A 922,746-nucleotide genomic window follows, 5' to 3' on the forward strand; every position below is an offset into this window, starting at 1 on the left:
CGATGCCCTTGGCGGTGCGCTTCTTGGCTTCCCACGAGCGCATCAGGATCGCCGACAGGTCGCGCATGTCGCCGCGCAGCAGGGCCTCGCGCATCACTGCCGCGTCGGCCTTCAGCTGGTGCATGCTGTCGATCGTTTCGGTGTTCAGGGCGCGCAGGCCGTCGATCTGCTCCTGGATAATGCCTTCCGAACGGCGCGACTGGCCGGTGAAACAGATGACCAATGAGGATTCGAACTCGTTGAGATAGGCGCGCGGTACCCGCAGGGGGCTGACCATTACGCGGTCCTCGGCCAGAAACTCGATGAAGTTCACCCCACCGAACGCGGCGGCATAGTGGTCCTGGCGGCCACCGGCCAGACCCAGCTTGCGGCGCTCCAGCTCGAAGGCCAGGCGGGCCACGTCGCCGGGGCCCAGCGGCAGCTCCAGCGCCACCCGGAAGGCCTCGATCAGGGCCACGACCAGGGCCGAGGACGAGCCCAGGCCCGATCCGGCCGGGGCGTCGATGGTCGTAGAGACCGTCAGGGCGGGGCGCTGGCCATCCAGATAGGTCTCGACCATGTGGTCATAGACGGCCTTGTGCAGCACCAGGCCCTGATCCAGCGTTATCGGCGCGCCAGGTTCAAGCCGCTCGTCGGCCCCGATGTCGCGGGCCCGGAATACGGTCTCGCCATCGGGATTGTGCATGATGTGCGCGAAGGCGAAGCGGTCGATCGTGGCGTTCAGCACCGCCCCGCCGAACTGGTCGCAATACGGCGACAGGTCGGTGCCGCCGCCGGCCAGGCCCAGCCGCAGCGGGGCCCGGGCGCGAACGTCGAACGGGCGAAGGACGCGACCTTTGGACATGCTCATACCTGGAAACTGCGGGCGTCGGCGCGGCCTGGCGACCTGGCCGCCTGTGATAGCGACATTGGCGCCGTCGTGGCCACAAGCTTGACCACGATAATCGGACGTAGAGCGCAATGCGACATGGGACCGGCGCTGGACCTGCATCAAAAGGATACGGCGAGACCGCCGCAACCCTTGCCATGCAAGGCCCAAACCAAGGCCGCTGTCTTCAGGCGGCGGCTGCGGTCCTGGCCACAGGCATCGGCGAGGCGAGCTGCTGGGTCTGGACCAGGCAGCCGTACCACCCCAGGCCCTTGTAGGTTTCATAGCCCGGGGTCAGGGCATAGCCCACGGTCGTGTCGCCTTGCGCATAGCTGCCCATGGCACCGCCCGAAGTGTCCAGTGCAAAGGTCTCGGTCAGCACGCCGCAGCCGTCCGAAGCAGCCAGGACGCGGCCCTTGCCGTCAAGCAGCATGACCCGTGAGCGCGTGCGCTCCTCGGTGGTCAGGCGCACGCCGTCCATGACGGCCTGAGCCTGGGGCTGCCAATCAAAATGCACGCCCAGTACGCCCAGGATCCTGCCGTTGCTGAGGCCGCCTTCACGGATCGCCGTGGCGTAGGTGGCTACGGGAGCATCGTTCAGAGCCTGGACCCGTTCGATGTCACAGGCGATGAAGTCGTCGCCGGTACGGGTCTTCATCGCTTCGCGAAACCAGGTGGTGTTGGCCGCCGAGATGTTCCGGGTGCCGGGATAGCGGTCTGGCCGGCCGGTGGCGATCACCTTGCCGCGCGTGTCGCAGATCCACAGGTCCAGATAGACGGTATAGGCGTCGAGAATGACACCCAGGCGCTGGCTGGCATGGCGGGCGATCTGGGGCGAGGTGTCGGCCAGGCAGGCGACCACGGCCGAGTCGGTGGCCCACCAGCGCACGTCGCATGTGCGCTCATAGAGGTTGCGGTCGACGATCTCGATGGCGTTGAGGGCCAGGTCAACGAGGCGCTGGCCGCGCATATGGCCCAGGATTGCGCCGCCGATGCCTGTGAGCTCGTTGAGGTCGGCCCGCACCTGGCTTTCGAGAGCGGCGGCGACAGCGTCGATTTCGATCGAGATGGTCTTGAATTCCTCGGCGACGATGGCGAATCCCTTGCCTGCCTCGCCGGCCCTGGCTGCAACAATCAGGGCGTTGATCGCCAGCATCTTCGCAGCGCGGTTGACCCGAGCGATCTCGCCGATCTTTTCGCCGGCTACGGCGCTAAGTCGCTGCGAAAGCTCGATGATGCGCTCAGGCCGCAAGGACTCGCCCGCTTCACTCATGCACCAATGCTCCACCCCCAGCGACGAATCGTCGCAGGGGGTGAGATAAGCATTTCTGCCCTGATCCCGAGCGGGTGCCGAGACAATAGTCCGCGAAACGCAACTCAATATGGGTAGATGTGACCCAGCTCGTCCTGGAAGCAGGCAGGGCCTGCCTACAATATTATCAGTAGTGGCCGACCCTAGACGTCGACCTCGGCGTCGAGCGCGTTTTCCTGGATGAATTCACGGCGCGGTTCGACCAGATCGCCCATCAGACGGCTGAACATGTCGTCGGCATTGTCGGCATGTTGCACCTTGACCTGCAGCAGGGTGCGGGCCTCGACGTCGAGGGTGGTCTCCCACAGCTGGTCGGGGTTCATCTCGCCCAGACCCTTGTAGCGCTGGATCGACAGGCCCTTGCGACCGGCGTCCATCACCGCGCCCACCAGATCCATCGGTCCACGGACGATGGTCGACTTGTCCTTGCGGCGGAACACCGCGCGGCCCGAGAAGATCTCGGCCAGGGCCCCGGCGCGCTCGGCCAGACGGCGGGCGTCGGCGGCGTGCAGCAGGCCATCGTCGAGCACCACGCTCTCGGTGACGCCGCGTCGTACGCGCTTGAACACATAGGCGGTGTCGCCGCGTTCGCCGGTCCAGGGGCCGTCGCCTTCCTCGGCATAGAGGTCCAGGCGACGGGCGGCGGCGGTGATGTCCGGGGTCTCGCCCAGCAGGCCGGCCAGGGCCGTCTGTTCCACGGCGAAGGCCGGGGCGCGGGCAGCGAGGCGGTCGATATTGCCCTTGGCCTGACGGCACAGCTGGATCAGGGCCAGAAGGTCCTGGCCCGTGCGGCGCTCGCCCGACGGCAGGTCGAGCTCGGCCCCATCGACGCCTTCGTCGATCAGGAAGGCGTCCATCTCGCTATCGTCCTTGAGGTAGCGCGAGGACTTGCCCTTGGCGGCCTTATAGAGCGGCGGCTGGGCGATGTAGATGTAACCGCGCTCGATCAGCTCGGGCATCTGCCGATAGAAGAAGGTCAGCAGCAGGGTGCGGATGTGGGCGCCGTCGACGTCGGCGTCGGTCATCAGCACGATCTTGTGGTAGCGCACCTTGTCGGCGTTGAAGTCGTCGCGGCCGATGCCGGCCCCCAGGGCCGTGATCAGGGTACCGATCTGGTCTGACGACAGCATCTTGTCGAAACGGGCCCGCTCGACGTTCAGGATCTTGCCGCGCAGGGGCAGCACCGCCTGGTTGTCGCGGTTGCGGGCCTGCTTGGCCGAACCACCGGCCGAGTCACCCTCGACGATGAAGATTTCGGACTTGGCCGGATCGCGCTCGGCGCAGTCGGCCAGCTTGCCGGGCAGGGAGGTGATGTCGAGCGCGCTCTTGCGGCGGGTCAGCTCGCGGGCCTTGCGGGCGGCTTCACGGGCGGCGGCGGCTTCGGCGATCTTCGAGACGATGGCCTTGGCTTCGGTCGGATGCTCCTCGAACCAGCTGGCCAGGCCTTCCTGCACCAGGTTTTCGACGGCCGGGCGCACCTCGGACGAGACCAGCTTGTCCTTGGTCTGCGAGCTGAACTTGGGGTCCGGCACCTTGACCGACAGCACGCAGGTCAGGCCTTCGCGGGCGTCCTCGCCCCCGACACTGACCTTTTCCTTTTTCGTGATGCCCGAGCTCTCGGCGTAGTTGGTGATGATCCGGGTCAGGGCCCCGCGGAAGGCCGACAGGTGGGTGCCACCGTCCCGCTGGGGGATGTTGTTGGTGAAGCACAGCATGTGCTCGTGGTAGCTGTCGTTCCACCACAGGGCCAGGTCGATCTCGACCTTGTCCTTGCGGCCGCGAATGACGATCGGCGTCTTCAGCAGCGGGGTCTTGGCCTTGTCCAGGTGGCGCACGAAGGCTTCGATGCCGCCCTCATAGTGCAGCTTTTCTTCCCACGGCGCGGCGTCACGCAGGTCGCGGAAATAGATGGTCACGCCCGAGTTCAGGAAGGCCAGCTCGCGCAGGCGGTGTTCAAGCGTCTTGCGGTCAAATTCGATGAACGCAAAGGTGTCCTTTGACGGGAAGAAGGTGACTTCCGTGCCGGTCAGGGTGGTGCCGGCCTTGGGGCCTTCCGAGCGCACCGGCGAGTCGCCGGTCTGGGCCAGCGAGGTCACGGCGTCGCCGCGCTCGAAGCGCATCTGATAGCTGTGGCCGTTGCGGTGGATCTTCAGCTCCAGCCAGTCGCTGAGCGCGTTGACCACCGAGACGCCAACCCCGTGCAGACCGCCGGACACCTTGTAGCTGTTCTGGTCGAACTTACCGCCGGCGTGCAGCTGGGTCATGATGACCTCGGCCGCCGAGACGCCCTCGCCTTCGTGGATATCGACCGGGATGCCGCGACCGTCATCGGTGACCGTCACCGAGCCGTCGGCATTGAGGATCACCTCGACCTTGGTGGCGTGACCGGCCAGGGCCTCGTCGATGGCGTTGTCGACCACCTCATAGACCATGTGGTGCAGGCCCGAGCCGTCATCGGTGTCGCCGATATACATGCCGGGGCGCTTGCGCACCGCGTCCAGGCCCTTGAGCACCTTGATCGAGTCGGCGTCATATTCGCCGCCCATCACTTCGGGCGCCGCCATCTGCGAGCCGTCTGCGGTGGTCAGTCGATCGCCGGAAGTGTCTTCAGCCGGGCCTTTGGTCTCGTCGGTCATACGTCTTCCAATGCAGTCAGGCCGAGTTCGCTGACGCGAACCCCCAAAGCCCGACCCTTCAGGTGGTCGAACAGCGACTCGTCCGTGCCGGTAAGGAAGGCCTGGAGCTTGAGCGCCGTGATTTCGTCGGCCAGAGCGGCTCGCCTTGTGAGGTCGAGATGCGCGGCGACTTCGTCGAGCAACACTATAGGATTCGGCGCGGATTCCGCACGCGAAAGTCGCGCCGCCTGGGCCAGAACCAGGTTCAGAATCAGCGCTTTCTGCTCTCCCGTCGAACATTCCGCAGCAGGACGGTCCTTCTCGACGTGCAGGATCGCCAGATCGCCGCGATGGGGCCCGGTCAGGGCCCGTCCGGCGGCCCCGTCGCGGCCGCGCGCAGCGGCCAGGGCGGTGGCCAGGCGTAGCTCGATCTCGGCGAAGTCTGCGCCGTCCAGGGCCATCTTCTCCCACTCTCCGGTCAGCGACAGGCGGGCCTGGGGAAAGGGGCGGTCGCCTCGGCCGTCGATCTCGGTCTGCAGGGCCATCAGGGTCCGGGCGCGGGCCTGGGCCATCAGGGCTCCGGCCTGCGCCAACCGCGCCTCCAGCGCTGTCAGCCACACCGCGTCGGCCGGCGCGCCGGCCTCGGCGGCGTCGGTCAACAGGCGCATCCGTTCGCGCTGGGCTTTGTCATAGGCGTTGGCATGGCTGGCATGGGCGGGCTCGCCGGCGAAGACCAGCCGGTCGAAGAAGCGCCGGCGCTCCGAGGCGGCCTCCAGGAACAGGCGGTCTTGGGCGGGGGTCAGCCAGATGGGGCGGATATGATCGGTCAGCCGGCCAGGCGGCACGGTCTCGCCGTCGATCCTCACGAGCCGGCGAGTGGCACCGCCTACCTCGACGCCGGCGCCCAGCTGCACGGGCTCATCCTGTCCCGACTCGACCAGCGCCGCCACGGCCCAGGCCCGCCCGGTCGCCTCGCCCGGCATCCGCCGGCCCACCTCGGCCAGGCTGGAGCCGCGCAGGCCCCGCCCCGGCGAGAGCAAGGAGATGGCCTCCAGCAGGTTGGTCTTGCCCGCCCCATTGGCCCCGAACAGATAGACGCTGGCCCCGCCCGTCTCGAGACGGGCGTGGGCATAGGACCTGAAGTCGGTCAGGGTCAGGGTGTTGATCGCGGCCGACGCCATGGGGCTGTCATAAGGTAGGTCGCCGTTGGCGTCACGGGCTTCGCGCGTCGGGCCCCCTGGCGATCACCGTGCTTGCGCCGCGCAGCTCACGCACTAAACTCGCCGCAATTCAAACAATCGTTGGGGAGAAGCGCGCATGGCCGAAGCCGCCGAACAGACCGCACAGGACCTGAACTCAGGCACCAAGGCGGTCGATCCGCGCCATGCGATCGACGAGGCCAGGCTGGCGTCGTGGCTCCAGGCGAATGTCGAGGGCTATGCCGGTCCGCTGGAGGTGCGCCAGTTCAAGGGCGGCCAGTCCAACCCGACCTATCAACTGGTCACGCCCGGCAAGAAGTACGTCCTGCGTCGCAAGCCGCCGGGCAAGCTGCTGCCCAGCGCCCACGCTGTTGATCGCGAGTTCAGGGTGATCTCGGGCCTGAACAAGGCCAGCTTCCCCGTCGCCAAGGCCTATGCCCTGTGCATGGACGAGGATGTGATCGGCACGATCTTCTACGTGATGGACAATGTCGAAGGCCGCATCCTCTGGGACGGCACGCTGCCCGACTATCAGCCGGCCGAGCGCCGGGCGATCTATGAGGCCGAGATCGACACCCTGGCCGCCCTGCACATGGTGGACTACGCCGCCGTTGGCCTGGCCGACTATGGCAAGCCGGGCAACTACTTCACGCGCCAGATCGACCGCTGGACCAAGCAGTACAAGGCCAGCGAGACCACCGACCTGACTGACATGAACAGGCTGATGGCCTGGCTGCCGACCTCGGCCCCGGAAGATGACCGCACCTCGATCGTCCATGGCGACTATCGCCTCGACAACATGATCCTGCATGCCACCGAGCCGAAGGTGGTGGCGGTGCTGGACTGGGAGTTGTCGACCCTGGGCAATCCCCTGGCCGACTTCAGCTATTTCCTGATGAACTGGGTGATGCCGTCTGACCAGCGCGGTGGCCTGTCGGACATCGAGGATCTGACCGCCTATGGCGTGCCGACCATCGAGGAGGCGGTGGCCCGCTACTGCAAGCAGACCGGCCGCGACGGTCTGCCCAATCTGGACTGGTACTTCAGCTACAACCTCTTCAGACTGGCCGGCATCTGCCAGGGCATTGTCGGCCGCGTCCGGGATGGCACCGCCGCCAGCGCCCATGCGCAGACGATGGAAGCGCGCGTGCCGGTTCTGGCCAGAGGGGCCTGGGCCTTCGCGCAGAAGGCGGGGGCCTGAGACCTGAATGCGTAAGCTGTTCGCGGGCGTCTGCGCCCTGGCCTTCACCGGGGCGCTGTCTGGCGCTGCCTGTGCCCAGACCCTGTTCGTCCAGGCCGGCAAGCTGCTGGCTGACCCGGCCACGGGCAAGGTCGAGACGGCCAGGACTGTGGTCATTGAAGGCGGCAAGGTCGTCCGCATTGTCGATGGCTATGTCTCCGAACCCGGCGGCAAGGTGCTGGACCTGAAGGACAGCTTTGTTCTGCCCGGCCTGATCGACAGCCATGTCCATCTGACGGGCGAGCAGAATCCGAACGGCCGTCTGCAGGCGGTGACGCGTTCCTCGTCTGACAGTGCCATGGTCGGGGCCGGCTTCGCCCGCAAGACCCTGATGGCCGGCTTCACCACCGTGGCCAATCTGGGTGCCGACCGCGAGGCCATCTTCGCCCTGCGTGAAGGGATCAAGCGCGGCGACGTGATCGGCCCGCGCATCATCGCCTCGGGCGCTTCGGTGGCCGTGCATGGCGGCCATGCTGACATCAACGGCTACAGCGAAGAAGTCATGCACGCCCTGCGGCCGGAATCGGTCTGCTCGGGCGCCGACGACTGCCGCCGGGCCGTGCGCGAGCAGATCTGGTTGGGCGCCGACCTGATCAAGATCACCGCCACCGGCGGCGTGCTGTCCAACACCGCTGCGGGCCTGGCCAAGTAGTTCTCTGACGCCGAACTGGCCGCCATCGTCGAGGCCGCCCACAGCATGGGCCGCAAGGTCACCGCCCACGCCCACGGCGTCGACGGCATCAACGCCTTCCTGAGGGCCGGCGGCGACTCGATCGAACACGGCACCTATCTCGACAACGAAAGCATGGCTCTGCTGAAGAAGAACGGCGGTTATCTGATCCCGACCCTGATGGCGGGCGACTATGTCTTTCGGGTCGCCTCGGGGCCGAACAACTATTTCACTCCGGCCCAGACCGCCAAGGCCCTCGACGCCGGCCCCAAGATGCTGGCCATGGCCCGCCGCGCCCACGAAGGCGGGGTCAAGATCGCGTTCGGCACCGATAGCGGCGTCTCGGCCCACGGCGACAATGCCGGCGAGTTTGCCCTGCTGGTCAAGGCCGGCCTGACTCCGCTGGAAGCCATTCAGACCGCCACCGTCAACGCCGCCGCCCATTTTGACCTCTCGGCCGAGATCGGCTCGCTGGCTCCGGGCAAGACCGCCGACCTGATCGCCGTAAAGGGCGATCCGCTGGCGGATGTGACGGTGCTCAAGAGCGTGACGTCGGTGGTGAAGTCTGGCGTGGTGGTGAAGTAGAAGATGCTCCCCCTATGGGGGAGCTGTCGCGGAGCGACTGAGGGGGCCATCTGGACTTAGGCCGCGCTGGCCCCCTCCGGCCCTCCGGGCCACCTCCCCCAGGAGGGGAGGAGCTTTGAGCTACAGCCCCACCGCCGTCAGCAACGTCTCCAGCGCTGCCTCGTCTTCGAACCGCGCCCGCACTGGCCAGGGTGTGACCTTGGCCCGCCATTCGGGCGACAGCCGCACCCAGTCCTTTTCGGTGGTCACCAGGCCAGCGTCGTACAGCTTGGCGCGGTCGGCCAGCATCGTCAGGGTGGCGTTGTCATAGAGCCCGTGGTCGGGGAAGGGCGCAAAGTCGACCAGGCTGCAGCCGGCGGCCAGCAGGGCGCGTTCGACCTTCCAGGGCTTGCCGACCCCGGCGAACCCCATCTGGGGCCCCTTGGGAACCGGCGAGGCGGCCTCGAGGCGAGCGATCAGCACGGGCGTCTGGCCAAACATCGCCAGCAGGGCCGGATCGGCCGAGGGCAGGTCGGCAGGCAGCAGCAGGATCACCGCGTCGGCGCGGGCCAGGCCCGCCTTCAGCGGCTCGCGCATCGGCCCGGCGGGGAACACCTTGCCGTCGCCGAACGGCCATTCATCGCCGCGCGTCTCGCCGTCGACCACCACCAGCGACAGGGTCTTGCGGACAGTCGGGTTCTGGTGGCCGTCGTCCATGACCACCACGCCGGCCCCGGCCCGGGCGGCGGCGAGGGCGCCTTCGGCCCGGTCGCGGGCCACCCAGATCGGGAAATCCTGGGCCAGCATCAGCGGCTCGTCCCCGACATCAGCGGCGGTGTGGCGACCGGGCTCGACGCGGGTGGGGCCCTTGCGACTGCCGCCATAGCCGCGCGCCAGCCCGTGGGCCGCGAGGCCGCGCCGGGTCAGGGTCAGGAGAAGCTCCCGAACGATCGGGGTCTTGCCCGTGCCGCCGACAGTGATGTTGCCCACGCAGATCACCGGCACACCCGGCTCGCGCGGCGTTGTCCGGGCCAGGCGGCGGGCGGTGGAAGCCGCCCAGATCCACGACAGCGGCGTCAGCAGGGCGCGGGTGACGGGCGAGGGCGCGCCGGATTTCACGTACCACCAGCGGGGTGTCGACAGCTTCATGGGACCAGCTCGAGGATTCGGGTCAGGCCGGCGCGGGCCTCGGCGTCGCGGGTCTCGACAAAGGCGGCGGCCCGCGTGGCACGGTCGCGGGCGGCAGCGGGATCGGCCAGGGCCTGGGTCAGTCTCGCCGCCAGCACGACAGCGTCGGACAGGATCAGGCCTTCGACCGCCGACAGCTCCGCATAGGCCGTCAGCCAGTTCTCGACATGGGGGCCTGAGACGATGGGACAGTCCAGTCGCGCGGGCTCCAGCGGATTATGGCCGCCGATACCGGGAACGAGGCTGCCGGCGACGATGCCCAGGTCGGCCAGCCGGAACCACAGGCCAAGCTCGCCCAGGGTGTCGGCGATCAGCACCTCGGCAGGCGCGGCGTCGGGATCGGCGCTGCGCAGCGACACCGCCAGACCCCGCGCTCTGGCCAGGTCGGCGATGGCCCCGCCGCGCTCGATATGGCGGGGGGCGATCACCAGTCGGGGGCGGTCGGTCGTCGGCAGGGCCGCGAAAGCGTCCAGCACGATCTCGTCCTCGCCCGGATGGGTGCTGGCAGCCAGCAGCACTCGGCGACTGGCGAACTTCGCTTTCAGATGCGCCAGGGCGGCGTCATCGGCCGGCAGGGGGGCGGCTCCGAATTTCAGGTCGGCCTCGCCGGCCACCGCTCCGCCCAGCGCGGTGAAGCGCTCGGCGGCCCGGGCGTCTTGCGCCAGGATCAGGTCGAAGTTCGAAAACAGCAGATGGGCCGCGAAGGGCCGCATGCGCCAGCCGTCATAGCTCTTGTCCGACAGCTTGGCCGAGACCAGGGCCAGACGCGTTCCGGCCGCCTTGGCGGCCAGCAGCAGGTTGGGCCAAAGCTCGCTCTCGACGAACACTGCCAGGTCTGGCCGCCAGTGGGCCAGGAAGCGCCGGGCGCCGCCGGGGGTATCCAACGGAACATATTGATGGATCACGCCGCCGGGCAGGCGCTGGGCCAGCAACTGGGCCGAGGTCACCGTGCCCGAGGTAACCAGCACCGCCACCTCGGGATGCTCGGCCCGCAGGCGTTGAACCAACGGCAGGATCGACAGGCTCTCGCCGACGCTGGCACCGTGCAGCCAGACCAGCCGGCCGTCGGGTCTCGGCGTGCGCGGCCGCCCCAGCCGCTCGTTCAGGCGCGCGGCGTCTTCCTTGCCCCGGGCGGCGCGGCGTTTCAGCAGCAGGGGGGCGACAGGGTCCAGCGCCGCCGTGGCGAGCCGGTACAGGGTCAAGGACAGTGGCAGGCTCACACGACATCCGCAGGGGCCAGGCGGCAGGCGTGGCCGTCGCCCTGTTCGACCTGCAGCGTGGCGTGGCCGATCTTGAAGCGGCTGGCCAGCTCGGCGCAGGTCTCGTGCAGAAAGTGGTCATGATCCGTCGCGCCCGGCCGGACCACATGGGCGGTCAGGGCGGTCTCGGTGGTGCTCATCGCCCAGATGTGCAGGTCATGGACCTCGGTAACGCCCGGCTGGTGGCTCAGCCACTCGCGCACCTTGGCCGCGTCAATGCCGCGGGGCACGGCGTCCAGGGCCATGTCCAGCGAGTCGCGCAGCAGGCCCCAGGTGCCCAGCACGATCACCGCGACGATCAGCAGGCTGGTGACTGAGTCGAGCCACAGCCAGCCGGTCAGCATCATGCCAAATGCCGCGACCACCACCCCGGCCGAAACCCCCGCATCGGCGGCCATGTGCAGGAAGGCCCCCCGGGCGTTGAGGTCGTCCTTGGAGCCGCGCATGAACATCAGGGCCGTGGCGGTATTGATGACGATCCCGATGGCCGCGACGATCATCACCGGGCCGCTCTGCACCTGGGCGGGCTCGGCAAAGCGGCGCACGGCTTCCCAGGCGATGGCGCCGGTGGCCACCAGCAGCAGGGCGGCATTGCCCAGCGAGGCCAGGATGGTGCCCTTGCGCAGGCCATAGGTACGCCGACCGCTGGGCGCGCGCTTGGCCAGGGTCGCCGCGCCCCAGGCCAGGATCAGGCCCAGAACGTCCGACAGGTTGTGGCCGGCGTCGGCCAGCAGGGCCAGGGAATGGGTCAGCAGTCCGGCCCCGAACTCGACCAGGACGAAGCCCAGGTTCAGGGCCGTGCCGATGGCGAAGGCGCGGCCGAAGTCCTTGGGCACATGATGGTGATGGCCGTGGTGCCCATGGTCATGCCCGTGCCCATGCCCATGGTCATGATGATCATGGTCGTGGTGATCGTGCGCGTGTCCGGAGTGATCGTGCGGCATGGGGTCTACATCCCACCAAGGGCGGGTCGGATCAATGGCGGACCCTTCCAATCCCGTTCTTCCCGGCGAAAGCCGGGACCCAGATCCATCCGGGGAGTTTGGGGCTGATGCGCCTTCTGCCTGAGCCGAATTGCCGGCGCTCGGGGTTTGATCTGGGCCCCGGCTTTCGCCGGGGAGAGCGGGTCAGAGGGAGTTCTGAGGAGTTCCATCGCCCTCGCCCACCAACGCCTCGGCCCGGCGCGACACGGCCGACAGCCGTGCTTCCCAGTCGGGCGCCAGGGCGTCGGGGTCATCGCTGCGGCCGGCCTGGACCGGACCGTCCCAGACCATGGCTGCCTTGGCGAAGGGCAGGGGGATGATCGTGCGGTCCCAGGTCTTCAGGCGGATACAGGGCTGCATGGCCACCCCGACGAACAGCACCGGCGCGCCGCTGACCCGCGCCAGGGCCACGGCGCCCTTCTGAAGCACCTCGACCGGACCGCGCGGGCCGTCAGGGGTGATGGCCATGGCTCCGCCGTCCTTGACCCACTTGACCATGTCGCGAAAGGCCTGCTCGCCGCCCTTGTTCTTGGCGGTGTCGGTCTTCTTCAGGGACGAGCCGCGAATGGACGGCAGGCCCAGCTTGGCGATGACGCGGGCGATGAACTCGCCGTCGCGCGACTGGCTGACCAGCACCCGGATTTCCGGCTTGTCAGGCCCCTGTGGCCAGGTGACCGGTCCGACCGGCACGCGGCTGTGCCACAGGGCCAGAATCGCCCCGGACTTTGAAGCCTGGCTCTGCGCCCAGACGCCCTGGGCGATCTCCTGCCCCTCGCGCGTCCAGCGAAGGGTGCGATAGGTCAGGGCCAGATAGCCCGACATCAGTCGCACCAGCAGGCTCATGACCAGGGGCGAGCGCAGCGGCTTCATGCGGCGTCTTCCGGCAGGTGATCCAGGTCCTGGGCCTTGGCCAGCCGGGCATAGAGGCCCTGCTGGCGAACCAGTTGCGCATGGGTTCCGGTCTCGACCACCTGGCCGTTGTCGATGACATAGATGCGGTCGGCGCCCTTCACGGTCGACAGGCGGTGGGCGATCAGGATGGTGGTACGGCCGGCCATCAGCCGTTCCAGCGCCGCCTGGACCTGGGCCTCGCTTTCGGTATCCAGGGCGCTGGTCGCCTCGTCCAGCAACAGGATCGGGGCGTCCTTCAGGAAGGCGCGGGCGATGGCGATGCGCTGGCGCTGGCCGCCCGACAGCCGCGCGCCGGCCTCGCCGACGCGGGTGTCATAGCCGTCCGGCAGGGCGCTGATGAAGCCATGGGCGGCAGCCTGCTCGGCAGCGGCCATGATTTCAGCCTCGCTCGCTTCTGGCCGGGCATAGGCGATATTGGCGCGGATGGTGTCGTCGAACAGGAACGGCTCCTGGGTGACCAGGGCGATGCTGTCGCGCAGTGAGGCGATGGTCACTGACCGAACGTCGTGCCCGTCGATCGTCACCGCGCCACCGGTCACGTCATAGAAGCGGGGGATCAGGTTGAGGATCGAGCTTTTGCCGCCGCCCGAGGGGCCGACCAGGGCCACGGTCTCGCCGCGCCGGGCGGTCAGCGACACCTCGGTCAGTGCCGCGACGTCGCCGCCGTAGGAGAAGCTCACGTTTCCCAGGGCGATGGCGCTGTCGCCAGCGGGTAGCGGCTTGGCGTCGGCGGGATCGATGATGGTGGGCTGCACGTCCAGGGCCGAAAACAGCCGCCGGGCGGCGGTCAGCCCCTCGCTGAACACCGTCTGCAGGTTGGCGACCTGGCGCAGGGACTGTCCGGCGCCAAGAAGCGCGGTCAGAAAACCGAAAAACACGCCGGGGGTGATCGCGCCGGATTTGGCGCGCCATCCGGCATAGGCGAAGAGCAGAGCCACCAGCAGGGTCGTGATGGTTTCTGTCGCCGGCGTCGCGCGGGCCTTGGCGTCCGAGCCCTTGATCAGATGCGCTTGGCGGCGATGGATCACGGCCGCGACGCGGGCCTCCTCGTCGGCTTCGCGGTTCTCCAGTTTGACGATCTTGACCCCGTCCAGGCTCTCCATGATCGCAGTGGACAGGGCCGAGGTCTCGCCCATGGCACCCTTGGCCGCCTTGGTCGTGCGCTTTGAGAAGCTGCGCATGACGGCATTGACCACGGGGGCAATGGTCAGAACGCCCAAGGCCAGCCAGGGGTCGTAGGTGAACATCACGTAGAGCAGACTGACCACGGTCAGACCTTCACGCACATAGTTCACCACGCCCGTCGTCGCGGCTTCGCGGATCAGGCCCGCGTCATAGAGCATCGAGGCCACATAGGAGCCGGAGTGAGCGCCTCGCAAGCTCGCCAAGTCGGCGCGCATCAGGCGTCCGAACAGTTGGATCTGAACGTCGCCGACCACGCCGTTGCCGATCCGGTTGATGAAGGTCGATTGCAGCACCTGGAACAGGCCGCGGCCAATGGCCAAGGCGGTGATGGTCAGGGGGATCCACACGATCGCGCCGGGCGTCTGGCGCGTGATCAGTTCATCGATCGCCGGCTGGATCATCTTGAACAGCTTGGCGTTCAGCGCCGCCACGATCACCGCGCTGAGCAGTGACACGGTCAGGCCCTTCCAGCGGGGCTTGAGATAGTCACGCCAGATCCGCGCGGCGAGGGCGCGGTTGGAAGGCTGCAGCATGTCCGTATCGGTCATGGGCGAGGGGTCGGATTTCGAGGGCGGGCTGTCAAGGACGCCAGCGCATCACCTCGTCAGTAAACGACCATCCGTTTTGCATTGCGCGGCGGTCTATCCTACCTAGGCGCGGCAATTCCAGAGGATCGCCCGTTTGGCCCAGTTCGACCTGACCACGCCTTGGGGGCGCCTGAAGACCTATCTCCACTATCTGTGGAACGACCATGCCTATCTGCGCCTGGGCTTTTCCAACGCCCACTGGGTCAGCCCCGAACTGGTGCGGGCCAACCAGCCCTGGCCCTTCCAGCTGGCCTGGTGGAAGGCGCGCGGCATCAAGACCATCGTCAACCTGCGTGGCGGGTTCGACGGCAGCTTCTATGCGCTGGAAAAGGACGCCTGCGAGCGGCTGGGCCTGACCCTGGTCGACTTCACGATCACCTCGCGCGAGGTGCCGATTCGCGAACGGGTGCGCGGGGCCAAGGAACTGTTCGAGACCATCGAATATCCGGCCCTGATCCACTGCAAGTCCGGCGCGGACCGGGCCGGGATCATGAGCGTGCTCTACGCCCACTATCGCCTGGGCCTGCCGATCCGCGAGGCGATGAAGGAGCTGTCCCTGCGCTACCTCCACATCAAGGAGGGCAATACCGGCGTGCTGGACTATGTGTTCGAGCAGTATCTGGAGCGCGGCGAGCCCCAGGGTCTGACCTTCAGCGAGTGGGTCGAGAGCGACGAGTACGATCCGGTCGCCATGAAGAAGACCTTCCGCGCGGGCATGCTGGGCAAGGCGATCACCGACAAGATCCTGCGCCGGGAATAGTCGCCTAAAGCACCGAGCGATGTTCTGATCTCAGGGCCTCGATCTTCAAACAATGTACCGTCACCCCGGGACTTGTTCCCGGGGCCCATGGTTCAGCTTCACGGTTGGATGACGGCCTGCCGCGCACTTGCGGTGGAAAAATGGGCCCCGGGAACAAGTCCCGGGGTGACGATAGGTTGAGGGGCCGGAGGCCTCTGTCGCCTAAAGCACCGAGCAGTTGGTCAGCTGGGCGAAGGCTTCCAGCGCCGCCGCCCCGACCACCGAGGTGCCGAAGCGGTCCAGTTCGGGCGACCAGACCGTGACGACGGCCTTGCCGGGCACGACGGCGACGATGCCGCCGCCGACCCCGCTCTTGGCCGGCAGGCCGACCCGGTAGGCGAAGCTGCCGACGCTGTCATAGATCCCGCAGGTCAGCAGCAGGGCGTTCAGCCGCCGGGTCAGCCGCTCGGGAAAAATCGTTTCCTGGATGATCGGCGAAAAGCCGCCGGCCGCCAGCGGCAGCATGGCGCGGGCCAGCTGACGACAGCTCATGGACAGGGCGCACTGGCGGCAATAGGCGGCGACCACGGCCTCGGCATCGTGGGTGATCGTGCCCTTGCCGCGCATCAGATTGGCGATGGCGCGGTTCTGGTGGGCGGTGGCCAGTTCCGAAGCCGCTACAGCCTCGTCGATCACCACCGCCTCGCCGGCCAGAAAGCCGGCGAAGCCGCGCACCAGGGCGGCGGGGTCCTTCACCGTGTCCAGCAACTGATCGGTGATCGACAGGGCCCCGGCATTGATGAAGGGGTTGCGGGGCACACCGCCTTCGGCTTCCAGCTGCGACAGGTAATTGAAGGGCGTGCCCGAGGGCTCCTTGCCGACCCGGGTCCAGACCTCGTCGCCGAAGCGGTTCAGGGCCAGGCCCAGGGCGAAGACCTTGGTGATGCTCTGGACCGAGAAGCCCTCGTCGGCGTCGCCGATCACGTGCTCTTCGCCGTCAAGCGTGCGCACCGCCATGCCGAACTTGTGGCCCGGCACATCGGCCAGCTGCGGGATGTAGTCGGCGGGACGGCCCTTGCCGAAGTGCGGCCTCACCAGCACGGCCACCTCGGCCAGCACCTGATCGATCGAGAAGTCGTCCATCGCCAGGGCTCCGTACGGCCTAAGCGGCGAAGGCCGCGAAATAGCGCCGGATCAGCGCCTCATAGGCCCGGGTCAGGTCGCGGACCTCCTGCACCGGAACCCGCTCGTCCACCTGGTGCATGGTCGAGCCGACCAGGCCAAACTCCACCACCGGGCACAGGCTGCGGATGAAGCGGGCGTCGCTGGTGCCGCCGGTGGTCGATAGCTCCGGCGCGCGGCCAGTGGCCTCCTCGACGGCGGCGGCGATCACCTCGGTGAAGGGGCCGGGCTCGGTCAGGAACGCCTCGCCGCTGATCTTGCACAGCACATCGGCCTTGCCGTCGAAGCCTTCAGCGGCCGCCGCGCACTCGCCGTCGATCCAGGCGGCCAGGTCCTTGCCCCTGTGGGCCGGGTTGAAGCGGATATTGACCCGCGCCCGCGCCGTCGCCGGGATGACGTTGGTGGCAGTGTTGCCCACATCGATGGTGGTGACTTCCAGGTTGGACGGCTGGAAGCCCGTATAGCCGTCATCCAGCACCCGGCCCTGCAGGCGGCTGAGGATGTCGACCAGCACCGGGATCGGATTGGCGGCGCGGTGCGGATAGGCCACATGACCCTGCCGGCCCTCGACCGTGATCCAGGCATTGATGCTGCCGCGCCGGCCGATCTTGACCATGTCGCCAAACACGCTGGCCGAGGTGGGCTCGCCGACGATGCAGTGGTCGATGATCTCGCCTTCAGCCGCCAGGGCCTCGACCACCTTGACGGTGCCGTCCTCGGCCACGCCCTCCTCGTCGCCGGTGATCAGGAAGCTGATCGAGCCGGGGGGGTGCGGCAGGGCCGAGACGGCGGACACGAAGGCGGCGATGGCGCTCTTCATGTCGACCGCGCCCCGGCCATAGAGCACGCCGTCCTTGATCTCCGCCTCGAACGGCCCCTGCGTCCAGGCCGCATCGTCGCCCACCGGCACCACATCGGTATGGCCGGCGAAGCACAGGTTGGGGCGGGCCGTTCCGCGCCGGGCATAGAGGTTCTCGATCTCGCCGAATTTCATGCGCCGGCAGTCAAAGCCGAGGGACTCCAGCTGGCGCTGCAGGATGTCCATGGCTCCGGCATCGGCGGGCGTCACGGACGGCCTGCGGATCAGGGCCTGGGCGAGGTCGATGGGGTCGATGCTGACGGAAGCGGGCGCGGGGCTGGTCATGATGCTGGCTTTAAGCTTCCCTCCGGCCTGACGCAAACCACGCAAGCCTGTTCCAAGGTTGACCATGCCCAAGATCGACATCGACGCCGCGCCCACCCGTTTCGGCACGGCCTATCCGGCTCCGTTCGATGTGCCGTGTCAGGGGCGGCAGCGCTGGAAGCTGGGGGATGCGGCGGGGCTGACCCAGTTCGGGGTCAATCTGATGCGCCTGCCGCCCGGCCAGTGGACCAGCCAGCGCCATTGGCACACGGCCGAGGACGAGTTCACCTGGGTGCTCGAAGGCGAGGTCGTGCTGGTCGAAGATGAGGGCGAAACGATCCTGCGGGCCGGCGACTGCGCGGGCTTCAAGGCCGGGGTCGCCAACGGCCACCACATCCAGAACCGTTCCGACACGGTGGCCGTGCTGCTGGAGATGGGCTCGCGAAACCCCGCCGAGGACGGCTGCGACTATCCCGACATCGACCTGATCCTGCGCGAAGGCGAAGAGACCTACCGGCATCGCGACGGAACGCCCTACGACGTTGAGGGCGGCCGCAAGCGCTGAGGTGGCCTACTTCGCGGCCGCTGTCTCGATCAGGCGCTGATAGAACCGCACCATGCGCTCCACATTGGCGACGGTGATGTGCTCGTCGGTGCCGTGGATCATCTTGGTGTCGTTGACCGACAGACGCAGGGGCTGAAAGCGGTAGACGTCGGTCGCCACCGGGGCGAGATAGCGGCTGTCGGTGCCGGCGGTGACCAGGCCCGGCACGACCGGCGCCTGGCTTTCGACGGCGGCGAGACCTGCCAGCGTCTTCCAGGCGTCGGAGTCGGTCGAAGACACCCGAGACGGCTCGTCGGGGGTCTTGGTCCAGGACAGCTCCACCGGAAGGTCGCCCACCGCAGCCTTGGCCTGGGCCATCACCTTGGCCGAGCTGTCGCCGGGGGCGATGCGATAATTGATCCAGGCGGTGGCGTCCTGCGGCAGGACGTTTTCCTTGGGCGAGCCCTTCAGCATGGTGGGGGCGATGGTCGTGTGCAGCATGGCCGCCCCGGCCGGGGTCTTGGCGGTGACCTTGATCAGCAACGGCGAGAACAGCCAGGTGTTGGCGGCGGCCACCTTGACCGCCGGCGAGGCGTGCGGAGCCAGGGCCTTCAGCATGTCGGCCCCGGGGCCGCTGAACTTCATCGGGAAGGGCTTGTCTGAAATGGCCAGCACGGCGCGCGACAGGGTGGCCACGCCCGTCTGGGGCGGCGGGGCCGAGCTGTGTCCGCCCACAGCCGGGGCCACGACCTTCAGGGTCGCATAGCCCTTTTCGGCGGTGCCGATGATGGCGGTGGGCTTGCCGGTGACGGGATGGTCCTCGACCACGACCATGCCCTCGTCGAGCACGAACTGGGCCTTCACGCCCCGCGCCTTCAGCAGGTCGGCCGCCGCGCGCGCGCCGATGCCGCGCACCTCCTCGTCATGGCCGCTGACGATGATGACCGTGCGAGTCGGCTTGAAGCCGCCGGCCGCCACGCTTTCCAGCGCCTCGAACAGGGTGACCAACGAGCCCTTGTCGTCGATGGAGCCCCGACCCCAGACGGCCCCGTCGGCGACGACCCCGTCGAACGGCGGATGGGTCCAGTCCGCTTCGCTGCCGGGCGTGACCGGCACCACATCCTGGTGGGCCATCAGCACGATGGGGGCCAGGGCGGGGTTCGAACCGGTCCAGGTGTAGACCAGGGTGTGGCCGGCAATCACCTCGCGGGTCATGGCCGCATGGGCGGCGGGATAGGTCGTCTGCATCCAGGCGTGCAGCCTGTCCCATTCGGCGGGCTGGTCGTCGGCCCGGTCCTGATGGCTGATGGTCTGGAAGCGGACGGCCTGGGCCAGATTGGCCGTGGCCCGGTTCACATCGACCGGACGGGCCGAGGCCAGACTGACGCTGGCCGGATCGACGACAGCGGGGGCCTTGAAGGTGGCGGTCCGCACCGCGACCACGCCGCCCAGCACGACCACCACGCCGCCGGCCGCCAGGGCCGCCTTGCTCAAGAATCCCATGACGCCACTCCCCCAAACAGGTGTTGGGCGCGACTGTGCGGCGGACCGCGAGCCTTGCCAATGGGGTCCTGCGTGTCAGGCCGCGTAGCCGAGGTCTGCGATGGCCCCCTCCCGCGCGCCGCCGACGGGGTGGGGCGGTGGTGTCGCTCTGCGGATCAGGCGTTGCGCCGGAAAAGGTGCAGTGATCCGTCGATGACCGCCCGGCCCTCCTGACGCAGGGCGATCGTCTGGTGGTCCAGCAGCGCAAATCCTGGCTGCGCCACCTGTGTCACATAGCTATGGGCATGGGCGAAGCGACCGGAGCTGCGGAAGATCCAGCCTTCGGCGGCAAGTTCGGTGCTCAGGGCCAGCAAGCCGCCGGGACGTAGGGCGCGATGGGCCGTGCGGAAGAGTTCGGTCAGGTCGCCCAGATAGATGACGACATCGGCCGCGAACACCAGATCGAAGGCGTCAGGATTTTCATCGAGAAAGGCCGTGGCGTCTGCCTGCACCAGCCGGTCATAGCCGCCGCGCGCCCGGGCCTTGTCCAGCATGCCTTGCGAGAGATCCACGCCGGTCAGTCGGCCGCCGAACCGCGCCAGGGGCGGGGCGGCCAGACCGGTGCCGCATCCCAGATCGAGGATTTCGGCAAACCTGTCGGCGTGGGCCGCCACCATCGCGGCCATCGTCTCGGGCGCGTTATAGTTCAGGCTCTCGACCAGTTGCTGGTCGAAGCTGTCGGCATAGCGGTCGAAATGCGCCTGGACATAGCTGGCCGGCGCCCTGTCGACCGCTTCGCCGCTTACGGCCTTTTGAAGATAGGCCTGGACGGGGTCTTCAGGATTGCGCGCCAGCCGCCACGCGCCCACGGCGGCTGCGGCCTGCTCATGGCCAAAGACGCCCAGCACGGCGAAAGCCTCGCGGGCGATGGCGTCCAGGTCTTCGGCCTCGTCGCCGGCCAGGTCCAGATACTGGGCCATGGCCGTCTCGACCGAGCCGTCGATCAGGGTGGCCAGGGCGCGCGCCCGGGCGTGGGTCAGCCGGGCGTTCGTGCTGGGCGCCTCCAGCGCGGCGGCGACCTCGAAGACCCCTGCGGCGGCGGCGAATTCTCCGCTCATATAGAGGGCCTGAGCCAGGCAGCCATGCCAGATCGCCGGTGCCTGCGGCGTCGCGGCCGCCTGGCGCAGGGCCGTCACGGCGGCGGGGAAGTCGCGCAGGGCCATGCAACTCAGGCCCAGGCCAAGCATGGCCTCGGGCTGGTCGGGGTCCAGGGCGAGAGCCTGGGTGAAGGCCTCTCGAGCCTGCTCATGGCGGCCCTCGTTGCTGGCCAGCACCGCCTGCTGAAGCCGTTCGTCGGCGCTGGTCTGGTCGGCCACGGATCCCCCCGGCGGCGCCTGCGCGGCGCGATGACTTGCGGGCGACAGCCTATCGCGCGCTGGTCCTGGGGGGCAATTGTTTCAGCTCGACCCGCGTGGCTCTGCCGACCGTCTTGCGACCGCCACGCAGAATTAGGCTTGATTTATAATATCAATGAGATGATTTTGCCGGCCAGTTCATCGACCCGGAAACGCGGGCACGGCGGGGAAAACGACATGCAAGGCAAGCGTCATTTCACGATCATCGGCCTGGCCTCGACCCTGCTGCTGGCCGGAGCGGCCCAGGCCCAGACGCCGCCGACCTATCTGGGCATCGACATCTCTTACGCCAACGAGATGGACGACTGCGGCGCGGTCTACAAGTCGGGCGGCCAGCAGGTCGACCAGTACGCGTTCTTCAAGTCGGCCGGCTCGAACGTGGCGCGGATCCGTCTGTGGAACAATCCGGACTGGACCAACTATTCCAACCTCGCCGATGTGAAAAAGAGCATCGCCCGGGCCCGCAAGGCCGGCATGCAGGTGCTGCTGGACTTCCACTATTCCGACGACTGGGCCGACGGCGAAAAGCAGCTGGCCCCCAAGGCCTGGGCCAAGCTCTCGACGGATGATCAGGCCAAGGCGCTGTACGCCTTTACCCGCGACACCCTGGCAGAACTGGATCGCGAAGGCCTGATGCCCGAGCTGGTGCAGGTGGGCAACGAGACCAACGGCGAGATCGTCTCGACCCTGGCCAAGGCCAAGGAACCGATCAACTGGACGCGAAACGCCCTGCTGTTCAATGCGGGGATCAAGGCCGTGCGCGACGCCGGCGCGACCTCAAGGATCAAGCCCCGGGTGATGCTGCACATCGCCCAGCCCGAATATGTCGAGCCCTGGTTCGCGGCGGCCGCCAAGGCCGGGGTCACCGATTTCGACATGATCGGGATCAGCTATTACAGCAAGTGGTCCAAGCGCACGATGGCGCAGCTGGGCCAGACCATCAACCGCATGCGTCACCTGTACGGCGCTGACATCGTGGTGGTCGAGACGGCCTATCCGTTCACCAATGAGGGCGCTGACAGCGCGCCCAATCTGTTGGGACAGGATTCGCTGATCGCCGGCTATCCGGCCACGCCCGCCGGCCAGAAGAAGTACCTGACCGACCTGACCCAGCTTGTCTTCGCCAATGGCGGCGTCGGCGTCGTCTATTGGGAGCCGGCGTGGCTGGCGACGAAATGCAAGACCCGCTGGGGCACCGGCTCGAACTGGGAAAACGCCGCACTGTTCGACTTCAAGGGCGAGGCCCTGGAAGGCGTCCAGTGGCTGACCACGCCCTATGTCCACCCCGTCGAGGTGACCTTCAAGGTCGCCGCCGGGGGCGAGCCCGCGCGCTTCATCGACGGTGACTTCCTGGGCGGGGTGGGGCCTTTGCCCATGCTGCGCGAGGGCGACAGCTGGACCCTGCGCACCCGCCTGATGCCCGGCACTCCGGTGACCGTCGCTACAGCTTTCACGGCCGAAACGGTCGCTGATGCGCCGGCCTTGAGCGCTTCCATCGGCAAGGGTCCCAGCGTGATTCCACTGAACTGAGGACAGCTCGCTTGTCATATGTGATTGATATGATAAATAGCAGTCCAGCGCGGGTGCCAGCCCGACGCTGAAGCGCCCGACAGAGGCGCAGCGCACCCTTCGGCGTGGTCTTCCGCGCCTCACTAATCCAGCGGGTGTCGCGCTGGCCCTTCAGCAAAAACCACAAAGCAGCCGCGTCCGAAGAGTCGCCGCGCATCCGTACTTGGGGGAATCCATGACTCGTCATTCCATTCTGCTCGCCGCCGCCAGCGGCCTTACCCTGATCGCCGCAACCGGCGCTCACGCCCAGACCGCGCCGGCTGCCGACTCGGCCCAGGTCGAGGAAGTCGTCGTCGTCGGCGTGCGCAAGAGCCTGCGCGACGCCCTGGCCGTGAAGCAGGGTTCCGACAAGGTGGTCGAGGCCATCTCTGCCAAGGACATCGGCGTTCTGCCCGATGTGACCATCGCCGAGTCCATCGCCCGCCTGCCGGGCGTCAACGCCACCCGCGACAGGGGCAATGACAGCCAGGCCGTCGTGCGCGGCCTGGGCGCGCGCCTGGTGCTGGGCACCATCAACAACCGCGAAGTCGCCTCGACGGAACCGGACCGCAATGTGCGCTGGGAGATCTATCCCTCGGAAGTCGTTTCGGGCGTGCAGGTCTACAAGTCGCAATCGGCCGACCTGATCGCCGGCGGCGTGGCCGCCAGCATCAATATCTCGACCATCGACCCCCTGGACTACAAGGGGCCCAGCTTCGTGGGCCGCGCCGGCCCGGTCTATTATGACGGCGGCGAGGACATCCCCAACTATGACCGCGTCGGCTATCGCGCCAGCGGTTCGTTGGTGCACAAGTTCAATGATGACCTGGCCATCGTCATCGGCCTGACCGGCCAGCAGCAGAAGAACGGCTATCCGTCGTTCACGGGCTGGGGCTACAACGACCATCTGGCCCGCCCGCCGGCCGGTGCCAGCGATTTCACCGGCGATCTGAACGGCGACGGCAAGCTGGACGCTACCCCCTGGGGCGCGCAGCTGTCGGTCAGCCGCATCGACCAGAAGCGCACGGGCCTGTCGACCGGCCTGCAATGGAAGCCCACCGACCGCTTCGAGCTGAAGGGCGACATGCTCTACTCGAAGATCAAGATCGACGAGCGTCAGGACCAGACCGTCTGGGGCCGCAACAACTGGGGCAACTGGAACAACGGCAACTGGGGCGACTACAACGGCACGGGCGCGTCCTACACCATCGTCGATGGTTCGGTCGTTGCCGCGACCATTCCCTGGAGTTCGGTGACGACGGTGCTGTCGCACTATACCGAAGACAAGGAACTGCTGGTCGGCGGCCTGAACGGCAAGTGGACGGCTGACCTCTGGACTGTCACTGGCGACGTCTCCTACTCCAAGGCCGAGCGTAGCAACACCTGGAAGGCCGTGCGCGTCGAGGCCTATCCCAGCTCGACCCGCTTCGACACCCGCGCTGGCAAGACCCCGACCATCACCACCAGCCAGGCCTCTTCGACCCTGGCCCAGTTCGCCAACCAGTGGGGCTCGCACGACGGTCCCGAGCACCTGAATGACGAACTGAAGGCTGCGGCCTTCGATGTGGGTCGCGATCTGGGTGAAGGCGCGCTCAAGAGCCTCAAGTTCGGTGGCCGGATCTCGGACCGCACCAAGGACCACGACCGCTTCAGCTTCTCGACCGCCCCGAGCGGTGCGACGGTGCCGGGCAATCTGTTCACCAGCTACACGGTGTCCAGCGTCAACGCGCCGGCCGTGCTGACGGGTGACTTCGACAAGATCGCCGCCATCGCCTATGGCGCCAACGCCTTCAAGGCGTCTAACGCCACCGAAGAACTGGCCCAGCGCTGGAGCGTCAACGAGAAGGTCGCTGAAGGCTACGCCATGGTGAACTTCGCCTCGGACGGCCTGGCGGGTTCGTGGATGAGCGGCAATTTCGGTGTCCGCGTGGTCCACACCAAGACCAGCAGCGACGGCTATCAGCAGGCCACGGGCTCAAGCCCCCTGGCGGCCGTGACGGTCGAAAACGACTATACCGACGTCCTGCCCAGCGCGAACGTGAAGTTCGACTTCGACGAAGGCCGCATCATTCGTCTGGGCCTGGCCCAGGTGGTGGCACGTCCGCCGCTCGACGAGCTGCGCGCCAGCCGCACCCTGACCAGCTGGGCACCCTTCACGGGCAGCGCCGGTAACCCGAAACTGGACCCCTTCAAGGCCATCCAGTTCGACGCGACCGCTGAGTGGTACTTCCGTCCCGAAGCCCTGATCGCCGCGTCCTACTATTACAAGGACGTCGACTCCTACATCGGCTGGAAGCAGAGCCCGGTGGCGTTTGGCGGCACCACCTATGCCGTTTCCAGCCCGACCAATGGCGGCTCGGGCTATATCCAGGGCGTCGAACTGGCCTTCCAGACGCCGTTCTTCTTCGCGCCGGGCATCCTCAGCAAGTTCGGGATCTATTCGAACTACGCCTATGTCGACTCCGACCTGAAGGAGTTCTCGCCGGCCAACAACCCGCTCGACATGACGGGTCTGGCCAAGCACACGGCGACGCTGGACCTGTGGTACTCCAACGGTCCGGTGGAAGCCCGCCTGGGCTACAAGTACCACAGCCCAATGACCGTGATTTACGGCTGGAGCGGCGCAGACCTGCAGACCCTGGAGACCGAGAAGACCCTCGACTTCAGCTCGTCCTGGCAGATCAACGAGACCATCGGCGTGCGCTTCCAGGTCAACAACCTGACCAATGAGGCCCTGCGCATGTACCGCGACAACAAGCCAGACCGCATCGGCCGCTACGACGTCTATGGCCGTCGCTACCTGATGGACGTGACGGTGAAGTTCTAGTCCTTCATTCCTTCCCGAAGATCCCTGTGCCGGGGAGGGGGCCCGCGTGGTCTCCTCCCCTTTTTTTTGATGTCGTGAGAGGCTTCCCCATGGTCGAGATCAATCGTCGTCAGGCCCTGGCCGCCACGGCCGGCGTCGCCGCCCTGGCCCATGCGCCGTCAGCCCTGGCTCAGCCTGCATCCGTGGCCGTGATCGACCTGGCCCCGCGCGAGCGCCTCTCTCTGGATTTCGACTGGAAGTTCAAGCTGGGCCACGCCCAGGACCCGGCCCGGGACTTCGGCTTCGGTGCCAATCAGCGCACCTTTGCCAAGGCTGGGGCCACTTCCGCCAACTGGCGTGTCGCCGATGCCGCCCAGGCTGATTTCAATGATAGCGCCTGGGCGCCGGTCACCCTGCCGCACGACTGGGCCGTCGAACTGCCGTTCGTGAACAACCCCGACTACAAGCCCAGCGGCAAGCCCGACGACGAGGACCTGCGCGCCGCCCACGGTTACAAGCCGCTGGGCCGCGAGTTCCCCGACACCAGCGTCGGCTGGTATCGCAAGACCTTTGCCTTGCCGGCTGCCGACGCCGGCAAGCGCCTGTCCATCGCGTTCGACGGGGCCTTCCGCGACACGACGGTGATGGTCAACGGCTATATCCTCGAGCGCGAGGACAGCGGCTATAGCCCCTTCCGCGTCGACATCACCGACATCGCCAATGTCGGCGGCGACAACATCCTGGCCGTCCGCGTCGATGCCAGCCTGGGCGAGGGCTGGTTCTATGAGGGGGCGGGCCTCTATCGTCACGTCTGGCTGGTCAAGACCGCGCCGGTCCATGTGCCCCAGTGGGGCGTCTTCGTCCGCGCCCGGACCGACGGCACGGTCGAGATCGACACTGATCTGGTCAATGAGGGCGCCGCGCCGGCTGCGTTTGAACTGAGTCACACAGTGCTGGACGCGGCGGGCAAGCCTGTCCTGGCCGTGGCGCCGGCCACGGGTCGCCTGCCGGCCTGGCAGCGCCAGAGCCTGTCCCAGACCGTGACCCTGGCCGCGCCGGTCCTGTGGTCGCTGGAAAACCCGCACCTTTATAGCCTCGTCACCGAGGTGAAGGTCGGCGGGGCGGTGGTTGACCGGTTCGTCACGCGGTTTGGCGTGCGGGCGGTACGGTTCGATCCGGACCTGGGCTTTTTCCTCAATGACAAGCCGGTCAAGCTGAAGGGCAGCTGCAACCACCAGGACCATGCCGGGGTCGGCGCGGCCATTCCCGACGCCTTGCAGGTCTGGCGGCTGGAGCAGCTGAAGGCCATGGGCTGCAACGCCTATCGCGCCTCGCACAATCCGCCGACGGTCGAGCTGCTTGAGGCCTGCGACCGGTTGGGCATGGTCGTGATCGACGAGACCCGGCGGATGTCCAGCGACCCGACCTCGATGGACGAGCTGGAACGGCTGGTGCGCCGCGACCGCAACCACCCCTCGGTAATCCTCTGGTCGATCGGCAACGAGGAGCCCCAGCAGGGCACGGCGCGCGGTGCCCGCGTCGCCAACACCATGAAGCGGCTGGTCAATCGCCTGGACCCTACGCGCGGGGTCACCGCCGCCCTCGACTCCGGCTTCGGCGAAGGCATCACTGAGGCGCTGGATGTCATCGGCTTCAACTATCGCCACGAGAAGATGGACGACTTCCACGCCCGCTTCCCCAAGCTGCCGATCATCGGCAGCGAGAGCGGCAGCGTGGTGACCACGCGCGGCGAATATGCTCGCGATGAGGCCAGGAGCTATGTCCCGGCCTATGACACCGATCACCCCTGGTGGGCGACCACGGCCGAGAAGTGGTGGAGCCACGCGGCTGACCGCCCCTGGATGGCCGGCGGCTTCATCTGGACGGGCTTTGACTATCGCGGCGAACCCACACCGTTCAACCGCTGGCCCAGCATCAGCTCGCACTTCGGCGCGCTCGACACCTGCGGCTTCCCGAAGGACAACTACTATTACTACCGCGCCTGGTGGCGGTCAGAGCCGCTGCTGCACCTGCTGCCGCACTGGAACTGGGAAGGCCGCGAGGGCCAGCCGATCAGCGTCTGGGCCCACAGCAACTGCGACAAGGTCGAGCTCTTCCTGAACGGCAAGAGCCAGGGCGTTCGGGCGGTGGTGCGCAATCATCACGTCGAGTGGTCGGTGCCCTATGCGCCGGGTGTGATCGAGGCCCATGGCTTCAAAAACGGCAAGGTCATCCTGCGGGCGCGGCGCGAAACCGCCGGTCCCGCCGCCGCCCTGCGCCTGACTGCCGCGCGCCCGGAGCTGAAAGCCGACGGCCAGGACGTGGCGATCCTCAAGGTCGAGGTTCTGGACGCCAAGGGCCGCCCGGTTCCGCGCGCCGACAGCCTCATTTCGTTCGAGGTCGCCGGACCGGGACAGGTGATCGGCGTCGGCAATGGCAACCCCACCAGCCACGAGTCCGACGTCGCCAGCCAGCGCAAGGCCTTCAACGGTCTGGCCCAGGCCATTGTCCGCACCCGTCGCGGCCAGGCCGGCGAGCTGCGGATCACCGCCGCCGCGCCGGGCCTGAAGGCGTCGAGCGTGGTGCTGCGGGCGGAGCCGCAGGGCTAGAGGGGGCAAGGCGCACGAGGCAATGCGCTGGCCCCCAAACGCAAAGCGCCCCGGCTTTCACCGGGGCGCTCTGACGTCGATTCCGGCTATGGCTTAGAGCCCTTTCCGACCTGATGGCTTCATCAGGGTCGGACGAAAAGGGCTCTAAATCAGAAGTTTAGAGCGTTTTTCGATCCGATAACCGTTTCACACTTATCGGGAAACGCCCTAGCGGCGATAGCGGTACTCGTAGTGGCACTTCTTCTTCTTGGCGATCTGGTTGCCGGCCACCGCGCCGACCACGCCGCCCAGGATGGCGCCTTCGGTCTTGGCGCCATTGCCGGCGACGGCGGCGCCCAGCGTGCCGCCGGTCAGACCGCCGATGACCGTGCCCTTCTTGCCCTTGGTCTTTTCACAGACCTTGATGCGATAGCGTTCGCCGCGCGGTTGCGCCTCTGCGGCGCTGACGGCCACGGTCGAGGCGGTGAAACCCAGGGTGAGGGCGATGAGGATGGCTTTGGTGTGGGCGCGCATGGCGTGCTCCTTGTAGATTTTGTGGATGTCCCTGACGCAGTAACGCCCTTGGCGGCCGTTGGTTCGCGTCAGGTTTAACAGTCGGCTTGAGGTGTCTGGTCGGTTCCGCTCGGGGCCCGATCAGCCCTCGATCCGGAACCGGCCTTCGGCATCGGGGCAGACGCGAACGTAACGGGTTTCGGTGCGGCCGTTATATTCGGTCGGGGCCGGGGCCAGGCGGCATCGCTCTTCGCGGGCGCTGTAGGTGCGGCCGTCAGCGCGGCCGTCGCGGTAAGCTTCGGTTTCGTCATAGGTCCAGTAAGCGCCGCGTGTGTCGCATTTGGATTTCGCGGTTGAATTGCCCACCGCCGCGCCGATGCCGGCCCCGACCAGGGCGCCCAGTACGGTGCCTTCGGGCCTGGCGTTACGGGCAGCGGCGTTGGAGCCGACCACCCCGCCGGCCAGGGCCCCGATCACGCCGCCGATCAGGGCGTTTTTCTTGGCGTCCTGGCGGCACGGGTCGCTGGTATGGGCGACATTGCCGCTGTTGACGCCGCCGGCATAGGGCGCGCCAAAGCGCCCGGCATATTGCGGATTGCGCCGGTCATAGGCACCGCCGCCGTAGCGACGGTCATAGTCGGTGCGAGCCCGCTCATAGTCGGCGCGGTCGCGTTCCCACTGTACCCGCTGGGCGGCATAGGTGTTGTCGATCCGGAAGCGTGCGGCGGTCTGCGGGTTGCGGCGGTCATAGGCCCCCTCGCCGCGACGCCGGTCATAGGTGCGGCGATTGCGCTCATAGGTCTGGCGGGCGCGCTGGAAGGCGGCCGACTCGGCGCGATAGGGGCCTTGCGTGAACCGCGTCGCATATTCGGGATAGCGACGGTCATAGGCCCCGGCCCCGTAGCGGCGGTCATAGTCGCGGCGGGCCTGCTCGTACTGAGCGAGGTCGGCCTCATAGGCCCGCTGCTGCGCGCTGTAGTCGGCGACCTGACCGTTATAGGTGGCGCGCTGGTCGCGGTAGGTTTCCAGGCGGTCCTGGTAGGTGGCCTGGGCGGCGGGAGTTTGGGCGAAGGCGGGCGCGGCGGCACCGCAGACGACGCTGGCGGCCATCAGGATGGCGGTGGTCTTGCTGGTCATGGAATCTCTCCGTTCGTGGAACGGATCGACGTCCTTGCCCCGACGGGCCGCCAATCCTGCACAGTGTCCCTGTGGTGAGCATAAGCCCCCGGGACGGCGCAGGTTCCTTGGCGGGGCTCAGTCGCTCAGCCACTCGACCTGGAACTTGGTACCCGTCCACAGGACCGCCGCTCCCGATGACTCTTCAAAGCCGAACAGCAGATCACCTTTCGCCAGATCGACATCGTTGCGCGTGCATTTCCCGCTTTCCGGGCCGTAATAGCCCTTGCCGCAAGCCGTCTTGTAGCGGCCGGGCTTGTCCACGACCGCCAGATAGTCGGGTACCTTGTCCAATCGGAGGGGCAGTAGAACCGGTGTATCCGGCTTCACCCCGCGCTTGATGCTCAGCACCACGCCATTCGGGGACTGCCGAAACGTCGCGATATCCGGTCGTCCATCGTGGTCGAAGTCACCGGCGAACGGCGGCCGGGCCAGCGTGGCCAAGGCCAGGAGCAGGGTGATGAGCATAGGTCGCCTTCGGCCTTCGACAACCCAAGGTAGCTCAGTCCCGCGTTACGGTCATCATGTAGTTGATGTCGCTGTCGGCCGAGCGGCTCCAGCGGCCGGTCAGGGGATTGTAGGTCACGCCGAACGGGCCGTGCATCTGCACCGGCTCACCGGCCAGGAAGGCGCGCAGCTCTTCGGGCTTCAGGAACTGCTTCCAGTCGTGGGTGCCGGCCGGCACCCAACGCAGCACATATTCGGCACCGATCTTGGCCAGGGCCAGGGCCTTGAGCGTGCGATTGAGGGTGGCCACGATCATCAGGCCACCGGGTTTCAGCAACTGCGAACAGGTGCGCAGAAACTGCCCCGGATCGGCGACGTGTTCGATGACCTCCATGGTCAGGACCACGTCGAACGGCCCGGCGCCCTCGGCCAGCAGCTGTTCGGCCGTGGCGGGGCGGTAGGTTATCTCCAGACCCTGCTCGGACGCGTGGGTGGCGGCGGTCTTGATGTTCTTTTCCGAGGCGTCGATGGCGGTCACGTCAAAACCCAGTCGGGCCATCGGTTCGCTGAGCAGGCCGCCGCCGCAGCCGATGTCGAGCAGGGTGAGCCCTTCGAACGGCGCGCGCGCATTGTTGTCGCGGTCGAACCGGTCCAGCGCCTGCTCGCGGATGAAGGCCAGCCGGCAGGGGTTGAACACGTGCAGCGGCGCGAACTTGCCCTTGGGGTCCCACCACTCGGCGGCGATGGCCGAGAACCGCGCCACGTCGGCGGGGTCGATGGACCAGGAGGCGGGCGGGGCGGTGTCGGGTGAGGCGGCTTGGCTCATGTCGCCACTATATCACGCCGGGCGCCTCGCGGCGTCGCATCCGAAAAAAGACAGCAGCGCGACATTGCCGTTGCGCCATTGCGCCGCTAGAAGGCCGGGGCTTGCGCGACGGGGAGTGATCCAGTCGGGTGGGCGCAAGAAAAAACCGCTATCGCTTGAGGGTTTGAAGACGTGTCTCGTCTGGTGATGAAGTTCGGCGGCACCTCCGTGGCCGATCTGGAGCGCATCGCGCGGGTGGGCCGTCTGGTCGCCGCCGAGGTCGCGACCGGCAAGTCGGTGGCTGTCGTGGTCTCGGCCATGTCGGGCAAGACCAATGAGCTGGTCGCCTGGACTGACGGTGCCGGCCGCGCCGCGCCGGGCCTGCCCGAGTCGGACGACGAATACGACGCCATCGTCGCGTCGGGCGAGCAGGTCACCGCCGGCCTGCTGGCCATGACCCTGCGCCACATGGGCCTGAACGCGCGCTCGTTCCTGGGCTGGCAGGTGCCGATCATCACCGATGAGGCCCATGGCCGCGCTCGCATCGAAGATATTCCCGCAGCCAATCTGGAAGCCTGTTTCGCGGCCGGCCAGATCGCCGTGATCGCCGGCTTCCAGGGCGTCACCGCCGGCGGCCGCATCACCACGCTTGGCCGGGGCGGTTCGGACACCAGCGCCGTAGCCATCGCGGCGGCCGTCAAGGGCTCGTGCGACATCTATACCGACGTGGACGGCGTCTACACGACCGACCCCCGGATCGAGCGCAAGGCCCGCCGCCTGGCCAAGATCTCATACGAAGAAATGCTGGAAATGGCCTCGCTGGGGGCCAAGGTGCTGCAGACCCGCTCGGTCGAGATGGCCATGGCCCATCGCGTCCCCGTGCGGGTGCTGTCGAGTTTCGTCGAGCCGGGTGAAGCGCCCGGACAAGGTACGATCGTCTGCGACGAGGAAGAAATCATGGAAAAGCGCATCGTCTCGGGCGTCGCCTATAGCCGCGACGAGGCCAAGATCACCCTGCTGGGCCTGCCCGACCATCCGGGCGTTTCCTCGCAGATCTTCGGCCGCCTCGCCGACGCCAATGTGAATGTCGACATGATCGTGCAGTCGCGCGCCCGCAGCGCCGACACCGCCAACATGGAGTTCACGGTCGGCAAGCGCGACGCCCAGCGCGCCGTCGAGATCGTCACTGCCGCCCAGAAAGAGATCGGCTTCGAGGCCGTGGCCATCGACGAGGATGTCTCGAAGGTCTCGGTGATCGGGGTGGGCATGCGGAGCCACGCCGGCGTCGCCCAGTCGATGTTCCAGGCCCTGGCCGAAAAGAACATCAACATCCAGGTCATCTCGACCTCGGAGATCAAGATCAGCGTCCTGATCGACGCGGCCTATACCGAACTGGCCGTGCGCGCCCTGCACGCGGTGTATGGGCTGGACCAGCTGTAAGCACCGACGCGCGGACGCCCCCTCCGTCACGCTGCGTATTCGCAGCGCGCCACCTCCCCCGCAAGCGGGGCAGGACGGTGAAGCTGTTCTTCTCCTGCCCCGTAGCGAAGCGTGCGGGGGAGGTGGCGCGGCGCGAAGCGGCGTGACGGAGGGGGCGTCCGGCAGTTGACGGCCTTGGCTCGAAACGTCATCGAGTCACGCTAACACTCGGTCAGCCTGACCACGAGACCCCCATGCCTGACGTCTTCAAGTTCGACCCCGCCGCCAAGACCGTCACCTTCGAGGGCGATGAGGGCCTGGAGCTGCTCTACGACCTGCTGCTGCGCGCCAAGTTCGGTGACGGCTATGAAAAGCCGCTGCTGGTTAGTCCGTGGCTGGCGGCCCTGCTCAAGCGGCTCGACCAGGCCCTGCCCGACGACGGCCAGTGGTTCCCGGAAAAGCCCGGCCAGCCGATCTTTGATACCGACGACCTGCTGGCCATGGGCGACGCGGTGATCGAGGAAGGTCACACGGTCGGCTGGTGGACCATGAGCGAACTGGAAAAGCGGGTCTATCTGCGCGAAACCATCGCCGCGCCGCACCCGCTGACCGACCTTGAGGTCGAGTTCATCGAGGCCGACATCGACGCCGCCCTCGAACAGGCCCGACGCCTGGTGCAGGACGCCGACGAACCCCTGGCGATGCCGGGGCACGGCTAGGGGGGCTACTCCCGCCGATACCGCGACACGAAGGCCCAGAGGGCGTCATTGTCGGCCAGCCAGGTGTGGGTGCCGCCGACCGTCATGCGGCCCACCACGTCGGCCTCGCCCCTGCAGCCGGTATAGCGCTCTTCATAGACGCCGGGTGAGACCCAGGCGGTGGTCGGGGCGGTCTGGCAGCCGTTCAGGGCGGCCCAGCGCTGCTCGGCGGCGTGCATCGTATACTGCCAGTAGCCCGCGCCCCCGCCTTGGGTGGGATTGGTCGTGTCGTTGTCGCCGGCAAAGGCGATGACCGGCATGGGCCGTGACGGCGTGCAGGTGGCCGGATCGGGCTCTTGCGGATTGTCTGCTTTCGGATTGCCGGCCCTCAGCCCCACCACCGGGGCGATGGCGGCGTAGCGGCCGGCCTCGACGCAGCCCAGCCACGAGGCCATGCGGCCTCCGCCCGACAACCCCGTGACATAGACCCGGGCGCGGTCGACGCAGCCGTCGGCGGCGAGGCTGTCGACCACTTTTGCCAGATAGGCCACGTCATCGGCGTCCGAGGCGTCAGGGATCTTGCCCGTTACGGTCGGCACGCCGGGAATGTTCCAGGCAAAGCCTGAGCGGGCGGCGATAGCCGCGTCTGGCGCAATGACGATGAAGCCCGCGCGGTCGGCGGTGGCCTCCAGCTTCGACGCCGCCAGCATCTGGGCCCCGGTGCCGCCGCTGCCGTGCAGCAGGATCAGCAGCGGGGCAGGTGAGGCCGGGTCCGCCGAGGCCGGGCGATGCAGCAGCAGGGGGCGACCCGCCTGGCCGATTTCGACCCGCGCGGTGACACCCGGCGCGCCCACCGGGCAGGCGGCGAGGGCCTGGGCGCTCCAGCCCAGCACGGCCAGCGGCGCACACACCCGCAGCAGCCAGCGGCTCAAGGCAAACTTCGGCATCAATATCCCTCGCGTCCTGTCGGGCGAGTTTAGAGCCTGGCCAGTCTGAGTAAACCGGTGGCGGGTGCTGGCGGGGAGGCGGGCAGCCCCCGGCGTGGCGGCCTCTTTACACGCTTTGGCCAAGCCAAGCCTTGTACCGCCTGCTAATTCGCCTGCATGACCAACCCCCGCAACCTTGTCCTCGGCCTGCTGTGTGGCCTGATCGCCGGGGCGTTCTGGGGCGGGGTATTTCTGGCGCCTTTGCTGCTGGAGGCCTTCACCCCGCTGCAGATGACCGCCGGGCGCTATGTCGCCTATGGCCTGGCTTCGCTGGTGCTGCTGGCCCCCACGGCGCGGGCGGTGTTCGGCCGGATGACGGGCAGGGACTGGCGCGACCTGGCCCTGCTGAGCCTGCTGGGCAACCTGATCTATTATGTCGGCCTGGCCGTGGCGGTGCAGAACGCCGGGGTTGCGGCGGCCTCGCTGATTATCGGCCTGCTGCCGGTCACGGTCACCCTGGTCGGGGCCAGACCCGGTGAAGGCGTGCCGCTACGCCGGCTGGCGGCGCCCCTGGCCCTGCTGGCGGCCGGGGTGGTCTGCATCAATGTGGACGTGTTCCGCAGCGGGGAGGGGGCGCCCGCGCCGCGCCTGATCCTGGGCGTGCTGGGGGCGGTGCTGGCCCTGGCGGTGTGGACGCTCTACGCCGTCTGGAATGCCCGACGGCTGGCGGTGACGACGACTTTCAACAGCCATGAGTGGTCACTGCTGACCGGGGTGGTCACCGGCGGCCTGTCGCTGGCCCTGGTGATCCCGGCCTTCCTGCTGCCCGGCGCAGCCCATCTGCCGGCGGCCTGGGGCCTGTTCTGGGGCGTCAGCCTGGCGGTGGCCCTGGGCGCCTCGGTGATCGGCAACGGCCTGTGGAACGCGGCCAGCAAACTCTTGCCGCTCAGCCTGTCGGGCCAGTTGATCGTGTTCGAGACCCTGTTTGCCCTGCTCTACGGCTTCCTGCACGAAGGCCGCTGGCCGCGCCCGTTGGAGGGATTGGCCATCGCCCTGATGCTGGCCGGGGTGCTGTGGTCGGTGTCGCTGCACCGGCCGAGGGCGGTGGCGGTTGTGGGCTGATCAGCCAGTTCTGGCCGCAACCCGCAGCAGGCGCTGCCGGAGCCACCACACGCCAACCGGCGGATAAAAACATAGCAAAGCCGTACCCAGGATCTTGCCCGATGAAGCGGGCGTGGGGCCGGGATCGGCGGCTTCCAGCGCACTGGCTGTTTGGTAGAGGCAAAAAACAACGGTTACGAGCAGTAGGACAGCCAGGAGCATGTTTCCGGACGGATAGACAGAAAGCGCTCCGTATGCCGAAAGCAGGGGAGGAGCGGCGAAAGTCCACTCGATCCATGCCGGGCGGACCTGATCGTTCGTGGCCGCTGCTGAGACCCGATATATCGACCACATCCATCCGACGGTGATCGAGAAGCTCAGCCATCCCAGCCACATCACCTCCTGAACGGATTGCGGCGCGCTGATTGCGACCCGGATGGCGGTCGGGAGAATGCTGGGGCCAACAATAAGGATAGTGAGGATCAATGGCGGCAGCGTCATCACTTTCTTCGCTACAGCCAGTCCGGGTGTCACGCGGCTACTCCATCCCTGCACCAACATCGCCACTTGGGTTGCGGCGAGATTGTCCGTCAAGCCTTGCCATGCCTTCCCACCAACATGACCGGAACCTGAACACCCCCGTTCAGATCGGGTTCAAGCGCTGGTCCCTAAAACGGAGATCAACAGCGCCGCACCGGACATCTCCCGGATCTGGCGACGCTTCTCGCAAGGAGAACCGCCATGAAGACCCTGACCAAGACCCTGATCGCCGGCGCCGTTGCGGCCGCCATGATCGTTCCCGCCTCGGGCGCCCTGGCCGGCGAGAAGACCAACAAGGCCATACTGGGTGCCGTGATCGGCGGCCTGGCCGGCGCGGCCCTGGGTGACGGCGACAGGGGCGCCATCGCGGTCGGTGCGGTGGCCGGCGCGGCCATCGGTGCCTCCAGCGCTCGCGACAACCGCGACCAGCGCCATGGCTACGGCTATCAGAGCCGCCCCGACTACCGCGGCTACAGCAATGGCTACAGCAACGGCTATCAGGTCCGCGACAGCTACGGCGACCAGCGCCGGGACACCTATCGCCGCGACGATTATCGCCGCGACCGGGACCACGACTACAGCCGCGACCGCGACCGCCGCGAGGCTCGCTACGACCGCGACCGGCGTGATGACCGCGACTATCGCCGCTAGGTCCTGATCCCGGGCCGACGCGACGAAGACTGGCGCTGCTTCCTGTTGGGGAGCAGCGTCTTTTTTCGTGTCTGGGGCGAGACAATCTTCGCGTCAGGCGGCACCAGGCGCTGTGCGCTGCGCGAAATCTGCTATAGCGCCCTTGAGGGGCGAAGCGGCTTCTTAACCCCTGCGGGTTTGAGTCGGGCTTTACCGCTTCGGACCATAATGAGAGCGCAAGGACGTCATGGTGACATCCGGCATCGCCGTTCGAGGACCCCGCAGTCTGCTTCGGCAGATTCGCGAGGCCATGGCTGGGGCAGGCCCCGCCCAGGGCAAGCTCGACATGGTGGTGCGCACCATCGCCATCTCGATGGTCGCCGAGGTGTGCTCGATCTATCTGCGCCGCGCCTCCAACGATCTTGAACTGTTCGCCACCGAGGGCCTGGCCCCCGAAGCCGTCCACGTCACCCGGCTCAAGCCCGGCGAGGGCCTGGTCGGCGAGACCATGCGGATCGGCCGGCCGCTGAACCTGTCGGACGCGCCCAACCATCCCGCCTTCGCCTATCGTCCGGAAACCGGTGAAGACCCCTATCACGCCTTCCTGGCCGTGCCGCTGCTGCGCGGCGGGCGCTCGATCGGGGTGCTGGTGGTCCAGAACCGCACCGAGCGGGTCTATGGCGAGGAAGAGGTCGAAGACCTTCAGATCATTGCCATGGTGCTGGCCGAGATGGTCAGTTCCAGCGAACTGCTGGGCCAGGGCGAACTGAAGGACGTCGAGATCGCGCCCCACAAGCCCGAGCGGCTGAAGGGCGCGCGGTTCGCCGAGGGGCTGGCCTATGGCGTGGCGGTGCTGCACGAACAGCCGGTGGCCCCCGAGCAACTGCTGTCCGACGACTCCGCCGCCGAGGAAATTCGCCTGAAGGCGGCCGTCAGCGCCCTGCAGAGCCAGATCGACGAGATGCTGGAAGGGCAGGGCGGGCTGGTGGGCGCGTCCTACGAGGTGCTCGACACCTATCGCCTGTTCGCCCACGACAGGGGTTGGAACCGGGGCCTGGAAGAGGCCGTGCGCTCGGGCCTGACCGCCGAGGCGGCGGTGGAGCGGGTGCGCTCGGAGCATCGCGCCCGTCTGGGCCAGGCTCGCGATCCCTATCTGCGCGAGCGGCTGCACGACCTGGAAGACCTCAATGACCGCCTGCTGCGCCACCTTTCAGGTGACGTCCATGCGGTGCGCAAACTGCCCGACGACGCCATCCTGATCGCCCGCAACCTCGGTCCCGCCGACCTGCTGGAATATGACCGCACCAAGCTGAAGGGCATCCTGCTGGAGGAGGGCTCTGCGGCCAGCCACGCCGGGATCGTGGCCCGGGCGCTGGATATTCCGTGCGTGGGTCGCCTGGCCGGCCTGCGTGACCGGGTCAGCGAGGGTGACCCGGTGGTGGTCGACGCCGAGACCGCCGAGGCCTGGCTTCGTCCACGTCCGGACGTGGTCAAGTCCCTGCGGGCCCGGATGGAAGTGCGCGCCCAGCGCAAGGCCGAGTTCGCCCGCCTGCGCGATACGCCTGCCTTCACCAAGGACGGCGACAAGATCACCCTGCTGATGAACGCCGGCCTGGCCGTCGATCTGGATATCCTGGGCGAGACCGGGGCTGAGGGCATCGGCCTGTTCCGCACCGAGTTCCAGTTCATGGTCGCCGAGGAAATGCCCCGGCTGGAGGCCCAGACCGCGCTCTATGAAAAGGTGCTGGAAGCCGCCAACGGCATGCCGGTCACCTTCCGCACCCTGGATCTGGGGGGCGACAAGCTGCTGCCCTATATGGAGATGGAGCGCGAGGACAATCCGGCCCTGGGCTGGCGCGCCATCCGCATGGGCCTGGACCGGCCCGCCCTGCTGCGCATGCAGATCCGCGCCCTGATCAAGGCCGCCAACGGCCGGGCCCTGAGGATCATGTTCCCGCTGGTGGCCAGCGTCGACGAGTTCCGCGCCGCCCGCGCCTTTGTCGATCAGGAAGTGGCCTGGGCGCTGAAGCGCGGCCGACCGGCCCCTGCGCGCCTCGATGTCGGGGCGATGATCGAGGCACCGTCGTTGCTTTGGCACCTGGATGCCCTGCTGCCGATGACTGATTTCGTCTCGGTCGGCACCAATGACCTGATGCAGTACCTGTTCGCAGCCGATCGGGGCAATCCGCGCATGGCCGACCGCTATGACACCCTGTCGCCGGCCGCGCTGCGGGCGCTCAAGACCATCCAGCAGGCCTGCGCCGACACCGGTACGCCGGTGTCCGTCTGCGGAGAGATGGCGGGGCGGCCGCTGGAAGCCTTCGCCCTGGTGGCCCTGGGCTTTGACCGGCTGTCCATGCCGCCGGCCGGCATCGGCCCGGTCAAGCAGATGGTGCTGTCCTGCGACCGCGAGGCCGCCCGCCGCAATGTCGAGGCCCTGCTCAAGGGGTCGGGCGGTTCGCTCCGTGGTGAGATTGAAACCCTTGCGCGCAAGCTCTACGTCGCTGTCTGATTTGCAGGCAGTTAACCATGCTGGGCAGTTTAGTGCATTGAATACCGTAACTTAGTTTGATATCCACACAGGACTGTTAAGGCCTTCGTGCAGGACGAAGTGGGGGTGGGGCGTTGGGCTCGCGCACCGCATTTATTTTGGGGTGATGTGGCCGCCATGCCGCTGGACACGGGCAGTGTGAGGCATCTGAATCTGGTCTCCGACGCCGATCGCGACGAGGGGTTCGTCGCCATGGGCCAGCCGTCGGTCGACGAGGGTGTCGATATCGGCGCTGCGCTGCGCGCCGCCCGCCTGTTCCGCGGCATGACCACCCGGGACGTGGCCGACGCCACCCGCATCCGCCAAAGCTATATTGAGGGTCTCGAAGACCTGCGGCTCGACGAGCTGCCGTCGCGGCCGTTCATGATCGGCTATGTCCGGGCCTACGCCAATCTGCTGGGACTGGATGGCGAAGCCGCTGTCAGTCGCTTCAAGAACGATGTTCCCGACGACAGCGAACCGCTACGGGCACCCATAGGCGTGCGCAGCCAGAGCGACCCGCGCATGGGCCTGATCCTGGTGGGCGGCCTGCTGGTGGTGGGCGCCATCGGCCTGTGGAACGTGGCCCAGCGGGCCATGTCCAAGGACACGCCTTCCGCTCAGGTGGCCCAGACGGCACCCCGCGCGCCTGCAGGCTCGGGCAGTGGCAATGGCTCGGTGTCGCTGGGCGCGCCCCTGCCGGCCCCGGTCGAAAGCACGACGCCCGAACCCTACAAGACCCCTGGCCTGGACGATGCCGCCGCCAACGGCGGTTCGGCCGACGCCGCCTCGGCTGCCTCCAAGGCCCGCGCTACGGCCCTGGCCGAGTCAGGCGGGGTGATCGACGCCGCCCATGTCGCCGCTCTGGGCAGTCCGTTCAAGTCGCGGGGTGTCATTCACGGCGCGGCCGCTGCCGACAGTTCGGGCCTGATCCTGCTGGCGCGAAAGCCGGCCTCGCTGACGGTGCGCGGCGCTGACGGCTCGATCTATTTCAGCCGCTGGATGGCGGCGGGCGAGGCCTTCCGTGCGCCCCGCTCGGCCGGCCTGACCGCCGATGTGTCCGACCCGACGCTGTTTGACGTCTATACCGGCGGTGTGCTGACCGGCCGCCTCACCGCCTCCCAGACGGCGCTGGGCAAGCTGCTGGTCAAGCCTGTGGGATAGAGCCAATCGCGGCCTTGGGTTCCGCCCGCAAAAGTCCTAGATTGTCGTCATGGCTGCAGATCACACCCACGTCCGTCCCTGGCGCGCGATCGAGCGTCGCAAGTCGCGCAAGATCCGCGTCGGCTCCGTCGAGGTCGGGGGCGACGCGCCCATCACCGTCCAGTCGATGACCAATACGCTGACCAGCGACGCCGCCGCGACGCTGGAGCAGATCCGCCAGCTGGAAGAGGCCGGCGCCGATATCGTGCGGGTCAGCTGCCCTGATACCGACAGCACGGCGGCCTTCAAGACCATCGCCCGCGAGAGCCGTGTGCCGCTGGTGGCCGACATCCACTTTCACTACAAGCGCGGCATCGAGGCGGCGCAAAACGGCGCGGCCTGCCTGCGGATCAATCCGGGCAATATCGGTTCGCCCGACCGCGTGCGTGACGTCATCCAGGCGGCCCGCGATCACGGCTGCTCGATGCGGATCGGCGTCAATGCCGGCTCACTGGAGCGCGAACTGCTCGAAAAATACGGCGAGCCCTGCCCCGACGCCATGGTCGAGAGCGCGCTCAACCACGCCCGCATCCTGCAGGACCACGACTTCCACGAGTTCAAGATCAGCGTTAAGGCGTCCGACCCGTTCATGACGGTGGCGGCCTATTATCAGCTGGCCGAGCGCATCGACTGCCCCTTGCACCTGGGCGTCACCGAGGCCGGGGCCCTGCGCACCGGCACGGTCAAATCGTCGATCGGCATCGGCTCAATGCTGTGGGCCGGCATCGGCGACACCATCCGTGTGTCCCTGGCCGCCGATCCGGTGGAAGAGATCAAGGTCGGCTTCGATATCCTCAAGTCGCTGGGCCTGCGCCACCGTGGCGTCAACATCATCGCCTGCCCCTCCTGCGCCCGTCAGGGCTTCAACGTCATCAAGACGGTAGAGGCCCTGGAAGAACGCCTGGCCCACATCAGCCAGCCGATGTCGCTGTCGATCATCGGCTGCGTGGTCAATGGTCCCGGTGAGGCCCTGATGACCGACCTGGGTTTCACCGGCGGCGGCGCGGGCTCGGGCATGGTCTATATGGCCGGCAAGCCCGACCACAAGCAGTCCAATGACGGCATGATCGACCATATCGTCGAACTGGTGGAACAGCGCGCAGCGGAACTGAAGGCCCGCGAGGCCGAGGCGCTGGCGGCGGAGTAGGGGGGGGGGGAGCCTTCCAGCGTCATGTGAATTCACATGACGTGTGCACTATGGTTCTGAATCATAGGCTTGGCGCTTGATTGCCGGCTGAAGCCGCGCAATCTTTCGGCCTCCGCGCTAGTCTTTTGTTTTTATGCGCGTTTCATTCCGAAAACCGGTTCTCACTTTTCGGAACGCGCTTTAAATCGCGGCGATTCGCTCCAGGGCAGCCAGCATCCGGCCCTGATCCAGATCGCCCAGGGCTTCTACGACCTTACGATCGTGTGCGGCGTGAGCAATTTTGGCCTCCCGCAGCAAAGCCTCGCCTGCAGGGGTCAGCGAAACGGCATAGGATCGGCGGTCACCCGGCACAGGGCCCCGGCGCAAGAGGCCTTTTGCCTGCAACTGGTCGAGAATGATCACCAGATTGGGGCGCTGAATTCGCAGTGCGCGGCCTATCACGTGTTGCTGCAGGCCTGGCGTCGCGTCGACGACCATCAGAACCGAAAGATCGGTGACCCGCAGATCGAACGGTTTGAGCGCGGCGAGCAGATCCTTGAACACCGCCACCTGAGCCAGACGCAGCAGGAAGCCCACCGTTGTCTCCAGTCCGCCCATCGAGAGCGGGGTGGCGTCGGCCTTGTCTTCCACAATGTCGATCATCGCTGCTTCGCCCACACCGTTTTTATTCCGCACCTTATGTGGGATTCGCGCAAGCGCCGGGAATAATAGCGACACCCGCTTATAGTTATGCAACGTATCTATTATCGCACCGGAGAGTGCGGCAGGAAACACCGGGAGGCTCCGTGACCCTTCGTAATGATGCAGAGACTCGCAGTCCCCTTCGATTGGCCGCTGTTGCGGTCTGTTGCCTTCTGGCGATCTTCGAAGGTTTCGATCTGCAGTCGGCGGGCGTGGCGGCGCCGCGTCTTAAGCCCGATCTTGGCCTTTCGGCTGATGATCTGGGCTGGTTTTTCAGCGTCAGCACCTTTGGCCTGATGTTCGGCGCGGCCATCGGCGGACGCCTTTCAGATCTTCTGGGACGCAAGACGACGCTACTGATCTCGGTGGCGTTGTTCGGGCTGCTGTCGATCGCAACGGGCCTGGCGACCGATCTCAACAGCTTGCTTATCGCTCGGTTCCTCACCGGCGTCGGCCTGGGCGGCGCCTTGCCCAACCTGATCGCGATCGTGGCCGAAAGCGTTTCGCCCCGGCAGCGAAGCCTTGCCGTCGGCGTTCTGTATGCGGGCCTGCCCTTCGGCGGCGCCCTCGCCAGCCTGGTGAGCCTGGCCGGTGCGGATCCATCCGACTGGCGGATGATTTTCTACGTCGGTGGGGTCGGGCCCCTGCTGGCCCTGGCGGTCGCCATTCCGCTGCTGCCGAACTCGCCCAAAGCGCCGCGCGAACAGGGTGTCGACCAGAAGGCGGGCTTTGTCGAAGCTGCCGTGGGCGGCGGACGCGCTTTGACAACCCTTCTTCTCTGGCTCGCGTTCTTCGTGGCCCTGCTGGTCATGTATCTGCTGCTCAGCTGGCTGCCCTCCCTGCTGATCGCCAAGGGCCTGAGCCGACCCGACGCCGGGCTGGTGCAAATGGTCTTTAACCTGGCCGGGGCCGTGGGCAGCGTGGCTACGGGCTGGCTGATGGACAGCCCGCGTCGCCGCCCCTTGACCATCCTCATGGTGTTCAGCGCCTCGGCTGCCGCCCTGGCGGTCGCGGCCGGCGCGCCGGCCTCCCTGGCTGTATTCCTGATCGTGGGGGCAGGGCTGGGCGCGACCGTCTCCGGGGTGCAGTCCATCGTCTACGGCTTGGCCCCGAGCTTCTATCCGACCCGCCTGCGCGGCACCGGTGTCGGCGCAGCGGTTGTGATGGGACGTCTGGGTTCCGCAGCGGGCCCGCTCCTTGCGGCCGTCCTCCTCGGTGCCGGTCAGCAATCCAGTCAGGTCCTGCTGGCGCTCCTGCCGATCCTGGCGCTTGGCGGGGCAATCTGCCTCTGGCTTGGCAGCCGGCCCACAGCCTCCGACCACTGAGCGAACCCGTCGAGAGACGGCCGGCGACTTCGAGGCCGCAATCAGGACCCGGCTTCGATGTCGGCGGTCACGGCTGCCGGTCAGGTGCGCTGTAAGTGATTGAAGCTAGGGGATTTTTCGCCGCCTCAGCTGATTCCATGTGGGGCTGGAGGGCGCTGAGGACGCCTGCACGTGGCTGTGGCGCAACATTGTTATCGGAATTCTACCGCCTCCCAAGAGCCCGATTGTGTCCGGCATACAATTATGATCTGAAATAGTTAGTACGCATAACAAACAAAGTTCGAGAGCGCCTTCGCTCATCGGATCTGGACGACTAGGGAGAAAACCGATGCCCAGGATTGGGAAAGTCTCCGGCCGCTTGCGGGCCGGGGGGCTGCTGGCTTGCGCCGCTGCCGCCGGAGTTCAAACCATCTCGACGGCGGCCTACGCCCAGGTCACGTCCCCGGAAAACGCCACGGCCCAGATCGAAGAGGTCGTCGTTACTGCACGTCGCCGCGAGGAGCGGCTGCAGGACGCGCCCGTGGCCGTCACGGCCCTCGGGGGCGAAGCCTTGCAAAACCGGGGGGTCGAAAGCGTCGATCAGATCGCCAAGTTCGCGCCCAGCATCCGTTTCGACGGCGCGGCGGCCCTGAGCGGCGGCAACTACAACGCCACGGTCTTCATCCGCGGCGTCGGTCAGAACGACTTTGCCATCTTCAGCGACCCCGGCGTGGGCGTCTATGTCGACGGCGTCTACTATGCCCGCTCGATCGGCGGCACGATGGATGCCTTCGACGTCAGCCGGATTGAGGTGCTGCGCGGCCCGCAAGGCACGCTGTTTGGCAAGAACACCATCGGCGGCGCGGTCGTGATCTCGACGGCCCAGCCGGGCAAAGACTTCGGCGGCAAGGTCGAGGGCACGATCGGCAGCCTGGATCGCCGCGATATCAAGGGTCATGTCGACATCCCCTTGAGCGACAAGGTCGCTGTGCGTGTGTCAGCGGCCCGACTGACGCGCGACGGCTATGGCAAGCGCCTGCTGACCGGTGAAGACCTGGGTGATCGCAACGCCACTGCCGCCCGCGCCCAGCTGCGCTGGCAAGCCTCGGACAACGTCACCGTCGACCTGTCGGCGGACTACACCCGCGCCCGCGAAAACTCGGCGCCGCAGAAGCTGCTGGTGATCGGCGCTGTTCCCGGTTTCGCGGTCGGGCCGTTCATGGCCAACTTCAATACCTTCGTCGCGCCGGGCCTGGGGATCACTGCGCCCAACGGCGCCAGGACCCTCAACACCTCGTTCCTGACCAATGATCCGTATACGACCTATGGCACGGGTCCCAATGTCAACGACCTGGACCTGTGGGGTGCCTCGGCGACCGTGAACTGGGACCTGGGCACCGTCGGGTTCAAGAGCATCACCGCCGTGCGTGGCCTGAAGGCGACCTTCGCCCGTGACGGCGACAATACGCCGTTCACCTTCCGCGAGACCTTCAACCATGACGTCCAGGCCCAATACAGCCAGGAGTTCCAGTTCAATGGCGAGGCCTTTGATGACAAACTGACCTGGGTGGCCGGGGCCTATGCCTTCCAGGAACGCGGCACCGACTCCGGCTATGCCAAACTGGCCCTGGGACTGGCGGCCGGTGTATCGCCCCCGCCCTTCAGTCCCTCAGCGGCCGTCTATACCAAGGTCACCAGCACCACCTATGCCCTGTTCGCCCAGGGCAGCTACAGCCTCACAGAGCGGCTCAGCGCCACGGTCGGGGTGCGGGCCAACCGCGACGAGAAGGACTATGTTCTCGACCATCGCCGCATCCGCGACGGCGTCATCATCGCCCAGCTAACCCGGGGCGGTTCGTGGGATTCCTTTACGCCCAAGGTGGGCGTCGAGTTCAAGGCCACGCCGGACGTGTTGTTCTACGCTTCGGCCGGCAAGGGCTTCAAAAGCGGCGGCTTCAACGCCCGGCCGCTCAATGACGCCTCCGAGGTCACCGAGTACCAGCCCGAGACCCTGCTGACCTACGAGCTGGGGGCCAAGACCGCCTGGTTCGACCGCCGCCTGATCCTGAACCTGGCCGGCTATTTCAGCGACTATCAGGACATCCAGGTGACGGTGAACCAGACGCCGCGCAACTTCGTGGCCAACGCCGCGGCGGGCGAGGTCCGGGGCGTCGAGCTGGAATTGCAGGCCCGCCCCACGGTCAACTGGGGCTTCAACCTCGGTATCGGCCACATGGACGCCAAATATACCGAGGTTGGTTCAGGCCTGGCTGCCGGCCAGCTGCTGCCGATCACGCTGGCGACCCACTTCGTCAAGGCGCCGGAATGGACCGCCAATGGTGGGATCGAGTATTCCCGCGAACTGTCGGTCGGCGGACGGATCGTCGCCCGCGTCGACTGGACCCACTACAGCACCGTCTATAACGACGTGGCCAATGACCGAGACCTGACCCAACCGGCCTATGACCTCTACGGCGCGCGGCTTGGCTACACCTCGGCTGACCAGCTCTGGCAGGTGGCGGTGTTCGGCTCCAATCTCTCGGACGAGCGCTACATGGTGTCAGGCAACGCTTCCAGCGGCTTTGGCCTGAAGGAAGCCAGCTTTGGCCGACCGCGCGAATGGGGCCTGAGCCTGAGCCGGAAGTTCTAGAGCCAAGGCCGAAGGGTTCGGAATCGAACACCGACTCCGCATTTCCCCGCGTAAGCAGGATCCAAGCCGAGTGTCCGGCAAAGGCTCGGTTAGCTCAGCTTGGGTCCCCGCTTGCGCGGGGAAGTGCGGCTTTGAAGAGGGTTCCGAGAGGAGCCATCACCCCCGCTAGATCACCCCCCGCGACCGCTCGTCTGTCCCGGCCGCTGCAGCTGCGACGATCCGCAGGGCCCGCTCCAACTCGTCCCGATCCCGCGCCGCGCCCAGGCACAGGCGCACGCCGCTTTCGAGGCCTGGTTCGACCACCGGGGCGCCGGGCGGGGTGAGTTCGACGCCGGAGCGTAGCGCGCGGCCGGCCAGCCGTTCGGCGTCCAGTTCGGGCATCGGCAGCCACAGGTGCGGGGCGCTGGGGCCGGCGGGAGTCTCCATCACCGGGTCGAGGATCTGGCGGGCCAGGGTCATGCGGGCGGTGATCTCGTCGCGGATCTCGGCGGCGATCTGGTCGGCGGTGCCGTCCTCGATCCACTGGGTGGCGATCAGGCCGCCAAGGCCCGGCGGCGCATAGGCCAGGGCGCGGACCGCGCGTAGCACCCGCTTCAGAGCCTCACCCGGCGGGACCAGCAGGAAGCCGGCCCGCAGGCCGGGAGCCAGGGATTTCGATACGCCCGAGACGTAAAAGGTGCGCTCGGGAGCCAGCACCGCGAACGGCGGCGGGGCGTCAGGCGCGTAGATCCCATAGACGTGGTCTTCGATCAGCCACAGGTCATGCTTGCGGGCCACGGCGGTGATCTGGTCACGGCGCGTGGTGCCCATGATCCGGCCGGTGGGGTTTTGCAGGGTGGGCAGCAGGAACACTGCCCTGGCACCGGTTTCGCGCACGGCCGCCTCCAGCGCCTCGGGGATCAGGCCCTGGCTGTCCATGGCCACGCCCTTGAGCCGATAGCCCATGTGCTCGGCCAGGGCGCGGGCGCCATGAAAGGTCGAGGCCTCGCACAGCACCGTGTCGCCGGGCCGGGCCACCGCGCCGAAGGCCAGCACCAGGCCCTGCTGGGCACCGGCGCAGCAGACCAGACGGGTCCAATCAGCGCCTGCAAGGCCGCCCGTGCGCTCCAGCCAGGCTGCGCCCGCCTGGCGCTGGCGCTCGAACCCGGCGGCGGGGGCATAGTCCAGCACGTCAGCCAGATCATTGCGCCGACGCAGCTTGCCCAGGGTTTCGGACAGGCGCTGGGCGGCCGGTCCCGACGGGGCGATGTTCTGCGAGAGGTTGATCGGCCCAGCGTCGTCGAGCGCGGAGCGTTCGCCGGCTGCGCCGCGCACAAAGCTGCCGCGTCCGACATGGGCCGCAACCAGGCCCGCCTTCTCGGCCTCGACATAGGCGCGGGTGACGGTGCCCAGCCCCACGCCCAGGCGGTGAGCCAGGTCGCGCTGCGGCGGCAGGCGCTGGCCGGCGGCCAGGGCACCCGAGGCGATGTCGGACCGCAGGGCCTCGACCAGCCGCTCATAGATCGGCGCGTCGCCCTGGGGCAGGGCGGGGGACCAGGAGGTCATGGTGGCTCCGTAATTGTCACCATGACAATACTTGTTTTGACTCATGGAGCAATCGGGAACATCACGGTGACATTCTCCAACCTGGAGCGTCGCCATGACCCCCGACCTGCTGCTCGCCTTTGTCCTGTTCGCCTTCGCCACCGCCGGCACGCCCGGCCCCAACAATATGATGCTGCTGGCCTCGGGCGCGAACTTCGGCTTTCGCGCCACGATCCTGCATATCCTGGGGATCAGCGTCGGCCTGGCGGTGATGGTGGTGGCCATGGGCTGGGGGTTGTCTGGGCTGTTTCGGGCGGTGCCGGTGCTGCACGACATCCTCAAATGGGCGGGGGCGGCCTATATGCTGTGGCTGGCCTGGAAGATCGGCACCGCCAGGGGCGTGACCGACAAGAGCGCCGGCGGCCGGCCCATGACCTTCCTGCAGGCCGCCGGCTTCCAGTGGCTGAACCCCAAGGCCTGGGCCATGGCCCTGGGCGCGGTGACCACCTATACGCCCGAAGGCGGTGGCACACTGGCGGTGCTGGTGGTGGCCGGAACCTTCATGCTGGTGGGTATGCCGTGTAGCGCCGCCTGGGCCGGCTTTGGTCAGGGACTGCGGCCTTTCCTCGACAAGCCCGCCGCCCTGCGCGCTTTCAACGTGACCATGGCCGTGCTGCTGGTGGCGTCGCTCTATCCGCTGCTCCACCAGTTCAAGCCGGGGTGACAGCAGCGTGCGAGGGCGCCACCCTGACGCCATGCGCACCCTCCTTGCCCTGACCCTCGCCGCCGCGACCCTGATCGCCGCTCCCGCCCTGGCCCAGGACCTGAAGGTCACGGTGGCGGGGCGAGACTCGGTGGTCCTGACGCCTGCCGAGATCAAGGCCCTGCCGCGTGCCACGGCGACCATCACCGTCAAGGGTGCCAAGGTCGTCTACGAAGGCGCGCTCCTGCACGAGGCCCTGCTGAAGGCCGGCGTGGTCTCGGGCGAGCGGCTGATGGGTCGCTATCTGAACCAGGTGGTGGTGATCCGCGCCGCTGACGGCTTTTCCAGCATCCTCTCGATCGCCGAAACCGACCCCGTCTATCGCGCCAATCCGGTGATCCTGGCCGACACCGTGAGCGGCAAGCCGCTGGATGCCCGCGAGGGACCCTACCGCGTGGTGGTCGACGGTGATTTGCGCCCCTCGCGCTCGCCACGTGCCGTGGTGTCGGTCGAGGTGAAGGCGGGATTCTAGAGCGCGTTCCGAAAAGTGGGAACCGGTTTTCGGAATGAAACGCGCGTGAAAACAGAAGACTAGAGCGGGTGATCTGATCCCATCAGATCACCCGCTCTAGAAAACTCAGCAGGCCGCCGTCGCCACGCCATAGCGGGCGTGAACCGTGCGCGGCGGGGCCGTGCCGTTCAGGGTCAGCACCGTCATCTGGTCGTATTCGCAATCGCTGGGGGCCTTTGGCGCGGTGTCGCCCAGAGCGGCGGCGATGCCGGCGACCGTGTTGCTGTGGCCCACGATCAGCACGGTGGCGTCGGCCGGGGCCTTGCGGGCAAGGTCTGCGACGCGCTGGGCGTGAGCGGCGTCACCGCCGTCGAAGACGACCTGAATCACGGGCAGTCCGGCGACCTGGGCGGCGGGTGTGGCGGTCTGCTGCGTGCGTTTCAGCGGTGTGGCCAGGATCAGGGCCAGCCTGGTGCCCGCGAGACTCTGGGCCAGGGCCTGGGCGCGGGCCAGGCCGGCCACCGACAGGTCGACATCGCCGCTGGGACCGGTCTTCTCGCCGTGCCGGACGATGACCACCGTCTGGGCCAGGACCGGCGAGGCCATGAGGGCGAGCGACAGGGCGGTGGCGGTGAGGCGACGGATCATGGGCCGACGGTAGCGGTGGGGCCGCGACTGGACAAGCCGGCGCTAGTCTTCCGCCCGGGCCTTGCGGGGGTCGGCCTTGGGGGCCGGCGCCAGGCGCAGCACTTCGGCCTGATAGCGCTCGTCATCGCCGGCGGCGGCGAAGGGCAGGGCGTCGGTGATGGCGTCCAGCATTGGGTCCAGCCACTGGTGCTCGACCTTGTGAAAATCGCCCAGGACGTAGGGCATGACCATCGACTTGTCGCCAGGATGGCCTACGCCGATGCGGCCCCGCCGGAAGGTATCGCCGATCTGGCTGGTTACAGATCGGATGCCGTTATTGCCGGCCGCCCCGCCGCCCGATTTCATGCGGAAACGCCCGGGTGCCAGGTCGATCTCGTCATGGAACGTGATGACGTCGGTCGGTGAGAGCTTGAAGAACTTCATCGCCTCGCCCACGGCGCGGCCGCTCTCGTTGTAATAGGTCTTGGGCTTCAGCAGCAGCAGCTTCACGGCCCCGCCGGGGGTGGTCACCTGACCCTCGCAGGCCAGGCCCTGGAAGCGGGCGCGCCACGGGCCGGTCGACCACTTGCGGGCGATGGCGTCCATGGCCATGAACCCGACATTGTGGCGGTTCTTCTCGTATTTGGGCTCGGGATTGCCGAAGCCGGCGAGGATCAGCATGGCGGCAGTCCTGGTGGTTTTGCGGGGGTGGGCCCCCAAACGAAAACGGGCGGACCCGAAAGTCCGCCCGTCTCGATATCAGATCGGCTGACCGACCAGGACCCTTAGGCCGTGGTGTCGCCTTCGTCCGATTGCGACGCGGCCGAGGCCTTCAGGTTGGCGATCACGAAGTCGCGGTCCTGGGCGGGCTTCACGCCTTCCGGAAGCTTCACTTCCGAGATGCGGATGACGTCGCCGATGTCGTGGCCGGCCAGGTCGATGACCAGTTCTTCGGGGATCTTGTCGGCCGGGCAGGCCAGCTCGACGGTGTGACGGATGACTTCCAGCGTGCCGCCCTTCTTCAGGCCGACCGAGGTTTCCTGGTTCTTGAAGTGAACCGGAACTTCGATCTTGATCAGCTGGTGCTCGTCGACGCGATACAGGTCGAAGTGGACCGGCTCGTCGGTGACGGCGTGGAATTGCACGGCCTTGGCGATGACCGATTGCTTCTCTTCGCCATATTGCAGGGTCACCAGGTGGCCCAGCAGCTTGCCGGTGTAGAGCGCCTTGCGGAATTCGTTGCTCTTGACCGCGATGTTCACGGGAGCCTTGCCGCCGCCGTACAGAACACCGGGGACCTTGCCGGCGCGGCGGGTTTCGCGGGCACCGCCGGTGCCGGCGCGGGCGCGGATTTCGACGTTCAGAATGATGTCAGCCATGGTCGTTCTCTCCGGAGAGCCCTTGCTCTCCAACAGGTGATCGCCGCACAGGACCGGATTGCCCCGCTCGGACGACGTTTTGGAAGGGGCGGTCCATACACGGAAGGGGCAGCCTATGCAATCTTTGCCCCGTCGCAGTCCCGATTACTTCTTGGCGGGAGCCTTGCGGACGGTGGCGGCGGCCTTGGCCTTCTTGGAATTGCGGCCCGCGCCGCCGTTCGAGATCTTGGTCTTTTCTACCACCGGTCGCGGCGGGGGCGGAGGCTCCACCGGCATGGGCGCACCCGAGGCCTTGATCACGCACTGGCCGGTGTCCATCAGCACATGCTGGCCCAGGCAGAAGACGTCCTCATAGTGCGGCTTGGAGACCGCCAGGCACTGATAGAGGTTCAGCTTGGCCATGCTCAGGCACGAGGTCGAGCCGGACTCGGCCATCACGGCCTCGATCGTCGGCAGGTCGGCGTCGCCGGCCGCGCCCAGGGCGGCCAGGGCGGCCACGGCCAGGCCGCGCACGACCAGGGGCTGGTAGGGCGGCGGCGCGGCGCGGTTCGCCTGGGGCTGGGGCGTCGGGAGCGTTGACGTGTCGGTCGGTAGTGCCGGAGCCGGGGGCACCGGGATCGGGGGCGGGGCCGGGCGAGGCAGGTTCAGGGGCTGGGCCCCGATCGAGGCCTGGTGCAACAGGGCGACGTCTGCGGTCTCACCCAGGGCTGGGATGGCCGACTGGGTCTTGGCATAGGCCAGGCGAGCGTCGCGGTCGGCGACCACGGCCTTGGACCAGGGCGAGCGCTGCACGTCATAGGCCGCCTGCTTGACCGCCTTGCCGGCGGTGAGCACCCGCAGGCCCTCGGCCCCCAGGGTGTCGATGATCAGGCCGGCGGCGGTGTCGGAGCCCTTGAACCCGACGGCGTAGGCGGGGTTGGCGATCAGCTGGGCAATCAGCTGCTGGCGCTGGGCCGGATCGGCGGCAAAGCTGCGCACGTCGCTGACGAAGACAGGATCCTGCAGGGCGATCACGGCGGCATAGGCGGTGGCCCCCTGCAGCAGGCCCTTTGGCTCATAGGCGACGGCGACCTTCAGCGAGGTCTGGATCTGGTCGCCATTCTCGAAATTGGGCGTGATCGCGCCGGCCCGGGCCATATAGCCGCGAAAGGCGCTGGCCCGCTCGACCAGGGTGCTGGACAGGTTGATCGGCGGCGCAACCGGCGGGGCGACGACGACGGGCGGCGGCGGAGGGGGCGGCGGCGTGCTGCAGCCGGCCAGGATTGTAGTGGCCACGATCACGGCCAGGAACGACGCCTTCAGGCCATGGCTCATGACCTGTGGCGCGCGGTTTGCGCGCGGAACAATAAGCATCCGTCGACTATCCAGATTGAGGCAATGATGGCGTCGCTATACGCGTCGCCGGACAACAATGTGGCGGTTAGCCCATTAACCGGTCGTTTACGAGCGTGGCCGTGGGTTCGTTCAGTGGGCGGCCGGGGGCGCAGCCAGGGTCGTTGCCGCGGGCGCGGGGGCAGAGCCGCCGAACTCCTTCACCAGGCACTGGCCGGTGTCGATGATCAGGTGCTGGCCCAGGCAGAAGACATCTTCATAGCGCGGCCCGGCCACGGCCAGGCACTGGAACAGGTTCAGCTTGGCCATCCGCAGGCACTGGTCGCTGTCGGGCTCGGCCATGGCGTAGGTCAGAAGGTCGAGGTTCTCGTCCCTGGACGATCCAAGTGCGGTCATGGCGGCCACCGACAGCGCCCTCTGGGTCAGCCGCGAATAGGTGCGGGGACCGCCGGCGGTGGGCGAAGCCGCTGGGGCAGGGGCCTCCAGCAGCAGCCGGAAGGCGGCGATCTCCTCGGGCGTGGCCTTGCGCGCGGTTTCCGACAGGGTGCGGGCGGTCTTCAGCAGTTCGGGGTGATGGGGCGAGACCTCCTTGGACCACGCCTGTTTCTGCATGTCGTAGGCCGACTGCTTGACGGCCGCGCCGTTGCTGGCCAGCCGCGCGGCAGGACCGCCCACGGCCAGGTCGACCCGGGCCGCAGCGGCGGGCGCCCCGGCCAGGCTGACGACGATCCAGGGGTTGCGAGCGATCATGTCGGCCAGGATGGCGCGACGGTCGGCGGGAATGGCCCGCAGGCCTTCCACAAAGCTGGGCTCGCCCAGGGCCGCCACGGCGCCGGCGACGACTGCGCCGCGCATCAGCTGTTCGTGATGATAGCCGCCGGCGACCTCGAGGGCCTTTTCGACCTCGGCCCCGTTCTTGAAGGCCAGAGGGATGGTCTGGGCCTGCGTCATATAGCTCTGGAACGCAGCGGCCTCGGCCAGCAGCGGCTCGGGCAGGGTTGGGCGAAAGGGCTCGTCGGCCCCCGCCGAACCTGCGACCAGCGCCAGCAGCGCCAGCCCGAACGTTCTGAAAACCCTACCCCGCACAGCGCTTCCCCAAGCGTGGTTCCTGGCCGGAACACGCCGAACGCTAGCCCAGCGGGCGTTAAGAAGCCATCATTGATCGGCCGGCGTCATGTCGCAGCACCGATACCGCAGGATCAGTCGAACAGCTTGGAGACCGATTCCTCGTTGGCGATCCGGCGGATGGCCTCGCCGATCAGCGGCGCGCACGAGACATAGCGGATCTTGGCGCAGGCCTTGGTGGTGTCGGACGCCTCGATGGAGTCGGTAACGACCAGCTCGGTCAGCACCGAATTTGCCACGCGCTCGGCGGCCGCGCCCGACAGCACGCCGTGCGTCACATAGGCGCTGACCGAGGTGGCGCCATTGGCGACCAGGGCGGCGGCGGCGTTGCACAGGGTGCCGGCCGAGTCGGCGATGTCGTCGAACAGAATGCAGCGACGGCCCGAGACGTCACCGATGATGTTCATCACCTCAGACTGGCCGGGGCCCGAGCGGCGCTTGTCGACAATGGCCAGATCCGCGTCGCCCAGCCGCTTGGCCAGGGCGCGGGCCCGCACCACGCCGCCGACATCGGGCGAGACGATCATCAGGTCTTCGCCGACCTTGTAGGTGCGGCGGATGTCCTCGGCCAGCAGGCGCGAGGGCAGCAGGTTGTCGGTCGGGATGTCGAAGAAGCCCTGGATCTGGCCAGCGTGCAGATCCATGGTCAGAACCCGGTCAGCGCCCGAGCGGGTGATCAGATTGGCCACCAGCTTGGCCGAGATCGGCGTGCGGCCGCCGGTCTTGCGGTCCTGACGGGCATAGCCGAAATAGGGCAGCACGGCCGTGATCCGCTTGCCCGACGCGCGCTTCAGGGCGTCGATGCAGATCAGCAGCTCCATTAGGTTGTCATTGGCCGGATAGCTGGTCGACTGGATGACGAAGACGTCCTCGCCCCGCACGTTCTCGTCGATGGTGACGAAAACCTCCAGATCGGCGAACCGGCGCACCTGGGCGCGGGTCAGCGGCATGTCGAGATACTCCGCGATCGACTGGGACAGCGGGCGGTTCGAGTTGCCGGACAGCAGCTTCATGGGGGCGCTCGGGCTGAGGGGTGTCGCGTTGCGGGGCTTCTAGCAGCGATCGGCCCCGGGGCAAGACCTTAACGGCCCGTATGACGGAACTGCGACGGTTTGTGGCTTTCGGGTTTGGCGATCAGCGGCTGGTTCTGGCGGTTGCAGGTGAAGGCTGGGTTGCCGGCGGGGTGCTTGGGGTGTGTTTCGAGCCTTGGCGACACTACCAACGCGCTTGTGGCCTATTCTTCGAATAACCCCTGCTGAGGGTCGACCGGCGGCAAAGGCATCGACCAACTGGGCACAACCTGAATCCCGACGTTTTCCGCGAACTTCGCGAGCCCCTCATCGTCGGAATAGATCGTTGTCGCGCCTCGGGTTCGTGCGATTGCGATAATCTGGCGGTCGATCTTGACCTTTTGCCAAGGAGACTCTGAGCCGCCCTTTTTGTCGCCGGCACGCTTGGCTTCACGGGTCATTGCCGCCAACTCGACGGCCGCCATTGTATCGAAATCTGCAATCTTGAACCGCGAGGACCGGCTCAGCCGCTCGATCACGGCAGGACCGGCGTCTTCTAACCCAACGAGGACTTCCGCCAGCGCCGGCGCTGGAATGAGGATTGTTTCGCCGGAGCGCTGTATCTCTTGCTCTAAGAACGCATACCGTTCGCGCACCTGACTCACAGGTGCTCCAGTTTGGGGATCTGTTGAAGGCTTGGCGTCTGGATGCACCAGAAGCATGAAGGCAGTCGCGTCGAGGACGATCAATGAATTTCGCCCTCGTCAACCCGCAAGGCTATTAGCTCGTCATAGGCGTTCTTGCCCGTAGGGCTGCCGCCCGGGATCGACCGGATATCAGCGAGGACATCCCCCAAAGGGGCATCATCAAGTACCTCGTAGCGATCAACATTGAACGCCAAGAGCTTCCAAGCGCCCTCGGGGTGACGCTCCCATCGCCCGCTACCGAAGAGACGGACTTTCGTTCCGTAGAGGTGCTTTGCCAAGTCTCGCGCCACATCGCGGTTCAGGTCGATGTTGGTGTAGGTGAGCCTATCGTCCTGCAGCGTTACATGAGCGGTTTTATCACGCCCTCCGATGCTGACGATCTGCCCGTCTATCGAGCCATCCTGCCGGAACGCGGGGAAGGTCAGCGCCTTTGGACGTGTTCGGCCCGGAAACGGAATGATGACCGCACCCTCCGGTCCGATGACTTCACCCACGGCATTGTCTTCGGCAAGCATGTCGTCGAGGGCTTTGAAAGCCTTCGCCGTGCCTTGAGGCGGGTTGGTGCTCGTCACAGCCTCAAGGCGGCGCTGCACCTTCGGCGCGTCTTGCTCTTCGACCCGACTGATAAGGCGAGCGCTGCCCTCATCTATCCGCGCGAAATGTGTGCCTTCCTTGTGCCCAATCAGATCAGCGAGAGCCGCCATATATTCGGCTAGGCGCGCCATTGGCAGGGTGTCCGGCGTGAACACGTCGATCCGGAAGGTGTACTCGTTGCTCGACATGATGACCCTCCTTTTCTCCAAGTCTAGGCTATTTAGTCGCGCGAAGAGTAAACAGCCTAGGTTGCGCTCCGGCCTATGTCCACGTGGTGTTGCCCCCTGGACCTCCAGATTCGGAATGCCCTACCGCCCTCACCCCTCCAGGCAGATCGCCGATAGCAGCCGGCCATAGTCACCCTCGCCGTTCAGGAAGGCGCGGCGGTTGGAGAAGAACAGGGCTTCCTCGGTGCGGGTGTCGTGGCCCACCCATTCGCGTTGCTCGATCCCCGCCGTGCGCAGACGGTCCAGCACGAAGGCGGGCAGGTCAAACAGGCGCTTGTCGTCGCCGGCGCCGGGGCGGAAAAAGTGGCCCGAGCCGGGGCAATCGGCCTCGAAGCGGTGCAGGAACTCAAGCCCCACCTCATAGGACTCAGGGCCGATGCATGGGCCGACGGCGGCGATCATGCGGGCCGGATCGCCGCCCAGCTCGACCATGGCGTCGACGGCACCCTGCACCACCCCGTCCAGCGCGCCGCGCCAGCCGGCATGGGCCGAGGCGACGATGCGCGCCTGCGGATCGACGATCAGCACCGGCGCGCAGTCGGCCGACAGGGCCCCGCAGATCACGCCCGGGGTCTTGGTCACCACGGCGTCGCCTTGCGGCCGCACGTCGCCCCACGAGCCGTCGGCCGTGATCGCGATGGTCGAATGGATCTGGTAGCAGGTGTTGAGGTCTTGGGGATCGACCCCGAACCAGCGGGCGGCCCGCGCCCGGTTCTCGATCACGTCGGCCGGCTCGTCCTGGCTGCCGCGTCCGACGTTCAGGCTGTCATAGATCCCCGTCGAGACCCCGCCCTTTCGCGTGAAGAAGGCGTGGCGCACGCCCGGTACGGCGGCCAGCAGTGGCGACTGGATGGTGGGCAGGTCGATTTTCGTCATGTCGCGTCCTCGAAGAGGGGGGGCGAAAGGCCGGGCGCGCTGAGGCAGACGGCCTTGAACAAGCCGCCCATCTGCGCCTCTCCGGTCAGGCGATCAAGCTGTCTTGCGATCTGCTCGGCGCGCTCGGGCCTGGCTGTGGCCAGGGCGGCGGCGCGGGCCTGGATGCCCAGTCCGGCCAGGAAGGCCGCTTGCGTCAGGATCGGCCCCGTCTGGGCCCCGGCCGCGCGGGCGGCGTCCAGCACGGCGGGAAAGTCGGCCCAGACGGTCAGGTCGGCCTGGCCGGGAGTCTCCAGAGGATCGACCTTCCTGTGGCCTTGGATCGCCTGCAGCGTGTCGCCGGGGCCGGGCGTGTCGCGGCCATAGTCGATCAGCAGGGCCGCGCCGCCGTCGGTGGCGAGGCGGTGGCCGATCTCGGCGGCCAGGGACTGCTGGGCGGGGGAGGATTCGAGGATCTGGCCGGGTGATAGGTCCTCCCCCTGAAGGGGGAGGTGGCCCCCCCGGGTCGCGCGAAGCGCGCGCCCGAGGACAGGCTCCGGGCCGGAGGGGGAAGTGTCCAGCGCCCGCTGACTTCCCCCTCCGTCCGCTGCGCGGCCACCTCCCCCTATGGGGGGAGGATTTAGACCCCGCAGCCCAAACGCCAGATCCCCCGCCTCATCCAGCCCCACCACCCGCTCGGCCCAGCCCTTGTCGGTGCGCACGAACTGCCGGGCGGGCAGGCAATCCAGCACCTCATTGGCGATCAGGATCATTGGGGCACCGCCGGGCACGGCCTCCAGCCGGTCGGCCCATTGCGGCGTCAGGGGCGCGCCCGTCAGCCGCTCCGCCTGAAGCGCGCGCAGGGGCGGGGACACCTCGACCAGCCACAGGTCGGCGGCGGCCAGGAAATCCGGCGCCAGGCGGGCGGCGCGCAGCAGGTCGCTGATCAGGGTCCCGTCGCCTGGACCCATCTCGACCAGCCGGAACGGCGAGGGCCGGCCCATGCGGGTCCAGGTTTCCACCGCCCACAGGCCGATCAGCTCGCCGAACATCTGGCTGACCAGCGGGGCGGTGATGAAGTCGCCGCCGGCCCCCAGATCAGGCCGCGTGGCGTAATAGCCGTCCTGCGGGTCGTGCAGGCAGCGGGTGAAGTATTCGGGAACGCCGATCGGTCCGTCCTGGGCGATCTGCGCCTTCAGACGCTCAAGCAGGCTCATGGGCCTCGACGACCGGTTCGCGCAGGGCCTTCCAGAGCAGCCACAGGCCCACCAGCAGCATGGGGATCGACAGGATCATCCCCATGGTCAGGCCGAAGGGGAAGTCGGGCATGCCCTGGTCGGGGTTGCGGACGTTTTCCAGCAGGGCCCGGAACAGGCCATAGCCGACCAGGAAGGTTCCGGTCAGGGCTCCGCGTCGTTGCAGCCATTTGAGCTTGTGCGAGGCCAGCCACAGGATGGCGAACAGGGCCGCGCCCTCCAGCGCCGCCTCGTACAGCTGGCTGGGATGGCGGGGATAGGGGCCGGCCGGGCACGAGCCGCGATTGGCTTCCTGGATCGTCTGGTTACAGAAGATCACCCCGAACGGGTGGTCGGTCATCCGGCCCCAAAGCTCACCATTGATGTAGTTGGCGATCCGCCCGAAGAACAGGCCGATCGGCGCGACCGGGGCGATCAGGTCGCCCAGTCGCAGGATGTCGATCTTCTGCTGGCGGGCGAACAGGGCAATCGCCGCGCAGACGCCCAGGAAGCCGCCATGGAACGACATGCCGCCTTCCCAGATCTTGAAGGCCTCAAGCGGGTGGGCCATCAGCCCGGCCCGCTGGTCGGGATTGATCAGCATGTAAAAGAAGATGTAGCCCAGCCGGCCGCCCAGGATGATGCCCAGGGTGATCCACAGCACCAGGTCGTCGATCTGCAGGGGTGTCGCCACCGGGCCGCGCGCGCCCCACAGGGGCGTGTTGCGGACCAGCCGCACGGCATAGCGCCAGCCCAGCAGGATGCCCGCCACATAGGCCAGGGCGTACCAGCGGATCGCTAGAGGACCGATCTGCAGGGGGATGGAGCCCAGGTGAACGACGGGGTCGATATCGGGAAAGATCACGCCGGCAGGCTCCCTCGGGAATGGGTGGTGGCAGGCATAACGCGCTTCCTCTTCGCTTTCATCCCCTGCATCCCATATAAGAGTCTCAGACAAGATCGCCGCGCACCGGACCCGCCATGCACAGCCAGAACCCCTTCCTCGACGAATTCGCCAAGCTGACCCAGGCGGCCATGGGTATCGCCCAGACGGCCGGCGAGGAGGCCAAGACCGCCATGCGCTCGCAGGCCGACCGTCTGGCCGCCGAGTTCGACCTGATCCGCCGCGACGATTTCGAGGCCCTCAAGGCCGAGGTCGCGGCGCTGCGCGAGGAAGTCGCCGCCCTGAAGGCGAAAAAAACGCCCGTCGCCAAAAAGGCTGCCGGAACAGCTGAATAGGCGACTACCCGCTCGCTCTCGACGTGAAGGGGCTGTGACGACGGCCTCGAAGCAGACTAGACTCCCTCAGGCGTGAGCGATTCACGGCGGGTCTCACGCCCGCCCTCGCTTACGGGACGCGCAGGATTCCCATGGACACCCAACCGGAAGACGACGACGTCCTGATGGCTATGGACCCTCTCGAAGTGGTCGAACACGTCCTTTCCGCCGAGAATCTCACCTTTGATCGCACCGAAGACGGCGATCTGGCCTTCGCCCTGACCGGTGACTGGAAGGACTATGAACTGTGGTTCGCCTGGCGTCCCGAGGCCGACTGCTTGCAGCTGTGCCTGTCGCTGGACCTGCGCGCGCCCAAGCCCAAGCGGGCCAATGCCTATGAGCTTCTGGCCATGATCAACCAGCGCGTCTGGCTGGGCCATTTCGAGGTCTGGACCGACGACGGCGAGGTCGTCTTCCGCCACGCCCTGGCCCTGCCCTCGGGCGAGCGCCCGACCATGGCCCAGGCCGCCTCGATGATCGACGCCGCCGTAGAAGCCGCCGACCGCTTCTACCCGGCCTTCGACTTCCTGATCCAGGGTGCCAAGACCCCGGACGAAGCCATGGCCGCCTGCATGTTCGAGACGGTCGGGCAGGCATAGACCTTTAAATCCTTCTCCCCTTGCGGGAGAAGGTGTCGCGAAGCGACGGATGAGGGGTTGCGCTGGCGACTCCGAGAAACCCCTCATCCGACCTGCTGTCGCAGGCCACCTTCTCCCGCAAGGGGAGAAGGCTAGAGAGCGGGAAAACCAGATGACCCCCATCCTCCTCCTCGGCGCGGGCCGCATGGGCGGTGCTCTGATCCAGGGCTGGCACGAAGCCGGCGCTTTTGCCGCCGCCGACCTGATCGTTCGTGATCCCAATGTCGACGCCGCCGCCTTCGCTGGCGCGCTGGTCAATCCGCCGCTGGACGCCCTGTCTGCCGCGAAGACGGTGCTGCTGGCGGTCAAGCCGCAGATCTGGCGCGAGGCGGTTCGGGACGTTGTTCCTCACCTGCACCCCGACGCCGTGATCATCTCCATCGCTGCCGGGGTGCGGGCGGCTGACATCTCCGAGGCCTTCGGTGGCCGCGCCGTCGCCCGGGTGATGCCGACCACGGCCGTGGCCATCGGCCGGGGCACGGCCAGCGTCCACGCCGAAGATCCCGCCGCCCGCGCCGCCGCCCACGCCCTGTTCGCGCCGGTCGCCACGGTGGTCGATCTGGACAGCGAAGACCTGCTGCACGCCGCCACCGCCGTCTCGGGCTCGGCCCCGGCCTATCTCTACGCCTTCGTCGAGGCGCTGGAGGCGGCCGGCGCGGGCCTGGGCCTCGATCCGGCCGCCTCGGCCAGGCTGGCCCGCGCCACCATCATCGGCGCTGCGGCCCTGATGGAGACCGGCGGCGAGGAGCCCTCCGAACTGCGCAAACAGGTCACCTCGCCGGGCGGCACCACGGCGGCGGCCCTGGCCGTGCTGCTGGGTGAGGGCGGCTTTGGCGACCTGCTGCCCAAGGCCCTGGCGGCAGCGGTGGCGCGGTCGGTGGAGCTGGGCGGGTAGGGACGGGGCGAGCCCCCTCAGTCCCTCCGGGACAGCTCCCCCAGAGGGGGAGCATCCTACTTTCTCAGATCCTCCCCTTTTGGGGGAGGTGGCCCAGAGGGCCGGAGGGGGCAGCGCCGGCGTCGGCGGGCTTGCCTTCGACGCCCTACAACGCCATCTCAACAGCATGACCGCTGCTGAAGACACCCTCGACCGCGCCGCCGCCGCCGCCCTGGCCCTGGCGGCTGACCGCCCGTGGCACGACATCACCCTGCGCGACATCGCCCTGAAGGCCGAGCTGTCGTTCGCCGAGCTCTACGCCCTGGCCAGCGGCAAGGGCGGGGTGCTGGCCCATCTGTCGACGCGCTTCGACCGCGCCGCCCTGGGCACCGTCTCGGCCGATGCCGCCTCGACCCATGACCGCCTGTTCGACGCCGCCATGGCCCGGCTGGAGGCGATGGAACCCCACCGCTTCGCCCTGATCGCCATCGGTCGCTCCGAAGGCGTGGTCGTTTCAGCCCTGCGTTTCCCAAAGACTGCCCGCGCCATCCTCGAAGCGGGGGGCGTCGAGGCGACGCCCGTGCGTCTGGCCGCCATGACGGCGGTCTGGGCCCGCACGGTCCAGGTCTGGCGCGACGACGAAGGTGCCCTGAACCGGACGATGGCCGAGCTCGACAAGCGTTTGAAGCAGATGGCTGAACAGCTGTCGAAGATCGGGGCGGGATTTTAGCCGAAAGATCCTCCCCCTGAAGGGGGAGGTGTCGGCGCAGCCGACGGAGGGGGAAGTGCTTTCTGGCCTCGGGGGTCTTCCCCCTCCGGCCTGACGGCCACCTCCCCCTTCAGGGGGAGGATCATTACCCCGGCAACCGCATCACCGCCCGCAGGCCGCCCATTGGCGAGCGCTCGAGCAGGAGGTCGCCGCCCAGCCCGCGCGCCATGTCGCGGGCGATGGCCAGGCCAAGGCCGACGCCTTTCTCATTCTGGTTTCGCGACTCATCCAGCCGGTTGAACGGCTTGAAGGCCTCCTCATAGCGATCTTCGGGAATGCCGGGACCGTCGTCGTCGACCAGGATCTCGACTCCGCCGGTCAGGCGCGCGGCGGCGCTGACCCGTACATGGTCGCCATGGGCGGCGGCGTTGTCGATCAGGTTGGCCAGGGCGCGCTTGAAGGCGTTGGGGCGCAGCTGGGCGGTCAGGGCGTCGGCCACCTGGGTCTCGACCAGGGCACCGGCCCGGGCCGCATCGGCGACGATGGCGGCGATCAGCTCTGACAGGTCGGTCTCGACGGCCGTCTCCCCGCCCTCGCCGCGGGCAAAGGCCAGATACTCGTCGATCATGTGCTCCATTTCGGAGAGATCGCCCTTCATGGCTTCCAACTGCTCGCTGGGCTCGGAAAGGGCCATTTCCAGCTTCAGCCGGGTCAGCGGCGTGCGCAGGTCGTGGCTGACACTGGCCAGCAGGGCCGTGCGCTGCTCGATATGGCGCTGGATACGGGCCTTCATGGCCAGGAAGGCGAGGGCGGCCTGGCGCACCTCGCGCGCGCCGTGCGGCTTGAAGTCCACCTCGCCGCCGCGTCCGAAGGCGTCGGCCGCGTCGGCCAGCCGTTCGATGGCCCGCACCTGGTTGCGGATGAACAGGATCGCCACGCCGGTCAGCAGCAGGGTGGCCACCACCATCCACAGGATGAAGATATGGCCCTGGGTGGCGAAGGCCCGGTCGCGCAGGGCGTAGATCTGCAGGACGCCGCCGTCCACCTGCACGCGGATGTCGATATAGGCGGTGTAGCGGGTGGTATCGAACCAGAAGGGCGCATCCAGCCGGTCGGCCAGGGCCTCTTGCAGCGAGCGGTCCAGCGAGGGCAGCAGCGAGGGGCGCCGGCCCGTGGGCAGCTTCTTGCCCTTCTGGAAGGCGATCGACAGGGCCAGGGACTGCTCGGCCCGGTCGGCCAGCTTTTCAACCGCCGCTGGGCGCGGATCGTCCTGATAGCTGGCCACGGCCCAGGCCACATCGCCGGCCAGGCCCTCGGACAGGCGACTGTTCACCGTCTGCCAGTGAGCGTCGAAAAAGGCCCAGGTCACGGCGATCTGCATCACCGCCACCGGCAGCACGATGATCAGCAGCGATCGCCCGAACAGCGAGGTCGGCAGCAGGCGCTTGATGACGCGCGGGACATAGAGCTTGGCGCGCAGGCGCATCTAGATCCTCCCCCCAGAGGGGGAGGTGGTCCGAAGGACCGGAGGGGGAAGTGATCCCCTTCGCCAGCCGACTTCCCCCTCCGTCCGCTTCGCGGACACCTCCCCCTTCAGGGGGAGGATCTTTGGCGGCAATCCCATCAATCCGGTACCAGCCGATAGCCGATGCCCCGTACGGTCTGCAGGTAGCGCGGGTTCTTGGGGTCGGGTTCGATCTTGCGACGCAGGCGGGTGACCTGGACATCGACCGCGCGGCCGGTGGCATCTGCGGTGTCGCGGGCCAGTTCCAGGCGGTCGACGGGTTCATGCGCCGCGCGAGCCAGGCGGCGCATCAGGGCGACCTCGGCCTCGGTCAGGCGGATCGGCTCGCCATCGCGGGTCAGTTCGCCGCGCTCGGGCTCGAAGGCGCAGCGGCCCAGCACCAGCTCGCGCGGGCCCACCGGCTTGGCCGACGAGCGGCGAAGGATGGCCTCGATGCGCAGCAACAGTTCCTGGGGCTCGAACGGCTTGCCCAGATAGTCGTCGACGCCGTGGGTCAGGCCCTCGATGCGGTCGGCGGCCTGGTCGCGGGCGGTCAGCATCAGGATCGGCGTGCGCCCTGTCTCGCCGCCCTTGGCCCGCAGGCGCCTGGTGAAGGCAAAGCCGTCCTCGCCGGGCATCATCACGTCCAGCACCATCAGATCAAAGTCCAGCGCCTCGCACAGGCGGTCGGCGCTGGCGGCGTCGCGGGCTACGCTGACGCGAAAGCCGGCGCGGACCAGAAACTCCTTGAGCAGCTTGCGGATGCGGTCGTCGTCATCGACCACCAGCAGGTGGCGCTCGCGCCGTTCGTCAGGCGTCATGCCACCACCCGGCGCGTCGGGCCGACGCCCTGTCTGGGACCGGCCAGAGCCGCCAGGATGCGCCGCGCCCCGGCCACGCCGTCCAGGCCGCCGGTGCGATAGGCGCGGGCCAGCAGGGCGCGCAGACGCTCGGCGGTGCGGGCCTCGAAGGCCACGCCCTCGGGCGTCAGCACGGCGGGCTTGCGCCGGCCGTCCAGGTCGCCCGAGCCGCGCTCGACCAGCCCCGCCTTGGTCAGGTCGGACAGGGTGCGGCTGGCGGCCTGTTTCGACAGGCTGGTCAGTTTCGACAGGTCCTGCACCCCGATGCCGGGCCGGCGGCGCAGCAGGAAGGTCGCGCGCCAGTGCGAACGGCCCAGGCCGAGAGGCTCGGCCTCCAGGGTCGCGTCCACCGCCGCCCACAGGGCCGCCTCGGCCAGCAGGATCAGCTCCAGGCCGCTATCCAGTTCCTCGTCGCGCAGGATCAGCCGCGGATCGGCTATGCTTGGCTGGAGCGGGGCTATCATCGCCTTAAGTCCATTTTATTTGACGTCCGAAGTCGCGAGGCGTCTAAGAACCCCGTCTCAAATAAGGAGGTCTGCGACCGATGTCTCTCGTTCCCTTCGACGATCGCGATGGATGGATCTGGATGGATGGCCAGTTCGTAGCCTGGCGGGACGCGAAGGTGCACGTACTGACCCACGGTCTGCACTACGCCTCGTCGGTGTTCGAGGGCGAACGCATGTACGGGGGCGAGATCTTCAAGCTGACCGAGCATACCGAGCGGCTTTTCAAGTCCGCCGAGATCCTCGATTTCGCCATCCCCTACACGGTGGAGCAGATCGACGAGGCCTGCAAGGCAACGGCCGCCAAGAACAACCTCAAAGACTGTTATGTGCGTCCGATCGCCTGGCGCGGCAGCGAAATGATCGGTGTTTCGGCGCAGCAGACCAAGATCCACGTGGCCATCGCCGTGTGGGAGTGGCCCAGCTATTTCGATCCGGCCACCAAGGCCAAGGGCATCCGCCTGACCTGGGCCAAGTATCAGCGCCCCGACCCCAGGACCGCTCCGGTCGCGGCCAAGGCGGCTGGCCTCTACATGATCTGCACCATCTCCAAGCACGCCGCCGAGAAGGACGGTTATGCCGACGCGATGATGCTGGACTATCGCGGCTATGTGGCCGAGGCGACCGGCGCCAATGTGTTCTTCGTCAAGGACGGGGTGATCCACACGCCCGACCCCGACTGCTTCCTGAACGGCATCACCCGCCGCACGGTGATCGATCTGGCCAGGGCGCGCGGCCTGAGCGTGGTCGAGCGCCACATCCAGAAGGATGAACTGGCCGACTTCACCGAGTGCTTCATCGTCGGTACCGCCGCCGAGGTGACGCCGGTCTCGGAAGTGGGCGAGTTCAAGTTCACCCCCGGCCAGATCTCGCTGTCGCTGATGGACGAATATGCCCGCCTGGTGCGCGGCGAGGTTCTTACCCCGGCGTAAGGCGGCGGTTCTGGACCTATGAAATCGAGCCGCCCGGGAGCGATCCCGGGCGGCTTTTTCGTATGCGATCGGTACGGCTTTGCGCGTCGTTGACGATATGTTCTGAAATGCATATGTCTTTTAAGACATGTCGGCCCTTGGCGATCGCTTCGAGGAGTTTCTGCGCCGGATGATGGCGGCGCAAGCCTGCCCGTCTTTCGAGGCGGCGTTCGACCTGCTGGCCGAAACGCTCAATGCGGTCGAGAACGAACAGTCTGGAAAGCCTTATGATCCGGCCTACCCGCGCGACGATGGTCGCATGTACCCGCCCATGGCTGATGCCTATCGCGTCGTGCAAGGCCGGGATGATCTGCGGCGTTATCGCAGCCGCCAGCACAGCACCTATTTCAGCGATGGCGGCGCCATCCTGATCGTCGATTTGCAGATGAACGTCGTTCTGGACAAGCCCGATCTGGTCGGCAGGAGCATCAAGCTATGAACGAGCCCATCAAGGCCTTTGTCGATGCGCTGCGACTGGAGGCCGCCGTCGCTGTCGAGATCGACGCGCCGGCCGATCCTGACCGCGACTGGTGGATTGATCTGGAAATCGACGGCCTGCGAAGCCAGGTGCTCTGGAAAGGCGCGCTGGGCTTTGGCGTCTATACCGGCGAGGTCGGCTATGGCGGCAGGCCGCAGGAAATCTACCGCAACGCCCCCGAGGCTGCGGCGCGGATTCTGCAGTTGGCGGCCCATTGGCGAAGGGATTCGCAATTACAGGTTCTGGGACTTCGGGAACTGAGACATCTGGTCGGTGAGACCCAGTTCGATGTCGCCGAAGCGCTGGGCGCCGATCAGGCTCGGGTTTCCCGAATGGAAAAGGGCGGCGACATGAAGTTGAGCACGCTCATCGGCTATCTCAACGCCTTGGGCGGCACTCTGGAACTCAGGGTGCGCTTTCCCACGTTCGAGGCGCCGATCCAGCCTCTTGGTCCGGCTTCGGCCAAGGGGCGCAAGCATGCAGCTTAATCTGCTCGTGCTCCGGGCACGCGATCCTCGCGCCCTGGCCGATTTCTACGGATTGCTTGGACTGAGCTTCTCACTGGAAAAGCACGGGTCCGGACCTGACCACATGGCCTGCGTCACGGACGGCGGCGTCTTCGAGATCTACCCGCTGGCGGACCGGCAGGCCGGCACAGGCGCGGTGCGACTGGGTTTCCGGGTCGATGACCTCGACAGCTGCTGGGAGGCGGTCGGCGATAGCCTGGGCAAGCGAGTTCGTCAGCCGCACCCAACACCCTGGGGGCGTCGAGCGACGGTTCAGGATCCGGAGGGGCACATGATCGATCTGTCCGAGAGGTAAGGCACGGCTCTAGCCTTCTGTTTTCACGCGCGCTTCAGTCCGCCCCGTCCCGCCATTTCAGCGTCAGGGTCTGCCCCCGGGCCTCGAAGGATTCCAGCCGGCCCAGGAAGCTCATGCCCAGCAGCGAGGTGCTCATCGGGGCCTTGTTGATGGTCATGGGGAAGGCGTCCAGGCGGATGTCGCCGACGTCCAGGCGGTCGGCCGACCAGCCGGCGCCGTAGCCCAGGCCGTTGGCGGTTTCGGACTGGCGGTCGAAGCTCAGATTGTCGACGTCCACGCCCAGGCGACGGGCGTCGTCGGGGCTGAGCACGGTTTCGGTTGCGCCGGTGTCGACAAGGAACCGCACGCGCTGGCCGTTGACGCGGGCGATAACCGTGAAGCTTCCGCTCTCGTCGCGGGGAATGGCCAGCTCATGTTCACGCAGGCTGACCGGATCGCCGCCGCTGAACGCCAGTTGCAGGCGCTGGCCCACGCCGGCCACGTCGCCGCGATAGGCATAGCCCAGGGCCAGCACCGCGATGATCACGGTCCAGATCGCCGCATGGCGCAGGTGTTGCGACAGCGGTCCCTGCAGGGCGCGAAAGCTGCCGGCGCAGACCAGCACCACAATGCCCAGCCGATAGGCCACGTCGGTCCAGTCGTCGGGCGTGCGCATCGCTTCGGGAAAGGCCCGGTGCAGGGCCAGCACCATCACGGCCAGGGCGACGACAAAGACTATGGCCGGCCAGCGTGCGCCCGGGGCCGGCTCAGGTTCCGGGCCCGGATCCGTTGATGGACGCTGGACCTTCCAGGGGTCACCTTCCTGCGACATGCGATCCGTCCCCGAATACGACCAGGGGCGCCTGCGCCGCCCTTCCTGCGATAAGCCCTCAACTTGAAGACTATGGCCGCGCCGTCAACCGGTGACGATCAAACCCCGACCTTGGCTTCGAGTTCGGCGAGCCTTTGCCGGGTCAGGGCCAGGTCGGGGCCAAAGCGGGCGGGGTCGGCGGCGGCCAGGCGCGCGGCCACGTCATAGCTTTCCCGATACAGGTCCAGGGCCCGCATCCGGTGGCCGCGATCCTCGCGCAGGTCAGCCAGACGCTCCAGCGACACTGACAGGGCGCGCTGTGCGGCCGGGTCGTGGGCCTCGCGGCCGCCTTGCGAGCGGCGAAGAGCCAGGGATTCTTCGAAGGCCGCCAGGGCGGCGTCCAGCCGGCCCTCCGATTCGGCCGCATCGCCCACTCCGGCCAGGGCGCCGGCCAGCAGTTCCAGGGTCGCCTCGTCATGCGGTGCGGCGCGGCGCGCGTCGCGGGCGTAGGAGACGGCAGTCTCATAGGCCTCGGCGGCGTCGTCCATCCGGCCCTGGCCGCGCGCGAAGTCGCCCACGTCGCGATAGGCCACGGCCTTTTCGTGATCGCCCCGGGCGGCGGCCTTCATGGCGATCAGCGCCCGCGCGGCCTGGGCCCACTCGCCCGCATGGCTCAGCGCCACCATGCGCTCGCGCATCTGGGCGAAGGTTTCGGGGGGCGGGTTTTCGGGCTGTAGGGCTTCTGGTTCGGGGTGCTGGGGCTCCGCACTGTGCAGCAGACCGGTTTCAGGCTCGGGCGCAGACGCAGCAACCTGGGTGGCGATGGGCGCGACCTCTTGGGCGATCAGGGGCTCAGCGGCGGGAGATTCCAGCGCCGGGGCACCGGCCTCCGGGGCCGCCTGCGGCGCGACGGTCTCTGTCTGATGAAGGACTGGAGCCGCCATCGGCTCGCCCAGGTCTGTGGTCCAGACCACAGTGCGGCTGCGCGGCCGGGGCTTGCGTCGCGGCGTCAGGGCGGCGACGATCAGTACTCCCCCGAGTATCGCCGCCGCCCCGCCCGCAAATGATCGATGCGGCTCGAACGGGCCGAGGTCGAGATGAGCGGCCCAGCCCCCCAGCCGGCCCCATCCCGCAACCACGTACCCCGACGTCGCGAGGATCAGCCCCAGGACGATCCCGACGATTCGAGCCAGCATGCCGTCTCCCCCAAGACGCTCATTCACAAGGAGCGACAGGTCATCCGAGAGGCCATGTCAGGTCGAGGCGTCTCAACTGACAAGGGAAGGCGTTGTGCGGTGAAGCTTCGTTGCGGGCACCAGGCCCGGTCCGGCGCCTCTAAATCAACCATGTCCGGGGGCGGGGATAGGGCAGGCCCTGGGCGAGATAATAGATGCCCATGCCGCAGCGCACGGCGAACCACACGCCGACCGCGCCCATGATGAATATGCCGGCGGCCACCACGGGGATTCCGACCAGCAGCAGCGACAGCGGCAGGCCCAGAATGAACATCAAGAGGCCGATCATGAACCAGCCGATGGTCAGCCAGAAGCTGCGGATGGCGAAGGTATAGTGGCTTTCGTTGATCGGGCCGGCGGTGCCGCGATTGGCATAGGCCACGATCAGGCCGACCACGGTGGTGGCGGCGCAGCTGGCGAAGCCCAGCAGATACAGGCCATAAACGACAGCGGGCAGGACCTTGTCTTCTTCAGCGCGCGCGATGGGGGCGGAAACGTCGGTCACGGTCAGAGCATCCAGTTGTTGGGGGTGGGATAGGCCTGGCCCTTGAGCAGCCACGACAGGCCCATGATGCAGCGCACGGCGATCCAGACACCCAGGGCGGCCAGGATCACGAACCCGATGCCGACGACGGTGAGCAGGCCACCGATCAGGCCAAACAGCAGTGACAGCCAGAAGGTGCGGATCTGGAACAGGTAGTGGCTCTGCAGCCATTCCGGCGCAGCCTTGCGACTGACATAGGCCAGGATCACCGCGATCAGGCTGGTCAGACCGCCGGTCACGATGCCTGCCAGGGTCAGGGCATAGGCCACTGCGGGCAGGGTCTTGTCATCCTGCAGGGCCTGCGGGACGGCGGGGTCGGATGAAGGTTCAGGCGGGCTCACGGGCGGTTGCTTTCAGGTAACGTCGATGTCTGATCGTCGCCCTGATCGACTTTCGATGCAAATGAAGGTCGTGTAATTCGGAGCGGGTCTGATCCTGACCTCAGCGGGTTCGGCTCTGAAATAGCCCGTCACCCCGGGACTTGTTCCCGGGGCCCATGGTTCAGCAGCACGGTTCGATGTCGTTCTGCTGTGCACCTGCGGCGGACAAATGGGTCCCGGGAACAAGTCCCGGGATGACGGCCGCTTTGGCATACCTGGTAGCCACGCACCCAGCCGCCACCCCTCAGGGCAACAAGTCTCTCGGCGGATCGCGCGGGTCAAAGGCGTCGCCGGCCGACAGCCAGGGCAGGGCGGCCGTCAGCAGGATCAGCACGAAGGCCATGCGCGCGGCCAGGTCGATCCCGACGCCGGTCATGCCCGCGCTCAGCGACGAAGCCAGCAGCGCCAGGGTGCCCAGGCCCAGCAGGCCGATGGCGCCGGTCAGGGCGGGGCGGGCCTCGATCCGGGCCAGGGAGAAGCGCGCGGCGGGGGCGCTGTCGACCGCTTGCCGGGCCACGGCGCGGGCGAAGGCCGAGAAGCTGTCCAGCCGGTCTTCCACCCGGCCTGGTCCCAGATAGCTCTGGGCGATGACGATGATCTTCTGGCGGCCAAAGCTCAGTTGCAGGACGCGGCGGCGGCCGCCCCTGGGCGCGGCGGCCAGGCGATAGCCGGTCAGATCGCTCAGGGCAAAGCCGCGCACCTTCAGTCCGCGCGTCTCCACCAGCGTACCGTCCCGCAACATCCAGACCGTCTCGGGCTGAAAAGGTGCGAGGCGGGCGCCGTGGGTGATCATCTCAAGCCCGGACGGCGGTGATTTCCACGCCGGCGGCGGCGGCGTGCGGGGCCAGGGCCAGGGGCTTTTCCACCCGAACCCGGGCGCGGGTGACCCGGCTGTCGGCGAAACAGGCCTGGGCCAGGCGCTCGGCGAAGGTCTCGACCAGGTCGATATGGCCCTCGGCGGCGATGGCGCGGGCCGATTCGCCGACGGTCTCGTAGTTGACGGTGTCGCCCAGGCGCTCGCAGTGGCTGGCCGCGACGTCCAGCTCGACATCGACGATCAGAGGCTGGAAGCGGCCATGCTCGTGGTCATAGACGCCGATCTGGGCGTCCACCTTGAGGCCGCGCACAAAGACCTTGGTCACGATGATGCGGGCGACGGGGGCCGCGTCGGCGGCGCGATTTTCGACGAGGGGGGAGGCGGCCAAGCGGTTCGCCTTTCTTGCGTGGGCAGCGATTGGGGCAGTGATTAGAAGACGGCGATCAGGGGGCGACGATATCGGGCGTGCGCCAGCCCAGATGCTGACCCGCGTCCACCGCGATCATCTGGCCCGTGACCGCTCTGGCGTCAATCAGATAGCGCAGGGCGGCGGCGACGTCGCCTGGGGTGGCGCGGCGCTGCAACAGGGTGCCGGCGGCCTCGGCCTCGAACTCACCGGGGGCCTGATGCACATTGGCCAGGGTGGGGCCGGGGCCGATGGCATTGACCCGAATGCGCGGGGCCAGGGCCTGGGCCAGGGTCTGGGTCGCCCACCACAGCCCCGCCTTGCTGAGGCTGTAGCTGAAGAACTGCGGATTGGGCCGCCAGACGCGCTGGTCAATCAGGTTGACGATCAGGCCCTCGACATCGTCCGGCAGGGCGGCGGCGAAGGCCTGGGCCAGCACGACCGGCGCGCGCAGGTTGGTGTCCAGATGGCTGTCCCACAGGGCGCGGTCCAGCGAGCCCACCCGGTCGTCCTGAAACGTGGAAGCGCTGTTGACCAGCAGGGTCACGGGCCCCAGCGGCGCGGCCTGGGCGATCAGGCCGCTTACCTGCGCCTCGTCGGCCAGATCGGCGCAGACGGCCAGGGCGCGGCGGCCCAGGGCCTGCACGGCGGCGATCGTCTCGCCTGCCTCATCGGCCGATCCACGATGATGGACGGCCACGTCATAGCCGGCGCGGGCGGCCTCGATGGCCAGGGCCTGGCCGATCCGACGCCCCGCGCCGGTGACCAGGGCCGCGCCGCGCGAAGTCATGGTCTTAATCGACGCGGCCGAACTCGATCAGGTTCAGGGCGAAAATGACGCCGAGGAAGATGGCGATGATCAGGATCGCGAGCATGGGCGCGGCTCCGCTGGAGGACGTATGAGACTTCGGGCTTTAACGGCCTGGGGGACTGACCGCAAGGCCAAGCCGGGCTAGACTTTCGCCCATGCCCTGGCGCCGTCGCATTGAACCTTTCGCCCGTCCCTTCGTCTTCGCCTGGTTCCGGCTGAGCCGGGGCCTGACCCTGGGGGTGCGGGGACTGGTGTTCGATGATGAGGGCCGGGTGCTGCTGATCCAGCACACCTATGTGCCCGGCTGGTACATGCCCGGCGGCGGGGTCGAGCGCGGCGAGACGGCTGAAACCGCTCTGGCGCGCGAGATGCAGGAAGAGGCCGGCGTGCGGGTGCTGGGCCGGCCGGTGCTGCTGTCAGTGCACAGCAACGAGGCGCGCCACCCCGGCGACCATGTGCTGGTCTATCGCATCGACGCCTGGGAGCCCTGCGCCGCCAGCGCTCAGGGCGAGATTCACGAGGTCGCCTGGTTCTCGCCGGATGCCCTGCCCGATGACATCACCCCCGCAACCCGCCAGCGGATCGTCGAGGCGCTGGAGGGGGTTGAGGTGGATCCAATGTGGTGAAGGGGCCGCTTCAGGTCCCGTAGCAGACGTCGAGCATCAGAAGGACCGCTGTCCGCCGGTCTTTGGCCGGTGAAGCTTTAGACGGCAGCAAACGGACTGCGGACTCGCCGACCATGTCGTCATGGCAGATTGCGGCGCGCTGCGGTCGGCCATCAATCGTCATCAGGCAGACCCCTCCAAAGATCACACCGGCGTGGTGGCTGGCCATGCTGGTCGGCATGCTGACCACGGCTTCGCATTCGTCTACCCTATCGGGCGACTTGTTGAAGACCTGCCCCGACTGCAGCTTTGCGGCACCCTCCGCCAACTGGTCCGACTGATACCAGGTCAGTGGGAATGTAAAGTGCATGGTCCTGTGGCGCGCCGTTTCCAGGTTCCGGGCCAGCTTGAAATACAGGGCATCGGCCGCCACGGCCGTCGTGGTGCTGGCCAGGGCGAGGAGGCAACCCGCGCCAACGGCTTTCAGAGAGTCGCGCATGCCTTTGCTCCCAAGCGGGCCACAGATTCGACCATGGAATTCCTATCCGGTCGAAGCAGGGGCTTCCACACTGAACGCCGATCACTAGAATGGGCGTTTGAAGAAGGGCCGCCGCGTCCCACATGAGAGCGGACCTCGAATCCACAAAGGGCAGGAGCACGACATGCGCGACTACACCAAGTTCTATATCGACGGGGCCTGGGTCGATCCGGTCGAGGCCAAGCGGCTCGACGTGATCAACCCCGCCACCGAAGAGGTCGCCGGCGTGATCTCGATGGGCGGCGTCGCCGATGTCGACAGGGCGGTCATGGCCGCCCGCAAGGCCTTTGCCAGCTTCAGCCTGACCAGCCGCGAAGAGCGCATCGACATTCTCGAGCGCATCGTCGCCGAATACATGAAGCGCTTCGAAGACATGGCCAAGGCCATCACCGAAGAGATGGGCGCCCCTGCCTGGCTGGCCCAGCGCGCCCAGGCCGCCATGGGCATCGGCCACGTCCAGACGGCCATTGCCGTGCTCAAGGACTATAAATTCGAGGAAGATCGCGGCACCACCCGCATCGTCAAAGAGCCGATCGGCGTCTGCGCCTTCATCACGCCGTGGAACTGGCCGGTCAACCAGATCGCCTGCAAGGTGGCCCCGGCCATCGCCACCGGCTGCACCATGGTGCTGAAGCCTTCGGAAATCGCCCCCTTCTCGGGCTATATCTGGACCGAGGTCCTGCATGCCGCCGGCGTTCCGGCCGGGGTGTTCAACCTGGTCAATGGCGACGGCCCCGTGGTCGGTGCCGCCCTGTCCAGCCATCCTGAAGTCGACATGGTGTCTTTCACCGGCTCGACCCGGGCCGGCATCGAGGTGGCCCGCAACGCCGCCCCCACCGTCAAGCGCGTGCACCAGGAGCTGGGCGGCAAGAGCCCCAACATCATCCTCGAAGACGCCGACTTCCAGCGCGCCGTCACCGGCGGCGTCGCCTCGGTGATGATGAACTCGGGCCAGTCGTGCAACGCCCCCACCCGCATGCTGGTGCCGGGCAAGAAGATGGACGAGGTCATCGCCATCGCCCGCGCCGCCGCCGAGGCCCACACCGTGGGCGACCCCAACGGCAATTCCAAGATGGGCCCCGTCGTCTCCGACGTGCAGTGGAACAAGATCCAGGGCCTGATCCAGAAGGGCATCGACGAGGGCGCCACCCTGGTCAGCGGCGGCGTCGGCCTGCCCGAGGGGCTGGACAAGGGCTACTACGTCAAGCCCACCGTCTTCGCCAATGTCACCAACGACATGACCATCGCCAAGGAAGAGATCTTCGGCCCGGTCGTCGCCATCATCGGCTACGACACGGTCGACGAGGCCGTGAAGGTCGGCAACGACACCGAATACGGCCTGGCGGCCTATATCTCGGGCAACAACCCCGAAGAGGTCCGCAAGGTGGCCTCGCAACTGCGGGCCGGCCAGGTGAACCTGAACGGCGCCGCCCCCGACATGATGGCCCCGTTCGGCGGCTACAAGATGAGCGGCAACGGCCGCGAATGGGGCGACCACGCGTTCGGCGAGTTCCTCGAGACCAAGGCGATCCTCGGGTTCTCGCCGAAGGTGGCGGCGGAGTAGGGGTTACCTGCTGAGGTTTGAGTTTGAGGGGGGGCGGGGCTGAGAGGCTCCGCCCTTTTTCTTTGGCTAGTGTTTTCTGAAATCATATCTCGGGGGCGTACGTGACGGACAACACAAACGATGACGGCCCGAAACACCTGTACAAATACCGGGCTCTGCGAAACGAAACCGACATGCAGCGAGTCGTGCAAATTCTGGATGGCGAGTTGTTCGCTGCCGGTCGTGAGCTTTTCAATGATCCGTTCGACTGTTTCCCTGTCGCTAAATTTAACGGGTCGAAAGCCGATGTTGAAGTATACATAAAGCAGCTTGCAAAAAAGCACGTCCCCGGAAACCGTCTAACAAGACGTCAGCAGGAAGCTAAAGCCAGAAGACGTTTAAAAGATCATGGAAATCAAGGTGTACGCGATGCGGTTGATAGCGTTGTAGATAGCTCGGGAATAATCTCCTTCTCAGCAAAGCCAGACCACCTCCTTATGTGGGGACACTACGGCAGTGAACATACTGGCGTATGTCTACAATTCAGACGTAGCTTGGGTTCGCGCTTTCTAGGCGAGGCATTCGAGGTCATCTACAGTGATCGGCGACCAATTGCGCAAATGCCGATAAAAGATGCCGTAAATAGTTTTAATGACGTCTTTCTCACTAAAGACTCTTGTTGGTCATATGAGGAAGAATGGCGGGTGATCGCGAGGAACGCGAGGGGTAAATGGGTCTTTGATCGCGCAGATCTAGATGCGGTAATATTCGGGGCCAGATGCACCGAGGCCAATATCAGTAGAATTCGGAAGCATGTTGAAGTGCAACCAAATAGGGAGATCCGCTTTTTTCGCGCGCAACTTGCCGCTGAAGAATTCAGAATCGAAGTCGCTCCGGTCTGACGCTTCGCGTCCCACCAAGCCCTTCATCTCTTGGAGGCAGTAGCGTGCCGGTCTGGACAGGTCAGTCCACCGACCTCGGTCTGCGACCGACCGCGTCGCGGCGACGCGGAGCGTCGGCCTTGAGTGACCTGTCCAGACCGGCGATCGTCTCGCCGTGAGATGAAGGCTTGGCTCCCTTCGGCGCGAAGGGGCGGCAGGCCGCGCAACAAAAGCTTGTCATCCCGGCCCCTCGGGTCGCGCGGAGCGCGCGCCCAAGGGTAAACTCAGCGCAGCGGAGAGCCGGGACCCAGGGGCAACCGCAGTGCGCCGGTCCCTGGGTCCCGGGTCGGCTGCGCCGCCCGGGATGACAAGGTGTTTGGGCTTGGAAGGGTCCTACCCCGCCCAGCCCTTCAGCGCCCCAGTCGCCAGGAGGTAGACCACCCCCGCCAGCAGCACGGCCGTGGTCGCCACGCTGGCCTCGGGGCCGAAGGCGCCGCCGGTCAGCCACCAGGGGGCGCCGGCCACGGGGGCCAGGTCGACGACCAGGCTCTGCACCGCCACCCGGCTGCCGCTGACCTCCAGGCCAAAGCCCACGCCCAGCAGGGTGTTCCAGGCGCTGTGCCAGGCGCAGACGCCCCACAGCGAGCCTTCCTTGATCGCATAGAGGCTGATCATCACGGCAAACAGCAGCAGGTTGGCCAGGGCCAGGACCAGTTCCATCGACGGCTTGATATTGCCGCCGTGCAGCAGGGCGAACAGCAGCGCATTGATCACGATGGCCAGGACCAGGCCGTGGCGAGAGGCCACCAGCTGCATCAGCCAGCCGCGCATCAGCAGCTCTTCAGTCCCGCCCTGAATCATGAAGCCCGCAAAGATGGCCAGCAGGGGCAGGAACAGCACGGGCGAGGGCGCCGTCCAGACGCCCAGGCCCTCGACGCGATAGCCGCCCGCGATCCAGATCAGGCCGATCGTGCCGGCCAGGAAGCCCGCCCCGACCAGCAGGCCGCGCCCGTAGCGGACCAGCGCCCTGCCGTTCAGGCCCAGGGTGGCGGGCGAGCGGCGCTCGAACACCCACACCCAGGCCAGCAGCAGCAGGGCCGTAAAGCCAAAGCCCAGCAGCTGGATCGTCAGCGGCGCCCACTGGGTTTCCAGGTCGGCCTGACGAAAGCCCATCGGCTTGAGTACGCCGAAGATGGTCGCCAACTGGCCGACAATGATGAACAGCACGATCAGCACAATGGCCGCCGCCGTCCAGGTGCGGCGATGCGAGGATGCGCGCGGCGCAAAGAGTTCGATCTTGGTCATGCTACAATGCTGGCGATCAACTCGCCTTACCAATCTGTAATGATTATTTCCAGTCTTGGTATTGGCGGCATAATTGCGGCGATGTGTACTTAAACTTTTTTCATGGTGAAGGTTGGGTTGTAGGCAAAGATCCTCCCCCTGAAGGGGGAGGTGTCGCCCCCGCGAAGGCGGGGGAGACGGAGGGGGTAGTGGCTGCTGACTCGGTGCGGTCTTCCCCCTCCGGCCTGACGGCCGCCTCCCCCTTCAGGGGGAGGATTTACGGGGATACAGCGCTCTCCATCCCCGGCGCATCGCCTGCAAACCCCCGCAACTTCAACACCCTGCAAAAATCTCGCACCGCGCCGTCAGACGCGCTCAAAACGTCCCCCATACTGATCTCACCCAGAGGCAAGGGAAGGGACGTCGGCCGGCGACCTGATGGGCCTTTGGGGGTGGTCGAGCGGGTAGCGTCCCGGCGGCCGTCACCTGGGGCCTCAAGCGCCCGGCTTGCGAGACGTGGTCTGTCCCTCCAGGGAAGGCGGGCGTTTCGGATCGGGGTTTGGGATCAGTTCCTCAGGCGACGTTCCGGCGGAAACGCAGCAGGTCCGGGCTGAAATCGCCTGGACGGTCCGGAGGATGCCAATCCTCCGCCCGCCGGGGGCCTCATTGGGAGCGGGTTAAGACCCCGCGCCCCCAAGGCTCACCGGAAAACGGACTACGCGGAGCGCTCGTCTTCGTCGAAACGGTACTCACGACTAACCTACATCCGGGCGAGGCCCGGGCGCTCCGCGACCCTTCCCAACCCTTCAGCGGTCAGACCGCGTGAGGCGGCGAAGCCGTGCGTCCGCTTTAGTCTTTTGTGTTCACGCGCGTTTCATTCCGAAAACCGGTTCCCACTTTTCGGAACGCGCTCTACAGCGCCTCGAACACCACCACCCCGTCCACCACGGTCAGCACGGCCCTGGCCTTGAGGATCTGCGCCGGGGGGATGGTCATCAGGTCCTGCGAGAAGACGGTCAGATCGGCCTTCTTGCCCGCTTCCAGCGTGCCGCGCTGCGTCTCGGCGAAGGCGGCATAGGCGGGGGCCAGGGTCAGCATCTTCAGGGCCTGCCGGCGGCTGACGGCCTCTTCCAGGTGCCAGTCGGCATTGGAGAAGCCGTCCAGGCTGTGGCGATAGACGGCAGCATAGAACTCGATGCGCGGGTCGCCGACCTCGACCGGGGCGTCCGAGCCGGCGGCGACAACCGCGCCGCTGTCGAGCATGCCCTTCCAGGCATAGGCGCCCTTCAGGCGGTCCTTGCCCAGGCGGGCAGGGGCGAAATAGAGGTCGCCGATGGCGTGGCTGGGCTGCATCGAGGCGATGACCCCCATCCGGGCAAAGCGCGGCATGTCGGCAGGCGAGACCACCTGGGCGTGCTCGATGCGCCAGCGGCGGCCGGTGTCCGAGCCGAGCGTCTCGCCAAACCAGTCCAGCACCATGCGGTTGCCGCGATCGCCGATGGCATGCATGGCCACCTGGGCGTTGACGGCCCGGGCCCGCTGCATCAGGGCCAGGCCCTGGGCGTGCTCGGTCAGGATCAGGCCCTTGCCCTCGGCGTCGCTATAGGGCTCCAGCAGGGCCGCGCCGCGCGAGCCCAGGGCCCCGTCCATATAGAGCTTGATCCCCTGCACCCGGATCAGGCCGGTGGCGTCCTCGAACGGGCCCTTGGCCAGCACCTCGTCGGCGCCGCTGGGGTCCATGTAATTGTCGACCCGCAGGTGAAACTTCCGCTCGGCCGCCAGGCCGTTCAGCAGGGCCAGGTCGGGTGCCGCGACACTGACATTGCCCAGCCCCGTCCAGCCGCGCGAGGCATAGAGGGCGCCGGCCTTCTGCAGGGCCTCGCGCTTGGTGGCGTCCGAAGGCGGGGGGATGACGTCGCGCACCAGGGCCTGGGCGTGGTCGATCATCATGCCGTCGGGCGCGCCGTCGGGACCTTTCAGGATCTGGCCGCCGGCCGGATCGGGGGTGGTGGCGCTGACCCCGGCCTTGGCCAGGGCCGCGCTGCTGGCCACCATGGCGTGGCCGTCGGACCGTTGCAGCACCACGATCCGGCCCGGGGCGGCGGCGTCCAGATCGGCGCGGTTGGGAAAGCGCTTTTCGGGCCAGTGGGTCTCGATCCAGCCCCGGCCATAGATCGCCCCGTCGGGATTGGCGAGGGCGTAAGCCTTCACCGCCGCCACCAGCTCGGCGACCGAGGCGGTCTGGTCCAGATTGAGGGTCATCTCGCGCAGGCCGATGCCGGTCAGGTGGGCATGGGCGTCGACAAAGCCGGGAAAGGCCGCCGCGCCCTTCAGGTCGATATCGCGGGCGTCCTTGGCCGCCCTGGCCCTGGCAGTCTTCAGGTCGCCGACATAGAGGATTGCCTTGTCGCGGATCAGCACCGCCTGGGCGCTGGGCGCGGCATCCACGCCGGTATGGATCGGCCCGCCATGGATCAGGAGGTCGCCGGCCTGGGCCGTGGTCAGGCCGGTGGCGGCCAGCAGGGCAGCGAGGAGGATGCGGCGCATGGGGAAACTCCGGAAGCAGGCAGGACATCCGCAGCCTAGGGCACCCTTGCCGAAGATGGGAAGCTATGGCGTGCTTAAGCCTGAAAGTGACGTGACTTTCACCGGGGCCGGGCGTTCGACCCCTAGCCTGGCGCTGAGGAGCTGATCATGGAGCCAGGCAACACCAGGAGCCGGGTCGCGCGATGGACCCTGGTTTTTCTGGGGCTGTATCTTTTGTCAGCCGTCACCCTGAGTCTCGCCTTGGGCCCCTATCGGCCTTTCGCGGTCTGGCTTGCGGGAGGCTTGTGCTGGCTGGGGGCTGTGCTTCTGAACTCCGGTTCGGGCTTCCTGGAGCTCTTTCGAGGGGAGGAGCCGCCTCCGCCGCCTTCGCCTTCGGGGCCGGCCCGCGTCGAGGCTCTGCGTTGGGCGCTGTGTGGCCTGTTGCTCGCAAACGCTGCCTTGCAGGTCTGGCGCAGCTTTTTCCCGGGAGACTCGGCAATCCGGGTCGCAGGCGTGGCGATCAGCCTTTTCCCGCTGGATTTCCGCCTGACCCACTCAGGGTTTGATCCCCTGGCGGCGGCGATCGGCGTCATTCTGGGCTTCATCGGCCTAGCCGAGCTGCGACTACGCCTTGCCGTTCAGCCAACCCCGCCGGTCGAGAACCTGCCGCCGCCTTGAATTGGCTCCCAGCTCCCTCGAAAGCCGCAACAGGGCTGCTATGATGGCGGCATGACCGGCCAGGCTTTCGCGCTTTTCGACACCGTCATCGGGCGTTGCGGCATCGCCTGGGGGCAGGCGGGCCTGATCGGCATGCAGTTGCCGCAGGCGACGCCCGTCGCCGCCTGGGCAAGGCTGCGCCAACGGTTCCCCGAGGCCGTCGAGGTCCCGCCGCCCCCCGAGGTCGAACGCGTGGTCGAGCGGGTGCTGGGTCTGCTGGCCGGCGTCCGCGACGACCTGGCCGATGTGGCGCTGGACGTGTCGGGCGTCTCGCCCTTCAACCTGCGGGTCTACGAGATCGCCCGGTCCATCGCGCCGGGCCAGACCTGCACCTATGGCCAGGTGGCGCGGGCCATGGGTGAGCCTGGCGCGGCGCGGGCGGTGGGCAAGGCTCTGGGCGAAAACCCCTGGCCCATCGTGGTGCCCTGCCACCGGGTGCTGGCCGCTTCGGGTGGAATGGGCGGCTTTACGGCCGATGGCGGGGTCTCGACCAAGGCGCGGCTGTTGACGCTGGAGCGAGCCACGACCAGCGCGGTTCCGACCCTGTTTGACCTGGAATTTTCGGTGGCACCGGCCAGGCGCGGCTGACGCTCGCAACGGGCGTTAACGGCGAACGCCGTTCTGGCGAACAGGGGCGAAACGAATCATGACCGAATCAGCGACGTCCGCGAATTCGACCTTTGTTCCCTACAAGCTATTGTAGCTTAACTCCGATTAACCACAAACGGGTCTCTGGCCCGGCTAGTTTTCAGCAGGCGGGCAGGTGGCGCTGATCCGCCTGGCGCTGAGCGAGGCGGCCATGGGCAGGCCGGTTACGGTCTTGCCGCTGACGTCGAGCTTGAAGCTCTCGGGCGTATAGGAGCCCTTGGCCGTGACGGGCGCGCTGCGGCCCTTCTTGTCGGTCCAGACGCCCTTGAGCGCGATCTTGCCGTCACGGACCACGCGGGTGTCATAGGCGCAGGTGTAGCGCTTGAGGCAGATGCCGCGGTTGAAGTTCTCGACGTCCTTGGCGGTCAGGCAGCGGCGGTCGCTGTCGACGGGAATCGGTCCGATCCGGGTCTTGTATTCCCACTGGCCCGTCAGGATCGTGGTCGCAGCCCGGGCGTCGCCGTTCTGGGGCGCGGCCAGGGCGAGCGCGCCGCCGGCGACCAGCAAACCGCAGGCAGCGACGGCGGACGCAGCGACGGGGACGAGCAAACGCATGGGATTCCTTCTCCTAAGCATGGGCCCTATATAGAGAGCGCAGATGAACCGCGCCTGATAGCGATGTTTGGGCGCGGTAAACGGCGGCGCGGCTTGACTCGGCAAGCCCCCTTCGCCTATATCGCCCGCTCTCGCGCGGCGGTCCGCCGTTCGCGCCGAATTCATATTGCGGAGCCGTTGGCTTCGCCCAGCCAAGGTAACGTCATGTCGCGCCGCTGCGAACTCACCGGTATCGGTCCGATGGTCGGCCACAATGTGAGCCACTCGAACATCAAGACCAAGCGCCGCTTCCTGCCGGCCCTGTCGCCCGCCACCCTGGCGTCCGACTCGCTGGGTCAGACCTTCAAGCTGCGCATCAGCAACGCCGCCCTGCGCACCCTGGACTTCAAGGGTGGCCTGGACGTGTTCCTGCTGAACGCCAAGGACGAGCAGCTGTCGCCGCGCGCCCTGAAGATCAAGTCGCAGGTCAAGGCCAAGGCCAAGGCCGCCGCCGTGGCTGTCGCCGCCTAAGGCTTTCAGCCTTTCGAATCGGGAAAGCCCGTGAGGAGAAATCCTCGCGGGCTTTTTCACGTCTGGTGCCTGAGCTGGCCGGCGGGGTCCAGACAAGCAAAACCCGGCGCGACTGAGCCGCGCCGGGTTTGAAAGCTTGGTACTGAGAAGAGAGACGGGTCGGCTTAGCGCGCCGCGACCATCGCGCCCGACGAGACCGGCTGGGCGGTGTTATAGGCGGTCAGGGCCGGGCTGTTGATCTTGGCGACGGCTTCGTTGACCGAGGCACGAACGCAGGCGGGGTACAGGTAGCCGGCGAGGGCTTCGCCGCGAACGTCCTGCCAGCAGACGGTGCTGGCGGCCTTGACGATGTCGGTACGGATCTGTTCGGCCGACTTGCCGGCGACCTTGACGCGCAGTTCAGAGGCCGAGGCGGGGGCAGCGATGGTCAGGGCGATGGCCGAAACGGCCAGAGCGATGGTACGGATCATGTGATTTAGTCCACGAAAGGGGGTTGGGTTCAACCTCCTCCCGACGCGTTCCTCTGACGGTCCGTCCGGTCTCGCCGCTTGTCCGTCGAAGAAAAGCCATAGCGTTGCTTTTTTGACTGATCAACGGTTATGTTGCGATGCACACAAGATTGTGGCCGGCGCCCACAAACCGGGCGGTGCGTCGCCCACGGCCCTGCATGGCCTGGTGAATGATCCGGAAAGCTGGATTCTCTAAGCGGCGCTAGAGCGCGTTCCGAGAAGTGGGAACCGGTTTTCGGAATGAAACGCGCGTGAAAACAAAAGACTAGAGCGGATGATCTGATTCCATCAGATCGCAACCCGCTCTAGCGCTTGCGAACCGGCTTCTTGGCCTTGGGCGGAGCAGGCGGCGGCGGTGGCGGCGGGGTCCAGTCGAAGGCCATCAGCAGGGTCCGCCCGCCGGGCAGGGCACCGTCATCAGACAGCAGATAGACCCGGGTGGCGCCCGACGGCGCGCTGCTCAGCACGACGCCCTCGAAATTGTCGCGGGTGGTCGAGCCATCGATATGCAGACTGGCGATCTGGACCTGCCGGTTGGCCGGTGCCGTGGGATCGGCAACGAACCGCAGGATCGCCCGCCAGCCCCGGATCGGGTCGAAGCCCCGGTGCAGGGTGGCCACAGCCTTGCCGTTGAAGGCGGTCATGGCGGTCAGGCCCCAGGTGAAGTCGGGGCCCGACTGCGGCGCGATGGGCTGGCAGGTGGCCGCGAGTCGGCAAAGCCAGGCCTCGCCTTCCTCGCCGCCCACCAGATAGGCGTCGGGTCCGGCTACGGGATAGGCGGCCAGCGCCTCCATGCCTTCGTTGTTGGGGAAGACCGTCGCGGGGGCCGGTGCCCGGCGCGGAACGCCCCAGCCGCCGCCGGGCAGGGCGGGATAAAGCCAGATGCGGTGGTCGCGCTCGAAACTGACCAGCCGGTCGCCGTTGGCCAGGATCGCGATCCCCTCGGCGTCGGCCTGCTCCTTGCCTTGCAAGGCCTGGCCGTCCAGGCCGCGCAGAGGCTCCAGCTTGCCGTCGGTCAGGCCGACCAGACGGCCGGCCTCATCCAGCTTGATGCGGGCTTCGACGCGGTCGCCGTTATCAGTGATCGCCACCAGGGTTCCGTCGGGCGCGATGGCCATGTCCGACAGTCCATGCAGGCCCTCCGTATCAGGGCTGGTGATCGCTATCCCGCCGGCGAAGGTGAAGCCCTCCAGTACGGTCTTGCCGGGATTGCCGGCGTCCAGCGGCACGGGAACGGCCTGCAGGGTGATCTGCGGTCCCGCCTTGACCGGTGCGACCGGCAGGGCCGGCGGCGGCGCGGGCTTGGGCGCGCAGGCGGCCAGCGTCGCCAGAGACAGCGCCAGGGCGGTCAGCGACCGGACGTGGATCACGCGGGAACCTTGCGTGCCGCCTTCGGGGCGGAGGGCTGCACGGTGGGCAAAGGCGCCAGCAGGCCGCGCGCCTTCTTCATCGCGCGGGGCTCTTCCTCGAACAGCGCCGCCAGCTGCTCGACCAGAACGCCGCCAAGCTGCTCGACATCGACGATGGTGACCGCGCGGCGATAATAGCGCGTGACGTCGTGGCCGATGCCGATGGCGATCAACTCGACAGGGCTCTTGCCCTCGATCTCGGCGATGACCTGACGCAAGTGGCGCTCCAGATAGTGGCCCGAATTGACGCTGAGGGTGGAGTCATCCACCGGCGCGCCATCAGAGATCACCATCAGAATGCGGCGAGCTTCGGGCCGGCCGATCAGGCGCTGGTGGGCCCACATCAGGGCCTCGCCGTCGATGTTTTCCTTCAGCAGCCCCTCGCGCATCATCAGGCCGAGGTTCTTGCGCGCCCGCCGCCAGGGCGAGTCGGCGGCCTTGTAGATGATGTGGCGCAGGTCGTTCAGGCGACCCGGCGCAGGAGGCTTGCCCGACTTGACCCACTCGTCACGACTGGTCCCGCCCTTCCAGGCCCGCGTGGTAAAGCCCAGCACCTCGGTCTTGACGCCGCAGCGTTCCAGGGTGCGGGCCAGGATGTCGGCGCAGACGGCAGCGACCATGATTGGCCGGCCGCGCATCGAGCCGGAGTTGTCGATCAGCAGGGTCACCACGGTGTCGCGGAACTCCTGGTCCTCTTCCTGCTTGAACGACAGAGGCGCGGTGGGGTCGATGATCACCCGGGTCAGGCGCGCGACGTCCAACATTCCTTCTTCCAGATCGAAGGTCCAGGCGCGGTTCTGCTGGGCCAGCAGGCGGCGCTGCAGCTTGTTGGCCAGTCGCGAGACGACGCTGGAGAGGGCGCTGAGCTGCTGGTCCAGATAGGCCCGCAGCCGGGTCAGTTCCTCGGCGTCGCAGAGCTCCTCGGCCGGCACCACCTCGTCATAGGCGTTGGTGAAGATCTTGTAGGCCGGTTCGCCGGGCTGGGCGGGGCCGGTGTCCGGACGAGCGGGCTTGGCACCGTCGCCCATTTCGGGCGCTTCGTCGGTGTCTTCGGCCTCGCCCTCCTGCTCGGACTGGACCATCTCCTCGTCGCCGGCCTGGGTCTCGCGGTCGGAGGATTCGGTTTCCTGGGGGGCGGAGCCTTCGGACTGCTCGCCTTCGCCCTCACCCTCATCGTCGTCCGAGGATTCAGTCGGCTGGTCCTGCTCGCCGTCGTCCTCGTCGCTGCTCTCGGTGGCCTCGGACATCTCTTCGCCCAGGTCCAGATCGCGCAGGATCTCGCGGGTCACCCGGGCAAAGGCGGCCTGATCGTCGATGGTGGCGGCCAGACGATCCAGGTCCTTGCCGGCCTTCATCTCGATATCGTTGCGCAGGATGTCGACCAGGGCCCTGGCACCCTCAGGCGGGGCATCGCCGGTCAGGCGCTCGCGCACCAGCAGACCCAGGATCTCGGCCATGGGCGCTGACTGGCGGTCCATCGCCACATTGCGGGTCAAGCCCTGCTTTTCGAGGCGCGCTTCGAGGGCGGCGGTGAGGTTGCCGCGCACCCCGCCCATGGCATTGGCGCCGATGGCTTCCAGTCGTGCCTGCTCGATGGACTCGAACGCCGCCTGGCCGTCGGGCGAGGTGGGGCGGGCCCGGGCATGGGCGACGGCGTCGTGGTGGGCCAGGCGCAGGGCCATCTGGTCGGCCAGGCCCCGGATGCGCGCGGCCTCTTTGCTGTTGAGGTCGCGCGGCGGGTGCGGCAGCACGGCGCGCTTGCCCATCAGCACAGGGCCGTCGCCCGAGAACACGACCTCTAGGTCGGGCATTTCGGCAAGCGAACGCGCAGCGTGCGCCAGGGCGCGCTTGAAGGGTTCGGTCGGGCTTTCGGGCTTGGAGGCCATGCTTACGGGTTACCGGCGGAAGGCGGCGAAGACAAGGAACGCAGCGCGTTCTGGCGGGTTGTTTTCTCAGAAGCGCTGCTGGCTTCCCAAACAAGGAAACGCGCCATGCTGAAGTGGGCCATCATTCTCGCCGTCGTCGCCCTGATCGCCGGGGCGCTTGGCTTTTCGGGCATCGCCGGCGCTGCCGCCGGTGTCGCCAAGATCCTGTTCTTCCTGTTCGTGATCGGTTTTTTGATCGTGCTGCTGCTGGGCGCGACCGTGTTCAGGACCGTGGCGAAGTAGCTCAGGATTTGCGACCTCCCCGGCCTTGGCCGGGGAGGGGCCGGTTCAGCGCGCGGCCGCATAGGCCTTTGACTGCTCGCCCACCAGGGTGACCAGATCGCCCATCGTCAGGTTCACGTCGATCAGGTGCAGGCCCCAGTCCTTCAGGGGCTGGCCGAAGACCAGGATGTCGCCGGTGATGTCGTCGACGCGCGGATCGGCCGGGTCAGCGTTCACATCCACCGACAGATAGGTGAAGTCGCCCGCGCTGACGCAGCGGCCCGACACCAGGCCCGGCGCAGAAACAAACGGCGTCGTCACCTTCAGGTTCTTGGCCCACGGCTTGGGCGTGGCGGCCGAGGAGCCCATGCCCTCAGCGCTGAAATAGGCCTGTAGGGGCACGGCGTCTGACTGGGTCTTGCCGGCGACGAGGGCGGCGGGATTGACGCAGGCCGAGCGCAGGCCTTGCGGATCGGTCTTGCCAAAGCGGCTTGTAGCCGGCGGCGGCGAGGCGCTGCGGAACGACACATAGGACACCACGCAGCCGGTCTGGTCAGCGCTGGCGCAGGACGGGATCGAGCCGTACTTGCCTGCCGCATCGACCGGCGTGTTCATCCCCAGGACCAGGGCCGAGACCATCTGCTTCTGGGCGGGCTTGCCGTCGATCTCTTCGGTCAGCAGCTGCAGCAGCATACGCGAACCCTGGCTGTGACCGATCAGGACGACGCCACGGCCCTTGTTTTCCTTGGTCAGATAGTGGTTCCAGGCGTCGCGGACATCGCCATAGGCCAGGGCGGCATCGCCCCCCTGACCACCCATCATCACCTTGCGCAGGGACGCCAGGGTGATCTGGCGATACATCGGTGCATAGAGTTTGCACTGGCTGGCGAACCTCGCCAGCTGCTGATCGACCACCGAGCGCTCGGCTTCGTCGATGGTCATGTCGCTGTTGGCGCCGGGGTCGGTCGACACGGTCGGATAGACATAGAAGCAGTCGATGGCCGGTGCGACGGCGGGCTTGAAGGCCTCGGTCGTGGTCTTGCCGTCGGCCGCCACGATCGTGGTGGTCTGGTCGGCGGCGCAGGCATCGTTGCGGCCGGGCAGGCACAGCCAGTTCTCGCTCCTGGCGTAGTCATTGGCGGGCGCGGCCGGCGTCTGGGCGCAGGCGGCGCTGCCCAGCAGCAGGCCGGCCGTCAGACCCAGGGTGGCCAGAGTGATCTTTGACATCGTTTCCCCACTTCGCACTCAAACGCTTGTTTGGGGTGAGGATGCGGGAAAGCGGGGTGAGCGCCAATCCCCAAAACACCGGGCAGACGCTAAGGCCAGGCGGCCATCGCCGGCCTTGGCCCGAAGCTTGCGGCGCCGGGGGCCTGTCGTCTCACAGCGGCACAGTCCTGCTTTCCAGAACGACCCAAGGCGTGACCATGACCTTCAAGACCCTTCTGTTCGTTGGTGCCATGGCCGCCGTGGCCGGTGTCGCCGCGCCTGTCGCGATCACGCCGGCTCTGGCTGACGGCTATCCCGCCTGCCAGTGCAAGCCCGCCAAGCCGGTCGCCAAGGCCACGGTCAAGCGCAAGGCGGTCAAGCGCCGTCCCGCGCCCGTGAAGATCGTCTATGTCGACCGCCCGGTGGACCGTGTGGTCGAGAAGGTGGTCGAGCACCGCGTCGAGGTGCCCGTAGATCGGGTGGTGGAAAAGATCGTCGAGAAGCCGGTCGAGCGCATTGTCGAGAAGCGTGTCTATGTGGATCGCCCCGTAGATCGTCCGGTGGATCGCATCGTCGAGAAGGTGGTTGAACGCCGGGTCGAGGTTCCCGTCGATCGCGTGGTCGAAAAGATTGTCCGCGTCCCGGTGGACCGGGTCGTTGAAAAGGTCGTTGAGCGCCGTGTCGAGGTGCCGGTGGACCGGATCGTCGAGAAGGTGATCCGGGTTCCGGTCGAACGCATCGTCGAGCGTCCGGTCTATGTGGATCGCGTGATTGATCGCCCCGTCTATATCGAGCGCCCCGCGCCCGAGCCCGAGCCGCGCCGCGTCTATGTCGAGCGCGTCCGGCCGATGCCGGTCCATGACTGCCATTGCGAGGTCCGCGCCCCAGATGAGCGTTTTCATGACGAGCGCTCCTATGACGAGCGGTCTTATGGCGGCAGCCAGACGACCTACGAGAGCAGCGCCGTTTCCGAGAGCGCCTCTTACGAGTCCAGCCACAGCGGTTACGGCTATCAGGGTGGCACCTCGTATGGCGGCGCGTCCTATGGCTATGACAACGGCGTCGGCGGCGGCTTCTACGGCTCCAACGCCCGCTACGGCGTGGGCGGCGGCTGGCGTCCGCAGGGCGGCCCCGTTGTGCCGGTGTCGGGATATGACCTGCCGCAGGGCCATGGCATGGGCGTCAACGGCATGACCAGCGGCGCGTCCTCGTCCAGCTGGTCCGCGTCGGGCGAAAGCTCGGCCCGTCGCGGCGACCGTTACGGTCACTAGCCTCGCAGGGCCTCAGACCGGCAGCCAGCGGCGGGGAAACTTGTCGCCCAGGGCGCGGGTCTCCCCCGGCTTGAGGCCCAGCTCGACCATCCGGTAGGCGACGATTTCGCGCAGGGCCTCGACCGGTTCGACGCCCCGGAACGGGCTGGATGCCACGGCCCCGGCCTCCAGGGCCCGGTCCACGGCCGACCACTCGGCCTGGGCACGGTCGGCCTTGCCGACCCCGAAATAGTGGCGGACTGGATAGGGCTCGCCTGCGACCTCGACCATCACGCCGACGACCCAGCCTTGAACGATCAGATCGGCATCGGGGCGCTGGCGGAACATGGCTGCTGCTTGGCCGGGTGCGGGGGCGGCGTCAACCGGCATGGCAGAAAGCAGGAGCTCACGGGTGTTGTTTCAGGTCTTGTGCGCGCCTAGGCTGCATTTGGTCCTGAGGGGGCGTTATGCGATCTGTCATTCTATCGTTTCTGCTGGCGACCCTGGCGGTGGAACCCGCCTTCGCCCAGCGCTACCAGCCTCCGGCTAGTCCACTCTATCAACCGCTGAAGCCGGCGACGGAGCGCGCTTTGACCCGTGCCCGGCACCTCGACCACGACAAGGCCCATGCGGCCGCCATCGTCGAATATGACAAGGTCCTGGCGCTCCAGCCGCAATTCGCCCGGGCATTGGCTGAACGCGCGTTCGTAAAGGAGAGCCTTGGCGACTACGAAGGCGCGATGCGGGATCATGACGAGGTTCTTCGTCTGGCGCCGGACCGCCCCAACTCCTGGAGCCATGCGGGCTGGATACGCGCCCTGCGGAATGTCGAGCTTGATGAGGCGCTGGCCTATTCGCAAAAGGCGGTGGCGCTGGAACCTGGCGACGATCCCGTCGATACGCGTGGCTTCGTGCGTTTTCGCCGGGGCGAATGGAAAGAGGCTCTCGCCGACTACGACGCCGTTCTGAAGGCCTATCCTAAGTCTGCCACCACGCTGTACATGCGCGGTGTCGTCAAGGCTCGCATGGGCGATGCGGCGGCCAGTGAAGTTGATCTCCAGCGAGCCCGTAAGCTCGACAAGAACATCGAAGCTGTATGGCTGCGGCGCGGCGTGACGCCCTGAACGTGCTGGACGCCACCTCGACCATCACGCCGACGACCCAGCCTTGAACGATCAGATCGGCATCGGGGCGCTGGCGGACAATGGCCGTCGCCTCACGCCACACTGACCAAAGAAAAAGGGCGGAACCTTGCGGTTCCGCCCTTCTCTTGTTGGTTCAGCGAGCGCTGACCGGATTTCTTAGAAATCCATGTCGCCCATGCCGCCCATGCCGCCGCCCGGAGGGCCACCGGCGCCGGCGCCCTTCTTGGGGGCCTCGACGATGGCGGCTTCCGTGGTGATCAGCAGGCCGGCCACCGAAGCGGCGTCTTGCAGAGCGGTGCGGACAACCTTGGCCGGGTCGATGACGCCGTCGGCGACCAGGTCGACATACTGCTCGGTCTGGGCGTTAAAGCCGAACGAGGCGCTGGTGCTTTCCAGGACCTTGCCGACCACGATCGAGCCTTCGACGCCGGCGTTTTCGGCGATCTGACGGATCGGAGCCTGCAGGGCGCGACGGACGATGGCGATGCCGGCGGTCTGGTCGGCGTTGTCGCCGGTCAGGCCCACCAGGGCTTGCGAGGCCTTCAGCAGGGCGGTGCCGCCACCGGGGACGATGCCTTCGTCGGCGGCCGCGCGGGTCGCGTTGAGGGCGTCGTCAACGCGGTCCTTCTTTTCCTTCACTTCGACTTCGGTCGAGCCGCCGACGCGGATCACGGCAACACCGCCGGCCAGCTTGGCCAGACGCTCTTGCAGCTTTTCCTTGTCGTAGTCCGACGTGGTGTCTTCGATCTGGCGCTTGATCTGGGCGATACGGGCTTCGATCGCGTCCTTCTCACCGATACCGTCGACGATGGTGGTGTCGTCCTTGGTGATCGAGACCTTCTTGGCCTTGCCGAGCATTTCGAGCGAAACGTTCTCGAGCTTGATGCCCAGGTCTTCCGACACGACTTGCGCGCCGGTCAGGATGGCGATGTCTTCCAGCATGGCCTTGCGGCGGTCGCCGAAGCCCGGAGCCTTGACGGCGGCGACGCGCAGGCCACCGCGCAGCTTGTTGACCACCAGGGTGGCCAGGGCTTCGCCCTCGACGTCCTCGGCGATGATCACCAGCGGACGGCCCGACTGGACGACGGCTTCCAGCACCGGCAGCAGCGGCTGCAGCGAGGAGAGCTTCTTTTCGAACAGCAGGATGAGCGGCTCTTCGAGCTGCACTTCCATCTTGTCGGGGTTGGTGATGAAGTAGGGCGACAGGTAGCCGCGGTCGAACTGCATGCCTTCGACGACGTCGAGTTCGGTCTCGGCGGTCTTGGCTTCTTCGACGGTGATGACGCCTTCGTTGCCGACCTTGTCCATGGCCTTGGCGATCATGTCGCCAACTTCCTTGTCGCCGTTGGCCGAGATGGTGCCGACCTGGGCGATTTCAGCGTTGGTGGTGACCTTCTTCGACGACGCCTTGATCTCGGCGACGACGATGGCGACGGCCTTGTCGATGCCGCGCTTCAGGTCCATCGGGTTCATGCCGGCGGCGACCGACTTGAGGCCTTCCTGAACGATGGCTTGCGCCAGAACGGTGGCGGTGGTGGTGCCGTCGCCGGCCTTGTCGTTGGTCTTGCTGGCGACTTCGCGGATCATCTGCGCGCCGAGGTTCTCGAAGCGGTCAGCCAGTTCGATTTCCTTGGCGACCGAGACGCCGTCCTTGGTCGAGCGCGGGGCGCCGAAGGACTTTTCGATCACGACGTTACGACCCTTGGGGCCGAGGGTCACCTTCACCGCGTTGGCGAGGATGTTGACGCCGCGCAGCATCTTGTCGCGCGCGTCCGAGGAGAAATAAACGTCTTTAGCGGCCATGTGTATGAGCCCTTCTTAAAGAGAAATTGGAGTTGGAAAGCTTGGTCGGACGGAGGAGGGCTTAGGCCTCGACCACGCCCAGAACGTCGCTTTCCTTCATGATCAGCAGGTCTTGACCATCGACCTTCACTTCGGTGCCCGACCACTTGCCGAACAGGATGCGATCGCCGGCCTTCACGTCCAGAGCGACGACGTCGCCCTTGTCGTTACGGGCGCCGGGGCCGACGGCGACGACTTCGCCTTCTTGCGGCTTTTCCTTGGCGGTGTCGGGGATGATGATCCCGCCCTTGGTCTTGGTTTCTTCTTCGACGCGCTTCACGAGGACGCGGTCGCCCAGGGGACGAAATTTCATGGTTGTTCTCCGTCGGGACGGTTATCGATAAAGGGGGCGTTGGCGGTGGAAACGCTGCTGTTAGCAGTCCGTACCGTCGAGTGCCAACGCGGTGCTTGAGTTAGGTCCGCCCCCCGGGGGAGTCAAGGACGAGCTCGGCGAACTTTTTGCGATGACGGTTAAGAAGGGGCGGGAAATGGCCCCCTGTCCGGGCTCCGATTCGGGGTTGGCGGGGCGGAATGCGGCGGCGCGCCCGGACTTCGCCTATATTGTCTTCCAGCCTAGTATGGCGCGGTCGTGGTCGGCCCTGACGGGTTTTGCCGTCGGGGATGTCCGTCGCATGCCGGGCTGACCGGATCCTGAGGAGCGCCCTGCGCATGTCGAACTACGCCCTGTCACTGCTGATGGCCGTCGTCGCCTGTGTGATCGGCGGGGTCTTCGGCGGCATGGCCCTGGCCCGGCCGCTGCCCGATGGCGGCATGCAGGACGCGGTCGTCCCGAACAACCGGGTCCAGGCGCGGGCGTTCGGCGGGCTGCTGGTGCTGGCGCACGGTGGGGCCGCGCTCTATCTCGGCTACCAGCCGTCGGTCGGGGCGGCGATGGCCTTTGCCCTGGCCCTGGCCTGGTTCGGCTCTGCTCTGGGGCGGGTGGTTGCCATTCGCCGGGACGGCGTGCCGGCGCGGACCGAGGCGGGCAACCTGGCCTTCGAGATCCTGATCGGCCTGACCCTGTCCTTGCCCTTCTTCAATGCCGGCCGGCTGGTGCTGCGCGGCGGGATGATCGCCTAGGGTTTGACCCCCTCATGCCGTAGCAGCCAAGCCTTGCGCTCCAATCCGCCGGCATAGCCGGTCAATGCGCCTGTCGCGCCGATCAACCGATGGCAGGGCACGAGGATGGCTATGGGATTGGCGCCGTTGGCCGCGCCGACAGCCCGCACGCTGGTGGGCCTGCCGATCCGCGCCGCGAGGGCGGCGTAGGTCGAGGTCTGGCCCGGCGCAATGGCGGTGAGAGCCGTCCAGACCTGCCGCTGAAACGCCGTGCCGCCGGTGGCCCAGGGGATGGCGGCGAGGGCCGCAAGCTCGCCCTCGAAATAGGCCGTCAGGTCCAGGCGGATGGTCGCTGGCGCGGGGCGCTCGTCCAGGGGCTGCTCGCCATAGTGCAGGCGCAGCAGCCGCATCATGCGCGGCGCGTAGTCGTGGAAATCCAGCGCGCGCACCGCGCCGGCTCCATCGGTGACGAGCAGGATTTCGCCGAGGGGCGAGGGGAGGCGGTCGAGGGTGAGGCGGGTGGGCATCTGGCGACTATCCGAGATCCAACACCTTCTGTCCGCCCGGACCTTGCGACCTTGCTCCCTTCCCCCATCAAGGGGGAAGGGAGAGGATAACCTATTAGAAACAAATGGCGAACATTTGCCTTAAGGCGGGAAGGGCTTCTTAGGATCTAGCGAATGCCCGGCACGTGCAGGGCCGCTTCTTTCTCGGCCTTTTGCTTGTAAACGAGGTCGCCGTACTTGCCGTATTCCATGCGGGCGATGGTGCGCTGGTGCACTTCGTCGGGGCCGTCGGCCAGGCGCAGGGTGCGGATGCCGGCATAGGCCTTGGCCAGACCGAAATCGGTGGTCACGCCGCCGCCGCCGTGGGCCTGGATGGCGTCGTCGATGATCTTCAGGGCCAGGCGCGGGGCCGCGACCTTGATCATGGCGATCTCCAGACGGGCCGACTTGTTGCCGGCCTTGTCCATCATGTCGGCGGCCTTCAGGCACAGCAGGCGGCACATCTCGATGTCGATGCGGGCATCGGCGACGCGCTCTTCCCAGACCGAGTGGTCCGAGACGTACTTGCCGAACGCCTTGCGGCTCATCAGGCGCTTGCACATCTTTTCCAGCGCGACTTCCGCCGTGCCGATGGTGCGCATGCAGTGGTGGATGCGGCCGGGGCCCAGGCGGCCTTGCGCGATTTCGAAGCCACGGCCTTCGCCCAGCAGCAGGGCGTCCTCGATCGGCACGCGAACGTTGCGCAGGATCACCTCGGCGTGGCCGTGCGGGGCGTCGTCATAGCCGAACACCGGCAGCATGCGGACAATCTCGACGCCCGGGGCGTCCAGCGGCACCAGGACCTGGCTTTGCTGGGCGTGGCGGCTGGCATTGTCGGGGTCGGTCTTGCCCATGACGATGGCGACCTTGCAGCGCGGATCACCCACGCCCGAGGACCACCACTTGCGGCCGTTGATCACATAGTGGTCGCCGTCGCGCTCGATGCGGGTCTCGATATTGGTGGCGTCCGAGGAGGCGACGTCCGGTTCGGTCATCAGGAAGGCGCTGCGGATCTCGCCGTTCATCAGGGGGCGCAGCCAGCGCTCCTTCTGCTCCAGCGTGCCGTAGCGCATCAGCACTTCCATATTGCCGGTATCGGGCGCCGAGCAGTTGAAGACTTCCGAGGCGAAACCGACCTTGCCCAGCTCTTCGGCGATCAGGCTGTATTCCAGGTTGGTGAGCTGCACGCCCTCGAACTGGAAGGTATCGTCGACATGGGTCTGGCCGCTGTGCGGCGGCATGAAGAAGTTCCAGAGACCGGCGGCCTTGGCCTTGGCCTTCAGTTCCTCGACCACCTGAACGACTTTCCAGCGCTCGGCGCCGATGACGCTCATCTCGGCCTCATAGACCGGGATGGCCGGATAGACGTGCTCGTGCATGAACGCCACGACGCGATCGAGGAACTGACGTTGCTTCGGTGAGATGTCGAAATCCATGGCGCTTCCCAATCCCTGTCTTCAAACGCTTGTTTGAAGCGTTTGTAGCATCGAGTTAACGCGGGCGGCAAGCGGGGTTGCGAGGGCACCCTGTGAGACGGCAAACTGCGCCGCATGAACATTCAGAGTCTCCCCCTCGAAGGCCGCTATGTCCGGCTCGAACCCATCACCGCCGACCTGCGGGCCGAACTGAAGGCCGCCATCGACTGCGACCCCGAAAGCTGGGAGATCATGTCGACCAACGGCTGTGGCGAAGGCTTTGAGGACTGGTGGGGCGCACTGAAGGGCGAGACCGAGCGCGGTGAGCGCATCGGCTTTGCCATCCGCCGCCTGTCGGACAACCGGATCGTCGGCACGTCCAGCTTCCTGAACATCCGCAAGCTGCACAAGGGTCTGGAGATTGGCTCGACCTTCCTGCACCCCGACGCCCGTTCGGGGCCGGTCAATGCGGAGTCCAAGCGGCTGATGCTGACCCACGCCTTTGGCGCCGGGGCCATCCGGATCGAGTTCATGATCGATGTGCGCAACGCCCGTAGCCAGGCCGCCGTCGAGAAGTTGGGCGCCGACAAGGATGGCGTGCTGCGCAATCACAAGATCACCTGGACCGGCCATGTGCGCGATACGGCGGTGTTCTCGATCACTGATGCCGACTGGCCGGGCGTCAAGCAGCGCCTCGACTTCCGGCTGACAGAGACCTTCAACTAAGGGCTCGCGCGGAGAGCGGGTGTTTTCCCAGGCAGCACCACCGCAGGTGAGCGGCCCGGCGGGATCGGCAGCTCGCCTGACGCGCACTTCGCGGCGCTTTCCCCTAAGCGCATGGACTTGCGTGGTTTTTCCCCGTCGGCCAAGATTTTGGTAACGACCTCTCTGGCCTTCTACCGCGCATGGGTGGAATGGCATGTCTGAGAATCTGCATCGAGCACGGTGCGCGCGCGACCTCGGTCGAGGGCGTGACGCCCGGTCGTATCGACAGGACCGCCGCCCTTTACATCGAGAGCCGCTGGCCGTCACCGCGCCGCTTCGGCCAGGTGGCCCCGGGGGCTTATGTGCTGATCGATCCCAACGCCGACGCTCTGGACGGTGAGGAGCTGAAGCAGATCGCGGCCGAACTCCAGGTCCGGCTGTTTGGCACCGACGGCCGCGATGATCTTTGCATGCTGACCTATGAGGGCGACGAGGCCGAGGTGCTGCGCTTCTCGTGCCTGGCGGAAGCCGAGCTGCTGGCCATGCGGGGCGGCGAGCCGCCGCCACCGGTGGGACGGACGCGCGTCGTTACCCGCGACGGCGTTCAGGAACTCGCGCCGTGGGGATCGACGCCGCGCCATGCCAGCCGGGCCGAGGTCGGGGCCGGTGACGGACCACGCCTGGCCTGGCGTGGGGTCTATAATCCCGTCAGCGAGCGCTTCGAGACCAGCCAACCCCAGCGCCTGGCCCGGGAACCCGTCAGAACGGTGCTCGAGGACGGCGACTACATGAAGGCTGACCTCGCCATGCTGGACACGGTGGTGGCGACCCTCGACGGACAGCCGGGCGTGCGGCTGCAGACGGATTTTCGCATGTGGAGCCTGGTCAGGAGCGGCCTGCGCGACACCTATCAGGCCCGCCTCTCGACCCTGAGCCGCGCAGTGGCGGGCCGGCTTTGCGCCCAGGTCTATGACGTGCCGCGCGACCTGCCGTTCCTGGCGATCGCGCCGATGCGCGAGCTGCTCCGGCCGGTGTTCTCGCGGATCGAGGTCCGGGTGCAGGACCCGGGCTTCAACATCCGGGCGGTCCCGGCCAACCTGATCGACGGCGTCGTGCTAGAGCTTTCAGGAGCCGACGAGGTGCAGCGGCTTCTGGTCCTGCGCAAGTTCCTGTCCGGGCGGCGGCAATATCTGGATCTGAAGCTGCGACAAGGCGTCGCGGGGCTGCGGACCAGACGCGAACTGGACCTCTGCCGTGAGCTGAGACTGTCGGCCATCAGTGGCCCCGCAGTCAGTGCGCCGCTGGAAGAACCCTTGCCGGACATGGCTTTGCCGCACGCGGAGCTGCCGTTCAGGCCTGAGGCGCTCAAGGGCTGATCGCCTACGGCGCGGGCCGTTCCGCGCCCCGCCTGCACCTGCGTCCTCTAACCAATTGGCGATCTATTGCGGGTATCCCAAATCTCATGACCGCCATTGCCTGTCTTCGATTGCTGAAGGGGGAGGACGCCTTTCCCGCCGTCCAGGCGCAGGCGGAGGCTGAAAGCTATCTGGGCGCGCGCTGGATGGCGCCGCGACGCTACGGTGCCGTCGCCCCCCTGGCCTTCGTCCTGGCCGATCATCGCGCCAGCCAGATCGACCCGGTCGAGGTCCAGACCATGGCCGCCGAGCTTGAGGCCCTGCTGTTTCCCGAGCGTTGCGGCGGCAAGGTCTGTCTGATGACTTTCGAGGGCGACGAGACCGCTGTCCTGAAGTTTGCCACCCTGACCCAGGCCGAACTGGCGGGTCTCTATCGCGGCGAAGGCTCGGCTGGGCCGGCGGGGCGGGTGCAGGCCATCACCGCCGAGGAGATCCGCGCCGTCCCCAGCACCCGCGAGGAAGCGGCCGTGGCGCGGGCTACGGCCCCGCCAGCCCCGCGACCGGTGCCGGCCGCAGCCAAGGCCCAACCGAAGTCAGCGACCGGCTGGTGGGGGCTCTATGACCTGGCGGAGGGGGGCTTCTGCGGCTCGATACTGGGCTTGCGTACCGACCTTGAGGGGCCGCCGCCGGTCGACGATGAGAAGCTGCTGGTTCGTGACCTGGCCGGGCTGAACGACGCCCAGCCGTTGCTGCAGGCGGCGGCCTTCGGCGATCTCTACCTGCCGCTGGGCTTCTGGAACCTGACCACCCCTGCCTCGCAGGAGTCCTACAAGCGCCGCCTGTCGCGGTATCCGGCAGACCTGCAGCCCCGCCTGGGTGCCAGCGTCTATGGCACGCCGCGTGAGGCCTCGCTGGGTCTGCTCAGCCAGATTCGCGCCCTGCTGAAGTCCAGCTTTGCCTTCCTCGATCTGAACGTTCAGGACCCGACCTTCCCGGTGCACAACCTGCCCCAGGAACTGATCAACAGTGTCACCTTCGCCCTTCCGGAGGGCGACGAACGCCAGCGCCTCGCCGCCATTCAGACCTTCCTCGAGCGCCAGTCGACCTATCGCATCAAGGCCGTCCTGCAGGGGGTGGCCGGCGTGCGAACCGCCGGCGAGCTGGAGGCCTGTCGCGAGGGCGGCATCGCCCGGGTCAGCGGCCCGGCCATCACCGTCTTCCACGACCGCCCCGTTGAAGCCGCCGAAGGCACGCCCTGCGGCGAGGCCAGCCAAGCGGCAGCCTGAGCCGTCCCGAGAATTTCCCTTCGCCCGTGGCTTGACCCTCACGTTGCGGCAGACCCCAGTGATCCCGCCATCGGGAGGGAAGGGTCCTTGACGACATATACGGTCAAACAGATGGCGCGCCTGTCAGGTGTTTCGGTGCGAACCCTGCACCACTATGACGCCCTGGGACTGCTGCGACCCAGCTTTGTGGGACGCAACGGCTATCGCCACTACAGCCGGGACGACCTGCTGCGCCTGCAGCAGATCCTGTTCTATCGCGAGCTGGAGACGCCCCTGCGCGACATCCAGACCGCCCTGGACGATCCGGGCTTCGACACGGCCGCCGCCCTGCGCGCGCACCGGGTCCGGCTGGCTGCCCAGGCCCGCCACTATGACCGGCTTGTCCATGTCATCGACCAGACCCTCGAAACCCTGACCGGAGACGAGACGATGGATGAGAAGACGATGTTCCAGGGGTTCTCCCCTGAAAAGCAGGCCGCCCACGAGGCCTGGCTGGTGGAGACCTATGGCCATGACATGGCCGGGCGGATCGCTGAGTCGAAAGAGGGCATGAGAGCCTGGTCGGCGCGCGACGGGGCTGACTTTCAGGATGAGGCGAAGGCGATCGAGCAGGATCTGGCCCGCGCCCTGACCCAGGGCTTGCCGGCCGATTCCGTAGGGGTCCAGGCGATCATGCAGCGCCACTGGGCCTGGGTCGGTCGGGGATGGAACAGGACCCCCGATGCGCAGTGCTTCGCCGGGCTGGGGCGGCTCTATCTGGAGGTGCCCGAGTTCACCGCCCGCTACGAGGCGGTCGCTCCCGACCTGACCGAATATCTGGCCGAGGCGATGCGGGTGTTTGCGATCGGGCGGTCGTAGGGCCGCGCAGCGTCTCGCCCGGTGGCGGAAAGTTATCCACAGGGCGGGGCGGGCGCTTTTGGTGAGGGCGCTGTCGATTCACCGTCCTGTCTTCCTGGGCACAAGGCCCAGGAAGACAGAGGGTTTTGCGGTCCTTGCAACGACCGACGGACCCCCTCTATCCCCGTAGTTTTCCAGACAGACTTCAGTGAATACAAAAGCTTGCGCGAAAACGCACGTTTTCTATCCCCACCTCTGGAAACGGCCGCAGACTTCTGGTCATGACCCAAACCGACATCCCAACCTGGTGCCTGAACCTGCAGATCAAGCTGATGGCCGCCCTCGACGCGGCCTGGGCGATCGTCGAAAGCGCCGAGGACCCCGCCGCCATAGCCCGGGCTCGCGAAAAGGCCCGCGCCGCCGGCGAGATCGCCGCCATGGTCCGCAAGGTGGCCCTGGCCGCACCGGCCGATCGTCCGGCCCTGACCCGGCAGGTCGCCGCAGGTCTTGCCGCCACCAAGGCGATAACCGACCTCAAGATGGCCGTCTCCGCCGCCGCCCCGGTCGCTGCGCCCATCGCTGCACAAGTCGAACCGGCACGCCGGGCGCTTGACAAGCTCAAGGGTGGCCGGCGGGGGCGGCTGTAGCCCTCTTTCCGTCTTTCAAGAGAGGGGGGCGACGGTCTGGATCGTTCCCCGCCCGCTGCGCCGAGGTCGCGCCTCTGGAAACGGCCTGTGGCCTGGAGGCGAAGAAGACCTCCCGGACGCTTGCGTCTGCGCCTCGAAAAGGTTGGCGACCTTAAGGTAGAGCAGCTTTCCTCCCACCCGCTGAGCGAACGGCGGTCGTTCAGCATGGGGGCAAGATCGCGCAAAACCTGAGGCAGATTGCGCACAGTCACGGCGCCCAGCCAGACTCCGTGGCGTCTTGCGCCTGCCTGCCGTCGCAAAGCCCGCCACCCGTGCGCACCATGTGCATGACTGTCCGGGGGGTCTTAGTCAGTGTCAGATCAGCAAAGCCGACGGGAGATCATTGTCTGGGTCGGGGCCCAGGTCCTGCCCCATGAAGCGGACGCCCGCGCCTGGCTTTACCGCCTGGGCACCGCACGCCACGAGGTCGATGACATCGTCCAGGAGGCCTATTGTCGTCTCGCGGCGCTCGGTTCGGTCGCCCACATCGCCAATGGCCGAGCCTACTTTTTCCAGACCTTGCGCAACATCGCGCTGGAAAACCTGCGTCGCGCCCGCATCGTCCGTCTCGACCTGATGACGGAAATCGAGGTGGCGAACATCGTTGATCATGAGCCTAGCCCCGAGCGCATTGTCGCCGGACGCGAGGAGCTCAGACGGATTGAACAGATCATCGAAGCGCTGCCTCACCGATGCAGGGAAATTTTCAGGCTCCGCAGAATTCAGGGCATCTCCCAAAAGGAGATTGCCCGACGGCTGAACGTGACCGAAAACGTCGTCGAAATGCAGATGCGGCGAGCGCTGCAGCTCATCCTCATGGCGCTGGAGGAGCATGGCGTCTCCAAGCCGTCACCAGCGCGGGAAACGCTCGATGACAAGCGGTCAAACCGCAAAGGAGATCGATGAGGACGCCGCTGGATGGGCCCTGCGGCTTGACGACTCTGTCGATCCCGCTGTCCTGGAGAGCGATCTTCAAGCCTGGATCGCCGGCGACGCGCGGCGCAATGGCGCACTGTTGCGAGCCCAGGCGGCCTTAAGCCTCACCGATCGCGCCCGGGCCTTGCCATCCGTCCCGCAGGATTCTCTGAAAGCGGCCAAACCCGATGCCTCGCGCCGGTGGCTTCTGGCGGCGGGCGGCATTGCGACAGCCGCGGGCGTCGCGGCGCTGCTGGGTCCCCTGGGGCCGCGCCCGGACCGGATTCAGACCCGGCGGGGCGAGCAGCGGCGCGTTCCCTTGGCTGACGGATCGGTCGCTGACATCAATACCGACACCGCTTTGACCGTCCTCTATACCCGGCATCGACGCCGTATCGAGATGGAGCGCGGCGAGGCCTGGTTCTCGGTCGCCCGGGATCATCAGCGCCCGTTTCTGGTCGAAACGCCGGGCCTCAACATTCAAGCCGTCGGCACCGCATTTTCCGTCAACCTCGCAGCAGCGCGGCGTCAGGTGCTCGTGACGGAGGGCGTGGTGGAGGCCTGGCTCACCGATCATCCTGACAGGCGGGTGCGGGTCGAGGCGAACTCGCGCCTGACCATGGGGGCTGACGGCCTGTTTGAGGTCGCCTCGTCGGTCGGCGATATCGCGCGCGATCTGGCGTGGCGCTCGGGGCAGATCGATCTTGCCGGACGCACGGTTTCGCAGGCGATTGAAGAGTTCAACCGGTATGCGCCCCGCCCGCTGATCCTGGACGATCCAGCGCTTGGCGATGAGGTGCTGGTGGGTCTGTTCAACACCAACGATGCTGAAAGCTTCGCGCAGGCGGTCTCTGCGGCCCTCGGCGCGTCGGTGCGCGCGACCCCGACGGCAATTCACCTTGGTCAAAAGGTGCCCCAAAATTAGGCCGTGACGGCGTCGCTCTGCCGAGAATTGCAACACAGGGTGACATAGCGAGCAGTCAATATCGCTCTGCAGACGGAAAAAATCCCCCCTCGCATCGCTTCAAGCGGGACCTGCCAATATTGGCTGAGTTGTCCCTCTGGAGGGGATAATGAAATCGGCCGGATTTTCGCTCAGCCGAGCGATGCTTTTGGGCGCAGTCGCAACGGTGGCGCTGAGCAGTGCGGCGAATGCTGCCGGTGGTAGCTTCAACATTAGAGAGCAACCTGCGCAGACGGGGATTTCTGAATTCGCTCGCCAGGCGGGCATCCAGATCCTGGCCACGGCCGATGCGACCGCCGGCAAGCGCACGAATGCCGTGGTGGGTGTCCTGCCTGTCGAACAGGCCCTGCTTCGCCTGATCGAGGGTTCGGATCTTTCGATCGCTTCCAGCGACGGCCGCACCTTCATCCTGACGGCGCGACGTCGGCCGATCCTTCAGAAGGCGGCCTACGCGGCTCCCTCGCCGCCCCTTGGCGCAGACGCCGTCGAGACCGTCGCAGAACCGGCGGTGGCGACCGAGGTTGAAAGCGTGGTGATCACCGGCACCCGCCTCACCGTCGCCGGCTTCACGGCGCCCACCCCCGTAACCGTGATCGGCGGCGCTGAAGTCCAGGCTCGCGGAGCGGCCTCGGTGGCCGAATTCACCAACTCTATCCCGGCCTTCCGCAGCGCGGTCGGCGCGAGCCAGAACTCCAATGGGGCCCAGAGCGCCGGCAAGGCCACCCTGGCCCTCCGGGGTCTGGGAGCCAGCCGCACCCTGACCCTGGTCAATGGTCGCCGCCACGTCCCCGACGGCACCGGCAACGTCTTCGACTCCAACCTTATTCCCACCAGCATGGTCGACCGCGTCGACGTGGTTACGGGTGGCGCATCGGCCGCCTACGGCTCGGATGCGATCGCCGGGGCGGTGAACCTGATCCTCAAGAACCGGTTCGAGGGGGCACAGCTCGATTTGCGCTACGGCGTCAGCCAGCGCGGCGACGGCATCGAGATCAATCCATCCTTCATCGTCGGCAAGTCGTTTTTCAACGACCGACTGCATGTGGTGGTCGGCGGCGACTATGTTGACCAGCGCGGTACGGGCACGATGTACGTGCGCAAATGGGGTCAGAAAGAGCCGGGGATCCTGACCATCTCCGCCTCGGCCATGCCCAACCGGGTGGCGCGCGGCCTGCCGGCCAACATCATCTCCAACTATGTCGAGACCAGCGCCTACAATGATCAGGGGATGATCACCGGCGGGCCGCTGAGGGGCATCGTCTTCAATGACGGTGGCCTGACCTCGACCTTCAACTACGGAACGATCAACGGCGGGACCGAGATGATCAATCCGGCCCAGACCAACTATGGCAGTGTCGAGAACCCCGACGGGTTCCTGCGGCAGCCCTATCAGCGCCAGGCCTATATGGGCCGCGCCGAGTTCGAGTTCACCTCGGACATCGTCGGCTTTGCGCAGTTGCAATATGCCGAATTCCTGCCCGAGGGACGCTCGTTCGGGGCCCGGGTGCCGAACTTCTCGAACTATCCGGTGCAGATCACCAACCCGTTCCTGCCCGCCAGTGTCGTGGCCGCGATGAGGGCGGCCAACATCACCCAGTTCACCTATGGCGCCACGCGCCATACCGATCTGGGCTCCATCAAGTCGCGCAACCGCACCGATACCATGCAGTTCGACACCGGGCTGAACGGCAAGATTTTCGGCGACTGGGACTGGGATATCGGCGCGGGCATCGGCAAGTCCAATTTCGTGCCCAAGCTGATCGATACCCCGCGCACGGCTGACTTCTATCATTCGGCCTATGTCGTGGCGGGTCCAAATGGAACGCCTGTCTGCGGACCGGTCGAGACCGACCCCTATTTCAACGCGCAGAACCCGATCACCAAGGCGTTGCTGATCGCCAACCTGTCGCCCAACTGCGTGCCCTTCAACATCTTCGGCTCCAATGTCGACTATAACCAGGCAGCCAAGCGCTACTGGAATTCGGCCTCCAACGCCGACTTCGAATTCTGGCTTTACGACGTCACGGCCAATCTCTCGGGTTCGCCGTTCAGCCTGCCGGCCGGCCCTGCGGCCCTGGCTGTCGGCATCGAGTGGCGCAAGGACACGCTAAGCAGCCTCAATTCCCTGGATGGTCAGCGCGGCGCGCTGATGAACCAGAACTATTCGCTGTTCGACGGCGCGGTGAACGTTCGCGAGGCCTATGCGGAAATCGGAGCCCCGCTGCTGGCGGACCTTCCGTTCGCCAAGGCGCTGGACCTGAACGCGGCGGTGCGGCGTACCGACTACTCGACCTCGGGCGCGGTGACGACCTGGAAGGCCGGCCTGACCTGGGATTTGAACGACGCCCTGCGCTTCCGGGCCACCCGGTCGCGTGACATCCGCGCGCCGAACATCAATGAGCTTTTCAACCCCGGCTCGGAAGGCAATCCCAACGTCGTCAACCGTCTGAACAACGCCTCGGGATTCATCAAAAGCAACACGGTCGGCAACCCCAACCTGGACCCCGAAAAGGGCGACACCAATACCGTCGGCGTCGTGTTCCAGCCTGACTGGAACTGGGCCAGGGGCTTGCGCCTCTCGGTCGACTGGTATGACATCAAGCTGAAGGGCGCGATCGCCACCCTGAGCGCCCAGGAGATCCTCGACGATCTGCTGGTTCGCAAGAACACGGCCTGGGAAGCGTTCGTGGTGCGCGACAGCACCAACCTGGGCTTCTCGCGCGTGAACGCCACCCAGTTGAACCTCAATGCCCAGCGGACCAACGGCGTTGATATCGAGATTGCCTATGCCGTGCCGCTGGACTCGATGCCGCTCAAGATCCCCGGCACCCTGAACCTGAGGGCGCTCGGTAGCTGGACCGATGACGCGCGCACCATCACCAGTTCCGGCGTTGATACCGACGTCGCCGGAACCATCACCAATCCCGAATGGTCCTGGGTGGGGTCGGCCAACTACACGCTCGACAAGCTGACCGCCGGTTTGCAGGCCCGCTATGTCAACAGGGTCAAATACAGCGCGACCCTCAAGGGGCCAGATGATCCCGACTACAACATCGCCGCCAGCAACAGCATCAACCGCAACCTCTGGCCCGAAGCCCTGCTGTTCTACGCCAACGCCGCCTACACGCTGCGCGACGATGGCAACCGCCAGATCCGTGTCTATGGCAACATCGACAACCTTCTGGACAAGGATCCGCCCATCGTCGCGATCACGAGCCAGGGGGCCTACGACCTGATGGGTCGGGCGTTCAAGCTCGGCGTGCGCATGACCTACTGATCGCCCGGCGGCCGCCCAGCGGTCGCCGAGACCCTTTCCCCCTCTTCAAGTCGCTCCCTCGAAAGGACACGCCCCATGGCGAAGACTTCTCCGCGCGCACTTGCCTGCGCCTTGGCGCTTTGCGCTGGACTATCCGCTGCCCCGAGCCTGGCGCAAACCGTGTCACTGCCGTCACGTCCGGAAACGGTGATCCGGGGCGAAATCAATAACTTCCGCGCCCCGGTGCTCCGCATCAAGTCCGGCCAGACCGTCGTCATCGACACCATCTCCCACGCGGGCGCGGTGGCTGACGCGGTCGGCTACTTCAAGGCCGGCGGTATTCCTGCTGAACAGGTTCTGCAGGACGTCATCGACATCGGTAAGGTGTCGGCCCAAGCGGGCTTTGGCGGACACGTCCTTACGGGTCCGATCTATGTCGAGGGGGCCGAACCGGGCGACCTGCTCGAGGTCAAGATCATCCAGATCAAGCCGCGTGTCCCCTATGGCGTGAACACCCCGGGCCCGAGCGGGGTCGCTCCCACGCTGGTGAAGGAACGCACACCGAAAATCATCAAGTTCGACCTGGCCCGAAAGGTCGCTCTGTTCTCGCCCGAGATCGAGGTGCCCCTGGCGCCCTTCATGGGGATCATGGCAGTGGCTCCGAGCGCCGACCTGGGCGGCAAGGTCGGCTCCCGCGCACCGGGTCCGTTCGGCGGCAATATGGACCTGAGCCGCCTCACGGACGGCTCGACCGTTTACCTGCCGGTCTTCAACACCGGCGCGCTGTTCTATACTGGCGACTCCCACGCGGCGCAGGGCGACGGCGAGGTGGCCGGCAACGCGATTGAAGCTTCGATGACCGCGACCCTGCAGTTCACGGTCCACAAGGGCGCCGGGTCAGTGCTCAAGTGGCCTGTGGCCGAGGACAAGAACAACTTCTACATCATGGGCATGGACACAGATCTGGACGTGGCGCTGCGCGCTGCGGTCGAGGAGACTGTCGGCTTCCTGCAGCGCCGGGCCAATCTGTCCGTCACCGACGCCTACTCGCTGTCCAGCATCGGCGTGGACTTCAGCATCGCTGAAGCGGTGGACCATAACCTTCTCGTCTACGGCATCGTGCGCAAGTCGCTGTTCAAGACCAAGGTCAGCGTCAAGTAGCGCGCAGGGCAGCAGCTCATAGGTCAGACGACGGCGGGTCGGCACTCGGCCCGCCGTCGCTCGGGGCGGCGGATACAGGCGCCAGGAGCGAAATCTGGCGCCCTTCCGCGTTGCGGACCGGCGGTCATTGTCAGGGTCGGGACGATCAGCGGGCCGGTCAGACCGCCTTCTTCGACGACGACAACGGCCTTCGGGCCGCCGGCATCCAAGCGCGGCAACCGGCCGGCTTCGGCGTGCAGCTCTGCGGCTCGCCGTGGTGGCTGAGGGTGACTATCGTGACGTTATAACATAACTTCACGACTTGATCGCCAGCCGGGATCTGGCTATTGATGTTATACTATAACATCATGAGGCCTCTGCGTGTCCCAAGCGTCAAGGATTGATCGCCGCCTGCCGGTGACCGTGCTCTCGGGTTTCCTGGGGGCGGGCAAGACCACCCTGCTCAACCATGTCCTGAACAACCGCGAGGGCAAGAAGGTCGCGGTGATCGTCAACGACATGAGCGAGGTCAATATCGACGCCGCCCTGGTGGCCGAAGGCGGCGCGGACCTGTCGCGCACCGACGAGACCCTGGTGGAGATGTCCAACGGCTGCATCTGCTGCACCCTGCGCGATGACCTGTTGCAGGAGGTGCGCCGCCTGGCCGCCGAGCGCCGCTTCGACTATCTGCTGATCGAGTCGACCGGCATTTCCGAGCCCATGCCGATCGCCGCCACCTTCGACTTTCGCGATGAGGCCGACCAGAGCCTGTCGGACGTGGCGCGGCTGGACACCATGGTCACGGTGGTCGACGCCTTCAACTTTCTGCGTGACTACGCCTCGCGCGACAGCCTGGCCCAGCGCGGCGAGACGGCGGGCGAGGGCGACGTGCGCACCGTGGTCGACCTGCTGGTCGAGCAGATCGAGTTCGCCGACGTCATCGTGCTCAACAAGACCGATCTGGTTTCAGAAGACGATCTGGGCCGGCTGGCCGGGATCATCGCCACCTTCAATCCGGGGGCCCGGATCCTCCGTTCCGAACGCGGCGCGGTGGCCCTGGACGACGTGATGGGCACCCGCCTGTTCGACTATACCAAGGCCGAGGGCGCGGCCGGCTGGCAAAAGGCCCTGATGGGCGAGGTCTTGCCCGAGACCGAGGAATATGGCGTCAGCCACTTCGTCTATCGCGCCTCCAGGCCCTTTCACCCTGGCAAGCTCAAGGCCTGGCTGGAAAGCGAGTGGCCGGGCGTGATCCGCTCCAAGGGCTTCTTCTGGCTGGCCACGCGCTATGACCGGGTCGGCGGCTGGAGTCAGGCCGGGGCGGTCACCCAGCACGGCCCGCATGGCCGCTGGTGGGCGACGGCGCCGCAGGACCAGTGGCCCGACGATCCGGCCTGGCGGGCGACCATCGAAAAGGTCTGGACGCCGCCGCATGGCGACCGTCGCCAGGAGATCGTGCTGATCGGTATCGACATGGATCAGCCCGCGCTCAAAAAGGGCTTTGACGACTGCCTGCTGTCGGATCTGCAATATCGCTTTGGCCCCAGGGCGTGGACCAAGCTGCCCGACCCGTTCCCCAAATGGGGCTAGAGCCGCCGCCCCTGGGCGACGGCGAGCCCACCGTTGCCTGGGTTTCGGCCACCCTCGGCATCGACCACGATGAGGCAGAGTGGTTGCTGGTGCTGTATCGCTTCCTGCCGGCGGAGGGGAAGGAGCGGCCCTACCGGGTCTATGTGTGCGAGGCGCTGTAGGGGGCTATCGCCTCCCAAACAGCCTCTCGATATCCGCCAGCTTCAGTTCCACATAGGTCGGCCGGCCGTGGTTGCACTGGCCTCGCTGGCCGACCGACCGGCTCTGACCCGGCAGGTCGCGGCAGGCCTGGCCACCACCAAGGCGATCACCGATCTCAAGATGACCGCCGCCGCCGCGCCCGCGGCGGCTCAGGTTGAACCCGCGTGCCGGGCGCTGGACAAGCTCAAGGGCGGACGGCGGCGGGAGGTTGTGAGGTGGCGCACGCCGCTCATACAACTCCGTCATTCCCGCCCTTGTGGCGGGAACCTCTCTGTCGGTCGCAGGTGCAGTAGAGTGGCGCGCCGGCGCGCCAACGCGCTTCACCGTCGGCTGAGCCAGGGGTTCCCGCCACAAGGGCGGGAATGACGGTAATAGGGGGAGAGGCCCAGCCCCTCCCACCCCCGCCCGCAGCCGCGAGGCCGCGCCTTGAAACCTTGGCTGCCAGCGTGCTCTGGAGCCTGACCGAGTCAAGGACCGCCTTAGGCGGCCGCGTCGCGGCGGCGCGGCGCGCCGTCCTTGACTCGGTCAGTCCCCAGAGCTTCGATCCACCAAGGGTTTAGGGCGGGGTGCCGCCCGGCGGAGCGGTTGGAGTTTGGTCGAAAGGGGTGGGCAATGGATGACGAGTCGTTTTCATCTTGGCGTAGTTTCTGGCGGTTCCAGCAAGAAGTCGCCAGAGGCTGGCGTTACGTCCGTTCGCCGGAAACTGAGCAGTTCCTACGCCTGCTGCTAAGGCAAAGTCGCGACCGAGTTCACACATTCTCTGTCGGGCGGCATTTCTACCGCGCCCAGGTTGCTCACAACGATGTCTTCGAACCTGACCTTGAGGACTATGTGCCTAGTCCCGCCTTGCCTGACCGGATGACACCGCTTGCAAACCGCGCAAGTGAAGGCAGGGTCAATTCGAAGGGGATTCCATGCTTTTACATGGCCGGCGACAAGCACACCGCCATGGCTGAAGTGCGACCCTGGATCGGCTCGCTGGTTTCAGTAGGAACGTTTGGGCTTCGTCGTGATGTCCGAGTTGTCGATTGCACACGCGATATTGATAAGCTCAACATTTATCTGGACGAAGACGAGCCTTCAGCCGACGAGCGATCAAAGGCGGTCTGGGGGCATTTGGCACGTGCTTTTAGGGCGCCGGTCACGCGCGACGATAATCGCGCGGACTATGCTGCCACCCAAGTGATCGCCGAGATGTTTCGGGCCGAAGGGTTCGATGGAGTAGCCTATCGCACGGCGTTCGGCGCGGACCGTTTCAACATTGCCTTGTTCGATTTGGAAGCTGCTGAACTTCTGACCTGCGGTCTCCATGAAATCCGGGACGTCACGCTAGACGCTCGTGAGACAACTAACCCTTACTATGTCCAGATCGACGAGCGCGGTGTCAAATCGCTAGTCAAAAACGTCATCGTCGAGGTGTCGCCGAAATGGGCCGCCGAGGAGTAGTGAGAGAGCCATGGAACGCTGTCTATTCTGCAAGGCCAATTCTGCGGGGAGCAGAAGCGTCGAGCACATTTTGCCCGAAAGTCTCGGCAACCGAAACCGTGTCCTAGCACCGGGTACTGTATGCGATCCCTGCAACAACTATTTCGCCCGCAAGGTTGAGGCGCCGATCCTAGAGCACGAGTCGTTCCGAAATCTTCGCGCACGGTGGCAGATCCCAAACAAGCGAGGGGATATGCCTTACTGGCGAGGCGAGCTTTTAGGGTCGAGTATTCCGATTGGGCTGCGGCTCTCACCTAATGGCACGCCCGAGATAAAGCTGGAGCGATTCAGCGATCGCGAGCGGGCTGACACCTTCGTCGCCACGGCGTTAAAAGCGGACCCAGGCCCGGTTCTCGTTTTTAGCGAGACCTTCAAACCACCCAAACGCGAGATGTCTCGCTTCCTAGCCAAGATGGCCTTTGAGGCTCTGGCGCAGCGTCAGTTCTGGGGGGGCGATACCGCAATCGACAATCTGGTCGATCACCCCCACTGGGATGCGATCCGCACCTGGGCGCGGCGCGGAACCTGTGTTTCCGGTCAATGGCCTTTTGCCGAGCGCGTGATCGCTCCTGAACTTACCTATATGCACCTCCCCGAGAGCGACACTTGGGTGCAAGCAGGCTTCAGTTACGACATCTTCGGCACTAGGCAGGGTGAGCACTACTTCGCGCTCTCGTTTCGTGGCTACGAATGGGTGATCAATCTGGGCGGGCCAGCGATCAAGGGTTACGAGCGTTGGCTAGTCGACAACGATAACATTAGTCCGCTTGTCGAAAGGGTAGGCATGAAGGTCATTCAACGAGCTGGTCCACACGGTGTCGCCCACTACCTAGACGGCGAGGGCGACTGGCATGCCGGCGTAGCCTTCGACGCTGACCAAATTCGGCGTTGGACCGGCATCGGCTAGTTTCGCATCCCCCTACCGTCTGCCGAACAGCCGCTCAATATCGGCCAGCTTCAGCTCCACATAGGTGGGGCGGCCGTGGTTGCACTGGCCGGAATGTGGCGTGGCCTCCATCTCGCGCAGCAGGGCGTTCATCTCGGCACCGTTCAGGCGGCGGCCGGCGCGGACGCTGCCGTGGCAGGCCATGGTGGAGCACACCTCTTCCAGTCGCTCCTTCAGCGCCAGGGCCTGGCCGTTCTCGGCCAGGTCGTCGGCGATGTCGCGCACCAGACCCGCCGCGTCGGTCTTGCCCAGCAGGGCGGGGGTCTCGCGCACCAGTACCGCGCCGGGGCCGAAGCTCTCGATGACCAGGCCCAGGGCCGCCAGCTCCTCGGCGCGGGCGATGACCCGCTCGGCCTCGGCTGGGTCCAGATCGACCACCTCGGGCAGCAGCAGGGTCTGGCGGGCCACGCCGCCGGCCTCCATCTCGTGCTTCATCCGCTCATAAACCAGGCGCTCGTGGGCGGCGTGCTGGTCGACAATGACCATGCCGTCGCGGGTCTGAGCGACGATATAGGTCTCGTGCACCTGAGCCCGCGCAGCGCCCAGCGGGAAGTCGACCGGGTCGAAGGGCGCCTGAGTGGCATATCCATCCGCAGGCTGATGATATGAACCGTCGCTGCGTTCATAGACGCCGCGCACCGCGTCGGCCAGTCCATCGCCCAACCCCGGCTCGACCCGCGCCGAGACGTCCGAGAGCCCCGGCAGCACCTGCGGACGCGGCGGTGCCCAGCCGCCCTCGCGCCAGGCCGAGAAGCCGCTCGCAGACGGGCCAGGCTGGAAGCTCTGGGGCCGGTAGCCGCCCAGGAGGCTGCCGCCTTGCTCGGCGCGCAGGCTGTCCAGCGCCTGGGTCGCTACCGTGGTCGAGGCCCGGTGGCCGGCCCCGGCCAGGGCGTGACGCAGGGCCCCGACGATCAGGCCGCGCACCAGGGCCGGATCGCGAAACCGCACCTCGGCCTTGGCGGGGTGGACGTTGACGTCGACCTCGGTGGTTTCCAGCGACACATAGAGGGCCGCCGTCGGGTGGCGGTCACGGGCGAGAAAGTCGGCATAGGCGGCGCGCAGGGCGCCCTGCAGCAGCCGGTCGCGCACGGGTCGTCCGTTCACGAACAGATACTGGTGGGCGGCGTTGCCACGGTTATAGGTCGGCAGGCCCGCAAAGCCGGTCAGGCGCACGCCGTCGCGGGTCTGGTCGATCTCGATGGCGTTGTCCTGGAAGTCGCGGCCCAGCACGGCGGCCAGACGCGCCAGGCGCCCTTGCGGTCCCGGATGCTCGGGTGGCAGGCGTAAGGTTCGGCGGCCGTCGATGTCCAGCGAGAAGCCGACCGCCTCATGGGCCATGGCCTGGCGCTTGATCTCCTCGGTGATCGCCAGGGCCTCGGAGCGCTCGGACTTCATGAACTTCAGCCGGGCGGGGGTGGCGTAGAACAGGTCGCGCACCTCGATCCGGGCCCCGTGCGGGCCGGGGAAGGCGGCGGGGGTCACCTCGCCCACCTGCCCGCCCTCGACCAGGATGGCGTGGGCCTCGCTGGCACCCTTGGCGCGCGAGCTGATCGACAGGCGCGCCACCGAGCCGATCGAGGGCAGGGCCTCGCCCCGAAAGCCCATGGTGTGGATGGCCAGCAGGTCCCACAGGCCCTGCGCGTCGGGGGCCAGTTTGGAGGTGGCGTGACGCTCGATGGCCACCGGCAGCTCTTCGGCCGAAAGGCCGCAGCCGTCATCGGCCACCAGGATGCGGGTCAGGCCGCCGCCATGGGCCTCCACCTCGATGCGCGTGGCACCGGCGTCGATGGCGTTGTCGACCAGTTCCTTGATGGCGCTGGCGGGCCGCTCCACCACCTCGCCGGCGGCGATGCGGTTGACGGTCTCGGGCGGCAGGCGGCGGATGGGCATGGTCGGAACTCTCGTCGGACCAGGGCCCGCATTGCGTCATCGTAATTTGACCGACCCCGCTTGGCCCGGTCCAACTGGAAACGACGGGCGATCCTAGATCGATTCCGCCCGCCTTCGAGGACCCTACATAGTGACGACCGGACGTTTCGCCGCCTTCGCCGCCGCCGCCAGCCTGGCGCTTGTGACTGCTCCCCCTGCCTTCGCCCAGCAGGCCGTGGACGCTTCGGGGCCCATCGACCTCAAACGGGTCGATCCCGAGGCCAATCTGGTCGAGGAACTGGTCGTCAACGCCCGTCTGCCCGGCCCGGCCTGGTGGAAGGTCTCCGACGCAGACACCACCGTCTATGTGCTGGGCGTTCCGGCCATGACCCCGTCGAAGCTTGAGGTCGACGAGTCTGTGCTCAAGCGCCGGCTGGACGGGGCCAATGTGCTGATCATGGGCCAGGAGGCCGATATCAGCGTGGTGCGGATCATTGCCCTGGCGGTGGGCGGCCGCAAGCTTTTCATCATGGACCAGCCGATGCGCCAGACCCTGCCGCCCGAGCTGCGGGCGCGGCTGGAGGCGCGGCTGGCGACCATGAAGGAGAAGCCCGAAAGCATGGACGAGATCAAGCCGGCGTTCGCGGGTTTCCTGGTCGCCAACGCCCAGGACGGCGGCAATGTTTCGATCAGCCTGGGCGGCGTCACCGAGCGGATCCGCGACATCGCCAAGGACAGCTCGCTGGCCAAGCGCCCCCGCATCCAGAAATTGCCGGACTATAGCCTGGTCGGCGCCGTGAAGAGCCTGGCCCAGGCGCCCGAGCCGTTGCAGCAGCTGTGCCTGGATGCGGGCCTTCGCCAGGCCGAGAACGGCGATGGCGGGATCAAGCGCCTGGCAGAGGCCTGGGCTCGGGGCGAGGTGCGCACGGTGGTTTCCGCCGATCGAGGCTTTCAGCGCTGCCTGGCCTCGACCCCGTCGATCGCCCGCGAACTGCGCGATGGCCGCGACGACGCGGTCAAGGCCATCGGTGCTGCGCTGAAGACCCCCGGCAAGGCGGTGGCCGTGATCGAACTGCGCTCTCTGCTCGCGCAAGACGGCGTTCTGGAGCAGTTGCGCGTCAGGGGCTTTACGGTCACCACGCCGGGGGATCCGGCGCCATGATCCTTCACAGGGTCATCCCGGCCAAGCTTTCGCCGCAAGGATCACGCCACGGTGCGCGCATGAAACGTCTCTGCCTGATCGCCGCCCTCACGGTGGCTCCGCTCGCCGCCCACGCCCAGGTCGTCGAGGATCCCGAGGCCAATGTGGTCGAGGAACTGGTCGTCAACGCCCGCCTGCCCGGCCCGGCCTGGTGGAAGGTGTCGGACGCCGACACCACGATCTATGTTCTGGGCACGCTGGCCGCGATGCCCAAGGGCATGGCCTGGGACAGTTCGGTGCTGGATCGACGTCTGAACGGCGCCTTTGCGCTGATCATGCCGCCGGTCGGCAAGGCGGGCCTCACCGACATTCCCGCCCTGCTGCGGTTGTTTGGCAAGCTGAAGTCCGACGTGCCGCTTGATCAGATCGCGCCGGAGCTGGCACCCCGCCTGGCCAGGGTCCGCACGCAGCTGGGCAAGGCGCCTGACAGCTATAGCGAATGGAGCCCGCTGGGCGCGGGCATGATGATCGGCATCGACTACCAGAAGAAGTCCGGCCTGGACGGCGGCGAACCGGAGCGCACGATCGAGCGCCTGGCCCGCAAGCGCAAGGTCAAGTCGCGCCCCGCCGGGGTCTACAAGGCCATGCCGATGGTCAAGACCGTGGTGCGCGAGCACTCTGCCGAGGCGGGCAAGCTGTGCCTGGAGGGCATGCTCAGCGAAGTCGAGGCCGGAACTGCCGCCACCCAGGCTGCCGCCCGCGCCTGGGCGCAGGGCGATGTGCGCGGCGCCATCGTCGGGCCGCGCAACTTCCAGCGCTGCATGCGGTCGATGCCGGGCATGGCCGACATGCAACAACGCAGTCTCAATGACGAGGTCAACGCCCTGAGCGAGGCCATGAAGACACCGGGCCATGCGGTGGCGCTGTTCTCGATCCGTGGACTGGTCGCCGAAGACGGCGTTCTGGACCGGCTTCGCGCCCGGGGCTTCAAGGTGACGACGCCCGGCGATCCGTCGAGTTAGGGCGTGTCTTGCAGCGCCCGGTCGACGGCCGCCATCGCATGCAGGGTGGTGGTGTCGAACAGGGGCACAGCGCTGTCGGCCTGCGAGACCAGCAGCATGATCTCTGTGCAGCCCAGGATGATCGCCTGGGCCCCGCGTTCGACCAGCCGGGCGATTACGCCGCGATAGATCTCGCGTGACGTCTCCAGCACCTGGCCGGCCACCAGCTCGTTGTAGATGATGTCGTGGACGGCCTTGCGGTCGTCGGCCTCGGGGACCAGCACCTCCAGCCCGTGGCGCTTTTCCAGCCGGCCGCGATAGAAGTCCTGCTCCATTGTAAACGCCGTGCCCAGCAGGCCCACGCGGGTCAGGCCGGCGGCCTTGATCGCCTCGGCGGTCGGGTCGGCGATGTGCAGCAGGGGAATGTGGACGGCGGCCTCGATGGTGTCGGCCTCGCGGTGCATGGTGTTGGTGCACAGCACCAGAAAGTCGGCCCCGCCGGCCTCCAGGGCCCGCGCCGCGTCGGCCAGGCGTCGCGACAGCTCCGGCCAGCGGCCCTGATGCTGCAGGGCCTCGATCTCGGCGAAGTCGAACGACCACATCAGGGTACGGGCCGAGGCCACGCCGCCCAGCCGCGCGCGCACCGCCTCGTTGATCAGCCGGTAGTACTGGGCCGAGCTTTCCCAGCTCATACCGCCTATGAGGCCGATCAGGGCTTGGTCGGTCATGCTTGCTCCACGTCGCCGACTAACGCTCTAGCAGGCCGGCGCGGCCTTACAAAACCTCGCGCCGCGCCAGATGGACGATGGCCAGGATCAGGACCACCAGGCCCAGACCTCCGCCCAGGGACAGGGCCGTGGTCACGCGCCAGGTCTGGTCCGCCATCATGTTGAACGGCATCTGCCAGGGGAAGTAGACGCCCGCCTTGGCCGCCGTGGCGACCACCGAGAAGAAGGTCCCGCCGATGCCGAGCGCCAGGGCCGGCACGAAGCTGGGGAAGCGCAGGGCCGTCCACAGCTGAAGCGCGATCATCAGGAGCGAGGCGGCCATCATCTTGGCCAGCACCAACGCCCAGCGTGCCACGTCGGGCGTGCCGGTGGCGGCGGCGTCCGGCTTCAGCGCTCCGGCGACAGTGACCGCCCCGGCCGAGAGCAGAAGGTTCAGCACACTCATCGCCGCGACGATGGCGATGACGCAGATCGCCTTGGCCGCGTGGATCTGCCAGCGCGGGACCGGCAGGGCGCGCAGGTGATCCCAGGCGCGCGGGCCATGCTCCATATGGGCGATCAGGGCGGTCAGGGCGGTGACGCTCATGGGCAGCATGAAGAACGCCCAGACCCCGGCCGAGCCCTGCAGCAGGTAGTCCCAGGGCACGCCGCGCTTGGCCCTCAAGACGTTGAAGAACAGAAAGATCGCGATCAGGCTGGGCGCCGCCAGGGCCAGCACCAGGGCCAGAGAGCGGTTCAGCTTGCGGATTTCGACGGACAGGGTCGCGAGCATCAGGCGGCCTCGGCTTGAGCGGCAGGGGAGGTGGCGACGCGGTGGTAGATGTCCTCCAGCGATCGCGGCCGAGGCCCGATCGCGAAGACGGCCGCACCGCTCTCGACGAGGATCCGGGCCAGCTCAGCCACGGCCTGGTCGGGATCCTGACCCGCGCGCACGGCCACCGACAGGCCGCCCTCGGCGGCGACGGGCGCATAGCCTCGCGCCAGCAGCAGTGGGACGACGCGCGTGTCATCGCCGGTGCGCAACAGGATCTCGGGCGCGAGGTCGGCCTTCAGCCGCGCCAATTCGCCCTCCAGGACCAGGCGCCCGGCGTTGACGATGCCCACATGGGTGACGGTCTGCTCGATCTCGCCCAGCAGATGGCTGGACAGCAGCACCGTGGCCCCGGTCCGCTCGGGCAGGCTCTTGAGGAAGCGGCGCATGTCGGCAATGCCGTCGGGATCCAGGCCATTGGTCGGCTCGTCCAGCACCAGCACCGGCGGTGCGCCCAGCATGGCCCGCGCCAGGCCCAGCCGCTGGCGCATACCCAGCGAATAGCCCGCGACCTTGCGCCCGGCGTCGGGACGCATCTCGACCACCTCCAGCACCCGATCAATCTCGCTCGTCGGCAGGCCCAGCAGGGAGACGGTCAAGGCCAGGTTCTCGCGCCCCGTCAGATTGGCGTAGAGGCCGTGCGCCTCCAGCAGCGCCCCGACCTTGCGCGCCGCCGTAAGGCGGTCCCGGGCGACGTCGACGCCACAGATCCGCGCGTGTCCCGCCGTTGGCCGGATCAGGCCCAAAACCATCTTCAAGGTCGTGGTCTTGCCCGCGCCGTTGCGGCCCAGAAAGCCGTATACGGCCCGCTCGGGCACGGTCAGGGTCACGCCATCGACGGCCAGATGGCGGCCGAAGCGGCGAGTCAGGCCTTCGGTTTCAATGGCGGCGGGCATCAGCGTCGGCCTCGTTTCGTTTAACTCTAAGATAAAGTTGCGGAGTGCGCGTCTTTAAGTCAAGATTAAAGACACGTCACAATCCGCGCCCCAGGAGAGGCCTCTTGAGTCAGAGCGACATCGACCATTTCCGCCGCCGCTGCGGGCAGTTCCGCGGCCTGGCGATCTTCATGGTCGTCAGCGTCGGCGCCCTGCTGGCGCTGATGGCCTGGATCTTCCCGCTGTTGATGGTGCTGCTGCACAAGCGCTGGCCGGGGCCCGGCGCCGTCGTGGCCTCGACGATCACGAGCCTGCCTGCCGTCTGCTATCTGTTCGGCGTCTGGTCGATCGGCCGGGCGATGGGCGATCTTTCCAAGGGCCGGCTGATCCAGGCCACCCTGCCCCCGGCCCTGCGCCGCGTCGGCCTGGCCCTGGGGATCGGCGGCCTGGCCAGCGTGTTCGTCGTCAGCAACCTCGTCAGGCTGGTCGGCCAGGCCAAGGGCGGCTATCTGCACTTCGACGTGCCCGGCATGACGCTGGGCATGATCGGTGGCGCGCTGTTCCTGCTGGGCCGGGTCATGGACCAGGCGCTGGCGGCCCAGGCTGAACTCGACGAGATGATTTGATGCCTGTCCGCGTCACCCTGGACGCCCTGATCATCTCCAAGGGCCTGAAGGCCCGGGATCTGGCGACCGAGGTCGGCCTCAGCGAGACCCAGCTGTCGTTGTTCCGCTCCGGCAAGGTCAAGGGTATCCGCTTCCGCACCCTGGCCCGCCTCTGCGCGGCCCTGGACTGCCGGCCGGGCGACCTCCTGGACTACGCCTTCGACGCAGAGGACCTGGCGGGACCGGACGAGGCGGAGTGAGGTCAGGAATCGGGGCAGCTCCGGCCAGCGGCCCTGATGCTGCAGGGCCTCGATCTCGGCGAAGTCGAACGACCACATCAGGGTGGCGCGGAGGCCACCCCGCCCAGCCGGGCGCGCACCGCCTCATTGATCAGCCGGTCGTACTGGGGCGAGCTTTCCCAGCTCATGCCGCCGATCAGGCCGATGATCGCTTGTTGGGACGTGAGGGGCTCCTCAGTATCTTCCTTCTCCCCTTGCGGGAGAAGGTGGCCGCGCAGCGGACGGATGAGGGGTTGAAAGGCCTGTCGGAAAGGCCCGAGCGACCCCTCACCCGGCCCTGCGGGCCATCCTCTCCCGCTGTTTGGACCGGGGACATCCGTGACAGGTGTTCGGAGACATCCGTGACAGGTTGAGGATGCTATTTTGCGGTCCTCAGGTCGATGGTTTTGAGACGTTGGGTCTGGAAGAAGACGTCGAAGACGCCATCGGTCTGGGTGGCTCGCAGGGCGACAGCTTTTCCAGCGAAGGCTTTTGGGACCTTGAGCGGACGGTTGGCAAAACTGAGATGGCCCCCTTGCTGGACCCGGCGAACCTGGTCGTCGGGTCCGTACTCGAAGGGCGGGATGACGGGCTGGTAGGGCCTTGGACTGTGTCGGTAGCGATCGACGGGAACCGCCATGTCCAGGGCCTGGTGAGGCCGGACCAGATTGTAGATGTCGCGCCAGTGATCGAGCGCGCGGGCCGCATGGTCGAGGGTCTCGAAGGGCGCGCTCAGGGCCTCGGCCTTTAGGGTGCGATGGAAGCGCTCGTCCTTGCCCAAGGTCTGGGGATGATAGGGCCGGGAGTGGCTGATGCGCACGCCCAGCTCGATCAGCCACACGCCCAGCGGGGTGTAGGGATCGCCGGGGCCGTTGCCCCAGGGCGAGCCGTTGTCGGTGGCGATGCGCCAGGGCAGACCATAGCGCGTAAAGGCCTGGATCAGTTGATCCTTGACGGTCTGGGTCTTCTGGTTGGCGCAGGCGGCCAAGACCACGGCAAACCTCGAGTGGTCGTCCAGCACCGTCAGGGGATGCAGTCGCCCTGAGCCCAGGGCCACATGGCCCTTGAAGTCCATCTGCCACAGATCGTTGGGCTGGGGATGCTCGAAGCGGATGAAAGGCTGAGCGCCGCCGCCTTCACCGCCCAGCGCCACACCACCCCGGCGCAGGATCTGGGTCACCGTCGAGGGGGCCGGAGCCTCAAGCCCCTCACGCCGCAGCACCGCCGCGATCTTGCGGCCACCCCAGGCCGGATGCTCCGCACGGACCTGAAGCGTCGCATCCTCAACCGCCGTCTCCGTGCGCCGGGGCGAGGTCCGCGGTCGGCGAGATCGCGCCTCAAGACCCGCATCGCCTTGCTCCCGATAGCGCGCCAGGAGCCGGTAGCCCAGTGTCGCGCTGACCCCGAACCGCCGGCAAAGCTCCCGCCTGTTACAGCCTTCAACCAAGGCTAGCCGTACAAACTCCCGTTTGCGATCCATCGCAGACACCCCCGTGAACGGCATCCCGACCTCCCTCTGAGATCGGAAAATGTGTCACGGATGTCTCCGAACACCTGTCACGGATGTCTCCGGTCCAAACACCCGCAAGGGGAGAGGGATTTCTAGTCCTTCAGCCCGCGCAACCTATTCACATGCCCCATCTTGCGACCCGGGCGGGCCTCGCCCTTGCCGTAGAGGTGAACGCGGGTCTCGGGCTCGCCGGCCAGCTTCTTCCAGGCCTCGACGTCAGCACCCAGCAGGTTGGTCATCTCGACATGGGCCAGGGGCTGGGTCGGGCCCAGAGGCCAGCCGGCCACGGCGCGGATATGCTGCTCGAACTGGTCGACTTCGCAGCCGTCCTGGGTCCAGTGGCCTGTATTGTGGACGCGAGGGGCGAACTCGTTGACCAGCAGCTTGCCGCCGGCCAGTTCGAACAGTTCCACGCCAATCACGCCGACATAGTCCAGAGCGGTCAGGATCTTTGCGGCTATGGCCTCGCCCTGGTCGCGGGTCTGGGGCGTCACCCGGGCCGGGGCGACGGTGCGACGCAGGACGCCGCCCTCGTGGTGATTTTCCGACAGCGGATAGCAGGCAATCTCGCCGTCGCGGCCACGGGCGGCGATGACGGACAGCTCGCGCCCAAAGTCGGCCGGTGCCTCCAGGATCGCCGACTGGCGGCCGATCTTGTCGAACGAAGCCTCGGCGTCGCCGGCCCGCTGGATCCAGGCCTGGCCCTTGCCGTCATAGCCCTCGCGGCGGGTTTTCAGCAGGGACGGTGCGCCGATCTTGCCGACGGCGGCGGCAAGCGTCTCGCTGTCCTGGACGGCGGCGAAGGCCACGGTGGGCACGCCGATCTCGGCCAGGAAGCTCTTTTCCACGACCCGGTCCTGAGCGGCGGCCAGGGCCTTGGCCCCCGGTGCCACGACGCAGCCCAGGGCGGTCAGCTCGGCCACGGTGTCGGCCGGCACGTTCTCGAACTCGTAGGTGACCACGTCGCAGGCCTCGGCCAGGCGTTTCAGCGCCCAGCGGTCGTCATAGGCGGCGACGATCTGGCGGGCGGCGACCCGGCCGGCGGGGCTGTTTTCCTCGGGGTCCAGAATCACCACGTCGAAGCCGAGGCGTGCGGCGGCCAGGGCCAGCATGCGGCCCAGCTGTCCGCCGCCCAGGATGCCGATGGTCGAGCCCGGAACGAGGGGGAAGGCCCCCTTGCCTGGATTTGCGTCACTCATGTGCGGATCAGTCCTCGACGCTTTCGGCGACGCTGTCGGTCTGGGCCTGGCGCGAGGCGGCCAGTCGCCCGGCCAGGTCGGGGTCGGACAGGGCCAGGATCTGGGCGGCAAGCAGGCCGGCGTTCTTGGCCCCCGCCTCGCCGATGGCCAGGGTGGCGACCGGCACGCCGCCCGGCATCTGGACGATGGACAGCAGGGAATCCAGGCCGCTGAGGGCCTTGGACTGCACTGGCACGCCCAGCACCGGCAGGTTGGTCATCGAGGCCGCCATGCCGGGCAGGTGCGCCGCGCCGCCGGCCCCCGCGATCACCACCTTGAAGCCGGCAGCCTGCGCGCCCGTGGCGAAGTCGAACAGGCGCTGGGGCGTCCGGTGGGCCGAGATAACCTTGGCCTCATAGGCCACGCCCAGGCTGTCCAGTGCGTCGGCGGCGCCCTTCATGGTGGGCCAGTCGGAGCGGCTGCCCATGATAATGGCGACGGGAGGCGAGAGGGGCGGCGAGGTGGTTGGCATCTGCGTCGAGGTCCCCTTGACGGCGGCGGAGCCTGAAAAGCCGCCCCGTATGCGCGTCCATGACGCCAGTGCAAGTCCAAAACGCGCCTACGCCCGGGAATCGGGCACAGCCCCGGCCATGGGGCCGCGCGCCTGCGGCGAAAACGCAGCCCGATTGCGCCGAACGCCGTTCCCGTTAAGAATTAACCATAACTGCACAATGGACGATTCCCCCTGGTCATGAAAATTTCCGGCGCCCGGACAGAACCCTTCGCCGCCATCCGCAAGCGGGCCCTGGCCCGTGCGGGGGCCCAGGTCGCGGTGCGCGAGACCACTTCCACCGACAGCGCCGCCTTTCTGGGCCTGACGGCCGCCGATCTGACCCCACAGGTCCAGGAAGCCCTGTCGACCCTGATGACCGAGATCGACGATCTGCGGGGCGAGGTCTCGCGCCTCAAGTTGCGCCTCAACGAGGCCCAGGGGCTGGCCGATCAGGACGTGCTGACCCCGGTGCTCAATCGCCGGGCCTTCCTGCGCGAAATGAAGCGGGTGGCGGCTTTCGCCCAGCGCTATGGCTCGCCCGCCAGCGTCGTGTTCTTCGACCTGGACGGCTTCAAGACCGTCAATGACCGCTTCGGCCATGCGGCCGGCGACGCCGCCCTGCAGGCCGTGGCCAGTCGCCTTCTGGCCAATGTGCGCGAGAGCGACATTGTGGGCCGGATGGGGGGCGACGAGTTTGCCGTGCTGCTGGCCCAGGCCGACAGGGACACTGCCCTGTCCAAGGCTGCCAGCCTGGCCGCCGCCGTGCAGGACACGCCTGTGCAGTTTGGTGAGTGGTCTGCGCCGCTGCACATCTCGTGGGGCGTGCGTGAGATCCAGCCTGGCTCTGATCCCGAGGTCGCATTGGCCGAAGCTGATGCGGCGATGTTTCTCAGCAAGCGCCGCCAGGCCTGAGCCCCTGATCCGACAGCAAGGTCAGCGGCGCCACCTCTGGTCTTCTGCGACATTTCGCACGGGGACTCTCGCACCCCTGCAAGCTACGCAATTCATCATCTATTAAGCCAATTAGCTTGGTCTAGAGGCCTGGAGCGCCTGGGGGGGAGGATGCAGCGTATTTTGATCGCCGAAGACGATCCGCTTCTGGCGACGATCTACGAGATCACGCTGACCGAGGCCGGATTCGAGGTTCTGCTGTGCCGGGACGGCGTAGAGGCGCTGGCCCACCTGGACAGCTTCGAGCCGGATCTGGTGATCACCGACTTCTACATGCCCCACATGACCGGCGGCGAGCTGATCCGGGCCGTGCGCGAGCGGCGTGGCGCGCTGACTGCGACCCTGCTGGCCTCGGCCATCGATCCTTCGCGGATGCGCGACGACGAGCGGGCGGACGCCCGTCTCGAAAAGCCGATTACCCCGGCCCGCCTGCTGAACGGCGTGCGGGCGCTTGAGGCCAACCTGGCCGCCTGATCAGGCGATGATGTCAGGCATCAGCAGGTCTTCAAGCCGGCCGATCTTGTCCTTCAGGGCCAGCTTTTTCTTCTTCAACCGGGCGATCTGCAGCATGTCGGGCTGGGTCCGCTCTTCCAGGGCCTGGACGGCGGCGTCCAGATCCTGATGCTCCTCACGCAGCACGGCCAGGCGACGCTCGATGGCGACGTCGGATTCGTCCGACGGTTCGTCGTCGTTCATGGACGTGTCATCGCTCATGGACGCTCCCCACCTGTCTGTCGTCTGTCGTGATAGATAGCAAAGGCTGACCGCTCGTAAAGGTTTTCACGTCAGGGCCTTGGCCAGCCGCTCCAGGGCGCTGGTCCGCGGTGGGTCGCCCGAGGCGGTGGCGGCGCGTTTCAGAGCGTCCAGGCAGTCGACCGGCGCGCCGGGCGGGCCGCACAGGGCCTCCAGACCTTGCATCAGCACGCGTTCGCCCTGCAGTTCGACGCCCTTGATCGCTTCGCGCAGGCCCTCGCGGGCGTCGTCGGCGATCTCGGGGCGAGTCGGCTTCAAGGCCCGGCGCACGCCGCGCAGCGGGGCCCCCACCTCGGCGTCCCAGCGCTTCATCAGCAGGGCTGCGGCCTTGGCGTCGGCCTGCCGGCCCTCGCCGGCCGCCCAGGCCGCCCAAAGCAGGTAGGGCACGTTCTGGCCGTGCGCGTCCTGCAAGCTGAGGCAGGCCTCTGCGACATCCTGACGCGCATAGACGTCCAGGGCCCAGGTCCACAGGTCCATGATCTTAACCCTCACCCTTGTCTGCACCGCCGCCGGTGATGGTGGCGATGTCCTCGCCCCAGCGCTTCACCGGCCGCCAGTTGAGATCGAACAGGTCGAGCACCCGGCCGACCGACTGGTCGACCATTTCGGCGATGCTGGCAGGCTTGGCGTAAAAGGCCGGCAGGGGCGGGGCGATCACCGCGCCCATCTCCGACAGCTTGGTCAGGGTGCGCAGGTGGCCCAGATGCAGGGGTGTTTCGCGCACCATCAGGACCAGGGTCTTGCGTTCCTTCAGCACCACGTCAGCGGCCCGCGTCAGCAGCGAAGACGTTACGCCGCTGGCGATTTCGCTCATGGTCCGCACCGAGCACGGGGCGATCACCATGCCCAGGGTCCGGAACGATCCGGACGCGATGGCCGCGCCCACATCGGCGGCGCGATGCACGACGTCGGCCATGGCGTTGACCTCAGAGACCGCCAGGTCGGTCTCTTGCGACAGGGTGAGGGCGGCCGATTTCGACAGCACCAGATGGCTCTCGACGCCCAGTTCGCGACAGGCGTCCAGGGCGCGCAGGCCATAGACCACCCCCGAGGCGCCGGAGATTCCGACGATCAGTCTGGGGCGGTCGGCGGTCTTGGGAAGGTCCGACATGGTGAATAATCGTCCGGCACGGGATGAAGGGTCGCCACGTCAAGCGGCGCCGCGTGCAACCATATGTGATCTGACAGCGAGGCGCAGCGGGTGTTCACTGCTTTTGCATCAACCAGCAAGGAGCCGACAGCCATGGCCATCGAATCCCGTATCCGCGAGCTTGGAACCCGTCACGAGAGCCTTGATCGCACGATTCAGGAGGAGACCAAGCGTCCCGCCAGTGACGGTACCCGACTTAGGGAACTCAAGCGGCAGAAGCTCAGGTTGAAGGAAGAGATAGAAGGGCTGAGGGCCCGGATACACTAGAGCGGTTGATCTGATGGAATCAGATCAGCCGTTCTAGGCTTTTGTTTTCACGCGCGTTTTATTCCGAAAACCGGTTCCCACTTTTCGGAACGCGCTCTAGACTCGTAATGAAAAGCCCATCCCGTCGGAAACGGGATGGGCTTTTTGCTGACCAGAGGGTCTTTAGTCTTCGTCGTCCTCGTCTTCGTCGTCGGCCACGTAGGTCGACTTGCCGAACACGTCCTCGGCCTTGGGCTCGGCCCGCGACTTGCGGTAAGCGGCCTCTTCGTCCTCCTCGGGAGTCTCGACGACGCCGGTCTCCGAAGCGGGGCGCAGGGTGGGATCTTCCGGCAGGATGCCCTTCTTCAGGTCATCCTTGGCCTTCTTCTCGGCGGCCTTCTTGACCAGGGCGTCCAGCTCCAGCTGGCCGACCAGGCCCAGGGTCACCGGATCGACCGGCTTGATGTTGGCCGCGTTCCAGTGCGAGCGCTGGCGCACCTGGTCGATGGTCGACTTGGTGGTGCCCAGCAGCTTGGAGATCTGGGCGTCGGTCACCTCGGGGTGGTGACGCAGGAACCAGGCGATGGCGTCCGGGCGGTCCTGGCGGCGCGACACGGGCGTGTAGCGCGGAGCCTTTTTCTGCGGCTTCAGCAGTTCGGCATGGCGGCTGACCTGAGCCTTCATGCGGTACAGGTCGTTGGCCTGTGCCTTGTCCAGCTCTTCGCGGGTCAACTGGCCGTTGCCGATCGGATCGGCGCCGCGAATGTCGCGCGCCACTTCGCCGTCGGCGATGCCGCGCACTTCCAGCGGGTGCAGATTACAGAAGTCAGCGATCTGCTCGAAGCTCAACGATGTGTTGTCCACGAGCCAGACGGCCGTCGCCTTGGGCATCAGGATGTCGGACATGCGGTCCTCCAGAAATGACGGCGCCCGACCTTTCGGCCGGGCGGGATGTTCAGCTTGGACCTATAATCCGGTTCGTTCGGAAAGGGAACGGGGGATGGAGAGGGCATCGGCGCCGGCGTCGCAGGGGCCATGCATGGCGCCCGTCGAGCGCCTGTCTTGCCGGCTGTCGTTGATGGCCGTGGTCAGGATCGCGAACAAGGCATGGATGCTGACGGGCTTGGCCAGGTGATAGTCCGCACCGGCGGTCAGGCAGGCCTGCACCTGGTGGGGCATAGCATTGGCGGTCAGGGAAACGATTGGTGTTCTGCGCGCGCTGAGCCGCGCTTCGCGGGCGCGGATCGCGGCGGTGGCGGCCAGGCCGTCCATCACCGGCATCTGGGTGTCCATCAGGACGACGTCGAATTCCTCATCCTCGAAGGCCTCGAGCGCAGCCTGACCATCGGCCGCCACGGTGACTTCGGCGGCATCGGCCAGCATCAGGCGAATAACCTTCTGGTTCGTCGGATGGTCTTCGGCCAACAGGACGCGAAGGCGACGCTCCGGTGCCCAGCTGGCCTCGCTGACGAGCGGTCCTTCGACGTCGGGGCGGCGTCCGACCGACAGCACCGCCTGGAAGGTAAAGGTCGCGCCCTCGCCGGGCACGCCACGGCACACGACATCCCCGCCCATCAGTCGGGCCAGTCGCCGGGCGATCGGCAGGCCAAGGCCCGTGCCGCCCACCTTGCGGGTGACCGAGCCGTCGGCCTGCTGGAAGCGCTCGAACAGCCGGTCTGCGGTGGCCGCGTCGAAGCCGTCGCCACTGTCGCTGACCGTGACGGCCAGCAGAACTCGTCCATCGGCGGTGGGCTGGGTGGTGGCGTGGATTGATACGGCGCCGGCGTCTGTGAACTTGACCGCATTGCTGGTCAGATTGGCGATGATCTGACGGATGCGCAGGGCGTCGCCCTGCGCATGGTCCTGAAAGGCCTCTGCAAAGCTGAGCTGGAAATCCAGCCCCTTGTCCACGGCGACCGCCTGGAAGACGGCCACGGCGGCAGTGACGGCCTCGCGCAAGTCCAGCGGCTCTTCAGTCAACTCCAGAGCGCCTGCCTCGACCTTCGAGAGGTCCAGGATATCGCTCAGCAGAAGGTTCAGCGTGCGGCCTGAATTGAGGATCACCCCCATCATCTCACGCTGGGCGTCGTTGAGCTGGGTTCGGCTGAGCACCTCTGCCATACCCATCACCCCGTTCAGCGGCGTGCGGATCTCGTGGCTCATATTGGCCAGGAACTCGCTCTTGGCGATGCTGGCGGCCTCGGCCTTTTTCAGGGCTTCGGCCAGGGCGGCGGCATTGGCCTTGCGTTCGGTGATCTCCTCGCAGATCACCAGCAGGTGGCGGCGGCCGTCTTCGCCCGGGATGGCGACCTTGCGGGTCTGGAGCCAGCGCCGGCCGCCGTGCGGCGTATCCAGCGGCTCTTCGTCGATGGTGACCACCTCGTCGCTTTCGAGCACCTTGCGGTCGACCTCTGCAAAATAGGCGGCCTGTTCCGGCGGGAAGAAGTGCGCATCGGTCTTTCCCAGAAGCTCGACGCGGGGCGAGCCCAGCAGGTCTTCGGCCGCCCGATTGACCAGCATGAACTGGCCCGTATCACCGTTCTTCACGAACAGCGTCGCCGGGACATTTTCGATCACGGCGTCCAGGAAGCCTTGCGCCGCAAGGGCTTGCGCCTCGCGGCGGCGTAGGTCGGTGATGTCGACGCAGACCGTGACCAGACCACCCGAGGGCGTGCGGCGGGTCTCAAACCGCAGGTTCTCGCCGAATTCTTCGCGGATTTCCTCGATGCGGGCTTCGTCGAGGCGTGCATCGAGGCGGCGCGCCAGTTGCTCGGCGATCCAGGCTTCTGCATCTGCAGCAGCCTCTGGATAGCGTCCCGCCGCCAGTCCCGCCCGCAGCAGGCGTTCAAAGGGCAGATCGCGGGTCAGGGTCACGCCCCAGCGCGCCCAGAGGGAGGCATAGCGAGCGTTCCAGAGTACGCAACGGTCCTGCGCGTCGAAGACGGCAAATCCCTGGGGCACGACATCCAGAGCGGCCTGCAGCCCGGCGTCAAGGTCGCCGCCGTGTTTCAAGCTGTCGCTTGTCATGTTTCCCGCTGATCCTCCGCCTTGGCGACAGGAAACACATCAGGGGTTTAACGACGCTAAAAAGGCGGCGCGGCGCGGACGCGACACTTTGTCTCGCATAACGGCGTTTGAAACAACGCCGCAGCCTGTACCCTGCGCCGTCAAACCACCAGCATCACCTTGCCCACATGCTCGCCCGCCTCCAGGTGGGCGTGGGCCTTGGCCGCGTCTTCCAGCGGGAAGGTGGCGTCCACGACCGGCGTAAGCTTGCCCGCCGCGATCCAGGGCCAGACGAGGCGCTCGATCTCCCCGGCCAGCCGGGCCTTCTCGTCGGCCGAGCGTGGACGCAGGGTCGAGCCGGTGATCGTGGCGCGCTTCTGCATGATGGCCATCACCGGCACGTCCAGCACTGGCCCGGCCAGGGCGGCGATATAGACGATGCGGCCACCCGTCTTGAGCGCGTTGAGGTTCTTGTCGAAATAGGCCGCCCCGACCATGTCGAGCACCACGTCGACGCCGCCGGCCGCCTTGGCGATCTCGGCGAAGTCCTCGGTCTTGGTGTCGACGGCGATGTCGGCACCCAGCGCAAGGGCCGTGGCCTTCTTGTCGGCACCGCGCCCGGTGGCGATGACCGTGGCGCCGGCCGCCTTGGCCATGGCGATGGCCGTTGTTCCGATTCCGGACGTTCCGCCATGCACCAGCAGGGTCTCGCCGGCCTTCAGCGCCCCATGCTCGAACACATTGGCGAAGACGGTGAACACCGTCTCGGGCAGGGCGGCGGCGTGGACCATGTCGAAGCCCTCGGGCACGGGCAGGGCGTGGCGGGCATCGACGACGGCATATTGCGCATAGCCGCCGCCGCCCAGCAGGGCGCAGACCTTGTCGCCGAGGGTCCAGCGCCCGGCACCCTCACCAAGGGCCACCACCTCGCCCGCGACCTCCAGGCCCAAAGTGACCGGCGCGCCGGGGGGCGGGGGGTAGAAACCCATCCGCTGGAGCAGATCGGGACGGTTCACGCCGGCGGCGGCCACCTTGATCAGGATCTGGCCCTGACCCGGAACGGGACGCTCAAGCTCGGTTGCAACCAGGGCGTCGGCCCCGCCCTTGCCGCCTTCGACGGCGATCGCGGTCATCATGTCCGACATGGTCCTGCTCCCTGAAGTCTTGCCTTGGGCCCTTGGTAGGCGTCAGATGATCGGAGGAAAAGGGTCGTTCGTACGCCAGAGGGAGGCCAGCCCATGCTTGAGGAACCTGTCGAGCCCCGTGCTTTCAGCGGTCAGGCGCTGAATGAGACGACGCATGAGGACCTTGATGTCTATGGGGTCGCCGAACTGGAAGTGCGGATTGAGGCCCTGCAGGCCGAGATCAACCGCACCCGGGCCCACCTGGACAAGAAGCGGGCCGGGCGTGACGCGGCCAATGCGCTGTTTGGTCGCCTCGACTAGGAATTCATTTACCTTAGTCAGGATCTAAGGCGTCAGGCTGCCTTGTTTCCGCGTGTTTGGATCGAAGGGGGCGGGTCGCGAAACGGGACGGATTGTCTTGGCATGAGGGTTGCAAGCTCCATCGCCAGGCGAGACGTTCTCGCGGCCTTTCGAAGGGGCATTGAGTACCTATGACCGATCTGAACGCATCCGCGGCGGCCCCTTGGCGCGCGGGGGTCATCCAGGACTTCGCGAAATCCGAGCTGTTCGACCGCACGTTCGAAGAGGGCATGCAGCTGGTCGAGGAGACCGCCGGCTATCTGGACGGCGCGGGCCGCCATGACAGCAAGATCCTCTCGCGCAACGCCGCCCTGGCCTACGCCACCGAAAGCATGCGCCTGACCACCCGCCTGATGCAGGTGGCCTCGTGGCTGCTGGTGCAACGGGCGGTCAAGGAAGGCGAGATGGCCGCCGAGGCCGCCTGCGCCGAAAGCTATCGCCTGTCCGAAGAGGGCGCCGGCGCCGTCGCGGCGGTCGAGGAACTGCCCTACGGCCTGGTCAATCTGCTGCAGCGCTCTGAGCGGCTGTACGAGCGGGTGCGCCACCTGGACAAGCGCATGTATGTCGAGCTCGCCACCGAAGAGGCCCCGCGCCCGGTGCAGGCCCAGTTCGACCGTTTGACGGCGGCGTTCGGGGGGTAACGAACCCCATCGACGCCAACAAAAAGCCCGCCATCTCAAAGCGAGATGGCGGGCTTTTTGTTGTCCAGAATAGCGGACACAGAAAAAGCCGGCCCGCGAGAGCGGAGCCGGCTTTTCGTCGCCCTTGCGGCGAGAAGTGCTTACTTCTTGGTGAAGCCCGCGAACTTGGCGTTGAAGCGCGAGACGCGGCCGCCACGGTCCAGCATGTGGGCGTTGCCGCCGGTCCAGGCGGGGTGAACGCGCGGGTCGATGTCCAGGGCCAGCACAGCGCCTTCTTTCCCGTAGGTCGAACGGGTCGGATAGCTGGTGCCGTCGGTCATGGTGACGGTGATGAAGTGATAGTCGGGGTGAATGTCTTGTTTCATCGGGCGGTCCAACCGACTGGCGGTGTGAAAGTTGGTGAGCGGACGCCCTTGCGGGTGGCCCTCGAAGAGGCGCGGCTATAAAGAACGCACGCGATTTTGGCAAGGGACAGTTGATGACCGACGTGAACGGCGGGGAGATTTCGGTCGAGGGACGCCCCGGCGCCGGGGCGGAACTGGTCCAGGGCATGGCCGAGGCCGCCGCCCGCAGGCCCCGCCGCAAGGACGTGCGGCCCCTGGCCCATCTGCTGCCTTTCGTGCGTGCGCATGTGGGCGACGCCCTGGCCGCCGGCTTCTTCCTGCTGTTCTCCACCGGAGCCACGCTGGGCCTGACGGCGGCGTTCAAGGGCGTGATCGACAAGGGTTTCGCGGCCGGCGCCGCCTCGGCCGTCAACAGCGCCTTCATCGGCCTGGGGGCTGTGGCCCTGGTGCTGGCGGTGGCGACCTCGCTGCGATTCTTCTTCGTCACCCGGCTGGGCGAGCGGGTCGTGGCCGATCTGCGCCGCAAGCTCTATGGCCATACCCTGACCCTTGATCCGGCCTATTTCCTGAAAACCCGCACCGGCGAGGTGCTGTCGCGCCTGACCACCGACGTGACCATTGTCGAGACCCTGGTCGGCTCGTCGGCCTCCATCGCCCTGCGCAACAGCCTCAGCCTGCTGGGCGGCCTGGGCTATATGGCCGTGGTCAGCCCCAAGCTGGCGGGGTTCATCGTGCTGATGGTGCCGGTGGTGCTGGCCCCGATGTTCCTGATCGGCCGCAAGGTGCGCAAGCTGTCGGTGACCGCCCAGGACCGCTTCGCCGACGCCGTGGGCTATGCCGGCGAGAGCCTCGATGCGCTCGATACCGTGCAGGCCTTCGGGCGTGAGGCAAGCTCGACCGGCCGGTTCGGAGCCGCCGTCGAGACGGCCTATCAGGCCTCGATCAAGCGGGTCGGCGCGCGGGCCGGCATGACGGCCGTGGTCATCGTCCTGGCCTTCGGCGGGATCACCCTGCTGCTGTGGACCGGCGCGCATCTGGTGCTGTCGGGCGAGATGACCGCCGGCACCCTGGCCCAGTTCGCCCTGCTGGCGATCATGACGGCCGGCTCGATCGGCGCCCTGGGCGAGGTCTGGGGCGACGTGCAGAAGGCCGCCGGGGCGATGGAGCGCATCTCTGACCTGCTCAACTCGCGACCCGGCATCGCCGCGCCGGAAAAGCCCGCGACCCTACCCGTCCCGGCCTCGGGGGCCATCACCTTCAAGGACGTGGTGTTCGCCTATCCCGGTCGCCCCGACCTGCCGGCCCTCAACGGCTTTGACCTGACCGTCAGGCCCGGCGAGACCGTGGCCCTGGTCGGACCCTCAGGTGCGGGCAAGAGCACCGTCCTGCGGCTGCTGCTACGCTTCTATGACCCGCAGGAGGGCGTCATCCGCCTCGACGGCGTGGATCTGCGCGACGCCGACCCGGCCGAGGTGCGGGCCCGCATGGCCCTGGTGGCCCAGGACTCGCCGCTGTTCTCGGGCACGGCGATGGACAATATCCGCTTCGGCCGCGAGGACGCCACCGAGGACGAGGCCCGCGACGCCGCCGAGGCGGCCCAGGCCACGGGCTTCCTCACCGCCCTGCCGCAGGGCTTCGACACCCCGGTGGGCGAGCGCGCCAAGACCCTGTCGGGCGGCCAGCGCCAGCGCCTGGCCATCGCCCGGGCCCTGGTGCGCCAGGCCCCGATCCTGCTGCTGGACGAGGCCACCAGCGCCCTGGACGCCGAGAACGAGCGCCTGGTCCAGCAGGCCCTGCACGCGGCCATGAGCGGCCGCACCACCCTGGTCATCGCCCACCGCCTGGCCACCGTGCTCAAGGCCGACCGCATCGTGGTCATGGAAAACGGCCGCGTGGTCGAGCAGGGCACCCACACCGAGCTTTCGGCGCGCGGTGGGCTCTATTCACGCCTGGCGCGGCTGCAGTTCGGGGTGGAGGCGGCTTAAATCCTCCCCCTGAAGGGGGAGGCGGCCGAAGGCCGGAGGGGGAAGTCGGCAATGACTCGGCCGAGACTTCCCCCTCCGTCGGCTTCGCCGACACCTCCCCCTTTTGGGGGAGGATCTTACTTCGCCAGATCCGCAGGCGTCGTCGGCTCGCTGATCACCGCCGCCATCGCCTTCCAGCGGGCATCCTGGGTCTTGCCCGCCCGCTCGACATGGGCGCGGACCATGTCCTGGCCGATATTGTAGTTGATCACATAGCTCCGGTTGATCTCGATGAAGCTCAGGCGCTTTTCGGCGCGAGCGACGGAGTTGAGGCCGTATTTGGCCAGGGCCGCGACGGCGGCCTGTTTGTCCATCTTCCCCGACAGATAGGCGTCGGCGATGGTGTTTTCGCTGCTCGCCAGATCGGCCTTGGCGGTCATCAGGGCGTCGTAGGCGTCGGCGGTCGCTGGATCCAGGCCCGCCAGCGGATAGAGATTCTCGCGCTCGAACTTGACCTTCTCCGCCCCGGGGAAGGCCAGGCCGATCCCGTAATTGGCCGAGCCCTCGGCGATCAGCGACTGCGGCGAGAACAGCGGATAGACCGAGAATTCGACCCAGCCCTTGCCCTTGGTCAGCTTCTCTTCCAGCAGGGCGTTGAGCACGTGGTGGCCAGGATAGCCCTCGTGGCAGCCCAGATCGACGGCGCGGCTGATCGGCACAGGCAGGTCGGTATTGATCTCGATCAGGCTGTGGGCCCCGCCCTTGTACCAGTTGTAGCCGCTCCACGGCTTGCCGGTGACGAAGGCCAGGTCGAACTTCTCGCCGGGCGGCAGGGGGATAAAGACCGCCGTGCGCGCCTTGCACGCGGCGATGGCGGCCTTCATCACCGGCTCCAGCCGGTCGGCGGGGATCGTGTATTTCGCCTGGAAGGCGTCGATGCGGGCGGTCAGATCGCCCTGGCCGGGGACCAGCTTGTCGATGCGGGCCAGGATCGGGTCATAGCTCGAAAGCGGCTTGAGCGGCGGGCGCACGCCAAACAGGCCCTCGGCCTCTTCCTGGAAGCTGAACTTCGTGCCTTCCAGCATGGCCAGGCGCGTTTCGGCAGCTTTCAGCTGGCCCAGCAAGAAGGCCTTGCGGCGGCGCTCGTCGGGCGACAGGGCGGTATCGGGGATGGCCTTGGTGGCGGCGGTCAGGCGGATGGCCTCCGCCTTCAGGGCCGGCACGGCGCGGGGCGCGGCCTTGGCGGCCTCAGCCCAGGCCTTGGGGCCATAATAGGCGTCGACATAGCCGGGCTCGCGCTCGCCGGCCTCCAGCGTCAGGGCGACAAACTCTTTGGCGATGGCGTCCAGCTTGCCCGGTTCAGCGGCCAGGGCGGGCGCGGCGGCACCCAGCAGGAGAGCGGCGGTCAGGCCGGCCAGACGGATGATCATGAAGCGCCTCGATACCAGAACGAGGCGGCACTGTTCACATCTGCAAGCCCGGCCGCAAGAGGCCTCAGCGCGCCGCGACTGCCAGGGCGGGGAAGTCGCTGAACACGCCGTCCACCCCGGCGGCATAGAGAGCCTTCAGTACGGTTTCACAGTCGCCGTGGCGGGCCAGGAAATCGGCGGCCGCTGGATCGCCGCGACGCAGGGTCTCGGGCAGGAAGTAGTTTTCGGCCCGCACCGTCCAGGGGTGCACCTGCAGGCCGGCGGCATGGGCGTCGCCGACGAGGCGGGTCGGGGCGCCCAGGGTCTTGCCGTCGGTGGGCACCACCAGCCGCCAGTTGGGCCCCAGGCCGTCGGCATAGGCGGCCACGGCCTTCAAGCCCTCGGCGGTCAGCAGGTCGGCATATTTGACGCCTGGCAGGTCGGGCGGGCCGCCCTCGGCATCGGCCAGCAGCACCAGCCTGGCCCGCGTCTGCGGCCGCAGGGTTTTCAGCGGCGTGACCTCGAAGCATTGCACGAACACCGGAGCGGTGGCCGAGTTGAGGTCATTGCGCTTCAGGGCGTCCAGCACGCGGCCTTCGACGGGCAGGCCGATGGAAGCGAAATAGCTCGGGTGCTTCATCTCCGGATAGACGCCGATGGTCCGGCCGGTGCGCTGGGTGGCAGCCTTGGCGATGGCGACCACCTCGTCGAAGGTCAGGATCTGGGCCTGACCGTCAAAGGCGGCGCTGGCCGGGCGCAGCTGCGGCAGCCGCTCGCGGGCCCGCAGGGTCTTGATCTCGGCCAGGGTGAAGTCTTCGGTGAACCAGCCGGTGACGCTCTCGCCGTCGATGGTCTTGGTCGCCTTGCGGGCGGCGAATTCGGGGCGGGCGGCCACATCGGTGGTGCCGCCGATCTCATTCTCGTGCCGGGCCACCAGGTGGCCGTCCTTGGTCGGCACCAGATCGGGCTCGATATAGTCGCAGCCCTGCTCGATGCCGCGCTCATAGGCCAGGGCCGTATGCTCGGGCCGCTCGCCGCTGCACCCGCGATGGGCGATCACGATGGGCTTTTTGCCCCCGGCACGGGCGAGGCCGGGCAGGAAGGTCCCGGCAAGGGCGGCGGTGGTCAGGGCGCGACGGGTCAGAAGAGTCATGAGCGGAATTTAGCGCCCGGATGTGACGGTTTGGCGAGGGGCTTTTGCCTAACCCCGCACCTTCGCCGCGTCGGCCAGCCAGAGTTCGAGATTGGTCCAGCCCGAGCCGTCCTTGGCCAGGGCCGCGCCGTCGGGCTTGGCGGGGTTGAAGCCCCTGCTGCGTTCCCAGGCGTCGGGCATGCCGTCGCCGTCGGTGTCGGGCGCTGCCTTGCCGGGGGCCAGGACGGGCCAGGCGCCGACCTGCTGCTCGGTGTCGATGATCTTGCCGGTGCGGGTCTTCACGCCCGCAACCACTCGCAGGTCGACGGCGTCGCGGCTGACCGAGGCCCCGGCCTCGGCCAGGATGCGCGCGGCGGCGCTGGCGGCCGGATCGGGGGTGACGGGGGCGATGTCGATCGGCTCGGCCTGCCGCCAGCCTTCGACCTGGACGCCGTTGGTCAGGCTCCAAGGATCGGCCGGGATCTCGCCGTTCAGGCTGTTGCCGGCGAAGAAGGCCTTGGCCAGGCTGTTGCTCTCGTTGAAGGCGATCAGCTTCTTGGTGTCGGGGCCGCTGACATAGGCGTTGTCGACGAAGTTGTAGGCCACCAGGGCGGCCTTGTCGGCGTCATAGCCCGCATGGCTGCCGCCCCAGTTATAGAAGAGGTTGGAGCGAAACTCGATGAAGGCCCCGACAGGGTCCTTGTCCGGCCCCTCATAGTTGCCGGGTCGCGGCATGCGGGCCACGTGGTTGGCCCACAGATTGTGGTGGAAGGTGATTTTCGAGCCGCGCCCGCCGCGCACCAGGCTGCCATAGCCGTGGTCGCCCTTGGCGTGGATCGACTTGGCCAGGCTTTCGCTGATGATCGACCACTGCACGGTCAGGTCATAGAAGCCGTTTTCCGGCGGGTCGAAGCGGGCCGAGGCCGACAGGGTCTCGTCCACCGACCAGCTGGCCGAGACGTGGTCGAGGATGATGCGGCGGCCTTTCGCCACCCAGATCGCGTCGCCCTCGGTCTTGCTCTCAGCGCCCAGGCGCGAGCGGATGAAGCGGATCACGACGTCGTCGGCCGAAACGATCAGGGTCTGGTCGCGCAGGGTGATGCCGCCGCCCGGCGCGGTCTGGCCGGCGAGGGTGATGCGGCCTTCGGAGATCTTCAGCGGCGTCTTCAGCTGGATGGTTCCGGCCACGTCAAACACCACGGTGCGCGGGCCCTTGGCCTCGACGGCGGCGCGCAGGCTGCCGGGGCCGGCGTCGTCGAGGTTGGTCACCCGCAGCACCGCCCCGCCGCGTCCGCCCAGGCTGAAGCGACCGGCACCTTCTGCGCCGGGGAAGGCGACGATTTCCCGGGGCGCGGCGAGGGATGGCGCGGAGGCGCAGGCCGAAAGGCTCAGCGCCAGAACGGCAAGACTGGCGGCGCGGCGCGGGTGGCGCATGGTTTCATCCCCGGGAGCGGCGGCGTCTGGCTGCGCGCCTTCTATAGTGAGGGCTTGAAAATGCCGTTGCCTCGGCGCTTTGTCCACCGGTGTCATTGCGCCCGTACGCCACCGTTGGCGGTCTGCGCCGCGCTGGACTCGCCCCGCCCCACCTGCTACACGCCGCGCCTCGCTCAAGGACTCTGTCCCTGGGCGTGCTCGTCGTTATGGCGGGTTCAAATCCGTGGAAGGGACGCCAAGCCCGCACCACGGCCAACCACTGAAGGCCGTTAGCTCGGTTTTCTTGAGAGGATACAATGGCTAAAAAGATCCTGGGCTATATCAAGCTCCAGGTGAAGGCCGGCTCTGCCACGCCTTCGCCCCCCATCGGCCCCGCACTGGGCCAGCGCGGCGTCAACATCATGGGCTTCTGTAAGGAGTTCAACGCGCGCACCGAGAACGTCGAAAAGGGCACCCCCCTGCCGACCGTGATCACCGTGTACCAAGACAAGTCGTTCACCTTCGTCACCAAGACGCCCCCGGCGACGCACTATCTGAAGCAGATCACCGGCCTGAAGTCCGGCGCCAAGCTGACCGGTCGCGAGACCGTTGGCGAAGTGACCCGCACCCAGCTGCGCGAGATCGCTGAAAAGAAGATGAAGGACCTGAACGCCAACGATCTCGAGGCTGCGGCCAAGATCATCGAAGGCTCCGCCAAGGCCATGGGCCTGAAGATCGTGGAGGCCTAAGACCATGGCCAAGCAACCCAAGCGCATCCAGGCCTGGACCGGCGACCGTGACGCCGTTCACACCGCCGCCGCCGCCATCGCCCTGGTCAAGGCCAACGCCAAGGCCAAGTTCGACGAGTCCATCGAGATCTCGGTGAACCTCGGCGTCGATCCGCGCCACGCCGACCAGCAGGTCCGCGGCGTCGTCAACCTGCCGTCGGGCACCGGCCGCGACGTTCGCGTCGCCGTCTTCGCCAAGGACGCCAAGGCTGCCGAAGCCCTCGCGGCCGGCGCCGAGCACGTCGGTGCCGAAGACCTGTACGAAAAGATCGCCGGCGGCTTCATGGACTTCGACCGCGTCATCGCGTCGCCGGACATGATGGCCCTGGTCGGTCGCCTCGGTAAGGTGCTGGGCCCGCGCGGCCTGATGCCGAACCCGAAGGTCGGCACCGTGACCCCGAACGTCGGTCAGGCCGTGAAGGACGCCAAGGGCGGCGCCGTCGAGTTCCGCGTCGAAAAGGCCGGTATCGTTCACGCCGGCATCGGCAAGGTCTCGTTCACCGACGAAGCCCTGCTGATCAACGTCAAGGCGATGATCGAAGCGCTGAACCGCTCCAAGCCCTCGGGCGCCAAGGGCATCTATGTGAAGCGCATCGGCCTGTCCTCGACGATGGGCCCGGGCTTCAAGGTCGACACCTCGTCGGTCGCCTAAGCCTTTCGAGCTTTTGATTACGCGAACGGGCGCTGGAGTGATCCAGCGCCCGTTTTGCGTTCGGGGACGGGCTTTGGCGAGGGGCCGCCGGATGATAGGGTTTCGCTGTCCATTGCTTGTCGAGGCGCCGCCCATGGCTCTGCATATCGCCAATCCAGAGGTATGCGCCTTGGTGAAGCTCTTCGCTCAAGAGCGTGGCGTTACCCTGAGCCAGGCCGTGAAGATCGCGGTCAAGGAAGCGTTGGCGCGTGAAGCCGCCGGACAGCTGTCGGCGGGCGCGGAAGAATCGCCGGGTGAACAACCCGCGTGATGGCTGATCCCCTGTTAGACGTCGCCGTGATCGGCGGCGGGCCGGCCGGGCTGATGGCCGCCGAGGTGCTCAGCGCCGCCGGGCGGTCGGTGAGCGTGTTCGAGAAGATGCCGACCTTCGGGCGCAAGTTCCTGATGGCCGGGCGCGGGGGGCTGAACCTCACCCACTCGGAAGACTTCGCACGGTTCGCGGGCCGCTATGGCGCGGCGTCCCCGGCCCTGGCCCCGATGCTTGAGGCCTTCACCCCGGCCGACCTGCGGGCCTGGGCCGATGGCCTGGGGGCTGAGACCTTCGTCGGGGCCAGCGGCCGGGTGTTTCCCAAGGTGATGAAGGCCTCGCCCCTGCTGCGGGCCTGGCTGGCGCGGCTGGAGGGGCAGGGCGTCTCCTTGCGTACCCGGACCGAGTGGCGAGGCTGGACGGGGGAGGGCGCGCTGGCGTTCGCGACCCCCGACGGGATGGATACGGCGCGCCCGCGCTTGACCATCCTGGCGCTCGGCGGCGCCAGCTGGGCGCGGCTGGGGTCGGACGGGGCCTGGGCGCCTTTGCTGGCCGCGCGAGGCGCGGGCGTCACGCCGTTCCAGGCCGCCAACTGCGGCTTCGACGTGGACTGGAGCCCGGTGTTTCGCGACCGCTTCGCCGGCGAGCCGCTGAAGAATGTCGCCCTGCGGCTGGGTGAAGCCACCTCACGCGGCGATGCCATGGTCGCGCGCTACGGGCTGGAGGGCGGGGCGGTCTATGCCCTGGGCGCGGCCCCGCGTGAGGCCATCGGGCGTGAGGGGCGGGCGGTGGTGCAGGTCGACTTGCGGCCCGACCTGTCGGTCGAGACCCTGACGGCGCGACTGGCCCGGCCGCGCGCGGGCCAGTCGCTGGCTAATTTTCTGCGCAAGGCCGCGAACCTGTCGCCGGTCGAGGTCAATCTGCTGCGCGAGGCCCATGGTCTGGACCTGCCGGCCGAACCGGCCGCCCTGGCCGCCGCGATCAAGGCCGCGCCGGTCACGCTGACGGGCGTCCAGCCCCTGGACCGGGCCATCTCGTCGGCCGGTGGCCTGACGTTGGAGTCGCTGGACGGGCTGGCGCTGAAAGCAGCGCCGGATATCCTCGTGGCCGGCGAGATGCTGGACTGGGAGGCCCCCACCGGCGGCTACCTGCTGCAGGCCTGTTTCGCCACCGGCGTGGCGGCGGCCCGGCAGGCCCTGGCGAAACTGGAGCAGGAGGAACGACATGGCCGATGACAAGGTGAAGGGGCCGGCGTCCTATTTCCCGTCGATTGAAAAGACCTATGGCCGCCCGATCGCCGACTGGCAGGCCGTGGTCCGCGCAGCCTATCCGGCCCGGCACATGGACCTGGTGGCGATGCTCAAGACCGACCACGGCCTGGGGCATGGTCATGCCAATGCGGTGGTGGCCCATACGCTGGCAGAAGATGGCCTGAAGTAGGTTCAGGTTGGGTGGTCGGCGGTCCAAATAGAGGGCAGTAGGCGAGATGGGTGGGCCGTAACTCCAAACTCGCAGCAACCCTGGAAAGCATATTGCATTTAGCATAATGCTAGAATATTGTTACCCAATAGGTCGGTCTGGAGATCCAAGATGGCAATCTTTTCAACGATGCGTGAAATCAAGGCAGCAATCGAAGGCTCGCCGCGGAACAGCTATATCGCTGAGCTGCACCTACAGGTAATTAAGCACTCAGAGGTGCTCAATAACATAACCGGTCGAGAGTTTTGTGAAGTGCTTGAGATCGGTCCTGCGTTTGGGACTGAGTTCTCGAAAATGAAGAAAATCGCTCCCAGGCTGATCGCTGCGGGACTAGACGTATCAAAGATATGAAGCGAGTATGGGGGGCGCAATATTTATTGTTATAGATCATGTAAGTGGTCAATTGGGTCCATGCTTCACGCTTTTCTTGTCCGCGTGTCTCATGCCTCAACACTGAGATATTGAGCGGGCCGTGTCCGCATTTGTTCGATATTGTTAACATATCAATCCACACCCTTCCTAAAGGTAGCACGTGTAAAGTCGGCACCATGGAAGCCGCACCGCACGTTCAAAGCGACCCCATCGTCGTTTCCCACCTGTTTCCAAACTCCATGCGCCTGATTTTTGGCGGGGTTGGTGTCGTCGGTACGATCATCCTTCTGGTCGAACTGGGCCCGGCCCTCTGGCCGCCGACGTTTCTGACCCTGTTCTTTGGCTTCATCATGCTGGGCGGGCTGTCGGTCACCCTGGCCTTTGCAGCGGGCTCTGCGCTGGCCCCCGACCAGACCTGGGAGATCCGCCCCGGGCATCTGACCATCACCTATCAACTGTTCAGCCAGGCCTCGGTCAAAACCTATGGGCTGGAGGATCTGGACGGGAGCGAGGTGGTCGAGAACGAGGAATACGAGTCCAATAGAAAGACCTATCAGCTGGTATGTTGCCTGCCGCCCGGCGGAACTGTCCAAACGGGCCTCGAAAGCACGCCCTTCCTGATGGGTCTTCTGGCGGTCCTGCGAGACCCGCTCGCCAGCCTGCGCGGGACCAACCCTGTCGACAACCGTCTGAGATCACCCAGCTTCAGTGAGCGCGCCGATGCCGAGAAAGCCCTCGCGCTGCTCCTGACCCGCTAGGGCGGCGGTCCGGCGGAAATAGCCCGTCTGCTGTTTGACGTTAAAGGGTGTGTCCTTGTTTCCGTCTTGTGGCAGCCCGGTTTAAAGTCGTAGCCCAGGATCGACAGGTGCCGCTTGCTCATCAACTTTATCCTCGCTGCGGCTACTTTGCTGCCGGCCGATGGCCCGTTGCAAACGCGGCTCGCCGATCCGCTACCCGCCAGCGCCTATGAGATGAGCGGCGAGCAGGCGCTGAATCGCGCCTATGCCTGGCATAAAATCTCGCTCTGCCCCCTGCAGAGCGTCACCAACCCGAGCGTCGTGCGCGTCCAGGACGTTCTGTGCGTCTCGGGGCCGCTGAACCCCAAGATGGAAGACCTGGTCGGCGCTGACACCCTCACCGGCGTTGAGGCTGTGGTCGTGACTTCGGGAGGGGGCTACTGGATCTCTGCTTTCCACATTGGCGAGCGGTTGCGCGCATCTGGTGTGACACTGATCACCTATCGGACATGCCTATCTGCTTGTACTTCGCTGCTGGTGCCTCTCGCCCAGAAGAAGATCGTCTTTGACTTCACGCAATTGGGCTTTCACGGCGGCATACCGACCCCGGAAGAGTCGGTGGCGTTGCACCCAGAATTTTCCCCTGAACGTAAGGCGACGATGCAGGAGAACCTGCGGCTCATTCGGACAGGCTTGCGGAAATATGGGATCGATCCCGAAATTGGTGCCGATGTTCCAGACGAATACCAGTTGTCGGCGGCGACCGGATCCTACGTGATGTGGATGCCGAAGCGGGAGCTCTATGAGTCCTGGGGGGTAAGCGGGATTCTCTATTACGCACCCACCGGCCGGCCGGAATGACTGCGAGGCCGGCCCGCTCAAGGCGAATCCATCGGGTCAGGTAATACGCCCGGTAAACCAGGAGACGCCCTCTATCGTTAAACAACAAGCTCGAACGATTTAGGCCGCGCCCGCCCAATTCCTCTCCCTCCAAAAGAGGGATAATCGGCCAACGCACACCCCCTGTTGAAATCCCCCCCCAAACCGTCTATACGCCCCGCTTCTCCGTCGGGCTCGCCCGGCGAAGACCTGTTTGTGAACAGCGGGGCGTGGGGTCACCAACGCCGTAAATGAGGAAGAGCCCTTCCTCGCCGTCGGGAGACAGGGATGGACAAGACCACGCAATTCCTCCTGCAAACGGATGGGACGCGCGGCTGACTTTCCTTGGAACAGGCTGATGCAACTCGCGTGCGGGAGCGATCCCTCATGCGCGCGGCATTTGGCTGCCGGAATGGTCCGGCCGCTGTCATTGAGTAGGAGACCGCAATGGACCGCGCTCAAAAGCAGGAGTCGATCGAGGCGCTGAAAAGCGTGTTCGCCGACGCCGGCGCTGTCGTCGTGACCCACTACATGGGCATGACCGTTGCGGAAATGACTGAACTGCGTGCCCGTCTCCGCAAGGAAGACGCCACGTTCCAGGTGGTGAAGAACACCCTGGTCCAGAAGGCCCTCGGTGGCTCGATCGGTGAAGCGGGCGACGCCCTGTTCACCGGCCCGGTCGCCATCGCCTTCGGCAAGGACCCGGTCTCCGCCGCCAAGATCGTCACCCAGTACGCCAAGGAAAACGACAAGCTGAAGCTGGTCGGTGGTATTCTGGGCCAGACGACGGTTCTGGACGAAGCTGCGGTGCGGGCGCTCGCCACGCTGCCGTCGCTCGACCAGGTCCGTGGCAAGCTTATCGGCCTCATCCAGGCTCCCGCGACCAAGATCGCTGGCGTCCTGCAGGCCCCGGCTGGCCAACTTGCTCGCGTCTTCAACGCTTATGCGACCAAAGACGCCGCCTAACGGTCATCTCCGCGTACATCCCTCATTCGTTTTAGGAAACTGAACATGTCCAAGCTCGAAAAGCTGGTTGAAGAACTGTCCACCCTGTCGGTCCTCGAAGCCGCCGATCTGTCGAAGATGCTGGAAGAAAAGTGGGGCGTCTCGGCCGCCGCTCCGGTCGCCGCCGCCGCCGCCGTGGCCGCTGCTCCGGTCGAAGCTGCTGAAGAGCAAACCGAGTTCACCGTTGTTCTGACCGCCGGTGGCGACAAGAAGATCAACGTGATCAAGGAAGTCCGCGGCGTCCGTCCGGACCTCGGCCTGAAGGAAGCCAAGGACCTGGTCGAAGGCGCTCCGCAGAACGTCGTCGAAAACGTCTCCAAGCAAGTCGCCGAAGAAGTCGCCAAGAAGCTGACCGAAGCCGGCGCGACCGTCGTCGTGAAGTAAGACCGCTCGCTTCGGCGAACGGACTTGCCCCGGCCCCGGTCGGGAACCAGACTTCAAGAGCGGGCCCGGAGGGAAACCTCCGGGCCCGTTTTTCATGGCCCGCGAGACGCCGCTGGCGAAACCTTGACCGGACAAAAAAGTCTGCCATGCCTGTTCCGCACGCGTAACTTCCCTCAGCTTCGTCCAGGAGAATCGCTTTGACCCTTGTGGAGAAGCATGCGGTTCAGATCTCAGGCCAGGGCGTGCGCCCGATGGTGTTTTCGCACGGCTTCGGTTGTGACCAGAACATGTGGCGGCTGGTTGCGCCGGCCTTCGCGGCTGACTTCAAGACTGTCGTGTTTGACCATGTCGGCGCGGGGCGTTCGGACCTGTCGGCCTATGATCGCGACAAATACGCGATGCTTGACGGCTATGCGGACGATGTCGTGGCCCTGTGCGACGCGCTGGACCTCAAGGATGTGGTGTTTGTCGGCCATTCGGTCAGCGCGATGATCGGCGTTCTGGCCGCCGCGCGCCGGCCCGGCCTGTTTGGCCACCTGATCATGATCTGTCCGTCGCCCCGCTATATCGACGACGCGGACTATGTCGGCGGCTTCGCCCGCGCCGACATCGACGAACTCCTGGACTTCCTCGACGCCAACCATCTGGGCTGGTCCACGACCATGGCCCCGGTGATCATGGGCAATCCCGACCGGCCGGAGCTGGCGGAAGAGCTGTCGAACAGCTTCTGCACCACCGATCCCGACATCGCCCGGCAGTTTGCTCGCGTCACCTTCCTGTCGGATTCTCGCGAAGACCTGACTGCGGTGGCGACGCCGACCATGATCATTGATTGCCTTGAAGACAGCATCGCCCCGCCCGTTGTGGGGCGCTATGTCCAGGCGGCGATTCCGGGCAGCGTCCTGACCACGCTGGACGCCACCGGCCACTGTCCGCATCTGAGCGCGCCCGAGGCGACGATCGCGGCCATGCGCGCCTATCTGAACGATCTCGGTCCGCGCGCCGGCTAAGGAAACGCGTGCCGCCCCCCCCTACCACTGCCGCTGGCTCAAATCTCGACGCGCTGTTCGACCTGGCCCCCTGCGGGCTGGCCGTGCTGGGGCCGGGCTATGTCCTGACGGCCTGCAATCGCTACTTCAGCGGACTGGTGGGGCGATCAGCCGAGTCGATGATCGGTGCGACGGGGTTTCCTGGCCTGCTGACGGTGGCTGGGCGGATCTACTTCGAGACCCATGTCGCGCCGCTTCTGAGGATGCAGGGGCGGGTGGATGAGGTGGCCTTCGATCTGGTCACGGCCAGCGGCGCTCGGGCGCCGGTCCTCCTCAACGCCGAACTGATCGGCGACCTGGAGCGCGGGCAGGGCGTCATTCGGCTGGCGGTGTTCCCGGCCTCGGATCGCCGGAAGTACGAGGCCGAGATTCTCAAGGCCCGGCGCGAGGCCGAAGCGGCGCGCGAGGCGGCGGAGGCGGCCAGCAAGGCCAAGGACGACTTCCTGGCCAACATGTCGCACGAGATCCGCACGCCGCTCAACGCGGTGGTCGGCGTCGCCGGCGTCCTGGCGACAACGCCTCTGTCCCCCCATCAGCGTGACATGCTGGGGATGATCGAGACCTCCGGCCTGCTCCTGGAGCGGCTGGTTTCCGACGTGCTGGATCTGGCCAAGATCGAATCCGGCCTGATGTCCATCGAGGTCCGGCCTTTCGACCTGGACGCCTGCATCCGGGGCATCGCCAACCTGATGGGGGTTCGCGCCGCCGAGAAGGGCGTGGCCTTCACCCTGCGACTGAGCGAGGCGACACGGGGCCTGTTCCTGGGCGACGGGCTTCGCCTCCAGCAGGTGCTGGCCAACCTTCTGTCCAACGCCATCAAGTTCACGTCCGAGGGCGAGGTGAGCCTGACGGTAGACGTCGAGCCGGACGCGACCTCGTCGGCCTTGAGCCGCCTGCGGGTGGCGGTGCAGGATTCCGGCATCGGCTTTGATGAAAGCCTGGCGGCCAGCCTGTTTGATCGCTTTAGCCAGGCCGACAACAGCATCACCCGGCGGTTCGGCGGCACGGGCATTGGTCTGTCGATCTGCAAGCAGCTGCTGGATCTGATGGGCGGTCAAATCCAGGTGCGATCGCAGCCCGGAGCGGGCAGCACCTTCAGTTTTGATGTTCCGTTGGAGCGGCCCGCCGCTGACGCCAGCACCCCTTCAGGTTCAGCTTCCGCCCCGGTGGAGGCGAAGAGCGAGCCCGAGGCGGCCGGTCTGGCTGCGGGGCCGGCCTTGCGGATCCTGCTGGTGGAGGACAACGACATCAATCAGGAGATCGTCGCCCTGATACTTGCGCCACATCATGTGGAGCTTGAGATCGCGGGCAACGGCCATCTGGGGCTTGAGTGCTTCCAGCGTCAGACCTTTGATCTGGTGCTGATGGACATGCAGATGCCCGTGATGGATGGGCTGACCGCCACCCGCGCCTTCCGCGCGCTGGAAGCCGCCGATCCGGCTCGCGTGCGCACACCGATCGCGCTGCTCAGCGCCAACGCCATGGAGCAGCACCGGGTTCAGGGCGCAGAGGCGGGGGCCGATCTGCACATTTCCAAGCCGATCACCCCCGGAAGCCTGATCGCCGGCGTCCGTCAGGCCCTGCTGGCCGGCGGCGACTGAATCGTTCGTCCCATCGGCTGGTTTCCCTATCCGAAGCGGGCGGCCTCAACCCGATTGTGGCCGCCAGCAGCGCAGGGGCATGAGCCGCCCGGCGGAGGCCGGGAGACGGCCGCGCAACGTCTCGCGCCTCCGGGGGTTACGGTAGCCAGGTTCATGCCCATATCGGCCCCTCCCGTTTCAAAACGCATCGAGTTCCCATGCACATTCTGATGGTTCTGACCTCGCACGATCGTCTCGGCGACACCGGTCACAAGACAGGCTTCTGGCTGGAGGAATTGGCCGCGCCCTACTATGCGCTGAAGGATGCCGGCGCGACCCTGGTCCTGGCCTCGCCCGCCGGCGGACAGCCGCCGCTGGATCCCAAGAGCGACGCCGCCGACGCCCAGACCGACGACACGCGCCGTTTCAAGGCCGATCCGGAGGCCCAGAAGGCCCTGGCCCATACGGTTCCTCTCGCCGGGGTGAAGGCCGCAGACTTTGACGCGGTCTTCTATCCCGGAGGCCACGGCCCGCTGTGGGACCTGGCCACCGACCCGCACTCAATCGCCCTGCTCGAGGCTTTCGCTGCCGCAGGCAAGCCCGTGGCCGCAGTCTGCCATGCCCCCGGCGTTTTGCGCGATGTCCGGCGGCCGGACGGCGAGCCCCTCGTCTCGGGCAAGGCGGTGACCGGCTTTACCAATTCCGAGGAAGAGGCCGTCGGCCTGACCAAGGTCGTGCCCTTCCTGGTCGAGGACATGCTGCAGGCCAAGGGCGGGATCTATGCCAAGGGGCCAGACTGGGGCCCGTTCGTCCAGACCGACGGCCAACTGGTTACCGGCCAGAACCCGGCCTCGTCGCGGCCGGCGGCTGAAGCCCTGCTGGCGTTGCTGAAGGCCTAGATCGCCGCAGGTCCGATTGGGTCTAGGATCATGGCGCACGGGAGCTGAGCCATGATTCTGTCCGACCTGACCCGCCGCGCCGCCCTGACGGGATCGGCGGCGACCCTGATGGCTCCGGGCCTGACCGGGCCGGCGAAGGCCGGCCTGCTGCCTGCCGGCCATATCGAGATGCTCGAGCCGGGCGCGGTCAGCCAGTTGCGCGGTCTCTCGATCGTCCGGCACGGCTACTGGGCCAGCGGGTCGAACGGCGTGCTCTATCAGGGCGGCCGGGGCCGCAGCCTGACCGTGGTCCGGCCGGGTGGTGCCGAGGGGCTGGATTTCCGGGGACTGCACGCCTTTGACCGGAACCATGTGCTGGCGATGAGCGCCGGTCCCGGTCCGGCCTCGCAGCTCTGGCGGACCCGCGACGGCGGGCTGACCTGGGCGGCGGAGATGATCAATGCCAATCCTGCCGGCTTCTGGGATGCCCTGGTCTTCACCCCGGACGGTCGCACCGGCTACATCCTCGGCGATCCGACCGGCGAGGGCTTTACCCTGCTGATCACCCGCGACGGGGGTGCCAGCTGGACCCCGGCACCCCGGGGTCTGATCCCGGCCCCGGCCGCCGGCGAGGCGGCCTTTGCCGCCAGCAACGGCTGCCTGGCTGTCGGCCCCAAGGGGCAGCTGGCCTTCTGTACGGGCGGGGCCGGCCGGGCCCGGGTCTTCCTGTCGCGCGACGGCCATCTGCGGCGGTTCCAGATCTTCGAGACCCCCATCCCCGCCCAGAGCCCCACCCAGGGGGCCTTCGCCCTGACCTTCGGTCCGCATGGCGAGCTCTGGGTGTGCGGCGGGGACTACAAGGCCCCGACGGCCAGGGGCGTCAATCTGGCGTGGCTGGCCCCTGGCGGGGACCAGTTTCAGGCCGTCGATGCGCCGCCCGGCTATCTGTCCTCGATCGCCACGACCGGCGCGACGGTACTGGCCACGGGCCTCTCCGGAACCCTTGCCAGCCGGGACGGAGGCCATTTCGAGCGCCTCACGGCGCAGCCCTATAATGTTGTGCGTCTTATGAACCGGAAGACGGCCGTGCTGGGTGGTCCGGGCGGAACGGTCGGGCTCTGGCGGGCCTGATCAGGCCACGGCGGTGATCGCTATCGCCTGGCCGGGCAGGGTCGGGATAGCCAGGGCGGCCAGGGCCGGCTTGGCCAGCAGGTAGCCCTGCATCAGGTCCACGCCCAGATCGCGCAGAACCTCATATTCGCCCAGGGTCTCTATGCCCTCGCAAAGCGGTGTAACCCCAAGGTCGCGCAGCATGCCCAGGACGCTGCTGACAATGGTCTGCTTGACCGTGCTGGTATCGATGCCGCGGATCAGGTCCATGTCGAGCTTGACGATATCGGGCTGAAACCTTGAGAGCAGGCCCAGTCCCGCATAGCCGGCGCCGAAGTCGTCGATCGCGGTCTTGAAACCCATGGCGCGATAGCTGCGCAGGATGTTGAGGATGTGATCGGTGTCGAGCCGCTCGGCCTCGGTGAACTCAAAGATGATGCGATTGACCGGGAAGCCGGTACGCATCGCCGCCGCGAGGGTCAGCCGGATGCAGGCCCGGGGCTCGTAGACGGCATTGGGCAGGAAGTTGATCGAAAGGTGGGCGCCCTGATCGGCCATCCGTAGTTGGGCGGCCAGTTCGATCGCCGTGACGCGGCAGGTCTGATCGAAGGCGTAGCGGTTGGTTTCCGACACCTGGTCAAGGACGCTCATCGCGCTTTCACCGCCCGCGCCCCGCACCAGGGCTTCGTGGGCGAAAACGGTTCCGGTCTTTACGTCAACGATGGGCTGGAAGGCCATCGTGATCGGGGTGTCAAAGCGGGCACCGTCCTTGCAGCCGTTGCAACCTGTCGCTGACGTCATGCCTGGCTCCTGGCTAGCACTGCCCATTGAAGTCAAAGCGTAAGACGTCACCGGTTAAAATTACGCTTTCTTGCCAGCGACGACTGATCTTGGACTCTGGAACAGGGCTGAAACGACAGGTCTGGCAAATTCCAGGGCGCAGAGACGCTTGGACAGATAACGCGTTATTTGAAAACAACACAAAGCACCGATCATCAGGCCTGGCGCGCCAGGCGGTGAGGGGGACCTTGCAGATTTCCTAACATTTCCTCTTTCCATCCCCCTTGGGCTGGCCTATATCCGCCGGCTCACGAAGATATTCGGCAGAGCGCGCGTGCGCGTGTCTGCAAGTACGCCCCGAGGCGCGGTCAGCCGCCCTCCGACCAGCGCGAAGGGGCGCCCGTCAGGTCTACCGGTCCCGGTCGCCTGGCAGGGGAATTCCAGCGTCCGGCGCTCCCGTTTCAGGCGGGTGCGGCGAGGGTGGACGCAGGATCAAAACGAATTTACGCGCGGATTCCGTATCCGCGCCGCAGGGAAAAAACATGGCGCAATCCTTCACCGGCAAGAAGCGGATCCGGAAGTCTTTCGGCCGCATCCCCGAAGCTGTGCAGATGCCGAACCTCATCGAGGTTCAGCGCTCGTCCTATGAACAGTTCCTTCAGCGCGAGGTCCGTCCGGGCCAGCGCCGCGACGAAGGCATCGAGGCGGTCTTCAAGTCCGTCTTCCCGATCAAGGACTTCAACGAGCGCGCGGTGCTCGAATACGTCTCGTACGAGTTCGAAGAGCCCAAGTACGACGTTGAAGAATGCATCCAGCGCGACATGACCTTCGCGGCGCCGCTGAAGGTCAAGCTGCGCCTGATCGTGTTCGAAACCGAAGAAGAAACCGGCGCCCGGTCCGTCAAGGACATCAAGGAGCAGGACGTCTACATGGGCGATATCCCGCTCATGACCGACAAGGGCACCTTCATCGTCAACGGCACCGAGCGGGTCATCGTCTCGCAGATGCACCGCTCCCCTGGCGTGTTCTTCGACCACGACAAGGGCAAGACCCACGCCTCGGGCAAGCTGCTGTTCGCCGCCCGCGTCATTCCCTATCGCGGATCGTGGCTGGACTTCGAGTTCGACGCCAAGGACGTGGTCTATGTCCGCATCGACCGCCGCCGCAAGCTGCCCGCCACCACCTTCCTCTATGCCCTGGGCATGGACGGCGAAGAGATCCTGACGACGTTCTACGACGTCGTGCCCTTCGAAAAGCGCGAAGGCGGCTGGGCCACCCCCTACAAGCCCGAGCGCTGGCGCGGCGTGAAGCCGGAGTTCGCCCTCGTTGACGGCGACACCGGCGAGGAAGTCGCTCCGGCCGGTACGAAGATCACCGCCCGTCAGGCCAAGAAGCTGGCTGACGCCGGCCTCAAGACCCTGCTGCTGGCGCCCGAGGCCCTGACCGGCCGCTATCTGGCCCGCGACGCCGTCAACTACGAGAACGGCGAGATCTACGCCGAAGCCGGCGACGAGCTGGACGTCACCTCGATCCAGGCCCTGGCCGATCAAGGCTTCAGCACCATCGACGTGCTGGACATCGACCACGTCACGGTCGGTGCCTACATGCGCAACACCCTGCGGGTGGACAAGAACGCCGTCCGCGAGGACGCGCTGTTCGACATTTATCGCGTCATGCGTCCGGGCGAGCCGCCGACCGTCGAAGCTGCCGAAGCGATGTTCAAGTCGCTGTTCTTCGACGCCGAGCGCTACGACCTGTCGGCCGTGGGCCGCGTGAAGATGAACATGCGCCTGGAGCTGGACGCTTCGGACGAGATGCGCGTGCTCCGCAAGGAAGACGTGCTGGCGGTCCTGAAGCTGCTCGTCGGCCTGCGCGACGGTCGCGGCGAAATCGACGACATTGACAACCTGGGCAACCGCCGGGTGCGTTCGGTCGGCGAACTGCTGGAAAACCAGTACCGCGTCGGCCTGCTGCGCATGGAACGCGCCATCAAGGAACGCATGTCGTCGGTCGACATCGACACCGTGATGCCGCACGACCTGATCAACGCCAAGCCGGCTGCGGCCTCGGTGCGGGAATTCTTCGGCTCCTCGCAGCTGTCGCAGTTCATGGACCAGACCAACCCGCTGTCGGAAATCACCCACAAGCGTCGTCTCTCGGCGCTTGGCCCGGGCGGTCTGACCCGCGAGCGCGCCGGCTTCGAAGTCCGCGACGTTCACCCGACCCACTACGGCCGCATCTGCCCGATTGAAACGCCGGAAGGCCCGAACATCGGTCTGATCAACTCGCTGGCCACCCATGCCCGCGTCAACAAGTACGGCTTCATCGAGAGCCCCTACCGTCGCGTCGCCGACGGCAAGCCGCTCGACGAAGTCGTCTACATGTCGGCCATGGAAGAGTCGAAGCACGTCATCGCCCAGTCCAACATCAAGGTGTTGGACGGCGAGATCGTTGACGACCTGGTTCCCGGCCGGATCAACGGCGAACCCACGCTCCTGCAAAAGGAGATGGTCGACCTGATGGACGTGTCGCCGCGTCAGGTGGTTTCGGTGGCCGCGGCCCTGATCCCCTTCCTCGAAAACGATGACGCCAACCGCGCCCTCATGGGCTCGAACATGCAACGTCAGGCCGTGCCCCTGGTGCAATCCGATGCCCCCCTTGTCGGGACAGGCATGGAAGCCGTGGTCGCTCGCGACTCCGGTGCCGTGGTCGTGGCCAAGCGCACGGGTGTGGTCGAGCAGATCGACGGTACGCGTATCGTTGTGCGCGCTACCGAAGAAACCGACGCCGCCCGTTCGGGCGTCGACATCTACCGCCTCAGCAAGTTCCAGCGTTCGAACCAGTCGACCTGCATCAACCAGCGTCCGCTGGTGAAGGTGGGCGACAAGATCAACTCGGGCGACATCATCGCCGACGGTCCCTCGACCGAGCTGGGCGAACTGGCCCTGGGCCGCAACGCGCTCGTCGCGTTCATGCCCTGGAACGGCTACAACTTCGAAGACTCGATCCTGATCTCCGAACGCATCGTCCGTGACGACGTCTTCACCTCGATCCACATCGAGGAATTCGAAGTCATGGCCCGCGACACGAAGCTCGGCCCGGAAGAAATCACCCGCGATATCCCGAACGTCGGCGAGGAAGCCCTGCGCAACCTCGACGAAGCCGGCATCGTGGCCATCGGTGCCGAAGTCCAGCCGGGCGATATCCTGGTCGGCAAGGTCACGCCGAAGGGCGAAAGCCCGATGACGCCGGAAGAAAAGCTCCTGCGCGCCATCTTCGGTGAAAAGGCCTCGGACGTCCGCGACACCAGCCTGCGCCTGCCCCCGGGCGTCGCCGGCACGATCGTCGACGTGCGCGTGTTCAACCGTCACGGCGTCGACAAGGACGAGCGCGCCCTGGCCATCGAACGCTCGGAAATCGACCGTCTGGGCAAGGACCGCGACGACGAATTCGCGATCCTGAACCGCAACATCTCGGGCCGTCTGCGCGAGCTGCTGATCGGCAACGTCGCTCTGTCGGGCCCCAAGGGCCTGTCGCGCGGCGAGATCACCGCTCAAGGCCTGGCTGATGTTCAGCCCGGCCTGTGGTGGCAGATCGCGCTCGAAGACGAGAAGGCGATGGGCGAACTTGAGTCGCTGCGTCGTCTGTTCGACGAGAACCGCAAGCGTCTGGACCGTCGTTTCGAAGACAAGGTCGACAAGCTGCAGCGCGGCGACGAACTGCCCCCCGGCGTGATGAAGATGGTCAAGGTCTTCGTGGCCGTGAAGCGCAAGCTTCAGCCCGGCGACAAGATGGCCGGCCGTCACGGCAACAAGGGCGTCATCTCGCGCATCCTGCCGATCGAGGACATGCCGTTCCTCGCCGATGGTACGCACGTCGACGTCGTTCTGAACCCGCTGGGCGTGCCGTCGCGCATGAACGTCGGCCAGATCTTCGAAACCCACTTGGGTTGGGCCTGCGCCGGTCTCGGCAAGCAGATCACCGCCCTGATGGAAGACTGGCAGGCCGGTGGTCAGAAGGAAGCGCTCATCGAGCGTCTGACCGAGATCTACGGCCCGGACGAAGAACTGCCGGACACCGAAGAAGGCCTGCTGGAACTGGCTCGCAACCTCGGCAAGGGCGTTCCGATCGCGACGCCCGTGTTCGACGGTGCGCGCATCGGCGACATCGAAGACCATCTGCGCATGGCGGGTCTCGACCCTTCGGGCCAGTCGATCCTGTTCGACGGCCAGACGGGCGACCAGTTCAAGCGTCCGGTCACGGTCGGCTACATCTACATGCTGAAGCTGCACCACCTGGTCGACGACAAGATCCACGCCCGTTCGATCGGTCCGTACTCCCTCGTCACGCAACAGCCGCTGGGTGGTAAGGCCCAGTTCGGCGGTCAGCGCTTCGGGGAAATGGAAGTGTGGGCTCTGGAAGCCTACGGCGCGGCCTACACCCTGCAGGAAATGCTGACGGTGAAGTCCGACGACGTGGCCGGCCGCACCAAGGTCTACGAGTCGATCGTCCGTGGCGACGACACGTTCGAAGCCGGTATCCCCGAAAGCTTCAACGTGCTGGTCAAGGAAATGCGCTCGCTCGGCCTGAACGTCGAGCTGGAGAACAGCTGATCCGGATCTCCCTCCTCCACCTAGCGGTGGGGGAGGGGCCTTCGCTCAGCCACGCTCCACTTTGAATTTTCGCGGGACGCTCCCGCAGAAGGAACCAAGATGAACCAGGAAGTCCTGAACATCTTCAATCCGGTCCAGGCCGCTCCGACCTTCGACCAGATCCGTATTTCTCTGGCCTCGCCGGAAAAGATCCGCTCGTGGTCGTTCGGCGAGATCAAGAAGCCCGAGACCATCAACTATCGCACGTTCAAGCCCGAGCGTGACGGCCTGTTCTGCGCCCGTATCTTTGGCCCGACCAAGGATTACGAATGCCTGTGCGGCAAGTACAAGCGCATGAAGTACAAGGGCATCATCTGCGAAAAGTGCGGTGTTGAAGTCACCCTGGCCCGCGTTCGTCGCGAGCGCATGGGCCACATCGAACTGGCCTCGCCGGTCGCCCACATCTGGTTCCTGAAGAGCTTGCCCTCGCGCATCGCCATGATGCTCGACATGCCGCTGAAGGACATCGAACGCGTTCTGTACTTCGAATACTACATCATCACCGAGCCGGGCCTGACCCCGCTGAAGCAGCACCAGCTGCTCAGCGAGGACGACTACATGCGCGCCCAGGAAGAGTACGGCGATGACAGCTTCACTGCCGAGATCGGCGCTGAAGCCATCCAGAACCTGCTGAAGGCGATCGACCTCGACAAGGAAGCCGAACGCCTGCGCGAAGAGCTGGCCGGCACCGTGTCGGACATGAAGCAGAAGAAGTTCAGCAAGCGCCTGAAGATCCTCGAAGCCTTCTCCGAGTCGGGCAACCGCCCCGAGTGGATGGTTCTGACGGTCGTTCCGGTGATCCCGCCGGAACTGCGTCCGCTGGTGCCGCTGGACGGTGGCCGCTTCGCCACCTCCGACCTGAACGACCTCTATCGCCGGGTCATCAACCGTAACAACCGCCTCAAGCGCCTGATCGAGCTGCGCGCGCCCGACATCATCATCCGCAACGAAAAGCGGATGCTGCAGGAGTCGGTCGACGCCCTGTTCGACAACGGCCGTCGCGGTCGCGTCATCACGGGTGCCAACAAGCGCCCGCTGAAGTCGCTGGCCGACATGCTGAAGGGCAAGCAGGGTCGCTTCCGTCAGAACCTGCTGGGCAAGCGCGTCGACTATTCGGGCCGTTCGGTCATCGTGGTCGGTCCCGATCTGAAGCTGCACGAGTGCGGCCTGCCCAAGAAGATGGCTCTGGAGCTGTTCAAGCCGTTCATCTATGCGCGCCTGGACGCCAAGGGCCTGTCGGGCACCGTCAAGCAGTCCAAGCGCATGGTCGAGCGCGAACAGCCCCAGGTGTGGGACATCCTCGAAGAGGTGATCCGCGAACACCCGGTGATGCTGAACCGCGCGCCGACGCTTCACCGTCTGGGCATCCAGGCTTTCGAGCCCAAGCTGATCGAGGGCAAGGCCATCCAGCTGCACCCGCTGGTCTGCGCCGCCTTCAACGCCGACTTCGACGGCGACCAGATGGCTGTCCACGTGCCGCTGTCGCTGGAGGCGCAACTCGAAGCGCGCGTCCTGATGATGTCGACCAACAACATCCTGTCGCCCGCCAACGGTCGCCCGATCATCGTGCCGTCGCAGGACATCGTCCTGGGCCTGTACTATCTGTCGGTCGCTCGCGACGGTGAGCCGGGCGAAGGCAAGATCTTCAGCGACATCGCTGAAATCGAAGCCGCCATGGACGCCGGCGTCGTCAGCCTGCACGCCAAGATCAAGTCGCGCTTCACTGAAGTGGACGCCGATGGCGTGGCCCGTCGCCGCGTGATCGACACCACGCCTGGCCGGATGAAGATCGCCGCCCTGCTGCCGCGTCACCCGCAGGTGGGTCACCGTCTGATCGAGAAGGCTCTGACCAAGAAGGAAATCGGCAATCTGATCGACATCGTCTACCGCCACTGCGGTCAGAAGGCGACGGTGATCTTTGCCGACCAGATCATGGGTCTGGGCTTCAAGGAAGCGGCCAAGGCCGGCATTTCCTTCGGCAAGGACGACATCATCATCCCGAAGCGGAAAGAGGCGATCGTCGCCGAAACCCGCACCCTGGCTGAAGAGTACGAGCAGCAATATGCTGACGGCCTGATCACCAAGGGCGAGAAGTACAACAAGGTCGTTGACGCCTGGGCCAAGGCTACCGACCGCGTCGCCGACGAGATGATGGCCGAGCTCCAGATGAAGCATCTGGACGAGAACGGCCGCGAGAAGGAGATCAACGCCATCTACATGATGGCCCACTCCGGCGCTCGTGGTTCGCAAGCCCAGATGAAGCAGCTGGGCGGCATGCGCGGTCTGATGGCCAAGCCCTCGGGCGAGATCATCGAGACCCCGATCGTCTCGAACTTCAAGGAAGGCCTGACCGTTCAGGAATACTTCAACTCGACCCACGGTGCCCGTAAGGGCCTCGCGGACACCGCGCTGAAGACCGCCAACTCGGGCTATCTGACCCGTCGTCTGGTCGACGTGGCGCAGGACTGCATCATCGTCGAGGAAGACTGCGGCACCACGCGGGGCATCACCCTGCGCGCCGTGGTCGAGGGCGGTGACGTCCTGGTCTCGCTGGGCATGCGCGTCCTGGGCCGCTTCACGGCCGAAGACGTCAAGGATCCGGCAACCGGCGAACTGGTCGTTCCGGCCGACACCTACCTGACCGAGAACATGGCCGACGCGATCGAAGCGGCTGCCGTGCAGTCGGTGAAGGTGCGTTCGGTCCTGACCTGCGAAGCCAAGGTCGGCGTCTGCGGCGCCTGCTACGGCCGCGACCTGGCTCGCGGTACGCCGGTGAACATCGGTGAAGCGGTCGGCGTCATCGCCGCCCAGTCCATCGGCGAGCCCGGCACCCAGCTGACGATGCGGACCTTCCACATCGGCGGTACCGCCCAGGTGGCCGAGCAGTCGTTCTTCGAAAGCAGCAACGACGGTGTGGTCCGCGTGACCGGCGCCACCGTTGTCGGCACCGAAGGCTTCCTGGTCGTCATGAGCCGCAACACGGCCGTCAGCGTCCTGGTCGACGGCAAGGAGCGCGAAAACTACAAGCCGCCGTACGGCGCGCGTCTGAAGATCAAGGACGGCGACAAGGTCAAGCGCGGCCAGCGTCTGGCCGATTGGGACCCCTACACCACCCCGATCATCACCGAAGTGGCCGGCCGCATCCGCGCCGAAGACCTGGTGGACGGCTTCTCCGTCCGCGAGGAAACCGACGAAGCCACCGGTATCGCGCAGCGCGTGATCGCCGACTGGCGGACCTCGGCCCGCGCTTCGGACCTGCGCCCTGCCATGGGCGTTCTGGGCGAAGACGGCTCGTATGTTCGCCTGGCCAACGGCGGTGAGGCCCGCTACCTGATGTCGGTCGGGGCCATTCTGTCCGTCGCTGACGGCGACATGGTCAAGCCGGGCGAGGTCATCGCGCGGATCCCCACCGAAGGCGCCAAGACCCGCGACATCACCGGCGGTCTGCCGCGCGTCGCCGAACTCTTCGAAGCCCGCCGTCCCAAGGACTGCGCGGTCATCGCGGAAATGGACGGTCGTGTCGAATTCGGCAAGGATTACAAGAACAAGCGCCGCATCAAGATCACCCCGGAAGTCGACGCTGACGGCAACCAGGGCGAGCCGGTTGAGTTCCTGATCCCCAAGGGCAAGCACATCGCGGTGCACGATGGCGATTTCATCGCGCGCGGCGAATACATCATCGACGGCAACCCGGATCCGCACGACATCCTGCGCATCCTGGGCGTCGAGGCCCTGGCCAACTTCCTGGTCGACGAAATCCAGGAAGTTTACCGACTGCAAGGCGTGCCGATCAACGACAAGCATATCGAGACGATCGTTCGTCAGATGCTGCAAAAGGTCGAGATCCTCGAGCCGGGCGATACGGGCCTGATCAAGGGCGATCACCTCGACAAGCCCGAGTTCTACATCGAGCAGGACCGCGCGGTTTCGCGTGGCGGCCGTCCGGCCACCACCCAGCCCGTGCTGCTCGGCATCACCAAGGCCTCGCTGCAAACCAAGAGCTTCATCTCGGCCGCGTCGTTCCAGGAAACGACCCGCGTCCTGACCGAAGCCTCGGTGCACGGCAAGACCGACACCCTGGAAGGCCTGAAGGAAAACGTCATCGTGGGTCGCCTGATCCCCGCCGGTACGGGTTCCTATCTGCGCAGCCTGCAGCGCGTCGCCGCCAAGCGCGACGAGCAGCTGGCCCAGCAGCGTGAAGATGCGATGGAGCCTCTGCCCGAGGCCATCGCGCTCGCAGACGCCGAATAGGCGTCTGCGGTCTTCAAGACGGCCGGCGTCGAATAGAGCGTCAGCCTGACAGACGAAACGGAAAGGCCCGGGAGCGATCCCGGGCCTTTTTGTTTGTCGGGGGGCGGCGTTTTCCAGGCGGAGGGCGGCAGCCCGACCGGTGGCCGATAGAGCCTAAACGCATTGATCGATCTCGTGATCGAGAGAAACGCCAGCGGTCTGGGTCATTCTAACTAGGGCCTCGCTGACACAAGATCCAGCCACCGCCTTCACTGCCGCAGCATAGTCCTGTGCCGTCACGCCTTGGCGGCCCCGTTGGTGAGTATGAAGACGGCGCCAAACGGTGAAGAGGCCATCCTGGCCCGCGCCGGATCGACGAATGGACTGATCGATCGCGAGGTTCAGAACCAGGCCGCAAGAATAAGCAGCGCGATAGTTGCCCTTATCGAGCGCGTCGACCAGCGACTGCCGCTCGGTGGCCTCCGCGCAGGTCCGCCGAGCCAGCGCGACTTTTGCATCGATCTGCGGGACCATGGCGGGGTCGAGATCTCGCATGGCGATCGTCGCAAAGGCTTCTGCGGCCCCTTCATGAATCCACGATCCACTCTTATCCGCGCTGGACAGGCCGTGCTGGTAAAGGTGACCGGTCTCGTGGGCGAAGTGCCAGGAGAGATCGAACGCGAAGCCCGGTTTCGACATCTCCGAAGACCAGCGCTCTCCATAGAAATGGGTGAACACCTGGCCCGGCAGGGTGCCGCCCTGGCGACCCCAGCCGTCGGCATGCTTGCTGTCGAACGAGGCAAATAGCACGGGCGGCGACGACAAGGCGCCCAAGCGTGCCGCGTAGAAGGCACCGAAACGGGGGAGGTCGCGATCAAGCTGTGCGGCCACAGTTAGTGGCAAGGACCGGTCGATAATGGCGAGCACGCCGGCGCGTCTGACCGGTCGCATATCGCCTATATAGACATAGGAACCATCATCTTGATCGCGCCATTGCGCCACGCCGCGCGTGATCTGGCCTTTCAGGACAATTGATCGGTCCCGACGTGTGTGCAGAGACATCCGCCATCGAGGATCGTCTGTACATGCGGCGGCGCAGGCAAAGAAGCGTCCCGTGTGGAATAGCATGGACCCATCGCCGAACGGCGCGAACGGCCCATAGTCCTTTGGCAGGTCGCGATAGGCCGGACGCATTCGCATCCGAACGGCCCGGAACGGCCGGCCGTCTTTGCGACGCACTGTTTCGACATCCGCTATGGAAACTATCTCGAAGTCTCGCGGCGCGGTCCAGGTCTGGGTTCGGCTCGCGTCAGGCGACCGGGCGAAGACCAGCGACGAGGCAGGCTTGTGCAGCCTGTAGGTCGCCGTCCATTGCTGATCGTCGGTGGCGCTTATGGAGATCGTCGGCTCGCGCGCAGGCGGCAGCGCCACCGACGCCGGACCAACTGCGCCGGCGACATATAAGAGGGCGGCTAAACCGTGCTGCGCTATCGCCATTTTCCAGATGCCCCCTTACCGCGACCCGACAAGCAAACTCTATTCTAAAGCCCAACGTTCGTCGTCCGCTTGGCCCGGGTCGCCTAGACACGCAATTAGCGCTGCTCGGCTTCTCGCCTGGCCTTGGCGCGCTTGGCCTCGATCTCCTTGGCCTTGCCGAGTAGGTAGCGCTCCTGACCGCGCGCGTCGCGGGGCTTGCCCTCTCCGTCCTGCTCAAGCCCGCCGACGAAGGGGATGTCCTTGGCCCTGCCTGGGCCGTCGCGGCTACGGTGATCCACGCCCACGCCCATGGGACTTTCCCTGTAGGCGCGACGGGATTCCTGGACGAGCGACTGTTGGCGGAAGTCGATCGCCGCCCCGGCGCTGTTCGGGGCGTTGGCATAGACCGGAGCGTTGCGGGCCGCCTCGCCCCAGCGCTCGTCGCAGCGTTCGCGCTCGCGACGGTTCAAGCCGACGGCGGCGGCGTTGGCGCAGCCTACCCCGCTGCCGCGCAAGGCGGTGCGCACATCCCCCCTGGGCCCCTCCGGCAAGGGGGCCGGGTGAGGGGCCGTCCCGGCACCGGCGGCGCGGCTGTAGGGCAGGGCGTTGACCGAAGCCGGCACCGGCAGGCGCGCAGGGCGCGGCTGGACCGCCGAGGGCGCCGCCAGGCGCGGGGTGGCCACTAGGTCCGGCGGCGTCTGCGACCGGTGCGGACGCTCCAGTGTCACGGTCAGGGCGTCCTCGTCATTGGATCGGTCGACAAACAGCGGGCTGGCCGGCAAGGCCAGAAAGCCCAGCACCACCACGTGCGCCGCCAGTGACCCGGCCGCCACGACGCCCCGTTTCAACCGTATGGAGCGCGACGCAGACAGGGCCACCCGGAACTCGACAAGAAGAGAGACGTTGGACCAACCTCTCCACCGGAAGTGGCGAAACCGTGGCCGTTAAGGCCTCATTAACCGGCGCATTCACAGGCGATTGACGCGGATCGACTTCGCGAGTAAATACCGCGCTCTTTTCAGGGTGGGCCTTGCGCCTGTCTCGATAGACGCCCGTCCCTTCACCGACGGATAGCCCGCCGGAACGCTTTCCGCGTCCCGGCGAGTTTCGTGTTTATCGCGTCTCCTCCCGGAACCCTGAAAGCCGGAAGAACAACAACAAGGACCCGAAGCGCTTCGGCCGACAGGCACACGCTTCCATCAGAGCAGAGACTGAATGCCTACCGTCAACCAGCTCATCCGCAAACCGCGCCAGCCCAAGCCGGTCCGGAACAAGGTGCCCGCCCTGAAGGGCTGCCCTCAACGTCGCGGCGTTTGCACCCGCGTCTACACGACGACCCCGAAGAAGCCGAACTCGGCTCTGCGTAAGGTCGCCAAGGTCCGTCTGACCACCGGCATCGAAGCCGTTTGCTACATCCCGGGCGAAGGCCACAACCTGCAGGAGCACTCGGTGGTGCTCATCCGCGGCGGCCGCGTCAAGGACTTGCCCGGCGTCCGCTATCACATCCTGCGCGGCGTCCTCGACACCCAAGGTGTCAAGGATCGTAAGCAGCGTCGTTCGCTCTACGGCGCCAAGCGTCCGAAGTAAGGAAAAAGAAGAATGTCACGCCGCCGTCGCGCCGAGAAACGCCAAGTTCTGCCGGACCCGAAGTTCGGAGACCTGATCGTTACCAAATTCATGAACTACGTGATGTACGAGGGCAAAAAAGCCGTCGCCGAAAACATCATCTATGGTGCTTTCGACATCATCGAGACCAAGCGCAAGGACCAGGGTCCCCTGGAAACCTTCCACTCTGCCCTGGACAACGTCGCCCCGGCGATCGAAGTCCGGTCGCGTCGCGTCGGCGGCGCCACCTATCAGGTGCCGGTGGAAGTGCGTCCGGACCGTCGTCGCGCCCTGGCTATCCGTTGGCTGGTGACCGCAGCGCGCAAGCGCGGCGAGAACACCATGACGGAAAAGCTGGCCGGTGAGCTCCTCGACGCTTCCAACAACCGCGGCACCGCGGTGAAGAAGCGCGAAGACACCCACAAGATGGCTGAAGCCAACCGGGCGTTCTCGCACTACCGCTGGTAACCTTTCTTACCAGCACTCTTTCAGGCGCGGGCGGTTTGAGATAAACCGCCCGCGCCGCACGTTTAAATGTCCCTGCCCAACGGCAGCGCTACTCAGAGCTCGACCATGGCCCGCCAGCATAAAATCGAAGACTACCGCAACTTCGGAATCATGGCGCATATCGACGCCGGGAAGACGACGACGACCGAGCGGATCCTGTATTACACCGGTAAGTCGCACAAGATCGGCGAAGTCCACGACGGCGCCGCGACCATGGACTGGATGGACCAGGAGCAGGAGCGCGGCATCACGATCACGTCGGCCGCGACGACCGCTTTCTGGAAGGAAAAGCGCCTCAACATCATCGACACCCCCGGGCACGTCGACTTCACCATTGAAGTCGAGCGTTCGCTCCGCGTGCTCGACGGCGCCGTCGCCGTTCTGGACGGCAATGCCGGTGTTGAGCCCCAGACCGAAACCGTCTGGCGCCAGGCCGACAAGTACAACGTTCCGCGCATCGTGTTCGTCAACAAGATGGACAAGATCGGTGCCGACTTCGACAAGTCGGTCGAGTCGATCCGCGACCGTCTGGGCGCCAAGGCCGTTCCGATCCAGTTCCCGATCGGTTCGGAAAACACCCTGAGCGGCCTGGTTGACCTGGTCCGCATGAAGGCCGTTGTCTGGGACAACGACGCCCTGGGTGCCAACTTCCGCGACGAAGAAATCCCCGCCGACCTGCTGGCCAAGGCCGTTGAGGCTCACGCCTATCTGGTCGAAGCCGCCGTCGAAATGGACGACGAGGCGATGGAAGCCTATCTGGGCGGCGAAGAGCCCTCGGAAGCCGTGCTGAAGAAGTGCATCCGCAAGGCCGTGCTGACCGGCGCCTTCTATCCGATCCTCTGCGGCTCGGCCTTCAAGAACAAGGGCGTGCAAACGCTCCTGGACGCCGTTGTCGACTACCTGCCCTCGCCGCTGGACATCCCGCCGACCAAGGGCATCGACTTCAAGACCGAAGAAGAGATCGTGCGTCATGCTTCGGACGACGAGCCGCTTTCGGTTCTGGCGTTCAAGATCATGGACGACCCCTTCGTCGGTTCGCTGACCTTCTGCCGCATCTATTCGGGCAAGCTCGAAACCGGCATGGGCCTGCTGAACGCCTCGCGCGACAAGAAGGAACGCGTCGGCCGCATGCTGCTGATGCACTCCAACAACCGCGAAGACATCAAGGAAGCCTATGCCGGCGACATCGTCGCCCTGGCCGGCCTCAAGGACACCCGCACCGGTGACACCCTGTGCGACCCGACCAAGTCGCCGGTGATCCTGGAGCGCATGGTTTTCCCGGCGCCCGTCATCGAAATCGCCGTTGAGCCCAAGTCGAAGGCCGACCAGGAGAAGCTGGGCGTCGCCCTGCAGAAGCTGGCCGCCGAAGATCCGTCCTTCACCGTTTCGACCGACTTCGAAAGCGGTCAGACGATCCTGAAGGGCATGGGCGAACTGCACCTGGACATCAAGATCGACATCCTGAAGCGGACCTACAAGGTCGAAGCCAATATCGGCGCGCCGCAGGTTGCCTATCGCGAAAGCCTGGGTCGTACGGTCGACATCGACTACACCCACAAGAAGCAGACCGGTGGTACGGGCCAGTTCGCCCGCGTCATGATCACGTTTGAACCGGGTGAACCCGGCTCGGGCTTCGTTTTCGAAAGCGCCATCGTCGGCGGCGCGGTGCCCAAGGAATACATCCCGGGCGTCGAAAAGGGCCTGATGTCGGTCAAGGACAACGGCCTGCTGGCCGGCTTCCCGCTGATCGACTTCAAGGCCACCCTGACGGACGGCAAGTATCACGACGTCGACTCCAGCGTGCTGGCGTTCGAAATCGCGTCGCGCGCCGCCTTCAAGGAACTGCGTGAAAAGGGCGCTCCCAAGCTGCTCGAGCCGATCATGGCCGTCGAGGTCGTGACCCCGGAAGAGTATCTGGGTTCGGTCATCGGTGACCTGAACAGCCGTCGCGGCATGATCCAGGGTCAGGACATGCGCGGCAACGCCACGGTCGTGAACGCTTTCGTGCCGCTGGCCAACATGTTCGGCTATGTGAACACGCTGCGTGGCATGAGCCAGGGCCGCGCCCAGTTCACCATGCAGTACGACCACTACGAGCAGGTGCCGCAACACGTCGCCGACGAAGTGATCAAGAAGTACGCGTAGGCTTTTCCCCCGGGAAAAGCGTACAAGAAAGAACAGGGTGGGTTCGGAAGAACCCACCCGTCTACACCCCAGAAATCCCATTAATTGCAGGCCCCCCCACTTTCTGAGGGGTTTCGGGTCCCAAGGTAGAGAAAAATGGCCAAGGAAAAGTTCGAACGTAACAAGCCGCACTGCAACATCGGCACCATCGGTCACGTTGACCATGGCAAGACGACGCTGACGGCTGCGATCACCATCACGCTGGCCAAGGTCGGCGGCGGCAAGGCGATGAACTACGCCGACATCGACGCTGCGCCGGAAGAAAAGGCCCGCGGCATCACGATCAACACCGCCCACGTGGAATATGAGACGGCCAACCGTCACTATGCCCACGTCGACTGCCCCGGCCACGCCGACTATGTGAAGAACATGATCACCGGCGCCGCGCAGATGGACGGCGCTATCCTGGTGGTTTCGGCCGCTGACGGCCCGATGCCCCAGACCCGCGAGCACATCCTGCTGGCCCGTCAGGTCGGCGTGCCCGCCCTGGTCGTCTACATGAACAAGGTCGACCTGGTCGACGACGAAGAGCTGCTCGAGCTGGTCGAGATGGAAGTGCGCGAGCTGCTTTCGTCGTATGACTTCCCCGGCGACGACATTCCGATCACCAAGGGCTCGGCCAAGGTCGCCATCGACGGTGGCAACCCCAAGATCGGCGAAGAGTCGATCCTGGCGCTGATGCAGACGGTTGACGACTACATCCCGCAGCCGGCGCGTCCGCTGGACCTGCCCTTCCTGATGCCGGTCGAAGACGTGTTCTCGATCTCGGGCCGCGGCACCGTGGTCACGGGCCGTATCGAAAAGGGCATCGTCAAGGTCGGCGAAGAAGTCGAAATCGTCGGCATCCGTCCGGTTCAGAAGACGACCTGCACGGGCGTCGAAATGTTCCGCAAGCTGCTCGACCAGGGTCAAGCCGGTGACAACGTCGGCGTTCTGCTGCGCGGCACCAAGCGCGAAGACGTCGAGCGCGGTCAGGTTCTCTGCAAGCCCGGCTCGATCACCCCGCACACCAAGTTCGTGGCCGAGGCCTATATCCTGACCAAGGAAGAAGGCGGCCGTCACACCCCGTTCTTCACCAACTATCGCCCGCAGTTCTACTTCCGCACCACCGACGTGACCGGGATCATCAAGCTGCGCGAAGGCGTGGAAATGATCATGCCGGGCGACAACGCCGAGCTGGACGTCGAGCTGATCACCCCGATCGCCATGGACCAGGGTCTGCGCTTCGCCATTCGCGAAGGCGGCCGTACGGTCGGCGCTGGCGTCGTCGCGAAAATCGTCGAGTAGTCGACCGATCTTCAGCGACAAGCTGATCTGATTGCGAAGGCCCCGGCGGAAACGCCGGGGCCTTTTGCTTTGGGATCAGGCCCCCTGTCGGCTGGCGACTTGACGTGGCCGTTCATTGGGGGGAGTGCCTAGTTAGCGTTTTGGGGGAACGGATGATGGACTGGCGAGGTCTCCGCGAAATGCGGGTATCGCAGTATGGTCTCGCCGCTGGGGCCGCGCTGCTGGCATTTGTGGTGCGCCTGGCGATCAACGACTGGCTCCCCCCCGGGTTTCCCTATGTAACCTTCTTCCCGGCCGTGGTCATCACGGCCTATTTTGCCGGCTCGCGCCCGGCGATCCTGTGCGCTGCCCTATCGATGGTCGGAGCGGGCTATTTCTTCTCGCCGCCCTATAACGGGTTCCAGTTCACCCTGGCGACGGGCGTCGCTCTGCTGTTTTACGGCTTCGTGGTGGCGGTCGACATCTTCTTCATCGACGGCATGCGCACGGCGATGCGGCAGCTTTCGGACGAGCGCGAGCGCTATGAGCGCCTCGCTGAAAGCAAGGAGCTGCTTTATCGCGAATTGCATCATCGGGTGAGCAACAACATCCAGGTCGTCGGCGCCCTGCTGCGGCTACAGGCCGCGGGCGTCAAGGACGGCGACGCGCGTCACGCCCTGACCGAGGCCGGTGGCCGGATTGAAACCATCGCCCGCATCCAGCGCGAACTTCACAATCAGGTCGGCGACCCCATTCCGTTCAGAGATTTCGCAATCAGCCTGCTGGACGACGCCAACCTTGCCGCCGGCGGCCAGGCGCGGATCGAGCTGGAAGGCGGCGCACTTCCCCTGCATCCCGACCAATCGACGCCGGTCACCCTGGTGATGCTGGAATGCTTCAACAACGCCCTTGAGCATGCCTTCGCCGGCGGTCGGCAGGGCTGCGTTGCCGTGCGGCTGGACCAGGCCGGACCCGAACACGTCCTGACCATCCGCGACGACGGCGACGGGCCCCCTCAGGGTTTTGACCCCGCCAAGTCCCAGAGCCTTGGCCTGCGCATCGTCAGGGCCATGGCCGGTCAGCTGGGCGGTCGCTTCGAGATGAAGCGCGAAGGAGCCTGGACGGTTTGCCGCCTGACCTACGTCGCCAAGGTCGATTAAGAAATGACTGGCGGCTTCCCGGGAGCCTCTCGCGGCGTGGTCCAGCGCGCCAGCTTGGGCTTGAGCCAGTTTTCGAAGTCATCGACGATCTCATAGACCACGGGCACCAGGACCAGCGACAGTACGGTCGAGGTGATTAGCCCACCGATCACCGCCACGGCCATGGGCTGGCGAAACTCCGAGCCCTTGCCGATGCCCAGGGCGGTAGGCAGCATGCCGGCCATCATCGCCAGGGTCGTCATGATGATCGGTCGGGCGCGCTCGCGACAGGCTTCAAGGATGGCGTCGCGCTGAGCCTTGCCGGCCCGTTCCTCCTCGATGGCATAGTCGACCAGCAGGATCGAGTTCTTGGCGGCCAGGCCCATCAGCATCAGCAGGCCGATCAATGACGGGACCGACATGCTCATCCCGCACACCAGCAGGCCGGCAAAGGCGCCGCCGATGGCGAGCGGCAGGGCCGACATGATGGTGATCGGTTTGAAGAAACTGCCAAACAACAGGGCCATGACCCCGAACACCAGGAAGATGGCCGACAGCAGGGCGATAGCGAAGCCGCCGAACAGCTCGCCCATCGCCTCCTCGGTGCCGCCCGTGGCCTTTTCGACCCCGGCGGGCAGGTTCTTCATGATCGGCAGGCTGTCGACCTCGGCGGTGGCCGATCCCAGCACGACGCCGGGCTGCAGGTCGGCTTCTGTGGTCAGCTGGCGCTTGCGGCCATAACGCTCGATCTTGGCGGGCCCGGCCTGGAACTCGACATCGGCCACGGCGTCAAGACGCGTATAGCCGCCGGACGCGGTGGGGAGCTGCAGGGCCTTGATCTGGGCCAGGTCGCCGCGAATGCTGTCGGGCAGGCGCACCCGGATCGGCAGGCGGCGCTCGCCGTCGGTCAGCTTGGCGACATTGGCGTCGATGTCTCCCACCGTGGCCACGCGGGCGACGGCGGCGATGTCGGCGGCCGAGACGCCCAGGCGGGCGGCTTCGTCAGCGCGCGGGCGGATGATGATTTCGGGGCCGCTGGGCGGAGAGGCTGGACGCGGATCGGCGATGGTCTTCAAGCCGCGCATCTGGCGTTCCAGCGCCAGGGCGGCCCGTTCCAGCGCCGTGCCGTCTTCGCTGGTCAGGATGGTGGAGACCTCGGCCGAACCATCGTCGCTGAGCAGGTTGACCCGGACATCCGGCAGATCCAGCAGCTTGTCGCGCATCAGGGCCTTGATCTCGGGGACCCGCAGTTCGCGCTCGTCATGCAGCACGATGGTCACCGTGCCGTCGCGCAGGTCGCTGCCGCCCGACCCGCCGCCGGGACCGCTGGCGGCGATGACCGACCCGATCTGGGCGAAGACGTGAGCCGTCTCGGGACGGGCCTTGAACAGCTTGGTGATCGACTGGACGGCCCGGTCCATATCGGCCGCCGTAGCGCCGGGCGGCCCCTGGACCTTGAGGTAGTAATAGTTGTTGTTGGCCGGCGGCTGGAAGCCGGCAGGCAGGTTGCTGGCCATGAAGATCGAGAAGGCGAAGATCACGCCGCCGATGATGCAGGCGACAATCCGGTGATCCAGGGCCCATTCCAGCACGTTGCGGTACAGGCCCTTGAACGGCTTGCGCGGGTGCGGGTTGGAGGCCGGCTTGAGGAAGTAGGCGGCCAGCAGCGGCGTCAGCAGACGCGCGACGACCAGCGAGAACAGCACCGCCACCGCGACGGTGAGGCCAAACTCGCGGAAGAACTGGCCGGGAATGCCGGGCATGAAGGCCACCGGCGCGAACACGGCGACGATGGTGAAGGTGGTTGCCACGACCGCGAGCCCGATCGCATCGGCGCCGACCATGGCCGCCGCATAGGGGCGCTCGCCGGCGGCAATGCGTTTCTCGATATTCTCGATCTCGACGATGGCGTCGTCGACCAGGATGCCGATCACCAGGGTCAGGCCCAGCAGGGTCACGACATTGAGCGAAAAGCCCATGATCGCCATGAAGATGAAGGTTGGGATCAGCGACATCGGCATGGCGATGGCGGTGATCAGGGTGGCGCGCCATTCGCGCAGGAACAGAAACACGACCAGGGCCGCGAGCAGCATGCCCTCGAGAAGGGTGGTCCGTGTGGCCTCGAAGCTGGCGCGCGTGTCGTCCACGATCGAATAGATCTTGGTGAAGGTGACGTCGGGGTGGGCCTCGACCAGCTTTTCGATAGCGATCTTGATGCCGTCCTCGACGCGCACATCGCTGGCGTCCTTGGTCTTGCTGACCTGGAAGGCGACCACCGGGCGGCCATCCAGGCGGGCGAAGGCGCGTGCCTCGCCAGCGCCGTCGCCCACCTCGGCCACGTCGGTCAGGCGCACGAAGCGCCCGCTGCTGGTGGGGATGGTCACGGCCCGCAGTTGTTCCACCGTCCGGGCTGCCGCCAGGACGCGGACGGTCTGCTCGCGCGCGCCGATCGCCAGTCGGCCACCCGGGGCGTCGAGACTGAAACTGGCCAGGGCCGCATTCAGCTGCGGCGCGGTCAGGCCAGCCGCAGCCATCCGGTCCGGATCGATGACGATATTGATCTCGCGATCCACGCCGCCGACCCGGGCGACCTGGGCGACGCCCTTTTCGCCCTGAAGGCTGCGGCTGATCGTGTCGTCGACAAACCAGGACAGCTCGCTGATTGTCATTGAGGGCGATGAGACGGCATAGGTAATGATCGGCAGTGAATCCAGGTCGACACGCTGGACGATAGGCTCGTCGATCTCACGCGGCAGCAGGGCCCGCGACTGGTCGATCTTGGAGCGCACCTCGTCGGTGGCCTTCTGCAGGTCCTCGCCGATCTCGAACTCGATCGAGGTGGTCGAAACGCCCTGCACGACCGATGAGCGGATGCTCTTGACGTTGGAGATCCCGGCCAGGGCGTCTTCGACCTGACGGGTGATCTGGGTTTCCATCTCGCCGGCGGCTGCGCCGCTCTGGGTGATGGTCACCGCCACCAGAGGAAACGAGACGTTGGGATACTGCTTGATGGGCAGCATCATGTAGCTGGCGACGCCTGCCAGGATCAGGGCGATGAACAGAACCGCGACCGGGATCGGGTTCTTGATCGACCAGGCGGATATGCGGACGCCGGCCATCAGCGAGCGGCCTTGCCACTGGCGTCGGTCGGCTTAACCAGATCGCCGTCGAGGGTGAAGGCCGAGCCACCGAGCAGCACGCGCGAGCCGACGGGCGGGCCATCGAGCAGTTCAACCCAGCCTCCGCCCCGCTGGCCGGTGCGGACCGGCGTCTGACGGGCGCGGTTTGACGCGTCAACCGTGACCAGGGACGAGCCTTCGGCGTCATAGCGGATGGCGGTTTCGGGCGCGGCCCTCACCTTGCGGCCCGAGGGGGCGAAGGTGGCGCGGCCAAAGCCGCCGGGCCGCAGATCGGAATCCGCAGGCAGGCGCACCCTGACCTTGCCCAGGCGCGTCGCGGCGTCGATCCGTGGACTGATCAGGCGCACGACCCCGGAGATCGCGCGGCCATTGGGCAGCAACACCTGTGCCGACTGGCCGATGGCCAGGGCCGAAAGCTCGGCGTCGCCGACCTCGGCGTCCAGCTCAACGAGGCCGTCGCGGGCGATGCGGAACCAGGGCGTGGTTGCGCCGCCCGAGATTTCGCCAGGGCGCACCGTGCGTTCCAGGACCCGGCCGCTGACCGGGGCGGTGATGGTCATGCGGCTGGAGCGGGTCCGCAGCTCGCCTAGCGCGGCCTCTTGCGCCTTGGCGGCGTAGCGCCGGCTCTCGATCTGCTCTTGAGACAGCACGCCCTGGCCGTCGAGGCCGGCGACGCGCGCGGCCTCGGCCTGGGCCTGGGCGGTGAGCGCCGCCTGCTGGGCGATCTGGGCGCGCAGCAGGGTGTCGTCCAGCTGGACCAGGGGCTGGCCGGCGCGGACATAGGCCCCTTCCTCGACGAAGACGCGGGCGACGCGATAGCCGGCCAGTTCGGAGCCGACGGCAGCTTCCTCGCGCGGCACCAGCTGGCCCGAGGCCTCGAAACCGGCGCCCAGCGGACGGCTTTCGACCCGGCCGACGGTGACGGCGCGGGCCGGGCTGGCGGCAGACGCCTTGGCGGGTTTGGCCTCGTCCGTCTTGCCGCAGGCGGCCAGGCCCAGGGCCGTGGTCAGGAGCAGTGTGGCGATCAGGGGGCGGGTCATCGGAGCGGATCTCATCGCGAGGAGGCTTTGTCGGGAACAGCTTGGGGCGACCAGCCGCCGCCCAGCGCCTTGTAGGCCTGAACGGCGCGCAGCAGGGCCTGGCCTCGGGCGCCGGTCAGGGCGGTGCGGGCGGTGCGCCAGGACTGTTCGGCCTGCAAAGTGGCGGTCAGGTCGTTCAGGCCGGCGGCATAGCCCTTGCGGCTGGCGGCATAGGCCGAGGCCGCGCGGGCCTCGCCAGCCGTCAGCAGATCAACGCGGCGCTGGTCGGCGGCCAATTGCAGCAAGGCACCCTCGGCTTCGCCGAACGCTGTCTGCACGGTCTTTTCATAGCTGATGGCCGCCTGCTCGGTGCGGGCGTCCTGGGCGTCGATATCAGCCAGCAGCTTGGGGATGTTCAGCACCGGGATCGACAGGTTCAGGCCGACTGACCAGTTGGAGCTGGTGGTCGATGTGGTGGCACCCTCTTGGAGGAAGCTGGGCGAGATCGCCTTGGTCAGGCCTACGCCCGGGGCGAGGCTGAAGGTGGGGAACACTGCCAGCTCGTTGACGCGCAGATTGGCCGAGGCCGAGGCCAGTCGGGCCTGCGCCTCGCGCACGTCGGGCCGGCGGGCCAGCAGCTGGCCAGGGATGGCGGCCGGGGCGGGCGGCGGCGTCGCCAGGCTGGCTGTCACCGGTAGGCTGGCCAAGGGATCGACGCCCTGGCCGGTCAGGATCAGCAGGCTGCGGCGGGCGACCTGAAGCTGGGCTTCAAGTTGGGCGACCTGGGCCTGGGCCTGGGCGCGGTCGGCCGCAATGCGATCGGTGTCGGAGACGGGCGCAAGGCCCAGCCGGCTCTTGGTCGAAGCGGTGTCGAACAGGGACCCGCTGATCCGCGCGGTCTCGCGCGCGTCGTCCAGTTGGACGGCGAGAACGCGGGCCTCGAAATAGGACTGGGCGACATTGGCTGCCAGCGCGGCGCGGGCCCCCTCATAGGCGAACCGGGCGGCGGCCAGATCGTTGTCGACCACGCCCCGGGCGGCCCGGCGGCGGCCGATCAGGTCAAGCTCCCAGCTGACGTCGAAGCTGGCGCTGTAGGTCTCGCTGTCCCCGCCCTGGGTGAAGCCGCGAACTTCGCTCTGCTTGATGATGTCGGTCGAGCTGCGGCTGGCGCTGCCGGTCAGGGGTGTGGAGGGGATGTAGAGCTGGCGGATCTGGCCGCCGCGTACCGCGCGGGCCTCCTCTAGCCGTGCGGCGGCCAGGCGGGCGTCGGGGCTTTTGGCCAGGGCATCCTCGACCAGCCGGGTCAGGTCTGGATCGGCAAAAGTCGTCCACCAGCGATCCAGCGCCTGGTCGGGCAGGGCGCCGCCGGGGGGCACTTCATAGGCGGCAGGCAGGCGGGTGTCGGCTGTCCTCGGCGTGGAGGCGCACGCCGAAAGAACCAGCGTCGCCAGGCCCAGTGCCGCCCAACCCCGTGCGGCCCAACCCCGTGCGGTGAGGGCGCGGGCGTTCGAGAGCGCTGGGCGAGCGTGCCTGGCGGCGTCCGTCGCAACGAAACTCATGAAGTCCAACCTGATTGGCGGCCCGCAGCCCTGAGAGCCGTCCAGACCAACTGCTGTACGCTTAAGGCTGTCTAGTCCCGCGCGAAAGCCCCTGCTGATCATTGATAGGTGAACCATGACGCCGGCGCGACGATCTTGCCGCAGGCTGTTGCCAGAAGGTGTCAGCAGAGATGCCGCGCCTTGGTGCGCCTCGCCCTGGCGCGTGTTGCGGTTGACGTGGGATCAAAACATACCGCATCATCGAAACAGGTGTTCGGATCGAGAATCCCGACCCCGCTTCGCGCAGCGTCGAGAAGCAGTATGCGTGAGTTTCCAAGTGCAGGATCAGGGGAGGTCCACGACTTGTCGGCTATGAGCGGCGCATCATCACGTTTCGAAAATGCTGCAACCGCGCACATGTGCGCGGCCCGTGGCCAGGCGCGCGTGATGCGACGCCCCGACGGTTGAGGCCGGCCTCGGTCCCCCAATAAGCGTCCAAAAAAGCAAACGAGGGAGGGAATTATAATGAAAAGAACCGTGTTCCTGCGCGGCGGCTCATCACTGGTCCTGGCCATGGCCCTGTCCACCGGTATCGCCCAAGCTCAGACAAAGCCCGATACGCCCACTGAAGTCGAAGAAGTCGTCGTCACCGGCTCGTTCATCCGCGGCACGCCGGAAGACGCCGCCCTGCCGGTGGACGTGATCGGGGCCGAAGAGCTGCAAAAACGCGGTTCGCCCTCAACCGTCGAACTGCTCAAGGGCCTTTCGGTCTCCAGCGGCGTGCTGGGCGACACCAACCAGTTCGACAGCCGCGCCCAGGGCTCGGAAGGCTCCGGCTCGGTCAATCTGCGCGGTCTGGGCTCGCAGCGCACCCTGGTGCTGCTGAACGGCCGCCGCCTGGCGATCAACCCCTTCGGCCAGGCCGGCGCGGGCATTGTCGACACCAATATCATCCCCGCGGCCGCCATCGGTCGTCTTGAAGTGCTCAAGGACGGCGCCGCCGCGACCTATGGCTCGGACGCCATCGCCGGGGTCGTCAACTTCATCACCAAGAAGAATTTCAGCGGCCTGGAAGTGGGCGGTGACTATCGGGTCATCGACGGCTCGGACGGCGACTACAGTCTCAACGCCACCTTCGGCAAGATCTGGGACAACGGCAATGTGCTGCTCAGCGCCGGCTGGCAGCATCGCTCCAAGCTCAGCGTCGCCGAGCGCGACTGGGCCAACCAGCCCTATCTGTCCAACCCCGAGGCGGGCTGGTCGGCGGCGGGCAATCCCTCGACCTTCATTCCCCTGGCCAGCAGCACCAATGCCATGCGCGATCCGTCGTGTTCGGGCCTGGGCGGCTATGCCGGCTTCAGCGGCCAGACCCCGGTCTGCTACTGGCACTACACGCCGTTCGACAATCTCGTCGAAAAGTCCGACGCCTTCCAACTGTACGGCGAGGTCAATGCCGACCTTTCCGACACCACCAAATTCCATGTCGAGGTGCTGTATTCCCAGACCGAGGTGCCCGACTGGAACACCTCGCCGTCCTATGCTGCCCTGGCGACGCCTACGGCTGAAGCCTCGGCCATTCCGGGGCGCTATGTGGTGCCGGCCACCAATCCGGGCCTGATCGCCTTCATGGCCGCCAATCCGACGGTCAATCTCTACAGCCTGAACCCCGCGACTCCCTTCGCCATGACCACGGTGCCAAGCTCGGTGTTCGGCTTCGGCGCGCTGAACGTCGCCAACCGGCCGTTCGGCATCGGCGGCAATCCGCTGTTTGACTACGGCCCGTCGGTCGGCAAGCGCGAGTTCGACGCCTTCCGTGTCTCGGGTGACCTGAAGGGCGAGTTCGACAACGGCATCGGCTGGGAAGTGGCCCTGACCTATTCGCAGCAAGTGGCCGTTCGGACAGGCTATGACACCCTGGTCAACCGCTTCGCCCTGGCCCTTCAGGGCCTCGGCGGGCCCAACTGCGACTCCGCCCCGGCCACGCCTGGCATCCAGGGTACGGCCGGCGTCGGCGGCTGCATGTATTACAACCCCTTCTCCAGCGCGATCCCGGGCGACGCCATCGTCGGCACCGCCAATCCCGGCTACAGCTCGAGCCTGGCCAACAGCAAGGAACTGGTCGGCTGGTTCTTCCAGAAGCTGTCGACCAAGCAGTCCTCGCGCCTGTTTGTCGGCGAGGCGGTGCTGAACGGCAGGACCGAGATTTCCCTGCCCGGCGGCGACATCGCCTGGGCTGCGGGCGTCCAGTACCGCCGCAGCTACTTCAAGGCCGACTACAACGACATCAGCAACGCGGCGGTCAATCCGTGCGTCAACACGCCTGACTTCGGCGTCACGACCTGCACGGGCTCGCAACGCAACGGCCCCTTCATGTTCCTGGGCGTGGGCAACGAAGCCGACAACCAGTCCGACGTGATGGCCGCGTTCGGCGAACTGTCGTTGCCGGTCTCTGACTCCTTCCAGGTGCAACTGGCCGCCCGCTTTGAGGACTATGGCGGCGCGGTGGGCGACACCTTCAACCCCAAGGTCTCGGCGCGCTGGCAGGCTCTGCCCTGGCTGGCCGTGCGCGGCTCTGCCGGCTCGACCTTCCGCGGGCCGCCGGACCCTGTGACCACCACCACCTCGGTGACATCGCTCCAGGGCATCCTGGGCGTGTTCCGGGCCGTGGACATCTTCGGCAATCCCAACCTGCAGCCTGAAAAAGCCAACACCTACAATGCGGGCCTGATCTTCAACGCCGGCAACTTCAAGGCCAGCATCGACTACTTCCAGTTTGACTTCAAAAACCCGATCGTCACCGAGCCTGTGGCCGGCATGGTTTCGGCCCTGTATCCGAACGGGGCCGGCGGCGCCAACAACTGCGCCAACGCGGCCTATGCCGGCCTGGTAGCGCGGTTCACCTACAACGGTTCGTGCTCGACCCCGACCACCAGCATCGCTCGCCTGAAGACCAACTATATCAACGGCGCGGCGGTGAAGAACTCTGGCTTCGACTTCTCGGCCGACTACCGGTTCGATGAGGTCATGGGCGGCGAGCTGTCCCTGGGTGCCAACGCCACCTACATCCAGGAATACAAGGTCGGCGCCACGACAGTGGAAGGCGTTGTGGTCGAAAAGGCCTTCGACGCCGTGGGCCTCCTCAACTATCAGACCACCGTCGTGCCGATCCCGCAGTGGAAAGGCAGCGTGTTTGCCGAGTGGAGCACCGGTCCGCACAATGTGCGCCTGGGCGTCAACTATATCGGATCCTATGAGGATCAGCGCACTGCGCCCTTCGCGACCAACGCCTACAAGAACACCACAGGCGCCGGCGTCACGGTGGCCGCGGGCAAGACGATCGACGAGCAGATCCTGACCGACCTGGCCTATCGCGTGTTCCTGCCCTGGGACACCACGGTCACGGCGGCGATCACCAACCTGTTCGACAAGGATCCGTCCTACGCACGCCTCGACCTCGGCTATGACCCCTTCACGGGCGAACCGCTGGGCCGGACCTACAAGGTGGGCATCCGCAAGAAGTTCTAGGATCTGTTCTGGATCCAAAGACGGGGAAAGGGGCGGCTTTGGCCGCCCCTTTTTCGTTGCCGCAGCTATTTGGCGAAAACGCCCATCAGCAGTGGCCGCGCGAACAGCTGTGCAGCTTCGTCGCGCCCGACGTCGGGCAACCAGGTTCCCAGCGATGCGGCGGCATTCAGCATGGAATTGATCATGTGAGCGGCGATGATCGCATCGACCGGGCGGACCGAGCCGTCGGCTATACCGTCCGAGATCATGGCCGCGAACCGGCGTGATCCCAGATCATAGCCCTCGGTCATTTCGTGGCGAATTTCCGTGGGCAGGGCGCCCAGCGACGATGCCCGCAACAGAGGTCCGTGATCCGACAGCTGATAGGCGACCAGGGCGGCGGTCGCCGATGACAGCTGGCCCCAGGAGGTTTGCGCCAGGGCTCGGGCGTCGACCTGCGACTTGCGGGTGACCGCAAAGGTTCGCTGGAAGCACTCGACCACCAGGGCGTCCTTGTCCTCGTGGTGGTGATAGAACGAGCCCTTGGTGACGTTCAGGGCCGCCGAGATGTCTTCTACCGAAGCGCCGCGATAGCCGCGCTGGTTGATCAGTCGGGTGGCGGCGACCAGGAAGGTCTCGCGCGATTCCAGTTCCTCGCCGCCGCCGGGCGTCGGGTCGGGAAGGGGCGCGGGTGCCCAGGCCTGTCCGGGCGCGGCGAGGCCACCCACCAGGATGTCGAAGATCTTGTCGCGGACCCGGTCATAGTCGTCCAGGTCATAGCGACGCAGCCAGGTGCCCGACCAGAACACCTGTTCCAGCAGCAGGTGGGTGCGGGCGTTGCGCTCTCGCTTTTCGAGGCCGTCGAACTCCGGACCTTCGAAGAAGCCGCGAACCCGGCGAAACAGATCGTTGAAGGCTTCGGTCACCGAGCTGCGCATCGGCTCTTTCAGCGCCTTGATCTCGGTGAAGCTGATCAGCGGCGTAGCCTCGCCCAGCCGTACCCTGCGGTTCAGGTCCAGATAGAGCTCGATGAAGCGACGCAGGCGGGCAGGGGGATCGGGCTCGGCGGCGGCCTGGCCGATCATGACGTCAAAGCGCTCAAGCCCGCGCATGAAGCAGGCGGCGGCCAGATCGTCCTTCTTGCGGTAGTAATAGGTGACGCTGGTGGTGATCAGCCCCACCTTGGCGGCGACGTCGGCCAGGGTCATGCCGCGCACGCCCTGACGGTTCAGGATCGCGGTCGCGGCAGCCAGAATGGCTTCCTTCTTGCGGGCATAGCGCGTGGTGGCTGCGCCTCCGATCCGACCGTCATCCATCAAGCAGGTTCCCGAAACAACGGCGCGCCGGAACTGGACTATCGGGTCCAGTTTAGACGCTGTGTATTTAGGCGTCCTGCTGGCCAAGGCAAAGGCCGCGCGCCTGGATCTTCGCACGATCGCGATGATCGCCCATCAAAGCGCGACTGTTTTTCAGTTTTGTTTCAGGACGCTCGCAAGATGGGCGGCTTGGAGATCCAAGTGCTTGCCCATCGGCGTTCCCTCGTTTTCAATCAGTCTGCGCGGGACGGTGAAGGTAGCGTTGCATCACAACGCCTTGCCCAAGCCATACCGGACCCGCGCCAATGACAATGCCGATGGACACCATCGGTCGCAGGGGAGACTTCGATCATGAGCACGCCAGAGGCCGTTGGCCTGTCGTCCGAGCGCCTGAAGCGCATCGAGACCTTCATCCAGAGCCGCTATATCGATACGGGCAAGCTGCCCTGCGCCCTGACCCAGGTGTGGCGACGCGGCCAACTGGCCTATACCGCCGTCCAGGGGCTGGCCGACCGTGAGCGCGGAACGCCCCTCAAGGCCGACAGCCTGTTTCGCATCTATTCGATGACCAAGCCGGTCACCAGCGTCGCCTTCATGATGCTGGTCGAGGAGGGGCTGGTGTCGCTGGATGATCCGGTGCACCGCTTCATCCCGGCGTGGCGCGATGTTGGGGTCTTCAACGGCGGCGTTCTGGGCAGCTTCCTGACCAAGCGCGTCAATGAGCCCATGCGGATGATCGACCTGCTGCGGCATACAGCCGGCCTCACCTATGGCTTCCAGCAGCAGACCAATGTCGATGCGGCCTATCGCAAGCTGAAGCTGGACGGCATCGACAGCGAAGGCGGCCTGCAGGAGTTTGTCGATCGCCTCGGCACGGTGCCTTTGGAGTTCTCGCCCGGCGAGTCGTGGAACTATTCGGTGGCCACCGATGTGCTGGGCTATCTGGTGGAGAAGATCTCCGGCCAGCCGTTCGATGCCTTCCTGAAGACCCGGATCTTCGATCCGCTGAAGATGGTCGATACGGGCTTTTTCGTGCCCGAAAGCCAGCGCGCCCGCTTCACCGCCTGCTACGCCCTGACCCCGACAGGCAAGGTGATGCTGCAGGACGATCCGGAGACGAGCCGCTTTCTCGGCGATCCGTCAGTCAAGTCCGGCGGCGGTGGTCTGGTCTCGACGGCCGACGACTACATGCGTTTTTGCCGGATGTTGCTGAACGGCGGCGAGCTGGACGGCGCGCGCCTGCTCAGCCCCAAGACCATCAAGCTGATGACCATGAACCACCTGCCCGGCGGCAAGGAGCTGACCGAGCTGTCCAAGTCGCTGTTCAGTGAGGCGGTATTCGAGGGGCTGGGCTTTGGCCTGGGCTTTGCGATGACCGTCGACCAGGCCCGCACCAAGAACATCGGCTCGCATGGCGAATATTTCTGGGGCGGCATGGCCTCGACCGCCTTCTGGATCGATCCGGTCGAGGACCTGGCGGTGGTGTTCATGACCCAGCTGATGCCGTCCTCGGCCTATCCGATCCGGCGCGAGCTGCGGACGCTGGTCTATTCGGCCTTCACGGAGTCAGCGGCCTAACGATGAGATCCTCCCCTTTTGGGGGAGGTGGCCCGCAGGGCCGGAGGGGGCTAGCTCGGACGCGTCCGCGAAGACCCCCTCAGTCGCTCTGCGACAGCTCCCCCAAAAGGGGAGCATCTATTTAGCCCAAAGAAAGCGGCGCGGAAGCCGAGGGCTTCCGCGCCGAAGTGGGCTCTATCCTAGTTCGACGCATTGGCCACAACGCGCCGCGCCCGCGCAAATTCCACGACTTCGAAACAGTGGGACGCTTGCAAGTCGCGCCCCAAGCCCCAGCTTCCACGCGTACGCCCTCCCCCAGCACGGATCGTTCTCATTGATCGAAGGGGCAAATTGGTCGCGTTCATCGCGCCATCCGCCCCCGCAGACCATCTCGGCTGAAATCACTGTTTAGAAGTTGGAGTATGTAGAGAGCCGCGTCAACGGCGGGTGCCCGCAAATCGGGCACCGTTGCGGAGGGTCTGGACATCCGCGCGCGACCGTGCAGGTTTTGTCTTCAAACAACCGTTCAAACATAAGAGCAGGGGTGGAAACCGCCATGACCGCAATCAACGCCGTCACCGATTTTTCCGTCGAAGGCGATATCGGGATCGTCACGCTGAATTCACCGCCGGTGAACGCCCTCTCGGCCGCCGTGCGCGAGGGACTGGCCGGCGGCTTTGATGCCGCCATTGCCGATCCGGCCGTCAAGGCGATCGTGCTGATCTGCGACGGCAAGACCTTCATCGCCGGGGCCGACATCACTGAGTTCGGCAAGGCCATGACCGGCCCGTCCCTCCAGGACGTGCAGGCCACGATCGAGAACTCGCCCAAGCCGGTGATCGCCGCGATCCATGGCACGGTTCTGGGCGGTGGCCTGGAAGTGGCCCTCGTGGCCCACTATCGCGTGGCGGTTCCGTCCGCCAAGGGCGGACTGCCCGAGGTCAATATCGGTCTGCTGCCCGGAGCCGGCGGCACCCAGCGCCTGCCCCGTATCGTCGGCGTCGAAAAGGCCCTGGAGATGGTCACCAGCGGCCAGCACGTGCCGGCCAAGGCCGCGCTAGCGATGGGTCTGTTCGACGAGCTGGTCGAGGAGGGCAACCTCCGCGCCGGGGCCATCGCCTTCGCCCAGAAGGTGCTGGCCGAGAAGCGCCCCCTGGCCAAGGTTCGTGAGCTGAACGCCAAGGTCGAGGCCGCTCGCGGCAAGCCCGAGATCTTCGCCGCCTTCCGCGCCGCCAATGCCAAGAAGTTCCGCGGCTTCAAGGCCCCGGAAAGCAACATCCAGTGCATTGAAGCGGCCGTGAACCTGCCCTTCGAAGAGGGCCTGAAGGCCGAACGCAAGCTGTTCATGGAACTGATGACCGGCAGCCAGTCGGCCGCCCAGCGCTATGTGTTCTTCGCCGAACGCCAGGCCGCCAAGATCCCGGATGTTCCGGACGACACCCCGACGATCCCCGTCAAGAAGGTTGGCGTGATCGGTGCCGGCACCATGGGCGGCGGCATTTCGATGAACTTCCTCAATGCCGGCATCCCGGTGACCATCGTCGAGATGAAGCAGGAGAATCTGGATCGCGGCGTGGCCACGATCCGCAAGAACTATGAGAACACCGCCAAGAAGGGCCGCCTGACCCAGGACGACGTCGAAAAGCGCATGGCGCTGCTGACGCCCTCGATGAATCTTGAGGACCTGGCCGACTGCGACCTGATTATCGAGGCCGTGTTCGAGCTGATGGAGATCAAGAAGGATATCTTCGGCAAGCTGGACGCGATCTGCAAGCCGGGCGCGATCCTGGCCACCAATACCTCGTACCTGAACGTCGACGAGATCGCCGCCTGTACCCAGCGTCCGGAAAGCGTGATCGGCCTGCACTTCTTCTCGCCGGCCAATGTCATGCGCCTGCTTGAAATCGTGCGCGGCGAAAAAACCGACAAGTCGGTGATCGCCACCTCGATGAAGCTGTCCAAGGTGATCGGCAAGATCGGCGTGCTGGTCGGGGTCTGTTACGGCTTTGTCGGCAACCGCATGCTGGCCCAGCGCCAGCGCGAGGCCCAGAAGCTGATCCTGGAAGGGGCCATGCCCTGGGATGTGGACCGCGTACTGTACGACTTTGGCCTGCCGATGGGCCCCTTCGCGATGAGCGATCTGGCCGGTCTCGACATCGGATGGGACGCCAGCAAGACCAGCTCGTCCACCGTTCGCGAAGTGCTGTGCGAGATGGACCGTCGCGGCCAGAAGAACGGCAAGGGCTTCTATGACTATGACGAAAACCGCGTCGCCAACCCCTCGGCCATCGTCGAGGAGGTGATCCGCGACTTCGCCGAGAAGCGTCAGATCCAGCGCCGCCAGATCACCGACCAGGAGATCCTGGAGCGCTGCCTCTATCCGATGGTCAATGAGGGCGCGAAGATCCTCGAAGAGGGCAAGGCCATCCGGGCGTCCGACATCGATATCGTGTGGATCAACGGCTACGGCTGGCCGGTCTATAGCGGCGGCCCGATGTTCTGGGGCGAGCTGGTGGGGCTCGACAAGGTCCTGGCCAAGATGAGGGAATTCCACGCGGCCCATGGCGACGACTTCAAGCCGTCGGCCCTGCTGGAACGCCTGGTCGCCGAGGGCAAGGGGTTCAAGGACGCATAGCGTCCGGCAACATCCAAGAAGCTTGTCATCCCGGCCGCAGCGAAGCGGAGAGCCGGGACCCAGGGGCAGCCGCACTGCGCTTGGCCTCTGGGTCCCGGGTCGGCTTCGCCGCCCGGGATGACAAGAGTTTGTGTTTCAGGAACAAGCCCATGACCAGCCTCGCCGACATGATGACCGCCGACTATGGCGTGATGGGCGACATCCTGCGGCTGCGGGCGCAGGAAAACCCCGACCATCCGGCCATCGTCATGGAGACCGGCGAGGCCGTGACCTATGGCCAGTTCGACGTCCTGGTCGACCGGGTGGCGGCTGCCTTGCAGCGGGACGGCATCCAGCCCGGCGAGGCGGTGGCGGTCTGCGCCTTGTCCTCCATCCCCTATACGGCGCTCTTCCTGGGCGGCCTGCGCGCCGGGGTCGCCGTGGCCCCGCTGGCCCCGTCGTCCACGCCGCAGGCGATTGCCGGCATGGTGGCCGACTGCGGCGCAAAGCTGTTCTTCGTGGACGCGGGTGTGGCCGAAGCCCAGGCCTCGGCCCCCGTGCCGGTCAGGACCCTTGCGCTTGACGGCGCGGCCGCCGGCGAGGCGTTCGAGGCCTGGCTGGCGCCGGAAGGGGCCGTGCCGTCGCCCGTCGAGATCGCGTCCGGCCATCCCTTCAACATCATCTATTCCAGCGGCACCACGGGCACGCCCAAGGGCATCGTCCAGTCGCATGGCATGCGCTGGAAGCATGTCTTCCGGGGCGACGCGGTCGGCTATGCGCCGGGCGCGGTGACGGTGCTCTCGACACCCCTCTATTCGAACACCACCCTGGTCTGCTTCTTCCCCACCCTGGCTGGCGGCGGCACGGTGGTGCTGATGAAGAAGTTCGACGCCGGCAAATATCTGGAGCTGGCCCAGCAGCACCGCATGACCCACACCATGCTGGTGCCCGTGCAGTACCGCCGCCTGATGGAGAGGCCAGACTTCGACCGTTACGACCTGTCCACCACCCACCTGAAATTCTGCACCAGCGCCCCGTTCTCGGCCGAGCTGAAGGCCGACGTGCTCAAGCGCTGGCCCGGCGGGCTGGTTGAGTATTTCGGCATGACCGAGGGCGGGGGCACCTGCATCCTGATGTGCCACGAGCACCCCGACAAGCTGCACACGGTGGGCAGGCCGGCTCCTGGCCACGACATTCGCCTGATCGATGAGGACGGCGTACAGGTCGGTCCCGGCGTGGTCGGCGAAATCGTCGGCCGCTCGCAGGGCATGATGAACGGCTATCACGGCCAGCCGGGCAAGACCGCCGAGGCGACCTGGATCTCGCCCGAGGGCTGGAACTTCATTCGAACCGGCGATGTGGGTCGGTTCGATGAGGAAGGCTTCCTCACGCTGATGGACCGCAAGAAGGACATGATCATCAGCGGCGGCTTCAACATCTACCCAAGCGACCTTGAAGCCGAGATCGTGCAGCATCCGGCCGTGGCCGAGGCGGCGGTGGTGGGCGTGCCTTCTGACGCCTGGGGCGAGACTCCGGTGGCCTTCGTGGCTTTGAAGACGGGCGAGACGGCCGAGGCCGAAGCGATCCGCGCCTTCGTCAACGGCAAGGTCGGCAAGACCCAGAGACTGGCCGAACTGCACCTGGTGGACGCCCTGCCGCGCAGCCACATCGGCAAGGTTTTGAAGCGCGAACTGCGCGACTCCTGGACGGCCAAGCTTACGGCCTAGGCATTTGTCCCGCGACCCCGCGCCGCAGAGGGGCTGATGGAATCGCTCGATACGGTTGCTTAACCATACGGTGACGCCAATGGGTCTCACCGGCTCTTCGTGGAAGCGTCCGTACCATGCGTTCTTCGTCCGCCCCCGCACCGACCCTCAAGCCAGACAGCGCCGAACCGCGCGCGTCGTTTATCGCCCCGTCTGGCATCGACCCGTCTGGCGCGGTCGATTTCGATGCGGTGGCCAGGGCGCTCAACGCCGCAGGTCACGGCCCTGGTCAGGAAGCCGGCCTGATGGCGCGGTTCTGCCGTCCTGTGGCGGTGCGCGTGATGGCCGACCATGCCGCCGCTGTCGCCGCCAGCCTGACCGCTCTGGGCGTTCGTTCCGGTGGCTATTGCGTGGTTCCGGCCCTGGCGTCGGCCGAGACCCTGGCCGGCATCGCCCTGGCGGGACTGAAGCCCTGGCTGGTTGATGTCGATCCCTTCAGCTGGATGTTCGATCCCGCCCATCTTCGTGAGCGTCTTGCCGAGGCCCCCGGGCCGCTGGAAGCCATACTGCCCATCGGTGCCCACGGCCGCGCGCCCGACCTGCGCGCCTGGGCCGCCTTTCGCGACGAGGTCGGTCTGCCGATCCTGGTCGAGGCCGTCGAGGCCTTTGACGTGATCCAGAGCGCCCCGGTTCCGGTCATCGTCGGCTTGCCCAGCGGCCAGGGCGTGTTCATCGCCTGCGAGGACGCCATCCCTGTCGCCGCCATCGAGGCCCCGATGTTCGACGGCGAGGCGGGTCTTGAACTGTGGCCCCGCAAGCGCCCGCGACTGGCCACCGCAGCCCAGCGCCTGCGCGTGCTTCTGCTGGACGCCCCGGTCGGCTTCCAACCCGGCTGGGGCATGAGCTGGATCTCGGATGTCTGCGCCCTCAGCGTGCCCGAAGACACTGCTCCGGCCGTACTGGCTCGCCTGGCGCAGGCGGGCGTGGAGGCGGGCGGCGTCTGTGTCGGTGCCCGCATCGCGGCGAGCGATGAAACCCCGGTCGCCGACCGCCTGGCCAAGTCCGTGGTCGTGGTCCGCATCGACCCGGATCTGGACATCACCGGCCTGGACGACCTGGCTGCCGCCCTGCGCAGCGCCGTGGCGGGGTAAGCCGCCTGCGAGCCGCCATCCGGGCTTGACCCCCGCCGCGACGCGCCATGGTCTGGGCGGCACAGCTTCCCGGACTCTTGCGCATGACTGATTCCACGCCCGCCCCACCTGCTCGAAAGTCGCCGCTGGCCTGGTGGTTCGCGATCCCGCTGTACCAGCGCATCCTCGGAGCCCTGGTGCTGGGCGCGCTGGTCGGTCTGGCGTGGGGCGAGGGGGCGGCCAGCCTGAAGATCGTCGGTGAGGTATTTATCCGGCTGATCCGCATGCTGGTGGCCCCGCTGGTCTTCGTGATCATCGCCACGGGCGTGGCCGAACTGGGCGCCCCCAAACGACTGGGCGGCATCGGCCTGAAGACCATCGGCATGTACTTCCTGACCGTCTTCCTGGCGGTGGTGGTCGGCCTGGTCTGCGCCAGCCTGTTCCAGCCGGGGATCGGTGCTGATCTGGCCCATGTGGCACCCCAGGCGGTTGGGACGCCCAAGTCGCCGGCCGAGATCTTCATCGGCATCGTCCCGCTCAATCCCATCAAGGCCCTGGCCGAGGGTGAGACCCTGGCGATCATCTTCTTTGCCGTGATGATCGGGGCCGGCGTGATCGTGGCCGGCGAGGCGGGTGAGCCGGTGGCCCGGCTGCTGAAATCGGGCACGGCGGTGATGTTGAAACTGGTCGGTTTTGTGATGGAGACTGCCCCGATCGGCGTCTTTGCCCTGATCGCCGTAGTCATGGGCACCAACGGGCCAGAGACCTTCGTCAATGTGGCGCGGCTGGCGCTGTGCGTGGTGGTGGGCTCGGCCTTCCAGACCCTGGTTGTCCACGGTGCCATTGTGCGGCTGCTGGCCTGGCTGCCGGTGGTTCCGTTCTTCAGGGGGATCATCGACGCCATGCTGGTAGGGCTGTCGACGGCCTCCAGTTCGGCCAGCCTGCCGGTGGCGATCCGCGTGGCGGAAGACAACCTCGGCATCAAGCCGCCGGTCACCTCTACCGTCCTGCCGCTGGGCGCGACCATCGGCATGGACGGCACGGCGATGTACGTGGCGATGTTGACGCTGTTTGCGGTCCAGGCCTTCGGCGTGCATCTGGAACCGGCGCAGTATGTGATGATCGCCGTGACCACCACCATCGTCGCCATGGGCGTGGCGCCGGTGCCGTCGGGCTCACTGTTCATCCTGGCCGCCGTGCTGGGCTCCATCGGCGTCGGCCCCGAACAGACCGCCCTGATCGTCGGCTTCATCCTGCCGTTTGACCGTGTGCTGGACATGATCCGCACCGTGCCCAATGTCACCGCCGACCTCGCCGTCGCCACCGCCATCGGGCGCTGGGAGAAGGAGATCGATGTGGAGGTCTATCTGGGCCGCAAGGACGTTTAGCCCCTCACGCCATCCGCGTGGTCTTGACGTCCACAGCGCCTTCGCATGCCCCGCAGCGCACCACCGGAACCAGCCTCGCCCCGCAGCTGTGGGTCAGGATTTCAGGCGGACCGGCCTCGCCGGACAGCCATCGGTCGCCCCAGGCCATCAGGGCGGCGATCAACGGGAAGAAGTCCCGGCCTTCCTGGGTCAGCCGATACTCCCAACGCTCGGGACGGGTCTGGTAGAGGTGCCGTTCCAGCATGCCGCGCTCGACCAGCCGCGTCAGGCGGTCAGTGAGGATGTTCGTGGCCACTTTCAGGTGGGACTGCAGGTCCTTGAACCGCGTCAGACCATAGAAGCTGGCGGCCACCAGGTGGGCGGTCCAGCGGTCGCCCAGCACCTCGATGGAGCGCTCGAGCATCGGATGCAGGGGCACGCCGCCAACCCCTTCCGTTCCCGGAGCATCGCTGGCGCGGCGGGAGTGACGGGCGCGAGGCGCAGGCTCAAGTCCCGCTCCGGGTCCGGGCGACAGGACGATGTCGCGCACCTTCACCGGCCCGGCGCAGGCCTGGCAGGCCAGGACGGGTCGTAAAGGTTGCCCACAGGGGCTGTGGATAATCTGGTGTGACGGGCACGCCGGATCCAGCCGCCAGCGCATCTCCCAGCCCAGCAGCATCAGGGCTGAATCGTAGAGGTCCTTGCCCATGGCGGTCAGGTGATATTCGTGGCGGGCGGGCCGGGTCTGGTAGGGGCGACGCTCCAGCACGCTGGCCGCTTCCAGCCGCCCCAGCCGGTCGACGAGCAGCGAGCGGGCCATGCCGGTGAGGGCAATGAAGCCATCGAACCGGTTCACGCCCATGAAGGCCGCATACAGCGCCAGCAGGGTCCAACGGTCGCCGATCAGGTTCAGCGCGCGCGCGGCCGAACTGTTCGGGACAAGGGTTGGAGCCTTTGGCTGGACCATAGGGCTTGGTGGGGCGCCTCGCGCCGGACTGTCAATGCGAGCGATGGACTCTGCGAGGGTCGCTTGTATAGTCGGACTAACGAAAAGGCCGTCGGGGAGGTCGCAGTGGTCTATGTGTTGGGCGGATGGCAGAGCGATTTCGCCGCCAACTGGAGCCGGCAGGGCCGCGACCTGGCCGATGCCTTCGGCGAAGCCCTCGGGGAGGGCCTGGCAGCCGTCGACCTGGATCCCGAGGAGGTCGAAACCGGTCATGTCGGCAATTTTGCCGGTGAGCTCTTCGCGGGGCAGGGTTTGCTGGGCGGGATGTTTGGCCAGGTTCATCCGGCCTTCGATGGCCTTCCGACCACCCGCCACGAGGCGGCTTGTGCTTCCGGCAGCGTCGCCATCCTGGCGGCTACGGCCGAGCTCGAGGCCGGACGCTACGACCTGGCCTGTGTCGTCGGCATCGAGCTGATGCGTAATGTTCCTGGCCAGAAGGCCGCGGAAAATCTCGGCAGTGCCGCCTGGGCCGGGCACGAATTCCAGGACGCCCGTTTCTTGTGGCCCCGGGCCTTCTCCGACCTCGCCGACGAATATGACCGCCGCTATGGCCTGAAGTACGAACATCTGATGGCGATCGCCGAGATCAATTTCGCCAACGGCCGGCGCAATCCCAACGCCCAGACCCGTGACTGGCGGTTCGGACCCGAGGCCTTCACCGAGAACGACGAGACCAATCCCGTGGTCGAGGGCCGCACCCGCAAGCAGGACTGCGGCCAGGTCACGGATGGCGCGGCGGTGGTGTTTCTGGCCACGCCGGCGCGGGCAAAAGCCTATGCCGACAAGCGGGGCATCGCGCTGTCCAGGCTTCCGCAAATCAAGGGCTGGGGCCATCGCTCGGCCCCGATCAGCTATGCCCGCAAGATCGAGACCAGCCGTGACCAGGACTACGTCTTCCCGCAGGTGCGCCGGGCGATCGTGGACGCCCGCGCCCGAGCCGGGATCGGCGACGACGTGTCGGGTATCGATGCGGTCGAGACACATGACTGCTTCACCGCCACCGAATACATGGCCATCGACCATCTGGGCCTGACCGCGCCGGGCGAAAGCTGGAAGGCGGTTGAGGCCGGCGATATCGCCATGGGCGGCAGGCTGCCGATCAACCCGTCTGGCGGCCTGATCGGGACCGGTCATCCCGTGGGTGCCACCGGCGTGCGCATGATGCTGGACGCCTTCAAGCAAACCACCGGAAGCGCCGGCGATTATCAGGTCGAGGGCGCGAAAACGGTGCAGACCCTGAACATCGGCGGTTCGACCACGACGACGGTGAGTTTCGTGGTGGGGGTCTAGACCAGCGGAAGATCCTCCCCCCTTTGGGGGAGGTGGCCCGGAGGGCCGGAGGGGGACATCTGGAAATAGGCCGAGAAGGCCCCCTCAGTCGCTCCGCGACAGCTCCCCCGGAAGGGGAGCATCTCGTTAGTAAATGCCTTCGTACCTGTTCCAAGCCATATCGGACGCTCATGCCGCCTCTTCTCCAACTCCTCGTCGTTAACGCCGCCGTTTCGGCGGTCGCCTTTATCGCCCTGTGGCTGATCAGTCTGCGCCTGAAAGACGTCAGCTTCATCGATGCCTGGTGGGGCGTGGGCATGGCCCTCATCGCCTGGACCGCGCTGCTGCAGGTCGGGCCGACGCCGCACGGGGTGCTGCTGGTCGGGCTCTGCACCGTCTGGGCGCTGCGGCTGGGCGGCTATCTGTTCTGGCGCTGGCGCAAGAACGGCCCGGATCGCCGCTATGTGACCATGATGGCCCATGCCGAGAGCGAGCGGAAATGGAGCTTCGCCAAGGCCTCCCTGCTGCTGGTCTTCGCCCTGCAATACGCCCTGCAGTTCGTGATCGCCCTGCCGGTGCAACTGGGCCACGGCTCGGCCGCGCCGCTGGGCACCCTCGCCTTTGTCGGCGCCGCCATCGCGGTGGTCGGGATCGCCTTCGAGACGATCGGTGATGCGCAACTGGCGGCCTTCAAGGCCAAGGCCGAGAACGCCGGCAAGGTCATGGACCAGGGCCTGTGGCGCTACACCCGCCACCCCAACTATTTCGGCGACGCCTGCGTCTGGTGGGGCCTCTATCTGATCGCCGCCGGCACAGGCCTTGGTGCCTGGACCTTGCCGGCTCCAGTGTTGATGACCTTCCTGCTGACTAAGTGGAGCGGCGTGCCCACCGTCGAGGGCCGCATGCGTCGCAAGCGGCCTGACTATGAGGCCTATGTGCAGCGGACCTCGGGATTCGTGCCGTGGTTTCCGAAGAAGGTCTGAAATAGATCCTCCCCCCTGTTTGGACCGGGGACATCCGTGACAGGTGTTCGGAGACATCCGTGACACATTTTCCGATCTCAGAGGGAGGTCGGGATGCCGTTCACGGGGGTGTCTGCGATGGATCGCAAACGGGAGTTTGTACGGCTGGCCTTGGTTGAAGGCTGTAACAGGCGGGAGCTTTGCCGGCGGTTCGGGGTCAGCGCGACGCTGGGCTACCGGCTCATGGCGCGCTATCGGGAGCAAGGCGATGCGGGCCTTGAGGCGCGATCTCGCCGACCGCGGACCTCGCCCCGGCGCACGGAGACGGCGGTTGAGGATGCGACGCTTCAGGTCCGTGCGGAGCATCCGGCCTGGGGTGGCCGCAAGATCGCGGCGGTGCTGCGGCGTGAGGGGCTTGAGGCTCCAGCCCCCTCGACGGTAACCCAGATCCTGCGCCGGGGTGGTGTGGCGCTGGGCGGTGAAGGCGGCGGCGCTCAGCCTTTCATCCGCTTCGAGCATCCCCAGCCCAACGATCTGTGGCAGATGGACTTCAAGGGCCACGTGGCCCTGGGCTCAGGGCGACTGCATCCCCTGACGGTGCTGGACGACCACTCGAGGTTTGCCGTGGTCTTGGCCGCCTGCGCCAACCAGAAGACCCAGACCGTCAAGGATCAACTGATCCAGGCCTTTACGCGCTATGGTCTGCCCTGGCGCATCGCCACCGACAACGGCTCGCCCTGGGGCAACGGCCCCGGCGATCCCTACACCCCGCTGGGCGTGTGGCTGATCGAGCTGGGCGTGCGCATCAGCCACTCCCGGCCCTATCATCCCCAGACCTTGGGCAAGGACGAGCGCTTCCATCGCACCCTAAAGGCCGAGGCCCTGAGCACCCCCTTCGAGACCCTCGACCATGCGGCCCGCGCGCTCGATCACTGGCGCGACATCTACAATCTGGTCCGGCCTCACCAGGCCCTGGACATGGCGGTTCCCGTCGATCGCTACCGACACAGTCCAAGGCCCTACCAGCCCGTCATCCCGCCCTTCGAGTACGGACCCGACGACCAGGTTCGCCGGGTCCAGCAAGGGGGCCATCTCAGTTTTGCCAACCGTCCGCTCAAGGTCCCAAAAGCCTTCGCTGGAAAAGCTGTCGCCCTGCGAGCCACCCAGACCGATGGCGTCTTCGACGTCTTCTTCCAGACCCAACGTCTCAAAACCATCGACCTGAGGACCGCAAAATAGCATCCTCAACCTGTCACGGATGTCTCCGAACACCTGTCACGGATGTCCCCGGTCCAAACACCCCCAGAGGGGGAGGTGGCGCGAAGCGCCGGAGGGGGAAGTGGTCTCCAAGGCCGGCCAGACTTCCCCCTCCGTCGGCTACGCCGACACCTCCCCCTTCAGGGGGAGGATTTCAATCGCGCAGACGCTCCCGCCCCGCCCACACGCTATGCGTCCCGCTGCTCAGCTTGTGCGGCAGGGCCAGGCGGCAGACGGTCTCGAAGCGTTTGGCGTCGACGATCAGGCACTCTGAGGTGCCCCGGTTCTCGTCGATGATGAAGCTGACCAGATAGCCGTCGTCCTCGTCCACCGCCCCGACGCGCGGCGCGAACGGCGCTTCGCTGGCATAGCGGCCCTCGGGCAGCTGGATCGACCAGCTTTCACCGGTTTCCAGGTCGTGCTTGACGAAGCCGTTGAACAGGAACCAGCCCGGCTTGGCGGTGGTGGAATAGGCATAGCGATAGGGCTTGCCGGCCACCTGCTGGTTGAACATCCCGAACTCGAGGACGCGCTCGTCCAGATGGGCCTCGGTGGTCTCACCGGTGACGAAGTTGAAGCGCCAACGATGCAGCTTGGGACGGAAGCTGTGCTCGTCCAGATAGGCCATCAGATGGCCGTGACCCTCGGGCGCGTCCTCCAGCGGGCGTGGCGTGGGATTTTCCTGGAAATAGCCGTCCAGCACCACCTCGTCGCCGTCCTCATAGGCGTTGAGCCAATGCAGCACATAGGTCGGCGCGGCCTCGAACCACTTCACCTCGCCGCCATGGCGGGGGACCAGGCCAAAGCGAGACGGCACGCCCTTATGCAGGCGCACGGCGTGGATGTCGCGCTCCAGCAGGTTCTGGTCCCAGAACACCGGCAGGTCGTTGAGGATCGACCAGTTCTTGGTGAAGGCCATGTCGTGCGGCAGGCGCGGACCGGGCAGGTCGATGGCCTGATAGACCGTGCGCTTGCCCGAAGCGTCGACCACGCCATAGTGCATGTAGGGCGCGTGCTTGGAGTAGTTGAAGAACAGCAGTTCTTCGGTCTCTTCGTCCACCTTGGGGTGGGCCGACACGCCGTCCAGCGGCGCCCAGGCCGCGACGCCGAGGTTCTCAAGGGTCAGCGGATCCAGCCGATAGGCCTCGCCGCACTGGTAGAAGGTGGCTATCGCCTCGCCGCCATGGACGACGATGTCAGTGCTGGCGGTGTCCTTCAGGCCGCCATGCGCGCCAAATCCCGGGCGCTTGGACGTGCCTGGGCCGTCGGCCAGGCCGCCCCACAGGCTCTCCCCGGCCTCCTGCTCGGCCTCGAAGCCGCGTGTACGGATGAAGCGGTTGCGATAGGTGGCCTGTCCGCCCCTGAACTCGATCTGGTGGACCATGCCGTCGCCGTCGAACGGGTGATAGCGGCCCAGCGGCGCGTGCACCGGGTTTTCGGTGTTGCGCAGATAGACGCCGTCCAGATCGGTCGGTATCGCGCCCTCCAGCACCTCCAGGTCCCAGGCGTTGACCTCCTCGTGCAGCGGCGTCCAGGCCCCGGTCATGTAGGGGTGGTTGGTGCGGCCCAGCGAGGTGCGGACAGGCGGCAGGCGTTCGATCTTCATGGCGGATCTCACAGAGGTCTGCGCGATCTTACGGTCAGTCAGTCTCGCTGTGCAAGTTGCCCATAGGGTCAGCCGGCGGGACTGACCCGCCAGATCACATTGCCCACATCGTCGGCGACCAGCAGTGATCCGGCCTTGTCGACCACCACGCCCACGGGGCGTCCCTGGGCCTCGCCCTTGGCGTTGAGGAAGCCGGTCAGGATGTCTTCCGGCGGGCCGGCGGGCTTGCCGCCCGCGAAGGGTACGAACACCACCTTGTAGCCCGACTGCGGCTTGCGGTTCCAAGAGCCGTGCTGGCCGATGAACACCCCGTCCCTGTAACGAGCGGGGAAGGCGGCGGCCTCATAAAAGGTCAGGCCCAGGGAGGCCGTATGGGCGCCCAGGGCGTAGTCGGGCTTGATGGCTTTGGCGACGAGGTCGGGCCGGGGTGGCTTGACCCGCGTATCGACCGTCTGGCCGTAATAGCTGTAGGGCCAGCCATAGAACCCGCCGTCCTTCACCGAGGTCATGTAGTCGGGCACCAGATCATTGCCGATCTCGTCGCGCTCGTTGACGGCGGTCCAGAGCTGGCCGGTGACGGGGTTCCAGCCGATGCCGACGGGGTTGCGGATGCCCGAGGCGAAGACGCGGCTGGCGCCGGTGGCGATGTCGATCTCCAGGATGCCCGCGCGACGTTCCTCGGCCGCCATGCCGTTCTCGCCGACATTGCTGTTGGAGCCGACGCCCACATAGAGTCTGGTTCCGTCGCGGCTGGCGATCAGGCTCTTGGTCCAGTGGTGGTTCAGGGGGCCGGCGGGAAGCTCGGCCAGCTTGCGGCCCGGCACGGTGATCTGGGTGGCACCCGTCGCATAGGGGAAGGAGACGACCGCGTCGGTATTGGCGACATAGAGCGTGTCGCCGACCAGGGCCATGCCGAACGGCGAGTTCAGGCCGGTCAGGAACGGTGTCTTCAACTCGGCCACGCCGTCGCCGTCAGCGTCGCGCAACAGGCTGATGCGGTTGGCGCTGGGCACGGTGGCGCCGGCCTTGCCCATGATCTGGTTCTCGGCCCAAACCCGGATATCGAAGCCCTTGGTCTTCTTCGGCGGCCGGTTGGCCTCGGCCACCAGCACGTCGCCATTCGGCAGCACCAGTAGCCAGCGGGGATGGTCGAGGCCCGAGGCGAAGGCCTTGACCGCGAAACCGGCGGCGGGCGTCGGCGTCGCGCCATTGGTCCAGCGGCTGACCGGGGCGACCTTGACGGTCGGCAGCAGGGTCTTGGTCGGGGCCGGCAGGGCCGGATCGGGGCCATAGCCTGCCGCAGGCGTCTGGGACTCGCCGGGGCTGCAGGCGGCCAGGGCCGAAAGGGCGATCAGCGTCAGGGCGGCGGGGTGACGAAGGCGCGGCATGAAGATCTCCCAGAGGTCGTCCCGTAACGCGTGGAAGCGTCCCGCCTTCGTTGGCGCGGAGGATCAACGACGCTGGAGGTTAAACCAATGCGCAGCGCCGTCGAGCTTCCCCACCGTCAGTCGGCCCGCAGCACCGGCGCCGGCCTCCGTGACAGGGCCTGGGCCGCCGCCAGCAGGCCGCCGACTGCCGACAGGCCCGCTGCGCCGCCCAGCAGGGCCGCAACGCCGGCCCAGTCGATGCTCCACTGCGCCTTGAACACCAGAACCACGACGGGCCAGGCCGCCGCGACGCCCAGCAGCACGCCGGCCGCCCCGGCGATCAGGCCGACAGCGCCATACTCGACCAGATAGGCCGAGAGAATCTGGGTGCGGGTGCCGCCCAGAACCTTCAGGGTCGCGGCCTCGCGGGCCCGGGCTCGCGCCCCGGCGGCGATGGCTCCGGCCAGGACCAGGAGACCCGCCAGACCGGCGACAGCCGCAGCCCCGCGAATGGCCAGGGCCAGGCGGTCGAACAGGCCGGCGGCCGACTCCAGCTGCTCGCGCACGCTGATGACGTTCACGGCGGGAAAGCTCTGGCCCAGGGCGCGGGTGACGCGGGCCTCGGCAGCGCGGTCCATCTTGGCGATGGCGATGTTGCGCAGCACCGCGCCTTCCAGGCTTTTCGGATCGAGAACCACGGAGAAGTTGGGGCCAAAGGCGCCGAACTCGACCTCGCGCAGCACGGCGACCGTGGCCTCCAGGTCACGACCCAGGACAGAGATGGTGATCTTGTCGCCCGCCTTGAGGCCCGCGCCGCGCGCCAGATCCACTTCCAGCGCCACCTGCGGCGGACCACTATAGCCGGCCGGCCACCAGCGGCCCTCGACCACCTTGTCGCCCTTGGGCCCTGCGGCCAGGATCGACAGGTTGACGTCGTTGTCGAAAGCCCAGCGTTCCGAGGGCTTGATCGCCTCGATGTTCACAGGTTGGCCCTTGAGGGCGATGATGCGGCCAGTGGCGAAGGGCAGGCGCAGCCAGGTCTCTGGCGTCAGGGGTGTCCCGGCTGCGCTGGCAACGGCGGCGTCGAAGGCGGCAGCCTGATCGCCGGGGATCTCAGTGAACACCATGGCCGGGGCGCTTTTGGGCGCCACGTCGCGGACCTGGGCCAGCAGGGACGACTGGATCAGCACCACACAGGCCAGTAGGGCCACGCCCAGACCGATGGCGGGCGTGGCCGTGCGGGCCGCAGAGCGGGGGCCGGCCAGGTTGGCCAGGCCGATGCGGATCGGACCGCGCGCCAGGCCCCTCAGCCTGCCCGCCAGCCAGGCGGCGGCAAGGCCCAGCGCCCAGAGGGCGGCGAAGGATACGACGACGCCGGCGATCATGACTCCGGCCGCGATGGGGGTCGGGGCGGTGACGATCGCCAAGGCCGCCAGACCGATGCCGCTGAGACCGGCGACGATGGTCTCCAGCCCGAACGGCGCACGCACGCCAAGGGCGCGGCGAAACAGGGCCGAGGGCGGGGTGGCGCGGGCGCGGGCCAGGGGGATCAGCGAAAATGCCGCCGCCGCCAGCAGACCAAAGACGCCGGCCTTGATCAGCGGCTCGGGATAGACTGCGAACAGGGCGGGGATGGGCAGGTCGTTGCCCGCGATCTGGCCGATCAGCAGAGGGATAGCCGCGCCGACGCCCAGGCCGATGACGACGCCCAGGCTGGCCAGAAGGCCGATCTGAATCAGGTAGAGGTTGCGGATCAGGGCCCCATCAGCGCCCAGCGCTTTCAGCACCGCGATCGAGGGCTCGCGCGTGGCCAGATAGGCCGAGACCGCGCCGGCCACGCCCAGACCGCCGGCGACCAGCGAGGCCAGGCCGATGAAGCCGAGGAAATATTCCAGCTGGTCGATCAGGCGCTTGGCGCCCGAGGCGGCGTTGGTGCGATCGCGCACCTCCAGGCCGTCCTTGCCGAAGGTCTTTTCCAGCCGCTTGCCGGCGGCCACAGGATCGGAGGCGGCCGGCATGGCGATGCGCGCTGCCTGGCCAGACGGCAGGCCCGGCGCCAGCAGGCCGGTGGGGTCCAGAAGCTCGCGGCGCACCACCACGCGCGGGCCCAGCACGAAGCCGCGCGAGACGCTGTCGGGCTGGCGGATCATGGCGGCCCGGACCACCAGGGTCAGAGGACCGGCCTCGAAGGTGTCGCCGATCTTCAGGCCCAGACGGTCCAGCAGGGCCGGCTCGACCGCCGCCCCGGGCAGGCCGTCGCGCGTCGCCAGGGCTTGCGCCAGACTGGCCGCGCCCTCCAGTTCGACCTTGCCGGCCAGGGGGTAGGCGGCGTCGGCGCCGCGCAGGTCGACCAGCCGCCGGTCGCCCGACGGGGCCTGGGCCATCACCCGCACGCGGGCCGTGTAGGAGACCTTGCCCAAGCTGGCGAAGGCAGCGCGCTCGGCGGCGGTGAAGTCGCGGTTCTCGACCGAGACGGCCAGATCGCCGCCCAGGATCTCACGCGATTGCGAGGCCAGGCCCTGACGAAAGGCCTCGGCCGTGGAACCGGCTGCGGCAATGGCGGCCACCCCAAGCGCCAGGCAGGCCAGGAAGATGCCAAAGCCCCTGACGCCCGAACGCAGCTCGCGGGCGGCGAGGCGGAAGGAGAGCGGGCTCACGCGGTGGCCTCGACCACCTTACCGTCGGCCATGCGCACGATGCGGTCGGCGCGCTCGGCCAGCACCGGATCGTGGGTGACCATCACCAGGGCCGCGCCACATTCGGCGAGCAGCTCGAACATCAGATCCACCACCGAGCCGGCGTTGCGGCTGTCGAGATTGCCGGTCGGCTCGTCGGCGAACAGCAGGACCGGCCGGGCGGCCAGGGCGCGGGCCAGGGCCACGCGCTGCTGCTCGCCGCCCGACAGCTGGTGGGGATAGTGGGTCAGGCGCGAGGACAGCCCCACCTTGCCCAGCCAGTCGCGGGCCGTGGGCAGAGCATTGGGAAGCCGGGCGATCTCCAGCGGGGCGGAGACGTTTTCCTCGGCGGTCATGTTGGGCAGCAGGTGGAAGCTCTGGAACACCAGGGCGGCGCGGCCCCGGCGCAGGCGCGCCCGGCCGTCCTCGTCCAGTTTCGCCAGGTCCTGGCCAAACAGGCTGACGGTCCCCGAGGTGGGACGCTCAAGCCCGGCCGCGACCGAGATCAGCGACGACTTGCCCGATCCCGACGGCCCGATGATCGCTACGCGCTCACCTGCGGCGACGTGCAGGTCCACGCCGCGTAGGATGTTCACCGGCCCGGCGGTCGAGGGCAAGGTCAGGGTCACCGATGACAGGGAAAGCGGAGCAAGCTCAGCGGACATGAAGTTTCCTTGATAGGGGCTTATTCTGACGGGGCTGAACACCAGATAGGAACGCATGAGCCTGATCACACTCCCAACCCCCACCCGGCGCGCACTCATCTTGGGTCTTGGCGCGACGCTCGTCGGTCTTGAGGCTGTGGCTGCACCGCCCAAGCCGGCCGTCGTGACGATGCTGGGCGACTCGATCACGGCGGGCCTTGGCCTGCCGGCGCGTGACGCCTTGCCGGCCCAACTGCAGGCGACCCTGGAACGCCTTGGCGTCAAGGTGGTGGTACGCGGCGCGGGCGTGTCGGGCGACACCAGCGGCGGAGGCCTGGCGCGGGTCGATTTCAGTGTCGGACCCGACACAACCGTCTGCGTGGTCGCCCTGGGCGGCAACGACCTGCTGCAGGGGGCTGACCCGGCGCGCACCAAGGCCAATCTGCGCCGTATCATCGACAGGTTGAAGGCGCGCGGCATCAAGGTGGTGCTGGCCGGGGTTCGGGCACCGCCCCTGATCGGCGCATCCTATGCCCGCGAGTTCACCAACCTGTACCCGGCCCTGGCGCGCGAAACGGGCGTGTCCTACCACCCCGACTTCGTCACCGGGGTGGTGGGCGTGCCCCGCCTGATGCAGCGTGACGGCATTCATCCCAACGCGGCCGGCGCGCGCATTGTCGCCGAGCGACTGGCCCCCACGGTGGCGGCGGCGCTTCGGAGATAGGCCGCCGGCACGCCCGTCTATTTCTCGATCAGCGTCGATGCGTGAGCGGGCGTCACCGCCGTGTGAGCGTGGCCGCCGAACACCCGGCCCATGCGCTTTTCCGCCCGGGCCTTGAGGCCATCCATCAGGATGAACACCACCGGCACATAGAGCAGCGACAGCAGGGTCGAGGTGATCAGGCCGCCGATCACTGCGATCGCCATCGGGGCGCGGAACTCGACATCGGCGCCGAAGCCGACCGCGACGGGCAACATGCCCACGCCCATGGCGACTGTCGTCATCAGGATCGGCCGGGCCCGCTTGTGGGCGGCGTCGACAATGGCCTCGCGCTTGGTCATGCCGTGTTCCTTCATGGCCATGATCGCGTACTCGACCAGCAGGATCGAGTTCTTGGCCGCGATCCCCATCAGCATCAGGATGCCGATCAGGGTTGAGACCGAGAAGCTCGACTTGGCCAGCACCAGCAGGCCAAACGCGCCGCCGATCGCCAGGGGCAGGGCGACCATGATGGTGATCGGGTGGGCGAAGCTGCGGAACAGCAGCACCAGCACGACATACATCAGCAGGATGCCGGTGATCAGTGCGGCTGCGAAGCCGACGATCATCTCCTGAATGAACTCGATGTCGCCCGCTGCGACTTCGCTGACCCCGGCCGGCAGGTTCTTGACCGACGAGAGCTCGTGGACCCGTTTGCTGGCTTCGCCCACGACGATGCCGTCAAGTTCGGCGGTGATGGTGGCGACGCGCGAGCGGTCCTGGCGGCTGATCTGCGAGGGGCCGGCACCAAAGCGCACGTCCGCCACGGCGTTCAGGGGCACCGGGCCGTTCGAGGTCGGCACTTGCAGGGTCTGGAGCACGGCCAGGTTTTCGCGGGCGTTCTGGGTCAGGCGCAGGCGGATCGGCACCTGGCGGTCGCCCAGATTGTACTTGGGCAGGTTCTGGTCGACGTCGCCGATGGTGGCCACTCGGACCGCCTGGGACAGGGCACCCGCCGAGACGCCGGCCCTGGCCGCCTGGTCGGGCTTGGGCGTGACCACGATCTCGGGACGGGCGATGGCGGCGGTATTGACCACATGCGCCAAGCCGGGCACGCCGCGCATCTGGGCTTCCACCTTTCGCGCCGCAGCCTCCAGCGCAGGTCCGTTGTCGCTTACGAGGCTAAGCTGGAAGCTGGTGCCGTCGCTGGGGCCGCCGCCGCTGTTGGAGCCTGCGCCGATCCGCGCGCCGGGGATGGCGGCGAACTGATCGACCATCAGACGGCTGAATTCCTGCTGGCCCATGCGCTCGCCCTTGGGGACCAGATCGGCGTTCAGGGTGGCGGTGTTGACGGCGTTGTTGCCGCCGATCGCCGCATAGACTCCCACCACTTCAGGGCGGGCCCGCAATTCGCGGGTCATGCGCTGCACGATAGCGTCGGTCTCGTCCAGGGTCGCGCCCGGCGGCAGTTGCACCGAGAACGGCGCGCGGCCACGGTCAGCCGCCGGCGAGAACTCGAACGGCAAGGCCTTGGCCAGGAGGACCGATCCGACGATCATCGGAATGCCCATCGCCAGGACTTTCCAGCGATTGTCGAGCGACCAGTTGAGGCTGCGAAGATAGGGACCCATCCACGAGGGGTCCTTGTCCTCGTGCTTGGTGCTGGCCTTGAGCATGTAGGCGCCCATCAGAGGCGTCAGCAGGCGAGCGACGACCAGCGAAAACAGCACCGAAATACAGGCCGCAAGGGCGAAGGCCTTGAAGAACTGGCCGATGATGCCCGGCATGAAGCCCACGGGGGCGAACACCGCCACGATGGTGAAGGTGGTGGCCACGACGGCCAGGCCGATCTCGTCGGCCGCCTCCATCGCCGCCGCATAGGGCGTTTTGCCGCCCCGCATGTGGCGGACCATGTTCTCGATCTCGACGATGGCGTCGTCGACGAGGATGCCGACCGTCAGCGACAGGGCCAGCAGGGTGATGCTGTTGAGCGACTGGTTCAGCGGGGCCATGATGGCGAAGGTCGGCAGCAGCGACATCGGGATGGCCACGGCGGCCAGGAAGGTCGCACGCCAGTCGCGCAGGAATAGCAGCACCACCAGTACGGCCAGCACCGCGCCCAGGATCAGCGCCTCCATCGAGGCCAGATAGCTGTCCTCGATGTATTTCACCTCAGAGGTGATCTCCTCGATCTCGACTTCCGGATGGGCCGCGTCGAGCTTGAGAACAGCCTTGCGGACTTTCTCCGCCGTCTGAACTTCACTGGCCCCGCGCGAGCGGACCATGTTGAAGGTCACCACTTCCTGGCCGTCATAGCGGGCGCGCGAGCGGGGTTCGGCCCAGCGATCCTCGACCGTGCCCAGATCGGCCAGACGCACCGTGCCGCCTGCGCTCAGCGGAATTCGGGTCTCGCGGAGCTGGTCGATGGAGCCGGCCGCGCCGAGGGTGCGGATGGCTCTTTCCGATCCCGAAATGGTCACCCGGCCGCCGGGCAGGTCGGCGTTGGAGGACACCAGGGCCTGGCTGACCTGTGCGGCGGTGACACCGCGCGCGGCCAGGCGGTCCGGATCCAGGGCCACCTCTATCTCGCGATCGACACCGCCCCGGCGGTTGACCTCGCCGACGCCCTTGAGGGCCAGAAGGCTGCGGCTGACCTCGTTGTCGACAAACCAGCTGCGCTGTTCGGGCGTCAGGGTTGGAGCCTTGACCACATAGGTGATCAGAGGATCGCCCGAGATGTCGATCCGGGTGACGTTGGGCTCCTGCATGTCCTGGGGCAGGTCGCCGCGCAGGCCCGACATCGCGTTACGCACGTCGTTGGTGACGCGCTCGTGGTCCACGCCCAGCTCGAACTCGATGAAGGTCGTGGACGCGCCGTCGGTGATGGTGGAGTTGATGTGGCGAACCTGGCCCAGGCCCGCGATCGAGTCTTCGATCAGGCGCGTGACCTGGGTTTCAAGTTCGCTGGGCGCCGCGCCGGGCCGAATGGCCGTGACCACCACGAAGGGCAGATCGACGTCAGGGTTGTTGTTGATCCGCATGCTGCGGAACCCCGCCACACCGGCGATGGTCAGCAGCAGGAACAGCAGGATGACGGGGATCGGGTTCTTGATCGCCCAGGACGAGATGTTGCCCATCGCGCGGCGCTCCTAGCGGGCCGACTTGGCGGCGGCGGATGTGGTGGGCACGGCGCTGGCGATGCGGACCACATCACCCTCGCCCAGGAAGCCTGCGCCCTCGACCACAACCTTCTCGCCGGCGGTCAGGCCGCTGGCGGCGATCTTGTCGGCGGTGGTGGCCAGGATGACGATGCGGCGGAAGCGGACCTGGTTGAGGCCATCGACCACGAACACACCCGGGCGGTTTTCGCGATACAGCACGGCAGCGCTGGGCACGGTCAGGGCGGGCTGGTCTCCGGCCTGGATGGTGGCGCGGGCGAACATCCCGGGTCGGAAGCCGCCCATGGTGGTCAGGGCGACGCGGGCCACGCCCAGGCGGGTGGTGCTGTTGACCTCGGACGTGACGATGCGGACGCGGCCGGAGGTCTCGCCAAGACGCTCGGAGACGATGGTGGCCGGCATGCCGGGCTTGACCAGCAGCAGGTCGGTCTCGGGGATCTCGGCGTCCAGTTCCAGGCGGCTGTCGCGGACGATACGGAAGACTTCCGCGCCGGTGCTGACGATTTGGCCCTTGGTGACGCTGCGGCGGCTGATCAGCCCGCTCACGGGCGCGCGGATGGCGGTCTGGGCCAGGCGGGCGGCGGTCTCGCCGCGCGCGGCCTCTGCGGCGGCGACCTGGGCGCTGGCGGTCTGCTGGCGCGCCAGGCTGGTCTCGAGCGAGGCCTGCGAGAGATAGCCCTTGGCCTGAAGTTCGCGCGAGCGGCGCAGGGCCGCCTCGGCCTCGGCCAGGGTGGCTTTTGCGCTGGCGACGCTGGCGTCCTGCTGCCGCAGCTGGGCGCTGAGCAGGGTGTCGTTGAGCTTGACCAGCACCTGGCCGGCCTGAACCGTCTGGCCCTCGTCGGCATTGACCGAGATGGCCGTCAGGCCGCCGGTTTCGGCCCCGACCGGGACCTCTTCCCAGGGCGAGATGGTGCCGGTGGCGTTGATAATGCGCGGAACGGCCTGGGTGCTGACGATCGCCACGCCCACGGTCTGGGCCGAGGCCGGCCTGGTCTTGGTGTCCTTGGCTTTCTTCTCGCCGCCCTGGCATCCCGTCAGCGCCAGAACGCTCACACCGAGAACCGCCACTAGCGCGCCGGTATGCCTGACGCGCGTCTTGTTCCCGTTGTGCACGATCGTCCCCGATGTCCCAGAAAGCCTCTCTGGCCTTCTAGCCGACAAACCTCAGGTCGCTCAGTTAAATGATCGTAAGACGATATGGCCGGGGCGGATCAGAACGACGGTTTGCCTGCCGATTGGGCCCGTTGCGCGCGCTGGAAGCTGTCTCGCGCCTGCATTCTGGCCCAGTAGGCGGCGACCGCCGGTGAAAACTCGCCGGAAAGCCCCAGCGAACTGGCCAGCAGCAGGGCGTAGGCGATGGAGATGTCGGCGCCCGTGAACTGCTCGCCGGCGGCATGGTCGCGGGTCTGCAGGATCTGGTCCAGGCCCTTCAGGCGCGACAGGAACCAGCGGGCATAGTCCTGCGCCACCTGCGGGTTTCGGCGCTCTTCGGGCTCCAGGCGCGAATAGCGCAGCACAAGGGTCTGGGGGAAGGTGAGGGTGGCCTCACCGAAATGCAGGCCGTTCAGATAGGCGCCATAGGCGGGGGCGTCGGGCTTCACCGACAGCGCCCCGCCGCCGTGGCGCATCGACAGATACTCGATCATCGCCGCCGACTCGGTCATCCGCGTCTCGCCATCGACCAGCAAGAGGATGGTGCCCAGCGGGTTCTCGGCCAGATATTCGCGCGCCAGAAAACGCGGCGGGAACGGCAGGAGTTTCAGCTCATAGGCCAGGCCCAGCTCTTCCAGCGCCCAGAGGGGCCGGAAAGAGCGGGCGTCGCGGCAGTGATAGAGGGTGATCATCGCGCGACTAGAGCCGCTCGATGATCGTCACATTGGCCAGGCCGCCACCCTCGCACATGGTCTGCAGGCCATAGCGGCCGCCAGACGCGCGCAGGGCGTGGACCAGGGTGGTCATCAGCTTGGCACCCGAACCGCCCAGCGGATGGCCCAGCGCGATGGCACCGCCATTGACGTTCAGGCGATCAGGATCGGCGCCCAGCACCTGAAGCCAGGCCGTCGGCACCGAGGCGAAGGCCTCATTGACCTCATAGAGGTCGATGTCGTCGATCTTCAGACCGGCCCGTTGCAGGGCCTTCTGGGTGGCGGGGATCGGCGCCTCCAGCATGATCACCGGGTCGTGGCCGATGACGGTCATGTGGTGGATGCGGGCAAGGGGCTCGACGCCCAGGGCCTTGAGGCCCCGTTCGTTGACCACCATGACCCCGGCGGCGCCGTCGCAGATCTGGCTGGAGGTGGCGGCGGTCAGACGGCCGTCCTCCTGCAGCAGCTTGACCCCGCCGATCGACTCCAGCGTCGCCTCGTAGCGGATGCCTTCATCAGTGGTGTGGCGCTCGGCGCTTCCATCGGCCAGGGTGATGTCCAGGGGCACGATCTCGGCGTCGAACTTGCCGCCCCTGGTCGCGGCGATGGCGCGCTGGTGGCTGGTCAGGGCAAAGGCATCCAGGGCTTCGCGGCTGAGGCCATACTTCTTGGCGATCATCTCGGCGCCGGCGAACTGGCTGAACTGGATGTCGGGATATCGCGCCTGAATCTTCGGGCTCATATAGCTGCCGAAGCCGTTCTTGTAGGGCAAGGTCGAGGGCAGGCCCATCGGCACGCGGCTCATGCTCTCGACGCCCGCAGCGATCACCACATCCATGGCGCCGGACATGACGGTGGCGGCGGCGAAGTGCAGGGCCTGCTGCGACGAGCCGCACTGGCGGTCGACCGAGGTGGCCGGAACGCTTTCGGGCAGGCTGGAGGCCAGAACGGCGTTGCGGGCGATATTGACCGACTGCTCGCCCGCCTGACCGACGCAGCCCATGATGACATCCTCGATCAGGGCGGGGTCTGCGCCGCTGCGCGCGACCAGGGCGTCGAGCACCGCAGCCCCCAGATCGGCTGGATGCCAGCCCGAAAGCCGTCCGCCCCTGCGGCCGCCGGCGGTGCGCGCGGCGGCGACGATATAGGCCTGCCCCATGATGTCTCTCCCTGCTTTTGCAGCAACGGATCAGAAAACGCAAGGCCTGTCTTCTATGACGCGGCGTCAGTTCGCCTGGGTCGCCAGCGCCCCATGGCGCCGATGAACAGCGCGCCCATGACCAGATAGCTGAAAGCGTTGCCGGCGACGAAATAGGCCCGGCCCCAGATCTTGGGGTCGGCCATCACGGCCAGATGCAGCACCACGCTGAGCGCATGGAAGCCGCAGGCCCACAGCGGCCACCATCGATTGGACCGCAGGGCGATGAACAGCAAAACCGCCAGCAGCAGCACGTCGATGATCATCACGCCCCATTGAGGGCCCCACAACTGGGTGCCGTTCAGCGAAAGGGCGGTGGCCAGCCAGGCGGCCAGCATGGCGCTCGCCCCCAGGCGTTCAGGCCAGCGCCCCAGCCAGAGCCCGGCTCCGACCGAAACGACCAGCGCCAGGAAGCTGGCCCATTGATACAGTGAGTGAAAGATCATCGACCGCAGGGTGACCTGATCGGTTGAAAAAGCCAACGCCCCGCCGGTTCGACCCGACGGGGCTTGCTTGGCCGTCAGGCGACGTGGCGCTCTATGGAGGTCAGGTGTCCCGTCAGACCCGGGGTCGGAGGCTTGTCGCCGCCGCCTCCGAACGAGACCGCCGACAGGCCGATATCGTGCTGGGCTATGGTCAGGTGCCTGTGGGTGACCACGATGTTCTCGCGGGCATGGCCCAGGGCCTGCATCGTCTGGATCGCCGACATCAGGGCGTCCTGGCCGACCATGGCCGACAGATTGGCTTCCTGCCGGGTGGTCGGCATCAGGCCGGCCAGATTGGCCGTGCTGGCGATGGCGGCGTCGATCGCCTTCTCGGCGGCGAACAGGGCTTCGGCGACCGTATCGGCGGCCAGGCGGCGTTGCTTGAGCATGAGAAGTCTCCTCGCGCCAGGCGAGCCCGGCGCGTTGTGAAGGGATGACGAGGGTTTGAAAGGTCCGCTGCGGCGCGGACTCAGACGTTCTGGAACATCGCTTCCAGGGCGTGCAGGCCGGCCAGGATCGATCCGAACGCCAGGGCGGTCACGATCATCACGGCGACGATGAAGGCCAGGCGATGCAGGACTGTCAGGCCATTGGGTCCTCCTCCGAATCCGGGGAGGTGGAACTCTCGGGGTCGCGATCCGAGGGAAAGGTCTCGTCCATCACCGCGCAGGCGATGCTCAGGATCTCGCGCAGGACCATCTCGGTCGGCTTGAACGGCGCCTGCTTGCGCGTGGCGCTGATCAGGTCGGGAACCATGGCTGCGTTGGCCGGGTTGGCCGACAGGCTGGAAAGCTGTCTGGTCAACTGGCTCCAGCTGAACTGGGGCGCCATGTCGTGGATCGAATTCAGCGTCGGCCAGTCGCGCTGAAAGCGGCGGATGTCTTCCTGCAGATGGGCCACCCGGCTCACTGCGTCTTTCTGATGCGGGTTCAACTCGGTCACTGAACGCTCCTCCCTCAATGCAGTCAGCTGACTGCAATGAAGGCGCGTCGCCCAGCCGGGCCGTGTGGGGCCCTGATCCGATCGGAGGGGGGGTATCAGAGGAGGGGAGGGGCTCCGAACGGTCGAAGGCCAGACGCGCGGCGGCGTATCGGTCTGCCGCGCCCAGGCGCTTGCGAGCCTTGTCCAGATGCCAGTCGACGGTGTGCTTGGAGAGGCCCAGTTCGCGGGCGATCTCCTTGGAGCTCATGTGGCGATCAACCAGCCGGAGGCATTCGCGCTCACGCTCGGTGAGCCGATCAAGGCCGCTTGACGCCTCGGCCACGTGGCTCGCCCCCTTGTCCATGGTCTGATCTTAAGCTTGGCAGAACGGCAGGCAAGCTTGGGGCTGCAAAGATCTGGCGATCATCGCGGCGCAAAGGTCTGACTTAGAGGGTTGAAGACACCTTCCACAGGTCGATGCCGCCTTCGGAGGCGTGCTGATCGATCCGCGCCAGTTCATCGGCCGTGAAGGCCAGATTGTTCAGGGCCGCCAGCGAATCCTCCAGCTGGGCCACCGTGCGTGCGCCGATCAGGGCAGAGGTCACGCGCGGATCGCGCAGTACCCAGGCCAGGGCCAGCTGGGCCAGGGTCTGGCCGCGCGCCTTGGCGATGGCGTTCAGGGCCTTGATCCGCTCGATGTTGTCGGCAGTCAGCAACTGGCCGCTGAACGAGCCTTCCTTCGAGACGCGCGAGTCGGTGGGCACGCCGTTCAGGTACTTGCTGGTCAGCAGGCCCTGGGCCAGGGGAGAGAAGGCGATACAGCCCACCCCCAGGGCTTCCAGTTCATCCAGCAGGGCGTCCTCGATCCAGCGGTTCAGCATCGAATAGGACGGCTGATGGATCAGCAGGGGCACACCCTCGGCCTTCAGGATCGCGTGGGCCTGGCGGGTCAGTTCGGGCGAGTAGGACGAGATGCCGACATACAGCGCCTTGCCCTGGCGATGCAGGTGGGCCAGCGCGCCCATGGTTTCTTCCAGCGGCGTCGTTGGATCCACGCGGTGCGAATAGAAGATGTCGACATAGTCCAGGCCCATGCGCTTGAGGCTCTGGTCGCAGCTGGCGATCAGATACTTGCGCGAGCCGCCGATGCCGCCATAGGGGCCCGGCCACATGTCCCAGCCGGCCTTGGTGGAGATGACCAGCTCATCGCGATGGGCCTTGAAATCGGCGGCCATCACCCGGCCGAAGTTCTCCTCCGCCGAGCCGTAGGGAGGGCCGTAGTTATTGGCCAGGTCGAAATGGGTTACGCCCAGATCGAAGGCGCGCTGCAGGATCGCCCGGCCGGTCTCGAAGACGTCGGTACCGCCGAAGTTCTGCCACAGGCCCAGAGAGATCGCCGGCAGGTCCAGGCCGCTGCGGCCCGTACGGCGATAGGGCATGGCGTCATAGCGATTCGTGGCGGCGACATAGGCCATGGCGAGCCTCCCTGGTGCGAGCCGGATCAGGCCGGCGCGTCAATTTATGACAACGTTGTCAATCTATCGTCAGAATGACGGCTGGCAAGGGGGAGGCGTCAGGCCTCGCGGCGGGCGGCTTCGGACTCGGTCGAGGGCGACGCGGCGCGGATCAGTTCCAGAACGTCGACGATGATCAGCCGCATCGCGGTGGCGGCCTTGTCGGCGTCGCGAGCGATGATCGCTTCAGCCACGTCCTCATGCGAGGGGATCGAGGCGGTTCGGCCCTTGATGCGGTTGGTGAACCGGATCGAGATGCGCAGGGCGGTGTTCACCAGCTCATCCAGTTCGCGATAGAACGGGTTCTTGGTCGCGTTCAGGATCGAGATGTGGAAGGCGATGTCGGCCGAGAGGGGGTCATCCTCGCCGTCAGCGGCGGCCTTCATGCGGCGCAACCCCTTGCGGATCTCTTCCAGGCCGGCTTCGTCGGCGTTGCGGGCGGCAAGAGCGGCGGCGGCGGGTTCGATGCCAAGCCGCATCTCGGTGAACTCGGCCAGCAGGCGAAGGCTGAACTTGCGCTCCAGCAGCCAGCGCAGCACGTCAGGGTCCAGCAGATTCCATTCGCCCTCGGGCTCAACCACCGTGCCGTGGCGAGGCCGGGCGCTGAGCAGGCCCTTGGCAGTCAGCATCTTGACCGCTTCGCGGGTTACGGTGCGACTGGCACCAAACTGCTTGGACAGTTCCCCCTCGGTCGGAAAGCCGACGGCGACATAGTCGCCTGTGACGATGGCCTGACCGAGCGCCTCGACAAGACCATAGGTCAGACTGACGCCGGGCTGGGTTCGCATCGACTGTTCTTCTTTCCTACGCAACCGGCGCGCCGTGAATCACCTACGTGTAGCCTTGTTCGGTGAAGCTCGGAATATCGACCTTGCACAGGTCTACATCGCCGGAACATGGTTGTCTGACCTTTCCGCATCGCGCCAGAAGCACGGAAGGCCGGAACGCCACAAGGTATGGGCCGGACGCAGGACTGCGCCCGGCCTGCTCAAATCACCACCAGGTGGCGTAGAGGGCGATCAGGATCAGGATCACGCCCAGACCCGCGATGTTGAAGCCGTTGGTGGTCTTGTAGCTGACCCCTTCCAGGCTCACGATATTGACCTCTTTCTTCTGCGGCGCGACCAGCGACACGAGGACGGCCGCCCCAAGGGCCAGCAGGAAGACCAGACCCACGCGGTTCATGAACGGCATGGCGGGCAGGGCGAACTTCAGGGCCAGGGACAGGATCACCGAGCCAGCCGTTGCCACCAGGGCGCTGGCGGTGGTGGCCTTTTTCCAGAACAGGCCCAGCATGAAGATCACCACGATGCCCGGCGTGAAGAAGCCGGTATATTCCTGGATCAGCTGGAACACCTGATCGGCACCGCCCAGCAGGGGCTTGGCGGCCAGGATTCCGACGATCACGGCGACAACGGCGGTGACCCGGCCTACCAGAACCAGATGCTGCTCGGAGGCGTCCTTCTTGGCCTTGGCATAGAGGTCCAGGGTGAAGATGGTGGCGATCGAGTTGATCTTGGCGGCCAGCGAGGCGACGATGGCGGCCACCAGGGCGGCGAACACCAGGCCTAGCAGGCCGGGCGGCAGCAGTTTCATCATCTCGGGATAGGCCTGGTCCGGCTTGGCCAGATCAGGCGCCAGGATCAGGGCGGCCAGGCCCGGCACCACCACGATCACCGGCATCAAAAGCTTGAGATAGGCGGCGAAGGCGATGCCTTTCTGGGCCTCGGCCAGGTCCTTGGCACCAAGGGCGCGCTGGATGATGTACTGGTTGAAGCCCCAGTACGACACGTTCATCACCCACAGGCCGCCGAACAGCACGGCCAAGCCCGGCAGTTCCTTGTAGTGCGGATTGTCCTTGCTGAGGATCATGTCGAACTTTTCGGGGAACTGGTTCATCAGGGTGCTGAAGCCCGCTAGCACACCCTGGCCATCGCCGATCTTGTTCAGCGACAGGAAGACGATGATCAGGCCGCCGGTGATCAGCAGGGCCACCTGAACGATGTCGGTCAGGGCCACGGCCTTCAAGCCGCCCCAAAGCTGATAGGCCAGGGCGAAGACGCCGATGGCGATCAGGGCGGTCATCTGATCCACCCCGGCCACGGTGTGGACGGCGATTGAGCCCAGCCACAGGATCGAGGTCAGGTTCACGAACACATAGAGTCCCAGCCAGAACACGGCCATCAGGGTGCGAACGCTGGGTCCGTACCGCTGCTCCAGGAACTGGGGCATGGTGCTGATGTTGTTCTTCAGGAAGATCGGCAGGAAGTACTTGCCGACGATCAGCAGGGTCAGGGCCGCCATCCATTCGTAGGACGCGATGGCAAGGCCCAGGGCGTAGCCCGAGCCACTCATGCCGATGATCTGCTCGGCCGAGATGTTGGCGGCGATCAGCGAGGCACCGATCGCCCACCAGGGCAGGGCCTTGCTGGCCAGGAAATAGTCGTTCGAGGTCTTCTTGTGGCCGCCCTTGTCGCGGGAAACCCACTGGGCCAGGCCGAAGATGGCGACGGCGTAAATCGCCAGAATGACGAAATCGATGGTTTGCACGTGGTTCCCCCCAGGGACGGTAGGCTGTGACTTGTTGTTCTTGGCTGCGATCTAGGCGGTCTGGGTAGTCCAGGCGGCAACCAGGGCGGCGGCGCGCTGGCCAACCTCCTCGGCGGTGTAGCCTGGCCGATAGAGTTCGCCGCCCACGCCGATGCCGGCGACTCCGGCCGTCAGCCAGGGCTCGAGATTGGCCGCGCCCACGCCGCCGACGGCATAGACCAGGATGTCCTTGGGCAGCACGTCCTTGACCGCCTTGATGTGGCTGGGGCCAAAGCTGCTGGCCGGGTAAAGCTTCAAGGCCCGGGCCCCGGCCTTAACGCCGGCGAAGGCTTCGGAGGGCGTGGCAAAGCCCGGCATGGCGGTCAGGCCAAGGGCGACGGCGCGGGCGATGACTTCAGGATCGGTGTTGGGCGTGACAATCAGCTTGCCGCCGACCGCCGCGACGTCATCGACGGCCTGGGGCGTCAGCACCGTGCCCGCGCCGCACAGGGCCACGTCGCCATAGGCCTCGCAGAGGCGCCGGATGCTTTCTAGCGGCTCGGGAGAGTTCAGCGGCACCTCCATGGCGCGCACGCCGGCCTCGACCAGGGCCTTGGCTATGGCCACGACCTCGTCGGGCTTCACGCCCCGCAGAATGGCCACGATGGGTGGGGGACGAGGGGTGCTGGCTTCAGGCGAGGACATGGAAATCACTGTTCTTTCGAGGCGACAACGTTGTCAATCCGGCCAGAACCGCGCTGTCGCCGTCGATAGCGGTAACAGCGCCGCCCTGGCTGGCTATGGCTTGGCCGTAAAAATGGTTCAGCGCCGGAGCGCCGATCAGGGCCACCTGGCCCAGGTCGCCGAACCACTGCCGGGCGGCGGCCGCGTCGGCCCCGATCAGCAGGCCCGACAGGAAGCCCATGGCGTCGGCGGCGGGCAAAGCGTCCAGAAGCTGACGGGCGCGGGTCTCGAACAACAGGTGCGGCAGCAGGGCAGGGCCGTGCTCGACAAGGCGCGATAGGCCCATCGCAAAGCCTGTGTCCGAGCCCTGGACGTCAGCGGCGACGCCGGCCGCCAGGGTTGAATGCTGGCGCAGCAGGGCGAAGGTCTCGCCGATCGGCGCGGTGATGAAACCGGTAATCGCGCCGTCCTCGACCACGGTCCACTTGCTGTGTGTGCCGGGCAAAACCAGCAGGTGGCGACCCTGCTTGAGGGCGGGATCCAGTTCGAGGGCGCCCAGGATCTGGGTCTCCTCGCCACGCATCACGTCGGGGCCGCCCAGGGGATTGATGCAGGACAGGCCCGGAACGATCGCCACGGGCAGGCCGTCGGCGTCGAAGCGCAGCATCCGCTCGCGCAGGTCGGCGGGGCCGGCCGGGCAGGGGGCGTAGGCCGCCTCTTTCCAGCCGATGCGTGAACCGACCATGCCGCACAGGATGGCACCGGACGGGCCAGCCTCGCGCCAGTCGCCGACCAGGTCCAGGAAGGTCTGCTCCGGCGACGTGACCAGCGCGCTGACGCCGGGACCGTCGCGCCGGTCCAGCACGCTTTTGCCCTGGCGCAGATACAGCCGCAGTCGCGATGTGCCCCAGTCGCCGAAGATCGTGATCGACGGGTCCATCAGTGGCTTTCGCGTGTGACGACCGAGCCGGACGAGCCGACCAGGAAGTCGAGGTCAGCGCCCTTGTCGGCGCCCAGCACGTGGTCGACATAGAGCTTGGCATAGCCGCGTGTCGCCTTGGGCGGTGGCGGATCGGCGCGCCAGGCGGCCAGGCGGGCTTCCATCTCCTCATCCGAGATGGCGAGGCTCAGGGCGCGGGTCGGGCCGTCCAGGGTGATCAGGTCGCCGTTGCGCACGATGGCCAGGGGGCCGCCGGCGTCCGACTCGGGCGAGACGTGCAGGATGACGGTGCCAAAGGCTGTGCCGCTCATGCGCGCATCGCTGATGCGGACCATGTCCTTGACGCCCTTTTCCAGGATCTTGCGCGGAAGCGGCATGTTGCCGACTTCGGGCATGCCCGGATAGCCCTTGGGGCCGCAGCCCTTGAGAACCAGGATCGAGGTCTCATCGACGTCCAGGTCGGGGTCGTCGATGCGGGCGCGGAAGTCTTCGATGGTCTCGAACACCACGGCCTTGCCGGTGTGGCTGCACAGCTCGGGGCTGGCCGCGCTGGGCTTCATCACCGCGCCGCCGGGCGCCAGGTTGCCGCGCAGCACCCAGATGCCGCTGTCGGGCTTTACCGGGTTGTCGAGGGGGCGGATGACTTCGGTATTGTAGACCTCGGCCTTCTCATACTGGGCCCCGATGGGCGCGCCGGTCACGGTCAGGGCCGTGGGGTCCAGGAACGGGGCCAGCGCCTTCATCACGGCGGGCACGCCGCCCGCATAGTGCAGGTCTTCCATCAGGAAGCGGCCCGAGGGTTGCAGATCCACCAGCAGCGGCACGTCGCGCGACAGCACGTCGAAATCTTCCAGGGTCAACTCGACCCCCAGCCGGCCCGCCAGGGCCAGCAGGTGGACCACGGCATTGGTCGAGCCGCCGATGGCGGCATGGACGCGCAGGGCGTTCTCGAACGACGCGCGGGTCACGACCTGAGACATGGTCCGGCCCTCATTGACCATCCGCACGATGGCGCGACCGGTCTCGTGCGACATGGCCTTGCGACGGGCGTCCACGGCCGGGATGGTGGCGTTGAAAGGCAGGCTCATGCCCATGGCTTCGACGATGCTGGCCATGGTCGAGGCGGTGCCCATGGTCATGCAGGTGCCGGGCGAGCGGCTCATGCCACTCTCGGCCGACATGAATTCGGGCAGGGTCATCTCGCCGGCCCGGACCGCTTCCGAGAACTTCCACACGTCAGTGCCCGAGCCGATGTCCTTGCCGCGGAACTTGCCGTTCAGCATGGGTCCCGAGCTGATGACGATGGTCGGCAGGTCGACGCTGGCCGCGCCCATCATCTGGCCCGGCGTGGTCTTGTCGCAGCCGCCCAGCAGCACGACGCCGTCGATCGGATTGCCCCGGATCGACTCCTCGACGTCCATCGCAAGCAGGTTACGAAACAGCATGGCGGTGGGCCGCATCTGGGTCTCGCCCAGGCTGATGGCGGGGAACTCCAGTGGCAGGCCGCCGGCTTCCCAGACGCCGCGCTTGACGTGTTCGGCGATGTCGCGAAGGCCGGCGTTGCAGGGGGTAATCTCGGACCAGGTGTTGCAGATGCCGATCACGGGGCGGCCGTCGAACACGTCGTCGGGCAGGCCCTGGCTCTTCATCCAGCTGCGGTGGATAAAGCCGTCCCGGTCGAGCTTGCCGTAAGATCCACTGCTGCGCAGGCCCTTGCCTGCGGTCTTGTCACTCATATCCGCCCCTATCGCCGGCCTGTTCCGGCCGCCCAAGCTCTTCGATCGCATTTATAGTATTATTTGGGCACCTGCAATCGAAGCCGCTTCCAGCGCAATCGCTGGATCGTTCAGGGGCCGCAAGAGGTGTGGCAAGAAAACCCCGTTCACCTGTGAAATGATAGCGCTATCATAAATGTCTTGATGATACCAATTATACGACTATAGAGATCCCCCTAGATCGTGCGGCGTTCGCACGTCACCGGCGCCAAGAAGGCCGGGGCGGATCAACTAAAACGGGGGAAGGAACCGGGCATGAAGAGCCTCAATCACTCGCATCGCAATCTCATGATGATGGGCGCCTCGGCGCTGGTCCTGAGCCTCGCCGCGCCATCGCTGGCCCAGGCCCAGGCGCCGGCTCAAGACGTTGCCGTCGTTGACGAGATCGTCGTCACCGGCCAGCGCGCGGCCATCCAGTCGGCGCAGAAGCTGAAGCAGAACGCCGAACAACTCGTCGACTCGATCACCTCGACCGATATCGGCGCGCTTCCTGACCGTAGTGTCACCGAGGCCCTGCAGCGGGTCGCCGGCGTGACCATTGGCCGGACCTCGGACGGTCGCGATGCCGACCGGATCTCGGTCGAAGGTTCGGGCGTCCAGGTGCGCGGCCTTTCGTGGGTCCGCGGCGAACTGAACGGTCGCGACAGCTTCGCGGCCAAGAGCGGCCGTTCGCTGAGCTTCGAAGACATCCCGCCCGAGCTGATGGCCGGTGTGGACGTTTACAAGAACCCCTCGGCTGACATCGTCGAAGGCGGCGTCGGCGGCACCGTAAACCTGCGCACGCGCCTGCCCTTCGACAGCAAAAAGCGCATCCTGGCCTTCTCCGCCGACATGAGCATCGGCGACATGGCCAAGACGTGGCAGCCCACGGGCTCGGTGCTCTACAGCGACCGCTGGGACACCAATGTCGGCGAATTGGGCTTCCTGCTCAGCCTTTCGGACTCGCAACTGAACAGCCGTACCGACACGATCTCGGTTGATCCCTACAACGCCCGCACCGACCTGGTGCCCGGCAAGACGGTCTATGTCCCGGGCGGCTTCGGCTATCGCAGCCTGGACTTTGAACGCGAGCGCAAGGGCATTGCTTCGGCACTGCAATGGCGCCCGAACGATCAGTGGGACGCCAGCCTGCAGTTCATTCGCTCGTCGGCCAATCAGGCTTCGACCGAACGCGCCATCGGCTTCAACCCCGGTTCGGGCGCAGGTCCGGCCAAGGGCACGACCTTCACCTACGACGCGAACGGCCATTTCGTGAAGGGCACGCTGGCCAACGCGAAGGACGGCGAGAGCCTGGGCACTTCGCTGATCGACACGCGTTTTGCTGAGCGCAGCTCGGTCACCTCCGACTATGCGCTGAAGGTCAACTACAACCCGAACGACAAGTGGGCCTTGTCGGCGGACGTTCAGTACATCTACGCCAAGACCAAGACCGTCGACTTCACGGCCTTCCACTCGCTTGGCGCGGACAGCGCTCCCGCCAGCCTGGACCTGACCGGCGACCTGCCTTCCGTCACCGTGAACAACAACACGGCCTACACTTCGAACCCGTCCAGCTACTACCTCAACGCGGCGATGGATCACCATGATCGCAACGACGCCAGCGAGTGGGCGCAGCGGCTCGACGGTGCCTACACCTTCGACGACGGCGGCTGGCTGAAGTCGTTCCGCTTCGGGGTCCGCAACACCTATCGCGAATCCACGACCCGCGAGACGAACTACAACTGGGGTGCCGTGGCGCCCAGCTGGTCGGTGCCGAACCCGACGATCAACACGCTGGCGGCCTACCAGGGCAATTATGCGCTCTTCCCGTTCACCAACTACTTCCGCGGTGACGTCAACCTGCCCGCGACGTTCATCATGCCGAACGCGTCGCTGGTCCAGAACTACGCCCAGGGCGGCGCTCTGCTCGCCAAGCTGGCCTCGACCAATGGCGGCTGGTGGAGCACCTTCAACGGCAACTACGACAACCTGACGGCCGGCGGCAGCCAGGGCGGTGTCAACCGTCAGAAGGAAAAGACCCTGGCCGCCTACGGCCTGCTGCGCTTTGGTCACGATGTGTCGCTGTGGGGCGGCGAGCGTGAGCTCGACGGCAATATCGGCCTGCGGGTGGTGAAGACCGAGAGCGAAGGCAAGGGTATCGAGCTGTTCTCGCAGAACAATACCCGGACCGTTCCGGCTGCTGACCTTGCGTTCGGTAACGGCGCAAAGACCGACATCACCGGTGCTCGCGACTATGTCAGCGTGCTGCCCAGCCTGAACGCGCGCCTGAAGCTCACGCCCGAGATGTTCGTTCGCTTCGCGGCGGGCAAGTCGATCGTGCGCCCGGACTTCGGTCAGCTGCAACCGTTCTTCTCGATCAGCGCGACGAACGGCTTCCTGTCGGGTTCGGTCTGCGGCAGCTCCATCCCGGGCGGCGAGCAGGGCAACTGCGTCTACCAGTACACGGCCAACGGCGGTAACCCGGAGCTGAAGCCCATCCGCTCCAACCAGTACGACCTGGCCTATGAGTGGTACTTCGCGCCGACGGGCAGCGTGACGGCGACCCTGTTCTACAAGGACGTCTATAACTTCGTCACCAACGGCGTCACCAAGACCCCGTTCACCAACAACGGCGTGACCCGCGACGTCCTGGTTTCGCAGCCCTACAATGCCGGCCACGGCACCATTAAGGGCTTTGAAGTCGCCTACCAGCAGTACTACGACTTCCTGCCCGGCGCTCTGAAGGGTCTCGGCGTTCAGGCCAACTTCACCTATGTTGACAGCCAGGGCTCGCGCAACGCCGCGTCCAACCCTTACGACTCGACGCAGGTGTCTGGCATCCTGGCCGGCAAGGCCGACGACCTGCCGCTCGAGGGGCTGTCCAAGAAGAGCTACAACGTCGCCGCCCTGTATGACCTGGGCAAGGTGTCGGCGCGCCTGGCCTACAACTGGCGTGAGCGCTACCTGCTCTCGACGGCGGCCGCCAACATCAACATCCCGGCCTGGTATGGCGACTACGGTCAGCTGGACGGCTCGATCTTCTACTCGATCGATGACAACCTGAAGGTGGGCTTCCAGGCCGTGAACCTGACCAACACCAAGACCAAGATCCTGGTGAGCTACCCGGGCAGCCCGCAAGTCGGTCTGACCGAGCACAACTGGGTTGTGGCCGACCGCCGTTACTCGGTCGTTCTGCGCGGCACCTTCTAAGGTTTCCGCCATCGGTTGACCTGAAGGCCCCTGTCCGCCCGATCCTGGATCGATCGCGGGCAGGGGTCTTTCTGTTTGTGCTCCGGACCTCTAGCTTTCAGTTCCAAGTTTCGAGACCCCCGCCCATGACCGAGCATCCTCCCCGCAAATTCGTCGTCGTCGGCGGTGGAACGGCCGGCTGGATGGCCGCAGCGGCTCTGGTCCACGCGCTCAAGGGGCAGGTGGGAACTGTCGAACTCATAGAATCCGAGGAGATCGGAACGGTTGGGGTCGGCGAAGCGACCATCCCGCCGATTCAGTTCCTCAACAGCCTCCTGGGCATCGACGAATTCGACTTCATCCGGAAGACCCAAGCGACCTTCAAGCTCGGCATCGAGTTTCGGGACTGGACCCGCAAGGGACACAGCTATTTCCACCCGTTCGGTCCGCACGGCACCTCGATCGAGGGCGTATCATTCCATCACTACTGGCTACGTTTGCGCGCCCAGGGCGATACCAGCCTGCTGGACGACTATGCGATGGCGACGGTCGCCGCCCGCATGGGCAAGTTCGCGGTGCCGCCCAAGGAGCTGCCGCCGGGCGTTCCTGGCCTGGGCTATGCCTATCATTTCGACGCCGGACTCTATGCCCGCTACCTGCGGGCTTACGCCGAAGCGCGGGGTGCCCGGCGCACCGAGGGCAAGATCCAGTCTGTCAGGTTGCGGGCGGAAGACGGCTTCGTCGAGGCGCTGGAACTTGAGGACGGGCGCCGGGTCGAGGGCGACTTCTTCATCGACTGTTCCGGCTTTCGTGGCCTGCTCATCGAGGGCGCGCTGCAAACGGGCTACGAAGACTGGTCAGCCTGGCTGCCCTGCGATCGTGCCTTGGCCGTCCCGTGCGAAAGTGTATCGCCGCTGACCCCGTTCACGCGCTCGACGGCGCGAGCGGCCGGATGGCAGTGGCGCATCCCGCTGCAGCATCGGATCGGCAACGGCTATGTCTATTCCAGCGGGTTCATCAGCGACGACGACGCTGCGGCCACCTTGCTGGACAATCTGGACGGAGCCGCTCTGGGTGACCCGCGTCCCCTGCGCTTCACCACCGGTCGGCGCAAGAAGTCCTGGAACAAGAACGTCGTGGCCCTGGGGCTGGCCAGCGGGTTCATGGAGCCTCTTGAGTCGACCAGTATCCATCTGGTCCAGACAGGCGTCATGCGCTTGCTTTCGCTGCTGCCGGTCAAAGACCATGACGAGGCGACCGCGACCGAGTTCAATCGCTTGACCCAGATTGAATACGAGCAGATCCGCGATTTCCTGATCCTGCACTATCACGCCACAGAACGTGATGACTCTCCGCTCTGGAATTACTGCCGGACCATGGCGATCCCCGACAGCCTTCAGCACAAGATTGATCTCTTCCGCAGCCGGGCCCGTGTGGCCCGGTTTGATGACCAGCTCTTTGCCGAGCCCAGCTGGCTTGCCGTTTTTCTGGGGCAGGGCATCGTCCCCAACGGCTATGACCCGCTGGCCGATGCGCCGGCCCTGTCGGATGTCTCGGCCAAGCTCGCGGCCATTCGCGGCGGAATCCACAATCTGGCGTCCCGCTTGCCGTCTCACGAGCAGTTCATAGCGGCGACCTGCCGGGCCGGGAACTAGGCCGAGGTTCGAGATGATAGCGCTATCAATTTTCTTGCTGGTCTGAATTATATGACTATAGTTCAGATCTCTGACGCTGATGGTTCCTGCGAGCCTATCAGCTCCGCTGCGAGGCCTGAGAGGGTCTTGGAGCGCCTCGCGTGGGATCAATCTCCCCGAAACCGCGCGACTTTCTCACCGCGCATCGTCTCCTGCGGCGATGCGCGGATTTTTTTGCCTAAAAGGATGATAAGTCGCTGCGCAATCGCGATTGCCTTTCGCGAGCGACCCAGTAATTATCCGACAAATATTACTGTTAGCGGTAACAAGATCGAGGCCCTCCCCCTGACGGACGGCACCCTGATCGACCGTCAAGGGATGAGGCGATGACCCGGTTGAAGACCCTTCGATCCGTCCTGTTTGGCGCAGCCCTCCTGGCTTCGACAGCCCTGGGCGGGATGGCCGGCGCAGCCGAGCGCGATATTCCCAGACTCGTCGAGAAAGAGGGCCGTCACGCCCTGATGGTGGACGGCGCGCCTTTCCTGATGCTGGCCGCCCAGGTCAACAATTCCAGCGCCTGGCCCTCGCAGATGGACAAGGTCTGGCCGGCCGTCCAGCAAATGCACGCCAACACCGTCCAGGTCCCCATCGCCTGGGAGCAGATCGAACCGGTCGAGGGCAGGTTCGACTTCAGCTATCTCGACCTGCTGCTGAAACAGGCCCGCGAGAACAAGGTGCGCCTTGTTCTGCTGTGGTTCGGCACCTGGAAGAACTCCTCGCCCTCCTATGCGCCCGAGTGGGTCAAGCTGGATGACAAGCGGTTCCCCCGCCTGGTCAAGAAGGATGGTCAGCGAAGCTATTCGATGTCGCCGCTGGCCCAGTCGACGCTGGACGCCGACCGCAAGGCCTTCGTGGCGCTGATGACCCACCTGAAGGCGGCGGATCCCGACAACACCGTCATCATGGTGCAGGTCGAGAACGAGACCGGCACCTATGGCAGCGTGCGTGACTATTCGCCGGCCGCCCAGAAGGTGTTCAACGGCCCCGCGCCTTCCGATCTGGTCAAGGCCATGAAGGCCAAGCCGGGCACGTGGGCCCAGGCCTTCGGCAAGGACGCCGACGAGTATTTCCACGCCTGGTATATCGCCCGCTTCGTCGAGCAGGTCACGGTCGCCGGCAAGGCGGTCAAGCCCTTGCCTATGTACGTGAATGCCGCCTTGCGTGATCCGATTAACGACCAGGATCCGATCACCTATTCGGCCGGCGGTCCTACCCACAATGTGCTGGATGTCTGGGAGGCCGGCGCGCCGTCGATCGACCTGATCGCGCCCGACATCTACATGCCTGAGTCGGTGAAGTATTCTGCGGTGCTGGGCCACTATGATCGCCCCGGCAACGCCCTGTTCGTGGCCGAGACCGGCAATGCGCCGCCCTATGCCCGCTATGTGTTCGACACCCTGGGCCGTCAGGGTATCGGCTTTTCGCCCTTCGGCATGGATTTCACGGGCTACGCCAACTATCCGCTCGGCGCAGCCAAGCTGGACCCCGCCACGGTCGAGGCCTTCGCCGCCAACTACCGCATCTTTGCCCCCATGGCCCGCGAGTGGGCCAAGCTCTCGTTTGAGAAGCCCGTCTGGGGAGGTTCAGAGCCTGACGATCGCGCCCCCCAGTCGACCACCCTGGGCGACTGGACGGTACATCTGCGCTACGGCAAGTGGCAGTTTGGGGCCTCGGACTGGGCCTGGTTGAAGGACCGCCCGGCCGATCCCGCCGGCCCGAGCGGCGGCGGCGTGGTCGCCCAGCTGTCGCCCAACGAGTTCCTGGTCACCGGCCGCAATGTCCGGATCGAGTTCGGCCGCGCCGCCAAGGACGGCAAGCCGTTCATGATGGCGCGGGTCGAGGAAGGCCATTTCGAGAACGGCCAGTGGGTGTTCGACCGCCTCTGGAACGGCGACCAGACCGACTACGGCCTCAACTTCGCCGCCGGCCCGCAGGTGCTGCGGGTCAAGCTCGCCACCTACTGAAACCCAGATCAAGAACAAGCCCAATCCTACGGGGAGCCCCAGTGATGCGCGCCTTTCGACTGACACCCACCGCCTTGGCCCTGGCCCTGGCCCTAACCGCCTCGACCTCGGTGCTAGCCCTCGAGGCCGGCTTTGAGAAGACTCCTGACGGCGTGATCGTCAGCCCCTCGGCCGGCCCTGCCAAAAAGGTCCGGCTGCAGGTGATGAGTGACCGGATCATCCACGTCACGGCCACGCCGACCGACAGCCTGCAGACGCCCGCCAGCCTGATGGTTGTGGCCAAGCCGGCGACGGCGGGCTTCACGGTCACCCAGTCGGGTGACACCGTGGTGCTGAAGGCGGCCAAGGCCTCGGCCACAGTCTCGCTGAAGGACGGCACCGTCGATTTCCGCGATGCGACGGGCAAGCTGGTGCTGAGCGAGCGCGACCGCGGTGCCTTTACCCCGGTCAAGGTCGAAGGCAAGGACTTCTACGAGGTTCGCCAGCAGTTCAATCCGGGCACGGACGAGGCCTTCTATGGTCTGGGCCAGCACCAGAACGGCCAGATGAACTACAATGGCCAGGATGTGGAACTGCTGCAGTACAATCGCGCCGCCGCGGTGCCGATGCTGCTGTCCAGCCGCAACTACGGCCTGCTGTGGGACAACAACTCGATCACCCGGTTCGGCAATCCGGTGCCCTATGGCGTGACGTCCCGTGATCTGAAGATCTTCGACGCCAGCGGCAAGGCCGGCGGCTTCACGGCCAGCTACTATGTCGGCGGCAAGCTGGTGGCCAGCCGGGTCGAGAAGGACATCGACTATCGCTTCCTGAAGGACCTGCCCAACTGGCCGACTGAAGCCGTCGATCCGGCCACTAAGGCCCCGATGCGCGACCAGAAGGTGGTCTGGGAAGGCCAGATCCAGACCGACAAGGCCGGCATCCACACGTTCCAGCTCTATTCCAGCGACTACGCCAAGGTGTTTGTCGACGGCAAGCTGGTGATCGACCGCTGGCGCCAGAACTGGAACCCCTGGTATCACAACTTCACCGCCGCCCTGACGCCGGGCAAGAAGCACAAGGTCCGCGTCGAGTGGAACCCGGACGGCGGCTATATCGGCCTGCTGCACAATAATCCGATGGCCAAGGCCGACCGCCATTCGTTGCAGCTGACCTCCGAGGTCGGCCAGTCGATCGACTATTACTTCATCGGCGGCGAGAACCTCGACCAGGTGGTGTCGGGCTATCGCGACCTGACCGGTGCCTCGGTGATGATGCCGCGCTGGGCCTATGGCTTCTGGCAGAGCCGCCAGCGCTACGAGACCGCCGAACAGATCGTCGGCGTGGTCAAGGAATACCGCAAGCGCAAGCTGCCGCTCGACAACATCGTCATGGACTGGCGCTACTGGAAAGATCCCGAGTGGGGCACCCACAGGTTCGACGAGACGCGCTTCCCCGATCCCAAGGCCATGGTCGACGAGATCCACAGCCTCAACGCGCACTTCATGATCTCGATCTGGCCCAAGTTCTATCCGACGACGGATAACTACAAGGAGCTGGATGCCAAGGGCTTCATGTATCACCGCAACATTGAGCAGAACGCGGTGGACTGGGTGGGACCTGGTTTCAAGAATTCGTTCTACGATCCCTATCCGGCCGAGGCCCGCGCCATCTACTGGCGTCAGGTAAAGGACAATCTGAAGGGCGTGGGCGTCGATGCCTGGTGGATGGACGCGTCCGAGCCGGACCTCCACTCCAATGTCGATGTGCCCGAGCGCACCCTGCGCATGAGCCCGACTGCGCTCGGCCCGGGCGCGGAGTATTTCAACAGCTACGCGCTGGTTCACACCCAGGGCGTCTATGAGGGCGAGCGCGAGCTGAACCCCGACGTGCGTCCGTTCATCCTGACGCGCTCGGGCTTTGCCGGCCTGCAACGCCATGCCTCGGCGGTGTGGAGCGGCGACGTGGTGGCGCGCTGGGACGACTTCCGTGACCAGATCTCGGCGGGCGTGAACCTGTCGATGTCGGGTATCCCCAACTGGACCACCGACATCGGCGGCTTCTCGGTCGAGAAGCGCTACGAGCGCAAGGATCCGGACCACTGGGCCGAGTGGCAGGAGCTGAACCTGCGCTGGTTCCAGTTCGGCGCCTTCAGCCCGCTGTTCCGCAGCCACGGCGAACTGCCCTATCGCGAGATCTACAACCTCGCCGACGAGGGCACTGAGGTCTATCAGTCGCTGGCCTGGTACAACGAGCTGCGCTACCGGCTGATGCCCTATGTCTACACCCTGGCGGCCGATACCTATCACCGCGACGGCAGCCTGATGCGCGGCCTGGTCATGGATTTCCCCAATGACCTGAAGGCCCGCAATATCGACGATCAGTACCTGTTTGGTCGCGAGTTCCTGGTTGCCCCGGTGACCAGCTTCAAGGCCCGTTCGCGCAGCGTCTATCTGCCGGCCGGCGCCACCTGGTACGACTTCGAGACCGGCACCCGCCATGCCGGCGGCCAGACCATCAAGGCCGCTGCACCGCTGTCGCGCATGCCGCTGTTCGTGAAGGCCGGCTCGATCATCCCGACCACGGTCGTTCAGCAATATGTCGGCGAAAAGCCCGACGCGCCGATCACCCTGGTCGTCTATACGGGCAAGGACGGCAAGTTCGAGCTGTATGAGGACGACGGCCTCAGCAACGGCTATGAGCGCGGGGCCTGGAGCCGCATTCCGATCTCGTATGACGACGCCAGTGGCCGCCTGACCATCGGCGCCCGGTCCGGCTCGTTCAAGGGCATGCTCGACAAGCGCGTCGTCAAGGTGCGCTTCATCGGCGGCGGGGCCAAGCCGGTCGACTTCGATACGGTCGACGCCACGGTCGACTATGCCGGCCAGCCGATCGTTGTGATGCGCAAGAAGTAGGGTGCGGCCCTTCAAGGGCTGAAGTTCTGGCCCCGGCGTCGAAAGGCGCCGGGGCCTTTGCGTTTCTAGAGCGCGTTCCGAAAAGTCGGATCCGATTTCGGAATGAAACGCGCGTGAAAACAAAAGACTAGAGCGGGTTGCCGCCTTGCGCCTTCGGGCCATGCTGGCGCCATCGCGCCGCAACACCTGACTTGGGTTAAGCGATCCCTAACGCGCAGTGGCGGCCGGTTTTCAGGTGCTGTCGAGATCGAAGTATTCGCTAGTATTCAATCTCAAGTGGTGGATTTATATTCATCCGTTATCGTTAATAGAATGCTCGGGTGTATTAACCCTGCGGCACTATGTCCTAAACCAAATTGAAAGGTCGCTACTGCATGGTCTTTGCCGGGTAAAATGCCCGCCGGCAGTTAAAACGACGCCGGAGACCTCGAAATGGAGTCATGCTCGTGGCGCTTAACAGTATCAACACGAACAGCGGCGCATTGATTGCGCTACAAAACCTGAACTCGACCAACATGGAGACGGCCAACGTCCAGCAGCGCATCAGCACCGGTAAAAAGGTGGGCAGCGCCAAGGACAATGGGGCCATCTGGGCCACGGCCAAGAACCAGTCGGCTCAAGCCAATTCTCTGAACTCGGTGAAGGACTCGCTGCAACGCGGTCAGTCGACCATCGACGTGGCCCTGGCCGCCGGCGACACCATCACCGACCTGCTGGGCAAGATGAAGGAAAAGGCCCTGGCCGCTTCCGACACCTCGCTGAACACCGCCTCGTTCAGCGCCCTGAAGGCCGACTTTGAGTCCCTGCGCGATCAGGTGACCAAGGCCGCCAGCAACGCCAAGTTCAATGGCGTCAGCATCGCCGACGGCAGCACCACCAAGCTGACCTTCCTGGCCAACAACGACGGTTCGGGCTTCACGGTCAATTCCCAGACCCTGACCCTGGCCGGCATCGGCCTGGCCGCGAACTCGACCTTCGCCACGGCGGCCGCCGCCAAGACCATGATCACCACGGTCAGCACGGCCCTGCAGACGGCGACCAACAAGCTGGCCTCGCTGGGCACCAACTCGACCGGTCTCGACACCCACCTGACCTTCGTCGGCAAGCTGCAAGACAGCCTGGAAGCCGGCGTGGGTAACCTGGTGGATGCCGACCTGGCCAAGGAAAGCGCCAAGCTGCAGTCGCTTCAAACCAAGCAGCAACTGGGTGTCCAGGCCCTGTCGATCGCCAACTCTTCAAGCTCGTCGATCCTGAGCCTGTTCCGCTAAAGACGACAGCCGCGCGGCCGGGTGACTTCGACCCCTGGCCGCAACAACGGCTGCGACCTGAAAGGGGCGGACCTCGTGTCCGCCCCTTTTTTCTTGGGCGGTACGAAGTGAGAGATCCTCCCCCTGAAGGGGGAGGAGCTTCGCACATGGCTTCGCCGCCTTACGCGGATCGCCGCTGAAGGGTTGGGAAGGGTCGCGGAGCGCCCGGGCCTCGCCCGGAATTGAGTGGGTAGTAAGTACCGTTTCGACGAAGACGAGCGCTCCGCGTGGTCTTCGGACGGAAGCCCTGGAGGCGCGGGGTCTTAACCCGCTCCCAATGAGGCCCCCGGCGGGTGGGAGCTTGGCTGCTCCCAGACCGTCCAGGCGATTTCAGCCCGGACCTGTTGCGTTTCCACCGGAACGCCGCCTGGGGGACTGATCCCAAACCCCGATCCGAAACGCCCGCCTTCCCTGGAGGGACAGACCACGTCTCGAAAACCGGGCGCTTGAGGCCCCAGATGACGGCCGCCGGGACGCTACCCGCTCGACCACCCCTGACAGCCGCAACGGTCGCCGTACGTGCGCCCTTCCCGTGCTGTCAGGTGGGATGATTATGCGGGGCGTTTTGAGCGCGTCTGATGGGCCCGCTCGTACTTTTTTAGGGCGTTGATTGGGCTGAGTTTTGTGGGCGATGGGCCGGGGATGGAGGAGGCTGGATCCCCGTACTTGCCCCCTACGGCCTGCTGCGCAGCCGTCTTCCCCCAGAGGGGGAAGATGAAGACATCCGCCCCCATGCTCCCCTTCGGGGGAGCTGTCGGCGAAGCCGACTGAGGGGGGCGGGGGGCGGACGACCGGCGACAGCCGGTCAGGTGGGGGCCTGCGGCGCTGGCCATCTTGCCCATTTCCCAGCCTGCCCCACCGGCGACAGCCCTCCCTGAATCCCACGGCGAGACCCCTCATCCGACTCCGGCCTCCGCAGACTATTCTTCACATCACCTTGAAATGTCCGGGTTCGGACGCCGGCCCGATTTCTGCACCCGAATTCAGGCCGCGAGGAGAACGGTGGCCACGATTTAACTTTTGGTTTTCAGAGATCGCTGCAAGGAGGCTTCACACAGCAGGGGTGAGCGATATGGATATGAAACCGTTTGTGGTCGGCTTGGCGCTGGCAAGCCTGTGCGCGGCTTCCGCCCACGCCGAGACCGCCAAGCCGCCCACGTTCGTTGAGCGCCTGGCGCAAGCGGGGGTGCCGCTGGCCGTCCGGCCGCAGGGCATTTCAGGTCCGGGAGCCGCGATCCTATCAGAGGCGATCGGCGCCAGCCGGTACGTCCTCATCGGCGAGAGCCATCATTCGCGCGAGATCCCCGCCTTCACCACGAACATCTGTCGATTGATGGCACCCGGCGGCCTGACGGCCATGGTCGTCGAGATCGGACCGGAGGCGGCCGGCGTGGTCAACGCACGGCTGAGAGCGCCGGACCGGGAACAGCAGATTTCCGACTTCATGCGCGCTCATCCCGACGCCATGGCCTTCCTCAACGGCCGTGACGAAGGTCAGACGGCCGCCGATTGTGCGGGGGCCGCCGGGCCGGACTTCAAGCTGTGGGGGTTGGACCAGGAATTCTTCGGCGCGAGCGGCTATCTGTTCGAACAGATGCTGGCGGCCGGTCCAGGACCGCTCGCCCGCGCCCAGATCAAGGCCCTGGCCGAACAGGAGCGGGCGGCGACGCAGGCCGCTCTGGCCTCCGGCTCACCCTTCGACCTGTTCCTGCTCAAGGTTACGGATGCGACGCTGGATCAGGCGGGCACAGCCATCGACCAGGACGGCGGCGAACGGGCCAAGGCGTTGTTTGCCGCCTTGCGCGAAACGCGCGCCATCTATCAGGGCTCGCGAACCCGCACCGGCGACTCGAACGGGCGCAGGGCGCGCCTGATGAAGCGGACGCTGACGACGCATTTTGCCGAGGCGCCGCAGGCGCGCCTTCTGATGAAGTTCGGCGCCTACCATCTCTACAAGGGCTATAACCCGCTCGGTCAGCGCGACCTGGGCAATTTCGTCGCTGAACATGCCGATGGAGAGGGCGTGAAGTCCCTTCATATCGTCGTCGCCGGCGCGAAAGGCGCGCTGGGTGGATATGCCGGGGTCGGCCGCCCGGTGACCGTGCAAAACTTCGATACGACCACGGGCAAGGGCAGCGACTGGCCCAAGGATGTGATGCTGGCTCGCCCAGCGGACACGCCGCCGGGCGACTGGTTCCTGGTGGATCTGCGCCAGTTGCGCGGCACCGATCTGGAAGCCCTGACGCCTGAATGGCGCGCGCTGATCCGCGGCTACGACCTGGCCGTTGTGGCCCCGGAACTGTCGGCCTCCACCGTGCTGGGGGCGCATGACGCCCCTAAACCAGCCCCCGCCCGCTGATCTTCAGCACCGGCGTAAACGTCGGCCGGGGTCCCGGCAGGCGCACGGTCAGGCCAGAAGCGTCGCGGGTGAAGGCCAGCGGCTCGCTGGACCCCAGCAGTTCGACCCGCGCCACCTCGCCGGCGCTGGTCGGGCCTGAGGTGGCCAGGCTGGTGATGGTCACGTCGCCCTCAGGCCAGGCCATGGGCAGGGCATAGAGGTCGCCGGCCCTTGTCGTAAAGCGGATGTCGGCGGCCTCGAAGGGCTTGGCGGCGCCTTCGTTCTGCATGCCTTCGACGAAGCGGGTCGGGCCCTCGCCATAGATACGCCAGGGGCGGCTGGCGAAGATCGCGGGGCTGTTGACGGCCATCCAGCCTGCCATGTCGGCCAGCACCTTTTCTTCCTTGTCGTCGATGGAGCCGTCGCCGCGCTGGGGGATCGAGAGCAGCAGGGATCCGTTCTTGCTGACCACGTCGATCAGGCGCTGGATCATGTCGCGGCCGCTCTTGTAGCCGTCCCGGTCATACAGCGGCCGGTCATAGTGCCAGTTGCCGATGCAGGTACAGGTCTGCCACGGCTCGTCGCGCAGCCGGTCGGAGAAGCCGCGTTCCACGTCCTCGACAATCGCCTTGCGCTGGAAGGCCGACAGCTTCTTGCCGGTCACCACCACGTCGGCGACGCCATGGCGGGCGACGGCGCTGTTGTAATAGTGGGCGGTGGCGTCCAGGCCGGCCTGGCCCAGCGGCAGGGTGTAGTTGTCGAAATAGACCATGTCGGGCCGGTAGCGGTCGACCAGGTCGTTCTGGCGCAGCAGCCAGTTTTTGGTAAAGCCCGGATTGTTGGGCGGCGGGGTCTCGATCCACTCGCCGTCGTTCTTGTCGTGCCAGGCATTGGCCGCAGCGATGCTGTCGATCCCGTCGGGGATGACCATGTTGCGGCCGGTATAGAGAGCCTGCGGGTCCAGCCCCTGCCACCACTTGCCCCGGCCGTCGGCCTTGGTCAGGCGGAAGGCATCATAGCGCTGGCCCTTGCGCGGACCTTCGGCGTCATAGCCATAGGCCGTCTGCCACCAGTGCCAGGCGTGGGCGCCATGGTTGGAGACCCCGAACTTCAGGCCATGCTGGCGGGCGACCTTTTCCCAGATGCCGACGATGTCGCGCCGGGGCCCGACCCGGGTGGTGTTCCAGGGTTGGTGGCGGCTGTCGAACATGTCGAGGTTGTCGTGATGGTTGGCCATCGACATGAAGTATTTGGCGCCCGCCGCCACATACTGCTTCATCAGGGCCTGCGGGTCCCAGGCTTGCGCCTTCCAGCGCGGGATGAACTCCATGAAGCCGAAATCGGCCGGATGGCCATAGGTCTTCAGGTGGTGCTCGTAGACATAGTTGCCTTGCTGATACATCTGGCGGCCGTACCAGTCGCCAAACTCGGGCACGCATTGCGGACCCCAGTGCGACCAGATGCCCAGCTTGGCGTCGCGGAACCACTCAGGGGTCTGATAGCCGCCGGCCAGCGAGTCCCAGCTGCCCTGGAAAGGGCCCTTGCTCCTGCCCAGGACCGGCGTGGCCATCGCGGGGGTGGCGGCCAGGCCGGCGACGGCGGTGATGGCAGTGCGGCGGGTCAGGGTCATTGTGCAGGGCTCTGCTGGGCGGGGCTAAGGCGCACGACGCCGCCGCCGCTGGGGGACAGTTTCAGGGTCAGGGCGTCCTTGGCCGAGACCTTGCGCGCGCTCTGGACCAGATCGGTGGGCGTCGCGCCGTCCTGACGGATGTCGGCGTCGAAGCCGCCGGCGCCCAGGAAGCTCAGGGGCACCTTCACGGTGCGGCCGGCCTCGTTGCTCATCGCGCCCACATACCAGTCGGCGCCCTTGCGGCGGGCCATGACGATGAACTGACCGATCTCGCCCGACAGAACGCGGGTCTCGTCCCAGGTGGTGGGCGTGGCGCTGATGAAGTCCAGACCGGCGGGCGAGGCGGCATAGGTCACCGGGCTGTCGGAGACCATGGTCAGGGGGCTGTCATAGACCACATACATGGCCAGGGCCTGGCCGCGCGTGGTCTGCACCACCGGCAGGGTGTTCTGCGACTTGAAGGCTGCGGGCGTCACATTGCGAAAGCCGCCGGGGGTGTAGTCCATCGGCCCCACCAGCATGCGGGTGAAGGGCAGGGTGACATTGTGGGTGGCCGTAATCCGGCTGCTCCACTTGTTGTACTCGGCCCCCAGCACACCTTCCTGGGTCATGTAGTGGGGATAGGTGCGGATCAGGCCCGTGGGGCGATAGGCGCCGTGCAGGTCGACCATCAGCCTGTGCTGGCCGGCCTTGGTCAGCAGGCGGTGATAGTAGTCGACGATCTGCTGGTCGTTGCGGTCCATGAAGTCGACCTTGATGCCCTTGATGCCCAGCGCCTCATAGGCGGCCAGGCCCTCGTCCATCTGGTCGTCCAGCGCCTTCCAGTGCACCCAGACCATGATGCCCACGCCCTTCTGCGCGCCATAGGCGATCAGGCCGGGCAGGTCGATCTCGGGGATCGGGCGGGTGATGTCGGTGCCCGGCAGCACGGCGGGTGCCTGGCCCGAGCCGACATACCAGCCGTCGTCGATCAGCATGTATTCCAGCTTGTTGGCGGCCGCGAAGTCGATGAAGGCCTTCATGGTGGCGGTGTTCATGCCGGGCTTGTCGACCCCGGCCACGACCGATCCGTTCCACCAGTCCCAGGCCGCCTTGCCCGGCTTGATCCAGCGGGTGTCGGTCAGGGCGGTGGGCGGATTGAGGCTGGTCATCAGGTTGGACGAGACCAGATCGCCGGGCGTGTCGCCGACCATCACCACCCGCCAGGACGAGACCGTGTCTGTGCCGATCCGGGTGCGCACGGCGGTCCTGGGATCGTCGAGCCGGGGCGAGAGCTTGCCCTGCAGGCCCAGCCCGCCGTCGCCGCGTCCGGTCAGATAGAGGCCGGCATAGTTTTTCAGGTCGGCCTCGGCGATGGCGAAGCTGGTCCCGCCGTCGGTCTGGCACACCACCGGCAGTTCCAGCAGGTTGTGCTCGCGGAAGCTGGAGGCCTTGACCGGGTCATACTCGCCCTCGTGCGAGGTGCCGAACTTGCCCAGATTCAGCGCCCAGCAGCGATTGTCGGCCGCGAAGTCGAAGCGGGTCTCCTCGTTGCGGATCGCCACGCCGGCCAGGGCCGGCTGGTCGGGCAGCACATAGCGGAAGGCGACGCCGTCATCATAGGCGCGGAACACCACCTTCAGCTTGCGGCCCGCAGCGCCCGGCTCGGCGAAATCGACAGCCAGCTCGTTATAGTGGTCGCGCGCCGTGCGGGTCTTGCCGACCACCAGGTCATAGGTCTGATCGACGCTGGCCGGGGTCGCGCCGGTCAGGGTCACGCCGTAGGAGAGGCGGCCGCCCTGGTCGAGCACCAGGCCAAGGCCCGAAGGTGCCAGGATTGTCTCGCCCTTGCGCGAGACTGCGTAGCGAGCCTGGCCGCCGGTGTCCGAAACCGTGACGACCAGAGACTTGTCGGGCGACATCAGCGTCTGTTCGGCCGCCAGAGACGATCCGCCGCCGATAATTGCTAGCGTTACGCCGGCCATCATGGTTCGTTTGCAAACCGGCATGAATCCTCCCAGATCAGCAATTTATGCGTATTTATCACATAAATAGACTGTGCAGACAGCCCAGTCCAGCGATAGGATACCGGTACCATCAAGTGACCGACCTGCCGGGTCGGAAGAAGAGAAGAATGGGGAGCATGAATACCAGGACTTTCTCGGTCGCCCTTCTGGCGACGACCCTCCTGACGGGCGCCGCCGTCTCGGCCTCTGCCCAGCCCGTGATGGCTCCGACCGGCAAGGCCACGGCCCACCCGTCGATGTGGCCCGCCGCCAAGAGCCAGGGCCTGATCGATCCCCAGACCGAAGCCTTTGTCGATGCGCTGCTGGCCAAGCTGACGCTCGAGGAAAAGGTCGGTCAGATGATTCAGGCCGACACCGGCGCGATCAAGCCTGAAGACCTCAAGACCTATCCGCTGGGCTCGATCCTGGCCGGGGGCAGCTCGCCGCCGCTGGGCGCGCCAGACCGCTCGCCGATCGGTCCGTGGGTCGACACCGTGCGGGCCTTCCGCGCCGGCGCCGAGACGCGCGAAGGCGGCACGAAGATCCCGCTGATGTTCGGCATCGATTCCGTGCACGGCAACGGCAACATGGTCGGCGCGGTGCTGTTCCCGCACAACAGCGCCCTGGGCGCCACGCGGGATCCTGAGCTGATCCGCCGCATCGGTGTTGCTACGGCCAGAGAGACAGCGGTGTCAGGATTTGATTGGGCCTTCGGGCCCACCCTGACCGTGCCCCGCGACGACCGCTGGGGCCGGGCCTATGAGGGCTATTCGGAAGATCCCGAGATCGTCCGCCAGTATGCCGGCGAGATGATCCTGGGCCTGCAGGGCGCGGTCAGCCAGGGCCAGGTTCTGCAGCACGGCCACGTCGCGGCCAGCGCCAAGCACTTCCTGGGCGACGGCGGCACCAAGGACGGCGACGATCAGGGCGACACCCAGATCAGCGAGGCCGAGCTGATCCGTCTGCACGCCCAGGGCTATGTGCCCGCCATCAATGCCGGCGCCATGACCATCATGGCCTCATTCAACAGCTGGAACGGCATCAAGATGCACGGCAATGCCAGCCTGCTGACCGATGTGCTCAAGGGCCGCATGGGCTTTGACGGCTTCGTGGTCGGCGATTGGAACGGCCACGGCCAGGTCGAGGGCTGTACGCCCAAGTCCTGCCCCCAGTCCGCCAATGCGGGTGTAGACATGTATATGGCACCCGACAGCTGGAAGGACCTGTTCCACAACACCGTCGCCCAGGTGAAGTCGGGCCAGATCTCGCAGGCGCGGGTCGACGATGCGGTCCGCCGCATCCTGCGGGTCAAGGTCAAGCTGGGCCTGTTCAAGACTGCTCGCCCCTGGGAAGGTCGCACCGATGTGGCCGGCAATGCCGAGCACCGCGCCCTGGCCCGCGAGGCCGTGCGCAAGTCGCTCGTGCTGCTCAAGAACAACGGCGTGCTGCCGATCAAGAGCTCGGCCAATGTGCTGGTGGCCGGCTCGGGCGCCGACGACATCGGCCGCCAGTCGGGCGGCTGGACCCTGTCGTGGCAGGGCACCGACAACAAGAACAGCGACTTCCCCAATGGCCAGTCGATCTGGTCGGGCCTGAAGGAGGCGGTCGAGGCCGGCGGCGGCAAGGCGACGCTGGACGTGAACGGCAAGTTCGACGCCAAGCCCGACGTGGCCGTGGTGGTGTTCGGCGAATATCCCTATGCCGAGGGCGTGGGCGATCTGGCCACCCTGGAATACCAGCCTGGCGACAAGACCGACCTGGCCCTGCTCAAGCGCCTGAAGGCCGCCGGCGTGCCGGTGGTGGCGGTGTTCCTGACCGGCCGTCCGCTGTGGGTGAACCCCGAGCTCAACGCCTCTGACGCCTTCGTCAACGCCTGGCTGCCGGGCTCGGAAGGTGGCGGGATCGCTGACGTGATCATCGGCGATGGTGCCGGCAAGCCGCGTAACGACTTCCACGGCAAGCTGTCGTTCAGCTGGCCCAAGTCGGCCGCCCAGACGTCGCTCAATCGCGGCGACAAGCGCTATGACCCGCTGTTCGCCTATGGCTACGGCCTGACCTATCGCGACAAGGTGCGGCTGCCCAAGCTCTCGGAAGTCCCGGGCGTGACGGTGGTGGCTGACAACACCAGCAACTACTTCGTGGGCGGCAAGACCGTGGCGCCGTTCAGCTTCCAGCTGCTGCCGACCACGGCGGTACAGATCCGTCCCGTCGATGCCGGCGGCGTGCAGGAGGCCGGTCGCCAGATCGTGTTCTCGGGTGCCGCACCGTCGACGGCGGCCCTGGCCGGCGAAAAGCCGATGGACCTGACCTTCCAGACCAATGCCGAAATGGGTCTGCTGGTCGACTATCGCGTCGATACCAAGCCGACCGCGCCGGTCACCCTGTCGATCGGCTCCGGCAAGGTGGATGTCTCGCCGGTGCTGAACGCCGCGCCGGTGGGCGAGTGGAAAAGCCTGAAGGTTCCGCTCAAGTGCTTCGCGGCTGCTGGAGCCGACGTCACCAAGGTCGTCGAGCCCTTCCTGCTGGGCACGGCAGGGTCGTTGACGATCTCGCTGCAGGGCGTCAAGTTGACCACCGATCCGGCCGGTGCGGTCTGCCCTGCCAAGGCGCAGTAGGCCCTAGCACCCACCGGTCATCCCGGCCGAACCCGGCAAAGCCGAGGGAGAGCCGGGATCGCAACAATTGCTGAGTTTCCTGTCATCCCGGATCGCCACTGCGAGGCGTCCGGGATGATTTGAATCATAGGACACCTTCTCCATGAAACGTCTGCTCCTGATAACGGCTGCCTTCACCGCCCTGGCCGGAGCCGCCTCGGCACAGGCCTTGCTGGCCCCGGTGTTCAGCGACCACGCCGTGCTGCAGCGCGGCCAGCCGATCCGGGTCTGGGGTCAGGCACCGGCCGGGGCCGCTGTCGCGGTCGATCTTTCGGGTCAGAGCGCATCTGCAACGGCCGATGCCGAAGGCCGGTGGTCGGCGTCCCTGCCGGCCCGCGAGCCGGGCGCGCCCCTGACCCTGACCGTCACAGCGGGGCAGCAGACCCAGACCCTGACCGACCTGCTGGTCGGCGATGTCTGGCTGTGCTCTGGCCAGTCGAACATGGAGATGCCGCTGCGGCGTGTCCTGAACGGTGACTATGAGGTGGGCGCAGCCGGCGATCCGAACATCCGCCTGCTGCAAATCGGCCGTATCACCCTGCCGACCCCGACCTCGGCTCTGCCCAAGGAGTCGATCTGGCGGGTTTCGACGCCGCAGAGCGCCCGCGATTTTGCCTCCGCCTGCTTCTTCATGGGCCGCGATATCAAGGAAACGACAGGCGTTCCCGTAGGCCTGATCGACGCCACCTGGGGCGGCTCGGCTATCCAGTTCTGGATCAGCCGCGAGGGGCTGGCAGCGCTGAAGACCTATGACGAGGGGCTCTCGGTTTTGGCCGACTATGCCAAGTCCAAAGAGCTGGGCATGGCGCGCTGGGGCGGCATGCTGGACCGCTGGGCGGCGCGCAGCGAACCGCATGCCAAGGCCTGGAGTCGACCCGACTTCGACGATCACAGCTGGGCGACCCTTCCGGCCGAGAACTTCTGGGAAAAGGCACCGGGCCTGGCCACGTTCGACGGTACGATCTGGCTGCGCGCCGAGGTCACGCTCACGGCCGCCCAGGCCGCGCAGGGGGCTGTGCTGACGCTGGGCCCCATCGACGATATCGACACCACCTTCGTCAACGGCAAGGCGGTCGGCTCGCAGGAGGGCTGGAACACCCCGCGCGACTATCGCCTGGAAAAGGGCGTGCTGAAGGCCGGCCGCAACGTCATCGCCATCCGTGCCATCGATCTGGGCGGCGGCGGCGGCGCCTGGGGGCCGGCGGCGCAGAAGGGCTTCAAGCTGGACGACGGCGGCTTCGTTCCGCTGGGCGCGTCTTGGCGATACAAGGTTTCGACCCAGCTTTCGGCCACCGGCCTGCCGCCCCAGGCGCCGTGGCAGGGCTCCAGCGGTCTGACCACCATGCACAACGGCATGATCGCCCCGCTGCTCCCCTATGGCCTGAAGGGGATCGCCTGGTATCAGGGCGAGGCCAATGCGGCCGAGGCCTCCGAATATGCCCGCTTGATGCCGGCCCTGGTCGCTGACTGGCGGCGGGAGTTCCAGGCGCCGGATCTGCCGTTCCTGATGGTGCAACTGGCCAGTTTCGGGCCCTTTCAGTCCGAGCCGGTTGAATCCGGGTGGGCGTCTCTGCGCGATGTGCAGCGGCGCACCGCTGCGGCCGATCCGAAGGTCGGCATGGCCTCGGCCGTGGATCTGGGCGACATCTACGACATTCACCCCACCAACAAGCAGCAGGTCGGCGCACGCCTGGCCCTGCTGGCCCGCAAGCTGGCCTATGGCGAGACGACCCTGAACGCCGCCGGCCCTGCGCCCTTGGCTGCCAAGCGCGACGGGGACGCTGTGGTGATCAGCTTCGACCAGCCGCTTGTGGTCTTCGGCGGGGCCCGCCCGACGGGTTTTGAACTGTGCGACGCCTCCGCCTGTCGCTTTGTGGATGCGAGCGTTGATGGGGCTACCGTCCGCATCGCGGCCCCTGTGGCTTCGTTGAAGGTGCGCTTCGCCTGGGCCGACAGCCCGCTCCTCAACCTCTACGGCGCCAATCGCCTGCCGGCCTCGCCGTTCGAGCTACAGGTGGAATAGGGGGTCAGCTCCCGCTGAGCTCCGCCGAAATTTCCCGCGCCGCCGCCTTCAGGGCTGCGATGGTTTCCAGGATCGGGATGGCGGTCGGGGTTTCGGCATAGGGGACCGTCAGGGCTGCGGCGACGGCTTCGTGGTCCATGATCGGGGCCGAGAGGTCGACGATCTGCTTGGCCACGGCGCTGTTCGCGCGGACGTGGCCCGCCGTGCGGGCAAGGGTGGCCTGGGCCTCGAACCTATCCCAGGCGTCGGTCTGGACCAGGGATTCCAGTCGGGCGCGCCACACGGTGCGGATGGTGTCGGGCTGAAAGGCGTAGAGCGCCAGGCCCGAGTTCGCCTCGATAATCGGGCAGCGATAGCCGATGCGCACCGAGAAGCCCAGATCGCCCGGCGCTTCGACCCGGGCCACCACCACCACCTGTTCGGCGCTGGCTACGGCCATGTGAACCGACTGGCCGATGCTCATCGACAGCTGGCGCATGCGGGGCAGGGCGGCCTCCAGCAAGTCCTTGGCCGGAGCGCGGGTCATCCCCAGGGCGAACAGCTTGTTGGTCAGCACCAGCCCCTCGCCGGTGGGGGCAGGGCCGACATAGCCGCGAAACTCCAGCACCTGGACCATGCGGAACAGCTCGCTGACCGAGCGATCCAGGGCGGCCGAGATCTGTGACAGGGTCAGCGGCATACCATGGGCCGCCAGCAGTTCCAGAACGTCCAGGCCCTTTTCCAGGGCGGGGGCGCGGTACTTCCGATCGGAGTCTTCGGTCTCGGTCATGAGCTATCTATAGCCGATAGAATCGCTGCGTCGTCTCGCCCAACACTGCAGCCGAGGTGGCCAGGCAGCCCTAAACCGCGACGGTCTTCAGCTTGTCGCGCAGGGCACCAAGCTCGTCCAGCGGCAGGCCCACCTGGCAGAAGATCTGTTCCGGGATCGACAGGGCCTGGTCGCGCAGGGCTAAGCCCCTGTCGGTCAGGGCCACGATTACGCGGCGTTCGTCCTGGGGATCGCGCGTGCGGTCCAGCAGGCCGCCGGCTTCCAGCCGCTTGAGCAGCGGTGTGAGGGTGCTGGAGTCGAGGTCCAGCGCATCGCCCAGCGACCCCACCGTGCGGGGGCTCTGCTCCCACAGGGCCAGCATGGCCAGATACTGCGGATAGGTCAGGCCCAAGGCGTCCAGCAGCGGCCGGTACAGCCGCTGCATGCGATTGGCCGCGCCATACAGGGCAAAGCAGAGCTGCCGGTCGAGGCGCAGGACCTCGACCGGGGCGGTGACGGACGGCGTCGTCTTGGACTGGCTCATTTGGCCTTTACGGTAATGGCGACATCAATGTTGCCGCGCGTGGCGTTGGAATAGGGACAGACCTTGTGCGCCGTCGCAACCAGGGCTTCGGCGTCGGCCTGCGACAGGCCCTCGGTCTCGACGTCCAGGGTCACTTCCAGCTTGAAGCCGACCTCGATGGGCAGAAGGCCGACCACGCCGGTCACCTGCGAGCCGGTCAGGGCGATCTTCTGCTGGCGGGCCACGAAGCCCATCGCGCTCTGGAAACAGGCGGCATAGCCGGCGGCGAACAGCTGCTCGGGATTGGTGCCGTCTTCCTTGCCGCCGAGGGCCTTGGGCATCGACAGCTGAACGTCCAGCAGGCCGTCATCGCTGCGGACATGGCCTTCACGGCCGCCGACGACAGTGGCGCGGGCTTCATACAGGGTGGTCATGGGTCGCTCCTTGCGAAAGAATGATGATAGCGATTTAATCGTGCGCGATATAAATGCAAGGGCTGGGGGTGAAATTAAATCGCGTGCGATGGGATTTCGGATGCTCCCCTTCTGGGGGAGCTGTCGCGGAGCGACTGAGGGGGCAAGCTGGGGGGGCGGCCGTGCAGGCCCCCTCCGGCCCTTTGGGCCACCTCCCCCAAGAGGGGAGGATCTCGTTCCCCCTAGGCCGCCCAGGCCGCCGCAAAGCGCTTGAGCAGCGAGCGGGCGGCGCTTTCGACGCCAGAGCTGACGGCCTCCAGCCGCAGGAAGAGGTCGCCGGCCGCGTGGTGGCCGCGCGCGGGCAGGCCCTGGCCGGGCAGGCGCACCAGGCCGCGCGAGGCCGCCTTGGTCGAGATCCAGGCCAGGCGCGGGCCGAGCGCCGTGTCGACCTTGATCCGGCCGCCTTCGGCCAGGACACGCTTGTCGACCTTGCCGGTCAGCCACAGATCGTCGCCCCGGATCAGGGCGTCCTTGGCGCTGTTGTGGCGCACGACGAAGGTGATGCCGTCGACCCGCACCCTGTCGTCGACCCGCAGGCCCGGCGGCAGGGTCAGGCGCAGGCGACGCCCGTCGATGGCCAGGTCCATGACCCCGCCCGCGACGGCGGTGGCCACGTCGATGTCGAGGCTGGCTTGCTTGAGGGGCGCAGCCGGGGGCGTGCAGGCCGGCGGGAAATGGATCGGTGGGGCCGGCGGCTGGTCCTGCAACAGGCGATAGGCGGCCAGGACGTCGCGGAACAGGGCCGCGTCGCCGCCCGGCCGGTCGGGGTGAGCGCGCTTGGCGGCCTCGCGATAGGCGGCGCGAAGTTCGCGCTCGTCCGCACCGGGCGCGACGCCCAGCAAGGCGCGAGCGGCCGAAAGGGTCAGGGACGAGGGCGTACGAACGGACATCGCCGCGACCCTGCCGCGACTTGGTCAACGGGGCGTTAAGTTAAGACTTTGGCGTGGTGGTGCTGTGCGCCTGGCGGGCCTATATCCTCTGCATGACCGACGCCCCCCTGATCCCCGCCTCGCCCAGCGAGGACGACTATGTCCGCCAGGTGACGGCGGCTCCGCCCTTGCCCCTGCTGCCGGAAAACGATCCCTTCGCCCTGTTCGGCGAATGGCTGGCCGAGGCCGGCAAAAAGGAGCCCAATGACCCCAATGCGGTCGCGGTCTCGACGGTGGACGCTGATGGCCTGCCAGACTCGCGCATGGTGCTGCTGAAGGATTTCGATCAGCGGGGCTTTGTCTTCTATACCAACACCCAGAGCGCCAAGGGCGTGGAGCTCAACGCCCACCCCAAGGCCGCGATGCTGTTTCACTGGAAGTCGCTGCGTCGCCAGGTGCGGATCCGCGGCGAAGTCGAACCGGTGAGCGAGGCCGAGGCCGATGCCTATTTCGCCAGCCGCGCTCGCCACAGCCAGCTGGGCGCGTGGGCCAGCGACCAGTCGCGCCCCTTGCCCGACCGTCTGGCGCTGGAAAAGCGGGTTGCCGAGATGGGCCTGAAATTTGGTCTGGGCAAGGTGCCGCGCCCGCCTCACTGGTCGGGCTATCGCGTCATCCCGCAGGTCATCGAGTTCTGGCGCGATCGCCCGTTCCGCCTGCACGAACGGCTGGTCTACCAGCGCGACGGCGAAAGCTGGGGCACGCTGCGGCTGTTTCCATAGGGAATCAGCCCGCCTTCACCCCGTACCGCGCCAGGAAGGTCTCGACGGCGTCGTCGGCGATGTCATTGAGGGGACGGCGCGGTTGGGCGTCGTCGCCAGCCGAGAGGCCCAGCACCAGGGTGACATGGTCGATCATGCCCATCAGCTGGCCGGCAGCCCAGGAGGGCTTTTCGACGGCGATCTCTCCCGTGGCGATCAGGTCGTTAATCACCGAGATGGCCACGCCGCCCAGTTCGTCGCGGGCGCTTTGCTGGAAGTGTTCGGCCACCTCTTCGAAGCGGCGACGCTCGGCCGTGACCAGCCTGAAGATCGAGCGGGTTATCGGCGTGGCAAAGAAGGCCGTATAGGCGCGGGTGAACGAGACCAGGCGCGTGCGGGCATCACCCTTCACCCGGATGCTCTCACGCACCGGGGCGGCGATATCGCGGACGGTTTCCAGGATCACCACCTGGAACAGGTCGGCCTTGCTGGGGAAATAGGCGTAGAGCGTTGCGGTGGAGACGCTGGCCGCGCGGGCGACCACCTCCATCCCGGCGTCACGATAGCCTTCGCGCAGAAACAGGGCGCGCGCCGCGACCAGGATCTCACTTCGCTTGTGTTCGGCTCTCTTGAGGCCGGCGCCCATCAACATTTGAAAACTCTGTGCTCCACTTGAGTGCAAGTTAATCGAGTGTCGGGTGCTGGCGCAAGCAAGGCGCGAGGACGGCGGCTTCAGATTCGGCTATGGGACGCCAATGCCAGCTTTTAAGCGCGAACCGACAGGATTTTGGGCGTGAACAAGGACATCGAAGCCGCGCGCGAACAGGAAGTGGCGACCTGGTTCCAGGGCCAGGCTGAAAACACCATCGAGACGTCATGCGCCCGCGTCTTTCTGATCGGCGACGCGGCGTTCAAGGTCAAGCGTCCGGTCGATTTCGGCTTTCTGGATTACTCCACGCTGGAGCTGCGGCGCTGGGCGCTGGAGCGCGAACTGGCCTTCAACCGCGCCGCCGCCGCCGATATCTATCGCGCGGTGCGCCGCCTGACCCGCGCCGCCGACGGCGGCCTGGAGATGGACGGGGCCGGGGAGGTTTTCGAATACGCCCTGGAAATGCGTCGCTTCGACGAGCAGGGCGTGCTGGCCACCCAGCCCTGGGCCATCGACGACGCGCTGGAAGACGCCCTGGGCCGCACCGTGGCGCTGTTTCACGCCGGCGCTGCGCCGCGTCCGCAGGGCGGCGGCGTGCACGCCCTGGGCTACACCATCCGCTCAAACGCCAATCTGCTGAGGGGCTTGGCCCCGCGTCTGGGCTCGCTGGCCGTGGAGCGGCTGGTGGCCGAAACCGACCTGGCCCTGGAGCGGCTGGGGCCGCTGCTGGACGGCCGGGCCGGCGAAGGCTTCGCCCGCCACTGTCACGGCGACCTGCACCTGGGCAACATCCTGATCGAGGACGGCAAGCCGATCCTGTTCGACTGCATCGAGTTCAACGACACCCTGTCGGACATTGATATCCAGTACGACCTGGCCTTCCTGCTGATGGATCTGGATTTCCGCCGTCGCCGCGACGCGGCCGGGCGGGTTCTGAACGCCTATCTCGACGAGGCCTCCCGCCATTTCGGCGAGGGTCTGTGGACGGGTCTGGCCGCCCTGCCGCTGATGCTGTCGGTCCGGGCGGCGGTGCGTACCCACGTCTGGGCCTATACCGGCGATGACGAGGCGGCGCGGGCCTATCTGGCCACGGCGCTGGAGCACCTGGCGCCCAAGCCGGTCAGCCTGGTGGCCACTGGTGGCCTGTCGGGATCGGGCAAGTCGACCTTTGCCCGCGTCTGCGCGCCGGGCCTGGGCTCGGCCCCCGGGGCGGTGGTGCTGCGCACCGACGAGATCCGCAAGCGCCTGTCGGGCGTGCCCTCGCTGCAGCGCCTGCCGCGCGAGGCCTATACGCCGGAGATGAGCGCGCGGGTCTATGACCAGCTGTTCGGCGATGCGGCCCTGGCCCTGAAGGCCGGTCGCTCGGTGGTGCTGGACGCTGTGTTCCTGAAGCCCGAAGAACGGGCACGGGCCCTGGCCCTGGCGCTGAGCGCCGACGTCGCCTTCCAGGGCGTCTGGCTGGAGGCCCCGCCGGAGGTCCTGCGCGCCCGCGTCGCTGCCCGCGTCAACGACGCCTCCGACGCCGACGTGGCGGTGCTGGAAACCCAGCTGTCGCGCGACACCGGTCCCATCGACTGGCGCCGCGTCGACACGGTCAGTGCTTTCGAAGACGAGGCCCGCGCCCTGGCCGAGACCATGGGCTAGGCGCGTTCCGAAAAGTGGGAACCGGTTTTCGGAATGAAACGCGCGCGAAAACAAGGCTCTAGAGCCTTGTTTCAGGCAGGTGTGAGACGGCCAATACCAGGCGCCGCTCAGCTCGACGCCTTGCGCTCAAACGACGTCGTCACCCCGGGACTTGTTCCCGGGGCCCATCGTTCCACCGCAGGTGCGGCGCAGAATAGAACGCTCACGATGAAGCTGAACCATGGGCCCCGGGAACAAGTCCCGGGGTGACGGGGTACTTTAAGGTTTTGACCTTCTGAGGTCAGGATCAACGGCCGTTGGTATAGGGGGTCTGAAAGGGCCCAGGCCGCGCGCCGGAAGCTATGTCGAGCTTCGGTGACGCACGACGCGTGAGCGGGTGTGGTGGCCAGATCGGCGCAGGCGAATATCGGCCGCCCCGCTCGCCAGATCGACGCTCTCGATATCGAGGCGATCAACGCCGATCGGCAGTCGGGGATCGGTCAGCCTCACCTGGCTTTTCCAGCCATCGATCGTGACGCCCAGGCAGGCCTGCAGCATCATGAACACCGAGCCGGCGGCCCAGGCCTGGGGCAGGCAGGCGACCGGATAGGCCACCGGCGGCTCGCCGGCCGCCCGGGAGAAGCCGCACAACAGTTCGGGCAGGCGCATCTCGAAATGGACGGCGGTCTCGAACAGCCCCGCCAGCATCCGCACCACGCCCTGACGCTCGCCATAGCGGGCCATGCCCATCACGCACAGGGCGGTGTCGTGAGGCCAGATCGAGCCGTTGTGGTAGGACATCGGATTATAGCGCGGCTCGCCCGACGCGAGGGTACGCAGGCCCCATCCGGCATTGAAGCTTGAGCCCAGCAGGGTGTCGATGACCCGCCTGGCGCGGTCGGGGGTCGGCAGACCGCAAAACAGCAGATGGCCCGGGTTCGAGCCCTTCACTCGGCATGGCTTGCCGGCCCCGTCGATGGCCATGGCGTAGAAGCCCTGATCCTCCATCCAGAAGCGGTCTTCGACCGTCTGGCGCAAGGTCTCGGCCCTCTGCGACCAGCGCTCGGCGTTTGCGGCGTCGCCGCGCCGCGTGGCCAGGGCTGCCATGCCCTTGAACGCTGCAAAGGCATAGCCTTGCACCTCGACGACCGCGATCGGGCCGACGGGAAAACTGCCGTCGGCGTGAAAGACGCTGTCTTCGCTGTCCTTCCAGTTCTGGTTGGACAGGCCGCTGGCTGCGCCGCGCGCATAGTCGATCAGGCCGTCGCCGTCGCTGTCGCCGAACTCTTCGATCCAGCTGACGGCCTTGAGCAGGGTTGGCCAGAGGCCGTCGATAAACGCCATGTCGCCCGTGCGTTCGGCATAGGCGCAGGCCAGGCCCACGAACAGGGGTGTGGTGTCGACCCCGCCGTAGTAGCGACCAAACGGCAGCTCACCCAGGGCCGTCATCTCGCCGCGCCGGGTCTCGTGCATGATCTTGCCTGGAGCGCTGTCCTGGAACGCCGAGATCTCGATCGCCTGATGCTTGGCCAGATAGGACAGCACGCCCCTGGCCAGATCAGGCTGAATCCAGAGCACCTGCCAGGCGGTGATGACAGCGTCGCGGCCGAACGGGGTCGAGAACCAGGGAATGCCGGCATAGGGGTAGGGGCCGGTGTCCAGCTCGGTGGTCAGCAGGGCCAGGTCGGCGCGCGACTTGTCGAGCCACTCGTTGAACAGCCGGCCAGAACTGTGCAGACGTGCGCCACGGCGGATGCGACGGCGCATGCTCAGCTTGGCGCGCGCGGCGGCGTTGCGCCAACGGATCCGCGTCGGCGGGGGACCGGGCGTCGGGCCGATCTCGATATAGAGCTCGAAGCGGTCAGCCGCCGAGAGCATGAACAGGAAGTCGGCGCGCGATGGCGTCAGCCTTCCCGGGGGCTCTGAAAAGCTGACCACGCTCTCGCGCCGCACCCTGTCCAGGCCGACATAGGCGAAGCTGAGCGAGCGGCCTTCAGCTACCGGCAGGCTTCTTTGGCCCTGGGCGCCCCGCTTGGAGCCCCGGACCTCGAACATGTCGTTGAAGTCGGCTTCCATCTCGAGGCTGACCGGCAGCATCACCAGGTCGCGGCTGTAATTGACGAAGGTTATGCGCTCATAGCAGCGCTGGTCCCACAGGAAGCGCTTGCGCTCCAGATGGATCGCGCCGTGCTGCGCGGCGCCCGCGCCCAGCAGGGGAAGGGTCTGGTTGGTGGCGTGGCAGTTGAAAAAGACGTTGTCCTGCGACACCGACGAACTGAGATGTGACGGTGCCTGGCCGCCCAGGGTCAGTCTGTATTTCGAGAGCACGCGGGTGTCGTTGTGGAACATCCCGTCGCCGACCCCGCCGATGTCGCCAAACGCGTCGGCCACGACAAAGGTGTCATCGTCCTTGAGGGCGTAGAGCGGCGAGGGCGGGCGGGGCTCCCCGGTTCTTTCCTCGCTGGCCGGTGTGGGCGCAACGTAAGCGATGTCATCCATGTCGGGGCTCTATCCCCTCAGGCGCTGCGCACGAGGCCAAGGTCTGGGCCGCGCATCTCGACCCGTTGTGCGTAGAGCGCCTGGTAGCGGCGCGCCATGGCCGTGGCCGAGAAGCGCAGGTCGAAGCGGTCGCGGATGGCGCGGCGGCTCAGGCTGCCAAGGCGCGACACGGCATCTGCCGCCTCTTGCTCGCTGTTGACGATGAAACCCGTCAGCCCGTCCTCGATCACCTCGCGCACCGAACCGCGATCATAGGCGATCACGGGGGCACCGGCGGCCATGGCCTCGATCATCACCAGGCCGAAAGGCTCGGGCCAGTCGATGGGGAAGATCAGGGCGTCAGCGCCGCCCAGGAACCGGCCCTTGTCGCGATCACCGATCTCGCCAATGAACTCGACCATGGGATCGGCCAGCAGGGGTTCGACCACCTCGTGGAAATAGGCCCGGTCGGCCTGGTCGATCTTGGCGGCGATCTTCAGGCGGCGACCCGCAGCCCTGGCGATGGCGATGGCGCGATCTGGACCCTTCTCGGGCGAGATGCGACCCAGAAAGGCCAGATAGCCTTCAGCATTGTCTGGGCGCGGCCTGTAGCTGTCGGTGTGAACCCCGTGCAGCACCGTGCCCACCCAGTTGGCGTCCGGTATGGGCTTGCGCTGGGAGTCGGAAATCGAGACCAGACCGAACTGCGGATAGCGGCGATAGAGGTTGGGCAGGTCCTTCATGTCCAGCCGGCCGTGCAGGGTGGTCAAGGTCTTTCCGGCGATGTCGGCGAACAGCCCAAACTGCAGCATGTCGGTGTGGAAGTGGATGATGTCGAACTGGTCGGCGCGATCGCGCACCTCCAGAAGCATGGCCAGATGCGCCGCCAGGTCGGACTTCAGCGGCGCAGGATCCAGGCGGATGGCCTGATCGCGCACGACCACCAGCCTGGCCTTGGTCTGGGCCTCGGCGCTGGCGAACAGGGTGACGTCGTGACCCAGTTCGACCAGGGCGTCGGTCAGATGCGCCACGACACGCTCGGTGCCGCCATAGAGCCGGGGCGGGACGGCCTCATAGAGCGGCGGGACCTGGGCGATGCGCATGGTGGAACCTTCCGCGATCTGGTCAAGACTGTGACCGCTTCATGAAACCACCAGAGGACCGGCTGGTTCCGTCTGAGGTCGGCCCTGCCGTTCGCAGCCCTGCCTGAAACACAAGTGTCGCATTTCGCCGTTAGGGCCTGCCGCATGCACAAGTCCTTCTCCAGCCTTCGATCCACGGTGATCGCGCCCTTCGTCCTGGCCCTGATTGCCGTGCCGGCGCCTTCGGCGACCGCCCATCCCGGCCATGCGGTTGTGCCCGTGGCACCCGAGGGGCGGTCCAGCCGTCCGGTAGACCCCGGGGCGCGACGCTGGCTGGCGGGGGACCACCATGTGCACAGCTGGTTCAGTGTCGGGGTAAAGCCCGCAGCCGATCCCTCTCAGCCGCCCGAATTGATCAAGGCCGGCGACGCCAGCAATCCGATCACGACCAATGCCGCCATGGCCGCCAGGCATGGCCTGTCCTGGATGGTCGCGACCGACCATGGGGGTCCCAACCACGCCAAGCTGAACCGCGACGAGGCCTATCCCGAACTTCTTCGCGCCCGTCGGGCCACGCCTGGCGTGCTGCAGTTCTGGGGCATGGAACTGGACACACCGGCCGCCGAGCATTCCAGCCTGATCCTTCCAAGGAACGCCTCGGAACGCGACGTGCTGTTTGGGATCGAGCGCCAGTACAACCGGCGCGAACCCTGGCCGGCCGATCCCGCGCGCGATCAGGAGGCCTTCATGCTGGAGGCCTTGCGCCACATGCGGGCCCTGCCACAGCCGCCCGTGGTCATTGCCAACCACCCCTCCCGCTCATCGCCCGCAGCTGGGCGCTATGGCCTTGTTTCGCCGTCCGAACTGCGGGCCTGGAACGATACGGCTCCCGAAGTCGCCGTGGGGATGGAGGGCGCGCCCGGACATCAGGCCTCGAGCCTGAAACCGGATGGCTCGATCGATCCCAAGGGCGACCGGGGCGGCTATTCGCGTACGCCGACCATGGGCGGCTTTGATCCGATGACGGCGCGGCTGGGCGGGTTCTGGGACTCGATGCTGGGCGAGGGACGCCGCTGGTGGATCACCTCGACCTCGGACTCGCACCGCCACTATACCGACGGCGGCAGCGATTTCTGGCCCGGCGAATACTCCAAGACCTATGTGAAGGCCGTGCACACCTATGACGACGTGCTGGATGGCCTGCGCAATGGCCGGGTGTTCGTGACCCTGGGCGATCTGGTCTCCGAGGTGGAGGTGACCGCCATCAGCGCTGACGGTGCCCGGCGGGCGGACATCGGCGGGCGGCTTGAGGTGGCGGCCGGCAGCGACGTCACCATCGTCATCCGCGTGCGCGACCCGGCGGGCAAGAATTTCGGCGGATACGCGCCTGATGTGTCCCGGATCGACTTGATCCAGGGCGACGTGACGGGACCGTCGGCGGATCGCCAACTGGACGCGAACCCGACAACCCGCGTTGTCCGCAGCTTCAAGCCCGGGGCCTGGGCGCGGGACGGCGAGCGTCTGTCCATGACCTATGTTCTCAAGGACGTGCGCCGATCCAGCTATGTTCGCATCAGGGGGACAAACGGCACCGAGCTTGAGCCGCAACCCGATCCCTTGGGCGAAGACCCCTGGTCGGACCTGTGGTTCTACGCCAACCCCGTCTTCATCGCCGTGCGGTAGGCCGCCACTACGGAACTGTCACAGACCGATGCTACCCGGCGTCCATGCTGGCCGCGCTGCACGAGATCTCCGTCGCTCGACGACATGACGATGAGACGCGTCGATGAGCGACCTGGCGAGCGTCCGGGCCCAGCGCGCAGACCTGTATCAGTTCATCGTCCAGCGGACGCGCGATCCCGCCGCCGCCGATGATCTGGTGCAGGAGACCTTTGCCCGCCTTCTGGCCTATGAGCGCGCGCGGACCGTGGTTGATCGCGCCGCCCTGGGCTATCGCATCGCGCTCAATCTGGTGCGCGATCATTTCCGAAGCCGAAAGCGGCGGCCGGTCGAGATCCTGAACGACGACATTGCCTGCGAAGCCCCCGCGCCGGAGCAGATCCTGATGCATCGCCAGAAGGTTGAAGTGTTCAGCAAGGTCCTGGACGCCATGCCGCCGCTGCGCCGCGACGTGTTCATTCGCCGCCGCCTGCATGGCCAGACCTGCCGCCAGATTGCGGCTGACCTCGACATGAACGAAGCCGCCGTCGAGAAGCATGTCGTCCGTGCTCTGGAGCAGCTCCAGCGCGAGGTCGCCAAGGCCGAACGTCGCCGTCCGGGAGGCCGGCCATGAGCCGCGTGAGCCAGGACGCCGCGCGCTGGGTAGCGCGCCGCATGGACGCCCCAGGCGCGGACGATGTGGATTTCGAGGCCTGGAAATCGGCCGACCCAGCCCATGCAGCCGCCTATCAGCAACTGTGGAGCACCACCCAGGACCCGGCCCTGGCCGAGGCGCTGACCCGAAGCGTCAGGGCGTGCGCAAGGCCATCGCCACGCCGCTTCGGTAGGGCCGTCGTCGGGGGGCTCAGCCTGGCCGCCTGCGCGGTGGCCGCCGTGCTGATCTGGCCTGACCTGCAACTCTCGATGGTTCGCCCGATCCCGCTGGAGACCGTCGCCGGGCAACAGCGCAATCTTGTCCTGGCCGACGGCACCCGCGTCACCCTGGAAGGCGCAACCCGGCTGGAGGTGCAGTTTGGCGCGCACCGGCGGCGCGTGAAGCTGGTGCGCGGCGAGGCGTTCTTCGATGTCGCTCATGACACCGCCCGGCCGTTCATCGTCAGTGCGCCGGAAGGCTCGGCGCGCGTGCTGGGCACGGCCTTTGATCTGGAGCGTGGCGGCGACCGTCTGGAACTGTCCGTGCACCGGGGCCGGGTGCGGCTGGCGCCGACGGGCCTGATCCATCGCTCGGCCGAACTGACCGCCGGCCAGCGGGCGTTCGCGATCAACGGCCAGCTGTCTGCCATCCGCCCCTTTGATCCCGCCGCCGAGGATTGGCGGACGGGCTGGCTGGAAACCGACGGCGTCACCCTGGAAAGACTGGTCGAGCGGCTCAATCGCGTTGCGGCCACCCCCATCGTCATCGCCGACAAGACTCTGGCCAAGCAGCGTGTGGCCGGGCGCTTCCGGCTCGACGAACCCGAGGTCCTGGTGCGTAACCTGGCCCTGATGCATGGCTTCACGGCGCGCGAGCAGGGCGGCCGGCTGGTCCTGGAGCGGTGAACCGGTTCACGGGCGTCGCTGAAACTTCACAAATATCCCTGTCCGGAAAAGCCGCCGGCCGACGTCTTCCCCGCCGAAGCCGGCGACAGCGCCGTGCGATCTCGGGGATGCATCAATGACCTTCAAGACCTGGACCTGGCGCAGTTCGGCCTCCGCCGTCGCCCTGCTGCTGGCAAGCGCCTGCGTTGTCGCGCCCAGCCTGGCGGTCGCCGCTGCGCCTGCCGTCAAGATCGACGTCACCATCCCCGCCGGCGATCTGGCCTCGGCCCTCCCGGCCTTCTCGCGCGCGACGGGGCTGCAGGTCCTGGCCGATCCGGCGCTGCTGCGGGGCAAGCGCACCGCCGGGATCAAGGGCGCGCTCGACCCCGACCGGGGCCTGAGCCAGCTGCTGCGGGGCACCGGCCTGACCTTTGTGCGCAATGGCGGCAGCGCCATCCTGCGACCCGCCGCCCAGCCGATCTCTACCGCGCCGACCGAGGCGCGCGCCGCCCGCGCCGCGCCGGAGGCCGCCGCTCCGGATGCTCAGGCCTCCGACAACACCACCATCGAAGAGGTCGTGGTCACCGGCGGCTTCGCCAACTCGCTGTCGCGCTCCCTCGCCGAAAAGCGCAAGGCGGCCAATGTCGTCGACGGCATCTCGGCCGAGGATATCGGCAAGTTTCCCTCCAACAACATCGCCGAAGCGCTGCAACGCGTTCCCGGCGTCGCCATCACGCGCGATCGGGGCGAGGGCCTGTTTGTCCGGGTGCGGGGCCTGGGTCCGAACTTTCAGATCGTGACGCTGAACGGCCGCAGCGCCGCCGTGAACGAGAACATGCGCGACAGCGGCCAGAGCGGTCGCCAGTTCCGTTTCGACACCCTGCCGTCCGAACTGGTCGCCGGGGTCGAGGTGGGCAAGACGCCTCTGGCCTCGCTGGATGAAGGCGCGATCGGCGGTATCGTCGATATCAAGACCTTCCGCCCGCTGGACCTTGGGCGCAGCACGGTGGCCCTGTCGGCCACGGCCAGCCGGCCTGAGCTGGCCGGCGAAACAGATCCGCGCGTCTCGGGCCTGGTCAGCTGGAGCAATGAGGCCCAGACCTTCGGCGTCCTCGCCGCTGCGGTCTTCGATCAGCGGACCCTGCGCCAGGACCGTATCACCGGCGTGAGCTGGAGCTATTCGGACCCGACGACCACCCTGGGCAAGAGCCTGATCGCCCAGGGGATCAATCTCTATCCGTCCGCGATCCGCCCGACGCTCGAGCGCGAGGATCGCGAGCGCAAGGGCCTGGTGCTGTCGGCCCAGTATCGCCCGAGCGAAGAGACGGAAGTGAGCTTCGACGCCAGCTACACCAAGCTGGACGATCACTATGACGAACTGACCTATTCGGTGGACCAGACCGTCACGACCCTGGTTCCGGGCTCGGCGGTGATCAAGGACAATGTCCTGGTCGGCGGCACGGTGTCCTCGACCACCCAGATCGGTCGCGAGGTCAGTGACCTGGCGCACGACAATTTCATGCTGGCCGGCAAGATCCGCCAGAAGCTGGAAGACTGGACCCTGACGGCCGACCTGGCCTATGCCCGGGCCTTCTCGGAAACCTCAAACCCGATCACCCGCACGCGTCTGCTGGGACCGATCGGTCAGACGACCTTCGCGATGACGAGGGCCGATGACGAGGCTGTGCCCAGCGTCAAGCTGCTGACCGCTGATCTCAACACCCCGTCCCTGCTGCCGTTCCGGCGGATCGAATGGCGGGTCAATGACTCGACCGACGAAGAAATCGCCCTTCAGTTCGACGCGGAACGTCCGGTGTCCTGGGGGCCGCTGACCCGCATCCAGTTCGGCGTGAAGTATCGCGAGCGCCAGCGTGACTATAATCGCGCCGATATCAACTACACCACCAACCTGGCCAACAAGACCTTCGGTGCCGACTATTTCGACGCCTTCCCCGTCAGCGATTTCCTCGGCGACGTCTCGGGGACCCTGCCGACCACCTGGGCCATGCCTGATCCCGCCGCCTTCTGGACCCTTGCCGACAAGGCCCAGACGGGCACGGCCCGCGCCGACCAGCGCAACTCCTATAACGTCTCCGAAGACATCGCCGCCGCCTATGCCCTGACCGAGATCGACACCACCCTCTTCAGCCTGCCCCTGCGCGGCGAGGTCGGCGTGCGAGCCGCCCAAACCAAGCAGGTCTCGGCCGGTCATGCCGACAACGGTCGCGCGGCGATCCCGGTGCGCTACGAAAAGACCTATAGCGACGTGCTGCCGACCGCGAACTTCGTGCTGGAACTGTCAGACAGCCTGCAAGCCCGCGTGGCCGCCGCCAAGGTGATCACCCGTCCGTCGCTGGCGGATCTGGCACCGCGCCTGACCCTGAACTCGTCGGGCACGGTTTTGACCGCCGTCGGGGGCAATCCCGAACTGCAACCCTTCGAGGCCTGGCAGTATGACGCCACCCTGGAATGGTACTTCGCCCCGGGCAGCGCCCTGATTGCCGGCGCCTTCTACAAGGACATCACCACCTTCGTTTACAGCCAGAAGACCAACATCGTCGTCGACGGCCAGACCTATCTGCTGACCTCGCCGACCAATGGCGGTCAGGCAACGATCAAGGGCGTGGAGCTGGCCTATCAGCATCTGTTCAAGAGCCTGCCGGCTCCGTTCGACGGCCTGGGGTTCCTGGCCAACTATACCTACACCGACACCGAGGCGACCTATTCGCCCACGCTGAAGGACCAGATGGTCAATGTCGCCAAGAACAGCTTCAACCTGACCGGCTTCTACGAGAAGGACCGTTTCGCCGCCCGGGCCAGCTACAGCTGGGTCGATGACGTCCTGCAGGATGTGGGCGGGGCGGGCCTTTCGGCCCTCAACGACAGCGCCTTCGGCTCGCTGGACGCCAGTGTCAGCTACAAGATCACGCCCCGGATTACGGCGGCGATCGAAGCCCAGAACCTGACCGACGCGGCCCAGTGGCAATTCGTCAAGGGCGGCTGGTTTGGCGGCTACACCCACTATGGCCGCACCGTGAGCCTTGGTCTGCGCGCCAAGTTCTAGATCACGGGGCGGCTTTCTTTTCCCCTCGACTGGCCCGCCCGATGATCCGGGCGGGCCTTTTTTATCAAGCGTCGGCGATCCCTGGAGATCTGGCCCCAAACCGGGACGTCGCCAAGCCGTCACCAAGCCTGGCTAACTGGCACACTGGCGATCTCGCGGTTCGACTCTGGTCTGGCCGTCGCAAGGTCGTGAAGGTTCAATTCGGGCCCGCTGTCGGCGCGCCTGGCCTGGGCCTCGACTTTCCCTCACCTTGTGGAGCGCAGATCATGAAACCCTTGCAGGCCGCCCTGATCGCCACGCTGCTCCTGACAGTGGGCACCCTTCCGGCCAAGGCCCAGGAGGCCGGCCTCAACACCCTGCGCTGGCTGGGATCGCACAACAGCTATCGGCCTGATCTTGATCCCGCCGCCCTGGCCCATCAGCGGCAGGTCATGGGCGAGCACTCCGCCGGCGTCGAATATGGCCATCCGGCGATCAGCGATCAGCTCGACCTGGGCGTCCGCCAGTTTGAGTTCGATCCCTATGCGGACACGGCCGGCGGCCGGTTCGCCGCGCCCTATGCCCAGGACGCCGCGCAACTGGCGATCATGCGCCGCCCGGGGGCCAAGGTGCTGCATGTGCCGCTGGTCGATGCGCGGAGCCTTTGCCTGACCCTGGCCGACTGCTTTGGCCAGGTGGCGCGCTGGTCCGACGCCCATCCTGGTCATCAGCTGCTGATCATCTTCGTCAATACCAAGGAAGAGGGGTTCAACACCCCCCTCATTCCCGATCCCGAGCCGTTCACCGAGGCCAGTCTGGCGGCCATCGACGCCGACGCCGTGGCGGCTTTCGGTCGCCAGAGGCTGCTGACGCCCGATGACGTGCGCGGCGACGCGGCGACGCTTCGCGACGCGGTTCGCACGCGCGGCTGGCCTTCGGCCCGGGCCGCCACGGGCAAGGTCCTGCTGGTGCTGGATTCAAACCCTCGCGTCGCCGAGCTCTATCGCAAAGACCATCCGGCGCTGAAGGGCAGGGTGATGTTCGGGCTCTATGGCGAAGCCGAGGCCGAGGCGGCCGTGTTCAATGTTCAGGATCCGGTGGCGGATGAGGCGCGGATCACGGCCCTGGTCGCCCAGGGCTATCTTGTTCGCACGCGCGCGGATGCAGACACGCAGGAGGCTCGCACGGGCAATCTTGACCGGCTGGCCGCCGCCGAGCGCTCCGGCGCCCAGGTGATCAGCACCGACTACTACCCCGGCGCGCCGGATCCGCTGAAGCTGAGGTTTGTCGTTCGGCCGGCGTTCTTTCGCTGAAGGCGCGGCCCCGAAGTCCGTCAGGCGTTCGAAGGGGCCATGGACCTACGGAATGGCCGGGCCGGGCTACGAAAGATTGCCATTTCGGAAGCGGCTGTCAGGGCAGCGATCAGATCTTGCACGCCGATAGTTATGTCGCATCACCAAAGTTCAATGTGTAGTTGCAGCAGTGGGCCAGATAGAGTCGCGTCAAGTTCAATTGATGATTTAAGAGCTGAGGCGGATTGTCGCGCACGGTCTGTGATTACCCGTTTCGGGGGCGCTCTTCTGCGGCATGCTGTCGTTTGAAATTCCGATTAAATTATATTTAGCATTTTGCAGGAAGTCTCGCAGAACGTCGTTCAAGGCGCCGGGAAGATCGCGCTATGCCGTTTTTTAACAAGACCAAAACCAGGCAAGCCGCCGTTGCAGCCGAAATGCGTGAGCTGAAGGCGCAGGTTGCCGCCATGGATCGATCGCAGGCGGTGATCGAGTTCAAGCTCGACGGAACGATCCTGCGGGCGAACACCAATTTCCTGGATGCCCTGGGCTATCGGGCAGAGGAAGTCGTCGGGAAACATCATCGCATCTTCGTCCCGCCGGGCGAAGCGGAAAGCGCCGAGTACCGTGCCTTCTGGGCCGAACTCAACAGCGGAAACTTCATCGCGCGCAAGTTCCTGCGGATTACCAAGGAAGGCTCCGAATGCTGGATCCAGGCCTCCTACAACCCCGTGCTCGATGAAAACGGCAAGCCCTACAAGGTCATCAAGTTTGCCATGGACGTCACGGCTATCGAGCATGAACGCATGCGGTCCGAGGCCGAGCGACAGCGCTCGGCCGAGGAGCAGGCAGACGTCATCGCCAACCTCGCCGAAAGCCTCAAGCGCATGGCGCAAGGTGACCTGACTGCGCGGATCAGCGCGCAGTTTCTCGGTCGCTATGCGCAGATCAAGGACGACTTCAACGCCGCGATCGACAGCCTGCGCGAGGCGATGAGCGGCATTACGGCGACAACGGGCGGTTTGCGCGCCGGTGCCGACGAGATCTCGATGGCTTCGGATGACCTGTCGCGTCGCACTGAGCAGCAGGCCGCCAGCCTGGAGCAGACGGCGGCGGCTCTGGACGAAATCACGGCTACGGTCAGGCGGAGCGCAGAGGGCGCCAAGCAAGCGTCAACCGCCGCCTCCGGCGCCCGAACCGACGCGACCCGTTCGGGCGAAGTCATGCGCGATGCGGTCGCCGCCATGGGCGAGATCGAACAAAGCTCGGGCCAGATCACGCAGATCATCGGCGTCATCGACGAGATCGCCTTCCAGACCAACCTGCTGGCCCTGAACGCCGGCGTTGAAGCCGCGCGCGCCGGGGAGGCCGGTCGGGGCTTTGCGGTTGTGGCTCAAGAAGTCCGGGCCCTGGCCCAGCGTTCGGCCGACGCGGCCAAGGAGATCAAGACCCTGATCGCCAGCAGCACGGCCCAGGTCGAGCGGGGGGTCAGGCTGGTTGGGAATACCGGTCAGGCCCTGACGGGCATCGTCAGCAAGATCGCCGAGATCGACGTACTGATCTCCGAGATCGCGACCTCGTCCCAGGAGCAGGCCACAGGCCTCAATGAGGTCAACACTGCGGTCAATCAGATGGACCAGGTCACGCAGCAGAACGCCGCCATGGTTGAGGAGGCCACCGCTGCGGCCGCGAACCTGAAGATGGAAGCCGCGCAACTGGCGTCGCTGGTCGCTCGCTTTCAGACGGGCTCGGCCACCGCGCAGGGTGAACGTATCCCGGCTGGCCGTCATGCGCCGGCGGCGAAACCCGTGGCGCGAGCCTCGGCTACGATTGCGCCCTTCGCGCGTCCCGGCGGGGCCGCTCAGGCTGCAGCGCAGTCCTGGGAGGAATTCTGATCCCTGCTGGCTGCGACCTTCCGACTCGGGAGGGTGCGCCTTCGGGGTATCCCTATGATCGGCTCGACGGCCGTATCGACTCCAGGATCGTGCTCGCGGCCAGGTCCAGCGTGGCGGGGTCGAGGCGATCCAGGGTGATGCTGGCCAGCAGTGGCTGATCGGACTTTCGCCGCTCCCGCGCATAGGCCAGATCATAGTGGGCGGCCATCAGGGCCTGGGCCAGCTCGATAAAGGCGCCCTGGTCGACCATTTCGTGCCAGGCTGTCAGTCGCCTCAGGCTGGGATGGATCGGCAGCCGCTCCAGGATCGCCAGCAGGGCCTCGCGCCGGGCGGTGATGTCGCCATAGGTCTCGACCAGATAGCGGGCGCGTTCCGCCAGGGGCGCGGTGACCTCGATGCGCGGTGCCTTGCGCATGGCCGCCCACAGCATCGGCGGCAGAACCCGGTTGCCGATCTTGCACGACTCCGCCTCCACCACCACCGGGCGGGTCGGGTCCAGCGCATCGAGGGCCGCGAGGAGCTGGCTCTCGAAGCCCTTCTGATCGGGCTGGGCCTGCCCCGACAGGGCACCGAACAGCGAGCCGCGGTGGCAGGCCAAGCCCTCCAGGTCGACCACCTGAACGCCGCGTTCCGCGAGGCAGGCAAGGATCGCCGTCTTGGCCGAGCCGGTATCGCCATCCAGCAGGATCAGGTCCAGATCGCACGGCGTGTCATACAGCCGGGTCTGAACCCAGCGGCGGTAGGTCCGGTATCCGCCGTCCAGCACGGCGGTCTGCCAGCCCACCCGCTGCAGGATGGTGGCCATGGCGTTGGACCTCTGGCCGCCGCGCCAGCAATAGACCAGCGGCCTGAAGCCCTCTGGCTGGTCAGCGAGTGCGGTTTCCAGGTGATGGGCGATGTTACGGGCCACATGGGCCGCGCCGATGCGGTTGGCGCGCAGGCGCGACTCCTGGACATAGATCGTCCCCACCTCGGCGCGCTGGGCGTCATCCAGCACTGGCAGGTTGACGGCGCCGGGCAGGTGGTCCTGGGCGAACTCGCCGGGGCTGCGCACGTCAATGATCTGGTCGAAGGCCGCCAGGGCGGCGGGGTCGGCGGATGTCAGGACCTGAAGCGGCTTCATGTCCGCTCGGGGGTTCGCCGCAGGTCGCTCGTCATACTGCCGGATCTCGCCTTCGCCGCTTTTCGTCGCCGCGACTATGCGCGAGGCGTCGGGGAATCGTAAGGTCCCCGTGAAGTTCCAGGAGCGCTCTGTGTCAGATTCCCCGCCAGCCCCCGTTCGACTGACCTCCCTGGCCCACGGCGGGGGTTGCGGTTGCAAGCTGTCTCCGGCGGTGTTGCGCGAGATCCTGGCCCAGTCTCCGGCCGCCGGGATGTTTCCCAACCTGATGGTCGGAACCGAGACCTCGGACGACGCTGCCGTCTGGCGGCTGAACGACCAGCAGGCCCTGGTCGCCACCACCGACTTCTTCATGCCCGTGGTCGACGATCCCCATGATTTTGGCCGGATAGCCGCGACCAACGCCCTGTCGGACGTCTACGCCATGGGGGCCACGCCGATCTTTGCCCTGGCCATCGTCGGCATGCCGATCGACAAGCTGCCCGTCGAGACCATCGGCGCGATCCTGGCGGGCGGGGCGTCGGTCTGCGCCGCGGCGGGCGTGCCGATCGCCGGGGGGCACTCGATCGACAGCGTCGAGCCGATCTATGGCCTGGTCGCCCTGGGCCTGGTTCATCCCGATCGCGTGCTGTCCAACCGGAGCGCGCGGGCCGGCGACGTGCTGATCCTGACCAAGGCCCTGGGCGTGGGTGTGCTGAGCGCAGCGTTCAAGCAACAACGCCTTTCCGACGAGGGCTACCGCGCCCTGATCGCCACCACGACCCAGCTCAACACGGTCGGGGCAGGGCTGGGCGAGGTGGCGGGCGTCCACGCCGTCACCGATGTCACCGGCTTTGGCCTGCTGGGTCACCTGCTGGAAATGTGCCGGGGCGCCGGGCTGGCGGCGGAACTGGACGCCGACGCGCCCGTCCTGCTGCCGGAAGTCGCGGCGCTCGCCCAGGCCGGGGTGCGCACCGGAGCGGCGGTGCGCAACTGGGCCAGCTATGGCGCGGCGGTTGAGATGCCCGCAGGGGCGCCAGACTGGCGGCGCGACCTGCTGGCCGACCCGCAGACCAGCGGCGGCCTGCTGATCGCTGTCGCGCCGGAGGCCGCCGACGCGGTTCTGCGCAAGGTGCTGGACGCGGGGTTCGCCGCCGCCCGGGTGGTGGGAACGATGGTCGCCGGAGCGCCCGTTGTGACGGTTCGCAACCTGCACCCTGACTAAGGCCACAAGGGCTGGCTCAGGTCAGGGGGCACGTCACGACGGAGGCCAACACAGTTGCGTTTTGGGACCCGGCCGCGCATGTCAGTCTGGACAGGAAGATGATCTCAGACAGGCCAATGACCGAAGACAACGCAGTTCCCACCCAAGGGCAAACCCTGACGCTTCGGCGCCCTGATGACTGGCACGTCCACCTCCGTGACGGCGACATGCTGGCCTCCGTGGTCAACTACACGGCCCGGCAGTTCGCCCGGGCCATCGTGATGCCCAATCTTGGCCCGCCGGTCACGACGGTCGCGGCCGCCAGGGCCTATCGCGACCGCATCCTCGCCGCTGTCGAGCCCGGCCTGGCCTTCGAGCCGCTGATGACCTGCTACCTCACCGACACCATCGACGCCGGCGAGGTCGAGCGCGGCTTTGTCGAGGGCGTCTTTACGGCCTGCAAGCTGTACCCCGCCCACGCCACGACCAATTCAGCGCACGGCGTTACGGATATCCGCAACATCCATGCCGTGCTCGAGGCCATGCAGCGGATCGGCATGCCGCTGCTGATCCATGGCGAGGTGACAGATCGCCATGTCGACATCTTTGACCGGGAAGCCGTCTTCATCGACCGCATTCTGGGCCAGCTGATCGCTGATTTTCCGGCGCTCAAGGTGGTGTTCGAGCACATCACAACGGCCGATGCCGTGGCTTTCGTCGAGGCGAGCGGCCCCAATCTGGCGGCCACGATCACGCCGCACCATCTGGCGATCAATCGCAACGCCATGTTCGAGGGCGGGATGCGCCCGCACTTCTATTGCCTGCCGATCGTCAAGCGCGAGACCCACCGGCTGGCCCTGCGCCGGGCGGCGACTTCGGGGTCCGCCAAGTTCTTCCTGGGCACGGACTCTGCCCCGCACACGGTCGGCGCCAAGGAATCCGCCTGTGGCTGCGCCGGCGTCTTCAACGCGCCGTTCGCCATCGAAAGCTATGCCAAGACGTTTGAGGAAGAGGGCGCGCTTGACCGCCTGGAAGCCTTTGCGTCGGAAAACGGCCCGCGCTTCTACGGCCTTCCGCTCAATGACGGCGTCATGGTCCTGGAGCGGACCGCCAGCCCTGTTCCTGACCGGATGACCCTGGGATCGGCGGAACTGGTGCCGTTCCATGCCGGTGAGACGCTGGATTGGCGTATTGCGGGTCTATAGCTCATCCAGGCTGCCCAAGCGCACGTAGCTCTCCAAGCGCCGCTGAGGCGGGCCAACATGAGGAGACCGACAGTGGCGCGCACCGGAACTCAAGGCACAAGCCTGACGTTGAGGCGGATAGCTTTGGCCGTGATGCTGGGCGCCACTCTTGTCGGATCGGATGCCATGGCCGTCGAAGAACCAGCCTTCAAAGCCGTTTTCCGTGCGGGCGCTTTCGAGGTTCGTGACTATCCAGCCCTGTTGGTCGCCGAGGTAACTGTCACAGGTGATCAAAAGGAGGCGGCCGGCAAGGGCTTCCGACTGCTCGCCGGCTACATCTTCGGCGGCAACACGCGCCGCCAGAGCATCGCCATGACCGCGCCTGTCGCCCAGGCACCGACGAGTGAAAAGATCGCCATGACCGCGCCGGTCACCCAGATCCAGAGCGCCGGCGAATGGGTGGTGCGCTTCACGATGCCCAGCGCCTATTCGATGAATACGCTGCCTGAACCCAATGATCCCAGGGTAAGGCTGCGGGCGCTTGCCCCGACCCGCTTTGCGGTGCTGCAGTTCTCCGGTCTGGCCGGCAGCGACAACGTCGCCGCCAAGACGGTTGAGCTCGAAAAACTCGCCAGAAAACACAATCTGCGCGCCATCGGCCCGGCCTCACTGGCCCAGTACGATCCCCCGTGGACCCTGTGGTTCATGCGGCGCAATGAAGTGATGCTGCCTGTCGCGCCCTGACTGCGCCAAAGCCGCTCCGGCAAGAGCCACGGCGCGAGTGGCGTGCCCCCTGTTTCTCATCCCGCCCCAACGGCGGTCCCGAGTTGAATTGAAATGGCTGTAAGGCTGGCGTTCTGCTTCCGCCCGCGTTAGCAGACCGCCCATGATCCGCCTCGACAATATCTCCAAGCAGAACGGCCACCAGATCCTGTTCATCGAAGCGTCGATGGGGATCCAGAAGGGTGAAAAGGTCGGGCTTGTCGGCCCCAACGGCGCGGGCAAGACGACGCTGTTCCGCATGATCACCGGTCAGGAGCAACCCGACGACGGGCTGGTTGCGATCGATGCCGGAATGACGATCGGCTATTTCAGCCAGGATGTCGGCGAAATGTCGGGTCAGAGCGCGGTCGCTGCGGTGATGGACGGCGTCGGCCCCGTCAGCGCTCTGGCCGCCGAAATGGCCAGGCTCGAGGCGGCCATGGTCGATCCGGACCAGGCCGACGAGATGGACACCATCCTCGCACGCTATGGCGAGGTGCTGGAACGCTTCCAGGAACTGGACGGCTATGCCCTGGATGCGCGGGCCCGAGAGGTCCTGGCCGGGCTGAGCTTCAGCCAGGAACGCATGGACGGCGATGTCGGTCTGCTGTCTGGCGGCTGGAAGATGCGCGTGGCGCTGGCCCGCATCCTGCTGATGCGGCCTGACGGCATGCTGCTGGACGAACCCAGCAACCACCTGGACCTGGAAAGCCTGATCTGGCTGGAGGCCTTCCTCAAGAACTACGAGGGCGCCCTGCTGATGACCTCGCACGACCGCGCCTTCATGAACCGCATCATCGGCAAGGTGGTGGAGATCGACGCTGGAACCTTGATCAGCTATTCGGGCGATCTGGACTTCTATGACCAGCAACGCGCGCTCGGCGAGGCGCAACGCCAGGCGCAGTACGAGCGCCAGCAGGCCATGCTGGCCAAGGAAATCAACTTCATCGAGAAGTTCAAGGCGCGCGCCTCGCACGCCGCCCAGGTCCAGAGCCGGGTCAAGAAGCTCGACAAGATCGAACGCGTCGAGCCGCCGCGCCGTCGCCAGGCGGTCCAGTTCGAGTTCCAGAGCCCGCCCCGGTCGGGCGACGACGTGATCAACCTGCGCAATATCCACAAAGGCTATGGCGCGCAGCCGATCTATGAGGGGCTCGATTTCCTGGTGCGCCGCAAGGAGCGGTGGTGCGTTCTGGGTGCCAACGGGGCCGGCAAGTCGACCCTGCTGAAGCTGGTGGTGGGCGACACCAAGCCCGACCAGGGTACGGTCAATATCGGTGCCAGCGTCAGGCTGGGCTATTTCGCCCAGCACTCCATGGACCTGCTGGACGGCGAAGAGACGATCTTCGAGTCTCTGGAAAGCTCGTTCCCGCAGGCCGGCCAGGGCGCGCTGCGGACCCTGGCGGGGTGCTTCGGCTTTTCCGGCGACGATGTCGAAAAGCCCTGCCGCGTCCTGTCGGGCGGCGAGAAGGCGCGCCTGGTCATGGCCAAGATGCTGTTCGATCCGCCCAACCTGCTGGTGCTCGACGAGCCGACCAACCACCTGGACATGGCCACCAAGGAGATGCTGGTCGCGGCCCTGGCGGACTTTGAGGGCACCATGCTCTTCGTTTCGCACGATCGCCATTTCCTGGCGGCCCTGAGCAACCGCGTGCTGGAACTCACCCCCGAGGGCGTCCACCAGTACGGCGGCGGCTATACCGAATATGTCACCCGAACAGGCCAGGAAGCGCCGGGCCTGCACCCGGGCGGGTAGCGGCAGGCCTCTGACCAAACCTGTTGCCCCACGCAAGGCCGTGCAGGCATTGATCCCGGGCTGCTCGGTCGAGCAAGAGAGCGGTCGCCGCTACCGACAGCTTGCGCTGAAAACACCCCTGGATTCGCCTGTCAGGGGAAACGCGCTGATTGTTTCTGATCGCCACAAGATTGTGGTTGCAGATGTAACATCCGGTTGCGAGGTTGGCGGCGAGTTCAGAAAAAGAGTGGTTCGTGTCGGTAAGTTTCGCTCGAAATGGTCCTGCGTCACTCAAGCTATCAGGCGACTAGACCATGTTGATTTCGGGTACGGCGGGCAATGACAGCCTGGTGGGTAGCGCTGACGCTGATCTTCTGCAGGGGCTGGACGGCAACGACACCCTGAGCGGCAGCGCGGGTAGCGACACGCTGGAGGGCGGCACCGGGATCGACGTCCTCTTCGGCGATGACTTCGACTACAATGGTGTGGGCCTGTCTGACAGCCTGTCAGGCGGCGATGGTGCCGATTTCCTGGCGGGGGGAGGCGGCGTCGACACCCTGATCGGCGGCGCCGGCGACGACTACCTGATCAGCGGGCTTGCGGGCAACGTCACCGTCTATGACTACGGTACCAGCGTAGGTTTCAGCTTTGGCTGGTACTCGGGGCTCGATGGTGGCGACGACGTTCTCGACGGCGGCGAGGGCAATGATCGTGCTCAGCTCTTCTACGCCCAGCGCACTGCGCCGATCGTTTTCTCCAATGCTGATAGCCAGGCCCTGAACGGAGTTTTCGTGGGTGGCGTCCTGTCAGGCTCCGTGACCCGTGTGGAGAGCGTCGGCGGCTATTTCGGGCTGGGTTCTGACTCGCTCACGGGCGGCGCGGGCGCGGACAGCCTCGAGGGCGGCGGCGGCTCGGACACCGTCCACGGCGGCGCGGGAAACGACTTTCTGTACGATTACGCGGCTTCCGCTACCGACCTTCAGTATGGCGGGGCCGACGATCGTCTTTATGGCGATGACGGTGACGACAGCATCAACGTCTTTCGCTCCGGAACGATCGCAGCGACTCAGGTGCTGCTGGATGGCGGTGCGGGCGATGACTATCTGAGATTCGTCGGCGGTGGCCGCTATCTCGACAGCATCACCCTGGACGGCGGGGATGGTACGGACAACCTGAACGCCGAGGGTGCGGGCACCGTGACGGTTCTGGCGGGCGCAGGTGACGACCGGATCTCGGTCGATGCGCGCGGCGGTGCCTACGACATCACCCTGGGCACCGGCGTTGATACGTTGATCCTGAACTATGGTGCGACGCCGACTACTGTGACCCGTGCGATCGTTGTCGCGGACTACGCCACCGGCGTGTCTGGCGACAAGCTGGATCTGACCGACTATCTGGCCAGCGCCTTGGTCGGCAGTACAGCCGGAACCAACCTGTTCGCGGCCGGCTATCTGCAACTGGCGCAGGTCGGGGCCGACAGCGTTCTTCGGGTTGATCTTGACGGGATCGGGACAAGCTTTGGCCTGACCGATCTGGTGACGTTCAAAAACACCGTCGCATCGACGTTCGTGAACGCGAACCTGGGGAATCTTCAGACGGTCGGCACAGCGGGCAATGACAGCCTGGTGGGTAGCATCAACGCTGACCTTCTGCAGGGGCTGGACGGCAACGACACCCTGGTCGGTGACGCGGGCAGCGATACGCTGGAGGGTGGCGCCGGGATCGACATCCTCCTGGGCGATACCCGTGATTTCTATGCCTCAGGCGGATCAGACAGTCTGACCGGCGGCGACGGGGCCGACTTTCTGGCAGGAGGGCGCGGCGCCGATACCCTGATCGGCGGCGCGGGCGATGACTACCTGCTGGGCGGCGTTGCCGGCAACATCAGCGTCTATGAGTTCGGTACCCTGGTCGGTTTCAATTTTAGCTCGTCCTCGGTCATCGATGGTGGCGACGACATACTCGACGGCGGTGACGGCTTTGATCAGGCCAACCTCGTCTACGCGGATCGCACGGGTGCCATCAGCCTCTCGATCGCTGACCCGGACGCGCTCAATGTCATCACGGTTGGCGGGGTCCTTGCGGGTTCCGTAACCCATGTAGAAGTCCTGTCCTTCTATGGCGGCAGGGGCAATGACACCATCGTCGGTGGGGCGAGCTATGACTTTCTGAACGGCAATGGCGGTGATGACAGTCTGGTCGGCGGTGCGGGCTATGACAATCTCTACGGCAATGACGGCGCGGATATCCTGATCGGCGGCAACGACGGGGATTTCCTCCTTGGCGGGGCCGGAAATGACCTCCTGCTTGGCGAAGCCGGCAATGACTACCTGTACGTTGCTGTCGGTCTCGATACTGCCAATGGCGGCGAGGGGGACGATGTTATCCAGTACGGCTATGGCTTTGCGGGGGACCTGCCGACGATCACCGATACGGTGGCCGATGGCGGAGCCGGCATCGACACGCTGGAACTGGGCCTGATCACGACGGCGCTGACGGTCAATCTGGGCGTGAAGGGTGGCTTCCAGTCGATCGGCTTTGGTCGACTGAACCAGGTCGGGATAGAGAACATCTCCGGCGGCACGGCGTCTGACGTCTTCACCGGTGATGCCCTGGCCAATGTGCTGGCCGGCCGCGAGGGGGCCGACACCCTGGCCGGGAGTGCGGGCGATGACACCCTGCTGGGCGGTCTCGGTGATGACAGCCTGGACGGCGGCGGCGGCATCGATACGGCTTCATATGCCGGTGCAGCGGCCGGCGTGACCGTGTCGCTGGCGCTGACCACGGCCCAGAATACCGGCGGTGACGGGGTCGATACCCTGCGCTCCATCGAGGCGCTGTTTGGATCGACCTTTGCCGACAGCCTGACGGGGGCGGCGACTAACGACAGCCTCAATGGCGGCGGAGGGGCTGACACCCTGGACGGCGGTATCGGTCGAGACACCCTGGTCGGCGGGGCCGGCAACGACCTCTACCGGCTCGACAACAGTCAGGACCTGATCGTCGAGAGCTTCGGCTCCGGGACAGATACGGCCATCACCACGGTGAGCTACGTCCTGGGGGCGGGCGTCTCGGTCGATCGGCTTGAGGCCGACGGTGCCCTGAACCTGAACCTGACGGGCAATGAGTATGCCCAGGTTCTGGTCGGCAATGCCGGGATCAATACCCTGGACGGCAAGGCCGGGGCCGACACCATGATCGGCGGGGCCGGCAACGACACCTATCTGGCGGACTCTACCGCTGACGTCATCACGGAACTGGCTGGAGAGGGCTTCGATACCGTCAAGACCACAGCCCCGGTCTATGGTCTTGGGGTCAACCTGGAGATCCTGACCTACACGGGTACGGCTGCGTTCAAGGGGACCGGCAATGACCTGGCCAACGTGATCACCGGTGGTATCGGTGTCGACCAGCTTGACGGCGGGGCGGGGGCAGACCGTCTGATCGGCCTTGCGGGCAATGACACCTACATCGTCGACAATCTGGCCGACGTGATCGTCGAAGCGGCGGGCGAGGGATTGGACACGGTCAAGACGGCGATCGCAGCCTACGTGCTGGGAGCCAATGTCGAGAACCTGACCTATACGGGCGCGACCGCCTTCCAGGGCTTCGGCAACGGCCTGGCCAATGTCGTGACCGGCGGGGCGGGCAATGACACCCTGGACGGCAAGGCCGGAGCGGACCGACTGGTCGGCGGCCTGGGTGATGACACCTACTTCACCGACAACGTCTCCGACACAGTGGTGGAACTGGCCGGCCAGGGCCTGGACCGGATGCTCACCACCCTGGCCAGCGCCAGGGCGGCCGACAGCATCGAGATCCTGCAGTTTATCGGCGTCGGTGCCTTCCAGGGCTATGCCAACGACACCGGCGCTTCGGTGTTCGGCGGAATCGATAATGACACCCTTGTGGGCGGGGCTGGGGCGGACCTGCTGGCCGGGCAGGGGGGCAGTGACGTCCTGACCGGTGGCGGCGGAGCGGACCTGTTCTACTTCGACAGCCCGCTGGCCAGCCAGGGCGTGGACCGGATCACCGACTTCGTCTCGGGAGTGGATCATATCCAGCTCAGGGCCAATATGTTCGGGGTGACGACGATCGCCGATCTGGGCTTTGTGGCCGGCGCTGCGCCGGTCGCGGCCGACACCCGGCCGACCCTGCTCTACGACACCGCCACCGGTGCCCTGTGGTTCGACGCCACCGGCGGCGACAATAGCGACCAGGTCCAGATCGCCGTCCTGACCGGTAAGCCCGCTCTCACACTGGGGGATGTGTTCCTGGTCTGAGGCGGGGCGGCTCGAACGTCCGCGCCTGGCGCGGGCCGCTCCGATTTTTGCGGGCGGCGACTTGGTCGAAATCGCCGCTGTCGGTGGCGTGGCGGCTGACTGGCGGGGTTGCGGCGCAAGCCTGGCGTGGCGACGCCGTCGCCTTTGGGGTTCTTGAGACATCTGATACCCAAGGCGCGGGAGCCAAACATGTTCTTCAAGACCGACGCAGCCAAGATCAAGCGCTGGCGCGAAGAGCGCCATTGGTCCCAGGAGCACCTCGCCCAACTGGCCGGAGTGGGCCTGCGGACGCTCCAGCGGATCGAGAACGGACAGCAGGCCTCGAGCGAAACCCTCAAGGCGCTGGCCAACGCCTTCAATGTCGATGTGGTGGCCCTTTCCGTCGATCCGGAGATCGAGGCGGCGCAGATTGTCCGGAGCCGGCAGGCGGAGGCTGTGCGGGCGCTGCGTCTATCGTTCCTGATTCATCTGGCCTGCTATGTCGTCGTGGCCGCCGTCTTTCTGACAATCTGCATCGGGCTCGGGGCCTTCGTCATGAAGTGGCCCTTGCTCTGGGTGACCGTGGCGCTGCTTGGCCACGGGGCCGTCCTCGTGGTCGCCGAACTGGTCACGCGCTACGATCAACAGCTCGGCTACAGATCGTGAGCTGATCCGCCGGGGCTGCCGCAGGCTACTCGCCGCAAGCCCGCGCTGCCGTGCAGCAGCTCAACGTGCATAGCTACAGCACCTCGGGCCTGACCGGCGCGCGTGACGCTGCCACGGTGGCAAAGCTGCCGGCTCATCCGGAACGATGATCCCGATACCATGACGGCCCTGGCGCCGAACGGCCGCTATGCCGTGGTCATTCACGTCAATCACGGGGTCTATGCCCGCAAGCTCGATATCTCCACCGAGGGACTTGAGGGCGGGCCGTGGAAGGTGAAGGGTCGTCTGGCCGCGAGAACCCGACGCAACCCTCAGCGTGCCGACGCTGCCGCGCCCGGTCGCCTGGGGTCTGCGCCCCCCAGGAACAGGCCCTTGTCGATCATGATCGACTGGGCGCTGCCCATGGTCTCGTCAGACGTAACCGGATGTCCCATCGCCTTGAGGAGGGCCACGGTGTCGGGATTGAAGTTCGGCTCGACTTCCAGAGTGTCGCTGGCGTTCTGGAAGATGCGCGGCTGATGGGTGGCCTCGGCGATGTTGAGGTCGAAATCCACCACATTGACGATGACCTGCAGCACCGTGTCGATGATCGTGCTGCCGCCCGGGGTGCCGGTGATCAGCCAGGGCTTGCCGTCCTTGAACACCATGGTCGGCATCATGGTCGACAGCACCCGCTTGCCGGGCTCCAGGGCGTTGGGCGGCAAGGGGGCACCCGTCTGCCGGGCCTTCCACGCCGCCTCATGGGCGTAGTTGTTCATCTGGTTGTTGAGCACAAAGCCCGCGCCCGCCACCATCACTCCGGATCCGAAATCAGCGCCCAGGGTATAGGTGTTGCTGACCGCATTGCCCTCGGCGTCGGCGACCGAGAAGTGCGTGGTGTTGGGGCTCTCGAACGCCCACGGATCGCCGGCGCCCAGCGCCTTGGCCGGCTTGGCGCGGGCCGGATCGATCAGCTTGGCGCGCTCGATCCCGTAGGCCTTGGAGGTGAAGCCCTTCAGGGGCACCTTGGCGAAATCGGTGTCGCCCAGATATTTGTAACGGTCGGCATAGCCCAGCTTCATGGCCTCGGCCATCACGTGCAGCGATCTGGCCGAGCCCGCGCCGGTGGCTTTCAGGTCAAACTGCTCAAGAATGTTGAGCATCTCCAGCAGGGTCGCGCCGCCGGCGCTGGCGGGCGGCGAGGTCATCACGGTCAGGCCACGATAGGTCCCCTCCAGTGGCTCGCGCACGACCGGCTTGTAGGCGGCGAGGTCTTCCAGGGTGATCAGGCCGCCATGCGCCTTCATGTCGGCCGCGAAGCGCTTGGCGATCTCGCCGCGATAGAAGGCGTCGGCGCCGTGGTCGGCGATCTGGCGCAGGGACCAGGCCAGGTCTGGCTGTTTCAGGATCTCGCCGGCACCATACAGTGACCCGTCGGGCTTGTAGAACGCGGCCTTGCCGGCGGCGCTGGTCGACAGGCGCTCCTGCCCCCAGTTGAAGACGAAGGCTTCGTCCGGCGTCAGGGCCACACCGTCGGCGGCCAGGCGATAGGCGGGCTCGACCACGGCCTTCCAGGGCAGCTTGCCATAGGTCTTGTGGGCCAGATAGAGCCCCGCGACAGTGCCGGGCACGCTGGGAGCCTTGTAGCCGATCGATGCGACCGCGTTGTTTTCCTTGCCCTTGTCATCAACGAAGGTCTCGAGCCGCGCAGCCTTGGGCGCGATGCCGCGATAGTCGATGAAGACCGTTTTCCCCGTGCCCGCCATGTGAACCAGCATGAAGCCGTCGCCGCCGATATTGCCGGCGCGCGGCAGGGTCACGGCCAGGGCGAAGGCTGTGGCGACGGCCGCGTCCACGGCGTTGCCGCCCTGACGCAGGATCCCGACGCCGACCTCGGTGGCGATGGCGTTCTGGCTGACCACCATGCCGCGTTCGCCCACCACCGGATGGTGGATGCTGGGATATTCCAGCAACTGCTTGCGCTGGGCCCAGCCTGTAGCCGGCAGCAGGGCGGCGGTGGAAAGGGCAAGGGCCGAAAGACCCAGGGCGACCAGTCGGAAGGGTTTCACGCGCGCCTCGTCGGGGAGAGTTGGAAAAGGGGTGCGGGACGACGGGCACGGGGGGCTGAGTCGTCGTCCCGCGAGAACCCGGCCTGGGGGTACGGAAAAGGCCGGGCTCTTGAGCGTGGACTAGAAGCGCTTGCTGGCGTTCAGGTACCAGTAGCGTCCAGTGGCGTTGTGGAGCGCGCCGAGGTAGCCGAAGTTCGAGGACACGATCGGTGGTTCCTTGTCGCCGACGTTGCGAACGCCCAGGCGGATCGTTGAACCGTCAAAGCGGCCGTCCTTGAAGGCGTATTGGCCGTAGAGGCTGACCGTGGTCCAGGCCTTCACGGGGAAGTACTGGCCGGCGACCTGGGCCGGGCCCGTGTCATAGACCTCGCCCACGTGGCTGACGAACATGCCTGCGCCCCAGCCCTTCAGGCGCCAGGTCAGGTTGGCTGTGCCGCGGAATTCCGGGAAGCCATCCATCTTGATCTGGTTGCCGGCCGAAACGATCGTAAATCCGGTCAACCGGCCATTGGCGACGGCCTCAATCAGGGTCGCTTCGACCGTGCTGGGGGACTGGTCGTACTTGGATAGCTTGGCGACGTTCAGCGACAGGCCAAAATCGCCCAGCGGGGTGTCATTCAGGTCGTAGTCCAGGCTGAAGTCGAAGCCCTGAACCATGCGCGGCTGCAGGTTCGAATAGGTGTCGTTGACAGAGTTGATGGCCCCAACGGTGTTGGTCCCCACCGGAGCATCGCGCACGACATTGGGGTTGGAGCTGCCCGACAGGCGCAGCAGCAGGTCATAGTTGATCTGGTTCTGGGCCCCGAGGATGCCGATGACGTTCTTCTCGCGGATCGACCAGAAGTCGGCCGTCAAAACCAGCTTGCCATAGTCGCGCGGGATGAAGGCCGGCTGATAGACGAAGCCGACCGAGGCGTTGTCGGCCTCTTCAGGCTTCAGCTGGTCGTTGCCGCTGCGCACTTCCAGGGTGCTGGAGGCGGCGCAGGTCGTCGCGGCCGGGGTATTGATCCGGCAGGCGGCGAAATCGGAGCGATTGTTCGAGACGGTCGAGCCGGGGCTGTAGAACTGCGGCAGGTTCGGGGCGCGGAAGCTTTGCGAGACCGACCCGCGCAGCGCAAAGCCCTTACCGACAGTCCACAGGACCGCACCCTTGGGCTTCAGCACATTGCCGAAGTCCGAATAGTACTCGTCGCGAACGGCCAGCTGCAGCTGGATCTCCTCGACGAACGGAATGCCCATTTCGGGCGAGATGATCGGCACGGCCAGCTCGGCGAAGGCCGATGAGATCGAGCGGTCAGCCTTGACGTCGACTGAGCCCGAAGCCCCCATGACGTCCGTGCCATAGCTCAGGCCTGTGACGGTGTTGGTATAGGTGATCGTACCGTCCAGGCGGTCGTCGCGGTCGTCGAGAAAGGTCTCGCGACGCCATTCGACGCCCGCCGCGAAGCCGACCGGACCCGCCGGCAGCGAAAACAGGTCGCTGTTGGAGACCTTGAAGTCGCCCATGGCCAGGCTGGTCTTGCTGATGCGGTACACGTCGATGAGGAAGGAGTTCATCGTCGCGGCGCTGTTGGGCGTTTCGTCCTCGCCCGAATAGTTGGTCTGCGAGCCGCCGTTAAACGGGTTGTAGGCGTCGCTGGTCGTCCGGTTCAGCGCCGCCTGGAAGAGCGTATTGCTGATGGCGTTGTGGGTCTTGTCCTTGGTCCGGGCCTCGGAATAGACCAGTGCAGATTCCCACTTCCAGCCGTTCCAGTCACCTTTCACGCCGCCCAGCAGGCGGTAGCTGTCATCGGTGACGGTGTAGCTGCGCGGCCCGGTGTCGACCGGGCGATAGGTGGTGATGTTCATCGCCAGGCCCGTGGTCGGTACGCCGGTCAGGCCCGCCAGTCGGTTGACGCTGCCGACCGGACCAAAGGGGTTCCAGTAGGCGTTGGCCGCGATGCTGATCGGCGCCGACGAAATCGGAGCCGACTGCTCGCGGCTGCCGTTGAACAGGGCGTGATAGTAGCCAAGCTCGCCAAAGACGGTCAGGCCGTTGTCCAGGTCGCGTTCGACGGTGCTGAACAGGTTGGTGCGTTCAAGCCCGCCCTTCAGCGTGCGCTGCGGGTTCTGATTGTAGCGCAGCTCACGGTCGGCCGCGCCGGTGATCGTGCCTGAGCGCAGGCAAAGATTGCCGTTGATCACGGTGCTGCTGCAGCCCGCCGCCGTATTGCTGGTCGGCTCGACGTGGAAAACGCCGCTGGTGGTCAGGGCCACGCCGCTCTGGCGCACAGCCGTCGACGACGGGATCACCGTGAACGACCCCCAGGGGCTGGAGGTCGAACGGTTGTCGAAAGTGGTGTTGCCGACCCAGGGGGTGTCGGCGACCGCAGCGCGGTGATCCTCGCTGGCCGAGTAGTCGCGGTCGGTCGCCATCATGCGCGAGCGGCCGGTATAGCCACCGAAGAAGGTCAGGCGCGTGCCGTCTTCCAGCCGCGTGCCGGCCTTCACGTTGAAGCTGCCTTCGCGATAGCCCGTACCTTCCGAGCCGCCCAGCTGGCTTTCCAGGCGCAGGCCGCGGAAGCGGGTGTCGAGCACGGTGTTGACCACGCCGGCCACGGCGTCGGTGCCGTAGATGGCGGCGGCGCCGTCACGCAGCACCTCGACGCGCTTCACACCGGCCACGGGAAAGGCGTTGGTATTGGGGGTCTGCACCGGAACCAGGTTCTCGGTCTGGGTGCCGGGGTGCATGACCGCGCGGCGGCCGTTCAGCAGCGACAGGGTGTTGCCCGTGCCCAGGTTGCGCAGGTTCAGCGACGAGACGTCGCCTCGTGCGTCGTTCAGGTTGCCGGTGGTGCGGGCTTCCTGGAACTGGACATCCCCAGCCTGCGGGATCGAGCGAAACAGCTCATCACCCGAGACGGCGCCGGTGGCGACGATATCGCTCTCGTCGACCACGGTTACCGGCAAGGCACCGGTGGTCTTGGCACCCTGGATCTGCGAGCCGACGACCACGACGGTCTCGACGACGGCGGCCTCATCATCAGCTTGGCCGCCCATCGCGGCCTGGGGCTGGGGGCGGGCGGCAGACGCCGGACGCAGGGTGATGGTCTGGCCGTTGTCCGAGGCGATCTCGAGGCCGGCGGCCGAGATCAGGCGGGTCAGGGCCTCGCTGTCGGCTATCTCGCCGACCACAGCCGGCGTCTTTCGACCGGATGCCGCTTCAAAGGGAAACAGGACCTGCTTGCCCGACTGTTTGGCGAAGGCCTGCAGGGCCGGGACGGCGTCCTGGGCCGGGATATCGAAGCGGTGGCGGGCCTCTTGCGCCAAAGCCGGTCCGGCCAGAACCAGAACGGCCGCTGAGGTGAGCAGAAGCCCCCGGATGTTCCGGAGACGATTGGAATTGCGCATGGTCTAGCCCTGCCCCTAGCCGCGCCTTGCCCCCTCGACATGGCGTTCTTGTCTAACCCGACGGGCGATCTCGAATGATCCGCCATAGGCGCAATGAAATTTTTGTTTCTCGGCGCCTGGAGGCGGCCTGAGGCGCGAGGTTCAGTCGCGGGCGGTGAGGCGGATCACGCCCTCGGCGTCACGCGTTGCGCGCACCGGGAAGGTGTTGGTCACGGCCGCGACGAAGCTGCCGGGCTCGGTGCTCTGGAAGTAGCCGGCCAGTCTCAGCCCCGAAACGGCCGGATCATCGACCGAAATGCGCTGGCGGTTATAGCGGTTGAACTCGGCGACGGCCTGTTCCAGCGTCTGACCGTTGAGGGCGATGGCACCCTGACGCCAGGCCAGGGCCCGGTCGATTTCCGCCGTTGAAATGCGCTGCACGCGCCCTCCCGCCGGGCCATAGACCGCCGCGATACCGGCAGACTGACGCGAGTCGGCTTCGGTCACCTTCTGGTCGACGGTCACCGAGCCGCTCTTGACCGTGACCGCTGCGGCGTGACCCGCGACCCGCACGGCGAGCTGGACGGCGTCCGACGCTTCCAGGCGCGTGTCGCCCGCGCGAACGATGAAGGGGCGGTCATCGCGCGCCGCCATGAACAGGGCCTCGCCCTTGACCAGCCTGACCTCGCGCGCGCCGTTGCGGTAGCGCACCAGGACCTTGCTGTTGGTGTTGAGCTCGATCCGGCTGTCGTCGCTGAGCACGATCACCCGCCGCTCGCCGATGGCTGTAGCATAGGCGGTCGTGGCGGTGGCCGAGACGACGCCGGCGGCGGCGATTCCAATCGCCCCGACGATGGCTGCGGCACGCGCCCAGACGGTGGGCGTGCTCCAGATCGCCGACCGTGAAGGCGGCGGCGCCAGCAGGTCGGCATTGGCGGCGCCTGTCCCGGGCGCAATGGCGCGCAGCCGCTCCAGGCGTTCCCAGGCGACGGCCTCACGCTCGAAAGCGGCTTCGTACTGCGGCCCCTGATTGCGCCAGGCTTCGAAGGCGAGGCGATCGGACGGGGCGCAGGCGGGGTCGTCCAGCCGGACCACCCACTGGGCGGCGGCCTGCCTTACGGCTTCCCGCTGAGATCCCGCTTCACGCGCCATGAACGCTCTTCCTCGACCTTTCTTGCCCGACCGTCTCCACGGCCCAGTTTATCCGAACAGTACCGCAGCCCCTTTACGAGGTGCTTCTCTACAGTGGAGACGGACAGGCCCAGCCTTTCCGCTATCTCCCTTGGCGAAAGATCATAGACCTTTCGCAGCGTGAAGACCCGGCGGCACTGGGCGGGCAACTCCGCCATGGCCGCGCGCAGTTGCCGCAGTTCGTCGCGGTCGACAAGGGTCTGCTCCTGCGTCGGCGCCTCGTCGGTCAGGGCCATACGCTCGAAATCGGCGACCGCTGTGATGGTCAGAACCTTGCGGCGGCGCAGGGCGTCCAGGGCGATATTGCGCAGGATGCGCGAGGCGAACGCACCGGGATTGAGCACCTCACGCCAGCTCTGGTAGGCGATGGCGCGGGCAAAGGTGTCGTGGACCAGGTCTTCGGGATCGGTCTCGCCGTCCCGGCAGAACCGTCGCGCATAGGCCAGGAGGTCCGCCTCGAGGGGCAGGATCTGTTGCCGAAACCAGGCGCGCCGGTCGTCGTCTTGGTCGTTCATGCCTACCCCCTCGGGCAGCAAAGACCGATCCGCAACCGACAGCAATGGGAACGGGCCCCATTTAGGGGCCGCGCCGCCGAAACAGGCAGCCAGCGCCTCTGACGGGTCGCCCCCGGTGGGTAATCGGCCCTTTCCAGCTTCGCCCGACACGCTGTGGAGTCGATCGGGTGTGGGGTGAATAAGATATTGAATTTATTCAATTGGTTCTTTTTCTGACTTGGTGCTCCCGCTTTCAGGAGCGGGTCATCAGCCGCCCCAGTCATGTGGCCGAGGCCTCACAATTCGGCGCGACCTCCCGCCCATGACGGGGGGAGAGCGCGTCGGCGCCAGACCGATCGCGTCCTCGGAGCGGCTTGCACGCCATGAACCAATAGTATTATATATACCATATAACATGACTTCAGGCTCGATGACGCGGGTTCTGGCGGCGGAGGTGGAAATGAGAAATCCTGTTCGGAAAGGCGTTCTGGCGAGCCTGCTCGTCGTGTGCCTGGGATCGGTTCAATCGACCTCATGGGCAAAACCGGCCGACGCCCGGCCCATCACAAAGGCTTCTGCGGCCACCCAAAGCAGGGTGCTCGATCCGCAGGCCATCCTCGACAAGATGAGCTTTCTCGATAACCGGGACTGGGATTGGTACAGGGCCAATGTGCCGTTTCTCGAGACGCCCGACGCGGAGATAGACGACACCTACTATTATCGCTTCGACATGATGACGAAGCACTTCGTCTACGGGTCGCCCGAGCACGGCTATGCCGTCACAGAGTTCATCGACCGCCCATGGTGGTCGGGCACCTATGGCGCGATTGTTGCCCCGGCGGGTTTGCAGTTCTCAGACATGCGCTGGCTGAAGGATCAGCGCGTCACCCGTGATTATGCCCGCTACTGGTTTCATACGCCGGGCGCTCAACCACGAAATTATAGCAACTGGTTTGGTGCAAGCATGTGGGGTCTCTATGAGACCTGGGGTGACAAGTCGTTCGTCTTGAGCTTGCTTCCTGATATGGTGGAGCAATATAGCGGTTGGGAGCGGGACCGTTACAATGCCGATTTCAAGATGTTCTATCAAACTGGACATCAAGATGGCATGGAAACCAATATTAACTCGCGACAAGTCAAAGACTGGTTTTCAGGGGCACCTGGTTTCCGCCCCACACTGAACAGCTATCTGTATGCGGACGCTGTGGCGATCTCAAATACGGCCGCTTTGGCGGGTGATGCTGACACGGCCAAGCTCTATTCGGCCAAAGCCGCCGATCTGCGGGCTCAAGTCCAAAATCGTTTGTGGGATCCCAAGCGTCAGCATTTCTTCCATATGTTCTCTCAAGACGAGCAGGACGGAATAAAGGCTGGAACGCTTACTTACGAGACGGGTAAGTATGCGGGTAACACGCACGGTCGTGAACTCCTCGGCTTTGTGCCTTGGCAATTCAATCTGCCCGACCCGAAGGCGAAGGTCGACTATGCGGCGGCATGGAAGACGATTATGGACCCAAACGGGTTTTTCGCGCCGTATGGACCGACCACGGTCGAGCGGAACGACCCGCAGTTCAAGATAACGCCTCGTTGCTGCGTCTGGAGCGGCGATTCATGGCCTTACGCCACAGCGCAAACTCTTGAAGCGATGGCCAACCTGCTTAACAACTATGAGCAGGGCTATGTCACTAAGGCCGACTATGTGAAGCTTTTAAAGGTCTATACTCTCACACAGCGCCACGAGGGTAAGCCTTACATCGCGGAAGCGGCTAATCCGGACACCGGTGCATGGCAAATTGTGGATGGCCATAGCGAGCATTATTTCCACTCGTCCTACATCGACCTTGTCATTACCGGACTGGCGGGCTTGCGCCCCCGTGCCGACGACGTGCTGGAGGTCAATCCGCTGTTTCCGGCAGAGTGGGCCTATTTTGCCTTGGAGGACATTTCCTATCACGGTCATAATGTCTCGATCCTGTGGGATCAGGACGGCACCCGCTACAACAAGGGCAAGGGCCTGACCCTTCTGGTGAACGGCCAGGTCGTGGGTCAGTCCGCCACACTCGGCAAGATCGAGGTCAAGCTGCCTCCATCCTCGCCACAGTTCACTCCGCCACGGGCCGTCAATTTCGCGGTCAATAACCAGGGGGCCTATTACCCCAATTTCGTCGCCTCGTTCAGTGATCCGAAAACCGCCGTTCAAAATCTGAACGACGGCGTGGCCTGGTACCTAAATGCGCCACCCAACCGGTGGACTTCCGAAGGCTCGCCTAATGCCAAGGACACGCTGACGATGAACCTGGGTGCGCCCAGGCCGGTCAAGACGCTCAAGCTCTATTTCCTTGATGATGGGAATAGGCTGAAGGCGCCGCAAGACTACGCGATTGAGTACTGGACCGGAACCGGTTGGAACCCCGTGCAGGGGGCTAGGCGTGACCTCCCTACGCCCGAAGGGCACCGCCCCAACACGGTGACCTTTGACACTCCCGTGCTTGCCGAGAAATTCCGCCTGACCTTCACCCATGCGAAGGGTGCCTTCACGGGTCTAAGCGAGGTCGAAGCCTGGGGGGAAGCGGATCTGCCGCTCTCGCCTCCGACTGTGCCCATCGACGATTTGGCCTACAATCCAGGCGACAGGCCGTTCCCAAAGGCGACCGCGTCCTTCACCTCGCCCTTCGACAAGATTGAGGAAGTTAACGACGGCAAGGTGTTCTTCCCTGCGAACTCGCGCAATCGGTGGACCGCATTTGAGTCACCCAACAAGACCGACTGGGTGCAGGTCGACTTTGGTAAAGCCAAGACGGTCGGCCGGATCGAGCTCTACGTGTTCGGCGACAATGCAGGAGTGCGTGCGCCTGCCGCCTACACCCTGTCCTACTGGGACGGAGCCGCGTGGAAGCCGCTCAAAACCCTTTCGGACCCGGTCAGGCCGTTGCAGGCCTCAACGGTAAACAGCATCGCTGTCAAACCGGTCAGGACACAGAAAGTTCGAGTGACCTTCACCCATGCGGCCCCCGCACGGACTGGCCTGACCGAGCTCATGATCTTCGAAAACTAAAGCCAAAGACGCTGATCGAATTTTTTGCGAGGAGTTTGTAGTGAGCACGATCAAGAGGATCGCCTTTTTCTCAGCTCTGACAGAGATGCTGCTCCTGGGCGGCGGCGCCCTTGCACAGGACGCCGCGACGGGGCCGAAGGCCACTGTCGAGTTACGGCCTGAATACAACACCTTGATTGTCGACGGCAGCCGATACTCTGCCGACCCGGCTCCCCTGGTCGTAGGCGACAAGTTCTACATCCTGGCCGGCCGCGATGAAGCGCCTGTGGATGGCGGCGGCTTCAGCATGTTCAACTGGCAGATCTTCGAAACCGGCGACCCTGCCTCAAAGCGCTGGACGCTTCATCCCGACATCCTTCGCCCTGAAAAAATATTCCAGTGGGCCCAGGAGGATGGCGCGTGGGCGTCACAGATCGTCGTGGGGCCGGACAAGCGCTTTTACCTCTACGCGCCAGTGCGGGCCAAGACCTGCGACACCGATGACTGCTTTGGCATAGGCGTCGCCGTCGCCGACAACCCGCTCGGGCCCTTTGTGGACATCCATCCTCAAGGGCCGATCATTTCCCAAGCGGCACCGGTCAGGAACACCATTCACAACATAGATCCGACCGTGCTCCTGGATGATGACGGTCGCGTCTATATTTACTGGGGAACCTTCGGAAGTCTCAAGGGCGTTGAGCTTGAAAGAGACATGAAGACGCCCAAAGGGACCCCGATCGACGTTACCACGCTGAAGGGCTTCTTTGAGGCACCCTGGATTATGAAGCGGAAGGGCGTCTATTACATGGCGTACGCCGCAAACAATGCGGGCCCGACGTCCACCTGTACCGAAGCGGTCTATCATGCCTGTCAGGCCTATGGCACTTCGCCCTCACCGCTAGGCCCCTGGACCTATCGCGGCGTCTATCTTGATCCGGTGACGTCAGCGACTTCCCACGCCGGCATCGTGCCCTTCAAGGATCGTTGGTACCTCGCCTATCACAATGGCGATGCCAAAGACGGCGGCCATTTCCGTCGCAGTGTGGCCGTCGACGAGTTGTTCTGGGACGATACCGTGTCCCCGCCCGCCATCCGCAAAGTGGTTCAGACACGAGCGCCGGTTGATCCCACGCCCACAAGCAATGTGGCCCTGAGCGCCAGCATCACGGCCTCAAACGCGCCAATACCGGTGCAGTATCGTCTGCGAGCGCTCAATGACTTGAAGACCCCGCCCGCGCCGTTGCCGCCGGACATGTGGGCAAACTGGACCGGGCGCAATGATGTCCCGTCAGGTTGGGTGCAGTACCAATGGGACAAGGCCGTGACGGTTGATGGCTCCAGGATCCATTTCTGGGGCGACCAGCCGACGGGAGCCGGCGTGGGTGTGGCCCCTCCGGCCGCTTGGCATATCGAGTACTGGGACGAAAAGGGCTGGAAGCCGGTCGTCCTGAACAAGCCGAATACGACGGACGCTGCGGGCTACGCTCAGACGAGCTTCAAACCCGTCACCACGCGCTGCGTCCGGGCGGTGCTTCAGGCCTCTACCGACGGAAAAACCTACGCAGCCTTTGGTGTTGTTGAGTGGCAGGTCCTGTCTCCGAACAAGATCGTGCCGCCATCGACGCGCTCACCAATTGACGCATCGAGCGACTGCGCCGGCAGATAGTCTGGAGCATCGCGCGGAAAAGTCGCTGCCGGTTTTCCGCAAAAGCGATGCGCAAACAAAAAGCTGGAGCAAGGGGTGCGATCCCCGCATCGCGCGCCTTGCTCCAGGAAACCGGCGGTGCGTCTCGACCTTTGTGGAGATGCTGACGCCGTACGGGCCTGCCCGTCATGTTCACAGCACGGCCCTAAGGCCTGGGGGAAGACGATGAGAATTCAAGTCCTGACCGCGACACTCGCCTTCATGGGCCTTCTTGTCGAAGGCGCCCAGGCGGCCACGCCGACCGGCCTTGATCCGAATCTGCATATGGCTGTCGTTCAGGCGCCTACCCAGGCGTTCTCGTACACCGGGATCGACAACGGCGTGCAGGTGCGTGTCGGCGGCGTGGTCAAGAACATCATCTTCTATGGCCCGAGGACCGTCCGGGTGAACGCGACGCTGGGTGCCAACTACTGGCGTCATCCAAGTCTCGTGGTGATCGACAAGCCGGGTCCGGTCGCCTTCAAGACGCGTGAGGCCTCCGCGACCCTGACGATTGAAAGTCCCTTGCTCCACGTCGTTGTCGACAAGCGGACCGGAGCCCTGACGTTCAGCGAGCCCAACGGGCGGGTCTATACGCAGGAAAGCCAGGCCGCGCCCCAAAGCCTGAAGACGGTCGAGATCTCCGGCGCGCCGACCTACGAGGCGCAAAACACCTTCACCCTCAAGCCGGATGAAGCGATCTATGGGTTCGGCTTTGTCGGGGAAGGGGAGGTCAACCGGCGCGGCAAGGAGTTGCTGCTGGTCCAGACCAATATCGGCATCATCATCCCGGTGATGATGTCGTCCGAGCGCTACGGCATTCTGTGGGACACCTATTCGAAGATGCGCTTCAAGGACTCGGCCGAAGGCGCAAGCCTGTGGGCGGAGAGCGCGCCCGGCGGCGTCGACTACTACTTCATGGCCGGCGAGACCATGGATGCGGTGGTCAGCGGCTATCGCGACCTGACCGGCGATGCGCCCATGTATCCCAAACAGGCCTTCGGTCTTTTCATGAGCAAGGAGCGCTACCGGACGCAGGCGCGATTGCTCGAGGTGGCGCGGACCTTCCGCAAGGAGGCGTTCCCGCTCGATTACATCGTCCAGGATTGGCAGTACTGGGGCAGCGACAGGGACGGCTCCTGGAGCGGCATGATCTGGAACAAGGAGCGGTTCCCCGATCCTAAAGGTGCGATCCAGTCCCTGCACGACATGAACCTCAAGCTTATGGTCTCGATCTGGCCGTCGATAGGCAACGACACGGCGCTGGCCAGGGAGCTGGACGCCAAGACCCTCCGCTTCGAGCCGCTGCACTGGTTTTCGAAAAAGGCCCGCATCTATGACGCCTTCAGCCCCGAGGGGCGGGCGATCTATTTCAAGCACATCAAGTTGGGCCTGCTCGATGTGGGCGTAGACGCCCTTTGGATGGACGGCACCGAGGTCGAGGTCGGAACCGCCGTGCATGACGCCGGCGAGACCGAGCGCGACATCAAGGGGCTGGGGACCAACGCGCTCGGCGACTTCACCCGCTATCTCAATCCCTATTCGCTGATGACGACGATGGGGACCTATGAGGGGCAGCGGGCGGTCAGCAACAACCGCGTCTTTACCCTGACGCGATCGGCCTGGGCCGGGGCACAGCGGACAGCGGCGGCGTCATGGTCAGGCGACACCCAGGCCAGCTGGAAGACGCTTGGCGAACAGATCAACGGCGGTGTCAACGTCACCATTACCGGCACGCCTTACTGGACGCAGGATACCGCCGGCTTCTTCATGAGCAGTGACTTTCCGGGTGGCGATAAGAATGCGTCCTACCGCGAGCTCTACGCCCGGTGGATGCAGTATGCGGCTTTCAATCCGATCATGCGCATCCACGGCACCGACATCGAGCGCGAGCCCTATATCTTCAAGGATGTGGACCCTGAGATGTACAAGTCGCTGCGCGACTCGGTCCATCTGCGCTACCGCCTGCTGCCCTACATCTACAGCCTCAGCTGGCAGGTCACCAACGCCGGCTACACCCTGATGCGCGCTCTGCCGATGGACTTCCCGCAAGACCGGGGCGTGCACAATATCAATGACGCCTTCATGTTCGGGCCGTCGTTCCTGGTTCATCCCGTCACGCGCCAGATGTTCCGGGTGAAGGAGCCGCCGCCGCAAGTTATCCCGGCATCCGCCCTACGCACGCCCGATGGCAGGCCAGGCCTGGCCGGACAGTATTTCGAAGGCTCGAACTTCGAGACGCCGAAAGGCAAGACGATCGACGCCGGGATCGACCTGCAGTGGCCCGGTCCGCCGCTAGTTGACTTCCCGGCGGGGCTGACCAGCCTCGACAACTTCTCCGTCCGCTGGACCGGCAGCATCGTTGCGCCCGAAGATGGCCAGTACGAGCTCGGCGTCGAAGGCGACGACGGCTATCGCCTGACGGTCGATGGCAAGCTTCTGGTCGACGACTGGAAGGATGGTGCCACCCGCTACAAGGGCACCAAGGTGACCCTGGCCAAGGGGCAGAGCGTCCCGATCGTGCTGGAGTACTATCAGGCGATCTATGGCCGTGAGCTTCGCCTGACCTGGCGCACGCCCAGCCAGATCGCCGAGCGCGCAAGGAGCAAGCCCCGGATCGACTCGTCCATGACGACCTACCTGCCGGCGGGCACGGACTGGTACGACTTCTGGACCCACCAACGCTTCGCGGGCGGAAGGAACGTCACCCGAGATGTGGCGCTTGACGTCTTCCCGCTCTATGTCCGTGCCGGTGCCATCGTGCCCATGGGCCCCGTGGTCCAGTACGCGACCGAGCAGCCGGACGCCCCCCATGAGGTGCGCGTCTATCCCGGCGCCGACGGCAGGTTCACCGTCTATGAGGACGACAACGAAACCTTCGATTATGAGAAGGGGGCCTACGCGACCTATGAACTTGTCTGGAACGACGCAGCCAGAACCCTGTCGATCAGCGCGCGCAAGGGCGGATATCCAGGCCTCGTCGCACAACGCAGGCTCGATATCGTCCTGGTGACGCCGGCCAACGCCGCCGCCATTGAGCCGGCCGTCGTGACGAAGTCGGTCAACTATACGGGCCAGGCGGTGGTGCTGAAGTTCTGAGCCTTAGGTCACCGCTCGCGCCAGCATCCAGCGAAGGCCACCCCTTTACTCGCAAACGGTATACCGTATACCTATAGCGCGGATATTTAGTGCAGGACTGGCGCATGGCGAAGATTGCGATCCTTGGGATCTTGGGAACTGCGGCGCTTCTGACGGCGGGCGGGGCTCAGGCAGAAACCTGGACCGCTGCCTCGCCTGACGGTCAGGTGGTGGTGACGGTCGACAAGGCCGACAGGGGCTTGCCGACATACGAGGTTCGCTATCGCGGCGAGCTGGTGATCGCGCCGTCGTACCTTGGCCTGCGCACCGACATTGTCGGTTTCGGCGCCAAGGGGTTCGAAGCGCCTGCCGCCTCCACCCGCCAGGTCCGGGAGACCTACAAAATTGTCGCCGGCAAGGCCGCCAGCGCGCCGGACCACTATAACGAACTGACCCTGAAGTTCGCTGAGACCGAGGGCACGCACGGCGTCAACCTGATCTTCCGGGCCTATGACAACGGTGTGGCGCTGCGCTACGGCCTGAACGAGACGCAGCCGTTCGGCCTCTATGCCGAGAATACCGAGTTCGCCTTTCCTGCCGACTATGATTGCTGGGGCCTCAATCTCGGCAAGCCTCACAACGCGCATGAAGGCGAGTTCGACCCGATAAAAGCCTCGCGCATCCGGGATCACAACCTCTTTGACTCGCCGCTGGTCTGCACCACGGGCAAGGCGGCCTTCGCCCTGGCCGAGTCTGACGTGGCCCACTATCCGTCGGCCTTCTACAACCGCGCGGGCGACAACAAGCTGGGCGTCGGGGTCCAGTTGCCGCAACGTCTCGACTCCAATTCCCTCAAGCCCTACGTGGCCAAACTGCCGGCCGGCGAGGTTTTGACGCCGTGGCGCGTCGTGATGCTGGGTGACAGTCCGCGCAAGCTGGTGGAATCCAACCTGATCGCCACGCTCGGCGCGCCGTCCAAAATCGCTGACACATCCTGGATCAAGCCGGGCAAAAGCGCCTGGGACTGGTGGAATGGCTTCAACGCGCCGGTCGCCAACCCGGGCATCAATACCGCCACCTACAAGGCCTATGTGGATTTCGCCGCCGACCTTGGTCTCGACTACATCCTGATCGACGAGGGCTGGTATCAGGGCTCGTCGACCCGGCCGAGGCCAGGTTCAGACGTCACCAAGCCCATTGCCGCCGTCGATATGCCGGCGATCATTGCTTACGCCAAGGCGCGCAAGGTGCGGGTGATGATCTGGCTGCAGTGGGAGCAGCTCGACTGGCAGATGGACCAGGCCCTGGCGGCCTATGAGCAGTGGGGTGTCGCCGGGATCAAGGTCGATTTCATGGACCGCTCGGACCAGGACATGGTCGACTACTTCCACAAGATCTTGTCGAAGGCCGCGAGCCATCACCTGCTCGTGGACCTTCACGGTGCCTATGCGCCCAACGGTCTGGTGCGCACCTGGCCTAACTACATCACCCAGGAAGGCGTCCTCGGCGCAGAGTACAACAAGTGGACGACGCGGATCACCGCCACCCACAACGTCACCCTGCCGTATACGCGGATGATCCTCGGCCCCATCGATTATACGCCCGGCGGTTTTCGCAATCGCACGCCGCAGACGTTCCAGATCCAGGACAACCAGCCCCAGACCCAGACCACGCGCGGTCAGGCGCTGGCGATGTACGTCGTCTATGACAGCCCTCTGGTCATGGTCTCCGATGCGCCCCAAGCCTACAAGAAGGCGGACGGAACGTGGGAGGACGGTGTCGACTTCCTGCGCGCCGTGCCGACCACCTGGGACGAGACGCGTGTTCTGGCCGGCGACATCGGCCAGTATATCGTCACGGCGCGGCGCAAGGGCGATGCCTGGTATATCGGCGCCATGACCAATGAGGCGGGCAGGGCGGTCGATGTGCCGCTCGACTTCCTCGGCAAGGGCGGGTTTAGCGCCAGGGTGTGGCAGGACGGCGCGACACCGACGACGCTGGGGGCTTCGTCACGCAATGTCGCAGCCTCGGATTCGCTGGCTTTGACCCTGTCTGGGTCAGGCGGCGCCGTGGCAATAATCACCCCGCGCCGCTAGGCTGTAATCGTATAACTTATATTTGACAGTCCAGAACAGAGGTGTTTACCTCGACGTCGGGCAAGGCCGCTTGTGGCGGGTTTGCCGGTTGTGCCTGTTCTGGTCGCGCCAGCATTTCCCCTGCTTTGGCGATCAGTGCGGGTGATGGTTGCGAACCGCCGATCCAGTTTCTGGATCCCTATTGTGCCGATGCGACGCGCCTCCCTCCCAGTGGCGCATGCTAGGCTGGACCGACTAAGGCGTCCGCTGCGGTTTAACCGTGACCCAGCGGACGCTCTTTTTGCTTTTTGAGGCGTTGACTATGCCGACCCGCACCGCTTGCGTCTTTCTGATGGGACTGGCCACTGCGCTGACGGTCGCCGTCTCGCCCGTCCTGGCCCAGACCGCCGAGCGGGCTCCCGCTCCCTGGCATAGTCCTGACGCTCAGGTATCGATCCATGAGACGCCAGACTTCCTGATCTCGCTGCAGAAGACTTCGCAGACCCTCGTCTCGCTGGCCCCCAAGGCGGCGACGGATGGCTTCGACTTTGCGCCGTCGAACCGGTTCGGCGCGCGACTGAAAGACGGCGCCTACCGCCTGGGCGATCTGGACTTGCGTGTCCGTCCCGTCGGCGCACCGGCCTGGCAGGACTACTCCACCGCCTATCGCAGAGCCAAGGTCACGCCGATCGCGGCGCGGGGCGCCTTGGCCAGTGCTGATATCACCGCTTCGCTCGGCAAGGGCTTTCCGCTCAAGGTGACGCGAACCTGGACGATCGACGGCGGCAAGCTCGCCCTGCGTTACGTGATTTCCAACCCGGGCAAGACGGCCATCGAAATCGGCGGCCTGGGCATCCCCATGGTGTTCGACAACATCATCACCGGGCGCGACCTCGATCACGCGCATGAGACGGCGTCGTTCTACGATCCCTATGTGGGCCGCGACGCGGGATATCTCCAGGTTACGCGGCTCAACGGCGCGGGGCCGGCCCTGCTGGTTCTTCCGGAGAAGAACACGCCGTTCGAGCTCTACAAGCCGATCCTCAATGAGCGGAATGAGGACAAGTCGCTGAAGATCTACAGCGATCCCGAACCGCGCAACATGACATTCGAAGGCTTCTACGACTGGATGGTCGTATCGAAGGGCTTCGCCGACACCGAGTGGAAGGGCGTCCAGCAGTGGAACGAACCCACCTCCCTGACCCTCAAGCCGGGCGAGAGCCGCGCTATCGGCCTGCGGTTCGTTCTCGCGCCATCAATTCGCGCCATCGAGCCGACGCTGAAGGCGCAGGGCCGCCCCGTTGCGGTCGGCCTGCCGGGCTATGTGGTCCCCACCGACATCAAGGCCTCGCTGTTCGTCCATGCCGCCTCGGCCATCACCTCGACCGCCGTCTATCCGCTGGGCGCGCTGGATGTCGCCCCCGCTGGCAAGGCCAAGGGCGGGTGGGACCGCTATGCCATCACCGGCAAGACGCCGGGCCGCGCGCGGCTGACGCTGACCTATGCGGACGGTGCCCAGCAGACCGTGCATTACCTCGTCACCAAGCCGGAGGCTGAGGTCGTCGCCGACATGGGCCGGTTCCTGACGACGAAGCAGTGGTACGAGAACCCCGCCGACCCGTTCGGCCGCAGCCCCTCGATCATGGGCTATGATCGTGACAAGAACGCTATCATCACCCAGGACAACCGGGTGTGGATTTCGGGGCTGAGCGACGAGGGCGGTGCGGGCTCCTGGCTCGCGACGATCATGAAGCAGCTCGACAATCCTGTGCCGGCTGAAGTCGCCAAGTTCGAGGCCTTCGCGAGCCAGACCCTGTGGGGCAAGATCCAGACGCCGGACGGCCCGGATCAGTACGGCGTGCGCAAAAGCGTGATGTTCTACGACCCGGAGACCATGCCCGAGGGAACCTATGATCCAGCCCTGAACTGGAAGGTCTGGTCGGCCTGGAATCGCGAGGGAGCCGGCGATCTGGGCCGCTCGTACAACTATCCGCACGTGGCCGCCGCCTGGTGGACCCTCTACCGACTTGGCCGCTACCATGAAGGCCTGGTGACCAAAGAGACCTGGCAGACCTACCTGGCCCGCGCCGCCGGCACGACCAAGGCGATGATGACCAAGGCACCTTACTACACGCAGTTTGGCCAGATGGAGGGCGATGTCTTCGTCTACATCCTGCAGGACCTGAAGCGCGAAGGGCTGACCGAGCAGGCGGCCGAGATCGAAGCCCTGATGAAGGGCCGTGTCGATCACTGGAAGACCCGGAAATACCCGTTCGGCTCGGAGATGCCCTGGGACTCCACCGGTCAGGCCGAGGTCTATATGTGGGCCCGCTATTTCGGCGACGCCAAGATGGCCGACGTCACCCGCGAGGTGATCCTTGCCTATGATCCTGCAATCCCGCACTGGGGTTATAACGGCTCGGCCCGCCGCTTCTGGGACTTCCTCTATGCCGGCAAGCAATCGCGTATCGAGCGGCAACTGCATCACTACGGCTCGTCGCTCAACGCCGTGCCGCTGTTCGACGCCTATCGCGCCGATCCCAAGGATTTCCAACTGCTGCGCGTCGCCTATGGTGGACTGATGGGCTCGCTCACCAATATCGACAGTGAAGGTTTCGGCTCGGCCGCCTTCCACTCCTTCCCTGACGCCATGCGCTGGGACGGGATGAACGGCGACTATGGCATGAGCTTTTTCGGCCACGCGGTGGCGGCGGCATCATACCTCGTCGACCATCCGACCTTTGGCTGGACCGGCTTTGGCGGCAATGTCAGCCAAGCGGGCGATGTCGTCACCTTGACGCCCAAGGACAGCGCCCGCACACGCACCTTCATCGCGCCCGCCGGCCTGTGGTTGACGCTTGATGCCGGCAAGATCGAGGCGGTGAGCTATGAGCCGAAGACTGGCGAGGTCAGCCTGACGCTCGGCACCGCGACCAGCCACACCTCGCAGGCCTGGCTCAAGGTCGAAAGCACGACCCCCGGCGCCAAGACCTACGCTGTAAGCGCACCGACTGAGCGCGGCGGTTACGTCGTCAAGCTGGGCGCCGGACCGACCATCATCAAGCTGGCGCCGAGCGCCGGAAACGAGTAGCGGCTGCGGTCCTTTTGGATCGCAGCCCTTTATTGGGGGATAGATATGGGACTGTTCGGACCGCTGAAGCCTCTTCGCAGGGCGGAAGAAGACGGCAAGACGCTGGCGAAAACGCTGAGCTGGCCGCACCTGATGGCGCTGGGCATCGGCGGCATCATCGGTACGGGGATCTATACCCTGACCGGTGTCGGCGCAGGGTTGGCCGGTCCGGGCGTCATCGTCGCCTTTGCCCTGTGCGGCCTTGTCTGCGCCTGTGCGGCCCTTTGTTACACCGAGATGGCCACCCTGATCCCCACGGCGGGGTCGGCCTACACCTATACCTATTCCTCCATGGGCGAGATTGCCGCCTGGATCATCGGCTGGGCCCTGGTCCTCGAATACTCACTGGCCTGCTCCACCGTCGCCGTCGGCTGGTCGGCGCACCTTGTCGGCTGGCTGGAGCAGGGGATCGGTCTGCAATTGCCGGCCTTCCTGTTGAACGGTCCGTCGGCGGGCGGTCTCGTCAACCTGCCGGCCGTGCTCGTGTCGCTGTCGGTCATGGCGCTTTTGCTGGTCGGGGCCCGTGAAAGCGCCACCATCAACATCGTCCTCGTCATCATCAAGATCGTGGCTCTCGGGGCGTTCGTCATCCTTGGTCTGCCCGCCATCCAGGCCGGCAACTATCAGCCGTTCGCGCCGTTCGGCTTCCTTGCCCACGAGGTGGGCGGCGAGAAGTTCGGCATCATGGCTGCGGCTGCCATCGTCTTCTTCGCGTTCTTTGGTTTCGACGCCGTCTCCACCTCGGCGGAGGAGGCCAAGAACCCGGGCCGCGACCTGACCGTCGGCATCATCGGCTCCATGGCCGTCTCGACCGTGATCTACATGCTGGTGGCCGCCGTCGCGATCGGCGTCGTCCCGTTCGGCGAGATCGCCGCCAGCGGTGAGCCCTTGCCCCATGTCCTGCGCGTCATTGGTCATCCGCTGGTCGCCTCCCTGGTCGGGGGCGCGGCCATCATCGCCTTGCCGTCGGTCATCCTGGTGATGATGTACGGCCAAAGCCGCATCTTCTTCGTCATGGCGCGCGACGGCCTGCTGCCGCCCATTGTCTCGAAGGTCAATGCCAAGGGCTCGCCCGCCCTGATAACCTGGGTCACCGGCATCTTCGTCGCCATCGCCGCCGGCTTCTTCCCGTTGAAGAAGATCGCCGAACTGTCCAACGCCGGCACCCTGATCGCTTTCATCGCGGTGGCGGTGTCGATGCTGATCCTGCGCAAGCGCCTGCCGGATGCGCCCCGCACCTTCCGCACGCCGCTGCACTGGATCGTCGCCCTGATCACCATTGGCGGCTGCGTGTTCATCTTTTCGAGCCTGCCGGTGGTCAGCCAGGGCTTCACCTTCATCTGGATGGCGGTCGGCCTGGTCGTCTACTTCTCCTACGGTTTCTGGAACAGCCGCTTGCGGCGTGAGGCCAAGGTGCTGGCCGGCGCGTCCACATCGCCGCAATAGCGGCAAGCGGTAGGGCAGGGCGCGCCTAGAGCGGGCGATCTGATGGAATTAGATCGCCCGCTCTAGTCTTTTGTTTTCACGCGCGTTTCATTCCGAAAGCCGGTTCCCACTTTTCGGAACGCGCTCCAGGCCATTCCGGGACTCTTGACCCCGGTGGTGACAGGCGCGCCCGTGCTGATCTCTCTGCGGCCCAAGGGAACGGAGAGCCGCCGTCGCCCAGGCCTCTTCGTCGACCGCAGGGCCCATTGCCTCACGGCCGAGCCTGAGGGAGCGCCCGCCGAGTTCCAGTGACGGCAGAAGGCGTTTAGGCGTTCTGTTTTTCGGTGGCGAACTGCGCGCGGAGATCTTCCAGCGTCGTGGCGATGTGCTGGCTCATCAGGGCATAAACTTCGTCTGCATGGCCTGCCGACCACAGCTTGAGCAGGCCCACATGCTCGTTGTGCGCCCGGTCGCCACGGCCCGCAGGTTCGAGATGCTTGCCGACATAGCGCTCGGAGATGATGTTCAGGCGCTCGATGATCTGGGTGGTGACCTGACGGTGCAGCGGGTTGACCAGCGACATGTGGAACGCGCGGTTCAGGCGGCCGACCTGCGTCTTGTCGGTGCGAACGGCGGTGTCGAGGGTATCGAGCGCGGCCTTTGCAGCCTGCTTGTCGGCGGCGGTGGCGATGCTGGACGCCTCGGCCACAGCGTCGGGTTCGATCTTGAGGCGCAGAGCGTAGACTTCTTCGACCTCGTCGGCGTTGAGCGGGCGGACGAAGAAGCCGCGGTTAGCCTGTGACAGCAGCAACCCATCCTGTTCGAGGCGGGCAAAGGCTTCACGCAGTGGGATCTTGCTGACACCCAACTCGGCAGCCAGGACGTCCTGGCGAATTGCGGAGTCGACAGGGATCTTGCCAGAGATGATGCGGTCGCGCACCAGGGTGAAGATCTGCTCGGAAAGGGTCTGCACCATCAGCGTCATAAGGAGCGTCCGCTCTGAGTCAGGACTCTGGCCGAATCCCGGCAGTCAGTCGTTAAAGTAAACTGCACTAAGCGCCGGTTCAGCCCGCCACAAGGGGCAGGTTGGTGCGCGAGCCATGCTCGCGCCGAATCATGGCAACGCGTCAAGGCCACTTTTGGACCTTATGCCGCTAGAGCATCTTCCGATAGGTTAGAAACGGCTATCGGAAAATGCTCTAAACTTTTGTTTTAGCCACCTTTTCTTCCGGCCCAGACTAAGCCATCAGGTCGCAAAGGGCAGTAGCTCGCGAACTCAAATCCGGGCCATCCCGCAAGCTGCGCAGCCGCTGTCCGGGACCTGGGGGCTGGGTGCCGCTTTGGGCTACAGCCTTTGGGTCCCGGCTCTGCGCTTGGCTCCTGGCGGGGTGACTGGTGTGGGTTGCCAGGTCAGGTCTTGATCCAGACCTGCGACTGCAGCCCGGTGGACTGCCGTCTTGGTCCCACCGCTGCGTTCTGCGCTTGGATAGAGCCGGGCGCATAGTTCACATCCCCCGCTCCGATCTCCGCCGCGGCACCGTTGCGGTTCATGCGGGCGTAGTTGGGGATGGCGGTCATGGTCGAGCCGTCGGCCCACTTGCCGGTCAGGGTCATGACGCCGCCCAGCAGGTCGGGTCGCCATTCGGCCTTCAGAGGCGCCTTGCTGAGCGCCAGCTCGATGTTCTTCTGATCGGCCAGTTCGACATTGTAGACCAGCGGGCCATAGCCGAGGGCGACCTTGCCGCGATCGGCCACGATCTTGTCATCGGCGATGATGCGCTGCGCCTCCATCGGCAGCTCAAGTTCGATGTGGTCGCCGGCTTTCCACTCGCGGGTGACAACGGCGTAGCCCTTGACGATCTCTGGCGTGATGGCCTGGCCATTGACCTTGAAGCTCTTGACCCCGCTGACCTTCGGCGTGCTCGTATAGAGCTCGCTGGTCGTGCGGTCCGGTATGCGGACGTGCAGGGCGAAGGTCGCGGCCTTCTTCGGATTGACCGTGATCGAGACCGCGCCACTCCATGGATAATCCGTCTTCTGCACCATCTCCACGTCGGTTCCGGCCACCTTCTCGACGGTGATCGTACTGCCGACGAACATGTTCACATAGAGCCCGGCCTTGTCCTTCACATAGGTCCAGGTCGGGATCATCAGCAGGGTGCGCGGGATATTGGCCACGCAGCAGGGGCAGATGTGCCACAGGGTGCGTTCGGTATTCACCAGGGGATTGGTGTAGCAGAAGCTCTTGCCGTCGAGATCGATGCTGCCCAGCAGGGCGTTGTACATCGTCTGCTCGTAGAGGTCGGCATACTTGGCGTCGTGATAGGCCAGGTTCAGCTTGTACTGGAAGAAGATCAGACCGCAGCTGGAGCAGCTCTCGCAATAGGCGTTGTTGGGCAGCGAATAGTCAGGGCCAAAGCCTTCTGACGTCTCGCCGCTGCCGATGCCGCCGGTGACGTAGTATTTGCGGTTGACCATGTTGTCCCACAGGGACGCCACGGCGCTCTGGTAGTCGACATCGTTGGTCTCGGCGGCGATGTCAGCCATGGCCGAGTAGAAGTAGACGGCGCGCACGGCGTGGCCGACGGCCTCGTACTGCCGGGTCGGCGGCAGGTGGCTCTGGTCATATTCCTGACCGCCACGGCGTGATTCCAGAAGGAAGCGGGCGAGATCGATATAGGCGTCGCCCTTTCCGTCGCCTTCCTCGTCATTGATGAAGCGGCCAAAGCGGACAAGGGCCTGCTCCATCTCCTGGTGGCCGTCGAACCATTCCTTTTTTCCCGGGCCGATATTGGCGACCCAGCAGTCGGCCAGCTTCTTGGCGGCGTTGTAGAGGCGCAGGTCCTGGCCGTTCGTCAGGGTGTAGTGGTTGATGGCCGACTCGATGAAGTAGCCGGCGATGTAGCCTTCGTGGTCGGAGCGGTGGTCGGGCGACCACTTCTCCGGCCAGTCGGCGCGGTCGGCCAGGGTATAGGCCGTTTGCAGATAGCCGTCGGGCTCCTGCGCCGCGAGGATGATGGGGATCCAGCGCTCGAGTGTCGCGCGCATCTTGTCCTGGGCAGCGATGATCTCGGCGTCGCCGCGCGGATCGACCATCAGGGCGATGGCCATGGCCTCCACCGTCTCGACCACCCACGCATTGGAAAAGACATAGCCGATGTGCTTGCCATGCGGTTCGCCGCGATTGGCCTTGCCCGCCTCGATGAAGTTGTCGATGCCGCCGTTGCCGATCGTCAGGTCGGTGCGCTCGCAATAGTCGATGACGTGGGGCAGCCAGTTGACGATCAGCGCCTTGGCGCGGGCGTTCCACAGCGGGCTGTCGATGGTGTAGCGCTTTGTGTAGACCACATCGAGCCGCTCGGGCGGCGGCGCGGCCTGGGCGTGGACGCGCAGTTTCGAGGTCGAGACCTTGCCGCCGGACCTGGCCGCCAGTTCCAGCTCATAGATGCCGGGCGCCGTGAAGGTGGCGGTGGTGTCGGCTGCGGCCGCATTGGCAAAGGCGACGGCACCAGGACCCGAGGCCTTGCGCCACAGGACGCCCGCGTCGGCGGTCGAGGTCAGCCATTCGGCCTTGCCCATCAGGTAGGTCTTGCCGCCGAGGACCACCGAGCGGTCGATGCCCGCCGCCACGGCGGGCGCGAAGGCCGGGACGGGACCCTTGGACCAGACACGCCATTCGAGGACGCCGGTGGAGAGCTTTCCATCGGAGACGATCTCAAGGCGGAACTTGTCGGTGGTGACGGTATCGAAGCTGACGGTGTTGAAGGTGTCCTTGGCCAGGCCATAGGACTTGGCGTTCTTCACCGGCTTGAAGGCCGAGCCGTCCCAGTACAGCAGGCGCCAGCTTTTGGGCAGGCCAATGCCCTGGCCGTCCACCCACCAGTAGACCTCGACCTTGGCTGCAGTGACCGGCTGGCTCCAGTCGTACTGCACCCACTCCGTGCCGGTCTTCGGCCAGTTGCCGTACATGCCCTTTTCCGTCTCGGCCGAGTTGGCGGGGACGGCACCATCGTTGAGGGCCGAGACCTTGCTATCGCCGGAATGAAACGAGGTCGAGGGAACCGCCACCTTGGCAAGGTTGACGGATGTTTCCTGCGCGAGGGTCGCGCCCGGCCAGGCGCTGGCGGCAAAGGCTGCGCCGCCGACTCCGCCGATGAACCAGCGGCGGTCCAGGCCGCAATTGCAGGCGGCGTCGGTGTCGGTGTGGGTCGTGCATTGCAGTCGGGGCATTCTTGGTCCTCTCGACGATTACTGCCGCTCTGGCGGCGTGAGGGAAAGCAAGGCCTGCTGGTGGGCCTGTAAGAGATGGGAGATCGGGGCGCAACACGCCGTGTCGCCGCCGGCCGGTTCTGGAAGGCGTCTTCGCAGGCTTGTGGTTCGGGCTCGGCTCACGGCCGCCAGCTATAGGGCGCGGCGGTGGTGACCTCCGGCGGAGGCGCGGTGAAGTCCGAACCGAGTTTGGGATTGCTCTGAGACGCCTCGTCGACAAAGCCGGAATAGACACCCTTCGCAAGTTTCGGCCCGCCCCGCACTTCGGCGTCGCCGATGATCTGGGCCTTGCCGGACAGGACAGTTCCCTTCTCGAAGGCACCGATGCCCATGAAGGTGGTGCGCACCACTGCGTCGTCCGTCACCGTGACACCGTCGTCGATGATGCTCATGGCCCCGATCACGGCGCGGCCAGAGACCACACCGCCCCGCACCAGCGCGTGGTCTTCGATGCGCGCCTGATCCTTGACCACGCCGCCCAGCACGCGGGCATAGGGGCCGACATAGGCGGTGGCATCGACCTTCGCCGCGTCGGCGACCCAGCCGCCGCCGTTGCGGTGGGCCTTGCCGCCGGTTGCCGGCTTGGTGCCAGGCTGAAGGCCTTCCGGCACCGCGCCCTGAAGCTCGACCATCCAGGGGTAGCGGTAGATCGAGTAATAGGGTTGATCCCACTGGATCTTGTGCTGGACCGACGGCGTGCCGGCGACCACCAGATAGACAGCCCGGTCGGTCGTCTTCAGAGGCACGATCATCTGGCCATCAGCGCCGCCCGCCAGTGGGCTGTAGCGCGGCTCTCCGTCGCTGTCGATGACCACGACCCCCCAGCGCCAGTCGGACGCCGGCGGCGGAATCGACGGCGGGTCTTCGGCCATTCCGACGAGGCTGCCGGCGGCTTGGGTCTGAACGACGCCGCGGAAGTCGACCTTGATGGTCTTGGCCCCGGCATCAGGGATCAGGCGGACAAGATTGTAGCCGAAACGCTGCGGCGCCCAGGCTGAGGGCACGGCGTAGCGTCCCTTGGCACCGTCGAGGGGATCGAGCGCCGTAACCCGCAAGGCCCGAATGCCGCCACGGTCGTCGTAGGAGCCGTACTGGGTGCGATAGACCGCGCCCTGATCATTGCCGGCTTCATCCACATAGTCCCAGGCGACGTTACGCATGGCCCACTCGCCGATCTCGTCGTTGAGTTGGTCGATGGTCCAGTTCTGGTTGCGCATCAGGACGCTGAACGGGTCGTCGTCCATACTGCCAGGCTCGCCCTGTTTCAGCGCCTTGTCCCAGATGTCGTTGACCGCCTGGTAGCCGTACTTGTTCTTCAGGTGTTCAAGGAACTGCCAGTTGCAGTATCGGTCGCGCGTCGAGCCGTAATAGAGATGCGGGAAATTAACGAGCATCTCCGAGCAATGCACATTGCCGCGAAACTCCGGCAACTGATGGGGCATCCAGTTGGCGTGGCTTTCCCACAGCCAGCCGACATATTTGCCGTCGCGGAAACTGCGGGTGGAGCCCTGCAGCGCGTGGGTGAATTCATGCGCCAGACCCCAGCGATCCTTCAGCGCCGAGGGGCCCATCCACATGCCCATGTCCCGCTCGCCAGTCGGACCGCCGGACAGGCCGAAGGTCGGGTCGAGGTTGATGTTGGCCTTGTGCTTGGCAGCGGTGTCGCAATAGGGCTCGGGAAACCTCACCGTGTCGATGAAATAGGCCCAGACACCTTCAAGGTACTTGCCCGCCGCGACCGCGTTTTCCAGGCTGGCGTCTTCGCCTTTCCAGCGGAAGGCGAAGTGGTCGGTCTCGTATCGCACGCCCTGGTCTTCCGGCCCGCCAGAAACCACTGTCCAGGTTCCCGGTTTGCAGTCGGCGAGGGCAGGGGTGGCGGTGAGGCCCAGCAGGAACGCTGTGAGAGTCAGGAGTTTCATGCGGTGGCTCCTGCAGGGGCGGCGGTGAAGAGCAACAAGCCAAAGATCATGCCGGTGGAGCGTCCGCCCACGGGGACCAGCTTGACCGTCACCGAGGTTTTTCCGGCCGTGAAGTCGGCGGGCACAGGGTATTGTTCGTCAAAGAACTCGCCAGGTTTGGGCGCGACCGGGTGCGATACGGTGGTCAGCTTGCGATCGTCGATAAGGATGTCGAACTCGCGCCTGTCGTCGCCCCAATAGCTGGCCTGCAGCACCAGCGGGCCCGGCTTGACCGCCATCTTGAACGACATGAATCCGCCGGACCGGGCGTCGCGGCCGTTGCGACCGCGATAGGTACCGGGCCAGGAGACATCGGAGTCGAGGCCGTGGTCGCGCTCGGCCTGCATTTCGCCCAGGTGCATGACGTCCACGGATCGTGCGGCCAGATCACGCTGACGCGCCTGCTCCGCCGTGAAGGCGGCTTCTTCCACCTTCCAGTCGGCCTCGCTGAAGGCCTTCAGATACAGCGCGCTGCGGCGCTCCCACTGGGAATAGAACGGGACAAAGGTGAGTTCGCCCGGCCGTCCGATGCCGACAGTCTTGTAGTGCGCCTTGTCCGCCGCCACAGGCGCAAAGCCGGACAGCAGATCACCGACCAGCGCCGGATCTGTCGCCTGGTAGTCGTCCTTTACCGGACCCAGGTCGGCGGCGAGCACCATGGGGCCGCGCAGGATGGCGACGACGCCGGGATTGTCGCGGGTTGGCTCGACCCGCAGGTCGAGCGGCAGCGACAGGGCGACAACATCGCCGGCCTGCCACACGCGGTCCAAGATCAGATAGCCATCGCGGCGGCTGGCTTCCACGACGCGGCCGTTGAGCTTGACGGAGGCGGTCGTGGCCCAGGCGGGGGCTCGCAGGGCGAGCTTGAAGCGGGCCGGTCGGCGCAGACTGGTGACGGCGACCCTGATCTCGCCATCATAAGGGTAGCCGGTGTCGAGACGCAGGGCTGCGCCTTTCGCCTTCCATTTGGCGGTAGAGGGGATGAACAGGTTGACGAACAGGGTGTCGGCGCTTTGCCAGTAGATGGAGTCCGCATGCTTGGCGTGGCTCTCCATCCCTGAGCCGTGGCAGCAGGTCCAGTTGTCCACCGGATCGGAGAAGCCGCGCGCCGCGCCCGTGAACAGCGGCGTCATGTAGCTGAACATCCCGGTCTCGGGGTTCTGCTGGGCCAGGATGTGGTTGAGGTGGGCGCGCTCGTAGTAATCGAAATAGCGCGCGTCCGGCGACCAGCGGTACAGGTCGCGGGTCAGTTTCATCATATTGTAGGTGGCGCAGTGCTCGCACGTCGCCTCGGTGATGTGTTTGGAGATGGTGTCGGGGGCGAAGAAGTACTCCCGGTCGCCGTTGCCGCCGATGACGTAGCTGTGGTGACCGGTCACCCGTTCCCAGAAGAAGTCCGAGGCGGTGCGATAGTCCGCCTTGGCGGTGATATCGTAGAGGCGGGCCAGGCCCAGCACCTTGGGGATGTTGGTGTTGGAGTGCAGGTTGGCGAGCTTGTCCTCGCGCACTTTCAGCGGATCAAGCGCGCGATGGTGATAGAGACGCTCGGCCAGCCGCAACCAGCGCTGGTCGCCGGTCCGCTGATAGAGCTCGGCGAAGCTGTCGTTGAGGCCGCCGAACTCGCAGTCCAGCACCTTTTGCACCTGCTCGTCGGTCAGGCGGGCAAACAGGGTGTCGATATACTGGCCCAGCCCGGTGGCCACCAGAATCGCCGCGTCATAGCCGCACAGCGACTGGACGTCGAACAGGCCGCTATAAAGCTTGTGCCAGTTATAGAAGGGCACCCAGCAGCCGTTGAGGTCAAAGCCGGCGGAGCGGATGTCGCCCGAGGCGATCTCCGGGAAGATCTCCTTGCCGTCGACAACCGTGCCATCCTTGCGTTTGCGCAGGAAGCCGGCGACGTAGCCATCGCCGTGCGCGCCCTGGATCAGCGCCAGTTCCCGCACCACATAGATGGCCTGTTCCTTGAGCCGCACATCGCCGGTCTGGGCATACATAAGAGAGATGGCCGACAGATAGTGGCCGAGGCTGTGGCCGGCGATGGTGTCCTTTTCCCAGCCGCCATAGGATTCGCCCTTCGGCGCGAGGCCGGCGCCCTTGCGGAAGTTGTGCAGGAAACGATCCGGCTCCAGCGTCAGCAGATAGGCATGGTTGGCGGCGAGCGCGGTAAGATAGGGCGAGGGCGACAGCCGCACGTCAGCCAGGTCAAGCGCGGTGACAGGCTGGCCTGAAGTCTGCGCCAGCGCCGCAGACGCGGGCAGGGCGCTGAGGCCGGTGAGCACGGCGCTGGATAAGAGGAAGCGGCGGCGGTCGTTATCAAGCAAGGCCATGTGGCTCTCCGTCCAGGCCTTATTTGGTATATAATATACCCTGATGGTCAAGCTGCGAACTGAGCGCCCGGGCCACAGGGGCTAGCGCTGCCCACCGTCATCTCGAATCGGCAGCAAGTCGCCCTAAACGCGAAACTGCGCCTGCTTTGGGCCGATGAACCCGATTTCTAATTGAAATCGTTAGGGAATGTTTTGGCTCAAGCCGGCTTGGGAGCGTTTGCGCACCGATCCGCGACGCTAGCGCGTGTGGCGAAAACGCAACACAAATATGGCATTTCCCGTAAAAAAACGTTGCAATTAGTATATCGTATAAAACATATTTTGACGCGTTCCGAGTTTCATGACCTCCTGAGGTCGCAGATTTTTCATAATGGGGGACTACAAATGCTGAGCGCCACAAGAAGAAAGACGATCCTCCTCACGGCTTCGGGCCTGGCCGTTGCCATGGCCTACTCGCCCGCGATCGCGCAGCAGGCCACTGTCAGTCAGCCGGCCGCCGCCAATCAAACCACCGTTGCGGAAGACAACATAGTCGACGTCGTAGTGGTGAAGGGCCTGAGGAAGAGCCTTGAGTCGGCGGCCAACAAGAAACGCAAATCAGCCCAGATCAGCGACTCGATCATCGCCGAAGACGTCGGCAAGCTGCCGGACAACAACGTCGCCGAAGCGCTTGCTCACGTCCCCGGGATTCAGATCAGCCGCGAACGCGGCGAAGGCGGCAGCGTCCTGATCCGCGGCCAGGCCGACATTCAGACGACGATCAACGGCAATGCGTCCAACAGCGGCGTCGGCCGTTCGCAAAGCCTGAACGACATTCCCGCCGAACTCCTCAAGGCGGTCACCGTCTACAAGACCCGCACCGCCGACCAGGTCGAAGGCGGCATCGCCGGTTCGGTCAACGTCGATCTGCGCCGCCCGCTGGATCTGCCCAAGGGGCCGACCTTCGCCGGCAGCCTGCGCCAAGTTTACGGCAGCGTCGGCGACACCAAGAGCCCCTATGGCAGCGCCCTGATCGCCAACCGTTTTGACACGGCCTGGGGCGAGATGGGCGTGCTGCTGAACGCATCGTACCAGAAAAACAACTACAACGAACAGTTCGTCGAGAGCGAGACTCCGGCCCTGTTCTGGGGTGCGCAGCAAGCCAGCCTGCCGGCGAACCGCCGCGGCGACACCTACAGCGTATACAGGGCGCGGTATGGTCTGGAGAGTGGCACGGTGAAGCGGCCGGCCCTCAACGCCTCCTATCAGTGGCGCGTAAACGACAATCTGGACATCGTGCTCGAAGGCTCAATGTTCAATTCCAAAGAAACGCGCCGCGGCGATGCGCTGGAAGTGCGGGTCAAGGACAGCCCCGCCAACCCGAGCAACATCGTCTATCAGCCCGACGGCAAGATGGTGAAGTCGATGACGCTTATCGACCCGAATCTGACCGACGCTGATCTGCTGCCGGCCGGCCCGCGTGCCCGCGACGACGTCATCGATTCGAAAAACAAACGCATCAACTTCGAAACTCACTGGAACAGCGAAAAGCATACGGCCAATTTCGGTATCTATCGCGACACCAACAAGCTGGACCTGCAATGGTACAATCAGCTGTTGCGCCTCCAGGGCTTGACCGGCGTCAATGTCGATCTCAATTCGCCCAAGGTTCCGACCGGTGGCCCTTACTTCGAGTTTATCGGCGCGGATGTGGGCAACGCCGACCTCTACAACATGTTCGAAATTGAGAACGGCAAGAGCTTCGAAAACAGCGAGGAAATTGTCGCGAGCGCCGACTATAGCTATCGCTTCAGCGAGAAGTCGCTCCTGCGCCGCGCTCAGGTGGGCGTGCGCTTCAGTGATCGCGACGCCGCCCGAGCCTATGGCTACCGCTTCGCCCGGTTTACCGGGGCAAAGACGGTGGCGCTTAAGGCATTCCCCGGCGGGGCCAACCCCGAAGCGGTGCGGGTCGATGTTCCCGGCTTTGACTCGCCGACCTGGTATCGCCTGTCCAACCAGGACTTCGTCAATAGCTTCGACGCCATCCGGGCCTATACGGTGGCCAACGCATCCCTGACGGACGGGTCGGGTGGCTGGGCCGATCCGGTGGTTAGATCTGAGCGCCTGACCAGCACCTTTGAGTCGAATGAGAAGACGGCGGCGATCTTTGGCCAGCTGTTCCTGGGCGGCAATCTGGGTCCGTTCCCGGTCGACGGCATTATCGGCGTTCGCGTGGTGGAGACGTCGGGCGACAGCACGACCGGCAACTTCAACGCCAGAACCGGTACGACCACGACTGTGAAGCGGTCGGGCAAGGGCACCGACACCATGCCGAGCGTCAGCGGCGTGATCCACTGGACCGACAAGCTGCAGATGCGTCTGGCCTATACGGTCAACATCCAGCGCCCGAACTTCCAGGACGCCAGCTCGTTCGTCTTCTACGACACCACCGCCAAGAACGGCTGGGGCGGCAATCCGGAGCTTCGGCCCAACGAAGAGACTGCCTACGATGCGTCGCTGGAATACTATTTTGGCCGCGGTGGCATCGTCTCTCTGGCGACCTATCTGAAAAAGCCCGATGGCTTCGTCGCCTGGGGTAATGAGTGGGTCCCGTACGACGAGGACAACAACCCGGCGACCCCGGACGTCCAATACAACATCAACCGTCCGCAGAACCAGGGTCCTGGCGAATACCAGGGCTATGAGTTCAACGTTCAGGGCTTCTTCGACTTCCTCCCCGCCCCCTGGAACAATGTGGGTGCTCAGTTCAATGCGACCTACAACAGAAAGGGCACGATCAAGTATCGCTACCTTGTTGAGGACGAGAACCTAGGCGAATTCCCCGGCAAGTACGACGCGCCGTTCAATTCGAAGCTGACCTACAATATGGCGCTCTACTACGAGACGCCGCAATACAGCGCGCGGGTGGCCTATAACTTCCGCGACGCATATCGTTACGACCGCGACTATGCCAGCCCGGAGTACTCGCGCTGGAACGAGCCGACCTCGCGTCTTGACGCTGCCTTCAACTACACGCCTATCCGTCAGCTGACCCTCAGCTTGGAAGGCACCAACCTGCTTGAGGACGAGAGCAAGGTCAATTACGGCAAGGAAAACCTGCTTCCCCAGGGTGTCCGTGTCCCGGCCCGTACTGTCCAGCTCAGCGCCCGCTTCCGTTACTAGGGGCGACTGACGGCAAGACGATTTCGGCCCGCTGCGAGAGCAGCGGGCCGAATTTGTTTCAAGCCCCTCTCATCCTCCAGAGGCCTGGCGCCAAGCGCGCGAGGGCACCCTTTCGCGGGATAGTCGGAAGGGTGTGGCTGATATCAACGGCCGTTGGTCCTGACCTCAGAGGGGCCAAATCTGAAAATACCCCGTCACCACGGGACTTGTTCCCGGGGGCCATGGGTCAGCTTCATCGTGAGAGTTTTATTCGGCACCGCACCTGCGGTGGAACAATGGGCCCCGGGAACAAGTCCCGGGGTGACGACACATAACGAGCGCAAGGCGTAGAGCTCAGCGGCGGTTGGTTTAAGCCTGCAAAAACAGGTTGGTCGTCAGGCGCCCGGCGCGCGGATCGGCGCTGTAGGCGAAATCCTCCGGCACATGGGCGGAGTGGAGCAGGGCCCCGGAGTAGATCAGCACACGGTTGAAGCGGCCTTCAAAGAAGCCGATCTGTTCAAAGGTCCGCGTTGATCCGTTCATGAACACTGGCGCAGGCTCGCCCTCCGAGGCGATGTCGGCGAGAATGGCCTGTTCGAAGGCGGTCTTATTGGTCTCGCTGAGCTGCTCGATGCCGGTTTGCGACTGGCGATAAAAGCCCGTGCCGCCCTGCGGCGTGGGGGCCAGGAAGTGGAGCAGGGCGAACCGCGTGGCATTGAGGCTGTCATAGTGCGGCAGTCGGACCAGCGGGTGCATCTCCTGCGGCCGCTTGGTCATCAGCGAAAACGCGGCCTGAACGATGCGAAAGCCTTCGGCGCCGAACACCGAATTCACGATGGGCGAAGCGAGCGCCCTCAAGCTTTCGACATAGGCGCTCTCGGCCGGGTCTCTGGCGCTGAGGTGGCGGCGCAGGCCGGGATAGCTGTTGGTGACCACCTCGGGAAAAGGTTGCCGCGCTGCAAGTTCGATCAGCGCCTCGGGCCCGGCGGCCACATCGTCGATGACCACGACCTTGTGCCGCTCTTGACCAATCTCGTGAACCTCGACCTTGCCCAAGAAAAATCAGACCGTGACGAGAGCGGGTGAGGCGCAGGTGCGAGCGATGAAGGCCTCGTGCGACGGCATGATGTCGGAGCGGCCGCGTGTACCCTGCTGGATCTTGGCCATGCGCCACTGAAACTCGTCGGACGGCATCAGGTCAGCGGAGGGGTGATGCGATCTGGGCAGCAAGCCCTGGCCGGCCAGAACGGCGAACCAGCTCGCTTCGCGGAACATCTCCTCATCACGCACGAGGCTGAGGTTGTGCTGCTCGAAGCTGTCTAGCCGGAACTGCAGACTGTCGGGGATGCTCATGTTCTTGCAGTAGGCCCAGAACGGCGTGTCTTCGCGCTCGGTGACCTTGTAGTGGGCGATCAGGAAGTCCTTCACATTGTCATACTCGGCCAGCAGTTCGCGGTTGAAGCTGGCGCGCAGCAGCTCGCTGATCCCGTCGTTGGGGAAGTATTTCAGCAGTCGGAAGATCGCCACGTGAACGAGATAGATTGAGGTTGATTCCAGCGGCTCCAGGAACCCGCCGGCCAGGCCCATGGCGACGACGTTCTTGTTCCACATCCTGCGGCGGTGGCCGGTGGTGAACTTCAAAATGCGCGGCGAGGCCTGCGCCTTGCCGTCCAGCCGCTGTACCAGCAGGTCGCAAGCTTCCTGCTCGGAGATATAGCTGTCGCAGAACACATAGCCGTTCCCCGTGCGGTGCTGCAGCGGGATGCGCCACTGCCAGCCGGCCTCGCGGGCGGTCGACTGGGTATAGGGCGCTGCCGGCCCGACCTTGTCGCAAGGCACGGCGGCGGCGCGGTTGCAGGGCAGCCAGCGGCTCCAGTCCTCGTAGCCGCTCTTCAGCGTGTCCTCGATCAGCAGGCCACGGAAGCCGGAGCAGTCGATGAACAGGTCGCCCGCCACGGTCGTTCCATTGGCCAGGGTGACAGAGGTGACATCGCCGCTTTCGGGATGCTGGGCGACGCTGATCACCTTGCCTTCCAGACGCACCACGCCCTGCCGCTCGCTGACCTTGCGCAGGAACTTGGCATAGAGGCTGGCGTCAAAGTGGAAGGCGTAGTTGACCACCGGGATACTGGGATTGATGTCCTTGGTGCGCCCGAACCGGCCCTCGCGCGCAGCAAGGGTCTGGGCGTTGAAGAGGCCGAAATCGGGAGAGCCGCCTTCGCGCAGATAGCGCAGCCAGAAGTGCGAGAAGTTGATCCCGCCCATATCGACGCCGAAACTGCCGAAGGGGTGAAAATAGTCGCTACCCGGTGCCTTCCAGTCGACGAAGCGGATGCCGAGTTTGAAGGTGGCGTTGGTCTCGCGGACGAACTCGTTCTCGTCGAGGCCGAGGGCTTCGTTGAAGCCCTGGATGGACGGAACCGTCGCTTCGCCCACGCCGACCGTGCCGATCTCGTCGGATTCGACGAGTGTGATGCTGTATTTCTTCGTACCGAGGATCTTGGATAGGGCCGCCGCGGCCATCCATCCAGCTGTTCCGCCGCCGACCACCACCAGCCTGGTGATTTTCCCGGTGCTCATCAGTTCATCTCTCCGAATAGGCGGGAAGTATGCGTGCGGCGAAGTCCCTGTCAATCAGCGGTATATCGTATAAATTCCGCGCCGCCCTTTGCCAGCGCGTCTGGGCTGATAGGGCGCCGGAGCCGACCTGGCCGATTTTCCGGCACATCGGCCACCGGGGCGCCGGCGACTTCGAACACAAACTGTCCTGTCGTTGGCGCAGGCGGATACGGCGATGAGAAAAACAACGCCTGCGCGTGAGTATATCGTATAAAATATTTGACTTGGGAGTGGTTTCTCCGGACTGTCCGCCATCTCACGGGGGTGACACGGCGGTTACGCCGACGGGAAGGTCATTCCGCCACTATCCAATAGCGAATGATCCATGCGTATCGCAAAATTGTCCTTGCCGTTGAAGCCTTTGGCGATGGCGTTCGTCCTGTTGACGATGTCACCCGCGGTGGCTTTGGCCGCCGAAAGGCCTGACATCGCCGCGCGGTACGCCGCCTCGGATGAGTATCTGCCGGCCAAGATCGACCCCTTGGTCATCGACCTCGACATGTCGGCCAGGTTCGTGAAGGGCGGCGTGCTTTTCCATCGCGGTCCACGCAAGGCGGGCAAGGTCTGGCTCGCCGATCCCGCCACCGGTGCGCAGCGAGAGCTGCCGGATGATCAGGTCCTTGCCGCCAAGGTGATTGCGGCCGGCGCTGCCGCGCCTGACGGGGTCGTCATCGTCCCGCTCGACTTCGACGCGGACAAGGGCGTGCTGACCTTCTCCGCCGGCGGCGCGCGTTGGACCCATGACGCTGCGGGCGTCGTTGCCTTAGTGCCTGCGCCGGCCAAGCTGCCGCCTGGAGTTGTCTCGCCTGACGGCAAGTTCAAGGTCATCCACAAGGGCTATGACCTGTGGCTGGTGGATGTCGCCTCGGGTCGAGAGACACCGCTGACCTATGATGGCAGCGAGCAAGGCCGGTACGGCCAGAGCCTTCCGATGCTGCCCGACATGATCAAGGCGAATTTGGCCGCTCCGCCCATGCCCATTTCCGTGCAGTGGTCGGAGGATTCCAGGCGCATCCTGACCTACAAGCTGGAGCTGAACGGCGCCTATGTCTGGAACACGGTCCAGGCCAGCCCTCCGGGCGCGCAGTTCCCAAAGGCCTTTTCGTTTATCTATCCCAATGCCGGCGCCACCAACCTGCCGCTGGAAAAGCCGCTGGTCATCGATATCGAACCGGTCGCCAAAAACGGCCGCGCGAGCCTCGTCTATATCCAGGCACCGGCGCAGGAGGTGCTCTATCCGGGCGACCCGGCCCTGCAGTGGGAAGACGGCAAGGTCATCTATCAATGGACCGAGCGCGGCTATGGCTCGGTGCAGTTGTTTGAAGCCGATCCGGTGACGGGCGCCGCGCGCGCGCGGGTCATCGAACGGGTCAAGCCGGTGGTCACCGTGACCTCGTCGTCGATATATTCGTCGCCGGCCGTCAAGGGGGATCTCGTCATCTCCGAGCGGACCGGTTGGGCCCAGCTCTACCTGGTGGCCAAGGGCGACAAGCCAGACGGCGGCAAGGCCCTGACCAAGGGCACCTGGGAAGTCACCGAGATCGTGCATGTGGCGCAGGGCGGTCCGATCCTGGTCCTCGGCGTCGGGCGCGAGGCGGGGGTCAATCCCTATTTCGCCATGCTCTATCGTGTCGGGCTTGATGGCTCGATCCGAAACCTGACGCCGGAGCCCCTCGACCACCGCATCGTCGTCTCCGAGGACGGCCGTTACCTTATTGATCGCATGTCGAGCCCAACCTCTCCGACCGAGACCGTGGTGCGCGACGCCGCCGACGGCCGCATCGTGGCGCGCCTGGGCAAGGCCGATCCGACAGCCCTGCTGGCCACCGGCTTTACCGCGCCCGAACCGTTCGAGACCCTGTCCGAGGATGGCAAGGTCAAGCTCTACGGCATGATCTATCGACCGAAGAACTTCGATCCGTCGCGGTCCTATCCCGTCATTGAGAACGTCTACACAGGGCCGACCACTCACCGCTATTCTGACAACTACGACGACAACGTCCGCACCTCGACCAATGCCGTGGCCCAGATCGGGGCCATCGTCGTCACCATTGACGGGCGCGGCACCTCGCAGCGCGGCCAGGCCTTCCGTCTGCCGGCGTTCCAGAACCTTGGTGAGGTCGGTCTCGACGACCACATCTGGGTGCTGAGGCAGATGAAGGCGAAGTACCCCTATTTCGATCTTGACCGAGTGGGCGTGTATGGCGGCTCGGCCGGGGGCTATGACACCGCGCGCTTCCTGCTGCGCCGCCCCGATTTCTTCAAGGTCGGCGTCGCGTCCTCGGGCAACCATGACCTGCGTCTCGACAAGGCCTGGTGGCCAGAGGTGTCGATGGGGATCGCCGACGACGCCACCTGGGAGGCCAGCTCCAACATCCCGGTGGCCAAGAACCTGAAGGGCAAGCTGATGCTCGTTCATGGCGACATCGACGACAATGTGCCGGTGGCCGCGTCGCTGCGGCTGTCCAAGGCTCTGGTCGAAGCGGGCAAGTCACACGAGCTGGTCATCCTGCCCAACACCAACCACGGCGTCAGCCAGCCCTACTACTGGAACAAGCTGCGCGACTTCTTCACCACCAACCTGCTGGGCGAGATCCCGCCGGCAAATGGAGGCGCAAAGTGAAACTGAAGCTTTTCCTAGCGGGTCTGGCCTGCCTGATGGCGCTCGGCTCTGCCCCCGCACACGCTCTGGACAATCCGATCCTCGCGGACGGCAAGCACTACACCACTGATCCGGCGCCACTGGTCGCGGATGGCAAGTTCTACATCCTCACCGGCCGGGATACGGCGCCTGTCGGGGTCAACGACTTCATCATGCCCGAGTGGCAGCTGCTGGAAACCGACGACCCGGGCTCGGGCGTCTGGAAGCACACGCCACATTTCGTTCGGCCGGAAGACGTCTTCAAATGGGCGAGCCCGGAGCGCGCCTATGCCGCCCAGATGGTCAAGGGGCCGGACGGCCGCTTCTATATCTATGCGCCAGTGGTGCAGAAAGGCACGACGGCCAGGGACGCCTTCGGGATCGGCGTGGCTGTGGCCGACCAGCCGCAGGGCCCGTGGACAGACGCCCATCCGGCAGGGCCGATCGTTTCGCAGACCTATCCCCTGGCCAACGACATCCAGAACATCGACCCGACGGTGCTGGTCGACGATGACGGCCGCATCTATCTCTACTGGGGCACCTTCGGTCGGCTGAAAGGCGTCGAACTGGAGCGGGACATGGTCACGTTCAAGGGCCGGCCCGTGGACGTCTCCAGCCTGAAGGGCTTCTTCGAAGCGCCGTGGATCTTCAAGCGCAAGGGCACCTATTACATGATCTATGCCGGCAACACTGCCGGTCCGGATTCAGAGTGTACGGAAGCGGTCTATTACGCCTGCCAGGCCTATGGCACGGCGCCGTCGCCGCTGGGTCCGTGGACCTATCGTGGCGTGCTGCTCGACCCGGTGTCGTCCACCACGTCCCATGCCGGTATCGTCCAGTTCAAGGACAGGTGGTTCATCGCCTATCACAATGCCGATGCCGTCGGCGGGGATCACTTCCGCCGCAGCGTGTCGCTGGACGAGGTAACCTTCGACGACAGCACGACCCCGGCCCTGATCAACATGGTCGAGCCGACGCGTCCGCCCGCCCCGCCGGCCAAGCCGCAACGCAATATCGCGTCGGCCGCGCGCATCGTCGCGTCCAACTCGCCCGTGCCGGTGCAGTACTGGATCCGCGCGCTGAACGACGGCAAGGTGCATGAGAATCCCCTGCCGCCTGATGTCTGGGGCACCTGGACGCCCAACAATCCGGCCCAGCAGTGGGTGGTCTACCAGTGGGAAGACGCGGTTCGGCTGAACGGCGCGCGTATCCGCTTCTGGAATGACCAACCGGCAGGATCCGGTGTCGGTGTGGCCGCGCCCAAGGCCTGGCACCTGGAGTACTGGAACGAGAAGGCCTGGGCTCCGGTGGTTGCCACCTCGGCCTATGGCGTATCGACCGAGGCCTTTAACGACGTCGCCTTCGCCCCCGTGCAGACGCGCTGCCTTCGGGCCGTGTTTGATGCGTCTACTGACGGCAAGACCTTCGCTGCCGTAGCGGCGCAGGAGTTGGAGGCGCTTTATCCGACGCCTGTTCTGGTCGAACCGGCCGATACGCCGATACCGGCGTCTGCCAATTGCGCGGTCGGGACGCAGGTAGCGGCCGCGGCTCGGCCGGCAACGGCGGCAGCCAGCAGCGTGGCGCCTGTTCGCCTGACCGTCACCCAGTCGGCGAACCTGCGGGAACTCGCCGGCCCGGGCGCGGTGAAAGCCGCAGCCTATGAATTCACAGTGCCCAAGGGCGTGGTTGTCGCCGGCAAGGCCGGTGGCGGTATCGGTATCGACACGGGTGTCTGGCCTGCGGGCGTGACCCTGACCCTGACGATCAAGGGCCACGTCTATGGCGGCGGCGGCAATGGCGGGCAGGGCGGCGACGTGCCTGGCGCGACCAACGGCAGCCGGGGCGGCGACGCCCTCTATATCCAGGCACCGTTGACTTTGGTCATCGATACGGGAGCCTCGATCAAGGCCGGCGGCGGCGGCGGTGCCGGTGCCGACGGCGGCGGTAGCGGCGGCGGCGGCGGCTTTCCCAATGGTGAGCGCGGCGAGGGTGGCGCGGCGGCCTTTGACTCCAACTACGATACCGCTCTTGGTTCCGCCGGCCGACCCGGAACGCCAGGCGGGGGCGGCATGGGCGGTCAGCGCGGCGCTGCAGGCGCGTCCGGCGGCAACGCCGCCATGCCGGGCGGTTCTGTGACGCGGTTCGGCGGCCCAGCCGGTCGGGCCATCGTCACAAATGGCCACGAGGTCAAGCTGACCCGGCGCGGCGCCATCTTCGGCGACGTCCTTTAAGCCGGCTTTCCCGGACGGTTTTGCCGGTCTTTGATTATCGACAGGTGTTCGCCGTCAGGGCCTGACGGCGAACATCACCGCGATCGACCTCGCTGCCGCCACGACGGTATCGCCCGAAGTCCGCAACGACGCCCGCCCACGAGAGCGATGGACACCGCAATGAAGCTCGCACGACGTTCGGTTCTGCTCCTGGCTCTGCTGGTCGCCTCGATGGCGCTTGGTGCGGCGGGTGGTCGGCAGGCTGTCGCGGGCGAGCGCGCGATCATTGGTTACAGGATCCACGTTCATGACCTGGCCGGTCAGACCGTGGATGTCGAGGCGAGCTTCCCGGTCAGCCAGCCGCAGGCAACGCTCTACATGCCGGTCTGGACTCCCGGCTACTACGTCAAGGAGGACTACAAGAAGAACGTCCTTCGCCTCCAGGCGTATGACGATGCCGGACGCGAGCTGGCCGTGACCGACGGCGGCCCCAACCGCTGGACAGTGAATACCAGCGGTGCCAAGCGGCTGCTCGTCCGCTATGGGCTTTCGGCAAAGGAACGGTCCGTGTCAACGGACGAGGTGACGTCCACCTACGCGGTGCTCAACGGCTCGGCGACCTACATTACCGTCAAGGGCGGTGAGCATCTTGGCCAGGAGGTCGCTCTCGACCTGCCCAAAGGCTGGGTCAGCGCGACCGGTCTCAAAAGGAACGGGCCGGCCTCGGGGGCGCGTTTCACGGCCGCCAGCTATGAGGAGCTGGTCGATTCCCCGATCATGGCCGGCGACCTTGAGGTCCTCGACTTCACCTCGAAGGGCACGCACCACCAGATCGCCTACAACCGCGGCGCGGTGTCCGTGGACAAGGCGCGGATGGTTTCCGATCTCAAGAGGATGGTGGACGAGACGCGCGGCTTCTGGAACGCGAAGCCCTGGCGGCAGTACGCGTTCCTGATCGCCTTCCGCACCAAGACCGGCGGTGGCCTGGAGCATAGCCATTCGACCTTCGTGAACGTCAATCCCGAGCGGTTCGCCACCGCCCCGGGCTACGACGCCTTCGTGGCCCTGCTCGCCCACGAGTACCAGCACGCGTTCAACGTTAAGCGACTGCGCCCCGTGGAACTGGGTCCCTTCGACTACGAAACAGTCCCGACCGTCTCCACCCTCTGGATCTCGGAGGGCCTGACCTCCTACTACAGCAACCTCATGCTGAGGCGGAGCGGGCTGATCGACGACGATCGCTATCTGGGCATGATGTCAAAGCAGATCACCGCCCTGCAGAACGCCCCGGGCCGGCTGAAGCAGTCGCTGGAACAATCATCAATGGGCGTGTGGTCGAACAGTCTGTCCGGTGTCGGGGCCTCGGACGCGACGGTCAGCTACTACGTCAAGGGCGAGGTCGCGGGCTTCCTGCTGGACGCGCATATCCGCAAGCTGACGGGCGGCAAGGCCAGCCTCGACGACGTGATGCGCAAGGCCTACGCCCAATACTCCGGCAAGACCGGCTTCCGGCCGGAGGACTTCACGGCGGTGGCGGAAATTGTCGCGGGTCAGCCGCTGAAGGCCTGGTTCGCCAGCGTCATCGGCGCTCCGGGAGACGTCGACTACGCCGAGGCGCTCGATCTGTACGGGCTGGAGCTGACGCGGAGCGAAGCGAACGGGGACGACAAATATGTCCTCTCGATCGCAGCGAACGCGACCCGGAGCCAGACCGCCCGGCGGCGGTCCTGGCTTGGGCCCCAATGAGCGAACACCGGCCACCCTCTGGATGCCTTCAGGAAACGGCGCTGGATGAGGGTGTCATCGGCAACGCTCGTGGTGGGACCTTAGTGCCGATCCCGTTGCCTATTGATACGCGTTTGGTCCGCATCAATCGGGTCGTGCAAATCGATCCGTTGATCGCCGTTTTCCCACTGTGATCGGATTGACGGGTGGGAGGGGTGAACCTAAGATCGTATACGGTATTAAGTAGGGGTATATCTGATGGCGACTCGCCGTGACCTGATGCTCACCGCTGCCGCCGCGCTCGCTGGCGCGACAGCCGCCCCGGTCGCCGCCCTTGCCAGGGGCCGGGTGTCGCTACCGACCAAGGCCGCGCCCCTGCCGTTGTCTTCGGTTCGCCTTCTGCCATCGGACTATGCAACGGCGGTAGAGGTCAATCGCACCTATCTGCTGCGGCTCAGCGCCGACCGCTTCCTGCACAATTTCATGCTCTTCGCCGGTCTGCCGGCCAAGGGCGAAATCTATGGCGGTTGGGAGTCCGACACCATCGCCGGCCATACGCTGGGCCATTACCTATCGGCGCTTGTCGTCATGTACCAGCAGACCGGCGACGTCGAATGTCGCCAGCGGGCCGACTACATCGTCAGCGAACTGGCGCGGGCCCAGGCCAAGCGCGGGACCGGCTATGTCGGGGCCCTGCAGCGCAAGCGCAAGGACGGCACGGTCGTTGATGGCGAGGAGATCTTCGGCGAGGTCATGAAGGGCGAGATCCGCTCGGGCGGGTTCGACCTCAACGGTTCCTGGTCGCCGCTCTATACGGTGCACAAGATCTTTGCCGGCCTGCTCGACGTGCACGGCGCCTGGGGCAATCAACAGGCGCTGGACGTGGCCATCGGCCTCGGCGGCTATTTCGAGAAGGTCTTTGCCGCGCTCAATGACGAGCAGCTGCAGACCCTGCTCAACTGCGAATATGGCGGGCTGAACGAGAGCTATGCCGAGCTTTATGCCCGCACCAAGGACCCACGCTGGCTGGTCGTTGCCGAGCGGATCTATGACAAGAGGGTGCTGGATCCCCTGATGGCGCAGCAGGACAAGCTGGCCAATTTCCACGCCAACACCCAGGTGCCCAAGCTGATCGGTCTGGGCCGGCTGTACGAACTTACTGGAAAGCCGCAGAACGCCGTGGCCGCGCGGTTCTTCTGGTCGACCGTTACCGACCACCACAGCTATGTGATCGGTGGCAATGCCGACCGTGAGTATTTCTCGACGCCGGACTCGATCTCCTCGCACATCAGCGAGCAGACCTGTGAGCACTGCAACACCTACAACATGCTCCGGCTGACCCGGCAGATCTATAGCTGGAAACCGGACGGCAAGCTGTTCGACTACTACGAGCGGGCGCACCTCAACCATGTGATGGCGGCGCAAAACCCCAAGACCGGCGGCTTTACCTATATGACGCCGCTGCTGACCGGGGCGGCCCGAGGCTATTCGACCAATAAGGATGAAGAGTTCTGGTGCTGCGTCGGCACGGGCATGGAAAGCCACGCCAAGCACGGGGAGTCGATCTTCTGGGAAGGCGAGGGGGCTCTGCTGGTCAACCTCTATATCCCTGCCGAGGCCCAGTGGGCGGCGCGCGGCGCGACCCTGCGGCTCGACACGCGCTACCCCTATGAACCCGAGTCGCGTCTGACCCTGACCCGCCTGGCAAAGCCCGGACGGTTCACGATCGCCCTGCGCGTACCGGCCTGGGCGGGCGGCACGCCCAAGGTCAGCGTCAATGGCCAGCCGGTCCTGACGGACCTGTCCGGCGGCTACGCCCTTGTCGACCGCAAGTGGAAAGCGGGTGATGTGGTGGCCATCACCCTGCCGCTGGACCTGCGTATCGAGGCCACGCCGGGCGACGAAACCACTGTGGCCGTGGTACGCGGCCCGATGGTGCTGGCCGCCGACCTGGGCCCGGACAGCGAGCCCTGGGAGGGCGTTGATCCGGCTCTGGTGGGCGAAGCGGTTCTCACCGGCTTCCAGCCGACTGCGGTCGAGAAGGCGCTCTATGTGGCCAGGGGCGTCGGCCGGCCCGGCGACCTGACCTTCGTGCCGTTCTACAGCCAGTATGAGCGCCGCAGCGCGGTCTATTTCAAGCGCTTCAACGAAGGCCAGTGGAAGACCGAGGAGGCCGCCTTCCTGGCCGAGCAGGTTCGCCTCAAGGATATCGCCGCCCGCTCGGTCGATGTGATGCATCTGGGCGAAATGCAGCCCGAACGCGACCACAACCTGACCTCCGAGCTGTCCTATCCGGTCGCCTATCGGAACCGTAACGGCCGTGACGCCCGTTCAGGCGGCTTCTTCGAGTTCGAGATGAAGGTGCGGCCGGGCCCGCTGATCCTGCAGGCGACCTATTGGGGCGGCGAGCGCAGCCGGGATTTCGACATCCTGGTCGACACGGTGAAGGTCGCGTCCCAGCACCTGGAATTTGATCATCCCGGCAAGTTCTTCGACGTCGAATACCCGCTGCCTGAAGCCCTCACCAAGGGCAAGACCAAGATCAAGGTTCGGTTCGTGCCGCGCGACCGCAGCACCGCAGGTCCGGTGTTCGGCGTGCAGGTGTTTGCCGCCAAGCCGATCCCCAGCGCATGACCATGGCGGCGGAGGCAAAGGCGGCAGACGAGGTGCGGCTTTCGCTGGACGAGGTGCGTGATCTGGCGCGGAAGGTCCTGAACGCGGTCGGCCTGTCGGCGGGCCATGTCGAGGCCGTAACCGAAACCCTTGTCGCCGGCGAGCGCGACGGTTGTGCGTCCCACGGACTTTACCGTCTGCTGGTGGCGGCCAACAGCATCTCCAGGGGCGTGGTTTCGGTCGATGCAGAACCGGTGCTGGACGAGCCCGCACTGGCCCTGGTGCGGGTCAATGGCGGTGGCGGGTTCGCCCAGCTGGCGTTCGAGCGCGGGCGGCCGGTCCTGGTCGACAAGGCGCGTCGTTTCGGCATCGCTGCCCTGGCCCTGAACAATGTCGTCCACTTCGCGGCCTTGTGGCCCGAGGTCGAGGCCCTGGCGAACGAGGGGCTGGCAGTGCTGGCTTTCACCCCCAGCCATGCCTGGGTAGCACCGGAAGGTGGCACGCGGCCGGTGTTCGGCACCAATCCCATCGCCTTTGGCTGGCCGCGCCCGGGGCGCGAGCCTTTCGTCTTCGACTTCGCCACCAGCGCGGTGGCGCGCGGCGAGATCGAGCTGCACCGGCGCGCCGGCAAGTCCGTGCCCGATCACTGGGGCTATGATGCCGACGGCGCTGCAACGACGGTGGCCGAAGAGGTTCTGGGCGGCGCGATGCGAACCTTCGGCGGTCACAAGGGTTCGGCCCTGGCCGCCATGGTCGAACTGCTGGCCGGGCCGCTGATCGGCGATATGACCAGCCAGGAGTCGCTGAACGCCGACCAAGGTCGCGGCGGTTCGCCGATCGGCGGGGAACTGATCATCGCCCTGGATCCCGCCGGATTCCTGGGCGGGGCTATGGCCGACCATCTGGCGCGGGCCGAAGCACTGTTCGCGGCGATTGAGGGGCAGGGCGCGCGGCTACCGTCGCAACGCCGCTATGCCGCCAGGGCCAAAAGCCTGCAAGAGGGCGTGGCGATTTCCGGCGCGCTATACCGAGACATCATGCTGTTGCTTGAGGGGAAGAACTAGTCATGCGGCAAGCCGGACTTTTCGACACTGCGGTTCTTGGTCTGGCGGTGATTGCGCCACTGCTGGCCGTCGCCCCTGCGATGGCCGCCCCTTCGGCCGTCAAGGCCGGATCTGTGGACCAGCGGTTCGAGGCGATCGCCAATGCTGAATATGCCTGGCGGCTCAAGCAGAGCGGGCCTAGCGAAGACGGCCCCAAGAGCGAGGCTTTCAGCCTGCCCGATGTCGGTCCTGCCATCCAGGCTGCGCGCCTTGAGCGCTGGACCACGGTCTCGCAGCAACTGGCCGCCCTGCCGGTCAGCAAGCTGTCGAAGGTCAACCAGGTCAATTACGCGGTCTATAAGGGCCAGATCGACGCCCTTCTGGCCGAGCAACGCTATCGCCAGTACGAAAAGCCACTGAACGCCGACAGCAGCTTCTGGGGTGATGTCGCCGAGTGGGCGCGGGGCAGCTTCCGCACCGAGGCCGACTATCGCGGCTATATCGCGATGATGCGCGACATGCCGCGCTATTATGACCAGCAGATCGTCAACATGCGCGCGGGCCTGGTGCGAGGTTTCACGCCGGCCCAAATCACGTTGAAGGGTCGCGACGCGGGCGTGGCGCTGGTCGCTGACGTGACCCGCCCCGAAGAGTCGCCGTTCTACGCGCCGTTCAAGACCATGCCGTCGGCCATTCCCGCCGCGACGCAAGAGGCTCTGCGGCGCGAGGCGCTCGATACCATTTCCAAGGCCGTCACCCCGGCCCATGCCAGCTTGCGAACCTTCCTGCGTGACGAATACATCCCCGGCGCGCGCAAGAGCCTGGCCGCCTATGACCTGCCGGACGGCAAGGCGTTCTACCAGTCCAAGGTCCGTGAATTCACCACCACCGACCTGACCCCGGACCAGATCCACAAGACCGGACTGGCCGAGGTGGCCAAGATCCGGGGCCGCATGCTGGCCGTGATGAAGGAGGTCAAGTTCGAGGGCGACCTTCCGGCCTTCCTGACCTTCCTGCGGACCGATCCGCGCTTCTATGCCAAGACGCCGCAGGACCTGCTGGATCGCGCCGCCTGGAACGCCAAGAGCTTTGACGCCAAGGCTTCCCAGTGGTTCGGCCGTTTGCCGCGCAGCCGCTTTGCCATCAAGCCTGTGCCCGACGAGATCGCGCCCTTCTACACCGGCGGGCGTGGTGGTCCGGGCATCTATCTGGTCAACACCTACAACCTGCCGTCCCGGCCGCTCTATTCGCTGATGGCCCTGACCCTGCACGAGAGTGCGCCGGGCCACGCCTTCCAGATGCCGCTGGCCGCCGAGAACAAGGACCTGCCGGCCTATCGTCGCGACACCTATCTGTCGGCCTATGGCGAGGGCTGGGCGCTGTATTCCGAGGCGCTGGGCGAGGACATGGGACTCTATGAGACGCCCTATGACCGGTTCGGCATGCTCAGCTATCAGATGTGGCGGGCGGCGCGCCTGGTGGTCGACACCGGAATTCACACCCAGGGCTGGAGCCGCGAACAGGCCCAGAAGTACCTGCACGACAACACCGCCATGGCCGACCACGAAATTACGACCGAGGTTGACCGCTACATCGCCTGGCCCGGCCAAGCCCTGTCCTACTACATGGGCATGCTGGCCTTTGTGGACGGGCGAAAGCGCGCCGAGCAGGCCCTGGGTCCGAAGTTCAACATCCGCGCCTTCCACGACGCCATGCTGGAGTTGGGGTCTGTCCCACTGCCGGTGATTGACGCGCGCGTGGACCAGTTGATCGCGGATGGCGGCAAGGGCCCCTATCCTGACGAGGAATAGCACGAACGCTAAACCGCGGAGCGCCGCCCTGGTGCTGGCCTTGGCCCGCTGCGCCCCGGCGGCGGCCTGCGACGCCAATCCCTGACATCCTGGTCGTGGCGCTGGTCGCGTTGCGCCAACCCCAAAAATGGAGATCGCGATGTTGCGCGGCCTGATGACGCTGTCCCTTGGGGCTTTGATCCTGACCGCCGCGCCCGCGCTGGCGGAGACGCCGTTGGACGGTGTTTGGCTGTTCGACAAAGCGCCGTCCTATCCCGGTGTCACCATGGTCCAGCTGTCCAGCAAGGGCGGCAAGACGCAGGGGACCGTCACCACGGCCTGGTATGGTCCGATGGAGATGCAGAACCTGGTCATCCAGGGCAACAAGGCGACGTTCGAGCTGCGCAACCTCAATGATCGCGCTCACGCCACGCGCCAATGGACGGCCGTGCTTGAAGGGCAGCAGGTCAAGCTGGTCGGCGACGTCTGGTACGCGCATGTCGAGCAGGTCGGGCGTCAGGGCACGGCCACCGAGGCCAAGGCGCGGACCTTCAAGACCGCCGCCCTGCCACCCCTGGGCAAGCTTTCGCCGGACGGCATGGCCGCCAGGCCGCCGATGGGCTGGAGCAGCTGGAACAAGTTCGCCGAGCACATCGACGACAAGACCATCCGCGCCATGGCCGACGCCCTGGTGGCGACGGGTCTCAAGGACGCCGGCTACATCTATGTCAATATCGACGACGGCTGGCAGGGCACGCGCGGGCCGGACGGGGCGATCCGCCCGAACGACAAGTTCCCCGACATGAAAGGTCTGGCCGACTACGTCCATTCCAAGGGCCTGAAGCTGGGAATCTACAGCTCGCAGGGACCCAGGACCTGTGCCGGTTATGAGGGCAGCTACGGTCACGTCCAGCAGGACGCCCAGACCTTCGCCGACTGGGGGATGGACTATCTGAAGTACGACCTGTGCTCGGGCGAATGGTTCTATAGCGACGCCGATACGGTGCAGCGCAGCTACTACGAGATGGGCGCGGCACTGCGGGCAACGGGGCGACCGATCCTCTATTCCCTATGCGAGTACGGGCGTTTCGATGTCGGTGCGTGGGGCAGGGACGTCGGCGGTCACCTGTGGCGCACGACCGGCGATATCACCGACGACTATCCGACCATGGCCAGGATCGGTTTCGACAAGAACGGCCGCCCCGAGCTGGCCGGCCCTGGCGGCTGGAACGATCCCGACATGCTCGAGATCGGCAATGGGGGCATGACGCACGATGAATACGTCACCCATATGAGCCTGTGGGCCATGTCGGCCGCGCCGCTGATGATGGGCCACGACCTGCGCCAGACCAGCGCCGAGGTGCTGAAGATGCTGGAAAACCGCGAGGTGATCGCCATCGACCAGGATGCCCTGGGCATCCAGGGCAAGGCCGTGCGACGCGAAGGTTCGACCGAGGTCTGGACCAAACGGCTGGCCAATGGCGACGTGGCGGTGGCCTTGTTCAATCGCGGCGAAACGGCTGCGCCGATGACGCTGCTGGCCAGTGATGTTCCTCTCGCCAAGATCACGGGCGTCCGCGACGTCTGGCTTGGGGCTGATCTGGCCGCTGGTCCGCAAGACTTTCAGGTGCCGGCTCGCGGCGCGGTCACGCTGCGTATCAGGGGCAGCTGAAGCCTTCGCCAGCCTCTCGGTCTCGGGCCAGCTTGGAGGGACCTGTCCGGACAAAAAAGAGCCGGCTTTCGCCGACTCTTTCGTGTCAGTTCGCCAGTTGCTGCCGGAGATCCGACAGGGTGCCCCGGATGTGGCCTGCGGTCAGGGCTTCGACGGTCGGGGCGTCACCCCGGGTCCAGGCCTCGAGAATCTCGCGATGCTCCAGGCTGGCCCGTTCGTCACGCCCGAAGGGCTCCAAATGCACTCGGACATAGCGCTCGGAGAGGATCTGCAGGCGTTCCATCAACTGGAAAGTGATGTGTCCGCCAGGGTGCACCAGCGCCAGGTGGAAGGCGCGGTTCAGGCTGACGTGATCGCCATCAGGTTTGGCCAGTGCGGCCTCAAGCGCCGAGAGAGCGTTCGCGGCGGCGGCGTGGTCAGCCGGAGTCGCACTCAGGCAGGCTTCGGCCACTGCCCCAGGCTCCAGCTTCAGGCGCAGGGCGAAGACTTCGCTGGCCTCATCGCTGGACAGGTCGCGGACAACATAGCCGCGGTTGGGATAGGAGCTGAGAAGGCCGTCCTGTTCCAAACGGCCAAGGGCCTCGCGCAGCGGAATCTTGCTGACGCCCAGTTCGGCGGCGATGACGTCCTGCCGTACGGCGGTTCCGGGCTGCATAGCGCCGACGAGGATGCGGCGGCGCACAATTTCATAGGTTTGGTCGGACAGCGTGCGGACAACGATATTCATAAGCGCAGGCTGAACCTCTTGGCGGATCGTCTAGGGCGGAGACCGTGGCAGCGCCAAACCGCCATCGGTGCCGAATACGCCATATCGTATATCAAACTCCGTCGATCGCCGTGAGTCTAGATCACTTGAAAGCCGGCCCAGAATGGGTCGGCGCGGTCAATCCAGAGAATATTGTGGCCGGTGGCGATTGCCGAGCCCTCGACCGAGGGGATGATCGCGGTGCGGTCGCCCAGTTCGACCAGGGCCTCGACGCGGCCGATAAAGCGGCTGCCAATGATGCTCTCATGCACGAAGGCATCGCCGACCTTCAGTTTGCCCTTGGCGGTGAGGTGGGCCAGGCGCGCCGAGGTGCCGGTGCCACAGGGGCTGCGGTCGATGGCGCGGTCGCCGTAGAAGACCGCGTTGCGGCCATCGGCGTCTGGTGCTCGCGGCACGTCGGCCCAGAGCACGTGGCTGACGCCGCGGATAGTCGAGTCGAGGGGGTGGACCGGTTCGAACTTTTCACGGACCAGTGTCCGGACAATCGGGCTGAGGCGCAGGATCTCGGACGCGCCCAGCGCGTCGATGCCGGAATAGGCACCTTGAGGTTCGATGATCGCGTAGAAATTGCCACCGTAGGACACGTCGATCGTCAGGGGGCCAAAGCCCGGCACGTCGATCTTGATCCCTTCTTCGGCCAGATAGGCCGGGACGTTGCGGATCTTGACGGACGTCACCTTGTCGCCCGCAGTCTCAAAAGCGATGTCGATGACGCCTGCGGGGACTTCCAGACGCAACTTGCCCGGCTCGCGCGGGGTAATCAGACCGTTTTCGAGCGCGAAGGTGACGATGCCAATGGTGCCGTGTCCGCACATCGGCAGGCAGCCGCTGGTCTCGATGAACAGGATCCCCGCGTCGCAATCGGGCAAGGTGGGCGGATAGAGGAAGCCGCCCGACATCATGTCGTGGCCGCGAGGCTCGAACATCAGGCCGGTGCGGATCCAATCGAAGCGGGCGAGGAAGTCCTGGCGACGTGCGCTCATCGAGTCGCCGCGTAGCAGCGGCGCGCCGCCGGCCACGAGACGAACCGGATTACCGGCGGTGTGGCCGTCGATGCAGAAGAACGTATGACGCATGGACTTCCTCTAAGGCTTTAGGCCGCTGCGGCCGCCGGGGTCAGGACAGGCCGCGTGGCGGCGGCTTCCTCGACCATCGCGACGACCTGGGCGCGGCGGGCTCCAGCCAGGGGCATGCGGGGCATGCGTACGCGTTCGGAGCCGCGGCCCATGATCTGCTCGGCCAGCTTGATCGACTGCACCAGGTCGTGCTCGGCGTCCAGGTGAAGCAGCGGCATGAACCAGCGATAGATGCGCAGAGCTTCCTCCATGTCGCCGCGATCAAAGGCGGCGACCAGCGCCACTGATTCCTGTGGGAAGGCGCTGGTGAGGCCGGAGATCCAGCCCCGGGCGCCCAGGACCAGGCCTTCCAGGGCCACGTCGTCGAGGCCGGCCATCAGGATGAAGCGGTCGCCGAAGGCGCGGACCAGGTCGGTGAAGCGACGGGTGTCGGGCGCGCTCTCCTTGACGGCCACGATGGTCGGCTCGGCGGCCAGGCGCTTGAGCACCTCCATCGTGATGGAGACGCGATAGGCTGGCGGGTTGTTGTAAAGCATGATCGGCAGGCCAGAGGCCTGGGCGACGGTGCTGAAATGGGCCGCGAGCTCGGCTTCAGTGGGCACATAGACCATAGCCGGCAGGGCCATCAGCGCGTTGGCCCCGATCGTCTCGGCGTCCTTGGCGAAGGCCGCAGCGCGGGCGGTGGTGAACTCCGAAACGCCAACGATGATCGGCACGCGACCGGCGACGACCTCGACGGCGGCCTTAAGCAGACGACGCTTTTCATCGGGCTCCAGCGAGTTATTCTCGCCGCAGGTGCCCAGGACCACCAGGCCATGAACGCCGTCATTCACCAGGGCGTCGAGCACCTGCTGACTTGCATCGATGTCGATCGAAAGGTCGGCGTTGAACTGGGTGGTGGCGGCCGGGAACACGCCCGACCAATTCATGGAACTCATGCGACTTGCACCTCTAACTGCTTCGTCTACAGTATACGAAATTGCGATGCGGAGGTAAAGCCCGGGTGGAGCAGTCGGTTGGAACGTTGGTAATAGGGGGCGGGGTGGTCGGAAAGGCCAGCGCCCTGGCCTTGCGACGCGCCGGCGAGGCCGTTCTGTTGCTTGATCCGCAAAGTTTGTCGCGTTCCGCATCCTATGGCAATGCCGGACACATTGCGATCGAGCAGGTTGAGCCCTTGGCCTCGCCCGCCGCCCTGGCTTCCGCGTTCGGTCGACTGTTTCCGCTAGGAGGGGCGCTGGATTTCCGCCTGGCCGACGTCGCGGCCTGGGGCCCTTGGGCTGCGCGCTTTATAAAGGCGTCGACGCCGGCGGGTGCCGCTCACGGCAAACGCGCGTTGAGCGGACTGCTCAAGGAGGCTTTGCCGGCCTGGCGTCGGCTGGCGACTTCACTGGACCGTCCCGACCTGCTGATTGAACGCGGTCACGTCATTGCCTGGGAGACGCAGAGCGCCGCACGCGCGGGTCAGAACGCCTGGCGGGCCGCTGATATCGGTCAGGCCAAGCTGATTCCCCTGTCTGAAAAACTGGCGCGGAGCTTGGAGCAGTCTGTCGATGTCCCAATCGCCGGTGGGTTGGAATTCGAGAATACCGGACAGGTCCGAGATCCGGCGCTTGTCTCGCAATGGCTGGATGAAGCGTATGACGCCTCGGGCGGCCGACGGCTGATCGGTCGCGCCGCGCGCTTGCAGCAGAATGAAGGGCGCGTCGAGGTCCTACTCGAAGACGGACGGCGGCTGGCGCCGGAGCGTGTTCTGATGGCGGGCGGCGTGGGCTCCGGCGTGCTGATGCGCGGTCTGGGTCATGTCGCGCCGGTGATCGCCGAGCGCGGATATCATCTGGAGGGCGAGGCAAGGCGCTGGGGCGACCTTCCGCCGGTGGTGTTCGAGGAGCGTTCGCTGATTCTGACCCGTTTCGGCGATAGACTGCGTGCTGCCAGCTTCGTGGAGTTCGGCCGCGAATCCTCGCCGCCCGATCCGCGCAAATGGGCGCGCCTGCGCCGGCATCTGTCGGAGCTGGGGGTGCGGATGGAAGGCCCGGTCGCGGAATGGATGGGCGCCCGACCGACCTTGCCTGACTATCTTCCAGCCATCGGCGTCAGCCGGCGGGCTTCAAATCTTTACTACGCCTTCGGTCATCAGCATCTGGGACTGACCTTGGCGGCGGTCACCGGCGAACTGGTCGCGGCCTTGATGGGCGGCGGAAGTCCGGCTGTAGATCTTACCCCTTTCGACCTGGACCGCTTCGCCAGACAGTCCGACCTGCCAAAGAGGAACGCAGCATGACCCTGGGCGTCGGTGGTTCGACCATGGATGTGCAACTGGCGGGCCTGTCGCCCCGTCCCGGGCGGCCAGCGGCGATCAGCGCGCTCGAGTTCGAGGCGCGGCTGGAGCGGGCGCGCGGGCTGACCGCTGCGCTTGGCGCGGACGCTTTGCTGGTCGGGGCAGGCGCCAGCCTTCGCTATTTCACCGGCGTACCCTGGGGCGCGACCGAGCGTTTGGTAGCGATGCTGCTGCCGCGCAACGGACGGCCGATCATGATCTGCCCGGCGTTCGAGCTGGGGTCCCTGCAAGCGGACCTGAAGATCGAGGCCGATATCCGGCTGTGGCAGGAGCATGAGCCGCCCGGTGCCCTGGTGGGCAGGGCCCTGTCCGAGATCGGAGCCGATGTCCTGGCGCTGGATCCGGCCGCGCCGTACTTGCTGTTCTGCGCCCTGCAAGCGGCCGCGCCGTCCTTGCGCGCCGTTGACGCGACCTTCGTCATCGACGGCTGCCGCGCGCTGAAGTCGCCGGCCGAGTTGGCCCTGATGCGCTACGCCAAGGCCATAACCCTGGATGTCCACCGGCGCGCTGCGGCCGTGCTCGCGCCGGGTATCACCGCAAGCGCGGTCAAGCGGTTCATCGACACCGCCCACCGCGCGGCGGGTGCTGACGGCGGTTCAAGCTTCTGCGCCGTACAGTTCGATCGTGCCACGGCCTATCCGCATGGCCTGCCTGGCGACCAGATACTGGGAGAGGGCGAGTTGGTGCTGATCGACACCGGCTGCCAGGTCGAGGGCTATAACGCGGATATCACCCGCACCTATGTGTTCGGCGAACCGGGGGATCAGCATCGGCGGATCTGGGACATCGAGCACGAGGCTCAGGCCGCCGCCTTTGCCGCCGTACGCCCGGGCGTGCCGTGCGAGGCGATCGATGCGGTCGCGCGGCGCGTTCTCGAAGGTCATGGTCTCGGGCCGGACTACGCCCTGCCGGGTCTGCCGCACCGCACTGGCCACGGCATCGGCCTGTCGATCCACGAGGGTCCGTATCTGGTGCGCGGCGACAGCACGCCGCTGGCGCCGGGCATGTGTTTCTCCAACGAGCCGATGATCGTTCTGCCGGATCAGTTCGGCGTGCGTCTCGAAGACCATTTCCATGTCACCGAGGACGGCGCGGCCTGGTTCACTGAGCCTTCGCCCTCGATCGACGCGCCCTTCGGCCCGTCGTGAGGTCCGCTTGGTTCTGTTCTTGGCGCTCGGCGCGCTGCACGACGGGAACAACCTAACACTGATCTTCTCTCGTGATCCTGCCTCGTTGCAGTGGACACCGTGCTAGGAGCTGTGGACTCTAGGGATTCCCGAAGGGTGCGAAGCGTGATTCAAGACTGTCTTTTGGGAGGCGGTCTTGGGTGTGATGGATCGTTTGGTGCTGAGTGACGCTGATTGGGACCGGATGTCTGGCCTGATCATCGGGCGTCCTGACCAGAAGGGCTCGACCGGCCGCGACAACCGGATGTTCGTCGAGGGCGTGTTGTGGATCGTGAGGACGGGCTCGCCCTGGCGCGATCTGCCCGAGGTGTTCGGCGATTGGAATAGCGCCTTCCGGCGGTTCAGTCGCTGGAGCCAGAAGGGCGTCTGGCGGCGGATCTTCGAGGCGATGTCGGGCGATCCAGACTTCGAATACCTGATCATAGACTCCACCATCGTCCGCGCCCACCAGCACGCTAGCGGGGCCAAAAAGGGGGGTCTGAAGATCAAGCCCTTGGACGCTCGCGCGGCGGACTGAGCACCAAGGTCCACATGGCCGTGCGAGGCCTGGGCCAACCAGTCCGGTTCATTCTCACGGCCGGGCAACGGGGAGACGCACCTCAAGCGGGTCCGTTGATCGAAGGCTTGCCGGCCAAGGTCGTCATGGCCGACACCGCCTACGATGCAGATCATCTGCGTCAGGCGATCACCGCCAAGGGCGCCGTCGCCGTCATCCCCAACAATCCTTCACGCGCTCAGAAATATACGCTCGACCCGCACCTCTACGCCCAGCGCCACCTCGTCGAGTGCTGCTTCAGTCGCCTCAAGCAGTTCCGCCGTGTCGCCACCCGCTTCGAGAAGACGGCGAGAAACTACCTCGCCGTCCTGCACCTCGCTGCCGCAATACTCTGGATGCGATAAGTGTCCACAGCTCCTAGAGGGCGTTCCGAAAAGTGGGAACCGGTTTTCGGAATGAAACGCACGTGAAAACAAGAGACTAGAGCATTTTCCGATAAGTGTGAAACGGTTATCGGATCGAAGAATGCTCTAAACATCTGATTTAGAGCCCTTTTCGCCCGACCCTGATGAAGCCATCAGGTCGGAAAGGGCTCTAGAGCGGAAGAGGCGTCTCTGACGCCCGTGAAGCGTCTGGCCTTTCCGGAGGCCTTCAAACGAGAAGCGGTTGACGGTGTCGACAGCAGCGGCCGGTTCGCCGGCCCCGTCGCCGTCTGATCTGGCCGCTGAGCAGCCAGGCTGCAGTGCGAGAGCGGCCTCTCGATCAAGTTCGGGGTTATCGTTGCGCGACACCTTGCATACCCAGGCCCTCCTGGAGGGGCCCGTGCTTAAGTAATCGCCATGGGCAAGCGACGTGTTACGGGGCGAGGGGGCCTGAAGCGAAAGTCAGCCGGGCCGCCTTGCGCCCCACCGGTGGGGTCATACTGCGGTAGAGTTGAAGCAATGCGCGGGTGCGCGGCGGGTTGCGTCCCTGAGGCAAGCTGTTGCAATGCTCTTCAAGCCCGGCGCAGGACCGCGCCGTTTTCGGAGAGTCGCTTGAAATCGAAGAAGCCGACCATTGATGATGTCGCCCGCATTTCCGGGGTGGCGCGCGTGACGGTTTCCCGTGTGCTCAACGGCGGCCCCAACGTCCGCGACGAAGTGCGTGACCGGGTGATGCGGGTCGTCGAGAGCCTGGACTACAAGGTCAATCCGCAGGCCCGCAGTCTGGCTGGGGGAGCCAGCCGGCTGCTCGCCTTTGTCTTCGCTTCTGATCCTGAGAACCAGCCCAATTCCTATTACGAGTCGGCTCTTGAGTTGGGGGCCCTGCGCGCCTGCCTGGCTTTGGGTTACCAGATCCTGATCCAGAACGTGCCCCAGAGCACGGAGGACCGGCAGCAGCAGATTCTAGACCTCATCACGTCGCAACGCTGCGAAGGTCTGATCCTGTCGCCGCCCTACAGCGATGACATGGCCCTGATCGAAGCCGCTCTCGCAAAGGGATGCCGCGTGGTGGCTGTTTCTCCCGGACAGGCGGGGGGAGGCGGTGCCGACGGTGTGGGCATCGACGACGAAGCCGGTGGTTACGACATGGCGCGCGAGTTGCTGAAGATCGGCCACCGGCGTTTCGGTTTCATCGCAGGCCTGGAAGGACACCTTTCGGCGGACCGGCGCCTGGCCGGCTTCAAGCGCGCGTTGCTGGAACAGGGGCTTGGCGATGAAGCCTATGTCGCGGTGAGAGGCGACTTTACCTTCCGGTCCGGGACGAGTCTTGCGCCGGGATTGATGGACCATCCCCTGCGGCCTACGGCCTTGGTCTGTGCCAATGACGACATGGCCGCCGGTGTCCTTTCAGCAGCCCATGCGCGCGGGCTGAACATCCCGGCCGACCTGTCGATTACCGGCTTTGACGACGCGCCCGTCGCTGGGATCGTCTGGCCGCCCCTGACCACCGTGCACCAGCCGGTGAAGGACCTCGGTCAACGCGCCGTCGAGCTCTTGGTGGCCCGTCTTAGTGGGGCCAATGCTGAGCCGGAGCCCGTCTTCCAGCTGCTCGACCATGCCGTCGTGGCTCGGCAGACCACCAAATCGCGTACGGTCTGACTTTCCGCTCTTCGTTTCAAGCTTGACAGACTTCGCGTCGCGACTCTAATTGGAAGCGCTTCCAATATGTATCAGGCGATGCGATTGGACGTGCGCAAGAACAAGTCCCGCGTAACGGGCGAACTTTCAGAGGGGAGAGCTATGCGAAACCGCAACACGCGCCGGGCGCGTTCGTCGATCAATCATTTCTATCTGACGGCTTCAGCCGCTGCGATCACCATGGCCCTGTCCGGGGCGGGCGCCGCCCAGGCACAGGTCGCGGCGCAGTCTCCCGCTTCCGAACCCAATACGGTTGAAGCGGTGGTCGTCACCGGCATCAAGGCCGGCATCCAGAACTCCATCAACATCAAGAAGAACGAGACCTCGATCGTCGAGGCTGTTTCGGCCGAGGATATCGGCAAGCTGCCGGACGTTTCGATCGGCGAGTCGATCGCTCGCCTGCCGGGCCTTGCCGCCCAGCGGGTCAATGGCCGCGCTCAGGTGATCTCGATCCGGGGTCTCGCGCCCGACTTCACCACCACCCTGCTGAATGGACGTCAGCAGGCCAGTTCTGGCGACAACCGGGCCGTCGAGTTCGACCAGTATCCCTCGGAACTGCTGTCCAGCGTCGTCATCTACAAGACCCCCGACGCCCAGGTGTCGGGCATGGGCCTGTCGGGAACGGCGGACCTCCGCACCGTGCGCCCGCTGGAGTTTGGTCGCCGTGCGCTGGCCGTGAACCTGCGTGGCGAAAAGACGGCCGGCAAGAAGCTGAACGACGATGTCAGCAACCAGGGTGGCCGCTTCAGCATCAGCTACGTCAACCAGTTCGCCGACGATACGGTCGGCGTCGCCCTGGGTTATGCGCACCTGGATTCGCCCTCTCAGGTGAAGCACTACAAGGCCTACGGCTATGAGTCCTTCGGCTTTGCGGTCACGCCCGACAGTGCCGACAGCGCGCTGATTCTGAACGGCCAGGAGATCTTCGCGACCTCGCGGATCAACAAGCGCGATGCCTTCATCGGCATCTTTGAGTATGCGCCCAATGACCGCATCCACTCGACCCTGGACCTTTACTACTCGCAGTTCGACCAGGAAGAGACGACGCGCGGGGCGCAGTGGTTCTCGAACGGCTGGGCGGATGGCGCCACCTTCACCAACGTCAAGACCCGGGATCTCGGGGGCTCGACCTTTGCCGAGAGCGGTACCCTCAACAAGGGCGTTCCGCAGCTGCGCAATGACTTCAATACCCGCAAGGACGAGCTGTTCTCCGCCGGACTGAACAACGAGTTCCAGCTGAACGAGACCACCAAGCTGTTTGCCGATCTCTCCTACTCGTCGAACAAGCGTCGCGAGCAGATCATGGAGACCTATGCCGGCTACGGCCGTGGCGTGGGCGGCGTGACGCCGTCGACCGGCGATGTCGGCCGGACCTATGACACGATCGGTTTCCAGGTCGCCGACAAGGGCTTCTCTCAGTACGATGAGGGCCTGAACTATGCCGATGCCACCAAGGTTACCCTGGGCGATCGCGCACCGTGGGGTGGCTGGGGCCATGACGGCGCCATTCGCTTCCCGCATGTGAAGGAAGACGTCTCGGCCCTGGACCTGCGTCTCGAGCACGAGATGGACGGCTTCATCACCGGGATCGACGCCGGGCTGAACTATACCAAGCGCGAAAAGACCAAGACCGTCTCGGATAATGACCTGTTCCTCAAGAACGGTCGCCAGCAGGTCTATGTCGACGCCGGCGATCTGAACTCGCCGACCCAGCTGGGCTTTGCCGGCTTCGGTGGCGTTCTGAGCGTGAAGATCGGCGACGTCTGGCAGAAGTACTACAATTCCGCCCCGATCCTGGATGCCAACTATTTCGACAAGAACTGGGAGATCACCGAGGAGGTCACGACCTTCTTCGCCAAGGCCAATTTCGCGGCCGGTGACCTTCGCGGCAACCTGGGCGTCCAGGTGGTCAAGCAGTCGCAGGAGTCGAGCGGTGTGGTGATCAATGGTCTTGAGCCGGGCCAGCCGATCAAACCGCAAACGATCAAGGCCGGTGCGGACTATACCGACGTGCTACCCAGCCTGAACATGATCTACGATCTGGGGGGCGGGCATCGCCTGCGCCTGGCCCTGTCCAAGACCATGGCCCGTCCGCGCATGGACGACATGCGGGCCAACGTCACGCCGGGCTTCAACTCGATGGTCTGCAGTGGCCAGCCCTGCGCGCCGGGGACGACGGTCAATCCGTGGTCGGCCAGCGGCGGCAATCCCAACCTCAAGCCCTGGATGGCCAAGGCCGCCGACGTTGCCTACGAGTGGTATGTCAGCCCGGCGACCTACCTGTCGGTCGCGGCCTTCTACAAGAAGCTCGACACCTACATCTACCAGCAGAGCGGCAAGTTCGACTTCACGGGTATCCCATTGCCGTCGACGGCTACGGCCATCCCGTCAGGAATTGTCATCAGCAATATCGGCCAGATCACCCTGCCGGCCAACGGCAAGGGCGGCGTGGTCAAGGGGCTGGAATTCAGTGGCGCGGTGGATATCGGCGATCTCGTCGAACCCCTGAAGGGCTTTGGCATGCAGGGCAGCCTGTCCCTGACCGAGTCGAACCTCAACCCGACCACCAACACCGATCCCAAGCAGAAGGTCCGCATCCCCGGCCTGTCGGGCACGGTCTACAACGTCACGGGCTATTATGAGCGCAATGGCTTCCAGGCCCGGATCAGCCAGCGCTACCGCTCGGCCTTCAAGGGTGAGGTGGTGCAGTTGTTCGCCACGCGCGGCTTCACCGAGATCCTGGCTGACAAGCAGGTGGACGCCCAGATCGGCTACACCTTCCAGGACGGTCCGCTCGAGAACCTTGGCCTGCTGCTGCAGGTCAACAACCTGACGGACTCGCCCTACCGCACCCGGCTGGGTCTGGACGGTGGCGGCACCACCACCAAGAACGGCGGCACCCTGCCGGAGACTTATGAGAAGTACGGCCGCCAGATCCTGTTCGGCGTCAACTATCGGTTCTAACCAGGGACAAGGGCCGGTCATTCTCGCAATGGCCGGCCCGCCAGGGAGAAACGATCGAAGGCTCCGCTCGGGCGGGGCCTTCGGCTCAACGGGAGGCGGGTCATGCAACCCCTCAAGAAGATCCTGATCGCCGGTGGCGGTTCGGCAGGCTGGATGACGGCCGCCCTCTGTGTCCGCCTGTTCCAGGGCCTCTACGAGATCGTGCTGGTCGAGTCAGAGGCGATCGGGACGGTGGGCGTGGGCGAAGCGACCATCCCCGCAATCAAGAAGTTCAACGAGCTTCTGGGTCTGGATGAGGACGATTTTCTGCGTGGCACCCAAGGCAGCTTCAAGCTGGGCATCCAGTTCCGGGACTGGGGCCAGAAGGGCGAAAGCTACATCCACGGTTTCGGCGTCATCGGTCAGGATCTCGGCTGGCTGCGCTGCCACCAGTACTGGCTGCGGATGCGCGAGCAGGGGCTCGCGGGGGACTTCGCAAATCTCTCGATCAATACGGCGGCGGCTCTTGAGGACCGGTTCATGCGGGCGCGGCCCGACATGGGGGCCTCGCCGATCGGGCACATCGCCCATGCCTTCCATTTCGACGCCGGACTTTATGCCCGCTACCTCAGCCAGTTTGCCCAGGCGCGCGGCGTGGTCCGGCGCGAGGGCCAGATCGTCGATGTCACCCTGCGCCCCGAGGACGGCTTCGTGCAGTCGGTGACGATGGACGACGGCGAAGTGATCGCCGCCGACTTCTTTGTGGACTGCTCGGGCTTCCGGGGTCTGATCATCGAACAGGCCCTGAAGACGGGCTATGAGGACTGGACCCACTGGTTGCCCTGCGACCGGGCCGTGGCCGTGCCCTGCGACCGCTCCGAGGCGTTTACGCCCTATACCCGTTCGACGGCGCGCGAGGCGGGCTGGCAGTGGCGCATCCCGCTGCAGCATCGCACCGGCAACGGCCATGTCTATTCCAGCCAGTACCTCGATGATGCCGAAGCCGAGCGGGTGCTGCTGGCCAATCTCGACGGGGCCCCGCGTGCCGATCCGCTGCGCATTCGCTTCACGACAGGCAAGCGCCGCAAGACCTGGAACCGCAACTGCGTCGCCATCGGCCTGTCTGCCGGCTTCCTGGAGCCCCTGGAGTCGACCAGCCTGCACCTGATCCAGTCGGCCGCGACCCGTATGGTCCGCCTGCTGCCGGATGCCGGATTCGACCAGGCCGGAATTGACGAGTTCAACCGTCAGACCGACTTTGAATACGAGCGCATCCGCGACTTCGTGATCCTGCACTACAAGGCGACCCGGCGCGACGACACGCCCTTCTGGCGCTATTGCCGCGACATGGAGGTCCCCGCGACGCTGCAGCGGAAGATGGACCTGTTTGCCGCCAACGGCCGGGTCTTCCGCGAGGATGACGAGCTTTTCACCGAGGAGAGCTGGATCCAGGTGCTGCTGGGGCAGGGGATCATTCCGCGCGGCTATGACCCACTGGTCCGTGTCCAGACCGACGAGGCCATCGCGCGCTATCTCGCCAATATCGAGACCGTCATCGGCAAGTGCGTCGACGTCATGCCCAGCCATGCCGAGTTCGTGGCCCGTGCGTGCCTCGCGCCCACCGTCGCGGCGGATCCGTCTCCCATCCCTGTCTAGTAGTTCCTCTTACCGGAGTATCGCCATGCCGACCGCCGCCCAGTCCGTATTCGCCTTGCGGATGCTGTGCCGGACCACAGCCGCCGTTGCGCTGCTCGCCCTGACGCCGGCCAATCCGGTCCTGGCGCAGGTCATGCCGGCAAAGGACAGTGCACCGCTTGCGCCGCGCGCGGGTGACGCGGCCTGGGCCCGGGCTGACGCGCTGGTCAAGCAGATGACCCAGGACGAAAAGATTACCTATCTGCACGGCCTGTTCCCACCGATGACCAAGACGGTGGTGGCCGACATGATCCCTTCGGCCGGCTATGTGCCCGGCGTGCCGCGCCTGAAGATCCCGACCTTGCGTGAAAGCGACGCCAGCCTCGGGGTCGCCAACCAGGTCGAGCAGCGCAAGGGCGATGTCGCTACCGCCCTGCCGTCGGGTCTGGCCCTGGCAGCCACCTTTGAACCTGAACTGGCCTATCAAGGCGGCGCGATGATCGGCGCCGAGGCGCGGGCCAAGACCTTCAACGTCCTGCTGGCCGGCGGCGTCAACCTGACCCGCGACCCGTGGGCGGGCCGCAATTTCGAGTATCTGGGCGAAGATCCGCTGCTGGCCGGCGAGATGGTGGCCGGGCAAATCCGGGGCGTTCAGAGCAACAACATCGTCTCGACGATCAAGCACTTCGCCCTGAACGCCCAGGAGACCGGCCGTCACGTGATGGACGCGCAGATCGACGAAGCAGACCTGCGCGAAAGCGACCTGCTGGCCTTCCAGATCGCGATCGAGAAGAGCAACCCTGCCTCGGTGATGTGTGCCTACAACAAGGTCAATGGCGACTGGGCCTGCCAGAACGATCACCTGCTGAACAAGGTGCTCAAGCGCGACTGGAACTATCCGGGCTGGGTAATGTCGGACTGGGGCGCGGTGCACAGCACAACCAAGGCGGCGCTGGCCGGGCTCGACCAGCAGTCGGGCCAGGAACTGGACAGCCAGATCTTCTTCGGTGACGACCTCAAGGCCGCCGTCGCCAAGGGCGAGGTCAGCCAGGCCCGTGTCGACGACATGGTCCGGCGCATCCTGCACGGGGTGATCTCCTCGGGCCTGATGGACAATCCGACCCCGACGACCGCCCAGCCGATCGACTATGACGCTCACGCCAACGTCGCCCAGGCCGTCGCCGAGCGCGGCTCGGTGCTGCTGAAGAATGACGGAAACTTGCTGCCCCTGGCCAGGACCGCCAAGAAGATCGTGCTGATCGGCGCCCATGCCGATGTGGGCGTGATCTCGGGCGGCGGCTCGTCGCAAGTCCGTTCGGTCGGCGGCGCGCCGGTCGAGATCCCGCTGAACGGCGGCGAAGCGGCCTCGTTCGTCCGCGTCACATGGCACGCGTCTTCGCCGCTGGAGGCCATCCGCGCCGCCGCGCCGAACGCCGAGGTGGTCTATGTTGATGGCAAGGATCCTGCAGCCGCTGCGGCTGCGGCCAAAGATGCCGACGTGGCGATCGTCTTTGCCTGGCACTGGCAGACCGAGGCCCAGGACGCGGCATCCATTGCTCTGCCGGAAAACCAGGATGCCCTGATCGAGGCCGTCGGCGCTGCCAACAAGAACGCCGTGGTGGTGCTCGAGACCGGCGGTCCGGTGCTGATGCCGTGGATCGACCGGGTCGGCGCGGTATTGCAAGCCTGGTATCCGGGCCAACGGGGCGGCCAGGCCATCGCCCGGCTCCTGCTGGGCGAGGTGAACCCGTCGGGCCGCCTGCCGATGACCTTCCCCAAGACCGCCGACCAGGCCCCCCGCGCCAGCGCCCCTGGATTTGCCGAGCAGGCGGCCATTGACGACGCCCGCCGCGCCGGCCAGACGGCTGGCCCGATCAAGAGCTTCCCCGTCAAATACATAGAGGGCGCAGCCGTTGGCTACCGCTGGTACGCCCAGCAGAAGCAGCAACCGCTCTTCCCGTTCGGCTTTGGCCTGTCGTATGCCAGCTTCGACTACGCCAACCTCAAGGTCGAGGACGGCGATAGCCTGAAGGTCAGTTTCGACGTGACCAACACCGGCAAGGTTGGGGGGGCAGATACGCCACAGCTCTATGTCACGGCCGGCGCCCGCCGCCCCATGCTGCGACTGGCGGGCTTCCAGAAGGTGGATCTCGCGCCGGGCGAGACCAAACGCGTTAGCCTGACGGTCGAGCCGCGTATCCTGGCTGACTACGACGAGGCCCAGCCGGGCTGGAGGATCGCGGCCGGTTCCTATGCGCTCTATGTCGGTCGCCACGCCGGCGACCCCGTGCTGAGCGGTAAGGCCCAGCTGAAGTCATGGTCAAGGAAGCCCTGATGTTCCGTGCCGCTGGCCTCCTCGCAGCGGTCGCCCTGACGCTCTGCGGCTGCGCAAACCTGCCGGCGCGCGAGCCCTCCCAGGCTCGCATCTGGGTAACGACGGGTGATCAATCCCTGCTGATGGCGGAGCAGGCACCCCTGGTCACGTCGCGCGCGGAGGACGTCTCGGGTCTTCCGGTGGTCTCGGTCAATGCCGCTGAACGCCACCAGTCGATGGTCGGCTTCGGGGCCTCCATCACCGACGCTTCTGCCTGGCTGATCCAGACCAGGCTGACCCAGGCGCAGCGTGACGGGCTGATGACCGAGCTGTTCGGACGCGGCGACGGCGGCCTGGGCTTCAGCTTCATCCGGCTGACGATCGGGGCGTCGGACTTCTCGCTCGACCACTACAGCCTCGACGACGCGCCGGGGGGCGCGGCCGATCCGGAGCTGAAGCACTTTTCGGTCGAACGTCCGGCGCAGTACGTCTTCCCGACCGTCCGCCAGGCCCTGGCGATCAACCCCGACCTGCAGGTCATGGCCACGCCCTGGAGCGCGCCGGCCTGGATGAAGACCACCAATTCCCTGGTGAAGGGCCAGCTGAAGTCTGAGGCCTATCCCGTCTATGCCAATTTCTTCGCCCGCTACATCAAGGCGGCGGGCAAGGCGGGGGTGCCGACCGACTATCTCAGCATCCAGAACGAGCCGGACTTTGAGCCCGAGAACTATCCGGGCATGCGCTGGCCGGCGGCAGACCGGGCGCGGTTCTACGGCGACCATCTGGGTCCGGTTTTCAAGCGTGAGGCCATCAAGACCCGCGTGCTCGACTGGGACCACAACTGGGACCAGCCTCAGCAGCCCCTCACCGTGTTGGCCGATGCCAAGGCGGCGGCCGTTGTTTCTGGGGTTGCCTGGCACTGCTATGCTGGCGAGGTGTCAGTCCAGGCCCAGGTGGCGGCGGTGCATCCTGACAAGGACGTCTTCTTCACGGAGTGCTCGGGCGGCCAGTGGGCCCCCGGGTTCGACGACAGCTTCAGCTGGATGATGAGCAAGTTGATCATCGGTGCCACTCGGGGCGGGGCGCGGGGCGTTCTGATGTGGAACCTGGCGCTGGACGAGACCTACGGTCCCCACGCCGGCGGCTGCGGCGATTGTCGTGGTGTCGTAACCATCGACAGCCGTACCGGCGCGATACAGAGAAACCAGGAATACTACGCCTTTGGCCACGCCAGCCGGTTCGTGACGCCCGGCGCGGTGCGCATTGGATCTCCCGCCCAACTCGGTGATCTGGAAACGGTGGCTTTCATGAACCGCGACGGCCGGCGCGTCTTGATCGTGCTCAACGCCGGGCAAAAGCCATCCGCATTTGCCATCGCCGACGGGCCTCGGCGCTTCAAGGCGACCATCCCGCCCCGGGCTGCCGCGACCTTCGTCTGGTGAAGTCGCAAGCCTGGCAGGACCGTCATCGCTGACAGCGGCTTGTGCTCGCCACTTGGCCCGTCCCCTGGAGCCGGTCCCCACACAATGTGCGGGGCCAGCCTAACACCGACCGGCTAAGGCTCTGAAATCCCTCAGAAGGGCATTTTGCCAACTTAGAGCGCGTTCCGAAAAGTGGGAACCGGTTTTCGGAATGAAACGCGCGTGAAAACAAAAGACTAGAGCGGGTGATCTGATTCCATCAGATCGCAACCCGCTCTAGCGGTCCCAACCTAAGGCTGGCCGCAAAACGATCAAGCCAACTCAAGACTGACCGCAGCGGATCTCACTCACGCCAAGGTGCCGATGAAAGTGTAGGGATTACTATGGTTTGGCGATTTCATTTTGCCGCCATGACGATGGCGCTGCGTCATCTTTACGCAGATGTGCACAGCGGGTCGTCCAAGCGCTGGTCGTCTAGTCGCTCCTTGCGACCTAGGCCTTGCCGCAAAACGGGAAAATTCTAGCTCAAACCGATCCGGTTTTTCAGGAGCAGGTCACGGCAGCTAAGGCCCCAATTTCACGCGTTGCATGAATGGGTGCAGCTGGCCTTGCTCAGCAAGCATTTCGGCACTGCGCTATCTATCGACTGGCAGAACGCTCTGACCAAACCTCGCGGAAAATGAGGGCCAAGGTGATCGCCGCGCCGATTAACATCCAGAGTCCGCCGGTCAGAAGGCTCTGACTGACGCCGGTAAAGTTTTCGAGAAACTGGCGACCGCCGATGACAATCGGCCAGATTAGATAGAAGCGGACGCGAAAGCCCGCACCTTCCAGGGCCGTTGCGGCGGGCCGGAGGGCCATCACCAGCAGGGTGATCCAGCTAGCCGTCATCAAGGGTAACCCAACGTCGGCGCTTCGAATGTCTTGAGACAAGAGGATCACGCCCACGGCGAAGACAGCCAAAAATCCAGTGAACGCGACAAGCCGTCCTCGGCCGCTGATCTCGCCGCACCAGATCTCGATTAGGGATCCCGAGCCCAATATCGAGACCAGGATGGCCGTGAAGACGGCGAGGCGGATTTCGGACGACATATCGATCGCTGGATCGAAGCCCAGCATCACCCACCAGATGATCATGAAGATTTCGACGATCAGCAATCTCAGCGGCCAGGGAAGCGTGCCCGCACGATTATCAGGCTCACTGGTGATCAGGCACCAAGTCAGAATGACGGCCGCGGTGCCAGCGACCAAGCCCAAACACCAGGGAGAGCGGGGAAGGAGTGGAGCGGCTAACAACAGCGCCCAAGCCGCCGGTGCCCATCCGGCGCGAAGGGCGAGAGGGGAGCGCCAGGCCCAGTTGTCCCGCCACCAGGCCTGAGGGCGGGCGTAGCCGAAGACATAGTACGCGGCGAGGGCGACGACGGTGGCTTGGGTCCCGACCCATGCTCGAAGGACCGCGAATCCGCTTTCCCCTGAGAGCCCATTGCCAAGCGCGATCAGCAACGGGAGGAAAGCCATCGGCCAGATCGCCCAGGCCGGCAGGCTGGGCTTGGCGAGACGTGCGCGCCACCAGTGATAGGCCTCAGGATCCAGATCGGCCACAAGTGTGGCGCGGCGCGTGTCGATCTCGTGAAAAAGCGCCCGCACATCCTGTTCCAGAAATGGAGACAGCCGTGCCCGCCAGCGGGGGACGTGTCCCATCGGCGACGAAAGGGCTTTGTAGGCATCGTGAAGCTGGACGCCAGGAGAGGACAGGCCTTTACGGAAGCCGATGTCGGAATTCCGGTCGAGTACGGCGTCGACGAGATTGTCCCGTCGACTGATGACGCCGCCGCGCGTCCACCCGAACGCCTCGATGGCCGGATGAACAAGCGGGTCCGAACGCGGAATCTCCTCGAGGATTAGCTCCAAAACGCGTCGCTCAACGTCAACCTGGACGGCAATCTCTTGCATGGCGGATGACGCTAGCAGGCCGTCGAGCGCGGCCTCCAGCTCGGCAGCCGATGGTGAGGGCTCTGCCCGCAGCAGCGCCTCCAGTTGAATGAGTAGCGCCCAACTTGAGCTGGACGGACCGTCCTCGGGTGTGGTTCTTCGGCTTGCAGGGGGCGCGTCGGCCAGATCGCGGTCCGGTCTCAGAGCGGTCTCAAGTGGGCCGACAGGAACAGCGTGCGATACGCTTGGCGGATCGTCTTCCCACGCCCAGTCCCAATCAAGCGAGGCGAGCGCCTCTTCATAGGCGGCGCGGAGGAGAGCGAAGGCTTCGGCGTCGTCCTCCGGGTTTGTCACCTTCAGGCGTCGGGCATAGGCGCGGCGGATAGCGTCGCGGTCGCGGACCGGCGCGACGCCAAGAAGGTCCCAGATCTCGCTCACAGCCACGTCTCGCCTTCCAGTGCGTCAAGCCCGTCCGCCAGAGCCTCGCGGGCTTGGTCGGCTTGACGAGGGTCCTGGGCGTCTAGCGCTGTCTCGAAGCGGGCGATGAGGTCGCCAACGTGCGCCCGACGCTCTCCAAGAAAACTTTCGTAGCAACGGCTCGCCCTGGCCAGCGCAGCGCGGTTGGCATCGTGTTCTCGCGGGTGGATCTTTAAGGCCGCCAGCGCCGCGCGACGCTTCTCCAGGTCATCGCCGCCCCGGTCGTCCTCATCGACGATGACCAATTGGCGTCGCTCATTGGTTTCGGGAACGTGGACGTCGATCTCAATCAGGCCGTTGACGTCGTAGGTGAAACGGCACTCGATCGTGACCTCGCCGGCGCGGCGCGGCGGCACGGGGACTTCGACCTGGCCCAACTTAACGTTCTCGGACACCAAGCGGGCCTCGCCTTGGTAGATGCCGAATGCGACGACCTTCTGCCCCGTCTGGGCCGGTGAGAAGGTTTTGGAACGACTGGCCGGAACGACCGTGTTGCGCTCAATGATCGGCGAAAAGATTCCTTGCCGCATTGCCCCGCCCGGGCCCGTCTCCACGACGTCGACGCCAAGCGAGTAGGGGCACACATCGGTAAGAACCACTTCCTTCAAGGCCACGTCGCGCGCCTTGAGGCCAGCCTGGATCGCCGCCCCAACAACGACGGCCTCGTCGGGATGGACGGTGGTCGCCGGGAAGCGACCGAACATCTTGGTGACGGCGCGGCGAACAACAGGCATGCGGGTGGCACCGCCGACCATCACGATCTCTTTGAGACCATCAGCGCGAACCTCACCATCACGTAGAGCGCGCAAGACCGGTTCGCGAAGCCGGCTGAGCAGCTTTTCGGCCTTGGCTTCGAACTCAGCCGCGCTGATGTCCATGGTCCATGTGCGATCGTTCCAGAGCGTCTCCATGGTGGCTTCAGAGCGCTCGGTCAGCGCCCGACGCGCCCTTTCGGCCGCCACCCGCAGACGCTCCCGCAGCTCGGGCGAGCGCGCCTCCGCTCCCCATTCCTTGGCGAAGCGCGAGACCATCAGCTCGATCAGCAGTTCGTTGAAGTCCTCGCCGCCCAACCGGTTGTCACCGGTTGACGAACGCACCTCGATGACGCCCTCGAAGATCTCAAGGACCGAGACGTCGAAGGTTCCGCCCCCTAGGTCGAAGACCAGGAAGCGCGTTTCGTTGTCCAATTCATGGATGCCATAGGCAAGGGCGGCCGCTGTCGGTTCGTTGAGGAGGCGTTCGACCTTCAGCCCGGCCAATTCGCCGGCGCGGCGTGTCGCCTTGCGCTGCTTGTCGTTGAAATAGGCCGGAACGGTGATGATCGCCTCGGTCACGCAGGAGCCCAGATATGCTTCGGCGTCGGCCTTCAATCTCGCCAGAACAAGCGCCGACAGGTCTTCGGGGCGATAGTCGCGATCGCCAAGGCGGGTGGTGCGCGCCGTACCCATGTAGCGCTTGAACGTCGTCGCGGTCAGTTTTGGGTGGGTCGACTGGCGCTCACGCGCCGCCATCCCGACGAGTAGCGAGCCGTCGTCGTCCAGACCGACGGCGGAGGGCGTCAGATTGGCGCCGAGGCTATTAGGAATGAGCTCGACCTTGCCGTCACGCCACACGCCTACCGCGCTATTGGTGGTGCCCAAATCAATCCCAACGATCACGGTCGCCCCCAAACTACTCTTGGCTGTCGGTCTAACTTGACCGCAGCGCGGCGCCTAGATCGTGTGCTCTTGGCATGAACGTGGTGGGCCTGTTGCTTCTACCGTTTTTCGGTTGGGTCGTTCACAACGCCCGTTTTTGCCGTTGAGCTAATGTCTGCACCTGGCGCTAGTCCGACCCTGCTCCACTTGATTTGCAGTCCATGCTTGCAGAGCGTCTTCTGCTGCCGGTAACAGGTTCTTCCTGGAGTTCGCCAGTTCAGCTACCGCTCGGTACCAGCGGCCGACACGCCCCAATAGGGGCGCACAGAGAGGCTCCAGCCTGTTTTGGGTTTAAGGCTGCGTCTCATTTTTGCCAGCGTCAGGTTGTGTCGGGCCAACTTAACGCGGACCGGCTAAGGCATTGAAATCGTTCAATAGCGGATTTTTGCCAACTTGGCAGTCCCAACTTAAGGCTGGCCGCCGAACGACCAATCCAACTTAAGACTGACCACGCCGTTCGCCAGTCAGGGCAAGGGGTGGGTGAAAGCGTAATGATTACGGTGGTTTGGAGATCTACATCTGTCTCATTGTCGATGACCGGGGACATGCACACCCAAGCGGTCGCTCACCCCAAGGTGAGACGCGTTTTTGGTTTCCTGTTGGCCTATTCGGCGGGATCGTGAGCGCGGATTCCATGGGATGATGGGCATGGATTCCAAGGGATTCTCAAACAAGGATGGTAGACCTTGGTCGGCGCTGGCTCGGCTCTGAATGGTTTCAGAGCCGAGACATCAGTCTATCAGGTGTCGGCGGAGGCGAATTGATATCTGATCGAGGGTAACGACCAGGAGAAATATCGCTAGCAAGATAGTCGCAACATGGCCGTAATTGTACATGTCGTACCGACCCTTGAGTTCCTGACCAATGCCGCCGGCACCAACCAAGCCAATGACGGTCGCCATTCGAACATTCCGGTCCAGTACATAAAGTGTATAGGCTATATACTGTGGCGCTACCTGGGGCAGGATTGCATAGACAAGCACCTTGAGGCGGCTCGCGCCGATGGCGCCGAGCGCTTCCTGGGCCCTCGGGTCAGCGTTTTCGATGTCCTCGGCGTAGAATTTTCCCAGAAATCCTGCGGCGTGGAAGGCCAGGGCCAGCACCCCGGCGATTGGGCCAAAGCCATAGGCCAGGACCAGGAACAGCGCGCTGATCAGTTCGGGTACGGATCGCAAGAAGCTGACGATCGTGCGCGCGGCAAAGTAGACCAGAGGGTGCGGCGTCAGGTTGCGGGCACCCAGGATCGCCAGGGGTACAGCGAGAACGATCGCTAGAGCCGTTCCCCAAAGCGCGATCTCGAGAGTCTCGACCAGCTTGAGCGCGACATGTCGCAAATAGCCGAACGGCTCCACGATATAGTGCACGCGTTCGATGGAGCGATCGATCTGGAGCGTGTCCGGGTTGAGCGTTTCGACGGTGCTTTCGACTGTTTCCAGGCGGGCCAAAGCCGGGAGATGGGCGGGGTCGAAATTCTCGATGCGGCTGATTTCGGTGCGCTCGGCGATCACCAGGGGAAACAGTTGCTGTCCGATCGTGGCGAATCCCTTGGCGACCTGGGAATCCTCCTTCAAGCCGACTGCGGCCAGCAGTCCGTCACCTGACAGGACCAGCATTCGGTCGATCTCAACGCGCGCGCCGGTGAACAGCAGCACGAGTATCGCAATCAGGACGATGCCCAGCCCGCGGGCGTTGTAGGGCGGGGGAAACCGCCAGTCCTGCCGCGCGGGCAGCGGAGAGGACGCAGTCACGATACCGGCTCCGGCTGGGCGAGAGCGGGGCGCGCGGGCGCGACGGACAAAGCGATCTCACCATAGATCCGGCCAAGATGTTCGGCCGTCAGCTGATCCGGAGGACCGTCAAACACGACGCGGCCGCCGCCCAGGGCGATGATGCGATCCGAGAACGCGCGCGCCAGGTCGATCTGGTGCAGGCTGCACAGGACAGTGGCTCCGCGCAACTTGGCCTGGTCCTTCAGCAGGCCCAGCACGTCAGCGCTGATCTTCGGATCCAGGCTGGCCACCGGTTCGTCGGCCAAGACGACGCCGGGATCGAGCATGAAGGCGCGCGCGATGCCGACGCGCTGCTGTTGCCCCCCCGACATATCCTTGACCCGGCGCCGCAGATGCTCGGGTTCAAGTCCTACCGCCGCCATCAGGTCACAGGCCTTGCGGCGATAGCTATTGGGAAACAGGCCCAGCACCGCCCGCATCAGAGAAATCGCCGGCAGCGCGCCGCAGACAACATTGGTTGCGGCGGACAACCGATCCACCAGGCCGAAGTGCTGATGGATCATGCCGATCGTAGGTCGCAGGGTCGGCAGGGTCTTTCGCTGCACCTTCAGGCCGCCGATCGCGACCTTGCCTGAGGTCGGGGTGACGAGGCCGTTGACGGTGCGGAGCAGGGTGGACTTGCCCGATCCCGAAGGCCCCAGGACCACACAGAACTGGCCCTGAGGTACCCGGAAGCTGACACCGCCGAGCGCGACGCAGCCGTCGGGATAGCGCACGTGCACGTCTTCGAAATCGATCATGATTGTTAACGCTGCGCCGACTTCTTGAGGATCTCGCCTTTCAGTTCGTCGGTCAGTCGGCTCATCTTCTTGGCCGCCACGTTGAACTTGGCGGCAGGGAAGTCTGAGTCGTACCGGTCAACCTTTCCGCCGCCATAGCCGCGGATCATGTCGGGGGTCACGCCCGGCGCCAGGTGAACGGTCTTGAATGCCAGCTTCAACTTGGCCTTCAGCGGCGCGGCGAGACGGGCGTTCATGATGATCGGCGGATAGGGGATCGCATCGCTGCGCACCACGACCTTGACGCCGTCGGCCTTGACCGCACCTTGACGGACGGCCTTGTCAAAGGAGTCGAACGAGAGCGCGGCGACGTCGACCTGGCCCTGGGTGAGCGCGGCGAGGCTGTTGGCGTGACTACCCGTCATGCGAACGTCCTTCAGATCACGAATGGGGTCCAGGCCCGCATCAAGGATCATGGCCATCGGATAGACGAAGGACGATGTCGAATTCACATCGCCGAACGCCACGCGCTTGCCCTTCAGGTCTTTGATTGACCTGATCGGGGAGTCGGCCTTGGCAAAGAGGCCAGCATAGTAGATCGACTGGCCCTTCTCCACTGCGACAGCCAGCAACTCGGCGCAGCGGCGCTTGTTGGCCTGGATGTAGGTTACGGGTCCGACAAAGGCGATGTCAGCGGTGCCGTTGCACAGCGCCTCGACCACGGCCCCGTAGGACTGGCCTACGCGGATCTCGAACTTAAGACCGCTGGAGCGGGAAATGGCGTTGAACAGCGGTTGATAGTCAGCCTTGGTACCCGCTTCGGTGCCGCCGTCGGCCGGGATCAGGATCACATTCAAAGGACGCTCGACCGCCGCAGCGGCTGCGACCGACGGAGCCAGAACCATTAGAATTAGCGCCAGTATCAAGCGTCGCATGCCAACGTCTCCAAGTTTGCCGAGCTTGGGGAAACTAGCGCCGGCTTGTGACGGCGTTATGAAGGCGTCTCAGGTTTGACCTTTTATAAAATGAGTATATCTCAAACCTTGTCGGCCAAGGCGACAAGGTGGTTGAAGCGCGTCATGGTTCCCGTGCAGGCTGAGCCGGGGCGCCTTGCCCAGGTCGAGTGCTCTGGCCGTGCAAAGTGACCACACCTAATGATCTCGCCCTATAGTGGGCTGAAAGCAGGCGCACGTGTCGGACCAGAGGTCTAATCCAGCAAAGTCGCGGCCGCGGGCCACCGGCCATACGCCTGTGCACAACGTGATCGCGCGTATCCAATCGACCTACAAAACCCTGGGGCCCACCTCTCGCCTCATCGCCGACTTCATCCTCAGCCAGCCAGACGCTGTCATGCGGATGTCGGTGACCGAGCTCTCGGAGCAGACCGGATCAAGCCAGGGGAGTGTCGTCAATTTCTGCCAGAATCTCGGATTGTCGGGATTTCAGCAGCTGAAGCTGTCGCTGGCTCAGGCCGTCGTGCAGCCGGTGCAATACATCCAGGAAGACCTCGCCAGAACCGACGATGTCGAAGCCATCTGCCGCAAGATGTTCCATGCCGGAATCCAGGCCTTGCGCGACTCGATGAGCGTCCTTGATCCCAAATCCGTCGCGGCGGCCGTCGAGGCGATCCGCAAAGCAAAGCGCATCGAGATCTATGGGATCGGGTCTTCCGCTCCCATCGCCGAGGACGCCCATTATCGGATGCTGCGCATTGGTTTGGACGCCAAGGCTGTGACCGACAGCCATATTCAGGCCATCAGCGCGTCGCGCACAGGGCCGGACGTTGCGGTGCTGACCATTTCCCACACAGGTTCGACGCATGAGACCGTGGTGGCGACCCAGTTGGCCAAGGAGGCCGGCGCGACAACAATTGCGCTGACCAACTATGCGCGATCACCGATCCAGTCCCACGCCGACATCACCCTGTTCACCATGGCCCGCGAGACAATGTTTCGCACCGAAGCCATGACCAGCAGAATCGCTCAGCTCTGCGTGATCGATACGCTGATCGCCGCGCTGGCCCTGGCGGACTATGAGCGCGCGACCACCACGCTCCGTGAAACCTTTGACGTGCTGTCGCTCAAGCGGTTTTAATGCAGCGTGTTAGCAGAGATCGCCTAATCCGAGCGCAGAGCCAGGACTGACCAGCAGGGCCGGTATCCCAAGCCGCCGCGCGCCTTCGATATCTGTCAGCGGATTGTCGCCGATCATCAGAACCTGACTGGGTTGAAGCTCCAAAGCTCTGCATGCGATGTGAAACATCTGGGCGTGGGGCTTGCCGATCACGTCGAGCGTAACCTGGTCCAATGGCACGCAGGCGCCGAACGCCGCCAAGAGCGCCCCGGTCTCGGGCACTGTGCTTCCCCTCGGGCCGGGATGCGTCAGATCGGGGTTGGCGACAATCAGGCGCGCGCCACGGGCCAGGGCGTTGGCCCCGAGCTTCAGTCGCGAATAGGTGAATTTGGTGTCGCGCAGCAGGACAATTATGGCTGGGTCGGCGGCCACCTGGTCGATGCCCAGTTGCCGCGCCAGGGCCTTCATGTGCGAATTGCCGAACACCGTGGTCGCCAGCCCGAGGCGTGCGGCGAGCAGGAGGGCATTGTGTCCCGCCAGAACGATCCGTTCGGCGGGTATGGCGATCCCAAGACCCGTCAGGCGGCGCTCGATATCGCTGGGCCACAGGGTTGAGCTGTTGGACAGGATCGCGATCCTGTCGGCATAGCGGCGCAGGAAGGCTACCCCCGCTGAATGGGGCTCGTCATCGTGCGCGACGCACCCGTCCCAGTCCAGCAAGATCCCGGCAGCACTCTCCACCATGGTTCTGGCGTCAGGGGCGGACGGCCCATTCGCGAAAGGCGCGAAGTGAAGGTGGTTTTGGGTCATGGGTCCGCAACGCTCGGATGAGGGATGGCTCACCCTCATACATGTGCGCCGCCAAAATGAAATATGTTCATTAACTTCCCACAAAGTTTTCATCGATCCGTCACTGGCCGCCCGTATGCCTCCAAAAATGAGGGGTCGGCCTGCCGGAAGCGCGCCCTCCATCTCGATTTTCGCAGCGACACTGAAAATATTTCAGAGATGTAAGGGGACACATCATGGCGGGACCAATCGTCAAACTTACCAGGGCGCACTTGCTGCCGTTGCTTCTGCTATCGAGCGCGATGCCTTCGCTGGCGCTGGCCCAGGACGCCGCAGTCGCGAGCGTTGGCGATGCAACGCCGGCTTCGTCGAAGGAAACCCAGGTTTCCGCCGTCACCATCACCAGCGAACGCAAAGCCGCGCAGGCCACGGTTGTCGCTAAGGAGTTGGCGCAGTACGGCACCGACGTGCAGGTCATCAGCGGCGACCGCGTCGAGCAGAGCGGCGCGATCAACTTCGCCGAAGCGGTGCAGTTTCTCGTCAAGGGCGTGAACATCGGCTATTCGCCAGACGAGGGTGAATACACGATCCGTCTCGATGGCGGCGGCGACCGTGACACCCTGGTGGCGGTTGACGGCGTGCCGCTCTATGACCGCGGCCCCGTGCTTGAAAACATCTGGGGTGCCACGACCATCGACAATCACATGGTCGAGAACATCGAAGTGTTCCGGGGCGGCAACAGCCTCTATTTCGGGTCCAACGGCGGCATCGGCGTCGTCAATGTCGTCACCAAGAAGCCCGACGGCACGCGCAAGGGCGACTTCGGGGTATCCTACGGGTCGTTTCAGACCCGGGAAGTCTGGGGCAATTACAGCTTCCCGCTCGACGAAGACGGCAATCATTCGCTGATGGTCTACGGCTCGATGCTGGCCACCGATGGCCCGCGGATCTTTGATCCGACCCTGTTTACCGACAACGTCGCTCTCTCAGGTGGCGTGCAGGACTATCCGCTCAATAAGAACCATGTTGGCGTCAAGTATCTTTGGAAGATCGACGATAATACCGAGTTCCGCGCCAACGCCCTCTACACTGAAAGCTGGTTCCAGGACCCCTTCCCATCTGGCGAATCCTATTCGCCGAATACCCTGCGCTTTCCGATCATGGACGCGTCGTTCAGCAAGCGCTGGAGCGACAATATCCTGACCGAGGCCTCGGCCTACTATTCCAACCCACAGCTCTGGAACGCCGAGCTCTATCCCGTCGTTTGTCGCATCCGGACAGGTTGTCCTGTGGCCAACGTCGTCAACGGCTCTGGAGTGTCGACGCGCCTGGTGCCTCTGGGTGCCTATACGGGCACTGTTGAGCCCGCCTTCGCCCATGGCTTTGGCAAGAGCAACCAGTTCAAGAGCGGCTTTGTCGAAATGGGCAGCACCGCCCGGGCGACGATAAAGTTCAACCGCTATCTGGAGGCCGTCGGCGGTGTTCAGTGGGTGTCCTACAAGGACGACTCAGACGCCCGGTTCGCCGTGCCCAACAACGACTCGTCGACCACTGGCGTGTTCGTCGATCTTCACCCGACCTTGCCCTTCAGCCCCGACACCAAGATCTCGGTCGCTGTACGGACCGACTTCTCTGACGCTTTCGATAGCAAGTCGATCTGGAAGTTTGGCGTCAAGCACCCCTTCCTGACCGACTATTATGTGCGCGCCAACGGCGGCACCTCCTACAGCCTGCCCCAGACCAACGAGCTCTATATCAACAACCCGCGCCCGCCGACGGCAGTGGCAGGGGCGGCCTTCACGGTCGTCGGCAATTCGGCCCTGTTGCCTGAGGAGACGGAAACCTACAACGCCGCGCTCGGTTACTCTCATGACTTCGGCCCTGTCCAGGTGTTTGCCGAGGTCGGGGCGTTCAAGACCGAGGTCACAAATCGCATTTCGACCACGTCGGGTCGCCCGCTGATCGTGACCGACAACGGCGTCAACGTGCCGGTCGATACCTATTTCAACAACAGCGCGATCAACCAGATCAATGGCTGGACGGCCGAGTTCGACCTGCAGCTGGGCGACCAGTGGCACGCCAATATCGGCTATACCAACCAGGACTCGTCGCTGGCTGCTGGTTCGCGCAAGGGCGAGCAGTTGAGTGAAACGCCTGTGTGGTTCGCCACGGCCTCACTCGACTGGACCTCGAAGGACAAGCGCCTGAAGGTTCAGCTGCTGCCGCGCTTCCAGGGCCCTGAGTATGCCACCGGCGGGCCGGCTATTCCGGGTACCACCAGGCCGGCCGTCAATGGTCGTGGCGCTGATACGGGTGTCGCCCGATACCGCTACAACTTCGGCGACTACACGGTTGTCAACGCCACCGTCACCTATCTGCTCGGCGATGAGTTGCAGCACAGGTTGCAGTTCCGCGTCGTCAACCTGCTCGACACCAAGTACGCCGAGCGCTGGGGCTTTGGAAACAACTTCTACGGCTCGGCTTTCAATCGCGGCGAATACACCAACCAGGATGACCGTTACTTCTACGGCTATCCGTTCGAAGGCAAGCCGCGCAGCTTCTACGCTACGGTTGCGACCAAGTTCTAGCTTTAGCCCGGTCCGGGGCGGCGCTGCCGCCCCGGACCATCTGGTTCCTTGAATGGATGGGATCGCTCATGTTCTCGCGTCGTGACTCGCTTTTGGCCCTGATGGCCCTGCCGCTCTTGACGCCGCGCGACGTGTTCGCCGCATCAGGTGCCAACCCGTTCACACTCGGCATTGCCTCGGGCACACCGCGCCCGGACAGCGTGATCCTTTGGACGCGACTGGCGGTGGATCCGCTTCGTGGGGGCGGCATGCCGCGCGGTCGGGCGGAAGTGCGCTGGACGGTCTGGCTGGACGCCGAGCAGCGCCAAGTCTTCCGGGAGGGGCGCGCCTGGACCTCGGACGCCGACGCCCACAGTATCCACGTCAAGCTCGACGGACTGCAGCCAGGCCGCGAATACTGGTACCAGTTCAGCTTCGGTGATGCGCAAAGCACAGTAGGCCGCACCAGAACATCTAGCGCCGCTGATCGCACGGCCAAGCTTGCGCTGGCCAGCTGCAACGCCTGGGAGTCCGGGCACTTTGCCGCCTTTGCGGATATGGCCGAGTGGTCTCCCGACTGCGTCATCCATGTGGGTGACTACATCTATGAAGGTGGTATTGGCCGCCTCGGCGTTAACACGCGCAAGTTTGGCGACCGGGACGTGACATCCGAAACCGTGCGCCTGCACAACAGCCCGGAGATCAAGTCGCTCTGGGATTATCGGAACCGCTACGCTCTGTACAAGGGCGATCCCAGTCTGCAGGCCGCGCACGCAGCGGCTCCGTGGATCGTGGCAATGGACGACCACGAGATCGATAACAACTGGGCCGGGGACATTCCTGAAGACCCGGATCAGCAGACCCTGCTGGAATTCAAGGTCCGCAAGCTGGCCGCGCTGAAGGCCTATTACGAGCATATGCCGATCGACCGGCCTCCGGCGATCCGGGGTATCGAGGCCAGCTTGCCGATGTATGGGGCCTTCCGCTTCGGCCCCGCGCTCGTCCACCTGCTCGACACACGCCAGTTCCGCTCCGACCAGCCGTGTGGTCAGGGCTTCCCCGGCGACGCCGCCTGCGACGCGATGAACGATCCCGCCCTGACCATGACCGGTGCCGCCCAGGAGCGCTGGCTGCTGGACAGCCTCAAGCGTTCCGACGCCGCCTTCAACGTTCTGGCGTCACAGACCTGGTTCGCGCCCTATCGCTACAATGCGCCCCCTGAGGCTCCGAGGGTCAATATGGACCAGTGGGACGGCTATGGCGTGCAGCGCCAGCGGATCATTGACGCCCTGGCCGACGGGGTCTCCAACCCTGTGGTGCTCAGCGGCGACTGGCATGCAGCAGCCGCAATGCGCATCCACCAACGGCCGTTTGATACGCAATCGGCTCGGGTCGGACACAATTTTTGCGGCACGTCAGTGTCGTCCAACTGTCCCTGGGCAGGGGCGCTGGACGACGCGAAATCCTTCAATCCGCACGTCGACTATCTCGACGGGAACAAGCGGGGCTACATCCGATCGACCGTTGGGTCTGGCGACTGGGTCGCCGCTTTCCGAACCGTCGATGCTCCAGCTGACCCGGCCTCGCGCTGCAAGACCGAAATCGAAGTCCGCACCCGCGACCTCTGATCCGCCTGCCACCCGGCCACTACTAGGATGCTCGCCATGCCTGCCTTCAAAATCGTCGTCCTTCTGGCGAGCGCTTCCGTCTTGGCGCTCGGCCTGACCAGCGCGGGCCCCTCAGCCGCCCAGACCTTGGACAAGCCGGTGCGGGCCGTTCAGGACGGAGGGGTCATAACCACCCGTCAGGCCATCACACCGGCCGGCGTGCAGACGGTGTTCACGGGACGGGTGCAAGGCGCGGTGTTCGGTCAGGACGGCGCCCTGTGGGTGCTGTCTCGCACCCATCTCTACCAGCTTGATTGGCTGGGCAACCGCGTGGTGAAGCGCCATGCGTTGGGCGGCGTGGGCGGCATCCGGGGTCTGACACTGGACGGGGCCGGCAAGCCGCTGGTCAGTCTGGTCGAGACCCGCAAGGGTCAGCCGGGCGCTGTGTTCCTGGCCAGGCCCAACACCGACGTTGCGGATGGCGTGGTCAAGCTGGGCGCCAGTCTCGGCGCCCACAATGTCGGGGCGCCCATCGTTCATGGCAAGCGTGCGCTCTCGCCCCTGACGTTCGACAACGCCCTGGCGATCAGCGACCTGGCCACCGGCGAGACCCGTCGCATTCAGGTCGGCGTGGCTCCGGTCGCGGTCGCCGCCCATGGCGATGTCGCCTATGTGGCCAACTGGGGCGGCGAGGCCGCTGCGGCGGGAGTTCTGAGTGCGCCAACCGGCCTCAAGCCCGAAGCCGACCGGGTAGCGATCGACGCTCGCGGCGTCGCCCTGGCCGGCTCAATCCGGGTGGTCGATCTGAAAACGGGCGAGAGCCTGGCGAGTATCGGCGTCGGCCGGCATCCGACGGCCCTGGCGCTCGATGCCCCGCGCGGCTTGCTCTACGTCGCCAACACCAACGACGACAGCATCTCTGTCATCGACTCGCGCACACGCCAGGTGACGCGGACGATCACGTTGCAGCCATTCGCCCAGGCCGTGAAGGGCGTCGCGCCGGCCGGCATGACCTTGGACCGGGCCGGAAAGCGGCTGTTCATCGCCTGCGGCGGGATCAATGCTGTGCTGGTCTATGATCTCGAGGCGGGCCGCATTTCCGGCCTGATCCCGACGGGCTGGTATCCGGTCTCGGTGAGCTTGAACGCCGACGAGACCCAGATGGTCGTGGCGACCTTGCTGGGCGTCGGGTCGGGACAGAACGAAGGGCCCGGGCGCCGCTTTGTGCACGCCAACCGAGGCAGCGCACACGTGGTGGCCATGCCCGATGCGGCCCAACTGGCGAGCTATACTGCCGCCGTCGCCGAGAACAACCGCATGGCCTTCCGTGACGCGGTTGCGCCACAGCCCGATCCCAACGCCGCCCCGCGCGCCATACCCCTGCGGTCGGGCGAGCCGTCGCCCATCGAGCACGTTGTCTACATCATCAAGGAAAATCGCACCTACGACCAACTGTTCGGCGACCTTGAGCGCGGCAATGGCGACCCCAGCCTGGTCATGTTCGGCGAAGACGTCACACCCAACCAGCGTCGCCTTGCCCGGGACTTCACGCTTCTGGACAATTTCTACGCGACCGGTGGCAACAGCGCCAATGGCCACCAGTGGGTCACCCAGGGCAATGAGGTCAGCTACACCTTGTGGCCTGGCTATTCAGGGCGATCCTATCCCTTTGATGGCAGCGACCCGCTCGCCTATTCGTCGGGCGGCTTTATCTGGGACGCCGCCCTGGCCAAGGGCAAAAGCGTCGCCGTATTTGGCGAGTACGCGCCCGGCGCGCTTGAGGAAACGCCAAACCAGCGCGCCACGCTGTTCCAGCGCTGGCAGGCTGGCGACCAGTTTGCCAACACCTTCGACACCCGATCGCCGATTCCGCCCCTGGATCGCTCGCTCGTGCGCAATTTTCCCGCCTACAGCATGAGCATTCCCGATGTCGTTCGCGCGCGGATCTTCATCAACCAGCTGAAGGCGTACGAGGCCAAGGGTTCGATGCCGAACCTGACCGTCATGCTGCTGCCCAGCGATCACACCAGCGGCACGAAGCCCGGCGCCAACACGCCCAAGGCCATGGTGGCGGACAACGACCTGGCCCTCGGGCAAGTGGTTGAGGCGCTGACGGCCTCGAAGTTCTGGCCGAAAATGGCGATCTTCGTCGTCGAGGACGACTCGCAGAATGGCGTCGATCACGTGGACGGCCATCGCACGGTCGCCCTGGCGATCAGCCCCTACATCCGCCGTCAGTCCGTCGATTCGACCATGTACTCACACCAGAGCATGCTGAAGAGCATTGAGCTGATCCTGGGCCTGCCCAGCCTTTCACTCTTCAACCTGATCGCTACGGACATGCGGGCGAGCTTTCAGGACACGCCCGATCTGCGCCCCTTCAAGGCGATCACGCCCAGCCAGAGCATACTGGAACTGAACCCCGCCGCGACGGCCTTGACGGGCCCCCGTCGCGAAGGCGCCTTGGCCTCTGCGCGGATGAACTTCGCCGTCCCTGACGACGTACCGACTGCGGAACTCAACCGCATCGTCTGGCACGATGTCAAAGGCTGGTCGTCGCCCTATCCGCGCCTGACCCAGGCCGCCTTCAGCCCGTTCCAGTTCGAGAACGAGGACGAGGACGAGAAAGACTGAATGGCCGCGCGCAAGCGAGGTGAGGGCAGGATGGCCGGGCAAGAAGGGCTGACAACGTCGATCATGGCTCTGGCCCTGATCGCCTGGCCTGGCGTAGCGGCCGCTCAAGCCGAGGCCGGTGAGACCGAAGCCGTCATCGTCACGGGCGCAATCCTTCGGCCTGACAGTCCCGGCTCCAGCTTCGTGGTCGGACGGGGTGACCTGGACGCCGTAAGGCCGCTCAGCGTCAAGGATGTGCTGCGACTCTCACCGGGCGTGCAGGTCGTGGACGAGGACATTTTCGGGCTGAAACTGAACATCTCCGTGCGCGGTTTGACGCCCAGGCGCTCGGGCCGCACCCTGTTGCTGGAAGACGGGATGCCGATCCAGCCCGCGCCCTATTCCGAGCCTTCGGCCCACTACAGTCCATCCTTGGCCCGGATTGAGCGGATCGAGATCCTGAAGGGCTCTGGCGAGATCCTGGACGGCCCCCAGAGCCTGGGGGGAATGGTCAATTTCGTGACCCGCGCTGTGCCCCGTTCCCGCGCCGCCAGTGCGGAACTGGTTTTCGGGACCCGCGGTTATGAGTCTGCCCAGATCTCGGTAGGCGCGGGATCGGAACGCGGCGGCTTGGTTTTCGATGCGGAGACCAAAAGCGGCGAGGGCATTCGTCAGGGCCATGAGACCCGCTATGGCGAGGCGGCGCTCAAGGGAGAATGGGCGCTTTCCGACCGTCACGGCCTGACGGCCAGGCTCACTCATCACGCCGAGGCCAGCCGTCTCACCGAGGCGGGTCTCGACGCCCGCCGCTATGCCGAAAACCCTTATGGCAATCCGTTCGAGAACGACCGTTTCGAGCTGAGGCGAACAGCCGTCCAGCTCATCCATGACGCCCGTTGGTCGCCATCGTTCCGGACGCGAATTCAACTCTATGACGCCCACACCTTCCGCGCCTCCTATCGGCAAACCGATACCTCGATCGACACCATGATCGCGCGGCCCGAGACAGGCTGCGTCGGCGCGCGGCGACTGGACTATGAGGGCTGGGCCCACCTCTGCGGCAACAAGATGCGCCCGCGCGAGTTCCAGTTTCGCGGCGTGGAAGCCCGCGCCTTCCTTGAGGGCGATCTGTGGAGCGCGCGGCATGAAGCCGTCCTCGGCTTTCGCAAGCATCACGAGGACGTCGATCGCCGACGCTATGACGGGCTGACGCCGACCGCTCGCGAAGGAACGGCTGGGACGCTGCTACGTGACCACAACCTCATCGAAACCGACGCCCTGGCCCTGTACGGGCTCGACACCGTGACGCTGGGATCCGTCGCAGTCAGCGTCGGCCTGAGGTCGGAGTCGATCCAGACCCGGAACACCTCAGTCATCGCCAACTTCACGCCGCGTGGGATGTCGATCTCGAAGGCGCAGACGATCATGCTTCCTGGAGCGGGCCTGACCTGGCGCGTGTCGCCGCGCGCCGAGATCTTCGCCGGGGCTCACAAGGGCTTTGCGCCACCGCGCCCGGATCGCGACGTGGATCCGCTTCTGCCCGCCAATCAGGTGCGCCCGGAAGAGAGCGTCAACACCGAGCTTGGCCTGCGCGCCCGGCCAGGAGCCGGCCTGCGCCTGGAGGCCACCCTGTACGCCATGAACTTCAGCGAGCTCATTGTCTCGGGCCCGCTGCTCGGCCTGCCGAGCGGGTCGGTCGTCAACGCCGGCCGCGCGCGTCACGCGGGCGCGGAACTGTCCATGCACGCCGATTTCGGCAAGGTGCGGGGGTGGGACGACAACCCGTGGGTCAGCGCCTCCCTGACCCTTCTCCCCGAGGCGGTGTTTCTCAGCGACGTTGGAGAGGGCCAGGCCAAGGTCAAGGGCAAGCGCATTCCCTATGCGCCCCGGACGATGGCCGAACTTGGCGCCGGCCTGGAGACTGCGAGCGGCCTGGCCTTGCGAATTGGTCTGACCCACGTGGGGGAGCAGTTCGCCGACGCCGCCAACACTGAGACACCGTCGAGTGATGGTATGGTCGGGCTGGTTCCGGCACACACGACCTACTCGATGGCCATGACCTGGAATCCCGGACACAAGGCCTGGAGCGTGTTCCTGGCTGGCCAGAACCTGGCCGACTCTCGCTTCATCTCGGCCCGGACCGATGGTCTGTTCGCGGGCCAACGGCGACACTTTCAGCTGGGGATCCGCTGGGCTGGCTAGTTGGAGCATTTTTCGCCCGACCCTGATGAAGCCATCAGGTCGGAAAGGGCTCCTGCAAAAACTGTGGGGCCAACTTAACGCCGACCGGATAAGGCTTTGAAATCCCTTAGTAGGGCGTTTTCGACAACTTTGCGGTCCCAACTTAAGACCGGCCGCAGAAAGACCAAACCAACTTAAGATCGTCCGCAGCGCGTTTCGCTCACGTCTAGATTTCGATAAAAGTGTAATGATTTCTGTGGCTTGGTGATTTTGTTTTGGGGTCAGGATGATCGCGCAGCGTCAACGTTGCGCAGGCGTGCAGACCTGGCCGTCTACGCGCTAGTCACCTCGCTGCTGCTGGCTTGCAGCCTTTGCTGCAGAACGAAAAACCCTAGCTCAAACCGTTCCAGGTTCTTAGGGGCAGGTCAGGTCCAGTGCGCGTGTAAGCGCATTCGCGTCGGAGCTGAGCTTGGCTGAGTAGGCCTTGCGCCTTAGGGCCCCGGGCAGAGCCTTGGTGATAAAGATATATTATTTATAAGAGTGCCGGGCGCTTTGCGTGTCCACCCGCTTTGAGCAGGAGATCCAGGGCACCCTGGATCAGATCCCGCATAAGGCGGTTGGCCTTTGCCGGGTCGCCCTCAATGATCGCCGTGGCCACACGCTTGTGATCAATCGCGCTGGCTCGGGATACGCCGGCATAGGCATTGGTCCGGCGAATGCTGAAGCGCAGAGTGCTTTCCGTGAGGTCCTGGAACTGCCGCATGAAGCGGTTGTTGCTGGCTTCCAGGACCGCGACGTGGAAGGCGATATCGGCTTCCAGTGGGTCGTCCTCGCCCCGTTCTGCCGCCATCATGCGTTCAATGGCATGGATGATGTCTCGACGCTGTGGGCCAGTTGAACTGTAAGCAGCCAGGCCGGCGGCGCGGGGTTCGATGGACATGCGGATCTCGGTGAAATCAATCAGCAGATCGATCGAGAACTCGCGCTCAAGAAGCCACTTCAGGACATCCGGGTCCAAAAGGTTCCAGTGCGTCTCGGGCAGGACGACCGTGCCGGCCTTTTGACGCGGACGCAGTAAGCCTTTTGCCGTAAGCATCTTCACCGCTTCGCGCACGACGGGGCGGCTGGCGTTGTACTGTTCGCAGAGCTGCGACTCGAACGGAAAGCCCGTCGCACTGGTGAACTGCTCGGTGACGATGGCCCGGCCAAGGTCGTGCACAATCCTGGCTGTAAGGTTCCGGACCGGCGCGTTTTCCGTTGAATTGGCCGGGGTGGTCGTTTGGTCGTCAGGCTTGCCCATGCCGACAGGAGTAGCGGGAACATCAGGCGAAGTCAGCACGACTTGATTATCCTTAGTGCGCAATTGGGGGCGCTTGAACCGGGAAGGCTATTTGGCCGACCCGGTTCGCCGGGATCAGCCTCGGAAGCGGCTCGGCTCGAGGCCTCGGACCCCGGGATCAACTTCGAACAATGCGCCCGCCGCAGGGTCATCCTCACAGCCCAGGGTGGAAGAGGTGACGAACAGGCGGTCCAGTTCAGGTCCGGCAAAGGCACAGCTCGTGATGTTACGGGCCGGCAGCACGATGGAGCGCATCCATTGGCCGTCAGGCGAAAAGCGGGAAATGCGGGCGCCGTCCCAGTGAGCGATCCAGATGCAGCCTTCCGCATCGGTCGTCATCCCGTCAGGATAGCCCCATTCATCTTCAAACTTCAGCCATACGCGGCGCTCGCCCAGCGAGCCGTCTTCCGTGAAATCAAAGGCGTAGATGGTCCGCGCCGCGCTGTCGGTATGGAGCATGGTCTGGCCGTCAAGACTGAAGGTCGGGCCATTGGTGACGCCGTATCCGTCGTCCATGCGCTGCCAGGCCATGTCTGTGTCGAGGCGGTAAAGCGCGCCCGCCACAACGTTGTCCAGGTCACTTTTGGACCCGGCCCAGATCCTTCCCCGACAGTCAACCTTGGCGTCGTTTAGCCGGTTGCCGATGCGGTCGGGTTCGGGATTGCCAATGGGGATCGAGCGCCCTGTGGCGAGATCCAGCACGGCAAAGCCGCTGGCCAGGCCGACGATATGATCAGCTCGATCCTGCCTTGGAATAATCCAGCCAACCATTTCGTGGACCGACACGCGCGACTGAGTCCCAGTTTCAAGATGCAGCCGGTTGATCGACCCGGCGAGAATATCGACCCACAGCAGCTCGCCCAGGCGGCTGTCCCAAACCGGACCCTCGCCGAGCTGGTCTCGCCCGCTGCTCCTGATCGCCACTGTGTCCATGGTCTAGCTCCTGCAATCCACTCGCTTAAAAATATGATTTATAATTGACCTTCGTCCAGAAAATCTTCTAGGTGTCGCTCAAGTCACAACACCGGTGGCACCGACGAAGGGGTAGGGAAGGCGGCCTTGATGGAAAATCTCCGCAATGGAGCGCATGCGGTCAGTTCGCCGCCGCTGGCGCAGGATCATGCCGCAGGAAGTGGACGGCCCGACCGGATCGCCCGCATCGAATGTCTTCCCGTGCTGCCGCGCTGGCTGTTCGTGCGGATCGAAACCGAACAGGGCGCCGTTGGGTGGGGCGAGGCCACGCTTGAAGGACATGGCGAGGCCGTAGCCGGGGCCCTTGATGCGGCGCGTGACCGTCTGATCGGTCATGACTCTGCGCGCATTGAAGATGCATGGCAGACTCTGCACCGCCTCGGTTTCTATCGGGGCGGGCCGGTCCTGCTATCGGCGATCTCGGGGATCGATCAGGCGCTTTGGGACATCAAGGCCCGCAAGCTGGGTGTCCCCCTCTACGAGCTTCTGGGCGGGCGGGTGCGTGATCGCATCCCCGTCTATGCCTGGATTGGCGGGGACAATCCTCAGGATGTCATCGCCCAGGCCAAGGCGCGGCTGGCTCAGGGCTTCAGCGCCGTGAAGATGAATGCGACCGGAGACATCGGCTGGCTCGACAGCTGGAGCAAGGTTGACGGGCTAGTGGAGCGGCTCGGCGCGATCCGGGCGACAGGCCTGGATGTCGGCATCGATTTCCACGGCCGTGTTCACAAACCGATGGCGCGTCAGATGCTTCGCGCCATCGAGCCTCTGCATCCGCTGTTTGCTGAGGAAGTCCTGCTGTGTGAGCACCCAGCTGCGATCTCCCAACTGGCCGCGCATACCATTGTGCCCCTGGCTATGGGCGAGCGCCTCTATAGCCGCTGGGATTACCGCCCTTTCTTTGAGTCAGGCGCGATCGATATTGCCCAACCGGACCTGGCTCATGCCGGTGGGATCTCTGAATGCCTGCGTATCGCCGCGATGGCGGAGACCTATGACGTGGCCTTCGCGCCCCACTGTCCAATTGGTCCGATCGCCCTGGCCAGTTGCCTCCATCTGGCAGCCGTAACCCCCAACTTCGTCATGCAGGAGATGTCGCTTGGGATTCACTACAACGGCCCATCCCAGGATCTGGTGACCCTGGTGAAGAACCCGGAAATCTTCGCGGTCAGCGACGGCTGTGTTGATATCCCCCAGCGGCCAGGTCTCGGGGTCGAGATCGATGAGGACGCCGTTCGGGAAATGGCCCGCAATCCGCATCGTTGGCGCAATCCGGCATGGCGCGGGCCGCAAGGGGAGCTTCGTGAATGGTAACTCGTAGCGTTCTGATCACGGGCGGGCAGGGCGACATCGGTCTGGCTGTGGCCCGGGCCTTCGCGCAGGAGGGGGTCAAGATCCTCCTCGTCGACAAGCGCAAGGATGACGGTACGGCGACCGAAACTCTTCTGGCGGCCGGCGCGAGCGAGGTTGCATGCCTGTCGCGGGACATCAGTGACGAGCTTGCTGTCGCTGAAGCCGTTGATTTCGCGATGTCGGAATTCGGCGCGCTGGACGTCATCGTCAATGTCGCCGGCATGATGATCTACAGGCCCATCAGCGAGCTTACGGCGGCTGACTGGCGCACTCTGCTGGACGTCAATCTGGTTGGCGCCGCGCTGTTTACCGGACACGCGCTGAGGGTCATGCGCCCCGGTGGCTGTGTGGTGAACGTGGCCTCTGTCCACGCGCACCGCACCTCGGCGCTGGTGGCGCCCTATGCGGCAGCCAAGGCCGGCATGCTCAGCCTGACGCGTTCGGCCTCGATCGAGGGCAAGCCCCTTGGGATCCGGGTCAATGCGGTCCTGCCGGGCGCCGTGGATACCGAAATGCTGCGCGCGAGCCCAAACATCCGGTCGGGGGCCGAAGTCATTGATCCGGCCGATATCGGCCAGCCCGACCAGATCGCTGCGGTCGTGCGGTTCCTCGCGTCCGAGGGTGCCGGGTTCATTACGGGGGAAGGCATCGTCGCGGACGGTGGGCGGATAGGGAAGCTTTAGAATGCATACGATGGATACGGGTTCCCATTCGGGTTCAACAGCCATTCCAGCCGGCGCATCTGGCGCGGTCTGGATCGCCGCGGCGGTCTCAGCCCTGGGCGGCCTTCTCTTTGGCTATGATTGGGTCGTGATCGGCGGTGCCAAGCCGTTCTATGAGTCCTATTTTGCAATCACAGCCCCTACAGACCAGGCTTGGGCTGTCAGTTGCGCCCTGATCGGCTGTCTGGCCGGAGCCATGGTGTCGGGCTATCTGGCTGACTATCTGGGCCGCAAGCGGGCGCTTTTGATTTCGGCCCTGATCTTCACCCTGACCTCGCTCGGAACCGCAGCGGCCCATGACTTCAACAGTTTTGTCCTGTGGCGCATGGCGGGCGGTATCGCGATCGGCATGGCCTCGGGCCTGTCGCCGCTCTACATCGCCGAGATCGCACCCGCCGCAAGCCGCGGGCGCTTGGTCTGCCTCAACCAGATCGCAATCGTTCTTGGGCTTCTCGGAGCGCAGATCGTCAACTGGCTGATCGCAAAGCCTGTCGCCGCCGACGCGACCTTCGCGCAGATCGCCGCGTCCTGGAATGGCCAGTTGGGCTGGCGATGGATGTTCGCCGCAGCGGCCGTGCCGTCGGTGGCCTTTCTACTCGGCTGTCTGTTGATCCCGGAAAGCCCGCGATGGCTGGCCCAACGGGGACGCCTCGACGAGAGCCGCAAGATCCTGCTGCAGTTCGGCGGTCAGGACTATGCCGAAAGCGCGTTGGCCGAAATTGGTCGGGCCCTTGAGGCCGCGCCGGGGCGTGGCCTGTGGGCCACGCTGAAGGAGCCGAAGTTCCGTCGAGTTATCGTCATTGGCGTCGTTCTGGCTGTTCTTCAGCAGTGGTGCGGCATCAATGTGATCTTCAACTACGCCCAGGAGATCTTCGCGTCTGCCGGGTTCGCCGTCTCGGACACACTGTTCAACATCGTGATCACCGGCGTGGTCAACTGTGTCTTCACGCTCGTGGCCCTGGTGACTGTCGAGCGTCTTGGTCGCCGCCGCCTTCTGCTGATCGGCTGCGCCGGCCTGGCGAGCATCTATATGGTGCTGGGCGGGTTCTATGTGACGGGCCACCAGAGCGCGGTGCTCATGCCGCTCGTGATTGCCGCGATCGCCGTCTACGCCATGACGCTTGCGCCGGTTACCTGGGTGGCGCTGTCGGAGATTTTCCCCGGTGAAGCCCGCGGGGCGAGCATGGCCCTGGCGACGACCTCCCTGTGGCTGGCCTGCTTCGTCCTGACCTACACCTTCCCCCTCCTGAATGCAGCGGCGGGGACCGGGCTGACCTTCTGGCTCTACGGTGTGATCTGCGTTGCAGGCTTCCTCTTCATCTTCCGGTCCCTGCCTGAGACCAAGGGCAAGACCCTCGAGGAGATCGAGAAGGGCTGGCAATGAGCGACGCCTTTATCGCGATTGACTGGGGAACCACCAATCGTCGCGTCTACGTCATCGACGGGGGGCGGGTTCTTCACACGGATCGGGATGATTGCGGAGCTCTGCAGGTCAGTGATTTCGCCGGCGAATTGACGAAAATTCGCCGGCGTCTGGGAGAGCTGCCGGTTCTGATGGCGGGAATGGTGGGGTCCACCGCCGGTTGGCGAACGGTGCCCTATGTCGCGGTGCCGGCTGGCCTGCCCGAGCTAGCTGCCAGCCTAAGCCATATCGATCCGTATACGGCCATCGTACCGGGGCTCGCGGTGATTGATGCGGATGGCCGCAGCGACGTCATGCGGGGCGAGGAGATCCAGATCCTCGGAGCCGCTGAGAGCGGTCTTGTTCCGCCTGACGCCGTCGTCTGTCAGCCTGGCACCCATTGCAAATGGGTCTGGATTGAAGGCGGTCGGATCAGTCGCTTTGTGACGGCCATGACCGGGGAGCTCTTCGCACTTTTGCGGACCCACAGCCTTCTAGCGACGACGCTTCAGGCTGGGGTCGAGAACCTGGAAGCGTTTCGCGAGGGCCTGGTCGTTGGCCGCCGCCGGGATCTGGCCGCGAGCCTGTTTTCGGTCCGTTCCGAAACCCTGCTGGGCCGTCGGGCGCAAGGCGATGCGGCTTCGTTTGTCAGTGGCGTCCTCATCGGGGCCGATGTTGCTGCGCGACTGGAGGAAGTCGGGCCGCAGGAGATCCACGTCCTGGCCGATGAGACGATCGGCAAGCTCTACATCACTGCAATCCATGAACTCGGCGGAACAGCCCGCCTTCTGGATAGTCACTCGGCCTTCGTCGCCGGAATTTCTGCCATTCGGATCCGTGCGCAATGAGTCACTTTGACCGCTTCCAGGACCATTTTGAGCACTGTTCACTGATCGCAATTCTGAGGGGAATCCGTCCTGGTGAGGTCGTTGAAGTCGGGGCGGCCCTCTGTGACGCCGGGTTCAATCTGATCGAGGTGCCGCTGAACTCTCCAGATGCTTTGGAGAGTATCGCGCGGTTGGCCGACAGCCTGGGCGAACGCGCAACCATCGGCGCAGGCACGGTCCTGACCGTTGCGCAGGTTGCAGAAGTCGCCCTGGCCGGCGGCACGATGATCATTTCGCCAAACACCGATCTGGATGTGATCCGAGCGACTGTTCATCGGGATCTCGTGTCCTTGCCGGGAGTGTTCACGCCCTCCGAGGCCTTTTGCGCCATCAAGGCGGGTGCAACCGGTCTGAAGCTGTTTCCCGCCGAAGGGGCAACGCCGTCGGTCCTCAAGGCCTGGCGCGCCGTCGTGCCCGCAACCTTTCCCATCATTCCCGTCGGCGGTGTCACGCCGGGCAATATGGCCCAATGGCTAGAGGCCGGGGCCTCGGGATTTGGTATCGGATCTGCGCTCTATTCGGCGGGCATGGACGTCGCCACAGTTTCGGACCGAGGGAAAACTTTTGTCCAGAGTTACCGGCAAGCGATGGTCGATCAGGTGAAGCTACGTTTGGGGTCCTTGTCTGGAAAAATACTTCTGGAGTGGGATTTGCCCGCAGAGAAGTCGATTTCTCGCTGACCTATATATTTCTATTTAAACTGAATGGAGTTTGGTGGTGGCGATGAAAATCAGAACCTGCGGGATAGCTCTTACAGCGGTGATGTGCACCCTGGCTACGCATGCCTCGGCACAAGAGCTCCTCGCATCGGTGTTCAGCGACCACGCCGTAATCCAGCGGGATCAGCCCATCCGGGTCTGGGGGCAGACAAACCCGGCCACGAGCGTGACCGTAGATCTTTCCGGGCAGAGCGTATCGGTCGTTTCGGATAGCCAGGGCAAGTGGCTGGCCACCCTGCCGGCGCGACAGCCGGGCAAGCCTTTGACTTTGAAAGTCCGCGCCGGGTCGCGTTCGCAGACGGTCAACGATCTCCTGGTGGGCGATGTCTGGTTGTGCTCGGGCCAGTCGAACATGGAGTTTCAGGTCATTCAGGGCCTGAACGGTGTTCCTGAGGCTGCTTCAGTCAATGACCCCGATATCCGTCTGCTGAAGACGGGCCATATCAGCCAGTTGCAACCGGCGTCCGACCTGCCGAAAGACGTTGTGTGGCGTCTCGCGCAGCCCAGGGACGCGGCCAGTTTTTCCGCCGCGTGCTTTTTTATGGGGCGGACCCTGAAACAAAGGACGGGCGTGCCGCAAGGGCTGATCGATGCGTCATGGGGCGGTTCCGGCATTCAGTTCTGGCTTAGCACCCCCGCATTGTCCGCACTGAACCTCTACGATGAAACATATCTGCGCCAGACGGACTTCTCTCCCGCCTCGCTCTACTCGGTCTGGCGCACCGGCTTGGAGCAGTGGGCCAGTCGCAACGATCCGGACGGCAAGCAATTCCGCCAACCCGACTTTGATGACCAGCTTTGGGGGTCCATGCCCGCCGAGGGGGTATGGGAACAGACGACGCCTGGAATGGGATCGTTCGACGGCACCGTCTGGCTCCGGGCGGAAATCGTTCTGACGGCTCGCCAGGCGGCGCAGGATGCCCAGCTGAAGCTGGGAACGATTGATGATTTTGACACGACTTACGTGAACGGCACGGAAGTCGGCTCAGTCGAAGGTTGGGCTATCCCAAGGGATTATCACGTCGCCAAGGGCCTTCTGAAAGAGGGGCGCAATGTGATCGCCATCCGGCTGGTTGATACCAGCGGCCTGGGCGGCGCGCCCGGACCGGCAGTGGAAAAGGGTCTCAAGTTGAACGGCGGCGAGTTTGTGCCGCTGGGTAAATCATGGCGCTATAAAGTGGCCAGTAGCATCTGGGATACGGGGCACCCGCCGCATTGGCCGCTGGCTGGCACCAAGGGCCCCGCCAGCATGTACAACGGCATGATCGCGCCGCTTGCCCCTTTCGGGATCAAGGGAGTGGCCTGGTACCAGGGCGAGTCCAACGTCTTCGAGCCCAAGGAGTATGCTCGATTGCTGCCGGCCATGATCGCCGACTGGCGGCAGGCATTCCAGCAGCCCAATCTGCCCTTCATGCTCGTGCAACTGGCCAGCTATGGCGGCTATCGTTCCTGGAACGGAGAGTCGGGCTGGGCTGCAATTCGTGATGTGCAGCGTCGCACCGCCGCGGCCGATCCGCAGGTTGGTCTGGCTTCGGCCCTGGATATTGGCGATATCTTTGAGATTCACCCGGCCAATAAGCAGCAGGTCGGGGCGCGGCTCTCGCTGGTTGCGCGCAAGCTGGCCTATGGTGAGGCCAGCCTCAACGCTTCGGGTCCGGTCCCTGTGACCGCTCGCCGGGATGGGGATGCTGTTGTTGTCAAATTCGATCAGCCATTGGTGATTTTTGGCGCCGCGCGGCCGATCGGCTTTGAACTTTGTGACGCTGCCTCGTGCCGCTTTGTGGATGCGACCGCCGCAGGCTCGGAAGTTAGGATTGCCCTGCCGGCTGGAGCTTCGCCGCGTCTTGTGCGGTTCGCCTGGGCCGACAGCCCCATCCTCAATCTCTATGGGACCAACAGCCTGCCGGCATCGCCGTTTGAGCTTCCCATCGAGGCCGGCAGCTAGAGCCCTTTCCGACCCTGATGAAGCCATCAGGTTGGAAAGGGCTCTAGGCGGCCGCGCTGCTCCGACCGGAGCTCTGACTATGTCTCCCCCTTTGGCCCCACCGACTATGGTCAGTGGGGCTCTTTTTTGCGCTGCGTCTTGGCCGAAGGGCCGAATGCAGACTCTTCCCTGCGGCCACGCCTATGGGGAATCTCGACGCCGTCGAACTGATTGATATTGGAGCCACGTGCGGAATGGCTGAGGGCCGCGCCGCCGGAGCAGACGATCCCGATCAATATCCAAGGGACAGGCTCAGAGCCAGATCATCAGTAGGCCGATGATAACCAGTATAAGGGCCCATCCGACAGCCAGGCCCGCGAAGGGCGCCCTTTGCCACCAGCGCTGTCTGTTGGGTGCCAGAAACATCAAGGTGGGTCCTCCCTGGCAAGGCGGTTTCTGATGGGGCGGACGGATGCGGACAGGTCAAGGCAGGAAGCCGCTTAAGGTACAGGTCCGCCAGGGGCGTCCCGGCCCCGGAGCGGTGAGTCCGGCTATGCAGGCCGCCTTTTCCCTTTAGGGGTCACGTGCGGCCATGCTGCGGACAAAAAAATCGCGCCGGTACAGAATACCGGCGCGATAAGTCGTCTCGCAGGGATCGAAATCAGTAGTAGGCGCGAACAATAAACGAGAAGCGGCGATCATTCAGGCTGCGCTGCAGCGGTTCAGTTGTGCTTCCGATGTAAGTCTTGCCCATCGTGTTGGTCAGATTAACCCCTTCCAACGTCACCGCGATGCGGCTGTTAAGCGTATAGCTGATCGAGCCATCAAGGTTTCCATAGGGCGCTTGATATTGCGGTAGACCCGTCGCGCCACTTCCCACCGTGGTGTTCAGGTAGCGGCTACGCCATGAGTAAGCCAGTCGACCACTCAGCTTGCCCTTTTCGTACAGGCCGACGAGATTGTAGCTATGCTTGGAAAGCTTCTCTAGCGGAACAGACTCGGGAACACTGCTTCCAGCACGCGCAAACGGGTTTTCTACGCTGCTATCAACATAGGTGTAGTTCGCCTGGAGGCCAAGACCGCTCAGAATGCCCGGGAGGAAATCATAGAATTGCTGGTACGCAACTTCAGCGCCCTTGATAGTACCAGCGCCTGAGTTGACCATTGTGGATATGTCGTAATCAATGCCGTTGAACTGACGAACAGCAACACCGGATGCGATAAAGCCGTCGACCTTCTTTTCAAATAGCGCGGCCGTAATTGAGCCGGACTTCGTGAAGTACCATTCCAGAGTTGCGTCGAACGAATCCGACTTCATCGGCTTGAGGAAGGGGTTGCCCGAGTAGCCGGACGGACGGCGCGTGACAGGATCCACGATGGTCGGCAGGCCCAATGTCACGTAGGTCCCCATCTGCCAGAAATCGGGGCGTGTCATGGCCTTCGCATAGGCCAGGCGCATCTGCAGCCGATCCGTCAGGCCGACCCGGATATTGGCGCTTGGCAGTACGAAGTCATAGTCGTTCTTGGCCGAGATAGCCGTCAGGTTTTTTGGATCGGTAGGGTCCACCGGAAGATAGTTCGGGAAGAGATAGCCTTCCGAGCTGGTCTTGGTGTGGATGTAGCGGACGCCAAAAACGCCATCGACCGGCAAGTCCAAAACGTTTGTGGCCAGCTTGCTTGAAACATAGCCCGTGAACGACTGCTCGCTCTGGGGGTTGACCTCTGACGGCCAGAAATCATTGCGCTGTGGGGCGCCGAAGACCAGGTACAAATTCTTGACCTGATCGGCCACGTTGTCGCCGGCCGGCAGGTTCGGATAGATGACCTTGGTGTTGAAGGAGCCGCCGAAGAAACTCGATGAAGGGCCCGTGGTGAGTAGCGGTGCCTTTGCAGCACTGTAAGGCGTGTACGTGTTGCCGTTCGGGAGCCACCAGTTATCGTACCAGAGGCGCTGATTTCCGGTGGTGTAGGTATAGTATTCATCCTGGAGACGACGAATTGTCAGCTTGCTGTCTGCATAGCGGCCACCGGCGGTGATCTTCTTGACGATGCCGTTGTTGACCGTCCACTCCAAATCGGAGCGCAGCGCCAACTGGTCGGAATCGTTGCGTGTGCGATAGTCGCCGATGGCGGAGAAATGCCAGCTGTTGGGATCGCTGAGCGACGATGGGCCGCGGACGCTCCAGGTCGGCTTCTTACCCCGCAGGTCGAAATCGACAATGGTCTTGAACGGCGACGCGGACGGTGCCGCATATCCCGATGCATAGCCAAGGCTACGATCATAAACGCCATCGAACTGGGAAATGCTGAACCCCGACTCGTTGGCGTTGTAGAATGATTTCATATACTGAGCGTCAAATTTGACGAGCAGATCTTCATTGATGTTCCATGCAACATTCAGCGTATAGTTCTGATCGTTCGAGTGCAGGTCCTGGTCGCCGCGCCCGGACGTGAACAGGTTATTGTTGAAGGAACCGCTGGTTACCCGGCCGTCTGACGCATAGGTGAAAGTCGAACCTGGTGTTGCTTTTGGATATTCCGCGCCCCACGAATTGTACAGATACTTGCCCGAGCGGTCGAAATAGTAGTCGGAAAACAGGCCTGTTGCCGTAACCAGCACGTCCGGTGTGGCTTGCCACTGTGCCGCGCCCGACAGCGCAAAGCGCTCGCGGCTACCGCCTTCGTCATAGATCTGGAAACCGTAGGGTACGCGGGCACCTGTAGGTGCGCCCGGCAGCGGCGTGCCCAGTTTCATGTCGTAGAAGGGCTGAACCAGGATAGAATCTTGGCGATAGAACGTTTTATTGTAAACAGGATTGATTAGAAGGCCGATGCGGCCGATTCCGGTCTCCCAGCTATTGCTGTACATTGCCGAAGCTGATCCGCCCGTCTTGCCGGCCAGATCATAGTTGTTTGCGCGGGCGGTAGCGTACATCAGGCGCCAGTTCTGGTCGAACGGCAGCCGGGTCCGCAGATTGACCAGCCCCCCAATGCCGCCTTCGATCATTTCCGCCGAGGGGTTCTTGTAGACATCCATGCCTGCCAGAATTTCCGGTGGGAACGCCTCGACCGCGAGGTTGCGTCCGCCACCCGCAGAATAGGTGTCGCGACCATCGAACAGATAGCGCACTTGGGTAAGGCCACGAATGGCAACAGCGGGCGTGTTTTGCTTGCCCTTGATGGCGACTTCCGCGCCGCCTTCGCCGTAGCGACGCTCGATCTGAACGCCGGCGATGCGCTGCAAGGACTCGACGATGTTGGTGTCCGGGAGCTTGCCGATGTCTTCGGCCTGGATCGAGTCGATGACCTGGTCGCTGGTTCTCTTGCGGTTCTGAGCTGAACTCAGGCTGTTGCGCAGGCCGGTGACGACGATCTCTTCGACCTGCGACGCGGCCGGCGCGTCGCCTTGCTTCTTGGTGCTGGCCTGGGCGTCGGTCGACTGCGCTACAGCAGGACTCGCCACGATCAGGCCGAGAAGCGCCATCGATGAGCACGCCAAAAGTGTGTGCCTCATATTCATTCTATCCTCCCTCATCCCCCGTTTTTCACGAGACTGCCTCATGCATATCGTGAAGATTTCTCGCGTCAATAAATATTACGTAAAACGATCTCCGTAGGCGTTGGGCGCGCTTGCGCAGCGCCGGAACTCAGCCTTAACGCGCCAATGCTGATGGATTTCGCCGTATCCGTGGGCCCAATTGGGCTTGCAACGCGAATTTTGGCTCAATATATATCATACTTATAGGGAGGTGGGTCATGGCCGCGCTTGTCGCGGTATAAGGCCTGCACAAAAGAGGATTGTTTGATGGAAGTTCCCGCCGAGGCGCGCTGCCAGCTCAACCGCCGGCGACTGGTGCAGTCGCTCAGTCTGGTGCCCTTCCTGGGGCTGGTCGGTGGCTCACCGGCCAGGGCCGCCATGTCCGGTGAGGCTGGGGGTGACCTGGATCTCGCGGCGCAATGGCGCAGTGCGATCGACCTCAAGGATGAGGGACTGGCCAAGCAATGGCACAAGGAGGTTCTCGCCTCCAAAGTCGCCCTGCCGGGCAGCTTGGAAGCAAGTCGGATCGGTCAGCCGGTTTCTGCCGCGACCCCTTTCACCGGCGACATCAATGATCGCTCCTGGTTCACGGCACCCGAATACGCGAAGTATCGCAACTCAGCCGACGTGAAGGTGCCCTTCATGCTGCAGCCGGACACCTGGTTCCGGGGCGCGGCCTGGTATCAGCGCGATATTGAGGTTCCGGCCGATTGGTCGGGCAAGCGTATCGAACTGTTCCTCGAGCGGCCCCATTGGGAAACCCAGGTCTGGGTGGATGACGTGGCGCTGGGGCGCAATGACGCGCTGCATCTGCCGCACATCTATGACCTGGGTCAGCTGTCAGCAGGTCGCCATCGGCTGACGATCCGTGTCGACAATCGCATGATCGTCGAGATCGGCCACAACGGTCACGGCGTTACCGACCACACCCAGGGCAACTGGAACGGCATCGCCGGGCGGATCGAGCTTCGGGCCAGCGAACCGGTTTGGATTGAAAGGGTTGATCTTCATCCCGAGTTCGCCACGCGCAAGCTGACTGTGCGCGGAACGCTGCGGCGCATGGATGGCGCCGCGCCCGTCGAAACGGTGAAAATCGAGGCTTTCGGGCGTTCTCTCAGTCAGACTGTCGTTTGGTCGAAAGACGGCAAGCCCGGTTTGACGGGGCAATTTGAGGCGGTCCTTCAGCCTGGCCCGGCCGACGCGGCATCTCGGGCCGCCTGGGATGAATTCGACCCCGTACTTCACGATGTCGCCGTGCATCTGGCCAACGGCTCGGATTGGTCGGGCCGCTTCGGCTGGCGGGAGATCGTGGCGACCCCGAGCGGCTTCCGGATCAATGGGCGGCCGGCGATGTTTCGCGGCGCGCTGGAGTGCTGCATTTTCCCGCTGACCGGCCATCCGCCGACCGATCTGGCAAGCTGGCAGCGGATCATGCGTCGCACGCGGGACTATGGTCTCAATCACCTGCGCTTCCACAGCTATTGCCCGCCCGCTGCGGCTTTTGAAGCGGCCGACGAGGCCGGCGTCTATGTTCAGGTCGAGACCGTTTGGGCCAACCAGTCTGTGCGGATCGGTAGCGGGTTGGCGGTCGACCAATGGGTCTATGCCGAGACCGACCGCATTCTGGCCGCTTACGGCAATCACCCCTCTTTCATGCTGATGACGCATGGCAACGAGCCGGGTGGCGGCACGCCTGACGGGGAAGCCAAGCGCGATGCGTTCCTCGGTGCCTATGTGCGCCACTATCGGGCGCTGGATCCGCGCAGGCTGTGGACGGCCGGTGCGGGCTGGCCCACGATTGATGAGAGCGAGTTCCATGTCACCCCGACGCCCCGCGTTCAGAACTGGGGTGAGGAGCTAAAGTCCCGGATCAACGCCAAGCCACCGGAAACTCACACCGACTATCGCGACTTCGTCGGTCGCTATGCGGTGCCGGTCATCAGCCATGAGATCGGCCAGTGGTGCGTTTACCCCGATCTCAAAGAACGTTCGAAGTATACTGGATACCTGAAGGCCAAGAATTTCGACATCTTTGCCGACCGCCTGAGGGATAATGGACTTCTGGATCGCGCAGATGACTTCCTGCACGCGTCAGGTCGTCTGCAAGTGCTCTGCTACAAGGAAGATATCGAGAGCTCACTGCGGACCCGTGGCATGGGTGGCTTCCAGCTCCTGGGGCTGCAGGACTTCCCTGGGCAGGGCACTGCCCTGGTCGGCGTCGTCGATCCCTTCTGGGACGAGAAGAGCTATGTCACCGCAGCCGAGTACCGGCGGTTCTGTGCGCCTACCGTTCCGCTGGCACGGCTGGAGTCCCGGATAGCTACCTCGGGTGTCGCCTTCCCCTTGACCATTGACGTGGCCCATTTTGGCCGTGCGGCGATTTCCGGGGCCGAGATCGGTTGGCGCATCGTGGCCACCGACGGCGCTGTCCTGGCCAAGGGCGCCTTCCCGAAGCTGACCCTGCCCCTGGGCAATGCCCCCCTTGATCTGAAGGCCGCGCCGGTTCTGTCGACCAGCAAGCCGACGGCGGCACGTCTGATCGTGACCATCCGCGACAGGCGCGGAAAGGTCGCTGAAAACGACTGGGATCTGTGGGTCTATCCGGCCGCAGCCGCGAAGGCGACCGGTCCGGCCAAGGGTGTCCGGCGTGCCGACCGCATTGATCAGGACCTGCTCGACTATATCGCCAAGGGGGGAGATGCGCTGATCGGTCTCCCGCCTCAGAAGATTGCCAACTATCCCGAGAAGCCGGTAAAGCTCGGATTTTCCAGCATTTTCTGGAACACGCTCTGGACGCAGCATCAGGCTCCGACCACCCTGGGCATCGTTTGCGATCCCAAGAATGCCGCGCTGGCCAAGTTCCCGACCGAGAGCCACAGCAACTGGCAGTGGTGGTATCTGCTGCACCGCGCCGGGGCCCTGCGGCTCGACGTCTTGCCGCCTGAGGTGGACCCGTTGGTGCGCGTCATCGACGACTGGTTCACGGCGCGCCCGCTGGCTCTGATGCTCGAGGTGAAGCACGGAAAGGGCAGGGCGATCGTCTGTGGCTTTGCCCTCGACGGGGCCGGCACCGACGATCCCGTCAGCCGACAACTTGTCACGAGCCTCGAGACCTACATGCAGACCAAGAGCTTCCGACCGGCCGTGTCGGTTACAGGCGAACAACTGAGCAAGCTGGTGTCGGCATGAGCGCGCCTCGTCTCGATCAGAAGCGCTCCAGTCGCGCTCATTTTTTCCTGCGCGCTAGCGTCTCTATCTTCCTGTCCCTGTCGATCCCGGCAACGGGATTTGCGGCTCAGGCACCGACGGCTGCCCCTGCCGCGTCGCAGCAGACAGCGGTTGGCCCCACGCAATGCCGTGCCGCAGTGCCGATCACGCTGAAATCGGAGTGGAGCCAGCCTCGAACGGTGTTCCGGGGCTGGGGCACTTCACTGGCATGGTTCGCCAGTACGACAGGCACATGGCCTGACTCGGTGCGCACCCAGCTCGCCGATCTGCTGTTCAGCGACAAGGGGCTGGGCTTCAACCTTGCCCGCTACAACATCGGCGGTGGGCGCAAGCCCGGGACTCCGCCGCTGTCGCGCGCCAATGCCAATATTCCGGGTATGTGGAAGCAACCCCGTGGTGCCGAGGGAAATGACTGGTGGCGCGCCGACGATCCTGAGATGTGGGATTGGGAAGCCGATCCCGGCCAGCAGTGGTGGCTGGCGGCCATCCGCGACAGGGTCCCGCAGGAGCGTCGCGTTCTCGAAGTAGCGGCCTATTCGCCGCCCTGGTTCATGACGGTGAGCGGCGATGTCGCCGGTGCCAAGGAGAAGTACACGCCGAACCTGCGTCCTGGCTTCGAAGGCCAGTTTGCCGAATATCTTGTCCGCGCCATGCAGGGCCTGGAGAAGAAGCACGATGTCCGCTTCCACAGCATTGCACCGCTAAACGAGCCGAACACCCCATACTGGGTCTCCGGCAACCGTCAGGAAGGAAACTTCTTCGATCCTGAAGGGCAATCGCGGATGCTGCTGGCGACTGCAGACGCCCTGCGGACCCACGGCTCTAAGGCGTTGCTTTCTGCGATGGATGAGACCAATCCCGCAATTTTCGTCAAGGACTGGGCGGGCTATTCACCTCAAGCCCGCGCAGCGGTCCAGCAGCTCAATGTGCACAGCTACAGCACAACGGGCCTGAGCGGCGCGCGTGACGTTGCCACGGTGACCAAGCTGCCGCTCTGGATGTCGGAAGTGGATCTTTCGGCTTCCAACACGGTGCAGGACTTCACGGACCCGACTTCTGCTCTGGCGCTCGGCGAGCAGATCGTGCTCGATCTCAAGCGACTGGAGCCTGAAGCCTGGGTCATCTGGCAAGCTATTGAGCCGAGCGCGCTGGCAGGTGATCCTGGTTCCAACTGGGGCCTGATCCGCACGGACATGTCCGTAAAGCGCCCCGAGGACATGAGCTTTCACCTGACCGCCAAGTACTATGCGATGGCCGCTTTCAGCCGTCACCTGAAGCCTGGTTACCGGCTCATCCGGAACGATGATCCCGATACGATTACCGCCTTGGCCCCCAGTGGTCGCTATGCCGTGGTCATTCATGTCAACCACGGGGTTTATGCCCGCAAACTGGATATCTCCACCGAGGGCCTCGAAGGGGGCGCCTGGAAGGTCAAGGGGCTGCTGGTGGATGAGGCCACCGTCAACCCGACCTGTGCAGGCGATAGCCCGACGGTGATTGCGCCGCCGCGCGCGATCACCACGGTCATTCTCGGGCGGCCGGAATAGAAAGCTGAAGGACGACCTGACGCCGCGGACGGGAGGAGGCAGAGGCCTTCTCCCGTTCGCCAAGCCGACATTGACCAGGTGCGGTTCCTTCGAGGGCCAGGGGCTGGGTCTGGCTTGCCACTGGCCTGCTCCTGAAAAGACTGGACCGGATTGAGCTAAAGTTTTCTTGTCTTTGGCCTTGCTCCCGACCTGGTCCAAGGTTGGGGGCAAGGTCAAAATCAACCTATGGCTCTCATGATTGCTGGGCGAGAAATGGGGGTCTCGTCACAACGTCAGCAAATGGCGCTAGTGCGACTCTGCTCCGTTTTATTTGCAGTTTATCCTTGTAGGCGTCTTCTGTTGCAGGTGGCAGAGATGCGGCACTTCCTTCTGGCACTCGCTGATTCAGCTACCGATAAACACCAAGTGCCGAAACGTCCAAAAGGGCGCAAAAGGTAGACCTAGCCCGGCTTTGAGCTGAGAATACGTCGCATTTTTGCCGGCCTTAGGTTGTCAAGTTGCCCGCGTTAGGTGGTCCCCACAGGCTCCGGCAAAAACGCTGGCGGCCCGGAAGGGACTCGAACCCCTGACCTTCGCTTTAGGAAAGCGCTGCTCTATCCTGCTGAGCTACCGGGCCGCGCTGCGCGCGGGCAGGGGTGCATAGCGCAGGACGGCGGGCTTGCGAAGCCCGTGTGGCGTGGGCCGGGCGTCTTCGGGTGCCTCGCGTGCCGGATGAAGCTGCGTCGCCCTGACTTTCGGCAATGTTGGGCATGGCGGCAAGTGGGGTTGCCAGCACGCCGTCGACCCTCGGCCAGTTGCGCCGGGTGGAGCCAGAGTTAGGACAGGGGCCGTGACCTGAACGCATCAGGCCACCTTCGCCAGCACCGCCCGTAGCGTCTCGACCATCCGGTCAATGTGCCCCGTCTCCAGGATCAGCGGCGGCGACAGGGCGATGATGTCGGCGGTCACGCGGATCAGCAGGCCGGCGTCGAAGGCCGCCTCGAACACCTCCATGGCGCGCGCTGTTGGAACCCCGGCGCGGGGCTCCAGCTCGATGCCGCCGATCAGCCCCAGATTGCGGATGTCGATGACGTGGCGGGCGTCCTTCAGGCTGTGCATGGCCTCTTGCCAGTAGCCTTCGATCCCGGCGGCGCGGGCGAACAGATCGTCTTCCTTGTAGGTTTCCAGCGTCGCGATCCCGGCCGCGCAGGCCAGGGGGTGGGCCGAGTAGGTGTAGCCATGGAAGAGCTCTATGGGGGCGTCGGCACCCTCCATCATGGCGTCATAGATCTTGCCGCTGGCGGCGACGGCGCCGCAGGGTACGGCGGCATTGGTCAGGCCCTTGGCCATGCAGATCAGGTCGGGAATGACGCCAAAGCGCTCAGCCGCGAACGGGGCGCCCAGGCGGCCGAAACCCGTGATCACCTCGTCGAAGATCAGCAGGATGTCGTGCCTGTCGCAGATCGCCCGCAGCCTTTGCAGATAGCCGACCGGTGGGATCAGAACGCCGGTCGAGCCGGCCACCGGCTCGACGATCACGGCGGCGATGTTGGAGGCGTCATGCAGCGCGATGATCTTTTCGAGATTGTCAGCCAGGTCGGCACCGTGCTCGGGCTCGCCCTTCGAGAACAGGTTGCCGGCCACGCCGTGAGTGTGGGGCAGGTGGTCGACGCCGGTCAGCAGGGACCCGAAATACATCCGGTTCTTGGGAATGCCGCCCACCGAAATGCCGCCGAAGCCCACGCCGTGATAGCCACGCTCGCGGCCGATCAGCCGGGTCTTGGTGCCTTTGCCGCGGGCGCGCTGATAGGCCAGCGCGATCTTCAGGGCGGTGTCGACCGACTCTGACCCCGAGTTGGTGAAGAAGATCCGGTCCAGCCCCGGCGGCGTGATCTGGGCCAGTTGGCTTGCGAAGGCGAAGGCCAGGGGGTGGCCCATGTTGAAGCAGGGGGCATAGTCCATCTCGGCCGCCTGTTTCTGGATCGCCTCGCGGATGCGGGAGCGGTCGTGGCCGGCATTGACGCACCACAGGCCCGAGGTGGCGTCGAGGATCTCGCGGCCCTCGGGGGTCTTGTAGTGCATGTCTTTCGCGCTGGAGAGCATGCGCGGATGGGCCTTGAACCGCCGGTTGGGCGTGAACGGCATCCAGAAGGCGTCGAGATTGTTGGCGCCGAAATCGGGCATGGCGGAGATCCTTCGCGGGGCCTTGCATTGTGATCGCAATTTAGGGCCTCCTGACAAGCCTCAACGCGCAAAGGCCGCAAGGCGAAGGAGGGAAGGGCGATGACTGAGGCGAAATCTCGCCGTTCCCTGGCCGATTCCACGGCGGTTCACGATCAGGTCTATGACTCCATCCGTCAGGCCCTGATCACCGGCCGGATTGCGCCGGGCGTCGGCGTGTCGCTGCGTAGCCTGGCGGCCGAGCTGGGGGTCAGCCCCATGCCTGTGCGCGACGCGGTGCGCAGGCTGGTCGCTGAGCGGGCGCTGGCGATCAATCCGGTCAACAAACGCCTCAGCGTGCCATCCCTGACCGCCGGCCGCCTGGACCAGCTGTCCCAGGCCCGCCTGTGGATCGAGCCGGAATTGGCGGCGCGCGCTGCGCCGCGTGCGGATGGCGCCCTGATCAGGGCCTTGCAGGCGATCGACGGCGAGATCGACGCCGCCTTGGCTCTGGGCGACGTCGACCGCTACATGACCGCCAATCACAGCTTTCATTTCGCGATCTATGAGCGGGCGGGCGCAGAGGTGCTGACCGCCATGGCGGGCGGGCTATGGCTGCAGATCGGCCCGTTCATGCGGGTGGTGTTCGGGCGGGTGGGTGCCGACGGCCTGGTCGCCGACCGTCATGCCGAGGCGATCACCGCCTTGAAGGCCCGCGACGCCGACGGCGCCCGTCGCGCCATCGCCGCTGACCTGTCCGAAGGCATGGACAAGATGCGCGCCGCTGTCGAGGCCGGGTCGTGAGCGGGCAGCTTGACAGTGGCGCTTGTACCGCAAACTGTGATCACAGTTTCAGGATGCTTCACCCGTGACCTTGCCCGCCGCCACAACCGACGCCCTCGCGCGCCTGCCCCTGCCGGGTCTGGCGGTGATCGACGGGGTGCTGTGTGAGGCGGCTTCGGGCGCGACCTTCCACAATGTTTCGCCGCGCAACGGCCAGGTGCTGAACCGTGTGGCCAGTTGCCAGGCGCAGGACGTGGATCGCGCCGTGGCCAGCGCCCGCTCCGCCTTCGAGGACGGCCGCTGGCGCGATCTTGGCCCTCGCCAGAAGAAGGCCGTCCTGTTCCGCCTCGCCGACCTGATGGAGCGCGACGCCGAGGATCTGGCTCTGCTGGAATGCCTGGATGTCGGCAAGCCGATCCGCGATGCGCGGGCCGTCGATATCCCGCTCGCGATCAATACCTGCCGCTGGTACGCCGAGGCGCTGGACAAGGTGTATGGCGAGGTCGGGGCCTCGCCCGTCGACCGGCTGAGCTACGCGATCCATGAGCCCCTGGGGGTGATCGGGGCCATCGTTCCCTGGAATTTCCCGCTGCACATGGCGATGTGGAAGCTGGCTCCCGCCCTGGCCATGGGCAACAGCGTGGTCCTCAAGCCCGCCGAGCGGTCGCCCCTGACGGCCCTGAAGCTGGGCGAACTGGCGCTGGAGGCGGGCCTGCCGCCGGGCGTGCTGAACGTCGTTCCCGGCCTGGGTTCGACGGCCGGCGAGGCCCTGGCCCTGCATATGGACGTCGACATGATCGCCTTCACCGGCTCGGGCCCCACAGGTCGCCGGCTGATGGAATACTCGGCCCGCAGCAATCTGAAGCGCGTGTCGCTGGAACTGGGCGGCAAGTCGCCCCAGATCGTGTTTGCCGACTGCCCGGATCTGGAAGCCGCCGCCCAGGCTGCCGCATGGGGCGTGTTCTATAATCAGGGCGAGGTCTGTACCGCCGCCTCGCGCCTGCTGGTCGAAGAGCCGATCCGAGAGGCGTTCGTTGAGCGCGTGGTTCAGATCGCGCGCGAGATGGTGGTCGGCGATCCTCTCGATCCCGCCACCCAGTTCGGGGCCATGGTCAGCGAGCGGCAGATGAACACGGCGCTCGACTATATCGCTACTGCCGACAGCCAGGGCGCGCGGCGGGTTTTGGGCGGCGAGCGGGTGCTTAAGGACAGCGGCGGCTTCTATGTGGAGCCCACCATCTTTGACCAGGTGGCCCCCGACAGCACCCTGGCGCGGGAAGAGGTGTTTGGCCCCGTGCTGGGCGTGATGGGCTTTTCCGGCGAGGATGAGGCCATCCATCTGGCCAATGACACCGTCTATGGCCTGGCCGCCGGCCTGTGGACCGCCGACATCAGCCTGGCCCTGCGCGGTGCCCGGCGGCTGAAGGCGGGCCTGGTGTGGATCAACGGCTGGGACGCCTGCGACATCACCATGCCGTTCGGGGGCTTCAAGCAGTCGGGCTTTGGCCGCGACCGCAGCCTTCATGCGTTGCACAAGTACGCCGACCTGAAGTCGGTGTCCGTGACGCTGAGGTGAACCCATGACCCTGATCGAGACCCGTGCCTTTATCGACGGCCTGTGGATAACCTCCGAGGCGACCTTCGAGGTGACCAACCCGGCCGACGGCCTGGTCCTGGCAAACGTGGCCGACCTGGGCGCGGTAGAGACCCGCGACGCCATCACGGCCGCCCATCGCGCCTTCCCGGCCTGGGCCGCACGCACCGCCAAGGATCGCGGCGCGATCCTGCGCAAGTGGAGCGACCTGATCCTGGCCCATGCCGACGATCTGGCCCGGCTGATGACCGCCGAGCAGGGCAAGCCCCTGGCCGAGGCGCGGGGCGAGGTTGTCTACGGCGCAAGCTTCATCGACTGGTTCGCCGAGGAGGCCAAGCGCGGCCACGGCCAGTCGATCCAGACGCCAGACCGCAACAAGCGGATGATGTCGATCAAGCAGCCGGTCGGGGTCTGCGCCGCTATCGCGCCCTGGAACTTTCCCATCGCCATGATCACCCGCAAGGTCGGCCCGGCCCTGGCGGCGGGGTGCACGGTGGTGATCAAGCCGGCGGCCGAGACACCGCTGTGCGCCCTGGCCATCGCCCGGCTGGCGGTCCTGGCCGGCGTGCCGGCCGGTGTGCTCAATGTCGTCACCGGTCGCGACGCCAGCGCCATCGGCAAGGCCCTGTGCGACGACAATCGCGTGCGCAAGCTGTCCTTCACCGGCTCGACCCCGGTGGGCAAGATCCTCTATGCCCAGTGTGCCGGCACGATGAAAAAGCTCAGCCTGGAACTGGGCGGCAATGCGCCGTTCATCGTTTTCGACGACGCCGATCTGGAGGCCGCCGTCGACGGCGCAGTCGCTTCGAAATATCGCAATGCGGGTCAGACCTGCGTCTGCGCCAACCGGCTGATCGTGCAGTCGGGCATCCATGACGCCTTTGCGGCCCGGCTGGCCGAAAGGGTCGCGGCCATGAAGGTCGGACCGGGCACCGGCGAGGGCGTGACCATCGGCCCGCTGATCAACGACAAGGCGCTGATCAAGGTCGACAGCCTGGTGCGCGAAGCCGTCGAGGCCGGGGCCACGGTGTTGACCGGCGGCGACGCCCATGGCCTGGGCGGCCTGTTCTATCAGCCCACCGTGCTGACCGGGGCCACCGCCGCTATGCGGCTGTTCCAGGAAGAGATCTTCGGCCCCGTCGCCCCCATCGTGAAGTTCGACACCGAGGCCGAAGCCATCGCGCTGGCCAATGCCACGCCCTTTGGCCTGGCGGCCTATTTCTACAGCCGCGATGTCGGCCGCTGCTGGCGCGTGGCTGAGGCTATCGAGGCCGGCATGGTCGGGATCAATGAGGGCCTGATCTCGACCGAGGTTGCCCCTTTTGGCGGGGTCAAGGAGTCCGGCCTGGGTCGCGAGGGGGCGTCCGAGGGGCTCGATGAGTATCTGGAGACCAAATATCTGTGCTTTGGCGGGGTGGGATGACGCGTTCGCGCCGCTTTTCCCCCATCTCCCGTCATTCCCGCCCTTGTGGCGGGAACCCCTCTATCCGCCGCAAGTGCAGTGGTGTGGCGGGCCGGCCCGCCATTGCGCTTCCCGTGTCAGCTGAACCAGGGGTTCCCGCCACAAGGGCGGGAATGACGGGAGTATTTTTCGGGGCGGCGGGATGACGGCGGATCTCGCCAACGCTGCCACCCTCGAGGGACTGATGCAGGCCGAAGCCGCCCGCTTCACCGCCGAGCATCCGCGCAGCGTCGCTATGGCCTGGGCCTCGGCGAAGGTTTGGCGCGGGGGCGCGCCGATGCACTGGATGAACGACTGGGCCAGCCCCAGCCCGATCTTTGCGGCCCAGGGCGTGGGCGCCCAGATCACCGATGTTGATGGCAAGCTGTATGACGACTTTTGCCTGGGCGACACGCCGTCGATGTTCGGCCACGGCGATGCCTCGGTCGCCGCCGCCGTCGCCGACCAGATCAAGCGCGGGGCGGGATTCATGCTGCCGACCGCTACCTCGGTGATGGTCGGCCGGCTGCTGGCCGAGCGTTTCGGCCTGCCGCTGTGGCAGGTGGCGACCACGGCCAGCGACGCCAACCGCGCCGCGATCCGCTGGGCCAGGGCGGTCACGCAGCGGCCGGTGATCCTGATCTTCGACGGCTGCTATCACGGCATGGTCGAGGACGCCTTCGTGGTCCTGAAGGACGGGGAAAGCGTCATGAAGCCGGGTCTGCTGGGCCAGGTTCATGACCTGACGGCCACCACCCGCGTCGTGCCGTTCAATGATCTCGCTGCGTTGGAAGCCGCCCTCACGCCCGGCGATGTCGCCGCCGTGCTGGCCGAGCCGGTGATGACCAACTGCGGCATGATCCTGCCCGAAGACGACTTTCACGACGCCCTGCGGTCGCTGACCCGGGCGGCTGGAACCCTGCTGATCCTGGATGAGACCCATACCCTGTCGAGCGGTCCCGGGGGCTATACCCGTCTGCACGCCCTGGAGCCCGACATGTTCGTGGTGGGCAAGGCCATAGCCGGCGGCGTGCCGGCGGCTGTCTGGGGCGTGACCGCACAACTGTCGGAACGGATGGAAGCGGCCAAGGCTCGGATCGGGCCAGGCCAGTCTGGCATCGGCACCACCCTGTCGGGCAACGCCCTGGCCATGGCCGCCATGCGCGCCATGCTGACCGACGTGATGACCGACCCCGCCTATGCGCGGATGCTGGCCGGGGCCGAGCGCCTGGTCGCGGGTCTGAAGGCCGTGATCGCGGCGCGCGGGCTGGCCTGGTCAGTGGTCCATGTCGGGGCGCGGGTCGAGCTGGTCTTCGCCGATCCTCCGCCAAAAAATGCCGCCCAGATGCGCAAGGCGCTGGACCACGACCTGCTGGCCGCGCTTCATCTGTGGCTGATCAACCGGGGCGTCCTGATCGCGCCCTTTCACAACATGATGCTGGTGTCGCCGGTCACCGAAGACGCCGCCATCGACCGACTGGTCGTGGCGGTCGACGGGTTCGCCGCAGAGATCGAGGGCCTTGCTGTATGACGTCTCCCATGGTCGCTGATCCCCAGGAATGCCGCGACTTCCTCGCCGCGCATCCGCAGGTGAAGTTCGTCGATGTGTTCTTCACCAGCATGACCGGCGTGCCGCGCGGCAAGCGGCTGCGGATTCATGAGCTGCAGGCCGTCTATGACTATGGCCGGTTCCTGCCGGGCTCGATCCTGGTGGTCGACACCACCGGGGCTGACTGCGAGGACACCGGCCTGGTCTGGGAAGACGGTGACGCCGACCGCCGCGCGCGGCCGGTGCCGGGCACCCTGACCCTGGCCCCCTGGCTGGGCGACGACATGGCCCAGGTGATGCTGTCGCTGTACGAGCTGGACGGCACCCCCAACGACCTGGACCCCCGCCACGTGTTGCAGCGGGTACTGGACCGCTACGCCGCCGACGGCCTGACCCCGGTCGCTGCCTGCGAGCTGGAATACTATCTGGTCGATCTTGAGCGCACCGCCGACGGCGATCTGCAGCCGCCAAAGTCCCTGCAGACCGGTCGCCGCCCGCATGGCATCGAGGTCTATGGCCTGCCCGAACTGGAGGCCATCGCCCCGTTCCTGCGCGAGTTGTGGGACACTGCCGACGTGATCGGTGTGCCGCTGGAAGGCGCGATCTCGGAATTCGCCCCCAGCCAGGTGGAGCTGACCCTCAAGCACAAGCCCGACGCCCTGCGCGCCTGCGACGACGCCCTGCTGTACAAGCGCATGGCCAAGGGTGTGGCTCTGCGCCATGGCTGCGAAGCCACCTTCATGGCCAAGCCCTGGGCCGACAAGGCCGGCAACGGCTTCCACGTCCATGTCAGCTTCAACGACACCGACGGCAATAACCTGTGCGCTGACGAGGATCCCGAAGGCTCGCCGATGCTGCGTCAGGCCATCGCCGGGATGAAGGCGCTGCTGGGCGAGGGCATGGCGATCCTGGCGCCCAACGCCAATAGCTACCGCCGGTTCAAGGCCAATTCCTATGCGCCGGTGGCGGCCACCTGGGGCGTCAACAATCGCACCGTCAGCCTTCGTATTCCGGCCGGTCCGGCCCCGACCCGCCATGTTGAACATCGCGTCGCCGGCGCCGACGGCAATCCGTATCTGGTCATGGCCGTGCTGCTGGCCAGCGCCCATCACGGCCTGACCCAGAAGCTTGATCCCGGCCCGGCCGTGGTCGGCGATGGCTATGCGGCCGCAGCGAAGGAAAAGTCGCGCCTGCCGTCCAACTGGTTCTCGGCGGTTGACCTCTTTGATCAGTCCACGGTGCTGCGTGACTATCTGGGCGACCGTTTCGTGGACATGTTCGTGTCGGTCAAGCGCACGGAACAGGCGCGCTTCTTCGAGGTGGTCACCTCGCTCGATTTCGATTGGTACCTGCGCAACGCCTGACGACGATGCGCAGCAAGAGCTTGGTTGCACCGCCGACGATCGTCGGCATCGAACGGAACGTACAGGGGAGTTTCGAGACCATGAGCACCATCACGCAACGGGGCATGAATCGCGGGGGCATGAACCGCCGCTCGCTGCTGACCGCGACGGGCGCCGCCGCCATCGGCCTGACCTTCACCGCCTGCAGCCCCAAGGCCGCCGCGCCAGTGGAAGCCGGCGCCGAGGAAGCCAAGCTGAACTTCTACAACTGGGACACCTATATCGGCGAAACCACCCTGGCCGACTTCAAGACGGCCACCGGTGTTGAGGTGAACATGAGCCTGTTCGCCACCAACGACGAACTGTTCGCCAAGCTGAAGGCCGGCAATCCTGGCTTCGACGTGGTCGTGCCGTCCAACGAATTCGTCACCCGCATGGGCCAGGCTGGCCTGCTGGAGGTGCTGGACCACAGCAAGATCCCCAATCTGAAGAACATCGACCCGGCCTTCATGAACCCGGATTTTGACCCGGGGCGCAAATATTCAATGCCCTATACCTGGCTGGTGCTGGGCATCGGCTATCGCAAGAGCAAGGTGCAGGGCGTTCCCGACAGCTGGAAGTATCTGTTCGACAGCAACCAGTACGCCGGCAAGATCGCCCTGCTGTCGGAAAGCGCCGACCTGATCCGCCTGGCCGCCAAGTACAAGGGCCACAGCGTCAACAATATCCCGCCCGAACTGATCAAAGAGATCGAGGCGATGCTGATCAAGCAGAAGCCCTTCATCAAGGCTTTCCACGACGACAACGGCCAGGACATGCTGGCCTCGGGCGAGGTGGATCTGGTCCTCGAGTATAACGGCGACATCGCCCAGTTGATGACGGAAGACGATGACGTCGGCTTCGTGATCCCCAAGGAAGGCAGCCTGATCAACTCCGACACCCTGTGCATTCCCAAGGGCGCGCCGCGTCCGCAGAACGCGCACAAGTTCATCAACTATCTGCTGGACGCCCAGGCCGGAGCCGAGATCTCCAAGACCATCCTCTATCCGACGCCGAATGCGGCAGCCAAGGCGCTGATGCCCGACGCCTACAAGAACAACCCGGCCATTTTCCCGCCACCCGAGATCATGGCCAAGTGCGAATACGGCGCCTTCGAAGGCGCCGAGAAGGCCAGCCAGTATGAGGAAGTCATCACCCGGGTGCGGGCGGCTTAACAGTCGTTCTCCCTTCCCCCTTTGATGGGGGAAGGGTCGGGGATGGGGGTGACACCGTCGGCGGATTTCACGCCGTCAGTACCCCATCCTGAAACGCTTTCACCCCCAACCCCGCCCTTCCCCCATCGAGGGGGAAGGGAGAAGAGGAACGGCCCCATGGAGCAAAGCTGGAAACAGGCAAAAGCGGTGTTCGCCGCTGCGCTGGGCCCGCCGCTGTTCTGGCTGGTGCTGTTCTTCCTCGTGCCCCTGGCCATCGTCTGGGCCTATAGCTTTGGCCATAATGACGGCCTGACCGAAATCGCCATCACAGGCACCTTCAAGAACTACGCTCGTGCCATCGAGCCGCTGTATCTGAAGATCTTCGTCAAGTCGGCCTGGGTGGCGGCGATCACCACGGGCCTGTGTCTTGTGATCGGCTTTCCAGTGGCGCTGGCCATCACCTTTGCGTCCGACAAGGCCAAGACCTGGCTGCTACTGCTGATCATGCTGCCGTTCTGGACGAACCTGCTGATCCGCACCTACGCCCTGATCGCGGTGCTGCGCACCGAAGGCTACGTCAATATGGGCCTGGAGTGGCTGTGGAAGGGCGGAGGGACGCTGGCGGCCCTGCTGGGCCTGCAGCCGTTGGGCGACTTTCAGCCGCTAGAGCTGCTGCACAACAATTTCGCCGTCATCCTGGGCCTGATCTACGTCCATCTGCCGTTCATGGTGCTGCCCCTCTATTCGGCTCTGGACCGGCTGGACAAGTCGTTGCTGGAGGCCAGCCTCGACCTCGGCGCCGGCCACCTGCAGACCCTGTTCAAGGTGGTGGTGCCGCTGGCCCTGCCGGGGATCGCCTCTGGCGTGCTGATCACCTTCATCCCGGCCCTGGGCGCCTATCTGACGCCCGACCTGCTGGGCGGCCCCGACAGCCAGATGATCGCCAATGTCATCGAGCGCCAGTTCAAGCGGGCCAATGACTGGCCGTTCGGCGCGGCCATGTCGTTCCTGCTGATGTACATGACCTTCATCGCGATCGCCCTGCAGGCGGTGCTGTCGCGAAAAAAAGCGCCGGAGGGGAAGTGATGGCCAAACGCTCCGCGCCCGGACCGCTCGAATATCTCCGCCGCTGGCAGATGCAGGCCTGGCTGGGGGCGGTGTTCATCTTCCTCTATGCGCCGCTGATCGCCCTGATGGCCTTCAGCTTCAATGACAGCCGCCGCAACATCGTCTGGAAGGGCTTTACGCTCAAATACTACGAGAAGGCCTTCAACAACGACGGCCTGATCGAGGCGTTCGGCAACAGCCTGACCATTGCGGCAGTATCGACCGTGATCAGCGTGGCGCTTGGCGCGATGGTCGCCCTGGCCCTGTGGCGCTTCCGGTTTCCGGGCAAGACGGCCCTGGACGGTGCCCTGGCCCTGCCGATCGTGGTGCCCGAAATCTGCATGGGCGTGGCGATGCTGGTGTTCTTCGCCAAGGTCCTGCCCTGGCCGCAGGGGCTGGGCTGGCCGCTGAACCTGGGCGCGATCATCATCGCCCACGTCTCGTTCTCGTTCCCGTTCGTGGCGGTGGTGGTGCGTGCCCGCATGGCCAGTTTCAACCGCGAGATGGAGGAGGCGGCGCGTGATCTTGGAGCCGGCGAGTTCCGCACCATCAAGGACGTGATCCTGCCGCACATGGCCCCGTCGCTGGTGGCCGGGGCGCTGCTGGCCTTCACGCTCAGCCTGGACGACTTCGTCATCACCTTCTTCACCGCCGGGCCCGACACCGTGACCTTCCCGGTGAAGGTCTATTCGATGGTGCGGTTCTCGGTGACGCCCGAGGTCAATGCGGCCTCGACCATCCTGATCGTCCTGACCGTGATCCTGACGGCGGCGGCGCTGAAAATGCAGGGCAGTTCGGCGGTGACGGCCGGGCATGGGGGAGAAAAGTCGTGAGCATCATCACCTTCGAGAACGTCACCAAGCGCTTCGGCAAGATGGTGGCCGTCGACAACGTCTCGCTCAGCGTCGAGGAGGGCGAGTTCTTCTCGCTGCTGGGGCCGTCGGGCTGCGGCAAGACCACCCTGCTGCGCATGCTGGCCGGCTTCGAGACCCCGACCGAGGGCCGGATCCTGATCGACGGCAAGGACGTCTCCACCGTGCCGCCCAACAAGCGGCCGGTGAACATGGTGTTCCAGTCCTATGCGGTGTTCCCGCACATGACCGTGGCCGACAATGTCGCCTATGGCCTGAAGGTGGATCGCGTGCTCGCCGCCGAACGCGCCAAGCGGGTCGAGGAGGCGCTTGAGCTGGTGCAACTGGGCGGTCTGGGCGGTCGCAAGCCTGACCAGCTCTCCGGCGGCCAGCGCCAGCGCGTCGCCCTGGCCCGGGCCCTGGTCAAGCGCCCCCGCGTGCTGCTGCTGGACGAGCCGCTGTCGGCGCTGGACGCCAAATTGCGCGAACAGATGCGTACTGAACTTTGTACGCTTCAGGAAAAGGTCGGCATCACCTTCATCATGGTCACTCATGACCAGGACGAGGCCCTGGCCCTGGCCAGCCGCTGCGCGGTGATGAACCGGGGCGTCCTGCAGCAGGTGGCCACGCCCAGCGACCTCTACGAGTTCCCAAACAGCCGCTTCGTGGCCGATTTCATCGGCAGCGTGAACCTGTTCGAGGGCGTGCTGGCGGTGGACGAGCCCAGCCACGCGGTCATCCGTTCGCCCGACATGCCGGTCGACATCTTCCTGGACCATGGCGTTACCGGCCCGCGTGGCGGGACGGCCTGGGCGGCGATCCGGCCCGAGAAGATCGAGCTGCACAAGAAGGACAGCGATGAGACCCCCAACCTGGGCGATGCGCCCAAGGGGACCAATGCCGTGGCCGGGGTGATCACCCACGAAGCCTATCTGGGCGGCTCATCGGTCTATGAGGTGAAGATTGCGGGCGGTCGCCGGGTAAAGGTCCACCGCTCGAACCTGACCCGCTGGGACCAGGAAGACTTCAAGCTCGGCGAGGAGGTCTGGCTGTGCTGGCACGCCTGTTCGCCGGCGGTGTTGCTGTCGTGACCCGCCCCGTCGCCGGGATCATCTGCTGCACCCGCACCGTCGGGATCGAGCCGGCCCAGGCGGTGATGAACCGCTATGTGGCCGGCGCGATGCGCTATGCTGACTCGGCGGCCCTTCTGGTCCCGTCCATGCCCGACCTGATGAAGGCCTCCGAGGTCGCGGCGCGGCTGGACGGCCTGATGCTGACCGGCAGTCCCTCCAATCTGGATCCCGCCTTGTATGGCGAGGAGATCGGCGATGCGCCGGGCCCTTTTGACGCGGCTCGTGACACCATGACCGCCGACCTGATCAAGGCCATGCTCGACCTCGGGCGGCCGGTGTTCGGCATCTGTCGTGGCTTTCAGGAGATCAATGTCGCCTTCGGCGGAAGCCTGCGCCGCGACATGGCGTCGAGCGATGAACTGATCGCTCACCACGCGCCCGACGAGGTCGATTTCAACGGCATGTTCGACCACCTGCACCCGGTCGACCTGACGTCCGGTGGTGTGCTGGCGACCGCGTTCGGTGCCGACCGGGCGGTGGTCAATTCGGTCCACTATCAGGGCGTCGACCGCCTGGGCGAGGGCCTGACGGTCGAGGCCCGCGCCCCTGACGGTGTGGTCGAGGCGGTGTCAGCCACCGTCAATGGCGCGCCGCTGCTGGCGGTGCAGTGGCATCCGGAATGGCAGACCGCCGCCAATGCTCAGTCCCAGACCTTTTTCCAGCTGTTCGGACGCGCACTCAGGGGCGAGCCGATGGCCGAGATATCCCCCTAAACCACTGACCCTCAGCGAAAGCGGGGACCCAAGCCATGCCGGCGGCTGTTGCCCGGCCAGAACAACCAAACACCGCCTGGATCACCGCTTTCGCGGGGATCAGCGGACAAGAAAAGTCCAGGAGTAGCCCAGAATGAACGCCCCCATCCGCAACCACGACATCGCCGAACTCAAGCGTCTGGACCTGGCCCATCACCTGCCGGCCCAGGCCGACCACAAGGTCATCGCAGAACTGGGCGGCAGCCGGATCATCACCCGCGCCGACGGCGTCTATATCCACGATGGCGACGGCCACCAGATCCTCGACGGCATGGCGGGGCTGTGGTGCGTGAACGTGGGCTATGGCCGCAAGGAACTGGCGGAAGCGGCCTATGAGCAGATGCTGGAGCTGCCCTACTACAACACCTTCTTCAAGACCGCGACGCCGCCGCCGATCAAGTTGGCCGCCAAGATCGCCGAGAAGATGGGCGGAGACCTGACCCACGTTTTCTACAATTCGTCGGGGTCCGAGGCCAATGACACGGTATTTCGCCTGGCCCGCCACTACTGGAAACTGAAGGGCCAGCCGCAGCGCACCGCCTTCATCAGCCGCTGGAACGCCTATCACGGCTCGACCGTGGCCGGCGTCTCGCTGGGCGGCATGAAGCACATGCATGTGCAGGGCGACCTGCCGATCCCCGGCGTGCATCACGTGATGCAGCCCTACTGGTTTGGCGAGGGTTTCGGCGAAGACAAGGCCGACTTCTGCGCCCGCGCGGTGCAGGAGATCGAGGACAAGATCCTAGAGGTCGGCCCTGAAAATGTCGCGGCCTTCATCGGCGAGCCGGTGCAGGGGGCGGGCGGGGTGATCATTCCGCCCGACGGCTACTGGCCGGCGGTGGAAGCCCTGTGCCGCAAGTACGGGATCCTGCTGGTCTGCGACGAAGTGATCTGCGGCTATGGGCGCCTGGGCCAGTGGTTCGGTCACCAGCACTACGGGATCAAGCCCGACATGATCGCCATGGCCAAGGGCCTGTCGTCCGGCTACCTGCCGATTTCAGCCGTGGGGGTGGCCGACCACATCGTCGCCGAACTGCGCGAGAAGGGCGGCGACTTCATCCACGGCTTCACCTATTCGGGCCACCCGACCTGCTGCGCCGTGGCCCTGAAGAACATCGAGATCATGGAGCGCGAAGGCCTGGTCGAGCGCACTCGCGACGACACCGGCCCCTATCTGGCCAAGGCCCTGGCCACCCTGAACGATCACCCGCTGGTCGGCGAGACCCGTTCGCTGGGCCTGATCGGCGCCGTCGAGATCGTCCGCGAGAAGGGCACCAACCATCGCTTCCTCGACAAGGAAGGCGAGGCCGGTCCCATCGTTCGCGATATCTGCATCAAGAACGGCCTGATGGTGCGGGCCATCCGCGACAGCCTGGTCTGCTGCCCGCCGCTGATCATCACCCATGCTGAAATCGACGAACTGGTGGGGATCCTGCGCAAGTCGCTGATCGAGGCCGAGCCCGTTCTCCGCGCCCTGAAGCCGGAGGCAGCGTCATGAAGCAGCCCAAGCACAAGAAGACCAAGCCGGACCAGCGGGTGAAGCGTGGTGTGGCCACGCTGGAGGAGGCCCAGGCCTGGTTCACCCGGCAGAACATCGAGGAAATCGAGTGCGTCGTGCCCGACCTGGCCGGCGTGGCGCGCGGCAAGATCATGCCGGTGCGCAAGTTCCTCGGGACCCCGTCGATGAACCTGCCGCTGGCGGTGTTCTACCAGACCATCACCGGCGACTTTCCCGAGTTCGAGGGGGTGGTCAATTCGGTGCAGGCCGACACCGACATCGTGCTGACGCCCGACTTCGCCACCCTGGCCGCCGTGCCCTGGGCCCAGGATCCGACCGCCCAGGTGATCCACGACGCTTTCCATCCCGACGGCCGGCCCGTCGAGGAAAGCCCGCGTCAGGTGCTGCGCCGGGTGCTGGCCCTGTACGCTGAAAAGGGCTGGGTTCCGATCGTGGCCCCGGAGATCGAGTTCTACCTCGTCGACAAGAACACCGACCCTGACTACCCGCTGAAACCGCCCATCGGCCGCTCGGGGCGGCCCGAGACCGGGCGTCAGGGCTATTCGATCAGCGCGGTCAACGAGTTCGATGCGTTGTTCGAGGACATGTACGAATATTCCGAGCGTCAGGGCCTGGAGATCGACACCCTGATCCACGAAAGCGGCGTGGCCCAGATGGAGATCAATCTGCGCCACGGCCATCCGCTGGAGCTGGCCGATCAGGTGTTCATGTTCAAGCGCACCATCCGCGAGGTGGCGCTGGAGCACGAGATCTACGCCACCTTCATGGCCAAGCCGATGGCCAGCGAGCCGGGCAGCGCCATGCACATCCACCAGTCGATCATCGATAAGGATGGCCAGAACCTGTTCTCCCACCCCAAGACCGGGGAAGAGACGGCGCTGTTCCACAACTTCATCGCCGGCCAGCAGAGCTATCTGCCGGCGATCATGGCCATCCTGGCCCCCTATGTGAATTCCTACCGGCGGATCGCCAAGGACTCCGGCGCGCCGGTCAACACCCAGTGGGGCTATGACAACCGCACCTGCGGCCTGCGCGTGCCGCCGTCGAACGCCGCCAACCGCCGGCTGGAAAACCGCATCCCCTCGTCGGACGCCAACCCCTATCTGGCCATCGCGGCGACCCTGGCGGCGGGCTATCTGGGCATGGTCAATGACCTCAAGCCCAGCCCGCCGGTTCTCACCGACGCCAGCCTGCGGGGCATCGAGCTGCCGCGCAGCCTGACCGAATCCCTGAAGCTGTTCGAGGCCTGCCAGGACCTGGTCGACATCCTGGGACCGGTCTTCTGCCAGGCCTATGACCACGTCAAACAGGCCGAGTACGAGACCTTCATGCGTACCATCAGCCCGTGGGAGCGGGAGTTCCTGCTGCTGAATGTTTAGTAGGCTTCCTAGTCCTTCTCCCAGAGGGAGAAGGGGGACCCGCGCCGCAGGCGTGGGGGATGAGGGGTTTCAGCGGTGACGGGCGAAACCCCTCACCCTCCCACCGCTGCGCGGCGGGCCCCTCCCTCTCCCTCTGGGAGAGGGAGCTACTACGCCGCCACCGCCGCGCCTTTTCCTGACCAACCGTCGCTGACCCGCGACGCGACGGCCGACGTCTGCGTGATCGGCGCAGGATTCACGGGCCTCGGTGCGGCGTTGGAACTGGCCCGTCGCGGGGTGTCGGTGATCGTGCTGGAGGCCGGCCGGGTTGGGGCCGCTGCCTCCGGGCTGAACGGCGGCCAGGTCCATACCGGCCAGCGGCGCGATCAGGCCTGGCTGGAAAAGACGGTCGGCCCGGATGATGCGCTGAACCTGTGGCGGCTGGCCGAGGATGCGCGCCACCACCTGCACGCCACCATCGCCGATCACGCCATCGCCTGCGACCTCAAGCCCGGTATGATCCACGCCCGCCATCGCCCGAACGGCGAGAGCGAGGACGCCGCCCATATCGAGCACATGGCCAGGGTCTATGGCTGCGACGCCCTTTCGCTGATCGGAACCGAAGACCTGGCCCACGAACTGGGCACACCCGTCTATCACGGCGGGCTGATCGACCGCGCCGGCGGCCACCTGCATCCCCTGAACCTGGCGCGGGGGATGGCGCGGGCCGCGATCGCTGCCGGCACCGTGATCCACGAGCAGAGCCGCGCCATCGACTGGCGGCGTGAGGCCGGCAAGCTGGTGGTCCAGACCGCGACCGGGCAGGTGACTAGCGACCAGTTGATCGTCTCGGGCGACGGCTCCCTGAACCGCATGGCGCGCAAGGACCGCAAGCGGGTCATGCCGATCAACAACTTCATCCTGACCACCGCGCCGCTGGGCGAGCGAGCGCAGGCGATCATCCGCTCGGACGCGGCGGTGGCCGACAGCCGTTTTGTCGTGAACTATTTCCGCAAGACCCCTGACGGCCGGCTGCTGTTTGGCGGCGGTGAGAACTACCGGCCGGGCTTTCCCGCCGACATCGCCGGGTTTGTGCGTCGCCACATGCTGAAGGTCTATCCGCAGCTCGCCGACGTTCAGATCGCCCACGCATGGGGCGGCACCCTGGGCATCACGATGAACCGCGTCCCGTTCGTCGGAGACGTCGCGCCGGGCGTGCGGGTGGCCTCGGGCTATTCGGGGCAGGGGGTGATGCTGGCTCCCTATGTCGGCAAGCTGCTGGCCGATGCGGCCCTGGGCGAGCCTGGCGGTATCGATCTGCTCTCGCGCCTGCCCACCCCGCCGTTTCCCGGCGGCCGGCTGCTGCGCTGGCCGCTGACCGTGGCGGGGCTGAGCTGGTATGCGATGCGGGATCGGCTTTAGCCGACCGCTGGTTGGGCCGCTGGCCTAATCCGGATGAAAAGCACCCGCGCCGACGGCAAGACCGATCAAATATCCCGACGGCTGAGCGCTTAGGACAGTCCCGACGAAAGACCGGTGGATCTCGTGAGCCTGACCGCAAAAATCATCTGGTATGTCGAGGCCCACCTCGACCAGGACCTGAACCTCAACCGCATTGCCCGCGGCGTGGGGGCCGGTCCGTTTCATGTGGCCCGCGTTTTTGCCCTGACCAGCGCCATGCCGGTCATGGCCTATGTGCGGGCCCGGCGGCTGAGTCTGGCGGCGCGGTTGCTGCGTCCGGAAACGGACATCCTGTCCGTGGCTGTCAGCGCCGGCTACGGCTCGCACGAGGCCTTTTCCCGGGCCTTCCGGGCCCAGTTCGGGATTTCACCCAAGACCTTTCGTCAAACCCAAGACCTGAAAAGCCTTAGCCTGACGGAGCCCCTGACCATGACTACTTCCCACGTTCTGACTGTCCAGATCCCGCGCGTCGTCAAGGTGCCGCCCATGACCTTCGGGGGACTGAACGCCTCGTACAGACTGGCCAATCTGGCCGGGATCCCGGGTCATTGGCAAAGGTTCCGCGCCTGGCAGGGCCAGATCGAAGCCCAGGCGGGAGAGGCCAGCTACGGCATCTCCCACAATTTCGCCGGTGAGGACCGGTTCGACTACATGTGCGCGGTCGAGGTCGGCGACGGCGATCTGCCGGAGGGGTTCACGCGGCTCCGCATCCCGGCCCACACCTATGCGGTCTTTGCGCACGAGGGCCATGTCAGCGGCATCGGTAATACTTGGCACCACATCTACGATTCGTGGCTGCCCGCTGCCGGGCTGAAGCCGGGCAATGCCGCCAGTTTCGAGCGCATGGATGGCCGGTTCGACAGCCGTACCGGCTCAGGGCTGGTCGAGATCTGGGTGCCCGTGGCCTGAGCCCGGCTCCGGCGGCGTGAGAATTGACATCACGTCGCCGGACCCTTCTCTTCGCGGCATGACCACCTCGACCTCGCAAGCCCAGGGCGGCCTCGCCACGGCCCTTGACCACGCCCGACGCCTTCTGGAACGGGACCCGGCCCTGGCCCGGCAGCAGGCCGAAGCGATCCTTGAGGCGGTGCCGCGCCATGCCGACACCACGGTCGTGTTGGCCGCCGCGCTGCGGCTGGGCGGGGATCCGGCCCAGGGCCTCAGCGTCGTCGCGCCCCTGGCCCGGGCCTTGCCGACCATGGCCGGCGCGCAGCTGGAACTGGGCCTGGCTCTGGCGCAGTTGGGTCGTACGGGCGAGGCGGTCGCAGCGTTCCGGCAAGCGGTGGCCATCGATCCACGCGCGGGCGAGGCTTGGCGCGGCTTGGCCGAAAGCCTTGACCTGATGGGCGACAAGGCCGGCGCAGCAGCCGCCCTGGCCCAACAACTGCGCGCCTCCACCCGCGATCCGGCCCTGATCGCCGCCGCAGCAGCGCTGATCGACAACCAGCTGGGCGTGGCCGAGCAGCACCTGCGCGACCATCTGGCCGATCATCCCGCCGATGTCGCCGCCCTGCGGATGCTGGCCGAGACCGGCGCGCGGCTGGGGCGCTATGAGGACGCCGAGCGACTGCTGGTCGGCTGTCTGGAGATCGCGCCGGGTTTTGCCGCCGCGCGGCACAATCTGGCGACCATGCTGTATCGTCAGAACAAGACCATCGAGGCCCGCGCCCAGATCGAGCGCCTGACTGACCAGGACCCGCGCCACCCCGGCTATACCAATCTGAGAGCGGCGATCCTGTCGCGGCTGGGCGAATACGACACTGCCATATCCATCTACGACACCATGCTGGCCCAGTACCCCAACCAGCCCAAGGGCTGGATGAGCTATGGCCATGCGCTCAAGACCGTGGGGCGGCAGGCCGACTGCGTGGCCGCCTATCGCAAGGCCCTGGAGCTGTCGCCGGGTCTGGGCGAGGCCTGGTGGAGTCTCGCCAACCTCAAGACCGTCAAGTTTGGCGAGGCCGACCGCGCCGCCATGGCCACAGGACTTGAGCAGGAGGGCCTGTCGGATGATGATCGGCTTCACCTGCACTACGCCCTGGGCAAGGCGCTGGAGGACGCCGGGCTCTATGCCGACTCCTTCGACCATTATGCCAGGGGGGCGGCGATCCGCCGGGGGCAGGTCGATTACGACCCCGACGAGAACCACGCCGATGTGGCGCGTGTCAGGACGGTGTTCACGCCTGCCCTGCTGGCCGCGACGGCCGGGCAGGGCTGTCCGGCCCCCGATCCGATCTTCGTGGTCGGCCTGCCGCGTTCGGGCTCGACGCTGATCGAGCAGATTCTGGCCAGCCACAGCCAGGTCGAGGGCACGATGGAACTGCCTGACCTGATCGTCATGGCCCGCCGGCTGGGGGGAAAGGCGGTAAGGCGGTCAGACTCCGTCTATCCGGAGAATCTGGCCGGGCTGTCGCCGCAGGCCCTGCTGGAGCTGGGCGAGGAATATCTTGAGCGCACCCGGGTGCAGCGCAAGACCGATCGCCCGTTCTTCATCGACAAGATGCCCAACAACTTCGCCCATGCCGGGCTGATCCACCTGATCCTGCCGAACGCGAAAATCATCGATGCACGCCGTCATCCGCTGGGCTGCTGCTTTTCGGGGTTCAAGCAGCACTTCGCCCGTGGGCAGGCCTTCAGCTACGACCTGACGGACATCGGCCGTTACTATGCCGACTATGTGGCCCTGATGGATCACTTCGACGCCGTGCTGCCGGGGCGCGTGCACCGGGTGATCTACGAGCAGATGATCGAGGATCCCGAAGGCCAGATCCGTGCCCTGCTGGATCACTGTGGCTTGCCCTTCGAGCCGGCCTGCCTGACCTTCCACGAGAACGACCGGGCCGTGCGCACGGCCAGTTCCGAACAGGTCCGGCAACCGATCTTCAAGAGCGCTGTCGAGCATTGGCAGAATTACGAATCATTCCTCCAGCCCTTGAAACAGGCCCTTGGCGAATGTCTCGAAACCTATCCGTGTGCGCCTAGAAACTGACCACGGCGCCGACGCTTTGCCATTTCTGCAACAGTCGGAAGATTAGGCGTTTTTCGACCGTTTCGGTCTTGCCCAGCCCCTGAACGCGGCGGAACATCCTCGCCTTGAAACATGCGGGGAGTGGGCATGGCGTCGACGATTAAGAGCGTGAAACGGGCGGGGCTGTATTCGGCCGCGCTGCTGGCTTCAACCATGCTGACCGGAGTGGCCGCGTACGCGCAGGACAACACGGCGGTCTCGCTGGAAGAGGTGCTGGTCACCGCCCAGAAGCGATCCGAGAATCTGCAGGACGTGCCCGTCAGCATTCAGGCGATGGGGGAAGCCAAGCTTGAGCAGCTGCAGGTCTCGAATTTCGTCGACTATGTGAAGTACCTGCCCAGCGTCTCGTTCACGACCTCAGGCCCAGGCTTTGGTCAGGTCTATATGCGCGGCGTGGCCAGCGGCGGCGACGGCAACCACTCCGGCTCGCTGCCCAGCGTCGGCGTCTATCTGGACGAACAGCCGACCACGACCATTCAGGGCGCGCTGGATCTGCACGTCTATGACGTGGCGCGGGTCGAGGCCCTGGCCGGACCGCAGGGCACGCTGTACGGGGCCAGTTCGCAGGCCGGCACGCTGCGGATCATCACCAACAAGCCCAGCACCGCCGGCTTCTCGGCGGGGGTCGATGTCGAGGTCAACCAGGTCGATGGCGACGCGTTCGGCCATGTCGAGGAGGCCTTCGTCAATATCCCTCTGTCCGACACCATCGCTGTTCGCCTGGTCGGCTGGAACGAGGAAACGGCCGGCTATGTCGACAACGTCAAGGGCACCCGCACCTATGGCCGCGGCACGGCGACCACGTCTGATGATTTGACCATCAGCAACGCCAGTGTCGCCAAGGATAACTATAACAGCTCCGACACCCTGGGCGGCCGTGCCGCCCTGCGGGTCGAACTGGGCGAGAACTGGATCATCACCCCTGCCGTCATGGGCCAGCGCACCAAGTCGCGTGGTCTCTATGCCTTCGACCCCAAGGTTGGAGATCTGAAGGTCACCCACTTCTATCCTGAGGGTTCGAACGACGAGTGGGTCCAGGCGGCCATGACCATCGAGGGCAAGGTCGCCAATCTCGACGTGACCTATGCCGGCTCCTATCTGAAGCGCGATGTCGATACCCGTTCTGACTATACGGACTATTCCTATTTCTATGATCAGATCGGTTACGGCTTCTACTGGACCGATGATGCGGGCGGTCTGACCAATCCGTCGCAATACATCCAGGGCAAGGACGGCTTCACCAAGGAAAGCCATGAGTTCCGCGTCGCCACGCCTGACGACAAGCGCCTGCGCTTCATCGGCGGCGTGTTCTATCAGCGCCAGCAGCACAACATCACCCAGCGCTACAAGATCGACGGCATCGGGTCCGGCATCGAGGTTCCCGGCTATAGCGACACCATCTGGCTTACGGCTCAGCAGCGGATCGACCGCGACTATGCCGGCTTCGGCGAACTCACCTACGACATCACGCCCAAGCTGACCGCCATGGCCGGGGTCCGCTTCTTCAAGTCGGACAACTCGCTGGAAGGCTTCTACGGCTACGGCACCGGCTACGGCGGCACCGGCGAACGGGCCTGTTTCCGCACCGGCGGCGTCAATGGCGCGCCGTGTACGAACCTGGACAAGCGGGTCAAGGAAACCGGCAGCGTTCCCAAGGTCACCGTCACCTACAAGTTCGACGACGACAAGCTGGCCTATGTCACCTACTCGGAAGGCTTCCGTCCGGGCGGCATCAACCGTCGCTCGACCCTGCCGCCCTACCAGGCCGACTATCTGAAGAACTACGAGTTCGGCTGGAAGACCAGCTGGCTGGAAAACCGCTTCCGCTGGAACGGTGCCGTGTTCATGGAAGACTGGAAGAACTTCCAGTTCTCGATCCTGGGTGCCAACGGCCTGACGGAAATCAAGAACGCCAACCAGGCCCGCATCAAGGGCGTTGAAAGCGATGTCACGCTCGCCGTGGCGCGCGGTTTCACGATCAACGCTTCAGCCGCCTATATCGATGCCCAACTGGCGGCCAACTATTGCGGGGTCACGGACGCAGCCGGTAATCCGATTACCAACTGCGCCAGTCCGCAGGCGCCGGACGGCACGTCGCTGCCCGTCACGCCCAAGTTCAAGTCTAATCTGACGGCGCGTTACGAGTTCGATCTGGGGCCTTACCAGTCGTTCGTTCAGGCTGCGGCCGTCTATCAGACCGGCAACTGGGTCAATCTCCGTCTGGCTGACCGTGCCTTTATCGGCCGTCAGCCCAGCTATACGCTGGTCGATCTTTCGGGTGGGCTGAGCAAGGACGAATGGTCTCTGTCGGTCTACATCAAGAACCTGACCGACAAGCGGGCCAGCCTGAACCGCTATGCCGAATGCGCGATCTCTACCTGCGGGCCACAGCCCTATATCGTACCCAATCAACCGCGCACGATCGGTGTGAAGGTTGGTCGCACGTTCTGATGGTGAAGGGGGCGGCTCGCAGGAGCCGCCCTTTTTGCTGTTGGGACTTTCAGGCTCGGCGCGCCGTCGGCAAACTTGTCCGCGCCGGAGGCTGCGCCTCTTCCGCCCCCAGCGGGGACGAATGACCGCGACGCAGTCAGGCGGCGGCGAGTGATTGTGGCTCGACGACCTCTGCGGGAGGGCGGGTCCAGGAGATGTCAAAGTTGAAAACGGTCGAACCCAAGGCCCTGGGCTTCTGGATGTGCGTGGCCCTGGTCGTGGGCAACATGATCGGCTCAGGCGTGTTCATGCTGCCCGCCTCGCTGGCACCCTATGGCTGGAATGCGGTGGTCGGCTGGGTTCTGACTATCGGGGGTGCCCTGTGCCTGGCCTTCGTCTTCGCCCGCCTGGCCAAGGCCTTCCCGCAGGGGGGCGGCCCCTACATCTACACCCAGGAAGCCTTTGGCCCGGCGGCCGGCTTCATGGTGGCCTGGAGCTACTGGATCTCAGTGTGGGTCGGTAATGCCGCTATCGCCGCCGGCACTGTCAGCTATCTCAGCGTCTTCTACCCGGAAATCGCCACCCAGCCGGGCATGCACTGCGCCGTCACCCTGGTGATGATCTGGGGCCTGACGATCATGAACTGCTTTGGCGCGCGCCTGGCAGGTGGGATGCAGGTGATCACCACCGCGCTGAAGCTGCTGCCGCTGATGGGCGTGATCCTGCTGGCGGCCGTGGTGCTGGGCAAGACCGGCGGCTCGACCATCCTTCCGTTCCACGCCCAGGATCTGACGCCGGTCGGGATCACCGCCGCCGCGACCCTGACCCTGTGGGCGCTGCTGGGCATGGAGTCGGCCACTGTGCCGGCCGGCAAGGTCGTCGACCCCGAGCGGACTATTCCGCGCGCCACCCTGGTGGGCACCGCGTTTGCAGGGCTGATCTATCTGGTCGTGTGCTCGGCGGTGGTACTTCTGACCCCGGCCGATCTGCTGAAGACCTCCAACGCGCCCTTCGCCGACTTCGTGGGCCTGCACGGCGGCGGCGACGCGCGGCTGGTGCTGGCCGGCTTTGCGGCGATCAGCGGCTTTGGGGCCCTGAACGGCTGGATGCTGCTGCAGGGCGAGATCCCCTATGCCATGGCCAAGGGCGGGGTGTTTCCAGCCTTCCTGGCCAAGACCTCCAAGCGCGGTGCCCCCGTCCGGGCCCACTTGATTTCCAGCGTCTTCCTGACCGTGCTGGTGACGATGAACTACGCCAAGTCGATGGTTGAGCTCTTCACCTTCATGGCCTTGCTGGCGACGGCCATCTCGCTGTTTGCCTATCTGTTCTGCGCCCTGGCGGCGGTGCGCCTGCAGATGCAGGGCAAGATGCCGCCCTCGACCGGCCTGACCGTGGTGGCCATCGTCGCGACGCTCTATTCGTTCTGGACCCTTTATGGAGCCGGTGCCGCCAGCCTGTGGAGCCTTGCGCTGCTGGTCATCGGCCTGCCGATCCACTGGCTGATCAAGCGGGTCGCTGTCATTCCAGCTCCGGAGTAAGGCTCGTGTCGCATCGCCTCTGCGCCCTGACCGGTGCCCTGCTGCTGGCCCTGGTGCCGCTCGGCGTTCAGGCCCAGACCAGCTATGTCCGCGCCGGCAAGCTGATCGACACCGAAGCCGGCAAGGTGCTGACCGACCAGCTGATCCGCATTGAGGGCGAGCGGGTGGTGTCGGTCACCCCCTGGACCAAGGCGCCGACCGACGGGCCGGTGCGCGACTGGAGCGCCTACACCGTCCTGCCCGGCCTGATGGACATGCACACCCATCTGGTCGACCAGGAGCAGACCGACAACATCGCCGAGCCCCTGCTGACCACGGCCGCCGAGCAGGCCTATATCGGCGCAGCCCATGCCCGCGACACCTTGATGGCGGGCTTCACCAGCGTGCGCGACGTGGGCACCTGGCGCGCGTTCGGCGACGTGGCCCTGCGCGACGCCATCGACAAGGGTCTTGTGCCCGGACCGCGCATGTCGGTCGCCGGGGCCTATATCACCACGCCCGGCGGCGGTGGTGAGATCACCGGCATCGCCGCCGACGTCGGCATCCCGCCCGAGATGCGGCGCGGGGTGGTCGAGGACGTGGCCGACACTCACAGCAAGGCCCGCGCCCTGCTCGTGGGCGGGGCCGATTTCCTCAAGCTGATCGCCACCGGTGCCGTCCTGACCGTCGGCACCGAGCCTGGCCAGCTGGAACTGTCGGAAGACGAGATCAAGGCCGCTGTGGAGGAAGCCGCCAAGCGCGGAACCTACGCCACCGCCCACGCCCACGGCGCCGAGGGCATCAAGGTGGCGGTGCGGGCCGGGGTGCGCTCGATCGAGCACGGCTCGCTGATCGACGATGAGGGTATCGCCCTGATGAAGGCCCGGGGCGCATATCTTGTGGCCGATATCTACAACGGCGACTTCATCGACGCCTATGGCACGGCCCATGGCTGGCCGGCCGAGACCTTGAGGAAGAACCTGGAGACCACAGACGCCCAGCGCGTGGGGTTTCGCAAGGCGGTTAAGGCCGGGGTCAAGATCGCCTATGGCACCGACGCGGGTGTCTTTCCGCACGGCCAGAATGCTCGCCAGATGCCCTATATGGTCAAGTACGGCATGACGCCGATGCAGGCGATCCAGTCAGCCACCACCGTCTCGGCCGCCCTGATGGGCAAGAGCGCCGATGTCGGCGTCATCGCCCCGGGTCGGTATGCCGACATTATCGCCGTGGCTGGTGATCCGCTCACGGACATTGCGGCGCTCTCGGTTGTGGTCAAGGTGATGAAGGGTGGCGTTTTGCTAAAGGAGTAGGATCGAAAGCGCCTCGAAAGCGGGCGCTTCGGGGCTGGCATGGCCCTTGCTTTGTGCGGTGCAAAATAAAAATGCTGCGTCGCAATGACACACCTGTCATCATGGGGCGGCATAGACGATCCTGATCCGGTCCAAGGAGGTCCACCATGACCATCGAAAACATCTACTTCGTCCGTCCGGTTGCAGGCGTCTGGCATGTCACCTGGAATGATGCGCCTGACCTGATCGGCTCGTGGTCGTGCCAGTCGGAAGCCCAGGCCGTGGCCGAGATGATGGCGCGCCACATGCGCGTCCAGGGCCGCAACGCCCGCGTCGAGGTGTCCGAACCCGAAGCCCGCCGCGCCTCGTGGGGCCGCAGCTTCGCCGCCCAGGACGTCGCAGCCTAACCTATAGCGCGTTCCGAAAAGTGGGAACCGGTTTTCGGAATGAAACGCGCGTGAAAACAAAAGGCTAGAGCGGGTTGCGATCTGATTCCATCAGATCGCAACCCGCTCTAGCCAGCTTTCCAGGACCCGCCCGGCGATCGCTTCAGCCTCGCCGGGCGTGAACACCGTGGCGTCGAGACACAGTTCCAGCCACAAGCCGTCGACCATGGCGGTCAGGGCCACGGCGGCCAGCCGGGTTTCCCGCGCGCCGCAATCGGCTAACAGACTTTCCAGCCGCGCCCGATAGGCGGCATAGCCCGCCGCATGGATCGCTCCGATGGCGGGCTTGGTCTTCACCAGGCTCCAGAACGCGATCCAGGTTGCCAGCAGTTGCGGGTCCAGCACGGGCGGCGCGAAGCTGGCGGTCAGATAGGCCGTGATCCGCGCGCGCGGATCGGGTCCCGCCGCGTCGACAGCGGCTTCCAGCGCCGCATCGATCCTTTGGCCCACCGCCTCGTAGGCGGCAGCGACCAGGGCGTCCACCCCGTCGAAATAGTGCCGCAGCAGGCCGGGTGACACCCCGGCTTCGGTGCAGATGCTGCGCACTGATGTTCCCGCAACACCCTCGCGCGCCAGGACCGCTTCAGCGGCGGCGACCAGGGCCTGGCGGCGGACGTCCGGAGATTCGCGGGTGAAGGCAGCGCGCCCCCCTCCGGCCCTCCGGGCCACCTCCCCCAGAGGGGGAGGATCTACCGCTTCTGATGCTCCCCCTCTGGGGGAGCTGTCGCGGAGCGACTGAGGGGGACTTCCCGACCTCACCACCCCGTCGGCGGCCGGTCCAGCCGCGCCTCCGGAATGAGCGCCCGCAGCTTCCGGCCAAAGCTCCGCAGACTGACCTCCGAGGTCGCCAGTGGCCCGGCCGTGAAGCTCCTGGACGCCATGCCCTCCTGGACGCGGGCCACCAGCTCGGTGTCCTCGGCATTGACCTGGCGGTTGATGCGCCAGTTCAGATAGCGCGCCGCCTTCATCTCGCGCCGCTCGTCGGGCAGGGCGTAGGCGATCTCGCGGATCAAGGTCTGGGTGGCCGAAACGGGGATGAACTGCATGAAGTCCACCTGGTCGGGATAGATGTCGAAGGCGAAGTTGGGCCACAGCTTGAAATAGGTCCACAGCCGCTTGCGGTCTGCCGGCAGGTGCGCAACGTCGGGCAGGAGGTCCTGATACAGCCGCTCGGACGGATTGTTCGACGGCTCGTCGATCAGCTGGCCCCACATCTTGTCGACCCAGGTCTGGGCCTCGACCCCATAGCCCTTGCCGAACAGCCGGGTCAGGCCCGGATGGGCGACGGGGATGTGCAGGCCGTCTGAATAGTTGTCGCTGATGTTCTTCCAGTTCACCGCGCGGGGCCGCAGGGTGACGCGGCCGAAGGGCTGGAGGTCCTCGAAGCGGTAGTGGGCCACCTCGTGCTCGTAGGGGGCCATCATCTGCGCGACGCTGGGGCCTTCTCCCTCCAGCCGCACGAAGACAAAGCCGCGCCAGACCTCGATATTGACCTTGACCAGCCCCTGCCTGTCCATGTCCAGCGCCGGATAGGTCTCGCGCAGCGGCACGCCGATCAGGCGGCCGTCCAGGTCATAGGTCCAGGCGTGATAGGGGCAGACGATGCGGTTACCGCCCTTGCCGCAGCTGCCGCTGGTTCCGTCGACCAGCCGCGCCCCGCGATGCCGGCAGACATTGGTGAAGGCTCGCGCCCCGCCGTCCTTGCCGCGCACCACCACGACGCTTTCGCCCAGATAGTCCAGCGTGTGGAAGTCGCCGGCCTTGGGGATGTCGTTCAGATGGCAGACGATCTGCCATGACGGGCGGAAGACGCGATCCTGTTCTTCCTTGAAGAACCGGTCATTGCCATAGGTCCAGCCGGGCAGGCCCCAGTCTGATTGCGGGTCGGTCATCGGACGAGCCCCCAACGGGCTGCTGCGCAGCCCTTTTCCCCCTGAGGGGGAAGATGAATCGCGCTGACCTCATCTTCCCCCTCAGGGGGAAGACGATCGCGAAGCGATCCGTAGGGGGCAAGTGATCCAGCCATCACCGCCCCACCACCGAAAGCTTCAGCGCCGTGACGAAATCCCTGTCGCGCAGGATCTCCCGCGCCGCATTGCGCCCCGGATTGCCCGAGACCCCGCCGCCCGGATGACAGCCGGCCCCGCACATATAGAGCCCCTCCAGCGGCCCGCGATGGCTGGCATGGCCCAGTATCGGTCGCGCCGCCCACAGCTGATCCAGCGACATGTGGCCGTGCATGATGTCGCCGTTGACCAGGCCAAACTTCCGTTCGAGATCCATTGGCGACAGGATCATCCGCCCCACGACTGAGGCCTTGAAGTTCGGCGCCCAGTCATTGACCGTGTCGATGATCAGGTCGGCCGCAGCCTCGCGCTCGTCGTCCCACGAGCGGCCGTCAGGCAGGTCCCAGGCAAACTGCTGGCAGAACAGGCTGGCCACGTGCTGGCCGGGCGGGGCCAGGGTGTCGTCCAGGGTCGAGGGGATCAGCATCTCGACGATGGGCTTCTTGCTGATCCCGAACGCCTTCGCGTCGCGATAGGCCTCGTCCATATAGTCCAGGCTGGGCGAGATCACGATGCCGCACTGGTGGTGCTCGGCCACGGCCTTGCCCGGCAGGCAGGTGAAGTCCGGCAGCTCCGACAGGGCCACGTTCATCCGGAATGTGCCTGAGCCGTTCTTGTAGCCCTTGATCGCCTTGGCGAAGGCCGGGGGCAGGGCCGAGGGCGCGATCAGCTTGCCATACAGCAGGGCCGGATTGAGATTGGACGAGACGATCGGGGCCATGATCTGGCGGCCGTCGACCAGTTGCACGCCCACCGCCTTGGGTCCCTTTTTGCCGGGCTCGATATGGACGGCCTCGACGGGGGCGTCGGTCAGGATCTCGACGCCGAGCGCCTCGCAGGCGCGGGCCATGGCCTGGGTGATCGCGCCCATGCCGCCGATGGCGTGGCCCCAGGCGCCCTTCTTGCCGTTCACCTCGCCGAAGGTGTGGTGCAGCAGCACATAGGCCGAGCCTGGCGAGTCCGGGCTGGCAAAGTTGCCGACTACGGCGTCGAAGCCGAAGCTGGCCTTGACCGCGTCGCTTTCGAACCAGCCGTCCAGGAAGTCGCGGGCGCTCTTGGTGAACAGGTCCAGCAGGTCGCGCTTGCGTTCCTTGCTCAGCAGGGCCAGCCGGGTGCCCTGGCGGGCCCCGCGCAGCAGGCCGTGAATGCCGTCGCCCAGATTGGGCGGGGTCTCGGCGGCCAGATCCCGCAGCACGTCGCCGATCTCGTCGAGCATGGCGTAGTAGGCCGGCAGCACCTCGGCGTCGCGGCGGCTGTACTGGCGGAAGGCCTCCTGGGTGCGTTCCAGCCCGCCGCCCAGCTTCAGGTACTTGTCGTCGCTGATCGGCAGGAAGTTGGAGATCGGCCGCTCGACGATCTTCAGCCCGTGGCCGTGCAGGCCCATGTCAGCGATGACCCGGGGGCTGAGCAGGCTGACCGTGTAGCTGGCCACCGAGTTGCGAAAGCCGGGGTGAAACTCTTCCGTCACCGCCGCCCCGCCGACCACGCCACGAGCCTCGCAGATCGTGACCTTCAGACCCGCCTTGGCCAGGTAGAAGGCGCAGACGAGGCCGTTGTGGCCGCCGCCGATAATGACGGCGTCGCGGGTCTGGGTGGTGGCCATGTGGTGTCGTCCCCGAGTTGAAGGGGAGAGGTTGCTATACGAGTGTATAATAGGCAAGTGGCGTTTGATTGACTCGCCCCCTCCGCGCCTGCGGCGCTCCTCCCCCATAAGGGGAAGACGATCTCATCTGCCCCCTATGGGGGCGGACGACCGCGAAGCGGTCAGGTGGGGGCAAGTGTCCCGCCGCCCCTATGCCCGCTCGTCCCCCCGCGCCGTCAGCCAGTACATCACCGGGGTCGCCACCCGCGACAGCAGGGTGCTGGTCACCAGCCCGCCGATGATCGCAATGGCCAGCGGCGAATAGAGTCCCGACCGTTCCAGGGCCAGGGGCATCAGCCCGCCGATCGCCGTGACGGAGGTGAGCAGCACCGGCAGGAACCGCACCTCGCCGGCCTTTTCGATGGCGTCATGCAGGCCCATGCCCTCGCGGCGCAGTTGCTCGGTGAAGTCGACCAGCAGGATCGAGTTCTTGATCTCGATGCCGATCAGGGCGATCAGGCCGATGGTGGCGGTGAAGCTCAGCGAATTGCCGGTGATGGCCAGGGCCGCCACCGCACCGAAGATCCCGAACGGGATGATGCCGGCGACGACGAGCGCGGTCTTGAACTTCTGGAACTCCAGAACCAGTACCGCCAGGATGCCGAACACCGCGATCAGCACCGCCGCGCCTAGGCCTGCGAAGCTTTCCGACTGGGCCTCGGCCTGGCCGCCCAGCGACAGGCGATAGCCGGGGGGCAGGGGCAGGTCCTTCTCCATCCGCGCTACCGCATCTTCCGTGACCTTGGCGGCCAGGAAGCCGGTGGCGACATAGGCGGTGACCGTCACGGTCCGCTCTCGGTCGAAGCGGTCGATGCGGGCTGGGCTGGACTTCAGGGTCGGGGTGGCCACAGCGTCCAGCGGCGCGGCCAGGCCGTCTGCGGTGGGCACATAGACGCCCTTCAGCGCCGACAGCGGATTGCGCGCCGCCCCGTCGGCCTGCTCCATCGGCAGGCGCACCTTGACGGCATAGTCGTCGCCGTCCGGATCGCGGAACCGGCCGGTCTCCTCGCCCGAGAGCGCCAGCCGCGCCACGCGGCGGGCCGCGCCGGCTGGCACGCCCAGGGCGGCGGCCTTGGCCTCGTCAACGCCCAGGTCCAGGTCGGTGCGGTCCAGGCGGACGGGATTGGTCACATCGCGCGTGCCCGGTGTCGCCTTCAGGATCGCTTCGGCACGGGCGGCCAAGGCCTTCAGTGCGTCCAGGTTCTGGCCGGTCAGGCGGATGGCGATGGGGGCGTCGATGGGCGGGCCGTTCTCGAAGGTCACCACGCTGATCCGCGCGCCGGGGAAGCCGGCGAAGTCGCGCCGCAGGGTGTCCAGCACCTTGTCGCTTTGCCCCGGTTCCCAGCGCTTGAGGCTGACGAACACCTCGGCATAGGTCGTGGCGCTCTCGCGCTGCTGCTGGTTGTAGAAGATCTGCGGATTGCCCCGGCCCAGATTGGCGGCCCGCCAGGTGACTTCGGGCGTCGATTTCAGGCGCTGCTCGACGAACTTCAGCGCGCGGTCGGTACGGGCCAGGGACGAGCCGTCGGGGGTCTCGATGCGCACCAGGAACTGCGGCGTCTCGGCCGGCGGAAACAGGCTGGAGCCGATCAGTTTCAGCATCGGATAGGTGGTCAGGCACAGGGCCAGCATGATCGCCAGCGCCGTCCATGGCCGCGCCAGGGCCCGGTGCAGGACGGGTCGGTAGAAGCGGTGAATGCCGCCATTGACGGCCCGCAGCAGGGGATTGCCCTCGGGGTCGGAGTGCTTGTCCAGAACCCGGCTGGCCAGGAACGGGATGATGGTCATTGAGACCAGTAGCGACGCGGCGATGGTGCACAGCACCGTCACCGGCAGCGACTTGATATAGGCCCCTGATCCGGCCGGCAGGGCCATCAGCGGCAGGAAGGCCAGCATCAGGGTGGCGGTACAGCCGATCACCGCCAGGCCGATCTGGCGGGTGCCGTTGACCGCCGCCAGCGTCCGCTCCTCGCCCTCGCGGATGCGGCGGGCGATGTTCTCGGTGATGACGATACTGTCGTCGACCAGCAGGCCCAGGGCCAGCACGAAGCCCGCGATGGACAGCTGGTTGAGGGTAAAGCCGAAGGCCTGCAGCATCGACAGGCCGATCAGCAAACTCAGCGGGATCGAGACCATCACCACCAGCCCGGCGCGGGGGCCCAAGGGCAACAGGGTGATCAGCACCAGAACCAGGGCGATGCCGAAGTCGCGGAACAGGGCGTTGAGCCGGTGCTTGACGTTGTCGGCCTGCACGAAGCCGCGCTGCAGCTTCACCCCGGCGGGCAGCACCGTTTCATAGTCGTCCAGCACCTGTTCGACGGCCTTGGTGATCTTGGCGACGTCCTGGCCGTCCTTCTGGGTGACGGTCAGGAACACGGCGCGCTGGCCGTTGAAGCGGGCCAGATGGGTGGGCTCGGCCTGGGCCCAGGCCACCTTGGCGACGTCGCGAACCCGGGTCACCTGGCCGCCGACGGCGCGCACGGGCGTGTCGGCCACGGCCTCCAGCGAGCGGAACGCCCCGCCGGACTTGACGTTGAAGCGCCGCTCTCCGGCTTGAACCGCGCCGATGGGCGCCTCGGCCCCGGCCTGGCGCAGGGCGTCGGCGACGGCGGTGGCGGGTAGTTTCAGGGCTGACAGGCGGGCCAGGTCCAGCGTCACCTGCACTTCGGATGAGGGCGCGCCCCAATAGCGGGCCTCGCGCACGCCGGCCACGCGGTCCAGCCGCTCGCGCAGGCGGTCGGCGGTCTTTTCCAGCCGCCGCATGGGCAGGACGTCGCTGGTCAGGGCCACCTGAACGATGGCCACCTCGGTGGTGCGGGCGCGCTGGATGTCCAGCCGGGCGATGCCGGTGGGCAGGCTGCCGCGAATGGCGTTCACCTCGCGCACCACCTGATCGTACTTGCGCTCGGGATCGACATCCCAGGTGAAGTGGACGCGAACCACGGCCGCGCCGTCCAGGCTGGTCGACTCGACCTTGTCGATATTGTCCAGGCCATCGACCGCATCTTCGATGGGATCGACGACCAGTTGCTCCATTTCCGAGGGCTCGGCCCCCGGCAGCACGGCGCGGATCACCACGATGGGGATGGGGAAGTGCGGATCTTCCGAGCGCGGAATGCTGGTGAAGGCGTTGAAGCCCAGCATCACCAGCAGGCCAAAGGCCACCAGGGTGAACTGCCAGCGATGGACGGCCAGTCCGGCCAGATCGAATTTCACGCTAGCGGCCTCCCGCCAGCTTCGCAGGATCGACGACGCGGACCTTCTCGCCGTCGCTGACGAAGCCGGCTCCGGCGGTGATCACTTCGGCACCGTCGGAGAGGCCCGAGACGAGGGCGTCGTCGCCGTCAAAGCCGCCAAAGGCCACGGCCGTGCGGCGGGCCACGCCTTGGTCTAGCCGCAGCACGAAGGCGCGTGGGCCGTCGGCCTCCAGCACGGCTTCTGCGGGGATGCGGGCGAAGGCACCAGACACGCGTGGCGCGGCGCGTACCGACAGCCTGGCACCGGCGATCTGGCCGCTGCGCAGGTCGGGGCGTCCGGCCAGTTCGATCTCGACGCTGACGGCGCCGGTGCGGGTGTCTGCGGCCTCGCCCACGCGGGTGACGGTCCCGTTCAGGGTCTGCGGGCCCAGGTCCTCGACCGTGATCTGGGCGGCGTCGCCGACCCGGACTAGCGCAGCGTCGCGGGCGGCCAGCGGCAGGCGCAGGACCAGCGGGCTGGTCAGGTCGGCGACCCTCAGCACCACCTGGCCCGGCTGCACCACTTCGCCCGCCTGGGCGGCGCGCGACAGCACCACGCCCGAAGCTGGCGAAACCAGTTGCGCCCAGCGCCGGTCGAAGCTGGTGGAGCTATAGGCCGCCTGGGCCGCCTTCAGCGCGCTGAGGCGGTCGTCCAGTCTCTGGCGACTGACATAGCCCTTGTCGAACAGGGCGCGGTCGCGCTCGACGTCGCGGCGGGCGCGCTCCAGGTCGGCGCTGGTTTGCTGCTGACGCGCGTCGAGATTAGCCGGGTCGATGGCGGCCAGCACCTGGCCGGCGCGCACGCTATCGCCGGCCTCGACATCCATGCGGGTCAACACGCCGCCAATGCGGAACGACAGGGCCATCTCACGGCGGCGCTCCAGCGTACCGGTCCCCGATACGGTGCCGGCAGTGTTGGGGGCGGCGACCCGCACGGCCTCGACCGGGGTGGGCAGGGCGGGTGCCTCGGCGTCCTTCGCCTTTCCGCCGCACGCGGCCAGCAGAGGCAGGAGCACAAGCAGGGCCAGACCGTCGCGCGCAGCCTGGGCCTTTGACGGGGAAGGGCGCCGCATGCTCTTGTTCCAGCTCAATCAGTGATAACTTATCAGTGATAGATTGTTGTGCCTTGTCAAGCGCAGCGAGGGGTGGTGAAGGTCACAAGATGATGAAGACGCCCAGCACAAGATCGCCGCGCAAGGCCAAGGGACATGGCAGCGAGCGGCGCGAGGAGATCCTTGACGCGGCTCTCGCCCTGTTCAGCGAGAAAGGCGTCCATGCCGTTTCGACCCGGCAGATCGCCGAACTGGCGGGCATCTCCCAGCCGGCGCTCTATGCCTATTTCGCGACCAAGGACGACATGGCCGCCGAGCTGTGCGTGCGGGCCTTCTCCATCCTGGTCGAACGCATGACCGCCGCCCGCGTGGACCACAAGCCGACGCCGGAAAACTTCGAGCGCGCCCTGCGGGTCTATGTCGATTTCGGGGTCGAGAACCCCAATCCCTACCGTGTGGCCTTCATGATCGAGAAGGGGCAGCACGGCGAGTTTCTGGACAAGACCAACAGCCGGCCGATGATTGCCGGGCTGGAGGCCTTCCAGATGTTCAGCGACATTGTCGGCGAGTACCAGGCCGTCGGCATGACCGTACTGGACGACGTGGAACTGACCACCCAGACCCTGTGGGCCGGGCTGCACGGGCTGGTGTCGCTGCTGGTGGCGCGGCCAGAGTTCCCGTGGGTGGAGCGTGAGACCCTGATCGGTGCCCACATCGTCATGCTGCGGCGAGGCGCGTTGAAGTAGCGACGTGGTAATCGGCGCCGCTCGGGCCTATATCCGCGCCTTGATTTTACCGGAGCCTTCCATGGCCAAGCTTCAGCCCCTCCAGTCGTTCAGCCTGCAAGAGACCGAGGACGGCTATCGCCTGCTGGTCTCGGCCATCGGCGGCGACACCCTGTATGTTTCGATCACCGCCGAGCAGATGGACGACATCATCGACTCGCTGGAGCTGGCGGTCGGCGGCGAGGGTGACGGCGAAAGCGAAGCGGGGTTGGAGGATGACGACTTCTGAGAAGATCATCCCGCCGCTCCTCTCGGGCCTGCGCTGTCGCTGTCCGCGCTGTGGCGAGGGCAAGCTGTTTTCCGGTTACCTGAAGCTGGCCCCGGCCTGCGACCGCTGTGGCCTGAGCTACGCCTTCGCCGACCCTGCCGACGGGCCGGCCTTCTTCGTGATGAGCGGCGTCGGCATCGTGGTGATCGCCGTCTTCGCCTGGGTGGAGATTGTCTATCGCCCGCCGATCTGGGTGCACTTCGTCACCGTCTTCCCCGCTCTGATCGGCGCGTGCCTGGGGACGCTGCGGCCAGTCAAGGCCTGGCTGGTGGCGTCGCAGTACATCCACAAGGCGGAGGAGGGGCGTTTCGAGAGCGTCGGCCGCCACGATTTCGACGAGCGGCGGCTGTAGGCGGGCCGCCGCCACTCGCCGCCTACTTCTTCTCCAGCAGCAGCGTGCCACGGTTCTGAAGCTCGGCTTTGATCTTGCCGGCGATCATGCCCAGCATGCCGGGCAGGACGATATCCAGTTTCACCATGTCGCCCAGCACATCCATGGTGCCGCTGATCGTCTGGCCCATGGCCATGGCCGAGAAGGTCATGGTGTCGCCGTTCCACGACTGATGCACCTGATCAGCCTTGCCGCCCGGGATCTGGGCGGCCAGTTGGGCAAAGCCGGCCTCGACCCGCCGCCGCGCTTCGACCGCGCCAAGCTGGTGGGGGATGGTGATCGTGATCGGCTTGGACATGATGGGTCTCTGTTGATGGTTCGCTGGCAACGTCCCGAAGATAGGAACGGTTGGGCGTTACGGAACCTGCGTCCGTTTCCGACGTAGGTGGGGGCGAGGGTGAGGCATCCCAGGAGGACGCCATGACCGACTACGCCATGCCCCACGCTTTTCAACCCACCCGCCGTCCCGCCCGCCCGGGGCGTCCCACCGGCGTTCTGGGTGCGATCAGCTATGCGGGCGTTCTGCTGGTCTGGCTGGCCCTGTTCGTGGTCGACCGGCCGCTGGCGATGAAGGTGTTTCGCGAGCGCCGCGCCGACTCGCCGATCCGTCGCGACTGGAACTGGTAGGCCTCTCGCCACAGCGCGCGAACAGTGACAAGCCTTGCGCCATGTCGCTGCACCTGACCGCCCGCGCCGTCGATCACCCGCTAAAGGCCCCGTTCCGCATCTCGCGCGGGGTCAAGACCGCCGCCAATGTCGTGGTCGTCGAGGCCCAGGCCGGCGGCTGCACCGGGCGCGGCGAGAGCGTTCCCTATGCTCGCTACGACGAGACGGTCGCGGGCGTTCTGGCCCAGCTGAAGCCGGTGCTCGACGCCCTGGCCTTCGACGCCGATGAAGGTGCAGCCCTGGCGCTGCTGCCGCCCGGCGCGGCCCGCAACGCTCTGGACTGCGCCCTGTGGGACCTGCGGGCCCGTCGGACCGGCGTCAGCGTCGCCGAAGCGACCGGCCTGCCGGCCCCGCCGTCGCTGATCACCGCCGTCACGGTCAGTCTCGACAGCCCCGACGCCATGGGCACCGCCGCCCGTGCCGTGGCCGATGCGCCGCTGATCAAGATCAAGCTGTCGGCCGATGATCCTGCCGCCTGCCTGCGGGCGGTCGCGGCGGCTGCACCCGACAGCCGCTTCATCGTCGATCCGAACGAGGGCTGGACGTTCGAGATCCTGCACGGCCTGCGCAGCCTGCTGGCCGACCTGCCTGTCGCCCTGGTCGAACAGCCCCTGCCGGCCGGGGCCGATCAAGACCTCGACGGCTATGATCCGCCCTATGTCATCTGCGCCGATGAGTCGGTGCATGTCGGCGGCGACCTGGCCGCCCTGCGCGGCCGCTATGGCGCGGTGAACCTGAAGCTCGACAAGACCGGCGGGCTCTCCGAAGCCGTGCGCATGCTGGAGCAGGCCCGCGACCTGGGCTTCCAGTTGATGACCGGCTGCATGGTGGCCTCATCCCTGGGCATCGCCCCGGCCCTGCATCTGGCGGGCGGCTGCCAGTATGCCGATCTCGACGGCCCCTGGTGGCTGGCCGACGACCATCCCGGCGGCCTGCGGGTGGAGCGTGGTCGGATCACGCCCCCGGCGGCCGGGTTCTGGGGCGATGGGGTGAAGGCTGAGGGGCTGTGGCTTTAGGCGGCTAGCGCAGCGCTGGCCCCCTCCGGCCCTCCGGGCCACCTCCCCCAGAGGGGGAGGATCTACCGCCTCAGATGCTCCCCCTTTGGGGGAGCTGTCGCGGAGCGACTGAGGGGGTCAGCGCGACGTCCAGTTGTCAGTTCGCCGCCGCATAGGCGTCCACAGCTGCCACGCGCTGCGCCTTTTCGGCCTCGCTCAGGAACGAACCGGTGAAGCTGTTCCTGGCCAGGGTCACCAGCTCCTCGCGGGTCAGGCCCACGGCGTTGGCGGTGGCCATGTAGTTTTCCAGCAGATAGCCGCCGAAATAGGCCGGATCGTCGGAATTGACCGTGGCCTTCAGGCCAAGCTCCAGCATGCGTTTCAGCGGGTGAACGTCCAGGCTCGCCACGCCGCACAGCTTCAGGTTCGACAGCGGGCAGACGGTCAGGGTGATGCCGTCGCGCACCAGACGCTCGGTCAGGGCCGCGTCTTCCAGCGCCCGGTTGCCGTGGTCGATGCGGTCGACCTTCACCAGGTCGATGGCCTCCCAGACGTATTCCGGCGGGCCTTCCTCGCCGGCATGGGCCACGATCTTCAGGCCAAGCTCGCGGGCCGCCGCGAACACCCGCGCGAACTTGGCCGGCGGATGACCGACCTCCGAGCTGTCCAGCCCGACGCCGGCGATCTTCGACAGCCAGGGCTTGGCCTGTTCCAGGGTGGCGAAGGCCTCGTCTTCCGACAGGTGGCGCAGGAAGCACAGGATCAGCTTGGAGGTGACGCCCAGGGTCTTTTCCGCCTCGTCCATGCCGGCCAGCAGGCCCTGCATCACCGTGTCGAAGGCAATCCCGCGCTCGGTATGGGTCTGGGGGTCAAAGAAGATTTCGGCATGGGTGCCGCCGTCGGCCGCCAGCCGGGTGAAATAGGCCAGGGCCAGGTCCTTGAAGTCCTCAGCCGTGATCAGAACCCCGGCCCCCTGGTAATAGATGTCCAGGAAGTCCTGCAGGTTGGAAAAGGCATAGGCCGCGCGGATCTCGTCCACCGACTTGAACGGCAGGGCGATCCCGTTGCGCTCGGCCAACTGGAACATCAGCTCGGGCTCGAGGCTGCCCTCGATATGCATGTGCAGTTCAGCCTTGGGCAGGCCACGAACGAAGGCGGTGAGATCGGTCATGGGCGGAGTCATCGGGTGAAGGCGCGGCGCGGTCAAGGGTTGGGAAGGGGCGGCCCGCGTGTTGTCTCGGCGCTGGGTTAGGAGTCGGCCTCCGGCAGCTAGCCCACAACTCTATTGGTTGATTCTTTCCGTACCCAGGATTGCTGGAACACCTTTGGAAAAGCGCTGGCAGGCCTTGATACCCCACTGACCGCGCTGCTCGCTCGGAGCGCCTGGATTTACTGCCCAATAGTGGGTGAAACGGGCTCGCTCGGTACCATTGATGATGAGAAGCTCGCCATCTCGATAGAGTCCACGCGCTCTGGCGGGCTCGTCAGAGAAACGAATGAAGACGTTTGCCCAGGTAAGGGTCTCCACGGGACCGACACGGTCCCATGAAAAGCATTTTCCGTCAGGCCGCGCATAGGGCGCTGTGCCGGGCGGGGCATGAAAAGCATTGTAAGCGTTCCAGGCGGCGCATCTTGGATCACCCGCCTCAAACATTTGAAACCTGTAGGTCCCCTCAGGATCGTTCGCTCCCGGGCCGAAGTAAGGGCTGCTTGTGGGGCGCATCTGGACGTAGATGGCGCGCGCCAATCCAGAGAGGAAAAAGCCGTCTTCCACGGAGTATTCCTCATATGGCCTCAGCGAGGTGTGCTGAGGGTCATCCGCTGGATCAAGCGCCATTGTTCCCGGCAGCCACAAGTCGAGTCCCTGAGGTTTTTCCCCGTACCAATGAGTACCCGCGTCTTGGGAACAACGGCGCGTCATCTCGTTCAATACAGCCTGGGGCGGTCGTGCATTGAGATAGACAGCTGTCATGCAGCCTTGGAGGCCAACCGCGATAAGTGTGGCCGACAGAGCCCTGACCAGATGTGTTCGCATCACTGCCTCACTTCCCCGATTAGCCCAACGCCGGCTTAACTCGACCATAGCGTCTGTAATGTGTCGAAGGCTCGCTATGATATCGAGTTCCCTTTTTCAGACGTCGGGTTTGTTGAGATCGAACCGCTTTCCGCCTCGCTCAGGGTCGTGTCCCGGGACGTGGTGTAGCTCGTTGGCGATAGCGTAGCCGCTCGCGACGCGCGCCTTCCCCATGGCGCCGTAGCGAGCGAGCGGCGTAGCGGTGGTCATCCACGATCTTCGGTAGGGTTGGGTTGCGAAGCTCAACCTGAACCAAGGACCGAAGATGACCGAAGACACAATCGCCCTTCGCGGGCTGATGGAGAAGAGCGGCGACAGCGATTTTCTACGCGAGATGATCGGGTTCGCCGCCCAACGCCTTATGGAGCTGGAGGTGGGCGGCCTGACTGGGGCTGCGCACGGCGAGAAGAGCCCCGAGCGGCTGGCGCAGCGCAACGGCTACCGCGATCGCGACTGGGAGACGCGGGCGGGCACGGTGGAACTGCGGATCCCAAAGCTTCGCAAGGGCTCCTACTTTCCGGGCTTCTTGGAGCCGCGGCGGCTGGCCGAGAAGGCACTGACCGCGGTGATCCAGGAGGCCTACATCCAGGGGATCTCGACCCGCTCGGTGGATGACCTGGTCAAGGCGATGGGCATGAGCGGCATCTCCAAGAGCCAGGTCTCGCGGCTCTGCGAGGAGATCGACGAGCGCGTCCAGGCCTTCCTGACCCGGCCGATCGAGGGCGACTGGCCCTACCTGTGGATCGACGCCACCTATGTGAAAGACCGCACCGCCGGGCGTATCGTGTCCAAGGCCGTCATCGTCGCCGTGGGCGTCAACGCCGATGGCCGGCGCGAGGTGCTGGGCCTGGCGGTGGGCCCTTCCGAGGCCGAGACGTTCTGGACGGACTTCCTCAGAAGCCTGGCCCGGCGCGGCCTGCGGGGCGTCAAGCTGGTGACCTCCGACGCCCACGAGGGTATCAAGGCGTCGGTCTCCAAAATCATGAACTGCACTTGGCAGCGTTGCCGCGTCCACTTCATGCGCAATGTCATGGCTCACGCCGGCAAGAGCGGTCGCGCCATGGTCTCGGCCTTCATCGGCACGGCCTTCGCCCAGGACGACGCCCAGGCCGCCAAGACCCAATGGCGCGGCGTCGCCGACCAACTGCGGCCCAAACTCCCCAAGCTGGCCGGCTTCCTCGACCAGGCCGAGACCGATGTCCTGGCCTACATGACCTTCCCCGCCGCCCACCGCACCAAGTTGCACTCCACAAACTCCCTGGAGCGGCTCAATGGCGAGATCAAACGCCGGACAGAGGTCGTAGGCATCTTCCCCAACGAGGCCGCCATCATCCGGCTCGTCGGCGCCATTCTGCTCGAGCAGAACGACGAATGGGCCGTCCAACGATGCCGCTACATGACCCTGGAAAGTGTCGCTCCCTTGAGCGATGATCCCATCGTCAGCCTGCCCATCATGGCGGCCTGACCAATCCGGCTCAGCCGGAGAGCGCGGTGATCACGCCGACGCAGTTACACCACGCGATGGGACACGACCTCGCTCAGCATATCCCTCCATCACATCGTTGCCCAAAACCCCACGCTCATTCGCCCCGCCGCCGGTTCAAGCTTGGCAGGATCGACGGGCGTGTTAGCCCTTTCAGCCTCAGGAATTTTCGGTGTGCGGTGCGGTTATGGCTTTTCAATTCAGGGCGCTGCTGGGCGCAGTGTCGGCGCTGGCGCTTTGCACGGGGCTGCCGGCGGCGGCGGCCGTGACGCCCCTGCCATCCCTGGCCGAGCCGGCCCTGTCGCCGGACGGGGCCGAGATCGCCTTTGTCTCGGGCGGTGACGTCTGGACGGTTCCGGCCAAGGGCGGTCAGGCCCGGTTGCTGGTCACCGATCCGGCCACGGAAAGCCGGCCGCTCTATTCGCCGGATGGCACTCAGCTGGCCTTCGTGTCCAACCGCGCCGGCTTCGCCAATCTGTATGTGCTGACGCTCTCCACCGGCGCGCTGAAACGCATCACCTATGCCGAGACCAATGAGGCCCTGGACGGCTGGTCGCGGGACGGAAAGTGGCTCTACTTCACCTCGGGTGCCAATGACGTGGCGCGGCTGGGCGACGTGTTCCGGGTGGCGGCCGGCGGCGGTACGCCGCTGGAGGTCAGCCGCGAGCGGTTCCTGTCCGAGTTCCACGCTGCGCCCTCGCCCGACGGCCAGTCGGTGGCGATGATGGCCAAGGGCATCGGCAACGGCCAGTGGTGGCGCAACGGACACTCGCATATCGACGAGACCGAGCTGTGGCTGAAGCCGATCGCCGCCAGCGCGCCCTACAGGCGCCTGCTGCCGGCCGGGGCCAAGCAGTTGTGGCCGATGTGGCGGCCTGACGGCGGCGCGCTCTATTACATGAGCGACGAGAGCGGCACCGAGAACCTCTGGAAGCTGCCCCTCAACGGCGGCAAGCCCGAGCAGATCACCCGTTTCACGGATAGCCGGGTGCTGTGGCCGACCATCGGGCTGGACGGCAAGACCATCGTCTTCGAGCGCAACTTTGCAATCTGGTCGCTGGACACCGCCACGGGCAAGGCGTCCCAGACCCCGATCACCCTGCGCGGCGCGCCGGCGGCGGCGGGCGAGAAGCGCCTGAACGAAACCAGCTTCGACAGTCTGTCGCTGTCGCCCGACGGCAAGAAGGCCGCCATCATCGCCCGGGGCGAGCTGTTTGCGGTCTCCACCAAGGACGGCGGCGCGGCCCAGCGGGTGACCCGCACGCCCGGCGTCGAGCACGATCCGGTCTGGTCGGCCGACTCGCGCAAGCTGGTCTATGTGTCCGAGCGCGAGCTGTCGGCCCAGATCTATGAGTACGACTTCGCCAGCGGCGCCGAGCGGGCCCTGACCTCCGGCGAGGGCCGCAACACCGCTCCGGTGGTCTCGCCGGACGGCAAGAAGCTGGCCTATGTCCGTGATGGCAAGCAGCTGCGGGTGATCACCCTGGACGGCGGCAAGGTCAGCAAGGACGCGATGATCTTCGAGGGCGCGCTGAGCGGCTTTGAGGACAGCTTCGCGGTCTGGTCGCCCGACAGCCAGTGGCTGGCCTTCACGCTGACCGACCGCAAGGCCTTCGACAACATCAACGTTATCCCGGCTGAGGGCGGCACGGCGCGACCGGTCAGCTTCCTGGCCAACGGCAATACGGGCGGCAAGATCGCCTGGTCGCCGGACGGCAAGTTCATCCTGGCCGACACCAGCCAGCGCAGCGAAGACGCCAAGATGCTGCGCATCGACCTGCTGCCCAATACGCCCAAGTACCGTGAAGACGCCTTCCGCGACCTGTTCAAGCCCGGCGAGGCACCCGACAAGCCAGGTCCTTCGCAGGAGCGCTCGTCGAAGGACGATGCGCCCAAGGCCGAGGCCGCCAAGACAGGAAGCAAACCCGAACCGGTCAAGGTCGAGGCCAAGGCGGCCCCGGCCAAGCCCAAGGTCGCCCCGGTGAGGATCGTGTTCGAGGGCATCCGCGAGCGCGCCTCGTTCCTGCCCCTGGGCATGGACGTGGCAGACCCGGTGATCAGCCCCGACGGCAAGACCCTGCTGTTCCGCGCCCGTCAGGCCGGGCAGGTCAATTTCTACACCTACAGCCTGGACGAGTTGTCCAAGGAGCCGCCGGTTCCGGTGCAACTGACCTCGACCCGCCGGCCCAAGGGCGACGCGGCCTTTACGCCTGATTCCAAGGAAGTTTTCTTCCTGGAGGGCGGGACCATCGTCTCCAGCCCCATCGATACGCCCAAGCCCAAGCCGCTGGCCGCGAATGCTGAACTGGACACGGACTTCGATGTCGAAAAGGCGGTGGTGTTCGAGCAGGCCTGGGGCATCCTGGATCGCGGCTTCTATGACCCCAAGTTCCACGGCCAGGACTGGGACAGGCTGCGCCAGCAGTGGGGCCCCTATATCGCCGGGGCACGTACCGGCGATGAGCTGCGCCGTAACATCAACCTGCTGATCGGCGAACTGAACGCCTCGCATTCCGGCATCCGCGCGCCCGATCCTTCGGGGCCCCAGCCGGTGCGGGCCGGCGACCTGGGCCTTCGCTTCGAGCGTGAGGCCTATGAAGCCGGCAAGGGTCTGGTGATCCGCGAGGTGGTGGCCCTGGGCCCGGCCGCCATCGAGGGCAGCATCAAGCCGGGCGAGACCCTGCTGGCGGTCAATGGAACGGCGCTGGAGCCCGGCGTGAACCTTGACCTGCTGCTGCGCGGCCAGTCGGGCAAGCGGGTGACGCTCGGCATTGCCGGTGCCGCCGGCGAGCGCGAGGTCGTGGTCCGCCCCGTTCCCGGCACGGTGGCCACGGGCCTGCTCTATCGCCAGTGGGTCAATGACCGGCGGGCCTATGTGGAAAAGGTCAGCGGCGGCAAGCTGGGCTATGTCCACATCGCCGACATGTCGGACGCCTCGTTGGCCCAGCTCTACATCGACCTCGACGCCCAGAACCAGGGCCGCGAGGGTGTGGTTATCGACATCCGCAACAACAACGGCGGCTATGTGAACGGCTATGCGCTGGATGTCTTCACCCGCCGCAACTACCTGATGATGACGGCCCGCGACCGCTTCCCCGTGCCCAGCCGCCAGAACCTGGGCCAGCGGGCCCTGGGCCTGCCCACCGTGCTGGTCACCAACGAGTCGTCGCTGTCGGACGCCGAGGACTTCACCGAAGGCTATCGGGCCCTGGGTCTGGGCAAGGTGGTGGGCAAGCCTACCGCCGGCTGGATCATCTTCACCAGCGCGCGCCAGCTGATCGACGGCTCGTCCGTGCGCCTGCCGTTCATCCGGGTGGACGACCTGCGCGGCCAGAACATGGAGCTCAATCCGCGTCCGGTGGATGTGGATGTGGACCGGCCCCTGGGCGAGAGCCTGACCGGCGGTGACGCGCAACTGGATGCGGCGGTGAAGGTGCTGCTGGGGAAGTAGGGGGCAGATCCTCCCCCGGAAGGGGGAGGTGGCCCGGAGGGTCGGAGGGGGAAGTTTGCTCTGAACCGGCCGGCGACTTCCCCCTCCGTCGCCTCTCCGAGCCGACACCTCCCCCTGCAGGGGGAGGATCGTTAGGTGCTCACTCGCGTTGACACCGCGGGCACAGACTCCGATGGTCCGCGCCTGTTGCCTTGCCCCCGGAGTCCGCCTTGACCAACATCTTGCACGCCATGCTGGGCAAGGGGCTGGGCGGCCTTGAGCAGGTATTTCTGGACTATCAGCCGATCCTTGAAGCGATCGCGGCAAGGCGCGGCGGAACCTGCCAGGGCGTGGTGCGCCAGGGCGGCAAGGTGGCGATCGCGCAGGCCGGGCGCGTCCCGCCGCTGGCGACCATCGCTGCCTTGACCGACTGGGATCCGATCAGCCTTGGCGCGGCCCGCAGGGTGGTGAACTCAGCCGCTCCGGCCCTGATCATCAGTCATGGCCAGCGGCCCGCGCGGTTGTTTGCCAAGGTGGCGGCGGGGCAGGTGGTCCAGGCTGTCTGCGTCCACAAGCCCGCCTTCGATGTGACGCCGGGAACCCATTATCTGTGCGTGGGCCTGCATCTGGCCCGGCTGGCGGTCGAGCGCGGCGCGCCGGCAGACCATGTGCATTTCGTCCCCAACGCCGTGTCGCCGCCTGTGGCTCAGGCGACCCCCTTCGCCCACGAAGGCCAGAGCGTCAGGATCGTCGCCGCCGGCCGCCTGCACCCCAAGAAGGGCTTCGACGTGCTGATCCGCGCCGTCGGCCACCTGCGGGCCTGGGGGCTGGACGCGGAGTGCGAGATTGCCGGCGAAGGCGATGAGCGCGGCCATCTGGAGGCCCTGATCGCCGAACTGGACCTCAGCGGGTGCGTGCGGCTGGTGGGCTGGACGCAGGATGTCCCGGGCTTCCTGGCGACCGGCGACATCTTCGCCTTTCCCTCGCATCAGGAGGGCTTTCCGCTGACCCTGCTGGAGGCCATGGCTGTGGGCCTGCCTGTCGTGGCCTCAGAGATCGACGGTCCCATCGAGATGCTGAAGGACGGCGTCAACGGCCGCCTGGTGCCCGAGGACGATCCAGATCGTTTGGCAGAGGCCCTGGGCGAGTTGATCGCCGACCGTTCCGCCGCCCGGGCCATGGGCGAAGCCGCGCGCGAGGTGGTGTTGTCGCAGTACGGACCCGATCAGTTGGCGGGGCGCCTTGAAGCGGTGGTCGATCTGATGCTTCCGCGGGCTTGAAGCCGGCGCCGCTTGAGCGTATGACGCGCGTCCGCCCTGGCGCGGTTGGGTAGCTCAGATGGTTAGAGCGGTGGATTCATAACCCACAGGTCGGCGGTTCGATCCCGCCTCCAACCACCAGGACGGCGGTTTCCCCCACCCCTGATCACCCCGCCACCGGAAACACCCGGGTCTGCTTGACCACGCCGTAGGCGAAGCTGGTGTCGATCGAGGCAATGCCGGGAATGGCATGCAGGCGGCGGCGGATGAAGTCTTCATAGGCCTCCAGACTCTCGACGATCACCCGCAGCAGATAGTCGTCGCCGCCGGCCAATAGGAAGCAGTCGAGAATCTGGTCGATCCGCGCCACCTGGTCCTCGAAACCCTTCACGACATCCTGGCCGTGGCGGTCCAGCCGCACGCGGATGAAGACGGTGATCGGCAGGCCATAGGCCTTCTGGTCGACCAGGGCGGTGTAGCCAGCGATGACGCCGGTTTCCTCAAGGTTGCGCAGTCGGCGCAGGCAGGGCGAAGGCGACAGGTTCACGCGGTCGGCCAGGTCCTGATTGGTCAGGCGGCCATCCTTTTGCAGCTCGCGGATGATCTGGCGGTCCTTGGCGTCCATGGCGGTGTCCTTGAGCAGAATCTGCCAAACTATGGTGGCTATGGGGCAGGATTAGCAATCTATTGCACTGCAACCCGCGTCAATCTGGTGGCGAACGGGAGTAGACGACATGCGCGACCAGGCGGGTTTTTCGACGCGGGCGATCCATGCGGGCTATGATCCCGCCGACGAGCACGGGGCGCTGACGCCGCCCCTGCACCTGACTTCGACCTTCGCCTTCGATACCGCCGAAGCCGGCGGCGAGATGTTTGCCGGCACGCGGCCAGGCCATTTCTATTCGCGGATCTCCAACCCGACGACGGACCTGCTGGAGCGCCGGATGGCGGGGCTGGAAGGTGGCGAGGCGGCCGTGGCCACAGCGTCTGGCATGGGTGCGATCACGGCGGTGATGTGGAGCTTCCTGCGCGCCGGCGACGAGGTGGTCACCGACCAGACCCTGTATGGCTGCACCTTCGCCTTCATGCGGGACGGGCTTTCTCGGTTCGGGATCACCATCACCCAGGTCGACATGACCGACCCTGAGGCTTTGGCGGCCGTGGTCGGCCAGCGCACCCGGATCATCTATTGCGAGACGCCGGCCAATCCCAACATGCGGCTGGTCGATATCGCCGCCGTCGCCGGCGTAGCCCGGGCCTGCGGGGCGAAACTGGTGGTCGACAACACCTATGCCACGCCCTTGCTGACCCGGCCGCTGGAACTGGGCGCCGATATCGTCGTCCACTCGGCGACCAAGTATCTGGGTGGCCATGGCGACCTGATCGGCGGGATCGCCGTGGGCGGGATCGAGGACATGGCCCGGGTACGGCTGGTGGGGGTCAAGGACATGACCGGGGCGGTGATGTCGCCGTTTACGGCCTTCCTCGTGCTGCGGGGGCTAAAGACCCTGGCCCTGCGGGTGCGGCAGCACTGTGCGGGTGCCCTGGCCGTGGCCCGCTGGCTGGAGGACCATCCGGCGGTGACGCGGGTGTTCTATCCGGGACTGGAGAGCTTTTCCCAGTACGGCCTGGCCTGTCGCCAGATGGCGCTGCCGGGCGGCATGATCGCCTTTGAGCTGGCCGGAGGGCACGAGGCCGGGGTGGCGATGATGAACCGACTGACGATGATCCGCCGGGCCGTGTCGCTGGGCGACGCCGAGACCCTGATCCAGCACCCGGCCAGCATGACCCACTCCACCTATTCGCCGCAGGAGCGCGCAGCGGCGGGCATCGGCGAGGGGCTGGTGCGGTTGTCGGTGGGGCTGGAGGATGAGGCTGACATCCTGGCCGACCTGGAGGCGGCGCTGGCGACGGCCCCCGTGATGGCCCTGTCCCTCAGCAGTCCAGATATTTGACCTCGCTGGCCGCGTAGCGCAGGTCGTTGGGTGAGAACAGGCTGGACAGACCCAGCAGGGTGCAGCGACCGCTGGCCAGATAGACGGGAATGTCCTCCAGATAGGCTCGCATCCGGCCCTTGGCCAGGAAGCGCCGCGAGAAGGCGACCTTGTCCAGATGGCCGTTGATCCGCTCGATCAGCGGGCTGTTCAAATAGACCCCGCCGCGTGCCGCATAGAGCAGGGCGATGTCACCGGCATAGGCCCCCAGCAAGGCGCTGAAGATCGACATGGCCTCAAGCGCCGTCGCGTCGCCAGCCTGGCAGTGCTCTATGATAACGTTGTCATCAAGAGCCAGAAAAGAGTCTTCGCCGGGCGCGGCCAGACAGGCATGGATATCGGACAGGCCCTGCTGGCACAGCAGGTGTTCGGCCGAGACATGGCCGTGACGGGCGTACAGGCGTTCAAAGATCGGCGTCTCACGGGGCTCGTCCGGGGCGAAATTGATGTGGCCGCCCTCGCTGGGCATGGCCACCCAGCCGTCTGAGCGGTGCGGGGCCAGGCCCGCCACGCCGAGGCCCAGATCAGGGCCGATCACGGCGATGGCTCCGGCCTTCGCCGCAACGCCCCCATGGACCGTCGCAAGGGCTTCCGGAGCCAGCTTGGGCGCGCCCAGGGCGCATGCGGTGAAATCATTGACAAGGTGCACGCGCGGGGTTCGCAGAACGCCGCGCAGCCAGACGGTGCTGACGGTAAAGCCCGCGCCGCCCGTCAGGGTGACCCTGCCGTCGATCTCCGGCCCGGCCGCGCAGACCGCGCCGCCGATCAGGTCATCGCCCTCATCGGCCTGGGTCATGGCCTCGCGCAGGGCCGCCTCAAGATCGGCCAGGGAAGCGCAGGGCTGGGTGCGATAGTCCTCCGGCGCGGCACCGGGCCTGGCGAGGGCCAGTGCCAGATCGCGACCATTCAAGTCGGCGAGAAGAACCGAGCCCTGAGCCATTCTAGCGTTTCCTCGTGACTGGTTTTTCCCAGCACTGAATCGTTGCATCACTCATCATCAGTCGGTCCGAAAAATGATCGAACCGGGCATGGCAGGCAAGTGGCGCTCGGCGATATTGCGCGGTCAGACGTTAAATTGAACCCAACACATCCGAAAACTTGGCGACCTTGCCTGAAATGTCCCGACTTCAGGTCGAGGTTATTGGGTGCAAACAGTTGTTCGAATGCTTTGTGGACTTGGTTAGCCTGATGAAATCATATCTCTGCACAGCCGATTAATCGCGTCGTGCGTTTAGTCGGGTATGTCGAAATATGCGTCAGGGCCGGAAAATGACCGGCGGACAGCGCCACGCGTCCAGACGCAGCGGGCCGGAAAGCTGTTGGGCGGAACCTTCGCCTGGGATTGCGTTATCCGGGATGTATCCGACAGCGGCCTGCGTGTGCAGATTCTGGCGGGGGTGACGCCTCCCGCCCGTTCGCAGCTGGTCGATCTGGTGATGGGCGTAGCCTATGACGTCCAGGTGGCCTGGCAGAAAGACCGCGAGTTCGGCTTCCGGGTGCTCAACACCTATGATCTTCGCGGCTTGACGCCGGCTTCCGCGCGTCTGGCCAAGAACATCTGGGCGGCCTCCCAGGGGCGCGCGTCTGCGAGCTGAGCCGGGCGCAAACAAGAACCCCGGCGGTCACCCGCCGGGGTCTTTTTATGCAGTAGGGGTGTCGAGCTTCAGGCGGCGGCGTCGCTGCGGACGGAATCGTCTGCCATGGCGCGGACCAGATCGAGAACCTGGCGCCGCACGCGGCCGCGGCCGATGCGGGGGAAAACCTCGGCCAGTTCCAGGCCTTCGGGTGTGGTCAGGAATTCCTGGACGACGCGTTCGGCGTGGGCGCTGACATCATCAATCTCCGAGCCGCCCATCGGGTCAGCCAGGCCATCGAAGAAAAACGACACCGGCACCTGCAGGGTCTTGGCGATCTCGTACAGCTTGCTGGCACTGACGCGGTTGGCACCGCGCTCGTACTTCTGCACCTGCTGGAAGGTCAGACCCAGGGAATCGGCCAGTTGTTCCTGGCTGACACCCATCAATTTTCGACGCATGCGGACGCGGCCGCCGACGTGCAGATCGACGGGGTTGGGGCGTCGTCCTTCAGTTTCTTCAGTCATCTTTTCGCCTCCAACGGTTGTTCCCTAAACATGACACGACCGGCGCGTCGGCGTAAGTACGGCGCGGCGTTAGGTCGCGCAGGTTGCGGTTTCCACACTCGATATGGGTTTCGTTTCGTCTCTGGATTGATCCGGTCCACGCCTTTGCGCCGATGGCGTGAGCGTCGCTTCCGCAGAGCGCCTGGCTCCGTCTACGGAAGAAGCGAGGCGATTCGTGGAGCCCGTGGAAGGTCCGGCTGGCCAGGGTTGCGTTGCGCCCGAACACCTTGCGCGCCCGAGTCGTGAGGGCGGAGGCCTGATGGTCCTCGCCGCTCGTGATCATGTTGCCACGCTCGATGAAGAGAGCGTTCCGCACCTGCCTAAACACCAGCTTATGGATCACGCCGGCAGGATGGGCAGGTCTTCAGGCCGCGACCTCTTCGGCGTCGTCGCCGCCGAGCAAGGCGCTGAGCACCGTGGCCAGTCGTTCGGGCTTGATCGGCTTTTCGACGACGTCCTGCATCCCGGCGGCCAGATAGGTCTGGACGTCGGCGGGGTCCGCGTTGGCGGTCAGGGCGACGATGGGTGTGATGGCCGGGCGGCCGTTCATTTCGCGGATGGCGCGGGTGGCGGTGACGCCGTCCATGCGCGGCATCTTGATGTCCATCAGGATCAGGTCGAAACGGCCGCTGCGGGCCATCTCGACCGCCTCGATGCCGTCGACCGCCTGTTCAGACGTGCAGTCGAACATGTCGCACAGGGCCTCGGCCACCATGCGGTTGGTGGCGTTGTCGTCGACGATCAGGATGTGGGCGGCACGGGTGTCGAGTTGCGGTTCGCTGGCCGCGACGGCGCCCAGGCGGGCGGCTGGAGCGGTCAGACCAAAGCGCACGGTCAGGCCCGCGCCACGGTTGGCCTCGGCGGTCACCTTGCCGCCCATGCCGTGCATGATGCGGTGGGCCAGGGCCATGCCCACGCCCAGAGCCATTTCTGTGCGGTCTTGCAGACGGGCCGCGCCCAGGGGGCTGAGGACGCGGGCCAGGCGATCTTCGGCCGGGCCCTGCGTGTTGTCGCGGACGCTGCCTTCCAGAGCGACGCCGGCGGCGCCAGAGCGGGCGTGCAGGCAGGCCTCGATCACGCCGCGGCCGCTGGCCAGGGCGCTGTCGATCAGGGCGTCGAACACCTGCAGCATGCGCTCGGCATCGACCTCGACGGCGCATTCAGGATCGCCGTCATAGGAGAACAGCAGGGTTGAGCCGCCCTCGGCGGCGCGTTTGCTCCAGGCAGCCTCAACCGCGTCGGCCAGGTCGCCCAGGCGCACGGGTGAGGGACGCATGGCCAGCAGCCCGTGGCTGGAGCGGTGCAGGTCGATGGCCCGGGCCAGCATGGCGCTCATGTCGCGACTGGTTTCGCCGATGGCGCGCACAAAGGCGCTGGCATCGGGGGTCAGGGGCTGGTTCTCCAGCCGCTCGGTGATGGCCAGCACGCCGTCCAGATGGTGCGTGATGTCAGTGGCAATGCGCTCGACCAGGCCCATGGCGTCCTCGGCCTGGCGCTGTCGCTGGCGGTGCGAGGCGATCAGCGAACCCAGCCCCCCCACACCGGCATAGAGGCCCTGCTCGTCGATTGCGATGAAGGCCGAGCGGAAGACGGGAACCGGGCGGTCGGTCAGGGTGTCGACGAAGGTGTCGGGATCCAGGTCCATCGGGACCAGGCGCGGCGAAGGGTCCATCACATCGTAGATCGGGCGGGCGCTGAGCGTGTCGGCGGCAACCTGCATCATGCCGATCAGAACGTCGCGATAGACCATGCCCAACGGCGCGCCGTTGTCGGCCACCGCGATGGCGAAGGCGTTGAGATCGGCCGTGAAAACCGCCAGCACCTCCTCGCACGAGGAGTCCGGGGTGACCGACGGGCGACGATCAATCAGACGAGATAGCGTTTCCATGCGGTCGCTTCGCTTGGCGTCTCTAGGGCGTTCATCATGGCCCGGTCGCCGTTGCGGAGTCGTTAAGTGATGGAGATTTCTTGAGAACGTGGTTCTTGAAGGGTGAATTCAGGGGCTGTGGGCTGCCGATCGCCAGGGCGCCTGGCCAAGGCCCTCTCAAACAAAAAAGCGGCGGCGGATTGCTCCGCCGCCGCCCAATTTCACCGCCCCCGGAGAGGCGTGTGGCCTACCACTTCTTGGTGATGCTCACGCCGTACAGGCGCGGCTCCTGAGTGATGACGTTGGTGAACAGGCCCGAGGAGTCGTCGCTGGTGTAGGCGTCGATGATCGGAACATCGTTCAGCAGGTTCTTCACATAGGCGTCAATCTCAACGCCCCATTCCGGCTTCTCGACCTTGAGGGTCAGGTTGACGTTTTCCCAGCCCTCGATCTTGTCATAGGCCGTGTTGTAGACGCGGGCATATTGCTCGGTCTGGCGGTAGTAGTCCCCGCGCAGGGTCGCGCCCCAGCCACCGGCCAGGTCCCAGCTGTACTGGGCGCCGACCGAAACGGTCCAGTGCGGCGAGCTGGGCAGCTCGTTGCCGGAAACGTCGGCCGTGGTGCCTTCGATCGAGTAGCCGGCACCATAGGTGTAGAGACCGGTGCCGTTGGCCAGGAAGTTCGCCGTTGGGGCCGGAGCGCCGCGGCTTTGCAGGAAGCCCTGGAAGACGGCTGCGCCACCGCAGGCGAACGGCAGGGCAGCGCCCTGGCCGAGGGAGAGCAGGGTGGCGACGCCGGCCGAGTTGAGCACGCAGTTGGCGCCGGCGCTGGCGTTCGGCAGGCCGGGGCCGACCTTGACCAGGGTATAGGCCGGGTTGTTCTGGGTCCGGTCCATCGTGTCGATCGACTTCACGCCCTCACCGATCTTGGTGTGCAGATAGCCGATGTTGGCATTCAGGCGCAGATTGTAGACCGGCGACCAGATCGACTCGAATTCAAGGCCGTAAACCTCGGCATTGACGTTCTCGTTGACCGAGGTGCGGTTGACGATCTTCGAGATCTGGTAGCCCTGGTAGTCGTAGTAGAACCCGGTGGCGTTCAGCAGCAGGCTGCCGTCCATCAGGGTGTTCTTGGTGCCCAGTTCGAACGCGTTGACGAACTCTGGATCATAGGTTTGCGGGACGTTGACCGAAGTCGCCGGGACGCCCGGGTTGATGCCGCCGCCCTTGTAGCCCTTCGAGTAGAAGGCATAGAGAAGGGTGTCGTTCGTGAAGCCCAGTTCCGGCTTGTAGTCGAAGCCGAAGCGGCCGGTCAGTTCGCTGAACTCGGCGCGTTGCACCGGGGTCACGGGATCGACCGTCAGGCCGATGCCCGGGGCGAGTAGAACGGTCTTGTAGTTGACGACCGACTTTTCGTCCTTGGTCTGACGCAGTCCGAGGGTGAACTTCAGCTTTTCATTGGCCTGCCAGTAGAGTTCACCAAACAGGGCGCTCGACTTGAGTTTGTATGGCGTCTTGTTGTCGTAATAGTTGTGGCCAGAACCGTCCGGCGTAGCCTTGGTGTCGATGCCGATACAGGTGGTCGGCAGGGCCACAGCACTACAGTTCGGATTGCCGGTGTTCTGGAAGTTCAAGCCCAGGGCCGACAGGGTCAGCGAGTTGCCGATGACATAGTAGTCGGTGATGCTTTCGTAGTCGAAGCTGATGCCGCCTAGGTTGAAGTTCAGCGGGCCGTCAAAGTTCGACTGCAGGCGGACTTCATAGCTGGTCTGTTCGGCGTCGTTGGAAGAAATATCCAGCGTCGTGAACTTGTTCGACAGCCCGGTCTGCGGGTCGTTGGTGAAACCGCCGGGCGTCAGGGGCGTGTTGTTGAAGGGCACGGTCGAGACGTTGCGGTTGTAGTCCTGCTTCGAATAGACCGAGTTCTTGCTGGTCGACATCATCGCCGTCAGCGTCAGTTCGTCCGTCAGGTCGTAGTTCAGGGTGAACTGATAGAGGTCCGATTCCGAACGATAGATCGGGTCGAAGGCCGACTCGATCTTGTTCAGGTTGCGGTCGGTGGTGTCGCCGGCGTTCACGTCACCGCTGGTGAATCCGAAGATGTTGCCGAGCATGCCGGTCAGGCTGCCCGAGGTGTTGACCGTGCCGTAGGCGGCGGCATTGTAAAGCGAGGCGTTGGCGCAGCCCTGGGTCAGGAACACGCGGGCCGCACCCGTGGCGACGCCGCCGACCGTGGCCGGGCCGTTGTCCTTGGTGCACAGCTGCTTGCCGGTCCGCGAACGGGCGTCGTCTTCGTTGAAGCGCTCGTAATAGAAGAGGGTGCGCAGCTTCTCGGTCGGGTTGAACATCACCTGGATGCGGCCCGAATACAGGTCACGGTCGTCGACCTTGTTGCCCGTGAAGGTGTTGGTCATGAAGCCGTCGCGCTTCAGATAGGCACCGGACGCGCGGACGGCCAGCTTGTCCTCGTAGATCGGGATGTTGACCATCCCCCGGACCTTTTGCGTGCCGTAGTTGCCGACTTCCGCACGGGCCATGGCCTCAAAGGTGTCGGTCGGCTTGGCGGTGATCAGGTTGACCACGCCGCCGGTGGCGTTGCGGCCGTAAAGCGTGCCTTGCGGACCGCGCAGAACTTCGACGCGCTCCATGTCGTAGAATTCGGCTTCGAACAGGTTGCCCGACTGTTGGGGGGCGTTGTTCAGGTGCACGCCGACGCCCTGGTCAGCCGCGCTGCCCACGGCCCGCGCTCCGATGCCGCGGATCTGGAAGTTGAAGCTGTTGGTGAAGTTGCTCTTGGCGAAGCTGACGTTGGGGATGGCCAGCTGAAGATTAGGACCCCCGTCGATCTTCTGGGCTTCCAGCGTGTCCTGGCTGAAGGCGGACACCGCGATCGGCACGTCCTGAAGGGCTTCTTCCTTCTTCTGGGCCGTAACGACCAGCTCTTCGATGACTGTCGATTGCTGGGTGTTGGACTGCTGGGCGAAAGCGGGGGCGGCGACGGCTGAAAGCACGGCCGCCGAAGCACCCATGGCCAGCAGGCTCCGCAGACGCAGAGATTGCGACATGTAAATTCCCTCCCTGAACGCTGCGGCGCCTTATGGCGGCGCCTGCTCGCGTCGTTGTTTCCTCGGCGCCGTACCATTCGCGCTGCGCGGGCGTACGGCGGACCCATCGCAACATTGGGCGATTGCATACTTGCGATCTGTTGCTGTCAACCGCCGCAATCATATATGATCAGCGATATGTTACAGCATTTCACTTTCCGCCACGTCATCTTCTCCTGTTTGGGGTAAGTTTCGACTGAAATTAGAAAAATGGGTGTGCTCGTGACGTAGCGGAAATCCATGTCAGACCGCTAAAATCCCTTACCCAGCTCGAATAAGACACTGAGACACGTTCGCAAGACTTCGGAAATTCGGTGACTCGGGTATCGTGTCGGGAGGGGCTTTTCGCGCCAACTCCTGAGCCGCACGCCCCTTTCCCGGCATGGGGGGCGGAGCCGGGATCATCAGGCCAGGCCCCACAACCGTTTCGACCCGCCGCCGCCTCGTGTAGAGGAGGGCCATGCCGATCCGCCTTTCCCTTTCAAAACCCCGCGCGTGCCCGGAGATCCTTCGATGAGCGACGCCGCCCTCGTGCTGTTTTCCGGCGGTCAGGACAGCAGCGTCTGTCTGGCCTGGGCGCTGGAGCGCTATGCCCGCGTGGAGACCGTGGGCTTTGACTATGGCCAGCGCCACGTGATCGAGATGGAGGCGCGGGTGGCCGTGCGCCATCAGGTGGCCGCCCGCTTCCCGCACTGGGCCGAGCGCCTGGGCGAAGACCATGTGCTGGACATCCGCAGCTTCGGCGCCGTGGCCCAGAGCGCCCTGACCGACGACCGCGCCATCGAGATGACCGAGCGGGGCCTGCCCTCGACCTTCGTGCCCGGCCGCAATCTGGTGTTTCTGATCTATGCCGCCGCCCTGGCCGACCGCCGGGGTATCGACGCCCTGGTCGGCGGCATGTGCGAGACCGACTTCTCGGGCTATCCCGACTGTCGACGCGACACCCTGGACGCCATGCAGAGCGCCCTGAACCTGGGCATGGATCGTGGCTTCCGCGTCGAGACCCCGCTGATGACCCTGACCAAGGCCCAGACCTGGGCGCTGGCCAAGCAACTGGGCGGCGAGGATCTGGTCGATCTGATCGTTGTCGAGAGCCACACCTGCTACCAGGGCGAGCGCGGCGAACTGCACCCCTGGGGTCATGGCTGCGGCGAATGCCCGGCCTGCGAGTTGCGCCAGCGGGGCTATGAAGAGTGGGACGCGGCCGGGCGCGAGGCGCTGGTCTCGTGACCTACAGCGTCAAGGAAATCTTTCTCACCCTGCAGGGCGAGGGCGGGCAGGCCGGCAAGGCGGCGGTGTTCTGCCGGTTTTCCGGCTGCAACCTGTGGAGCGGCCGCGAACAGGACCGCGCCAAGGCCGTCTGCACCTTCTGCGACACCGATTTTGTGGGCACGGACGGGGAGGGGGGCGGCAAGTTCGCCACGGCCAAGGATCTGGCCGCTGCGGTCGAGGCCGCCTGGACCGGCGGCCCCCGCGATCGCCTGGTGGTCTGCACCGGCGGCGAGCCGCTGCTGCAACTGGATGCGGCCGCCATCGACGCCTTGCATGCACGCGGCTTCATGATCGCGGTCGAGACCAACGGCACGGTTCCGGCGCCGGACGGGATCGACTGGGTCTGCGTCAGCCCCAAGGCCGATGCGCCCGTTGTGCAGACGCGCGGCCAGGAGCTGAAGCTGGTTTTCCCGCAGGCCAAGGCCTTGCCCGAGCGCTTTGCGGGGCTGGATTTCGAGCGCTTCTACCTGCAACCGATGGACGGTCCGGACCGGGAGCAGAACACGCAATTGGCCGTCGCCTATTGCCTTTCACACCCTCAATGGCGTTTAAGCGTCCAAACACACAAATATCTCGGCCTGCCCTGACGGATAAGGCGCTCGATCTGGTGACAGGGTCGTTGCGCTAGAGCCTCCCAGGCCTTGTCAAAAGAAGCCTATGATGATGCCCGTCTTCGAGATCACGAAGGCCGCGACTTTCGACGCGGCCCATTACATCGAGCAAGGTCCCGCCGACCATCGCTACCGCAAGCTGCACGGCCACTCGTTCAAGGTGGAAGCCAGCGTCAAGGGGCCGATGCAGGACGCCGGCTGGGTCGCCGACCTGGAAGGGCTGGACACCGCCCTGAAGGCCGTCGCCACCGAGCTGGACCATGGCCTGCTGAACGACCGCCCCGGCCTGGAAAGCCCGACGCTGGAGCGCCTGTGCCTCTATTTCGCCGACCGCCTGACCCCGGCCTTCCCGGGCCTGTCGCGCGTGGTGATCTCGCGCCCGACGATCGGCGAAAGCTGCGCGCTGAGTTTGTGAGGGGGGGGCTCAGTCCAAGTGCAGCCGGACATCCATGTTCTGGTGCAGAATGCGGACGATCTCCACCACCGTTCCCAAGCGGTAGAAAACGAGATGCGAGCCGACGGGACGTTTTCGATAGTCGGGTCCGATCTCGTCTTGGCGCACCCCCAGATCGGGCCGCTCGGCAACCATCTCAACGGCGTGTCGGATCTGGCGCATGTAGTCGGCTGCTCTTTGTCGGCCCCACTTTCCGACGGAATAGTCCCAGATCTCATCCAGATCGGCTCGTGCCCGAAAAGAGAGACGATAGGCGCTCATTCCTCGTGGAAGCCGACGGGAGCTTCGCCGCCGCTGCGCTTGCCCTCAATGAACGCCTCGAAATCGAAGTTCTCGATAAAGCCGCTTTCCTCACCCTCGATCAGCGCCGCCCGCAGCGCCGCCAGCCTGACCTCGCGATCTTCGAGCATCCGCAGCCCGGCGCGGATCACTTCGCTGGCCGAGCCGTAGCGACCCCCGGCGATCTGGCCCTCGATGAAGCCCCGGAAATGGTCGCCCAGGCTGACGGACGTATTCTTGCTCATTGGAGGGTCTCCGCTGATCGCAAAGTACCAAAATCGGGTACAAATCTCAATCTCGCCCTGACGCTCTCAACGCGCTATCTCACCGACCATGACCCTGACCCTCGTCAAAGCCTGGACCGCCGCCAAGGAGCGTCTGAAGGACGCCGGTATTGATCAGCCCGCCATTGACGCGCGCCTGATGCTGGAGGTGGCCGCCGATGTCACCCGCACCGAGATTGTCACCGACCCCTACCGGATGCTGACGCAAGAGCAGTGGGCGACGCTGGATGAGTATCTGACCCGCCGGGCCCGCCGCGAACCGGTCAGCCACATCATCGGCCGCAAGGGGTTCTGGAAGATCCTGTTGCAGGTGAACAAGAACGTCCTGACCCCGCGCCCCGAGACCGAGGTTATCGTCGACGAGGTGCTCAAGGCCTTCCCCGAGCACATGGCCTTCAGCATGCTGGACCTGGGCGTCGGCTCGGGCACCATTCTGCTGGCGGTGCTGGCCGAGCGGCCGGCCGCCAAGGGGCTGGGCATCGATGCCTCGGAAGAGGCCCTGGCCGTAGCCCGCGAGAACGCCGCCAATCTGGACCTCAACACCCGCGCGGCCCTGCTGCGCGGCGACTGGACGGCGGGGCTGGGCGACGGCGGTTTCGACCTGGTGGTCTCCAATCCCCCCTATATCGCCACCCATGTCATCGAGACGCTGGAGCCGGAGGTTCGCGACCACGAGCCGCGCCTGGCCCTGGATGGCGGCCCCGACGGCCTCGATGCCTATCGCCAGCTGGCCCCGGAGATCCTGCGTGTCCTCAAGCCCGGCGGTCTGTTCGCTGTCGAGATCGGCTATGACCAGTCGCCGGCCGTCGAGGCCCTGTTCCGCCAGGCCGGCGCGCAGGGCGTAAAGACGGTCAAGGATCTCTCCACCCACGACCGCGTTGTCACCGGCACGAAAAATCCCTTGGAAACCCCTGCGTGAGAGGCTAGACGGAAGTGGTCTCCTCCTAAAAAGCCGGGTGACGGGAACAGCGGTCGTCCATGACGGTCGTAAAGCTCCTCCGGTAGGCGCGCACGGTCACAAGCCGGTCGCCGCGCCACAGAAAAGGCGGGGGCTCTACGGAAACCAGTGTCTCGAGAACCCCAGGCGGCCCCACAGGTCCGAATACAGTTCAACAGACCAGCAAGGCCGGCCGTATCCGCAGAGACGGAGCGCCGGACAGGTTCAGAGAGACCATGAAAGATTTCAAGGGCATGAAGCGCCAGCGCGGCCGCAATAATCGCGGCGGCAGCAATACTGGCGGCAAGCCTCAGCAACACAACGCCAACCGGGCCTTCGATTCGAACGGCCCCGAAGGCATCAAGGTTCGCGGTGCGGCCCAGAGCGTGTACGAAAAGTACCAGCAGTTGGCCCGCGATGCGACATCGTCCGGCGACCGGGTTCTGGCCGAGAACTACCTGCAGCACGCCGAGCACTATTTCCGCGTCCTGCGCGCCATTCAGCCCAATCGCGCCGTCAGCGACATCATCGGCAAGGACGCCTATTCGGCCTACGAGATCGATTTCGAAGCCGAGCCCGAGGAAACCCCCGAGGCGACCGAAGCGCCCGCCGACCAGGGCGGCGACAATGACGGCGAGGGCCAGCGCGACGAGCGCCCCCGTGACCGCTTCGAAAATCGCCAGCGCGACGAGCGTCCCCGGGACGACCGTCCTCGCGAGGATCGCCCCCGTGAAGACCGCCAGCGCGATGACCGCCCGCGCGAGCGCTTCGACAATCAGAACAATCAGGGTCAGGGCCAGGGACAGGGCCGCCGCGACCGCTGGCGCGAACGTGACGAGCGCCAGCGCGATGACCGCCCCCGCGACGATCGCCCCCGTGACGATCGCCCCCGTGATGATCGCCCTCGTGATGATCGTCCCCGCGACGACCGCCCCCGTGATGATCGTCCCAGAGATGACCGCCCCAGGGACGAGCGTCCTCGTGACGAGCGTCCGCGCGAAGATCGCTTCCGCGACGAGCGGCCTCGCGAGGATCGATTCCGTGATGAGCGCCCGGCCGTTGCCGCCGCGCCTGTCGCCGCTGCGGCCCTCGAAACGCCTGCCACCGAACAGCCTCAGGCCGAAGCCCGCCGCGAGCGGGCTCCGCGCCGCGAACGCGCCCCCCGTGATCGCAGCGTGAGCGACCGCGATCCGATGGCCGTGATCGAGCCCCAGGCCACCCCGCTGACCAGCGAGGTCTCTTCGGACAGCTCGCCGATGCTGCGCGGTCAGGACGGCGCCGTCAGCCACGCCCCGGCCTTCCTTGGTCGTCCCGCTGCGGCCGCTGCGCCTGTCGAAGCTCCGGCTCCTGCTGCAGATGGTGAAGAGGTCAAGAAGCCCCGCCGCCGTCGCGCGCCACGCAGCTTTGAAGGCGGCGAAGGCGCGCCCGACGTAGCAGGGTCTGAAGAGGCGTAAGTTCGCCCGCTTTCGACCTCAGTCTATCCAAAAGGAGCCGTGCAAGCGGCTCCTTTTTCTTTGGGGGCGCCTTCGGAGCCCTGTAACGTCCCCGTCTTCAGGCGTTCTTTACCACGCTGCTTCACGCTGCCTTTACCCCGTTGGGGGGTTCTAGCGGGGTAGCGAGGACAGATGACGACCCCCACGATCAGCGCAAATGTCAGGCCCTATACCTCTGGCGATTCCGCCGGCGGCTTGGCTGTGGCCGCCGCAGCGCTGAGCGACACCACCGGTGCCGTGGCCCTGGGTCAGAAGCTAACGGCCTATCACACGCTGTCTGCCCGCTGGGCCGGCGCCGATCAGGGCGAGCGGGAGACCCTCGCCTATGCCCTGACCGAGTCGCCCTTCGCCAAGACCGTGCAGTCGGCCCTCAACACCTTTACCCGCGCCGCCTGGGCCGGCGCCGACGCTGTGCCGCCCGCGCCGCAGATCCGGATGAAGGCCGCCTTTGAGGGTCTGTCAGAAACCGACCAGACCATTGTCGCCTCGCTGAACGTGGGGATGCCCAAGGCCTCGCCGGCCTCGGTCGAGGACTATCGCGGCAAGCTGCAGAGTGCGCTGGACGCCGTTCAGCCCGCGCTGCGTCCACAGGACACCGTCACGCTGTCTCCCGAAGCCCGCGCCCGCATGGCCGGCCAGGCCGCGCCCGAACCCGCGCCGCCGCCCACCGCCGCCACACCGGAACTGGGCGCGGCGCTCAGCGCCTACGGCAAGGCGGCCGGGTAGAGGCCAGGCGCTGGCCTGGCGGACCGTCATGTTAGGCGCACCCCCTTGAGCTTTGCTGTCGCCTGATGTGTATCAGGTCCGCAACAATCCTTGCGCGGAGCCGTGTCTTGCGTCGTCTCGTTCTTGCTTCGCTGCTGGCGGTCGGCCTTTCAGCCTGCGCCTACAATGCCGATCTGGGGCGGGACCAGTTGCTGATCGTCAAGGATTCGGGCCTGGCCTCGGCGGGGGAAAAGGCCTGGGCCAAGACGCTACGCACCGGCTACCTGTCCAGCGATCCGGCGCGCAATGCGCGGCTGCAGTCGGTCGGCCAGCGGGTGGTGACGGCGGCGGGGCTGAATAACCGTCCGTGGGACTATGCGGTTTTGATCAACGAGGTTCCCAACGCTTTCGTCCTGCCTGGTGGCCATGTGGGGGTGACCACGGGCCTGCTCGACATGGTCGACAATGACGACCAGCTGGCCGCCGTGATCGGACATGAGGCCGGCCATGTCGTGGCCCAGCACGCCGCCGAACGCTATTCGCAGTCGATGACCTCCAAGCTGGTGCTGGGCCTGGCAGGCGCGGCGGCGGGGAGTTCCAGCGAGCTTGGCCGGGGGCTGAAATCGTATGGCGACGACGCCACCGACTATCTTTTCCTGCTGCCGTTCTCGCGCAAGCACGAGCTGGAGGCTGATCGCCTGGGCGTCGACTACATGCAGCGGGCCGGCTATCGCCCGCGCGAGGCCGTGGTGCTGTGGCGCAAGATGCAGGCCCAGGCGGGCGGCGGCCAGGGCCGTCCCGAAATCGCCTCGACCCACCCTTCGGACGCCACGCGTATCGCGGCGCTGCAGGCGTATCTGAGCAGTAAGGGCTGGTGAGGCCTTGTGTGGCTAAATCGCCACACCTACATCCCCCGTCGGGAGGCGTTGTGCTTGATCAAGGCGGCGCGTCCCATTCCGCCTAGAAGGGGACATCATGAATATCGATCTCTATTCCGACCGCGCCAAGCAGGCCGTGCAGTCGTCCCAGAGCCTGGCTCTGGCGCGCGGCCACCAGCAACTGGGCCCAGAACACCTGCTGAAGGTTCTGCTTGAGGAAAAGGACGGCCTGAGCCGCGCCCTGATCACCAGCGCCGGCGGGCGGGCCGCCGCCGTCGAGACAGCCGTCGAGGCCCTGCTGGCCAAGACCCCCCGGGTCGACGGGGCCGGCGGCCAGCTCTACATGAAGCCCGACACCGCCCGCGTGTTCGCCGAGGCCGAGAAGGGTGCCAAGGCGGCCGGGGACGCCTTCGTCACGACGGAACGTCTGCTGATCGCCCTGGCCAAGGAAGGCGGCGAGGCGGCCAAGATCCTGAAAGATGCCGGGGCCGCGCCCAAGGCGCTGGAAGATGCCGCCAATGCCGTTCGCAAGGGCCGCACCGCCGACAGCGCCAATGCCGAGGAAGGCTATGAGGCCCTCAAGCGCTATGCCCGCGACCTGACGGCGGCCGCCCGCGACGGCAAGCTGGACCCGGTGATCGGCCGCGACGAGGAGATCCGCCGCACGATCCAGGTGCTGAGCCGCCGCACCAAGAACAATCCCGTTCTGATCGGCGAACCGGGCGTCGGCAAGACCGCCATTGTCGAGGGTCTGGCCCTGCGCATCGTCAATGGCGACGTGCCCGAAAGCCTGAAGGACAAGACGCTGATGTCGCTCGACATGGGCAGCCTGATCGCCGGCGCGAAGTATCGCGGCGAGTTCGAGGAGCGGCTCAAGGCGGTGCTGAACGAGGTGACCGCCGCCGAGGGCTCGATCATCCTGTTCATTGACGAGATGCACACTCTGGTCGGGGCCGGCAAGAGCGAGGGGGCGATGGACGCCTCCAACCTGCTCAAACCCGCCCTGGCGCGCGGCGAACTGCACTGTGTGGGCGCTACGACGCTGGAGGAGTACCGCAAGCACGTCGAGAAGGATGCGGCCCTGGCCCGCCGCTTTCAGCCGGTGTTCGTCAGCGAGCCGACGGTGGAAGACACCGTCTCGATCCTGCGCGGCCTGAAGGAGAAGTACGAGGTCCATCACGGCGTACGCATCAGCGACAGCGCCATCGTCGCGGCTGCCACGCTGAGCAACCGCTATATCGCTGACCGCTTCCTGCCCGACAAGGCCATCGACCTGATGGACGAGGCCTCCAGCCGCGTGCGGATGGCCATCGACTCCAAGCCCGAGGAACTCGACGAGATCGACCGCCGCCTGGTGCAGCTGAAGATCGAGCGCGAGGCCCTGTCCAAGGAAACCGACGCAGCCTCTCGCCAGCGGCTGGAAAACCTCGAAACCGAGATCGACGACCTGCAATTTCGGTCCGACGAGATGACCGCCCGCTGGAAGGCCGAGAAGGACAAGGTGGGCGGCGCAGCCCAGGCTCGCGAGGCCCTGGACCGTTTGCGCGCCGATCTGGCCACGGCGCAGCGGGCGGGTGACTTCGCCCGCGCCGGTCAGCTGCAATATGGCGAGATCCCGGCCCTGGAGCGCCGCCTGGCCGCCGCCGAAGAGGGCGACACGGCCGGCAAGTCCCTGACCCCCGAGGTGGTCGACGCCCAGCAGATCGCTGCCGTGGTCAGCCGCTGGACCGGGGTGCCGGTCGAGAAGATGCTGGAGGGCGAGCGCGAGAAGCTCTTGCAGATGGAAGTGGCCCTGCGCGCCCGCGTGGTGGGCCAGGACGAGGCCCTGGAAGCTGTCTCCGACGCCGTGCGCCGCGCGCGGGCCGGGCTGCAGGACCCGTCACGCCCGATCGGCTCGTTCCTGTTCCTGGGCCCAACGGGCGTGGGCAAGACCGAGCTGACCAAGGCCCTGGCCGAGTTCATGTTCGCCGACGAGCACGCCATCACCCGGATGGACATGAGCGAATACATGGAGAAGCACTCGGTCAGCCGTCTGATCGGGGCTCCTCCCGGCTATGTCGGTTACGATGAAGGGGGCGCACTGACCGAAGCCGTGCGTCGGCGGCCCTATCAGGTGGTTCTGTTCGACGAGGTCGAGAAGGCCCACCCCGACGTCTTCAATGTGCTGCTGCAGGTGCTGGACGACGGTCGCCTGACCGATGGTCAGGGGCGAACGGTCGACTTCCGCAACACCCTGATCATCATGACCAGCAACCTCGGCTCCGAATATCTGGCCAACCAGGACGACGGCGAGGATGTGGACGCGGTGCGGCCCCAGGTGATGAACGTGGTGCGCGGCCACTTCCGTCCCGAGTTCCTCAACCGGATCGACGAGATCATCCTGTTCAAGCGGCTGGGCCGGGCGAACATGGCCGACATCGTCCGCATCCAGCTGCAACGGGTGGAAAAGCTGTTGGCCGACCGCCGCATGACCCTGGCCATCGATGCCGAGGGCCTGCTGTGGCTGGGCGAAAAGGGCTACGACCCCGTTTACGGCGCGCGGCCCCTCAAGCGCGTGATCCAGAAGGAACTGGTCGATCCCATCGCCCGGCTTCTGCTGGCTGGCGAACTGGAAGACGGCGGCGTGATCGCGGTCAGCGTCGAGGGCGGCGCGCTGACAGTGGGCAAGGCCGTGTTGCAATAGGACGTAGCGGCCCCCTCCCGATGGGTGGAGGGGGCTAGAGCGGGCGATCTGACGAAATCAGATCGCCCGCTCTAGTCTTTTGTTTTCACGCACGTTTCATTCCGAAAACCGGTTCCCGCTTTTCGGAACGCACTCTAGCTGTCGAAGTCCAGCAGCTTTTGTCCCAGCGCCTGGCGCATGCGCCTTGCGTCCTCGACCGACAGCGCGCCCAGCATGCCTTGCGCCTCTGGCGGCAGATGCGCCACGGCGGCCTCGGCATCGCCGAACACATAGTGCTCGAATAGTGTCTTCCACGCCGCCCGGTGCGAGGCGGGAAGCGCGCGCAGGGCCAGGACGGCGTGCAGAAAGGCGTCATAGGGCAGGCCGCGTCCCTCGGACGGCGGCGACCACCAGTAGTTGGCCAGCACGTTGATCGGCGCCAGCGACCGCACGTGGTGCCACCACAGATAGGGGATGTAGAGCGCGTCGCCGGGACCCAGTTCGGCGACCAGGGCCTGGTCCATCGCATGGGCGAAGCGGGGATGCAGGGCCGGGTCGGGGGCGTCGAACGACACCATGCTGATCGGCGGGCCGCCGGGGGTGCGCTCCAGCGGGCCGATATAGAGGTCGCCGACGCTGCCGGGCGGGAACAGGGTGAAGCGCCGCCGGCCGGCCACGACGCAGGCCAGGTTGTCATAGGGATCCTGATGGGCGGCGATGATCACGCGGTTGCCGATCCACAGGCGCGGCTCGATCGACGGGTCCAGCAGGGGGGTGCTGTTCTCCGCGCTGAACCCGGGCAGGTGGGTGTCGGCGGGGATCGACTGTACGGCCAGGGCGGCGGGGCTGGGCTGGTCACGCTGCGCCAGCAGGAAATCAAAGCTCTTGCGCAGCCGCGCGCCGCCACTGCTGAAATTGAAGCCCGACAGGTCATTGTTATAGAAAAACCGCCCCCCGGCTGCGGGGTCGCTGACCAGGGTGGTGATGATGTTCTGACGATCGAAGCGCGACAGGTGGTCCAGCAGAGCCTCGTCGCCGCGCGCCGCCGAGGCCACCACGGGCCAGTCGGCGGCCAGACCCCGAAAGATCACCGGCTGTGCGGCGGGGACGATTGTGTCGTGAAAGGTCTCGGCGCTGATCGCGCCCATCTCTCGAAGCGTCATGCGTCCGCCATCACCTCTGAACCCCGCCGCGTCAAGGGCGGGCGACCCGGGCTCGACTTCAAAGAACGATGGTTTATGCTGTCGCCCAGCAACGTCTTTTTCCCGGGGGGGGATGATGACCGCCTATTCAACCACGGACATGCCGCCCGCGCGCGGCCCCGTTTTCACGCCGCGCCATCCGTGGGACCGCTGGTTTATCCCGGCCCTGATCGCCGTATTCTGGATCGGGATCGTCATGGGCTTCGGCTCCGATGTGCTGACGCGCGCCAAGGCGGGGCCGCTTTCGTTTCCGATGATCATCCATGTCCACGCCGTGGCCTTTACGGGGTGGCTGGTGTTGCTGACGGTGCAGGCGACCCTGATCCGCAAGGGCCGGGCTGACCTTCACCGGCGGCTTGGTCTGGCAAGTCTGGCCCTGTTTGTGGTGATGCTCATTCTCGGCCCGATGGCGACCTTCACCACCCAGGTGTCACGGTTCGGCAGTCCGGCTGAAGACACCGCCTTCCTTGCGATCCAGCTGGGCGGGTTGGTCAGTTTCGCGGGCCTGGTCGTCGCGGCCATTCTGGCGCGCGAAGACAGCCCCCTGCACAAGCGTCTGATCCTTCTGGCGACCCTGGCCATCGTCGACGCCGGCTTCGCCCGCTGGGTCGGGCCGATCTGGGGACCGTTCCTGGGGCCGCTGCTGAAATCGCCCTTCTGGACGAACTATCTGATCTTTTATGGATCGACGGCGGCCCTGATGCTTGCGATCGGGGCTTATGACCTGGTGACCCGTGGCCGACTGTTGAAGGGCTATGTTCTGGGGCTGGTCTGGGCCTTTAGCTGGCATTTCATCATCATGATCGCCTATCTCAACCCCGGCTGGGGCGTCTTCACCCATGGCCTGATCGGCGCCATGGCGCGATAGCTGCACCGACGTCCTGGGCTGCTGGCTCAGGTGCGCTGGGCGCTGGGCGGCTCGCCGATCAGCAGGGCGCAAGCGGCCTCTGCGGCAGCGGGATCGCGCTGGGCAATGGCCTGCGCCAGGGACCTGTGGAGTTCAACGTCCCGCATCTGGTCCTCCTGCGACTGCTTTTCCATCTGCCAGATCCAGTAGCGGGTCGCGGTGTTTTGCAGGGCGATCACGAACCGGGCCAGGGTGGTGTTGTGGGTGGCGAAGGCCACCGCGCGGTGAAAGCTGTGGTCCATGGCCAGCATGGCGCGGAAGTCGCCGCCGGCAATGGCGGCCTCGGCCTGGTCGAAGGCACCGGTAATGGCCGGCAGATCCTGCGGACGATGATTGCGGGCCGCCAGGGCCGCCGTCCGGCCTTCCAGCATTCGCCGCACTTCAAAGGCGTGCTCGATCTCGGTGATGTCCATCGGCGCGACGACCGTGCCGACGCGGGGACGGCGAACAACCAGCCCTTCGATCGCCAGGCGGCCCAGCGCATCGCGAACCCCCGACACGCCGCCGGCATAGCGCGTCGCCAGCACCTTTTCCTCAAGCACCTGCATGGGCGGCAGCTCGCCCAGAATGATATCCATCAGGATGAGCTCATAGAGCCGCGCCTTCTGGAGCCCCGGAGCCCAGTCGCCATAGGGCTCAACACTGTTGAGCGGGCCCTTCATGGCCGAGCCTGACGGAAACGCTGCATGGTCGAGCTCCTGGAGCGCTTTCCGGCGAAGCGCATGCCGGTTAGTCGCCGAAAAAACGCGTTAAAACAAAAACCTGGAGCAAACGGCATGGCTCAGTCATGGCGACCTTTGCTCTAGAGTCAAAAGTCCTCAAGGTCATTCTATTGGCCTCTAACATGTTACAGTTTCGAAAAAGGATGCGGGCTTGAAGCATGCGGGGCTGCGGCTCTAGCTCTGCGGCATGTCGCCAGAGACCGCCCCGCCGATCCGTTCCGTCTATCAGGGTTTTCGTACCGCCCTGACGCTCGCCGAGGGCTTTGCCGGGGCGACGGCGCCCAACCCGCCGGTCGGCTGCGTCGTGCTGGACGCTGAAGGCGTGCTACTGGCCGCCGCCGCGCATCAACAGGCCGGCGGTCCCCACGCCGAGGCCGCCGCCCTGTCCGCCTGCCGGGAAGCCGGGACTTTTGACCGCATCCATACGCTGCTGGTCACGCTTGAGCCCTGCAATCACCACGGCCGCACGCCGCCGTGCGTTGAGGCCATCCTGGCCAGCCCGGCCCAGGCCATCTGGATCGCCGCCCGTGATCCCAATCCCTCGGTCGCGGGCGGAGGTGCCGCTCGGCTTGCGGCGGCAGGACGCCAGGTCTTTGATCTGCAGATCGTGAACGATCCGCAGGCCGCTGTCCTGGCCCGCCGGGCCCGGCGCCTGATCGCTCCGTTTGCCCTGTGGGCGACCCACGGACGACCCTGGCTGACCCTGAAACAGGCCCTGACCCGGGACGGCGGCATGATCCCGCCACCGGGCGCCAAGACCTTTACGTCCGAAGTGTCCCTGACCCTGGCCCACGGGCTTCGCCGCCGGGCCGACGCGATTGTCACCGGCTCGGGGACGATCCTGGCCGACCAACCCGAGTTCACCGTGCGCCGCGTGCCGGATCCGCGCCAATGCCCCCGACGCCTGGCCATTCTGGACCGTCGCCGCCGGACGCCCGCCGACTACATGCAAGCGGCGCGGTCTAGGGGCCTTGAGCCCAGTCTGCACGACGACATCCCGGCCCTGCTGGCGGATCTCGCTGCGGCCGGCGTGCTGGAAGCCTTGATCGAATGCGGTCCGGTCCTGATGGCGGCCTTCCTGGAGGCCGGCTTGTGGGACGAGCACGTCGTGATCCGCCAGGCCGCTCAAGCCGGCCAGGCCGACCAGGTCGATATTTTCACCCGCATGGCGGCCTGAGGCCCGAGGAGCGCGCATGTTTTCCGGAATTATCGAACAGGTCGGTCGCATCGAGGCCATCGCGCCAGAGGGGGAAGGGGCGTTGCGCCTGACCCTCGGGACGGGCTTCCCCGACCTTGAACTGGGTGAAAGCGTGGCCGTGAACGGCGTCTGCCTGACGGTGGTGCGCCATGACCCGCAAGGCCTGGCCGATTTCTTCGTCAGTCCTGAAACCCTGGCCCGCACCAATCTGGGGCGCGCGGCGGCGGGGGGCGCGGTGAATCTTGAGCGCGCCGTGACCCTGGCCACCCGCCTTTCGGGTCATCTGGTTCAGGGTCATGTCGACGGCCAGGCCTATCTGGTCGAGGTGATTGATGACGGGGGATCATGGCGGATCGGCCTGAGCCTGCCCGCCGCCCTGCATCGCTTCTGCGTCGAGAAGGGCTCGATCGCCCTGAACGGCGTCAGCCTGACCCTCAACAGCGTCTCGCCCTGCGACGCCGATGGCCGGTTCCTGATCGGCCTGACCCTGATCCCCCACACCTGGGCCCATACCAACCTGAAGTCCGCCGCGATCAACGACCCGATCAATGTCGAGGTCGACGTGCTGGCCAAATATGTGGAGCAGCTATGTCACGCCTATCTGAAGCCCTCGAACGCCTGAAGACTGGCGGCATGATCGTCCTGGTCGATGACGAGGATCGCGAGAACGAGGGCGATCTGGTCATGGCCGCCCAGTTCGCCGATGCGGCGGCGATCGCGTTCATGGCGCGCCGGGCCAGCGGCCTGATCTGCCTGACCCTGGAGGCCGAGGCCGTTGATCGGCTGGGCCTGCCGCCGATGGTTTCCGACAATCGCACCAGCCGCCAGACGGCTTTCACCGTCTCGATCGAGGCGGCCGAGGGGGTCGATACGGGCATATCGGCCTTTGACCGGGCGCTGACCATTGCAGCGGCCGTAGCGCCCGACGCCAAGGCGTCAGACCTGGTCTCACCGGGCCATATCTTCCCGTTGCGGGCCCGCCCGGGCGGCGTTCTGGTGCGCGACGGTCACACCGAGGCCTCGGTCGATCTGATGACCCTGGCCGGGCTGCAGCCGGCCGGGGTGATCTGCGAGATCATGAAGGACGACGGGACCATGGCCCGGATGCCCGATCTTGAGGACTTCTGCCGCGAGCATGACCTTCCGCTCCTGACCATTGCCGAGCTGGTGGCCTATCGCAAGGCGACCGAGCTGCTGGTCGACGAGGTGGCCTCCGCCCGCCTGCCCTCCGAACACGGCGGCGCAACCTTCGAGGTGCGCGCCTTCCGCAGCCGGATTGATGGTGTCGAACATCTGGCCATGGTGCGGGGTGCTTTGTCCGGCACACCCCTGGTGCGGGTCCATTCCGAGTGCCTGACCGGCGACGCCCTGGGCTCGCAGCGCTGCGATTGCGGCGCCCAGCTTCAGGAAAGCCTCAGGCAGATCAGCGAAAGCGGCAACGGCGCCCTGCTGTATCTGCGCGGCCACGAGGGGCGGGGCCTGGGCCTGGCCAATAAGATCCGCGCCTATGCCCTCCAGGACGGCGGGCTCGACACGGTGCAGGCCAATCACGCCCTGGGCTTTGCCGCCGACCAGCGGGACTATGGCGTCGCTGCCCAGATGCTTCGGGCGATGGGTGTCGAGCGCGTCAACCTGCTCAGCAACAATCCCCGCAAGGCAGCAGGTCTGCGCGCCAATGGTGTCGCGGTGAGCCGGGAACTGCCGCTGGCCATTCCCGCCAACCCGCACAACGCCGCCTATCTCGACACCAAACGCGAAAAGCTCGGCCACGGCCTGGCCTGCGCCTCCTGATCAGCAAAGAGCGTCCCATGACCAACTCCCCATCTGCGCCACGCATTGCGATCGTCGTCAGCAGCTTCAACCCCGAGGTCACCGGCGGCCTGCTCAAGGGCGCGCTTGACGTGCTGGAGGCGAACGGCGCCCCTGTCGCCGCCGGGGATATCATCCAGGCTCCCGGCGCGTTTGAGCTGCCCCTGATCGCCCAGACCCTGGCGCGCTCGGATCTCTTCGAGGGCGTGGTCTGCCTGGGTTGCGTGATCAAGGGCGACACGGCGCACTTCGAGTTCATCAGCCTGGCCACCAGCCTGGGTCTGATGACCGCCGGACTGGCGACCGAGACCCCGATCACCTTTGGCGTACTCACCACCTATACCGACGAACAGGCCTTGGTGCGCAGTCGCGACGACGCCGAGAACAAGGGGCGAGAGGCTGCCCAGGCCTGCTTCTCCACCCTGCAGACCCTCAAGAAGATTCGTGCGCAGGCCTGGGGTGACTAGGCCGGCTCTTGTCTGCGGAAGAGCAAGGTCGTCAATCGCGAGTTGAAATCCCTGATCGCGCACCCCATCCTTTCTGGACTACAATCGTGCTCTTCGGCACCGGCGAGAGAGGTTTTTCAGCAGGGAACAAAGGTCCGGCTTCGGAGTTCGCGCGCAGTATAGAAGTCTCTGATTTTTATGGCTTAGCTAGGCTCTAAAGTCGCCCAGAACCGGCCCCTTTTTCGCCCATATGAGCTGGCGGGTTCATCGCTCGGACCAACGAGAGAGGCCCCCGACCATGATGCGATCCCTGAAGATGACCGCTGCCTGCGCCCTGGTGATGGGCGGCCTGGCCGTCAGCGGCTGCGCCACCAAGAAGTACGTCAACACCCAGGTCGGCGGCGTCCAGAGCCAGGTTTCCAGCCAGGGTGCCCAGATCGGCGAACTGGACAAGACCTCCCGCGAGGCGCTGCAACGGGCCACGGCGGCCGGCAAGCTGGCGGAGGGCAAGTTCATGTACTCGATGGTACTGAGCGATGACTCGGTGAAGTTCCCGCTCAACGCGGCCGACCTGTCGCCGGAAGCCGAACAGCGTCTGACCGAGTTCGCCGAGAAGCTGAAGGGCGAGAACAAGAACGTCTATCTGGAAATCCAGGGCCACACCGACAATGTCGGCGACCCGACCTACAACGACGGCCTGGGCGAGAAGCGGGCCGAGGCCGTTCGCAAGTTCCTCAGCCGAAACGGCATCGCGCTCAACCGTATGGCCACGATCTCCTATGGCGAGGAAGCCCCGGTGGCACCCAATGACACCCGCGAAAACCGCGCCCAGAACCGCCGCGTGGTGGTGATGGTTCTCTCCTAGAAGACCGCTGCCGACGCGGTTCGTTCCGCGTGAGCGAGGCGAACTGACTTCTTGGGCGAATTCGCGCGCTTGATGACTCAGGATTGCAATTCTGCCCTATTCGAATATCATTGGTATTTCGAATGTAGGGGGGCAGATGACATCTGTGATCAAACGCGCGAGCGTCGCGCACTACCACACGCTTAACTGGACCTTGGGCGCACCGTCGATCGTGATCGAAGCGCGTAGTGCATCGGCCTCTGTCCTGAACGCTTCACTTGAACATCATGACGCTACTGGGGTCGCTACGCAGATCTTGGGCGCGACTTCGCTCAGTACGGCTCTCTGGACCCTTACGCCGGAACAAGGGCCCGCGCTCGGCGTCGCGGGCGGGGTGCAACTCGCCCTGTCGACACCGAAGGCGTTCGTCTTTCGCGCCTTCGGCGTGGGGGCCAGCGCTAACATTGGCGGTGCGCACACGCCGGTCTACGTCACCATCACCCAAGGCGGAATGGTCAAGCAGGGCAGCGTCCTACACAACAACATTCTGATCGGCGTCGACGTCGTTGAGTTAGACACCACCCCGCCCAATCAATGGGCCGACCTCTATCTGAGGATCCGCTGATGAGCCGCCGGTCCATCCTGAGAGGCGCGCTGGCTGTGTTCTGCGTCATCGCGACTCCGCTGTTTGCTGCGGAGACCGCCCAGACCGAAAAGGTCATTCACGAGTATGGCAACGCGCAGAAGTGGGCCTCGCAATATACCTACGACACGCGCGTACCTGCCGCGCCCGCGCTAGGCCTGGTCCAAGGCGCGCCTGAGCTATCGGTGTCCAGTCTCTTCGGAGCCGACAAGAGCAGCGACGTGGTGCTTTCGGGTGATAAGCTCGGGGTCGCCTTCGCCGCGCGCCCGTTCTGGCTAGCCGGCGAAAGCAGGTTTGTTACGCTTGAGGAATATCGGGGCCTTGAGGGGTTCAAGGCGATCTACTCGCGCACTACGGTCAGCTTCGCGGCGGCACCGAAGGTCGAGGAAGGGAAAACTGGCCTAGGTACGGGTCTAGGCGTCAGCGCTGAATTGCTTAAGGGGGCTGACCCGCGGCAAGATCAGGTGCTGGGAACCTGCTTGAAGTCGATCGGCGGGGACTATGAGGTTGAGGTGCGGGCGCTCACCAACGCCTTCTCTGTCGACTCCACGCGACTGGCGCTGGCCAAGGTAAAGGTTAGGGAACTCGTTAGCGCGGCTAACGCTGTCGAACTGGAAGGCAGCGCGCCACAGGCCTTGATTGACGAAGCGGAAAAAGCGACGAACGTGGATAGGATCCAGATGGATCTACCTGCGGCAATCCAAGCTCGCTTCATCGACTGGCGCAAGGCTGAGACCCTCAAGTTCGTGGGCGACGAGGCTCAGAAAGCCGGGGACGGATGGAAAAAGGCCAACGAGCAATGCTTTAAGCGCGCGGGTCTGGCGGCGGAAAATAAACCCAGCTTCCAAGTCGCGGCCGGCCTCGCCGCCGTCGCATCCGAGTTCAAGGTCGAGGACCTAAGTTATGCCGGCGTCTCGGTTTGGGCGGCTTATCGCGTTCCGCTGGGCCGCTTCTCAGCGTGCAGCAATCCGGGCCTGACGAAGGTGCAGATGGAGGCGTCCGACAACACGCCCCGCAGCCTGCAGTGCCTCCCGCCGGCCGGAAGCCTCACCGCCTTTGTCCAAGCTACGGATCGCGGCCAGGCCAATGTCGCTGGAGCCGAGAAGAAGGCCAACATTACCCAGGCAGGCGTCGTACTCAGCCGTAAGTCACGCGCCAACGACTGGTCTGTCGCAGCGTCGGCCGTTTGGGTCCAGCGCAGCTTCGACGACCGTACGCTCAAGGCCCAGGACTTCACCCGCTACGGCTTGGCCTATTCGCGCAAGGTGGAGGATGGCGTCTGGCTGGAAGCCTCATTCGGCGAAACGCGAGGCATGCCGACCGATGAGGAGAGCTACGGACTGGTCCGATTGACCTTCAAGTGAGCCGGGCGGCGAGGGACGAGCGGTTGCCCTTGCCGGAGGCGCTAGGCACAGGCAACTTCCGCGCCCTTGCTCATCCCGGAGTCGCCATGCGCCTGTCCCTCGTTCTCGCCGGCCTGCTCCTGGCCTCTCCTGTGCTGGCTGCGGAGGTCCCCGCGCCGTCTAGCGATCAGCCGGTGTTGCGCACCATCGCTGCCGATGTGGACGCCAAGGCGCTGGAGAGCACCATCAGAGCGCTGGTGGGGTTCGGTACCCGCCACACCCTGTCGGAGACCAAGTCCGAGACCCGGGGCATTGGCGCCGCCCGCCGCTGGACCCAGCGCCGGTTCGAGGCGATCAGCAGGGACTGCGGCGGCTGCCTGACCATCGAGACGCCGTCCGAGGTGGTGACAGGCCGCCGCGTGCCCAATCCCACCGAGGTAATGAACGTCCTGGCCATCCAGAAGGGGACCAGCGATCCGGACCGGGTGATCATCATCGCCGGCCATATCGACAGCCGTGTCTCTGACGTCATGGACTTCACCAGCGACGCTCCGGGTGCCAATGACGACGCCTCGGGCGTGGCGGCCGTGATCGAGGCGGCGCGGGTGCTGAGCAAGCACAAATTCCCTGCCACCCTGGTGTTCGCGGTGCTGTCGGGCGAGGAGCAGGGCCTCTATGGCGGCAAGATCCTGGCCAACCATGCGCGCGCTCATGGCTGGAAGGTCGAGGCAGACCTCAACAACGACATCGTCGGCAACAGCCGGGGCCAGAGCGGGGTGATGAACAACACCCAGGTCCGGGTCTTCTCTGAAGGCACCAAGGCGGTCGAGACGCCCGAGCAGGCCAACAGCCGGCGCTATAACGGCGGTGAGGTCGACAGCCCTTCGCGTAACCTGGCCCGCTACATGGACGGTCTGGCCGATCGCTACCTGACCAATTTCGACGTGGTGATGGTCTATCGCACTGACCGCTATGGGCGGGGCGGCGACCAGGTGCCGCTGCTGGAGGCCGGCTATCCGGCCATACGCGTGACCGAAGCCGCCGAGAACTATGACCGCCAGCACCAGAACCTGCGCACCGAGAACGGCAAGCCCTATGGCGATGTGATCGAGGGCGTGGATTTCGCCTATCTCTCGCAGGTGACGCGGCTGAACCTGGTGACCATGGCCTCGCTCGCCTCGGCGCCGCCGCCGCCGCAGGGCGTCAAGATCGAGGGCGCGGTCAGCCCCGACACCAAGGTTTCATGGTCCGCCACGCCCGGCGCGGCCGGCCATCGCGTGTGGTGGCGGGTGACGACTGAGCCGCAATGGCGCCTGAACCGCTGGGTCACTGCGGCCACGAGCGCCACACTGAAGGACGTGGTGATCGACGACTTCTTCTTCGGCGTCTCGGCGATCAGCGCCGACGGCTGGGAGAGCCCCGTGGTGTTCCCCGGCGCAGCGGGGAGCTTCGAGAGCCCGCCGCCGGTGGTGGTGCCCAAGTAACCCGTGCATCTGCAACCGTCGATGCTTCCCGTGAATCAGCCTACAGGCACAATCTAGGGGAGATCAAACATGACCGGCATTCTGGCACCGATACTGCGTGGCCTGAGCAATCTGGCGCGTTTCTCCGGCCGAGACACCCCGCGTCTGTTCTGGCCTTATGCCTTCTTTGTGGTGGGGTCGGTCTTCGTCATGATAGCGGCGTTCATGCTTCCGATCATGGGCACGACATTTGCCCGTATGCAGCAGTTCGCGTTGGAGCATCCCGACCAGGCGACCGTGACCTCGACCCCCGGTAGCTATTCAATCCAGATTGAAGGTCATCATCCCGAACTCATGCCGGACATGACGCTTATGTTCACGGTGATTGGGGCCGGCATTATTGTGGCTGTAGCGCTACTGGCAGCGGCGGTTGTCCGGAGATTGCATGATCGCGGTCGGCGGGGCTTTTGGGGGCTGGCACCGTTGCCATTTTTAGGGGTCGCGTTGGCCGTGTTTCCCAAGCTGTTCGATGATCTCAGCAACAATGACCCAAAGCCTGAGACGATGAGCCTGTTTTTCGCCCTGTTTTTCAACAACGTACTGTATCTGGCCTCGTTGGCGCTGCTTGTTGTGCTGCTGATAAAAGAGAGCGATGCAGGGTCCAACCGCTTTGGATCGCCGGAAAGCTGAAGCGCGCCAAGAGCGTGTTTCTAGGCGATCAGGTCCGGATCGTTCCGCTTCAGCCATGCCGCCGCGTAGGAGCAGAGCGGCGTGATCCGCAAGCCTTCGCTGCGGGCTGTGCTGGCGACCTGCTCCATGAGCCGCGCCGCTGCGCCCTGGCCGCGCAGGGCGGGGTCGGACTCGACGTGGGGGATCACCAGTCGCTGGCCGGAGCGCTGATAGTCGGCGAAGGCCAGCAGGCCGTCGACTTCCAGCTCGTAGCGGCTCAGTTCGGGGTTGTGTCGGAAGGTTTCGGTCATGGGATGCTCAATGCAGGTGGAGGTAAACTGATCCTCCCCCGCTGGGGGAGGTGGCCCGGAGGGCCGGAGGGGGCATCGCGGCATCGGTTGTTGAGGCCCCCTCAGTCGCTCCGCGACAGCTCCCCCAGGGGGGGAGCACCTTTTTTATCTAAACCAGCTCCACTGCCATGGCCGTGGCCTCGCCGCCGCCGATGCACAACGAGGCCAGGCCCTTCTTGCCGCCGCGCGCCTGCAGGGCGGCGATCAGGGTGCACAGGATGCGCGCGCCGGATGCGCCGATGGGATGGCCCAGGGCGCAGGCACCGCCGTTGACGTTCAGCTTCTCGTCCGGGATGCCCATTTCCTGCCGGGCGATCATGGCGACCACGGCGAAGGCTTCATTGACCTCGAACAGGTCGACATCGGCGATGCTCCAGCCGGCCTTTTGCAGGGCTTTCTGCATGGCCGGCACCGGGGCGGTGGTGAACAGGCCCGGCTCATGGGCGTGGGCGGCGTGGCTGACCACGCGGGCAACGATGGGCAGGCCCAGGCGCTTGGCCACGCTCTCGCGCGTCATCACGAGGGCCGCGGCACCGTCGCTGATCGAGCTGGAATTGGCCGCCGTGATCCCGCCGTCGCGGCTGAAGGCCGGGCGCAGGGTGGGGATCTTGGCCGGATCGGCCTTCAGCGGCTGTTCGTCCTGGGTCACCACTTCGGTCCCCTTGCGGGTGGTGACGGTCACGGGCGTGATCTCGGCCTTGAAGGCACCGCTCTGGATCGCCGCCTTGGCCTTCATCAGGCCCCGGGTGGCGTAGTCGTCCATAGCCTCGCGGCTAAACTGGTAGGTGGCGGCCGAGTCCTCAGCGAAGGCACCCATCAGCTTGCCGGGTTCATAGGCGTCTTCCAGGCCGTCCAGGTACATGCTGTCCCACATCTGGTCGTGGCCGATGCGGGCCCCGCCGCGATGCTTGGTCATCAGGTAAGGCGCGCCGGTCATGCTCTCCATGCCGCCGGCCACGATGATCTCGGCGCTGCCGGCGGCCAGGGCGTCATGGGCCATTATGGCCGCCTGCATGCCGCTGCCGCACATCTTGTTGACAGTGGTGGCCTCGACCGACTTGGGCAGGCCCGCGCCGATGGCGGCTTGGCGGGCCGGGGCCTGGCCCAGGCCGGCGGGCAGCACGCAGCCCATGATGATCTGCTCGACCAGATCGCCCGAGACTCCGGCCCGTTCGATGGCCGCCCTGACCGCCGTCGCGCCCAGCTGCGTGGCCTTCACCGCGCCCAGCGCGCCCTGGAAGCCGCCCATCGGCGTGCGGGCGAACGAAACGATGACGACGGGATCAGACATGACGGTCTCCGGATTGCGGCAAATTCGGGCGGAATAGACCCCGCTGACGCAGGGCGAAGCAAGCGTTCTTGCTCGAAAGGGGAGGCGGCAGGGGCGATGCAGCGCCGCTCGCCGCCTCTCAAGAGCAAGGTGCGCGATGTCGGAATCGCGCGCCTTGCTCTCGCTTTTTTGTTTTCGCATCGCTTTTGCGGAAAACCGGCGGCCACTTTTCCGCGCGCTGCTCTCGGTGCAACCGAGAGAGTCAGTTGTGATTTGAAACGTGCCACTGTTCATCCTCAAACGCAACGCTCTCTTGCTTTCCCGAGCGGAACGCCTCAACCTCACTCGCATGGGCCGCACCGCAGATTATACCAAGGAACGTTGCAGCATCGCCGCCACCCTCGAGGTGGTCGGGGATCCCTGGACCCTGCTGATCCTGCGCGACGCGTTCGCCGGTGTGAAGCGGTTCGAGCAGTGGCAGGAGCGGCTGGGCGTAGCGCGCAACGTGCTGGCCGCGCGGCTCAAGACCCTGGTCGCCCATGGCGTGATGGAGGCCCAGCGCTATTCCGAACGCCCCCCGCGCCAGGAATATGTGCTGACCCCGAAAGGCCGCGATCTCAGCCCCGTGCTGTTGACCATGGCCGAATGGGGTGACCGCCACGTCTATGGCGCGGGCAAGGGCGCAGTGCATTTCGTCCACAAGACCTGCGGCCATGAATTCCACCCCCGCATGGCCTGCGAGGCTTGCGGCGAGGTGATCGAGGGGCGTGACCTCAAGCGCGTGGTCCACGACAATTGCCAGACCGTCGGCGAGGTTCTCGACGCAGTCATGACTGCGGCAAAATAGCGCAGGCCTGCTACAGCCCTCAGATTACGGAATATTTAGCCGTTCAGGCCCTATTGTCAGGTCAACAGGGACGGGCCTGAATGACAATCGCCGGCAAAATAGCCGCAATGTTCGCGATCCGCAAAGAGCGGCCAGAACTTCTCATCGCCCAGGCGAAGGCGTTCTCACGCCAGGTGCCGATGATGTACGTTGTGGTGCTGGTCAATGCTTTCGCCCTGGCCTTCACCCATCTGCAATCGGCCCCCAAGATGCTGACCTTGGGCGGTCCGCTGGTCTTGAGTCTCGCCTGCGGCGCCCGGATTGTGGGCTGGTGGCGGCTTCGGCACCAGGTCATGGACGCCGAGCGGGCACTGACCATGCTGGGCGGCACGGTCAAGGTGGCCAGTGTTCTGGGCTTGGCCTTCACCGGCTGGTCGCTGTCTCTCTATCCCTATGGCGACGCCTATCAAAAGGGCCATGTGGCCTTCTACATGGCCATCACGGTGATCGCCTGCATCTTCTGCCTGATGCATCTGCGCGCTGCCGCCCTGATCGTGACCGCCTGCGTCATGGCTCCGATGGTGCTGTTCTTTGGTTTCAGTGACCATGCGGTGTTCCGCGCCATCGCGGTCAATGTGGCGGTGGTGGCTGCTGTCATGATCGTGATCCTGCTCATCCACTATCGAGAGTTCGCCGATCTGGTGGCGTCCCGCGTCCAGGCCCAGAAGCTCAGCGAGGACAATGACCGCCTGGCCAATCTGGACAGCCTGACGGGCCTGCCCAACCGCCGCCGGTTCTTCCGCGAGGTTGACCTGCAGGTGGCCCGCGCTCGGGAGCAGGGCCGTGGACTGTTCGTGGGCGTGTTGGATCTGGACGGCTTCAAGCCGGTCAATGACGCCTTTGGCCACGCCACTGGCGACCGGCTACTGATCGAGGTCGGCAAGCGGCTGGAGGCTTTCGACGCCGTGCCTCTGTTCGCCGCGCGGCTTGGCGGGGACGAATTTGGCCTGATCGTCGATGCACCCCTGACGACCGACGAAGCCCGGGCCCTTGGTCGCACGCTCTGCGCAGTGCTGCGCCAGCCCTATCGCCTGCCCGGGGTCACTGCCCAGGTGGCAGGCTCCATCGGCCTGTGTCCGTTCCCGGCCGGCGGCGACACCGCCGAGCAACTGTTCGAACGGGCCGACTACGCGCTCTATCATGCCAAGCAGAACCTCAAGGGCTCGGCCGTGCTGTTCGACGAGCGGCATGAGGCCGCCATCCGCGAGCTCGGCCGCGTCGAGCTGGCCCTCCGCCGGGCAGACCTTGCGACCGAACTGCATATCCATTTCCAGCCGATCCTCGACACGGTTGCCCGCCGCACCGTGGCCTTTGAGGCCCTGGCCCGTTGGTCCAGCCCCGAACTGGGCGAAGTGCCGCCCGTTGTGTTCATCAACGCCGCCGAACGCTCGGGCCAGATCGTCGAGATCACCCAGGTGCTGGTCGCCAAGGCCCTGAGCGCCGTGCGCGCCTGGCCCATGGACATGCGGGTTTCGATCAACCTCTCGGCCCGTGACATCGCCTCCATGGAGACTGTCGACCGCATCATCGACATCGTCCGCCAAAGTCAGGTGGCCCCGCACCGTATAGACTTCGAGATCACCGAGACGGCCATTGTCGGCGACTTTGACCAGGCCCGCGCGGCCCTGACCGCCTTCCACGCCCTGGGCGTGCGCACGGCCCTGGACGATTTCGGCATCGGCCATTCCAGCCTCAATCATGTGAGGCTGCTGCCGCTGGACAAGCTGAAGATCGACGCCAGCTTCGTCTCTGACATCGACCACCACCGGCCTAGCGAAGACATCGTCAAGACCATGCTGGAGCTATGCCGCAACCTGCGCATGGACTGTGTGGTCGAGGGCGTCGAAACGGACGTTCAGCGTGACAAGCTGAGCAGCCTGGGCGCGGTCTTCATGCAGGGCTACAATTTCTCCCGCCCGATGCCGGCGGCTGCGGTGCCCGATTGGCTGACCGCCGAGAGCCGTCAGACCCTTCGCTCCCGCAAGGCCCTCACCCTCCCGCGCCGGGCGTGGGAGGATGAGGTGGGACTGCAGGGGCTGGGCTAGGGCGCGCGCGCTCTTCCCTAGACCGCCATCTCCACCCGCACGGTGCTGGCAATGAAGCCGCCGCCCAGCACGCGGTCGGGGTCGGCAGGGTCATACAGCACGCAGGCCTGGCCCGGGGCGACGCCTTCTTCAAAGGTGTCGAACACCACCCGCAGGTCGCCGTCCACCAGCGCAAGGCGCCCCGGAACCGGTTCGCGGGTCGAGCGCACGCGGGCCAGCACCGGCTGGCCAGCCTCAGCGGCCTCCTCCAGGCTGTCCTGGCCGCCCAGCCAATTGCCTTCTTTCAGCACCAGCGACGCCGTCAGCAGGGCCTCGCGCGGGCCGACGATCACTTGACGCTGGTCAGCGTCGAGGCGGACCACGAACAAAGGATCGCCCACAGCGACGTTCAGGCCCCGGCGCTGGCCGATGGTGTAGCGGGTCACGCCCTCGTGACGGCCCAGCACCCGGCCATCCATGTGGACGATGTCGCCGGGCAGAGCGCCGTGCGGCCGGATGCGGTCGATCACCGTGGTGTACTTGCCCTCGGGCACGAAACAGATGTCCTGGCTGTCGGGCTTGTCGGCGATGGCCAGGCCAAGCTCGGCGGCGACACGGCGCACCTCGCTTTTGGGCATGTCGCCCAGCGGGAAGCGCAGGAAGTCCAGCTGGTCGCGCGTGGTGGCGAACAGGAAATAGCTCTGGTCCTTTGAGGGATCGCCGGCCCGGCGCAACTGCGGCCGATTTCCAGACATGCCCCGCTGCACGTAGTGACCTGTCGCCATCGCCTCGGCGCCCAGGTCGCGGGCCACGTCCAGCAGGTCGCGGAACTTGACCGTCTGGTTGCAGCGCACGCAGGGAATGGGCGTTTCGCCACGCAGATAGGCGTCGGCGAATTCCTCGATCACCTGTTCCTTGAAGCGGCTTTCGTAGTCGAGCACGTAGTGCGCGATGCCGATCCGCTCGGCGGCCATGCGGGCGTCCAGGATGTCCTGACCCGCGCAGCAGGCACCCTTTTTCGAGATCGCCGCGCCGTGGTCATAGAGCTGCAGCGTCACGCCGACAACGTCGTAGCCGGCCCTTGCCAGCAGCGCAGCGGTGACGGTGGAGTCCACGCCGCCCGACATCGCCACCACCACCCGCGCGCCGGCGGCCAGACCCACGGCGGCGCGCGCCATCTCGACCGCCCGGTCAGACAGGACGTTGTCGGCGGACTTGTCGGTCAAGGTATCCGTCAGTTTGGTCGTGAGGGCGTCCATCGCCGCCATATAGCCCCTCAGGGCCGGCTTTGCGAGGCGCCGGCCGTCGGGTCCTATTTCAGATAGTTCAGCAAGGATGAGCTTTGCAGGCTGGAAAAGACCTGAGCTGAGGCCTGGACCGCCAGCTTGGCCGCTTCCAGCCGGGTGACGGCGCTGGCCATGTCCACGTCGGTGATACCGCCGACCATGGTCGTCAGGGTGTCAGCCTGATCCTGAAGTTCGACGTGGGCGGTTTCGAAGCGTTTCTGGGTCAGGCCATTCTTGCCCTGGATGGTGACCACGTCCGAATAGGCGCCGTCGAAGGTGGGCAGCATGCTTTTGAGGAAGTCGTTCTGCCCGGTCGTCATCGGATTCGTGAACGGGCCATTGGCTTCGACATAGGCCTGCATCTGCTTGAACGCATCGAACAGTTTTGTCCCCAGGGCGTCGCCCAGCACGCCGGTCTGGGCGCTGGTCTGTTCGTCGACCCGGCTGGTCGAGATGTACTGGTCGTTGTGGAAAAGGTCGGCGGTGGCGGCGGCTGCGGTCAGATCGGCCAGGCTGGTGGCCGAAGTCGGTGGCGTGTCAGTCTGGGCCCCGGCGAAGACGTAGCGGCCATTGGACTTGGTGTTCAGGCCCTGAACGGCGTCGCCGAACGCGGCCTGCAATTGCTGCATCAGGGTGGTGGCGTTGCCCGCCGCCATGGCGTTGGCGATGGCCTCGCGCGAGCTCTTGGCGGCGTCGGCCACCTGGCCGATGCCGCTGTCCTGCATTTCCAGCCGATTGGAGACCAGCTTGGTCTGGTCGATCAGGCCGTCGATCTTGGCCTGGGTGCTACGCATGGCGGTCAGCACTTCGGCGTTCCTCGAGAAGCCCTTGAGGTCGTTGGCTACCTTCTGGCTGGACACCTGCTCGCCCACCGCCCCCTGCGCCAGCTGGGCGCGCATCAGGTTGGTGGTCATGATGTTGAAGTTGGACGAGGTCGAGACACGGGTCATGGCTTAGCCTCAGATGATATTGGTCAGGACATCGAACATGTCCTTGGTGGCCTGGATCAGGCGGGCGGAGGCGTTGAATGCTTGCTGATAGGTGGTGAGATTGATCAGTTCCTCGTCGAGATTGACCCCCTCCTGCGACAGGCGCTGGTTGTCGACCTCGACGGAGACGGCTTCGGCGGCGTCTTTGCGGCTTTCGGCCGAGGCCGCCTTGCGGGCGATCGAGCCGCCGAAATCGGCCGCATAGCGCAGGACGCTGCTGTTGGCCGCTCCTGCGCCGCCGACTGCCGAGAAGGTGGCGGTGGTGTCACCGGCCTTGGCCAGGGCCAGGGCCCCGCGGCCGTCGCCGACCGCCAGGGCCGCCACGCCGACGGCCGCCGACAGGTTCAGCTTGGCGAAGGGCAGCAGGCGAGGGTCCTGGTCCATCTTGGTGTTGACGCTGAAGCGCTCGCCGCGCGTGCTGCGCTCGGCCGGCCCCACCCCGAACAGCTCGGTGATCGAGGGACCGCCAATGCCGCGCTCGGTGTCATCCGACTCGACCGAAAGCGACACCGGCGAGTTCGGGTAGGAGACGAAGTTCATCTGGCCTTTGGCGTCGAGGGTGAAGCTGCCATAGAGGCCCACGCCGCCATTGCGAGCGTTCAGGGAGTTCATCAGGTCCTGCATCGTGCCGCTGGTGGGCACGGCCACCTTGACGTCGCGAATGCGCCCGCCCTCGACGTCGGTCAGGCGCAGGGTGATGACGTCGCCAGGCGTGAACCCATGCGGATCCGTAGGCTTCAGTCCTGTCTCATAGGGCGAGAAGCTGTTGGACCGGACGATGTCGTTGAGGCCGAAGAAGTGGCTGAATGCCTTGCCGGCCTTCAGCGAGGGGTTGGTCGCATCATCGGCGATGGCCACGCCCCTACCGGCCGTGGCCGTCAGGCTGAGCGCGCCGTTGCTGAACGCGGCCGATCCCTGGCCCCCCAGGGCGGTATTGAGCTGGGCGATGAAGTTGGCATTGGTGAAGCTGGGACCGGCCGCGCCATCGACGGTCATGGTCCCGGCGTCGAAATCGACATCGATGCGGCGCTGGATCACGCCGCTGGAGTCGGTCAGGGCTATGGTGGTCTTGCCCGAGAAGCCACTCATGGCGGTGGCTTCGTCCAGGCCGGTGTTTCGGCCCGTCAGGCTTGCTGGCGCCGGGACGGCCGATGAGGCGTTGGCCGCGCGGTTCAGTTCTTCTGCGGCGCGAGAGGCAAATTCGCCCAGCTGGTCCGACAGGTTGGGCAGCTCGACGTTGCGCAGGTCCAGCAGGCCCTTCATTTCGCCGCTCGAGATGTTCAGGGCTACCGGCGTGTCCAGCCCGTTAGCCTGGATCACCTGCAAGAAACCGGTGGCGCTGCTGGACTGCTGGTAGGAGACGACCGCCGCGCCGTCGCCGGCCAGGCTCAGCCCCTCGGTCGAGCGCACGATGACGCCGCCATTGGCGCGCTGGCTGACCTGGATGTTCATCAGGGACGACAGCTCGTCGATCAGCCCGCCCTGGACGTTCTCGGCTCCGGTGGCGTCGGCTCCGGCCACCTTTGCCCGCGTGATGTCGGTGTTGAGGATATTGATGTTCTTGAGCAGGTCGTTGACCCGGTCGACATCGGTGGCGATGCGGTTGTCTGCATCCTTGCGCAGGCCCGAAAGCGCCGCCGTAATCCGGCTGGACTCGCCCAGGAAGTCGTCCAGACGGGTCATGGCCTGGGTGCGCAGGAGGCTTGACGAGGGATCGTCGGACGCCGCCGAAAATGCCGAGTACACGCCGTCCAGCCGCGAGAAGTAGCCGTTGTCGCCGCTGGGGTCGCCAAACAGCTCCTGGGCGCTATTCAGGCTGGTGGCCAGGGCACCGGCGCGGCTGGCGTCGGCGGCGGCGTTCAGGCTGGCCGACTGCAGGAAGCGATCGGTCGCGCGCTTGATGGCGTCGATGCTGACGCCCACACCCATGCCGTTGGAGATCAGGTTCGACTGGCTGATCGTCTTGCGGACGTAGCCGGTCGTATTGACGTTGGCGATGTTGTCGGAAACGACGCGCAGGCCCGTCTGGGCGGCCGCCATGCCCGAGTTCGCCGTGCTCATGATGGCGCTCAACGACATGCGAGTTCTCCTGCGCGCCCGGCAATGACGGAACCGCACGGCGCGCCCTTGCCCGGCGAAAACTGCCGGGCGGGGGAGGGCATGGCGCCCTCGATATGCTTCAAGCCATTGAAATTCATGGCGTTTGGTTCCGATCGCCGACAATCCGGCTAGGGACTATCCGCAAGGAGGGTGCCAAGTGGGGGCGTGACCGTGCGACGCGGCAAGCCCGGCCCTCGCAACGCCATTCGACTCGGCAAAAAGCGCCGCAACCCCACCGGATTCTACCCGTAAACAAGGCATTAACTTCAAAGAAAACAACGCAATAAGTCAAAATCGTGAGTTGGCCCGGCCATTGCTGAGGGAAGCCAGGACAAAGGCGCGTTCATCAGGACACGTCCCACCTCATCAGCTTCGGACCACGCATGACCGTGATCGCCGCCATCGCCGCATCGCCCCTCAGCCCGACCCCGTCGGCTACGGGTCAGGGCGCGCCCAATGGTTTCGACGCCCTGCTAGCGGGCGTTACGCAGGATGAGCCGACGACGGCCGCAGAGACCGCAGCGCCGGCGTTCACCGAAAAGCTTACGGCCAGGTCGGACGACGAGGACGCCGAATCTGCTGCCGCCTCGGCCGATTCCGAGGACGCGCAGGTCGCCGGCCAGTCGGATGCCGCTGCAATGGCCGCCGCAACCCTGGTCGCGGCCATGATCCCGCAGACCCAGCAGACCTTCGCCGCCGCCGGCGACGTTCAAGCTGATCCGGCCCTGCAGGGCGCCGCCGCCGCGCCGGCCCTGCCGACGGGGTCAGAGATCGCTGGTTCCGATGCGACCGTCGACCTGGCTTCTGCCCTTGCCGAACTCGCACCTGACGGCGCAGACAGCGCGCCGGTCGACATGGTCCTGCCGACCTCGACCGCCGAGCTGTCGAGCCAGGCCCTGACCCCGACCACGGCCGCGCCGGCGACGACCAACGCGTCGGCCGTTTCCGCCGCGCCGCAAGCTGCGGCTGCGGTCGTCGATACGCCCGTCCCGCCCTCAGTTCAGGCTACGGTGGCTGAGCCCGCGGCGGCTCAGGTCGCGGCGGCTCCTGCCGTTGCCGCCGAGACGGCCGCCGCGCCTGCCGTTGCTGTATCGACCGCCCAGCCCGCCGCGACGGCCCAGGCTGCTGTCGCCGCCAGCATAGCGTCTGCTGCGGTCGAGGATGTCGCCGTGACCGTGGCTGCCGTGGAGGCCGAGGCCGCAGAGTCGGACGCCGCCGCCACGGCTGATGCTCCGGGCGTCGCCACCCCGGCCCTGGCTCAGGCCGCTGCGCCGGCCCTCAAGGTTGCTGTATCCAATGCCGCCGCCGCTTCTGCGGATGGTGCCGCCGCGCCGGTCGCAGAAGCTGCGCCCGGCGGTGTCGCCGTAGCCCAGGCCTCTGCCCTGTCTGATCAGGCTGGGGCCGATACCGGTCAGGATGGCCAGCAGGGCTCGACTCCGGCGGGCATCGATCTGGTCGCCGCAGCAGTCGCCGATGTAGCCCAAACTCCAGACGCCCCGGTGATCGGCGCGACCTCGACGGCCCCGCTTGCCGCCGGCCCCGAGGCTGCTCCGGCCCTGCGCGCCGAAACGCGCGGTTCGCCCGAGACCGTGGCCCAACTGTCGGCTGACATTCTCAAGAAGCTGGACGCCCAGACCACCCGCTTCGACGTCGCCCTGACGCCGGAGGGCCTTGGCAAGGTGGATGTGCGCATCGAAATCGGCCGCAACGGCGTGCTCACCGCGGCCATGAGTTTCGATACCGCCCAGGCCGCCGCCGAACTGCGCGGCAAGGCTGGCGAGCTTCGCCAGGCCCTTTCTGCGGCCGGGTTCACGGTTGCCGACAACGCCCTGCGTTTCGACGTGTCCAGCCAGGGCGGTGGTCAGAACGGCCAGAACGCCTTCTTCAACGCCCATGGCGGCGACGATGGCCGTCGGGCCTGGTCGGGCACGGCCTTCCAGTCCGCGCAGAACGACGAGCTGCCCATCCTTTCCGCTTCAGACCTGCTGCCCGGCCTTCGCATGGCCGACACCAGCGGTCTGGACATCAGAATTTAAGAGGTCCGACATGGCTACCACGACCGCGACCACGACGGCCTCCACCGCCATTCAGAACAAGATCGCCACGGCCCGCACCTCGCTGGCCAGCAATCAGGAGACCTTCCTGAAGCTGCTGACGACGCAGCTGAAGAACCAGGATCCGCTATCGCCCACCGAGACGACCGAGATGACCAGCCAGATCACCCAGATGACGGGTGTTGAGCAGCAACTGGTCACCAACGACCTGCTGACTGCCCTTGTCGGCATGAACGAGGGTGGCCTGAGCAACGCCCTGGGCATGATGGACAAGCTGGTCACGGCCGAAACCGACAAGTCGGTTCTCAAGAACGGCCAGGCGACCTGGACCTACAACCAGAGCCGCGCCGGAACCTCGGTAAAGGTCGAGGTGTTGGACCAGTATGGCAAGACCATCGCCAGCGTGTTGCCCGAGGACATGGGCAAGGGCGACCACACCTTCACCTGGAACGGCAAGGATACCGCCACAGGCGTCCAGCAACCCAATGGCGGAGCCTACACCCTGCGCGTGACCGCCCTGGATGGCGAGGGCAGCAAGATCACCACATCGTCCAAGGGCCGCGTTGAAGGGATCGTCACCGCGATCACCAACGAGAACGGCGTCAACATGGTGACCATCGGCACCACCAAGGTTCCCGTCGATGCCGTTATCGGCGTCACCAATCCGCCGGCTGCGTGATCGCAGCCTACCCCGAATGATCGGGCGTCAGAATGACGCCGACGCGGCGCCCGAGGGTGCCCAAACGCAAACCGCGCTGAACCCCAACCCAATGAAATTCAACGCAGGATTTTTGTCATGAGCATTAACAGCGCCATGCTTTCGGGCGTCTCGGGCCTGATCGCCAACTCTTCGGCCCTGGCGGCTCTCTCGGACAACATCGCCAACGTCAACACCGTTGGCTTCAAGCGCAGCACGGCCAATTTCTCGACCCTGGTGACGGCGCAGAGCAAGAACGCGACCTATAGCGCCGGTGGCGTGAAGTCCTTGACGCACCAGTTCATCACCCAGCAGGGCTTGACCCAGTCGACGACCTCGAACCTCGATCTCTCGATCGCCGGCAACGGGTTCTTCGTCGCGACGGAAAAGCCCGAGGGCCTGACGGCGACCGATACCCGTTCCTTCACCCGCGCCGGTTCGTTCCAGCTGGACAATCTGGGCTATCTGAAGAACGACGCGGGTCTTTATCTGCAAGGCTGGCTGGCCGATCCGGTGACCGGCACGATCACCCCCGACCCGTCGGACCTGACCCAGCTCGACTCGATCAACGTCGGGACCGTCGGCGGCACGGCCGAAAAGACCACCCGCGCGGCGGTCAACGCCAACCTGCGTTCCGAACAACCCGTCTCGGCCCAGTCCAAGTCGGTGATGACCAAAAACAGCCTGGCCGACAGCACCACTGCGCTGGCCAACTACACAGTCAGCTATGCTGCGACCGGTACGAGCGACGTCTATGATGTGGAAGTGCGCAAGGCCGGCGTGCTGGTGGCCTCGGGTACCAACACCTACAACCCGGCCACCGGCGCCCTGACGGCCACCACCCTTCCGGGCGGCCTGACCAATATCGACGTCAGCGGTTCGGGTGCCGGCACGCCCACCGTCTCGACGGCCGCTTTCGCCATGAGCACCAATACCGAAGCCCTGGGCGGTAATCTTTATGACGCCGCCACCAATTCGATGGCCGACTACGCGCTGAACTCGGCCACGGGCGTGAAGCCCGACTTCGAGATCCAGATCCCGGTGTCGGATTCCAAGGGTGGTCAGCGCACGGTCACCCTGTCGCTCCTGAAGGGCAACGGTCCCAACGAGTGGTTCGCTGAAATGCGCGCCAAGCCGGGTGACCTGGACAATGTCCCCAATGGCCTGATCAGCTCGGGCAAGATCACCTTCACCACTGACGGCAAGCTGGCGTCTGTTGGTGCCCTGTTTGGCGGCACGACGCCGACCGCCCTGACCATCGGGGCCTCGAACCCCGCCGCTGTGACCGCCGCGCCGCGCTGGGCCGACGGCCTGGGCATCGACAGCCAGACCCTGCAGATTGATCTGGCCAACGCCGCCGGCGGCCTGACGCAGTTCAACAGCCAGTCGGTCGTCCAGTCGGTTAACACCAACGGCACTGCGTTCGGCAATCTGACCAACATTGAAGTGGATGACGAGGGTTATGTCTCCGCGATCTTCGACAACGGTGTCACGCGCCGGATCGCCCAAGTGGCCATCGCGACCTTCTCGAACGCCAACGGTCTGAAGGGCGTCAACGGCAACGCTTACCGCGTCACCAATGAGAGCGGTTCCTACAGCCTCAAGACCCCAGGTCAGGGCGGGGCCGGTCAGATTGCTCCGTCTACGCTCGAAGCGTCTACTGTCGACTTGTCGACCGAGTTCACCGGGCTGATCACGACCCAGAGAGCTTACTCTGCATCATCGAAAATCATCACCACCGCTGACCAGATGCTTGAGGAACTCCTGAGCATTAAGCGATAATTATCGGACTCAACTCAGTTTAGTGGCTGTGTTCCACATCGGCACACTAAAGATATCTTGGAGAAGCCTCGTGTTTAGGCCTTTCTTTACTATTGCGATTAAGCCGATGTTATTGCCCGGCGCCTATAGTCACCTTCAACAGTGATGGTTGTGGGAAAGGCGTAAAGCCATGTTGCAGCAGCAGCGCACGAACAGCCGGGGTGAGAAGTACGTGATCGGTCCGACCGGCGCGCCACTAACTCTCTCCGACTTGCCGCCGCCGGAAACCCAGCGTTGGGTGATCCGGCGCAAGGCCGAGGTAGTCGCCGCCGTCCGCGGGGGCCTGCTCTCGCTCGACGAGGCGTGCGATCGGTACAAGCTGACCAATGAGGAGTTCCTCAACTGGCAGCAATCGATTGATCGCCATGGCCTGGCGGGCCTGCGGACGACGCGTCTTCAGCAGTATCGCTGACGGGGCGAAAGATTCTGACATTGGCTTCCCGGCCGCTGCAAGGCGGCCGGAAAGCTCTCGCCAGCGTCCAGCGGCCGCGTCCCACCCGGGCGCGGCCGCGACGTTTTGGCGCTTTGCCCAGCTCATCGCAGGGCCGTTTGTAAACGTCCCGTTTACCTTGAACTGGGTAAATCCTGCCTAGCGACGGTGCCTCCTGGCTGCCGTCGTCCGCCCCAGTTCGGGGCGCTTCTGGGGGATGGGCCTTAAGTGGATAGCTTTCTGGGCGCGATACAGAGGTTCGGCGTCGGCCGGCTCGCCGCTCTGGTGGGCGTGGGCGCTGGCGTCGTTGCTGTTCTGGTCGCTTTGGTCATGTTTATGGGCAAGGAGCCCAGCGAGCTCCTCTATTCCAATCTCGACCTCAAGGAAGCCTCCTCTGTCACCCAGGCCCTCGACCAGGCCGGTGTGAAATATGAGACCAAGGGCGATGGTTCGACCATCATGGTGCCGCGCGACAAGGTCGCCTCGGCCCGCCTTCTGATCGCCGGCAAGGGCCTGGTGACGTCCGGCTCCATCGGCTATGAAATCTTCGACACCAGCAGCGCCCTGGGCCAGACGGACTTCGTTCAGCAGCTGAACCGCCAGCGCGCCCTGCAGGGCGAGCTGGAGCGCACCATCAAGGGCTGGCAGGGCGTCAACAGCGTCCGCGTTCACCTGGTCCTGCCCAAGCGTCAGATCTTCGAGCAAGACGCCGAGCAACCTTCGGCCGCCATCACCATCGGCACGGGTGGTCGCGAAGCGTCAGCCGACATGGTCCGCGCTGTCCAGAACCTGGTCGCCGGCTCGGTTGCGGGCATGAAGCCGGAAAAGGTCAGCGTCATCGACCAGCACGGCAAGACCCTGTCGGCCTCGACCGACGCCAGCCTGGCCGGCCAACTGGCCCAGGACCGCAAGAGCGAGACCGAGGCGCGCATCGCCAAGACGGTCAAGGAGATGATCGACGGCGTGCTGGGCCCGGGCAAGGCCCGCGTTAACGTCACCGCCGAACTCGACCTGAACCGCGTCACCGTTGAGGAAGAGAAATTCGACCCCGAGGGTCAGGTCATCCGGTCGGAAAGCACCAACGAAGCCAATAACCAGGAAACCAAGGGCGACGACACCGGCGGTGTCACCGCGACCCAGAATATCCCGGGCGGCGCGCCGGGCGGCTTCCAGCCCCTGGGCTCCAACAGTCGCAACAACGAAAGCGTCACTAACTACGAGATCTCCAAGTCGGTCCGCAGAGAAGTGACCGAGCCGGGCGCGATCAAGAAGCTGGCCGTGGCCGTGGCCATCGACGGCGTCACGGCTCCTCCTGGCAAGGACGGCAAGCCTGGCGCCTATACGCCCCGAACCGAGGAAGAGCGCGCCCAGCTTGAAGAGCTGGTCAAGACCGCCATCGGCTTTGACGCCGCCCGGGGCGACCAGGTCAGGGTTACGAGTATCCGCTTCCCGCAGCCCGAGGATCAGGGTCTGGAAAAGGCCGGCCTACTGTCGGGCTTCGATAAGAACGACCTGATGCGCATGGGTGAACTGGGCGTGCTGGCAATCGTGGCCATCATGATCCTGATGTTCGCGGTGCGGCCGTTCCTGAAGAGCATGATGACGCCGGGCGCGGGCGGCGGCCAGCTGGCCATCAGCGCCCAGCCGGTGACCCGCCTGGTCACCCTGTCGGACGGCACTACCCAGCAGGTGGTCGTCGACCAGTCAGGCGAATCCATCGCCCTGGCCGGCCCGTCTTCGAACGATATCGACCAGCGCATCGACATCGCCAAGATCGAGGGTCAGGTGAAGGCCTCGTCGATCAAGCGTGTGTCGGAGTTCGTCGACAAGCATCCTGACGAGTCTGTGGCGATCCTCCGCACCTGGCTGCATGAGTCGACCTGATGGCCATGAAAGCCTCCGTAACCGACGTCAGCAAACTGGCCGGTCCTGAAAAGGCCGCCATCGTGCTGCTGTCCTTGGGCGAGGATCACACCCGCATCTGGGAAGCCCTGGATGACGAGGAGATCAAGGAAGTCTCCCAGGCCATGGCCGGGCTGGGCACGGTGTCGGCCAGCGTCGTGGAAGAACTGCTGGTCGAGTTCGTCTCGGGCATGAGCTCGACGGGCGCGATCATGGGCTCCTACGAGCAGACCCAGCGCCTGCTGAACTCGTTCATGCCGCCTGAAAAGGTGGACGCCCTGATGGAGGAGATCCGCGGTCCGGCGGGTCGCACCATGTGGGACAAGCTGGGCAATGTGAACGAGGCGGTGCTCGCCAACTATCTGAAGAACGAATACCCCCAGACCGTGGCCGTGGTGCTGTCCAAGGTGAAGAGCGATCACGCCGCGCGCGTGCTGGCCTCGCTGCCTGAGGACTTCGCCCTGGAATGCGTCACCCGCATGCTGCGGATGGAGCCGGTGCAGCGCGAGATCCTCGACAAGATCGAGCAGACCCTGCGCAACGAGTTCATGTCGAACCTGGCCCGCACCTCCAAGCGCGACAGCCACGAGATGATGGCCGAGATCTTCAACAACTTCGATCGCCAGACCGAGGCGCGCTTCATCGCCGCCCTGGAAGAGCGCAACCGCGAGGCCGCTGAACGTATTCGGGCTTTGATGTTCGTGTTCGAGGATCTGTCGAAGCTGGATCCGGGCGGCGTCCAGACCCTGCTGCGCGCCACCAGCAAGGAGCAGCTGGCCCTGGCCCTGAAGGGGGCTTCGGACAAGCTGCGCGAGATGTTCTTCTCCAACATGTCTGAGCGGGCCAGCAAGATCATGCGCGAAGACATGGACAGCATGGGTCCCGTGCGCCTGAAGGACGTCGATCAGGCCCAGGTCGGGATGGTGCAGGTCGCCAAGGACCTGGCCGCCAAGGGCGAGATCATGCTGGCCGGTGCCGGCTCCGACGACGAGCTGATCTACTGAGGGAGATGGAACAATGACCGACATCCCCCACAAGCGTTTTGCCTTCGACACGGTCTTCGACGATCGCGGCGGTGTGGCCTACACCCCGCCCAAGGTGAAGCGCAGCTTCACCCCCGAGGAACTGGAAGACGCCAAGGCCGAGGCCTATGCCGAGGGCGAAAAGTCTGCCGTGGCCCGCGCCGAGCAGGCCGCCGCCAACGCGCTGCGTGACATCGCCCGTGGCGTGGAAGACGCTTTCGGGACCCTGGCCGCCGTGGCGCACGAGCACCGCACGGGCTCGGCCATGCTGGCCCTGGCCTGCGGCCGCAAGATCGCCGACGCGGCGCTGGAGCACTTCCCCGAGGCGCCGATCAATGCGGCCCTGACTTCGCTGGCCCGCGAGATCGAAGCTCAGCCGCGCATCACGGTGCGTGTCGCCGACCATCTGGTTGAGCGGACCCAGGCCTCACTGGAAGAGACCGCCCAGGCGATCGGCTATCCGGGCCAGATCGTGGCGCGCGGCGACGACAGTCTGGCGCCGGCCGCCTTCACTTTCGACTGGGGTGATGGCCGAGCGGCCTTCGACCCGGACGAGGCGACCCGCCGGGTCGCCGAAGCCCTGGAGGCGGCCATCGCCGCCGAGGGGCTGCATGCCGAATCCCTGCTTCACGCTAGCGAAGGCTGACCATCATGGCCGAAGACAATCTCACTCTGAACGAATTCGGGGGCAATATGCTTGCCTCGGAAATGCCGGTCGAGCTCGGGGACAGGGTCGCTTCGGATCTGGCCCCGGTTTTCGACGTGCCAGTCAATATCTCGGCGGTGCTGGGACGGGCCCATATGTCGGTCGCCCAGTTGCTGCAACTGGGTCAGGGCAGCATCCTGGAGCTGGACCGCAAGGTCGGCGAAGCCATCGACATCTATGTGAACAACCGGCTGGTCGCCCGCGGCGAGGTTGTCGTCGTCGACGAGCGCCTGGGCGTGACCATGACCGAAATCATCAAGGACGGCGATGCGGCGGGCTAAGGCCTGACGCGTCAAGGGGACAAGAACATGCGGCTTCTCGTCGTTGGTAAACTGAACGGACAACTCTCTGTCGCCGTGAAGATGGCGATGAACGCGGGCGCCAAGGTCTCGCATGTCGAGACCATCGAACAGGCGACCCATGCCTTGCGCGCGGGCCAGGGGGCCGACCTGCTGATGGTCGAGTACTCGCTCGACATCGCGGCCCTGATCGCGGCCAACGAGGCCGAGCGGATCCGGGTGCCGGTGGTGGCCTGCGGGGTTGACGCCGATCCGATGCGCGCCGCCGGCGCGATCAAGGCCGGCGCCAAGGAATTCATCCCCTTGCCGCCGGACGCCGAGCTGATCGCGGCGGTGCTTGCCGCGGTCACCGACGACGAGCGCCCGATGATCGTGCGCGATCCGTCGATGGAGAACGTCATTCGCCTGGCCGACCAGGTGGCGCCGTCAGACGCCTCGATCCTGATCACCGGCGAAAGCGGTTCGGGCAAGGAGGTGATGGCCCGGTACCTCCATGGCAAGTCGCGCCGCGCCAAGGCCCCGTTCATCAGCGTCAACTGCGCCGCCATCCCCGAGAACCTGCTGGAAAGCGAGCTGTTCGGCCACGAGAAGGGCGCCTTCACCGGGGCCATGGCCCGACGGATCGGCAAGTTCGAGGAAGCCAACGGCGGCACCCTGCTGCTGGATGAAATCAGCGAGATGGACACCCGCCTGCAGGCCAAGCTGCTGCGCGCCATCCAGGAGCGCGAGATTGACCGCGTCGGCGGTTCCAAGCCCGTGAAGGTCGACATCCGTATCCTGGCGACCAGCAACCGCGACCTGACCGCGGCGGTGAAGGACGGCACGTTCCGCGAAGACCTGCTGTATCGCCTCAACGTCGTGAACCTGCGCCTGCCGCCGCTGCGCGAACGGCCCGCCGACGTGCTGAGCCTGTGCGAGTTCTTCGTGAAGAAGTACTCGGCCGCCAATGGCGTGCAGGAAAAGCCGATCTCGGCCGAGGCCAAGCGTCGCCTGATCGGTCACCGCTGGCCCGGCAATGTGCGGGAGCTGGAAAATGCCATGCACCGCGCGGTGCTGCTGTCGCCGGGGGCCGAGATTGAGGAGTTCGCCATCCGCCTGCCGGACGGCCAGCCCATGGCCCCCAATCCGGACGCCGTCGTCGCCCGTGGCGCCCAGATGGCCGCTGACGCCGTCTCGCGCGCCTTCGTCGGCTCGACAGTGGCCGAGGTCGAGCAACACCTGATCATTGACACCCTGGAGCACTGCCTGGGCAATCGCACCCATGCGGCCAATATCCTGGGCATCTCGATCCGCACCCTGCGCAACAAGCTCAAGGAATATGGCGACGCCGGCATCCCGGTGCCGCCGCCGCAGGGTGGAATGGGCTCCGCCGCCGCCTGAACCCGTGCGGGCGCCGCGACCATCGGTCCGGCGCCTGACATGGCTAATATGAATTAAGGAACTGGCGAGCGCGCGCAAATCGCTTCATGCGCGAAGAGCCTCCCCAAGGGATCGACGCACTGAATGGCTGACGCCGCCCTGCCAAAGACAAGTTCCTCAATGCCCAGCGCCAGTTCGCTGTGGGCTGGGGTTCTGCGCGGCGAAATGGGCCTGGCGGTTGGCGTCGTCGGCATCATCGTCCTGCTGATCCTGCCGGTCCCGCCGATGCTGCTGGACCTGCTGCTGGCGGTGTCGCTGACCGGCTCGGTCCTGATCCTGATGACGGCGGTTCTGATCAAGAAGCCGCTGGAATTCACTTCGTTCCCGACCGTCCTGCTGGTGGCGACCCTCTTTCGCCTGGGTCTGAACATTGCCTCCACGCGCCTGATCCTGGGCCATGGCCACGAAGGCGCTCACGGCGCCGGCGCGGTCATCGAGGCGTTCGGCAACCTGATGATGCAGGGCAATTTCGTCATCGGGGTGATTGTCTTCATCATCCTGGTGGTGGTGAACTTCATGGTCGTCACCAAGGGTTCGGGGCGGATCGCCGAAGTGGCGGCCCGCTTTACCCTGGACGCCATGCCCGGCAAGCAGATGGCCATCGACGCCGATCTGTCGACCGGCCTGATCGACCAGGAAACCGCCAAGCAGCGCCGCAAGGACCTGGAGCAGGAAAGCACCTTCTTCGGGGCCATGGACGGCGCGAGCAAGTTCGTGAAGGGCGACGCCGTCGCCGGTCTGATCATCACCGGCATCAATATCGTCGGCGGCATCCTGATCGGGGTTATCCAGCACAAGATCCCGATCGGTCAGGCTTCGGCCACCTATACGCTGATGACCATCGGCGATGGCCTGGTCAGCCAGATCCCGGCCCTGATCATCTCGATCGCTGCCGGTATGGTCGTTTCCAAGGCCGGCGTCGAAGGCTCGGCAAACGCGGCCCTGACCAAGCAACTGTCGATGAACCCGGTAGCGCTGGGCATGGTCTCGGCCTCGTCGGGCGTCATGGCCCTGATCCCCGGCATGCCGATCATCCCGTTCGCGGCCCTGTCGCTGGGGGCGGGGTTCCTGGCCTATCGTCGCTCGATCAACGCCAAGCTGCCCCAGCCCATTGATCCGGCTATCGCCGAGGCCGCCGCGAGCGAGCCGGAGGAAGAGCCGATCAGCGCCTCGCTGGCCATCGACGACGTCAAGATCGAGCTGGGCTATGGCCTGCTGACCCTGATCAACGACCTGGACGGCCGCCGCCTGACCGATCAGATCCGCGCCCTGCGCAAGACCCTGGCCACTGAGTTCGGCTTCGTCATGCCGCCGGTGCGCATCCTCGACAACATGCGCCTGGCCAACCAGGGCTATGCGATCCGTATCAAGGAAATGGAAGCCGGGGCCGGCGAGGTGCGCCTGGGCATGCTGATGGCCATGGACCCGCGCGGCGGCCAGGTGGAGCTGCCCGGCGAGCATGTGCGCGAACCGGCCTTTGGCCTGCCCGCCACCTGGGTGGCCGACGACCTGCGCGAGGAAGCCACCTTCCGGGGCTACACCATAGTCGATCCGGCCACCGTGCTGACCACGCACCTGACCGAGATCCTCAAGGAGAACATGGCCGACCTTCTGTCCTACTCTGAGGTGCAGAAGCTTCTGAAGGACCTGCCTGAGGGGCAGAAGAAGCTGGTCGATGACCTGATCCCCTCGGTGGCCACGGCCACGACGGTGCAGCGCGTGCTGCAGGCCCTGCTCAAGGAACGGGTCTCGATCCGCGACCTGCCGCAGATCCTGGAAGGCATCGGCGAGGCGGCGCCCCACACCAGCTCGGTCACCCAGCTGGTCGAACAGGTCCGCGCCCGTCTGGCCCGCCAGCTGTGCTGGGCCAATCGCGGCGAAGACGGCGCCTTGCCGATCATCACCCTGTCGGCCGACTGGGAGCAGGCCTTCGCCGAGTCGCTGGTCGGCCCGGGCGATGACAAACAACTGGCCCTGGCCCCCTCCCGCCTGCAGGACTTTATCCGGGGCGTGCGCGAGGCGTTCGAGCGCGCCGCCCTGCAGGGCGAGGCTGCCGTCCTGCTGACCAGCCCCGGCGTCCGGCCCTATGTCCGCTCGATCATTGAGCGCTTCCGGGGCCAGACCGTGGTGATGAGCCAGAACGAGATCCATCCCCGGGCAAGGCTCAAAACGGTGGGCATGGTCTGACGCTGGTCGGAACCGTTGGGACCGGGCTGCGTTAAATCAGCCAGGGCACGGGGCAATACCGACATCGACGGAGCGTCACCATGACTACCAAACTTGCCTACCTCGCCGCCGCATCCCTGACGTTTGCCGGCGCTGCGCTTGCTCAACAGGCACCCAAGACCACCACACCGGCCGCGTCCCCCAGCGCTGACGCTGCGGCCACGCCCAGCTCGGCCACCGTCGCCACCGACTTCAAGGCCGGGACCGAAGTGAAGGACGCCGCCGGCGTGATCGTCGGCACGATCTCGGGAACCAGCGTGGCCGCCGACGGCTCGATCAATGTCGTGATCACCAGCGGCGACGTGAAGTTCGCCCTGCCGTCAGCCAGTCTGGCCACTACGCCCGACGGCGTCACCACGACAGCGACCAAGGCCCAGATCGACGCGACCCTTGCCGGGGCCAAGCCGCAGTAGCGGCTTTTCGACGGCGGACTGTATGGCCCGCTCGGCATTGCCGAGCGGGCTTCGCGCTGATAGCGATGCGCCGGTTAGGGCGGTTCTCGCCGACTTCGGGTGTGTCGTATGTCTTCGGTCAAGAAAGCCAATTCCAGCGGCGGCCTGTTCTGGGACCTGCTGACCTTTGACCGCCTCGTGACGGGTCCGGTGATTCACCTGATCTATTGGGCAGGCCTGGGCGTGGTGGCCCTGTTCGCCTTCTCCGTCATGGGCGCAGCCGTCGGGCTGGCGCTGAAGGAGCCGGGCCTGCAATCGCTGCTGCTGGCCTTCCCCGTGCTGATCGCCGGCCTGCTGGTGGCCGGGGCCATGGTGCTACTTTGGCGGGCGTTCTGCGAATTCTATGTGGCGATCTTCCGCATCAGCGAAGACCTGCGCGCCCTGCGCCAGACCAGCGACGCCGACCACGCCGCGTACCGTTCGCGGGCCCCGCGCGAGGGTTAAGCCCTAACCCGCAAACACCTTCGCCAGCGCCGCCAAGGCCGGCTTGGCGCGGTCCTGGCCGTCGAACAGGTTGGGCGTATCGGCGGCGTTTTCGCGTTTCAGCCAGGACTGGTTGTCGCGCAGGCCCCAAACCGTGAAAGCCCAGCGCTGGCGGGCGGGCAGGGCCATGAAGGCCTCTGCGGTCTCGACATAGGTTTCCAGCTGCCGCCGCTCGAGGTCGGCGCGCGAGGTCATCCAGCCCTTGGCGCGGACGATCGACACATCCAGCTCTGACACATGAACCGGCAGGCCCAGGCTGGCCAGGTCGCGCATCATGGTGGTGATCTGGCCACGCGGGATGTCGGCGGCCACGTGCATCTGGGTTCCCAGCCCTGTCAGCGGCGCGCCCGAGGCCAGCAGCCGCTCGGCCAGCTTCAGGAAGGTGGCGCGCTTCTTGGGATTGTATTCGAGATTGTAGTCATTCAGCAGCAGGGCGGCGTCGGGATCGGCCTGCCGCGCCGTGCGATAGGCCAGGGCGATGTGCTCGAAGTCGCCCAGGCGTTGCGACCACAGGCTGTCGCGCCAGCCTTCGCCGTCTTCGGCCACCGCCTCATTGACCACGTCCCAGCCCACCACCTTGCCGCGATAACGACCGGCGACGGCCAGGATGTAGTTGATATAGGCCTGCTCGAAACTGATCCGGCCCTCATCCAGTTTTGCAAAGGCGTCGGGAACCTGGGCGTACCAGATCAGGGTGTGGCCCAGCAGGCCCAGGCCGTGACTCTGGCACCAGGCCGCAAGACGGTCGGGGGCGTCGAAGCGGAAAGACCCGTCCGGCTGGACGATGTATTCCATCTTCATCTGCCATTCGGGCGTCAGCTGGCCGACCTGGTCCAGGGCAATGGCGGTCCAGGCCGGATCATCCAGATTGACGGCCTGGGCGCAGGTTCCGACGGGAAAGGAGGCCACCGTCTTCAGGGGCGGCGCGTTGACCGGCGCCGGTTGGCTGGCGGCCTTGGGGCCACAGGCGGTCAGGGCCAGGGCCGAGCCCAGGACAGCGCGGCGGTCCAGGCCCGGCAGGGGCATCAGCGGCCGCCCATCGCCGAGCGTCGCAGGCCCAGCTCGTCCAGGGCCGCCGTTTCCAGTTGTCCCGCCTTTTTGCGCTGGGCCACCTTGGCGGCCTGCGCCACATGCTCGTACTTCTTGAGCGCCTCGAAGGCCTGGGAAAGGGCGTCGCGCGCGCCCTGTTCCTCGATCTCGGCCTGCTCGATCTGCACCACCATCTCGGCGCGACGGCGCTTGGAGCCCTCGCGGTAGCCGATCATGTACCAGCCGGAACCCGCGTCGTTCTCGGCCTGACGGGCCTCGGCCTCGGCCTCGGCGTCCAGCATGGCCACGCGCAGTTCGGCGGCCATGCGGCGCTCGACGATGTCGGCCAGCCGCTTTTGCAGGGTCTCGACCTCGTGGGTCGAGATGCGGATCAGGGAGGCGGCCCACTTGGTCATGCGTGGTCACTTTCAAGGATACTGGCCAGGTGTCCGAACGAGTCGTCGAGGCTGGTGGCCTCGTCCTTGTCCTGGCTGAGGAACTCTTCGATGGCGGGGTTCAGGCGAATGGCCCGGTCGACGATCGGGTCGGCCCCCGCGCGATAGGCGCCGATACGGATCAGCTCTTCCATGTTGGCGTAGGCGGCCATGACCTGACGGGCGCCTTTGACGATCTGTCGCTCGTGCTCGTACTGGCAGCCCGGCATGGTGCGGCTGATCGACTTGAGCACATTGATCGCCGGGAAGCGGCCACGCTCGGCGATGGCCCGCTCCATGACGATGTGGCCATCAAGAATACCGCGCGTGGCGTCGGCGATCGGCTCGTTGTGGTCGTCGCCGTCGACCAGCACGGTGAAGAGGGCGGTGATCGGGGCCGCCACAGTGCCGTCAGGCCGGATCGGTCCCGGGCCAGCGCGCTCCAGAAGCTTGGGCAGTTCGGTGAAGACGGTCGGCGTGTAGCCCTTGGTGGTCGGCGGTTCGCCGGCGGCCAGGCCGATCTCGCGCTGGGCCATCGCAAAGCGGGTGACCGAGTCCATCAGGCACAGCACTTCCAGGTCCTGGTCGCGCAAATATTCGCTGACCGCCAGGGTCATGTAGGCGGCCTGGCGGCGGGTCAGAGCCGGCTCGTCCGAGGTGGCGACCACGACGATGGCGCGCTTGAGGCCCTCTTCGCCCAGGGTTTCCTCGATGAATTCGCGCACTTCGCGGCCCCGTTCGCCGATCAGCCCCACCACGACCGCGTCGCAGGTGGCTTCTTTTGCGAGCATGGAGAGCAGCACCGACTTGCCGACGCCGGAACCGGCGAAGATGCCCAGGCGCTGGCCCCGGCAGGTGGTGGTGAAGACATTCATCGACCGCACGCCCAGGTCCAGGCGCTCGCCGACCCGGCCGCGCGCATGGGCCGGTGGAGGCGGGGTCTTCAAGGGGTAGGGCACTTCGCCCTGGGGCAGGGGGCCAAGCCCGTCGATGGGCTCGCCAAAGGCGTTGATGATGCGGCCCAGCCACGCCTTGGTGGGACGCACGCTGGCGCCTTCGGGCTGGATGCGGATCTCGGCGCCGGGGGCTACGCCCTCGACGGGGCCGAACGGCATCAGCAGGGCGCGGGTTTCGCGAAAGCCCACCACTTCAGCGGGCAGGGGCTTGGCACCCAGACGGTCGATCTCGACGCGGGCTCCGATCGCCAGCCGCGTCAGGCCGCCGCGCGCCTCGATCAGGAGGCCGTTTACGGCGGCCACCCGACCCGAGACGGTCAGCGGATCGATACGTTCGACGGCGGCGATCAGGCTACGCAAATCAGCTCTCTAAGGTGAGGTTTCATCCTCGACCGAGTGCGTTAACCAGCTGTGAAATTAGGGATGTGTTAGGGGCAGGTTGGCAGTGAAAAACGTCGTAACCGACGCGTTGAAGGTGTGGTGGAACGCCGCACGGTCAAAGCCTGGGGCGCTGGCGCAGATCGCGGCGGCGGCTGTCTGTCCCTGGGCGTTGCAGGGCGTCAGAAAGTCGAAATGCCCGGCGCCGGCGACAACGTGATACTCGGGCGGTCTGGGTAGGGCGGATTTCACCGCTGAGGCGTAGTCCGGATCGGGAAGGATCTCGTCGTCAGCGGCGCGCCACAGCTGCACGGGCAGGCTCAGCTTGCTCATGTCGCGGAAGGTATAGCCCAGGGCGGGTGCCGCCGAGACCACGGCCTTGATGCGCACATCGTGGGTCCAGGTCGGCAACACGGTGCTGACGGGAGCCGGGCGAGACGCCGTCAGCTTGCAGTCGAAATAGTCGGGATGGACCCGGCAATGTTCCAGGACCCGCGACAGGTCGGGCTTGCCGCCGGCCGCTGCCAGCACTGTGAAGCCACCCGACGAGAACCCGAACGCGCCCACCCGGTTGGGATCAAGGGCGGCTCTCATCGGCCAGTTGGCCGTCATGTAGTCGATGACCAGCGACAGCTGGCGGGGGCGGTTGGCCATGTCGGTGGCCTTGCTCTGGTCCTGATAGTTGTCACCGGTATGGGTCAGGGCCGCGACAACAAAGCCCGCTTCGGCCAGGGCCTGGGCGGTGTCGGCATGGCTGCCGAAGAAGCCGCCATTGCCGTGCGACATCACGATCAGCGGCAGGTGATCGCCCCTCAACGGCGCGCCGGGGGCCACGGTCTGGTTTGCGATGCCAAGGGCCATCGGCTGGGCAGGGGCGTCGGTGGGGTACCAGACGCCGACCGTGATCAAGGCACCCAACGGATCGGCGGCCTGCACGACCATGAAGCCGGCATTGGCCGCCAGGGCTGGCGAAGCGCACAGTCCGGCGGCGAAGGCGAGAGTGGCGAAGGGATGACGAAGCGACATGCAGGTCCTCAATGGCTGTGAGGCCTTGCTGATGCGCTGCACGGCATCCGCTCGCCATCCCACTTTCGCGAACGGGCGAACGGGTTCGCGACCGGGCGAACGGTCGCTATAAGTCGGCCATGTTCGCTGAGATCGAAAAAGCGCCGCTGAGGGGGACCGTCCGGGAATGGGCGACGGATCTTGCCGTGGCCGTTGCGATCGGTGTGCTGCTGGGTCTGATGGGGCCGTTCGGCAGCTATCTGAACGGCGGGCCATGGCTGCGGATCGGTTATTGGACGGGCAGCATCCTCTGCGGGATGCTGTTGTTCGGCGTCCTGACCCGTTTGCTGGTCGGCCAGGCTCGCCGGTTCGGTTCCCCGGACTGGTCGGTGGTTCCTGTCGTGATCCTGCTGGGCTCGCTGATCCAGGGTCCGCTGACGCGCTGGGTCGCGATCGCGATCTGGCCGGACCTGCAGCACCTGGTGTCGGGCTTGCAGTGGTATGGCCAGTGCGTGGCGACCTCGACGCCGATTGTTGTTGGCTACTATCTGCTGCGCGTGAGGCGGCGGGCCGCCGACGGCTCGGGCCAGTCACGCGTGCCGGCCAAGGTTCAGGTCGTCGAGCCGCTGGCCTCGGGCGAGGTGCTGTGCCTGCGGATGGAGGACCACTATGTGCGCATCCACAGTGCGACCGGTTCGCGGCTTGTGGCCGGACCGTTCGAGCGGGTGATCGCGCGTTTTGACGACCGCGAGGGTATGCGGGTCCATCGCTCATGGTGGGTGGCCCGCTCGGCAGTGGTCGGGATCGAGGCCGAGGGGCGCAATCTCCGGCTCCTGCTTGTCAATGGCGTGCGCGCGCCGGTGTCCCGTGCCTCGGTCGCCCGGCTTCGGGAGGTCGGATGGCTGCCGCCGGAGCGATGACCGGCGACCCCCTGTCACGAGCGAAGTCTCACGAGCGCTGTGTCACGGGGCTCTGCCGGGGGGAGCTTGCGGCGGACTACGGGTCTCATCAGAACCTTAGCGACAGAACGCCGCAACAGGGCTTTTTTGCCCGCTTCCGGTCGCGCTCTCGCCAAGGACCTGGCCTGCGGAATAGTCGGCGCAGCGACTGGGTTTGCTGATTTCACGACCCAGCAGAAGCCGCTTTGTCGGGCACCAAAGTTGGGCCCGATGAATTTGCGCTGCGACTCAGCGACAGCTTGCACCCGATTCGCAAATCAGATTAACCATTCAGCCAACGAGATCATTCACCATTAACCAGTCTTAAATTAACTCGCCTGCAAAGTGCAGCCAGGGTTAATCAGGCGGCTTCCGCCAAGACGTCGAATAACGCCACCGAGTGGCGTGGAGGGGCTCATGCGCGTACTGTTGATCGAGGATGACAGCGCAACGGCGCAGACCATCGAACTGATGCTGAAGTCTGAAGGCTTCAACGTCTATACGACGGATCTTGGCGAAGAAGGCGTGGATCTGGGGAAGATCTACGACTACGATCTCATCCTGCTGGACCTGAACCTGCCTGACATGAGCGGCCTGGATGTTCTGCGCACCCTGCGGGTTGCGAAGGTGAACACGCCGATCATGATCCTGTCGGGTTCGTCGGAAATCGACACGAAGGTCAAGACCTTCTCGGGCGGCGCCGACGACTACATGACCAAGCCCTTCCACAAGGACGAGATGATCGCGCGTATCCACGCCGTGGTCCGTCGTTCGAAGGGTCACGCCCAGTCGGTCATCAAGACCGGCGACATCGTGGTCAATCTGGACGCCAAGACGGTGGAAGTGAACAGCAACCGCGTTCACCTGACCGGCAAGGAATACCAGATGCTGGAGCTGCTTTCCCTGCGTAAGGGCACGACCCTGACCAAGGAAATGTTCCTCAACCACCTGTATGGCGGCATGGACGAGCCGGAACTGAAGATCATCGACGTGTTCATCTGCAAGCTGCGCAAGAAGCTGGCGGCTTCGGCCCAGGGCAAGCACCACATCGAAACCGTCTGGGGCCGCGGCTATGTGCTGCGCGACCCGAATGAGCAGGTCAACGCCGCCTAAGGGCGACGAACCCGTCAGACTTCGGAAGACGCCCGCCTCTCAAAGGCGGGCGTTTTTCTTTGTTGGTCATGGGCTTGGCTGATCTGACACCGGCCGTGACAAAAGGCCCGAAGCACCGAATAGTGCTTGCTGTCTGCGGGCTCTGTGGCCATGTTCCGCTCCGATCATGCTGGGGGGCGCCCGGACATGTCGCTTGATCCATCGCGGCATCGAAACCGTAGGGGGACCGATGCAGGAATTTGACCCGCGACGCCGGACGCTCCGTCTGGCGCCCCGGCTTCTGACCGCAGTCGCTGGCCTGGCCGCTCTGGGCCTGGGCTGGAAGCTGACGACAGCCGACGTCCAGACTCCTGAAAAAGCCCCGCTGGACCCCGCCTCGATGGCGGCCTTGCAGCATGTGGCCTTTGCCGGCGCCGAGGCCCAGCCAGGCTTTGACCGTCCCCAGAATATCCCCGTCAAGGTTCGCCCCGGCGAGACCCTGGAAGGCGCCGTGCAGCGCGCCGGCGTCACCGCCAACGACGCCCGCCAGGTGGTGGCCACGCTTCAGGGCGCCATGGACACCGTCAACATCAAGGCCGGCATGGCCTTCGAGGCCGCCATCGCCCAGCGCCGCAGCCAGAGGGGCCCGGCGCGCCTAATCGGCCTGTCGATGCGCACCAGCCCCTCCTCGACCATCACCGTCTCGCGCACCTTCGACGGCGCGCTGAAGCTGCGGGAGTTTGAGGAGGAGGTCCGCGACGAGACCAAGGTGGCCTGCGGCGAAATGGACGGCTCGTTCTATGAGAGCGTGGCCAATGTGGGCGGCACCCCGGCGGTGATCAGCCAGGCGGCCAAGCTGTTTTCGCACAAGATCGACTTCTCGCGCGATATCCATGACGGCGACCGCTTCTGCCTGGTGTTCGGCCGCAAGGTCACCGAAAGCGGCCGCACCATCGAGGCCGGTGACCTGGACTATGCCGAGGTCAAGGGCCAGCGCTTCTACGGTTTCGAGCGCGACGGCAAGCCGCAGTTCTTCGATGAGACCGGCAAGAACATCAAGGGCTTCCTGCTGCGCACCCCGGTGGACGGCGCGCGGATCACCTCGACCTTCGGCGCTCGCCGCCATCCGATCCTGGGCTTCAACCGCGCCCACAAGGGCGTGGACTTCGGCGCGGGCACAGGCACGCCGATCCTGGCGGCCGGCGATGGCGTGGTTGTGGAGGCCCGCCGTTGGGCCGGCTATGGCAACTGGCTGCGCATCCGCCACGCCGGCCAGTGGGACACCGGCTATGCCCACATCTCGCGCTATGCGCCGGGCGTACGGGCCGGAACCCGTGTCCGTCAGGGGCAGGTCGTGGCCTATGTCGGCTCCACCGGCATGTCGACCGGTCCGCACCTGCACTATGAGGTTTGGTTGAACGGTCAGCGGGTCAACCCGATCGGGGCCAAGGTCCCGCAAGGCACGATCCTGACCGGCAGCGAGCTGGCGGCGTTCAGGTCCAAGAAGTCCCAGATCGACCGCATGCTGGCCGACGGCGGCGTGGTCACGGCCAGCGCCGACACGCCCAAGCTGGCCCTGGCCGAGTTGAAGACCGGCGCGGCGCCGAAGCTTCGTTAAGCCGCTGTAGGCGGCCGACCTCAGCTCAGGCTCTGCATGATCGCCGGACCGCCCATCAGGGGATCGGTGAACGAGTCGGCCCCGGTTTCCAGACGACCGGCCAGGCGCCGCAGATAGCCGGCCTCTGCGTCGATGCGTACGGTCAGGTCGTACCATCCGCCTGCCGATGCAAAGGACCAGGCGCGCCGGATGGCCTGACCCGGCTTAAGCTCAGCCTGCCAAACGGTGCCGTCGCCTTGCGAGGTTACGGTCATGCGCCGGGTCAGCGATCCGTCGTTCCGCAGGACCAGGGTCAGCTTGCGCCCGCTGCAGGTGGCCTCGACAACGGGATCGCCTCCTGGCTGGCTGCCGACCAGATGGCGATGGAAGCCGTTGGGCCCCAGCAGCCATAGGTCATAGGCCCCGTCCGGCCAGGCGTCGTTCAGCGGCTTGCCCGGTTCGAGCGTATAGCGGCGCGGCGGCAGGTCGAGGCGCAGACGATCATAGGCATGCAGCACGACGGCCGCCTGACCGTCCGTGCCCAGGGCCAGTCCGAGCGCGCTGTCGCGGACCGTTTCGACCACCGACGGCGCATAGGGCAGGGCGCGCGACAGGCGGACTCCGCTGGCCTGGATGGGAACCTGCGGCAAGGCCGGTGTCGGCGGCGTTGTGCGTCCCGGCAGGGCTCCGGCGCGGCGAGCGTCGTCCAGGGTCGCGGGCAGGCCCTCGACGAAGGGTTTGTCATTGGGGGTACGGAAGTCAAAGGCGCTGGTCAGGTCGCCGCAGACCGCGCGCCGCCACGGCGAAATGTTGGGCTCCATCACCCCGAAGCGCTTTTCCAGGAAGCGGATCACCGAGGTGTGGTCGAACACCTGGCTGTTGACCCAGCCGCCCCGGCTCCAGGGCGAGATCACATACAGCGGCACGCGCGGCCCCAAGCCATAGGGGCGGCCCATCAGGTCGTCGCGCTCGTCCTTGGCCTCGGTGGGATTGCGGACCTGATGATACTCGGCCGCCGTATCGACGGTCGAGCCGCCCAGCACGGCACCGGGCCTGGCCGGATCGTGCGAGGGCGGGGCGGGCGGCGGCACGTGATCGAAAAAGCCGTCGTTCTCGTCGAACATCACCAGCAGCACCGTTCGCGCCCAGACCTTGGGATTGGCGGTCAGGGCGTCCAGCACCCGGGCGGTGTAGTCGGCGCCCTGGGCGGGGCTCGACGGCCCGGGATGCTCGGAATCGGCGGCGGGAGCCACGAGATAGGAAACCTGCGGCAGGGTCCCGTTCAGCACATCCTCGCGCAGGCCGTCCAGCTTGCGGGTCGACAGGCCCAGTTCCGCCAGACGCGGATCCGCGCCGGGAACCTGGGCATGGCTGTCGCGAAAGCGCTGAAAGCCGGCCATCGGGTTGTCGGTGAAGTTGTCGTCCATGTCCTGATAGACGCGCCAGGTGATCCCGGCGGCCAGCAGGCGCTCGGCATAGGTGCTCCAGCGATAGCCCTCGGCCGCGCCGCCCTTGGTGGCGAAATCGTCATGCGAGTTGGAGATCGAAGGCCCGCCGTCGCGGCCGGCCGGATCATTGGTCCCGCTCCACAGGAACAGGCGGTTGGTGTTGGTGCCGGTCTGGGTAGCGCAGTGATAGGCGTCGCAGAGGGTGAAGCCGTCGGCCAGGGCGTACTGGAACGGGATGTCCTCGCGCCGGAAATAGCCCATGGCGTGGGCGTGCTTGCTCTCGGGCCAGCGGTCCATGCGGCCCTGATCCCAGGCATACTGGGCATCAGGCCAGCTGTGGGGCGTGCCCTCCACCCGCATGTGGGCGAAGGTCTGGGCGCTGTTGAGCGGAAAGGGCGAGATCAGCGGCGGGCCATCGGCTGACTTTCCATTGGCCTGGGTCCAGACCGTCTTGCCCTTGCGGCCGGCGATATCGGCGACGGGGATTGGAAAGCGGTCTGCAAAACCCCGAACCCCGTTCAGGCTTCCGAAATAGTGATCGAACGAGCGGTTCTCCTGCATCAGGATCACCACGTGCTCGACATCCTGCAGGGTCCCGCGTCGGACGTCGGCGTCGATCGCCATGGCGCGGGCGATGGCGGGGTGGGCCGCCAGGGCCCCGACCGCCGACAACATCAGATGGCGACGGTCAATCGAGTGCACGGGAAACCTCGGTCCTGCTTGGTCTGGACCAGATACTGCCCCTGTATGGCGCTGGCGTGACAGTCCGCCTCACCCTGAAAATCTAATCCACCCCGGCCACAGCCAGCAGGGCCGCCAGGCCCACCTGCATGCCCTTGAGGCTCTCGGCCTTCTCCACGTCGATCCATTCGTCCAGAGCATGGGCGCGGCCCGCCTTGCCGCCCGAGCCGATGGTCACGGCGGGGATGCCCAGACTCATGGGCAGGTTGGAGTCGGTGGACGAGGCGCCATGCTCGGGCGTGAAGCCCAGCGCCGTGATCGCCGCGCCCGTCAGGCCGACGATGTCGGCCTCGGCCGGAGTCGAGCCGGCTGGACGCTCGCCGATCACCTTGGGATCCAGGGTGATCTTGCCGAATTTGGTGTCGCGGGCCGCGTTTTCGGCCGCTACGGCGGCGTCGAGAATGCCCAGCAGGGTCTTGTCCAGTTTTGCCAGTTCGGCGGCGCTTTCCGAGCGCATGTCGAACTGCATGAACACCTCATTGGGGATCGAATTGACCGAGGTGCCGCCACCCGTGACGCTGGCCGAATAGGTGGTCTTGGGGCTCTTGGGCGTCTCGATCGCATAGAGATCGACCACGCTCCTGGCCATGGCAGCCATCGGATTGACCGTGCCGAACGCGCCGTAGCTGTGGCCGCCCGGGCCCTTGAAGGTGACGTGATAGCGCTTGGAGCCCGTGCCCGCATCGACGATGCGGGCGGGGTCGGAACCGTCCATCGAGAAGAAGGCGGTGATCTGGCCCTTATAGGGGCCCTTGTTGAACAGATAGCGCACGCCGCGCAGGTCGCCGGGGCCTTCCTCGCCCACATTGCCGACAAACAGGATGTCGCTTTTGGTCTTGATGCCGGCCGCGTCCATCGCCCGCACATAGGCCAGCAGGGTGGCCAGCGAGCGGGTGTCGTCGCCGATGCCGGGAGCCATCAGTTTGGTGCCCTCACGCCGAACCTTCACATCCGTGCCTTCGGGAAAGACGGTGTCGAGGTGGGCGGCCATGACCACGAACGGCCCCTTGCCCTTGGTCGCCGTGCCGGGCCGCACGCCCATGACATTGCCCTCGGCGTCCATGGTCACATCGCTCAGGCCGTGGGCCTTGAGCATCTCCAGATAGGCTTTTGCGCGCGCCTCTTCCTTGAACGGCGGGGCGGGGATTTCGGTCAGGGTGACGATGTCGGCCACGGTGCGGTCGAAGTCGGCGTCGAGCTTGGCGACGGCCGCCTTGAAGGGCTTGGAGGCAACGATCCTGCCGACCGTCTTGCCATGGTCGGCCTTGCCCTGGGCGGCGGCGGGCGCGGCCAGGGCGGGGGCTGCGACCAGCGCCGCCGCGACGGCGATCAGCGAAACGGAGCGGCGAAGGAGGTGGGGCATGCGGCGAGAATCCCTGACTGGCGGGAGGAGCCTAAAGCATTTTCAGACGAAGTGGACGCCGGTTCGTCGTCAGAAAATGCGTTAAAACAAAAGACTAGAGCCTTTCACCGATCCAGTCGGATCGGGAAATGCTCTGGGGAGGCCTTCGAAGTGTCATCCTGTGACACCTTGCAGATGCAGTTTCGCATCCTCGCCGGTTTGAGCGGCAAGTTGGGGAGGCGGCGGAGCGTCCGGGCCAGGCCCGGAGGGGTTTGTAGAGGAGTACCGTTTCGGCCTGAGCCGGAGCGCTCCGCGCGGCTGGCGGACGAAAGCCTTCGGGGCGCGGGGTTTTAACCCGCTTCCGATCAGAGGCCCCAAAAATGCGAAGAGAGGGCGGGCAGGCAGGACAGCGATCCCGCCTGGACCGCGCGAGCGATTTCAGCCCGCGCCTGGAGCGCTCGTGCGGGCGTCGCCGAAGGTAACTCCCGGTGGTCCGGGCCTGGCCTCGACACGGACAGCCCCCGCAGGACCGCTCCGCTCCGCCAGACCCCAGCGGGCCCTCGACGACGGCCGACGGGCGCGACCCGCTCAACCGCCCCCACCACCCGTCAGGTCGCCAGCTGGACGGCCTCCCCAGTGGTGGGGCGAGAGTGATTATGCCGGAGGTTCGCGGGGGGCTGCGTCGATTTTCGATCGTGACGCTGGGGGGCGGGGGGAGGGCGTTGAAATCGTTGGGCGCGGGCGGGCCTATCCCCGTGCGGGCACGGGGATAGAGGGTGGTGGCCATGTCGAGTTTGCGCCAACATCAGCAGACTTTGAAATCACACCCGGATCTGTAGGCTGGCCGGACCCAGTCTGGGCATACTCTTGCGGATGAAGTGGCGACGCGATTCTCGTGAGATCCGCGTCGCCTATGCGGCTCGGAACTCAATTCCCCGGCGTGTAGACGGGCAGGTCGACGCCACCCGCCTGGACCCTGGCGAGGGTGTCGCCCAGGTCCTTGCGCTCTTCTTCATTACCGGAGGCGTTGATCAATCCCTTCAGCGCCTCACTATAAGCCGTCCGCATGGCGTCGGACGCGGGCACGGACAGGTTGGGCGTGACCCCCACGTGCTCCCAGTTCGTCTTGGTGACGGGATTGATCGATCGGCGATTGGGAATGAAGGCGACAAAACCTTTGGCGATCAGCTGGAGGTTACCGGGATTGGCACCTCCTCCGGTTGTCTCGCCGACCACGACAGCGCGCTTCTGCGCCTGCAGATCATAGGCGCACTCCTCTCCGCCTGAGAATGTTTCATGCGAGGTCAGAACATAGATCGGACGGGTATAGCGCGGGCTGGCGGAAGGTTCGGTCCAGTAGGTGCGCGTGGATCCATCTCGCCGATCGTAGATATCGTTCAAGTGCCTGGAATCCTGCTCAGCGAAGAAGTGACTGAGCAGGTGGCGTACGCCGTCGGGAAAGCCGCCACGGTTGCGACGCAGGTCTATGATCAGGGCGTCGCTGCCGTCGAGCAGCCGGACGGCGGCGTCGATCGCGGGCGCTGCGAACTCCGCTGGAAAGAAGCCCCGAATGTCGAGATAGCCGACATTCCCCGGGAGCCGCTGTACACGCCGGATGCCGTAGGCGTCCTGAGCCATGGCCGCGCGCGTATCGAAGGCTTCCTGGGCGGTCAGGCCTTGCGACGACGGCGGCGGGGTGAAATCGGGAGCGAACGTCACCTGCAGATGGCGATCGGCCGCGAACTCTCTCACGTCTCGGGTCAGGTGGTCAGCAAAGGCCGCCACTGTGGCGTCACTGGCGTAGGCGCCTTGCGCCAGCCGGTTGAGGAGGCGTTTTTCCGTCGCCCCCGCCACGTCGGGGAAGACATAGCGGGCGCGAAGCTCTCGTCCAAGCGCCTGGACCACGACCTCGCGGTCGGCCGCCGTGACGATGTCTGTCGATGAGGGGGCGGCGGCGGCTGGGAAAGCGAGAGCGCAGATCATGAGTGCGGAAAGGGCATATCTCATCTTGGACCTCCATCTACTAATTGATTAGGACATTGGGGCGTGCAGCGCGGGCCGACGCGGTCTCTCCGTGAGGCCACGTGTTGGCTTGGCTCCCTAAACCTGGCCTGGTGCGGCCGAGGTCGCCTCAGCTAGGCCGCTGAATCGGGTGCTGGGGGCGGCGGGGGAAGGGCTGGAGGCGGAGGCGCCCTTAAGGCAGGAACCGGCGGCGGCGCGGGTGCGGCAAGTGCGGGGATCGGGGGCGGCGCAGGTGCTGCAAAAGCAGAAACTGGTGGCGGCGACGGCGCGGCGAGCACTGGCAGCGATGGCGTTTCCAGCCTGGCGCGGCCTGATCTCGACAGCGTCTTCGTCGGGCGAGTTGCGAGCGTGTAGGATTTTGAACCCGCGATCTCGAGCCCGGGCGAAGCGGCTGGCGGTGGCGCGGCGGAGGTCGCAATCGCCGGCGTCAGATGGAGGGCCAAGACAGCGGCGGCGCTTGCGGCAATCATGACGCCTAGTGGGGCTCGCCACGGCAAGTCGGGCCTTGGGGCGGAGCGCAGCAAGCGAGCCACGCGTCCAAGCGTCTTGCCGCCTCGGGCCGCCAAGGCGAGCGCTGGGATCGGGGCCCGCAGTCTCTCGAGGACGTTGAGCGCTTCGGCGACGATCAAAGCGTCTCCGACCGCCTCGGCCGCGAGATCGTCGCAAGCGTTTTCGCGCTCAATGCGGATGCGTCCGCTCAGCCACCAGACGGCCGGATGATAGAACATCACCGTTTCGACAAACCACTGCAGTTGGCTCCACACCCAATCGAGCCGCCGGATATGCGCCAATTCGTGAGCGAGGACGGCTTCGATCTGCTCGGGCGTCAGGCGGGCGAACAGGGTGACGGGCAGCCAGATCACCGGTCGCAACACCCGCGCCGTGCAGGGAGCCCCCATTGACACCAGGCGGACCGCGATCTCACGGTGAACGCCGAGCGCACGCCTCAACTCTTCGACGCGGCGGCGCCATTCCACGGGCAGGGGCTGAGCGAAACTACGCTCCAAATCCCGCAATCCCAGCCATCCGCCCGCGAGGCGGATCGCATTGAACGCGACGCCGCCAAGCCACAGCCAGCGCAGTTCAACCGGCAATCTTACGCCGGAAAGGGTCAAGCCGCTCGCCGACAGTGCGCCCGGGGGCGCCAAGAGGTTGCAGGCCAGGGTGACGCCAGCCCACAGAGGCATGGCCAGAAGGAAGACGAGCGCGACGGCGTGCCGCGTTCTGGCGCTGCCGCGTTCCAGCGCGGCCAGGGTCGGGGCCGCCAGCAGGGCGATCAAGAGCCCCTGCCAAATGGAAGCCGTCAGAGTCGCCTCCAAGGCGGCCCCCGCATGCGAAAGGTCCCAGATCATGCCTGATCTTTCCTCAGCCGCGCGGACCTTGCGTCGGCGATCATTTCGGCGATCGCATCAAGATCTTCCTCGCTTGCGGTCTCGCTCGCCAGCGCACTTTGAACCAGTTGCACCGCCGAGCCCGAAAAGACGCGCTTCATGAGATCCTTCAACAGCGCGGATTGCACGACCGGTTCTGGATAGACGGCCGCGTAAAGGTGGCGCTTGGCCGACTCGTCCCTGCGTACGAGGCCCTTCTCGGTCATGATCGTCATCATCTTGAGCACCGTCGTATAGGCAGTGTCCTTGGCGTCTGACAAAGCCGCGTGGACCTCGCGGACCGACGTCGGCCGGCGAGCCCGCCACAGCACCCGCAATATCGCCAATTCGCCTTCGGTCGGATGGGGACCTCCCCCTGCGCGCGCGTCCCGCATCCTTGCCGCCGCCCTCAATATCTACTAATTAAGTAGTACTACCTAATTAGTACGAGTCAATCGCTGTTGTCGCCTCGATAGACGAGATAGCGCTCGATTGACCGCCATAGAGCGCTTTACGCCAAGGCCCAGGAGGCGCGAAACGCCATGCTCGGCGCTTGACGATCTAGGCAGTCGCTCAGTCAAACACGATCACCGACCGCGCCAATTCCCCCCGCTTGAGCTCGTCAAATGCCGAGTTGATCTCCTCCAGCTTGATGCGACGCGAGATCATGGCGTCCAGGTTCAGCTTGCCCGACATGTAGAAATCGACCAGACGCGGCATGTCGACCGGGAAGCGGTTGGAGCCCATGAAGCTGCCCTGGATGCGCTTTTCGCCCAGGAAGTCGGAGCCGTTCAGCTCGATCTTCACGCCCACCGGGATCATGCCGATGACATTGGCCGTGCCGCCCCGGCGCAGCATGCGGAAGGCCTGTTCGGCGGTGGCCTTCAGGCCGATGGCCTCGAAGCTGTGATGTACGCCGCCGCCGGTCAGCTCCTGCACCTGTTTGACCACGTCGCCGTCGCTGGCGTCGATAAGGTCTGTCGCCCCGAACTGTTTGGCCAGTTCCAGCTTGGAGGCCATGCGGTCGATGGCGATGATCCGGCCGGCCCCGGCGATGGCTGCGCCATTGACCGCCGCCAGGCCCACCCCGCCGCAGCCGATCACGGCCACGGTCTCGCCTGGGCGAACATTGGAGGTGTGGGTCACGGCGCCCACCCCTGTGAGCACCGAGCAGCCGATCAGGGCGGCGCGGTCGAACGGCATGTCCTTGCGGATGGCGACGCAGGCGTGCTCGTGCACCAGCATCATCTCGGCGAAGGACGACAGGTTCAGGAACTGGGCCATCTTGGTGTCGCCGGCTCCTGAGAGATCCTCGCGGAACAGGCGCGGTTCGTCGGTCTTGGCGCGGCGGGTTTCCGAGCTGATGCACAGGTTCAGGTGCCCGGTCAGGCACACCTCGCAGTGGCCGCAATAGGGGTTGAGGCAGGTGATGACGTGGTCGCCGACCTTGACCGTGCGCACTTCGGAGCCGATGGCCTCGACGATGCCGGCGCTCTCATGGCCCAGCACGGCGGGCAGGGCGTGGGAATAGGAGCCTTCGACGAAGTGCAGGTCGGAATGGCAGACGCCGGCGGCCTTGGTGCGGATCAGCACCTCGCGCGGGCCCGGCTTGCTGATCGACACAGTCTCGATCTGGAGGGGCTTGCCCACCTCGCGCAGTACCGCCGCCTTCATTCGCTCTCTCCCGCTTGTTTTGGCGGGAGACTATCGCCCTGGCCGGGCTAAGCGGAAGGGCTATTTGAACAAATGTTTGCCTTGGTCGTCAGGCGGCCAGCGAGGCCGGGCGCTCGGGGATGATCTGGTCCACCGCCAGCAGCACGGTCATGCCGGTGTCAGAGGTGATCACGGCCAGGACCAGGGGCGAATTGTCTTCGCCCATCGACGGCGGCAGGTTGATCTGGTCGGCATTGACGGTGAAGCTGTCGCAGACGGCGTCGACCAGCAGGCCAGCCACGTCCTTGCCGCTCTCGATGACGATGATCACCTGGCGGGGGCCATCGACGGCGACGCCCTTGCCCAGGCGCTCGGACAGGTCGATGACCGGCATCACCTGGCCGCGCAGATTGATTACGCCGCGCACATAGGGCGGGGCGTCGGGCAGCTGGGTCGGCGGGGTGACGCCGCGAATTTCGCGGACCGAATTGACCGGCACGCAATAGGTCTGGGTCCCGACCTCGAACGACAGGACCTGAAGGGCTTCGCCCAACTTGAACGCCACGCTGGTGGTCATGGAAGTCTCCGCTTGTTGACCGGTCGGATCGCGCTCGCGCGGGGTCCTGACCTTTGCAGCCTGCCCGCAATTGGTGAACAAACCGGCGCCGTCCAGCCCCATGTTTTCGTTCAGGTTCGGTTCAGCCAGCCGGCGTCAAGGTCGGGATCAAGGTTTCAGCGCCCCGTCACCGACGGGGCAGGACAGGGGAAAAGGGCATGGCCCGCAAGATCAGCACCACCATCGGTCGCGTCGCCGCCGGCCTTGCCGCCCTCTCCATGGTGGCCTCAGCCAGCGCTGCCTCGGCCGACCCGCGCGGTCGCCACTATGATCGCCACCACAATCGCCACCATGATCGTGGCAGCGACGTCGCCGGCGCGGCCATCGTCGCCGGGGTCATCGGCCTGGCGATCGGCGCGGCCATCGCCAGTGACGACAGCGACCGCTATGACCGCCCGCGCCGCGTGCGCAGCTACGCCCCGCCGCCGCCGCCCCCGCGTTATGGCTACGGGTATGGTTATGGCTACGACTACGCGCCGCGGCCCTATTACGAAGACTATGGCCGCGACTGCTGGACCACCCGCGACTATGACCGTCGCAGCGGCGCGGTCTATGAGCGCACGGTCTGCCGGTAAGCACCCGCTCAAGTCTCTGATTTCATGAGCTTCTTGCGATCCCTCGGTGAGCGGGTGGTCGCAGGCGGCGGCAGGATTACTGCGGTCCTGTCGTGCGAGGGACGGTCCCCCGGCTGACCCTCGCCAAGGCCCCGGAGCCCCCGCTCCGGGGCTTTTTCATGCGCCGCGCGGACTCCGCTTGCGATGAGAACAAAAAAGGAACATTTTGGAGCTCCCTTCCGGAGGTCCCGCCATGTCTATCGCCAGCCAGCCCGTGCAAACCTCTCGTTCGGCCCTCTCGGGCGCCTTGTCCGGGGGCGGCGAGCATGGCCGGGCGACAGAGGACCGGATGGAGATCGCCGAGGCGGTTCTGGCCGGCGCCTGGCGCACCCTGAGGGCGGCCGGCTTTCGCGAGGCCGAGGTCCAGGCCCTGTTCGACCAGATCGCCGACCGGCCCGAAGACCTGGCGCGACGGCTGCGCAAGATGGCCAATGCCGCAGGCTGAGCGACTTTTCCAACACTGCGACATTTGCGCGCATCCACGCGGGCCGCGGGGCCGTAGCTTTAGTCGAAAGCCTTCGCCTGGGTCCGGATCGTCAACGGTTCGGAAGCAGGCCCAGTCGCCCCCGCCGGACCGTCCCCAAACCAACGGCGGGCAAGCCGCGACGCCCTTCCGCCGTCGTCCCCGCCACGGCGGAGGGACGTCGATGGGCGGCGCGTCGTCCGGTTGTCAGGCCTGGATGATATTGAACGTCGATGGCGCGTCCACCGGTGCCGTCGCGGTGGGCGTGGCGGCGGGTTGAGCGGCGGGGGCCTGGCGCTGGAACTTCAGGCTGCGGCCCTGGAAGTCGGCCCCGGTCTCCATGGCCAGTTGCTCATGGGTGATGTCGCCCTCGACGTGGGCGGTGCCGTAAAGGCGCACGGCCTGGGCTGTCACGGCGCCCTTCACCAGGCCGTGGATCTCGATGGCCTGGGCGGCCACTGCGCCCTCGACCCTGGCGTTGGGGCCAAGGATCAGCTTGCCGACCCGGATATCGCCTACCACCACGCAGTCCAGGTGCAGTTCGCCGTCGCCCAGCACGTTGCCATGGATGGTGACGCCCTGGGCGATCATCGAGGCGGGCTTGGGGCGCGGCGGCGGCGCGGCCGGAGTTGGAGTGGCCAGGGGCAGTGGCGTCGGCGCAGCCTGGGGCAGCGCCGCCATGGCCTGGTGCACGGAGGTGTCTTTTTTCTTGGCGAACATCGGCGGGCGACCTTGTCTCGAAATGGCTCGTCGAGACTCTTGTCAGCAAGATGCGCGCCCTGGGCCTTTGCTCTGGTGGCCTGGGCGTCAGGCCCTGTCACTCACCGTCGCCACGGGCCGGTCGTCGCCTGGTGACAGCTCCTCGCGCCATTGGCCGTTGGCGTCTTCATAGCTGATGCCGGTGGTCTCGCCCGCGACCTGCTGCTCGGCCGCCACGCGCCGGGCGGCGGCCAGGGCGGCGTCGTGGGTGGGATAGGTCTCGGAGAACACCTCGCCCAGCTTATAGGCCCAGCCGCCGTCATGCGCGGCGATGTCATAGGTGATCTGGGTCATGGCGGGGGTTCCTGCTGCGGTGTGGAGGAGGAACGGGGCGAGGGCGGTGGTGGTTCCGGCGGGGGAATATACCTTCGGAGGTGTATTGCGATCTATGCAATCTATGAGAGATTTGGCGCTCCAACCACTCGGGGGCCACCAATGCCGCTATATCTTGACCCGTATAACGTTATGCGTTATGGTTGTTGCTGGTGATCAAGGGTTTTGCCGCCCGTGAAACCGACCGGATCTGGCAAGGCGGTCGCTCTCGCCGACTGCCTTCGGATATCCAGCGGAGCGCGCTCCGCAAGCTTCGTTCGCTGGATTCCGCTGAGTACCTGGAGGATCTTCTCTCGCCTCCCGGCAACAGGCTGGAAAGCCTGTCGGGAGATCGCGAGGGGCAGTATTCGATCCGGATCAACCAGCAATGGCGGATCTGTTTCCGTTGGAGCGATGGGCACGCCTACGATGTCGAAATCTGCGACTATCATTGAAATCGACCCCGCCGACTGGCTGCATAATCCCTCGGCCGGCGATATCCTGCTGGAAGAGTTTCTCAAGCCCATCGGCATGAGCCAGAACGCCCTGGCCCGTGCCATCGGCGTGCCACCGCGCCGGATTAACGAAATCGTGCTGGGCAAGCGGGTCGTCACCGCCGATACCGACCTGCGGCTTACACGCTACTGGGGTCTGTCAGAGGGGTTCTTTCTGCGTTTGCAGAACAGCTACGACCTGATGGAGCAGAAGCGGAAGATGGGCGCCGAGTTGGCGAAGATCACGCCGAGGGCGGCTTAGCGGCTCAACGCTCATCGTTCGCGGTGATCGTAAGTTGTGTGGCCCTGCGATATTCCCCGCGAGACATGGTCGCCGGGAGCGGCAGGGGCTGGCGCGGGTGACCTGAACGTTCGCCCCCAGTGAACGCGGCCGGCTTCGCTTGATGAGCCTGTCGGTCATGCCCCCACGTTTGCTTCAGGGCGCCTATTGCGCAGGCTTACGTTCGGCGCGGACCTTCACGCCGCGCCCCGTCAGGGTCAGCCCGAGTGGATCGAAGGTTACGTCGAGGTCAGCAGTATAGGCGTAGAAGCGGTCAGCGCCGTTCGGCAACCAGTAGACCGCAGGTTGGTCATCCAGTTGGGCTGACAGGTATGTGTCAAATCCCGGCTTGATGGTCAGGGTATGGTCATCGGGCAAGGCATAGGTGCCGACGTAGCGTGCCAGCTTGCTTTGCGACAACGGCGCGTAAGGCAAGTCAACCGGGACAGTGGGCGGGAGCACGAAGCGAAAGCCATCGAGCATCATGTTCGGATAGTAGGAGATGTGGTTCTCGCCCGGATAGGTTTTGGCTTGTAAGCTCACGCTAGGTTTGGCCCTGAACGCTGCGGCCAAGGCCGCGAAGCCTCGCTTCATTTCACGCTTCTCGGCCTCTGTAGTGTCCTCGGCTCCACCAACCGCCAGAAAGACTCTTTGGCCACGCGCCCTGGCCGTCGCCTGGGCGACCAAGTCCACCAGGCCTGGATCTCGCGGAACCACCACGCTGCCAATGATGTAACCGGCGAAGGCGTCGGGATTGCCCGCAAACACGTTTGCGGCGAACACCCCGCCGAGCGAGTGACCGAAGAGCACGGAGCCTGCCGGATCGGCTGGGTACTTCGCTTCGATGAACGGCCTCAGATCCTGAAGCAGAAACGCCTCAAAGGCAGCGCCCCCGCCGCCGGAGGTCTTTCCGTCCATGGTGAAGGGGCGGTGGGTAAAGTCCTCGTTACGGGAGGACGGTTGGCCCGGAGCGGGGCGGAGGCTGATAACGATCGCCGGTGCCATCATGGCCCGCGCGCTGAGAAAGACGCTGTTTGGTCCAGCCAGTCCGTAGCCGCCGTCGAGCGCATAGATCGCCGCCAGCTTCTGTCCAGGTATAGCGACCTTGGCGTTGGGAAGTTGGACAGTTACCTCGTAATTGCGCGCCAGTCGGTCGGAGTGGACGATGAACCGCGTCGCGTTCTGCTCGACGACGGAGGCCTCCGAGACAATTGTCAGGGGATCGGCGACCGCCACCGACGCCAGTGCTGCAACGACGATCGACAAACACGCCGCCAAAATCCGGTTCATAGTCCCTCGCGTATTTCAGAGAGACGCTGGAGGTCCTTGGTGTCCGAAAGGTGGCCGGATAACGATCTAAGCCCCCCTAAACCCCGGCTCCAAAGCAAAACGCCCGCCTCTTGCGAGACGGGCGTTTGGAAATCGCGCTGAGACGAAGCCCCTAAGACACCTTCACCCGCGCCGCTGACTCCGGCAAATCCGTCCCGAACGCGCGCTGGAAGAACTCGGCCACGGTGGGGCGTTCAAGTTCGTCGCACTTGTTGAGGAAGGTCAGGCGGAACGACAGGGCGATGTCGTGGTCGAAGATCTCGGCGTTCTGGGCCCAGGTGATCACGGTGCGGGGGCTCATGACGGTGGAGATGTCGCCGTTCATGAAGGCGTTGCGGGTCATGTCGGCCACGCGGACCATGGCCGAGATCGTGCGCTTGCCCTCTACGGTGTCGTAGGACGGGTTCTTGGCCAGCACGATGGCGGCCTCGACGTCGTGTTCCAGATAGTTGAGCGTCGTGACGATGCTCCAGCGGTCCATCTGGCCTTGATTGATCTGCTGGGTGCCGTGATAGAGGCCGGTGGTGTCGCCCAGACCGATGGTGTTGGTGGTCGAGAACAGCCGGAAATAGGGGTTGGCGCGGATGACGCGGTTCTGGTCCAGCAGGGTCAGCTTGCCGCCGGCCTCGAGCACGCGCTGGATCACGAACATCACGTCGGGACGACCGGCGTCATATTCGTCGAACACCAGGGCCACGGGGCGCTGCAGCGACCATGGCAGGATGCCTTCGCGGAACTCGGTGATCTGCTTGCCTTCTTTGAGGACGATGGCGTCCTTGCCGACCAGGTCGATGCGGCTGATGTGGCTGTCGAGGTTCACCCGCACCAGCGGCCAGTTCAGCCGCGCGGCGATCTGCTCGATGTGGGTCGACTTGCCCGTGCCGTGATAGCCCTGGACCATCACGCGACGGTCATTGGCGAAGCCCGCGCAGACGGCCTTGGTCGTCTGCGGGTCGAACCGGTAGGACGGGTCGATCTCCGGCACGTGGCTGTCGCGGTGGCTGAAGGCTGGAACCTTCATGTCGCTGTCGACGCCGAACGCGTCGCGGAGCGTCACCCACTTGTCGGGGACCAGGGTGATCAGGGGATCGGCGGCGGAGCTGGTTTCGGCGAACTCGGGCATGGCTACCCGATTAGCCGGTTGACGTGGGGGAGGGGAAGAGGGCGTCGCACCGCGACACCCTCTTCCCATCGACTTTTTAGTGATTGGCGATGATCACCGAGGCGATCAGGCCCGTCGCTATGGCCGTCAGCAGGTAGCGGTCGTCAACATGCTGCCAGCGATAGCCGCGCGGCGGGGCGCGCAGGCCGTGGCGGCGATAGTCGCTGACATGGTAGCGTTTGTCGCGATAGCGGGTGTCGAGGCGCTCACCCCGGGCCCAGCGATGATCGTCGCGACGGTCGTTGCGGCGTTCAGCCTGGTACTCACGCCGATCGTCGCGACGATCATCCTGGCGGCTCTGCGCGTTGTGGCCATCGTTGCGATGGTCGTCGTGGCGTTGGGGGGGCGGCATTGGCGGCGGTTCCGGCCAGCAGCGACAGGGCAAGAGCGGTAATGGCAAGACGCTTCATGGCGGTCTCCTTTTCGATGACCACATCCTATGAAAGCCGATGTGGACCCGGTCTGAACGGGCACCGACCGCAACGGTTCATGTTTCAGTTGGGAAATGTCGGGGCCGGCGCCGGCACCAAGCTTGGCCTTCAAGCGTTGGGGGCAGCATGAAGGCTTTGCTGAACCTTGATCCCCGACGCGACCTGCCGGCCCTGCTGACCACCGCGCGCCGCGAGCTGGGGGCGACCGTCGCCCTGCTGGTGCTGGCCCTGGGCGTCCTGGCCTTTCTGGCCATCGCCGACGAGGTGGCCGAGGGCGAGACCCGGGCCATCGACCAGGCCATTCTCGATGCCCTGCGCCGGCCGGGCGAGGGGCGGGAACTGATCGGGCCCGACTGGCTGCACGTGGCGGCGATCGACGTGACCGCTCTGGGCTCGCTGGCGGTGCTGGGTCTGCTGATCCTGCTGGCCTTCAGCGTGCTGGCCTGCCTGCGCCGCTGGGGCGAGGGCGTGTTGCTGCTGGTCGGGGCCGGCGGCGGCCTGTGCATCAGCCAGGGCCTGAAGGCGCTGTTTGGCCGCGAGCGGCCCGACCTGGCCTATCGCGCGGTCGAGGCGGTCAATGCCAGCTTCCCGTCGGGCCACGCCATGATGTCGGCCGTGGTATTCCTGACCCTCGGCGTCCTGGCCGCGCGGTTCGCCGAGCGCCGGCGGCTCAAAGCCCTGGCCCTTGGGTCGGCGGTGTTCCTGTCGCTGCTGGTGGGTCTCAGCCGGATCTATCTGGGCGTCCACTGGGCCAGTGACGTGCTGGCCGGCTGGTGCGTGGGCGCAGCCTGGGCCATGGCCTGCTGGCTGGTGGCGTTCGCCTGGACGCGGCTGCGGCGGCGGTGAGTTACCCGGCCTTGGGCTTGGGCCGCCAGGAGAGTTCGAGCGCGGTCCATAGGGCGCCGGCCAGGTCCAGGGCACCGAGGGCCAGCCAGGGCTTGGGCAGGGCACCGGCCAACACCAGAGCGCCGATGGCCACGGGCGAAGCCAGCCGCAGCGTGACCGAGGCCCGCATATAGGTGCGCGCGCCGGTCCAGCCGGCCACATGATAGGCCAGCGAATAGCCGATCATGATCAGGCCGAACATCCGCGCCCAGGGCTCGGCACCGGGCGGCAGGGCGACGTGCAGCAAGGCAGCGGCCTGGGCCGGGACCAGGGCGAACGCGGCGCCGGCGACCGACAGCAGGCCGCCCCAGAACCAGATGCTCCACGGAATCCCGAACGGGGTCGGGACTACCGGCGTTGGGGCACCGGAAGGGCTGGCGTCCCGGTCTTGGTCGGTCATGGTCGTCATCGTCCCTGCGCGCCTGTCCCCCCGGGGACGCCGGCGGACAATGGCGATAGCCGCGCCACGCCGCAAGGCGCCAAGCCCTCAGGTCGTAAGGCCGGCCTTTTTCAGCGTCTTGTAGGCCTTGATCACGCGCGCCAGCTTGTGCTCGGCGCTGCGGTCGCCGCCATTGACGTCGGGGTGGCAGCGCTTGAGCAATTCCTTGTAGCGCACCTTGATGGCCGCGCTGTCTGCGGCACCGTCCAGATCGAGGTCGCCCAGGGCCTGACGCTCCAGCTTGCCCAGATGACGGTCGGCGGAGGCGCGGTCGGCCTCGGCCTTGCGCTGCTGGGCCCGGAACAGGCCGAACGGGTCGGCGATATGGCGTGCGTCGCGGGCGGCCATGGCGGCGGCCTCGCGCGAGCGGCTGTCAGCCTTGAAGCTCCAGGTCGGACGACCGCCGGTGACCTTCTCGATCTCCTGCTCGGACCGGATCTGGGCCTCGTTCATGCCGGCGAAGAAGTTCCAGTTCTTGTTATATTCGGCCGCGTGCTTCTGGCAGAACCAGTAGTGCTCGTTGGGCATGTTGCGCGCCTTGGGCGCCTTGGCCGATCCGGCCAGGCGACAGTCGGGGTGGTCGCAACGCTTCTCGCCAGGCTTCAGGCCAAGCACGTCCGGCGCCGCGCTCTCACCCTCCTTGGGCGGGCGGACGCGGATGTCGAAAAACTTCGGGCGGTATTCAAACTCACGGCTCATGAGCCCTAGAGTAAGCTACCGCTATTTCCGTTCAAGGATTGACATGCGAGAGAACGCCATGGGCACCGTATCCGACATCATTCGCAGCAAGCTTGAAGCCGCTTTTCAGCCGGTGAGGCTGGAGCTGACCGACGACAGTGACCGCCACCACGGCCATGCCGGCCATACCGGCGCCGGCGAGAGCCACTTCAACCTGGTCATTGAGGCCCAGGCCTTTGCGGGCAAGGGCCGGGTGATGCGCCAGCGCATGGTCTACCAGGTCCTGGCCGCCGAGATGGCGGGCCCTGTCCACGCCCTGTCGATCAGCGCGACGGCACCCGACGAAAGCTGAGCCCGATCCGCGCGGGAGGGCTTGCGCGCCCGGCCCGCGACTGATTGCCTCTGTGCCCGGCGCGATCCTGCCGGATCGATGAGAACAGGCATGAGCGCCGAGATTTCCACGACCAAGGCCATCGAAACCCAGGCGGCAGCGCTCCTGCCGCCCCTGCTGTCGCGCGCCTATGCCCGCTATTCCAACTTCACCGTCGCCGCCGCCGTGATCGACGAGCACGGCACGGTGCATCTGGGCGTCAATGTCGAGAACGCGGCCTATCCCTCGGGCACCTGCGCCGAGCAGACGGCCATCGGGGCCATGATCACGGCCGGCAGCCGGCGAATCGCCACCGTCATGATCGCCGCCGGCTCCAATGCGGTGGTCCAGCCCTGCGGCGCCTGCCGTCAGAGGATTGCGGAATTCGCCTCTGACGCCTGCGAGATCGTCTCGGTGCAGGACGGCGTCGCCACCCGCCGCACGCCCTTCTGGACCCTGCTGCCCGAGAGTTTCGGACCCAGAGACCTGGAATAGGCTCAGGTCTGGGGCCGTCCCACCAGGATCCCGCGTCCGTGCGGCGCGATGTAGAGCACGCCATGCTCCAGGGGATCGCCCGTGATGACGTGCATGGCCCCGAACTGATGGGCGTCGTCGTTGATTCGCGTCCAGGTCTGGCCCTCGTCGTTAGAGCGCCACAGGCCTTCCTGGCCCTTGATCTTGCCGCTCAGATAGACGGACGGATAGCCGTCCTTGACCGCCGGCGCGCCAAAGCCCACCGCCCAGGCCGCGTCCACGCCCTTGACCGAGGCGAATTTCGACTGGGCGTCGCGCGAGTGGATCAGGCCTGAGGGCAGGGCCAGCCACAGGTCACGCATGCGGGTCGGCATCACCGCAATCTGGGCCTGTTCCCAGCCCTGCACCGCCGGCAGACCGGTGGCGATGGGGGTGAAGGTTGCGCCGCCGTCGACGCTGATCAGGATGCGGCCGCCGGTCCGGTCGTGCACATAGAAGACGCCGTTGGCCACCTTGTCGGCGATGGGCGTCAGTTGCCGGTCGCGATCCACAGGCCAGTTGGCGCTGGATGTCCAGGTCTTGCCCTTGTCGGCCGAGAAATAGGCTCCGTCCTTTTCGGGGACCCAAAGCAGGAAGTTGCCCTTGGCTGAAATGGCGATCTGGCCGGGACCGCGCCAGCCCTCACCCTTGCCCGGCGGCTTGTAGGGCGAGGTCGGGAACAGGGTCCAGCTGCCGCCGCCGTCTTCCGAGTAGAAGCCGTGTGTGCCGCTGCTATTGACCGTTCGGGCCAGAAAACCGGGCCGCTGACCGGCATAGTCGATGCTGAAATTGGTTTCGGTCGTCGGATGGAAGAGGCCGGCATTCGGGGTCTTGGTGATATCGTCCCAGGCTCCGCCGCCGATGTCACCGAAGGCGGCCAGCAGGGTCGCTCCGCCGGTGGGCGAGGCCATCTGGATGACGGCCCCCTCCTCAAGGTTTTCGACATTGAAGTCGAACAGCACGGGCTGGCCACTGCCGGCGGCCGTGAGGTTGCGACTGGTCCAGACCCCGCCGCCCGTGCCGTAGGTCAACTCGTCGGCATTGAACGGATTGATCCGGACATCCGACATCCAGTGACCCATGTGGTCTTCGCCCTTCAGGCTGTCGGCGAGCCACGGGTACTTGGAGGCGTCATGCCTGGACTGCTGACCAAGGCCACTCCAGCGGGCGCCGCCGTCGCGGGAGATGAAGACATCGTCGCCGGGCCACCAGCGGTTCAGGGTCGAGACCGCGATCGTACCGTCGGGTCCGATGTCGATGCCGGAATAGCCAAACGCTGCATCCGGGCCGGTCCGCAGGGGCGAGATGTCCCGCCACTTGCCCGACTTGCCATCGCGCTTCCACACGCTGCCGCGCACCGCAAAGCTGGGATTGACCACCGCCGGACCCTCGGCCTGGGCGAAGGTCACATACAGCGAACCGTCGGGCCCATAGACCGCGTGCTGGGGAACCTGGTCCGGGGTTCCGTCCACCCGCTGGAAGCTGGCACCCCGGTCGGTGCTGGCAAACAGCCCGCCCTTGCCGTCGGCGGAACCGACGATCATCTCGCCGCCGGCCGGCGCGAACAGGACGAGCGTCAGGGACTTGCCGGGCGAGGCGCTCGCCCTGGCAAAGCTCTCGCCGCCATTGACGCTTTTCCAGAGACCGTCCTGGTTGGAGCCGTAGAACAGCACGCTCGGCTGGGTCGGATCGACCATCAGCCGGTCGCCGGTCCCGCGACCGTCGGCATTGCCGCCGACCTTGATCGGCAGGGCCGTCTTGCGCCAGGTCGCGCCGCGATCGCTGGAGCGCAGAATGGCCCCGGGCGCGGCCCAGTCCTGCAGATAGAGCCCGCAGGCGGCATAGAGCTTGTCAGGATCTGTCGGATCGATGGCCATGCTCAGCACGCCCATCAGGTGGCTGTCGTCATGACCCAGATGGTCGAGCAGGGGGATCCAGCGCCGGGCTGCGAAGTCGTAGCGATACATGCCGCCGATATCGGTCCGGGCGTAGAGCAGGTCTTTCTGCCGGGGGTGATACAGGAAGCCGTCCACATAGCCGGTCCCGCCATAGGGGACGCTGCGCCAGTCATAGGGCTTTGAGCCCGCTGTCCGGGCCTGGGCCTGCGGCGCGAGGGCCAGGCAGGTGCCCGACAGCGCTGTCCCAAGGGCTGCCCGGCGGCTGAGCGATGTGAAATCCATGGTCCCTCCCGACGCTCCTTGCCGGAGCTGTTCTCAAACCTAGCCGCAAGCTGCGTCAGGCGGATCGGGATTTAGATAGACCAATTAATAATATCAATAGGCGAGGGGGCTCGCTGGGGGTGACCCGCAGCCAAAGAAAAAGGGGCGGTCCGAAGACCGCCCCCTTCCTGTCCATGACGCTTTTGTGCCGGCTTACATCTTGTAGTTGAAGCCGATGAAGAAGCGACGGCCAAACAGGTCGAAGTTGTCCGAGCTGGTGTTGCCCAGCCACGGTGCCGGCGTGGCGTCAAAGGCGTTGACCACGCCGCCACGGACGGTGAAGTCTTCCTTCGGGCTGTACCGCACCGTGAAGTCGTGCTGCACGAACGAGCCCGAGGTGAAGTACTTGCTGTCGTAGATATCGTTGTTGCCGCCCAGCGTGTCGGCGTCGATGATCTCCTGCGACGACTGCCAGTCAGCCGCCCATTGCACCGACAGCTTGTCGTTGATGGTCCAGTTGACCTTGGAGCTGAAGCGCACGCGCGGCAGGCCCAGGGTGGTTTCCCAGTCGGTGTGCTGGTTCGGGTCGGCGATGTTGGTGAAGTCGTGCTGCTCGAACAGGTAGGTGCCGCTCAGACGGTAGTCGAGGCGACCCCAGTCCAGGCCGGTCAGGGTCTCGAAGTCGGTCCGGTACAGGTACTGGAAGTCGACGCCGCGGTTCATCGTGCGGGCATAGTTCACCGAGCCCTGGATGAAGTCGACGATGCCGTAGGCCGGGGTGGTGCCCTGGCCGGCGGCGCCGGTGCGGGTGATCGTGGCGCAGATGCCGGGGTTCAGCACCTCGCCGGCGACGCACTGGTTGGCGGCCGTCTGAGCGGTGATCGAGGCGATCACGTCCTTGATGTCGATTTCATAGTAGTCGACGACGAAGGTCGAGTTTGGCCAGAAACGCGGCGTCACGACCATCGAGATGGTCGAGCTGAACGACTTTTCGGGCTTCAGGAACGGGTTGCCCGAGTTCTTGCCGGCCGGAGTGCTCGGATAGTTGATGACGGTGCCGGTCGGAATGCCCAAGGCCTGGCAGTTCTTGATCCGGTTGGCCTTGATCCGGCTGTCGGTGGTGGCCTGGATGACCGTTTCCGAGCAGGGGTCGCTGATCGACGCGAAGGTCTGCGTCGGCGGGTTGAAGTTCTCGGCCAGCGACGGCACGCGAACCGCCTTACCCGCCGTCGCGCGGAACAGGATGTCCTCGATCGGACGCCATGAGGCATTGAAGTTGTAAGTGTCGGTCTTGCCGACCGTCGTATACTCCGAGCGGCGGAACGCAGCGCCGACTTCCAGCGAATTGGCCAGGAACATGTCCTTCAGAAGCGGCAGGCGGAATTCGCCGAAGGCTTCCTTGGTCTCATAGGACGCGCCCGGCAGGTCAGGGCCGGTGTTCAGGAACAGGAAGCGGTCACCGGTCGAGCTCGAGCGTCCGACGGTCGAGGTTTCCTCCCGACGCCATTCCGCGCCCAGGGCCAGACCGATACGGCCGGCACCCCAGAAGTCCCACAGTTCGCCCGACACATAGCCCAGGGCGTCCAGTTGCTTGTTCTCGTTCTGGACGTTGATCTCGGCGTCGAAATAGTTGCGAGCGGCGGCGCTGTAGCCGTTCTCACCGAACACACGTGAAGGCGCGCACTCGCTGACTTCCTTGTAGGCGGCTGTGCCGGCCTTGTAGGTCAACAAATCCGGCGCGTTGGCCTGGGTTCCCTTGGTCAGGGAGAACTGCGGCGTGCTGCGATAATAATCGACGATGGGTGTGCCGGCAGCGGCCAGAAGCTTAACCCGGCAGACAACTTCGCCGGGCTTGCCATTGACGATACCGGCCGTGTCGACAACAGCGTCAACCGAGTGCTTGAAGCGAATGACGTCGACGGCGCGCTCGTAGTTTTTGTTCTCTAGTTTGCCGCCGGTGAAGCTCAGTTCGTAGGACAGATTCTTGACAAAGCTGAACTCGTCCTTGGTGCCGCGCAGGCCGACCACGAAGCGGCTCAGCTCCTTCTGGTTCAGCTGGCTGCGGCTGGGGCCGAAGATGCTCAGGCGGGCGCGGGCGTCGGTGATCGTGCCGGTCTGGACGCCGGCGGCGTTGATCGTCGGACGCGTGTTGGACAGGATGGCAGCGCGGACACTGGGGTCGAGATAGGCGTTGTCCAGACCGATATTAAAGGCCGAGGTGCCGATCAGCAGGCCGTTGGCCGTGCTGTTGAGGTTGACCAGACCAATGTCGAAGAAGGTCTGCTGACTTTCATCATAGGTTTCTTCCTTGATGAACTTGCCTTCGACGAACAACTGCAGGTCTTCGGTGATATTGAGGTTCAAGCCGCCTTGGAAGCGCTTGTTCTCCGACTCGGGCAGACGGCTGAACTGGCTGAACTCGGTGTTCACGTTCAGGCCGTCACCGCCGACGTTCAGGACGCGCGAACGGCCGACGTTGTTGCGGATAGTGCCGAAATTGGCCAGGCGAGCCTTGCCGGTCGAGTCGAATTGATAGGTCTTGCCGGGCTCCGGAAAGATACAGTTGGCGCTGATCGATCCCAGGCTTCCCGAGGTTCCGGCGCAGATCTGCGAGGCACCTGCCGTGATATTTCGGCTAAGGTCAGGAAGTATATCGTTGACCAGGGTCAGGGTGCCGCCGCGTGAGCGCGAGATGTTGCGGACGTCGCGCAGCAGGACGCTGTCGAAGATGCCGTCGTTGTTGGCGCTTGCCGGGTCGAAGTCGAGCGCGGTCAGGTTCCAGGCGTTCGCCCGCCACTTCATTTCGCTGTCGAGGACTTCGTCGTTCTTTTCGTATTCGGCCGACGCATAGACGTTCAGCTTGCCGTCGAAGAAGTTGTGACCGACCAGGGCCGAGAAGCGGCGGTTCAGGTCGCCGCCGACCTTGGCGCTCTTGTTGATCTGGGCAACGGTGCCGTCGATCTCAACGCCTTCAAAGTCGCGACGCAGGATGAAGTTGACCACGCCCGAGACGGCGTCGGCGCCGTACTGGGCCGAGTTCGCGCCGGTGATGATTTCAACGTTCTGGATCAGCAGACGCGGAATGGTGTCGACGTCGACCGACAGGCCGCCGGAGGACGAGCCGACATGGCGGCGGCCGTCGACCAGGGTCAGGGTGCGGTTGGAGCCCAGGTCGCGCAGGTTCAGCAGCGACAGGCCACCATCGTTCAGACCTGAGCCCGTGGTGTCTTCCGGGACGATCGAGCCCGACAGGGCGGGGATGTCGGCGAGCACGTCGATGACGCTGGCCTGACCGGTCGAAACGACTTCGTCGCGCGAGACCTGGATCAGCGGGGTCGGGGAGTTGGTCGGGTCGCGACGGATCCGCGAGCCGGTAACGACCACTTCTTCGACTGCGGTGTCTTCCTTGGCGGCGGCGGGCGCGGTCTGCGCGAACGTCAAGGTCGGGGCCAGGAGGGCGAGGCTCCCCAGCATCGTCGTCGCCAGGAGAACCTTGGTCTTCAACGCCATTTTTCCGTTGTCCTCAAAACTAAAGACGCCCCCGGTGCGCTTCCTGCGGGGGGGCGAGAGGTTCATTCCTCGGAGAAGACGTTATCGGCTTTGCCGCCGGCCAAAAGGGCGCACTGAAGCGGATTTCCGCTAAGTCGCATTTTAGTTACAAAAAAGTCACGATCTGGGCGGCTTTGTGTCAAGCGGGGTCAAATTTGCCCAAATTGAGGCGCTAACCCGCACGTTAACTACCGGTAACAAAGGGTAATTTTCACCCCTTTCGGCCGCGCGAAGGGCGAAAATCCACAGCTATAGGCTGCGAAAGTGGCCGAGCTAGCCAGATTTCTGGTGAAAAAGGACGCTGAGGAATCCCTGTGGATCTCGGGCCGCGCCCAAAAGCAGGGCGCGATTGCCCATCTGACGGGCAGTGTCTGCGGGGGCGACGCCTCAGGCGATCTGGCTGGCCAGGTCTTCAAGCACGCGGCGCAGGTCGGCCTCGCGGAAGGGCTTTTGCAGGACCAGGGCATCGCGATGGCCTTCCGAGAGGCCCGCCACGCCATAGCCGCTGGCGAAGGCAAAGGGCACGCCGCGCGCTTTCAGGGCATCGGCGACGGGAAAGATCGGGCGTCCGCCCAGATTGACGTCCAGCAGGGCGGCGTCGATATCGCCAGAGGTGGCCAGGCGCAGGGCTTCCTCGATCTCGGCGGCAGGACCCACCACGGTGCAGCCCAGGTCGCTGAGCATGTCCTCGACCAGCATCGAGACCAGGGCCTCGTCTTCGACGACCAGAACTTTCAGGGCGTTCAGCTTGCTCATCGGCAGGGCTCCAGGGCTCGCATCGGAAGCCCCATGCGGCAGATCCGGGCAACGCTAGCATAAGTTGGCGCGACGTCGCCTGACAGTTCTCTGGCCGTCCCTTTTCCAGAAGTGCGCGTCAAAGCCCATGTGGGGCAGAGACGATTGCATATGGCATGCACCAACTGCCGCTCCTGAGGATGTTCAAGAGCTCTGTCTTCCTGGGTCTTGTGCCCAGAACCCGTACCGACAGGGCGTCGTGCCGCTCGGCGTTGGTGGCCAGGCCCCGGGTTCTAGACGCTGACGCCTTCGTCCAGCCGGGCGCTGATCCGCAGCGCCGTGACCTGATTTCTCTGACGGCGCAGGACCTGGAAGCGGTGGTGGTGGAAGATGAAGGTCTGGCCGGGCTCGGGAATGGTCTGGGCTTCGTGGATCACCAGGCCGGCGATGGTCACGGCATCACCCTCGGGCAGGTCCCAGTCCAGGGCCCGGTTCAGGTCGCGCACCGTCACGGCGCCGTCGACGTTCACCGAGCCGTCGGCCTGACGCCGCACGCCGTCCAGGCTGGTGTCGTGCTCGTCGTCGATCTCGCCGACGATCTCTTCAAGGATATCCTCCAGGGTCACCAGGCCCTGCAGGGCACCATATTCATCGACCACCAGGGCAAAGTGGCTCTTGCGCTTGAGGAAGGCGTTGAGCTGGTCCTTCAGGTTGGTGGTGTCGGGAATAAACCACGGCTCGCGCAGGATGGCGGCGATGTCGAGGGCGTCGATACCGCCTTCCGACTCGGCCAGGGCCCGCAGCAGGTCACGCGCGTGCAGAACGCCGATGATGTTGTCGGGATTGTCGCGATACAGCGGGATACGGGTGTGCTGGGCCTCCAGGGCCTCGGCCACCAGCTCGCGCGGCGACAGGTCGGCGTCGCACATCACCATCGACTTGCGGTGGACCATGATCTCGGAGACGTCCATGTCCGACAGGTCCAGCACGCCGCCCAGCATCCGCCGGTCGCCGCTTTCGACCAGGCCTTCGGAGTGGTGGTATTCGACCGCGCCGCGGATCTCCTCGTGGGCGGCCAGCACGTCGACGGCCATGTCCAGCCGCACGCCAAACAGCCGCAGGGTGCGCCGCACGATCCACTGGATCGCATAGATGATCGGGCCAAACAGCCGCACCACCAGCAGGGTCGGCCCCGACAGGAAGCGCGCCACGTCGTCGGAGCGCAGGATGGCCAGGGTCTTGGGCAGCACCTCGGCGAACACCAGAACCAGAACCGTCATGGTCGCGGTGGCCACTGCGACGCCCCACGGGCCGGGAATGGCGGCGGTCAGCACCGTGGTCGCCAGGGCCGAGGCCAGGATGTTGACCAGGTTGTTGCCCAGCAGAACCGCCCCGATCATCGTCTCCTGATCCGACAGCAGCCTGTTGACCCGCCGGGCGGGCCGATCACCCTCGCGCTCCAGCTGATGCATCCGCGCGCGGCTGGCGGCGGTCAGCGAGGTCTCGGCGGCCGAGAACATGGCCGAGATCGCCAGAAGGCCGATGACGATGGGCGCGAGGCCGAGAATGGCGGTCAGGATCATCCGGCTGTTCTACGCCAGAGCGGTCCGATGGGAAACTTAGCTGGTTGGCGAAGTTTTCACTTTTCCAATCAGCCGAAGGTGTAATAGTTAGCTCAATGGCTAAGCATGAACCCGATCTTTCGCGGCGCTTTCACGCGCTGGCTGATCCGACCCGTCGGTTGATCCTGACCCGGCTGGCCGAGGGGCCGGCCAAGGTGACCGATCTGGCCGGCCCCACCGGGCTGCGACTGCCGACCGTGATGCGGCACCTTTCCGTACTGGAGGCGGCCGGGCTGATCGCCACGTCCAAGGGCGGACGGGTCCGGACCTGCGCTTTCGTGCCCGAGGCCCTGGACCCCCTGCGGACCTGGATGGACGAGCAGAGGGCCGGTTGGGAGGCCCGCCTCGACCGTCTGGATGCCTTTGTGATGGCTGTGATGAAGGAGAACGAGACATGACGCAGAACCTTGCGGCCGACGCGACGATCGGCGCAGTGCGGGATGACCGTCAGGGACGCTTCGCCACCCTTGCCTTCGAGCGAGAAGTGGCCGCGCCGGCCTCGGTGCTCTGGAAGGTCTGGACCGACCCGGCGGCGCGGGCCGTATGGGCGCCGCCCGCACCCTCGGTGACGGTGGAGTTCCTGGAGGCCGACACCCGGGTCGGCGGTCGCGAAATCTCGCTGTGCAAGGTTGAGGGTCAGCCCGACATACGCTGCGAGAACGGCTGGCTGGTGCTGCAGCCCGAGACGCGCAGCGTCAACTCCGAGGTCATCTCGTCGGAAGGCGTAACCCTGTCTGCGGCGCTGGTCACGGCCGAGGTGTCCGCCGCCGGCCCGCACAGCCGGCTGAGAGTGACGGTGCAACTCGCCTCGCTGGGCGAGGACATGGAGGCCGGCTACCGTCAGGGGTTCAACGCGGGTCTCGACAATCTGGCCGGCGTGGCCGAGCGGACCATGCTGCTGCAGCGGGTGATCAGGGCACCGCGATCCGTCGTCTGGGGCGCGTGGATGAACCCCGACACCCTGCCGCAATGGTGGGGGCCGGACGGCTTTTCCTGCCGCACCGCGAGGATCGATCTGCGCGCGGGCGGAGAGTGGGTGTTCGACATGATCGCGCCCGACGGCACGGTCTTTCCGAACCACCATCGCTATGTCGCTGTCCAGCCGCAGACACGGATCGGCTATGCGCTGCTGTGGGGCGAAAACGGTCCCAAACACGCCGACGCCTGGGCGACGTTTGAGGATGACGACGGGGCGACGAAGGTCACGCTGGGCATGGTGTTCAGCTCGGTCGCCGAGTTCCAGGCGGCCAAGGGTTTCGGCGCCGTGGAACTTGGTCTGCAAACCCTGGGCAAGCTGGAACGCTTTATCGTCTCGGGCTGAAGGCCGTCATTCAGGCCATGGCCTGACGGGGCGCGATCTCGTCCGCGTCGCCTCAGGCGGCGACGCGGATCGGTATCACCAGACGCCGATTTTCTCGGCCTCGGCGTGGCTGATCGGATGGTGGGCGGCCTTGTGGTCTTCCTCGGCCAGGAAACGCACGGCCTCCAGGGCGGCCATGCAGCCCATGCCGGCGGCGGTGACGGCCTGGCGGTAGATGTCGTCGGTGACGTCGCCGGCCGCATAGACGCCTGCGACGGCCGTCGAGGTCGTGCCCGGCTTGACGGTCAGATAGCCGCCGGCGTGGGTTTCCAGCTGGTCCTTGAACAGCTCCGAGGAGGGGGCGTGGCCGATGGCGATGAACACGCCGTCGCACTTCACCTCGGTAAGGTCGCCGGTCTTGACGTTCTTCAGGCGCACGCCGGTGACGCCCATCGGGTTGGTGTCGCCCAGCACCTCGTTGATGGCGCTGTCCCAGACCACTTCGATCTTGGGATGGGCCAGCAGCCGCTCCTGCAGGATCTTCTCGGCCCGCAGCTCGTCCTTGCGGTGCACCAGGGTGACCTTGCTGGCGAAGCTGGTCAGGAACAGGGCTTCTTCGACAGCCGTATTGCCGCCGCCGACCACCAGAACCTCCTTGTTGCGATAGAAGAAGCCGTCGCAGGTGGCGCAGGCGCTGACGCCAAAGCCCTGGAAACGGCTCTCGCTCTCCAGGCCCAGCCACTTGGCTTGCGCGCCCGTGGCGATGATCACCGTCTCGGCCAGCCAGTCCTGGCCGCTGTCGGTGGTGATGTGGAACGGGCGCTTGGAGAGGTCGGCGCTCAGCACGATGTCGCTGACGAACTCGGTGCCCACATGCTGGGCCTGGGCCTTCATCTGGTCCATCAGCCAGGGGCCCTGGATGACGTCGGCGAAGCCCGGATAGTTCTCGACATCGGTCGTAATGGTCAGCTGGCCGCCCGGCTGGATTCCGGCGATCAGCACCGGCTTGAGCAGGGCGCGCGCGGCATAGATGGCGGCGGTATAGCCGGCGGGACCCGATCCAATGATCAGGCAGCGGGTGTGGCGGGGGGCGGAGGAGGTCGACATGGGCGCAGATATAGTGTCGATTCCGATTCAGCGCGATGGCTGCAAAGTGGGGGACATCATGAAAGCTGGACTGCCGATCGGGATGGGCGTGGGCATTGCCCTTGGGGTTGCCTTCGGGCTGGCCATGGACAACCTGGCGCTTGGCCTCGCCCTGGGCGTCGCCATCGGTGCCGGCTCGGGCGTGGCGATGCAGGCGTCCGGCGAGGCGAAGGAAAAGGACAAGAAAAAGGGTGACGGCGGCGGCAGCGGCGATGGCGGCTTGGTCCACACCGGCTCCTCATCAAAAGGGTCGAAGTCAGACGACGCCGACGGCTCCAGCGATAGTGACGGCGGCGGGGATGGCGGTGGAGATGGTGGGGGCGGCGGCGGCGGGGATTGAGGCTGGCTGGTCGCACTCAGCGATCGGCGCTATACTGCAGCCATGAACCCTCTGCTCGACCGTATCACAATCGAGCCCGGCAAGGCCGGCGGGCGGCCCTGTCTGCGGGGCCTGCGCGTCCGCGTGCAGGATGTTCTGGAAATGCTGGCGGCCGGGATGAGCAGCGCCGAGATCGTCGCCGAGTATCCCTATCTTGAGCCCGACGACATCCGTGCTGCCTTGGCCTACGCGGCTGCTGCCGTGGCCGATACGGCTGTTGTTGCCGCTTGAAGTTCCTCATCGACGCTCAGTTGCCGCCCAGCCTTGCGCAATGGCTAAACTTCAAAGGCCATGAGGCCGATCACGTGATGTCGGTTGCGACATTGGACGCGCCCGATGCGGCGATCTGGGACCTGGCCATCCGAAATGACTATGTAATCGTTACCAAGGATCGAGACTTCGTCGAGTGGGCAAGGAGCCGGCGGCCGAGGGCGCGGATCGTTTGGATAAGGTTGGGCAATATGCGCCGCGACGTCCTTGAGGCGCGCATGGATCAGGCTTGGCCGGATCTGGAAACGGCCCTGGCGAGCGAGGTCTCCGTGATCGAAATCGGGCGCTGACCAGCCGATTGACGCCTCGTCCATGATTTCAGGGTTAAGATGACGGACACCACGTTTCCGGACGCCGTCATGACCGCTTCGCCCTTCATCGAGATCGCCGGCCGCAAGATCGGCACCGACCATTCGCCCTATGTGATCTGCGAGCTGTCGGGCAATCACAACGGCAGCCTGGAGCGGTGCCTGACCATGGTGGACGCCGCCGCCGCCACGGGCTGCGACGCGATCAAGATCCAGACCTATACCGCCGACACCATCACGCTGGATGTCGACCGGCCCGAGTTCAAGATCCACGGCGGGCTGTGGGACGGCCGCACCCTCTACGAACTCTATGAAGAGGCCCACACGCCGTTCGAATGGCATGGCGCGATCTTCGAGCGGGCCCGCCAGCGCGGCGTGACCATCTTCTCCAGCCCGTTCGACGAGACGGCGGTGGACCTGCTCGACAGCCTCGGCGCGCCCGCGTTCAAGATCGCCTCGTTCGAGGCCGTCGACATTCCGCTGATCCGCTACGCCGCCAGCAAGGGCAAGCCGCTGATCATCTCGACAGGCATGGCCAATCTTCAGGAGATTGAGACGGCGCGCGAGGCGGCCCTGAGCGCAGGCGCGGCGGGCGTCCTGCTGTTGCACTGCGTCTCCAGCTATCCGGCCACCTTCGCCGACGCCAATGTGCGGACGGTCGCCGACATGGCCCAGCGCTTCGGCTGCCCGGTGGGCCTGTCAGACCACACGCCCGGCACGGCCGCCTCGGTGGCGGCGGTCTCGGTCGGGGCCTGCGCAGTGGAAAAGCACTTCACCCTGGCGAGAGCCGACGGTGGCCCCGACGCCGCGTTCAGCCTGGAGCCCGTCGAGTTCAAGGCCCTGGTCGACGACTGCAAGAACGCCTGGTCCTCGCTGGGCCGGGCGCATTACGACACGCTGGGCTCCGAGGCGACCTCGTTGCTGTTCCGCCGCTCGCTCTATGTCACCGCCGACGTCAAGTCCGGCGAGCCGCTGACCAAGGCCAATGTCCGCTCGGTCCGCCCCGGCAACGGCCTGCCCCCCGCCGACCTCGACAAGGTGCTGGCCGGCAAGGCGGCGCGCGACCTGACACGCGGCGAGCCGCTGGACTGGTCGATGGTGGGTTAGGGGGTGAGACCACTCGCCCCCACCTGACCGCTGCGCGGTCGTCCGCCCCCATAGGGGGCGGATGACGTCATCTTCCCCCTCTGGGGGAGGAGGGCCGAAGGCCCGGAGGGGGCCAGTTTCCCGCCCCCCTTACCGCTAGCCCCCAAACGACCGCCCGCCGCCGAAGCCGCCGCGGGAGATCACGGCGCTGCGGCTCTGGACGCGGGCAGGGGCCTCGGCGCGCGCGGGCAGGCCGAAGCTTTCCGAGCGCACGCGGGTGCGGCCGGTGACATAGTCACGCGACAGCGGATAGCCGCCGCCGCCGTAGTAGGTCCCGTCGCGATCACGATACATCGGTGCACCGCGATAGCCGCGGCCGCCCATGTTCTCCAGAGCCTGGCCGATGATGAAGCCGGTCAGCAGGGGCGTGAAGAAGCTGCCGCCGCTGCTGTTGGAGCGCGGCACGCACTGGTCGACGCCGTAGCGCTCCTCGCAGCTTTGCTGGTCGCCGAACTTGGGCGCGTTCTCGGCGCTGGCCTTCTGGGCCTCCGCCAGGGTGGTCTCGCACTGCTCTGCAGTGAAGTCGCCCGAGGCCTTGCACTCGTCCAGGCTGGTGAAGGTGCGGGCCTCGACGGCCTTGCCGGCTTCAGCGGCCGGCGGGTCGCCCCACTGGGTGGCGGCCGGCGTGCCGTCACAGGCGGTCACCGATATCGCCGCCCCGGCCATCAGGGTGGTCAGGGTCAGGCTGCGCGAGCGCTTGAGGCGCGAGAGGGGCAGGTCGGTCATCACATGCCTCACGAGGTCATGCAGGCGGCGTTGATCAGGCCGACTGCAACAGAGATGCTGGCCAGATAGACGCCTGATGCCAGTTCGCCCTTTTCGATCCGGGCGGCGACATCCTTCATCACGATCATGCGGATCAGGGTGAAGGCGGCGATCTGGATGACGCCGGCGAGAGCCGCCCAGGCGCAGAACTCGACCAGCGAGACGGTGTGGCTGAGCGCCGAGGCCAGCGGCAGCACATAGCCCACCAGCGCGCCGCCCAGGGCCAGGGCAGCGGCCACATTGCCCTCGCGGATCAGCTTGCCCTCGTTATAGGGCGTGACCCACTGGTAGATGACCTTGAAGGCCGCCGTGAACAGGCCGGCGGCGACGAAGGCTATCAAGAACGCTGTGGCGCTGGCGCCGAACCCCTGAAGATCGAACATGGTCTCTCCGTCTTTCTTCTGGCCGCTCAGGCCTTGAACTCGCCGGCTTCCAGAGGGATGCCCAGCATGATCTCGAATGAGACCTCATGGTCTTCGGTCTCCTGCTCGATGGCGAGCAGTAGTTCGCGCCCCTCCTCGGGAAGGTCGCGGGCGAACAGCATGGAGGTCTGGAAGATGCGGCGATCGGTAATGCCGTCGCGGTCGTCGTGCAGGTCTTCCCAGAAGGTGACCGGGTCCTGGTCCTCGGCCTCGTCGCCGAACCACAGGCGTGGATAGTCGGGCAGGCCTGGCGCGGTAAAGGTGCGGGCCCGCAGGCGTCTCGCCCAGGCGTCGCGGTCGGCGCGGCTGCCCGGATAGGCGCTGTCCCAGGCCATGAACACGGTCACGTCGGTCAGGCGCTGGCCCTCGCGATCATCCGACACGGCCTGAAACATCACGTGGTCGTCAGTGTAGAAGCGATGGACGAAGCCGCCGTCCTTTAGCTCGACCAGGCCCTGGGCGGTGATTTCCAGCGTGTCGCGGTCGAGGGAAAAGCGCGTGTCGGTTCCGAACCGACGCCAGGCCAGGGTGTCCAGCCAGACGGTGCGGCCAAGCGTGACATTGCGGATCGCCGGCAGGGCCGGCGCGGCGATCACGGCGTCCTTGCGTCCGAAAAGCTTGCTGAACATCGATACGGACCCGGTTCTGACTCTCTCAACCTGTACGACGGGGGCGGCTCGCGTAAAAGGGGGCTCGCCATTACCAACTTGTCATGCGCTGCAGGCCCATGACGCTCTCGACGACTGGCGTTCGCTCTCCCATCTTGTATGGAAGACCACGACCTCTGGAGGATCACCACCGATGACGACCCCCGCCTGGACCGTACGCTCGCTGCAGACCGCCCTGTCCGACGGACTCACCGACGCCCTGACGGCCCGCGTCGTCGAAGGCGCCGATCCCATCCTGCTGGTCACCATGCACGAGCAGGGCGACCTGGAGATCTTCGTCAGCGTCAGCGACCAGCAGATCGCCGCCTCGGTCCTGCTGTGGCCGGTCGACGAACAGGAAGACCGCCACGCCTTCAACGAGTTCCTGCTCAAGGCCCAGAAGCTGGTGCCCCTGTCGAACTTCGGCATCGGCACGGTGGGCGACCGCGACTATTATGAACTGTTCGGCGAACTGGCCCCGTCCTCTTCGCTGGACGACATCCTGATCGAGCTGCGTGTGCTGGCCGAGAACGCCATTGAGGCTGCCTCCGACCTGCGCTCGTCCTTCACCCCCGCCTGATCCCGTTTCCGGAGCCTATTCGATGTCCATCTGGCGCAAGCTTTTCACCCTGGGTCGCGCCGGCGCGCACGAGGCTTCGGCCGCCGTCGTCGACGCCAACGCCATCCGCATTCTTGATCAGGAAATCCGCGACGCTGATACGGCTCAGGGCAAGGCCCGGGACGACATGGCCACGCTGGTGGCCCGTCGCCGCATCCTGGAAAAGGAAGTCTCCAGCTTCCGCGAGCAGGTGACCAAGTACGAGGGCTCGGCCCGCGCCGCCGTCGGCAAGGGCGACATGGACCTGGCCCGTCAGGTGGCTCAGCGCATCGCCGACCTCGAGCAGGACATCGCCCTGAAGGAGCCCCAGATCGAGGGCATGCGTCAGGCCGAAGACCAGCTGCACCAGGCCATCACCGCCACCGACCGCCGCATCGAGACCCTGCGTCGCGAGGTCGAGGTCGTGAAGGTCAATGAAAGCGTCCAGAAGGCCCAGGCTTCGGTCGCCGCGCGCGGTGCCGGCGCTGGCTCGTCGCTGGGTTCGGCCGCCGACAGCCTGGCCCGGATCAAGGAAAAGCAGGCCATTCGCGGCGAGCGCATCAAGGCGGCGGGCGAACTGGAAGACCGTCGCACCGGCGCGGACCTGGATGAAAAGCTGCGCCTGGCCGGCATCGGTCCGGGCCAGTCCTCGGCCGACGACATCCTGGCCCGCCTGGCCCCGCCGGCCGCTGCGCCGCTGCAGATCGAGCAGAAGACGGGCGAAGCCTAGCCCCCATGCGTCGCCTTGACCTGACTGCGCGCAGCGACTGGCAGGCCAAGGCCGACGCCGTCGGCTTCGTCTACCACCACACCGACGGCCAGGCGTACTGGGACGAGTCGGTGGCCTATGCCTTCACCCTGGCCCAGGTCGAGGACGACCTGGAGCCGGCGGCGGCTGACGTTCATGAGCTGTGCCTGGACCTCGTCGACGAGGTGGCCGGCAATGAAGCGCTGCTGACCAAACTGGCCATTCCGCCCGAGCACTGGGACTTCGTCAGCGCCTCGTGGCGGGCCAAGGCACCCTCGCTCTACGGCCGGTTCGACTTCGGCTATGACGGTGTCAGCAAGCCCAAGCTCTACGAATACAATGCCGACACCCCGACCAGCGTCTTCGAGGCGGCCACCTTTCAGTGGCTGTGGCTGGAGGAACTGCTGGCCAGCGGGGCCCTGCCGGCCGGGACCGACCAGTTCAACAGCCTGTTCGAGGCCCTGCGCGACCGCTTCAAGCTGCTGTTCCCCACGGGCGGCTTCGTCCACTTCGCCAGCGACGCCCACGCCGTCGAGGATCGCCAGACCGTGCGGTTCCTGGAGGATCTGGCGCTACAGGCGGGGCTGGACCCCAAGTTCGTGGCCATCGACGCCATCGGTGCCAATGCCGAGGGCCAGTTCGTCGATCTGGAGGGCTATGTCCTCCAGGCGGCCTTCAAGCTCTATCCCTGGGAGCAGATGCTGCGCGAGCCCTATGCCGTGCATCTGAAGACGGCGGGCGTGCGCTGGCTGGAGCCGGCCTGGAAGGCGATCCTGTCCAACAAGGGCATCCTGCCCCTGCTGTGGGAGCGCCACCCCGGCCATCCCAACCTGCTGGAAGCCTATTTCGAGGGCGACCCGGCGGCGTCGGCTCTGGGCCCGCGCCACGTGCGCAAGCCGCTGTTCTCGCGCGAGGGGGCCAATATCGAGATTATCGGGGGCGACGAACCCGTCCTCGACCAGGGCTATGGCCAGGAAGGCGCGATCCTCCAGGCCTACAGCCCGCCGCCCGAGTTTTCCGGCAAGCGCCCGGTGATCGGGGCGTGGATGGTCGGCAACGAACCCGCCGGCATCGGCATCCGCGAGGATGACAGCGTGGTGACCAAGAACCTCGCCCGGTTCGTGCCGCATGTGATTATGGAGTAGGGGCCACTGGCCCCCACCTGACCTGCTACGCAGGTCGTCCGCCCCCATAGGGGGCGGATGAGGTCCATCTTCCCCCTATGGGGGAGGAGGATGCGAAGCATCCGGAGGGGGCCAGCGCGGCGCTAACCGCGCACCAGCCCCCGCAACCCGTCCCAGCCCAGATTCATCAGGCCGTCCACAAACCCCATGAACGGCGTGAAGGGCTCGGACCCCTGCGGATAGCTCACCGGCGTGAAGCCCTGGAACCGCACCGGGAAGTCTGCCGCCGCAAACACCCCGTCCTCTTCCATGTAGTCCGCCGACCCCATCGGCGAGACATAGGCGCTGGCCCCCACTGCCCGGCAGATGGCCAGCAGGTGCTCGGACCGCGCGCCGTCCGCCCCCAGGGTCGAGGCCCGCTCGAACCGCGTCGTCAGGCCCAGGCGCTGCGCCGCCGCCACGGCCATGCCGCAGGTCAGGTCGGCCAGGGCTCCGTCGCGATGCGCAGCAAGGTGCTCGGACACGAAGTCAAAGCCCTCGGCAAAGCCCGGTCGCTTGCCATAGGCGTGGCGGATCGCGGCCAGGTGCTTGTCGCGCCAAGGCTGGCTGTCGTCGATCTCGATGGCGTGGATGGGCGTGTCGCGGTCGTGCTTTTTCACCGGCACGGTCAGCATCAGCTCGCCATTGGCCGTGAGGATGCGGTTGCGCGACTGCCACGAGCGGCGGGCGAACTGCACGTCGTCGAGGAACACGAAGACGTCGCTGGCCGCCATCAGCTGGAAATAGCCCAGATACGGCAGATAGGTCGGCTGCATGATCGCCGCCGTGCCCCCGCAAGCCTTGCTCATATGGCTTGAGCCAGCGCCGGTGCGCCCTCCCGCGCGGCCAGCAGGGCGGCATTGACCTCGGCCAGCTTGGCGGCCTTGGCATAGGGCTCCCAGGCCCCGGAGATGAAGGCGGTTCCAAAGCGCTCGGCCAGCCGGCTGCGCAGGGTCTTGAGCCCGGCGATGGCGTCCAGCGAGTGATAGATCCAGCGCGGCTGGATATCGCTGTGCAGCAGGGCGCCGACCTTCAGGGACCCGAACCCTGACAGCAGGGACCGCATCTCGCCGGGCAGGGCGGCCAGATCGGCCTCCTTCACGCACTCGGCCACAGCCAGTTGCTGGCCGCCGCTCTCGTACAGATAGACCCGGAAGGCGCTGCCGGTGGCCGTGAAGTTCTGGACATAGACCGGGCAGGGGCCGTCGAACTCGACCGCGAAGACGTAGGTGGCGAAGCTCTTCTTGATCAGGCCGGGGGTCGGCAGGCCCAGCGGCTTGAACAGCGGCGTGGGATTGGCGGCCCAGACCACGGTCTCGGCGGCATCGGGCGCGGCCAGCAGGGCGCGGGGCGAGACCAGGGCGTTCAGCTCGACCTGCACGCCCAGTCGCTTCAGGGCCGCATGGCAGGTGTCGAACAGGGCCGCAAAGCCGCCGGCCGGCAGGGTGGCGGTCAGGTTGAGCGTCCGGCCGGTCAGGGCGCGGGGAATGGCATAGAGCTCGTCGGCCCAGGGATTGGTCGCCTTGGCGCGCGCCAGCTGGCCCAGATCGGCAGCCGCCGGGAAGACGCGATTGATGGCCAGGGGAATGGCGGCGTCGCCGTGGATCTCGCCTGGATCGGCATCGAGGTGCCAGCGGCAATAGGCCTCGAGCCGCGCGGCGATCGGGCCGGGATAGGCGGCGATGCGTGAGCCCAGGCTGTCGCTGGCCGGCCGGCTGATCGCGGTGGCGGCGCAGTCCACGGCCGGGCCGCCGAAGTCCCAGGTGAAGACCCGGCGGCCGGCGCTGTCCAGACTGACCGACCCGAAGCGGTTGTTGAAGGTCTCGAAGCGGGCACCGTGGGCGGTCAAGGTCTCGACGATGGGATCACCGGGCCCGCCGAAATAGACGCAGCCGTCGCGCATCTCCAGGCCGTGCGCCACCCGGGGGCGGGCCACGCCGCCCAGGGCCTCGAACCGCTCCTGCAGGACGATGTCGCGCCAGCCCAGGCGACGGGCCTCGAAGGCCGCCAGGATACCGGTCAGCCCGCCGCCGACGATGCGAACCCTTTCACTCACGCCACGGCTCCCCAGACGACCAGATCGCTGTTGGGAGCCACCAGAACCCCGTTCTGGACGTTGTCGAACGACACCTTCAGGGCCGTGACCTCGATTAGACCCAGGTCAGCTTCCAGCTGTTCGACCAGGCCCCTGGCCGTATAGAACAGGTTGAACAGGCCCTCTTCGCCGGTCTCGGGCGTGGCCAGCCGCCAGCCGTTGGGCTCTTCTTCGACGCCCTTGCCGCAGCGATAGTCGTCAACCAGCCGGGTACGAACAAACACTTCGGCCCCCGGCGCCAGCCGCGCGCGGGCGGCGGTCAGCACGGCGCTCGCCTGGGCGGCGGTCAGGTAGCACAGCAGGTTGGGGATCAGCAGCACGTCGATGGGCGCGGGGCCAAGATCGGGCAGGCCCTGCGACAGGTCGGCCTGGATCAGGGTGGCGTCCGGTCCCAGGTTCCAGCGGGCGTCGTCCAGCGCCGCCTGCGAATAGTCCACATCGGTCAGCGACCAGCCATAGGCGGCATAGAGCGACAGATTGTTGCCCGTGCCTCCGCCCAGCTCCACCACACGCCCGGCGCGCTGATGCAGGCCACGCTTGAAGAAGTGCCGGGCGACGAACTCGTCCGGATACTTCAGGCCGCGAATGTCGGGCAGGGCAGGCATGGGGCTTGGGGAATCCCGGCAAGGAAGAGCTGGCCGGAGAATCCCGCGAAAGCGCACAACGTTTGGTTAACAGGCGTTAGGTGGTGGGGGGCGGTTTGTCGCAGGGGGGGCTTGGATTCTGCTGTCAGTCGCTCCCGTCTTGAAAGGACGGGATGCGCCGATATTGGCAGGGTTAGCTGGCGGAGCTTCAAGCGGGCTTAGTGATCTCGTGTTCGGGGTGGTTTGCGAATCTATGGACAGGTCGGGAAGTATCGCCCGCTGATGCTGATGATCTCACCGGCGTCGCCGGCTTTCCAGGCCACATCGACATCGTGCTTACAGATCCACTTGGTCCAATGAGCCTTTGCTGTTCTCGCCGGTCGGTCTATCGCGAACCCCTGAGACTGGAGTGTATCCAGGACCACGACCTCGGCGGTGCCTACTGGGAAATTTCGAGCAAGGCGCTCAGGCCATTCCTTGTTCTCGATCGACACGTCGAGGTCTTGTGCAATAGGCGGCGGATTTCGTGGACCGTCACCGCACGAAGTCGTCAGGATGAACGCAGCCAAGCACAGTCTCTTCATCGGGAGACGATCGGTGAAAAACTTAGTGATCGCAATGGCCCGAAGTTAGGATTTGGACCGGACAAAACGCAGACCTCGCTCCCTCTCCCAGAGGGAGAGGGCTGGGGTGAGGGGTTACAGCGTCAGCCGGAGTGCCGGCACGCCGGTTAGCCTCGTAACCCCTCACCCTCCCACCGCTTCGCGCCGGGCCCCTCCCTCTCCCTCTGGGAGAGGGAATGGGCGTCCGGCTGGCGCTTCACGTCCAGACTGAACCAAGGGTGCCGTCAACAAGGCCTAGAATGACGGGTGGGGGCTTGGCCCGCAACGCCCTGCGCGCGCCCGGAGCCATCCTTAGATCTCACGGCGAGAGGATCGCCGGTCTGTAAAGATTGCTCAAGGACGACGCTCGCGCGTCGCCGCGTAGCGGCTGGCCGCAGGCCAGTCCTTGACCAACCTTTCCAGACCGGCACGCTTGCCTCCAAGAGATTTAAGGATGAGCGGGACGCGTGAGCGTCGGGCCTGTTTTCCATCACGCCGTGACCGTGCGTTTGACGCTGTAACCCATAGGGCATTCCTAAAGGGCGGACTCAAAGGAGCCGCCATGACCTTCGACCTTGAACAGTGCCTGCGTATCGCAGCAGATCTCCTTCGCATCGTCTCTACGGCGTTGTCATTCTTCAGTTTAAAGAAGGAATTCTGCGAACCGCGACCGCTTGGATCGCGCCGAGTCAGAAAAGGAAAGATTCGGCAGGCGGTGAGGCGCCGCCGCCGCTGACACCCCCCCCTAAATCACCGACAGAAACGCCCCCGCGACCCTTTGCGCCCCACCGCCGTCGCACACCGTCGCACTCGCCGCCGACAGCGACGCCCGCAACAGCTCGTCCGCCAACAACCGCTCCACCTGCGCCGCGAACGCCGCGTCGAACCCCGGATCGGCGACGTCGAGGCACGGGCTTGCCCCGGCCGCCGCCAAGGCCGTCGCGGCGGCGATCTGGTTGTCGGCCAGGATCAGGGTCAGGGTCGGCAAGGCCAGGATGCAGCGTTCCCAGCTGGTCGAGCCGCCGGCCCCGATGGCCAGATCGGCCTCCAGGGTCAGGCGCGGCATGTCCTGGGTATCGATATGCAGGGTGAGGCGCGGATCGGCCAGGGCGCTCAGGCGCGGCAGGCTGGGGGCGGCGGAGCCCAGCACCACGTCCAGGGCAATGTCGCCGCTCAGGGGCAGCAGCAGGTCCACCACCCGGCCGGTGATGCCGCCCACATCGGTCAGGCCCAGCGAAATGAGGATACGCCGCACGGGGCCGCCAACTGCCCGTCGCGCGAGCGCCGCCTCGCGCAGGGCCGGGAAGGCCAGGCGCACCGGCGCGTGATGCGGGCCCAGCAGCAGCACGGTCTGGGGTGGAACAAGGCCGGCATAGTCTTCCGCCCGCCGCGCGGGCCCGGCGTCCAGCACAAGGTTGGCGGCCAGCGGCCGGTCGGCCAGATCGTCGATGACGAGGGTGGGCCGGCCCCTGGCGCAGGCGCGGTGGTCGGGGGCTGGCAGGCCATAGTGGTCGAAGACCACGGCGTCGAAGGGTTCGGGCCGCGCGGCGCGGCGGGTGTGCGGAGCGAAGGCGTCCAGCACCGCATCGACCGCCGGGGTCGACAGAAAGGCGCAGGACGCGCCCGCCGCCTCCAGCGCGCCGGCCAGGGTCAGGCAGCGCATCACATGGCCGCCGCCGACGTCGGGCCCTGCATTGCAGACAAAGAGGATCTGCGGGCTCATCCGCGCCGGTCGCCGCCGTAGGTGGCAAGGTCTGGCCGCGTGGCGACGAAGGCCTTGATGTCGTCCGACGTAAAGTTGCGGTTTGCCGGATAGAGTTGGTCATAGACCGTGGCGACAAAAGCGTAGTCGTCGGGCCGGTCGACCGTCCAGCGAATCTCGCCCTCGCCGGGCGGGGCGTTTAGCCAGGCGATCTTCCAGCGCAGGGGCTGGTTCCAGACATCCCAGGTGACGTGCTCGCGCGCCTCCTGGCTGTCGGCCTCGGCGGCCGCCCGGCGCAGGCCGGCGGCGGTGATCACCTCGACATCCAGCCCCTTGGCGAAGGCCGCGCCGTCGGGGCTGTTGCTGGCATAGTCGGCGCCGGTCGCCAGATGCAGGTCGATCGTCGCGTCGATCAGCTCGGGGTCGGTCAGCGGGCAGTCGGCGGTCAGGCGCACGACGTGGTCGGCGGGATGGGCGTCCAGCGCCCCGATGAAGCGCTGCAGCACATTGTCGAGCGGCCCGCGATGCACGGCGATGCCTTCGCGCCGCAGGGCGGTCTCCAGCACGTCGTCGCCCGGCTGGTCGCTGGTGGCCACCACCAGTTTGTCGATGTGCCTGGAGCGACTGATCCGCTCGATCTGCCGCACAATCATCGGCTCACGCAGGATCGGCATCAGCACCTTGCCCGGCAGGCGGGTGGAGCTCATGCGGGCCTGGAGGATGGCGAGGATCATGGCTCTAGGTCTAGCGTGGAAATCGCAGCACTGACCAGCCCGTCGGTCAGCCCGCCAGCAGGCGCGCGGCGCGCTCCGGTGGCTGGCTTAGGATCGACTCGATCCAGACAATGGCGGCCGAACAGCGCTCGGTGTCGCTCTGGGTACGCGGTGCGCCGGTGCTGATGGCCTTCATCCATCCCGCATCGCCCTTCCGCCGGGCATACTCGGCGAAGGCGGCGGTGAAATCGTCGGCTGAGGGTTGTTCGCGGGGCGTGGGCGATTTCTCGCCGGCGACGGCCACCTCAAACTGCAGTGAATTGTGATTGTTGAGGTGGGGGGCGGTCTCGCGAGGCGCGCTCATAGCGCCATCCTGACTGGGGCCGCCCAATTCGACATATTCGTAACAGATCCGCGGCGCCATCGGCAGCAGGGTTTTCATCAGCGAGAGCTGTTCCTGGCCAAAGGCTATGAGGTTGGGCGTCGGGGCCTGACGCACATAGGGTGCCATCCGCGTGCGGATCGTCTTCATGAAGGTAAAGGTTCGTGTCTGAACGCCCGCCATGTCGATCCGGCCGTTCTTCAGGTCGCCCAGCAGTTCGGTCTCGAACACCCGGAACTCTTCAGGATAGTGCTTGATCACCAGCGCGAAGGTTTGCCCGCCAGCCGAGTTGCCAAGGCCGGTGCGGAAGTCGGAGCGGTCCTGATCGCTAACCGCCAGAATCGCAGTCGGCGTCTGGGCTACGGCGAGGGAAAACGGCGCGCTCGACAACAGGGCTGCAAGCACAACAGCAAAAAGACGCGACACGACATCCCCCAGGAACCCGACAACTCCAGCGAGCAAGCTAGTGGGTCGTGATCATAAAGGGAATGGGCCAGATCAACCCTTGGGCTTCACCGCAGCCTTCACCCGGGGCTTGCGCACCGGCTTCTTCTTTGGCGCGGCGTCCATCACCTCGGCCACGGGGGCGTCGTCGGGGGCGATCTCGACGCCCATGCGGGTGAGCACCTCGCGGGCCGCGCGGCGGGTTTCGTTGACGGGGGCGTAGGTCCAGCCGTGGAAGGCACCGCCATAGGGGCGGGCGGCGCCCAGGCGTTCCAGTTCCTCGTGGAAGAGGCGGAACTTCAGGCTGTGGCCCTCCATCTTGACGATGAATACCGGCTTGCCCGTCGAGGCCGCCTCGGTGGCCATGTTGGTGGAGTCTTCGGTGACCAGGATGTAGTCGGCGGCCGCCAGGAAGGCGAAATAGGGATTGGGGCCTTCGCCGTTCCAGATGATGCCGGGCAGGTCGCGCAGGCGGGCGGTCAGCAGGGCGCGAGCCGGCTCGGGCGTGCGGCGCGAGAAGGTCATCATCAGCGAGCCGCCCTCCTGCTCAAGCGGCAGCTGGATCTGGTGGGCCATCTGGGCGGCGCGCTCGACGGGCAGGTCGAAGGCCTTGGACTTGCCGCCGATCAGCACCGCCACGCGGGGGCGGGGCAGGGCCTCGATCTGGTCGCGGAAGCGGTCGTATTCGCTCTCCAGCCGTCCAGGCGTCACGCGGTGGGGTGAGCCGGTGATGGGCAGGATGTTGTCGCCGCTCAGGCGGTCATGCCGGGGCGGGATCACGAGGTCGAACATCTGGGGCGGCACGCGCGGGTCCTGGATCTGGACCACGGTGGTCTTGCCGCCCGACCAGCGTTTGGCGCGAATCGACAGCGGCAGGGTGGCGCGGCCGGCGGCGATCCACAGGTCGGGCCAGGGCGGGGCGATATCGCTCTCTGGGGTCAGCCAGCGGCGTGGCAGCCAGTTCAGCCACCAGGGCAGGCGGCCGATGCGACCCTTCCAGCCCACGCGTTTGACCAGGATCGTGGCGGGCGTCTCGCGAGCGATGGCCTCAGCCAGCCCCACGGCCTGGGCCTCGATGCCGGCGCGGCCGTCCGACAGCGCCCAGATGGTCAGAGGGCCGTCGGATCGGGGAAGGGGCGCGGAAGGCTTCAAGAGGAAATCCCGGCGAGCAGAGTCATGCGGAAACAAGGCCGCCCTGAAAGGGCAGCCCTGTTCCATGGCCCAGATTTATGGCGCAGGTTGGACCGCAGGGCGAAGCCCTACAGCCACTCCACTTTCAGAATCTCATAAGCCTTGACGCCGCCGGGGGTATAGACCTCGACGACCTCGCCCACTTCCTTGCCGATCATGGCGCGCGACAGCGGCGAAGACAGCGAGATGCGGCCTTCCTTCACGTCGGCTTCGTGATCGCCAACGATCTGGTAGCGAGCCTCTTCTTCGGTGTCCTCGTCGACCACGCTGACCGTGGCCCCGAACTTCACTTGCTTGCCCGACAGCTTCGACACGTCGATCACCTGCGCGCGGGCGATCTTGTCCTCGATCTCGGCGATACGGCCTTCGATCCAGCCCTGACGTTCCTTGGCCGCGTGGTACTCCGCGTTTTCCGAAAGGTCGCCATGTTGGCGAGCTTCCGAGATCGCGGCGATCACCGCGGGACGCTCGATCGTCTTCAAACGCTTCAGTTCATCGTCGAGGGTTTGATAACCCCCGGCGGTCATCGGCACTTTTTCCATTGCGGATTTTAGCTCGGTTCGCCTTGGGAGGAGTAATCGTCCCGTCGCGGGCGCTCACGACCGGGGGCTGAGAGGATAGGAGGCGCAGTCGCGATAAGCAAGAGGCCGGGGGTGATCGGTTGCGCCTGCGGCCTCATTGTCTTTGGTTTGGTGTTAGCGCCGGGGGCGCTGGGGATCAGAATTCCTGCCAGTCTTCCTTGACGGCGGCCGCTGCGCCACCTCGGCCGGGGCGAACGGCTGCAGTGGTCCGGGGTTGCGGCGCGGATCGTGCCGGGCTCGCGGCGGACTGTCCCTGGGCGACCTTGAAGCGGCCGACCAGTGCCGCCAGTTCGGCCGCCTCGCCCTTCAGTGCGTGGGTGGCGGCGGTGGCCTCTTCGACCATGGCCGCGTTCTGCTGCACCACCTGGTCCATCTGGTTCACGGCGATGTTCACTTCGTGCAGGCCGGTGGACTGCTCATTGGCCGAGGCGGCGATCTGGTTGACGAGGGTGTCGATCGAGGCGACCTGGGAAACAATGCGCTGCAGCGCCTCGCCGGTCTGGCCCACCAGGGCCACACCGGCCCCGACCTGCTGGGTCGAGGTCGAGATCAGGGTCTTGATCTCCCGGGCGGCGTCGGCCGAGCGCTGGGCCAGGGCCCGCACTTCCTGGGCGACGACGGCGAAGCCGCGACCGGCTTCGCCCGCCCGCGCCGCTTCGACGCCGGCATTGAGGGCCAGCAGATTGGTCTGGAAGGCGATCTCGTCGATGACGCCGATGATCTGGCCGACCTGATTCGAGGAGCCTTCGATCTGGGTCATGGCGGCGACCGCCTGGTCGACGATCTGGCCTGAACGCTGGGCGTCGCCACGCGCCGTGGCCACGACGTCCGAGGCTTCCTTGGCACCGGCGGCGGTCTTGCGCACGGTGATGGTGATTTCTTCAAGGGCGGCGGCGGTTTCTTCCAGGCTGGCCGCCTGTTGCTCGGTACGGCGCGAGAGGTCGTCAGAGGCCTGGGCGATCTCATCGGCACCGGCGCTGACGGCGCGGGTCGTCGCCGAAATGTCTTGCATGGCCGCCTGAACGCGCTCGGCGGCGGCGTTGAAGTCAGCCCGTAGCACTTCATAGGCCTGGGCGAACTGGGCCGTCAGGCGGATGGTCAGGTCACCCTTGGCCAGGTGCGACAGGCCGTTGGCGATGGCCGCGACAGCCTCGGTGCGCTGATGCTCGGCAACCGCCTCGGCCTTTGCGGTCTGGCTGCGGTTGGTTTCTTCGGAGCGTCGGGCCCCCTCGGCGGTGTCATTGGCCGCACGCGCCGCCTCGACCGCCAGCTCCGCCTCGGCGCGGGCCTTATTGGCGGTGGCGAACATGCTGTTGATGCTGAAGGTGGTGGCGATCAGCGCGCCGGCCTCAGCGATCAGGATGACGGCGTGGACGACCACCCGGCCCAGGCTGGCCGAGCCAGGGAACACGGCTTGCGGCAGCAGGAAGCTCAGGCTCAGATGGTGCACAGCCACGGTGGCGGCGGCGGCGGCGATGACCTTCCAGTCGCAATAGACCACCAGCAGGGCCAGGGCTGCGAAATAGGCCATGTGCATGTCGATCTGCCAGGCATGCCCGCCGACGGCGGCAACCAGCAGAGATACCTGGGCCATCAGCAGTACCCCGGTCAGGGCGCGACCGGTCGAGCCACTACCCGCCTTGCTGAGCGCAAAGGTAGAAGCAGCGGCAATTGCCAGGGCCGCCAGCGCCAGGGCAGACAATGGCCCTTGCAACATCGCGCGCGTGGCCACCACGATAATGGCCAGCAGCCAGGTCACAGCCACGATCAGCTTGCCGCCGAGTTGGCGTTGGGAGTCGAGACTGGAAACGGCGATGGTCATGACAGGGTCTCCTTGGGAGCGCAGACGCCCGCCAGGTCAGGATCGAGAACCAGCAGGGCCCCGGCCGCGCGGGCGCGATGGCCCAGGTCGGCGGGGTCGCCCCGCAGAATGAAAATGAAGGGCGCGCCGCCGACTGCGGCAATATCGCCGGCCGACCCGGCAGCGCTAATGCTCTGGGCGACGCTCCACCAGGGTGGGAAGATGGCGGCCACCCGCGAGGGGTCACGCGGGGCCGCGTTGACCGACACCGCCGCCAGTAATCCTGCAATGATCGCACCGGCTGTCAGAGCGATCCCGCCAAGGGCTGAGGGTCGCTTGTCCGTAGTGATCGGGGAATCTCGCATGAGCGGGCTCGAAGTGCGGGCTAAGGAAGCCTCGGGCCGGTGGATGCCGGCGGGACCTTCAAAGCCCTACGCCTTACGAGGTTACCCCGGCCTTAACCCTGTCATTGCGCGCCATTCCGCCGCAGGGCCCGATCCAAAGTAGAAGCGACCGAAAGGCGTGTCTTAGCTTGCGTAGTCATAGGGGCCGCCGCGTTGCAGGGCTGCCTGATAGGCCGGTCGCGCGTGGATGCGGGCCAGGAACGCCTTGACGTTGGGCCGGTCGGCGGCTCCGGCGCGCGCCGCGCCGGCCTCCAGCGGGAAGCTCATGGCGATGTCGGCGGCGGTGAAGTCTGGGCCCGCGAACCAGCCGGTGGCCGCCAGTTCAACGTCCCAATAGTCGATATGGGTCTTCAACTGCGGATCGATGAAACCGGTCTGGGCGCCCTTCGCGATGGCCTTGACCAGTCCGCGCAGCAGGGCGGGCGCGCGGGTGGGCAGGGCGGTGAACACCAGCTTGAGCAGCAGCGGCGTCATGGCCGAGCCCTCGGCATAGTGCAGCCAGTAGGTGTAGCGCAGACGCTCGGCTGTTCCCGCCGCCGGGATCAACCGGCCCTGGCCATAGGTGTCGAGGATGTACTCGATGATCGCGCCGGTTTCGGCGATGGTGTGGCCGTTGTCGGTGATAACCGGCGACTTGCCCAGCGGGTGGATGGCCTTCAGTTCGGGCGGAGCCAGCATGGTCTTGGCGTCGCGCTCATAGCGTTTCACCTCGTAGGGAACACCCAGTTCCTCCAGCAGCCAGAGTACCCGCTGGCTGCGGGAATTGTTCAGGTGATGGACGACGACCATGGCGCGGGCTCCGAAACGAGGACGCATGCTGGCACGGCGCCGTGCGGGTCAGTCAAGCCCGACCGCAGCAGGCTTCAGCCAGAACGCGTCAGCACGATCCCTACAGCGATCCCCACGACGACCTGCAGGAAGACGATCAACATCAGCAAGGCGCCGAAGGGCTGTTTGCGGGTCTTGTGGCGCAGGGTGTGACGGGCCAGCAGGGCGGCGGGGCTGCCGCCGAGGGCTGCCAGCAGCAGCAGGGTTCGTTCGGGAATGCGCCGCTCGCCGCGCTGGCGGGCGGCGGCCTTGTCCCAGCCGAAGGCGGCGAACGCCGCCAGGTTGATCGCCAGCAGGGCGACCCCGACAACCGTCGTCAAGGCCGGGCGTCCAGCGGCTTGAGGTCCGGCTCCACCCAGTCCCGCCGCGCTTCAAGGCTGAACAGGCGCTCGCGCGACCAGAAGGTCAGCGGCCAGGCCCTGTCGCCCATCGGTGACGCCAGCAGGCGGGCGGCGGCCTCGCCGTCAGGCAGCGTCGCCGGCAAGGCCGCGACGAAGGCGCGGATCGCGGCCAGATAGGCCTGGGTGAGGGTCTCGTGATAGCCGCTGGTATCGTCATTCACGCCGCCGACCGCGACATTGTAGCGCCGGATGATGTCCGGCAGGTCGCGCTCGAGCCCGGTATTGCGCATGCGCACCAGGCGGAGTGTCGCGGTCAGATGCGCAGCGTGCGTCCACTCCGGCTTGGGCAGGCTGTGATCCAGCAAACGCTCGGCCAGCCGGGCGACCTCGGCGTCTGTGTAGGAGGCTTGTGAGGGCGTTGGAGGCATGCGGGTGGCATAGCCCCTGAGGGGCAAAGCCTCAATCCAGGCAAGGCCCGCAAGGTTGCAAAGGGTTAACCGTGAACTTTTTCAGTTCCTTAGTTTGCCGCTGGCATAAGGGTCATCAACGGCCAATCGCCACAGGGAACCCCTTATGAAGTATCCGATCGCCATCGTCGCCGGCATGGCCTGCAGCCTGTTCGTCGCCCAAACCGCTTCGGCGGCAGGCGGCTTCGAAGATCAAATGGATCGTTGCCTGCAGCAGTTTGCCAATACGCGCGATGCTGCCCAGGTCATGCTTGAGTGCAATGCCGACGGCGGCAAGCTCTCGGCCTGCAAGGTCCTGGACAACAGCGCCGCCGGCAAGGGCTTTGACAAGGCAGCCATGTGCATCGCCGAGAAGCTGCCGATGGGTGCCAAGACCGGCTCCGTGAAGGTTCCGTTCCGCTTCCCCGGCGGCGCGTAAACCTCTCGCTACGAAGGCCTGGCCTTCAAGAGTTTGGAGCGCCGTCGCGCGGATACCGCGCGATGGGTTCCAGCGCCTGCCCCGCAGCAACCGGGTGCGAGGCGGGCCATAAGGCGGTCGATCCCCCGGGGTCGGCCGCCTTTGTGCGTTCAGGCTCTGAGCGTGGATGAAAACGAAAACGCCGCGGCGGCCCGGGCCGTCGCGGCGTTCGTCTGTGTGAGGCCGTAGCGACCCTTTACGGGTAGCTTTGCAGCGGCCGGACTTCCAGGGCCTCGGCCGGCGCGATCGAGATGGCTTGCGCCGCCGCCAGGGCTCCGGCCGAGGTGGTGTAGTAGGGCACCTTCATCATCAGCGCCGTGCGGCGGATGTCGAAGCTGTCTTCCAGGGCCTGCTTGCCTTCGGTGGTGTTGAACACCAGCTGAACGCCGCCGTTCTTCATCACGTCAACGATGTTGGGTCGACCTTCCAGCACCTTCTTGACCAGTTCCACCTGAACGCCCTGCTCGGCGAGGTAGGCGCGGGTGCCTGCGGTCGAGATCACCTTGAAGCCGGCGGCCTGCAGCAGTTTCACCGGCTCGACGATCCAGGGCTTGTCGCTTTCCTTCACCGAGACGAAGGCCGTGCCTTCGCGGGGCAGGGTGACGCCGCCGCCCAGCTGGCTCTTGGCGAAGGCGCGGGCAAAGGCCGGTGCCATGCTGGTTTCGCCCTCGCGCAGCCAGTCCAGGCCCATGACCTCGCCGGTCGAACGCATTTCCGGGCCCAGGATGGTGTCGACCCCGGCAAAGCGCGCGAACGGGAAGACCGCTTCCTTGACCGCGATATGGTCATAGGGCTTGTCGACCAGACCAAAGCTGGCGAGGCTTTCACCGGCCATGATCTTGGCGGCGATGGCGGCCACCGGCTGACCGATGGTCTTGGCCACGAACGGCACCGTGCGCGAGGCGCGCGGGTTCACTTCCAGCACATAGATGCGCGGGGCGGCGCTGTGCGGCTCCTCGATGGCGAACTGCACGTTCATCAGGCCGCGCACATTGAGGGCCAGGGCCATCTTGACGGTCTGGCGCTTGAGCTCTTCGACCGTCTCGGCCGACAGCGAGAAGGGCGGCATCGAACACGCCGAGTCGCCCGAGTGGACGCCGGCTTCCTCGATATGCTCCAGCACGCCGGCCACGAACACGTCGGTGCCGTCGCACAGGGCATCGACGTCCACTTCGGTGGCGCGGCTCAGATAGTGGTCCAGCAGGATCGGGTGCTCGAACGAGATCTCACCGGTGTTGGTGATGTAGCGTTCCAGGTGCTCGTGATCGCGGATGATCTCCATGCCCCGGCCGCCCAGCACGTAGGACGGACGCATCACGAACGGGAAGCCGATCTTGTCGCCTTCGGCCCGGGCCTCGTCCCAAGTGCGGGCGATGGCGTTTTCGGGCTGGGCGATGTCGAGGCCGTTCAGCAGCTGCTGGAAGCGCTCGCGGTCTTCGGCCAGGTCGATGGCGTCGGGGCTGGTGCCCAGGATCGGGATGCCGGCGTCCTGCAGGGCCTGAGCCAGCTTCAGCGGGGTCTGGCCACCAAACTGGACGATGACGCCGGCCAGGGTGCCTTTGGACTTTTCGACGTCCAGCAGTTCCAGCACGTCCTCGGCCGTCAGCGGCTCGAAATACAGGCGGTCGGAGGTGTCGTAGTCGGTCGAGACGGTCTCGGGATTGCAGTTGACCATGATCGACTCGATGCCGATCTGGTCCAGCGCGAAGGCCGCATGGCAACAGCAGTAGTCGAACTCGATGCCCTGGCCGATCCGGTTGGGACCGCCGCCCAGGATCACCGCCTTCTTGCGGTTGGTCGGCAGGCTCTCGCACTCGGGGATCTGGCCCAGCGCGCCGGTCTCATAGGTGGAATACATATAGGGCGTGGTGGCCGCGAACTCGCCGGCGCAGCTGTCGATGCGCTTATAAACCGGGCGGACGTTCAGGGCCTGGCGGGCCGTGCGGACGGCGGTCTCGGTCCCGCCGGTCAGCTTGGCCAAGCGGGCGTCGGAGAAGCCCTGGGCCTTCAGGGCGCGGAAGCCTTGAGCGTCGGTCGGCAGGCCGCCGGCCCGGACCCAGCCTTCCTGGCGGATCAGTTCGGCGATCTGGCGCAGGAACCAGGGCTCGTAGGAACAGGCGGCGTTGACCTCCTCGACGGTCAGACCGTGACGGAAGGCCTGGGCGATCACGCGGATGCGGTCAGGTGTGGGCATGCCCAGGGCGCGGATCACGGCGGCCTTGCCGTTGTCCGGATCGTCGGCACCGGCGATCTCGATCTCGTCAAAGCCGGTCAGGCCGGTTTCCAGGCCGCGCAGGGCCTTCTGGACGCTTTCCTTGAAGGTGCGGCCGATGGCCATCACCTCGCCGACCGACTTCATGGCGGTGGTCAGGTGCGGCTCGCTGCCCGGATATTTCTCGAACGCAAAGCGCGGGATCTTGGTGACGACATAGTCGATGCTGGGCTCGAACGACGCGGGGGTCGCGCCGCCGGTGATGTCGTTCTTCAGCTCGTCCAGCGTGTAGCCGACGGCCAGGCGGGCGGCGACCTTGGCGATCGGGAAGCCGGTGGCCTTGGAGGCCAGGGCGGAAGAGCGCGAGACGCGCGGGTTCATCTCGATCACGACCATGCGGCCGTCGGCCGGATTGACCGCGAACTGGACGTTGGAGCCACCGGTCTCGACGCCGATCTCGCGCAGCACGGCGATGCTCGCCGCGCGCATCCACTGGTATTCCTTGTCCGTCAGGGTCAGGGCCGGAGCGACGGTGATGGAGTCGCCGGTATGGACGCCCATCGGGTCGATGTTCTCGATCGAGCAGACGATGATGCAGTTGTCGGCCGTGTCGCGCACGACCTCCATCTCATATTCTTTCCAGCCCAGGACGCTTTCTTCGATCAGCACCTCGGTGGTGGGCGACAGGTCCAGGCCCCGCAGCACGATTTCCTCGAATTCCTCGAGATTGTAGGCGATGCCGCCGCCGGTGCCGGCCAGGGTGAAGCTGGGGCGGATGATGGCGGGCAGGCCCACAAACGCCAGACCCTCGCGGGCCTCGTCCATGTTGTGGGCGGCCTTGGACTTGGGGCTTTCCAGGCCCAGCTTGTCCATGGCGTCGCGGAATTTCTGGCGGTCTTCGGCCTTGTCGATGACCTCGGCCTTGGCGCCGATCATCTCGACGCCGAACTTGGCCAGGGTGCCATTGGCTTCCAGGGCCAGAGCGGTGTTCAGGGCCGTCTGGCCACCCATGGTCGGCAGCAGGGCGTCGGGGCGTTCCTTCTCGATGATCTTGGCGACCATCTCCGGGGTGATCGGCTCGATATAGGTCGCGTCGGCCACGTCCGGGTCGGTCATGATCGTGGCGGGATTCGAGTTGACCAGGATGATCCGGTAGCCCTCGGCGCGCAGGGCCTTGCAGGCCTGGACGCCTGAGTAGTCGAACTCGCACGCCTGGCCGATGACGATCGGGCCGGCGCCGATGATCAGGATCGAGGAGATGTCTGTTCTTTTAGGCATGGCTACTTCTTCGCGACTTCTGTTTCCCAACCGTCGTAGTCCGTTTTGAAACGGTCAGACCAGTCGATGAAACGGCTATTCAGGATGTTGAGAGTTTTGGCGTCGACCGATGTTTTGAGCGTCAGGACGCTTCCATCGGGATCGCCTTCCGTCTTGCGAACGCCAAAGCCGGCCGCTTTCGCAGCGGCGCGGAGGCCTCGTTGATCGCCACTGTAGAAGAAGAAGTCCACGGTCCTCGACCTTGTCCCGTCGTCGGCGTGCTTGGCGAGGGACTGTCGAACCGTGTCGTCCTTCGAGCCCTGCACTTCCATGCGGGTTGGCTGCCATAGATCGAGAGCATTCGCAGGCAACGACTTGGCCGTGATCTTTACCCCGGCCGGCGGACTGATTGGTCTGAGGGCTGTGATGACCTGATCGGGAGCGCCGGTCATGAGCAGGTAGGTTCGCTGGCGTTGTTGCGGCTCGGTATGCGTTACCGCCAGTTGCGCCGGCGTGTCTTTCAGCAGGTCCCCAAACCGGTCGTCAATGGCAGCGCGGTAGTCCCAAGGCTGAGACCCGTCTTCGAAGGACAGTGTCAGCGCGACTACGGAAAGCTGTTTGGAGGCGTTCGCTTTCGCGGCGTCGTAGTCGAAAATGACAATTGAGGGACGATCCGTCTCACCGTCGCGCACGTAGAGGATAAGGTTGTCGCTGAAATCCTGGAACGATTGCGCCGTCGCTGGCTGCCCGCAGGCACCAACGGTCAGACATAGCGAGGCAGCCAAGCCTCGCACTGTTCTGACAAGGGCGTGTGTCATCATGATCTCGCGCAAAGACACGGTCGCGCACAACTGCGCGCCCGCTGCCGACCATCTTGCAGGTTAAGTCGCCCGTTTAGAGACGGAGTCGGATCGGGGCAACCCCTATCGCTGTCCATGCGGCAGTGAGTCCCCGCATTCGGCCGGAGACATGGGATGGCGCTGAATTCATGTCCGCACGGCTTGACTCGATGTTAGGTTTTTCTTACATAAAGTTTGCATTTACGAACACGAAGGGGCCGGCCATGCCGCACCGTGAGAAACTCGCCTGGATGACGCTGCTGCTGATCGCCGCGACCTACGGGCCCTATTTCGCCCATGTGGCGATTTCGCCGCCGGCACCCGGCGTTCTGCCGAACCTGCCTCAGCTGTGGCTGCTGGCTCTGGCGGCGGGCGGCAACGGTGTGCTGCACATTCTTGGCCGCATCGCCCTGCGGGTTGCGGCACCGGAAGACGCCCGCGCCCCGGCCGACGAGCGCGACCATGACATCCAGCGCCGCTCCAGCATGGTGGCCTACTATGTGATGATGGTCGGCATGATGCTGGTCGGGATGGTCATGCCGTTCACGACGAGCGGCTGGGAGATCGTCAATGCCGGACTGCTGGCGATCGTGCTCGCCGAGATCACCCAGAATGGCCTGGCGGCCTGGAGCTATCGCCGGAGCGCGGCATGAGCGGCGGGATGATTGTCAATCAGATCCGCACCCTGCGTTTCATGGCCGGTGAGATGTCTCAGGCTGAACTTGGAAAGCGGATCGGACTGACCCGTCAGACCGTAGCAGCCATCGAGGCCGGCAAGTACTCGCCCACACTCGAGGCCGCCTTCAGGATCGCCGAAGTCTTCGGCAAGCCGCTCGAAGAGGTGTTTCAGTGGTCCAGCGGAAGCTAAAGCGCGTTCCGAAAAGTGGGAACCGGTTTTCGGATTGAAACGCGCGCAACAAAAAGCTGGAGCAAGGTGTGCGCTTCCGACATCGCGCACCTTGCTCCAGCCCGCATCACGGCACCCTGGTCGGGTCCGTCGGCGCAGCCGGGGCCTGCCATTCTGCGCTCGCCAGCGCCCGCTCATAGCCCAGCTTGAACAGGGCCTCGCGATTGGCGGCCTTGAAATCCAGGCCCGAGGTATCGACCTCGGCGTCGTCGGGGATGGCGGCATAGAGCAACGAGCCGCCGTTACGGCGGGCGAAGGCGGCGCTGGCGGTCAGGTGGGTGCGCATCTGGGCCTTGCTCATGGTGGTCCAGGCGCGGCCGACAATGGCCAGGGCGCTGCCGCCGGTGAAGGCGAAGCCGCCGCCGATCTTGCCATTGACGATCACCCGGATGCGCCCCGGCCGCGCCAGGCCCTGGTTGGGTGTGGTCCACAGCAGCAGGGCCTCGGGCGCGACGATGAAAGGCGTCGAGACCCCGCCGTCGACATGCATTTCCGACAGCCGCCGGCCCTTGCCCTCGACCTCGATCAGGGTGGGCGGGAAGACGCCGGGAATGCTGGCCGAGGCGACCAGAACGTCCTGGAACAGCTTCAGGGCGGTCTCGTCGCCGCGCGCGGCGATGGCACCCATGTCCCAGATCACCGTCTGCTCGGTATCGAGATTGGTGGTGGCGATCAGCAGGCGACGGCCGCGGGCGTGCTCGACCGAAACCGCATACAGAAGGGGCTGGTCGACATAGTTCTCGACCAGCTCGCGCAGCGCGTTGCTGGTGTAGAAGCTGGGCCGGAACAGGATATCCAGGCCCCGGCGATCCAGGATGCGCTCGGCCGCATCACTGGTATAGGCCTCGGTCAGGCGCTTGTCCCAATCAGGGCCCAGGAAGGCGAAGGGGGCGGTCAGGGCGCCGGTCGAAACGCCGGTGACGATGTCGAACTCGGGCCGGTCGCCGGCCTTGGTCCAACCCACCAGAACGCCGGCCCCGAAGGCACCGTTCGAGCCACCCCCGGAGACGGCCAGTACGTCGAAGGTCTTCTGCCCGGCGGCGCGGGTGCGTGCGGCGTCGCCGAACCGGATTCCTGCGGCCGCGTCGCTGGCGTCGAAGCGCACTTCGGACAGACCCTGCGGGGCGCCGCCTTCGATATCGCGCGCCGTGAAGGTGTCGCGGGGCAGGGTGCCGCAAGCGCTCAGCATGAGGCTGGCCAGCAGGACAAGCAGTATCGGGTGCGCGCGCATGGACCTGACCGGGGAGGAGGCAGTCTCAACCTAGACCGCATGGCCCATAACGCAAATAGGCCGGCGCAAGCGCCGGCCTATAGGAAGCTTCGAAAGCGCCGGCGAACCGGAGCCGTCTGACTGGATTAAGCTTGCAGCTGGCCAGCGGACATCTTGCCGCTGCGCTTGTCTTGTTCCAGTTCGTAGGTGATCTTTTGACCTTCGTTCAGCGTGCGCAGACCCGCGCGCTCAACGGCCGAGATGTGCACGAAAACGTCCGAGCCGCCGTCATCCGGTTGGATGAAGCCGAAGCCCTTGGTGCCGTTGAACCACTTAACGGTGCCGGTAGCCATGGTATTATAGTCCTTTGGATAGTAGTCGCCGCCGGAAGCGTTCCGTTCGACGATCAAATTTCGATGGGGATCGGTAGGCGCGTCCGGCGCTTCCTCGAAGGAAGCATGGAATAGCAGGCCGAACGGCAGCGAATTCGATAGCTCATGATGGCGGCTTAGGGCCTCGCCAGCAAGGAGAATCTTGGAAGCTGCTTTTTGGACGCAGCCGAGCTTTTCTTTGTGATCTTCACCATGCGCCTGAAATCGTCTGCACGACGGCGCTGATCACATCATTGCAACACGCTGACAAAACGCCTTGCGGTCGCTGCTGTTGAGAGTCATTCTCAATAACAGCGAAGATCGCGGGAGACGACCATGGTGTTGCGGACCACAGGCGCCAGCTGGCTGACACTGATGATGCGCGCCGAGCGCGCCCGAACCCCAGGTCTGGGCGTCGATACGGAATGGCTGCTGTATGGCCCCACGGACGAGCAGGCCGTAGAGCGCGAAGACGAGCCGGAATGGCCGCTGGCGGCCGAGTAGGGGCCGGGCCTGCCCCCTAGAGCCCTTTCCGACCTGATGGCTTCATCAGGGTCGGACAAAAAGGGCTCTAAATCAAAAGTTTAGAGCATTTTTCGATCCGATAACCGTTTCACACTTATCGGAAAATGCTCTAGGCCAAAGCCTTGCGCGCCGCTTCCCAGTACTGCGCGCCGGTGATCAGGGTGATGATCGCCGCCAGCCACAGCAGGCCATGAATCGCCAGGGTGGCGGGGCCCACGACGTCGGGGGTGTCGGGCAGGCCAAAGGCGGCCCACGAGGCCAGCACCATCTCGGCGCCGATCGCCACCAGCTGCAGGGTGGTTTTCCACTTTGCCAGCATTGTCACGGGCAATTTGATCCCCTTGCCGGCACCCACCTCGCGCAGGGCGCTGACGGCGAATTCGCGAAACAGGATCAGGCCGGCGGGCAGCACGACCATCGGATTGGGACCCAGCGCCATCAGGCCCAGCAGGGCACCGCAGACCAGGATCTTGTCGCCGATGGGGTCCAGGATGGCGCCCCAGACGGTGACCGCATTTAGCTTGCGGGCCAGCCAGCCATCGAAGAAGTCAGTGACGGCGGCGATCACGAAAGCCCAGAAAGCCCAGCGCTCCAGTCGGAACTGATCCTCGACGGTCAGGGTCTCGCTCAGCCAGGGCACCGCGCCCGCAGCGGCCGCCAGGGCCACGAACATGAACAGGGCTATGACCAGACGCGAGGCGGTCAGGATATTGGGCAGGTTCTTCATGCTGGTGTTCTAACGCATGAAGCGGCCCTCGGGCTACGGCTTCGCGCGGCGTGGATCATTTACCGTCGTGCGGATTTTTCCAGAGGCCGGACCGGGCGGGATTCGCTATACGGGTGAGAGAGACTGTCACGGGGTCTCTACAGTTGCGGTGGTCGGCCCGAATGAAGCTGCTGGATCGTGCGGGAGTCTTGGGTCGGCGGAGCCTGAACTCCGTGCGAGGCCGGCTGCTGCTGCTGACGATCAGCCTGCTGGTGCCCGCCCTGCTGAGCATGGCTTTCCTGTTGCTCAGCGCCGACCGGCAGGGGCGCGACCAGATCAATGAACAGATGCTGGCGACAGCGCGGGCGCTGTCCGGGGCAGTGGATCGCCAGGCCGCCGTCGGTATCGCCGTGGCCGAAACCCTGGCGAGCGACCAGGCCCTGCAGGCCGGCGACCTGAAGAGTTTTCACGCCCGGGCCCGGCGCGTGACCGACCAGCGTAGCGGCTGGGTGGCGATCACCGATATTGAAGGTCAGCAGATCGTCAATACGCTGCGCCCCTACGGCACGCCCTTGCCGCGCTCCGTCCGCGCGCCAGAACTGACCAAGGCCCTGAAGGCCGGGCGAAGCGCGGTGTCGGACCTCCGTCAGGGCATCCTGGCCGGTCGCCCGGTGGTCACGGTCGGAACGCCGGTCGATGTGCAGGGCAAGCCCTACCTGCTGTTCTATGTCGTGGAAGCGGCCTCGTTTACCTCGGTGTTTCGCCAGCAGCGCGCGCCGCACGGCTGGACCGCGACCCTGCTGGACAACAATCGCAAGGTCCTGGCGCGCTCGATCGACAATGAAAAATGGACCGGCCATTCCGCTTCGCCGGACATGACCGTAAACCTCGACCAGGCCAATGAGGGCGTCAATCGCAGCCGCTCTCTGGACGGCGTGCTGACCCGGGTGGCCTATACCCGCTCGAGCCAAACCGGCTGGACGCTGGTGGTGGCTATCCCCCGTTCCGACCTGAACCGCACCATCACCAACTCGGTCCTGTCTGCCACCGGCGTGTTCGTGGTGCTGCTGACCCTGGGCCTTTGGCTGGCCCTGTATTTCTCGCGCCGGATCAATTCCGAGATGGGGCGGCTGGTGTCTGACGCGGCCGCTATCGGTCGGGGCGAGGCGATGGCGCCGGCTCGCGAGGACGGGCTGGAAGAGATCGCCGCCGTCCACGCCGCCCTCAGTGCCGCTTCGGCCGAGCTGACGACCCGCGAAGAGCGGCAGGCCTTGATGATCAACGAGCTGAACCACCGGGTGAAGAACACCCTGGCCACGGTTCAGGCCCTGGCGCGTCAGACCTTCGGCAAGGTCGAGGGGAGCAAGGTCGAGCTGTTCACGGAGCGGCTGATTGCACTCTCGGCCGCTCACGACCTCCTGACCCGCAGCGGCTGGCGCGAAGCCGACCTGGGTGAGCTGATGCAGGCCTGTACCCGGGCCCACGGCGAGCAGGTGCAATGCGCGGGGCCCAGGGTCGCGCTCAACCCCCACACCGCCGTAGCCCTGTCGATGGTGTTTCACGAACTGGCCACAAACAGCGCCAAGTACGGCGCTCTTTCGGCGTCCGCCGGACGGGTGGGCGTCGACTGGCGGATCGATCCGGAGACTCATGCCCTGGACATCATCTGGGTCGAGACAGGCGGACCTCCGGTAGCGGCGCCCAGCCAGCCGGGCTTTGGTACGCGTCTGATCGACGGCTCGATCCGCCGGGAACTGAAGGGCTCGCCCCGCTTTGACTTCCGGCCCGAGGGTCTGGTCTTCGAGGCGAGCCTGCCGTTGCCGTCTGCGGACGCGGCGCGCTGGGCCAATCCGTTCTGAGCCGGTGCCCGTCGACACTCACATTGCCGATTTTATCGCCGGGGAGGGTCTGCCACCGGCCTTCGCCGAGCTGGCCGTTCGGCTTCATGCCCCGCTCGCTGCCCGCATCGCCCGTTCCGCCGCCGGGCGGGAAGGTCCGTTGGTGGTCGGCCTTTGCGGTCCGCAAGGCTCTGGCAAGTCAACCCTGACGGCTTTGGTCACGCGGTTGCTGCAGGTTCATGGCCTGACGACCGCCAACCTGTCGCTGGACGATCTCTATCTGACCCGCGCCGAGCGCCTTGCCCTGGGCCAGGCCGTCCATCCCCTGCTGCGCACCCGGGGCGTCCCCGGAACCCATGACATCGGCCTTGGCACGCGTATTCTGGACGATCTTTCGCGTCCGGGCCGCGTGCTGCTGCCCCGTTTCGACAAGGCCGCCGACGATCGGGCCCCTCCCACAGCCTTCGAGCCCGTCGAGGGCCCGGCCCGGGTGATCCTGCTGGAAGGCTGGTGCGTGGGCGCGCGCCCCCAGCCTGACGCCGACCTGGCCGAACCGGTCAACGCCCTGGAGCGCGACGAGGATGCCGCAGCGGTCTGGCGGCGCTACGCCAATTCAGCCCTGGCGGGACCCTATCGCGCCCTGTTCGACAGGATCGACCTTCTGGTCGTGATGTCCGCTCCCGACTTTGCGACGGTGCGCGCCTGGCGGGGCCAGCAAGAGCAGCGCCTTCGCCTGCGGCTGAGCGCGGCGGGACGCGACCCCGCCCAGGCCATGGACGATGCGGCGCTGGACCGCTTTGTCGCCCACTATCAGCGACTGACGGACTGGATCGCCCGCGACCTACCGCCTCGCGCCGACATCGCCATCCGACTGGACGCGAACCGTGAGCCGATTGAGACGCGGGGGCTTTAAAGCACTTTCGAGCGAAGTGGATTCCGGTTCGCGTGAAGAACGTGCGTCAAAACAAGAACTGGAGCTCCGGACTGCCGCAGTCAGGATGGAATGCTCTACTTTTCCGCCGTCCGCACGCCGTCGACGATCCGCACGCTGTAGCAGTGGCGTTTGCCCTGTTCGGTGCCACAGAAGCCGGTCTCTTCCGAGCCTTCGTGCAGCCTGACCCAGCGGTCGCGATTGCACTGGAACCAGGCGTGCTGGAACGCCAGATGGTCGATGTCCTGATGGAAGACCGGGACGTGGTCGACAGAATAGAACCGCACCATCCCGCTCAGACCCCCGAAACTGCCCCGGCCATTGACCAGCCCACAGACGCGGCCGGTGCGGGTGGCCCACACCGCGCCCAGGTCCAGCGGATTGGTCTGGTTCAGGCGGGCCTTCAGGTTGGCGCGGACGTGGCCCCACTCGGCCCGCGCCTTGGGCTTCTCGACCAGCATCTGCTCGGCCGTCGGTGGGGGCAGGCTGGCATTGGCCCGCTCGACCCGCACAAGGTCGAAAACCCAGAGCACCAGGGCGCAGAAGATGCCGGCCACGATCAACCCCGAGAGGATGCGCGGCAGCAGGGGTATGCGCCGCGGCCTGTCCCAGACTGGTGTCGTCATCAGCGTTCTCCCATCCCTGCGGTCGAGAGTGCCCAGCGTCCTCTCATATGACAAGCGTAAAAAATTACGATATTAAACTTAAGGCTCAGGGCGGGTTCCGTCGGCCGCTCCGTCCTCGTCCTCCTCCTCGCGCGCGATGGATTCCGAGCGCGGGGGCGGCGGCGGATCGGCGGTGAAGAAAGCGCCCAACAGCATCAGCATGCCGGCCAACGGGGCCAGGGCCCGCTTGGAACGCTTGGCGTTACGCACGCCCCAGACCGCCAGCGGCGTCAGGACGGAGATGACGGCCAGGGTGACCAGAATAGGGATCAGATCGGACATGGATCTGATTTGGCCCGCCGGAGCCTGGCCGCAAGGCCTGACCTCAGCTTCTGCGGAAGTAGGCGTGGATACGTTCGGCCAGGGCTTGGCTTACGCCCTCGACCTTCAGCAGGTCTTCCACCCCCGCGCGGCCCACGCCCTTGGCCGAGCCGAAGGCGTGCAGCAGGGCTTTCTTGCGGCCGGGTCCCACGCCCTCGATCTCGTCGAGTGGGTTCTTCTTCAGATCCATGCTGCGGCGGGTGCGGTGGGCGCCGATGGCGAAGCGGTGGGCCTCGTCGCGCAGGCGCTGCAGGTAGTAGAGCACCGGCGATTTCGGCTCGAGCATGAACGGCGTCTTGTCGGGCATGAAGAACCGCTCCAGCCCGGCGTCGCGGTCAGGACCCTTGGCGACCCCGACCACGGCGATGTCGTCGACGCCCAGTTCGGTCATGATCTCCAGCGCGGCGTCCAGTTGGCCCTTGCCGCCGTCGACCAGCACAAGGCCTGGCCGGTTGTCGGTGTCGCCCTCGTCCTCTTCCTTGACCAGGCGGGCGAAGCGGCGGCGCAGCACCTCCTTCATCATGCCGTAGTCGTCGCCGGGCGTTAGCTCGGTGCTCTTGATGTTGAACTTGCGGTACTGGCCCTTCATGAAGCCGTCCGGCCCGGCCACGATCATGCCGCCCACGGCATTGGTGCCCTGGATGTGGCTGTTGTCATAGACCTCGATCCGCTCGGGCGGGGCGTCCAGGCCGAAGGCCTCGGCCACCCCGGCCAGCAGCTTGGTCTGGGCCGAGCCCTCGGCCATCTTGCGGCCCAGGGCCTCGCGGGCATTGGTCAGGGCATGCTGCACCAGATCGGCCTTCTCGCCGCGCCTGGGCACGGCGATCTCGACCTTGCGGCCGCTTTTCAGGGCGAAGGCCTCGGCCAGCAGGGCGGCTTCGGCCGGTTCGATATTGGCCAGGATCAGGCGCGGGATCGGCTTGTCGTCGTAAAACTGGCCGAGGAAAGCGGTCATGGCCTGGGCCTCTTCGCTGACCCCTTCCTCTTCCGCCGCGCCGGTGATGCGGGGGAAATAGGCGCGATTGCCCCAGTTCTGGCCGGCCCGGAAGAAGAACACCTGCACGCAGGCCTGGCCGCCCTCGACATGCAGGGCCACCACGTCGGCCTCTTCCACGGTCTCGGGATTGATCTGGCTTTCCTGGGCCACCGAGGAGAGGGCGCGGATGCGGTCGCGCAGCTTGGCGGCGCGTTCGAATTCCAGGTCTTCGGCGGCGGCTTCCATGTCGGCGGCTAGGCTGGCCATGACCGCCCGCGACTTGCCACGGAGGAAGGCCTCGGCCTGGTCGACCAGAGCCTGATAGTCCGGAAGGCTGACCAGGCCCGTGCAGGGCGCCGCGCAGCGCTTGATCTGGTACAGCATGCAGGGCCGGTCGCGGCCCTCATAGACGCTGTCGCTGCACGAGCGCAGCAGGAACGCCTTCTGCAGGGTGTTGAGCGTGCGGTTCACCGCCCAGGTGCTGGCGAACGGCCCGAAATAGTCGCCCTTGATCGCATGGGCCCCGCGATGCTTGCGCAGCTGCGGCGCGGCGTGGTCGCGGCGGATCATGATCTCGGGAAAGCTCTTGTCGTCGCGCAGCAGCACGTTGAAGCGCGGCTTCAGCGACTTGATCAGGTTGATTTCCAGCAGCAGGGCGTCGGCCTCGGTGCGGGTGGTGACGAACACCATGGCTCGGGTGGCGTCCACCATGTGGGCGATGCGGTTGGTGTGGAACCGGCCCTGGGCGTACTGGATCACCCGCTTCTTCAGGCTTTTCGCCTTGCCGACATAGAGCACCTCGTCGCCCTCGCCAATCATCCGGTAGACGCCCGGCCCGTCAGGCAGGCGCGAGGCCTCATCCTTGATCAGGTCGGCGCCGCGCAGGGCGTTTTCGGGAGGCGGAGAGGGGGCGGGCTCGTCGTTCACCGGTGACATATAGGCGAGTCTGGGAGGTTCAGCGACGGGCGCTGGATTTGTTCCTGACACCGAGTGGCGCTATGACGCCCCATGACCCCACGCTCGCTTTTCGTCACCCCGCTCTATGAAGCCAGCCTTTCGGGCGACAAGGGCTTTGAAACCTTCATCGACGACCTGCACGACGCCTGTATCGCCGTGGCCGAGGACGATGAGGCGGGGCAGGCCTGGGCGGAGGCCAAGGGCTATCTGGGCTACACATCCTACGCCTCGCGGGGCGATCTGGCGCAGCGCGACAGCCTGTTCGCCGAGCTCAAGAAGAAGCTCGACAAGCACGCGGCGGCGTTTGCCCGCGACCTTTGCTTTGATCTGGCGGGCAGCAAGCTGGTGATGGACAGTTTCTGGATCAACATCCTGGACCCGGGCGGCCAGCACACCGGCCACATCCATCCCCACAGCGTGATCTCGGGCACGATCTACGTCACCATTCCGCCCGGTGCCTCGGCCCTGAAGTTCGAGGATCCGCGCCTGCCGATGATGATGGCCGCGCCGACCCGGCAGGCCGACGCACCCGAAACCCTGCAGCCCTTCGTCTATGTGCAGCCCCAGCCGGGCACCATCCTGCTGTGGGAAAGCTGGCTGCGCCACGAGGTGACGCCCAACCAGGCCGAAGAACAGCGGATCAGCATCAGCTTCAACTACGCCTGGCGATAAAGCATCGTGCGGAAAAGTGGATGCCGGTTTTCCGCGAATACGATGCGAAAATTGGGGGCTAGAGCGAAGGGCGCGATTCTTACATCGCGCATTTTGCTCTAGGAGCTGTGGACACTTATCGCATCCAGAGTATTGCGGCAGCGAGGTGCAGGACGGCGAGGTAGTTTCTCGCCGTCTTCTCGAAGCGGGTGGCGACACGGCGGAACTGCTTGAGGCGACTGAAGCAGCACTCGACGAGGTGGCGCTGGGCGTAGAGGTGCGGGTCGAGCGTATATTTCTGAGCGCGTGAAGGATTGTTGGGGATGACGGCGACGGCGCCCTTGGCGGTGATCGCCTGACGCAGATGATCTGCATCGTAGGCGGTGTCGGCCATGACGACCTTGGCCGGCAAGCCTTCGATCAACGGACCCGCTTGAGGTGCGTCTCCCCGTTGCCCGGCCGTGAGAATGAACCGGACTGGTTGGCCCAGGCCTCGCACGGCCATGTGGACCTTGGTGCTCAGTCCGCCGCGCGAGCGTCCAAGGGCTTGATCTTCAGACCCCCCTTTTTGGCCCCGCTAGCGTGCTGGTGGGCGCGGACGATGGTGGAGTCTATGATCAGGTATTCGAAGTCTGGATCGCCCGACATCGCCTCGAAGATCCGCCGCCAGACGCCCTTCTGGCTCCAGCGACTGAACCGCCGGAAGGCGCTATTCCAATCGCCGAACACCTCGGGCAGATCGCGCCAGGGCGAGCCCGTCCTCACGATCCACAACACGCCCTCGACGAACATCCGGTTGTCGCGGCCGGTCGAGCCCTTCTGGTCAGGACGCCCGATGATCAGGCCAGACATCCGGTCCCAATCAGCGTCACTCAGCACCAAACGATCCATCACACCCAAGACCGCCTCCCAAAAGACAGTCTTGAATCACGCTTCGCACCCTTCGGGAATCCCTAGAGTCCACAGCTCCTAGGGCTGAAGCCGGGCTCAGCGGCTGGCGAACTGGGCGGGGGCGGCGCGTTCGGCGCGGCGAAGGTCGGTGATCTGTTGGCGGTTCAGCTGGGCCCTGGCGTCGTCGTGGAAGTCCTTGTGACAGGCGTAGATCGACAGGTTGCCAAGGCGCTCGGCATGGGTGCGGGCGGCGCAAACGGTCTCGGCGGCGTCGCTGACCCGGCGATGGAACTCGGCGGCGTCGGCCGGGCGGGCCAGGCGAAGGTCGCCGATGGCGATGCGGGCGACGGGCTGGCTGCGATCCGCAGCATGGGCGGCGGTGGCCAGGCTCGCGATGGGCACGGCGGCCAGGGCCAGGGCGGCGACGGTGCTGAGGCGGGCGATGAACGTGCGCATGAGGAGCTTCCTTTGAAGGTCTGCGGCGCGGCGTGCGCCTTGGCTTGACCTGGAAGCTAGATCGCAACGCACCCGAAAGCCCGTTAAACGCCGTTCATGACGTAGAATTAAGTCTATGAATTGATTGTCATAATTACGTGGAGGGGCGGGGCGTGACTTACCATCCCTGTGGCGCGTATCCCAGCGACGCCCGGCGGACCTTCCCGCCAGGCATCGCTGTTTCGTCGCTTTATCCGAGCATGAGATCGCCAAAGACCAGGGCGGGCTTTCCGGTCAGGACGGCGATCTGGGTCGCCGCGCCTGCGCCCGAGCCGTCCAGATTAAAGACCAGGGTGCCGGTAGCGGTGTCGTAGAGCAGGCTCGGTCCGCTGGTGCCGGCCACGGGCGCTTCTCCGGATACGAAGGTCAGATCCGCCAGGCTGGTGAGCCCGAAGCTGTTGGCGCGCAGCTGGATATGGTCGACGCCCGACTGGAAGTCGGCGATCCGGTCGATGCCAGTATTGGGTCCGTCGAAGTAGAAGATGTCGGCCCCGCCATTGCCGGTCAGGGTGTCGTTTCCGCCCATGCCGCCCAGAAAGTCGGCACCCGCCCCGCCGGTCAGGGAGTCGTTGCCGGCCGCCCCAAAGATCGTCGAGCCGGCGGCGTGGGCGTAGCCCTTGAAGTCGCCCGTACCGATGAAGACCAGCGTTTCGACATTGGCCGCCGCCGCCGCGCTGTTGAGCTTGGTCAGCATGCGGTCATTGCCCTGGCCGGCCAGTTCGACCACCGTGTCGTTGGCGACATCCACGAAATAGACATCGTCGCCCAGACCGCCCACCAGCCGGTCGGCCCCCGCTCCGCCGTTCAGGGTGTCGTTGCCGTCGCCGCCGGCGATCACATTGGCCAGCGCGTTGCCGAAGCCAGCGAAATTGCCGGTCCCGGTGAAGGTCAGGTTCTCGATATTGGCGGCCAAGACGTAGGAGCCTAGCGAGGCTCTCACCGCGTCCAACCCCTCGCCGGCCTTCTCGACCACCACGTCGCCGAGATTGTCGACGACATAGGTGTCGTTGCCCCAGCCGCCGATCAGCCGGTCGGCTCCGGCTCCGCCGTCAAGCAGGTCGATGCCATTCCCGCCGGTGATCACGTTGGCCAGGTCATTGCCCGTGCCCGTGAAGGGCGCGCTGCCCATGAAGCCCGCCGTACCCGTGTAGGTCAGCACCTCCAGATGGGCACCCAACGCGTAGGTCGGGGCCGTCGTCTTGACCGTGTCATAGCCCTCGCCGGAAAGTTCGACGATCCTGTCGCCGGCATTGTCGACCAGATAGGTGTCGTTACCGGCTCCGCCGATCATCGTGTCGGCCCCACCCCTGCCGTCCAGGGTGTTGATCCCGGCATTGCCGATCAGGGTCTGGGCATAGTCATTGCCGGTCAGGTTCAGAGGACCGGTTGCGGCCGCTGCTTGCAGCACTTCGACCGAAACGCCCGCCTCCAGCACGTAGCCGACCGACGTGATGACGGTGTCGTAGCCTCCGCCAACAGCCTCTTGCAAAACGTCCTGGCCGTTGTCGATCCGGAACAGGTCGTCGCCGCCGCCGCCGATCAGCGTGTCCTTGCCAGTCCCGCCGTCCAAGGTGTCATGGCCCAAGCCGCCATTGAGCAGGTCTGCGCCCGTGCCGCCCGTCAGACTGTCGGCATGGATCGAGCCGATCAGCACCTCGATGGCCTTGAGCGTATCGATCCCGTCGCCGCCAGTGTCCTGGGCCGTGGTCAGCGCCAGGCTGATGCGCACCCCTGCGGACGCCCCGGCATAGGACACGGTGTCGAAACCCTGTCCGCCATCCAGGCTGTCATCACCGGTTCCGCCGACCAGCGTGTCGTCGCCGCTGCCGCCCAGCAGGGTGTCGGCGCCGCCCCGGCCGTCCAGCCGGTTGGCGCCGACGTCGCCGGTGAAGCGATCTGCGCCCGTGCCACCGGCCAGGTGCTCCACGCCGGTCTGGTTCAGCCGGCCAAAGCCGATGTTCTGCCATGCCGCCTTGATCGACAGGTCGATGGCGACCGCCTCGTGCAGCAGGCCTAGATCGATGATGTCTATTCCGGCGCCGCCATCGACCAGAGTGTCGACTGCTCGGGCCGGCTCGATCTCGCGGCTGACGCCGTACTGGATCGTGTCATTGCCATAGCCGCCATGTGCCGTGTCGGACCCGTTGGCGACGTGGATCCGGTCGTCGCCGCCGTCGCCGAGCAGCAGGTCGTTGCCCGCCCCGCCGACCAGAGTATCGGCGTTGTCGCCGCCAGAGACGGTATCGGCTCCGCTCCCGCCGTCCAGGCTGTCGTTTCCTCCTTGGCCCTTCAGGATGTCATTGCCATCACCTCCGGAGAGCGTATCGGCGCCGTTCGTTAGATCCTTGACGTAGATACCAGACGCACCGTTGGTAACGCCGGCCACGAGGTTCTTGGCAGTGCTCCAGAACGTCACCTTCGTGCCGTTTGCAGACAAGCTCGGGGGGAACTCCTCATATTCGCCGCCGGAGACTAGGGTGGTGACACCCGTCGTCAGATCCTTGATGAAGAGGTCCCAGGCCTCATTGGTGTCGCCGGCCACGAGGTTGCTGGCAAAACTCATGAACGCCACCTTGGTGCCGTCCGTTGACAGGAACGGGCCGTAGGAACCCTCGTTCGCCCCACTTCCTATACTGCTGCTGGATACGAGGGTGGTGACTCCCGTCGTCAGATCCTTGACGAAGATGTCAGACCTGCCGTTGGTATCGCCCGCCACGAGGTTGCTGGCGTTGCTCTGAAATGCCACCTTCGTGCCGTCCGCAGACAGGACGGGGAAGTAGGAGTTTGAATCGCCACCTACACCGACGCTGTTGCTGGAGACCAGGGTGGTGACACCCGTCGTCAGATCCTTGACGAAGATGTCATCCCTGCCGTTGGTATCGCCGGCTACCAGGTTGGTGGCGTTGCTCTGGAATGCCACCTTCGTACCGTCCGCAGACAGGACCGGGCCAAAGGAGCTCGCGTTCCCCCCACTACCCAAACTGCTGCTGGAAACCAAGGTTGTGACACCCGTCGTCAGATCCTTGACAAAGAGGTCCCTGTCGTTGGTGTCGCCCGCCACGAGGTTGCTGGCATCGCTGCCGAACGCCACCTTTGTGCCGTCCGCAGACAGCACCGCGCCAAATGAGTTTCCATTCCCGACAATGCCCTCGCTGTTGGTTGACACAAGGGTGGTGACACCCGTCGTCAGATCCTGGACGAAGATATCTTGGCGGCTGTTTGTACCGTATACGCGGCTCGTGAACACCACCTTGGTGCCGTCCGCAGATAGGACTGGGTCGTAGGAATCTGAATTGCCACCGACACCGGCGCCGCTGCTGGAGACCAGGGTGGTGACACCCGTCAGCAGATTCGTGACGAAAAATTCAGGCGGTGCATTGACTATGGTGCTGGCGTTGCTCTCGAACAACACCGTCGTGCCATCCGCAGACAGGAATGGGCGATAGTAGCCGTCATTGATCACACTGCCCGAACCCTTGCTGGATACGAGGGTAGTGACACCCGTCGTAAGATCCTTGACGAAGGTGTCCCAGGTCGCGTTGGTATCATCGTCAACGAGGTTGCTGGCATAGCTGATGAACGCCACCTTGGTGCCGTCCGCAGACAGGACCGGGGCATAGGAGTATCCATTCCCGGCAACGCCCGCGCTGCTGGTTGAGACCAGGGCGGTCTCGCCAGTGCCGCCGTCGCGCCCGGTCAGCACATCATCGAACGCCGAGCCGATAATGGCCTCGATGGAGCTCAGGGTATCGGTCCCGTCGCCGCCGGTGTCCTGGGCGGTGGTCAGGGCCAGGCTGACACGCACGCCTGCGGACGCGCCGGCATAGGACACGGTGTCGAAACCCTGTCCGCCGTCCAGGCTGTCGTCACCGTCGCCGCCGAGCAGGGTGTCGTCGCCCGCGCCGCCGACTAGGGTGTCTGCGCCGGCACCGCCATACACGGTATCGGACCCGCTCCCGCCGTCCAGGTTGTCGTCTCCTCCTCGACCATCCAGGATATCATTGCCGTCACCGCCGGAGAGCGTGTCGGCCCCAGTCGTCAGGTCTTTGACGAAGATGTCGGCCAGACCGTTGGTGTCGCCAGCGACCAGGTTGCTGGCGTCGCTATAGAACGCGACCTTCATGCCATCGGCCGAAAAGACGCCTTCTCCGGAACTGCCGTTCCCCTGAAGGCCTGCGCTGCTGGTCGATACGCGGGTGACAGATCCTGTCCTTAGATCTTTGACAAAGACATCCGTCCCTTCGTTCGTGTCGCCAAGTATCAGGTTGCTGGCCTCACTGTAGAACGCCACCTTCATGCCGTCTGCCGACAGGGACGGGAGGTGAGACCCGTAGTTCCCTTGCACGCCGCTAGCGCTATTCGAGACTAGGGTCGTGATCCCTGTTGTGAGGTCCTTGACGAAGATGTCCCAGTCGGCGTTGAGGTCGTTGGCGACAAGGTTGTTGGCCAAACTCCAGAACGCGACCTTCGTGCCATCGGCCGACAGGACGGGGTCGTAGGATTCGTTGTTAGCTTCCGCTCCGGCGCTGCTCGTTGAGACTCGCGTCGTGATGCCTGTGTTTAAATCTTTGACGAAAATATCACCGAAGTTATTATTGTCTTCGCCAACAAGATTATTTGAATAGCTCACAAATGCCACTTTCGTGCCGTCCAAAGATATCATTGGCTTGGAAATATACCCCGTTATTGGATTTGAGGATTCTCCGTTGCCTAGTGTGCCTGCGCTGTTCGTGGAAACTAGAGTAATTTTTCCAGTGGCAATATCTTTCACAAATACATCGAATATATAGAGATTGCTATCGTTCGGGGAAAGATTGCTCGAAGAACTTATAAACGCCACCCTCATGCCGTTCGCGGACAGGCTCGGGAAGTAGGAATTGCCATCCTCAGAAAGGCCTGAGTTGCTTGTTGAGGCCTGCGTGGTGATTCCCGTTGTTAGGTTTTTGATGAATATGCTGTTTTGATACCAACCAAGGCCGCCAGCCACCAAGTTGCTGGACGCGCTCATGAACGCAACCGTCGTGCCGTCTGCCGACAAAGCCGGGGCGAAGGAATTTTCGTTTCCCTGCGCGCCAGCGCTGTTGGTCGATACCAGGGTCGTGATCCCACTCGTCAGGTCCTTGACGAAGACGTCCCATTTCCCGTTGGAGTCGTTGGCCACAAGGTTGTTGGCTAAGCTCCAGAACGCGACTTTCGTGCCATCCGCCGACAAGGCTGCGCTATAGGAGACGTTGTTCGCCTGCACGCCCGCGCTGCTGCTCGAGACCAGTGTGGTTTTGCCATTGCCGCTGTCGCGTCCGGTCAGCACATCGTCGAACGCCGAGCCAATGATGGCCTCGATGGAGCTCAGAGTATCGATCCCGTCGCCGCCCGTGTCCTGGGCCGTGGTTACGCCCAGCTTCACCTTCACGCCGCTGGTCGCGGCGGCATAGGAAACGGTGTCCACCCCGATCCCACCGTCGATCAGGTCATCGTCGGTCGAGGACGCCAGCGTATCGGCACCCGCGCCGCCCGTTATCGTCGCCATGAAACAACTACCCCTGACACCACGCTACATTGCGAAATCGCACCTGCGCCGACGGTCGCTCAACTTGTTCAGAGACGCACGCGACCGCTTGGCGAACCGCTTGGCCCTGTTGGAGGAGGCCCGATCCCGAACCATGCAATAGCGGGCTGCAGCAGGGCTTGCCATCGGGCTTCACCCTGGGCGTGTATTTTTATCGGCGGCTCAACACTTCGCAGCAAAGCTTGCAGGCGCAGCGCCGTTTTCGCCGCGTTGCGGCGCACTTCGAGGGCTTGCCGCCGCTGGTGCGCTCGCAGCGACCAGCCCCCCTAAGCCGCCGCGAAGTCCCTCGCCGCGCCGGTTTCGCTCTGGCGGACGGGCAGGGAGAAGCTGACCACCGTGCCTTCGCCGGGGGTGCTGGTCATGTCGAGTACGCCGTCGTGCATCTCGATCAGTGACTTGGTCAGGGCCAGGCCCAGGCCGGTGCCCTGGGTGGTCTTGGAGAGCTGGCTTTCCACCTGTTCGAAGGGGCGGGCCAGGCGGGCCAGGTCTTCCTTGGCGATGCCGATTCCGGTGTCGGTCACCGAGACGCGCAGACGTTCGCCCAGCGGGTCGCGACGGACCTCGGCGCGGATAGTGACGCTGCCGGCTCGCGGGGTGAACTTGATGGCGTTCGACAGCAGGTTCAGCAGCACCTGTTTCACCGCGCGATAGTCGGCCTCGATCTCGGGCAGTTGCGGGAAGTCGATCTTCAGGGTCAGGCCGGCGGCTTCGGCGCGGTTGCGCACCAGACGCACGGCGTCCTCGGCCACGTCTTCCAGGTGCATCGGCTCGAACTTGAGGTTCATCTTGCCGGCTTCGATCTTCGACATGTCGAGAATGTCGTTGATCAGGGCCAGCAGGTGCTGGCCGCTGTTGTGGATGTCCAGGCAGTAGCCCTTGTAGCGGGCGTCGCCCAGAGCGCCGAACATCTCGTTCATCATGATCTCGGAGAAGCCGTTGATGGCGTTCAGCGGCGTGCGCAGCTCGTGGGACATATTGGCCAGGAACTCGCTCTTGGCCTTGTTGGCACCCTCGGCCTTGACCTTCTCCATCTCGTACTTGCGGGCCAGTTCGGCCAGCTGTTCCTGGCTGCGCTCCAGGCCGGCAACGGCGTACTGGAGCTGTTCCTCGTTGAGGCGACGGGCCTCTTCCTGGTTCTTGATGGCAGTGATGTCGGCGGCGGTCATCACCAGGCCACCTTCAGCGGTGCGGCGCTCGCTGATCTGGATCCAGCGGCCGTCGTTCAGCTCGGCCTCGCGCACGCCCTTGGCGCCGTTCGGACCGGGGTGGTCCTGCTTGATGGCCAGGGCGGCGAAGCGGTTGACCTCGGCGCGCGGCGCGCCGGGCTTCAGCAGCTTGGGCTCCAGATTGAAGACGCTGCGATAGTTGCGGTTGCACATCAGCAGCCGGCCCTGGCGGTCCCACAGCACGAAGGCTTCGGAGACGCTTTCGATGGCGTCGCGCAGGCGGTTCTCGGCCGCCTGGGCGCGGGCCTGGGCGTGGCGCTCCTCGGTGACGTCCAGGGCCACGCCGATGATGCGGACATAGCCGTCTTGCCCCGGCTTGCCAAAGCCCTGGCCGCGGGCGTCGACCCAGATCGTGCGGCCGCCCTGCTGGGTTGCGGGAACCCGAAACGAAACGTCGAAAGCCCCGTAGGTTGCGGCATTGGCCAGGGCCTGACGCACGCGATCGCGCTGGTCTATGGAGACGCGGTCCAGCAGGTCGTGGCCCGAGACGATGCCGCCGCCGCCCCAGCCGAACATCGCCCCCGTGACGTCGGACAGGTACACCTGGTCGGCGGCCAGGTCCCATTCCCAGATGCCGCAGCGGGCGGCCTCGACGGCCAGGCGAAAACGCTGCTCGCTGTCGAAGAACTCGCGGTGGGCGGCCTCAACCTTGCGGCTCTGCATCACCAGCAGCAGGGCCAGGGCGATGCCGACCGCCAGCGGGGCCATCAGGCTGAAGGCCCCGGTCATGTAGGCGCGGTCCAGATTGGCGGTGGTGCGCGAGGGCTGTCCGGCCAGGGCCAGCAGGGCACCCTCGGCCAGGGGCTGGATCGCGACGTCCAGGGCCGAACCGTCGGGGGCCTGGCCGCGCACGGTCGAGGCCTGGGCACCCACCTCCTGGGGATCCAGTCCGAAGGCCTCTGTCAGGCTGGTCGCATTCCGGATCGGCTGGCCCTGGGCGGCCAGCAACGCGCCGTCGGGCAGGACCAGAGCCCGTGCGCCGCCCTTGCCGGGATCGGCGACCAGCCGTGAAGGATCGCCGCTGGAGATGATGAAGCTCCGCACGCCCTGTGCGGTGGCTGGGGCCGGGGTGGCTACGTACAGCCGGGTGGAATCCCCCGCCGCCCCGACCCAGGTCGAGCGGCCCGAGGCTGCGGCAGCGCGGGCAGCAGCCTTCCAGTCGGCGGCCTCGTCGCGTCCGGCTATGCCTTGCACCCCGGTGGGGCTGGCGACGGCAACAGCCACCGCCTCGCCGCCGCTGGCCCGCAGGGCGATCTCGGCGGCGTCCATGATGGCGGCAGGGTCGCGCTGCAGGATGTCGGCGGCGGCGGAAAGCCCCGCGCGCTGGGCCGCCAGATTGGCCTCGACCCGCAAGGCCACCAGCTGGGCCTCGGCGTTCAGGCCCGCGCCCCCGGGCGGGGCCTGGATTTCGCGCTGCAGGCGCTGCACGCCAAAGGCCGTATAGACCGCCAGCAGCAGCATGGCGGCCAGGATGGCGACCCGCACATAGGCCTGCGAAGGGGTGCGCGCGGTCGGAGACCGCACGGCACCCGCCGCGGAAAGCCCGACATCTGCCGGTCTTCCGGGTCTCGCAAACCCAATAGGCAAAACGCGCGGCTCCCCGAGATCCCAAGGCGAGTCACTTCGCCACACCCTGAATCTACCGCACCGCCGACCGCCGCGTCACGAGCCAACGGTCGATTTGGGGACGGATGAGCCCATTGGTCGCAATTGCTGCGGGGCCGGACCTCACCCCAGCGCCTTGGTCGCCAGCTCCAGCACGTTTTTCGACAGGCCCGAATGGCCGGCCACGCCTTGCAGGGCCTGTTTCATCTGGGCACCCAGGGCCGGGGCATAGCGCCGCCAGCCGCCCAGCGCCTCGACCAGCCGGGCGGCGGTCATCGGGTTATAGGCGTCCACGGCCAGGATCTTTTCGGCCAGGAAGCGATAGCCCGCGCCGCTGGCGTCATGGAACCGGGCCGGGTTGAAGTTGGCGAAGGTCGAGACCAGGGCCCGGAAGCGGTTGGGGTTTCCGGCGTCGAAATCCTCGTGCGTGGTCAGGGCGATCACCCGGTCCAGGGCATCGGCCGACGGATCGCGGGCCTGAACGGCGAACCACTTGTCCAGCACCAGCGGCTCGTGCCGCCATTTGGCGTGGAAGGCGGCCAGGGCCGCATCGCGCGGCGCGCCGCCGATCTGCACCAGGGCGCTCAGGGCCCCCATGGCGTCGGTCATGTTGGCGGCGGCCTGGAAGTGGCCGACGATGTGCTCGACATTGATCGCATGCGGATCGGCGGTCAGCAGGTCGGCGCAGGCATTGCGCAGGGCGCGCTTGCCCGCAGCCTCGGCGCTGGCCGAGAACGCGCCGGTTCCCTGAAGCTGCCCATGCAGGTCGCGCAGCAGCTCGCCCAGATGCACGGCGATGCGACTGCGCAGGGCACCGCGCGCCGCGTGCAGGGCGGCCGGATCGGCCGGCTCCATCGCCTGGGCCAGGTCCGGCTCGCTGGGCAGGGCCAGCAGCAGGGCCTTGAAGGCGGGCTCCGATGCGTCGTCCTGCAGGGCCTTGCCGAGCGCTTCGGCAAAGCGCTCCTCGCCCACCTCGTCGGGCTCGCCGGCCGCGCGGGCCAGGATCAGGTCGCGGGCCAGGGTCTGGCCGGCTTCCCAGCGGTTGAACAGGTCGGGGTCAGCGGCGAACAGCACGTAGCGGTCCACGGGCCGCGCATCGGTGGTCAGGTTCACCGGGGCCGAGAAGCCGCGCAGGGCCGAGATCACCGGGGGCGAGGCCACGCCCTCCCAGCGCACGGTCTTGCTAGGCCCGTCCAGCACCACAACCTCGCTGTCGCGGATCGAAGCGCCGTCGGCGTCCAGCAGGCCGATGGTCACCGGGATCGGCAGGGCCTGCTTGGTCGGCTGGCCCGGCGTGGGGGCGGTGGTCTGGGTCAGGGTGATCTCCAGCACGCCCGTCGCCGCATCATGGGCGCTGGCCAGCGACACGGCGGGCGTGCCGGCCTGTTCGTACCAGGCGAAGAAGTCGGTCAGGTCGCGGCCCGAGGCGTCGGCGAAACAGGCGATGAAGGCCTCGACCGTGGTCGCCTGGCCGTCATGGCGCTCGAAATAGAGGTCGCTGCCGGCCCGGAAGGCCTCGTCGCCCACCAGGGTCTTCAGCATGCGGATGATCTCCGCGCCCTTCTCATAGATGGTCGCGGTATAGAAGTTGTCGATCTTCATATAGCTGGACGGCCGCACCGGGTGGGCCAGCGGCCCGCCGTCCTCGGCGAACTGCCGGGCGCGCAGGGCCCGCACGTCCTTGATCCGCTGCACCGCCGCGCCGCGCTGGTCGGCGGAAAAGCTCTGGTCGCGGAAGACGGTAAAGCCCTCCTTCAGGCACAGCTGGAACCAGTCGCGGCAGGTGATGCGGTTGCCGGTCCAGTTGTGGAAATACTCATGGGCCACGACCGCCTCGATGCGCTCATAGTCCATGTCGGTGGCGGTCTCGGGATCGGCCAGCAACAGCGAGCTGTTGAAGATGTTCAGCCCCTTGTTCTCCATCGCCCCGAAATTGAAGTCGCGCACGGCCACGATCATGAACAGGTCCAGATCGTATTCGCGGCCGAAGGCTTCCTCATCCCACTTCATCGAGCGCTTGAGGGCGTCCATCGCATAGGCCCCGCGCGGGGCCTGGCCGGGATCGACAAACACCTTCAGGGCCACGGTGCGGCCGCTCATGGTGACGAAGCTGTCCTCCAGCACGTCCAGCTCGCCCGCCACCAGGGCGAACAGATAGGCCGGCTTGGGGAAGGGGTCGTTCCAGACGGCGTAGTGGCGGCCCTCATCCAGTTCGCCGCCTTCCCACAGATTGCCGTTGCTCAGCAGATAGCCGAGCGCCTCATCGGCCTCGATCCGCACGGTGTAGCGGCTCAGCACATCGGGCCGGTCGGGGAAGTAGGTGATGGTGCGAAAGCCCTCGGCCTCGCACTGGGTGCAGAACCGCCCGCCCGACATATAGAGCCCCATCAGCGCCTTGTTGGCGGCGGGATCGATCTCGACCTGCGTCTCCAGCACGAAGGCGTCGGGCACGTTGGGGATCGTCAGATATTCGGCGTCCAGGCTGTAGTCGCCGGGGCTCAGCGCTTTGCCGTCCAGGCTCGCCGAGACCAGCTTCAGCCGCTCGCCGTTCAGCACCAGCGCCTCGCCGGCCGCGCCCGTGCGGCGGATGGTCAGCGTGGCCGTGACGCGGGTGGCGTTGGGCTGCAGGTCGAAGACCAGCTCGGTGGTCTCGATGTCGAAGGGATAGGGCCGGTAATCGACCAGACGGACGGGCTGGGGAGTCTCTGTGCGCATCCCCGAGATGTAGGGCGGCGAGGGCGGTTCGTCACCTGGGGAGGGGATCTAGAAGAGGGGATATGTCCCTGTTCTCCCCTGTTTGCATTGAGCCCGCCCTGTCCCTGTTCCGCGGAGAAAATTAGGGGTACGCCCCTCATCCCCTCATTCTCTAAGGCATTTTACTAACGACGGAGTATATAAGTTGATTCATCGCTGATGATTTACCGAAATATGTTAGTATATGGTTCCGAGATATCGGCTTCAAAGCTCTTGATCCTATTGCTGATGACCAAGATAGCCAGCTTGACTCACCAGTTTTGAGGTATGTATTTCTAAGGTCGGGTAGACCATATTTATTGCTGCTTATTTCTAGTATCTTCGCCTTAGATACTGGCGTCGAGTTTGGGTGTTCCATCAATGCTGCGACAATTTTGGAAGCGATCTTTGTATCTAGTAGGTATTCTTCCAAAATTTTCGCTAACCAAAAAAGCTGATATTCACCGGTATTAGGCAGTAGGGAAGATTCGAGAACTATGGTCGCAAGTAACTCCTTATCTTTCACTCCGCTCGAAAATATATATACATTCTTAGAAAGTTGGGGGAAGTTTGCCAGTATATATGGAAGTCTGGATTCAAGTTTCGCGGCGTTGTTGCGCATGAGTGTGAGAACTAGTTCTGCATCATCTTCATCTATTGAGTCGCTGTCAAGTATGAGTGAAATGTACGAAAGTTCTTTGTCGCTAAGTGGCGTCTTTAACAGTTTGGTAATTGTCTGAGCATCTTCATCGTATCCATCTATTATTACAATTCTCCGCCGCTTCAAAAGACTCTTCTTGATTCCATCAATTTCTGATTGAATTTTTGTATGAGAAGAATCTCCCCGTACTGTTTTCTTTGGGTTAATGTTTAACCCGCGTTCGCCAATCATTTTCTGTATGGACGAAAAGTCAGCGACAATGTCCTCCTCTTGATCGGAGAACAAATAAAAATCGTCCATAAAACGCAAAAGTTGAGGTGATTTTAGGCGGTGCGAGTCATCTACAAATCTTAAAAAGTCGTTGCCGATCATTTTAGTTGGATAGAGGCCTTGCGGCAGGCAGTCCACGCTTCTTCCGCTGTTGATTTCACGAAGAAACTGTCCAAATCCGATTACATCTGTGTTCTCAGCTCCAAGTGTATCCAGCCATGCAACTAGATCATGATGATATATAGAATTGAAATATGAAGATACGTCGAAACTAATAGAATATGTGTATTGAGCGGTAAATTTTGCGATAGCCTTTCGAAAACCTTCATAGCTTGATGCTGCTGTTATCGGTTTTCCTCCGACAAAGCGATATCCAAAATGAGATCTAGATGTGTTGTAAGAATTACGAAATAATTTTCTATTTCTATACGCCAGATCATAAATAAAATAGTCAGCTACAGGATCTAGCTTGACGGTTCTGCGCAAATGTTGTCCAGGTTTTGCGGCATGGACGCGCTGTTGTGGAAGGAAAGATACCTCAGGGTCATCTGGGTTCAAGCAGCGCTCAATAAGTTGTTTAATCTGCGCTTCCCCATGGCCAATCATTATATGATTTGTCTCAAGCGGAAATAGCGTCCTGGGATGATCTTCTTCGAAGAACATGCGAGTGGAATAATTTGCAGCCATCGATCATCCCCAGGTGTATTATCTACGCTACGGCGCTGCCATGGTTGTGGGAAGCCCGAAAACAGGGGCGCATACCCGTTATCGTTAACGGAAAGCCCTCTGCTGATTAAGATCCCGCGCCAACACCCCCAAGAAAAGCATCCCCTCGGGATGCCTCCCCGCCCTGAAACCCTTGGTGGAATTGGAGCTCTGGGGTCAGGCCGTGTCAATGACCGGCCAGAGGCCGGCCGCGCGCGGCGGCGCGGCGCGCCGTCATTGACACGGCCTGTCCCCAGAGCAAGCTCGCCTCCAAGGTTTTAAGGCGCTGTGTGGGCGGCAGATCGAACCCTTCTCCCAGAGGGAGAAGGAGGGGCCCGCGCCGCAGGCGTGGGAGGATGAGGGGTTTGCGAAGCCCGTCCGGACAGGGCAGAGACTGCCGGTGCGACGAAGGCAGATGGTGTAACCCCTCTCCCTCCCACGCGAGCGTGGGTCCCTCCCTCTCCCTCTGGGAGTGTTTGGACCGGGGACATCCGTGACAGGTGTTCGGAGACATCCGTGACACATTTTCCGATCTCAGAGGGAGGTCGGGATGCCGTTCACGGGGGTGTCTGCGATGGATCGCAAACGGGAGTTTGTACGGCTGGCCTTGGTTGAAGGCTGTAACAGGCGGGAGCTTTGCCGGCGGTTCGGGGTCAGCGCGACGCTGGGCTACCGGCTCATGGCGCGCTATCGGGAGCAAGGCGATGCGGGCCTTGAGGCGCGATCTCGCCGACCGCGGACCTCGCCCCGGCGCACGGAGACGGCGGTTGAGGATGCGACGCTTCAGGTCCGTGCGGAGCATCCGGCCTGGGGTGGCCGCAAGATCGCGGCGGTGCTGCGGCGTGAGGGGCTTGAGGCTCCAGCCCCCTCGACGGTAACCCAGATCCTGCGCCGGGGTGGTGTGGCGCTGGGCGGTGAAGGCGGCGGCGCTCAGCCTTTCATCCGCTTCGAGCATCCCCAGCCCAACGATCTGTGGCAGATGGACTTCAAGGGCCACGTGGCCCTGGGCTCAGGGCGACTGCATCCCCTGACGGTGCTGGACGACCACTCGAGGTTTGCCGTGGTCTTGGCCGCCTGCGCCAACCAGAAGACCCAGACCGTCAAGGATCAACTGATCCAGGCCTTTACGCGCTATGGTCTGCCCTGGCGCATCGCCACCGACAACGGCTCGCCCTGGGGCAACGGCCCCGGCGATCCCTACACCCCGCTGGGCGTGTGGCTGATCGAGCTGGGCGTGCGCATCAGCCACTCCCGGCCCTATCATCCCCAGACCTTGGGCAAGGACGAGCGCTTCCATCGCACCCTAAAGGCCGAGGCCCTGAGCACCCCCTTCGAGACCCTCGACCATGCGGCCCGCGCGCTCGATCACTGGCGCGACATCTACAATCTGGTCCGGCCTCACCAGGCCCTGGACATGGCGGTTCCCGTCGATCGCTACCGACACAGTCCAAGGCCCTACCAGCCCGTCATCCCGCCCTTCGAGTACGGACCCGACGACCAGGTTCGCCGGGTCCAGCAAGGGGGCCATCTCAGTTTTGCCAACCGTCCGCTCAAGGTCCCAAAAGCCTTCGCTGGAAAAGCTGTCGCCCTGCGAGCCACCCAGACCGATGGCGTCTTCGACGTCTTCTTCCAGACCCAACGTCTCAAAACCATCGACCTGAGGACCGCAAAATAGCATCCTCAACCTGTCACGGATGTCTCCGAACACCTGTCACGGATGTCCCCGGTCCAAACAGGGAGAGGGCCGGGTTATGGGGATAGATTGCGCTCCATCCTCGTTCTTTTTCGAACAAAAGCCAGCCAGATCAGTAGCTTGTGAAAAACCTGATCGCGCCCATCAGACGCACTCAAAACCACCCCCATACTCATCACGTCCCCGTCGCAGGGGGAGGGCGCTTGGTACCGGCCCGAAGCGGCGATGGGGATGAAGCTGAGCGGGGCCGCGCGGTCACGCGGGCAAGATTGAAAGTGGCCTGTTCGTTGGATTGATCCGGGGCCACCGGAGGTCTTGCTTTCGAGACAGCGCGGAACGACAGGGCGGTGATCGTAAAGCCGTCTATCGCGACCCGTCGGACCCCTCACGGCTGTACCGCAGGGGTTGGGCGCGCCCGTCCGGGGGACAATTGGAGGCCAGAGCTGAAACAGCGCTCGCGAGCTTGCCATCCTCACGGTCAGAACAGCTTCTGCGAAGCGGAAGAGACGAGCCGAAACGCACACAATACCCATCACGGTCCCCGGGTTCGCCCCGGCCGCTTCGCGCCTCCCCAACCCCTTCAGCGGCCATCGCCGCGTGAGGCGGGAAAACTGTGTCCCGATTGCATCGCCGGGCGGGCCTTTCGACCTCGCCCCGCTAAAAGCCCTCAAAAAAATAAGGGATTTGTTCCGGATCAAACAAGCCCGGCGGGGGCAGGCGCAAACCCCTGCCCAGACGCCGCTCGCGGCGGCTGATGTCACCAAGGGGATAGACCTATGACCACCTCCAAGACCCTGGCCCTGGCGCTTCTCGCCGGCCTCGCTGCAACCAGCGCCGCCCAGGCCCAGATCGCTCCCAAGACCAAGGGCGATATCGTCCTGAATGTGCGCGCCACCGGCGTGCTGCCCGAAGCGGGCGATCCGATCCTGACTGCCGCCGGGGCCGCCAGCGGCCTGCGCGCCGAGGTCAAGGACGACTACAAGCCCACCATCGGTCTCAGCTATTTCCTGACCGACAAGGTCGCCGTCGAGGTGATCGCCGGCACCACCCAGCACACGGTCAAGGCCGTCGGCGGGACCACCAATGTGGAGGTTCACAAGACCTGGGTGCTGCCGCCCGTCGTGTCGGTGCAATACCACCCGTTCCCGGCCGCCAAGTTCAGCCCCTATGTCGGCGCGGGCCTCAACTACATGCTGTTCTACGGCGACAAGGACCTGAACGGCTTCAAGGTGAAGCTGGATGACGGCTTCGGCTACGCCCTGCAAGTGGGCGCTGACGTGCCGCTGAGCGAACGCTACAACCTCAATATCGACGTCAAGAAGGTGTGGTTCGAGACCGACGCCAGCATCAATGGCGGCGCGCTGAAGTCGAAGGTGGCGCTCGATCCCGTGGTGGCCTCGGTCGGCGTCGGCTACCGGTTCTAGTCACTGACCCTGGGCGAGGCTCCGGTCGCTGCGGCGGCCGGGACCTCGTGCAGGAACCGCTCGATGGCGCTGGCCTGCTGGGCCAGGGCGGTCAGGGCCGGCGGCGCGTCTTCTGGATGGTCGGCCACCAGGGCCAGCACCTGCTGGGCCAAGGCATGCAGGCGCGGCGCGCACGAGATCAGCCGGGCCTGGTATTCGATCTTGCGCGGGTCACGGTCATACTCGGCGCCCGGCGTGCGCCAGCCGCCCCAGTCATTGGGATCGGTCACCACCACCGGATAGGTGCCGGGGTAGGGGTGATGAACACAGTCGCTTTCCTGCTGCCACTTGTTGCGCGCCCGCAGGATGCGCCAGTTGGAGACCATGCCGCCGCCCTCGGCATCGATCCTGTCCTCGGGCCTCAGCTCATTGGCCAGGAACTCTCGGCCCAGGCCCACGTCATAGGTCACGCGCACGGGCTCGTCGAAGCCCTTGGCCCAGATGGGCACGATGCGTTCGATGGTCGCCCAGGCGCCGACACTCTCGACCCAGACCTTCTGGTTTCGCTGAAAGACGGTCTTGGCCATGACATTCCAAACGGGCGCGAACGGTTCGACCCTATAAGAACCTGAAATTCTTGACGCCGGGTCAATCTTTCCCTGCGGCTCAAGGTCGGTCAGGGTGTTTTCCAACGCGCCGATCCAGAGCTGCGCAAAGGGAGGCCACCCAGTGGATTTCGACTTTTCCGACGACCAGAAGTTCCTGAAGGACGAGGCGCGCAAGTTCCTCGACGGACGCTGCGGCCCCGCCGTCGTGCGCGGGGTTCTGGATGACGCCGGCCGCGCGTTCGACGAGGGCCTGTGGGCCGCCGTCGCCGAGCAGGGCTGGCTGGGGGCCTGCATCCCCGAGGAATACAACGGCCTGGGCCTTGGCCGGGTCGAGCTGTGCGCCATCGCCGAGGAGCTGGGCCGCGCCGTGGCCCCGATCCCGTTCGCTTCAACCGTCTACATGCTGGCCGAGGGCGTGATGGCATTCGGCAGCAAGGCCCAGAAATCGGCCGTCCTGCCCCGCGTGGCGGCCGGCGAGATGATCGGGTGCCTGGCGACCTCGGAAGGTCCGGGCGTGGTCACGGCCTCGAGCCTGGCCTGCCGGGTCGAGAACGGCAAGCTGACCGGCGTGAAGATCCCCGTCACCGACGGCGACGTGGCCGACATGGCCCTGGTTCTGGCGGCCGAGGGCGGCAAGCCGGGCCTGTTCCTGGTGGACCTGAAGTCGAGCGGCGTGTCGCGCGAGACGCTGAAGAGCCTGGATCCCACCCGCAGCGTGGCCAAGCTGACCTTTGACGGCGTCACCGCCGAGCGGGTGGGCGAGGCCGGCCAGGGGCTGGAAATCGTGCAGTCGATCCTCGACCGCGCCGCCGTGCTGCTGGCCTTCGAGCAGCTGGGCGGGGCCGACAAGTGCCTGGAAATGGCCAAGGACTATGCCCTGGGCCGCTATGCCTTTGGCCGCGTGATCGCCGGCTATCAGGCGATCAAGCACAAGCTGGCCGACATGTATGTCAAGAACGAGGTCGCCCGCTCCAACGCCTATTACGGGGCCTGGGCCCTGAACGTGGATGCGCCGGAACTGCCGATCGCCGCCTCGGCCGCGAGGATTGCCGCCTCTGACGCCTACTGGTTCGCCAGCAAGGAAAGCATCCAGGTGCATGGCGGCATGGGCTTCACCTGGGACGTCGACTGCCACCTTTACTACCGGCGCTCGCGCCAGCTCAGCCTCGTGGCCGGCGCGCCGCGGGTCTGGAAGGAACGGCTGGTCAGCCAGCTTGAACAGAAGAACGCGGCTTAAGGGAGAGACGAGCATGGACTTCAACGATTCACCCGAAGAAGCCGCCTATCGCGAACAGGCTCGCGCCTGGCTGGTTGAAAACGCCGCCGCGCACCGGGCCCAGTTCGGCGACCTGAAACCCAATACCGACGAGCACATGGCCGCCGCCAAGAGCTGGCAGGCCCGCAAGGCGGCCGGCGGCTATGCCTGCATCACCTGGCCGGCGGCGGTCGGCGGCGGCGGTGGCACGCCGATCCAGTCGGTGATCTTCGGCCAGGAAGAGACCAAGGCCGGGGTCGGCTACGGCTATTTCACCATCGGGCTGGGCATGTGCGTGCCCACCGTGATGGCCTTCTCCGACAACGCCACCAAGCAGCGCTTCGTCAGCCCCGCCGTGAAGGGCGAGGAGATCTGGTGCCAGCTGTTCTCCGAACCGGCCGGCGGCTCTGACGTGGCGGCCCTGCGGACCCGGGCCATCAAGGACGGCGACGAGTGGGTGATCAACGGCCAGAAGGTCTGGACCACCGGCGCCCACTATTGCGACTACGGCATCCTGCTGGTTCGCACCGATCCCGACGTGCCCAAGCACAAGGGCCTGACGATGTTCTGGATCGACATGCGCGACGCCGCCGTCGAGTGTCGGCCGATCCACCAGATGTCGGGCGGGCGCGAGTTCAACGAGGTCTATTTCACCGACCTGCGCGTCAAGGACAGCCAGCGTCTGGGCGAGGTCGGCGAGGGCTGGAAAGTGGCCCTGGTCACCCTGATGAACGAGCGCCTGGCCGTGGGCGGCTCGTCGGGTCCCAGCTATCGCGAGATCATGGGCCTGGCCCGCGACCTGACCGGTCCCACCGGCCCGGCGCTGAAGGACAACGCCTTCCGCGAAAAGCTGGCCGACTGGTACGTGCAGTCGGAGGGGCTGAAGTTCACCCGCTTCCGCACCATGACCGCCCTGTCGCGCGGCCAGACGCCGGGACCGGAAAGCTCGATCGGCAAGATTATCGCCGCCAACCAGATGCAGGATCTGGCCAATACCGCTGTCGAGATGGAGGACCAGTACGGCATCCTCGTCGATCCCGATCAGGCTCCCGCCGAGGCGGCGTTCCAGCAGAGCCTGATGTGGGCGCCGGGCCTGCGCATCGCCGGCGGCACCGACGAGATCCTCAAGAACATCATCGCCGAACGCGTTCTGGGCCTGCCCGGCGACGTGCGGGTCGACAAGGATGTGGCCTTCAAGGACATGCCGACGGGACGCTGATCTATCCCTTGCCCGTCACCCTGGGGCCGGTTCCCGGGGTGACGAAGCTTGTTTTCAGAGTCCGGGAGGAACGTCCCGAATCTCCGGCCGTCGGCGCGGCCTCTTCGCGCGACCTGAGTCGGCACCACCGCTCTTCTGGCTTGACCGGACTGCCCTCAGGACGCGCAAACCGCCCTTCAAGAGCCTGTTTTTGCCGACCTAGGGCCTCGCTTGGCGGGTGAACGGGCGGCGCTCGATGAACCTTGTTTGTCAACCTTGACAGCCCGTAACCCCGGGCACATGAGTGCTCGGGTAATCTTGGTTAACGGCGTGCTGGAGGGGGAGCTATGCACGAGGCCAGCGACGCTGTTTCGCGTTATGCGGCGCTTCGGCTCGGCCTCTCCCGCGCGCTTTCGCGGAGAGGCGTCTTGCTGCGGCGACTGCCTGTCGGCGCGCTGGTTGCAGCCGTGGTGATCCCGCTGGTCGGTTGCGACACCGGCCCCAACCTGTGGTTCCAGAAGCGGGCCAGCGCCTGCCCCCGGCCCCAGGCCGCGCAAGGGGTTTCGGGCCAGTTCAACCAGCAGCAACAGGAAATTCGGGCCCTGCGACAGGGCGGTTTCCGCGGCGATTTCTTCGCCCAACTGGAACTGTCGCGCCGCTATGAAGGCCAGCGCGCGGTCGACAAGAACCTGGAAGATCCGGTCGAGGCAGCCGTCTGGTACGCCATGGCCCTGTCAAACGCCGGCGGTTACGCGCCCATCGCGGCCTATGAGCGTCGTGGCAAGGGCGAGGGCGCGGCGGTCTCCCGATTCGACGACTGCCGAGCCTTCGAGCGCCGCAGCGCCTATGGCGCCCTCGACCGTCTTCTGTCGCGCATGTCGACTGAGGAGCGCGAAAAGGTCCGCAACCGGGTGATCTACATCCTGTCCACCCAGGGGGCAGACGGCTATCGCGTGCTGGCCCGCATCCATGACGGCTTCTTTGGCCCCTATGGCGAGCCGTCCGACAATCTGCAGGCCGTGCAGGCCTATGGCACCTCCAGCCAGCCCGGCGCGCCGGCGGCGCTGGACCTGTTCCGCCGCAACGACGTGGACGCCTATCTCTACAACTATCTGGCCGTTCAGACCGGCGACGTCTCGGCCTATGTGATGCTCAAGGACTTTGAGCGCTCCTCGCCGCAGCGGGCTTCGTACGGTGGCTTTGTCGAGACCAAGGCCAAGCGCTGGATCCCGCCCTATGAGTTCTATCCGGCCGAATCCCCGGAATCGGGCGTGCCCCATTCCGATGAGGCTGACCAGTCGGGCGAAGCCAGGGAAGCGGCGCAGGCCCGCCTCAGCGAACTGCCCTTCGTCCATATCGGCGAGTCGCTGGCCTATCTGCGGATCATCCCGTCGCCGATCCTCGACGAGAAGCTGCTGCCGAGCAGCGCGGCCCAGACCTTCCAGGCCTCAATCGGCCGCCCCCCGACCGGTCGCCTGACCCCTGTGGAAAAGGTGCGGGCCATCCAGTATGCGGCGGTCAACGGCTCGTCCAAGGCCCAGCTGGTTCTGGCGGTGATGTACTCCGAAGGCGTGGGCGTGCCGCGCGACTATGCCCGGGCCTATCACTGGTACGAGGAGGCCGAGCGCCAGGGTTCGGCCGAGGCCAAGTACGCCATGTCGACCTTCTTCTCGCTGGGCCTGCAGGGCGTGGCCGATCAGGATCGCGCCCGGGCGGTGGTCTATCAGCTGGACGGCGCCCTGGCCGGCTTCAAGCCCTCGGTCTGGCGGTTGCAGCAACTGCTGGCCCAGGTGTCGCGGCCGCCGCGTCCCGCCGCCGAGCGCGCCGGCCGCCCCTATATCGAAAGGGACTATCGATGAGCCGCCCGAGCCGCCTCCTGGCCCTCGCGGCCTCCCTGGTCCTGGGGGCCTTCGCGCCGCCGCAACTGGCCCTGGCCTCGCCTGACGCCAAGGTCGACCAGCAGATCCGCCCCTGTTTTGGCCTGCTGATCGAGCCCAACCTGTCGCCCGGATGCAAGGCCGCCTATCGCGCCAAGCCGCGGCCCAAGCCCTGTCCGCGCGGAACCTACCGGGCGCGGGGCCGCTGCGAGACTCCCAGTCGTCCGCCGCTGCGCGAGATCGACTGCAGCTACGCCTATCCCGGTCAGGTCAATGACGCCCTGGCGCGGCTCTATGACGGCGACGTCCTGACCCTGGTCTCCTCGCGCGGCGGCGCCTGCGTCGAGAGCCTGAACATCACCCAGTCAGTGACCATCGTCACGCGCGGCTATGAGGCCGCCCTGGATCGCCCGATCCTGGTGGCCCCCGCCGGCCAGCCCTGCATCCGCATCGCGCCGGGCGTCAGCTATGTCGTTCTGGACGGCCTGGGCATTGAGGCCCTGCGTGCCGGCCCCGCCTCATGCATCACCGGCCGCGCCACCGAACTGGCCCTCAAGGATGTGACCGTCCGCTATGACGGTGAGGCCTCGGCCCTGGACATCGGCGACAGTCGCGTCGAGCTGGCGGGCGCTACCTTCATCGGCCGCACCCGCCAGCCGGTCGTGCGGGCCACGGGCCAGCTGACCGCGCAGGATGTCGAGATTGCCGCCACAGCCATCGGCGGCTCGTTCGAGACCTCGGGCGACAGCCGCCTGAGGGACATCCGCATCACCCGACTGGGCGACTGGAGCGGCTCCAGCCGCACCCGCAACTCGGCCGGCTTTGTCTTGTCGGGCATGAACCGGCAACAGCTGGTGCAGATCGAGGGCCTGTATGTCGACGGCTTTTCGCGGGGCATCTATGTCTCGGGCGGCGACGAGACGACCCTGCTGCGTCCGGTGGTTCGCGACAGCGACTGGGCCGTGACCCTGGAAGACGCCGATCTTCGGGTGCTGGACGGTCAACTGGAAGCCGTGGATGTCGGCCTCTATGTCGACTCCGGCACGCTCTATGCGGCCGACAACAAGATCGTCGGCGTGATGCGGGCGGGGCTCTATGCCGAGAAGGGTGCCCAGATCCGGGCCCGCGACAACCGCGTCTTCGCCCGTCCGGGCGGCTGCGAGGCCCTGGTCACCGGCTATTTCGACGGGGCCCTGACCTGCCAGCCCTGGTTCGAGGCCCCGGAATTGTTCCGCACGCCGCGTGACTTGGCCCGGCTGGACTTCGATGCCTATTGGCCGGCTCCGGCCCAATTGCCGCCGGGCGTGTCGGGACAGGGCGCCGGGGCCGTTTCGACCGTGCCGGGGCCTGTTCCCACGGTCTATGAACGCGTCCCGGCCAAGCCCGGCGCGGCCCCGGGACCGCCCGTCTATCGCCCCATCACGCCCCTCGCGGGCGAAGCCAAGCCTGAAGGAGCGCCCAAATGAGCAGGCTCGTCGTCGGACTGGTCGCTGTGCTGATGACTGCGACCCCGCTTTGCGCCGCTCAGGCCCAGGATGCCCGGCGCGGGCCGCCCGGTGGTCGGGGCGCTCCGTGCGGCGGGCCGCTCGTCGGCCAGGCCCCCGACATCATGACCTATGACCGTACCACCGGCACCCAGATCTTCGTCGGGGGCGGGCAGGGCGACACCGAGGTCTCGGCCTTCAACGCCCAGACCCGCTCGGCCGCAGCCCTGAACGGCGACCTCAGCAAGCCCGGTCTGGTCGCTTCCTGCGCGGTCGACGGCTTTAACAACCAGGCCTATGGCGTCACTTCCGACCGTCCGGGCGAGCTGACCGTCAACAGCCGCGACGGACGCGGTGACCGCTGGGCCTTCACCCGCGCCGACGGCAAGGTCGAGATCTGGGATCCGCGCGGCGACAACCGCTGCTTCAAGTCGGGCGTGGGCCTGTTCCGGCTCGGTGAGCGGCTGGCCGGATGCTGAGGGCCGCCCTGATGCTGGCGGCCTGCGCCCTGGCCCTGGCCGCCTGCGCGGGGCGCGGCGGTCCGCCCGCGCCCTATGCCCCATCAGCCAGCAAGGTCACACCGCCGCCACCGCCGATCGAGGCGATCCGGCCGAAGGTTTAGCGCTGGCCCCCACCTGACCTGCTTTGCAGGTCGTCCGCCCCCAAAGGGGGCGGATGTTGTCATCTTCCCCCTCTGGGGGAGGAGCGCGCAGCGCGGAGGGGGCAAGTCTGCCCAGTGTCCCCTACGGCGCAACCGTCGCCCTGAACGTCGGGGCCTTGCGCTTCAGAGTCGCCTGCTCATAGGCATAGCCCAGATTGAGCAGCAGCTTCTCGCTCCAGGCCGGGCCGATGAACGAGATGCCGACCGGCATGCCCGAGACGTCGCCCATCGGCACGGTCAGGTGCGGATAGCCGGCCACGGCGGGCAGGGTCGTGGACGAGCCGCCATAGTTGTCGCCGTTCAGCGGATCGATGGTCCAGGCGGGGCCCGTGGTCGGGGCGATGATGGCCACGGCGCCGGTGTCTTTCAGGATCTTGTCGATGCCCTCAGGGCCGGCCAGACGCTTGGCGTCCGCCGCAGCCTTGATGTAGTCGGGGTCGCTATAGCCTTTGGTCTTTTCGGCCTTTTCGAAGCTCTCCTGGCCAAACCACTCGAACTCCTTGGGGGTCGCCTTGTTGAAGGCGATCAGGTCGGCCAGGGTGCGGCTGGGCACCTTTTTCGGATCGGTCGAGGCCAGGTAGGCGGCCAGATCGACCTTCAGCTCGGTATAGAGCACGATGCCCTCGGCCCGGCCGATGGGGCCTTCATCGAAATCCTTGACGTCAACCAGGGTCGCGCCCTGGGCTTTCAGGTCGGCCAGGGCCTGCTCGAACACCGCGTCGGTCTTGGGCGAATAGCCGGTGTAGAACCGCGCCACCGCCAGGGTCACGCCCTTCAGGGCGGTCTTGTCGAGACCCTTGCCGTAGTCGGTTTTGCGAGCTTTGGCCTCCTTTGTCGCCGGATCGGCGGGGTCGGAGCCGGCGATGGCGGTCAGGATGTCGGCGGCGTCCTGGACCGTCGTGGTCATCGGCCCGGCGGTGTCCTGGCTGTGGCTGATCGGAATGATGTGGGTGCGCGAGACCAGACCCACGGTAGGCTTCAGCCCGACCAGGCCGTTGACCGCCGCCGGGCAGGTGATTGAGCCGTCGGTCTCGGTGCCGATGGCCGCCCAGGCCAAACCCGCTGCCACGGCCACGCCCGAGCCGCTGGACGATCCGCAGGCGCTGCGGTCCAGGGCATAGGGGTTGCGGGCCGTGCCGCCGATCGCGCTCCAGCCGCTGATCGAGTGGTTCGAGCGGATATTGGCCCATTCCGACAGGTTGGCCTTGCCCAGGATCACCGCCCCGGCGTCGCGCAGGCCCTTGACCAGAGGCGCGTCGCGGCCCGTGACATTGTCCTTCAGAGCCAGTGAGCCGGCTGTGGTGGCCAGGCCGTCATTGGCCTCAATGTTGTCCTTCAGCAGGATCGGCAGGCCGTGAATGGCCGAGCGCACCTTGCCGGCCTGCCGCTCGGCGTCGAGCGCCGTCGCCTCGGTCAGGGCGGCGGGGTTCACGGCGATCACCGCGTTCAGGGTGTCGTTACGCGCCTTGATCTGGTCCAGGTAGCCTTGGGTGACCGCGATCGCCGTACGGGGCTGGCTGAGCGCCGATGCGGGGGCGGCCAGCAGGGCGGTGATGGCCGCTCCGGCCAGGAACACGGTCTTGGTCATGCAAATCCCCCGGTGGCCGACTCCAATGGACGACCGCGCAGCAGAAGCATGGCGGCAAACGGCGCCCTGCGCCAAGCCTGTTCGAGGACGTTTTTGCGGTTTGGGTCTTTCCGGCGCACTGGCCCCCTCCGGATGCTGCGCATCCTCCTCCCCCATAGGGGGAAGACGATCTCATCTGCCCCCTATGGGGGCGGACGACCTGCGCAGCAGGTCAGGTGGGGGCGAGTTCACACAAACACCGCCACGTTCTGCCGGGCCGCGATCAGGGGCGCGCCGGCTGCGTCCCACAGCATCATGCCCTGGGTGGAATAGCCCTCGCCGATGGTCTCGGCGGTGCTGCGCAACAGGCGCCAGCCGTCGTCGCCCTCGGCCGGCAGGCCCACAATGTCGATCGACCAGGTCATGGTCGAGATCGGGCCAAACTTCGGGAATTGCGCCATGGCGGGCGGGGGCGGGGTGTCGGCCAGGGCGATCAGGGCTGACAGCGAGGTCGCGGCCGGATCACGGTGGCGGATCCACAGCAGGTATTCCGGCGGCTGGCCCGACAGGGGGCGTGTACCGCCGGCCATCCGCACCTCGAACTGGCCCGAAAAGCCCGGACCCGCGCCGGGAGGAAAGAAGAACTCGCAGTCGGCCGGCGGGGCGACGGCGGGGCAGGGCAGGTCGCTGTAGTTGACGGCCGACTCCCGGGCTGCGCCGAAGGTCAGGATGGCCCGCGTCGCCAGGCCCTGCTCGCCCACCAGATCGACGCCTACGAACACGGTCGACTTGCCCTGGCGCAGCACCTTGGTCTCGATGGCCAGTTCGCCGGCCGCCGGGCCGATGAAGGCGAACTGGCCCGAGCGCAGGGGCGGGGCATCCGGCAGGGTCTTCAGCGCCGCCTCGACGCACAGGGCCGCCGATAGCCCGCCATAGGTGGTGCGCCCCTGCTTCCAGTCGTCAGTGACCTGGGCGAGGTGGCCGGTATCGGTGGCGGTCATGCCGGCAATGAGGTCGGTATAGGCAGTCACGCGGGAAAGCTCCGGGGGATGAGCCTTGAGGTTCGTTTTCTTTCGCTACGGAAGTCAAGAGGCTGATCTGCGCGCCTGGCGCCAGCGGCTGTCAGTAGAGGGCACCCGCCGGGGTGGCGCAGGCGAGGCGAATGGTTCAGTTAGCGGCGATGAACCGTCTCGCCTTCCTCGCCCTGGCCGCCGCCGGGATTCTCTGGGGCCTGGGTTTCCCGTTGGGAAAGCTGGTGCTGAACGAAACCAGCGCCGCGCATATGGTGCTGCTGCGCTTTGCTGTGGCGGCGGTGGTCTCGATCCCGTTCGTCCTGCGCAAGGAAGCCCTGGCCCTGTTTGCTTCGCCCGTGCTGCTGGCCGGTGGGGCGCTGTATGCCGTGGCCTTTCTGGTGCAGTTTGAGGGGCTGGCCCATGTCAGCGTCACCCTTGCGGCCCTGCTGGTCGGGGCCATGCCGGCCCTGATCGCGATCTCGGCCCGCCTGCTGGGCGAGCCGGTCAGCCGCGCTGCCTGGCTGGGCGTGGCGGGCGCGACCCTGGGCGCAGCCCTGATCGCCGGCAAGCCTGATGGAGCCGGATCGCCCCTCGGCGTCGCCCTGTCGCTGGGGGCCCTGCTGCTGTTCCTGGCGTGGATCATCCTGATGCGCCGCGCGCCCAAGCCCGCCGACCCGATGGCCGTGCCGGCGGTGACCGTGATCGTCGCCGCGGTTGTTCTGCTGCCCATCGTGCTGCTGATGCACGGCCCGCCCAGGTTGGACCTTTCTCCCGTCGCCTGGTCGGGGATCATTGCCCAAGGCGGTCTCTCGACCCTGTTCGCCACCGCCGCCTGGCAGTACGGCCTGTCGCGCGTGGGCAGCGCCAGCGCCGGGGTGTTCATCAATATCGAGCCGATGATGGGTGCCGTTCTGGGGGTGATGCTGTTTGGCGATCACCTGACGGCAGCCCTGGCCATCGGCGGCCTGATGATCCTGGCGGGCAGTTTCGTGGTGGTGCTGGGCGACAAGAGCGACGCGCAACCGACGCCGGTGTGAAAGGCCTCAGGCCCTCGCGCGCCGCCGCAGCGCCTGGGGCGGCTGGCCGAATGCCCGGATAAAGGCCCGGCGCATGCGTTCGGCGTCGCCAAAGCCCGTCTCCAGGGCCACGTCTTCGACCTGAAGAGGCTGGCTGTCCAGCAGGGCGCGGGCCGCCTCGACGCGCAGGCGCTCGACCGCCTTGGCCGGGGTGACGCCGGTTTCGGCGGCGAACAGGCGGGCGAAGTTGCGGGGGCTCATGGCGGCCTTTTCGGCCAGTTGTTCGACGGTCAGCGGCTCGGCCAGGTTTTCGCGGGCCCAGGCCAGCAGGGTGTCGAAGCGCTGGGCCTTCAGGTCGATCAGGGCCGAGAACTGCGACTGGCCGCCGGGGCGGCGATGATAGACCACCAGCTGCTGGGCCACTCGGCGGGCCACGGGCTCGCCCTCGTCCGCGCCGATCAGGGCCAGGGACAGGTCGATACCGGCGGTGATGCCGGCCGAACTCCAGATCTTGCCGTCCTGCACGAAGATGCGGTCGGGCTCCAGGCGGATGGCGGGATAGCGCTTCTGGATGTCGCGGGTGCGGCTCCAGTGGGTGGTGGCGCGCTTGCCGTCCAGCAGGCCGGCTTCCGCCAGGACATAGGTTCCCGAACAGACACTGGCGACGCGGCGGGCCGTCTTGGCCGTGTCACGCACATAGGCCAGGGTGACCGGGCAAGAAGCCGGAGCCCGAACGCCGTCACCGCCGGCCACCAGCAGGGTGTCCAGCGGCGGGGCTTCGGCCAGCGCCATGGTCGCTACGGCCATCCCCGATGAGCTGGCGATCATGCCGCCGTCCCGCGACAGGAACACCAGCCGGTAGGCTCCGGGCGAGAAGCGCGAGGCGATCTCGAAGGTGGCGATCGGCCCCGTGGCGTCCAGCAGTTGGAAGTCGGGATAGACGAGGAAGCCGATCGTGCGAGGCATGGCGGGATCCGAGGGAATTATGTCATTTCCGCCAGACGCTAGGCGCGGGATGATGGGGCGTCAAACGGAGATGTCCCCATGGCCGAGCAACAGCCCCTGAGCATCGTCTTCGCCCTGTTTCCGGGCGTCACCCATCTGGATTTCACCGGGCCACACCAGATCCTGTGCCGCCTTCCGGGTGCCAGAGTCACGGTGGCCAGCCTGGCGGGCGGCGAGATCGAGGCCGACGGCCTGATCTTCGCGCACCTGCCGCGCCTGGCTGATCTGGAGTTGTGCGACGTGCTGGTCGTGCCGGGCGGGTTTGGCACGACGGAGGCCATGGCCGACGGCGCCTTCCTTGATGAGATCCGCCGCCTGTCCGCAGGCGCCCGTTATGTAACCTCGGTCTGCACCGGCTCGCTGGTGCTGGGGGCTGCGGGCCTGTTGAAGGGCAAGCGGGCGGCCTGCCACTGGGCCTGGCGCGATCAGTTGGCGCTGTTTGGCGCCATTCCCGACCCGGCCCGTGTGGTGCGCGACGGCAAGATCTTCACCGGTGGCGGGGTGACGGCCGGCATCGATTTTGCCCTGACCATCGCCGCCGAGATCGCCGGGGAGGAGGTCGCCCAGGCCATCCAGCTGGCCGTTGAATACGCGCCCGCCCCGCCGTTCGACGCCGGTCGCCCCGAGACCGCGCCGGCCAGGGTGCTGGAGCGCGTGCAGCGGATTTACGGCTCCGGCATGGCCGAGCGGCTGGCGGCGGCGGAGAAGGCCGGGGCGCTGGTTTGATCTCGAAAATTAGTTTGTCATCCCGGCCGTAGCGTAGCGGAGCGCCGGGACCCAGGGCCAACGCAAAGCGGTCGCCCCTGGGTCCCGGATAGCCTCTGCGGGGCTTCCGGGATGACAAGTTGATGTTGGGCCAGATTCGACATTCCCCCCGCCTCCTCTAGGCTCTCCCCCAAGGCCGGCGAACGATCGGCTTGGGGGAGACGAGTTCATGCGCAAGCCATGGCTGCTGTTGCTGCTGGGTATTGTCCTGGTGCTGGGGGGCGGTGCCCTGGCCGGGAAGGTTCAGACGGCGGGGGGAATCAAGGTCACCGAGGTGACCTTCGCCGGAACCGGCGGAACGGTGATGAGCGGCCTGGTCTACACGCCGCCCAACGCTACAGCCGCCACGCCGGCCCCCGGGGTGCTGGCCGTGCACGGCTATATCAATTCCCGCGAGACCCAGAGCCCGTTCGCCATCGAGTTCGCGAGGCGCGGCTATGTGGTGCTGGCGCTGGACCAGACCGGACACGGCTATAGCGGCGGCGCGGCCTTCTCCAACGGTTTTGGCGGTCCGGACGGCCTGAAGTATCTGCGCAGTCTCAAGACTGTCGATCCGGACAATATCGGTCTGGAAGGGCACAGCATGGGTGGCTGGACGGTGCTGGCCGCCGCCGCCACGATGCCGGACGCCTACAGGTCTGTGGTGCTGGAGGGCTCGTCCACCGGCGCGCCGTTCGCCGCCGAGGGCTCGCCGACCTGGCCGCGCAACCTCGCCCTCGTGTTCAGCCGCTATGACGAGTTCTCCAAGCTGATGTGGGGCGTTGACCGCGCGCAGGACGTGACGGGAAGTCCAAAACTGCAGGCCGTGTTCGGGACCACGTCCGTCGTCGAACCGGGCAAGGTCTATGGCTCGATCGCCGCCGGGACAGCGCGCACCCTGCAGACACCTTCCACCACCCATCCAGGCGACCATCTCTCGCCCGCCGCCGTCGGCCATGCCCTGGACTGGTTCGCCCTGACCCTGAAAGGCGGCACCCCGCGCCCGTCCAGCGATCAGATCTGGATGTGGAAAGAGGCTGGCACGGGCCTGGCTCTGATTGGTGCTGTCGTGCTGCTGCTGGGCATCTTCGAGACGCTGTTGGCCCTGCCGCTATTCGCCCCGTTACGGAACGCGCCGCAGACCACCGTGACGCAACGCGACCGGGGATGGTGGGGCGGGCTGGCCCTGACCGCCATCCTGCCGGCCCTGACCTTCTTTCCGTTCTTTACCCTTGGCATGCTTGCCCTGAAGCCCAATGCGATCCTCAAGCAGGGGATCACCAACCAGGTCCTGACCTGGGCCGTTCTGGGCGCGCTGCTGACCCTGGCGCTCGGCGCGATCGGCAAGCTGGAGAAGCCTGTATTCACCCGCAAGCTGGGCCTTTCGCTGCTGATCGGACTGTTCAGCGTAGCTGCGGTCTATGGGGCGCTGGAGCTGGTCCACCGCCTGTTCCTGGTCGATTTCCGGTTCTGGGTCGTGGCGCTCAAGCGGCTTAGCCCTGACCAGGCGGGACTGGCCCTGATCTATCTGGCGCCCTTTACCCTGGCCTTCGGCGTCACCCTGCGCACTCTGCTGGCGCGGATCCCGGTGGCGGGCGAGGGTGCTGCCGCGCAGTATGCCAGCGCCATCCTGGCGTTGAGCGGCGGCTTCCTGCTGCTGCTGGGCCTGGACTATGGGGCCCTGTTCCTGACCGGCCGCCTGCCGACGGCCTTTGACCCGCTGTCGACAGTGGTGGCCATCCAGTTCCTGCCGCTGACGGCCCTGATCGCCGTAATCGGGGTCTTCACCTGGCGCAGGACCGGCGGCTATCTGGCGGCCAGCGCGATCTGCGGCCTGTCGCTGACCTGGTACATGGTGGGAGGGACGGCGACCCAGGTGGCCTGAGCGGGTTGGTGATCCTATATCCTGTCCAACGCCATTCCTGGAGCCGCGCCCGTGTCCAAGCCCCTCAAGATCGACTTTGTCTCCGACATCTCGTGCCCCTGGTGCATCGTTGGTCTGGGCGGGCTTGAGACAGCGCTTGAGCGGGTGGGCGATCTGGTCGAGGCGGAGATCCACTTCCAGCCCTTCGAGCTCAATCCCGACATGCCGCCCGAAGGCCAGAACATCGTCGAGCATATCGGCGAGAAGTATGGTGCCACCCCCGAGCAGTCAGCGGTCAACCGCAAGGCTATCCATGAGCGGGCGGCCTCGGTGGGGTTCACGATGAAGACCAGCGAGACCAGCCGAATCTACAACACCTTCGATGCCCATCGCCTGCTGCACTGGGCCGGGATCGTCGGAGGGCAGGCGGCTCTGAAACGCGCCCTGTTCGCGGCCTATTTCACCGACGGGCTCAGCCCCGCCGACCATGAGGTTCTGGTCGCGACGGCGGAGAAGGTGGGGCTGGACGGGGCGGCGGCGCGAGCTGTGCTGGAGTCTGGCCAGTATGCCCAGGAGGTTCGCGAGGCCGAGCGTGCCTGGCATGGCGCGGGGATCAGCTCTGTGCCCGCCGTGGTGATCAATGACCGCTATCTGATCTCGGGCGGGCAGCCGGCGGAGTATTTCGAGCGCGCCCTGCGCCAGATTGCGGCTGAAGCTTGACGATTGCGGCGCTTAGGCTCGTGCCTGCAACAATCCGACCGCGAAATGACCCCAGTCGCGCCGTTGCGAAGCCCCGTTCGCCCGCCAATCTATAACTCGACGCGGACAACCCGGCTTCCTCCCCCCGGCCGGCCCCAGCGTCCCCTAAGCGCAACGCCCGTGCTCCCCCCGGCACGGGCGTTGTTCGCGTTTATGGCGTCACCCGATCCTGACGCCCGTCATCGAGATGGCCGCGAATACGTCGTCGGTGAAGAAGCTGACCGGCTCGCCCGGTTGCTGCGCGCCCAGCACATAGAGCAGGGGCAGGTAGTGCTCGGCGCTGTTGATCGACAGGTCGGCGTCGGGGCCCAGGGACTGCCAGTCGATCAGGGCGTCGTGGTCGCCTGACGCGATCAGCGCCTTGGCGGCCTGGTTGAAGCGGTCCGCCCAGAGTGGGGCCTCGGGGCGGCGGAAGTCGGCGGCGCGCAGGTTGTGGACGATGTCGCCGCTGCCGATCAGCAGCACGCCCGCATCGCGCAGGGCCGACAGGCGACGGCCAGCCTCATAGTGCCAGCGATTGTCGCGGCCCCGATCCAGGCTGATCTGCACCACCGGGATGTCGGCCTGCGGATACATCGGCAGCAGCACGCCCCAGGCCCCGTGGTCCAGGCCGCGCGTGGGGTGCTGCACGACCTGGTCGGGCGACAGGATCTGGCCGATCTGCGCCGCCAGGTCGGGATCGCCCGGCGCGCGGTACTGCACATCGAACAGGGCCTGGGGAAAGCCGCCGAAGTCATGGATCGTTTCCGGCGCGGGCGAGGCGCTGACGGCGGTGGCCCCGCGCGTCTCCCAGTGGGCGCTGACCATGGCGATGGCACGCGGCCGGGGCAGGGCGGCGCCGATCTGGTTCCAGGCTCGGCTCCAGGCGTTGTCCTCAATGGCGTTCATCGGCGAGCCGTGGCCGACGAACAGGGCGGGCATGCGGGTCATGGAGGTGTCTCTTCGGAAACAGTAGAGGTTACAGATAGGCGGCGCGCGCCCGTACCGCAAGGTCGAAGCTACGCGGCGGCTTTTCGTGGCGGGCTGGCTTTGTTAAGGCCATGGCCGTGACCGTTTCAGACACGCCCTCAGCTCCCGCGACGCCGGTCCTGGCCCGCACCAAATCCGCCCTGCGGGGCGGCGCGCTGGATTTCCTGCGTTTTCTGGCCTCGCTGTTGATCGTGCTCTACCACTTCGGGGCCGAGGGGCCGCTGCGGATCGAGCGCTTCCATCAGGTGTTCTCGCGCGGCTTCCTGGCCACCGACTTCTTCCTGATCCTGTCGGGCTATGTGCTGGGCCGGGCCTACGGCGCCTCGACCCTTTCGGGCCGCGTCTCGCCCGCGCGGTTCTGGCTGCGCCGCGCCGCCCGCGTCTGGCCGGGGCACCTGATGGTGCTGGCCGCCATGGCCTTGCTGGTGGTGGCGCTGAACGCCATCGGCACCGACGCCCACAAGCCCAGCCGCTTTGCCTGGGACCAGCTACCGATCCAGGCCCTGCTGATCCACGCCTGGGGCTTTCCAAGCGACGGCTGGAACCTGCCCAGCTGGTCGCTGTCGGCCCTGATCGTCTGCTATGCCCTGTTCCCGTTCCTGTGGCGGGCCGCCAACCGGGTGCGCCATCCGGCTCTGTTGCCGCTGATCGGCGCGGCGGCCGTGATCGGTTTCGAGGTGTTGTCGCGTCACCTGTTCGACCAGGCCCTGGCCGACCTGCGCCTGCAGTTTGGCGTGGTGCGAGCCCTGCCGCTGTTCATCCTGGGTCTGTGCCTGGCGCGGGCCGTCGAGATGGACTGGCCGTCGGAAAAGGCCGCCCGCATCCTGCTGTGGGGTGGCGCGGCGCTGCTGGTGGCCTGGCAGGTGCTGGACCGCTATGCCCTGCCCAATGTGCTGATCTTCGACCTGCCCAGCCTGACCTTTATCGCCGCCATCATCCTGGGCGCCGGCCGCCTGCCGGTGAAGCAGCCCCGCGCCTGGATCGAGCAGGGCGCCAAGCTGTCGTTTGCCCTGTTCATCACCCACATCTTCGTCGGCGTGATCTACTGGAGCGCGGTTCACAAGCTGATCGACACCGTGCCCATCGGCATCGGCTGGCAGTGGCTCATGTGGGCGGCCTCGTTCCCGATCGCCTACGGCGCGGCCTGGCTGTTCCACACCTATATCGACCAGCCGGTGCAGGACCGGCTGGCCCCGTGGCTGCGAGGGCGGTAGGGGGCAAACTTGCCCCCTCCGCGCCTGCGGCGCTCCTCCCCCAGAGGGGGAAGATGCTCTCATCCGCCCCCTCTGGGGGCGTACGACCGGCAAAGCCGGTCAGGTGGGGGCGAGTGTCACAAATTCAGCAACGCCGGATCGCCGCCCTGGGCGGTGATGTTGATGCTGACGGCCCGCTCGACGGCGTAGCGGAGCAGGGCGTGGGGGCCGCCGGCCTTGGGGCCGGTGCCCGACAGGCCCTCGCCGCCGAACGGCTGGACGCCGACCACCGCGCCGGTCATCGAGCGGTTCACATAGGTATTGCCGGCCGGGACCAGGCGCTGGACGTCGGCGGCAAAGCTCTCGATCCGTGAGTGGATGCCCAGGGTCAGGCCATAGCGGCGGGCCGCCAGGGCTTCGGCCACCTTTTCCAGATCCTCTGGCCGGTAGCGGACCACGTGCAGGACGGGGCCGAACACCTCGCGTTCGAGGAAGTCAGCGGCGGGGATTTCCGCGAGAACGGGCGCGAAGAAGGTGCCGACGGCCGGGGTCCGCAGGGCGTGCAGCACCTTGGCCTCGCGCTTGAGGCGGTCGAGATGGGTCTCCAGCGCGCTCTTGGCCTCAGCGTCGATCACCGGTCCGACATCGGTGGTCGCTGAGGCCGGATCGCCCAGCACCAGGGCGTCCATTGCCCCCTTCAGGCCCTCAATGATGTGATCGGCGGTGTCGCGGGGCAGGAACAGCAGGCGCAGGGCCGAGCAGCGCTGGCCGGCTGAGCCGAAGGCCGAGACGATGACGTCGTCGATCACCTGCTCGCGCTGGGCGGTGGTGTCGACGAACATGCCGTTCAGCCCGCCGGTCTCGGCGATGAACGGCACGATCGGGCCCTGGCGGGCGGCCAGCGTCTGGTTGATCCGCCAGGCGGTGTCGGTGCCGCCGGTGAAGGCCACGCCGTCCAGGCCCGGATGGGCGGTAAGGGCCGCGCCGACCGTCTCGCCGCGACCCGGCAGCAGGGCCAGCAGGTCGGGGTTCAGGCCGGCCGCGTAATAGAGCTTCACCGCCTCGGCGGCGATCAGCGGGGTCTGCTCGGCGGGCTTGGCCAACACCGCGTTGCCGGCCGCAAGAGCCGCCGCGATCTGGCCGGTGAAGATGGCCAGCGGGAAGTTCCACGGGCTGATGCAGACAAAGACGCCGCGACCGGCCAGCCGCAGGACGTTGGTCTCGCCCACCGGGCCCTTCAGCAGCTCGCCTTCGCCGAACTGGTCCTCGGCCAGCACCGCATAGTAGCGGCAGAAGTCGACCGCCTCGCGCACCTCGGCAATGCCGTCGGCCAGGGTCTTGCCGGCTTCACGCGAGAGGATGGCGATCAGGCGGTCGATATTGGCCTCAAGTGCGTCGCCCATGGCGCGCAGCACGCGGGCGCGCTCGGTCCCGCCGGCCCGGTCCCAGACCGGTTGCGCGGCGCGAGCCAGGGCAAAGGCCTGGTCGATCTGGGGAGTTTGCGCTTCCGACACCGCGCCGACCACGCGGCCGTGATCAGTCGGGCTGACGACCGGCAGCGGCGTGGCCCCGGCGATCAGCTTGCCGCCGATCAGCGGACCGGCCTGCAGGGTCATGCCGTCAAGCGCTGCAACGGCGGCGGACAGGCGCTCGCGTTCGGCCTTGATCGACAGGTCGATACCGGCGGCGTTCTGGCGCCGCTCGCCATAGACCTTGATCGGGGTCGGGATCTTGGCGTGGCGGTCGGGGTGAGCCTCGACCGCGTCGATGGGATCGACGACCACCTTTTCCACGGCCACCCGCTCGTCGAGCAGGGCGTGCACGAAGCTGGTATTGGCCCCGTTCTCCAGCAGGCGGCGGACCAGATAGGGCAGCAGGTCTTCGTGGCCGCCTACCGGGGCATAGGCCCGCAGGGTGATGCCGTCATAGAGGTCGTCTGCGGCCTTGTAGAGCGCCTCTCCCATGCCGTGCAGGCGCTGGTGCTCGATCTTGACGTCGGCGTTCTTGGCCATGCGCACCACGGCCGCCAGGGTGTGGGCGTTGTGGGTGGCGAACTGGGCGTAGAGGTGCGGGGCGGCGTCGATCAGGGTCTTGGCGCAGACCAGGTAGGATAGGTCGGTGGCGGGCTTGGTGGAATAGACCGGATAGTCTGGCCGGCCGGCGACCTGGGCGCGCTTGATCTCGCTGTCCCAATAGGCGCCCTTGACCAGCCGGACCATCAGGCGACGACCGGTCTCCTGCGACAGGGCGGAAAGGCGGGCCACCACCTGGGGGCAGCGCTTCTGATAGGCCTGAACGGCGAGGCCCAGACCCTTCCAGTCGCCCAGCTGCGGCTCACGGCACAGGCGGTCCAGCAGCTTCAGCGACAGGGCCAGGCGGTCGGCTTCTTCGGCGTCGATGGTAAAGTTGATGTCGTATTTCGCCGCGATCAGCGCCAGGCGCAGGACGCGGGGATAGAGCTCGTCCCAGACGCGGGCTTCTTGCGTCGCCTCATAGCGCGGGGTCAGGGCCGACAGCTTGACCGACACTCCGTGGCCGGCCTCGGGACCCACACCGTTCGACAGCTTGCCGACGGTCAGGATGGCGTCGGCATAGGACTTCTCATAGCGCTCGGCGTCGGCGGCGGTGCGGGCCCCTTCGCCCAGCATGTCGAAGCTGCACATGTCGCCGTCGCTGGCGGCGCGCTTGATGGCCGCCTCGATGGTGCGACCCAGCACGAACTGCTCGCCCATGATGCGGATGGCCTGGCCGACGGCGGCGCGGATCACCGGCTCGCCCAGACGGCCGGCGATTTTCTTGATGAAGCCGGGCAGGTTGGTCTGGGCTTCTTCGTCGGGCTCGACGATCTTGCCGGTCAGCATCAGGCCCCAGGTCGAGGCGTTGACGAACAGGCTGTCTGAGCCGCCCAGATGGCTGGCCCAGTCGGCCGAGCCGATCTTCTCGGCGATCAACTTGTCGCGGGTGTCATCGTCTGGCGTGCGCAGCAGGGCCTCGGCCAGGCACATCAGGGCCAGGCCCTCGCGAGTGCCCAGGCTGAACTCCTGCAGGAAGCTTTCGACCACGCCCTGCTTGCGGACGCTGCGGCGGGCACCGCGCACCAGGGCCTCGGCCTCGGCGCGGACGGCGGCGCGGTCCTCGCTGGACAGGGCGTTGGCGGCCAGAAGGTCTGTGATCACGGCCGCTTCGTCGCGATACTTGCCGTCGTCGAGGCTGTCCCAGTCGGTCATGTGCGTCCCTGTCGCTGGCCGTCTTCGCGGGCAGGGCCCGACCTGGCGGCTTGGTCTGTGATCAACGGTATATGTACGCGTGGGCCAAATGTGCTTCGTTTGTATAGCTCTGAAGCCGTATGATCTTCAGTCAAATTGGCGATCTGACCGCCTTTGCTCCAGACGCGCGCGGCGGTGCGCGGGCGGCGCGGTGAAGGTCCAGCATGATCCGGAAAAGGAGAGGTGGGAAGGGACGCGACTTGGGGGGAGGACGCGCGTCCCTTCCGCTCTCGGCGACGCCCTGGGGGAAAGGCGCCGCTGGGATTCCCGCTAGGGCGGGAATAGCCCTTGGCCGGTTTCGGACGCCATCGGGGGGATGATGACGCTACGAAACCGGCTAGGGCGAACAAGGGTGTAGCGCTGCTTTGACTGAATGTGCTTTGCTTTCGGAATCCAATTTCCGAATATTCTTCGACGAAAGGCGCAAATGGCCAGTTCCGCTCTTGATGACACCGATCGCCGCCTGCTCAAGGTTTTGCAGGTCGATGGCCGCATCACCAATGCCGAACTGGCCAAGCAGTGCCACCTGTCGCCCGCCGCTACCTTCGACCGGGTGCGGCGTCTGCGCGAGCGCGGCTTTATCGTCGGCTATGCGGCCTTGCTCGACCCCGCCAAGGTGGACCGTGCCCTGCTGATCTTTGTTGAAGTGGTGCTGGACCGCACGACCGGTGAAGTGTTCGAGGACTTCGCCAAGGCCGTGCGCCGCGCGCCCGAGATCCTGGAATGCCACATGGTGGCAGGCGGCTTCGACTATCTGATCAAGGCCCGCGTACGCGACATGGAGGCCTATCGCGGCTTCCTCGGCGACATCCTGGTCAAGATGCCCGGCGTGCGCGAGACGCGGACCTATGCCGTGCTGGAAGAGGTGAAGAGCACGGTGCAGTTGCCGCTGTAAGGGCGAGCCTGCAGGCTAATCCAAAAGGGGTAGATCTTTACCTCGCCACAGCGGCGCCGCCCTGCGGCAGAACCCGATAGCTCCAGGCTGCCAGGGTCATGACTGTCGTTCCGTTCAGCGTCACCGCCTTGCCGCTGAACGCGTCGGCCTAGACACCGTGACGGTGGGCACCGGTGACGGGGTTGAGCGGATAGAGGATGGCGTTTTTCGACCACTCCGCATGGGCCAGGCTTACAGCTGGACGGGGAGCATAGAGGTCTTCTGCGCGCGCTGCGCTGGCTGTCGCAACGGCGGCGAGGGACAGCAAGGTCGCGAAAATGATCCCGATCCAGGTCAGCGGCTTTTTCATCAAACGTCCTCCCCGGAACGCTTTGCATCGTTCGATTGAGCGAAACTATAATGCAAACGATTGCAAAAGTGAAGCGTACTGTCGGGGGAGGGCTCACAGGTTGATCTGTCTGAATGGGACCTGGCGCGACCAGCCTGGTGACGAGGCACAAAAAAGGGGGGAAGAGGCGCACTCCTGGGTTTGGGGGGAGGAGCGCGCCTCTTCCGTTCGTCGGCGTCGGGGGGGGGGTGACGCCGCGAACACCCCCGACCGTCGCCGGGGGAACTTGCAAAGTCCGTCAGGTGGCGGGGGCGCCGCCGCCGAGGACCCTGTAGAGCGTGACGCGGTTGGTAGCCCGGATCAGGCGTGCGGCGATCAGGCCCTGTTGAGCGCTGTAGAGCGTGCGCTGGGCGTCCAGCAGGGTCAGGCTGGAGTCGATGCCGGCGTCCTTGCGGGCCCTGGCCAGGCGTTGGCTGTCAGCGGCGGCGGCCACCAGCCGTTCCTGGGCAGAGACCCGGTCGGCGATGGTGTCGCGCACCGCCAGGGCGTCGGCCACTTCGCGGAAGGCCGTCTGCACGGTCTTCTCATAGGTGGCCACGGCGATGCCCTGACCCGCCTTGGCGCTGTCCAGCCCGGCCTTGTTGGCACCGCCCGCGAAGATCGGCAGGCTGATGCTGGGCGCAAAGCTCCAGGCACCTGTGCCGTTCTTGAAGAGATTTCCCAGCTCGCCGCTGGCGCTGCCGGTCTGGGCCGTCAGGGCGATGCGCGGGAAAAAGGCCGCGCGGGCCGCGCCGATATTGGCGTCGGCGGCGGCCAGCTGGTGCTCTGCGGCCAGGACGTCAGGGCGACGGGTCAGAACGTCGGAGACGACGCCTGCCGGCAGGTCGGCCAGGATCTGGGCCGTCACCAGTCCGCCGGCCGGAGTCAGGTCGGCGGGAATCTCGGCCCCGACGATCAGGCGCAGGGCGTTCCGGTCCTGGCTCACCTGGGCGACATAGGCGGCCACGTCGGCCCGGGCCTGTTCGGTCAGGGTCTGGGCCTGGCGCAGGTCCAGCGTCGAGGCCGCGCCGGCGTCGACCCGGCTCTGGGTCAGCTTCAGCGAGTCTTCCCGAGCGGCCAGGGTGTCGCGGGCCAACTGCAGCAGGTCCTCGTCGGCCGCCAGGGCCAACCAGGCACCGGCGGTTTCAGCGATCAGGCTGATCTGCGCCGTGCGGGCGTTTTCACGCACCGCCAGCCAGTTCTGTAGCGCCGCCTGGTTGAGGCTGCGCACGCGGCCAAACAGGTCCAGCTCATAGGCCGCAAAGCCGACATTGGCGCTGTACTGGTCGGCCTCAATGGCCGAGCCGGTTTGGCTGACCGAAGCCGGTGTCCGGCTCTGAGAGCCCGATACCGTGCCGTTGATCCCGGGCAGCAAAGCCGCGCGCTGCACGCCGTACCGGGCACGGGCTTGCTCGATGTTGAGCAGGGCCACGCGCAGGTCGCGGTTCTCTTTGAGGGCCAGTTCGATGGTCCCGGCCAGGCGGGGGTCGATAAAGACCTCCCGCCACGCCAGGTCGGCGGCCGAGGCGGCCGTGTCGGCCTGCGGCGTGGGCCAGGACTGGGCCACGGGCAGGGTGGGGCGAACCGTGGTCGGGGCCATGGCGCAGGCGGTCAGGGACGTGGCCGCCAGCAGGGTCAGGGTGAGGTTACGAAGCATATTAGTGGCCCTCGGCCGGGATCGTGGGCGCCTCATCGACGCGCTTGGGCTTGGGTTTGAAGATCGTCTCGACGATCACGAAGAACAGCGGGACGAAGAAGATCGCTAGCAGGGTCGCCGAGATCATGCCGCCGATGACGCCGGTACCGATGGCGTGCTGGCTCCCGGATCCAGCCCCGTTAGAAATCGCAAGGGGCAGAACGCCGAAGATGAAGGCCAGCGAGGTCATGATGATCGGCCGCAACCGGATGCGGACGGCCTCCAGCGTCGCCTCGATCAGGCCCAGGCCCTTTTCGTGCAGGTCCTTGGCGAACTCGACGATCAGGATGGCGTTCTTGGCGGCCAGACCCATGGTCGTCAGCAGTCCGACCTGGAAATAGACGTCGTTGCTGAGGCCGCGCAGCGTGGTGGCCAGCAGGGCGCCGACGACGCCCAGCGGGATGACCATGATCACCGACAGCGGGATTGACCAGCTCTCGTACAGGGCCGCCAGTAGCAGGAAGACGACCAGGATCGACAGGGCGTAGAGGGCGGGCGCCTGGTTGCCCGACTCCCGCTCCTGGGCCGACAGGCCAGTCCACTCGTAGCCGATGCCGGGGGGCAGCTTGGCGGCGATCTCTTCCATGGCGGCCATGGCCGCGCCGGAGCTCTTGCCCGGGGCGGGGGCACCCTGGATGTTGACCGACGACAGGCCGTTATAGCGTTCCAGTCGCGGGGAGCCGAAGGTCCACTGGGTGGTGGCGAAGGCCGAGAAGGGCACCATGGTTCCGCTGTTGTTGCGGACATACCAGCGGTTCAGGTCTTCGGGCTTCATGCGGAACGGCGCGTCGGCCTGGACATAGACCTTCTTGATGCGACCGCGATCGATGAAGTCGTTGACGTAGGATCCGCCGAGGGCCGTGCTCAGCGCCGCGTTGATGTCGGTGGTGGTCAGGCCCATGGCGCCGGCCTTGGCCTGGTCGACGTCGATCCGCAGCTGCGGGGTGTCGTCCTGGCCGTTGGGGCGAACGCCGGCCAGGACCGGGTTCTGGGCGGCCATGCCCAGCATCATGTTGCGGGCGTTGATCAGGGCTTCGTGGCCTACGCCGCCGGTGTCCTGCAGCTGGAAGTCGAAGCCCGAGGCATTACCCAGCTCCTGCACTGCGGGCGGCACGATCGGGAAGACCATGGCGTCGCGGATCTGCGAGAAGGCGCCAAAGGCCCGGCCCGCCACAGCGGCGGCCTTGAGGTCGGCGCTCTTGCGCTCATCGAACGGCTTGAGGCTGATGAAGGCCAGGCCCGCATTCTGCCCGGCGCCGGCGAAGCTGAAGCCGGACACGGTGAAGATCGACTTGACCGCTTCGTCCTTCAGATAGTGGGTCTCCACCTGCTTGAGCACGCCCTGGGTGCGCTCATCAGTGGCACCGGCCGGCAGCTGGACCAGGGTGTAGATGGTGCCCTGGTCTTCTTCGGGCAGGAACGAGGTGGGCATGCGGATGAACAGCACAGCCATGACGGCGATGATGGCACCGTAGACCAGCATCCAGCGACCCCGCTTGCCCAGGATGCCCCGGACCGAGCGCTGGTAGTTGCTGCTGGCGTGATCGAAGCTGCGGTTGAACCAGCCGAAGAAGCCCTTGTCGGCGATGGTATGGCCCTTGGCGACGGGCTTGAGCAGAGTGGCGCACAGCGCCGGTGTCAGGATCAGGGCGACCGCCACCGACAGCAGCATGGCCGAGACGATGGTGATCGAGAACTGGCGGTAGATCACGCCCTGCGACCCGCCGAAGAAGGCCATGGGCACGAAGACGGCCGACAGCACCAGGGCGATGCCGATCAGGGCCCCGCTGATCTCGCTCATCGACTTGCGGGTGGCTTCGACGGGCGACAGCCCCTCTTCGCTCATCACCCGCTCGACGTTCTCGACGACAACGATGGCGTCGTCGACCAGCAGGCCGATGGCCAGCACCACGCCGAACATGGTGAGCGTGTTGATCGAATAGCCGAAGGCCGCCAGAATTCCGAAGGTGCCCAGCAATACGACCGGTACGGCGATGGTCGGGATCAGGGTTGCGCGCCAGTTCTGCAGGAACAGGAACATGACGATGAAGACCAGGATCACCGCTTCGATCAGGGTCTTGACCACTTCGTGGATCGATTGCTCGACAAACGGCGTGGAGTCGTAGGGGACCACATACTCGTAGCCTTCCGGGAAGCTCTTCGACAGCTCGGTCATGCGGGCCTTGACCGCCTCGGCGGTGTCCAGCGCGTTGCCGCCGGGGGCCAGCTTGATGGCCAGGCCCGCTGCGGGCTTGCCGTTGAAGTGGGCGTTGAAGACATAGCTTTCCGCGCCCAGCTCGACACGGGCAACGTCACGCAGGTGGACGATGGCGCCGGCGGTGGTGTTGCGCACGATGATCGCGCCGAACTGCTCGGGGGTCTGCAGGCGCGACTGGGCCGAGATGGTGGCGTTCAGGGCCACGCCGGGCGCGGCGGGCGTGCCACCCAGCTGACCGGCCGAGACCTGGGCGTTCTGGGCCCTGATGGCGGCGGTGACATCGGCCGGGGTCAGCGAGAAGCTGGCCAGCTTGTCGGGGTCCAGCCAGATGCGCATGGCGTATTGCGCGCCGAACAGCTGCACATCGCCCACGCCTTCAACGCGGCTCAGCGGATCCTGGATATTGGCGGCGATGTAGTCGGCCAGGTCGACATTGGTCGTGCCTTTGGCGTCTGAATAGAGGCCCACCACCATCAGGAAGTTGCGGGTCGACTTGACGACGCTGAGGCCCTGTTGCTGGACCTCCTGCGGCAGCAGGGCGGTGGCGGTCTGCAGCTTGTTCTGGACCTGCACCTGGGCGATGTCGATGTCGGTGCCGGCCTTGAAGGTCAGGGTGGTCGTGGCCGAGCCGGAGCTGTCGCTGGTGGACGACATGTATTCTAGGCCGTCCAGGCCCTTCATCTTCTGCTCGATGACCTGGGTGACGCTGTCCTCAACAGTCTTGGCCGAGGCACCGGGATAGGTGGCGCTGACCGCGACCTGGGGCAGGGCGATGGCGGGGTACTGTTCGATCGGCAATGACCGAATGGCGAGCGCCCCGGCCAGCATGATCACGATGGCGACGACCCAGGCGAAGATGGGTCTGTCGATGAAAAAGCGAGAAAGCATGACAGACAGGCCTTAGCGTTGCGCGGTGATGACGGCGGCCTTGACGGGCGCGCCGGGGCGGACCTTCTGCAGGCCCTCGACAATGACTTGGTCGCCGGGTTTCAGGCCTCCGGTCACCAGCCACTTGTCGCCGACGGTCTGGCCCACCGTGATCGGGCGCGGCTCAGCCAGGCCCTTGGCGCCGACCACCATGACGCTGGCAGCGCCCTTGGGGTCACGGGCGACGGCGCCTTGGGGGATCAGCATTCCATTGTTGGACGTGCCGGCGCTTAGGGCCGCCCGGACGTACATGCCGGGCAGCAGCACGCCATTGGGGTTGGCGAAGGTGGCGCGCAGGCCGATCGAGCCGGTGGTCGGGTCAACCGTCACGTCCGAGAATTCCAGCCGGCCGGTGACGGGATAGGTCGAGCCGTCCTCAAGCTTCAAGGTCACCTGGGCCGAGCCGGAGCGACCGACCTGACCGCTGGCCATGTCCCTTTGCAGCTTGAGCAATTCGGCCGAGGACTGGGTCAGGTCGACATAGATCTTCGACAGGTCCTGGACGGTCGCTAGGGCCGCCACCTGGCCGGCGGTGACCAGGGCACCGGGGGTCACCGAGCTCTTGCCGATGCGGCCCGAGATCGGCGCGACCACGCGCGTGTAGTTCAGGTTGATCCGGGCGACGTCAACGGCGGCCTTCTGGGCGGCGACGTTAGCGGCGGCCTGCTGACTGGAGGCCTGGGCGTCGTCATTGTCCTGCTTGGAGACCGCGCCACTTTCAACCAGGGCCTTGTAGCGGTCGGCTTTCAGTTTGGCGGCGGTATAGGTGGCCTGGGCCTGGGCGAGACCTGCTGCGGCGCTGTTGTAGGAAGCCTGATAGGTGGCCGGATCGATCTGGTAGAGGGCCTGTCCGGCGCGGACATAGCCGCCCTCCTCAAACAGGCGGGCCTTGATGATGCCGCTCACCTGGGGACGAACCTCCGAGACGAGCACCGCCGAGGTGCGGCCCGAGAGCTCGGTGGTCAGGCTGACGGGCTCCACCCGGGCGATGACGACGCCGACATTTGCTGGGCCGCCGCCCATGCCGCCAGCGCCTGCGGGGCCCTTGCCCTGACCACAGGCGGCGAGGGAAAGCGAAACGGCGGCGAGCACGACGGCGGTCGCCGTCGAACGATGGAATTGCATATGAGACCCCGGAGAGACAGCACGCCCGCCGGGCTCTTGCCCTTGACGAAGTGTGTGTGGTGAACGATTTGAGAATGAACGTTCATTCTCAAGCGGGCTGGACATAAGAGCCCGGTTGTCGCAAGTCAACACCCGGGCCCGGTAGTTTTGGCTGACCTAACGGAAATGTAATGTCGAACGAGACTTTCAATGGATGAACTGGTGATTCCGGCCCGGCCATCGGTGGAAGCGCGTCGCCAGCAAATCCTGGATGCGGCTTGCGAAAGGGTGCGCCAGTCGGGCTTCCATGGGGCGAGCATGGCCGAGATCGCCAAGGCCGCCGGCCTCAGCGTCGGACAGATCTACCGCTACTTCGAGAACAAGGAGGCGATCATCGCCGCCATCGTGGCCCAGGACCTGGCCGAGATGCGCGAGAAGTTCGCCGAGCTGGAAAGCCAGCCGGGCACGCTGCTGGATGCTCTTGAGGATCACCTGCCGGATGGGGTCGAAAAGTGCTTCGATCCGCGACGCGGGGCCCTGATGCTGGAGGTTCTGGCGGAGGCGGCCCGCAATCCCAAGGTCGCGGCCATCGTCCGGGCCGCCGATGCCCAGGAGCGGACCCTGGCGCGCTCAATGCTGGAACGCAGCCGCAAGCCGGAATGGACCGACGCCGAATTCGAGGCCCGCTGCTCGGCGATCGGTCTGATTTTCGACGGGACAGTGATGCGGGCGATCAATGATCCTGAACTCGATCGCGCGGCGCTGACCAAGGTCATCGGACTGATCATGCGAAGCCTCCTGACCTGAGCCTGGAGCCAAAACCGGCCAGCCGGTAAAAGGTTCCAGCCGGGGTGTCCGCGTTTTGCGACCTTTTGTCACAAGCTCGTCGAGGCGTGGGGAGGCTGACAGCGCGCTAGATCGTTGTTGCGTTGGATGAATCTTGAAAATCTAGGATCGCAATGGAGCTTGTCGCTCTGACGCGCCTGAATATTCTCCCGTCATTAACCACGAACTTTCAGACTGAATAAATTGCCTAGGGAGCTTTCTGCAGGGCGGCAAAATGCCGACCGGTTGTCAAAATGACGCCGGATCTCTCCAAGAAGGATCCTTCGTAATGGCGCTGAACAGCATCAACACGAACAGCGGCGCTCTGATCGCGCTGCAAAACCTGAACACCACCAATTCCGAACTGGCCAACGTCCAGCAACGCATCAACACCGGTAAAAAGGTGGGCAGCGCCAAGGATAACGGGGCCATCTGGGCGACCGCCAAGGTCCAGACCTCGCAAGCCTCGTCGCTGAACTCGGTGAAGGACTCGCTGCAACGCGGTCAGTCGACCATCGACGTGGCCCTGGCCGCCGGCGACACCATCACCGACCTGCTGGGCAAGATGAAGGAAAAGGCCCTGGCCGCTTCCGACACCTCGCTGAACACCGCCTCGTTCAGCGCCCTGAAGGCCGACTTTGAGTCCCTGCGCGATCAGGTGACCAAGGCCGCCAGCAACGCCAAGTTCAATGGCGTCAGCATCGCCGACGGCACCACCACCAAGCTGACCTTCCTGGCCAACAACGACGGTTCGGGCTTCACGGTCGCCGCCAAGACCCTCACCCTCGCGGGTATTGGTCTGACGACGACCTCGTCCTTCACTGACGCCGCCACCGCCAAGACCATGATCACCACGGTCAGCACGGCCCTGCAAACGGCGACCAACAAGCTGGCCTCGCTGGGCACCAACTCGACCGGTCTCGACACCCACCTGACCTTCGTCGGCAAGCTGCAAGACAGCCTGGACGCCGGCGTTGGCAACCTGGTGGACGCAGACCTGGCCAAGGAAAGCGCCAAGCTGCAGTCGCTGCAAACCAAGCAACAGCTGGGTGTGCAGGCGCTGTCGATCGCCAACCAGTCGTCGTCTTCGCTTCTGAGCCTGTTCCGTTAAGCCCAGGCTTTTCGACGCATGGCAAAGGGCGGGTCCTCACGGACCCGCCCTTTTTCTTTGCAGGCTACTGGATCAGCTGGCGACGCAGGGCGGGAACCGCGTCGCCCAGGGCCTTGGCGACCATGGCCGAAAAATAGTCGGCTCCCTCGTAACCCAGGTGGGTGTAGTCGAAGGTCTGCTTGGGCGTTCCCATCGGCTCAGCAGCGGCATTGCTCTGTATCGGTGCGGATACTGGGGGCGGCGCCGGCGGGACCGTGGCTCCGGGAATGGCCGGCTCATAGAACCTGGCCTCGATGGTCGTGCCCGATTTTGCAGCCTCTCGGACGCGCGGGTCAGGCGCGCCCTGCGCGAACGTCATCGCCTCGACCGGCCCCATAGCCTGGACAGCGGCGGTGCTCAGGGCATGCAGGTCGACCAGCGGGGTCTGGGTCTGCGCGGCGACCTTTCGCACGGCGGCGGCCCAGGGGCCCAGGTCGTCGACCAGCTTGCCATCCTTGAACTGCCGACGGGTCAGGGGTGTCAGCAGTACCGGCTTGGCACCGGCTGCGCGGGCTTCGTTGACATAGCGCGCGATGTTGGCCGGGAACTCGGTGGCCAGATCCGTGGAGCGCCCCGGCTTGCCCGGCTGGTCATTGTGTCCGAACTGGATCAGCACATAGGTGTCGGAAAAGCCGCCTGACCGGATCTCGTACATCGCCAAAGCCCAGGAGCCCTCGGCGCGATAGCTGCCGCTGCTGCGGCCGCCGCGCGCCAGATTGATGCAGGCGACGAACGAGGTGACGTGCTTTCCGCAGAAGCTGGGGCCCCAGCCGCCCTGCACGGCGGTGGTGGAATCGCCAATCAGCACGATCTTGGGGGATTTGAACGGTGCCGGTTCGGGGGCGGTCTGAGCGTGAGCGGCGAAGGGCGTCGCCAGCAGAGTGGCAGCGAGGAGGAGGGGCTTCAGGGACATTGTTTCTCGCCTGACTTGATGACAGCTGCTGCGGTTACGCCAGCGCCCGGTACTTGAACCCCTTGAACCGCGCCGAGCCCTTGCCGGCGGCATAGAGGCCTGGCTTCAGCATCAGGAAGCCGCCGCGCACATTGTGGTGGTAGCCGCTGACCTCCATGCCCCGGTCAAAGCGTTTCCAGGTCTGGCCGCCGTCGCCGCTGGTGTGGAAGCTGACGATATGGCGGGTATTGCGCAGCCGCATCAGCATCTTCGATCCGTGCGGATTGGCCGGTCGGCCGCGCTCGATACCGTACTGGTGAGTGACGAAGTTCTTCTGGTCGAAGCCCAGGCCACAGTAGAGCTGGCGATCATAGAACAGGATCAGGCCGGCCCGGGTCTCGGGATCGATCTCGATCTCGCACTCGATCTCATAGGCCTGGTCGCCATTGACGAAGATCAGGGGCGAGCCGCTGGATGGAGCCTCGCCGGCGCCCTTCAGGGTCAGGACGCCGTCCTTGCGGTTGATGCGGTCCTGCTCGCCCGGCTTGGGGTCGAAGAAGTTCCACTGCACGCCGTACTTGTCGGTGCTGAAGTCGTCCGACAGGGCCATGCCGTGCGGTCCGCTCTTGCCGCCTTTGGGCTTGGGCATCGGCGTCGCCAGATCGCCGCCGCCGATGTCGAACCAGCCGTCCCGGGTCCAGGTGACCGGGGCCAGCAGGGTCTGGCGGCCCAGGGTGTAGAAGCCGTTTTCATAGCCGTGATAGACGGTCCACCAGTCGCCGGCCGGACCTTCGACCAGGGTGGCGTGGCCGCGTGACCACCATTTCTCGGTGTTGTCGACGGTGCGGACCAGCGGGTTGCGGGGATGATCTTCCCACGGACCGGCCAGAGACTTGCTGCGCGCCACGATGACCATGTGGCCGGTCGGCGGGCCGGCGGTGCCGCCCACGGCGGTGATCATGTAGTAGTAGTCGCCCTTCTTCATGACCTTGGGGCCTTCGGGCGAAAAGCCCTCCACGTCCCAGTCATCTGGATAGCGCCAGGGATCATAGACATGCTCGGGCTTGCCTACGGTCGACAGACCGTCGGGTGCCAGTTGGATGCGATCACCGCCCGACAGGAACAGCCAGCGCACGCCCTTCTCGTCGACGATGTGGCCGGGGTCGATATAGCGCGGCAGCTTCAGGTCGATCGGTTCGGACCACGGCCCCTCGATCCTGTCGGCCCAGATCACATAGCTGGTGTTGTTGTTGGGGTATTTGGCCGGGATGTAGATGTAGAACCGGCCCTGGTGCTTGCAGATTTCCGGGGCCCAGACCGAGCCGATATTGGTCTTCAGGCTGGCCACGACGGGCACCCAGTTGACCAGGTCGCGGCTGTGCCAGATCAGCAGGCCCGGATAGGCGTCGAACGAGCTGTGGGTCATGTAGTAGTCGTCGCCGTCCTTCAGGATCGACGGGTCGGGCCGGTCGCCGGCCAGGATCGGATTGAGGAACGTCCCGTCCCCCAGGTCGGCCTTGCGCTGGCCCTCGACGCCCTTGGCCCAGGTCAGCGTCCCGGCGGGAGCGGGGCCGGGCAGGGTGCCCATCTGGGCGGCCTGGCCCGCTGTCGGTAGCGCCGATACGGCGGCTCCGGTCAGAAGGGAGCCCAGCGCTCCGCGGCGGCTGATCTGAACCATCGGCGTATCCTTCCCAAGCTTTACAGGGCTGCGCGAACTGAGGCCGCGCTGGCGGTGTTACCGGTCACTAAGCGGCAGGAATCCAGGATTGTCTACCGGTGTCATTGCCGGACCAGTAGCTACTGCTCGGGCGCGAGGCAGCCTACCTCGTTGGGGCGAAGTTGATGGGGACTATTATGCGCCTTCCGCCGACGGGTTCGCCATCCACCGTCTTTGGTTGCATTCTCATGAGCTTGGACATTTTCAGCGCAGCCTCTCCGAAGCCGAACTCAGGTGGGGTTTCGGACAAAACCTTGCAGTCCTCAAGCTCACCTTTGGCGTTGACCACGCACTCTAGCGTCGCTTTGCCACCGACTTTCAGGCTTTTCGCGCGCTCCGGGTACAAGTTCAGTGGTTCAGCAGCGGATGCTTCGTGTGCCGGGGGCTGTGCCTGGGCGGATCCAGCGAGCGCGAAGGCGATTGCCGCGAGGAGCAGTGGTCGAAGCAAACGGCGACTCCATGACGGGTTGAGCTTGGGAGCTATGAACTCTCTTCTGGCTTGCGGCCAATAAAAAACCCTCCCTCGCAAGCGAGGGAGGGCTTTCTGGGGCCTCTAGAGAATCCTTACCCCACCATGTCTTCCAGCTCGGTGCCGCGCGTTTCCTTGATCAGTTTCTGAACGAGGAAGAACGAGACCACGGCGCTGGCGGCATAGAAGCCGTAGGTCGCCGACAGGCTGAGCTTGGCCATGGCCGGGAAGCTGAACGAGATGGCGAAGTTGGCGATCCACTGGGCAAAGCCCGCCACGGCCAGGGCTGAGCCGCGCATCTGGTTGGGGAACATCTCGCCCAGCATGACCCACATGACCGGGCCCCAGGAGAGGTTGAAGAAGATCACGTACAGATTGGCGGCGACCAGCGCGATCGGGCCGACGCTGGCGTCCAGGTGCAGGGCACCGTTGATCGTGGTGGCGGTCGAGAAGCACCAGGTCAGCACACCAAGGGTCACGGCCATGCCGACCGAACCGATCAGCAGCAGCGGCTTGCGGCCGATCTTGTCGATCAGGGCGATGGCCGCCAGACAGGCCACGATCGACAGGGCACCTGACAGGATGTTGATCTTCAGGCTGTCGTCTTCGGTGAAGCCGACCGACTGCCACAGCACAGAGCCGTAGTAGAAGACGATGTTGATGCCGACGAACTGCTGGAAGACCGCCAGGACCAGGCCGGCCCACAGGATCGGGCGGATCTTGCGGCTCACCGGGTCCAGCAGGTCAGAGAACTTGGGCTTGTGGTCGGCGTTCAGCGAGGCGCGGATCTCGGCGACCTTGGCCGCGCCCGTGCCGGCCCCGAACAGGCGCGACAGGATCTTTTCGGCTTCGGCTTCCTTGCCCTTGGCCACAAGGTAGCGCGGGCTTTCCGGAATGGTCAGCAGGGCGAAGAAGAACACGCCGGCCGGAATCACCTGCATCCAGAACATCCAGCGCCAGGCCGGCAGGCCCAGCCAGAACTCTGCGGTCGAGCTGCCGGCGCTGTGGGCCAGCGCATAGTTTGCCACGAACGCGCCGGTCAGACCGGTGATGATCATGATCTGCTGCACGGACGACAGGCGACCGCGAATGTTGGCGGGCGTGACTTCCGAGATATAGACCGGGCACAGCACGCTGGCGGCGCCCACGCCCAGACCGCCGATCAGGCGGAAGATGACGAAGATGGTCGAGGTGTCCGCCGCGCCGGTGCCGATGGCGCTGACCACGAACAGCAGCGCCGAGATGATCATCACGGTGCGACGGCCCCAGACGTCGGCCAGACGGCCGGCGGCAAAGGCCCCGAAGGCGCAGCCGATCAGGATGGCGGCGACGTTCAGGCCGGTGCCGAATTCGGTGAGATTGAAGGCGCTGTTCAGGCCTTCCTGCGTGCCGTTGATGACACCGCTGTCGTAGCCGAACATAAAGCCGCCGATGGTGGCGACGGCGACGATTGCGGCCACGAAGGCCATGTTCACCTTGCCGCCGTCGGCGTTCATGCCGGCGCTCGGCCCGGCGCTGGATACTGATGCCACTGGTGTCCTCCCCATGGCCCGTGGGCCGCGTTTGATCCCTGAGTGATGCTTGCTGGCCCACTCGTTGTGGCGGACCTTAGTGTTACCGGTATCAGCGCGCAAGCGGTGTGCTTACCTCCAGATTCGGACGGAGGGCTGTCGAACCTTAGCCTGAAAAACCGTGGCGCTGGAGACGCAGGTCGCCGGCCAAGCGAAACATTGCCGAAAAGACATTTGATAGCCGTGAGAGGGCGCGGTCTACGCGTGCGATCCCGCACCGGCGCGCCCGCGACGGCGGGCCTGTCGAGGTGCTTGTCTTGCGCTTGAAAGTCTCCCTTCTCGCTGCCGCTGCGATCATCCTGCCTTGCGCGGCCCAGGCGCAAGCCCCAACCCCGGCACCGGCCGCCAAGCCGCCGGTCGCGCCGGCCGGCAAGCCCGAGGCCGCCACCGCCGTCGAGGGTGTGGTGGTGACCAGCGACGCCACAGCCATGCGCACCTCGATCGACCGCCGCAGCTACAGCGTCGCCAATGACCTGTCGGCCCGCACCGGCTCAATCGCTGACGCCCTGCGTAACGTCCCCTCGGTCGAGGTCGACGTGCAGGGCAATGTCAGCCTGCGCGGCGACGCCAATGTCACCATCCTGATCGACGGCAAGCCGTCCGGCATGTTCAACGGCGACGGCAAGGCCGACGCCCTGCAGCAACTGCCCGCCGACCAGATCGACCGGGTCGAGGTGATGACCAACCCTTCCGCCGCTTTCCGTCCTGACGGCTCGGCCGGGATCATCAACTTGATCACCAAGAAGACCAACAAGGCTGGGACCACCGGCTCGGTGCGCCTGAATGTCGGCCCCAATGGACGCTACAACGGCGGGATCAGTGCCAACCGCCGGGCGGGCAAGCTGACCCTGTCGGGCGACGCCGGCTATCGCTATGACACCCAGAAGGGCGTGCAGACGATCGACCGCTCCGCCCTTGATGCGGCCAGCGGCCTGTTCCTGCCCAGCGTTTATGACGCCGCCCAGGAAAACGAGGGCGGCGGCCTGAACCTGCGGGGCGGGGTCGACTATGACCTGGACAAGCAGAACCGCCTGAGTGGCGAGGTCCGTTTCCGCGGCTTCAATTTCGACAGCGACGTCTTGGAGACCTATTCGGCCCGCAACGCCCTGGGCGGCGTCTCGCGCGCCTACAACCGGACCTCGGACGCCAGCCTGGAGCGCAACAACACCGCCGTCAGCGCCGACTGGCGCCGGCAGCTGAAGGGTGCCGACCATCTGCTGACCACGCATCTGGAATATGAGGTCACCGACTTCACGCGCGACGCCAACGCCATCCTGCGCAACACCCCCGGTGCCACGGTCTATGAGGCCCAGGGCTTTGGCCTCGACCAGACGCGCACCAACCTAAAGGTCGATTACAGCAAGCCCCTGCCGGGCGACGTCAAGCTGAAGGCCGGTGTCGATTTCGAGGTCGCCCAGAACGACTATGACAATCGCGGTGCCACGGGCGCGGCGCCCGGCTCACTGATCGTTGATCCCAACCGCACCAACCGCTTCCTTTATGATCAGGACGTCTATGCGGCCTATGTCACCTATGAGCGGCCGTTCGGCGACTTCACGGTGCAGGGCGGTCTGCGGGCCGAGCAGGTGCAGATCGACACCAACCAGCTGACCTCGAAAGAGAAGAACCAGAACGACTATTTCAAGGTCTATCCCAGCCTGCACATGGGCTACACGCTCAACGAGAACAACACGTTGAGCGCCAACTACAGCCGTCGTGTGCAGCGGCCGGGCGCTCAGGACCTCAATCCTTATCGGGTCTATATCGACCCCTATAACTACCGCTCCGGCAATCCGGACCTGAAGCCCCAGCAGACTGACTCCTATGAGCTGGGCTGGCAGTATCGCAAGGCCCAGACCTACTATCTGGCCACGGTCTATGCGCGCCAGAACAAGGAGAGCGTCACCGAGGTGGTGCGCGAACTGGGCGACGGCGTGCTGCTGACCACCAAGGAAAATCTCGGCAAGAACAACAGCGTCGGCCTGGAGCTAGCGGCCAATGGTCGCCTGACACCCAAGCTGACCTACAATCTCAGCAGCAACATCTTCCACAACGAGATTACGGCGACCAATCTGGGCTTTTCGGGTACGCGGTCGGACACCATGGTCTCGGGCCGCGTCAATCTGAATTGGCAGGCCACGCCCAATGACTTCTTCCAGCTCAACGCCTTCGCCTCGGGCAAGCGTCTGACGCCCCAGGGCTATCGCCAGCCCGCGCAGTCGATGAACCTAGGATATCGCCGCAAGGTCAGCGACAAGCTGTCATTCGTGGTCACGGCCCAGGATGTGCTGGACACCCTGAAGGACCGGGTCGTCATCGACACCCCGACCCTCCGTGATCGGACGGAGCGCTCGGCCAATTTCCGCTCTGTGTTCTTCGGCTTCACCTACAGCTTCGGCGGCGGCAAGCCGCGCCCCGAGCAATTCGACTTCAGCACCGGTCAGGTGGGCGGGTGAAATCCCCGCCGGTCGGCTGTGACGTGGGGTGATTTCGTGGCATAGCGCCAACGTCACACGGGATTTGGAGCGTGTATGAGCGTCGTTGCGGCCATCGCCTATGTGGATGGAAAACGGTCCCGCACCCTGGACCTCGATGCGCCTGACGACCTGGTTCCGCGCGAGGGCGAGTTTGTCTGGATCGGGCTGGTCGAGCCGAGCAAGGCCGAGTTGGCCGTGCTGCAGGATCGCTTCGGCCTGCATCCCCTAGCGGTAGAAGACGCCCTGCATGCCCGCCAGACCCCCAAGGTCGATCTCTATGGTGAGCAGCTGTTTGTGGTGGCCAAGACCGCACAGCTGAACGACGGGCGTATCGAGTATGGCGAAACCGACATCTTCGTGGGGCCCCGCCACCTGATCACGGTGCGCCACGGCTCGGCCCGGGCCCATACTGACCTACGCGATCATCTTGAGGCTACGCCCCGTTTGCTGGCCCATGGCGGCGACTATGTGCTGCACGCCGTGCTCGACTTCATCGTCGACGGCTACCTGCCGATCGTTGATGCTATTGACGACGAGATGGCCGACATGGAGCGGCGGGCCCTTGATCACTTCCTCAACCGTTCGGAAGTGGCGCGGATCTTCACCCTGCGCCGCGAGCTGATGCGGTTCCGCAAGCTCTTGGGGCCGATGGAGCAGGTCGCCAGCGAGCTTGAGCATCACGACATGCCGTGCATCGACGCCGAGGTGAAACCCTATTTCCGTGACGTGCGCGACCATATCGGCCGTGTCGCTTCGTTGGTCGAAGGCCTCCGTGACGTGCTGACCTCGGTGTTTGAGGTCAGTTCCCTGCTGGAGCAGCAGCGTCAGGGCGTGATCACCCGGCAACTGGCCGCCTGGGCCGCCATGCTGGCTGTGCCCACCGCCATCGCCGGCATCTACGGCATGAACTTCGAGCACATGCCCGAACTGCGCTGGACCTTCGGCTATCCCCTGGCCGTCGGGGTGATCGTCGGTGTTTGCCTTGTGTTGTACCTTCGATTCAAGCGCGCCAAGTGGCTGTGACGCCCCGGGCACATGCCGCCCGGGACCCCTCCATTATTCGGCCGGCTTCAGCTTGTCGGCCGTGCGCAGCTCGAAGTCGCTGGCGTCGTGGCGCTCGGGCAGCTGGCTTGAAGGCTCGCCGAACACGCGGTTGACCATGCGGCCCCGCTTGACCGCCGGGCGGGCACCCACCAGGTCGGCCCAGCGCTGGACGTGCTTGTAGTCCTGCACCGACAGGAACTCGCCGGCCTCGTACAGCACGCCCTTGGCCATGCCGCCGTACCAGGGCCAGATGGCCATGTCGGCAATGGTGTAGTCTTCGCCGGCCACATAGGTCGTCTCGGCCAGACGGCGGTCGAGCACGTCCATCTGGCGTTTGACCTCCATGGCATAGCGGTCGATGGCATATTCGATCTTCACCGGCGCATAGGCGTAGAAGTGCCCGAAGCCGCCGCCCAGGAAGGGCGCGCTGCCCATCTGCCAGAACAGCCACGACAGGCACTCGGCCCGCGCCGCCGGTTCGGTGGGCAGGAAGGCTCCGAACTTTTCAGCCAGGTGCATCAGGATGGCTCCGGACTCGAAGATCCGGATCGGGGCCTGCCCGCTGTGATCGATCAGGGCCGGGATCTTGGAATTGGGGTTGGCGTCGACAAAGCCGCTGCCAAACTGGTCGCCGGCCCCGATATTGATCAGCCAGGCGTCATACTCGGCGCCTGCGTGGCCCAGGGCCAGCAACTCCTCGAGCATGATCGTGACCTTGACGCCGTTGGGCGTGCCCAGGGAATAGAGTTGCAGCGGATGCTTGCCGATCTGCAGCGGCTTGTCCTGGGTCGGACCGGCGATCGGCCGGTTGATGGCGGCAAAGCGCCCGCCGTTCTCCTTGTTCCAGGTCCAGACCTTGGGCGGGACGTAGTCGGCGGTTTCGGTCATCGGCAGCCTCCGGGCAGAGCGTCTCTGCGCTCCTGATGAACCTCAATGTGGCGGGTTGCGTTGCGCAGCGCCAGAGCGCCCCGCCGAGTGGGTGCAAGTTTCGGGGTGACAGAGCCTGCAAACAAGTGGCATGCTTGTTGTCATATTATTCGCCCGGAACCATCCTGGCGGCTTTTCCTGGAGCCCTCTGATGCAGGTCACCAATGCTCACGGCCCAACCCCGGCCCAGCAACTCGCCGCGTTCCAGCGCGATGACGGCAAGCCAATCTACATGCTCAACCTGCTGAAGTTCCGCGAGCAGGCCGTCTATCCCGACGGGCGCGAGACCACGCTCAGCGGGGCTCAGGCCTATGCCCTCTATGGCCGGGCGGTCAGCAAGATGGTCGCCGAAGCCGGCGGCAAGCTGGTGTTCAGCGCCCAAGTGCGCGGCCTGCTGATCGGTGAGGTCGAGGGGCCGTGGGATTCGGTGGCGGTGATGATGTACCCGTCGTTCAAGGCCATGGCCGAGATCCTCGGATCGCCCGCCTATGCCGAGATCCATGTCCACCGCGATGCCGGGCTCGAGGGCCAGGTGCTGATCGAAACCGTGATGGGCTGAAGGAAGGGCTGCGGCGATGTCGAGCTTCTGGGTCTGGGGCGTCGCCCTCTGTCTCTATGGCCTGTTCCTGGCCTGGTATGTGAACTGGCGCGGCCCGCTGTCGACGGCCGAGGTCGCGGACCTGATCGGCCGGATGAAGGCCGCCAGCGTCGGCCGGGGCGGGCCCGACGAACTGGCGACCCTCGAGCGCTTTCTGTCGGAAGACGACGGGCGCGAGTTCTTCATGCTCAACGTCATTCGCATGGCCGACGGGCCGGTGGCCGATCCGGCGACCGGCGAGCTGAAGCCCGCGCGCCAGGTCATGGAAGGCTATACCCGCATGTTCCTGCCGGCCCTGTTCCGGAAGGGAGGCCATCCGGCCCTGGCGGCGCGCCAGGTCGGCGGCCTCGTTGACACCTGGGGGATCGAGGACTGCCCCAAATGGTCGATGATGGGCTATGTCCGCTATCGCAGCCGCCGCGATCTAGCCCAGCTGGTTTGTGATCCACGCTTTGCCGGGGCCCATGCCTTCAAGCATGCGGCCATGCCCCAGACCTTTAACTTCCCAACCCGGCCGATGATCATGACCCTGGCCGGACCCCGGTTGTGGGTCGGTCTGGTCCTGGCCCTGGCAGCCGCCCTGGCCCAGGTGGGGTTGCTGCTGTCGGCGGCCGGGACCTGAGCCTTGCGGCCGCCGCCGAGGCCTATCGAACGGGTTCCAGGGTCACCAGAACCAGATCGTTTAGACGCATTGTCAGGTCGAAGCTGAAGCCGCCCTTGGCGTCGACCTCCACCACGCGATCAATCTCGGGCGTATCGGCGGTCAGGCCGTTCAGGGTGCTGATCTGGGCCGAGGTCAGGGCCTTGGGCGCGCCCATTTCCAGATAGGCCGTATAGGCGTCATTGGCCTTGAAGCCGGTGCGACGCGCCTGCAGGCGGTAGCGGCCTGGCTTGAGACCGTCCAGGGCCAGAGCCACCGGCGGGGCGGCCGAGGTCGGCTGGACCTTGGTGAAGAACGAGCGGTTGCTGACCGGCTGGACGGGGGTCTCGAAGTTCCAGACCAGGGCCGCGACCCGGCCGCCGTCGACAGCCGCGAGGACCTCGGGATCGCTCCCGGGGATTTCCAGGCCGCGCAGGGCGTTCAGGTACTTGTAGGCAAACCAGGACGGCTTGCGGATGCCCTGCGGGTTCATCAGGCCAAAGCCGCCCTGGAACGGCGCGGTCGGCGGGCCGGGCTCTTCGAACAGGTCGCTATAGGTCCAGTAGCTCATGCCCTGGATCATCCCCTTCACGCCCTTGAGCTTGGAAAGGATGTAGGCGGCGCTGTGATAGCTGTCGTGGACGGAGTCCCGCGGATTGTAGCTGGTGCTCCATTCGGTGAAGTACAGCGGCAGGGTCGGGAAGGCCGAGGCGCTGATCTGCTCGCGCACCCGGCGCACATCGCCGATGACGGCATCCGGATGGGGCGACAGCTTGGTGTCCTGCTCGCCCTTCTCGTCGAGGAAGCCGCCGTCGACGCCGTAGGTATGGGTGGTGACAAAGTCGACGGCGACCTTGTTGACCTGGCAGTAGGCCAGAAGCTCGGGAACCCAGGCCGCGCCCGCCGTCGAGGGCCCGCCGACCTTCAGGGCCGGGTCGATGGCCTTGATGGTCTTTGAGGTCAGGGCAAAAAGGTCGAAATAGACCTTTTGGTCCGCCTTCTCCCAGAAGCCGTCGAGGTTGGGCTCGTTCCAGACCTCGAAGAACCAGGTGCGGACCTCGTCCTGGCCATAGCGGCCGATCAGGTGGCGCGTGAAGGCGTCGATCAGGTCGCGCCACGGGCCAAACTGCGGGTGCGAGGTGTTGCCCTTCCAGTAGAAGATCGTCTGCTCGGAGGTCTTCATCGCCGAGGGCGTGAAGCCCAGCTCGATGAACGGCTTGATCTTCAGGGCCAGCAGACGGTCGTAGAGTTCGTCGATCTTGGTCCAGTTATAGGTGATCTTGCCGTCGGCAGCCTTGTTCACCGTGCCCAGCACGTCGTGGAAGATGTCGTGGAAGCGGATGTAGCGGAAACCCAGCTCGTCCACGGCGGTCTTCAGCTGGTCCAGGCTATCGTCGCGCAGCAGGGTGCCCGGATAGTCCGACCCGATCGAGAGGTCGTAGAACCGGTCCATCGGCACGCTGGCCTTGCGGACATCCAGGCCGATGCGTCGCGGGCCCGGCGTCGCGGCCATGGCGGGGAGGGCGGTCAGCGTGGCAGCGGTGGCCAGCAGATGGCGACGGGTCAGCATGGGCTTCCTCCCTGATGGTCGGCTCCGGCGCTCTGCAGGCGCCTGAAGCCGCGAACTTTCCAGCCGCAACGCTCGCTCTCCCCGGCCTGGGCCGGGAAGAGCGGAGCTACAGTCAGTGGTTGTGACGTGGCAACTTGGCGGCCAGGTCCTGGTACTTGACGGCGAATTCCAGCACGCCGCCGGTTTCCAGCTGGCCGGTATGGGCCCGATAGATCTCCTGCCAGGGGGTCATGGTCTCCGGCACCGCCGGGATACCCTCCTTGCGGCGCTCGGCGATCATCGCCTCGTCCACCAGGGCGTCGCAGCGGCCGGTATTGAGGTCGATGCGGATGGTGTCGCCGGTGCGCAGCCACGACAGCCCGCCGCCGATGGCGCTCTCGGGCGAGGCGTTCAGGATCGAGGGGCTGTCGGCGGTGCCCGACTGGCGGCCGTCGCCCAGGGTGGGCAGGCTCATGATCCCCTTCTTCAGCAGGTGATCCGGCGGCTGCATGTTGACCACCTCGGCCGAGCCGGGCCAGCCGATCGGACCCGCGCCACGGATCACGAGGATGCAGTGCTCGTCGATATTGAGAGCCGGGTCGTTGATGCGGGCGTGATAGTCGCCGGAGCCGTCGAACACGATGGCCCGGGCCTCGAAGATGTCTTCCTTGCCCGGATCGCTCAGATAGCGGGCCCGGAAGTCGGCGCCGATGACGCTGGACTTCATGATCGCGAAGTCGAACAGATTGCCCTTCAGCACCAGGAATCCGGCCTTTTCGGCCAGAGGCTGGGCGTAGGGGAAGATGACCTCGCGGTCCTTGGTCTCTCGACCTTCCAGGTTCTGCGCCATGGTCTTGCCGGTGACGGTCAGCACGTCGCCGTGCAGACGGCCGTTCTGCAGCAGCTCCCACAGCACGGCGGGCGCGCCGCCGGCCCGGTGGAAGCGCTCGCCCAGATACTTGCCGGCCGGCTGCATGTTGACGATCAGCGGAATGTCATAGGCCGCGCGCCAGTCGTCGGCAGTAATCTCCAGGCCCGCATGGCGCGCCATGGCGGCGATGTGTGGCTGGGCATTGGTCGAGCCGCCAGCCGCCGCCACCAGGGCGATGGCGTTTTCGAACGCCTTCTGGGTCAGGATGTCCTTGGGCTTGATGTCTTCATAGGCCATGTCGACGATCCGCTGGCCGGTGCGGTAGGCCATCTGGCCACGCTCGCGATAGGGGGCAGGGATGGCCGCGCAGCCGGTCAGGGACAGACCGAGCGCTTCTGCCACGGCGTTCATGGTCGAGGCCGTGCCCATGGTGTTGCAGTGGCCGGCCGAGGGGGCGCTGTCGGCGGCGCGCTGGATGAACTCGTCCTCGTTGATCTCGCCGGCCGCCAGCTTGCGACGCGAGCGCCAGATCACCGTGCCCGAACCGACCAGCTCGCCGTCGTGCCAGCCGTCCAGCATCGGTCCGCCCGACAGCACGATGGCCGGGATATTGACCGTGGTGGCGGCCATGATGCCGGCCGGGGTGGTCTTGTCGCAGCCGGTGGTCAGGACCACGGCGTCGATCGGATAGCCGTGCAGGGTTTCGACCAGGCCCAGATACGACAGGTTCCGATCCAGGGCCGCCGTCGGGCGACGGCAGTTCTCGAAGATCGGGTGGACCGGAAACTCCATCGGAATGCCGCCAGCGTCGCGGATGCCGTCGCGGATCCGGGTCACCAGGTCCAGGTGGATGCGGTTGCACGGCGAGATGTCGCTGCCGGTCTGGGCGATGCCGATGATCGGCTTGCCGCTGCGCAGCTCTTCCGGCGTGATCCCGTAGTTCATGAACCGCTCCAGATAGAGGGCGGTCATGTCGATATGGTCGGGATTGTCGAACCAGTCGCGCGAGCGGAACCGGCGGGGCGTTCTATTCGGGGCGGTCAAGGCGCACCTCGTATTGGGGCTGGCCGGCGACATCGACGTCGACGGCGAACAGGCCGCCGGCCTGCGGATAGGCGGCGAGGATCTCGTCGCTCAGTCCCTTGCGGGCGGTGGTGAAATAGAGGGTCTTGAGGTTGGGGCCGCCGAAGCACGGCTTGGTCACATTGGGGACGGGCAGGGGGATCTTGTCGACGATCTGGCCCTCTGGCGAGAAGCGCAGCACGCCATAACCGCCCCACAGGGCGGTCCACAGATAGCCTTCGCTGTCGACCACCGAGCCGTCGGGCCAGGCATCCTCGATCTCGACCTGGGCGAAGACGCGCTTGTTCGAGGCCGAGCCGTCTTCGGCCAGGTCGAAGGCCCAGATGGTCTTGGCCAGGGTATCGGTGTGATAGAGGGTCTTGCCGTCCGGGCTCACCGCCGGACCGTTGGTGATGCAGATGCCGTCGTCGATGCGGACGTGCGGGCCTTCGGCGTCCAGGCGGTAGAGGGCCCCGGAGGCGTTCTCCTCGCCGTCATGCATGGTGCCGAACCACAGTCGGCCCTGGGCATCGACCGTCGAGTCATTGGGCCGGTTGTCGAGGTGGGCCGGCTCGATCTCGCCGAAATGGGTGAAGCTGCCGACCTGGGGGTCGAAATAGTGCCAGCCCACCTTCAGGCCGGCCAGGAAGGCGTGATCGTCCTCGATCGGGGCGATGAAGGTCACCTGGTCGGGGGCGTCGAAGGTCTGGGTGGCGCCGGTGGTCGGCTCGTAGCGATGGACCTTGTGGCCCTTGATGTCGACGAACCACAGGGCGTCGCCGTGCCAGATCGGGCCTTCGCCGAGGGTGGCTTTCAGATCCCAGACGCAGGTGGGGGTGGGCATGGAGGTCTCCGCTTAATCACTCACCGTCGGTGTAGCCCCCTCAGTCGCTCCGCGACAGCTCCCCCAGAGGGGGAGCATCTGCTCGGCGTAGATCCTCCCCCTCTGGGGGAGGTGGCCCGGAGGGCCGGAGGGGGCAGCGCCGTCGCCTACCGCCAGCCGGCGTCGATCCAGTATTCGTGACCCGTGCAGAGGCTGGCGTCGTCCGAGGCCAGGAACAGCACGAGCGAGGCGATGTGGTCGGGCACGAGGCGGCCCTTCAGGCACTGTGCCGCGACGATCTGGGCCTCGCCTTCGGGCGTGTACCACTTCTCCTGGCGCTTGGTCTTGACGTTGCCGGGCACCACGCAGGTGACGCGGATGTCGTCGGGACCCAGCTCGCGGGCCAAGGCCCGGGTCATGCCCTCGATGCCGGCCTTGGCGGTTTCATAGAGGACCAGATCCTCCAGGCCCAGGTGCCAGCTGATCGAGCCGAAATTGATGATCGCCCCGCCGCCGCGCTTGGCCATGCCCGGCGCCACGGCCTGGGCCGCAAACAGCATGTGGCGCAGGTTCACGCCGATGCGGTTGTCCCAATAGGCGGGGGTGATGTCGGCCAGCTTGTGGCGGTCGTCATTGCCGGCGTTGTTGACCAGCACGTCGATGTCGCCGATTTCCGCCAGGGTGGCCTTCAGGCCTTCCAGGTCCATCAGGTCGCAGTGCCTGTAGACGGGCGCGATGGCCGCGTTTGGAGTCAGTTCATCGACCAGGGCCATGGAGTCCGTATCGACGATGTCGAGGAAGATCACTTCGGCGCCCTGGCGCACGAAGCCGGCGGTCAGGCCTGCGCCGATGCCGCTGCCGCCGCCGGTGATGACGACGCGTTTGCCCTTCAGGCTGGGATAGATGGCTGACGTCATAGGGCAGGCCTGAATTGTGAGAGTGTCGAAAGGCGAATGGGCAAGGTCATGATCAGAGCAGGCCCCGGCCGGCCAGGTTGCGGATCAGGGCCGAGATGCCGAACGTCCAGGGCTTGGCCTGATCGCAGGTGGTGACCTCGTTCTCGAGCACGCCCAGCTTGGGGGTGGAGACCCGCACGCGGTCGCCGACCTTGTGGGTGAAGCCCTGTCCGGCGGTGTCGCGGTCCTGGATCGGGGCGAACATGGTGCCCAGGAACAGCGCAAAGCCGTCGGGATACTGGTGCTGCTTGCCGAACGCCTGACCGGCCAGAACGGCAGGGTCGCGGCTGATCAGGCTCATATTGGAGTGGCCGTTCAGCACGAAGTTGTCGCGGCCGGTGATTTCCAGCTCGACCTCGGCGCTGCGGACGTCGTCCAGGCTGAAGCCGTCGTCGAACAGGCGGAAGAAGGGGCCGATCGCGCAGCTTGCGTTATTGTCCTTGCCCTTGCTGAGCAGCAGGGCCGAGCGGCCTTCGAAGTCGCGCAGGTTGACGTCGTTGCCCAGGGCCGCGCCGCGGATCTGGCCCGAACCGTCGCACAGCAGCACGACTTCCGGCTCGGGGTTGTTCCAGTGGCTGTCAGAGCGGACGCCGACCTGGTCGCCCCAGCCCATCGACGACAGGGTGGGGCCCTTGGTGAAGATCTCGGCGTCGGGGCCGATGGCCACTTCCAGATATTGCGACCACAGGCCGTCCCGGATCAGGGTCTGCTTCAGGCGCTCGGCACCTTCCGAGCCCGGGTCGACGCTGCGCAGGTCACCGCCCATGCTTTCCGAGAGCTGCTCGCGGATCTTCAGGGCTGCTGCGGCGTCACCGCGTGCGCGTTCTTCGATGACCCGCTCCAGGGTCGAGACGGCGAAGGTCACGCCGGCGGCCTTCAGGCACTGCAGGTCAACGGGAGCCAGAAGCTTCACCGCCGCCTCGCCGGCCGGGTCTTCCCAGACGGCGCGGATGTCGAGGGCTTCCAGTGGGCCCCTGTCTTCGCCGCGCGGGATGGCCGCGCCGGGGCCGTAAGCGTTCATCAGGTCGGCGACGGTGGGGGCGATTTTGCTGACGTCTTCGACACGGCCTTTGCGCACCAGTACGGGCGTCGGTCCGTCGCCGAAGTCGATCCGACCCAGCAGGGTGGATTCGCGCCAGTCTTGCGGAAGGAATTGGGTCACGCCCATGGCGTCATCTCCCTGCTCGAGCGTCTGGCATTCAAACGCGCTCGTTCATGTTAGTGCACTTGTTAGCGCTAACATATGGTGGCGCGCAAGCGGGCGGTGGTGGATTGTCAGACCAATAGAGTTAATCCCTCTACCCTCTGGAAAAAAGGTGCCTATGCCGGCGCCGGGCCGCTGGAGTCGCGCACGATCAGCGTATGCGGATGCATCAGTTGGCGCGGCTCGCCGATACCGTCGCGTTTGCGGCGGATTTCTTCGAGCACCAGATCAACCGCCGCTCGGGCCATGGCCGCGATCGGTTGATGCACGGTGGTCAGCCGAGGCCAGATGTTGGCGGCGATCGAGGTGTCGTCGAAGCCGACGATCGAGATGTCGCCCGGTATATCCAGGCCCAGGCGGTGGGCCAGGCCCGCCGTGGCGGCGGCCATGTCGTCATTGGCCGCGAAGATCGCCGTGGGGCGCACATCACTGGCCAGCAGTTTTTCGGCCGCGTCGAGGCCGGAGCGATAGGTGAAATAGCCCTGCTCGACACGGACATCCTCCATCGGAATTCCTGCGGCCTTCAGGGCGGTCATGAAGCCGTCCAGGCGCTGCTGGCTGACCGTCTGGTTGGGGTGGCCCTTGATGAAGCCAAAACGCTTGTGGCCCAGGGCCAGCAGGTGCTGGGTCAATTCGAAGGCGGCCGCTTCGTTGTCGATACGGATGGTGGCCATGTCAGCGCTGGCCGTGCCGGTAGCCACGCCGACCGCAGCGGCCCCGGCGGCTTTCACCTCGGCCAGCACCTGGGGCGACTCGCACAGGGGCGGGGGCAGGATCAGTCCGTCGACGCCAGTGCGCAGAAGGCGGGTCAGGGTGGCACCCGCCAGTTCCGGTTCGGCGCATTTCTCGATGACCACCTGGGCGCCCGTGCGGCTGCTCTCATCCAGCGCCCCGACCAGGAACTCCGACAGATAGCCCGTCGAGGGGTTGTCATAGAGCAGGCCGATGCGGAACGGGGCCGAGCCTGCCAGGCTGCGTGCAGCAGGGTTGGGCGCGTAGTTCAGGTCGGTAATGGCCTGTTCGACCAGGGCCCGGGTTTCTTCCTTGACGGAGGTCTCGCGATTTATGACCCGCGAGACGGTCATGGGCGACACGCCCGCGCGCGCCGCCACGTCGCGGATTGTCGCGCTCTGGGTCGTACGGCGCCGCTGGCGCTCGATAGGCTCTCTCATGGCAGTTCGTCCCCCTGGCGCAAGAGCCTAGACTGTTTCGGGGCGACGGTGGAAGACTACGGCCGGGCCCACCGGTCAGCGCGCTGCGATGGCTGAATGAGACCGGTAACATTTGGTCTTGAGTGGTCTGACAACTGACTCCATAGTGCAGACCAAGGCGGCGCTCTCAAGCCGGCATCCAATATGCGACCTTCGGGGAAACGAACCAGATGACCCATGCCATTACCCGCCGGCTGTTCGGCGCGAGCCTCGCCGCCATCGCCGCCGCAACGGCGCCCGCCATGGCTTTTGCAGCTCCCAAGGCCGCCGGCGACAAGCCGCTCTACAAGGACCCCGCGCAGCCTATCGATGCCCGCGTCAAGGACCTGATGGGTCGCATGACGCTGGAGGAAAAGGCCGCCCAGTTGGTCGGCATCTGGCTGACCAAGGCTGCGATCCAGACGCCCGAAGGCGATTTCTCGCCGCAGGCCGCCAGCAAGAGTTTCCCCAACGGACTGGGCCAGATCTCGCGTCCCACCGACCGCCGGGGCCTAAAGCCCGTGGCCGTGGTGGGCGCCGCCGCCGGGGCCGAGGACGGCACCCAGGGCCGCACCGCCGCCGAGACCGCCCGCTACATCAACGCCGCCCAGAAATGGTCGATGGAAAACACCCGCCTGGGCATTCCCATGCTCATGCACGACGAAGCCCTGCATGGTTATGTGGCCCGCGACGCCACCAGCTTCCCCCAGGCCATCGCCCTGGCCTCGTCCTTCGACCCGGATCTGGTCGAGAAGATTTTCGCGCTGGCGGCCAAGGAGATGCGCGCCCGGGGTTCGAACATCGCCCTGGCGCCTGTTGTCGACGTGGCTCGCGATCCGCGCTGGGGCCGGATCGAAGAGACTTATGGCGAGGACCCGCACCTGTGCGCCGAGATCGGCCTGGCGGCCATTCGCGGCTTCCAGGGCAAGACCCTGCCGCTGGCTCCGGACAAGGTGTTCGTTACTCTCAAGCACATGACCGGTCACGGCCAGCCGGAGAACGGTACCAATGTCGGTCCGGCCCAGATCGCCGAGCGCACCCTGCGCGAGAACTTCTTCCCGCCGTTCGAGCGGGCGGTGACCGAGCTGCCGGTGCGCTCGGTGATGCCGTCCTATAACGAAATCGACGGGGTGCCCTCTCACGCCAACCGCTGGCTGCTGACCAAGGTCCTGCGCGAGGAGTGGGGCTATCAGGGCTCGGTCCAGAGCGACTATTTCGCCATCAAGGAAATGACTTCGCGCCACCAGCTGACCGACAAGCTGGAAGACACAGCCGTTATGGCCATGCACGCCGGGGTCGATGTGGAGCTGCCCGACGGCGAGGCCTATGCCCTGTTGCCGCAGTTGGTGAGGGCCGGTCGCGTGCCGCTGGCCGAAGTGGACGCTGCCGTTGCGCGCGTCCTGACCATGAAGTTCGAGGGCGGGTTCTTCGAAAACCCCTATGCCGACGAAAAGACCGCCGAGGCGAAAAACAACACCCCCGAAGCCATCGCTCTCGCCCGCGAAGCCGCCCGCAAGGCCGTGGTGCTGCTCAAGAACGACAAGGGCCTGCTGCCGCTGAACGGCAAGGCGTTCAAGCGCATGGCCCTGCTTGGAACCCACGCCAAGGACACCCCCATTGGCGGCTACAGCGACGTTCCCAAGCATGTGGTTTCGATTCACGAAGGCCTCGCTGCCGAAGCCAAGGCTCAAGGCTTTGCGCTGGACTATGCTGAAGCCGTCCGCCTGACCAAGAGCCGGTCCTGGTCGGCTGATGCGGTCGACGCGGTCGATCCGGCCGTCAACGCCAAGCTGATCGCCGAAGCCGTCGAGGTGGCCAAAAAAGCCGACATCGTGGTTATGGTGCTGGGCGACAACGAGCAGACCAGCCGCGAGGCCTGGGCCGACAATCACCTGGGCGACCGCAACAGCCTGGACCTGGTGGGCCAGCAGAACGACCTGGCCAAGGCGATCTTCGACCTGGGCAAGCCGACCATCGTGTTCTTGCTGAACGGCCGCCCGCTGTCGATCAACCTGCTGGCCGAGCGTGCCGATGCCATCGTCGAGGGCTGGTATCTGGGCGAGCAGACCGGAAACGCTGCCGCCGACATTCTGTTTGGCCGTGCCAATCCGGGTGGCAAGCTGCCGGTCAGCATCGCGCGCAATGTCGGCCAGCTACCGGTCTTCTATAATCGCAAGCCTACGGCTCGCCGGGGCTATCTGTTCGACGAGAAGACCAGCCCGCTCTATCCGTTCGGCTTTGGCCTGTCCTACACCAGCTTCGACATCTCGGCCCCGCGCCTGGCCAAGGCCAGCATCGCCCAGGGTGAAAAGGTCAAGGTCGAGGTGGATGTCACCAACACCGGCAAGGTCGCTGGCGATGAGGTTGTACAGCTCTACATCCATGACGTCGCCGCGTCGGTGACCCGTCCGCTGCTGGAGCTGAAACACTTCAAGCGCGTGACCCTCGCGGCGGGGGCCAGGACCACCGTGACCTTCGAGGTGACGCCGGCTGACCTGAGCCTCTGGAACCTCGATATGAAGCGGGTGGTGGAACCCGGCGCCTTCAAGATCATGGTCGGTCCCAACTCGGTGGACCTCAAGACTGCGACGCTGACGGTGGCCTGAGGCTGTCAGCCAGTAACAAGAAAATAGCCGTTCTCCCCGGCGAAGGCCGGGGAGAACGGAGAGCACGCGCGCTGTCCTGAATAGGACGGACAGGGAGTAAAAAGCCATGCGTCGCACCATCACGGGCCTACTCGCCGCCACCGCGCTTGCCAGTCCAGCTGCGGCCCAGGATCTGCTGAACGGCCTGTTTTCGGACCATGCGGTGGTGCAGCGCGACCGCCCGCTGCCGGTGTTCGGAAGCGCCAAGCCGGGCGAAACCGTGACCGTCGCCTTTGCCGGCAAGACGGCTTCAGCCACGACGGGGGCTGACGGGGTCTGGCGAGTCGACCTGCCCGCGACCCCGGCCGGCGGGCCCTATGAGCTCAAGGTCAGCACGCCCACCGCCAGCCAGACGGTGCGCGACGTCCTGACCGGCGATGTCTGGCTGTGCTCGGGTCAGTCGAACATGGAGCTGACCGTCGACCGGGCCAATGACGCCTGGAACCAGGTCAACGGCAGCGCCCCCAACGACACAATCCGCATGGTCATCATCGACAAGGCGGAGGGCCGAGCGCCCAAGTCTACCTTCGGCAAGCCGCCGGTGTGGAAGCCGACTGGTCGCGAGACCGTCGGCCAGTTCTCGGCCGTCTGCCACTATTTCGCGCGCGAGTTGCAGAAGACCCGCAAGGTCCCGCTCGGCCTGGTTAACGCCTCGTGGGGCGGGTCGGGTATCGAGGCCTGGATGAGCCCTTCCGCCCTCAAGGCGGTCGGCGGCTATGATGACGCGGTCGAGACCCTGGCTCTGTCGATCAAGGATCCGGCAGTGGCGAGCCGCCGCTGGGGCGAGACGATCAAGGGCTGGTGGTCGGCCAAGAACCCCACCCAGGCGGCTGTGGCTCCGTGGACTGGGACTGGCGACTGGACAGCTGCGCCGGACGGGCTCGGCGTCTGGGAGCGCTGGGGCCTGCCGGCCCTGGCCGACTTCAACGGCGTGGTCTGGTTCAAGGCCGAGGTGCAGCTGACGGCCGCCCAGGCCAAGCAGGCCGCGACCCTGAACCTCGGCCAGATCGATGACATGGACACCACCTATCTGAACGGCTCGGGCGTCGGGGCCACCTCGGGGGCCTGGCTGGACCGGGCCTATCCGCTGGCGGCCGGTAGCCTGAAGGCTGGGCGCAACACGATCGTGGTCTCGGCCTTTGACGTCTACTCCAACGGCGGGATGTACGGTGATGCCGGCAAGCGCGCCCTGGTGCTGGCCGACGGCACCCGCCTGCCGCTGACGGCCTGGAGCTACCGGATCGAGCCGCGCGACGGCGGTGATCCGCCCCGCGCCCCGTGGGATACCCTGGCTGGCGTCTCGACCCTCTACAACGGCATGCTCGCGCCGATGGGCCCCTTCGCCTATTCGGGCATGGCTTGGTACCAGGGCGAGACCAATGTCGGGCGCGACAAGGCCTATCTGCCGCTTCTGAAGACCTTCATGGCCGAGCGCCGGGCGGGCCAGTCGCCTGACATGCCGGCCCTGGTGGTGCAACTGGCCAACTACGGTGCCTTCGCTGTGACGCCGGGCGGGTCTTCGACCGCCGCCCTGCGAGAAGCCCAGCGCCGCGCCGTCGCGGCCGACCCGCATGCGGGCCTGGCCGTCACCACCGATATTGGCGATCCCACCGACATTCACCCGGGCAACAAGCAGGATGTCGGCAAGCGTCTGGCCCTGGCCGCGCGCCGCCTCGCCGGCGAAGCAGTCACCACCGGTCCGGCCCCGGTCTCGGCCAAGCGGACCGGCGACAGCATCACGGTCAGTTTCGACCAGATCGGCGGCAGTCTGGTGACCCGGGGTTCGGACCGGGTGATTGGCTTCTCGCTGTGCGACACGGCCGGCTGGACCTGCCGCTGGGCCGATGCCCGCATACAGGGCCAAACGGTTGTGGTCAGCATCCCGGCTGGGGCACCGACCGCCAAGCTGCGCTTTGCCTGGGCCGACAGCCCGACCTTCAACCTGTTCGATTCCAGTGGCCTGCCGGCCCAGCCGTTCGAACTCGAGCTGAACTGATCCAATGCGTCGCGCACCCCCTTCTTCACGGCGCGTCTCCGCGCCGCGCAAGGCCTGGCTGGCCCTGCTTCTGGTGGGCGGGCTGACGCTCCCCGCCGCCGCCACCGCCCAGCCGGCCGCAGTTACGGTCAGTGCCGCGCCAGGGGCCTTCCCGCTGATCGCGGGGGGGCGGTCCGCCCGGATCGAGGCGGATGTCACGGACTTCCCCGGCGTACTGCGGGCGGTGCAGGACGTACGCGCCGATCTGGCCAGGCTCTCCGGCACCCAGGCTCCCGGCAAGGACGCCCCGGTCGTCATCATCGGCACGATCGGCAAGAGCGCCGCCATCGACGCCCTGATCGCCGCGGGCAAACTGGACGTCTCGGCCGTGAAGGGCCAGTGGGACGGCTTCGTGCAGCAGGTGATCGAGGATCCCCGCCCGGGCCTGAAACAGGCTCTGGTCATTGCCGGGGCCGACAAGCGCGGCACGATCTACGGGGCCTATGACCTGTCGGAACGGGCGGGCGTGTCCCCGTGGAGCTGGTGGGCCGACGCGCCGGTGATCCGCAGAACGGACGTCTTCGTGGCCCCGGGTGCCAACATCCAGAAGCCCAGGGTCAAGTACCGGGGCATCTTCCTCAATGACGAGAACCCGGCCCTGTACGGCTGGGCCAACAAGACGTTCGGCGGCTTCAATCACGCCTTCTACGAGCGGGTCTATGAGCTGACCTTGCGGCTGAAGGGCAACTATCTGTGGCCGGCCATGTGGGGCAAGGCCCTGTATGACGACGATCCGTTAAACGCGCCCCTGGCCGACGAGATGGGCGTGATCCTCGGCACCTCGCACCACGAGCCGATGATGCGGGCCCATGTCGAGTGGGAGCGCTACGGCAAGGGCCGCTGGGACTACGCGAAAAACCCAGCGGTGCTGCGCGACTTCTGGCGGTCCGGCGTCGAGCGCATGGGCACCAATGAGAGCCTCGTCACGGTGGGCATGCGCGGCGACGGCGATGAGCCGATGAGCGAGGGCACGGCCACCCAGCTGCTGGAGACCATCGTCGCCGATCAGCGCAAGATCATCGGCGAGGTGACGGGCAGGGACCCGGCAAAAACCCCCCAGGTCTGGGCGCTCTACAAGGAAGTGCAGGACTATTACGACGCCGGCATGCGTGTGCCCGAAGACGTGACCCTGCTGTTTGCCGACGACAACTGGGGCAACATTCGCCGCTTGCCGGAACCGGGCAAGACCCGGCTGGGTGGCTATGGCGTCTACTACCACTTCGACTATGTGGGCGGTCCGCGGAACTACAAGTGGCTGAACACCAACCAGATCGAGCGGGTCTGGGAACAGATGAAGCTGGCCGACGACTACGGCGCTGACCGGCTGTGGATCGTCAATGTCGGCGACCTCAAGCCCATGGAGCTGCCCACCGAGTTCTTCCTCGACTACGCTTGGAACCCCGACGCGATCCCGCTGGAGAAGCTGCCCACCTACACGGCCGACTGGGCGGCGGCGCAGTTCGGCGCGGCGCAGGCGGTCGAGATCGCGGCCCTGCTGGACGGCTATACGAAGCTGAATGCCCGGCGCAAACCCGAGCTGATCGACGGCTCGACCTTCAGCCTGGTCAATGACCGCGAGGCCGAACGGATCGAAGCGCAATGGGCCGATCTGGAGCGCCGGGCGGACGCGGTGCGCGCGGCCTTGCCCAAGGACGCTGACGCGGCCTTCTTCCAGCTGGCCTGGTTCCCGATCAAGGCCGCCGCCAACTATAACCGGCTGCAGATCGCGGTGGGCCGCAACCGGCTCTATGCGGCCCAGGGGCGCGTGGCGGCCAATGCCCAGGCCGCCCTGGTCAAGACCCTGTTCGACCGCGACGCCGAGCTGACCCGGCAGCATGACGCGATCAAGGACGGCAAGTGGGTCCACATGATGGACCAGACCCATATCGGCTACACCATCTGGCAGCAGCCGGACGCCAACATCCTGCCGGCCACCACGACGGTGACGCCGGCGGCGGGCGTGAGGCTGGGTGTGGCGGTCGAAGGCCGCGAGGCCGTGGTCGAAGCCTCGGCCGACCTGCCGTTGATCCACCGCTACGGCGTCCAGAGCCGCTGGATCGATGTCTTCGCCGGAGGCGCCACGCCGCTGACCTTTGAGGTCGCCAGCGGTGCGGCCTGGCTGAAGGTGGCGCGTGGACCGGCCGGGCAGGGCGGTGACACGCGCCTGGAGGTCTCCGTTGACTGGAGCCAGGCACCCAAGGGCGTCCATCGCGTTCCGGTCACGATCAAAGGCGCGGGCCAGGCCGTCACGGTGACGGTGGTGGTCGAAAACCCAGCCCGCACGCCGGCCAAGGGGGCCTTTGTCGAGGCCGGCGGTGTGGTGGCCATCGAGGCGCAGCACCATGAGCGGGCCATGGCGGCCGACGGCGTCAGCTGGAAGACCATCCCCAATCTGGGCCGCACCCTGTCGGGCGTGACCAGCTATCCCTCGACCGCGCCATCCAGCGTGCCCGGCAAGGGACCGGTGCTGGACTATCTGGTCGACTTCGAAAAGGCCGGCCCCACTGACCTGACGGTCCATGTTTCGCCAGGCTTGGATTTCAGGGGCGGCAAGGGCCTGAGCTTCGCGGTTTCCATCGACGACGCGCCGCCGGTGGTGGTCAACACCATCCCCGACGGTTCGGAACGCGCCTGGGAGAAGGCGGTGGCCGACAATGTCCGCAAGCTGACCACGCGGCTCGACATTCCCTCGGCCGGCACCCACCGAGTGCGGTTGTGGCGAGTGGATCCCGGCGTCGTGTTCCAGCGGCTGGTGCTGTCGCGCGGTGCGCTGCCGGGCAGCTATCTGGGGCCGGTGGAGAGTGTGCGACGATAGGGGCGTCGGCGGTTTTCTAGTTTCTGACCGCTTTCGCCTTCGCGCCGTTCACATAGAAGGTCAGCCACTGGGGCGGCCCCGATCCCGCCTCGAAGGTGATCCGCGCATCGACGCCGTGAATATAGAACCGGTCCAGCGCCTCGGCATGGATGTTGGTGGCCTCGGAGCCCTCGATCTCCAGCAGCATGCCGTCCTCGTCCTCGCCGATCGTCACCTTGCGGCCGTCCGACAGGCTGTAGGTTCCGAAATAGCGCTGGGTCTGCGCCCGCGTCAGCGTGATCGGCGAGGGCCGCTTCATGGGTGCGGCGCGCGGTAGCAGGAAGGGCAGGGCCGCCGACATGACCAGCGGATAGTAGGAGATATGCTGCTCGCCCTCGAACGCTTTGGTCTTCAGGGTCAGGCGCCCTGGATCGCCCGATATTGCGGCAGAGACCTTCTGCCCTCCCTCGATCATGTGAGGCATTTCAGCCGCGCCCCAAGCGACGAACACCTTGCGGTCCGGGGAGCGTGCGGGAACGGCTTTGAGACGGTCTATCACGCCGGGGTCAGCCCAGAGTGAGGGGCTGGCGATCAGATAGCCAGAAAAGGTCTCGGGTCTGTCGGCCAGCATGTTGGCGGTGAAGATTCCCGACAGCGAATGGCCAAACAGCACGGCGGCCTTGGGATCGAGCGGGTAGCGGGCTTCCATAAGGGGCTTTAGTTCCTCTAGTAGGAAGGCCCGGAACGCTGCGCCGCCGCCACCCTTTGCTACCGTGCCGTCCGGCCGGGTTCCCGGTCCAAACAGCAGGTCTCGTTCCCGGGTCGACGGGCTGCCAGGCGGATAGTCGATGGTGATGACATAGGCCGGGGCGATCGTCCCCGCCCCGCCCAGGAGCGTCCCGGTCGGACCCGCCACGCCGTAACCGCCGTCCAGAACATAGACCGCCGGCGCTGTCTGGCCCGGCAGGATCGGCGGTGTGTAGGGTGGCGTGACCTGGATCCGGAAGTCACGGCCGACGCGCTGGGAATGCACGATCAGTTCGATCGCGTCATCCTGCGCTGCGGGGCCTTCGGACAGGATTTTGAGCGTGGCGGAAAGAGTCTCCGAAGCGAGAGCGGGAGACGTGAGAGCGAAAGCAGCAAGGGCGACCAGCCCGTTTCGAATGCTCATCCAGTCCCCCAATCGCTGACGATGCGGACTATGGATTACATTTGTAATGCATGGTCAAGGATGAAGCGAATGGCCCATCTTCGCAAAGCCGCAGCTATCGCCTAGATCGCCACCCGCTTGGCGATGGCATTGCGCCGCGCGCTGGTTTCCAGCTTGGCCTTCTGGACGGCCTCGGTCTCGGTGGCGTGCAGCAGGTGTTCGATGACTCGTTCCAGGTGGTCGCGCATCGCTTGCCGCGCGGCGTGCGGATCATGGGCCTGGAGAGCTTCGAACACCCGGCGGTGCTCATTGATGCGCGGCTCCAGCCCCATGCCCCGTGCGCGGGTCAGGATGTTGCGGGCCAGCGGCGAGCGGTTGCGCCAGTCCCACAGGTTTTCGATGGTGGCGATGATCGCGCCGTTGCCGGTCGCGCGGGCGATGATCATGTGGAACTCGCGGTCGGCGTCTTCGCCGCCCACTTCGTCCTCTTCGTGCATGCGGACCATTGAGGCTTCAAGCTGCTCAAGCTGGTCGTCGGTGATCGAGGTGGCGGCCAATGCGGCGGCTTCGCCCTCGAACAGGCGGCGGGCCTCGATCAGCTCGAAGGCGCCAACATCGACGTCAATCTCGGCCGAGGGCGCGGCAGGGCGGACATTGCCGGTGACATAGATGCCAAGGCCATGACGCGCCTCGATCATGCCCAGCATTTCCAGAGCGATCATGGCCTCGCGCAGGGTGGGGCGGGAGACGCCGAACTGTTCGGCCAGCTCGCGCTCGGTCGGCAGGCGATCGCCGAGTTTGTACTGGCCCGCCTCGATGGCGTCGGCCACGGTGTCAGCGATGCGGCGGTAGAGCTTGACGTTGTCGGCCATGGGGCGGTTTGGGAATCTCGCGGTGGCGCAGGCGCCGTTTCAGGTCGTGCTGACACCGAGTATCACCCAGATTCTCCCTGCTGGCTCACCTTTTCATTTGCGATGCGATTTTCGCACGTTTGCGCATCACCAGTCGTGCATCGACCCATCCTCGCGCCGGGCGACCGGCAGGTAGGCGCGCTTGTAAGGGTAGGTGGCGGCGAGGTCCTCGTCGATGTCTACGCCCAGACCCGGGGCCTCGCCCGGATGTAACATGCCGTCGGCGAAGGTGTAGGCGTGGGGGAACACCGCATCGGTTTCGGGCGTGTGGCGCATATATTCCTGGACGCCGAAATTGGGGATCGACAGGTCAAAGTGCAGGGCTGCGGCCATGCTGACCGGCGACAGGTCGGTGGCACCGTGGCAGCCGGTGCGGACGCTGTGCATGTCGGCGAAGCTGGCGATCTTCCGCAGATGGGTAATGCCGCCCGCATGCACCACGGTCGCGCGGATGTAGTCGATCAGCTGTTCCTGGATCAGTTGCTTGCAGTCCCAGATCGCATTGAACACCTCGCCCACGGCCAGGGGGGTGGTGGTGTGCTGGCGCACCAGGCGGAAATTGTCCTGGTTTTCGGCCGGGGTGCAGTCTTCCATCCAGAACAGACGATAGGGCTCAAGATCCTTGCCCAGGCGGCCAGCCTCAATCGGGGTCAGCCGGTGGTGGACGTCATGCAGGAGGTGCACGTCCCAGCCCAGCCGCTCGCGCGCGGCCTTGAACAGCTCGGGCGCGACCCGCAGATATTTCTCGGTGGACCACAGGGTTTCGGTGGGCAGGTCGCTGTCGGCCGGTTCGTAGAAGAACTTGTCCTTGGAGACGCCGTAGGTGCCCTTCACGCCGGGCACGCCTGACTGAAGACGGATGGCCTTGTAGCCCTGGGCCACATAGTCAGCAGCGTTGTTGAGGGTCTCGTCGATGGTCTCGCCGTTGGCGTGGCCATAGACCATCACGCCTGAGCGGCAGGCCCCGCCCAGCAGCTGATAGACCGGCAGGCCGGCGACCTTGCCCTTGATGTCCCACAGCGCCATGTCGACGGCGGCGATGGCCGACATCGTCACCGGTCCCCGACGCCAGTAGGCACCCTTGTACAGGTACTGCCAGATGTCCTCGATGCTGTGGGCGTCGCGGCCGATCAGGCAGGGAATCACGTGCTCGGTCAGATAGGCCTCGACCGCCAGTTCGCGGCCGTTCAGCGTGGCGTCGCCGATCCCATAGACCCCGTCTTCGGTGATGATCTTCAGGGTGACGAAGTTGCGTCCCGGGCTGCTCACAATGGTCCTGGCGGCGATGATCTTGGACATGGGACGCTTTCGTGGGTCGAGCCGGCGGGAAGAGGCCAGCGCAGCGTCGAGCGTCGCGGTGAGGCCAGGTTTCCCTTGCCCATCGGTTTAGCGGCCCGACATGGGTTGTCAACCCAGTGGTCAGACCACTAAGTGGGAGATACCTGCCGCCCAGTGGCGGCTGACAGCCCTCTGCAGGCAAGAGCGTGACTTTTCAGAGAGTGAACAGATGCGATTGCTGACTCTAGTCCTTGGCCTGATCCTGCTGGCCCCGCTGCCGGTGCGCGCCGAGGATGGACATGACCTGTGGCTGCGCTACCGCCCGGTCGAGGCCATCGCTGGCTATCGGGTCGCCGCCATCGCGCCGGTCGCCGACACGCCTACGCTGCAACTGGCCAGGGGCGAACTGGAGCGGGGCCTGACGGGGCTGATCGGCGCGCCTTCGTCCAAGTCCGGTTCTGTGATCCTGATCGGCACGCCTGGGTCTTCGCCCGCCATCGCCAAGCTGGATCTGCCGCTCAGGATGCTGGGTGAGGAAGGCTATCTGATCCGCACCGTCAGGCTCGACGGCAAGACGGCCACCGTGATCGCCGCCAACCGTGACATTGGCGTGTTGTATGGCGTGTTTCGCTACCTGGCCCTGATCCAGACCCGGCAGCCTGTTGACCAGCTCGACCTGGCCTCAGCGCCGAAGGTCAAGCTGCGGATGCTCAACCACTGGGACAATCTGGATCGCAGCGTCGAGCGCGGCTATGCGGGGCAATCGATCTGGGACTGGTGGAAGCTGCCCGGCTACAGCGCCGATCCGCGCTATGTCGACTATGCGCGCGCCAACGCCTCGATCGGTATCAACGGCACGGTGCTCAACAACGTCAACGCCAAGTCCGTCAGCCTGACGGCCCCCTGGATCGCCAAGGCCGGCGCCCTGGCCGATGTGTTCCGGCCCTATGGCATCCGGGTCTATCTGACGGCGCGCTTCTCCTCGCCCATCGAGATTGGCGGGCTCAAGACCGCCGACCCGCGCGACCCGGCGGTGAAGGCGTTCTGGAAGGCCAAGGCTGACGAGATCTATGCCGTGATCCCTGACTTCGGCGGCTTTCTGGTCAAGGCCAATTCCGAGGGCCAGCCCGGACCGCAGGACTATGGCGCCACCCATGCCGACGGGGCCAACATGCTGGCCGACGCTGTGGGCTCGCGCGGTGTCGTGATCTGGCGGGCCTTTGTCTATTCGCACGAACAGCCAGATGATCGCGCCAAGCAGGGCTATTCCGAGTTCAAGCCGTTCGACGGCCAGTTCCGCGACAACGTGGTGATCCAGGTCAAGAACGGGGCCATCGACTTCCAGCCGCGCGAACCATTCCATCCGCTGTTCGGGGCCATGCCCAAGAGCAATCTCGGCATGGAGTTCCAGATCACCAAGGAATATCTCGGGTTCGCCACCCACCTGGCCTATCTGGGTCCGATGTACGAGGAGGTCCTGCGGTCCGACACCATGGCCAAGGGCAAGGGCTCGACGGTGGCCAGGGAGATCGACGGCTCGCTGGAGGGGCGCAAGCTGACGGCCATGGCTGGCGTCGCCAATATCGGTTCAGACCGCAATTGGAGCGGTTCGCAGTTTGACCAGGCCAACTGGTACGTCTTTGGCCGTCTGGCCTGGGATCCGGACGCCTCGACCCGCGACATCGCCGCCGACTGGGCGAAGATGACGTTCAGCAACGACAGGCGTTTCGTCGATCCCGTCGTTGGCATGATGATGGGTTCGCGCGAGGCCGTGGTCGACTACATGACGCCGCTGGGCCTGCACCACCAGATGGGCCGCAGCCACCATTATGGCCCGGGTCCCTGGGTGGCCGGCGGCGAGCGCGCCGACTGGACCAGCGTCTACTACGCCAGGGCTGGTGTGGACGGTATCGGCTTTGACCGAACCGCCAAGGGTAGCAACGCCGTCGCCCAATATGCCCCCGAGGTTGGGGCCTGTTTTGCCGACCTCAAATGCGTCGATGAGAAGGACCTGCTGTGGTTCCACCACCTGCCATGGGACCATCGCCTGAAATCGGGCCAGACCCTGTGGGATGGCCTCGTCACCCGCTATTCGCGCGGCGTGGCCGGCGTCAACGCCATGCAGAGCACCTGGAGCGACGTCGCACCCTATGTCGATCCCGAGCGCCATGCCCAGGTGGCGGCGTTCCTGAAGATCCAGCGTTCCGAAGCCCAGTGGTGGCGCGACGCCTCGGTGGCCTACTTCCAGACCTTCGCCAAACGTCCCCTGCCGGCCGGAGAGGCGGCTCCTCCGCTGACACTGGAGCAGTATGAGGCGATGAGCTTTCCCTACGCGCCGGGGATTTAAGCTCAGCCGACTCCAAGTTTCACAGTTGGAGCGTCGCAGCGGAGAGGCTGCGTCCTACTGACCGGTCACGCGCTAGCGGCAACCGGCAGAATCGCCAGGGCAGCGTCGATGCCGCCGTACAGGCTTTCGGGGGTGACCGGCTTGGTGATGAACCCATCGGCACCGGCCTCCAGGGCCTGGCGGCGGTGATCGGCCGAAGCGTTGGCGGTCATCATCACGATGGGCGTCGGACGCCGGCCCTCGGTGGCTTCCCAGCCGCGGATCAGGGCCGTGGCGCTCAGGCCGTCCATCACCGGCATCTGCATGTCCATCAACACCAGGTCGAAGGTCTCGAGCCGGAACCGGTCCACCGCCTCGGCGCCGTTTTCGGCCACGACCAGACTGACATCGAGAGGCTCCAGAAGCAGTTCGACCACGCGCCGGTTCACGGGATGATCTTCGACCAAGAGCACATTCAAGCTGCGGCCGGCGAACACCGCTTGCGGGTCGTTGTCGGCCGTCAGCATGGCCGGCGTGTCGGCGCGGCGCAGGGGGACGTTGAAGAAGAAGGTGCTGCCGCCCTCGGGTCTTGGCCGTGCGCCGATCTGGCCGCCCATCAGCGTGACCAGGTTCTTGCAGATCGCCAGGCCCAGGCCCGTGCCGCCAAAACGCCGGGTGACCGTGTCATCGCCCTGCATGAACCGTTCGAACAGGCGCGGCAGGATCTCCGGGTCCAGGCCGATGCCCGTGTCGTCGATGGTCACCGAGAGGATTCGATCGTCGGAGCCTTCGATCAGCGCATGGACCTGGACGGTCAGGCGTACCTCGCCACGGTCGGTAAACTTTATGGCGTTGGCGGTGAGATTGGCGACGACCTGGCGCAGCCGCAGGGCGTCGCCCAGATAGAAGCCGTCGATATCGGCCGCGAAGTCGATATCGAAGCCCACGCCCTTGCTGTCGGCCTTCAGGCGCATCAGGTCGGTGCAGGTCTGGATCTCGGCGCGCAGGTCGAAGGGCGCGATCTCCAGCTCCATACGCGAAGCCTCGATCTTGGCGATGTCGAGCAGGTCGTTGAGGATCCGCTCCAGCGTCTCGCCGGAATGGACGATGATGTCGACCATCTCGCGCTGGCGGTCGGGCATGGGCTGGCGTGACAGGGCCTTGGCCAGGCCGATCACGCCGTTCAGCGGGGTTCGGATCTCGTGGCTGACATTGGCCAGGAAGGTCGACTTGGCCGCGCTCGCCCGCTCAGCAGTGGCGGCGGCTTCGATCAACTGCACCTCCTGCACCTTGAGCTGGGTGATGTCTGCGAAGGTGGTCAAGGTTTTGGCCGGCGTCGGGTCGTCGCCCTCGAAGATGGGCAGGGCGTTGACGGTCAGCCAGCGGCGCTCGCCCTGGGGCATGTTCACGCCCAGAACAAAGTCCAGCACAGGCTGGCCCGTCGTCAGGCACTGCATGGAGGGCTGTTGCTCGACCGACAGGGGCGCACCATCGGCATCGACCAGGCTCCAGTCCTCGTGGGCGGACGATCGCCCCGTCAACTGGTCGCTGGTCAGGCCCAGCAGCCGTGCGGCGTGGATGTTGTGCTGGACGATAACGCTGGAGCGATCCTGCAGCACCACGCCCTCGCGCATGGCGGCGATGATGGTTCGATACTGCCCGTCGTCCCGCCGCAACTCCTGAATGTGTCGGGCGTGCGAACTGGCGATGTCTGCGCCGATCCGCATCTCGATCATCGTCATCGCCACCCTCGATAGTCGCTGCAGGCAGCGAAGGGCGCGGGGCGACCAGACGCGGGGCTTTGTGTCGATGGCGCAGATCGTGCCGATCCGCAGACCGTCGACGGTGGTGAGGGGCGCCCCGGCATAGGCCCGAACCCCTGGCTGGCCCAAAACCAGGGCGTTTCGGACGAATCGAGGATCTTGGGCTGCGTCCTCAACGACGAACAGGGATGGGGTCAGGATCGTGTGGTTGCAAAACGCGACCTCACGCGGCGTTTCGGTGTCCTGCAGCCCGATCCGGGCCTTGAACCACTGCCGTTCTGAATCGACCAGCGAGATCAGGGAAATGGGCGCGTCACAGGTTTCGGAGACCTCTGCCACCAGGTCATCGAAGCCCGGCTCCTCGGCGGTGTCCAGAATGTTCATCGCCCAGAGCGCAACCAGGCGCCGCTGCTCAAGATCGGCGGCAGGGGCGAGAATATCCATTAGGCGCCGAGCGCGTGTCCTGATTACTCAAAAAACAACCATGCGTCAGAGGGGACAACGCCTCAATCGCGCAGGCGCGCGGCGAAACGACACAGTGTGCGCGTTCAGCCCTGGCTCACCAGCCCAGCCAGCCCTTCCAGACAGGTCGCGAACGCTTTGCGGCCCTGGAAGCTCTTGATGATTTCGCCATAGCCCGCCTCTTCCAGCTTGCGCAGGTGGATCGACAGATTGCTCCGTGCGGCCCGGAGCATCATGATCCAGCCGAGACGATGCCCATCCAGGCGCTATCCCATCGCGTCGCAGTTGGCCTTGATGAACTCGAGGTGCCCCGGCATCACCTCGGCGGACCGGGCGATCACCGACTTGATCTCGGCCATGCGCTTGCGCAGCTCATCTTCACCCATCACCTCGACCATGGGGTCATAGCCCTTGGGCACGAGACCCTGGCCGACCATCACCGCGAACCATGAGGTGTCGTTGAACAGCTCTTCGTTCTCGCGGAAGATCCGGCCGTAGCTCTCGAACACCGCGATCTTGTCGGCCAGATAGTCGGGGACGCTCATTTCACGCAGATAGTCCCAGTAGGGGGTGTCGTTCCGCTGCGTGGCCTTGAAGTGCAGGATCAGAAAGTCGCGGATCTTCTCGTATTCGAAGGCCATCACCCGGTTGTAGCGGTCGATGTCGGGCTGGCGGAAATCGCGGTCGGGGAACATGGCCAACAGGCGGGCGATGCCCACCTGGATCAGGTGGATCGACTGGCTCTCCAGCGGCTCCATGAAACCGGCTGACAGGCCGATGGCGACCACATTGCGGTTCCAGCTCTTTTTGCGCCGGCCGGCGGTAAAGCGGATCTGGTTGGGCGCGGCCAGGGGCTCGCCGTCCAGATGGGCCAGCAGATAGGCGGTGGCCTCGTCTTCGCTAATGTGGGCGCTGGAATAGGCATAGCCGTTGCCCAGGCGATGCTGCAGCGGGATGCGCCATTGCCAGCCGGCCGGCCGGGCCGTGGCGCGGGTGACCGGCGCCATCGAGCCGCCCAGGGCGCAGGGCACGGCCACGGCCCGGTCATTGAGCAGCCACTGTGACCAGTCCTCATAGCCCGTCTGCAGGGCTCCTTCGATCAGCAGTCCCCGGAAGCCCGAGCAGTCGATGAACAGGTCGCCGTCGATGACATCGCCGCTCTCCAGCGTGACCGAGGTGACAAACCCCGTCTCGCCATGCTGCTGCACCGAGGCGATCTTGCCTTCCTGGCGCACGATGCCGCGCGCCTCGGCATAGTCGCGGAGAAACTTCGCATAGAGGCCGGCATCGAACTGGAAGGCGTAGGCGATCGAGCCCAGCGGCGAATTGGGCTGGCCGTTGGGGCGCATGAACCTGAGCTGCCGCGCCGCCAGGGCGTTGAGCGAATAGGCCCCCAGATCGTCTTCTTCGCCCATGGCCTGCAGCTTCAGCCAGTAGGCGTGAAACGACACCGCCTCCATGTCGATGCCATAGGGGCCGAACGGGTGATGATAGCTGTGGCCGATCTGCTTCCAGTCGACGAAGTCGATGCCCAGCTTGAAGGTGGCCTTGGTCTTCCGAACGAAATCGTTCTCATCCACCCCCAGCATGCGGTTGAAGATGTTGATCTGCGGGATGGTCGACTCGCCGACCCCGACCGTGCCGATGGCCTCGGACTCGACCAGGGTGACACTGGTCTGGCCGTCGCGAGTGAGGAAGCGGCCCAGAGCGGCGGCGGTCATCCAGCCGGCGGTTCCGCCGCCAACGATGACGACCTTGCGGAGGCGATTGACGCTGGTCATGAGGCTTTCTCGAAATCGGGCGAGGCGCAGTAGCGGGCAATGAAGGCTTCGTGGGTCGGCAGGGCCTCTGCCGTCTGGCGAACCAGGGCGGCCAGACGCTGCATCTGGCCGCGCACCAAGTGCTCGTCCAGGGTATCGACCAGCGGGTCATAGCCGCGCGGCCGGATGTTCTGACCCAGCATCACGGCGATCCAGGACGGCTCGGCGAACAGGTCATAGTCCGACTGGAACAGGCGGCCGAGTGCGGAAAATAGGTCGATCTTGCGTTGCAGGCTTTCCGGGATCGCCATCTCGCGGGCCTGTTTCCAATATGGCTCTGGCCGCTCGTTGGCCTTGAAGTGCAGGATGATGAAGTCGCGGATCAGCTCGGTCTGCAGGATGGTCAGGCGATTGTATTCGGCGATCTCGGCAGGATCGAAGCCACGATCAGGGAACAGGGCCAGAAGCTTGGTGATGCCGGCCTGGATCAGGTGGATGCTGGTGCTCTCCAGCGGCTCCAGAAAACCCGAGGCCAGGCCGATGGCCACGCAGTTCTTGACCCATATCTGTTTGCGGCGCCCGGCGCGGAACTTGATGAAATTGGGCTCGGCCAGGGCTGGACCATCCAGGGTGGCGCGCAGCCGGGCCACGGCGTCGTCATCGCTGATATGCTGGCTGGAATAGACATAGCCGTTGCCGGTGCGGTGCTGCAGCGCGATGCGCCAGCGCCAGCCCGCCGTATCGGCCGTGGCGCGGGTGTAGGGCGTCAGGCCATCGCCGCCAGTCTGGCAGGGCATCGCCACCGCCCGGTCATTGGGTAACCAGTGGCCCCAGTCCTCGAAGGGCGTGTCCAGCGCCTGATGGATCAGCAGACCCCGGAAGCCCGAGCAGTCGATGAACAGGTCGGCTTCGATCTCCAGTCCGCCGTCCAGGGTGACCGAGCTGATGAAGCCATCCTCGCCGCGCAGGGCAACATCGATTACCCGCCCCTCCTGCCGGACCACCCCGCGGGCTTCGGAATAGGTCCGCAGGAAGCGCGCATAGAGCCCGGCGTCGAAATGGAAGGCGTATTTCAGGCTGGACAGTACCTGGCCCGGGTCCTTGCTGGGCAGCATGAACTTGCCCATCCGCGCCGCTGTTGCCGACAGGTTGAAGTCGTCGATGGGCTGATCCGAGCCCTGGCTCTGGGCCTTCAGCCAGAACTGGTGAAACTTGATGGCCTCGATATCCAGGCCGAAACTGCCGAAGGGATGCAGGTAGCGCGAGCCGGGACGGGTCCAGTCGACGAACTCAATGGCCAGCTTGAAACTGGCCTTGGTGGCCTTCATGAACGCGGCTTCGTCGATGCCCAGCATCTGGTTGAAGGTGGTGATCGGCGGGATCGTTGCCTCGCCCACCCCGACCGTGGAGATGGCGTCACTCTCGATCAACGTGATCTGGACGTTCGTCAGCACCTTGGACAGGGCCGCCGCCGTCATCCAGCCGGCCGTACCACCGCCAACGATCAGCACCTTGCGGATGGGGTTCTGGGTCATCGGGCGGGACTTTCGAACAAGAACTCAGACATCGCCCGCCAGCGCCGATGCATGGGTCGGCAGACTCTCGGCCGTCTGGCGGAAGATCATCCGCATACGCTCCAGCAAAGCGCGCGCCCGGTCCAGCGGCATCCGGTCAGTCAGCGGGTCATAGCGTCGGGGCAGAACGCCATGGCCGATGAAGGTGGCGATCCAGTGGGGCTCCAGGAAGGTTTCCTCGTCATACATCACCACTCGCCCGCGGCTCTCGAACTGGGCCAGGCGATAGGCCAGCTTTTCGGGAACTTCGCCTTCGCGGCCCAGGTCCCAGATCGGCCCGTCGCGCCGCTGGCAAAGGCGATAATGGGCGATAGCCAGATCGCGGACCCGCAGCAGGGTCTCCTCGCCCAGGCGGTTGTATTCGGCCGCCGCCACCGCATGGTCGCCGGGGCGAGGGAACAGGGCGATCAGCCGGGTGACGCCGCTCTGGATCAGGTGCAGGTCGCTGGAGTCCAGGGCCTCGACCCCGCCCGCCGCCGCGCCGATGGCCACGCAGTTGCCGACCATCGATCGCGTCCGCCGGCCGTTGCGGAACGACAGGACCTCGGGCTCGGACAGGTCCTGAATGGGCAGGCCGACCTTGGCCGCGTTCAGCGCGGCCGCATCGCTGGTCAGGTCGCTGCGATAGACAAGGCCGCTATCCAGCCGGTCGCGCAGGGGGATGCGCCAGCGCCAGCCCTCGGCGGCGGCCTCGATCTCGGTCAGCGGCGGTGCGTCGCGGCGAGCCGGGGCGCTGATCCGCACCATCCGGTCGGCCGGCAGCAGGCGGGACCAGTCCTCGAAGGGCTCGGTGCCGATCAGCAGGGCGGCAGGCCCTGTGCAGTCGACGAAGAGATCCGCCTCGATGCGCTCACCGCTGGTCAGCACTACGGCGGCGATGTCACCCGTCTCGGCGCGAGGAGTCTCGGCGACCGCCCCATGCGAGACGGCAACGCCGCGCCGGGTCGCCAGGTCGCGCAGCACCCTCACATAGGCCCTCGCGTCCAGGTGCAGGCCATAGGCCATAGAAGACAGCGGCGAGCGCGGATCGGGGCTAGGCGGTGCAAAACGGCCCAACCGGGCAGCAACGGCGGCCAGGTTGAAATCATCCAGCGGCGGGGCGGAGCCCGACTGGCGCAGGCGCGTCCAGTAGTGGTGAAAGCCCACCCCTTCCAGACTGGCTCCCAGTTCGCCAAAGGCATTGCAGAAGCTTGTTCCCGGCGTCCAGTCGGCGAAGCGCGATCCCAGCTTGAAGGTCGCCTGGGTCGCGGCCATCAAGGCGGCTTCGTCCAGGCCCAGCAGGGCATGGAAGCTGCGCAGCGAGGGCAGGGCCGACAAGGCACCCCTGGGATCAGGACCGGTTTCCACCAGGCGGATCGCCGCCCGGCCGCCCGTCGCGCGGGCCAGGCCTGCTGCCGTCATCCAGCCCTCGACGCCTCCGCCGATGATGGCCACCCGGCCCAGGGGGAAGTTGTCTGCGCTCACGCCACGGCCCTTGCATCGCAGAAGCGTTCGATGAAGGCCTGGTGGGTCGGCATGGCCTGGGCAGTGCGCTCCACGGCGGTCTTCAACTCGGCCAGCAGGCGGGCGGCCTCAAGCGGATCGACGGTGTCGGCCATGGGGTCATAGCCGCTGGGGATCACCCCCTGGCCCAGATAGACCGCAAGCCAGGAGGGCTCCAGAAAGAAGCCGTCGCGGTACTTCACCACCATGCCCCGTTCGCGGAACAGCTCCATCTTGTAGGCCAGACTGTCAGGGATCGGCGCTGCGGCCTTGTCGCGCCAGAACGGCGAGTCGTCGCGCTGGGTGGCGTGGTAGTGCAGCACCAGGAAGTCGCGGATCCGCTCGAACTCCAGGTCCATGACCCGGTTGTATTCGTCCTGATCGGACTGAGCGCAGGCCTTGTCAGGAAATAGCTCCAGCAGGGTGGTGATGGCGACCTGGATCAGGTGGATGCTGGTGCTTTCCAGGGGTTCCAGGAAGCCCGAGGCTAGGCCGATGGCAACGACATTGCGATTCCACTGCTTCTTGCGCCGGCCGGTGGTGAAACGCAGGAAGCGCGGATCGGCCTGGGCCTTGCCGTCCAGCTTCTCCACCAGGGTGCGGGCTGCGTCATCGTCGCTGATATAGCTGCTGCAATAGACATAGCCGTTGCCGACCCGGTGCTGCAGCGGGATACGCCAGCGCCAGCCGGCGTCGTCCGAGGTGGCGCGGGTGTAGGGCGTTGGCGGACCGACCGACTCGCAGGGCACTGCGGCGGCGCGGTCGCACGGCAGCCAGTGGGTCCAGTCCTCATAGCCCGTCTTCAGGGCCTGCTCGATCAGCAGCCCCCGGAACCCTGAGCAGTCGATGAAAAGGTCGCCCTCGATCCGCCGGCCGTCCTCCAGCACTACGGCCTCGACGAAGCCGTCTTCGCCGCGCAGCGCCACGTCCTTGATCCTGCCCTCGGTGCGGGTGACGCCCCGAGCCTCCGAATAGGCGCGCAGATACTGGGCGTAGAGGCCGGCGTCGAACTGGTAGGCGTAGGAAAAGGTCGAAGCCAGCGAGCGCAGGTCGGGGGAGGGCGGGGCGAACTTGCCGGTGCGGGCCGCGATGATGGGCAGGCTGTAGGCCTCGACGTCGGCCGCTTCGCCCCGCTGGCGCGCCCGCAGCCAGTGCTGGTGAAAGGCCACCCCGCCGATGGGCTGACCAAATGCGCCGAAGGGGTGGATGTAGCTGTCGCCCTTCTTGCCCCAATCGCGAAACTCGATGCCCAGCTTGTAGGTCGCCTGGGTCCTGCGCATGAAGTCGGCCTCGTCGAGACCCAGCCTTGCATTGAAGTTGCGGATATGGGGCACGGTGGCCTCGCCCACACCGACAGTGCCGATCTCGGCCGACTCGACCAGTTCGATGGCTACGGACGAGTCGCCCAGCACGGCGCTGAGGCCGGCGGCGGTCATCCACCCGGCGGTTCCCCCGCCGACGATGACGATCCTTCCGATGCGGGCTTTCCCGTCGTCGTCCGTGGCCACGTTTCCTTCACTCCCCAGTTCGTTCTCTGCTGTCTCTACACGGACAGGCTTTTCGGGCGAAATTGCGCATTGTCAGCGTTGTCATCTGTCCAAATCATCGGACCACCGTGCCGTCCTTGAGGTCCGATGTCAGACCAATGTGAGCGCTCCCTCGAGACAATTGTACTATTTATGCACGTTTGTTTGGCTTTTTCCGAGCGATAGCCTGACCGGATGACCATCGGCCGCCCCATCGCTACGTGACCGCCGTCATGAAGGCAACGCTTGACGGCGGAGCGATCCTCCATATGATCTGACCAATAATGGTCACGGTAACATGGCCAATGGTAGCGCTACCTAAGCTACAAAATTTTGGGGAGGTGAATTCTATGGACTCAGTTCGTGGCCTGCGCGTCGAGCGCGGACGCTATTCCTTCATGGCAGGGCTGAAGCATGGCGCTTCGGTTGTGGCCCTGGGCGCGGCGATGTTCGCCGTCCCGGCGTTTGCCCAGACCCCCGCCAAGGCCGATGATTCCCAGGTCGTCGACGAGGTCGTCGTCACCAGCATCCGCCAGAGCCTGAAGAGCTCGCAGGCGCTCAAGCAATCGTCCGAAGTTATCGGTGACTCGATCACCGCTGAAGACATCGGCGCTCTGCCAGACCGTTCGGTCACCGAGGCCCTGTCGCGGGTGCCCGGTGTGTCGATCAACCGCTTCGCCGCCGGCGTCGATCCCGACCACTTCTCGGTCGAAGGCAGCGGCGTGGTCGTGCGCGGTCTGAACTTCGTTCGTTCTGAGCTGAACGGCCGCGACAGCTTCACCGCCAACAACGGCCGCGGCCTCAGCTTTGCCGACGTGCCGTCGGAACTGATGGGCGGCGTCGACGTGTTCAAGAGCCCTTCGGCCGACATGATCGAAGGCGGCATCTCGGGCACCGTCAATCTGCGCACCCGCCTGCCGTTCGACAGCAGCGGCCGCCGGATCGCGGTATCGGCCGAAGCCAGCTATGGCGACATGGCCAAGTCGTGGACGCCGACCTATTCGGCCATGATCAGCGACCGTTTTGAAACCAATATCGGCGAGCTCGGCTTCCTGGTCAGCTATGTCAATTCCGAGCTGGCGACCCGCAGCAATGCGATCCAGGCGTCCAACTTCGGCTGCCGCACCAACCTGGGGGTCTCGCCTGCCGACTGCGGCAACGGGACCAAGGGCGTGTGGTTCCCGCGCGGCGCGGCGATGCGTTCCACCGACAGCGAGCGTACCCGCGAGGGTCAGGCCGCCGCAGTTCAGTGGAAGAGCAATGACGGCACCATGCAGGCCGCCTTCCAGTACCTGCGCTCGGAATCGACCACCAAGTGGACTGAGCACGCGATCGAAATCGCCACCGACAACGTCGCCGGCAATGGTGACTCGCGCCCGGTGGACGGCACCACCTTTACGTTTGACAACAACGGCATCTTCACCAACGGCATCATCACCGGCAACACCGGATGGCGCGCCGACCAGACCGGCTCTGATCCGCGTACGCCGATCAACGGCCTGCAGTCGAACAATGTTCGTCGTGACGAAGACAACACGAACATGACGACGGACTACGGCTTCAACTTCAAGTGGACGCCGAACGACAACTGGGGCTTCCAGTTTGACGCGCAACACGTCGACTCCAAGGTCGATGCGATCAGCATGGGCCTGTGGGGTTCGACCTTCCAGAACGCTTCGATCAAGCTGAATGGAAACGACCTGCCGACGGTGCAGTTCTCGGCCCCCGCCAGCGGTCTGACCCAGTCCAACTGCCTGCCTTTCCGGGGCAATTGTCCGTCCTACGCCCGGGCTGATCACAGCGCCCTGTCTGACCCGTACAACAACTTCTGGCGCTCGGCGATGGACCACATCGAGGCGTCGGAAGGCACCGAAGATGCGGTCAAGTTCGACGTTGAATACAAGTTCAACGACGACAGCTGGTTCGACTCGGTGAAGGCCGGTGTGCGTTGGGCCGAGCGCGATCAGACCACGCGCTTCTCGTCCTATAACTGGGGTGTGCTCAGCGAAGTCTGGGGCAGCGGCGGCCCGGTGTGGATGAGCGACCAGATCAACGGCTCGCCCACCACCAGCGGCGGCAGCGACAGCACCAGCAAGGTCGCGCTGTTCGGCTTCGACAACTTCATGCGTGGCCAGACTCCGCTGCCGACCGGCACCGAGGCTCGCCTGTTCTATACCGGCAATCTCGCGTCCGACTACAAGGCGGCGTCTGACTTCGCCCTGTCGATCGGCGATGAGTGGCGCACGCGCCTTGCAGGGGGCTGCCCGCAGAACTGGGTGCCTCTGGCCCAGCGTTGCGGCGTCGTCGCCGGTACGCCGTATCGCCCGCAGGAAATCAATCCGATCAACGAGGTCACCCAGTCGGCCTATCTGATGACGCGCTTCAAGGGCGACATCGGCGAAGCCCGGGTCACCGGCAATGTCGGCCTGCGCTATACGACCACCACCCGCGAAAGCAGCGGCTTCCTGGCCTTCCCGATCTCTACGGGTCTGGCGACCGAAGCCGACTGTACGAAGGCCTTCACCGACTGGCAGGCCCTGCCCGAACCCAAGGCGGCCTTCAATCCGTCGTCCTTCTGTGGTTTGACGCCGGCTGTCCGCGCCAATGCCAGGTCGTGGGCGAACGGGGCGACCGTTGCCAGCACCATCAAGACCGACTTCGACTACTGGCTGCCCAGCCTGAACGTCAAAGTCGCGATGCCGAACGGCCTGCAATATCGTCTGGGCCTGTCCAAGACGGTTACGCCGCCTGAAATCGGCCTGGTGCGCAACTATCTGAACCTGGCACTGAACACCAACAGCGATGGTATCAGCAACGGCGCGCCCAGCGGTAACGTCGTGGTTGGTAACCCCGCCCTGAAGCCGACCCAGTCGAGCAATATTGACGCGTCCGTTGAGTGGTACTTCGACACCGTCGGGTCGGTGACGCTGGCCATGTTCTACAAAGAACTGACCGACGTGGCCTTCAACAGCACCCGGCGGGTCCCGTACACCAACAACGGTGCCACCTTCGACGTCGTGGTCACCCAACCGGGCAACTCGGACAAGAAGGCTACGGTCAAGGGCTTCGAGATCGGCTATCAGCAGTTCTACGACTTCCTGCCCAAGCCGCTGGACGGGTTCGGCATCAACGCCAACTACAGCTACATCGACAGCAAGGGCGTTCCGCAAAGCACCCTGTCGGCCACCGACCCCGATGTCGGCGCCGGCCGTGTGACGACGGTGGATACCAGCAAGCTGCCGCTGCAGGGCCTGTCCACGCACAACGCCAACTTCGCGGCCATCTACGAGAAGGGCAAGGTCTCGGCCCGTCTGGCCTATAACTGGCGCTCGGACTTCCTGCTGACCGTCCGTGACGTGATCATTCCCTATGCCCCGATCATGAACGAGGCCACCGGCCAACTGGACGGTTCGTTCTTCTACACCGTCAATCCGAAGGTGAAGATCGGCGTCCAGGGCGTGAACCTGCTGAACGAAACCACCAGAACGACCCAGGTCCTCAACAGCAGCCTGCTGAAGACCGGCCGCTCGTGGTTCATGAACGACCGCCGCTACACCTTCGTGATGCGCGCGAGCTTCTAGTTTCGGAAGCGCCGCGCTGGTTTGGGCTCCCCTGAACCGGCGCGGACCTCCGGAAGCGAGCCTGGCCTCCAACGGGCTCGTCGATTTCTGCTGACTTTTCCCCGCGCATCGTCCCCGGCGGTGCGCGGTTTTTCTTGAAAGGCGCTGGGAAGATGATCACCCCCGGACTGACTCGCCGCCAGACCTTCGCCCTGGGCGCTGCCGCGGCGACCCTTGCGGCTACACCGGCCCTGGCGGCCTCATCCTTCCCGACCCCGTCTCTCGCCAGCCTCGCCAAGGCCAAGGGCATCCTGTTCGGCAGCGCCGTGGGTGCCGGCCCGGTGGGCTCGATCACGGGCTCGTTCGAGGATGCACAGTATCGCGCGATCCTGGCCCACGAATGCGGCGTGCTGGTGCCCGAGAACGAGCTGAAGTGGTATGTGATCCGCGCGGCGGGGCCCCAGGCCTTTGACTTTTCGCGGGCCGACCGCATCGCCGCCTTTGCCAAGGCCAACGGCCAGGCGCTACGCGGCCACACCCTGGTCTGGCACCACCCGCAGTGGTTCCCCGGCTGGATCAAGACCCATGATTTTGGACCCCAGCCCAAGGCGGCGGCCCAGGCCATGCTGGTCGAGCATATCGACCGTGTCTGCCAGCACTATCCGCAGATGATCTCGTGGGACGTGGTCAACGAGACAGTCGATCCGGCCGACGGCTCGCTGCGCAAGACCGTCTTCTCCGACATTCTGGGTCAGCACGAGACCCTCGACCTGTGCTTCCACACCGCCCGCGCCGCCGCCCCCAAGGCGCGTCTCGTCTATAACGACTATATGAGCTGGGAAGTCGGCAACGAGAAGCACCGGTATGGCGTGCTCAAGCTGCTCGAGGGCTTCCGCAAGCGCGGCACGCCCATCGACGCCCTGGGCATCCAGGCCCATATCGGCGCGGAAAATGCCGACACCTTCACCGGGTTCGGCAAGCCGCAGGAAAAGGAATGGCAAGCCTTCATCAATGAGGCGACCGGCATGGGCTATGACCTGCTGATCACCGAGTTCGACGTTCACGACAAGGGACTGCCCTATGACTTCGCCGTGCGCGACGCGGCGGTGGCGGCCTATGCCAAGGCCTATCTCGACATGATGCTGTCCTATCGCCAGACCAAGGAGGTCCTGGCCTGGGGCATGGTCGACAAATATTCCTGGCTGCAGAACCAGTGGCTGCGCGAGGACAAGAAGCCCAAGCGCCCGACCCTCTATGACGACAGCTATCAGCCCAAGGCCCTGCGCGAGGCTGTGGCCGCAGCGCTGAAGGCGGCGCCCGCGCGCTAACGGCCGGCGCTGCAGGCCACCTCCTGGCTGCTTCGCAGCCGTCCTCCTCCTCCGGGAGAGGAGCGCGCAGCGCGGAGGGGGAAGTGACAACTCAGTGGAGCTTTCCAATGATCCGCCCGACCCTGACCGCGCTGGCCCTGATCCTGTCCGTAACAGCCGCCAACGCCGCGCCCAAACCTGGCCAGGCCGAGTTCCGCAACTTCACCTATGAAGGTGCCGATCCGGTCGATACGCAGGTCAAGCTCGCTCCCGGCCAGTACCGCAACCCGATCCTGAACGGCTTTTACCCCGACCCCAGCGTCACGCGGGTGGGCAAGGACTACTATCTGGTCAATTCGACCTTTGCGTACTTCCCGGGCATCCCGGTGTGGCATTCCACCGACCTCGTCCATTGGCAGCAGATCGGCAACGCCATCGACCGACCCGGCATGCTGGACTTCAAGCGCCTGGGCGTCTCGCGCGCTGTATTTGCCCCGGCCATTGAGGAGCACGAAGGTACGTTCTACATCCTAAACACCTGCGTCGACTGCCGGGGCAACTTCCTGATAACGGCGAAGGATCCCAAGGGGCCGTGGTCGGATCCGGTGTGGTTGCCCGGCGTGGGCGGCATCGACACCTCGCTGTTCTTCGACGACGACGGCCGTGCATGGATCGTCAACAATGACGCGCCGCCCGGGCCGGTCGAGTACAGCGGCCATCGCGCCATCTGGATCCAGGAATACGACCCCAAGGCCCAGGTGATGATCGGCCCACGGACCGTACTGCTGGACAAGGGCGTCGATCCCTCCACCAAGCCCATCTGGCCCGAGGGGCCGCATATCCTGAAGAAGGACGGCTGGTACTATCTGACCGCCGCCGAGGGCGGAACGGCCGAGGGGCACAGTCAGGTCGCCCTGCGGTCCAGGAGCGTCGCCGGCCCCTATACGCCCTACGCCAGCAACCCGATCCTGACCCAGCGCGGCCTGCCGAAAGACCGCATGCTGCCGATCACCTCGGCGGGGCACGCCGACATCGTCGACACCCCCGACGGCCAGTGGTGGGCCACCTTCCTGGCCGTGCGCCCCTATGGCGACGACCTCTACAACACGGGCCGCGAGACCTTCCTGCTGCCGGTCGAATGGAAGGACGGCTGGCCGGTGATCCTCGAGAACGGCAAGACCATCCCCTATGCGGCGAAGGCCCCGAACCTGCCTGCGCCGAAGGTCCTGCCGCCGCCTACCGCCGGAGCGTTCAAGGCGGCCGAGACCTTCACGGGGCCCGACCTGCCGCTGAACTGGATGACCCTGCGCATTCCCACCGAGCGCTGGTGGTCGGTGAGCAAGGGCGCGCTGACCCTGCGGGCCCGCCCCGACAAGCTGACCGACCAGCCCTCGTTCTGGGGGCGGCGTCAGCAGCATGCGAATGCTTCGGCGCAGGTCACGGTTAGCTTTTCACCCAAGGCCGATGGCGATCGCGCAGGCCTGACGGCCCTGCAGAGCGATGAGTTCTACTATTTCCTGGGTGTGGTCGGCTCTGCCGGCAAGCCCGTTCTACGCCTTGAGCGCAGGGCAGGGGCCAGCGACCCCGTCGATGGCGTGGTGGTGGCGGAAACGCCGTTGGTCGGCGCGGGTCCGGTGGACCTGAAGATCACCGCCCGGGGCGGGGAATACGACTTTGCCTACGCCGTGAAGCCGGGCGACTGGAAGGTCCTGAAGGCCGGCGCGGATGGAACGATGCTCAGCACCCGAAAGGCTGGCGGCTTCGTCGGGGCGATGTTCGGCGTCTATGCGAACGGCAAATGAGAACCCTTCCCCCTTGATGGTGTTTGGACCGGGGACATCCGTGACAGGTGTTCGGAGACATCCGTGACACATTTTCCGATCTCAGAGGGAGGTCGGGATGCCGTTCACGGGGGTGTCTGCGATGGATCGCAAACGGGAGTTTGTACGGCTGGCCTTGGTTGAAGGCTGTAACAGGCGGGAGCTTTGCCGGCGGTTCGGGGTCAGCGCGACGCTGGGCTACCGGCTCATGGCGCGCTATCGGGAGCAAGGCGATGCGGGCCTTGAGGCGCGATCTCGCCGACCGCGGACCTCGCCCCGGCGCACGGAGACGGCGGTTGAGGATGCGACGCTTCAGGTCCGTGCGGAGCATCCGGCCTGGGGTGGCCGCAAGATCGCGGCGGTGCTGCGGCGTGAGGGGCTTGAGGCTCCAGCCCCCTCGACGGTAACCCAGATCCTGCGCCGGGGTGGTGTGGCGCTGGGCGGTGAAGGCGGCGGCGCTCAGCCTTTCATCCGCTTCGAGCATCCCCAGCCCAACGATCTGTGGCAGATGGACTTCAAGGGCCACGTGGCCCTGGGCTCAGGGCGACTGCATCCCCTGACGGTGCTGGACGACCACTCGAGGTTTGCCGTGGTCTTGGCCGCCTGCGCCAACCAGAAGACCCAGACCGTCAAGGATCAACTGATCCAGGCCTTTACGCGCTATGGTCTGCCCTGGCGCATCGCCACCGACAACGGCTCGCCCTGGGGCAACGGCCCCGGCGATCCCTACACCCCGCTGGGCGTGTGGCTGATCGAGCTGGGCGTGCGCATCAGCCACTCCCGGCCCTATCATCCCCAGACCTTGGGCAAGGACGAGCGCTTCCATCGCACCCTAAAGGCCGAGGCCCTGAGCACCCCCTTCGAGACCCTCGACCATGCGGCCCGCGCGCTCGATCACTGGCGCGACATCTACAATCTGGTCCGGCCTCACCAGGCCCTGGACATGGCGGTTCCCGTCGATCGCTACCGACACAGTCCAAGGCCCTACCAGCCCGTCATCCCGCCCTTCGAGTACGGACCCGACGACCAGGTTCGCCGGGTCCAGCAAGGGGGCCATCTCAGTTTTGCCAACCGTCCGCTCAAGGTCCCAAAAGCCTTCGCTGGAAAAGCTGTCGCCCTGCGAGCCACCCAGACCGATGGCGTCTTCGACGTCTTCTTCCAGACCCAACGTCTCAAAACCATCGACCTGAGGACCGCAAAATAGCATCCTCAACCTGTCACGGATGTCTCCGAACACCTGTCACGGATGTCCCCGGTCCAAACAGATGGGGGAAGGGCAGGGATGGGGGTGAACGCGAAGCGTTCAACCGCTGTCGGACGTCGGCGAGGCGGATTGAGGTTGAACCGCCGAGGTCACCCCCATCCCCGACCCTTTCCCCATCAAGGGGGAAGGGAGATCAATACCGATACAGCTTCACCCGCTGCGTCTGGAACCTGCCCGGCTCCAGGCGCACATGGCGGCCCTGGTGGGTTTCGTCGCCGTTCAGCCAGCGGCCCTCGACCCATTTGCCATCAACGAACTGGCCCTCGGTCACCTTTTCCAGCCCCACGCCTTCGCCGAAGGTCAGGGTGACGCCGGCCCCGGCGACCAGGAACTCGTCGGGCGACAGCTGGATCAGCAGACCGCCGTGCGCCGCGTAGGTCTGCTTGTCCTTGGGCGTCCAGGGATCGACGAAGGTGACCTTCACAGGCCAGTCGCCCATCTTCAGATTCTGGGGCGTTTCATCGACAACGCCCTCGAAGCTGACCGGAGGGCGGAAGCCGCGCATGGTGCCCTTGCCCTGGTTGGCCAGGATAATCGGCGTCAACTGCCGCAGCAGGGCATAGGCTCCGGAGAGCGGATTGCGAGCCGGATCCTCGACGTTTTCGATGGAGAAGGGTGAGAAGCCGATCGCGTCGTGCTGGCCGAAGGTCCAGAATGCATTGGCCGGAGCCTCGACCTTTCCGGCCCGGTCGGCTTCGGGAATGAACAGCGGATTGCCCGGCCGGTCATACTGCGCGGCCCAGTGGGTAAAGTCGGGATAGTAGATGTCGGGGGCCTGAAATACCGACGGCGCGGCCGCTTTCCAGATCTCATAGAGGTGGGGCAGGGGGCCGGCGCTGGGATAGCCGCCAGGCGCAACGCCCGGCTTGTTCAGCGCCGCATTGACGTACATTGGCAGCGGGTAGGCCTTCTGGCCGGCGCTGGCCAGGCCCTCGACAAAGCGGCCATAGGTCCAGGCCTGCCAGAGCTCGTCAGTCGCATCGCTCTTGCCGAACACCTGCTCCCAGTTGCCCGTGCCGGTCTTGCCTGTCGCCTTAAGCACTGCGGCGGGAACCGGCTTCTTGAAGTCGGCCTCTGCCAGCGGACCGTGGTCGCGGGCCGAGGGCAGCATGCCGATTTCGTTTTCGATCTGGACCATCAGCACGGTACGCTTTTCGCCATCAACGGCCTTGAGGTGCGTCATCAGGGCGGCAAAAGCGCGGGTATCGGCGGCGAGGGTGGCCGGACTTGAGGCGGACAGGATCTCTTGCACCTTGCCCTGCGCCGAGTAGGCGAGGGGGAAGCGCTTGCCGTCGCGTTTCACCCAGGCCGGGGTGTAGGTCGACATGCTGTTTTTCCAGGCCCCGAACCACAGCAGGACCAGCCGCATATCGTTAGCGCGCGCCTGGGCGATCACACCATCGATCACCGTGAAATCGAACTTGCCCTCGACCGGCTCGATCTGGTCCCACTCGACCGGGGCCAGCACGGTATTGAGGTTCAAGGCTTTCAGGGTCGGCCACTGCCTTTGCAGATTGGGCAGGCTGGAGGCGGTGGAATTGCCCAGTTCGCCCCCCAGGATCAGAAACGGCTTGCCGTCGACCAGCAGTTGGGTCGCGTCGCCTTGGGGAGCCAGGCGGGGAATCTCTTCGGCTTGGGCCGGGGCGAGAAGCAGGGCGGATAGCGCCAGGGCGCTCAAGGTTTGGATCAGGTTTCGCATCGGTGGTCAGATGACTTCATGATGCTTGTAAGATCAATCACGAAGATGGCCCTGGCTGAGGATTTTCTGCCGGTCAGGCAGGTCTTGGCTCAGCGGGGCCCGGCGACGATGGCCGACCATCGCCAGATGCTGGATCACCTGGGTATCAAGCGCCTGCGCCCCGGCGTCGGCGGCAAGAACCAGACTGGGACCATTGGCGTCACCCATGGCGAGGCCAAGGGAGGGCTATCCACTCTTAGCCTGGCAGCAGCATGAGCGCGGCGCTGAGGTGGAGCCTAATCGGCCCAGCTTTCTGCGCTTCGCTGCATAATAGTGGGAGTCCGGAGACCGCCTTCCCCCGCTGGGGAAAGGCGGCTCCATTATAGTCTAGCTGGCTGGCCGCGCCGCCGGCTGGGTCCCCGGCGTCGGGAACGAGAAGAACACCTTGCGGAAGCTGACCCGAACGGTGCGCCCACGCGGGTCGAGATAGTCTTCCTGATAGGTGATCGGGGTGGAGCCGTCGGGCGCACGCACCGTCTGCTTGGCGTCGAAGAGGTTGTCGATCGAGGCGCTGACCCGCGCGCCGCGCCAGAACGGCTTGCCGCGCAGGGCCGGCTGCAGACCCAGATCGGCGAACAGGCGCAGGTTGACGGTGGTCAGACCTGAGAATTCGAGGTCCTGCGATCCCGTCGTGCCGCTGCCGCGCACTGTGGTGCCCTCTTGCCAGCTGGCATTCATCGAAGCCCCCAGGCCATTTCGGCTGAAGTTGGTCTGCAGGTCGATCTGGTTCTTGGGTGTGCCCCCGCTTGAACCCAGGGACGCGCCGTTCAGCAGATCCAGCTTTGCCAGGCCGGGCCGAATGGTGATGTCGTCCTGGAACTTGACGGTGTGATAGAGGCCAATCTGAAGTACGCCGCCACCGGGAGGCGGGCCGCCAAATCCTCGCCCGCCAAATCCGCCTCCCGGACCGCCGGGGCTCTGACCTGCGCCGCTCGCCTCGGGGGGCGGGGTGAAGCCTTCCGGCGGTGGCCCCTGCAAGGCGCTGGTCGTCGGGGCACCCGCCGTTGGGGCTCCGGCCTGACCTGACCGCGCCGCGCCGGCACTCGCTGGATTCGGCGTTGCGCCTGTCTGGCCGGCGGCGGCTGTTTGCTGCTGGCCCTGACCGGTGCGCTGGCTGGGCTGTGGTTGGGGGCCGAAAGACTTGCGGAAGGTAAAGCCCGTCCGCAGTTCCTCGGTATCGCGCCGGTCAAAGTTCACTGGTCGGGCATCGATCTGGATCAGCGCGCCCGAGGCGTTGCGGATGAACCGCTCGGGGAAGGCGTCCTCGATCTGGCTGGTGGCCGTGGGGAAGCTGGAGATCAGGTCGTTGGTGCGCGAGCCGACATAGTTCGTCGACAGCGTCAGGTCATTGGTAGCTTTCAGGTTCAGGCCCAGCTTCAGAACCCGGCTTTCCTTCTCTTTCAGGAATGGGTTGCCGCCGGTCAGGCGCGAGACCACAGCCGCTTCGCCGCGCTTGAAGTCATAGACCTGGACGCCGGGAGTCAGTTGCTCGGGGTCGCCGATCTGCGACAGGCTGGGGGCACCTTCGTCGTGGGTGACCGAGGCGATCAGGCGGATCTTGTCGGTTGGGCCCCAGCTGGCCCCATAGCCCAGGGTGGTGAGCCCGCCGAAGTCGGACAGGTTTTCGGTCGCCAGATTGAAGTTCACCGACAGGTCGCCCAGGGCGGCCAGTACATCATTGCGACGGCTTGTCAGGGGAAGGTCGAGATTGAACCGCGCCTTGGCCGTGTCGCGCGACAGTTCGCCCGAGCGGGCTACGCCCGCCCGCACTGAGTCGCTCTCCAGCTTCAGGGTCTCCAGCCCGCCGGTGACGGTGGTCGAGACAGCGCCGGCCGGGATGCGAAACAGCGTGCCGCTCAGATCGATCTGGGTGTCGGCCGAGGTCGTCAGCGAATTGGAGATGTCACTATAGCCCACCCCGCCGATCACCCGATCGGTGGTGCTGTCGGACTTGGCGCGGTCGGCATTGGCGGTCAGGTTCCAGCGCCAGCCCTTGATCGCACCGACCATGCCGCCGCCGACATGGCCGCTGAGGCTTTCGGCCTGGCGACGCAGAGGGCCGCTGGCCAGGGTGTTGCGGCCTAGCCAACTGGTGGTGTCGGTGCCTTCGATGCTGGCGTTGAGCGTGCCCGACACCCCATTGCCCAGTGGGCGCGAGACGACGGCGTTCAGGGCGCCGGTGGTCTGGCTTGGGATCAGGCTGCGGAAGGCCGCGTCGCTACGCGGCTGGGCGAGGTCGCGCTCGGTCTCCAGCAGCCGGCTCTGGCTGGTCAGCTTGCCGTCGACCAGGAAGCGGTTATTGCCCTGGATGCGCAGCTGATTGATCTTCAGATCGCCGACATCGCCGCCGCCGTCGTCGGTGGAGGCCTTATAGCCGGCTTCGGCGGTGATGGCGTTGAAGCGGCGGCGCAGCACCAGGTTCACCACCTTCTGGTTGGCGCTGTAGCCGTACTTCAGGGCGACTTCCTCGGGCAGGATGTCGACGCGGGCAATGGCTTCGGTGGGCAGGTCGCGTACTTCGGCGAAGCTGGAAATCCGCGCGCCATTGACCAGGATCACCGGTCGGCCGCCGGCCTCGCCGCCGCGTCCTGTCGAGGTCTGGGGTTCAAGGGCGGTGATCAGTTCCGCGACGCTGGACACGCCATAGGCCCGGATGTCGCGCGAGGTCAGCTGCAGTTCGGGCGGGATGTCGCCGATCACCGACCCGGGCTGCTGGCGGCTGGCCGTGACGGTTACGGCTTCGACCTCGACTTCTTCATCCAAGTGATCGGGGGCGCGCGTTTGCGCGGCACGGGTCTCCTGCGCCAGGGCCTGGCCGGCCAACAGCGCAGCCGACACGCCCAGCATCATCGTCAGGCGCCGGCGGTGCGACGTTGGGCACACCAGGTCCCGGCTCTTGTTGGTCTGCAAGAAATAACCTCCACTCGATCCGACCCACTAGTCGAACCTATCCTGTGCCGCCCTTCTCTTTCATGATTGTTGCGTGTCCATTTCGGGGCAGGTGAAGAGTGTTTCGACGATGTCACGCTGTCCATTCCTGTCGCCGGTTGGCCTGATCGCCTCTGCCTTGGCCGGCACGCCCAAACCTTGGCGTGAAGCGGCAATTTCCCCCTGTTTCGGCGAGGCACCTTGAACGATCCCGAGACCACTGTCGTCGTCATTGGCGGCGGCCTGATCGCGACCAACGGAGTGGCCTCGTCCTGGCTGTTTGCCCTGGGCCCCGTTACCCGTCCGGCCTGGTGGGAGATCACCGCTACGCCCGAGATCGTTGTGCAGGTCGACCGGCTCGTGGCCCGGCTTACCGCGCCGACGCCGGTCGACAGCCCTGCGGCGCGCCTGACGGCTGAGGCCTTCCTGGATATCGGGGTGGGAATCTAGAGCGCCAGCCCCCGACAGAGCCGGGACCCAGGCACGAAAAAGCCCGCCTCGGCTTGTGCCGGGGCGGGCTTGATCGTCTGACCTATCAGGCAGTCGCCCGTTCGACCCCGAAGGTTCGAACGGGCTATGCTGCCTAGTAGCGCAGGCGGGCGTTGATGAAGAAGGTGCGGCCCAGCACGTCGTATGTAGCCGGATAGCCACTGTTCGACGGCGAGGCGTTGCCGCCCAGGATCGGATAGGCTTCCTGGGTCAGGTTCTTGACGCCGCCGGTGAAGGCCACGTTGTCGCTGACTTCCCAGTCGCCCGACAGGTCGAAGTAGTTCTTCGCGCCGATACGCTCGACCGTGTAGCGGGTCGCCGGGGCGTCGTCGTTGACGTCGTCCAGGTGGTTCCACACCACGTTAACGCCGAACTGGTTCATCTTCCAGTTGACGGCCGTGCGCAGCTTGTGACGCGGGGTCGGGTTGCCGCAACGCGTGCCGAACTTGTCGGCGCACTTGATCGGCGTCGAGATTTCGTCCGGGGTCGTCGTGCTTTCCCAGGTGTTGGTGTAGAGCGAGCGCACCGAAACCGAGCCCCAATCCGGCAGACCGAGGTCTTCCAGGGTGGTGCGGTAGGTGATGCCGACGTCGAAGCCTTCGGTCTTCACCGTTGCGACGTTCTGGGCCGTCAGCGAGATGAAGTCGATCGAGCCGTTAGACAGGCGGTTGATGGCCTGGCAGTAGGGCGAGTTCGGGTTGCCGTTGACCAGCGCGCCGTAGCAGACGTTCATGACGTTCGAGGCGCTGCCGCCGAAGCTGGCGATGGCGTCGGTGATCTCGATCGAGAAGTAGTCACCCGTGATCGAGAAGTTCGGCAGCCACGACGGGGTGTAGGCGAAGCCGTAGGTGTAGGTCTTGGCTTCTTCCGGACGCAGGTTCGGGTTGCCGCCCGACAGGGTCTGGGTCTGCTGGTTGGCATTGATCACGCCGACCAGGTTCGCCGCGACGCCCGAGTTGATACAGGCCTGACGGGTAGCGGCGTTCGGCGCGGCGCGAGCCGAGCAGTTGTCGGTCGAGGTCGGGAAGCCGTTGCTTTGCGGAGCGTACAGTTCGCCGACCGACGGAGCGCGGATGGCCTTGTTGTACGATGCGCGCAGCATCAGGTCGTCGAAGGGCTTCCAGGTGCCGGCGACCTTGTAGGTCTCAACCGGGTCGGGCTGGGTGGTGTAGTCCGACACGCGGCCGGCCAGTTCCAGGTCCAGCGACTTGACGAACGGCAGGTCCTTCAGGACCGGCACCAGCAGTTCGGCATAGGCTTCATAGACGTCGAAGCGACCGGAAACGGCAGGGCTGGCGTTGAAGCCCGTCAGGTTACCCGTGGCCAGATCCTGGCTGGGGTTGAAGGAGAAGTCTTCAGCGCGATATTCACCGCCGACGGCGAAGCCGATCGGGCCGGCCGGCAGCGAGAACATGTTGGCCGTATCACCGTTGAAGGTGAAGCCGGCGTACAGTTGCTCGTAGTCCTGCGACGAGTTGATGCGGGTCTTGATGAAGTTGGCGGCAGCCGCCGACATCGTGCCCTGGCCGAAGATATTGACCGGAACGCAACCGCCCGACGGATCGAGACAGCCCGTGCCGGCGGCGTTGAGCAGCAGGCCCTGCTGGATACGGACCAGGCTGGTGTCGCCCAGCAGCGAGTTGCTGCCGCCGCTGTTGCCGTATTGGAAGTAGCTGTCAAAGCCGCCGTTGATGGCTTCGATATCGCCCTTCAGGCCCAGCTGGATCTGGAAGCCGGTGAAGTTGAAGCTCGAAACGCGCGGGCCGACGTCGCTGAGGCGCTTGTTGAACACGCCGGTGACGGTGTCGAACAGGCCGTCGCCGTCCGTATCGACGTCCGTGTAGGTGCCGGTGGCCCAGGGGCTGCTGGCCGGGATGCTGTAGGCGGTCGACGAACCCATGCTGTTCAGGGCGGTCTTGGCCGCTGCGGTCAGGAAGGGGTTGTTGTCGAGGCTGAAGCGGAAGATCCGGTTGCCGACCGGGGTCGGAGCCAGCTGGGTGACGACGCGGCTGCTGACAAAGTTACCCTTGGCGTAGGCGGTCAGGCCCGGCTTGATTTCGTAGCTGGCCAGCGAGGTGACCGAGAAACGCTCTTGCGGGGTCTGGACGTAGTTGACCGGGGCAAAGTTGTAGGTGTCGTTCGCCGAGTTGTAGAGGCGGATACCGCCGTCGTTCAGGAAGAAGCCCGAGTTTGCGGCGAGGTTGGCAACGCCCGGCAGGGTGATGAACCGGCCGGCGACGAACGGGTCGACGCGGCCTGGCTCGATGGAGCCCGAGCCCGACGGCACCAGACCGTTACGAGCGGCGTTGTCGCCCCAGGCGCTGCCCAGCATGCCGCCACGTTGGCCCTGGGTCAGGGATTCGCGCTTGTTGTAGCCCAGGCTCAGGACGACGTTGCCCTTGCGGTCAGCGAAGTTGGCGCCGAAGGTGACGTCGCCCGAATAGATCGGGGCTTCGCCGTCATCGGTGGCCTGATAGCCGGCCGAGACTTCCATGCCTTCGAAGTCGTTCTTCAGAATGAAGTTGACCACGCCGGCGACGGCGTCCGAGCCGTAAACGGCCGAGCCGCCGCCCGACACCACTTCGATGCGCTTGATCAGCGCGGGCGGGATCAGGTTCAGGTCGACGCTGCCGGCCTGGGTGGTCGGGGTCTGGCGCTTGCCATCCACCAGCACCAGTGTGCGGTTCGAGCCGAGGCCGCGCAGGTTGACCGTCGCGGTGCCGTTGCTGCCGTTGTTCACCGTCGAGGTGATGCCGGGGACGGCTTGGGGCAGGGTGTTGAGCAGGTTCTCGGTGTTGACGACGCCGGACTGCTCCAGTTCCTTTTCGCCGACCGTGGCGACGGGGCTGGAAGAGACTAGGTCAGGGCGCGCAATGCGCGAGCCGGTGACGACGATTTCCTCGACGGCGACAGCTTCCTGAGCGGCGGTGTCCTGGGCCATGGCAGGCATGGCGGCCATGGCGGGCAGAAGTGCGCCGCAGAACACGGTCGTCGCCAACAGGCGGTTCCGGGTGGACAAGGCGTTCAAAATTAAGACCTCCAACTTTCTCTTGCGCCGTCGTCGGTCAAATGCCGCACATCAGGACGCCCCTGCCCGCGCCGATTGAGCGCCAGGCCAGCGGGAAAGGTGACGTTTCGATGGCAAGGGTCAATCGCTTCCGAACGCTCACGGTAATAATTGGTCAAGGGTGTAACAAAAGAGATGCAGCCGACCGCATTTTGGGCGGCGCGGGGCCATTTTTTGCTTAGGTTTCCAATCAATTGGAAATTGACCTTTATAAGGCACTTTTCAGTATTGCAGATTTGCAACAGCCGCTGGCGCCATGGTTAGCGGCTGCCTGGTGGCCGCTGGTGAATCTTGGGTGCCTCGTTTGGGCCGAGATCTGCTTGCCACGCTGAGGTAAATTCGCGCTTCGGTTCGGTCGAGTTCTCCAGAGTTCGGAAATCTTCATTGTCAAATAGGTCGATTTGCACGGCGCTGCTCTAGCGTGCAGAATTTTGTTTGTGCGGTTCATTATCATTTGCTGTCGGCGCGCCCTTCAGGCTTCGGGTTGAAGCCCAGAGCGCTGGTCTGATACCAGAACGACCTCAAGACTTGCGCCCCATGCCGGGGATTCGCCGTGAACGGTGGGCTTCCATGACGGCTCTGGCCTCGATCAGCATCAATCCGGCCCTGGACCCCGCGCCGTTCGCGCAAGCCTATGCCCGCGACGGGGTGGTGCAGATCCCGGTGTTCCTGCGCCCGGCTGATGCTGAAGCTGTGGCCGGCCATCTGGCGGGCCTGACCTGGAACGTCGTCGCGCCCGACGAAACGTCCGAGACCCTGGTGATCAGCAGCCAGGTGATCCAGAAGTTCGGCGAGGCCCAGGTGCGCCAGTTTCTGCAGGGGGCGATCAAGCGCGCCGCGCGGGGCTTTTCCTTCGTCCACCTGTCCTATGCGCTGCAGGACGAATACGCCCGCGATCCGGCCCCACCGATCCATCGGGCCACAGAGTTCCTGCAAGGCCGAGACTTCCTCGATTTCGGCGCGGCGGTGATCGGCGGACAACAGGTGGACGGTGTGCGGGTCCAGGCCTCGAACTATCGTCCGGGCGATTTCCTGACCCTGCACGACGACAGCCACAAGCGCGACAACCGGCTGGCGGCCTTCACGCTGGGCTTTACGCGCGATTGGCGGCCCGACTGGGGCGGGCAACTGCTGTTCCACGACGCCGACGGCCAGATCGAGCGTGGCTTCACGCCTGGTTTCAATGTGCTGACCCTGTTTCGGGTGCCGCGCGCCCATTCGGTGGCGCCGGTCGCGGCCTATGCTGCGGCCAAGCGTCTGTCCCTGACGGGCTGGCTGGTGGGGGAAAGCGCCTGAACCCCCTTGCGGGCGGCAGGCTTCGCCGCCTTCTATGGCGTCGTTCAATGGGTAGGGTCGCATGAAGATCTGGTTGAGTCTGGTGGCCGTCCTGGCCCTTCCCCTGGCCGCTCAGGCCGCAGAGCCGCCCAAGGCGGCGACGCCTGCGGTGTTGAAAAGCCTGTTCGACTGCCGCGACATCGCCGCCGACGCCCAGCGCTTGGCTTGCTATGACGCTGCCGTGGGCCAGGTGAACGCCGCCGAGAAGACCGGCGAAGTGATCATTGTTGACCGCCAGCAGGCCCGCGCCGCCCGCCGCCAGGCCTTCGGGCTGGACCTCTCGGCTCTGTCGATCCTGGATCGCAGCGAGGAAAAGACCGAGGTTGATCGGGTGATCGGCGAGGTTGCCAGCGCGCGCCAGACATCGGACGGCCGCTGGATGGTGGTGCTGACTGATGGTGCGGTCTGGAAACAGGCCGATGACGCCATGCTGAGCAAGGGACCCCGCAAGGGCTCCAAGGTCGAGATTCGCAAGGCCTCGATGGGCAGCTACTTCATGAACATCGACGGTCAGCGCGCCGTGCGCGCCCGCCGCGCAGACACGCAATAGGTGACGCCCGCCAAAGGGGCGATGCTTCCGGGCACGCGCACGAGGTGGCTCGACGCACTGGCGTTTGCGCCGTGCCGGTGACAGGCTCAGCGCTGCCGGAACGAGCGCGGGAGTCGCCTGCGCCGCCGGCCTGATACCCCGGGGGCGTTCGTCATGCTTGGATCCGTCAGCCGCGCCGCGCTTGTCGCGGCTTTGCTTCTGTCGGCGGCGACGCCGGTGCTGGCCGCAGCAGACAAGGGGCCGCCGCCTTCCGCCTCGGATACGGCCCTGACCGGGACCGTCCGCATGGACGGCCTGCTGCCGGTGCATGTGGACAGGGCCAAGGGCAAGATCCTGATCTCGCTGCCCAAGGCCGACGCCGACGGGGTCAGCGGCCGCTTTCTCTATGTGACGGCCCTGAAGACGGGCCTTGGCTCGGCGCCCGTGGGTCTGGACCGCGCGGCCCTGGGCGACACCCAGGTGCTGGCCTTCCGCCGGATCGGCAAGAAGGTGATCGCCGAGTTCGAGAACCCCAAGTTCGCCGCTGTGGGTGCTCCCGCTGCCGAACAGGCCGCCGCCCGCGAGGCCTTCGCCGTCTCCACCGTCTGGGCGGGCGAGGTTGTGGCCGAGACGCCGGACGGCCGCATCCTGGTTGATATCTCAACCTTCCTGACCCGCGACGTGATCGGCGCCGCCGACGCCCTGAAACAGGCCGGGGAGGCGGGCTTCAAGCTGGTTCCCGACCTGTCGATGGCTGATCCCGGCGCGGTCAAGGTGTTCCCCGAGAACATCGAGTTCGAGGCCCGCCAGACCTTCGCCTCCGACACGCCCGGCCCGGAGACCCGCAATATCGCCCCCGATCCCAAGTTCATCAGCCTGATCGTGCGGCATTCGCTGGTGAAACTGCCCGAGCCGGGCTTTGTGCCCCGCGCTTTTGATCCCCGCGCCGGGACCTGGGGCGTGGTCGGCCTCGACTACGCCGCCCCGCTGGGCGAGGACATCGTAGGGCGCTGGACCCGCCGGTTCCGACTGGAAAAGACCGATCCGACGGCCGCGGTCTCGACCGTCAAGAAGCCCATTATCTTTTATGTGGACCGCGCCGCCCCCGAGCCGATCCGCACCGCTTTGCAAGAGGGCGCGGCCTGGTGGGCCAAGGCCTTTGAGAAGGCCGGCTACAAGGACGCCTATCGCGTCGAGATCCTGCCCGAAGGGATCGACCCGCTGGATATCCGCTACAGCATGATCAACTGGATCGACCGCGCCACGCGCGGCTGGTCCATCGGCCAGTCGGTTTCCGATCCGCGCACGGGCGAGATCCTCAAGGGCTCTGTCTTGCTGGGCGCCCTGCGGGTTCGCCAGGACATGCTGATCTTTGAGGGTCTGGTCGGCGCCGACCAGATCGGGACCGGTGGTGGCAACGACCCTGTGCAGGTCTCGTTGGCCCGGCTACGGCAGCTGTCAGCGCACGAGGTGGGTCACTCGCTGGGCTTTGCCCATAACTTCGCCGCCTCGACCCAGGACCGCGCCTCGGTGATGGACTATCCCGCCCCGCGCGTGAAACTGACCGACGGCAAGATCGACCTGTCAGACGCCTATGGCGTCGGCGTCGGCGCGTGGGACGAGTTCGTGGTCGACTGGCTGTATGCCGATGTTCCTGCCGGGGCGGCGGGCAAGCAGGCCCTGGCCGACAAGGCCGCCCGGAACCCGCTGCGCTACATCACCGACACTGACGCCCGGGGCGCAGGCTCGGGCCAGCCCTGGGGCGCGCTCTGGGATGACGGCGCCGACTCGGTTGTCGAACTGCGCCGGATGATGGCCGTGCGCCGCGTGGCTCTTGACCGCTTTGGCCTGAACGCCCTGAAGCCCGGCGAGGCGGTCGAGACCCTGAAGCGCAAATTTGTGCCGATCTATCTGCTGCTGCATCGCTATCAGGTCGAGGCAGCGGTCAAGCAGGTGGCGGGCGTCGAATACAGTTACGCCGTCAAGGGTGACGTCGGGGCGGTGTCGCCGCCGGTTACGCCCGAACGACAGCGGGCGGCCTTGCTGGCCCTGATGGCGACCCTGGCTCCGACCGAGCTGGATACGCCGCAGGCCCTGATCCCGCTGATGTCCGCCGGGCAGTCGGGCGAGACCGACCGGCAGTACGCCATTGAGGTGTTCGCCGGCATGGGCGGGCCGGTGTTCGACCCACTGGTCGCCGCCGATGTGGCCGCTGGCATCACCCTGGACCCGCTGCTGGCTCCCGATCGCCTGTCGCGCCTGGTCGAGCAGCACCGCCGTGATCCGGTTCAGCCGGGGGTGGGCGAGGTGGTGGATACCCTGCTGGCCACCGTCTTCGCGCCGGCTCAGGGCCGCTCGGCCGAGGTGGCCCGGCGGGTTCGCTGGCGTACGGTGCTGAACCTGGCCGCTGCGGCGCGCGAGGTGAAACGCTCGCCCCAGGCCGCCGCCGCGATCGACCTGAAGCTGGCCGACCTGGCGACGAGGCTGAAAGCCGCTCCCGGCGCCGACCCGGCCGACAAGGCGCTGAACCTGCGTCTCGTCTCGCTGCTGAGGGACGCCGATGCCCTGACCCGCGTGCTGGGCGAGGCCAAGCTTAAACCCGACACCCCGCCGGGCATGCCCATCGGCGACATGGACTGAATGTAAACCCTTGGTGTTTAGCTATGGCTCTCCGACACTTCGGTCGGAGGGATCTGTGACGTGGTGGCAAAGGCGCAACTGACCGAGCGCATCCGGATCCGGCAACCCGAGGCCGACCGGCTGATCGCCGCTCATGCCCACTTCGTCGCCAGACGTCCCGGTGGCCGTCGCATGGTGCTTCGCTTCGCCATTCTGGACGGGGTGGATCTTTCCAATCAGGACCTCTCTGACATCGATCTTACGGGCAGCAGCCTGGTCGGGTGCAAGTTTGACTATTCGCGCCTGACCCGGGCTTGCCTGTTCGGCGTCGACCTGCAGGCGAGCAGCCTGGTCGGCGTCACCCTGGCCCAGGCCGATCTGCGCGGCGCGAAGCTGAAGGGCGCCAATCTTTCGCATGCCAACCTGACCCAGGCGGACCTCCGCGCCGGGCGGATCGCCATTTCGGATGAAGACACCAAGTTCGCGTTGTTGCGCCACAAGGTCCCGGCCGGACAGCTGGACGGGGCCAATGTGTCGGGCGCGGTGTTGGACCGCTCGCGGCTGGACGATGTTTCGGCGGCGGCGGCCGACTTTTCCGAGTGCTCGATGCGCGGTGCCAAGCTGGTCGGGGCCAATCTGAAGAACGCCAATCTGCGCGGCGCGATGATCGACAATGTCGACGTCACCGGAGCCAATCTGGACAGCGCCGATCTGACCGGGGCGGTGCTGACCCGCGTGGACCTGACTATGGCGAAGACCCGGAATGCGGTTCTCCAGGACTGCCTGTGTGATCCTACGCCTGCGGCGGCCGAGCGGGCGGGGCTGATCTTCGTCAAGCTGGCGGCCCATCGCGAATGGGTGACCAGTGGCGGCAAGTCGGGCGAGCCGGCGGTGCTGGACGGCGAAGACCTGCGGCCCATCGCCGGTCTGGCCGGAGCCTTCCTGACGGCCGTCAGCGCCCGCAACGCCTGTTTGGCCGGTATGGATCTGGGTCGCATCGCCTTGCAGGGGGCCATTCTGGAAGGTGCGGATTTTCGCGGCGCCAACCTGCGCCGCGCGGATCTGCGCGGGGCCAATCTGGGGAGCGCCAATCTGAGCCAGGCCGATCTGCGCGAAGCCCAGCTGAGCGGCCTGCCGTTCAAGGTCGACCGCGAGAAGCCTACCTCGCTGGCGGGGGCCAGCCTGCGTTATGCTGATCTGCGCGAGGCCGACCTCCATGGGGTCGATGTTCGTCAAACCGACCTGCACGGGGCCCGGCGCGAAGCGCCGGTAAGCCTGGCGCCCGAGGTCTCGGACGATGACGAGGGTGCATTCGTACTGGATATGTGAGGGGAGGCCCCCAAACAAAAAGGGAGACAGGTGTGAACCCGTCTCCCCCCTTATGCCTTGGCCTTGAAGCCGCCGAGTTTACTTCTTCTTGGCGGCCTGAACTTCGATCTCGACCAGCATGCCGCCGGCCACCAGGCCTGCAACCTGGCTGGTGATGCGCGAAGGCTTGTTGGGCTGTTCGGCGGTGCCGAAATAGGTCTTGTAGGCCTCCATCATGCCGGCGAAGTCCATCTTGCCGCCCTTGGCGGGGTCGCCGACCAGCAGAACGCGCATCATCACCACGTCGCCCATGGTCGCGCCCTGCGTCTTGAGTGCGTCCTCGAGGCGCTTCAGAACACCCATGGTCTGGGTCTTGGTGTCGCCATAGGTGGCGGTCAGAGCCGGGTCACCCTTGGGGTCGAGCATCGGCGGAACCATGCCGCTGACATAGATCGTGTCGAAGCCCGCCGGCACGGTGACGACGCTGGCAATGGCCGACTTTGGGTCGCCGCCGCGAACGATATCTTGCGCTGAAGCGACGCTGGTGAGGCCGGCAGCCAGGACAAGGCCGGCGGCGAGGGTGGCGAAACGGTTCATGGTCTTCTCCTTGAAAGGGTCGATCAGTGAGCTTGCAGGCCACGGGCCTTGGGGGGGGCCTTTCGGGCACGGGCGACATCGGCGGGCGTGACCGCAGTGGCCTTATTGCCCCAGGACGAGCGGATATAGGTGAGGATGCCCGACAGTTCGGCATCGCTGAGGTCGTCCTTGAAGGCGGGCATGCCGGCCCGGCCGTTCAGGACCGTGGACACCAGCACCGGTGCCGGTCCGGTGACCAGCGGTGCAGCGGCCAGGGCCGGGAAGGCCCCCTTGATGCCTTTCCCCGTGACCTGATGGCAGGCCGAGCAATTGTCTTCATAGGCGGCTTTGGGCGGACCCGCAGCCAAGGCGACGCTGGAAACGGTTACCGACGCAATGGCAGCGATCGGCAGCGCGAAACGAAGTACGGAAGTCATCTTTTCCTCTGTCTCAAGCCTGCTGCACGCGGGCGTGGATCTTGGCGATCTGCTGCCAGGCCGACTCGATGGCGCCGGCTTGCCAGCCGCCAAGGTAGCTGAGGTGCTCACCTGCGAGATAGAGCCGACCATCGGGCTGGCAAAGCAAGGGATAGGCGTCGCGACGCCCTTCCTCGTTCCACTCCGCCCAGCCACCGAGGTTGAACTCGGCCAGATGCCAGGCAAAGGAGAAGGCGTTCTCGTAGTTCTCGGCATATTCGGGGAAAATCTTCTGGCCGGCCGCGACGGCGAACGCCGCGCGATCCGCCGGCTTCAGGGCGCTGACCCGGGCCGCCTGTCCGCCAAAGTTGTAGAAGCCCAGCAGAACGCCCTTCTGGCTCTGCCAGCCCGTAGACGGCAGGGTGATCGAGCCGATGCCGGGAATGTCGTTGTGAATATGGCCGCCATAGATGTGGTGGTTCTCTTCCCAGAACCGCGTCTTCATCTGCAGGCCGATCTTGTTGACCGGAGCATAGGACACGCCCGCCATCGCCGCCTTGAACGGGGCCGAAGCGTCCAGGTCGATCTGCTTCAGAACGCTGAGCGGGATGGTGCAGATGCAGTAGTCGGCCTCGATCTCGCCGGTCTTGCCCGCAGCATCCTTGAAGGCCACCTTCACGCCCTTGCCGGTCTGGCTGATCTTCTCGACCACAGTCGAGTAGCGGATCATTGAGCCGACCTGCTTTTCGAAGCCCTTGGCGATCTGGTCCATGCCGCCGATCGGCTGAAGCATGGTGCGCTGCTGCTCATAGCCGGTGACCGAACTCAGGACCTTCCAGGCTCCGGAATCCAGCACGTCCTTGAACGCGAACGGCGGCAGTTCCTTGCCGGGACCCGGATCGACACCGGCGCCGGGATGGACGGAGAAGCCCCGGCCCTCGGTACCCTTATAGGCCAGTTCCTTGGGTGAGAGGCGGCCCTCATTGATCATGTAGGCGATGAACTTTTCGCGGTCGGCTGGGGTCAGGGCTGCATCAAGGTCGCCCTTGCTGGCGGCCTTGGCGATCAGTTCAGCGGCGTAGCCCCGGGCGTCGGCGGCGATCTCGCCCTTGCGGATCGGCTTGGCCCTGAGCGGGCCTTCGCCCTTTTCGAAATAGACATAGGCCGCGTCATTGTCGTTGACGAAGCTCTCGAGCGGAACCCCGAACAGCTTGGTGTAGTGCAGGGTCGAGCGGTGGTGGTACGGGATCCGCCAGGCACCGTGGTTGATATAGAGCCCTTCGTCGAACTCGCAGGTCTGCTTGTTGCCCAGCAGGTCGGTGTGCTGGAAGCCCTTGCGAGAGGTCTGGCAACGACCGCCGGCGAAGGATCGGGCCTCCAGGATCTGCACCTGATAGCCCGCCTTGGTCATTTCGTAGGCGGCGGTCATGCCGGCCAGGCCCGCTCCCAGGATCAGGACCTTGGTGCCCTTGGCCCCGCCGGTCAGCTCTGGAGGCCGCTCGGTGGCTGACGCCATGCCAAAGCCCAGGGCATCGAGCCCGGAGAGCGCCAGAGACATTCCGCCCACGGCCGCAAGGCCTTCAAAGAACCGGCGCCGGGTCAGAACGCCACCGGTCGCCGCGCCACCATTCATGTCCATGAAAAATCCGCCACTCGATAAAGCCGGCGCCCCGGATATGCAGATCGTCTGGACGATACACCTATCCTGCCTCGGTACATCGCGCCCCGCCGAAGTCCTGCGCATCTCGAAATTTAGCCCCCCTTGGCGCAACACTGTTTCAGCCGCCGGACGATCTGACATGTTAGATCAGCACTGGATGCCCCGCCCTTGGGCGCCCAAGGCACCCCCTGTGCGAAGCATGGGCGTGACGTGCGGAAAGCGAGGGGCCTGGCAGGAATCAGGCTTTTGCCTTTCGTGCGACGCAGTCTCAACCGACGGTCCGCAAGCGCGGCAACCTGGACGAAGGAACCCGCATGACATCGGCCCCCACCCCCCTTCGCCTGAGGCTCGCGACCCTTGAGGATGTGCCGGCCCTCACCCTGCTGATGAATTCCGCCATCAGCCAGCTTTTGCAGGATTTCCTGCCGCCGGAGGGCGTACGGGCTTCGTTCGAGGTTATGGGGCTGGACACCCAGCTGATCGTCGACGGCACCTATTTCGTGGTCGAGGACGGGGCCGAGATTGCCGGCTGCGGCGGCTGGAGCCGGCGGGCCACCCTGTTTGGCGGGGATCATTCAGCGGGACGTGATGCGGCCCTGCTCGACCCGTCGGTCGATGCCGCCCGGGTGCGGGCCATGTACACGCACCCCGATCACACGCGGAAAGGCGTGGGCAGGCTGGTGCTGGACGCTTGTGAAGCCGCTGCGGCCGCCGAGGGCTTCACCCGGGCGGAAATGGCCGCGACCATGGGGGGCGTGCCGCTGTACCGCGCCTGCGGCTATCACGATATCGAGCCGTTCACGGCTCCCACCTCGACCGGCTATGCCGTGCCGCTGATCAGGATGGGCAAGGCGCTTTCGCTTTAGGGGCAAACGAAAAAGGGCCAGGCTTTCGCCTGGCCCTCCGTCGTTCTGGATCGAAATCCTAGAAGGTCGCCGAGACCTTGGCGTACCAGAAGCCGCCCTGCCAATCGACGATCGAGTCCGAGCGATAGACCCGGCCGTTGGTGGCCGACTCGCCGGTCTTGTCGGCGTCGGGATAGTTGGAGAACAGGTTCCGGGCGCCGATGGCGATCGAATAGGTGTCGGTTGCCTGATAGCTGAACTCGGTGTCGAAGAAGACTTCCGGATCCCATTTTTGGATCAGATTGGGGAAGCCGACGCTGAACATGTTCTTGTAAGGCCCCCAGATCGTAGCGCGTCCCACGGCCTTGAACTTGCCGATCTCGTGCGAGGCCGACAACACCGACCGCCAGCTGGGCCTGCTGTTTTCGAAGTCATACACACCTTCGGCATCGAAGAACTGGTTCGAGAAAACCTTGTCGACCTTGAACTTGTTGTAGTTGCCGCTGGCCGTGAAGCTGGTGGACTGGCCGTTCTCCCAGTTGGCCCTGTAGGTGGCGACGACGTCCACGCCCGTGGTCGTGGAGTCGAAGGCGTTCTGGTAGAACTGCACCTGGCCGATGGTGTCGGCACCGGGCACGCCAGCCGCCAGCAGGGCGGTGCGGATGACCGGGGTAACGGTGATCGGGGTGGTGGCGTAGAACTGGTCCTCGATCTTGATGCTGTAGGCGTCGACCGTCAGGCTCAGGCCGTCAAACAAGGTCGCAGTAAAGCCTGCGGCCAGGTTGAAAGACTTTTCGGGCTTCAGTTCCTTGGCACCCATGAACTGGGCCACCGGGTTGGTGGCCGGGAACAGGCCCGAGGCGATGATCGCGCCATTTTCCACGCGGGTGGAGACGTTGGTCGTGAACAGCTGGCCCGGGGTGGGGGCGCGGAAGCCGGAGCCAGCCGAGGCGCGAACGCCAAAGGCGTCGGTGATCTGGTACTGGGTGGCGACCTTGCCGTTCCAGGTGCTGCCGAAGTCCGAGAAGTTCTCGCCGCGCACGGCGACGTCGAAGAACCAGGCCTCGGTGACGTTGGCCGAACCTTCCAGATAGCCGGCATAGGAGTCGCGGGTCAGCTTGCCCGAATAGGCTGGCGGCGAGCCCGGTGCACCATTCGAACCGACGGCCAGGGCGTTATAGACCGGGTCGCTGGCCAGGTTGCAGTTGATCGCGGCAGGTGCGCCGGCAGCCTTGGTGCGCGACGCGACGGCGGTCTCGTTCGAGCAGTAGTTAAAGGGATCGGGAACCGCCCAGGTGCCCGCGACATAAGAGGGCACGTCGCCTGCTTCGATCTCGTAGCCTTCCTTGCGGTATTCGCCGCCGAAGTTCAGCGTGATCGGTGTGTGGAAGCCGCCCATGGCCCAGTCATAGGCGAAGTCAGCATTGGCGGCGCTTTCGGTCGAGATCAGCGAGCCGACATAGAATGACTTGGGCGAAGCCGGGCCCATCGACGGGTTCACGGTGTCCCACAGGGTGTAGGACAGTTTGTCGTCACCGTAGCGGCCGCTGAAGTCATATTGCAGACCGTTGGCGAACTTGCCCTTGAGGCCGCCGGTCAGGCTGTAGTCGGTGATGTCGCCACCGAACATTGGGGTGAAACCGGCCGGGAAGATCGAGTTGAACTGGAAGATCGTGCCGTCTTGCAGGCGGATCGGCGTGGCGTTGACCGCATTGCTGACGGGCGGGCGATAGTTGAAGTATTGGGTCGCGCTGCTCTTGGAGTAGTTGGCGAAGGCATATACCGACATGGAGTCGGTAATGTCGTAGCCCGCATTGACGACGCCGCGCAGGGCTTCAGAGTCTGGCTGGCCCCACTTCTGAACGTAGTCATTGATAAGAGCGCCATAGGCGGGATTGCTTGCTGCATAGCTCGTAACGCAAAAACCCCCGTTCGGGATTTGCGGTGGCATTGCTACGTTGCAGTACTGCTTGCCGCGGTTAACCTGGTTCTGGCTAGTATATTCAAACGTACCGTTGACGAAGCCGCTGTCGCCCAGGGGCAGGCCAAGGTTGCCGGTGACCAGCACGTCTTCGCCGTCGCCGAGGAAGAACTGACCATACTGCGCGGTCAGCGAGCCGCCGCTGGGGCTGTCTTTCAGCTGGAAGTCGATAACGCCGGCGATGGCGTCCGAGCCGTATTGCGCGCCGGCACCGTCGCGCAGCACCACCACGTTCTTCAGGGCTGAGGCCGGGATGGTGGCCGCGTCGGGCGCCTGCGCGCCGGTGCCGCCGATGCTGACCAGCGCCGAGCGGTGGCGGCGCTTGGAGTTGACCATGAACAGGGTCTTGTCGGTGGGCAGTCCGCGCAGCGAGGCGGGGCGGATGAAGGTGGCGCCGTCCGAGATCGGCTCACGAGCCAGGGTGTAGGACGGGACCAGCGTCTTCAGGATGTCATTGGTGTCGCTGAAAGCGGCGGATTTCAGATCGGCTTCACTGAACGAGTCCACCGGGACTGCGGAGTCCAGAACCGTCCGTGGCTTGCCGCGCGCGGTAACGACGACGGTTTCGATCTCAGAAGAGGTTTCCACCGCCGGATCGGCAGGGGCACCAGCAGCATATGCCGCTGCAGAATATCCAAAAGTAAAAGTCATCGCAGAAATACCTGCGACCAGAGTCTTTTTCAGATGCCGATTCATAGAGATCCCCCTTAGGTCATTTATCAACGCAAGATAGATTCCTCTTCCACGGCGTTTCTTTCCCGGAGTTTCTTATTTTTTGTACTGACGCAGTTTTTCATTCGGTCTTTGCCGACGATTGCAGCGTGAGATCAAGCGGGGGGCTTGGGCAATGGGAGGGGTGACAAGAAATCATCACAAGCGCCCACTGGAACGCAGGCGCCCCTTTGCGCGGCGTCGTCACCGCATTTTTAGGCAGAACCTTGCTTTTCAATCGCGACCGCGAGGGGGACGGTGCGACATTCTGTCAGGCGACGCGGCGTTCCGTGGCCCGGTCTTGCGTCTCGGTCTCGAAGAGGTCGAACGCATCCTCCCAGGCGGCAAGACGTGAGTCGCGCAGTTCGGCGTCATCGACGATGCGGATGATCTGATCCTCGCGGTCGTTCCACACCACGCCCAGATCGACTACCCGCCGGGCGTCGCGACCCAGCAGCAGGATGACGTCCGCACGGGCGGCGCGCTCATGGCTGATTCGCATCAGGGTGCGACCTGCGCCAAGGTCGCGATGAATGTCGGCAAAGGCCAGCACGGCCGAGATCATCGGGGCGTTGATGGGAGCGATGGCCCAGGCGGGGCAGGCAAAGCGCGACATGGATGTCTCCTTCGTTCGACGAATTCAGCTTTGAACGTGCCATGCGCCAAAATCGGTCGTATGGAGAACGTATGAGGCACGAAAAAGCTGCACGGTTGCTGGATCTGGCCCGCCTGCTGGCGGGTTCGGCCGAGGGCCTGACCCTGGACGAGATGGCGCGGGCGCTGGAGGTGGGCCGGCGCACGGCTGAACGCATGCGCGACGCGGTCTGGGCCGCCTTTCCGCAGATGGAGGTGGTGGACGACCCGCCCACCCGGCGTTTCCGGATTCCCGCCGGGTTGGATGGCCTGTTCCAGACGCCCACCGCCGAGGAACTTGCAGCCCTGCGCACAGCAGCCGACAGCTACAAGGCGTCCGGTGCCGACGGGCGTGCGGCCTCGCTTTATGGACTGGAACGCAAGCTTCACTCGGCCCTGCGCGGCGCGGCGCGACGCAAGGTGGCGCCCGATGTCGAAGCCCTGGTCCAGGCCGAGACCATCGCCGTGCACGCCGGCCCCCGGCCCTATGAGGACGAAACGTCGCTGGCCGCCATCCGCATGGCGATCAAGGGCCTGAGCGCCCTGTCATTCCGCTATGACGGCGGTAGCACCCCGGGACGCACTCGCGAGGTGACCCCCCTGGGCATCCTGTTTGCGCGCAGCAACTATCTGGTGGCGCTGGAGGGCGAAGATTCGCGCCCCCGCTCGTGGCGGCTGGACAAGATGAGCAACCTGGCGGTGCTGGATCGTCCCGCCCCGCCGCCGGAGGACTTCTCGCTGCAGGCCTTCGCCGACGAGAGCTTCGGCATCTACCACGGCGCGGTCGAAGACGTGGTGCTGCGTATTCGGCCCGATCGCGCCGAGGACGCCCTGCGCTGGCGCTTCCACGCCACCCAGACCGTGCGGCCCGAGCCTGACGGCTCGGTCATCGTCGCCTTCCGCGCCGCCGGCATGCTGGAACTGGCCTGGCACCTGTTCACCTGGGGCGACGGGGTCGAGATCGTGGCACCGTCCAGTCTGCGGAAGATGATGGTCGAGGAACTGCAACGCGCCCTGAAGGCGCACGCCTAGAGCGTTATGCGGCGAACTGGTACCGGTTCGTCGCCGAAAATAACGCGTCGAAACAAAAGCCTGGAGCAAATGCCATGATTCAATCATGGCGGCCTTTGCTCCAGGGTTCCGACCAGTCGCAGCAACGCCAGTTCACTGGCCCGGGCCGTGGCCGGCTTGCGCGTCGGCAGTTCGCCCTGCTCATAGGCCTCCAGTACGCGCGGATGGATATAGGCGGCGCGACAGACAGCGGGCGTATTGCCGAGCAGTCCGGCCACCGCCTTGACGCAGATGTTGATCGACCGCTTGGCCAGGGCCGGGCTTTCGGCCGCCGGCAGGATGCGCAGCGCTTCCATCGCTGCCAGCGAGCCGGCCCAAGTGCGGAAATCCTTGGCCGAGAAATCCTCGCCGCAGGCGGCGTGGATGTAGTCGTTGACGTCGCTGGATTCGATGGCCCGACGATGGCCGTCGTCATCGACATACTGGAACAGTCTCTGGCCGCGCAGGTCCTGGCAGGCCCTGACGATCCGCGCCAACCGGCGATCGTGAAAGCCGGTTTTGTGGACCTTGCCGCTCTTGCCGCGAAACTCGAACACCGCCCCGCCGCTGGCCAGGCGCAGATGACGCTTTTGCATCGTGGTCAGGCCAAAGCTCTTGTTTGTCCTCGCATATTCGTCATTGCCGACCCTGATCAGGGTAAGTTCCAGCAGGCGGACCACGGCGGCAAGAACCTTCTCGCGGGGCAGGCCTCGTCGCGGCAGATCAGCCTCTATCCGTTTGCGCAGTCGGGGCAGGGCGCGGCCGAAGGCGGCCATGCGCTGGAACTTTTCCACGTCGCGGTCTGCGCGCCAGTCGGGGTGATAGCAGTACTGCTTGCGGCCCTTCTGGTCGCGGCCGACGGCCTGGATATGGCCCAGCGGATCGGGGCAGATCCACACCTTGGTCCAGGCCGGTGGAATGGCCAGGGCCTTGATGCGCGCCAAGGTCACCCCGTCCTGCAGGTCGCGTCCGTCGGCGTCGATATAGCGAAAGCCCGACGCCGTGCGCCGTCGCTGGATGCCGGTTTCAGACGCGTCGCAATAGGTGAGGGCGCTGTGCGTGCCGGACGGATCCCCGAGGGTGTCGCGGGCCATGCTGAACGACCGATCCTGCGGTTTGGCGCGCCCATCGCGCGTCTCCCCATCTGGCCGCAACGTGATAGAGGAAGCGCCGGTTCCGGGAGCAATGCGCCAGACATGAACTACCGCCACGCCTTTCATGCCGGCAATCTCGCGGACCTGCAGAAGCACGCCATCGTCCTGACCTTGCTGGAGACGCTGAAGGCGCACAGCCCGAGCCTGTCGGTGATCGACACCCATGCCGGGGCCGGCGGCTATGACCTGACCGGCGAGATGGCCCAGCGTTCGGGCGAGGCTGATGCCGGCATCTTCCGTCTGTTGGCGACCGACGATGCGCCGGCCGTGTTCGCGCCGCTGGTGGCGCGGTTCCGGGCGATGAATGGCGGCCAGGACGGGCCGCTCTATCCCGGCTCGCCGCTGCTGATCGCCGGCAGCCTGCGCCGCGAGGACCGCTACATCGCCTGCGAACTGCGCGAGGATGATTTTGACCTGCTGCGCCGCTCGCTGGCACCCTATCCCTTCGCCCAGGCCCTGAAGGCCGACGGCTACGAGACGGCGGCCGCCAAGGCGGGGCGGGGAGGGCGGGCCTTCGTGCTGATCGACCCGCCTTTTGAGCGTCCCGATGACTATGCCCGCATCGTCGCGACGACCCGGGCGGTGCTGGAGCGCGATCCGGCGGCCGTTCTGGCCATCTGGACACCATTGAAGGATCTGGAAACCTTCGACGCCTTTATCCGCGGGCTAGAAACCGTCACGAACGACGCGCTAGTGGCCGAGGTGCGACTTCGCCCCTTGCTGGATCCCATGAAGATGAACGGTAGCGCCATGGTCATGGTCGGGGCTCCGGCCGAGGTCGAGCCCGCCATAGCCGCCGCCACCGCCTGGATCGTCGAGCGGCTGGGGCAGCCGGGCGGCGCCGCCCGGGTCTGGCGCACGACCTCGGCGTGACGTCGCCGGCCCCCAGCTTTGGCGAAGCGCTGCGGGTCTGGCTGAAGGTCGGCTGCCTGGGCTTTGGCGGCCCGGCCGGTCAGATCGCCCTGCTGCACAAGTCGGTGGTCGAGGAAAAAGGCTGGATCGACGAGGCCGGCTTCGCCCACGCCTTGAGCTTCTGCATGCTGCTGCCGGGACCCGAAGCCCAGCAACTGGCGGTCTGGCTGGGCTGGCGGCTGCACGGCGTGAAGGGCGGTGTGGCGGCTGGGCTGTTGTTCGTGCTGCCGGGCCTGTTGGTGATGATGGGTCTCTCGGCGCTCTATCTGGTGCATGGCCGGTCAGAATGGGCGGGGCCGGTGCTGCTGGGGCTGAAGGCGGCGGTGGTCGCCCTTGTCGCCCAGGCGCTTTGGAAGATCGGCGGGCGCACGATCCGCGACGGCGTCGGGCTGGCCGTCGCAATCGCTGCCTTTGCCGCACTCAGCTTCACGATCCTTCCGTTTCCGCTGCTGATCCTGGCGGCCGGGGCCCTAGGCTGGGTCCTGGCAGGCGGCGCGCCGTCCGTCGCCCCTGAAACTCCCGTCGCCCCGACCGCGAGCACGACCCGTACGGCCCTGATCTGCCTGGCGATCTGGCTGGCGCCGGTGCTGCTGGCCCTGGCGGTGGCGCCGCAGTCGACGATCGCACGGATGGGCCTGGTGTTCAGCGGGCTGGCCGTCGTCAGCGTCGGGGGGGCCTATGCGGCCCTGGCCTATCTGGGGCAGGCGGCCTCGGCCTTCGGCTGGCTGACCCCGGCCCAGATGCTGGACGGTCTGGGCCTGGCCGAGACCACGCCGGGGCCTCTGGTGCTGGTCTTCACCTTTGTGGGCTTTGTCGGCGCCTATCAGGCCGCCTCGCCGGAGTGGGCCTGGCTGGCCGGGATTGCGGGCGGGCTGATGGCCGCCTGGACGACGTTCGCGCCTTCGTTCCTGTGGATCTTCGCGGCTGGCCCCTTCGTCGAGCGCCTTCGCGCCCAGGCCAGACCGGCGCGGGCCCTGGCCCTGGTCTCGGCCGCCGCCGTCGGCGTGATCGGCCAACTGGCGGTGTGGTTCGCCGTGCACTTCCTGTTCCGCGCCGGCGACAGCATGCAGGCGGGCCTGTTCAAGGTCTCTATCCCGGTGCCCTCCAGCCTTGATCCGGCGGCTTTGGGCCTAACGGTTCTGGCGCTGGGCCTGACCTTCGCGCTGCGTCTGCCGGTGCTGGCCCTGGTGGCGGCGATGGTCGTCTCAGGCCTGCTGATGCGGCTGATCGGACTAGCTTGACCCTAGGTCATTATTTTCGCACTTGCGAACGAGATTTCTGTGTTATGTTGCGTTGCACAAATCGCGGTTTGCCGGAGCGCGCGCCATGGTTTCTTCCCTGTCCTTCCTGCCCGAATTGAAGACCGACCGGATTGATCCCGGGGCGGCACCCCACATGATGGTCGGCGCAGTGTCGCCGCTCTGGCTGCTCTACGGCAGCGCAGCTGCAGCGGGGGCCACCTGGTGGTGGTGGACGGCGCGCTGGCGCGAGGCGGTCAATCTTGAGGCCTTCGCGGGTCCGGTGCCCGAGCCCATGGCTCCGGTCCTGTCCTCGCTCGAGGTTGTGGCCCTGCCGCCGGTCGCCGTAGAGGCGGTGGTGGACGCTGTGACGGTGCCCGTTGAAGCGGTCGCGGAGACGGCTGAGACCGTGCTGGAGACAGCCACCGAAGCCGTCGAAGAGGGTCTTGAAACCGTAGCGACGTCGGCAGAGGTCGTTGTTGAGGCTGAGCCTGCCGAAGTAGCGCCCCTGATCGAGCCGGCGGCGCAGGCCACCGCCGTGGTCGTCGAGGCCGCCGTCGAAGGCACCACCGCCCTGGCCGACGACCTGACCCGCCTGGTCGGCATCGGCCCCAAACTGGCCGCCGCATTGGGTGAGCTTGGCGTGACTCGTTTCAGCCAGATCGCCGCCTGGACCCCCGACGAGCTCGCGTCTTTCGACCAGTTGCTTGCCCTGAAGGGCCGCGCCGAGCGCGACGCCTGGATCGCTCAGGCCAAACGCTTCTCCACCGACGTTCCGCTCTGAGCCCAGGCGGGGGGTTAGTTCCCCCCGTTGATCCCGCCGGTGCCGCACTCGGTGTTCAGGTACTTCTCGATCTCGACCAGCTGGGTCTCGATCATGGCGGGCTCCATGGTGATAAAGCCATGGCCCATGTCCTTGATTTCCAGATAGCGGTGCGGGAGCCCGGCTGACTTCAGCGCGTCCACGAACTTGCGCGACTGCTTGACCTCGACATTGGTGTCGCGGTCGCCGTGATAGATGAACAGTGGGATCTTGGCTTCGCGCGCCTTTTCCAGCGCGTCGAGGCCACGGATGGTGGGGTTCTGGAACTCACGCTGGAAGCGGTTGTCGAAGGTGGCGCGCTTGAGGCTGGCCAGGTCGCCCGCGCCGGCCCCGGAGATGGCGCAGCGATACAGGCCATTGGGCCGTATGGCGGCCGCCAGGGCGGCATAGCCGCCGTAGGAATAGCCGAACATGGCCACCTTGCCCGGCGCGGCGATCTTCTGGTCGATCATCCATTTGACGCCGTCGTCCTTGTCGTCCTGCATCTTCTGGCCCCATTCGCCGTCGCCGGCGCGCCAGAGCTTCTGGCCCCAGCCTTCCGAGCCACGAAACTGGGGTTGCAGGACGGCGTAGCCGCGGCTGGCAAAATACTGGATCCAGCCGGCCGTATCCCATTCCAGATTGTCGCGCGCCCACGGCCCGCCATGGGGTTCAATCAGGGTGGGGTAGGGGCCAGGGCCGAAGGTCTCGGCCGACGGGGTGGTCAGGAACGCCGGGATCATCAGGCCATCGCGCGCCGCATATTGCACCAGGCTCGTCTTGCCCAGCGACGCGGTGTCGAGGTCGGGACGCTCCTTGCCCAGCAGGGTCAGCTGGCCGCTCGCGTTCAGGAGATAATATTCACCCGGATTGGAGGGGCCCGACTTCAGGACGATCACCTGCTTGAGGCTTTCCGACCAGTCGACGATCGCCGCGTCGGCGCCGTCCGCGACCTGGAATTTTGTGGCGGCACCGTTGCCGGGATCAATCCAGTTCACCGTCGTGGTCTTGATGCCCAGCGCCGTGCGCAAGCTCTTGTTCAGGGCCGAGAGCGTCTCGTCGGTCCAGTAGACCGCCTGGGTGGGGCCCGCATAGGAGAAGCCCAGAACCCGGCCGAAATCCTCGGCCGCGCTTGAGGTGACGATGCCGCCCGCATCGAACAGCTTGTGCTCAAGCAGGGGTTCAACGATCTGCCTTGCCTTGATGTCGTAGACATAGAGGCCCGCCTTGTCTCGGCCCTTGCCAGACGAGATGTAGATGATGTTCGGATCGGGGGTGAAGCCTACGATCGAGACCGGTTCACGGTCCTTGGCGTACCAGCGGAAGTGTTCGGACCACTCGTTGCTGACCGGATCGCGGATCCACTGGGCGAAATAGACGGCTCCCTTGTCGTAGCCGATTTCCTGGCGCGTGCGCACCTCACCCTTGAGGTCCAGTTGGAAGCCGTCAAAACGGTCCGAGCCCCGCATCAGGCGCTCGGTCACGCCCGAATAGATGTCGAGCTTGAGGATATCGCCTCGGGAATTGATACGTTCGTCCTGCACCACGATGTGACGCGGATCATTGGGCAGAAGGCTCAGGACCGTCGCGTCATCGAACTTGTCCAGGAAGGCCTCTGTCGCCGACCGGGCCGGGCCGTCAGGCAGAAGCGTTGTCCAGGACTTGCCTTGCAGGTCCGAAACATACTGGCGGGTCAGGTGGCCCTTGTTCGAACCGGTCGTGAAGGTCTGGATCGTCGTGACCAACAGTCTGTCGTTCTTCAGAAACTGAACGCTGAGGATGCGGACCTTGTTGGCCGAGATCAGCACCGGGGGCTTGTCCAGGCTGTCGGTGGCCCAGACCGAAATTGTTGGGCTCTGGCCGCCCGCCGAGGTGAGGGCCACGATATGTTTGCCGTCCCTCGAGATCTGCACATCGGTTATTGCCGGCGGAGCCGCAAACACCTTGGCGGGCAGGGGCGCAGCAGTCGCCGTGAGGGGCACCGCACCCAGGAACAGGGCCAGGGATACGGCGAGCGGGCGCGGATCAAATCTCACGGAAAGCTCCAGACATCAGGACGAGTCGCGGTCGCAACGACCGCACAGGTTTGCACCACAATAGCGAAGGCTCCCGCGCGGCCAAGCCGCCATGAACAGCCTTAAAGGCGCCTGCAGATGTCGCAACTGCGTGTGGAATGTCACACCGCGTCAGAAATGTGCCAAGAATGCGACAGGAATGTTGTCCCGACGCGGCGGAGCGGCTCTTTTGCAGTGATAGTTTTCCGCTCGCGCCTTTTGGGGTTGCGGGGGATGAAAAAGCCAAGTCGTTCGAATTCACGGAGGCGTTACCTCTAATGTCCATCTATCGTAAGCATCTTCTTGCCTCCACGGTCATTGCCGGGCTGGCCGTAGGCGCGATGGCACCTGCTGCGGCGCTCGCTCAGGCTGCTGCGCCCCTGACCACGACTGCCGACAAGCCGGCCGCTGAGGCGACTGAGGTCGAGGAACTGGTGGTCACCGGGTCGCGCATCAAGCGCAACGCCTTCAACAGCCCCGATCCGATCCAGGTGATTTCGGCTGAAGAAGGCAAGCTGAAGGGCATCTCGACCGCCGCCGGCCTGCTGCAGACCTCGACGATCGCGTCGGGCTCGCCCCAGATCACCTCGGCCATCTCCAGCGCCTTCGTTACCGACGGCGGCCCCGGTTCGGAAACCATTTCGCTGCGTGGCCTCGGTGCCAACCGTACCCTGGTCCTGCTGAACGGCCGTCGCGCCGGTCCGGCCGGCGTTCGCGGCGGCGTCTCGGCTTTCGACCTGAACGTCATTCCCGTGTCGGCGATTGACCGGATCGACATCCTGAAGGACGGCGCGTCGTCGGTTTACGGCTCGGACGCCGTGGCCGGTGTCGTCAACATCATCACCAAGCGCGACACCGACGGCGTCGAAATCGACGCCTTCTTCAGCCAGCCCCAGGACAAGGGTGGCGAGCAGTCGCGCGGCAGCATCAGTTGGGGCAAGACCTTCGATCGCGGCTACTTCAATATGTCGTACGACTATTCGAAGACCTCGGAGCAGACCGTCGGCCAGCGCGAGTTCACCGCTTGCGGTCGCCAGTACATCAAGGACTCCAGCGGCAAGCGTAAGGACACCATTGATCCGCGCACCGGCGCCGTTCAGTGCCGCGACCTGCTGTACGATCAAATCTGGCTGTACGACTTCTCGTTCAGCGGCCTCGCTGGCAAGCTGCAGTATGACTATGACGGCAAGCTGGGCGGCCTGATCCCGCAGATTCCCCCGGGCCAAGGGGCAGACTATCCCGGCGTTCCCGCCGGCTTCTATACGGTCGGCTATAGCGATGATCCGCAGGCCGCCGACATTGGCGTGCTGGACTACAACAGCCCGTTCAACCTGGCCTCGTCGCTGACCCCGCGCACCGAGCGCTCCACGGTCTATGCCCAGGGCTCGTTCGACATCACCGACAGCGTCGAAGCCTATGGCGAGATCCTGCTGAACCGCCGCGCCACCAAGACCAATGGCTATCGTCAGTTCTGGAGCTACTTCTACACTGGTGACTATGACCCGTTCTCGGCCGGCTTCACGGGTGACTTCATCCTGTCGCCGACTCCGGTGACCAACCTCAATCGCGCGGGCCAAAAGGTCGACTACCAGCGCTATGTCGGCGGTCTGCGCGGCGATTTCGGCAAGATCGAGTTCCTGAAGGGCTGGGACTGGGACATCTTCACCCAGTACAGCCACTCCAAGGGCATCTACTCGCAGGACGTGATCCTGAAGGACGCCGTCGACGCCGGTGCGTTCCGTACCGGGTCGTGCGTGGGCACGACCACGCCGGTCAGCAAGAAGTCCTGCGTGGACGTCAGCTGGGTCACTCCGGACTTCCTGGCCGGCAAGTATACGGCCGCCGAGCAGGCTTTCCTGTTCGACACCGAAGCGGGCAAGACCACCTACAAGCAACTGGTGTTCGAAGGTTCGGCCTCGGGCAATCTGTTCAAGCTGCCGGCCGGTGACGTGGGCGCGGCCGTGGGCTTCCACTATCGCAAGGACGAGATCCTCGACACGCCAGGCGACATCACCCTGGCCGGCAACGTGTGGGGCTCCTCCACCGCCGGCATCACCAAGGGCGACGACCTGGCGCGCGAAATCTACGGCGAACTGAGCGTTCCGCTGCTGAAGGGGCTGCCGTTTGCCGAGAATGTCGAACTGTCGCTGTCGGGCCGCCACACCAAGGTCAACAGCTATGGCGAGGACGACACCTACAAGCTGGGTCTGAACTGGCAGATCATCCCGTCGCTGCGCGTGCGCGCCACCAAGGGCACCTCGTTCCGCGCTCCGGCGCTGTTCGAGCTGTACAAGAACGCCGAGACCAGCTTCCTGTCGCAGCGCCGCGTCGATCCCTGCATCCGCTGGGGCCAGAACCTGGCGCAGGGCCTGATCCCGCAGTACGTCGCCAACAACTGCGCTGCAGCCGGCGTGCCCAGCACCCACTCGGGTTCGGGCGCTTCGGCCACCATCACGGCGGCCGGCGGCAAGGGCAATCTTGAGGCTGAAACCTCCAAGGCCGTGACCTATGGCGTGATCTGGACCCCCAGCTTCGCCGACCTCAACGTGGCCGTCGATTACTTCGAAATCGACGTGAACGACGAGATCACCCAGCTGGGCGCGGCTAACATCGTGTCGGGCTGCTATCGCTCGCTGTCGTTCCCGACCGATCCGCTGTGCAGCCTCTTCACCCGCAACACGGGCTCGAAGCTGATCACGAACATCACCAACAACTACATCAACATCGCCGAGCAGGCGAACCGCGGCATCGACCTGACCGTTCGCTACGGCCAGGAACTGCCACTGGACGCCAAGCTGACGGTCGAACTGCAATCGACCTGGCAGCTGGAAGACACCACGGCCCTGTTCGTGGGCAGCTTTGTGGACCGCAACGGCTTCGTCGAAGACCCTGACTGGACCGGCCAGCTGAACTTCCGCCTCGAAAAGGGCGAGTGGACCGGCTTCTGGGGTATCGACATGGTTGGCAAGGCGTCTGACGCCGAAAGCTATGCCGACAAGAACACGGCCGGGACGACCTTCTACAAGATCCACACCGAGTTCACCGCCTATCACAGCCTGTCGCTGCAGAAGAAGTTCGACGACTGGGAACTGCTGGGCGGCGTGGCCAACCTGTTCAACGAGACGCCCCCGGCGCTCTCGCTGGGTCAGGGCCAGTACAGCACGGTCGGATCCTCGGTCCTCTCGTCGCAGTACGACTATCTGGGCCGCCGCCTGTTCCTGAACATCACGGCGCGCTTCTAGTCCTGACGGCTTAGACTAACATGGACGGCGGCGGGGTGACCCGCCGCCGTTTTTTGTATCGAGGAGCGTGCGCGCGTGAACGCCATCATTCGGGGCAAGCCCGACAATCTGGACGAGATCGGTCAGCGCTTCGACCGGGCCAGCCTCACTGCGCCGGTCTATCTCAACAGCGTGCCCAAGGCCGGAACCCACCTGATCCGCAACATCATGCGGATGTTCGTGGCCCCCGATCAGCACTGGCGGCGCGAATACATCCAGCACCTGATCCTGCGGAAGAGCGCGCCCGAGGCCTTTTCTCAGGTCAAGCCAATGATCAGCTGGGGACACATGCTGTTCTCGGACGAGGCGGCGGTGGCGCTGCGCGACGTGCGCCACATCGTGCTGGTGCGCGATCCCTATGACTGGGTGCTGGCGCGCGCGCGCTTTTACCTGTCCGACGAGTTTCAGGGAAACCTGAACCATATCAAGGGCGGCGCGGCCTCGCCCGAGGACGTCATCATGATGATGATCCTGGGCGCACACGGCAAGGTGCCCGACCTGAAGGACATCTTCGCTCTCAACGCCGTGGCCTGGATGGGGTCAAGCGCCGTGATGGTGCGCTATGAGGACATCGTCGACAGTCTCAATGACCTGGGCTCAAAGCGCGCTGAGGCGTTCTTTGGCAAGCTGCTGGCCGACTGCGGCCTGGATCTGCCAACCGACTGGCGCGAGCGGGTCGAGGCCGGTGCAGACCGCCGGGAAAGCCGCACTGCCAGCGAAAACCTGAAGATTACCGCCGACCTGCCCAAGGTGCTGTCGGAGACGCACAGGCGGGTGGTGGACTTCCACGCCCCGGGGCTGAGGGCGTTGCTGGGCTACGTCTAGGGCGGGCGATCTGATGGAATCAGATCGCCCGCCCTAGTCTTTTGTTTTCACGCGCGTTTCATTCCGAAAACCGGTTCCCACTTTTCGGAACGCGCTTTAAAGAACGACCGCTGTACCCGAGACCGAGACCATCATCATCGAGCCGTTTGGCCCCACGGTGTTGTAGTCCAGGTCGACGGCCAGGATGGCGTTGGCGCCCAGCTTCTCGGCTTCCTTGACCAGGTTCTTCAAGGCGTCCTCACGGGCGCGGGCCAGGACCCGTTCGTAGGACTTGGAATGGCCGCCGATGAAGTCGCGGATGGCCGCCATCAGGTCCAGCACCACATTGGCACCCAGGATCGACTGGGCGTAGATCGCGCCCTTGTACTCCTGAACCGGCCGGCCTTCGATGAAGGGCGTGGTCGAGATCAGCATGGATGAACCCCCGGGGCACGTTGCGCGACAACGTGGTTAACTTAGGCGCAAACGCCTGCATTCGCGAGGGGCTCCCCCGAAAGGTGGAGCTTTTCGACGCCGTTCTCGCGCGAGGGGGGAATCTGGCGCTTCTCCACTTCCTGAGCGCCAAGCCTTAAGGCAGATTAACCTTGGTTTTCGCCCCCGGAGCTCCCTGGTGATATTCGCCAAGTCGCATCTCGACCTGCACAACATCCGCAACAATGTCGAGCGGGTGAAAAAGCTGTCCGACAATGTGGTCGGGGTTGGCCCGCTGGGCGTCGGTCTTGATGGCCTTCTGACCTGGATCCCCGGGGCGGGCGAGCTCTACAGCCTGGGGGCCGGTGGCCTGATCCTGATTGACGCCGTGCGTGCGCGGGCTGCGCCGATGATCGTCATCCAGATCGCGGCGATCATCATCATTGATACGGTGGCCGGCGCGCTGCCGGGGGTCGGTAACGTGGCCGACATGCTGTTCACCGGCCACAAATGGTCGGCGGACATGCTGACAAGGCATATGGACGACACCATCTACTTCGAAGGGTCGCGCAAGGACGTGCAGGGCACGGCAGACTATCGCGACCTTCTGGCCCGGATCCAGTCCGGAACGGAAAAGCGACGGGTGGTGTTTCTCGGCTGAAAGTCGAAGGGCCAATGGAGCATTTGCTGAGCATGAGCCTAGAAGACTCGCCGCAGTTCGTTGCCGCCGCCGACAACCGCCGCGCCCGTGCCCACCGCGCCTGGAAGTCGGCCGAGACCATCAAGGGTCTTTCCGACCGCCTGATCGGCATCGGCCCGTTCGGCCTGGGCCTGGACGGCGTGCTGTCCTGGGTGCCGGTCGTCGGCCCGCTCTATAGTCTTGGGGCCGGTGGCCTGCTTCTGGTTCAGGGGGTTTCGGGCGGGGCCTCGGCGGTGACGCTGGTGCGGATGCTGGCCTATGTGGCGATGGACACCGCCACCGACGCCGTGCCGATCGCCGGATCGGTGGTCGACATGATGTTCCCCGGCCACCTGATGGCGGCCAAGGCGCTGCAGAAGGACATCGAGGCGCGCCACGGCTTGCCGGATGATGTGGCTTTGGCGCGGGCCAAGACGAAGCGCGGGCGAGGCGGAAAGCGCTAGTCGGCTCAGTCTACGACCGGCAGATCCCCAACCCTTACCGTGATGGCCGGAAAGGCGAGGGGGACGACTTCGCCGTCGCGATCCACCTGCGTGACCTCGCCATAACCATCTGGTCCGGGCTGACGATGGACGAAGATACGCCGGCCATAGGCGTCGACCACCCAGTAGTCGGTCACGCCGTGACGGGCATAGAGATCGGCCTTGAGACCCAGGTCGCGCAGCAGCGAACTGTCAGCGACCTCGATGAGCAGCAGGACATCGGGGCCGCGCACCTGATCCACCCGCTTTTCGGTCGAATGCAGGAAGATATCCGGCATCGGGCTGACGCCGCGCGCCAGCGATAGAGTTCCCTCGACATGGACATCGACGCCATCGCCGAGCTGCCGGATGAACAGCTTGAGCAACATCTGTTTGGCGTACATGTGCGGAGCATTTTGCGGCGACATGACCAGAAGCTCTCCGTCGATCAGCTCAACTCGCTCATCGGGGTCGAGTGCGCCGATCTCAACCATACGGAGAACATCTTCGAGTGTGAAGCGCACCGGCTCGTGGGTGCGGTGATCGACAAACCGCCCATCGACCAGCGCCAGATCATCCTGCGACGGCAGCAGGCCTGCCGCCTGCAGGATGAGGGTTTCATCGCTGCTGAAGCGGTGCAGGAGCGTCGGCTGCTGGAAGCGGACGGGGGCGTTCATGACTGGAAGATAGCACGAGTGTTGGCGTGCGCTAAGCTTACAGAACCAGCGGCCGGGCTGACTTCACCGGCACAATGGGCTTGGGCAGGCGCGACTGGCGTCCGTAGGCGATGTTCCACACGCACAGACCTGTGACGAGGCCCAGGCCAGCACAGAGTGGGTAGGCGATGGGAGCGTCGGCAAACTTGCCATCCTGAACGCTGAATACTGCCACCGCACTGCCGGTCATCAGGCCGGTCAAGGCCGCTGTCCAAGGGTAGTGCCGGTCCGTCTGATCCAGAAGCGCCCATACTACAGCGGCCACCAGGACATAGGGCCATCCGAGGAAGACACCGAAGATCAGCGATGCCCCGGCGCTGTCGAGCGCATTGGCTAAATTCGTCGGAGTAGACTCGGTCTTGTCGAGCCAGATGAAAGCCTGTCCCAAAATCAGCGAGGGGAGCGCGAACGCCACGACGAGCGCCATGGCCACTCTCAGCCGGGTCGTTCTTTCAGAAGCGCGTCGCACCGATACCCTCAAGACGTTTACACCCTGAGGGTATCGCAATCCGAAATGCGCGCAATGGAGGTTAAGCCGCCTCGCCCTGCGTATAGCCCAGCTTCACGTTCAACTTTTCCAGCACCTCGATAGCCGCTTCGGCGATCACCGTGCCGGGCGGGAAGATGCTGGCGGCGCCGGCGTCGAGCAGGGCCTGGAAGTCCTGGGGCGGGATCACGCCGCCCACAACGACAACCATGTCCTCATGGCCCAGCTTGGCCAGTTCGGCCTTCAGTTCCGGCACCAGGGTCAGGTGTCCTGCCGCCAGCGAAGAGGCACCGACCACGTGCACGCCGGCGTCAATGGCGGCTTGCGCGGCCTCGGCGGGGGTCTGGAACAGCGGGCCGATCTCGACCTTGAAACCCAGGTCGGAGAAGGCGCTGGCGATCACCTTCTGGCCACGGTCGTGGCCGTCCTGGCCCATCTTGGCGACCATGATGCGGGGCGGGCCGCCGTCGGCTTCCTTGAAGGCCGCGACCATGGCGCGGGCCCGGGCGGCCTTGGGATCGGCCCCGGCCTCCTTGCCATAGACGCCTTCGATGGTCTGGATCACAGCGCGATGCCGGCCGAAGACCTTTTCCAGGGCATAGCTGATCTCGCCGACCGTGGCCTTGGCCCGGGCCGCGTCGACGGCCAGGGCCAGCAGGTTGCCGTTGCCGCGCGCGCCGGCTTCGAGGGCGTCCAGCGCCGCCTGGGTCTCGGCCGGGTCACGTTCAGCCTTCAGGCGGGCCAGCTTTTCCAGCTGCTGGCTGCGGACCGAGCTGTTGTCCACCTTCAGCATCGGGATCACATCTTCGATGTCGGGCTTGTAGCGATTGACGCCCACCACGCTCTGGCGATTGGCGTCGATGCGAGCTTGCGTCTTGGCGGCGGCTTCCTCGATGCGCAGCTTGGGGATGCCGCGTTCGATGGCCTTGGCCATGCCGCCGGCCGCCTCGACTTCCTCGATATGGGCCAGGGCCTTGATCGCCAGGTCGTGGGTCAGGCGCTCGACATAGTAGCTGCCACCCCAGGGGTCGGCGACGCGGGTGGTGCCGCTTTCCATCTGCAAAAAGAGCTGGGTGTTGCGGGCGATCCGGGCCGAGAAGTCGGTGGGCAGGGCCAGGGCTTCGTCCAGGGCGTTGGTGTGCAGGCTCTGGGTCTGGCCGTTGACGGCCGCCATGGCTTCGACGCAGGTGCGCGAGACGTTGTTGAACACGTCCTGCGCCGCCAGCGACCAGCCGCTGGTCTGGCTATGGGTGCGAAGGGAAAGGCTGCGGTCGTCCTTGGGGTCGAACTCGCGCTTCATCAGCCGGGCCCACAGCAGGCGGGCCGCGCGCATCTTCGCGACCTCCATGAAGTAGTTCATGCCGATGGCCCAGAAGAAGCTCAGGCGCGGGGCGAAGGTGTCGATGCTCATGCCCGCCGCGACGCCGGCCCGGGCATATTCGACGCCGTCAGCCAGGGTATAGGCCAGCTCCAGGTCGGCCGTCGCCCCGGCCTCCTGCATGTGATAGCCGCTGATCGAGATGGAGTTGAACTTCGGCATATTGGCCGACGTGTATGAAAAGATGTCGGAAATAATCCGCATCGAGGGTGCGGGCGGATAGATGTAGGTGTTGCGGACCATGAACTCCTTGAGGATGTCGTTCTGGATGGTCCCCGACAGCTTGTCGGGCGAAACGCCCTGTTCCTCGGCCGCCACGATATAGAGCGCCAGGATCGGCAGCACCGCGCCGTTCATGGTCATCGACACGCTCATCTTGTCGAGCGGGATGCCGGAAAACAGGGTGCGCATGTCGAGGATCGAGTCGATGGCGACGCCCGCCATGCCGACATCGCCCTTCACCCGCTCGTGGTCGGAATCGTAGCCCCGGTGGGTGGCCAGGTCGAAGGCCACCGACAGACCCATTTGGCCAGCGGCCAAGTTTCGTCTGTAGAAAGCGTTGCTGTCTTCGGCCGTCGAGAAGCCCGCATACTGGCGGACGGTCCACGGGTTGGTCACATACATGGTTGGGTAGGGACCGCGCACGAACGGCGCGACGCCGGGATAGCCGCCGGTGAAGTCCAGACCCTCGACATCAGCGGGCGTGAAGGCGGCGGCCACGTCGACGCCCTCGGGCGTGTTCCACACCGGACCTTCAGGTGCAGCGGCGGTCGCGACTTCGGTGAAGTCGATGGCGGTGAAGTCGGGGAACTTGCTCATGAGCTCAGGCTCCCTCGAAGGCGGCGGCGAAGCGGATCGGCGTCAGGGCCGGGCAGTGGCTGTCGGGTCCGGGCAGGCGGGGGTCTGGCCCCGTGACCGCGCAGGCGGCGGGATCCACGGTCTCGACCTCGGCGGCTTTGTCGTCGGCGTTCGGGAAGACGGTGACGCCCAGGATCTTGCGGCTCTTGTCGGCGAAGGCGGCCTCCTGCGACGTTCGGCTGACGGCGACCGCGTCGGCGACATGGCCGCTCTCCAACGCCTTGACCACACCCCCGGCCGTCTCGATCGCCTGGAAGCCGGCCCAGGCGGCGCGGGCGATCTGGTCGGTCAGGTTGTCGAGATACCAGGAACCCCCGGCCGGATCCGCGACGCGGGCCAGATGGCTCTCTTCCATCAGCACGAGCTGGGTGTTGCGCGACTGGCGACGGGCAAAGGTGGTGGGCAGGCCGATGGCGTCGGTGAAGCCGCCCAGCACGATGGCGTCCGCCCCGCCGACGGCGCCGGCAAAGCCCGCCGAGGTCAGGCGCAGCAGGTTGGTCCAGGCGTCCTTCGTGGTCAGCATCCGGCCGGAAGAGCGGGCCTCGATCGTGGCCGGAACGCTGACGCCGCACGCCTGGGTCAGGCGCGCCCACAGGGTCCGCGCGGCGCGAACCTTGGCCACGCCGGTGAAATACTCGCCGTCCAGGCTGACGCCCAGCACGATCCGGCCGAAAGCCTCGTCCATCGTCAGGCCCGAGCGGACCAGGGCCTTGGCGTAGGTCAGGGCGGCGGCCGTCATCAGGGCCATTTCATCGACGTTTGAGCCGCCGGCCTCATGCGCCGCGCGTCCTGTGGCCAGGAACAGGCTGGCCTTGGCGTAGGTCGTCGCCAGGCGGGTTCCGACATTGGCGGCGTTGAAGATATGGCTCTCGATGGGGCCGGGACTGATGCCTATCTGGGCGAAGGTCGTCAGTGGATCCATGTGGAAGGCCATCGGCGCATTGGGCGCGGCCTTGGCCACAGCGCCCAGCCAGTCGGCGGCCTTGGGGCCCAGATAACCGGCGTCCAGCGCCACGGGGGCTAGATCGATAAGCACGCCGTTCAAGGCCTTGGCCAGATCCTCGACCGAGCCGATGGCCACGCCGTTGGCACCCGCCGGGTCGATGGCCAGCAGCACCGAGGCCGCGCCGTTCTGCAGATCGACCAGAATGTCGCTGGAAGCGCGAACGGGGTCGGGATGGGCGGCGCGCATCCGCAGATCCCAGGGCCGGTCGGCGTCACGCACCCGCAGGTCGCGCGAGACCAGAACCCCGTCCGCAGCCGTATAAAGCGGCTGTATCGTCAGACCGTCCGGTGTTTTAACCGTCAGGGTTTCGTCGAAGCTCTGGCCTTTCAGGGTTTTCTCGACCAGAGCCGTCCAGCGTGCGCGGACGGTCGCGTCGTCAGGCGCTGCGAAATCATCGGCCAGGGGCGTCATCGCCTGAGTCAAAAGCGTCTCTCTCCTGCGGTGCAGCATTTTTCTTTTCGAAGGTGATGCGCCCCTGCCGTTGCGGCCGTCAAGCCTTGCGCCGGACCCGAACGGGCGTTTAAGCTAACGCTGTTTACATGCGCGGCGCGCAACGCCGCCTTCAGGGAGCCGTCCTCCATGGCCTTGCCGCCGATCCTGCGTGACCGTCTTCGACTGCCGGTCATCGCTTCGCCGCTGTTTATCATCAGCAATCCCGATCTGGTGATCGCCCAGTGCAAGGCCGGCATCGTCGGATCCTTTCCGTCACTGAACGCCCGGCCGATCTCCCAGCTCGACGAATGGCTGCATCGCATCACCGAGGAACTGGCGGCACATGACCGCGCCAATCCGGATGCCCCGTCGGCGCCGTTCGCGGTCAACCAGATCGTGCACCGGACCAACAACCGGCTCGAGGAGGACATCGAGCTGTGCGTGAAATACAAGGCCCCGCTGGTGATCACCTCGCTGGGGGCCCGCGAGGACCTCAACGCCGCGATCCACTCGTATGGTGGCATCACCATGCATGATGTCATCAATGACAAGCATGCCCACAAGGCCATCGAAAAGGGCGCTGACGGCCTGATCCCGGTCGCGGCCGGCGCTGGCGGCCATGCCGGCACCCTGTCACCCTTCGCCCTGATCCAGGAAATCCGCCAATGGTTCGACGGGCCGGTGGCCCTGTCGGGTTCGATCGCCTGCGGCCGCTCGATCCTGGCCGCCCAGGCCATGGGCGCTGACCTGGCCTATATCGGCTCGGCCTTTATCGCGACCCAGGAGGCGAATGCGGCGCAAGGCTACAAGGACATGATCGTCGAGAGCCACGCTGACGACATCCTCTATTCCAACCTCTTCACCGGCGTGCACGGCAACTATCTGCGCCCCTCGGTGGTCAAGGCGGGGATGGATCCTGACAACCTGCCGGTCAGCGATCCGTCGGCCATGAACTTCGGTTCGGGCGGCAACCAGGAGGCCAAGGCCTGGCGCGACATCTGGGGCTGCGGCCAGGGTATCGGCGCCATCGATGCGGTGCTGACCGCCGGCGAACTCATCGCCAAGTTCTCTGAAGAGTACGAGCAGGCCAAGGCCGAACTGGCCGCCAAGACCGCCCTTACATCGGGCAAACACCTGGCCTTCGCGGCCGAGTAGCGACCCGCTGCAACGGGGATGGGCAGGGGGATCGGCGAGCGCCGGTCCCCCGTTTTGTTTCAGGGGTGATCCTGAGGGCTGGTTCAACGCCTTCAAAGGTTCCCCATGTTCGATGAAACCACTCCGCGCCTTGGTCTGCCCTATGTGGTCGCCGCCCAGGCCCAGAAGCATATCCCGATCAATGAAAGCCTGGCCCGGCTGGACGGGCTGGTTCAACTGGCTGTCGAAAGCCGTATCGTCGCGGTCCAGCCTGCCAGCCCCCTGGACGGCGGCGTCTGGATCCTCCCGGCCGGCGCCAGCGGCGCAGTCTGGACGGGTCAGGTCGCCGGGACCCTGATGCGTTTCGAGGCCGGGGCCTGGGAAGCCCTGCCGCCCAGCGAAGGCGTCATGGCCTGGCTGAAAGACGAGAACCAGATGGTGGTCTTCGACGGCGCCGCCTGGACCCCTCTATCGGCCTCGTTCAAGAGCACGACCGTCGCCGCCTCGCCGGGCCTGGCCAATACCCGGCTGGAAATCCGCGAGGAGGAGGTGACGCTATCGGGGGCCCTGACCGCGACCACGATCGTGATTCCCAGCCGCTCGGTGGTGCTGGCCGTAACCACCCGCAACACCGTCGCCGTCACGGGCGCGGCCGCCTGGCACTGCGGCGTCAGCGGCGAGAGCACCAAGTTCGGTTCCAGCCTGGGGTTGGCCAAAAACACCAGCAATGTGGGGGTGATCGGCCCCACGGCCTTCTATGCCGATACCCTTGTGGTGCTGACCGCCAGCGGCGGCAGCTTTACCGGCGGCAAGGTACGGGTGGCGATCCACCTGCTGCGCTTTGATGCGCCGGCGGTGGTTTGATTCCTTCCCCCTAAGGAAGAAGGGTCTTTATTGACGACCCTGCTTTCCCCCGCTAAACGCCGCTCACCTTTGGGGAGTAGCCGCCTGCACCGATCAGCAGGCCCCGCCGTCAACACACTTGCTCTTCGGAGCATGGCGCGGGGAGGGAAGCGATGATCCGCTTCCATGGCGAGACCAATGGCGCCGACAACCTCCCGGGCTGGGTGGGCTGTCGACGCTATTGGCATGCGCCCGGCCCGGAAGGTTTCTGATCCCATGGAATCCCTGCTCGTCTCGACTCTGGTCGTGGCCATCGCCGAAATCGGCGACAAGACCCAGCTATTGGCCATCATCCTGGCGACCCGCTTCAAGAAGCCGGTGCCGATTATTCTGGGCATCCTGGTCGCCACCCTGGCCAACCACGCCCTGGCAGCCACCGCAGGCTACTGGGTGGCAGACCTGCTGAGCGGCCAGTGGTTCAAATGGGCCATCGCGCTCTCGTTCATCGCCATGGCCGCCTGGGCCCTGATCCCCGACAAGGCCGATGACGAGGATGGCTCCAAGGCCGGCCGCTATGGCGTGTTCCTGACCACGACTATCGCCTTCTTCCTGGTCGAGATGGGCGACAAGACCCAGATCGCCACCGTGGCTCTGGGCGCCAAGTTCCACTCCATCTTTTGGGTCGCGGCGGGCACCACCTTGGGCATGATGATCGCCAACATCCCGGCGGTCTATCTGGGCGAGGCGGCGACCAGGATCGTGCCGCTGAAATATGTGCGGATCGGCGCGGCGCTGATCTTCCTGGGGCTGGGGATTTGGGCGGTAATCGAGGCAGCGGGGCTCTTCCGATAGAACACCCGCTCTCCCCGGCGAAGGCCGGGGCCCAGATCGAACCCTGGGCGTGGTGGATCTTGTCGAGGCCGATGGCGCGCCCACCCCAAACTCTCTGGATGAATCTGGGTCCCGGCCTTCGCCGGGAAGAGCGGAAGGGGTAAGAGGCTCAGGAGCAACTGGAGCCTCGCCACCCCATGACCGCTGACGATCAGAACCTGCGCGGCTGGGCGTTTTGGATCGACCGGGGCGGCACCTTCACCGACATTGTCGCGCGCCGTCCCGACGGGTCGCTGGTCACCCACAAGCTGCTGTCGGAAAATCCCGAACACTATGCCGACGCCGCTGTAGCGGGGGTGCGCGCCCTGCTGCCGGAGGGCGCATCCATCGAGGCGGTGAAGATGGGGACCACGGTGGCCACCAACGCCCTGCTGGAGCGCAAGGGCGAACCGACCGTGCTGGCGATCACCGCCGGTCACGCCGATGCCCTGCGCATCGGCTACCAGGCGCGGCCGAAGCTGTTTGACCGCCACATCGTCAAGCCCGAAGCCCTCTATGACCGCGTCATCGAGATCGACGAGCGGATGACGGTCGAAGGCGAGGTGCTGCGGCCGCTGGACGAGGCGACGGCGCGGGCAGGTCTGCAGGCCGCTTTCGATGAAGGGTTCCGGGCCATCGCCATCGTGCTGCTGCACGGCTTTCGCTTCACCGATCACGAGGCCCGCGTCGCGGCCATTGCCCGGCAGATCGGCTTCACCCAGGTCTCGGTCAGCCACGAGGTCAGCCCGCTGATGAAGCTGGTCGGGCGCGGCGACACCACCGTGGTCGACGCCTATCTGTCGCCGATCCTGCGCCGCTATGTCGACCGGGTGGCCAGCGAGTTGGGAGAGGATACGCGGCTGCTGTTCATGCAGTCGAACGGCGGCCTGACCGATGCCCGTGCCTTCCGGGGCAAGGACGCCATCCTGTCGGGTCCGGCCGGCGGCGTGGTCGGCATGGCGCGCACGGCGGCCCAGGCGGGTTTTGACCGCGTCATCGGCTTCGACATGGGCGGCACCTCCACAGACGTCTGCCACTATGCGGGCGAGTACGAGCGAGCCTTTGAGACCGTGGTGGCCGGCGTGCGGATGCGCGCCCCGATGATGAACATCCACACCGTGGCGGCCGGCGGCGGCTCGATCTGCAGCTTCGACGGCGCGCGGCTGCGGGTGGGTCCGGCCTCGGCCGGGGCCGTGCCGGGACCGGCGGCTTATCGCCGGGGCGGGCCGCTGACGGTCACCGACTGCAATGTCATGCTGGGCAAGCTGCGGCCGGAATTCTTCCCGGCGGTCTTCGGACCCGGTGCCGACCAGCCGCTGGATGTCGAGGCGGTTGCCGATGGCTTCGACGCCCTGGCCGCCCAGATCCTCGCCGTGACCGGTGAGGCCATGTCTTCGGAAGCCATCGCCGAGGGCTTCATCACCATCGCCGTCGAGAACATGGCCAAGGCGGTGCGGCAGATCTCGATCCAGCGCGGCTATGACGTCACCCGCTATGTGCTGGCCTGTTTCGGTGGAGCGGGCGGGCAGCATGCCTGTCTGGTCGCCGACGCCCTGGGCATGACCAAGGTGATGATCCATCCCTTCGCCGGGGTGCTCAGCGCCTACGGCATGGGGCTGGCCGACCTGCGCCTGATCCGCGAGGCAACGGTGGAGCGGGCCTTGGCCGAAGCCGCAGCCGACCTGAGCGAACAGGCGAGCCGTCTGTCGACCCAAGCCCGCGCGGCGCTTCTGGCCCAGGGCGTGCCCGTGGCCTCGGTCGAAACCCTGGCCACCCTGCGCGTGAAGTATGCCGGAACCGACACGCCCTTGGTCGTGCCGCTGGGCGGTGAGGCCGAAGTTCGCGCTGCGTTTGAAGCGATGCACCAGCGGCGGTTCGGCTTCACTTCGCCGAGCACGGCCCTGGTGGTCGAGACCCTGTCGGTCGAGGCCGTTGGGCACGCCGATAGTGGGGCCGAACCGGCCCTCGGGACCGCTCTGAAGGGCGAGGCCAGGCCCCTGGCCGACGTCGAGGTCCGCATGGCCGGGCAGGTGAGGTCGACGCCGGTCTTTGACCGCGAAGCCCTCGCCGTCGGTGTCGAAATCAAAGGCCCCGCCATCATCCGCGAAGCCACCGGCACGACCGTGATCGAGCTCGGCTGGCGCGCGACAGTTGACGTCCACCTGAACCTGATCCTCGACCGCATCGAAGCCCTGCCGACCCGCCGCGCCATCGGCACGAAGGTCGATCCGGTGATGCTGGAGGTATTCAACAACCTCTTCATGGCCGTGGCCGAGGAGATGGGCTTTGCCCTTCAGAACACCGCCTATTCGGTCAATATCAAGGAGCGGCTGGACTTCTCCTGCGCCCTGTTCGACCGCGATGGAAACCTGATCGCCAACGCCCCGCACATGCCGGTGCATCTGGGCTCGATGGGCGACAGCGTGCGGGCCATCCGCGAGGCGCGCGAGGGGGATGGCCGGGGCATGAAGCCCGGCGACGTCTACATGCTCAACGCGCCCTATAACGGCGGCACCCATCTGCCGGACGTCACGGTGGTCATGCCGGTGTTCGACGCGGCCGGAACCCTGCTGTTCTACGTCGCCGCGCGCGGCCACCAGGGCGATATCGGCGGGATCACGCCGGGCTCGATGCCGCCGGGCAGCCGCACGGTCGAGGAGGAGGGGGTTCTGATCGAGAACTTCCTGCTGGTCGAAGGCGGGCGGTTCCTGGAGGCCCAGACCCGCGCCTTGCTGGCGTCGGGCAAGTGGCCGGCCCGCAATCCGGACCAGAACATCGGCGACCTGAAAGCCCAGATCGCCGCCTGTGCGCGCGGCGCGGAAAGCCTGACCGGGCTGGTCGCCGAGTTCGGCCAGAACGTGGTCGAGGCCTACATGGCCCATGTGCAGGACAATGCCGAAGAGGCGGTCCGCCGGGTGCTGGCGACCCTCAATGACGGCGCGTTCGCCTATGAACTGGACGACGGCAGCGTGGTGAAGGTGGCGATCACGGTGGACCGCGAGGCCCGAACGGCCCGCGTCGACTTTGCCGGCACCAGCGACCAGGTCCCGACCAACTTCAACGCCCCGGCCTCGATCTGCCGGGCGGCGGCCCTTTACGTGTTCCGGACCCTGGTCGACGACGAAATCCCGATGAACGACGGGTGCCTGCGGCCGGTGCAGTTGGTCATTCCCGAAGGCTCGATGCTGCGTCCGCGCTATCCGGCGGCGGTGGTGGCCGGCAATGTCGAGACCAGCCAGGTGGTGGTCGATGCGCTGTACGGCGCGCTGGGCGTGATGGCCGGGGCCCAGGGCACCATGAACAACTTCACCTTCGGCGATGAGCGCCGCCAGTACTACGAGACCATCTGCGGCGGCTCGGGGGCGGGGCCGGACTTCGACGGCACCGATGCCGTCCAGACCCACATGACCAACAGCCGCCTGACTGATCACGAGGTGCTGGAGACCCGCTATCCGGTGCTGGTCGAGGCCTTCTTGATCCGGCGCGGCTCGGGCGGGGCAGGGCAGCATCACGGCGGTGATGGCGTGGTGCGCAGGATCGCCTTCCGCGAGCCGATGACCGCCACCTTGCTCTCCAACCGCCGCCGTGTGCCGCCGTTCGGGCTGGCGGGCGGCCAGCCGGGCGCGGTCGGCAAGGCGCGGGTCGAGCGGGCGGACGGCTCGGTTCAGGCGATGACCGCCACCGATCTCGTTGAGATTGCAGCGGGCGACTCCGTCGTCATCGAGACGCCGGGCGGCGGCGGCTGGGGGCAGGCATGAACAAACCGTCGGTGCTGTTCGTCTGTCTGGGCAACATCTGTCGCTCGCCCTTGGCCGAGGGGGCTTTCCGACATGAAGCCCGGGCCATCGGTCTCGACGTGGTGGCGGACTCGGCCGGGACCGGTGGCTGGCATGCGGGCGAACCGCCCGATCCGCGCGCCATCGCTGCCGCGCGCCGCCAGGGTGTCGATATCAGTGGCCAGCGCGCCCGTCAGGTGACGGCTGAGGACTTCCGCCGCTTCGACCTCATCCTGGCTCTCGATCACGACAATCAGCGCAACCTGCGGGCCTTGATGCCGGCGGAGGGCACAGCGCGTCTCGGCCTGCTGCTCGACTACGGGCCGGGGCTGGAGGGGCGGGCCGTGGCTGATCCCTACTACGGCGACGACGCAGGTTTCGACGTGACCTGGAGCGAGGTGTCGCTGGCCGCGCGCGACCTGGCGCGGCGGTTCCGGCACGGCGAGATCTGACCTTCGGCGCCGGCCAGCCCTGATCGCGAGGCGCCAAGGGGACCGCCCAGCCATCTGTAAAGCTTGCGAGGATTGGCGCTCCGAAACGCCAGATTTCCGCGCCCAACTGTCGGGCAACAAGCCGGACACGCCTCGGCCACCCAGCCTCGCTAGGCCTTCGACCGTTGTCTCGAAGGTCCTTCCATGCTGCGCAAGTTTCTCGTCGCCACCACAGCCGCCGCCCCCTTGCTCGCCTCCGCCGGCGTGGCCTTCGCCGAGGTGGAGGTCACCAGCAGCACTCGTACGACGGCCATCAGCACATCGGCACCGAATGGCGGCGCGGCCGACGATGTGAAGATCACCACCGACGGGGTCATCACCCTCAGCGTGGCGGGCCCCATTGTCACCCTGGACAGCAACAATCTGGTCACCAACAACGGCGGTCTGGCCAGTGTCGGGATCAACGACTCTGTCGGGGTGCTGGTGCTGGGCGGTCGCACGGGCACGCTGCTCAGCGCCGGCTCGATCAGCCTGACCGAGGACTACACCTATGCCGACGACGACAGCGACGGCGACTATGACGGGGCCTGGGCTGAAGGCTCCGGGCGCTATGGCGTCCGGCTGACCGGGACTGACGCCTTCACCGGCGAGATCACCAATGAGGGCACGATCCTTGTCGAGGGCAACGACTCGTACGGGATCAGCCTTGAGACCGGCCTGATCGGTGCCTTGGTCAACGACGGCACGATCAGCGTTACCGGCGACCGCAGCTATGGCGTCCGGGTCAGCGCGCCGGTGACGGGCGATTTGACGATCAACGGCTCGGTCTCGGCCATCGGCGAGGGCGCGACCGGCGTTGCAGTCGACGCCGCCATCGACGGGGCCTTCGTCGTCCAGGGCTCGGTGACGGCCTATGGCTATCGCTATACCAGCCGCATCACTGACCCCGACGACCGAGCCCTGCTGGACGCGGACGATGTGCTGGAGGGCGGCTCGGCCGTCCGGGTGACTGCGGATGTCTCGGGCGGCGTGTTGCTGGACGCGCCCCCTACCGACACCAATGACGACACCAGCGATGACGAGGACGGCGACGGCGTCACTGACAGCGAGGAGGGCACGGCGGCGGTCTCGGTCTATGGCGGCGCTCCGGCCCTGCTGATCGGCTCGAACAGCAACACCGTGACCCTCGGCGCAGTCGGAACGGGCGGCGACGCCTATGGCCTGATCATCAAGGGTTCGGTCGGCGCCTATGGCTCGCTGGATAATGTCGAGACCACGGCCGTGCAGATCGGCGGCGACACGGGCTATTCGACGCTCGTCACCGGCGGGGTACGGCTGGACGGATCGCTGAGCAGTTCATCCTATGAGGCCCAGACCACAGCCCTGCGCCTGAAGGCCGGGGCGGTGGCCGAAACGATCTGGAATACCGGATCGATCAGCGGCTACACGGTCTCGGAGGGTGACTACGCGGCGCGTGGCGTGGTGATCGAGCAGGGGGCCTCGGCGACCAGCCTGATCAACGCCGGAACGATCAGCGCCTCGGTGGCCGGGGAGGCCGGCAGCGCCTACGCCATTCTCGACAATGCCGGGACCCTGACCAGCATCACCAATACCGGGGCCATCGCCGCCTATGTCGCCGCCACTGACGATGACTATGATCTCGATGACGACAATGACGACGCCGACGACGAGACGGTGACCGGCAAGGCCGTGGCCATCGACGTCAGCCGCAACACCACCGGCGTGACCATCATCCAGTCCGGCGTCATTGATGGCGACGACTACGACGATGACGTGGCCGACACCGATACCGACGGCGACGGGGTGGACGACGCCGACGAGCCGTCCATAGTCGGCAAGGTTCTGCTGGGTTCGGGCAACGACAGCCTGCAGATCCTGAACGGGGCGATGCTTGGCGAGATCGCCTTTGGTGTCGGAGCCGACACCTTGGTCGTCGATGGTGGCGCTTCGGTTCTGACCACCCTTTCGGACACTGACGGGCGGCTGGACGTCACGGTGGAAGCCGGCTCGCTGGGCCTGCTCAACACCGGCGACATCAAGGCCACCAGCCTGACCCTTGGGGCAGAGAGCAAGCTGATCTTCAGCGTCGATCCGGATGTGGGGACCGCTACGCGTTTCGTAGTCGAGACCGCCAGCATCACCACCGGCGCCAAGCTGGGTCTGGTGCTCAACAACCTGCTGACCGACGCTTCCACCTATGAGGTGGTTTCGGCCGGCAGCCTGACCGCCGGCACGATCAGCCAGGGCCTGCTGGGCGACGCGCCCTATCTCTATGTCGCCAAGGCCTATGCGGCCGACAACAGCGTCTATGTGGACGTGCGTCGCCGCACGGCGGCCGAGGCCGGCATGACGGTGTCGCAAAGCGCCGCCTATGACGCCGTCTTCGCGGCCCTGTCGGCCGATGACGACATCGCCGGGGCCTTCCTGAACCAGAACACCAGCGACGGCTTTTACAATCTCTACAACCAGATGCTGCCCAGCCAGGGCGAGGGGCTGTTTTCGGCCCTGCAGTCGGTGAACCAGCAGATCTCGGCCGCGACCGCCATCCGTCCCGACAAGGGCGAGCGCTATGGACCCGACAGCGTTTGGGTGCAGCAGATCAACACCCTGGTCCGGCGCGAGAGCAACGATACCCTGGGCTCCGACACCCAGGCCCTGGGTTTCGTGGCGGGCTATGAGGCGATGGGCGACGCTGGCGGCGCGCTGGGCGTGACCCTGGCCCTGGTCACGATCGAGGAGCACGATGTGGTGGCCAAGGTCGGGGAGGGGACCAACTCTTCCTTCGTCCAGGCAGGGGTCTATTGGCGGCGCGCAGTGGGCGGCTGGCGCTTCAACCTGGGCGGCGGCGGCGGCTATGGCTGGCTGACCGGGGATCGCAGCTTCATCAGCGAGGATGTCGACGGCGACGCAACCGCCGACGTCATCCGCACCAACAGCGCCCACTGGACCGGCACCACGGCCAATGCCTTTGCAGGCATATCCTATGAGCAGCCTCTGGGCCGCTTCTATGCCCGTCCCGAGATGCGGCTGGACTATGTGTATTTCAGCGAGGGTCAGCGCGTGGAAAGCGGGGGCGGTGACGGCTTTGACCTGATCGTCGATGCGCGCAAGTTCAGCAATCTCAGCGGCGATGCGGGCGTCGTGCTGGGGGGCAATTTTGGCCAGGACGTCTGGTGGCGGCCCGAGGTTCGCGTCGGCTATCGCCAGACCCTGGCCGGCGATATCGGCGACACGGTGGCTCATTTCCAGGGAGGCACGCCCTTCGTGCTGTCCTCGGTCGATGACAAGCAGGGCGCGGTCACCCTGGGCTTTGCGCTGCGGGCCGGCTCGGCGATGTCGTACCTGGCGCTGGAGGGCGGCGCCGAAGCTTCGCGCAAGCAGACCAGGTACAATCTGCGCTTCTCGGGCCGGGCGATGTTCTAGGAGTCTAGTAGCCGAAAGTGTGAGCGAGTTCGGCGGCCGCTACGCTCCAGAGGTTTGAGCTCAGAGCCCGGTCGCCACATTCCGGCCACCGTTTCAAGCGGGTTTCGTTACAAACCCGTTAGAAATGAAATCCTGCCGCCAAGCTCGGCTGATATCTCTCCGATGTCCAAGGTATCGGAAGTATTTCGGCTGTGCGTCAAAGAATTCTTCTCCTCGATTCCGATCTACAAGCACGCTCTTCGCTGAGCGAATTTTTGACCCGTCACGAATATGAGGTGCTGGTCGCCTCATCCGGACGACAGATGGATCGCATTCTCAGTGAGATCGAGGTCGATGTCGTTGTGCTAGACATCATGCTGCCCGACGAGGGCGGCCTTGCGGTCTGCGGTCGCCTGCGTAACCGCAATCCTTCGCCGGGTGTGGTGGTGGTCAGCGTCTTCGCAGAGGAAAGCGACATCGTGGTGGGGCTGGAGATCGGCGCCGACGATTATCTTGCCAAGCCCTACCGACCGCGCGAGCTTCTGGCCCGAATCCGCTCGGTGCTGCGCCGCCGCCGCGATTGCGGCCGGCCGGGCCAGGATGATGACCGCTCGACGGTCTTTCGTTTCAACGGCTGGCGTCTCAGCGTCGCCACCCATCAGCTATTCGATCCGTTCGGCGGCGTGGTGGATCTGTCGTCCGCCGAGTTCAACTTGCTCTGGACGCTGGTTTCCAAGCCCCAGCAGATCCTGACTCGCGAACAGTTGATGCAGGGGCCCCGGGGCGGCGAGGCGCGCGCCGGCTCCCAGCAGATCAATGTCACCATGAGCCGCCTGAGATCCAAGTTGAGCCACGTCGAGGGCGGCCCGCAATTGATCCGCACCGTGCGCTATGAGGGCTATCTGCTGGCCGCCACGGTTGAGCGCGTCTCCGCCGACTGATTCAGCTCTTGGCGAGTCGGTCCCTCAAGCGTCTTCGAATCGCCTGCGACCCGTGAAATCTGATTCTCGTGGCCCCTACCGTGAATTTGTCTCTCCGACGGGTTCTCCTGTGAGGCGAGTTCCTGCGCATCCCTTCCCAGGCCTGTCGTTTCATTGGCGGGTAGACCCCTTGATATTGAACGCGTTTAGGTGGATTTGATCAGATGCACATTCTTGTCTAGGGCGACAAGAAGGGGCGTCTGCCTCTGCGTCGGGATGTCCCGTTGAAACCTGTTGGAAAGGAAATAAGCTTAACGAAAGATGGACCTGTAATGAGTCTAGTAAGCGCACGCGTTTTCGGTGCGTCCCCGATCCGTTGCATGTGTTTCGCGCCCGCCTGACGCGAACCCTCGACCAGGATAGTTGAATGTCGATCTCGAGCCTCTCCGCCGCACAAATCTCGGCGCTGCCGGCCACCGCCATTCAGGCGTTGTCCACGACCGACATTCAGTCGCTCAGCTCCACCCAGATTGGGGCGATCAGCACCAGCGGCATCGCGGTTCTGGATTCTACCCAGGTCGGAGCCCTTTCGACGACCCAGATTAAGGCTCTGGCGACCACCCAGATCCCGCGCTTTTCGCCGACCGTGGTGTTCGACGTCAGCCAGTTGACGACGCTGAGCGGGCAGCAGGTTCAGGCCCTGACCTCCACCCAGCTGGCCGCGCTCGACACCTCCCACATCGCCGTTCTCAGCGCGACCCAGGTCTCGGTCCTGTCGGCGACCAATTTCTCCGCCCTGGCCGATACCCAGGTGGCGGCGCTCAATGCCACCCAGATCAAGGGGATCAGCGCTTCGCAACTGAAGGGGCTGACCACCACCGATATCGGTGAACTGGCCAACACGCAGGTCGCGGCCCTGACCGCCACCCAGCTGGGCTCGCTGACCGCTGACAGCGTTTCGGCCTTCGACGCCACCCAGGTTGGTGCGCTCACCACCACGCAGATTTCCAGCCTCTCGACCAGCCAGATCCGTGGCCTTACCGCCACGGACATCGGCGAGCTGTCCAGCACCCAGGTCGGCGCCCTGACGGCGACCCAGATCGGGTCCCTGACCACCACGGGCGTCGCCGCTCTGGCCGAAACCCAGGTGGCGGCGCTCAGCACCACCCAGATCAAGGGTCTCGTCGCCTCGCAGCTTGCGGCCCTGACCACGACGGACGTCGGCAAGCTGGCCGGGACCCAGGTCGGTGCGCTGACGACGGTTCAGCTGGCCTCGCTGTCGGCGACCAATGTGTCGGCCCTCGACAGCACCCAGACGGCGGCGCTCTCGACGACCCAGATCAAGACCCTGTCGACCACCCAGGTGAAGGGGCTGAACGCCACCGATATCGGTGAGCTGTCCACGACCCAGGTCGGGGCCCTGACCACGGCCCAGTTCGCGGCGCTGGACACCACCAATCTGAAGGCGCTGTCGACCACCCAGATCACGGCTGTGGCGGCCACCCAGATCGCGGCCCTGAGCGCCACCGGCGTCTCGGCGCTTGAGGGCACCCAGGTCGCGGTACTGGATGCGACCCAGATCAAGGGCCTGACCACCTCGCAACTGGCCGCCCTGACCACCACCGACATCGGCGAGCTGGCCGATACCCAGGTCGGGGCCCTGACAGCCACCCAGATCAGCGCACTTTCGGCCACCAACATCTCGGCCCTGGATGCGACCCAGACGGCGGCTCTCAACACCACCCAGATCAAGGCCCTGACGACCACCCAGTTGAAGGGGCTCAACGCCACCGACATGGGCGAGCTGGACACCACCCAGGTGGGGGCCCTGACCGCGACCCAGATCGGTTCGCTGAGCAATACCAGCCTGTCGGCCCTGGATGAGACCCAGACGGCGGCGCTGTCGGCCACCCAGATCAAGGGGCTGACGACCAGCCAGCTGAAGGGTCTGACGACCACTGACATCGGCGAGCTGTCGACCACCCAGGTCAGCGCCCTGACGGCGGACCAGCTCAAGGCCCTGTCAGAGACCAACATCTCGGCCCTGGCCGATACCCAGGTGGCTGCCCTCAGCACCACCCAGGTTCAGGCCCTGTCCACCACCCAGCTGAAGGGCCTGTCGGTCACCGATATCGGTGAACTGTCCGGCACCCAGGTCAGTGCGCTCAGCGTCGCCCAGGTCGGGGCCCTGTCCTCTACCAACCTGCAGCAGCTGTCGACCACCCAGGTCCAGGCGCTGTCGGCGACCCAGATCGGGGCGATCAGCGCCACCAATGTCACCCTGCTGGCCGACACCCAGTTCGCGGCCCTCAGCTCGACCCAGGTCAAGGGCCTGACGATCTCGCAGCTGTCGGCCCTGACCACCACCAATATCGGCGATCTGGCTGATACCCAGGTGGCGGCCCTGACCGCGACCCAGATCGGTGCCCTGACCGCCACCGGCATTTCAGCCCTCGATGGCACCCAGGTCGCAGCCCTGACCGAGACCCAGATCAAGGGCCTGACCTCCACCCAGCTCAAGGGCTTCAACACCACCGATATCAGCGAGCTGGCCGGGACCCAGGTGGCGGCCCTGACCGCGACCCAGATCGGCGCTCTGTCGAACACCAATGTCTCGGCCCTGGATGCGACCCAGACGGCAGCCCTGACGGCAACCCAGATCAAGGGTCTGACCAACTCGCAGCTGGCGGCCCTGACGACAACCGACATCGGTGAGCTGTCCGGGACCCAGGTCGGGGCCCTGACGGCCGCGCAGCTGACGGCGCTCTCGGCGACCAATGTGTCGGCGCTGGATGCGACCCAGACGGCGGCGCTGAGCACGACGCAGATCAAGGCCCTGTCGACCACCCAGGTGAAGGGCCTGAACGCCACCGACATCGGCGAGCTGTCCGAGACCCAGGTCGGTGCCCTGACGACGGCCCAGTTCGCTGCGCTCGACTCGACCAACATCAAGGCCCTGTCGACCAGCCAGATCGGCGCGGTCAGCGCCACACAGATCGCCGCCCTGTCGGCGACCAATGTCTCGGCGCTTGAAGGCACTCAGGTTGCGGTGCTGAACGCGACCCAGATCAAGGGTCTGACGACCTCGCAACTGGCCGGGCTGACGACGACGGACATCAGCGAACTGGCCGATACCCAGGTCGGAGCGCTGACCGCGACCCAGATCGGGGCCCTCAGCGCGACCGGCGTCTCGGCGCTGGATGCCACCCAGACGGCAGCCCTGGACGCGACCCAGATCAAGGGTCTTACGGCCAATCAGCTCAGGTCGCTGACGACCACCGACATCAGCGAACTGGCCGCGACCCAGATCTCGGCCCTGACGGCGACCCAGCTGACTTCGCTCAGCGCGACCAACGTGTCGGCGCTGGACGCCACCCAGACGGCCGCCCTGTCGACGACCCAGATCAAGGCCCTGACGGCCACCCAGGTGAAGGGCCTTTCGACCACCGACATCAGTGAGCTGTCGACCACCCAGGTCGGCGCTCTGACGGCCGATCAGTTGAAGGCTCTGTCAGAGACCAACATTTCGGCCCTGGCCGACACCCAGGTGGCTGTCCTGAGCAGCACCCAGGTTCAGGCCCTCACATCGACCCAGCTGAAGGGCCTGTCGGTCACCGATATCGGTGAACTGTCCGGGACCCAGGTTGGCGCGCTCAGCGTCGCCCAGGTCAGCGCCCTGTCCTCGACCAACCTGCAACAGTTGTCGACCACCCAGGTCCAGGCCCTGTCGGCAACCCAGATCGGGGCGATCAGCGCCACCAATGTCACGCTGCTGGCTGATACGCAGTTCGCAGCCCTCAGTTCGACCCAGGTCAAGGGTCTGACGACCTCGCAGCTGTCGGCCCTGACCTCCACCAACATCGGTGATCTGGCCGATACCCAGGTGGCGGCCCTGACCGCGACCCAGATCGGATCGCTGTCGGCGACCAATGTCTCGGTCCTTGATGCGACCCAGACGGCGGCCCTGACCACCACCCAGATCAAGGCCCTGACGGCGACCCAGTTGAAGGGCCTGAACGCCACCGATATCGGCGAGCTGGACACCACCCAGGTCGGAGCCCTGACGGCGACCCAGCTGGGTGCGCTGACGGCGACCGGCGTCTCGGCCCTCGACGCGACCCAGACCGGGGCCCTGACGGCCACCCAGATCAAGGGTCTGACTTCAACCCAGCTGAAGGGCCTGTCGGAAACCGACATCGGCGAGCTTTCGACCACCCAGGTCAGCGCCCTGACCGTGGATCAGCTGAAGGCCCTGTCGGAGACCAATATCTCGGCCCTGGCCGATACCCAGGTTGCGGCCCTGTCCACCACGCAGGTCCAGGCCCTCTCGACCACCCAGCTGAAGGGCCTGTCAGTCACCGACATCGGCGAGCTGTCCGGAACCCAGGTCAGTGCGCTCAGCGTCGGCCAGGTCAGCGCCCTGTCCTCGACCAACCTGCAGCAGCTGTCGACCACCCAGGTCCAGGCCCTGTCGGCGACCCAGATCGGGGCGATCAGCGCCACCAATGTCACCCTGCTGGCTGACACCCAGTTCGCAGCCCTCAGCACCACCCAGGTCAAGGGCCTGACGGTCTCGCAACTCACCGCCCTGACCACCACCAATATCGGCGATCTGGCTGATACCCAGGTGGCGGCCCTGACCGCGACCCAGATCGGTGCCCTGACCGCCACGGGCGTTTCGGCGCTTGATGGCGCCCAGGTGGCTGCCCTGACCGAGACCCAGGTCAAGGGCCTGACTTCCACCCAGCTCAAGGGCTTCACCACCACCGATATCAGCGAGCTGGCCGGAACCCAGGTGGCGGCCCTGACCGCGACCCAGATCGGCGCTCTGTCGAACACCAATATCTCGGCCCTGGATGCGACCCAGACAGCGGCCCTGACGGCAACCCAGGTCAAGGGGCTCACGACCTCGCAGCTGGCGGCCCTGACGACGACCGACATCGGTGAGCTGTCCGGGACCCAGGTCGGTGCCCTGACGGCGACCCAGCTGACGGCGCTTTCGGCGACCAATGTCTCGGCGCTGGATGCGACCCAGACGGCGGCGCTGAGCACCAGCCAGATCAAGGCTCTGTCCACCACCCAGGTGAAGGGCCTGAACGCCACCGACATCGGCGAGCTGTCCGAGACCCAGGTCGGTGCCCTGACGACGGCCCAGTTCGCCGCGCTCGACTCGACCAACATCAAGGCCCTGTCGACCAGCCAGATCGGCGCGGTCAGCGCCATACAGATCGCCGCCCTGTCGGCGACCAATGTCTCGGCGCTTGAAGGCACTCAGGTTGCGGTGCTGAACGCGACCCAGATCAAGGGTCTGACGACCTCGCAACTGGCTGGCCTGACGACGACGGATATCAGCGAACTGGCCGATACCCAGGTTGGGGCTCTGACAGCGACCCAGATCGCGGCCCTGTCGGCCACCAACGTCTCGGCGCTCGACGCCACGCAGATGGCGGCCCTGACCACCACCCAGATCAAGGGGCTCACGGCCAGCCAGATCAAGGGTCTGACGACGACCGACGTCGGCGAGCTTTCGACCACCCAGGTCGGCGCCCTGACGGCCGATCAGCTGAAGAACCTGTCCGAGACCAATATCTCGGCCCTGGTCGATACCCAGATCGCGGTGCTGAACAACACCCAGGTCCAGGCGCTGAGCACTACCCAGATCAAGGGTCTGTCGATCACCGACATCGGCGAACTGTCATCGACCCAGGTCGGAGCGCTGAGCTCGGCCCAGGTCGGTGCCCTGACCGCGACCAACGTCCAGCAACTGTCGACGACCCAGATCACGGCCCTGTCCGCGACCCAGATCGCCGGCATCTCGCCCACGAACGTCTCGCTGCTGGCCGATACCCAGTTCGCGGTTCTGAACGCGACCCAGGTCAAGGGCCTGACCGCATCGCAGGTCGCCGGCCTGACCTCGACCAACGTCACCAACCTGGCTGATACCCAGATTGCGGCCCTGACGATCCTGCAACTGGCGGCGCTTTCAGCGACCAATATCTCGACGCTCAACGGCACCCAGGTCGCGGCCCTGGCCGATACCCAGGTCAAGGCCCTGACCAGCACCCAGCTGAAGGCCTTCACCGCCACCGACGTCAGTGAACTGTCGGCGACCCAGATCGGCCAGTTGACGGCGACCCAGATCGGTTCGCTGACGCCGACCGGCATCTCGGCCCTCGACGCGACCCAGACGGCGGCCCTGAATGCGACCCAGATCAAGGCTCTGACCACCTCGCAGATGTCTGCCCTGACGACGACGGACATCAGCGAGCTGGCCGGCACCCAGGTCGGAGCCCTGACGGCGACCCAGCTGACGGCGCTCTCGGCGACCAATGTCTCGGCGCTGGATGCCACCCAGACGGCAGCCCTCAGCGTCAGCCAGATCAAGGCCCTGTCCACCACCCAGGTGAAGGGCCTGAACGCCACCGACATCGGTGAGCTGTCCGAGACCCAGGTCGGTGCCCTGACCACGGCCCAGTTCGCGGCGCTCGACTCGACCAATGTCAGGGCGCTGTCGACAACCCAGATCGGCTCGGTGACCTCGTCCCAGATTGCGGCGCTGTCGACGACCAACTTCTCGGCCCTGGGCGACACCCAGGTGGCGGTGCTGAACGCGACCCAGATCAAGGGCCTGACCACCTCGCAGCTGGCCAGCCTGACGACCACCGATATCGGCGAACTGGCCGATACCCAGGTCTCCGCCCTGACCACCACCCAACTGGCTTCACTGTCTGCCACCAACATCTCGGCCTTCAGCGAAACCCAAACGGCCGCGCTCACCACCACCCAAATCAAGGGCCTGACCGCCACCCAGGTGCGGGGCCTGTCGGAAACCGACTTTGGCGAACTGGCCGGAACGCAGATCTCGGCCCTGACCAGCAGCCAGCTGGGCTCGCTGTCCACGACCGTGATCGGCACCCTGACCACGACCCAGGTCGGATCTTTGCAGGCCACCCAGGTCATTGGCCTGTCGACGACCCAGATCGACTATCTGACCACGACCAGCATCCTGGCCATGACCAGCACTCAGGCCAACGCCCTGACCACCACCCAGGTGCAGAGCCTGAACGGCGACCAGACTGTCGCCTATCTGGATGTGACCTGATCTCACGGACGTTAAGGCGTCGCCGGTTTTCCCCGGCGACGCCGACCTGTGCTGACCCAACCGTGTCTCGCCATTGGTCTGGCGCTCGCGCCATGGCATCGTCTGGCGGCGTGACTCGGCCGCGTTGAAGGCGGCCTCCATTCGAGATGACCATGGCCGAAACCGACGTCCTCGCCGTTCTCGCCAAGATCACGGCCGGCGATTTTTCGCTGAGCCAGTTGATCAACGCCGCCGGGACCTTCGTCGCCGACGGACAGCCCGCACTGGCCGAGCAGATCTACAAGGTCTGGATCCAGTTCAATCCCGATCACCCCCAGCTGTTCATCGCGCACTTCAACTGCGCCACGCTGAACGTCAGTGGGGCCGAGGCCGCGATGGTCCACCTGGAGCGCGCCGTTGCGCTCAACCCCGACTTCCTGCCCGCCTACATCAATCTGGGCGGCCTGCGGGAGCGGGCAGGAAACCTTGAGGCCGCCATCGCCACCTGGAACGACGGCGCCAATCGTCCCATGGCCCTGACCGGGGGCAATGTCGGTTACGCCTTCGGGGCCATGAAGCAGATCGCCCGCGCCCTTCTGGAGGCCCAGCAGAGCAATCGCGCCGAAACGGCCCTTTGGCGTTGCGCCGATCTCGATCCCAGCCAGACCGACACGATCGGCCAACTGGTCGCCGTGCGTCTGAGCCAGTGCAAGTGGCCGCCGATTGCGCCCTGGGAGCGGGTCGACCGCCTTACTCTGCTGCTCGGTTTCCATCCTCTGTCGATGGCCGCCTATACCGATGATCCCTGGCTGCAGCTGGCGGCGGCGACCCGGTTCACGGCCCGAGAGGCGGGGGGCGATCCCGACGCGATCATCGTAGAGCGCCGCGACGCGCCCATCGACCTGGCCGGGCGGCGGCTGAAGGTGGGCTATATCTCCTCGGACCTGCGCGACCACGCCGTCGGCTATCTGATGGCCGAGCTGTTCGAACTGCATGACCGCGAGCGGGTCGAGGTCTTCGCCTATTATTGCGGTCCCGAATCCAGCGACGCCCTCAATGCCCGCACCCGGGCAGCGGTCGAGCACTTCATCGATATCCGCACGATGAGCGACGATGTCGCCGCCCGCCGGATTGCTGACGATCAGATCGACATCCTGGTCGACGTCAACGGCCATACGCGCGACGCTCGCACGGCCGTCTTTGCCCGCCGCCCTGCACCGATCCTGGTCAACTGGCTGGGCTTTCCCGGGACCATGGGCAGCGCCTTCCACCACTATGTCATCGCCGACCCGTGGATCATCCCGCCCGAGGCCGAGCGCTACTATTCGGAAGCCGTTCGCCGCCTGCCCAGCTACCAGCCCAATGATCGCAAGCGGATCGTGGCAGCCGAAACCCCGACCCGCGCCGATGCGGGCCTGCCTGAAGACGCCTTCGTATTCTGCTGCTTCAACGGCACCCAGAAGTTCACGCCGTTCGTCTTTGACCGCTGGATGGAGATCCTGCGCCGGACCCCGAACAGCGTGCTGTGGCTGCTGGACAGCCATCCGGAGACCAACGGCCGGCTGGCTGAGCGGGCCGAACAGGCGGGGATTGACCGGTCACGTCTGGTCTTTGCGCCCAAGCAGCCCAATCCGGTGCATCTGGCCCGCTATCCGCTGGCCGATCTGTTCCTCGACACCGCGCCCTACGGCGCCCACACCACGGCCTCTGACGCCCTCTGGATGGGGGTTCCGGTCCTGACCCTGTCGGGTCGCAGCTTCGCCTCTCGGGTTTGCGGCAGTCTGGTTCGCTCGGCTGGCCTTCCCGAACTCGTCTGTGAGGACGCCGGTCGTTATGTCGAACTGGCCGTCGAGCTCGGCCACGACCGTGCAGCGGCCCGGGCCCTGCGCGAGCGGCTGCAGGCCGGGCGTGACACCTGCGTCCTGTTCGACATGGACCTGCTGACCCGCAGCCTGGAGGACCTATTCCACGACATGGTCGGCGAGTACCAGGCGGGCGCGCGGCCCAGGCCCGATCTGGCCAATCTCGAGGACTATCTTGAGGTCGGACTGGCTGCGGACCATGATGCTCGGGACATGATGGTCGAGCCTGATCTCGACGGCCTCTACCGCCGGGGCCTGGCGCGTCGCCACCAGATGCGCCCGCTGCATCCGGACGGACGGCTCTGGCGCCCCGAGGACGTTGCGGCGGCCGAGGGGCAGGGCGCTTGACCGGGCCCGGGCCCGGCGAGACCGTCCTCGACCTTGCCGACCGGCTTCTGACCGAGGGGCGCGCTGATGATGCCCTGACCCTTTACGGACACCTGCTCACAGGCCAATGCGACCGGACCCGGGCCTGGACAGGCTTCTGTCAGGCCCTGATCGCGCGGGGCGATGTGCTGGGTGGCTTGCGGGCCCTGGACGCCGCCCGCGATGACCTGGGAGATCTGGACGCCCTGACGCTGCAGGTTCAGTCCCTGATCCCCGCCGGGGCCACCGCCTTTAACGCCTGCGTGGCCAAGGGGGATGTGGCGGCGGCCGCGCCCTATGCTTCGGCCTTGGCGATCCTGACGCCGCAGATCGCGCCACGGGTAACCGCCGCCATGGCCTGCCACCAAACCCTCGGCAACACCGAAGAGGCCGTGCGGTTTGCCCGGATCCTGCACGAGCTGGAGCCGGATCACATCACCGCCCTGACCCTGTTGGCCGATCAGGCCCGGGACGACGGTGACGTCGAGACCGAGATCCGCCACCGGGTGACCCTGGGCTTCTCGCCGGACGCCGGGATGCATCCCTTGATGCGCCTGCGGGAACTGCATGACGGCATGAGCCTGCTGCTGTGCCGGCAGCACCTTTCAGACGCCGATCTTGACCTGCTGGCCCGCATGGAAACCGCAGCCCGGGCTTTTCAGGGCTCGGTGCCCGAAGACTCCGAGTGGTGGGGCTGGATCAAGGCCTACAAGCTGCTGACCGACGCCCTCGACATTGGTTCGATCCGCGCCCCCACGCCCGCGCGCCCGGTCGATCCGGTCCAGCTTTATGTCACGGCGACCGGACAGATGCTGGATGATGCCGGCCTTGCCGCCCACTCTGAGCGCCTCGGGGTTCAGGCCGCCTTCTTCGCGGCGGCGGATGAGGCCTATGTCGCCCTCTATGCCCGCTGGTACGCCTTGTCGGTGCTGCGCCACTGCGACGTGCCGTGTCTGGTCGTGATCCATGTGATCGGCGGGGCCGACCGGCTGGCGGCCGCGATCGCAACGGTCGGGATTACTGATGAGCGGGTGGTGTTCGTCGGGGATGATTTCGATCCCGCCGCGGTGACGATCAAGGTCTATGACTCTCCGCCCAAGGGCCTGATCACCCTGCCGGTGGCCCACTACCAGTCGGTGCGCTTCCAGAGGCTCGGCCCGTTACTGGACGTGCTGAACCGCCCGGTCTTCGTTTCCGACATCGATCTGCTGCTGCAGCGCGGGGTGTCCGACCTGCTGGAACAGCATGCCGGGGTCGACGTGGTGTTCAACGAGAACTTCTCGAACACGTCCGTCGCCTCGCGCCTGACGGCCAATCTGGTTCTGGTCCAACCTTCAAAAGGGGCGGCGGTCCTGCTCGACTATCTGCGGACCTATCTCGACCGGCATCTGGTCCGGCCCGAGGTGACGCGCTGGATTGACCAGGTGGCCCTGACGGTGGCCCGCCATCACCTGCGGCGGCACGTTCCCGAGGCGCGCCTGGCCCTGTTCGACACCGCCAGCGACATCAACAATGTGATGTTCGGCAGCTATCAGGAGCACCCGTTCCGGTTCCTGTCGCTCTATCACGGCTTCGACACGTCAAGCCTCGAGCACGATCCCCGGGTTCTGGGCTAAAGCTCGCCCGGCGTCAGGCCCCGATCGCCTCGATCAGGCCTTCGATGGTGGCGGCGCAGCGTCGGCGCTCCTGCAGGGCCTGGGCCAGTACGGCCTTCAGGGCCGCGTCATAGGCGACCGGATCACCGCGGTGGCGCATGACGTCGCGAATGTCGGCGATCGGCACATCGACGCTGCGCAGCAGGGTCACAGCCTCCAGCAGGTCGACGGCGTCGCGGTCGTAGAAGCGGACACTGCGGGTACCCCGGCGGGCCGCCACCAGGCCGATGGCCTCATAGTGGCGCAGGGCCCGGGAGGTGACGCCCAGCCGCTCGGCCAGGACGTTGATCGGGGTCAGGACCGACAGGGCCTCGCCGGTCGAAACCCGGGCGGGCAGCCGAACGGCGTCTGCGGAAGACTGGGCGTGGGTGAAGGTCATCAGTTGAACTCCACAAGGACCTGATCGGCGGCGACGGGGTCCCCACCCTTGGCGTTGACGGCTTTGACGACGCCGTCGCGTTCAGCGCGGATGATGTTCTGCATCTTCATGGCCTCGAGTACGCAGACCACCTCGCCCTCGCGGACCTGCTGACCCACGGCGACGTCCATACTGACCACCAGGCCCGGCATGGGCGACAGGACAAGCTTGGAGGTATCGGCCGCCTGCTTTTCGGGCAGCTTGTCGTGCAGTTCGGCCGAGCGGGGCGACAGCACCAGAACCCGGGCCTTGGCGGCGCGGTGGCGAATGTCGAAGCCCTCGGCAGCGGGAGCGACTTGCACCGTGAACGGCGCGCCGTCCAGCAGGCCCCGGAAGGTCGGCTGGCCGGGACGCCAGGCGATGGCGCTCAGGGTCAGGGTGCGGGCCTCGTCGAGCAACTCGACGTTCAGTTCGGTGTCGCCCGACAGCTTTACGCGGCGCTTGGCGTGGCCGACGGCCACCACCCATTCGTCGCGCACCGGCCCGGAGGCCAGGGCTCCGCCGGACCGTGCTCGTGCGGCATAGACCCGCTGCATGGCCGCGCCGACCGCTGTCAGGATGTCGATCTGGGCCGGCGTCGCTTCAGTGCCCGCAAAGCCGTCGGGGAATTCGTCCTTGATGTAGTTGGTCGACAGCTGACCGGAGCGGAACCGCTCCTGGTCCATCACCGCATTGAGGAACGGGATGTTCTGGCCCAGGCCCTCAATGTGGAAGTCTTCCAGGGCCCGGCCCATGCCGTCGACGGCGGCGATCCGTGTGGGCGCCCAGGTGCAGAGCTTGGAGATCATCGGGTCGTAGAACATCGAGATCTCGTCGCCCTCGCGGACGCCGGCGTCGTTGCGCACCGTGTAGCCGTCACGCTGTCCCTCCTCCGGAGGGGCGTACCGCACCAGCCGCCCGATGCTGGGCAGGAACTTGCGGTAGGGATCCTCGGCATAGATCCGGCTCTCGATGGCCCAGCCGTTGATCTTCAGGTCCTTCTGCTCGAAGGCCAGCTTCTCGCCCCAGGCGCTGCGGATCATCTGCTCGACCAGATCAAGCCCCGTGATCAGTTCGGTCACTGGATGCTCGACCTGCAGGCGGGTGTTCATCTCCAGGAAGAAGAAGCTCTTGTCCTGGCCGGCCACGAACTCGACGGTGCCGGCGCTGTCATAGTTGACGGCCTTGGCCAGGGCCACGGCCTGGGCCCCCATGGCGGCGCGTGTGGCCTCGTCGAGCAGCGGGCTCGGGGCCTCCTCGATGACCTTCTGGTTGCGGCGCTGGATCGAGCATTCGCGCTCGAACAGGTGGACCACATTGCCGTGCTTGTCGCCCAGCACCTGGATCTCGATGTGGCGCGGCGAGACGATGAACTTCTCGATGAAGATGCGGTCATCGCCAAAGCTGGCCTTGGCCTCGGCGCGCACGGCCGGGAAGCCTTCCTCGACGTCCTGCTGCGTCCAGGCCACCCGGATGCCCTTGCCGCCGCCGCCGGCGCTGGCCTTGATCATCACCGGATAGCCGATCTGCTCGGAGATGGTGATGGCGTGGGCCGTGTCGTCGATCTCGCCGATATGGCCCGGCACGCAGGACACGCCCGCCGCCTGGGCGAACTTCTTGCTCTCGATCTTGTCGCCCATGGCGCTGATCGCGCCGGGATTGGGGCCGATGAACACGAGGCCCTCATCGGCGCAGCGCTGGGCAAAGCCGGCGTTCTCCGACAGGAAGCCAAAGCCCGGATGCACGGCCTGGGCCCCGGTCTGCTTGCAGGCGGCGATGATCTTGTCGGCCACCAGATAGCTCTGATTGGCCGGCGACGGCCCGATATGCACCGTCTCGTCGGCCATCTCGACCGCCAGCGACCCCGCATCGGCGTCCGAATAGACCACCACCGTCGCAATCCCCAGCCGGCGGCACGTCTTGATCACCCGAACCGCGATCTCGCCCCGGTTGGCGATCAGGATCTTGGAAAACATCAGCGGAAACTTCCTTGGCAGGCAGAAGGGGGGCAGGCCGGAGCGGTCGTGCGGCGCAGGGCCGACAGGTTCTGGATCTGGCCGAAGCGGTCGATGGACAGGATCTGGCCGTTGACGATGATCGCGTCGTCGCGAACGGCGTGCAGCGAACGGGGGCGGGATGCGCCCTGGGCCCGCAGCCAGCGACCGACGCGCCACAGCTGCGCTGACCGCCCGGGGCTCGGCACGCTTGCGCCGTCAAAGCCGGCGAGCAGGGCGTCGAGATCCTCGCGCCCGGAGTGATCGTCGGAGGGGCTCATAGCGGGATGTTGTCGTGCTTCTTCCAGGGGTTGGAGAGTTCCTTGCCCTTCAGCGATTTCAGCCCCCGGACGATGCGACGGCGGGTGCCGTGGGGCATGATCACGTCGTCGATATAGCCACGGCTGGCGGCGACGAACGGATTGGCGAAGGCGTCCTTGTACTCGGCCTCGCGGGCGGCCAGGGCGACGGGGTCCTTGGCCTCGGCCCGGAAGATGATCTCGACCGCTCCCTTGGCCCCCATGACCGCGATCTCGGCGGTGGGCCAGGCATAGTTGAGGTCGCCGCGCAGATGCTTGGAGCTCATCACGTCATAGGCCCCGCCATAGGCCTTGCGGGTGATGACGGTGATCTTCGGAACCGTGGCCTCGGCATAGGCGAACAATAGCTTGGCCCCGTGCTTGATCAGGCCGCCATACTCCTGCTTGGTCCCCGGCATGAAGCCCGGCACGTCGACCAGGGTGATGATCGGGATGTTGAAGGCGTCGCAGAAGCGCACGAAGCGCGCGGCCTTGCGCGAGGAGTCAATATCCAGCACCCCGGCCAGCACCTGCGGCTGGTTGGCGACAATGCCAACGCTCTCGCCGTCCATGCGGGCAAAGCCGCAGATGATGTTCTTGGCCCACTCGCTGGAGATCTCGAAGAAGTCGGCCTCGTCGACGATCTTCAGGATCAGTTCCTTCATGTCGTAGGGCTTGCCCGGATCGCTGGGGATCAGTGTGTCGAGACTCATTTCCTCGCGCAGGGGCTCATCGAAGCTCATCCGCTCCGGGGCCGGCTCGCGGTTGGACGAGGGCAGGAAGTCGACCAGGCGGCGCACCTGGGTCATGGCCTCCAGGTCGTTCTCGAACGCGCCCTCGGCCACGCCCGACTTGGCCGCATGCACCCGGGCCCCGCCCAGTTCCTCGGCGGTGACCACCTCGTTGGTGACGGTCTTGACCACGTCAGGACCGGTCACGAACATGTAGCTGGTGTCCTTCACCATGAAGATGAAGTCGGTCATGGCGGGCGAATAGACATCGCCGCCGGCGCAGGGGCCCATGATCACGCTGATCTGCGGGATCACGCCCGAGGACAGCACATTCTCCATGAAGATGTCGGCATAGCCGGCCAGGCTGTCGACGCCTTCCTGGATGCGGGCACCGCCGGCGTCGAACAGGCCGATCACCGGCGCGCCGACCTTCATGGCCTGGCGCTGCACCTTGACGATCTTGGCGGCATGGGCGCCCGACAGCGAACCGCCGAACACCGTGAAATCCTTGGAGAACACATAGACGATCTTGCCGTTGATCGTGCCCCAGCCGGTGACCACGCCGTCGCCGGGGATCTTCTGGTCCTGCATGCCGAAATCGGCGCAGCGGTGCTCGACGAACATGTCGAACTCCTCGAACGAACCTTCGTCCAGCAGCAGGTCGATCCGCTCACGGGCCGTCAGCTTGCCCTTGGCGTGCTGCGAGGCCACTCGCTTCTCGCCACCGCCCGCACGAGCCTGCTCGCGACGGCGGTCCAGTTCCTGAAGTATCGACTGCAAGGGCGAGCTCATGATCACAAGGCCAGGGGGAATTGTCACAGTTACACAAAATCGGGAAACTGTGGCGGCTGGCAAGCGTCGCAGACCTTCCATCAAGCCCTGAAGTGTGGATTGTGTGGGTTGAGTTTGTGAAATGGAAAAGTTGTTAAGTGCGCGAAAAGCTCTTCATCGGCCCCAAGGTTCGCAATCTGCGCCAGGCGCGAGGCTGGAAGCTGGAGGTCTGCGCCACCCGCCTGGGCCTGTCGGCCAGCTATCTGTCGCAGATCGAGGCCAACCAGCGGCCGATCACGGCGCGGGTCCTGATCGACATGATGCGGGTGTTCGAGGTCGATGCCTCGGCCCTGGATGCAGCCGACGATCAGCGGCTGATCGCCGACCTGCGCGAAGCCACCGCCGACCAGCTGGACCAGGGGCAGGCCCCGGGGCTCAACGAGCTCAAGCAGGCGGTGGCCAATACGCCCAACCTGGCGCGCTCCTACCTGGCCCTGCACCACGCCTATCGCCGCCTGGACGAACGCCTGAAGGCCACCGAAGAAGCGGTGTCGCTGGACGAGACCGTCGCCGCCAGCGCCCTGCTGCCCTATGAGGAGGTGCGCGACTTCTTTCACTACCGGAACAACTATGTTCACAGCCTCGACGTCGCCGCCGAGGACCTGTCGTCAGGGCTGGGCCTGGAGGCGGGAGGTTCAGCCGAGGCGGCCCTGGAGCGCTACCTCCAGGCCCGACTGGGTATCACGGTCGAGCGCTCGCTGGAGCGCGACCTGTTGCGGCGGTTCGACCGGGGCGAGGGGCGGTTGACCCTGGGCGCGGCGGACTCGGCGGCGACCCGCTGTTTCCAGATGGCCTATCAGATCGTCGCCGAGGTGCTGTCGGAGACCGTCGAGGCCGAGCTGGAGGCGGCGGGCCTGCGCAGCGACAGCGCCGCCAAGGTTTGCCGGACAGCACTCTACAACTATGCGGCCGGAGCGCTGCTGCTGCCCTATGAGCGGTTCCGCGAAGCGGCGCGCACCATGCGTCACGACATTGAGCGCCTGGGCCTGACCTTCCAGACCAGTCTGGAGCAGGTATGCCACCGGCTCAGCACCTTGCAGCGCCCGGGTGCGCGGGGCGTGCCGTTCTACTTCGTGCGCGTGGATCAGGCCGGCAACATCACCAAGCGCCACAGCGCCACCCGATTCCAGTTCGCGCGGTTCGGCGGCACTTGCCCGCTGTGGAACGTTCACGACGCCTTCGCCCGGCCCGACAAGCTGCTGGTGCAACTGGCGGAGATGCCGGACGGCGTACGCTATGTCTGTATCGCGCGCGGCGTGGTCAAGCGGTCGGGCTCCTACCTGCAGCCCGACCGCCGCTATGCCCTGGGCCTGGGCTGCGAGGCGCAATATGCCGACAGCCTGGTCTATGCCGAGGGCCTGGATCTGGGCGGTCCGGCGACGCCCATCGGGGTCAGTTGCCGGATCTGCGAGCGCAACACGTGCCAGCAGCGCGCCTTCCCGCCGGTGGATCGTCTGTTCGACGTGCTGGAAGACGAACGGCGCGTGACGCCGTTTTCGCTGCGCTCGCCCCTTTAGGTCGCTGTCGATGCAGCCTCGGGCAGGGCCTCGGTTATCAGGCCGGTAGATGCGCAGATGCGATCGGCCAGAAGAACGCCCGAGCACCAGGCCGCCTCGACGCCGTCGCCCTGCAGCCAGTCGCCGCAAAGCCCCAGGCCCGCCGCCTCGCGCCAGATCGGTCCGGAGGTTGAGGTGGAGGCGGCAGCCGGACGAGCATAGCGCCAGCGATGGGCTTGCAAGGCAACGACCTGGGGGAGGGGCCGAGGCAGTCGTCGGGCCAGGGCGTCGACCAGGCGGGTAGCGATCAGGGGCGCGGCGGATTCCAGATTGGCCCGCGACCACTCCGGCGTCGCCTGCAAGGTCCAGGCTTCCGGCCCGGAGCGTCCCGGCTTGCTGTTCTCGCAAATCGCCAGTGCCAGGGTTTCGCAGGAGCCAAGCCGGCCCGCATTCAGGACCAAGGGCACGTCGAACACCACCATGGCTGTCCATACTGGCGCCGACAGTGCCTTGGCCGAACAGACGGCGAGGTCGAAGGCGTGCGGGTTCAGGAGCGTTGTGACCTGCTCGGGCGGTATGGCCAGGACCACGGCATCGAAGGGGCCTTCGGGCAGGCCGGGGGGCATGACATCGACCATCCACCCGGCAACCTCTTTTCGCAGTCCGGTGACGTGGGTCGACCAGGCGACGTCCAGATCTTGCGCCATGGCCTTGAGCGGCGCGTTCATGGACGGTCGCCCGACGATGGCCTCGGGTCCCGCTGAGGGCCAGGCCGAGGCGTGGCCGCCCTGTATCCAGCCCTCGACGCAGAGTCGAAAGTCCGGATCACGCGCCACGAAGAACGGCGCGCCGAAATCGAAACACGCCTCGCCTAGCGGGGTCTCGATCCGGCGTGTCGACATTCGCCCGCCAGCGCCCCGGCCCTTGTCCAGCAGGCGCACTGCGACGCCGAAGGCGGTCAGGCGTTGCGCGCAGGCCAGGCCGGCCATGCCGGCACCGATGATCGCCACCCGCTTTGGCTGCGCTGCATTGAGGGGGGTCACCATGCGATAGGCTTTCCGTCCCAGGCGAAGAAGCCGCCGTTATCCTGAGGACCAAGCCCGTCCATAAGCGCGACCAGGGCCGTCGCTGATCGGGTGGGGGTAAAAAGTTTCTGTTCGGCGACGCCCTGCTGGAACAGCTGACTGAGGGGCGTGTCCACTGTGCCCGGATGCAGGGCTACGCACGCCCCCAGCGGCCGCGTGCGTCCATGTTCGATGGCAAGCGTGGCGATCAGCATATTGAGCGCCGCCTTTGAGGCGCGATAGCCGTACCACCCGCCCAGGCGGTTGTCGGAGATGCTGCCCACCCGCGCCGACAAGGCGGCAAAGACGCTGGGACGATCCTTCGGCGTCAGGGGCAAAAGGTGCTTGGCGACCAGGGCGGGTCCAATGGCATTGACCTCAAACACCTTCATCAGGCTGGCCGCATCGAGCGATCGCAGGGTCTTTTCTGGCGTCACACCCTGGCCGTGCAGCAGGCCCGTAGCCACCACGATGCGCTCCAGCGCGCCGTGGGTTCGCAACTCTGTTGCGGCGGCCGCAAGGTCTGGCTCGCTCAGCACATCGGCCTGGAGGAAGGGGCGGCGGGGGTCATCAGGCCACGAGGCCGGGCGGCGTCTCGCCAGGCCGACCACGCGGTCATAGCGGCCTTGGGCGGCCAGGACTTCGGCGAGGGCCGCGCCGACGCCGCCGCCGACGCCGACCACGACCGCCACGCTGGGCGGGCTATCCATGCAGCACCGCCGCGCCGGCGATAAGACCGGTCACTGCGCCCAAGGTCAGCGGCCATCTCAGCCTGCCATACCAGGCGGGCGCGTCGCCCGCGCGGCTGTCCCAGATCGCATGGGTCAGCAGGGCCAGGGCCAGGCCGCCAAGCCGCAAACGGGAGAACTCAGGTGGGACCAGCATCAGCGCCCATCCCACCAGCGGCGGGATCATCGACAGGGAAAGCGTCAAGGTGGCGGGGCGTTGGCCCATCACGCTCATGCCCAGCCGGGTGCCGGCCAGGAAAGACAGGATCACGGCCGCATAGCCCGACAGGGCCAGGGCGGCCAAGGGGATCAGGGACGGGAAGCCAAGTCCCATCAGCGGCGGGGCCCAGAACGGCGCCAGCCCCAGAGCGCCATAGACGCGCAAGGCCAGCGGGATCTCTGGGGCCGACGCAGGAGACACGGCGGTGGCGCGGCTCATCCGCGCGCCTGGCGCACCGTGCCCAGGAACTCCTCACGCGTGCGCGGATCGTCGCGAACCTGGCCCAGAAGGCGGCTGGTGGTCAGCATCGACCCTGGCGTATCGACGCCGCGCAAGGTCATGCAGCTGTGCTCGGCCTCGATGATCACGCCGACGCCGCGCGGTTGCAGAACATCCTCGATCGCGCCGGCGATGTCGGCGGTGAGCTTTTCCTGGATCTGCAGACGGCGCGAAAATCCCGCCACGACCCGCGCCAGCTTGGAGATACCGACCACCCGGGAGCCGGGCAGATAGCCCACATGCGCCCGACCGATCACCGGCAGCATATGGTGCTCGCAACAGCTGACCACGCGGATATTGGACAGCACGATCAGATCGTCATAGCCGCCGACCTCCTGGAAGGTGCGCGCCAGATGCTCGCGCGGGTCTTCCCAATAGCCGCTGAAAAGCTCGGCATAGGATCGTGCAACGCGGGCGGGCGTGTCGATCAGTCCCTCGCGCTCGGGATCGTCGCCGGCCCAGGCGATCAGCAGGCGGACGGCGTCCTCGGCCTGAGCCTGGGTCGGCCGCGAGGCGGGGGTCAGGGCAGGCGCGCTCGCCGACATCGAGAGTGCAGGCATAGGGTTCTCCACGCGACGCGACAGGCGTCGACGAGATTTCTATATCTCAATTGAGATAGAGAAAAGCGCGATTATGCCGTAAGGGATTCAAGGGCGGCCGCACCGGAGACGTACGGTGGAGCGGCAAAGGCCCGAAGGAAGGCCGCGACAACGTCCTCGACCAGATCGTTCATCGCCAGCGGGCTGGTCTGGTGACCGCAAAGCTGGTGCTGATGCAGGCTGGCCAGCAGCAGGGGCGAGGCCAGGACGAGGGCCGCCGCCCGCAGATCGGTAGAGATCATCTCACCGCGCTGAACGTGAAGGGCCAGTCGCGCCTGCAAGGCCTCGATCGTCGGATCGACGATGTGCGACAGAGCGGACGGTCCCAGTTGCGGGTCCAGGAACCCCTCGGCCAGGCTGACGGCGAAAACATCGCCCAGCCGAACGGTCTTGGCGCTCGAGAGGGCGACCATCAGGTCTTGCGCATAGTCGCGGATGGATTGGCTGAAGGGCTGGTCGCTGTGTCGCTGGGCGTCCAGGCCGGGCCGGCCGCGCCGCAGGCATTCGGCCATCACCGCATCGAGGGTCTGACTGCGATCCCCGAAATAGTGCCGAAGCGTCGGGACCGAGACCCCGGCTGCGGCGGCCAGTTCTCGCAGGCTGGCGCGGCCGCCATCGCGGCGGACCATGTGCAGCGTCATCCTGGCCAGCAGGTCCTGGCGTTTGGCCTCATGGCCTGTATCGCGCGAACCCTTGGGTCTGGACACCTGTGATCCTTCGAGAAGCTGTGAGCCGCAGACTTATCGCCTTTTCTGCCGCCAAAAACCATTCCCTATCTCATTCGAGATAGGGAAACTGTTCGATGGGCACCAGCCGATCACCCCGGACGGCTTGCGCCTATTTCACCACCACCTTGGGCAAGGACTTGATGGGCGTCAGCACGATGTCGCGGAAGAAGGCTTCGGCACCTTCTGATTGGAACTGGATCGCGCCGTGGGTGAGGGGCTGGCCGCCGGCCTTGATGTCGCGCACCTCCATGACCGGCACGCCGTTGACCACATGCACGGCGCGGTCGCCCAGCACGTAGAGGTCCAGGGTGTTCCAGGCACCAACGGGCTTCTCGGCGTCGGCATAGGCCTCGACATTCCAGTCGGCCGTGCCGCCCTTCACCACCTTGGCGCGGCCGTCTGGCGCGAACCGCAGCTTGGGATCGATCAGGGCGGGATCGTCGACCACCGTGGTGGCGACACTGATGGCGTCGCCCACAGGCACGATCATGCCGGTCGAGCCGAGCATGATTTCGAACTCCGCCGACTGGCTCCAGGTGCCCCAGACCACGCCGGGCGCGCCGTGCGAATGATAGAGCAGGCCGTTATTGGGTGCCTGCGTCTCGCGCGGTGCCCACCGGCCGTTGCCCCACTTGTATTGCAGGCGCAGGTGATAGTTCTGGAAGTCGCCCTTGTGGACCAGGCTGCCCCAGGTCTTGCCGTTCACATAGAGCGCGGGGCGGCCGTCCTCGACCACCACCTTGAAGATCTCGGCGCTCTGCGGTGTTACCCCCAGCGGCGCGACAGGCGGGCGCTTGTAGGTGAGGCTCGGGTCGGCATAGCCCAGCCAGGCGTCCCAATCCTTGAGGTCCCGGCCATTGAATAAAGCCGTCGCGGGGCCGGCGGGCTTGGGAATCTCGCTCAAGGTCAGGGGCGGGCGCGGGGCGGCGAGCGTCGGCGCGGCGCTGGCCAGGGCCGCGATAACGGCCAGGATCTTGTACATGCGTTCTCCCTCGCCCTCTTGCGTGGCCTTGCCACCCTATCTGACAGCGTTGTCAAGGCAAGCGCCTGGGTGCCCCCATATCCGGCCTCGCATCGGCTAGGCCAACGCATTGGGAGGCGATAGGGTCATGGTGACTGAGGGAGTGAGAGAACATGACGACACCAGATAGGGTTCTCGCAGTCCTGGTCAGCCTCCTGGCCTCATCGGCGGCGATCGCCCAGGACAGGCCTGAGGCCACCGAAGTCTGGACGCCGGCTCCGGCCAAGGTGGAGGCCGCCGTGGTTGCGGGTCAGCCTCCGTCCGACGCCATTGTACTGTTCGACGGTGATGATCTGGATCAGTGGGTTTCGGCCCGGGACAAGTCGCCGGCGGGCTGGACTGTCGAGGGCGGCGTGATGACCGTGAACAAGGCGAAGGGCAATATCGAGACCCGGCGCGCCTTTCGCGACTTTCAACTGCACCTGGAATGGCGCATCCCGGCCGATATCGACGGAACCGGGCAGGGCCGGGGCAATAGCGGCGTGTTCCTGGCCTCCACAGGCCCGGGCGACGAGGGCTACGAGGTGCAGATCCTCGACTCGTATGCGAACGCGACCTACGTCAACGGTCAGGCCGCCAGCGTCTACAAGCAGCATCCGCCGCTCGCCAATGCCAGCCGCAAGCCCGGGGAATGGCAGACCTACGACATCATCTGGCACGCGCCCGGTTTCGGCGCCGAAGGCGCTCTGGCGTCGCCGGCCATGGTGACCGTGATCCACAACGGCGTGCTGGTTCAGGACCGGGCGGTGCTGGCGGGCGAGACGGTCTATATCGGCAAGCCCAGATACCGGGTGCATGGCGCGGTGCCGATCAAGCTGCAGGCCCACGGCGACCCGAGCAAACCCATCAGCTTTCGCAATATCTGGGTGCGCGAGCTTCCGCGACGCCCTTAAGCCGGCGGCGGGGCGGTGCTCGACCGCACGACAAGCCGGTGAGGCAGGGTGACGTTCTGCAAGGCGCTGGCCCGGTCGGCGAGGATATCCAGCAGCAGCCGGACGACCTCGTGGCCGATCTGCTCCATGGGCTGGCTGACCGTGGTCAGCTTGGGGTCCAGATACTGGGCAAAGCGAATGTCGTCGAAACCCACAAGGGAGACGTCGTTCGGGCAGCCCAAGCCGCGCTGGCGCAGGGCCTCCAGCGCGCCCATGGCCATCTCGTCGCTGAAGCAGAAAATCGCCGTCGGACGGCCGGGCTCGTCCAGCAGTTCACCCGTCTGGCGCACGCCCGACTCGATCGAGAAGTCGCCGACCGAGATGCGCAGGGCGCTGGCGCGGCCCTGACGCTGGGCGGCGGCCAGCACGCCGGTCAGGCGATCGCTGCTGATCGGGCTGGCCAGCGGGCCGGTGACGATGCCGATCCGGGTGTGGCCCAGGCCGTACAGATACTCCATCACCTCGGCGGCGGCGCGCTCGTTGTCGATGTGGGCGCTGGAGACCGCCAGGCCGGGACGAAACTCGCAGCCGTTGACGATCGGCGTTCGGGGGCCTTTGGCCGCCACCATCTCGGCCAGAACGTCCGGAAGGCGGTGTCCCAGGAAGATCAGGCCGTCGGCCTCCTTGCGCCGGAACATCACGGCGTACTGCTCCTCGCGCGCCTCTTCATGGCGCGTGTCGCCCAGCAGGACGGAGTAGCCCGCCGCCAGTGCCGCCTCCTCAACCCCCCGGATGACCTGGGAAAAGAAGGGATTGGAGATGTCGGGCACGGTGACCAGGATCTTTTCGGTGCGCAGGGTGCGCAGGCTCTTGGCCGCGAAGTTGGGCTCGTAGCCCAGGCGATTGACCGCCTCCATCACCTTGTTGCGCGTCACCTCCAGCACCAGTTCGGGCGCGCTGAACACGCGCGAAACCGTCGCGGTCGAGACACCCGCGTCGCGCGCAACATCTTGAATGGTGGCCATCGGCGAACACTGGCGACATGCCGGTTGCTTGGCAAGCCGCCGTTGGTGCCGCGCCGGACCTGGCCGATCCGGTTGCCGACTTGACGGACCCCTGTTATCGATGATTTCGATTACATCAGAGCGGACATGATCCAAACGGGTCGAAATGAGCCGCCTATGCTGGTCGGGGAGGGCCGGGATCATGACCACGAGCTTCAGGCTCTTTCTGATGATGGTGCTGCAGCTGGCCATCTGGGGCGCGTGGGCGCCGAAGATCTTCCCCTATATGGGCATGCTGGGTTTTGCGCCGTGGCAGCAGTCGCTGGTCGGCAGTTCCTGGGGCGTGGCCGCCCTGGTCGGCATCTTCTTTTCCAACCAGTTCGCGGACCGCAATTTCGCGGCAGAGCGTTTCCTGGCGGTCAGCCACCTGATCGGTGGTCTGGCCCTGGTGGGGACGGCGTTCGCGACCAGCTTCTGGCCGTTCTTTGCCTGCTACCTGATCTTCAGCCTTGTCTATGTGCCGACCCTGTCGGTGACCAACTCCATCGCCTTCGCCAACCTGCGTAACCCGGCGGCGGATTTTGGCGCGGTGCGTATGGGCGGCACGGTCGGCTGGGTGCTGGTCAGCTGGCCCTTCGTCTTCCTGCTGGGAGCCCACGCCACCGTCGAGCAGATGCGCTGGATCTTCCTGGTCGCGGCGCTAGTCTCGTTTGTCTTTGCCGCCTATTCCCTGACCCTGCCGCACACGCCGGCCCGCAAGGATGCGCCCGGGATAGACAACCTGGCCTGGCGACGTGCTTTCAAGCTGTTGGCCACGCCGTTCGTGCTGGTCCTGTTCATCGTCACCTTCATCGATTCCGTGATCCACAACGGCTACTTCGTGATGGCCGACGCCTTCCTGACCAACCGGGTGGGCATCGCCGGCAATCTCAGCATGGTGGTTCTGAGCCTGGGCCAGGTGGCCGAGATCCTGACCATGTTCCTGCTGGGCCGGGTACTGGCGCGGCTGGGCTGGAAGATCACCCTGATCGTCGGGGTGCTGGGTCACGCCGCGCGCTTTGCGGTGTTCGCCTTCTTTGCCGACAGTCTCCCGGTGATCGTCGCGGTGCAGCTATTGCACGGCATCTGCTATGCCTTCTTCTTCGCCACGGTTTACATCTTCGTCGATGCGGTCTTCCCCAAGGATGTCCGGTCCAGCGCGCAGGGTCTGTTCAACCTGTTGATCCTGGGCGTCGGCAATGTCGCAGCCAGCTTCCTGTTCCCGTCGCTGATCAGCCGCCTGACCCAGACCGGCCCCGACGGCGTTGCGACGGTGGACTACACCAGCCTGTTCATGGTCCCGACCGGTATGGCCCTGGCGGCCGTTTGCCTGCTGGCCCTGTTCTTCAAGCCACCCACTCGCGCGCCGGTCGCCGAGGTTTCTGATGACGCACCGGTCGCGACCGCTACGCCTGCGCAGCCCTGACCCATGCCCCTGCAGAAAAAGGAAAGCCTCATGCGCTCAACTGTTTTCGGAAATGCCGCCGGCGGAACCGACCTGTCGCGGCGGGGCCTGCTGGGCGCCGGAGCGGCGGCCATGGGCATGGCGTGGGGTGGTGTCGCCAGCGCGGCCAGCAAGCCGTTCTTCCAGCGCCACAACCTGCCGGTCGGTATCCAGCTCTATACGCTTGGTCCGGACCTGCAGAAGGAACTGGACGCTCAACTGGCCACCCTGGCCAGGATCGGCTTCAGGTCAGTGGAACTGGCCGGCTATCTGGGGCGAACCCCGGCCGAGCTGCGCGCCGCTTTCGACCGCGCCGGTCTGATCTGTCCCAGCGCCCATATCGCGCCCAAGGGTGCCAACGGTTTCAGCGGTGATCTCGTCAAGCTGGCTGATGAGTTGAGCGTGATCGGGGTGAAGTCGGCGATCATGCCGATCCACTACATCCCCGACCGCATGGGCAGTGCGGATCTGCGCCAGGCCGGCACGCAGATGACGGCCGACGACTGGAAGTGGAACGCCGACTTCCTCAATGAGAAGGCCGCCGTCCTAAAGAAGGCGGGCATCATCAGCGGCTATCACAACCACAATTTCGAGTTCGCGCCCCTGAAGGCAAAGACCGGTGGCGACACCAACGGCATGGAGATCCTGCTGAAGGGCACCGATCCGGGCCTTGTCACCTTCGAGCTGGACGCCGGCTGGGTGACGGCGGCGGGTCATGATCCGATCGCCCTGATGAAGGCGCACCCGGGCCGGTTCACCCAGATGCACGTCAAGGACATCAAGCCCACGACCAAGGCCAATTTCGAGCTTCGCCAGGACCCGACCGAGGTCGGCAGCGGCATGATCGACTGGAAGACGCTGCTGCCGGCCGCCTATGCCGCCGGGATCCGGGGCTTCTACTACGAGCAAGAGCCGCCGTTCGCCCACGCCCGTCTCGAGTCAGCCAGGATCAGCTTTGACTATCTGGCGAAAGTGACGGGCTGATGAGCGCGCCTGCGCCCCTGCGGCTGGCCATGGTGGGCGGTGGTCCCGGCTCGTTCATCGGGCCGGTGCATCGCATGGCCGCCGAGCTGGACGGTCGTATCCGGCTGGTGGCCGGGGTGTTCAGCCGCGATCCGGCCAAGAACGCGGCCGCCGCCGACGGCTGGGGCGTGGCGCGCGACCGGGTCTATCCTGACCATCACGCGATGATCGCGGCCGAGCGGGCGCGGGAGGATGGTGTCGATCTGGTTGCGGTGGTGACGCCCAACCATCTGCACTTCGACGTTTCCGCCGCCGCCCTGCGCGGGGGGCTGCATGTGATCAGCGACAAGCCCGCCACGCTGAACCTGGCGCAGGCGCTGGAACTGGCCGATATCGTCGCCGCGTCCGGCAAGCTGTACGCCCTGACCTACACCTATACCGGCTACCCCATGGTCCGCGAGGCGCGTGAAATCGTGGCGCGCGGCGACCTGGGCGCGGTGCGCAAGGTCGTTGTCGAATACTCGCAAGGCTGGTTGTCGCGTCCGCTGGAGCGGGAAGGCAACAAGCAGGCCGACTGGCGGTCCGACCCGGCGCAGTCGGGCGTCGGCGGCTGCATCGGCGACATCGGCGTCCATGCCTTCAACATCGCCGAGTTCATTACCGGCCGCCGGGTCGAGCGCCTGTGCGCCGACCTCGCCGCAGTCGTGCCTGGGCGGAGCCTGGATGATGACTGCAACGTGCTGCTGCGCTTCGAAGGCGGGGGGCGCGGTGTCCTGATCGCTTCGCAGATCTCGGCGGGCGCGCGCAATGGCCTGAAAATCAGCGTCTATGGCGAGAAGGGCGGTCTGACCTGGAGCCACGAGCGCCACACAGAGTTGACCCTGGACTGGCTGGACGGCCCCAGCCAGGTGCTGCATGCTGGTTCGGCCTATCTGGGCGCGGGTGCCCAGGCCGCGACGCGGATCCCGACCGGCCATCCGGAAGGCTTCATCGAGGCCTTCGCCAACCTCTATCGCGACTTCGCCGATGCAATTCAGGGGCAGGGGGCGGGGCTCGTGCCGGGCATCGCGCAGGGCGTACGCGGCATGGCCTTTGTCGAGCGCGCCGTGGCGACCAGCCGAGACGATGCGGGCTGGGTGGCTCTAGAAGGAGACGGGCGATGAAGACGCTCAAGGGGCCGGCCATCTTCCTGGCCCAGTTCATCGGCAGCGAGCCGCCGTTCGACAGGCTGGAGACCATGGCCGCCTGGGTGGCTGACCTGGGTTATGTCGGCGTGCAGATGCCGACCGGCGGGGCGGACTCGTTCTTCGACCTGGCCCTGGCCGCCGAGAGCCAGACCTATTGCGACGACATCGCCGGGATGCTGGCCGGCCACGGCCTGCAGATCACCGAGCTTTCCACCCACCTGCAGGGTCAGCTGGTCGCCGTGCATCCGGCCTATGACGAGCTGTTCGACGGCTTTGCCCCGCCCGAGCTGCGCGGCAAGCCGGCCGAGCGCCAGGCCTGGGCGGTGGGGCAGGTCAAGGCGGCCGCCGTCGCTAGCCGTCGTCTGGGCCTGAACGCCCATGCGACCTTTTCCGGCGCCCTGGCCTGGCCCTATTTCTATCCCTGGCCGCAGCGTCCGGCGGGCCTGGTCGAGGAGGCCTTCGCCGAGCTGGGGCGTCGCTGGAAGCCGATTCTAGACGCCTTCGACAACGAGGGTGTGGACGTCTGCTACGAGATTCATCCGGGCGAAGACCTGCACGACGGCGCGACCTTCGAGCGGTTTCTGGACGAGGTCGGCGGCCATCGGCGTGCCAATATCCTGTATGATCCCAGCCACTTCGTGCTGCAGCAGCTGGACTACCTCGGCTACATCGATCGCTATCACGAGCGGATCAAGGCCTTCCACGTCAAGGACGCCGAGTTCCGGCCCTCGGCCCGGTCGGGTGTCTATGGCGGCTATCAGGGCTGGGCCGAGCGTCCGGGCCGGTTCCGCTCGCTGGGGGATGGCCAGGTGGACTTCAAGGCGATCTTCTCCAAGCTGGCCCAGTACGACTATGCCGGCTGGGCGGTGCTGGAATGGGAGTGCGCGCTGAAGCACCCCGAGCAAGGCGCCCGCGAAGGTGCGCCGTTTATCCGCGACCACATTATCCAGGTGACGGACCGGGCGTTCGACGACTTCGCCGGCAGCGCCCCTGACGCCGGCCGCAACCGGCGGCTACTGGGCCTGTAGACCAAACTTTCGAGGAAACGTGCTGATGAAGTTCCCGCTTATGCTCGCCGCTGTCCTGTCCACCCTGGCGACCGGCGCCATCGCTGCGCCCTCGGGGCAGGATCTGTTCGAGCAACGCTGCGCGGTTTGTCATTCGCTCAAACCCGCGCCGGGCAAGATGGGGCCGCCCCTGGCCGGCATCGTCGGCCGAAAGGCTGGAACCCTGGGCGGCTATGCCTACAGCAACGCCCTTAAGGCCTCTGCGATCACCTGGAACGCGGGGACGCTGGATGCCTATGTCAAGGCTCCGGCCAAGACCGTGCCCGGAACCAAGATGCTGGTTGGCGTGCCGGACGCCCAGCAGCGGGCGGCCGTGATTCAGTACCTGGCGTCGGTGAAGAAGTAGGGGCCTCCCGGCGGCGCTCTAGAGCGCGTTCCGAAAAGTGGGAACCGGTTTTCGGAATGAAACGCGCGTGAAAACAAAAGACTAGAGCGGGTTGCGATCTGATTCCATCAGATCGCAACCCGCTCTAACGCGCCGTCAGCTCCTGGATTTCAATGGCCTTGAACGCGATCGGATGGCCCTCGCTCTGCAGGGCGATATAGCCTTCCGTCACCGGCTGGGCGCCGCGGGCCAGGATGTAGGGTTTGGCGCCGCCCGCCACCGTATCCTCGGGATCCAGGGTCAGGTCGGCATAGTGGTGAACCACCACGCCGTTGATCTTCTGAAAGACCTCGCCATTGGGCCAGACCTCCAGCTCGACCTGGGTCCAGGTTCCGTTGGGGATGGTCGGCGCCTTGGCGGGCTGCGTGCAGTGCTCCCCGACCTTGACGCCATCGAAGGTGATCGTGATCCCCGGCGTGCAGACCGACCCGGTGGGGCGGGGTGCCTCGCCATCCTTGCCCAGAAGCTGGAACTCCACCGACACGGGGAAGGGCTGCTCGAGGGTCATGCTTTCCGCACTCTGGCTGTGGAACATGATCCCGCTATTGCTGCGCGCCCAGGCGGGGGTGTCGGCAAGGCCGCCCTCGGTCAGGAACCGGTAGCTCAGGCGCAGGCGATAGGCCTTGAACGGCGTCTTGTAGAACAGGTGCCCGAACTGGCCGTCCAGCGTGTCATAGCCGGCATAGGACACCCGTATCGCGCCGTCTTCGACCACGAAGGTCTGGCGATAGTTTTCGCCGGCCGGATGCTTGGCGACTTTTGGCGTCCAGCCGTTCAGCGTTCGGCCGTCGAACAGTGGACGCCACGGCCCGGCCTTCACGGTCTCGGCGCTGGCGTGCGCCATCGAGCCCAGCGACAGGCAACCCGCCAGAGCACCTATGACGGCGCGTCGCAGCGCCGGAGCCGGGCCAGTGTGTACGCGGCGATTGCACTTGGTCATGGCTTGGTCATCCCCCCGAGCGCCCGGCTTTTTCAGGCAGATTGCCGAGCTTTATTGCAATGTAACCCATTTCATGGAAGCCTCCAGCCCAAGAAACAAGGGTTCGCCGGATGGGCGCTCCGGGGCAGGTCCCTGGCCGGCGCCACGCTCGAGCGAGCGGGCTAGGGAGCATTCATGGCCAACCTCACCGGTCGCGCGCGCCGCAAGAACACCTATGACGCCATCGTCGTGGGCAGTGGCATCACCGGCGGCTGGGCAGCCAAGGAGCTGACCCAGAAGGGTCTCAAGACCCTGGTGCTGGAGCGCGGGCCGATGGTCCGCCACCAGCAGGACTATCCCACCGCCATGACGGCGCCCTGGGAGACCAAGTACCCGCAGGGCCAATTGCCCCCGGCTGAGCTGGCCGCCAAATATCCGGTCCAGCGTCGCACCAACTATACGATGACGGAGCACACCCAGCACTTCTTCGTCCGCGACGACGAGCACCCCTATGTCGAGGAAAATCGCTTCGACTGGATTCGGGGGTATCACGTGGGCGGGCGCTCGCTGACCTGGGGCCGCCAGAGCTATCGCCACAGCCCCATCGACTTCGAGGCCAACGCCCGTGAGGGGATCGGTGTCGACTGGCCGATCCGATACGAGGAGCTTGCGCCCTGGTACGACTATGTCGAGCGCTTCATCGGCGTCTCGGGCCAGGCCGAGGGCCTGCCCCACCTGCCAGACGGCCAGTTCCAGCCGCCGATGGAAATGAACTGCGTCGAAAAGGCCTTCAAGGCCAAGACCGAGGCGCGGTTTCCCGAGCGCCGGATCACGATCGGCCGCACGGCGCACCTGACCGAGCCGACGCAGGAGCAGCTCAGCCTGGGCCGGACCAAGTGCCAGCACCGCAACCTGTGCATCCGGGGCTGCCCGTTCGGCGCCTATTACAGCTCCAATTCCGGAGGCCTGGTCGCAGCCGAGCGCACCGGCAATCTGGTGATCCGGCCGGGCTCTATCGTCACCTCGCTGATCTATGACGAGAAGGCGGGCAAGGCGACCGGGGTGCGCATCCTGGATGCGACGACCCGCCAGGAAGAAGAGTTCTACGCCGACGTCGTGTTCCTGTGCGCCTCGGCCTTCAACTCGGCCTGGATCATGATGAACTCCACCAGTGCGCGGTTCCCCAACGGCTTTGGCAATGGCAGCGACCAGCTGGGCCGCAATGTGATGGACCACCATCTGGGCGTCGGCGCATCAGGCGAGGCCCCCGAGTTCGCCGACATGTACTATTCCGGCCGTCGGCCCAACGGCATCTATGTGCCGCGCTTCCGGAACCTTGGCGATGCGGCGACCAAGCGAAACGACTATCTGCGCGGTTTCGGCTATCAGGGCGGTGCCTCCCGCCAGGGTTGGGACCGTGACCTTTCCCGGCGCGGCGCGGGCGCAACCGGCCTTGGCGCCGAGCGCAAGGCCGCGCTCAGCCAGGCAGGGCCCTGGACCATCGGCCTGGGGGGCTTTGGCGAGATCCTGCCCTATGAGGACAACCGCCTGACCCTGAACCACGAGACCAGGGACATGTACGGCCTGCCCACGCTGTCGATGAATGTCACGCTGCGCGAGAACGAGATCGCCATGCGTCGCGACATGCAGACGGCGGCCGTTGAGATGCTGGAAGCTGCGGGCTTCAAGAACGTTCAGGGCCGCGACGGCGGTTACGCGCCGGGGCTGGGCATCCATGAGATGGGCACAGCGCGTATGGGCCGCGATCCCAAGACCTCGGTGCTGAACGCCCACAACCAGGTTCACGAGTGCAAGAACGTCTATGTCACTGACGGCGCGGCCATGACCTCGGCGTCGTGCGTGAACCCGTCGCTCACCTATATGGCGCTGACGGCGCGGGCGGTTGATCACGCCGTTCAGGCGCGCAAGCGGGGAGACCTGTGATGCTGAATCGACGCGACACTCTCCGCGGCTTGGCGCTTGCGGCCGGGGTCGGCGCGACGGGCTGGGCCGAGCGCGCCGTGGCCGCCGCCGCTCCGGCGCCCGCCCTGACCTGGACCCCCACCGTCCTGACGCCGGACCAGGCGCGGCTGGTGGACGTGGTCGCCGAACTGATCATTCCCGCCACCGACACGCCTGGAGCCCGCGAAGCCGGCGTGCCCCAGTTCATCGATCGCGCCTTCGCCAACTATTACGACAAGGGTCAGGTCGAAAAGTTCCTGAACGGGCTGGCGCGCATGGACGATGACGCCCGCACGGCGCACGGCACCGCATTTACGGCCCTGAGTCCCCAGCAGCAGGTCGAGCTCCTTACGGGCTATGAGCGCGAAGGTGCGGACGCCAGGGCGAAAACCCCCGGCCAGCCCCATTTCTTTCCCGCTCTCGAGGATCTGGTGACCGTGGGCTATTTCACCTCCGAGCTCGGTGCGACGGTGGCGCTGCAATACGATCCCGTGCCGGGCGCCTATCATGGCTGCGTACCGCTTTCGGAAATCGGCCGGGCCTGGGCGACGCGCTAGCCGGCGGATCTTCAGGTCCCTTGCTGGCCAGGACTGCGCCGGCGACAGCCTTCTGATCATCGGCGCAGTGCCAGGACACACGAGCGCCAGGGCGACCAAACGCTACGCTCACCGCTCCAGCGACCCCGTGAAGCGAGCCGCCGCCAATGGTCAGGACTGACGCGCCTATGCCGTAACCCCTTCGATGCGAAGGGAGACGTATTCGGCTGGCTTGAGCAGGGAGACGCCGATCATGCAAATGACCCGACCGTTATCGAGGTCGATCTGGCTCATCGTCGAGCGGTCGCATCGCACGAAGTAAGCCTGGTCTGGCTGAGTGCCCTGCAGGGCGCCCGACCGCCATTCGTTGAGTAGGAAGTCGCTGACTGAGGTCCGGATATTGGCCCAAAGCCGATCGCCGTTTGGCTCGAAAACCGTCCAGGCTAAACCGCGATCAATGGACGCGGTGAGGTAGGCGCGATAGCGCGCAAGGTTGACGTATTTGGCTTCCGGATCGGCGCTTAGGGTGCGGGCGCCCCAGACGCGGTTCCCTCTTTGCTCGAACGAGCGGATGCCGTTGATGCCTTCCGGGTTGAGCAGGTCCTGTTGCTGCTTGTTGATCTTGGACTGCAGGCCGGCGGCTGTGCGGACGATCTCATTGGCCGGCGCCCTGTAGACGCCGCGCTCCAAGTCATTGCGGGCATAGATGCCGCAGATGGCACCCGAGGGCGGCAGTGCGACCTGATCAGATCTGATGATCCACGGGTAATAGAGAGCCGCGTGGGGCGTGTCATAGCCGGTACGGAACGCGCGCACGCCCGCGATGTCGAGATCGGGCGGCGGGTCGAGCACGGCGAAGCGGTAGGCGCCGGCTGTGCCGGCGTGGGCAATCAGGGCGGCATTCACCTCGGCGGCGAGCGGCGCGGATAAGGTAGAGGCACCGGGGGCGGCCACGATCGAGACAGTCTCGACTGCCAGAAGGGCGTCAAGGGCGGCCTTGTAGTCGGCCAGGGTCGGGCTGTCGGGAGTGCGGGCGACATAAAGGCGCTGGCCTCCTTCAAGGAAGAAGGCCCCAACGGCGCAAGCCAGATAGTTTGGGATCCTGGCACCGTTGACGGTCAGGTCACCCTCGCCGCCGAACTGGAGGTCGAAGTCGATGGCGCTGGTTACGAGCCGTGGTGGCTCCTCGATGGCCAGGGGGCCGTACAGGGTGGGGCCGACGAAGGCGGCCGTCGAAGTCGAGACACCCTCGATTGACTTGTTGCGATAGGAGATCTCTTCAACATAGACGCCAGGAGCGCGATACTCAGGCATCAGCCGAGCTTTCCGAAGTCCGGGCTGGTGAGCACCGGGGACGGCGCGCCTTCGGTCTCGAGGGGATCGGCAAGGGCAATGTTGTGGGCGATCATGACGAAGCTGAGGCGGTAGTCGAGACCCAAGGCCCGCCATAGCGCGAACAAGGCAGCCGGATCGGAGGCTGCGGGAGTCAACTGGACGATCTCTGGGTATCCGGGCTCAGACAGGATCGGCTCGCGGCTGAGCTCAATCATAGCCCATGCGATCATCGCCTGTTCGCCGGCCGCGTCATCCGAACGGGCGGCGAGCAGGAAGTGGAGGTCCATAGGCAGGGCGTGGACGCTGATCTGGCTGGATTGTGCCGGCGGCAGCTGCTGCCATCTGGTCGACGGCAGCATGTGGACACAGGCGATCGACAGGCCGTGCGGCGCGGCGGCCATCTGGGCGGTGGCGAGGCAGCTGATGTTGAACGACGGCGGCAGCGGGGCAAGGGTGCCGGCCTCCGCCAGCAGGTCGCGTCGGGCGCGCAGGCGGGCGGCAATGCGCTCGCCGACCTGGGCGACAGCGGCGAGATCGACCATCAGGGGGCAAACCAGATCTGCGGGGGGGACGGTTTTTTGGCTAGCACCTTGTCCACCGTGCCTTGTTCCAGCGAGTTGGGGCGCAGACCATGAAGGTAGCGCTGGCTATTGGAACTGCCAAGCCCGGAAGCGAACCCGTTGGCTGTGGTACATGGAGCCCTTCCGAGCAGGGGCGAGTGGGCGCGGCCTATAGGCTTTTCAGCGGTTAGCCAAAGTCAGACAGTGGCGCAGACCCGACGATCCCGGTGTCCCCGTTGTCTGGAAGTTAGCCGTGGGTCCTTTCCCGCACGCCGATCTTCAGATCCCCACAGGCGATCAGCCAGCCATCGGGTGCCTTCGAGGTCGTGTCCCATCGCGTGGTGTAACTGCGTCGGCGTGATCACCGCGCTCTCCGGCTGAGCCGGATTGGTCAGGCCGCCATGATGGGCAGGCTGACGATGGGATCATCGCTCAAGGGAGCGACACTTTCCAGGGTCATGTAGCGGCATCGTTGGACGGCCCATTCGTCGTTCTGCTCGAGCAGAATGGCGCCGACGAGCCGGATGATGGCGGCCTCGTTGGGGAAGATGCCTACGACCTCTGTCCGGCGTTTGATCTCGCCATTGAGCCGCTCCAGGGAGTTTGTGGAGTGCAACTTGGTGCGGTGGGCGGCGGGGAAGGTCATGTAGGCCAGGACATCGGTCTCGGCCTGGTCGAGGAAGCCGGCCAGCTTGGGGAGTTTGGGCCGCAGTTGGTCGGCGACGCCGCGCCATTGGGTCTTGGCGGCCTGGGCGTCGTCCTGGGCGAAGGCCGTGCCGATGAAGGCCGAGACCATGGCGCGACCGCTCTTGCCGGCGTGAGCCATGACATTGCGCATGAAGTGGACGCGGCAACGCTGCCAAGTGCAGTTCATGATTTTGGAGACCGACGCCTTGATACCCTCGTGGGCGTCGGAGGTCACCAGCTTGACGCCCCGCAGGCCGCGCCGGGCCAGGCTTCTGAGGAAGTCCGTCCAGAACGTCTCGGCCTCGGAAGGGCCCACCGCCAGGCCCAGCACCTCGCGCCGGCCATCGGCGTTGACGCCCACGGCGACGATGACGGCCTTGGACACGATACGCCCGGCGGTGCGGTCTTTCACATAGGTGGCGTCGATCCACAGGTAGGGCCAGTCGCCCTCGATCGGCCGGGTCAGGAAGGCCTGGACGCGCTCGTCGATCTCCTCGCAGAGCCGCGAGACCTGGCTCTTGGAGATGCCGCTCATGCCCATCGCCTTGACCAGGTCATCCACCGAGCGGGTCGAGATCCCCTGGATGTAGGCCTCCTGGATCACCGCGGTCAGTGCCTTCTCGGCCAGCCGCCGCGGCTCCAAGAAGCCCGGAAAGTAGGAGCCCTTGCGAAGCTTTGGGATCCGCAGTTCCACCGTGCCCGCCCGCGTCTCCCAGTCGCGATCGCGGTAGCCGTTGCGCTGCGCCAGCCGCTCGGGGCTCTTCTCGCCGTGCGCAGCCCCAGTCAGGCCGCCCACCTCCAGCTCCATAAGGCGTTGGGCGGCGAACCCGATCATCTCGCGTAGAAAATCGCTGTCGCCGCTCTTCTCCATCAGCCCGCGAAGGGCGATTGTGTCTTCGGTCATCTTCGGTCCTTGGTTCAGGTTGAGCTTCGCAACCCAACCCTACCGAAGATCGTGGATGACCACCGCTACGCCGCTCGCTCGCTACGGCGCCATGGGGAAGGCGCGCGTCGCGAGCGGCTACGCTATCGCCAACGAGCTACACCACGTCCCGGGACACGACCGCCTTCGAAAGCGTCTCGAACAGATCCACCGGTTTCGCGGGTCCGTGGCGACCTGCCACGCCTAGGGGAAGAATTCGCCTGTCGGTGAATGGGTGCGCCCGGGAACGGGCCGCGCCCGGACGCCAGGGCGTCAGGCACATGGATGCTTTGCGATCTCGCCAGCCTGGAAAGCGTGCAACGCCAAATCGAGCACCATGTTCGCGCGCCAAAACCTTGCCCTCACAGCCCTTGCATTGAGATAGTTTTTATTATCGTAATGTGACGCACCGGTCGAAGCGCCGGGCTTGGGGGACTGGAAAATGAAAGCGGCCATGTTTGTGAGCTGCGCCATGTTGGCGCTTTCGGCGAGCCTTGCTTCAGCCCAGACGACTGTGCCCACCGACAGCGACACGGCGATCGCCGAGATCGTCGTCACCGCCCAGAAGCGCGCCGAGAACCTGCAGGACGTACCCGTCTCGGTCACCGCCCTGACCGCCGACACCCTGGCTGCGCGCGGCGTCAGCAATGTCATGGGGCTCAACAACATGGCGCCGGGCCTGCGGATCAGCGCCAATGACGCGGCCGCCAATCCCAAGATCTTCATCCGCGGCGTGGGCCTCAGCGACTTCAACCCCAACGCCTCCAGCGGCGTGGGCGTCTATGTCGATGGGGTCTATATCGGCTCGCCCCTGGCCCAGATGGCCGGCTTCTTCGACCTGGCCCAGGTGGAGGTGCTGCGCGGGCCGCAGGGCACCCTGTATGGCCGTAACACCAATGGCGGCGCGATCAACGTCACCACCAAGCGCCCCAGCCAGGCCTTCACCGCCGATACGGCGCTGGAATATGGCAGCTTCAACGCCATCACCGCCGAGGCCGCCATGGGCGGTCCGATCATCGCCGACAAGCTGGCCTTCCGGGTCGCCGGCCAGGTGGTCAAGGACGACGGCTATACCTTCAACCGCGTGACAGGAAACGACGTCAACGCCGCCCATCACTGGGCCGGCCGGCTGTCGCTGCTCTATACGCCCACCGACGATTTCGAGATGCTGACCCAGGCCAGCCGCTATGTGAATCGCGGCGACGCCATCGCGCCCCAGCATCGCGCCCTGTTCCCGGCCACAGCCGGCGCGACAGGCCCCACCGGCCTCTGCGCCGCCAACGCCTATGCCAGCGGTGAATGCACCGACCTGCTGGGCTATGCCGATACCGACGACAACGACCGCGCGATCGACGCCAATCTGGAGGGCAAGGACAAGGTCAACCTGTTCGGCGCCTCCAACCAGGCCACCTGGACCTTCGGCGGCGTCTCGCTGGTCTCGGTCACCGCCTGGCAGTGGGCCCACCGCAATGCCGCTGAAAACACCGACGGCGGCCCGTTGCAGATGCTGGAGATCAACTACCGTTCTCGTCAGCAGCAGTTCACCCAGGAACTTCGCCTGCAGTCCAACGACAGCGCTGCTGCCCTCAACTGGGTGGTCGGGGCCTATTTCATGGACGAGACCGTCAAGGACAACACGCGCCAGGACACCCTGCGCGAGATCCGCCCGCTGTTCGCCACGCCCGACAATCCCGAAGGCCTCAGCCCCGCAGACAGCGTGGCGGTGTTCGGCTGGCCCTACACCCAGAAGACCAAGGGCTACGCCGTCTTCGGCCAGGCCGACTACCGGATCACTGACAAGCTGACCGGAACGGCGGGTCTGCGCTGGTCGGCCGACGACAAGCACATGAACTATCAGAGCCAGATCGAGGACGGGCTGATCGTCCTTCTGACCTCCGACCAGAGCAAGACCTTCTCGGCGCTCTCCGGTCGACTGGGCCTGCGCTACGAGGTCACGCCCGATGCCAGCGTCTACGCCACCTATAATCGCGGCTACAAGAGTGGCGGCTTTTTCGGCGGCCTGGCCACCACCCCCGAGGAGGTCGAGCCCTACGACAACGAAACCCTTGATGCCTTCGAGGTGGGCGCAAAGACGGAGTTCTTTGACCGTCGGCTGCGGCTGAATGTTTCGGGCTTCTATTACGACTACAAGAACCAGCAGGTGTTCGCCCAGGCGCTGCGCAACGGCCTGTCGGTGCTGGTGCTCGACAACGCCGCCAACTCCGAGGTGTATGGCGGCGAGGCCGAGCTGACCGCGCGACCGATCCAGCCCCTGACCCTGACCGCAGGCGTCTCGCTGCTGCACGCCAAGTACGGCGAGTATTTCAGCGAGGGCCAGGACTTCAGCGGCAACTGGCTGCCGCAGTCACCCAAGGTGACGTTCAACGCCGCCGCCACCTATGTCGCCGCCCTGCCGTCCGGCGGCGGGGTGGTGGCCAATGTCGACGCCAACTATGCGTCCAGGGTCTATTTCGACAACAGCAACGCCGATCGCCTGTCGCAGGACGCGGTGTGGCTGGCCGGGGCCCAGCTCAGCTGGCGATCCCCTGACCAGACCATCGAAGCCGGTGTCTTCGCCCGCAACCTGTTCGACAAGTCGTACGTGGTCTCGATCTCCAACATCGACAGCCTGGGCGAGGACCTGCTGAGCATGAACCGCCCGCGCAGCCTCGGCGCCTTCCTGCGCTACCACTACTAGGGACGCGTGCCAGCGACGGGGCCTTTGCGCCTCGTCGCCGGAAGGGGTTCTTGCTATCTGTCGGCGATTCCCGATCCGGGCCCTTCAGGACCTCCATGGCAAGACGCTCCGCCGCCACGACCCCGGCGCCCTCTCTGGACACCAAGTCGCGCCCATCCAGGCAGCGCGGCATCGACACGTTCGAGGTCATCCTGACCACGGCCGGCGAGCTGCTGGCCGAGGTGGGGTTCGAGCGGCTGACCACCAACCTTGTGTGCCAGCGCGCGGGCCTGACCCCGCCGGCCCTCTATCGCTATTTCCCCAACAAGTACGCCCTGCTCAAGGAGCTGGCTCATCGCCTGATGGACGCCCAGGACCAGGTGGTGCTGGCCTGGCTGGCGAACGGGGGAACGCGCTTCACGTCGCTGGAAGACGCCGTCGCCAAGAACCGCGACCTGCAGAAACAGGTCAATGCGGTGACCCGCGCCTTCCCCGGCGGCGACTGGATCCTGCGGGCGCTGCGCGCGCTGCCTGTACTGCAGGAGGTGCGCACCACCTCGCGCGACACCATCGCCCTGGTCCTGTTTGACCTGCTGCGCCAAGCCAATCCCGGGGTCGACGAGGACCGTCTTCACACGGCCACCCGGCTGACGACCCAGATGATGTACGCCGCCACCGAAATGGTGCTGGAAGAGCCTGACCAGGACGAAGACAGGATCAACGAAGAGATCTGCTGGATGGTCAGCCTGTACTATCAGCACCTGACGCGCGCGAGACCCGCGCCCGCGACGCCAGCAGACTGATCAGCGACAGCGCCGCGGCCAGACAGACGGCGGACAGGGCCAGGGCGCGGCGCACCTCGCCATCGCCCACCACCAGAGACGCCGCCAGCGGGCCGGCGCTGCTGCCCAGCAGCTGGGCGGCGCCCAACTGCATGGCGGCGCGGCGCGTCGGGTCCAGGCGGATCAGCAGCAGGGTCTGGAACGGCAGGGCGAACAGCCACAGGAAGCCGAACGCCGCCACGCAGGCCACGAACAACCCTCGCCCCGGCCCGCTCCACAGCACCGCCAGGATGACGGCGTTGATAAGGCCCACGCCGATCAGGATGCGGGCCGGCGGCGCGCGGTCGCCTACCAGGGTGGCGGCCGCGCCGCCCAGCACCTGAAGCCCCAGCGCCAGGGCGACAGCCAGTCCCGCCTCGCGCGGCGAAAGCCCCGCCTGGGCCGCCAGCGGCTCCAGATAGACCCACAGGGCGACGATGAAGGCCATGTAGAGAAACACCGCCAGCAGCCCGCCCAGTGGCGCGCCGCCCAGCTTGCCGCCACCGCCCTCGGGCTTGGGCAGGACCGAGAAGCGGTCGGGTCCGGCCAGCGCCGCACCGGCGGCCAGAAGCGAAATCACCGCAAGAGAAACCAGGGCGCCGTTGACGCCCCACCGTCCCATGACCAGCGCAGGAAGTGCCGCTGCCAGCACCAACTGGGCGAAGGTCTGGACGGTCACGAAGATACCAGAGGCGCGTTCGGGCCGGGCCGAGCGGGCGATGACGCCAATAGCCAGCCACAGCATAACGCCGGCGCAGGCTCCGGCCGCACCTCGCGCCAGGATCACCTCCGCGCCGCTGGTCAGGGTGGTGGCGAACATGGCAGCGGCATGGGCCAGACAGGCCAGGGCGATCTTCAGGCGGATATGGGTGGGCTTCAGAAAGGCCGCCGCCAGACCACAAGCCACCCCCAGGGCCATCAGCTCGACCGTCGCGGTCAGGCCGATCTCGGCGGTGCTGAGCCGGCCTTCCCGTTCCAGCGCACCCAGGATCACCGGCTGCAGGCCTGCGATCAGCAGGGCGACGACGCCGATGCCCTGGCTGACCGCCGCCTCGTGTCGGGGCGGGGAGGCGACCGCCAGCGGCGGGGTTTCCAGCCCGCTCATCCGCGCTGCCCGTAGGATTTGAAGCGCTGCAGGATGGTGTGCATCTCGTCTTCCGCCAGCAGGGTGGGGCCGCCGATGGCCAGGGTTCCCCAATAGACCGCCGCCTGCTCCTCGATCTCCTCGGCGATGGCGAGGGCGAAATCCAGGCTGGGTGCCACGACGATCTGGCCGTGATTGGCCATCAGGGCGGCGTAGCGGCCGTCCAGCGCCTCGACCACGGTCTGCGCCAGTTCCGACGAGCCGAAGGTGGCGTAGGGCGCGACCGGCACGCTGGTCCCGCCGCTGACGGCGACCATGTAGTGCACCGCCGGGATCGGCCGGCCGGCGCAGGCCAGGATGGTGGCGTGGCGCGAGTGGCAATGGACCACGGCGTTGATGTCGGGCCGTCGATCGAGCAGCCCCTGATGCATCCGCCATTCGCTGGAGGGCTTCAGTGAGCCTGGTGCCGTCGAGCCGTCAGGCTGGACCAGCACCATCTGCTCGGAGGTCAGCTGACTGGCAGGCACACCGCTGGGCGTCACCAGCATGGCGCTGCCGCAACGCGCCGAGACATTGCCCGACGTGCCGCGATTGAGGCCACGCTCGTCCATGGCCTTCATCACCTGGGTCATGCGCAGCCGTAGCGCGCCTTCGTCCATGATCGCCGCCATCAGCCCGCCCCGTTCCCCGTCATGTTTAGGGTCATCTCGCGCATCGCCAGTTCGGTGGCCTCGAAGCTCTCCAGCTTGCCCAGCGTCGCCAGCCCCTGGGCGACCATGGCCGATGTCGCCGTCGCGAACCGGGCGGCCTCCAGCGGTGCCCAGCCCCGGTCCAGCGCCGCGATGAAGCCCGCGCAATAGGAGTCGCCGCAGCTGGTGGTGTCTACCGGCGTGATGGCGTAGGCGGGCAAGACCGTGCGTACGCCGTCCAGCACGATAACCGAGCCCTGGCCGCCGTTCTTGATCAGGCAGCCGCCGATCCCCAGGCCGCGAAACACATCGGCGGCGGCGAACAGGTCGTCCTGGCCGGTCAGGGCCTTGGCCTCGGCCGCGCTGGGCATGAAATAGTCGATGAAGGGCGCCAGACGCTTCAGCTCGTCCATCGCCGAGGCCTGGGGCGAGATCAGGTCGCAGGTCACGACTACACCGGCCTCGCTTGCCGCCCTGGCCAGATCCGCACCCGCCCCGCCGTCCAGCCTGGGCCCGCCGATCCCGGCATAGTGGAAGAACCGCGCCGAGGTCGCCACCTCGAGCGCGGCCGGCGAGGCCCAGGCCAGCATCCCGGCACCCAGAGCGTGGAAATTGGGCCGCCGTCCAGCCGAGTCGACCGCCAGCACGGTGGTGGAACTGGGCAGGCCCGGCATCGTCTCCAGCGCCGCAAGGCCCACGCCCGCCTCGTCCAGCGCCATGCGGATGAAGCGACCGATCAGGTCATCGCCCACCGCCGATGCCAGCTTGACCTGCATCCCCAGCCTTGCCGCGACCATCGCCGCCCCGGCCGCCGTCCCGGCGGGCGCGCAGCCAATGCCCTCAATCAGGGTGGTGCCCTCGCCCTGCGGCAGGGCGTCGATGGCGCGCGCCACCACGTCCAAGGTCGTCAGGCCAATACACGCCAAGCCGGTCTTCATCGCCGTTCGTCCCCCATGCGTTGACTCTCACTATGCCTGGGTCTTTATGATAGTCAAAACTATCTTATGACGGAGGGCTCGACATGACCTGGACCAACAGCAAGGACAGCGCGCTGCGCGAGCGCGCCATGGCCGTGATCCCAAACGGCATGTACGGCCACCAGTCGGTCATGCTGATGCCCGACGACTATCCGCAGTTCTTCGACCGCGCCCAGGGTGCCTATCTGTGGGACGTCGACGGCAACCGCTATGTCGACTTCATGTGCGGTTACGGCCCTAACCTGTTCGGCTACGCCCATGCCGGCATCGACGCCGCCTATGTCGAGCGGATGCAGCAGGGCGACACCATGACCGGCCCGGGCCAGGCCATGGTGGAACTGGCCGAGGCCATGACCAGCCAAGTCAGCCACGCCGACTGGGCGATGTTCTGCAAGAACGGCACCGACGCCACGACGATGGCGCTGATGATCGCCCGCAACTTCACCAAGAAAAACACCATCGTCCTGGCCAGGGGCGCCTATCACGGCGCGGCGCCGTGGTGCACGCCCCTGAAAAACGGCGTTAGCCCCGCCGATCGGGCCAACCAGGTGTTCTACGACTATAACGACGTCGAAAGCCTGGAAGCGGCCGTGCGCGAGGCCGGCTCGGACCTGGCCGGCATCTTCGCCTCGCCGATCAAGCACGACACCTTCATCGACCAGGAAGCGCCGACACCCGAATATGCCCGCCGGGCGCGCGAACTGTGCGACGAGCATGGCGCCCTGCTGATCATCGACGACGTTCGCGCCGGCTTCCGCCTGGCCCGCGACTGCAGCTGGGCGCTGGTGGGCGTGAAGCCGGACCTTTCGAGCTGGGGCAAGGCCATCGCCAATGGCCATCCGATCTCGGCCCTGCTGGGGGCAGACATTGCCCGCTTCGCTGCCGCCACCATCTACGCCACGGGCTCATTCTGGTTCTCGGCCGCGCCCATGGCCGCCTCGCTGGCGACGATGAAGCTGATCGCCGAAACCGACTATCTTGAGCAGACCATCGTGCTTGGTCAGCGCCTGCGGACGGGACTCGATGAGGTGGCCAGCCGTCATGGTGTTGGCCTGCGCCAGACCGGGCCCGTCCAGATGCCCTTGATCATGGTCGATGAGGATCCGACCGGCGCGAAGGGCTATTTCTGGAACAATGCCCTGCTCAAGCGCGGCGTCTATTTCCACCCGTGGCACAACATGTTCATCAACACCGCCATGACCGTGGACGACATCGACCACACCCTTCAGGCCGCCGACGACGCCTTCAAGCTGCTGAAGGCCGCCGGTCCGCTGGAGCCGGTCGCCAAGCTGGAGTTCATGCACTCCATGGTCGGCTAGCCCGCGCTTCATCCCACGCGTTTCGGCCGTCAGGCATAGCCGATCTCGTCAACGCACCAGAAATGCCGGCACGAACCGCTACGGGCAAAGAACTACGTCTCGCCGACAGCAGACCTCTTTCCGCATCCGACCTCTTTCCGCATCCGATCGGGGGCGGACGCGGAAATGAAAGCCGCGCCCGAAACCGGACCTTGCCGCCCCCTCGGGAAGAGATCGACTTGGGCACCGAAGGTCCGGAGCCCGGACGGATGCCACGGTCATCAAATGCCGCAACCCTGGCCCAGCGTGCAATTTTTCGAGCTCGCCTTAGGCGTCCCAGTGGCGAGGTCGTCCCCCGATCCTCACGCTATCGGGGATGCAAGCGATGACCTCGAGCAAGCTTGGGACGTCTGGCATTTCCATTCTTCGCAAGCGCCGCCTGATGCGCGGTATCTCGTCCGGTCTTTACCGGACCTTCGCACATACCGGCGATACTGGCCTCCAGTGTAAATCATCCGGCGAATTCATGGGCTTGGCATCATCTTTGGCTGTTGCCGCCGCGACGCTCCCGCCTCTCAAGGGATCGGAGATCGGCGCGCGTCTCGAAGCGGCCCGTCAAGCCATCGAGGGACGCTTCCTGGAAGCTGGCGACGTATTGTCGCGGGCCATCGAAGGCGTCGGAGCCCTGATCGCCGCGCTGGACCGGATGCGCGACAATCTCGACGTTGAGACTGTCACGACCACCACCGCTGACCTGGCCGAGGCGGCCAAGACCCTGCGAGCCCTGCCCGAAGGTCTCGAGCACCGGCGGGCGAGCGTAGGCGAGCTGGTCAAGATCGGCGACAGCCTGACCGCGTGCATCGAGGACATGCGCCAGCATCTGGCCTATCTCCGGGTCTTTGCCATCAACATCAAGATCACCTCCGGGGGGATTGCCGCCGCCGGACCGGAATTCGCGATCTTCGCGCAGGAGATCTATGACTGCATCGATCTGGGCCGCGCCCAGCTCGACGCCTTCAATGCCGACCTGATGAGCCTGGACGACATCCTGCGGACGGCGCTTGTCCAGGAGCAGGAGCTGGGTCGAAACTGCGTCACGCTGCTGCCGGCCGTGCCCGACGCCTTGATGGCCAGCGCCAAGGCGATCGAGGCGCATCACGCCAAGATCTCCAGCGTTGCCGTCAGCGTCTCGGCCCTGGCGCGCGATGTCCAGAAGAAGGTCGGAGGCGGCCTCGCTGCCCTGCAGATCGGCGACATCACCCGACAGCGGATCGAACACGTCCAGGCCGGCCTGCAATTCCTGGCGGAAAGCCAGGCAGGCCTGACGGCCGACCAGCGCGAACGCGCCGAAGCCTTTGTTCACCGCCTGCTGGCCGCCCAATTGATCTCGACGGCCGAGGATTTTCACCGCGACGTCACCCGGATCGGTACGAACATCTCCGGCATGGCCTCAGACGCTTCGGAAATCCTGCGCCTGCGTGACCTAGCCTATGGCCAGAGTGAGGGCACCGAGAACGGCTTTCTGCGCGGTCTGGAAAGCAATATCGGCCAGGCGCTCGGTCTGGTGGGCGACATGACAGCCGGTGAGCAGGCGGCCGAAGATGTCAGCCGTTCGGCGGCCCAGGCGGCCCGCGAACTGAGCGAACGCATTGCCGGTATCCAGAACATCCGCGCCGACGTTCAGATGATGGCGCTGAACACCACGCTGAAATGCAGTCGCATCGGCGAGACCGGCAAGCCGCTGGGCGTCATCGCCGTCGAACTGCGTCAGCATGCCATCCACCTCGAAAAGTCCGCAGCCCTGGCGCTCACCTCGCTTGACGGACTGTCTTCGGCGGCTGAGGCCCTGGGGCAGCGCGATTCAATGGACGATTTGGAAGGCGGCGAGACCACCACCGCCGCCTCGGTGCTGAGCGGCGCGGTCGCACGGATCGGCAAGGCCGGCGACGGCGTGGAAAAGGACCTCGCGGCCGTGGCCAGGCAGGGCCAGGACGTGGTCGACATGCTGCAGCGGGCCGCCGGCCGGTTCGACTTCGAGCGCCAGATCGGCTCGGCCCTGGACCAGGCTGCCAACGACCTGCTGGACATGGCCGGCGAGTCGGAGATCGCCACAGACGACCTGGGTGTCGTGCTCAATCCGTTCATGGCGCGGCTGGCCAAGCAATACACCATGGCCCAGGAACGCGACGTGCATCGCAGCTTCGCCGAGTGCCTGGGGGGCGACGACGGCTCGGCACCCGTCGCCGCCGTCGCGCCCGTGGAAGATCCGGACGACGGTCTGTTCTGATCCGGGTCTTGACGGTGTCGGCTCAGGTTTGAGCTGTCCGGCTAAGTCGCTGTTTTTCCAACAGCGCGGAAATCGTACAATTTGGCGATACAGATCAGCGCTGTGCCCTAAGGCCAGATTCCAATCTCTGTCTGTCCCCGCACTACCGAGCAACCTGCCTTGGATCTCCGGGCTGCCCCGCAGAAGGTGGTCGCCAGCCCGAAAAAACATCGGCGATAGCGCCTCGCCCCATCTTTCCACAGCGAGGTCGGATCGGAGCCTTCTCGACATCCTCCAGCGTCAAACGAGGTCGCAACTCGTGGGCAGGCGACAGTCTCTGAATCTGTTGCAGCGCTGATGTTTGAGAAGGCCATTGGCCGCGCATCGAAGCCCGCCTAGATGGCGTGGATCGCCGTGATCAAAAGTGGGGTTGTTTGCCCGCCTCCATGAACGCCTTGGACCACACGTCGCATAGGCTGTGGGCGATGCCCTCCTTGCGGCAGAGCATCAGCGATGCTGTCCTCCCCGCGCCGACCGTCCAGCACGATCCGGATCTTGTTTTCCGCAGAGAAATGCCGACGCGTCCTCCGCCGAATATCCTTCACCACGCGCTCTCCGGGTGTCGCCTTCGCGGCCGAGGGATTTGGTCTCATCATCGTTCCTTCGTTACTATGACGAGACCAAAACTCTACTCTGAACGGGACCCTCAACCTGTCTCAAAGGCGCTGACGGCGACCAGTCTTTTTTGAGTTCATGTCACGATATGGACTCAAATGCCTCCCACCGTTCGGGATCTCGTTCTGGACCTGTCCGACACTGCATGGAATTTGCTTTCGGCTCAGAAAATCGCGGATTGTAATAACAGCGCAGCGACAACAACCTGCGCGCTGAGTAAATTCAAAGGATGTGCCAGTAGATTGGCGACAAATAATAAACTGTATTCATGAGGAAATAATCTATGAATCGTGCCTGTAGGATATTTCTTCCACTGCTATCCATAATCGCTGTTAGCAGTAAAAGTTATAGCCAAGATGAATTTCCTGCACTCAAGGGGCCTTATCTAGGGCAAAACCCGCCGGGTTTAACCGCCAAGCCCTTTGCGCCCGGCATCGTGAATACAGAAGAATGGGGGGACGCTGGGGGCTTTTCCCCTGACATGAACGAGTTTTTTGTCGCCAGATGGAAGCACACTCGTGACGCCAGAGAACCGGAATCTGTCATTTTCAGAAAAGTGGGCGATCAGTGGCATAAGATAGCGGTGCCGGCTGGAGAGAGCAGACCTTTTTACGCCCCAGACGGGAAAACCTTGCACTATGGTGCCAAGTATAAGGAGCGCACAGCTGACGGTTGGTCAGAACTGAAAAGCCTTGGCCCTGCTTTTGAAGATATACGCATTATGAGCCTTTCGGCGTCGGCCAAAGGTACTTTATTTCTGGACGAAAGAGCGAGTTCCGGCGTTGATGGAATTCTTCGATACTCAGGGCTCGTGAGTGGCAAATGGCAAGACCCGAAGCCGCTTCCCCGGGAAATCAATACCGGCAAATGGAATGCCCATCCGTACATCGCCCCTGACGAGAGCTACGTTATGTGGGACGGTGAAAGAGAGAGTGGGTATGGCGATGCTGACCTCTATATCAGCTTCCGGCAGAAAGATGGCTCATGGGGTCAAGCTATTAATCTGGGGGGCAAGGTAAATACAGAAGATGGAGAAGGTGGAGCGCAGGTCACACCTGACGGAAAATACCTCTTTTTCAATAGAATGTCGCCAAATGCAAACGGCAAGCCGGGCTTTCAATCAGATTTATACTGGATCGATGCGCAGATAATCCAAGACCTGAAACCCAAAGAATAGTCCGTATAATAATCGCAGACAGTGCGCTGCCAAAAGGTGGCGCACCTTCTGTGGCGTTGAACTCGCGTCCTGGCGCAGCAGAGACCAATTCAGCAGGTCGTTGCGACCGCCTCCCAGTATTGACAGTCCTAACCTGTAGCGGGAACACCTCTAACCCGTACCGACAGACGAACGGCCTCCGCCGTCGTCCGACCCGGTCAGCGCGCAGCGGCCCGCAACACTTCCTGGCTGATGGCCTGCAAGGGCACGATGCGGTCGACGCAGCCGCGCGCTATGGCCTCCTTGGGCATGCCGAACACGATCGAGGTCGCCTCGTCCTGGGCCAGGGTATAGGCACCGGCCTGCTTCATTTCCTCAAGACCGCGCGCGCCGTCGTCGCCCATGCCGGTCATGATCACGCCGACGGCGTTCGAACCGGCCGAACGGGCGGCCGAGCGGAACAGCACGTCCACCGAGGGCCGGTGGCGTGAGACCAGCGGCCCATCCTTGACCGAGACATAGTAGCGGGCGCCGCTGCGCTCGAGCAGGGTATGCTTGTTGCCCGGCGCGATCAGCACCCGGCCTCGCAGCACGGTGTCGCCGTCCTCGGCTTCCTTGACCGAGACCGCGCACAGGCTGTCCAGCCGCTTGGCGAACGAGGCGGTGAACTTCTCGGGCATGTGCTGGACGATCACCATGCCGGGCGAGTCCGCAGGCAGGGCTTCGAGCAGGACGCGCAGCGCCTCGGTTCCGCCGGTCGAGGCCCCGACGCAGATGAGGGTTTCCGTGGTGCGCGCCATGGCCCGGGTCGCGCCGGGAGGCGGCAGCATGGCATCGGCGGTCAGCTTCTTTTCCGGCTCATGTCCCGAGCGGGTAGGGGACGAGGTCGTCGGAGACGCCATCCGGCGCTGCCCGGCCAGCCGTGCGCCGGCCGCCGCCTTCACGGCGTCGCAGATGCGGATCTTGGATTCCATCAGATGGTCGGCGACCCCGACCTTGGGCTTGAGGATGATATCGACGGCTCCGGCCTCAAGGGCCTGAAGCAGGGTCTCCGAACCCGCCTCGGTCAGGGACGAGCACATCACCACAGGGATGGGCTTCTGGGCCATCAATTTGCGCAGGAAGGTGATGCCGTCCATGCGCGGCATCTCGACATCCAGGGTGATGACGTCAGGGACTTCCTCTGAAATGCGCTTGGCGGCGACGAACGGATCGGAGGCGACGCCGATCACCTCGATCTCCGGGTCGGATTCCAGGATCGCCGCCAGGGTTTGCCGGACCGTGGCGGAGTCATCAATGATCAGTACCCGGATTTTTTTGGCGCGCACCACAGGGCTACCCCTTCTGAAACACGGTATTGGCGATCTGCTTGACCGGCAGATCGATGCCGACGATCGACTCAGAATGGCCCAGGAACAGATAGCCGCCGGGCCGCAGGTGGCTGCACAGCCGCCGCAGCACGCCGGCCTGCGTAGGCTTGTCGAAATAGATGAGGATGTTGCGGCAGAAGATGATGTCGAGATCATCCTCGATCGGATAGGCATCATCCATGAGGTTCAAACGCGCAAACGACAGCTTTGCGCGGAGCTGGGGAATGATCCGCACCTCGGGCCGCCCGCGATCCTTGGAGCGCATGACATAGCGCTGGCGACGCGGCATCGACACCGGCTCGATCATCTGCTCGGAAAATCGGCCGGCGATGGCCTGGTCCAGTACCTCGGTGCAGATATCGGTGCACAGGATCGAATAGTCGAGGCCGCCCTGGCTCTCGCAGAACTCATCAAGGATCATGGCCAAGGTATAGGGTTCGGCCCCGATCGAGCAGGCTGAGCTCCACACCTTGATCTCGCGCTTGCGGGTCGCCGCGATGGCGGGCAGGCCTTGGTTGACCAGAAAGTCGAAGTGGGCCGGCTCGCGGAAGAACTCGGTCTTGTTGGTGGTCACCGCGTCGATCAAGTGAATGACCTCAGACTCCAGGCCGTCTTCCTCGAACAGGAAGCGGCAGTAGTCGTTGACATCGTCGATCCGCGTAGCGCGCATTCGCCGACGCAGCCGCCCCTCCAGCATGGTGCGTTTGCTGTCCGGCATCTTGATGCCGCTATAGGCCTGGATGAACGCGGCGAGACGCTGAAAATTACGCAGGCTCAGCTGCTCGGTCGAGGGCAGGGCCAGGAGGGCGGCCTGAGATGACATGTCGCTTCACTATCCCGGGTATGGACACGCGCTGACCGGCGCTTGCCCGGACCAGAGCATTTTCCGATCCTGACGGATCAGAGAAGTGCTCTAGTCTTTTGTTTTTAAAGCGTTTTCCGACTTCTTCCCGGCGTCCGCTTCGAGGGAAAATACTTTAGGCGGCTTGGCTTAGGGCGGCGGCGTCCTGGCTTGTCAGCATCCGGGGCAGATCGAACAGCACGACAAATCCACCTTTTCCGGCGGTCGTCTCGCGACGCACGACGCCCTGGATATAGTCCGAACGCCAGGGGACGCCGATATCCGGCGCGGTTTCGATCTGGTCCGCCGCAATGGAGACGACCTCGATCACCCGGTCTGCCACCAGGCCCAGCGACAGCACCCGATCAGCCAGCGGCACGTCCAGCACCAGGATCCGTGTGGTGGCGGTCGGGGCGGCGCGGGGCAGGCCCAGTTTCAGGCGCAGGTCGATGGTCGGCGTGCCCCGTCCCCGGACATCCGTCAGGCCCAACAGATAGTCGGGCCCCTCGGGAATAGCGAACGGGGTCTGATAGTCGAGGATCTCGCGCACGAAGGCGACCGAGACCGCAAACACCTCGTCGCCGAGGCCCAGAGTGACAAACTGGCTTTCAGTGGTCCCGGACATCAGGCGTATTCCCGAAAATCGGCGTCGTCCGCGTCCGGACCGCCAGAGGTCATATCCAGGGCGAAGCCGGAGACCCGGGCCTGCTGACTGGCGACCGTCTGACGCATCGCCGAAGCGGGCTTGCGTTGGGTGGGGGCGGAAGGGCGCTTGGTGGCGGCGCGTTGAGCCGGACGCCGCGCGGGCGCGCCGGTCGCGTCGGTGCGGAAATAGGCGATGGAGGTCTGCAGCTCCTCGGCCTGGGCGGCCAGCTCCTCGGAGGTCGCCGACATCTGTTCGGAGGCGTCGGCGTTCTGCTGGGTGACCTTGTCCAGCTGCTGGATGGCCTCGTTGATCTGCGAGGCGCCAATGTCCTGCTCGCGGCAGGCGGCGCTGATCTCGGAGACCAGTTCGGCGGTCCGGCGGATATTGGGCACCAGGCTGGTCAGCATCTCGCCGGCCGACTGGGCGGCCTTGACGGTGTCGGACGACACCGCGCCGATCTCGGTGGCGGCGGTCTGCGACCGCTCGGCCAGTTTGCGCACCTCCGAAGCGACGACCGCAAAGCCTCGACCATGCTCACCGGCCCGGGCCGCCTCGACGGCCGCATTGAGGGCCAGCAGGTCGGTCTGGCGGGCGATCTCCTGAACGATGGTGATCTTTTCGGCGATTGTCCGCATGGCTTCGACAGCGCGATTGACGGCCGCGCCGGAGATTTCGGCGTCCTGGGCCGACTGGCGGGCGATCTTTTCGGTCTGGGTGGCGTTGTCGGCGTTCTGTTTGATGTTGCCGGCCATCTGCTCCATCGAGGCTGAGGCCTCTTCGGCGGCGGCGGCCTGTTCGGTGGCACCCTGGCTGACCTGCTCGGCGGCCGCCGACAGCTCCTGGCTGCCCGACGAAACATTCTCCGACGCCGAAATGGCGTCGCCGACCACGCCGCGAAGGCGTTCGATCATGGTGTTCACGTGACCCAGAAGGTCGCCGATCTCGTCCTTAGTGGTGATCGTGACGGTCTTGCTCAGATCACCCTCGGCGACGGCGCGTACGGCGTCAGACGCTCGGCTAAGGCCCTTGCTGACCGCGATGGCGATATAGAATGCGGCTGCGCTGGCGATAAGGAGGGAAACCACGGTGAGGGCGATCAGCGCGTTGCGAACGCTGACGAAGTGCTTGTCGGCCTGTTCGGTTGCGGCAGTCAGTTGAGCCTCGGACAACTCGACCAGTTCCTGAACCTGAGCGCCTGCGTCGTTGACGATCTTGCGGCTCTCGCCCATCGACAGCGCGGTCGCCTCGACATCACGTCCAGCAATGGCCAGTTCATAGATCCGCGCATGGCTATCGAACATGCGCTCCCAGGTCGAACCCAGGGCCTCCCATTTGGGCTTGCCTTCCGCTGTCGCCAGCGATTTCGCCTCTGTCAGCAGGGCCTCAAAGGCCTGCTTTTCCTTGGCGATCAGGGACTCCAGTGACCTCACTTCGTCCGGAGTTTCGACCATCACCATGTTCTTCTCAACGCGCACCACATTGAGCATGTGGATATTGAGTTGCTGGGCGATCTGCAGGCGCGCCGCCGGTCCCTGGACCATCGCTTTCATGTCGCGGTTGGTCGTCGATAGGCTGTTTATGCCAAACAGGGTCGCCGCCAGCAGCAGCGCGATGATCAGCCCGAAGGCCAAGCCCAGCTGCAGTTTGATCGTGAAGCGCATGGTCGTGATCCTTGAGCGAAAGGCGAAACAGTCGGGACGTCAGTATTGGGTGAACTCACTGTCGTTGTGGTCTGGTCCGCCCTGACTAAGATCCAGCGCAAAGCCCTGGGCCATGGCTTGCTGGGCCCCGACCGCGCCGCGGGAGGCGACCTTGCGGGGCGCCGGGCGCGTGGCGCGAACCGGCGCTGCGGCCTTTGCTGCCTGGGGCGGGGCCGGGCGCGACACCGCAGCCGGTTTGCTACGCAGGGCCGAGTGCGTTGACGACAGGCGGAAATAGGCGATGGAGGTCTGCAACTCCTCGGCCTGGGCGGCCAGCTCCTCGGAGGTCGCCGACATCTGTTCGGAGGCGCCGGCGTTCTGCTGGGTAACCTTGTCCAGCTGCTGGATGGCCTCGTTGATCTGCGAGGCACCGATGTCCTGCTCGCGGCAGGCGGCGCTGATCTCGGAGACCAGTTCGGCGGTCCGGCGGATATTGGGCACCAGGCTGGTCAGCATCTCGCCGGCCGACTGGGCGGCCTTGACGGTGTCGGACGACACGGCACCGATCTCGGTGGCGGCGGTCTGCGACCGCTCGGCCAGTTTGCGCACCTCCGAAGCGACGACCGCAAAGCCTCGACCATGCTCGCCGGCCCGGGCCGCCTCGACGGCCGCATTGAGGGCCAGCAGGTCGGTCTGGCGGGCGATCTCCTGAACGATGGTGATCTTCTCGGCGATCGTCCGCATGGCCTCCACAGCGCGATTGACGGCCGCGCCGGAGACTTCGGCGTCCAGGGCCGACTGGCGGGCGATCTTTTCGGTCTGGGTGGCGTTGTCGGCGTTCTGTTTGATATTGCCGGCCATCTGCTCCATCGAGGCCGAGGCCTCTTCGGCGGCGGCGGCCTGTTCGGTGGCGCCCTGGCTGACCTGCTCGGCGGCCGCCGACAGTTCCTGGCTGCCCGACGACACATTCTCCGACGCCGAAAGGGCGTCGCCGACCACGCCGCGAAGGCGTTCGATCATCTTCTGCAGGGCGAGGCCCAAGGTGTCCTTGTCGGACAGCGGCTTGGCTTCGACCGTCAGGTCGCCGTCCGCGACCTTGTCGGCGACCAGCGCGGTGGCGTTGAGGTTGTCCGTCATGCGGTTGACCGTGTCGATGAGATCCTTGATCTCGTCGTTTGTGGTCACGGTGACGCGCTGGTTCAGGTCGCCGATCGCCACCGCCTCAATGGCACCCCCGACCTTGCGAAGACCCATCGTGACGGTCCTGGAAATCCACAGGGCCGCGAGCGAACCGATGACAAGCGACACGATCACCAGTCCGATGAACAGCACGCGCGCTTCGGCGAACACCTTGTCCCCCGTGTCGCTGGCCGCAGCGCCGCCCGCGACGTTCAACTTGACCAGTTTCAGCGTGTCGGCTGACATGTCGTCATAAGCCGCCTTGTTGGCCCTCATGGCCTCGGCAGCGGCGGCGTTCTCATTCTTGCGAGACAGAGCGAGTATTTGCTCGCCGCCGCGAACATAGGATTCGTACTTGGAGGAAAACTGATTATACAGATTTCGCTCTTCGTCCGAAGATATCAACTTTTCATATTTTCCGCGCTCGCTTTTGATTTGCGCCAATGTGGTTTCTATCTCACGTTCGGCGTCAGCCATGCGGGCTGGATCAATTGAAGCGATGTGGGAATATTGCTGAGCACGAAGATCAGAAGTGGCCGTATTTATAGAGTGAATGGCGTCTATACTCGGCATCCAGTTTTTGGTGATCTCTGTCGATTGGTCGTTTATCGCACTCATCTTGGCAATGCCGACAGCGCCCATCAGAGCCGCAATCATCAAAACGACTGCAAAGGCGCCAGCAAGTTTTGCCCTTATTGTTGCACGCATTTCAAAGCCCCTTTGAGCTAAATTGGATCGGTCTGGATGCGCAGGCGATACTCACCTTCGCTTAGCGCGCAGGAAGATCCTGCTGAATACTCAAGACTGCGATGTGTTGATGGGCGTGACGGTGGCGGCCGACCGGCCGCGCGCCGCGAAGATCTGGTCAAGGTCGGGGATTACGATCAGGTCGCCATCGCGCCTGGCCAGCAGGCGAACGAAATCCGCTCGCCAGCTCATGCCCACGCGCGGGGCCTGCTCGGTGGTGTCCAGGGTGATCGAGGTGACCTCGTGCACCTTGTCGGCGCGCAGGCCGATCAGGGTGGGCTCACCGTCCAGATCGTACTCGATGACGACAATGCGGCTGTCGATGGTCGGCGCTCCGGCCGTCATGTCGAAGGCCAGGCGCAGGTCGACCAAGGGGATCACCCGGCCACGGAAGTTGATCACCGCGCCCACGAAGGGTGGGGCTCCGGGCACATCGGTTTCGGGCAACATGTCCAGGACCTCGCGGACCAGGCCGGCGTCCAGGGCGAAGGTCTCTCCCTGCAGATCGAAGGTCAGCGCCTCGATTGGGGCGTCCAGGGCGTCAGGCGTCATGACTTGCGCTTCCATCAGCTGGCCGCCCGCATCTGCGCATCCGGACGGGCGCCGGCCGCGACCAGGTGGCCGATGTCCAGGATCAGGGCGACGCCGCCATCGCCCAGGATCGTCGCGCCCGAGAAGGCACCGACCTCGGCATGGAAGCCCGACAGGGCCTTGATGACGGTCTGGTGGTCGCCAAGGATCTGATCGACGACCAGTCCCACGCGGTCCTGCCCGGCCTGGACGACCACGATCTTCTGGTGGGGATCCGGCGCGAGGCCGGTGAAGAACATCTGGCGCAGCCGGATGAACGGCACCAGCTGGTCGCGCAGGGTGATCAGGCTGCGGCCCGTCGAGCGGACGTCCTGCTCGGCCGACAGCTCGACGCACTCTTCCACCGAAGCCAGCGGAATGACGTATCGTGCGGTTCCGACCCGCACCAGCAGGCCATCGATGATCGCCAGGGTCAGGGGAATGCGCAGGGAAACGATCGAGCCTTCACCCGGCGTACTGGACAGCTCGATCGAGCCGCGCAGGCCCTCGATGGTGCGCTTGACCACGTCCATGCCGACGCCGCGACCCGACAGGTTGGTGATCGTCGCCGCTGTCGAGAAGCCCGGGGCAAAGATCAGCTGCAGCAGCTCGTTGTCATTCAGCACCTGACCCGGCTGGATCAGGCCATTTTCCTCGGCCTTGGCGCGGACGCGGGCGCGGTCGACGCCGCGGCCATCGTCGGTGATGGTGATCACCACCTCGGCGCCCGACTGACGGGCGGCCAGTACGACATGACCCGCCTCGGGCTTGCCGGCGGCCAGGCGTTGCTCGGGGGGTTCCAGGCCATGGTCAGCGGCGTTGCGGATCAGATGGATCAGCGGATCGGCCAGGCGCTCGATCACGGTCTTGTCCAGCTCGGTGGTCTCGCCTTCGGTCGACAGCTCGATGGTCTTGCCGGTGTCGCGGGCCAGATCGTGGATCAGCCGGCGGAAGCGTCCGAACAGCTGGGCGATCGGCACCATGCGCACCACCATCATGGTGTCGCGCATCTCGGAGGCCAGGCGCTCGATTTCCTCGGCGACCGCGCGCAGGGCGATGTCGCTGCTGGAATTGGCCAGTTGCTTGAGGCGCGACTGGGCGATGACCAGTTCGCCGACCCGGTCCATCATCTCGTCCAGGCGCTCGGCCGGAACGCGAACGGTGTCGCCGGACTTGGCGTTTCGTCCCTCGGTGGTGGGCGGCTCTTCAGCGGCCCCGGCAACAGGCGTCGAGGCGGCAGCCTTGCTGACAGCTTTCGTGACCTCGACCGCAGGGGCGGTCAGGTCCTGGATTTCCAGGGTCATGTCGTCGATCACGAAGATGAAGACATCCTCGATCGCGTCGCGGCCGTGCGGTGTCGTCAGGGTGACGTCCCAAGCCAGGTGGCATTCGGTCGCGATCAGGTCGTCAAGGGCCGGGACCGCGTCGGTCACCGCCACGACGCGGCAGTCGCCAAGCTCGCGCAGTTCGTCCAGTAGCGGCAGGGGGCGGGTGCCATTGACCAGGGCGTCGGCCGGCAGGCTGAACTTCACGCGCCATCTGTTGAGGGCAGGGGTGTCGGGCGCGGCGGCCTCCGCACCTGACTGGCCGGCGCTCTCGACGACGCGATGCAACTCGGTCAGCAACGCCTGGCCGGTGGCCTCGGAGGCCGGGCGTCCCTCTGCGAGGGCGCGCATATGGTCCTGGCAGGCCAGCACCGCGCCCACCAGTTCGGAGGTGGCGGCCACCTCGCCCTTGCGGACACGGTCAAAGGCGGTTTCGCAGTGATGGGTGAAGGCGGCCAGGGCGTCAAAGCCGAACATGGCGCCTGAGCCCTTCAGGGTGTGCAGGCCACGGAACACCGCGTCGACCAGTTCACGATCCCCGGGACGATGCGCCAGATCGAGCAGGCCCTGTTCGATCTCCTCAAGCAGCTCCTGGGCTTCCTGGCGGAAGGTCTCAATGGGATCGAGGGCACTCATTTGGCGAGGACCTTCTTGACGACCCGGATCAGCTGTTCGGGGTCGAACGGCTTGGTCAGCCAGCCCGTGGCGCCGGCCGCCTTGGCCTGGGCCTTGATCTCGGCGTCGGATTCGGTGGTCAGAAACAGGATCGGAACGCCGGCGCCGGCCGGCCGCTTGCGCAGTTCGCGGATCATGGAAAGCCCGTCCATCACCGGCATGTTCAGGTCGGTGACGATCAGGTCGAAGCCGCCAGCGCTGCCCCTTTCGAGGCCGTCGTGGCCGTTCACGGCCTCGGTCACGGCATAGCCTTCGCCGCTGAGGGCGATCTTGATGGCCTGCCGAATGCTGGCGGAGTCATCCACGGTCAGGATCGCGGTCATTGCTGGGTTGCCTCTTGAAGCCAGAACCTGGCGCGGTCAGAACCTTCGTCATCGAGGAAGCCGCCGCGCTGCAGCACCTCAAGCACCGCTCCTGCGGCGGGTTCGCGCAGCGCAAGTTCGCCGCCCGTCTCGCGGGCGCGCTGCCGTGCGGCTTCGATGAGTTGGATGAAGGTCAGATCCGCTTCAATCACGCCGTCGAGATCGATCAGAACCGCATTATTCTGGCAAACGGCAGATCTTAACTCGAAGTGAGCTGCCTCAATATTTGAGACAGTCAAATTACCGGTGAATGAAATTGGAAAGAACTCGACATTCGTCAGCATGCTGCCCCTCCCCCAAAGTCATGAAATATTGCCGTTATTAGGCTTTTCTTGTGTTCCTGTGAGCTTGTGATAGCGCCGTTTAATTTTGAGTGAATTGTGCAACTTGCGGGGGAGCGACATTATGCCGCGACCTGGAAAGTGCGCCGGGCGGTGAGGTTTCGGCATCGCCATGGGTGGTCCACCAAATCTTCAGGTCGGTCGTAGAGCACGGGTGTGCGAGCTCATTGGCGTTTTGGGCTCCGGGCACCAAAGTCCGGTCGCTATAAAGAGGCGTGGGTCTCGTTTACTTGAGGTAATCTGAATGTCTGCTTTCTGGAATTGCGCCGATGTCGAGTCGTGGCGCGACGTCGACTCTAGGTTCAACTGCGCCGGCAGGATGTGACGGGTGGAAATCCGCTGGTAGGCGTGAAGATCTCATGGCCGCGAGCGATGCTCGGAGGTCGTGGCCCCTGCGGTCCGCTGGACGCTGTGGCGCCATGTCGCAGCCCCATGAGGCGATCGGCCAATAGCCTGTAAAGCCTCTTGCGCCCAAGCTGGCGCGATGACTTCGCGCGTCGACAGGCCCTATTCGCAGCACGCGTTCGAGAAGTACTACGCTCGAACCTACTCCGGTCACGTGTCCATGCGGATCGGCAGCATTGCGTTGGTGGCGATGGTGCTGCTCTTTTTGAATGCGATGTCTGTCTGGGTCGCCCTGGGCTGGATTGCCGCCTACGTGTCGTCTGAAGTCGCGACCATGGCTTGGTGGCGCCGGGTGGTGCCCCGCTTGGCGTCAGCGACGCAAGAGCAGTTCCGGATCTTCCAGAACCAGCTGATCGCCATAACCATCCTGCTGACGTCGACCTCTGCGGGGCCCCTTCTTCTCGCCCATCCGACAACGAGCACGGCTGTCGTGACCCTGGTGCTGGTCAGCGCCGGAATCCTGATGACTTGCGCGGCTCAGCACACCCTGACGCGCAGCATGATCCTGTGGACCGCGCCGGCCCCGGCTATCGCGCTTGTCTACAGCGCCACCCGTATGCAGTCAGGCGTGGAGGTTTGGATCCTTGCGGCGCTGGCCGCGTGTTTTGCGGTCAACGCTCGTGACTTGCAGCGCGCCAACGCCGAGTCCTATGACGAAGTGATCCAGGACCAACTCAACGCCGAAGCGGCCAACCAGGCCAAAAGCGCCTTCCTGGCCACGGTCTCGCACGAAATCCGCACGCCGCTCAACGGCATCCTGGGCATGGCCCAGGCTATGTCGCGTGAGCCGATGACCTGCAATCAACAGGAGCGCCTGGGGGTGCTGCAGCAGTCGGGCGCGACCCTGCTGACGTTGCTCAATGACATGTTGGACATGGCCAAGATTGAGGCCGGCAAGATCGAGCTCGAATTGGTCGATTTCGACCCCGAGGCGCTCGGCCGCGACGCGTGCGACGCATTTGGCGCGATCGCGGCGGAAAAGGGCCTTGTCCTGTCGTTCGTCGTGGAGGGGGCGCGTAGCCTCTATCGAGGCGACCCCACGCGCGTGAGACAGATCCTCTACAATCTGATTGGCAACGCCGTGAAATTTACCGATCAGGGGCGCATCGACGTTCTGCTGGCTCACGAGGCGGCTGGGTTTGCCTTTACGATTGAAGACACCGGAGTAGGCTTCTCCGAGGCCTCCCGGGCTGGCCTCTTCGAGAAGTTCAGCCAGGGAGACGCCACGACGACCCGGCGGTTTGGCGGCACGGGCCTTGGCCTGCCGATCTCACGCGACCTGGCCCGATTGATGCGCGGCGATATCACGGTTGATAGCCGTCTGGGGGCCGGATCCACTTTTCGCGTTGCCTTGCCCTTGGCGCGCTCCGGCTCGCCGGTTCTCGCGCCTTTGGCGACGCCGGTGGCCGACCGCCTGGTCACGGTCCTGAAGGAGCGCCTCGTCATCCTGGTCGCCGAGGACAACCCTACCAACCAGCTGGTGCTTCGCAGCCTGCTCGGCGGCGCGGGGGTTGAGCTTCATGTCGTCGAAGACGGCTGCCTGGCGCTGGAAGCCTGGCGCCAGGGGACCTTCGATCTGATCCTGATGGACATCAATATGCCCGTCATGGACGGGGTCAGCGCCACGCGCGCCATTCGCACCGAAGAGCGCGCCAGCGCGCGCGCCCGAACCCCGATCATCGCTCTGACCGCAAACGCCATGGACCATCAGAGGCACGACTATCTTGCTGCGGGCCTGGATGCCCATGTCAGCAAGCCGATCGACGTCGCTGTCCTGTTCGCCGCCATCGCTGAGGCCCTGGTTGCCGTCCCGACCGACCACGCGGTCGCCGGCTGACCTGGCGTCTGCCGGCAAAACTTCAATGTCCGAGTTTTGGAGGCGATCGAACTTAGGTTGCTGGCGCATCGCCATCCTGATGAAGCCATCAGGTCGGAAAGGGCTCTAGGGACGCGCCTGCGGCGCCGCCGGCATCGTATGCCTTCGGTGACACCATGCGGGCAGGGCGGCGCACCGTCCTCAGCTTCAGATCAAGCTTTTGAAGCTCGGCGTCGACGATCGCCGACTTGAGAACCACAAGATCCCGCCCGGTATTGTTATTGGCCACGTCACGCCCGGCTTTCATCAGGGTCAATTTGTCCGCGATGGACACAACCATCCCCAGCGTGAAGGACGCGTTCGCCAGGTGTCGCTCTTGATGCCGAAACCGCTGATAGGCGGTTGAGGTCTTGTACCGGCCAAGCTCGGATCGGACGGCGCTGTTGATCAGTTCGGTCAGGTAGTGCGCGGCTTCGATATCGGAGCGAAGGCCAAAGAAGACGTATCGCGGATCGCCTGCCTGGGTTTTCTCGCGCCAAACCCGGCAGTTGCAGAAGTGAGCGATGGCACCGATGCAGTCGCCCAGCGGTATGCGCTTGTTGAGCTTGGTCGCATATTCGCGCCGCTCGCACGGAGCACTACGGATTTCGACGTCGGTCAGCGACAAGTCGTACCGATCGAGCAGTTCGGCGACCTTGCTGGCGGCTGACAAAGCTTCGTCTTCGGTGCAGCCGTTGTCGGTCGTTTTGGCGCGGAGGCCCTGGATGCGTGTCTTGAGCTTGTCGAGCGCTGCGAGGTCGGGATTTTCTTTCACGGATGAGTCCCGAAAAGCCGACTTTCGGCGGCACCGACGCCAGCCCCTCAAGGCGCCAGCGCTGTCCTTCTAGCTGACGTCGGCGGCTCATCCCAGCGCCTCCCTAGAACCTCGTGTTCCTGGAGCTGTTCAGGAGACCGCATCTCGCGCAGATCCGAGGTTGGGCTTGCGGCTCAAAGGTGAAGGGGGGGGGCACCTGACTAGGGTGCCACATTGATGATCACGCGCTTGTAGCGGGTGAGGGCTGGGGTTCCGCTATCGGTCACTGCCACCAGGACGTGAAGGCTTCCGGTTCGGAAGACGCGATTGGTGGGCACTGTGAACCAGGCCTTGGCCTTGTCGGCGTCCTCGATCTTGATTGGTGCGCCAGACCGTGCCGCCGAGACCACGAAGCTTCCCGCCTCACCGTAGTAGAACCAATGGTAAGAGAGTTTATCGCCGTCAGGGTCGCTGCTCAAGGCGGCGCTGAGATCAATACGGTCGCCCATCTTGGCCGTGAGCCTGTCCGGATGGGCAAGCTTCACCTTGGGCGGGTGGTTGGCCTGGTTGTAGGGCTTGATCGTCCAGTCCATCCGCGCGGCGAAATCGTTCTGGTAGGCTTGCCGCCAGCGCCAGATCGTCGCCTTGTTGCTGGTGTGCCACTGGCCGTCCGCACCCATGACTTCGTCTTGTGCGTCGGTCCAGATCGGGCGTGTCTCGGCCTGAAGATGCCAGCGTTCCAGGCGCGGGGTGTAGAACTCGTAGCGGCCGCCCCAGCTGCCCCAATCGGGATGCTCTGAGGAGCCGAGGCCATTCTGGATCAGATACAGGAAGCTAGGCGTATCGCCTTCCATCAGGAACTTGGGTTCGGGATAGACCGCTCCAAGCGGGCCCTTTGCCTGGACATTGGTCGCCAGCCATTCATTGCTAACACTTGTGAAGTCTCCGCCGGCAAATCGGCCGTGGAAACGATCACCACTGATGCCGCTCCATGTGGCGAAGTGGTAAGCGCCGCCGGCATGGAACCCGGGGCTGACAATGTAGAAAAGGTTTGGAAAGCCGCTACGGATCCAGGGACCGCTGTCGTCCTGATCGGAGATCGCATAGACACGCAGCTTGGCGACGAACTTGGCCACCTCGGGCGGCTTGCGGGTCTGGCTGACCTTCCACAAGGCCTGAGCCAGGGTATTGGGCCCGCCCCAGACCAATACCCAGACCGGACGAGGATCGTCACGATCGACAGCGGTGATGATGGCTTCAGAGCCAGGACTGTCATGGCCTTCGCCGACTGCGGCTAGACCGTAAAGCGGGCGGCCGCTGGTGATTGACGCCGAAAGTTTTGCAGCGCTGGGGAACCCGGGCTCATGGCGCTCGAGATTGTCGCGCACCGCGCCATAGGCCGTGACAATCTCCTGAATCTTTCCAGGCGCTGTGTGGTCGCGAAGGTGGATCGAGGTCGTGGCCACCAGGCCTTCGACATCGAACTGATTGGAATAGGTCAAGAAGCGCACCAGCGACTCGGCGTCATCGGGTTCGTTCTCGATGTCGGTGAGAACAACGACGCGCGGGCGGTCCGGATCGGCCGGAGCGGGCGCGGCCAGGGCCTGGCCTCCAAGCAAGGCGATCGCGAAAGCGGTCGGCGCGAGCCACCGGCGGCCAATTCTGGTTTTCAAAGCTTCCTCCACATGATGCCCGAGCGCAAACGGCGTCGGTCGTGGAGCCAACAGCCCCATCGGTTTGATGGGCACTATAAAGCGAAAATTATCGAAGCAATAAACGAAAAAATATCAATGTCAGTCTGTCCGGGTATGGTCGCTGGCGAAGCCTGGTCCGGATGGCACTCGGAGCACGGCGTCTTTAGGCGACGAGCACTTCCACCCCTCGCTCCTCGAACGCCCTTCGGTCCTCGTCACGGATAGCCTTGTCAGTGATCAGGGTGTGGATGGTGTCTATGCTGGTGAGTAGCGACAGGGAGGTGCGCCCGATCTTGCTGGAATCCGCCAGCAGGATGACCTTTGTCGCGGCCTTGATCATCGCGCGCTTGACGTAGAGGTCGGCCATCGAGGGGTAGGTGAGGCCAACCTCTGGCGAGACTGCGGCCGTCGCCAGGAAGACTTTTTCGGCATAGAGGCCCTCGAAGAAGGCCCCGGATCGCTCGCCGGTCAGCGAAAGCGTGGGGGCCTTGAATTGTCCGCCGGGCATGAGGACGGTGCAGGTCGGCAGTGCGCCCATCATCAGGGCGATGTTCAAGGCATTGGTGATCACGTTCAGATTCTGACGGTCCAGCAACTGGCTGGCCAACTCGGTCGTCGTTGAGCCGGAATCGATAATGACGGTTTCGCCATCGGCGACCAATCCGGCAGCGACCCGGCCAATGCGCCGCTTCGCATCCATATTGATCATATGGTGCAAGGCCATAGCCCGCACCTGACTGGGCACTGACTGTAGATAGGCACCGCCATGCTCGCGTGTGACGACACCTTCGGCTTCCAGCCTCTCAAGATCCTGGCGGATGGTCACGTCGGAAACGTCGAACGCGTCGGCTAGGTCGCGAACCCGCGCACTGCCTTCCTCTTGAACCCACTCCAGTATCCGGGCGCGTCGAACCTCGGGAAGAAGGGATCCTGACGCCGAGGCCTTTACGGCGGCAGCACGCGCCGAGCGGGACTTGGGTTCCTTCGCCATCAGTTCGAGCTCCTGGCCTCCATGGAGGCTGGATGGGGTTGGTGGGTCGCTACGCGCCAGGTTCGGCGCGCGCGAGAGCCCCTTTGAGCACCTTAAGGAGCGGCTCGCCAACAGCCAATTTTGTCGATTACCCGCCTCTCCGCTGACATTCGCAAGCTAAACGCCAGTGGACGCGAGCTTAAGCTAAAAAAAACGCCGCGACCCGGGAGGGGGCCGCGGCGTGCAGGAAGAGAAAGTCGCCTGCCTAGAAGGTGTAGCGGAAGCCGGCCGTTAGAATGCGGCCCGCGCCCGCCGAGTACTTACGAACCACGCTGGGGTCATAATTCCACTGCGACTCGGGTTCGTTGAAGAGGTTCTGGACGGACAGGTCCGCACGCATCTTCTTGCTGAACTTGTAGGAGACCTTCGCGTCGACATATTGCGTCGACTCCACGCCTCCGAAGTCGTTGAAGGGGCTGGTGCAAACTCCGCCCGTCGCCAGATCAGTATCCAGTCCAGGCGGGCATAGACCAGACGACTGCGGAAACACCGAAGCAAACCTATCGCGCCAGCTGTAGGAAATCCGGCCGTCGAACTTACCCTTTTCATAGTAGAGGGTCATGTTCACCGCGTTGGGTGATGCAAACGGCCAAGGCGCCTTGGCCCATTTGCCGGACTGGGTGAGGTAGTTCAATTCTGACTGGATATGGGTGACGTTGGTGATGACGCCGAAGTTCTTCCAGATCCCTGGCAGGAAGTCGAACGCCTGCTGATACTGGACCTCGATGCCGTTAACGACGCCACCGGGGCTGTCGACATAAGATGTTACTGTCCAGATATTCTCTCCATCCAGGTAAGCGGCCTGCACAGGCGTCAAGCTCAAGCCGCCGCGCAGGGTGGAGTAGAGTTCGGGCGGCAGGAACTCGTCCAGCTTGGCGCTGAAGGCCTGTTGGCGGGGATAGGAGCCCAGCTTCTTCTTGAACAGCGCCACCGAAACCAGGGTGCTCGATTGGGGATACCACTCGAAATTCAGGTCGAAGTTGTCTGACCGGAAGGGTTCGAGCTTGGGATTGCCCAGTGTCACGCGCGGTGTATTGGCGCCGCTGTCCATGGCCGCCGGCAGCGAGATGCTGCTGACGCCTGGAGACAGGTTCCCCAGCGACGGTCGAGCCATGGTTTTGGCCGCCGCGAAGCGCACCATCAGGGTGTCAGTGAGCTCGTAGACCAGGTTCAAGGACGGCAGGGTGTCGGTGTAGCTGTTTGTACCCGTCATTACGGTGCCGTTGAGGGCGCCGCTGGTGCCCGAGGCCACGCTGTCGACTTCGGTCTTGGCAATCCGCACGCCGGTGTTTCCGCGCAGGCGACGGCCAAACAGATCGATGTCGAAATCACCCTGAACGTAGGCGCCGGTGTCCTTTTCCTGAACCGACAGGCCATCGCCCAGGGTGGTCTGCAGGCGCCAGTCAGCAAACTGATTGACGCAATTGCATTCGAAATCGAGCAGGCGGGCGAAGGTGTCGCGATCGGGTGAGAACCAGGCGGTCGGGGTTCCAGCTGGAAGCTTCAGGCCGGCACCGAAGTCCACCACACTGCCCATCTGGGCCAGGGTGAGATTGGCGTATTCAGGCTTGTTCTGCTCGCGGCCGTACTTGTTGAGTTCCTTGATCGAGGGAATGACGCCGCGGCTGAAGGTCGAGGAGAAGGTCTCGAACTGGTACTTGCGCTGGCTGGCCCCGAACGAGACCGTCAGGTGGTCGTTCCACTCGTAGCGGAAGTCGCCACGATAGGTTTCGTAGCGGTTGTTGAGGGCACGAACATATCGAGCGATGCCCGAATAGCCCTTTACGATGTCGGCGCCGCCCCACTGGTTGACGTCTGCAGCATTGAAGTTGGGGTTGAACACCGGCATGTCGCCGCCGCCCCGCTCGTCATAGACGAAGCCGTCCTTGTCTAGCGTGAAGAGATCCACGCGGCCGCCGTCAATACGCAGGTGCGAATAGGACTTGCCGTAGACAAACTGACCGCTCAGCTTGTCAGTGAACTGCTGATCTAGCGTAACATCGATCTGGTTGAAGATGCTGTTGTTCTTCGAATAGGCGTTGTTGCTCATCCAGTCGAGGCGGTTGAGCTTCATGTAGTCGACCTGACCGGCGTCGTTGATATGCAGGTCTTGGATAGTGGTGTGCGGTTTGCCGACCAGTTGGTCATACATCAGGATGCCGCGCGGATCTGCGGCGGCGGCTCCGGCGTTGAAACCGACCGAACCGGGATTGTTGTAATAGTCGTAGGTGTCGAGGTTGTAGGGGTTGGTCGACCAGGTGTTGCTACCCAGGACGGTGGGCACGGCCACGTAGGCTGAGCCGTTCCAGTACTGCGCGGTCGAGAACACCGGAGTTGCAGTGTTGCCCAGCGTGCCCGTGCAGTTCAGCGTGGCGCTGGTGGTGCATGAGTTGCCGTAGACGCCACGGCGATCGCCGAAATAGTTGAAGTTCGAAGCCGAATAGGGGCGCAGGCCGGTGGCCGCATTGGTCAGGCCGATCTCAGCGCGGGCGTTGTCAAACTGGCGATTGAGGCCGAACGACCCCAGAATGTGCGATTGGTTGTTGACCTTGAATTGGGCCCACAGGCCATCGACGCGAACTTTCGTCTTTTCAGTCGGGGCGAACTCGATGGTCGTTGTCAGGCCGATGCGCTCTTGGCTCAGGTCCTGCTGTTGCAGGCTGGTCAGGGCGGGAATGGTGGTCGACAGATTCTTCTCGAGTTGGGCCCAGGCTGCGGGGTCGGAGCCGAACATCAGCGAATTGGCGTCGATGCCAAAGGCGGTGCGGCCAATGCCCGACGCCGCCGGACTGGTGGCCGTCTGAGTTGGAGCAGCAAAACCCCAGAAGCAGTTGAGCGGCGAGCGATTGGTCGTGGCGTTGACCACAGGCGCGCCGCTGGTGATGCAGCTGGGAGCAAAGCTCCCCCCGGTGCCGTTGCGCACCGGGCCGGCCAGATCCGAGCCCCGGTAAAGCACCTCGAATTGGCCCGGATTGCGGTCGTAGAAGCTCAGACCCGTGTCGCGCTTTTGATAGGCACCTGAAAAAAGGATGCCGAGCTTGTCGTCGAAGAACGTTCTGGAGGCCATGGCGGCGAAGCGTGGATTGTGCTCCTTGCCGTTGCTGTAGAAGTTGTCCTGAACCGAAAGGATGAGCTTCTTGCCGATCTGCAGTGGTCGGCCCGTGTCGATATCGACCGTGGCACCGAGCGAGCCTTCATCGACAATGGCCTCGGCCGACTTTTGCACCTTTAGCGAACTGAAGAGATCTGACGCAAAGACGTTGTAGTCAAAGCCCCGGGTCCGATTGATCGAGGTCTGGCCTTCGTTGTTGCCCGAAGCGGCGACGGTTTCGATACCGTTGATCCGGGTGCGTACGAAGTCACCGCCCAGGCCGCGAACCGTGATCGTTCGGCCCTCTCCGTTCTCGCGTTCGATCGAAATGCCGGGCAGGCGCTGGAGGGCCTCAGCCAGGTTCGATTCCGGGAATTTGCCGATGTCCTCGGCCTTGATCACATCGATCATGGCATTCGAGACGCGCTTTTCGTTTAGCGCCTTTTGGAGCGAAGACCGGAAGCCCGTAACGACGACTTCCGAAACCTGCCCCTCATCGCTCTTGGCGTCGGTCGTTTGCCGGGCTTGAGCGCCCGTTGAAATCAGCGCGACGCTGAGCGCCGAAACACTGGCCAGCAGCAAGCTGCGCTGGCGATTGCGCTTAGTCATCCTGTCCTCCCCTAGTCCGGCGCCACCATTTTTTGCCCGCGTCGAACGCGGGCGGATCAGGCTGCCGTCGCGAGGATACTGTAACGAAAAATTTCGAAATTCAATCCGAAAGCTTGTGAAAATTATCACACACCTTCGAAAATCGAAACTACTCGAAAGTCAGGCTCGGTGCGCGCTCTGGTGCATGCAGTCGGAGAGTAGGTTGGGCGCGCGGTTGAATGCTTCCTGCTGGACGGGGGGATCAGGGCTCCAACCGCGCCACAACGACGGTCGTGTCCCGGGACGTGGTGTAGCTCGTTGGCGATAGCGTAGCCGCTCGCGACGCGCGCCTTCCCCATGGCGCCGTAGCGAGCGAGCGGCGTAGCGGTGGTCATCCACGATCTTCGGTAGGGTTGGGTTGCGAAGCTCAACCTGAACCAAGGACCGAAGATGACCGAAGACACAATCGCCCTTCGCGGGCTGATGGAGAAGAGCGGCGACAGCGATTTTCTACGCGAGATGATCGGGTTCGCCGCCCAACGCCTTATGGAGCTGGAGGTGGGCGGCCTGACTGGGGCTGCGCACGGCGAGAAGAGCCCCGAGCGGCTGGCGCAGCGCAACGGCTACCGCGATCGCGACTGGGAGACGCGGGCGGGCACGGTGGAACTGCGGATCCCAAAGCTTCGCAAGGGCTCCTACTTTCCGGGCTTCTTGGAGCCGCGGCGGCTGGCCGAGAAGGCACTGACCGCGGTGATCCAGGAGGCCTACATCCAGGGGATCTCGACCCGCTCGGTGGATGACCTGGTCAAGGCGATGGGCATGAGCGGCATCTCCAAGAGCCAGGTCTCGCGGCTCTGCGAGGAGATCGACGAGCGCGTCCAGGCCTTCCTGACCCGGCCGATCGAGGGCGACTGGCCCTACCTGTGGATCGACGCCACCTATGTGAAAGACCGCACCGCCGGGCGTATCGTGTCCAAGGCCGTCATCGTCGCCGTGGGCGTCAACGCCGATGGCCGGCGCGAGGTGCTGGGCCTGGCGGTGGGCCCTTCCGAGGCCGAGACGTTCTGGACGGACTTCCTCAGAAGCCTGGCCCGGCGCGGCCTGCGGGGCGTCAAGCTGGTGACCTCCGACGCCCACGAGGGTATCAAGGCGTCGGTCTCCAAAATCATGAACTGCACTTGGCAGCGTTGCCGCGTCCACTTCATGCGCAATGTCATGGCTCACGCCGGCAAGAGCGGTCGCGCCATGGTCTCGGCCTTCATCGGCACGGCCTTCGCCCAGGACGACGCCCAGGCCGCCAAGACCCAATGGCGCGGCGTCGCCGACCAACTGCGGCCCAAACTCCCCAAGCTGGCCGGCTTCCTCGACCAGGCCGAGACCGATGTCCTGGCCTACATGACCTTCCCCGCCGCCCACCGCACCAAGTTGCACTCCACAAACTCCCTGGAGCGGCTCAATGGCGAGATCAAACGCCGGACAGAGGTCGTAGGCATCTTCCCCAACGAGGCCGCCATCATCCGGCTCGTCGGCGCCATTCTGCTCGAGCAGAACGACGAATGGGCCGTCCAACGATGCCGCTACATGACCCTGGAAAGTGTCGCTCCCTTGAGCGATGATCCCATCGTCAGCCTGCCCATCATGGCGGCCTGACCAATCCGGCTCAGCCGGAGAGCGCGGTGATCACGCCGACGCAGTTACACCACGCGATGGGACACGACCACAACGACCGTACCTACCCGCGTGCGCCTCGAGATAAGGCCCTCGGTCTGCAGGCGCGCGAGTGCGGCGCGAACGGTCACCCGCGCCAAGCTGTAGCGCTGCGCCAGGGCGCGCTCAGTGGGCAGCTTCATGCCGCAGGGAAACTCGCCGCAGAGGATCGCCGCCCTGAGATGTTCCGCCAATGCGCCGTGGATCGACCTTACACGCCGTCCAGATGCGACGAAGTCGGAAAAGGTGCCGTCAAACAAGCCCTTCAAAGGGGCGGCCTCGCGCGCCTCGACGCAGGCCGACGGCTGGCGGGCGACGGTCAAGCGCCAATCGCCGCCACGGCCTCAGCCGTAATGCCAAACTCCTTGTACAGGCGCTCGAACGGCGCTGAGGCACCAAAGCCGGTCATGCCGACGAACTGGCCGGTCTCGCCGATGAAGCGCTCCCAGCCCTGGCGCACGCCGGCTTCGACGGCGATGCGGACCGGGGCCCGGCCGATGACCTGGGCCTGGTAGGCGGCCGGCTGCTGGTCGAACAGCTCCCAGCAGGGCACCGAGACCACGCGGGTCGGCTTGCCCTGGCCTTGCAGGAGGTCGCGGGCGGCCACAGCCACCCCGACCTCGGTGCCGGTGGCGAAGATTGTCACGGCCGCCTCGCCGCCCTCGGCCGCCAGCAGCTCATAGCCCCCCTTGGCCGACAGGTTTTCGCTGCCGGTGGTGCGCACGGCCGGGGTCTTCTGGCGCGACAGGGCCATGATCGACGGCGTGGCAGTGTGCTCCAGGGCCAGCTTCCAGCACTCGGCGGCTTCCACCGCGTCGGCCGGCCGGAAGACCAGCAGGTTGGGCATGGCCCGCAGGCTGGCCAGGTGTTCCACCGGCTGGTGGGTCGGTCCGTCTTCGCCCAGGCCGATGCTGTCGTGGGTCAACACGTGAATGACCCGCACGCCCATCAGGGCCCCCAGGCGGATGGCCGGGCGGCTATAGTCCGCAAAGGCCATGAAGGTGCCGGAATAGGGAATGACGCCGCCGTGCAGGGCCATCCCGTTCATGGCCGCCGCCATGCCGAACTCGCGCACGCCATAGTGCACATAGCGACCGGCATAGTCGGGAGCGTCGAACGCCTTCATGCCCTTGACGAAGGTGTTGTTGGAGCCGGTCAGGTCGGCCGAGCCGCCGATCATTTCCGGGATGGCCGGGATCAGGTGCTCGAGGGCCGAGCCCGAATGCACCCGCGTGGCATTGACCGGCTTGCCGGCGGCGGCAGAAGCGATGTGCGCGTCGACAGCCTCGAAGGCGGCGGCGGGGAGGTCGCCCTTCATGGCCCGGGTGAAGTCCGCGCCCTGGGCCGAGGCCTTGACGCCGGCTTCCCAGGCCTTGCGGACCCGCGCGCCGCGACGGCCCACGCTCTTCCAGGCCCTGGCGATGTCGTCGGGCACGGTAAAGGGCGCCGCGTCCCAGCCCATGGCGACGCGCGAAGCGGCGATCTCGGGGTCGAACAGGGTATAGCCGTGGCTGTGGGGGTCGCCTTCTTTCGGGCCCGCGCCCTTGGAGATCAGCGTCTTGCACGCGATCATCGAGGGGCGGTCCTGCTTGGTGGCCCAGCGCAGGGCGGCGGCGATCTTGCCGTGGTCATGGCCGTCGACGACCTTGACCGCCCAGCCGGCGGCCTTGAAGCGCGCGATCTGGTCACCGGTCTCGGCGATGGTGGCGACGCCGTCGATGGTGGTGTTGTTGTCGTCAAACAGCACGGTCAGCTTGGACAGCTTCAGGCGGCCGGCGATGCTGATGGCTTCGTGGCTGACGCCCTCCATCAGGCAGCCATCGCCGGCGATCACCCAGGTGCGGTGATCGACCAGATCCTTGCCGAACCGGGCCGACAGGTGAGCCTCGGCCATGGCCATGCCGACCGAGGTGGCCAGGCCCTGGCCCAGCGGGCCGGTGGTGCATTCGACCCCGGGCGTGTGGTGCACTTCAGGGTGGCCGGGGGTCAGCGAGCCCCATTGCCGGAAATTCTCGATCTCCTTCATCGTCATGGCCTTGTAGCCGGTCAGGTGAAGCAGGGAGTAGAGCAGCATCGAGCCGTGGCCGGCCGACAGCACGAAGCGGTCGCGGTCGGCCCAGTCGGGCTTTGAGGCGTCAAACTTGAGGAACTTGCTCCACAGCACGGTCGCCACATCGGCCATGCCCATCGGCATACCCTGGTGTCCGGACTTGGCCTTGTGGACCGCTTCCATGGAAAGGACGCGGATCGCGTCGGCCATCTTGATGGGCGAAACGGGCATGGCTGAGAGCCTCGCGGAGTGTGCGGACGGGGAGGGGAGGGACAAGACCGTGGACTAAGCAGTCATGGCCTGACGCAACGCTTGTCGCCAACGGACCAGGATCGCTTCGCGGTCGCTCGGCGTCATCGATGGTCTAAACACGCGAGCGTCCTGTTGCGGAACGCCCATGTCCTGTCCAAGACCCTTGGCCGCCATGCGTGCCGCGCCTAGGGCGCTGACCTCGGTGACTCCCGCGCGCCGGACTGGCCGATCAATCAGGTCACAAAGCAGTTGCACAAAGAGGTCGTTGCGTGCGGCCCCGCCATCGACATTGAGTTCGCGAACTTCAGCGTGGAGATCGGCGCTCATGGCGGTGAATACGTCATGGATCTGTAAGGCCATGGCCTCCAGGGCGGCCCTGGCGACATGACCGGGTCGCGTGCCGAGGGACATTCCCGTCAGGACGCCGCGCGCTTCGTCGTTCCAGTGGGGCGCGCCCAGTCCGGCCAAGGCCGGTACAAAAACCACGCCGCCGCTGTCGACCTCGCTCTTGGCCAGGGCCGTTAGTGCCTCTTCATCCGCAAGGCCCAGCAGCCTTGCGGCGAAGGCGGCGGTGAGTCCCGAAACGGAGATATTACCTTCCAGCGCATGGAATGCGCGGGCTTGTTGGCTCCAGGCTATGGTGCTCGAAAGACCATGGGCCGACCAAATCCGCGCGTCCGTCACCGTCATCACTGACGATCCTGTTCCGCAAGTGACCTTGACCTCGCCGGCCCCGCTCAGGCCATGGCCATAGAGCGCCGCGTGAGAGTCGCCCAGGATCGCGTGAATGGGCACGCCGCCGGGAAGGGCGCAGACGCCTGGCGCGGTGTGCCCAAAATGGCTGTCGGAGGGTGAGATCTGAGGCAACATCGCCAGGGGGATATCGAAGAGGCGCGCCATCTCCGGGTCCCATTGGAGACTATCGAGGTTCATCAATTGGGTACGCGATGCGTTGCTGTGGTCGGTGGCGTGATTAGCCCCGCCCGTCAGCTTCCAAAGCAGCCAGCTGTCGACTGTGCCGGCCTTGATCTTGCCCATGCGGGCGCGCACCCGGCCGTCCGGAATCTGGTCCAGAAGCCATGCGAGTTTTCCGGCCGAAAACATCGGATTGAGGGTGAGGCCTGTGCGCGCGACGACGTCGGGCTCATAGCCATTGGCCTTGAGGCTTTCGCACTGCGGGGCCGAGCGCGAGCACTGCCACAGCACGCAAGGTCCGAGCGGCTGGCCCGTCTCCGCCTCCCAGATCAGGATAGACTCGCGCTGGTTCGACAGGCCAATCGCATCGACGGCGCGCCCATCGGCGAGGATCTCGCCGATAACCTCGCAGACGCTCGTCCAGATGTCGTCCGCCGACTGCTCGGCCCAGCCGGGCGCGGGATAGGTGACAGTCGTGGGCCTGGAGGCCTGGACCAGCGCGACGCCGTCGAGACCAAACAGCAGCGCCTTGGTGTTCGTCGTCCCCTGATCGATCGCCAGGACCGTGCTCGGGCTCACAGGCGAGGGCTCGCGGTCACAAGCTGACGAACCGATGCGGCGATGCCCGTGGAGGTCAGGCTGTAGTGTTCCATAAGCCATTCTGCCGAACCGGTCGGCAGGAAGCCCGGAAAGCCCATGATCTTGAGCGGGCAGGGCGAAAGGGTCGACAGGACCTCCGCGACCGCGCCGCCCAGACCCCCGCGAACGGAGTGTTCCTCAACCGTCACGACCGCTCCAGTGCCGGCCGCGTCGAGGATGGCGTCGACATCGAGCGGGTTAAGGGTGGCCATGTTGACCACCCGCGCCTGAATGCCTTCGGCCGCCAGCGTCTGGGCCGCGGCCAAGGCGCGGTGGACCATGACGCCATTGGCGATGATCGCCGCGTCTGAGCCTGCGCGAAGCACCTCGGCCTTGCCGATCTCGAACCGTGGCGTCTCGCGCTTGAGGGCCGGCACGGGCATGCGGCTGATCCGAATGAACATGGGGCCGTCGGTCTGAGCTGCGGCCTTGATCGCTTCGGCCGTTTCCCAGGGGTCGGAAGGCACGATGATGGTCAGGTTGGCCATGGGCCGCAGCCAGGCGAGGTCTTCAATCGAGTGGTGGGTGGGGCCAAGCTCACCATAGGCTACGCCGCTGGAGATCCCGCACAGCTTAACATTGGCCTGCGAATAGGCGACATCGGCCTTGATCTGTTCGAGGGCCCGACCGGTAAGGAAGCAGGCCGCGCCGCTGACGAAGGGGATCTTGCCGCCATTGGCCAAGCCTGCGCCGACTCCGACCATCGCCTGCTCGGCAATGCCCACATTGATTAGGCGATTGGGGAAACGGCTGCGGAACTTGCCCAGCTTGCTGGAGCCGACGCTGTCATTGACCACGGCCACGATGCGCTCGTCTTGTGCGGCCAGCGCCTCCAGGGTTTCCACATAGGCTTCGCGACAATCGAAGAGACCTTCGGTTTTGGCGGCTTCACTCACGCGGCCAACTCCTTCATCGCTTGGGCGTACTGCTCGGCGCTGGGGCAACCATGGTGCCAGCTGGATTGGTCTTCCATGTAGGAAACGCCCTTACCCTTGACCGTCGAGGCGATTACGCACCGGGGGCGTTCCCCCTTGGCTTCGAGGGCGGGAATAAGCGCGCCCGGGTCGTGACCATTGATCTCCACGACCTCGAAACCGAAGGCCCGCCATTTGTCAGCCAGGGGTTCGAGGGCTACGGTGTCCTCGGTTGGCGCGCCCTGTTGCAGACGGTTGCGGTCAACGATGACTGTCAGGTTGACGAGCTTGCGGTGGCCTGCGGTCATCGCTGCTTCCCAGCAACTGCCCTCCTGAAGTTCGCCATCGCCCGTCAGGACAAAGGTCCGGAAGTCTCGACCGTCGATCTGGCCGGCGATGGCCGCACCGACTGCAACCGGCAGGCCGTGGCCCAGGGGACCGGTATTGGTCTCCACCCCGGGCAGATAGGTGCGGCTGGGGTGGCCATTCAGCCGCGACAGGGGCTTGAGATAGGTGTCGAGCTCAGACTCGGAAAAAAATCCAGCTCCGGCCAGAACCGAGTAGAAGGCGCCGGTGCAATGGCCCTTGCTCATCACGAAGCGATCACGATCAGGGGCGTTGGGCGCGGACGGGTCAATGCGCAGGACATCGAAATAGAGCGCCGCGAGGATGTCGGCGGCCGACAGGTCACCGCCTGGGTGACCCTGGCCGGCCTCATAGATCATTCTTAGCGCCGTGCGCCGGATCCAGTTCGCGCGCCCGGCAACGTGGGCGATGCGTTTGCCCAGCGGTTCACCGGCCCGAAGAGGGGCTTCCACCATGAATAGACCTTGTTCCAGGACGGTCGCTTTACCGCCGCCTCATGCCTTTGGGAGGCTGGCTTCGCGCACGGTTGCCCTGACGGCCATCGCGTGGGTGCTTCCTAGTCTCCCTTGAGCGCAAGGCTAGTGGTGTGCGCTCCTGAACGCAACGTTGAATTCTGTCGTTCTCTTACGATTTCTTTCGAAAATTTAGGATGAGGCGAGTGTGCGCCGTTTTCGGCACTGGAAAATATGAGCAAAATCAGAATCTTAAGCTGCGCCCCTTGGGGTGGGGCTGCCGCCGCCCACCGTTCGCATCCTAGATTGACAGCCGAAAGGGTGCATGACAGGTTCCGGCGGAATTTCGAAAACATTCGAAAGTAAGCGCTAGAAAATGGCGTGCCGGGGAGGGTGTTGCGTGCGGGGCAGGCAGGGATCGAGTTCTCAACGCGGGCTTATCCGTATCGCCCTGGCGCTCGCCATGGCGCTCCCGGCGCTGTCGGCGTGCAAGGTCGTGCCGATCGCCGCTGACCGAGCCGCCCGTGAGCGTCTGGCCGCAGCCTTCGAGGCTGATCGCTATGTCGATGCGATCTGGGCGACCCAGGCCGACCCCTACTGGGAAAAGGTCAAGGTGCCGCTCGCAGACGTCGCCGCCGCCGTTAGTCGCGACCCCGACCAAGCCGCCAAGCGCTTTGGGCATCGGCCGGGCGAAGGGGCGGCGCCCGTCTATGTGGTCGCCGCTGAAGGCCGCGTCGCTGCCGTGAGCGATGGCCGGGCGCGCAGGATTGAGGTCCGGGTTGAGCCGGTCGGCGGCTCCAGCCTGACGCTCGATCTGCAGGTCGGGCCGGTGGTTTCGGGGACGGCGCTGCGCGACAGCCTGCCCTTCGTGACGTTTAATGATTTTGCCAACCAGATCGATTTCGCCGAGGTCGGATCGGCCCTGACCAAGCGCGCCCTAGCGGAAAGTGGGCCGGCGGCGCGCGCGCTGCAGGTGGGCGACAGGGTGCGGTTCGTGGCGGTCCTGCCGGTCGGGGACGATCCTCAGGCGCTGGTCGCCACGCCGTTGAACCTCGAACGTCTTGGCGCGGGGCTCTAGGAGCTGTGGACTCTAGGGATTCCCGAAGGGTGCGAAGCGTGATTCAAGACTGTCTTTTGGGAGGCGGTCTTGGGTGTGATGGATCGTTTGGTGCTGAGTGACGCTGATTGGGACCGGATGTCTGGCCTGATCATCGGGCGTCCTGACCAGAAGGGCTCGACCGGCCGCGACAACCGGATGTTCGTCGAGGGCGTGTTGTGGATCGTGAGGACGGGCTCGCCCTGGCGCGATCTGCCCGAGGTGTTCGGCGATTGGAATAGCGCCTTCCGGCGGTTCAGTCGCTGGAGCCAGAAGGGCGTCTGGCGGCGGATCTTCGAGGCGATGTCGGGCGATCCAGACTTCGAATACCTGATCATAGACTCCACCATCGTCCGCGCCCACCAGCACGCTAGCGGGGCCAAAAAGGGGGGTCTGAAGATCAAGCCCTTGGACGCTCGCGCGGCGGACTGAGCACCAAGGTCCACATGGCCGTGCGAGGCCTGGGCCAACCAGTCCGGTTCATTCTCACGGCCGGGCAACGGGGAGACGCACCTCAAGCGGGTCCGTTGATCGAAGGCTTGCCGGCCAAGGTCGTCATGGCCGACACCGCCTACGATGCAGATCATCTGCGTCAGGCGATCACCGCCAAGGGCGCCGTCGCCGTCATCCCCAACAATCCTTCACGCGCTCAGAAATATACGCTCGACCCGCACCTCTACGCCCAGCGCCACCTCGTCGAGTGCTGCTTCAGTCGCCTCAAGCAGTTCCGCCGTGTCGCCACCCGCTTCGAGAAGACGGCGAGAAACTACCTCGCCGTCCTGCACCTCGCTGCCGCAATACTCTGGATGCGATAAGTGTCCACAGCTCCTAGTCCATGCCCGTTCTGAAAGCCGAAGGCGTCGGAAAGACCTATGGCGGCGTCAGCGCGCTCAGCGAGGTGGACTTCGAGGTCCATGCCGGCGCTGTCAATGTGCTGATCGGCGAGAACGGGGCTGGAAAGTCGACCCTGATGAAGATCCTCGCAGGCGTTGAACAGCCGACCAGCGGACGGCTGTTGCTGGACGGAAGTCCCGTTGCTTTCAACTCCATCTCGCAGGCCGCCGATGCCGGCGTGGGCATTGTTTTTCAAGAACTCAATCTCTGCCCCAACCTGACGGTGACCGAGAACATCTTCCTGGGGCGGGATCTGACGCGCGGCCCCTGGATTGGAGATCATCGCGCTGAACAGCGTCGTGCGCGGGCGATCCTGGCGCGGCTGGCCGAGACGATCAATCCGGACGCGCTCGTCGGCGGACTTCGCATTGGCGAGCAACAGATCGTCGAGATCGCCAAGGCCTTGGTCGATGATGTGCGGGTGTTGATTCTGGATGAACCGACTTCGGCGCTGAGCACCAGCGAGGTCGAGGTGCTGTTCCAGGTTATCGCCGAACTCAAACAGACCGGCGTGGCGATCATCTACATCTCCCACCGCCTCGAAGAGCTGATGCGGATCGGCGACCATATCACCGTCCTGCGCGATGGCCGTCGGGTCGCTCACCGCCCGGGTGCTCAAGCCTCAATTGGCTGGATCATCGAACAGATGCTCGGCGACAAAGCCCGTGAACGCCCCGAACGCGCGCCGTTACAGGCTGGGGAAGTGGTGCTTGAGGCCAGAGCCCTGTCGGTGCCACGCCCCGGTGGCGGCTTCCTGCTCGAAAACATCAACGCCGCCTTCCGGGCCGGCGAGGTGACCGCCCTCTATGGGCTTCTGGGGTCGGGACGCACCGAGTGTCTCGAAGCGCTGTTTGGCGCGCGGCCGGCCAGCGGGCAGGTCATACTCAAGGGCGAGGACGTCTCACGGATGAGCCTTTGGCAGCGGTGCGCCCGGCGTATCCGCTTCGTGCCGGAGGATCGCCAGCGCGATGGCCTCTTTCATAACCTGGGTGTCGACGGGAACCTGCTGGCCTCGCACCTGGGCGCCTTGGCGAATGGCGGCGTCCTGTCGGCGCGAAAAGCCAGCGATCAGGTGGCGGCCATGATGCGCCGCCTCGGGGTCAAGGCACCGTCGGCGCAGGCCCCGATCGGAGCCTTGTCGGGCGGTAACCAGCAGAAGGTGGTCATCGGTCGCGGACTGATGACCGACCCTCTGGTGATGTTGCTCGACGAGCCGAGCCGCGGTGTCGACATCGGCGCGCGCGGCGAGGTCTTCGACACGATGCGTCAGTTGGCGCGCCAGGGCATGGCCGTGGTGTTTGCGACCTCCGATCTGCTGGAGGCGCGCGCCGTGGCCGACCGTGTCATCGTGCTCTGCGGCGGACGTCTGACCGCCGATCTTTCCCTTGAAGAGGCGAGTGAGGCCGCGCTGGTCGCGGCTTCCAACGGTGCCTTGATCCCTTCATCGATGGAGCTTGCCGGTTGAAGGCGACACCTCTCCCCGCGGCGCAAGCCGCCTCCGTGCAAGCCCGGTTCAGTCTGCTGGGCCTGGTCCTGAAGTTGCGGGCGCTGATCGCGCTGGCGGTCGTCGTCGCCTTCTTCTCCGTGATGGCCCCCAATTTCCTGTCGACCGCCAACTTCCTGATCATGTTCAAACACATCGCGATCACTGCGATTCTGGCGATCGGCATGACCTACGTGATCCTGACCGGCGGCATCGATCTGTCCGTCGGCTCGATCGCCGGCTTGGGAGGTATGGTGGCCGGCACCCTGATCTTGAACGGCATGACGCTCGCGCCTTTGGGTGTGGTGGTTTACCCCAGTATTCCGCTGGTTATTGTCCTGGTGCTGGCGCTGGGCGCCGGGGCCGGCTGGCTCAACGGCCTGATGGTCGCGCGCTTTCGCATCGCGCCCTTCATTGCGACCCTGGGCATGCTCTATGTTGCGCGAGGCGCCGCCTTGCTCCTGTCAGGTGGCGCGACCTTCCCCAACCTCACTGGCCGCGCCGATCTGGGCAATGAGGGCTTTCCGCTGTTGGGTGCCGGCAAGGTTCTTGGGATTCCGCTGACGATCCTGATCATGGCTGCGTTGGCGCTCGTCGCCGCGTTCGTGGCCAGGAACACCCCGTTTGGCCGCCGCGTCTTCGCCGTCGGCGGCAATGAACGCGCCGCGCTGTTGTCAGGCGTGCGCGTCGACCGGGTCAAGATCGCCGTCTATGTGGTCTCCGGTGTCTGCGCCGCCCTGGTCGGCCTGATCGTCTCATCCGAACTGGTCGCCGCCCACCCCGCCAGTGGCGAGACCTTCGAGTTGTCGGCCATCGCCGCCGTCGTACTTGGCGGCGCATCGCTCTCCGGCGGCCGCGGTAGCGTCGGCGGAGCGCTGATCGGGGCCTGTGTCATCGGCGTCCTGAGCGACGGCCTGGTGATGATGGGCGTCAGCGAGTTCTGGCAAATGGTCATCAAGGGCCTGGTGATTATCGCCGCCGTGGGTCTGGACCAGCTCCAGGGACGGCTGGCCGCGTCGGGCAAGGCCTGATGGTCTCGGCTCTGGGCAAAGCGCGCGCAGTCGTTCGCTCAGGCAGTGCTCGCCAGCGCACCGGTGGCGGGCGAAGCGGGCTTCTGGCCGAGCCGCGCCGCATGAGTATCCTCGCCTGGATGAAGGAGGAGGGCAGCGCGCGTGTTCGCGAACTGGCAGAGGCCTTCGCCGTCTCCGAGGCCACCATCCGGCAAGACCTGGAGCGCCTGGAGATCGAAGGGCAGATCACGCGCGAACACGGCGGTGCCTTCCTGCGCTCCATGCCCCAGCAGGTCCGCGACATGGCCTTACAGCACCAGGTCAATATGGACGCCAAGCGGCGCATAGGGCGCCTAGCTGCCAGCCTGGTCCAGGACGGCCAGACTATCATCCTGGATTCCGGCTCAACGACGACCGAGGTGGCGCTCAATCTCCTGGAGCGCCAGGACCTGACCATCGTCACCAATGCGCTCAACATTGCCCTGACGCTGGGCGCCCTGCCGTCCTGTTCTGTCCATGTCACCGGCGGCCAGTTCAAGGCACCGACCCTCTCGCTCAGCGGCGAACGCTCGGCCGGCTTTCTGGAGGGCCTCCACGCAGAGATCGGCTTCCTGGCGACGGGCGCAGTCTCGCTCGAAGCGGGCCTGACCTATCCGTCCCTGGCTGATCTGCACGTCAAACGCGCCATGGTCGCGGCGGCCTCGCGCATCTGCCTGGTCGCCGACTCCAGCAAGATCGGCCGCACCGCGTTTTCCGCGCTGGGGCCTGTCGATCTCATCCACACCCTGATTACCGACCAGGGTCTTCGCGACGAGGACCGCCGAGGCTTCGAAAGCCGCGGCGTCCGTGTCCTGGTCGCCTAAAGCCAAGAGAAAGCGTGTCATGAAACGCCGCCATATCTCCGTTCTGCTGGTCTTGGTCGCGGCTATCGCGCTGGCGGTCTTCTGGCTGGCGCCCAAGGAGCGCGCCAACCTGATCGTCATCATCACGCCCTCGCTGGACAATCCCTTCTTTGGCCAGGAAGCACTCGGCGCCGAAGCCAAGGCCAAGGCGCTTGGCTATGAGACTCTGAAGTTTTCTCACGATGACGACGCCTTCAAGCAAAGCCAGTTGATCGACACGGCCATCGCCCGCAACGCTGCGGCGATCATCCTCGACAACGCCGGGGCCGACGCCAGCGCCGCAGCGATTTCCAAGGCCAAGGCCGCCGGTGTCCCCGTCTTCCTGATTGATCGGGAAATCAATGTGCGTGGCCTGGCCACCGCCCAGATCGTCTCGAACAACTATCAGGGCGCGGCCTTGGGCGCGGAGGCGTTTGTCCAGGCGATGGGCGAGACGGGTGCCTATCTGGAATTGGTGGGCAAAGAGTCCGACACCAATGCCGTGATCCGTTCCAAGGGCTTCCACGAGGTCATCGATCAGTATCCGGACCTGAAGATGGTCGCGCGCCAGACCGCCAACTGGAGCCAGTCAGAGGCCTTCGCCAAGGTCCAGTCCGTGCTCCAGGCCCATCCGGAGATCAAGGGCGTCATCGCCGGCAACGACACCATGGCCATGGGCGCTGTGGCGGCTCTGGAAGGGGCCGGGCGCGCCGATGTGGTCGTGGTCGGTTTCGACGGCTCCAATGACGCCCGCGACGCGATCCTGGCTGGCAAGCTGAAGGCCACCGTCTTGCAGCCGGCCTACCGCCAGGCCCAGTACGCCGTCGAACTGGCGGATCGATACCTCAAGACCGGGCGGACCGGCCAACCCGAAAAGCAGTTGATGGACTGCTTCCTGATCACGACCGCTAACGCCGACCGCCTCAACAATTTCAATCTCGCGCGTCGCTGAGCGTCGCGTCGCGTCTTTCCAGGAGTCTTCGAGCATGAGCAAGTTGCGGTTTGGAGCCGGCATCTGGCACTTCGCCACCTATGTCGACCGCTACGCCACCGATGGCTACGGCCCGCCCGTCAGCCTGATCGAGGCCATCGACAAGGCCGGTCAGGTCGGCGACCTGTCGGTCGTCGATCTGAACTATCCGTTCGTCGATCCCAATTTGTCCCTGGATGAGGTCGAGGTCGCGCTCAAGCGCAACAATCTCGGGGTCATCGGCATCACGCCCGAGATCTACACCCGGCAGTTTTCCAAGGGGGCCTTTACCAATCCCGATCCGGGCGTGCGTCGCCTGGCTAACGAGATGTGCAACGACGCAGCCAGGGTCGTCCGTCACTTCGGGGCAGATTATGTCAAGCTGTGGCCGGGTCAGGATGGCTGGGACTATCCGTTCCAGGTCGACCACGGCAAGATCTGGCAGATGTCGATGGACGGCGTGGGTGAGCTGGCCAGCCAGAACCCCGACCTGAAGTTCGTGATCGAGTACAAACCGCGCGAGCCGCGCAATCATATGAGCTTCGACTCGGTGGCCCGCACTCTCCTGGGTATCGAGAAGATCGGCCTGCCCAACATCGGCATCCTGCTCGACTTTGGTCACTCGCTCTATGGCGGGGAGTCGCCGGCCGACGCGGCTCAGTTGGCCATCGACCACGGCCGCCTGTTCGGCATGGACGTCAACGACAACCTGCGGTCTTGGGATGACGACATGGTCGCCGGCTCGGTCCATCCGATGGAGCTGTTCGAGTTCTTCTACGTCCTGCGCAAGAACAAGTGGGAAGGCGTCTGGCAGCTGGATCAGTTCCCGTTCCGCGAGGACAGCGTCACCGCCGCCAAGCTCGCCATCGACTTCCTCAAAGTCATTGATCGGGCGCTGGACAAGCTGGACTTTGACGCCATGCAGGCGGCTCAGGATCGCCAGGACGCCCTGGAGGCTCAACGCCTGGCTCGCGCGGCCCTTTTCTCGTCCTACTGAGATGAGCCCGTCTCCCCGCCCGCCCGGATTGACCCGCCGCGCGGCGGGGGGATTGGGCCTCGATCCTCTGCCTGCTAGCGCGGCAAGGCGTCTTCGAAGTCTCTATGAATGGCCTGGACGGCCTGGACGCTGCGCACCTCGGGAGTTCGCTGGCGGTCAGTTTGACCCCGGCCTCGCGTTGGCGTGCAGCCCGGCCCAAAGGCGAGCCGCAAACGGGCGTCATGAGCGCCGGAGCGAGACGATGATGGTTCTGCGACTTTGCCTTTTCCTGCTGTTTGCGGCGAGCCTAACGTCTTCAGCACTGGCCGCGACCCTTCAGGTCGGTCCAAAGGCTGACTACCCGACCCTGACGGCGGCGATTGAGGCCTTGCCCGCCGAAGGCGGGACCATCGAACTTGCGCCTGGTGAGTACCGGGAGAAGGTCACCATATCCAAACCTAACGTTCGCCTGATCGGCAGGGGGCGACAGCCTGAGGACGTGGTCATCGTCTGGAGCGATGGCGCGATCATGGTTGGGGGAACCCGTAAATCGTCCACGATGGACGTCTCAGGCGACGGCTTTCTGGCTGAAAACCTCACAATCCAGAACGACTTTCATCTGCGGGACCCGCGCCCCTCCCAGGCTGTGGCCCTGGCCATCACCGCCGACCGCGCGGTGCTCGAACGGGTGCGCCTGCTCGGCGCTCAAGACACGCTTTTTGCGGCGAGCAAGAAAGACAAGCCCAGCCGGCAGTACTTCAAAAACTGCTACATTGAGGGTCATGTCGACTTCATTTTTGGCGACGCCAAGGCTTTCTTTGACCGTTGCAGGATCCACGTCCTGGCGCATTCCCAAGCGATGCTGACAGCCCAAAGCAAGGTCAGGCCTGATCAGGACAGCGCCTATGTCTTTGATCGCTGCCAGATCACGGCCGCCCCCGACGCCCAGTTCATCTGGCTCGGTCGCGCCTGGCGACCCTATGCCACGGTCGTGTTCATGCGCACGCAGATCGATGCGCCGGTTCAGCCGGCCGGTTGGCGCGAATGGACTCCCGGAAAAACCGATACCCTCTCAACAGCTACCTTTGCTGAATATGCATCGAGAGGCCCCGGCGCGAGCCCCTCGACCCGAGAGCCGCGCACCCGCCAGTTGACCGACCAACAGGCCAAGGCCTGGGCTCTGAAGCCCTTTCTGGCTGGCGCGGATGGTTGGCACCCTTAGCCCACGCGAGCGAGGTGGGGCGTGCTAGAGGATCGACTGGCCCGTCGAGGCCCAGTCTTTCAGGAACTGCTCCAGACCCTTGTCGGTCAGGGGGTGCTTGTAGAGATCGGAAAAGACCGCTGGCGGGATGGTCATGCAGTCGGCCCCGGCAATCGCCGCGTCCCTGGCGTGCGCGACATGGCGCACGGACGCGGCCAGGATCGCCGTCTCGAACCCGTAATTGCCGTAGATCGTGCGGATGTCGCGGATCAGCTCCATGCCGTCGAAGCCGTAGTCGTCCAGCCGGCCCACGAAGGGCGATACATAGGTAGCCCCGGCATTGGCGGCCAAGAGGGCCTGTGTCGGCGAAAAGCAAAGCGTGACGTTGGTCTTGATGTCCTCGTCGGCGAAGGCGGCGCAAGCGATCAGGCCATCACGGGTGAGCGGGATCTTCACCACCACATTGGGCGCGATGGCCGCCAGCGCCTTGCCTTCGGCGATCATGGCCTCAGCCGTGGTGGCGGCCACCTCGGCGCTGATCGGGCCAGGGACGATGCCGCAGATCTCGGCGATCACTTCCAGCATCGGACGACCCGACTTGGCGATCAGGGTCGGGTTGGTCGTCACCCCATCCACGAGGCCCGTGGAGGCCAGGTCGGCGATGATCTTGGTGTCGGTGCTGTCGAGGAAGATCCGCATGATCGAGACTCACGTGTTGGGTCGGTCGGCGCTGGCGCGCCGCTGAGATCAGAAGCTGGTGACGACTATGCGCGCATACCCGCCAGGGCTCTGGCATGTAGCGCGCGACCTAGTTGCAAGGTGCGGCGAGGCTTCAATTCCATGACGCCGCTTTTGCCCCGTCCCGTTGGCCGCTTCGGAAGCCACCTGAGTTGTCCTCTGGTTCGATAAGGGCGATGGCACCGTAACCGGCAGAGGGGGTGGCCACAATCTCAAACTTTCGAATAGCTTCGAAAATATAGCTATTCGATCATAAACGAAAGTCGGGTCGGAATGTGCGCATCGGCGGTAACTAGCGAGCTCGTAGGCTCCCGCTCGGACGGCTACCGGTCTGGCCACCTCTGCTGCCTCAAGCCTGCGGGAGTAAATGGTCAGCGCTCTGGCCCAGGCTAGCTCAGGCGTGGTCTCCCTCTGGAAAGCCAGGGTGATGATTGACAGCAAAATTTTCCAATGCAATGCTAAATAAAGAGAAAAAAACATAGATTTTCGATAGTTGCCGCTCGTGGCGCTAGGCCCCAATTGATGATGAGGTCCCCACATGCGAATCCTGGAGAAACAGGCTTGGCTGTCCTCACGTGCAGTGGCTCGCCTGTCGGTCGCGATCCTTGGCCTCAGTCTCTTTGCTGGAGAGGTCAAGGCCGCTGAGGCGCCAGTCCAATGGAACACCGCTATCGTTCGGCGCGATGCAGCGTGGTTCGGTTCGGCCCAGGCGCGGTCGGTCGCTGACAGTGTGCTGCTTTACCAGTCCCCTCAAGGCGGCTGGCCCAAGAGCACCGACCTGGCGATCCCGCCCAAGACGCCCGAAGATGTGCCGCCGCCCGGGCGCGGGCGAGCAAATTCCATCGACAATGATGCGACGACCCTGCCGATGGCATACCTCGCGCAGGTCATCACAGCCACGGATGACAGTCGGTACAAGCAGGCCTTTGGTCGTGGCCTGGACTACCTTTTTGAAGCCCAGTATCCGAATGGGGGGTGGCCGCAGTTCTACCCGCTCAGGGAGGGCTACTATTCCCATGTGACCTTTAATGACGACGCCATGGTTCGCGTGCTGATCGTTCTGCGCGATACGGCCTCCGGCAAAGGTTCCTATGGCTTTGTCGCCCCCCAGACCAGGGCGCGCGCTGCGGCGGCGGTCGAGCGGGGCGTCGCCTTCATCCTGCGCAGCCAGGTCCGGCAAAACGGCAAGCTGACCGGATGGTGCGCGCAGTATGACGCCAAGACCGCGCAACCGGCCTGGGCCCGCGCCTATGAGCCGCCCTCGCTGTCTGGCAATGAGACCGTCGGAATACTTAGTTTTCTCATGAGCATTGAGCAGCCCAGCCCGCAGATCATCGCGGCGATCGAAGGTGGGACGGACTGGTTGCGCTCAGTCGCCATCAAGGGCACGCGGATTGAATCCTTCACCAATGTCGACGGGCAGCCGGACAAGAGAGTGGTCGCCGATGCCACCGCTCAACCTGTCTGGGCGCGGTTCTACGAGTTCATCAGTGATCGCCCTTTGTTCCTGGGTCGTAGCTCTGTCTATCACTACAGCTTCGCCGAAATCGAACCGGAGCGACGCAATGGATATGGCTACTACGGAACCTGGCCGTCGACCTTGCTGAGCAAGACCTATCCTGAATGGAAGAAGCGCACCGCCCGTTCTTAGCGTCCGGCTGCTGACGGACGGCGTACCCTGGAGCGCTTGGTTCGCCGTCCGGCGGCCAATACCGTGCGGGCGCCCAACGGTCTGCTGCGCCTTGCAATCTCACCCCCATCGGAGGCCGAGCGGCCGCGCCATGACTCACTCTTGCTCCAAGCTGGGCTGGCTTCTCGCCCTGTCGATGATGACGACATCATACGCAAGCGCCCTGGGTTTGAATCCCGCCGGAGCGGCGCGTGGCAAGCCTGCGGCGATATCCAGCATAACTCTGGAGGAGCTGGAGCCGGGGGTTTGCAACCCCGTCATGTTCGAGAAGCGAAATGACAGCCATACGGGCGCCGGCTACATCAATCCTCCCAATAGTCGCGCTGCGCGGGTCACCTGGAGCGTCCAGTCGCCTGCTGGAGGCAAGTACAGGATCGCCATCAGCTATGCCAACGGCGCCAAGATGGCGCGTCCGGGCGCGCTCTTCGTGAACGATGGCAGCTCACCCCTGGGCGCGCCCCTGGCGCCGACAGGGGCCTGGACGACTTGGCTGTCTGAGGCCTTCGATGTTGAGTTGAAGCCCGGCGTCAACGCCCTGGTTCTGCGCGCGACCACAGACGGTGGCCTGCCCAACATAGATTCGATGACCGTGACTGGACCCGGTCCCGCCCCCGGAGACTGCGGCAAGAAGCAGCCTGTCGCCGCAGGAAGCGGTCCGACCGACTTCAGCTATCTGAGCGCGGCTCCGGTTGGATGGGTCACCCAGGGCAAAGGCGTAACGGGTGGCGGAAACGCATTACCGGTGACCGTCGCGACGATGGAAGACCTGCTGCTGCAGGCGGCTGGGGACGCCCCCAGGGTCGTCCACGTGCGTGGGAAGCTGAGCGGCACTCTGGCTATCGGCTCCAACAAGACGATCATCGGGCTGGAGGGCGCCGAAATCAGCGGCGCGAAAGGCGCGCTGGTTCTTACGGGTTCACGCAATGTCATCATCAAGAACCTGACGCTGGTGAGTGTTCGGGGGGCGCACCAAACCAACACCGTGCTTCACGATGTCGAGAATGTCTGGCTTGACCACAATACCTTTGTCGACGGCCGTCCAGATCTTGTTCTGCTGTCAGGCACGTCCAGTTATGTGACACTGTCGTGGAATGTCTTCCGGCATACCTTGTTCGCGCATGAACATGCCGGGGTAAACATCGGTGCAAGCGACAGGGCCAGTGAGAGCGCCGGTCGCATGAAAGTGACGCTGCACCACAACTATTTTGCTGAACTGGTGAACGAGCGAATGCCGCGCGTTCGCTTTGGCCAGGTGCACAGTTTCAACAACTTCGCCGACGCCGGCGCGGATGATCTGACCCGTTCCTACTATGCGGTGCGGCCAGGGGTTGATGCGAACATCCGGTCAGAGCGGAATGTCTATGCCAATTTCCGCGGGCCATCCTGGTACTGGACGTCCGAGAAGCTCGGTGCCGATACCTCGACGGTTTTCAATTTCGCGCGTGGGAACGAAAACAGCATCCTGGAATCCATCGAAGACGTCTGCGCATCGGACTGCGTCGTGGGACCGATCGCGATCCTGGAGCACGAGGGCGTCACCGGCGTCGCAGGCTTTTTCAGCCGGGGCAAATCATTCGTGCCCCCTTATGCCTACACAGCCGAACCTACGGAGGGCCTGGAAGCGACGGTGCGCTCAGGGGCCGGCGCTCGTTGAGCGCGGGGGGCTCGAGCCGCCGGTGCGGGGCGCGTTGACTAATCCTTGCAGGGCATGGGATTAAGGTTGCGGCTTAACTTAGTCTATGTGGCTCAATCTATAATTAATGATTGTTTGTAACGACGTCGTTATAAGTAGCTAATTTCTATATTCTCTCTTTCTACAATGTGGTCGTGATCCAAAGTCTGTAATCTTCCGAAGATTCACGCGTGACTTGCGGCCAGGACTGGCGCGGGCGCATAGCAATTCAGACGGGAACGGAGAAAGCCTGTGTCGATCTTCAAACTCCCCCTGCCCATTAGTGCGGTCATCGCAATGCTGGGTCTTGCGGGCTTGCCTGCCTGTGCGTCGAGCCCGGCCGCACCGGGTTCGGCTCAAGCGACGAACACGTCTGTGGCGGCTCCAGCAAAACCGACCCCTGCCGTCCGCCTCAGCGAAGTTCAATATGCAGGGGTGGGCGCATACAAGATCGAAATGGCTATGGGGACGGTGTTTTTCGAGAAGGACAAAGGGGTTTCCGGCTTCAAGAGCTTTTTTGATCCTGCCGGCGCCGACTGGATCGCATCCTATCTTGAACCGGGTCCGAATGGTGATTTCAGGGGCTTCCCCAACAGCGTCGGTAACTTCGGTCACGCTGGTCGCAATAGCAATTCGACGACCGTCGTGGTGGATGGAAAGACCGAAGGCGATGTGGTCGTTCTGGAGTCGACGAACGGCAAGTTCACCTTCCAGTACTGGTTCTTCCCGCATCACGTTGCGATCAAGGTCCTGAAGTCAGAAGGCGACTATACCTTTCTGTTCGAAGGTGTTGCTGGCGGTCGTGCAGATGCCGAGGACTTTTTCGTCACCGCGGACGGTCAGCGACATATACCCAGTGGGGCATTCAAGGATTTCACGCCTGAGTGGTTTTACCTCGGCGATCCCAAATCGGACTATGTTCTGTTCCTGGCCAAGACGCCCGACGATGCTGCGCCGAACGAGAACCATCGCCAGATCCGGCCAGACGGCCAGCACAACATGGATCTCTACAGCTTTGGCCGTGCGGGAAGCGAGGAGCGCTATGCGATCCGCGGGATGAGCGGCAACGAGCATATCGCCGTCATCGGGTTTGCGCCGGCCGACACACCTCATGCCGCTATGACGTTGATGATTGAGACGCTGCTTGCCGAGCCTTTCAGGTCAAGCGCTAGTCCATCGACGTCGCCGCGCGACCGTAAGGCCCGGGGATAACCATGAAGGCTTTTTGCTGTCTTGGGGGCTTGGCGCTGATGGCGATCCTGTAACAGCTGGGCGGCGCCCGGTCGCCCCGGTCGCCCCGGTCGCCCCGGTCGATCCGGCGGCAGCGCTGTGGTGCGCCGACCACCTGTGATGGTCGCGTCATGAACCTGCGTCAGGCTGGCGACCATTCGGACCCTGATGTCGTCCGCTCTGCCGGCAGGGGGCAGCCACAAGGTCTTCGGCCAGGAGGTTTGGGCCAGATGAAGTCATCTGGCCCAAGGCCTCTAATAGGTGAACCGCACGCCCATCGACAGGATACGGCCCACACTCTGGTGTTGCTGAGCGACCTTGACGTCCTCATAGGCCCAGCGATCGGTCGTCTCGTTGGTCAGGTTCTGGCCTTCGAGGGTGACGCTGAAGCGGTCGTTGACGTTGTAGCGGAACGAGGCGTCGAGCCGCAGGCTGTCGGTCACGGCGCGGAACCATGGCAACTGGGGCTGCGGACAGGCCACAGGGCCCAGGGTGATCGAGCACGAGTTCGACAGCAGCGGGAAACGGTCCTTGTACTCGGCGCGATAGACTCCCGAGACCCGCGCCTGCCAACGATCGGTCTCGTAGTAGAGCGTGGCGTTGAAGGCGTCGGGGGAGGCGTTGAGATAGGGTCCTGCGCCTGTCTTGCCCGACGTCACGTCGAGGATATAGCTCAGCTCGGACTTGAGATGGGTGTAATTGGCCTGGATCCCGAACTTGTCGAACGGCGCGGGCAGGAACGATAGCGCCGTCTGGAACGAGGCTTCAAACCCTTCGATATAGCCCCCGGGCGAGTTGCGCTGCTGGGTGATGGCCCAGGTCCCGCCCGCGGCCACGTGTGCCGCCAGCGCCGGATCGGTGATCGAGGCGATCAAGCCTTGCAGCGCCTCGCCTTGCAGCGCCGTGTTGAGCGCGCCTGACGAGCGAACGGTTTGCGGGAACGACTCGATGGACTTCTTGAACACCGCCAGGGACAGCAGGCCATCCTTGGCGAAGTACCATTCCAGCGACAGGTCCAGATTATCCGAACGGAACGGGTCGAGATAAGGGTTGCCGACCGTGATCGCCGGCTCGGTCGTGCACAGCCCACTGGGGGCGGCGGTGCAGCTCGTCGCCACCGAGCCGCCCGGCGTCAGGTTGGCCAAGGTCGGGCGAGCCATCACCTTGGAGGCCGCCAGTCGCAGCATCAGGTCGGGCGTGATCTCATAGGCGAAGTTCAACGCGGGCAAAATGTCGTCGTACTTGTTGGTCGCCGAGCGATAGGCCCCGCCCAGGTTGCCGGCCGCCTCGACCTCGGTGGTGGCGTAGCGTGCGCCGACGTTGCCGAAGAAGCGGTGGCCCGACACCTCGCCCTTGAAGTCAACCTCTGCATAGTAGCCGGTGTCGGTCTCGGACACGTCCGTGCGGTTGCCGCCGGCGTTGATCGTGCGCCAGTCCCCCGACTTGTTGATGCAGTTGCAGTCGATGCCCCAGGTCTTGATGAAGGCCTCGTGGGTCGGAGCGAACCAACTGGTGGTCGTCCCGGCCGGAAGGTCCAGGCCCTTGCCGAAATTGACCACCTGACCAAGCGACTGGATCGTCACGCCGGGGGTTTCCTTGATGGTCGGATTGAGGCCGTCGGTGGCGCCGCTGCGCTGGAACTGCACGAAGGTGTTGACGAACTCGCGCCGCGCCGCGCCCCACTTCAGGGTCAGACCATCGGTCAGATCGAACTCGAGATCGGCCTTCAGCGTCTTGAAGCTGTTCTCGAGCGAGCGATTGAAGATCCGCACGGTCGAGTAGCCCTTGACCGTGTCCCAGTTGGCAGGATTGGCCGCATCGAAGCCCACCGTGAACTGCGGCATGGGGCCATCACCGCGTTCATCGAAGATGAAGCCGTCCTGGTCCATCGCATTGATGTCCAGCTGGTAGCCCTTGCCCTTGAACGAGGACAGCGACTGACCCCAGAGCGCGTGCATGCGCAGGCGGTCGGAGAACTCATGATCGACATTGATCGAGGCCTGGCGGAAATAGGTCTCGTTGCGGCTGCCGTCGGCGATGCTGCGCCAGTCGACATTGTCGGCCACCATGTAGTCGAGATAGTTCTGGCCGTCGGCGCGCCGCACGTGGGCGTTGCGCAGCTGGATGTTGGGGCGACCCACCAGGGCCTCCCAGCCGGCGATGCCGTTGGTATTGGCCACATAGCCGGGTGAACCGGTCCAATTGTAGTAGTCGATCGGGTCGAGGTTGAAGGGGTTGCGGCTGTTATTGGTCCCCGGGATCAGGCTCGCCCCGCCGCAGTCCTGGGTCGCCGACGGCGTACAGCGCGCGTAGAGGGACTGGCGCTGGGCCAGGGTCAGGTTCGCCGGCGATGTCGCGGCGATGTTGTTGTAGTTGTTGCGGTTCAGGCCCAGTGCCGTCAGCTGGTAGAGAATGGCGTTCTGCTTGTACTCCGAATAGAGATAGTCGCCCGTCACGGTGGTCCGATCCGTCGGCTTCCACTGCGCGGAGAAGGTCGCGCCCAGTCGGGTATAGTCGAGGTTCTGGTGGCTCAGGGTCGGAAGGCCCGGGATGATCGCCGTCGGATCGGTCACGCCATCGCCGTCGGGATCGTAAACCCCTGCATAGGCGGCCGGATCAGAACCGCAGCCCACGCGACCCGGAAAGCCCGTGCAGCTCGAGGCGCTATTGGCACCGACATAGTTGGAGGGCAGGGCGAAGCCGTAGGCGTTGGGCGAGACGCCCGAAAGCTGCATGCCGCGATAGAGCACGTCCTGCGGACCGATATTGCGGTCATACATGTCCAGGGTGGAATCGCGCTCGCTGTAGGCTACCGAAGCTGACAGGCCCAATGTCCCGTCGCGGAAGGTGTCGGAGGCCAGGACCGCGATACGCGGTGCGGTCTTGCCGCCCTGGCTGTAGTGCGCGCCCTCCAGGGACATGGCCAGGCGTCGCTTGCCGTAGTCGAGCGGGCGGCCCGTCGCCAGGTCGACCGTTGCGCCCAGCGAGCCTTCGTCGATCGAGGCCGACGAGGACTTGGTCACCTTCAGGCTTGAGAACAGTTCCGAGGCGAAGGTGTTGAAATCGAAGCTGCGGGTGCGGCTGACCTGATCGCCGTTGCCGCTGAAGCCGCCGGCCGTCGACAGAGCGTCCATGCCGTTGACCCGGGTGGTGGTGAAGTCCCCGCCCAGGCCGCGGATGGCGATCTGGCGGCCTTCGCCGTTGTCGCGGTCGATGGACACGCCCGGCAGGCGCTGGATGGCCTCGGCTAGGTTGGAGTCTGGGAAGTCGGCGACGTCCTCTGCGTTGATCTGGTCGATCATTTCGGTTGAGACGCGCTTGGCTTCAATGGCGCTGCGCAGCGCAGCTCGGATGCCCGTCACCACGATCTCTTCGACGGCTTCTGGAGCCGGTGCAGCAGAGCTTGTCTGGGCCATGGCCGGCGCAGCGGCCATAGAGGTGCCGATCGTCAGCGCGATCCACGCCGAGCCACGGCAAAGGTTTAGCGCGCGCAGACGCGCGGTCTCGGATGAAGCGATCATGCAGTCTCTCTCCCCTGGCGCCTGATGCGCGTCTTGTTCTGTTCGCGAGCGATCCAGCGCTCGCGGTATCGGCTTTCACCGATGCTGGCCCTCAGCCAGGCAACCCCAAGCTCAATTGATCGAACCGGGTTATGTGGGAATGTCATCATACCAGTTTTCTGTCAACAATGCAGCATTTCCGAAAGACGAGCTTGCGGTAGTTTATCACTGGTATAATCAGTTTGGTGTGGGCCATGACGTGCTTTGCGGGCCACTGTTCGTACAGGGGCCACGCTTGAGTGGTGGCATGGCAGTCACGGGGAGAAACATGGCCAAGGGCCTCGCTCAACGACCCGTGGGTGCAAAGCCCCTGGCGACGATCCAATCGGTCGCTGTTTTCGAGGGCTTGAAAGCGGCCATCTCGGCCGGAGTCTATTCTCCAGGCCAATCGCTTCCGCAGCCTCGCGACCTGATGGCGCGTTACGGGGTCGGACGCGACAGCGTCCGGTGCGCGATGGAGGCTCTGGCCGAGCTTGGCATGGTTAAGGTCGAGCCCGGAGCTCGGTCGCGGGTCGTAGACCTGAGCATGGAAATGTTCATGGGCAAGGTCTGGTCAAGCTGCACACCCATCTTTCAGGACGTACCGCGGGTGGCGATCGAGCTTGAATGGGCGCGGTTTGTCTTTCTGAGGAACCTTGTGCGAGACGCGGTCCTGCAAGCCGACCCGATAGTCGCGGCCGAATTAGAGGCCGTCCATAAGGGCCGGGCTGCCCTGGCTAGCGATCCTGTCAAAGACGCGCGCGCCGCACGAGACGTCTGGTCGACCCTGGCCAAGGCGAGCAGCAGCCGCCTTTACGGTTTGATCCTAGACAAGGTGCTGGAGCCAGATGCGGCACCACGGCTCGACCTGGAGGCCGAGCGGCGGCTGCTTGACCTGATACAGGCGGGGGACATGCGAGCGGCAGAAGAGCACCTGGGTGAGGCGTTGAACATCGCAGCCCCAGCCCAGCCGGCGACCGTCGCCTAGCTTGCCTAACTGGTATGATGAGTATATCTGATTGGCGGTCCATCCCTCCCGTTGGATCCACGGTCTTGAGCATGCTTGTCTTTTGCCAGTCAGGCTACAGACTAGGCGGCGATGGTCATCCCCATCGCCGCCGTTGGCCAAGCCGCGGCGGAGATTCTCGCTCGGCGTCTCAGAAAAGAGTGTTCTTGAAGCGCGCAAGTTTGCCGGGTTTCGCCGCGCTCCTCTTGGTGACCGCGCCGGCCCAGGCCCAAGATCAGATATTGAAAGGCTTTGTCGAACCGCCTAGCGCGGCGCGGCCGCAGGTCTTCTGGCAATGGATCAACGGCAACGTTACACGTGAAGGCGTAGCGCTGGATTTGGCCTGGATGCAGCGGGCCGGTCTTGGCGGGCCGATCCTGTTCGACATTGGCTTTGGCTCTCCGCCGATCCCGCAATATGTTGATCGGCGCATCGCCTACGCAACTCCCGAATGGCGCTCGACGGTGCGCTTTGCCGCAGAGGAAGCCAAGCGCCTGGGCCTGTCGTTCGGTCTGCAAGCAGGTGGCGGCTGGAGCGAGACAGGAGGCCCGTGGGTCACCCCTGAGCAGGCCATGAAGAAGCTGGTCTGGAGCGAAGAGATTGTCTCCGGCGGGAATGCCGTGATGCTCCCGGCACCGCCTCGAAACAGTGGTCCGTTCCAGGATCTGCCGATCACGGCCCGGTTTTCCGAACCGACCCTCTATCGCGACGCCGTAGTCGTCGCCTGGCGCGAGGCTGCATTAGGCGCGCCGGCTGAGGCGGTCGTTAAGACCAGCGAAGGTCTGATCGACGCCGCCAGGCTTGCGGACGGGCGCTTGGCAGAGCCGGCCGCGACCTTCTCGGGGGAGGGGTGGATCGAATTCGGCTTTCTCGAGCCCCGCACTGTCTATGGTGTGACTGTCGCGTTCGACGGCGAGCCGCCGACAGGGGTGATCGAGGCCAGTGACGATGGCCGTCTTTACCGTCCCCTGGCGCAGTTGCCGGGCGAGGCGCGCCAAGGCTTGTCCGTGCGCACCTTCGCCTTTCCTCCAACCACGGCCAGCTTCTATCGTCTGCGCGCGACGCGGGCGGGCAAGGCGTTGGTCGTCACCGAACTGGCCTTGCGCGACACGCCGACCATCGACCGGTTCGAGGAGAAGGCTGGCTGGGGTGTTCTGGCCGACAACCAGACCGGCCCCGTCTCGGCGGCGCCGGCCGGCCCGGCACCCGAGACCGTGCTCGATCTGACCGACCGGCTCGACGCCGATGGCCGCCTGGTCTGGTCCCCGCCGCCGGGGCGGTGGCGAGTCCTGCGGTTCGGGTGGTCCCTGACAGGGCGTCGCGATACGCCCGCCTCGGCGGAAAGCCTGGGCCTGGAAGTCGACAAGCTCAATGCCGCCCACGTTCGCGCCCATATGCGCGGCCTGCTGGATCCTTTGAAGGCCGAGCTGGGCGCGCTCTACGGTCCAGGTGGCCTGTCCTTTGCGATCACCGACAGCTGGGAAGTGGGTCAAGCCAACTGGACCGACGACATGGCCCAGGCCTTCAAGCAGCGGCGCGGCTATGATCTGGCACCGTGGATGCCGGTGCTCACTGGCCGGGTCGTGGGCGATGCGGCCCGCAGCGAGCGGTTCCTGTGGGACTATCGTCGCACCATCGCCGATCTTCTGACCGAGCGGCATTTTGGCGAGATCGCCAGAATCCTGCATGCCGACGGCCTGAGCTATGCGGCCGAGGCACCCGGCGTGGACTTGCCTACGATCGCCGATGGCCTGCAGGCCAAGGGGCGTGCCGATGTGCCCATGGGCGAATTCTGGGTCTATCCGGATGGCGCGCCCGCGCCGGCCGCGCACCTGGCCGATATCCGTGAAGCCGCCTCAGCGGCCCATATCTACGGCAAACCGCTTGTGGCGGCCGAGGCCCTGACCACCATGGGCGAAGATCCCTGGCGGGCCGGCCCTTGGCAACACAAGCCGATCGTCGACCGCTACCTGGCCGAGGGCGTCAACCACTTCGTGCTCCACACCGCCGCCCACCAGCCCTTCGTTGACCGCAAGCCGGGCATGACGCTGCGCCAATACGGTCAGCACTTTAGCCGCAACGAGACCTGGGCCGAGGACGCCAAGGGCTGGACCGACTACCTAGCCCGCAGCGCCTGGATGCTACGGCAAGGACGCCCCGGCGCCGACATCGCCTATTTCTATGGAGAAGGGGCGGCGTCGGCCTTGCCCTGGCTCGAAGGCGGCAAGCCCGATCTGCCGGCCGGATTGGATTTTGACTACCTGGATGGCGAGACCCTCATCGAACGACTCGTGGTCAGCCAGGGCCGCCTGACCCTGCCGTCCGGTGCCAGCTATGCGGCCCTGGTGGTCCCGCGCCGCGTCAATCAGATGAGCCTGAAGGCTTTGCGCAAGATCGAGGCGCTCAGCCGCGCGGGCGCGGTCATCATAGGCGAGCGCCCGCAAGGCTCGCCAACCTTGTCGGACGGCCCGGCCGCGGACCTGGCCTGGCAGGTCTTGGCTGACCAGCTTTGGGCCGGATCCGTTCGCTCTGGCCCGCTTGAGGCGAGCCTGCGGGCGGCCGGCGTCGCCCCGGCGGTCAGCGGCCTGGCATCACCGCTGGTCTGGACCCGGCGCGTGCTGGACGATGGCGAACTTTTCTTCGTGGCCAACACCGCACGCGAGCCGGTCAAGGTCACGCCTAGCTTCCGCATCGCCGGCAAGGCCCCGCAATTCTGGCGGGCGGAGACCGGCGCGATCGAGCCCGCGCCCTATGACATCGAAGGCGGGCGCACCCGCGTCATGCTCGACCTGGGCCCGGGCGAGGCCGTGTTCGTGGTGTTCCGGAAGACCGCAAGGGCCGGCCATCAGGCCCCGGTCATCCCAAGGATCGCCGATCTGGCCCAGGTGGACGGTCCCTGGCAGGTCAGCTTCACGCCAGGCTGGGGTCCCGATCAGCCCGTGACCTTGGAGGGCCTATCGTCCTGGACTCAGGCGTCCGATCCCGAGGTGCGCTACTATTCGGGCGCGGCGATCTACCGAAAGACCTTCCAGGCGCCGAAGGCCTGGCTGAGACCCGGCGCGCGGGTGCGTCTTGATCTTGGCCAGGTACGAGAAATGGCCACCATCACCCTCAACGGCAAGACACTGCCGGGCCTTTGGAAGCCGCCTTTTGTGTCCGACATTACCGACGCGCTGAAAGTCGGTGAAAACCGCCTCGAAATCCGCGTGGTCAACTATTGGGCCAACCGGATGATCGGCGACCTGCAGCCCGGTGCCAAGCCGCGCACCTTCGCGCCGATCCAACCTTTTCAGCCGACCTCGCCGCTGTCGCCGTCCGGCCTCCTTGGACCGGTGAAGGTCCAGCAGGTCATCGCAGAGCCTTTGCGATGAACCGAGACCACAGCCGGCCCCACATTCACTCGCGCGCCTTCGTGACGCGCCAGCACGAAAGACAAGCGATCATGAAATTCACAGGTGTCGTCACCCTGGCTCTGGTCTTGATGGGTGCAGGATCCGTCCACGCCGAGGTGGTGGGCAAGACCATCCCCGCTTCGCCCTTGACGGCCGAGAGGGTCGAGACCGCGTCGAGCGCGACCCGCGAGGCCTGGCGCGACTATCTCGAGCGCTCGCGAAAGGCGCATCAGGCCGATGTCGACGCGATCGCTGCCGAGCGCGCCGGTGCTCCGGCTCCGCCCCGTCCGATCGGCGGGAACGGCGGCGCGACCATGCCGCTCAAGCGCGAGGCGTCCTGGTATGGCGGCGCGGAGGCGCGCCACATCGCTGACGTGATCGTCAGCTTCCAGACCGCCGCCGGCGGCTGGGGCAAGAACCAACCGCGCGACGGGGCCGTGCGCGCCTTGGGTCAGGACTACAGCACCTCCGACAGCTTCCTGGGCACATTGGACAATGACGCCACCATCACCGAGCTGCGCTTCTTGGCTCGCGTGATCGGCCGCGCGCCGCAGGCCGACGCGGCACGGTATCGCCAGGCCTTTGACAAGGGGCTGACCTATCTGCTGGCCAGCCAGTACCCTAGTGGCGGGTGGCCGCAGGTCTGGCCGCTGGAAGGCGGCTATCATGACGCCATCACCTTCAATGACGACGCCATGCTCGGCGCCATCGCCCTGCTTGGCGAGGTCGGCGACGGAAAGGGCGACTTCGCCTTTGTCGCCCCTGAACGCCGCGCCTTGGCCAAGGCCGCCTGGGGGAGGGGGCTGGCCTGCCTGCTGACGGCCCAGATCGTCGTCAACGGCGAGCCCGCCGGATGGTCCCAGCAGCACGATCCGCTGACCCTGGCCCCCGTCGGCGCGCGCAACTATGAGCCGGCCTCTCTGGCCAGCGCCGAGACGGCGGGAATCCTGCTCTACCTTATGCGCCTGCCAAAGCCCCATCCGGCGGTGAGGCGCGCCATCGAGGGCGGGGCGCGCTGGATGGCCGGCGCGGCGATCACCGGCAAGGCCTGGACGGCTGTTGATCCGGTCGTTGGCCGGCGTCTGATCGACAAGCCGGGGGCTGAGCCCCTGTGGTCGCGATACTATGACGACAAGACTGGTAAGCCGATTTTCGGTGATCGCGACCTGACCCTCCATGACGACGTCAACGAGATCAGCCTCGAGCGCCGAAACGGCTATTCCTGGTTCAACACATCAGGCGTCGGGGTCGCAGCGGCCTACGCGGCCTGGAAGGCGAAAAACTGATGAAAGTCGTGCGGCTCGCGGGCGCGGCGCCCGCGGGCCGTCCAGGTTTTCGGGAGCGGGGGCAGCGCCGTATGGACTTGTCCGCCGCCATGCTTCAGGTTCCGCCCATGTCGCTCGGAAATTCCAAGGACGGAAGCGGCGAGGGGCCGATCGTCCGTCGCAAGCTCTCGGACCAGGTCCTTGATCGCCTGAAGGCGATGATTGTCTCAGGTGAGTACGGCCCTGGCCAGACCCTGCCGTCCGAACGCGAACTCATGGCGGCCTATGGGGTCGGGCGTCCGGCTATCCGCGAGGCCATGCAAGCCCTGGCCAATGCCGGCCTGATCACCATCAAGCACGGCGAGCGGGCCCGCGTGCGACCCTTGTCGGCCAAGGCCGCGTTCAGCCAGCTGGACATGGTCGCCCAGATGATGCTGTCGGCTTCGCCGGCCATGGTCGATAGCCTCCGACGCGCGCGTAGGAGCTTCGAGCAAGGCCTGGTGCGCGACGCCGCGCGGCTCGCCGATGAAACCGATCTGGCTGGCCTGGAGGCCTTGCTGGACGAGATGGCTCAGAGCCTCAAGAGCGCGGAGGTCTTTGCCGCCGCCGAGCTGCGCTTTCACGCCCGCTTGATTGCGGTCGCACGCAACGTGATTTTCGACGCGATGGCCGAGGCGGTGTTGGGGTGGTGGCGCGACCACCAGATCGATGCAGCGGCCATCGCCACGCGCGCCCGGGCCGTGCTGACGGCCCACGGCGACACCGTGCGCGCCCTGAAAGCCAAGGATCCCGACGCGGCCGAGGCCGCCCTGGCGGGCTATTTCGACCTGATCGCCCCCTAAGCGCGGCGCCGACACCGCTCCATGCGGTCTGCGAAATCCTTCAGGAAATCGTGTCGCCACTGACTGACGGTCTTGGCGCCGAGGAACGCGCCCTCGCTGACCTCTTCGGAGGGCGTGTCCGTCCACCAGTTGGGCCAGCGGGCGTCGGGGTGCCGATCAGCGTCGCCGGCGGGGCGAACAGAGGTGATGCGCCCACCTTGCCCAGCGAACCCCGCGCCTCCGTTCTCGACCGCGTAGTCATAGGTCTTGGCGTCCTTCGGGCTGAATCGAAAGCGAAGGCTGCCGTCGGGCGCGATGAAGCCGCTCAGCAACTGGTTTTCAATGCGCAGCCTGGCGTCGGGACGTGCCGGGCCTGCAGCGCCGGCGGGTAGACGAAGCTGCAGGACGCCGAACTGCTCCATCGTGTCCGCTGCCGTGGTCAGTCGGCCGTAAGTCGTCGGCGCGCGCGACCAGGCCCGGACATAGCGGCCGCCCCAGCCGGGCGCCGCAGGGTCCTCACTGCGTCCGCCCAGCACCCAACCCACCGAGGGCGTGTCGCCCATCTTGATCGTGCCGGCCAACTGGGTGGCGAAGAAGTCGCCCATAGCGCCGTGGCCCGCGAGGTGACGCTTTACGAAGTCGGTGTTGTCCCATTCGCCGGACTGGTCACCGCCGGTGAACCAGCCGCGATAGGTGTCGTTGGATTCGATGATCCAGAGCTTCGGATGGTGCTCGGCCACATATTGGTAGGCGTCCACCGACCACTTCTTATTGGGGCCGCCGATGAAGAAGACCCGCAGTTTCGGCGCGATCTCGGGCGCGTCGTGCAGCGCCTGGGCCAGGTCCTCGATGCCGCCCCAAACCAGCACGTGCAGCGGCCGGGGATCGGGGCGTCGGGCGCAAGCGATGATCCACGCTGAGCCCTCGGTGGAGCGGCTATGGCCCTGATAGGGCGCGGTCTCGGTTTCGCCCTGCTTGACCAAGGCCTGGAGCGCGTCCGGCGTAGGATACCGCGCTGACCATGTCCGAAGGTTGCCGAAGTCCTGGGCGTAAAGATCGATCACCTTGCGTATATCGCTGGCCCGACCCGCCCCCCAGGGGGAGGAGACCAAGCCTTCCAGCTCAAGACGGTCGGCATAGAGCAGAAGGTGGACCATTGACTGGAAGTCGTCGGGGTCGCTGCCGCCGATGTCGGTCGAGACGATCACCCGCGGCGGCGGCGCGGCGGCGTGAGCCCTGGCGGTCGACGCCGCGAGCCAGCCCAAGCCACCCAAAACAAGGTGGCGACGATCAAGCCCGGCGCGCATCAGGGCTGCACGTCAATGATCACGCGCTTGTAGCGTGTCAGCCGCGGCGTCCCGTGGTCGGTAACCGCCAGAATGATGTGCATGGTCCCCGTGCCCGGCGGCACGAGGCGGTTGGTCTTCACCGTCAGCCAGGCCTTGGGTTGGTCGGCATTGTGGATGTCCAGCTTTACGCCAGAAGCCGAGCTTGTCATGCCGCGCGTGCCGGCCTCCTCGTAGCAGAACCACTCGTACGAAAGGGCGTCACCATCAGGGTCGCTGGAACCGATGGCGCTGAGATCGACCCGCTGGCCACGCTTTGCGACGATGTATTCCGGCGTCTCCAGCCTGGGGATCGGCGGATGGTTGGCGTCCTTGTAGGGCTTGACGGTCCAGTCGAGGCGAGCGGCAAAGTCGTTCTGGTAGGCCTGGCGCCAGCGCCAGATCGTGGCGTGGTTGGTGGTGTGCCATTCACCGTCACGGCCGAAGACCTCATCCATCACGTTGGTCCAGATCGGCCGGGTCTCGGGCTCAAGAAACCAGCGCTCCTTGCGCGGTGTATAGAGTTCGTAGCGGCCGCCCCAGCCGCCCCACTCGGGCCGTTCGGGGTTGGAGAGGCCGTTGTCGATCAGGTTCATGAACGAGGGCGTGTCGCCTTCCATCTGGAACTTCCAGTTCGGATAGGCTGCGCCCAAGGGACCTTTGCTGCGGATGTTGTGGTTCAGCCACTCGTTGCTGACCAAGTATTCGTCCGCGCCGCCAAACCGACCGTGGAAGTTGTCGCCGCCGATGCCGATCCAGGTCGACATGTGGAACGAGACGCCCGGGCTGACGATGTAGAACAGGTCCGGGAACTCGCGGCGGATCCAGGGGCCGCTGTCGTCCTGGTCCGAGATCGCATAGATGCGCAGCTTGGCGACGAACTTGGCCAACTCGGCCTTGGATCGGGTCTGGCGCACTTTCCAGAGGGCCTGAGCCAGGACGGTAGGACCGCCCCAGACGGTCACCCAGGCCGGGCGGGGATCATCACGGTCTACGGCCTTGATCAGCAGTTCCGACCCTGGCGAGTCCTTGCCAGCCCCAATGGCGGTCTTGCCGTGGGGTACGAGGGCCTGCGAGACGACTGCCTTTAGCGCGTCCGGATCGGGAAAGCCGCGCTCGTGTTGCTCCAGGTTAGGGCGGACCTTGCCGTAGGCGTCGACGATGCCGGTGATCAGGTGTGGATTGACCGCATCCTGGACGGTCGTGGCGATCAGACCCTCGATGTCGACCTGGTTGGCATAGGTCATCAGGCGGACCATCGACTGCTGATCGTCGGGATCGCCGCCGATGTCGGTCAGGACCACCAACCGAGGCTTTTGATGAGTCTGGGGCGTCAAGGCTTGCGTCGGGGCGGGCGGTTGGGCCTGAGCGGAACCGGCCAGAGGCGGTGAAGCCGCCATCGTCGTGGCCATTGCGAGCACAAGGCCTGCGCGAAGCTTGCCGGCGAAAGAGGTCGGGTCAGTTGGGTGCATCTGTCTTCCCCGTCGAACGCTCTTGTTTCGTTGTCCGCAAGCGTCGAGCACCGCGTGCGTTCAACAGGTATCGGCGGTCAGGGAGAGGGTCAACGCGAAATCGGAAAATATCGATAGTAAAGCAAATAAAACGAAAGTTATCTGGGGTTTTTGCCTCTCGACCTGGGCGGGGTTGCTCGATGTTGATGTGGCGACCGGGCGACAAGCGATGGTCCAGGCCATCACGACGCTGCGTCCTTGCCCGCGCTCCAAGGAGGGCAGCAAGGCGTCTTGAACGTAGAGCCCCCGCCGGTCCCGGCGGGGCCGGCCGCTCCGCTTGCACCCCCAAGTTCGCGACGGAATCGACCGATCAGCCAAGCGAGACCTTCAGAAGTTGTCCTGCAGACTTCCGAATAATGCCGAAACTTTTCTCTTTCCTCTGACTTTCGCCCATGTCTATCTGCTGACATCGGTGACAATGGACGGCCCAGATGGCGTCAATCGAATGTCGAAGGCCTACGGGGGTCATGACCATATCATTGCATCGACCTATCTGCCCAACTATCCGTGGTGCGTCGTGTCTTGCGCCCACAGCTGCGCAGACCACGGGTCTCAGAGCCAACGCCGCCCTCGCCCAGGAGGGGCCCCGTTGATCAATCCTGAGTCGATAGCGGCCGAGGCGGTCGGTGGCCACCGCGCCTTGGCAATCGCACTGTGGCGATTCGGGAATCAATCTCGACCGTGCAAGGGGCCGGCTGGGCCGCCCAACGGCATGCTGCGGGGGGGGGGCTGAGCGTGCCTCGATTGCTAGCTGTCGTCTGTGGGCTGGCGGCCCTGATCCTCGCCCTTGATAGCCAGGCCACGACCCTGAAGGTCGGAAAGGGCGGGGCCTATGCCAGCGTCCAGGCCGCCGTCAACGCCCTGCCGACCGACGGCGGGACCCTGGAGCTGGCGCCGGGCGAATATCGCGAGAAGCTGACCATCGCCAAGCCGAACGTCCGCCTGATCGGCAAGGGCAAGCGGCCGCAGGATGTGGTGCTGGTCTGGAGCGACGGGGCGATCACCGCCGGAGGGACGTTCAAGTCGGCCTCGGTCAATGTCTCGGGCGACGGCTTCCGGGCCCGCAACCTGACCATCCAGAACGACTATCACCTGAAGGACCCTCGCCCTTCGCAAGCCGTGGCCCTGTCGATCACCGCCGACCGCGCCGTGCTGGAAAAGGTGCACCTGCTGGGCGCCCAGGACACGCTCTATGCGGCCAGCAAGAAGACCGCCCCTAGCCGGCAGTACTTCAGGGACTGCTACATCGAAGGCCACGTCGACTTCATCTTCGGCGACGCCAAGGCATTTTTCGACCGTTGCCACATCCACGGGATCGCCCACGAGACCGTGATGATCACGGCCCAGAGCAAGTCCAAGCCGGAGCAGGACAGTGCCTATGTCTTCGACGGCTGCCGGATCACCGCTGATCCGAAGGTGGGCGAGCTTTGGTTCGGCCGCGCCTGGCGGACCTACGCCACCGTTATCTTCATGCGCACCCGCATCGACGCGGCGCTGCATCCCGAAGGCTGGCGCGAGTGGACGCCGGGCAAGACCGACACGCTCGGCACGGCGACCTATGCCGAGTTCGCCTCGACGGGGCAGGGCGCCAGCCCCACGACCCGCGAGCCCCGCAGCCGCCAGTTGACGGCAAAGGAGGCCAAGGCCTGGAGCCGCGACACGTTCCTGGCCGGCCCCGACGGCTGGCGTCCGTGACCGCCCTGTTTCAAGACCTGACCGAAGTCCAAGCCCAGTGAGCCGGATGATGCGCGTAGACCGACGAAGCTTTCTAGCCGCCGGCGGGCTGGGCGTGGCCGCGAGCCTGGCTCCCGGCTTGGCGAGCGCCGCCGAGACCGACTCGCTGGCCATTGCCGACGAAGGCTGGAGCCTGTGGATCGACCAGGCCGCGCCCTGGAAGGACGACGACATCCACCTGCCGGGCCGGTTCGACCTGAAGGCCCTGCCGGTCAATCCGCCGACCGGCGGCTGGGCCAGCCTAGGGGCGAGCGACGCCCTGCGCGTGGACCTGCCGACCACCGTCGAGCAGCATCTGTGGGGTAGGTTCGGCACGCGGCCCTACGGCGCCGACGAGTACCGCTACGCCGAGGACGACGACGTGCCCCGTTACGGTGCCTACAAGGGCGTGTCGTGGTGGACCAAGACGATCGACATTCCCGCCGCCGCCAAGGGCAAGCGGGTGATGCTGAACATCCGCGGCGCGCGCCTGCGGGCAGAGGTGTTCCTGAACCAGAAGTTGGTCGGCTATTCGATCATGTCGGAGCTGCCGATCAGTTGCGACCTGACCGGTGCCATGCGGCCCGGCCAGCCCAACCGCCTGGCGATCCGCATCACCAATCCCGGCGGTCGCTTCGACTGGCGCGACAGCACCACCATGATGTGGGGCAAGGCCAAGCTGTTCGCCTCGCATGGCTTCGGCGGGCTGGATCGCGGGCTGACGCTGAGCTTCCATCCGCTGGCGGCGCGGATCGACGACGCCTGGGTGCTGAACACGCCGGACGCCCGGCAGGTGACGGGGTTCATGGAGGTGGCGCTGGGCAAGCCCGTCGCCGCGACCAAGCTTGCGGCTCTGCGCGCCAAGGCCGGGCTGGAACTGGTGGACGACCGCACCGGACGCCTGGTCCCGGCCGACATCCGCCTCGAAGCGCTGGAGGCCCTCGACGCCACGCGGTTGCGCGTCCGGTTCACCCTTTTAGCTCCGACGGCCAAGCTCTGGGACCTGGAGAGCCCCGAACTCTACCGCCTGCGGTTCCGCTGGACCGAACGCAAAGGCGCCGTCGACATGCGGGAGGTCCGCTTCGGCTTTCGCTGGTTCGGCGTCGAGGGCGTGGGAACCGACGCCCTGCTGCGCCTCAACGGTCGGCGGGTGCGGCTGTATTCGGCGATCTCGTGGGGCTATTGGGGCATCAACGGCCTGTGGCCGACGCCGGACCTGGCCAAGCGCGAAGTGACCTCGGCCAAGACCCTGGGCCTCAACGCGCTGCACTTCCACCGCAACGTCGGCAAGCCCGAGGTCTTCGCGGCGATGGACGAGATGGGCCTGCTGCGGGTGATGGAGCCGGGCGGCGGCCGTCACGCCATCGGCAAGGACCTCAAGCCCGGCGAAAGCCTGTCGCCCGCCGACGCCTTCAGCCGCGACTTCATGGTCGAGAAGTGCAAGGCCATGGCCCGGGCCTTCCGCTCGCATCCGTCCCTGGTCCAGTACACCCTGCAGAATGAGATCGGCGCGAACCTGGCCAATCCCGATGTCCAGACGGTGCTGAAGGCCATCCACGACCTGGATCCCAGCCGTGCGGTGATCCTCAATGACGGCTTCGTGGCGCGGGGCGCGGCCCAGGCCATGTACCTGCCCTATGACGACCACTACTACCGCTCGGACGTCGAGGAGTGGGGCGGCTGGTGGGTCAATCACCAGGGCGCGGGCGACCAGTGGTACGACAAGTTCTACCGGGGCAAGGACGACTATATCCACCGCCAGACCGGCAAGCCGTTCATCGTCGAGTTCGGCGAGATGCAGGGCTGCGCCGTCGCCGACAACCATCCGGCCATGGTGGTCGAGATCCTGGCCAAGGGCGGCAAGAGCTACGACCTGGACGACCACAAGGCGGTGGTCGCGCCCACCAACAGCTATCTGGAGCGCTGGGGGTTCAACAAGGCCTTCCCGACCAGCGAGAGCCTGTTCCTGTCAGTCGGCCGCAAGGCCTACGAGGCCTGGCGCGAGTATCTGGAGAATATCCGGATCGGCGATAGCGTCGATATCGCCGCCATCTCCGGCTGGGAGAGCACGGCGATCGAGAACCACTCGGGCATTGTCGATGTCCTGCGCGGCTTCAAGGCCGATCCAGCCCTGCTGAGCCAGAGCCTGCGCCCGGTGCTGGCGATCGCCAAGCCCCGGGCCCTGGCCTATGCGGCGGGCGAGGCCGCCGAGCTGGACCTCTATCTGCTCAACGACACCGGCGAGGCCGTGTCGGGCGAACTGGTGCTCAGCCTGGTCGGGCCGGACGGAAGCGCCGAGGCCCTGGGCCGATGGCCGGCGCCGGCGCAGTCGCCCGACCGCTTCAGCTACCTCGTGGCCGAGAGCGTGCGCACTCCCGCGTTGCGACGCGAGGGCCTGAACGTCATCCGCATCGCGCTGGGTGACATCGTTTCCGACCGCGAGATCTGGGTGACATCGCCAGCCCCGAAGTCCGCCAAGACCGCGCGGATCGGCGTCTCGGGGATCGCCCGCAGCCTGCGTGACCAGCTGTCGGCCGTGCCGGGCTTGGTCCTCGAAGACTTCAAGCCGGGCGTCCGTTACGACGGGATCATCGCCTCGGGCCTGAAGAGCGACGAGATCGTGCGCCGCCAGGTCGGCGAGCAGACGGGCCTGGAGGCTCAACCCAAGAAGGGCGAGACGCCCGTCGTGGTCCTGGGCGACCTCCCGCCCGAGGTGCTCGCGGCGGTCAAGGCGGGCACGCCGCTGCTCGCCATGGTGCAGGAGGACGGTCTGGCCGACGGCGTGGCCAAACAGCTTTCGGCCCTAGGACTGTTCGACTATGCCGGCCAAGTGGGGGGGCTACGCGCGCCGTGGATGGGTAACTGGAACTATGTCCGCGCCCATTCCACGTTCGCCGGACTGCCCGTCGACATGGGGATGAGCGTCCTGCACCAGGTCGAGGGTCAGCCCTCCAATGGACTAGTCGTCGATGGGGCCGGCGTCGAAGTCATAGCTGCATATAGCCGCGACCACGACCGCAGGAACGGCGCGGCCAGTTTCGTCGCGCGCAAGGACGGCCAGCGGGTTCTGGTTCACCGGATGCCAGACATGGCCGTTCCGCTTCAGCAGCGCTGGCTGGCCAACGCCGTCTCCTGGCTAACGAACGAAGCGTGAGGCAGCCCGCCAAGCGCGGTGGCGGTCCGCTCCTGATAACGGATTGGACATGAGCAGCCTGGACCGCCGGAACGGAAGTTTGGCGCGGAAAGGACTGAGAAACGGTTTCCTTCGCGCGCGAACCGGGCCGGCGGCGCAATTCCGGGGTCACGTTCGTGCATCTCAAGACGGTCGACCCGGCCATGCTCGCCGAGGTGCTCGGCGCGGCCTGGCGCCAAGCCTATCCTGGATCGGGCCGGGCCGGCGCGCTTCAAGGCACGATCGGCGCACAGCTCGACGCCGGATGTGACGCCGTCCTGACGTTAGGGAACCGCCCCGCGCGTCCCGACCCTTGGCCTCCGCGTCCTCCCTTGCCGTCATCACGACCCTCCGCGTGTCCCTGAAGGACGATTCACGGGGAGCCCTTCCTTGTGGGCGGCCGCTGGCGCGGCCGCACGCTTGGGGGCGCTGCCCCCTGGCGCTCTTCGTATCGGTTTCCGCCCAGCTTCGCGGGTGTGAGGGCATCGAGGATCTCGAGCGCGGCGACGGCTGCAGCCGGGTCCCCGCGAAACCGTCACTCCGTTTGCACCCCCCTGTCTCGCCGACGGGCAACGTCCGCAAGGGCGGACACGGCGCGGCTGTCATTGAGGCTCGCGCCGCTTCCATCCTGGCCAACGGGCTGATCCAACTGCCGGTGGTCAAGCCCGAGCGACGGCCCGACGGCAGCGAGACCGGCTATGCGCTGGTCACGGCCGGGGAGAGCCGCCGCCTTGCCCTTCGCCTGCTGGCCAAGCGCAAGTTGATCCCCAAGACCGCCCTGGTGCGCTGTCTGGTCGATGAGGCTAATGATGCTGGGGAGGTGAGCCTTGCGGAGAGTTTCGCCCGCGAACCACGCGCATCGCGAGACGATGGGTGCGTGAAAGCAGGCCCACACGACGTCAAGCGCAGGTTTGCTTCCTATGTGTCACTGGAGCGATTTCGATGACGTTCTCTTCGCGAGTGGTGGAGACCCAAAGCACAGATTTGCTTTGGGTCTCCATGGTGCCACGACAGGGACTCGAACCCTGGACCTCAGCCTTACCAAGGATGCGCTCTACCACTGAGCTACCGCGGCGAAGAGGAGGGGGCGTATAGCGAGCCAAATCGTGGATGCAAAGCCCAAAAGCGACTTGACCCACAGACTTCGTCGCCGCACCCCTCGCACATGGCTCTTCAGGACGAAAAATCTTTGCGCGAAGCCAGGTTGGCCGAGGCGCTCAGAACCAATCTGCGCAAGCGAAAGGCCGCTGCGCGGCCGGTCGTCGACTCGGGTGATCGAGCGCTGAGCGTGGCCCAGGCCGCGCCGTGGCCCTATGCAGTGGTGCGGACCCTGGAGGGCGTGGCCCACCTGGGCGGGGCGCGGGTGGCCCTGGTTCTGGAAATCTCTACGCCATTCGCGGTGGAGGGTTCAGACGAAACGGCCTGCGCGGTTCGGCTGATCGGCGACGGCGGAGCGTTCGACACGCCGCGCGGCAAGGCGGCGTTGGGTTCAGACGGCCTGCAGGCGATGCGCAAGGCGCTGGAACTGGCCCAGGTCGCGCTCGACCTGGCCAGCACCACATACGACCTGCGCTGGCCCGACGGACGCCCCTATGACCTTTCGGCCCCCATTTGACGCCGGTTTCCTGTGGGGGGCCTTGCAAGCCCTCTTGCAACGGATAGAACCCGCCCCTCACATGTGACCCGCGCGACGAGGGGTCGTTGTGCGTTCGAGGGACGTGATTTGGATCGTATCGCCATCATCGGCGGCGCGCGGCTGTATGGGGAAATCCCGGTCAGCGGCGCCAAGAACTCGGCCATCAAGTTGATGGCGGCCAGCCTGCTCACCGACGAGCCGCTTCGCCTGACCAACATGCCGCGCCTGGCCGATACCCGGTTTCTGGGCAAGCTGCTGGGCCGCCTGGGCGTCAGCGTCGTCGAGAGCGATGGCCCCGACGGCCAGCAGACGATCCTGCACGCCCCGGAGATCACCAGCGGGTTTGCGCCCTATGATCTCGTTCGCCAGATGCGCGCCTCGTTCAATGTGCTGGGTCCGCTGCTGGCCCGGACCGGCCAGGCCAAGGTGTCCTTGCCCGGCGGCTGCACCATCGGTGCCCGGCCGGTTGACCTGCACCTGCAGGCGCTGGAGGCCCTGGGCGCCAAGATCGACCTGCACGAGGGCTATGTCTACGCCCAGGCCCCGCGCGGGCTGAAGGGGGCGGAAATCAACTTCCCGTTCGTGTCGGTGGGTGCCACCGAGCACGCCATGCTGGCGGCTGTCCTGGCCGATGGCGTCACGGTACTGAACAACGCCGCCTGCGAGCCCGAGCTGCTCGATCTTCAGGAATGCCTCAACGCCATGGGCGCCAAGGTCGAGGGGGCGGGCACGTCCACCGTGACCATCACCGGCGTGCCGCGGCTGCATGGCGCGACCCATGCCGTGATCCCGGACCGTATCGAGATGGGCACCTATGCCGTCGCCGCTGCCATGGCGGGTGGCGAAGTGCGCCTGACCAAGGCGCGTCCGGGCCTGATCGACGCCCTGCTCGAAAAGCTGGTCGAGGCCGGGGTCGAGGTTGAGCCCACCTCTGACGGCGTCATCATCCGTCGCGGCGAGGGCCGTCTGAAGGCCGTGGATCTGGAAACCGCGCCCTATCCGCGTTTCGCCACCGATCTGCAGGCCCAGTTCATGGCCCTGATGACGCTGGCCGACGGCGACAGCCATGTGCGCGAGACCATCTTTGAGAACCGCTTCATGCATGCCCCCGAGCTGATGCGCCTGGGTGCAGACATTTCGGTGTCGGGCGGCGAGGCGCGCGTGCGCGGCGTCAACCAGCTGGAAGGCGCAGAAGTGATGGCCACCGACCTGCGGGCCTCGGTCAGCCTGGTGATCGCCGGCCTGGCCGCGCGCGGCGAGACGATCGTCTCTCGTATCTATCACCTGGATCGTGGTTTCGAGCGTTTGGAAAAAAAGCTCACCGCCTGTGGGGCGCAGGTGCGCCGCATCAAGGGCGATGGCGAGGCCGAGCTCTAGACCATGACCAGTCCCGTCCCCGCCCTGCGACTGCTGGCCCAGGACGCCGAGGACCTCTCGGTGATCTCGGCCGCCCTGCAGGATGCGGTCGCCAAGATCGGCGACATCCGTTGGGACGCCCAGGCTCGCACCCTGACCCTGGCCTGCAACCGCTTTCGCTGGGAAGTGGCGGGGAAAAAGGCCAAGCGTGGGATCGCTGGCGAGCGGGTCCGCTCGGCCCTTCAGCTGGGCGACGTCACGGGCGTCCAGGCTCGCAATCTCAAGCGCGACGCCAAGGGCGCTATCGTCGAGCTGCTGGCGGTCACCTTCGAGCCGGGCGAGGCACCCGGCGGCACGGTGATGCTGACCTTCGCGGGCGGCGGCGACCTGCGGGTGACTGTCGACTGCCTGGACGTGGTGCTGGCCGACGTCTCCGAACCCTGGACCACCCCGCGCCGCCCCGGGCACGCCGATTAGGCGCTGTGCCCAATTCGTGGGCGCGCCATTTTCCTGATCTGCAAACGAGCAGCGGCGCTGCTCATGTTTCGTCCCACGCGCTAGTGATCGTCTGGAAATTCGCCTGAGAGGCGAACGGTGCTAGGTTAACGCCACGCGCCCGTCAGAGGCGTGGACGTCAGGGAGGCCGACATGGCCAGGAAGTCCTATGCGACGGGCGAGGCCCAATCGCTGCTGTTCCGTGCTTGCGACATGAATAAACCCGAGCCGCCGGTGCTGCGCCATGGCGGGCCTTGCCTGGACTGGGGGCGGCTGGGCCTGGTGGGGCTGTTCCTGGTGCTGGGCCTTGGCATGGCCACCCTGGCCTATGCCGGACTGAGCTAGGGTATCGCGCAGAAAAAGTGGATGCCGGTTTTCCGCAAAAACGACGCGAAGACAGAAATCTAGAGCGAAGGGGGCGATTTTCGTATCGCGTGTTTCGCTCTGGGCTCCGCCCAGGCGGCGGCCTATGCGGCGACAGGCGGCGTCTTAGGTCCTCTCCCAGAAGGGAGAGGTGTCGCCGCAGGCGACGGAGAGGGAAGCCTGACGACGCCCTACACTTCCCCCTCCGGTCGCTGCGCGACCACCTCCCCCTTCAGGGGGAGGATTTGCCTCTTGTCTCGCGCCCAAAAACCCGCATCTACACGCCCATGCGCCGCTTCAATTTCGCCGAACCCAGCTTCCCCGCCGCCTTCAAGGCCTTCCTTGATGAAGATCGGGGCTCGCCGTCCGATGTGGATGCGTCCGTCGTCGAGGTTCTGGCGGCGGTCAAGACCGGCGGCCTGCAGGCCGTGCTGGACCTGACCCGCAAGTTCGACCGCGTGGACCTGACCGAACAGACTGTTCGCGTCACCGCCGAGGAGATCGAGGCCGGCGCCGCCGATACGCCCGCCGACGTGCGTGAGGCCATCGCCTTCGCCGCCGCCCGCATTCGCGCCTATCACGCCCGCCAGCGTCCGGCCGACCAGGCCTGGACCGACGAGGCCGGGGTCGAGCTGGGCTGGCGCTGGACGCCGATCGAGGCTGTGGGCGTCTATGTGCCCGGCGGCCGCGCCGCCTATCCCTCGACCGTGCTGATGAACGCCGTGCCTGCCCAGGTGGCCGGAGTGGACCGCATCGCCATGGTCACGCCGCCGGGCAAGCTGCAACCTGCCGTGCTGGCCGCCGCCAAGGAAGCCGGGGTCACCGAGATCTGGCGCATCGGCGGGGCGCAGGCCGTCGCGGCCCTGGCCTATGGTGCCGGACCCATCCAGTCGGTCGACAAGATCGTCGGCCCCGGCAACGCCTATGTCACGGCCGCCAAGCGCCGCCTGTATGGCGTTGTTGGCATCGACGCCCTGGCCGGTCCGTCAGAGATTGTCGTGGTCGCCGACGGCCAGAACAATCCCGACTGGATTGCTGCTGACCTGCTGAGCCAGGCCGAGCACGACCCGTCTGCCCAGTCGATCCTGATCACTGATGACGAAGCTTTCGCCGCCGCCGTCGAGGCCGCCATCGTCGAGCGCCTCAAGACCCTGGCCACCGGCGAAGACGCCGCCGCCTCGTGGCGCAACCACGGCGCGGTGATCATCGCGCCGCTGGACGAGAGCCCGGCTTTGGTCGACGCCATAGCGCCCGAGCATGTCGAGTTCGCCCTGGATAATCCCGAGCGCCTGTCGGACCGCGTGCGCCACGCCGGCGCGATCTTCCTGGGGCGCCTGACCCCCGAAGCCATCGGCGACTATGTGGCCGGCTCCAACCACGTGCTGCCCACCAGCCGCGCGGCGCGCTTCCAGTCGGGCCTGTCGATCTATGACTTCCTCAAGCGCACCTCGATCGCCAAGTGCAACGCGGCCTCGTTCGGCATTCTGGGCCCGCACACCGTGGCGCTGGCCAGGGCCGAGGGCCTGCCGGCCCACGCCCTTTCGGCCCAAATCAGGCTGGGCCGGTTGCCTTCCGCCGACTGACGCGCAAAGCTCCGGCGCAAGATGACTCAAGACCGCGCTACCCAACATCTGAAGTCCATCGTCATTGACGAGGACAGTCTTGCCGCCGCCTCGCGCGATCAGGAGCAGGAGCGCCAGGTCGCGATCTTTGACCTGCTGGATTCGAACTATTTCGAGCCGGCCGAATCGGCGGGAGGTCCCTACGATCTGCGGCTGTCGTTGATCGAGAATCGCCTGGCTTTCGACATCGCCGGTCCTGACTCTCAAGACGAGAGATGGGAGCGCCGACACCTGCTGTCCCTGTCGCCCTTCCGGGGGGTGATCAAGGACTACTTCATGATCTGCGACAGCTACTACTCGGCGATCCGCAACTCCACGCCCCAGCAGATCGAGGCCCTGGATATGGGCCGCCGGGGCTTGCACAATGAGGGCTCGTCCCTGCTGCGCGAGCGCCTTGAGGGCAAGGTCAAGACCGACCTCGATACGGCTCGCCGCCTGTTTACCCTGATCTGCGCGCTGCACTGGCGGGGTTAGGGTGCCGGATCTACCCGACGCCGTCCTTTTTACCTGCAACTACAACCGGGTTCGCTCGCCGATGGCGCAGGCGCTGTTCAAGCGATTCTACGGCACACGCGCCTTCGTTGATTCGTGCGGCCTGCGTGGCGACCCGGAAGGGGAGGGGATCGATCCCTTCGTCATCGCGGTCATGGACGAGCTGGGCCTGGACGTCTCGCCGCACAAGCCCAAGACCTTCGCCGAGCTGGAAGACGATTCGTTCGACGTGGTGGTGTCGCTCACCCCCGAAGCCCAGCACCGCGCCGTCGAGCTGGCGCGGGGGCGGGCGGTCGAGATTGAATACTGGCCGACCCACGATCCCACCCTGGTTGACGGCTCTCGCGAGGCCCGCCTGGAGGCCTATCGCGAGGTCCGGGACGGTCTGGCTGACGCGATCAAGAGACGTTTCGGGTCACCATCGACGTTCGGGGGGTGAATGCGCTATAGAGGCGCCTCGCTGCGACGGCCTGCCTCTCGACCACCCGGTCGGGCGCGCCTTCGCGGCTATCTGTTTGCTCCAATTGAGAGGCCTGATGGCTAAGGAAGAACTTCTCGAGTTTCCCGGTACGGTCAGCGAACTGCTGCCCAACGCGACCTTTCGCGTGACGCTGGAAAACGCGCACGAGATCATCGCCCACACCGCCGGCAAGATGCGCAAGAATCGCATCCGCGTGCTGGCTGGCGACAAGGTGCTGGTTGAAATGACGCCCTACGACCTGACCAAGGGCCGTATCACCTATCGCTTCAAGTAAGGGCTGATGGCTTTCGCTACGGCCGTCCAGCCGTCGCTGGTTCTGGCCAGCGCCAGCCCCCGACGCCTCGACCTGCTGGCGCAGGTCGGCGTCACGCCCGACCGGGTCGACCCCGCCGACATCGATGAGACGCCGCTGCGTGACGAGACCCCGCGTCTGCACGCCTTGCGGCTGGCGCGGGAAAAGGCGCGCGCCGTCGCCGGCCGCGCGCCGGGCGATTTCGTGCTGGCCGCCGACACGGTGGTGGCCGTGGGTCGCCGCATCCTGCCCAAGGCCGAGACGCCCGAGCAGGCCGCCCGGTGCCTGGCCCTGCTGTCGGGGCGCAATCACAAGGTGCTGACCGCTGTGGCGGCCATAGCGCCCGATGGCCGTGAGGCCTCGCGGCTGGTCGAGACCCGCGTTCAGGTCAAGGCCCTGTCCGATCTGGAGCGCGCCGACTACCTGGCCGGCGGTGAATGGCGCGGCAAGGCGGGCGGTTATGCGGTGCAGGGCGTCGCCGGCGGCTTCATCATCGACCTGCACGGCTCCTATACCGGCGTTGTCGGTCTCCCGCTCTACGAGACCCTGAACCTGCTGCGCGGCCTGGGCTGGACCGCGCCATGAGTGGCCAATAATGAGCGAAAGACGCGCCTACCTCTATAAGGGCGTCGGCGAGACCGTCGGTGTCGTCACCGTGGATGGCCGGCCCGAGCGGCTGATCGCGACCTGGGACGGTGACGATCCGCTGGACGTTGAGGGCGTGCGCGGCGTGGCCCGCATCCGCAAGGTCGAGAAGGCCTTTGCCAGCGCCTTCGTCCAGTTGCCCGGCGGCCAGGACGTGTTGCTACCCCTGCGGCCCGACATGCCCAGGCTGGTCGAGGGCGGGCTGGTCGAGATCGAGATTCGCACGCCCTCGCGCCGCGACAAGTCGGCGGTTGCCCGCTTCATTGCTGAGGGCGAGGGGGAGCCCCGGGTGATCGAGGCCGCCTTCACGGTCGAGCAGCAGTTGCGTCTGCTGGTGAAGTCCGGATCTCCGACCACGGGTCCCGCCGCCCTGGAAGCCGTCGAGGCCGCCGAGGCGGAGGCGCTGGAAACCGTGTTCGCCCTGCCCGGCGGCGGCGACATCAGTATCGAGCCGACCCGGGCACTGGTGGCGATCGACGTTGATCTGGGGGCACGCGAAGGCGCCGACGCCAAGCGGGCGGCCCGGCAGGCCAATATGGCGGCCTTGAGCGTCGCGGCCCGGGTGCTGCGCCTGAAGGGGCTAGGCGGCATCGTGGTCTTCGACCTCGTCGGGCGGGGCCATGACGGTCAGGCCCTGACCACGGCGGCGCGCAACGCCTTCTCCATCGACAATCCCGGCGTGGCCCTGGGCGCGATCAGTCGATTTGGCACGCTGGAGATGACGGTGCCCCGGCGGGGACGCTCGATTCTGGACCGGTTGCTGGACGCGGGCGGAAGGCCAAACCCGGCGGCCATGGCGCGACGCGTGGCGCGGGCGCTGGAGCGGGAGGGGCGGGCCGATCCCGGTGGCCGCCTGACGGCTCGCTGCGCCCCGGCTGTCGCAGACGCCTTCGCCCCGCTTGAGGCCGGCGTCGCCGAGCGGCTGGGTCACAGATTCGTCGTGCAGTCAGTCGCTGACTGGCCCGCTGACCGCATCGAGGTGTCTGCAACATGAGCAGTGGCTGCCCCATCTGCGGCAAGCCGGTCGATCCCGGCTTTCGTCCCTTCTGTTCCAAGCGTTGCTCGGACGTCGACCTGAACCGATGGCTGTCGGGCTCCTATGTCGTCCCGGCCAGCGATGAGGACGATGAAAATTCCCTGCCGGAAGACATCAACAGGGAATGATCGAACGGCGCTGGACAACCAAATCGGCCTCGCTTATAGACGCGGCTCCCCGCTGAAAGGCGGGTGCCAAGGCGGTTTTCAACCGCCAAGGGCTCAAGGGCCTGGGTAGCTCAGTTGGTAGAGCAGCGGATTGAAAATCCGCGTGTCGGTGGTTCGAATCCGCCCCCAGGCACCATTGTTCCAGAGTTTTGGCGCTCAGAAGCGGCTTTCCAGCCGCCAGGGCGACCATTTGTTCTCTGGAGCGCGGCCTTCGCCTGGCTTGATGGGGCGGGCGCGGCAGGGAACGACCGGATTCCGTGCGAATACCGGTGGCACCTGCCCTTCACCGACCGACGTTTTGTTCTCATGCTGCACTGCAGCATGACTATTCCCGTTGGCAGGGAAAAACCGCCCCTGTTTCCTGATTTGGGATTTGTGCGTTGCAGCAAGAACCGTCTCTGGGCGGACGGAGCGCAAATTTTATGCCTAGAAGAACCTCTTGACGGTGCGAAAAGGGGTTGCCAAAGGACCCCTGCCGCAATTCTAACATTGCGGTAAGATCGAAGCCTCTAAACGGGGGCTTCGGTCACTCGCGCTTCGAAACGATCCTTCTTGCGACCTTTGGTCGCCTGAGGGGCGTAACGGATCGAGCGCAGCGAAGCGGGTCCGCCGGGGTGGGAAGAGAAATCGACCTCCGGGTGGGCTATTCAGAGTTAGGGTAGAAACGCTCTCGCGCGACGACCCTCGGTCCAAACGTGCTAGACCAATCAGGAACTGGCGACAGATGCTCGACATTAAACGGAAGACCCCCCTCATCGCTATCTTCGGCGCGCTCGCGCTGATGACGAGCGTTCCCGCTTTCGCTCAGGACGCCGCGGCTCCCGCCCCGGCCGCCGCCGAAAGCACCGCCGCTCCGGCCGCTGATGCTGCCGTTGCTCCGGCCCCGGCTGCAGAGCCCGCTGCCGAAGAACCCAAGAAGGAAAGCCACTCGCTGACCCCGGTCGGCATGTTCCTCGCTGCCGGTATCGTCGTTAAGGTCGTTATGATCGGCCTGATCCTGGCGTCGGTCTTCTCCTGGGTTCTGCTGATCACCAAGCTTCTCGAGTTTGGTTCGCTGAACAAGCAATCGGACGCCTTCCTCGAAGCCTTCCGCGGCGCTCGTACGATCGCCGACATCGCCCGCATCGGGTCGTCGGAAGAATTCGAAGGCAACCCGATGGCCGACATGGCCGCCGCCGCTGCTCAGGAAGTTGAACTGTCGCGTCAAGCCGGTCTGGCCGTCGGTGGCGAGCACCGTGACTCGACCCTCGGTCGCGCCACCTACGCCATCAACGCGGTGCAAGCCTCGCTGGTTAAGCGTCTGTCGGGCGGCATGGTGTTCCTGGCCTCGGTCGGCTCGGGCGGTCCGTTCATCGGTCTGTTCGGTACCGTTTACGGGATCATGACCTCGTTCATCGGCATTGCTAACACCAACACCACCAACCTGGCCGTCGTCGCCCCCGGCATCGCCGAAGCGCTCCTCGCCACCGGTATTGGTCTGTTCGCTGCTATTCCGGCGGTTATCTTCTACAACTACTTCCAAACCCGGATCTCGGCCTACGGCACGCGCTCGGAAGGCTTCGTTGCTGAATTGATGAACGCCATTTCGCGCCAACTCGACAAAGGGGCGTAAAACCCATGGCCGCCAAACTCTCAGGCGGTGGGGGCGACAGGTTTAACGTCGAACAGAACAGCGAGATCAATGTTACGCCCTTCGTGGACGTTATGCTGGTTCTCCTGATCATCTTCATGGTGGCGGCGCCGCTCGCCTCCGTGACGGTCGAAGTAAACCTGCCGCCGGCGGTTGCGAAACAGTCGGAGTCCCCGCCAAAGCCGGTCTACATCTCGATCCAGCAATCGGGCAAAGTCTTCATTGGAGACTTTCCGACCACGGTTGACACGATGGGGCAGGACCTCGCGAAGAACATTGGCAGACGCGATCCGACCAAGGAGCGCATCTACATCCGAGCCGACGAGAAGACACGCTACGGAAGCTTCATGGAGGTCATGAACACCCTCCAGGATAACGGCTTCTACAGCGTTGCTCTCATCGGCAAGGAAGATAACTAGGGGTGAATGTATGGCTGAAGAACAGACGCCCCCCCATCGCCACTACGATCCGCTGACCTCGGAAGGGCCCCGACGCAAAAAGGGCCTGGGTGCTTTTGGTGTCGCGACGTTAGTCGTGATCGGCGTTCACGCTGCTTTGTTTGCCTATCTGGCAAAGCAGAAGTTCGAAGCGGTGATGAAGGAGTATTCGGACGAGGCTGTGGATGTGGAGCTTCCGCCTCCGCCGCCTCCGCCTCCGCCGCCTCCGCCGCCACCGCCGCCGACGAATGAGCCGCCGCCGCCTCCGGCAGTGGTTCAGCCGCGGCCTCCGATTGATCCGCCGCCGAACATCACGCCGCCGCCGCCTCTGCCGATTCCGCCCGTTGAAAAGCGGATTGAATCGACGGCTCCGCCCGTGATCTCCGCCGTGCCGCCGGTTCCTACGAACCCGCCGGCCCGGGCTTCGGTGATCACGCGTCCGGACTGGGCCCGCAAGCCCAACGGCGACGACATGGCCCGGTACTACCCGGACCGCGCCCAACGGATGGAAGTCAACGGCCGCGTGACCCTGTCATGCACCGTGACCGCCAAGGGTACGCTCGAAGGCTGCAATGTGGTCTCCGAGAACCCGGCCGACTACGGCTTCGGGGATGCCGCGCTCAAGCTGGCGCGTCTCTTCCGGATGAAGCCGAAGACCCTCGACGGCGCACCCGTCGATGGCGGTGCCATTACGGTTCCGCTTGTCTTCCAGGTCCCGCAATAGGCCCTGGCCGCGATGGACAAAGACAGGGACGCCCCGGAGTTTCGGCTCCGGGGCGTTTTCCTGTGAAAAGGACGGCTTTGGGTGCTTGATCCGGCCCGCGCCTCCGACTAAAGACACTCCCTCGCGATGCGCCGCCTTAGCTCAGTTGGTTAGAGCGCCGGTTTGTGGAACCGGAGGTCCTCAGTTCAAGCCTGAGAGGCGGTACCATCGCAAACATGCAAAAGGCCGGGGTTCGCCCCGGCCTTTTTGTTTGCGGGTTCAGCAGCGCTGCCCGCCCAGTCGCTCCGCGATAGCTCCCCCGTAGGCACGGCTATCGCATATGACCAAGAACGCTTGTCATCCCGGACGAGCGCGCAGCGCGAAGATCCGGGACCGTCGCGTGAACTCAGAGCTTCCGGCGGTCCCGGATCGGCGCCCGGCTTCGCCAGGCTTGTCCGGGATGACAGTTCTTGTCGATGCGACTCCATTCGCGAACGCCCCGTTCAGCGGGGGAGCCAGTCTGGGGATCAGTCTCTATGGCCGCTGATCCCGCCGGCGGGATCAGGACATGATCAGTCGCCGTCGTCGTCAACCATGGCCCGCACCAGTTCCACCACCCGTCGCCGCAGGCGCCGATCATCCAGGCGGGGGAACAAGGCCGCCAGTTCCAGGCCTTCGGGGGTGGAGACGAACTGGGTCATGCGTTGAGCCAAGCCATCGTCGTGGCCGCCGTCCGTTTCATCCAGTCCCTCGAAGAAGTACGACACCGGTGCCTGCAGCAGCTTGGCGGCATCGTAGAGCTTTGAGGCGCTGATCCGGTTTGAGCCGCGCTCGTACTTCTGGATCTGCTGGAACGTGATTCCCAGGGCGTCGGCGACCTGCGTCTGGCTGAGACCCATGACTTTGCGCCGGATCCGCAGGCGGGCGCCGACATAGAGATCGACGGGGTGGGCCGGGTCGGCGACGGGCTTGTCGTTCATGCGTGTGTCTTCCCTCCAGGAACGCCGATCTGTGTTTTCAAGAGCACACAGCCTCGCTGGACAGGCCAAGATAAGCGCACCTCGCACGCGGAGTCACGCGCGCGGGACGGTGGTGCGTCAATGCGCGGCATGGTCGTGCTACTATGATGATCGCGCAGGCGGGCACCTTGGGGGCTTGACCTGTGACGCCCCGGCATGTGTTTGCGCCGCATGGGAACTGTGTCTGGCGCGCGTGTGGCGGTGGCAGGGGCCGGCGCCTTGGGTCTGGCGACGGCCCTGGCCCTGGCGCGGGCCGGGTGCGTCGTGACGGTCTTCGATCCCGCCTCGCCAGGTGACAACGCCTCGGGCGTGGCCGCTGGCATGCTGGCCCCCGGCGCCGAGGTTCTTTTCGATCCCGCCTCGTCGGCGCATCTGCCGCTTTTGCGCCGCGCCCTGGCTCTGTGGCCTCCCTTCGTGGAGGGACTGGGGTTTCCGCTGATCCGTGACGGCCTCAGGGCGCGGGGGCCGCGTGACTGGCTGGCGGGTCTGGAGGCCAAGGCGCAGGGCCTGGGCCTGGATCCTGTAGTGGAGCCCGGCGGCGACCTTGTGCTGACGGGCGACTGGCGGTTGGAGGCGCGCCCAGCGCTGGCGTCGATGCGCGCTGCGGCTCAAAGGCTGGGGGTCAGGTTCGAGGCCCTGGCGGTCGCAGATTTCACCGACGGTCGGTTGACCCTCGCCGATGGCGCGCAGCGGCCGTTCGATCATCTGGTCCTGGCCACAGGGGGCAACGAGCGCACCGGCAGGCTGGCGCCAGAGCTGGTGCATCTCTCGCCGATCAAGGGCCAGATCCTGCGGCTTGCCGGCGGCGCGCCCGACGGCGGCGTCCTGCGCGGTCCGGGGGTCTATCTGTGTCCCGGCCCTAGCCCGGCTGTGGGGGCCACAATGGAGTTTGGCCGGGATGATCTGGTCGCCGACCCCGTCCTGACGGCGCCGCTTCTGGATGCGGTTCGCGCCGTGCGGCCCGACTTGAACGGGGTGGGCGCAGAAATCCAGGTGGGCGTACGAGCAGAGACGCCTGACGGCTTGCCAATGGTCGGCGCCAGCGCCCGTCCCGGCGTTTGGTTGGCTGTCGGGGCGCGTCGTAACGGCTGGCTGCTGGCTCCGCTTGTCGCGGGTCTGGTCGCATCGTATCTGACGGGCAAGGACCCGGGGCCGGATGCGGCGCGCCTCGATGCGCGCCGTTTCGAGCGAGAGCCCGTGGCCTAGAGCATTTTCCGATAAGTATGAAACGGTTATCGGATCGAAAAATGCTCTAAACTTTTAATTTAGAGCCCTTTTCGCCCGACCCTGATGAAGCCATCAGGTCGGAAAGGGCTCTAGAGCGCGTTCCGAAAAGTGGTAACCGGTTTTCGGAATGAAACGCGCGTGAAAACAAAAGACTAGAGCAGGGGTAGGGTAATGTCTGGTTTCTGGCTGACCGAAGAACAGGAAGCGATCCGCGAGGGCGTGGCCAAACTCTGCGCGGGTTTCGACGACGACTACTGGCGTCGCACCGACGAGACAGGCCAGTTCCCCGAGGAGTTTGTCGCCGCCATCGCAGAGGGCGGCTGGCTGGGCGTGGCCATGCCCGAGAGCGTCGGCGGAGCGGGCCTTGGCCTGACCGAGGCCTCGATCATGATGCAGACCGTGGCCGAAAGCGGCGCGGGCTTTTCCGGCGCCTCGGCCATCCATCTGAACATCTTTGGTCCCATGCCGATCGTGAAGTTCGGCTCTGATGAGCAGCGCGCCCGGCACTTGCCGCGCCTGATCTCGGGCGAGGACAAGATGTGCTTTGCGGTCACCGAGCCCAATTCCGGCCTCGACACCTCCAGCCTGGAGACCCGGGCCGAGAAGGTTGAGGGCGGCTATCGCCTGAATGGCCGCAAGATCTGGACGACCGGCGCCCAGCGCGCCAACAAGATCCTGATCATCGCCCGGACCACGCCCAAGGATCAGTGCGCCAAGCCGACCCAGGGCCTGTCGCTGTTCTATACCGACCGCGAGCAGATCGAGGCCAAGCCGATCCCGAAGATGGGTCGCAAGGCCGTCGAGTGTAACATGCTCTTCATCGAGGACCTGTTCGTGCCGCAGGACGATCTGGTCGGCGAGGAGGGCAAGGGCTTTGCCTATCTGCTGCACGGCCTGAACCCCGAACGGGTGCTGTTCGCCGCAGAGGCCGTGGGCCTGGGCCGCGTGGCCCTGTCCAAGGCCGTGACCTATGCCAAGGAGCGGGTAGTGTTTGGCCGGCCCATTGGCCAGAACCAGGGCATCCAGCACCCCCTGGCCAAGTCCTGGGCCGAGTTGGAGGCCGCCAACCTGATGGCCTTCAAGGCCGCCGCCCTCTACGACCTGGGCAAGGATTGCGGAGCCGAGGCCAATGCGGCCAAGTATCTCGGGGCCGAGGCCGGCTTCTCGGCCTGCGAGACCTCGGTCCTGGCCCATGGCGGCATGGGCTATGCCAAGGAATATGATGTCGAGCGCTACTTCCGCGAGGCGATGATCGCCCGCATCGCGCCGGTCAGCCGCGAGATGATCCTCAACTTCATCGCCGAACGCGTGCTGGGTCTGCCCAAGAGCTACTGACGGGCACTTGCCCCCTCCGGATGCTGCGCATCCTCCTCCCCCAGAGGAGGATGGGATCATCTGCCCCCTCTGGGGGCGGACGACCTGCGCAGCAGGTCAGGTGGGGGCAAGCGACGAGCCCTTTCAGGTCTCCGAACTCACGCCCCGCTGCTGAAGCGGATCGGGATACGGACCGAGGCCCCGTCAACGGCCTGGCCGTCTTCCAGCTGCGGGCTCATGCGGAAGAAGCGCGACAGCTTCAGGGCTGCAGTGCCGAACCCCTCGCTGGCGGGGGTTTCCGACAGCACCATGCAATTACGGACCGAGCCGTTGGCCGTCACCGCACATTCCAGTGTGGCGCTGCCGGAGATGCCGCGCCGGATCGCTCCGTCTGGATAGTAGCGATCCACGTCCTCGGCTGAGGGGCGCTTTAGCCAGTTGGCGCGGGTGATCATCTTGCGATGCGGCGCTGCGATGACGGGCGGCAGGGTCGGACCAGGATCGGTCGTGACCGGACCGGGGCCCGGTGGTCCTGCGACATCGATGGGGACGAATGGCGAGGTCTCGGCCGGCATCTGCGGCGTCGGAACGGCCTCATGAACCGGGATGGGGTTGGAGGCCCTGGGCGGCGGCGGCCTATCCGTCTTGGGCGGGGGAGGGGGCACGACCGGGTTCCACAGAGGCATGACGATGGTCCGGTCGACCCCCAGGTCCTGCGGCATGACCACGTACTTCTGATAGGCCAGGTAGGCGAACAGGGCGATATGGGCGGCGGCCGAGACGCCGAGCCCCAACATCAGGGCGGGTGATACCTTGCGCGAACCGGTGTCGAAGCTGGTGTGGCGAACGCCGGAGAGGGTGTTGACGGCGGCGGTCATGGCGATCTCCCTTGGGATAATTACGACTGTAAAGTCAGATCATCACGCGACTGGATGCCTGTAAATCTACATTCGTAAATTATCGTCGATAATGTGACGCTTGTAATTTCCACCCTTTGGCCAAGGTGCGGCATGTCGCCCATCTGTCGGCCCGGGCCAACGTGGTTAAGGCTGGGTTAACCATGATCGTTCACCCATGGCGGCATGGCCGTCCAATCCATCCGCAGCGTCGTCGAATCGGCGATCCAGCGCGCCTCCAGCGCGACGGGCGTGGATTTCACGTTCCTGATGGGCACGGCCAAGCGCGAGAGCGGCTATAACCCCGCCGCCAAGGCCCGCACCTCGTCGGCCTCGGGCCTGTTCCAGTTCGTCGACCAGACCTGGCTGGGCACGCTCAAGAAGCATGGCGCCAAATACGGCTATGCCCGCTATGCCGACCTGATCAGCCAGGGCCCGGACGGCCGGTTCCGCGTCAATGGCGACGAAGCCCGCAAGGCGGTTCTGGGGCTGAAGATGGACCCGCACGCCGCCTCGCTGATGGCCGGCGAACTGGCCTCCGACCATTCCTCTTATCTGCGCGGCCGAACGGGGCGCACCCCGACGGCGGGCGAACTCTATGCCGCCCACTTCCTGGGGCCGCAGGGGTCTGCGCGGCTGATCGAGGCTGTCCGCACCAATCCCGGGGCCAGCGCGGCCAGTCTGTTCCCTGAAGCCGCCGGGGCCAATCGCTCGATCTTCTATCGCGATGGCCGCGCCGCCACGGTGGGCGAGGTCTATGCCAATCTGACCAAGACGGGCGGCGCCAGTCGCGCCATGCCGGCACCGCGCGAAGAGCCGGCCGACCAAGGCTTCGTGCAATATGCCAGCGGTCGCAGGCTGGAGCGCATTCGCCAGCAGGAGGCCGTGGTAGACCTGATCCTCCGCGGCTCGCAGGATGTCGACAGCCCGTTTGGCGGCGGCGTCGACCGGGGCGGGGCCGGTCAGCGCCTGGCCAGCTCGATGTTCTCCAGCGAGATGCTGCGGATGCTGGCCGACGCCCGCGACGGCAAGACTAACCGCTGACGGGCTTGGTCAGCACCGCGATGCGGTCCTCGGTCCAGCCCAGTTCCCGAAACACCGAGGCCGTGTCCGCGCCCAGCTTGGGCGCAGGGCCGCGTGGCCCGTCCAGCGCGCCCGGGAAGCGGGCGGGGCCGGCCGGCGCACGGAAGGTTCCGCCCAGGCCATCGGGGGTATCGACGAAGCATCCCGCCGCTTCCGCCTGCGGGTCTTCGATCAGGTCGCGCGGCGTCTGATAGGGGGCCCAGGTCAGGTCGCCGGCGTCCAGGGCGGCCTCGGCCTCTGAGTAGTCCATGGCACCGAACGCCTCATCCAGGATGTCGACCAGGGCGGCGGTATTCTCGCGCCGGGCCCTGGAGGTGGCGAAGCGCGGATCCTCGACAAGGTCGGGCCGGCCGGCGGCGGCGGCTATCCTGTCCCAGTCGCTGGAGCCCTGGCGCGGCAGCAGGCAGATCCACCGCCCGTCGCGGGTCTTGAAGAAATTGGCCAGGGGCTGAACGGTCTCGCGCCGTCCGCGTGTCGAGGCCAGTTTCCCAAACCGCAGCTGAATGGCCATGTCCGAGCCGATGGCATAGACGCCGGTGCGCAACAGCGAGGTCTCAACCAGCCGTCCAACCCCGGTGGCCTGACGCTCATACACCGCCGCCAGGATCGCCGAGACCGTGGCCAGCGAGGTGACATGGTCGCCCATGCCGGTGCGGATCGGGAAGGGCTCGGCCCCCTTGGGCGCGGTGATCGACCCCACGCCGGCCCGCGACCAGAAGGCCGCGACGTCCATCCCGGCCTTGTCGAGATCCGGCCCCTGCAGGCCATAGCCGGTCAGGCTGCAATAGATCAGGCGCGGGTCCAGGCCTCGCAGCGTCTCGTGGTCGAGGCCGGCGCGGAGCAGGGCGCCGGGCCGCACATTGGTCAGGAAGATGTCTGCGGTCGCCACCAGGGCTTTCAGGGCCTCCTGGCCGCTCTCGGACCGGATATCCAGCACCACGGCGCGCTTGCCCCGGTTGTCGAGCTCAAAGACGGGGTTGGCGTCCTGCTGCGAGGCGATGCTGTCGAAGAAGCGCCGCATCGGATCACCCTCCGGCGACTCGACCTTGATCACGTCGGCACCCCAGTCGGCCATGATCCCCGCCGCGCCGGGCGCAGCGATATAGGTGGCCAGTTCGACGACCCGGAGTCCTTCCAGCATCGCATCCTCCCGCATTCTTGTTCTCGTTGCGGTGAGTGTGCGGGACGCGCGTGCGGGGCGATAGGCTTACGCTACGGCAGACCGGCTCAGGCGGCGGCCCGGCCGGCGGCACCGAGGCGATCCAGGGCGGCGGCGTCGGCGACGGCGCGCGCAACGGCGGCGACGGAGACCGGCTTGCGCAGGACGATGTCGGCCCCGGCGTCGATGCAGGCACGGGCCTCGTCGGCGTCGCCGTCGATCACAGCGACGATGGGTAGGTCGCGGTTCTTGCCCTCCAGCGCCCGCACGGCGGCGGCGGTGGCCGGGCCATCCAACACGGGCATGCGGCCGTCCAGCATCAGCAGGTCGAAATCGGCGATGCGGGCCAGGTCTGCGGCGCGCTGGCCATTCTGGGCATGAACTACCTGGTGGCCCAGCTGCTCGAGGATCGCGCGCAGCATGGCGGCGCTGAGGGCGTCATCCTCTGCGATCAGCACCCGCAGCCTGCGGGGCGCGCCCTGCGCTTCGGCCACCGGCGAAGGCTCGTCAGTGAGGTCGTCGTCGCAGGGCAGGGTCTCGTCGAAGGGCAGGGTCAGGGTAAAGCAACTGCCCACGCCCAAGGCGCTGCGGGCTTCCAGCGTTCCGCCCATCAGGCGGGCCAATTGCCGCGACAGCGACAGGCCCAGGCCCGCGCCATTGATCCCGGCGCCGGTGCGCTCGACGCGGCGGAACGGCTCAAAGGCGTGACCGATTTCGTCCAGCGACAGACCCGGCCCGGTATCTGCCACCTCGATGGCGATCTGGTCACCGCGCCGCTCGACCCGCACCTCGATCCGGCCGCGCACGGTGTACTTGATGGCATTGCCCAGCAGGTTGGCGATGATCTGGCGGGTGCGCATGGCGTCGGCTAGCACTGCCCCACCGGCCCGACGCTCCAGCAGCGGATCGACATGCACGGCCAGTTCCAGGCCCTTGGCCATGGCATGGGGGCGCTCCAGCAGGGCCAGGTCGCGCAGCAGTCGCACCGGATTGAACGGCTGGGAGTCTACCGCCAGCCGGCCCGACTCGGCGGTCTCGGAATCGAGCGTGGCGTTGAGCACCGCAATCAGGTCCTGGGCGGCGTCGAGGGCGGCGTTCAGTTGTTCACGCGAGGGAGCGGCGCGGCCGCCCTTGCCGGCGGCGGCGGCCAGCACGTGCATTACGCCGGTCAGGCCGTTGCGGATCTCATGGCTCAGGGTGGCGACGATGTCGGACTTTGAGCGGGCCGTGCGCTCGGCGGCGTCCAGCACCGCCAGGCGCTCCTCGACCAGACCGGCATGGGCCTCGGCCAGGGCGTGCTGACGGCGAACCATCCGGTTGAGCACCAGGGCCAGGGCCAGGGCCAGGGCGATGGCGCCCCAGGCCATGACGCCGGCATGGCGCGTGTCTGGCTGGGCAAACAGCGCCGTCAGGGGGCCGGCGGCGGCGATCGGCGTGGTGACCAGCAGGGCGGGCAGGGAGGTGGCGGTGAAGAAGATGCACATCACCGCCGCAGCGGCGCTGAGCAGCAGAAGGGTCTCGCGCACCGCGCCCGCGCCGTCGGCGAAGGCTGCCAGCTGGATCACCGTCACAGCCCAAAGCAGGCCGCCCAGTAATTGAACCCGGGCGCGCCTCTTAAGATCTTGCGACTCTTCGCCGCGCAACCAGCTGACCGCCGCATAGAAGGCACCCCAGTTGATGGCGAAGACCGCCAGGCTGGCCAGCATCCACAGTGCGTTGTCGGCGAACCAGGCGACCCAGGTGAACAGGGGTAGGCTGACTGCGAAAACCCCAAGCGCATAAGGGGCTAGCGCCGCCTGAGCGTCCAGCGCCATAGCCAGGTTCGCGTCGCGCGTCGGAACGTTGGGGGGGCGGCGCTGCGCGAACAAGATCGCTTCCTCGGCTGTTGAGGCGCGATCCTAGGGCAGCGTGGTTTGCGCCCGGTTACGGGGCATCGTTAATCCACAGCTTTAGAGTTCAAACAATCATTAAGCTTAACAGAGGACTATAAGGGTGACTCGCATCCCTCTGGTTCGGCGAACCCATGGCCACCACCCGCGCGGCACTGACAGACAACGATATCCGCATGCTGGTGAAGGGCGCGACCGCTGACGAGCGTGCGCTGGCAGCCCACAAGCTGTGCCGGACCATCGACCGCGCCGAGATGGCCGAGGACGAGCGCCAGATCGCCCACGACATTCTGCGGGTGATGGCCGCCGATGCGGCCGAACTGGTGCGTCGGGCCATGGCCGTGACGCTGAAAAACTCTGCCAGCCTGCCACCCGATGTCGCCAATCGTCTGGCCCGCGACGTGGAAAGCGTGTCGCTGCCGATCATCAGTTTCTCGCCGGTCTTCACCGACGCGGACCTGGCCGAGATCGTCCGCATGGGCGGTGAAGTGCGGCAGATGGCGGTGGCCAAGCGCCCCCGACTTTCGACCCGCGTGACCTCGGCACTCATCGACCAGGGCTCCGAACAGGTTGTTGCCACCGTCTGCGCCAACGACAACGCCCGCTTTTCCGAGATGGCCCTACAAAAGGCCCTCGACCGGTTCTCCAAGTCCGAGCACGTCCTGCAGGCCGTGGCCTATCGCTCGGCCCTGCCCCTATCGGTGACCGAGCGCCTGATCGACATGGTCGGCGACCAGTTGCGCGACCACATCGTCAGCCATCATGCCCTTTCGCCCGAGCGGGTGATGGAACTGGTGACCAGCGCGACTGAGCGGGCGACCATTGACCTGGTCGATCAGGCCGGTCGCGCAGCTGATCCCAAGGCCCTGGTCATCCACCTCAACAGCGCGGATCGCCTGAGCCCGTCACTGCTGCTGCGGGCCCTCGCTCATGGCCACATGACCTTTTTCGAGTGGGGCGTGGCCGAGCTGGCCGGCGTGCCGCATCACCGCACCTGGCTTATGATCCACGATGCGGGGCAACTGGGCCTGAAGGCCATCTGCGAGCGGGCCGGCCTGCCGGCGCGGCTCTATCCGGCCTTCCGCGCCGGGGTCGACGCCTTCCACGCCAACGAGTTCGACGGTCGCAGTCACGACCGCGAACGCTTTCAGGAGCACATGATCCAGCGCTTCCTGACCTCGCCCCAGGTCATATCGCGCGAGGATTCGGATTACCTGCTGGAGCGCATGGATCGCCTGGCGGACGAAGAGCACGCCGCCACCGGGTGACTCAAGGTCGCAGGCCGAATTGAACGTTTGTTCGAATCTGCTCTGGGCAAGCGCCATCAACCGCGCCAATCTGCTGGAATGTCAGAGTCTTCGCCCGGCCACGTTCGCCTAGCCGCTACCGTACTGCTGCTTCGGGACGCGCCGGCGTTCGAGGTGCTGATGGTCAAGCGCCACCACCAGATCGATTTCGCGGCGGGGGCCCTGGTGTTTCCCGGCGGCAAGAGCCACGGCGGCGATGAAGACCCGCGTTGGCGCGATCTCGCCACGGGCTGGGACGCGGTCGGTGAGGATGGTGCCGCCCTGCGCATCGCCGCCATCCGCGAGGCCTATGAGGAGGCGGGTGTCCTGCTGGCCCGTGACGCGGCCGGCGCTTTTTACGAGGGCGAGGCGGCCGTCGAGGTGCGCGCAGCGGTGGCCGATGACCGCGTGCCCTTCGTCGACGTGGTCGAGAATCTTGGCCTGAAGCTGGACCTGGCCGCCCTGACCATCTTCGCCCGCTGGATCACGCCCCGGCTGATGCCCAAGCGCTTCGATACCTGGTTCTATGCCGCCCATGCGCCGGGCGCCCAACTGGCCGTTTGTGACGGACACGAGGCCGTCGATGCCGAGTGGATCGCGCCGGCCCAGGCGCTGGACATGGCGGCGGCGGGAACCCGCAAGGTGATCTTTCCGACCCGCATGAACCTGCAGCTGCTCGCCGAAAGCACCAGCCCGGCAGACGCCATCGCCAGGGCAAGCACGCGGCCCCTGGTTACAGTCGAGCCGTGGGTGGAAGGCCAGGGCCTGCGCATCCAGCCCGACGCCGGCTATGGCGACGTGGTCGAGCCGCTCTCGGCGCTTTGAGGCGCCGGGTGTGACCTAGTTCGCGGTGCCCGGCCCGGCCGCGCTGGTCCAGGCGGCGATGTCGCCCAGCACCTTGGCGTTGGCCGCGTCATAGGCCTTCACGATGGCCCCGACCCGATTGTCTTCGGCCTTGACCCGCGATTCGAAGATCTGGTCGCCGACCACGGCGCGGTCATTGCTGCGGTTAAGTACGCCACGCACCTGTACGATAACCTCGGGCGTCGCCTTGGGACGGGCATAGACCGTCTCGAAGGTTCGCACTTCCAGTCGCAGGATGAGGTCGGCCTTGGCTATTTCGCCGCGACCGATCAAGCGGGCGCGGCTGGCATCGGCGTCGAAGGCACGCGCGACGGCTTCGTCGAACAGCACACTGGCCGGCGACACCCAGCGCGCGCCGGCGATATAGGCCGCCTCGCCTTGGGTTACGGTCAGGATGCGGTCGCTGGCTGAGGCGCGGGTGAAGACAGTGGCCGACTTGAAGACCCCGAACTGCGCGCCGGCCGGGCCCTTGGCGGCCGGCGGCGGCGCGGTTCCGAAGCGATAGAGGCCGGCGGGCTCGACCTTGGGGAAGAGGGTGATGCAGCCGCCCAAGGTCAGGGCAAGGGCGGCGACGGCGACGATACGCCCAAGGCTGCGGCGGGGCGCGGCGGGGATGGGGTTCACGGCTTGACCTCCAGTTCCTTGGCGGGCGACTTGCTGACCACGCCGCGCGGATTTTGTTCGACCTCGCCCACAAGACGGTCCAGCGACTCGGCGGCTGACTGCAGGGTCACGATGGCGGCTGACAGTTGCGGCAGGCCCGTGTTGGCGAAATCGGTGGTGGGGCCTTCGAGGCGCGAGATCATGCCCCGCGCATCCTTGGCGGCCGATTTCAGTTCGCCCGCAGCGTCGGCCAGCTGGGCCAGCGAGCGCTTGGCGTCGCCATTGACGACGGCCTCGGTGGATTTCGACAGTTCAGTAATCGACTGGGCCGTCATGTCGATGCTCTGCAGGGCCTTCTGGGCGTCGGCGATGATCGCCTTGCGTTCGCGGGCCTCGGCGGTCACGGCCTGGATGTCGTCCAGGGCGGCGCTGAAGGTCTTGACGTTGTCGTCCGACAGCACGAGGTTGATGCGGTCCAGCGCCTCGATGGTGCGGGTCAGCACCGTGCCGCCGCCCTCGAGCAGGTCGGACAGCGCGCTGCGCTGGGTGCGGATCACCGGCGTCTTGCCGTTCTTGACCGTATCCTTCAGCAGCAGCTTCTCGGGCGAGCCGGCGGCGATCTGGATGTAGTTGACGCCGGTGATGCCCTGCGGCTCCAGCGTGGCGTAGCTGTCGGTCTTGATCGGTACGTTCGAGGTGACGCGGATCTGGGCCAGGACCTGGTTGGGATCACTCTTGTCGAGGTCGATCTCAGTGACCTCGCCCACCTTGATGCCGTTGAAATGAACCTCGCCGCCTTCCGACAGGCCGCGTACCGGGCCCACGAAGCGGACATCGTAGATGTCGTATTCCTGGCTGAAGCTCAGGCGGGCCAGCCAGACCACGAAGATCACAAGTCCCATGAACAGGAACAGGGTGACCGCGCCGACCAAGGCGTAGTTGGCGTTTCTTTCCATCAGAGAGTCCTCGCCGTCGTCGTCTTTGTGGTCGCCTTGCGGCCTGCCGCGCGGCCACGCGGTCCCAGGAAGTATTCCTTGATCCACGGATGGTCGGAGTGTTCCAGCTCCTCCACCGGGGCGATGGCCACCACGGTCTTGTCGGCGATCACCGCGACGCGGTCGGTGATCGCGTAGAGGCTGTCGAGGTCGTGGGTGATCATGAACACCGTAAGGTCCAGGCTATCGGAAAGATCCTTGATCAGGTCGTCGAAGGCCGCCGCCCCGATCGGATCCAGACCTGCGGTTGGCTCGTCGAGGAACAGGAGTTCGGGATCCAGGGCCAGGGCGCGGGCCAGACCAGCGCGCTTGCGCATGCCGCCCGACAGCTCGGCCGGCTTCAGGTCGGCCGCGCGGGCGGGCAGGCCAGACAACGCGATCTTCAGCTCGGCCAACTCCTGGATCTCGCGCTTGGGCAGTCGGGTATGCTCGATCAACGGCGCGGCGACGTTCTCGCGCACCGTCAGGTTCGAAAACAGTGCCCCCTGCTGGAACAGCACGCCCCAGCGCCGCTCGACGGAGGTCCAGCGGCGGCGGTCGGCGGTGCGCATGTCGTGACCGAACAGCTTGACGCTGCCTTCATCAGGGGTCTTCAGGCCGATGATGCTGTTGAGCAGCACCGACTTGCCCGAGCCCGAACCGCCGACTACGCCCAATACTTCGCCCCGTTCGACGCTGAGGTTGAGGCCGTCATGGATGACATTGTCGCCAAACCGCGAAACCAGACCCTCGATCTGGATCGGCGGGGCGTCGTCATCGGTCGCAGCCGGCGGCGCGGCGGTGTCTGCGGCGGGCTTCAAACGTCCAGCTCCATGTAGATCAGCGCGAAGATCGCATCGATCAGGATGATGGCGAATATGGCGTGGACCACGGCGGCGGTGACCCGGCGACCCAGGGACTCGACGTCGTTGCCCACCTCCATGCCCTGGCGACAGCCGATGGCGGCGATCACGGCCGCCATGACCGGCGCCTTGGACATGCCGATCCAGAAGTGCGTGACGCCCACATAGTCGACGATCCGTTGCAGAAAGAAGCTGGGCGACAGGTCCAGCACGACCCAGACCACCAGCATGCCACCGGCCAGGCCGGCCAGAGTGGCGATGAAGGTCAGGAGCGGAATGGTCAGCAGCATGGCGGCGAAGCGGGGCAGGACCAGCGCTTCGTAGGGATCAACGCCCATCACCTGCATGGCGTCGATTTCCTGGTTCATCTTCATCGAACCGATCTCGGCGGCGAAACTGGAGGCCGAGCGACCGGCCAGCAGGATGGCGGTGATCAGGATGTTGAACTCGCGCAGCACCGAAATGCCGATCAGTTCCACGGCATAAACCTGCGCCCCGAACTCGACCAGCATATTGGCGCCCAGCAGGGCCACGACGGCACCGATGAAGAACGTGGTGGTCGCCACGATCGGCATGGCGTCAAGCCCGGCCCGTTCGCATAGCGAAATGATCGGTGCCCAGCGGATACGGCTGGGTTTGACAAGGCTGCGCCCAACGGCGGTCAGCAGATGGCCCAGGAAGACCAGCGTGCCATAGCCGTCATGCACGAGACCGAAGACGCCGCGCCCGATCCGCTCCAGCAGGGCCTGCACGCCGTGGGGCCGCGGGGTGACTTCAGGCTCGACCTGGATGGCGTCGCCGACCAGTTCCAGCAGTCGCAAGGTTTCGGGACGGGCCTGAATCTGTCCGGCCGAGGCGCGACCGTCTGCGGCGCGGATGATGGCATAGGCCCCGGCGGTGTCGCAGCGGTTGATCTCGCGCAGGTCCAGGCAGAGGGCGTGGCTGTCGTTCAGGGTTTCGCTCAGGCGCGCCCCCGCGTCGGAAAGGCCGCGCGCTGTCCAGTCCCCCGACAAGACGATGGTCGTCCTGCCATCGGTCTCATTCAGGGTGAAATCGGCGGGCACGGGCATGAAGCGAAGCAGATCCTTCTCGTCGAGCGCCAGCCTGCCACAGACGCGATACAGCCTCAAACGCGCCAAGGCGCAGCTTGTTGCCATGCTCTTCTAAATAGGCCTCTGCAAGGCTGCGCGCCACTGGTGATCGACCGGAGCGCGAAAACCGGCGGGAAGGGGGCTTGAGGATCAATTCGCGCGGCTGCGTCAAAGCGCGCCTGCAAATCCGGCAGGGCTTCAATCATGGTTAACAAATTCCGTTCAGGTTTTAACCCATTGCTCTTCCCGACTCGGAGTCGTCCGCGTGAACGCCAACGCCCAGCTTGACCGTCGCATGGCCTTTATGCGGTTCGACGACCGCGATCGCGCCGCGCTGCGGGCGCTCAAGCCCGTTATCGACGCCGAGATCTCGTCGGCGCTTTCGCGGTTCTATGGCCAGGTTCGCAGCTTTCCCGAGACGCGCGGCAAGTTCCGCGACGAGGGTCACATCGCCGGCGCAGAGCGGGCCCAGGCCAATCACTGGCGGCGTATCGCCTCGGCCGACTACGGCCCAGACTATGTGCGTGACGTCGAGCGCATCGGCCGCGCCCATGTTACGGCAGGGCTGGAACCCCAGTGGTACATCGGCGGCTATGCCGTGGTGGCCGAGGAGCTGATCCGCTCGGTCGTCGCCAAGCGCGCCAAGAGCCTGTTTGGCGCCGCCAAGTCGGATGCCGACCTCGCCAACGGCCTGGTCGCCCTGAACAAGGCCGTGTTCCTCGACATGGACCTGGCCATCTCCAGCTATCTGACGCTCCTGGCCGAAGAGCGTGCGGCGCTGGAGGCTGAGCGCGACGCCGCCGCCGTGCGCCAGGCCAACGCCGTCAAGGCCGTGGGCGAGGCGCTCGCCCGCCTGGCCGCCGGCGACCTGTCAGCCCGGGTCGAGGAGGGCCTGGCCCCTGAATTCGCCTCGCTCAAGGCTGATTTCGACCAGGCCGCCATCGCCCTGGCCGAGGCCATGAACGCCGTCGAGCGCGCCACCACGGGCATCCGCGCCGGTGTCGACGACATCGCCCGCAACGCCGACGACCTGGCCCAGCGCACCGAGCAGCAGGCCGCCACCCTGGAACAGACCGCTGCCGCCGTCGACCAACTGACCACTACGGTCAGCAAGACTGCCAAGAGCGCCCGTGAGGTCTCGGCCCGCGTCGGTGAGGCCAGCGCCGAGGCTGAGCGTTCGGGCTCAGTGGTGACCCGCGCCGCTGACGCCATGACCAAGATCGAAAGCTCGTCCAACCAGGTCTCGCAGATCCTGGGCGTGATCGACGAGATCGCCTTCCAGACAAACCTGCTGGCCCTCAACGCCGGGGTGGAAGCGGCGCGTGCGGGCGACGCCGGTCGCGGCTTTGCGGTCGTCGCGCAAGAGGTGAGGGCCCTGGCCCAGCGCTCGGCCGATGCGGCGCGCGAGATCAAGACGCTGATCGCCGAGTCCAGCCGTCAGGTGGGCGAGGGCGTCGAGCTGGTCGGCCAGACCGGGGCGGCCCTGCGCGGCATTGTCGACAAGGTGGGCGGCATCGACGGGCTGATCAACGAGATCGCCGCCTCGGCCAACGAACAGGCCGTGGCGCTCAGCCAGGTCAATACGGCCGTCAACCAGTTGGATCAGGTCACCCAGCGCAATGCGGCCATGGTGCAGCAGTCGACCGATTCCACCCACGCCCTGCGCGTCGAGGCGGCCGACCTGTCCAATCGCGTCGGCGCGTTCCGTACGGGCGGTCGCGATATGAGCCATGTGTCCGCACCGGCTGAAAATCCGGTTCATGCGGCGCGCGCCCGACTGGCGAGCTTCGTCCGTCCTGGACGCTGAGCCTATTGAGAGGGCGGCGGGGCTGTAGAGGCCCGGTGGATCAGCTCGAACGGCAACAGCTCGTCCACCCGCGAGGCCTTGGCTGTCGCGCCCTTGATCTGGCCCGAGATCAGCAGCCGCGTGGCCAGAGAGGCCATCTCGACCACAGGCTGGCGCACGGTGGTCAGTTGCGGTCGGCTGAAGCGGGCGCTGGGGCTGTCATCGAAACCTGCTACCGACACGTCGCCGGGGATCATGACACCGGCCTCGGCGGCTGCGGCCAGGCAACCCAGCGCCATGTCGTCATTGCTGGCGAAGATGGCAGTAGGGCGTTCGGGCAGGGCCAGAAGCGCCTTGCCCTGTTCCAGGCCTGACTGGAAGGTGAAGTCGCCCTGGCGCACCCAGGTGTCGGCCACGGGAAGGTTCAGGCGCTGCATGGCCTCCAGATAGCCCTGACGACGGGCCTGGCTGGCGCCGTAGCGCGGCTCGCCCACAATAAAGCCGATCCGGCGGTGGCCCAGGCTGGCCAGGTGCTCGGTCATTTCGCGGGCGGCGGCGACGTCGTCCATGTGAACGCGAGGACCCAGGCCTTCCCGTTCCGGGCCCAGCCGCACATAGGGGGCTCCGGCCTTGTCGAGCAGTTCCAGCACCGTCTCGTTGTCCGAACTGGGCGGTGTCAGGATCACGCCGTCGGGCTTGAGGGCCGCCAGCAGGGCCGCGACCTCCTGTCGAACCCGAGGTGCGTCGTGATCGATCAATTCGATCAGCAGGTGATAGCCGGCGTCGCGGCATTGCAGGGTGGCGCCCAGCTGGATGCGGCTGAGATAGTCCGCGCCGCGCTCGCTGCGCCAATGGTCGATGGTCAGGGCCGCGTCGACGAACACGGCGATCACAAAAGAGCGAGACCCGGCCAGGCTGCGGGCTGACAGGTTGGGGCTGTAGTGCAGCGCCTCGGCCGCTTCCAGCACGCGGTCACGCATGGCGGGCCGCACATTGGGCTCGTTGTTCATGACCCGCGAAACGGTTTTGATGGAGACGCCGGCGCGCGCGGCGACGTCGTAGATCGTCACCGAGGCCATAGATCTGCCCGCACCTGTCGCTCGAGACTCATCCCCATTTCGCCAACCTAGAGCATTTGTTCATCGACAGGCGATGTGTCGCCGGAGAAAAAGTAACAGAGCCCGGCGAAGAGCGGGATTATCCGGCGTTTCCCGCCCTTGTGCGCGGCGACCTCTGAGGCCAGTGTGCAGACGACGCGGCGAAGACCGCGCAAGGGCATGACAGCCGAAAGCGGCCACCGGTTTCGGCACCTGTCTCGCTCTAAATATTTGAATTTGAGCCTGTTTTGTCGGTTTCAAGTCCGTCCGTTTGAAACAGCCAGGCTCGGGGGGAGTCGCGATGTCGCCAAGCGACGAGGGCCGGCCGGCCACGCCGGTCAGGACCAGTTTTATAGCGGCCTACACGCTCGCCCAGATCGGCGCCTTTGTCAGCTTCATGCCCCTGTTCCAGGTGCTGCTGCCGCTGAAGGCCGAGGCGATCGACGCTGCGGGCAAGGCGTTGCTGCTCAGCCAGGTCGCCTTCTATGGCGCCCTGACGGCCAGCGTCGCCAACCTGCTGGCCGGGGCGATCAGTGATCGGACCACGTCTCGCTTCGGGCGCCGCCGTCCCTGGATGGTGGTCGGCGCGCTGGGCGCTGCGGGTGCCTATCTGCTGATCATGAATGCCAGAACACCCGGCGCGCTGATCGCCGGCGTCATCGTGTTCCAGCTGACCTTCAACCTGATGTTCTCGGCCCTGGTCGCGGTGATGCCTGACCGGGTGCCCGACAGCCAGAAGGGCCGGGTGGCGGCGTTTCTCAGCCTGGGCAATCCCATCGGCACCATGGCCGGGGCCGTGCTGATCGGCGGCCTGCTGGTTTCCGAGGTCACGCGCTATCTGGCCATCATCGCGGTGCTGCTGATCACCCTGGCACCGTTCGCCCTCAAGCTGGATGACAAGCCGCTGCCCCGCGGCGCTAGACCCCCCTTCCGGCTGGGCGCGTTCATCGCCGGTCTGTGGGTGGATCCGCGCCAGCATCCCGATTTCGCCTTCGCATGGCTGGGCCGGTTCATGGTGCTGGTCGCCCTCAGCCTGGCGCAGAGCTACATGCTCTACTTCCTGCAGGACGTGCTGGGCTATCCCCAGCTGTTCCCCGGCCGCAAGGCCGAGGAAGGCCTGGCCATCCTGACGACGGTCGCGACGGTGTCGAACGTCACCCTGGCCCTGATCGGCGGGATGCTTTCGGACAGGCTCAAGCGCCGCAAGCTGTTCGCGGCCGGCGCGGCCCTGACCATCGCCCTGGCCATGCTGATCTTCTCGACGACGCCCTCCTGGCCCGTGATGATCGGCGCCTATCTGCTGCTGGGCTGCGGGGCGGGCTGTTTCTACGCCGTGGATATCGCCCTGGTGACCCAGGTGCTGCCCTCGCAACGCGATGCGGGCAAGGATCTGGGTGTGCTGAACCTGGCCAACACCTTGCCCCAGGCCCTGGCACCGGCCCTGGCGGTCTGGGCGCTTGGACCCAGCCATCTGGACTTCCGGACCTTCTTCATCGTCGCCGCCGTGCTCGCTACGGCTGGCGGTCTGGCCATCCTGCCGATACGAGGCGTGCGGTAAGCCCTTTCGGATCTCGCCCCGTGCCGCAGTTCATCGCCATCACTGATCCCGACGATCCGCGCGTGGCCGCCTATCGCGACATCCGCGAGCGCGATCTGGTGGGCCGGCAGGGCCTGTTCGTGGCCGAGGGCGAGACGGTGCTGCGGGCCTTCGTGCGCGATGCGCCGCAGCGGGTGATGTCGCTGCTGATCGATCCCAAGCGCCGTGACAAGCTGGACGATGTGTTCGCTGGCCTGCCAGACGAGACGCCGGTCTATCTGGTCGAACAGGCGGTTCTGGACGCGGTGGCGGGCTTTCACCTGCATCGCGGCGTGCTGGCCATCGGCACCAAGCCCACGCCTGTCAGCGCTGACGCCCTGCTGTCGTCGGTACAGGGCAGGGCGGTGGTGATGGTGCTGTGCGGCATCGCCAATCACGACAATATCGGCGGGCTCTATCGCAATGCGGCGGCCTTCGGTGTTGACGCGGTGATCCTCGACAGCGACTGCTGCGATCCCCTGTATCGCAAGGCCATCCGGGTTTCGGTCGGTGCCAGCCTCAGCGTGCCGACGGCCATGCTGGAGCGCGGTGAAGACATCGCCGCCCTGCTGGAGCGGCATGGTTTCGAGGCCCTGGCGCTCAGCCCGTCAGCGACCCAGACCCTGGCCGAGCTGAAGCCGCCCGCGCGTTCGGCGGTGCTGCTGGGCGCCGAGGGACCGGGTCTGTCAGACGCGCTGATGGCCCGCGCCCGTACGGTGGGCATTCCGATGGCCGGGGGCTTCGACTCGCTGAACGTGGCCACGACCAGCGGCATCGTGCTGCATCACCTGCGGTTCGCCGAGCGATAGGAAACCGGTTTCCTGGCCGCTAAGGCGCCTCTAGGATCATTGCCGCAGCCCACCAGAAGGTTTCCCTCCATGCTTGATCGTCGCGGCGTCCTGACCCGTCTGCTTTCCGGTCTTGCGGCCCTGGGCTTTGCCGGCCGGGCGAGCGCGAAAGTGACCTCCATGGCTGACCCTGAAGAGATCATCCCCCTGTGGCCCGCCGCCCCGCCCGGCGGTGAGGCCGTCACGGCGGTCGAGGCGATCGTCGAGCGCGGCGATCCCAAGGGTCTGCGCGACCGGGCCTTGACCCACACCCGCACGCCCAGGCTGGTGGTGTTCCGACCCAGGACCCCCAATGGCGCAGCCGTCATCCTGGTTCCCGGCGGCGGCTATGAGCGGGTGGTGCTGGACAAGGAAGGCTATGAGACCGCCCGCTGGCTGGCCGAGCGGGGCTATACCTGTTTTGTGCTGTTCTACCGCCTGCCGGGCGACGGCTGGGGTGCGGGTCCCGACACGCCCCTGCAGGACGCGCAGCGGGCCATCCGCCTTGTGCGGTCCAGGGCCGACGCCATGGGCTTCAAGCCGGACCGGGTGGCGATCATGGGCTTTTCGGCCGGCGGTCACGTGGCGGCCAGCCTGACCACGCGCTTCGCCGCCAGGGTCTATGACCGCCTCGACGCGGCTGACGACCTTTCGGCCCGCCCAGACCTGTCGGCCCTGATCTATCCGGTCATCACCATGGACGCGGCCTTCACGCACGGCGGGTCGCGCAAGCAACTGTTGGGAGCCAGCCCGACGCCCGAGCAGATCGCGCTCTATTCGCCCGAACAGCAGGTGGGCGCCGACCTGCCGCCGGTGTTCCTGCTGCACGCTGCCGACGACAAGGCCGTGCCGGTGCAGAACAGCCTGGCCATGTTTGCGGCGCTGAAGGCCCGGTCGATCCCCTCTGAAATGCATGTCTTCGAGGAGGGCGGCCATGGCTTTGGCCTGCGTTTCATCACGGGCAAGCCGGTGGCCTCATGGCCGGGCCTGTTCGAGACCTTTGCGCGCCGTCACGGGGTCTGATCCTTCCACGCCGCGTGCTCGGCCTCCAGGTGCTTCATCCAGCGGGCGCGAAGCTGTCCCGGCCGCTGGCCGTGGCGTTCGTCAAGGAAGGTCGCGTCCACCACCCGGTCGGTACGGAAGGTGCGAAAGGCCTGCCGCAGTTCGCACCAGCCGACGATCATCCGCACCGTCTCGCGATAGCCCACCGTCACCGGCCAGATCACCCTCTGGCTGACGGCCCCCTGCTCGTCGCGATAGTCCAGCCGGATCTTGCGGCCGGCATGGATCCAGGCGCGGGTCTGGGCCACGTCGATGCCGTCGGGCGCGGCGTTCCAGGCCGGGGCGGCGCCGGTGGCGGGCTCCAGCACATAGGGCCGCAAGCGCTCGGGCACGGCGGCGGCGATCTTGCTGATCAGGTCGCGGGCGGCCTTGGCCAGCACCGGGTCGCCGCGTCCGGCCACCCATTGGGCGCCCAGCACGGCGGCTTCGATCTCGTCGGGCGTCAGCATCAGCGGCGGCATGTCGAATCCGGCCTCCAGCACGTAACCGACGCCCGCTTCGCCCCGGATCGGCGCCCGCTGCCCCACCAGGGCGGCGATGTCGCGATAGACGCTGCGCTTGGAGGTCTCCAGTTCCGCCGCCATGGCGTCAGCGGTGACCGGCACCGGGCTGCGGCGCAGGATCTGGATGATCTGGAAAAGGCGTTCGGCGCGTCTCATGCGTCACCCTGACAGAGCTCTGCTGACAGCATGCTGGCAGCAGGGTGACGGGAGCAACCGTTAGTCGCTGACCACGCAGCGAAAGCCGATGTGGCTGGTGGTGGTGTCGATGGCCTGGGGGTGGCGGGCGGCGGGGCGATAGCGGCGGCAATAGTTGTCGGCGCACAGGTGCGAGCCGCCCTTGATCACCCGTCTAGGGATGATGGGCCCGGGCTGGTTGGGATCATGGCTGGCGTCGCGCAGGCTTTTCGGCGCGCAGCAGGGCTTGGTCGGTGTCGTGGCGTGGCGGTCGGCCCACCAGTCGCAGGTCCACTCCCAGACATTGCCGATCATGTCATAGAGGCCGTAGCCGTTGGGCGGGAAGGTCTTGACCGGCGAGGTGCGCTCATAGCCGTCGGTCAGAAGGTTCTCGCCCGGGAAGGCACCTTGCCAGTAGTTGGCCAACATGACCCCGCCCGGCGCCAGCTGTTCGCCCCAGGCATAGGCGGCGCCGTCCAGCCCGCCGCGCGCGGCATATTCCCACTGCGCCTCGGTCGGCAGGGACTTGTCGGCCCAGGCGGCATAGGCGGCCGCGTCGTCAAAGCTGACATGGACCACCGGGTGATCCTCGATCCCGCTGATGGAACTGCCTGGCCCCAGCGGCTGGTTCCAGCGGGCGCCGGGGATCAGGGACCACCAGCTGGCGCCCGCGCGCGGATCAACGGTGCGGTCTGGCCGCACGAACACTGCCGAGGCCGGGGTCAGCAGGGCGGGATCAGCACCGGGATAGAGGGCCGGATCGGGCGCCGTTTCGGCCAGGGTCACATGGCCCGTTGCGGCAACGAACCGGGCGAACTGGGCGTTGGTGACCGGCAGGGCGTCGATCCAGAACGGGTCGACCGCCACGCGGTGGGCCGGGGCCTCCTCGGCATAGTGAACGTCCGAGCCCATCGTGAAGACGCCGCCGGGCAGGGCGATCATGCCGTCGTGCGTCACGCTACCGCCCATCAAGATCGCCGCCTGTCACACATCCCCATTGCGGTAATAGTGACATGCGTCGCGCCGATTTCAACGGCGCAGACGCCTCAGCGGCAGACCTTGTCGAGTGCGGCCAGGTCCCAGCTGCGCGCCGGAAGGGGCAGCCCCCGCGCATACATCGCGCTTTCCAGAGAGGCCGGGGCGGGCGAGGGGGCGACCTCGACGTCAGCCTTGTAGAACGGGTGGCTCTGGGCCTCCTGCAGGGAAACCAGCTTCACACCCATCGACTGGTAAAGCGCCAGCATCCGGGGCGCCATGCGGGCGTCGAACGCCCCCAGGTGCAGCAGCAGCACATAGGGGATGTCCTCACCGTACAGCTGGGCCGACATGGCGCGCGAATAGGTCAGGCTGTCGCGGGCCGCCTGCAGGAAGCTGGCCTCCAGATCGGCGATGGCGGCCGTGTCGCCCTTGGCCATGCAGCGGGCATAGGGCTCGTTCCAGGCATAGTCGCCGAAGCTGACCGTGACGCTGGCGATATGATAGCCGCGCGCCTTCAACACCTCGCGGGCCCCGGCGCGCTTGGCCGGGGTCGCGCCTTCGTTGAGGAACGGAAAGCGGAACCAGCGAAAGTCGGTGTCGCCGGCCAGGGGGGCGAGCACCGCATCGTTGCGGTCGAGCTCGCTGGCGAAGGTCGCCACGTCGATCCCGTCCAGGCCAAGATGCGACCAGCCGTGATTGCCCAGCGGATGGCCGGCCTCACGCCACAGTGTCAGAACCGGCGTCGCGCCCGGAACGCGTTCGTTCTGAACGCCATTGATGAAGCCATAGACCGGCGCGGCCTTGGCGGCATTAAGGGCCGCCAGAAAGTCCCTGGCGACGCTGACATGGGTCTCACCGGGCGGCAGGGCGCCATGAACGGGCAGGTCGTCGACCGTGATCGCCATCTTCAGCTCCGAGGCCCCTGCCGCGACGGGGGCGGCGACGGGCGCGGTGATCAGCAGGGCCAGGAGCAGGGCGCGAAGGGGCATCGAAGGAATATCTCCAGGGGCACGGCGTTAGCCATCGCACGATAGCCCTCCATCGAGGGATGCAGATGGTCGCCGGAATCGTAAGCCGGCGAAAGTCGATCCGGCCTGGCCGGGTCGCGCAGGGCCTTGTCCATGTCGATCACGACGTCGAAGTTTCCTGGCGTACGGATCCAGGCGTTGATTGCCTGCCGGTCCAGCTCGTTCTGCGCGTCAGGGTGATAATAGGCCGAACCGCCATAGGGCATGATGGTCGCGCCGATCGCCTTGATCCCCCGCGCCCGGGCCTTCTGCACCATCTGAGCGTAGGCGATGGTGACCTGCGAGACCAGCGCCGCATGGGCCTGCGGGCTGACGGGGGCGTCGCGGGTCAGCGTGCCCAGGTCGTTGACGCCTTCCAGGATGATCAGGTGACTGACGCGCGCCTGCATCAGCACGTCCCGGTCAAACCGCGCGGCGGCGTTGGGGCCCAGGCCGTCCAGCAGCACGCGATTGCCGCCGATGCCCAGAGTCAGCACGGCCAGCCTGGCGGTGCGGGGATCGGCCTGCAGCCGCTGGGCCAGGGCGTCGGGCCAGCGCAGATTGGTGTTGGGCTTCACGCCAAAGCCGTCGGTGATCGAGTCCCCCAGGATCACCAGCGCTCCGGCCGGCGCGTCCTGCTCGACCTCGACCCCGGAAAGCTGGAACCAGTGGTCGGTTTTCAGGGCACCGGGCAGGTCGGTCGCCGCGACGTGATCGCCGCGGAGCACATAGGAGGTCGCTCGCGACCCCGGGTGGCTGGTCTGTTGAGCGGGCGCGGTCTCGACAAGCATCGTCACGGCGAGATCGGAAAGGGCGCGGGTCGGGAGGTCAACAGGGTCGGACAGATAGTCGGCGCCGGCAGGGATCGTGACCCCCGCCTGCCCCGCAAAGGTCACAGCGCGCTCGGTCGCCGGATCGATGGCGGCGCCGTCCGGCGACAGCGGTCTGGCCACGCGAACGGCCGTCACGGTCAGCGGCGTTGTTCCAAAGGCGTTTGACACGCGCACCTTCAGACGCGGACCGCCCAGGGTCAGGCGGACGATCTGGCGCAGGGTGGCGTCGTTCAGGGCGTCGGCCGGAAGGGCGTTGCGCGGCTCGGGAACCTGTTGGGCGCTGGCCCAGGCTCCCGTCCAATGCCCACGATCCTGGGCGCTGGCGGCCGTGAACGCCAAGGTCAGCGCGGCGGCGAGGCCCAGCGCGCGGCGCGTCATCACGATCATGGTCGCTCCCTGCAAGTGCGCCGGGCGGGCGACCTCGGCGTCAGTCCCATCCGAAGCGGGGCAAGGTGGCGTGCAGATGGAGTGATGTCTAGGTCTGACAAGATCGAAAATTGGTCAGATGAGGCGGCTGGGTCGCGTGTTTTCTCGAGGGTTCCGGTCAGGGCCGACTCGGCCACTCTTCTCGGTATCGCCCAAACTTGACACACAGGGTCTTTAAGCGCCCGGAGCCTGCCGATGATCCCGTCGCCCCCCGCCACCACCGAGCCAGCGCGCCCGACGCCCTGGTACGCGCATCTGTATGTGCAGGTCTTGGTCGCGATCGTCGCCGGAGCCCTGATCGGCCACTTCTATCCCAAGTTCGGCGAGTCCCTGAAACCGCTGGGCGACGCCTTCATCAAGCTGGTCAAGATGGTGATCGCGCCGGTGATCTTCCTGACCATTGCTACGGGCATCGCCGGCATGCGCGACCTGGGCAAGTTCGGGCGGGTGGTGCTGAAGGCCTTTGTCTACTTCTTCACCTTCTCGACCCTGGCCCTGGTGCTGGGCATGGTGGTGGCCAATGTGGTCCAGCCCGGCGCGGGCATGAATATCGATCCGGCCAGCCTGAACGGCGACAAGGTGGCCGGCTATGCCGCCAAGGCCCATGACACGACGGTGGTCGGCTTCCTGACCAACATCATCCCGGCCACGGTCACCGGGGCCTTCGCCGACGGCGACATTTTGCAGGTGCTGTTCTTCTCGATCCTGTTCGGGGTCTCGCTGGTGATGGTCGGCGACAAGGCCAAACCGGTGGTCGACCTGCTGGAGGCGATCGCCCACGCCTTCTTCCGCATGGTCGGCATCCTGATGAAGGCCGCCCCCATCGGTGCCTTCGGGGCCTTCGCCTTCACCATCGGCGCCTATGGCATCGGCTCGGTGGTCAATCTGGCCGCCCTGGTCGGCACCTTCTACGCCACCTCGCTGGTCTTCGTGCTGGTGGTGCTGGGGGCGGTGGCGCGGTTCAACGGCTTCTCGATCCTGAAGCTGATCCGCTATCTGAAGAGCGAGATCCTGCTGGTGCTGGGCACCAGTTCCTCGGAATCGGCCCTGCCCAGCCTGATCGACAAGATGGAGCGGGCCGGCTGCGCCAAACCCGTGGTCGGGCTGGTGGTGCCCACCGGCTACAGCTTCAATCTGGACGGCACCAATATCTACATGACCCTGGCGGCGCTGTTCATCGCCCAGGCCACCGGCGTGCAGCTGTCGCTGGGCGACCAGCTGCTGTTGCTCAGCGTGGCCATGCTCAGCTCCAAGGGCGCCGCGGGCGTCACCGGGGCCGGCTTCATCACCCTGGCCGCCACCCTGTCGGTGGTGCCCTCGGTGCCGGTGGCCGGCATGGCCCTGATCCTGGGCGTTGACCGCTTCATGAGCGAGTGCCGGGCCCTGACCAACTTCATCGGCAATGCGGTGGCCACCATCGTCGTCAGCCGCTGGGAGAACGCGCTGGACAAGGACCAGCTGGACGCCGCGCTGAACGGCCATCCGGGGCCTTCGGATCTGGAGCCGCCGGTGGATCCGGAGTTGCGGTCGGCGGATTAGGAGGGCCCTGGGCTTAACCGGCGGTCCTTAAGCGGTGCGCACCTGACCGGCAATTGACCCGCGCCAGCGCGGAACGTCGCGTTCAGATCGCTCGTGGGCGCAGACCAGCCAGCAGCATCTCTGCTTCTTCCCGATCGCACTCATAAATGTCATCGGAAACCACCGCGCCGGCAAGACATCGAAGCGCCTTCTGCTGGGATTTCCTTACGCCCAAGCCGTTGAGATAGCACTTGGCCATCTGAAAAAGCTGGCTTCCGTCACCGACGCCGGCACCTCTTTGAAACCACCGAAACATCGCGCGGTGGTCGCCTCTTTCCCGGTAGAGAATCGCCAGATTATTGGAGGCGGCAGTGCTGCGATGTTGCCGCCAGGATCGTCGATAAAGTTGCATTGCCCGCGTCTTGTCCGTTGGCACGCCGCGACCTACGTCGAACATGTAAGCCAATTGATCCAGACAGATAAGGTCACCCAGTTCAGCCCCGCGCTCGAATGCCTGCAGGGCCAGAGCGTAGTCGCCCCTTTCTTCTGCGGCGTGTCCGATGTCAGCCAGTGCGTCCGTGGTCACCATCGCTCAATCCTAGAGAGGCGGACAGCGCTGGCTAAAGGGGAAACCCCTCCCACCGCTGCGCGCCATGCCATAAACGGTCAGTATTGAGGACGGAAGTATCAAACAGGTCAAACAGGGACACACACTGATTATCGCTAACCGATAAGCCCGAACGGTGGAGGCGCGCGCGCCAAATCCCTCTTCCAGAGTGTTTGGACCGGGGACATCCGTGACAGGTGTTCGGAGACATCCGTGACACATTTTCCGATCTCAGAGGGAGGTCGGGATGCCGTTCACGGGGGTGTCTGCGATGGATCGCAAACGGGAGTTTGTACGGCTGGCCTTGGTTGAAGGCTGTAACAGGCGGGAGCTTTGCCGGCGGTTCGGGGTCAGCGCGACGCTGGGCTACCGGCTCATGGCGCGCTATCGGGAGCAAGGCGATGCGGGCCTTGAGGCGCGATCTCGCCGACCGCGGACCTCGCCCCGGCGCACGGAGACGGCGGTTGAGGATGCGACGCTTCAGGTCCGTGCGGAGCATCCGGCCTGGGGTGGCCGCAAGATCGCGGCGGTGCTGCGGCGTGAGGGGCTTGAGGCTCCAGCCCCCTCGACGGTAACCCAGATCCTGCGCCGGGGTGGTGTGGCGCTGGGCGGTGAAGGCGGCGGCGCTCAGCCTTTCATCCGCTTCGAGCATCCCCAGCCCAACGATCTGTGGCAGATGGACTTCAAGGGCCACGTGGCCCTGGGCTCAGGGCGACTGCATCCCCTGACGGTGCTGGACGACCACTCGAGGTTTGCCGTGGTCTTGGCCGCCTGCGCCAACCAGAAGACCCAGACCGTCAAGGATCAACTGATCCAGGCCTTTACGCGCTATGGTCTGCCCTGGCGCATCGCCACCGACAACGGCTCGCCCTGGGGCAACGGCCCCGGCGATCCCTACACCCCGCTGGGCGTGTGGCTGATCGAGCTGGGCGTGCGCATCAGCCACTCCCGGCCCTATCATCCCCAGACCTTGGGCAAGGACGAGCGCTTCCATCGCACCCTAAAGGCCGAGGCCCTGAGCACCCCCTTCGAGACCCTCGACCATGCGGCCCGCGCGCTCGATCACTGGCGCGACATCTACAATCTGGTCCGGCCTCACCAGGCCCTGGACATGGCGGTTCCCGTCGATCGCTACCGACACAGTCCAAGGCCCTACCAGCCCGTCATCCCGCCCTTCGAGTACGGACCCGACGACCAGGTTCGCCGGGTCCAGCAAGGGGGCCATCTCAGTTTTGCCAACCGTCCGCTCAAGGTCCCAAAAGCCTTCGCTGGAAAAGCTGTCGCCCTGCGAGCCACCCAGACCGATGGCGTCTTCGACGTCTTCTTCCAGACCCAACGTCTCAAAACCATCGACCTGAGGACCGCAAAATAGCATCCTCAACCTGTCACGGATGTCTCCGAACACCTGTCACGGATGTCCCCGGTCCAAACACAGAGGGAGAGGGAGGGGCCCGCCGCCGGAGGCGGTGGGAGGGTGAGGGGTTTCAGCGGTTGCCGGATGGGCTGGAGTATTTGGGTGGTGGGCTCAGGTGGCGGGGCTGATGGGCGTAGTTGCTTCGATCCTGCCTTGTCCGGACACGGTGTAACCCCTCACCCTCCCACCGCTTCGCGGCGGGCCCCTCCCTCTCCCTTTGGAAGAGGGAAAAATGCGCGCTATCCCCGTTGTCGCACGGGCATAGCCCCACCCAGACCCCAGCAAATTCAACGCCCTGACCCACGCCACCACCGTCACGATCAAAAATCGACGCACACCCCCTCAAACTGGCCGCATAGTTCTCTTCGCCCCGCCACGGGGGAGGCCGTCCAGCTGGCGACCTGACGGGTGGTGGGGAGGGTCGAGCGGGAAGCGTCCGTCGGCCGTCGTTTGAAGGCCCGGCAGGGTCTGGCGGAGCAGGACAGCCGATAGGGGCGCTGCGTTGAGGCCAGGCCGGGACCGCCGGGAACACCCTTTGGCGACGCCCGCGAGGCGCCCCAGGTCCGGGCTGAAATCGCCTGGACGGTCCGGGGAGCGCCATCTCCCCGCCCGCCGGAGGCCTCTTTTGGAAGCGGGTTAAAACCCCGCGCCCCGAAGGCTTTCGTCCACCGATCCTGCGGAGCGCTCCGGCTCAGGCCGAAACGGTACTCCTCTACAAACACACATCCGGGCGTGGCCCGGACGCTCCGCCGCCTCCCCACACTTGCCGGTGAAATTCCGGCGAGGCTGCGAACCTGTGCCATCATTTTTCACCGCTCATCCCCGCGAAAGCGGGGACCCAAGCTGAGCCGGCGGAAGGCCCGCATGGGTCGGGGATGAGCGGGTAGGGGGGGCTCAGCCCAACTCGCCCAGCCGCCCTCGCAGCAGCTGCAGCACCGCCGAGAAGTCCTTGCCGCCGTAGCCGTTGGCGTCGAACAGGGCGTAGAGGGCTTCGGCCTGGGCCCCCAGCGGGGTGCTGGCCCCGGCGCGGGCGGCGGCGTCCTGGGCCAGTTTCAGGTCTTTCAGCATCATGGCGGTGGCGAAACCGCCCTCATAGTTACGGTCGGCCGGGGTGGCGGGGCCGACGCCGGGCACCGGGCAATAGGTCGAGACCGACCAGCACTGGCCCGAGGACTTGCTGGCGATCTCGAAGAAGCGATCGGCGGCCAGGCCCAGCTTTTCGGCCAGGGCAAAGGCCTCGCAGGTCCCCAGCATGCTGATGCCCAGCAGCATGTTGTTGCAGATCTTGGCCGCCTGGCCGGCGCCGTGGTCGCCGGCGTGGATGACGATCCGGGCCATGGGGGCCAGGGCCGCCTCGACGGCCGCGAAATCGGCCGCATCACAGCCGACCATGAAGGCCAGGGTCCCGGCCTCGGCGGCCATGATCCCGCCGGATACCGGGGCGTCGGCGAAGCGGAAGCCCGCTTGGGTCGCCTGGCCCGCGACGGCCCGGGCGCTGTCGACATCGATGGTCGAGCAGTCGATCAGCAGGGCGCTTTTCGGGGCATGGGCGATGATCTGCTCGCCATAGACCGAGCGCACATGCGGCCCGGCCGGCAGCATGGTGATCACGACCTGCGCCTCGGCCACCGCCTCGGCGACGGATGAGGCCGGGTGGCAGCCGGCCGCAACGGCACGCTCCACCGCCGCCGCCGACAGGTCGAAGGCGGTGACGTGGTGCTGGGCCTTGGCCTGGTTGGCGGCCATGCCGCCGCCCATATTGCCGAGGCCGATGAAGGCGATGCGGGTCATGGCGGCCGTGTCCTATTTCATCGTCGGGATGACGAAGGCGCTGTCCTCGACCGCGCCCTCGGGCCAGCGGGCGGTGACGGTCTTGACCTTGGTGTAGAACTTCACGCCCTCGGTGCCGTACTGGTTGGTGTCGCCAAAGCCAGACCGCTTCCAGCCGCCGAAGCTGTGATAGGCCACCGGCACCGGGATGGGCACATTGATGCCGACCATGCCGACATTGACCCGGGCGGCGAACTCGCGGGCGGCCCGGCCGTTACGGGTGAAGATCGCCACCCCGTTGCCGTACTGGTGCTCCGACGGCAGGGCGATGGCCTCTTCGAAGCTCTCGGCACGGACGATCTGCAGGACCGGACCGAAGATCTCTTCGTTATAGGTCTTCATGCCCTTCTTCACGCCGTCAAACAGCGACGGGCCGATGAAGAAGCCCTTCTCGAAGCCCTGCAGCGCAAAGTCGCGCCCGTCGACGACCAGCTCGGCCCCTTCCTCGACGCCCAGGCGGATATAGTCGGCGATCTTGTCGCGGTGGGCGGCGCTGACCACCGGGCCGTAGTGGGCGGCGGGGTCGCTGGAGACGCCGACCTTCAGGGTCTCGATCTCGGCGATCATCCGCTCGCGCAGTTCATCGGCCGTGGCCTTGCCCACCGGCACCACCACCGGCAGGGCCATGCAGCGCTCGCCGGCCGAGCCGAAGGCCGCGCCCGACAGGTCCTTGACCACCTGGTCGAGGTCGGCGTCGGGCAGGACGATGCCGTGGTTCTTGGCCCCGCCCATGGCCTGGACGCGTTTGCCGTTAGCGGTGCCGGTCTGGTAGACATAGTGGGCGATGTCGGATGAGCCGACGAAGCTGACGGCCTTGATATCCGGGTGGGCCAGGATGGCGTCGACCGCGCTCTTGTCGCCGTGCACGACGTTCAGCACGCCTGCCGGAGCCCCGGCCTCCATCATCAGCTCGGCCAGCTTCACCGGCACGGTCGGATCCTTCTCCGAGGGCTTGAGGATGAAGGTGTTGCCCACGGCGATCGAGATGCCGAACATCCACATCGGGATCATGGCCGGGAAGTTGAACGGGGTGATGCCGGCGCAGACGCCCAGCGGCTGGCGCATCGAATAGACGTCGATGCCGGGGCCGGCACCGTCGGTATAGTCGCCCTTCAGGATGTGGGGGATGCCGCAGGCGAACTCGATCACCTCCAGGCCGCGCTGGATGTCGCCCTTGGAGTCGGCGATGACCTTGCCGTGCTCGGACGAGAGGATTTCGGCCAGGCTGTTCATGTCGCGCTCGATCAGGCGCTTGAACTCGAACATCACCCGCGCCCGGCGCTGGGGATTGGTGGCGGCCCAGTCGATCTGGGCCCGGGCGGCGTTCTGCACGGCCGCGTCCAGCTCGGCGTCGGTGGCCAGCTGCACGCGAGCCTGGATCTCGCCGGTATTGGGATTGAACACGTCGCCGAACCGGCCAGAGACGCCGCTGACGGCCGCGCCGCCGATGAAATGCTGGATCTCGCGCATGGTTCACTCCCTGAACTTTATGTGTTTTGCAGGGCTTACGGCCGGCGCTGCAAATTGTGAATGGCCATTGCGCCATCAAGACGCTCGTCAAGGGGGCAGGGCTACCGGAAAACGGCGCGATGGCGGGCTTGGATTTGCCAAGCGTCGCAAATCACGCTGCTAAAGAACCCCGTAAAAGAGGTGAGCGATGACGAGATCCTGGCGAGGCGGTGCGAGGCGGGCGATGCTGGCCGGAGTGTTCTGCGGGCTGGCTGTCGTCTCGGCAAAGGCCGCGCCTGCGCCGCCGGTCTCGGCTGAAGCGCGGGCCGCCGCCCGGTTCGACGCCGTGGTCGGCGACGGCGCCCAGCTGCGCCTGTTTCTGCAGACCATGCCCAAGGGCGGCGACCTGCACAATCACCTGTGGGGCGCGCCCTATGCCGAGGACTTCCTGGCCTGGGCGGGTGAAGATGGCCTGTGCGTGACCACCAGCGTCCCGCCCTCCATTGCACCGGGACCCTGCGACGCGCCCGGCAAGGTGGCCGCCAAGGACCTGGGGCGACGTGATCCGGTGCTCTATAATCGCGTGATCGACGCCCTGTCGGTGCGCAACTTTACGCCGGACCCGGCCGCCGCCGCCTCGGGCCACGACCAGTTCTTCTCGACCTTCGCGCGCTTCGCCGCCGCCGCCGTCAATAATATCGGCCCGATGATCGCCGTGACCCGCGAATACGCCGCCGCTGACCATGTCAGCTATGTGGAAAGCTCGGGCAATCCCAACACCATGCGCGCCTTCGCCGTGGCCGGGCAGGGGGCCTGGAACGGCGACTTTGACGCCAGCTTCGCTCGCCTGAAGCCCGGCCTGCCGGCCATGGTCGAGCAGGTGCGCCGCGAGATGGACGCGGCCCAATTGGAGGCCGATCGCCGCCAGGGCTGCAAGCCGGGCGTCGTCGCCAAGGCCGGTCCGTGCGCGGTGGTGATCGGCATTCAGCCCTTTGTCGAGCGGGCCCAGGCCTCGGGATTCGTCTTCGCCCAGATGCTGGCCGCGTTCGCCCTGGTGGACGCCGACCCGCGCTTTGTCGGCGTCAATATCGTCAATCCGGAAGACGATCCGATCTCGCTGGCCGACTATTCGCTGCACATGCGGATGTTCCAGTATCTTGCGGGCCGTTATCCCAAGGTTCCCATGGCCCTGCATGCGGGCGAGCTGACCCTGGGCCTGGTTTCCCCCCGCGACCTCACCTTCCACATCCGCGAGGCGGTCGAGGTGGCGGGTGCCAAGCGGATCGGCCATGGCATCGACATCGCCTATGAGACCGGCGCCCCGGCCCTGCTGGCCCGGATGGCCCGCGACCGCGTGGCGGTCGAGATCAACCTGACCAGCAATGACGTCATCCTGGGCGTGAAGGGCAAGGATCACCCCCTGGCCCTCTATCGCAAGGCGGGTGTGCCGGTCGTGCTGTCCACCGACGACGAGGGCGTCTCGCGCATCGACCTGACGCATGAATACATGCGGGCGGCCACCGAGCACGGTCTGCGCTATGGCGACCTGAAGGCCATGGCGCGCGACAGTCTGACCTATGCCTTTGTGCCGGGTCCCAGCCTCTGGGCCGGCGAGCGGACGCCGGTTGCCGCCTGCCTCAAGGCCGGGGCGACCTGCGAGGCCTTCCTGGCGTCCAGCCCCAAGGCGGCGCTGCAATGGCGGCTGGAGCGGGACTTCGAGGCCTTCGAGGCGGCGATCCAGCCCTGAAGCGGCGCCCCCGGGGTTTACGCCCCGGCACCGGCGGTGTTGCCCAGGGCCAGGAGGCCAAACAGCGCGCCTTCGGTATCGGCCAGTCGCCAGCCGCGATGGATGAACACCTCACCGCGCCGGAAGTCGTCCGTGACGCGTCGGCGCAGTTCGGTCAGGGTCCCGGCGTTGCGCCCGCCCGGAAACAGCCTGCGGCCCAGGCTCCTGGCGCTGGCGTCGGGATGGGCCGCCAGCCAGGCGCGGCCTATGCGCTCCACGGCGGCGACGTCGAGGTCCTGAAACGCGCCGGCCGGTTCGGCGGCGCGGGCCAGGGCGGGCAGGCCGCCGGCGGCGGTCAGGGCCAGCAGGGCGGCCAGGAGGTCGCGGCGGTGCAGGGCGCTCATCGGGCGGCTCCCATCTCAAGTTTCAGGTGATCGGCCAGGCGCATGGTCAGGGCCAGGATCGTCAGGGTCGGATTGACGATGCCCGAGGTGGGAAACACCGAGCTGCCGGCGACATAGAGATTGGCCGTGTCATGGACGCGGCCGTCAGGATCGACCACGCCCCGTTTCGGGTCGGCATGCATCCGCGTCGTGCCCATGTGGTGGCGTGAGGCGCTGCAGTTGGCCACGTAGTCGCCGCGCTGAACCGGCCAGCACAGGCGGCCCTGTTCCGACGCGCCCAGGGCGTCGGCCATGCCCGCAGTCGAGCGCTCGAAGCTGTCCCAGTCCCTGGCCGAATACACCCATTCCAGGCGGATGCGGGGCATGCCCAGGGGGTCGAGGCTGGCGGGATCCAGGGTGACGCGGCTGTCGAGATTGGGGAACTGCTCGGTCATGGCAAAGCAGCCCAGCAGCTGGCCCTCGCCGACGCCGCCATCAACCCGCGTCGCCGTCTGGCGGATGGCCCGGGTCTCGGCCTGGGTCGGGGTTCCTGTTCCGGGCTCTCCGCCATTGTAGAGGGTGAGGGTGAAATTGCCGGCCTTCATGCGGGCTTGCCCCGCAAGGCCGCTGCCGATCACGCAGTGCGGCTGGGCGCGGCCCTTGGGAACATAGAGCTCCATCGAGCCGCTGCGTGAGATGTTGACGGCCGAGCCTTCGGTCTCGGCGTCGCCGTCCATGGAATGGGTGACATGGCCCTGAAAGAAGCGGCCGACCAGGTCATGACGGTTGCCGATTCCGTCCGAGGCCAGCATCAGGCGCACGTTCTCGATGCCGCCCGTGGCCAGTACATAGGTCTTCCCCGTGACGGTGTGGCGCTTGCCGTCCAGGCAGGCGATGTCCAGACTTGCGACGGCGTCGCCCTTGGCCGTCTGGCGGATGCGGGTGACATTGGCATGCAGATAGACGGTGATGTTTGGCGCGCTGGCGAAGTCGGTGCAAAAGGCGTCGAAAGCGGCCTTGTCGGCCCCGCCCGAGATCTTCGTGAAATAGCGCGGCGCAGGGAAGAAGCCGTCGCGCGGGTCCAGGTCCAGCGGGCGACGCTCCGGGTCATTCAGGACGGGGGTCTGCGGACCAAACCGGGGAATCTCCATCAGGTCGCAGGCCCGATCATAGAAGGGCTGCAGTTGCTCGCGGCTGATCGGCCAGCCGCTGTTCGGCGCCCAGTCGCGGGCGGCGAAGTCGGCGGGGTCCAGCGGCCCGCACTTGCCGCCCCAGACGTGACCCGAGCCGCCCAGGGCGCGGATCCGCGACTGAACGGGGTAGTCGTCGAAGGGACGGCCCGCGTTGTCAGGGTCGCGCATCACGCCCGTTCCGGCGTAGAGGGCCTGGTTTTCCATATCGATTTCGCGGCCGCCGGCTTCCAGGACCGCGACCTTGATCGGTCCGCCGGCCAGTTCCCGGGCCAGGGTGATGCCGGCCAGGCCGCCGCCGATGATGACCAGATCGGCCTCGATCCGGCTGGCGTCAGGCAAGGCTTTGGCGTCGATGAAAGCCATCGTGTTTCCTGTCAGATTGTTTTGGGGGATGAAGGGCGCGCGGCTTAGGCGCGCGCGCCCTTGGCCCTGAGGTAGTCGGCGACGGCGGTGTGGCCGCGCTTGACGGCTTCGCCGAGCGGCGAGCGGGTCTGGCCAGGATTGGACGGCACGGCGCGGTTCACGTCGGCGCCCTTGTCGATCAGGTAGGCCACAGTCGACAGGTGGCCAGACTGGGCGGCATTGATCAGCGGGGTCTCGTCGCCATAGACAAACGACTCCACCGAGGCACCGTGCTCGACCAGCAGGCGCACGGTGTCCAGTTGACCGCCCGAGGCCGCGACGATCAGCGGATTGCCATCGCCGGGCACCGCCAGATTTACGTCGGCGCCCGCATCCAGCAGCAAGGCCACCAGGTCGGCGCGACCACTGCGGGCGGCCAGCAGCAGCGGTGTGCCGTCGCTGGGTACGACCTTGTTCACGTTGGCACCCTTGTCGATCAGGAGGCGGATCACGGCCGGGTCGCCCGACTGGACGGCGTTGATCAGCGGCGAGCCGTCGCCGCGTACGGCCAGATCGGGATCGGCGCCGCTGGCCAGCAGCAGCCTGACCATGTCCGTCTGACCTGAGCGGGCGGCCTCGATCAGGGGGGTACCATCGCCCTTGGCCTCGAAGTCCACCTTGGCGCCGGCCGCGATCAGCGATCGGGCCTTGGCCAGGTCACGCTCGGTCACTGCGCGGTACAGCGGGCTGGCGATATCGCGGGCGCGGTCGTGGGCCGAGACGCCGGGGCGGTCGTGGACCGGGCGCGCCGGCTGGGCCGCCCAGGCAGCGAACCCGGCCCCGAGCGCCAGGACGGCGACGGAAGCGGCACCGGCCAGACGGCGGCGGGCGCCTTGGCGATGGTCCTTCAGCATGACGAATCTCTCCTTGAGTTGCCCGTTGGCCGAGGCTGGCCAGTGGCAGCCAAGCGGCGGCGCATGGGGCGCCAGTTGGGTTTTCAGCATCGCCTCGCCATAGGCCCGGCGCGCGACGGGGAAGCGGGTCAGGACGGCGGCGTCGCAGGCGATCTCCTGATCGACTCGCAGACGGTTGGCACCGAGGTGAACCAGCGGATTGAACCAGAACAGGCACTGGACAGCGGTGGTCAGGGCGTTGATCTGGGCGTCGCCCACCGACAGGTGGTTGCGCTCGTGAGCCAGGATCAGGGCCTGCTCCTCAGGGGTGAAGCGCAGGGTGAAGTCTGCCGGCAGCACCACGCGAGGGATCAGAGCCCCGATGACGGCGGGGCCGACGCCGGGGTGTTCGGCATGGAACAGCCCCTTGTCTTCACGCAGTCGGCCCAGCGATTTCAGGAACCGGCGCTGGCGTTCGGCCTGCACTCCCAGCGCCAGCAGCGCGACCAGTGCCCAGACGACGATGAGGGCGTCACGTGGCCGGTAGGGGCGCAGGCTCTGTTTGACCATGCCGACGGCCGCCATCCGGGCCGGCGCTGCGGCGACGGCGGAAGGCCTTTCCGAAACGCTTTCGACCGAGGGGCGGACCGGTGCGGGAACCAGCACGGTTCGCGCCGGCAGCAGGACAGCGATCGTCGCCAGCGGCGCGATGATCCACAGGCCATAGGCCGCGCGGGCTCCGAACAGGGCGCGCACCGGGCGGCGCAGCACCAGCACCAGCAGGATCGCGGCGCCGATGGCCAGATTGGCGCGCAGCAACAGCGCGGGAAGCTCATTTATCATCGTCGATGGCCTCCAGAATGCGGCGAAGTTCGGCGATGTCGTCGGCGCTCAGCTTGTCGCGTTGCGAAAAGTGGCTGACCAGCGGGGCCAGGCGGCCATCGAACAGACGGTCCAGCAGGCCCTGGCTTTCGGCGTGCAGATAGTCTGCATGGGCGACCAGCGGCCGATACAGAAAGCGCCGGCCGTCGCGATCCGCCGCAATGGCGTCCTTCTTCAGCAGGCGGTTGAGCAGGGTCTTTACCGTGGCGTCGGCCCAGTCCTGACCATCGGGCAGGGCGGCGATGATCTCTTCGGCGCTGAGGGGGCTGTTGGCCCACAACGCCTTCATCACCTGACTTTCGGCCGTACTGATCCGCATGGGAGGGTCTCCGTGTTCCTCTTATCGATTACGCATGTAATCGATCTGGTCAATCAACGATTACGGACGTAAACGAAATGTAATGGAGAGCGTTTCGCTTCGCTGGCGGCGAGGAAGCCTCGCCTACAGGCTTCCCGCCGCTGCGCCCCTGGCAAAACCGTGCAGGCGGGTTGCGATCACCTGACCTACAGCCTCGACCGCCGCACGGCGCGGAAAGTGCGTGCGCCATGCGATGCGTACGGTTCGCCCGGTCTGGGTGGCCAGGGGACGCAGCACGATCCCGGCGTCCTGCGCCGCGCCGGCCGCCAGTCCCGGGATCAGGGTCGTGCCATAGCCGGCGGCCACCATGTTGAGCAGGGTCGAGAGGCTGGCTGCGCGCAGGGTGCCCCCAAGGGCCGCGCCCGGACCGCAGGCGGCCATGGTCTGGTCGCGCAGGCAGTGACCGTCGGCCAGGACCAGGATGTCGCGCGCCAGATCTGTCTGGTCCACCACCGGCCGTGCCGCCAGGGGGTGATCGGGCGGCAGGGCAGCCAGGAAGGGCTCGTCGAATAGCGCTTGGCTGTCCAGGTCGGGTCCGTCCACTTCGGTGGCCAGCAGGGCGGCGTCCAGTTCGTGAGACCTCAGCCGCTCCAGCAGGGCGGTGGTCTGGTCTTCCCAGGGCTCGATCTCAAGGTCGGGCAGGGCCTGACGCAGGGGGGCGAAGACCAGCGGCAGCAGATAGGGCGCCAGGGTTGGAATGATGCCCAGCCGGAAGGGGCCCGCCAGCGGGTCGCGCAGGTTGCGGGCCGTGGCCAGGATCGCCTCGGCCGCCGCCACGGCGTCGCGTGCATGACCGATCAGTTGCTGGCAGGCGAAGGTCGGCGTGACCGCCTTGCTGGTGCGCTCGAACAGGGCGACGCCCAGCAGGTCTTCCAGCTTGCGGATCTGCACCGACAGGGTCGGCTGGCTGATGCCGCAGGCGCGGGCCGCGCGCCCGAAATGCTCATGCTCGGCCATGGCCAGCAGATAGCGCAGGTCTCGCAGGTTCATCGGCGCGTCCGGAGAAGTGTCATAGGTGTAGCCTATCGTAGCTATTGAACTTTCGCGCTTCTCTTTATCGGTTGAATGCGCAAAAACTTGGGTAGGCGATCCGACAGAGAGCGCCGCAAGGGAGCAACGCCGGGATCCCAAGTCCCATTCACAGACCTCCGGCGGACAGTCGCCGGCAGATCCCGGACGCCTGCGCGTTCGCACGCCCAACCCTGCGGCGATCCCCGACGGATCCCGTCAATCCAGCCAAGAACGGAGCCCATCATGGACGGCAGCGATATCGTCGAACCCACAAGCAAGTGCCCGCTGAATCACGGCGTACGGTTCCACACCAGCTTCGGGGGGCGCTCGAACCGTGACTGGTGGCCCAACCAGCTGAACCTGAAGATCCTGTCGCAGCACTCGTCGCTGGTCAGCCCGTTCTCCCCGGCCTTCAGCTATGCCGAGCAGGTCGAGAAGCTGGATGTCGAGGCCCTGAAGAAGGACCTGGCGGCGCTGATGACCGACTCGCAGGACTGGTGGCCGGCCGACTATGGCCACTACGGCCCGTTCTTTGTCCGTATGGCCTGGCACAGCGCCGGCACCTATCGCACCGGCGATGGTCGCGGGGGAGCTGGCGCGGGCCAGCAGCGCTTTGCGCCGCTCAACAGCTGGCCTGACAACGGCAACCTCGACAAGGCCCGCCGCCTGATCTGGCCGATCAAGCAGAAGTACGGCAACCAGATCAGCTGGGCCGACCTGATGATCATCGCCGCCGACGTCGGCATGGAGACCATGGGCTTCAAGACCTTCGGCTTCGGCTTTGGCCGGGAAGACACCTGGGAGCCGGAGGAAGACGTCCACTGGGGTGCCGAGGACACCTGGCTGGGCGACGCGCGCTACAAGGGCGAGCGCGAACTGGACAAGCCGCTGGCCGCTGTTCAGATGGGTCTGATCTACGTCAATCCCGAAGGCCCGAACGGTAAGCCCGATCCGCTGGCCTCGGCGCATGATATCCGCGAGACCTTCGCGCGGATGGCCATGAATGACGAGGAAACTGTGGCGCTGATCGCCGGTGGCCACACCTTCGGCAAGGCGCACGGCGCGGGTGACGCAGCCCATGTCGGGGTCGAGCCCGAGGGGGCCGGTATCGTCGAGCAGGGCCTTGGCTGGCGCAATAGCTGGGAAAGCGGCAAGGGCGTCCACACCATCACCAGCGGCCTTGAGGGTGCCTGGAAGCCCAATCCCACCAAGTGGGACAACGGCTATTTCGACACGCTGTTCGGCCACGAGTGGGAGCTGACCAAGAGCCCGGCCGGTGCCCAGCAGTGGACGCCGAAGGATCCGGCGGCCAGGACCCTGGTGCCTGACGCCCACGATCCCTCAAAGCGCCACGCGCCGATGATGGCGACGACGGATCTGGCGCTGCGGTTCGACCCGATCTATGGGCCGATTTCCAAGCGCTTCCACGAGAACCCGGATCAGTTCGCCGACGCCTTCGCCCGGGCCTGGTTCAAGCTGACCCACCGCGACATGGGGCCCATCGCCCGCTATCGCGGCCCGCTGGTGCCGAAGGAAGAGCTGATCTGGCAGGATCCCGTTCCCGCGCTCGATCACCCGCTGGTCAATGCGGCCGATATTGCCGATCTGAAGACCAGGGTGCTGGCCTCGGGCCTGTCGGTCTCGCAGTTGGTCAGCGTCGCCTGGGGCTCGGCCTCGACCTTCCGGGGATCGGACAAGCGGGGCGGGGCCAATGGCGCGCGCATCCGCCTGGCGCCGCAAAAGGACTGGGCCGTCAACCAGCCGCCCGTCCTGGCCACCGTGCTGGCGGGGCTGGAGGCGATCCAGGCGACCTTCAACGCCGAGCAGACCGGGGGCAAGAAGATCTCGCTGGCCGACCTGATCGTGCTGGCGGGGGGGGCGGCCGTCGAGCAGGCGGCCAAGGCCGCCGGTCATGAGGTGGCGGTCCCGTTCACGCCGGGGCGCACCGACGCCTCGCAGGCGCAGACTGACATCGAGTCGTTCTCGGTGCTTGAGCCGACCGCCGACGGGTTCCGCAACTATCTGAAGACGGAATACACCCTCACCGCCGAGGAACTTCTGATCGACCGGGCTCAACTGCTGACCCTGACCGCGCCCGAGATGACGGTGCTGGTGGGTGGTCTGCGGGTGCTGGGCGCCAATGCCGACGCCGCCGCGCACGGCGTGTTCACGACCCAGCCGGGCGTTCTGACGAACGACTTCTTCGTCAACCTGCTGGACATGCGCACGGTCTGGTCGGCGACGTCTGAGGCGGAGGCGCAGTTCGAAGGTCGCGATCGCACCACCGGCGCGCCGAAGTGGACGGCCACGCGCGTCGATCTGGTGTTCGGCTCGAACTCGCAATTGCGAGCCCTGGCCGAGGTCTATGCCCAGAGCGACGCGAAGGCCAAGTTCGTCGGCGACTTCGTGGCGGCCTGGACCAAGGTGATGAACCTGGACCGCTTCGACCTCGCTTGATCACTCGAGAAAACCCGGGACGCGACTGACACCCAGCCGCGTCCCGGTGTTCTTGCCCGGGCCAGATCGCAGCGCTGCATGACTGCGATCGGTCCCGACTCCGGGAGGAGACAAGAGATGCCAAATACGGTGGAAGCCGTGTTTCGCGAGGAGCTGCGCCGCGCCGGTCTGGCGGGCCATGGCGTGCTCGCGCGGGTTCTGGCGATGCTGCGGACCGCGCCGGACACCCATTTGACCCTGCCGGAGGTGGCTGACATGGCCGCCGAATCTGGCCTTGCGGTGACCCATGCCGACCTTGCCCGGTATCTGGAAGCCCTGGCCGACCACGGCCTGATCGGGCGGTTGCCCACCACCACGACGGAGCTGGTGTTCGACACCGTGGCCGAGCCACACTCTCACGTCGTCTATGAGGACTCCGCCCAGATCGTTGACCTTCACGTCTCGGACGAGACGCTGCTGGCCATGGTTCGTCAGGCCCTGAGCGAGCGCCGCGATGGCGTGGAGATCATGGTGCGCTTTCGCCGCGATCCGGCCATCGCCGCCGCCCGAGACCGCCCGAGCGAGACCTGATCGGTCAGGCCATGGCCATCGAGGGCAGGCTGTCGGCGTGACGCCGCATGGCCTCGGCGGTCTGGCGGATCTCCCGGCGGACCTGCTCGAACTCGGCGCCGACGCGGTCGATGTCGTGCAGATCCACCAGCGGGTCATAGGACCGTGGATGCACGCCCTGGCCGTCCAGAACCGCCTGCCAGCTGGTGGCGGTGAACATCTCTTCGGGATGCTGGGACAGCCGCCCGCAGGCGCGGAACAGGGCCAGGCGCCGGGCCAGGGTTTCGGGAATCTGCATTTCGCGGCGTGACCGCCACAGCGGCTCGTCGCGCTGGTTGGCGTGATAGTGCAGGACGATGAAGTCGCGGATGCGCTCGAAATCCAGCTGGATGCGGTCGTTGTAGTCGTCGGCCTGGACCGGATCCCAAGTCTTGCCGGGGAAGACCGACAGGAACTTCAGCAGCCCGGCCTGGATCATGTGGATGCTGGTCGATTCCAGGGGCTCGATAAATCCGCTGGCCAGACCCAGGCTGAGCACGTTCTTGTTCCAGGCCTTCTTGCGCCGTCCGGTGACGAACCGAAGGCGGTTGGGTTCGGCCAAGGGCGCGCCGCCCAGGCTGGCGCGCAGGGTCGCTTCGGCCGCGTCGTCGTCGATGAACTGGCTGGAATAGACATAGCCGTTGCCGTCGCGGTGCTGCAGCGGGATGTTCCAGATCCAGCCGGCCGCCTGGGCCGTTGACCGGGTGAAGGGCGGCGGCGCGCCCTCGCGCGTACAGGGCATGGCCATGGCGCGGTCGCAGGGCAGCCAGTGCGACCAGTCCTCGTAGCCGGTCTTCAGGGCCTCCTCGATCAGCAGGCCACGGAAGCCCGAGCAGTCGATGAAGAAATCACCCGCGACGCGGCGGTCGCCTTCCAGGTGCAGGGCCTCGATGAACCCGTCTTCGCCACGCTGGGCGACGCGGGCGACCTTGCCCTCGATGCGGGTGACGCCCAGGCGCTCGGCATAGGTCCGCAGGAAGCGGGCATAGAGGCCGGCGTCGAAATGGAAGGCCGATCCGAAGGTCGACAGCGGCGAGCGTGGATCCTGGCTCTGCTGGCCAAAGCGCCCCCGGCGGGCCGCCTGGGCGCACAGGGAATAGTCGTCTAGTGGCCCCGCTCGGCCCAGCGCCCTCAGCTTCAGCCAGTAGTGATGGAAATAGCCGGGGTCGGGGGCGGTCCCATAGACGCCGAACGGGTGGAAATAGGCTTCGCCGGGCCGGGTCCAGCCGTGGAACTCGATCCCCAGCTTGTAGGTGCCCTTGGTCTCGCGGACGAATTCGGCCTCGTTCAGGCCAAGCGTCTGGTTGAAGCCGCGAATGGGGGGAATGGTGGCTTCGCCGACACCCACCGTGCCGATCTCGGCGGACTCGACGAGGGTGATTGCGCAGCGCCGGCCCAGGGCGCGGGCCAGAAGGGCCGCGGCCATCCAGCCTGCCGTTCCGCCACCCAGGATGACGATGGACCCGGGCAGGTTGTCGGTCTTGGGATCAATCACGGGCGAACTCCTCGGGCTCCGGCGATCATGATCGGCCATACGCCAGACACAAGTCCGGGACCGCCTCGCAGGAAGGCGGCCCCGGTAAAGTTTAGACAGAGGGTGGGGGAGACCAAAGCCCTCCGTCAGGTCGGATTACAGTCCCAGCTTGAACCGGGCGCCGATCGAGACGCGACGGTCGCCGCCGACAAAGCGGAACGGCAGGCCGGGGAACTGCAGGTAGGTTTCGGCGTCCTGCTTGGTCAGGTTGGAGCCTTCCAGGGTGATCTTCAGGGCCGGGGTCACCGCATAGGCGACCTGGCCGTCCAACTGGCCATAGGCCTTGTTGTAGATCCCCAGGGTGTGGACGTCCGCGCCGGAACCAAAGCCGAAGTTGCCCAGATAGGCCTTGTCACGCCAGGCATAGGACAGGCGCGAGGAGAACGGCCCGGCCTCGTAGTAGCCCTGCAGGTTGAAGGCCGTCTTGGAGACGCCCGGGATCGGCAGGCTCTTGGAAAAGTCGTTGCTGTAGGGCGACTTGGAGTCCGAGTAGGTGTAGTTGGCCGTGAAGCCGAACCCGAAGTCGAAGGCGTATTGCGCCTGCAGTTCGACACCCTTGATGGTGCCGCCTTCGCCATTGACCACCGACGAGAACGGCCCGACCGAGCTGCCCACGACCGACTGGTCCTTCACCGAGATGCTGTAGGTGTTGGAGACGATGAAGCTGTCGACGGTCTTGTAGAAGAAGCCGCCCGAAATCAGACCCTGGGCACCAAAGTAGCGCTCATAGGCGATGTCGAACTGCGAGGCCCGGAAGGGGTCCAGGTTGGGATTGCCGCCGCTGCCGTTGGTGTAGAGGAACTTGTCCAGGTTGGGGCCTGGATTGGACGAGCGCGTGAAGTTGTACGAAGCGCCCTGGCCCAGGTCGAACAGGTTCTGGGACGAGACCACACGGGCCGCGCTGGCGCGGACCTTGTCGGTGTCGTTGATCTCGAACACACCCGACAGGCTGGGCAGGACGTCAGTGTATTCGCGAACCGTGCGGGAGGAGTCAGGGTTCTTGAGTACGCCGTTCCAGCTGTCGGTGCCCCACCACAGCGGCGTGACCGGCGTGTTGGAGGCGTCGATGACCAGCTTGGTGTTCACGATGCGGACGCCGGCATTGATGTGATAGGCGTCGTCCATGTCGCCCAGGTCGGCCATGGCGTAGGTCGAGGTGGTCTTGTCGCGGATCTTGAAGGACTCGATGGGGTCCTTGTAGAAGGCGAACTTCGTCGAGGGGTAGAGGGCCTGGATCCAGCCGACCGGATTTTTCATCTGGCCATAGTCCTGGAAGATCGCCGTCACGCCGTTGACGTTGTCCGTGACCGCCCGCGACGGGTTGGACGCCGCCGTCTGGTAAGGCGTGATCACAGCCGGCGAATTGCCGAAGCGCCCGCAGGCAAACGAGGCAATGTCGCACTTCTTCAGGCCGATGGCACCGTCCTGGAAGTAGCCGAGTGGGGTCCAGTCCACGAACGTGCCGCCGACGGTCGTGCCCTGGGCGCTGGCCGGCAGTTCGCCCTTGCCCGAATAGTCAGCCAGATAGCGACCATAGGTGGAGTCGATCTCGCGGTCCGAGTAGCGGCCGCCGAAGCTGAACACCAGGCCCGCCTCTTCGGCGAAGCTGGGCGTGTATTTGAAATCGCCGGTCAGGGCGATGTCCTTGACTTCGCTTTTGTCGCCGAAGGCCCAGTGCGACTTGAAGAACACCGAGGTCGGGGTCGCCATCGCGGTGGCCAGGGCCGCCGAAGGCGTAAAGGTGGGGTAGGCACCATTGGCGAAAGCATAGGTGGCCGTCAGCGGAGCGGTCGCATTGGGCGCAAAGCCGGCACCGCCGTCGCGGACGCCATACTGGGTGTAGCGCGTATCGACCTGGCCGGAGTTGGACTCGTAGTCAGACTTGGAGAAGGCTGCGCGGACCTTGCCGGTCAGCGGGCCGCCATTGTCCCAGTCGGCCGAGAACTGGAAGTTGTCGGTCTTGGCCTGGGCGTCCTTGGCGAAGGTATCACCTTCCGACGAGTTGGCCGTGACATTGCCTGACTGCAGGATGCCGTCCTTGATGGTCAGTCCCTGCGAGTTATAGGTCGCGTTCTCGTTGGCATAGGCCCACTTCAACGAGTGTTCGCCCGTGAAGATCTTCAGGTCGGAATGGAACCAGTCGGCGCGCACGGACAGCGAGTCGGAGACCCGCAGATCGGCGTTCAGCGAGAAGGCGGTACGCTCGCGCTCCTGGTGGCGGTTGTTGGTATAGCGGTATTCCGGCGACCAGACATTGGTCGTGCCGGTGGCCACCTGGTTGTTGCCGGTCGCAGTATTGCGGGCCCGGAATGCCCAGTTGCCGCGATTTTCGCCGCTCAGGATTTCGGTGTCGACATTGGTCTTGTCCCAGGAAAAGCTTCCCAGAAGGCCGAAGTTGTCATTGAATTTGTGACCCAGGACGACCGAGACCTGCGGCTTGGCCTTGCCGTTGAACGATCCCTGATTGAAGCGCACGTCGGCCGAGATGGTGGTGTCGTCGCGGACGTCGAGCGCGTTGCGGGTCTTGAGGTTGATGGTGCCGCCCAGGCCGCCTTCGATCACGTCGGCGCGGGGCGACTTGATGACATCGACGCCGGCCAGGAGGTCGGACGGAATGCCTTCCAGCGAATTGGTCTGCTTGGCGTTGCCTTCGCCGAGGCGGAAGGCTTCAAGGCCCGACAGGAAGGTGTCGCCGTTCAGCAGGGTGACGTTCTGATCCAGGCCCCGGATGCGGACCTTGGTGCCCTGACCGTTTTCGCGATCGATCTGAACGCCTGGCAGGCGTTGCAGCGACTCGGAGATGTTCTGGTCGGGGAACTTGCCCATGTCCTCGGCCGTGACCGACTCGATGATCAGGTTGGAGTTCTTCTTGACGTTCAGCGCGTTGGCCAGCGAAGCGCGGAAGCCGGTGACGACCACTTCCTCGACTTCGGTGGAGGCGGGCGCCGGCGCCTGCTGGGCGTGGGCATGGCCCGCTGCCATCATGGCGAGCGCGGATGTGGCGGTCAGCAATGTTGCGCGAGACCGATTGAATGAGTTTCTCAAGACCTATTACCCCTCTGCTTAGTCTGAGGCGTGGAACCGCAACCCCTGAGGAGGTCCTCAAGGTTGTTTCACGCTTGCTTTCGGGATGCCTGACGCACCCTCCCTGTACTGATCCCGACGTCTCTCTGGAGCCGGTGATTCGGGCTGTTGACCCGAAGGCAGCGCTGTCAATTCTAGAAGAGACAGCGCTGTCAGTACCCTTAGATAACAGCGGTTCATTTCCTAAAGCAAGTTTTTTTACTTGGATTTCCGAAGCTCTCCGCCCGGGTAGCGGGTCGCGGTGTCGCCGCGAGGCGCATCACGCCTGTTGTGAGCGACGACTTTCCTTGCGGCGCAAGGGCTTGGCGGCGTCACTGTTCCTAGCGTCCGCATCAAGTCTTGCTCTGGTTGAGCCCGCGCGATCTAATGCAGGCTCAATCGGGGGGCTTCAGAGTGACGACAGTAGAATCCGTAGGCGGGACATTCGATATCGGGCGCGTCGCCCGCCGGACGTTCGAGGTCATTGGCGCAAACTTTCCGCTGTTCGCAGCAGCGGCCGTGGGCTTGGTCGGCGTGCCCAGCCTGATCTCGACGATTGGCCAGACCAGTGTCAGCGCAACCGACCTGACCAAAGGTTTTCCGCTGCTGTTCATTGGCGGCGTTCTGGCCTTTATCGGGACCTACATGCTTCAGGGCGCGGTGGTGTATGCCAGCATCAACACGCTCAACGGCCGCAAGACCAGCGCCGGAGACGCCATCAGCATGGGTGCCAAACTATTCCTGCCTCTGCTCGGTCTGGCCATACTGATGGGCCTTGGCCTTGTGGTCGGTTTCATCCTGCTGATCGTACCAGCCATCATACTCAGTGTGATCTGGGTTGTGGTGGCACCGGTTCTGGTGGCCGAAAAGCGTGGTGTGACCCAGACCTTCCAGCGCAGCCGCGACCTGACGCGCGGCCACCGCTGGAGCATCTTTGCCCTGCTGGTCATCTACTTCATCGGCGCCATGGTCATAAGCCTTACGATCGCAGCGCTCGGCGGCGGTGTGGCCAGTTCAATGACCGAAGGCGCGCAAGGCAACATGGCCACCCTCGTGCTTACGCCGCTCTACAACGTCGTTGTGGGCGTCATCGGTTCGGCGGGCGTCGCTGCGATCTATTACGAACTGCGGTCGGCCAAGGAGGGCGTCGGGCCCGAGCAACTGGCATCTGTGTTCGACTGACCGAAAGGATCAGGCGTCGTGCTTGTCGCGACGCCTGACACCCAAAAGCAGCCGTGCCTCTAGCCGGCCGCGAAGGGCGGCGTAGTAGGCGCTCAGGAAATCGAAATCGTCTTCGTCGGGTGACCGGGTCCAGTTGATCCGGATGGCGATGCGCTCGGCAACGGCCCGCAGGGTGCGACGCTCGCGCAGGCGCAGCACGTCTTCCAGAACATGCAGTTCCTTGGCCCCGTAGGCGTCGATCTGCGCAGGCGTGAAGGCGTAGCGACGCAGGCGCTCGGCGCCGTCGTCGGCCATGTCGCGGGTGAGGGACTGGCGCGGCGTGCGCACCACCCAGGTGCCGCCGATCAGGTCTCCCACCCGCAGGCGGTCGCGGTTGAACAGCGGGAAGAACACGAAGATCGCTGACCAGGCGAAGGCCAGCAGAAACATCCAGCTTTCGACGCCCTGGCCCTGACCGCGCCCCAGCAGCAGGGACAGCGGCATGAACAGTTCGAGCTCGCGCATGGCGTTGCGCGCGAAGATGGCCTCGGCGCGCAGTCGGCCGCCGTCACGCGAGGCGACGCGAAGACCCATGGCCCGCTTGCCCGGCGTCGCCGCCCGCGCTGAAAGCTCGAAGCCCGTGAAATAGAAGTTTCGCAACAGGAAGAAGCCCAACAGCCAGACCACGGCCATCATCTCGCCGCCGGTGAGCCCGAACGCGCCCAGGGCACCGATCCCCAGCAGCAAGGTCAGCAGGGACATGGCGGTCAGCACGCCGCCGATGATCGCCGCGTCCAGCAGGAAGGCCGCCGCGCGCTGGGCTGCGTCGCCCAGTTGCAGTTGCAGGTCGACGCCCTCAGGCGTCACCAGCGGCCGGACCATGCTCTTGTCCTGTGATCGCTTGGCGGCGCTAGCCACGGGCGGCCTCCCGTCTGGGACCGTAGAAATAAGCCCCCCAGATCACGGCGCTGACCAGGGCGACGCCATAGCGCGCCGCCGTGTCGGCAATCAGCTGCCGGCCAAAGCCTTCCAGCAGCCCGGCGACGAACAGCATCACCACCACGCCGGCCATCACGGTCGCGGCCTGCCGTCCGGCCGAGGCCGCCGCGTCCAGGCGCCGCTGCTCGCCGGGAAAGGCCATGGCCCAGCCGATCTTCAGACCACCGGCCCCGGCCAGGATCACCGCAAACAGCTCGGTCACGCCGTGGATGAGCAGCCAGCCGCCCGCCTCGACGCCCAGCCCCCGGCTGATGAACAGCGTCAGGAAGGCCCCCAGGACGGCGCCGTTGTAGAGGACGAGCAGGGCCGTAGGCACGCAGAACGCAAAGCCCAGCGCAAAGGCCAGCAGGGCGACCTGGGCATTGTTCGTGAACAGGAACGTGGCGAACGCCGACAGCCCGTCACTCTCCGCCTTGCCGGCCAAGGTGGCCTTCAGCGCTGCAGTCGAGGCTGCGGGATCGCGGCCGCCCGCCATCTCTGGCGGCATGAAGGCGTAGTACCAGTCAGCTTCCTGACCCACCAGCCAGGCAGCCGCCAGGGCGCCCAGGGTCATCAGCAGCGCGCTGACCAGGGTTTCGCGCCACAGGCCCCTGACCGCCGCCGGCCAGCCACCCGCAAAGAACTCCGTCAGCTTGGCCCGCAATGAACCGCGCGCGCCATAGACGAAGAAGTAGGCGCGCGAAGACAGGGTCTCGAGATAGGCGATCAGGCCGCGATCCAGCGAAGTGGCCCGCGCCACCGACAGGGCCGACAGGGTCGAGCGATACAGCACCGGAATCGCCAGGATCTCGTCGTCGGTCAGGGCCGCCGCCGAGCCCTTCTCGACGCGATCCATCAGCCGTTCCAGCCGCCGCCAGTCGGCTTCGCGCTCCTGGCGGAAGCGCTGGCTCTTCAGGCGCGGGTCTATCCTGATATCGCTCACAGCAGGTCCCTGCGCTTGAGGTCCAGATAGGCGTTGATCACCGCCGGGCCGATGCGGTCGACGGGGGACTCGACGATGTGGGCCCCCATCCGCTTCAGCCGCGCCACCACCGTGTCGCGCTCGCGCAGCAGGGTCGAGGCGACGACCGCGCGCGAGACGTCCTCGGCGGTTCGGGGCTCGGCACCTGTCAGGTCTTCCAGCTCCTGGTCGCGCATCACCACAAACAGCACGAGGTGGCGCTTCAGCAGCCGGCCCAGAGCCTCGATCATCAGTTCAGCAGCGGTGGAATCGGTGAAATCGGTGAACACCACCAGCAGGGAGCGCCGTTGCAGCTTCGCGCCCAGGGTGGTCAGGGCCAGGGTGTAGTTGGTCTCTTCGACCGAATAGTCGATGCGGCCGGCGACCGTCTGAAGCTGGCGAAAGGCGTCCAGCCCGGCCACCGCGCCGGTCAGAACCCGGGGCGCGGAATCGAAGGCGAAAAAGCCCGCCCGGTCGCCGGACTTCAGGCACGCATAGGCCAGCAGGAGGGCGGCGTTGATGGCCCGGTCGATGCGCGGCGCGCCGCCCACCGGCTCGCTCATCGCCCGGCCACAGTCCAGCGCCATGACGATGTGGTGGTTGCGTTCGGTACGGAATTCCTTGGCAAACAGCTTGGCGTGGCGCGCCGACTGCTTCCAGTCGATCGCCCGGCGGTCCATGCCCGACTGAAAGTCGCGCAGGGCCTGGAACTCCGAGCCCTGGCCCATCTCGATCTGGGCCTTGACGCCGATCAGTGCGTTGCGCGCCATCAGCCGGACGGCCTCGTCGCGCACGCCGCGCAGGTCGGTTCGCACGGCGGCCTTGACGTCGAGCGCGAAGGTCTTCTGTTTCCAGACCAGGCCCATCGGTCCGCACCAGCGCACCCAGAGGGTTTCCAGATCGCCTTCGCCGCGCCGCTCGGGCGTCATGTCGAAGGCGAACCGCGCTTCGCGCGCCTCGACCGCCGCCGCGACGAAGGGCGAGGCCAGCCCCAGTCGGCTATCTGCGGCCAGCCCGGCGAAGGCGGTGGCCGGCACCGCCCCACGCCCAAACCGTGTTGTCAGGGTCATGGACGCCGGACGCGCCACGGCCAGATCCAGAAACGGTGGCGGGTCCAGGCTGAGGGCTGAGCGCGGTCCGCCCATCAGGGCGTCGACCACCAGCAACAGGGCTACCAGCCCCAGCCAGACCGGCGCGACAAGCCATCCGGCCGGCGTCAGCACGCCGGTCAGCAACGCCACCGGCGCGCCAATGGCGGTCGCCAGTATGGCCCGGCGCATCGGGTAAATCACCGTGGCGCCGCCACGCGGTCCACCAGGGCGCGCAGGACGGCATCGACCTTGCGCCCCTCGATCTCGGCCGCTGCTGACAGGATCAGGCGGTGGCGCAGGGCAGGGATGGCCAGGGTCTTCACATCGTCGGGCAGCACATAGTCGCGACCATCCAGGGCGGCTGCGGCGCGGGCGGCCACCGCCAGCATGGCGCCGGCCCGGGGCGAGGCACCGGTCTCGATGTCGGTGGAGTCGCGGGTGGCCCGTACCAGGTCAGCGACATAGCCTACGACCTCGTCGGTCAGGGTGACGCGGGCGACGGTGTCGATGGCGACATCGATATCGGCCCGCGAGGCGACCGAGGTCACGCCCAGGGCCACGGGGTCCATCTGGCCGGTGCGTGCGCCGTGCGAGGCGATGATCCGCCGCTCCTGGGCCGCGTCGGGATAGGCCAGCACATGCTTGAACAGGAAGCGGTCCAGTTGCGCCTCGGGCAGGGGATAGGTGCCCTGCTGCTCGATGGGGTTCTGGGTGGCGACCACGGTGAAGCGCGGGCTCAGGGCATGGGCGTGACCGTCGATCGTGACATGCCGCTCCTGCATGGCTTCCAGCAGGGCGGCCTGGGTCTTGGGCGGGGTGCGGTTGATTTCGTCGGCCAGCAGCAGTTCCGAGAACAGCGGCCCGCGCGTCAGGGTGAAGCTGGAGGTCTGGAAGTTGAACAGGTTGGTGCCGATGATATCGGCTGGCATCAGGTCGGGCGTGAACTGGATGCGGCCATAGTCCAGCGCCACCGACCGGGCGAAGCTGTGGGCCAGCAGGGTCTTGGCGACGCCCGGCGGTCCTTCCAGCAGAACGTGACCCCCGGCGAACAGGGCGACCAGAAGCACGTCCACGGCGGCGTCCTGACCCACGACGGCCTTGCCGACCTCGGCGCGGATGGCATTGGCCATCGCCCTGACTTCACTGACGTCCACGCACAAGCTCCTGTTTCCAAATATGCAGATCGCAGGCTACCGCCATCAGGTCGGCCGGACCGCTGGCGGCCTTGGCGCGCTCGGCCAGGGCCGAATAAAGATGGGTGGCGCCCGACAGGACCCCGACCCGATCCAGAAAAGCGTCCAGTTCTGCGCCGTCCAGGCCGCGCGGGGCGGCTATGGCCCGGGCGACCGAGGCGCGCACCAGATGGGCGTAGGGCAGGGCCATGCGATGCTCGCGCCGGGCCAGTCGCACCAGGCCGGCCGTATTGTCGGCCAGCGCCGCCTTGCCCAGCGCCACGGCCCGGGCCGGCCGCCGTGCGGGACCAAAGCGCACCGCCGCCTGGAACCCCGCCAGGGCGGCGATGGCCAGCACGACCAGGGTCACGCCCAGCAGCGGAGGTTGCAGCATCAGTCGCAGCAGGCTGCGCGGGCGGGAGAAGCCATGCAGGGTCAGGTCGAAGACCACGGGCGTATCATCGGCCCGGATCAGGTCCAGGATCTCGACCGCGACCCGCGCCCCGTTCGCCGTCTTCAGCGCCTGGGTGTTGAGCAGGTCGGGATCAGCCAGCACATAGGTCCAGCCTTCGGGCTGCATGGCCAGCACGACGCCGCCGGCGTCGTCGAGAAGGACGGGGACCATGTCCTTGCCCTGAAGCGTCTGCAGGTGATCGATCTTCAGGGGGCCACCGACAGCGCCGCCCTTGGGCCTGCGCAGGCGAATGCCGGCTTCGCCCCGGCGGCTGTTCAGGGTCAGGTCGCCCTTGATCGCCTTGGGCAGCACCCCTAGCGACTTGGCCGGCGCATAGGGCTGGAAGGTCTTGACCCAGCCGTGGTGGCGCTCGTCCGGCGCTGTCTGCCATTTGGGCAGCACGATCAGCAGCGGGCCAGTATGCTTTATGGCCGCGATCTGCTCGGGGCGAGTTTCGGCGGTGGGGGTCAGGATCAGCAGGCTGTCCTCGGCGGCGGGCCCCAGGGTACCGCGCCGGGTCAGGACCGGCTGGCCCGTCAGGGTCAGCAGTTTGGACGTCGCCGCAAAGCCGACCGAGGACTTCGACAGCGCATGCCCGCCGCCGTCGTTGCCCGACTTCAGCTCGGGGGCATAGGCCGACAGCACGCCCAGCCCGGCCAGGCAGATCACGCCAACCAAAACCAGCAGGATCATCGTGCGGGCGGAAAAGCCGCCGGCGTCCCGCTCTTTCGCCCGACTCATGCGCGCCATCCTTCGGGCAGGGCGAAGGCCTCATAGGCCTGGCGACAATCGGCGAAGGCGTCCGCGTCGACCGCGCCGCCGCCGAACAGGCTGCGTTCGACGACCGCGCCGATCTTGGCGAAGGCCGCGCGGGCGGCTTCGGGCAGGACGGCCAGACCGGCGATCTCGCGCGTCGTCAGGGCCACGCCCACGGCTCTGGCGCGATGGGTCTGGATATCCTCCACGCTGCGTAGAAGCAGAAGGTGGGCGGCCTCGCCAAACAGGCCCCGGGCGGCCAGCCGGTCGGCCTCGTCCAGTAGGTTTCTGGCGGCGGCGGCATCGGGGCGCCAGAGCTCTTGGGCCGGCAGCACATGGGGCGTCGCCCTGGCGGCGGGCGTGCGCAGTTTCAGGATTTCGCGGACGATGGCGTACAGGATCAGGGCCGCCAGCAGGGCCAGGCCGCCCCAGAAGATCCATTTCAGAAACGGGGCGATAGCCTCCAGCAGATCGCCGATCCAGCTTAGCCAGGGCGGGATCTTGGGTATTTCCAGCGTGCTCCGGTCAAACTGGAACGCGCGGTCCTTGATCAATCTGGCATGGGCTGTGGCGACGGCGTCGAGGTCTGACACCCGCCGTTCTAACGCGCTGCCCCCCGGCGCTGTCGCAACGTCCATCTACACCCCAAGTCGCGATCACGCCCCTGACTGGGTCGAGCAATCGGAGCCTAAAGTCAACCTCGCCTTGCAACGCGCGGGCTGCAACTGTGTTGGTCGCCTGGGCTGTGCCGAAGGACGCAGTAAAGTGGCTCAGCCATGGCCTTTCCTGGCGATGAACCCCGACAAAGCCGGTATGAAGAGCCATGGATCGCAGGCGAAGACTCCTCATCGTCGGGGGCGGAACGGCAGGCTGGCTGACCGCCGCCTACCTGGCCAAGTCCCTCAGGATCGCCGACCAGGCGCATCTGGAGATCACCCTGCTGGAATCGCCGGACCTGGGCGTGATCGGCGTGGGCGAGGCCACGTTCCCGACCATCCGCAACACCTTGCAGTTCCTGGGGATCGACGAGGCGCGCTTCATCCGCGAGACTTCGGCGACCTTTAAGCAGGGCATCCGGTTCAACGACTGGGGCTGGGCACCCAGGGACGGGCGACGCCATCAGTATTTCCATCCGTTCGAGGCCCCGTTCTCGACCGACGGGACGAGCCTGGCGCCCTATTGGCTGCTGCAGGACGAGGCCACGCGCGCGCCCTTCGCTGAGGCCATGACCATTCAGGCCCGAGTTGCCGCCGCCCAGCGCGCGCCCAAGCGCCCGCACGAAGGCGATTTTTCGGGGCCGCTGAACTACGCCTACCACTTCGACGCCATCAAGCTGTCCCAGGTTCTGGCCGAACGGGCCCGCGATCTGGGCGTGCGCCACCTGCAGGGGCTGGTCACGCACATCGCGCTGGACGAAAGCGGCGCCATCGGCGGGATCGACTGCCAGGAACACGGCCGGCTTGAGGCGGATCTCTATATCGACTGCACGGGGTTTCGCTCCGAGCTGATCGGCCAGGCCCTGAAGTCGCCGTTCAAATCGGTGCAGGACGTGCTGTTCGCCGACCGGGCCCTGGCCTGCAAGATTCCCTATGATCGCCCCGGCGCGCCGATCCAGAGCTTTACCGTCGCCACGGCCCACGAGGCCGGCTGGATCTGGGACATCGGTCTGAACGGCGCGCGGGGCGTGGGCTGCGTCTATTCCAGCCGGCACATGGACAACAACCGCGCCCAGGCCATCCTGCGCGACTATGTCGGCCAGGACGTCGAGCTCCCGGCCCGGGCGCTGGCGTTCGACGCCGGCTATCGGCAGCAGCAGTGGATCAAGAACTGTGTGGCTGTGGGCCTTTCAGCCGGCTTTCTGGAGCCGCTGGAATCGACGGGCGTGGTGCTGATCGAGGCGGCGCTGGCGATCATTGCCGAGCTTTTCCCGCACAACGGGCCCATCAGCGGGCCGGCCCAGCGCTTCAACACGCTGATGAGCGCGCGCTACGACAACATCGTCACCTTCCTGAAGCTGCACTATTGTCTAAGCCAAAGGGCCGAGCCCTTCTGGCGTGACAATGTCGACCCTGCCTCGATCCCCGAGCGCCTGGCCGATCTGCTGGAACAGTGGCGCTATCGCCCGCCGGCCCGTTATGACTTCATCCTGGATCTCGAGACCTTCGCCTTCTTCAACTACCAGTACATCCTGTACGGCATGGACTTCCAAACCGACCTGGCGCCGGGGCGCGATGAGTTCCCCGACACGTCGGCGGCGGATCGGCTGTTCGCCAAAATCCAGGCCTTTGGCGACCGGGCCCTGGCTGATCTGCCCGGCCATCGCGACCTGATCGAGCAGATCAATCATTTCGGCTTTGACCGGACGGCCGCGAGCGCCTGAAGGCGGCGGGATGGCAAAAAAGGCCCATGAAATCAGGTGGGTGGTTTCTGGGCGACCTTCCCATCGACCAGCGTATCGAGTTCGCCGCTCTCACGGGCCTTCTTGCCGTAGACGGCCTCGAACAGCGGGCTGGCCATCACCGTGGTGACGATCGCCATCAGCACCAGCATCGCAAACAGGGTCGGGCCGATGATGCCCTTCTGCAGGCCGATATTGATGATGATCAGCTCCATTAGCCCGCGCGAGTTCATCAGGGCACCGATGCCCAGGGCGGTGCGATTGTCTTCGCCCGACAGGCGGGCGGCGGCATAGCAGGCCACGCCCTTGGCCAGGATCGAGGCGGCCAGGATGCCCAGCGCGATCGCCAGCAGCTCAAGCGAGTTGACCATGTCCATCCGGGTGTTGAGGCCCGAATAGGTGAAGAACATCGGCAGCAGCAGGACCACGGCCAGGGGCTCGACCTTCTGTTTCAGTTCTTCCACGAACTTGCCGCGCGGCATCACGACGCCCAGCGCGAAACCGCCGAAGATCGCATGGATGCCGACGGCATCCATCACAAAGGCCGAGAAGCAGAACGCCATCATGGTGATGGCTAGAACCGTCATGCTCATCTGGCCTTCGCGTTCGACGATCCGGCCCAGCGGGGCCAGCAGGCGCTTGCCGAACAGGCCCAGGAACAGGACATAGGCAAGCCCGCCGCCGATGGCCAGGACCGCGACGCCGGGTCCGCCGCCGAACGTGGCCAGAACCACAGCCAGCACGCACCACGACACGGCATCGTCAAAGGCCCCGGCGGTCAGCGACAGGGTGCCCAGCGAGGTCTTGGCCAGGCCCCGCTCGTTGATGATGCGGGCCAGCATCGGGAAGGCGGTCAGGGCGATGCACGCGCCCATGAACAGGGTGGCGTTGAACTGCGAGATGCCGTCTGCGAACAGCCCCGGCACCTTCAGCAGGAACGGGGTGATGGCCACCGCGATCAGGAATGGCGCGATGATGCCGGCCAGTGAAACACTGGCCGCGCTCTTGGCCTTGGCCTTGAAGTGATCAGCCTGAAAGGTCGTGCCGACCATGAACATGTAGAGGCCCACCCCCAGTTGGGCGCCGACATAGAGCACGTTCTTGGTTTCCTTGGGGAACAGCATGCCCTGGAAGGCCGGGAACAGCAGGCCGAGCAGGGACGGGCCCAGCACCACCCCGGCGATCATTTCGCCGACCACCTGGGGCTGGCCCAGCAGCTTCTGGCCCAGCCAGCCGACCACGCGGCAGGCCAGCAGGATGACCGCCAGCTGCAGGAAGAAGTGAACGCTGAAATCGGTTGGTGTGTAGCTGTGGGGGGCGGCGAGCGTGGCGGGCCCGTTGGGGGCCAGGACCTTTCCGACTGTGCTGACGAGACTGGCGATGATGTCGGACAAGGTCTGTGTTTCCCCCGCGTTCGGCCTGTCGGGCCTGAGTCTTGCGCCGAACGGGCCAGAGTTTCCCAGTTCATGCAAGCCGGGGGAGCGCATTTTTGTGGCTATGCACCCAATTGTTTTTGTTGATGAATTTACTGTTGCCGTGGTGCCACAATGTAGTAACGTACCTACACGACAGCCCTGTCATAAGGAGACCGGCGCGATGAAGGTGGTCACCAGCCGCGCGTTCAATCAGGATGTCAGCCAGGCCAAGCGCGACGCTCGGATCGCACCGGTGTTCGTGACCGATCGCGGCAAGGCGACCCATGTGCTGCTCAGCGTCGAGGCCTATCGCAAGCTGACGGGCCAGGCGGAAACCATCATCGACATGCTGGCCATGCCTGACGCTGCGGCGTTCGAACTCGACGTCACCGGCGCGGCCGAGGTCTGGCGACGTGGCGGCGATATCTGATGTACCTGCTCGATACGGATATCGTCGTGGAGCTGCGCAAGGCCAAAACCTCGGGCGCCGACCCGGGACTGGCGGCGTGGGCGACGGGCGTATCGCGAACCAGCCTGTTCATCTCGGCGATCACCCTGCTGGACCTTGAAACCGCCGTCGCCCAGCTGGGTCGCAAGGACAAGGCTGCCGGCCTGGCCCTGCGCAACTGGCTGGACAATCAGGTTGGCCCGGCCTTCGACGGGCGAATCCTGCCCGTCGATGCGGCCATCGTGCGCCGACGGGCCAGTTTGCCCCAGGCCGAGGGGCGTGACGCCCTGCTGGCGGCCACGGCGCTTGAGCATGGGCTGACCGTGGTCACCCGCAATGTGGCCAGCTTCAAGGCGGGGCGGGTGAAGGTGTTCAATCCCTTGGACTACAAGCCCGACACGGCGAGCGACGATGAAGACTGGGGCCAGGCGACCAAGGCCGGCTCTCACTGGCTTAGAAACATCTTCGTGCGGGGCTGAGCGCGATCAGGTCGCTCGACGCCCTGGCGATGGCGTGACGCTGCGCCGCTCCAGCCACCACAGGGCGGCCAGCGTCGCCAGCAGAGCGGCGGCCCAGGGCCAGGGCGATCCCGGCGCGTGGCGGCCGGCTTCACGGGCCTTGGCGGGTGCGGCCTGCGCCAGGGCCAGGGTGGCGTCGCGATTGGCTGCCTGCCGCAGCGACGGCGCGGCATCGGCCGGCTGGACATAGAAGGCGCTCTGACCGCGCTCGCCGTCTCGGACCAGATGCCAACCTGGTCGGCTCGGCCAATAGGCGGCGCAGGCCCGCTCGCCGGTCGCCGGATCGACCAGGGCGGCGCGCTCGGTGCCGTCTGGCCCCACGATACGCGTCCCGCTTCCCAGATGGCAGAGCGACGCGCGTTCGCCGTGTCGCGTCAGGCCCCCCAGCCGCGCGCCGCCGGCCTCGCCGGGACGGGCCAGCACCGAGAACAGCTCGCTCCACAGGTCGCCATAGCGATCCGCCTGGCCGGCCAGGACCAGCACATAGCTGTCGGTCACGGTCCAAAGGCCGACCCGTCCACGCCCGCGCCCGCGCCAGCTGGCCAAAGCGACGCCGTCGCGGTCCCGGATCATCGAGATTGCGCTGGGGCCAGCCTGCGTCAGGTCGCGACGATTGAGAGCGAGGTCGCCCTCCAGCCGCAGGGCGCGCGCATCGTCGCCGCCCGAGACCGCGACGCCCAGCCCGGCCCATTCGCGGCGCGTCGCCTCAGACAGAGGACCGGTCGGACGCAGCAGCAGGCCCAGGCCTGTCCGTGTCGCGGCCTCCAGCGCGGCGCGTTCGCCCGCGTTGAGACTGTCCCAGCGTCGGTCGTCGATCACGACCAGGTCGATCTTGTCCAGGGTCTCCGGGTTCAGCAGTACGGACGGATCGCCCAGCTGGACGCCGGCCCCGACCTCGATCTGCACGGCCAGATCAACCCCGCCGTCCTGGGCCCAGCGCTTCAGATATTTGGTCTCGGGACCGGGCGCGCCGGCCAGAACCAGCACGCGCGGCGGGCGCTGGGTGCGGGTGTCGACCGGGATGGCGATCTGCTGGATGATCCGTCCGGCACCATCGCGCAAGCGCAGCGAAAACAGGGTCTGGCCCGGTGCGCGGGCATTGGCCGACAGGCTAAAGCGGGCCCCGGCCGTCACAGGCGCGCGATCCGCTACGGCATTGGCCGGATCGACCAGTTCGACCACGCCCGACGGCCGCGACCCCACCTGTCCGCCGACGGAGATAACGGCGCCCGGCGCAACGGCGGGTGGCAGCGTCAGGCTGATCAGGCCGCGCGGCTGTGGGGTGAGAGCGACCTCGACGATCCGCTCCAGCGGCACCTGATCGCGCGGAACCAGACCCTCGCCCTCGATGCGCAGGCGTCCGGCCTCCGGGAAGCGGCGCAGGGCGCTGGCCAGGTCGGGCGTGCGTATTGCGCCCTTCAGCGGGCCGGCCTCGGGCAGGGCCACCAGGATGTCGCCGGGCTGCAGCGGCGCCGCAATGGTCGCGCCGCGCGTGGCGATGATCAGCCGACCGGGCGGGGTGGCGACCTTGGGTGGAAACAGGGTCAGGCACAGCAACAGTGCGGCGAGGCTTTGCAGGGCGATCAGCGTCGCCGTGCGCCACAGCGGGCCTCGCCCGGCCGTGTTGATGGCACGCCGCCACAGCACCAGTCGAACGATGCCGACCACGACCGCGAGGGCGACCAGAGCGAGGGTCCAGACCTCAGGGCCGGTCATTGCAGCGCATCCAGATAGCGGCGACCGCGTGGGCCGGGCGGCTGGCGGCGCTGGATGCCTGCCACCGGCCGCTCCAGCGCCGTCCACAGCAGGGCTCGCAATCTGCGCCGGCAGTCCAGGCACGCAGGCTCGTTGCGAACGGTGTCGATGGCGGCCGCAAGGGCGAGCGGGTCCGTCAGGCGGCTGGCATTGGCGCGCGTCCAGCGCTCCAGCGCGTCGAGACGAACCGGCGCGCCCGAGCCAGGTGACTCGCCCAGGGCGCGCCACGCCTCGGCCACGGGGGCGTCAGCGGGCGTGCGCGCCACGGGCTGAAGGGGGGCGGCGGCGATGCCCTCGCGCTTGCCGGTCAGCCGGCGCGAAAGGTCGATCGGCGGCAGCTTGGGCGAGGTGCGGGCCAGAAAGATCCGGCCGGCCTGCTGGGCGGTCTTCAGCAGGTCCAGCGCGCGATAGGCATGGGGCAGGGCGTCCTGAGGCTTGCCCTGACGCAGGGCACGCTCGGAGCTCCACATGGCGTCCAGCGCCAGGCTCAGGGTCGAGCGCGTGCCGGGATCAAACAGGGTCGAGGCGTCGCCGCTGTCATGGGCGTGACCGTATTTGGCGACCACATTGTCCATCTGGCCGAAGGTCTCGTCGGCCTCCTGACCGTGATCATGACCGTCATGGGCGTCGTGGCCGGCCGGCATTGGCGCCGGCTTGGCCTTCGGCTTGGGCGGGGTCGGCGCGTCATTGGTGGGCAGTTGCAGGGCGGCGGGGGCGTCATTGGTCGGCAGGGACAACCCGCCGCCGCCGCCGCCCTCGGCCTCCTCGCCCATGAACTGGCCATAGCGCAGGCGAAGCTGGGCCTGATCGCCGCCCAGGGCGTTGGAGCGGTCCAGGAACTGGTCAGGGGCGGTGCGGGCGCGTTGGGCGATCAGGGCCTCGGCGTCGATGATGATCTGGCGCTGACTGCGGAAATAGGCGGGCATCACCTGCCGCGCCATGCCGTCCAGGCCGTCGGCCAGGCCCAGGTCGCTGGACCACCGCAGGATCACGCTGGGCCCCTCGACCACATGCCGCCCGGCGGCGCGGTTGTCGCTGACTACCAGTTGCACGATCAGGTCGCTGCCCGGAGCCATGCCCTCGCGGGTCAGGTCGAGTGTCGTCGAGAAACGTCGCCGCCGGGCCTCGCCCTGGCCTTGCAGGGACAGGGCGCGTTCGACCGAGGTGATGTTCTCGCCTTCGCCCTTGGTCAGGGTGACGCGCAGTGTGGCGGTGGCCTCGACCCCATAGTCGTCGCTGGCCTCGAACACTGGCGTCCAGCGCGCCTGGCCGGGCGTGGTCATCACCAATTGGCTCTCCGGCGACAGGATCCGCACCACCGGGACAGCGTCGGCGATCACCTCCAGCCGGTGCAGGCGCTGCCTGGCCAGGCCGGCAGCGTCTAGGCGATAGAGGGCCGAGCGCGCGAAGGTTTTGCCGCCGGTCCAGTGTCCGTTCGCCAGATCCAGGGCCAGCCTTGCCTCGCCCGGAAAGTCCAAGGCGGCAAAGGCCGGCGGCGGGGCCACGTCCAGGATCCAGTCGACGCGCGAGCGTTCCGGAATCCGGGCGTCCAGCGCCGTCTGTTCCGAGGCGGCCAGGCCGGTATAGGGCGGTGGCGTTATCCTCAGCCGCGTGCTGGTGACCCTGGGCGTGCCGGGCAGGGCGGGGAACCGCGCGGCCGCGTCGCCGCCGGATGATCCGGCCCCGGCCGGCCATAGGGCCACGATAAGGATGGCGACGGCACCGAGACCTGCGCTCCCGGCGATCAGACGGCGCGACCAGGCCGGACGCAGGTCGAGGGCGCCGATCCGGCTCAGGCGATCCAGCAGCCGTCCCCGTTGTAGGGCAGCCAGCCCCTTCAGCGTGTCAGGGCTCTGAAACAACAGGGCGCTGCTGTCCTCAAGGCCGGGGACCCTGGCGTCGAGCGCGGCGATCAGCCAGACGCGGTCGAAACGCCGGGCGCGTTTCAGTGCCAGCAACGCCAGTCCGCTCAGACCCGCCAGGGCGGCGGTGAGACCCGCCACGGCACCCACGGTTCGCCAGGCCAGAACGGCCAGGGCCAGGACCACCGGCAGGCCGATGGTCAGGGTGTCGAGCGCCACGCGGGTTCGCGCCGCGTCCTGGTGGCGGGTCAGGCTTTGCGGGCCGCTCATGGCGCTGTCGCCCGCTGTCGGCGTGTGGCCAGCCAGCGCTCAAGCGCGAAGATCAGGGCGATCAGCGCGGCCAGCCAGGGGCGCAGGTCGAGGGGAGGTCTCTGATAGGTCGGCGCGCCCAGCGTCGGGGCATGGTCGGCCGCCGCGACAAGGGCAGGCTGCGGCGGCGGCTCCAGCAGGGCCCACAGGGCATCGGGAAAGTCGGGCTCGACCAACTGCGGGATCGCGGCGGGCTGCAGGGGGCGGGTGAGTTGCAGCACGCGGCCCTGGCCAAACCGACCGGCGGTGGCCAGGGGTTCGCCCACGGCGTCGCGCCAGACCACGCGCCTGTCGCCCTCGACCGGGGAGGGGCTGTCATCGGGGAGCAGCACGACGCCGCCGCGCTCGACCCAGTCCAGCACGGCGGACGGCATCGGTGCCGGCGATAGCCAGACCAGATGATGGGCGGCCTTGGGCAGGGGCTGGTCTGCTGATGCAGCGTCATAGGCCGGCGGCTGATCTGGCGCAGTCCAGGCGATGGCGGCGGCGCGGAAATAGCGGGCGCTGTCCTGAGCGTCCGGCGCGAAGCGGACCACCAGCGCCGGCGGGGCGCGTTGGGCGACCGGCTTCTGGCGACGATCCGTTGGCGTGATCCGCCACTGCACCGGTCGCGACAGACGGGGCCGTTCGGCGTCGACGCCCGACAGCACCGGGGGCACGATCAAGGTGATCGGCGCCTGCGCCGGGGCTTCCGCGTCCAGTTGGCGGATCAGGCTGCTGATGTCGCCGGGGGTGGGCGGCGCGGGATGCTCAAGCCCGGGAAAGCCCGGTGCCAGCCAGATATGCCGACCCTTCAGGCCTTGGGCGACGGCCGGGTCGAGGTCGGGCGAGACGGCGATCACCGGCCGGCGGTCCGCCAGACCGCGCAGCACCGGCTGGGCCAGGAACAGGGCGAGGGCGGCGATCAGGGCGATGCGCACGGCCAGCAACAACCGCTCGTCCAGCCGCAGGCGGCGCACCGGCAGAGGGTTGGGATCCAGCCAGCGCAGGGCGGCAAAATCGATGGTGCGGGTCTCGCTGCTGCGCGCAATGTGGATCACCAACGGAACCAGCACGGCGGCCAGTGCCAGCAGCCCGACAGGCAGGAGCAGGGCAGGACTCATCGGCGCGCAGCCGCCCGCGACAGGGCCAGGATCGGCAGGTCGGCACCCTCGTCCACGAAGTGCTCGACGTGGCGCACGCCCCTGGCGGTCAGCCGCGCGGCCAGGTCGCCCCGAGCCTTTGCGAAGCGGGTCAGGAAATCCTCACGCAGGCTGCGTCCGTCGCCGACGATCTGGGCTTGGCTTTCTGGGTCCTGGAAGCGAAAGCCCCGGTCGAAGGGAAAGTCGCGCTCGTCAGCGGTGAGGATCTGGATGAACGAGACGTCGCGGCCCGAGGCGGCCAGCCGCTCGGCGGCGGCGATGCAGGCCTCGTCAAAGCCGTCCGACAGCATGACCACCATATCGCTGGCTGCGATGCGTCCGCCGAACACGCCGAGGTCGCGCGTCCATTGCACGACGCCGCCGGCCCGCAGCGGGGCCAGGGTCAGCAGGGCGCGGTCGCGATCGCGGCGGTCCGAGGCCGGCGCCTGGGCCAGCGGCCCGTCTGCCGTGGCCACGATCAGACCAAACCGGTCACCCTGGTTCAGCGCCACCTCGATCAGGCTGGCGGCCACACGCTTGGCGGCGTCGAAGCGCGACCAGTCGGGGGTGGCCAGATCGGCCTGGGCCATCGAGGCGCTGGCGTCCAGAACGATCCAGATCGCCACGGGGCTTTCCCGCTCGGCGTCGCGCACGAAGAAGCGATCGGACCGCGAATAGAGCTTCCAGTCGATCCGCCGTAGGTCATCGCCCCGCTCATAGGCCCGGTACTGGGCAAACTCCATCGTCCCGCCGCGATTGCGGCTGGCATGCATGCCGTGCTCGACCAGGGTCGCGGCGCGCCGGGGCGTCAGCGACAGGCGACGCAGGCGGCTGCGCAGGTCGGGGGGCAGGTCGAGCGGAGACATGCCGTGAAATCAGTCCCGGGCAGGGGGCGGCAGGGCGGCCAGCAGGGCGGCGATCACGTCGTCGGTGGTCTTGCGCTCGGCCTCGGCGGCGAAGGACAGCAGGATGCGGTGGCGCATCACCGGAGGGGCCAGAGCCATCACGTCGGCGCGGGTCGCGGCCAGCCGTCCGGCCAGCAGGGCGCGGGCCTTGGCGGCCAGCACCAGGGCCTGGCCGGCGCGCGGGCCGGCACCCCAGCGCACATAGTCCTGCACCGCCTTGGGCGCATCGGGGCCGGGGCGCGTGGCGCGCACCAGGGACGTGATCCAGGTCAGCAGGCCATCGCTGACATGGACCTCGCGAACCCACTTCTGCAGGGCGACGATATCCTCGCCGGTCATCACCGGTTTGGGCGCTGGCAGGTCGCCGCCGGTGGTGCGAACCAGGATCGCCCGCTCTTCCTCCGCCGTCGGATAGCCCACCCGGATGTTGAGCAGAAAGCGGTCCAGCTGCGCCTCGGGCAGGGGATAGGTGCCGGCCTGTTCCAGCGGGTTCTGAGTGGCCAACACGAAGAACGGCTCGGCCAGCCTGTGGGTGACGCCGGCATAGCTGACCGTGTGTTCTTGCATGGCTTCCAGCAGGGCGGCCTGGGTCTTGGGCGGGGTGCGGTTCAGTTCGTCGGCCAGCAGCAGGTTGGTGAAGACCGGGCCCTTCTGAAAGCGGAAATGACGATGGCCGGTGCCGTGGTCTTCCTCCAGCACCTCGGTGCCCAGGATGTCGCTGGGCATCAGGTCGGGGGTGAACTGCACGCGGTGGAAATCCAGCGACAGGGCCTGGCCCAGCGTGCGCACCAGCAGGGTCTTGCCCAGGCCCGGCACGCCCTCGATCAGGCAGTGGCCGCGCGCCAGAAGACCGATCAGAAGCTGCTCGACGACCTCGTCCTGGCCCACGATGGTCTGGCCGATCGCCGTGCGTAGTTCGTCCAGGCGTTCCAGCTTGCGGGCGATTTCGGCTTCGGTGGGAGTGTCGGTCATCAAGGCTCCGGGATAGGCAGAGGTGTCAGGCGGTCAGGGCGTAGAGGATGATATTGACCGCGAACCGGGTGTTGTCTTCGGCCAGGAAGCGCTTGTTGCGCCAGTCGTAATCCCACTCGCAGCCATAGTCCTTGTTGCTGTAGAGCACGCCCAGGCGCCCGCCGATCTCGATGCCCTTGAGATAGTCATGCACCAGGTCATCGCCCCAGCCGTTCAGTTCGAAACTGGTGGGGGGCGGCCCCTCGAACTTGAAGAAGTTGCTGTAGATCGCGTGGTCATTGGGCAGTTTCTTGAGCGCGTCCGCGCCGAAGATCTTGGCCATCTGGCGCTCGAACGACTTGGCAAACAGCCCGTCGATATCGTGGTTGCAGTCGTCCACGAACACGAAGCCGCCGTTGCGGACGTAAGCCTCGAAATTGGCGGCCTCGGCGGCATTGAACTCGACCAGCTTGTGACCTGCCAGATAGCAGAACGGCGCGCTCAGCATGGCCGGGTCGGACAGCCTGACCACGCGCTCTTCGGGATCGACCCGCAGATTGGTGTAGTCGACCAGGGACGTGAGAATGTTGGACGGCATCCGCTGGTCCACGTCCCAGTCGCCGGAATCGTAGCGAAGCCGGGTGAACCAGAAATCATAGACGGGCGCGGCCGCAGCAGCGCTGGAAAGGCCGGCCTGCCAGCCCCCCAGTGCGACCCCAGCCAGTAACCGGAGACAATCGCTACGCGTCACGCGGTTACTGGCCATAGGTGAGCGTCAGACCGCGTCTGACAGCGAGGTGAAGGTGAAGTCGCGCAGCTTCATGGCGGGGATCATCATCTGCATCTGGCCGCCTTCGCTGACGCGAACCGGACGTCCCAGATCATCGATGTTGTTGAGCATGATCACCGGCGACTCGTTGAACCGGAAGTTCTTGAGCGGATATTTCAGCTGGCCGTTCTCGATATAGAAGGTGCCGTCGCGGGTCAGGCCGGTCAGCAGCACCGTCTGCGGATCGACCATGCGGATGTACCATGTGCGGGTCACCAGGATGCCGCGCTCGGTCTCGCGGACCAGGTCGGCGGTCGACTTGGTTCCACCCGTCATCAGGATGTTGCCGGGGCGACCGACGGGCTTCTGGCCCTGCTTCTGCGCCCAGTAGCGGGAGTAGAGCAGGTTGGCGATCTTGCCGTTTTCGACCAGCGGCATGCGCTCGCGGGCCTGGCCCTGGTTGTCCCAGGGCATCACCGGCAGGTTGGCATCCCACGGGTCGGCCATGAAGGTGACGCGCGGATCATAGACCTGCTCGCCCAGCTTGTTGCCGCCACCCTTCTTGGACAGGAAGCTGCGGCCTTCATCCGCCTGGCGAGCGTCGAAATAGTTGAACATGAACGAGATCAGGCCCGCCGCCGCCGCCGGCTCCAGGATCACGGTATATTTGCCGGGCTCCAGGGCCTGGGCCTCGGCCGAGGCGCTGGCCTTGCGCATGGCGATCTGGATGTCGTTGGAGGCGTTGAACCCGCTCGAATCCTGCAGGTTTCGGCTGACCCAGCCCGAGCCGCGACCGTCTTCGGTGCGCACGGTGCAGGTGTAGTCCATCTCGGTGGCGCGCTGATATCCGAAGTTGCCCTTGCTGTTGGCGAAGGCCACGAAGCTCTGCTCGTCGCTGAGATAGCCGGCGGCGATCAGCTTCTGGGCCCGGCAGGGCGCGATGGAGGCGCGGGCGATCTCGGCGCGCTGCTCGGGCGTCATCGCTGCCGTGGCCGCGCTGAAGGTCGGGCTGGGCCGATAGGTCTGGGGCCCGACGGCCGGAACGAATTCCGGGCTTTCCGGGGCCAGCTTGGCCAGATCCTCGGCGCGCTTGACCACGCGGGCCAGGGCGGCGTCGGAAAACTCGTTGATCGTCGCTGTGCCCACGCGGCGACCGAACGCGACCGATACGCTCAGCTCGGTGTTGCTGACGATGCCGCTGGTCGACACGTTGTTGAGTGCAAAGCGGATATTGCCCTCGATGGAGCCGGTCAGCTGGGCGGTGCACTCGTCGGCCGTCGACAGCTTGATGACCTTGTCGAGGATCGCCTTGGCCTGGGCCTCTGTCATGATGCTCATTGGAATGTCTCCCTCGATCCGCTTAACCGAGCGAGCGCGCGGTATTGATGACGTTGATGTCGTCGAACCGGGTGGTCGACGAGCCGTGGCTGACGGCCGAAACCTGGCTGGGCTGGCCCTTGCCGTCGAAGAACGATCCGAACAGGCGATAGTCGCTCTCGTCGCAGATCGCCGAGCAGGCGTTCCAGAACTCGGGCGTACGCATCTGATAGGCGACGTCTTCCAGGGGCTGGGTGATCTTGCCGTCCTTGATCTCGTAGAACAGCGTGCCGCCGAACTGGGCGTTGTAGCGCTGCTGGTCGATCGAGAACGAGCCGCGACCCAGGATGTAGATGCCGTTCTCGACATTGGCGATCATGTCGTTGAGGCTCAGCTTGGCCTTGCCGGGCTGTAGCGACACATTGGGCATGCGCTGGAACTGAACGGTCGACCAGCTGTCTGCATAGGAGCAGCCGTCCGACTCGGTCTTGCCCAGGATGTGGGCCTGATCGCGGGTGGCCTGATAGTCGACCAACTTGCCGTCCTTGATCAGCGGCCAGCTCTTGGTCCGGATACCTTCGTCGTCATAGCCCACAGCGCCCAGGCTGCCGGGCTGCAGCTTGTCGGCCACGATGTTGACGATGTCGCTGCCGTACTTGAAGTGCGCCTCGCGCTTGTCCAACGTGGCGAAGCTGGTGCCGGCATAGTTGGCCTCGTAGCCCAGCACGCGGTCCAGCTCCAGCGGGTGGCCGATCGACTCGTGGATGGTCAGGCCCAGATGGTTGGGGTCCAGCACCAGGTCATACTGGCCCGGTTTCACCGACTTGGCGGTCAGCTTCTCGCGGGCCTGGACGGCAGCGGCCCTGGCGTCCTCGACCATGTCATAGGACTTGCCATAGCTGATGATGCCGTTGGGCGAGGTGGTCTGGTCCGCCTTCTTGGGGTCGAGGTACTCGTAGCCCAGGCCCATGGGCGCAGACAGCCCCTCGCGCGAGCGGAACTTGCCGGTGGCCTTGTCGATGGCCGTCACCGTGAACGGCGCCCAGATGCGGTGGACGTCCTGGTCGATATAGGAGCCGTCGGTGCTGGCGAAATACTTCTGCTCATTGACCAGGAACAGGCTGGAATTGACGAAGCTGGCACCGGCGGTCAGGGCCGCAGCATTGACGCCCAGCAGCAGGTCGACCTTTTCCTGCAGCGACACTTCCATGCCGTTGCGGGTGATGGGGGTGGCCCACTTCACCTCGCCGACGCCCTTGGTCGGGGCCAGGCGGACGGGGGCGGTCTGGCTCTTGGCGTTAGCCTTGGCGATGGCCGTGGCCAGGCGCGCGGCCTCGGCGACCGCTTCGGGCGACATCTGGTTGGTGGCGGCAAAGCCCCAGGCACCGTCGGCGATCACCCGAACGCCGACACCGCTCGATTCGGTGTTTGTGACGTTCTGGACATTGGCTTCGCGGGTGACGATGAACTGGCGCAGATAGCGGCCGACCCGCACGTCGCAATAGCTGGCACCGGCGGTCTTGGCCGCGCTCATGGCGGCGTCGGCCAGCAGCTTCTTGACTGCGATATCCAGGGTTTCGACCAGTTGCTGGGCGGCGATGGCCTGACCGGAGAAGCCGGGCAGCAGCACGCCGCCGGCGCCGATTCCGCAGGCGGCGAGGAATTGACGTCTATCCAAGTTTCTTCTCCCCAGTGGCCCACGATCTGGGGCGCCAGTCCGAACGTGACCGCTCGTGAGCGGCTTTTGTTGCACAAACATTTCTGTCCCCGGCCTGCCGCAAGGTCAAATCTTTCCCGATCAGGGATGAGGCAGCACCATCCGGGCGCCGCTGGGCGAGATCGGTGCGCAGACGCTTTATCCGGCCGGCACGATTTCATGTGACGACGACAGGCACTAAGGTCGTTCGACAAACGCCTCGGGGGGAACTGGGCATGAGCGACAAAGCCGCCGCAGCGCATCAAGGGGTTAGTCCCCAGAGCCGGATGCGCGCCATCCTTGGCGGGTCGGCCGGCAATCTGGTCGAGTGGTACGACTGGTTCGCCTATGCCGCCTTCTCGATCTATTTCGCCAAGGTGTTCTTTCCTGCCGGCGATGAAACGGCCCAGTTCATGAAAACCGCAGCCGTCTTTGCGGTCGGCTTTCTGGCCCGCCCCGTCGGTGCCTGGCTGATGGGTCTCTATGCCGACCGCGCCGGCCGCCGTGCCGCCCTGACCGTGGCGGTGGGCCTGATGAGCCTGGGATCACTGATCATCGCCGTCACGCCCGGCTTCGACACGATCGGAGCCGCAGCGCCCGCCATTCTGTTGGCTGCACGGGTTCTGCAGGGGCTGTCAGTGGGCGGCGAGTACGGTGCCAGCGCCACCTATATGAGCGAAATGGCCGGCAAGCAGCGACGCGGTTTCTGGTCCAGCTTTCAGTATGTAACCCTGATCATGGGCCAGCTGATCGCCGCCCTGGTGCTGGTGGTTTTGCAGACCACGCTGCAGCCCGAGCAGCTGTCTTCATGGGGCTGGCGCATCCCGTTCTTTATCGGCGCGGCCCTGGCGGTGGTCGTGTTCTGGATCCGCAGTGGGCTGGAGGAGTCACAGTCTTTCGTCGCCGCCCAGGCCGCAGCCAAGCTGGAAGGCGCACCCAAGGCTGGAGCCCTGGCGATGTTCAAGGAGCACCCGCGCGAGGCTTTCGCCATCATCGGCCTGACCGCCGCCGGCTCCCTGGCCTTCTATGCCTACACCACCTACATGCTGAAGTTCCTGATCAACACCACAGGCTTCTCCAAGGAGGTGGCCGGCGCCGTCAACCTGGCGACCCTGGTGGGCTTCATGCTGATCCAGCCGCTGTTTGGCTGGCTGTCAGATCGATGGGGACGGCGGCGCATGCTGGTTTTCGCCTTCACGGCGGGTGCCGTTCTGGCCTGGCCGATCTTCACCCTGGTGGCCAGCGCGACCGATCCCGTCGTGGCCTTCCTGCTGATCCTCGCCGCCCTGGTGGTGCAGTCGGCCTATACGTCGATCAGCGCCGTGGTGAAGGCCGAGCTCTTTCCAGCCCATGTCCGCGCCCTTGGCGTGGCGCTGCCCTACGCCCTTGGCAACGCCGTGTTCGGCGGCACCGCCGAATATGTCGCCCTGTGGTTCAAGAGCATCGGGATGGAGAGCGGCTTTTACATCTATCTGACGGTGATGATGGCGATGGGCGCCATGATTGCGCTGAGCTTGCGAGACAGCGCCCAGCACAGCCGCATCCTCGAGGATTGACCGCCCGGCCCGTCGCCGAATCTCCCTCTTCGTCCTAAGCTGACACCATGCCGATCATCGACATCATCGCCCTGAGCCTGTTTGCCTTCAGCTGGCTGTTCTATGAGCCCTTGCTCAGGCGGCTGGGTCAGACCGAGAACCTGATCAACACCGACATGACCGTGATCCGGCGGCGGTGGATGCAGGAGATGGCCGTGCGTGAGATCGCACTGCTGGACGGTCAGCTTCTGGGCCATGCGATCAATTCGGCCAGCTTCTTCGCCTCATCGAACCTGATCCTGATCGCCGCTGCGGCGGGTGTGCTGTTTGGCGGCGACGGCGCGCTCAAGAACATCGAGGGCCTGGCTGTGCTGGCTCCGGCCAGCCAGATGCTGTTCCAGCTCAAGCTGGGCCTGGTGCTGATCACCCTGGCCCGCGGCCTGCTGGATTTCATCTGGGCGATCCGCCAGATGAACTATTGTCTGGCCGCCATTGGGGCCACGCCGATGTGGGCGTCGCCCTCGACCCTGTCGGAATATGCCGAGGCTACGGGCGGTATTCTCAACCCGGCCCTGTCGGCGTTCAACGCCGGTGTACGCGGCTATTACTTCGCCCTGGCCGGAGCCGCCTGGCTGATGGGGCCCTTTGCCTTCATGACCGCCACGCTCGGCGCCCTGACCCTGCTGATCTGGCGTCAGCGCCGCAGCCGGGCATCGGTTGCGGTGCGCAAGGTTCGGCAGATCCTGGAGCGCCAGCCCGTCGTGCATGGACCGCACATGCAGCACGCCAAAAAGGAACCGCCGGTCGATACGATCTAGAGCATTTTCCGATAAGTGTGAAACGGTTATCGGATCGAAAAATGCTCTAAACTTTTGATTTAGAGCCCTTTTTGCCCGACCCTGATGAAGCCATCAGGTCGGAAAGGGCTCTAGGCTAGGCCAAGCTCGGCGCGGACTTTCCTTGTAAGCTTGGACGCGACCAGACCATGCGCGGTCTTCAGCCAGTCCGCGACCTCGGCGGTGTCCAGCAAGGTCAGGTCATCGAACTTCACCCATTTGGCGCGGGCCAGATAAGGGGCGGGGATCGCTCTGCCCGTTTCGGTCAGCACCTCGAAGGCAACGTCCGAGACCTTGAACGACACGCCGCCCTGCGCGACCGCGTCGCCCATCACCGCAAACATCTTGCCGCCGACCTTGTAGACCTTGTCGGCACCCCACTGGATATCCATCGTCGCGGCCGGCAGGGCCCGACAGGCCGCGTCGAAGGCGTCGGGACTCAAGCCTCGACGCCCACGCCGATGGGGCAGGTGACGCCGGTGCCGCCGATGCCGCAATAGCCGCCAGGGTTCTTGGCCAGGTACTGCTGGTGGTAGTCCTCGGCGAAATAGAACGGACCCGCCGCGGCGATCTCGGTGGTGATCGCCCCCAGGCCCCGGCCGGCCAGGGCCTGGCCATAGACCTCCCTGGAGGCTGCGGCGGCGCTGGCCTGGGCGTCATGGGTCACATAGAGTCCCGAGCGGTACTGGGTGCCGATGTCATTGCCCTGGCGCATGCCCTGAGTGGGGTCGTGATTTTCCCAGAACGTCTTCAGCAAGGTCTCGTACGAGACGACCCTGGGGTCGAACACCACCAGCACCACCTCGGTATGACCGGTGCCGCCGCTGCAGACCTCCTGATAGGTCGGGTTGGGCGTGATGCCTGCTGCATAGCCGGCTGCGGTGACATAGACCCCCGGCACCTTCCAGAAGATCCGCTCGACGCCCCAGAAGCAGCCCATGGCGAACACCGCCGTCTCCATCCCGTCGGGATAGGGCCCCTTAAGCGCGTGTCCGTTGATGAAGTGGGTCTGGGCCGTCGGGATCGCCGCCTCGCGGCCGGGCAGGGCGGTGTCGACAGTGGGCAGATCCAGGGATTTCTTGGCGAACAGCATGTCGGAGCCTCGGCGGGAAAACGTCCTGATCGATATATGTGCTCCAGACCCACATTTCACCCCTCAAGGACGCTTGCCCCCGAAGGCCGCATGAGTATATTGCGCGCCTTCCTGCGGGGAGGCCTTCAACCGCCTCCCGACTCGATTGCGCATGGTGAGGTGGCCGAGTGGTTGATGGCGCACGCTTGGAAAGCGTGTTTAGGTGAAAGCCTAACGAGGGTTCGAATCCCTCTCTCACCGCCACTCCTCCAAAATTAAGGTCAGGTTCCGGCGTTGCCGAGCGTGCGACGCCGCGCGTGGCATTCGCCACCGGACGCCAACCGCGAGACGGCGACGTCCGGCGGGCGGGTCTAGAGGCGGCCCATCAGGACCAGTATGATCAGGATCACCAGCACCAGGCCCAGGCCGCCGCTGGGGAAATAGCCCCAGGATTTGCTGTGGCCCCAGGTCGGCAGGGCGCCGATCAGGGCCAGGATCAGAATGATGATGAGGATCGTGCCGAGCATGTCCGTTCTCCCACTGGACGGGACCGTCGGCGAAGTGCGCCGGGATCGCGTTGTGGGGTGGGAATGTGCGGCGTTGCTTTTGGGTTCCGGCGAGCGTGACCCGAGCCTGGATCAGGCGGCGGGGGTATCTTCGGCCTTGCGCAGCTTGATGGCCCACAGGGCACCGATCACCGCGCCCTTGACGCGAGGCAGCAGCACCAGGGTCAGGGCCGCCAAGGGCAGCACGGTCAGCGGCACGACAAGCGCCACCGGCGCTTTCCAGATGAAGGGAAAAAACAGCAGGGGCGCCACGAACAGGTGGCCGATGATCAGGATCGTGAAATAGGCCGGGCCGTCATCGGCCGGATAGACGCCCAGATGGTGGCCGCATACCTCGCAGTCTGGATCGACTTTAAGATAGCGCGAGTACAGCCGCCCTTCGCCGCAATTGGGGCAGCGGTGGCAAATCCCGCGCTTGAGGCCGGTGAGGAAACTTGCGTCGGGAGGCGAGGACATGGCGTCCATATGCGCTTTTGAATGCGGCCTGAAAAGGGCGACCCGGAGTCGCATCGCAGGGTTAATCCCCGTTATCCTTGATGCGAGACAAGTAACCGATCTGACAGTTGTGTCTCCAATCAAGATCAGGCGCGGTTTTGGTTAACAGGCGAGCGGGGCGAATACCGCTCCTGCGCGATGATCTTTCGGCGCACCGGGGAACCTCGGGCTCGGCGAACCATTTGCCTGAAGCAAGCTGCGCAGGGAGGGTTCGGAATGGCTACCATCAGACCGCCACGGCACGACAACCAGAATCACGGGCTGCCCTCGGCCGCGATCACCTTGCCACCCGTTCTGTCACCGGCCGCCTCGAAGGCCGAGCACATGGCGCGCCACGCCCCTGAGGGGGAGATCGCGCCTCACGAGAAGCGGGCGCTCGCGGCGCAGACATCCCGCGAAGAGGATGCCTGAGCGCGCGATCAACCCGCCTTAGTCTTTTGTTTTCACGCGCGTTTCATTCCGAAAACGGGTTCCCGTTTTTCGGAGCGCGCTCCAAGGCGGTGGAGCCCGGCGTGTCTTAGGCTTACGCCGGGCTCCGGGCGTCAGCGAACGCGGCGGATCGAGCTGATGCGGTCGTTCAGATCGCGGCCCAGCAGCCCCTCGTCACGTGTGATCGTCCAGCAGCGGCCACGGAACTCGCTGTCTTCGCAGACCTGCCACTCACCGCGCAAAATCTTGATGGACGAGGTCTTGTCGTTGAAGCGGATGGCGTTCAGGTCGGGCATGTCGCCACGCACCTCGTAGGGCTCACCCTGATAGCCCGCATGCTCGAACAGGATAGCGTCGGGGCGCATCCCGCCGCCGCCACCGCCGCCCGGTCCTGGCCCGCCTCCGCCGCCGCAGGCCAGACGGCCGCCGCGATTTTCCAGACCGCCCCGGCAGTCGCGCATATCGGCGCTGCTCCACGTCCAGCGGTCGCCTCCGGCCCGACAACGGGCCCAGACCTGGCCGTCGAAGGCGGTGATCTCGCGACACGAGCGGGTGTATGACCCGCGCGGCGGGTCGTCATAGGGCCCGTTCCAGCCGGGGGCTTGGGCATTGGCGGTGGCGCCGAGAAGCGCAGCCGCGCTGGCGGCGAAGCCCAGGGTGATCCGGGTGATGGTCTGGCGCATGTTTGGGTCCCACGCTTGAGGTCGTTACAGGCAAGCTAGGCTTTGCGCCTGAACGGCGGCTGAACGTTCGGTTATCGCGTGCCTGGCCGATAGTCTTCCCTCACATGCCCCCGAAGTTGCGCCTCGGTAAACAGCACCGGCTTGGTTTTCATGGCCACAAACAGCGGCGTCTGGTCGGCATAGTGCGGCGAGGCCGCGTTCAGCGTCGCCGAGCCGAACTGATGGATGCTGTCGGAATGCAGCGCGCCGTTGCGATCCCAGGTGACGAACATGATGAAGGTGTCGCCGCCTTCGGCCGTGGTCGTCCCGTCCTTCTGCGGCGCGCCCCAAACCGAGCGATAGGTGTCGGCCGCCCCGTCGATGGGCATGTCGACCTTGCCCCGGCGAATGCGGTTGACCTGGCCCCATTCGGGGTCGAGCCGGCCAAAGTGGGTCTTCAGCGTCACAATCGCCGTCTTCAAGGTGTCCATAGGATCAGGCTCTGGCTCGCCGCTGGTGTGAGCAAACAGGATCGGCTGGCTCATCAGGGCGGCCAGGGCCGCGCCGCGATTGTGGATGTTGGTTCTGCGGTCCCAGGCCTTGAGGATGGCCTGGGCATCGGCCAGGTCCTTGTCGCCCCTGGGGTCGACCGACGTCACCCTGGTGATCATCTGCGCCAGGCTGGAGCGATCACTGTAGGTCAGGTCGTACTTGTAGCGGCGGAAACTCTCGTCGGTGATCGCTCGGTCGGCGCCGACCGTCTCTTCCACGCGCAGGGCGCGGTTGGTCATGTTGGTCTGCAGGCCCATCGCGGCGGGGAAGTCGCCGGCCTTCAGGTTGTCGGCGGCGTCGCTGGCCCGCAGGGGGCTGTTGTTGGAATTGAAGACATAGCCGGATTTCGGGTTCCACAGCTGCGGCGTGCGTTCGATCGGCAGATAGCCCTGCCAGATCAGGTCTGACCGGTCGCCGGGCAGCACGCCGCTCCAGTCGGCCTCCACCGTACGGTTGGGATACTGGCCGTTGTGGACAAAGCCGATATTGCCGGCCGCATCGCCATACACATAGTTCAGGCTGGGCAGGGCGTGGGTGGCCAGGGCTGCGCGCCATTCGGCAAGGTTGCGGGCCTTGCCGAGTTTCCAGTACTGCACGGCCTGGCGGTATTCGCCCATGCCGGCGTAGCGGATGGCGAAGACGCCGGTCTTGGTCTCCAGCACTGGCCCGTGGACCGACCGTAGCACCGCCTTGCGCACCGGCAGCACGATGGGGCCCCACAGCTTGATGCGCAGGGTGGCGGTGGTGCGCTCGAAATCGCGCCAGGCGCCGTCCAGGCGGTACTGGTTCCTGTTCTGCGGGTTGATGGTCAGTCGATAGATGTCGACCAGATCGGGCTTGGAGACAGTGTTGGCCCAGCCCAGGGTGGCATTGTGGCCATGCAGCATGAACGGCGAGCCGGGGAAGAAGCCGCCGGCAACGTGCCAGCCCTGGCCGCTCTCGACCACGGCCTCATACCAGGCCACAGGCCCTGTGTAGGGCTGATGCGAGTTGACCAGCAGGCGCGTGGCCCCGTCGGCGTTGCGCGAGGGGGCCACGGCCAGGCCGTTGGACCCCTTGGGCGGCGGTGGCGGCGCGCCCGGCGCGGTGATCTTCTTCAGCTCGGTGTCCAGGCCGTAGAAGAACGGCTGCTTGAAGACGAAGCCGGCCTCGATGTCCTTGCCGGTCACCGGCAGCAGGCCCGGCGACACCGCTTCCGGGTGCAGGGCGGCATAGTGGTTGACCCCGTCGGCATAGGCCTCCAGCACCTGACGCAGCTCGGCCGGCAGTTTGGGATAGCCCGCCTCGACCGTGGGCCAGACGCCCAGCAGCGAGACGACGTAGTCCGTGGGAGCCGCTGAGGCACCCTTCTCGCGGGCCAGCACGCCGCGGGTGGCCAGAACCACCTCGCGCAGGGTGGCAAAGTCGTCCTCGCTCTGGGCAAAGCCCAGGCCATAGGCCGCATCGGCGTCGGTCTTGCCCAGGATGTGCGGCACGCCCCACTCGTCGCGACGGATGCGCACGTCATAGGCCTGGCCCCGGGCGATCAGGGTGTCGCGGTCGGGTGCCCTCGGCAGGCTGGCCCGGTCGATCACGATCAGGGCCAGGGCCACCAGTACGATCAGCGCCAGCAGGCCGCCGAACCCGCGCAGGATCCACCGCATCCAGACCTCCCCCTTGATGTTCTCGTTGCGGCGATCATGGGCGCAAGGCACGGGGCAGGGGAAGGGCGACCTTGGGGAAGGCGGGCTCTGCCGTTATCGAAATGTCATGACAACGCCGTTCGCCGAGGGCTGGAAACCTGTTACCGCTGAGGCAAAATCAGGGAGCTGAACGCATGATCCGCCAATCCTTCGCGCCGCTTGTCGCCGCACTGGCCATGGCCGCCTTCGCCGGCGCCGCGACTGCCCAGGTTCCCGCCAACATCACCGCCGCCCTGGCCAATCCCGCGCGTCCGGCCGCCGACACCGCCCGAGACGTCGCCCGCAAGCCCGGCGAGATCCTGGCCTTCGCCGGGGTCAAGCCTGGCGACACCGTGGTCGATTTCATCATCGGTGGCGGCTATTTCACCCGCATCCTGTCGGGCGCCGTGGGCGACAAGGGCGTGGTCTATGCCTATCAGCCCGCCCAGTTCATCCAGTACGCCTCCAAATATGGTGACGACCTCAAGGCCGTCGCTGCGACGGTGCCCAATGCCAGGCCGCTGGACGGAACCCTGCTGCCGCTGGACCTGCCCGACAATCTAGACCTGGTGATCACGGTGCAGAACTATCACGACCTGCATCTCAAGCCGTTCCCGACCGGTACGGCAGCGGGCGTCAATGCCGAGGTCTTCAAGTCGCTCAAGCCCGGCGGCGTGTTCCTGATCGTCGACCATGCCGCCGTCGCCGGCAGTGGTCTGGCCGCCGTCGACACCCTGCACCGCATCGACGTCGCCGCCGTCAAGGCCGAGGTCGAGGCGGTCGGCTTCAAGCTGGAGAGCGAAAGCCCGCTCCTGCGCGACGCTGCAGATGCCCACACGATCAACGTCTTCGACCCCGCCATTCGCGGCAAGACCGATCAGTTCATCCTGAAGTTCCGCAAGCCGGGCTGACGCCGGGCCCCTGCGGGAAGACGTTTTAGGGCACGTCGGGGCGGGCGTAGGGCTGGAAGGCGCTGCGCTCACAGAGGCGCTGATAATAGGCCGCTACAGCCGGAAGGTCGGCCCGGTCGATGGGCGAGGCGATCCAGCGGTGAACCGACAGGCCGATCACCACGTCGGCCAGGGTGAAGTCCTGTCCGGTGACGAAGGCCCCGGTCCCGGCCAGGGCACGGTCAAGGATCGTCATGGCGCCGTTCCAGTCCCGCACACTGGCGGCGATGCGGCCGGGATCGTCATAGCCGGGGAACCGCCGCACCAGCCCGGCAAAGGCAAAGCGCCAGGCGGTGTTGAGCTCGGTGGCCTGCCACTCCATCCACTGATCGACCACGGCCCGGGCTCGCACATCGCCCGTAAACAGCGCCGAGCCCGCCGCCATGTAGCGGCAGATGGCGTTGCTCTCCCACAGCGGGCCGTGCTCATCGATCAGCACCGGCACCAGGCCGTTGGGATTGAGAGCGCGAAAGGCGGGCGAGGCCGTCTCGACCTCCTGGCGCTCATAGGCCAAACCCAGCTCGTCGGCCGTCCACAACACCTTGCGGACATTGATTGAGGAGGTCCGGCCCAGGATTTTCACCGGTCTAGCGGCTCATCCAGGGCTTGGACTTGCCGGCCTGCACGCCGGCGGCCTGCTCGCGCTGGAACTTGCCGCCGCGCGGCGGCTTGGGCTTGGCGTCGATAGCGGCCTTCTTCAGGCGCAGGGCGCGCTGGATCGGGGTCTCTTCGGGGACGTCGGGCGTGTCGGTCATGACTGCGCCTATAGCACAAAGTGCGGGCGAGGCGCGCGTCTTGGCCTTGAGATGGCCGTGCTTGGCGGTCAAGCTGACGGCATGATCGCTCAAGTCCTGGCCTCATGCGCCGCCCTGACCCTCGCCTCTGCTGGCCTCGCGGCGGCCCAGACCCGCGTCCCCGAGGAGTCGACGGCCGTCTCGCCCATCACCATCATGCCCGCCACGCCCCAGCCCAAGGTCGTGGCCACCTATCCCGCCGAGGGCCAGACCATCGCGCCGGGCGTGCTGATCGTGAAGGTTGCCTTCGACCAGAAGATGAACCCCGCCGTCTGGAACTATGGCGCGGCCGAGGGCGGCGAGCGGCCCGAATGCGTCAGGACGCCCCGCCTGCTCAATGACGGCAAGACCTTTGTGCTGCTGTGCCGGGTGCTGGCCGATCGCACCTACCAGATTGCCCTCAACGCCCAGCCTGCCGGCGGCTTCGCCAATCTGGGCGACAACCCCGCCGCGCCGCTGCTGCTCAGCTTCAAGGTGGTCAAGCAGGAGCCTGTCACCTCGATGGCCGGGGCCCTTCGCGCGGCTGGGCTGAAGTCGGACGAGGAACCCATCCAGGAAGCCCCCAGGCTCGGGCCGCGCCCCGTCCCGTGAACGCGCTGGCGGCCTGGCCTCGTCCGGGGCATCGTCGCGCCGTGAACGCACAGATACCCCTCAGCCACGACTGGACGCCGGCCGATCTCGACCTGATCGTCGGCGACTATTTCGTCATGCTGGCCAAGGACTTGGCCGGACAACCTCTCGATCCCGCCACCCACCAGCGCGCCCTGCGATTCGTCACCGGCCGCTCGGGCGGGGCGCTGGAGTTCAAGGCTTGCGAGGTCTCGGCCGCGCTCAGCCTGATCGGCGTGCCGATCCTGACCGCCTTTCAGCCCCGCTGGACCTTCGCCGACGACCTGATCGACGCCGTCGAGCGCCAGCTGATCGCCCGCCCGGCCATCCTGACCGCCGCCGCCCGTCCACCGTCGCTGTTTGCCAGGGACGGCTTTGCCCTGCCCATCGAGACCACCCCGCCGGTGTTCGAGGCCCTGCAGGTCGAGCCCGGTCCTCGTGCCGCCCGGCTGATCGAACGCTTCGACCCCGCCGCCCGCGACGCCGCCGACCGTTTCCTGGTCGAGACGGGCCTGGCCGCCGTCCTGGCTTTGGAACAGCATCGCCTGCGCCACCACGGCCGCCCCGACCTGGCCGACCAGATCCGCCCCGCCGGCCCCAGCGATCCGCCCGGCTGCGACCTGATCAGCCTCACCCCTGCCGGCGAGCCCCGCTGGATCGCCGTCAAGACCACCACCGGCGGCGCCGCCACGCCGTTCGCCCTCACCGAGGCGCAGGAAACCCTGTGGCGAGACGCTCCCGACCGCTTCAGCCTGCGCCGGATCTACGACCTGGGCCGTCAGGCGCGGATGTATGGGTTGCGGCCGGCTACCAGCGACAGGGCGGCTCTGTCGTCCGCCTCGGGCTGACGTCGGGATCGGGGAAGGGCGGCCTGGCCGGGGGCCAGGTCCGCGCCGGCCGGCGCAGGGCAGGGCGGGGCGTGGGGCCATTGAAGTCCATGATGGCCTTTTCCAGCGGCCGCAGCACCATTTCGGTGGTCCGCTCGGCCTGGGCCAGGGCTTCGGGCTCGTCCTGACCCAGATAGTCGCGGCGGAAACGATAGACCCGCCGCTTGAAGATCCCATGCACCCGCTCGGGCGCGACCAGCATGGCCAGACTGATCAGGGCGATGTCGCGGAACATCATTTCGGTTTCACGCTCGACGGCCTCACGCGTCGGCCGCCAGTCGACAAAGCGGCCGCCGTCGTCGGGCCAGCCGCCGTTGGGGGGAAACGAAGGCCCTGGATCGCTGATCGCCACTCCGGATGCGCCACCCGGCGTTCCCAGCTTTTCCAGCCGCTGGGCCAGGGCTGACAGTCGCAGGGCCTCGTGGTCGCGCCCGTCATGGATCGCGGCCGCCAGCCGCGCCAGCGCCGCCGCCCGCAGGTCGGCGGGATCGGACGACGGCGGCGGACCCTGGGCCGCCACCCCGGCTGCGCGCCGCGCCGGCACCGGCGCCGCCCCCGCCGCCTGCCGACCCTCGTCAGCCTGCGCCCGCCGCGCCGCCACATGGGCCCGCGCCACCGCGTCGGCGCTGGCCTTCTTGGTCCAGCCTTCCTGGCCGGCATGGCGATAGATGCTGCTGGGCGAGGTCTTCCACAGCGCCGCCAATTCCTTGGCCGTCGCGCCGTTACGATAGGCCTCCCCGATCTCGGCCCACGAGGCCTGTGACAGACGGAACCAGGTGGGCGGGGCTTCTGAGCTGTGATCGGTCATGCCCAGCATTATGCGGCCGTGCGGAGAGGCGGGGATCGGGACGGTAGGGTTTTTGGCAAGCCGTTGAAGGGGCGAGGGAAGTTTCGGCGAGGGGCGGGGATAGAGGTGGGGGATGTGCCGGGTCGCGCCCGCCGCAGGCCCAAGGCCAAGTCGAAAGGGCGCGGACCCATGAGGTTAACCCCCGCCCCGCCGACTCAGGGCACAGTTCATGCGTCGCGTTTGTTGTGATTGGCAGGGTCTCGCCGGCTGTGGTTCAACAGCCCATATGGGGAATGTCTGATGGCCAGTCTTAAGGACGATATCGCCGCCTTCGACCGCATGAAGGCCGAGCTCGAAGCCTCGCATTTCCATGACTGGGTTGTTTTCTACAGCGGCAAGTTCATCGCCGCCTTCCCCGACTTCGAGGCGGCCGCGACGATGGCCGTCGACCGGTTCGGCAATGGCCCCTATCTCATCCGTCAGGTCGGCGCCGGCCCCGTCCAGCTGCCCGGCGGCATGATCTTCCGACCCGCCCATGCGCTCGATACAGGCGGGCTTTAAGTCCGGTATCGCCGGCGATGCTGGACTTGCACGGGGTGAGTTTGGTGCGCCGTCAGCGTGATCCTGGGCTTGGGATAGATGGGGCCGGGAACCAGTTCCAGGTTGAAGGAGGATCATGGGGCCTCACGGCGAAGCCGCCGGCCCCTCGGGCAGGGCTATCCTTAAATCTCTCGGCGAGACGATCGCAGGGCGGATCAGGTCACTCAAGGCCGACGCTTCGCGTCGCCGCGAAGCGGTCGCCGGAGGCGAGCCTTGACTGACCTGATCCGCCCTGCACGCTACAGCCTCCAGGAGATTTAAGGATCGCACCGACCTTGGGGTCGGGTTGCGGGGGGCTGAATAGACTTCGTCATCCCTGGTCTCGTCCTCAGGACCCAGATTCAGCCGCTGCGCTCCATTGCTCAGCCATAGCTTTGGCGATGCCGGGGAAGAATCGAGAGCGCTCTTTCCAGCGATCCGGAGATGGCGGCATGTGATGAACGCGAGGCGCGCGGCCGTCGACGATCTCTGTCGGCTCCAGTGGCGGAAGGTTTTTTAGCCAAAGGCACGTGCGCTTGGTTTCTCCATGACCGAACTGCCATGGTTGGATGCTCTGGGCGAAGTCTTGGAAGTTAACGATGCGCGCCTTCGCATGCTTGTGCATTACCGGGTTCTCGATCGCGATGCGTTCGATGGGCGCGTTCCAGAAGTCTGAGAATAGAGCCGCGCCCTCATCGAGTTCGGCCCACATCTCTTCGATCAGCTTTCCGGGCGGTGGCTTGGTAAGCCAGCGAACGCCAGAATTGCAGAGTCGGGTGCAGGGCGGATGGGCGACCATGAGCAGGTCCCAGCCGTCGTGCAGGAGATTGCGCGCGTCGCCAATGATGTGGCGATTTGATCCGTCCTCGCTTGGTAGCAAGTCACACGACCACGCATCGTGGCCTCGCTCTAGAAAGGCGTTGCGGACGGTTCCGCTATATTCGCAGGCGACCAAGACTTTCATGATCGCCCCCGGCGGTAGATCGCGAACTCCTGATTTTGGCGTGGGATTTGGAGGTTGGACATTTGCATCTGATCGCTCTTTGGCATCCCGATAAGCGGCTGGCTGAGCGATCTTGGCTGAAAAATACCAGGATAAGTTGAATTTTCTGAGCCGCCGCGACTTTTAAGCCGGCGTCTCTCCGGACAAATACTGAGCGTACTGGCCTGTGGCTCCGATCCGGGCCAGGATCATGGCTATGTCAGATCCTGATGGAATTGCTGGGACCGATTGGTCGGACAATGAGCAGGACCTCATCGTCGCTGATTACTTCGACATGCTGCAGATCGAATTGGCTGGCGGGACCTTCAACAAGGCTGAGAGAAATCGTACGCTTCAGGCTCTAACAGGTCGAAAGCGCGGTTCTATTGAATACAAGCATATGAATGTATCCGCCGCCCTTAAGCGGATCGGTTTGCCGACCATAGATGGATACAAGCCATATCCGAACATTCAGGACTCATTGCTGGATGCGATTGATCGATACCTTTCAGGTCGTCCCTCAATTCTAAATATAACGCCCTCACCTTTGGCTAAGGGTTTTGCCGAAGCGCCAAGTCTGTTTGCAGAACCTCCGCCGGTTCGGGCGACTGGCGAACCGCCCGTTCGGAAGCGAATGGAGGCGCTGGTGCGCAAGTTTGACCCTGTAGAGCGGGATTTCAGAAATCGCGCGCTTGGGAAGGCCGGTGAGGAACTTGTCGTCCTGTTCGAAGAGCGCCGGCTGCATGATGGCGGCCGTAAGGATCTTGCCCAAAAGGTTCGCTGGGTCGCCCATGAAGAGGGCGACGGCCATGGCTATGATATCGAGTCCTTCGCTCTTTCCGGCGAGAAGCGACTGATCGAGGTTAAGACGACGACCGGCGGGCAGACGACGCCTTTCTTTTTGACACGCAATGAAGAGCGCGTTTCGCGCGAGCGAGAGGAGTTCCGTCTCTACCGGCTCTACGATTTCGCCAAGACACCGCGCCTGTTCAAGCTGCGGCCGCCACTGGGTGATAGCGTGGTCTTGGAGACGGAGACCTGGCGAGCCGGGTTCGGGTAAGGCGGCGGATGCAGGGGCTCTGCCCCGCTTCCCTTCTCCCCTTGCGGGAGAAGGTGTCAGCGCAGCTGACGGATGAGGGGTTGATCGTCCTGTCCGGAAAGGTCTGGGAGACCCCTCACCCGACCCCGGCCTTCGCCGGGGCCACCCTCTCCCGCAAGGGGAGAGGGAAGAGGATCAATCCTCGTCCATCTTCAGCGCCGCGATGAACGCTTCCTGCGGGATCTCGACCTTGCCGAACTGGCGCATGCGCTTCTTGCCGGCTTTCTGCTTGTCCAGCAGCTTGCGCTTGCGGCTGGCGTCGCCGCCGTAGCACTTGGCGGTGACGTCTTTGCGCAAAGCGCGAACCGTTTCGCGGGCGATGATCTTGCCGCCGATGGCCGCCTGGATCGGGATGACGAACATGTGCTGGGGGATGAGGTCCTTCATCTTTTCGCACATGCCGCGGCCACGGCTCTCGGCGCGGTCGCGGTGGACCAGCATGGAGAGGGCGTCGACGGGCTCGGCATTGACCAGGATCGACATCTTGACCAGATCGCCCTTGCGGTAGTCCTCGACCTGGTAGTCGAAGCTGGCATAGCCCTTGGAGATCGACTTCAGGCGGTCATAGAAGTCAAACACCACCTCGTTGAGTGGCAGGTCATAGACGACCATGGCGCGGCTGCCGACATAGGAGAGCTCGCGCTGCATGCCGCGACGGTCCTGGCACAGCTTGATCACGCCGCCCAGATAGTCGTCGGGGGTGAAGATGGTGGCCTTGATCCAGGGCTCGCTGATGCTCTCGATGTGCATCGGGTCGGGCAGGTCGGCGGGGTTGTGCAGCTCGATCTCCGAGCCGTCGCGCATGTGGATCTTGTAGACCACCGAGGGGGCGGTCGCGATCAGATCCAGGTCGAACTCGCGGGAGAGGCGCTCCTGGATGATCTCCAGGTGCAGCAGGCCAAGGAACCCGCAGCGGAAGCCAAAGCCCAGGGCGGCGCTGCTTTCCATCTCGTAGGTGAAGCTGCCGTCATTGAGGCGCAGGCGGCCGACGGCGGCGCGCAGGTCTTCAAAGTCAGCGGCATCGACCGGGAACAGGCCGCAGAACACCACGGGCTGCACGTCCTTGAAGCCGGGCAGGGCCTTTTCGGTGGGCTTCTTCTCGTCGGTGATGGTGTCGCCGACGGCGGCGTCGGCCACTTCCTTGATCTGGGCGGTGATGAAGCCGATCTCGCCGGGGCCCAGGCTCTCGACGGGGGTATTCTTGGGCTTGAAGACGCCGACCCGGTCGATCAGGTGGGTCGAGCCGTGCTGCATCATCTTGATCTTCATGCCGGCGCGCAGGCGGCCGTCTATGACGCGCACCAGCACCACGACGCCCAGATAGGCGTCGTACCAGGCGTCGACCAGCAGGGCCTTGAGCGGGGCGGTCTCGTCGCCCTTGGGCGGCGGCAGGCGGGTGACGACGGCTTCCAGCACCTCGTGGATGCCGATGCCGGACTTGGCGCTGCACAGCACCGCGTCGCTGGCGTCCAGGCCGATCAGGTCCTCGATCTGGGCGCGGACGCGCTCGGGCTCGGCGGCGGGCAGGTCGATCTTGTTGAGGACCGGGACGATCTCGTGATTGTTGTCGATGGCCGAATAGACATTGGCCAGGGTCTGGGCTTCCACGCCCTGGCTGGCGTCGACGACCAGGATCGAGCCTTCGCAGGCGGCCAGGCTGCGGCTGACTTCATAGGCGAAGTCGACGTGGCCTGGGGTGTCCATCAGGTTGAGGATATAGGTCTCGCCGTCATCGGCCTTGTATTCCAGACGCACGGTCTGGGCCTTGATGGTGATGCCGCGTTCCTTCTCGATCTCCATATTGTCGAGAACCTGCGCGGTCATCTCGCGCGCGGTCAGGCCGCCGGTCTCCTGGATCAGGCGATCCGACAGCGTGGACTTGCCGTGGTCAATATGGGCCACGATGGAAAAGTTTCGGATCTTGTCGAGCGGCGTAGAGGTCATGCGCGTGCGTCTAGCACATTTGGGCCGTTTCGCGAGGGGCCATGAGGCGGTGTTTCCTCATGCTTAACCAAGCCTTAAAGGCGCGCGCCGCAAACCGGTCCCAATGGGCTGCAACAGTGGCGCAACGTTATCTCTGAAAGGCCAAGCATGGACCGTCGCAAGCTGATCATCTCGGGCATGGCCGCCGCCGGCGCGTCGGCGGCCTCTAGCGCGCTGGGTCAGGAAACCGCTTCGCCTGCCACCAATGGCCCGGCCTATGACACCGGCGCGGCCGCCACCTATTCGGCCGACGAGATCATCCGCAGCACGTCCGACTTCCTGGGCGTCACGGCCGAAAGCGCCGGCGGGGCCATTGAGCGCATCTTCCGCGACCAGGGCCAGCCCACCGGCTACATCGCCGGCGAGGAGGGTTCGGGGGCCATCGGCGTGGGCCTGCGCTATGGCCGGGGCCTGCTCTACATGAAAGGTCGCCCGACCCAGGAAGTGTTCTGGCAAGGACCTTCGGTGGGCTGGGACTGGGGTGGCAATGCCAGCCGGGTCTTCACCCTGTGCTACAACCTGCAATATGGCGATGCCATCTATCGCCGCTTCCCCGGGGTAGAGGGCACGGCCTATCTGATCGGCGGCCTGGGCGTGAACTATCAGCGCGCTGACGACATCACCCTGGCCCCGATCCGCGCGGGTGTCGGCCTGCGTCTTGGGGCCAATGTCGGCTATCTGGGCTATAGCCGCAAACGCAAGGTTCTGCCGTTTTAATCCCGCAGACGGGCTGGCTCAGTGGGCTTTGACCTTGCTGTTGAGCCAGTCCATCAGCGCCAGCAGCACGCCTGAAACCACGAAGGACAGGTGCACGGTGACGAGCCAGAACAGGCGTGGCTCGTCGAGCGCCACGCCCGGCTCGGTCAGCTTGAGGAACGCCTTGAGCAGGGCGATGGCGGAAATCGCCACGATCGAGGCGATCAGTTTCATCTTCAGGCCGGAAAAGTCGACCGTGCCCATCCATTCCGGGCGATCCACATGGCTGGCCGTGTCGATCTTTGAGACGAAGTTTTCGTAGCCCGACAGAATGACGATCACCAGCAGGTTGGCCGCCAGGGACAGGTCGATCAGGGTCAGGGCCATCAGGATCGCGTCCTCGGCGCTCATGGCCAGCAGGTGCGGCAGCTCGCGAAACAACTCCAGAAAGAAGACGACGAGGAGGGCCGCGAGGGCGACGACCAGGCCGACATAGAACGGCGCCATCAACCAGCGTGAGGCGAACAGTCCGCGTTCCAGGGCGGTTTCCAGGGCAGGCTTGTTCATCATGATCTCCAGACGTCGAACGCTTCTAGCGGCTGGACATGACGATATCTACGGCAAGGTCTCGCAATAGCCAGGAGCCGGTCTGATCGGGCGGCGGCCTTTGCAGACTTCAAGTCCGGGTCAGTCGGCGTGCTCGATCCTGTAGCGGAACGTCCGGGTCTGGCCCGGTTCCAGGGTGACGCGCCAGGCCACCTTGCCTTGCTGGATGTCATGCCGGGTGGGTTCCGAGACCACCTTGAAAAAGGCCGGGCTGGGGTCCTGGCGGATCTCGAAGGTCACAGGCGCGGTCTTGCCGTTCGACAGGTCGATCTCATAGGTGCGGCGCACGCGGTCGCCTCGCAGCGCCTTTTCCTCGACCAGCCGGGGGCGGGCCCGGACATCCATGGCGCTACCGATGACCAGATCCAGCGGCTCGCCGACCGGAACGTCGCGCACGGCCTGCTCGCCGGCAAAGGCGGGGCGGCCGTCGGCGGTTTCCATGACGGAAAGGGCGCCGGAGGGCAGGGGTTTTCCCAGGCCGTTTGCGGTCTTGTTTTCCAGCCTCAGCACCACCTGCGGCGTCTGCGTTTCGTCGGCCTCGTCATAGTCGTCCCAGACATTGATGCTGATGACATACAGCCGCTGGAAGGCGACGTTCTTCTGGTCGAGGAAGGCCACCTGCTTGGTCTGGCGGGGATTGAGCGTGACCGGCTCTGGCAGGGTGTAGAGCTTGTAGTCGCCCAGGTCTGACTGCTCGGCCAGCTTGGCGCGGGCACCGGTGACGACGATTTCCTCGGCGCCGGCGCGATCCATCATGGCCGGGGCGGGGGGCATCATCATCACGGGGGGTGGCGGCGCGATCATCCCAGGAAGGGGGATGCGTCTCCCGACATGCGTCGTGTCCATCGGCCAGCAGGCGCGGTTGATCGCCCTGGCCTCGCCCCGGCTCACATCTACCGGCTGCCTGGCCAGCTTGCCGGCCACGGCCTGGGCGGGGGCGTTGGCGAACTGACTGCCGCCGCTGTTGACCAGGGTCAGCCAGCCCGACAGGTCCAGCCGCTTCCCGTCCGGATGGATGCGCGCCACATAGTCGGCCTGCCAGTTCACGCCGAGCGCCAGATACGAGACGGTCAGTTTGGCGCGTATCGGCTGGGCCACATCGACGATGGTCGAGAGGCTGGGCTTGTCGGTCAGGCCGTCCGGCGCGCGGGCCAGCACCAGCCGTTCAGGGCCGCCCGAGCAGCCCAGGGCTTCGACGCCCTCGGCCGTGCGGACCATCAAGCCATCGGGGCCCTGGAGGAGGACGGCGTCGGCTGTCTTCTGGCGGCCCGTGCGGCGGTCGGTGCGGACCACCTTCACCGGCTGGCCCAGCGAACGCTCGATCAGGGTGCCGGGGCTGAGCAGGGCGTAGTCATAGTTTCGTTCCACGGCCGGCCCGGGAAGACCCTCGACCGCCGCGCTCTGCGGGATCAGGCCCTCGGCCACGCCGTCAAAGCGCAGGGTATGGCGTCCCGCCGGCAGGTCCATGGTCCGGGTCTCGGTGACCAGGATCAGGCCCTTCTCGCTGGCCTGTTCACGCTGCCATTCGTCCAGCGCCTGGAACGGCCCGTCGCCGTCGCGATAGAGGGTGATGGCCACCTTGTCCGGAGCCGGCGAGGCGATGGTGTCGGCCTGGGCGGGCAGGGCGATGGCGAGGGCGCAAGCCAAAATCCTCCCCCAGAAGGGGGAGGCGGCCGAAGGCCGGAGGGGGAAGTCGGCAATGACTGAGCCTTCGCTGCCCCCTCCGTCGGCTTCGCCGACACCTCCCCCGCTAGGGGGAGGATCTTTGCGACCGCGCCTAGTCACCAGCCCGTCTCGACCGTGAAGGTCAGCACCGTCTCGCCGTTGGCCGGCACCGGCACGCTCCAGCCCAGGGTGTGGGCGTCGATGCGGCGGCTCTTGAGGCTCTCGGCCTTGACCTCGCCGTCGCGCCACAGGCCGCCCTGGCGCAGTTCCACCGTCACGGCCTCGGGCCGGGCGTTGCGGAGCAGGTACTTCATCTCGTAGCGCGAGCGGGTCCTGGAGACCTTTTCTTCGCTGACCAGGGTGGCCTGGCTGGTCACGTCGAAGGCGTCGCCGGTCTTGATCGACAGCTCTGACCCAGCCGGGGTGTGGCCGATGGCGTTCTCGCCGATGAACTTTGGATCGCCGGCCTGGTCGCGCATATAGACCCGCATCACGCCCGCCGGCAGTTGGCTGCCCAGGCCTGCCAGCTTGGCATTGCTGAACTGGATCGCCACGGTGGCAGAGGTCGGGTTTGCTTCGCTGCCGAACCAGCCTTCGCGGATTTCATAGACCTTCTTGGCCGCCACGCCCTGGGCCGACAGGAAGCCGACCTGTTTGTTCTGGTTGGCGGCGATCGTGGTGCGCTGGGGCAGGGGATAGATATAGTAGTCGGCCACGCGCTCGCCCGTGCCGCTCTCGGTTCCGGCCGAAACCATGCCGCTGGGCTGCGGGCGATAGCCGCCATTGTTCAGCTGGTTGACCTGGCCGGCCACCAGCTGGGTGCGGGCGTTCTCGAACGGCGTGCCGGAGTTGTTGGTCAGGGTGATCCAGCCCTGCAGATCCAGCGCCTGCTTTTTCTCGTCGAACAGCGCCACATAGTCGGCCTTCCAGCCCAGGCCCGAGGTCAGGTAGCTGAGCTTGGTGGCGCGGGGCCCGGCCTTGTCGGCATCGACCGTCACCGACAGGGTGGGGCGAGCGCGCAGGGTCTCGGGCACCTTGTCGAAGATCACGCGGGTGGGCACGCCGTCGTCGCGCAGCACCTCGATGCGGTCGCCGATCTTCAGCACCACACCCTCATTGGCGGCCAGAACCGTAGCGACCTCGGTGGTCTCCTTGCCGTCGCCGGGATTGGTGCGAACGATCTTCACCTGCTGCCCGACCGCCTTTTCCATCAGCTTGTCGGGGGTCAGAAGGTCATAGTCGAAGTTCTGCTCGACGATGCTGACGCCGGGGGCGGAAAGGCTGACGGTCTCGGGGCGGATCGCGGCCGAGACGTCCTTGAACTCCAGCTTCTGGCGGCCGGCCTTCAGGTCCAGGGTGCGGGCGTCTTCGACCAGGGCGAGGTCGGAGTTGTAGATGGTCACCGAGAGATCGGGGGCTGTTTGGGCCGCATGGACCGGACCTGTGATCAAGGCCAGGGCGGCGGTCGCCAGAAGCGCGCGACGATTCATCGGTGTTCTCCCATTTTATAGATGTAAATCTACATGGGATTGGGGCGGAGTCGAGGCAACTTCTCGCGCTCACCGCCAGCCAAAACCGACGCCGCGCACCGCAGGACAGGCGGCCAGCCGCGAGGCCAGGCTCTGGGCGCGGTCCTCGCCCTGGTCGTCGATCTCCAGGCGAATGGCCAGGGTCTGGCCGTCGGGCATTGCGGTCAGGGCGCGCAGGCGGGTCTGCTGCACGCTGGCCACGCCCAGCACCCGCATCAGGGCGTCGGGCGTGTCCTCGGCGGTGACGAGGAACAGGCGTCGTTTGTCCTCGTCCGGTTTGGAAGGGTTCAAGGACGCACCCACTGATGCTCGACGCTGGCCGAGCTGACGCCGGGCCAGGCGGCCAGGTCGCGGGCCAGCAGCCGGGCCGCCTGGTCGCCCAGGTGGCGCACGCGCAGGGAGGCCTCGACGATCTGGCCGACGGGCTTGAGCGTAAAGGCGCACAGCTCGGCACCGCTGTCGGCCAGGCCCTGGCGCACGGCGTCCAGCGCGCTGTGCGCGTCCTGGGCGGCCAGCAGCAGCTGGTGAACGGTGACGCCTTCGGCGTCGCTGTGGAAGGCAGGTGGTGCAGGCAGGTAGCTCATGGGTCAGTCCCCCTAGGGTTTGGAAAGACCGACGAAACGCGCAACAAAAAACCCCGCTCCTTTCGGAAGCGGGGCTTTTGAAGATCTTGCGATCCGTCGGCTGCGTTTCAGTTTATCGCGCGCGCCGTTGCCCCGTCCGAACCGGAATGGTTTTAATCTGGGTCCACATCATGGTCGCGACGCACGACATCGTCGCGACGGCGGCAAAGCCGGTCGCAAAAGCGATGTTGAGGACGAGTTGCGAGGCCATGGTGACGTGGAAGCTCCGTGCGTGCAGCCTAGAGGTAGCGTGGGCAGGGGCAGGGCGCAAGGGTTTGCCTGCGCGGGCGGCGTTTGGTCGCTGGGGTGGGCAGGTTTGGGCTTTGAATAGGCGCTGGCGCCTGCCGATAAGGCGATCCTCCCCCAGAAGGGGGAGGCGGCCGGCAGGCCGGTGGGGGAAGACCGCGTCGAGTCAGAAGACCTACCCCCTCCGTCTCCCCCGCTGTCGCGGGGGCCACACCTCCCCCTTCAGGGGGAGGATTTTCAGTTACCCCCGCAGCTTGCCGCCCGCCTTTTCCGTCGCCGCCACGATCTTGGCCGAGAGGGCCTCGATCTCGGCTTCGGTCAGGGTGGCCTCGCGCGGTTGCACCACGACTTCCAGGGCGACCGACTTGAAGCCGTCCGGCACGCCGGCACCTTCATAGACGTCGAACACCCGCACGGCCGTGATCAGGGCCTTGTCGGCCCCGGCGGCGGCACGCACCAGGTCGCCGGCCGGCTTGGCCTTTTCGACGAGGAAGGCGAAGTCGCGGGTCAGGGGCATCAGGGGCGAGGGCGAGAACGCCGGCCGGCCCTTGGTGGCCTTCTTCTTGGGCTCGGGAATGGCTTCCAGGGTGATCTCGAAGCCATAGACGGGACCGGCCACGTCCAGCGCCTTGAGCACGGCCGGATGCAGTTCGCCAAACTCGGCCATCACCGCCTTGGGGCCCAGCTGCAGCCGGGCCGAGCGGCCGGGGTGCCACCAGGTCGAGGCCGAGCCTTGCGCGGTCTGCAGCTTGTCGACCGGCGCGCCCAGCTCGTCCAGCAGGGCCAGCAGGTCGGCCTTCAGGGTGAACAGGTCATCCTGCGCCGCCTTGTCCCAGCCGCGCGGCGCGTGGGGGGCAATGATGGCGGCCACGACGGTACGCTGATCCTGCGGACGGTCGCCGTGGAAGGTCGGGCCGATCTCGAACAGCGCGGCATCGGGGAAGCCCTTGCGGGCATTGCGGCCGGCCGCCTCGATCAGGTTGGGCAGCAAGGAGGGGCGCATGCAGTCCAGTTCCGAGGCGATCGGATTGGCCAGCACCAGCTCGGGCGCGCCGCCGCCGAACAGCGTCGCCGTCTTCTGGTTGGTGAAGCTCCAGGTCAGGGCCTCGGCATAGCCGGCCGCCGCCAGGGCGCGGCGGGCCACCCGGCCCCGGGCCTGCTTGGCCGTCAGGATGCCGCCGACGGCGCGGGGAACCTCGGGCAGGGGCGTCGAGGGCAGGGCGCCATAGCCGGCGATGCGCGCCACTTCCTCGACCAGATCGGCCTTGCCGGCCACATCGCGGCGGAAGGTCGGCGGGGTCACCGTCCAGGGTGAACCCAGCTGAATGTCGAAGGCCAGGTCGCTGAGGATCTGGCGCGTCTGCTCCGGCGTCACCGCCAGGCCCGACAGCTGCTCGACATAGTCGGGCTCGAAGTCAAAGCCCGTCGGGGCGGGCAGGGCCTCGCCGGCCACCACGATCTCTGAGGCCTCACCGCCGCAGAGCTCGAGGATCAGCCTGGTCGCCAGTTCCAGGCCTGGAACCAGCGAATGGGTGTCGACCGTGCGGGCAAAGCGGTACTGGGCGTCGCTGTTGATGCCGGTGGTGCGGCCGGTCTGGGCGGTGCGGATCGGCTCGAACCAGGCGCTTTCCACGAAGACGTCGGTGGTCTCGTCCGCGCAGCCGGTGCTCTCGCCGCCCATCACGCCGCCGATGCCGATGGGGCGTTCGCCATCGGCGTCAGAGATCACGCTCATCTCGGGCGTCAGCGCATAGGTCTTGCCGTCCAGGGCGATCAGGTGCTCGTCACCGTGGACGCCATGGTGGCCCAGGCGCGCCTCGATCACGGTCCCGACCAGCTTGGCCGCGTCATAGACGTGCAGCGGTCGGGCGCGGTCATAGGTGATCAGGTTGGTGATATCCACCAGGGCGCTGATCGGGCGCAGGCCGATGGCCAGCAGGCGATCCTGTAGCCACTTGGGCGAGGGGCCGTTCTTGACGCCGCGGATGAAGCGCCCGCTGAACATGGCGCAGGCCTCGCCATCGACCTTCAGGCTGATCGGGCAGGGGAAGGTTCCCGGCACGGGGCTGATCGACAGGTCCTTCAGCGTGCCGACGCCGGCGGCGGCCAGGTCGCGGGCGATGCCGGCCACGCCCAGCCAGTCGGGGCGGTTGGGGGTGACCTCGAAGTCGATGACGGCTTCCAGGCCCAGGGCCGTGGCGGCGGGGGTGCCGACGGCCAGGTCGTCCGGCAGCTCCATGATGCCGTCGCTCTCGCTGGCGGCTTCCAGCTCGGAGGCCGAGCACAGCATACCGTTGGAGACGACGCCGCGCACCGGCTTCTCCACCAGGGTCACGCCCAGGCCCGGCACATAGGCGCCGATCGGGGCATAGATGGTGGTCAGGCCCGCGCGGGCGTTGGGCGCGCCGCAGACGATCTCCTTCATGCCGTCGACGGTCTCGACCTGGCAGACGCGGAGGCGGTCGGCGTTGGGATGCTGCACGGCCTCGACGATCTTGGCCACCGTGAAGGCGGCCAGCTTGGTGGCCGGATCAGTGACGTGCTCGACCTCGAGGCCGGCCATGGTCATGGCGGCGACCACTTCGGTGGCAGTGGCGGTGGTCTCAAGGTGATCCTTGAGCCAGGAGAGGGTGAATTTCATCGTGTCGAACCTGATGAGAAGCGGCTGATCGTCAGCGCTCCGCGTGGATGACTGCGACCGGAAATGAGCCGGTCGACGTTTCCTTGTTTGCCAATGTGATCAACGAGCCAGGAGTAACGGCCCACGTCTCTGTTTCGGCGTCGAAATTCTCGTTCGAGAGCACGTAGACCGTGTCGGACACTTGGTAAGCGATGGTCGGACGCCATGCGTCTGACCCTTCACCCAAGAGTCCAACATAGACCTGCGTGCGCTCGATCATCAGCTCAAGCCGCTGGCCGGGTTCGGCGCGGCAAACGCGCTAAAGCCATAGTGAGCCAGCCAGCGGGTGTCGGACGACCACATGTCGCGCAGGTCGGGCATGCCGTATTTCAGCATCCCCAGACGATCGACGCCCATGCCGAAGGCGAAGCCCTGGTACTCGTCCGGGTCAATGCCGCAGGCGCGCAGCACATTGGGATGCACCATGCCGCAGCCCAGGATCTCCAGCCAGCTCGTGCCCTGGCCGATCTTGATCTCGCCGCCCGAGCGATCGCACTGCACGTCCATCTCGGCCGAAGGCTCGGTGAACGGGAAGTGGTGCGGACGGAACTGGGTGGTCACCGCATCGGTCTCGAAGAACCGCGCCAGGAAGGTTTCCAGCGTCCACTTCAGGTGGCCCATATGGATGCCCTTGTCGATCACCAGACCCTCGACCTGGTGGAACACCGGCGTGTGGGTGGCGTCGTTGTCGCAGCGATAGGTGCGGCCCGGGGCGATGATGCGGATCGGCGGCTGTTGCGACACCATGGTCCGTACCTGCACGGGGCTGGTGTGGGTGCGCAGCAGCATGCGCTCGCCCGACTCCTTCGGATTGAAGAAGAAGGTGTCGTGCATCTCGCGGGCCGGGTGCTTCTCGGGGAAGTTCAGGGCCGTGAAATTGTGGAAGTCGTCCTCGATGTCGGGACCTTCGGCGACCGCAAAGCCCATCTCGGCGAAGATGGCGATCATCTCGTCCAGGGTCTGCATGGTCGGGTGAACGCTGCCCTTGCGGCGATAGGAGGCCGGCAAGGTCAGGTCGAGGGTCTCGCTGGCCAGCCGCGCGTCGAGGGCGGCGGTTTCCAGCGCGGCCTTCTTTTCGGCCAGAGCCGTCGAGACGAGGTCGCGCAGGGCGTTGATGGCCGCGCCCCGGTCCTTGCGTTCCTCGGGGCTCATCGCGCCCAGGGTTTTCAGCAGGCCGGAGATTGAGCCGGTCTTGCCCAACGCGCCGACGCGCACGGCGTCGAGGGTGGAAAGATCGGCGGCGGCGGCGACTTGCGCCAGCACATCGGATTCGAGGGTTTTGAGATCGGTCATGACGGGCATCCGTCTAGGCGGTTTTGGTGGAACTGGCGAGTGCGGCTCGCACCAGATCCTCCCCCTGATGGGGGAGGTGTCGGCGGAGCCGACGGAGGGGGAAGCCTATCCCCGGCCTCAGGAACTTCCCCCTCCGGCCCTTCGGGCCACCTCCCCCGCTGGGGGGAGGATGGCAAAAAGCCCCCCGGTTCGCACCGGAGGGCTTTTCTTAGATCGCAATCGGGACGAACCCGAAAAAGACCTTAGGCGGCCAGGGCGGTGCGGACCTTGTCAGCAATGGCCTTGAACGCGACCGGGTCGTTACCCGCGATATCCGAAAGGACCTTACGGTCGATCACGATACCCGCCACGTCCAGGCCGTGGATAAACTGCGAGTAGGTGAAGCCTTCGGTGCGCGCACCGGCGTTGATGCGCTGGATCCACAGCGAGCGGAACGCGCGCTTGCGGACCTTGCGGTCGCGATAGGCGTACTGGCCGGCCTTGTCGACGGCGGCCTTGGCGGTACGGATGGTGTTCTTGCGGCGACCGTAGAAGCCTTTTGCCTGCTCAAGAACCTTCTTGTGCTTGGCGTGGGCGGTGACGCCCCTTTTGACGCGAGCCATGTGTCAGCGCTCCTCTTAAAGGCCGTAGGGCAGGTACGAACGGATGGTCTTGGCGTCGGATTCGCTCATGACCTTCGTGCCGCGGTTTTGGCGGATGTACTTGCCGTTATGGCCGATCAGACGGTGACGCTTGCCGGCGACGCCGGCTTTCAGCAGGCCCGTGGCCGTGATCTTGAAGCGCTTCTTCGCGCCTGACTTGGTCTTCAACTTAGGCATTTCGCGTCGGAGCTTTCGCCCCGTCCTCTGGGATAGCAAGACGAACCGCCATGGCATGCCAATAAGCCAGGCGGTTCCGGAAAGGCGGGGTTAGTACGGGAAAGAGTCGGGGAAGGCAAGGGCAGAGCGCCTGGCGGTGGTGCGCCTTATAGCGACCAGGCCTATTGGGGTGGATTGTGCCGCTCCAGGAAGGTGACCATCGAGGTGAGAGTCTGCTGGCGGGTCGCTTCACGGGAAAGCCAGTGATCCTCGGCCTTGAGGGTGACGAATTCCACGGGCTTGCCCGCCTTTTCGAGGGCGCGACGCATGTCGGTGCTCTGGTCGAAATAGACCACCGTGTCGTCCTTGCCGTGTATCAACAGCACGGGACCATCAGCCTGGGCGGCGAAGTTCACGGGTGAACGCTGGGCCAGCCTGGGGTCGGACGGCGACGTTACGCCCATGTAGCGCTTCCAGTAGCGGACTTCAGTGCTTTCGCTGCTGGCCTGGCTGATCGATTTCTCGAGCATCTTGGCCATGTCGGAAACGCCAGCTACCGAGATCGCGCAGCGATAGACTCCCTTGTCTAGGGTGATGCCGGCTAGGGCCGCATAGCCGCCATAGCTACCGCCGACGATACAGACCCGCTTGGGGTCGATGGTCCCGGCCTTGGCCAGGGTGCGAACACCGTCCGACAGGTCGGTCTGCATCTTGCCGCCCCACTCGCCATAGCCGGCCTCGGTAAAGGCGCGGCCATAGCCGGAGGATCCCCGGAAGTTGGGCTGCAGTACGGCGTAGCCGCGCGAGGCCAGGGCTTGGGCCCACCAGTCGAAGCCGGCGCTGTCGCGCGCTTGCGGACCGCCGTGCGGCAGGACGATCAGCGGCAGGTCCTTGGCCGCCTTGCCGTTGGGCAGCGTCAGATAGCCGTTGATCTCCAGCCCGTCGGCCGCTTGATACTTGATCGCCTGGACCTGGGCGATGTCGGCGCCGGTCAGGCCCGGATAGGCGGCGCCGATCCGCTTGATCTTCTTGGCGGCCAGATCGACGAGGTAGTAGCTACCAGGCTCGCCAGTGCCTTCGACATAGATCACAAGCTTGGCGAAGTCTGGCGTATGCGCTGAGAGTGCGATCTGGCGACCGCCGAACACCTGGCGCACTTGGGCCCATGTCGCTTTCATGCGGGGTTCGGTGAACTCGTACTCGCGATAGACCCCTTCAAACGTCGAACCAATGATGCGGTTCTGGCCGTCGGTGATCAGGTCAGAGTTTTTTTCGGGCGTCGTGATTTCGCCCAGCTTGCCATCGGCCAGTGCGACAGGCGCATTGGTCCACCGCTTGGTCTCGGTGTCCCACATCGACAGAATGATAGCGCTCTCGTCAAAGGTCAGCCCCTCGACATACGGATGGTCCAGAGGCGCTACGATGGAATAGGCCACGCTCCAGGCACCGTCACGGCGCAAGTCCAGGCTCCAGCGTCCGTCGCGTGCGCGGAACCGGGTGCGGGCCAGCACCGTGCCGTCGGGGCGGGCCAGATAGCTATCGGTTTCATTGTCCCCCATCTGGTGGCGGCGGCTGACGCCCGTATCGGGGTCCATGCGGTAGAGATCGTAGTGACCATCCTGATCGGCGTAGGCCTCTTTGGCATAGAGGCCAGCCCAGATCACCGTCTTCCCATCATAGGAACCGCCATAGGGGGTTTCCCAAAGCACGTTCAGAACGCTGTCGTCCGAGCGCTTGGGCAACTGGACGATGGCCCCGGTCTTGGCGTTCAGGCTCAGGGCCTGAAAGTACTCGCCGACAAAGGCCACACCCGGAATATTCGCAGTGGAGGAGACCTGAATGATCACGTGGCTGTTGCCCACCCAGGACACGGACCGCACCTTGCGATCGCCCATATTGAGGGAGTGGGCGACGGTTCCATCGACCCCCTGGATGACGATATGTGAGCTTCCGCCCTCGTTTACGATATAGGCCAAGGTCTGGCCGTTGGCCGAGATGTCGACCCCTGCCATGGCGGGCAGGCGACCGTAAGCCTCGACGGGCGCGCTGATCGCGCCGCTTACGCCTACCGCAAGGGCCAGAAATACGCCTAGAAACGCCTTGAACATCTCAAACCCCCGCCCGTCAGACGCAGAGGCTAGAGGTGCGCGTCAGGGTTGTCGAGGCGCTGCCAGCGTTCACGCCGCCGTACGGGTGGCTCTGGCGATCCGCACCGCCAGCCAGATCGCGGGCAGGGTGAGGAGAGCGCCGAACCAGTAGGGGCCCCCGATGACGAGGCCAAACAGCGGTCCGGCCAGCAGTGGGCCGGTCATGCGGGCCAGCGAGCCTGCCGCCATGTTCAGGCCCAGCATGGCGCCTTGCTGGTCGGGTCCGGTAGAGCGGGAAATCAGCGCCGCCACGCAGGGGAAGACCAGGGACTGGCCAAAAGCCGTGAGGCCCACGAACAGGGGCACGGCCGCCCCGTTGGGCGCGAAGGGGGTGATGGTCAGGCTGAGCGTGATGATCGACAGGCCCACAATCAGGACGCGCGGTTCGCCAAAGCGCCGGGCGAGGCGCCCGGTCACCGCGCCCTGGCCGATGGAGGCGACGATACCGATGACGGCGAAGCACAGCCCCACCTGTTGCGGCCCCCAGCCAAAGCGCGCGTCAGTCCACAGGCCGAAGATCGATTCCATGCCTGCGAAGGCGGCGGTCGAGACCAGAGTCACCAGCAGGATGCGTGACAGCACCGGATGGGCCCGGGCCGCTTCCAGGGCGGCGCGGCGATGGGGCTGGGGCGCGTCGGGCGCGCTTGGCGAGCGGCTTTCGACCACGAACAGAAAGACCCCCAGCGAGGCCAGCGCCGACAGGCCCGCCGCTGCAAACAGAGGGATCTGGAAGCCCAGATGGCCCGCCTCGGGATGGGCCAGAAGCCCTCCCAGGGCTGGGCCAATGACGAAGCCGGCACCGAAAGCCGCTCCCAACAGGCCCATCCGCCCGGCGCGCTGCTCCGGCGGGGTGACGTCGGCCATGTAGCCCTGGATGGTCGAGATATTGCCGGTGGCGAACCCGCCCACCAGCCGGATCGCGAAGGCCGTCCAGAGGTTCGGCGCAAAGGCCAGGGCCACATAGGAGGCGGTATTGGCCAGGATGGTGATGATCAGCACCGGTCGCCGGCCGATGCGGTCCGACAGCCGGCCCCAGAAGGGCTCGGCAAAGAACTGGCCCAGGCTATAGGCCGAAAACAGCGCCGTGATCTGCCACGGCGCGGCGTCCAGTGATTTGGCGTAGAAGGGCAGCAACGGGATCACGATCCCGAAGCCCACCAGATTGATGAACACCACCAGCAGCAGCACGTAGAGGGCGCGGGGGCTGGTTTTCGGCGTTTCGTGGGCGGGGCTGGTGGGCAGGGTCATGACCCTGCGCGGTGTAGCTCCGATTGTCCGCCGTGGCGACCGTCCTTGCGGATAGACCGACCTTCGGATGAGGGCGGGAGGCGGGCGAATGGCACCAGCCTGACCTGACCTACCTTGTCCGGTATGCTAATCGACCGTTCGGGTTCGCAAAGCTTGGACGTATTCGCCTATCGCCGATGCAACTCGTGCTGCTTGTTCGCGGCTAGTCGGTGTAGCCAACAGCCCCATCTGGTCGACCTCAAAATGTATGAGATAGTCTGCCACTGCCTGCTCGGTCTTGCCGTTCCATAGGTCGCCGGCGGCTTTCAACAGGTAAGTGTCATATTCGTCGTCGGGCCATTTGGCGTGTGCGCGGATCAACGCCTCAATGTCCTTCAGATCAAGAGGATCCCAGTGTGTCCAACCGATTTGGCGGAGATCGGTGATGTTGAACTTGGGTCGCGCCATGAGCGAGAGTCTGGCCTCGTGAACCGGTGACGCACAAGCACTACAAGGAAGGATCAGCCTTCGGATCGCCTCAGTCCGGCGGATTGTGCTTTTCCAGGAACGCGACGGTGGAGGTCAGCATAGTCAGCCGGGTGGCACCGCTGGACAGCCAGTGATCCTCGCCGTTCAGGGTGACGAACTCCACGGGCTTGCCGGCCTTCTTAAGGGCTGCCGCCATGATCAGGCTTTGCTCATAGGGGACCACGGTGTCGTCCTTGCCGTGGATCAGCAGGATCGGGATGTCGGCTTGATCGGCAAGCTTGGCGGGCGAGATCGTCGCCAGGTCCGGGTCCTTGAGGCCATCAGCGCCCATGAACCTCAGCCAATAGCGCATCCCCGAATTGCTGGTGGTCTCGTAGCGCTTCTGGTTGTCCTGCAGCATGCGCTTGAGGTCGGACGGGCCGGCGACCGATGTGGCGCAGCGATAGACGCCCTTGTCCATGGTGGCCCCTGCAAGGGCTGCGTAGCCGCCATAGGAGGCACCGACGATGCAGACGCGCTTTGGGTCGATCAGGCCCTGGGCGGCCAGGTCGCGCACGCCGTCCGACAGATCGGTCTGCATGGCCTTGCCCCACTGGCCAAAGCCGGCCTGGATGAAGTCCCAGCCAAAGCCTTCCGAGCCGCGGAAATTGGGCTGCAGCACCGCATAGCCACGTGAAGCCAGGGCCTGGCTCCACCAGTCGAAGCCGGGGGTGTCGCGTCCCTCGGGGCCACCATGCGGCAGCACGACCAGCGGCAGGTTTTTGGCTGTCTTGCCACGCGGCAAGGTGAGGTAGCCGGTGATCTCCAGGCCATCCTTGGCCTTGTAGCGGATCGATCTGACGGGCGAGATCGCCTCGGGCGGGATATCATGATAGACCATGCCCAGCCAGCTGGCGCTCTGCGCGTCCAGGTCGATCAGGGCGTAGGCCGGGCCGTCAATGGCGGAGTCGACATAGACGACGATCTTGCGGCGGTCCTGCGACCAGGATGAAAGGCTCACGCGGTCTCCCGCAAAGGCCTCGACCACGGCATTCCAGGCCGCCTGGCTCTTGGCGTCGAAGAAGGTGTAGCGCAGGTCGTCTCCCACCAGACTAAGGCCGCCCAGAAGGCCCAGTGTGGCTGGGTCATGGAGCAATCCGTCCAGATCCACGCCTTTGGGCAGGTCGGTGCGGGAGCCATCGACGGCATACTCGGTGAGGAGCGTCTCGTGCTTTTCGTCGGTTTTCCAGATCAGGACAGACTTGCCGTCTCGCCCGAAGCCGGAAAGCCCATAAGAGCCCATCGGTGCCACGGCCTGATCGACGGTCTTCCAGGTCCTGTTGATCTTCATCTTCAGGGACCAAAGCCCCTTCCTCTGATCATAGAGGGATTGAGCGACAGGATCACCCGAGGCGTCAACCAACCAGCCGTCTGTGTCCTCGCCGGCACCGTAATCCAGCATTCGGGTGACGCCGGTGTCGAGCTGAACGCGATAAAGGGTGTTCTGACCCCTGTTGTTGACGAAGTGTATGCCTTCCAGAAAGGCATGGGGCGCGTCGTCAATCGTTCGAACCATCGGGGGGGCAACCACGACGTTCATGGAGTCCGACTGGTTGTTCAGCAGCATGGTTTGCTTGCCGGTGGCGACGTTGAAGTCCAGCGCCATGTAGTATTCGCGCTTGGGTCCTGACAGACCGTGCACCTCTGCGGTCTTGGACGAGACGACCAGCACATGTCCGGGTCCGGCCCATTGGACGTTGCGCACCTTGGCTGTGCCCATCTTGATCCCGATGACGTTAGTTCCATCCGGCTTGCGGATCATCAGGAAGCGCTGCTGGCCATCCGAGATCGTCACCGCCAGCAGCTTGCCGTCCGGGGAAATTTTCACGCTTTCCAGATTGGGCAGACGGCCATAGGCCGCCAGCGGATCAGGCCGCTGCGCCCATGCGGGAGAGCAGAGGCTGGCCAGGCACAGCACGACGGCCGCCAGATACGGTTTCAAGATCACGGCCTTTAGTCCCCCAACTGGATCAAATCTATCAGGGCGCGAGTGTCTGTCGAGTGGCCTTGTGGGTTGTCCGTCTGGCGGGGCGCAACAAAAAACGCCCCGGACCATGTCGCGGGGCGTTCCTGTCGATCAGTATGTCCAGAAATCAGATCAGCGCCGGGCCAGGATCTTGATCCCTCACAAGGCTCTAGCGGTCAGTCCGGCGGATTGTGCTTCTCCAGAAACTCGACCGTCGCGGTCAGCATGGTCAGCCGGGTTGCGCCACGGGAGAGCCAGTGGTCTTCGCCGTCCAGCGTGACCAGTTCGACGGTGCGCCCGGCGCGTTTGAGCGCGGCCGCCATCAGCTCGCTTTGATCATAGGGGACCACCGTGTCGTCCTTGCCGTGGATCAGCAGGATCGGAATGGTCGCCCTGTCAGCCAGTCGCGCCGGCGAGACGGTTGCCAGGTCCGGATCGCGAACGCCGTCGGCACCCATGAACCTCAGCCAGTAGCGCATGGCTGAGTTGGGTCCGTCATAACGCGAGCCCGTGTAGTCGAGGAAGCGTTTCAGATCCGACGGGCCTGCGACTGAAACCGCGCAACGATAGACGCCTGGATCGATCGTTGCGCCGGCCAGGGCCGCATAGCCGCCATAGCTGCCGCCGATGATACAGACCCGCTTGGGATCGATGATGCCCTGCGCCGCAAGGTCGCGCACACCGTCAGAGAGGTCGGTCTGCATCTTCTTGCCCCACTGGCCAAAGCCGGCTTCGAGGAAGGACCGGCCATAGCCCTCCGAGCCCCGGAAATTGGGCTGCAGGACGGCATAGCCGCGAGAGGCCATCGCCTGGGCCTGCCAGTCGAAGCCGAGCGTGTCGCGCCCTTCTGGCCCGCCGTGCGGGAACACGACGAGCGGCAGGTTCTTGGGGTCTCGTCCCTTAGGCAGGGTGAGGTAGCCGTTGATCTCAAGCCCGTCGGCGGCCTTGTAGCGGACCGGTCGCACCTCCGAGACGCTGTCGGAGTGCAGTCCACGATAGATGTCGCCCAGCCAGTGGGCGCTCTTGGTGTTGAGATCGACGAGGGCGTAGGCCGGGCCGACCATCGGCGAATCGACCATCACCACCACCTTGCGACGATCGTCGGACCAGGAGGTCAGCGCCACCTGGTCGCCGGGAAAGGCCTTGAGCACCGTCTGCCAGGCGGCCTGATCCTTGGGGTCGAAGAACTCATACTGCGCGACATCTCCCACCTGCTTGACCCCGCCGATCAGCCGGGAGTCGCCGGGCGCGAAGATCAGCCCTTCAAACTCGGCTGAGCCGGGAACATCGGTCTTGCTGCCGTCGTCCCGGTATTCTCGTAGGATCGTCTGGTCGGGATTGGCCGGATCGTCGACCCAGACCACAACGGATCGCCCGTCACGCCCCAGGCCCTGGATCTGTCTGGAGCCCATCGGCAGACTGGCCCGCTCGACGATGTTGAAGTCCTTCTCGCCGCGCACCTTGAGGGTCCAGGCCTGGCGCTTTTCATTATAGAGGGTCTGGCCCAGGGGCGCGCCATCCGGGCCGACCTGCCAGTCATCGGTATCGACATCGCCGCCGAGGTCGATTTTCGAGTGAAAGCCGGTCTTCAGGTTGATCCGGAACAGGCTGTTGCGGCCCTGGATATCAACGAAGTGAATACCTTCGACCAGCGCATAGGGGACGCCGTTGATGATCCGCACTTCCGGAGGACCCAGGACCACGCTCAGGGTGCCAGGCAGCTTCGTCATCAGCTTGGTCTGCTTGCCGGTGACGAGGTTGTAGTCGAAGGCCATCAGGTATTCGCGCTTGGGCCCCTGGATACTGAGGGACTCGAAGACCTGCGAGGTGGTGATCAGCAGGTGGTCCTCCCCGGCCCACCGCACGCTGCGCAGCTTCTGATTGTCGAACAGCAAGACCCTCTCGGCCTTGCTGTCCTCGGTCGCGCCACGAACGACGATCGCCCGGTTTTCCTGGTTGGTGACAACCACGGCGAGCTTGGTTCCATCCGGCGAGATTTCGAGCTGTTCGATGTTGGGCAAGCCGCCATAGGCGGCCAGAGGCGTCTTCTCCGTTGCCGCTGTGCTGGTCGGCGCAGCGACAAGCATGGTCAGACACGCCGCTGTCGCGGCCAAACGCTTCGTGATCACGCTGAATAGTCCCCCAACTGGATCCAAAGCTATCAGGGCGCGAATTTCTGTCGAGGGGTCTTGGAGGTTGTCGGTCTGGCGGGGCGCAACGAAAAACGCCCCGGACGGTGTCCGGGGCGTTCCTGTCGATCGGTGTGTCGAGAGATCAGATCAGCGCGGGGCCAGGATCATGATCATCTGACGGCCTTCCATGCGGGGCTCGTACTCGACCTTGGCCACTTCCTCGAAGTCGGTCTTGACCTTGATCAGCAGCTTCATGCCCAGTTCCGGGTGTGCCATTTCGCGACCGCGGAAGCGCAGGGTCACCTTGACCTTGTCGCCCTCCTCGAAGAAGCGGTGCATGGCCTTGGCCTTCACATCGTAGTCGTGGCTGTCGATGTTGGGGCGGAGCTTGATTTCCTTGAGCTCGACGATCTTCTGCCGCTTGCGCGCCTCGTTCTTCTTCTTCTGCTCCTGGAACTTGAACTTGCCGTAGTCCAGAATCTTGCAGACGGGAGGATTGGCGTTCGGAACGATTTCCACCAGGTCCAGGCCAGCTTCCTCGGCCGCTTCAAGAGCGGACGCAGTCGGCATTTCACCCTGCTTCTCGCCATTCTGGTCGATCAGCAGGACGCGCGGGACGCGGATTTCATCGTTGATACGCGGCCCGTCCTTGACGGGTGGCGTTTGCATAGGACGGCGAATAGGGGCGGCTCCGGTACAGTTGAAGATGTTCGCGCTGCGCGAAGGCGCGCTGCGAGAGAATGATATATGACCTGTCGGGTGCCCCCTATCAAGCGGCGCGCAATTAAAGACAGGCCATCAGCCGCCGATCCCGGCGGCGGACAGGCCGCGCGGGACGGAAACGGACAGGCGGGACCCTTCATTCGTCCACGGATATCGCCGGCTTTCCCATGGTCCAGCACCGCCACACGCCCCTTGAAGACGTCCACGCCCTGCTGATCGGGTCCAGCTTCATCGCCGTGGGTCTGACCCTGCTGAAGACTGCCGGCCTGGTCACGGGCGGGGTCGCCGGAGTGGCCCTGATCCTGTCCTACCTGACTGACTGGCCGGTGGGCACGGTGTTCCTGGTGCTCAATATTCCCTTCTGTATCCTGGCCCAGCGCGCCCTGGGCTGGATGTTCACCCTCAAGACCCTGGCCACCAACCTGCTGCTGGCGGGGCTGGCGTTTGGCATGCCCCACTGGCTGAGGGTGACGGGCGTTGATCCTGTCTTCGCCGCCGTCTTCGGGGGCACGATCATCGGCATGGGCATCCTGGCCCTGGCGCGCCACCGCTCCAGCGTTGGCGGGGTCGGGGTGCTGGCGCTCTATCTGCAAGAAAAGCGCGGCATCAGCGCCGGTAAGGTGCAGATGGTCGCCGATTGCCTGGTGGTGGCGGCCGCTTTTGCGGTGATCGACCCGACCAGGCTGCTGCTGTCGATTCTCTCGGCGGTGGCGTTGAGTGTGGTGATCATCGCCAACCACCGGCCCGGGCGCTACGCGGGGTATTAAGGTAGCAGGCTCATTGCTGCGCTGGCCACCGTCGAGACGGGCAGGGCCTTGAGGTCGGGCGAGCGGATCACCGCCACGTGGCCACGGGGGCCGCACAGGTCGGGGTCCGATGCGTCGGAGAATAGGGCGATGGTCGGGGCACCGGCGGCGGCCAGCAGGTGGGTGGGGCCGGTGTCGTTGCCGACCACCAGCGCCGCCTTGGCACCCAGCACGGCCAGTTGGGCAAAGTCCGTGCGGCCGGTCAGGTCGCGGGCCTGGCCTACAGCCTTCTGGATCTGGCGCGCCATGGCGCTTTCCTGCGGGCCGCCGATGATCACGATGTCCAGGCCGCGCGCCTTCAGCAGCGAGCCCAGCTGGGCGAAGTTCTCGACCGGCCAGCGCTTTTCCAGCCGGTGGGCCGAGCCTCCGGGTACGAACAGCACATAGGGGCGCGGCGCGGCAGCGCCGGCCACGGGGCGGGCTTCCTTGTGGCGGCGCAGGATCCACGACAGGTCCGGCGGCGGGGCGCTGCCCGGCGCTGTGGGGGCGTCGGGCCAGATGCCCGCAGCGCGCAGCTGGTCGGCCTGACGCTCGAGCGTATGCATTGTCAGTCGCGCCTTGCCGCGCTGAGGCAGCGAGCAGCCCGTGGCGATACCGCTCCACTGGGGCGCAAACGGCCGCAGGGCCTGGAAGTACCAGTTGGTGCGGCTGTTGGTCTGCAGGTCATAGACGCGGTCGTAGCGGGCGGCGCGCAGCCGGCCCAGCATGCGGGTCAGGTCGCCGAAGTCGCCGGGCCGACCGTCGGTCTCGATGGTGTTGAAATAGGGGCTGAGTTTGGCCAGGGCCTCAAAGGGCGGCGTAGTCAGCAGGGTGATCTTGGCCTTGGGGTGAGCTTCGCGGATCTTCTTCATCGCCGCGAGCGCCAGCACGAAATCGCCGAGGGCTCCCAGCTTGATCACCAGGACCTTCTTGATGTCCTTGCTCACCGTTGTCGCTCCAAGGGGCCGGGCTCCAGAAGTCTGGCTTCCAGCACGCGCGCATAGACCTTGAGCGTGGCTTCGCACATCGCGTCCACCGAATACAACCGCCGGGCGCGGGCGCGGGCCGCCTGGCCCATCCGCTGGCGTTTTGAGGCGCCCGCATCGCGCGCGGTGGCCAGGGCAGCGGCCCAGGCGTCGGGATCGCCGGGTGCCACCAGCCAGCCGGTGTCGCCGTGCAGCACCGTCTCGCGCGCGGCGCCGTGGTCGGCGGCCAGCACAGGCCGCCCCATCACCTGCGGCTCCACGGCGGTGCGGCCGAAGGCTTCGGGTTCCAGCGAGGGGGCGATGGCCAGGTCGGCCAGGAGATAGGCGGCGGGCATGTCGTCGCAGTGGCCGACGATGCGCACATCCTCTTGCAGACCCGCCGCCGCGATCTGGCCTTCAAGCTCGGCGCGATAGGCCTTGCGGCCCTGGTCGTCGCCGGCCAGCAGCAGCAGGATCTTCGGATCGCCCGCCGCCTTGAGCCGGGCCATGGCCTCGATCACCAGGGCCTGGCCCTTCCAGCGGGTCAGGCGACCGGCCAGCAGCACCTTGAGGCGTCGGTCTTCGGGCGAGACGCCCCAGACGGCCTGCAGGGCGCTGACCCGGTCGCAGCCGACCAGGCCCGGTTCGAAGCGCGACAGGTCGATGCCGCGCGGAATGGCCACCACCTTGTCGGGGTCCAGCCCGTGCTCGGCGATCACGTGGGCGCGGGTGTATTCGGAATTGGCGATCACCAGGTCGCCCTTGGTCATCACCGCATTGTACCAGCGCTTGAGGTTCGAGCGGGCGTTATAGACCCCGTGATAGGTGGCCACGAACGGCGTTTTCGTCGCCTGCGCCGCCCACAGCGCGCTGAAGGCCGGGGCGCGCGAGCGGGCGTGGACCAGGCTGACCTTTTCGCGCCGGATCAGGTCGATCAGGCGAGCGGCGTTGCCCAGCATCACCAGCGGGTTCTTGGACTGGGCCGGCATGTGGGCCAGTCGCCCGCCGTCGGCCTCCAGCCGGGCGGCCATGCGTCCGCCTTTGGTGGCGACCAGCGCCTTGCCGCCTTGCGCGACGACGGCATGGGCGACATCTATCGTCGTCTGTTCAGCCCCGCCTGTTTCCAGCTCGGGCGTAACCTGCAGAAGGGTGAAATCGGCGGGAATGTCGGACACGCGACTCTCAGCTGAGATGACGGGTTTAGTTAGCGAAAGGATCAAGGCCGCGCCATGACCGAATCCCCCGAGTGGCTGTTTGCGGCCGACAATCAGCGCATTGCCTATCACCGCGTGGACGGGGAGGGGCCGACGGTGGTCTGGCTGGGCGGATTCCACTCTGACATGACCGGCACCAAGGCCCAGGTCCTGGCCGAACAGGCCGCCTCGATGGGCGGCGCCTATCTGCGATTCGACTATTTCGGTCATGGCCAGTCGGACGGCGCCTTTGCCGACGGCACGATCAGCCGCTGGCGCGATGACGCCCTGGCGGTGATCGATGAGCTAACGCAGGGGCCGCTGGTGCTGGTGGGCTCATCGATGGGCGGCTGGATCGCCTGCCTGGTCGCCCTGGCCCGGCCCGAGCGGGTCAAGGCCATGGTGCTGATCGCCCCGGCACCCGACTTCACCGAGAAGCTGATGGCGCCCGAACTGTCTGACGAGGCCCTCGCCGCCATCACCCGCGACGGCTTCTGGACCCGGCCCTCGGAGTATGACGACGGCGGCTATCCGATCACCCGCCAGTTGCTGGAGGACGGCGCGCGGTGGTCGATCCTGCCGGGGCCGGTAGCCATCGACGTGCCGGTGCGGGTGCTGCAAGGCGGCGCAGACCCGGACGTGCCGTGGACTCACGCCCTGGCCCTGGCCAACGGCCTGACCAGCCAGGACGTGGTCTTCACCCTGATCAAGGACGGGGACCATCGCCTGTCGCGCCCGCAGGACCTTGAGCGTCTGACCGCAGCGGTGGCCGAGGCACGGGGCCTGGTCGAGGTGGACGACGACCCGGTCGCGCGGCGTCTGGCGAGGGCGGCCCGGGCGCGGGGCGCGAGCCTGGCGTCAGCAGCCGCCTGGGCGGCGGCGGACCTGGGGCCGGATGAGGAGTAGGGGCTGTCTGCCGGCCTCTGTGGCGGGACAATAGGCGAAAGAACAACAGGCGACGTCGCCTGTAGCGCTGTGTTAGATTTGACCAGCGCCGTTCCGAGAGTTCGATGACCCAATCAGCGCCTTTCAGCATCCAGTTGCAGTCTGATCTTGATGATCAGGTCACCGCCGTCGCCGCCAGCCTTGATCGATCCCGTTCTTGGGTGATCGAGCAGGCTGTGCGCGAGTTTCTGGCCGTGCGCGATTGGCAGGCTGCTGCGATCGATGAAGGTTTGCGGGCCGCCGATGCCGGTGATGTCGTCGATCACGCACAGGTGGCTGAGTGGGTGGCGTCCTGGGATGGGCCTAACGAAAGCCCAATGCCGAAGCGGCCTTAAATCGTGCGGCTCGTCTGGACGGGTCCGGCCGTGCGCGACCTCGTCGCAGCGCGAAACTGGATCGCCACCGATAGTCCCAACGCCGCTGCAGGCCAGGTTGCGCGGGTGGTCGATGCTGTCGCCAAGCTCATCGACTTTCCGAACATGGGCCGCCCCGGTCGTCGTCCGGGAACGCGGGAGTTGGTCATTCCCCGCACGCCGTTCCTGATCGCCTATCGCGTCAAGCCAGACAGCATCGAGGTTCTGAGGTTGCTTCACGGTGCCAAGCGTTGGCCTGAGCGCTTCTGAGTCTCACGTCCTGCTGGCTATGAAGCGGCAGGCTGCGGATCTGTTGCCGGATTGGGATCCTGGGGGGGGGCAGGTGGACGCAAGAGGCGAAGGGCAGGAAGCTGCCGGGGCGCTGAGCAGTCTTAGCTATAAATTAGAGAGGGCTCGTTTTGGCAGCTTAGAGGTCAATTCTCTTGCGCCACGCATATGCTCAAAAAACCATAGTCGTGAGCCATCTCGAAATGTCAGGCGATAACCACCGTAAAGTTTGGCTCTTTTCACTTCAGACACATCGCTGAATCTCTGGACAATTTCCGATCCAAGGATCGGCCGCGTGCGAATTCTATTTCCTTTCCACATAACTGTCCTAAAATAGTTGGCCGAGCCTATGCAGATTGCTCCTCCAACAGCAGCCGCAAGGAGCAGGCAGCCAACAAGGTTCTGCATAGAAGCATCTGTTCGGCTTGAGCCGCCTTTGAGTAGGAAATAGCTGATCACCCCGGCAAAGCCGGTGCAGAAGACCATGGAGCAATGGACGAGCCAGCTCGGTCGGAGGCTATACCAACCGTCATGCAGTTTTTTGGCTGGCCTCCGTGTTCGCTCAGCCAACGCGCCAAGCGCGATCGCAGCGACGGCGCCGATCAGCCCGCTTATAATTGCGCTCACAACTTCGCTTCCTTGGCCGCAGGCGAGTATAGCGTCTTAGTTGCCGCCATCCACCCTGTCCGAACGAAGCGAAGTTCGCCGCTCGAACCTCATCCGCTTTCACCGGGGACAGCCGGAACCGAAATTCACCCCCCACCCGCCAAAATCGCCCGCAACCCCTCGCGATAGGTCGGATACTTCAGCACCCACCCCAGTTCCGCCTTGGCCCTGGCGTTCGAGACGCGTTTGTTCTCGGCGTAGAAGCGGCGGGTGGCGGGCGAGAGCCCCATTTCGTTGAAGGGCAGGTCGGGCGGAACGGGCACGCCCAGCAGGCCGGCGGCGTATTCCATCACGTCCTGCGGCGGGGCCGGTTCGTCGTCGCAGAGGTTATAGATCCCGCCGGCCCTCGGCTGGTCCAGCGAGGCCAGCAGGCCCGAAACGATGTCGTCCAGATGGATGCGGCTGAACACCTGGCCCGGCTTGACCAGCCGGCGGCCTTCGCCGGCCCGCAGGCGGTCCAGCGCGCTGCGGCCGGGGCCATAGATGCCGGGCAGGCGGAAGGTGGTGACCGTCAGGCCCATGCCGCGTCCCACCTGGCGCCAGTCGCGCTCGGCCCCCACGCGGCGGGCGCCTTCGACCGACTGGGCCTTCAGCGGCGAGGTCTCGAACACCCAGCGGCCGTCGAAGTCGCCATAGACCCCCGTCGTCGACAGATAGCCGATCCAGTCGGGAAAGGCCTGCGCCTGGGCCAGGGCGGGAATCACTGATTCCAGGGCCACGCAGCCGTCCGGGCCGGGCGGGGAGGTGATCAGCACGGCGTTGACGCCGACCATGGCGGCGGCCATCGCCTCCTTGTCGCCCGGATCAGCCGGCGTGATCCCGGCCTCGCGCAGGGCATCTGCCTGCTGCGGCGAGCGCGCCGTGGCGGCGATTTCCCAGCCCCTGCCCTGCAGGGCTTGCGCAAAAGCCGTCCCCACATAGCCCAGGCCGAACACGAACAGACGCAAGATCGAAACTCCGCACCCCAATCCCCAAGGGGCCGATTGAGCGCCCGAAAGAACCTGCTTCGCAACCCCTCAAACGGCCCTTGCAAACGAACAAGCGCTCTGCCATAAGCCGCCTCCTCGTCGCGGGGCGGTTCTTTCGCTTCCACGATGCGGGCGTAGCTCAGTGGTAGAGCACAACCTTGCCAAGGTTGGGGTCGAGAGTTCGAATCTCTTCGCCCGCTCCATTTCTCCCCTCTTGGAGAGTGGAACGAGACCCGAGAAATCAGGATGCGGGCGTAGCTCAGTGGTAGAGCACAACCTTGCCAAGGTTGGGGTCGAGAGTTCGAATCTCTTCGCCCGCTCCAATTTCTCTTAAAGACCCTCAAGACCGTTATCGACGACCAAACCAAGCGCTGAGCGCGGGCGGGCTTTGGTGTCTTTGTGATTCCTGATCTAACGCTTCTACCTTGCCGTTCGGGTTGCGTTTTCGGGGAAGCCCACATGATTGATCGTCGTCTGTCCCGCTGGGCCCTGCCCAGCGCACTGGCCCTGGCCCTGATCTCGACAACGGCCCTGGCAAACCCCGCAGGCGATCGCCTGGCCCAGGCGGTTAAGACCTATGAGTCGGCCAATGCCGGGGGCGAGGACGATGACGGCGGCGGCGCCGAGGCGGCGCGCTGGCGCCTGCCGCCGGTGGGGCCCGCCGCCGACGCGGCCAAGAAGGCCAAGCTGGTCGAGGCGCGCAAACTGCTGGCCGATCTGGACAGCACTACCCTGACCCCCGACCAGCGCCTGACCGCCCAATTGCTGAAGTTCTCTCTGGACGAGCGCATTGAGGGCCTGTCGTTCGACGAGTCGCGCATGCCGTTCAGCAGCGACGGTGGCTTTGACGTCACCTTGCTGTACCGCGCCAATGGGATGCGGCTGAAGAGCGAGGCTGAAGCGGTCAAGTGGCTGGACCTGCTGGCCAGGACCTCGGGCTGGTACGACGCCAACCTGGCCAATGCCCGGCGTGGCATCGCCACCGGTTTTGTCCAGGCCATCCCGACCGCCCAGTCGGTGCTGGACCGCGCCCGGCGCACTGCTGCGACCCCGGTGGCCGACGAGCCGCTGCTGGCGCCGCTGCGCGCGCTGCCCGCCAGCGTGCCGGCCGACCGCAAGGCGGCCCTGATCGCCCAGGGCGAAAAGATCCTGGCCGAGAAGGTCGCCCCGGCCCGTGCGGGCTTCGTGGCCTTTATGGAAAAGGAGTATCTGCCCAAGGCTGCCAAGAGCCCTGCGGCGGTCGATCTGCCCGACGGTCAGCGCTACTACGCCTTCCTGGCCCGTCGCCACACGACAACGGCCATGACGCCCGACCAGATCCACGCGATCGGCCAGAGCGAGGTGGCGCGCATCCGGGGCCGCATGCAGACGGTGATGGTCCAGACCGGCTTTACTGGCACGCTGCCCGAGTTCATCGCCTATCTGCGCAAGGACCCCAAGTTCTACGCCACCAGCCGTCAGCAGTTGCTGGAAAAGGCCAGCGAGATCGCCAAGCGCGCTGACGATCAGCTGCCCGCCCATTTCGGCATGCTGCCGCGTCTGACCTATGGCGTGCGACCTGTCCCGGCCAGCATCGAGAAGGGCTACACCACCGGCCGCTATTTTGGCGGCGACCCCAAGACGGGCCGGGCCGGGGGGCTGATGATCAATACCTCCGAGCTGGACCAGCGGGCGCTGTACGAGCTGCCGGCCCTGGTGCTGCACGAGGGGGCACCGGGCCACCATATCCAGACCTCGCTGGCCCAGGAGCAGACCGACGCGCCGGAGTTCCGCAAGGGACTCTATTTCAACGCCTTCGGTGAGGGCTGGGGGCTCTATTCGGAATGGCTAGGCGAGGAGATGGGGATCTATCGCGATCCCTATGAGCTGTTTGGCCGCCTGTCCTACGAGATGTGGCGCGCCTGCCGGCTGGTGGCCGACACAGGCATTCACTGGAAGCGCTGGAGCATTGATCAGGCCCGCGTCTGCTTCACCGACAACACCGCCCTCTCGCCGGTCAATATCGAGGTCGAACTGGCCCGTTATGTCTCGTGGCCCGGCCAGGCCCTGGCCTACAAGGTCGGCGAGCTGAAGATCCTGGAACTGCGCAAGCGTGCCGAAGACGCCCTGGGCGACAGGTTCGACGAGCGCAAGTTCCACGACGCGGTGCTGTTGCAGGGCTCGTTGCCGATGTCGGTGCTGGAACAGCGCATCGACGCCTGGATCGTCGAGCGCAAGGCTGGGTAACAGGCCGCCGCTCCTGGCCGTCACCCTCTAATTTTCCGAGTTCAGACAAAGGTTTGACCCGCGCCTCGCCTTGGCAGGCGCGGCGCGCCCTTGACGTGCCGGCTAAAATAACAAAAATGTTTTTATTAAATATTCTGGCGACGTCGTTGGACGGCGCCGACGGGGCCGAGCGGCGGATCAAGTCGCCGGACCGAAAGGGCAGGAAGGCGCGGCGCGATGGTTCGTATCGGCATCGATTTCGGCGGCACGAAGATCGAGGCGGCGGCGCTGTCGGCCGACGGCCAGCTCCTCGCCACCCTGCGCACGCCCACACCTGGTTCCTATGACGCGGCCATGGCCGCGGTCGGCGACCTGGTGGCGCGGATCGAGCAGCAGGTCGGGGCCAGCGGTTCTATCGGCATCGGCGCGCCGGGCTCGATCTCGCCGCGCACCGGCGTCATGCGCAACGCCAACGCCACCTATTTGAACGGCAGGACCTTTCGCGAAGACCTCTCGGCCGCGCTGGGACGGCCCATCCGGCTGGCCAATGACGCCAACTGCCTGGCGCTGTCTGAAGCCATCGACGGCGCCGCTCAGGGCGCCCGCACGACCTTCGCCATCATCCTGGGCACCGGCTGCGGCGGCGGTCTGGTGGTGGACGGCAAGCTGGTCGAGGGCGGCAGTGGCGTGGGCGGCGAGTGGGGTCACATTCCCTTGCCCTGGCCCGACGCTACCGAGTTCGAAGGTCCCGCCTGCTGGTGCGGCCAGCGCGGCTGCGTCGAGACCTGGGTGTCGGGCTCAGGCCTGCGTCGCGATTTCAAGGCCGTGACCGGACGCGAGCTGACCGGAGAAGCCATCGTGGCCGCCGCTGACGCCGGCGATCTTGAGGCCCAGGCCGCACTCGAGCGCCTGACCCGGCGTCTGGCCCGGGCCATGGCGGTGATCTGCAACATCGTTGACCCGGACGTCTTCGTGCTGGGCGGCGGGCTTTCCAATATCGACGCGCTCTATGATCGCCTGCCGGGGCTGATCGCGCCGTTCGTGTTCGCCGATCAATGGGACGGGCGCGTCGTCAAGGCGCGCTGGGGCGACTCGTCGGGCGTGCGCGGCGCCGCGCGTCTTTGGGACACCGAAGGCTGGGCCGGTGATGTCGCGGCCTGAGCGCAGGGCGCACCTTGGTGGTCTGCTGGCGACCCTTCTGGTTCTGACGGCGCCCGTGATCGCGCGGGCGCAGACCGCGCCGAGCGTGCAGACGGCCCAGGGCCTGATCGTGGGCCAGTTCCGCGAGGCCCCCGGCGCGGTCTTCCTGGGCATTCCCTTCGCCCGGCCACCGGTGGGCGACCTGCGCTGGCGACCGCCGCAACCGGTTGAGGGGACGGGCCGGATCGAGGCGACTGCCCAGGGGCCGGCCTGTCTGCAGAGCAGCTTTGGCTGGAACGCCGCCGACGCGGCCCGGTCCAGCGAGGACTGCCTATATCTCGATATCGCTACGCCAGAGCTGAATTCCCAGGCGCGGCGCCCGGTGATGGTCTGGATCCACGGCGGTGCCAACTGGGCCGGCTCGGGCGCGGGCACGGTCAGTTCCGGACTCTCGTCCAAGGGCGTGGTCGTGGTCAGCGTGCAGTACCGGCTGGGCGTATTCGGCTTTCTGTCGCATCCCGGGCTGACTGCCGAAGGGCAGGGGGCGTCGGGCAACTACGCGCTGATGGACCTGGTGGCGGCCCTGAAATGGGTTCAGGCCAATATCGCGGCGTTCGGCGGCGATCCAGATAATGTCACCCTGTTTGGCCATTCGGCGGGCGGCCAGGACGTGGGCCTGCTGATGCTGTCGCCGATGGCGCGCGGCCTCTATGCCCGGGGCATATTGCAGAGCGGCACGCCGGGCTTTGGCTTTGCGCCCCGCACGCTTGCGCAGAACGAGGCCCTCGGGGTGGACCTTGCCCGTCGTTTCGGTGCGGCGCGGGGGAACGCCGCGAAGGACGCGGGTTTGGCCCGCCTGAGGCAGGCTTCCGGCCCGGCGCTGCTGAAGGCCGCCAAGGACCTGACCGCGCCCATCGACGATCAGGGCTTCATCTGGACGCAGGCGGTGGTCGATGGTGCGGTTTTGCCAGATGCGCCTGACGCGCTGTTGGCCAAGGGCGATGACAGCGCGCCGATGATCGTGGGCAGCAACGCCCGCGAGATCGCCCTGTTTGGTGAGAACACTCGCCGCGCCCGGTCCTGGATCAACACTCAGTCGGCCAGCGTGGCCGGGAGGCTGCGCCAGGCCTATGGCCTTGATCGACGAGGCGGCGCTCCGGCCGATCTGGCCATCCGGGTCGCGACCGACCGGATGTTCCGCTGCCCCGGTGAGCGCGTCGCAGCCGTGCGCACGGCCGCTGGCGCCAGGGTCTGGCGCTATGAGCTGGAGGTTCCTGCGCCGGGAGCGGCGCTCGTCGGGCACGGTTCGGAACTGGCCTATGTCTTCGACGCGCCCGCCGGCCCGCCACTGCAGGCCTATTGGCTGAACTTCGCCAGGACGGGTGATCCTAACGGCGCGGGACTGCCGCCCTGGCCCGCCTATGGCGAGGACCGCAACCACCTGGCCTTCGCGACCACGGCCCCTGTGACCCGGCAAGGGCTGGGGCAGGGTGCCTGCACCAGTCTCCTAAGGCCCTGAGGCCCAACACCCAACAAAACAGGCGGCGTCAAGCCGCGCGGAGGAAACCATCATGTCTCGACCGCTCTCCAGGACCCTGCTGCTGGCCGCCAGCGCCCTGACACTGGCCTTTGCGGGGCAGGCCTTCGGCCAGTCCGCCGCATGGGGACCGTACAACGCGGAGTTCCCGGCCGGCGGCGACGGCCTCTCGCGTCCCCTGCCGGGCAAGGGCAAGGACGACGTTCTGCCGGCCGGCGCGCCCTGGACGATCCAGGGCTGGGTTCAGGCTTCGGAGATTGGCGCGAGCCCTAGCCTGATCGCCGGTCTGGGCGATCCGGCGGCTGCGGGCGCGTTCCTGGTGCAGGGACCGCAAGGGTTCGGCGTCTGGACGGGCGGCAAGGTCCTGATGGCCTCCAGCGCGGTCAAGCCGGGCGAGTGGCGGTCCGTGGCGGCGGTCTCTGATGGGGCCAAGGTGACGCTCTATATCGACGGCGCAGCCGTGGGCGAAGCGCCGGTGGCCCCGGCCGCGACCCCGGCCGTGATCACCCTGGCACCGCGCAAGGCGAGCGGTTTCTCACCCTTCGCCGGCAAGGTGTCAGGCTTTACGGCGCAGGCGCAGGCGCTGTCGGCAGCCGATATCAAAGCCATGGCTGAGCGTAAGCCTGATCCCCTGACGGTCTATGAGACCGGCAGCCCGACCTGGCCGGTGCAGGTGCGCCAGATGTATGGCCAGACCACGCCGCAGGAGGCCTGGACCCGGCCCAAGGGCAAGGGCGCGATCTCGGCGCCCGTGGCCAAGCCCGCCTATGCCGGCCCTGCCCTGGTGGCCAGTGGCACCGATCTCTGGACCCTCAAGGGCTGGAGCCTGGTCGAGGAGCCCAAGGTGTCTGACGGCGGCGCGGCGATCTCGGCCGACGGCTATGACGCCAGGGCCTGGTACGCGGCCACGGTGCCCGGCACAGTGCTGACCACCCTGGTGGATCGCGGCGTCTATCCCGATCCCGACTATGGCCTCAACAACACCGCGATCCCCGAGAGCCTCAACAAGCAGGACTACTGGTATCGCAGCGCCTTTGAGGCCCCGGCCCAGGCGGCGGGCAAGCGCCTGCTGCTCACCTTCAAGGGCGTCAACTATGCCGCCGAGATCTGGCTGAACGGCCAAAAGCTGGGCGACCTGAAGGGCGCGTTCATCCGCGGCCAGTTCGACGTGACGGGCAAGCTGAAGCCGGGCCGCAACGCCCTGGCCATCAAGGTCTCGCCGCCGCCGCATCCAGGCATCGCGCATGAGGAATCCCTGACCGCCGGGGTGGGCGAGAACGGCGGCATGATGGCGCTGGACGGCCCCACCTTTATCGCCAGCGAAGGTTGGGACTGGATCCCCAGCGTCCGCGACCGCAATACGGGCCTGTGGCAGGACGTAGTGCTGACGGCGTCCGGTGACGCGCGGCTGGGCGATGCCCAGATCGTCACGACCTTGCCCAAGGCCGACAACAGCGTCGCCGATATCGAGATCACCGCGCCGGTCGAGAACCTGTCGGATCGTCCGGTGCAGGCCACGGTGACGGCGGCCTTTGACGGCGTCTCGGTGTCCAAGACCGTGACCGTCGCGCCGGGCCAGACCTCGGTTCGGCTCAGCCCTGCCGAGTTTCCGCAACTGTCGGTGGCCAAGCCCCGCCTGTGGTGGCCCAACGGCTACGGCGAGCAGGCGCTGCATCAACTCAAGCTGACCGTGGCGGTCAACGGCGCCCCGTCCGACCAGAAGACCATCCGGTTCGGCATCCGCCAGATCACCTATGACCTGTCGCTGATGAACCCCAGCGGCCACCTGCGCCGGGTACAGGTCGACTTCTCCAAGGCGCGCCAACGCGGCGAAGACATCACCGACGGCTCGCACGAGGGCATCCGCAAGGTGGTCGACGGCTGGGCGACGTCGCTGACGGCGGCGGGCGACGCCTCGCCTGCTGTGACTGACGTGCCGGAAACCGGGCTTTCGCCGCATCTGGTGTTGAAGGTCAATGGCGTGAAGATCGCCGCGCGTGGCGGCAACTGGGGCACCGACGACTGGCGCAAGCGGGTCGAGCGCGAGCGACTGGAGCCCTATTTCCGCCTGCACAAGGAGGCGCACCTCAACGTCATCCGTAACTGGGTGGGACAGAACACGCAGGAGAGCTTCTTCGACCTGGCCGACGAATATGGCCTGCTGGTGCTCAACGACTTCTGGGCTTCGACCCAGGACTATCAGCTGGAACCGCAGGACGTGCCGCTGTTCCTGAAGAACGCCGCCGACGTCATCAGCCGCTATCGCAACCACCCCTCCATCGTCCTGTGGTTTGGCCGCAACGAAGGCGTGCCCCAGCCGATCCTCAACGAAGGGCTTGAGAAGCTGGTCCATGATCTGGACGGCACGCGCTGGTATACGGGTGCCTCCAACCGGGTGAACCTGCAAAACAGCGGGCCCTATAACTACCGCGACCCGGCCACCTATTTCTCGGAACACGCCAAGGGCTTCTCGGTCGAGGTCGGCACGCCGTCCTTCCCGACGCGGGAGGCCTTCGAGGCCGCCGTGCCTGAGCCCGATCGCTGGCCGATCAGCGACACCTGGGCCTATCACGACTGGCATCCCACCGGGAACGGCGCGACCAAGACCTTCATCGACGCCATGACCACCAAGTTGGGCGCGCCGACCAGCCTCGAGGACTTCGAGCGCAAGGCCCAGCTGATGAACTACGAGACCCATCGCGCCATTTTCGAGGGGATGAACCAGGAGCTGTGGACCAAGTCGTCAGGCCGCATGTTGTGGATGACCCAGCCGGCCTGGCCCTCGACCATGTGGCAGATCCTCAGCCACGACTACGACACCCACGGGGCCTTCTACGGCACCAAGTCGGCCTCGGAGCCGGTCCACGTGCAGATGAGTCTGTCCGACCACCGGCTGGCGGTGATCAACAACGGTGGGGCCACCATCGCCGGGGCCAGCCTTCGGGCCAGGGTCTATGACACCGCCGGAAAGCTGCTGGACGACAGTCGCCAGGCGATCGACGTGGCGGCCTTTGACATGAAGCTGGGCGGCGCGCTGAAACTGGATCTGGCGAACCGTGGCGCGGTCATCGTGCGACTGGACCTGACCGGCACCGACGGCGCGCTGCTGTCGCGCAACCTCTACTGGCTGGCGGGCGAGGCACCGACGGGCGCCAGGCTGTCGGACATGCCCGTTCAGCCGGTGTCGCTGTCGGCCCGTCAGGCGCGCTCGGGCGAGGAGTGGGTGATCACCGCAACCCTGGCCAATACCGGCTCGGCGCCGGCCCTGACCAGTAAGCTGACCCTGGTGGACGCCAAGGGCCAGCGCATCCTGCCGGCCTACTACTCCGACAACTATGTCTCGCTGTTGCCGGGCGAGCAGCGCCAGGTCGAGATCCGCTATCCGGCCAAGCCCGGCCAGGGCGCGCCCAGGCTGGAGCTGCGGGGATGGAACGTCAAGCCGCTGACGGCGGGGGTGCGCTGATCGCGCTTCAGGCCTGGTCGGTGTTGCGCAGCGCCGAGCGCGACGGCAGATAGCGGTCGATGATCGGGATGATCGCCGCGCCCATGGCCGGGGCGTCGGCGGCCAGGGCGGCGCGCAGCACCGGAGCCATGGCCAGGATGTTGGGCCGCGCGGCCAGCTTGGCGGTGACCAGGCTGGCCAGGCGGTCGATGACGCCCTCGGGCAGGCGGCCGCCCACATAGATGGCCTGGGGGTTGATCAGGCAGCTGATTGAAATGACGGGATCGACCAGCAGGTCGGCGGCCAGGTCCAGCCACTCTTCAACCCTGGCCTGTCCGGCGGCGGGCAAGTCGGCCAGCTGGGCGGGGTCGCCGACGGCCAGAGCATCGCCCAGAAAGGCGTTGAGGCCCGATAGCGACACCGTCTCCTGCAGGCTCTGGGCGCTGGTTCGTGGCGAGGCCACCGGCAGGAAGCCCAGCTCGCCACTTCGGCCCTGGGCCCCGCGGAAATACTCGCCCTCGACGACCAGGCCGCCGCCCAGACCCGAGCTGACCAGCATGTAGAAGAAGCTGGGCTTGCGCATGCCATGGCCGAAATGCAGCTCGCCCAGGGCCGCAGCGGCGGCGTCGTTCTCGATGGCGACAGGCAGTTCGTGATGGCGCGACAGCAGTTGGCGCACATCGACCCGGTTCCAGGCCTCGTAGGCGGCAGGGCGGTGGGGCAGGTCGACATTGGCGATGTCGTCGGGCATGGCCACCCCGACCCCGATGATCCGGCTGGCTTCGACACCCCGGGTCTTCAGAAACGCCTGCCAGTGTTCCTCGAAGAAGGCCGCAACCTCTTCGGGACTGGCGAAGGCGACCTCGCGCGTCGCGCGGGCCCGCACCTGTCCGGCGAAATCCAGAAGCACGATGGTGATGTGGTCGCGGTCGATATTGAGGCCGATGGAAAAGCAGCCGTCAGGATTGATCGCAAAGGTCATGGCCGGCTGACCGCGAGAGCCGTGCAGCTTGCCGGCTTCCAGGATCAGGCCATCGTCCAGCAGGCGATTGGTGATGTTGGTAATGGCCGGGACGGTCAGGCCCGTCAGGGTCGAGACTTCCTGCTTGGTCTTCGCGGCGCCGATGCGGATCGACTGCAGGGTGACACGCTGGTTGTAGTCGCCGGCGCGTTCCAGATTGGTCCCCGACAGGCTGGCGCCGCGATGGGACGTCTTGGCGGTGGCTCGACTGGGCGCGTCGTGCATGGGCTTGGTTTGCTCCTCGGGAAACGCCCGATAGCACCTGCGTCGGCTTTAAGAAAATTGTCTTGTTCAATTGCGACGCCGGATCCGGTTTTCAGGTCGCGGGGCAGGGCGGGTATGCGGTTGGGCAGCCCCTCACGAGATTCGTCATTCGGCGAGGTCGGTTCCATCAATCGCCGTTCCGGGCGATTGCGTAGCCCTTGCTCTGTCCGGCTCCAGGCACACAGTCCGCGCGTTTCGAAACATCGGCATGTAGCAAGTCTTTTGCTCGAGACGTTCGAGAGTCGCGCCGTCCGGATGATGAGGCAGGCTTGTTCTTTGGTTGCGGAAACGGTGCGCGGACGCCGCCGCGCAGTCCTGTTCCAGGACGAGAAATCCCTTATCTGTAAGGGATGACAGCGTTGACAATTCTGTTGACTTGAGTGGCGCGTTTGTGGATGTTCACCATGGGCGAGAACGGTGTTAGGTCACGCTCGGCCACCAGGGTGTTTGGGGTGCCGTCAAGAGAAGGGGTGGTACACAACCTGCGCGTTACTATCGGATGGCGCTAGGGGCGGGCACTAGGCATTATTTTACTGGTTTAATAGTTAGGTGATGCGGGTCAGTCGTCTGTCTTGTAGCGTTCTGCTTGCGAAGGTTGGGGGTTGTCTGTCCGGTTTCGGAAGGCTCGTCGCCTGAAAATGGCGTCGCTAAAAGGGGCTCGGATCGTCGCTTCGATCGTGTTGTGTATTTCTTCAATTTGATTTATTTAATCAGCATTGCGTCGTGGAAACATTGCCATGGCGCGCTTGCGGGTTGGGGCGCGCGGTCTCTCGGGGCAGCGCTGTCAAGGGGGCGGTCGGGTTGACGCCATGCGTTGGGGCGCATGCGAGGGCCGGCCACCGACCCGTATATCGAGGCTAAACGCTTGAGTGTTCGGTTGTGAGTTAAGCAACTTTAAGTTGCGCCAAGAAAAGACCCGGCCGTGGGCCGTTGAAAAGTCTCTGGGAGGAGATCGGAATGAAGAAAGTGGGTTTGGCGTCCAAGCGGCGCGTGCTCTGCCACAGTGCATCCCTGTCTGTTCTGGGTGCGGTTGCGATGGGCCTGGTCCCGTCCATGGCGCTCGCACAGACCACCCCTGCGGCGCCCGCCGATGACGGTGTCGTCTCCGAGGTCGTGGTCACCGGCGTCCGTCAGGCGCTGAAGTCAGCCCAACAGCTCAAGCGCGACGCCGACACGGTGGTCGACTCGATCACCGCCAGCGACATCGGCGCCTTCCCTGACAAGTCGGTCGCCGAAGCGCTGCAACGCGTCGCCGGCATCACCGTCAATCGCTTTGCGGCCACTTCTGATACCGCTCACTTCTCGGCTGAGCCCTCGGGCGTCATCGTTCGCGGCCTGCCGCAGGTGCGCTCCGAGTTCAACGGTCGCGACAGCTTCAGCGCCAACTCCTCGCGTGGCCTGGGCTGGGGCGACGTCTCGCCCGAGTTGATGGCCGGCGTCGATGCCTACAAGAACCAGACCGCCGAACTGATCGAAGGCGGTATCGCCGGCACGATCAACCTGCGCACCCGCACCCCGTTCGACTCCAAGGGTCGCCTCTTCTCGCTGTCGGTTGACGCCTCCTATGGCGACATCGTCGATCGCGTCACGCCCAGCATCTCGGGCATCTGGAGCGACCGCTGGGATACCGAGATCGGCGAGTTCGGCCTGATGGCCAACTATGCCTATTCGCAGGTTGCGACCAATTCCGAAGGCATCCAGTACGGCCGTACGGCGATCTTCGACGAAGGCATCTATGCCGGCTCGGGCCTGAAGTACATTCCGTCCAGCATTGCCTATCGCGACAACATCTATGATCGCACCCGCAAGGGCGGCGCCTTTGCGGCCCAATGGCAGGACCACGACAAGAAGTTCCTGGCCACGCTTCAGTACAACCGGTCGGAGTACAAGAACGAGTGGGAAGAATATGTCGCGACGGCCAGCCCGTTCGGCCTGTTCGCCCTGCCGACCTCATTCCGCGTAACGCCCGGCAGCAACCTGATCCCGCAACCGCGCGCCGGAACCCCGAACTTCACCTTTGATGACAAGGGCAACTTCCAGACCGGTGTCATGACGTCGGACATCGGCTGGTGGGGCGCTGACAACGCCGGCTCGGCGCAGATCGCGCGTAACAGCCTGGGTCAGCCGCTGGTCAACGCCTGCTATGGCTGGAACGGCTGTACGCCGGCCCGCCGCGGCGGCGATTTCGGTACGGACACGCGCTACAATGTCGGCACCAACGTCACCGAGGATCTCGGCTTTAACCTGAAGTGGAATCCCACCGACCAGTGGCGCTTCAACTTCGACGTCCAGAAGATCGAATCGACCGTCGACAACTACGACATCAGCGTCGGTCAGCAGTCCTTCGCCGACATCGGTCTGGACGCGACGGGCAAGCACCCCAAGCTGACCCTGATGTCGCCGACCAATGTGAACCTGGCGCCGGGCGGTCTGCTGAACCCGAACGCCTATCGCTACAACTATGTCATGGACCACATCGAGAAGTCCGAAGGCGAGGAATTCGCGATCCGCGGAGACGCCCAGTACTTCTTCGAGTCGGACTGGCTGGACTCGCTGAAGGTCGGCGTGCGCTTTGCTGATCGTGACCAGACTGTCCGTTGGGGCGCCTATAACTGGGGTAACATCGCCAACACCTGGAGCAACAACGCCGACTGGTACAATATCGACCAGCACACGGCCAAGGGCAGCTTCACGGGCTATCAGCGCGGTCTCTATGTGAACCGTCAGTTCGACAGCAACTTCTACGGCGGTGGCCTGGTTACGCCCAACGAGTTCGTCTTCTTCAACATGGAGACGATGAGGGACCCGGCGGCCATGCAGAAGGCGCTCGGCTCGGCCTCGACCGGCGTGGGTGACTGGAATGCCCTCTGCTCGGGCAAGGGGCGTCGCGCGGCAGAGAAGAACTGCTTCCTGCCGTCGGAAGTGCTCGACGTTTCCGAAGAGAGCAAGGCGGCCTACGCCATGCTGAAGTTCGGTGGCCCGAGCGCAAACCTGTTCGGCATGAGCTATTCGGGTAACGTTGGTGTTCGCTATGTCGAAACCACCGTCGAAAGCCGGGGTTCTACGGCCTTCCCGCTGACCCTGAGCGATACGCTTCTGGCGTGTACGCCGCGTACACCCCTGCCGGGTCAACCGGTGCCGGTGATCACTCAGACGATCGGTTGCTACATCTCGGCGGACGAAAAGAAGTTCATTTCCGGTCAGACCAATGCCAGCACGATCTCGACGACCCACGAGAACTGGCTGCCCAGCCTGAACGTCAAGCTGGACATCACCGACAAGTGGCTGCTGCGCTTTGCCGCTTCACGGTCGATGGCCCGCCCGGACATGGGCAACCTGAAGAACTTCCGCGCGATCAGCGTCAACCTGCCGAGCGTCGACGTTCCGACCGATCCGCGCTGGGTCAAGAACGCTGCCGGGACGGTTGTCGGGGTCAACCCGCTCTATACGGCCAGCTCGCAGAACCCGCGTCTGAAGCCGATCACGGCCGACCAGTTTGACTTGTCGCTCGAGTACTACTTCGCTGACGTGGGCTCGTTCTCGGTGGCTGTGTTCCACAAGCAGTTCCACGACTACATCCAGTTCGGCGCGTTCAACGAGCAGTTCACGAACAACGGTGTGACGCGGACCGTGCAGGTCAACCAGCCGGTCAACGGCGAAGGAGCCAAGCTCCAGGGCCTCGAAATGGCCTATCAGACCTATTTCGACTTCCTGCCCGCGCCGTTCGATGGCCTGGGTCTGCAGGCCAACTACACCTACGTGAAGAACAAGGGCATCGTGAACACCAACGTCGCCTCGGTTTCGAGCGACGGCGGTGGCGGTACCGGCGGCGGCGGCATTCAGGCCGTTTCCGACAGCATCAAGGTCGACGCGCTCGAAGGCCTGTCGGAGCACGCCTACAACGTCGTCCTGATGTACGAGAAGGGCCCATGGGCGGCTCGTCTGGCCTACAACTGGCGTTCCGAATACCTCGTGACGGCCGTCGACTGCTGCGTGGCCTTCCCGGTCTGGCAGGATGACGCCGGCTTCCTGGATGCGTCGCTGCGTTACAAGGTCAACGACAACGTCGAAGTCAGCCTGCAGGGCAGCAACCTGCTGGCCACCGAGACGGTCCTGCGTCAGCAGGTTACCGACTTCGACAAGGGTCGCACCCTGACGCCGAACGCGTGGTTCAAGAACGACCGCCGGATCCAGGCAGGCTTCCGCCTGAAGTACTAGGATCGGATGCGGGGCGCGTCGCCGGTGGCGGCGCGCCCTTCGCGTTTGCATCAGGGCCGCCGTCACAGGCGGCCCTATCCTTTTGACAGTCCTGCCGTTACCCGCGACCATCCGACTCCCGAGGCGCTCGCCCGTGCGGTCGGACGTGTCAGCCGGCGACTTGCCGTCTATCTGGAGTTTGCTTGATGCCCGCGCCCTTGAAGGTGGTGATCGTCGGTGGCGGCACCGCAGGCTGGATGTGCGCTGCGGCCATGGTCGGGGCGCTTCCGCCGGGTCTTTGCAGCGTGCAGCTGGTCGAATCCGACGAGATCGGCATCGTTGGGGTAGGCGAGGCGACACTGCCCCAGATCAAGGACTTCAACGACTATATCGGCGTGGTCGAAGCCGACTTCATGCGCGCCACCAACGCCACGTTCAAGCTGGGCATCGAGTTCGTGGACTGGGGCTTCAAGGGCTCGACCTACACCCATCCCTTCGGCATTCACGGCAAGCCGATGGGCGGCGTGCCGCTGTATCAGTACTGGGCCAAGGGCCTTCAGGAAGGGCGCACCGAAGACATCGGTGACTACTGCCTGCCCATCGTGGCCGGGCGCCGCAACCGGTTCGCCTTTCCCACCACCGACCAGGACGGGGTGAACGCCAACTTCGCCTATGCCTATCATTTCGACGCCAATCTCTATGCCGGCTTCCTGCGCGGGTTCGCCGAGGCCCGGGGCCTCAAGCGCACCGAGGGCAAGCTGGTCGATGTCACCCTGCGTCCGGGCGACGGCCATGTGGCCTCCATCACCCTGGAGAGCGGGCAGGTGATTGAGGGTGATCTGTTTATCGACTGCTCTGGTTTTCGCTCGCTGCTGATGGGCCAGGCCCTGGGCGTCGACTATGAGGACTGGACGCAGTGGCTGCCCTGCGACAGAGCCATGGCCGTGCCGTGCGAGCGGACAGGGCCGCTGACGCCCTACACCCGCTCTACCGCCCTGGCGGCCGGCTGGCAGTGGCGCATCCCGCTGCAGCACCGCACCGGCAATGGTTATGTCTATTCCAGCCGCTTCATCAGTGACGACGAGGCCGCCGCCACCCTGCTGGCCAATCTGGACGGGGCGGCGCTGGATGATCCGCGCCCCCTGCGCTTCCGGGCCGGTCGCCGGGCCAAGTCGTGGGAACGCAACTGCATCGCCGTGGGCCTGGCCAGCGGCTTCCTGGAGCCGCTGGAGAGCACCAGCATCTATCTGATCCAGATCGCCATCACCAACCTGCTCAAGCTGATGCCTGGCAAGACCATCGACCCGGGCCTGGTCGCCGAGTTCAACCGTCTCGTCGATGTCGAGTACGAGCGGGTGCGCGATTTCCTGATCCTGCACTACCACCTCAACACCCGCGATGACGCGCCCCTGTGGGCCTATTGCCGCGAGATGGAGGTGCCCGCGTCGCTGCAGCACAAGATGGCGCTGTTCCGGCATCGCGGGCACATCCCCAAGTACAAGGACGGTCTGTTCGCGCCGCCCAGCTGGGTGTCGGTGTTCGTGGGCCAGGGCCTGACGCCCGCCCACTATGATCCGCTGGTCGACAATCTTCCTGCCGGGCGCATCGTCGCCGAGATGGACAGGGCGAGGGCCGAGGTGGCCGAGGCTGCTGAGGCCATGATGGATCATGCCGCCTTCGTGGCCGACTACTGCGCCTCGCCTGCCGCCATGTCTGGCCTCAAGCGAGCGGCGTCGTGAGCCGTCCGGTTCGCAGTGTTGCCATCGTCGGGCGAGACGCCGCCGCATGGCTGACTGCCCTTGGCCTGCAGCGCGCCTTTGGCCGCCAGGGTGTCAGCATCACCGTGGTCGAGCTGCCCTCGATGACCCGCTCGGTCGACGTGCAGGTGGCGCTTCCGGCTCTGGAGGGCCTGCACCGCCTGCTGGGCCTGGACGAGATCACCGTGCTGGCCGAGTGCTCGGGCGTCTATGCCCTGGGCCAGCAGTTCGCCAACTGGTCGCGCGCGCGTCCCCCCTTCGTCCACGCCTATGACGGCCACGGCGCGCCGATCCGCCGGGTCGAGTTTCTGCAGCACTGGCTGAAGGCCCGGGACGAGGGCATGAACGTCGCCCTGGAGGACTTCTCCTTGGGCGCGGCGGCCGCCAAGCATGGCCGCTACATCGTGCACAACGAGGCCACCGCCGGCTTTTCCAAGGCCCGCAGCGGCTACCACCTCGATGCCGTCGCCTATGTCCGCATGGTGCGCCATCAGGCCGTGCTGGCCGGGGTGCAGCGCGTGGCGGGCGTGCTGGACCAGGTGACCGCCGGGCCGGGCGGGATCGCCTCGGTCAGCCTGGTGGGCGGCCAGACCATTGCCGCCGACCTGTTCATCGACGCCACGGGCGCCGAGGCCAGCCTGATCGGCAAGACGCTGGAATCGCCGTTCGAGTCGTGGTCGCAATGGTTCGGATGCGACCGCATCCTGGCGGCGTCGGGCCCGCGCATGAATCCGCTGCCGGCCATGAGCCGCATCAGCGCCTTCAAGGCCGGCTGGGTCGGGATGTTCCCCCTGCGCGACCGCACGCCCGTGGTGGCAGCCTATGACTCGCGCCGGATGTCGGACGAGGACATGCTGCAGAGCGCCAGGGTCTTGACCGGCCTGCGCCTGGGCGACGCGGTTGTCACGCCGTTCGAGGTCGGCTTCCGGCCCGGCGCGTGGCGGGGCAACTGCGTGGCCATCGGCGAGGCGGCCGCCTGTCTGGAGCCGCTGGACGCCGGACCGCTGCACATGGTCCATGTGGGCCTGTCGCACCTGATCGCCCTGTTCCCGGTCGACGCCGACGCGATGTTGGAAGCTCAGGCCTTCAACGACGCCATGGGGGGCCACGCCCGCCACCTGCGCGACTTCCAGATCGCCCACTACCGCCTCAACGAGCGACTGGACGAGCCCTTCTGGGACCGCCTGCGCGAAGCGCAGCCGCCGGCGGAACTGGCCTACAAGCTGGATCTCTTCGCCGCCCGGGGCGCTGTTGCCCTCTATGACGACGAGACGTTCCAGGAAGAGAACTGGACCTCGATCCTGATCGGCCACGGGCTGTTTCCGCGTGGCCACGACCCCCAGGCCGACGCCATGGCACCCGAAGACCAGATTCAGACCTTCAAGCGCATGCTGGGCTTCATCGCCGCCGAGGTGCGCGACATGCCTTCGGTCGAGGCCCAGCTGGAACTGTTCGCCCCCGCGCCGTCGTCGGCGTCCTTCTGAAAGGCTTGCCCATGTCCGGCTCACGCATTCGCGACATCGTCATCGTCGGCGGCGGCACGGCGGGCTGGATGGCCGCAGCAGCCCTCGCAAAGGTGATGGGAACCCAAGCCTATACGATCACCCTGGTCGAATCCGAGATGATCGGCACCGTGGGGGTGGGCGAGGCGACCATCCCGATGATCACCCTGTTCAACAACGTGTTGGGCATCGACGAGGACGAGTTCGTTCGCGAGACCAACGCCACCTTCAAGCTGGGCATCGAGTTCGCCGGCTGGCGGCGCGAGGGACACAGCTATTTCCATCCGTTCGGCCAGTTCGGCGTCGACATGGACGGGATCAGCTTCAACCACTACTGGCTGCGCTGGATGCAGTCTGGCGGTGGAAACGACTATGGCCGTTTCAACGCCGAGACCGAGGCGGCCCGCCAGAAGCGTTTTGGCCGTACCGGGCATGAGCGTCCGGGGGCGCTGCCCAACATCAACTACGCCTTCCAGTTCGACGCCAGCCTCTATGCCGCCTATTTGCGCCGGTTTTCGGAGAAGCGTGGCGCAAAGCGGATCGAGGGCCAGGTGGTCGATGTCGCCCGCAACGGCGAGACCGGCCTGATCGAGCGCCTGACCCTGAAGGACGGCCAGGTGATCAAGGGCGACCTCTTTATCGACTGCTCGGGCTTCCGGGGCCTTCTGATCGAAGAGACGATGAAGGCCGGCTATGAGGACTGGAGCCACTGGCTGCCGGTCAACCGCGCCGCTGCCGTGCCCTGCGCCAGGGTCGAGGAGCCGATCCCCTATACCCGCGCCACGGCGCGCGAGGCGGGCTGGCAGTGGCGCATCCCGCTGCAGCACCGCACCGGCAACGGCTATGTGTTCTGCAACGACTTCCTCAGCGAGGACGAGGCGGCGCGCCTGTTGCTGACCCGGCTGGACGGCGAGGCCCAGGCCGAGCCACGCATCCTGCGCTTTGTCACCGGGCGGCGTCGCAAGTCGTGGATCGGCAACTGCCTGGCCCTGGGCCTGGCCAGCGGCTTCATGGAGCCCCTGGAAAGCACCAGCATCCATCTGGTGCAGGTGGGCATCTCCAAGCTGCTGGCGATGTTCCCCCAGGGCGGTTTCAGCCAGCCGATCCTGGATCGCTACAACGCCGAGATGGAGGCCGACTACATCAACATCCGCGACTTCCTGATCGCGCACTACAAGATCACCGAACGCGAAGACACGCCGTTCTGGGCCTATTGCAAGAACATGAGCATCCCCGACAGCCTGGCGACCCGGCTGGAGATCTTCCGCACCCGCGGCGAGGCGATGGTCGTGCATCACGAGCTGTTCAAGGAGCAGAGCTGGTTTGCGGTTCTGGTCGGGCAGGGGCTGATGCCTGTCGACTATCACCCCGTGGCCGACCTGCTGTCGGAAGACGAGCTGAAGCTGCGTCTGGCCAAGATCCGCACGGGCGTTCAGGATCGCGTCGCGGGCCTGCCCACCCACCAGAAATTCCTCGACAGCTGCGGCCAGGCCCGGGCTTCGCAGGGCTGAATCCGGAGCCTTGAGTTCACGTCCCCGCACGACGGATGAAGTCACCCCGGGACGTGATCCCGGGGTGACAGCTTTTCCGCGCCAGATCACAGCCCGCTTTAGGAGACCATCTCTTCGCGGATGGTCTTGCGGGCGCGCCAGAACAACCCGAAGGCCACCACACCCAGAGAGGCGGACAGGATCAGCGCCCAGCGCACGCCCTGGGCCTCACCAAGTCCGCCGGGACCGGCCAGGATGTCGCTGAGCAGACCCACGGCGACAGGGCCAAGGCCCAGACCGACCAGATTGATGATCAGCAGCAGCACGGCCGAGGCGGTGGCGCGCATCGAGGGATCGACGATGCTTTGGGCCGTGGCATAGACCGGTCCGTACCACAGGGTGCCCAGCAGGGCGTTGACGCCCAGAAGCGCGATCGCGGCCATCGGGGCGTCCAGGCTGACGGCGATGATGAAGATCGGGATGGTCAGCAGCGAGGCGATGGCCGGCACCGTGACATAGGCCCGCAGATCCTTGGCTCCCAGCCTGTCGGCCAGCACCCCGCCCATCCAGGCCCCGATCACGCCGGCCGTGCCGCCGATCAATCCGAGCGCCAGACCCAGGAAGCCGGCCGACTTCAGGTTGAAAACGGCCGCCAGCTGGGCGATTTCCGCGCCGTGGTTGCGGAAGAAGAACGAGGCGATGAAGGGCGCATAGCCATAGCCGATAAAGGCCTTGATCGAGGCGGCCAGGGCCACCAGCCAGAAGGTCTTCTTGGTCGCCAGCACCGCCACGGCCGCCATCAGGCCGATCTGCGCACTGGCGCGGGCGGCGATATCGGCGGCCAGCTGGCGGCGGGGCTCGATCAGGGTAAAGGCCGCCACCAGGGCAAAGAGCAGTCCCGGGGCTCCGGCCACCATGAAGGCCACGCGCCAGCCATAGGCGTCGGCCACCAGCCCGCCCATCGCCATGCCGACCAGCGTGCCCAGCGGCGTGCCGATGGAATAGAAGGCGATGGCACTGGCCCGCTTTTCCTTTGGAACATAGTCGGTGATCAGCGAGTGGGCCGGCGGTGTACAGCCGGCCTCGCCCACGCCCACGCCGATCCGCATCAGGATCAGCTGCCAGAAGTTCTGGGTAAAGCCGCATAGCACCGTGAAGGCGCTCCAGACGGCCACCGAGGTGCCGATGATGTAGGGGCGGTTCCGGGTCTCGGCCATTCGGGCGATCGGAATGCCCAGCACAGTGTAGAAGATCGCGAAGGCCAGGCCGGTCATCATGCCCAGCTGCCAGTCGGCCAGGCCCAGGTCGCGCTTGATCGGCTCGGCCAGGATATTGACCACCTGCCGGTCCAGGAAGTTCAGAGTGTAGATGATCAACAGCACCCAGAGGGCGTAGCGGCGATAGCCGGACGAAACAGGATTGATGACCGGCGACGGCGTGGCCGTGTCTGCCATGGGCGCTCTCCCTCGAACAGTTGTTCTAATCGTTGTGGCGACTTTAGACGCAGGCTAAGCGAAATGACTACCCGCCATCTGTCCAAGGAGCGTCCCATGGAAATCGTCATCGGCACCAAGGCGTGGTCGAGCTGGTCGCTGCGCCCGTGGCTGGCGCTGAAGCGCGCGGGCATCCCCTTTAGCGAGACCCTGGTCGATCTGCGCCAGGGCGAGGCGACTGCTGAGGCCATCGCGCCCCATTCGCCGTCAGGCCAGGTGCCGGTGCTCAAGGACGGCGACCTGGTGATCTGGGACTCGCTGGCGATCTGCGAATATCTGCATGAGCGGTTCCCGGAGGCTGCGCTGTGGCCCGCCGATCCGGTCTTGCGCGCTGTGGGCCGGTCGGCGGCAGCCGAGATGCATGGCGGCTTCATGGCCCTGCGCCGTGAGTGCGCCATGGCGCTCGACATTGATCCCGCCCCGACGCCGCTTTCGGACGAGGTCAGCAATGACGTGCGCAAGATCGTGGCGCGCTGGAACCAGCTTCTTGATCGCGCGGGCGGACCGTTCCTGCTGGGCGACTGGTCGATCGCCGACGCCTTCTACACGCCGGTGGCCACGCGGTTTCGGACCTATGGCGTCGATCTGGCGGCTCATGGCGACACCGGCCCGGCCGCTGCCTACGCCGCGCGCCTGCTGGAGATGCCGGAGTTTCTGGAATGGGAGCAGGCGGCGCGGGTCTAGGGCCTCGGACCGGGGAGGGCGGCATGACGGAGACTTCGCGTCGCTCCCTGCTGGTCTGCGGCGTTGCCCTTCTGGCGTCCGGCTGTGCTACCCGGCCCCGCCTGCTGGCTTCGGAGCAGACCTGGCCCGAGCTTGAGCCGCTGATGGCGGTGAGCGCGGGGCGTGAGGGCCTGACGATCCGTATGGCGTCACGCGGCTGCACCGTGCGCGGCGACGTGGTTTTTCGGGTGGATCGAACCGGGGACCGGGCCGTGATCGCCTTCGCCCGGCGACGGCTGGAGACCTGCCGGCCGGGCGAGGCGGGGTTTGTGGACCTGACGTTCCGCTATGCTGAGTTGGGCCTAAGGCAGGGGGAACGGCTTCAGGTTGCCAACCCGCCCTTGCCATTGCATCCTTGAGCCATGTTCAAGGCGATCAAGCGCACCTTGCAGAACCTCGCGACGGACATCGCGCGCGAGTCCGCCGCGTGGAAGATCCTCTGCACTACCTGCGGCCACCAAAAGTCGCTGCAGGCGGCGGGCGGGATTCGCTACAAGGCGTCTGGCGAGGTGCACACAATGGGTTTCTGTACCAAGTGCAACGGCTTGCGCAGGCTCAAGATCCACCGGCCGCCGAAGGTACCTAGCCCTTCGGCGTAAACCGCTCGACCATCCACGGCAGCACACGCGCTGGGCGCTTGGCGGCGATGTCGATCAATACCCAGTCAGTGCGGCACTGGGCGCACATCTCGCCGTCGGGGCCGTCGATGCGGATATAGCGCTCGAAGCGCGGGCCCTTCAGCTCGCCCACCCAGGTGTAGCCCGTGGCGATCTCGTGGGGCAGCAGTTCGCGGCGATAGTCGATCTCGTGGCGGCGCGCCACCCAGCTCCACGGCGCGCGTTCGTCAAGGCTGGTCCAGGCGTCCCAATGGGCAATGGCCAGGTCCTGGGCCCAGGCCAGATAGACCACATTGTTCACATGGCCGTTGGCGTCGATATCCGACGCCTTGGGCGTGAAGGTCAGCGCAAAGGCGTCGGCCGGCGGGACGAAGAGGCGGCTCAAGCCGCGATCAGGCCCTGCTCGGCCAGCAGCGTCTTCAGTTCGCCCGACTGGAACATCTCGCGGATGATGTCGCTGCCGCCCATGAACTCGCCCTTCACATAGAGCTGGGGAATGGTCGGCCAGTCGGTGAAGGTCTTGATGCCCTGGCGCAGGTCATCGTCCTGCAGCACGTCGACGCCGATGAACTCGACGCCCAGATGATCCAGGATCTGCACGGTCACGGCCGAGAAGCCGCAGCGGGGCTGGTCGGGCACGCCCTTCATGAACAGCACCACGGCGTTGTCGGCCACGGTCTTGGCGATGAAGTCGAGGGCGGGGGAGGCGGCGACGTCGGTCATGGCGGAAAGTCCTTGCAAGTCCCTTCAGCTAGGCGCCGGGCGCCGCCGGGTCAAGGGCTCTACTTTTTGCGTTCGGCCTTCTCGCGCTCCTGGGCCGAGAAACGGGCCATTTCGATCTGGGCGCAGACGCCGTTGGGCAGGTCGCGCTCGACCACGGCGGCCAGGCGCTCGATCTCGGCGCGGGTCTCGGCGGTGACGCCGATTGTCGCCAGGGAAGGCTCGGTCAGGGCATAGCCCAGAGCGATCTCGTCGCCGCTCCAGCCCGAGGTGTTGGTCAGGAAATCATAGCTGCCGACATCGGCCAGCGGATCGCTGCGTCGGCGCCATAGCGAGGGCTTCTGGAACAGGGGCTTGGTGTCCGCCTCGCGCAGGGCCTGGGGCCAGTAATCCTCGCCGATCACCGCCATGTCGCGGGCCACCGACGAGCGGATGCGGTTGCGCTCGGCCCAGCCTGATGACAGGTTGAACGGCGATGAGAGGGTGGTGACCAGGCCCGAGGCCAGCAGTTCCGGCGCGATGTCGTCCCGGCTGGCCACGCCGAGGCCGCGTAGCGCGTCCCGGTCGCGCAGAGCACGCAGGGCGGCGGCCGCGTCCGTCGGCAGCTCCGGGCCAGTGGGGGCGTTGATTAGCAGCAGGTCCAGATAGTCCAGGCCCAGGTCGTTGCCGACCGTGGCCATCACCGCGTCGATCGTCTGCCGCTTCAGCCGGTCGGCGTCCTCGCGCATCCGCCAGGTCACGAACAGCAGTCGTCGCTCGACCCCGGCGAAGGCCTCGGCCGCGCCGCGCAGGAGCTCCGGCGTCGTGCCGTCGATCTGGAAGCTGTTGATGCCGTTTTCCACGGCCGCAAAAATCAGGGCTCGCCATTCGGCCGCGCGCAGGCGCGTGGACTCAGACAGGCGAAGCGTAATCGCCGAAACCGTCATGCCTGAGATGCCGAACGGCCGGTAGCGCATGGGTCTAGTCCGCCGGTGAGGCGGTTTCGAGCGCCAGGGCGTGCAGGGTCCCGCCCAGCACATCGGCCAGGGCACGATTGACCATCTGGTGCTG

At 65.8% G+C, this 922,746-nt stretch carries 744 protein-coding genes, 8 tRNA genes, 15 pseudogenes and 1 riboswitch (2 of these 768 only partly in view); of the genes and pseudogenes, 391 read left to right on the forward strand and 376 right to left on the reverse strand.

Features of this window, described 5'->3' with window-relative positions; translation table 11 throughout:
• From ACW179_RS08255 to recF, 4 genes are all read right to left on the reverse strand, one after another.
• On the reverse strand, positions 1–844 hold the 5' portion of the coding sequence (locus ACW179_RS08255) for a GHMP family kinase ATP-binding protein (RefSeq protein WP_492063815.1). Its footprint begins 215 nt before the window's first position; the window shows 844 of its 1,059 coding nt (coding positions 1–844); it begins with the start codon at positions 842–844; the stop codon falls past the left edge of the window.
• Positions 845–1,055: 211 nt separating this feature from the next.
• Positions 1,056–2,141: a methyl-accepting chemotaxis protein gene (locus ACW179_RS08260; RefSeq protein ID WP_492063816.1), complete on the reverse strand. Its 1,086-nt coding sequence runs from the start codon at positions 2,139–2,141 to the stop codon at positions 1,056–1,058.
• Positions 2,142–2,323: 182 nt separating this feature from the next.
• The gene (gyrB, locus tag ACW179_RS08265; RefSeq protein ID WP_492063817.1) at positions 2,324–4,816 is read right to left on the reverse strand and encodes a DNA topoisomerase (ATP-hydrolyzing) subunit B; all 2,493 of its coding nucleotides are present in this window, start codon (positions 4,814–4,816) and stop codon (positions 2,324–2,326) included.
• The gene (gene recF / locus ACW179_RS08270) at positions 4,813–5,976 is read right to left on the reverse strand and encodes a DNA replication/repair protein RecF (protein ID WP_492063818.1); all 1,164 of its coding nucleotides are present in this window, start codon (positions 5,974–5,976) and stop codon (positions 4,813–4,815) included. The genes gyrB and recF overlap by 4 nt, the downstream gene beginning before the upstream one ends.
• Before the next feature lie 136 nt (positions 5,977–6,112).
• Between recF and ACW179_RS08275 the strand changes: the two genes are divergently transcribed.
• On the forward strand, positions 6,113–7,195 hold the full coding sequence (locus ACW179_RS08275; RefSeq protein WP_492063819.1) for a phosphotransferase family protein: 1,083 nt from the start codon (positions 6,113–6,115) through the stop codon (positions 7,193–7,195).
• Between the two features lie 7 nt (positions 7,196–7,202).
• Positions 7,203–8,489: pseudogene (locus tag ACW179_RS08280) on the forward strand (metal-dependent hydrolase family protein).
• A gap of 120 nt (positions 8,490–8,609) precedes the next feature.
• Here ACW179_RS08280 and lpxK read toward each other — a convergent pair.
• From lpxK to ACW179_RS08305, 5 genes are all read right to left on the reverse strand, one after another.
• Positions 8,610–9,617 (reverse strand): tetraacyldisaccharide 4'-kinase, encoded by a 1,008-nt coding sequence (gene lpxK / locus ACW179_RS08285; RefSeq protein ID WP_492063820.1) that lies wholly within the window; start codon positions 9,615–9,617, stop codon positions 8,610–8,612.
• Entirely contained in the window at positions 9,614–10,870 is a 1,257-nt protein-coding gene (locus tag ACW179_RS08290; RefSeq protein ID WP_492064274.1) for a 3-deoxy-D-manno-octulosonic acid transferase, read from the reverse strand. The genes lpxK and ACW179_RS08290 overlap by 4 nt, the downstream gene beginning before the upstream one ends.
• A 2-nt stretch (positions 10,871–10,872) precedes the next feature.
• Positions 10,873–11,859 carry a cation diffusion facilitator family transporter gene (locus tag ACW179_RS08295; RefSeq protein WP_492063821.1) on the reverse strand — a complete coding sequence of 329 codons (987 nt, stop codon included), beginning with the start codon at positions 11,857–11,859 and terminating at the stop codon, positions 10,873–10,875.
• A gap of 183 nt (positions 11,860–12,042) precedes the next feature.
• Positions 12,043–12,768, reverse strand: coding sequence for a lysophospholipid acyltransferase family protein (locus ACW179_RS08300; RefSeq protein ID WP_492063822.1), 726 nt, complete (start codon positions 12,766–12,768; stop codon positions 12,043–12,045).
• Entirely contained in the window at positions 12,765–14,543 is a 1,779-nt protein-coding gene (locus ACW179_RS08305; RefSeq protein ID WP_492063823.1) for an ABC transporter ATP-binding protein, read from the reverse strand. The genes ACW179_RS08300 and ACW179_RS08305 overlap by 4 nt, the downstream gene beginning before the upstream one ends.
• A 133-nt stretch (positions 14,544–14,676) precedes the next feature.
• Between ACW179_RS08305 and ACW179_RS08310 the strand changes: the two genes are divergently transcribed.
• Positions 14,677–15,342 carry a fused DSP-PTPase phosphatase/NAD kinase-like protein gene (locus ACW179_RS08310; protein WP_492063824.1) on the forward strand — a complete coding sequence of 222 codons (666 nt, stop codon included), beginning with the start codon at positions 14,677–14,679 and terminating at the stop codon, positions 15,340–15,342.
• 201 nt (positions 15,343–15,543) lie between these two features.
• Here ACW179_RS08310 and ACW179_RS08315 read toward each other — a convergent pair whose 3' ends face one another.
• Both ACW179_RS08315 and dapE read right to left on the reverse strand, forming a co-directional pair.
• Positions 15,544–16,464, reverse strand: a complete 921-nt coding sequence (locus ACW179_RS08315) for a glutaminase (protein ID WP_492063825.1) — start codon at positions 16,462–16,464, stop codon at positions 15,544–15,546.
• A 19-nt stretch (positions 16,465–16,483) separates the two neighbouring features.
• Positions 16,484–17,647, reverse strand: coding sequence for a succinyl-diaminopimelate desuccinylase (dapE, locus tag ACW179_RS08320; protein WP_492063826.1), 1,164 nt, complete (start codon positions 17,645–17,647; stop codon positions 16,484–16,486).
• A 64-nt stretch (positions 17,648–17,711) separates the two neighbouring features.
• Here dapE and ACW179_RS08325 point away from each other — a divergent pair, with 64 nt between their 5' ends.
• Positions 17,712–18,191, forward strand: a complete 480-nt coding sequence (locus tag ACW179_RS08325; protein WP_492063827.1) for a cupin domain-containing protein — start codon at positions 17,712–17,714, stop codon at positions 18,189–18,191.
• 6 nt (positions 18,192–18,197) lie between these two features.
• Here ACW179_RS08325 and ACW179_RS08330 read toward each other — a convergent pair whose 3' ends face one another.
• A complete protein-coding gene (locus tag ACW179_RS08330) occupies positions 18,198–19,673 on the reverse strand; it encodes a M20 family peptidase (protein ID WP_492063828.1) in 1,476 nt (491 codons plus the stop codon).
• A gap of 155 nt (positions 19,674–19,828) precedes the next feature.
• Entirely contained in the window at positions 19,829–21,028 is a 1,200-nt protein-coding gene (locus tag ACW179_RS08335) for a class I SAM-dependent DNA methyltransferase (RefSeq protein WP_492063829.1), read from the reverse strand.
• 216 nt (positions 21,029–21,244) lie between these two features.
• Between ACW179_RS08335 and ACW179_RS08340 the strand changes: the two genes are divergently transcribed.
• The 3 genes from ACW179_RS08340 (at position 21,245) to galA (ending at position 28,030) form a co-directional block, all read left to right on the forward strand.
• Positions 21,245–22,597 carry a glycoside hydrolase family 53 protein gene (locus ACW179_RS08340; protein WP_492063830.1) on the forward strand — a complete coding sequence of 451 codons (1,353 nt, stop codon included), beginning with the start codon at positions 21,245–21,247 and terminating at the stop codon, positions 22,595–22,597.
• 214 nt (positions 22,598–22,811) lie between these two features.
• Entirely contained in the window at positions 22,812–25,442 is a 2,631-nt protein-coding gene (locus ACW179_RS08345) for a TonB-dependent receptor (protein ID WP_492063831.1), read from the forward strand.
• Between the two features lie 89 nt (positions 25,443–25,531).
• Positions 25,532–28,030: a beta-galactosidase GalA gene (galA, locus tag ACW179_RS08350; protein WP_492063832.1), complete on the forward strand. Its 2,499-nt coding sequence runs from the start codon at positions 25,532–25,534 to the stop codon at positions 28,028–28,030.
• 207 nt (positions 28,031–28,237) lie between these two features.
• Here the strand turns inward: galA and ACW179_RS08355 are convergent, their stop codons facing one another.
• The 4 genes from ACW179_RS08355 to ubiG form a co-directional block, all read right to left on the reverse strand.
• A complete protein-coding gene (locus tag ACW179_RS08355; protein ID WP_492063833.1) occupies positions 28,238–28,543 on the reverse strand; it encodes a glycine zipper 2TM domain-containing protein in 306 nt (101 codons plus the stop codon).
• A gap of 120 nt (positions 28,544–28,663) precedes the next feature.
• On the reverse strand, positions 28,664–29,659 hold the full coding sequence (locus ACW179_RS08360) for a glycine zipper 2TM domain-containing protein (protein ID WP_492063834.1): 996 nt from the start codon (positions 29,657–29,659) through the stop codon (positions 28,664–28,666).
• 117 nt (positions 29,660–29,776) lie between these two features.
• The gene (locus ACW179_RS08365; RefSeq protein ID WP_492063835.1) at positions 29,777–30,166 is read right to left on the reverse strand and encodes a hypothetical protein; all 390 of its coding nucleotides are present in this window, start codon (positions 30,164–30,166) and stop codon (positions 29,777–29,779) included.
• A gap of 34 nt (positions 30,167–30,200) precedes the next feature.
• On the reverse strand, positions 30,201–30,971 hold the full coding sequence (gene ubiG / locus ACW179_RS08370) for a bifunctional 2-polyprenyl-6-hydroxyphenol methylase/3-demethylubiquinol 3-O-methyltransferase UbiG (protein ID WP_492063836.1): 771 nt from the start codon (positions 30,969–30,971) through the stop codon (positions 30,201–30,203).
• A 171-nt stretch (positions 30,972–31,142) separates the two neighbouring features.
• On the opposite strand from ubiG, the gene ACW179_RS08375 reads away from it, so the two are divergent.
• Positions 31,143–32,390, forward strand: a complete 1,248-nt coding sequence (locus ACW179_RS08375) for an aspartate kinase (RefSeq protein ID WP_492063837.1) — start codon at positions 31,143–31,145, stop codon at positions 32,388–32,390.
• A 233-nt stretch (positions 32,391–32,623) separates the two neighbouring features.
• Entirely contained in the window at positions 32,624–33,088 is a 465-nt protein-coding gene (locus ACW179_RS08380; RefSeq protein WP_492063838.1) for a hypothetical protein, read from the forward strand.
• 5 nt (positions 33,089–33,093) lie between these two features.
• On the opposite strand, the gene ACW179_RS08385 is transcribed toward ACW179_RS08380, so the two are convergent.
• On the reverse strand, positions 33,094–34,014 hold the full coding sequence (locus tag ACW179_RS08385; RefSeq protein ID WP_492063839.1) for a CE1 family esterase: 921 nt from the start codon (positions 34,012–34,014) through the stop codon (positions 33,094–33,096).
• Positions 34,015–34,170: 156 nt separating this feature from the next.
• Here ACW179_RS08385 and ACW179_RS08390 point away from each other — a divergent pair, with 156 nt between their 5' ends.
• Positions 34,171–35,115 (forward strand): DMT family transporter, encoded by a 945-nt coding sequence (locus tag ACW179_RS08390; protein WP_492063840.1) that lies wholly within the window; start codon positions 34,171–34,173, stop codon positions 35,113–35,115.
• Here the strand turns inward: ACW179_RS08390 and ACW179_RS08395 are convergent, their stop codons facing one another.
• Positions 35,116–35,688, reverse strand: coding sequence for a hypothetical protein (locus tag ACW179_RS08395; RefSeq protein WP_492063841.1), 573 nt, complete (start codon positions 35,686–35,688; stop codon positions 35,116–35,118). It lies immediately after the preceding gene.
• A gap of 147 nt (positions 35,689–35,835) precedes the next feature.
• Here ACW179_RS08395 and ACW179_RS08400 point away from each other — a divergent pair, with 147 nt between their 5' ends.
• The 4 genes from ACW179_RS08400 (at position 35,836) to ispG (ending at position 41,144) form a co-directional block, all read left to right on the forward strand.
• On the forward strand, positions 35,836–36,285 hold the full coding sequence (locus tag ACW179_RS08400; protein ID WP_492063842.1) for a hypothetical protein: 450 nt from the start codon (positions 35,836–35,838) through the stop codon (positions 36,283–36,285).
• Between the two features lie 226 nt (positions 36,286–36,511).
• Complete coding sequence (gene ptsP, locus ACW179_RS08405) at positions 36,512–38,776, forward strand: phosphoenolpyruvate--protein phosphotransferase (protein ID WP_492063843.1); 2,265 nt, start codon at positions 36,512–36,514, stop codon at positions 38,774–38,776.
• Positions 38,777–38,932: 156 nt separating this feature from the next.
• Positions 38,933–39,958 (forward strand): helix-turn-helix domain-containing protein, encoded by a 1,026-nt coding sequence (locus tag ACW179_RS08410; protein ID WP_492063844.1) that lies wholly within the window; start codon positions 38,933–38,935, stop codon positions 39,956–39,958.
• A gap of 49 nt (positions 39,959–40,007) precedes the next feature.
• Positions 40,008–41,144, forward strand: coding sequence for a flavodoxin-dependent (E)-4-hydroxy-3-methylbut-2-enyl-diphosphate synthase (gene ispG, locus ACW179_RS08415; RefSeq protein ID WP_492063845.1), 1,137 nt, complete (start codon positions 40,008–40,010; stop codon positions 41,142–41,144).
• A gap of 180 nt (positions 41,145–41,324) precedes the next feature.
• Here ispG and ACW179_RS08420 read toward each other — a convergent pair whose 3' ends face one another.
• On the reverse strand, positions 41,325–41,786 hold the full coding sequence (locus ACW179_RS08420) for a MarR family winged helix-turn-helix transcriptional regulator (protein WP_492063846.1): 462 nt from the start codon (positions 41,784–41,786) through the stop codon (positions 41,325–41,327).
• Between the two features lie 143 nt (positions 41,787–41,929).
• On the opposite strand from ACW179_RS08420, the gene mhpT reads away from it, so the two are divergent.
• Both mhpT and ACW179_RS08430 read left to right on the forward strand, forming a co-directional pair.
• A complete protein-coding gene (gene mhpT, locus ACW179_RS08425) occupies positions 41,930–43,150 on the forward strand; it encodes a 3-(3-hydroxy-phenyl)propionate transporter MhpT (RefSeq protein WP_492063847.1) in 1,221 nt (406 codons plus the stop codon).
• A gap of 328 nt (positions 43,151–43,478) precedes the next feature.
• Positions 43,479–45,779, forward strand: coding sequence for a TonB-dependent receptor (locus tag ACW179_RS08430; protein ID WP_492063848.1), 2,301 nt, complete (start codon positions 43,479–43,481; stop codon positions 45,777–45,779).
• A 165-nt stretch (positions 45,780–45,944) separates the two neighbouring features.
• On the opposite strand, the gene ACW179_RS08435 is transcribed toward ACW179_RS08430, so the two are convergent.
• Positions 45,945–47,324 (reverse strand): aminotransferase-like domain-containing protein, encoded by a 1,380-nt coding sequence (locus ACW179_RS08435; RefSeq protein ID WP_492063849.1) that lies wholly within the window; start codon positions 47,322–47,324, stop codon positions 45,945–45,947.
• A 94-nt stretch (positions 47,325–47,418) separates the two neighbouring features.
• On the opposite strand from ACW179_RS08435, the gene ACW179_RS08440 reads away from it, so the two are divergent.
• Both ACW179_RS08440 and ACW179_RS08445 read left to right on the forward strand, forming a co-directional pair.
• Positions 47,419–48,027, forward strand: a complete 609-nt coding sequence (locus ACW179_RS08440) for a LysE family translocator (RefSeq protein ID WP_492063850.1) — start codon at positions 47,419–47,421, stop codon at positions 48,025–48,027.
• A 31-nt stretch (positions 48,028–48,058) separates the two neighbouring features.
• Positions 48,059–48,538, forward strand: a complete 480-nt coding sequence (locus tag ACW179_RS08445) for a molybdopterin-dependent oxidoreductase (RefSeq protein WP_492063851.1) — start codon at positions 48,059–48,061, stop codon at positions 48,536–48,538.
• 105 nt (positions 48,539–48,643) lie between these two features.
• Here ACW179_RS08445 and ACW179_RS08450 read toward each other — a convergent pair whose 3' ends face one another.
• The 11 genes from ACW179_RS08450 to lgt form a co-directional block, all read right to left on the reverse strand.
• Positions 48,644–49,165, reverse strand: a complete 522-nt coding sequence (locus ACW179_RS08450; RefSeq protein WP_492063852.1) for a SixA phosphatase family protein — start codon at positions 49,163–49,165, stop codon at positions 48,644–48,646.
• A gap of 42 nt (positions 49,166–49,207) precedes the next feature.
• Positions 49,208–49,825, reverse strand: coding sequence for an aminoacyl-tRNA hydrolase (pth, locus tag ACW179_RS08455; protein WP_492063853.1), 618 nt, complete (start codon positions 49,823–49,825; stop codon positions 49,208–49,210).
• 104 nt (positions 49,826–49,929) lie between these two features.
• Positions 49,930–50,523, reverse strand: coding sequence for a 50S ribosomal protein L25/general stress protein Ctc (locus ACW179_RS08460; protein ID WP_492063854.1), 594 nt, complete (start codon positions 50,521–50,523; stop codon positions 49,930–49,932).
• Between the two features lie 144 nt (positions 50,524–50,667).
• A complete protein-coding gene (locus ACW179_RS08465; protein ID WP_492063855.1) occupies positions 50,668–51,876 on the reverse strand; it encodes a hypothetical protein in 1,209 nt (402 codons plus the stop codon).
• Between the two features lie 111 nt (positions 51,877–51,987).
• Positions 51,988–52,941 (reverse strand): hypothetical protein, encoded by a 954-nt coding sequence (locus ACW179_RS08470; RefSeq protein ID WP_492063856.1) that lies wholly within the window; start codon positions 52,939–52,941, stop codon positions 51,988–51,990.
• A gap of 113 nt (positions 52,942–53,054) precedes the next feature.
• Positions 53,055–53,993: a ribose-phosphate pyrophosphokinase gene (locus ACW179_RS08475; protein WP_492063857.1), complete on the reverse strand. Its 939-nt coding sequence runs from the start codon at positions 53,991–53,993 to the stop codon at positions 53,055–53,057.
• Positions 53,994–54,214: 221 nt separating this feature from the next.
• Positions 54,215–54,739 (reverse strand): type II toxin-antitoxin system VapC family toxin, encoded by a 525-nt coding sequence (locus tag ACW179_RS08480; protein ID WP_492063858.1) that lies wholly within the window; start codon positions 54,737–54,739, stop codon positions 54,215–54,217.
• On the reverse strand, positions 54,736–55,479 hold the full coding sequence (locus ACW179_RS08485) for a hypothetical protein (protein WP_492063859.1): 744 nt from the start codon (positions 55,477–55,479) through the stop codon (positions 54,736–54,738). The genes ACW179_RS08480 and ACW179_RS08485 overlap by 4 nt, the downstream gene beginning before the upstream one ends.
• Positions 55,480–55,608: 129 nt before the next feature.
• Entirely contained in the window at positions 55,609–56,394 is a 786-nt protein-coding gene (gene pgeF, locus ACW179_RS08490; RefSeq protein WP_492063860.1) for a peptidoglycan editing factor PgeF, read from the reverse strand.
• Positions 56,391–57,587 carry a class I SAM-dependent methyltransferase gene (locus tag ACW179_RS08495; RefSeq protein ID WP_492063861.1) on the reverse strand — a complete coding sequence of 399 codons (1,197 nt, stop codon included), beginning with the start codon at positions 57,585–57,587 and terminating at the stop codon, positions 56,391–56,393. The genes pgeF and ACW179_RS08495 overlap by 4 nt, the downstream gene beginning before the upstream one ends.
• Positions 57,574–58,470 (reverse strand): prolipoprotein diacylglyceryl transferase, encoded by an 897-nt coding sequence (gene lgt / locus ACW179_RS08500; protein WP_492063862.1) that lies wholly within the window; start codon positions 58,468–58,470, stop codon positions 57,574–57,576. The genes ACW179_RS08495 and lgt overlap by 14 nt, the downstream gene beginning before the upstream one ends.
• Positions 58,471–58,586: 116 nt before the next feature.
• On the opposite strand from lgt, the gene ACW179_RS08505 reads away from it, so the two are divergent.
• The 4 genes from ACW179_RS08505 (at position 58,587) to ACW179_RS08520 (ending at position 61,125) form a co-directional block, all read left to right on the forward strand.
• Positions 58,587–58,844 carry an accessory factor UbiK family protein gene (locus ACW179_RS08505; protein ID WP_492063863.1) on the forward strand — a complete coding sequence of 86 codons (258 nt, stop codon included), beginning with the start codon at positions 58,587–58,589 and terminating at the stop codon, positions 58,842–58,844.
• Between the two features lie 131 nt (positions 58,845–58,975).
• A complete protein-coding gene (locus tag ACW179_RS08510; protein ID WP_492063864.1) occupies positions 58,976–59,482 on the forward strand; it encodes a type III secretion system chaperone family protein in 507 nt (168 codons plus the stop codon).
• A gap of 151 nt (positions 59,483–59,633) precedes the next feature.
• Entirely contained in the window at positions 59,634–60,416 is a 783-nt protein-coding gene (gene proC, locus ACW179_RS08515) for a pyrroline-5-carboxylate reductase (protein WP_492063865.1), read from the forward strand.
• Positions 60,417–60,582: 166 nt separating this feature from the next.
• Positions 60,583–61,125, forward strand: coding sequence for a TetR family transcriptional regulator (locus ACW179_RS08520; RefSeq protein WP_492064275.1), 543 nt, complete (start codon positions 60,583–60,585; stop codon positions 61,123–61,125).
• A 124-nt stretch (positions 61,126–61,249) separates the two neighbouring features.
• Here ACW179_RS08520 and ACW179_RS08525 read toward each other — a convergent pair whose 3' ends face one another.
• From ACW179_RS08525 to ACW179_RS08535, 3 genes are all read right to left on the reverse strand, one after another.
• Complete coding sequence (locus ACW179_RS08525) at positions 61,250–62,590, reverse strand: ATP-binding protein (RefSeq protein WP_492063866.1); 1,341 nt, start codon at positions 62,588–62,590, stop codon at positions 61,250–61,252.
• 137 nt (positions 62,591–62,727) lie between these two features.
• Positions 62,728–63,429 (reverse strand): response regulator, encoded by a 702-nt coding sequence (locus ACW179_RS08530; RefSeq protein ID WP_492063867.1) that lies wholly within the window; start codon positions 63,427–63,429, stop codon positions 62,728–62,730.
• A complete protein-coding gene (locus tag ACW179_RS08535; RefSeq protein ID WP_492063868.1) occupies positions 63,426–63,932 on the reverse strand; it encodes a MarR family winged helix-turn-helix transcriptional regulator in 507 nt (168 codons plus the stop codon). Before ACW179_RS08535 ends, ACW179_RS08530 begins: the two co-directional genes overlap by 4 nt.
• 80 nt (positions 63,933–64,012) lie before the next feature.
• Here ACW179_RS08535 and ACW179_RS08540 point away from each other — a divergent pair, with 80 nt between their 5' ends.
• From ACW179_RS08540 to ACW179_RS08555, 4 genes are all read left to right on the forward strand, one after another.
• Positions 64,013–64,903 (forward strand): branched-chain amino acid aminotransferase, encoded by an 891-nt coding sequence (locus tag ACW179_RS08540; protein ID WP_492063869.1) that lies wholly within the window; start codon positions 64,013–64,015, stop codon positions 64,901–64,903.
• Positions 64,904–65,075: 172 nt separating this feature from the next.
• Positions 65,076–65,381, forward strand: a complete 306-nt coding sequence (locus ACW179_RS08545) for a hypothetical protein (protein WP_492063870.1) — start codon at positions 65,076–65,078, stop codon at positions 65,379–65,381.
• Complete coding sequence (locus tag ACW179_RS08550; RefSeq protein ID WP_492063871.1) at positions 65,378–65,908, forward strand: helix-turn-helix domain-containing protein; 531 nt, start codon at positions 65,378–65,380, stop codon at positions 65,906–65,908. Before ACW179_RS08545 ends, ACW179_RS08550 begins: the two co-directional genes overlap by 4 nt.
• Positions 65,898–66,242 (forward strand): VOC family protein, encoded by a 345-nt coding sequence (locus tag ACW179_RS08555; RefSeq protein WP_492063872.1) that lies wholly within the window; start codon positions 65,898–65,900, stop codon positions 66,240–66,242. Before ACW179_RS08550 ends, ACW179_RS08555 begins: the two co-directional genes overlap by 11 nt.
• A 34-nt stretch (positions 66,243–66,276) precedes the next feature.
• On the opposite strand, the gene ACW179_RS08560 is transcribed toward ACW179_RS08555, so the two are convergent.
• The 7 genes and pseudogenes from ACW179_RS08560 to ACW179_RS08590 form a co-directional block, all read right to left on the reverse strand.
• Positions 66,277–67,053 (reverse strand): retropepsin-like aspartic protease family protein, encoded by a 777-nt coding sequence (locus tag ACW179_RS08560; protein WP_492063874.1) that lies wholly within the window; start codon positions 67,051–67,053, stop codon positions 66,277–66,279.
• 98 nt (positions 67,054–67,151) lie between these two features.
• Positions 67,152–68,228 carry a tetratricopeptide repeat protein gene (locus tag ACW179_RS08565; RefSeq protein WP_492063875.1) on the reverse strand — a complete coding sequence of 359 codons (1,077 nt, stop codon included), beginning with the start codon at positions 68,226–68,228 and terminating at the stop codon, positions 67,152–67,154.
• Positions 68,229–68,367: 139 nt separating this feature from the next.
• Positions 68,368–68,772, reverse strand: coding sequence for a DUF4870 family protein (locus ACW179_RS08570; protein ID WP_492063876.1), 405 nt, complete (start codon positions 68,770–68,772; stop codon positions 68,368–68,370).
• Between the two features lie 2 nt (positions 68,773–68,774).
• Positions 68,775–69,229: pseudogene (locus ACW179_RS08575) on the reverse strand (DUF4870 family protein).
• Between the two features lie 206 nt (positions 69,230–69,435).
• Positions 69,436–69,984 (reverse strand): hypothetical protein, encoded by a 549-nt coding sequence (locus ACW179_RS08580; protein ID WP_492063877.1) that lies wholly within the window; start codon positions 69,982–69,984, stop codon positions 69,436–69,438.
• A gap of 1 nt (position 69,985) precedes the next feature.
• On the reverse strand, positions 69,986–70,396 hold the full coding sequence (folB, locus tag ACW179_RS08585; protein ID WP_492063878.1) for a dihydroneopterin aldolase: 411 nt from the start codon (positions 70,394–70,396) through the stop codon (positions 69,986–69,988).
• A gap of 55 nt (positions 70,397–70,451) precedes the next feature.
• The gene (locus ACW179_RS08590; RefSeq protein WP_492063879.1) at positions 70,452–71,204 is read right to left on the reverse strand and encodes an SDR family oxidoreductase; all 753 of its coding nucleotides are present in this window, start codon (positions 71,202–71,204) and stop codon (positions 70,452–70,454) included.
• Positions 71,205–71,380: 176 nt separating this feature from the next.
• Here ACW179_RS08590 and ACW179_RS08595 point away from each other — a divergent pair, with 176 nt between their 5' ends.
• Positions 71,381–71,851, forward strand: coding sequence for an NUDIX domain-containing protein (locus tag ACW179_RS08595; RefSeq protein ID WP_492063880.1), 471 nt, complete (start codon positions 71,381–71,383; stop codon positions 71,849–71,851).
• A gap of 10 nt (positions 71,852–71,861) precedes the next feature.
• On the opposite strand, the gene ACW179_RS08600 is transcribed toward ACW179_RS08595, so the two are convergent.
• Complete coding sequence (locus ACW179_RS08600) at positions 71,862–72,329, reverse strand: hypothetical protein (RefSeq protein WP_492063881.1); 468 nt, start codon at positions 72,327–72,329, stop codon at positions 71,862–71,864.
• Between the two features lie 163 nt (positions 72,330–72,492).
• Here ACW179_RS08600 and ACW179_RS08605 point away from each other — a divergent pair, with 163 nt between their 5' ends.
• The 3 genes and pseudogenes from ACW179_RS08605 to ACW179_RS08615 all read left to right on the forward strand — a co-directional run.
• On the forward strand, positions 72,493–73,932 hold the full coding sequence (locus tag ACW179_RS08605; RefSeq protein WP_492063882.1) for an aldehyde dehydrogenase family protein: 1,440 nt from the start codon (positions 72,493–72,495) through the stop codon (positions 73,930–73,932).
• Positions 73,933–74,033: 101 nt separating this feature from the next.
• Positions 74,034–74,813 carry a DUF2971 domain-containing protein gene (locus tag ACW179_RS08610; RefSeq protein WP_492063883.1) on the forward strand — a complete coding sequence of 260 codons (780 nt, stop codon included), beginning with the start codon at positions 74,034–74,036 and terminating at the stop codon, positions 74,811–74,813.
• A gap of 211 nt (positions 74,814–75,024) precedes the next feature.
• Positions 75,025–75,144, forward strand: a pseudogene (locus ACW179_RS08615) (hypothetical protein); the annotation flags it as partial.
• A 41-nt stretch (positions 75,145–75,185) separates the two neighbouring features.
• Here ACW179_RS08615 and ACW179_RS08620 read toward each other — a convergent pair.
• Entirely contained in the window at positions 75,186–76,097 is a 912-nt protein-coding gene (locus ACW179_RS08620; RefSeq protein ID WP_492063884.1) for a CPBP family intramembrane glutamic endopeptidase, read from the reverse strand.
• Positions 76,098–76,988: 891 nt separating this feature from the next.
• Positions 76,989–78,623, reverse strand: coding sequence for an amidohydrolase (locus ACW179_RS08625; protein WP_492063886.1), 1,635 nt, complete (start codon positions 78,621–78,623; stop codon positions 76,989–76,991).
• Positions 78,624–79,115: 492 nt separating this feature from the next.
• Here ACW179_RS08625 and ACW179_RS08630 point away from each other — a divergent pair, with 492 nt between their 5' ends.
• Both ACW179_RS08630 and ACW179_RS08635 read left to right on the forward strand, forming a co-directional pair.
• Positions 79,116–79,280: a hypothetical protein gene (locus ACW179_RS08630; RefSeq protein WP_492063888.1), complete on the forward strand. Its 165-nt coding sequence runs from the start codon at positions 79,116–79,118 to the stop codon at positions 79,278–79,280.
• A 51-nt stretch (positions 79,281–79,331) separates the two neighbouring features.
• Entirely contained in the window at positions 79,332–79,907 is a 576-nt protein-coding gene (locus ACW179_RS08635; RefSeq protein WP_492063889.1) for a methylated-DNA--[protein]-cysteine S-methyltransferase, read from the forward strand.
• Between the two features lie 153 nt (positions 79,908–80,060).
• Here the strand turns inward: ACW179_RS08635 and ACW179_RS08640 are convergent, their stop codons facing one another.
• Entirely contained in the window at positions 80,061–80,522 is a 462-nt protein-coding gene (locus ACW179_RS08640) for a DUF3617 domain-containing protein (RefSeq protein ID WP_492063890.1), read from the reverse strand.
• A gap of 204 nt (positions 80,523–80,726) precedes the next feature.
• On the opposite strand from ACW179_RS08640, the gene rpmB reads away from it, so the two are divergent.
• Positions 80,727–81,032 (forward strand): 50S ribosomal protein L28, encoded by a 306-nt coding sequence (gene rpmB / locus ACW179_RS08645; protein ID WP_492063891.1) that lies wholly within the window; start codon positions 80,727–80,729, stop codon positions 81,030–81,032.
• 164 nt (positions 81,033–81,196) lie between these two features.
• On the opposite strand, the gene ACW179_RS08650 is transcribed toward rpmB, so the two are convergent.
• The 3 genes from ACW179_RS08650 to cobT form a co-directional block, all read right to left on the reverse strand.
• A complete protein-coding gene (locus ACW179_RS08650; RefSeq protein ID WP_492063892.1) occupies positions 81,197–81,502 on the reverse strand; it encodes a hypothetical protein in 306 nt (101 codons plus the stop codon).
• Positions 81,503–81,846: 344 nt separating this feature from the next.
• The gene (locus ACW179_RS08655; protein ID WP_492063893.1) at positions 81,847–82,911 is read right to left on the reverse strand and encodes an esterase-like activity of phytase family protein; all 1,065 of its coding nucleotides are present in this window, start codon (positions 82,909–82,911) and stop codon (positions 81,847–81,849) included.
• Positions 82,908–84,836 carry a cobaltochelatase subunit CobT gene (gene cobT, locus ACW179_RS08660; protein ID WP_492063894.1) on the reverse strand — a complete coding sequence of 643 codons (1,929 nt, stop codon included), beginning with the start codon at positions 84,834–84,836 and terminating at the stop codon, positions 82,908–82,910. Before cobT ends, ACW179_RS08655 begins: the two co-directional genes overlap by 4 nt.
• A gap of 105 nt (positions 84,837–84,941) precedes the next feature.
• Here cobT and ACW179_RS08665 point away from each other — a divergent pair, with 105 nt between their 5' ends.
• Positions 84,942–85,118 (forward strand): DUF1328 domain-containing protein, encoded by a 177-nt coding sequence (locus ACW179_RS08665; protein WP_492063895.1) that lies wholly within the window; start codon positions 84,942–84,944, stop codon positions 85,116–85,118.
• A 45-nt stretch (positions 85,119–85,163) separates the two neighbouring features.
• Here the strand turns inward: ACW179_RS08665 and ACW179_RS08670 are convergent, their stop codons facing one another.
• Complete coding sequence (locus ACW179_RS08670; protein WP_492063897.1) at positions 85,164–86,324, reverse strand: DUF3089 domain-containing protein; 1,161 nt, start codon at positions 86,322–86,324, stop codon at positions 85,164–85,166.
• 197 nt (positions 86,325–86,521) lie between these two features.
• Between ACW179_RS08670 and ACW179_RS08675 the strand changes: the two genes are divergently transcribed.
• Positions 86,522–87,574 (forward strand): IMCp domain-containing protein, encoded by a 1,053-nt coding sequence (locus tag ACW179_RS08675; RefSeq protein WP_492063898.1) that lies wholly within the window; start codon positions 86,522–86,524, stop codon positions 87,572–87,574.
• 12 nt (positions 87,575–87,586) lie between these two features.
• Here the strand turns inward: ACW179_RS08675 and ACW179_RS08680 are convergent, their stop codons facing one another.
• The gene (locus tag ACW179_RS08680) at positions 87,587–87,901 is read right to left on the reverse strand and encodes a hypothetical protein (RefSeq protein ID WP_492064276.1); all 315 of its coding nucleotides are present in this window, start codon (positions 87,899–87,901) and stop codon (positions 87,587–87,589) included.
• A 119-nt stretch (positions 87,902–88,020) separates the two neighbouring features.
• On the opposite strand from ACW179_RS08680, the gene ACW179_RS08685 reads away from it, so the two are divergent.
• Positions 88,021–88,677: a tetratricopeptide repeat protein gene (locus ACW179_RS08685; RefSeq protein ID WP_492063899.1), complete on the forward strand. Its 657-nt coding sequence runs from the start codon at positions 88,021–88,023 to the stop codon at positions 88,675–88,677.
• 13 nt (positions 88,678–88,690) lie between these two features.
• Here the strand turns inward: ACW179_RS08685 and ACW179_RS08690 are convergent.
• The 3 genes and pseudogenes from ACW179_RS08690 to groES form a co-directional block, all read right to left on the reverse strand.
• A pseudogene (locus tag ACW179_RS08690) lies at positions 88,691–88,759 on the reverse strand (hypothetical protein); the annotation flags it as partial.
• A 95-nt stretch (positions 88,760–88,854) separates the two neighbouring features.
• Entirely contained in the window at positions 88,855–90,501 is a 1,647-nt protein-coding gene (gene groL, locus ACW179_RS08695; RefSeq protein ID WP_492063900.1) for a chaperonin GroEL, read from the reverse strand.
• Between the two features lie 61 nt (positions 90,502–90,562).
• A complete protein-coding gene (gene groES / locus ACW179_RS08700; protein ID WP_010918572.1) occupies positions 90,563–90,853 on the reverse strand; it encodes a co-chaperone GroES in 291 nt (96 codons plus the stop codon).
• A 356-nt stretch (positions 90,854–91,209) separates the two neighbouring features.
• On the opposite strand from groES, the gene ACW179_RS08705 reads away from it, so the two are divergent.
• Positions 91,210–91,620: a DUF4345 family protein gene (locus ACW179_RS08705; RefSeq protein ID WP_492063901.1), complete on the forward strand. Its 411-nt coding sequence runs from the start codon at positions 91,210–91,212 to the stop codon at positions 91,618–91,620.
• Here ACW179_RS08705 and ACW179_RS08710 read toward each other — a convergent pair.
• On the reverse strand, positions 91,617–92,126 hold the full coding sequence (locus ACW179_RS08710; RefSeq protein WP_492063903.1) for a methylated-DNA--[protein]-cysteine S-methyltransferase: 510 nt from the start codon (positions 92,124–92,126) through the stop codon (positions 91,617–91,619). The genes ACW179_RS08705 and ACW179_RS08710 overlap by 4 nt on opposite strands.
• A 146-nt stretch (positions 92,127–92,272) precedes the next feature.
• Entirely contained in the window at positions 92,273–93,580 is a 1,308-nt protein-coding gene (locus tag ACW179_RS08715; RefSeq protein ID WP_492063904.1) for an acyl-CoA dehydrogenase family protein, read from the reverse strand.
• A 114-nt stretch (positions 93,581–93,694) separates the two neighbouring features.
• Between ACW179_RS08715 and ACW179_RS08720 the strand changes: the two genes are divergently transcribed.
• The 11 genes from ACW179_RS08720 to ACW179_RS08770 all read left to right on the forward strand — a co-directional run bounded on the left by ACW179_RS08720 (position 93,695) and on the right by ACW179_RS08770 (position 106,454).
• Entirely contained in the window at positions 93,695–94,285 is a 591-nt protein-coding gene (locus ACW179_RS08720; RefSeq protein WP_492063905.1) for a GNAT family N-acetyltransferase, read from the forward strand.
• Positions 94,286–94,473: 188 nt separating this feature from the next.
• Positions 94,474–95,640, forward strand: coding sequence for a hypothetical protein (locus ACW179_RS08725; RefSeq protein WP_492063906.1), 1,167 nt, complete (start codon positions 94,474–94,476; stop codon positions 95,638–95,640).
• 86 nt (positions 95,641–95,726) lie between these two features.
• Positions 95,727–96,905, forward strand: coding sequence for a hypothetical protein (locus ACW179_RS08730; protein ID WP_492063907.1), 1,179 nt, complete (start codon positions 95,727–95,729; stop codon positions 96,903–96,905).
• A gap of 87 nt (positions 96,906–96,992) precedes the next feature.
• Positions 96,993–97,763: a MerR family transcriptional regulator gene (locus tag ACW179_RS08735; protein WP_492063908.1), complete on the forward strand. Its 771-nt coding sequence runs from the start codon at positions 96,993–96,995 to the stop codon at positions 97,761–97,763.
• Positions 97,764–98,023: 260 nt separating this feature from the next.
• Positions 98,024–98,389: a hypothetical protein gene (locus ACW179_RS08740; protein ID WP_492063909.1), complete on the forward strand. Its 366-nt coding sequence runs from the start codon at positions 98,024–98,026 to the stop codon at positions 98,387–98,389.
• A gap of 351 nt (positions 98,390–98,740) precedes the next feature.
• Positions 98,741–99,334 carry an RNA polymerase sigma factor gene (locus ACW179_RS08745; protein ID WP_492063910.1) on the forward strand — a complete coding sequence of 198 codons (594 nt, stop codon included), beginning with the start codon at positions 98,741–98,743 and terminating at the stop codon, positions 99,332–99,334.
• Positions 99,261–100,268, forward strand: coding sequence for a FecR family protein (locus tag ACW179_RS08750; protein ID WP_492063911.1), 1,008 nt, complete (start codon positions 99,261–99,263; stop codon positions 100,266–100,268). The genes ACW179_RS08745 and ACW179_RS08750 overlap by 74 nt, the downstream gene beginning before the upstream one ends.
• Positions 100,269–100,416: 148 nt before the next feature.
• Positions 100,417–103,584: a TonB-dependent receptor gene (locus ACW179_RS08755; protein WP_492063912.1), complete on the forward strand. Its 3,168-nt coding sequence runs from the start codon at positions 100,417–100,419 to the stop codon at positions 103,582–103,584.
• Positions 103,585–103,743: 159 nt separating this feature from the next.
• Entirely contained in the window at positions 103,744–104,724 is a 981-nt protein-coding gene (locus tag ACW179_RS08760; RefSeq protein ID WP_492063913.1) for an acetamidase/formamidase family protein, read from the forward strand.
• A gap of 360 nt (positions 104,725–105,084) precedes the next feature.
• Positions 105,085–106,293 carry a zinc metallochaperone GTPase ZigA gene (gene zigA / locus ACW179_RS08765; protein WP_492063914.1) on the forward strand — a complete coding sequence of 403 codons (1,209 nt, stop codon included), beginning with the start codon at positions 105,085–105,087 and terminating at the stop codon, positions 106,291–106,293.
• Positions 106,284–106,454: a hypothetical protein gene (locus ACW179_RS08770; RefSeq protein WP_492063915.1), complete on the forward strand. Its 171-nt coding sequence runs from the start codon at positions 106,284–106,286 to the stop codon at positions 106,452–106,454. Before zigA ends, ACW179_RS08770 begins: the two co-directional genes overlap by 10 nt.
• A 4-nt stretch (positions 106,455–106,458) precedes the next feature.
• On the opposite strand, the pseudogene ACW179_RS08775 reads toward ACW179_RS08770, so the two are convergent.
• A pseudogene (locus tag ACW179_RS08775) lies at positions 106,459–106,539 on the reverse strand (hypothetical protein); the annotation flags it as partial.
• A 567-nt stretch (positions 106,540–107,106) separates the two neighbouring features.
• On the opposite strand from ACW179_RS08775, the gene ACW179_RS08780 reads away from it, so the two are divergent.
• From ACW179_RS08780 to ACW179_RS08790, 3 genes and pseudogenes are all read left to right on the forward strand, one after another.
• Entirely contained in the window at positions 107,107–107,940 is an 834-nt protein-coding gene (locus tag ACW179_RS08780; RefSeq protein WP_492063916.1) for an RES domain-containing protein, read from the forward strand.
• A 10-nt stretch (positions 107,941–107,950) separates the two neighbouring features.
• A pseudogene (locus ACW179_RS08785) lies at positions 107,951–108,106 on the forward strand (HNH endonuclease); the annotation flags it as partial.
• A 66-nt stretch (positions 108,107–108,172) separates the two neighbouring features.
• On the forward strand, positions 108,173–108,886 hold the full coding sequence (locus ACW179_RS08790) for a hypothetical protein (RefSeq protein ID WP_492064370.1): 714 nt from the start codon (positions 108,173–108,175) through the stop codon (positions 108,884–108,886).
• Positions 108,887–108,898: 12 nt separating this feature from the next.
• On the opposite strand, the gene mutL is transcribed toward ACW179_RS08790, so the two are convergent.
• A complete protein-coding gene (gene mutL / locus ACW179_RS08795; protein ID WP_492063917.1) occupies positions 108,899–110,815 on the reverse strand; it encodes a DNA mismatch repair endonuclease MutL in 1,917 nt (638 codons plus the stop codon).
• Between the two features lie 130 nt (positions 110,816–110,945).
• Between mutL and ACW179_RS08800 the strand changes: the two genes are divergently transcribed.
• Together ACW179_RS08800 and ACW179_RS08805 are read left to right on the forward strand one after the other, a co-directional pair.
• Positions 110,946–111,956 carry a TraB/GumN family protein gene (locus ACW179_RS08800; RefSeq protein WP_492063918.1) on the forward strand — a complete coding sequence of 337 codons (1,011 nt, stop codon included), beginning with the start codon at positions 110,946–110,948 and terminating at the stop codon, positions 111,954–111,956.
• The gene (locus ACW179_RS08805; RefSeq protein WP_492063919.1) at positions 111,953–112,957 is read left to right on the forward strand and encodes a TraB/GumN family protein; all 1,005 of its coding nucleotides are present in this window, start codon (positions 111,953–111,955) and stop codon (positions 112,955–112,957) included. Before ACW179_RS08800 ends, ACW179_RS08805 begins: the two co-directional genes overlap by 4 nt.
• Here ACW179_RS08805 and ACW179_RS08810 read toward each other — a convergent pair.
• Genes ACW179_RS08810 through ACW179_RS08820 form a run of 3 tightly spaced genes read right to left on the reverse strand, consistent with a single transcriptional unit; the run spans position 112,954 to position 115,371 of the window.
• Positions 112,954–113,664, reverse strand: a complete 711-nt coding sequence (locus ACW179_RS08810) for an aspartate/glutamate racemase family protein (protein ID WP_492063920.1) — start codon at positions 113,662–113,664, stop codon at positions 112,954–112,956. The two genes, ACW179_RS08805 and ACW179_RS08810, sit on opposite strands and share 4 nt — an antisense overlap.
• Positions 113,665–113,710: 46 nt before the next feature.
• Positions 113,711–114,436 (reverse strand): ABC transporter permease, encoded by a 726-nt coding sequence (locus ACW179_RS08815; RefSeq protein ID WP_492063921.1) that lies wholly within the window; start codon positions 114,434–114,436, stop codon positions 113,711–113,713.
• Positions 114,436–115,371: an ABC transporter ATP-binding protein gene (locus tag ACW179_RS08820; RefSeq protein ID WP_492063922.1), complete on the reverse strand. Its 936-nt coding sequence runs from the start codon at positions 115,369–115,371 to the stop codon at positions 114,436–114,438. The genes ACW179_RS08815 and ACW179_RS08820 overlap by 1 nt, the downstream gene beginning before the upstream one ends.
• 104 nt (positions 115,372–115,475) lie before the next feature.
• Here ACW179_RS08820 and ACW179_RS08825 point away from each other — a divergent pair, with 104 nt between their 5' ends.
• Both ACW179_RS08825 and ACW179_RS08830 read left to right on the forward strand, forming a co-directional pair.
• On the forward strand, positions 115,476–115,976 hold the full coding sequence (locus ACW179_RS08825; RefSeq protein ID WP_492063923.1) for a DUF2975 domain-containing protein: 501 nt from the start codon (positions 115,476–115,478) through the stop codon (positions 115,974–115,976).
• Positions 115,976–116,215, forward strand: a complete 240-nt coding sequence (locus ACW179_RS08830) for a helix-turn-helix domain-containing protein (protein WP_492063924.1) — start codon at positions 115,976–115,978, stop codon at positions 116,213–116,215. Before ACW179_RS08825 ends, ACW179_RS08830 begins: the two co-directional genes overlap by 1 nt.
• Before the next feature lie 3 nt (positions 116,216–116,218).
• On the opposite strand, the pseudogene ACW179_RS08835 reads toward ACW179_RS08830, so the two are convergent.
• The 4 genes and pseudogenes from ACW179_RS08835 to purE all read right to left on the reverse strand — a co-directional run.
• Positions 116,219–116,382, reverse strand: a pseudogene (locus ACW179_RS08835) (aspartate racemase); the annotation flags it as partial.
• Positions 116,383–116,612: 230 nt separating this feature from the next.
• Positions 116,613–117,737, reverse strand: a complete 1,125-nt coding sequence (locus ACW179_RS08840; RefSeq protein WP_492060831.1) for an IS481 family transposase — start codon at positions 117,735–117,737, stop codon at positions 116,613–116,615.
• A 98-nt stretch (positions 117,738–117,835) separates the two neighbouring features.
• On the reverse strand, positions 117,836–118,942 hold the full coding sequence (locus ACW179_RS08845) for a 5-(carboxyamino)imidazole ribonucleotide synthase (protein WP_492063925.1): 1,107 nt from the start codon (positions 118,940–118,942) through the stop codon (positions 117,836–117,838).
• Between the two features lie 7 nt (positions 118,943–118,949).
• Entirely contained in the window at positions 118,950–119,453 is a 504-nt protein-coding gene (gene purE / locus ACW179_RS08850; protein ID WP_492063926.1) for a 5-(carboxyamino)imidazole ribonucleotide mutase, read from the reverse strand.
• A gap of 219 nt (positions 119,454–119,672) precedes the next feature.
• Between purE and ACW179_RS08855 the strand changes: the two genes are divergently transcribed.
• Both ACW179_RS08855 and ACW179_RS08860 read left to right on the forward strand, forming a co-directional pair.
• Positions 119,673–120,386: a GGDEF domain-containing protein gene (locus ACW179_RS08855; RefSeq protein WP_492063927.1), complete on the forward strand. Its 714-nt coding sequence runs from the start codon at positions 119,673–119,675 to the stop codon at positions 120,384–120,386.
• A 150-nt stretch (positions 120,387–120,536) separates the two neighbouring features.
• Complete coding sequence (locus ACW179_RS08860; protein ID WP_492063928.1) at positions 120,537–120,899, forward strand: response regulator; 363 nt, start codon at positions 120,537–120,539, stop codon at positions 120,897–120,899.
• Here ACW179_RS08860 and ACW179_RS08865 read toward each other — a convergent pair whose 3' ends face one another.
• The 3 genes from ACW179_RS08865 to ACW179_RS08875 all read right to left on the reverse strand — a co-directional run bounded on the left by ACW179_RS08865 (position 120,900) and on the right by ACW179_RS08875 (position 122,289).
• Positions 120,900–121,139: a YdcH family protein gene (locus ACW179_RS08865; RefSeq protein ID WP_492063929.1), complete on the reverse strand. Its 240-nt coding sequence runs from the start codon at positions 121,137–121,139 to the stop codon at positions 120,900–120,902. It lies immediately after the preceding gene.
• Positions 121,140–121,205: 66 nt separating this feature from the next.
• Complete coding sequence (locus ACW179_RS08870; protein ID WP_492063930.1) at positions 121,206–121,655, reverse strand: TIGR02444 family protein; 450 nt, start codon at positions 121,653–121,655, stop codon at positions 121,206–121,208.
• Positions 121,656–121,659: 4 nt separating this feature from the next.
• Positions 121,660–122,289: a UbiX family flavin prenyltransferase gene (locus tag ACW179_RS08875; RefSeq protein ID WP_492063931.1), complete on the reverse strand. Its 630-nt coding sequence runs from the start codon at positions 122,287–122,289 to the stop codon at positions 121,660–121,662.
• 132 nt (positions 122,290–122,421) lie between these two features.
• Here ACW179_RS08875 and ACW179_RS08880 point away from each other — a divergent pair, with 132 nt between their 5' ends.
• Positions 122,422–122,595: a YdcH family protein gene (locus ACW179_RS08880; RefSeq protein WP_492063932.1), complete on the forward strand. Its 174-nt coding sequence runs from the start codon at positions 122,422–122,424 to the stop codon at positions 122,593–122,595.
• A 162-nt stretch (positions 122,596–122,757) separates the two neighbouring features.
• On the opposite strand, the gene ACW179_RS08885 is transcribed toward ACW179_RS08880, so the two are convergent.
• From ACW179_RS08885 to ACW179_RS08895, 3 genes are all read right to left on the reverse strand, one after another.
• Positions 122,758–123,480, reverse strand: a complete 723-nt coding sequence (locus ACW179_RS08885) for a DUF1013 domain-containing protein (RefSeq protein ID WP_492063933.1) — start codon at positions 123,478–123,480, stop codon at positions 122,758–122,760.
• A 60-nt stretch (positions 123,481–123,540) separates the two neighbouring features.
• Positions 123,541–125,601, reverse strand: a complete 2,061-nt coding sequence (locus tag ACW179_RS08890; RefSeq protein WP_492063934.1) for a PAS domain-containing protein — start codon at positions 125,599–125,601, stop codon at positions 123,541–123,543.
• Between the two features lie 140 nt (positions 125,602–125,741).
• Complete coding sequence (locus ACW179_RS08895; protein ID WP_492063935.1) at positions 125,742–126,725, reverse strand: NAD(P)H-quinone oxidoreductase; 984 nt, start codon at positions 126,723–126,725, stop codon at positions 125,742–125,744.
• 93 nt (positions 126,726–126,818) lie between these two features.
• On the opposite strand from ACW179_RS08895, the gene ACW179_RS08900 reads away from it, so the two are divergent.
• Positions 126,819–127,025 carry a DUF1192 domain-containing protein gene (locus ACW179_RS08900; RefSeq protein ID WP_492063937.1) on the forward strand — a complete coding sequence of 69 codons (207 nt, stop codon included), beginning with the start codon at positions 126,819–126,821 and terminating at the stop codon, positions 127,023–127,025.
• 170 nt (positions 127,026–127,195) lie between these two features.
• The gene (gene rcdA / locus ACW179_RS08905) at positions 127,196–127,705 is read left to right on the forward strand and encodes a protease adaptor protein RcdA (protein ID WP_492063938.1); all 510 of its coding nucleotides are present in this window, start codon (positions 127,196–127,198) and stop codon (positions 127,703–127,705) included.
• A 140-nt stretch (positions 127,706–127,845) separates the two neighbouring features.
• Here rcdA and rpmE read toward each other — a convergent pair whose 3' ends face one another.
• Complete coding sequence (gene rpmE, locus ACW179_RS08910; protein ID WP_421739259.1) at positions 127,846–128,070, reverse strand: 50S ribosomal protein L31; 225 nt, start codon at positions 128,068–128,070, stop codon at positions 127,846–127,848.
• Between the two features lie 110 nt (positions 128,071–128,180).
• Between rpmE and ACW179_RS08915 the strand changes: the two genes are divergently transcribed.
• Both ACW179_RS08915 and ACW179_RS08920 read left to right on the forward strand, forming a co-directional pair.
• The gene (locus ACW179_RS08915) at positions 128,181–130,034 is read left to right on the forward strand and encodes an ABC transporter transmembrane domain-containing protein (RefSeq protein WP_492063939.1); all 1,854 of its coding nucleotides are present in this window, start codon (positions 128,181–128,183) and stop codon (positions 130,032–130,034) included.
• A pseudogene (locus tag ACW179_RS08920) lies at positions 130,034–130,150 on the forward strand (hypothetical protein); the annotation flags it as partial. The gene ACW179_RS08915 and the pseudogene ACW179_RS08920, both read left to right, overlap by 1 nt.
• On the opposite strand, the gene ACW179_RS08925 reads toward ACW179_RS08920, so the two are convergent.
• The 3 genes from ACW179_RS08925 to ACW179_RS08935 form a co-directional block, all read right to left on the reverse strand.
• Positions 130,151–131,443: a hypothetical protein gene (locus ACW179_RS08925; protein ID WP_492063940.1), complete on the reverse strand. Its 1,293-nt coding sequence runs from the start codon at positions 131,441–131,443 to the stop codon at positions 130,151–130,153.
• 64 nt (positions 131,444–131,507) lie between these two features.
• Positions 131,508–132,575 (reverse strand): glycerophosphodiester phosphodiesterase, encoded by a 1,068-nt coding sequence (locus tag ACW179_RS08930; protein WP_492063941.1) that lies wholly within the window; start codon positions 132,573–132,575, stop codon positions 131,508–131,510.
• A gap of 48 nt (positions 132,576–132,623) precedes the next feature.
• Positions 132,624–133,988: a pectate lyase family protein gene (locus ACW179_RS08935; RefSeq protein WP_492063942.1), complete on the reverse strand. Its 1,365-nt coding sequence runs from the start codon at positions 133,986–133,988 to the stop codon at positions 132,624–132,626.
• A gap of 296 nt (positions 133,989–134,284) precedes the next feature.
• Here ACW179_RS08935 and rplK point away from each other — a divergent pair, with 296 nt between their 5' ends.
• From rplK to ACW179_RS09005, 14 genes are all read left to right on the forward strand, one after another.
• Positions 134,285–134,716, forward strand: a complete 432-nt coding sequence (gene rplK, locus ACW179_RS08940; RefSeq protein ID WP_007661528.1) for a 50S ribosomal protein L11 — start codon at positions 134,285–134,287, stop codon at positions 134,714–134,716.
• Positions 134,717–134,720: 4 nt separating this feature from the next.
• On the forward strand, positions 134,721–135,407 hold the full coding sequence (gene rplA, locus ACW179_RS08945; protein WP_492063944.1) for a 50S ribosomal protein L1: 687 nt from the start codon (positions 134,721–134,723) through the stop codon (positions 135,405–135,407).
• Positions 135,408–135,540: 133 nt separating this feature from the next.
• Complete coding sequence (locus tag ACW179_RS08950) at positions 135,541–135,717, forward strand: type II toxin-antitoxin system VapB family antitoxin (RefSeq protein WP_492063945.1); 177 nt, start codon at positions 135,541–135,543, stop codon at positions 135,715–135,717.
• Positions 135,717–136,949, forward strand: coding sequence for a TIGR03862 family flavoprotein (locus ACW179_RS08955; RefSeq protein WP_492063946.1), 1,233 nt, complete (start codon positions 135,717–135,719; stop codon positions 136,947–136,949). Before ACW179_RS08950 ends, ACW179_RS08955 begins: the two co-directional genes overlap by 1 nt.
• Positions 136,939–137,154 carry a DUF4287 domain-containing protein gene (locus ACW179_RS08960; protein WP_492063947.1) on the forward strand — a complete coding sequence of 72 codons (216 nt, stop codon included), beginning with the start codon at positions 136,939–136,941 and terminating at the stop codon, positions 137,152–137,154. The genes ACW179_RS08955 and ACW179_RS08960 overlap by 11 nt, the downstream gene beginning before the upstream one ends.
• A 150-nt stretch (positions 137,155–137,304) precedes the next feature.
• Positions 137,305–137,544, forward strand: a complete 240-nt coding sequence (locus ACW179_RS08965) for an HTH-like domain-containing protein (protein WP_492063948.1) — start codon at positions 137,305–137,307, stop codon at positions 137,542–137,544.
• 197 nt (positions 137,545–137,741) lie between these two features.
• Positions 137,742–138,323 (forward strand): hypothetical protein, encoded by a 582-nt coding sequence (locus ACW179_RS08970; protein WP_492063949.1) that lies wholly within the window; start codon positions 137,742–137,744, stop codon positions 138,321–138,323.
• A gap of 114 nt (positions 138,324–138,437) precedes the next feature.
• Complete coding sequence (locus ACW179_RS08975) at positions 138,438–139,163, forward strand: hypothetical protein (protein ID WP_492063950.1); 726 nt, start codon at positions 138,438–138,440, stop codon at positions 139,161–139,163.
• A gap of 465 nt (positions 139,164–139,628) precedes the next feature.
• A complete protein-coding gene (gene rplJ, locus ACW179_RS08980) occupies positions 139,629–140,147 on the forward strand; it encodes a 50S ribosomal protein L10 (protein WP_492063951.1) in 519 nt (172 codons plus the stop codon).
• Between the two features lie 45 nt (positions 140,148–140,192).
• Complete coding sequence (gene rplL, locus ACW179_RS08985; protein WP_492063952.1) at positions 140,193–140,570, forward strand: 50S ribosomal protein L7/L12; 378 nt, start codon at positions 140,193–140,195, stop codon at positions 140,568–140,570.
• A 206-nt stretch (positions 140,571–140,776) separates the two neighbouring features.
• Positions 140,777–141,580, forward strand: coding sequence for an alpha/beta fold hydrolase (locus ACW179_RS08990; protein ID WP_492064277.1), 804 nt, complete (start codon positions 140,777–140,779; stop codon positions 141,578–141,580).
• An 8-nt stretch (positions 141,581–141,588) separates the two neighbouring features.
• On the forward strand, positions 141,589–143,220 hold the full coding sequence (locus ACW179_RS08995) for an ATP-binding protein (protein WP_492063953.1): 1,632 nt from the start codon (positions 141,589–141,591) through the stop codon (positions 143,218–143,220).
• Between the two features lie 197 nt (positions 143,221–143,417).
• Positions 143,418–144,098, forward strand: coding sequence for a type 1 glutamine amidotransferase domain-containing protein (locus tag ACW179_RS09000; protein WP_492063954.1), 681 nt, complete (start codon positions 143,418–143,420; stop codon positions 144,096–144,098).
• Between the two features lie 51 nt (positions 144,099–144,149).
• The gene (locus tag ACW179_RS09005) at positions 144,150–145,208 is read left to right on the forward strand and encodes a WD40/YVTN/BNR-like repeat-containing protein (protein WP_492063955.1); all 1,059 of its coding nucleotides are present in this window, start codon (positions 144,150–144,152) and stop codon (positions 145,206–145,208) included.
• Here ACW179_RS09005 and ACW179_RS09010 read toward each other — a convergent pair whose 3' ends face one another.
• On the reverse strand, positions 145,209–145,988 hold the full coding sequence (locus tag ACW179_RS09010) for an EAL domain-containing protein (protein ID WP_492063956.1): 780 nt from the start codon (positions 145,986–145,988) through the stop codon (positions 145,209–145,211).
• 521 nt (positions 145,989–146,509) lie between these two features.
• Between ACW179_RS09010 and rpoB the strand changes: the two genes are divergently transcribed.
• Together rpoB and rpoC are read left to right on the forward strand one after the other, a co-directional pair.
• The gene (gene rpoB, locus ACW179_RS09015; RefSeq protein ID WP_492063957.1) at positions 146,510–150,580 is read left to right on the forward strand and encodes a DNA-directed RNA polymerase subunit beta; all 4,071 of its coding nucleotides are present in this window, start codon (positions 146,510–146,512) and stop codon (positions 150,578–150,580) included.
• Between the two features lie 99 nt (positions 150,581–150,679).
• On the forward strand, positions 150,680–154,870 hold the full coding sequence (gene rpoC / locus ACW179_RS09020; RefSeq protein WP_492063958.1) for a DNA-directed RNA polymerase subunit beta': 4,191 nt from the start codon (positions 150,680–150,682) through the stop codon (positions 154,868–154,870).
• A 153-nt stretch (positions 154,871–155,023) separates the two neighbouring features.
• Here the strand turns inward: rpoC and ACW179_RS09025 are convergent, their stop codons facing one another.
• Both ACW179_RS09025 and ACW179_RS09030 read right to left on the reverse strand, forming a co-directional pair.
• Complete coding sequence (locus tag ACW179_RS09025; protein ID WP_492063959.1) at positions 155,024–156,346, reverse strand: hypothetical protein; 1,323 nt, start codon at positions 156,344–156,346, stop codon at positions 155,024–155,026.
• Between the two features lie 95 nt (positions 156,347–156,441).
• The gene (locus ACW179_RS09030; RefSeq protein WP_492063960.1) at positions 156,442–157,203 is read right to left on the reverse strand and encodes a hypothetical protein; all 762 of its coding nucleotides are present in this window, start codon (positions 157,201–157,203) and stop codon (positions 156,442–156,444) included.
• 337 nt (positions 157,204–157,540) lie between these two features.
• Here ACW179_RS09030 and rpsL point away from each other — a divergent pair, with 337 nt between their 5' ends.
• The 5 genes from rpsL to ACW179_RS09055 all read left to right on the forward strand — a co-directional run bounded on the left by rpsL (position 157,541) and on the right by ACW179_RS09055 (position 163,047).
• Positions 157,541–157,912 carry a 30S ribosomal protein S12 gene (gene rpsL / locus ACW179_RS09035; protein WP_007661566.1) on the forward strand — a complete coding sequence of 124 codons (372 nt, stop codon included), beginning with the start codon at positions 157,541–157,543 and terminating at the stop codon, positions 157,910–157,912.
• Between the two features lie 12 nt (positions 157,913–157,924).
• Positions 157,925–158,398 carry a 30S ribosomal protein S7 gene (gene rpsG / locus ACW179_RS09040; protein WP_492063961.1) on the forward strand — a complete coding sequence of 158 codons (474 nt, stop codon included), beginning with the start codon at positions 157,925–157,927 and terminating at the stop codon, positions 158,396–158,398.
• 105 nt (positions 158,399–158,503) lie between these two features.
• The gene (fusA, locus tag ACW179_RS09045) at positions 158,504–160,582 is read left to right on the forward strand and encodes an elongation factor G (protein ID WP_492063962.1); all 2,079 of its coding nucleotides are present in this window, start codon (positions 158,504–158,506) and stop codon (positions 160,580–160,582) included.
• Positions 160,583–160,717: 135 nt separating this feature from the next.
• A complete protein-coding gene (gene tuf, locus ACW179_RS09050; RefSeq protein ID WP_492059880.1) occupies positions 160,718–161,908 on the forward strand; it encodes an elongation factor Tu in 1,191 nt (396 codons plus the stop codon).
• A gap of 152 nt (positions 161,909–162,060) precedes the next feature.
• Positions 162,061–163,047: a sensor histidine kinase gene (locus ACW179_RS09055; RefSeq protein WP_492063963.1), complete on the forward strand. Its 987-nt coding sequence runs from the start codon at positions 162,061–162,063 to the stop codon at positions 163,045–163,047.
• Here ACW179_RS09055 and ACW179_RS09060 read toward each other — a convergent pair.
• From ACW179_RS09060 to ACW179_RS09070, 3 genes are read right to left on the reverse strand one after another with little or no spacing between them, the layout of a single operon-like run.
• Positions 163,044–166,145, reverse strand: coding sequence for an efflux RND transporter permease subunit (locus tag ACW179_RS09060; RefSeq protein WP_492063964.1), 3,102 nt, complete (start codon positions 166,143–166,145; stop codon positions 163,044–163,046). The genes ACW179_RS09055 and ACW179_RS09060 overlap by 4 nt on opposite strands.
• Positions 166,145–167,206: an efflux RND transporter periplasmic adaptor subunit gene (locus ACW179_RS09065; RefSeq protein ID WP_492063966.1), complete on the reverse strand. Its 1,062-nt coding sequence runs from the start codon at positions 167,204–167,206 to the stop codon at positions 166,145–166,147. The genes ACW179_RS09060 and ACW179_RS09065 overlap by 1 nt, the downstream gene beginning before the upstream one ends.
• 11 nt (positions 167,207–167,217) lie before the next feature.
• Positions 167,218–168,744 (reverse strand): efflux transporter outer membrane subunit, encoded by a 1,527-nt coding sequence (locus tag ACW179_RS09070; protein ID WP_492063967.1) that lies wholly within the window; start codon positions 168,742–168,744, stop codon positions 167,218–167,220.
• A gap of 337 nt (positions 168,745–169,081) precedes the next feature.
• Here ACW179_RS09070 and ACW179_RS09075 point away from each other — a divergent pair.
• Positions 169,082–172,248 (forward strand): annotated as a pseudogene (locus ACW179_RS09075) (TonB-dependent receptor); the annotation flags it as partial.
• Positions 172,249–172,313: 65 nt separating this feature from the next.
• On the opposite strand, the gene ACW179_RS09080 reads toward ACW179_RS09075, so the two are convergent.
• Positions 172,314–173,543 (reverse strand): TetR/AcrR family transcriptional regulator, encoded by a 1,230-nt coding sequence (locus ACW179_RS09080; protein ID WP_492063968.1) that lies wholly within the window; start codon positions 173,541–173,543, stop codon positions 172,314–172,316.
• Between the two features lie 351 nt (positions 173,544–173,894).
• Here ACW179_RS09080 and ACW179_RS09085 point away from each other — a divergent pair, with 351 nt between their 5' ends.
• The 6 genes and pseudogenes from ACW179_RS09085 to ACW179_RS09110 all read left to right on the forward strand — a co-directional run bounded on the left by ACW179_RS09085 (position 173,895) and on the right by ACW179_RS09110 (position 181,938).
• Positions 173,895–175,121, forward strand: a complete 1,227-nt coding sequence (locus ACW179_RS09085; protein WP_492063969.1) for a serine hydrolase domain-containing protein — start codon at positions 173,895–173,897, stop codon at positions 175,119–175,121.
• Between the two features lie 523 nt (positions 175,122–175,644).
• Positions 175,645–177,735: a 3-hydroxyacyl-CoA dehydrogenase NAD-binding domain-containing protein gene (locus ACW179_RS09090; RefSeq protein WP_492063970.1), complete on the forward strand. Its 2,091-nt coding sequence runs from the start codon at positions 175,645–175,647 to the stop codon at positions 177,733–177,735.
• A pseudogene (locus ACW179_RS09095) lies at positions 177,732–177,888 on the forward strand (hypothetical protein). The gene ACW179_RS09090 and the pseudogene ACW179_RS09095 overlap by 4 nt, the downstream one beginning before the upstream one ends.
• Positions 177,885–179,441: a class I adenylate-forming enzyme family protein gene (locus ACW179_RS09100; protein WP_492063971.1), complete on the forward strand. Its 1,557-nt coding sequence runs from the start codon at positions 177,885–177,887 to the stop codon at positions 179,439–179,441. The pseudogene ACW179_RS09095 and the gene ACW179_RS09100 overlap by 4 nt, the downstream one beginning before the upstream one ends.
• Before the next feature lie 116 nt (positions 179,442–179,557).
• Positions 179,558–180,571, forward strand: coding sequence for a DegT/DnrJ/EryC1/StrS family aminotransferase (locus ACW179_RS09105; RefSeq protein WP_492063972.1), 1,014 nt, complete (start codon positions 179,558–179,560; stop codon positions 180,569–180,571).
• A gap of 83 nt (positions 180,572–180,654) precedes the next feature.
• On the forward strand, positions 180,655–181,938 hold the full coding sequence (locus ACW179_RS09110) for a dicarboxylate/amino acid:cation symporter (RefSeq protein ID WP_492063973.1): 1,284 nt from the start codon (positions 180,655–180,657) through the stop codon (positions 181,936–181,938).
• Positions 181,939–181,942: 4 nt separating this feature from the next.
• Here ACW179_RS09110 and ACW179_RS09115 read toward each other — a convergent pair whose 3' ends face one another.
• A complete protein-coding gene (locus ACW179_RS09115) occupies positions 181,943–182,884 on the reverse strand; it encodes a winged helix-turn-helix transcriptional regulator (protein WP_492063974.1) in 942 nt (313 codons plus the stop codon).
• Between the two features lie 105 nt (positions 182,885–182,989).
• On the opposite strand from ACW179_RS09115, the gene ACW179_RS09120 reads away from it, so the two are divergent.
• The 3 genes from ACW179_RS09120 (at position 182,990) to ACW179_RS09130 (ending at position 186,393) form a co-directional block, all read left to right on the forward strand.
• Positions 182,990–184,213, forward strand: a complete 1,224-nt coding sequence (locus tag ACW179_RS09120) for an acetyl-CoA acetyltransferase (RefSeq protein WP_492063975.1) — start codon at positions 182,990–182,992, stop codon at positions 184,211–184,213.
• A gap of 170 nt (positions 184,214–184,383) precedes the next feature.
• On the forward strand, positions 184,384–185,175 hold the full coding sequence (locus tag ACW179_RS09125; RefSeq protein WP_492063976.1) for a DUF1295 domain-containing protein: 792 nt from the start codon (positions 184,384–184,386) through the stop codon (positions 185,173–185,175).
• Positions 185,176–185,268: 93 nt separating this feature from the next.
• Positions 185,269–186,393, forward strand: coding sequence for an IS481 family transposase (locus tag ACW179_RS09130; protein ID WP_492059470.1), 1,125 nt, complete (start codon positions 185,269–185,271; stop codon positions 186,391–186,393).
• 172 nt (positions 186,394–186,565) lie between these two features.
• On the opposite strand, the gene ACW179_RS09135 is transcribed toward ACW179_RS09130, so the two are convergent.
• From ACW179_RS09135 to ACW179_RS09150, 4 genes are all read right to left on the reverse strand, one after another.
• Positions 186,566–188,017: a carotenoid oxygenase family protein gene (locus tag ACW179_RS09135; protein WP_492063977.1), complete on the reverse strand. Its 1,452-nt coding sequence runs from the start codon at positions 188,015–188,017 to the stop codon at positions 186,566–186,568.
• A gap of 68 nt (positions 188,018–188,085) precedes the next feature.
• Positions 188,086–189,405 (reverse strand): PQQ-dependent sugar dehydrogenase, encoded by a 1,320-nt coding sequence (locus ACW179_RS09140; RefSeq protein WP_492063978.1) that lies wholly within the window; start codon positions 189,403–189,405, stop codon positions 188,086–188,088.
• A gap of 116 nt (positions 189,406–189,521) precedes the next feature.
• Entirely contained in the window at positions 189,522–192,041 is a 2,520-nt protein-coding gene (locus tag ACW179_RS09145) for an ABC transporter permease (RefSeq protein WP_492063979.1), read from the reverse strand.
• The gene (locus ACW179_RS09150) at positions 192,038–192,724 is read right to left on the reverse strand and encodes an ABC transporter ATP-binding protein (protein ID WP_492063980.1); all 687 of its coding nucleotides are present in this window, start codon (positions 192,722–192,724) and stop codon (positions 192,038–192,040) included. Before ACW179_RS09150 ends, ACW179_RS09145 begins: the two co-directional genes overlap by 4 nt.
• A gap of 55 nt (positions 192,725–192,779) precedes the next feature.
• On the opposite strand from ACW179_RS09150, the gene ACW179_RS09155 reads away from it, so the two are divergent.
• Positions 192,780–193,427 (forward strand): arylesterase, encoded by a 648-nt coding sequence (locus ACW179_RS09155; protein ID WP_492063981.1) that lies wholly within the window; start codon positions 192,780–192,782, stop codon positions 193,425–193,427.
• Positions 193,428–193,444: 17 nt separating this feature from the next.
• Here ACW179_RS09155 and ACW179_RS09160 read toward each other — a convergent pair whose 3' ends face one another.
• The 14 genes and pseudogenes from ACW179_RS09160 to ACW179_RS09225 all read right to left on the reverse strand — a co-directional run bounded on the left by ACW179_RS09160 (position 193,445) and on the right by ACW179_RS09225 (position 208,454).
• A complete protein-coding gene (locus tag ACW179_RS09160; protein WP_492063982.1) occupies positions 193,445–196,540 on the reverse strand; it encodes an efflux RND transporter permease subunit in 3,096 nt (1,031 codons plus the stop codon).
• Positions 196,541–196,552: 12 nt separating this feature from the next.
• The gene (locus ACW179_RS09165; RefSeq protein ID WP_492063983.1) at positions 196,553–197,635 is read right to left on the reverse strand and encodes an efflux RND transporter periplasmic adaptor subunit; all 1,083 of its coding nucleotides are present in this window, start codon (positions 197,633–197,635) and stop codon (positions 196,553–196,555) included.
• Between the two features lie 158 nt (positions 197,636–197,793).
• Entirely contained in the window at positions 197,794–198,426 is a 633-nt protein-coding gene (locus tag ACW179_RS09170; RefSeq protein WP_492063984.1) for a glutathione S-transferase family protein, read from the reverse strand.
• A gap of 7 nt (positions 198,427–198,433) precedes the next feature.
• Positions 198,434–199,606 carry an acetyl-CoA C-acetyltransferase gene (locus ACW179_RS09175; protein ID WP_492063985.1) on the reverse strand — a complete coding sequence of 391 codons (1,173 nt, stop codon included), beginning with the start codon at positions 199,604–199,606 and terminating at the stop codon, positions 198,434–198,436.
• A gap of 53 nt (positions 199,607–199,659) precedes the next feature.
• Positions 199,660–200,127 (reverse strand): hypothetical protein, encoded by a 468-nt coding sequence (locus ACW179_RS09180; RefSeq protein ID WP_492063986.1) that lies wholly within the window; start codon positions 200,125–200,127, stop codon positions 199,660–199,662.
• Between the two features lie 38 nt (positions 200,128–200,165).
• Positions 200,166–200,519: a hypothetical protein gene (locus ACW179_RS09185; RefSeq protein ID WP_492063987.1), complete on the reverse strand. Its 354-nt coding sequence runs from the start codon at positions 200,517–200,519 to the stop codon at positions 200,166–200,168.
• A 193-nt stretch (positions 200,520–200,712) separates the two neighbouring features.
• Positions 200,713–201,072, reverse strand: a complete 360-nt coding sequence (locus tag ACW179_RS09190; RefSeq protein WP_492063988.1) for a hypothetical protein — start codon at positions 201,070–201,072, stop codon at positions 200,713–200,715.
• A 139-nt stretch (positions 201,073–201,211) separates the two neighbouring features.
• Positions 201,212–201,415 (reverse strand): annotated as a pseudogene (locus tag ACW179_RS09195) (helix-turn-helix domain-containing protein); the annotation flags it as partial.
• 82 nt (positions 201,416–201,497) lie between these two features.
• Positions 201,498–202,526 (reverse strand): L-glyceraldehyde 3-phosphate reductase, encoded by a 1,029-nt coding sequence (mgrA, locus tag ACW179_RS09200; RefSeq protein WP_492063989.1) that lies wholly within the window; start codon positions 202,524–202,526, stop codon positions 201,498–201,500.
• A gap of 98 nt (positions 202,527–202,624) precedes the next feature.
• Positions 202,625–203,353, reverse strand: a complete 729-nt coding sequence (locus tag ACW179_RS09205; RefSeq protein WP_492063990.1) for a FadR/GntR family transcriptional regulator — start codon at positions 203,351–203,353, stop codon at positions 202,625–202,627.
• Between the two features lie 205 nt (positions 203,354–203,558).
• Positions 203,559–205,115 (reverse strand): sodium/sugar symporter, encoded by a 1,557-nt coding sequence (locus ACW179_RS09210; RefSeq protein ID WP_492063991.1) that lies wholly within the window; start codon positions 205,113–205,115, stop codon positions 203,559–203,561.
• 51 nt (positions 205,116–205,166) lie between these two features.
• Entirely contained in the window at positions 205,167–205,799 is a 633-nt protein-coding gene (locus ACW179_RS09215) for a 2-dehydro-3-deoxy-6-phosphogalactonate aldolase (protein WP_492063992.1), read from the reverse strand.
• Positions 205,786–206,718, reverse strand: coding sequence for a 2-dehydro-3-deoxygalactonokinase (locus ACW179_RS09220; protein ID WP_492063993.1), 933 nt, complete (start codon positions 206,716–206,718; stop codon positions 205,786–205,788). Before ACW179_RS09220 ends, ACW179_RS09215 begins: the two co-directional genes overlap by 14 nt.
• A complete protein-coding gene (locus tag ACW179_RS09225) occupies positions 206,718–208,454 on the reverse strand; it encodes an IlvD/Edd family dehydratase (RefSeq protein WP_492063994.1) in 1,737 nt (578 codons plus the stop codon). The genes ACW179_RS09220 and ACW179_RS09225 overlap by 1 nt, the downstream gene beginning before the upstream one ends.
• Positions 208,455–208,748: 294 nt before the next feature.
• Between ACW179_RS09225 and ACW179_RS09230 the strand changes: the two genes are divergently transcribed.
• The 6 genes from ACW179_RS09230 to ACW179_RS09255 all read left to right on the forward strand — a co-directional run bounded on the left by ACW179_RS09230 (position 208,749) and on the right by ACW179_RS09255 (position 221,879).
• The gene (locus ACW179_RS09230; RefSeq protein WP_492063995.1) at positions 208,749–211,682 is read left to right on the forward strand and encodes a TonB-dependent receptor; all 2,934 of its coding nucleotides are present in this window, start codon (positions 208,749–208,751) and stop codon (positions 211,680–211,682) included.
• 125 nt (positions 211,683–211,807) lie between these two features.
• Positions 211,808–213,316 carry a tryptophan halogenase family protein gene (locus ACW179_RS09235; protein WP_492063996.1) on the forward strand — a complete coding sequence of 503 codons (1,509 nt, stop codon included), beginning with the start codon at positions 211,808–211,810 and terminating at the stop codon, positions 213,314–213,316.
• A gap of 437 nt (positions 213,317–213,753) precedes the next feature.
• The gene (locus ACW179_RS09240; RefSeq protein ID WP_492064278.1) at positions 213,754–215,319 is read left to right on the forward strand and encodes a GH35 family beta-galactosidase; all 1,566 of its coding nucleotides are present in this window, start codon (positions 213,754–213,756) and stop codon (positions 215,317–215,319) included.
• 44 nt (positions 215,320–215,363) lie between these two features.
• Positions 215,364–218,213 carry a TIM-barrel domain-containing protein gene (locus ACW179_RS09245; protein ID WP_492063997.1) on the forward strand — a complete coding sequence of 950 codons (2,850 nt, stop codon included), beginning with the start codon at positions 215,364–215,366 and terminating at the stop codon, positions 218,211–218,213.
• A 446-nt stretch (positions 218,214–218,659) separates the two neighbouring features.
• Positions 218,660–219,481 carry a flagellin gene (locus ACW179_RS09250; protein WP_492063998.1) on the forward strand — a complete coding sequence of 274 codons (822 nt, stop codon included), beginning with the start codon at positions 218,660–218,662 and terminating at the stop codon, positions 219,479–219,481.
• Between the two features lie 1,111 nt (positions 219,482–220,592).
• Positions 220,593–221,879, forward strand: coding sequence for a hypothetical protein (locus ACW179_RS09255; RefSeq protein WP_492063999.1), 1,287 nt, complete (start codon positions 220,593–220,595; stop codon positions 221,877–221,879).
• Here ACW179_RS09255 and ACW179_RS09260 read toward each other — a convergent pair.
• Positions 221,857–223,488, reverse strand: a complete 1,632-nt coding sequence (locus ACW179_RS09260) for an alpha-L-fucosidase (protein WP_492064000.1) — start codon at positions 223,486–223,488, stop codon at positions 221,857–221,859. The genes ACW179_RS09255 and ACW179_RS09260 overlap by 23 nt on opposite strands.
• The gene (locus tag ACW179_RS09265; RefSeq protein WP_492064279.1) at positions 223,485–225,389 is read right to left on the reverse strand and encodes a glycoside hydrolase family 97 protein; all 1,905 of its coding nucleotides are present in this window, start codon (positions 225,387–225,389) and stop codon (positions 223,485–223,487) included. The genes ACW179_RS09260 and ACW179_RS09265 overlap by 4 nt, the downstream gene beginning before the upstream one ends.
• A gap of 221 nt (positions 225,390–225,610) precedes the next feature.
• On the opposite strand from ACW179_RS09265, the gene ACW179_RS09270 reads away from it, so the two are divergent.
• Both ACW179_RS09270 and ACW179_RS09275 read left to right on the forward strand, forming a co-directional pair.
• Entirely contained in the window at positions 225,611–228,088 is a 2,478-nt protein-coding gene (locus tag ACW179_RS09270; protein WP_492064001.1) for a glycoside hydrolase family 3 N-terminal domain-containing protein, read from the forward strand.
• Positions 228,089–228,230: 142 nt separating this feature from the next.
• Positions 228,231–230,150 (forward strand): sialate O-acetylesterase, encoded by a 1,920-nt coding sequence (locus ACW179_RS09275; protein WP_492064002.1) that lies wholly within the window; start codon positions 228,231–228,233, stop codon positions 230,148–230,150.
• A gap of 4 nt (positions 230,151–230,154) precedes the next feature.
• Here the strand turns inward: ACW179_RS09275 and ACW179_RS09280 are convergent, their stop codons facing one another.
• The 4 genes from ACW179_RS09280 to ACW179_RS09295 form a co-directional block, all read right to left on the reverse strand.
• A complete protein-coding gene (locus ACW179_RS09280) occupies positions 230,155–230,919 on the reverse strand; it encodes an IclR family transcriptional regulator (RefSeq protein WP_492064003.1) in 765 nt (254 codons plus the stop codon).
• Positions 230,920–230,989: 70 nt separating this feature from the next.
• Positions 230,990–231,442 carry a MarR family winged helix-turn-helix transcriptional regulator gene (locus ACW179_RS09285; RefSeq protein ID WP_492064004.1) on the reverse strand — a complete coding sequence of 151 codons (453 nt, stop codon included), beginning with the start codon at positions 231,440–231,442 and terminating at the stop codon, positions 230,990–230,992.
• The gene (locus ACW179_RS09290) at positions 231,439–231,855 is read right to left on the reverse strand and encodes an organic hydroperoxide resistance protein (protein WP_492064005.1); all 417 of its coding nucleotides are present in this window, start codon (positions 231,853–231,855) and stop codon (positions 231,439–231,441) included. Before ACW179_RS09290 ends, ACW179_RS09285 begins: the two co-directional genes overlap by 4 nt.
• Positions 231,856–232,076: 221 nt before the next feature.
• On the reverse strand, positions 232,077–232,784 hold the full coding sequence (locus tag ACW179_RS09295; RefSeq protein WP_492064006.1) for a J domain-containing protein: 708 nt from the start codon (positions 232,782–232,784) through the stop codon (positions 232,077–232,079).
• Positions 232,785–232,876: 92 nt separating this feature from the next.
• Here ACW179_RS09295 and pdxH point away from each other — a divergent pair, with 92 nt between their 5' ends.
• Positions 232,877–233,542 (forward strand): pyridoxamine 5'-phosphate oxidase, encoded by a 666-nt coding sequence (pdxH, locus tag ACW179_RS09300; protein ID WP_492064280.1) that lies wholly within the window; start codon positions 232,877–232,879, stop codon positions 233,540–233,542.
• A 4-nt stretch (positions 233,543–233,546) separates the two neighbouring features.
• Here the strand turns inward: pdxH and ACW179_RS09305 are convergent, their stop codons facing one another.
• Positions 233,547–234,173, reverse strand: coding sequence for a TetR/AcrR family transcriptional regulator (locus tag ACW179_RS09305; protein WP_492064007.1), 627 nt, complete (start codon positions 234,171–234,173; stop codon positions 233,547–233,549).
• A 141-nt stretch (positions 234,174–234,314) separates the two neighbouring features.
• On the opposite strand from ACW179_RS09305, the gene ACW179_RS09310 reads away from it, so the two are divergent.
• The gene (locus tag ACW179_RS09310) at positions 234,315–235,814 is read left to right on the forward strand and encodes a bifunctional aminoglycoside phosphotransferase/ATP-binding protein (protein ID WP_492064008.1); all 1,500 of its coding nucleotides are present in this window, start codon (positions 234,315–234,317) and stop codon (positions 235,812–235,814) included.
• Positions 235,815–236,153: 339 nt separating this feature from the next.
• Here the strand turns inward: ACW179_RS09310 and ACW179_RS09315 are convergent, their stop codons facing one another.
• Both ACW179_RS09315 and ACW179_RS09320 read right to left on the reverse strand, forming a co-directional pair.
• Positions 236,154–238,292, reverse strand: coding sequence for an amylo-alpha-1,6-glucosidase (locus tag ACW179_RS09315; protein ID WP_492064009.1), 2,139 nt, complete (start codon positions 238,290–238,292; stop codon positions 236,154–236,156).
• A gap of 17 nt (positions 238,293–238,309) precedes the next feature.
• Positions 238,310–239,374 (reverse strand): glycosyltransferase family 4 protein, encoded by a 1,065-nt coding sequence (locus tag ACW179_RS09320; protein WP_492064010.1) that lies wholly within the window; start codon positions 239,372–239,374, stop codon positions 238,310–238,312.
• A gap of 144 nt (positions 239,375–239,518) precedes the next feature.
• Here ACW179_RS09320 and ACW179_RS09325 point away from each other — a divergent pair, with 144 nt between their 5' ends.
• The 6 genes from ACW179_RS09325 to ACW179_RS09350 all read left to right on the forward strand — a co-directional run bounded on the left by ACW179_RS09325 (position 239,519) and on the right by ACW179_RS09350 (position 248,781).
• A complete protein-coding gene (locus ACW179_RS09325; RefSeq protein ID WP_492064011.1) occupies positions 239,519–241,036 on the forward strand; it encodes a CehA/McbA family metallohydrolase domain-containing protein in 1,518 nt (505 codons plus the stop codon).
• A 103-nt stretch (positions 241,037–241,139) separates the two neighbouring features.
• A complete protein-coding gene (locus tag ACW179_RS09330; protein ID WP_492064012.1) occupies positions 241,140–241,646 on the forward strand; it encodes an RNA polymerase sigma factor in 507 nt (168 codons plus the stop codon).
• The gene (locus ACW179_RS09335; protein WP_492064013.1) at positions 241,643–242,572 is read left to right on the forward strand and encodes a FecR family protein; all 930 of its coding nucleotides are present in this window, start codon (positions 241,643–241,645) and stop codon (positions 242,570–242,572) included. The genes ACW179_RS09330 and ACW179_RS09335 overlap by 4 nt, the downstream gene beginning before the upstream one ends.
• Before the next feature lie 115 nt (positions 242,573–242,687).
• The gene (locus ACW179_RS09340; RefSeq protein ID WP_492064014.1) at positions 242,688–245,615 is read left to right on the forward strand and encodes a TonB-dependent receptor; all 2,928 of its coding nucleotides are present in this window, start codon (positions 242,688–242,690) and stop codon (positions 245,613–245,615) included.
• Between the two features lie 266 nt (positions 245,616–245,881).
• A complete protein-coding gene (locus ACW179_RS09345) occupies positions 245,882–246,907 on the forward strand; it encodes a phosphatidylinositol-specific phospholipase C domain-containing protein (protein WP_492064015.1) in 1,026 nt (341 codons plus the stop codon).
• 365 nt (positions 246,908–247,272) lie between these two features.
• Entirely contained in the window at positions 247,273–248,781 is a 1,509-nt protein-coding gene (locus ACW179_RS09350) for a methyl-accepting chemotaxis protein (RefSeq protein WP_492064016.1), read from the forward strand.
• A gap of 52 nt (positions 248,782–248,833) precedes the next feature.
• On the opposite strand, the gene mnmH is transcribed toward ACW179_RS09350, so the two are convergent.
• Positions 248,834–249,904 carry a tRNA 2-selenouridine(34) synthase MnmH gene (mnmH, locus tag ACW179_RS09355; protein ID WP_492064017.1) on the reverse strand — a complete coding sequence of 357 codons (1,071 nt, stop codon included), beginning with the start codon at positions 249,902–249,904 and terminating at the stop codon, positions 248,834–248,836.
• A 130-nt stretch (positions 249,905–250,034) separates the two neighbouring features.
• Here mnmH and selD point away from each other — a divergent pair, with 130 nt between their 5' ends.
• From selD to ACW179_RS09385, 6 genes are all read left to right on the forward strand, one after another.
• The gene (selD, locus tag ACW179_RS09360; protein ID WP_492064018.1) at positions 250,035–251,105 is read left to right on the forward strand and encodes a selenide, water dikinase SelD; all 1,071 of its coding nucleotides are present in this window, start codon (positions 250,035–250,037) and stop codon (positions 251,103–251,105) included.
• Between the two features lie 116 nt (positions 251,106–251,221).
• A complete protein-coding gene (pyrC, locus tag ACW179_RS09365; RefSeq protein WP_492064019.1) occupies positions 251,222–252,289 on the forward strand; it encodes a dihydroorotase in 1,068 nt (355 codons plus the stop codon).
• Between the two features lie 165 nt (positions 252,290–252,454).
• Complete coding sequence (locus ACW179_RS09370; protein WP_492064020.1) at positions 252,455–253,012, forward strand: SOUL family heme-binding protein; 558 nt, start codon at positions 252,455–252,457, stop codon at positions 253,010–253,012.
• Between the two features lie 142 nt (positions 253,013–253,154).
• Positions 253,155–254,783: an ABC-F family ATP-binding cassette domain-containing protein gene (locus tag ACW179_RS09375; protein ID WP_492064021.1), complete on the forward strand. Its 1,629-nt coding sequence runs from the start codon at positions 253,155–253,157 to the stop codon at positions 254,781–254,783.
• Positions 254,784–255,076: 293 nt separating this feature from the next.
• Positions 255,077–259,045, forward strand: a complete 3,969-nt coding sequence (locus tag ACW179_RS09380) for a beta strand repeat-containing protein (RefSeq protein ID WP_492064022.1) — start codon at positions 255,077–255,079, stop codon at positions 259,043–259,045.
• A 189-nt stretch (positions 259,046–259,234) separates the two neighbouring features.
• Positions 259,235–259,690 (forward strand): helix-turn-helix domain-containing protein, encoded by a 456-nt coding sequence (locus ACW179_RS09385; protein ID WP_492064023.1) that lies wholly within the window; start codon positions 259,235–259,237, stop codon positions 259,688–259,690.
• Between the two features lie 311 nt (positions 259,691–260,001).
• Here ACW179_RS09385 and ggt read toward each other — a convergent pair whose 3' ends face one another.
• The 4 genes from ggt to ACW179_RS09405 form a co-directional block, all read right to left on the reverse strand.
• Entirely contained in the window at positions 260,002–261,738 is a 1,737-nt protein-coding gene (ggt, locus tag ACW179_RS09390; protein WP_492064024.1) for a gamma-glutamyltransferase, read from the reverse strand.
• Between the two features lie 120 nt (positions 261,739–261,858).
• A complete protein-coding gene (locus tag ACW179_RS09395) occupies positions 261,859–265,128 on the reverse strand; it encodes a TonB-dependent receptor (RefSeq protein ID WP_492064025.1) in 3,270 nt (1,089 codons plus the stop codon).
• Positions 265,129–265,269: 141 nt separating this feature from the next.
• A complete protein-coding gene (locus tag ACW179_RS09400) occupies positions 265,270–266,259 on the reverse strand; it encodes a FecR family protein (RefSeq protein WP_492064026.1) in 990 nt (329 codons plus the stop codon).
• Positions 266,223–266,813 carry an RNA polymerase sigma factor gene (locus ACW179_RS09405; protein WP_492064027.1) on the reverse strand — a complete coding sequence of 197 codons (591 nt, stop codon included), beginning with the start codon at positions 266,811–266,813 and terminating at the stop codon, positions 266,223–266,225. Before ACW179_RS09405 ends, ACW179_RS09400 begins: the two co-directional genes overlap by 37 nt.
• A 439-nt stretch (positions 266,814–267,252) precedes the next feature.
• Here ACW179_RS09405 and ACW179_RS09410 point away from each other — a divergent pair, with 439 nt between their 5' ends.
• The 6 genes from ACW179_RS09410 to ACW179_RS09435 all read left to right on the forward strand — a co-directional run bounded on the left by ACW179_RS09410 (position 267,253) and on the right by ACW179_RS09435 (position 281,239).
• Entirely contained in the window at positions 267,253–269,847 is a 2,595-nt protein-coding gene (locus tag ACW179_RS09410) for an MGH1-like glycoside hydrolase domain-containing protein (protein WP_492064028.1), read from the forward strand.
• 40 nt (positions 269,848–269,887) lie between these two features.
• The gene (locus tag ACW179_RS09415) at positions 269,888–271,492 is read left to right on the forward strand and encodes a family 43 glycosylhydrolase (RefSeq protein ID WP_492064029.1); all 1,605 of its coding nucleotides are present in this window, start codon (positions 269,888–269,890) and stop codon (positions 271,490–271,492) included.
• A 204-nt stretch (positions 271,493–271,696) separates the two neighbouring features.
• Entirely contained in the window at positions 271,697–274,609 is a 2,913-nt protein-coding gene (locus ACW179_RS09420; RefSeq protein WP_492064030.1) for a glycoside hydrolase family 31 protein, read from the forward strand.
• Positions 274,610–274,713: 104 nt separating this feature from the next.
• A complete protein-coding gene (locus tag ACW179_RS09425) occupies positions 274,714–276,684 on the forward strand; it encodes a glycoside hydrolase family 97 protein (RefSeq protein ID WP_492064031.1) in 1,971 nt (656 codons plus the stop codon).
• A 301-nt stretch (positions 276,685–276,985) separates the two neighbouring features.
• Positions 276,986–279,754: a DUF5695 domain-containing protein gene (locus ACW179_RS09430; protein WP_492064032.1), complete on the forward strand. Its 2,769-nt coding sequence runs from the start codon at positions 276,986–276,988 to the stop codon at positions 279,752–279,754.
• 45 nt (positions 279,755–279,799) lie between these two features.
• Positions 279,800–281,239, forward strand: coding sequence for an amino acid permease (locus tag ACW179_RS09435; protein ID WP_492064033.1), 1,440 nt, complete (start codon positions 279,800–279,802; stop codon positions 281,237–281,239).
• Positions 281,240–281,543: 304 nt separating this feature from the next.
• On the opposite strand, the gene ACW179_RS09440 is transcribed toward ACW179_RS09435, so the two are convergent.
• The 4 genes from ACW179_RS09440 to ACW179_RS09455 form a co-directional block, all read right to left on the reverse strand.
• Positions 281,544–282,203 (reverse strand): GntR family transcriptional regulator, encoded by a 660-nt coding sequence (locus tag ACW179_RS09440; RefSeq protein ID WP_492064035.1) that lies wholly within the window; start codon positions 282,201–282,203, stop codon positions 281,544–281,546.
• Positions 282,204–282,628: 425 nt separating this feature from the next.
• A complete protein-coding gene (locus ACW179_RS09445; RefSeq protein WP_492064036.1) occupies positions 282,629–285,448 on the reverse strand; it encodes a glycoside hydrolase family 127 protein in 2,820 nt (939 codons plus the stop codon).
• A 158-nt stretch (positions 285,449–285,606) separates the two neighbouring features.
• Positions 285,607–287,406 carry an Svx/AvrXca family virulence/avirulence protein gene (locus ACW179_RS09450; protein WP_492064037.1) on the reverse strand — a complete coding sequence of 600 codons (1,800 nt, stop codon included), beginning with the start codon at positions 287,404–287,406 and terminating at the stop codon, positions 285,607–285,609.
• Complete coding sequence (locus ACW179_RS09455; protein WP_492064038.1) at positions 287,403–289,775, reverse strand: beta-L-arabinofuranosidase domain-containing protein; 2,373 nt, start codon at positions 289,773–289,775, stop codon at positions 287,403–287,405. Before ACW179_RS09455 ends, ACW179_RS09450 begins: the two co-directional genes overlap by 4 nt.
• A gap of 246 nt (positions 289,776–290,021) precedes the next feature.
• On the opposite strand from ACW179_RS09455, the gene ACW179_RS09460 reads away from it, so the two are divergent.
• Positions 290,022–292,937, forward strand: a complete 2,916-nt coding sequence (locus ACW179_RS09460) for a TonB-dependent receptor (protein ID WP_492064039.1) — start codon at positions 290,022–290,024, stop codon at positions 292,935–292,937.
• Between the two features lie 348 nt (positions 292,938–293,285).
• Here ACW179_RS09460 and ACW179_RS09465 read toward each other — a convergent pair whose 3' ends face one another.
• Both ACW179_RS09465 and ACW179_RS09470 read right to left on the reverse strand, forming a co-directional pair.
• Complete coding sequence (locus ACW179_RS09465) at positions 293,286–293,972, reverse strand: DUF6445 family protein (protein WP_492064040.1); 687 nt, start codon at positions 293,970–293,972, stop codon at positions 293,286–293,288.
• A gap of 6 nt (positions 293,973–293,978) precedes the next feature.
• Complete coding sequence (locus ACW179_RS09470; protein WP_492064041.1) at positions 293,979–295,496, reverse strand: tryptophan halogenase family protein; 1,518 nt, start codon at positions 295,494–295,496, stop codon at positions 293,979–293,981.
• Positions 295,497–295,923: 427 nt separating this feature from the next.
• On the opposite strand from ACW179_RS09470, the gene ACW179_RS09475 reads away from it, so the two are divergent.
• The 7 genes from ACW179_RS09475 (at position 295,924) to ACW179_RS09505 (ending at position 309,229) form a co-directional block, all read left to right on the forward strand.
• Positions 295,924–298,158 (forward strand): S9 family peptidase, encoded by a 2,235-nt coding sequence (locus ACW179_RS09475; RefSeq protein WP_492064281.1) that lies wholly within the window; start codon positions 295,924–295,926, stop codon positions 298,156–298,158.
• Positions 298,155–300,407, forward strand: coding sequence for a family 43 glycosylhydrolase (locus ACW179_RS09480; protein WP_492064042.1), 2,253 nt, complete (start codon positions 298,155–298,157; stop codon positions 300,405–300,407). The genes ACW179_RS09475 and ACW179_RS09480 overlap by 4 nt, the downstream gene beginning before the upstream one ends.
• A gap of 159 nt (positions 300,408–300,566) precedes the next feature.
• Positions 300,567–302,132 carry a M61 family metallopeptidase gene (locus tag ACW179_RS09485; protein ID WP_492064043.1) on the forward strand — a complete coding sequence of 522 codons (1,566 nt, stop codon included), beginning with the start codon at positions 300,567–300,569 and terminating at the stop codon, positions 302,130–302,132.
• Positions 302,133–302,369: 237 nt separating this feature from the next.
• Positions 302,370–304,745: a beta-L-arabinofuranosidase domain-containing protein gene (locus ACW179_RS09490; RefSeq protein ID WP_492064044.1), complete on the forward strand. Its 2,376-nt coding sequence runs from the start codon at positions 302,370–302,372 to the stop codon at positions 304,743–304,745.
• 2 nt (positions 304,746–304,747) lie between these two features.
• On the forward strand, positions 304,748–305,788 hold the full coding sequence (locus tag ACW179_RS09495) for an Ldh family oxidoreductase (RefSeq protein WP_492064045.1): 1,041 nt from the start codon (positions 304,748–304,750) through the stop codon (positions 305,786–305,788).
• A 2-nt stretch (positions 305,789–305,790) separates the two neighbouring features.
• On the forward strand, positions 305,791–307,578 hold the full coding sequence (locus ACW179_RS09500) for a DUF885 domain-containing protein (RefSeq protein WP_492064046.1): 1,788 nt from the start codon (positions 305,791–305,793) through the stop codon (positions 307,576–307,578).
• 139 nt (positions 307,579–307,717) lie between these two features.
• Positions 307,718–309,229 carry a glycoside hydrolase family 27 protein gene (locus ACW179_RS09505; protein WP_492064047.1) on the forward strand — a complete coding sequence of 504 codons (1,512 nt, stop codon included), beginning with the start codon at positions 307,718–307,720 and terminating at the stop codon, positions 309,227–309,229.
• Between the two features lie 85 nt (positions 309,230–309,314).
• Here ACW179_RS09505 and ACW179_RS09510 read toward each other — a convergent pair whose 3' ends face one another.
• The 3 genes from ACW179_RS09510 to ACW179_RS09520 form a co-directional block, all read right to left on the reverse strand.
• The gene (locus ACW179_RS09510) at positions 309,315–309,956 is read right to left on the reverse strand and encodes a GntR family transcriptional regulator (protein ID WP_492064048.1); all 642 of its coding nucleotides are present in this window, start codon (positions 309,954–309,956) and stop codon (positions 309,315–309,317) included.
• A gap of 116 nt (positions 309,957–310,072) precedes the next feature.
• On the reverse strand, positions 310,073–311,071 hold the full coding sequence (locus ACW179_RS09515; protein WP_492064049.1) for a 4-hydroxyproline epimerase: 999 nt from the start codon (positions 311,069–311,071) through the stop codon (positions 310,073–310,075).
• Positions 311,072–311,088: 17 nt separating this feature from the next.
• The gene (locus tag ACW179_RS09520) at positions 311,089–312,009 is read right to left on the reverse strand and encodes a dihydrodipicolinate synthase family protein (RefSeq protein ID WP_492064050.1); all 921 of its coding nucleotides are present in this window, start codon (positions 312,007–312,009) and stop codon (positions 311,089–311,091) included.
• Positions 312,010–312,074: 65 nt separating this feature from the next.
• On the opposite strand from ACW179_RS09520, the gene ACW179_RS09525 reads away from it, so the two are divergent.
• The 8 genes from ACW179_RS09525 (at position 312,075) to ACW179_RS09560 (ending at position 325,546) form a co-directional block, all read left to right on the forward strand.
• Positions 312,075–313,352: an NAD(P)/FAD-dependent oxidoreductase gene (locus ACW179_RS09525; protein WP_492064051.1), complete on the forward strand. Its 1,278-nt coding sequence runs from the start codon at positions 312,075–312,077 to the stop codon at positions 313,350–313,352.
• Positions 313,349–314,557 carry a M24 family metallopeptidase gene (locus ACW179_RS09530; protein WP_492064052.1) on the forward strand — a complete coding sequence of 403 codons (1,209 nt, stop codon included), beginning with the start codon at positions 313,349–313,351 and terminating at the stop codon, positions 314,555–314,557. The genes ACW179_RS09525 and ACW179_RS09530 overlap by 4 nt, the downstream gene beginning before the upstream one ends.
• A gap of 175 nt (positions 314,558–314,732) precedes the next feature.
• Positions 314,733–315,496, forward strand: a protein-coding gene (locus ACW179_RS09535; protein WP_492059466.1) for an IS5 family transposase whose coding sequence is annotated in 2 segments (ribosomal slippage) — positions 314,733–315,068 and positions 315,071–315,496 — 762 coding nt in all. Because the reading frame shifts where the segments join, the coding sequence is not laid out codon by codon here.
• A 630-nt stretch (positions 315,497–316,126) separates the two neighbouring features.
• The gene (locus ACW179_RS09540; RefSeq protein ID WP_492064053.1) at positions 316,127–317,173 is read left to right on the forward strand and encodes a LacI family DNA-binding transcriptional regulator; all 1,047 of its coding nucleotides are present in this window, start codon (positions 316,127–316,129) and stop codon (positions 317,171–317,173) included.
• A gap of 141 nt (positions 317,174–317,314) precedes the next feature.
• Positions 317,315–320,176, forward strand: a complete 2,862-nt coding sequence (locus tag ACW179_RS09545; RefSeq protein ID WP_492064054.1) for a TonB-dependent receptor — start codon at positions 317,315–317,317, stop codon at positions 320,174–320,176.
• A gap of 102 nt (positions 320,177–320,278) precedes the next feature.
• Positions 320,279–321,811 carry a tryptophan halogenase family protein gene (locus tag ACW179_RS09550; RefSeq protein ID WP_492064056.1) on the forward strand — a complete coding sequence of 511 codons (1,533 nt, stop codon included), beginning with the start codon at positions 320,279–320,281 and terminating at the stop codon, positions 321,809–321,811.
• A gap of 25 nt (positions 321,812–321,836) precedes the next feature.
• Positions 321,837–324,125, forward strand: a complete 2,289-nt coding sequence (locus ACW179_RS09555) for a beta-glucosidase (RefSeq protein WP_492064057.1) — start codon at positions 321,837–321,839, stop codon at positions 324,123–324,125.
• A complete protein-coding gene (locus ACW179_RS09560; protein ID WP_492064059.1) occupies positions 324,125–325,546 on the forward strand; it encodes a glycoside hydrolase family 30 protein in 1,422 nt (473 codons plus the stop codon). The genes ACW179_RS09555 and ACW179_RS09560 overlap by 1 nt, the downstream gene beginning before the upstream one ends.
• Before the next feature lie 618 nt (positions 325,547–326,164).
• Here the strand turns inward: ACW179_RS09560 and ACW179_RS09565 are convergent.
• The 5 genes from ACW179_RS09565 to ACW179_RS09585 all read right to left on the reverse strand — a co-directional run bounded on the left by ACW179_RS09565 (position 326,165) and on the right by ACW179_RS09585 (position 333,075).
• A complete protein-coding gene (locus ACW179_RS09565) occupies positions 326,165–327,895 on the reverse strand; it encodes a hypothetical protein (protein WP_492064060.1) in 1,731 nt (576 codons plus the stop codon).
• Positions 327,892–329,592: an Hsp70 family protein gene (locus ACW179_RS09570; protein WP_492064061.1), complete on the reverse strand. Its 1,701-nt coding sequence runs from the start codon at positions 329,590–329,592 to the stop codon at positions 327,892–327,894. The genes ACW179_RS09565 and ACW179_RS09570 overlap by 4 nt, the downstream gene beginning before the upstream one ends.
• 770 nt (positions 329,593–330,362) lie before the next feature.
• Positions 330,363–331,379, reverse strand: coding sequence for a phosphonate ABC transporter, permease protein PhnE (gene phnE / locus ACW179_RS09575; protein WP_492064062.1), 1,017 nt, complete (start codon positions 331,377–331,379; stop codon positions 330,363–330,365).
• The gene (locus tag ACW179_RS09580; RefSeq protein WP_492064063.1) at positions 331,376–332,161 is read right to left on the reverse strand and encodes a phosphonate ABC transporter ATP-binding protein; all 786 of its coding nucleotides are present in this window, start codon (positions 332,159–332,161) and stop codon (positions 331,376–331,378) included. Before ACW179_RS09580 ends, phnE begins: the two co-directional genes overlap by 4 nt.
• Positions 332,162–332,166: 5 nt before the next feature.
• Complete coding sequence (locus ACW179_RS09585) at positions 332,167–333,075, reverse strand: phosphate/phosphite/phosphonate ABC transporter substrate-binding protein (RefSeq protein ID WP_492064064.1); 909 nt, start codon at positions 333,073–333,075, stop codon at positions 332,167–332,169.
• A gap of 256 nt (positions 333,076–333,331) precedes the next feature.
• On the opposite strand from ACW179_RS09585, the gene ACW179_RS09590 reads away from it, so the two are divergent.
• Positions 333,332–334,234 carry a MurR/RpiR family transcriptional regulator gene (locus ACW179_RS09590; protein ID WP_492064066.1) on the forward strand — a complete coding sequence of 301 codons (903 nt, stop codon included), beginning with the start codon at positions 333,332–333,334 and terminating at the stop codon, positions 334,232–334,234.
• A 9-nt stretch (positions 334,235–334,243) separates the two neighbouring features.
• On the opposite strand, the gene ACW179_RS09595 is transcribed toward ACW179_RS09590, so the two are convergent.
• Entirely contained in the window at positions 334,244–334,957 is a 714-nt protein-coding gene (locus ACW179_RS09595; RefSeq protein ID WP_492064067.1) for an HAD-IIA family hydrolase, read from the reverse strand.
• A gap of 347 nt (positions 334,958–335,304) precedes the next feature.
• Here ACW179_RS09595 and ACW179_RS09600 point away from each other — a divergent pair, with 347 nt between their 5' ends.
• The 4 genes from ACW179_RS09600 (at position 335,305) to ACW179_RS09615 (ending at position 343,991) form a co-directional block, all read left to right on the forward strand.
• Positions 335,305–337,590: a TonB-dependent receptor plug domain-containing protein gene (locus tag ACW179_RS09600; protein ID WP_492064068.1), complete on the forward strand. Its 2,286-nt coding sequence runs from the start codon at positions 335,305–335,307 to the stop codon at positions 337,588–337,590.
• Between the two features lie 68 nt (positions 337,591–337,658).
• Positions 337,659–339,197, forward strand: coding sequence for an alkaline phosphatase D family protein (locus ACW179_RS09605; RefSeq protein ID WP_492064069.1), 1,539 nt, complete (start codon positions 337,659–337,661; stop codon positions 339,195–339,197).
• Between the two features lie 36 nt (positions 339,198–339,233).
• Positions 339,234–341,810: a bifunctional YncE family protein/alkaline phosphatase family protein gene (locus tag ACW179_RS09610; RefSeq protein ID WP_492064070.1), complete on the forward strand. Its 2,577-nt coding sequence runs from the start codon at positions 339,234–339,236 to the stop codon at positions 341,808–341,810.
• A 30-nt stretch (positions 341,811–341,840) separates the two neighbouring features.
• Positions 341,841–343,991: a TonB-dependent receptor family protein gene (locus ACW179_RS09615; RefSeq protein WP_492064072.1), complete on the forward strand. Its 2,151-nt coding sequence runs from the start codon at positions 341,841–341,843 to the stop codon at positions 343,989–343,991.
• Positions 343,992–344,502: 511 nt separating this feature from the next.
• Here the strand turns inward: ACW179_RS09615 and ACW179_RS09620 are convergent.
• Both ACW179_RS09620 and ACW179_RS09625 read right to left on the reverse strand, forming a co-directional pair.
• On the reverse strand, positions 344,503–345,309 hold the full coding sequence (locus ACW179_RS09620) for a FadR/GntR family transcriptional regulator (RefSeq protein WP_492064073.1): 807 nt from the start codon (positions 345,307–345,309) through the stop codon (positions 344,503–344,505).
• Positions 345,310–345,384: 75 nt separating this feature from the next.
• Positions 345,385–346,242: an SMP-30/gluconolactonase/LRE family protein gene (locus ACW179_RS09625; RefSeq protein ID WP_492064074.1), complete on the reverse strand. Its 858-nt coding sequence runs from the start codon at positions 346,240–346,242 to the stop codon at positions 345,385–345,387.
• 129 nt (positions 346,243–346,371) lie between these two features.
• Here ACW179_RS09625 and dgoD point away from each other — a divergent pair, with 129 nt between their 5' ends.
• Genes dgoD through ACW179_RS09655 form a run of 6 tightly spaced genes read left to right on the forward strand, consistent with a single transcriptional unit; the run spans position 346,372 to position 353,309 of the window.
• Positions 346,372–347,595 carry a galactonate dehydratase gene (dgoD, locus tag ACW179_RS09630; RefSeq protein WP_492064075.1) on the forward strand — a complete coding sequence of 408 codons (1,224 nt, stop codon included), beginning with the start codon at positions 346,372–346,374 and terminating at the stop codon, positions 347,593–347,595.
• Entirely contained in the window at positions 347,589–348,317 is a 729-nt protein-coding gene (locus ACW179_RS09635; protein ID WP_492064076.1) for an SDR family NAD(P)-dependent oxidoreductase, read from the forward strand. Before dgoD ends, ACW179_RS09635 begins: the two co-directional genes overlap by 7 nt.
• Before the next feature lie 10 nt (positions 348,318–348,327).
• Positions 348,328–349,740: a sugar porter family MFS transporter gene (locus ACW179_RS09640; protein WP_492064077.1), complete on the forward strand. Its 1,413-nt coding sequence runs from the start codon at positions 348,328–348,330 to the stop codon at positions 349,738–349,740.
• On the forward strand, positions 349,737–350,606 hold the full coding sequence (locus ACW179_RS09645; protein ID WP_492064078.1) for a 2-dehydro-3-deoxygalactonokinase: 870 nt from the start codon (positions 349,737–349,739) through the stop codon (positions 350,604–350,606). The genes ACW179_RS09640 and ACW179_RS09645 overlap by 4 nt, the downstream gene beginning before the upstream one ends.
• Positions 350,603–351,325: a 2-dehydro-3-deoxy-6-phosphogalactonate aldolase gene (locus tag ACW179_RS09650; RefSeq protein WP_492064079.1), complete on the forward strand. Its 723-nt coding sequence runs from the start codon at positions 350,603–350,605 to the stop codon at positions 351,323–351,325. Before ACW179_RS09645 ends, ACW179_RS09650 begins: the two co-directional genes overlap by 4 nt.
• A gap of 43 nt (positions 351,326–351,368) precedes the next feature.
• On the forward strand, positions 351,369–353,309 hold the full coding sequence (locus tag ACW179_RS09655; RefSeq protein ID WP_492064282.1) for a sialate O-acetylesterase: 1,941 nt from the start codon (positions 351,369–351,371) through the stop codon (positions 353,307–353,309).
• A 640-nt stretch (positions 353,310–353,949) separates the two neighbouring features.
• Here the strand turns inward: ACW179_RS09655 and ACW179_RS09660 are convergent.
• Complete coding sequence (locus tag ACW179_RS09660) at positions 353,950–356,772, reverse strand: TonB-dependent receptor (protein WP_492064080.1); 2,823 nt, start codon at positions 356,770–356,772, stop codon at positions 353,950–353,952.
• A gap of 321 nt (positions 356,773–357,093) precedes the next feature.
• Here ACW179_RS09660 and ACW179_RS09665 point away from each other — a divergent pair, with 321 nt between their 5' ends.
• Entirely contained in the window at positions 357,094–360,015 is a 2,922-nt protein-coding gene (locus ACW179_RS09665) for a DUF8487 domain-containing protein (RefSeq protein WP_492064081.1), read from the forward strand.
• On the forward strand, positions 360,012–361,601 hold the full coding sequence (locus tag ACW179_RS09670; RefSeq protein WP_492064082.1) for a glycoside hydrolase: 1,590 nt from the start codon (positions 360,012–360,014) through the stop codon (positions 361,599–361,601). Before ACW179_RS09665 ends, ACW179_RS09670 begins: the two co-directional genes overlap by 4 nt.
• 539 nt (positions 361,602–362,140) lie before the next feature.
• On the opposite strand, the gene ACW179_RS09675 is transcribed toward ACW179_RS09670, so the two are convergent.
• Together ACW179_RS09675 and aptA are read right to left on the reverse strand one after the other, a co-directional pair.
• Positions 362,141–362,217 (reverse strand) — tRNA-Arg (locus ACW179_RS09675).
• 227 nt (positions 362,218–362,444) lie between these two features.
• On the reverse strand, positions 362,445–363,764 hold the full coding sequence (gene aptA, locus ACW179_RS09680) for an omega-aminotransferase AptA (protein WP_492064083.1): 1,320 nt from the start codon (positions 363,762–363,764) through the stop codon (positions 362,445–362,447).
• A gap of 99 nt (positions 363,765–363,863) precedes the next feature.
• On the opposite strand from aptA, the gene ACW179_RS09685 reads away from it, so the two are divergent.
• The 19 genes from ACW179_RS09685 to ACW179_RS09775 all read left to right on the forward strand — a co-directional run bounded on the left by ACW179_RS09685 (position 363,864) and on the right by ACW179_RS09775 (position 388,498).
• The gene (locus ACW179_RS09685) at positions 363,864–364,544 is read left to right on the forward strand and encodes a GntR family transcriptional regulator (RefSeq protein ID WP_492064084.1); all 681 of its coding nucleotides are present in this window, start codon (positions 363,864–363,866) and stop codon (positions 364,542–364,544) included.
• Between the two features lie 64 nt (positions 364,545–364,608).
• The gene (locus ACW179_RS09690) at positions 364,609–366,099 is read left to right on the forward strand and encodes an aldehyde dehydrogenase (protein WP_492064085.1); all 1,491 of its coding nucleotides are present in this window, start codon (positions 364,609–364,611) and stop codon (positions 366,097–366,099) included.
• Between the two features lie 4 nt (positions 366,100–366,103).
• The gene (locus ACW179_RS09695) at positions 366,104–367,540 is read left to right on the forward strand and encodes an NAD-dependent succinate-semialdehyde dehydrogenase (protein WP_492064086.1); all 1,437 of its coding nucleotides are present in this window, start codon (positions 366,104–366,106) and stop codon (positions 367,538–367,540) included.
• Between the two features lie 181 nt (positions 367,541–367,721).
• Complete coding sequence (locus tag ACW179_RS09700) at positions 367,722–369,089, forward strand: aspartate aminotransferase family protein (protein ID WP_492064087.1); 1,368 nt, start codon at positions 367,722–367,724, stop codon at positions 369,087–369,089.
• An 8-nt stretch (positions 369,090–369,097) separates the two neighbouring features.
• A complete protein-coding gene (locus ACW179_RS09705) occupies positions 369,098–370,471 on the forward strand; it encodes a glutamine synthetase family protein (RefSeq protein ID WP_492064089.1) in 1,374 nt (457 codons plus the stop codon).
• 80 nt (positions 370,472–370,551) lie between these two features.
• Entirely contained in the window at positions 370,552–371,664 is a 1,113-nt protein-coding gene (locus ACW179_RS09710) for an ABC transporter substrate-binding protein (protein WP_492064090.1), read from the forward strand.
• Between the two features lie 156 nt (positions 371,665–371,820).
• On the forward strand, positions 371,821–372,729 hold the full coding sequence (locus ACW179_RS09715) for an ABC transporter permease (RefSeq protein ID WP_492064091.1): 909 nt from the start codon (positions 371,821–371,823) through the stop codon (positions 372,727–372,729).
• Positions 372,729–373,583: an ABC transporter permease gene (locus ACW179_RS09720; protein ID WP_492064092.1), complete on the forward strand. Its 855-nt coding sequence runs from the start codon at positions 372,729–372,731 to the stop codon at positions 373,581–373,583. The genes ACW179_RS09715 and ACW179_RS09720 overlap by 1 nt, the downstream gene beginning before the upstream one ends.
• Before the next feature lie 41 nt (positions 373,584–373,624).
• Complete coding sequence (locus ACW179_RS09725) at positions 373,625–374,692, forward strand: ABC transporter ATP-binding protein (RefSeq protein ID WP_492064283.1); 1,068 nt, start codon at positions 373,625–373,627, stop codon at positions 374,690–374,692.
• Positions 374,689–375,447 carry a gamma-glutamyl-gamma-aminobutyrate hydrolase family protein gene (locus ACW179_RS09730; RefSeq protein WP_492064284.1) on the forward strand — a complete coding sequence of 253 codons (759 nt, stop codon included), beginning with the start codon at positions 374,689–374,691 and terminating at the stop codon, positions 375,445–375,447. The genes ACW179_RS09725 and ACW179_RS09730 overlap by 4 nt, the downstream gene beginning before the upstream one ends.
• 133 nt (positions 375,448–375,580) lie before the next feature.
• On the forward strand, positions 375,581–376,984 hold the full coding sequence (locus ACW179_RS09735; RefSeq protein WP_492064093.1) for an aspartate aminotransferase family protein: 1,404 nt from the start codon (positions 375,581–375,583) through the stop codon (positions 376,982–376,984).
• Entirely contained in the window at positions 376,981–378,384 is a 1,404-nt protein-coding gene (locus tag ACW179_RS09740; protein ID WP_492064094.1) for a glutamine synthetase family protein, read from the forward strand. Before ACW179_RS09735 ends, ACW179_RS09740 begins: the two co-directional genes overlap by 4 nt.
• Positions 378,385–378,459: 75 nt before the next feature.
• Positions 378,460–379,785 (forward strand): NAD(P)/FAD-dependent oxidoreductase, encoded by a 1,326-nt coding sequence (locus ACW179_RS09745; RefSeq protein WP_492064095.1) that lies wholly within the window; start codon positions 378,460–378,462, stop codon positions 379,783–379,785.
• Between the two features lie 114 nt (positions 379,786–379,899).
• Positions 379,900–380,733 carry an AraC family transcriptional regulator gene (locus tag ACW179_RS09750; RefSeq protein WP_492064096.1) on the forward strand — a complete coding sequence of 278 codons (834 nt, stop codon included), beginning with the start codon at positions 379,900–379,902 and terminating at the stop codon, positions 380,731–380,733.
• 58 nt (positions 380,734–380,791) lie between these two features.
• The gene (locus ACW179_RS09755) at positions 380,792–382,813 is read left to right on the forward strand and encodes a tetratricopeptide repeat-containing sulfotransferase family protein (protein WP_492064097.1); all 2,022 of its coding nucleotides are present in this window, start codon (positions 380,792–380,794) and stop codon (positions 382,811–382,813) included.
• Between the two features lie 126 nt (positions 382,814–382,939).
• Positions 382,940–385,303 (forward strand): TonB-dependent receptor, encoded by a 2,364-nt coding sequence (locus ACW179_RS09760; RefSeq protein ID WP_492064098.1) that lies wholly within the window; start codon positions 382,940–382,942, stop codon positions 385,301–385,303.
• A gap of 194 nt (positions 385,304–385,497) precedes the next feature.
• The gene (locus ACW179_RS09765; RefSeq protein ID WP_492064099.1) at positions 385,498–386,820 is read left to right on the forward strand and encodes an amino acid permease; all 1,323 of its coding nucleotides are present in this window, start codon (positions 385,498–385,500) and stop codon (positions 386,818–386,820) included.
• A gap of 26 nt (positions 386,821–386,846) precedes the next feature.
• Positions 386,847–388,112: a Xaa-Pro dipeptidase gene (locus ACW179_RS09770; RefSeq protein ID WP_492064285.1), complete on the forward strand. Its 1,266-nt coding sequence runs from the start codon at positions 386,847–386,849 to the stop codon at positions 388,110–388,112.
• Positions 388,113–388,258: 146 nt separating this feature from the next.
• The gene (locus ACW179_RS09775; RefSeq protein WP_492064100.1) at positions 388,259–388,498 is read left to right on the forward strand and encodes a hypothetical protein; all 240 of its coding nucleotides are present in this window, start codon (positions 388,259–388,261) and stop codon (positions 388,496–388,498) included.
• Positions 388,499–388,588: 90 nt separating this feature from the next.
• On the opposite strand, the gene ACW179_RS09780 is transcribed toward ACW179_RS09775, so the two are convergent.
• From ACW179_RS09780 to ACW179_RS09800, 5 genes are all read right to left on the reverse strand, one after another.
• Positions 388,589–389,206, reverse strand: coding sequence for a TetR/AcrR family transcriptional regulator (locus ACW179_RS09780; protein WP_492064101.1), 618 nt, complete (start codon positions 389,204–389,206; stop codon positions 388,589–388,591).
• 86 nt (positions 389,207–389,292) lie between these two features.
• The gene (locus ACW179_RS09785; RefSeq protein ID WP_492064102.1) at positions 389,293–390,429 is read right to left on the reverse strand and encodes an aromatic ring-hydroxylating oxygenase subunit alpha; all 1,137 of its coding nucleotides are present in this window, start codon (positions 390,427–390,429) and stop codon (positions 389,293–389,295) included.
• A 133-nt stretch (positions 390,430–390,562) separates the two neighbouring features.
• Positions 390,563–392,206, reverse strand: a complete 1,644-nt coding sequence (locus ACW179_RS09790; protein WP_492064103.1) for a phytoene desaturase family protein — start codon at positions 392,204–392,206, stop codon at positions 390,563–390,565.
• A 189-nt stretch (positions 392,207–392,395) separates the two neighbouring features.
• On the reverse strand, positions 392,396–395,461 hold the full coding sequence (locus ACW179_RS09795; protein ID WP_492064104.1) for an efflux RND transporter permease subunit: 3,066 nt from the start codon (positions 395,459–395,461) through the stop codon (positions 392,396–392,398).
• Between the two features lies 1 nt (position 395,462).
• Positions 395,463–396,554, reverse strand: coding sequence for an efflux RND transporter periplasmic adaptor subunit (locus ACW179_RS09800; protein ID WP_492064105.1), 1,092 nt, complete (start codon positions 396,552–396,554; stop codon positions 395,463–395,465).
• A gap of 92 nt (positions 396,555–396,646) precedes the next feature.
• Here ACW179_RS09800 and ACW179_RS09805 point away from each other — a divergent pair, with 92 nt between their 5' ends.
• From ACW179_RS09805 to ACW179_RS09815, 3 genes are all read left to right on the forward strand, one after another.
• Positions 396,647–397,279, forward strand: a complete 633-nt coding sequence (locus ACW179_RS09805; protein WP_492064286.1) for a TetR/AcrR family transcriptional regulator — start codon at positions 396,647–396,649, stop codon at positions 397,277–397,279.
• Between the two features lie 61 nt (positions 397,280–397,340).
• Positions 397,341–397,547 carry a hypothetical protein gene (locus ACW179_RS09810; protein WP_492064106.1) on the forward strand — a complete coding sequence of 69 codons (207 nt, stop codon included), beginning with the start codon at positions 397,341–397,343 and terminating at the stop codon, positions 397,545–397,547.
• Complete coding sequence (locus ACW179_RS09815; RefSeq protein WP_492064107.1) at positions 397,534–397,938, forward strand: DUF983 domain-containing protein; 405 nt, start codon at positions 397,534–397,536, stop codon at positions 397,936–397,938. Before ACW179_RS09810 ends, ACW179_RS09815 begins: the two co-directional genes overlap by 14 nt.
• Positions 397,939–397,960: 22 nt before the next feature.
• On the opposite strand, the gene ACW179_RS09820 is transcribed toward ACW179_RS09815, so the two are convergent.
• Positions 397,961–398,275 carry a polyhydroxyalkanoic acid system family protein gene (locus tag ACW179_RS09820; protein ID WP_492064108.1) on the reverse strand — a complete coding sequence of 105 codons (315 nt, stop codon included), beginning with the start codon at positions 398,273–398,275 and terminating at the stop codon, positions 397,961–397,963.
• Positions 398,276–398,397: 122 nt separating this feature from the next.
• Here ACW179_RS09820 and didA point away from each other — a divergent pair, with 122 nt between their 5' ends.
• Together didA and dgcA are read left to right on the forward strand one after the other, a co-directional pair.
• Positions 398,398–398,604, forward strand: coding sequence for a DNA damage-induced SOS-independent cell division inhibitor A (gene didA, locus ACW179_RS09825; RefSeq protein ID WP_492064109.1), 207 nt, complete (start codon positions 398,398–398,400; stop codon positions 398,602–398,604).
• A 41-nt stretch (positions 398,605–398,645) separates the two neighbouring features.
• Positions 398,646–399,659, forward strand: a complete 1,014-nt coding sequence (gene dgcA, locus ACW179_RS09830; protein ID WP_492064110.1) for an N-acetyl-D-Glu racemase DgcA — start codon at positions 398,646–398,648, stop codon at positions 399,657–399,659.
• Positions 399,660–399,795: 136 nt separating this feature from the next.
• Here the strand turns inward: dgcA and ACW179_RS09835 are convergent, their stop codons facing one another.
• The gene (locus tag ACW179_RS09835; RefSeq protein WP_492064111.1) at positions 399,796–400,809 is read right to left on the reverse strand and encodes an adenosine deaminase; all 1,014 of its coding nucleotides are present in this window, start codon (positions 400,807–400,809) and stop codon (positions 399,796–399,798) included.
• Between the two features lie 111 nt (positions 400,810–400,920).
• Complete coding sequence (locus tag ACW179_RS09840) at positions 400,921–401,412, reverse strand: hypothetical protein (protein WP_492064112.1); 492 nt, start codon at positions 401,410–401,412, stop codon at positions 400,921–400,923.
• Positions 401,413–401,977: 565 nt separating this feature from the next.
• Between ACW179_RS09840 and ACW179_RS09845 the strand changes: the two genes are divergently transcribed.
• The 4 genes from ACW179_RS09845 (at position 401,978) to ACW179_RS09860 (ending at position 408,025) form a co-directional block, all read left to right on the forward strand.
• Positions 401,978–403,177, forward strand: a complete 1,200-nt coding sequence (locus tag ACW179_RS09845) for an IS256 family transposase (RefSeq protein ID WP_492059584.1) — start codon at positions 401,978–401,980, stop codon at positions 403,175–403,177.
• Between the two features lie 205 nt (positions 403,178–403,382).
• Positions 403,383–406,646, forward strand: a complete 3,264-nt coding sequence (locus ACW179_RS09850) for a S41 family peptidase (protein WP_492064113.1) — start codon at positions 403,383–403,385, stop codon at positions 406,644–406,646.
• A 209-nt stretch (positions 406,647–406,855) separates the two neighbouring features.
• Positions 406,856–407,905: a glycosyltransferase gene (locus ACW179_RS09855; protein ID WP_492064114.1), complete on the forward strand. Its 1,050-nt coding sequence runs from the start codon at positions 406,856–406,858 to the stop codon at positions 407,903–407,905.
• 43 nt (positions 407,906–407,948) lie between these two features.
• Positions 407,949–408,025, forward strand: a tRNA-Met gene (locus ACW179_RS09860).
• Positions 408,026–408,050: 25 nt separating this feature from the next.
• Here ACW179_RS09860 and ACW179_RS09865 read toward each other — a convergent pair.
• Complete coding sequence (locus tag ACW179_RS09865; protein WP_492064115.1) at positions 408,051–408,509, reverse strand: Lrp/AsnC family transcriptional regulator; 459 nt, start codon at positions 408,507–408,509, stop codon at positions 408,051–408,053.
• A gap of 109 nt (positions 408,510–408,618) precedes the next feature.
• Here ACW179_RS09865 and ACW179_RS09870 point away from each other — a divergent pair, with 109 nt between their 5' ends.
• Positions 408,619–409,839: a methionine gamma-lyase gene (locus tag ACW179_RS09870; protein WP_492064116.1), complete on the forward strand. Its 1,221-nt coding sequence runs from the start codon at positions 408,619–408,621 to the stop codon at positions 409,837–409,839.
• Here ACW179_RS09870 and ACW179_RS09875 read toward each other — a convergent pair.
• Positions 409,820–410,818, reverse strand: coding sequence for a glucokinase (locus ACW179_RS09875; RefSeq protein WP_492064117.1), 999 nt, complete (start codon positions 410,816–410,818; stop codon positions 409,820–409,822). The two genes, ACW179_RS09870 and ACW179_RS09875, sit on opposite strands and share 20 nt — an antisense overlap.
• A 301-nt stretch (positions 410,819–411,119) precedes the next feature.
• Between ACW179_RS09875 and ACW179_RS09880 the strand changes: the two genes are divergently transcribed.
• Complete coding sequence (locus tag ACW179_RS09880) at positions 411,120–411,473, forward strand: PilZ domain-containing protein (RefSeq protein WP_492064118.1); 354 nt, start codon at positions 411,120–411,122, stop codon at positions 411,471–411,473.
• A gap of 68 nt (positions 411,474–411,541) precedes the next feature.
• On the opposite strand, the gene ACW179_RS09885 is transcribed toward ACW179_RS09880, so the two are convergent.
• The 3 genes from ACW179_RS09885 to ACW179_RS09895 form a co-directional block, all read right to left on the reverse strand.
• Positions 411,542–411,979: a helix-turn-helix domain-containing protein gene (locus ACW179_RS09885; RefSeq protein ID WP_492064119.1), complete on the reverse strand. Its 438-nt coding sequence runs from the start codon at positions 411,977–411,979 to the stop codon at positions 411,542–411,544.
• Positions 411,980–412,382: 403 nt separating this feature from the next.
• Positions 412,383–413,906 (reverse strand): response regulator, encoded by a 1,524-nt coding sequence (locus ACW179_RS09890; protein ID WP_492064120.1) that lies wholly within the window; start codon positions 413,904–413,906, stop codon positions 412,383–412,385.
• Between the two features lie 226 nt (positions 413,907–414,132).
• The gene (locus tag ACW179_RS09895; protein WP_492064121.1) at positions 414,133–416,949 is read right to left on the reverse strand and encodes a TonB-dependent receptor; all 2,817 of its coding nucleotides are present in this window, start codon (positions 416,947–416,949) and stop codon (positions 414,133–414,135) included.
• 552 nt (positions 416,950–417,501) lie between these two features.
• Between ACW179_RS09895 and queC the strand changes: the two genes are divergently transcribed.
• From queC to ACW179_RS09910, 3 genes are all read left to right on the forward strand, one after another.
• Positions 417,502–418,218 carry a 7-cyano-7-deazaguanine synthase QueC gene (gene queC / locus ACW179_RS09900; protein WP_492064122.1) on the forward strand — a complete coding sequence of 239 codons (717 nt, stop codon included), beginning with the start codon at positions 417,502–417,504 and terminating at the stop codon, positions 418,216–418,218.
• Positions 418,215–418,847, forward strand: a complete 633-nt coding sequence (gene queE / locus ACW179_RS09905) for a 7-carboxy-7-deazaguanine synthase (RefSeq protein WP_492064123.1) — start codon at positions 418,215–418,217, stop codon at positions 418,845–418,847. The genes queC and queE overlap by 4 nt, the downstream gene beginning before the upstream one ends.
• Positions 418,848–418,920: 73 nt before the next feature.
• Complete coding sequence (locus tag ACW179_RS09910) at positions 418,921–419,286, forward strand: 6-carboxytetrahydropterin synthase (RefSeq protein ID WP_492064287.1); 366 nt, start codon at positions 418,921–418,923, stop codon at positions 419,284–419,286.
• Positions 419,287–419,295: 9 nt separating this feature from the next.
• On the opposite strand, the gene ACW179_RS09915 is transcribed toward ACW179_RS09910, so the two are convergent.
• Positions 419,296–419,586, reverse strand: coding sequence for a type II toxin-antitoxin system RelE/ParE family toxin (locus ACW179_RS09915; protein ID WP_492064124.1), 291 nt, complete (start codon positions 419,584–419,586; stop codon positions 419,296–419,298).
• Complete coding sequence (locus tag ACW179_RS09920) at positions 419,583–419,849, reverse strand: type II toxin-antitoxin system ParD family antitoxin (RefSeq protein WP_492064125.1); 267 nt, start codon at positions 419,847–419,849, stop codon at positions 419,583–419,585. Before ACW179_RS09920 ends, ACW179_RS09915 begins: the two co-directional genes overlap by 4 nt.
• Before the next feature lie 88 nt (positions 419,850–419,937).
• Here ACW179_RS09920 and prmC point away from each other — a divergent pair, with 88 nt between their 5' ends.
• From prmC to clpB, 5 genes are all read left to right on the forward strand, one after another.
• Complete coding sequence (gene prmC / locus ACW179_RS09925) at positions 419,938–420,807, forward strand: peptide chain release factor N(5)-glutamine methyltransferase (RefSeq protein ID WP_492064126.1); 870 nt, start codon at positions 419,938–419,940, stop codon at positions 420,805–420,807.
• Between the two features lie 254 nt (positions 420,808–421,061).
• Complete coding sequence (locus ACW179_RS09930; protein WP_492064127.1) at positions 421,062–422,279, forward strand: DUF4167 domain-containing protein; 1,218 nt, start codon at positions 421,062–421,064, stop codon at positions 422,277–422,279.
• 171 nt (positions 422,280–422,450) lie between these two features.
• A complete protein-coding gene (locus tag ACW179_RS09935) occupies positions 422,451–423,044 on the forward strand; it encodes a hypothetical protein (protein ID WP_492064128.1) in 594 nt (197 codons plus the stop codon).
• A 65-nt stretch (positions 423,045–423,109) separates the two neighbouring features.
• Positions 423,110–423,901: a M48 family metallopeptidase gene (locus ACW179_RS09940; protein WP_492064129.1), complete on the forward strand. Its 792-nt coding sequence runs from the start codon at positions 423,110–423,112 to the stop codon at positions 423,899–423,901.
• A 97-nt stretch (positions 423,902–423,998) separates the two neighbouring features.
• The gene (clpB, locus tag ACW179_RS09945) at positions 423,999–426,584 is read left to right on the forward strand and encodes an ATP-dependent chaperone ClpB (RefSeq protein ID WP_492064130.1); all 2,586 of its coding nucleotides are present in this window, start codon (positions 423,999–424,001) and stop codon (positions 426,582–426,584) included.
• A 134-nt stretch (positions 426,585–426,718) separates the two neighbouring features.
• Here clpB and ACW179_RS09950 read toward each other — a convergent pair whose 3' ends face one another.
• Complete coding sequence (locus tag ACW179_RS09950) at positions 426,719–427,726, reverse strand: cupin-like domain-containing protein (protein WP_492064131.1); 1,008 nt, start codon at positions 427,724–427,726, stop codon at positions 426,719–426,721.
• A gap of 115 nt (positions 427,727–427,841) precedes the next feature.
• On the opposite strand from ACW179_RS09950, the gene ACW179_RS09955 reads away from it, so the two are divergent.
• Positions 427,842–428,633 (forward strand): hypothetical protein, encoded by a 792-nt coding sequence (locus ACW179_RS09955; RefSeq protein ID WP_492064132.1) that lies wholly within the window; start codon positions 427,842–427,844, stop codon positions 428,631–428,633.
• A 26-nt stretch (positions 428,634–428,659) separates the two neighbouring features.
• Here ACW179_RS09955 and ACW179_RS09960 read toward each other — a convergent pair whose 3' ends face one another.
• Complete coding sequence (locus tag ACW179_RS09960) at positions 428,660–429,334, reverse strand: GntR family transcriptional regulator (RefSeq protein WP_492064134.1); 675 nt, start codon at positions 429,332–429,334, stop codon at positions 428,660–428,662.
• Between the two features lie 247 nt (positions 429,335–429,581).
• Between ACW179_RS09960 and ribD the strand changes: the two genes are divergently transcribed.
• The 9 genes from ribD (at position 429,582) to ACW179_RS10005 (ending at position 437,830) form a co-directional block, all read left to right on the forward strand.
• Positions 429,582–430,571, forward strand: coding sequence for a bifunctional diaminohydroxyphosphoribosylaminopyrimidine deaminase/5-amino-6-(5-phosphoribosylamino)uracil reductase RibD (gene ribD / locus ACW179_RS09965; RefSeq protein WP_492064135.1), 990 nt, complete (start codon positions 429,582–429,584; stop codon positions 430,569–430,571).
• A gap of 16 nt (positions 430,572–430,587) precedes the next feature.
• Entirely contained in the window at positions 430,588–431,214 is a 627-nt protein-coding gene (locus ACW179_RS09970; RefSeq protein ID WP_492064136.1) for a riboflavin synthase, read from the forward strand.
• Positions 431,181–432,383 (forward strand): 3,4-dihydroxy-2-butanone-4-phosphate synthase, encoded by a 1,203-nt coding sequence (ribB, locus tag ACW179_RS09975; protein WP_492064137.1) that lies wholly within the window; start codon positions 431,181–431,183, stop codon positions 432,381–432,383. Before ACW179_RS09970 ends, ribB begins: the two co-directional genes overlap by 34 nt.
• A gap of 17 nt (positions 432,384–432,400) precedes the next feature.
• The gene (gene ribH, locus ACW179_RS09980; RefSeq protein ID WP_492064138.1) at positions 432,401–432,868 is read left to right on the forward strand and encodes a 6,7-dimethyl-8-ribityllumazine synthase; all 468 of its coding nucleotides are present in this window, start codon (positions 432,401–432,403) and stop codon (positions 432,866–432,868) included.
• A gap of 277 nt (positions 432,869–433,145) precedes the next feature.
• The gene (locus tag ACW179_RS09985) at positions 433,146–433,712 is read left to right on the forward strand and encodes an OmpA family protein (protein WP_492064139.1); all 567 of its coding nucleotides are present in this window, start codon (positions 433,146–433,148) and stop codon (positions 433,710–433,712) included.
• Between the two features lie 136 nt (positions 433,713–433,848).
• Positions 433,849–434,316 carry a hypothetical protein gene (locus ACW179_RS09990; RefSeq protein ID WP_492064140.1) on the forward strand — a complete coding sequence of 156 codons (468 nt, stop codon included), beginning with the start codon at positions 433,849–433,851 and terminating at the stop codon, positions 434,314–434,316.
• Positions 434,316–435,698 (forward strand): hypothetical protein, encoded by a 1,383-nt coding sequence (locus ACW179_RS09995; protein WP_492064142.1) that lies wholly within the window; start codon positions 434,316–434,318, stop codon positions 435,696–435,698. Before ACW179_RS09990 ends, ACW179_RS09995 begins: the two co-directional genes overlap by 1 nt.
• An 86-nt stretch (positions 435,699–435,784) precedes the next feature.
• Positions 435,785–437,161, forward strand: a complete 1,377-nt coding sequence (locus tag ACW179_RS10000) for a M20/M25/M40 family metallo-hydrolase (RefSeq protein WP_492064143.1) — start codon at positions 435,785–435,787, stop codon at positions 437,159–437,161.
• 69 nt (positions 437,162–437,230) lie between these two features.
• Positions 437,231–437,830 (forward strand): DUF805 domain-containing protein, encoded by a 600-nt coding sequence (locus tag ACW179_RS10005; RefSeq protein ID WP_492064144.1) that lies wholly within the window; start codon positions 437,231–437,233, stop codon positions 437,828–437,830.
• Positions 437,831–437,850: 20 nt separating this feature from the next.
• On the opposite strand, the gene ACW179_RS10010 is transcribed toward ACW179_RS10005, so the two are convergent.
• Together ACW179_RS10010 and ACW179_RS10015 are read right to left on the reverse strand one after the other, a co-directional pair.
• The gene (locus ACW179_RS10010) at positions 437,851–438,120 is read right to left on the reverse strand and encodes a GNAT family N-acetyltransferase (protein WP_492064145.1); all 270 of its coding nucleotides are present in this window, start codon (positions 438,118–438,120) and stop codon (positions 437,851–437,853) included.
• A gap of 148 nt (positions 438,121–438,268) precedes the next feature.
• Positions 438,269–439,450: an acetyl-CoA C-acyltransferase gene (locus tag ACW179_RS10015; RefSeq protein WP_492064146.1), complete on the reverse strand. Its 1,182-nt coding sequence runs from the start codon at positions 439,448–439,450 to the stop codon at positions 438,269–438,271.
• 328 nt (positions 439,451–439,778) lie between these two features.
• On the opposite strand from ACW179_RS10015, the gene ACW179_RS10020 reads away from it, so the two are divergent.
• On the forward strand, positions 439,779–440,276 hold the full coding sequence (locus ACW179_RS10020) for a winged helix-turn-helix transcriptional regulator (RefSeq protein ID WP_492064147.1): 498 nt from the start codon (positions 439,779–439,781) through the stop codon (positions 440,274–440,276).
• Positions 440,277–440,383: 107 nt separating this feature from the next.
• Positions 440,384–442,360, forward strand: coding sequence for a putative bifunctional diguanylate cyclase/phosphodiesterase (locus ACW179_RS10025; protein WP_492064148.1), 1,977 nt, complete (start codon positions 440,384–440,386; stop codon positions 442,358–442,360).
• A 17-nt stretch (positions 442,361–442,377) separates the two neighbouring features.
• Here ACW179_RS10025 and mnmA read toward each other — a convergent pair whose 3' ends face one another.
• From mnmA to flgK, 3 genes are read right to left on the reverse strand one after another with little or no spacing between them, the layout of a single operon-like run.
• Complete coding sequence (gene mnmA / locus ACW179_RS10030; protein ID WP_492064149.1) at positions 442,378–443,607, reverse strand: tRNA 2-thiouridine(34) synthase MnmA; 1,230 nt, start codon at positions 443,605–443,607, stop codon at positions 442,378–442,380.
• A gap of 44 nt (positions 443,608–443,651) precedes the next feature.
• Complete coding sequence (locus ACW179_RS10035) at positions 443,652–444,575, reverse strand: flagellin (RefSeq protein ID WP_492064150.1); 924 nt, start codon at positions 444,573–444,575, stop codon at positions 443,652–443,654.
• Between the two features lie 9 nt (positions 444,576–444,584).
• Positions 444,585–446,693 carry a flagellar hook-associated protein FlgK gene (flgK, locus tag ACW179_RS10040; RefSeq protein WP_492064151.1) on the reverse strand — a complete coding sequence of 703 codons (2,109 nt, stop codon included), beginning with the start codon at positions 446,691–446,693 and terminating at the stop codon, positions 444,585–444,587.
• A gap of 404 nt (positions 446,694–447,097) precedes the next feature.
• Here flgK and ACW179_RS10045 point away from each other — a divergent pair, with 404 nt between their 5' ends.
• The 12 genes from ACW179_RS10045 to ACW179_RS10100 all read left to right on the forward strand — a co-directional run bounded on the left by ACW179_RS10045 (position 447,098) and on the right by ACW179_RS10100 (position 460,186).
• Positions 447,098–448,750, forward strand: a complete 1,653-nt coding sequence (locus ACW179_RS10045) for a flagellar hook-length control protein FliK (RefSeq protein WP_492064152.1) — start codon at positions 447,098–447,100, stop codon at positions 448,748–448,750.
• A gap of 10 nt (positions 448,751–448,760) precedes the next feature.
• A complete protein-coding gene (locus ACW179_RS10050) occupies positions 448,761–449,447 on the forward strand; it encodes a flagellar hook assembly protein FlgD (RefSeq protein WP_492064153.1) in 687 nt (228 codons plus the stop codon).
• A 117-nt stretch (positions 449,448–449,564) separates the two neighbouring features.
• Positions 449,565–451,247: a flagellar hook protein FlgE gene (flgE, locus tag ACW179_RS10055; protein WP_492064154.1), complete on the forward strand. Its 1,683-nt coding sequence runs from the start codon at positions 449,565–449,567 to the stop codon at positions 451,245–451,247.
• Between the two features lie 169 nt (positions 451,248–451,416).
• Positions 451,417–451,698 carry a CtrA inhibitor SciP gene (gene sciP / locus ACW179_RS10060; protein WP_035042932.1) on the forward strand — a complete coding sequence of 94 codons (282 nt, stop codon included), beginning with the start codon at positions 451,417–451,419 and terminating at the stop codon, positions 451,696–451,698.
• Positions 451,699–451,944: 246 nt separating this feature from the next.
• Positions 451,945–453,600, forward strand: a complete 1,656-nt coding sequence (gene fliF / locus ACW179_RS10065; protein WP_492064156.1) for a flagellar basal-body MS-ring/collar protein FliF — start codon at positions 451,945–451,947, stop codon at positions 453,598–453,600.
• The gene (gene fliG, locus ACW179_RS10070) at positions 453,600–454,622 is read left to right on the forward strand and encodes a flagellar motor switch protein FliG (RefSeq protein WP_492064158.1); all 1,023 of its coding nucleotides are present in this window, start codon (positions 453,600–453,602) and stop codon (positions 454,620–454,622) included. The genes fliF and fliG overlap by 1 nt, the downstream gene beginning before the upstream one ends.
• A 13-nt stretch (positions 454,623–454,635) precedes the next feature.
• On the forward strand, positions 454,636–455,286 hold the full coding sequence (locus ACW179_RS10075) for a FliH/SctL family protein (RefSeq protein ID WP_492064159.1): 651 nt from the start codon (positions 454,636–454,638) through the stop codon (positions 455,284–455,286).
• Between the two features lie 5 nt (positions 455,287–455,291).
• A complete protein-coding gene (fliN, locus tag ACW179_RS10080) occupies positions 455,292–455,627 on the forward strand; it encodes a flagellar motor switch protein FliN (protein ID WP_492064161.1) in 336 nt (111 codons plus the stop codon).
• A 27-nt stretch (positions 455,628–455,654) separates the two neighbouring features.
• A complete protein-coding gene (flbD, locus tag ACW179_RS10085) occupies positions 455,655–457,025 on the forward strand; it encodes a sigma-54-dependent transcriptional regulator FlbD (RefSeq protein ID WP_492064162.1) in 1,371 nt (456 codons plus the stop codon).
• 123 nt (positions 457,026–457,148) lie between these two features.
• Positions 457,149–459,251 (forward strand): flagellar biosynthesis protein FlhA, encoded by a 2,103-nt coding sequence (flhA, locus tag ACW179_RS10090; RefSeq protein ID WP_492064163.1) that lies wholly within the window; start codon positions 457,149–457,151, stop codon positions 459,249–459,251.
• 80 nt (positions 459,252–459,331) lie between these two features.
• Complete coding sequence (locus ACW179_RS10095) at positions 459,332–459,703, forward strand: hypothetical protein (protein WP_492064164.1); 372 nt, start codon at positions 459,332–459,334, stop codon at positions 459,701–459,703.
• Between the two features lie 108 nt (positions 459,704–459,811).
• Positions 459,812–460,186: a DUF4282 domain-containing protein gene (locus ACW179_RS10100; RefSeq protein ID WP_492064165.1), complete on the forward strand. Its 375-nt coding sequence runs from the start codon at positions 459,812–459,814 to the stop codon at positions 460,184–460,186.
• A gap of 3 nt (positions 460,187–460,189) precedes the next feature.
• On the opposite strand, the gene ACW179_RS10105 is transcribed toward ACW179_RS10100, so the two are convergent.
• The 4 genes from ACW179_RS10105 to ACW179_RS10120 are packed head-to-tail and all read right to left on the reverse strand — an operon-like array spanning position 460,190 to position 464,048.
• Positions 460,190–461,251, reverse strand: coding sequence for an endo-1,4-beta-xylanase (locus tag ACW179_RS10105; protein WP_492064166.1), 1,062 nt, complete (start codon positions 461,249–461,251; stop codon positions 460,190–460,192).
• Positions 461,251–461,670: a flagellar export protein FliJ gene (locus ACW179_RS10110; RefSeq protein WP_492064167.1), complete on the reverse strand. Its 420-nt coding sequence runs from the start codon at positions 461,668–461,670 to the stop codon at positions 461,251–461,253. The genes ACW179_RS10105 and ACW179_RS10110 overlap by 1 nt, the downstream gene beginning before the upstream one ends.
• The gene (gene fliI / locus ACW179_RS10115; RefSeq protein ID WP_492064168.1) at positions 461,667–463,004 is read right to left on the reverse strand and encodes a flagellar protein export ATPase FliI; all 1,338 of its coding nucleotides are present in this window, start codon (positions 463,002–463,004) and stop codon (positions 461,667–461,669) included. Before fliI ends, ACW179_RS10110 begins: the two co-directional genes overlap by 4 nt.
• Before the next feature lie 57 nt (positions 463,005–463,061).
• The gene (locus ACW179_RS10120; RefSeq protein WP_492064169.1) at positions 463,062–464,048 is read right to left on the reverse strand and encodes an alpha/beta hydrolase family protein; all 987 of its coding nucleotides are present in this window, start codon (positions 464,046–464,048) and stop codon (positions 463,062–463,064) included.
• A 119-nt stretch (positions 464,049–464,167) separates the two neighbouring features.
• Between ACW179_RS10120 and ACW179_RS10125 the strand changes: the two genes are divergently transcribed.
• The 3 genes from ACW179_RS10125 (at position 464,168) to ACW179_RS10135 (ending at position 467,675) form a co-directional block, all read left to right on the forward strand.
• The gene (locus tag ACW179_RS10125) at positions 464,168–464,947 is read left to right on the forward strand and encodes a LytTR family DNA-binding domain-containing protein (RefSeq protein ID WP_492064170.1); all 780 of its coding nucleotides are present in this window, start codon (positions 464,168–464,170) and stop codon (positions 464,945–464,947) included.
• A gap of 435 nt (positions 464,948–465,382) precedes the next feature.
• The gene (gene ctrA / locus ACW179_RS10130) at positions 465,383–466,078 is read left to right on the forward strand and encodes a response regulator transcription factor CtrA (protein WP_492064171.1); all 696 of its coding nucleotides are present in this window, start codon (positions 465,383–465,385) and stop codon (positions 466,076–466,078) included.
• 229 nt (positions 466,079–466,307) lie between these two features.
• On the forward strand, positions 466,308–467,675 hold the full coding sequence (locus tag ACW179_RS10135; RefSeq protein WP_492064172.1) for a M23 family metallopeptidase: 1,368 nt from the start codon (positions 466,308–466,310) through the stop codon (positions 467,673–467,675).
• Positions 467,676–467,695: 20 nt separating this feature from the next.
• Here ACW179_RS10135 and ACW179_RS10140 read toward each other — a convergent pair whose 3' ends face one another.
• From ACW179_RS10140 to ACW179_RS10170, 7 genes are all read right to left on the reverse strand, one after another.
• The gene (locus tag ACW179_RS10140; protein WP_492064288.1) at positions 467,696–469,777 is read right to left on the reverse strand and encodes a phosphocholine-specific phospholipase C; all 2,082 of its coding nucleotides are present in this window, start codon (positions 469,775–469,777) and stop codon (positions 467,696–467,698) included.
• Between the two features lie 109 nt (positions 469,778–469,886).
• A complete protein-coding gene (locus ACW179_RS10145) occupies positions 469,887–471,206 on the reverse strand; it encodes a M20/M25/M40 family metallo-hydrolase (RefSeq protein WP_492064173.1) in 1,320 nt (439 codons plus the stop codon).
• Between the two features lie 906 nt (positions 471,207–472,112).
• Positions 472,113–473,090, reverse strand: a complete 978-nt coding sequence (locus ACW179_RS10150) for a S41 family peptidase (RefSeq protein WP_492064174.1) — start codon at positions 473,088–473,090, stop codon at positions 472,113–472,115.
• A gap of 230 nt (positions 473,091–473,320) precedes the next feature.
• Entirely contained in the window at positions 473,321–474,559 is a 1,239-nt protein-coding gene (locus ACW179_RS10155) for a M56 family metallopeptidase (RefSeq protein ID WP_492064175.1), read from the reverse strand.
• A complete protein-coding gene (locus ACW179_RS10160; protein ID WP_492064176.1) occupies positions 474,556–474,972 on the reverse strand; it encodes a BlaI/MecI/CopY family transcriptional regulator in 417 nt (138 codons plus the stop codon). The genes ACW179_RS10155 and ACW179_RS10160 overlap by 4 nt, the downstream gene beginning before the upstream one ends.
• 178 nt (positions 474,973–475,150) lie before the next feature.
• Complete coding sequence (locus ACW179_RS10165) at positions 475,151–476,251, reverse strand: Zn-dependent alcohol dehydrogenase (RefSeq protein WP_492064177.1); 1,101 nt, start codon at positions 476,249–476,251, stop codon at positions 475,151–475,153.
• Between the two features lie 88 nt (positions 476,252–476,339).
• Positions 476,340–476,807 (reverse strand): chemotaxis protein CheW, encoded by a 468-nt coding sequence (locus ACW179_RS10170; RefSeq protein WP_492064178.1) that lies wholly within the window; start codon positions 476,805–476,807, stop codon positions 476,340–476,342.
• 197 nt (positions 476,808–477,004) lie between these two features.
• Between ACW179_RS10170 and ACW179_RS10175 the strand changes: the two genes are divergently transcribed.
• Together ACW179_RS10175 and ACW179_RS10180 are read left to right on the forward strand one after the other, a co-directional pair.
• A complete protein-coding gene (locus ACW179_RS10175; protein WP_492064179.1) occupies positions 477,005–477,421 on the forward strand; it encodes a hypothetical protein in 417 nt (138 codons plus the stop codon).
• Between the two features lie 232 nt (positions 477,422–477,653).
• The gene (locus ACW179_RS10180) at positions 477,654–477,905 is read left to right on the forward strand and encodes a hypothetical protein (RefSeq protein ID WP_492064180.1); all 252 of its coding nucleotides are present in this window, start codon (positions 477,654–477,656) and stop codon (positions 477,903–477,905) included.
• A 225-nt stretch (positions 477,906–478,130) separates the two neighbouring features.
• Here ACW179_RS10180 and ACW179_RS10185 read toward each other — a convergent pair whose 3' ends face one another.
• Positions 478,131–478,643 carry a bactofilin family protein gene (locus tag ACW179_RS10185; RefSeq protein WP_492064181.1) on the reverse strand — a complete coding sequence of 171 codons (513 nt, stop codon included), beginning with the start codon at positions 478,641–478,643 and terminating at the stop codon, positions 478,131–478,133.
• 87 nt (positions 478,644–478,730) lie between these two features.
• A complete protein-coding gene (locus tag ACW179_RS10190; protein ID WP_492064182.1) occupies positions 478,731–478,976 on the reverse strand; it encodes a DUF2188 domain-containing protein in 246 nt (81 codons plus the stop codon).
• A gap of 191 nt (positions 478,977–479,167) precedes the next feature.
• On the opposite strand from ACW179_RS10190, the gene ACW179_RS10195 reads away from it, so the two are divergent.
• Positions 479,168–479,449 (forward strand): type II toxin-antitoxin system RelE/ParE family toxin, encoded by a 282-nt coding sequence (locus ACW179_RS10195; RefSeq protein WP_492064289.1) that lies wholly within the window; start codon positions 479,168–479,170, stop codon positions 479,447–479,449.
• The gene (locus tag ACW179_RS10200) at positions 479,424–479,750 is read left to right on the forward strand and encodes a HigA family addiction module antitoxin (protein ID WP_492064183.1); all 327 of its coding nucleotides are present in this window, start codon (positions 479,424–479,426) and stop codon (positions 479,748–479,750) included. The genes ACW179_RS10195 and ACW179_RS10200 overlap by 26 nt, the downstream gene beginning before the upstream one ends.
• Positions 479,751–479,933: 183 nt before the next feature.
• Here the strand turns inward: ACW179_RS10200 and ACW179_RS10205 are convergent, their stop codons facing one another.
• From ACW179_RS10205 to ACW179_RS10215, 3 genes are all read right to left on the reverse strand, one after another.
• On the reverse strand, positions 479,934–481,058 hold the full coding sequence (locus tag ACW179_RS10205) for an alpha/beta hydrolase (protein WP_492064184.1): 1,125 nt from the start codon (positions 481,056–481,058) through the stop codon (positions 479,934–479,936).
• 151 nt (positions 481,059–481,209) lie between these two features.
• Positions 481,210–482,220 carry a cobaltochelatase subunit CobS gene (gene cobS / locus ACW179_RS10210; protein WP_492064185.1) on the reverse strand — a complete coding sequence of 337 codons (1,011 nt, stop codon included), beginning with the start codon at positions 482,218–482,220 and terminating at the stop codon, positions 481,210–481,212.
• Between the two features lie 76 nt (positions 482,221–482,296).
• Positions 482,297–482,611 carry an RcnB family protein gene (locus ACW179_RS10215; protein WP_492064186.1) on the reverse strand — a complete coding sequence of 105 codons (315 nt, stop codon included), beginning with the start codon at positions 482,609–482,611 and terminating at the stop codon, positions 482,297–482,299.
• Positions 482,612–482,816: 205 nt separating this feature from the next.
• On the opposite strand from ACW179_RS10215, the gene ACW179_RS10220 reads away from it, so the two are divergent.
• A complete protein-coding gene (locus tag ACW179_RS10220) occupies positions 482,817–483,536 on the forward strand; it encodes a phosphatase PAP2 family protein (protein WP_492064187.1) in 720 nt (239 codons plus the stop codon).
• A gap of 1 nt (position 483,537) precedes the next feature.
• On the opposite strand, the gene ACW179_RS10225 is transcribed toward ACW179_RS10220, so the two are convergent.
• On the reverse strand, positions 483,538–483,975 hold the full coding sequence (locus tag ACW179_RS10225) for a hypothetical protein (protein WP_492064188.1): 438 nt from the start codon (positions 483,973–483,975) through the stop codon (positions 483,538–483,540).
• An 87-nt stretch (positions 483,976–484,062) separates the two neighbouring features.
• Positions 484,063–484,713, reverse strand: coding sequence for a J domain-containing protein (locus ACW179_RS10230; RefSeq protein WP_492064189.1), 651 nt, complete (start codon positions 484,711–484,713; stop codon positions 484,063–484,065).
• A 58-nt stretch (positions 484,714–484,771) separates the two neighbouring features.
• Here ACW179_RS10230 and ACW179_RS10235 point away from each other — a divergent pair, with 58 nt between their 5' ends.
• Positions 484,772–485,044, forward strand: a complete 273-nt coding sequence (locus tag ACW179_RS10235; protein ID WP_492064190.1) for a BolA family protein — start codon at positions 484,772–484,774, stop codon at positions 485,042–485,044.
• A gap of 90 nt (positions 485,045–485,134) precedes the next feature.
• Positions 485,135–485,557, forward strand: coding sequence for a cytidine deaminase (gene cdd, locus ACW179_RS10240; protein WP_492064191.1), 423 nt, complete (start codon positions 485,135–485,137; stop codon positions 485,555–485,557).
• A 2-nt stretch (positions 485,558–485,559) separates the two neighbouring features.
• Here the strand turns inward: cdd and ACW179_RS10245 are convergent, their stop codons facing one another.
• From ACW179_RS10245 to ACW179_RS10260, 4 genes are all read right to left on the reverse strand, one after another.
• Complete coding sequence (locus tag ACW179_RS10245; protein ID WP_492064192.1) at positions 485,560–487,755, reverse strand: exo-alpha-sialidase; 2,196 nt, start codon at positions 487,753–487,755, stop codon at positions 485,560–485,562.
• Positions 487,756–487,947: 192 nt separating this feature from the next.
• Complete coding sequence (locus ACW179_RS10250) at positions 487,948–491,244, reverse strand: TonB-dependent receptor domain-containing protein (protein WP_492064193.1); 3,297 nt, start codon at positions 491,242–491,244, stop codon at positions 487,948–487,950.
• Between the two features lie 426 nt (positions 491,245–491,670).
• The gene (locus tag ACW179_RS10255; RefSeq protein ID WP_492064194.1) at positions 491,671–492,039 is read right to left on the reverse strand and encodes a response regulator; all 369 of its coding nucleotides are present in this window, start codon (positions 492,037–492,039) and stop codon (positions 491,671–491,673) included.
• Between the two features lie 272 nt (positions 492,040–492,311).
• Positions 492,312–493,598: an HlyC/CorC family transporter gene (locus tag ACW179_RS10260; protein ID WP_492064290.1), complete on the reverse strand. Its 1,287-nt coding sequence runs from the start codon at positions 493,596–493,598 to the stop codon at positions 492,312–492,314.
• Positions 493,599–493,696: 98 nt separating this feature from the next.
• Between ACW179_RS10260 and ACW179_RS10265 the strand changes: the two genes are divergently transcribed.
• On the forward strand, positions 493,697–494,038 hold the full coding sequence (locus tag ACW179_RS10265; RefSeq protein WP_492064195.1) for an ArsR/SmtB family transcription factor: 342 nt from the start codon (positions 493,697–493,699) through the stop codon (positions 494,036–494,038).
• Positions 494,035–494,961 (forward strand): SRPBCC family protein, encoded by a 927-nt coding sequence (locus ACW179_RS10270; protein ID WP_492064196.1) that lies wholly within the window; start codon positions 494,035–494,037, stop codon positions 494,959–494,961. Before ACW179_RS10265 ends, ACW179_RS10270 begins: the two co-directional genes overlap by 4 nt.
• 75 nt (positions 494,962–495,036) lie before the next feature.
• On the opposite strand, the gene trxB is transcribed toward ACW179_RS10270, so the two are convergent.
• The gene (gene trxB, locus ACW179_RS10275) at positions 495,037–496,047 is read right to left on the reverse strand and encodes a thioredoxin-disulfide reductase (RefSeq protein WP_492064197.1); all 1,011 of its coding nucleotides are present in this window, start codon (positions 496,045–496,047) and stop codon (positions 495,037–495,039) included.
• A gap of 58 nt (positions 496,048–496,105) precedes the next feature.
• Here trxB and ACW179_RS10280 point away from each other — a divergent pair, with 58 nt between their 5' ends.
• The 4 genes from ACW179_RS10280 (at position 496,106) to pseI (ending at position 498,150) form a co-directional block, all read left to right on the forward strand.
• Positions 496,106–496,426 (forward strand): glycine zipper domain-containing protein, encoded by a 321-nt coding sequence (locus ACW179_RS10280; protein ID WP_492064198.1) that lies wholly within the window; start codon positions 496,106–496,108, stop codon positions 496,424–496,426.
• A 42-nt stretch (positions 496,427–496,468) separates the two neighbouring features.
• A complete protein-coding gene (locus tag ACW179_RS10285; protein WP_492064199.1) occupies positions 496,469–496,696 on the forward strand; it encodes a DUF433 domain-containing protein in 228 nt (75 codons plus the stop codon).
• Complete coding sequence (locus ACW179_RS10290) at positions 496,693–497,025, forward strand: DUF5615 family PIN-like protein (protein WP_492064200.1); 333 nt, start codon at positions 496,693–496,695, stop codon at positions 497,023–497,025. Before ACW179_RS10285 ends, ACW179_RS10290 begins: the two co-directional genes overlap by 4 nt.
• A gap of 69 nt (positions 497,026–497,094) precedes the next feature.
• The gene (pseI, locus tag ACW179_RS10295) at positions 497,095–498,150 is read left to right on the forward strand and encodes a pseudaminic acid synthase (protein ID WP_492064201.1); all 1,056 of its coding nucleotides are present in this window, start codon (positions 497,095–497,097) and stop codon (positions 498,148–498,150) included.
• Between the two features lie 135 nt (positions 498,151–498,285).
• On the opposite strand, the gene ACW179_RS10300 is transcribed toward pseI, so the two are convergent.
• From ACW179_RS10300 to ACW179_RS10310, 3 genes are read right to left on the reverse strand one after another with little or no spacing between them, the layout of a single operon-like run.
• Entirely contained in the window at positions 498,286–498,915 is a 630-nt protein-coding gene (locus ACW179_RS10300) for a DUF1190 domain-containing protein (RefSeq protein ID WP_492064202.1), read from the reverse strand.
• An 8-nt stretch (positions 498,916–498,923) separates the two neighbouring features.
• The gene (locus tag ACW179_RS10305) at positions 498,924–499,337 is read right to left on the reverse strand and encodes a DUF350 domain-containing protein (protein WP_492064203.1); all 414 of its coding nucleotides are present in this window, start codon (positions 499,335–499,337) and stop codon (positions 498,924–498,926) included.
• A gap of 26 nt (positions 499,338–499,363) precedes the next feature.
• Positions 499,364–500,005, reverse strand: a complete 642-nt coding sequence (locus tag ACW179_RS10310; RefSeq protein ID WP_492064204.1) for a DUF2491 family protein — start codon at positions 500,003–500,005, stop codon at positions 499,364–499,366.
• Between the two features lie 172 nt (positions 500,006–500,177).
• On the opposite strand from ACW179_RS10310, the gene ACW179_RS10315 reads away from it, so the two are divergent.
• From ACW179_RS10315 to ACW179_RS10325, 3 genes are read left to right on the forward strand one after another with little or no spacing between them, the layout of a single operon-like run.
• On the forward strand, positions 500,178–500,603 hold the full coding sequence (locus ACW179_RS10315; protein WP_492064205.1) for a YjfI family protein: 426 nt from the start codon (positions 500,178–500,180) through the stop codon (positions 500,601–500,603).
• A gap of 22 nt (positions 500,604–500,625) precedes the next feature.
• The gene (locus ACW179_RS10320; protein WP_492064206.1) at positions 500,626–501,351 is read left to right on the forward strand and encodes a PspA/IM30 family protein; all 726 of its coding nucleotides are present in this window, start codon (positions 500,626–500,628) and stop codon (positions 501,349–501,351) included.
• Between the two features lie 5 nt (positions 501,352–501,356).
• Positions 501,357–502,514 (forward strand): glutathionylspermidine synthase family protein, encoded by a 1,158-nt coding sequence (locus tag ACW179_RS10325; protein ID WP_492064207.1) that lies wholly within the window; start codon positions 501,357–501,359, stop codon positions 502,512–502,514.
• 122 nt (positions 502,515–502,636) lie between these two features.
• Here the strand turns inward: ACW179_RS10325 and ACW179_RS10330 are convergent, their stop codons facing one another.
• The 4 genes from ACW179_RS10330 to ACW179_RS10345 all read right to left on the reverse strand — a co-directional run bounded on the left by ACW179_RS10330 (position 502,637) and on the right by ACW179_RS10345 (position 505,780).
• Entirely contained in the window at positions 502,637–503,341 is a 705-nt protein-coding gene (locus tag ACW179_RS10330; protein WP_492064208.1) for a WbqC family protein, read from the reverse strand.
• A complete protein-coding gene (locus tag ACW179_RS10335; RefSeq protein WP_492064209.1) occupies positions 503,338–504,588 on the reverse strand; it encodes an NAD(P)-binding protein in 1,251 nt (416 codons plus the stop codon). The genes ACW179_RS10330 and ACW179_RS10335 overlap by 4 nt, the downstream gene beginning before the upstream one ends.
• Positions 504,585–505,232, reverse strand: a complete 648-nt coding sequence (locus tag ACW179_RS10340; protein ID WP_492064210.1) for a class I SAM-dependent methyltransferase — start codon at positions 505,230–505,232, stop codon at positions 504,585–504,587. Before ACW179_RS10340 ends, ACW179_RS10335 begins: the two co-directional genes overlap by 4 nt.
• A 230-nt stretch (positions 505,233–505,462) precedes the next feature.
• Complete coding sequence (locus tag ACW179_RS10345) at positions 505,463–505,780, reverse strand: hypothetical protein (RefSeq protein ID WP_492064211.1); 318 nt, start codon at positions 505,778–505,780, stop codon at positions 505,463–505,465.
• Between the two features lie 67 nt (positions 505,781–505,847).
• On the opposite strand from ACW179_RS10345, the gene ACW179_RS10350 reads away from it, so the two are divergent.
• Together ACW179_RS10350 and ACW179_RS10355 are read left to right on the forward strand one after the other, a co-directional pair.
• Positions 505,848–506,045 carry a hypothetical protein gene (locus ACW179_RS10350; RefSeq protein WP_492064212.1) on the forward strand — a complete coding sequence of 66 codons (198 nt, stop codon included), beginning with the start codon at positions 505,848–505,850 and terminating at the stop codon, positions 506,043–506,045.
• A 330-nt stretch (positions 506,046–506,375) separates the two neighbouring features.
• Complete coding sequence (locus tag ACW179_RS10355) at positions 506,376–506,549, forward strand: hypothetical protein (RefSeq protein ID WP_492064213.1); 174 nt, start codon at positions 506,376–506,378, stop codon at positions 506,547–506,549.
• 9 nt (positions 506,550–506,558) lie between these two features.
• Here the strand turns inward: ACW179_RS10355 and pseG are convergent, their stop codons facing one another.
• The 10 genes from pseG to ACW179_RS10405 form a co-directional block, all read right to left on the reverse strand.
• The gene (gene pseG, locus ACW179_RS10360; RefSeq protein ID WP_492064214.1) at positions 506,559–507,536 is read right to left on the reverse strand and encodes a UDP-2,4-diacetamido-2,4,6-trideoxy-beta-L-altropyranose hydrolase; all 978 of its coding nucleotides are present in this window, start codon (positions 507,534–507,536) and stop codon (positions 506,559–506,561) included.
• On the reverse strand, positions 507,533–508,249 hold the full coding sequence (locus ACW179_RS10365; RefSeq protein ID WP_492064215.1) for a cytidylyltransferase domain-containing protein: 717 nt from the start codon (positions 508,247–508,249) through the stop codon (positions 507,533–507,535). The genes pseG and ACW179_RS10365 overlap by 4 nt, the downstream gene beginning before the upstream one ends.
• Positions 508,250–508,295: 46 nt before the next feature.
• Complete coding sequence (locus tag ACW179_RS10370; RefSeq protein ID WP_492064216.1) at positions 508,296–509,036, reverse strand: hypothetical protein; 741 nt, start codon at positions 509,034–509,036, stop codon at positions 508,296–508,298.
• Positions 509,037–509,108: 72 nt separating this feature from the next.
• Positions 509,109–510,206 (reverse strand): mitochondrial fission ELM1 family protein, encoded by a 1,098-nt coding sequence (locus ACW179_RS10375; protein ID WP_492064217.1) that lies wholly within the window; start codon positions 510,204–510,206, stop codon positions 509,109–509,111.
• 107 nt (positions 510,207–510,313) lie between these two features.
• The gene (gene greA, locus ACW179_RS10380; protein WP_419320175.1) at positions 510,314–510,787 is read right to left on the reverse strand and encodes a transcription elongation factor GreA; all 474 of its coding nucleotides are present in this window, start codon (positions 510,785–510,787) and stop codon (positions 510,314–510,316) included.
• Between the two features lie 175 nt (positions 510,788–510,962).
• Positions 510,963–512,648 (reverse strand): methyl-accepting chemotaxis protein, encoded by a 1,686-nt coding sequence (locus tag ACW179_RS10385; RefSeq protein WP_492064218.1) that lies wholly within the window; start codon positions 512,646–512,648, stop codon positions 510,963–510,965.
• Positions 512,645–512,992 (reverse strand): hypothetical protein, encoded by a 348-nt coding sequence (locus ACW179_RS10390; RefSeq protein WP_492064219.1) that lies wholly within the window; start codon positions 512,990–512,992, stop codon positions 512,645–512,647. Before ACW179_RS10390 ends, ACW179_RS10385 begins: the two co-directional genes overlap by 4 nt.
• Before the next feature lie 162 nt (positions 512,993–513,154).
• Positions 513,155–513,820 (reverse strand): glutathione S-transferase family protein, encoded by a 666-nt coding sequence (locus ACW179_RS10395; RefSeq protein ID WP_492064220.1) that lies wholly within the window; start codon positions 513,818–513,820, stop codon positions 513,155–513,157.
• 74 nt (positions 513,821–513,894) lie between these two features.
• A complete protein-coding gene (locus tag ACW179_RS10400; RefSeq protein WP_492064221.1) occupies positions 513,895–514,179 on the reverse strand; it encodes a DUF1294 domain-containing protein in 285 nt (94 codons plus the stop codon).
• Complete coding sequence (locus tag ACW179_RS10405) at positions 514,176–514,628, reverse strand: hypothetical protein (RefSeq protein WP_492064291.1); 453 nt, start codon at positions 514,626–514,628, stop codon at positions 514,176–514,178. Before ACW179_RS10405 ends, ACW179_RS10400 begins: the two co-directional genes overlap by 4 nt.
• A gap of 145 nt (positions 514,629–514,773) precedes the next feature.
• Here ACW179_RS10405 and ACW179_RS10410 point away from each other — a divergent pair, with 145 nt between their 5' ends.
• Positions 514,774–515,085 (forward strand): hypothetical protein, encoded by a 312-nt coding sequence (locus ACW179_RS10410; protein WP_492064222.1) that lies wholly within the window; start codon positions 514,774–514,776, stop codon positions 515,083–515,085.
• Between the two features lie 235 nt (positions 515,086–515,320).
• Here ACW179_RS10410 and carB read toward each other — a convergent pair whose 3' ends face one another.
• Entirely contained in the window at positions 515,321–518,614 is a 3,294-nt protein-coding gene (gene carB, locus ACW179_RS10415) for a carbamoyl-phosphate synthase large subunit (protein WP_492064223.1), read from the reverse strand.
• 2 nt (positions 518,615–518,616) lie between these two features.
• Positions 518,617–519,378 (reverse strand): ribonuclease E inhibitor RraB, encoded by a 762-nt coding sequence (locus tag ACW179_RS10420; protein ID WP_492064224.1) that lies wholly within the window; start codon positions 519,376–519,378, stop codon positions 518,617–518,619.
• A 278-nt stretch (positions 519,379–519,656) separates the two neighbouring features.
• Here ACW179_RS10420 and ACW179_RS10425 point away from each other — a divergent pair, with 278 nt between their 5' ends.
• Positions 519,657–520,085, forward strand: coding sequence for a hypothetical protein (locus ACW179_RS10425; protein WP_492064225.1), 429 nt, complete (start codon positions 519,657–519,659; stop codon positions 520,083–520,085).
• Positions 520,082–520,300, forward strand: coding sequence for a helix-turn-helix transcriptional regulator (locus ACW179_RS10430; protein ID WP_492064226.1), 219 nt, complete (start codon positions 520,082–520,084; stop codon positions 520,298–520,300). Before ACW179_RS10425 ends, ACW179_RS10430 begins: the two co-directional genes overlap by 4 nt.
• A gap of 106 nt (positions 520,301–520,406) precedes the next feature.
• Here the strand turns inward: ACW179_RS10430 and ACW179_RS10435 are convergent, their stop codons facing one another.
• Both ACW179_RS10435 and ACW179_RS10440 read right to left on the reverse strand, forming a co-directional pair.
• The gene (locus ACW179_RS10435; RefSeq protein WP_492064227.1) at positions 520,407–521,570 is read right to left on the reverse strand and encodes a patatin-like phospholipase family protein; all 1,164 of its coding nucleotides are present in this window, start codon (positions 521,568–521,570) and stop codon (positions 520,407–520,409) included.
• A gap of 125 nt (positions 521,571–521,695) precedes the next feature.
• Positions 521,696–521,902 carry a cold-shock protein gene (locus tag ACW179_RS10440; protein ID WP_062148808.1) on the reverse strand — a complete coding sequence of 69 codons (207 nt, stop codon included), beginning with the start codon at positions 521,900–521,902 and terminating at the stop codon, positions 521,696–521,698.
• A 354-nt stretch (positions 521,903–522,256) separates the two neighbouring features.
• On the opposite strand from ACW179_RS10440, the gene ACW179_RS10445 reads away from it, so the two are divergent.
• Positions 522,257–522,424, forward strand: a complete 168-nt coding sequence (locus ACW179_RS10445) for a hypothetical protein (protein ID WP_492064228.1) — start codon at positions 522,257–522,259, stop codon at positions 522,422–522,424.
• A 130-nt stretch (positions 522,425–522,554) separates the two neighbouring features.
• On the opposite strand, the gene pgsA is transcribed toward ACW179_RS10445, so the two are convergent.
• The gene (pgsA, locus tag ACW179_RS10450; protein WP_492064229.1) at positions 522,555–523,172 is read right to left on the reverse strand and encodes a CDP-diacylglycerol--glycerol-3-phosphate 3-phosphatidyltransferase; all 618 of its coding nucleotides are present in this window, start codon (positions 523,170–523,172) and stop codon (positions 522,555–522,557) included.
• A 212-nt stretch (positions 523,173–523,384) separates the two neighbouring features.
• Here pgsA and ACW179_RS10455 point away from each other — a divergent pair, with 212 nt between their 5' ends.
• Positions 523,385–525,010 (forward strand): sensor histidine kinase, encoded by a 1,626-nt coding sequence (locus tag ACW179_RS10455; RefSeq protein ID WP_492064230.1) that lies wholly within the window; start codon positions 523,385–523,387, stop codon positions 525,008–525,010.
• A 4-nt stretch (positions 525,011–525,014) separates the two neighbouring features.
• Positions 525,015–525,902 carry a kinase gene (locus ACW179_RS10460; RefSeq protein WP_492064231.1) on the forward strand — a complete coding sequence of 296 codons (888 nt, stop codon included), beginning with the start codon at positions 525,015–525,017 and terminating at the stop codon, positions 525,900–525,902.
• A gap of 95 nt (positions 525,903–525,997) precedes the next feature.
• Here the strand turns inward: ACW179_RS10460 and ACW179_RS10465 are convergent, their stop codons facing one another.
• The 3 genes from ACW179_RS10465 to uvrC form a co-directional block, all read right to left on the reverse strand.
• On the reverse strand, positions 525,998–526,546 hold the full coding sequence (locus ACW179_RS10465) for a hypothetical protein (RefSeq protein ID WP_492059462.1): 549 nt from the start codon (positions 526,544–526,546) through the stop codon (positions 525,998–526,000).
• A 78-nt stretch (positions 526,547–526,624) separates the two neighbouring features.
• Positions 526,625–526,867, reverse strand: a complete 243-nt coding sequence (locus ACW179_RS10470; protein WP_492059463.1) for a hypothetical protein — start codon at positions 526,865–526,867, stop codon at positions 526,625–526,627.
• A gap of 43 nt (positions 526,868–526,910) precedes the next feature.
• Positions 526,911–528,818 (reverse strand): excinuclease ABC subunit UvrC, encoded by a 1,908-nt coding sequence (gene uvrC / locus ACW179_RS10475; RefSeq protein WP_492059464.1) that lies wholly within the window; start codon positions 528,816–528,818, stop codon positions 526,911–526,913.
• A gap of 72 nt (positions 528,819–528,890) precedes the next feature.
• Here uvrC and ACW179_RS10480 point away from each other — a divergent pair, with 72 nt between their 5' ends.
• On the forward strand, positions 528,891–529,511 hold the full coding sequence (locus tag ACW179_RS10480) for a TIGR02466 family protein (RefSeq protein ID WP_492059465.1): 621 nt from the start codon (positions 528,891–528,893) through the stop codon (positions 529,509–529,511).
• 115 nt (positions 529,512–529,626) lie between these two features.
• Here ACW179_RS10480 and ACW179_RS10485 read toward each other — a convergent pair.
• The 3 genes from ACW179_RS10485 to ACW179_RS10495 all read right to left on the reverse strand — a co-directional run bounded on the left by ACW179_RS10485 (position 529,627) and on the right by ACW179_RS10495 (position 534,999).
• Positions 529,627–530,390, reverse strand: a protein-coding gene (locus ACW179_RS10485) for an IS5 family transposase (RefSeq protein ID WP_492059466.1) whose coding sequence is annotated in 2 segments (ribosomal slippage) — positions 529,627–530,052 and positions 530,055–530,390 — 762 coding nt in all. Because the reading frame shifts where the segments join, the coding sequence is not laid out codon by codon here.
• Between the two features lie 87 nt (positions 530,391–530,477).
• Positions 530,478–530,837: a UrcA family protein gene (locus ACW179_RS10490; RefSeq protein WP_492059467.1), complete on the reverse strand. Its 360-nt coding sequence runs from the start codon at positions 530,835–530,837 to the stop codon at positions 530,478–530,480.
• Positions 530,838–531,066: 229 nt separating this feature from the next.
• Positions 531,067–534,999 carry a beta strand repeat-containing protein gene (locus ACW179_RS10495; RefSeq protein ID WP_492064292.1) on the reverse strand — a complete coding sequence of 1,311 codons (3,933 nt, stop codon included), beginning with the start codon at positions 534,997–534,999 and terminating at the stop codon, positions 531,067–531,069.
• A gap of 1,108 nt (positions 535,000–536,107) precedes the next feature.
• On the opposite strand from ACW179_RS10495, the gene ACW179_RS10500 reads away from it, so the two are divergent.
• Entirely contained in the window at positions 536,108–536,308 is a 201-nt protein-coding gene (locus ACW179_RS10500; protein WP_492064368.1) for a hypothetical protein, read from the forward strand.
• A 14-nt stretch (positions 536,309–536,322) separates the two neighbouring features.
• Here the strand turns inward: ACW179_RS10500 and ACW179_RS10505 are convergent.
• The 4 genes and pseudogenes from ACW179_RS10505 to drt5 all read right to left on the reverse strand — a co-directional run.
• Positions 536,323–536,403: pseudogene (locus tag ACW179_RS10505) on the reverse strand (hypothetical protein); the annotation flags it as partial.
• Positions 536,404–536,708: 305 nt separating this feature from the next.
• Positions 536,709–539,249, reverse strand: coding sequence for a cell cycle histidine kinase PleC (pleC, locus tag ACW179_RS10510; protein WP_492064293.1), 2,541 nt, complete (start codon positions 539,247–539,249; stop codon positions 536,709–536,711).
• 147 nt (positions 539,250–539,396) lie between these two features.
• Positions 539,397–541,988 carry an aminopeptidase N gene (gene pepN / locus ACW179_RS10515; protein ID WP_492059468.1) on the reverse strand — a complete coding sequence of 864 codons (2,592 nt, stop codon included), beginning with the start codon at positions 541,986–541,988 and terminating at the stop codon, positions 539,397–539,399.
• Positions 541,989–542,139: 151 nt separating this feature from the next.
• On the reverse strand, positions 542,140–543,624 hold the full coding sequence (gene drt5 / locus ACW179_RS10520; protein WP_492059469.1) for an antiviral reverse transcriptase Drt5: 1,485 nt from the start codon (positions 543,622–543,624) through the stop codon (positions 542,140–542,142).
• Positions 543,625–544,192: 568 nt separating this feature from the next.
• On the opposite strand from drt5, the gene ACW179_RS10525 reads away from it, so the two are divergent.
• Both ACW179_RS10525 and ACW179_RS10530 read left to right on the forward strand, forming a co-directional pair.
• Positions 544,193–545,317 (forward strand): IS481 family transposase, encoded by a 1,125-nt coding sequence (locus ACW179_RS10525; RefSeq protein WP_492059470.1) that lies wholly within the window; start codon positions 544,193–544,195, stop codon positions 545,315–545,317.
• 794 nt (positions 545,318–546,111) lie between these two features.
• The gene (locus tag ACW179_RS10530; RefSeq protein WP_492059471.1) at positions 546,112–546,759 is read left to right on the forward strand and encodes an OmpW/AlkL family protein; all 648 of its coding nucleotides are present in this window, start codon (positions 546,112–546,114) and stop codon (positions 546,757–546,759) included.
• On the opposite strand, the gene ACW179_RS10535 is transcribed toward ACW179_RS10530, so the two are convergent.
• Complete coding sequence (locus tag ACW179_RS10535) at positions 546,756–547,325, reverse strand: hypothetical protein (RefSeq protein ID WP_492059472.1); 570 nt, start codon at positions 547,323–547,325, stop codon at positions 546,756–546,758. The genes ACW179_RS10530 and ACW179_RS10535 overlap by 4 nt on opposite strands.
• A gap of 142 nt (positions 547,326–547,467) precedes the next feature.
• Here ACW179_RS10535 and ACW179_RS10540 point away from each other — a divergent pair, with 142 nt between their 5' ends.
• From ACW179_RS10540 to ACW179_RS10570, 7 genes and pseudogenes are all read left to right on the forward strand, one after another.
• Positions 547,468–548,583, forward strand: a complete 1,116-nt coding sequence (locus ACW179_RS10540) for an acyl-CoA dehydrogenase family protein (protein WP_492059473.1) — start codon at positions 547,468–547,470, stop codon at positions 548,581–548,583.
• A 13-nt stretch (positions 548,584–548,596) separates the two neighbouring features.
• The gene (locus ACW179_RS10545; RefSeq protein ID WP_492059474.1) at positions 548,597–549,820 is read left to right on the forward strand and encodes an acyl-CoA dehydrogenase family protein; all 1,224 of its coding nucleotides are present in this window, start codon (positions 548,597–548,599) and stop codon (positions 549,818–549,820) included.
• A 326-nt stretch (positions 549,821–550,146) separates the two neighbouring features.
• Positions 550,147–551,658 carry a tetratricopeptide repeat protein gene (locus ACW179_RS10550; protein ID WP_492059475.1) on the forward strand — a complete coding sequence of 504 codons (1,512 nt, stop codon included), beginning with the start codon at positions 550,147–550,149 and terminating at the stop codon, positions 551,656–551,658.
• Positions 551,655–553,142, forward strand: a complete 1,488-nt coding sequence (locus tag ACW179_RS10555; protein ID WP_492059476.1) for a right-handed parallel beta-helix repeat-containing protein — start codon at positions 551,655–551,657, stop codon at positions 553,140–553,142. Before ACW179_RS10550 ends, ACW179_RS10555 begins: the two co-directional genes overlap by 4 nt.
• Positions 553,139–553,639, forward strand: a complete 501-nt coding sequence (locus ACW179_RS10560; protein WP_492059477.1) for a hypothetical protein — start codon at positions 553,139–553,141, stop codon at positions 553,637–553,639. The genes ACW179_RS10555 and ACW179_RS10560 overlap by 4 nt, the downstream gene beginning before the upstream one ends.
• A complete protein-coding gene (locus ACW179_RS10565) occupies positions 553,633–553,782 on the forward strand; it encodes a hypothetical protein (RefSeq protein ID WP_492059478.1) in 150 nt (49 codons plus the stop codon). The genes ACW179_RS10560 and ACW179_RS10565 overlap by 7 nt, the downstream gene beginning before the upstream one ends.
• 17 nt (positions 553,783–553,799) lie before the next feature.
• Positions 553,800–553,884, forward strand: a pseudogene (locus ACW179_RS10570) (hypothetical protein); the annotation flags it as partial.
• Between the two features lie 19 nt (positions 553,885–553,903).
• Here the strand turns inward: ACW179_RS10570 and ACW179_RS10575 are convergent.
• Positions 553,904–555,409: an amidase gene (locus ACW179_RS10575; RefSeq protein WP_492059479.1), complete on the reverse strand. Its 1,506-nt coding sequence runs from the start codon at positions 555,407–555,409 to the stop codon at positions 553,904–553,906.
• Positions 555,410–555,636: 227 nt separating this feature from the next.
• On the reverse strand, positions 555,637–556,419 hold the full coding sequence (locus ACW179_RS10580) for a thioesterase family protein (RefSeq protein WP_492059480.1): 783 nt from the start codon (positions 556,417–556,419) through the stop codon (positions 555,637–555,639).
• 131 nt (positions 556,420–556,550) lie between these two features.
• Here ACW179_RS10580 and ACW179_RS10585 point away from each other — a divergent pair, with 131 nt between their 5' ends.
• Positions 556,551–557,438: a DMT family transporter gene (locus ACW179_RS10585; protein ID WP_492059481.1), complete on the forward strand. Its 888-nt coding sequence runs from the start codon at positions 556,551–556,553 to the stop codon at positions 557,436–557,438.
• A gap of 6 nt (positions 557,439–557,444) precedes the next feature.
• Here the strand turns inward: ACW179_RS10585 and ACW179_RS10590 are convergent, their stop codons facing one another.
• On the reverse strand, positions 557,445–558,383 hold the full coding sequence (locus ACW179_RS10590; protein ID WP_492059482.1) for a GlxA family transcriptional regulator: 939 nt from the start codon (positions 558,381–558,383) through the stop codon (positions 557,445–557,447).
• A gap of 78 nt (positions 558,384–558,461) precedes the next feature.
• On the opposite strand from ACW179_RS10590, the gene ACW179_RS10595 reads away from it, so the two are divergent.
• The 3 genes from ACW179_RS10595 (at position 558,462) to ACW179_RS10605 (ending at position 561,750) form a co-directional block, all read left to right on the forward strand.
• Complete coding sequence (locus ACW179_RS10595) at positions 558,462–559,148, forward strand: DJ-1/PfpI family protein (protein ID WP_492059483.1); 687 nt, start codon at positions 558,462–558,464, stop codon at positions 559,146–559,148.
• Between the two features lie 208 nt (positions 559,149–559,356).
• Positions 559,357–561,051 carry an alpha/beta hydrolase family protein gene (locus ACW179_RS10600; RefSeq protein ID WP_492059484.1) on the forward strand — a complete coding sequence of 565 codons (1,695 nt, stop codon included), beginning with the start codon at positions 559,357–559,359 and terminating at the stop codon, positions 561,049–561,051.
• Between the two features lie 51 nt (positions 561,052–561,102).
• Positions 561,103–561,750, forward strand: coding sequence for a DsbA family oxidoreductase (locus tag ACW179_RS10605; RefSeq protein ID WP_492059485.1), 648 nt, complete (start codon positions 561,103–561,105; stop codon positions 561,748–561,750).
• A 198-nt stretch (positions 561,751–561,948) separates the two neighbouring features.
• On the opposite strand, the gene ygiD is transcribed toward ACW179_RS10605, so the two are convergent.
• Entirely contained in the window at positions 561,949–562,719 is a 771-nt protein-coding gene (gene ygiD, locus ACW179_RS10610) for a 4,5-DOPA-extradiol-dioxygenase (RefSeq protein WP_492059486.1), read from the reverse strand.
• A gap of 116 nt (positions 562,720–562,835) precedes the next feature.
• Between ygiD and ACW179_RS10615 the strand changes: the two genes are divergently transcribed.
• Positions 562,836–563,972, forward strand: coding sequence for an acyltransferase family protein (locus ACW179_RS10615; protein WP_492059487.1), 1,137 nt, complete (start codon positions 562,836–562,838; stop codon positions 563,970–563,972).
• Positions 563,973–564,088: 116 nt separating this feature from the next.
• On the opposite strand, the gene putA is transcribed toward ACW179_RS10615, so the two are convergent.
• Complete coding sequence (gene putA / locus ACW179_RS10620) at positions 564,089–567,178, reverse strand: bifunctional proline dehydrogenase/L-glutamate gamma-semialdehyde dehydrogenase PutA (protein WP_492059488.1); 3,090 nt, start codon at positions 567,176–567,178, stop codon at positions 564,089–564,091.
• Between the two features lie 466 nt (positions 567,179–567,644).
• Here putA and ACW179_RS10625 point away from each other — a divergent pair, with 466 nt between their 5' ends.
• On the forward strand, positions 567,645–568,112 hold the full coding sequence (locus ACW179_RS10625; protein WP_492059489.1) for an Lrp/AsnC ligand binding domain-containing protein: 468 nt from the start codon (positions 567,645–567,647) through the stop codon (positions 568,110–568,112).
• 148 nt (positions 568,113–568,260) lie between these two features.
• Here ACW179_RS10625 and ACW179_RS10630 read toward each other — a convergent pair whose 3' ends face one another.
• The 4 genes from ACW179_RS10630 to ACW179_RS10645 all read right to left on the reverse strand — a co-directional run bounded on the left by ACW179_RS10630 (position 568,261) and on the right by ACW179_RS10645 (position 574,445).
• A complete protein-coding gene (locus ACW179_RS10630; RefSeq protein ID WP_492059490.1) occupies positions 568,261–568,461 on the reverse strand; it encodes a hypothetical protein in 201 nt (66 codons plus the stop codon).
• Between the two features lie 277 nt (positions 568,462–568,738).
• On the reverse strand, positions 568,739–570,136 hold the full coding sequence (locus tag ACW179_RS10635) for an efflux transporter outer membrane subunit (protein WP_492059491.1): 1,398 nt from the start codon (positions 570,134–570,136) through the stop codon (positions 568,739–568,741).
• 1 nt (position 570,137) lies between these two features.
• Positions 570,138–573,281, reverse strand: coding sequence for an efflux RND transporter permease subunit (locus ACW179_RS10640; RefSeq protein ID WP_492059492.1), 3,144 nt, complete (start codon positions 573,279–573,281; stop codon positions 570,138–570,140).
• A gap of 12 nt (positions 573,282–573,293) precedes the next feature.
• Positions 573,294–574,445 carry an efflux RND transporter periplasmic adaptor subunit gene (locus ACW179_RS10645; protein WP_492059493.1) on the reverse strand — a complete coding sequence of 384 codons (1,152 nt, stop codon included), beginning with the start codon at positions 574,443–574,445 and terminating at the stop codon, positions 573,294–573,296.
• A gap of 189 nt (positions 574,446–574,634) precedes the next feature.
• Here ACW179_RS10645 and ACW179_RS10650 point away from each other — a divergent pair, with 189 nt between their 5' ends.
• Positions 574,635–575,231 (forward strand): TetR/AcrR family transcriptional regulator, encoded by a 597-nt coding sequence (locus ACW179_RS10650; RefSeq protein WP_492059494.1) that lies wholly within the window; start codon positions 574,635–574,637, stop codon positions 575,229–575,231.
• A 307-nt stretch (positions 575,232–575,538) separates the two neighbouring features.
• Positions 575,539–576,360, forward strand: a complete 822-nt coding sequence (locus ACW179_RS10655; RefSeq protein ID WP_492059495.1) for a flagellin — start codon at positions 575,539–575,541, stop codon at positions 576,358–576,360.
• 64 nt (positions 576,361–576,424) lie between these two features.
• Here ACW179_RS10655 and ACW179_RS10660 read toward each other — a convergent pair whose 3' ends face one another.
• From ACW179_RS10660 to ACW179_RS10675, 4 genes are all read right to left on the reverse strand, one after another.
• On the reverse strand, positions 576,425–577,312 hold the full coding sequence (locus tag ACW179_RS10660) for a rhamnogalacturonan acetylesterase (RefSeq protein ID WP_492059496.1): 888 nt from the start codon (positions 577,310–577,312) through the stop codon (positions 576,425–576,427).
• Positions 577,313–577,346: 34 nt separating this feature from the next.
• Entirely contained in the window at positions 577,347–578,969 is a 1,623-nt protein-coding gene (locus tag ACW179_RS10665; RefSeq protein ID WP_492059497.1) for a family 43 glycosylhydrolase, read from the reverse strand.
• Positions 578,970–579,111: 142 nt separating this feature from the next.
• A complete protein-coding gene (locus tag ACW179_RS10670; protein ID WP_492059498.1) occupies positions 579,112–579,456 on the reverse strand; it encodes an energy transducer TonB in 345 nt (114 codons plus the stop codon).
• Positions 579,457–579,572: 116 nt separating this feature from the next.
• The gene (locus ACW179_RS10675) at positions 579,573–581,009 is read right to left on the reverse strand and encodes a sugar porter family MFS transporter (RefSeq protein WP_492059499.1); all 1,437 of its coding nucleotides are present in this window, start codon (positions 581,007–581,009) and stop codon (positions 579,573–579,575) included.
• A 302-nt stretch (positions 581,010–581,311) separates the two neighbouring features.
• On the opposite strand from ACW179_RS10675, the gene ACW179_RS10680 reads away from it, so the two are divergent.
• Together ACW179_RS10680 and ACW179_RS10685 are read left to right on the forward strand one after the other, a co-directional pair.
• Positions 581,312–583,504, forward strand: a complete 2,193-nt coding sequence (locus ACW179_RS10680; protein WP_492059500.1) for a TonB-dependent receptor domain-containing protein — start codon at positions 581,312–581,314, stop codon at positions 583,502–583,504.
• Between the two features lie 75 nt (positions 583,505–583,579).
• Positions 583,580–584,548 carry a magnesium and cobalt transport protein CorA gene (locus ACW179_RS10685; protein WP_492059501.1) on the forward strand — a complete coding sequence of 323 codons (969 nt, stop codon included), beginning with the start codon at positions 583,580–583,582 and terminating at the stop codon, positions 584,546–584,548.
• A 33-nt stretch (positions 584,549–584,581) separates the two neighbouring features.
• Here the strand turns inward: ACW179_RS10685 and yghU are convergent, their stop codons facing one another.
• A complete protein-coding gene (yghU, locus tag ACW179_RS10690) occupies positions 584,582–585,457 on the reverse strand; it encodes a glutathione-dependent disulfide-bond oxidoreductase (protein WP_492059502.1) in 876 nt (291 codons plus the stop codon).
• 190 nt (positions 585,458–585,647) lie between these two features.
• Here yghU and ACW179_RS10695 point away from each other — a divergent pair, with 190 nt between their 5' ends.
• On the forward strand, positions 585,648–586,055 hold the full coding sequence (locus tag ACW179_RS10695; RefSeq protein WP_492059503.1) for a DUF1330 domain-containing protein: 408 nt from the start codon (positions 585,648–585,650) through the stop codon (positions 586,053–586,055).
• A 16-nt stretch (positions 586,056–586,071) separates the two neighbouring features.
• On the forward strand, positions 586,072–586,716 hold the full coding sequence (locus ACW179_RS10700; RefSeq protein ID WP_492059504.1) for a hypothetical protein: 645 nt from the start codon (positions 586,072–586,074) through the stop codon (positions 586,714–586,716).
• A 22-nt stretch (positions 586,717–586,738) separates the two neighbouring features.
• On the opposite strand, the gene ACW179_RS10705 is transcribed toward ACW179_RS10700, so the two are convergent.
• The 6 genes from ACW179_RS10705 to xylR form a co-directional block, all read right to left on the reverse strand.
• Positions 586,739–588,304: a GH39 family glycosyl hydrolase gene (locus ACW179_RS10705; protein ID WP_492059505.1), complete on the reverse strand. Its 1,566-nt coding sequence runs from the start codon at positions 588,302–588,304 to the stop codon at positions 586,739–586,741.
• Between the two features lie 112 nt (positions 588,305–588,416).
• Positions 588,417–590,231, reverse strand: coding sequence for a xylonate dehydratase XylD (gene xylD / locus ACW179_RS10710; protein WP_492059506.1), 1,815 nt, complete (start codon positions 590,229–590,231; stop codon positions 588,417–588,419).
• The gene (gene xylC, locus ACW179_RS10715; protein WP_492059507.1) at positions 590,182–591,060 is read right to left on the reverse strand and encodes a D-xylonolactone lactonase; all 879 of its coding nucleotides are present in this window, start codon (positions 591,058–591,060) and stop codon (positions 590,182–590,184) included. The genes xylD and xylC overlap by 50 nt, the downstream gene beginning before the upstream one ends.
• 146 nt (positions 591,061–591,206) lie before the next feature.
• Positions 591,207–591,956: a D-xylose 1-dehydrogenase gene (gene xylB, locus ACW179_RS10720; protein ID WP_492059508.1), complete on the reverse strand. Its 750-nt coding sequence runs from the start codon at positions 591,954–591,956 to the stop codon at positions 591,207–591,209.
• Positions 591,957–592,008: 52 nt separating this feature from the next.
• Complete coding sequence (locus ACW179_RS10725; RefSeq protein WP_492059509.1) at positions 592,009–593,163, reverse strand: fumarylacetoacetate hydrolase family protein; 1,155 nt, start codon at positions 593,161–593,163, stop codon at positions 592,009–592,011.
• 152 nt (positions 593,164–593,315) lie between these two features.
• Positions 593,316–594,371: a transcriptional regulatory XylR gene (gene xylR / locus ACW179_RS10730; protein ID WP_492059510.1), complete on the reverse strand. Its 1,056-nt coding sequence runs from the start codon at positions 594,369–594,371 to the stop codon at positions 593,316–593,318.
• A gap of 209 nt (positions 594,372–594,580) precedes the next feature.
• Between xylR and ACW179_RS10735 the strand changes: the two genes are divergently transcribed.
• The 3 genes from ACW179_RS10735 (at position 594,581) to ACW179_RS10745 (ending at position 601,884) form a co-directional block, all read left to right on the forward strand.
• On the forward strand, positions 594,581–596,995 hold the full coding sequence (locus tag ACW179_RS10735; RefSeq protein ID WP_492059511.1) for a glycoside hydrolase family 3 N-terminal domain-containing protein: 2,415 nt from the start codon (positions 594,581–594,583) through the stop codon (positions 596,993–596,995).
• 106 nt (positions 596,996–597,101) lie between these two features.
• A complete protein-coding gene (locus ACW179_RS10740) occupies positions 597,102–599,030 on the forward strand; it encodes a sialate O-acetylesterase (RefSeq protein WP_492059512.1) in 1,929 nt (642 codons plus the stop codon).
• 4 nt (positions 599,031–599,034) lie between these two features.
• Positions 599,035–601,884 (forward strand): glycosyl hydrolase 115 family protein, encoded by a 2,850-nt coding sequence (locus ACW179_RS10745; protein WP_492059513.1) that lies wholly within the window; start codon positions 599,035–599,037, stop codon positions 601,882–601,884.
• A gap of 16 nt (positions 601,885–601,900) precedes the next feature.
• Here the strand turns inward: ACW179_RS10745 and ACW179_RS10750 are convergent, their stop codons facing one another.
• From ACW179_RS10750 to manD, 3 genes are all read right to left on the reverse strand, one after another.
• Positions 601,901–603,034 carry an alpha/beta hydrolase gene (locus ACW179_RS10750; protein WP_492059514.1) on the reverse strand — a complete coding sequence of 378 codons (1,134 nt, stop codon included), beginning with the start codon at positions 603,032–603,034 and terminating at the stop codon, positions 601,901–601,903.
• 101 nt (positions 603,035–603,135) lie between these two features.
• On the reverse strand, positions 603,136–603,885 hold the full coding sequence (locus tag ACW179_RS10755) for a FadR/GntR family transcriptional regulator (protein WP_492059515.1): 750 nt from the start codon (positions 603,883–603,885) through the stop codon (positions 603,136–603,138).
• Between the two features lie 126 nt (positions 603,886–604,011).
• On the reverse strand, positions 604,012–605,223 hold the full coding sequence (manD, locus tag ACW179_RS10760) for a D-mannonate dehydratase ManD (RefSeq protein ID WP_492059516.1): 1,212 nt from the start codon (positions 605,221–605,223) through the stop codon (positions 604,012–604,014).
• Positions 605,224–605,431: 208 nt separating this feature from the next.
• Here manD and ACW179_RS10765 point away from each other — a divergent pair, with 208 nt between their 5' ends.
• On the forward strand, positions 605,432–607,549 hold the full coding sequence (locus ACW179_RS10765) for an alpha-glucuronidase family glycosyl hydrolase (protein ID WP_492059517.1): 2,118 nt from the start codon (positions 605,432–605,434) through the stop codon (positions 607,547–607,549).
• 65 nt (positions 607,550–607,614) lie between these two features.
• Here the strand turns inward: ACW179_RS10765 and ACW179_RS10770 are convergent, their stop codons facing one another.
• From ACW179_RS10770 to ACW179_RS10795, 6 genes are all read right to left on the reverse strand, one after another.
• The gene (locus ACW179_RS10770; RefSeq protein ID WP_492059518.1) at positions 607,615–609,735 is read right to left on the reverse strand and encodes a GAF domain-containing hybrid sensor histidine kinase/response regulator; all 2,121 of its coding nucleotides are present in this window, start codon (positions 609,733–609,735) and stop codon (positions 607,615–607,617) included.
• Positions 609,736–609,839: 104 nt separating this feature from the next.
• Positions 609,840–609,989, reverse strand: coding sequence for a transcriptional regulator (locus ACW179_RS10775; RefSeq protein ID WP_492059519.1), 150 nt, complete (start codon positions 609,987–609,989; stop codon positions 609,840–609,842).
• Positions 609,990–610,019: 30 nt separating this feature from the next.
• Positions 610,020–611,534, reverse strand: a complete 1,515-nt coding sequence (locus ACW179_RS10780; protein ID WP_492059520.1) for a tryptophan halogenase family protein — start codon at positions 611,532–611,534, stop codon at positions 610,020–610,022.
• Positions 611,531–613,048, reverse strand: a complete 1,518-nt coding sequence (locus ACW179_RS10785; RefSeq protein ID WP_492059521.1) for a tryptophan halogenase family protein — start codon at positions 613,046–613,048, stop codon at positions 611,531–611,533. Before ACW179_RS10785 ends, ACW179_RS10780 begins: the two co-directional genes overlap by 4 nt.
• 24 nt (positions 613,049–613,072) lie before the next feature.
• Positions 613,073–614,551 carry a tryptophan halogenase family protein gene (locus ACW179_RS10790; RefSeq protein ID WP_492059522.1) on the reverse strand — a complete coding sequence of 493 codons (1,479 nt, stop codon included), beginning with the start codon at positions 614,549–614,551 and terminating at the stop codon, positions 613,073–613,075.
• Positions 614,548–616,005 carry a tryptophan halogenase family protein gene (locus tag ACW179_RS10795; protein ID WP_492064294.1) on the reverse strand — a complete coding sequence of 486 codons (1,458 nt, stop codon included), beginning with the start codon at positions 616,003–616,005 and terminating at the stop codon, positions 614,548–614,550. Before ACW179_RS10795 ends, ACW179_RS10790 begins: the two co-directional genes overlap by 4 nt.
• Positions 616,006–616,445: 440 nt before the next feature.
• Here ACW179_RS10795 and ACW179_RS10800 point away from each other — a divergent pair, with 440 nt between their 5' ends.
• From ACW179_RS10800 to ACW179_RS10815, 4 genes are all read left to right on the forward strand, one after another.
• Positions 616,446–619,676: a TonB-dependent receptor gene (locus ACW179_RS10800; RefSeq protein ID WP_492059523.1), complete on the forward strand. Its 3,231-nt coding sequence runs from the start codon at positions 616,446–616,448 to the stop codon at positions 619,674–619,676.
• 152 nt (positions 619,677–619,828) lie between these two features.
• Positions 619,829–620,983, forward strand: a complete 1,155-nt coding sequence (locus tag ACW179_RS10805; protein ID WP_492059524.1) for an endo-1,4-beta-xylanase — start codon at positions 619,829–619,831, stop codon at positions 620,981–620,983.
• Between the two features lie 107 nt (positions 620,984–621,090).
• A complete protein-coding gene (locus ACW179_RS10810) occupies positions 621,091–622,764 on the forward strand; it encodes a glycoside hydrolase family 43 protein (protein WP_492059525.1) in 1,674 nt (557 codons plus the stop codon).
• Positions 622,765–622,861: 97 nt separating this feature from the next.
• Positions 622,862–623,986 carry an IS481 family transposase gene (locus tag ACW179_RS10815; RefSeq protein ID WP_492059470.1) on the forward strand — a complete coding sequence of 375 codons (1,125 nt, stop codon included), beginning with the start codon at positions 622,862–622,864 and terminating at the stop codon, positions 623,984–623,986.
• Between the two features lie 193 nt (positions 623,987–624,179).
• Here ACW179_RS10815 and ACW179_RS10820 read toward each other — a convergent pair whose 3' ends face one another.
• The gene (locus tag ACW179_RS10820; protein WP_492059526.1) at positions 624,180–625,745 is read right to left on the reverse strand and encodes a GH35 family beta-galactosidase; all 1,566 of its coding nucleotides are present in this window, start codon (positions 625,743–625,745) and stop codon (positions 624,180–624,182) included.
• Positions 625,746–625,790: 45 nt separating this feature from the next.
• Here ACW179_RS10820 and ACW179_RS10825 point away from each other — a divergent pair, with 45 nt between their 5' ends.
• Positions 625,791–626,000 (forward strand): hypothetical protein, encoded by a 210-nt coding sequence (locus tag ACW179_RS10825; protein WP_492059527.1) that lies wholly within the window; start codon positions 625,791–625,793, stop codon positions 625,998–626,000.
• A 111-nt stretch (positions 626,001–626,111) separates the two neighbouring features.
• Here ACW179_RS10825 and ACW179_RS10830 read toward each other — a convergent pair whose 3' ends face one another.
• The gene (locus ACW179_RS10830) at positions 626,112–628,694 is read right to left on the reverse strand and encodes a porin family protein (protein WP_492059528.1); all 2,583 of its coding nucleotides are present in this window, start codon (positions 628,692–628,694) and stop codon (positions 626,112–626,114) included.
• A 219-nt stretch (positions 628,695–628,913) separates the two neighbouring features.
• On the opposite strand from ACW179_RS10830, the gene ACW179_RS10835 reads away from it, so the two are divergent.
• Complete coding sequence (locus ACW179_RS10835) at positions 628,914–629,162, forward strand: hypothetical protein (protein WP_492059529.1); 249 nt, start codon at positions 628,914–628,916, stop codon at positions 629,160–629,162.
• Positions 629,163–629,295: 133 nt separating this feature from the next.
• Here the strand turns inward: ACW179_RS10835 and ACW179_RS10840 are convergent, their stop codons facing one another.
• On the reverse strand, positions 629,296–632,232 hold the full coding sequence (locus tag ACW179_RS10840; protein ID WP_492064295.1) for a TonB-dependent receptor domain-containing protein: 2,937 nt from the start codon (positions 632,230–632,232) through the stop codon (positions 629,296–629,298).
• Positions 632,233–632,838: 606 nt separating this feature from the next.
• Between ACW179_RS10840 and ACW179_RS10845 the strand changes: the two genes are divergently transcribed.
• The 4 genes from ACW179_RS10845 to ACW179_RS10860 all read left to right on the forward strand — a co-directional run bounded on the left by ACW179_RS10845 (position 632,839) and on the right by ACW179_RS10860 (position 638,080).
• Entirely contained in the window at positions 632,839–633,564 is a 726-nt protein-coding gene (locus ACW179_RS10845; protein ID WP_492059530.1) for a 2OG-Fe(II) oxygenase, read from the forward strand.
• Between the two features lie 61 nt (positions 633,565–633,625).
• Entirely contained in the window at positions 633,626–634,153 is a 528-nt protein-coding gene (locus ACW179_RS10850; RefSeq protein WP_492059531.1) for a hypothetical protein, read from the forward strand.
• A 153-nt stretch (positions 634,154–634,306) separates the two neighbouring features.
• Entirely contained in the window at positions 634,307–636,772 is a 2,466-nt protein-coding gene (locus ACW179_RS10855; protein ID WP_492059532.1) for a zinc-dependent metalloprotease, read from the forward strand.
• Between the two features lie 60 nt (positions 636,773–636,832).
• Positions 636,833–638,080 (forward strand): pentapeptide repeat-containing protein, encoded by a 1,248-nt coding sequence (locus ACW179_RS10860; protein ID WP_492059533.1) that lies wholly within the window; start codon positions 636,833–636,835, stop codon positions 638,078–638,080.
• A 78-nt stretch (positions 638,081–638,158) separates the two neighbouring features.
• On the opposite strand, the gene ACW179_RS10865 is transcribed toward ACW179_RS10860, so the two are convergent.
• From ACW179_RS10865 to ACW179_RS10875, 3 genes are read right to left on the reverse strand one after another with little or no spacing between them, the layout of a single operon-like run.
• A complete protein-coding gene (locus ACW179_RS10865; protein WP_492059534.1) occupies positions 638,159–638,656 on the reverse strand; it encodes a RidA family protein in 498 nt (165 codons plus the stop codon).
• 23 nt (positions 638,657–638,679) lie between these two features.
• A complete protein-coding gene (locus tag ACW179_RS10870) occupies positions 638,680–639,072 on the reverse strand; it encodes a c-type cytochrome (protein WP_492059535.1) in 393 nt (130 codons plus the stop codon).
• A 13-nt stretch (positions 639,073–639,085) separates the two neighbouring features.
• Positions 639,086–640,690 carry a flavin monoamine oxidase family protein gene (locus ACW179_RS10875; protein WP_492059536.1) on the reverse strand — a complete coding sequence of 535 codons (1,605 nt, stop codon included), beginning with the start codon at positions 640,688–640,690 and terminating at the stop codon, positions 639,086–639,088.
• A gap of 335 nt (positions 640,691–641,025) precedes the next feature.
• On the opposite strand from ACW179_RS10875, the gene ACW179_RS10880 reads away from it, so the two are divergent.
• Complete coding sequence (locus ACW179_RS10880; RefSeq protein ID WP_492059537.1) at positions 641,026–641,577, forward strand: GNAT family N-acetyltransferase; 552 nt, start codon at positions 641,026–641,028, stop codon at positions 641,575–641,577.
• Positions 641,578–641,635: 58 nt separating this feature from the next.
• On the opposite strand, the gene ACW179_RS10885 is transcribed toward ACW179_RS10880, so the two are convergent.
• A complete protein-coding gene (locus tag ACW179_RS10885; RefSeq protein ID WP_492059538.1) occupies positions 641,636–644,233 on the reverse strand; it encodes a TonB-dependent receptor plug domain-containing protein in 2,598 nt (865 codons plus the stop codon).
• Positions 644,234–644,519: 286 nt separating this feature from the next.
• The gene (locus ACW179_RS10890) at positions 644,520–644,864 is read right to left on the reverse strand and encodes a hypothetical protein (RefSeq protein WP_492059539.1); all 345 of its coding nucleotides are present in this window, start codon (positions 644,862–644,864) and stop codon (positions 644,520–644,522) included.
• A 71-nt stretch (positions 644,865–644,935) separates the two neighbouring features.
• On the opposite strand from ACW179_RS10890, the gene ACW179_RS10895 reads away from it, so the two are divergent.
• Complete coding sequence (locus tag ACW179_RS10895; protein ID WP_492059540.1) at positions 644,936–645,913, forward strand: helix-turn-helix transcriptional regulator; 978 nt, start codon at positions 644,936–644,938, stop codon at positions 645,911–645,913.
• 83 nt (positions 645,914–645,996) lie between these two features.
• Here ACW179_RS10895 and ACW179_RS10900 read toward each other — a convergent pair whose 3' ends face one another.
• Positions 645,997–647,025 (reverse strand): DNA topoisomerase IB, encoded by a 1,029-nt coding sequence (locus tag ACW179_RS10900; protein ID WP_492059541.1) that lies wholly within the window; start codon positions 647,023–647,025, stop codon positions 645,997–645,999.
• A gap of 102 nt (positions 647,026–647,127) precedes the next feature.
• On the opposite strand from ACW179_RS10900, the gene rlmJ reads away from it, so the two are divergent.
• From rlmJ to phaH, 3 genes are all read left to right on the forward strand, one after another.
• Entirely contained in the window at positions 647,128–647,958 is an 831-nt protein-coding gene (gene rlmJ / locus ACW179_RS10905) for a 23S rRNA (adenine(2030)-N(6))-methyltransferase RlmJ (protein WP_492059542.1), read from the forward strand.
• Positions 647,955–649,238: a chromate efflux transporter gene (gene chrA / locus ACW179_RS10910; RefSeq protein ID WP_492059543.1), complete on the forward strand. Its 1,284-nt coding sequence runs from the start codon at positions 647,955–647,957 to the stop codon at positions 649,236–649,238. The genes rlmJ and chrA overlap by 4 nt, the downstream gene beginning before the upstream one ends.
• An 85-nt stretch (positions 649,239–649,323) precedes the next feature.
• Complete coding sequence (gene phaH, locus ACW179_RS10915) at positions 649,324–650,019, forward strand: phasin PhaH (protein ID WP_492059544.1); 696 nt, start codon at positions 649,324–649,326, stop codon at positions 650,017–650,019.
• Positions 650,020–650,033: 14 nt separating this feature from the next.
• On the opposite strand, the gene ACW179_RS10920 is transcribed toward phaH, so the two are convergent.
• Positions 650,034–652,073 carry an alpha/beta hydrolase family protein gene (locus tag ACW179_RS10920; RefSeq protein WP_492059545.1) on the reverse strand — a complete coding sequence of 680 codons (2,040 nt, stop codon included), beginning with the start codon at positions 652,071–652,073 and terminating at the stop codon, positions 650,034–650,036.
• Between the two features lie 296 nt (positions 652,074–652,369).
• Here ACW179_RS10920 and ACW179_RS10925 point away from each other — a divergent pair, with 296 nt between their 5' ends.
• Both ACW179_RS10925 and ACW179_RS10930 read left to right on the forward strand, forming a co-directional pair.
• Entirely contained in the window at positions 652,370–655,333 is a 2,964-nt protein-coding gene (locus ACW179_RS10925; RefSeq protein WP_492059546.1) for a TonB-dependent receptor domain-containing protein, read from the forward strand.
• A 75-nt stretch (positions 655,334–655,408) separates the two neighbouring features.
• Entirely contained in the window at positions 655,409–656,197 is a 789-nt protein-coding gene (locus ACW179_RS10930) for a hypothetical protein (RefSeq protein WP_492059547.1), read from the forward strand.
• A gap of 96 nt (positions 656,198–656,293) precedes the next feature.
• On the opposite strand, the gene ACW179_RS10935 is transcribed toward ACW179_RS10930, so the two are convergent.
• Positions 656,294–656,611 (reverse strand): heavy metal-binding domain-containing protein, encoded by a 318-nt coding sequence (locus ACW179_RS10935; RefSeq protein WP_492059548.1) that lies wholly within the window; start codon positions 656,609–656,611, stop codon positions 656,294–656,296.
• A 193-nt stretch (positions 656,612–656,804) separates the two neighbouring features.
• On the opposite strand from ACW179_RS10935, the gene ACW179_RS10940 reads away from it, so the two are divergent.
• Together ACW179_RS10940 and ACW179_RS10945 are read left to right on the forward strand one after the other, a co-directional pair.
• Positions 656,805–657,269 (forward strand): DUF4112 domain-containing protein, encoded by a 465-nt coding sequence (locus ACW179_RS10940; RefSeq protein WP_492064296.1) that lies wholly within the window; start codon positions 656,805–656,807, stop codon positions 657,267–657,269.
• Positions 657,270–657,301: 32 nt separating this feature from the next.
• Positions 657,302–657,751: a DUF4112 domain-containing protein gene (locus ACW179_RS10945; RefSeq protein WP_492059549.1), complete on the forward strand. Its 450-nt coding sequence runs from the start codon at positions 657,302–657,304 to the stop codon at positions 657,749–657,751.
• A gap of 5 nt (positions 657,752–657,756) precedes the next feature.
• Here the strand turns inward: ACW179_RS10945 and ACW179_RS10950 are convergent, their stop codons facing one another.
• From ACW179_RS10950 to ACW179_RS10965, 4 genes are all read right to left on the reverse strand, one after another.
• On the reverse strand, positions 657,757–658,446 hold the full coding sequence (locus tag ACW179_RS10950) for a Uma2 family endonuclease (protein ID WP_492059550.1): 690 nt from the start codon (positions 658,444–658,446) through the stop codon (positions 657,757–657,759).
• Positions 658,447–658,483: 37 nt separating this feature from the next.
• Complete coding sequence (locus ACW179_RS10955; protein ID WP_492059551.1) at positions 658,484–658,912, reverse strand: hypothetical protein; 429 nt, start codon at positions 658,910–658,912, stop codon at positions 658,484–658,486.
• 103 nt (positions 658,913–659,015) lie between these two features.
• Positions 659,016–661,169, reverse strand: a complete 2,154-nt coding sequence (gene scpA / locus ACW179_RS10960; protein ID WP_492059552.1) for a methylmalonyl-CoA mutase — start codon at positions 661,167–661,169, stop codon at positions 659,016–659,018.
• 4 nt (positions 661,170–661,173) lie between these two features.
• Positions 661,174–662,625: a methylmalonyl-CoA mutase family protein gene (locus ACW179_RS10965; RefSeq protein ID WP_492064297.1), complete on the reverse strand. Its 1,452-nt coding sequence runs from the start codon at positions 662,623–662,625 to the stop codon at positions 661,174–661,176.
• Positions 662,626–662,793: 168 nt separating this feature from the next.
• Between ACW179_RS10965 and ACW179_RS10970 the strand changes: the two genes are divergently transcribed.
• From ACW179_RS10970 to ACW179_RS11015, 10 genes are all read left to right on the forward strand, one after another.
• Positions 662,794–663,801, forward strand: a complete 1,008-nt coding sequence (locus ACW179_RS10970; protein ID WP_492059553.1) for an NAD(P)H-dependent flavin oxidoreductase — start codon at positions 662,794–662,796, stop codon at positions 663,799–663,801.
• A gap of 105 nt (positions 663,802–663,906) precedes the next feature.
• Entirely contained in the window at positions 663,907–664,644 is a 738-nt protein-coding gene (locus tag ACW179_RS10975; RefSeq protein WP_492059554.1) for a DUF2793 domain-containing protein, read from the forward strand.
• Positions 664,645–664,703: 59 nt separating this feature from the next.
• Positions 664,704–664,811: riboswitch (yybP-ykoY riboswitch) on the forward strand.
• Positions 664,812–664,899: 88 nt separating this feature from the next.
• Entirely contained in the window at positions 664,900–665,475 is a 576-nt protein-coding gene (locus ACW179_RS10980) for a TMEM165/GDT1 family protein (RefSeq protein ID WP_492059555.1), read from the forward strand.
• Between the two features lie 176 nt (positions 665,476–665,651).
• Positions 665,652–669,251: a hydantoinase B/oxoprolinase family protein gene (locus ACW179_RS10985; protein ID WP_492059556.1), complete on the forward strand. Its 3,600-nt coding sequence runs from the start codon at positions 665,652–665,654 to the stop codon at positions 669,249–669,251.
• Positions 669,248–669,721, forward strand: coding sequence for a low molecular weight protein-tyrosine-phosphatase (locus ACW179_RS10990; RefSeq protein WP_492059557.1), 474 nt, complete (start codon positions 669,248–669,250; stop codon positions 669,719–669,721). The genes ACW179_RS10985 and ACW179_RS10990 overlap by 4 nt, the downstream gene beginning before the upstream one ends.
• A gap of 183 nt (positions 669,722–669,904) precedes the next feature.
• A complete protein-coding gene (locus ACW179_RS10995; protein WP_492059558.1) occupies positions 669,905–673,144 on the forward strand; it encodes an autotransporter domain-containing protein in 3,240 nt (1,079 codons plus the stop codon).
• Positions 673,145–673,335: 191 nt separating this feature from the next.
• Positions 673,336–674,064: a response regulator gene (locus ACW179_RS11000; protein ID WP_492059559.1), complete on the forward strand. Its 729-nt coding sequence runs from the start codon at positions 673,336–673,338 to the stop codon at positions 674,062–674,064.
• A 406-nt stretch (positions 674,065–674,470) separates the two neighbouring features.
• The gene (locus ACW179_RS11005) at positions 674,471–681,145 is read left to right on the forward strand and encodes a beta strand repeat-containing protein (protein WP_492059560.1); all 6,675 of its coding nucleotides are present in this window, start codon (positions 674,471–674,473) and stop codon (positions 681,143–681,145) included.
• 152 nt (positions 681,146–681,297) lie between these two features.
• Entirely contained in the window at positions 681,298–683,334 is a 2,037-nt protein-coding gene (locus ACW179_RS11010; RefSeq protein ID WP_492059561.1) for an O-linked N-acetylglucosamine transferase, SPINDLY family protein, read from the forward strand.
• Entirely contained in the window at positions 683,331–684,968 is a 1,638-nt protein-coding gene (locus ACW179_RS11015) for a hypothetical protein (protein ID WP_492059562.1), read from the forward strand. The genes ACW179_RS11010 and ACW179_RS11015 overlap by 4 nt, the downstream gene beginning before the upstream one ends.
• Before the next feature lie 13 nt (positions 684,969–684,981).
• Here ACW179_RS11015 and ACW179_RS11020 read toward each other — a convergent pair whose 3' ends face one another.
• From ACW179_RS11020 to ACW179_RS11035, 4 genes are read right to left on the reverse strand one after another with little or no spacing between them, the layout of a single operon-like run.
• The gene (locus tag ACW179_RS11020; RefSeq protein WP_492059563.1) at positions 684,982–685,386 is read right to left on the reverse strand and encodes a MerR family transcriptional regulator; all 405 of its coding nucleotides are present in this window, start codon (positions 685,384–685,386) and stop codon (positions 684,982–684,984) included.
• On the reverse strand, positions 685,386–687,380 hold the full coding sequence (locus tag ACW179_RS11025; RefSeq protein ID WP_492059564.1) for an acetyl-CoA carboxylase biotin carboxylase subunit: 1,995 nt from the start codon (positions 687,378–687,380) through the stop codon (positions 685,386–685,388). The genes ACW179_RS11020 and ACW179_RS11025 overlap by 1 nt, the downstream gene beginning before the upstream one ends.
• Positions 687,380–687,679 carry a hypothetical protein gene (locus ACW179_RS11030; RefSeq protein ID WP_492059565.1) on the reverse strand — a complete coding sequence of 100 codons (300 nt, stop codon included), beginning with the start codon at positions 687,677–687,679 and terminating at the stop codon, positions 687,380–687,382. The genes ACW179_RS11025 and ACW179_RS11030 overlap by 1 nt, the downstream gene beginning before the upstream one ends.
• Complete coding sequence (locus ACW179_RS11035; RefSeq protein WP_492064298.1) at positions 687,676–689,208, reverse strand: acyl-CoA carboxylase subunit beta; 1,533 nt, start codon at positions 689,206–689,208, stop codon at positions 687,676–687,678. Before ACW179_RS11035 ends, ACW179_RS11030 begins: the two co-directional genes overlap by 4 nt.
• A 149-nt stretch (positions 689,209–689,357) precedes the next feature.
• Between ACW179_RS11035 and ACW179_RS11040 the strand changes: the two genes are divergently transcribed.
• Complete coding sequence (locus ACW179_RS11040; protein WP_492059566.1) at positions 689,358–690,776, forward strand: helix-turn-helix domain-containing protein; 1,419 nt, start codon at positions 689,358–689,360, stop codon at positions 690,774–690,776.
• Here ACW179_RS11040 and ACW179_RS11045 read toward each other — a convergent pair.
• The 6 genes from ACW179_RS11045 to ACW179_RS11070 all read right to left on the reverse strand — a co-directional run bounded on the left by ACW179_RS11045 (position 690,773) and on the right by ACW179_RS11070 (position 695,355).
• Positions 690,773–691,801: an NAD(P)/FAD-dependent oxidoreductase gene (locus ACW179_RS11045; RefSeq protein ID WP_492059567.1), complete on the reverse strand. Its 1,029-nt coding sequence runs from the start codon at positions 691,799–691,801 to the stop codon at positions 690,773–690,775. The two genes, ACW179_RS11040 and ACW179_RS11045, sit on opposite strands and share 4 nt — an antisense overlap.
• Entirely contained in the window at positions 691,795–692,529 is a 735-nt protein-coding gene (locus ACW179_RS11050) for an SDR family NAD(P)-dependent oxidoreductase (protein ID WP_492059568.1), read from the reverse strand. Before ACW179_RS11050 ends, ACW179_RS11045 begins: the two co-directional genes overlap by 7 nt.
• On the reverse strand, positions 692,522–692,986 hold the full coding sequence (locus ACW179_RS11055; protein WP_492059569.1) for a DUF3429 domain-containing protein: 465 nt from the start codon (positions 692,984–692,986) through the stop codon (positions 692,522–692,524). Before ACW179_RS11055 ends, ACW179_RS11050 begins: the two co-directional genes overlap by 8 nt.
• Positions 692,983–693,606, reverse strand: coding sequence for a GTP cyclohydrolase I FolE (gene folE / locus ACW179_RS11060; protein WP_492059570.1), 624 nt, complete (start codon positions 693,604–693,606; stop codon positions 692,983–692,985). The genes ACW179_RS11055 and folE overlap by 4 nt, the downstream gene beginning before the upstream one ends.
• Positions 693,607–693,677: 71 nt before the next feature.
• A complete protein-coding gene (locus ACW179_RS11065) occupies positions 693,678–694,352 on the reverse strand; it encodes a TetR/AcrR family transcriptional regulator (protein WP_492059571.1) in 675 nt (224 codons plus the stop codon).
• A 130-nt stretch (positions 694,353–694,482) separates the two neighbouring features.
• Positions 694,483–695,355 (reverse strand): 3-keto-disaccharide hydrolase, encoded by an 873-nt coding sequence (locus tag ACW179_RS11070; RefSeq protein ID WP_492059572.1) that lies wholly within the window; start codon positions 695,353–695,355, stop codon positions 694,483–694,485.
• A gap of 152 nt (positions 695,356–695,507) precedes the next feature.
• Between ACW179_RS11070 and ACW179_RS11075 the strand changes: the two genes are divergently transcribed.
• Complete coding sequence (locus tag ACW179_RS11075; protein ID WP_492059573.1) at positions 695,508–696,287, forward strand: 3-keto-disaccharide hydrolase; 780 nt, start codon at positions 695,508–695,510, stop codon at positions 696,285–696,287.
• On the opposite strand, the gene ACW179_RS11080 is transcribed toward ACW179_RS11075, so the two are convergent.
• A complete protein-coding gene (locus ACW179_RS11080; RefSeq protein WP_492059574.1) occupies positions 696,284–697,291 on the reverse strand; it encodes a LacI family DNA-binding transcriptional regulator in 1,008 nt (335 codons plus the stop codon). The two genes, ACW179_RS11075 and ACW179_RS11080, sit on opposite strands and share 4 nt — an antisense overlap.
• A gap of 181 nt (positions 697,292–697,472) precedes the next feature.
• Here ACW179_RS11080 and ACW179_RS11085 point away from each other — a divergent pair, with 181 nt between their 5' ends.
• The 5 genes from ACW179_RS11085 to ACW179_RS11105 are packed head-to-tail and all read left to right on the forward strand — an operon-like array spanning position 697,473 to position 702,316.
• Positions 697,473–698,735, forward strand: a complete 1,263-nt coding sequence (locus ACW179_RS11085) for an MFS transporter (RefSeq protein WP_492059575.1) — start codon at positions 697,473–697,475, stop codon at positions 698,733–698,735.
• Between the two features lie 30 nt (positions 698,736–698,765).
• Entirely contained in the window at positions 698,766–699,737 is a 972-nt protein-coding gene (locus tag ACW179_RS11090; protein WP_492059576.1) for a sugar phosphate isomerase/epimerase family protein, read from the forward strand.
• The gene (locus ACW179_RS11095; protein WP_492059577.1) at positions 699,737–700,879 is read left to right on the forward strand and encodes a Gfo/Idh/MocA family protein; all 1,143 of its coding nucleotides are present in this window, start codon (positions 699,737–699,739) and stop codon (positions 700,877–700,879) included. The genes ACW179_RS11090 and ACW179_RS11095 overlap by 1 nt, the downstream gene beginning before the upstream one ends.
• A complete protein-coding gene (locus ACW179_RS11100) occupies positions 700,876–701,931 on the forward strand; it encodes a sugar phosphate isomerase/epimerase family protein (RefSeq protein WP_492059578.1) in 1,056 nt (351 codons plus the stop codon). Before ACW179_RS11095 ends, ACW179_RS11100 begins: the two co-directional genes overlap by 4 nt.
• Before the next feature lie 25 nt (positions 701,932–701,956).
• Entirely contained in the window at positions 701,957–702,316 is a 360-nt protein-coding gene (locus tag ACW179_RS11105) for a c-type cytochrome (RefSeq protein ID WP_492059579.1), read from the forward strand.
• A 124-nt stretch (positions 702,317–702,440) separates the two neighbouring features.
• Here ACW179_RS11105 and ACW179_RS11110 read toward each other — a convergent pair whose 3' ends face one another.
• Positions 702,441–703,199 carry a 3-keto-disaccharide hydrolase gene (locus ACW179_RS11110; protein ID WP_492064299.1) on the reverse strand — a complete coding sequence of 253 codons (759 nt, stop codon included), beginning with the start codon at positions 703,197–703,199 and terminating at the stop codon, positions 702,441–702,443.
• Between the two features lie 270 nt (positions 703,200–703,469).
• Between ACW179_RS11110 and ACW179_RS11115 the strand changes: the two genes are divergently transcribed.
• Positions 703,470–705,218: an FAD-dependent oxidoreductase gene (locus ACW179_RS11115; RefSeq protein ID WP_492059580.1), complete on the forward strand. Its 1,749-nt coding sequence runs from the start codon at positions 703,470–703,472 to the stop codon at positions 705,216–705,218.
• Positions 705,218–705,793 carry a gluconate 2-dehydrogenase subunit 3 family protein gene (locus tag ACW179_RS11120; RefSeq protein WP_492059581.1) on the forward strand — a complete coding sequence of 192 codons (576 nt, stop codon included), beginning with the start codon at positions 705,218–705,220 and terminating at the stop codon, positions 705,791–705,793. Before ACW179_RS11115 ends, ACW179_RS11120 begins: the two co-directional genes overlap by 1 nt.
• A 165-nt stretch (positions 705,794–705,958) precedes the next feature.
• Here ACW179_RS11120 and ACW179_RS11125 read toward each other — a convergent pair whose 3' ends face one another.
• The 3 genes from ACW179_RS11125 to ACW179_RS11135 all read right to left on the reverse strand — a co-directional run bounded on the left by ACW179_RS11125 (position 705,959) and on the right by ACW179_RS11135 (position 709,258).
• Complete coding sequence (locus ACW179_RS11125; protein ID WP_492059582.1) at positions 705,959–707,086, reverse strand: phage tail sheath family protein; 1,128 nt, start codon at positions 707,084–707,086, stop codon at positions 705,959–705,961.
• A complete protein-coding gene (locus ACW179_RS11130) occupies positions 707,086–707,649 on the reverse strand; it encodes a Pvc16 family protein (protein WP_492059583.1) in 564 nt (187 codons plus the stop codon). The genes ACW179_RS11125 and ACW179_RS11130 overlap by 1 nt, the downstream gene beginning before the upstream one ends.
• Positions 707,650–708,058: 409 nt before the next feature.
• Positions 708,059–709,258: an IS256 family transposase gene (locus ACW179_RS11135; RefSeq protein WP_492059584.1), complete on the reverse strand. Its 1,200-nt coding sequence runs from the start codon at positions 709,256–709,258 to the stop codon at positions 708,059–708,061.
• A gap of 490 nt (positions 709,259–709,748) precedes the next feature.
• On the opposite strand from ACW179_RS11135, the gene ACW179_RS11140 reads away from it, so the two are divergent.
• On the forward strand, positions 709,749–711,974 hold the full coding sequence (locus ACW179_RS11140; RefSeq protein WP_492059585.1) for a TonB-dependent receptor: 2,226 nt from the start codon (positions 709,749–709,751) through the stop codon (positions 711,972–711,974).
• Between the two features lie 95 nt (positions 711,975–712,069).
• Positions 712,070–712,756 carry a TetR/AcrR family transcriptional regulator gene (locus ACW179_RS11145; RefSeq protein WP_492059586.1) on the forward strand — a complete coding sequence of 229 codons (687 nt, stop codon included), beginning with the start codon at positions 712,070–712,072 and terminating at the stop codon, positions 712,754–712,756.
• Here the strand turns inward: ACW179_RS11145 and ACW179_RS11150 are convergent.
• Genes ACW179_RS11150 through ACW179_RS11160 form a run of 3 tightly spaced genes read right to left on the reverse strand, consistent with a single transcriptional unit; the run spans position 712,695 to position 715,485 of the window.
• Positions 712,695–713,879, reverse strand: coding sequence for an MFS transporter (locus tag ACW179_RS11150; protein WP_492059587.1), 1,185 nt, complete (start codon positions 713,877–713,879; stop codon positions 712,695–712,697). The two genes, ACW179_RS11145 and ACW179_RS11150, sit on opposite strands and share 62 nt — an antisense overlap.
• Positions 713,876–714,529, reverse strand: a complete 654-nt coding sequence (locus ACW179_RS11155; protein WP_492059588.1) for a class II aldolase/adducin family protein — start codon at positions 714,527–714,529, stop codon at positions 713,876–713,878. Before ACW179_RS11155 ends, ACW179_RS11150 begins: the two co-directional genes overlap by 4 nt.
• Positions 714,529–715,485 (reverse strand): carbohydrate kinase family protein, encoded by a 957-nt coding sequence (locus tag ACW179_RS11160; protein WP_492059589.1) that lies wholly within the window; start codon positions 715,483–715,485, stop codon positions 714,529–714,531. The genes ACW179_RS11155 and ACW179_RS11160 overlap by 1 nt, the downstream gene beginning before the upstream one ends.
• Positions 715,486–715,568: 83 nt before the next feature.
• Between ACW179_RS11160 and ACW179_RS11165 the strand changes: the two genes are divergently transcribed.
• On the forward strand, positions 715,569–716,843 hold the full coding sequence (locus ACW179_RS11165; protein WP_492059590.1) for an aminotransferase class III-fold pyridoxal phosphate-dependent enzyme: 1,275 nt from the start codon (positions 715,569–715,571) through the stop codon (positions 716,841–716,843).
• Positions 716,844–717,207: 364 nt separating this feature from the next.
• The gene (locus ACW179_RS11170) at positions 717,208–719,109 is read left to right on the forward strand and encodes a hypothetical protein (RefSeq protein ID WP_492059591.1); all 1,902 of its coding nucleotides are present in this window, start codon (positions 717,208–717,210) and stop codon (positions 719,107–719,109) included.
• Between the two features lie 409 nt (positions 719,110–719,518).
• Here ACW179_RS11170 and ACW179_RS11175 read toward each other — a convergent pair.
• A pseudogene (locus tag ACW179_RS11175) lies at positions 719,519–719,741 on the reverse strand (transposase); the annotation flags it as partial.
• A 305-nt stretch (positions 719,742–720,046) separates the two neighbouring features.
• On the opposite strand from ACW179_RS11175, the gene ACW179_RS11180 reads away from it, so the two are divergent.
• On the forward strand, positions 720,047–720,940 hold the full coding sequence (locus ACW179_RS11180; RefSeq protein ID WP_492059592.1) for a hypothetical protein: 894 nt from the start codon (positions 720,047–720,049) through the stop codon (positions 720,938–720,940).
• Between the two features lie 197 nt (positions 720,941–721,137).
• Here ACW179_RS11180 and ACW179_RS11185 read toward each other — a convergent pair whose 3' ends face one another.
• The 9 genes from ACW179_RS11185 to ACW179_RS11225 form a co-directional block, all read right to left on the reverse strand.
• Entirely contained in the window at positions 721,138–722,247 is a 1,110-nt protein-coding gene (locus ACW179_RS11185; protein WP_492059593.1) for a protein-glutamate methylesterase/protein-glutamine glutaminase, read from the reverse strand.
• Positions 722,248–722,254: 7 nt separating this feature from the next.
• Complete coding sequence (locus ACW179_RS11190) at positions 722,255–723,112, reverse strand: CheR family methyltransferase (RefSeq protein WP_492059594.1); 858 nt, start codon at positions 723,110–723,112, stop codon at positions 722,255–722,257.
• Between the two features lie 154 nt (positions 723,113–723,266).
• Positions 723,267–723,755: a chemotaxis protein CheW gene (locus tag ACW179_RS11195; RefSeq protein ID WP_492059595.1), complete on the reverse strand. Its 489-nt coding sequence runs from the start codon at positions 723,753–723,755 to the stop codon at positions 723,267–723,269.
• Positions 723,755–725,437 carry a methyl-accepting chemotaxis protein gene (locus tag ACW179_RS11200; RefSeq protein WP_492059596.1) on the reverse strand — a complete coding sequence of 561 codons (1,683 nt, stop codon included), beginning with the start codon at positions 725,435–725,437 and terminating at the stop codon, positions 723,755–723,757. Before ACW179_RS11200 ends, ACW179_RS11195 begins: the two co-directional genes overlap by 1 nt.
• Positions 725,438–725,476: 39 nt before the next feature.
• The gene (locus ACW179_RS11205; RefSeq protein ID WP_492059597.1) at positions 725,477–727,303 is read right to left on the reverse strand and encodes a methyl-accepting chemotaxis protein; all 1,827 of its coding nucleotides are present in this window, start codon (positions 727,301–727,303) and stop codon (positions 725,477–725,479) included.
• A 90-nt stretch (positions 727,304–727,393) separates the two neighbouring features.
• Positions 727,394–727,894 carry a chemotaxis protein CheW gene (locus ACW179_RS11210; RefSeq protein ID WP_492059598.1) on the reverse strand — a complete coding sequence of 167 codons (501 nt, stop codon included), beginning with the start codon at positions 727,892–727,894 and terminating at the stop codon, positions 727,394–727,396.
• 14 nt (positions 727,895–727,908) lie between these two features.
• Positions 727,909–729,873 (reverse strand): chemotaxis protein CheA, encoded by a 1,965-nt coding sequence (locus ACW179_RS11215; RefSeq protein ID WP_492059599.1) that lies wholly within the window; start codon positions 729,871–729,873, stop codon positions 727,909–727,911.
• Complete coding sequence (locus tag ACW179_RS11220; protein ID WP_492059600.1) at positions 729,870–730,235, reverse strand: response regulator; 366 nt, start codon at positions 730,233–730,235, stop codon at positions 729,870–729,872. The genes ACW179_RS11215 and ACW179_RS11220 overlap by 4 nt, the downstream gene beginning before the upstream one ends.
• Positions 730,232–730,558, reverse strand: a complete 327-nt coding sequence (locus ACW179_RS11225) for an STAS domain-containing protein (RefSeq protein WP_492059601.1) — start codon at positions 730,556–730,558, stop codon at positions 730,232–730,234. Before ACW179_RS11225 ends, ACW179_RS11220 begins: the two co-directional genes overlap by 4 nt.
• 541 nt (positions 730,559–731,099) lie before the next feature.
• On the opposite strand from ACW179_RS11225, the gene ACW179_RS11230 reads away from it, so the two are divergent.
• Entirely contained in the window at positions 731,100–732,857 is a 1,758-nt protein-coding gene (locus ACW179_RS11230) for an ATP-binding protein (RefSeq protein WP_492059602.1), read from the forward strand.
• An 88-nt stretch (positions 732,858–732,945) separates the two neighbouring features.
• Here the strand turns inward: ACW179_RS11230 and ACW179_RS11235 are convergent, their stop codons facing one another.
• The 4 genes from ACW179_RS11235 to ACW179_RS11250 all read right to left on the reverse strand — a co-directional run bounded on the left by ACW179_RS11235 (position 732,946) and on the right by ACW179_RS11250 (position 740,053).
• A complete protein-coding gene (locus tag ACW179_RS11235; RefSeq protein WP_492059603.1) occupies positions 732,946–733,650 on the reverse strand; it encodes a DUF2786 domain-containing protein in 705 nt (234 codons plus the stop codon).
• 200 nt (positions 733,651–733,850) lie between these two features.
• Positions 733,851–735,302, reverse strand: a complete 1,452-nt coding sequence (locus tag ACW179_RS11240) for a DUF1593 domain-containing protein (RefSeq protein WP_492059604.1) — start codon at positions 735,300–735,302, stop codon at positions 733,851–733,853.
• A gap of 184 nt (positions 735,303–735,486) precedes the next feature.
• Entirely contained in the window at positions 735,487–736,314 is an 828-nt protein-coding gene (locus tag ACW179_RS11245; RefSeq protein WP_492059605.1) for a DeoR/GlpR family DNA-binding transcription regulator, read from the reverse strand.
• A 244-nt stretch (positions 736,315–736,558) separates the two neighbouring features.
• On the reverse strand, positions 736,559–740,053 hold the full coding sequence (locus tag ACW179_RS11250; RefSeq protein WP_492059606.1) for a TonB-dependent receptor: 3,495 nt from the start codon (positions 740,051–740,053) through the stop codon (positions 736,559–736,561).
• A gap of 429 nt (positions 740,054–740,482) precedes the next feature.
• On the opposite strand from ACW179_RS11250, the gene ACW179_RS11255 reads away from it, so the two are divergent.
• Positions 740,483–741,682, forward strand: coding sequence for an IS256 family transposase (locus ACW179_RS11255; RefSeq protein WP_492059584.1), 1,200 nt, complete (start codon positions 740,483–740,485; stop codon positions 741,680–741,682).
• Between the two features lie 44 nt (positions 741,683–741,726).
• On the opposite strand, the gene ACW179_RS11260 is transcribed toward ACW179_RS11255, so the two are convergent.
• From ACW179_RS11260 to ACW179_RS11280, 5 genes are read right to left on the reverse strand one after another with little or no spacing between them, the layout of a single operon-like run.
• The gene (locus tag ACW179_RS11260; protein WP_492059607.1) at positions 741,727–742,062 is read right to left on the reverse strand and encodes a winged helix-turn-helix domain-containing protein; all 336 of its coding nucleotides are present in this window, start codon (positions 742,060–742,062) and stop codon (positions 741,727–741,729) included.
• Positions 742,059–744,020, reverse strand: coding sequence for a transketolase (gene tkt / locus ACW179_RS11265; RefSeq protein ID WP_492059608.1), 1,962 nt, complete (start codon positions 744,018–744,020; stop codon positions 742,059–742,061). The genes ACW179_RS11260 and tkt overlap by 4 nt, the downstream gene beginning before the upstream one ends.
• Before the next feature lie 54 nt (positions 744,021–744,074).
• A complete protein-coding gene (locus ACW179_RS11270; RefSeq protein ID WP_492059609.1) occupies positions 744,075–745,535 on the reverse strand; it encodes an FGGY-family carbohydrate kinase in 1,461 nt (486 codons plus the stop codon).
• Positions 745,532–746,491 carry a transketolase family protein gene (locus tag ACW179_RS11275; RefSeq protein ID WP_492059610.1) on the reverse strand — a complete coding sequence of 320 codons (960 nt, stop codon included), beginning with the start codon at positions 746,489–746,491 and terminating at the stop codon, positions 745,532–745,534. Before ACW179_RS11275 ends, ACW179_RS11270 begins: the two co-directional genes overlap by 4 nt.
• Complete coding sequence (locus tag ACW179_RS11280; RefSeq protein ID WP_492059611.1) at positions 746,488–747,330, reverse strand: transketolase; 843 nt, start codon at positions 747,328–747,330, stop codon at positions 746,488–746,490. Before ACW179_RS11280 ends, ACW179_RS11275 begins: the two co-directional genes overlap by 4 nt.
• A 460-nt stretch (positions 747,331–747,790) precedes the next feature.
• On the opposite strand from ACW179_RS11280, the gene ACW179_RS11285 reads away from it, so the two are divergent.
• The 8 genes from ACW179_RS11285 to ACW179_RS11320 all read left to right on the forward strand — a co-directional run bounded on the left by ACW179_RS11285 (position 747,791) and on the right by ACW179_RS11320 (position 755,859).
• Complete coding sequence (locus tag ACW179_RS11285) at positions 747,791–748,405, forward strand: DUF2291 family protein (protein ID WP_492059612.1); 615 nt, start codon at positions 747,791–747,793, stop codon at positions 748,403–748,405.
• 69 nt (positions 748,406–748,474) lie between these two features.
• Positions 748,475–749,238, forward strand: a protein-coding gene (locus tag ACW179_RS11290; RefSeq protein WP_492059466.1) for an IS5 family transposase whose coding sequence is annotated in 2 segments (ribosomal slippage) — positions 748,475–748,810 and positions 748,813–749,238 — 762 coding nt in all. Because the reading frame shifts where the segments join, the coding sequence is not laid out codon by codon here.
• Positions 749,239–749,258: 20 nt separating this feature from the next.
• Positions 749,259–750,782: a sugar ABC transporter ATP-binding protein gene (locus ACW179_RS11295; protein WP_492059613.1), complete on the forward strand. Its 1,524-nt coding sequence runs from the start codon at positions 749,259–749,261 to the stop codon at positions 750,780–750,782.
• A gap of 35 nt (positions 750,783–750,817) precedes the next feature.
• On the forward strand, positions 750,818–751,831 hold the full coding sequence (locus ACW179_RS11300; protein ID WP_492059614.1) for an ABC transporter permease: 1,014 nt from the start codon (positions 750,818–750,820) through the stop codon (positions 751,829–751,831).
• A gap of 101 nt (positions 751,832–751,932) precedes the next feature.
• Positions 751,933–752,673: a DeoR/GlpR family DNA-binding transcription regulator gene (locus ACW179_RS11305; protein WP_492059615.1), complete on the forward strand. Its 741-nt coding sequence runs from the start codon at positions 751,933–751,935 to the stop codon at positions 752,671–752,673.
• Positions 752,674–752,692: 19 nt separating this feature from the next.
• Positions 752,693–753,643, forward strand: a complete 951-nt coding sequence (locus ACW179_RS11310) for a D-ribose ABC transporter substrate-binding protein (RefSeq protein ID WP_492059616.1) — start codon at positions 752,693–752,695, stop codon at positions 753,641–753,643.
• A 34-nt stretch (positions 753,644–753,677) separates the two neighbouring features.
• A complete protein-coding gene (locus tag ACW179_RS11315; protein ID WP_492059617.1) occupies positions 753,678–754,658 on the forward strand; it encodes a sugar phosphate isomerase/epimerase family protein in 981 nt (326 codons plus the stop codon).
• Positions 754,659–754,902: 244 nt separating this feature from the next.
• A complete protein-coding gene (locus ACW179_RS11320; protein ID WP_492064300.1) occupies positions 754,903–755,859 on the forward strand; it encodes a pectinesterase family protein in 957 nt (318 codons plus the stop codon).
• 24 nt (positions 755,860–755,883) lie between these two features.
• Here the strand turns inward: ACW179_RS11320 and fsa are convergent, their stop codons facing one another.
• Positions 755,884–756,537, reverse strand: coding sequence for a fructose-6-phosphate aldolase (gene fsa / locus ACW179_RS11325; RefSeq protein ID WP_492059618.1), 654 nt, complete (start codon positions 756,535–756,537; stop codon positions 755,884–755,886).
• A gap of 577 nt (positions 756,538–757,114) precedes the next feature.
• Here fsa and pelA (ACW179_RS11330) point away from each other — a divergent pair.
• The 3 genes from pelA (ACW179_RS11330) to ACW179_RS11340 all read left to right on the forward strand — a co-directional run bounded on the left by pelA (ACW179_RS11330) (position 757,115) and on the right by ACW179_RS11340 (position 761,150).
• Entirely contained in the window at positions 757,115–758,227 is a 1,113-nt protein-coding gene (pelA, locus tag ACW179_RS11330) for a pectate lyase (RefSeq protein ID WP_492059619.1), read from the forward strand.
• Positions 758,228–758,357: 130 nt separating this feature from the next.
• A complete protein-coding gene (locus ACW179_RS11335) occupies positions 758,358–759,920 on the forward strand; it encodes a pectate lyase family protein (protein ID WP_492059620.1) in 1,563 nt (520 codons plus the stop codon).
• 270 nt (positions 759,921–760,190) lie between these two features.
• A complete protein-coding gene (locus ACW179_RS11340) occupies positions 760,191–761,150 on the forward strand; it encodes a hypothetical protein (protein WP_492059621.1) in 960 nt (319 codons plus the stop codon).
• 272 nt (positions 761,151–761,422) lie between these two features.
• On the opposite strand, the gene ACW179_RS11345 is transcribed toward ACW179_RS11340, so the two are convergent.
• Complete coding sequence (locus tag ACW179_RS11345) at positions 761,423–764,689, reverse strand: TonB-dependent receptor (protein ID WP_492059622.1); 3,267 nt, start codon at positions 764,687–764,689, stop codon at positions 761,423–761,425.
• A 307-nt stretch (positions 764,690–764,996) separates the two neighbouring features.
• Between ACW179_RS11345 and ACW179_RS11350 the strand changes: the two genes are divergently transcribed.
• The 4 genes from ACW179_RS11350 (at position 764,997) to ACW179_RS11365 (ending at position 771,212) form a co-directional block, all read left to right on the forward strand.
• Entirely contained in the window at positions 764,997–765,695 is a 699-nt protein-coding gene (locus ACW179_RS11350) for a GntR family transcriptional regulator (protein WP_492059623.1), read from the forward strand.
• 260 nt (positions 765,696–765,955) lie between these two features.
• The gene (locus tag ACW179_RS11355) at positions 765,956–769,084 is read left to right on the forward strand and encodes a glycosyl hydrolase (protein ID WP_492059624.1); all 3,129 of its coding nucleotides are present in this window, start codon (positions 765,956–765,958) and stop codon (positions 769,082–769,084) included.
• Positions 769,085–769,155: 71 nt separating this feature from the next.
• Positions 769,156–770,391, forward strand: a complete 1,236-nt coding sequence (gene pelA, locus ACW179_RS11360) for a pectate lyase (RefSeq protein ID WP_492059625.1) — start codon at positions 769,156–769,158, stop codon at positions 770,389–770,391.
• 71 nt (positions 770,392–770,462) lie between these two features.
• The gene (locus ACW179_RS11365; protein ID WP_492059626.1) at positions 770,463–771,212 is read left to right on the forward strand and encodes a GntR family transcriptional regulator; all 750 of its coding nucleotides are present in this window, start codon (positions 770,463–770,465) and stop codon (positions 771,210–771,212) included.
• On the opposite strand, the gene ACW179_RS11370 is transcribed toward ACW179_RS11365, so the two are convergent.
• Positions 771,209–772,498, reverse strand: a complete 1,290-nt coding sequence (locus ACW179_RS11370; RefSeq protein WP_492059627.1) for a DUF1593 domain-containing protein — start codon at positions 772,496–772,498, stop codon at positions 771,209–771,211. The genes ACW179_RS11365 and ACW179_RS11370 overlap by 4 nt on opposite strands.
• Positions 772,498–773,820 (reverse strand): nucleoside hydrolase-like domain-containing protein, encoded by a 1,323-nt coding sequence (locus ACW179_RS11375; RefSeq protein ID WP_492059628.1) that lies wholly within the window; start codon positions 773,818–773,820, stop codon positions 772,498–772,500. The genes ACW179_RS11370 and ACW179_RS11375 overlap by 1 nt, the downstream gene beginning before the upstream one ends.
• A gap of 942 nt (positions 773,821–774,762) precedes the next feature.
• Between ACW179_RS11375 and ACW179_RS11380 the strand changes: the two genes are divergently transcribed.
• The 3 genes from ACW179_RS11380 (at position 774,763) to ACW179_RS11390 (ending at position 779,858) form a co-directional block, all read left to right on the forward strand.
• Entirely contained in the window at positions 774,763–775,722 is a 960-nt protein-coding gene (locus ACW179_RS11380; RefSeq protein ID WP_492059629.1) for a pectinesterase family protein, read from the forward strand.
• Between the two features lie 49 nt (positions 775,723–775,771).
• The gene (locus tag ACW179_RS11385; protein WP_492059630.1) at positions 775,772–778,894 is read left to right on the forward strand and encodes a glycoside hydrolase family 2 TIM barrel-domain containing protein; all 3,123 of its coding nucleotides are present in this window, start codon (positions 775,772–775,774) and stop codon (positions 778,892–778,894) included.
• 562 nt (positions 778,895–779,456) lie between these two features.
• Positions 779,457–779,858 carry a ParB/Srx family N-terminal domain-containing protein gene (locus ACW179_RS11390; protein ID WP_492059631.1) on the forward strand — a complete coding sequence of 134 codons (402 nt, stop codon included), beginning with the start codon at positions 779,457–779,459 and terminating at the stop codon, positions 779,856–779,858.
• Positions 779,859–779,912: 54 nt separating this feature from the next.
• Here the strand turns inward: ACW179_RS11390 and ACW179_RS11395 are convergent.
• Positions 779,913–779,987 (reverse strand) — tRNA-Thr (locus tag ACW179_RS11395).
• Positions 779,988–780,101: 114 nt separating this feature from the next.
• On the opposite strand from ACW179_RS11395, the gene ACW179_RS11400 reads away from it, so the two are divergent.
• The 16 genes from ACW179_RS11400 (at position 780,102) to ACW179_RS11475 (ending at position 790,495) form a co-directional block, all read left to right on the forward strand.
• The gene (locus ACW179_RS11400) at positions 780,102–780,527 is read left to right on the forward strand and encodes a hypothetical protein (RefSeq protein ID WP_492059632.1); all 426 of its coding nucleotides are present in this window, start codon (positions 780,102–780,104) and stop codon (positions 780,525–780,527) included.
• 108 nt (positions 780,528–780,635) lie between these two features.
• The gene (murA, locus tag ACW179_RS11405) at positions 780,636–781,925 is read left to right on the forward strand and encodes a UDP-N-acetylglucosamine 1-carboxyvinyltransferase (protein WP_492059633.1); all 1,290 of its coding nucleotides are present in this window, start codon (positions 780,636–780,638) and stop codon (positions 781,923–781,925) included.
• A gap of 3 nt (positions 781,926–781,928) precedes the next feature.
• Positions 781,929–782,381 carry a DUF2948 family protein gene (locus ACW179_RS11410; RefSeq protein WP_492059634.1) on the forward strand — a complete coding sequence of 151 codons (453 nt, stop codon included), beginning with the start codon at positions 781,929–781,931 and terminating at the stop codon, positions 782,379–782,381.
• Between the two features lie 171 nt (positions 782,382–782,552).
• The gene (locus ACW179_RS11415) at positions 782,553–782,744 is read left to right on the forward strand and encodes a hypothetical protein (protein WP_492059635.1); all 192 of its coding nucleotides are present in this window, start codon (positions 782,553–782,555) and stop codon (positions 782,742–782,744) included.
• 305 nt (positions 782,745–783,049) lie between these two features.
• Positions 783,050–784,345 carry a histidinol dehydrogenase gene (hisD, locus tag ACW179_RS11420; RefSeq protein ID WP_492064301.1) on the forward strand — a complete coding sequence of 432 codons (1,296 nt, stop codon included), beginning with the start codon at positions 783,050–783,052 and terminating at the stop codon, positions 784,343–784,345.
• Between the two features lie 21 nt (positions 784,346–784,366).
• A complete protein-coding gene (locus tag ACW179_RS11425) occupies positions 784,367–784,858 on the forward strand; it encodes a UPF0262 family protein (protein WP_492059636.1) in 492 nt (163 codons plus the stop codon).
• Position 784,859: 1 nt separating this feature from the next.
• Positions 784,860–785,315 (forward strand): arsenate-mycothiol transferase ArsC, encoded by a 456-nt coding sequence (locus tag ACW179_RS11430; RefSeq protein ID WP_492059637.1) that lies wholly within the window; start codon positions 784,860–784,862, stop codon positions 785,313–785,315.
• A gap of 97 nt (positions 785,316–785,412) precedes the next feature.
• A complete protein-coding gene (gene infA / locus ACW179_RS11435; RefSeq protein ID WP_035044427.1) occupies positions 785,413–785,631 on the forward strand; it encodes a translation initiation factor IF-1 in 219 nt (72 codons plus the stop codon).
• A gap of 6 nt (positions 785,632–785,637) precedes the next feature.
• On the forward strand, positions 785,638–786,234 hold the full coding sequence (locus tag ACW179_RS11440; protein WP_492059638.1) for a Maf family protein: 597 nt from the start codon (positions 785,638–785,640) through the stop codon (positions 786,232–786,234).
• Positions 786,235–786,244: 10 nt separating this feature from the next.
• Complete coding sequence (locus tag ACW179_RS11445) at positions 786,245–787,288, forward strand: ribonuclease E/G (protein ID WP_492059639.1); 1,044 nt, start codon at positions 786,245–786,247, stop codon at positions 787,286–787,288.
• On the forward strand, positions 787,285–787,458 hold the full coding sequence (yacG, locus tag ACW179_RS11450; protein WP_492059640.1) for a DNA gyrase inhibitor YacG: 174 nt from the start codon (positions 787,285–787,287) through the stop codon (positions 787,456–787,458). The genes ACW179_RS11445 and yacG overlap by 4 nt, the downstream gene beginning before the upstream one ends.
• A 99-nt stretch (positions 787,459–787,557) precedes the next feature.
• Positions 787,558–787,633 (forward strand) — tRNA-Phe (locus ACW179_RS11455).
• Positions 787,634–788,221: 588 nt separating this feature from the next.
• Positions 788,222–789,109, forward strand: coding sequence for a MotA/TolQ/ExbB proton channel family protein (locus ACW179_RS11460; RefSeq protein WP_492059641.1), 888 nt, complete (start codon positions 788,222–788,224; stop codon positions 789,107–789,109).
• A gap of 5 nt (positions 789,110–789,114) precedes the next feature.
• Positions 789,115–789,546, forward strand: coding sequence for a biopolymer transporter ExbD (locus tag ACW179_RS11465; RefSeq protein WP_492059642.1), 432 nt, complete (start codon positions 789,115–789,117; stop codon positions 789,544–789,546).
• Between the two features lie 10 nt (positions 789,547–789,556).
• Positions 789,557–790,288 carry an energy transducer TonB gene (locus ACW179_RS11470; RefSeq protein WP_492059643.1) on the forward strand — a complete coding sequence of 244 codons (732 nt, stop codon included), beginning with the start codon at positions 789,557–789,559 and terminating at the stop codon, positions 790,286–790,288.
• A gap of 130 nt (positions 790,289–790,418) precedes the next feature.
• Positions 790,419–790,495: transfer RNA gene (locus tag ACW179_RS11475), tRNA-His, on the forward strand.
• Between the two features lie 344 nt (positions 790,496–790,839).
• Here the strand turns inward: ACW179_RS11475 and ACW179_RS11480 are convergent.
• A complete protein-coding gene (locus tag ACW179_RS11480; protein ID WP_492059644.1) occupies positions 790,840–791,247 on the reverse strand; it encodes a helix-turn-helix domain-containing protein in 408 nt (135 codons plus the stop codon).
• A 210-nt stretch (positions 791,248–791,457) separates the two neighbouring features.
• Here ACW179_RS11480 and ACW179_RS11485 point away from each other — a divergent pair, with 210 nt between their 5' ends.
• Positions 791,458–792,492: an NAD(P)/FAD-dependent oxidoreductase gene (locus ACW179_RS11485; protein WP_492059645.1), complete on the forward strand. Its 1,035-nt coding sequence runs from the start codon at positions 791,458–791,460 to the stop codon at positions 792,490–792,492.
• A gap of 192 nt (positions 792,493–792,684) precedes the next feature.
• Positions 792,685–793,848 carry an acyl-CoA dehydrogenase family protein gene (locus ACW179_RS11490; protein ID WP_492059646.1) on the forward strand — a complete coding sequence of 388 codons (1,164 nt, stop codon included), beginning with the start codon at positions 792,685–792,687 and terminating at the stop codon, positions 793,846–793,848.
• A gap of 137 nt (positions 793,849–793,985) precedes the next feature.
• Here the strand turns inward: ACW179_RS11490 and ACW179_RS11495 are convergent, their stop codons facing one another.
• Positions 793,986–794,705: a TonB family protein gene (locus ACW179_RS11495; protein WP_492059647.1), complete on the reverse strand. Its 720-nt coding sequence runs from the start codon at positions 794,703–794,705 to the stop codon at positions 793,986–793,988.
• A 204-nt stretch (positions 794,706–794,909) separates the two neighbouring features.
• Between ACW179_RS11495 and ACW179_RS11500 the strand changes: the two genes are divergently transcribed.
• Positions 794,910–795,767 carry a lytic transglycosylase domain-containing protein gene (locus ACW179_RS11500; RefSeq protein WP_492059648.1) on the forward strand — a complete coding sequence of 286 codons (858 nt, stop codon included), beginning with the start codon at positions 794,910–794,912 and terminating at the stop codon, positions 795,765–795,767.
• Here ACW179_RS11500 and ACW179_RS11505 read toward each other — a convergent pair.
• Positions 795,757–796,947: a CaiB/BaiF CoA transferase family protein gene (locus ACW179_RS11505; protein ID WP_492059649.1), complete on the reverse strand. Its 1,191-nt coding sequence runs from the start codon at positions 796,945–796,947 to the stop codon at positions 795,757–795,759. The genes ACW179_RS11500 and ACW179_RS11505 overlap by 11 nt on opposite strands.
• Positions 796,948–797,033: 86 nt before the next feature.
• Positions 797,034–798,833, reverse strand: a complete 1,800-nt coding sequence (locus ACW179_RS11510) for a hybrid sensor histidine kinase/response regulator (RefSeq protein WP_492059650.1) — start codon at positions 798,831–798,833, stop codon at positions 797,034–797,036.
• A gap of 155 nt (positions 798,834–798,988) precedes the next feature.
• Here ACW179_RS11510 and spbR point away from each other — a divergent pair, with 155 nt between their 5' ends.
• Entirely contained in the window at positions 798,989–800,122 is a 1,134-nt protein-coding gene (spbR, locus tag ACW179_RS11515; RefSeq protein WP_492059651.1) for a pole-localized protein SpbR, read from the forward strand.
• A 78-nt stretch (positions 800,123–800,200) separates the two neighbouring features.
• On the forward strand, positions 800,201–800,965 hold the full coding sequence (locus ACW179_RS11520) for an NUDIX hydrolase (RefSeq protein WP_492059652.1): 765 nt from the start codon (positions 800,201–800,203) through the stop codon (positions 800,963–800,965).
• 15 nt (positions 800,966–800,980) lie between these two features.
• Here the strand turns inward: ACW179_RS11520 and ACW179_RS11525 are convergent, their stop codons facing one another.
• The 4 genes from ACW179_RS11525 to ACW179_RS11540 are packed head-to-tail and all read right to left on the reverse strand — an operon-like array spanning position 800,981 to position 804,514.
• The gene (locus ACW179_RS11525) at positions 800,981–801,628 is read right to left on the reverse strand and encodes an ABC-type transport auxiliary lipoprotein family protein (protein WP_492059653.1); all 648 of its coding nucleotides are present in this window, start codon (positions 801,626–801,628) and stop codon (positions 800,981–800,983) included.
• A complete protein-coding gene (locus tag ACW179_RS11530; RefSeq protein WP_492059654.1) occupies positions 801,625–802,563 on the reverse strand; it encodes an MlaD family protein in 939 nt (312 codons plus the stop codon). The genes ACW179_RS11525 and ACW179_RS11530 overlap by 4 nt, the downstream gene beginning before the upstream one ends.
• The gene (locus tag ACW179_RS11535; RefSeq protein ID WP_492059655.1) at positions 802,563–803,402 is read right to left on the reverse strand and encodes an ABC transporter ATP-binding protein; all 840 of its coding nucleotides are present in this window, start codon (positions 803,400–803,402) and stop codon (positions 802,563–802,565) included. Before ACW179_RS11535 ends, ACW179_RS11530 begins: the two co-directional genes overlap by 1 nt.
• A complete protein-coding gene (locus ACW179_RS11540; RefSeq protein ID WP_492064302.1) occupies positions 803,399–804,514 on the reverse strand; it encodes an ABC transporter permease in 1,116 nt (371 codons plus the stop codon). Before ACW179_RS11540 ends, ACW179_RS11535 begins: the two co-directional genes overlap by 4 nt.
• A 286-nt stretch (positions 804,515–804,800) precedes the next feature.
• Between ACW179_RS11540 and ACW179_RS11545 the strand changes: the two genes are divergently transcribed.
• Positions 804,801–806,342 carry a methyl-accepting chemotaxis protein gene (locus ACW179_RS11545; RefSeq protein ID WP_492059656.1) on the forward strand — a complete coding sequence of 514 codons (1,542 nt, stop codon included), beginning with the start codon at positions 804,801–804,803 and terminating at the stop codon, positions 806,340–806,342.
• A gap of 2 nt (positions 806,343–806,344) precedes the next feature.
• Here the strand turns inward: ACW179_RS11545 and ACW179_RS11550 are convergent, their stop codons facing one another.
• Positions 806,345–807,400 carry a LacI family DNA-binding transcriptional regulator gene (locus tag ACW179_RS11550; RefSeq protein WP_492059657.1) on the reverse strand — a complete coding sequence of 352 codons (1,056 nt, stop codon included), beginning with the start codon at positions 807,398–807,400 and terminating at the stop codon, positions 806,345–806,347.
• 319 nt (positions 807,401–807,719) lie between these two features.
• Here ACW179_RS11550 and ACW179_RS11555 point away from each other — a divergent pair, with 319 nt between their 5' ends.
• From ACW179_RS11555 to ACW179_RS11565, 3 genes are all read left to right on the forward strand, one after another.
• Positions 807,720–808,976, forward strand: coding sequence for an MFS transporter (locus ACW179_RS11555; RefSeq protein WP_492059658.1), 1,257 nt, complete (start codon positions 807,720–807,722; stop codon positions 808,974–808,976).
• Between the two features lie 20 nt (positions 808,977–808,996).
• A complete protein-coding gene (locus ACW179_RS11560) occupies positions 808,997–809,803 on the forward strand; it encodes a TrmH family RNA methyltransferase (protein ID WP_492059659.1) in 807 nt (268 codons plus the stop codon).
• A gap of 69 nt (positions 809,804–809,872) precedes the next feature.
• Complete coding sequence (locus ACW179_RS11565; protein ID WP_492059660.1) at positions 809,873–810,844, forward strand: alpha/beta hydrolase; 972 nt, start codon at positions 809,873–809,875, stop codon at positions 810,842–810,844.
• Here ACW179_RS11565 and ACW179_RS11570 read toward each other — a convergent pair.
• From ACW179_RS11570 to ACW179_RS11585, 4 genes are all read right to left on the reverse strand, one after another.
• Positions 810,832–811,542, reverse strand: a complete 711-nt coding sequence (locus ACW179_RS11570; RefSeq protein WP_492059661.1) for a helix-turn-helix transcriptional regulator — start codon at positions 811,540–811,542, stop codon at positions 810,832–810,834. The genes ACW179_RS11565 and ACW179_RS11570 overlap by 13 nt on opposite strands.
• A gap of 60 nt (positions 811,543–811,602) precedes the next feature.
• A complete protein-coding gene (locus ACW179_RS11575) occupies positions 811,603–812,529 on the reverse strand; it encodes a formylglycine-generating enzyme family protein (protein ID WP_492059662.1) in 927 nt (308 codons plus the stop codon).
• Between the two features lie 77 nt (positions 812,530–812,606).
• Positions 812,607–813,527 (reverse strand): polysaccharide deacetylase family protein, encoded by a 921-nt coding sequence (locus ACW179_RS11580; protein WP_492059663.1) that lies wholly within the window; start codon positions 813,525–813,527, stop codon positions 812,607–812,609.
• Positions 813,494–814,765: an SGNH/GDSL hydrolase family protein gene (locus ACW179_RS11585; RefSeq protein WP_492059664.1), complete on the reverse strand. Its 1,272-nt coding sequence runs from the start codon at positions 814,763–814,765 to the stop codon at positions 813,494–813,496. The genes ACW179_RS11580 and ACW179_RS11585 overlap by 34 nt, the downstream gene beginning before the upstream one ends.
• Before the next feature lie 234 nt (positions 814,766–814,999).
• Between ACW179_RS11585 and ACW179_RS11590 the strand changes: the two genes are divergently transcribed.
• Positions 815,000–816,343 (forward strand): dicarboxylate/amino acid:cation symporter, encoded by a 1,344-nt coding sequence (locus tag ACW179_RS11590; protein ID WP_492059665.1) that lies wholly within the window; start codon positions 815,000–815,002, stop codon positions 816,341–816,343.
• 82 nt (positions 816,344–816,425) lie between these two features.
• Here ACW179_RS11590 and ACW179_RS11595 read toward each other — a convergent pair whose 3' ends face one another.
• Positions 816,426–816,911: a tetratricopeptide repeat protein gene (locus tag ACW179_RS11595; protein WP_492059666.1), complete on the reverse strand. Its 486-nt coding sequence runs from the start codon at positions 816,909–816,911 to the stop codon at positions 816,426–816,428.
• Between the two features lie 265 nt (positions 816,912–817,176).
• Between ACW179_RS11595 and ACW179_RS11600 the strand changes: the two genes are divergently transcribed.
• On the forward strand, positions 817,177–818,301 hold the full coding sequence (locus tag ACW179_RS11600) for an IS481 family transposase (protein WP_492059470.1): 1,125 nt from the start codon (positions 817,177–817,179) through the stop codon (positions 818,299–818,301).
• 936 nt (positions 818,302–819,237) lie between these two features.
• Here the strand turns inward: ACW179_RS11600 and mmsB are convergent.
• Positions 819,238–820,134: a 3-hydroxyisobutyrate dehydrogenase gene (gene mmsB / locus ACW179_RS11605; protein WP_492059667.1), complete on the reverse strand. Its 897-nt coding sequence runs from the start codon at positions 820,132–820,134 to the stop codon at positions 819,238–819,240.
• Between the two features lie 12 nt (positions 820,135–820,146).
• Complete coding sequence (locus ACW179_RS11610; RefSeq protein WP_492059668.1) at positions 820,147–821,643, reverse strand: CoA-acylating methylmalonate-semialdehyde dehydrogenase; 1,497 nt, start codon at positions 821,641–821,643, stop codon at positions 820,147–820,149.
• A 187-nt stretch (positions 821,644–821,830) separates the two neighbouring features.
• Here ACW179_RS11610 and ACW179_RS11615 point away from each other — a divergent pair, with 187 nt between their 5' ends.
• Positions 821,831–823,369, forward strand: a complete 1,539-nt coding sequence (locus tag ACW179_RS11615) for an adenosine deaminase family protein (RefSeq protein ID WP_492059669.1) — start codon at positions 821,831–821,833, stop codon at positions 823,367–823,369.
• A gap of 17 nt (positions 823,370–823,386) precedes the next feature.
• Here ACW179_RS11615 and ACW179_RS11620 read toward each other — a convergent pair whose 3' ends face one another.
• The 5 genes from ACW179_RS11620 to ACW179_RS11640 form a co-directional block, all read right to left on the reverse strand.
• Entirely contained in the window at positions 823,387–823,752 is a 366-nt protein-coding gene (locus ACW179_RS11620; RefSeq protein ID WP_492059670.1) for a hypothetical protein, read from the reverse strand.
• Complete coding sequence (locus ACW179_RS11625) at positions 823,749–825,287, reverse strand: GMC oxidoreductase (RefSeq protein WP_492059671.1); 1,539 nt, start codon at positions 825,285–825,287, stop codon at positions 823,749–823,751. Before ACW179_RS11625 ends, ACW179_RS11620 begins: the two co-directional genes overlap by 4 nt.
• A gap of 44 nt (positions 825,288–825,331) precedes the next feature.
• Positions 825,332–827,002 carry a M56 family metallopeptidase gene (locus tag ACW179_RS11630; RefSeq protein WP_492059672.1) on the reverse strand — a complete coding sequence of 557 codons (1,671 nt, stop codon included), beginning with the start codon at positions 827,000–827,002 and terminating at the stop codon, positions 825,332–825,334.
• Positions 826,992–827,360 carry a BlaI/MecI/CopY family transcriptional regulator gene (locus ACW179_RS11635; RefSeq protein WP_492059673.1) on the reverse strand — a complete coding sequence of 123 codons (369 nt, stop codon included), beginning with the start codon at positions 827,358–827,360 and terminating at the stop codon, positions 826,992–826,994. Before ACW179_RS11635 ends, ACW179_RS11630 begins: the two co-directional genes overlap by 11 nt.
• Before the next feature lie 123 nt (positions 827,361–827,483).
• Positions 827,484–828,389: a hydrogen peroxide-inducible genes activator gene (locus tag ACW179_RS11640; RefSeq protein WP_492059674.1), complete on the reverse strand. Its 906-nt coding sequence runs from the start codon at positions 828,387–828,389 to the stop codon at positions 827,484–827,486.
• A gap of 264 nt (positions 828,390–828,653) precedes the next feature.
• On the opposite strand from ACW179_RS11640, the gene katG reads away from it, so the two are divergent.
• Both katG and ACW179_RS11650 read left to right on the forward strand, forming a co-directional pair.
• A complete protein-coding gene (katG, locus tag ACW179_RS11645) occupies positions 828,654–830,867 on the forward strand; it encodes a catalase/peroxidase HPI (RefSeq protein ID WP_492059675.1) in 2,214 nt (737 codons plus the stop codon).
• Between the two features lie 117 nt (positions 830,868–830,984).
• Positions 830,985–831,437, forward strand: a complete 453-nt coding sequence (locus tag ACW179_RS11650; protein WP_492059676.1) for a transcriptional repressor — start codon at positions 830,985–830,987, stop codon at positions 831,435–831,437.
• A 4-nt stretch (positions 831,438–831,441) separates the two neighbouring features.
• Here ACW179_RS11650 and ACW179_RS11655 read toward each other — a convergent pair whose 3' ends face one another.
• Positions 831,442–832,950 carry a tryptophan halogenase family protein gene (locus tag ACW179_RS11655; protein WP_492059677.1) on the reverse strand — a complete coding sequence of 503 codons (1,509 nt, stop codon included), beginning with the start codon at positions 832,948–832,950 and terminating at the stop codon, positions 831,442–831,444.
• 135 nt (positions 832,951–833,085) lie between these two features.
• Entirely contained in the window at positions 833,086–835,974 is a 2,889-nt protein-coding gene (locus ACW179_RS11660) for a TonB-dependent receptor (protein WP_492059678.1), read from the reverse strand.
• Between the two features lie 492 nt (positions 835,975–836,466).
• Between ACW179_RS11660 and ACW179_RS11665 the strand changes: the two genes are divergently transcribed.
• On the forward strand, positions 836,467–837,234 hold the full coding sequence (locus ACW179_RS11665) for a glycerophosphoryl diester phosphodiesterase membrane domain-containing protein (RefSeq protein ID WP_492059679.1): 768 nt from the start codon (positions 836,467–836,469) through the stop codon (positions 837,232–837,234).
• Positions 837,235–837,243: 9 nt separating this feature from the next.
• On the opposite strand, the gene ACW179_RS11670 is transcribed toward ACW179_RS11665, so the two are convergent.
• The 7 genes and pseudogenes from ACW179_RS11670 to ACW179_RS11700 form a co-directional block, all read right to left on the reverse strand.
• Entirely contained in the window at positions 837,244–838,095 is an 852-nt protein-coding gene (locus ACW179_RS11670; protein ID WP_492059680.1) for an RDD family protein, read from the reverse strand.
• A 28-nt stretch (positions 838,096–838,123) separates the two neighbouring features.
• Complete coding sequence (locus ACW179_RS11675) at positions 838,124–839,134, reverse strand: stage II sporulation protein M (RefSeq protein WP_492059681.1); 1,011 nt, start codon at positions 839,132–839,134, stop codon at positions 838,124–838,126.
• Positions 839,131–840,222: a DUF58 domain-containing protein gene (locus ACW179_RS11680; protein WP_492064303.1), complete on the reverse strand. Its 1,092-nt coding sequence runs from the start codon at positions 840,220–840,222 to the stop codon at positions 839,131–839,133. The genes ACW179_RS11675 and ACW179_RS11680 overlap by 4 nt, the downstream gene beginning before the upstream one ends.
• A 9-nt stretch (positions 840,223–840,231) precedes the next feature.
• A pseudogene (locus ACW179_RS11685) lies at positions 840,232–840,444 on the reverse strand (DUF58 domain-containing protein); the annotation flags it as partial.
• Positions 840,441–841,373, reverse strand: a complete 933-nt coding sequence (locus tag ACW179_RS11690) for an AAA family ATPase (protein WP_492064304.1) — start codon at positions 841,371–841,373, stop codon at positions 840,441–840,443. The gene ACW179_RS11690 and the pseudogene ACW179_RS11685, both read right to left, overlap by 4 nt.
• A 10-nt stretch (positions 841,374–841,383) precedes the next feature.
• Positions 841,384–842,610: a hypothetical protein gene (locus ACW179_RS11695; protein WP_492059682.1), complete on the reverse strand. Its 1,227-nt coding sequence runs from the start codon at positions 842,608–842,610 to the stop codon at positions 841,384–841,386.
• Entirely contained in the window at positions 842,607–843,218 is a 612-nt protein-coding gene (locus tag ACW179_RS11700; protein WP_492059683.1) for a DUF4129 domain-containing protein, read from the reverse strand. Before ACW179_RS11700 ends, ACW179_RS11695 begins: the two co-directional genes overlap by 4 nt.
• Positions 843,219–843,448: 230 nt before the next feature.
• Between ACW179_RS11700 and ACW179_RS11705 the strand changes: the two genes are divergently transcribed.
• Positions 843,449–845,005: a tryptophan halogenase family protein gene (locus ACW179_RS11705; RefSeq protein WP_492059684.1), complete on the forward strand. Its 1,557-nt coding sequence runs from the start codon at positions 843,449–843,451 to the stop codon at positions 845,003–845,005.
• A gap of 32 nt (positions 845,006–845,037) precedes the next feature.
• Here the strand turns inward: ACW179_RS11705 and ACW179_RS11710 are convergent, their stop codons facing one another.
• Positions 845,038–846,417 (reverse strand): cation:proton antiporter, encoded by a 1,380-nt coding sequence (locus ACW179_RS11710; protein ID WP_492059685.1) that lies wholly within the window; start codon positions 846,415–846,417, stop codon positions 845,038–845,040.
• A 202-nt stretch (positions 846,418–846,619) separates the two neighbouring features.
• Between ACW179_RS11710 and ACW179_RS11715 the strand changes: the two genes are divergently transcribed.
• The gene (locus ACW179_RS11715) at positions 846,620–846,868 is read left to right on the forward strand and encodes a type II toxin-antitoxin system Phd/YefM family antitoxin (RefSeq protein WP_492059686.1); all 249 of its coding nucleotides are present in this window, start codon (positions 846,620–846,622) and stop codon (positions 846,866–846,868) included.
• Positions 846,868–847,365, forward strand: coding sequence for a type II toxin-antitoxin system VapC family toxin (locus ACW179_RS11720; RefSeq protein WP_492059687.1), 498 nt, complete (start codon positions 846,868–846,870; stop codon positions 847,363–847,365). Before ACW179_RS11715 ends, ACW179_RS11720 begins: the two co-directional genes overlap by 1 nt.
• A 6-nt stretch (positions 847,366–847,371) precedes the next feature.
• On the opposite strand, the gene ACW179_RS11725 is transcribed toward ACW179_RS11720, so the two are convergent.
• The 8 genes from ACW179_RS11725 to ACW179_RS11760 are packed head-to-tail and all read right to left on the reverse strand — an operon-like array spanning position 847,372 to position 858,071.
• Positions 847,372–849,120, reverse strand: coding sequence for a hypothetical protein (locus ACW179_RS11725; protein WP_492059688.1), 1,749 nt, complete (start codon positions 849,118–849,120; stop codon positions 847,372–847,374).
• Complete coding sequence (locus ACW179_RS11730) at positions 849,117–851,291, reverse strand: DUF4175 family protein (protein ID WP_492059689.1); 2,175 nt, start codon at positions 851,289–851,291, stop codon at positions 849,117–849,119. Before ACW179_RS11730 ends, ACW179_RS11725 begins: the two co-directional genes overlap by 4 nt.
• Positions 851,288–852,433 (reverse strand): BatA domain-containing protein, encoded by a 1,146-nt coding sequence (locus ACW179_RS11735; RefSeq protein ID WP_492059690.1) that lies wholly within the window; start codon positions 852,431–852,433, stop codon positions 851,288–851,290. The genes ACW179_RS11730 and ACW179_RS11735 overlap by 4 nt, the downstream gene beginning before the upstream one ends.
• Positions 852,430–853,317, reverse strand: a complete 888-nt coding sequence (locus ACW179_RS11740; protein WP_492059691.1) for a DUF58 domain-containing protein — start codon at positions 853,315–853,317, stop codon at positions 852,430–852,432. The genes ACW179_RS11735 and ACW179_RS11740 overlap by 4 nt, the downstream gene beginning before the upstream one ends.
• Positions 853,318–853,326: 9 nt before the next feature.
• The gene (locus ACW179_RS11745) at positions 853,327–854,328 is read right to left on the reverse strand and encodes an AAA family ATPase (protein ID WP_492059692.1); all 1,002 of its coding nucleotides are present in this window, start codon (positions 854,326–854,328) and stop codon (positions 853,327–853,329) included.
• A gap of 25 nt (positions 854,329–854,353) precedes the next feature.
• The gene (locus ACW179_RS11750; protein ID WP_492059693.1) at positions 854,354–855,073 is read right to left on the reverse strand and encodes a DUF4159 domain-containing protein; all 720 of its coding nucleotides are present in this window, start codon (positions 855,071–855,073) and stop codon (positions 854,354–854,356) included.
• Between the two features lie 9 nt (positions 855,074–855,082).
• The gene (locus ACW179_RS11755) at positions 855,083–856,414 is read right to left on the reverse strand and encodes a TldD/PmbA family protein (protein ID WP_492059694.1); all 1,332 of its coding nucleotides are present in this window, start codon (positions 856,412–856,414) and stop codon (positions 855,083–855,085) included.
• A 22-nt stretch (positions 856,415–856,436) separates the two neighbouring features.
• A complete protein-coding gene (locus ACW179_RS11760) occupies positions 856,437–858,071 on the reverse strand; it encodes a TldD/PmbA family protein (protein ID WP_492059695.1) in 1,635 nt (544 codons plus the stop codon).
• Between the two features lie 254 nt (positions 858,072–858,325).
• Here ACW179_RS11760 and ACW179_RS11765 point away from each other — a divergent pair, with 254 nt between their 5' ends.
• Positions 858,326–859,645 carry an MFS transporter gene (locus ACW179_RS11765; protein ID WP_492059696.1) on the forward strand — a complete coding sequence of 440 codons (1,320 nt, stop codon included), beginning with the start codon at positions 858,326–858,328 and terminating at the stop codon, positions 859,643–859,645.
• Positions 859,646–859,692: 47 nt separating this feature from the next.
• On the forward strand, positions 859,693–860,442 hold the full coding sequence (locus tag ACW179_RS11770; RefSeq protein ID WP_492059697.1) for a DUF599 domain-containing protein: 750 nt from the start codon (positions 859,693–859,695) through the stop codon (positions 860,440–860,442).
• Between the two features lie 110 nt (positions 860,443–860,552).
• On the opposite strand, the gene ACW179_RS11775 is transcribed toward ACW179_RS11770, so the two are convergent.
• Both ACW179_RS11775 and msrA read right to left on the reverse strand, forming a co-directional pair.
• Entirely contained in the window at positions 860,553–860,903 is a 351-nt protein-coding gene (locus tag ACW179_RS11775; RefSeq protein WP_492059698.1) for an MmcQ/YjbR family DNA-binding protein, read from the reverse strand.
• A complete protein-coding gene (msrA, locus tag ACW179_RS11780; protein ID WP_492059699.1) occupies positions 860,900–861,553 on the reverse strand; it encodes a peptide-methionine (S)-S-oxide reductase MsrA in 654 nt (217 codons plus the stop codon). The genes ACW179_RS11775 and msrA overlap by 4 nt, the downstream gene beginning before the upstream one ends.
• A gap of 153 nt (positions 861,554–861,706) precedes the next feature.
• On the opposite strand from msrA, the gene ACW179_RS11785 reads away from it, so the two are divergent.
• Positions 861,707–861,796, forward strand: a tRNA-Ser gene (locus ACW179_RS11785).
• Positions 861,797–861,903: 107 nt separating this feature from the next.
• On the opposite strand, the gene ACW179_RS11790 is transcribed toward ACW179_RS11785, so the two are convergent.
• Together ACW179_RS11790 and ACW179_RS11795 are read right to left on the reverse strand one after the other, a co-directional pair.
• Entirely contained in the window at positions 861,904–862,059 is a 156-nt protein-coding gene (locus ACW179_RS11790) for a DUF3309 family protein (RefSeq protein WP_492059700.1), read from the reverse strand.
• Between the two features lie 111 nt (positions 862,060–862,170).
• Entirely contained in the window at positions 862,171–862,563 is a 393-nt protein-coding gene (locus tag ACW179_RS11795) for a DUF983 domain-containing protein (protein ID WP_492059701.1), read from the reverse strand.
• 246 nt (positions 862,564–862,809) lie between these two features.
• Here ACW179_RS11795 and ACW179_RS11800 point away from each other — a divergent pair, with 246 nt between their 5' ends.
• On the forward strand, positions 862,810–863,004 hold the full coding sequence (locus ACW179_RS11800) for a hypothetical protein (RefSeq protein ID WP_492059702.1): 195 nt from the start codon (positions 862,810–862,812) through the stop codon (positions 863,002–863,004).
• Between the two features lie 131 nt (positions 863,005–863,135).
• Here ACW179_RS11800 and ACW179_RS11805 read toward each other — a convergent pair whose 3' ends face one another.
• Positions 863,136–863,705 carry a beta/gamma crystallin-related protein gene (locus tag ACW179_RS11805; RefSeq protein ID WP_492059703.1) on the reverse strand — a complete coding sequence of 190 codons (570 nt, stop codon included), beginning with the start codon at positions 863,703–863,705 and terminating at the stop codon, positions 863,136–863,138.
• Positions 863,706–863,776: 71 nt separating this feature from the next.
• Complete coding sequence (locus ACW179_RS11810; protein ID WP_492059704.1) at positions 863,777–865,879, reverse strand: acylase; 2,103 nt, start codon at positions 865,877–865,879, stop codon at positions 863,777–863,779.
• Positions 865,880–866,052: 173 nt separating this feature from the next.
• On the opposite strand from ACW179_RS11810, the gene ACW179_RS11815 reads away from it, so the two are divergent.
• Positions 866,053–866,808 (forward strand): class I SAM-dependent methyltransferase, encoded by a 756-nt coding sequence (locus ACW179_RS11815; protein WP_492059705.1) that lies wholly within the window; start codon positions 866,053–866,055, stop codon positions 866,806–866,808.
• A 25-nt stretch (positions 866,809–866,833) separates the two neighbouring features.
• Here the strand turns inward: ACW179_RS11815 and ACW179_RS11820 are convergent, their stop codons facing one another.
• Positions 866,834–867,430: a glutathione S-transferase family protein gene (locus tag ACW179_RS11820; protein WP_492059706.1), complete on the reverse strand. Its 597-nt coding sequence runs from the start codon at positions 867,428–867,430 to the stop codon at positions 866,834–866,836.
• Between the two features lie 4 nt (positions 867,431–867,434).
• Complete coding sequence (locus ACW179_RS11825; RefSeq protein WP_492064305.1) at positions 867,435–867,602, reverse strand: hypothetical protein; 168 nt, start codon at positions 867,600–867,602, stop codon at positions 867,435–867,437.
• 81 nt (positions 867,603–867,683) lie between these two features.
• Between ACW179_RS11825 and ACW179_RS11830 the strand changes: the two genes are divergently transcribed.
• Both ACW179_RS11830 and ACW179_RS11835 read left to right on the forward strand, forming a co-directional pair.
• Positions 867,684–868,232, forward strand: coding sequence for a hypothetical protein (locus ACW179_RS11830; RefSeq protein ID WP_492059707.1), 549 nt, complete (start codon positions 867,684–867,686; stop codon positions 868,230–868,232).
• A 41-nt stretch (positions 868,233–868,273) separates the two neighbouring features.
• Complete coding sequence (locus tag ACW179_RS11835; protein ID WP_492059708.1) at positions 868,274–869,098, forward strand: protein NO VEIN domain-containing protein; 825 nt, start codon at positions 868,274–868,276, stop codon at positions 869,096–869,098.
• Here ACW179_RS11835 and ACW179_RS11840 read toward each other — a convergent pair.
• The gene (locus ACW179_RS11840; protein ID WP_492059709.1) at positions 869,058–869,945 is read right to left on the reverse strand and encodes a hypothetical protein; all 888 of its coding nucleotides are present in this window, start codon (positions 869,943–869,945) and stop codon (positions 869,058–869,060) included. The genes ACW179_RS11835 and ACW179_RS11840 overlap by 41 nt on opposite strands.
• Positions 869,946–870,224: 279 nt before the next feature.
• Here ACW179_RS11840 and ACW179_RS11845 point away from each other — a divergent pair, with 279 nt between their 5' ends.
• Complete coding sequence (locus ACW179_RS11845; RefSeq protein WP_492059710.1) at positions 870,225–870,485, forward strand: hypothetical protein; 261 nt, start codon at positions 870,225–870,227, stop codon at positions 870,483–870,485.
• A gap of 367 nt (positions 870,486–870,852) precedes the next feature.
• Here ACW179_RS11845 and ACW179_RS11850 read toward each other — a convergent pair whose 3' ends face one another.
• Positions 870,853–871,467: a hypothetical protein gene (locus tag ACW179_RS11850; protein ID WP_492059711.1), complete on the reverse strand. Its 615-nt coding sequence runs from the start codon at positions 871,465–871,467 to the stop codon at positions 870,853–870,855.
• A 235-nt stretch (positions 871,468–871,702) separates the two neighbouring features.
• On the opposite strand from ACW179_RS11850, the gene ACW179_RS11855 reads away from it, so the two are divergent.
• Positions 871,703–872,545, forward strand: coding sequence for a protein NO VEIN domain-containing protein (locus ACW179_RS11855; protein ID WP_492059712.1), 843 nt, complete (start codon positions 871,703–871,705; stop codon positions 872,543–872,545).
• A gap of 174 nt (positions 872,546–872,719) precedes the next feature.
• Here the strand turns inward: ACW179_RS11855 and lepA are convergent, their stop codons facing one another.
• Complete coding sequence (gene lepA, locus ACW179_RS11860; RefSeq protein ID WP_492059713.1) at positions 872,720–874,528, reverse strand: translation elongation factor 4; 1,809 nt, start codon at positions 874,526–874,528, stop codon at positions 872,720–872,722.
• A 147-nt stretch (positions 874,529–874,675) separates the two neighbouring features.
• On the opposite strand from lepA, the gene ACW179_RS11865 reads away from it, so the two are divergent.
• Positions 874,676–875,284, forward strand: coding sequence for a DUF1134 domain-containing protein (locus ACW179_RS11865; protein WP_492059714.1), 609 nt, complete (start codon positions 874,676–874,678; stop codon positions 875,282–875,284).
• 18 nt (positions 875,285–875,302) lie between these two features.
• Here ACW179_RS11865 and ACW179_RS11870 read toward each other — a convergent pair whose 3' ends face one another.
• From ACW179_RS11870 to infC, 17 genes are all read right to left on the reverse strand, one after another.
• Entirely contained in the window at positions 875,303–875,830 is a 528-nt protein-coding gene (locus ACW179_RS11870) for a TIGR00645 family protein (protein ID WP_492059715.1), read from the reverse strand.
• A 120-nt stretch (positions 875,831–875,950) separates the two neighbouring features.
• On the reverse strand, positions 875,951–877,654 hold the full coding sequence (locus tag ACW179_RS11875) for a DUF4139 domain-containing protein (protein WP_492059716.1): 1,704 nt from the start codon (positions 877,652–877,654) through the stop codon (positions 875,951–875,953).
• Complete coding sequence (locus ACW179_RS11880; RefSeq protein WP_492059717.1) at positions 877,651–879,024, reverse strand: DUF4139 domain-containing protein; 1,374 nt, start codon at positions 879,022–879,024, stop codon at positions 877,651–877,653. Before ACW179_RS11880 ends, ACW179_RS11875 begins: the two co-directional genes overlap by 4 nt.
• A gap of 69 nt (positions 879,025–879,093) precedes the next feature.
• Positions 879,094–879,354, reverse strand: coding sequence for a hypothetical protein (locus ACW179_RS11885; RefSeq protein WP_492059718.1), 261 nt, complete (start codon positions 879,352–879,354; stop codon positions 879,094–879,096).
• Positions 879,351–879,647, reverse strand: a complete 297-nt coding sequence (locus tag ACW179_RS11890) for a hypothetical protein (RefSeq protein WP_492059719.1) — start codon at positions 879,645–879,647, stop codon at positions 879,351–879,353. The genes ACW179_RS11885 and ACW179_RS11890 overlap by 4 nt, the downstream gene beginning before the upstream one ends.
• Before the next feature lie 112 nt (positions 879,648–879,759).
• Positions 879,760–879,897 carry a hypothetical protein gene (locus tag ACW179_RS11895; RefSeq protein ID WP_492059720.1) on the reverse strand — a complete coding sequence of 46 codons (138 nt, stop codon included), beginning with the start codon at positions 879,895–879,897 and terminating at the stop codon, positions 879,760–879,762.
• Positions 879,898–880,173: 276 nt separating this feature from the next.
• Positions 880,174–882,573, reverse strand: coding sequence for a phenylalanine--tRNA ligase subunit beta (gene pheT, locus ACW179_RS11900; RefSeq protein ID WP_492059721.1), 2,400 nt, complete (start codon positions 882,571–882,573; stop codon positions 880,174–880,176).
• Positions 882,574–882,604: 31 nt separating this feature from the next.
• Complete coding sequence (locus ACW179_RS11905) at positions 882,605–882,832, reverse strand: hypothetical protein (protein WP_492059722.1); 228 nt, start codon at positions 882,830–882,832, stop codon at positions 882,605–882,607.
• The gene (gene pheS / locus ACW179_RS11910) at positions 882,832–883,905 is read right to left on the reverse strand and encodes a phenylalanine--tRNA ligase subunit alpha (RefSeq protein ID WP_492059723.1); all 1,074 of its coding nucleotides are present in this window, start codon (positions 883,903–883,905) and stop codon (positions 882,832–882,834) included. Before pheS ends, ACW179_RS11905 begins: the two co-directional genes overlap by 1 nt.
• Positions 883,906–884,147: 242 nt before the next feature.
• Positions 884,148–884,507 carry a 50S ribosomal protein L20 gene (gene rplT, locus ACW179_RS11915; protein ID WP_492059724.1) on the reverse strand — a complete coding sequence of 120 codons (360 nt, stop codon included), beginning with the start codon at positions 884,505–884,507 and terminating at the stop codon, positions 884,148–884,150.
• Positions 884,508–884,522: 15 nt separating this feature from the next.
• Positions 884,523–884,723, reverse strand: a complete 201-nt coding sequence (gene rpmI, locus ACW179_RS11920) for a 50S ribosomal protein L35 (protein ID WP_007672148.1) — start codon at positions 884,721–884,723, stop codon at positions 884,523–884,525.
• 161 nt (positions 884,724–884,884) lie between these two features.
• The gene (locus ACW179_RS11925) at positions 884,885–886,810 is read right to left on the reverse strand and encodes a S9 family peptidase (RefSeq protein WP_492059725.1); all 1,926 of its coding nucleotides are present in this window, start codon (positions 886,808–886,810) and stop codon (positions 884,885–884,887) included.
• 69 nt (positions 886,811–886,879) lie between these two features.
• A complete protein-coding gene (locus ACW179_RS11930; RefSeq protein ID WP_492059726.1) occupies positions 886,880–888,097 on the reverse strand; it encodes an MFS transporter in 1,218 nt (405 codons plus the stop codon).
• A gap of 126 nt (positions 888,098–888,223) precedes the next feature.
• The gene (locus ACW179_RS11935; protein ID WP_492059727.1) at positions 888,224–888,544 is read right to left on the reverse strand and encodes a hypothetical protein; all 321 of its coding nucleotides are present in this window, start codon (positions 888,542–888,544) and stop codon (positions 888,224–888,226) included.
• Between the two features lie 70 nt (positions 888,545–888,614).
• Positions 888,615–890,549: an alpha/beta hydrolase family protein gene (locus tag ACW179_RS11940; RefSeq protein WP_492064306.1), complete on the reverse strand. Its 1,935-nt coding sequence runs from the start codon at positions 890,547–890,549 to the stop codon at positions 888,615–888,617.
• Positions 890,550–890,746: 197 nt separating this feature from the next.
• Positions 890,747–892,699, reverse strand: coding sequence for an alpha/beta hydrolase family protein (locus tag ACW179_RS11945; protein WP_492059728.1), 1,953 nt, complete (start codon positions 892,697–892,699; stop codon positions 890,747–890,749).
• A 150-nt stretch (positions 892,700–892,849) separates the two neighbouring features.
• Positions 892,850–893,371: a translation initiation factor IF-3 gene (infC, locus tag ACW179_RS11950; protein WP_492059729.1), complete on the reverse strand. Its 522-nt coding sequence runs from the start codon at positions 893,369–893,371 to the stop codon at positions 892,850–892,852.
• A 221-nt stretch (positions 893,372–893,592) separates the two neighbouring features.
• Here infC and ACW179_RS11955 point away from each other — a divergent pair, with 221 nt between their 5' ends.
• Entirely contained in the window at positions 893,593–894,192 is a 600-nt protein-coding gene (locus tag ACW179_RS11955; protein ID WP_492059730.1) for a YitT family protein, read from the forward strand.
• On the opposite strand, the gene ACW179_RS11960 is transcribed toward ACW179_RS11955, so the two are convergent.
• Entirely contained in the window at positions 894,189–895,157 is a 969-nt protein-coding gene (locus ACW179_RS11960) for a glycosyltransferase family 9 protein (RefSeq protein ID WP_492059731.1), read from the reverse strand. The two genes, ACW179_RS11955 and ACW179_RS11960, sit on opposite strands and share 4 nt — an antisense overlap.
• Positions 895,154–896,350: a glycosyltransferase family 4 protein gene (locus ACW179_RS11965; protein WP_492059732.1), complete on the reverse strand. Its 1,197-nt coding sequence runs from the start codon at positions 896,348–896,350 to the stop codon at positions 895,154–895,156. The genes ACW179_RS11960 and ACW179_RS11965 overlap by 4 nt, the downstream gene beginning before the upstream one ends.
• Positions 896,351–896,404: 54 nt before the next feature.
• Between ACW179_RS11965 and ACW179_RS11970 the strand changes: the two genes are divergently transcribed.
• From ACW179_RS11970 to ACW179_RS11980, 3 genes are all read left to right on the forward strand, one after another.
• Positions 896,405–897,274 (forward strand): alpha/beta fold hydrolase, encoded by an 870-nt coding sequence (locus tag ACW179_RS11970; protein ID WP_492059733.1) that lies wholly within the window; start codon positions 896,405–896,407, stop codon positions 897,272–897,274.
• A 104-nt stretch (positions 897,275–897,378) separates the two neighbouring features.
• Positions 897,379–897,648, forward strand: a complete 270-nt coding sequence (locus tag ACW179_RS11975) for a CopG family ribbon-helix-helix protein (RefSeq protein ID WP_492059734.1) — start codon at positions 897,379–897,381, stop codon at positions 897,646–897,648.
• Between the two features lie 3 nt (positions 897,649–897,651).
• Complete coding sequence (locus ACW179_RS11980; RefSeq protein ID WP_492059735.1) at positions 897,652–897,936, forward strand: type II toxin-antitoxin system RelE/ParE family toxin; 285 nt, start codon at positions 897,652–897,654, stop codon at positions 897,934–897,936.
• A gap of 126 nt (positions 897,937–898,062) precedes the next feature.
• Here ACW179_RS11980 and ACW179_RS11985 read toward each other — a convergent pair whose 3' ends face one another.
• The gene (locus tag ACW179_RS11985) at positions 898,063–898,581 is read right to left on the reverse strand and encodes a hypothetical protein (protein WP_492059736.1); all 519 of its coding nucleotides are present in this window, start codon (positions 898,579–898,581) and stop codon (positions 898,063–898,065) included.
• Between the two features lie 125 nt (positions 898,582–898,706).
• A complete protein-coding gene (locus ACW179_RS11990; protein ID WP_492059737.1) occupies positions 898,707–899,567 on the reverse strand; it encodes an SDR family oxidoreductase in 861 nt (286 codons plus the stop codon).
• Between the two features lie 149 nt (positions 899,568–899,716).
• Between ACW179_RS11990 and ACW179_RS11995 the strand changes: the two genes are divergently transcribed.
• The 6 genes from ACW179_RS11995 (at position 899,717) to ACW179_RS12020 (ending at position 907,933) form a co-directional block, all read left to right on the forward strand.
• Positions 899,717–899,791: transfer RNA gene (locus tag ACW179_RS11995), tRNA-Gly, on the forward strand.
• Between the two features lie 45 nt (positions 899,792–899,836).
• Positions 899,837–899,911: transfer RNA gene (locus tag ACW179_RS12000), tRNA-Gly, on the forward strand.
• 136 nt (positions 899,912–900,047) lie between these two features.
• Complete coding sequence (locus tag ACW179_RS12005) at positions 900,048–901,814, forward strand: DUF885 domain-containing protein (protein ID WP_492059738.1); 1,767 nt, start codon at positions 900,048–900,050, stop codon at positions 901,812–901,814.
• Positions 901,815–902,030: 216 nt separating this feature from the next.
• The gene (locus tag ACW179_RS12010) at positions 902,031–902,954 is read left to right on the forward strand and encodes an ROK family protein (protein ID WP_492059739.1); all 924 of its coding nucleotides are present in this window, start codon (positions 902,031–902,033) and stop codon (positions 902,952–902,954) included.
• Positions 902,941–904,452, forward strand: a complete 1,512-nt coding sequence (locus ACW179_RS12015; RefSeq protein ID WP_492059740.1) for a carboxylesterase/lipase family protein — start codon at positions 902,941–902,943, stop codon at positions 904,450–904,452. The genes ACW179_RS12010 and ACW179_RS12015 overlap by 14 nt, the downstream gene beginning before the upstream one ends.
• 52 nt (positions 904,453–904,504) lie before the next feature.
• Complete coding sequence (locus ACW179_RS12020) at positions 904,505–907,933, forward strand: glycosyl hydrolase 2 galactose-binding domain-containing protein (RefSeq protein ID WP_492059741.1); 3,429 nt, start codon at positions 904,505–904,507, stop codon at positions 907,931–907,933.
• Between the two features lie 7 nt (positions 907,934–907,940).
• Here the strand turns inward: ACW179_RS12020 and ACW179_RS12025 are convergent, their stop codons facing one another.
• Positions 907,941–909,158 (reverse strand): ROK family protein, encoded by a 1,218-nt coding sequence (locus ACW179_RS12025; protein ID WP_492059742.1) that lies wholly within the window; start codon positions 909,156–909,158, stop codon positions 907,941–907,943.
• Between the two features lie 996 nt (positions 909,159–910,154).
• Here ACW179_RS12025 and ACW179_RS12030 point away from each other — a divergent pair.
• From ACW179_RS12030 to ACW179_RS12045, 4 genes are all read left to right on the forward strand, one after another.
• Complete coding sequence (locus tag ACW179_RS12030; RefSeq protein ID WP_492059743.1) at positions 910,155–913,415, forward strand: TonB-dependent receptor; 3,261 nt, start codon at positions 910,155–910,157, stop codon at positions 913,413–913,415.
• 185 nt (positions 913,416–913,600) lie between these two features.
• Positions 913,601–915,133 (forward strand): tryptophan halogenase family protein, encoded by a 1,533-nt coding sequence (locus ACW179_RS12035; RefSeq protein ID WP_492059744.1) that lies wholly within the window; start codon positions 913,601–913,603, stop codon positions 915,131–915,133.
• Positions 915,130–916,635, forward strand: a complete 1,506-nt coding sequence (locus tag ACW179_RS12040) for a tryptophan halogenase family protein (RefSeq protein ID WP_492059745.1) — start codon at positions 915,130–915,132, stop codon at positions 916,633–916,635. Before ACW179_RS12035 ends, ACW179_RS12040 begins: the two co-directional genes overlap by 4 nt.
• A gap of 11 nt (positions 916,636–916,646) precedes the next feature.
• Positions 916,647–918,164 carry a tryptophan halogenase family protein gene (locus tag ACW179_RS12045; protein ID WP_492059746.1) on the forward strand — a complete coding sequence of 506 codons (1,518 nt, stop codon included), beginning with the start codon at positions 916,647–916,649 and terminating at the stop codon, positions 918,162–918,164.
• Positions 918,165–918,262: 98 nt separating this feature from the next.
• Here the strand turns inward: ACW179_RS12045 and ACW179_RS12050 are convergent, their stop codons facing one another.
• The gene (locus ACW179_RS12050; protein WP_492059747.1) at positions 918,263–919,597 is read right to left on the reverse strand and encodes a spinster family MFS transporter; all 1,335 of its coding nucleotides are present in this window, start codon (positions 919,595–919,597) and stop codon (positions 918,263–918,265) included.
• Positions 919,598–919,693: 96 nt separating this feature from the next.
• Here ACW179_RS12050 and ACW179_RS12055 point away from each other — a divergent pair, with 96 nt between their 5' ends.
• The 3 genes from ACW179_RS12055 to ACW179_RS12065 are packed head-to-tail and all read left to right on the forward strand — an operon-like array spanning position 919,694 to position 920,958.
• Entirely contained in the window at positions 919,694–920,320 is a 627-nt protein-coding gene (locus tag ACW179_RS12055) for a glutathione S-transferase family protein (protein ID WP_492059748.1), read from the forward strand.
• Between the two features lie 23 nt (positions 920,321–920,343).
• A complete protein-coding gene (locus ACW179_RS12060) occupies positions 920,344–920,718 on the forward strand; it encodes a hypothetical protein (protein WP_492059749.1) in 375 nt (124 codons plus the stop codon).
• 3 nt (positions 920,719–920,721) lie between these two features.
• On the forward strand, positions 920,722–920,958 hold the full coding sequence (locus ACW179_RS12065; protein ID WP_492059750.1) for a hypothetical protein: 237 nt from the start codon (positions 920,722–920,724) through the stop codon (positions 920,956–920,958).
• Here the strand turns inward: ACW179_RS12065 and ACW179_RS12070 are convergent.
• The 4 genes in view from ACW179_RS12070 to ACW179_RS12085 are tightly spaced (at most 59 nt apart) and all read right to left on the reverse strand, a layout consistent with a single transcriptional unit that may run on beyond the window.
• A complete protein-coding gene (locus ACW179_RS12070; protein WP_492059751.1) occupies positions 920,942–921,361 on the reverse strand; it encodes an acyl-CoA thioesterase in 420 nt (139 codons plus the stop codon). The genes ACW179_RS12065 and ACW179_RS12070 overlap by 17 nt on opposite strands.
• Positions 921,358–921,699 (reverse strand): Grx4 family monothiol glutaredoxin, encoded by a 342-nt coding sequence (gene grxD, locus ACW179_RS12075; protein ID WP_492059752.1) that lies wholly within the window; start codon positions 921,697–921,699, stop codon positions 921,358–921,360. The genes ACW179_RS12070 and grxD overlap by 4 nt, the downstream gene beginning before the upstream one ends.
• Before the next feature lie 59 nt (positions 921,700–921,758).
• The gene (locus ACW179_RS12080; protein WP_492059753.1) at positions 921,759–922,652 is read right to left on the reverse strand and encodes a hypothetical protein; all 894 of its coding nucleotides are present in this window, start codon (positions 922,650–922,652) and stop codon (positions 921,759–921,761) included.
• A 4-nt stretch (positions 922,653–922,656) separates the two neighbouring features.
• Positions 922,657–922,746, reverse strand: partial view of a BolA family protein gene (locus tag ACW179_RS12085; RefSeq protein ID WP_492059754.1) — the final stretch only. 147 nt of this gene lie beyond the right edge of the window; the window shows 90 of its 237 coding nt (coding positions 148–237); its start codon lies off the right edge, out of view; the stop codon is at positions 922,657–922,659.

This window comes from Caulobacter sp. AVps18, assembly GCF_058681425.1.

Bases quoted from the DNA above. Each gene is read 5' to 3' on its own strand.
- ACW179_RS08260 (WP_492063816.1), bottom strand. From the start codon at position 2,141: ATGAGTGAAGCGGGCGAGTCCTTGCGGCCTGAGCGCATCATCGAGCTT.
- gyrB (WP_492063817.1), bottom strand. From the start codon at position 4,816: ATGACCGACGAGACCAAAGGCCCGGCTGAAGACACTTCCGGCGATCGA.
- recF (WP_492063818.1), bottom strand. From the start codon at position 5,976: ATGGCGTCGGCCGCGATCAACACCCTGACCCTGACCGACTTCAGGTCC.
- ACW179_RS08275 (WP_492063819.1), top strand. From the start codon at position 6,113: ATGGCCGAAGCCGCCGAACAGACCGCACAGGACCTGAACTCAGGCACC.
- lpxK (WP_492063820.1), bottom strand. From the start codon at position 9,617: ATGAAGCTGTCGACACCCCGCTGGTGGTACGTGAAATCCGGCGCGCCC.
- ACW179_RS08295 (WP_492063821.1), bottom strand. From the start codon at position 11,859: ATGCCGCACGATCACTCCGGACACGCGCACGATCACCACGACCATGAT.
- ACW179_RS08300 (WP_492063822.1), bottom strand. From the start codon at position 12,768: ATGAAGCCGCTGCGCTCGCCCCTGGTCATGAGCCTGCTGGTGCGACTG.
- ACW179_RS08305 (WP_492063823.1), bottom strand. From the start codon at position 14,543: ATGACCGATACGGACATGCTGCAGCCTTCCAACCGCGCCCTCGCCGCG.
- ACW179_RS08315 (WP_492063825.1), bottom strand. From the start codon at position 16,464: ATGGACGACTTCTCGATCGATCAGGTGCTGGCCGAGGTGGCCGTGCTG.
- dapE (WP_492063826.1), bottom strand. From the start codon at position 17,647: ATGACCAGCCCCGCGCCCGCTTCCGTCAGCATCGACCCCATCGACCTC.
- ACW179_RS08325 (WP_492063827.1), top strand. From the start codon at position 17,712: ATGCCCAAGATCGACATCGACGCCGCGCCCACCCGTTTCGGCACGGCC.
- ACW179_RS08330 (WP_492063828.1), bottom strand. From the start codon at position 19,673: ATGGGATTCTTGAGCAAGGCGGCCCTGGCGGCCGGCGGCGTGGTGGTC.
- ACW179_RS08340 (WP_492063830.1), top strand. From the start codon at position 21,245: ATGCAAGGCAAGCGTCATTTCACGATCATCGGCCTGGCCTCGACCCTG.
- ACW179_RS08345 (WP_492063831.1), top strand. From the start codon at position 22,812: ATGACTCGTCATTCCATTCTGCTCGCCGCCGCCAGCGGCCTTACCCTG.
- galA (WP_492063832.1), top strand. From the start codon at position 25,532: ATGGTCGAGATCAATCGTCGTCAGGCCCTGGCCGCCACGGCCGGCGTC.
- ACW179_RS08355 (WP_492063833.1), bottom strand. From the start codon at position 28,543: ATGCGCGCCCACACCAAAGCCATCCTCATCGCCCTCACCCTGGGTTTC.
- ACW179_RS08360 (WP_492063834.1), bottom strand. From the start codon at position 29,659: ATGACCAGCAAGACCACCGCCATCCTGATGGCCGCCAGCGTCGTCTGC.
- ACW179_RS08365 (WP_492063835.1), bottom strand. From the start codon at position 30,166: ATGCTCATCACCCTGCTCCTGGCCTTGGCCACGCTGGCCCGGCCGCCG.
- ubiG (WP_492063836.1), bottom strand. From the start codon at position 30,971: ATGAGCCAAGCCGCCTCACCCGACACCGCCCCGCCCGCCTCCTGGTCC.
- ACW179_RS08380 (WP_492063838.1), top strand. From the start codon at position 32,624: ATGCCTGACGTCTTCAAGTTCGACCCCGCCGCCAAGACCGTCACCTTC.
- ACW179_RS08385 (WP_492063839.1), bottom strand. From the start codon at position 34,014: ATGCCGAAGTTTGCCTTGAGCCGCTGGCTGCTGCGGGTGTGTGCGCCG.
- ACW179_RS08390 (WP_492063840.1), top strand. From the start codon at position 34,171: ATGACCAACCCCCGCAACCTTGTCCTCGGCCTGCTGTGTGGCCTGATC.
- ACW179_RS08400 (WP_492063842.1), top strand. From the start codon at position 35,836: ATGAAGACCCTGACCAAGACCCTGATCGCCGGCGCCGTTGCGGCCGCC.
- ptsP (WP_492063843.1), top strand. From the start codon at position 36,512: ATGGTGACATCCGGCATCGCCGTTCGAGGACCCCGCAGTCTGCTTCGG.
- ACW179_RS08410 (WP_492063844.1), top strand. From the start codon at position 38,933: ATGCCGCTGGACACGGGCAGTGTGAGGCATCTGAATCTGGTCTCCGAC.
- ispG (WP_492063845.1), top strand. From the start codon at position 40,008: ATGGCTGCAGATCACACCCACGTCCGTCCCTGGCGCGCGATCGAGCGT.
- ACW179_RS08420 (WP_492063846.1), bottom strand. From the start codon at position 41,786: ATGATCGACATTGTGGAAGACAAGGCCGACGCCACCCCGCTCTCGATG.
- ACW179_RS08430 (WP_492063848.1), top strand. From the start codon at position 43,479: ATGCCCAGGATTGGGAAAGTCTCCGGCCGCTTGCGGGCCGGGGGGCTG.
- ACW179_RS08435 (WP_492063849.1), bottom strand. From the start codon at position 47,324: ATGACCTCCTGGTCCCCCGCCCTGCCCCAGGGCGACGCGCCGATCTAT.
- ACW179_RS08440 (WP_492063850.1), top strand. From the start codon at position 47,419: ATGACCCCCGACCTGCTGCTCGCCTTTGTCCTGTTCGCCTTCGCCACC.
- ACW179_RS08445 (WP_492063851.1), top strand. From the start codon at position 48,059: ATGCGCACCCTCCTTGCCCTGACCCTCGCCGCCGCGACCCTGATCGCC.
- ACW179_RS08450 (WP_492063852.1), bottom strand. From the start codon at position 49,165: ATGATCCGTCGCCTCACCGCCACCGCCCTGTCGCTCGCCCTCATGGCC.
- pth (WP_492063853.1), bottom strand. From the start codon at position 49,825: ATGCTGATCCTCGCCGGCTTCGGCAATCCCGAGCCCAAATACGAGAAG.
- ACW179_RS08460 (WP_492063854.1), bottom strand. From the start codon at position 50,523: ATGGCTGACATCATTCTGAACGTCGAAATCCGCGCCCGCGCCGGCACC.
- ACW179_RS08465 (WP_492063855.1), bottom strand. From the start codon at position 51,876: ATGCTTATTGTTCCGCGCGCAAACCGCGCGCCACAGGTCATGAGCCAT.
- ACW179_RS08475 (WP_492063857.1), bottom strand. From the start codon at position 53,993: ATGAAGCTGCTGTCCGGCAACTCGAACCGCCCGCTGTCCCAGTCGATC.
- ACW179_RS08485 (WP_492063859.1), bottom strand. From the start codon at position 55,479: ATGTCGAGCAACGAGTACACCTTCCGGATCGACGTGTTCACGCCGGAC.
- pgeF (WP_492063860.1), bottom strand. From the start codon at position 56,394: ATGACGAAAATCGACCTGCCCACCATCCAGTCGCCACTGCTGGCCGCC.
- ACW179_RS08495 (WP_492063861.1), bottom strand. From the start codon at position 57,587: ATGAGCCTGCTTGAGCGTCTGAAGGCGCAGATCGCCCAGGACGGACCG.
- ACW179_RS08505 (WP_492063863.1), top strand. From the start codon at position 58,587: ATGCACAGCCAGAACCCCTTCCTCGACGAATTCGCCAAGCTGACCCAG.
- ACW179_RS08510 (WP_492063864.1), top strand. From the start codon at position 58,976: ATGGACACCCAACCGGAAGACGACGACGTCCTGATGGCTATGGACCCT.
- proC (WP_492063865.1), top strand. From the start codon at position 59,634: ATGACCCCCATCCTCCTCCTCGGCGCGGGCCGCATGGGCGGTGCTCTG.
- ACW179_RS08520 (WP_492064275.1), top strand. From the start codon at position 60,583: ATGACCGCTGCTGAAGACACCCTCGACCGCGCCGCCGCCGCCGCCCTG.
- ACW179_RS08525 (WP_492063866.1), bottom strand. From the start codon at position 62,590: ATGCGCCTGCGCGCCAAGCTCTATGTCCCGCGCGTCATCAAGCGCCTG.
- ACW179_RS08530 (WP_492063867.1), bottom strand. From the start codon at position 63,429: ATGACGCCTGACGAACGGCGCGAGCGCCACCTGCTGGTGGTCGATGAC.
- ACW179_RS08535 (WP_492063868.1), bottom strand. From the start codon at position 63,932: ATGATAGCCCCGCTCCAGCCAAGCATAGCCGATCCGCGGCTGATCCTG.
- ACW179_RS08540 (WP_492063869.1), top strand. From the start codon at position 64,013: ATGTCTCTCGTTCCCTTCGACGATCGCGATGGATGGATCTGGATGGAT.
- ACW179_RS08545 (WP_492063870.1), top strand. From the start codon at position 65,076: ATGGCGGCGCAAGCCTGCCCGTCTTTCGAGGCGGCGTTCGACCTGCTG.
- ACW179_RS08550 (WP_492063871.1), top strand. From the start codon at position 65,378: ATGAACGAGCCCATCAAGGCCTTTGTCGATGCGCTGCGACTGGAGGCC.
- ACW179_RS08555 (WP_492063872.1), top strand. From the start codon at position 65,898: ATGCAGCTTAATCTGCTCGTGCTCCGGGCACGCGATCCTCGCGCCCTG.
- ACW179_RS08560 (WP_492063874.1), bottom strand. From the start codon at position 67,053: ATGTCGCAGGAAGGTGACCCCTGGAAGGTCCAGCGTCCATCAACGGAT.
- ACW179_RS08565 (WP_492063875.1), bottom strand. From the start codon at position 68,228: ATGCTGGCTCGAATCGTCGGGATCGTCCTGGGGCTGATCCTCGCGACG.
- ACW179_RS08580 (WP_492063877.1), bottom strand. From the start codon at position 69,984: ATGATCACCCACGGCGCCCGCCTCGCACCTTTTCAGCCCGAGACGGTC.
- ACW179_RS08590 (WP_492063879.1), bottom strand. From the start codon at position 71,204: ATGACTTCGCGCGGCGCGGCCCTGGTCACCGGCGCGGGGCGTCGGATC.
- ACW179_RS08595 (WP_492063880.1), top strand. From the start codon at position 71,381: ATGCCCTGGCGCCGTCGCATTGAACCTTTCGCCCGTCCCTTCGTCTTC.
- ACW179_RS08600 (WP_492063881.1), bottom strand. From the start codon at position 72,329: ATGCGCGACTCTCTGAAAGCCGTTGGCGCGGGTTGCCTCCTCGCCCTG.
- ACW179_RS08605 (WP_492063882.1), top strand. From the start codon at position 72,493: ATGCGCGACTACACCAAGTTCTATATCGACGGGGCCTGGGTCGATCCG.
- ACW179_RS08620 (WP_492063884.1), bottom strand. From the start codon at position 76,097: ATGACCAAGATCGAACTCTTTGCGCCGCGCGCATCCTCGCATCGCCGC.
- ACW179_RS08625 (WP_492063886.1), bottom strand. From the start codon at position 78,623: ATGCGCCGCATCCTCCTCGCTGCCCTGCTGGCCGCCACCGGCCTGACC.
- ACW179_RS08635 (WP_492063889.1), top strand. From the start codon at position 79,332: ATGACCGGCCAGGCTTTCGCGCTTTTCGACACCGTCATCGGGCGTTGC.
- ACW179_RS08640 (WP_492063890.1), bottom strand. From the start codon at position 80,522: ATGCGTTTGCTCGTCCCCGTCGCTGCGTCCGCCGTCGCTGCCTGCGGT.
- rpmB (WP_492063891.1), top strand. From the start codon at position 80,727: ATGTCGCGCCGCTGCGAACTCACCGGTATCGGTCCGATGGTCGGCCAC.
- ACW179_RS08650 (WP_492063892.1), bottom strand. From the start codon at position 81,502: ATGATCCGTACCATCGCTCTGGCCGTTTCGGCCATCGCCCTGACCATC.
- cobT (WP_492063894.1), bottom strand. From the start codon at position 84,836: ATGGCCTCCAAGCCCGAAAGCCCGACCGAACCCTTCAAGCGCGCCCTG.
- ACW179_RS08665 (WP_492063895.1), top strand. From the start codon at position 84,942: ATGCTGAAGTGGGCCATCATTCTCGCCGTCGTCGCCCTGATCGCCGGG.
- ACW179_RS08670 (WP_492063897.1), bottom strand. From the start codon at position 86,324: ATGTCAAAGATCACTCTGGCCACCCTGGGTCTGACGGCCGGCCTGCTG.
- ACW179_RS08675 (WP_492063898.1), top strand. From the start codon at position 86,522: ATGACCTTCAAGACCCTTCTGTTCGTTGGTGCCATGGCCGCCGTGGCC.
- ACW179_RS08680 (WP_492064276.1), bottom strand. From the start codon at position 87,901: ATGTTCCGCCAGCGCCCCGATGCCGATCTGATCGTTCAAGGCTGGGTC.
- ACW179_RS08685 (WP_492063899.1), top strand. From the start codon at position 88,021: ATGCGATCTGTCATTCTATCGTTTCTGCTGGCGACCCTGGCGGTGGAA.
- groL (WP_492063900.1), bottom strand. From the start codon at position 90,501: ATGGCCGCTAAAGACGTTTATTTCTCCTCGGACGCGCGCGACAAGATG.
- groES (WP_010918572.1), bottom strand. From the start codon at position 90,853: ATGAAATTTCGTCCCCTGGGCGACCGCGTCCTCGTGAAGCGCGTCGAA.
- ACW179_RS08705 (WP_492063901.1), top strand. From the start codon at position 91,210: ATGTCGAACTACGCCCTGTCACTGCTGATGGCCGTCGTCGCCTGTGTG.
- ACW179_RS08710 (WP_492063903.1), bottom strand. From the start codon at position 92,126: ATGCCCACCCGCCTCACCCTCGACCGCCTCCCCTCGCCCCTCGGCGAA.
- ACW179_RS08715 (WP_492063904.1), bottom strand. From the start codon at position 93,580: ATGGATTTCGACATCTCACCGAAGCAACGTCAGTTCCTCGATCGCGTC.
- ACW179_RS08720 (WP_492063905.1), top strand. From the start codon at position 93,695: ATGAACATTCAGAGTCTCCCCCTCGAAGGCCGCTATGTCCGGCTCGAA.
- ACW179_RS08725 (WP_492063906.1), top strand. From the start codon at position 94,474: ATGGCATGTCTGAGAATCTGCATCGAGCACGGTGCGCGCGCGACCTCG.
- ACW179_RS08730 (WP_492063907.1), top strand. From the start codon at position 95,727: ATGACCGCCATTGCCTGTCTTCGATTGCTGAAGGGGGAGGACGCCTTT.
- ACW179_RS08740 (WP_492063909.1), top strand. From the start codon at position 98,024: ATGACCCAAACCGACATCCCAACCTGGTGCCTGAACCTGCAGATCAAG.
- ACW179_RS08750 (WP_492063911.1), top strand. From the start codon at position 99,261: ATGGCGTCTCCAAGCCGTCACCAGCGCGGGAAACGCTCGATGACAAGC.
- ACW179_RS08755 (WP_492063912.1), top strand. From the start codon at position 100,417: ATGAAATCGGCCGGATTTTCGCTCAGCCGAGCGATGCTTTTGGGCGCA.
- ACW179_RS08770 (WP_492063915.1), top strand. From the start codon at position 106,284: ATGGGGCTAGAGCCGCCGCCCCTGGGCGACGGCGAGCCCACCGTTGCC.
- ACW179_RS08780 (WP_492063916.1), top strand. From the start codon at position 107,107: ATGGATGACGAGTCGTTTTCATCTTGGCGTAGTTTCTGGCGGTTCCAG.
- ACW179_RS08790 (WP_492064370.1), top strand. From the start codon at position 108,173: ATGCCTTACTGGCGAGGCGAGCTTTTAGGGTCGAGTATTCCGATTGGG.
- mutL (WP_492063917.1), bottom strand. From the start codon at position 110,815: ATGCCCATCCGCCGCCTGCCGCCCGAGACCGTCAACCGCATCGCCGCC.
- ACW179_RS08805 (WP_492063919.1), top strand. From the start codon at position 111,953: ATGATCCTTCACAGGGTCATCCCGGCCAAGCTTTCGCCGCAAGGATCA.
- ACW179_RS08810 (WP_492063920.1), bottom strand. From the start codon at position 113,664: ATGACCGACCAAGCCCTGATCGGCCTCATAGGCGGTATGAGCTGGGAA.
- ACW179_RS08815 (WP_492063921.1), bottom strand. From the start codon at position 114,436: ATGCTCGCGACCCTGTCCGTCGAAATCCGCAAGCTGAACCGCTCTCTG.
- ACW179_RS08820 (WP_492063922.1), bottom strand. From the start codon at position 115,371: ATGCCCGCCGCCATTGAAACCGAAGGCCTGACTCGCCGCTTCGGCCGC.
- ACW179_RS08830 (WP_492063924.1), top strand. From the start codon at position 115,976: ATGCCTGTCCGCGTCACCCTGGACGCCCTGATCATCTCCAAGGGCCTG.
- ACW179_RS08840 (WP_492060831.1), bottom strand. From the start codon at position 117,737: ATGCCGTTCACGGGGGTGTCTGCGATGGATCGCAAACGGGAGTTTGTA.
- ACW179_RS08845 (WP_492063925.1), bottom strand. From the start codon at position 118,942: ATGAGTGACGCAAATCCAGGCAAGGGGGCCTTCCCCCTCGTTCCGGGC.
- purE (WP_492063926.1), bottom strand. From the start codon at position 119,453: ATGCCAACCACCTCGCCGCCCCTCTCGCCTCCCGTCGCCATTATCATG.
- ACW179_RS08855 (WP_492063927.1), top strand. From the start codon at position 119,673: ATGAAAATTTCCGGCGCCCGGACAGAACCCTTCGCCGCCATCCGCAAG.
- ACW179_RS08860 (WP_492063928.1), top strand. From the start codon at position 120,537: ATGCAGCGTATTTTGATCGCCGAAGACGATCCGCTTCTGGCGACGATC.
- ACW179_RS08865 (WP_492063929.1), bottom strand. From the start codon at position 121,139: ATGAGCGATGACACGTCCATGAACGACGACGAACCGTCGGACGAATCC.
- ACW179_RS08870 (WP_492063930.1), bottom strand. From the start codon at position 121,655: ATGGACCTGTGGACCTGGGCCCTGGACGTCTATGCGCGTCAGGATGTC.
- ACW179_RS08875 (WP_492063931.1), bottom strand. From the start codon at position 122,289: ATGTCGGACCTTCCCAAGACCGCCGACCGCCCCAGACTGATCGTCGGA.
- ACW179_RS08880 (WP_492063932.1), top strand. From the start codon at position 122,422: ATGGCCATCGAATCCCGTATCCGCGAGCTTGGAACCCGTCACGAGAGC.
- ACW179_RS08885 (WP_492063933.1), bottom strand. From the start codon at position 123,480: ATGTCCGACATCCTGATGCCCAAGGCGACGGCCGTCTGGCTCGTGGAC.
- ACW179_RS08890 (WP_492063934.1), bottom strand. From the start codon at position 125,601: ATGACAAGCGACAGCTTGAAACACGGCGGCGACCTTGACGCCGGGCTG.
- ACW179_RS08895 (WP_492063935.1), bottom strand. From the start codon at position 126,725: ATGTCGGACATGATGACCGCGATCGCCGTCGAAGGCGGCAAGGGCGGG.
- ACW179_RS08900 (WP_492063937.1), top strand. From the start codon at position 126,819: ATGCTTGAGGAACCTGTCGAGCCCCGTGCTTTCAGCGGTCAGGCGCTG.
- rcdA (WP_492063938.1), top strand. From the start codon at position 127,196: ATGACCGATCTGAACGCATCCGCGGCGGCCCCTTGGCGCGCGGGGGTC.
- rpmE (WP_421739259.1), bottom strand. From the start codon at position 128,070: ATGAAACAAGACATTCACCCCGACTATCACTTCATCACCGTCACCATG.
- ACW179_RS08925 (WP_492063940.1), bottom strand. From the start codon at position 131,443: ATGATCATCCGTCTGGCCGGCCTGACCGCCGCTCTCCTGCTGGGTGCC.
- ACW179_RS08930 (WP_492063941.1), bottom strand. From the start codon at position 132,575: ATGACTCTTCTGACCCGTCGCGCCCTGACCACCGCCGCCCTTGCCGGG.
- ACW179_RS08935 (WP_492063942.1), bottom strand. From the start codon at position 133,988: ATGCGCCACCCGCGCCGCGCCGCCAGTCTTGCCGTTCTGGCGCTGAGC.
- rplK (WP_007661528.1), top strand. From the start codon at position 134,285: ATGGCTAAAAAGATCCTGGGCTATATCAAGCTCCAGGTGAAGGCCGGC.
- rplA (WP_492063944.1), top strand. From the start codon at position 134,721: ATGGCCAAGCAACCCAAGCGCATCCAGGCCTGGACCGGCGACCGTGAC.
- ACW179_RS08950 (WP_492063945.1), top strand. From the start codon at position 135,541: ATGGCTCTGCATATCGCCAATCCAGAGGTATGCGCCTTGGTGAAGCTC.
- ACW179_RS08955 (WP_492063946.1), top strand. From the start codon at position 135,717: ATGGCTGATCCCCTGTTAGACGTCGCCGTGATCGGCGGCGGGCCGGCC.
- ACW179_RS08960 (WP_492063947.1), top strand. From the start codon at position 136,939: ATGGCCGATGACAAGGTGAAGGGGCCGGCGTCCTATTTCCCGTCGATT.
- ACW179_RS08965 (WP_492063948.1), top strand. From the start codon at position 137,305: ATGGCAATCTTTTCAACGATGCGTGAAATCAAGGCAGCAATCGAAGGC.
- ACW179_RS08970 (WP_492063949.1), top strand. From the start codon at position 137,742: ATGGAAGCCGCACCGCACGTTCAAAGCGACCCCATCGTCGTTTCCCAC.
- rplJ (WP_492063951.1), top strand. From the start codon at position 139,629: ATGGACCGCGCTCAAAAGCAGGAGTCGATCGAGGCGCTGAAAAGCGTG.
- rplL (WP_492063952.1), top strand. From the start codon at position 140,193: ATGTCCAAGCTCGAAAAGCTGGTTGAAGAACTGTCCACCCTGTCGGTC.
- ACW179_RS09000 (WP_492063954.1), top strand. From the start codon at position 143,418: ATGCACATTCTGATGGTTCTGACCTCGCACGATCGTCTCGGCGACACC.
- ACW179_RS09005 (WP_492063955.1), top strand. From the start codon at position 144,150: ATGATTCTGTCCGACCTGACCCGCCGCGCCGCCCTGACGGGATCGGCG.
- ACW179_RS09010 (WP_492063956.1), bottom strand. From the start codon at position 145,988: ATGACGTCAGCGACAGGTTGCAACGGCTGCAAGGACGGTGCCCGCTTT.
- rpoB (WP_492063957.1), top strand. From the start codon at position 146,510: ATGGCGCAATCCTTCACCGGCAAGAAGCGGATCCGGAAGTCTTTCGGC.
- rpoC (WP_492063958.1), top strand. From the start codon at position 150,680: ATGAACCAGGAAGTCCTGAACATCTTCAATCCGGTCCAGGCCGCTCCG.
- ACW179_RS09025 (WP_492063959.1), bottom strand. From the start codon at position 156,346: ATGGCGATAGCGCAGCACGGTTTAGCCGCCCTCTTATATGTCGCCGGC.
- rpsL (WP_007661566.1), top strand. From the start codon at position 157,541: ATGCCTACCGTCAACCAGCTCATCCGCAAACCGCGCCAGCCCAAGCCG.
- rpsG (WP_492063961.1), top strand. From the start codon at position 157,925: ATGTCACGCCGCCGTCGCGCCGAGAAACGCCAAGTTCTGCCGGACCCG.
- fusA (WP_492063962.1), top strand. From the start codon at position 158,504: ATGGCCCGCCAGCATAAAATCGAAGACTACCGCAACTTCGGAATCATG.
- tuf (WP_492059880.1), top strand. From the start codon at position 160,718: ATGGCCAAGGAAAAGTTCGAACGTAACAAGCCGCACTGCAACATCGGC.
- ACW179_RS09055 (WP_492063963.1), top strand. From the start codon at position 162,061: ATGATGGACTGGCGAGGTCTCCGCGAAATGCGGGTATCGCAGTATGGT.
- ACW179_RS09060 (WP_492063964.1), bottom strand. From the start codon at position 166,145: ATGGCCGGCGTCCGCATATCCGCCTGGTCGATCAAGAACCCGATCCCG.
- ACW179_RS09065 (WP_492063966.1), bottom strand. From the start codon at position 167,206: ATGACCCGCCCCCTGATCGCCACACTGCTCCTGACCACGGCCCTGGGC.
- ACW179_RS09070 (WP_492063967.1), bottom strand. From the start codon at position 168,744: ATGAGTTTCGTTGCGACGGACGCCGCCAGGCACGCTCGCCCAGCGCTC.
- ACW179_RS09080 (WP_492063968.1), bottom strand. From the start codon at position 173,543: ATGGATGACGGTCGGATCGGAGGCGCAGCCACCACGCGCTATGCCCGC.
- ACW179_RS09085 (WP_492063969.1), top strand. From the start codon at position 173,895: ATGAGCACGCCAGAGGCCGTTGGCCTGTCGTCCGAGCGCCTGAAGCGC.
- ACW179_RS09100 (WP_492063971.1), top strand. From the start codon at position 177,885: ATGACCAGCCTCGCCGACATGATGACCGCCGACTATGGCGTGATGGGC.
- ACW179_RS09105 (WP_492063972.1), top strand. From the start codon at position 179,558: ATGCGTTCTTCGTCCGCCCCCGCACCGACCCTCAAGCCAGACAGCGCC.
- ACW179_RS09110 (WP_492063973.1), top strand. From the start codon at position 180,655: ATGACTGATTCCACGCCCGCCCCACCTGCTCGAAAGTCGCCGCTGGCC.
- ACW179_RS09115 (WP_492063974.1), bottom strand. From the start codon at position 182,884: ATGGTCCAGCCAAAGGCTCCAACCCTTGTCCCGAACAGTTCGGCCGCG.
- ACW179_RS09125 (WP_492063976.1), top strand. From the start codon at position 184,384: ATGCCGCCTCTTCTCCAACTCCTCGTCGTTAACGCCGCCGTTTCGGCG.
- ACW179_RS09130 (WP_492059470.1), top strand. From the start codon at position 185,269: ATGCCGTTCACGGGGGTGTCTGCGATGGATCGCAAACGGGAGTTTGTA.
- ACW179_RS09135 (WP_492063977.1), bottom strand. From the start codon at position 188,017: ATGAAGATCGAACGCCTGCCGCCTGTCCGCACCTCGCTGGGCCGCACC.
- ACW179_RS09140 (WP_492063978.1), bottom strand. From the start codon at position 189,405: ATGCCGCGCCTTCGTCACCCCGCCGCCCTGACGCTGATCGCCCTTTCG.
- ACW179_RS09150 (WP_492063980.1), bottom strand. From the start codon at position 192,724: ATGTCCGCTGAGCTTGCTCCGCTTTCCCTGTCATCGGTGACCCTGACC.
- ACW179_RS09155 (WP_492063981.1), top strand. From the start codon at position 192,780: ATGAGCCTGATCACACTCCCAACCCCCACCCGGCGCGCACTCATCTTG.
- ACW179_RS09160 (WP_492063982.1), bottom strand. From the start codon at position 196,540: ATGGGCAACATCTCGTCCTGGGCGATCAAGAACCCGATCCCCGTCATC.
- ACW179_RS09170 (WP_492063984.1), bottom strand. From the start codon at position 198,426: ATGATCACCCTCTATCACTGCCGCGACGCCCGCTCTTTCCGGCCCCTC.
- ACW179_RS09175 (WP_492063985.1), bottom strand. From the start codon at position 199,606: ATGGGGCAGGCCTATATCGTCGCCGCCGCGCGCACCGCCGGCGGCCGC.
- ACW179_RS09185 (WP_492063987.1), bottom strand. From the start codon at position 200,519: ATGCTCAAGCAACGCCGCCTGGCCGCCGATACGGTCGCCGAAGCCCTG.
- mgrA (WP_492063989.1), bottom strand. From the start codon at position 202,526: ATGGCCTATGTCGCCGCCACGAATCGCTATGACGCCATGCCCTATCGC.
- ACW179_RS09205 (WP_492063990.1), bottom strand. From the start codon at position 203,353: ATGCGAACCCAGCCCGGCGTCAGTCTGACCTATGGTCTTGTCGAGGCG.
- ACW179_RS09215 (WP_492063992.1), bottom strand. From the start codon at position 205,799: ATGTCCTCGCCTGAAGCCAGCACCCCTCGTCCCCCACCCATCGTGGCC.
- ACW179_RS09220 (WP_492063993.1), bottom strand. From the start codon at position 206,718: ATGGACCCGTCGATCACGATCTTCGGCGACTGGGGCACATCGCGACTG.
- ACW179_RS09225 (WP_492063994.1), bottom strand. From the start codon at position 208,454: ATGAGTGACAAGACCGCAGGCAAGGGCCTGCGCAGCAGTGGATCTTAC.
- ACW179_RS09230 (WP_492063995.1), top strand. From the start codon at position 208,749: ATGAAGAGCCTCAATCACTCGCATCGCAATCTCATGATGATGGGCGCC.
- ACW179_RS09235 (WP_492063996.1), top strand. From the start codon at position 211,808: ATGACCGAGCATCCTCCCCGCAAATTCGTCGTCGTCGGCGGTGGAACG.
- ACW179_RS09240 (WP_492064278.1), top strand. From the start codon at position 213,754: ATGGCCGGCGCAGCCGAGCGCGATATTCCCAGACTCGTCGAGAAAGAG.
- ACW179_RS09245 (WP_492063997.1), top strand. From the start codon at position 215,364: ATGCGCGCCTTTCGACTGACACCCACCGCCTTGGCCCTGGCCCTGGCC.
- ACW179_RS09255 (WP_492063999.1), top strand. From the start codon at position 220,593: ATGGATATGAAACCGTTTGTGGTCGGCTTGGCGCTGGCAAGCCTGTGC.
- ACW179_RS09260 (WP_492064000.1), bottom strand. From the start codon at position 223,488: ATGACCCTGACCCGCCGCACTGCCATCACCGCCGTCGCCGGCCTGGCC.
- ACW179_RS09265 (WP_492064279.1), bottom strand. From the start codon at position 225,389: ATGTCGCCCGACAAGTCTCTGGTCGTCACGGTTTCGGACACCGGCGGC.
- ACW179_RS09270 (WP_492064001.1), top strand. From the start codon at position 225,611: ATGAATACCAGGACTTTCTCGGTCGCCCTTCTGGCGACGACCCTCCTG.
- ACW179_RS09275 (WP_492064002.1), top strand. From the start codon at position 228,231: ATGAAACGTCTGCTCCTGATAACGGCTGCCTTCACCGCCCTGGCCGGA.
- ACW179_RS09280 (WP_492064003.1), bottom strand. From the start codon at position 230,919: ATGACCGAGACCGAAGACTCCGATCGGAAGTACCGCGCCCCCGCCCTG.
- ACW179_RS09285 (WP_492064004.1), bottom strand. From the start codon at position 231,442: ATGAGCCAGTCCAAGACGACGCCGTCCGTCACCGCCCCGGTCGAGGTC.
- ACW179_RS09290 (WP_492064005.1), bottom strand. From the start codon at position 231,855: ATGACCACCCTGTATGAAGCCCGCGCCACTGTCGTCGGCGGCCGTGAA.
- ACW179_RS09295 (WP_492064006.1), bottom strand. From the start codon at position 232,784: ATGTCCGTTCGTACGCCCTCGTCCCTGACCCTTTCGGCCGCTCGCGCC.
- pdxH (WP_492064280.1), top strand. From the start codon at position 232,877: ATGACCGACGCCCCCCTGATCCCCGCCTCGCCCAGCGAGGACGACTAT.
- ACW179_RS09305 (WP_492064007.1), bottom strand. From the start codon at position 234,173: ATGTTGATGGGCGCCGGCCTCAAGAGAGCCGAACACAAGCGAAGTGAG.
- ACW179_RS09315 (WP_492064009.1), bottom strand. From the start codon at position 238,292: ATGGATGACATCGCTTACGTTGCGCCCACACCGGCCAGCGAGGAAAGA.
- ACW179_RS09320 (WP_492064010.1), bottom strand. From the start codon at position 239,374: ATGCGCATCGCCCAGGTCCCGCCGCTCTATGAGGCCGTCCCGCCCCGG.
- ACW179_RS09325 (WP_492064011.1), top strand. From the start codon at position 239,519: ATGCACAAGTCCTTCTCCAGCCTTCGATCCACGGTGATCGCGCCCTTC.
- ACW179_RS09330 (WP_492064012.1), top strand. From the start codon at position 241,140: ATGAGCGACCTGGCGAGCGTCCGGGCCCAGCGCGCAGACCTGTATCAG.
- ACW179_RS09335 (WP_492064013.1), top strand. From the start codon at position 241,643: ATGAGCCGCGTGAGCCAGGACGCCGCGCGCTGGGTAGCGCGCCGCATG.
- ACW179_RS09340 (WP_492064014.1), top strand. From the start codon at position 242,688: ATGACCTTCAAGACCTGGACCTGGCGCAGTTCGGCCTCCGCCGTCGCC.
- ACW179_RS09345 (WP_492064015.1), top strand. From the start codon at position 245,882: ATGAAACCCTTGCAGGCCGCCCTGATCGCCACGCTGCTCCTGACAGTG.
- ACW179_RS09350 (WP_492064016.1), top strand. From the start codon at position 247,273: ATGCCGTTTTTTAACAAGACCAAAACCAGGCAAGCCGCCGTTGCAGCC.
- mnmH (WP_492064017.1), bottom strand. From the start codon at position 249,904: ATGAAGCCGCTTCAGGTCCTGACATCCGCCGACCCCGCCGCCCTGGCG.
- pyrC (WP_492064019.1), top strand. From the start codon at position 251,222: ATGACCGAAGACAACGCAGTTCCCACCCAAGGGCAAACCCTGACGCTT.
- ACW179_RS09370 (WP_492064020.1), top strand. From the start codon at position 252,455: ATGGCCGTCGAAGAACCAGCCTTCAAAGCCGTTTTCCGTGCGGGCGCT.
- ACW179_RS09375 (WP_492064021.1), top strand. From the start codon at position 253,155: ATGATCCGCCTCGACAATATCTCCAAGCAGAACGGCCACCAGATCCTG.
- ACW179_RS09380 (WP_492064022.1), top strand. From the start codon at position 255,077: ATGTTGATTTCGGGTACGGCGGGCAATGACAGCCTGGTGGGTAGCGCT.
- ACW179_RS09385 (WP_492064023.1), top strand. From the start codon at position 259,235: ATGTTCTTCAAGACCGACGCAGCCAAGATCAAGCGCTGGCGCGAAGAG.
- ACW179_RS09395 (WP_492064025.1), bottom strand. From the start codon at position 265,128: ATGCGCAATTCCAATCGTCTCCGGAACATCCGGGGGCTTCTGCTCACC.
- ACW179_RS09400 (WP_492064026.1), bottom strand. From the start codon at position 266,259: ATGGCGCGTGAAGCGGGATCTCAGCGGGAAGCCGTAAGGCAGGCCGCC.
- ACW179_RS09405 (WP_492064027.1), bottom strand. From the start codon at position 266,813: ATGAACGACCAAGACGACGACCGGCGCGCCTGGTTTCGGCAACAGATC.
- ACW179_RS09410 (WP_492064028.1), top strand. From the start codon at position 267,253: ATGAGAAATCCTGTTCGGAAAGGCGTTCTGGCGAGCCTGCTCGTCGTG.
- ACW179_RS09420 (WP_492064030.1), top strand. From the start codon at position 271,697: ATGAGAATTCAAGTCCTGACCGCGACACTCGCCTTCATGGGCCTTCTT.
- ACW179_RS09425 (WP_492064031.1), top strand. From the start codon at position 274,714: ATGGCGAAGATTGCGATCCTTGGGATCTTGGGAACTGCGGCGCTTCTG.
- ACW179_RS09430 (WP_492064032.1), top strand. From the start codon at position 276,986: ATGCCGACCCGCACCGCTTGCGTCTTTCTGATGGGACTGGCCACTGCG.
- ACW179_RS09435 (WP_492064033.1), top strand. From the start codon at position 279,800: ATGGGACTGTTCGGACCGCTGAAGCCTCTTCGCAGGGCGGAAGAAGAC.
- ACW179_RS09440 (WP_492064035.1), bottom strand. From the start codon at position 282,203: ATGACGCTGATGGTGCAGACCCTTTCCGAGCAGATCTTCACCCTGGTG.
- ACW179_RS09445 (WP_492064036.1), bottom strand. From the start codon at position 285,448: ATGCCCCGACTGCAATGCACGACCCACACCGACACCGACGCCGCCTGC.
- ACW179_RS09450 (WP_492064037.1), bottom strand. From the start codon at position 287,406: ATGAAACTCCTGACTCTCACAGCGTTCCTGCTGGGCCTCACCGCCACC.
- ACW179_RS09455 (WP_492064038.1), bottom strand. From the start codon at position 289,775: ATGGCCTTGCTTGATAACGACCGCCGCCGCTTCCTCTTATCCAGCGCC.
- ACW179_RS09470 (WP_492064041.1), bottom strand. From the start codon at position 295,496: ATGAGCACCGGGAAAATCACCAGGCTGGTGGTGGTCGGCGGCGGAACA.
- ACW179_RS09475 (WP_492064281.1), top strand. From the start codon at position 295,924: ATGTCACCCGCGGTGGCTTTGGCCGCCGAAAGGCCTGACATCGCCGCG.
- ACW179_RS09485 (WP_492064043.1), top strand. From the start codon at position 300,567: ATGAAGCTCGCACGACGTTCGGTTCTGCTCCTGGCTCTGCTGGTCGCC.
- ACW179_RS09490 (WP_492064044.1), top strand. From the start codon at position 302,370: ATGGCGACTCGCCGTGACCTGATGCTCACCGCTGCCGCCGCGCTCGCT.
- ACW179_RS09495 (WP_492064045.1), top strand. From the start codon at position 304,748: ATGGCGGCGGAGGCAAAGGCGGCAGACGAGGTGCGGCTTTCGCTGGAC.
- ACW179_RS09500 (WP_492064046.1), top strand. From the start codon at position 305,791: ATGCGGCAAGCCGGACTTTTCGACACTGCGGTTCTTGGTCTGGCGGTG.
- ACW179_RS09505 (WP_492064047.1), top strand. From the start codon at position 307,718: ATGTTGCGCGGCCTGATGACGCTGTCCCTTGGGGCTTTGATCCTGACC.
- ACW179_RS09510 (WP_492064048.1), bottom strand. From the start codon at position 309,956: ATGAATATCGTTGTCCGCACGCTGTCCGACCAAACCTATGAAATTGTG.
- ACW179_RS09515 (WP_492064049.1), bottom strand. From the start codon at position 311,071: ATGCGTCATACGTTCTTCTGCATCGACGGCCACACCGCCGGTAATCCG.
- ACW179_RS09520 (WP_492064050.1), bottom strand. From the start codon at position 312,009: ATGAGTTCCATGAATTGGTCGGGCGTGTTCCCGGCCGCCACCACCCAG.
- ACW179_RS09530 (WP_492064052.1), top strand. From the start codon at position 313,349: ATGACCCTGGGCGTCGGTGGTTCGACCATGGATGTGCAACTGGCGGGC.
- ACW179_RS09545 (WP_492064054.1), top strand. From the start codon at position 317,315: ATGCGAAACCGCAACACGCGCCGGGCGCGTTCGTCGATCAATCATTTC.
- ACW179_RS09550 (WP_492064056.1), top strand. From the start codon at position 320,279: ATGCAACCCCTCAAGAAGATCCTGATCGCCGGTGGCGGTTCGGCAGGC.
- ACW179_RS09555 (WP_492064057.1), top strand. From the start codon at position 321,837: ATGCCGACCGCCGCCCAGTCCGTATTCGCCTTGCGGATGCTGTGCCGG.
- ACW179_RS09560 (WP_492064059.1), top strand. From the start codon at position 324,125: ATGTTCCGTGCCGCTGGCCTCCTCGCAGCGGTCGCCCTGACGCTCTGC.
- ACW179_RS09580 (WP_492064063.1), bottom strand. From the start codon at position 332,161: ATGATCGATTTCGAAGACGTGCACGTGCGCTATCCCGACGGCTGCGTC.
- ACW179_RS09585 (WP_492064064.1), bottom strand. From the start codon at position 333,075: ATGCGACGCTTGATACTGGCGCTAATTCTAATGGTTCTGGCTCCGTCG.
- ACW179_RS09595 (WP_492064067.1), bottom strand. From the start codon at position 334,957: ATGGTGGAGAGTGCTGCCGGGATCTTGCTGGACTGGGACGGGTGCGTC.
- ACW179_RS09600 (WP_492064068.1), top strand. From the start codon at position 335,305: ATGCCTTCGCTGGCGCTGGCCCAGGACGCCGCAGTCGCGAGCGTTGGC.
- ACW179_RS09605 (WP_492064069.1), top strand. From the start codon at position 337,659: ATGTTCTCGCGTCGTGACTCGCTTTTGGCCCTGATGGCCCTGCCGCTC.
- ACW179_RS09610 (WP_492064070.1), top strand. From the start codon at position 339,234: ATGCCTGCCTTCAAAATCGTCGTCCTTCTGGCGAGCGCTTCCGTCTTG.
- ACW179_RS09615 (WP_492064072.1), top strand. From the start codon at position 341,841: ATGGCCGGGCAAGAAGGGCTGACAACGTCGATCATGGCTCTGGCCCTG.
- ACW179_RS09625 (WP_492064074.1), bottom strand. From the start codon at position 346,242: ATGGACACAGTGGCGATCAGGAGCAGCGGGCGAGACCAGCTCGGCGAG.
- dgoD (WP_492064075.1), top strand. From the start codon at position 346,372: ATGGAAAATCTCCGCAATGGAGCGCATGCGGTCAGTTCGCCGCCGCTG.
- ACW179_RS09635 (WP_492064076.1), top strand. From the start codon at position 347,589: ATGGTAACTCGTAGCGTTCTGATCACGGGCGGGCAGGGCGACATCGGT.
- ACW179_RS09640 (WP_492064077.1), top strand. From the start codon at position 348,328: ATGGATACGGGTTCCCATTCGGGTTCAACAGCCATTCCAGCCGGCGCA.
- ACW179_RS09645 (WP_492064078.1), top strand. From the start codon at position 349,737: ATGAGCGACGCCTTTATCGCGATTGACTGGGGAACCACCAATCGTCGC.
- ACW179_RS09650 (WP_492064079.1), top strand. From the start codon at position 350,603: ATGAGTCACTTTGACCGCTTCCAGGACCATTTTGAGCACTGTTCACTG.
- ACW179_RS09655 (WP_492064282.1), top strand. From the start codon at position 351,369: ATGAAAATCAGAACCTGCGGGATAGCTCTTACAGCGGTGATGTGCACC.
- ACW179_RS09660 (WP_492064080.1), bottom strand. From the start codon at position 356,772: ATGGCGCTTCTCGGCCTGATCGTGGCGAGTCCTGCTGTAGCGCAGTCG.
- ACW179_RS09665 (WP_492064081.1), top strand. From the start codon at position 357,094: ATGGAAGTTCCCGCCGAGGCGCGCTGCCAGCTCAACCGCCGGCGACTG.
- ACW179_RS09670 (WP_492064082.1), top strand. From the start codon at position 360,012: ATGAGCGCGCCTCGTCTCGATCAGAAGCGCTCCAGTCGCGCTCATTTT.
- aptA (WP_492064083.1), bottom strand. From the start codon at position 363,764: ATGCCCGATTTCGGCGCCAACAATCTCGACGCCTTCTGGATGCCGTTC.
- ACW179_RS09685 (WP_492064084.1), top strand. From the start codon at position 363,864: ATGACTGAGGCGAAATCTCGCCGTTCCCTGGCCGATTCCACGGCGGTT.
- ACW179_RS09695 (WP_492064086.1), top strand. From the start codon at position 366,104: ATGACCCTGATCGAGACCCGTGCCTTTATCGACGGCCTGTGGATAACC.
- ACW179_RS09700 (WP_492064087.1), top strand. From the start codon at position 367,722: ATGACGGCGGATCTCGCCAACGCTGCCACCCTCGAGGGACTGATGCAG.
- ACW179_RS09705 (WP_492064089.1), top strand. From the start codon at position 369,098: ATGGTCGCTGATCCCCAGGAATGCCGCGACTTCCTCGCCGCGCATCCG.
- ACW179_RS09710 (WP_492064090.1), top strand. From the start codon at position 370,552: ATGAGCACCATCACGCAACGGGGCATGAATCGCGGGGGCATGAACCGC.
- ACW179_RS09715 (WP_492064091.1), top strand. From the start codon at position 371,821: ATGGAGCAAAGCTGGAAACAGGCAAAAGCGGTGTTCGCCGCTGCGCTG.
- ACW179_RS09720 (WP_492064092.1), top strand. From the start codon at position 372,729: ATGGCCAAACGCTCCGCGCCCGGACCGCTCGAATATCTCCGCCGCTGG.
- ACW179_RS09725 (WP_492064283.1), top strand. From the start codon at position 373,625: ATGGTGGCCGTCGACAACGTCTCGCTCAGCGTCGAGGAGGGCGAGTTC.
- ACW179_RS09735 (WP_492064093.1), top strand. From the start codon at position 375,581: ATGAACGCCCCCATCCGCAACCACGACATCGCCGAACTCAAGCGTCTG.
- ACW179_RS09740 (WP_492064094.1), top strand. From the start codon at position 376,981: ATGAAGCAGCCCAAGCACAAGAAGACCAAGCCGGACCAGCGGGTGAAG.
- ACW179_RS09755 (WP_492064097.1), top strand. From the start codon at position 380,792: ATGACCACCTCGACCTCGCAAGCCCAGGGCGGCCTCGCCACGGCCCTT.
- ACW179_RS09760 (WP_492064098.1), top strand. From the start codon at position 382,940: ATGGCGTCGACGATTAAGAGCGTGAAACGGGCGGGGCTGTATTCGGCC.
- ACW179_RS09765 (WP_492064099.1), top strand. From the start codon at position 385,498: ATGTCAAAGTTGAAAACGGTCGAACCCAAGGCCCTGGGCTTCTGGATG.
- ACW179_RS09775 (WP_492064100.1), top strand. From the start codon at position 388,259: ATGACCATCGAAAACATCTACTTCGTCCGTCCGGTTGCAGGCGTCTGG.
- ACW179_RS09785 (WP_492064102.1), bottom strand. From the start codon at position 390,429: ATGACCGACCCGCAATCAGACTGGGGCCTGCCCGGCTGGACCTATGGC.
- ACW179_RS09790 (WP_492064103.1), bottom strand. From the start codon at position 392,206: ATGGCCACCACCCAGACCCGCGACGCCGTCATTATCGGCGGCGGCCAC.
- ACW179_RS09800 (WP_492064105.1), bottom strand. From the start codon at position 396,554: ATGCGGCGCCCTTCCCCGTCAAAGGCCCAGGCTGCGCGCGACGGTCTG.
- ACW179_RS09805 (WP_492064286.1), top strand. From the start codon at position 396,647: ATGAAGACGCCCAGCACAAGATCGCCGCGCAAGGCCAAGGGACATGGC.
- ACW179_RS09810 (WP_492064106.1), top strand. From the start codon at position 397,341: ATGGCCAAGCTTCAGCCCCTCCAGTCGTTCAGCCTGCAAGAGACCGAG.
- ACW179_RS09815 (WP_492064107.1), top strand. From the start codon at position 397,534: ATGACGACTTCTGAGAAGATCATCCCGCCGCTCCTCTCGGGCCTGCGC.
- ACW179_RS09820 (WP_492064108.1), bottom strand. From the start codon at position 398,275: ATGTCCAAGCCGATCACGATCACCATCCCCCACCAGCTTGGCGCGGTC.
- didA (WP_492064109.1), top strand. From the start codon at position 398,398: ATGACCGACTACGCCATGCCCCACGCTTTTCAACCCACCCGCCGTCCC.
- dgcA (WP_492064110.1), top strand. From the start codon at position 398,646: ATGTCGCTGCACCTGACCGCCCGCGCCGTCGATCACCCGCTAAAGGCC.
- ACW179_RS09835 (WP_492064111.1), bottom strand. From the start codon at position 400,809: ATGACCGATCTCACCGCCTTCGTTCGTGGCCTGCCCAAGGCTGAACTG.
- ACW179_RS09845 (WP_492059584.1), top strand. From the start codon at position 401,978: ATGACCGAAGACACAATCGCCCTTCGCGGGCTGATGGAGAAGAGCGGC.
- ACW179_RS09850 (WP_492064113.1), top strand. From the start codon at position 403,383: ATGGCTTTTCAATTCAGGGCGCTGCTGGGCGCAGTGTCGGCGCTGGCG.
- ACW179_RS09865 (WP_492064115.1), bottom strand. From the start codon at position 408,509: ATGGACGCCAAGGACCGCCAGATCATCCGCGAGCTGCAAAAGGATGGC.
- ACW179_RS09870 (WP_492064116.1), top strand. From the start codon at position 408,619: ATGCGCGACCAGGCGGGTTTTTCGACGCGGGCGATCCATGCGGGCTAT.
- ACW179_RS09875 (WP_492064117.1), bottom strand. From the start codon at position 410,818: ATGGCTCAGGGCTCGGTTCTTCTCGCCGACTTGAATGGTCGCGATCTG.
- ACW179_RS09880 (WP_492064118.1), top strand. From the start codon at position 411,120: ATGTCGAAATATGCGTCAGGGCCGGAAAATGACCGGCGGACAGCGCCA.
- ACW179_RS09885 (WP_492064119.1), bottom strand. From the start codon at position 411,979: ATGACTGAAGAAACTGAAGGACGACGCCCCAACCCCGTCGATCTGCAC.
- ACW179_RS09890 (WP_492064120.1), bottom strand. From the start codon at position 413,906: ATGGAAACGCTATCTCGTCTGATTGATCGTCGCCCGTCGGTCACCCCG.
- ACW179_RS09895 (WP_492064121.1), bottom strand. From the start codon at position 416,949: ATGTCGCAATCTCTGCGTCTGCGGAGCCTGCTGGCCATGGGTGCTTCG.
- queC (WP_492064122.1), top strand. From the start codon at position 417,502: ATGAGCGACGCCGCCCTCGTGCTGTTTTCCGGCGGTCAGGACAGCAGC.
- ACW179_RS09910 (WP_492064287.1), top strand. From the start codon at position 418,921: ATGATGCCCGTCTTCGAGATCACGAAGGCCGCGACTTTCGACGCGGCC.
- ACW179_RS09915 (WP_492064124.1), bottom strand. From the start codon at position 419,586: ATGAGCGCCTATCGTCTCTCTTTTCGGGCACGAGCCGATCTGGATGAG.
- ACW179_RS09920 (WP_492064125.1), bottom strand. From the start codon at position 419,849: ATGAGCAAGAATACGTCCGTCAGCCTGGGCGACCATTTCCGGGGCTTC.
- prmC (WP_492064126.1), top strand. From the start codon at position 419,938: ATGACCCTGACCCTCGTCAAAGCCTGGACCGCCGCCAAGGAGCGTCTG.
- ACW179_RS09930 (WP_492064127.1), top strand. From the start codon at position 421,062: ATGAAAGATTTCAAGGGCATGAAGCGCCAGCGCGGCCGCAATAATCGC.
- ACW179_RS09935 (WP_492064128.1), top strand. From the start codon at position 422,451: ATGACGACCCCCACGATCAGCGCAAATGTCAGGCCCTATACCTCTGGC.
- ACW179_RS09940 (WP_492064129.1), top strand. From the start codon at position 423,110: ATGTGTATCAGGTCCGCAACAATCCTTGCGCGGAGCCGTGTCTTGCGT.
- clpB (WP_492064130.1), top strand. From the start codon at position 423,999: ATGAATATCGATCTCTATTCCGACCGCGCCAAGCAGGCCGTGCAGTCG.
- ACW179_RS09950 (WP_492064131.1), bottom strand. From the start codon at position 427,726: ATGACGCTTCGAGAGATGGGCGCGATCAGCGCCGAGACCTTTCACGAC.
- ACW179_RS09955 (WP_492064132.1), top strand. From the start codon at position 427,842: ATGACCGCCTATTCAACCACGGACATGCCGCCCGCGCGCGGCCCCGTT.
- ACW179_RS09960 (WP_492064134.1), bottom strand. From the start codon at position 429,334: ATGAAGGGCCCGCTCAACAGTGTTGAGCCCTATGGCGACTGGGCTCCG.
- ribD (WP_492064135.1), top strand. From the start codon at position 429,582: ATGTCGCCAGAGACCGCCCCGCCGATCCGTTCCGTCTATCAGGGTTTT.
- ACW179_RS09970 (WP_492064136.1), top strand. From the start codon at position 430,588: ATGTTTTCCGGAATTATCGAACAGGTCGGTCGCATCGAGGCCATCGCG.
- ribB (WP_492064137.1), top strand. From the start codon at position 431,181: ATGTCACGCCTATCTGAAGCCCTCGAACGCCTGAAGACTGGCGGCATG.
- ribH (WP_492064138.1), top strand. From the start codon at position 432,401: ATGACCAACTCCCCATCTGCGCCACGCATTGCGATCGTCGTCAGCAGC.
- ACW179_RS09985 (WP_492064139.1), top strand. From the start codon at position 433,146: ATGATGCGATCCCTGAAGATGACCGCTGCCTGCGCCCTGGTGATGGGC.
- ACW179_RS09990 (WP_492064140.1), top strand. From the start codon at position 433,849: ATGACATCTGTGATCAAACGCGCGAGCGTCGCGCACTACCACACGCTT.
- ACW179_RS09995 (WP_492064142.1), top strand. From the start codon at position 434,316: ATGAGCCGCCGGTCCATCCTGAGAGGCGCGCTGGCTGTGTTCTGCGTC.
- ACW179_RS10000 (WP_492064143.1), top strand. From the start codon at position 435,785: ATGCGCCTGTCCCTCGTTCTCGCCGGCCTGCTCCTGGCCTCTCCTGTG.
- ACW179_RS10005 (WP_492064144.1), top strand. From the start codon at position 437,231: ATGACCGGCATTCTGGCACCGATACTGCGTGGCCTGAGCAATCTGGCG.
- ACW179_RS10010 (WP_492064145.1), bottom strand. From the start codon at position 438,120: ATGACCGAAACCTTCCGACACAACCCCGAACTGAGCCGCTACGAGCTG.
- ACW179_RS10015 (WP_492064146.1), bottom strand. From the start codon at position 439,450: ATGTCTGATCCCGTCGTCATCGTTTCGTTCGCCCGCACGCCGATGGGC.
- ACW179_RS10020 (WP_492064147.1), top strand. From the start codon at position 439,779: ATGGGCCGCACCGCAGATTATACCAAGGAACGTTGCAGCATCGCCGCC.
- ACW179_RS10025 (WP_492064148.1), top strand. From the start codon at position 440,384: ATGTTCGCGATCCGCAAAGAGCGGCCAGAACTTCTCATCGCCCAGGCG.
- mnmA (WP_492064149.1), bottom strand. From the start codon at position 443,607: ATGGCGGCGATGGACGCCCTCACGACCAAACTGACGGATACCTTGACC.
- ACW179_RS10035 (WP_492064150.1), bottom strand. From the start codon at position 444,575: ATGACCCGTGTCTCGACCTCGTCCAACTTCAACATCATGACCACCAAC.
- flgK (WP_492064151.1), bottom strand. From the start codon at position 446,693: ATGTCGTTGAGCGCCATCATGAGCACGGCGAACTCGGGCATGGCGGCC.
- ACW179_RS10045 (WP_492064152.1), top strand. From the start codon at position 447,098: ATGACCGTGATCGCCGCCATCGCCGCATCGCCCCTCAGCCCGACCCCG.
- ACW179_RS10050 (WP_492064153.1), top strand. From the start codon at position 448,761: ATGGCTACCACGACCGCGACCACGACGGCCTCCACCGCCATTCAGAAC.
- flgE (WP_492064154.1), top strand. From the start codon at position 449,565: ATGAGCATTAACAGCGCCATGCTTTCGGGCGTCTCGGGCCTGATCGCC.
- sciP (WP_035042932.1), top strand. From the start codon at position 451,417: ATGTTGCAGCAGCAGCGCACGAACAGCCGGGGTGAGAAGTACGTGATC.
- fliG (WP_492064158.1), top strand. From the start codon at position 453,600: ATGGCCATGAAAGCCTCCGTAACCGACGTCAGCAAACTGGCCGGTCCT.
- ACW179_RS10075 (WP_492064159.1), top strand. From the start codon at position 454,636: ATGACCGACATCCCCCACAAGCGTTTTGCCTTCGACACGGTCTTCGAC.
- fliN (WP_492064161.1), top strand. From the start codon at position 455,292: ATGGCCGAAGACAATCTCACTCTGAACGAATTCGGGGGCAATATGCTT.
- flbD (WP_492064162.1), top strand. From the start codon at position 455,655: ATGCGGCTTCTCGTCGTTGGTAAACTGAACGGACAACTCTCTGTCGCC.
- flhA (WP_492064163.1), top strand. From the start codon at position 457,149: ATGGCTGACGCCGCCCTGCCAAAGACAAGTTCCTCAATGCCCAGCGCC.
- ACW179_RS10095 (WP_492064164.1), top strand. From the start codon at position 459,332: ATGACTACCAAACTTGCCTACCTCGCCGCCGCATCCCTGACGTTTGCC.
- ACW179_RS10100 (WP_492064165.1), top strand. From the start codon at position 459,812: ATGTCTTCGGTCAAGAAAGCCAATTCCAGCGGCGGCCTGTTCTGGGAC.
- ACW179_RS10105 (WP_492064166.1), bottom strand. From the start codon at position 461,251: ATGCCCCTGCCGGGCCTGGACCGCCGCGCTGTCCTGGGCTCGGCCCTG.
- ACW179_RS10110 (WP_492064167.1), bottom strand. From the start codon at position 461,670: ATGACCAAGTGGGCCGCCTCCCTGATCCGCATCTCGACCCACGAGGTC.
- ACW179_RS10120 (WP_492064169.1), bottom strand. From the start codon at position 464,048: ATGTCGCTTCGTCATCCCTTCGCCACTCTCGCCTTCGCCGCCGGACTG.
- ACW179_RS10125 (WP_492064170.1), top strand. From the start codon at position 464,168: ATGTTCGCTGAGATCGAAAAAGCGCCGCTGAGGGGGACCGTCCGGGAA.
- ctrA (WP_492064171.1), top strand. From the start codon at position 465,383: ATGCGCGTACTGTTGATCGAGGATGACAGCGCAACGGCGCAGACCATC.
- ACW179_RS10135 (WP_492064172.1), top strand. From the start codon at position 466,308: ATGCAGGAATTTGACCCGCGACGCCGGACGCTCCGTCTGGCGCCCCGG.
- ACW179_RS10140 (WP_492064288.1), bottom strand. From the start codon at position 469,777: ATGTTGTCGGCGGTCGGGGCCCTGGCGGCCCACCCCGCCATCGCCCGC.
- ACW179_RS10145 (WP_492064173.1), bottom strand. From the start codon at position 471,206: ATGCCCCACCTCCTTCGCCGCTCCGTTTCGCTGATCGCCGTCGCGGCG.
- ACW179_RS10155 (WP_492064175.1), bottom strand. From the start codon at position 474,559: ATGATCTGGGACCTTTCGCATGCGGGGGCCGCCTTGGAGGCGACTCTG.
- ACW179_RS10160 (WP_492064176.1), bottom strand. From the start codon at position 474,972: ATGCGGGACGCGCGCGCAGGGGGAGGTCCCCATCCGACCGAAGGCGAA.
- ACW179_RS10165 (WP_492064177.1), bottom strand. From the start codon at position 476,251: ATGAAGGCGGCGGTACTGCGCGAGGTGGGCAAGCCCCTCCAGATCGAG.
- ACW179_RS10170 (WP_492064178.1), bottom strand. From the start codon at position 476,807: ATGACCACCAGCGTGGCGTTCAAGTTGGGCGAAGCCCTTCAGGTCCTG.
- ACW179_RS10175 (WP_492064179.1), top strand. From the start codon at position 477,005: ATGGCCCGCAAGATCAGCACCACCATCGGTCGCGTCGCCGCCGGCCTT.
- ACW179_RS10180 (WP_492064180.1), top strand. From the start codon at position 477,654: ATGTCTATCGCCAGCCAGCCCGTGCAAACCTCTCGTTCGGCCCTCTCG.
- ACW179_RS10185 (WP_492064181.1), bottom strand. From the start codon at position 478,643: ATGTTCGCCAAGAAAAAAGACACCTCCGTGCACCAGGCCATGGCGGCG.
- ACW179_RS10190 (WP_492064182.1), bottom strand. From the start codon at position 478,976: ATGACCCAGATCACCTATGACATCGCCGCGCATGACGGCGGCTGGGCC.
- ACW179_RS10200 (WP_492064183.1), top strand. From the start codon at position 479,424: ATGTCGAAATCTGCGACTATCATTGAAATCGACCCCGCCGACTGGCTG.
- ACW179_RS10205 (WP_492064184.1), bottom strand. From the start codon at position 481,058: ATGAACCGGATTTTGGCGGCGTGTTTGTCGATCGTCGTTGCAGCACTG.
- cobS (WP_492064185.1), bottom strand. From the start codon at position 482,220: ATGCCCGAGTTCGCCGAAACCAGCTCCGCCGCCGATCCCCTGATCACC.
- ACW179_RS10215 (WP_492064186.1), bottom strand. From the start codon at position 482,611: ATGCCGCCCCCCCAACGCCACGACGACCATCGCAACGATGGCCACAAC.
- ACW179_RS10220 (WP_492064187.1), top strand. From the start codon at position 482,817: ATGAAGGCTTTGCTGAACCTTGATCCCCGACGCGACCTGCCGGCCCTG.
- ACW179_RS10225 (WP_492064188.1), bottom strand. From the start codon at position 483,975: ATGACCGACCAAGACCGGGACGCCAGCCCTTCCGGTGCCCCAACGCCG.
- ACW179_RS10230 (WP_492064189.1), bottom strand. From the start codon at position 484,713: ATGAGCCGTGAGTTTGAATACCGCCCGAAGTTTTTCGACATCCGCGTC.
- ACW179_RS10235 (WP_492064190.1), top strand. From the start codon at position 484,772: ATGGGCACCGTATCCGACATCATTCGCAGCAAGCTTGAAGCCGCTTTT.
- cdd (WP_492064191.1), top strand. From the start codon at position 485,135: ATGAGCGCCGAGATTTCCACGACCAAGGCCATCGAAACCCAGGCGGCA.
- ACW179_RS10245 (WP_492064192.1), bottom strand. From the start codon at position 487,755: ATGGATTTCACATCGCTCAGCCGCCGGGCAGCCCTTGGGACAGCGCTG.
- ACW179_RS10250 (WP_492064193.1), bottom strand. From the start codon at position 491,244: ATGGCGTTGAAGACCAAGGTTCTCCTGGCGACGACGATGCTGGGGAGC.
- ACW179_RS10255 (WP_492064194.1), bottom strand. From the start codon at position 492,039: ATGAGCAAGCTGAACGCCCTGAAAGTTCTGGTCGTCGAAGACGAGGCC.
- ACW179_RS10265 (WP_492064195.1), top strand. From the start codon at position 493,697: ATGGCTAAGCATGAACCCGATCTTTCGCGGCGCTTTCACGCGCTGGCT.
- ACW179_RS10270 (WP_492064196.1), top strand. From the start codon at position 494,035: ATGACGCAGAACCTTGCGGCCGACGCGACGATCGGCGCAGTGCGGGAT.
- trxB (WP_492064197.1), bottom strand. From the start codon at position 496,047: ATGTCGACCTCCTCCGCCCCCCGCCACACCCGCTGCCTGATCATTGGA.
- ACW179_RS10280 (WP_492064198.1), top strand. From the start codon at position 496,106: ATGAAAGCTGGACTGCCGATCGGGATGGGCGTGGGCATTGCCCTTGGG.
- ACW179_RS10285 (WP_492064199.1), top strand. From the start codon at position 496,469: ATGAACCCTCTGCTCGACCGTATCACAATCGAGCCCGGCAAGGCCGGC.
- pseI (WP_492064201.1), top strand. From the start codon at position 497,095: ATGACCGCTTCGCCCTTCATCGAGATCGCCGGCCGCAAGATCGGCACC.
- ACW179_RS10300 (WP_492064202.1), bottom strand. From the start codon at position 498,915: ATGACCGACCTGCCCCTCTCGCGCCTCAAGCGCTCGCGCAGCCTGACC.
- ACW179_RS10305 (WP_492064203.1), bottom strand. From the start codon at position 499,337: ATGTTCGATCTTCAGGGGTTCGGCGCCAGCGCCACAGCGTTCTTGATA.
- ACW179_RS10310 (WP_492064204.1), bottom strand. From the start codon at position 500,005: ATGTTCAGCAAGCTTTTCGGACGCAAGGACGCCGTGATCGCCGCGCCG.
- ACW179_RS10315 (WP_492064205.1), top strand. From the start codon at position 500,178: ATGACGACCCCCGCCTGGACCGTACGCTCGCTGCAGACCGCCCTGTCC.
- ACW179_RS10320 (WP_492064206.1), top strand. From the start codon at position 500,626: ATGTCCATCTGGCGCAAGCTTTTCACCCTGGGTCGCGCCGGCGCGCAC.
- ACW179_RS10325 (WP_492064207.1), top strand. From the start codon at position 501,357: ATGCGTCGCCTTGACCTGACTGCGCGCAGCGACTGGCAGGCCAAGGCC.
- ACW179_RS10330 (WP_492064208.1), bottom strand. From the start codon at position 503,341: ATGAGCAAGGCTTGCGGGGGCACGGCGGCGATCATGCAGCCGACCTAT.
- ACW179_RS10340 (WP_492064210.1), bottom strand. From the start codon at position 505,232: ATGCCTGCCCTGCCCGACATTCGCGGCCTGAAGTATCCGGACGAGTTC.
- ACW179_RS10355 (WP_492064213.1), top strand. From the start codon at position 506,376: ATGACCTTCGACCTTGAACAGTGCCTGCGTATCGCAGCAGATCTCCTT.
- pseG (WP_492064214.1), bottom strand. From the start codon at position 507,536: ATGAGCCCGCAGATCCTCTTTGTCTGCAATGCAGGGCCCGACGTCGGC.
- ACW179_RS10365 (WP_492064215.1), bottom strand. From the start codon at position 508,249: ATGATCCTCGCCATCCTCCAGGCCCGCATGAGCTCCACCCGCCTGCCG.
- greA (WP_419320175.1), bottom strand. From the start codon at position 510,787: ATGGAAAAAGTGCCGATGACCGCCGGGGGTTATCAAACCCTCGACGAT.
- ACW179_RS10385 (WP_492064218.1), bottom strand. From the start codon at position 512,648: ATGACCATCGCCGTTTCCAGTCTCGACTCCCAACGCCAACTCGGCGGC.
- ACW179_RS10390 (WP_492064219.1), bottom strand. From the start codon at position 512,992: ATGCGAGATTCCCCGATCACTACGGACAAGCGACCCTCAGCCCTTGGC.
- ACW179_RS10395 (WP_492064220.1), bottom strand. From the start codon at position 513,820: ATGGTCGTCGTCCATCACCTGAACAATTCCCGCAGCCAGCGGGTACTC.
- ACW179_RS10405 (WP_492064291.1), bottom strand. From the start codon at position 514,628: ATGCCTCCAACGCCCTCACAAGCCTCCTACACAGACGCCGAGGTCGCC.
- ACW179_RS10410 (WP_492064222.1), top strand. From the start codon at position 514,774: ATGAAGTATCCGATCGCCATCGTCGCCGGCATGGCCTGCAGCCTGTTC.
- carB (WP_492064223.1), bottom strand. From the start codon at position 518,614: ATGCCTAAAAGAACAGACATCTCCTCGATCCTGATCATCGGCGCCGGC.
- ACW179_RS10425 (WP_492064225.1), top strand. From the start codon at position 519,657: ATGCCGCACCGTGAGAAACTCGCCTGGATGACGCTGCTGCTGATCGCC.
- ACW179_RS10430 (WP_492064226.1), top strand. From the start codon at position 520,082: ATGAGCGGCGGGATGATTGTCAATCAGATCCGCACCCTGCGTTTCATG.
- ACW179_RS10435 (WP_492064227.1), bottom strand. From the start codon at position 521,570: ATGCGCGCGCACCCGATACTGCTTGTCCTGCTGGCCAGCCTCATGCTG.
- ACW179_RS10440 (WP_062148808.1), bottom strand. From the start codon at position 521,902: ATGGCTACCGGCACCGTTAAGTGGTTCAACGGCACCAAGGGCTTCGGC.
- ACW179_RS10445 (WP_492064228.1), top strand. From the start codon at position 522,257: ATGGTGTTGCGGACCACAGGCGCCAGCTGGCTGACACTGATGATGCGC.
- pgsA (WP_492064229.1), bottom strand. From the start codon at position 523,172: ATGAAGAACCTGCCCAATATCCTGACCGCCTCGCGTCTGGTCATAGCC.
- ACW179_RS10465 (WP_492059462.1), bottom strand. From the start codon at position 526,546: ATGACGACACCAGTCTGGGACAGGCCGCGGCGCATACCCCTGCTGCCG.
- ACW179_RS10470 (WP_492059463.1), bottom strand. From the start codon at position 526,867: ATGTCCGATCTGATCCCTATTCTGGTCACCCTGGCCGTCATCTCCGTC.
- uvrC (WP_492059464.1), bottom strand. From the start codon at position 528,818: ATGTCACCGGTGAACGACGAGCCCGCCCCCTCTCCGCCTCCCGAAAAC.
- ACW179_RS10480 (WP_492059465.1), top strand. From the start codon at position 528,891: ATGACCCCACGCTCGCTTTTCGTCACCCCGCTCTATGAAGCCAGCCTT.
- ACW179_RS10490 (WP_492059467.1), bottom strand. From the start codon at position 530,837: ATGCGCACGTTCATCGCCCGCCTCAGCACCGTCGCCGCCCTGGCCCTG.
- ACW179_RS10495 (WP_492064292.1), bottom strand. From the start codon at position 534,999: ATGAAGGTCGCGTTCTATAGCGACGCCAGCAACCTGGTCGCTGGCGAC.
- pepN (WP_492059468.1), bottom strand. From the start codon at position 541,988: ATGCGCACAGAGACTCCCCAGCCCGTCCGTCTGGTCGATTACCGGCCC.
- drt5 (WP_492059469.1), bottom strand. From the start codon at position 543,624: ATGGCTGCAAATTATTCCACTCGCATGTTCTTCGAAGAAGATCATCCC.
- ACW179_RS10525 (WP_492059470.1), top strand. From the start codon at position 544,193: ATGCCGTTCACGGGGGTGTCTGCGATGGATCGCAAACGGGAGTTTGTA.
- ACW179_RS10530 (WP_492059471.1), top strand. From the start codon at position 546,112: ATGACCACCTCCAAGACCCTGGCCCTGGCGCTTCTCGCCGGCCTCGCT.
- ACW179_RS10535 (WP_492059472.1), bottom strand. From the start codon at position 547,325: ATGGCCAAGACCGTCTTTCAGCGAAACCAGAAGGTCTGGGTCGAGAGT.
- ACW179_RS10545 (WP_492059474.1), top strand. From the start codon at position 548,597: ATGGACTTCAACGATTCACCCGAAGAAGCCGCCTATCGCGAACAGGCT.
- ACW179_RS10550 (WP_492059475.1), top strand. From the start codon at position 550,147: ATGCACGAGGCCAGCGACGCTGTTTCGCGTTATGCGGCGCTTCGGCTC.
- ACW179_RS10555 (WP_492059476.1), top strand. From the start codon at position 551,655: ATGAGCCGCCCGAGCCGCCTCCTGGCCCTCGCGGCCTCCCTGGTCCTG.
- ACW179_RS10560 (WP_492059477.1), top strand. From the start codon at position 553,139: ATGAGCAGGCTCGTCGTCGGACTGGTCGCTGTGCTGATGACTGCGACC.
- ACW179_RS10565 (WP_492059478.1), top strand. From the start codon at position 553,633: ATGCTGAGGGCCGCCCTGATGCTGGCGGCCTGCGCCCTGGCCCTGGCC.
- ACW179_RS10575 (WP_492059479.1), bottom strand. From the start codon at position 555,409: ATGACCAAGACCGTGTTCCTGGCCGGAGCGGCCATCACCGCCCTGCTG.
- ACW179_RS10585 (WP_492059481.1), top strand. From the start codon at position 556,551: ATGGTTCAGTTAGCGGCGATGAACCGTCTCGCCTTCCTCGCCCTGGCC.
- ACW179_RS10590 (WP_492059482.1), bottom strand. From the start codon at position 558,383: ATGCCTCGCACGATCGGCTTCCTCGTCTATCCCGACTTCCAACTGCTG.
- ACW179_RS10595 (WP_492059483.1), top strand. From the start codon at position 558,462: ATGGCCGAGCAACAGCCCCTGAGCATCGTCTTCGCCCTGTTTCCGGGC.
- ACW179_RS10600 (WP_492059484.1), top strand. From the start codon at position 559,357: ATGCGCAAGCCATGGCTGCTGTTGCTGCTGGGTATTGTCCTGGTGCTG.
- ygiD (WP_492059486.1), bottom strand. From the start codon at position 562,719: ATGACCCGCATGCCCGCCCTGTTCGTCGGCCACGGCTCGCCGATGAAC.
- putA (WP_492059488.1), bottom strand. From the start codon at position 567,178: ATGACCGACTGGGACAGCCTCGACGACGGCAAGTATCGCGACGAAGCG.
- ACW179_RS10625 (WP_492059489.1), top strand. From the start codon at position 567,645: ATGGCCAGTTCCGCTCTTGATGACACCGATCGCCGCCTGCTCAAGGTT.
- ACW179_RS10630 (WP_492059490.1), bottom strand. From the start codon at position 568,461: ATGAAAAAGCCGCTGACCTGGATCGGGATCATTTTCGCGACCTTGCTG.
- ACW179_RS10635 (WP_492059491.1), bottom strand. From the start codon at position 570,136: ATGCTTCGTAACCTCACCCTGACCCTGCTGGCGGCCACGTCCCTGACC.
- ACW179_RS10640 (WP_492059492.1), bottom strand. From the start codon at position 573,281: ATGCTTTCTCGCTTTTTCATCGACAGACCCATCTTCGCCTGGGTCGTC.
- ACW179_RS10645 (WP_492059493.1), bottom strand. From the start codon at position 574,445: ATGCAATTCCATCGTTCGACGGCGACCGCCGTCGTGCTCGCCGCCGTT.
- ACW179_RS10650 (WP_492059494.1), top strand. From the start codon at position 574,635: ATGGATGAACTGGTGATTCCGGCCCGGCCATCGGTGGAAGCGCGTCGC.
- ACW179_RS10655 (WP_492059495.1), top strand. From the start codon at position 575,539: ATGGCGCTGAACAGCATCAACACGAACAGCGGCGCTCTGATCGCGCTG.
- ACW179_RS10660 (WP_492059496.1), bottom strand. From the start codon at position 577,312: ATGTCCCTGAAGCCCCTCCTCCTCGCTGCCACTCTGCTGGCGACGCCC.
- ACW179_RS10665 (WP_492059497.1), bottom strand. From the start codon at position 578,969: ATGGTTCAGATCAGCCGCCGCGGAGCGCTGGGCTCCCTTCTGACCGGA.
- ACW179_RS10685 (WP_492059501.1), top strand. From the start codon at position 583,580: ATGAGCGTCGTTGCGGCCATCGCCTATGTGGATGGAAAACGGTCCCGC.
- yghU (WP_492059502.1), bottom strand. From the start codon at position 585,457: ATGACCGAAACCGCCGACTACGTCCCGCCCAAGGTCTGGACCTGGAAC.
- ACW179_RS10695 (WP_492059503.1), top strand. From the start codon at position 585,648: ATGCAGGTCACCAATGCTCACGGCCCAACCCCGGCCCAGCAACTCGCC.
- ACW179_RS10700 (WP_492059504.1), top strand. From the start codon at position 586,072: ATGTCGAGCTTCTGGGTCTGGGGCGTCGCCCTCTGTCTCTATGGCCTG.
- ACW179_RS10705 (WP_492059505.1), bottom strand. From the start codon at position 588,304: ATGCTGACCCGTCGCCATCTGCTGGCCACCGCTGCCACGCTGACCGCC.
- xylD (WP_492059506.1), bottom strand. From the start codon at position 590,231: ATGTCGCCGGCCAGCCCCAATACGAGGTGCGCCTTGACCGCCCCGAAT.
- xylC (WP_492059507.1), bottom strand. From the start codon at position 591,060: ATGCCCACCCCCACCTGCGTCTGGGATCTGAAAGCCACCCTCGGCGAA.
- xylB (WP_492059508.1), bottom strand. From the start codon at position 591,956: ATGACGTCAGCCATCTATCCCAGCCTGAAGGGCAAACGCGTCGTCATC.
- ACW179_RS10725 (WP_492059509.1), bottom strand. From the start codon at position 593,163: ATGGGCGTGACCCAATTCCTTCCGCAAGACTGGCGCGAATCCACCCTG.
- xylR (WP_492059510.1), bottom strand. From the start codon at position 594,371: ATGAGAGAGCCTATCGAGCGCCAGCGGCGCCGTACGACCCAGAGCGCG.
- ACW179_RS10735 (WP_492059511.1), top strand. From the start codon at position 594,581: ATGACCCATGCCATTACCCGCCGGCTGTTCGGCGCGAGCCTCGCCGCC.
- ACW179_RS10740 (WP_492059512.1), top strand. From the start codon at position 597,102: ATGCGTCGCACCATCACGGGCCTACTCGCCGCCACCGCGCTTGCCAGT.
- ACW179_RS10745 (WP_492059513.1), top strand. From the start codon at position 599,035: ATGCGTCGCGCACCCCCTTCTTCACGGCGCGTCTCCGCGCCGCGCAAG.
- ACW179_RS10750 (WP_492059514.1), bottom strand. From the start codon at position 603,034: ATGAGCATTCGAAACGGGCTGGTCGCCCTTGCTGCTTTCGCTCTCACG.
- ACW179_RS10755 (WP_492059515.1), bottom strand. From the start codon at position 603,885: ATGGCCGACAACGTCAAGCTCTACCGCCGCATCGCTGACACCGTGGCC.
- manD (WP_492059516.1), bottom strand. From the start codon at position 605,223: ATGTCCAAGATCATCGCCGCCAGGACCATTGTGAGCAGCCCGGGACGC.
- ACW179_RS10765 (WP_492059517.1), top strand. From the start codon at position 605,432: ATGCGATTGCTGACTCTAGTCCTTGGCCTGATCCTGCTGGCCCCGCTG.
- ACW179_RS10770 (WP_492059518.1), bottom strand. From the start codon at position 609,735: ATGGATATTCTCGCCCCTGCCGCCGATCTTGAGCAGCGGCGCCTGGTT.
- ACW179_RS10775 (WP_492059519.1), bottom strand. From the start codon at position 609,989: ATGATGCTCCGGGCCGCACGGAGCAATCTGTCGATCCACCTGCGCAAG.
- ACW179_RS10780 (WP_492059520.1), bottom strand. From the start codon at position 611,534: ATGACCAGCGTCAATCGCCTCCGCAAGGTCGTCATCGTTGGCGGCGGA.
- ACW179_RS10785 (WP_492059521.1), bottom strand. From the start codon at position 613,048: ATGACCCAGAACCCCATCCGCAAGGTGCTGATCGTTGGCGGTGGTACG.
- ACW179_RS10795 (WP_492064294.1), bottom strand. From the start codon at position 616,005: ATGACCGCCGCCGGCCTCAGCGCCGTGCTGGGCGACTCGTCCGTAGCC.
- ACW179_RS10800 (WP_492059523.1), top strand. From the start codon at position 616,446: ATGGACTCAGTTCGTGGCCTGCGCGTCGAGCGCGGACGCTATTCCTTC.
- ACW179_RS10805 (WP_492059524.1), top strand. From the start codon at position 619,829: ATGATCACCCCCGGACTGACTCGCCGCCAGACCTTCGCCCTGGGCGCT.
- ACW179_RS10810 (WP_492059525.1), top strand. From the start codon at position 621,091: ATGATCCGCCCGACCCTGACCGCGCTGGCCCTGATCCTGTCCGTAACA.
- ACW179_RS10815 (WP_492059470.1), top strand. From the start codon at position 622,862: ATGCCGTTCACGGGGGTGTCTGCGATGGATCGCAAACGGGAGTTTGTA.
- ACW179_RS10820 (WP_492059526.1), bottom strand. From the start codon at position 625,745: ATGCGAAACCTGATCCAAACCTTGAGCGCCCTGGCGCTATCCGCCCTG.
- ACW179_RS10825 (WP_492059527.1), top strand. From the start codon at position 625,791: ATGGCCCTGGCTGAGGATTTTCTGCCGGTCAGGCAGGTCTTGGCTCAG.
- ACW179_RS10845 (WP_492059530.1), top strand. From the start codon at position 632,839: ATGACGGCTCTGGCCTCGATCAGCATCAATCCGGCCCTGGACCCCGCG.
- ACW179_RS10850 (WP_492059531.1), top strand. From the start codon at position 633,626: ATGAAGATCTGGTTGAGTCTGGTGGCCGTCCTGGCCCTTCCCCTGGCC.
- ACW179_RS10855 (WP_492059532.1), top strand. From the start codon at position 634,307: ATGCTTGGATCCGTCAGCCGCGCCGCGCTTGTCGCGGCTTTGCTTCTG.
- ACW179_RS10865 (WP_492059534.1), bottom strand. From the start codon at position 638,656: ATGAACCGTTTCGCCACCCTCGCCGCCGGCCTTGTCCTGGCTGCCGGC.
- ACW179_RS10870 (WP_492059535.1), bottom strand. From the start codon at position 639,072: ATGACTTCCGTACTTCGTTTCGCGCTGCCGATCGCTGCCATTGCGTCG.
- ACW179_RS10875 (WP_492059536.1), bottom strand. From the start codon at position 640,690: ATGGACATGAATGGTGGCGCGGCGACCGGTGGCGTTCTGACCCGGCGC.
- ACW179_RS10880 (WP_492059537.1), top strand. From the start codon at position 641,026: ATGACATCGGCCCCCACCCCCCTTCGCCTGAGGCTCGCGACCCTTGAG.
- ACW179_RS10885 (WP_492059538.1), bottom strand. From the start codon at position 644,233: ATGAATCGGCATCTGAAAAAGACTCTGGTCGCAGGTATTTCTGCGATG.
- ACW179_RS10890 (WP_492059539.1), bottom strand. From the start codon at position 644,864: ATGTCGCGCTTTGCCTGCCCCGCCTGGGCCATCGCTCCCATCAACGCC.
- ACW179_RS10895 (WP_492059540.1), top strand. From the start codon at position 644,936: ATGAGGCACGAAAAAGCTGCACGGTTGCTGGATCTGGCCCGCCTGCTG.
- ACW179_RS10900 (WP_492059541.1), bottom strand. From the start codon at position 647,025: ATGGCCCGCGACACCCTCGGGGATCCGTCCGGCACGCACAGCGCCCTC.
- rlmJ (WP_492059542.1), top strand. From the start codon at position 647,128: ATGAACTACCGCCACGCCTTTCATGCCGGCAATCTCGCGGACCTGCAG.
- phaH (WP_492059544.1), top strand. From the start codon at position 649,324: ATGGTTTCTTCCCTGTCCTTCCTGCCCGAATTGAAGACCGACCGGATT.
- ACW179_RS10925 (WP_492059546.1), top strand. From the start codon at position 652,370: ATGTCCATCTATCGTAAGCATCTTCTTGCCTCCACGGTCATTGCCGGG.
- ACW179_RS10935 (WP_492059548.1), bottom strand. From the start codon at position 656,611: ATGCTGATCTCGACCACGCCCTTCATCGAAGGCCGGCCGGTTCAGGAG.
- ACW179_RS10945 (WP_492059549.1), top strand. From the start codon at position 657,302: ATGAGCCTAGAAGACTCGCCGCAGTTCGTTGCCGCCGCCGACAACCGC.
- ACW179_RS10950 (WP_492059550.1), bottom strand. From the start codon at position 658,446: ATGAACGCCCCCGTCCGCTTCCAGCAGCCGACGCTCCTGCACCGCTTC.
- ACW179_RS10955 (WP_492059551.1), bottom strand. From the start codon at position 658,912: ATGGCGCTCGTCGTGGCGTTCGCGCTCCCCTCGCTGATTTTGGGACAG.
- scpA (WP_492059552.1), bottom strand. From the start codon at position 661,169: ATGAGCAAGTTCCCCGACTTCACCGCCATCGACTTCACCGAAGTCGCG.
- ACW179_RS10965 (WP_492064297.1), bottom strand. From the start codon at position 662,625: ATGACGCCCCTGGCCGATGATTTCGCAGCGCCTGACGACGCGACCGTC.
- ACW179_RS10970 (WP_492059553.1), top strand. From the start codon at position 662,794: ATGGCCTTGCCGCCGATCCTGCGTGACCGTCTTCGACTGCCGGTCATC.
- ACW179_RS10975 (WP_492059554.1), top strand. From the start codon at position 663,907: ATGTTCGATGAAACCACTCCGCGCCTTGGTCTGCCCTATGTGGTCGCC.
- ACW179_RS10980 (WP_492059555.1), top strand. From the start codon at position 664,900: ATGGAATCCCTGCTCGTCTCGACTCTGGTCGTGGCCATCGCCGAAATC.
- ACW179_RS10985 (WP_492059556.1), top strand. From the start codon at position 665,652: ATGACCGCTGACGATCAGAACCTGCGCGGCTGGGCGTTTTGGATCGAC.
- ACW179_RS10990 (WP_492059557.1), top strand. From the start codon at position 669,248: ATGAACAAACCGTCGGTGCTGTTCGTCTGTCTGGGCAACATCTGTCGC.
- ACW179_RS10995 (WP_492059558.1), top strand. From the start codon at position 669,905: ATGCTGCGCAAGTTTCTCGTCGCCACCACAGCCGCCGCCCCCTTGCTC.
- ACW179_RS11005 (WP_492059560.1), top strand. From the start codon at position 674,471: ATGTCGATCTCGAGCCTCTCCGCCGCACAAATCTCGGCGCTGCCGGCC.
- ACW179_RS11010 (WP_492059561.1), top strand. From the start codon at position 681,298: ATGGCCGAAACCGACGTCCTCGCCGTTCTCGCCAAGATCACGGCCGGC.
- ACW179_RS11020 (WP_492059563.1), bottom strand. From the start codon at position 685,386: ATGACCTTCACCCACGCCCAGTCTTCCGCAGACGCCGTTCGGCTGCCC.
- ACW179_RS11025 (WP_492059564.1), bottom strand. From the start codon at position 687,380: ATGTTTTCCAAGATCCTGATCGCCAACCGGGGCGAGATCGCGGTTCGG.
- ACW179_RS11030 (WP_492059565.1), bottom strand. From the start codon at position 687,679: ATGAGCCCCTCCGACGATCACTCCGGGCGCGAGGATCTCGACGCCCTG.
- ACW179_RS11045 (WP_492059567.1), bottom strand. From the start codon at position 691,801: ATGGTGACCCCCCTCAATGCAGCGCAGCCAAAGCGGGTGGCGATCATC.
- ACW179_RS11050 (WP_492059568.1), bottom strand. From the start codon at position 692,529: ATGGATAGCCCGCCCAGCGTGGCGGTCGTGGTCGGCGTCGGCGGCGGC.
- ACW179_RS11055 (WP_492059569.1), bottom strand. From the start codon at position 692,986: ATGAGCCGCGCCACCGCCGTGTCTCCTGCGTCGGCCCCAGAGATCCCG.
- folE (WP_492059570.1), bottom strand. From the start codon at position 693,606: ATGCCTGCACTCTCGATGTCGGCGAGCGCGCCTGCCCTGACCCCCGCC.
- ACW179_RS11070 (WP_492059572.1), bottom strand. From the start codon at position 695,355: ATGTACAAGATCCTGGCCGTTATCGCGGCCCTGGCCAGCGCCGCGCCG.
- ACW179_RS11075 (WP_492059573.1), top strand. From the start codon at position 695,508: ATGACGACACCAGATAGGGTTCTCGCAGTCCTGGTCAGCCTCCTGGCC.
- ACW179_RS11080 (WP_492059574.1), bottom strand. From the start codon at position 697,291: ATGGCCACCATTCAAGATGTTGCGCGCGACGCGGGTGTCTCGACCGCG.
- ACW179_RS11085 (WP_492059575.1), top strand. From the start codon at position 697,473: ATGACCACGAGCTTCAGGCTCTTTCTGATGATGGTGCTGCAGCTGGCC.
- ACW179_RS11090 (WP_492059576.1), top strand. From the start codon at position 698,766: ATGCGCTCAACTGTTTTCGGAAATGCCGCCGGCGGAACCGACCTGTCG.
- ACW179_RS11095 (WP_492059577.1), top strand. From the start codon at position 699,737: ATGAGCGCGCCTGCGCCCCTGCGGCTGGCCATGGTGGGCGGTGGTCCC.
- ACW179_RS11100 (WP_492059578.1), top strand. From the start codon at position 700,876: ATGAAGACGCTCAAGGGGCCGGCCATCTTCCTGGCCCAGTTCATCGGC.
- ACW179_RS11105 (WP_492059579.1), top strand. From the start codon at position 701,957: ATGAAGTTCCCGCTTATGCTCGCCGCTGTCCTGTCCACCCTGGCGACC.
- ACW179_RS11110 (WP_492064299.1), bottom strand. From the start codon at position 703,199: ATGGCGCACGCCAGCGCCGAGACCGTGAAGGCCGGGCCGTGGCGTCCA.
- ACW179_RS11115 (WP_492059580.1), top strand. From the start codon at position 703,470: ATGGCCAACCTCACCGGTCGCGCGCGCCGCAAGAACACCTATGACGCC.
- ACW179_RS11120 (WP_492059581.1), top strand. From the start codon at position 705,218: ATGCTGAATCGACGCGACACTCTCCGCGGCTTGGCGCTTGCGGCCGGG.
- ACW179_RS11125 (WP_492059582.1), bottom strand. From the start codon at position 707,086: ATGCCTGAGTATCGCGCTCCTGGCGTCTATGTTGAAGAGATCTCCTAT.
- ACW179_RS11130 (WP_492059583.1), bottom strand. From the start codon at position 707,649: ATGGTCGATCTCGCCGCTGTCGCCCAGGTCGGCGAGCGCATTGCCGCC.
- ACW179_RS11135 (WP_492059584.1), bottom strand. From the start codon at position 709,258: ATGACCGAAGACACAATCGCCCTTCGCGGGCTGATGGAGAAGAGCGGC.
- ACW179_RS11140 (WP_492059585.1), top strand. From the start codon at position 709,749: ATGTTGGCGCTTTCGGCGAGCCTTGCTTCAGCCCAGACGACTGTGCCC.
- ACW179_RS11145 (WP_492059586.1), top strand. From the start codon at position 712,070: ATGGCAAGACGCTCCGCCGCCACGACCCCGGCGCCCTCTCTGGACACC.
- ACW179_RS11150 (WP_492059587.1), bottom strand. From the start codon at position 713,879: ATGAGCGGGCTGGAAACCCCGCCGCTGGCGGTCGCCTCCCCGCCCCGA.
- ACW179_RS11155 (WP_492059588.1), bottom strand. From the start codon at position 714,529: ATGGCGGCGATCATGGACGAAGGCGCGCTACGGCTGCGCATGACCCAG.
- ACW179_RS11160 (WP_492059589.1), bottom strand. From the start codon at position 715,485: ATGAAGACCGGCTTGGCGTGTATTGGCCTGACGACCTTGGACGTGGTG.
- ACW179_RS11165 (WP_492059590.1), top strand. From the start codon at position 715,569: ATGACCTGGACCAACAGCAAGGACAGCGCGCTGCGCGAGCGCGCCATG.
- ACW179_RS11170 (WP_492059591.1), top strand. From the start codon at position 717,208: ATGACCTCGAGCAAGCTTGGGACGTCTGGCATTTCCATTCTTCGCAAG.
- ACW179_RS11180 (WP_492059592.1), top strand. From the start codon at position 720,047: ATGAATCGTGCCTGTAGGATATTTCTTCCACTGCTATCCATAATCGCT.
- ACW179_RS11190 (WP_492059594.1), bottom strand. From the start codon at position 723,112: ATGTCATCTCAGGCCGCCCTCCTGGCCCTGCCCTCGACCGAGCAGCTG.
- ACW179_RS11195 (WP_492059595.1), bottom strand. From the start codon at position 723,755: ATGTCCGGGACCACTGAAAGCCAGTTTGTCACTCTGGGCCTCGGCGAC.
- ACW179_RS11200 (WP_492059596.1), bottom strand. From the start codon at position 725,437: ATGCGCTTCACGATCAAACTGCAGCTGGGCTTGGCCTTCGGGCTGATC.
- ACW179_RS11205 (WP_492059597.1), bottom strand. From the start codon at position 727,303: ATGCGTGCAACAATAAGGGCAAAACTTGCTGGCGCCTTTGCAGTCGTT.
- ACW179_RS11210 (WP_492059598.1), bottom strand. From the start codon at position 727,894: ATGACGCCTGACGCCCTGGACGCCCCAATCGAGGCGCTGACCTTCGAT.
- ACW179_RS11215 (WP_492059599.1), bottom strand. From the start codon at position 729,873: ATGAGTGCCCTCGATCCCATTGAGACCTTCCGCCAGGAAGCCCAGGAG.
- ACW179_RS11220 (WP_492059600.1), bottom strand. From the start codon at position 730,235: ATGACCGCGATCCTGACCGTGGATGACTCCGCCAGCATTCGGCAGGCC.
- ACW179_RS11225 (WP_492059601.1), bottom strand. From the start codon at position 730,558: ATGCTGACGAATGTCGAGTTCTTTCCAATTTCATTCACCGGTAATTTG.
- ACW179_RS11230 (WP_492059602.1), top strand. From the start codon at position 731,100: ATGACTTCGCGCGTCGACAGGCCCTATTCGCAGCACGCGTTCGAGAAG.
- ACW179_RS11245 (WP_492059605.1), bottom strand. From the start codon at position 736,314: ATGGCGAAGGAACCCAAGTCCCGCTCGGCGCGTGCTGCCGCCGTAAAG.
- ACW179_RS11250 (WP_492059606.1), bottom strand. From the start codon at position 740,053: ATGACTAAGCGCAATCGCCAGCGCAGCTTGCTGCTGGCCAGTGTTTCG.
- ACW179_RS11255 (WP_492059584.1), top strand. From the start codon at position 740,483: ATGACCGAAGACACAATCGCCCTTCGCGGGCTGATGGAGAAGAGCGGC.
- tkt (WP_492059608.1), bottom strand. From the start codon at position 744,020: ATGCCCGTTTCGCCCATCAAGATGGCCGACGCGATCCGCGTCCTTTCC.
- ACW179_RS11280 (WP_492059611.1), bottom strand. From the start codon at position 747,330: ATGGTGGAAGCCCCTCTTCGGGCCGGTGAACCGCTGGGCAAACGCATC.
- ACW179_RS11285 (WP_492059612.1), top strand. From the start codon at position 747,791: ATGGCGCTCCCGGCGCTGTCGGCGTGCAAGGTCGTGCCGATCGCCGCT.
- ACW179_RS11295 (WP_492059613.1), top strand. From the start codon at position 749,259: ATGCCCGTTCTGAAAGCCGAAGGCGTCGGAAAGACCTATGGCGGCGTC.
- ACW179_RS11305 (WP_492059615.1), top strand. From the start codon at position 751,933: ATGAGTATCCTCGCCTGGATGAAGGAGGAGGGCAGCGCGCGTGTTCGC.
- ACW179_RS11310 (WP_492059616.1), top strand. From the start codon at position 752,693: ATGAAACGCCGCCATATCTCCGTTCTGCTGGTCTTGGTCGCGGCTATC.
- ACW179_RS11315 (WP_492059617.1), top strand. From the start codon at position 753,678: ATGAGCAAGTTGCGGTTTGGAGCCGGCATCTGGCACTTCGCCACCTAT.
- ACW179_RS11320 (WP_492064300.1), top strand. From the start codon at position 754,903: ATGGTTCTGCGACTTTGCCTTTTCCTGCTGTTTGCGGCGAGCCTAACG.
- fsa (WP_492059618.1), bottom strand. From the start codon at position 756,537: ATGCGGATCTTCCTCGACAGCACCGACACCAAGATCATCGCCGACCTG.
- pelA (WP_492059619.1), top strand. From the start codon at position 757,115: ATGCGAATCCTGGAGAAACAGGCTTGGCTGTCCTCACGTGCAGTGGCT.
- ACW179_RS11335 (WP_492059620.1), top strand. From the start codon at position 758,358: ATGACTCACTCTTGCTCCAAGCTGGGCTGGCTTCTCGCCCTGTCGATG.
- ACW179_RS11345 (WP_492059622.1), bottom strand. From the start codon at position 764,689: ATGATCGCTTCATCCGAGACCGCGCGTCTGCGCGCGCTAAACCTTTGC.
- ACW179_RS11350 (WP_492059623.1), top strand. From the start codon at position 764,997: ATGGCCAAGGGCCTCGCTCAACGACCCGTGGGTGCAAAGCCCCTGGCG.
- pelA (WP_492059625.1), top strand. From the start codon at position 769,156: ATGAAATTCACAGGTGTCGTCACCCTGGCTCTGGTCTTGATGGGTGCA.
- ACW179_RS11365 (WP_492059626.1), top strand. From the start codon at position 770,463: ATGGACTTGTCCGCCGCCATGCTTCAGGTTCCGCCCATGTCGCTCGGA.
- ACW179_RS11370 (WP_492059627.1), bottom strand. From the start codon at position 772,498: ATGCGCGCCGGGCTTGATCGTCGCCACCTTGTTTTGGGTGGCTTGGGC.
- ACW179_RS11385 (WP_492059630.1), top strand. From the start codon at position 775,772: ATGCGCGTAGACCGACGAAGCTTTCTAGCCGCCGGCGGGCTGGGCGTG.
- ACW179_RS11410 (WP_492059634.1), top strand. From the start codon at position 781,929: ATGACCAGTCCCGTCCCCGCCCTGCGACTGCTGGCCCAGGACGCCGAG.
- ACW179_RS11415 (WP_492059635.1), top strand. From the start codon at position 782,553: ATGGCCAGGAAGTCCTATGCGACGGGCGAGGCCCAATCGCTGCTGTTC.
- hisD (WP_492064301.1), top strand. From the start codon at position 783,050: ATGCGCCGCTTCAATTTCGCCGAACCCAGCTTCCCCGCCGCCTTCAAG.
- ACW179_RS11425 (WP_492059636.1), top strand. From the start codon at position 784,367: ATGACTCAAGACCGCGCTACCCAACATCTGAAGTCCATCGTCATTGAC.
- infA (WP_035044427.1), top strand. From the start codon at position 785,413: ATGGCTAAGGAAGAACTTCTCGAGTTTCCCGGTACGGTCAGCGAACTG.
- ACW179_RS11440 (WP_492059638.1), top strand. From the start codon at position 785,638: ATGGCTTTCGCTACGGCCGTCCAGCCGTCGCTGGTTCTGGCCAGCGCC.
- ACW179_RS11445 (WP_492059639.1), top strand. From the start codon at position 786,245: ATGAGCGAAAGACGCGCCTACCTCTATAAGGGCGTCGGCGAGACCGTC.
- yacG (WP_492059640.1), top strand. From the start codon at position 787,285: ATGAGCAGTGGCTGCCCCATCTGCGGCAAGCCGGTCGATCCCGGCTTT.
- ACW179_RS11460 (WP_492059641.1), top strand. From the start codon at position 788,222: ATGCTCGACATTAAACGGAAGACCCCCCTCATCGCTATCTTCGGCGCG.
- ACW179_RS11465 (WP_492059642.1), top strand. From the start codon at position 789,115: ATGGCCGCCAAACTCTCAGGCGGTGGGGGCGACAGGTTTAACGTCGAA.
- ACW179_RS11470 (WP_492059643.1), top strand. From the start codon at position 789,557: ATGGCTGAAGAACAGACGCCCCCCCATCGCCACTACGATCCGCTGACC.
- ACW179_RS11480 (WP_492059644.1), bottom strand. From the start codon at position 791,247: ATGAACGACAAGCCCGTCGCCGACCCGGCCCACCCCGTCGATCTCTAT.
- ACW179_RS11485 (WP_492059645.1), top strand. From the start codon at position 791,458: ATGGGAACTGTGTCTGGCGCGCGTGTGGCGGTGGCAGGGGCCGGCGCC.
- ACW179_RS11490 (WP_492059646.1), top strand. From the start codon at position 792,685: ATGTCTGGTTTCTGGCTGACCGAAGAACAGGAAGCGATCCGCGAGGGC.
- ACW179_RS11495 (WP_492059647.1), bottom strand. From the start codon at position 794,705: ATGACCGCCGCCGTCAACACCCTCTCCGGCGTTCGCCACACCAGCTTC.
- ACW179_RS11500 (WP_492059648.1), top strand. From the start codon at position 794,910: ATGGCCGTCCAATCCATCCGCAGCGTCGTCGAATCGGCGATCCAGCGC.
- ACW179_RS11505 (WP_492059649.1), bottom strand. From the start codon at position 796,947: ATGCTGGAAGGACTCCGGGTCGTCGAACTGGCCACCTATATCGCTGCG.
- spbR (WP_492059651.1), top strand. From the start codon at position 798,989: ATGGCCACCACCCGCGCGGCACTGACAGACAACGATATCCGCATGCTG.
- ACW179_RS11520 (WP_492059652.1), top strand. From the start codon at position 800,201: ATGTCAGAGTCTTCGCCCGGCCACGTTCGCCTAGCCGCTACCGTACTG.
- ACW179_RS11530 (WP_492059654.1), bottom strand. From the start codon at position 802,563: ATGGAAAGAAACGCCAACTACGCCTTGGTCGGCGCGGTCACCCTGTTC.
- ACW179_RS11540 (WP_492064302.1), bottom strand. From the start codon at position 804,514: ATGCCCGTGCCCGCCGATTTCACCCTGAATGAGACCGATGGCAGGACG.
- ACW179_RS11550 (WP_492059657.1), bottom strand. From the start codon at position 807,400: ATGGCCTCGGTGACGATCTACGACGTCGCCGCGCGCGCCGGCGTCTCC.
- ACW179_RS11555 (WP_492059658.1), top strand. From the start codon at position 807,720: ATGTCGCCAAGCGACGAGGGCCGGCCGGCCACGCCGGTCAGGACCAGT.
- ACW179_RS11565 (WP_492059660.1), top strand. From the start codon at position 809,873: ATGCTTGATCGTCGCGGCGTCCTGACCCGTCTGCTTTCCGGTCTTGCG.
- ACW179_RS11570 (WP_492059661.1), bottom strand. From the start codon at position 811,542: ATGAGACGCGCCGAACGCCTTTTCCAGATCATCCAGATCCTGCGCCGC.
- ACW179_RS11575 (WP_492059662.1), bottom strand. From the start codon at position 812,529: ATGGGCGGTAGCGTGACGCACGACGGCATGATCGCCCTGCCCGGCGGC.
- ACW179_RS11580 (WP_492059663.1), bottom strand. From the start codon at position 813,527: ATGCCCCTTCGCGCCCTGCTCCTGGCCCTGCTGATCACCGCGCCCGTC.
- ACW179_RS11585 (WP_492059664.1), bottom strand. From the start codon at position 814,765: ATGATCGTGATGACGCGCCGCGCGCTGGGCCTCGCCGCCGCGCTGACC.
- ACW179_RS11590 (WP_492059665.1), top strand. From the start codon at position 815,000: ATGATCCCGTCGCCCCCCGCCACCACCGAGCCAGCGCGCCCGACGCCC.
- ACW179_RS11595 (WP_492059666.1), bottom strand. From the start codon at position 816,911: ATGGTGACCACGGACGCACTGGCTGACATCGGACACGCCGCAGAAGAA.
- ACW179_RS11600 (WP_492059470.1), top strand. From the start codon at position 817,177: ATGCCGTTCACGGGGGTGTCTGCGATGGATCGCAAACGGGAGTTTGTA.
- mmsB (WP_492059667.1), bottom strand. From the start codon at position 820,134: ATGACCCGCATCGCCTTCATCGGCCTCGGCAATATGGGCGGCGGCATG.
- ACW179_RS11610 (WP_492059668.1), bottom strand. From the start codon at position 821,643: ATGCGCGAGATCCAGCATTTCATCGGCGGCGCGGCCGTCAGCGGCGTC.
- ACW179_RS11615 (WP_492059669.1), top strand. From the start codon at position 821,831: ATGACGAGATCCTGGCGAGGCGGTGCGAGGCGGGCGATGCTGGCCGGA.
- ACW179_RS11620 (WP_492059670.1), bottom strand. From the start codon at position 823,752: ATGAGCGCCCTGCACCGCCGCGACCTCCTGGCCGCCCTGCTGGCCCTG.
- ACW179_RS11625 (WP_492059671.1), bottom strand. From the start codon at position 825,287: ATGGCTTTCATCGACGCCAAAGCCTTGCCTGACGCCAGCCGGATCGAG.
- ACW179_RS11630 (WP_492059672.1), bottom strand. From the start codon at position 827,002: ATGATAAATGAGCTTCCCGCGCTGTTGCTGCGCGCCAATCTGGCCATC.
- ACW179_RS11635 (WP_492059673.1), bottom strand. From the start codon at position 827,360: ATGCGGATCAGTACGGCCGAAAGTCAGGTGATGAAGGCGTTGTGGGCC.
- ACW179_RS11640 (WP_492059674.1), bottom strand. From the start codon at position 828,389: ATGAACCTGCGAGACCTGCGCTATCTGCTGGCCATGGCCGAGCATGAG.
- katG (WP_492059675.1), top strand. From the start codon at position 828,654: ATGGACGGCAGCGATATCGTCGAACCCACAAGCAAGTGCCCGCTGAAT.
- ACW179_RS11650 (WP_492059676.1), top strand. From the start codon at position 830,985: ATGCCAAATACGGTGGAAGCCGTGTTTCGCGAGGAGCTGCGCCGCGCC.
- ACW179_RS11660 (WP_492059678.1), bottom strand. From the start codon at position 835,974: ATGATGGCAGCGGGCCATGCCCACGCCCAGCAGGCGCCGGCGCCCGCC.
- ACW179_RS11670 (WP_492059680.1), bottom strand. From the start codon at position 838,095: ATGGTCCGGCCGCTGGTGACGCCTGAGGGCGTCGACCTGCAACTGCAA.
- ACW179_RS11680 (WP_492064303.1), bottom strand. From the start codon at position 840,222: ATGACCCTGACAACACGGTTTGGGCGTGGGGCGGTGCCGGCCACCGCC.
- ACW179_RS11690 (WP_492064304.1), bottom strand. From the start codon at position 841,373: ATGGCCAATGCCATCCGCGCCGAGGTCGGCAAGGCCGTCGTGGGTCAG.
- ACW179_RS11695 (WP_492059682.1), bottom strand. From the start codon at position 842,610: ATGAGTCGGGCGAAAGAGCGGGACGCCGGCGGCTTTTCCGCCCGCACG.
- ACW179_RS11705 (WP_492059684.1), top strand. From the start codon at position 843,449: ATGGATCGCAGGCGAAGACTCCTCATCGTCGGGGGCGGAACGGCAGGC.
- ACW179_RS11715 (WP_492059686.1), top strand. From the start codon at position 846,620: ATGAAGGTGGTCACCAGCCGCGCGTTCAATCAGGATGTCAGCCAGGCC.
- ACW179_RS11720 (WP_492059687.1), top strand. From the start codon at position 846,868: ATGTACCTGCTCGATACGGATATCGTCGTGGAGCTGCGCAAGGCCAAA.
- ACW179_RS11725 (WP_492059688.1), bottom strand. From the start codon at position 849,120: ATGACCGGCCCTGAGGTCTGGACCCTCGCTCTGGTCGCCCTCGCGGTC.
- ACW179_RS11730 (WP_492059689.1), bottom strand. From the start codon at position 851,291: ATGAGCGGCCCGCAAAGCCTGACCCGCCACCAGGACGCGGCGCGAACC.
- ACW179_RS11735 (WP_492059690.1), bottom strand. From the start codon at position 852,433: ATGAGTCCTGCCCTGCTCCTGCCTGTCGGGCTGCTGGCACTGGCCGCC.
- ACW179_RS11740 (WP_492059691.1), bottom strand. From the start codon at position 853,317: ATGTCTCCGCTCGACCTGCCCCCCGACCTGCGCAGCCGCCTGCGTCGC.
- ACW179_RS11745 (WP_492059692.1), bottom strand. From the start codon at position 854,328: ATGACCGACACTCCCACCGAAGCCGAAATCGCCCGCAAGCTGGAACGC.
- ACW179_RS11750 (WP_492059693.1), bottom strand. From the start codon at position 855,073: ATGGCCAGTAACCGCGTGACGCGTAGCGATTGTCTCCGGTTACTGGCT.
- ACW179_RS11755 (WP_492059694.1), bottom strand. From the start codon at position 856,414: ATGAGCATCATGACAGAGGCCCAGGCCAAGGCGATCCTCGACAAGGTC.
- ACW179_RS11765 (WP_492059696.1), top strand. From the start codon at position 858,326: ATGAGCGACAAAGCCGCCGCAGCGCATCAAGGGGTTAGTCCCCAGAGC.
- ACW179_RS11770 (WP_492059697.1), top strand. From the start codon at position 859,693: ATGCCGATCATCGACATCATCGCCCTGAGCCTGTTTGCCTTCAGCTGG.
- msrA (WP_492059699.1), bottom strand. From the start codon at position 861,553: ATGCTGTTCGCCAAGAAATCCCTGGATCTGCCCACTGTCGACACCGCC.
- ACW179_RS11790 (WP_492059700.1), bottom strand. From the start codon at position 862,059: ATGCTCGGCACGATCCTCATCATCATTCTGATCCTGGCCCTGATCGGC.
- ACW179_RS11795 (WP_492059701.1), bottom strand. From the start codon at position 862,563: ATGGACGCCATGTCCTCGCCTCCCGACGCAAGTTTCCTCACCGGCCTC.
- ACW179_RS11800 (WP_492059702.1), top strand. From the start codon at position 862,810: ATGGCTACCATCAGACCGCCACGGCACGACAACCAGAATCACGGGCTG.
- ACW179_RS11805 (WP_492059703.1), bottom strand. From the start codon at position 863,705: ATGCGCCAGACCATCACCCGGATCACCCTGGGCTTCGCCGCCAGCGCG.
- ACW179_RS11810 (WP_492059704.1), bottom strand. From the start codon at position 865,879: ATGCGGTGGATCCTGCGCGGGTTCGGCGGCCTGCTGGCGCTGATCGTA.
- ACW179_RS11815 (WP_492059705.1), top strand. From the start codon at position 866,053: ATGATCCGCCAATCCTTCGCGCCGCTTGTCGCCGCACTGGCCATGGCC.
- ACW179_RS11825 (WP_492064305.1), bottom strand. From the start codon at position 867,602: ATGACCGACACGCCCGACGTCCCCGAAGAGACCCCGATCCAGCGCGCC.
- ACW179_RS11830 (WP_492059707.1), top strand. From the start codon at position 867,684: ATGATCGCTCAAGTCCTGGCCTCATGCGCCGCCCTGACCCTCGCCTCT.
- ACW179_RS11840 (WP_492059709.1), bottom strand. From the start codon at position 869,945: ATGACCGATCACAGCTCAGAAGCCCCGCCCACCTGGTTCCGTCTGTCA.
- ACW179_RS11845 (WP_492059710.1), top strand. From the start codon at position 870,225: ATGGCCAGTCTTAAGGACGATATCGCCGCCTTCGACCGCATGAAGGCC.
- ACW179_RS11850 (WP_492059711.1), bottom strand. From the start codon at position 871,467: ATGAAAGTCTTGGTCGCCTGCGAATATAGCGGAACCGTCCGCAACGCC.
- ACW179_RS11855 (WP_492059712.1), top strand. From the start codon at position 871,703: ATGTCAGATCCTGATGGAATTGCTGGGACCGATTGGTCGGACAATGAG.
- lepA (WP_492059713.1), bottom strand. From the start codon at position 874,528: ATGACCTCTACGCCGCTCGACAAGATCCGAAACTTTTCCATCGTGGCC.
- ACW179_RS11865 (WP_492059714.1), top strand. From the start codon at position 874,676: ATGGACCGTCGCAAGCTGATCATCTCGGGCATGGCCGCCGCCGGCGCG.
- ACW179_RS11870 (WP_492059715.1), bottom strand. From the start codon at position 875,830: ATGAACAAGCCTGCCCTGGAAACCGCCCTGGAACGCGGACTGTTCGCC.
- ACW179_RS11880 (WP_492059717.1), bottom strand. From the start codon at position 879,024: ATGAATCGTCGCGCGCTTCTGGCGACCGCCGCCCTGGCCTTGATCACA.
- ACW179_RS11890 (WP_492059719.1), bottom strand. From the start codon at position 879,647: ATGAGCTACCTGCCTGCACCACCTGCCTTCCACAGCGACGCCGAAGGC.
- ACW179_RS11895 (WP_492059720.1), bottom strand. From the start codon at position 879,897: ATGGCCTCGCAACTCGTCCTCAACATCGCTTTTGCGACCGGCTTTGCC.
- pheT (WP_492059721.1), bottom strand. From the start codon at position 882,573: ATGAAATTCACCCTCTCCTGGCTCAAGGATCACCTTGAGACCACCGCC.
- ACW179_RS11905 (WP_492059722.1), bottom strand. From the start codon at position 882,832: ATGATCGAGCGCACGCAGGTCTATGTTGGACTCTTGGGTGAAGGGTCA.
- pheS (WP_492059723.1), bottom strand. From the start codon at position 883,905: ATGACCGATCTCAAAACCCTCGAATCCGATGTGCTGGCGCAAGTCGCC.
- rplT (WP_492059724.1), bottom strand. From the start codon at position 884,507: ATGGCTCGCGTCAAAAGGGGCGTCACCGCCCACGCCAAGCACAAGAAG.
- rpmI (WP_007672148.1), bottom strand. From the start codon at position 884,723: ATGCCTAAGTTGAAGACCAAGTCAGGCGCGAAGAAGCGCTTCAAGATC.
- ACW179_RS11925 (WP_492059725.1), bottom strand. From the start codon at position 886,810: ATGTTCAAGGCGTTTCTAGGCGTATTTCTGGCCCTTGCGGTAGGCGTA.
- ACW179_RS11930 (WP_492059726.1), bottom strand. From the start codon at position 888,097: ATGACCCTGCCCACCAGCCCCGCCCACGAAACGCCGAAAACCAGCCCC.
- ACW179_RS11935 (WP_492059727.1), bottom strand. From the start codon at position 888,544: ATGGCGCGACCCAAGTTCAACATCACCGATCTCCGCCAAATCGGTTGG.
- infC (WP_492059729.1), bottom strand. From the start codon at position 893,371: ATGCAAACGCCACCCGTCAAGGACGGGCCGCGTATCAACGATGAAATC.
- ACW179_RS11955 (WP_492059730.1), top strand. From the start codon at position 893,593: ATGGTCCAGCACCGCCACACGCCCCTTGAAGACGTCCACGCCCTGCTG.
- ACW179_RS11970 (WP_492059733.1), top strand. From the start codon at position 896,405: ATGACCGAATCCCCCGAGTGGCTGTTTGCGGCCGACAATCAGCGCATT.
- ACW179_RS11975 (WP_492059734.1), top strand. From the start codon at position 897,379: ATGACCCAATCAGCGCCTTTCAGCATCCAGTTGCAGTCTGATCTTGAT.
- ACW179_RS12005 (WP_492059738.1), top strand. From the start codon at position 900,048: ATGATTGATCGTCGTCTGTCCCGCTGGGCCCTGCCCAGCGCACTGGCC.
- ACW179_RS12010 (WP_492059739.1), top strand. From the start codon at position 902,031: ATGGTTCGTATCGGCATCGATTTCGGCGGCACGAAGATCGAGGCGGCG.
- ACW179_RS12015 (WP_492059740.1), top strand. From the start codon at position 902,941: ATGTCGCGGCCTGAGCGCAGGGCGCACCTTGGTGGTCTGCTGGCGACC.
- ACW179_RS12020 (WP_492059741.1), top strand. From the start codon at position 904,505: ATGTCTCGACCGCTCTCCAGGACCCTGCTGCTGGCCGCCAGCGCCCTG.
- ACW179_RS12025 (WP_492059742.1), bottom strand. From the start codon at position 909,158: ATGCACGACGCGCCCAGTCGAGCCACCGCCAAGACGTCCCATCGCGGC.
- ACW179_RS12030 (WP_492059743.1), top strand. From the start codon at position 910,155: ATGAAGAAAGTGGGTTTGGCGTCCAAGCGGCGCGTGCTCTGCCACAGT.
- ACW179_RS12035 (WP_492059744.1), top strand. From the start codon at position 913,601: ATGCCCGCGCCCTTGAAGGTGGTGATCGTCGGTGGCGGCACCGCAGGC.
- ACW179_RS12045 (WP_492059746.1), top strand. From the start codon at position 916,647: ATGTCCGGCTCACGCATTCGCGACATCGTCATCGTCGGCGGCGGCACG.
- ACW179_RS12050 (WP_492059747.1), bottom strand. From the start codon at position 919,597: ATGGCAGACACGGCCACGCCGTCGCCGGTCATCAATCCTGTTTCGTCC.
- ACW179_RS12055 (WP_492059748.1), top strand. From the start codon at position 919,694: ATGGAAATCGTCATCGGCACCAAGGCGTGGTCGAGCTGGTCGCTGCGC.
- ACW179_RS12060 (WP_492059749.1), top strand. From the start codon at position 920,344: ATGACGGAGACTTCGCGTCGCTCCCTGCTGGTCTGCGGCGTTGCCCTT.
- ACW179_RS12065 (WP_492059750.1), top strand. From the start codon at position 920,722: ATGTTCAAGGCGATCAAGCGCACCTTGCAGAACCTCGCGACGGACATC.
- grxD (WP_492059752.1), bottom strand. From the start codon at position 921,699: ATGACCGACGTCGCCGCCTCCCCCGCCCTCGACTTCATCGCCAAGACC.
- ACW179_RS12080 (WP_492059753.1), bottom strand. From the start codon at position 922,652: ATGCGCTACCGGCCGTTCGGCATCTCAGGCATGACGGTTTCGGCGATT.